The following is a 922746-nucleotide window of genomic DNA, read 5'->3' as shown; positions in this document are numbered from 1 at the left end:
GTTTCAAACCATTGGCTCGCGAGTTCGCCCAAACGGTTTTGATCGGCTTGACCACCGGAACCGTTTTCCGCGTTCGATTCCGCTGTTGTTTCACCGAAGGCTTTGGAGCTGGCTAAACGAGCTGCATTCATCAACAACTCGTAATCCCAATACTGAGATGGTACTTGCCGCAACAATTTGCGTTCGTCGACCGGCGCGGTGACGGCATCGCTGGAGGTCTCAGAATCAGGTGTTGCGTCGCCGTCGGCGATCAATTTCTGCAACCTTGCCGCTGCATCCGGCGCGGATCTCATCAGGAGGGATTCGGCGTCCTTTTGATCGGCTTCATCGCCTCGCACCCCATAGGAGTAGAGGAGCAGGTTTGCGCGGCCCGTGTTCAGCGTCCGCAGGGCGACGAGGGATTGGCGGATCACCTGGTCTCGGTCTCCGATTTCCTGCAGCCATTGTTGGACACGGGACGGTTGCCGTCGAGCGATGGCAGCAATGGAATCGTTTTCTCGAATGAACTCCGGATTGGTACGCGACATCTCCAGCAGACATCCGATCAAATCGAGTTCGCCTTCGGATGAAAGTGGAGCGGCCCGCCGCAGAACCAACAGTGGGTTCTGGTCGGCCAGCCAGTGCCAGTACGTGTCCACACGGGGCGACTGCGGAGTTTTCCGCCCAGCGAGATCTGATTTGTGTTGCCCATACAAGGCGAACGCAAGTGCCTTATTGGCAAAAGCATCGTCGGGATCTGCATCGAGTTCGTCAACGATTTGGTGTTCCGCTTCGCGAAACCAATAGCCACCGGCTTGAACGAGACGGCGAATGAGCCGTTTGCGAATCTCCAATTGCTCGTCAGCGAGACTTTTGGGAAGGAGCGCGAGCGATTCGGAGAGTTGTCGACGTGCGTCGGCCAGGGCATCGGGGAAATCGTCGCTTGAGGCCTTCTCCGCGGCATCATCTGCTGCGAATGCCTGTCTCAGGATCACGTCGGTGTCATCCGGGACGATCATTAAATACCGCGACCACCACCGAAGCTCCTCTTTCAGATCGCCATCGGCGGCAGCTTGTTCCGCCTGCATCCGAAGCGTCCCCGCGATCGCTCTGGAGTTGTAGAAATACGATGCCGCTCCTAACAGCAGGATGCCCGCGAACGTCAACGCTGAAATCACAGCCAAGCGTTGGTTGACCTGCCACTCTTCACGGCGGTTCTTCAACTTTTTTTCGTGAAACTCCGAGATGGAGTCGGGGGTTGGCGGCGAAGTCGTTGATGTTCCCATTGCATCACTCGAATCGGCCACCGAATCTCGCTCAGTCGAAGTCACCGGCTCAGCGGATTTCGCTGCCGAATCCTCGGCCCCTGATTCCGCTGCATCCGGATCTGAATGTTCGTCATGAGTTTCCACTGCGGTACGCGCCGAATTTCGCATCTAATCTGACTGGTGTGTTTGTCGAACCAAAAAATCAAGCGTGCGACAGTCCCTACCGCAACTTCTGACAGCAATAAAGTTGATTAAGTCGCGCTCCCGGGCAAATTGGTGAAGTTGCTATAGTTGTAGTCGCCGTAGCGGTAGGCGTATTGTCGCGGGGTAACGCCGCTGAAGATGGTTCCGGCCACGTTCGCTCCGGCAGACTCGAGCCGATGCGTCGTGCGAATGACGCTGTCCATGCGCGTCACGTCTCGCATCGCACAGACGAGCGTGGTGTCGACCGACGCGGCAACCGAGAGCGTTTCGCCGGCTGACAGGACCGGTGCGGTGTCGAAGATGACGTACTCGTACCGATCCAGAATGTCGCTGACGAGACTCTTCATCGATTCGGGCGACATCAAACGGTGCGGGCTGGCTTTCAGACGTCCTGCCGGCAAGATATGAATCAGGTCACCGAGTTCCGTCTGAATCGCTTCGTCGAGTGTCGCTTGATTGGTCAGCACGCCGCTAAGTCCGGGTTCCAGGCTGATCCCGAAGTGGTCGTGCTGGTCGGGGCAACGCATGTCTGCGTCAACCAACAGCACGGTCTTTCCGCTCGATTTTGCGAGTGAAATGGCCAATTGCGACGCCGCGGTGCTCTTGCCTTCGCCCGACATCGAGCTGACGATCGCGATCGATCGCGAGTGCTGGGTATGCTTGGACAGAAAGATATTTGCCCGCATCGTGTCCACACTTTCCTGAAAGATCCTCCGCCCTTTCGATCCACGCGAGGCGGTCGTGCTGGGCGATCGCGCGAGTTCGCCGATGACCGGGGCAATCGCTTGCGAAGAGTCCAAAACATGGGTGTCGGTCACCCGGTTCGTCTTGAACTCCCACAACAAACCGAGCAGCAGTGGGATCGCAAAGGCACCTCCGGACGCGACCAGCAGTTTCTTGACGGGGATATCTTCGACCGGGTGTCCCGGCGGCGTCGCCGGAGAGACCGAGCGTACCGCATCGGCCTGTGTGCGTTCGGTTTTGATCGCCGCCTTTCGGTCTTCCAATTTGTTCAGCAGCAAGCTCGCGCGACGGAGGTCGTCTTGAGCAAATTGAAGCTTGGCAGAATCATCAAGCAACGTCGTGAATTTCTCGGACTCTTGGTCGAGTTGCCGCTGAATGATTTTGATTTTTTCCTTCTTCTCGGTGATCATTCGCCGGTACTGACGCGTTGTTTCGGTGCGCAGTTGAGCATCGACGAGAGCCCGATTCTGACGGTCCAGTCTTTGCTTCTCTTCGTGGGCAGCTCTCAGCGCGGCGACCTTTTCTTCCCACTGCTTCTGTTGATGCTCGTAGTCGGCATCGGCAAGCGCCTCCAGTTCAGTCGCCGCTTTGGTCTCGGCAGCGGCCTTGGCGGTTTTTAGCGTCGCTTCCCATTCATCGCGTTTCTTTTTCAGTTCGGCGAAGTGCGTTTGGTTCAGTCGCCACGTCCCCAAGTCCTCCATCCGGACGATCTGCGCCTCGTACCGGCCAATCTGCTGCAAGGCTTCAACGACGCTCTCGTCTGAATTGACATAGTTGGCGATGTCGCCGGGGCCAATCACGTTGCGTGTCACTTCACTGGGCGGTGGAATGAAGGCCTCGGGGACAAACTCCCCGGCGTCCTCTTTGACATGATTCGCTTGCTCCATTTCTTCAAGCTGCAATTTCCCTTCGAGCTCGAAGATGTCTACACGCAAATCATTGATCTGACTTTCGTAACCGTTCAGCAGGGCCAGTCGGCTTTCGTTGCGCGAGAATCCCAAGGGGCTGCCCGGATCGTAGCCTTTCATCCCGATGGTCAGCTCGCGGACACGTGCTTTATGCTGTTCGACCTGCCCCTTCCAGTGATCGATTTCGGGGTCCAGCAATTCTTCGAGAATCGCGACCCGCCGTCCGTCCAACGCTTTCCGCTGCATCATGTAGGCTTCGACAATCGCGTTGCACACCTTTGCCGCATACTCGCGGTTGGCGTCCTCGTAGGAAACGATCATTCGAGCCCGCGAACCACCGTGCGAGATATTCAAGTTCTTGCGAATGTTCCGCTCGGCCTCCTCCGGGTCGCTCAGACTCGGGGCGGCCCGCAGTTCGGGGTCGCTCAGCACGGGCCGGAGCACGATCTCATCGAAAAAGATCGTCTTCTCGGTCCCCGCCAAGTCGCGCACGGTGTTGAACACGTCACGGTAGAGAATGTAATCCTGATTCGCCTCGATCAAATGCTGGGCGCGAAACCGAGGTTCGAAGGTCGCCAAGACGGAAAAGGCTGCCAAACAGGCCAACACCAGCCCCACGGGCACGGCCCAGTACCAACATCTCCGAAGGGTGACCCAAAGCAACCACGGATCGAATGCCTTCGCCTCAGTCTTCGGTTGGTTTCGAGCAATCGGGGCAGAAACAACAACGGATTGGTTCATTGAGGTAGTTCTAAGAAATTGGACGTAAGAAACGGCAACATCTGAAGTGGTGCGAGCCGGTCTGCCGAAGCAGCGACAGTAGTTCGAATTCAACCGATTGGTGCCTCTGCTCCGGGGTTGAAAGTCACAAACGGTTGCGGATTAGCGGTACACGGATGATAACCCCTAAATTCGTTAATGGGCCCCGTCTGTAGGGGAACGGTTACTCCATCATAAATGGGCTCGTGAATCTTTGCAGATTCTTTAAAGAAATCCCCGGTGTCACTTTAACCGGCTTCTGCGGGGGCGTCCACGCCCCCTCCGGAAGATCTGCGGTAGCTGAGTTCAGACTCGTGCAGGATCTCCCGCGCGGTCAGTTTCTTGACCGGTGCATACAAATGCTGCCAATAAACGCTCACCAGCCACATGATCCCGAAGGAAGCAAAAATCATTGCGATTCCAGAGAAATCGTGAATCATTCGGCGCGCCGAGTCGCTTTCGAACAGCAGGTAGCCGAATCCGATCAACACGATTCGTGCGGAGTTGACCAGGATCGCGGCCGGGATCGCCGCAACCAAGATCACGATCTTGTCCGACCAACTTCTGACGTTTGCAGCAGCCCAAAAGTAGGCGAATGCTCCCATCCCGACGAAAATCCTCAAGCCCGAGCACGCTTCTTCGATCGACAATTCTTCCTCACCGATCCAAACCACGTGGCCATGGGCGACGGCCGGCTGCCCCAAGACCCGCAAGAAAATCGTGCTCAATTCCGTCGCCACCCCCTGAAGCCGCCAACTGAGCATGCGTTCGGCTTGATAGGGCATCGGAACTGCAAAAATAAGAAACCCGACTGCCGGAAGCGACCAAAGCATGGCCTTGAATCCGAGCAGGCACCAGACCACACCGGCAACCAACGGCAGGATCGACCAGCCGTCCAGGAAATCCGCATAGGCCAAACGACTGACAAAACGCATCAAGATCGCCAACGCGATCAGCGACAACCCGGCCCAAGCGGCTTTGGGCGTTACGCCAGGGAATGATTCGATGCGATAGTAGCAGATCATGCCCGCGAGAACGGGGACGACCCAACCATGCGAATAGTCGGGTTCGTTGATCCACGAATCAGCCATCCACCATAGCGTCGGCCAGTAGCTGTACAGGAACGCGACGAACAGTCCGACCGCGACCAGCCAATAGGACGTCGGCCACTGCTTGGGACCGGAGATCTTGACCAGCTTGGCGTCCGCTCGGGGCCGTGCATAGGGCTGTTCTAAACTGAGGCGACCGTCCGGCTGGCCGCGTCGTTTTCGAGCCGCCACACGACTTCGCCCGGGGTCGTTTTTCGGGTTGTTCTGCTGAGGCGAACTGTCGCCGTCGTGCGCTCCGCGTTTGCCCGCCGCGCTGCCTGGCAATTTTCGTTTCTTGGGGCGGCCCATCGTATTTCGCCTGAAGCAGGGATCGTCGTGTTAGCGAGGCGTCGAACTTGATCGCTGAATTGGTTCCCGAGTCGGTCACAGCACGCCAGCGACCAGCAAAAACTCGGATCACCCACAAGCTTGGATGCGATCCGACACGTTGAGTCATTCTCCGCCTTCAGATTCGTCGACCACCCTACCACGGACTGCCCCTCGCATGGTCCTTCACGTGCGGTGGTCGTCGCAGCAGCAAGGATAAACTCATCACCGAGGTCGTCAATCAGCAAATTCGAAAACGTGTTGCCAAATCCCGGCTCAGAGCCGTTGATGCCTTCACTTTTTGTGCTTCGCTAGCTGGACTTTTTCATGTCACAGCACACACTGCCGACTCTTGGCGATCAGCGTTACAGTGATTCGGTGGGCGTTGCTTCGCCGACACCTGCATCGAACGGCTGGTCCGGATTGCAGTGGTGCTGCCTCGCCGACGAACCTGTGTTCGATTCGACTGCGGCGAACGTTAGATTCCGCATCTCCTGATGGAGATTTCGAGTCCAAGTCGCAAAAACTGCACGTTCAAACAGAGGGCCGATTTAAGATACGGGCCGGATCGTTTCCGTTGAGGGCAACTTTCGGGCTAACCAAACTGTCGCAACCAAGGAGTTTCCGCTTGTGCAAACCATCACACCAGACTCCACGCGCTCTTCGATCATACACCCCTCGGCTCCTTCCACTCTTGCAGTCAATCCCGTCCGTATGAATCTGTGGTCAGCGAAGCGTTGGGGCGCGAGGGTTCGTAAGCGAGGGGAGGAAACCTGGGTCGATCTAAAGCAGCCCTATGCACTGGTCGGGTCCGACCCGCGATGCGATATCCAAATCGGCGATTCAAAGCTGCCGCCAGTGGTGTACTTTGTCGTCGCCTGTGGTGATCGGATTGAGGTTTGGCCGACGTGTCCACTTGCCTATCCGATCTGGGGTCGGGTCAGCAAGAACCATGTTCTGATGGTGGGCAGGTCCCGGATTCAGTTTTTCTTTAAGGACGAACGGGACATCGATTTGGGGCAAGAGGCAGACCTCGATGACGATAGTGCCGATGTCACACAGGATTCGGTCCTCTCCCTGGCCTTGCAGGGCGGTAGCGTGAGTGAGGGGCAAGACGCTGCGAACCCTGTCGAGCAATCGTTGCCATCGGCGACCTTGATTTTGGATTGGGGGCGGGGGCCGCGATACAAGTCGCTCAATCGAAATGTTTCGATCATCGGAGAGGATCACCCCAGTCTCATCCGCCTGCACAACGCAGATCTTGAGCGTTGCGATCAGGGGATCGTCTGTTTCGGCGAATCCGTCTGGCTCGTTGAACTTCATCCGAGCCGGCTGTCGCCAAACCAGCCCACGATTCGGCGGGTCTGCCCCGGCGACGAATCGGTCCTGGTCGGCGGCATCCATTTGTGGGTTGAAGGAACCAATTCGCTCGATCTCGACAAACTAAAGAAGTCCGCGACGTCAGCGGGTGATTCGCCAGCCACGGCGTCGGTCGGTGCGACATCGCCAAGGGGCGATGCGATGAACGGAGGTTTGATTCGCCGTCACGATCACGCCGCCGATGTCCCCCGTCCACAGCGACGCCTGACCGTTGGTGAGTCCCAATCGGAGGACGATCCTGAATGTCTGACAGTGACGTTGACCGATCGCGTCCTCGAAGCCGGAGTTCGAAAATCATTGCGGCGTCGCGTTTTGAAAACTGCGGCAATCGCCACCCTTTTGATTCTCGCTGTCCTGCTGGTGGTCGCGATCCTGTTCATGGGCATGTTGCCTACGATTCGAGCCATCTACGGCTATTAGGATCCTGCAACCGAAATCGAATCCGATCGACTTGGCGGCCCGCGATGTTTTGTCCGGCGTTTTAGCACAAACGGGGGTGCATCAGACTCTCTGGATCGAGTAGGGCGTCGGTCGTCTATCCAAGTATTTTTCGTTCGGGTGGTCTGAAGGTCCGACCCGGTGTTGATCGATTGGGGGAAATGGGTGATATTCTCCGCCAACTCACTGGGGCGTCGTTTCCTCAATACTCATTCGGATGGAGCCAATGTTTGCTCGCTCGTTTCAACACCTTGTTTTCGCTGCCATTGTTTGTTCCGCCGCCTTCGCGCAAGCCGGTGTTGTGATCACGGAGGTGAATTACAACCCCGAAGGTGCGGATGAAAACTACGAGTACATCGAGCTCTACAATGCGTCCGCGACAAGTGTCGACTTATCGAATTACGAATTAACACACTCGGGCAATTTTGAGGTGTTTGGCAGCTTGTCAGGGCAATTGGCACCAGGGGAAACCATCGTCCTGTACAACGATAACCTCGGAGCGTTCTCTAACTTTTCTTGGTCACCTCCCCAGCCGATCCGATCGCTGGCTGTCACCGATTGGCGTTCCCTCCAGCCGGGGCTCAATCCTCCCAGCCTTACGCTGGCAGAGATTACGCCGGCCGATCCCGCCAATCCCTACGAGTTCTCGATGTTCGATTTCGATGATACGTTTGGCGACGGCTGGCCGACCCCCGAAGTAGGAAAAAGCATTTTCCTGATGGACCTGACAAGTTATGCCCCGTCAAATTGGGCGACGTCGGATCCGTTGCACGGATTCGCCTTATTGGATTCTGAAAACAGTGGGATCGGTTCACCCGGTTATCAACTGTTTCCGGTTCCCGGACCGCCGACGGTCCCAGAACCCACGTCGCTGGCGGTCTTTGCCGTGCTGGGACTGGGCTCGGTCAGCGTTCGGCGTCGACGCCGACGATCTGGAGCGCGCGTTTGAGTGACGTTGATGTCGTTTCCTGGCCGATTGATTGGCCCTCGATCCACCGTGGAGCTTTGCCGGCGCTTGCCGGGCACCACCCCGCCTGGATTGCGGCGTTGAAACAGGGATTGGGGCATTCCGTTCACGTGGCGGTTGCGAAGGATTCGACGACGTGCCTTGGCATCCTTCCCCTCGTCTTCGTTCGCGGGCCGATTTTTGGCAAGTTCCTGGTCAGCTTGCCGTATCTGAATACCGGTGGAGTATGGGCTACCGATTCAAACGTCGCTGGACAGTTGATCGATGCGGCGTGTGATATGGCGGATCGATTGGACGTGAAGTACCTGGAACTTCGCCACGAACAGCCGGTCGAGCATCCGAAATTCAATTTCGAGCGGACCGACAAGTTTCATTTGCGATTGCCGCTGCCGGGAAGCGACGAGGAATTGGACAAGTCGTTTAAGTCCAAGCTGCGGAGCCAGGTCAAGAAGTCGGGGACGTATGGTTCGACGGTGCATTTCGGCGGCGCGGAATTGCTCGGTGAGTTTTACGACGTCTTCGCGCACAACATGCGTGACCTGGGAACGCCGGTATTCTCAAAGAAACTTTTTTCGAGCATCTTGAATCACTTCGCGGGCGATGCGGAACTCTGTGTGGTCCGCAATGAAGGCAAGCCGATCGCGGGTGGATTGATCGTGCACAGCCGCGGTGTGACGGAAGTGCCTAGCGCGAGCAGCTTGCGAGAGTTCAATCGCACCGGTGCGAACATGTTGATGTATCGCAATCTGCTGCGGCGGGCCATTGAAAAAGGCAGCCACACGTTTGATTTCGGACGCAGCAGCGAAGATGCGGGGACATACAAGTTCAAGATGCAGTGGGGCGCGGAGCCGCATCCGGCCACCTGGCAGTATTATGTCCGCAAGGGCGATCCGAATGAGATGCGCCCGGACGCCGGAGGAAAGAAGCGGTTGGTCGAAGCCTGGCAGAAGCTGCCGGTCTGGCTCACGAAGCTGATCGGTCCGTCGATCGTTCGCGGGATCCCCTAACGCGGCGGCAAAGCCCGTATGCGACGAACGCGAGCGGCCGAATCGTTTCTCGTGCCGCCACGGGCCGCTCGCTAACGCTTCCCGCTGGCATCGTTTGGCCGGTGCTTCATCATTCTGTCTTCCCGTTGTCGATCGCGTTGATGCGAGCGTTGATGGCCGGTGGGCCCGCGTACTGGGAACGGGCTTCGTCGCCGCACAAACGTCGCAGCACGTTGTGTTTCCGACGGGAAATTGGTGAAAGGGCGGACATTTCGGTTTAAGCCGCCGGCGCGCCGAGTCACATTGTTGAAACCCATTTCCCATTCGGGAGGGAGTATGCGAAACTGGTCGTGTACTGGGTTTGCACGTGAAGGGCGCGCGTTGGGATGCTCGCGGGAAGCGAGACGGCGGGTTGATTGAGTCCGATCACACGTGGGATCAGCCGTTTCGCGCGAGCGTACGGGCTTGCTGTACCAAGAAAACGCACTGGCGCCCGTAGGCTCGCGCCAAACGGCTGATTAAATCAACAGGCCGGTGAGCGAGCGGCCTGTTGGTTCACTCCGCGACCAGCGGGGGCCACTCGCTTGCGCGTCGTGCTGGCATCAACGCGTGCGGGCTTGTTGTCCACACTTCCACTTTTTACTGAGAGCGGTGAATGATGAAGGTTACTCCATCCCTGGTCGGCGTCGGCCTGGTTGCTTTGCTGGCTGTCTGCTTGGCGAATCAATTGAGTGCGCAAAACGGTTCACAAGATCCGTCTGATTCCAAGGCGAAGTCCGCCGACGAAGTCCCGCGTGCGGCGCTGTTGACCGAGCGCGGACGGCAACTGGCCGAGGAGCTTCGGATGCTCAAACGCAGCCGCGATTCGATGGGCGCCAAGCACCCGACGCTTCCGCTGGTCAACCAGAAGATCGAAGCGATTCAAGAACAGTTAGAAGCTTGGGAACCGGCGATCGGCGCGCCGCCGCAGAATCCGTTTCACCCCGATCTGGAATCCAGACCGCAAATGAATGATTACGACTTGCGGCAAATCGTGATCCGCTTGACCAAACGCGTGGAGTCGCTCGAGAAACGGGTCGCAGAGTTGGAAGGAAAATAAATGCTAGCGGGAAGCGTAACGGCCCGTTGAATTAATCAGCCGTTTGGCGCGAGCCTACGGGCACCCGAGCGTTTTCTTGGTATCGGAGGCCCGTACGCTTGCGCGAAACGACTGATCCCACGTTTGATCGAACTAAATCAACAGACCGGTAAGCGAGCGGCGCGTGGGGGTGGAGTCTAAGAAGAAGGCAAAACGATGGGGCAGTATTGCTAGCGGGAAGCGTGACGACCTGTTGAATTAATCAGCCGTTTGGCGCGAGCCTACGGGCGATCGTGCATTTTCTTGGTATTGGAGGCCCGTACGCTTGCGCGAAACGGCTGATCCCACGTGTGATCGAATTAAATCAACAGGATGCGTGAGCGACCGGCGGGTGAGCCCACTCCGCTACCAGCGTGGGCCACTCGCTTACGCGTCGTGCTGGCATTCCACGCGGCCTACTCCGGCCGACCCGCGATGCGGGTGTTGGCGTTTCGGATGGCGTGGCGGTAGTAGGATTCCAAACACAACGTGGCCATTGACGTCGTGTACACCGTGCCTCCATAGCCGCCCCAGACAGTGTCCGCCGACCAGCTGCCGTCGGCGCGCTGCGTCGCCAACAAGCGGTTTTTCAGTGCGGCGTTCCAGCGCTCCCAGGCCGCATCTTGTAGCTGATGGAGCGCCAGCGAGGCGTAGTACCAGTAGTAATAGTTGTCTTGCCGCATCCCCGGCAGGGATTCCAGCAGATAATGTTCCGCTTCATCAATCTCGATTTGCGGGACGTCTTCCCCGATCAGCAAACGCGTCGCCAAGGCTTCGGCGGTCATCGTTCGGCTGACCGCTTCACCGGGACGATAGCACGCCAATCCGCCATTGCCGGCGCGAACGCTGCGTAAGAATCGTGCTACTCCCGCGACCGATTCCCGCTGGATCGCAATCCCCGCCCGTTTGCCTCCGTCCAGCACCATTGCTTGCCAACCGAGCTGGCTGAGGTCGCCGGGATCGCCGCGCGTGTAGCGCCAGCCGCCGGTGACCGGGTGCTGCATGCGGACGGTGTGGGCGATCGCACGACGGGAGGCTTCGATCGCCGATTTGTCCTGCGTCATCACCGCGGCTTCGCAAAGTGCCAGCGCCGCCATCGAGTGACAATAACTGGCCGCATAGACCGTCGCGTCACCGCTGAGTGATCCGTCGGGATGTTGGTGTTGAATCAGATACGCCAACCCGCGATAGACGTTTTCGGCATAGTCGCCGGAAAGGTGCGTGTTGCCGGCACCCATCATGGCCAGCAGCGACAGCCCCGTCAGCCCCGTCGTGCTCTTGCTGCCCGCGCCCGGCCGACGTTCGCCCAGCGGCATCCGATCGACACCGCCGCCGGACGCTTGGGGATCCCACGCGCCGTCACGTCGTTGTGCCGCGGCCAGAAATCGAAGCGCGGCTTTCACGGCCGCTTCGGTCTGTGCGTCGCCGCCGGTTTGTGCAATGGCCATCTGTTTGGCCGCACCGACTCGGTTGGCAAAGTCGGCTTCTTCGGATCCCGGGACGACCGCCGCTGCAGCACGTGTGCTTGCGGTGCGCTCAACCGGTTCGGATGGCCGAATCGGTTCGGTCGACGGTTTGGCCGAATCCGTAGCGACTGTCCGTTGTGTCGGTTCGGCAGCAACGGAGGGATCCGAAGGGGCAGCGGCGGGTGTGTCGGTTTCGTCGGGGACTTCGGCCGCGGCGAGACTGTCGGCGACCTCCAATTGAGATTGCAGCAATTGATCAAGCGACGCATCGAGGGCCTGAGTGATCGCGTCGATCGCCGCGACGGATTCCACTTGAGACGGGACCGCCAATGACTCCGGCATCGTTTCGACAATCGACTCGACCGGGGACGGCGTGTCGGCGTCCGTGGCGGGTGCTTCCAAAACCGGGGTGTCAAAAGGCTCGGCCAACAAGTCCTGAAGCTCCGCCACCGGCAACGGTTCGATCGCCGGGTTGTCGCTGTCGCCCGATGCGTCGTCGACCGCCAAGTCGGGATCGAAGGTGGAAAACGTCAACGCTTCCACTCCGTCCGTCTCCGGAGCAAGTTCGTGCGTCGCCGATCCGCCGTTGTCGTTTGCCTGGTACGGCACCAGGTAAATCAGAACTGCATGCAACGCCACCGACAGGACCAGGCAAATCGTTCCTGCGGCACGTCCATCGCGTTTGGCGCGGCGAAACAACCAAATTGTGATCGCCAACAGAATGACCGCCACAATCGCGACGGCATAGATCAGTCGTGGATCGTCCCACAGCCCCGTGATTTGACCGATCAGGTTCAACGAAGCATCCCTCCGCTTCCGCCCGAATCCACTTTGACGGCGATCCCGATTTGAGCCACACCCGAGCGGCGGACCGTGTGAATCGTCTCCGCGAAGCCTTGCAGTGAACCCGCGCTGTCGGCGCGTACGACCACCTTCAGATCCGGGTACTGGGCGAATTGGGTCGCCAGGACATCGGCGAGCTGCTCGTTGGTGACGGCCTGTCCGTCCAGCAACACATTTCCTTCGGCGGTCAACTCGACCACACGTTCATCGGGGACGCGCGAGATCGCTTGCATCGGCCCGACCGAAGGGACCGAGACGTCGATGCGGCTTTCCGATTCGCTGAATTTGCTGCCGACCATGAAGAAGATGACCAGCAAGAACACGACGTCGATCATCGGCGTCAAGTTGATCGTCACGTCGTCGTTGGATCGATTGCGTTTGGCCATGGGAGTTGAAATGCGCGAGTCGAGTCGCGAGTCGATAGGGGGTGATGATGCCAGCGGGACGCGTTAGCGAGCGGCGGTTGGAGGGGGCAAAACGATGGGGGCAAAACGATGGGGGCAAAACGATGAGGGCAAAACGATGGGGGCAAAACGATGGGGCAGAAATGCTAGCGGGACGCGTTAGCGAGCGGCACGTGTCGGGGAGATTTGCATGTGAGGGAAGGCAGAATGATTCGGGGCAGAACGATGGAGATAGCAATGCAGAATGATGGGGAGGTGACCGTCCGGACGCCTGTCCCACACCTCAGGCTGCTTTACGTCGTTTGTTTCGCGTCGCTCCGCCGTTTTCTTCGAGTCCTTCGGCGGAAATGCAATCAATCACGCGTTGGCACAGCCGTTCGATCTCGCCCAGGTAGCGATCCGATTTGCTGCTGAAATACATGTAAGCCAGGTAGGCCGGGATGGCGACGGCGAGTCCGCCGGCGGTGGTCATCAATGCCATGCTGATTCCGCTGGCCAAGGTCTCCGGGCGTCCGATCGAACTCTGGTCACTGATCACTTCAAAGGCGTCGATCATTCCGATCACGGTTCCCAGCAACCCGATTAATGGCGCGACGTTGCTGATCGCGTGAAAGACGCGTAGGTATTTCCGCAAGCCATCGGACACGCGGTCGCCCGCGTCCAGCACCGCTTGTTCGATTTCGAACATCGGGCGTCCCCAACGGCGCAGTGCCGCTCGAAAGACTTCGCTGACCGGACAGTCAAACTCTTTGCACAATTCGGTCGCTTCGTCATAGCTGAGCACGCCGTCTTCAACGCATTCGGTGAACCGCTGCACGAACGGGCGGGGGATCACGCGTCCACGCCGAAGTGCAACCAGACGTTCAAACGACAGCGACAACACGACCAGCGAACAGATCGCCAGCGGCATCATCAGCCATCCGCCCGACATGACCTTGCCGATCAACGCGGGCGTTTGAAACCAGCCGGCTTCGGCGTCGTCCTCGGCGCTACCCTCGGCCCCGATCTGTTCCGTCGCCGGCCCCGTGGCGGGGACGGCCGGGATGCCGCCCTGCAGCGCCGACGCCTGACCTTGGCCTGTTCCCGGTTGCATCGCGGTGCGAAACGCAGGTTGTCCCGGTGTCGCTGAGTATTGGGGTTGGTTGCCATATCGGCCATTTTGAAATTGCCCGCCGTACTGGCTGGCCGGAATCTGGCCGGCCGAGAATTGCGGCTGGGCGACCTGAGCTTGGGCGGTACTGATGGTGGACATCCACCACAACACGCCGATCGCCAAAACGGCCACGGGCAACACGTGAGAAATCAACCCGGCCAGTCGTCGCGGTTGTCGTGGCGGGCGAAGTTGAACGGTGGAACGCTGCTTTCGGGGCGATCGTTGGCGGCTTGCAGAATCTGTCATCGGTTGGCGTGGTTCAGCGTCGCAAAATTGGGGAATCGAAAGACGCATCGTCGGAAGGGGAGCCGACGGGGGGGCGGCCGCTTGGTGATCGTTTGCCCGATGACCGACGCACCCCTGGCAAAACGGCCATCCGGCGGCGTGCTTCGGTCGCGTACGAACTGTCGGCGAAACGGCCCAGCAGTGCTGAGTAGCAATCTCCGGCCTCGCGTGTCAGCCCCAATTGCTCAAACGACTTGCCGGCTTGAACCAGCGACGCGGCAACATAGGGGCCTCCGGGATCAAGCCCTTCGACCTTGCGGTAGTTCTCGATCGCTTCGGTCAACTGGCGCTGCATCAAGTGGGTTTCTCCGATCATCCACTGGGCACGCCCACGCAAAGCCGGTGTGGCGTCTGCGCTGCGGACGACTTTTTCATACAGCGATCGGGCGGTTGCGAAGTCGACTTGCCGGACCGCCAGATCGGCCGCCAACAAATCCACCAGCGCGGTTTGAATTCCTGCAGCGTCTGCTTCGGCTCCCTCCAAGGCGACTCGGACGCGGTCCAGTCGGCGCACCGCTTGGGCGACGTCCGCGTGCGCGACCGCCGATTCGGCACAGCGAAGCAGCGTCGCGAAGTCGGTCGCGGCATGATGGTCGACGACATAGGCCCACCATCGGGCTGCCCTGAGGGATCGGCCGGTTTGCGTTAACGCTTCGGCAAACAGCCGGTCGACGTGCGCCGTTCTGCGTTCGTCCTCCACTTCCAGGTCCGTCGATTCTGCAGCCAACGCCAGCATCGACCAGCGGCCGGTTCTGCCAGCCCAGCGGCACGCCGACTCGCGTGCCATCTTGCTCGCTTGCGTGAGGTCTCCGGAAATCAACGTCGCCGCGATCTGTTCGGCAAAACCCGCGTTTCCCTCTTCGACCGCGTCGTGCAACAAGACTGCCACTCGCTGCCCCGTTTCGTCCGCCGCAGCCAGTCGTTTCAAAAGCTCATCGAATCGTGGCGGCGGCAGTGAGGGGCCGGCAAAGAGTAACGCCCGGCCGACCAGTTCGGCGGACCATTGCCCCGGCTGACCCTGCCGGACCACCCAGTGAATGAGAATGTCCCACAGCGGCGACGTCCGGTCGGGTGGATTCGAGGGGAGTGTCTCCAACACCAGCTCATCGGCGCGACGGCTCCGCGGCCAACGCGAAAGAAAATCCGCGATCGCGAGTTCGACTTGTCCGGCGTCATCGCCCCGCTGCAGGCACGTGATTCGCATCCCTGCGGCGCTCGCTGCGTCGGGATGCGTGGGATACGCGTCGAGAAACTGTTTCAAACGTCTCGCCGCCTCGGCCGTCCGGTCGGGCTGCATCGCGGTCGCCCAGCCCAGACCCAGCATCGCCAAGGCCCGGTCCGTGTCGACCGTATCGCCGTTGGCTTGCCGAAAGTGGTCGACCAGCTTGCGGTACAACGCTTCGGCGTCGGCCGGCCGTTGCTGCGTCAGTGCCTGCCAGGCCGTTCGCATCGCCAGCTGGATCAGCGGCTGCAGATGACTCGCCGGCAGCGGGGACGCGCCGTGATTCAATTCGTCGAAGGCAGGCAGCAGCGTCGTCGCCACCAATTCGTCCTGTTTTCCGGCCGCGAAATGACTGGCCGCCGACGTTCGAACCAGCAGACGCCGGTTGACCGATTCGGGCGTCGGGGCGTGTTCCGCGAGCGATTGGATTGCTTTCAAATAAAGATCGTCGAGTTGATCGGAATCCAACTGTCCCTGGGCCGCGCGTGCCAATAGCACAAAATCGACGGACAGATCCGCATCCGACTGACCGTCGAGCTGAATCAGCAGTTCGGCCGCCTCCGAATACCTGCCGCCGTCGCGCGCCTCGCGGGCCTGCTGGAGCGTCGGTTCGGCGGGGGCGGCGGTAGCGAGGGGGGCGTATAGAACCAAAATTGACGCGAGGATGAACGTCAGGGCGAGCAACCGCGAAGCGGCTGTCGCGTGAGCCTTCCCTCCGCCGTGCTCGACCCTTCCTGGGGGAGGACTGGTTGGCTGGACGGTTTCACCCCGATTTAGATGGATTGTGAATCGCCGCACGACCATCGCTAACGTCGCCAGAAGGTCGATCCCTAACGCTTTCCATGCTCTGGCGGGCGTCGCGACGCCATTTTCGGCCCCGCAGTGCGCAGCGCTCCCCCCTGGCCGTCTGTCCAGGCCTCGGCTCGGTTCGGGTTCGGGGGATCGGATTTGCATGTCGGCCGGTATAATCGGAAGAACCGGGGTTACCGAAAAAGTCGGCGAAATCGCAAGCCGAATTCCACCTGTGTGGGCCGCCGATCACGTGGTTTGGCGGCAAACCAGCTATCCCCGCGGACCGGTTTTATCTACTCTTAAGGAGTCGATTCCCCCGGACTTTCTTGCCCTGACCGCGTATGCTCAAAGCTCTCGAACTCGCCGGCTTCAAAAGCTTTGCGGATCGTACGCGCTTTGATTTTCCCGACGGGATCACGGTGGTCGTCGGCCCCAACGGCAGTGGAAAGTCGAATATCGTCGACGCGATGAAGTGGGTGCTGGGGTCCCAAAGCGCTAAAAGTCTCCGCGGTAAGGAGATGTCGGATGTGATCTTCAAGGGGTCGCAGACCCGCCCGGCGGCGGGTGCAGCGGAGGCCACCATCGTGTTCGACAACGCCGACGGCAATCTGCCGGTCGACGCCCCGGAAGTCCATGTGACCCGCCGCGTGTACCGCAGCGGCGAAAGCGAGTACCTGATCAACAAGCAATCGGTGCGGCTGAAGGACGTCCGGGATCTGATCCGCGGCACGGGAATCGGCATCGACGCGTACAGTTTGATCGAGCAGGGCAAGGTCGATCGGATGTTGCAGGCCAACGCGAAGGATCGCCGCGCGATCTTCGAGGAGGCAGCGGGGATCAGCCGGTTCAAAGCAAAGAAGCTGGAGGCCGAGCGGCGGCTGGCTCGCGTCCAATCTAATCTGACCCGACTGAGCGATATCGTCGAGGAGGTCGGAACGCGATTGCGAAGCGTCCGCAGCCAAGCGACCAAAGCCGAACGCTATCGCCAGGCAAGCGAGCGACTGAAAGAGTTGCGGACCGTTGTGGCCTGGAACGACTGGACGAACTTGCACGAAGAGGTCGACAAGTGTGACGCCGAGTTGGAGGTCGCCAGCGAACAGTTAAAGAAGCTGCAAGCCGAGCGCGAGGAGCTCTCGACGCGTCGCCAGGCAGCTGATCTTCAGCTACAGAAGATCGCCGATTCCGCCCAGGGGCTCGAAGCCGAGCGGCGTGAATCGTTGGGGCGGATCGCGACGCTGGAAGGCCGCAAGGATGCCGATCAATCGTCGGTGACCGACGTGCGGTTTTCGATTTCCCAATCGTTGCGCCGAGTCCGTGGACTGCGATCCCAGGCCGAGAAGGCGGCAGCGGAGCTTGCCGATGCATCGGCCCGCGTGGCGGCCAGCGAGCAAGAGTTGGAATCGGTGCGTCAGCGGAGCGCGGAAGTTGAATCGCAGCGTGACAAGATCCAAGCGGAAACCGATGGAATCGTCCAGCTCCGCGACACGACTCAGCGGAACCATTTGGCGGCGTTGCGCAAAGTCGCCGAGTTGGAATCACGTCGCGAGCGGATTCAATCCCGGCTGTCGGAATACGGTCGCTTGTTGGTCAATCTGACCAAACGGGTCGCCGAAGCATCCGAGGCGCTGCAGACCGCCCAGTCGGACGACGCCGAGTGGGCCAAACGCGTCGAGTCGCTGAAGCGGACGATCGAATCGGCGGTGGCAGATGTTCGCGCGGCAGAAATCAAAACCAATGAACACCGCCGCAACCTGGACCGTCGCAGCGGCGAGACGGCGGCCTTGCGGACCCGCTTGGAAGGCGTGCGGCAGCGGTATTTGGTACTCGAGGATCTGCAGCAACGACACGAGGGTGTCTCCGGCGGCGTGCTGGGTGTGTTGGATCAGGTCTCGGCGCCTGGTCATCCGTTGGTCGATTCGGTCGAGGGCATGGTCGCGGATCTGGTGACCGCCAACACCGACATCGCCCCAATGATCGACGCCGCCCTCGGCGAGCGATCGCAGTATTTGGTCGCCCGGTCGGGTGACTTGGCCGACGCAATTTGTAACGGCACCGTCCAGGCCGACGGTCGCGTGGGGATCATTCGCAGCGACCTGTTGCCTGAACCGCCGAAAGAAAACCGCATCCAGCTGGAAGGGTTGCAGGGGGTGATCGGTCGCGCGGACCGCGTGATCGATTGCGAGCCCGAGCAGGTCAAGTTGATCAGTCACTTGCTTTCGTCGACTTGGTTGGTCGAGGACCTCCAGACCGCGCGAACGGTCAAAAAGTTCAGCGGCCCCGGGCAGCGGATCGTGACCCGCAAGGGCGAAGTTCTTGAAAGCGATGGCACGATGGTGGTCGGTCCGGCGGCATCGGCGACCGGACTGGTCAGTCGACGCAGCGAGCTGAACGCTGCGGCCGAAGAGATCGAACACTACACGTTCAAGATCTTTGAAAACGACGAGGCGATCACGGAACTGGCGAAGCTGGTCGACACGCACGCGAGCGAGCTTGGACGTTTGGAGATCGCACATCGCAACCTGGTCACCGAGCTGGCCGCGGCGGAAGCCGAACGGCGGCACGCGGGCGAGCGTCTGGCGGCGACCCGGGCGACGCATGACGCGATCGCGTTAGAAGTCCAGTCGACCCAAGCCGAACAAGCTCAGGCGAAGTCGGACTCGGAACAGCTGGCCCAAGAGATCATCGACAACCGACAAATCGTCGAGCAGTTAGAAAGCGAAGCCGCCGAAATCGAAGAAACGCTCTCGGAGACTCAACAGGCTCTGCAGTCTGCGATCGGTGCCGTGATGACCGTTTCCGTCGAAGTGGCCCGCGCCGAACAGAAGCACGAGGCGCTTGTTGCGACGATCGAGCAGCAGCGCCGTGACCAAGTGCAGCGCGAGTCGGCGGTCGGTGAAGCCCAGGCGGCTGCCGATGCCGGATACGCCCGCTTGGCCGAATTGAATCAGCGGATCGAGCAAACGCTGGAGGAACTGGCGGCGCTGACTGTCCAGAGTGATCGTCAGGAGAAGGAGCTTCGGGAGTTGGCCGCCAGTGCCGAAGCCGTTCGTGAAGCGAGTCGCGAGATCACGCAAGCCAGCGACGAAGCGATCAAGGGTGCGGCCAAGGCCAGCGAAGAAGTCCACGCGATCACCAGTCGCCGGGACGCCGCGAAGTTGCGTTTGGTCTCACTGGCCGAACGGATCCAAGAGGATTATCAGATCGACTTGGAAAACGACGATCCACCCGAAGAGCTCGCGGAAATCGAAAACCGCGTCGCAATCGACGACGAAATCAACCGGCTGCGCGATCAGTTGCAACGCACAAGCAACGTCAACATGGAAGCGCTCGCGGAATTAGAAGGGCTGCAAGAACGCTATGATCATTTGAGCGGGCAATACGAAGACCTGTCCGCGGCCAAGGACTCGCTGCAGCGGATCATCGGACGCATCAATGCCGACAGCCGCCGACTGTTCCTGGACACACTCGAAGCGATCCGCCAGAACTTTCAAAAGCTGTATCGAAAATCCTTCGGCGGCGGACACGCCGACTTGGTGTTGGAGGAGTCCGAAGATCCGCTCGAAGCCGGCGTCGAAATCGTCGCGACGCCTCCGGGCAAACCCAGCTTCAGCAACTCACTGCTGTCCGGTGGTGAAAAAGCGTTGACGGCGGTCGCTTTGTTGATGTCGATTTTCCAGTTCCGTCCCAGTCCGTTCTGTGTCTTGGACGAAGTCGATGCCCCGTTTGACGAAGCGAACATCGGTCGCTTCGTCACCGTGCTGAACGAATTCCTGGATCACAGTAAATTCGTCGTGGTCACCCACAGCAAGAAGACCATGACGGCGGCAACCACGCTGTACGGCGTCACGATGCAAGAGTCGGGCGTCAGCAAACGCGTCTCGATCCGATTCGAAGACGTCAGCGACAACGGCGAAATCAGCGAAGGGGAAGCGGCATAGGGCCGTAATCGCCGTTGCCCGCATGACTGTGTCGGCCTTCCAGGCCTGCGCGCTTCAAGTTGCCCCGGATCCGGTGGCTCACGCCCTCGTTGTTATACACAATTCATTCCCCTGATCTGGTTGCATTTGGACCAAAGCTTCGCCAACAACTACTGATGTCGTAGAGTCGTTCCATGCCGCGCATGACCGTATCGGTGCCAGGCTCGTCATGTCGTGGTCGGTCGATGTAGCCGCCAAGCCGAGCGATCATGCGGACGATCTCCTTCAACGTCGGTGGTTTCTTTGGCGGATCTTCCCCGGTGACGATCTTGTATACCGGCTGCCATTCGTCGGCTACGAATACTGCTTCACAGCTGACGTCTGGACATTCGCGACCGATCCGCACGCTGTAGAACGTTCGCCACGCCAAGATCATCGAAACAGCGAGACAACGCTCGAATCGTTCGATCTTTTCAAACCGCTTTGCTTCGATGCGAGTGCCTGATTTGAGAGTTCGGAAGAATACTTCGATCAACCAGCGAATGCAGTAGTAAGACAACACCAGCTCAATCTCTTCCTTGTTCGAAATCGGCATATTGGTCAGCAACAGCCAACTGATAGGCGTATCCCCTTCAGGCGGATCGATCTCGTGAGCCCAAATCGCGTTGACTTTCGTGGGCCGTAGGTGTCGATCGGGCCGATAGGGGTTCTTCAGTGTCAGCGTCGTTGCACGCACCTCGAGTTCGCATTGGCGTGCCTCTCGCGGTTGATTGCGTGCTCGTTTGTCACAGGCTAACTTGGGTTGGTGCGAACGAATCGTTATCGCTTTGGTGTAGCGTACTTTGCTCGCGGCGAGTTTTTCATGCAGATTTCCTGATGGCCGACCGTGCTGATCAACGATCGAACGGTCATAGCAACTGCGAATAATCCACCAAAAGTTCTTTGGAGAATCGGAATTACACTCGATGACTTCAAAGATGTCCGCTTCGCTGTCAGCCACGCAGACAACTTGCGTTTCGGGGTGCTCGCTAGCGATTAACTGTGCTTCGCGGTGGTTTTCAAGCCATCGCAGAGACTCCTTCTCTTCAATCGGCACTTTCTTTCGATCATCGGCTTTTGACGGACCTTCCTCGCGAGTCCAAAGTTCCGCTGCAACGGTTCCTAAGGGCGTGCCGGTGGGAGTGAACGCCATCAGCGGGTGAAGCAACTCGCCGTAGCGTGAACTGCCATCTAGCGGACCGGCCCCTTCTACTTGCGTGTTAGGTTTCGTCAAATCCAGTTCCGTCGTATCGTGAGCCAAGATGACAACTTCTTGCTCAGCAAGACGCTTATAGCAGGCATCTATATGGGGCGCTAAAATGTCCTCAAAGCAGATCGCATCGTTATCAAAAAGTCGGTAGGCTGCCGTTGTTTCGTTGTGTCCTGCGCCGACTGCAGCAGGAATGCTCTTGCTCGGCAAACCAGCCATGGCGGAGAGCACTTCGGCAAGTCGTTCATTTCGTCTCTTGTCGCCAAGATCCACCGTTTCTAATTCGTCAATCACCCATTGGCTCACCATCGCAAACACTCCGTTGCTACCTGTCGTGCACCTGAACTCCCTGTGAGCAACAGTTTGAGCGATTTCGCGAATCAATACATCATCAAAAATTTGTGTATAACAACGAGGGCTCACGCCACCGGCAGACACTGTGTCAGCCCTTCGGGCTTGGGCATGCTGTAGCCAGTTGTGTAAGCCACAGTCAGCGGCGCAGGAGAAGGCTGGCGCGACGGTCGCCGTTGGGCATGAGGCCCGGAGGGCCGGCAGAGTGTTTGCCGGCGGCGTGAGCCGCCGGGGTAGGGGCCTGTTATTTATGGAGGCCCGGAGGGCCGGCAGAGTGTTTGCCGGCGGCGTGAGCCGCCGGGGTAGGGGCCTGTTATTTATGGAGGCCCGGAGGGCCGGCAGAGTGATTGCCGGCGGCGTGAGCCGCCGGGATAGGGGCCTGTTATTCATGGAGGCCCGGAGGGCCGGCAGAGTGCTTGCCGGCGGCGTGAGCCGCCGGGATAGGGGCCTGTTATTCATGGAGGCCCGGAGGGCCGGCAGAGTGATTGCCGGCGACGTGAGCCGCCGGGGAGCGGGCCTTTTACTTATTGAGGCCCGGAGGGCCGGCACAGTAATCCCCGTTGCCCGCATGATTGTGTCGGCCTTCCAGGCCTGCGCGCTCCAAGGTGCCTCTTTTCCGGTGGCTCACACCCTCGTTGTTATACACAAATTTTTGATGATGTATTGATTCGCGAAATCGCTCAAACTGTTGCTCACAGGGAGTTCAGGTGCACGACAGGTAGCAACGGAGTGTTTGCGATGGTGAGCCAATGGGTGATTGACGAATTAGAAACGGTGGATCTTGGCGACAAGAGACGAAATGAACGACTTGCCGAAGTGCTCTCCGCCATGGCTGGTTTGCCGAGCAAGAGCATTCCTGCTGCAGTCGGCGCAGGACACAACGAAACAACGGCAGCCTACCGACTTTTTGATAACGATGCGATCTGCTTTGAGGACATTTTAGCGCCCCATATAGATGCCTGCTATAAGCGTCTTGCTGAGCAAGAAGTTGTCATCTTGGCTCACGATACGACGGAACTGGATTTGACGAAACCTAACACGCAAGTAGAAGGGGCCGGTCCGCTAGATGGCAGTTCACGCTACGGCGAGTTGCTTCACCCGCTGATGGCGTTCACTCCCACCGGCACGCCCTTAGGAACCGTTGCAGCGGAACTTTGGACTCGCGAGGAAGGTCCGTCAAAAGCCGATGATCGAAAGAAAGTGCCGATTGAAGAGAAGGAGTCTCTGCGATGGCTTGAAAACCACCGCGAAGCACAGTTAATCGCTAGCGAGCACCCCGAAACGCAAGTTGTCTGCGTGGCTGACAGCGAAGCGGACATCTTTGAAGTCATCGAGTGTAATTCCGATTCTCCAAAGAACTTTTGGTGGATTATTCGCAGTTGCTATGACCGTTCGATCGTTGATCAGCACGGTCGGCCATCAGGAAATCTGCATGAAAAACTCGCCGCGAGCAAAGTACGCTACACCAAAGCGATAACGATTCGTTCGCACCAACCCAAGTTAGCCTGTGACAAACGAGCACGCAATCAACCGCGAGAGGCACGCCAATGCGAACTCGAGGTGCGTGCAACGACGCTGACACTGAAGAACCCCTATCGGCCCGATCGACACCTACGGCCCACGAAAGTCAACGCGATTTGGGCTCACGAGATCGATCCGCCTGAAGGGGATACGCCTATCAGTTGGCTGTTGCTGACCAATATGCCGATTTCGAACAAGGAAGAGATTGAGCTGGTGTTGTCTTACTACTGCATTCGCTGGTTGATCGAAGTATTCTTCCGAACTCTCAAATCAGGCACTCGCATCGAAGCAAAGCGGTTTGAAAAGATCGAACGATTCGAGCGTTGTCTCGCTGTTTCGATGATCTTGGCGTGGCGAACGTTCTACAGCGTGCGGATCGGTCGCGAATGTCCAGACGTCAGCTGTGAAGCAGTATTCGTAGCCGACGAATGGCAGCCGGTATACAAGATCGTCACCGGGGAAGATCCGCCAAAGAAACCACCGACGTTGAAGGAGATCGTCCGCATGATCGCTCGGCTTGGCGGCTACATCGACCGACCACGACATGACGAGCCTGGCACCGATACGGTCATGCGCGGCATGGAACGACTCTACGACATCAGTAGTTGTTGGCGAAGCTTTGGTCCAAATGCAACCAGATCAGGGGAATGAATTGTGTATAACAACGAGGGCTCACGCCACCGGCAGACACTGTGTCAGCCCTTCGGGCTTGGGCATGCTGAAGTTGCTGGTGAACGCAACAGGGCGCATTCAGTCAAAGACATAGCGTGGGTCATATTCAATGCCATGATTCTTCAGCATGGAGAGGTATTCGTCTTCGAAGTTACGCCTTGCATGGTGTTGCATTTGTTTGTCGATGTAGTCAAAAACAGCCTGTCGCATCGATGAGCTGACGGTGAATGCTCCATAGCCGTCTTGCCACTGAAATTTCCTCGTGCACCACTTGTTGTCGTTGATATGTTTGCTTGTGTTGGACTTAACGCGACCGACAAAGTCCGCGACACAGACTTTTGTTGGAATCCGAGCGAGCAGGTGCGCGTGATCATAGAAGCCATTGATATTCAATGCGTTCCCGCCGAGGTTCTTGGCAACACCAGACATGTAAGAAAACACGTCGTCTCGAATCTTGTCGCTGAGATACCGGCGCCGTTCCTTCACGCTGAAAACGATGTGATAGAGCAGTTGGTGATGGCTCATTGAATGCCCTCTCGAACAGGCTGTAGAAGAGAAGAAGAGGCGAGAGGGCTGGATCCTAGGGCAATGAGAACGCGCTGGCAAGGATTTTGAATTCGCAGCATGCGAGTTGGGCGACTGCAGGCCTTGTGCGGGCACGAGGCCCGGAGGGCCGGCAGAGTGCTTGCCGGCGGCGTGAGCCGCCGGGGTAGGGGCCTATTATTTATGGAGGCCCGGAGGGCCGGCAGAGTAATCCCCGTTGCCCGCATGACTGTGTCGGCCTTCCAGGCCTGCGCGCTCCAAGTTGCCCCAGATCCGAGGGCTCACGCCACCGGCAGACACTGTGTCAGCCCTTCGGGCTTGGGCATGCCGCAGGCTGTTGTGTAAGCCACAGTCAGCGGCGCAGGAGAAGGCTGGCGCGACGGTCGCCTATGCCGGGCGGGGAGGCCCGGAGGGCCGGCAGAGTGCTTGCCGGCGGCGTGAGCCGCCGGGATAGGGGCCTGTTATTCATGGAAGCCCGGAGGGCCGGCGCAGTATCGTCCGGTGCGCGTAAGCCTAGCGCTGCGGCGCTGCAGGGGCGCCCGGTTGGCCTTGGGCGATTTGAGGGGGCATGAAGTTCTGCCGCGTAATCTCCCAGTTGGACGGCGGCTTCTTGGGAATGAAGTTCCCCATGAACTGCTGCAGCCCCGCGCCGATCGCGTTTCGCTTGACGTCTTTGAACTCATAGTGGTCCCACTGTGGCGCCAACTTCTCATGAAAGTTTGGTGCGTACATGATCAACACCTCGGGCTCAAAGGCCGCACTCAAGACGACTTGCACCATCTTGTACTGGGCGCGGTCTTCTTGCAGCTTGGGCCACGCCTGGATCAGAAACGTGTTGGGTTTTGGTGATGGTTTCAGCGTCACCCAGTAACGCTGCTTGATCTTTTGCGCGTCCAAGTTGAAGACGAACGGCAACGGGCTGTTGAAGATCTGTTGGCCCTGCATGTTCGGTGGCAGTGTCTGCACATTGCATTTCTTTTCACCGCGATCATATTCGATCAACTCCACGCCGTTGCAGACCCAATACTCACCGAACTTGTTGGGGTTCGGGCCGTATTGGGGCTTTCCGTTTTGCATGCCCTTGTAAAACATCATGCTGTCAACGCGGAACAGGCCCTTGTCAGGGTTCGCGTACTTGATTTCACCCTCGGCCTTGTGCGCGTGGACCCCCGCGGGAGCCGCCATCAGATCAAAGTGCCAGCGTTCGAACTTGCATTCCAGGGTGTTGGTGCCTTGGCTCTGCGTTTCCCACGCCTTCAGTACTTGGTCCAGTTGTGCTTGTTGTTGCGGGGTCAGCGGAGGGAAGGGGTGTTGCGCCGGCGCGGCCGCTTGGGCTCCACCGCCGGCGGCCTGCTGGGCTCCGGCCGGTTGCCCGAGGGTGACCGGCGCGCTGATCAGGCAGCCGATGATCGCCGCACCAAACCATCGAAATGTGGGGCGATGGTCGCGAAAACCGATCCCGTCGTCGTCCTTCCTGTTGTGTTGGTACGTCTTTCCCATGGCCAGCGGCACCATCCTTGGAGTCATTGATTGGTCAATCCGTTTGACAAGAGCCGCGTCAAAACCTGCGGCAGCTGGCGGTTGTAGCAAGTCCTGTCGCTCTGGAGAAAGCCGGATTTAAACCCGCCACGCAGATTTGCGGTCCCTGGCGGCAATGCTAGCAAGGGGTTTTCGAGATTCCGATTGATCCGGTCATGAGTGACGCGTCGGATGGCCGATGACAGAAAAGAATCGGGCTGCGCAGAGTTTGAGTGTTGAGGTTGAGCTGCCTGCAAGTGTAGGAACCAAAACCCTAATGGGCCGAAGGACCATCGGCGACAATCGCGGGAGTAATTCTTGATGTCAGAACGAACAGAGGACCTGGGGGTCGCCTGCGAGCGATCGCGTCGGTCGTTCCTAACCGCGTCGGCGGCGTTTGCAGCGCTTGCCGGGCAGCGTTTCAGTCTGACTTGCCGGGCGAGCGAACCGGAGCGTGTCGCCAAGGGCAAGCTGTCGGTTCAGCCGGCCGTCGAGCGGATGGTGCAAATCAATGACAGCCAGATCGTCCAGTTGCAACCGATCAGTCCGGATTTTCCCACCACGATCGTTCAAGCGATCGCAACGGATCCCCGTGGCGAAGTGGTCGCGGTCGCCGGAGATGACCATGCCATTCGGATCTACGATGCGAGTCGATTGAAATTGGTCGCGACACTCCAGGGGCACACGGACTTGATCCAGACGTTGGACTTCGACCGGGCGGGCAACCGGCTCGTCTCCGCCGGTAACGACGGGCAACTTATTCTTTGGGATCGAAACTCCGCGTATCGCATTGTACAGCGGATGTCGGGAACCCCCGCCCTGGCCTGTGTCCGGTTCTCGCCGGACGGCCAGGAATTGGCGGCGGTCGGGTTCGAAAACAAAGTTTATCTGATCGGGCGGACGAAACGGGAAGATCAACCCCAAGCGACGTGTGATTGCACGGACCTTCGCTCGGTCGATTATCGCGACGATGGGAAATTATTGGCGGTTGCCGGCCGCAGCGGTGACCTGCATCTGTTTGACCGCAACACAAGTGCGCTTCTGGGCGACTACCAGATCCACACCGGGCGAATCCACGACCTGAGATTCAACGACGCATCACCGGTGGTCGTCAGCGTCGGCGAAGACGGCTGCGTCACAATGTTCGATACCGAGATCAAACAACCGGTCCGCCGCATCAACGTGACCACCGGAAAACTGTTTTCGGTCTGCATCCTGGATGACCAGCATCTGGCCGTCGCCGGCAGCAACAACGTGACCTGGATCGTCAACGCGTCGAGCGGAAAGACGGTTGAAAAACTGAGCGGACACACCGGGTCGATCGCCGCCTTGGCATCGACCGGCAACTTTCTGTTTTCCGGCGGATACGACACCACGCTGCGACGATGGGAACTGACAGGACTGAAAGCCGTTCGCGACCGCATCGCCGAACGCAGCAACCCGATCGACCGCTGACGCATGTGAAGAATCGGCAACCGTTGGTGTCCAGGCTTTAGCCGCCCATGCTCGCTGCATCGCAGCGACCGGGAACCGCCTCAAGCCTGGACATCAACGTGATCCCGAAAAAAAGAGGCCTGACCCCTTTTTCGTACTGGCACAGGGAGGTGCCGCGCTCGTGATTTGGAAACCCAAACGTACTCGCCGTTCTTCGCGGAAACAGCCGTCGGACGTCAAACGACGTGCGCCGCGGCCGCAGCAATTGGAACGACGAGAATTGTTGGCCGCCGATCCGATCCATGTCGGTGTGGTTTATCTGGAAACGGACTACTTGGAGTCCGACAACGATGTGGGTAGCGATTCCCAGGGCGATCGATTCATCCTGTCGTTCACCGGCGGCGCTCCCGACACCGAGCTCCAGCAATTGCGGATCCGCACCGACAAAGATGGCGACGGCATTTCGGTCGGCGATCCGATCTTTGACACCCAGCTCGGCGGGCGCGGGAAGAGCAACGCGCATGATTTCCAGATCATTCGAATCGTCACCGCCGACGGACGGATCGCGACGGCCCAGGCCAGCGTGGCCGACGGCGGACAAGAGTTGGTCCTAAACCTGCAAAACTTTCGCGCCGGCGACCGACTGGAATTCACCATCGACGTCGACGAAGTCCTGCGCAACTCGCTGGACTTGGAGGTTTTCAACGATCGCTTGGACGTCATCACCTCCGGTCAGGAGTTCCAGGATTCGATTTTGGAAGCGGTGTTCGAAGCACCGCACTACGAATCCGTGACTGCGGACGCGATCTTTCTGAATGATTACGGCAGCCCCGGCGTCGATTACGGATTGAACCTGCCGCCGGACGAAGGCTCCGGTCCCGACAGCCGACCCAACCGCAGCGCCGCTGCAGTCGCATCGACCGTCCAGACGCCGAAACCGGTTTCGATCAGCGGCGGGGTCTGGTTGGACAACAATCTAGATGCCATCTGGCAAAGCGGCGAATCGGGATTGTCCGATGTCGAGCTGTCTTTGTTCGCCGCAGACCAGAACGGCCAGTATGTCGACACCGGACATCGTGTGCGCACCGACAGCAACGGGCGTTACGAATTCGGCCGCTCGCTGAATCTGATGCCCGGACAATACCGCGTCGTGCAACAGCAGCCCGATGGTTTGTACAGCGTTGCGGCGATTCCCGGAACCGTCGCCGGGCAAACCACCGGTGTGGCATCCAGCCTGGATGTCTTGTCGTCGATTCAAATCCCGCTGGGAGATACCGACGCGATCGAAATGAACTTTGCCGAAGCGGCGCCGGCATCGCTCAGCGGATCGGTCTATGCCGACGATAATGACAACGGCGTTCGGGACCCCGGAGAATCTGGGATCGCCGGCGTGACCGTACGCATCGTTCCGGTCGATGCGATCGCCGACCAGGGCATCCTCACGGCAATCACCGACGCGACCGGAGCCTATTCGTTTGATGGCCTCGCACCGGGTGAATACGAAATCATCGAGGTCACCCAGCCGGCGGATTTTGTCGACGGCAGCGACGCGGCGGGGACGATCGACGGACAAATCGTGGGCACGGCGGTCAATCCCGGCGATCGGATTCACGGCATCCGCTTGGACGGCGGTGACGTCGGGATCAATTACAACTTTGGCGAACTCGCCCTCGGCGAACTGTCCGGCAATGTGTTCCTGGTCGCACCGGGTGAGGACTGTGACGGCGTCTTCACGCCGGGATCCGACCAGCCGCTCGGCGGCGTGATCGTCGAATTACAAACGCCCGACGGCAACGTGATCTCGCGAGTCACGACGACGCCCATGGGCCGCTACCGTTTCGATGCCATTCCGCCCGGCACCTATCGGATCGTGCAATACACGCCATCGGGACTGCTGGATGGTGAATCGCATGTCGGCACCATTGATGGGATTCAAAGCGGCAGCGCGATCGACGGGACGATGATCCAGAACATCACGCTGACGCCCGGTGGCATCGGCGTGCAGTACGATTTTTGTGAGATCGCTCCGGTCTCGCTTTCGGGCTACGTCTATCACGATCAGTCCAATGATGGACGCCGAGACACGGGAGAAGACGGAATCGAAGGCGCGCTGGTGACGCTGGTCGGTGAAGACGGTGCGGTGGTCGCGACCACACGCACCGATGCCAACGGACGCTATGAGTTCAACGATCTGCCACCAGGGGTGTACGAAGTTCGTCAATCGCAACCGGCCGGTTACCTGGACGGAATCGATTCGATCGGGCAAGTCGATGGCCAGCCGGTCGGCGTCGCCTCAAACGACCGCTTCCAGCGGATCGATCTGCCACAAGGCCTTTCGGGGACCGAGTATAACTTTGGCGAACTGCTGCCCGCGTCGCTGGCCGGCATGGTGCACGTCGACTTGGACGGGGACTGCATCCGCGACGACGATGAAGTCGGATTGGCCGGGGTGACGATCCGCTTGATGGACGAAAACGGGACCGAAGTCGCTTCGGTTCTGACCAACGCGGATGGCGTCTATCGGTTTTCTAATCTGGCACCCGGTCGCTACACCGTCGTGCAAGATCAACCGTCCGGGTTTTTCGACGGTGGAACCAAGGCTGGATCGCACGGCGGAATTGCCGGAGAGAACCGAGTCAGTGAAATCGAACTGGATTCGGGAAGCGTCGCAACGAAGTACGACTTCTGTGAAGAGCCGCCGGCCAGCCTGGAAGGTTCGGTGCACATCGATACCGACGGCGATTGCATCCGCGACGACGATGAACGCGGCATCCAAGGCGTAACGATCGAGCTTCGTGACGCCCACGGCAACCGCGTCGCAACGACCATCACCGACGCAAACGGCGACTATCGTTTCGACGGCTTGCGGGGCGGCCAGTACACGATCTTCGAACATCAGCCCGACGGATTCCTGCAGGGCGGCCAGGTACTCGGCAGCGCCGGTGGCATTGTCTTGGGCGTCGACTTGATGTCCGTGTCGCTGCAACCCGGGCAAGAGGCGGTCGATTACCTGTTCTGCGAGTTCGAACCCGGATCGATCTCCGGCTCCGTCTGGAGCGACCGTGATCAGGATCAAGTGCAAGACGCTGACGAAGATCCGATCCGCGGTGTGACGATCAAGTTGGTCGACGAGAACGGCGTGGTCATAGAAACCACCCGAACCGACGTGAATGGTCGCTATGTTTTCGATCAACTTCCACCGGGTGTGTACAGCGTCTGTCAGGAACAGCCCGTCGACTACTTTCACGGCGGGCAACTGATCGGCGATCGTGGCGGGGAGGTCGCCGAAGACGACGTGATCGTAGGGATCGACATCGGCAGCGGAGTGGATGCGGCGGGCTATCATTTCCCCGAAATCCCCCCCGCGTCGATCGCCGGATTCGTCTTCATCGACGGCGGGGTGATTGAATCAGAAACGCCGATTCCGCCCGAAGCGTTGCGTCAGTACCGCGATGGGATGTTCACCAGTGATGACACGCCGATCGCAGGCGTCCGCATCGAAATCCGCGACGCCGCCGGCAATCGGCTGTCCGATGATGCGTTCTTGTCGGGCGCCGCGGCAGAAAACTCGGTCGTGTTCACTGACGGCGATGGCGCCTATGTCTTTGCCGGACTGCGGCCCGGCACGTACACGCTGTTCCAAAGTCAACCCGACGGGCTGACCGATTCGATCGACACGCCGGGAACCACCGGCGGGTTGGCCGTCAACGCGGCGGATCGGTACAGCGAGGAAGAATCGCGACTAATCGCAGCGATCGACGGCACGCAGGCCTTTGACGCGTTGTTGTCGATCCGCGTCGGTGCGGCGGACGATTCCGAACGCAACAACTTCAGTGAAGTCCAAATCGAGATCGTACTCCCGCCCGAGCAGCCTCCGGTGGATCCGCCGGTTGAACCGCCCGTGGAACCACCGCCTTCGGACATTTTGCCGCTACCCGATCGAGAGACGCCGCCGGTGATTCAGCCGCCGCCAGAGACGTTTGAGTCGAAAGCCATTGCGTTCACCGCGGGCGAATCGGCCGACCGAACCGTTCCCCGATTCATCGGCGAAGTCGATGCGGTCACGTGGCACTTAAGCATCATCAACGGCGGGTTCCCGCGCGGCACGATCGCGTCGAGCGGCAAATTCAAAGCCGTCGCGATGCAGCAAATGAGTGAGAACTGGACCGAAGGTGACAACGCCGAGGGCACATGGAAACTGATGACGCTTGACGGCGAAGTCCGCCAGGAAAGCCAGCAGATGACGTTGGGTGCCGAAGATGCCGTTGCACTCGTCGGCGACTTCGACGGTGATGGCGATGACGAAGCGGCCGTTTACGTCGCCGGGCAATGGTTCGTCGATCTGAACGGAAACGGTGTCTGGGACCAGGGCGACCTGTGGATCTTGCTGGGGACCGAAATGGACCAACCGGTCGTTGGCGACTGGGACGGCGACGGCAAGGACGACATTGGCATCTTCGGACGCAAGTGGGAACGTGACCTGCAACGCGTCAAACTGGACGCCGGATTGCCCGACCCGTCGAATCGATCGCGACGCTACCTGGAAAACCGCAAGACGCTCGGTTTGGTTTCGACGAACCTGCGCGGTCAAGATCGCGCCCGCTTGCTCCGCCGCGGCAACCAGGGTGAGCTGCGTGCCGACGCGGTCGACCACGTGTTCCAATTCGGCGAAGACGTCGACACTCCGGTCTCCGGCGATTGGAATGGGGACGGGATCGACCAAATCGGAGTCTTCCGCGGCGGCACTTGGGTGCTGGATTCCGAAGGCGACGGACGCCGCAAGACCACCGAAACGACCTTCGATTTCGGCCAGCCCGGTGACCAACCGATCGTCGGCGATTTCGATGGCGACGGGATCGATGAAGTCGGCGTGATCCGAGGCAACACCTGGATCATCGATTCCGACGGTGATCAAAAGATGACCGCCAACGACCTCCGCATCGAACTGCCTCCCGGCGACGCCGACGCCCAACCCGTCGTCGGCGACTGGGACGGCGATGGGAAAGACGAGCCGGGGTACTATCGAAGAGCGGGGTAAAGGGAGCTGGGAGCTGGGAGTTTCTGTCCTCGTTCAGCCGGCAGGTAACTTTCCCCAACACCTGTTGCGAATCGGCAACGGGCGTTGTGGGGTGGGGGCGACGTTGGGCGAGCAGCGGGTGACGCGTGTTGCGTTTTGACCGGCTTTGACCGGTTCAACCGTCTTGGGCACGGTTTCTGCATCTGGGCGTTCGCGTTCTCTGCGTTTCGCCCCCGATTGCGGTTTGCCATCCATGCATTGCGTTACCCTTGCCGATCTTGCTGCCACTTTGTCCCAGCATGGCCCTTCGTTATTGGAACTGCGGCCGCGGATTCCCTCGGCAACGATCATGCGCTATTGGACGGCATCGCGCTCTCGGCATGAACTGTGGCATCGAGTGATGGGCCGCTACCGCGATGCCAAGCACGCCGGAAACTACGGCCGATTGGCCGACTGGTGGTCCGAGCACGTGGTCGTCTTGGAAGAGGTCCTGGTTTCGGAACTGTTGACCCGCGTCGTTGCGGCCATCGGGGCGGAAACCGCCGCCGTCGATGGTGAGGAGAGCCATGAAAGTCACCAAAGTCTTTCCGCGGTCACCCATGGCATCTATCTGGGACACATCGAAGCGAGCAATCGAGTGGCACAGATCATGTTGGAATCCTGTGGGGCGCGGGTGCAAGACACCGTCCGGCTGAATCGACTCCGCTACGGCGTCGAACGCTGGACCGATTGGTTGATCGGACGGGTCAGCGTCCATCGCGATCGTTCGTTCCAGTACAGCATTGACATCGAGCGATCGAGAACGTTTTACGATGAAGTTCGCGAAGGTGCGTCGTGTGCTCACCGCGACACGACGACTTGGTTGATGAATGCCGCGATGCGAGAGATGTTGGTGCGGCGGACCAGTGAAACGTCCGCCCTCGCGCAAGCCAACCACGAAGTCGCCTCGTCCGCCTTGGCGATGTTTCGACCCGAGTTGTTCGACGACTACGGCGTCCCCAAGTCGGTGTGGTTGAACCGGTTGCAACGCGACGCCGCGAAACTGAAACCGTTTGACTTCGCCGGTATCAGCTAGGGCGCTTGTTCGGAGAATTCGGGTTTCGTCTCGACCAGGATCTCCAGGATCTCGCGACGCACTTTGGGCGACAGGTGATCGAAGTCCGGCGAATCATCGCGACCTTCAAGAATCGCAAACAATCGCGTGACAACCTGCTGGCGAACCTGCTTCGGCAAGGCGTCGAAGGCGGGTGAGTAGATCAGGTAACTGCAGGGATACTTGAACAACCGGGTTTGCAGGTCAAAGTCACGGAGCGAACGTCCGCGCGAATCCTTGATCGCGCGGGCTGAAAAATCGGCGGCAAACTCCGACGCACCGGTCACGGTGTCGGTCAGCTGAAATTCGTCGGCCATCAACAGGTATCGCAGGACGCGGTCGGCCGACGCAGCGATCCGGCGCTGGGCACTTTCGCTGATATGATCCTTCGGCCGCTCCAGCAATTCGTTCATCTGATACGACTGGTGCAACGCCTGGCGGGTCTCGTAGTTCGCCGCCGCGATCGCGTTGTGCATTTGTGTCTGATGCTCCAACACCATCAGCGCCACGATGTCGCTGTGCGGTGCAATGTAGTCGTCGGTGTCGATGTACTCGTCCAGAGTTGACTGATTCGCACCGGGATCGCGATCAAACGTGTACTCGTCGCCTTCGCAGATCGTGTTGCCCATGTGCCGCATCGCACCGTGATTGCCCGTCACATACCAACCGCCCCAGCGTTGTTCGAACGGGCTGGTGTGGTCGGTCAGAAAAGTCCCGCTGCCCAGCTTGGGCCGGCCCGCCGGATCGGCGAACACGCTGCGGACCAAGTAGCCCGGAACCCCCTGCGTGCGGCTTGAGGCGTGGCAGGACAAACAGTTCCCGCGATCACGGACAAAATTCGGCGGGCCCTCCGAGGTCGACTGTTTCAGCGTGTAAAAGATCGCGCCCTGGTTTGCGTCTGTCGTGGCGAATTCAAGCACATCGCCCCTTTGACAGTAGCCGACGTACACATCGTCATTGAAGTAAAGCGCCCGCGGGCGTCGCGGTGAGATGCGATGCAGCTGGAGACTCGTTTTAGAAAAAACAAGCGTCTGAGAACTCGTCGGTACGTCCAGGGCGTCGAGCACCGAGGGCAAATACCCGAACTGATCGTCGTATTGCAGCGTCGTCTCGCCCGATTGCAGCCGCCGGGACAGTTGGGCGACCGGATCGTTGACCTCGGCATCAAGATAATTGATCGGCTCCCGTTCGAAATTGTCCTGCTGAGCGACGGCGCGAGTCACGCCGCAGAGGGACACAAAACAGGGGATCAGGATGGCGAGGGCGGACCAGGGACGCATTGACAATCTTCTCCGGCGCACGGGAAACTTCGCAATCATTGACAAAATGGCGCGCATCGGCTCTCGTGACGCCGCCACTCAGGTTATGATGCTTTAATCTGCACGTCAATGTGCACTATTTAGTCGATCTCGGATTTCGGGCAAATTCATGCTTTCCAAAACCGCCGAATATGCGCTCCGGGCCGTCGCATGCCTGGGCAGCCAGCCTGGGGAACCGGCGTCGGCCGACCGTTTGGCGGAGCAGACCAAGGTGCCGCGTCGCTATCTGACGCGTGTGCTGCAGGATTTGGCCGCGGCCGGGTTGGTGCGATCGCGTCCGGGGCCCGGGGGCGGCTATGAGTTGAGTCGGACCACCGACGAGTTGACGATTCTGGACGTCGTCAGCGTTGTCGCTCCGATCGAGCGGATTCGTCATTGCCCGTTGGGTTTAAAGTCGCACCACAAGTTATGCCCGCTTCATGCCGAGTTGGACAAAGCCTACGCGGCGACCGAAGCTGCGTTCGCCGGCGTGACGATCAAGGAATTGGTTGAATCGACCAGCGAGATCATTCCGTTGTGTGAATCGCCGTAGCGATCTGTTGCAGCATCGCATCGAATTCGGTGGACGGTTCGATTTCGGCGTCGATCGTCAGCGCCGACAGCGGTAGGGTGGCAATCCGATCGGTTTGCAATTTGACGAGGTCTTTTTGCGTGCAGATCAATTGGCGGGCGTCCCCTAAATCGGTCGCCCATTGGCGCAGCCGTTCGACGGTTTCACGGTCGTAATGAGCGTGGTCGGGCAGGATCTTCTCCGCGACCACGATAGCGCCGACGTCTTCAGCGGTTCTTCGGAACGCAGCCGGGTTGCCGATCCCGCTGATCAGTCCGACTCGCTGACCACGCAGGTCCTCAACCGCAGTCTGTTGATCGGGGAATTGCAACAAACCGCTCGGTCGATGACTGGAACGCAAGATCACGATGGCGGGGTTCGCCGAGCGGATCGTGGCGATCACGTCATCGATCGCCGGCTCGTCGACTTGGTCGCAGCGAGTCAGGATTGCGACCTGGGCGCGGCGGAGGCTTTTGATGGGCTCGCGCAGCAAGCCGCGCGGCAACAGGTGTCCATAACCGAACGGACACGTCATGTCGACCAAGACGATGTCCAGGTCGCGATGCAGTCGCCGATGTTGAAAGCCATCGTCCATCAGAATCAGCTGCGATTCCAATTCTTCGACGGCGATGCGAGCCGCTTCGACTCGGTCGGGGTTTTGCACGTGGGGGACATCGGGCAATCGCTGATGCAATTCCGCCGCTTCGTCATTTTGATCGGCGTCGCCACGACCGTAGCCACGCGAGACGATTGCCACTCGGATGTCGTGTCGGCGAAACCGGCGCGCCAGATCCGCAACGATCGGTGTCTTTCCTGTGCCTCCGGTGGTCAAGTTGCCGACGCTGATCACGGTCGCCGCACAACGTTCGACACCCTGGCCACGATCAAAGCCCCGGTTTCGTTGCGCCACCACCAGGCGATACGGCACGGCCGCGAGTGCAAGTCCGGCACGCATCAGTCCGGCCGAGATGCCGCGGCGGTGGCCGCTCATGATCGATCGATAGTCCAAGGGGCGCGTCAGGTGGTGGTGGCCGAGTGGGGAATCGGCGTTCATCACGTTGTGACATTCGCCGAAAGCAGTATCTCCGGTGTTTTACACGCTCGGTGCCAATCTCGCTACGCAGCCTGGATTCAACGAGGCGGTGACAAGACGCACGCGACCTCGGCGTCAGTCAGGCTGTTGAATCCAATGACGAGGACGGTCGACGTCGATTCCATCGGCGCGATCATCCGGTGGCGGCAGGGGCGAGAGCACCGAAGCCTCACGCGACTGGGATTCGCCGACCGGCTTCCCGATCGAATCGGAACTGGCCAGTTGAGCGCCGACGATCGAGGGTGGTCCGGCGGGATTCGACGAGCGCGTCGCTAACGACGGGGGTTCACCGATCGCGTTCTGAAACGTCCACTGCTTGCCATCGGGGGCGATTACCGGTGGCGGGCTTTGATCCGGCTGTCCCGCGTGGTGATGCGCCGCTGCGATGGATTGGTCCACGTACTTTGTTTCGGCGAACAGACGCTCCAATTCGGCCAGTCGTTGCGATTCATCCGCGTCGTGATTGCCGGCGGCGACATCTGCGGTTGCGTTGAAGTGGCTTTCGTAGAATGGATCGCGGTCCACCGGTACCGCCAGGTCCTGGTAGGTCAGCGGCAGTTGTCGTGTTTGTTGTGGTTGGGCCGGCGGACAATAGTCTGTCTGCGGATCGTACACGACGGGGACGTGAACTTCCTCGGTCACCTCGCGGACCAGCATTTCGATCGACGCGTCGTCAAATGAAGTCGGTCTTGTTCCCTTCAAACCCTCTTGGACGGTCGAGGGATCAGGCAGCTTCGATTTGCGAAACGGCAGGGAGAAGAGGATTCCGCCGCCCAGAATGAGAATTCCGAGAGAGATGCGTCGCACGCGAAAACCTGGGGATGGAAAGGAAACGAAGGGGGGGATCCACCCGTTGAAAGGGGCGGCTCGGCCAGTTTCTTCCCTGAAGCATCAAGACGCGTCGTGCGATTAGATCCTTTCGTCAGACAGGGCACGGGGCAACCAGTGGAATGGCGCAAATGTGAGCGAACAAGGCGACCGGCCGCCGGGTTTTAGCGGCTGGGAAAGGGCTAGCGGTTCCGCTTCGTGGCCTACGAAAACCCGGCGTCCGATGATACGCTTTCCCGTTTCACCCACGCCCCCTGTTTGAACAGAGCCATGGAAGCCGGGATTGTCGGATTGCCCAATGTTGGCAAGAGCACGCTTTTTAACGCGTTAACGAGCTCGCAGGCCGCCCAAAGCGAGAATTACCCGTTTTGCACGATCGAACCCAACGAGGGGATCGTCAACGTTCCCGACGAACGTTTGGGCCGAATCACGAAATACATCACCCCGCAAAAGACCATTCCAGCGGCACTGAAGTTGGTGGACATCGCGGGAATCGTCAAAGGTGCGAGCGACGGAGAGGGTTTGGGCAATAAGTTTCTCAGCCATATCCGCCAAGTCGACGCGATCGTCCAAGTGGTGCGCTGTTTCGAAGACGCCGATGTGATTCACGTCTCGGGCAACGTCGATCCGGTGGCCGATATCGACACGATCGAAACCGAATTGGTTTTGGCCGACCTGCAAACGCTGGAAAACGCGCTCGCCAAAGCCCAGCGGACCGCCCGCAGCGGTGACAAGGAGGCCAAAATCCGGGTGACGGCGATCGAAAAATGCAACGCGCACTTGGAATCGGAACAGCCCCTGCGGACCCTCAACCTGACCGAACCGGAGGCCAAGTCGATCCACAGTTTTGGATTGATGACCGCCAAACCGATTCTGTATGTCGCCAACGTCGACGAAAACGACCTGGAAGGCAAAGATCCGCTGGTGGACAAGGTCCGAAAGCACGCCCAGGCATCCGGGGCCAACGTGGTCTGCGTCAGCGCGAAACTGGAAGCGGAGCTGGCGGAGCTGGACGAAGCCGATCGCGAAGAGATGTTGGCCGACGTCGGGTTGGACGCACCGGCACTCAGTACGATCGCCCAAGCGGCCTACAAGACACTGGGGCTGCAAAGCTACTTCACCGCCGGAGAAAAAGAGGTCCGGGCCTGGACAATCCCCGTCGGTGCGACCGCTCCCCAAGCGGCGGGTGTGATCCACACCGACTTTGAAAAGGGTTTCATTCGCTGTGAAGTCTATACACTGGAAGACCTGGAAACCTACGGCAGCGAAAAAGAGATTCGCCAAGCCGGTAAACTACGCGTGGAAGGAAAGGACTACGTCATGCAAGATGGCGACATTTGTCATTTCCTTCACAAAATCTGATTCGGCCCCCCCCCACCACCACGAAGCACTTCCGCTTAGGTATTCATGAACAAGATGTTGATTCCAATCCTCTTTGCCCTCGGCACTGCAATCTTCTGGGGCTGCTACGGCCCGACGATCGGAAATGCGCAAACACCGCGGGTCGATGGCAAACCGTTGCTTCCGCCGGATGGCTGGACGCCGTTTAAACCCTACGTGTTCATCGGGATCGCCTATTTGGTGATCGCGATCGCCGGCGGTCTGGCGATGATGAAGGTCAAAGGCGACAGTTTCAGCTACGCCGGCCCGGTGCCGGGCGTGGAGGGAATGACGCACTTCCTGCCGGCGAAATGGGGATTCTTGGCCGGAACCCTGGGCGCCTTTGGAGCCCTGTGCTTGACCACGGCGATGATGACCAGCCGCGGAAACGCATTGCTGGTGATGCCGATCGTGTTCGGCGGCGCCGTCTCGGTCACCGCGATCGTTTCGATCATCAAACTGCGCGGGCACGGTCCGCTGGAAATCAATCCGCTGCTGTGGGTCGGCATGGGGCTGACTGTCGTCGGCGTGGTCTTGGTCGCGATGAACACGCCCCACGGTCACGCACCGAAAAAACCGGCCGCGGCGGTCGCGGAACCCGGCGACGAATCGGACTCCGAACACCAACCGGAATCCGCCGCCGAAACGCTGTGAGATGAACGCTCCCGTGACCGACGCCAATGACTGTGCCTGATGCAAACGACCGGCCCGATGCCCATGACCGGGTCGAAGCGATCGACCGCCAAGTCGCCCACCTGTGGATGGTTCGAACGTTCCTGAAACATGCCGACGAAGCCGAGGACGACGAAGAACTGCGGAGCGTGGTTCGAGACATCTACGACTTCATCCTGGCGGTCGGGCCGATCGACCAAGTGCAGGACGATGCCGGCTACCTAAAGATGGCCAAAAAGAAGCTTTCCAAACTGCGTAAAGCCACCGAGCTGTACGAGGAAATCCAACCCGAAGTCAGCGGGCACACCAATTTTGTGATGGCTGCCAAGTCGCTGCGACTGGCACTCGATCGAATCAGCGAGTTGGTCGTGCCGCGGGACCGATAGTATTTCGTCTCGCCTTAAGATTCGGGCAAACGGTAGTGGACGACGCGAGGAGTCCATCCCCTGTAATCCGGCGGGGACGAGGCGAGGAGCCCTCGCAGCCGGCATCCACTTGTTCCCAGGCTCCGCCTGGGAACACAATGCATCGGAGGCTCCGCCTCGCGGACTGACTGTGACGTGAGGCGGAGCCACACAAACAGCGCGTTCCAAGGCGGAGCCTCGGAACGAGGAATGGCGGAGCCACACAAACAGCGCGTTCCAAGGCGGAGCCGCGGAACGAGGAATTCACAGCGCGTTCCAAGGCGGAGCCGCGGAACGAGGAATTCATCCCAAACACGACGGACGCCTCCTTGGCCAATTCAAACTCCAAGACCAAAGACTTCATCGATCCGACGTTTCTGTTTCGTTTTGAAGTCGACGTTCAGAAAGCGGATTTGGAATGGACGTCCAAGGGCCTGCAGCTTCCGGAGACGTGTCGGATGCCATCGTTCGGGGCTCTCGGCGGACGCAAGGTCTTTGCCGACGTGCGGCTGGGGTGGTCCGAAGCCGGGCTCGGCGTCCATGTGCTGGTCAATGGCAAACGGCAGGTCCCTTGGTGTCGCGAAACTCGGCTGGACGAAAGCGACGGTTTTCATCTTTGGATCGATACCCGTTGCAGCCCCAACATCCACCGCGCGACGCAGTACTGCCACCGTTTCCTGTTCATGCCTGCCGGTGGCGGACCACGACGCGAACGCCCGATCGCATCCCTGATCGAAATCCATCGCGCCCGCGGAAACCCAAAACCGATCGCCCCCGACGCGCTGTCGATCAAGACGTTCGCGCGGCACGACGGCTACGAACTCCGTGGTCTGATTCCCACCGCCGCACTGACGGGGTTCGACCCTGCCGAGCAATCTCGCCTGGCACTCTACTACGCCGTCATCGACCGCGAACTCGGCTGGCAAACCCTCGGCGCCGGCCCCGAATACCCTGTCACCGAAGATCCCAGCCTGTGGGCCGACGCCGTGTTGAATTAGGCTTTGTCCCCAAACCCGTCGCGGAAGCCGCCAAGGCTTTCGATTCGCGGCACTTCACACGGGAAAAGCGGAAATTCTTGGCGAATTCCGCTACCACCTACGACCCTGGCTGGGTTTAGGGACAAAGCCGAATGGCACGGGCTTAGTGAGCCGACGGCGCTAGCCGCGGGCCTTGGATTGCCCTTCGAGACTTGGAAGGCCCGAGGCTAGCGCCTACGGCTCAGCGTATTGGCTTAAGCACGTGCCATTCGGACAAAACCTAGTTTCAGGTTTCGAGTCAGTTATCACTTGGCAGGATCATGTCGTTTGGAACCTGAAACTTGGAACTTGAAACTCGCAACCAACTATACTTTCCGCTTCCCCGCCGAATCACCTTGCCGTTAAGGGTCCCACCGTGAAGTGTCTGTTGCTGGTCGTTGTTGGTTTCTGTTTGACGTCGATCGCTGTTGCGGATGGACCCGCCGACAACCGCCCCGATTCGGTCCGGCCAATCCCGCCTCTGGGTGAAGCCTTGGAGGACGCACAGTCGCGGCAACTGAATGACGGTTGCCAAGCGGTCCGTCGGATTTGGAGTGAAATGCTCAATCGCGCGGAACAGAAAACGCGTACAGGCAACAAATGGCAGCAGGCGCAGCATCAACAGGCCTACCAAATGTTGTCGCGGTTGACGCCCGAAATCCTGGTCTTTCCCCGCGCGGTCGAACTCGCCTTGGAGTTCGATCAATTCTACAAGCCGCAAGATTTCGACGCCGCCGTCACGTTGCTCGACGAGGCACAGCGGCGGATCGAAGTTGCAGCGGTCACGCCCAGTTGGAGCCGCGTGGTCGGCATCGGCGACGGCGAGACGCAGCGATTGATCATCGGTGGCTACCAGTCAAAAATCGACCAATCCTATCAACCCTATGCGTTGGTGGTTCCGGCCGGGTACGCACATGGTGACTCACGTCCACGGCGCTTGGACATCTGGTTCCACGGACGCGGCGAAACACTCAGCGAAGTCGGTTTCCTTTCCAAGGGGCGAACCTCCGCCGGCCAGTACACGCCCGACGACACGTTCGTGTTGCATCCCTATGGTCGCTACGCCAACGCGTTCAAGTTTGCCGGCGAAGTCGACGTCCTGGAAGCACTCGACCACGTCAGCAACCAACTTCCCGTTGATGATCACCGCATCAGCGTTCGTGGTTTTTCCATGGGCGGCGCGGCGTGTTGGCAGTTTGCGACGCACTATGCGGATCGATTTTTCGCGGCAAACCCCGGCGCCGGTTTCTCCGAAACCCCCGAGTTCTTGAAGTCATTCCAAGGCGAAGATCTGACCTCCACGCCGGACTACCAGCGTACATTGTGGCGGCTTTATGATTGCCCCCACTGGGCACGCAACCTGATCCACTGCCCGACCGTCGCCTACAGCGGCGAAATCGATCGGCAAAAACAGGCGGCCGATGTGATGGAACAGGCACTGACGCAACACGACATCGATTTGGTGCACATCATCGGTCCGCAAACGGCACACAAAATCCACGAAGATTCCAAGCTCGAAATCGAACGGCGTATGAACGCGCTTGCCGCCGCGGTTCGCCCCGATGTGCCGCGAACGATCGACTTGACGACCCAGACACTGCGTTACAACCGAATGCACTGGGTGTCCGTGCATGGATTGGTTAACCACTGGGAAACCGCGCGCGTCCAAGCGCGGCTTGATGCCGACGCCGCACCGTCGCGACTCGTGGTCGAAACCTCGAACGTCACCCACCTGCGTTTGGATTTCGCCCCCGGTCAATGGCCGGCCTCGTTCCCCGAACGCCCCGTCGTCGAAATCGATGGGAATGAAATTCAGGGACCGCCGATCCGATCGGATCGCTCCTGGACGGCCGAACTGATCCGCGACAATGGCCGGTGGGAATTGGGATCGATCGACGACTCCGAGCTTCGCAAACGTCCCGGGATGCAGGGGCCGATCGATGATGCGTTCATGGATTCGTTTTTGTTTGTGCTTCCGTCAGCCAGCGGTGATGACGGCGACGTCGATGCTTGGGCGGCGTCGGAAGCGGAGCACGCACAATTGCATTGGCGCAAACACTTTCGCGGCGACATTCAAAGCGTGTCCGATCGCGAACTGACCAAGCAGCAGATCGAATCGCACAACCTGATCCTGTTCGGTGATCCCCGATCCAACTCCGTGATCGCACGACTGGCCGATTCGTTGCCGGTCAGGTGGGGCGAGGATTCGATTCAGCTTGGCGGGCGCAGCTTCTCTCGGCGCGGCCATGCGGTCGCGATGGTTTATCCCAATCCGCTGAATCCCGATCGCTACATCGTTATCAACAGTGGGTTTACGTTTCGCGAATATGACTACCTGAACAACGCCCGCCAAACGCCAAAATTACCCGATTGGGCGATCATCGACATCACCGACGGTGCGACGATGCGTGATCCCGGCAAGGTCCAAGCGGCGGGGTTCTTTAACGAACGCTGGATGCCGTGAAACGCGTTGTTTGCTACTCGACGCGTTTGTAAGCGACCAGAATGTATTTGTTCTCAGCCGTGGATGTGAACTCCGTGGGACGCTCCTGGTCGGCGCGCACGAAACAGAGTTTTCGTTTTTTCTTGCCCAGTTGATAGATTCCGACAAAGCGATCGCCGCTGCCCCCGCCTTCGGTGGCGGTGAAGTCGATCGTCTTGGGTTCGGCCATCGGCGCGAGCGTGCTGGTGCCTTTGCTGACCACTTTGCCTTCCGAAAGTACGCTCCTAGTCCCGTCGTCACCGTTGACGACCGTCAGCTTTTGCACGTCTTCTTTTTTCGACTTGTTGCCACCGACCACCAGCGAGGTGACTTGCCAGGTGCCTTCCAGTCGCTTTCGCTCCTTCTTGACCGCATCGTTGCTGTCCTCGTCCGCCCCAACACCAGATTGGAAAACAAACCCGATCACCAACAGTCCAATCAGCAGCCTTCGCATCGTACCGACCTCCACCAGATCGAAATGACAGAACAACACCAGCGCTGATTATAGGGGGGGCCTCAGTGGTCGGCTCAAGGATGATGCCATTTTCTTGTCACCCATTTTCCTGTCATTCCGCCCACATCACGGGAGTGTCCCTCATGTCATCGAGCGCAGTCTTTCAATCCGCTTGGCGTGCCACAGCGACGGAACGTCGACCTGACACTGGGAAAGGACATGGGTGATGTAGATGGCTTCGAGATTGGCCAGCGTCACGCAAACCATGGAAACACGCACCAGCCAGGGAGTGACGCCGGCGACCCACAAGATCGTTGCCGGGATAATGATCAGCCACACGCCCTTGGCGGCCCACGTGTGGTAACTGGGCAACTGCCGAAACTTGACCAAGCATGCCGACCAGCTCAACGCATAGCTCGCGATGGCGGCCAGCATCCAATACTTCTCTTTGGCAACCTGATCGCCTTGAAGGGCAAGCAAGGCCCCCAGTAGCGAAAGGTAGAAGACCGCGTCCGCCACGGTGTCCAAGCGGGCGCCGACGGAGGAGGTCATGTGGGATCGCCGGGCAAGGAATCCGTCCAGCCACTCGGTGAACACCAGAAACAGCGCCAGCGCCGCCAGCAAGGTCATGTGCCGCCCGATCGCCAACGGGATCAAGGCGGGGGATCCGACGATGCGTGCGCCGGTGACCAGGTTCGGGAGCGTCAGCCAGCGGTCAGTTTCATACAGCAAGGTCGCGATCCCCCGTCAATTTCGGTGCGGCACACGCGCTCAGAAGACGCGGCAACGCGGTCGTTCCCCAGCATACCTCAGCGGGCAAATCCGACAGGAGAGATCAGCGAAACGATAGAAATGCCAGCGGGAAGCGTCACGGTCTGTTGATTGAATCAGCCGTTTGGCGCGAGCCTACGGGCGACAGTGCGTTTTCTTGGTGTTGGAGGCCCGTACGCTTGCGCGAAACGGCTGATCCCACGTGTGATCGGATTAAATTAACAGGCCGGCCAGCGAGCGGCCCGTGGGGCAACTGCTTGCGTGTGGAGAACGGCAGCATGATGGGCGGGCAGCCCCGATCGAAGGGGGCCTGAGAGAGGCGGTCGACTTGCGGACCGCGGAAAGAAGTAGCGAGGACTGGACTTGAACCAGCGACCTATGGCTTATGAAGCCACCGCTCTAACCGACTGAGCTACCTCGCCAAGTGCGGCACAGTATGCCAAAGCCCGCCTACCCTGACAAGCCTGGAAGCCAACTAGGAGTCTGCGCCGGCGACCAGCTCCTGAAACGCGGTTTCGGAGAGCACCTGGACCCCCAATTCGTTAGCTTTGGTCAGCTTGCTGCCGGCTTTTTCACCCGCGACCAGAAAGTCGGTGTTCTTGCTGACGCTGCCAGAGGCCCGGCCGCCGAGTGCGGCGATCAATTTTTTTATTTCGTCTCGTTTGTAGTGTTTCAGCGTCCCGGTCACGACGACCGTCTTCCCTTCCAACAAACGACCGCCTTCGACCGCGACAGGTTCGGGGTCTTCGAGTTGCACGCCCTGTGATCGGAGTTCGTCGAGCGTTTTCCGGCCGTAATCGCTGTGCAAAAAGTCATGCAGGCTCTCGGCGATTCGGTCGCCGATCTCATGCAGCCCCGCCAGATCTTCGACCGAAGCTTCGCGGAGCAGGTCTAGGGTGTGGTACTTGGCCGTGATCAGCGAAGCGACGCGCGGGCCGACGTGGCGAATCGAGATCGACGACAGCACTCGCGCCAGCCCGCGGTCTCGGCTGTTGTCGATCCCCGTGATCAGATTCTTCGCATTTCGTTCGCCGACCTTGACGATGATTTGTTTCCCGTCTTTACCCTTTCGCGGTTTCAACCAGTCCAGCGCCGCGACCTGGTCGACCGACAGCCGATACAGGTCGGCATAGCTGTGCACCAAGCCGTGTCCCAACAGCAAATCCACGACCTCTTCGCCCAGTCCGTCGATGTCCATACCCGGACGGCTGCCGAAGTAGATCAATCGTTGTTTCAGCTGCGCGGGACATTGGGGGTTGGGACAGCGGATGTAGACCCCGCCATCATCACGCACCAGTTCGGTATCGCACTCGGGACAGTTTTGCGGGAATTGATACGCCGGCAACACACCCTTGCGGAGGTGTTTTTCCACCCGGACGACTTTGGGGATAATCTTGCCCGCCTTTTCGACCACAACAACGTCGCCGACGCGCACGTCCAGACGCTCGATTTCGTCGGCGTTGTGTAGTGAGGCGCGCGAGACGGTGGTGTCGGCGATGTCGACCGGTTCCAAATGCGCAACCGGCGTCACCGCACCAGTCTTTCCGACCTGGACGCTGATGTCGTTCAGCCGCGTGACCGCTTCGTAGCGTTCGAATTTATAAGCGATTAACCAGCGCGGACTCTTGCTCCGCATGCCCAGTTTTTCGCGCTGGGCAAAATCGTTGACCTTGAATACGATCCCGTCGACTTCGAATTCCAAGTCAGGCATGCCCTGTTCCAAGGCTTCGACCGCCACCAGCACAGCTGCCGCGTTAGGGAACACACGGACATCGGGAGTCATCGGGATGCCGTAGGAGGCGATTTCCTGCAAAAACTGCATGTGGTTTTTCGCGGCCAGCCCGTCGACTTCGCCCACACCGTGACAAAAGAAACGCAGGTTGCGTTCTGCGGCGATGGCCGGATCGAGCAACCGGATCGTTCCGGCGGTGACGTTGCGGGTGTTCTTGAATGGCTCGGCGCCGGCCGCGACTTGTCGCTCGTTCAGATCCGCCAGGTCCGTGTTGGTCATGTAGACTTCGCCTCGGACCTCCAGAACGCTGGGCGTTTTGTCTCCCGTGGTACGAAGCGGCAGATCACGAACGGTGCGGATGTTGTGCGTGATGTCGTCGCCGACCGTGCCGTTGCCCCGTGTCAGCGCGAGTTTCATTTCCCCAGCTTCGTATCGCACCGACGCCGCCACGCCGTCGATCTTGTATTCCATCACCCACTCGATCGACTCGCCATCGAGCAGTTTTTCGGTGCGGTCAAAGTAGGCTTTCAACTCCTCGCGGCTGTACGTGTTGTCGATCGACAGCATCGGAACGCGATGCGGGACTTGGACCAGGTGCTCGACCGGTTGATCACCGATTCGCTGGGTCGGTGAATCGGAGGACAGCAATTCCGGGTGCTCCGTTTCGAGCGCACGTAACTCTTCCAGCAAGCGATCGTACTGCAAGTCGCTGATCGAGGGCTTGGCCAGAACGTAGTAGGCATGGTCGTGCGCGCGGATTTGATCGCGCAGGGTTTGGACGCGTTGGGCCGGAGTCGTCATGGAATCGCTTGGGAAGGGTCGCAGAGAGACAAGGCTCGCGGAAAGACAGCGGGCGAGGTAATTTACCGCGTTCCTTCGGGGGCTCGCCACGGGGCGCGGTTTGGTTAGGATACGTGGCGCTGACGCATTCCCGAATTTCCCTTTGAATCCGCGCAAGGTTTTTCCATGGCACGGCTCGCCCACCACGTTTTTTTCACGCTCAAAGACAACAGCCCCGCAGCGGTCGACAGCTTGGTCGCTGACTGCCAGAAATACCTGGACGACCATGACGGCGTGGTAGGGTTTTCCGTCGGTCGCCGCGACACCGACCTGGACCGGGCGGTGAACGTCAAATTCGACGTCTCGCTGCACGTGATCTTCCGTGACCGCGCGACGCACGACGTCTATCAAACGGCACCGCGGCACCTGGAATTCATCGAGCGTCAGAAAGAGAACTGGGCGACGGTCCAGGTCTGTGACAGCCTGCTGGAAGATTAGCGGATCGTCGGGATCGTATTGGCCAGCACCTTTCGATAGACGTCGGCGGTGCGGCTGGCCATCGCGATGTCGGAAAACGCTTCCCCGTGACGTTCGATCGCGGCGTTGGACATTTGTTGCCAGTCGTGCACGCCCGAGATCAGTTCGTCCAGTTTTCCGGCCAAGCTCTCGGCATCGCCCGGTTCGGCCAGCAATCCCTGGGCGCCGTCGGTCACCGCTTCGGGGGTCCCCTCGACGCGTGTCGCGACCACCGGTAAACCCGCGGCCATGGCTTCCAAGACGACCATCGGCAGCCCTTCCCCGTACAGACTCGGTAGCACCATCGCATCCAGCTTGGCCAGTTCCGCGGGAACGTTCTCGGTGAATCCGACTCGCTCGATCAGTCCCGTGATCTGCAGCTGTGCGATCAGGTCCTCGATCGATTCCTTGTAGGCTTCCGTTTCGAACGGGCCGATGATCCGCAGTCGAACGTCGTGGCGGTCCCGCAACTTTGCCACCGCTTCCAACGCCACCTCCAGACCCTTTCTCGGTCGCATCAAGGCGACCATCCCCAGTACCCAGCGACCGCCGACCATCGGCGTCCTCGTTCTTTCGGGACAAATGGCGGGCACGCCGTTGTGAACCACCGAGACATCCTCCTCGCGGCAACCTCGACGAATGCAATCCAGCCGCAAACTCTCTGAAACGGTAATCAGATGGTTGCATCCGCGCAGCGAGAGTTTCTCGACTGCCGCGTTGAGATGGTTCGTCAGCGGTTTGGACGAATCGCGAGCGGCGGGGCTGTGGACGTGGTAAATCCAGGGCAGTCCGGTTAAACGCGAGGCGAGCGAGGCGATCATCGCCGTTCGTGGTGTGTGCGCGTGCAACAGGTCATAGTGGTTTCGTCGGGCCAGCTGACGAATCTTCCAGGCGGCGCGGACGTCAAAGCGGTTCTTCATTTCGGTGCGGTAACAGCCCCCCCAGGCCCCGCCGTGATCGGCCAGAGTTTTCGCAAACAGCCCCGGTTTGACGCAGGCGAAGTCGGCCTGGACCGAATATCGCGGCAAGCACCGCCCGAGGTGTGACTGGACGCGTTCGGCGCCCGCGAAATGTTCCCCGTTAACGACGTGCAACACGCGAACGGTCGAGATCGGGAGTGGTGCTCCACCCTGATTCGCAAACTCGTCCTCCGGCGCGGTGGCCTGTGGATGGAGGACGATCGGAGTCGGGGCGTAGGGCCCGATGTCGCTCGATCTGCCGAGGTTTCCAGCTTGCATGATGTCGTCGGGGGCCTATTGAACGAAACAGTTCTCAGCCCGTTGATTGAATCAACAGGCCGTTCAACAAGTTGCGTCGCGATTGCCCCCCGCCACGGGCAATTCGTCCCGCCGCGTGGGAACCCGCACCAAGCCGAGTTCTGGCGGGAACGAAATTGCGGCTAAATCCGGTCATTCGGCCACTCGATTCGTCCGCAGCGCCTCTGGGGAAAAGGGAAGGATTCGGCTACAGTACGCGTTTCCTTCGCATCCCGATCATTCCTCCCCCTTACCAGCTCAGTTACCTTGAAAGCTTCCATCGTTCTATTGCCCGGTGATGGCATCGGCCCCGAAATCACGCAGCAAGCCAAACGTGTGCTCGAAGCGATCGGTGATCGTTTCGGCCACGAATTCACGTTTCAATCGCAGTTGATCGGGGGAATCGCGATCGACGAAACCGGTGATCCGCTGCCGGAGGCGACTATTCAAGCGTGCCGGGATTCGGATGCGATTCTGTTGGGTGCCGTCGGCGGCCCCAAATGGGACGACCCGTCGGCGAAAACGCGTCCAGAGGCGGGTTTGCTGAAGATCCGCAAGGAACTGGGGCTGTTCGCCAATTTGCGGCCGATCAAATTGTTCAACCAGCTGATCGATGCTTCACCGCTCCGCCGCGAGATCATCGAAGGCACCGACATCCTGTTTTTGCGTGAATTGACCGGCGGAATCTACTTCGGCGAATCGAGCAGGACCGGATCCGGGCCCGATGAAACCGCCAGTCAAGCGATGGTATACAGTGTTCGTGAAGTCGAACGCATTGTCCGACTGGCGGCACAGGCGGCCAAGGGTCGCGGCAACCGATTGACCAGCGTCGACAAGGCCAACGTGTTGGAGCCGAGTCGGTTGTGGCGTCAAACCGCCGCCCGGGTGATGGCCGAAGAGTTTCCCGAGGTGCAGTACGACGTCGTGCTGGTCGATGCGATGGCGATGCACTTGATCAATCGCCCGTCTGATTTTGACGTCGTGGTGACGGGCAACATGTTCGGCGACATCCTGACCGACGAAGCGTCGATGTTGCCGGGGTCGTTGGGCATGCTGCCCAGCGCGTCGTTGGGCAGTGGCGGCCCGGGGTTGTATGAACCGATCCACGGGTCGGCTCCGGACATCGCCGGCAAAGGCATCGCCAATCCGTTGGCGACGATTCTTGCCGCCGCGATGTTGCTGCGTCATTCGTTGAACGCGGAAACCGAAGCCGCGGCGATCGAAAAAGCGGTCGCCGACGTGTTGGCCGCCGGACTGCGAACCGCCGACATCGCCCGCGGCGGTCCGTCCGTCAGCACCGATGCGATGGGGGATGCGGTCGTCGATCAAATCAAGCAGTGATTGGTTTGCGATGACATCGCAGTGAATCGGGAACCCTGATGAACGACACTCTTCTTCGACCAGAGATAGGGATGCTGGCGAGCACCGTCTGGTTGTCCACGCGGGCAATGATTCTCGTTGCCGTGATCCTGTCCGCACTGGGGATCGCGTCACTGGTGGGGTTCCTGCTGTCGCGCCGTGAAACGATGGGCGTCGATTCGGCGCTCGTCCGGCGCTACAACCAGAAACTGCGCGTCTGGTGGTTGATGACGGCGATCTTCGTGTTCGGTTTTCTGTTGCAGCGAATCGGAGTCGTCGTGCTGTTCGGATTCGTGTCGTTTTGGGCGTTGCGTGAATTCATCACGATGACTCCGACGCGGCGCGGTGATCACCGCACCTTGTTTTGGGTGTTCTTTGTGTTCACGCCGCTGCAGTACATCTTGATCGCCCTGGGCAGCCATCCGCCCAGCTATGTGCCGCAGAACGACTACTACGGCCTGTACAGCATTATGATCCCGGTGTACGCCAGCCTGTTTATTCCGGCCCGCGCCGCGATCGCGGGCGACTACAAACGGTTCCTGGAACGTAGTGCCAAGATCCAAGCCGGGTTGCTGATCTGTGTCTATGCGCTCAGCTACGCGCCGGCACTGTTGGATCTGCAACTGGTGCGAACCGGCGGCGAACCCTGGCGTGGCAGCAACGTCAGCGTGTTGATCTTTTTAGTCGTGATCGCGCAGCTGGCGGCGGTTCTGGAACGCGGCTGGAGCAAGTTGGCCGGGCGCCACGTCATCGCCGAAAAAATCAACGGGTCACGAACGTGGGAAGGCGTGCTGGGGTCGATGGTGACCACGGGATTGATTGCGGCCGCACTGTCGTGGGCGACCCCGTTTTACCCTTGGGAGGCCGGCGTGCTGGCCGCCGTCGTGACCACCATGGCCTGCGGTGGGGCAATGACGATGAGCGCGATCAAACGTGACCGCGGCGTCACCGACACGGGGACACTGGTCCAGGGTCACGCGGGCGTGCTCGACCAGATCGACAACATTTGTTTCGCGGCACCGGTTTTCTATCACTTGACTCGCTATTTCTTTTCCGCCTGATGACGCTGCGATTATTCGACACCCACGCGCACTTGAACGTCGATGCGTTTGCCGACGAATTGGATCAGACCGTTGACCGCGCGCGGCAGGCCGGCGTGGAAGCGATCATGGTGATCGGAATCGATGTCGCGACCAGCCGACGCGCCTGTGATCTGGCCGCCCAGTACCCGGGCTATCTGTACGCCGCGGTCGGCATTCAACCGAATTCGGCCGCCGAAGCCGACGTCGACGATTTCGCCATCATCGAAGCGTTGGCCGGATACCCCGGTGTCCGCGCGATCGGCGAGACGGGATTGGATTGCTATTGGGACGACACTCCGATCGAACTGCAACACGTCTACTTCGACCGGCACATGCAACTTTGTCGCCAGACCGCGTTGCCGATGGTGATTCACATGCGGGAAAGCGGCGAATTGATCGTCGATCAATTGAAACGGCAAAGCAGCGTTCCGCCGGGCATCATGCACTCCTTCACCGGCGATTGGCAGTGCGCCGAAACGTGCTTGGACCTCGGATTGCACATCAGCTTTGCCGGGATGGTGACGTTCAAAAAAAGCGACGCATTGCGAGCGGTGGCAAAGCGGGTTCCCACGGATCGGTTGTTGGTCGAAACCGACTCGCCCTATCTGAGCCCCGAACCGTTTCGCGGAAAGCGTCCCAACGAACCGGCCCGCGTCGAGCATACGCTGCGCTGTCTGGCCGAAGTCCGCGGCGTGTCTCCCGAGTCGCTCGCCGAAACCACCACCGAGAACGCCCGGAAGTTGTTTCAGTTGCCATAGCACAGTTGCCATAGCACAGTTGCCATAGCATCGTGCGTTGCATGGATCGACGCGCCAAAAGCGGAAACTCGCTCGCTTGGGGCCGGTTGATTTACAAGCTCGCAGCGCAAGCAAGTGACGCAGCTGATCCACTCGCATGCGCTTCGGGCTAGTATCGTCCCGTTCATTCATCGAGAATGACTCAATCAACAGGGCACTTCTCGACGGGATTCCTGCACCATGGAACTGGACCAACTTCGCTATTTCTTGCAGGTCGCTTGCGACGGCAACTTCACTCGGGCGGCCGAGCACCTGGGCATTTCTCAGCCCGCACTCAGCCGATCGATCGGACGCCTGGAGGAGGAACTCGGTCAACCGGTGTTCGAACGCCAGGCCCGCTGTGTCGCGCTGACCGATGCCGGCCGGTTGCTGCAGGGGCGCGCCAAAGAAGTGTTGGTGATCTTGGAAGACACGTTGGCGGAGATCGTCGACGATGGACGCTCCGGACGCATACGTGTCGGGGCCATCCCGACGATTGCCCCGTTCTTTTTGCCCGAATTGCTCCGCCGGTTCGCGACGGATTATCCCGATGCCACCGTGGTGGTCCAAGAGCAAACGACCGATGCGTTGTTGAAAGACTGTGCCGATGGCAAGGTTGACTTGGCAATCCTGGCGTTGCCGATCGAGGCAAAGTATTTGGAGATCGAAACGCTGTTGGACGAGGAACTGATGTTAGTGTTGCCGCCGGATCACGAACTGGTGTCCAAACCATCGATCGTGCTCTCTGACATCGAACAGATTCCCTTCGTCTTGCTCGGCGAAGCGCATTGTTTGTCCGACAATATCGTCTCGTTTTGCAAACAGCAATCCTTTCATCCGGTGTCGGTCGAACGCACCAGCCAGATGGCGACGGTCCAAGAGCTCGTTTCACTTTCGCATGGGATTTCCATGATCCCGATGATGGCCCGCCGCTTGGATCAATCCGACCGCCGGGTCTATCGTTCGCTCAGCGGTGTCCGACCGACACGCACCATCGTCGCCGTCTGGAATCCCTATCGGTATCAAAGCCGTCTGTTGGAATCGTTTCGCCAAACCCTGCGGGCGTATGCATCAAGTTAAGACAAAAGCCACCCTGGCAGAAAGGGTTGCTTTAGGAGTTCGGCGAATTGCGTCTTAACCTGGTGCCTATCGGGACGAGCCTGGGAGGAGGGCGTTGTTGCGAACTCCACGTCTTTCGTCGGTGCATCGTCGGCGTGAATCACACCGCGAACCACCTTCTGGCGAAGGCAGCTACGTTTCAGCAGCCGGCCTATGAGTTCGACTTCGATTCCGCATCGGCGGCGTCTTCGTAACTCGCTTCGCCCTCGTAGTCCGCTTCGTCGTCATACGATTCCTCCTCGGCGGCTTGCTGCTTTGCGATGCGTTCTTTGTCGCGTTCCAGGAAGTCGCCGGTGACCTGTTCTTCGCTCAGGTTTGCTTCGGCGAATTGCATCAATTGGCCCATCGGCTCACGTTCGTATTTGAAGTCGTCCATCACGAACTTCATTTTCTTGCCGTCGACTTCGTAGTGGATTTTGGCGATCCCCTTGGCTTCCCATTTTCGTTTATCGATTTTCGAGATCGCATCGATCGGCACCTCCTGGCCTTTGCTGTTGCGGATCAACGTCTGATCGCCTTCGACCCAGGTGCCTTGGCCGGACATGAACATCAACAACGCCGGGATTCCGAACAGCATGCACAGCACGACCATCATGAATTGGCTGCCGATGTCGTGGCGAACGTCATCGGCGGTCTTGGCCGGCGTAATCGTCGGCCATCCGTTTTCGCCGGCAAGCTCTTTCCAGGCGTCGCGGCGGTTCTCCTCTGGCAGACTCTCGTAGGCTTCGGCGATCGTCAGCTTCTTCGGATAGCCGATCAGCCCGTCGTACAGGCACCAACCTGCAAATGCCGTGCAACCCAGAAAGACGTACAGGAATTTGCGAAAAAACGGTTGGTGAACGTCTGCACGAATCATCAAATCGGTACCGGTGGGCGTGAAGCGGGCGTGTCGGATCCATTATGATTGAGAAAGATCGATCGAATAGCTCCTTCTGGTTCGATCGGCGGATCAAAGCATAACAAAAGAGACTTCGAATGACGGATACACCGCTTTTCAATCGACTGGACCATATCGCAATCGTGGTGCGAGACACCGACCATGCGTTGGCGTTTTATCGTGACCAGCTGGGGTTGCCCGTCGTGTTGAGCGAGGAAATCCCCAGCGGCAACGTGCGATTGACGCATTTGGACATGGGCAACGTTCATCTGCAACTGGTCCAGCCGTTGACTGACGATCACCCGCTGAATGCCCATTTGGCCCAGCACGGCGAAGGGTTGCACCACCTGTGTTTCCAAACCAACGACGTCGCCGAGTCGTTGGCCGAATTGCCGACGCGGGGCATGCGGGCGAAGTCCGAGACGCCGCACGACGCGCCCCGCGGGCGCAAGGCCGGTTTCATCGACCCGGAAACGACCCGCGGCGTGGTGTGGGAAATGACCGGCCCGATGTAGTTCAGCAAATCGTTCGATAGTAGTCGACGCTTTGCTCCAAGCCGGTTTTCATGTCGACGTCGGGTTCGAAGTGCAGCTTCGTTCGGGCTTGGGTGATATCGGCCAGCGAGTCCTTGACGTCTCCCAGTCGAGGCGGATCGTGAATCGGCTGGATGTCCTGGCCCAGGATCTTGCGGAGCATCGTCAGCAATTCCAGCAGCGTCGTGCGTTGGCCTTGTCCGATGTTGAAGACCCCGCCGTTGACGCCGGGCATGGTCGCGGCCAACAGATTGGCCTTGGCGACATCGCGGACGAAGATAAAGTCGCGAGATTGCGATCCATCGCCGTAGATCACCGGGCGTTGCCCCGACAAGATCATCGAAACGAATCGGGGGATCACGGCGCTGTATTCACTTTGCGGATCCTGCCGTGGGCCGAAGACGTTGAAGTAACGCAGGATCACGGTTTCGATCGTCGCGGTTCGCGAAAACGATTGCATGTACGCTTCGGCGGCCAACTTGGACGCCGCGTAAGGAGACAGCGGGGCGGGGGTGTCTTCTTCGCGTTTGCTGACGTAGGGAGAATCCCCGTAGGCGGCGCTGGTGCTGGCCAGGACCATGCGGCGGACGCCGGCGGACTCGGCCGCCGCCAGCAAATTGATGGTGCTCGTCGCGCACCAAGCGTGGCACCGTGCCGGTTCGCGCATCGAGCGGGGGACGCTGGCCATTGCTGCGTGATGAAAAATGGCATCGCAACCCGCCACCGCCTTTTCCGTCACCTCCGCATTCGCCGCGTCGCCGCGGATGATCTCGACCCCGGGATGGTCGCTTAGGTGCTGCAAGTTGGATTCGTACCCGGTACTGAAGTTGTCCAGAACACGGACCGAGGCCTTTTGGCTGAGCAGGGCATCGACCAAGTGCGAACCGATGAATCCGGCCCCTCCGGTGACCAGACAGGTCGTACCGGCTAGAGGATGCGCGTTGTCGGGAAGCGTGATGGGATCGAACATGAAGAAAACTTTATTTCGTCGGGTGTATCAAAATAGCGGCGCATCGGGTGGATCTTGTGGCCGCGAGCGACGGCAAAGAACTCTTGCGCAAAAAAGCTCCGGGGCGTCCAGAATTTACGGAACCATCCAGATTTCCTAAAGTCAGACGAGTGTTTATTCCAGCGGGGCAGGTGTCCGAAAACCGCCAACATTCTGTCGATGACGCGGATTCTTCCGACCAGGGAACGTTTTTGGGGCCATCGATTTGCGAAATCGCTATGGACGGAATCGGATGAGGGTTAAACTACATTGGCACGGTTTCCCGGTAGGTGTTGAGCAAGATCTCCATCGATCGGCCTTCGGGAAAACGCGTTTTCCCTGACAATTGCCCCACTGGCGTTTGAGCCGTTGATTCGACATGTTGCCTTGCGGCGCTGTCGGTTTTCCCCCATCGTGACAGATTCGGTCAACGGATCCTTGTTTATAACCTGCTCCGCGACCAGACTGCTCGCGCACGGCCCACACGCACGATTTGGCCGACATGCTTGATTTGTCGGTGCTCCCCACGCTCTGCCGAAACAGATTCACGCCCCACGATGATTGCAGAACAAACTTCGACACCAACTTCCCAACGACGCAGCCGCCAGATCGCGGCGACGGGGTCGACGCAACCGCTGGACGTCCTCGGAGCGCTTTGGCGCTATCGATGGGCGGTCATTTTGCCGGCCTTCCTGTTCGGGGTGGTCGGCTTTTTGGTTTACCTGCGGACCCCGGAAACCTTTCGCAGCAGCACGCGGTTGATGGTCGAATCGAATCGTCCGCCGATCTTTGACGCGTTGACCGGCGAAGTCGTCGGCGGCGTCCCGGACATCGAAGTCTTGCAGGCCCAATTGTTCAGCGACACCGTCGCGACGATGGCCTTCAACGATCCCGACATGGCCCCCCATCGGGAGTTCTATGGCAACAGCATCGAACGGTTCATCGTCGAAGTCCAAGAGCAACTGGAACTTGAACCAGAAGTCACCGACGTCAAAACCGCCCAGTCGCTGATCACGCTGCTGCACTTTGACAGCGGCAGCACCGAACAGTGTGAAGCGGCGATCAAAGCCTACAGCAAGGCGCTCCAGGAATACTACGACCAACGGCATCAAACCGCCCAGGCCGATCTGACACGATTGATCAACGTCGCCATGACGTCGATCGGCCCCAAGCTGTCTCAATTGGAACAACGCTACAGCGAATTCCGTCGCGACGCGCCGCTGACCTGGGACGCCGACGGTCGGGCCCAGAACCCGCACCGCGAGCAACAACAATTTCTGACGAAACGACGCTCGTCTCAATACGAGGAATTGCGTCGCGAACAGGAAGTGCTCAAGTCGATGGAGGAGGTCGCCAAGCAAACCAAGGACCCGCGGATCGCGCTCAACGTGATGAGCCAGTTGCTGGGAGTCAAAGTCAGCGCCGTGGGCGACGCTCGTGAGCCGGACCCGTTGATCGGTGACAGTCTGCTCGCGGAAATCGATTTGGAAAAGAAACTGCTGCCGCTGATCGTTGCCAAGAATCAAAACGTGTCTCAGTTCGGGCCGTCACACCCGACCGTCAAAGCCCTCGACCAAGAACTGGAAACCACCCGCGAAGAGCTGTTGCGGTTGGTGCGAGAGCAGGCCGATCGGATCACCAAGCTGCGACGAGAATGGTTCGAAGACCTGGGGGATCCCGTCGAACGGGCCAAGGAAACCGTTCAAGCGGTGGTGTATTCGCACCGCGCCAAGGTGGCGATGTTGGAAGGGTTCATCAAAGAGTTGGACGAACAGATCGCAACCGAGAAAGTGGCGGCCGCCGAAATCTCGCGCTTCGAACTCGAAAACGAAGCCATGATTCGCGAGATGGAACAGTACCGTCAGCTGATGCAACAGCTCGAAGAAAACTTGGGCAAGGCAAAGCTGTCCGACGACGAGAGCGTGACACAGGTGGTCGAGTTGATGAAACCGACCAAAGCCTACCTGGTCGGACCGAGCATCTTGAAACTCGGTGGGCTCGGCACGTTGCTCGGCCTGATGCTCGGTGGCGGATTGGCGCTGCTGTTGGAAAAGAACGCGAACACGTTCCGCGACCCCGAAGAAATCTGCTCGATGCTGGGCGTTGCGATTCTGACGCACATCCCATTCTTCCGCGGCAAGCGACGCAAAACGAAGAAAGGCGAGATCGATCCCTACAAGACGTTGTCGACCGACTTGACCGTCGTGCACCAACCGGCTTCGTCGGCGGCGGAAGCGATCCGCGCGCTCCGGACCAGCGTGTTCTTTGACACCAATAACATCGATGGCGGCAAGGTCATTCAAATCACCAGCCCGCTGCCGGGTGACGGCAAGAGTACGATCGCCTGCAACCTGGCTTGCTCGATCGCACAGAGCGGCAAACGTGTGTTGGCGATCGACTGCGACCTGCGGCGGCCACAACTGACCGACAACTTCGACTGTGACAACAAGTTGGGGCTGACCAACGTGCTCAACGGCGAATGCGAGCCGCTCGATGCCGCCCATGCCACGCCGCTGCCGAAACTTTCGATCATGCCCTGTGGCCCGATCCCCAGCAACCCCGCCGAAGCACTTTCGTTGCCGGTGATGAACGAGTTGCTCGAAGTCCTGAGAGAGCAATACGACTACATCATCTTGGACACGCCGCCGCTGTTGGTCGTCACCGACCCCAGCATCACCGCAAGCATGGCCGACGCTCTGATCTTGACCCTGCGTATCCGTCGCAAGAGCAAGCCGAACGCACGCGAAGCCTTGAACATCCTCAACGGGGTCGGCGCGAACGTCTTGGGTGTGGTGATCAATAACTCCGACGAAGCCAATGCCAGCGATGGTTACCGCGGTTACGGTTATTACAAGTACGGCCGCTACGGAGGATACTACCGACGCAACGGTCAAGCCTCCGGCACCAGTGTGGCCGTGACGTCCAATAATTCCATCCGCGTCTCTCGATCGGCCCCGACGAATCCTGCGGGCGGCCCCAGCGGCAAGGGTGCCGCGTCGGGGGTGAAGAACGGGACTGCTTCGTCCCGGGGGGCGGTGGCCAGCCAAGGACGCCCGTATTCGTCGGGCGGCTCCGGGACACTGCTGGTCGACCCGCCGAGCCAACCGGCCAAGCCGCAATCGGGCGGTGATCCAGGTGGCTCGCAGGGAGCGTCCTCGGTCGAGCCAAAGTTCGACGATTGAAACGCCTCGCCGCGATGAATTGAACCTTAAAGATCCGAACACACACCGATTCCACAGATTGTAAGCATGTCGACCACCGACTCGACTGGTTTGTACACGTCGATGATCGACGGGGCCGAAACGGGTGTCTCTGCGACGAGTTCAGAGATCGAACCCAATCCGAATTGGCGATGGTTTTGGCTCGGGCTCCTGCTGGCCGTTTTGCCATTGCTGGTGCCGTACTTCATCAGCATGTGGGGAAAGCCGACGTATCGCTATTTCCCTTTTGCGATCGCAGCGGTGGCCTGGTTGACCTATGTCCGTAGCGACGGCCATTTCTATCCGCCGCGTGGCTGGCTCAGTTGGGCGGCAATCGGTTTCTCGTTGTTTCTGATCGTGTTCGGGACCGTGCTGCAGTTTCCCTGGTTCGCGGCCGTGGCATTGTCCATCCTGTGTGCGGCGATGCTGTACGCGATGCGTGGACCGGATGACGAGACGCTGCTGGTCGTCGTGTTGCCACTGCTGACGACCGTCCAGCTGATTCGTGCCGACACCTTACTGGTGCTTTGGCTGCAGAACGTAACGACATGGATGTCGAGCGTCTTGTTGGACACGCTGGCGATACCACACGCGGTCACCAACAACGTGATCCAGCTCGCCGACCGAGAGCTGTTTGTGGCCGAAGCGTGCAGCGGCATTCAGTCGGTCTTCACGCTCAGCTTTCTGGCATTTTTGATGATCGCCTGGCGGCGGCGTCGGATTTGGATGGCCCCGCTCTACATCGCGATCGCTTGCGTGCTGGCCATTTTCGCCAATGTGGTCCGAGTCACCGTGGTGGCTCTGGTCGCCAATTCGTATGAATTCGATTTGGCGGTGGGGTGGCCCCACGAGTTGTTGGGCTACATCGCGTTGGCGATGGCCTTCGGTTTTCTGCTTTCTTTCGACTACCTCGTCGCGACACTGCTGCACCGCGTCCCCCAGGAATCCGAATTCAATCCGTTGGTGTCGGCGTGGAATTACCTGTCGTTGCGAGACGCCGAGGAGGGCGCTGGGCGAGGGACGCAGCGGAGCGTCACGGACCTGTTGGACCGGGACAGCCGCAGCGGCGCATCCCGGTGGGCACAGCGACTGGTCGACAATCGGATCGCGCATATCAGTTTTGCCGTTCTCGCAGGCGTGATCTGCCTGGCGTCGCTGGCTCAGGTGGTCCGATCGCGCCGCCCGGCCAACATGGTTGAAAGCGACAAGTCATTGGTCTTTGATCCGCCGTCGGATCTGATCAATGATTCGCTGGATATTTTAACGGTCGTCGGCCATAGGGCGAACCGAGGTTACGAAGAGCCTCGCTTGGGAGCGAATTCCGATGTCTGGGAATGTCGCTGGGACGAGGTGACGGTTCAGTTTGTGTTAAGCCAACCGCACCAGGGTTGGCACGAGCTGTGCAACTGCTACGAGCGGTTGGATTGGGCGTTGCTGGACCGCGACATTCGGTCCCCCGATGAATTCGAAGACTTTGAAATCATCGCAAAGAATCCCGACGCGCTGAGTTCCACCTACGTCGTGGCCCGGTTTAAGCGCGGCCCGACCCAGCACGGCTATTTGATTTTTGCCGGAATCGGCAGCGATGGGACATTGGTCGATGCACCGGACAGCTTGTCTGCGTTCACTCACCGGGTTTGGAACCGAATCGATACGACCGGTGTTTGGGACCAAAACGAAGTCATCATGTTGCAGATGTGGATCACATCGCCGGACAAATTGAAGCCTCGTCAATTGATCGAAATGCAGGAGGAGTTCATCGCAGCGCGCGCCCGCGTCGCCGATGCGATTGTTGAAAATGCTGGACGAAAACTGCCGGCCCAAGCCCTGCGGGGTGATTCTGCGTCGGCCGTGTCCCCGTCGGCCGAGTCTTCGTTGGCGGCGTCCGGGGATGGCGCCACGAAAAAGGAGCTGAAATAAGATGCATTTCCTCAACCCGCTGGCCTGGTTTCGTTGGATGGGCGAATTCGTTCGTTGCTGGTTCCTGGGGATTCCCTGGCGTGATGCCCCCAAAGCGATCCCGGCCATCATCCTGTCACTGGTTTTGTTCACCACCGGATTCATCGCTTTCAGCGGTGGGGCGGGTTGGCGAAATCGCCAATTGGAACGTCAGCTACGCGTCGCGTTGGACCGCGAAGACTTTCCGACCGCGGAGATCGTGATCCGACGGCAATTGGAAGCAGATCCGAGCAACGTGCAGTTGATCCACCGTTTCGCGCTCGTCCGCGAAGCTCAGTCGTTTGAAGAGGAAGCGAAAGTCTTGATGCGGCGTCTGTTGACGCGTCGCCATCTTCCGGCCGCGAAGTGGTTGTTGGAGAACCAGATCATCGGCAAGAAACTGAACGATTTCGAGCCGGAGGAGTTGGACGAGATCGGCACGGTGTTGGAATTGATCACCGAAAGCGAAAACGACAACTTGGGCGTCAAGCGGATGTACGCCGAGTACCTGGTCTATCGCCAGCGTCTCAGTTCGGCGATTCCCGTCTTGATCGAATTGTCCCAGTCCGAGCCGATGCGTGGTTTGCAGGCGGCGGCACTCGCGCGTCAACTGAACGAAATGGATGCAGCCGAGCGTTACGCATCGACTGCTTTGGAGCGCGTCGAAGAGATGCACAAGGATGACCCGACGAATTCGTATTATGCGATGAGCATCGCCCGCAACCAGATCTTCCTGGAACGTCACAGCGATGCGATCCGCACGTTGAAGCGGAGCGTTGATGTGGCCAAAACGCCGGATGAGCGACGCGTGCTGACCCAGGCCCTGGGCGACGCGATCATCGCATACATCACTTACATCGAAAAATCGCCCACCAACACCGTGCAAGAACGACTGCGAGTGCTGCGAATGCTCGACGCGGCGGTCAAGATCGCACCGAACAACCCCCGCGTGGTCACAATGGTTGCCGACCATGTGTTGAGCAATCTGAACGAGAGCGATGCGCAAATCACCAGCGTCCGCGAGGCGTTGATCTCCGGTTCACCGGCCGGAATCGCCCACTTCATCAAAGGCACTGCGGCGTTGATGAAACAGGACCAGCCGATGGCCGAATTGCACCTGGAAAAGGCGGCCGAACAGATGCCGCGCAGTGGCGCGATCCTGAACAATCTGGCCGTCGCGCTGGCGATGAAGGACGAGCCCGAGTACGAGAAAGCGCTGCAGGTTTCCAATGCGGCGATCGACAATGTCCCCACGGCGACCCCACACTTCTTTGAAACGCGGGGCCAGATTCTGTTCCGCATGGGAAGGTTCCGCGACGCCATCAGCGATCTGGAACGCGCCTTGACCGAGCCCAGCTTGGCGTCCAAGGCACATCAGATGCTCGCCGATTGCTATGACAAGGTCGGCGATCAAGACCTGGCGCAAGGGCACCGAGAGGCCGCCGAAAAGCTGGCCGAGGAACAAACCTCCGCCATGGAAACAGGCGGGCAGGGATCGGCCGACCAGCCGGCGGATGATGCCGAAGGCAGGTAAAGCAGCGATCCCGGTAAGCGGCATGTTGATTGAATCGTTTTCGATGAATGAACGGGACGGGAATCGCCCGAAACGCACGCGAGTGGATCTGCTGCGCCCCTTGCTCCCGCTGCGGTCTACTGAGTCAACAAGCCGTTCGCGAGTCGGGCAGGGCCCCGTCCTGCAGGGGGCCGGTTGGCTGCAACGTTTGGGCTGACATTGCGAGCCGAAGCGAGCTAGGATTCTCCCAGGTCAGGCGGCGTTGGTACCCCTTTTTCGAAAGCGATTGATGGCTCGATTTGGCATTGTTTCTGGTCTATTGCTGTGCATCGACACGGCGATCGCCCTGTTCGGATCTCTGAACAAGGCACCGTTGCTGTTTATTCCGATGATGCTGGGGATTCCGATCCTGTTTTTCGGCGTCGTGGCGCTCAACCCGCACCGCCGTCGCCAGGCGTTGGCGACCGCGGCGATTGTCGGGGCACTCGGAGGCGTGATCGGTTGCGGCCAGCTGTTCCACTTCTTTTCCATCTGGCGGGCCCAGGGCGTGGTGAACCTGCACTCGACCCAAATTGTCTCGCTGATGGTCGCGATCTGCATCGTGTTTTCGGTCAGCTACCTGTGGTCGCTCGCGCCGTCGCATCGGCAGCGGGGTCGGCGGTCGGCACCTTCCCCCTGACGGGCCGCCTGGGTGGGTTGTCGCTTGCCGCGATTGACGGATGATACGTGACGCCGTATTCTCTCGATTCCTGGGTGAATCGAGCGATTTCTCTCAATTCGCCCCCCCGATCATTCCATCCACGACGATCACTGTGCAAATTCAATCTGTCATTATTTGCCGCGTCCCTGGCACCGTTTGCCAGCGATGACGCGGGGGAACGAGACCGCTCCTTGGCCCGGCGACGCACCGCCCGGCCGCTGAGTCGTTTCAAGCACAGCCTTTGGAAGAAACTTTTACCCCCGTGGCTTTCCAGCTCCGGGGGTTTTTTCGTACTTGAAAACCAGCCATGACTTCAAAACCGATCCAAATTTACGACACCACGCTGCGGGACGGATCCCAGGGAGAAGGCGTCAGTTTTTCGCTGAACGACAAACTGCAGATCGCGCTGCGATTGGCCGAAACGGGCGTCGATTTTATCGAGGGCGGTTACCCGTTGAGCAACGAAAAAGACGTGGCGTTTTTCGAGGAAATCCGGAAACATGATCTGGGCGACACCCAGGTCTGTGCCTTCGGAATGACCCGCAGACGCGGGATCGACGCGTCCGAAGACCCCGGCATGAAGGCCCTGGTCGCCGCCCAGACCCCGGTGATCACCGTGGTCGGAAAAACCTGGGACTACCACGCCACCGAAGTGTTGCGGGTTTCGTTGGAAGAAAACCTGGCGATGATCGGCGAAAGCGTCCAGTTCCTGGCCGGCAACGCGGCCGTGATCTACGACGCCGAACACTTTTTCGACGGGTACCGGGCCAACCCCGAATATGCCTTGCAAACCCTGCGGGCGGCCGCCAGCGGCGGGGCGACTGTGATGTCGCTTTGTGACACCAACGGCGGATCGCTGCCCGAACAGATCGCCGAAATCACCACCGCCGCGATCGAATCGCTGCGTGACTACCCCGACGTGACCTTCGGCATTCACTGCCACAACGACAGCGAACTGGCGGTCGCCAATTCGCTGGCCGCCGTGGACGTCGGGGCGACCCAGGTGCAAGGCACGATCAACGGCATCGGAGAACGCTGCGGCAACGCCGATCTCATCTCCGTGATGGCCAATCTGGCGCTCAAGAAAAAAGGCTACAGCGTTCTGGGCGGCCGCAGCTTGCAGTCGCTGACCGAGCTGAGTCGGTTCGTCTACGAAACGGCCAACTTGCAGTGGCGCGGCGGGCAGGCGTTTGTCGGTCAAAGCGCGTTCGCACACAAGGGCGGCATGCACGTCCACGCGATCAACAAGGCCGCGTCGACCTATGAGCACATCGATCCGACATTGGTCGGCAACGAGCGACGGATCCTGGTCAGCGAACTGTCCGGTCGCAGCAACATCGTTGCCGTCGCCAACAAGCACAGCATCGAAGACGACCGAGAAACCCAAGACCGAATCCTGGCCGAGGTCGTACGTCTGGAAAACCAAGGGTTCCAATTCGAAAACGCCGGCGGTTCGTTCGACCTGCTGATCAAACGGGTGCTGGGAACCTTTACCCCGCACTTCAGTCCGATCAAGTACCGCGTCGTTGCCGGAGAAACCTCGGCCGACGAAAAGGACGTCTATGCCGAGGCGATTCTGAAGATCCGCGTCGGCGACCAGGACTGTTTCAATGCCGCCGAAGGCCACGGCCCGGTCAACGCGCTCGACACCGCTCTCCGCGAAACCCTGCTGCCGTCCTATCCCCAATTGCGCGACATGCGCCTGGTCGATTACAAGGTGCGTGTGGTCGACAACGGCGCCGGCACCGCGGCCAGCACCCGAGTCAATATCGAAAGTGCCGATCACCACGAATCGTGGGGCACGATCGGAGTCAGCGACAATATCATCGAAGCCAGTTTTCAGGCCCTGATCGATTCTGTCGAATACAAATTGCACAAAGAAAACGTTACACCGGCAACTTAAACATCGTCATGATTCCAAACCGATTTGATCACAGCACGGCGGCAAGCAAGATTGGTGCCCAGTGGGATGAAGCGGGTTGCAACAACGCCGAAATCAATCCCGACAAAAAACCGTACACCATCGTGATCCCGCCGCCGAACGTGACCGGCGCGCTGCACTTGGGACACGGGCTGAACAACACGCTGCAAGACATCCTGATCCGCACCAAGCGGATGCAAGGGTTCGAAACCCTGTGGATGCCGGGCACCGACCATGCGGGAATCGCGACCCAAGCGGTGGTCGAACGGCGGTTGAAGGAACAGGAAAACCTGTCACGCCATGACATCGGACGTGATGCACTGGTCAAGCGGATCTGGGATTGGAAAGACCAATACGAAAAACGGATCTTGGGCCAGCTGAAACGGATGGGATGCAGTTGCGATTGGCGGCGGCTGCGGTTCACGCTGGATCCCATGTGCGGCGCCGCGGTCCGCGCAACGTTCTATGATTTGTTCCACAAGGATTTGATCTACCGCGGCAAACGCCTGGTCAACTGGGACACGTTCCTGCAAACCGCCGTCAGCAACGACGAAGTGGAAAACGTGACCAAGAAAGGGCACTTTTACCACTTCCGCTACCCCGTGATTGATCCCAAGCCGGGCGAACCCGATCACGTGGTGATCGCCACGACCCGCCCGGAAACGATGCTCGGCGATACCGCCGTGGCCGTGCATCCCGATCCCGCCGCGGCGCTCGATAAACTGCAAGCGGAGCTGGAAGAAAGGCTTGCCGCGGCACCCGCAAAAGAAAAACCCGAGCTGCAAAAACAACTCGATGGGTTGGTCGAGCGTCGTCGAACGATGCTGCCCAAACTGGAACAATTGCGGGACATGGCCGCCGACGGACGATGTTTGATGTTGCCGCTGGCCGATCGAAAAATCCCACTGGTGGCCGACGTGTGGGCGAAACCGGAACTGGGGTCCGGATGCGTCAAGATCACGCCGGCGCACGACCCGAATGACTATGAAGTCGGCAAACGCCAGTCGTTGCCGATGCTGAACATCTTGAACCCCGATGGCACGATCAATGGACTGGTTCCGGCCTACGAAGGGTTGACGATCGCCGCAGCGCGAAAGCAAGTGGTCGCCGATTTGGACGAATCCGGCTTGCTGGGCGACATCGAGGATCGCGACATTGAAATGCCGCTGTCGGATCGCAGCAAGACCGCCATCGAACCCTATTTGGCGGATCAATGGTTCGTCAAAATGGATGATCTGGCCCAGTCGGCGATGGATGCCGTCACCGACGATCGCGTCCGCATCTATCCGACCCGCTATCGCAAAGGGTACCTGGATTGGCTGGGCGAAAAACGTGACTGGCCCGTCAGCCGGCAGCTTTGGTGGGGACACCGGATTCCGATCTGGTCGGCGTCCTTTGAGAGTCGGGCGGAAGCTTCCCGTGTCGCCGAACAAGCAGCGGCGCTTGGCGGCGACGATCTGATCGCGACAAAAATCCAGGCCGACGACGAAGACGATGCATCAACATCGTACAGCGTGTTTGTCTGCCTGAGGGATGAAGAGTCGCCGCTGGAAGCCAAGGTCGAAGCGTTGGGGTTGGAACGCGATCCGGATGTTTTGGATACTTGGTTCTCGTCGGCATTGTGGCCCCACAGCACGCTCGGCTGGCCGCAACAGACGAAGGAGTTGGAATACTTTTATCCCACGTCCACGCTTTGCACGTCCCGCGACATCATCACGCTGTGGGTCGCGCGGATGGTGTTGATGGGGCTGAACAACTTGGACGAAATCCCGTTCGACGAAGTCTTCATCCATCCGACGATCCTGGACGGACATGGCGAACGGATGAGCAAGAGCAAGGGGAACGGAGTGGACCCGATCGATGTGATCGACAAGTTCGGTCCCGATTCGCTGCGGTTCGGCTTGGCCCGCTTGGCGACGGAAACCCAAGACGTCCGCATGCCGGTCCAGTACGAATGCCCGCACTGTGAAAAACTGGTCGACCAGACGAAAAAGAATCGCGTCGCGACCACGATCAAGTGCCCCGAGTGCAAGAAATCGTTTTCGACACAGTGGGCTGAATCCGATGCCGACCTGGCGTTTCCCAAAGCCGCCGTCGTCAGCGAGAAGTTCGAAACCAGTCGCAACTTTGTCAACAAGCTGTGGAATGCCGCCCGGTTCGTGTTGATGAATCTGGAAGGCTTCACGCCGCAAACCATTGACGTCGCAACGCTGCCGGTGGAAGACCGTTGGCTGCTCAGCCGACTGGCGACGGTGACCGAGCAGGTGACCGAGGGGATCGACCAGTTCAAATTCGCCGACGTGGCCCGGATCCTGTACGATTTCGCCTGGCACGAATTCTGTAGCTTCTATGTCGAGATCGCCAAGCCACGCTTGGCCGACGAATCACAACGCGCGGTGACTCAAAACGTCATCGCCCATGGTCTCGACACGTTGTTGCGTTTGCTGCATCCGATCATGCCGTTCGTGACCGAATCGATCTGGAGTTACCTGGGCGAATTGGCGCCCGAACGCGGATTGACGCCCACCGCGGTGTCCGCGTTTGTGATGAAAGCCGAGTGGCCTGAGGCAGACCGCGGGCACTTTGATGAAACGATCGAGCGACAATTCGCGGAATTCCAAAGCATTGTCGGAGCGATCCGCCAGATCCGTGCCAGCAGCAACATTCCGCCGCGCGAAACTGTCCCGGTGGCGATCCGCTGCAGCGATTCCAGCCGCAGCTTGCTGGAACCGATGAAGGCCTACTTTGGTGCCCTCGCCGGGGCCGATGTCGTCACGATCGGACCGTCGGCCGAGGCGTTCGAAACCGACGCGCCACTGGCGATCCCGGCCATCGATGTCGAAGTCCACGTTGATCTGGAAAAATTCATTGATGTCGAAGCCGAACTTTCGCGTCTGGAGAAACTGCTCGGTCAGTTGCTCAAGCAAATCACCGGCAAAGAATCGAAGCTGTCCAACGAGAACTTCGTGTCGCGCGCCCCGGCCGAGGTCGTCGAGAAAGAGCGGGCGACTCTGACCGATTTGGTCAATCAACGCAATTCGGTCGAAGGCGATATCAGCAAGCTGAAGGAGAAGGTCTCATCAAATTGAACCACGCCCCCGAGTTTGAATCCGGACATGCCGAACGTGTGGAGTTTGTTCGCCACACGATCCGGGTCGCATTGAAAGACCGGACGTTGAGCCAATCCGGGCACGTCACCGCCGAAGGCGTCTGTCGCGTGCTGCTCGAACTGGCGGTCGACCATTTTGCCGAAGCGGGCAAGGACGAACTGATCGCCTGGGAATTTGGCTCAAGCAAGCAGCTCGGCCAGTTCATTCATCAAATGGCCGAACAGGGGGCGGTCGAACTGGCCGAAAACGACCGACAGGAAGATTTCGACGGTTGGTACGACCTGGAGCAGGCGCCCGAGACCTGGAAACTGCAGTGGTGATCCCCCCGGCGGGGAGGCGAGTTTGACTCTTTTGTGGTTTGCCGCTACCCTGAGCGTGCCTTAGGGGAATTACGTTCACTATCCGGTGGAATTAATTTTTCCGGTTAGATCATTTTCCCGGGTTCATTGAGACGATAGACTCGTTGTCGTTCAGGTTAGTATTCGTTTGTGCAAGCAAGCGAGGATGATGCTGGACACCACACCCACCCCCAGCAGCTCTGCGGCGAAAGAATTCTCCGCGAGAAGCTGTTCCCGCCTACAACCATTTCAGCGAACTCGGATGCACCGATTGTGCTGGAGACGTGACTACGCAAGCCGTGCCGATGGATGCACTGGTTTAGTCCGCTTTCTGGCCGCTGGAATTCACCCCACCCATCACTGATTCACGGAGTCGTTCGATGCGTTGCGAAGGAAACCCATTTAGCCGTCGCGGATTTTTGGCCGCTGGTGCTCTTGGAGGGATCGGCCTGTCATTGCCCGAGTTGCTGATGCGTCAGGCGATGGCCGAGCAAAAGCACTACGATTTTGTCGAGGCGAAAGCCAAGAGTGTGATTCACGTTTATCTGCCCGGGGGAATGGCCCAGCAGGAATCGTTTGACCCCAAACCGTACAGCCCGCTGGAATACCGGGGCGAGATGCGGACGATCAAAACCAACACCGGCGAAGTGTTCGGCGAGTCCGTTCCACAGCTCGCCAAGCGGGCGGACAAGTTCAGCGTGATTCGTTCCATGACACACGGTGAAGCGGCCCATGAGCGGGGGACGCACAACATGTTCACCGGCTACAAGCCCAGCCCGGCGCTGCGTTACCCGTCGTTCGGTGCGGTTGTCAGCCACGAATACGGACCGCGTAACAACCTGCCTCCGTACGTTTGCATTCCCAACGTCCCGAACGAATTCGCCGGCACGGGCTACCTGCCCAGCAGCTACGGCGGGTTTGCTCTCGGGTCCGATCCGGCCCAAAGCGGTTTCAAAGTCCGCGACTTGGATCTGGCCGGCGGCGTAGACGGCGACCGGTTCATGCGTCGCAAAGAGGCTTTGGCGGCGGTCAACAAGCAATTTGTTTCTGCGACGGCGGCCGACAACGTCGGGGCGATGAACACGTTCTACGAGCGTGCTTACAGCTTGCTCGATACCCCGGCGGCCAAAGAGGCGTTTGATATCGACAAAGAAGACGCCAAAATGCGTGACCGATATGGCCGCAACCAAGCCGGCCAGCGTCTGCTGATGGCGCGTCGTCTGGTCGAAGCCGGCACACGTCTGGTGACGCTGACCTACGGCGGTTGGGACATGCACAACAACATCACCAACGGCTTCAAAAGCCAAATGCCCGCTTTGGACACCGCGTTGGCCGCTCTGCTGGATGACCTTAGCGAACGCGGCATGTTGGACGAGACGCTGGTGATGGTCAGCAGCGAATTCGGACGCACGCCGAAGATCAACAACGACGCAGGCCGCGACCACTGGCCCAAGGTGTTCAGCGTGTTGATGGCCGGCGGTGGCATCAAGGGCGGCATGGTCTACGGCGCATCGGACTCGACCGCCGCCGAACCGGAAGACAGCCCTGTTTCGCCGGCCGACTTGGCGACCACCATGTACCGCTTGCTCGGAATCGTCGCCGACAAGGAGTTGATGGCTCCCGGCGACCGACCGATCGAAATCGTCGACGGCGGAAAACTGATCGAGCCGTTGATGGTTTGATCGGGCCTGATGTGCGAGTAGGCTTCTAGACGCGTCAAAACGGGCTGGAAGCCTATCCCACTTTTCCCTTCCCGAAACGAAACACGCCTGGACGATGCAGGCGTGATTGACCCCGCCTGCCCCTCCTATCGGTTCTGATTTGACGATGAAACAATCCACTGTGATTCGTTCGCTCGCGGCAATCTTGCTGGTCGCACTGACGCTGGTCGACAATGCTTCCGCGACGATACCCGTGGTCACCAGTCTGCAGCCCCGAGGGGTGGTCCGCGGTGAAGAAACCGTCGTGACGTTCAAAGGCACCCGGCTCAGTGATGCCTCGGAAGTCCTCTGCGACTTGCCGGGCATTGAGATCTTGGAGGTCAAAGCGGTCGACAACAGCACCACGGAAGTCAAACTTCGCGCGGCGGAGGACCTGACGCCGGGGTTGTATCCGGTCCGATTGATCACCAAAAGCGGCATCGCAAACCTCCGGCTGCTCGGTGTCGGCGCGATGCCCGTTGTCGCGGAGGTGGAACCGAACAACGACTTCGCCGCACCCCAAACGATCGCATTGAACACGACGGTCGACGGGGTGGTCAAACGCGAAGATTTGGATCACTACCAAGTTGAATTGAAAGCCGGCCAGACGCTGAATGTGGAAATCGAAGGCATTCGTCTGGCACATTCGCTCCGCAACCAAAATATCCTTGACCCTTACGTTGCGATCCTTGACGAAGGACGCTTCGAAGTCGCCTCCAGCGACGATTCGTCCCTGTTTCAGCAAGACGGTTTTTGCACGTTCACGGCTCCGGCGGACGGCAAGTACTCGATCCTTGTGCGTGACAGCTCGTTCCTCGGCAGCGATCTGGGCGTTTATCGGTTGCATGTCGGCACGTATCCCCGACCGGTTGCCGTGATCCCTGCCGGTGGCCCTCCATCAAGCGTATTGGATGCCAAGCTGATTTTGTCCGACGGTAGCGAACGATCGGCAAAAATCCCGCTGCCCAGCGAGAACTACCCGCAGTGGGGTGTGACGACTGAGGACGAAAACGGAGTCACGCCGTCACCGAACTGGATTCGCGTCAATGAGTTGCCCGTTGCGATGGAGCAAGAGCCGAATGATGACCGGACGAAAGCGCCGGTGGTTCCGGTTCCCGGTGCGTATTGTGGTGTGATCGAAAAACCTGAGGATTTTGATTGCTTCACTTTTGAAGCCAAAAAGGGGACCAAATACCGCGTCGAGGTCTTTGCCCGCAACGTGCTACGTTCACCGCTCGATGCCGTTTTGAACGTGTTTGATCCGAAGCATGCGACGATCACGTCCAGTGACGACAGCCGAGGTATGGTCGATCCGTTCCTCGAGTTTGATGCCAAGGTCGATGGCAAGCACACCGTTCGCGTGTATGACCATCTGCGGGGCGGCGGACCGACATACACCTATCGCATCGAGGTCAGTATGCCGACGCCGGCGGTCAACCTGACGTTGAAAGAACTCCGCCGCGACGAGGCCGAAGTTGTTTCCGTCCCGATCGGCGGAAGCGTGGGGATGGTCGTTTCGGCCGCCCGAGATCGATACAACGGCGAAGTCAACCTGTCGTTTGAAGGGCTGCCCGAAGGCGTGACCGCGACGACGTTCCCGATGCCCGCCGGTCGCCCCGAAGTCCCCGTTCTGCTGACCGCCGCTGCGGACGCGACCCACAACGCCTCGCTGTACACGATTTTTGCCAAAGGCGATGACAAAAACCCGCTGGTCGGCGGCAAGCTGTCGCAACATCACAAGATGGTGTTGGGACAAAACCGTCGCGAGATGTGGGGCTACGACACCGACCGCGCCGCGATGGCGGTCACTGACGAAGTGCCGTTCACGTTGGAAATCGTCCAACCGAAGACGCCAATCGTGCGTTACGGCAGCAAGAACCTGAAGGTGCGGATCAATAAGAAGGAAGGCTTCGACGAACGGGTCTCCTTCCGGACGCTTTACAACCCGCCGGGGATTTCGATCAACAACAGCCGCTACATCGACAAGGGAAAGACGGAAATCGAGATTCCGATCACCGCCAATAGCGGTGCCGGAATCGGAACCTGGCCGATCATTTTCGTAGCCACCTACGGCTCCAAGACCGGATCGGCGACGACCGCGACACCGCCGATCATGTTGGAAGTCCAAGACTCGATCTTCAAGTACTCGTTCCCCAAGAGTGCGGGAGAACTGGGCGCCGAAGTGAGCGTGTCGATTCCGATCGAAGTTCTGCGTGAATACCCGGGAGAAGCCGAAGTCGAATTGGTCGGCATCCCCGCCGGCGTCACCAGCCCCGCGGCGAAGCAACCGATCAAACCGGATTCGGAAAGCGTGACGTTCCCCTTGGTCATCGATGCCAAGGCAAAAGTGGGGACCCACAAGACGCTCAACTGCATCGCGAGGGTCAAGGTCGGTGACGAAACAATCGTCCAGACCAACGGGACCGGCGAACTGCGGATCGATAAACCCTTGCCGCCGAAGGCCGACGCTCCCGAGCCCGCAGCCCCCAAGGCCGCGCCGCAACAACCCGCCAAGCCGAAACCGCTCAGCCGACTCGAACAACTTCGGCAAAAGAAATAACGACAAAACAATGGCACTGGCCCGACACGCCGATGCCATCGTTTTTTACCCCACCACAGTTTTGGTGCTTGGTGATTGATTCCACCAGGCGACTCGACTCGACACGGATAGCGATCTGATCGAGTGCTCCCCCAAAAACGCGTTTTTGACATGAAGATTCGCCCCGCTGCATCCTTGTTGCTCCTGACCGCTCTGGCAATGCCGTCGTTGGGGATCACACCCGCCGACGAGGCTGCGTCTCGTTCTTCGGATGCCCCACGCAAGCCGGACTTGGCGGTCTATCCGCCGGAAATCAAACTCAACTCCGCTCGCGACTTTCAGTCCTTTGTGGCAGTGATCCGGCGCGATGACGGGATCACCGAAGACGCCAGCGACCGAGTGATCTGGAAGATCGCTGATGAATCCAAAGTCAAACGTGACGGATTCCAATTGCTGCCACTGGCCGACGGCACGACCGAGTTGGTCGCCGAGTATCTGGGAACCGAGATTCGGATCCCCGTTACCGTCTCCAATTCCCAGGTCAAACCGCCGATCAGTTTTACCAACGACGTGATGCCCGTGCTGACCCGCTCAGGCTGTAACACGGGTTCGTGTCATGGTGCCGCGCGAGGTAAGGACGGGTTTCAATTGAGCTTGTTCGGGTTTGACCCCGACGGCGATTACATGCGAATCACTCGCGAAATCGGTGTTCGCAGAATCAATTTGGCGTTGCCCGCCGAAAGTTTGTTTCTGAAAAAGGCGATCGGATCTGTCCCGCACACCGGCGGAAAACTGTTCGATACCGATTCGGATTATCACGCCACCGTGTTGGAATGGCTGTCCGACGGAGCGCCCGCTGATCCGGCCGACAACAAGCCGCCGACCGTCGATTCGGTCGCGATCTATCCCGAACAGGCCGTGATCGAAGGCGAAGGTTCCACCCAGCGGTTCGTCGCCGTGGCGACCTACAGCGATGGCACGACTCGTGACGTCACTCGTTTGGCCGCGTTCACCTCCAACAATTCCGGCACCGCTGCGATCGACGACACCGGCAATGTGACTGCCGGTCGACGCGGTGAAGCCTTCGTGATGGCACGCTTCGATACCCACACCGTCGGCAGCCAAGTCCTGGCCCTGCCGACGGACTTGCAGTACACGCCGCCCCAGGTCACCGGAAACTACATCGATCAATCGGTGGGCAAGAAGCTTCAACAATTGAGGATTCTGCCGAGCGGATTGTGCAGCGATGAAGAGTTTATTCGACGCGTCACGATCGACATCACCGGGATGCTGCCGACCGAGGAAGAGTATCGCAGCTTTGTCTCCGATCCCGCCGACGACAAGCGTGCCGCCTTGGTCGACCGATTGCTGGAGCGAAAGGAGTTCAGCGAAATCTGGGCCATGAAGTTCGCGCAGCTGTTGATGATCAAAAGCACGAACCAAGTCAGTTACAAGTCCGCATTTTTGTACGCGAACTGGTTGACCGATAAATTTGCCAAGAACGTTCCCATCGACCAGATGGTTCGCGATCTGCTGACCAGCACTGGCGGCACGTTCAATTCGCCGGCAACCAACTTCTACGAAATCGAACGCGACACGCTGAAGACGGCCGAGAATGTGGCCCAAGTCTTCATGGGCATCCGCACCCAATGCGCCCAATGTCACAACCACCCGTTCGATCGTTGGACGATGGACGACTACTACGGGTTTGCATCGTTCTTTTCACAGATCGGACGTAAGAACGCTGAAGACTATCGCGAAAAAATCATCTACAACCGTGGCGGTGGCGAAGTCAATCATTTGGTCACCAAGAAGCCCGTCCCGCCGACCTTCCTCGGTGGCGAGTCGCCTGACACCCGCGGAAAAGACCGCCGCGCCGTGGTCGCCGAGTGGCTGACCAGCCCCGAGAATCCGTTCTTCGCCCGGTCGATCGCCAACCGCGTGTGGGCACACTACATGGGCGTCGGACTGGTTGACGAAGTCGATGATATCCGCGTCAGCAATCCGCCCAGCAATCCCGAACTGTTCGATCTTTTGGGCGAAAAGTTGGTGGAATACAACTTCGACTTCCGCCGCCTGGTTCGGGACATCTGCAACAGTCAGGCCTACCAGCGCAGCAGCGATACGAATGAAACCAACGCGCACGACAATCGCAACTACGCTCACGCGATCATCCGCCGCGTCCCTGCGGAAAGCTTGCTGGATTGCATCTGCCAAGTCACCGAAGCACCAGACAAGTTCACCGGTTTGCCGCTGGGGGCCCGTGCAGTACAGATCGCCGATGGCAAAACCAGCAACTACTTCTTGACGACCTTCGGGCGTGCCCCGCGTGCGACCGTGTGTGACTGTGAGGCATCGACCGATCCTTCGCTTTCGCAAGCTCTTCACCTGCTCAACGGCAGCAGCGTCAGCAGCAAGGTCGCCCAGGGGAACAAGATCAAAAGCTGGATGGAATCCGACAAGTTGACCGAAGAACAGGTGATTGATCGGATCTATGTTCGATGTCTCGCACGCAGCCCGTCGGTCGATGAACTGGCCGAATTGAAGGCATCCGTCGACAAGGCTGAGAACAAGATTGCCGCCCTGGAAGATATCTTCTGGGCGGTGCTGAACAGTCGCGAGTTTGTGTTCAATCATTGACACCGCGTCCCGCTTTCCGTTGTGACACTCGAAGCCTCCATGCAACGTCAAGGAAACGCTTTCCTTGTCGAGAGAGTCGAGCGGAGCGACGGGGATGGGAAGCGACCTGACAACGAAACCCTAGAAAACGCGAACGCACGAAGATCGACGCGGAGGTTTTCGAGCGATGTTGACTAAACTGAAACGCGTGCCCTTTCCCGCCTCACTTTCCCCCGCCATGTCTTCCGGATCTACGATGGTTCGATCTATGCCCGCTCGCTTCGTTTTGCTGTTTGTCGCTGTCGCGGCGGCTTCTGTCGGCCAGGCCGCCGAGGAAGCGCCGAAGAAAGTGACGTACGAGGATGACGTCAAACCGATCTTCCGGCAGTATTGCTTGAACTGTCACCAGCAAAGTGACAAGAAGGGAGGGTTGGCGCTCGACACCTTCGGTTCGGTGGTCGAAGGTGGCGGCAGTGGCGAGGTGGTGTTCGACGATGGTGATGCCGAAAGCAGCCGGCTGTGGCAGTTGGTCAATCACGACGACACGCCCGTGATGCCGCCCAACCAAGACAAGTTGCCCGCGGACAAGCTGGCGGTCATCCGAGCCTGGATCGAAGGCGGGATCTTGGAGAATTCGGGTTCAAAAGCCAAGGCAAAGAAAAAGAATGCGTTGGCGTTTGTCGCGTCGTCCGGTGGTAAACCCGAAGGCCCCGTGGCGATGCCCGAGACGCTCCCGCTGGAAACGCCCGTCGTGACCTCGCGGGCCGCCGCGGTCACCGCGATTGCCGCCAGCCCCTGGGCCCCGTTGGTTGCCGTTGCCGGGCAGAATCAAATCGTGATGTACCACAGCGACACGGCGGAGTTGTTGGGGATCCTGCCTTTTCCCGAGGGTGTCGCGCAAGACATTCGATTCAACCGCGACGGTTCGTACTTGATTGTCGGCGGTGGAGAGCACTCGGTGTTGGGAATCGTTGCGATCTATGACGTCAAGACAGGCGAACGCGTCGCGACTGTGGGCGATGAACTGGACATCGTGTTCGGCGCCGACGCCAACGAAACGCTCTCGCGCGTTGCCATGGGGGGGCCGCAAAAGATGTTGCGGATCTTTGATGTCGGCAGCGGTGAGAAATTGTTCGACATCAAGAAACATACCGATTGGATTTTTAGTGTCGCCTACAGCCCGGATGGAGTGCTGTTGGCTTCGGGAGATCGCTCCGGAGGGCTGGTGGTCTGGGAAGCCGAAACGGGGCGAGAGTACTTGGATCTGGCCGGACACAAAGGCGGTATCAATTCGATCGCGTGGCGCGATGATTCCAACGTCTTGGCCAGTGCCAGCGAAGACGGAACGGTCAAGCTGTGGGACATGAATTCGGGCAAGGCGATCAAATCGATCAACGCCCATGGAGGCGGCGTGACGGCAGTGTCGTTTGATCATCAAGCGCGGCTGGCGACCGCCGGGCGTGACAACCGGGCCAAACTTTGGGACGCCACTGGCAAGGAATTGAAGTCGTTCAGCCACGGCAGCGAAGACATGTTGGAAGTCGCCATCACCCATGACGGCAATCGAATGGTCTACGGAGACTGGACAGGGGCGGTGTTCAATACTCCGGTCGACGATCCCAACGCGATGGTCCGAATTGCCGCCAACCCGGAACCGGCCGCGAAACGGGCCGAGGCGGTCAAGACGACGCTGGTGTCCATCCAGGAAAAGTTAACGCCGGCAAAAGCAAATTTGGACCAGGCGAACGCTGCGGTTGCCGCGGCTCAAAAGTCATTGGCCGACTTGGATCAAAAGATTGCGATGCTGAACAAGCAAGCCGCTGAGAGTGACGAGGCGGCCAAGAATACCGAGCAGGCAAGTGCGGCATTTGACGAGCAGCTCCCGGCGCTGACCACTGCGATTCGCGACCTGCAGGATGAAGTCACGGCGCTGCGGGTGGCGTTGAAAGCCGATGCGTCCAAGATGATCCCGTTGGCCGAGTCGGAAGAGAAGCTCGCGGGCAAGTTGACAGAGATGGCCAAACAACGTCGAAACCGCGTGGCGATGATCGATGTCATCAAGACGCATCAGCAAACCGCCGCGGCACGAAAGGCCGAAGCGGAAAAGTTGGCCGCCGGTCGAGCGGAATTACAAACGAAGCTCGATCAAGCTCAATCGCTTGCTCAGGCGGCGAAGAAGGCACACGACGAGATTGCCGCGGCCGCGTCGAAGGTGCAATCCAAGATGGATCGTTTGTTGGCGGAGATCCAGTAACGGGTCAGTCCAGCCTGTCGGGATCGAAGGGGTGGATCGGCTTCCGGCCTGTCATCGCGGCATCGGTGATGCCGCAACGCTGACGTTTCCGGTTGGTCAAGGATAGCGTTTGTTCATCGGTTGACAGACGGATTGTCTGGATCGGCGAGCGCCGCAATGCGACAATTCTCGCGTTTCTGTGGGTTTTGCGGGCACTTTCTTCCTGTCATGGGGTTTCGAATTTCGAGTCCCCTTGGGGACCGATCGCCGCGTCATTTAGACTGGGGCATTGGCCTACAGGGGAATCCGGCGAATCGAAACCTCCGGAACCGCCCCAGCAATTGATCCTATGACGAACGAGTCTGATGGAACTGATCATCCTTCGATGTGTTTTCTTACTTTGCGCCGGCGGGGTGTCGTGGATCATCAACACGGCACTCCCGAGTGACGCCGACGTCAACCCCTACGTCGTGTTCGCGGGGGTGATGGGGGTCGCAGTGGTCGCGATCATGGGGGATATTTTTATTCCCCGCAAACGGATCGATTCGATTTCGGCCGTGTACTTCGGCGTGTTGATCGGGATCTTGCTGACATACATCTTGTGGATCGCGATCGCGCCGCTGTTCGCTCAATCCTTGCTGGTCGGCAATGCGGTGAAGCTGATCATGGGGATGCTGTTGTGCTACGTCTGTGTCAGTATTCTGATCCAGACAAAGGACGATTTTCGATTTTTGATTCCGTATGTCGAATTCGTCCGCGAAGTGAAGGGGTTCAAACCGTTGGTGTTGGACACCAGTGTGGTGATCGATGGGCGGATTGCGGATCTGGTCAACACCGGTGTGTTCGACAATCAGCTGATCATGCCGCGGTTTGCGCTCAGTGAGTTGCAGGCGATCGCCGACAGCAGCGACAAGTTGCGGCGTGTCCGTGGACGTCGCGGATTGGACGTCTTGAATCGGATGCGTGCCGACGACAACGTCGACCTGATGATTTTCGACCGTGACCTGCCAGAGTTGGCCGGGCAAACGGTCGATTTGAAACTGGTCTTGTTGGCTAAGCACCTGGAAGGGAAGGTGGTCACTGGCGATTTCAATTTGAACAAGGTAGCCAAGCTGCACAATGTTCCGGTGATTAACTTGAACGAGATCAGCAACTCGCTGCGACCGGTCTATCTTCCCGACGAATCGTTTAACGTGAAGATCATCAAGCCCGGTGAGGGGGCTGAGCAGGGCATCGGCTATTTGGACGACGGCACCATGGTGGTGGTTGAAGGGGCCCGCAACCGGATCGGCCAAGAGTTGGAAGTACGAGTGACGAGCACGTTGCAAACCAATGCCGGCAAAATGATCTTCGCCAAGTACGAACCCCGCGGCTAACCCAAAGCAATCCCCATCCGCATCACGCCTCCCCTCCAAACGGTGCCACCCATCAACCAACATCCAAACGGTGCCACCCATCAATAACATCCAAACGGTGCCACCCATCAATCGTTGGCAAGCCTTGTGGGTTGCCAGGTGGAGGCCCTGGAGCGGAGTAGAGCGGGGGGCGAAGCCACACCGGTGCTGCTTGGAAGTTGAACGTCTGATCATCCAGGAAATCGTCGAGAGACTTAACCGCTGAACAGATGGCCGCGCAGACGATCGCGGCCGCGCATCGACGGTTGGTGATCAAGGCTCAGACGCGTCGCCCTGCCCTCGTCACTCCCTTGCGGCCGACCGCGGGACTGCCGGAAAGTGTTCCGCCGCGTGACCCACAGCGATTCGAAGGCGTCACCTGCCGCACACCATCACTTTCACGCGGCGAAGCATTGGGCGACGCTCCGCTGCCCCTTGGACCAGTGACGGCCGGTCGATTCAGCGAACTTGCCCATCGCGCTCGGTGATCCCGCGCAACAGCTCTGGCCAAAGTACCGCTTGAAGTTCCATACCAAGTCACGCCACATCGACAGATCGATTCCCAATCGGGTCAGCACCGACTGCATGCCCTCGGGAACTTCGCGCCCCGACCCTTCGTCACTTTGCTTGGCCGTCCACCGCAGCAGCTTCAAATAGTCGCCCCAGTCCAGATCCAGAAACCCCTTGTCACTGGCGCGCACGCCGCCTTCGCTGAGCTCTGGGTCACTCGCCGGCTTCTTCCCCAGCCGAAACGGCGCCAGCCAGCCGTCACGCCGAATCCGCTTGCCGGACGGATTGACGTGTTTCTTCTTGCGTCGCTCCTTCAACGCTTCGACCGGCGTTTCGCGAATCGTTTTCCCTGCCTCCGCCGTGTCAACGGGAACCAAGTCAAACGCCGCTGAGTCGATCTGGTCACCTTGATCTGCTTTGATGCGGTCGTAGGCCGAGGTGTGAGGGGCCTGATCCGGCGTTTCCGCCATCGCCGCTCGAACCGGATTCAGGTCCACGTACATCGCACAGGCCAGCAAGCCCGCTTCATCGGCAATCGCCTGCGCCTTGAAACGGCCCTCCCAGAACCGTCCCGTGCATTCATCCTGTTTGTTGGCCATGCGGGCGATCGGTTCACTCAGTGCACGCATGAACCAGGACAGATCCGACAGTCGATGTCGAATCTCTGCCAGCCTTTCCTTGTCACGTGCCAAAGTGGCGACATCATTTTCGGTCGGTTCGGCGAGGTGTTCTTCCAATCGCCGCCCGGGGAAGACTCTTAGCCAGCGAATCGCGACCTCCTGATCCGACCAGGCTTGAACGACGTCGGGGCGATTGCGAAGGATCAGGTGCATGTGATTGGAGAGGATGGCGTAGGTCAGCACATCGACGCCAAAAACCGAAGCGAGGGCCTCCATCCGCCGCCGGATCCATTCACGGCGAAAGCCGTAATCCTTTCCGGTCTGCGGATCCACGCCGGCCAGATAGGCCCTTCGCACGCACCGCTGCACGCAGTGCATCATCGAAATCTCCGCCGGATCAAACTGCTCCGACCGCAATGCACGTCCCATAGCACCCTCCCCAGTTCGAGCGTTCCGATTCTACCACCTGTCCACGGTCAGTCAATAGGTGGGTGGCACCAGAGGTGATAGATCGATTGGTGGGTGGCACCAGATGGGATTGGTGGGTGGCATCATGCGAGATGCCCCGTTACGGGAAATCGAAATGTAGTGCCAACTTTTTAGGGCCGACACCGGAAAAAGCGGTGTTTACGCCGCGGACTGGGGAAGTCGGGCTAGCGGCGACCTTGGCGTCGGCCGGGGCGATAGTAGATTGCTTCCATGATTTGGTCCGGGGGGAGCAAGTCTAAGACGTCAGGATCGTCACGTTCCCGATAGCGGTCCAACGGCGTCGATTCGTCGGCTTGAAACGCCGGCGAGTTGCGACGGAGCGATTCGATGGCCCAGGTCCGCAGCGTGTCGTTGACGGCGACCATTTCCCCGGCTAACTCCGTCGAAAGGCTTGTCAACGCACTCAGATCATTTCGTGCCTGATCGTCCAGCAACGTTTTTAAGTCCTGGTACTCTTGGTCGGTGATCGGCGGAATCCTCGGCGGAGGACGTCGCCCCGGATCGCGTGACGATGCTGACTCGGAATCGTCGGTGGGGGCAGCAACCGGCCGCCCGTTGCTCGGCCCGCGCGGTCCACCTCCGCCAGGGCCCCCACGCAATCCACCCCCGAACCCGGAGAACCCTGGTCCGCGTCCCCGGCTCCGCCAATCCGGATCGTCGACTAAGGACCGAAGCATGAAGTATTCCGCCCATTGCTCGTCGCGGTCCTGTTCCTTCAGCATGGTTTTGGCGCGTTCTAAGGCAGCCGCCAATCCGGGGACCCGCTCCAGGCGTTCATTCATCAAGAGCTGCAGCCACAGATAAATCCGGTCCGAAGTTTCCTCGCTGATCAGCTTTCCGGAGTCTCGGGCCAAGTCATTCATGGTGATATCGATCGCCAGATCGATCGCGTTTTGACGCACGGCTTCATCGGGGCTGAACAAGTCATCGCGGAGTTCTTCGCCGACGCTTTCGATCCAGACGGAGGCCGCCTTCATGGTTCGCAACAATTTCTCGCTGTCTTTCGCCTTGTGCACTTCATCGGCGATCCGTCTCATTTCTGTTTTGGCTTCGTCGCTGAACCCCCGATAGGCTTCCCAGCGGACGACCAGCTTTTCGCGGGTTTCGCTTGGCAGCGATTGCAGTGCCGCCTCGCGATCTTGCAACGGGATCTCAGCGACGACGCTTGGTGGGGCCATCTCTCGCCGTCCGACCTGCTCCATGGTCTCGATCATGTCCTGCCACCGAGGGTTGTAGGCGAGCTGGTAGAACAACGAGAAATTGTCTCCTAACTTATAGGCCTCATGGTCCTCGGCGATCGCCAGTTCTGCCAGATCATTTTGCAACGCGATTCGGTTGGCGATCGAAACGCCGATCGCGCCGGCGGCGAATGCGACCACAACCAAGGCGACCAAGCTGACTCGTTTCCAGCTTTTGCCCAGCCAGCCGGGTTGTTCCTTCTTGCCGGGAATGATGTCGGCGACCAGCAGTTCGATCGTCGATTCGACCAGTTTTTCGTTGTTGGGTTCGGTGGGCAAATCATCGAGCCATTCCCACCCGGTTTGCAAGGTCTGCAGTCGCCGCTGGAATGCGGTTTCGGCGACCAATCGTTTCTCGACGGCTTTCCGCTGTTCATCATCGAGTTCATCGTCCAGGTAGGCAACCAACAACTCGTCGTCGGGATCGACCGGCTGGTCATCGGTCAACAAGACACTTTCGCTCATGGTTCCACCTCGCTCGGGATCATGCCCGCCTCGATATAGGGCTGCAAGATTTCACGCAAATTCACACGGGCCCGACTGAGCAACGATTTGACCGCTTTGGTGGTCAGCCCCATCGTCTCAGCGATTTCGGCATAGCTGAGATTTTCAAACCGCGACAGCATCAGCGCCGTGCGCTGCCGTTCGCCCAATGATTCGACCGCTTGACGAACGATCGCGCCGCGTTCACTGCCTTCGACCAACCGGCCCGGCATCAGCGAACTGGCGTCCAAGGCGGTGGCGGCCAAGATGCCGACCGCCCGAGACCCGTCCGCGGTCGCCGGCGCATCGATCTCGTTGACTTCTTGACGCCGGCCCTGGCTGCGTGTCGCGTTTCGGGCCACGTTGGCCGCGATCGTGAACAACCAGGTCGAGAATTTGGCGCCGGGTTCGTAACTGTGCCGAGCCCGAAAGACACGCATGAACGTCTCTTGCGCCAGATCCTCCGCCAGATCCGGCTTCGGCCCGATCGTCCGCATCAATCGAACCAGCCGCGGTTGGTACTTGCGCAGCAGTTCCTCAAACGCAACGGCATCATCGTTTCTGACGCGCATCATCAACCGGACGTCGGGGTCCGATTGTTGGTAACGCAGTGCGGTGGATTCACTAACAGCCAAACGACCGGGGACGCTAAGAGAAATGAAAAATCGGCATCGATGCCTGCAATCGAGCCCTCTAGTCTATCACGATGGAACCCGCCCCAGCAGTCCAGGTTTCGTTCAATCGCTCCTCAGGATGGATTCCCGAACCCGATGGGTGAGTGTAATCCCGACCACCGCCAGCATTTCGACACCGATGAACAGCAATCTCGCCAAAATCGCGGCCAAAAGTGCGTGAGAACTGCCGATCACCGGCGCCAAAACCACCGCCAAGGTCAATTCGCGGACGCCCGCACCGCCCGGCAACAAGGACGCAAATCCCACCACCATTGCCAGGGCGATCGAAGCCGTCGAGGCGGCATGGCGGACCGTTGCCGAGTAGCCTGCCGGATCGCCCGGAAGGCTTTCGACCAGACACGCAAACGAGGCCCCGATCAGCACCCACGCCAAGCCCTGCCACCACCAGGCAGCGAGGAAAAAACGCCAGTCGTGGCTGACCGCAATCGCAGCGAATTCCGCGCCCGCGTCGCGATCCTTCTCCGCCGACTCGGTCTGTTTCGAGTTGACTTTGCCTACCACTCGCTTGAGCACCGGCGGCAGCGTCGGCAGCGTCGCCGCGATGCCACCCAAAAGTGCACACCAGGCGATCCACCGAGCCACGGGCAACAGGAAAATCAAACCTCCTGCCACCGCCGCGCCGACCGCCATCATCGTCAGCGTTTCCAAAAACACGGCAATCGTTCCGGCGACCAGAGGAACCCCCGCGCTCGCCAGCCGGCCAGCCCGGATCACCACCACCATCGCTTTGCCAGGCACGTACTTGCCCAGGTGCCCGACGACTTGGGCCGACAACACATCACGCAGCGGAGCCCGATAGCCCAGCACCCGCGTCCCTTCATACAACACCAGCCCACCGGGAATCAGGCTGATCCCATAGAAGGCGGCGGCCACGCCGATCTTTGCCCAACCGAGATTCTCGATCGCGGGGACGGAGGACCGTGCCGACACCAATTCGCTCTCGATCCGTTGACGCTGCGCGGACGTCTCGGCGGAGTCGATCGCGGCTTCAAGCGCCTTGACGCGCGCGATCGCGGCGGATTTCTGTTGACTCCACTGCCCGACAGCAGTGCGTGTGGCCAGGATGAGTCCCACAATCACGATGATCGCGATCAACGCCCGCGCAATTCGCTTGACCTTGGGGCTCATTCGGCATCCGGATATCGGATGGATTCTTTGCGTAGCCGCACTTTCCACTTCTTGACGACTTCTTCGCGCCGGCTGGCGACTCCCTCTTCGGGTTTGAAGAACAAGGTCGTGCCACTGATGTCGCGCAAGTGCTCCGATGCCAGGACGCGAACCGGCATGGACGCCGACTCCAGGTCCGCGACCAGTTCCGCATCGCCGCCGGTTTTCAGTTGATCTTGTGAGTACCCGGTCAACAGTCGAAATAGTGTGTCACCATCGGCGTTGTCCATCGCTTCGTTCTGCCCCGCGATTGCCGTCCGCACCGCCGCGGCATCCTCCACGCTGCGGTCCATCATTTGGCGGACCGCAGCGAGGTGAGACGACCAATACAGTCGCTGCTTGGGGTTGCTGAATAAGCCGTCGACGCCGAAATAGGCCGAAGCGTCTCCGAGCGCGAGCATCGTCTTTCCGGCCAACGCTGCCACCTCGTTACGACGAAATCCCAACGCGACGCGCAACGACAGCAGCAATGAATCGGAATCATCGCCGCGGACCAACTCCAACAGGTCGCCGGCCGCTTCGGATTCCAGCGAACCGGTGTCGACTTCGGGATCGATCCATGACGGCAATCGTGGCGGTTGAGTCACCACGTTGACGCCGGCGTCGGTAGCGTCAAGGTCGAGTGTGACCTGTCCGCCCGCCGGAATGTCAGCGGGATTCCCATGACCGGTCATCGAAACATTGCCTGCGACACAGGTCAGTACCACCGACGTGCGATGGTTCTGCGGCAACATCGGATCGGCGCTCAAGGGGCGATGATGCTGGACGTCAAACGCAAGTGTGGCCTGTCCCGTTTCGGTCTGGGCCAGGATCTTGGTTTGGCCGACGGTCATCGCAAGACTGTTTCCCGGCTCGGCCAATTGGACGATTCCTTTGCCGAACCGAACATCGACGTTCACCGTCGCTTGACCTGACTCCCAGCGGATTTCTGTCGGTCCGACCAAGGTGCACGTCAGTGATTCATTGCCCGCGATCACAAATTCGGCGCGATACTCCGGACCGCAGACCACCACGCTTCCCGGGCCGACCGCGGATTTCGGCGCGATCAACGCCCATTTCGTTTCGTCGACCCGCTGTGCGACCAGCGCGGTCTCCGACGCCAATGTTGCGATCTCCTGGTCCACACCGGCCGGATCTGCCGCGTCTGCACCGGTCGTCGATTCCATCCCGTCCGGTTTGGGTTCGGGGGAAACCGCAGCGGAGTCTTTCGAATCCGGAAGCGCCGCGACGCGCGGGTCGGCCATGGCCGGCGGCAACGGCGGGCCGTCGGAATCTTCCATCACAATCTCAGCAGCCCCGGATTGTTGCGGGACGGGAGAAGCTGGTTCGCCGACATCGCCCTGCGGAGGCACGGGGGCTGGGACTGGCGGTGGGACCGGCGGAGCATTGGGGTCAACCGTCGGCTCCACCGTTGTGGCGGCCGTTGAACGGTCCGCGGATTCAGCGGCGGAATCGGGTTCTGAGGAATCGACTTGAGCGGAACCGTCGCTGGTCTCCGCGGCCGCACTGGATGGTTGTGGGGTGACCGGTTGCGGATCCGGTGCCGGCAACATCTCCGGATCGATCTGCATGGCATCTCCGATCCCGTCACCGATCGAGCCGCTTGGGGGCTGATCAGGTACGGCAGTTTCGGACGCATCGCTCGGTGACGGTGCCTCGCTCGCGGAATCGGCGACGATCGCGTCGCCGTTGGCCTGATCGTTGCTGGATTGAGCGACCTTTTGGGGGCCCAACAAAGGCGCAAAGATGCGACTGATCGCGAATAGCAAGATCCCCACCAGCGCCAGGGAAACCAGCCACGGCGTGATTCGCGATGAACGCACTTCACCGTCATAGAAGTCGGACCGTTCCAGCTGTCGTAAGGGTCGGTCGCCCGCCAGCGGTGGTGCATCATCGAGCGCCATTCCGGCTTCGGCAAATTGGTGTGACTGTTCTCGGAGTTTTGTCGCGGCCTGAAAGACGCCACTATCTCCGGCTCCGACCGGCTGAACGTCTTGCGACGGAGTCGCCCGTGGATCCGTCATCGGCTCAGACGCGGCAGAGGGAAACGAGCCGACATCGGCGTCCGCGCCCCCGCTGGGTAATTCGCTTGCCGCCGTGGCTGCCACCGCGGTCTCATCCGTGGCGTCCGAGAGATCGACGCCCGAGTAGCGGGGACCGATTTCGCCGGCGATCACCGGCGACGCGCCGCCGCTGACCTGGCCCGGTTCCGATGTTGAATCGGGATCGACAATGTTTCCTTTGTCATCGACCATCGCCAGCACGCGTTCACGCAGACGATCGGAGGCTTCGGCGGGACGACCCAGGACCATCGTCAAGATCTGGTGACAGGCCGCCGCTTCGGCCAGATGCGGCAGCGATTCCAAACACGCTTTTTCGATCTCCGCAATCTGTTCCGGCGCAAGCGTGCTGTCGAGAAAGTTGCTCATCATGTTCGGCTCCTCGATCGGGTGAACCGAATCGGGAGCGGGAGCGGACAACGACGGATCGGCGACCGAACTGCGGATCCGCTGAACCAGTTGCGTGGCGAATCCGCTCTGCTCCACCTTCTGCCGCAGGATTTCGGAATCTTGGGGGTCGAGGGTGTTGTCCAAATAGGCCAGTAGGGTTCGCAAAGTCAGACGCATCGTGGTCTCATCACCTAACAGAGGTTCGGGAAGTCACTCGGTTAGTGGCCGCCCGCAGCGAGTCCCGTGCAAGAAACTGGAATTTTTTTGAATCAACTCGTCGGGACCTGTCCTGGTGGGACCTGTCCTGGTGGGCTGCGTCCTCGTTCCAAGGCTCTGCCTGGGAACGCGCTGTCGCTGTGGCTCCCGCCACACGCGTGCGGGCGAGCGGAGGCGGAGCCTCCGGAAACTCCCGTTCCCAGGCGGAGCCCGGGAACGAGTGAGATGGCTCCCGCCACACGCGTGCGGGCTACGGGAGGCGGAGCCACCTGGAACTCCCGTTCCCAGGCGGAGCCCGGGAACGAGTGAGAATCTCACGGGCTCGTCTTGATCGAAAAGCGACGCTGTCCAGCTACGCCAGCACGTTGGTGATCGGGACGTTGGTCGCCAAGGCGGTGATCAGGACCAGCAACAGAATGCCCAGCCAAATCATGACGGCGACGGAGGTCAGCAGCCAGAATTGGTTGACCGTTCGGGCGGCCATCAGAGCGGCGATCGCCGAGGCGGATTGTGCGGCGGCCTTCAATTTCAGTGAGGCTTGGACCGCCATGACGCCTGAGATGGCAGCCACACCGCTGAGTGAGATTCGGATTGCGGCGGACATCGTGTCCGATTTCAGCCTTCTGCCGCCCTGATTGAGCGCGACGATCTGGCCGACGATAAAGATCGCGGCGATGATCAGCAAGCTGATCCCGAACGCCATGATCAGCGCGTGGTGTTTCGCAATCTCGGTCGACAACGCCCCTCCGTCGGCCGGCGGGGTTTCGCTGGAAACGTGGCTGACCGTCGGGGTTCCGCCGCCGGGGGCGGCACCGCCGAACAATTCGGGAATCGCTTCGGCTGCCGGCTTCCACGTTTGCATGCCGTTTTTCCACACCAGCGAGTCCTTCTTCAGGATCTTCGCCTCGCTGTACAGACGCATCTGGTCCATCGACACCGGACCTTGTTTTTCGCCGTTGACGTGGGCGTACCACTGCGCGGTCGCGTTATCGTTGGCGGCCGGTGCGGTACCGCCTCCGTCATGCGACCCTTCGCTGCCGGGCGGAACGCTGGAGGCCGAGGCTGCCATGTCGCCGGCCATGCCGCCGCTGGGAGCAGCCCGGGGAAAGAAATTTCCGAACTCATCGGCCTTCATCCAGCTCAGCCCGTCGCCGGACAACTCATGCATCCGAGTGACTTGGCCCCTGCGGACCATGTCCTTGACCTTGTCCGGTGTCAGCGGGCCGATGGTTCGACCGCGGAAGCGAATGAAGACGCGTTCGATTTGAGTCATGCGATTCAGTACGGAAACAAAAACAGGGGGCGTCCCGGGACTTGGTGCACGGGATTGGGAGTCAGTTGAACATGGCCTTGTTGCACTTTTCCGACCGGAAAAAACGACGTCTCCGCGTCGCCCTCTCGCGCCGCCGCGACGACGTACAGGGTGCCGTCGGCTTCGGGTGTGCCGCCACGAAGATGATACTCGATTTGGCCGCCGGCGGATTTCGACAAAAAGCCGACCCATTTAAGGCGTTCCGAGGCGACTTTTTCGTACTCGCTGAGCGGGTTGGCAAAGCGTCGATAGGCGACATTCAACTCGGCCATGATCACCTTTCGCAATTCCGGATTGAGGTCGTAATTGGTCGGACGCGACTGGTGCCACTGCTCGCGAACGCTGCTCCGTCGCACCAGCGCACGCATCGTCAGCGGGATCATCTGTTTCAGGTCTTCGCTGCCGCGTGTGGCGGCATCCAGCAGGTAGTAGATCAGCCATTCCTTGATGATGCCGTCGAGTTCCTTTCGCTTCATCACCTCGCTGACCTGGATCAAGAAGGTTTGTTCCCACTTGGTGTCGAACCCGATCGCCTGTTTGGATTTCTGGTCGACGACCTGGCTGATCGACCGCATCGGTTCCTCGACGACCTTGGGCAATGGTCCCTGAAAGGCGCGGTTTCGGACGCCGCCCAGCGGATCGGAAACCACATCCACACCGATGCTGCCGGCCCGCGACATGCGGTCGGCGTTCTGTTCGGCAAAGGTCTTGTAGATCAGGTGCGATGTTGTACCAGAGGGGCTTTCCGCATCCGGGATCGGCAACGTCACCAGACGCGACAGGGGGTGTTTGGAAATCAGCCCAAAGGCACCGCTGAGAATCACTCTGCGACCGACGATCTCTTTCATCGTTTCGATAAAGTCGGGCATCGCCGCGAGCACCGGATTCGGATAGGCCAACGCCTGAATTTTTTCGGCCGACTCGATCAACCCGGACGCCTCGGTGGACGTCACGCCGTCGTTCAGCTTGGTGGCCAAGGCGTCCAGCCAGGCGTTGGTGCGTTCGACGTTGAACCAATGATCTTCTTCGTCGATCACGGTGCGAAATTCGACGAAGTTGGTGCGTGAGACGGACTGGGTGGAGAAATCACGCAGCCGATCGGAGTAGACTTCCAGCGAGCGAGAATTGAGCAACGAATCGATGGCGTCGTCACGCTGTTGCGAAACCATGCTTTCGTCTTTCATCCGCTTCAGCGTCGAATCGACTTGCGAACGCAATGTTTCCTGTTTCGCACGGGCTTCATCGGACCCCAGTGGGAATTGATTGGGCAGTCGAACGATAGACGACAGCAATTGTGCGATGGCTTGACGGTTGGCGGCGGAGCTGCCGCGTCGGGACAGTTCACCGAACTGTCGTTGCAACTCGGCGATCTTACCGATCATTTCATCGGACTGCCGCATCGCTTCGCCGGCCCGATAGGCCTCTTTGCGTTTGCGGAGATCGTCGACGCGTGCCTGTTCGCCGGGGCTGGCCGCCAATTCATCTAACTGCGGCAACAGGATTTCATCGATCAACGCCGGGTCATCGTTGCTGGCCTGGGCGATCAGCTTGTCAAACAACTCCTGTCGTGATGCTTCCTTCTCCACGGCCTTTTTCGCGGTCGCCTGCATCGCGACCATTTTCGGCAATTGCGCGACTTCGGGGTCGGTGGACAGGACGGAGTGGTAATAGTTCACTGCCGCGTCGTATTGCTCGGCCGAGATGAATTGGGTCATCTGGTCGACGGTTTCTTGTTGTGCGGTTTGTTTGCCCGACGACGCGAGGAACATGACGACGCCGACGATGGCGACCAACACGACGGCCGCGACGCCGCCAGCGATCAGCATCACCTTGCGTTTGGCTTGCTTGGCCGGTTGATTGGCCAGCTCTTCGACACGATGCGTCAGGTCCTCCGGCAACGGTTCGCCGAACCGCGATGCCTGGTCGTAGGCTGCCTGGACGTCTTCGATCGGCGAGTGTGCCTGGAGCTTGGATTCCAGAGTGGCCATCGCCTGTTGGCGTTCGCTTTCCATCACCGCCTGGCGATCCAGGTCCTCCAGCCACTGCATGGCCGCCGCGACCGACGTCTCCAGGTGGGCGGGGACGCTCACCTTGTGCTTGGCACGCACCGCTTGCCAATGCGCACGCAAGCGTCTGGCTTCGGCTTCGTCGCGTTGTTCAAACGCCGCGTTGATCTGGGGCGCCAACGCAGCCAGTTCGGTCTCCTGGGATTGTCGCACATGGGCTTCGGCGGCGAACGAACATTGATCGACCAATCGAGAGGAGGGGGCGACGCGCCAGTTGCCGGCGGTCAGCTCCTGATTCAACTGATAGAGGTACGCGGAATCTTCCTGTTCCAGCGCGTGTTTGAGTTCCCTGTCGATTTGGCTTAGCCGGACCTTTTCCCATTTTTCGACGTCGTCTTGCCAGACACTGTTGGATGAATCGACCCGCGCGATTTGTCGCAACGTGCGCAGGCGAACCGCCAGCGGAGCTTTTGCGATCGCCAACCGACGGTGCCGTCGCAACAGGGCATCCAGTGGCAAGCTTTCAATGATGGCTTCATTGATTTGCGCCACGTAGTCCTGATTCAGTTTGGGCGGCAACGGGATTCCCATGAACTGCAGGATCTCGTTCCATTCGTCCCACTCGGGGAATTCCATGTCGGCCGCCGCGTCGAGCGCGTTGGGCGTCATTTCGACGCGTTGGATCGCCTCGCTGCGCAGGCCTTTGCGCAGCAACATCACGGCATCGTCGAGACGCTGATTGACCTCCTGGACTTGCGTCCGGTAGGAATCAGCCAGTACACGCATTTCGTCTTCGGCAATCCCGTCGCGTTTTTCAAGCGCGCGTCGAATCTTGTCAACGGTCGTTGGCATGGCAAAAGTTACCAGGAAAAATGTATGTGGAGCGGAACCCGTCGCAGCACGACCTTTTCCGATTCCAGGAATTTCAGTTCGGGCACCTCGACTCGGTGTCCGGATTGCAAGACGCCAAATCCGTCGTGAAGTTCCCTCGCGACTTGGGAAAGCTGTCCGCAATCATCGACGATTTGCACCAGTGCCGCCTGTTGCTCTTTGGTCAGCGGTTTTCTGGTTTCGTCCAGTTTGGAACGCAACGCCGCCTTCAGTTTGGTTGCCGCGTCGGAAAGATCCACTCCGCCGGCCTTGCGAATCAGCGAATCGATCCGCGCATCGGACTTGCCCGGAAATAGATTTCGAAAAAATGCTTCGGTGACCTCGTTCAAGTTTTCCGGTAAGTGGGCACTTTCCGACTCGATCGAATCGGCGAGTTCCGCGAAACGGGCCAATTGGATTGCGACGTTGCGATAGGCGCCGACATGGTCGCCAAGGAATTCTGCTTGACTGGCAACGTCGACGTCGGCGATCGCAATCAGATCTTCGGTCGCGCGGCTCCAATAGACTTGCGTCGGCCCCAGGGACTCCGGGACCGTCGGAATTTGTTCGACGTTCATCGGCTGTGTCCGCTCGGTCAACTGCGTGGTTCGCACCACAAGTTCTTGGGGCTTGCCCAACGGCGCGGCGCTGCCACCCCATGCGACCGATCGGGCCCGTTTGATGTCGGGCACCTTGCCCGCATCGCTACTGACCGGGTTCAGACGCACATAGCCTCTCAACGAGATCGGATTGGGGAGCGGTGTTTCGTCGTCGGGGTTTTCTGCGGCAAAGGCGCGGAGTTGCTTCTTGTCGTAGTGCAGCACCAGATCGAGCGTCTTTGCGGGCACCGGCGCCGTCGGAACGACGACCGGCTTTTCCTCGTCCATCGGTGGCGTGATTTCGATCGGCATTTGGGGCACCGGCGGCGGCGCGGACCCGGGCAGAATCGGTAGCCCCGCCATCAGCCGAGCCACCGTCCAGGTCGCCCCGAGTCCGACGACGGCGGCCAGAATCGAAAGGGCGATGACCAGCTGTTTGCGATTCTGTTTGCCGTGGATCAGTTCAGGAGGCAGCGACGGCGGTTCAATCGATGGTGGCGGCCCGGAGACCACGTCGTCGTCGGAGGACCATGATGATTCGACGGCGATCTCGGTGTCGGCCTCCTGAACGGCGGTAAACGAACCGCCGGAAGATGGGCCGCCGGGTAAGGGGCCTCCGCTTTCTCCCCGGATCGTGCCGCGTGCCCGTTCGACCCACTGCGACGCCGTCGTGATCGTCGGATGCTTGGTCAAATCGATGGATTTTCCGGACGAAGCGGCAAACCGCGCCTCTTCGGTTCCGACGGGAACAAACCGGATCTTGCATTCGACATCCGGCGGGATGTTGGCGGCGAAGGTGTTGAACGTCGCGTGCCAACGCTGTGCGGCGGGTAACAAGGAAATCGATTCGTCGATCAGTTCCAGCAGTCGCCCTTGCTGATTGAGCGGATAGATCACCCACAACGGCGTTGCATCACTTTGCGCGATCGCTTCGGCCACGACTCCGCCCCAGCCGGAATCCCCCGCGACGGACTTCCACGCGGTGCAGATTCGCGCCGGTTGGTCGCCGCGAGGAATGGTCGGTCCGCTGTCCGGGGTCTCGCATTGGCCCAGCCACTCGCTGCGCATGATCGCCCCCTTGCTGATCAACCAGGCCGGGCCGGCGGCGGGCATTTCGGCGGGGTCGATGGTGACATGGTGCGCGATCTTGTTGGTGCGTCCGGTGTAGTCGGTTCCGTAAGCCGCGATACGGGAAAGGACCGAGACGACTTGGCCGCCCAGGTTGACGCGTTGGTGGGCGAACGAAACCGGGTTCTCCCCGGCGCGGTTGCTGTCCGGCGGAAACAGGTGGCGATAACTCGAGATGGCTTCCAGCTTGCCGATCACATTGATCGGCATTCCGGCGGTCGTCAGAACCGTACAGAAACCTCGACTGCCGTGACGCAGACCCTGGGGCGCGGAAGTATAAAGTAATTCAGTACTCAAGGGTCACTCTAGTTGTTCCGTCATCCAGCGACCATCTTCCAGGGACGCGGAATCGCCGGTCGCTCCGACCAATCCGCCCGCCCAATTGTGCAACGCCACCAACATCGGAATCTCGACCCAATACGGTTGCATGTCACGTGGCCGAATCCCCAACGCTCCGGTCGCCGGATCGACGGCCGGGCTGCTGCCGCTGGCGCTGACGGGGATGAAGGTCAGACTGGTCGAAAAACCTTCGGCCGCGGCGACGATTTCGGGACAGATTTCCGACATCAACTCGCCGACCCTGTCGGACGTCTGTTTGATTCGTCGGCTGTCCAAGGTACAGAACTTGGTGCCTTCGACCGGCAGATAGGGCTCTTCGATCGAAACGTCCGGCAACAGGTTCTTCCACGCGTCCCACTTGGTCACGATCACGATCAACGGCCGTTGATGCAATTCGTCGTCACGCAATCCGGCGTGCCGGCGGACGCGTTGGATCGCTTCCAACAGGATCGTGTCCTGACGCACACTGGTCTCGCGAGCCAAACGTGATGTCCGCGACACCATCTGTGGGTCGTCCGTCTTGCCTTCGCACGCACGTCGAAAACGGGTGTCTTGCGTCGGATCAAAACAGAAAAACAGACACTTCGAACAGGCCAGGTGCCGCGTGACCGGATTGACCGTTTTGTCCGCTCCGGGAAAGAAGCTCTCCCCGGCGTTGTCATACAGGCAAACCAGTTTGGAGATTTCGCGGTTGCGGCGATAACGAGGGTGATTCGACAGCGGTTGCAGATTGAACATGAACGGACGCGGCAAGGAAACGCTGTGGTCGCCCATGTCGACCGTGTCGTACATGTCCCCCTGTTCTTCTGTTTTTGCCAGTGCCACCGGGGTGTCCAGGTCTGGATTCATGAATTGTAATTCTTCGTATTCATGAATCCGCGAATTCGTTTCGGCATCCACATCGCTCAACGAAACCGCAAAACGTTTCGGCAGCGTTTGACGGAGCTTCCACGACATCGACGTCAGGAAGTAGCTTTTGCCACAGGCCGGCGCCCCGAAAATGCTGAAGAACAGACTGGGCACCTGGTACATCGAACGCGGAACGTGCAGATGGCATTTGGGGCATGCCATCCGCGTGGCGTGCTGTCCCATCTCATCGATCGCGTCCCCCTGGGGGCTGAAGCGACTGGGCAGAAAACGTTTCGCGTGCTGGAATCCCAACTTGGCGTCACCCAACAAATCGGGGTGCTCAGAAATCCAAAGGGACTCCTCTGGCGCATACAAATGCCAGCAGTGTGGACACGTTACTTTGTTCAGCAGTGTCAAAGCCTTGGTTCGGACTGCGGTCGGCATGCGGAAAGCGTGGCTCAACTGGGGCGGAGAAGCGGAATGTGAACGCATCGACAGTTTAGTCGATCAAGGGTCTCGATTCCACCAAGCAGGGGTGCTGTTCGGGACAGACCCGATCGCCGCGATCACCACGATTCTGGGCGATTGGCGCACCCGCGGACGAACGAATTCTTAGACGATTACGACTGTTGACGGGGTTGGACAGTGTCGGCGACGCACCCGTTTGAAGCCCAGTTGTCGGCGCGCCAGCCGAGGATCAGCCCGCGACGCGTCGTCCACTCTTTTTCTAGGCAATCGAATTTCTTTTCGGTAGATTCGAATTTACGTGTTGATCCGTTATTCCGGTCCGGCGGTCGCCCCGCCGATCGGCCCCCGCGGTCGCGAGTGATCCTCCGCACCTGACGATTCGTTGATGCCGAATCTCAGGATTGACGAACCGCTAGGCCGTCCGTGTGATGTCCTTGGCCGACGGCAGGTACGGCGCTGCGGCCGGGCTGACGCGCAGATCAAAGAATGCCGGATGCTGAGCCAGCAGCAGCGGGAACATCGTCGCCCCCGATTCGCTGAGCCGTCCCAACAGGCCATCGTCGAGATCCGCGTCGGTTCGCAGATCAAAGATGGCGCGATTGAGTGACGAGCCGAACGGTCCGTAAGGAAATTCGGCCAAGGTCGCTTCCCGCAGATGAAAGTACTCCTGGGACGACGTCGGCACCGTGGCAAATTCCTGTTGCTCAGCCGCACTCTGATAGTCGCCTTGTTGTTCATAGATGTCGATCAGCAACCCGATGGCAAGCTTGGCGGATGGGTTGCCGGCGGGCGTCGAATCGCGATACCGCTGGGCGTCGACCAACGCACGGCGATCGTATTGGAAAAACCAGTCCACGCGACTCTTGTCGGTCTTGATCAGCATCGACATCGGGTTCAGCTTCGTCGCCGTGCGCAGCGCGTCGATCGCTTGTTCCCCCAATCCGAGTGCGGCCAGCAGCAAACCGCGTTGATGTTGGACTTGAAAGTTGTAACGGTGTTGGCGGTGCAATTCCGCAAACAACCGGTACGCCTCGTCATAGTGGTCCAGCGATTGCCATTCGATCATCGCTTGAGCGACCCGGGCGTCGACCGAACTGGGATCTTTTTCGAGCGCCTTGGTCATGCTGGTGCGCGCTTTTTCCAGATGGGCGAGCGATTCGGCGGTATCGCTTCGCGCTGCCAGGTTCAACGACGCCAGCGCGATCGCCGCCAACGGCTCACTCAAACGTGGGTCCTCTTCGTGGGCCTTTTCAAAACAGCTGATCGCCCGCTCAAGCCCTTTGGTGCAGTCGGCGTCGCCGTAGGCATGCCCACGCATCAGGCATCCATATGCCATCGGGTCGGGGGCATTGTGTTTCTGGCCGCTCGTGACCAACGCACGACCGATTTGTCCAGCGATGTCCGAGGCGACGACGCTTTGGGCCAGGAATTGCCCTCCCGGCAAGGCCACCGTTTGCTCGGTCACGAACTGTTTGCCGTCCAGCACGCTGCCATCGACCGCGCTGACCAACTGCCAATTGACCAACCAGTACTTCTGCTGACCCGAAGTTTGGCTTTCGTAAGATCCGGTCAAGAACGCATCGACCCCCAGTTCTTCACCCAGTGCGACGAACTGTTGGGGCGTCTGGGCTGTCAGTGGCCGATAGGGCAGCACCGTCAAACCGTCCACGGTCGAGAGTTCATTGACCAACGCCGAAGCGAGGATTTCGCCGTCGGCCAGGCCGCGGTCGGCCAACAGCATGCCCCCGTCGCTGTCCTCCGTCGCCGACGCGTTGACGTCACGCAGCGACAAGACCGCGATGGATTCGATCGACCCCATGTTGACCGTCGCTTTTCCAAGCGTCAGGGAGCCGAACATGCCGCCGAGCAGTCCGCCGGCGAGCGTCGTCAACACGTGTCGCCGCAGCAGCCCTTCGCCGGGATCGCTGCCGCACACCGGACGGGCCGCCAGGTCCGGAGCCGACGAAACGCTGCGGTTGATGTCGAACCGCCGCAACCGTGCGTAGACGTCGGTGGCCGTCGGGCGTTTGGCGGGATCTTTGTCCAAGCACTGCGCGATCAGCTCGCACAACACCCTGGATTTCTCGCAAGGCAGGCGGTCATATTGCACCTCGCCGCGAAGCGTACCGGCCAGACGATCCGCCGGAGTGGCGCCCGGGATCGCCTGTTTGCCATAAAACACTTCGTACAACACGCATCCGAACCCGAACATGTCCGCCGCGGTGGTCGCCGATTCGCCGCGGGCTTGTTCCGGGGCCATGTAGCCGGGGGTCCCCAAGATGGTCCCCGAACGTGTCCGGCCGGCGTCCTGAACATCGCCCGGAAACGCCGAATCGCTGACCCGCGAGAGTCCGAAGTCGACCAGTTTGACCCGCGGCGCGGAATCGTTGCCCGAGTCGTGGTTGTCGACCAGCATCACGTTTTGGGGTTTCAGATCGCGATGGATGACGCCGGCCGCGTGGGCCGTTGCCAAGGCACCGGCGATTTGCATTCCGATTTGACAGGTCTGTTCGGGGGACATCGGGCCGGCGGCAAGCTGGTCGGCCAACGTCAGCCCACTCAAAAATTCCATCACCGCGTAGGGCGCGCTGCCTGCCATGCCGACGTCGAACAGTTCCACGATGTTGGGGTGCGACAGCGCCGCGACGGCTTTGGCTTCGCGTTCAAACCGTTCCACCAATTCGATGCGTTTGGGATCGGAGGACGCCAGATGGGGAAACCCCAACATTTTGATCGCAACGGGGCGGTCCAGCCGTGTATCCAGGGCACGATAGACGATGCCCATGCCACCGCGGGCCAAAACGCGGCTGATCGCATAGGGGCCGATGGAGCTGACCGATTCGTCGTCAGGACGCGTGCGTGGTGCCCGCGCGTGGGCAGCGCCCTCGGCGACCTCGGGGGTTCCGTCGGCTTTGGTGTCGTTGTCGGCGTCAGCAGGCGTCGCAAAACCCGGTGGCGGAGATCCGGGCGGCGGAGCCATCCAATGGGTGTCGGGCGTTTTTTGATCAATGGGGTCGAGATTGATCGCGTCGGACACCGGGCGCTGCCCGGCAAAGGGGCCCTTCACAGAGGGGCTGCTGTGAGGCGTCTGGTCTGGCGGCGTCTGAGATCGGGACGCCTGCCGGGGAGCATCGGATCCGGTCTTGGATTGGAAAGGCGTCGGGATCGATTCGCTCGCCTGACGGGCGCGATGGCGTTTGGTTTGCAGCTCGTTTTCGATCGCCAACAATTCCTCACGCAGCAGTTCGATATGCTCGCGAAGCGGGGTTCCGGCATGTTGTTCGATGTACGCCTTGATCGCTTGCTCGACCGACAGCGGACGTTCGCTGTCGAAACATTCCTCGAACTCCAGGCACACCGTGTCGATGGCGGCTAATTCGGCGGCGGTCAGGTCGTCCAAGTTCATCGTGTTTCCACCGGGGCATCGGTTCAATCAGACTCGTCCGGGTCGTCTTCGTCGGAATGGGCAGCTTCCGACCAGGTCCGCCGGATCAATTGCAATCGGCGTTCGGTCGCACGTTTGCTGATCCCCAGCCGATCGGCGATTTCGTCCACCAGAAAGCCGTCCATCCGCATCACGGCGATCTGCCGCAATTGGGCGTCGGGCAATTGGTCCAGCAGCGCGTTGCAAGCCTCTTCCAGCTCGACATTCAAATCCGCCGTCATCGCTTCGTCGGAGATTCCGCCGATGCCGGGGGACTTTCGGGTGTCGTCGCTATGCATGAAAACGGACTCGCCACGCACGGCGCCACCGCCACGTTTTTGACGGGTCTGGAATCTCAGGTGCGCGTTGACTTTGCGGCCCGTCAATGTGATCAGCAACCCCCACAGGTTGTCGGGGCCGCTCAGATCGGGGAATTGGTCGCGGCGGATTCCTGCGATGAAGCTGTGAAAGGCCGACAAAGCGATGTCCTCTTCGTCGCCGGCCCGCTTCAAGTTTGCCGGCAACCGTTTGGCCGCCAGTCGAACCAGACGCTGGAAATAGCCGTCCCAAAGTTCGCCGATCGCTTCGTCGTCGCCGTCACGCACTCGCTGCAGTGCAGCGGCAAACCGCTCGGGGCCTCCGGTGTCGGCTGCGGTCTGTTTATTGGGTGGGTTGTCCATCAAGTCAACGCAGACGTGAGAATCCGAACATCCGGTGGTACGGATATTGTGGAAAAACAGTTCAAGTTCGGGGGATTCCCTTGCCCAACTTGTTGGATTCGGTAATCATTCCCATCGTACCAGGATTCATACCGGAGAATGCGACAAGGGTCCACCGGCCGGTCCAACCAGGACAGTTCCCCGAACCCTCCCAACGATCGACCAGCGCGCCGTTTTGGCGATAAAGCGGCGGCGCGACAAGGCGAGGATTTTGTGGTGACGCGACCGCGGGATGCGATTTCTTGACCTAGGTTCCCTCCAGCGGGGAGCACCTTGTGGAGTATTCGCGCTACATGAATTTTGTCACACCATACAACTGCCATCCGGGGGGAGTCCACCACATGTTCCGCGCCACCGTCACCGCCCTTGTTGTCCTTGCGGCTTCGATTTCGATCTCCGCCGGCGCCGCAGCCCAGTCCCAATGGCCCGACAACGCGTTCGCCATCAAAACGCATGACTTTGGGACCGTCGCGGTGGCATCGAAAACGGAATTCCGCTTTCCCGTCTACAACCCCTACACCGAGCCGCTGCACATCCAGACCGTTCGCCGCAGCTGTGGCTGCACCACGCCGATCGTCGAAACCGAATACATCCAACCCGGCCAAACGGGATCGATTTTGGCACGGTTCAACACCGACACCTTCCGCGGCAAAAAAGGCGCGACGCTGACCGTCGTGTTCGACAAGCCCTTCTATCGCGAAGTCCGTTTGCGGGTCGACGGCTACATCCGCAGCGACATGGTCTTCCATCCCGGCGCGATCGAGTTCGGAACGGTTGCCCAAGGCGAATCGGCGTCAAAGTCGACGCGGGTGCTGTACGCCGGACGAAGCAATTGGGAAATCGTCGACGTGCGAAGCAACGTGCCGTGGCTGGTCCCGGACAAAAAACTGGTCAGCCGAGGCGCCGGGCGGACCGATTACGAATTGACCGTCGCGGTCCGCGAAGATGCCCCCACGGGCCCCTTCCAAAATGAAATCATCGTGATCACCAACGACACGAAACGCCCCGAAGTCCCCTTCCCCGTCACCGGAACGGTCGAAAGCCCGCTCAGCATCTCGCCCCAAGCGATCGCCTTCGGCAGCTTGAAGCCCGGTCAAAAGATCGAAAAACGATTGGTGATCAAAGGCGCTACCCCGTTCACGATCGAATCGATCACCTGTGAAGGCTGGGACGTGACGTTCCCCAAAGTGGCCGTCGCCAAGACGATTCATATCGTTCCGGCGACCTTCGTGCCGACCGACGCCGAGGGCCCGCAAAAGGTCACCGTCTTGATCACCACCGCCGGTGAAGAATCGGTCACCGCCAAAGCGATCCTAACCGCGGACATCCGCGAACAGTGATCGTCGGCTTGAGTGGCCGTCGAGGTCGAACTCAAGCCACGAACCTGAAATTAGATCAGCCCACGGATGGCAAAGCGTACCCACGGATCCCATGCCGATTTACATCCGTGGGTACGCTTTGCCATCGGTGGGTTTTTTCATGGCAATTTCCCAGCCGTCTTTCATTCAACTGGCGCCCTGTTACGATCTCATGCCTCAAAGACGTCTACTCTGCCCTTCGGCCTGTCTTCCACTGCTCCTGTTCACGATCGGATTGCTCGGGTGTTGGACCGGTCAACACGCATCCGCCGCACCGCCCAACATCGTCTTCGTCCTTTGCGATGACCATCGCTATGACTGCATCGGCGCCGCCGGGCATCCGTTCATCGAAACGCCTCACATCGACGCGATCGCCTCTTCCGGCGCGATGTTTACCAACGCGTACGTGACGACGTCGCTGTGTTCCCCCAGCCGCGCGTCCATCTTGACCGGACAATACGCGCACAATCACCGCGTCGTCGACAACTACCATCCGGTTGATGCGGATCTGGTGTTCTTCCCGCAACAATTGCAAAAAGCCGGCTACCAAACCGCCTTCATCGGCAAATGGCACATGGGCGGCGACATCGACGACCCGCAGCGCGGCTTTGATCATTGGGTCGCGTTCAAGGGGCAAGGCACGTACTGGCCCGATGGTCATGGGACGACGCGCGAAGTGCCCCAAACGACCTACGACGGTTTCAATGTCAATGGAAAGCGTGTCGATCAGAAAGGTTACATCACCGATGAACTGACCGATTATGCGATCGACTGGTTGGCGAATCGACAATCCGACAAACCGTTTTTCTTGTACGTCAGCCACAAAGGGGTTCATGCGGATTTCGTTCCCGCCGATCGTCACCGCGGTCGTTACGATGACCAACCGTTGCCGATCCCAATTCCCACGCCCGAACAAATGGCCGCCGGAAAGTTGCCGATGTGGGTCCGCAATCAGCGTAACAGTCGGCACGGCGTCGATTTCGGATACAACATGGCCGACTTTTCACCGACGGTCTATTACCGCCGCTACTGTGAATCGATCCTGGCCGTCGACGACAGCGTCGGTCGCTTGGACCAATTCCTGCAACAATCCGGGCTCGCTGACGATACCGTGTTCGTCTACATGGGCGACAACGGGTTTCAATTCGGCGATCATGGTTTGATCGACAAACGCGTCGCCTATGAAGCGAGCGCCAAGGTGCCGTTGTTGATGAAGGCGCCGGGGCGAATCCCGGCCGGACAGACCTACCGCCATTTGATCGGCAACATCGATATCGCGCCGACGCTATTGGAAGCCGCCGGCGCGGAGTGCCCCGCGGCGGTCGACGGCGTCAGTTTGTGGCAATCCATCTGCGGCACGTCGACCGAGGATGTGACGCGAAAGCACCTGCTGTACGAATACTACTGGGAACGAAACTATCCCCACACGCCGACGCTGCACGCGGTGATCGGTGGCCGCTGGAAATACATCCGCTGTCACGGACTGTGGGACCGCGACGAATTCTATGACTTGGAAAACGATCCGGAAGAAATGAACAACTTGATCGATGATCCATCGCATCAGGGGCGGATCAAATCAATGAACCAGACGCTCTGGTCGCTGCTGAAAGAGTCCGAGGGCAACGAGGTTCCGTTGTTGGAAGACCGCGGCCCGAACTTTCCCTGGCGGCATCCCGATCACGCACCGCAAGCAGACTTCCCGAACGAGTATTTCCGCGAAAGCGAAAAAGGATGAACCGTTGGTGTTTAGCCTTCAGGCGATTCCCTGTCGCTGCGTGGGACGTCGATTGTATTACTGAGCGACTTTTTAGTTAGTACCGCTCAGTTGGAATCATCGATCTGCTTTGTTAGTTCAGAAGGCTGTTCCACTATACTGCGGAAGTCATTCCGCAGCACTTGCCCGAAGGGCATTCACATCCATAGCCTGGGGTTACGCCCGGATTCGCTGGGGCTCATCCGGTCTCACCCCAGGCTAAGTTGTAGATCACCGTTGGCGAACCGAGCGGAGTGATCTATCAACCCCCGTCCCCTTTACGCTCGCGGAGCCATTGGCGATCGTCGGCGTGCAGATGGTTCAGGTTCACTTCGATTTGATCACCGTCTTTCTTTTGCAGGACGACTCGGTCTTGCTTGGTCGCGATCCATTTGGCGACGGTCGTATGCTTGCCGTCGGTACTTCGCCAGGTCCGGAACTCGGGCGCCTCTTCGGCGCTCGCCCGGGCGCCGATCGGCTGTGAAATCCCGGTTGCCGTGAATGCGGCCCACAGGTGCGGCATGGGGGGAAGCCCCTGTTGATCGAGTCGACGTATTGTTGCCAGTTGAGCCGATCGCAGCGACGCTGCGGGCGGCTTGCCCTCGGAAAGCTGGTCAAAGAAGTCCTTCATCAGATCGGCCGTGATCTGGTCGGGGATCGACCACAATGTGCCCACGACCGTTTTCGCGCCCGCGAGACGAAAGGCATGGCTCAATCCCGCGACGCCCTCACCGCTGCTGGCGCTGCCGACGGCGGTCTGACAGGCACTTAAGACGACCAGTTCGGTCCCACGAAAGTCGCAGTCCAAGATTTCCAGTCCTGTCAAAATGCCATCGCCTTGGCCACCGAAGGCCGAATTCGCGTTGGCAAACGCCAAGCCGCAGGTCGCCATCGGGTGTTGTTCATGTCGATATTCCGAAAACCCGTGCGTGCTGAACACGGCGATCTGGGGCCGGTTGGCAGTTTTCACGACATCCTCTGCGGCGCCGGCTCCGAGAAAGACCTGCGGAACCGACCCTGTCAGGGTTCGCAAGTAGGGCGACACCGCTTCTGCTTCCTTGGCGGTTCCCGGCAACGGTGAGAAGGGGACGGCGTCGGACTGGCCGTTCGCCTCGTTTCCGTAGTCGGGATTGGCAACCATCATCGGTGCGGACACCGGATCAACCGACTCGGTCGCCAACAGGTCGCGACCGCTCAGCAGATACTGGACTTCGTGGTCTTCGATGACCCGCTTGCCATCAGCTTTCGTCAAGGCCGCAAAGGGGATGCGCCACAATTGATGATCGGGCGACACGAGCCACTTGGGTGTGGTCATGACTTGGTCGGGCAGCGAATACAAGACCTGTGTCGAGATGACGTCGAGGTGTTGGTTGATCGCTGCAATCAAATCATTGGGAATCATTTGCCCGCCCAAGCAGGCATGCAACTGGATCAGCGGTCGAGATAGTTTGTCCCAGTCATCGCAGACCACTTCCAATCGAATCTCTCCGCGGCCGACCGGCGGGATGACCCAGACCATGGCCTGCATTCCGCGATGCGTTGGCGCGATCGAGATCAATTCTCGCGTGATCGAACTGTCCAGCTTGGTCCGCACGCCGGCGACCGCGCATTCCAACAGCACCGCGTCGTCGGGGATGCGTTCACGCACACTGGACAAGTCGCTCCACGGGGAATGTCGAAGCTCCGTCCAGCCGGTCGAACCGAGTTGCCATGACAGCTCCGATTCGCGGTTGCGGAGCGTTTCAAGCTGGTTGTTTAGCTCTGCCACTGCGCCCGTGGGTTTGAGTCCGTTGGTAGGATTTTGAAGAGCGGACAAGGTCAGCGATGAGATTTGTTCGCGGACTTCAGCAATTTGCTCCGCGGTCTTTCGGACCTCGGGATCGCGTGTCGATGCGGTCATGCGATGCCGCTCGGCCAGGGCACGCGTCGAAGCACCTTTGGCATTCAAGACCCAACCGGCGGACAACTCGGCGGCGCGGGGGACGGATTTCAATCGCGCCGCCATTTCCAAGGCGTCGTGAAACGCGGGCTGAAACCGTTGCCGCAAAAACTCCGCCTGCTCGGTCTCCGACAACAGAGGCAACGTCCGTGCGACGTGGTCCCGGAACGCCCGCTGGCTTTCATCCATTCCGGACAACGCGAGCTCGAATTCTCCCAATCGCTCGAAGAGGAGCGCGAGCTGGGCCGCTGCGTGGGCGGTGTCGGGATGATGCGGCCCTAGCAATCGCTTGGACTGCTTGTAGTGTTCGACCAAGGCCGGTTGGAGCAATTCCCATTGATCCGTCTCGCGCACGTCGGCAAGCAATTCGTCCAAAAGATCGCGTGTATGACGACTGAGCGCGCCGTGCTGTTCGTCGGACCGTTCCCACGCTTGGACGCGCCAAGTGAGGGCGGCTTGGGCATCTCGGGCGTCGGCAATGAATTCGGCCATCTGTCGGTATTCGTAGGAGTCGATCGCGTTGCCCTGGGAGCGTTGGTGATCCAGGTATCGTTGGTACGTTGCCACCGCGTCGTCGTGTTGTCCCAGCGCGTGTTGCGTATCGGCAATCTGTCGCAACAAATACGTCCAACCGTCACCGAATCGCCCGTCCGATTCGGCCATCTGAATCGCCCGCTGAAGAAGTTCTAATCCTTGCTGGTTGTTTCCCAATCCGTGTCGATACGCTTGGCCGCAGTTGCGGATCAGGTTTTGATGCCGGATCGGGGCACGTTGCAGACGTCGGTCGCCGGCCGCCAACAGGTCTTGGATCGCTTGCTCCGCTTCCGCGACTTTGCCTTGGTCCTTGAGTTCGCGAACCTTGGATTCGATGCCCCGGATTTCTTCGAGAAACAACTCCTCACGCGTCTTCGGTTTGGAGGCGACTTTCGGCGTCAGCGGATTGTGAAGATGCTTCAGCGCGGGATCAAATTCCGTCGCCAACGAATCCATCGACGGATCCAATTTCCAAACCTGTGACAGTCGACCGTACTCGAGACGAATGATCAGGTACTTGCCATCCGGTGAGAGCGCTAGGCCATCGGTGAAGAAATACGGATTGCGACTGATTATTGCGTTGACTTCGGGGGCGAACGGGAGATAACGAATTCGATCGGGTGATGCGAGTGAGCGAATCTGGACCGCATCGATCGCAGTCCCTTCGTCGCTGCTACCATCGCAGCTGAACAGACGATCGGCTTTGGAATCGAAAACCGGCCAGGAGTGGTACGGCAGGTGCAAAAGTCGCCGCCCAGACCGCGCGTCAAAGCTTGCCACGCCGCGCTCCATCACCGTCTTTTGAAATTGGCCAATGATCTGCGTCCCATCGGGGGCGATGGACATGTGTTGCAGCGAGTGGTCCAGGGGGATCGCCTTGGACGATTTCGTGGCCAAATCCCAACGGCGGGTCAATTTTTGACAACTTGACAAAATCGACGTTCCGCGATCGTCAAAGTCGCAGCTGGCGATGGACGTCGGATGCGCGGGTAGGTCAGCGATCCGACTGCCATCGGTCAGGTCCCACAGCGAAATATCGCGATCGTCACAGAGTGCGAGCACCGGTTCGGTCGGAGAAATCACCGGAAAACTTCGAGTGCTGTTGACCGGCAACGAGCGAATCAGCACCCCGTTCTCCAAGTCAAACTGTCGCGCCGAACGTTGATCACAAACCACCAAGTAGCGGCCGTCGGATGAACAGGCGGTCGTCCTGACGACCAACGGTTCACGGAACGGCATCCGACTGATTTCTTGACCCGTCTTCAGATCGATCAAGACGATCGCTTTGGTGTTGGAGGGCAACCGATTCGGCGGTGAGTTGGGATCGAATTCGCAGGCAACCATTCGATCACCCCGAGCGACGTGGATGCCGACCGGACCGTCTTGGATCGTCATCGCCAGGGTGGGCCGGTCGGGGGTGAGCCCAAAACGATCGCCGCCGTCAGCGGCAAAACTCAGACCGGTGATGCAGACGACTGAAAAAATGGATGCGACAAGCCGAATGGCCATTGTTGTCCTCGAAGAGCGTTTATTCTGCACCGCCATCCTATTCCAGAATTCTCTTGGTCGCGGCATTACCAAAGACGCATCGAGAGCGCAAATGGTTCCACCGATTGCGCAGATGGGATGGCGCGGATGCTGTCATCCGTCGACTGGGACACTTAGTCGTTCGAATCCGAGCGGATTGGGTGGGTGAGGTGTCCCAGAAGGACGGCAACGTAGGTGCCGGTGATGCACAGCCTGTCGAACGGCTCCCTTCTCTCCGGCTTTGCGGGGGAGTGCCACAATAATTCCGCCCGGGACGATCGCTTCCCGCGTCCATGAGCGGATAGACTTCCAGGGCGCCTTCTGAATCAACCACGGATGGCAAAGCGTTCCCACAGATAAAAAGCAAGATGAGATCCGTTGGTGCGCATTGCCATCCGCGGGGCCAATTGATCGCAGTGTCCCCGAAAGGTTGCCTTGAATCGGAATGACGGATGAGGGCACGGGGCTGATGGCTCACGGCTGACTTGGCTGACCTGCGCTCGATCGATGCAACCGCAGGGCAACCTTTCCCTCGCACTCACTGATCGATCGTCTGGCTATCTTGGACGGTTCTGTCCGTCCGCCCGGTCCCCTGATTGGATTTCTTCCTACCACGAGGGCTCGTTCTTCTTGTGTGTCAGCCTTCTTGTATGTCAGCCACAAAGGAGGTCTTGCAGACTTTGTGCCGGCAGATCGACACCGCGGCCGCTACGACGACAAGCGTGGACATGGGGTTCGCCCGGATTCGCTGGGGCTCTTGCGGTCGCGGCCATCCGAGCCGGGCTGTTCGCCACACTTCTTGATGATGGCAGCGGGAATCAAACTGAGATTCAGTTGCCGCTTTTCCTCGCGTCAACCGCATTGCTTGACACGCTTACCTGCCCGCATTACCATCTATCTAGTACACCAGGTAGCCGGAGATGTGGCGAAGCCATGCTATTCACGATTGACCCTTCCAACGGCGTTGCGATTTATTTGCAAATCGTGCGTCAAATCAAATTTGCGATTGCTGAACGGACGTTGCGTCCCGGTCAGCTTATTCCCAGCGTTCGAGCGCTCAGCCAGCAGATGACGGTCAATCCAAACACCGTCACACGGGCGTTACAGGATCTGCAAGCCGAAGGCATCGTTGAAACACTGCGCGGGAAGGGAATGGTCGTTTGTGATGGTGCGACCGCGACTTGCCGAATTCAACGCAAAGAAATCATTGCGGATCGTATCACCGGCGTCTTAACCGAAGCCCTCAGCGCTGGGCTGTCGGGGAAAGAAGTCCAGCAGATCGTTTCACGCAAACTGAAGGCCTTGGAGGGAAAGGTGGCTCAGATTGGGGCACCAGTTCCCGACTGAATTTAGATTTCCTATCGGATTTGCAGACTCCATCACCGCCCCCGCACCTCTTTCACGCGGCATCCCATTCATGAATCACATTATTCAGACATCCGATTTGACGATGCGTTTTCGGGGCTGCGATGCGTTACGCGGTGTTACGCTGAACGTCGACGAAGGGACGGTTTTTGCCTTGCTCGGCGAGAACGGTGCCGGCAAAACGACGCTCATACGCATCTTGACGGGATTTCAAATGCCGACATCGGGAACCTGCCGGGTCATGAATCTGGATCCTGCAAAGGACGCTTTGGAAATCCGACGCCGAGCGGGATATGTCTCCGACGCGCCGGCGCTGTATGACTGGATGGGCGTCGGTGAGATCGGATGGTTTGCAGGCACACTCTACGACAAACATTTCTTGCCGCGTTACCAAGAATCCATCCGCCGTTATGAGATTCCGGAGGATCGTAAAATCCGTCATTTGAGCAAGGGCCAGCGTGCAAAAGTTGCGCTGTCTCTTTCGCTCGCTCACGATCCTGAATTACTAATTCTGGACGAACCGACTTCGGGGCTCGATCCGAAGGTCCGCCGTGATTTTTTGGAAAGCATGATCGATCGCGCTGCGTCCGGGCGAACGGTATTCCTCTCCAGCCATCAGATGGCTGAAGTTGAACGGGTGGCGGACGTCATCGCAATCCTTCACGACGGCATCGTGCGTGTTTGTGAACCGTTAGATACGCTGAAGGATTCGGTCATCGAGGTGGCCGTCAGTTTAGAAGATCCGCTTGTTGTCCTGCCGGCACTTCCCGAGCCGGCTGAGGTTCTCGGCGAAGCGAGCTATGGTCGGCAACGCAGTATGGTGATTCGTCACTATGACTCCGGGATGCACGACTTGCTGGCAAGCCGGGTGGGCGTGACCGGTGTTAGCGAACGAACATTGTCGCTCGAGGAAATCTTCATTGCCTTTACCGGCAAGTCGCCACCGCGGGAAGCAATCGATCGTGCCGAAGCGGCGGTGGAGATCGAAGGAGGCGTGGTATGACTGGAGCACTGATCAATAACCGTGGCTTGATTTGGAAAGAAGTTCGTCAGCTCTTTCCATTGGCTGTGGCTTTGTTTGCCGTCGGGCTGGTATTGATGCTCGTCGCGCAAATGTCACCGGACAACATCTACGCAATGCGTCAATATGGCCGCTATATTCCGCTGGCGTTGCCAGGATTGTTTGCCGTCGGGGTGGCTGCCATGACTGTCGGTCAAGAGCGTGATCAAAAGACGATCCTGTGGCTCACATCGATGCCGATCTCACCGGGACGCCTGATCCGAATCAAGCTGATCGTTTGCGCGTCTGCACTCGGCGTGATGTGGATCGGTTGCTGGGCACTGATCAAACTGGAAATGATGGTCGGCGCGTTTCCGGACGGGTTCAAGTTTCCGCTGTTACCAAATTTGCGTCATGAGGCCTCGATCACACAACAGGTTGCGTTCCTGTCCTGGCATCTGCACACCTTCTACATCTTCGTTTGTGGATTTTATACCAGCTGGCGAATCAAGAACTCGTTCGCAAGTCTGATCGCCATTGTTCCGTTGGCGTTTGCACCATTTGCAGTCATACACCTTGGTGAGTACATCCGCCGGGCACACGTCGGAACGGCCTTTTTGGATCCGGTGACTTCGGATCTAGCGGCCCTTGCGGTAACGCTGATTGCTACCGTCATTGTCGGGGCACTCGGATGGCGGGCGGCGATGCGTGTCCTGTCGCCGGCGGGCGCGGAGAAGGAATCCAAGGACGCAAATCGATTTTCACCCTACGCTGTGTTCGGCTCATCGTTCGGCACATCCGGTGAGACATCGCGGCGTGTCCCTGACCAACCCTTTCGGTCAACCTCGTTGGCGATATTCAGACAATCGTTCGGCAGCAATCGACTTGCGCTTTGGGGAATTGTATTTCTCATTTTTGCGGGCGTGATTGGCTCCACCGCCGGCGGTCTGCCGTATATCGGAAGCTCGCGCAGCGGCGGTACGTTGCTTGTCTTCAGCGGCCTGTTGGGCGTCTGTTGCTTGGGCGTGTTCGCTTTTACCGGTGACGGCAAAGCTGAGCGTCTACGCTTTTTTTCCGATCGTGGTGCTTCGCCGGCGAAACTCTGGCTCGGACGGCATCTATTGGCGGTGGCTGTATTGGGGGTCGCATCATTGCTCTACCTTGTGGTCGGTGTGATCTCGAAATCGGTGGACAGCGAAGACAGGCACTACCTGTATATTCCGCCGTTGACGGTCGTCCTACTCTTGGCGGTCTACTGCTACAGCATCTCACAATGGATCGGCCAAAACTGTCGGGCGTTGTCCATTTCGTTGCTGTTAGCGCCCGCGGCAACCGCCGCTTCTCTGTTGTCAGCCGGCGCGGTGATTTCGATAGGCGGGACGACGAGGATCGGCGCACCGATCACCATCGCACTGGCAGTGGTTTGGTATTTTGTCCCGCTTCTCGCGACTTTGTTTTCGATGCGAACGTATGCCGATGGGGTGCGGGGACGCAAACTATTCGCAAAGTCTGTCCCTGCACTTGTTTTGTTCGTCACGATTCCATTGATTCCCTGCACGGTGGAGTACGTTACTTACCCATTCATCACAAACGCGCAAAGAATATCAATGGCGCAACGGGCGACGAAAGCCAACGGATCAGTGGGAATGCCAACCTACAAAGTCTCATTCCAGACACCGGTTGGCGGCAGGCAACTTCCAGTCGTGAATCGAACGGGCGATTACACGTCCGAGGTGGCCTATGATGACAGAGACTTCTCCGCCGCCCATTTGGCAAATGTTTATGTTGATGACGTTCAGAAGCGAGGTGTCATGTGTGAAGCGACGACATTCGATGGAATCCTATCGCTCGCATCATTTGCAAGGGTTCGGTTTGTTCAGTCGCCTAATGACGAGGCTGCGTTGGCTGAGCTAAATGAATGGATGGATACCATGACGAAACTGACGCGGAGGCTGCGACGAAGTCCGCGGGTGATTGATCAAGATCACGCCGATGCGATAGTGTTTTGGGTCGCAGACACGCTTGCCAGCCCCCAATACCAAATGCACTTGGACCGGCCCGCTGCGCAGGCAGCACAGGAGCTAATCGCCGACAGACAAGGATGGTCGGACGCTCGTCGCCGGGCTGTCTTGGTTTCTTGGTACAACTGGAATGAAGATCGTCAAAGCGGATCACCTGCGGATCGGTTTGGCGGATACTCGATTGACGTCTGGGTTGGAATTCACCGCGGCATGTTAGGTCAGTGGCTCTTTCGAAACCACACGATCGACTCGATTGCGTTCCATTTGCTTGAGCTATTGGACGCGGAAGAACAGGGGCAGTCGTCGTTGCAGCAACGGAAAACGCTGGATGAATTGATTAGCGGGAATAACCAAGTGTTTGAACAGGGCCCGTACAGCGATCGAGCGCGTCGCAAGGGTGCCTCACAGGCTGCTTTGTTGAATACCGAAATTCGATCCAAATATCCCGGTGCCCAATGGTTCGCTGCTTGGGAAAAGGAATTGACGCAGAATGCAATCACAGATTGAAACCTCATCGCGAAAACGTATGACGCCGCTGGAACGCAGATGGTTGACTGGACTGATTGCGCCTCCGCTGTTGATGGCCGCAGCCGTTGTTTTGACCGTCGCTTTGGTCGTCAAGACGGCTTGGGACCATCAACACCATGCAACCGGATCAGGCGATGGATCTGCGGTCGTCGAACAAGCGACCGTTTACGACGCCAATACATCGACCGACAACTCGGCACGGTGGGAAACGTTAGCGTTTGCGGTACAAGGCCTCGAAATTCGCTTCGACGGGTTGCTGGAAACCACCGATCAAGCCGGTGCATGGCAGATCGCTCCCGATGTATTGCAACGGTTCTCGGATGAAGCACAGCCACTGATCGATGAAATGAAACAGTTGCTTGCCGATGAAACACCGGTTTGGAATCCCAATGTCGTTGGCCCGATGTGGGACATTGAAACGCGGGGTTCGCTACCCTTCATGCATCTGTTGGAAATCGAGTTTCATGCTGCTGTCGTCGACAAGGATGCTGATCGAGCGCTCGAAACATTGCAACTGTTGGTCGACATCGCGCCCGCGATGGACTATTCCGCGGCGTTTCGTTTCTATTTGTGGCATGCACCGGCAAGTAGTACGCATCAACGTTTGATCGCTGAATCCCTCTTTGCTGGCTTTTGGGACGAGCCCAACCAACTGACGAGACTTCAAGATCAACTGTCTGCGTTTCAGCAACTTAGCGCCGACCGGGCGGGATTGTACGAACCGTGGGATCCTCTGTTAGCCATCGACTTGCATAGTGCCAAGTGGAACTACCAATACGAAAACGATTTGCAAAACAGATCGCTGGTCGCGAAGCTCGCGGGAGTGCTGGTTGGTAGTGGAACTGCCCAGCAATTGAGTTCTCATCAAATGTCAACCGAAGACGCTATCGATTCATTGGAAACGGGATTGAGGCTGACGCGAACGGCGATCGCGGTCAAACAATATCGACTGCAGGAAAATCGCTGGCCGTCGGACTTGGCGCTGCTGGAGAAGATCGGGCTCGGTCGCGATGATTACACGGCTGATCCGTACTCTGAATTCGGCTACGAAGTAGGTGCCGACGCGATCGCCAAAATTTGGATTCCAAAGGATGCACGGGGCAATCCGCGATCCCTGCCCGAGGGGATACCCACTCGAGTGAAGTATCTCGACCATTACATGAGACACATCTATCACTACCGCACGATTGCGGTTCGTGCATCCCGTACCGTAACGGATGGGATGCAGTAGATGCATCGCAGCTGTCTATCGGTCGCAAGCCAGGGTGATGCGGATTTCGTCGTAGCTGACTTCGCCGTTGAAGTGGTCGAAAATCGGTTTTAGTTTTCCGTCCCCGGCCAGATGTTTGTTAGCCAAGACGCGTTGGGCCGTTTCGGGTTTCACCCAGGGTGTCGGATCGCTGATGCCGTTGTGCCGGATGTAGTCGGTCAGGTACTTGGCCACGGTGCTTTCGGCGCGGGACATCTTTCGGGCGACCGATTCGATCGAATCGCCGGACCGAAAGTACTCGAAGGCGGCCAACGAACTGATGGCGGGAACAAAGCTCTGATTCCCGTCGACGGACTGTTGATTGCGCGCGGTCGCGGTCAACTTGGGCGTTCCTTGGCCGCGGAGCAGACGTCGACCCGCTGCGGTCGTCGCCAGCGTGTTGTAGGACCCGCTGCGAGACAGGTATTTCTGGCTGATCAGCTGCTGGATCCAGACCTTGATGGCCATCAAGCCGTGCTCATCGAGCGCTCCAAAGCTTTTTATTCGATCATGATGGAATTGAAGGACGCGTTTGTCGGATTTTCCCGACAGCACACGCGCGACGTGTCCGGCACCGTACTTTTGTTTCAGATCTCGAACGCACGCGACAATGCTTTGTGCAATGGCACTCGATTGCTCGTGCAATACCAGTTCGCCCAGGCAAACATCACAGGCACCGCAGCGCATCACGCCGTAGTCCTGTCCGAAGTACTCGACGATCGCCTTGTGCCGGCAGGTGACGTCGTTGCAAAGTTCAAACATGGCTTGCAACGAATCCCGGGCGACTTGGCTGGCTTCGCCGTGCATCACATCACTCCAAACCAGAAAGTCCCGCGGGCTGTGCAGCAAGACACACTCCGAATCCAGCCCATCGCGACCGGCGCGACCGCTTTCTTGTTGGTAGTGTTCGACGGATTTGGGCATGCCGTTGTGGATCACAAACCGGATATCGGGTTTGTCGATCCCCATGCCGAAGGCGATGGTCGCGACCATGACGTCGCAGCGATCCTGCATGAAGCTGTCTTGGTGGGATTTTCGCTGCGGACCGGTCATGCCGGCATGGTAGGATTTGGCGTTGATGCCCAGCGTCCGCAACGCCTGGGTCGTCGTGTCGACGTCACGCCGGCTGAGACAATAGATGATGCCTGACTTGCCGCGATGACGCTGCACGACGTCCATGATCTGCTGCATCTTTTGCCCGGCCCGGGGCATGCGGTAGGTCAAATTGGGGCGGTCAAAACTTCCCACCAGATAGCACGGGTTGGCAAGTCCCAATTGACAGGCGATGTCGCTCCGCACCGACTGGGAAGCCGTCGCGGTGAAGGCGTGGACCGAGGCGTCGGGAAACAACTGCTTCAGCGTTTTCAGCTCCTGGTACTCGGGACGGAAATCGTGGCCCCATTGGCTGACGCAGTGCGCTTCATCGATTGCAAAGTAACGCACGCATTTCTGCTGTCGCAGGAAACCCAGTGTCTTCGGTGACAGCAACCGCTCGGGGGCCAGGTACAACAATCGCAGCTGGCCGCAACGTACCCGATCGGCAACCTTCCGCTTTTCCGACTCGTTTTGCAGGCTGTTGACCAGCGCCGCAGGAATCCCTTTCTCCGTCAGCGCGTCGACTTGGTCCTGCATCAACGAAATCAGAGGTGACACGACGACCGCCAAGTTGCGCTCCCGCGAGGCTTCACGACCTCGGTGTCCCCGGCACAAGGCGGGGACTTGAAAGCAAATCGATTTGCCGGCTCCGGTAGGCAACACTGTCAGGCTGTCGCGACCTTCCAGAATGGTCCGAATCGATTGCTCCTGAAGGGGACGAAAGGAATCGTAACCCCAGAACCGTTCCAACGCGCGCCGTGCATCTTCCATCGGTCTCTCCCAAGTCTACTTGTGTGCAAATGACAAAAGTGATCGGGTAGTCCGATGCCTCGATCCTGTCTTTGGAAAAGCAATTCCAGAAAGAAGACCGGTCGAGCGGCGATCAGTTCGCTGGCAGTAGCATGGCAGTTCCGGTCAATCGCGTCAAGCATTTTGCAATGGCGGTGGGTCAACGCGCGAGTCGCGTCAAGGGACTGTCCAGCCCAGGGCGATGCTTTTCTGAGGTACGATGGCCCTTCCGGGCCGTCGCCCGTGGGGCTCGCCCTGGGCGGCGCAATACCGGAATTCGGTGATGGTTCAGAATTCACGCGAAATCATTCCGCGATAGCGGTCGACCCACAGCAGCCATCGGGCGGCGAAACACCAGTGACATTAGCCGATTCGCGCAAGCGTTCGGGCCCTAGCAGCGTTCGGGCCCCGCGTCGATGGAGGCCCGCGTCGGTGGAGGCCCGCGTCGATGGAGGCCCGTAGGCTGGCGCCACACGGCTGATCCCAAGAGGGTTTCACGGAATCGAAAACGCCACAAGCCTACGAACAAAAACGCGAACGTCTCGACGATTTTGCGCAGGCCAGGCTCGCCCACTGTCTAACAAACCCGTGCCAACCTGCGCGACGACCTCGTAAGGACGTCGTGCATCGTCGCACCGACGACTGGCCGAAAGGGACAGCGTCAAGCGTTGAGTGGTCGTCCCCGAAGCAGCGGTGGCTGGGATATGATGGTCGGATTCTTTTCTATCGCGTCAACCAATCTCGGATGAATCGGATGGGCGTTCCCGAATCTTTCAGCTACATCCATTTGCCGTGCGGACAGACGACGGTGATCTCGGGACCGGAATTTGAATCGGTCGCCAACCCGCTGTCCGGGATCGAAACGACGCTGTGTGTGCACTGTGAAATGCAGGACGACGTCAGTCAGTTTCGCTGGGACGGCGCCGAGGAATCGATCGCGGAGTATTACGATCGCTTGCTGGCCGATATCCCCGAACAGGAACTCGAACGCGCCGGTCGGCCGGGAATGTTCAAGTACTTGAGCCTGGGCGGCGTGGCAGGCTTTGCGGTCGGCGTGCTGATCGCGATCGCCCTGTCGCGGCTCGGCCCGATCGCGGCGATCGTGGGTGGATTGATCGCGACGCTGTTGATGACGACGCTGGGCGTGTTATTGGGGTTCATGCACTTCGAAAAGAAAGTCGTCGCGCCGGTTGTCAAGAAATATTGGAACGTCGATGACGTGCGATTGCTGGTCGGTCGGTGAACGGCGGACCGGATCTGGCATCCTTTGCAATGGCGGGGGCTGCGGTTTAAGTTGAATGTCAATCACAGTAAGTGATCCGCACGTTTTTTCGAGTCAACCAGCCATGTCCAGCCATCCGCGAGCGAGTCGAATCGGCGAACCCAGTTGGGAGATCGCCAACCTCTACCCGCGCCAGGGGGCTTGGTCGGAGTCGGACTACTTGGGGTTGGAGATCGTCGATCCGCGTGACCGCAGCATCACCGTGCTAGGGCTCGATAATGCGGGAGCAGGTTTCGACGAATTGAGCCGAACCTTCGACGGCCAATCGGCAGCGTCGCGATTGTTGGCTGGTTTTGCCGTTAACGTTTCCACCGTGTTCGATCGCCCTGAAGTGATCCAGTAACGGTGGCGGAGAGCGAATCCAAGTCGGACGGCGATAAGGCACGTGTGGTTCCCGCAGGCCAAAATCCAAGCATGCAATCGCCGAGAAAGTGGATCTGGTGGACGGTGTTGACGTTGCTGGTTTTCGGGCTGCCCCAATGCAGCTTGCTGGTCACGAAAACCATGGACTGGATTCCGCTGGGGAATAGCCTGAACACCGCTTTGGAGTTTGCGGCCAGCTACGCGATCTTGGGCGTTTCGACGGCGCTGACGATCTCACCGAGTCTCGTGATTTTGGCGGCGATTTTTCTGCGTGCGCGCAGTGGTCCCAAGCGGATCGCGATGGCGGTGGGTTACGTGGTCATCCACTGTTTGGTGATGGGAGTCGTGCTGGTGGTCAGCGAGCGCCGCTGGATCACACAAGCGGTGATGAATGACGCGGACTATGGTCGCATCATTGGCCATCTGCTGCTGGCTCCGGCACTCTCGTTCGCGTCGGTCTTTCCTGCCGCAGCGATGCAGTTCTTCGGCGGATGGACGATCACGATCGGTCAGCATGAAATGAAGACTCAGCGTGTCGGCGTGCTGGTGCTGATGGAATGGGTGCTTGTCAGTGCCCTGATTTTCAGTTTCGTTCGTGCGTCGTTTGCGGTGAATGACCAGTCCCGCATCGAAGCATTCTTTTACGAAGCTTTGGTGGTGATGTTGCCGGCGGTCGGCGTCGGGATCGTGGCCGTGCTTCTGTTGCGCGGGATCCTGAGTGATGCCAGGTCACGGGGCGGCTTTCGACGCTTGCTATTGATCGCGTTGATCCAAGTCGCGGTCTTTGCCACCGCCTTTATCGCGTTTCAGATGAAGGACACGTCGCTGAGTCTCCATTGGAATCTGCAGCTTAGTGCCGCGCCTCTTTCGACTTGCTTGACCGGAACCGTGATCGTGGGCTGTGTCGTCGTCTGCCTGCGGCGGCTCGGTTATCGGTTGCGGTCCCGTGGCGAGTTGCGTCGCTGAGGCATGGCAGTGAACGAGGCCGATGTGAATCACTTGCCGTGGTCGCAGTCACGGTATGAACTGCGACCTCACCGAGAATGCGGGGGGCGTAGGCGTTGCTCCACGCGACGAGTGATTCGCGAGGCGGAGCCTCCAGGAACGTTTGTTCCCAGGCGGGAGCCAGGGAACAAGTCGTAGTTTCGGAGGTAGGAAAATTAGGAGATGCAACTTCGAACCGAGAGCGGCAGTTTTCCTACCTCCAAAATCTTCTTACCTCTCCCCTTCCTGTCACGTTGAAAGATGCAGGAGAGGGATGGCAGAATGATTCGGGGCAGAATGATGTTTATTTCATCTTGATGCGGCACAGGAAGTTATCCGCGGTGATGTACAGGTAGGCTTCTTCGCTGTCGAAGGTGCAGTTGCTGACGCGTCCGCCGGTGATCATACGTCCGATCAGTTTGCCGTCGGGGGTGAGCACGTAAATCGCCCCGGGGCCGCTACCAAAGATCGTGCCGTCCTTCTTGACGGTCATCCCATCGGGAAGCCCGGGATAGTCCTTCATCGCCGCTTTGGCATCGTGCAGCACTTTGCCCTCGCCCAGATTTCCGTCGTCGCCGATGGGGAACGCCATCCAGATCGGACGCTCTGGATCGCTTTGCGCGACGTACAGTGTTTTCTCGTCCGGTGACAATCCGATCCCGTTGGGACGTGTCATCTCTTTGGTCAACAACGTCAGCGTACCGTCGGTTGCGAGCCGATAGACGCCACAGAAGTCCAGTTCGCGACGCGGATCGTCGGCACGTTCGGGCAAACCGTAGGGCGGATCGGTGAAGTACAGGTTGCCTGATTTGTCGAACGTCAAATCGTTGGGGCTGTTCAGTCGTTTGCCCTGGTAGCGGTCGGCCAGGGTCAGTTTTCCGCCACCGCGGGTCAGCACGGATACGCGACGATCACCGTGTTCGCACATCGTCAAGCGATGCTGGGGATCCAGCGTCAGACCGTTCGATCCGGGTTCCAAGCCGTAGTAGCTGACTCCGGTGTACCCACTCGGTCGCATGAACAATTCCACGCCGCGGGATTGGGACCAGCGGAAAATGCTGTTGCGTGGGATATCCGAAAACAGCAGGTGGCCGCCTCCGTCGTCGGCGATCCAAACCGGTCCTTCGGTCCAGGTGAATCCCCCTGCCAGCACCTCGATCTTGGTGCCGGCATCGGCGTACTGTTCCATTTCCGGCGACAGGACTTCGATCTGGCCGATCGTGGACGGTGTTTGTGCGACGCCGAAGGAGGCGACGGCGAGCAGCAACAGCAGACTGGTTAGTTTTCGCATCGAGTTGAATCAAATGAAGGTGAGAGCGTTATTCCGCGTCCTTCAGTGTATCCAAATCGTTTTCGGGTTTGCGGATTTGTGCCCGAGGTTTTTCGGTAATGGTTCCCGGGACCAACCAGGGGCCGGTCGAATGCTCCTTGATGATCCGGAACAGTTCGCCGTTGTCGATCGATTCGACCTCCAGCAACCGCTGCGTGATCGCTTCGAGCACTTCGCGGCGCTGGGTCAGGATCTCGCGGGTCTGCGTGAGCGCGTCTTCGACGATCCGCGACACTTCTTTGTCGATCAACTTGGCCGTGTCTTCGCCGTAAGTCATGCTGTGTCCGTTGCCGCCACCGCCGGCCAGGAACGGTGACCCGGTGCTGTGGCGATAATTGATCCGGCCCAAGCGGCTCATGCCGAAATCCATCACCATGCTGCGGGCGATTTCGGTGCAGCGTTCCAAGTCGTTCTGTGCTCCGGTACTGATGTCTTGCAGCACCATTTCTTCGGCCAGCGTGCCGGCCAGCAGGACCTTCATCCGGCTTTCCAATTCCAGCTTGGTCATCAGGTAGCGTTCGGAGTCGGGACGCTGCATGGTGTAGCCCAGTGCGGCGAACCCGCGTGGGATGATACTGACCTTGTGGACCGGATCGGTGTTGGGCAATGCGGCGGCGACCAGTGCGTGGGCGGCTTCGTGATAGGCCACGCGGATCTTTTCATCCTCGTTCATCACGCGGTTCTTCTTTTCCAACCCCGCGGTGACTCGATCGACCGCTTCGTCAAACTCGGTCGTGCTGACGGCGGACTTGTCGGCCCGCGCCGCCAACAGTGCGGCTTCGTTGACCAGGTTGGCCAGATCCGCACCAACAAAACCACTGGTGATCGACGCGATGTGACGCAAGTCGACTTCGTCGTCCAATTTCACGCTGCGCACATGAACCTTCAAGATCGCTTCGCGCCCGGCCACGTCGGGACGATCCACTAGCACCTGACGGTCGAATCGCCCGGGCCGCAACAACGCCGGGTCCAACGTTTCGGGACGGTTGGTCGCGGCGACGACGATCACGCCGTTGTTGGAATCAAACCCGTCCATTTCAACCAGCAGGGCGTTGAGCGTTTGTTCGCGTTCGTCGTGTCCACCGACGACGCTGCCCGAGCGGCTTTTGCCCAAGGCGTCCAGTTCGTCGATAAAGATGATGCACGGCGCGCGGCTGGTCGCCTGTTGGAACATGTCACGGACGCGAGCGGCCCCGACCCCGACAAACATCTCGACAAAATCGCTGCCGGACAGACTGAAGAACGGCACACCGGCTTCACCGGCGATCGCTTTGGCCAACAGGGTTTTCCCGGTTCCGGGAGGCCCGACCAGCAACACGCCTTTGGGGATGCGGCCACCGAGTGCCTGGTATTTTTCACTGTTCTTTAGAAAGTCGACGATCTCGCGGACTTCTTCCACCGCCTCGTCAATTCCCGCGGCGTCTTCGAACGAGATCGACAGATCTTCTTGGCCGTGCAGTTTGCCACGGCTGCGCGAGAACGACATCGGCGAGCCGACGCCACCGATCCGCCGCAGCATGATCACACCGATCGCGATGATCGCTCCCAACATGAACAGATTGAACCAGTTGTCGGCCAGCCAGCGGTTGGGGCGTGCGTTGTCCCAGGTCACACCGGAATCACGCAGGATCTTGTCGAAGTACGCGTCCTGCGTTTCGTTGACCACTCGGACGGTTTTGAAATCGGTCCGCGTCGGCAAATTCTCGGGATCGTCGGCCGCCTTGCTGCCCGAACCGAGCGACCGGTACATCACCGTGCCGGTGATTTCGTCGTCGCCGAGCAGCACGAGTTGCAGATCAGAAAACTCCAATTGAATCTTGGGGTCCTTCGGCGAATCGACGACAATTTTGGGCGTTTCTGCCTTGCCGCCTTCCGCTTCGATCTGCTTTTGTTTGGCGTGTTCAATCAGCAGTTTGGTCAAATCGGGGTAACGCAGCGAGCGACTGTTTTGCCCGAACAGTAGCGCGCTCATCATCACCGCCAGGATCACACCGATGATGACCAGCCAGACACCACCGGTTCGCGTTTCCCGTGACGGCGCGTCGCCTCGGTCGTTTGGATCGTTGGAACCGCGATTGGAACGTTTGTTGTCACTCATCAGAAATCGAAATCAGCATCGAAAAGTGGGAAAGACGTGATGTGGGCACTCAGAAACTAGTCGGATCCGTCCAGATCACACGCCATTGTTCGGTCCAATTGCAAATGGGACAACCCAGCGCGGTCCGGGCGTGCGGCAAGGTCGGGTCGTAACAATCCGGCGGATCGTCCATGATAGGGGTTTCAAAGGATTCTACCGGAGCTGATGGAACCGTTGCCGTGACAAAACTCTCTAACGCCCCCCCCAGCGAATCCGAATGGTCCGGCGATCGGTCCGAACGATCGACGGTGAATGTTGCGGTCCTGGGCGCGACCGGCAGCATCGGAACATCGACCGCCGAGGTGATTGCCCATTTGAATCAAATCGACCCGGAAAACGGCTGGCGGCTGTGGGCGGCCTCGGGGCACAGCAACCTGGAGGTTCTGGAGGAATTGGTCGGCCGGGCGGCACGCGACGGGGCTGCTCCGCAGCGAGTGATCCTTTCCGATCCGTCGGTGATATCACCCCAGGCGGCGGCGGAGCGATTTGGAACGTTTGGAATCCAGGTCGACGGTCTTCGATTCGGGGCAGAACAATTGGTCGACGCGGCGCGGGATCCGCAGGTCGACGTCGTGGTTGCGGCGATCGTCGGTCGCGCCGGGTTGGAAAGCACGGTCGCGGCGGTCCAGGCGGGAAAACGCGTGGCGCTCGCCAATAAGGAGACCCTGGTCGTCGCCGGGGGCTTGGTCAGCGAACAGGCCGCCAACTCGGGCGGGCAGTTGTTGCCGGTCGATAGCGAGCATTCGGCGATTTGGCAGTGCATCGCGGATTCACCCAGTCCCGCCAGGCGGCTGATTCTGACCGCCAGCGGGGGGCCGTTCCGATCGGCCAGTGCCGCTGAAATGCGAGATGCCACTCCGGAGGACGCCCTCGCACACCCCACCTGGCAGATGGGGCGGAAAATCTCGATCGATTCGGCGACGATGATGAACAAAGCGTTGGAGATCATCGAGGCCCGCTGGCTATTTGACGTGTCGGCCGATCAGATCGAGGTGATGATTCATCCCCAATCGATCATCCACTCGATGGTGGAGTTCCAGGACGGGTCGGTGTTGGCCCAGTTGAGCCCGCCAGACATGCGATTGCCGATCCAGTATGCTTTGACGCACCCCCGGCGTCTGGCCTGTCCGGCCCCACCGCTGGATCGCCGTCAGAGCTGGGATCTGAGTTTGGAGCCGGCGGATTTGGAACGATTTCCCGCGTTGACGCTCGGTTTTGAAGTCGCCCGAGTCGGTGGAACCGCCGGTGCCGTGGTCAATGCCGCCAATGAAGTGGCGGTCGGTCTGTTCCTGAGCGGCGAAATTCGGTTTACTGACATAGTTCCCCTGTGCCAAAAAACCCTCGAAAATCACACGTTCGAACAACGGCCCTGCTTGGCCCGTTTATTGGAACTCGACCACTGGGCACGCCAAGAAGCGCGGCGCTGTGCCGAACGCCTTTAGTCCACTCCCTTTGAATACATGAACGATATGATCAGCGACCTGTTCCTCCTCATTGCCCAATCCGAGCCGGATGGTCTGATGGCGCTGGGAGGTAGTATCCTGCTCTGGACGCGGGTGGCGCTGGGCATCGGCCTGGTCATTTTTGTCCACGAACTCGGTCACTTTGTCGCTGCCAAGACCTTCGGCGTGAAATGCGAAAAGTTTTACGTCGGGTTTGACCCGCCGCTGAAGATCGGTCCGATCAAGCTGCCCTCGACGCTGGGCAAATTCACCTATGGTGAAACCGAATACGGGATCGGGATCATTCCGCTGGGCGGCTACGTCAAAATGCTGGGCCAGGATGACGACCCGCGAAAAATGAAAGACGAAGCGGCCCGGGCGCGACAGTTGTCCGAGGATGCCGATTCCGAGGATGAGGAAGACCAGATCGATGGCGAGGCTGCTAAGGCTTCGGCAGACGAGCTGGCGGAATTGGATCCCCGCAGCTTGCCCGCCAAACCGGTCTGGCAACGCATGATCATCATGAGCGCGGGCGTGTTCATGAACGTCGTGACCGGCGCGATGTTCGCCGCCGTCGCGTTCCTGTATGGCGTGCCGTACACGCCGGCAGTGATCGGTGGTGTCACCCCCGGCGGTCCCGCCTGGCAAGCCGGCATCGACCCCGGCGGACAAGTCGTCAGCGTCGATGGCATGGACGACGCCCAAATGCACTTCCGCGAAATGCGCTCGGCGATTCTGCATGCGGGTTTGGAAACGCCGGATCGCCCGATCCCGTTGACCGTCGCGTTCGACAGCCGCAACGTCCAATACGAACTGGTCACCCAACCGCATCCGTTGCAGAAGCGATTCCGGATGATCGGAATCACCAGCCCGACGTCGACCACGTTGAGCGAGTCCGAAAACGCGGCACCGCGAAGTATTGCCGCGTCTGTGCTGACCGAGGCAGACCTTGGCGCGACGATCATCTCGTTCGACGGGACGGAGATCAACGAAAAGGCGATGGTGCCCGGGACGCCGTTTTTTGATTACCTGAATACCCATCCCGACAAGACCATCACCATCGGACTGCGCCGCGCCGACGGCAGCACCCACGAGGTCGAATTGCCGCCGCAACCATCAAAGTGGGTCGGAATTCGAACGGCCGTCGGCCCCGTGTCTGCGTTGGTGACCAACGGACCGGCCGAACAAGCCGGGTTGCAAGTCGGTGACGTGATCGAAGCCGTCGGTGAGTTGAAGTCACCCGATGCCGAGGAATTGGTATTGGCTCTGGCGCGTCGCCAGCCGATCGCGTTGACGGTGCGTCGCGGAGAGGAAACGCTGGACATCGAAATCACTCCCGATGATTCCCCGCAAACCCTCGCGCCCACCTACGGCACCGGAGACAAGGCGTCGGTCAATGCCTACGGATTCGCCTTCGACATGCCGGCCGTCGTTGCCGCGTTCAGCAAAGATCAGCTGGTCAAAGGCGACCCGCTGCAGCCGACCGACGAATTGAAAAGCATCACGCTGTTACAGTCCAACGAATATCCGGACGATTTCACATCGGGACCCTTGGCTGACTTGGTCACCGAGCTTTCCAAGGGATGGAAATTCGACGAAGTTCAAACCGCGGCTGGGTTCTTTGAGTCGATCCAATCGCTGCCCGAGGGGACGGAATTCAAAATCCTGGCCGAACGTGCCCAGAGTGGCGTGATCGTCGAATCGGTCGTCAAGCTGTCTGCCGATCAACGTGTCCGTTTCGAGCGAGGTTTGGGTCTGGTCGCGTCCGAGGAGATCCAAACGGCCGGATCGATCAAGGAAGCGTCGGTGTTGGGGATTCGCGAGTGCCGCCGTCGACTGGGCGAAGTCTTTCGGTTCCTGAACATGCTGGTCCACGGCAGTGTCAGCAAAGACCAGGTCGGCGGTCCGATCCGAATTTTCCAAGTCGCCGGCAGCGAAGCCGAGCGTGGAGTTTCGGCGCAATTGCTGTTCTTGACGATGCTGAGCATGAACTTGGCGGTGTTGAATTTCTTGCCGATTCCGGTCTTGGATGGTGGTCACATGGTGTTCCTGATCTGCGAAGCGATCATGGGACGGCGTGTGAACGAAGAGCTGGAGATGCGATTGACGCTGGTCGGCGGGTTGATGCTGTTGGCGCTGATGGTGTTCGTGTTCTTTAACGATTTGATCAATATCTGATCGGGTTCGTCGGCGTCCTTTCCAGGTCGCCGCGGGAGAGCTGTACGACGTCCTTTCCAGGTCGTCGCGGGAGAGTCCCGCGGAGCGACGGCCCGGAAGGGCCATCGTACGTATGGGCGGGCGGTCGGTCGGAGCGACGGCCCGGAAGGGCCATCGTACGGGCGAGGCTGCGTTCCGTATCTGCGGCCTTTGACGGCGTGACCGGAAGCAACGGTCGCCTCCAACATGCCTGTTGCGAGTGTCCTTCACGTTGCGAGCGTGGTTCATGTTGAGCGTGTCCGTCGCGGATGCGCGGGCGGCTGTTTGGGGCTGTCCACACATTCATGCCGGTTTGGTGCACGGGTCGCGCGGTGGCGTCGATATGACAGTTGTTCGATTAACCCTCGAATCGATTTTCAACTGACGACCCTCCCTCCCTATGTCGGTTGAGATCGCGGCGCATCGGAGCATCGACGTCTGCCGTCCTGACCCCAAAACTGTCTCACCAGGTCCGGTCGCTATGACCGGTCCAGAGAGAGTTGGGCAGACGTCGCTGCTCGCCCGCGATCCCATCCAACGAATCATCCAACTGCTCACCGCCTCCCAACCGGTAGCCGTTCGCTGATGCACTCCCGAGGGTTCTGATGATGGATGCGCTTGCCTCTCCCCTGCGCCGCGCGATTTTCGGGTCGATCGATGACTTCCCAGTCCAATCCAAGCGCCACTCCCTTTCTTAGGAGGCACCATGGCCAAAAAAGACACCTACCGCGTGGTCACACGCGGCCATGATGGTTCGTTGATGATTTCCGATTATCCCTCCATCGCCCCCCTGATGCAGTCGCACCAACAGATCGGCATCGATGATTGCAGCACCGACTTGGCGCTCCGCGGAATGCCCGTGTTTCGCGGCCTGATCGGCCCGATGCCCGAAGGCAAGAACATCGTGCGCTACGAAACGCCCGAAGTGTTTGAAGTCCTGACGAAAGAATGGATGAATGCCAAGCCTCGCAAACGACGGCGTCGCACCGCCGCGCAGATCGCCGAGGAAGCCGCGCTCGCATTAGAGCTGGAATCGCAAATGGCGTCCTCGTAGCGTCGGCGTCCACTCGTTCCCGGGCTCCGCCTGGGAACGGAGGTTTCCGGAGGCTTCGCCTGGGCTGCGCGAGATCATTCGATTCGTTCGCGTTTTATTGCGTCGGATGTTGGCGTTTTCGATTCCGCGAAAACCTCGAGGGATCAGCCATTTGGCGACAGCCTACGGGAATCCGTCGACGCTGGGGCCCGAACGCTTGCGCGAATCGGCTGATGTCTCCCGTGTTTCGTCGGCTGTTTGTGGCAGGAGCCACCATTACATTGCGTTCCAAGGCAGAGCCTTGGAACGAGACGCATGAGGCAGAGCCTTGGAACGAGAACGTTCGTGCGTGTTGGGCCCCTGGGGCAGGAGCGTCCTACACCGCGCCCAGCACCCGCTGGAGCACTTCGATGCGGCTGGGGTGCGGTGAAGTCGTCAGACCTGCCAGCGGCAACGTGACCGAGCCGTCACCGCGAATCGTGGTGTCTGCGTGATGCACACCGGGCACGGCGGCGGGCAGGTAGGCCTTGGCGATCGACTCGCCCGGATCGGGGCCACCGATTTGCAGGCTCACCGCGGAGAGGCTTCCGGACAGCCGCGTGCCGATTCGAATTGCGGGACGCGGCGGTTGAGAAAGTTCCGACTCGGAGACGTGATTGTTGCGCCAGCGCATCACGGTGTGCAGGTTCTGGTCCGCGGTCAGTCGCAGCAGCGTGACACGGGAGACGATCGGATCGTCACCGCTACCGATCGGCAATGCCGACTCGTTCCAACCAGCGATCCACCGCAACAACAACTCGCTGGCGATCGTTTCTTCGCCCGGCTCAAACGGTGCGTCCCCGACCACGACCACGGTGGATCGGCTGTGTCGAAAATGTTCGTGCAGCCGGTCGGCCTCCGATGCAGCCGCGCAGGGTTCGCCCTCGGCGTCGGAGGTTTCCCGGCGCAGCAATTCGTGCAACCGTGAAAGCAGCGCGATGCCGGGCGAGGGGGTGTACTCGATCGCCAATCCTGACTGGTTCAAGCGCTCTTTCAATCGCGGCGTCGCATGGTCCGGATTGCCGATCACCCAGGCATATTCGGCGCGGCGCACCGCATCACCCAGCGTGGTGCCGAGCAGTCCGTCACGCGCGATCGTCTGGTCGAGTGACCGGGCTGATGCGTCGCGATCGATCCGCAGTCGGATCTGCCCGCGTTTGACCATCGCGTCGAGCGTTTTGGCTTCCGCGATCGTGGCCCCGATGAAGTCCACGACTGGGGGCGTCTTGAGCGAAAGCGATTGACGCAAGGCGTCCCAATTGATCGTCTCGATCGGCTGCGATTCCAACCTGGCCGACGGCGGGCGGATGGCGGACGCGAAGGCGACCTGGGCCACATGGCACGGCACGTCGGTTTCTCCGCTGATGGGATCGACTCGCAGGTCGTCACAACACAGCGGGCAAAACGGACAGACGATCGGATCATTGGACATGATTGTCCCCGCTACGCCTTGGGGGTCTTGCGCAGTTGCAACCATTCGCTGTGGAAGGTGCCTTCCTTGTCGACCCGCTGGTAGGTGTGGGCGCCGAAGTAGTCGCGTTGAGCCTGCAACAAATTGGCGGGCAAGCGGGCCAGTCGGTATCCGTCGTAGTAGCACAGTGCGGTGCTGAATGCCGGCACGGGGATTCCCATCACCGAAGCGACCGCGACGACCTTGCGCCATTTTTCTTGGGCGTTTTCGACGGCGTCTTCAAAGTACTTGGCCAGCAACAGGTTTTCCAACTTCGGATCGGCATCGAAGGCTTCTTTGATGCGGTCGAGGAACTGGGCGCGAATGATGCAACCGCCACGCCACAGCAGTGCGGCGGCACCGTAGTCCAGGTCCCAATTGTGTTCCTCCGAAGCGGCCTGCAGTTGGACAAAGCCCTGAGCGTAGGAAACGATCTTTGATGCGTAGAGGGCTTGGCGAACGGCTTCGACGAATTCGGCTCGATCGCCGACCAGCGATTGTGCGATCGCACGCATTTCCGGGTTGGAGGATTCCGAGGGGCCGTTGAGTGTTTCGCTGGCTCGGACGCGGGCCTCTTTCTGAGCCGACAAACCGCGGGCGAAGACGGCGGTCGTGACCAGCGTGCTGGGGACGCCCAAGTCGAGCGCCAACTGGCTCATCCATTTCCCCGTGCCCTTGGCGCCGGCGACGTCCATGATCTTGTCGACCAGGAAACCGTCACCGCCCTGGTCATCTTTGACGCTGAAGATGTCGCGGGTGATTTCGATCAGGTAGCTCTGCAGTTCGCCGTCGTTCCACTGGTCAAAGACGTCGTACAGTTCGTCGTTGGTCAATCCGCCCAGCTCACGCAACAACTGGTAGGCTTCGCAAATCAGCTGCATGTCGCCGTATTCGATGCCGTTGTGCACCATTTTGACGTAGTTGCCGGCACCGCCGCTGCCCAACCATTCACAGCAAGGGATGTCGTTCTTGGGGCCGACCTTGGCAGCGATCGACTGGAACATCTCTTTGATGTGCGGCCAGGCTTCGGCCGAACCGCCGGGCATCAAACTGGGGCCCTTCAGTGCCCCCTCTTCGCCGCCGCTGACGCCGCATCCGACATACAGCAGCCCGGCTTCTTCGACCTGCTTGGTGCGTCGCTCGGTGTGCACGTAGTATTCGTTGCCGCCGTCGATGATGATGTCGCCCGGTTCACAGTGCGGCAGCAGTTGTTCGATGATGGCGTCGACGGCCGGTCCGGCTTTGACCAGCATCATCAGTTTGCGGGGGCGTTTGACGGATTTGACAAATTCCTCGATCGAGTGTGTGCCGACAAAGTTTTTGCCTTTGGCACGCCCGGCGATCAGCTCGTCGACCTTGCTGGTCGTGCGGTTGTACACGGCGACCTTGTACCCGCGACTTTCCACGTTCAGGGCCAAGTTCTCGCCCATGACTGCTAGACCAATCAAACCGAAATCGCAATCGCCGCTCATGTTTACAAACTCATTGGGAAGGTGGTTTCCAGACCGTCAGGCCAGATTCTACGGCAGACCAAAAAAACCGAAAGGGCGGGGAAAATCAACGTCGGCGGAAGGTTTGGAGAGCTAGGATAAAACCGATACGGTATGGCGTTTGCACCGCCCTTGTGTGCCCAGCCGAACCGGACCGGCAAATCGTTCCCGGCTGCCCATCACGTCGCCGCCTCGCACTCCCGCCAGGGAGGGTTGTGTGGCTTGTGTAGACGGCGATGCCCCACAAGGGGGCCATTGGGGGCGACCGATTTGCACCAATTCCTATTCCCTCGCGGTAGTTTCTTGCCGATCCGGCCGCGACTGATTACTGTCAACAGCAAGTGACTTTTCCCCTGCGCCTCCACAACCAGCGCCTCCACACTCCGGCCGCGTTTTGAAATTGGTTTCACCGATGACACGTCTTTTCCGCACCTATTTGCTTGCCGCGCTCGCCGCAGCCTTCTTCACGTCTGGATCCAGCGTCTACGGCCAGGATAACGGCGGCGGTGGCGGCGGCGGAACCAACATCAACTTTGCCCAGCCGATCGCTGGCGTTGATATCGATGCCCAAGGCGTTTTGAAAGTCCGCCAATTCGATCCGCGTGTCGCTCGGCAGCGTCTGATGGCCGCCCGCCAGATGCGTGACAACGACCTGATGCGTGGTAGCAAACTGCGAAAAGTCTCGCTGCAACGCATGGAAGCGGCACTCCAGGAACAACTCGCCGCCGGAGGGGCGATCGGTGACGATTTGAAAACCCTGGCGGGTCTGACCTCGATCCAATACGTGTTCTATTACCCCGAAACGCGGGACATCGTGGTCGCCGGGCCGGCCGAAGGTTTTGTCGCCGACCCCACCGAACGCTTCGTGGGGATCGAATCCGGTAAGCCCACCGTGCTGCTGGAAGACCTCGCGACCGCCTTGCGTGCGTTTGCCCCAGGGCAACCCGCGACCGGCGTGATCAGCGTGTCGATCGATCCGACCCAGGAGGGGCTGCAACGGATGCAGCAATTCCTCGCTTCGGTCCGCGGCCGGGTTCAACCGAGTGACGCGGCGCGGTTGGCCGTCGGTTTGAAAAACAATTTGGGGCTGCAAGACGTCACGATTCGCGGGATCCCGACCGACACGCACTTCGCCCGCGTGCTGGTGGAAGCGGACTATCGCATGAAACTGATCGGGATCGGCCTGGAACGGTTGCCGATGCGATTCCAAAGCTACGTCGATCGAGCGAACCCGTCGGCGGTCGCGGCCAACGCCATGGAACGTTGGTATTTCCAGCCTCGATACGACGGCATCGCGGTCAGCGAAGACGGCTTGGCGATGAAGATCAACGAGCGTGGCGTCGAACTGGTGGGTGAGAACGAACGGGTGTCCGGCGGAAAACGCACGATCACCCGTCGCGTCAACAAAGCCAGCCAAGCGTTCTGCCAAGAGTTCACCGACAAGTTCCCGGCGATCGCCGACCAGGTGCGGGTCTATGCCGAATTGCGTCAGCTGATGGACGTTTCGATCGCGGCAGCCTACATCCAGGAACAAGATTTCTACGGGCAAGCGGAATGGGCGATGCCGGTCCTGGGGAATGAATCGGCCCTGACCGTGCAAACCTACACCGCACCAGAACAGGTCGAAACAGCCGTCAACGCGGTGTGGCGCGGCAACACCTTGATGACTCCCCTGGGCGGTGGCGTGCAAATGATGCCCCGCAAAGCGCTGGCCAAAGAGACGTTGGTGGTCGATCGTGAAGGCCGAAACAACGAAGTTAAACAGTCCGCCGGCCCGTCCGATCTGAAGGACGGTCAATGGTGGTGGGACTGATCCATCCGTTTCGCTGATTGAAGTCGACACGTCAGATTTGTGTCGCAACCGCAAAATCACGCTACACTGGCCGTCGGGAAATACGTTCTCGCGGCCAGTGTTTTTTTATGAAATACGAGTCACCCTCGAAATCGTCCGATCCTCTCAATCGGATCGACGCCAGCGAACATGACTTCGCCAAGAAGGGGTTGGTGGTCGTCTACGACTCGCTGCAGGAGTGTCCGTATCTGGACGGAAAAGTAGCGCGGATGCCGTTGGAGTATCCCAAACGCCGGGTTTCGCCGGACGACCTGGATCGGCTGTTGCGACTCGGTTACCGTCGCGCCGGAACCATGCTGTACCGGACTCAGTGTCCTGATTGCAACGAGTGCATTGCCACCCGCGTGGACGTCCGACAATTTCGCTTGACCCGTTCGATGAAACGGATCCTCAATCGGTCCGATCGGGAGTTGGAGGTCGCGTGGGGCAGGGTGCAGATCGATGCGGAGCGATTGCGGTTGTTCAATGGGCACCGAGCGGCGCGGCAACTTTCGCAACGCGGGCCTGCGGATTTGGCCGATTACCACGAGTTTCTGGTCGCGACCTGCGTCGAAACGGCGGAATTAACGTTCCGCCTGGGTGGGAAACTGATCGGAATCTCGATCGTCGATTTGGGCCGCGATTCGCTCAACGCCGTCTACACCCACTTCGACCCCGTCTTCGGACGCTATTGCATCGGCACCCTGGCGGTGCTCAAGCAGATCCAGTGGGCCATCGAAACCGAACGAACGTACGTGTATTTGGGCCTGTTCGTCGCCGAAAACCGTCACCTGAATTACAAAGAACGTTTCCGTCCCCAGCAACGACTCTTGGACGGTGTTTGGCAGACGGTCGCGGAGGCCAATGGCCCTGATGCAGATTGAGACATGTTGCAAATCAATACACTCGCGCTGCAGCATTTTGCTACGCTTGTCAGCTGCGGGATGAACCGTTTGTGGCCGAATGAGAAAAATTCGTCATTGGCATGCTTTTTTCATAACGGGCTGGTGGTGAAGGAACCTCCCGGCAGCCGCAAACCGGAAACTGCGTTGTTAACATCCGCCCAATGCCGCGCGCCTTTAGGGCTCCGGAGCCACCACACGAACCCCGTCAGGAAATACGTGATGAGTCGACCCCATCGCATTGCGAGCTTGGCTTGCGTCGTTGCAATCACGATTGCCGTGTTCACGTCGACCGCAGATCATTGTTGCATGGCAGCCCCACCGGCCGACCCAACCCGGGCGGATCAAGCGATCAAGGCCGGGGAGTTTTCGGTCGCCAAATCGCTGCCTGCCGAAACCATACCCGGCACCCGTGACCGCTGGCTGGCCCAGGTGGCGAGCGCTCAATCGCTTTCGGGCGAATCGTCGGCCGCTGCCGCCACGGTGCGACAGATCGAAACACCGGCTGATCGCCAAAGCGTCCTCAACAATTCGATGGGTGCCGTTCGCCGCGGGGCACCTCAGGGTGGCGGCAGCTTTGCCGATTTTGATTCGCTGATGAATCTGATCGAGACCACCGTCGTTCCCGACACGTGGGAAGCGCTCGGAGGCAATAGCACGATGGCACCGTATCCCCAAGGCGTTTACGTGGATGCCGCTGGGACGGTTGAAATCGCTCACTTGCCCAGTGATGACCAATCACTTGCCAAGGGGGCGATCGCCAATCTGGACGCGCTGTTGGCCGCCGATCTGGAATCCCAGACCCGAGACTGGCGTGCCCCCTCCGAAATGCGTTTCGTTTCGCTGCGACGATTGCGAGACGAGATCACGGCGCGACGGATGACCGGTGTACCGCTGGGCGACAGTCTGTTGAATCTGGCCGGCCTCTCTCGCGTTCAGTATTTGTTCCTGACCGATGACGACATCATTTTGGCGGCTCCGACCAGCGGGATCGATTTGGATCGCGGCTGGTATGTAGACCGCCAGTCGGGACGTGCGACCTTGCGAAGCGATTTCCTGGCTCGTTGTCTGGCCGCCAGCCAAGCCGGTACACCGTTCGGATGCACGATCGATCCGACGCCGGCGGGAATGCAAGCGGCGATGGAGGTCGCCGGTCAGATTCGTTCGGGCCAAATCCCGATCGGCAAATCGGCTGACCAGCTGCAGAGCGCACTTGGGATGCAACGCGTCGAAGTGTTCGGTGCCGCCGGTGACACCTCGGTCGCGTTGTTGATGGTCGAAGCCGATCGCCACATGAAACAACTGGCTTTGGGCCAGCAACCGATGCCCGAAGGTGTCGCCAACTACCTGGACGTGGTCGATGACATGATCGACCAAGGGCCGCCCAACGGGTTGCTGTTACGGTTGTGGTTCACGGCCCAACGACAAGCGGTTCGCTGCGACAGCGAAAAACGTGTTTTCGAAATCGCCGGCAATGCCGTTCGGCTGAGCGGTGAAAACCAACGGGCATTGGCCGACGGTGGACGCGGCGATGTCACGGTCGATCCGCGCAGCGCACAGTTCGTCGCCGGATTCAACCGAAACTGGGCTCGCATCCGTGACCAGTACCCGGTCTATGGAGCGCTGGAATCGCTTTATCGAGTCGCAGCGGTTTCGCACTTGATCGACCGGTTCGGGGCCGAGGGCGTGCACCGCGATCTGGCTTCGGCGTTGGCGTCCGAAGACGAAGCGCGGGATTGGAATCTGCCGGCACCTAAACAGGTCGAATCGATCGCGACGATGCACACGGTTCGCAAAGGAAACAAGCGACACCACGTGTTGTTGGCCAGCGGTGGTGTATCGGTGGCGACCGACGCGACGGTGAAGTCGGCCATCGCAACCTACCCGACACTTGATGGGCACGCGTCCCTGGTCCGACAACGACCGGTCGCGGTGAATCATTGGTGGTGGGACGGCCGGTAGGGCGGCAGGGCGCGAAACGTATCGTGGCGACTGATCCATTTTTCTTTTCTGGCGGGGGCAACGATGTTGCAACAACGAATGGGTGTGAGATGTTTCGGTGGTTTGATCCTTGTCGCCGGCTGTTTATCGCTGGTCGGACAATCGGCATGGGCGGTGTCGCCGGAGTCGATCGCGGCGGGAAAACAACTGTTTGAAAAGAGCTGGTCGCCGCAGAACCCGGCCCTGATGGGCAATGACGGATTGGGCCCGCTGTTCAACGGCCAATCCTGTGCGGTCTGTCACCGACAAGGCGGCATCGGGGGCGCCGGGGAGGCCGAATTCAACGCCAAATCGATCAGCATCGAATCGATGCGCGTCTCCGGCGGACCGATCAATCCCGATGTCATTCGCCAGGCGATCCGTGGTTTCCACCCGGGCTTCATCGATCCCCAAGCCGGCATCGTCAATTCGCTGTCCCTGGCGCATCACGGCGGCACGTCTGCGTTCGCCGCCTCGCGTGACGCGTTGATGCAAAAAGTCCCCGCCCTGTTCAGTGACAACGGCGGCTCGGTCAATGCCGCCGAAGTCCGACTGGCCAACGCGACGCCGATCTTGTACTCGTCGACCGACGGCAACTACCAAACGACGATCCGCGCCCGCATGTTCCAGCGAAACACGACGCCGCTGTTCGGTGCCGGGCTGATTGATCAAGTCACGGTCAAGCAGCTGCGGGCGGTCGAACGAGAACAGACAAAGCACCCGGAAATCAGCGGCCGGCTTTCGACGTTGGCCAGCGGCGGCGTCGGCCGGTTCGGTTGGCGCGGGAACGTGGAAACACTGTTGGATTTTTGCGACCAGGCCTGTGCGGCCGAAGTCGGACTGGAAACGCGCCGGATCAACCAACCCGCCGATCCGATGGCGCCGGCGTATCGCAACCCGACCTACGACATCTCGGATGGCCAGATCAAAGCGATCGCCGCCTTCGTTGCCGCCTTGCCGGCACCGAAGCGAGAGATCCCCCAGGACTCCGATCGACGCTTGATGGCCGCACGCGGCGAACAAGTTTTTGCCTCGATCGGCTGTGCCGTCTGTCATCGCCCGACTCTCGGTCCCGCGGCGGGCATCTACAGCGACTTGCTGCTTCACGACATGGGGCCGAACTCCTATGACCTCAATCCGGCTGACCCGTACATCGTCCGTGCAACGCCGGTCACGCGGATGGATTTTGCCGTCGATTCCGAAACGACGGTGTCCCGCACCATGGTCGATGACACCGTCATGGGAACCGCTTATTACGGTGGAAAGTATTCGATGGAGCCTGGGTCGACGAGCACCATTGGCGGACAGTCCTCAAGCGTCAATACGGCGGCGTCCAGGTCCGCGATTCCGGTCCGGCCGAGCGTCGTGGTTTCACGCTATGAATATCGCTTCGAAGCCGCTCCCGTGCCGCCGATGACCCTGCGTTTCGTCAACGCAGAGAGTCAATCGAAGTCGTGGCAAACGACCAAGAGCGACACTCAGTTGGTCGAAAACAGAGTGAATCGCGACAATCGAGAACGGACCGCTTCGGGACGCGACACCTTTACGACCGAGAACACAACGACGACGACTCAAAACATTCGTCAGACCCGCACCGATTACACCCGGTTGCACCTGGAGCCGACATACTTCACCCAGGAATGGAGGACGCCACCGTTGTGGGGCGTGCGTGATACGGCCCCCTACATGCACGACGGTCGCGCCGAAACCCTGCTCGAAGCGATCACCATGCACGATGGGGAATCCCAAGGGACGCGGGATCGATTCTTGACGATGCCGCTGGAAGACCGGCAAGCGGTGATCGAGTTCCTCAACACGTTGGTCGCGCCGCCGAATGCGCCTCAGCCGACGAGTTAGTTGGGAGTTGGGAGTTGGGAGTTGGGCAGCGCCGTTCTGGCTCCCCATCATTCTGCCCCGTATCATTCTGCCTCCTTATCGTTTTGCCGCCATCGTTTTGCCGCCCATCATTCCGCCGGTCCGCGCGCTCAAATAGGGATCGACGGGCCGCTCGCTGACGCTTCCCGCTGGCATTTTGCTCGTTGTTTTGCCGCCTGACGCCGCCGATTACCCGACCAACGCGACGAACTGGTCGACATGGTCGGTGGTCGTGGCAAACGAGGTCACCAGTCGATACAACCCCTGGCCGGGTTCCAGCTTGGATTCGAATTCCTCGGGGACCGGCCAAGGATAAAATCGAGCCCCCTGGTCTTTCAGCCGCTCGGCCGCGGCTTTGGGCATCGTGACGAACAATTCGTTGGACTGGCACGGCCAGGCGATCGAAACGTGTTGCGAGTTTGCCAGTCCATCGGCCAAGCGATCCGCCATCGCATTGGCGTGCCTCGCCAGCCGAATCCAAAGGTCGTCGTCCAGGTAGGCGTGGAATTGTGCCGCGATGAAGCGTGTTTTGGAAAACAGCTGGGCGGCGCGTTTCCGAATGAACGGCAGTTGTTTGGCGCGGGCGGGATCAAAGAAGACGAGCGCTTCGGCACACCAACAACCGTTCTTGGTCGCCCCGAACGACAGCACGTCGACGCCGCTTTTCCAGGTCATTTCGGCGGGCGTTGACCCCAACCGGACCATGGCGTTGGCGAAGCGTGCCCCGTCCATGTGCAGCGGCAATCCGAAGGCGTGGGTGTGTTCGGCGATCGCCCGGACTTCCTCGTTGCTATAGACCGTTCCGACTTCGGTCGCTTGTGTCATGCTGACGGCCATCGGCTGGCCGTGGTGGACGAATTCGGGATCAAAACGTTCCAGCCCACGACGCAGCGCGGCGGGGTCGATTTTGCCCAAGGGGCCGTCGATCGGGGCCAGCCTTGCGCCGGAGGTAAAGAATTCCGGTGCCCCGCACTCGTCTTCGATCAAATGGGCTTCACGATGGCAAAGGACAAAGCCGCCGGGGCGATTGACCGCCGAAAGGGCCAACGAATTCGCGGCCGTTCCGGTGCCGACGAAAAAGACCGCGACTTCACGTTCGAACAGGTCATTGAAACGCTGTTCGAGTTGTCGATCCAGTTCACTGGCCCCGTAGGCGGGAGAGAAGCCTTCGGAGTGGCGTTGCAGTGAGGCGGCGATTTCGTCTGCCGCGCCGGCCCAATTGTCGCTGGCAAAAAACATTGCGTGCTGGTCAGTAAAAAGAGGGAACTAAGGTCGTGACATTCGTTTCCGCCGGCAGCAGTGTTTGTACTTTTTCCCACTGCCACAAGGGCACTTGGCATTCCGCCTCACCCGCTTGCGACGCCGCGTGACACCGGCCAGAAAGCTGCGTGTGTTCTGGCGATACATCTGTTGCATCATGTCGTAGATCTTCGGCGCCTTGGACTGCAGCACCTCGGGGGCTTCGAAGAAGTACTCCGAGAGGACCGCGAAGTACTCCGCTTCATTCGTGTAGGCGTATTGATCGATGTGGTGGCGGCCCTCGGGTTTATTCTTCAGCTCTTCGCCGATCCACTGAATCCAGGGGCCGATCGTCGCCAGACTCGCACCCGGCGGCAGACCGTCGACGCTGCCGTCAGCCTTGTCGACCAGGTGGGCAAATTCGTGGATGCCGACGTTGCGTTTGTCGTCGGGGTTTTTAAACCCCGCCCACAGATCGGGTTTGGACAGGATCATCACGCCACTCAAATGGCCCACACCGATCATGCCCAACGTCCGCCGGTCGACGTCGTCGTGCTCGCCCGAGGTGCTGTAGTCGTCGCCGAACGCGCTCGGATAGATCAGCACTTCACCCAGTCCTGAGTATTCCCAGTCGTCGAATCCGAAAACTGGAATGATCGCGCTGGCGGCGACCAGGGCGCGCGTCGTGTCATCGACGTCGGTGCGGATGCCGGTGATCGGGGTTTCGTCAAGAAAAACTTTCACCAGATTGCGAAACCGTTCCCGCCCGGCATCGTCCAGGGCACGGTAGTAATCGACGTACCGGTCGAGCGCGGTTTCCAGCTCCGCGGGAAAGGGTTCGGCCATCACTTGCAGCCGACGCAGCGTCTTCCGTCGCCACCACCAGTACGCCAGCGGTGCCAGCGGCAACCCGATCAACCAAAACGGTGATTTCAAGGACAGTAGCAGTGCCGCGCCGCCGATCAGCGCCGAGATGACGACGGCCAGCCGCTGGTTCGCGCGATCGGATTGTGCGGTTTCGAGCATCGAGTTGCTGCGGCCGGGAGAGGGTAAGAAGATTTTGGAGGTAAGAAGATTTTGGAGGTAAGAAGATTTTGGAGGTAAGAAGATTTTGGAGAGCGCGGGGGGAGACTTAATCGCTCATTTTCCTACCTCCAAAATCTTCTTGCCCATTTCATTCGTGCGGTCGGTCGCTTTCATCGTAACGCCCGCCGGTTCACCGTAGCGGCAAGGGGAACGTTTTTCGCTCCGAAGTTTGGCCGGGTTTCGCCCGGTCTCGGATTGGCTGACAATGGCGTCGCTTCCCTTCCCCAAAACAGGACCATCTTCAGCTATGACCGAGCCCCGTCGATTTGCCGGCGAAAAAAGCGTCGCCGCGTTTGAACAAGCCCGCAAACTCATGCCCGGTGGCGTGAACAGCCCCGCGCGCGCGTTCGGCGCCGTCGGAGGCACGCCGTTGTTCATCGACCATGCCGAAGGCCCCTATCTGTTTGACATCGATGGTCGGCGATACATCGACTACATCGGATCCTGGGGACCGATGATTTTGGGGCACCGTCCGCCGGCCGTGATCGACGCGATTCAAAAGGCGGTCGCCAAGGGGACCAGTTACGGGGCGCCGACCGAGGCCGAATCACGACTGGCCCAGCAGATCATCGACGCGGTCCCGAGCGTGGAAAAAGTCCGGCTGGTCAACAGCGGAACCGAAGCGACGATGAGTGCGATTCGCGTGGCACGCGGAGCGACGGGGCGACACAAGGTCATCAAGTTTTCGGGTAACTACCACGGCCATGTCGACAGCCTGTTGGTCGCGGCGGGCAGTGCCGCGGCCACGCTGGGCGTTCCCGATTCTCCCGGTGTCACCCCCGGAGCCGGCCAGGACACGATCGTGCTGGAGTACAACGATTGTGAGGGCGTGAAAAAGGCGTTTGCCGCACACCCCGGCCAGATCGCAGCGGTGATTTTGGAACCGGTCGTCGGCAACATGGGGTGTGTCCCCCCGACGATGGAGTTTTTGGAAACGCTTCGCCAGGAAACGCTTTCAGATCATTCGATTTTGATCTTCGACGAAGTGATGACCGGATTCCGGTTGGCCTTCGGCGGCGCCCAAGAGCGGTTCGGTGTCGTGCCCGACATGACCACGCTGGGCAAAGTCGTCGGTGGTGGGATGCCGTTGGGCGCCTATGGCGGTCGGGCGGACATCATGGACAACGTCTTGCCAGCCGGCAAAGTCTTTCAGGCCGGAACGCTTAGCGGGAACCCGGTCGCGGTGGCGGCCGGCAGCGCGACACTTGAGCAGTTGGCCGAGGATCCGCCCTACGAACAACTCGATCGCATGGGGGACCGATTGGCCGACGGATTGCACACCGCCGCGGCCAAGCACGGTCTGCCCCACCAAGTCCAACACGTCGGCAGCATGTTGACGTTGTTCTTTAACGCCCGCCCGGTGACCAATTGGCCCGAAGCGGATCGCAGCGATCGGGAAGCCTTCGGACGTTACTTCTGGGGGCTGATCGAGAAGGGCATCTACATGCCATGCAGCCAATTCGAAGCGTTGTTCTTCAGTAATCTGCACACCGAAGCCTTGATCGACGAAACCATCGATGCGGCGGACAAGGTGATGGCGGCGCTGTAAGGTCCTGTTGATTTACCAGCCCGCGGCGCGAGGCTTTGTCCCTAACCCCGTAGCGGAAGCCGCCAAGGCTTTCGTCTCGCAGCAGTTCCTTCCTCGTTCCAAGGCTCCGCCTTGGAACGCACTTTCGGTGTGGCTCCCGCCACACGCGGCGTTGTGCCCCTGGAGAGGCGGAGCCGGGGCTGCACAAAACCGTCCGAATTGTTCGCGTTTTCGTCCGTAGGATTTTGGCGTTTTCGATTCCGCGTTACCCTCTTGGGATCAGCCGTTTGGCGCCAGCCTACGGGCCCTCCTAGACGCCGGGGCCCGAACGCTTGCGCGAATCGGCTGATGTCGCTCGTGTTTCGTCGCCCGATGTCTGCTGCGAGTCGACCATCCATGCGGAATGATTTCGTTCAAATTCTGAATCACCACAGATTCCAGATCTCGCGCAGCCCAGGCGGAGCCTCCAAGAACTCCCGTTCCCAGGCGGAGCCAGGGAACGAGCGACGGGTGAAGGGGCAGACGCCTAAAGGCTAGATAGCACCATCCCTACGGCACGTTTTCCGGTTTGGCGATCGGCAAGGTGACCACCGCCGAAGTGCCTTGGCCGGGGGCGGAGCGAAAACTGAGTGATCCGCCGAGTTGAGAGACGACGTTGCGGGTCAAGTAGAGCCCCAGGCCGATGCCGCGACCGGGTTCTTTGGTGGTGAAGAACGGGTCGCCGACGCGGCCGAGGACTTCATCGGTCATCCCTTGGCCTTGGTCGGTCACGATGAATTCGACATTCCGTCGGTCGAGTCTCGATTCGACCCGCACACGGCCCTCGGCCCCGCTGGCATCAAGGCCGTTGTGGATCAGATTGCGGATCGCCTGGGCGACTGCTTCTTCGGGCATCCATAGCGTCTTGTTTTCGACCGCTTCGGTTCCATCGACGACGTCCACCCGGTGCGGGTCGCGTACGCCTTCCAGTGTGGCGTCGATCAGTTCGCCGACGGTCGTGCGAAACCATTCTTGTGCCATCGAGTCGCCGGCGGCGCCGCGCATGCGTTGCAGAATGTGTCGGCACAGATCCAGTTGATGGTCGATCAGTTTCAAATCTTGGTCGACCGTGACTGGTTTATCGACGCCTTCCAGGTGGCGTGACAATTCGCGGGCGACGACATCGATGGTCGAAAGCGGGGTGGCCAGTTCATGTGCCGCGCCGGCGGCCAAAGTGGTCAGCGATTCCAGTTTGCGATCGGCGGCTTTGGCCAGTTGGTATTCGCGCAGCTGGCGTTCGCGCGCCCGCAACAGACCGCTGGTTCGGGTGACGAAGTAGGTGACGACCGACGCGCAGGTGCCGAAGGCCAACATCAGTCCGCCGGTGCGAAGATCAAATCCTCCCGAGACGGTTTCGCTGCTGAGTTCTTTCACGGGAACGCTGTAACGCAGAATCAGCGCGTAGCCGAGCGTGGCGACGACGGTCAACGACCAAGCGGCCTTGGGCCAGATCATCACTCCGCCGACGGCGAGATTGACGAAGTAAAAAAAACTGAACGGATTCGCCGCACCGCCGCTGTAGTAAAGCATCGCGGTCAGAGTGGCCAGGTCCAGCAACATCAACCCCAGCGCGACCTTCTGAACCTGCGGCGACCCATCATGTTCCAGCGCCGCCAGCTCTTGATCGGAATCCAGGCGCGCGGGATTGGGCGGCATTGATTCCGAGACCGGGGATTCTTCGGCCCGGCGCCCGACGATGCGATGCGTCTGCTGTTGCGGGGTGTTGTAGCGCCGCAGCCACACGCCGTAGATCAGATTGGTGACGGCGGTCAGCGCGACCAACCCCAGCAGCGGTGCGTAGGGCAGTTGGACACCGATTCCCCACCCGGCCAACAAGATGGTCACCAATTGCCCGGCAACGGCAAATGAGCGTAGATGCAGCAGCCAGGCCGAAGAACCGAGTCGGGCGGAGGGAAGCAGCGGGATGGCGAGACGGACAGGGGGCTGATTCACGGCATCAGTGATCGATGGCAGTTTCGTCGGCCGAGCGGTTGTGTTGTTCGCGCAATTGATTCATCGTTTCGACGATCGCTTTGGCTTGCAGATGAATCGCGGTCTTTCCGTCGCCACGCCCCATCGCTGCCAAACCGTCTTGTTGAAACTGGTCGATCTGTTGCCAATCCATCATCCAGTTCTTCAGTTTCGCAGCCTCGCGCAATTCGGCCACCGTTTTTCCCAGCCGGTCAAAAAGCGTTTGATCCGGTTTGGCCATGTAGCGGCGATACGGGGCGTTGCCGCCGTAGGCTTTGGGAATCCCGCCGCGTTCGCCACAGCCGGACAGGGTGCGCCGCCGCGTCTGTTTCTTCAAGTTGGAATAAAAGGTGGCGGCGACGACGCCGGAGATCAACGCGCCCAAGAGCGTGATGATCATCACCCCGTCATTGAGTCGCAGGAATAGGAACACGACCGACAGGATCGCCAGAAGGACGGCGACCACTAGCGAGACGACCATGCCACGATAAGCGGATGCGTCTTCGGAGACGGGTTTGGCAGGAGCTTTTTTGTCATCGATCAACGGGCCTTCGGTGACGGTGGTCACGACGATCGTGGTGTTGTCCGGGCCGCCGCGAAGATTGGCCAGATCGACCAACACCTCGACCGCCAATTGTTCCGGCAAACAATCCAACAAGGTCGCCATTTCGACGTCATCGACCTGCCCGGACAACCCGTCGCTGCACAATAGGAACTTGTCGCCCAATTCCAATTCGAAGGGGCCTTCGATGTCGATTTGCACCTCCGAATTCGGACCCAGCGATCGGGTGATGACGTTTTTCGGAAGCGCCTGGCCGAGCGCGCTGTCGGGATGCACCTGCCCACTGGCTTGGACTTCCCAGACCAGTGAGTGGTCGAAGGTCATCTGTTCAAACACGCCACGCCGCAGTCGGTAGACGCGAGAATCGCCGACATGGGCAATGATTCCGCCGATCGGCAGCAATGCCAACGTGCTGGCGGTCGTCCCCATGTTGTGGAACTCGGGATTCTGCTGTCCACGCTGGTAGATTTCCGCGTTGGCTTCGGCGACCGCGACGTGCAGTGAATTCTTCGCGTCGGGGATGGCGCCGCGAAAGTAGTTCATCGCGATCAGCTCGGCAGCCATGCTGCTGGCCAATTCTCCGGCGGCGTGTGCCCCCATGCCATCGGCAACGATGAACAAGTGTCCGCGATTGTCGAACCGCTCGCGCGACTGGGCCGGGATCACGGAGTACGAATCCTGGTTGTTGGTTCGGCGCATGCCGACGTCGGTGCGTGAGGCGCAGACGACTCCAGGGTTCCAAGATTCCGACACCGATGGTTTATCCAGCTGAGATGATTTAATGCAGAGTTGATTGGCTGTGGCCGCTGAGCGGCCGCGAATTGTTATTGTATTTGGATTTGATCGTCGTTGAATCATTTCCAACCGATCGAGCGTCCCCATGACTCGCTGAACACCTGTTCGGAAAGTGGTTGACGTTGTCGCGCCGATGCCTCGCGTTTGGCCAACTCCCGGGCGTTTTCATCGCTCGGCTCGGAGGTTTCGGGATAGCCGATCGCGATCGCGGTCGCCGGTTCAAATTCATCCGGGACCTGGTATTCGGTGCGGACTTGACTGAGATTCACCCCCGCCATCTGATGGACCTGCAATCCGATCGCGGCGGCTTGGAGGGCTAAATGGGCGGCGGCCTGACCCAGATCGTGCAGCGCGACACGATTCGGGTTCTCGTTGCGTGAAAACGTGCGTCGGTAGGCGGTCAGGACGAGGACGCCGGCATTGGCCGCCCAGGCTTGATTCGCCTCCATCAAGCAGCCGAGCATCTTTTGAAACTCATCGCTCTGCTCGCGGTGGGCGACGATCCAACGCCAGGGTTGCTCATTAAAACTGCTCGCCGCCCAGGCGGCGGCTTCGAAACACTGGGCGAGCTTTTCTTGCTCGACCGGGCGGGGGGCGAACCGGTAAGGGCTCCAGCGCTGTTCGATCGGAGAAACAAGGTCGCGCAGCGTGGGATTGGTTGTCATCGGAAACAGGGATCTCGTAGGGTCTGGGACGGACCCGATGGGGGTCACAGTGTCGCTTCGGACGCGTCAACCCTCTGGCGCTCGCGCCGCGGTCATCAGAGGGTACCCTCGCCAGCGGGTGCTACTTTCACAGCATACCGATTTTATCCCCGCATTTGTGGACCGCTGCGGTAAAAAAATCAGCTGCTTCGCCGTGAAAGCGACAAAAGCCCACGCTCGTGACGATTGGGAAAACCTGCCATTTCACGACGCAGCACTGCCAAGGCGTTTTGGTCACTCTGGAGGGCCGATCGCATGCAGCATCCCACCAATTCCTGGCTGATGCCGTCCGATGCCAAACCTGCCCCATAGGCGACCAGCGTTTCCCCCTCGGCCAATCGGAATTCCGACTCGAAGCACTCGATGTTCAGCGCCGTGCCGAGCGGTTTTCCGCCCGACTGTGTCAGGGGGCGATAGCCGTACTTGCCGGCAATCAACCCTGCGATGTCGCCGGTCGATGCCAGTTCCCCGTGACCGGTTTCCGGATTCAAACGGGCGTAGAGCAGCGAGACCAACTGGTCGGCGGTGTTGGTTTCCCACAAGGTGTCGTTGATCCGCTGAAGCATCTGGTGGGGTGTGTGTTGATAACCACTGTGCGCCGTCAGGGCCGCCCGAGCGGTCGCGGCGATCATCGCTCCACCGGCATGCGAGTCCATGGCCTCGGCCATCGCCAGGATCAACGAGCCATCGGGCAGGACATCCCACATGTGCCAACCGGTCGACCAGTCATGCGGTGATTCGATCATCCCGTCGACCAACCATCCCGGCGCCAACAGTTTGCCGACCGGCAGGGACGAGTATTGCCACGAGGCGATGTCGGTGACCGCTTCGACCGAACTGCGATTGCGTTGTTCGCGGCGGACCTGGGCGGCCGAAGAAAGTTCCAGCGTGAGCTGTGACGACGCCATTTGCGCGATCGCCGAATACGACTCATCCAATTCCTTCGGGGCGTCGGAAAACAACCACAGCGTGCCGATCGGCAAATCGCCCTTGTAGATCGCCGTGCAAACGGCCGCACCGAACGGCTCCGGCGCATTCCATGTCTCTGCCAGATGGCCCTGCAGGTCATCCATCAACACCGCGTCCTGGACCATCGCTTCCAGATCGGCGCGACTGCCGCGCAACATCCGCGGTTCGCTCTTCAATCGATCCGCCGGCAATCCGACCACCACGCGCGTCTTCAAATATTGCGTCTCCTCGTCCAGCATGTAGACCGCGGCGGCATCGAATCCGGTCGCCTGGATCGCCCGTTGCAACGTTTGGTGGATCGCATCGGAGGCCGCCTCGCTGCGGGTCGGGGAAAACTGGACGGTCGCGAGGCTTGCCAGTTCGATTTCTTGGCGGCGGACCAGCGATTGCAACTCCTCGATCTCGCTGGCCATCGCCCGCGCCACGCTGGCCAGCTCGGTTGCGGATTCTTTGACCACCGGAGGCTGGGCTTCGGCCGGATCGTTGGCCATCACATCCATTTGCACCGCCGGCAAGACCTGCACGCCTTCGGCCTTGTGGCGGTCGTCGATCCGCCATCCCGTCGCCGCGGAGAAGGCACTCCAAAATTGGTCGCTCGAAGACTGGCCGGGGCGGGCGGTGGTTTGAGCGTCTTCGCCCAGATGAAGTCGAAGGTAGGACGGTACAGGTGTGCTCACGAGAATCTGCTCTGGCAAATGGAAAGCGAATGACGGATGAAATCGATCGGAATCCCGAGTCGAACGCTGTCTGGCGATCCTTGCCGTAGGGGATCGAATCGTCATCGATCGCAATCGCGCTGAACGGATTTGCCAGCAAAGTTTCCGGAGTTTGCCAGCCAGCCGCCCTTTGCCGGAATGATCGTTAGCAACGTCGCAACTGGTGCTCAAAGCGAAATCCAGCACAGAGCGACTGTCCCGGTCGAACATAAAGGCAGGGTTAGTGCGATTGTTCCCGGGAAAAGGATGTCCCAATGATTCAGCTTGATTTGAACTGCGTTTCGGCATTGGCCAAGTCGCGCCGCGCCGCTGCGTTTGCCGCCTTGACGGTCGTGATGACCAGCTTTGCCGCCGCGCATCATCCCGACCGCGAGAACCAGACGGTTCGACCGCGCATCGACTTGATCGGCCCGCTGGGCAATCGATTGCATCCTAGCTATCGACGCGTCTATAACCGCCCGACCTACCTGGGCGGCAAGCTGGCGTACTTGATCGCCCCGACCAGCCAGGAAGCGATGGCGTGGCATCGTGCCGTCCACTCCGGCGGATACGAGCCGCCCAAGAAACATCTGCGGCTGGAACAGCATTACTTTTATCCCAAGCCGTACCACGCGCTGAACGTCGGACCGCGTCGCCCAAGTGATCGGTCGGCGGGAGTCGCGGCGGAGGTGGAGATGCTGGAAACGGAGCCGCTGCCGTCCCGTCACGACACCGGGAGCGATCCGCTGCCCGAGCCGGCCGCTGAGCCGGAGTTGGAGGTGCCAGAGTTGGACGGGCCTCAATTGGAACTGCCTGAGATCGAAGCGGGCGGCGACGTGCAGTCTTCCTCGGATGCCGGCGGGTTGTCCGCCTGGGAAGTCCACGTTTCCCAGTCCGCCCCGTTTGCGACCGGAACGACGATCGCTGAACTGGTCAGTGGTGTGAAAGCCGGCGGCGTGAAACGCGACGAAACTTCGGTTTCACGGCCATCGGAAACGCCACCGCAGCCGCTGGTCGACGCCGCCAAGCGGCCGATTTTTACGCCCAGCTGGCGAACTCGATAGAACTCCAGAATTATTGGCAGAACCGTCAAAGTTTACCAACTCTGCCACCGATACCCACTCTTGGACAAGGTTTCTCACGGTTTATGACGTAGTGAGCCTGAGTGACCTTGGTGGGGGGCTTCCGTTTGGACTGCTCGCGATTGACTTCATCATTCGATGTGATCCTCCTTCACGATCGAAGGGTGACCGAGGTCGCGGCCTAGGGAAGCTCAGGGCATGAATCGCTCGTTGTTTCGAATCGCTGCGCACCTGCAACTCGTTTTGGCGATTGTATTGGCGACTGGATGTACGCCGACACAACCGTTCTTTGTGAATGAGTCGCCGGATTTACAGCACTACCTTAACACTGCCACGTCGATCGAGTATCCCGACGTGGAAGTCGCCAGTATGCCGGCAGCGACCGAGTCGCTGCCGCCGCTGACGGTAGGCAATCATAACTACGAATTCTGGAACATGACGCTGGAAGAATGCGTCACGATGGCGCTGCAGAACGCGCGGTTCCTGATGACCACCGGCGGGACGGCAGAAACGCGCCAGAACATCGCCGCGCAATTCGTCAGCGGTTCGCCGGGGCAGTTCGGCAGTGTCTACGACGTCGCGCTGCAGCAGACGACCACCCAATCGATCCCGATCACGACCGACAGCAACGGCAACCGGTTGCTGCCGCGAGGAGCCGTCCGTGCCAACCAGATCGGTGGCGTCGAGGACGCGTTGGCCGAATTCGACGCGGTCGTCAGCGGATTCATCGATTCGTCCACCACCGACCGGCCCCAAAACGTCGGCAGCGGCAACACCATCAACCGTCAATTCACCGTCGCCCAAAACTCGTCGCAACAATCCGCGATCAGCAAACGGTTTGCGACCGGTGGCGTCGCGACGCTTCGACAGCAGATCCTCTACTCGCGAAACAACACCGAACTGAGCAGCATTTCGCGACTGTACGCCAGCGACTACACCGCCATCGTCGAAGCCCAAGTCCAACACCCGCTGCTTCGCAACCGCGGCACCTACATCAACCGAATCCCCGTGATGCTGGCGAGCATGAACGAGGACATTTCGATCGCGACGTTTGAACAACAAATCCGCAACCTGGTCCGTGACGTCGAAGTCGCTTACTGGGATCTGTACCTGACCTATCGAGCCGTCGCGACCGCCACGATCGCACGCGACAGTGCTCAAGCGACCGCCGAATTCACCAAACTGAACATGGACGCCGGCACCGGGACGATTCAGGAATTGTCGCAGTCGGTGGGCCAGTACTGGAACCTGCAACGCCGTCTGACCGCCGCGCTGAACGGGTCGAACTTGCCCGGTGACGACCGCTTCGGCGTCTATGGTCGCGAACGTGCCTTGCGGGAGCTGCTCGGCTTGACCGCGACCGACGGGCGACTGATCCGACCGATCGACGAACCGACACAGGCTCGTGTGGATTTCCAATGGTCCGACTCGGTCGCACAGATGTTGTACCTGAGCCCCGAGCTCCGCAGCCAAAAGTACACCATCAAACAAGCCGAACTGGAACTGGCCTTGGCCAAGAATCAAGTCCTGCCCGATGTCAACCTGTCGCTGTTGTATCGTTACGTCGGCTTGGGGGACACTTTGGGACCTCCGGGGCGTGACCGCGATCCGTTCCCCGCGGCAGGCAGCAGTGCACTGGCCAGTTTGACCAGTGGAGACTTCCAAGAGGGCGTGGTGCGTTTGGAGTTTTCCATGCCGGTCGGCATCCGACGTGAACTGGCGCGGATTCGAAACGCACAACTGACGCTCCGCCAGCGACAAGAGTTCCTGCAAGAGTCCGAGCGTTTGGCCGTCAGCCAGCTCAGCGACGCGATCGGCAAATCCGCCAGCCACTTCTCGCAACTGCAAGATGCGGCCAACGAGTGGCAAGCCGCCGAGCAAGAAGTCGACGCGCGGATGTTGGAATACCAAAAGGGGCTCAGCCCGGTGAACGTCGTGCTGCAAAGTCAACAGCGTCGCGCCGAAGCCCAGATTTCGTACTACCGTGCTCTGGTCGAATACAACAAATCGATCAACTACGTCGACTACCTTCGTGGCACACTGCTGGCCAACAGCAACATCGCACTGCGGGAAGGTCCCTGGAACAGCAAGGCCTATTGTGACGCGTTGGAGCGGGCACGTGAACGATCGGCTGGATACAAGTTGCAGTATGGTGTGACGCGACCGGGTGTCGTCCGACGCGGACCGGTCGGTGACGCCAACGCAGCGGTCGAGGTGATGGGCTTTAGCGATGCCAACGCCGGCCAGATCGTCTCGCCCGAACACGCCGGATCGATGGGGATGTTCGAAAAGTCCTACAACGAAGTGGCCCCGGTCGAAGACATGCCGCTGGAACAGTACGGATCTCCCAGCGAGATGCTCAACCCCCAGCCGATCAATCCGCCGGTGATTCCGGTTCCCGATCCGTCGGTGACGACGCCCGAGTCGGCGGCTCCGGCTGTGCCGTCCCAGGACAGCAGTATTCTGGTCCCCGGTCAGCCGTCCGGTTCGATCGCACCGATCAGCTACCAAACCGAACGTGTCACTCCAGCAGCCGCGGCCGAATCGGTCGCCACCGCCTCCGGGGCACCCGTTCCGGTCCGCCGAACCGCGGTCCCCAAAGCTCCAACTCCCGCCCCACCTCAAGTGGCACGCTGATCGCGACCACGCACTGGACATCGCTCCAGACATCAATCCATCCGTAGGGCGGAGGAATCGTGTGGCCGTTCCCGAGACGCTTCGGGAGTAATGGGCGGCCATGCCAACGACTAGCTCGAGTCGCACTCACAAGGTGCCTCGAGCTTTTCGTCGTTCCCCGGGCAGGCCTACGTCACCTCGTCGTATACCAGCTGATCCCCGATCCAGATCCGAAAGCGACGGATCCGCAATCCCCGCGAGAAGTCGATTTCGATGCGGCCCGGGCGACGGTAAGGGTCGATCGACTCGGGCAGCTTGAACTCGGCCAGCTTTTTCAATCCGATCCAGCTGATTCGCCGCCAGACCCGCCGGCCGGCGATATCGATCGTCTGGCGGAACCACCAACCGGAATAAACCAACTCCGCCTCGATCGGGTGCCGGATCTCGACCACGCGATAGAGAAACGCCCCCTCCTTTCGGTGGGAGTGCTCTCCAAAGTAGCCTTTCTGCAAAGGCGCTTCGGCGGTGACGGAATATGGGTTAATGCTCACGCTGTTTGCTTGCCCGAGGAAATCCCTCAAGCTAGTATGACTGGTCCGCTTGTTCTACACCCGGTTTCGACGTCTGTCAGAGTTCCCCGATGCGTACTTTTTCTCTATCCCTGTCGTCCGTGCGAAGCAATTTGACGCCGGCCATTTTGGTTTTGGCAACGCTGGTATTAACCGATGCGGTAGCATCCGCCGAGGGTGACGGCCAGCATTTGGTGGTCCAACAGTGGGTCGCCGCGGACGCCGAAGGTCGACTCGATGCGGTGATTGTAGCGCCGGACGTCGAAGCAGACAGCCTCCCGGCGGGCAGCATTCGTATCGCCTTGGTCTCACAAGAGGGGGCGATTTACCGGGCGCAGCCGTCGGCGGAATCGAATTTTAAGTATTCCTTTGTCGGTGTGCCGGATGGAGTCTACACCTTGGTGACCCGCGGCCCGAATCTCGTCGCCTGCTACGCGGTTCATGTGGTCGCAGCCGGCGATCAGAAGATCGAGGCGCGGCATCATCAAATGGAGATCGCCGCCGCCAGTCTGCGTGTGAACAAAGTCAGAAACTCGGTCATCCGGTACATGCCGTCGACGATTCCGTTTGTGGCCGAATTTGACGGTTCCCACGGGGCGAAAATGATGACCGAGCTTCGTGCCGATCACACCTATCGGGTCGCCCAAACGGCCAGCGGAATGGCGGGACGCATTTATCGCGCCGGTGCGGCCGATGCTCAGCTGAACGGCGCCGCCGGCACGAACGTTTTGCTCTATCAAAATCGCGAGCTGATCGGACAGGCGATCACCGAGGTCGACGGGAGCTTCTCGATCGACTCGTTGCCCCCCGGGTTTTACTCGGTCATCGCCATCGGCCCCGACGGAATCGGTGTGCTCGGATTCCAACTGGTCGAAGATGTTCTCGCCAGCAGCGAACCCGCCGGCGACGGCCGACGGTTGGTTGCCGTCCAGGAACCGATGTTCCAACCGCAGTTTGAGCTGCAGCTTGCCCCGAGTGGATTGGAGTCACCTGCGATTGAGGAGCTGATTGAAGACGAACCGCAACAAGCCGAACTCGTTCCGCCCGGCGAGCCGGGGCTGCCCGTTGAAGCGGCGTCGATGGAAGGCGCGCCCGTCGGCGGCGGCGGAGCAGGCGGCGGCGGAGCCGGGGGAGGCGTCGGCGGCCGCGGCAGTTTGGTCCCCGTGTTGGGCTTCGCAGCGGCCGGCGCCGCGTTCGCAGCCAGTTCCTCGGACGACGACGACGCATTTTCCACTCCGCCGGTGACCAGCCCGATCACGCCCTAGTTTCCGCCTTGGAACGCACTGCAATTTCCGCCTCGTTCCCACCTCGTTCCAAGGCTCCGCCTTGGAACGCACTGCTCGTGTGGCTCCCGCCACACTCACGGATATGCATCTCAAGGCGGAGCCTCTAGAGACCCCCGTTAGAACCCCGTTCCCAGGCAGAGCCGGGGAACGAGTTGACGAGTATCCGCGCCGGGATCGCGTGTCCCCCAGGGGGGGCGGTTTGGTCGATTCGAAACCCTTCCCTGTCGTCAATCTAGTTAGGGTGGTACTCACTCACCCACTCCACCAGAAGGGCCCAGGTGTCCCAAATTGTCAATTTGCCGTTAAGAGCGTTGAATTCCCTATTTGCTGCTCCTATAGTCTGTTGCAAAGGTCGGTTTTCCCTCTGCAACAACGCACCATCTTGATTGGAATCTGGAAATGCATCGTTTGATCTGCTTCATGGCCACCCTAGCATTGCTAGGAAGTTCGGGCTTTGTCTCCGCGGCGGATGTCGCCGAACAACAGTGGGTCCGCGTTTCGGAGAGCGGGTCGGTCCAGGGACGTGTCATCGTTCCCCGCAGCGAAGGTATCTCGGCTGCTCGTGGAGCGAAGGTGTTGCTGATCGATCAATTCGGCAAAACCGCCGGTGCGTCGACCGAATCGGACAAGACCGGACGGTTCACGCTGGCCGACGTGAAACCCGGTGTTTACACACTGATGATCCGCGGTGAGGGCGTGTTTGCCTGCTGTGCCATGCACGTGGTCAGTTCGAATGTGCCGATCGGTGACCATTTCGAAATTGCCGCCGGTGCGGTCGAATTCAGTGTCGTCCGCAATGCGATCCTCCGCTACATGCCGAGCGGTCAAGCGACGAAGGTGGAATTTGATCCCAGCAGCAACCCGATGGCCAGCGGCCGGGCGTTCACTGGGGAATCGGTCCGGCTCAGCCAGTACGAGGGTGGATTGCGTGGACGGTTGACCCGTGCCGGGTTCACTGAAAACCTGGGTGCCCGAGCAGCCAACGTGGTGATTTTTCGCGACGGTGTCGAAGTCGCTCGAACGCTGACCGACGAATCTGGAAACTTCCACGTCGCGGACCTGGAACCGGGAAGCTACTCGATCCTGGGGTCGGGCAAAGACGGTTTCGGCCTGATGGGGATCGAATTGGTCAATCCGTTGATGACTCAAACTGCACTCGGAGAAAGCGGAGACGCAACGACGCTGGTCACGCAGACCGAATCAGGCTCGGACACCTTCATCATGCAGGTCGCGCCCGGGCCGATCACGGTGATTGAAGATCGATTGGTATCCGAAGAAGAGGAAGACCGCGGATTGGTAGTCCCTCTGGAGGGCGGCTATGACCCGACGGCGATGGGCGGATCGTTCGGCGGTGGTGGCGGCGGCGGCGGTGCCGGTGGTGGCATCGGCGGCGGCGGACGCCTGGGGCGACTCGCCGTTCTCGGCGGTATCGGTGCCGCGATCGCGATCGGAGCGAGCGATGATAGCGACGCCGTTGTGCCTCCCCCGGTCGTCAGTCCTGCGGAGCCGGCCCAAGTCCAAGCGGCGAATCCCTAGCCACTAGATCAGAAAATCCGACTCTAACAAATGGTCCAAAAGCCGCGCGTGTGCCACGTGCGGCTTTTTTCGTTCTCGATAAATGCAGTTTCCAGCGGGCCGGGGATCTTTCGTCGCACTTTCCAGAAGGCAACAATAGGGTCCTTCACGATTGACGGAAATGAGTTGTCTGGAGTCGTCACCCCAGGTCACACTTCCCGCCTGTTCCATCACCGCCCCGCGAGATTAAAAAAAGAATGAGTGCAGCCCAGAGCTCGATTCCCGAAGATGTTGCAAAGAGTGCTTCGGATGCCAGAGATCGATTGAATGAACACACTCTCAAGATCGTGCATTGGCACTTCAGTGAGGACACGGGAAGCCCGTTCTGGCTGGAAAAGAAATCGGAGCTGGGGTTTGACCCGCTGAAAGACGTCAAGTCGTTTGACGACCTGAAGAAATTTCCGCACTTCGAGGACGAGTGGCTGCGCGGTGGTCCGATCCAGCGTTGGGTTCCCAAGGGCCATGCCGGCAAACCGGTTTACGTGTTCGAAACCGGCGGCACGACCGGGATCCCCAAAAGCCGAATGGTGATCGAAGACCACTGGAAGGATTACGAACTATTCAGCGACACGTTGCCTGATGAACATTTCCCGCGCGGTTCGAATTGGTTGATGCTCGGTCCCAGCGGGCCGCGGCGGCTGCGTTTGGCGGTCGAGCACCTGGCACAGCATCGTGGCGGTATTTGCTTCTGCATCGACTTGGATCCGCGTTGGGTCGTTAAGCTGATCAAGAAAGGCTGGATGGAGCATCTGGAGGAGTACAAGAAGCATTGCATCGACCAAGCGGTCACGGTGCTGACGGCCGGTCACGACATCAAATGCATGTTCGCCACCCCGAAATTGCTCGAATCGCTCGGCGAGGCCTTGGAAGATCGCGGGACCAGCCTGCAAGAAGTCGGCATCAAAGGGATCTTCTCCGGCGGCACGGAGTTCACCCCCCAGTGGACTCGATTCTGCGTCGAAGAATTGCTCGGCGGGCCGGTCGAAGAAGGTGGCGTCTATATGACCCCGACCTACGGCAACACCCTGATGGGTCTGGCCTGCAGCAAGCCGATCAAGGCGGCTGACGGATACAAGATCAGCTACTACGCTCCACAACCGCGGGCGGTCACCGAGGTGGTCAGCTTTGATGACTACAACCAAGTCGTCGGATTCGGGGAAACGGGGCGCGTCAAACTGTACACGCTGACCGACGAATTCTTCGTTCCCGGTTTTATGGAACGCGACGAAGGCGAACGTGAAGCGCCGTTCGACATGTACCCTTGGGACGGCGTCAGTGGCGTCCGTCCGTTCCACGAATTGGCCAGCGCCACGACGGTCGGCGTTTACTAACCCGACGACATTTGTGGAAGAGGCTCCCCGCCTGTCAGGTTCCCCAAGGGATAGGCTTCCTGCCTGTCGTCACGCGTGAACCTGACCGGCGAGTCGTTCCGCCGTTATTGTCCCCTTCGATCCTCACCCGCCCACCACCTATCCTCCACTTCAACAGACATGATCACATTACAGCCGCTTCGCTGGGGCAAGCCCTACGAGTCGATGGAAATTAAAGACGTCGTGCACTTTGATACCGGCGAGCCGATTGCGAAGTTCGGCAGCGTCGGCGGCGGCATCGTTGCCCGCGACATGAAGCAGGCCCACAAGGCTCGCGCGGCGCTGCTGAAACATTCCACCGACGAATTGATCGCGATGTCAAAGAAGGCGGCTGAGTTGTTCGAGACCGCAGAGTTGCCCGTCGGCGACTCGATGCAATCGGTCGATCAGTTTGTGCACCAGCAATCGGCCAGCACCGGGTTGCCCGAGCACATGTGTCGATCGAATTTGAAAAAGAACAGCTTCGTCCTCAGTCACATCGACGAGATCCTGGATTGCCTGACCCGCGGTTTGGACCTGAACATCCTGAGCAAGGGGTTCGGTGAAGAAGGCCGCGGCGTGATCGTCAGTTACCAGGCCCAAACGCCCGTCCTGGGAGCGATCCTGCCGAACAATTCACCGGGCGTTCACACGCTTTGGTTGCCCGCGATCCCGCTGCAAATCGGGCTCGCACTGAAACCGGGGTCCCAGGAGCCTTGGACGCCCTACCGAATGGTGTCGGCATTTATCCAAGCCGGCGTTCCGGCCGAGGCGTTCGGATTGTATCCGGGCGGCCACGATGCCGGTGGTGCGATCATGACCAAGACGCCGCGGAGCATGATTTTTGGCAGCGCCGAAACGGTCGCCCAACATGCCGGCAATCCTCGCGTGCAGGCCCACGGACCGGGTTGGTCCAAGATCCTGATCGGCGATGACGTGGTCGACGATTGGGAACTGTATCTGGACGTGATGGTCGAAAGCGTGCTCAGCAACTCGGGGCGGTCGTGCATCAATTGCAGCGGTATTTGGGCCAGCCGGCACACCCGCGAGATTGCCGCAGCGATCGCCAAGCGGATCGGACCGGTCGACGTGCTGCCGCCGATCGATGACAACGCCCAACTGGCGGCCTTCACCGTTCCCGCGATGGCGACCGGAACCCATGCGATGGTCCAGCAAGACTTGTCCGAAAGCGGTGTGACGGACATGACCGCCGAGTACGGGGACAAATTGATCGAGCGCGAGCACTGTGCCTACTTGCGGCCGATGGTCGTCCATGCCGATTCGCCCGACCGCGGTGTGGCGATGAAAGAATACATGTTCCCGTTTGTCAGCGTGGTGGAGTGCCCGCAAGCCGAGATGCTGCGACGCATCGGCCCGACCCTTGTCGGCACCGTGCTGACCCGCGACCCCGAGCTGGTCGCCGCGGCCGGGGCGTGTGTGGACATCGATCGCGTCAACTTCGGCCCGATTCCGACGAATCGTTTGAACTGGTTGCAACCGCACGAAGGAAACATCATCGATTTCCTGTTCCGCTCGCGCGCCTACCAAGTCGCCGATCTGCCCGTCGCCGCAAACGCATAGCTTTCACGTAGTGGACGAGGCGACGAGTCCATCGGGGATTGCGAACTGCCAGGACTCCTTGAGTCGTCCACTACCGTTTAACCAACGATTAGGACGACGGGATGACTCGCGCACCGTGCGAAACTCTTGGCGAGTTCCGCTACGGGAGGAACCAGAGCAAGCGATCATGATCGACGGTCGCGTTGCGCTGGCGATCGAGCCAACGTGTGGAGCTGGCACTGGCGGCATCGCCGGATTGGTCCACCAAGTGTTCTTCAAAGTACGCCAACGTTGCCGATGCACCGACCGGCGCCTCCGGTCCTGAAACGCGTTGGCCATCCCCACCGATCCACGCGTCGTCAACACGTCGCACCGGCACGGTGATCAATTCGGATCGGCCGAGCGCGGCGGCCACACCGGGGGTCGCGGGGTTGGCACGCAATCGATCCGGCGTGTCGACCTGGGCGATCTTGCCGTTTTCGACGACGGCCACACGCGTTGCCAGTCGCATCGCTTCGGCGCCGTCATGCGTTACGTGCAACGTGACGCCGGAGGATTGATGGTGCAAGCTCACCAGGTCCTTTTCGATTTGGAACCGCAAGTTCGCATCGATCGCCGACAAGGGTTCGTCCAATAACCTCACCGCGGCCCGTCGCGCGATTGCCTTGGCGACCGCGGCGCGACGCAGTTGGCCGCCGCTCAGCTGTTCGGGGAGCCGGTCCAGGTACGCTTCCAAGCCCACCTTCTGTGCCGCATCAAGAATCCGTAATCGCTGCTCACTGCGGGTGACGCGGTCGCGGATCGCCATGCCGATCGACCGCCCGATCGAAAGGTGCGGGTACAGCCCGTCGTGCTGGGGCACCAAGGCGACGTCGCGGTGTCTCGGGGCGATTCGGGTCGCGTCACGGCCGGCCAAAAAAATCGTACCCGACGACGGGGAAACCAGCCCGGCGATCATTCTCAGTAAGGAAGTTTTTCCGCACCCACTGGCCCCTAAAATCACGACGTATTCGCCCTCGGAGACGGAAAAACTGATTTCGTCCAAGACCTTATCGCGGTCGTAATGCAGGGAAACGGCGTTTAACTGGACGACCGGCATAGAATCAACCATAGTGGGACGGCGAAGGCCGGATTGATGATAGCGAACTATTTGACTGAATCGTTGGAGTCACCATGAACCAATCAATCAATGAAGTCTACGGCAAGTGGACCTTCGTCGCGGTCATCGCAGCTGTATTGACAGTGGCGGGGCTGCGACCAGCCGCAGGCCAGAATCCAGCCGGCGATGATCCGGCTGCCCAAGAGGCGACCGGCGACGCGCTGCCCGATGGGACGCACGAAGATTCCGAGGATGAAATCGAGGACCCGCCGTACACGCCGAAATCCGTCTCCGAATTGCAGAAATCGCTGTCGGCGATCCAGTTCAAAGTGACGCAGAACGAAGAGACCGAGCCGGCGTTTCGGAACAAGTATTGGGACAACAAGAAGGAAGGTCTGTATCGGTGCATCGTCTGCGGCCAATCCCTGTTCTCAAGCGAAACGAAATTCAAGTCGGGAACCGGGTGGCCGAGTTTTTATGACCCGATCAGCGCCGACCGCATCGGCATGAAGCTTGATTTCAAATTGATTTATCCGCGCCAGGAGGTTCACTGCAGCCGCTGCAAAGCCCACTTGGGACATGTGTTCGGCGACGGACCCAAAGACAAGACGGGCAAACGCTATTGTCTGAACAGCGCCGCGTTGCGATTCGAAGAGCAGTCGGAAAAGCCGAAATCGAATTCCAAAACGAAAGCGTCCGCCGCGAAAGAATAAGCCTTTCGATCACAAACTGAGCCGTAGGCGCTAGCCTCGGGCCTTACGGGGCTCGAATTGCTATCCGAGGCCCGCGGCTAGCGCCGTCGGCTCATTAAGTAGATGCCATCTCCTCGTTCCAAGGCTCCGCCTTGGAACGCACTGCAGGTGTGGCTCCTGCCACACACGGACATCCAGCCCCGCGGCGGAGCCTCTAGAAATTTCCGTTCCCGAAACGGAGCCCGGGAGTGAGGCGGTGTCGCCCCCCAAGTCGCCACACCCCATATCCCGGAATCCGTCCAACCGCATCGGATCGTGGCAAACCCTGACGATTGCAGCGATTGCCCCTGTCGTTCCCATCGTCGCGGTCGAACCTGTGTTGCCGTTTGCTCCTGTTGTCGGTGTTCTGGCGTGTTTAGTCTCGTTTCGAATCCGATCGGTCGAACCAGATAATGGGATTGAATCTGGTTGTCCGTCAAAACGGAGCATGCGAGAAACACGATGTTTTGGAATCGAACGAATAAGTCACAGCAAACGCCGCGATCGGCAAAGTGTGCGCTGACCGCCAAACGACGCCGGGCCGTTGCAGCCAAGGCGGCCGTTTGTCTTGCGATCGCAACGGTCACGTCGGCACCGTCGGTTGTTGCCGCAGACCCCGAATCGAGCGAGCTGCCCTCTTACGTCAACAACACGCCGCTGACGATCGCGGCTTTGGTTCAAGGTGACGGGCAGACACCGCCGACGGCCGAGGCCGCCGACACCACGACCGCCGCTCCCGCACAAGTCGACGTGTTGAACGATCCCGTCGACGCGCTTCCTGAAGACGTCTCTACCGACCGCACCGTGATCCCCGAAGTGACGGCAGATCAGGTGAACCGGCGGTCCCTGTTCGCCGATCGCCAGACGGAATTGGCCGACGGCAAACTGGTGCTGCCGCCGATTGAGGCGCTGACAACCGGGACTTCGGAAATCGGTAACGGGGAACTTCCGCTCGGCTTTCGGCAAGGAGAAGCATCGCCGCTGGTGCAGCTTCCCGAATCCGGCCTTGATCGCGGACTGCCGTGGCATTGGACCGCTCGGCACTGGGCCGCCGCCAACACCTTTTCCCATCCGCTGTACTTCGAGGACCGGATGTTGGAACGTCATGGCCACCAGCGGTTTTCCTGTTTCCAGCCCCTGGTCAGCGGCGGACGGTTCTTGGCTCAAGCGGTTTCATTGCCCTACCTGACCGCGATCAGCCCGCCGTCGGAGTGCCAATACAGCCTCGGGTATTACCGAGCCGGATCATGTGCCCCGGCGCTCAAGCAGCGACCGCCGTACCAGCGCAAAGCCGTCGCATCACAGGTGACTGCGGTCGGCGTTGCGACCGCCATTTTGCAATAGCTGCGACGAGGATTGACGCGACGCGCGGCGGCCTGTTGATTTGATCCGATCCCACGTGGGATCAGCCGTCACGCGCGAGCGCAATGTCACCTACTCTATGAGCCGACGGCGCTAGCCGCGGGCCTCGGATTGCTTCGAGACTTATAAGGCCCGAGGCTAGCGCCTACGGCTCAGTTTGTGATCGAAGTAGGTGCCATTGGGCTCGCGGCAAACGGCTGATTCAATCAACAGGCCGAGTGCCGAACGCATCGACACAGAAATTCGCGGCGGACGAGGCACGCCTGCTCCCATGGGACTTTCGAAAGGACCGTCAAGTCGTTAAAACGGTGGGAGATTTGCCTCTCCCATCGATCGGTGCAAAATGATCTACTTGCTGACCCTGGCCATCGCCGCGACCCGTTTTATGCCGCACCCTCCCAACTTCGCCTGCCTGGGCGCACTGGGACTGTTCGCCGGTTGTTACTTTGCCGGCCGCAAGGCGTATCTGGTTCCGGCGGCGGCCCTGTTGATCAGCGATGCCGTGTCGCACTTGTTGGGAACGCCTGGCATGGGCTTCTACAACCCGATGGTGATGGCAGCGACGTACCTGGGCGTTACGCTGGCCGTTCCGTTGGGCCGGCTGGTTCGCAGTCAAGCTGCCATGAGCGTCCATTGGCGACGCCTTCCCGCCGGCGCGCTGGTCGCGTCGACGATCTTCTTTGTCGTCAGCAACTTCGGCGTTTGGTTGGGCCCATGGTATCCGGCCACGACCGAGGGCCTGATCGCCTGCTTCACCAACGCGATCCCGTTTTATGGGTACACGGTCGCCGGTGACCTGTGTTTTGTTGCCGTGATGTTCGGCGCCTACGAACTCTCTGGCGTTAAGCGTTCGGCCCCCGCCACTGCAGTCGCACACACCGCCTGATCCAAAGCGGGAAAGTTCAGTTCGATAGCCCTTCCGGGCCGTCGTCGGCGGTAGGACGATTGCCTCGTTCCCTGGCTCTGCCCCGGGCCGTGCAACATCTGGATTCTGTGATGGTTCAGAATTCAGGCGAAATCATTCAGGGACGGATGAAAGACTCACGATGCCATCGGTTGATGAAACACGAGTGACATCAGCCGATTCGCGCAGGCGTGCGGGCTCCGGCATGTACGGAGGCCTCAGAATCTCGGGCCCAGCGTCTAAGGAAGCCCGTCGGCTGGCGCCAAATGGCTGATCTCGAGCGGATTTTGCGAAATTGAAAACGCCAACGAATCGAACGGTTTTGCGCAGCCAAGGCTCCGCCTCGCGTTGCACGCGATGTGTGTGGCAGGAACCACAGTGGCAGTGCGTTCCAAGGCGGAGCCTTGGAACGAGGGGATGAACGAGCGAACGGGGGGAGGGCACGCCTTTTCGGCCGTTTCATGGCCCCAAATAGGCCTTTTGGGCGGTGGGTGTCCCTTCGCCGAATCGGGGGGCGGGTCGGATTTGGGGGAGATTAATCGATTTGACCGGAACTCTTGCCCAACAAGCCGCGTCAGAAAGGCCACGATTCGTTGACACTGTTATTGGCCCAACTAGAATCGCAGCCATTCCTTATCCAATCGACTCATACTTCGCAATTTTCCCATCTTTCTGATTGGGCGAGCCCTCCTTCATTCACTGTGACTGGGTTGGAGTTCGTCCGAAGCAAACGAACGAGCGTTTCCTCGGACCAGCGGCAACCATTGCGAAATTGACGGGCCGTGGCCGATGAGAAAATGGAAATCAATGGATAGGTGGGCGACTCAGAATTACACTCTGCGGAGCCCGCAACACGTACGACCGCCCCGCGACACCGCCGCTTTTCGTCAAGGCCCCATGGCCGGCACGTTTGGTAGAGACCCTCGATGATCCAACGAACTGAATCGGAATTCCTTAATCCCCACGCTTCTAACAACGAGACGAGCGACATGAACGTCGATTCCTCGCGGAAACAGAAAAAGGCGAGACGAAGCCGTCGGGGCCAGCGTCAACAGCGTCGTCGCTTGTTGATGGAGGGCCTGGAAAGCCGACAATTGCTCGCCGCGGTCCCGAGTGCCGGCAGCGACAACGCATTGGTGGACACCGATCTGTTCCTGCCGACCAATCCGCGGAACATCGGAACCGTGCCAGCGTTCATCGTCAACGAGGCTGAGTCGGCGAGCCAAACGGGCCTGAATGATTCTCGCTTCACCGCACAACCAATTCCCTTGGGCACAGGGGCTGGCCAAGAAGATACCATCGACATCAATGGCAGTATGCCGGTGTCTACCAGTAGTCAGGGAAATGTTTTTGCGGACATTGATACTTATGCACTAAATCTTCGTGAGGGCGACATTCTGGATGTGGCAGTGATCGGAGCAGGGGCAAACCTGACGGTCCAATACGGTGCTCCTGCTACAGGTGTCGTTGCGCATCCAAATTCCCGTGTCGGTTCTATTTGGTTCGCAACTGACACGAACACGGCTGCCACACCAGGAATTTACCCGGACGTGTCACCGCTGATGACACAGGGCAATGCGGTTGCAGCGCAAGTTGTACCGCACACCGGCACGTACTACCTGACGGTCGCTCCTTCGTCGACGTCCGTCAACTATACGGTCGGGTTGCGCGCATATCGTCCGGTTGCGGAGAGCCTTCCGATCGGGGCTCAGCAAACCATTTATCTGGATTTCGAGGGAGGGTTGTATTCTGCAACCCAATTTCCAAGCAGTGCTAATTTCGGCTTAGGGATCATCCGGTTCTCCAGTCTGCGGGAGAACATGCCGCTCTTGGGGATTCAGCTCGGCGACGAGGCTTCTTACAACGAGTTGGTTGATAAGCTTGTCGATCAGGTCCGTCAAAACTACGCATCAGTCATAACGGAAGGGGAAAACGGAGATTACAACGCATCGGGGAATCCTGGAGAATACGGTGTCAGGATTCTAAATAGTCGTGACGCACGAGATCGGGGACTGTACGCCGAGCCTGCGTGGGATGATCCGTTGGTAACGCGTGTGTTGATCGGCGGAATTGAAGCGGACAGTGGTGTTGCTCCAAATGGCGTTTCGCCATCGCTGGATATCGGCAACTTCGATATGAACGAGTTTGCGATCGTCGAACCGGACGCGATCGTTGCTCAAGTCAATGCTTTCGCGATCGCAAATACGAGCAGTGTCCTTGATGCAGCAGCACGATACTTTGGTGTAGTAGCCTCGCACGAGGCTGGACACTCTTTTGGCCTGTGGCACCAAGACGGTTCCAACGCCATTGCGGCGGTGATGGACGGGGCAGAGGCACGGCGTGACGAGCTGAGATTGGGCGTCGGATTTGACCAGATTTATGGGACTCTGGACGATACGGAGATCGGCTTCGCGCTTGACCGATTTTCGTCCACTACACCGTACTTTGGCTATCAAGATGCACCGAACAGTTTAGCCCATTCGCTCGTCACCGGAACGGCCGGATCCAACATCACCGGACGTGTGTTTAACGACATCAACCGTGATGGCCGCGGAGCCAACGATCCCGGATTGCCCGGCGTCACGGTCTTTGCCGACACGATCCAAAACGGCGTGCTCGATCCGACCGAGCCTGTGGCGGTTACCGCTGCCAACGGCACGTACACGTTGAATGTTGCCTCGGGCAGAACCTACAGCATCGTCGCGATGACTCCGCCCCAATTCGCCGCCAGCCTGCCGACGCAGCGACCGGCAGCCGGCGGGGCCAGCGGGATCGATTTCGGATTCACCCAAGTCATTCCAGACATCACCGGAACCAAGTTTGCCGACACCAACGGCAATGGAGTCTTTGATCCTACCGAGCGGGGCATCGAAGGGGTCTACATCTACTTGGACCTTGACGGTGATGACCGTCCGGATATCGGTGAGCCGTCCGCCTACACCGACGTCAATGGCCGTTATTCGATCAACTTCCCCGGCCCAGGCACTTACACGATTCGGGAAGTGATTGAACCCGGTTTCGTCCAAACCTTCCCCGCCGGCGGCGAGCACGTCGTCAATTACAACGGGGTCGCATTGACGGACAATTACAACTTCGGAAATCTGCCCTCGCGCGATTACGGTGACGCCCCCGATACGTATCGAACGACCATTGCTGCCGGTGGTCCCAGCCACGGTATCACCACCGGGTTGGGACTCGGTGCGTCCATCGATCGTGACAACAATGGGATCCCCACCGCCAACGCATTGGGCGATGACCTGAACAACATCGACGATGAAGACGGTGTCGAATTGTTGACGCCATTGGGGCCGGGCGGCACGGCGAATCTGTCGGTGGCGACCCGCAACAGCACCGGTAGCCCGGCCTTTTTGCAAGGCTGGATCGACTTCAACGCCAATGGCGTGTTTGACGCCTCGGAGCAGGTCTTCAAAGACGTCCAACTCGGTGCCGGCACTTCGACGCTGGCCGTCAACGTTCCCTCCAATGCCGTGGTCGGATCGACCTTCGCCCGCTTCCGTTACAGCCTGACCGCGGGATTGGGCGTGGGCGGGGAAGCCGATTCGGGTGAAGTGGAAGATTATCAATTCGACATCCTGCAGCAAGCAGCCGTCGCCAACGATGACACCTTCACCGTTTCGCGAAACTCGCTCTCGAATCGATTGGACGTTTTGGCCAACGATTTCGAAACCAGCATCACCCAGCTGCGAATCATCTCGGTCAACCGGACCGGTACGCGAGGAACCCTTTCGATCATCGAAAACGGTCGTGCGATCTCCTACACGCCGCCGAACGGGTTCACCGGGCGCGACGTGTTCCAGTACGTGGTCGTTGATCAAACCAACACGCAATACACCGCCAGCGTGGCCGTGAACGTTAACTTCCAATCCAACGTGCCGATCGCGGTGGATGACACGTTCGACATCCCACAGGGTTCCGCCAATCGGGCGCTCAACGTCTTGGACAACGACGTCCCGAGTATCTTCGGCGGAATCAGGATCACCAGCGTGTCTGCCGCTGACCAGGGTGGCCAGGTCTCGCTCGAGGGCGGCGGCCAAACCATTCGCTACACGCCTCAGCCCGGTTTTGCCGGAACCGAGCAGTTCACCTACAGCATCGAAGACGCCAACGGATCGATCAGCACGGCACAGGTTACGGTGAACTCGCAACCCGGTGCACTCGCCGACGACTTGGTCGATTTCACCATCGGAATCTTCGACGTCGTCAACAACAAACCGATTTCCAGCGTTCAGGTCGGTCAGCCGTTCTACGTTCGCGTGTTCGTCGAAGAACTGAACAACCCGAACTTCAGTCCCGAAGGCGTCGCGTCAGCGTTCTTGGATCTGCTGTACACCGACGAATTGGTTTCCACGTTGGACACCATTGACACCGATTCATTCGGATTTGACATCACCTTTGGCGAGAATTTCCAAGGCGGCGGCTTCAAGCTCGGTGATGCCACCACGCCTGGATTGATCAACGATGTCGGTGCCGTCCAGCCGATCCCCGGTGACGGGAACCTGATCCAGCACTCCGATCCGGCTGAACTGTTCACGCTGACGATGACCGGCGTCTCCCCGGGCGTCGCACTGTTCGCCGCCGACCCCGCCGACGCACCGGTCGCCGAAACGATCTTGGTCGGCGAAGACGTCGCGTTGACGCCCGCCCAACAACGACTCGGCCGAACGGAACTGACGATCTTCCCGGCTAGCAATAACTTTGCCAGTGCGATCGACGACGCCTTCGTCGATGGCTTTGACTCGGCCGGAAATCGTATCCAAGCCGGTGTGCTCCCCAACACCCTGGATGTCCTGGACAATGACATCTTTGGTCCCACCGGCACGATCCAGGAATTCGGGATCGTGACCGCGCCCTCGCGTGGAACCATCCAGATCAACAACAACGGGACCCCCAGCGATCTCAGTGATGATACGATCGACTACTTCGCCGATGTCAACGCCAACGGGTTCGACAGTTTCACCTACGTGATCGTCTCCGGTGACGGTGTGCGAAGTATCGCCGAAGTCACGATGGCGATCGGAAACGCCGCCGCCGACGACATCGTCGACATCTCGTTCGGTCTGGTCGATCAGTTCGGCAACGCGATCACCTCGGTCGCTTCGGGCCAAACCTTCGGAGTCCAAGTCAGCGTGGAAGACTTGAGGACTCAATTCCAAGGCAACACGTTTGTCTTCGCCGCCTACCTGGACATGCTGTACGACACCGGGCTGATCAATCCGGTCTCCGTCGCCGGCGGCGGTCGATACGACTTCAGCGTCGAATTTGACGGAGACTTTGACGCCAGTGCGGGCGTCGGAACCGCGGCTCGTCGCGGGATCATCGATGAATTCGGAACGTTGCTGCGGCAAACCGTGGCCGAGGGCGGCGGCGTCGCCGAGCCCAACCTGATGGCAACGGTCTTCTTCACCGCCGGAGTCGTTTCGCAGGACACTGTGACTCGGGTGATCGGAAGCCCGGCCGATTCATCGCCCTTCCAAGACACCTTGCTGTTCGACCGCGATGAGCCGGTGGAAGTGTCGCAAATCCGCTACCACTCGCTGCCCATCACTATCCGTGCCGCCAGTGCGTTGCAAAACCAGGCCTTGCCCGAGGATGTCAACAACGACGGGTTCGTGACTCCTTCGGATGCCCTAACCGTCATCAACACGCTGGCCCGAGAAGGTGAAGGCGAAGGTGCCCCTGCCGGCATGTACACCGACGTTAATGGTGACATGAAGACGACCGCGTTGGACGCCTTGCGGGTGATCAACCACTTGGCGGTCCTGGCCGCCATCCAAGGCGGTGAAGGTGAATCGGTCGTCAGTGACCAACTTGCCTCGGCCGCCCCGGCCGCCGACGGTGACGTGCACGACGAGGCACTTGCCGATCTGAGCGTGCAAAGCAAACTGGTGAGCGTCGATTCCAGCGACGATTCGTCGTCCGGCAAGGTGGCCGGCCAAGCGAAATCGGCATCCCTGGGCGATGCCGATGATGACGACGACGACCTGCTCGCACTGCTGGCTGACGATCAAAGCAACCTGGCATAGGCCGGTTTTTCTCCCCACCGTCATCAAGTCAATTTGGGCAGCGACACGGAAACGTGCCGCTGCCCTTTGGCGTTTCCGGTGGCGGTCGAATTCATCCCGCCGTCGGACAATTCCCTTGGGAGTCGACTCTCGCCTCAAGCCGGGAACACGGCGATTCCATCGTGATTGATGAACGTCGTCAGCTCGTCAATCGTCAACGTGCCGCCGAAACTATTGATCGCAGTGCCGTTGTCAGACCCCAGACTGTGATTGCCGTCAAACAACGAGGTCACCAGGGTGATGCTGCCTCCGTTGTTGTTCCGAATCGCGCCCCCAAATGTCCCCGCAACGTTCAATGAAAACGTCGCGTTTAAAATGGAAAGTGCGCTACGGACGCGATCTTGGGGGTCCCAGAGCACCCCGGCAAGGCTTTGGGGGATCGCTCAAGAGTCTTTTTGGATCAGGCGCACTTGATGCAGGTGGTCGCAAAGGGCAGGATTTCCAGCCGGCCCGGATCGATGTGAGCACCGCAGCGGGTGCAGATGCCGTAAGTGCCGTGCTCGATCGCGTGCAATGCCTCTTTGATCTGATTGATCTCGCGCATCGTCACGTTGCCCATTTCCGCCAACACTTCGTCTTCCTCTTGCTCAGTCGCCCGCTCCTCCCAGTCCTCGTTGACTGCTTCGCTGAGGTCGGTGTCGATGCCTTTGACCCGCGTGACCAGCTTTTCAAGCTTGGCCTCCAGTTCAGCGCGGACGGCGGAGTAATCAGGGGCCGGTTGTTCGGGGATCGGTGTCATCACGCTCTCGGGGGATAAGACAGACTTCAAACCGCCAGTCTAGCATAGGCCGACGATCACCGGAGTCGATCAATCCACGGCGGTGGTTTGCTGGTGTGGGTGCTTAATTGGAGCTGAACGGAGGCGGGAAGGGCAACGGCGCGTGCGCCCCGGAGCCGCCGCTCTGCTGTTCCGCAGACGGCAACTGGACCGCACCGCTGGCCAAAAAATCGATCAGTAACCCGGCGCGGCGATCGACATCCTGTTGGGCCAGCAAACGCAGTTTCATCGGCACCGGTAGCGGCAGCGTGTGTGAGATGATGTCGGTGATCGGGCCCAACCCCATCGAACCGGCCAACAACTCGCTCAAACCCTGCTGGACACTTTGGCTGGCCGGGATGACTTCGCCGAATGCGGCCAACAGGTCGGCGCGTAGCTGGCTGCGACCGTGCATCCCCGTTGGCGGATACAGATCATCCAGCACGTTGATCTTGGCGATGCGGAAACAACGCCCCGCGTCCACCTCGGTGGTCACCTGGGCGCGCTTGATGCCGACCAACAGAATGTTGTGTCGGTCGTCGTCGCGCTGGACATGGGAAACGATCTTGCCGATGCAAATCGTCCGGTCGATGGGCGGATCGTCCTGTGGATTCGGAGGTCCGTCGGAAAGTGTCGCCATCGCGATCAATTCGTCACTCTCGAGCGCCTCGGCAAGCATTTCGCAGTACCGAGGTTCAAAGATGTGCAGCGGTTGCATCGCATGCGGGAACAGGACCAGCGACGGCAACGGAAACAAACGCACGTGGCCGTCGAAGTCGTCTGGTAGACGAGTCAGGTCTTCCAAGTCACCCATCGTTTCACTCTTCGGCGAACGCCATCAAGATTCTCAGCACGTACCAGAACAACAGCACCACGGAGGCAAACAGCGCCAGCGACGCAGCGACATGCTGGTCGGTGCGGTAATGGTGCAGCACATTGGAAGTGTCATAGAGGATATAGCCCGAGGCAAGTGCGACCATCGCGACGCTAAACCACAATCCCAACGAAAATCCCATCAAGGCACCGGCAAAGATCGCGCCCATCCCGGCGAATCCGGCCAGGGCAAGGAATTTGCCCCAGCCGCTGAAATCGGCACCGGTGATGAACACAAACGCGGTCAGCCCGCCGAAAACGACCAACGTGACCGCCGCGGCCATCAGCGGCGTGCGTGGATCGACGAAGGCAATCGCGACATACAATAGCGGGAACAACAGAGCTGCCTCGGCCAACACGTACAAACCCAGCCCCGCGTATTGCATGGCCGGTGAGGCTCCGTTGCTGGCCCACGAACGCGCCAACCAGCCGACGACCATAAAGATCCCCAATGCGATCAGCCACGTCCACGGCGACACGCCTTGGACCAGCTGCATCATTCTGGCCTGAGGCACGACGGTAAAGATCACCGCCTCGATTCCGATCAACGCCAGAATGGCGCCGAACAGGTGGGTGTAGGTCCGTCGAATGAATCCCGCACGAGCCGATTCGTCAGCGAATGCCGCCGGCACGGCGACGTCGGTCACGGAATATGGATTCACATTGCTCATTTCTAGTTTCTCGCAGTTTGGAAAATCGGGGCTGGCTGCAGCGGGGCGATCGAGGGCTGCCCAGGACGGTTTCCGGTGGCGGGTTTTCCGCACACCCGGGCAACGCAGACAATATACCTTTGCCGGCGCGGCTTTGATGCGCCGATTGCCGACGGAAGCGCAAAATCGCTCTCGCAATCCGAAACAAGCCCCCAACAGCTAGCGTCACTGCAACCGTCACCCTTACCCAGGTATGCTCCCCGGAACGTCCGACAAGGTTGGTGGTGCGGGGCGAAAGTTGGCGATGACAAATCAAGCCCTGCGTGCCAGGTCGTCGGCGCAAGAACTGCCGCCGCCGATCAGGCATTGCCCGGCCTCCGATCCCACCGGCGGTGGCACGTCAAAGCACGACGTGTCACCCACGTGGACGAAGTCCGCGCGTTTGGAGCCCGAACGCCCCGCGATTCCATCCTGGTCGCTATCCTGCACGGGCTGTTTCACCATGCACCGCTTCACCGTGCAGCGCCTGCTGTTTCTGTTCTCTCCGTTTGAACGACCTTTCCGGACCGAACCGTCAAAATGAATGCCCCCGCTGAATCTCCCGCAACTTATTTCGTCACCGGCTGTGCCGGGTTCATTGCCAACCGCGTCGCCGGCTTGCTACTCGACGCCGGGCACAAAGTCGTTGGTGTGGACAACGTCAACGACTACTACGACACGTCTCTTAAAGAGCATCGCCTGGAAAAGCTGCAATCGGATCGATTCACCTTCCATCGAGTCGACATCGAAGATCAAGACGCGCTGGCCAAGTTATTTGACGCTGATCAATTCGACGCGGTCTTCAACCTGGCCGCTCGGGCCGGCGTGCGGTACAGCATGGAGAACCCACACATCTACTTGACCACCAACTCGCTGGGCAGTCTGAATCTGTTGCACCAGATGCGGCGGACGGGGGTCAAGAAGTACGTGCTCGCATCGACCTCCTCGCTGTATGCCGGCCAACCGATGCCGTTCAACGAGTCGTTGCCGGTCAACACGCCGATTTCCCCCTACGCGGCGAGCAAGAAGGGTGCCGAAGTGATGGCGTACAGCCATCATCACCTGTATCAAATCGATGTCTCGATCTGCCGCTACTTCACCGTCTATGGGCCGGCCGGGCGGCCGGACATGTCGATTTTCCGTTTCATTCGCTGGATCGACGCTGGCGTGCCGATCCAACTATTCGGTGACGGTGAACAGTCACGTGACTTCACCTACGTCGATGACATTGCCAGGGGGACCATCCTGGCGGCCAAGCCGTTGGGATACGAAATCATCAATTTGGGCGGGGGTGGGACGCCGGTTTCGCTTAATACTTTGATCGGGATGCTCGAAGATCGACTCGGCAAAAAGGCGGTGATCGAATACCTCCCCTTCCATCAGGCGGATATGATGACCACAAGCGCCGATATCACCAAAGCCGGCGACCTGCTGGGGTGGAAACCTCAGGTTTCGTTGGAACAAGGATTGGACGAATCCGTTCGCTGGTACCAAACTAATAAACCGTGGTCGAAAGAAATCGTGCTGCCCTGATTTTTTCCACCGCCCTTCAGAATCAGATCCGCCACCATATCGAATTCCCGTGCCAAAGCCACGTCGCCGCATCGTTTTCTTGAATCGGTCTTATTGGCCGGATATCGAGGCGACCGGTCAGTTGCTGACCGATCTGTGCCGGGGGCTGGCCGAGCGTTTCGATGTGCATGTGGTTTGCGGCCAACCCAATAGCCCCGAAGCGGACAGTTCCTACTTGCAGGCCGGCGCTGAATCACGCGACGGCGTCACGATCCATCGACTGACACACTACCAGTTTGCCAAGAAGAACCCGTTCGGACGGATCCTCAATCTGCTCTCGTTCTATTGGTCCGCACGCCGCTTTCTCCGCCGCGTCGAGTGGGGGGCCGATGTGGTGGTCAGCGAGACCGATCCATTCCTGATGCCGATCGCGGGAGCGGAGTTTGCCAAACGGGTCGGAGCCGAGCATTGCGTTTACCTGCAAGACATCTACCCCGACGTCGCCGAAGCGGTCGGAAAGGTGCGGGTGCCGGGGATCGCACCGTTGCTGAGGCGAAAATTGCGAGCGACCTACAAAGACGCATCACGGATCATCGTGCTGGGTCGATGCATGCGAAAACGATTGACCAATGCTCCCTGGGGCATCCACCGCGACCGCATCGAAATCGTTCCCAATTGGTCGGATTGTCAAGAAATCGCACCGATCGATCACCGCGAGAACGAATTTCGCATCCGTCACGGTCTCTCCGATGCATTCGTGGTGATGCATTCGGGCAACATGGGGCTGACGCAACGCTTGGAAATGTTGATCACCGCCGCCGCCCAACCGAATTGGCCCGAGCGAGCAAAACTGGTGTTGGTCGGCAACGGCGCGTCACGCGACAAGTTGCTCGAACACTCGGCTCGTTTGAATCTGCCGAGCGGACGCGTCGAATTCGTTTATTATCAGCCGCGAACCCAACTGGCGGAAAGTCTGTCTGCGGCCGATCTGCATGTCGTCTCCATGCACGAGAAAGTGACCGGTTGCTTGTGCCCGAGCAAGTTGTACGGCATCATGGCCGCCGGCCGCGGTGTACTTGCGATCGCCGATCCGCAAACGGATCTGTGTCAAACCATCCGGGAACGCGATCTCGGTTGGTGTGTCCGGCCGGGGTCGGCCAGTGCCATCGCCGACGCCGTGGCCGAAGCGGAGGCCGAATCGCGTCGTGCGTCCAGCAGCGATTTTGTCAACCGCCAGCGCCGGGCTCGGCACGCCGCCATCCGCGACTTTGATCGACCCGTGATCGTCAAACGGTTCGCACAGATCCTGTCCAGCATCCTGTCGGATCATGCCATCGACCTGGGCGATCATGACCTGCACGGAGCTGCGCTCTCACAGAATTACAGCGCCTCGGATTCCGGGATCGCGCTGTCACTTTGATTGCTGGCCCTTTGATTGCTCGATTGCGGACCCACTGAAATCAGCGAACCCTTCATGTCAACGGCGCTCATCACCGGAATCACCGGCCAAGACGGATCTTATCTGACCGAGTTGCTGATCGAGAAAGGCTACACCGTCCACGGGATCGTGCGACGCAGCAGCATCACCGCCCGCGGTCGGTTGGATCAACTGTTTCATCAAGAGAGGATCTACAACAAGCGGCTGTTTTTACACTATGCCGATTTGAGCGATGTGACGACGATTCGCCGGATCCTGCTCAAGGCGGCTCCCGACGAACTGTATCATTTGGCCGGTCAAAGCCACGTCGGCGCGAGCTTTGAGATCCCCGAGACGACGTGTGAATTCACCGCCATGGGAACCCTCCGCTTGTTGGAGATCCTGCGTGACTTGGAAAAGCAACCCCGGTTCCTGCACATCAGCAGCAGCGAGATCTTCGGCCGGCCTGCGCAGGCCCCCCAAAACGAAGCAACGCCCATGCGCCCGGTTACGCCGTACGGAATTGCCAAGGCGTTTGCGACGCAGATGGTCACGCTGTACCGCGAATCGTTCGGAATGTTCGCCTGCAACGCGATCTGTTACAACCACGAATCGCCCCGTCGTGGTGAATCATTTGTCACGCGCAAAATCACACGGGCGGCGGCCGCAATTTCGATGGGGTTGCAAAAAACAGTTTCGCTCGGTTCCTTGGATGGTCGTCGTGACTGGGGATACGCCCCCGAATATGTCGATGCCATGTGGCGGATGTTGCAGCAACCCGTTGCGGATGACTTTGTCGTCGCGACCGGAACCGCGTACAGTGTGAAGGACTTTCTGGCCGCCGCCTTCGATGCGGTCGGTTTGAATTGGCAAGATCACGTGACACAAGACCCGCGTTACATGCGTCCGAGTGAAGGGACGCATCTTGTCGGCGACCCAGCCAAGGCATCTCGGACACTTCAGTGGACGGCGGAAACCCAGCTGCCCAAGCTTGCCGAAATCATGGTCCGTGCCGATCTCGATGCGCTGGCAACGGCGCCGCAACGTTCTGAATCCTGATCCGATTGTATTCGCGGCAACGTCTTTCAGAATTGTTTTACTGGATCGCCGCAATTGCGCTGGCGATCACTCCCGGAATTGTCGCCAGCGATTTCGGCGGCATTCTGCCATGGACCAAGTACACTTCCGCGCTCGCAATCGCATCAGCTTGCTCCATCGCCCTGATTGCCCGATTGGTTTCGATCGGATGTCCGGGCGAGATTCGGTTGCCGGGGCGAGCCTTTGCGGCGACCGGATTGTTGTTGGCATGTTCGATCTACGCCGGTTTGCAAACTGTGCCGTTGCCGGCCGGTGTGATCGCATGGTTGAGCCCGGCGAGCTATTCGGCGTACGTGACCTGGGCCGGCGAAATCATCGACATCGATCCTTCGCAATCGATCCCGATTTCGTTGGCACCGTTCGATTCGCGCCATGCGATCGCGTGCTTGTCGATTGCCGTCCTGATCTCATTCTTCTCGGTCCTGGTTTTCCAGCATCGCGGCCGCATGGCATTCCTGTTGTCGGCGATTGCAATCGGTGCGTGCTCGGTGGCGGTGATCGGGTTGGGGCGAAAACTTTTTCCCGACTTTCATTTGTGGAGCTTTCGCAGCGGCGGCGAGGGGGCACCGTTCGGCACGTTTTTGAATCGCAACAACGCGGCCTTGGCAATCAACGTCGGCGTCGCCGCGGCACTGGGATTGCTCGTCTACCGCACAACCGCCTTGATGCACCAGCGAGGCGCTGCGTCGATGCCGGAATCAGGCGGCGGGCGTGCCAGTCTGAATGGTCTCTGGCTGCGCGATCCGTTGTTGCTGGGCTCGCTCGTGTCGTTGTGCGTCTGCCTGATCGGCGTGCTGGGCTGTGGGTCTCGCGGTGGGTTGCTGGCGATGTTGGTCGCGGCGGCGGCAACGACGTTTTTTGCGCGTCAGCAGATGGTACGACTGGGCGTTCCTGTCACAGTGATCGCGGTGGTCGCGCTGATCGCTGTCGTGCTCTTGCGGACCGGATCCATCGGACCGCAGACGTTGCGCGAGGACACGATCGGGCAAATCGGAGCAACGGTTTCAGCCGACGGCAATCGGTTGTCCGGCGACACGCGGTTGGCCCATTGGCCCGACGGGTTTCGCGCCGCATGGGAACATTTCCCCGGTGGCAGCGGACTGGCGTCCTACGGCTACGCGTACTTGCCTTGGCAGGAGACCAGTCCCTGGCGGCATTGTTTACACGCCGACAATCTCTGGCTGGAGATGTTGGCCGAACTCGGGCTGGCAGGACTGGTTTTGGCGGCCCTTGCCACATTGCTGATCGTCAGCGGCCTGAAACGTCTGCATCGATCGTCCGATCCGATCGACCAGGGCCTGTGGGTTTGCGGTTGTTTTCTCAGCATCGTGATCGCCGTCAGTCAGACGTTCGACTTCGGTCTGGTTTTGCCCGCCAATCTGATCGCGGTCGCGACAATTTTGCCGGTGGTCCTCGCGCGGTCATCACTGGTGATTGTGGCGGCCAAACAGAGCGACGAGGCCGGAAAGGGCGCCAAACCCAAACTACAGTTGGTAACATCGGGCCCCTGGTGGCGCTCGCCGACTCCGGTGCGACAGCGGGTGGTCCAAACCGGTTGTGCGGTCGGGCTACTGATCGTTGCGGCCGTCGCCATTGCTCGACTTCGACGCGACAGTGCGGTCGACTACACGTTGCGAACTGCGGAAATCGAGTTGCGGGCACACCGCACGGACCAACCCTGGCTCGATTCAATGGCGGCCGAATGCCGCACCTTGGCCGAACGACATCCGCACCCGGACCTGCTGGACCTGCGCACCCGACTCGAATTTGAACGTGGTCGACTGTTGGAGCTTGATGCCATGAATGTGACGCGGCTGCCGGAGGATCATCAAACGGCGGCGTACGCACTGACGTCACGCGGACGGCGAAGACTCAGTTGGCGGGCGTCGGAACCGACGCTTTCCAATAACGTGACCGATGCCGGACGTTCGGTTCCCGCGCTGCCACTGTTGCCATCGTTTCGTCGCCCGGAGTCGCCCTATGCGAGTGCCTTGCGGTCGTCAGAGGAATCACTGCGGCAGCGACCGTTGGCGATGCCCCCGCGGATCGACCAGGTTTTCCTGGAGTTCGTTCACCAGACGCCGCCACGCACCAAAACCGCCATTGAGCAGTCTGCCGAATTGTTCCGCAACACGCCCGAGCTGCAACTTCGATTCGGGGCGTTGGCGGCCAACCATGGTGATTATGTTACCGCGACAAAGGCGTGGAAACGTGCCGCGACGCTGGACCCGGGCATGGTCACCCGCGTCCTCGGCCGGGCCCGGCGCTTTCCCGATTTTCCGGTCCGGGACGTGATCCCCGACATCGCCGATCGAAAAGCGAGAGCGGATCAATACCTGAATTGAAATGCGATTCCCCTGGAAGCAAGCACAAAGTAGATGAAAAAGATCCTCTCCGTGGTCGGTGCCCGACCCAACTTCATGAAGATCGCGCCGATCATGCGTGCCCTGGATGCATACGGCAGCGACGTCCAACAGACGCTCGTTCACACCGGCCAACACTTCGATGAAAAGATGTCGGACGTGTTCTTCCGCGAGCTCGAATTGCCCAAACCCGACGAACATTTGGGTGTCTCGGGTGGTTCGCACGCCGTCCAAACGGCGCGGATCATGTTGGAATTTGAACCGGTAATCCTCAAGCATCAGCCGGACTGGTTGGTCGTCGTCGGCGATGTCAATTCGACCGTGGCTTGTTCGCTGGTGGCGTCAAAAATTGGCGTACCGATCGCTCACGTCGAAGCGGGGTTGCGGTCGCGCGACAACACGATGCCGGAAGAGATCAACCGCAAGGTGACCGACGCGATCTCGGATCTGCTACTGACACCCTCGCCCGACGGCGACGCGAATTTGATCGCCGAGGGAGTCTCGGCGGATCGAATCCACTGTGTCGGCAATGTGATGATCGATTCGCTGATCCGTGCCCTGCCCAAGATCGAACAGAGTGAGATTTTGTCGACGCTCTCTCTGACGGCCGGCGGGTTCGTCTTGGCGACATTGCACCGACCGAGCAACGTTGATGATCCCCAGATGTTGGGCCAGTTGATCGCGGCGCTCAACGAAGTTGCCACGACCCTTCCGGTCGTCTTTCCCGTGCACCCGAGAACCCGATCGCGATTGCAAAGTGAAGGCATCGAGTTGGCCGATGGAATTCGAATGGTCGATCCGTTGGGCTACTTTGACTTTATGGGGTTGATGCGATCGGCCAAGGTCGTCATGACCGACTCCGGCGGCGTCCAAGAGGAAACGACTTACCTTGGCGTGACCTGCTTGACGGTGCGGCCCAACACCGAGCGTCCGATCACGATCAGCGAGGGGACGAACCGACTGGTTCAGCCGGGCAAAGACACCCTGCTCGCGGCGTGGAACGAGGTCCAAACCAATCCCCCGAAGCGGAATTGCCCAAAACTCTGGGACGGCAAAGCCGCCGAGCGGATCGCTGCGAAGCTTGTTCAATCAGGTTCGTAAGGTGGGAACGGATGGGCGCGATGCGCAACGGTTTGGCATCCGCTAGTCCCCTCCTCAATTCTTTTCACTGCAAAAACGGTTATGGCAGCGGCACCGAAACAGGTCACCATTATCGAACCTCCCTCGGGCTGGATCTCGCTTAACTTGGGAGAGGTCTGGCGCTATCGCGATCTGTTGTACTTGTTGGCGCTACGCGACATTTCAACGCGTTTTCGTCAAAGCGTTATCGGCTACGGTTGGGCGGTCCTGCGACCATTGGCGACCGCAGCGATCTTCACGCTTGTCTTCAGTGTGTTTGTGAAGGTGCAGACGGATGTCCCCTACCCGATCTTTGCCTTTGCCGGTTTGATGCCTTGGCTGTACTTTTCCAACGCACTGACCGGCGTGACGACCAGCATCGTCGGCGGTAGCGCGTTGCTGACCAAGGTCTACTTTCCTCGGCTTGTGCTGCCGTTGGCAAAGATCGGTGTTGGGCTGGTCGAGCTCGCGATCCAGTTCTTGGTCCTGTTCGCACTGATGTTCTGTTACAGCTACCCCCCGGGGTGGCAGATCCTCTTGATGCCACTGTTCGTGATGGTCACCGTGTTGACGGCATTGGCATTCGGAATCTGGTTGACGGCGTTGAATGTGAAGTATCGCGACGTCTCGATGGCTGTTCCGTTCTTGATTCAGATCTGGATGTATCTGTGTCCGATCGTGTATCCGATCAGTGCGGTGCCGGAGCAATATCGAGCCATCTATGCGATCAACCCGATGGTTGGAGTGATCGAAGGGTTTCGTTGGGCACTGCTCGGTTCGACGCCACCGAATTGGACGATGGTGGCGGTGTCGTTGGTGGCCATGGCGGGCGTGTTTGTCACCGGAATCGCCTACTTTCGCAAGGTCGAAACGACGTTTGCGGACATCATTTAGACGCCATTGTCGAATCGTCGAGTCGTTTCGTGACGCACTGCATCAAGATTGAAAATCTGGCCAAACGCTATCACCTTGGGCTGACCCACGCCGGTAGCATCCGCGATTTGGCCAATCGCGTTGCCCGCCGGATGGTCGGCCGGACGGAGATTCACGCAGAGTCGCAACACGTGGACCCGGAGCGTGTCGAAGACGGTCATTTTTGGGCCCTGCGTGACATCGGGTTCACGGTCAATGAAGGGGAAGTCGTCGGAATCATCGGCAAGAACGGGGCTGGAAAAAGCACCCTGCTGAAATTGCTCAGCCGGATCACACTGCCGACCGAGGGCCGCGTCGAGCTGGTCGGGCGTGTCGCCAGTTTGCTGGAAGTTGGCACCGGTTTTCATCCAGAACTCACCGGCCGCGAAAACGTCTTCTTAAACGGCACGATTTTGGGAATGACCCGGCGAGAGATTGAGCGTCAACTAGATCCAATCGTGGAGTTCGCAGGGGTCGGGAAATTCTTGGATACGCCGGTCAAGCGGTACAGTAGCGGCATGACCGTTCGTCTGGGATTCGCCGTGGCGGCACATTTGGATCCGGAAATTCTGATTGTCGATGAGGTTTTAGCAGTCGGAGATATCGAGTTTCAAAATCGCTGTATCGGCAAAATGAAGAGTGTGGCCGAATCGGGAAAAACCGTGTTGTTCGTTAGCCACAACCTCGCGTCGATCAGGACCTTGACGACCCGCGCGATCGTCTTGTCGGCGGGACGGATGGTTTACGACGGCCCCACCGCCGAAGGCGTGACACGGTACGTCGCTGAAAACATGATCGTGGACACGAGTTCGGAGTCGATCGCCGATGCGAAACGGACACTTTCCGGGTTGGACCAGAAACTTCGTTTTGTCGATTTGAAACTCCACGGTGGCGACGGCCAACGCACGCTTCCCGACGACGGCACGTTTCGAATCTCGGTCAAGGTCCAGGCGAACAGTGCTTGCGACGAGTTTGTGATCGGGATGACGGTCTATTCTCAGGATAAAACTGCAATCGGAAGTTGTTTCTCCGAACCGCTGACCGCGCCTGAACACGGTCGGTGCCGCACCTATGAGCTTTGCGCGCGTTTTCCGCTTGCTCCGGGCAGCTACCATTGTGGGATTTCGATGAGCAGTTTGCGTTCGGCAGGACGGGAACTGCACGATTCCCTTGCCGACGTGATCCCCTTCGAGATCTCCGCGGGCTCCATGGACCAGGATCGATTGACCGGCCAGTGGAGTGCCGCCTGGGGCTACTATCGACTGGAAGACCTCAAGACGGTTGTGTCGTGAAACTCTTGTGTACCGATAAGAATCAATCGGTGACTGCCGATCCCGGCGACCCAGCGATTCGGCAGACAGTCTGCCCCTATTGCAGAACGTCGGACTGGACCGACCTGGGAAACTGTTGCGAGCTTGCCGAACTTGGGTCTCCGGATACGCCCGAAGTGATCCGTGAAATTGCCGAAGCGTCGCGGGATAGCAAATTGGCACAGTGCGACCGATGCGGATTGCTGTTTCGCTGCCCTCAACCGTCGCGCGACGATCTCCGTCGTCTGTATCGCAATTTGCCGGCGACTATTTGGCGATACGATTCGTCGTCGATGGGATCCTGGATGACCGCCAAAAAGCACCTGTTGTCTCAGCATCCGGGCTCCCAACCGGTTTCCGTCCTGGACGTCGGTGCTTTCGATGGTGGGTTTCTGAAGTGCCTGCCAGACACATGGCGAAAGTATGCCGTCGAACCATCGCCATTGGGGCAAGAAGAACTGCGCAAATCAAAGATTCGGTGGATCGCCGACTCGGCTGAAGATGTTGTCCTGGATTCAGAACCCGACGGGTTTGACGTCGTCACGCTTTTTGACGTGTTCGAACACCTGCCCGATCCCGCCGAGACACTGCGGGTGTTGGCTGACTTGGTGAAACCCGCCGGGCGTCTAATGGTTTCGACCTGCAATGCACGGCATTGGTCGTGGCGGATGATGCGGGGGCAGCATTGGTACCTGCATTCCGTCCAACACGTCTGTTTTGCAAACCCGGCCTTCTTTCGCTCGTGGGGCCAACAGCACGGCATGAAAGTGGAATCGCATTTCAGTCACGCTCACCAGATCGCAGGATCCACCGCGCGGCTTAAACACAGCCTGGAGGTTGTGCATGCCTGGGCGACACAGAACGGAAAGTATTATCTGTCGCGATTGATCCAATCGTTGCCCGGAATGGGGCATATGGCTCATAAACAAGGCGTTGTTTTTGCCAACACGCTACAAGACCATCAACTTGTCGTTTTCCGACGTCTGGAATCGTCGACGCCATGAAACGTCTGATCAAAAAGCTTTTCGATTCGGTCGGTGTCGAGATCCGTTTGAAACGCAACGTTACAGCGGTCCGCGAAAAAGAAAAACGCGAGGAAGTGCTTCGGCAATGGGCGTTGTTGCATCGATATCAGCCGCAGACGATTCTGGATATCGGTGCAAATGAGGGCCAAAGTGCGGCTCTCTTTCGTCAACTGTTTCCGGGCGTTGCGATCTACAGTTTTGAACCTCTTGCGGATTGTCACCAGCAGGTCGCCCATTTCCTTGAATCGCACGGGCCTGGCACCGCGTTTCACTGTGCATTGGGCGAATCCAACCGCCAGACGACGATTCATCGCAACGAGTTTACTCCCAGCTCATCGCTCTTGCCGATGAATACGTTGCACAAGACTGAGTTTCCCAAAACGACCCGGTCGCGTCCCGAACAGGTCGATGTCAAACGCCTTGACGATATCGCCGAAACGCAGCAATGGGCGGATCCACTGGTGATCAAGGTCGATGTGCAAGGGTTTGAAGAGCCGGTCATTCGGGGCGGGCTTGACACCTTCACGCGGGCCCGGGCCGTCGTCATCGAGTTGACGTCTTATCCGCTGTACGAGTCGCAATCCACGTTCGAACGGGTGCAACAGCAACTGCAATCCATCGGATTCGTTTTCCGCGGCGTGATTGACCAGATGCGCAGCCCTCAGGACGGCCGCATTCTGCAATTCGATGCGCTGTTTGAAAACGATTCGCCCGGGCCATCGTGAACGCGCCGGCACAGCCCAAACGAATTGCGATCATCACCGCCTCGCCGCCCGGCGAGAATGGTGTCGGGCAGAACTACTTGCGTGATTTGGTCAAAACCTTCGATGATCACCACGTCCACGTCTTTGCACTGTTGAAAACGCAGGACGAATGGCGGGCCGAGGATCGGGGTTGTGTCGCCGACTACACGATACTTGACCGACGTTATGAGTACCCGCGCGGTGTCCTCGGGGGAGCGATCTCTCACTGGACCGCGACGCTCGCATTCAAACTGATGACCGTTCGTCATGCACAGCGACTCGCGCGCCAGATCGCCGCGATGACCGTACGCGATGGCTTCGACGCCGTGCTGTTGGTCCTTGAATCACCTCTGTTGATGTTGATCGGTGAATCATTGTGCCGAGCGCAAGCGGAGAGGTTACAAATCCTTGTCTGGGACCACCCGGAACATGTCTCGGCTGCTTTCGGGCATGTCGGTTCGCGCAAGAAACGCCTGATCCGCGCCTTTTCCAAGGTCGTTTCCAATGCCGCGTCCGGTTTGACGGTGGCGGAAAAACTACAGGACTTGCTTTTGCGGTTGCACCCAGCTCTGCCGATCCGATTGTTCCGCAGTCCCGTTCACGCCGTTGGTCCGGTGTCACGCAAACCGTCCGACGGCGGGCAAGATCTGTTCGTCATCGGTTTCGCCGGAAGCGTGACGGCGCCGCAGGAATTGGAACTGTTGCAGCAGGCCTTGGACCAAGTGGAGTGGAACTCCGGTGGACGACGACTGCAGTTGCGTCTGTTCGGGAAACGGTTCTCGCTGGCCGCGGAAGTCCGACGGAACGTGCAGTATCAAGGTTTCTTGCCGACGCAGGACGATGTCATCGGTCAGCTTGCGGATTGCGACGTGTGTTTCCTGCCACAACCATTTGCCGACTCTAGTCGACTGGTCGCCGAGTATTCGTTTCCGACCAAATTGAGCACTTATCTTTCTTCAGGCCAGCCCGTGTTGGTCCTGGCGCCACCCCACGCGTCATTGGCAAGGTTCCAGCAGTTGAACGAACCCTCGTCGTCCGGGGAATCATCGTTGGGGTTCTATTGTGGATCGGCAAATCCATCCGTGTTGGCGGATTTGATTCAGCGGATTTCGGCCGACGCTGCGTTTTATCGACGCGGTTGCGAGCGTGCCCAAACGTGTGCAAACAGATACTTTCGCAACGACGTGGCCCGATTGAACGCCAGATCGATACTCGATCCGGAGACGGTCGGCACAGCGTCGCCGAGTCAGTGTCATTGAACGTCATCCAGGTCACCGGCAGTGACGTCGGCGGCGGGGCAGAAGTCGTGGTGCGCGAGCATCACCACGAACTTCAGCGTCAAGGCCACCGCGTGCAGTTGTTGGTCGGCCGAAAGCTGACCGATGATGCCGCGACGACAGAGATTCCGTTCCGCCGTGGTCCGAAAGGTGTGTTGCGGACGGCACGCTGGCTGGAGCGGAACACGGGGCTTCAAAACCTCTATTCGCCCGGTTTTCGCGCCATCGAAGATTCGTTCGCCTTTTCCCCCGACGTGCTCCATTTGCACTCGCTGCACGGCGTGGAAAGCTTTGCCGAACTATCGGTGCTGCGGCGGTTGTGCCGAAAGTTCCCGACCCTGATTTCCTTGCACGACCTCTGGCTGATGACGGGCCACTGCGGCCATCCACTGGACTGTCCCAGGTGGAAGACGGGCTGCGGCAAGTGCCCGGACCTGACGCTCTATCCCGCCGTTTCGCACGACACGACACGTCTGAACTTTTGGCGCAAACGCCGCCTGTTTCGCTCGCTGCCCGCCCGCTTGATCGTCCCGTCCAACTGGTTGAAGGCCCAAGTCCGCCAGAGTCCGATCTTAAAACACCTTCCCGTCGATGTCGTTCCCAATCCTGTCGACGTGGACACGTTTACCCCAGATGCGGACCCCGATGCGTGCCAGGATCTGCGGCGCGAATTCGGGATCACAGCGACGGATCAAACCGTCCTGATGGTTGCTCAGCATCTGGACAATCCCTTTAAAGGTGTCCGAGACGGGATCGCAGTTTTGAACCTGATCAAGTCGGCCAACGTCAAAGTCATGTTGGTCGGCCGGGCCGCCGAATCGGTCGCCGGGAAGATCAACCATCCGTGCGTGATTTTGCCGTTCACCGATTCCAAACAGCGTCTCGCAGACTATTACCGATCTGCAAAGGTCCTGTTGATGCCGTCACGTGGTGAAACGTTCGGATTGGTCGCCGCCGAAGCGATGGCCTGTGGGACACCGGTGGTCGCATTTGATGTCGGCGGGCTGGCCGACGTGATCGGTGATGACATCGGGGGGATCTTGATTTCCGATCGCGATCGATCAGCGATGGCTCGGGCGGTCGATGAACTGTTGTCCGACGGACGGCAGTACATGTTGAAATCCGATGCCGGGCGCGAACGTTCGGTTGACCTGTTTTCGCTGTGTCGGCATACGCGGAGTTGTTTGACGTTATACCAACATGCGATCCAACAGCATGCAACACCCGCCTGAATTGATCGATGCTTTTCAACAGTTTCGACTTCTTCGGGTTTTTCGTCGTTGTCTTCCTGGTGCAGTTGGTCCTGCCGCATCGCGCACGAAATTTATTCTTGCTGGCCACCAGCTACTTCTTTTACGCGTGCTGGGACTGGCGATTCGTGGGGCTGATGGCCGCGTCGACCGTTATCGACTACGTCTGCAGCCACAAAATCCACCGAAGCGAAACAACCGCGTGGAAACGTCGGTTCCTGTCGATCAGCCTGATCGCCAACCTGTCGATCCTTGGGTTCTTCAAGTATGCGGGCTTCTTCGTCGATTCCTGGATCGCGCTTGCCGCAAGCCAAGGCATCGAACTGTCGACACGCACCTGGAACATCATTTTACCGGTCGGGATCAGTTTCTATACCTTCCAGACGATGAGCTACACCTGGGATGTTTATCGCGGAGAGATGCGACCGCTAAAACGTTTCTCCGATTTTGCGCTCTACGTCGCTTTTTTCCCACAATTGGTCGCCGGACCGATCGAACGCGGAAAACACCTTTCACCGCAAATCGAATCCGGGCCGCGAACGTCGTGGCAGGGAGTTCGGTCGGGCGTTTGGATGGTTACCAAAGGATTGTTCAAAAAGGCGGTGATCGCCGACAACTTGGCGCCGATCGTGGCAGACTCATTCGGCAGCGAATCGCCGCACAGCCTGCAAGTCTTGATCGGGGTCTATGCGTTTGCGTTTCAGATCTATGGTGATTTCTCGGGCTACACCGACATTGCACGCGGCGTCGCACGGATGATGGGATACGCGTTGTCGCTTAATTTTCGGTTGCCCTATTTTGCGACTAATCCGAGCGAGTTTTGGAAACGCTGGCACGTCAGTTTGTCGTCTTTCTTACGCGACTACCTGTACATCCCGTTGGGCGGAAATCGCGCAGGAACGCTACGAACCTATCGCAATCTGTTGGTCACCATGTTGCTGGGCGGACTCTGGCACGGTGCGGCATGGAATTTTGTCATTTGGGGATTTTATCACGGCGTGCTCTTGATCCTCTACGAACGACTGTCACGCACGGTCCGTGTCTCGGACGCCTGGTTAAACCGAATCTATCCGATCCGTTTGATGGTGATGTTTCATTTGACATGCGTCGGCTGGCTGATCTTTCGAGCGGAGTCCACGATAGAACTTCAAACGCTGTTCGCGGGGCTGTTTCATTATCGACCGGTATCGCTGGAAGACTGCCAAGCGGCGTGGAAGTTGGTTTTGCTGGCCGGACCGCTGTTGGTTCTTCAAGCTGCCAAGGAATACACCAAGTGCCTGAACTTTGTCCCCAACCTTTCGCCGGTTCCGAGGTTGGCAATCTGTGCCGGGTGTGTCGTTGCGATCCTGACCCTGGGTTCCTTCGGTAAACAAGAATTTATCTACTTTCAGTTTTGAGCATTCCAGACGAACGATCGGTCACAAACGCTCGTCAGGCGGTGAAGGAGTTGGAAACGCGATTGGTCCGTTGGGCCTTGTTCGCTTTGCCGATCATCGTCCCCATCGCATTTGTGATTGCGGGCCGATATTGGCGGACGCTGCTGTTTCTGCAACCGCCTGTGGAGTGGTCCACGATGTTCAGTCGGCCGGCTGCTTGGGCAGGTGGCGTGATCGCCGCGTGTGCCGTTCTGGCGTGGTGGCTATCGCTGAGAATCTCCCACATCGGCAGCCGTCGCGGGCAGTGGTTCGCTGTGGCGGTCGCGGTGGTCGCAGTCGTCTGCGTGACCGATCGGTTGGCGGATGTTTCAAGAGCCCGTTTTGTACTTGAAGAGGCGGTCAAGTCGCGTGCTCCCCATTTGGATTTCGTACGCAACATCGCGTTCAAACAACAGACGTTGCGGGCTCCGCTGCCCGCGAATGTGGCCGATCGACAGCGAATCTTCCTGGTCGGATCCAGTCAAATCAATCTCGGCATCGATGCAGCGCAGCTGCGTGCGAAGACGTCCGCTGATGAGGTTGTCGGTGTCTGCATGCCGGGGATGGTCCCCTTGCAATACCTGGCGGTGGCCGATCCGTTGGTCAGGCAGCGGCCATCGGTGGTGATCTGCTGGGTCAGCGAATTCGACTTCTTTCGTGAGACGACCGTGCCGACGGTGCGATTGCGATGGTTGATGGATCGAACGAGTTTGCTGCGGATCGCATCGACGCTTTCATTGCGACATCAATTTGTTCAGCGTGCCCAGTTGGCCGACCTTGCCCTGGCCAGCCTGTCGACGCTCTGGCAACAACGCAGTTTGTTTCAAATGGTCGCGTTTCGGTTTTGGTGGGATTGGGATGCCGAGGGGCACACGATTTCTGAGGACGAAGCAACGGTCGGCGGGCAGCTGGTTGATCAAGAGCAAGGACTGCGAAATATCCGCCGCAATATTCGACGGACTCCTTTGGTCGATTCAAATTTCGATGCGTTTGCCAAATTCTCGGCGTTGGTCGTGCAGTCCGGTGGGCGGCTGATCGTGCTCGAAGGCGAATCGCATCCCGATGCGATGGCCGCTTACCCGCCAGAGTTTCGCTCGGAAACTCGCCGCCGTCTCGGGCAGATGGCCGAAACCATTGGATTTGAATACCGGACCGAGGGGATGCGACCGTCATTTGGTCCAGACGATTGGCGGGACGCGGTGCATTTGAATCAATTCGGGCGCGAGCGGCTGACCGAGTCGGTCAGCGAATTGATCCGACGTCCGTCTCCCGCGGAGTCGAAAGAATGACAATCCAAACACGAACGAGTGCAATCTAGCATGCTTCAATCTGTGATTACCACCATCCAGCGTCCCACCGACAGCGTGATTCGATTGGCCGAGTCAATGGCCGGATCGGGAGCGGGGCTCGTGATTGCCGGCGATACCAAAGGGCCAGACTCATTCGACCTGTCGTCGGTGGACGGATTCGAATCCGACCAGCTGTCGTTCTTGTCGATCGACGGCCAGCTCGCCTCTGGCTTCGCGTTGGCGGATCTACTCCCTACAAAGCACTACTGTCGCAAGAACATCGGGTACTTACACGCGATGCGATTGGGGGCGACGTGCATCTACGAAACCGACGACGACAATGCCCCTTTGGATCACTGGACGGCACGGGAGGAATGGATCGATGCGCTTCGTTTCGCCGAGGGGCGGCGTGAGGACGGGCTTTCCAACGCCGCGACGTGGATCAACGTTTACAAGTACTTTTCGAACGAACTGATCTGGCCGCGTGGGTTGCCGCTGGACCAGATTCGCGAGTCATCAGTCGCGACGTCGGTTTGTCCGTCCACGCTCGCGAAATCGAGCGGTGACTCGGCGAAGCATTGGGCTCCGATCCAACAGGGACTGGCAAATGGGGCACCGGATGTCGATGCGATCTGGCGGTTGGTGCTGGATCGCGACTTCGATTTTGATGACGCCCCGAGCGTGATGCTGGCGCCCGGGCAGTGGTGCCCCTTCAATACTCAGACCACGTGGTGGTGGCCGGCGGTGTACCCCTTGCTCTACGTGCCGAGCTACTGTCCGTTTCGGATGTGTGATATCTGGAAAAGTTTTGTCGCCCAGCGGTGTTTGTGGGAATTGGGGACCGGGGTTGTGTTCCACCCGTCCGAAGTCGTCCAGGAACGCAACCCGCACAACCTGATGTCTGATTTCAAGGATGAAGTTCCGGGCTATCAACAGAACCATCAAATCGCTGAAGCGCTGGCGCGAATCGAACTGGATCCGGGAGTCGAATCGGTCGGTGGCAATTTGCGGCGGTGTTACGCGACCTTGGTGGACGAGCAGATCTTTCCCGAAAATGAAATGCAGCTAGTCGATGCTTGGCTGGCCGATTTGAAAACGCTGGCTTAACCAACAGAGTTCTGGCACGCCATGTCTCAATCTCCACTCGTCACCATTGTGATCCCGTCGTTCAACCAGGGGGCCTACATCGGTCAATGCATCGAATCGATCCTCACGCAGGACCATCGTCCGTTGGAGATTTGGGTCGTCGATGGGGGATCGACCGACGACACGCTGACGGTGCTAAGCCAATTCGACTATTGCAACGAGATTCATTGGATCTCCGAACCTGATCGCGGGCCAGCCGATGCGGTAAACAAGGGATTGAAACGCGCCGGTGGGAGCATATTGGCGATTCAAAGCAGCGACGATGCCTACCTTCCCGGTGCGATTTCGACGGCGGTTTCAGCCCTTCAAGCCAACGATGACGTCGGTCTTGTCTACGGGGACATCAAGAAAGTGGACCAGCACGATCGTGTGGTCTATGCATCTTCGCAGATTCGTCACGGCAACTTGGATGATTTGTTGGCCAAGCGGATGTGGATCCCGCAGGCCAGCGCGTTTTTCAAAGCATCGGTAATCGATCGGATCGGATACTGGAATCCCGATTTGCCCTACACGCCGGATATTGATTATTGGATTCGAATCTGGTTCGAATTCGAAGTCGAAAAGTTGGAAGGGGTGATCGCGACAATTCGAATGCATGAAGAACAACGTGACCGTCAAGCGGCGAAGATCGTCCGAGACTGGAACCGGATGGTCACCGAGTCGCGTTCGATCCGGGCCGCATCGTTCGCGACCCGTCGCGCTGCTTGGGCCGGTTGTCATCGCAACGCGTTGGAATACGGTGCTGGAAACGACTGGATGGTCAGCTATCACATGCTGATGCAAAGCGTCTATGTGCCCAGCAATCTGCCCAAACTGATTGCCAACTGGCGACAGGCGATTCCGGGATTCATCCCGTGTTACAAGCTGTTCAGCCGGCTACGTTCAAACTCGACCTAGGAAACATCAGTGACCTATTTTCTGATCGCACTGGCGATGCTTACGGGAATCGCAGGATGCGGGCTGGGATATCGTGCTTATCGGCGCTGCAATCTGCTGCGTGAACATCACGATCAATTGGTGGGCCGATTCAGACAGCTTGAATCCGACCTGATTCAGGCGAATAAACGGTTCTGTCTCGACAAAGCGCTGCGTCTGCCCGAATCAACAACGGCGGTCTGTACCAGCCAGCACGGTGAGGACGCATGGCTGTGGGAACAATTCGACTTCAAACCCGAAGGTCGGTACGTCGAAGTAGGCGGACACGACGGCAGGACGTTCAGCAATTCATATTTCTTTGAATGCATCGGGTGGGACGGGATCGTGATTGAAGCGAATCCTGCCTTGGCGGAAAGCTGCCGTCAAACACGACCCCAGGCGACCGTCGTGCACGCAGCGGTCGTCTCCGATCCCGTGGTGCAAGAAATCGAGTTCATGATTCCACAAGGTGCGCCCGGAGTCAGCCTGCTGGGATTCACACGTGAAGATCCATCCCACGTGCAGCGAATCCGCAACGAAGGTGGCGAGATCCAGAAGGTCTCGGTTCCCGCCGTGACGCTCGATGCAGTCTTGACGAAGCATCCAATCGAGACGATCGATTTTGTCAGCATTGACATCGAGGGGGCGGAAATGGATTGTTTGCAGGGCTTCAATATTGATCGTTGGCAACCTCGCTTTGTACTGATCGAAGACAACTCTGGCGGGCTGAATGCGACCGTTCCCCAGTACATGCAATCCAAGGGTTACGGATTGCTGCGACGGATCGGTTGTAATTTGGTGTTCGAAAGACAGCACACCGCTACGGGCTATTCTTCTGCCGGTCGATCATAGAGCGTATTGAATCATCGTGAGCGGATCAATCAAGGAACAGATCGGCTGTGTCTTGCACGAATTGCCGTCCAGCTACCTCGCCTTGAAGCGTGGACCAGGGCGTTGGCGAATGCTCCATAATCGTCATGAGTCGTTGGAAGTTCGCTTGGGTCCATCGGGCGTCGATGGGTGTCGATGTTGCTGGGAGCATTCGTCCGAACTAACCGTCACCAGGGTGTTCCCCTGGATGGGGCGACATCTGCTGGGGGCCTGTTTTCCGACGCTCTCGTTTCGGTGGAGTTCGCCCCAGCCCGAGCACGGCCCCGCCGTCTCGGTGCTTGTGGCAATCGGTGGAGAAGATCGTCAGCGATTGTTGGTCCCCTGTTTGGCATCGCTGTTTGCGGCTGCCGAAGAGGTTCGCGCGGGGGTGGAAATCATTTTGGTTCGAGAAGGCGAACACCGTGAATCGGCGATCGAGCAGATATTTCCTGAGGTCGTTGAGTGCTCTGTCCCGCCTCAACCGGCGTTCAATAAAAGCCTGATGCTGAACGTCGCAGCACGCAAAGCACGCGGGGAGATCTTGGTGATTCACGATGCGGATTTGCTGGTGTCTCCGAGCTACCTGACGACATGCCTGCAACGTTGTCGCCAGGCGGAAGCGGCACGTCCGGGGCGATTGATTTTTTACTTGAACGACTCATCGACCGACCGGTTGGTGTCGGCGGTCGGTTCCAGCGCAAAACCGCAAACGCTCCACGACGCAGGGATCCGGCCGAACGAATTGAGTATCGAGAGAGTCGTCCAGAACACGCCGAATCCGATGGCTGTTCGTCGAGAGACCTATTTCTCGCTCGGTGGGCACGACGAAGACTTCGAAGGATGGGGGGGCGAAGACCTGGAGTTTCTCTCCAGATTGAGAACAACGTCGATCGACGAATTCGGCTCGGAACCCTTGATCCACCTGTGGCATCCCCCATCGCCCAAAAAGCAGAACGGCGATCGCAACCAACAACTGCAGGACAGGAAACTGTCTCAACCGCCACAGCAGCGAGTTCGATTGCTGGTCGAGAAATCCGGCCTTAAATGGGATTCCTGCGGTCGATGATGCGGAAGTTGCAGAATCTCGCCTCTCGCATCACTCGGACTCCGCATTTCGAGGTGGGCAGCGAGCACCTGATCGATTGCGACTTAGAAGCTTCGGCACCGGTCGTACACGTGGATTGCTACGGACGGTCGTTTTATCGTCGCGTCGAGGTCGCTTACGGCGGGGCAAGATGGAAGTTTCATTATGATCCCCGGCAACGTTTGAATGTTCCGTTTGTTGCCGGTGTGTTTTTTGATCGGTCCGCGATTCCGGGCAGTCACCTGCTTCGAGTGCCCAAGCAACGTCGCGCGGCAGTGCTCGTTGAGACGCCCAACGAGAACTTCTTTGGCCACTTCCCTGATTTGGGGAATGAGTTCGGTTGTGTGATGACGCATCGCACCGATCTGCTCGACCTCGGACAACCATTTGTGGAACTCGCCTACGGGACCAACTGGGTTCCCGTCGGGGATCCGGCAAAGGTCGCCGAGGGTCACGGCAAAACGAAGGACCTGAGTTTTCTTGGCAGCATCCAACACGATGACGTGCACGGTTACATGCTCAGACGGCAGGTCGCCGAGTGGCTCGGTGGCGAAGGCGTCGAATGTTTCGGGCATGGACTAAAATCGCTGAGTAGCAAAACCGACGGGCTGGTCCCGTATCGCTTTAGTATTGCGATGGAAAACATCCGATCGCCGGGCTACTTTACTGAGAAGTTGATCGATTGTTTCCATTGCGGCACCGTCCCGGTCTACTGGGGTGATCCGTCAATCACATCGGTGTTCGATCTTCGGGGAATGGTGATCTTTGAGAATCTGAGCGACCTGAAACGTGTCCTTCCGACGTTGAACGCCGATCGATACCAAATGATGCTGCCCTTCGTGGTGGATAATCTGAAAAAGGCGATCGCGCTTGACGTGGCGGACACGGCGGGCATGTATCGACGGATAGCGGCGACGCTCAGCAGCGTCATGCCCGCCGGCGATTCACGAAGTCATGGTCAGCTGGGACGCGTCGCGCGGCATGCTCGTCAATTGTTGGGGAATGGTCGATGAGTCGCGTGATTCACGTCTGCCCCCGAGCGATTTTCGCCAACACGTACCACGGCAGCTACAAAGACACCATCTCACGTATCCGCTTCCTGGAGTCGTCCGGCTGTGACTACCATCAGGTGGTCATCGATGCGGATGACCCGGATGCTGCCCTTGGCGCGGTTTCGGAAATCGACGCGGCAAACATTTTGATCGAGTATTCTCGGTATCCGCGCGTCCTGAAAGCTCTGCGTGAGCGTTTTCCGGCCGCCTACATCGCTGTACGATCACATAATTTGGAACCGTTGCAGCATTTGGACAATCTCGGTTGGTTTCCATCGCGGGGACCGCTTTGGATGCTCTATGGGATGACACGCCTGTTCCGCAACGATTTGATCGCGAAAAAAAATGCGTCTGCGATCTGGTCGATCAGCGATTGGGAAAATCGTGTTTACTGGAATCGGTTACCGGGGCACGCCGAGGTTCGCTGGCTGCCGTATCATTGTCCCGAACACTTGGTGTCTAAACATGCGATCGCGGTTCGATCCAGAAAGATCGTCGCTTGTATGCCGACGTCGCAGAAGAATCGAAAGAGCTGGGATTTGGTTTGTCAATTCATCGCGTTTGCCGAACAAATGACATCCAGCGGTTTCGATGAGCTCGACTTCGTCGTGACCGGTGATGTCGCATCCTGGGGACTGCCGCCATCGACCGCGGTACGTTATTCGGGCATGATCGAGGATTTGGCGGACTTCCTTGGCAAGACTCGAGCGGTCGCGATGCTTTCAGGGCTCGGCTACGGGTTCAAAACCACCTTGGGTGACGCCGTCGCCAATGGGGCGTCGGTGATCGTGCATCCACGTCTTTACCAGCGACTGCCGGAAGAGATGAAGGCAGACGCTCTGGCCTGCGATCCGAATAGGGCAATGGACTGCGATCGAATCTTCCGCTGGATGCAAGCCCAGACCGAACCATCATCGTTGCTCCAGCGCCATCGCGAACAAGTGGCTGAAGCGCTTGACCAGTTGCTCCAACATGAATCGGTGAGCCGATGAGGGTCTTGGTCAACGCATTGTCGGTCAACAATCAAAGTGGTCGGCACGTTTTGATGGGGCATCTGAACCAGTTGCGCGGCTGGACCGAAGGGAGCCACGAATACGTCATCCTGTATCATGATTCGAATCGGGACATCGTTGTCGACAAACCGGGATACCGATGGATCGAATGCCCGGCGAAGACGGCCCAGTGGAGCCCGCGGGCGATCTGGGAATTTCAAAACCTGAATCGCATCGTGGAACAAACCGATAGCGATCTTATCTTCACACCGGCCGGTGTGTCGGTACCGGGGATTAAGGCGCCGCAGGTCGTCTTTTGCCAGAACCCGTGGTGTCTGGTTCCCGAATTACACCACGAGTGGAAAGACAAGTTCAAGGCCTGGATGCAACGACGCGGGTACCGGCGGACGATGCGAGACGCCTCGCTGATGGTTTTTAACTCGCAATACATGTACGATGCTTACGTCAAAAACGCCGGCAGTGATGCACGACGTGCGATGGTCGTCTACCAGGCAATCGCCGAGACAACGTGGGACGCCGCCGGTCGGCTGAGAAAGAGCTTGCTGGAAAAAAATCACATCGTTAGCGTCTCCGCGATGGCGCCGCACAAAGGCGCCGACGTTCTTGTAAGGGCGGTCCGCTTAGTGCGCAACAAAGTCCCCGATGTGACGCTTACGTTTGCCGGCGGTTGGCCCGACACGTCACATCGGACTCAAATCGAAGGTTTGGTGGACGAATTGGGGCTCGGTGATGCTGTGACGTTTTCCGGCTGGATCAGTGATGACGATCTTCACCGACTCTACTCACGGGCCCACGTGTTCAGTTTGCTCAGCCGGTGCGAATCATTCGGGATTCCGGCCGTTGAAGCCCAGAGTTTCGGTACCCCGGCGATTGGGACCGATACATGTGCGATTCCAGAAGTCGGCGGCGCGGGCGGGCTGTACAGCCCCGTCGATGATGTGGAAACTGCAGCCGCAAATTTGGTCAAAGTGCTTACCAATCACGGTCTTTGGGAGCAATTGAGCCGGTCAGCCATCGAAAACGCGCAACGTTTCCGCTGGTCCGAGTGCAGCCGTCCCTTGTTGAAAATGTTTGACTCGGTGCGCCCAGATGTTCTCGACAAGCAAGGAGTAGGTTGAGGATGGACAACCAAGCTGTTCCACGCGTTTCGGTCGTGATGAGTGTCTACAACGGCGAAGCTCAATTGGGTGCGACGATCGACAGTATCCTCGGTCAGACCTTCGACGACTTTGAATTCGTGATCGTCGACGACGGATCGAGCGACCGATCGGGCGAATGCTTGCAACGCTATGCCGTGCGCGACCCACGAATCGTTCTATTACGTCAGCCCAATGCGGGTCTCACTCGTGCCCTAATTGTTGGATGTGAGCACGCGCGCGGCGAATTCATCGCCCGACAAGACGTCGGTGACCGCTCACTGCCCCAGCGTTTGGAAAAACAACTCGAATTTCTGGACCAACATCCCGATGTCGTTGCCGTGGGGGCAGGATGTCGCAGAATCGGCCCGGAAGGCGAGTTCCTTGGGGAAACCATCCGAGACGAAAGCCCGGCACAGATCACACGGGGGCTGATGGAGGAAGGCAGAGGCATTTCTCATATGGTGGCGACGTATCGTGCCGACGCCTATCGGAGTGCGGGGGGGTATCGAAAGGAATTCCGATTCGCCCAGGACACGGATCTTTGGTATCGCATGTCTCGTCAAGGACTACTCGCCGAACTGCCCGAGGTGTTGTTCGAATGGGGGATCGATCTGGACGGGATCAGTTCGACGAATCACGATCGGCAAAGCCGTCTGGCGATGTTGGCCCGTGAGTCCGATCGACGCGTACGTGAGGGTGGAAACGATGAAGAGATCCTCCGGCGTGCCGAAACGCTCAGTTGGGACGACGACGTGCCGGACAACCGGTCATCGCCTCGTGGAGCACTTGCCAGAGCCGAGTTTTTTATCGGCAGTCAACTCTATGCTCTCGGCGACAGACGTTGTCGCCCGTATCTGATGCGTGCGATTCGTCACCGCCCCTTTTGGTTTCGGCCTTGGATCAAGGCTGTTTTTTCGTATTTGCCGATCCGGCACAACCGCCGCTCAACGCCGGCGTAGGCGATCGGGGGCAATACAAATCCATCTCATGCCTGCCGATGTTTCCATCGTGATCCCGACTCTCGGTCGCGACGCCGTCTTGGTGGCGACGATCAAATCATTGTTGGGGCTGTCCACAAGGGCTGCGGAGATTCTGATCGTGGATCAGACGGCTGAACACGATCAGACGACCCGGGAGCGGCTGACGTCGTGGAACGCCGACGGAACGATTCGGTGGATCCGCCTGTCGAAACCTTCGATCACGCGGGCAATGAACCACGGGCTTATGCAAGCCCATTCGCCACGGGTGCTGTTCCTCGATGACGACATCCGGCCACGCTCCGAATTGGTTCGCGTGCATGACGTGGCACACCAAGAGTGCCCCGAGTTGTGGGCAAGTGTCGGCCAAGTCATCCAACCTTGGCAACAACCACAGGAGGTCACTGCCCCGCGGCGACTGCAGGGGTTGCGGCTAGATGAAGACTTTCCGTTTCATTCGACGTTGGTCATGGACGTTCATAACGTGATGGCCGGAAATCTTTGCGTCAACCGCCAGCGGGCCCTGTCGATCGGCGGTTTTGACGAGAATTTCCAAGGGGCGGCCTACCGATTCGAAACGGAATTCGCGCGCCGAGTCGAAACCGCCGGAGGTTCGATTCGGTTTCTCGGCAATGCAGGAATCGACCACCTGAGAGCTGAGAAAGGCGGTACACGGATCAATGGCAACCACTTGACCAGTGCGTCCGCCCGCCACGGCGTCGGAGACCACTATTTTGCCATGCTGCACGCGAAATCGTCCGCCGAAGCGCACGTGTATTGCTTACGCCGTGCGCTGCGGGAAGTTCGGACGAAATTCCACTTGTCTCATCCCTGGTGGATTCCTGTGAAACTGCTCGGTGAAGTTCGGGCTTACCTTGCGGCACGACGTCTGGTACGCAGCCGGCGCGCGATGATTTCTGCCGACGCCAACGAGTCGGCAAATACCACCGAACTTCCTCGACTTCCATCGGAGAGCTGACATGCATCCCATCGTCTTGACAGTCTCCACCGGTCGCTGCGGAACAACGTTTCTGGAAAAGTCATTTCGAAACAGTTTCGCGAACCGCGATAATTGGGTCACTCACGAACATCTAAAACAGCAGATCACGCGCGTCGGCAAGTATCACCGATGCTATGACCCGACGTCGCGATCGGACATGGTCAATGCTGAAATCAGGTCTCTGTTGACCCATTGGAAATCGGTTGCGAAATCAGGGCCGGTCGTCGATTTTGGCTGGACCATGCGATCGTTGGTGCCCTATTTCTATGAACAACTGGCGAATCAACTGCGAGTGCTGTATGTGCATCGTCATCCGATCGAAGTCGCCGCGTCATTCAAATTGATCGGGAACTACAGCATCTACAACTCCGAGGATTGGGCGATCATTCCCCGGCATCCGAACGCCCTGTATCCGCAGTTTGCCGCTCGTTGGGATTCGATGACACCCTTCGAGAAATGTCTCTACTATTGGTTAGAAGTCAACGCCGCGGCACAAGAGTTGAAACAGGTCTATCCGGAGCTGAACGTCTTGGAAGTGAAAAGCAGCGACCTGTTTCGATCAGAAGACGTTTTACAGAGTATTGTCGAATTCACCGGATTCGATTGTTACAACCGCCCTGTTGATAAGAGTCGCGAACGAAATCGTCGCGAGATCTTTTTGCTCGAGCGCCGTCCCATTGGACAGGAGTGGATCCGCTATCAAGAGCATCCTGAAATCATCGAGTTTGCTCAACGGCTCGGTTACGACATGTCGAAAGAGTTCGTAGAGTCATTGATTCCAAAATACCAACTGCCGCCCGGGGTCGTTCCCTGGTTGCGGAACCGTTCCGGGTATTGGGCGTTGAAAGAATCAGTCGGCAAGACGTTGCGTAAAGTTGGGTTGAGATGAAGCTCGCTTTTCTGACCACCCATCCGATCCAGTACCAAGTGCCGGTGTTCCGGCATTTGGCCGCCGAAGATGGCGTCCAGTTCACGGCGGTCTTTTGCACCATCCCGACGGCGGCGCAGCAGGGGGCCGAATTTGGGGTCGATTTCCAATGGGACATCCCGCTGCTCGAAGGCTATCGCTATCACGTCCTGGAGAACGTTTCCAAATCGCCGGGATTGATGCACTTTAATGGTTGTGACACGCCAGGGGTTACGAAGTACTTTTTTGATCAGGGATTCGATGCGGTTGTGATCAATGGTTGGGTGGTGAAAAGCTGTTTGCAAGCCGCCCGCGCATGTAAACGGCTCGGCATCTCCTGCATTGTTCGCGGCGAAGCAAATCACTTGCGGCCCCGAGCGTGGTGGAAACGCTTGATTCACAGGCGGCTGATGCGTTTTTACGATGCGTATTGTCCCATCGGCAAAGCGAGCGCGGCGTTTTATCGACAATTGGGGGTTCCCGACGAGCGGATGTTCTTGGCTCCCTACTGCATCGAGAACGATCGGATCGCAGCGACCAGCCCACGAGACGGCGATTCCATCGCAGCAGCCCGCCGGCGATTCGAAATCCATCCAGATCAATGCTGTTTCCTGTTTTGTGGCAAGCTGATCGAAAAGAAGCAGCCCGTCGGTTTGTTAAAGGCGATCGCATTGGCCAATCAACAGGGGGCTCAATTTCAAGTCCTGGTCGTGGGCGACGGGGCACAGCGTGATCAATGTGAGCGATTGGCGCGAGAGGAAAACCTTCCGGTCCGGTTCCCCGGCTTTCTCAATCAATCCGAAATCGGGCAAGCCTATAGCGCCGCTGATGCGTTGGTCTTGCCCTCGGACAACGGTGAAACATGGGGGTTGGTGGTCAACGAAGCGTTTGCGGCCGGATTGCCGGCTCTGGTCAGTGATCAGGTGGGGTGTCATCCGGATTTGATTCACGAAGGTGAAACCGGGTGGGTGCACCCGTTCGGCGATTGGCAAACGCTTGCCGATCAGATGAGGCGGGCAGCCGGCGACCGTAGTCGTCTGACGCAAATGGGTCACAATGCGAAAGCACTGATTCGACACTACAGTCCGCGTGATGCGGCCGACGGAATCTTGCGGGCCGCGCGGTATGCGACCGGGGACAGGGTATGCGACCCGGGACAGGGGCTGAGATGATTCGCGTCGCCTTACTCGATACGACGGTTCCCGGGGAACCGGGCAGCATGGGGCGATTTCGTGAACAGTTGGTCGCTGCGCTGAAAACATCGTTTCCTGATGACGTGGACGTGTCGACCGAGTTTCTCGGATGCGACCGCGCGACGCTCGCCCGCGCACCGAAGCGGTTGCAAATGTGGCGTCGGCACCACCACATCTGGCGTTCTGCCCGTCAGCTGGATGTTTCCGATTACGACGTGCTCCATCTACTTGACGGCAGCTTCGGCTACGTCGCCGACTCGTTGCCGACCGATCGCGTCGTCGTGACGGTGCACGATGTGATCCCTCGATTGCAAATGGACGGGGTGTTTGCGGGAGCACCGCCGGTCGGACGCGGCGCAAAGTGGCTGATCAACCGGGCTTTGCAAGGGGTTGGGGGGGCACGCGTGGTTTGCGCCGACAGCCAAAGCACCGTAGATGACTTGCAGCACTATGGTTGTTCCGTTGACGGCGGAATTCAAATCGTCCCGCTGGCGGTCGAAACGGAATTGTTCGACGGCCCGCCGTCGCAATTCACCGAGGTGGGGCAAACCAGGCCATATCTGTTTCATTTGGGCAACAACGGGTTTTACAAGAACCGTCGCGGCGCGATCGAGATCTTGAAACGAATCCGAGATGACATTGCCGTCGGATTGGTTTTGGCTGGTCCACCGCCGGATCAACCGCTGCGCGAGTTCTGCCGTGAAAGTGGACTCTCAGATCGGATCGCCTTCGTTTGCGATCCCGACGAATCAACACTCGCCAACTACTACCGCGCGGCGGCGGCGCTGGTGTTCCCAAGCCTTTACGAAGGATTCGGATGGCCACCGTTGGAGGCGATGGCCGCGGGGTGCCCGGTGGTTTCCAGCAGTGCGGGATCGCTTCCAGAAGTCGTGGGGCAGGCGGGGGTCTTGGCGGATTCAGGGGATTACGACGCGATGGCCAGAGGGTGCGAAAGGCTATTGGTCGATCCAGTGTTTCGTGCCGACCTGATTCATGCAGGACACCAGCAGGTGAAAAGGTTCAGCCGACAGCGATTGGCCGAACGGATGATATCGGTTTATCGCGACGTCGTGGATCGGCGCGAGGGAAGAACGCGGGTCAAAGATGCGACAACATCTCAAACTTGAAACCTGACACGTGAAACCTGAAACCCAGCTCGACACGTCCCGCGCCGCCTGTCCGTCATCGCATTCGATGGCCAACAAGATCGGACGCGTCTTGTGGTGCGTGTGTTGGTGGCTGTTGTTTCGCCCTTCGCCGCGGATCATGTTCCGCTGGCGCGTCTTGGTGTTGCGGTGTTTTGGGGCGACGGTGACCGCTCGCTCGCGAATTGACCCGACGGTGAGAATTTGGGCGCCGTGGAATCTGGTGGTCGGGCGTGACAGCTCGATCGGGCATCATGTGGACGTTTATAATGTCGCGACGATCACGATCGGCGATCATGCGACCGTCTCACAGTACAGTTATCTGTGTGCCGCGTCACATGATTTGGCCGACCCGACGATGCGTCTGGTGACCTCACCGATTCGCATCGGTGACGCGGCGTGGGTCTGTGCCAAAGCCTTTGTCGGTCCAGGCGTGACAGTCCATCAGGGAGCCGTGGTGGGTGCCTGCGGTGTGGTCACCAAAGACGTCCCGGAATGGATGATCGTTGCCGGCAATCCGGCCCGTGAGATTCGCAAGCGAGAGATTCAATCGTGACGCCAGATCGATCGGACAATCCGGAGCGACCGATGCGGCTGCCGGTTTCGGCCGTCGTGCTGGCTAAAAACGAAGAATCCAACATCGTGCGATGTGTGGATTCTCTGGCGTGGGCGGACGAAGTCGTGGTGGTCGATGACGGTTCGACCGACGCGACCGTCGGATTGGCCGAGCGATCAGGGGCTCGCGTCGTCCAGCATGTGTTTGAGACGTTTGCTTGCCAGCGAAACTGGGCGCTCGATCATGCCGGATTGCGGAACGAGTGGGTGTTGATGCTGGACGCCGACGAGATCTCGACGAGGGAGTTCGCCGAAGGAATTGGCAAGGCGATCTCATCAGCGCGGCCACAGGTCGTCGCCTTCCGCACGTGCCGCAAAACGATGTTGGATGGAGTCTGGTTGCGATATTCCGACGGTTTCCCGGTCTGGATCATGCGTCTGGTCCGTCGCGGCCGTGCGCGATTCGAAGACAGCGGGCATGGTGAAGTCCCGGTGCCGGTGGTGGAGGGTGAAATGGGGACGATCCCAACGCCGTTTGTCCACGAAGCGTTTAGTCGGGGGATGGATGATTGGTGGATCAGGCACGTCCGCTATGCGGGGCGTGAAGCGGCGAGGGAACGGGGCGAAACGGGCTCAGGTGGTGTATCGGATATACTCCGTTTCGACTCGAGTCGTCGCAGGCGGGCGCTGAGGTCGTTGGCTCGAAAGATGCCCGCTCGCGGTCTGCTGCGTTTCCTTTATCAATACGTCCTGCGGCGCGGATTCATGGACGGTGCTGCTGGATTAAGGTTTTGCCGAATGATGGCTTGTTACGAGACAATGATCTCGATTCGCAAATCCGAACCAGAACCCGCTGTGTCCGACGGCGCGTCAGGGGCAGGTTGACGTGGAGTTCATCTTTTACATCACGGTCGGAATCGGTGCGCTGCTCGCCGCCACCGATTGGCGACTCGGATTGCCGATCGCGATCGTGTTGGATTGTGTCCGCGATCCGGTTCGTAAACTAGCTGATGGCGAGCCGACTTTGGTCACCTATTGCGTGAGCGTGGTTTGGGCGGCGGCTTTTGTGAATCTGTTTTTCGGGGCCGGTACCGGACTGCGGCAGATACGAAGTCGGTTTCCATGGGTAGAGAAGGTCATCACGTGGTATGTGCTCGGACTTTTGCCCGGCGCGATGATTTCGCTTGCGCTTTATCAGAACGGTATTCTGCTTGCGGCGCTGGGGTTTATCTCTTACGCGGCACCGTTGCTTGGGGTCGGACTTGGGATCGCATTGGCGTTTCATTTGGGGCACTTGAGACGACTTCTTCAGGTCTACTTGATTGTCAATTGCGTCGCTTTCGTCGGGGCGGTGGCGGAATGGCTTCAATGGGACTGGCCGGCCCTGGGAGGGCTTGCGGGGTTTGAGTGGATCCGGCACATGCCCGGAGTGATTGTGCGACTGATCTCTGGGTTCTTTCGCAGCCCCGACATCGCTGGGTTTCATGCGGCCAATGCGCTGATGGTTTCCGCCATCCTGCTGCTCAATCGCGGGGATAAGCCTGGTTTGCGTCGCAGGATCAATCCGTTGTGGTTGACAACGGCGGTTTGGAGTTTTGTACCGTTGTTGTTGTGTGGTCGGCGAAAGATGTTGATCATGCCTGTGATCTTTGTCGTCGCCTACCTTCTGTACATCCAGTTGGCGGCTCGGCGAAATCTCGTTCAGGTCGGAAGCTATCTACTATTGATCGTTGCGATCGGCGCGGTACCACTGCTGATCTATCGTGATCAAGAAGGGATTGCCGATCACCAAGCGTATTATGCAACCACGATCAGCGACGTCGCGCCTCGGTTGAGGGACAACGTGGGGATGGGCATCGTCGAGACGTTGCGTCAGTCGGGCTTGATGGGATCAGGGTTGGGGGTCGCGACGCAAGGGGCACAACACTTTGCGGTTGAAGAACGCCACGATGCGTGGCAAGAGGATGGAATCACGCGTCTGTTCAAGGAACTCGGGATTCCCGGCATCGTTCTCATTTCGATTTCGGTCGCCCTGTTGCTTTCAAATTGCCGTCGGTTGATTCGTCAGCAAACCTACCTGCCGTTGATCGAATTGCAGGCGATGTTCTTTGCGCTGGTGATGGCCAACTTTGCCTCGTTCGTGGCGTCGCACCAGCACTTCAGCGGAGATCCACCCAATGCGTTATGGGTGCTACTCTTTGCGGGCGTTTTCATCGGCACACTCGGGCTGGGAACCTCCCTTCCACAACGTTCCGTCGCGAGCGCTGCATCCCGCCTCCGCTAGTCCCCTTCTCCCCCGCCTGGTGCCACCCACCACGCTCCTCAATTTGGTGCCACCCACCAAAACGTTGACGTTCGTCAGCCAGTCGCGATTTACCAACAGAACGATGGTGCAGTGCCACGCGCTTATCATTCACCGTGCGAGAGAAGATTGCCAATCAACTTGACCGGCTCTGTCGAAGGCCGTCAGACAATCTGCTGGGTGAGAGTAAGCGGATTTGCCGTGAATACAGCCATTGGGAGACCGCGAACAGTCGTATGACCGCTGTTTGACAAAGACACGATGGCTTGCTCGGCAAGGACGCCGGTGGTTATCAGCCTTCACGTTTGGTTCGCGTCACCCGCATACCAATCCCATCGCGTTCACGCGGCGAAGCATTGGGCGACGCTCCGCTGCCCCTTGGACCAGTGACGGCCGGTCGATTCAGCGAACTTGCCCATCGCGCTCGGTGATCCCGCGCAACAACTCTGGCCAAAGTACCGCTTGAAGTTCCATACCAAGTCACGCCACATCGACAGATCGATTCCCAATCGGGTCAGCACCGACTGCATGCCCTCGGGAACTTCGCGCCCCGACCCTTCGTCACTTTGCTTGGCCGTCCACCGCAGCAGCTTCAAATAGTCGCCCCAGTCCAGATCCAGAAACCCCTTGTCACTGGCGCGCACGCCGCCTTCGCTGAGCTCTGGGTCACTCGCCGGCTTCTTCCCCAGCCGAAACGGCGCCAGCCAGCCGTCACGCCGAATCCGCTTGCCGGTCGGATTGACGCGTTTCTTCTTGCGTCGCTCCTTCAACGCTTCGACCGGCGTTTCGCGAATCGTTTTCCCTGCCTCCGCCGTGTCAACGGGAACCAAGTCAAACGCCGCTGAGTCGATCTGGTCACCTTGATCTGCTTTGATGCGGTCGTAGGCCGAGGTGTGAGGGGCCTGATCCGGCGTTTCCGCCATCGCCGCCCGAACGGGATTCAGGTCCACGTACATCGCACAGGCCAGCAAGCCCGCTTCATCGGCAATCGCCTGCGCCTTGAAACGGCCCTCCCAGAACCGTCCCGTGCATTCATCCTGTTTGTTGGCCATGCGGGCGATCGGTTCACTCAGTGCACGCATGAACCAGGACAGATCCGACAGTCGATGTCGAATCTCTGCCAGCCTTTCCTTGTCACGTGCCAAAGTGGCGACATCGTTTTCGGTCGGTTCGGCGAGGTGTTCTTCCAGTCGCCGCCCGGGAAAGACTCTTAGCCAGCGAATCGCGACCTCCTGATCCGACCAGGCTTGAACGACGTCGGGGCGGTTGCGAAGGATCAGGTGCATGTGATTGGAGAGGATGGCGTAGGTCAGCACATCGACGCCAAAAACCGAAGCGAGGGCCTCCATCCGCCGCCGGATCCATTCACGGCGAAAGCCGTAATCCTTTCCGGTCTGCGGATCCACGCCGGCCAGATAGGCCCTTCGCACGCACCGCTGCACGCAGTGCATCATCGAAATCTCCGCCGGATCAAACTGCTCCGACCGCAATGCACGTCCCATAGCACCCTCCCCAGTTCGAGCGTGCCGATTCTACCACCTTCCCACAGCCAGTCAATCGGTGGGTGGCACCAAAGGCCGGTGGCACCAAAAGCCAGTCCCGTCAGTCAATAGATGGGTGGCACCAGCTAGGATAGATTGGTGGGTGGCACCGAAATGGCGCGCGCGCGGCGGGCACGGTCTGAGACGATTGGTCGGTCTGTCCCAGGGAATGTCTTCAAGGGGAGGGTTTTCGAATAAGATTCGGTTGCATTTGCTGTTGCACGTACTAACCTGTGCGTCCTGACCGGCTCCTCATGCTGAATACAGTTTCACTGGACAACCGAACATGCTATTGAAGCGAATTCTCCCCGCCGCTGCACTCTCGTTCGCACTTTGCGTTTCTACGACTCATGCCGCGGTTGTATCGTTTATGGGGACAATCCCAGCAGGCGGGCTGCAAGTCGCCGGGCCGGTCTTGAACTCGCTGCCTCGGGATTTCGTGGTGAGCTACACGTACACCCCCAGTGCGACCGGCCTTTCGACAGTCACTGGGGATTTTACGTTTTTGGCAAACAGCTCGGATCCGCAAGTGACGGTTGCAACTTCCGGTGAATTTGCCCTGGCAAATAACGCCGGAACCTCCGGTGAGGATATTTTCAGCGTCGACGGCACGATCGCCGCCGGGCTACTCGGTCCGACGATCACTCGTTACACGTTTGCATTCGTGAAGCCGACAAACACGGTCGGCTCGGATGATCTGAACCCGTTGACGCTGTCCAAGATGATCGCCGGTCCGACGTCGATGAACTTCAAATCCGGACCGCTTCGAGCCATGGGGGTGATTCGCGGTGCCCCTGAACCGAACACCATGATTGCATTGAGCGGGTTGGTGATCGGCGGCTGCGGAATCGGGTACCGTCGGCGGCAGAGAAGCAAGGCGAAGGCCACGACCGAAGCGGAAAAATAGCGGCGGACCTACAATCCGAATAAACGCGAGTAGCCATTGGGCGAGGATCTCATCAAGAGGTTCTTGCCTTTTTTCATGGACTCCTGCGGGTTCTACCTGGATTTAGCGCTGAACATTGTGAGAGGATCAGGGGCTATGTGACTGTTCCCCCCCGAAGCACCGACCGTAAATTATTAGCGTCTCGGCTTCCATCCCGCCGAATGCCTGCCGTCACTTCGATGCAAGACTCGCCCCGACCTCACTATCTCGCAGCCGTCTTTTGGACGCTGGTATTGATTTCTCCACTTCCCGGGGTCGCGATTTATCTGGGATGGCTGAGCGAATTAGACCAGTACGGATACATTATTCCTCTCTATGTGTCTCTGGCTGCCCTGGTGCTATTCCGTTGGGACTATCGGTCTCACTTGCCGTCCAGCCCCACCGCGATCGCGGTCGTCGCTGTTTCTGTGTTGCTCAACCTTGTCGCCGCCTACCGCGTTTCACCGTGGTTGTCATCGATCTCATTTGCGATGGCGATCACGGCATGGTTGGGTACCCACCGTTCGTCCGCAGGCGGGACAGAGCGGTTGACGTACCTGAGCTTATTGTTGTTGATGACGATACGGCTTCCGCTGAACCTGGACTTGAAGTTAACGACGTCGCTGCAGCGCATGACCTCACAGGTCAGCAGCTATTTGCTGGATTTTCTCGGTGTCACACACTATTTACGTGGCAATGTGATCGAGCTTCCCGGCGGGACGCTGTTTGTCGAAGAAGCTTGCAGCGGCGTGCAGTCGTTGTTCACCATCCTGTTTTTGGTGTGCTTGTGGATGGTGTATCGTCGACGTCCGATCATGGCTGCGCCGGCGTATCTGGCCATCGGAATCCTTTGGGCGATGGTGATGAATGTGGTGCGAATCAACTCGGTCGCCTTGGCCCAGGAATGGTACGACACTGATTTGTCGAGCGGGACGCCGCACGAGATCTTGGGCTGGATTTGTCTGGTCATCGCCGCATTGATGGTCCTGTCGACCGATCGTCTTCTGCGCGTCCTGTTCTTTCCTGTCCCCGCTGACGAATCGGGGCAGTTCAGCAATCCCGTCACTTGGTTGTGGAACCGTTGCTCGACGTACGGAACGGAGGGGGACAGAACAGAAGGGGACAGAACAGAGGGATCGGAACAGCGGCACCAACCGGACCATCCCGCAACAGTCGTCGATACCACGTCGCCTGAAGAAGGCGGTCTCGCAGCATCCTCCTATGGAATCGTGATGTTGGCCGGCGCGGCGTTGTTTTGCCTGCCCAGTTTGGGATTGAACTATCGAATTGTGGCGACGCGATATGAACAGCAAGTTGCCAACGCCGAACGCCCCTTGCTTTGGGATCCCGACGCAACACTGATGAATCGCACCGCCTACGCCTCGGCAATCACCGATCATGAAGCGCTGCGAGATGCGAACAGCAAACAACTGGGGCATCATGCCGACGTCTGGACGATGTACTTGGACGGAATGGCGGTACGGATCGCTGTCAGCCAGCCGTACCCGGAATGGCATGACATGCGACTGTGCTACAGCGGAGACGGTTGGCAGGTGAACGATTGGGATCCGACGCTTGAGCCGATCGGCGAGTCGCAGGATTCAACCATCTCCCAGCTCGATCGATGGCAGGTTTCCTACGCAGAAATGGTACGCGACACCGGCGAGTTCGGTACCTTGCTGTTTTGCGGATTGACGCGTGACGGAGAACTTGTTGCAGCGCCGATGAGCGGTCTGTATTCCCTATTCGACGATCGGATGAAAGACCGTCGATCACTGCAGTCCAAGATCATGATGCTCCAGCTGTGGACGCAAACGCAAAAACCACTTATCCCCGACCAGTTGGAAAAGCTTCAATCGCTATTTGATTCCTTTCGTCAGACGGTTCTGGATGAACTCGACGGACCAAACTCGATCTCACCAGCCGATGCAAACGGAACGAATCTGACGATGTGGATCGATGGGGAGACCGGTCCATGAACGCGTTCAGGATTCTCCGCCATTGGTGGCGATCGTTGGTTTCAGCGCTGCGGTTTGTGGTGCGGCTGCCACGGACGCTCAATGTGGTCGACGTCACGATCGATGCATTTTCGTTTCCCCAGCATGAATGGGCAAAACGCTTACGTCGGGATTTGGCCGACGATGAATCGCCGATCTCCTGGACGCAAGCGGTCAATCCTTTGTACTGGATCGCCTGGGGGGGCCGTTTCTTTGTCAGCTGGATTGTCAGTCGACCCTATCGGACGCTCGCCCCTTCGCTGCCGGCGATCGTCGTCGCCGTGGTCCTGTTCGCCGTCGTCGTGATCATTGTGCGGCGCGATCAAGCGACGACTCAAACGATTTATTTGGACACCCTGCGCACTTCACTGGCGGAGGGGAACACGGCGGTTGCCTCCGTCGCCGTGCAGCGTCTGTTGGCGATCGACCCGGACAACTTGGAGCACCAATATCAATTGGCGATGCTCGATGACGAGTTGGGCAAGAAGGAATCGGCTCGGATGGCGATCTATCGTCTGGCCATCCAAGAGGAGCATGGACCGGCGGCACTGTGGATGCTCAAAGCACTGATCTATCAGGACGTGCCGTCGGCGGGGGGCGAAAACAACGCTCAAGAAATCGAATTGATTCTGCGAGCACAGTGGAGCGAGGACGAGAAAAAGATCTGTCACCGCTGTGCCACCGTGGCAATGACCAACTTGCCATCCCAGCGCGCCATTTTCGCCAAAAAAATCTACGCCCGGTTTTTGGCCGAGATCGGTGCATCACGTGACGCGCTGGCGTTGTACGAATCCATCGCCGATGTCGACCCCGCCGTCAACCTGGTCGCCGCCCAACTCGCTCATCGGCTGGCGCAACAGAACGGGGATTACTTGACGGTGCAGGAGTTTGCCAAAGATGCGATCCGCTTCATTCGCCCCGAGTTATTGGCCGATCCGACGTCGATCGAGAAGCGTCTCAATCTGGCGCAGGCGCTGGTGCTCGATGAGCAAGACGAAAAAGCGTTTGAGGTGTTGACCGAGGGCTATCAATTGACCCGTGACGCGTTGTTGCTGGCGGCAGCCGGGGAAGCGAGAATCTTTACCGCCGAACGGCTCAAACGTGCTGTCGGTGTCCGCGAAACTCTGGCCGAACGGGGCCCGATCCTTTACGAGGCGTTGGAATTGGCGCCCAAAAGCCCTGTCGTGCTTGAGGCCGTCGTTCAGTTTTCCATCGAATGCAGTGAAGCGGACGATCACGACCTGCGCAGCGTTCGCAAAAAGTTGCTCAGTGGGGTCGATCCGCCAGCGATGCACTTTATCGAAGGCACCGTGGCGCTCCTGTCGGGCGACAGCGAGAGCGCGCAACGCCATCTCTCGCTCGCCGCCAACGAATGGAAGAACATGGCCGGTCTGCTCAACAATTTGGCCGTCACGCTGTCGCAAAATGGAGACAGTCGCCAATTGCCCCAGGCGCTCAGGCTTTCTGACGCAGCACTGGATCAGTTGCCCGGACATCCCTACTTGCTGGAAACCCGCGGACAGATCCTGTTGAAATTGGAACGCTATTCCGACGCGATCGTGGACTTGGAAGCCGCGCTCAAGGAACCGGCGATGCGTCCGTTGGCCCATCCGGCGCTGGCGATCGCGTACGAAAAAATCGGCGAAGAAGACCTCGCGTCGCAGCACCGGCGCCTCGCCCAACGCTACTCCGCCGAGCAGTCAAACCCCTGACTCGGGCGGCGGCCTGCTCAAGAGGGGCTTGAATCCACGCCGGATCTGGGAAAGGATGGAGCGTTCGAGGCGCGTGATCGTTTGCCCAATGGCAAACGATGCTTCGATCAGACCGCTTGAAGTTTTCTTCGGCGAGTGCGTTTTTTCTGACGGTTCCGATTGCCCGGCGTGCCGGTTTTGCAGAACGCATGCAATGGGACGATCGCGCGAGCGGGTGTCAGATTTTCAGCTCCGGTTGGATGCACAACGTCGGGCCTGGACGACCCGGTGCCTGTAGGTTTCTGAGGGAACACCCTCGCGCAAAGATGCGTCAAAAAGGCTGAACGGTTCAAGAAAGTGAACTACGCTCGGCACTTATCAAAATCGCACCTCCATCCTTCAAACCGTCCATTCGTCGATGCTGGATCAGACTACAACGCAGCCGGGCAACTACGAGGCAAGTGTTTCGCTTGGTCCGTCCCAGGAGCACCACCACGGCGAGACGATCTTGACGGTGTTGTGGCGGTTCAAGTGGTTGTTGACCGCCTTTGTCGCCGTCGGTACCTCGGTCGGTTACTGGATGTACAAGCAAAAACCGACGACCTACCGTGCGACCACTCAGTTGATGTTCAAGAGTGACACGCCGATTTCGTTGGACTCCAATACCGGGATTGTCCGCGGCGGAATTCCCAGTGGAAATTTGATGCAGTCGTTGGTCACGTCCGATGCGATCGTCAATCGTGTCGCGTCCAACCCGGAGTTGAAGTCGATTCCGTCGTTGCAGTCCAATACGGATCAGCAGATCGTGTCGATGGTCCGCGGAGGCATCCGTTTCCAAACACTCACCGATCAAAGTGACTCGCGGGATCGGATGATCGCCGCGTTGAACTTTGACGGTCGTGATCCCCAGGTTTGTGTCGCGGCGGTCAAGGCCGTCAGCCAAGCGATCAGCGAACACTTTGAACGCGAACGCCAATCGACCATCAACGAGGTCGGCGAACTGGTCCGCAACGCCATGGACAAGTTGATCCGAGAGCAAAAAGATCTGGAAAGTGAATACCTGACGTTTCGCAACAACGCCGATTTGGAATGGGACGTGGAAGGGCAGGCGATCAATCCGTATCGGGAGCGACAATTCCAGTTACAGACCTACCGGACGGAATTGGAGCAAAAGAAACGGGAGCTCAACAGCGACCTTCGCTTGGCCGTCAACACGCGAAAGTTGCACAGCGACCCGGTCTTGGTCGCACAGATCATCGGCCACCTGGGCAGTGTCGTGGATGACTTCGAACCGCTGAAGCAGATCGTCGGTCCCGGAAGCGCAACCACCGACGACCTGACCCTCAAAAAACTGGAAGTCGAACGCACCTTGATCCCGTTGCAGATCAAACGCGATCAGTTGGAGCTGGCCTATGGTTCATCGCACCCGGAAGTCAAATCCATTGCGATGCAGATCGAAAGCTCGCAGAACAAGCTGAACGAAATCAATCAGCAGATGACCAGCCGGATCGCCGAGCTGCGTGCTCAGTCCCAAACCGTGGATTACGACAAAGAGGCACGAAAGGCCCGCGACGAGCGTGCCCGTACCGCCGTCGACGCCTATATCCGCGGAATCGAAGCCCAGCTCACCGTACTCGCTCAAGACATGGCCGACATCGACCTGCAGATCGAACAGCAAAAGGACGAGGCGGACAAGCTGAAAATCGTGGAGGAACGCGACGCGTCCTTCAACCGCCGAATCGAAACGATGCGAGGCTTGGAAACGCAATTGGAGCAACAGTTGGCGGCTCTGAATCTGGCGGATGTCAAAGGTGGCATTCTGGTGGAACCGTTGTTGGACACCGGACAGGCCTACGTGACCGGCCCCGATTTGAGAAAGGATCTGATTCTGTACGGCATGTTGGGGCTGGCATTGAGCGGATTGCTGGCGATGGTTTTCGAGAGCACCGCCAAGATGTTCCGCAGTGCCGAGGAGGTGCAGCGGGAGTTGCGCCTGCCGGTGCTGACACACATTCCGTTGGACGAAGGCCGGATCCAGCAGGGCAAAGGGATGGTCGATTCGGCGATCTCCAACTTGGATCCGAAATTGTCGGTCGTTCACCGCCCCTATTCCCCCGCCGCCGAAGCGGTGCGTGGGGTGCGGACCGCGATGCTGTTTGACCGGCGTCAGTTCGACAGCAAGGTCTTCCAGATCACCAGTCCGCTGCCGGGCGACGGGAAGAGCACGCTGGCGGCCAACGTCGGTTGCTCGGTCGCTCAGTCGGGTAAACGCACCTTACTGATCGATTTGGACCTGCGAAGTCCGCGGTTGTCCCTGCGATTCAACCTCGAAGCCCAGACCGGGCTGACAAACGTGCTGAACGGAGAACTGGGGCCGGCCGAAGCCGTTCATCAGTCGCCGATCGAAAACCTGGACATCTTGCCTTGCGGCCCGCTGCCGGCCAACCCGGCCGAAGCATTGACCCTGGCTGAATTGGCCGAAGTGTTCCAGTGGGCTCGTGAGCACTATGATTTCGTGATCGTGGATACGCCGCCGCTGTTGATGGTCAGCGATCCGGCGGTCGTCACGACGTACGTCGATGCCTCCATGTTGGTGATGCGGATCCGACGCCGATGCAAGCCGAACGCAAAAGAAGCGATTTCGATGCTGCGTGCCGCGGGGGCGCGAGTGATGGGCGTGGTGGTCAATGAGATCGATGAAGTCAGTGGCGGAGCGTCGTACAAGACCAGTGCCAGCGGCAGCTACCAGTCGATCGGCTATGGATACGGCGACAAGTATCGTCGTCGCTATCAACAAGAAGCCAAGACGCAAGACACCTATGTCGTCAAAGGCAAGCAGGCATCGGAGCGTCCGACGTCTGCAGGCAAGGTCGACGATGCGGTGGAGCCCTACGACCATGCGATGATTCCCCCGCAACCGACTGCGGCGGGGCCCTCGGCGGTCGCCAAACGTCATCGGGCCAACGTTCGGTCGTAGGCCCCGCCGACGGCCGCGATTGTGAACCCCGCTGCGTTCGATCGCCGCATCTTTCAGCTGCGATGCCGGGTGATGCCGCGTCGGACGGCGGCAGCGAGGACTATCGCGAAATGTACTTGACCAAGGTCACCTTGCTTGAGTGCGCATCGACGAACACCTCGTCCATCACGCTGGTCATCAGCAACATTCCACGCCCGCGTTCATCCGAAAAACTTTGCGGAGTTCCCGGCATCGGGGCGTGCAAGATCGGCTGTCCGGGGCCTTCATGGGCGACCGTGAATCTTGCCTCTTGGCTGGTCACATCCAGTTGAATGGTCACGATCCGCTCGGTAATCGTTCGCAGCGACGGGTCGCCCAGTTTTTCAGTCACGAGTGCCCTCGCGTCGTCGATCGACATCGGCGTGGAACGGACGGGAACTTCGAAGTTCCCGTGGATGATCGAATGAAAGATCAGGTAGTCGAGGGCCTCGGCCATCCGAATCCGCTGGCTGGTATGCAACACGTTCATGGAGGCCAATAGACGAATGATCAAGCTGACCAGGGGCGTGATCCGTTCGATCGAACAGTCCAGCACAAATTCGAAGGAGGATCGCGTCAGAGCCCCCTTCAGGTACAGCGACTGGGCATTGGCCTGGGCGAACGACGTCATACGCGCGACGATGTCCGGCAGCAGGATTCCGACGTGGTCTTTTGAGATGTAATTGGCCGCTCCGACGCCCAACGCCTCGGCCGCCAGGTCCTCGTTGCCGAATGCCGTCACCAGGACCGCCGGGACGAGCGAAAAATCGGTCCGCATTGCCCGGATCAGTTCGACACCGTTCATTTCGGGCATTTGCATGTCCGTGATCACCAAATCCGGCGTGTCCTCCCGCAACGAGGCCAGCGCCTCGCGACCATTGGCCGCCGTCCTCACCGTCAACCCTTGCTGTTGCAAGACCGAAGAGATCATCGCGATCTGGGTGGCGCTGTCGTCCACAACAAGGATATTCGGCATGGCAGGGTGCTTGAAAAGGTGTCAAAAGAGCCACCATCGATCATAGCGAGCCGCCGGCAGCCATTGTCAGGCCGGGGTGACAAAAAAATCGGCAACCACAAACGTTCTCTTTATCAATCGACACCGTCGGAATCACCTCGTACGTCTCCGTCGTTGCTAGTCCGCAGGGGCGATGGCGCCACGTCGGCGGTCTGAGCGAGCGACGCTCAAACTCGAAAATTCAAAAAATACCGCACGATTTGCACGGGCGTGCCATCCGGCAGGGATTTCCCTCCGCTATGATCGGACGACGGCGGGGGCAAAAATCGATCAGATGGAGCAACCTTGCTACTGACCGAGACGACTCCGCTGCGACATGAATGATTCTAGGCGAGGCGGGATCGATGAATGAGTTCAGGCGGTGGATCTATTCTTCGGGCAGTCGACCTTCGGAGAGTCGACGGGGATCGTGCGGGCGGCGGAGTACGAATCGTCGCGGACGGCGGCGAATGATTGCGGAGTCCTTGGAAGACCGCCGGGTGCTGGCGGCGACCGTGCCGCTGCTTGAAAGCTTTGAAGTGACCGACTTGGCGGCGCTCGCGGATTGGACATTCGCTCAAACAGGAGGGGGGACGGTCGACCTGGATACCGCATCGGCGGCCCACAGCGGAACAAATTCGTTGCGGTTTGATGCGACGACGAACTTTTCCAACGTCACATCCGAAGCGGTCCTCAAGCTCGATCTTTCTGGTGTCGCATCGGCGTCCGATCTGACGTTCGATTTTTGGATGAAGCGACTCAATTCATCCACTCATGCGGGTTTTTTCATGCAAATCGATGCCAGCGGAGATGGCAGCACTTGGACAACGCTGTCGCCTTCGCTGCAGCCGGTCGGCAACGTTTGGATCCACTACGTGTATGACCTGGATTTGCGACTGGCTGATGCCGGAATAGCGCTGGACAGCGACGTGTTCTTGCGGTGGCGTCAAGCGGCTTATTTCAGCTCCCACGAATCAATCATTGATGAGGTGCGCGTCGGGCAATTCGGCGATCTTTTCGGACCGAGGGTCGAATCAATCACTCCCTCCGCAATGACCCCCGGACCGGTCGCGTCGGTTGACGTGACATTTTCCGAACCGATTGATGGGGCGTCGTTCACGACCGGGGACGTTTTTTTGACCACCGCCGACGGCGCGGCCCTTTCGCTGGTCGGTGACCCCGTTGATCGCGGAAACCAAACGAGCTTCACGTTAAACTTTGACGTCTCACAGACGCTCAGCGGAACCTACCGGGTTCACATTCAATCGGACGTTGCCGACGTTGCCGGCAATTTGATGAATCAGGACGGTGATGAGGTCAGCGGTGAAACCAATGGCGATGACGACTTCCGGGGGACGTTTGAAATCGGACCAACGGTTGCTCAGTCCGTTCCCTATGTTCAAGACTTCGAAGTCTCTGAGCTCCAATCGCTTGACGGATGGAGCTTCCACGCGATCGGTGACGCGTCATCGTACCTTGACAATTCACTAGTCCACGCCGGTGCGACGGCATTGCGGACGACCGGCGGAGGGTACAGCGGCGACAATGCGATCGAGCTCCATGTCGATCTGCAGGACGTCGCCTCCGCGACGGATCTGGTGTTGGACTATTGGGCGGCGCGAGGCGGACGAGGCGTTCATTTTCCTGGTGTTCAGATCGTCGCCAGTAATGACCGGACGACGTGGAGCGATCTCTTTACGCCTGAATTGCCACCCTATGGTCAATATCAAAACTATTTCATCGACCTCGACGCCCAGCTTGACATCGCGAACATCGATCGCAACTCCGATGTCTATTTAAGGTTCTTGCGAGACAGTTTTCACAACGAAGCCATCTTGTTTGACGACTTGAGGATTGCACGCCGCGATGGAGATGGCCCCTCCGTCACGGGCCTCTCGCCGGCGACCCTGACTTCGGGGCCGCTCGGTCAAATCGAAGTGACGTTCAATGAACCGATCGACGGTCTGACTTTCACCGCCGACGACATTCAGCTTCTCGACGTCAGCGGTAATGAAGTGCCGCTTGCCAGCGATCCCGTCGACAGTGGTAATCAGATGACGTTCGTGCTCAATCTGGCGACACCACAGCGCGTCAATAGTAACTATCGCTTGACCATCGGCCCCGATGTGCTGGATGTCGACGGCAACGCAATGAACCAGGATCGCGATCAAATCAACGGCGAAAAGTCGGACGATCAATTTCGTACGGAAGTCGTTGTGGGGCCTGCGACACCGCAATCGATCCCCTATTTCCAAGACTTCGGAGTTGACACTCTTGCGGATCTCTCGGGATGGACATTTTCGGCTGACAGCACCGGGTTGGTCTGGTTGACCGACTCCTGGGAACCTTTCACGCCCACCAAGCACCTGGGATTCAGCCAAACTGGGACCAGCGAACAAACGGCAACGTTGGTTGTTGATTTGTCCGGTCAATCGGGAGCGACGGATTTGATGTTCGATTTCCGTGCCAAACGGCTGCTGCAGTCAAGCAACCGAAATTCCATGTCAGTCGAGGCGAGCGGGGATGGAGTGACCTGGACCCAACTGGGGGCCAAGATCTCGTCGGAGTTCGGCAACTATGTCAACTACTTCTATGATCTGGATGCGACGCTTGCTGCGGCGTCGATCACGTTGGACAACGACGTCTATTTCCGGTTTACCCACGAGGGGCTCTCTTCGTCGTATCAAATGACGTTGGATGACGTACGGATCGCAAACCGTGATGCCGACGGACCGCGAGTCTTGATGATGACACCCGACGGCTCGGCGACTGCACCACTTTCGCAACTGCAAGTCACCTTCAACGAACCAATCGCAGCGGGGACATTCACCGCGTCGGACGTGACGGTCTTGGGCCCCCTCGGCGAAATCCCCGTGACTTCCGATCCGGTCGATTCCGGCGACGCGTTGACATTCACCATCGGTTTGGATGAAACGGTCGAACAAAACGGGCTGTATCAGGTGTTAATTAGTTCGGACGTCTACGATTTGGCGGGCAATCCGATGAATCAAGACGCCGACAATGCGAACGCAGATTCGGACGATCAGTTTTTGGGGGCCTTCCAAATCGATGCGGAACCGACAATCAGGTTCCCGTACTATCAAGGCTTCTCAGGACCCGAAGAGCTGAATGGAAACTGGTTCTTTCGGTCAGATCCGGGCGGGCGGATCCGATTGGTTGATGACGGAGGACGTCACGTGCTGAGGATGGATAATCCCGGCGGCGCTTCGGTCAATCAGGCAATCCTGTCGATCGATTTGGCTGGGAAATCAGGAGTGCGTCTGGCATTCAGCGAGTATCGCAGAAACGATTCTACCACCGCCGGCGATACGCTGAGAATCAGCAACGACCAGGGCCAAACCTGGCACAGTTTCAACATGTTGTTCAGTGATTCGAATTGGGATTTTCATGACGTTGATCTCGACGCGGTCATTGCCAACGTCGGCCTCACCTACAACGATGATTTCTGGATCATGATACAACAGTATGGTTCAGGTTCATGGCCTTCCAATGGTCGCCAGTACGATGATTTTCGTGTGACCACCGACACCGACCCTCCAAGGGTTGTCTCGCAGACACCGGCAGGGTTGTTGCGTCCTCCGGCGTCGCTGGACCACTTCGATATCTCCTTCAACGAGGCGATCGACGTGTCGAGTTTCACGCTTGCCGATTTGAAATTGAAGCACGAATCGGTGGATGTCAGCGAGCGTCTGGTTGAGCTATCGGGGTCTGGGCAAGATTTTACGGTCACGTTTTCGCCTGCCGGATTCGGCAGATATGAATTGATCGTGGGGCCAGAAGTGCTCGACCTTGGCGGAAACCCCCTAGATCAAAACGGGACTAACGGTGCAGGCCAGATCCCGGACGACCAGTACGTTGCCGTTGTCGATTTCAACGATCCGGTTCGATTGGGGTATCGCGAAGATTTTTCCACGGAATTGCCACACGGGCCGTGGAACTTCATTAGCGAGGGAACGGGGAAGATCTCCGTCGAGGACGGGAAATTGACATTGGAAGCGTCGTATCAAAGCCCGAGCGATGGTCGCAATCGGGCCATCTTGCACCTGGACCTGGGAGGCGAGTCGCGAGCGAAGCTGAACTTTGATGCCTTCGATAGCGATGGTTCTAACACGGGGACGCCGGCGATCGGGACGCAGGGCGATGGACGTTCGTGGGGCGATGTGGTCGCAGTCAGCGATGACGGCGGCGCCATTTGGACGATTCTCGATCTGCTGAATGTCGGAGGACACAAATCCTACGATCTGGCGGCCTTTGCGGCCGCCCACGGACTCTCTCTCGTTGACAACTTTCTGGTGATGTTCCAACAGCACGACAATCGGACGGCCGGTGGCAGTTGGGCGTTTGACAACATTGTCGTTGAACGCGAAACACTTTCTTTGAGCACGACGAATGCGGCGACAGTGGAGGGAACCACTGACGACGTATTTGTCACGGTCAGCCGCCAATCGGATGCGGACTTGGGGAACGAGTTGGTGGTCTGGCTGTCTAGCAATGACGTCAGTGAGGCCACGGTGCCGAGTACGGTGACGATTCCAGCGAGCGTGATGTCCGTCGACGTACCGGTGACGATCGAGGACGACATGGAGATCGATGGACCGCAAGTCGTCGGCATCACGGTCGGGGCCGACGGGGTAGGACCACGGCGGATCGATTTCACCGTCGGCGACAATGAACCGGAAACACTACTGGTGGAAATCGACCGAGCGTCGATCAATGAAAATGATGGCCCAAACGCCGCCATCGCAACGGTTTGGCGTAATCGCGGGTTGGACAGTGAATTGATCGTCGACCTTTCCTCAAGCGACACGTCCGCGCTGTCCGTGCCGGATTCCGTGACGATTCCGATCGGAGAAACATCGGCGACGTTTCCCATCGCGTCGCACAACGACTACCTGGTCGATGGAACGCAAACCGCCGACGTCATCGCATCGGCACCGTCGTTTGCGACTGCCGCGGCGCCGCTGCGGGTTGAAAATGATGACACCGACGACGATCGGACAATCGGTGGGGTGTTTTCCGGCAATCTGCCCGAGGACGACTACCAGGTGACGTTTGACGTTCAGGTCCCGACCGGCGAAATCTGGACGATCGATCCGGGGGCGAGGCTGTTTTTCGATCCAGGTACCAAACTTAATGTCGGCGGGACGGTACTCGCCGAAGGTCAACCGGGAAAACAGATTCTGTTCACCAGTGCTGCGACCGTGCCCGCCCCAGGTGACTGGATCGGAATCGATTTTAACGCTTCCGGCCAGACGGGGTCTGTCTTTTCTCAAGTCGAAATCGCGTACGCCGCAACCGCATTGGACGTGTCGAACCAGAATCTTCCCACGTTGGAGTTGCGGGACTCTCACGTTCATCACAGCGCCACCCAGGGCGTTCTATTGCACGCAGGACGAGGGGATTCGATCAGTGCACAGAATATCGTCATTGATGGAAACTGGATTCACGACAATGGCGACAACGGGATTTGGGTCCGCGCTTCGGCCGGGGCATGTAATCAAACGTTTGGTTGTGGGACATCGGCAAGTCCGATGCTGAGCGGCAACGAGATTTCCGGGCACACACATTCGGGAATCCTGGTATCGGCAACCTACAGCTTGGGCGGGTTGTACGCGTCGGGTGGAGGAGCGAGCCCGACGGTCGTCCGCAACTACATTCATGACAACCAAACGGGCGTGACAACCACCGTCCATGATCCACCAAGTTTCGGCAGTGCGTCCACGTCGGGATACTATGCGAACAACGTTGTCGTCCGTAATGTGTCGACAGGATTTGACCTGTCTCAATCGGGTGACGGTAGACAGAATTCGCGACTGTACAACAATACGATTGCCGACAACGGCGACGCAGGAATCTCACATCACGTCGATACGTTCAATGGACAAATTCGAAACAATTTGGTTGTCCAGAACCGCTTTGGAATCGTTGCCGACGCGGAATTTACACCGGTTGCCGGAGGCATCGGTTTCAATGACGTCCACGGCAACGACGAAGGAAACTGGCTGAACTACCCTTCGTCGTTTGGAACGGCCACGACGACCAACGCCAACGGCACACCTTCGGACGCCGAGTTCAACATCAGCGTCGCGCCGTTGTTTGACGACGGAACGCTCTATCGGCCGGCCGATGCATCTCCCGTCAACGATGCGGGCATTGACGCCGATGCCCCTTACGACGACTACCTGGGGGCGTACCGACATGTTCCGTATGACATCGGAGCGTACGAACATGATCCGGTCACCAATGTCGTCACCACGTTACTAGATGAAGATGATGGATCGTTGGGGATGGGGGCTGGCAACTCACTTCGCGAGATCATTCAGGCGACCAATGCGAGACCGATTCACGATACCATTACGTTCGACCCCGGATTGAACGGCGGAACGATCATCTTGGCGGGGACGCCGCTACCCAGCCTCGCTCGCAGTACGACCATCGAAGGGCCTGGTGCGTCGCAAATCAGCATCAGCGGCAATGATGCAACTAGTATCCTGGCGGTCGATTCAGGTTCGAACGTCGTGATTTCAGGGTTGACCATTCGCAACGCGGTCGACAGCGCGGTCGTCAACGACGGAACCTTGACTGTACGCGAAGCCGTCTTCCTTGAGAATCACTCAGGAAATGGTGGCGCGATTTACACCTCGGGACACTTGGCCGTGTTTGCTTCGACGTTGACTCGGAATCAATCCAGTACCAACGGCGGTGCAATTTACGTCAACGGGAGTGCTGTCATCCATCACTCCACGATCCACGACAACTTTGCCGGAAACGAAGGCGGAGCGATACACGTGCGGTCGGGAAGGACATTGTCGGTTTACAATTCGACGGTTTCCGGAAATAAAGCGTTGTGGAACGGCGGCGGTCTCTCCAATCGCGGTAATAAATTGACTGTCGTGAATTCGACGATCACCGCCAATCATGCGGATTTCGATGACAACACGAGCGGATCGTTCGGTGGTGGAATCGCCCACGGGGATGCGATCATTCATAATTCCATCATCGCCGGCAACCTCCTTGGCGACCAAATCCCCAGCGAGATTGGAGCGGTTGACCCTAACAGTTCATACAATCTGATCGGTGATGCAGCGACGTCGGGTGGTTTGGTTCATGGCGTCAACGGCAACCTGATCGGAGTGTCTCCGATGCTGGCCCCTTTGGGCGATAACGGGGGGCCGACCTGGACCCACGCCTTGCTAAACGGCAGTCCCGCGATCGATGCCGGCGACAACGACAAGGCCGTCGACGCTGGTTCGGAAATTCTGGTGTTTGATCAACGTTCATCCGGGTACCCAAGGATCGTGGATGGCAACCGCTCCGGCACCGCGACCGTGGATCTCGGAGCGTTCGAGACGCTGCCCCCGCCAATCGTCGAAGGCATTCTGATCAATGACGGCCATCAGCAGCGCTCACTGGTCGATCGCTTGGAAATCACGTTTGACCAAGCGGTCCGGTTGGACGAAGAAGAGGGAAGTCCGTTCGAACTGATCAATCAAGATTCGGGGCATGCGGTCCAAGTCGTGGCCCGCGTCGATGAATTGAACGATCCCAGAGTTGTCGAGTTGACATTTGCCCCCGGCCCTTCGGTGGGACTGGGAGGAGGTTTGCTCGATGGCAATTATCGACTGATCATTAAAGCGAACCGAATCACTGTCGGTGCGATGGTCCTTGATGGAAAGGGGGATGGGACGGCAGCCGACCACATCTTTGGTGCAGCGTCGATCGACAATTTCTTTCGGTTTTATGGTGACAGCGACGGCGATCGCGATGTCGATGGCCAGGATTATGGCCGGTTCGGGTTGACGTTTCTGAAACAAGCCGGAACGTCAGGTTTTGATGCGTCTTTGGACTCCGATGCCGACGGTGACGTCGATGGGCAAGACTACGGTCGGTTCGGGTTGAATTTCCTGAAACAGATCTGAACGCCGGCATTGCTACTTGCCGTACACCGGCGGTTTCCAGTCTTTGGGCAGGCGGCCTTGGGGCCGCACGCCGATCGATCCAGTCGGAATCACGACGTCCGATGCGTTGGTCAACGGCAGATCATCCGGCAGGTGTTTGATCTTGAAATCCTTGTACTGAATCGTCATCGCCGGGCCGACGTGGACTTGGACGGCGAGCACGCCTTCGAGTGAACGGCCGTTTTCGTCCAGGTCGATCAGGTCGGCGGTCATCTGGTCGTCGATCCAGTGTTGGTGGTGATTGCCCCGGACCAAGACGCGGTACTCATGCCACCGGTCGGCGGGGAATTCTTTGACCGGCATCTTGCCGACGATCCACGGTTGCCCTTGCGGGTCGATGACCACTTTCTCGCCGGTGTGCGAGAGGATACGCCGTCCTTTTTCTTCGTACAGCATGCCGTTGTAATTCGGATTGTCGGCCACCACGTCACACTGGTAACCGGTCACGACATCCAGCCCCAGATCGGGCCGTGACGTGCCGCGATACTGCAGCCCGCTGTTGCCGCCGGGGGAGACCTTGACTTTGACCCTCAAGTCGAAGTTGCGGACCGTCGAACCTTTCCAGGTGATGAATCGGTTCATCTTCAGCGAACCGTCGGTCACTCCGGTCAATGCCCCGTCGCGGACCGACCAGTACTGTGAATCGCCGGCCCAGCCGCTCAAGTTCTTGCCGTTGAACAGGTTCACAAAGCCATCTTTTCCAACTTGGAAGGAGACGGCGGCGGAGGCTTCGGGGTGCGGCACCGTCGACGCGGTGAAGGGGGCTTTGAGCGGGTCGATCGGTCCGCCCAGTTCCTTCACTCGCCGATCCGTGCGGACTCGCATCGCCGCCAAAGTCTCGGCATGGGCCGGGTCGGCAGCCAAGTTCACCAGTTCATCGGGATCGTTCTTCAGGTCGTGCAGAAACTCGTGGTTGCCATGGTCGAAGTAGCGAACGTATTTGTAACGCTCGTTGCGAATCCCCTCAAACGCAGGGATCCGGGTGCGGACGGCGAAGTGTTCGTGAAACGATTCGGTTCGCCAGTCGTCCGGTTTGGCACCGGAGACGACTGGTCGCAAGCTGTGCCCTTGGTAGTGCGCGGGAACATCACCCCCGGACCAATCGAGGAAGGTCGCCGGCAGGTCCAGGTTGAGCGCGATCGCATCGGTCACCTTGCCGCGTTGATCCGGCGCGACGCGGGGGTCGGCGATGATCAGCGGCACGCGGAGTGATTCTTCGTAATGCGACCACTTGCCGGCCAGTCCACGGTTGCCCATGTGATAGCCGTTGTCGGCCGAGTAGACGATGATGGTGTTGTCCGCCAACCCGGCGTTTTCTAGTTCCTTCATGAAGCGACCGATCGCGTTGTCGATCCCGCTGACCATGCGGTAGTACGCGCGGATGTTCGTCTGGTACTTCTTGTCGGTGTTCCAACGCCAGAAAAAGCGTTCGCGATTGATCGTCGTCTTCAGAAAGTCCGGCAAGGCCTCGAAAATCTCCGGGGCATTCAACCGTGGTGGGGCGATGTCGATGTCCTCGTACATCCCGTCGACTGCTCGTGGCCAGGCGAAGTGGCCGATCCCGGGGCGTCGATCGCCGTCTTCGGCATGGCAGGCATTGAACCACAGGTTCAGCGCAAACGGCTTGTCCTTGGGCTGCGATTTGATGAAGTCGATGCCGCGGTCAACGATCACTTCCGTTTCGTGTCGCAAACTGCCATCGGGTTGTTTCTTGTAAAACGGATTGCGTCCGATCGCTTCGAATTCGTCAAAGTGGTCTTCACGCTTGTATCCCTTGGGCATCTTGGCATGCCATTTCCCGAAGTATCCGGTTCGATAGCCGCGCTTCCGCAAGATGTCACTGTACAGCGTGTCGACCGCTTCGGCCCGTGCCAGTTCGGGGTTGTCGGGTGAGCCGTAGCTGCGGCCGGTCAATCCGCTCAGGATCGTCGTCCGGCTGACCCAGCAGATCGAGTGGCTGACGAACATGTTTTCGAACCGCGTCCCACGGGCGGCCAACGCATCGATGTTGGGCGTTTGGACGACTTCGTTGCCGTAGCATCCCAGCGTGCTGGTGGTTTGATCGTCGGTAAAGAAGAAGACGATGTTGGGCGGGGCGTCGGCGACGGCGACGCCGGTGCACAGGAGCAGCAAGACGGTCGAAACAAACGTTTTCATGGCAATGGACGATGGGGAACGAAAAAGATGCCTGGGATGAACGGTACGCCTCTTTTCGCTGCAAAGCAGCGACCGGTGGAGTCGCCTAAAGGCTAGACACCAGCGCGTGTTGGTGTTCAGGCTTTAGCCGCCTCTTTTCGCTGCAAAGCAGCGACCGGGGAGTCGCCTAAAGGCTAGACACCAGCGCGTGTTGGTGTTCAGGCTTTAGCCGCCTCTTTTCGCTGCAAAGCAGCGACCGGGGAGTCGCCTAAAGGCTAGACACCAGCGCGTGTTGGTGTTCAGGCTTTAGCCGCCTCTTTTCGCTGCGAAGCAGCGACCGGGGAGTCGCCTAATGGCTAGACACCAGCGCGTGTTGGTGTTCAGGCTTTAGCCGCCTCTTTTCGCTGCAAAGCAGCGACCGGGGAGTCGCCTAAAGGCTAGACACCAGCGCGTGTTGGTGTTCAGGCTTTAGCCGCCTCTTTTCGCTGCAAAGCAGCGACCGGTGGAGTCGCCTAAAGGCTAGACACCAGCGCGTGTTGGTGTTCAGGCTTTAGCCGCCTCTTTTCGCTGCGAAGCAGCGACCGGGGAGTCGCCTAATGGCTAGACACCAGCACGTGGATTTTAACTGGTTGGGCGACCCCGTGGGGCGGCATTCTTATTGCGACTTTGCGACAGACGTCACCGGCCGGTTCAATGACGATCGGCGACCTCGTCCAGTTTCCAGGATTCGTCGAAGAACCCTTGTGATTTGATCTCGCCGGCGTAGATCGAGTCGTCCGGGGCGGTCACGTCCAGCACCGCCCAGTCGGGAAGCATCGCAATTTGACGCGAATTGCTGACGTTGGAAAACTCGCGGAATGTCAGCCCGCTGTTGACGACAACGTAGCGCCGCGGATTGATCGGATTGGGATAGCAGAACACCGGCGCATGATCGACCGGGTCAAAATCCTGGTCCCCCACGCGCAGTGTCTCACGCGTCCATTGAATCGGCAGCCGGTCGGAGATGTTGTACAGGAAGCGATTGCTGCTGAAGTCGCCGAAGCAAATCAGGTGGCAGGTTTCGATCTGATCGTCGGTCAGATCGCGGTCCAAGACGACGTGCACGTCACCTCGCATCAGCCGCGACCAACGTTTTTGGAAATACTCGACTTCGCGATCGATCCAGCGTTGGACTTGGCCGTGCCGAGCCGGTCGGCTGGGCATGACGATCACAAAGCGGTCGCAGAATGCATCGTCGATCGGCCCCTGCAATCCCGGGCGTTTGCGCAGCGTCATGTCGTCCTCGGTCGCTTGCGTCCACTCGCCGGCGTCATCGCGGAGCAGCTCGCATTGAAAACCACGCAGGTTTCCCGTGTCTTGGACCTCATACGTCTGGCCATCGATCTCCACCTCGACCGCCCCGCGGCGGCCCGGCCAACCGGAGTCGGAGAAGTCGATTTCCAGATGCGTCACTCCGTCGGTAACTATCCGCAGGCTCTCGGACTGCTTGTCGATGCGGGCGTTGACCGTCGCGGGAATCCAATGTTCTCGCATCCCGGTCACGCGCAGCCATCCCGCCCGGCTGTAGCGGAGCGTGTAGGTGACGAAATTGATCTCCGGCTCCGGGCCGTCGTTCGCTTCCCCGGCCCAATGGTCGATTTGGGCATCGATCCGTTGCTGCGACTCCGGATCGATCTTGTGTCCCATCCCTGCACCGATCACATAGGGAAACTCAAACCCCAATTCTTTCGCACGGGCGACGACGCGATCGGCTGCCATCTTCTGCTTGTCTACTTCACCGCTGTACGCGATCGTGCGCGTCCCACGCAGGTTTTGCGTCCATGGCAAAACGTCATACCAACGCAACAACTTTTCCGCCGTCGGGGTGATGGAAAACGGCGTCGATTGCGTCCAACCCTGATAGCGAATCGTGTCGACAAATCCGGCTCCCGGATTGGCCGCCAACCAACGCGTCGGATCGTGAACGGCCATGTGCCAGCAACCGGCGCCGCCCATCGAGAAACCGCGGATCGAAACGCGTGCCGGATCGACGGCAATGCGGGAGTCGATGTCATCGATCGCCTCATAAACATCCGTCTCGCCGGCAAACTTGAACGCATTGCAGTGACGGCCGAAGGGATGCAGAACAAACGTGTCCGCGGGAGCGTATTGACCGACCTTTGACATCCGTTCGGTCAAAAATGGCACCTCCGTCTTCGTGTCGCCGCGACCGTGCAGCCAGACGTCCATCCGATGGGGCTGGTCGATCCGGTCGAGTGTGAATCCCGCCGGAACCACGATGCCATACGGCTGGACCGAATCGTCGATGCGGGAGACGAAACCGGCGACCAGCGGCTGTGGTCGATCGTTTTCGTCGGGATTAAATCCGATCAGTTCCAAGCCCCGCGTTCCCGACTGGGCCGCCGAGATGCGCCGCGCGGCTTCGTCCAGCAAGCGGTCCGCCGCATCCACTTCCTTGGGTTTGAAGAACAGGTTTTGCCGGAGTGCTAGATCGACCGCACGGATCAAGACGTCAACGTCGCTTCGCCACGATGATCCGTCGTCGGACTCGGCGACCGCGCTGCCGAGTTGCTCGCCGATCGAATCGACACGCTGCTGCAGTGCCGCGCGTCGTTGCGTGTCGATTTCGATTCCCGGGGGCGGCAATTGCTTGAAAGCAGGTCGAGTGGTGGATTGTGCGAAAGCCCGGTTCCCGGCAAAAGTCGCAACAAGGATTGCCAAAACGCCGACCAAGTTCGATCGGCGCAGCATCGTGTGAGCTGGGGCCCGTAGGCTAGCGCCAAACGGCTGATGTTCGTTTGAGATCAGTCGGTTCGCGCTAGCGCCCAGGTCTTCAGCCGAATGCGATGTCGCATTGCGGGAAGTTGACGCATCGACGAATCTGGATCGAACAATTGTCGCACGACACGACGAAACGTTTTCTCTTGCCCAGGCGTTGGCCCGCATCTCAGCTGTCTCCGGCGATCGCAATGACTTGTTCCAGTTGCATCACCCCATCATAAATCGATCGCCCCACGATTGCCGCCGGCATGTTCATTTCGACCAACTTCTTCACGTCCTCGTACGTCGTCACGCCGCCGCTGGCCACCAGCGGGATGTCGGTCGCGTCCGCCATGTCCCGCAGCCCGTCAAAGTTCGGGCCGCTCATCATGCCGTCGCGTGCGATGTCGGTGTAAATGATCGCGGCGATGTTGGCGGTTCGCCGGCGCAAGTCTTGGGCCAGGTCGATCGCGGGGGTGGAACTGGTTTCCAACCAGCCGTCGGTCGCCACCATGCCGTCGCGGGCGTCGATGCCCGCGGCCAGCTTTCCAGGAAACGCGTCACACATCGACGCAAACCACTCGGGTTGCTTCAGCGCCGCCGATCCGACCACCAAGCGAGCCAACCCCAAGTCCAGCAGGGCCTCGATCGCAGCCTGGTCACGTACCCCGCCCCCCATCTGGCATGGCAAGCCGGTCGCCGCAACGATCCGCGCGACCGCGTCACGATTGGCCGTCGGGTCATCGCCCCGGGCCGCGTCCAAATCCACCAGGTGCAGACGCTTGGCGCCGGCCTGTTGCCACTGCACGGCAAATTCCACCGGGTCGTCTCCAAAGACCGTTTTGCGGTCGTAGTCGCCTTGCCGCAAACGGACCGGTTTTCCATGACGCAGATCGATCGCAGGCCAGATTTCCATGATAGGGGTGGGGTCCGAGTTGAAAGGCAGACGGGACAGGCAAAAAAACATCGCTCCGCGGCCGGAGTCGTCGTCGTCCCCGGCCGGTTGCAACGATACCGCATGGGCAGGTAGACTGACCAGCACAGAGCACAAACGATTGTGCACCCTTCCGTTGACGCCTGTTGCCGCCCGGTTTTCCTGTGCCACCGAGTCCCGTGCCCGCCAAACCCGTGACACTGAAGAACGTCGCCGAGCGCGCCGGTGTCAGCGTTTCGACGGCCTCACGGGCACTCAACGGCCAAGCTCGCAAGTATCGGATCAGCCCGACGACCGAAAAAGCGGTTCGCAAAGTCGCCGACGACCTGGGATTCCAAGCCAGTCAGGTCGCGCGTTCGCTGCGGCTGAAACGCAGCGGGCTGATCGGGGTGATCGTCCCCGACGTCTCGAACCCGTTTTTTGCCTCCATCGCCCGCCAAGTCTCTTTGGGCGTCGAAGCGTCGGGATTCTCGGTCTTGCTGGGCGATAGCCGTGAAGAAACTGCGATCGAGCAGCGGTTGGCCCGGCAACTGCGTGCCAAGCAGGTCGAAGCGTTGCTGGTTTGTCCGGTCGGTGTCCGCTGCGACCATCTGATCGACGTCGATCGGTCCGGGTTGCCGGTGGTGGTGGTCGATCGTGTGTTCGAAGAGATCGAGTTGCCTTGCGTGACGTCGGACAATCTTCGGGCGGCGCGCGAGTTGGCGGAGGTCTTGATTCATGCCGGTCATCGCAAGATCGGCGTGTTGTCGGGCGTCCGCGAAAGCTTGCCGGCGAAAACGCGTTTGCAAGGGTTAAAGGACGCTGCCGAGCAAGCCGGGTTCGCGATCGACCCGTCGTACGTGGCGGGCGACGCGTTCACCGAACAATCCGGCTATCAGGCGACGCGGGAACTGTTGGATCGCCACCCCGATCTGACCGCGATCTTTGCGATGTGCAATCCGGCCGCGATCGGTGCCATCCGAGCGCTCACCGAGTGTGGCTACACGGTTCCCCACGACTGTTCGGTCGTCGCGTTTGATGATCATCCCTCGGCAGACCTGATGAAAACACCGCTGACCGTCGCGGTCCAGGACATTTCACGTCTCGGCCGACTGGCCACGGACGTGTTGCTGAGACGTTTGGGGCTTCAGCCGAGCGGTCACGGCGTTGATGCGACCGCGTCATCGTCGAGCGTTCGAGCCGTCAACGCGAGATCGAATTCAGACCGCTGGCAGGTTCCCACCACGCTGCTTGAGCGGGCCTCCGTCGCGGAACCGTGTCGCTAAACTTTCCCTGTCCTTCAACGTAATGAACAACGTGTCAAAGCCGACGATCGCTGTGTTAGGGTCCATCAATATGGATCTTGTGATTCGCTGTGATCATTTGCCGAAACCGGGTGAGACGGTGTCGGCGCAATCGATGACGGAAGTCCCCGGCGGCAAAGGGGCAAACCAAGCGGTCGCCGCAGCGCGATGCGGCGGCGCGGTTCGCATGATCGGCTGCGTCGGCGATGACGGGTTCGGTCAAAAACTACTCGCCAACCTGATTGCCGAGTCGATCGATTGCGACGCGGTGTTGAAAGCCGAATCCTGTGAATCGGGTCTCGCAATCGTCAACGTCGAAAACAGCGGGGAGAACGCGATCATCGTGATCCCGGGGGCGAACGCGCGGATCACCCCCGCAGACGTCCGTCGCTTTGAAAACGCCATCAACGATTGTGATGTCTTGATGGTGCAACTGGAAACGCCCCAGCCGACGGTGCTGGCGGGAATCCAAACCGCCAAACGTTCGGGGGCCAAAGTGATCTTGGATCCCGCGCCGGCGGCGACACTCGGCGACGGATTGCTGGACGTCGATCTGATCTGTCCCAACGAATCCGAAGCCACGGCGATCGTCGGCGGCCGGATCGAGACGATCGATGATGCCGTGGCGATTGCCAAACAGTTGCACGCCCGCGGACCGGCCGCGGTCGCGATCACCTTGGGGCCGCGCGGCACGATGTTGTACGACGGCGCGAGGGCCGAACTGATCGAGTCGATCGAGGTCGATGCCGTCGACACCACGGCCGCCGGCGACGCCTTTGCCGGCGCCCTGGCGGTCCGATGGGCCGAAACCGGTTCACTTCGCGACGCGATAGCGTGGGCCAATCGGGCCGGAGCCCTGGCGGCGTCCAAGCGGGGCGCCCAACCGAGTTTACCGCAGAGAACACAAATCGATGCGGTGTGCGATTGATCCGCTACCGGTCGCCCTTTCCTGTCGCTGTTTTCCATTTCATTCCAATCCCATCCCGTCAACGAGTCTTCGATGCGTCACGTTCTACTGACATCTCTGTTTGCCGCCGTCTTTGCCGTCGCCGGCTGTTCTTCGAAAAGCGACACCGCGACGACGGATCCGAAAGCGTCCGAAGGCGACGCGCGTCCGAAGGTCGCGTTGATCATGAAATCGTTGGCCAACGAGTTCTTTTCGACGATGGCCGAAGGGGCCAAGTCGCACCAAGGTGAACACGCCGATGAGTACGAATTGATCGTCAACGGCATCAAAGACGAACGCGATCTGAGCCGTCAGGTGGCTTTGGTCGACGAGATGGTGGCCGCCGGAGCCGACGCGATTGTGATCGCACCGGCCGATTCTAAAGCGTTGGTGCCTGCCCTGCGAAAGGCGATCAACAAAGGCGTCGTGGTGATCAACATCGACAACCAACTGGACGCGGACGTGTTGGCCAGCGAAGAGGTCGCAATTCCTTTCGTCGGTCCCGACAACAAAGCGGGCGCAAAGAAAGTCGGCGACTACCTGGCCGGCAAATTGTCCAGCGGCGACAAGGTGGCGATTCTCGAAGGCATTCGGACGTCGTTCAACGCCCAGCAACGACTGGCAGGCTTTGAATCGGCGATGCAGGCGGCCGGCATCGAGATCGTATCCAGCCAAAGTGCCGAGTGGGAGATGGCCAAGGCGAATTCGATCGCGGCATCGATTCTGAGCGAGCATCCGGACATCAAAGCGATTTTGGCCGCCAACGATTCGATGGCCTTGGGTGCGATCGCCGCGGTCAAATCCGCCGGCAAAGCGGGCGATGTGTTGGTCGTCGGCTTTGACAACATCTCGGCGGTGCAGCAGGCCATTCGCGACGGTAAGATCCTGGCCACGGCCGACCAGTACGGCGGCCAGTTGGCGGTTTTCGGAATCGAAACGGCGCTACAACTGATCAACGGCGAAACCGACGATCCCAGCGACGTCGAAACTCCGGTCGACCTGGTCACGGCGGAAACGCTGTGAGCGTGTTGTTTGATGCGGTCGGCATGACCAAACGTTACGGTCGCGTGACCGTGCTGCGCGACGTCGACTTTGACGTCCGCGGCGGTGAAATCCACGCGTTGCTTGGTGCCAACGGCGCCGGCAAGTCGACGCTGTGCAAGATGATCGCCGGGCTGGCCGACGTCACCGCCGGCAACATGCGGATCGAGGGCCGGCAGTATGCCCCGGCGCACAAACAGGCCGCCGAATCGGCCGGTGTTCAGATCATCCAACAGGAATTAAATCTGATCGCGACCCTTAGCGTTGCCGAAAACCTGTTGCTCAATCGCCTCCCCTCGTTCGCCGGCATCGTGCAACGCCGTGCCTTGCATCGCCAAGCGCGCGAGGCGTTGAACCGGCTTCAGTTGGACCACGTGGATACCCACACGCCGGTCGCGGATCTGGGTGTCGGGACGCAGCAAGTGGTGGAAATCGCGGCCGCGCTTTCGCGTGATTGCAAGCTGTTGATCTTGGATGAACCCACCGCGGCGCTCAGCGGCAGCGAAACGGAACGATTGTTCGACCAACTGAATCAATTGCGTGATCGCGGCGTCGGCATGATCTACATTTCTCACCGACTGGACGAAGTCAAACGGATCGCCGATCGCGTCACCGTGCTCCGGGACGGCCAATACGTCGGCACTGAAGACGCCGCGTCGGTCTCGACCGACCAGATGGTGGAACGGATGAGTGGCGACGTGGCGACGACACCGATGCGCGTGCGGCAGGCCGCGTCGATCGAAACAGTCGACGATGCGACGGGTGCCGATCAACCGGCCGTGTTGGTCGTCGACCGACTTTGCCGCGGTTTCGTCCGTGACGTGTCGTTCGCAGTCCACGCCGGTGAAACGTTGGGCATCGCCGGGTTGGTCGGATCGGGGCGAACAGAATTGCTGCGAGCGATCTTTGGTGCCGACCGACCGGAATCGGGCAGCGTCTCGATCGCCGGGGCGGTCTCCAGGCAGTTCTTGCACCCGGCACAAGCCGTCGCGGCCGGACTGGCGATGGTCACCGAAGATCGCAAGCACAACGGGTTGCTTTTGGAGCAGTCGATCCGCTGCAACACGTCGCTCAGTGCGATGGTCAAACGGTTTTCCCGATTCGGCGTCATCAAGGGCGCTCACGAAGCGACCGTCGCCGACCAGATGTGTCGCGCCATGGAAACTCGCTGCACCGACATCGAACAGGTGGTCGCGTCGCTGAGCGGCGGAAATCAACAAAAGGTCGCGATCGCGAAATGGCTGACCCGCGACGCCGACGTGTTTTTGTTCGACGAACCGACCCGCGGGATCGATGTCGCCGCACGACGAAAAATCTATGAACTGTTCGATTCTCTGGCCTCGGCCGGCAAGGGCATCGTGATCGTCAGCAGTGATTTGGAAGAACTGTTTGACACCTGTGACCGCATCGCGGTGATGTCGGCCGGCCGGTTGGTGGAAACCCGGCCGCGGTCGTTGTGGTCCGAAGATGCCATTTTGCAAGCGAGTTTTGCGGGGCATCGAACGAATGAATTTGCAGACGCATCGGGAACATGAAACATAAGCTCTCTCAGTCGTTTTTACAGTACGCCGGGCTCGTAGGAGTGTTGGTGTTGTTGATCGCGGTGTTTTCGGTCAGCTCGAAGAATTTTTTTCAGACCCAGACGCTGGTCACGATCGCCAATTCCAATCCGGACTTGATCTTCGTTTCGGTCGGCATGACGTTGGTGTTGATCGTGGCTGGAATCGACTTGTCGGTCGGTTCGGTGCTGGCGCTCGGATCGGCGGTGATCGGCGTGCTGATGGTGCGGCACGAGTGGGGACTGCCGGCGGCGTTTGCGGCGTGCCTGCTGGTCACGTCGCTGTGCGGCTTGTTCAACGGGTTTGTCTCGGTGTGGTTTTCGATCCCGTCGTTTATCGTCACGCTGGGCATGTTGGAAATGGCCCGTGGCGGAACGAAGGTGATCACGGATTCCCAGACGATGTACATCGGCAGCCGAGTGGAATCGTTTGGGGAACCGCTGGCGTGGATTCCACTCTCGCCCGCGTTTTTGGTGGCTGTGGTCGTCGTGATCGCCGGACAATTCTTGCTGACGCGAACCGTTTTCGGGCGTTACTGCGTCGCCATCGGGACAAATGAAGAAGCGGTTCGGATGAGCGGGATTCGCACGGCACCGTACACGATCGCGACGTTTGTGATTCTGGGGTTGTTGTGCGGATTGGCGGCGCTGTCGCAAACCAGTCGGCTGTCCAGTGCAGACCCGAATGCGGCGATCGGGTTGGAGCTGTCGGCGATCGCTGCTTGTGTGATCGGGGGGACCAGTTTGATGGGCGGGCGCGGCAGTGTGGTGGCATCGTTCATCGGCGTGCTGATCATCGCCGTGCTGCAGTCGGGTTTAGCACAGCTGGGGGTGGAAGACGCGATCAAGCAGCTGATCACCGGCGCCGTCATCATCGCCGCCGTCCTGCTAGACGCCCTCCGCAGCCGCTGGGGAGGCAGGTAAGGGAGAGAGGTGACAGAAAAATAGGGGGCAGGAAAATGGGAGGGGGGAAGTGATGCCGATTGAAATTGGGGCGAAGATCCGGGCTGTTGGGAAACGGGAGTTTTCTCAGATCTGTTATGACGTGATGGGCAGCGTGTTTGCGATCCGGAAGGAAATGGGACGCGTTTTTAATGAGTCCGTATACCATCGCAAAATCCGTGAATCCTTTGCTGACACGTTATATGAGGTTCCGATCGTTGTCAGCCACGGTCAATTTACGCGTCGATACGCTTTGGACTCGTTATTCCTGGGGGCCGCAATCTTTGAATGGAAATCGGTCGATACACTGTGCGATGTGCATCGCGCACAGCTCCTAAACTATCTGATGCTTTGTGAAGTGCGATCCGGCAAACTCGTTAACCTGCGTCCAGAAAAGATCGAGCAGGAGTTCGTCAACGTCGCTCTGACCCGAGCGCAACGACAATCTTTTACGTTGGAGATCGACAGCTTTTCGCCATCAGCAAGCTTGGATCGCGATTGGATGCAATGCATGATCGATGCCCTTCGAGACTGCGGCACGGGACTTGACCAAGGTCTCTATCTATCACTTTCAGACTTCTTTCATGGCGGTGCTGATCAATCACATTCCATCGCTACCGTCACATCTGGCAACATGGAATGTGGGCAACAAAGGATCCGCGCTAATCGGACGGGTGATGTGATCATGATCTCAACACTGTCCCAACGTCTCGAAGAATTCGAACGCCATTCTCAGCTCTTTCTGAACCACCTCGATAGGGATCGGCTTCACTGGCTGAACATCGGACTACACAAGGTCTCTTTCCGAACGCTCCACAAAGCGACTTAACCCTATTTATCACTCACGCCCCGCCCCCATTTTTCTGCCCCCTATTTTTCTGTCATCTCCTCTCACCCTGCACCATTTTCCTGTCACCCATTTTTTGTCTTCTGCCCTTCATTTTTCTGTCATTCCCCGCGCCGGATCTCTTCTGCCAAGACCTTTCCGGTTTCGCTTTCGGTGCAGTTGGCGATTTCCGCTGGGGTGCCTTCGGCGATGACCCTGCCTCCGGCGTCGCCGCCGCCGGGACCGAGGTCGATGATGTGGTCGGCCGAGAGCATCAGTAGGGGATTGTGCTCGACGACCAACAGCGAGTGTCCGTCGGCGATCAGGGCATCGAAACAATCGACCAGCCGGATCAGGTCCTCGAAGTGCAATCCGGTTGTCGGTTCGTCCATCACAAACAACGTGCGTTTGCGTTTGGCCGATGCCAAGAACGCAGCCAGTTTCAACCGCTGGCCTTCGCCGCTGGAGAGTGTGGTGGCGGGTTGGCCCAGCGACAGGTAGCCCAGGCCGACATCGATCATCCGCTTCAGCCGCGCCTGGACCTTCGCCGCGCCGCGAAAGAAGTCGTACGCCTCGCGTGAGCTCATCGCCAACACCTCGGCGATCGATCGGTCGCGGTAACGTGCCTTCAAAATGTCATCCCGGAACCGCGTCCCGTGACACTCCGGACATTGCATCGAAACATCGGCCAAAAACTGCATGTCGATCTCCAGCACCCCGGTGCCTTCACATTCCGGACACTGTCCCTTGGCGCTGTTGAACGTGAAGTGGCTTGGGGTCAGCCCTCGCGCCCGCGCTTCGACACTGTCGGCGAACACCTTTCGAATCGGATCGAATGCTTTCAGGTAGGTCACCGGACAACTGCGTGGGGAACGGCTGATGGGGGATTGATCGACCGACACGCAATCTTGAATCTGTCCCAGTCCGCTGACCGATTGGTAGGGAAGCGGCTTGGCGGCTTGGTGCAGTTTTTCGTGTCGGATCGCTTCCAGCAGTGTGTCTTGGACCAGCGAACTTTTGCCGCTGCCCGAGACACCGGTGACGACGCACAATACGCCGAGCGGAAAATCGACGGTGACATTTTGCAGGTTGTGCCCGTGGGCTCCCCGCAAGGTGATGTGTCCGCGGGCGGCGCGGGGATCGTGATGCCGCAACGTGTGTCCGCGCTTCCCGGAAAGAAACTGACCGGTCAGCGAATCGCGGTTGCGCAGCATTTGCTTCGGCGTCCCTTCGAACACCACGCAACCCCCGTCGCGACCGGCCCCGGGACCGATCTCGACGACGCGGTCCGCCGTTTCGATCATCGTTTCGTTGTGTTCGACGACGATGACCGTGTTGCCGCGATCACGCAGCGAACCGATCGATTCGGACAATCGGCGGACGTCTTTTGGGTGCAGCCCTGCGGTCGGTTCATCCAACACGTACAACATGTTGACCAGATTTCCGCCCAAGGCGGCGGTCAACGCGACCCGCTGTGTTTCACCGCCGGAGAGCGTTCGCAGGGGACGATTCAGTTGCAGATAACCCAGCCCGACCGATTCCAGGTATCCGATTCGATCGGAGATTTGACGCAAGGGTTCGGCAGCGATCTCGCGTTGCCGGGGTTCCAGCGGTGCGCCACGAAAGAAATCGGCCGCCGCGGTTGCCGGCATCTCCAACAGGTCCGCGATCGTCCGATCGGCGATCTTGTAGGCGAGCGCCGACGCGTTGTATCGACGGCCGTCGCATCCGTCGCAGGTTCGATAACTGCGGTAGCGCGAGGCAAAGATGCGGATGTGCATCTTGTACTTTTTACGATCCAGCCAGGCGAAGAAACCGTCCAGCCCGCCGAAGTCGCGCTCCGGGACGCCGCGTTGGATCAGCTTTAGGTGCTTCTTCTTCAGCTTGTTGTACGGCACGTCGGTCGGCAGGTCGTAGTCGCCGGCCAGCGCCAACAATTCCTCCAACTCATGTCGGTACGACGGCGTGTTCCAGGGCGCGATCGCACCCTCGGCGATGGAGAGCGTCGGGTCGGGAACGACCAGGTCCATGTCCACGTCGACCAGTTCGCCGAACCCCTCACAGGTCTCGCAGGCCCCCAAAGGGTTGTTGAAATTGAACAACCGGGGCACCGGGTCCGGGTAGTCCAGGTCGCACTGATCGCAGCGACGTTGATCGCTGATCACCCGTAAGATCCAGTCGCGGCCATCAATTTGAGTGAGTCGGCCGGGCACCGTCATTTCATCGGTCGGTGAATCACCGCTGGGCGGGCCCTTGGGCGGGGCGTCGGTCAGGACCACCGCGCGTCCGTGCCCTTCGTCCATCGCCGTTTCCAGCGATTCGGTCAGTCGCGACAGATCGGTCTGGCCGGAAACACGATCGACCACGACGATGCATTCGGCGCCTTTGCGGCCGATCTGCTTGGCCAGTGCGGACCGGTCGGAATCGGACAGATGAAAGGATTGGCCGCCCAAGATCAGCCGCAGATAGCCGGCCCGTTGCAACCCCAGCAAGATCTCGCCGCCGGATTTGCGATTGGGCAACCAGACCTGGAACCCGATCATCGCACGCCCGGATGCCGCGGCCAGTTCTTCCGCGATCGTCGTGGGATCGTCCTCCCGGACTTCGCGGCCGCACCCGGTGCAGTACAGCGTGGCGCATTTGGCAAACAGCAGACGCAGGTGGTCGGCGATCTCGGTCGCCGTCCCCACGGTGCTGCGATTCGTTTTCGACCCGCCGGCGCGCGTCACCGCCACCGCCGGGGGAATCCCGGTGATCGAATCGCAATCGGGTTTATCCAGCCGCTGAAGGAATTGACGCGTGTAGGCCGAAAAGCTCTCGATGTAACAGCGTTGGCCCTCGGCGTGCAGCGTGTCGAGCGCAAGCGAACTCTTGCCGCTGCCCGAAAGCCCGCAAAAGGCGATCAGTTTGCCACGGGGCAGATCCAAATCGACATCGCGCAAGTTGTGGACGCGGCAGCCGCGGACCGAGATGTGTTTGGCGTCCGTGGGGGGCTGTTTTGGGGGGGATTGAGAGAGCAAGGTCAAACAGGGGTGTCGTGATCACGATCAAGAAAGGCAGTTCGCCAGCAGTGTAGCGCGTCGGCTGCTCCGTGTCGCTGCTCGGTGTACCACGGCCCTTCCCGGCGGTCGTGTTTCGCTGCGCTATGTACGACGGCCCTTGCCGGGCGGTCGCTTCTCGCTGCGCTATGTACGACGGCCCTTGCCGGGCGGTCGCTTCTCGCTGCGCTATGTACGACGGCCCTTGCCGGCGGTCGCCACTCGCGGCGCTATGTACGACGGCCCTTGCCGGCGGTCGCCACTCGTGGCGCTATGTACGACGGCCCTTGCCGGCGGTCGCCACTCGTGGCGCTATGTACGACGGCCCTTCCGGGCGGTCGCTTCTCGCTGCGAAGCAGCGTCACGCCGAGCCCCGCCCCCGACGGCCCGGAAGGGCCATCGTACCCCAGTGACACGCATCGCCCTAAGCTGGACGGTCCCTCAAGGCCATCGTCCAACGCTACCGTTTGGGCGAAATGACGGCAGTTCTTTTGGTTGCCGGTGACCGGTTTCGGGTTTGGGATGGTATCCTGTTTGATGTGCAGGCAAAAAGGGATGAAGTGGATTCATCCCTCAGCACCCTTTTCGAACCGACAACGATCCCCCAAAGCGCTAACGAAGGCGAAACCATGGGCCAGGCTATTCAAGAATTCACCGATCTGCTGCTTCGCAAAGGCATCATCAGCTTGGACCAGCTTTCCGAAGCGGAACAGGTCGCCCGCGATACCTCCACCGACGTGGGCGACATCCTGATCCAAATGGAGTATGCGACGCCCGAAGAGGTCGCTCGGGCGATGGCCAAATTCCACAAGATCCCCTTCGTCGACCTGCGGGAAGAACGGATCCCGGACGAAGTGATCGAATTGGTGCCCGAATCGGTCGCGCGGGAAAACATGGTGTTGCCCTTCAGCGTCGAAGACGGCGCGCTGCGAATCCTGATCGCCGACCCCTTCGATCTGGAAACGATCGAAAAACTTCGCTTCATCCTCAATCGCAAAATCGAAACCGCACTGGCACCCAAGGAGGCGATTCAGGGGGCGATCAACCAGTACTACGGGCAGGTCGAAGGTGAATCGGCGGACTCGATGCTGCAAGAGTTCACCGACACCGCGATCGACTTCACCGAAACCGAATCCGGGGACAGTGCCGAGACCGCCGACGACGCCGACGACAGCAGCGCGCCGGTGATCAAGCTGGTCAATTTGATGATCCAGGAAGCGGTCCAGTTGCGGGCCAGCGACATCCACGTCGAACCCTTCGAAGAACGCGTGCGGATCCGTTATCGAATTGACGGCGTTTGTGTCGAACGGGAGAGTGCCCCGCGGCGGATGCTGTCCGCGTTGATCGCCCGGATCAAGATTCTGTCCAAAATCGACATCTCGGAAAAACGACGCCCGACCGACGGGCGAATCAAAATCACGGTGGGGGACAAACAGCTCGATTTGCGGGTTAGCATCATTCCCACCAACCACGGCCAGTCCTGTGTGATGCGGCTGTTGGACAAGGACAACATCAAGGTCGGTGTTCGTCAGTTGGGGCTGAACCAACGTGATTATCGTAACTTCAACACGCTGATCCGGCGGCCCAACGGGATCATCTTGGTCACCGGCCCGACGGGGTCGGGTAAGACCACCACGCTGTACGCCGCGCTGAACGCGCTCAACCGCCCGGACCGCAAAGTGATCACGGCCGAGGACCCGGTGGAGTACTACCTGCCGGGGATCAACCAGGTCGAAGTCCGGCACGCCATCGGGCTGGACTTCGCCCGCATCATCCGCTCGATGCTGCGTCAGGCACCCAACATCATCCTGGTCGGGGAAATGCGTGACCATGAGACCGCATCGATGGGAATCCAGGCTTCACTTACTGGACACCTGGTTTTTAGTACTCTGCACACGAACGATGCGCCCAGTTCTATTAGCCGAATGGTGGACATCGGCGTACCCAGCTATATGGTGGCAAGCTCGGTCATCGCGATCCTCGCCCAGCGGCTGGTGCGAACGATTTGCCCGCGCTGCAAGGTCCGCTATCAGCCCACCGACGCCGTCATCGCCGACTCCATGCTGCCGCCCGAAATGGTCGCCCAAGGGGAGTTCTCGCGGGGTAAGGGCTGTCCCTACTGTGGGCGGACCGGCTACCGGGGCCGGATCGGGATCTATGAACTGATGGTCATCAACGGCAAGCTGCGCGAGATGATGTTCCGCGGCGCGGACACCAAGGAGCTCCGGGTCGAAGCCATAAATAGCGGCATGTCAACGCTTTACGCCGATGGCATGCTGAAGGTGATCCGCGGGATCACGACCTTCGAAGAGGTCTATCGGGTGGCCAAAAAGACTGAGCAGGAACCGCTGGCACTGAGCCACTTGGTCGCCGACCTGGACTCGCTGTAATCCCCCAAAATTGCGCCAATGCAGAGCAAGGGCCGCCCCCTAGCGCCGGGCGGTTTTTTGCTTGCAATCGAGTGCTGCGTCGGCTGCCCCTGCTGCCCCGGCGACCGGCTGGGGCGGGACGTAAACCGCCGCACCCTGCCACTGCGAACCGACAGTGGTTGTCGATCGGCCCATTCGGTTCTTCCGGGGGGGCATTGGCAAAAAGTTTCGCGTCGATGGCGAAGTTTTTTGAAGTTTTGGGTCCCGGCGGACATAATGCCCGCATTCCGGGGAAAACTTGTTCTACTTCTCGCCATCTGAATTCCCTTTCCCTGGCTCGACCGGCATGTGGTCCCCCCGCGTTGACGTCCGCGGGGGCGGAACCACCGCCCGCGAGAAAATGATTGTTCTCCTATTGAGGTAAACCATCGATGGCAACCGTCCTGATCGACAAACTGCTCCACGCCGCCATCAAACAAGGTGTCAGCGACATCCACATCGTGGTCGGCCAGCCACCGGTGTTTCGTTTGCACGGGCGGATGCGGAAGTTGGAGACCAAGACGCTCGAGGGCGAAGACGCTGTCGCGTTGATGAAGTCGATCACGCCGGAACGCTGCCAACGCGAGCTGCAGGAATCGGGCAGCACCGACTTCGGTTTTGCGTTCGGCGAAATGGCGCGTTTTCGGGTGTCGGTGTTCAAACAGCGCGGCTTCATCTCGATGGTGCTGCGGCAGATCCCCAACGACAAACTGACCCCGGAGCAACTCGGGCTGCCCGAGTCGGTGGTCAAGTTGACCCATCGCCCGCGGGGGTTGTTCCTGGTCACCGGCCCGACGGGATCGGGCAAGTCGACCACGCTGGCCAGCTTGATCAACCTGCTGAACGAAACGGTCGACCACCACATCATCACGATCGAAGATCCGATCGAGTTTTATCACGACCACAAGATGAGCACGATCAACCAGCGGGAAGTTGGGGTCGATGTGCCGAGTTTCTCCGAAGCGATTCGGCGTGCATTGCGGCAAGACCCCGACGTGATTCTGGTCGGCGAGCTGCGTGACCTGGAGACGATCGAGGCGGCGATCAGTGCGGCCGAAACCGGACACGTCGTGTTCGGCACGCTGCATACCAACAGCGCCCAGGGCACGGTCAACCGAATCATCGATGCCTTCCCCGGCAACCTGCAGGACCAGATCCGAACCCAATTGGCCAGCACGCTGATCGGCGTCGTCGCCCAGACGCTGCTGCCCAAGATCGGCGGCGGTCGCTGTGCGGCGTACGAAGTGTTGGTGGTCACGCCGGGGGTTTCCAACCTGATTCGCGAGAACAAGACCTTCCGAATCAGTAGTGCGATGCAGACCGGTGCCAAGTTCGGGATGCAGCTGATGGACGACGCCCTGTTTAACCATTGGAAGAACGAATTGGTGACAGTCGAGGACGTGTTGGCCAAGGCCCACCGCCCGGACGACCTGGCCAAACGCATCGTCCAAGCCCGTCGCGGGTTGGACGATTCGCCCGTCCCGATCAGTGACGAAGAATAAACAAAGACGAAGCATCGGCAGCGACGAGCAACGGCTCGGCTTTTCGCTCGACGCTGCCCGAATCACAACAAACCCTTTCCAACATTCGTTGTGGAAGTTCGATCTGTAGCATCGACTTTCCAAACACGATTCCTCCTTTTCTGTTGAAGCAAATCACCGATGGCACAACGTCGCATTGGACAGATCCTGGTCGACCTCGGTTTCCTGACCGACGAACAACGCGACATCGTGCTGGAGGAACAGGAACAGCAGCCCGGGGCATTGTTCGGGAAAGTCGCCGAGGACATGCAGCTGATCACCGAAGATCAGCTGATCCAGGGCTTGGCCGAACAGATGTCGATGCAGACGATCTCGCTGGAGGATATCCAGTTGCAGCCCGAGCTGGTGGAAAAGCTGACCGAGACGATGGCTCAGCTGTACCGCGTGGTGCCGATCCGGTTCGAAGGCAACCAGTTGACCGTGGCGACCTGTGACCCGCAAAACTTGAGCGTCCAAGACGAACTGCGGACGTTCCTGGGCTATGACATCGAAGTCTTGGTGGCGACCGAGCGGGACATCAACACCACGATCGGCCGCTACTATGACAGCGAAGCCGAGAGCGTGGAAAAGCTGGTCGCCGAGCTGGCCGAGGACGAAGAGTTGAAGGCGGCAGTGTCGGCGCTGGAGAGTGAGAAATTCAACATCACCGATGCCGAGGCGTTGGCCGATTCGGCGCCGGTGCGAAAACTTTTGAACATGGTCTTGCTGTTGGCGATCAAGGACCACGCCAGCGACATCCACTTGGAACCCTTTGAAGACGAGTTTCGGATTCGGATCAAGGCCGAAGGCGTGTTGTATGAAATGGTCCCGCCGCCGCGCCACTTGGCGTTTGCGATCACGACCCGCATCAAGGTGATGGCCAACTTGGACATCGCCGAGCGGCGGCTGCCACAAGACGGCCGGATCGAGTTGATGGTCGGCGGCCACCCGGTCGACCTGCGCGTCAGCGTCTTGCCGACGATTTTTGGCGAAAGCGTCGTCATGCGGGTGCTGGACCGATCGGTGGTGAACCTATCGCTGGACAACGTCGGCATGGACGAAGCGATGATGAAAAAGTTCCGCCACGCGATCGATCGCCCCAACGGCATCATCCTGGTGACCGGGCCGACCGGCAGCGGCAAAACGACGACGTTGTATTCGACGTTGTCGGAAATGAACGACATCAAAGACAAATTGATCACGACCGAAGACCCGGTCGAATACGACATCGACGGCATCATCCAGATCCCGATCGATCACGACGCCGGTGTCACCTTTGCCAGCTGTTTGCGGGCGATCCTGCGGCAGGACCCCGACATCATTCTGGTCGGCGAGATCCGCGATTTGGAAACCGCCGAAATCGCCATCCAGGCCGCCCTGACCGGGCACCTGGTGTTCAGCACGCTGCACACCAACAGCGCCCCGGCGACGGTCACGCGTTTGAAAGACATGGGGATCCCGGCGTTCATGACCTGTGCGACCGTCGAGGCGATTTTGGCGCAGCGGCTGGTCCGTCGCATTTGCCCCAAGTGCCGCGAGGAAACCAAAACCAACACCGAGCTGCTGTTCCAGTTGGGGATGAAACCCGAAGACGTCGCAGGCAAGAAGTTTTTCCGCGGCACCGGATGCGACCAGTGCAACAACACCGGCTACAAGGGCCGGATCGCGTTGTTCGAATTGATGATCCTGAACGACAAGATTCGCGAAATGGTCATGGGCAACGCGTCGACCGACGAATTGCGCGATGAGGCGGCCAAGGACGGGATGACCACGCTGCGGGATGCCGGGATGGCAATGGCCTATGACGGGATCACGACGCTGGACGAGGTCGTCCGCGAGACGGTTTCCGAATAAGCAGATCACACACGTTTTAAACAACACCTTTTTGTAAGACAGCCGGCACCGATTGCCGCGGCGCAGTATGCGACCGTGGGGCGTGCCGGCGAACCGCCGAGGGCGACAAAGAATGCCTACCTATCAATTCGAAGCGATGGACGCGGCCGGACAAGAGATCCGGGATGAGATCGACGCCGCGAGCGAAGAAGAGGCGCAAACCACCATACGCCAGATGGGGTACTTCGTCACGAAGATCTCCGTCAAGAAACAAGCCGCCGCGGCCGCTGCGAAGAAGAAGGGCAAGCGGGGCTTCGCGATCGGCGGTGCAAAGACCAAGCACATCTGCGCGTTCACCCGCCAGCTGTCGATTTTGCAGGACGCCGGGCTGCCGATTCTGCGTTCGCTGAAGATTCTGGAGAACAACCAGAAGCCGGGCAAGTTGAAGTTCGCCCTGATGGACGTCTGTGATGAAATCGAAGGCGGGGCGACGCTCAGCGAAGCGATGTCCAAGTCGCCCAAGATCTTCAGCCGGCTGTACGTCAACATGATCAAGGCGGGCGAGGCCGGCGGTGCACTGGAGACGATTCTGCAACGTTTGGCCGACTTCCTGGAACGCGCCGAATCGCTGAAACGCAAGGTCAAGGGTGCGTTGATCTATCCGATCGTCGTGGCGATCGTGGCGATTTTGATTCTGACCGGGATCATGATCTTCATCGTGCCGACGTTCGAGGAGATGTTTGAAGAGTTCGAATTGAAACTGCCGGCGCCGACGTTGTTGTTGATCGCGATGAGCAACTACTTGGCCAGCTACTGGTGGCTATTGATCGTGATGCCGATCATGTTCCTGTTGTTCATCAAACTGATGCGCAAGTTCCGTCACGGGCGGACCGGGTTTGACATGTTCATCATCAAGGTCCCGGTGTTCGGGGGCTTGTTGGAAAAGAACATCTTGGCCCGGACGACACGGACGTTGGGGACGTTGGTCAGCAGCGGTGTGCCGATTCTGGAGGCGCTGGCGATCACCCGCGAGACGGCCGGCAACGCGGTGTTCGAAAAACTGTTCAGCAAAGTCAACGAGGCGGTCCGTGAGGGGGAAGTGCTCAGCAAGCCGTTGCGGGAAGAGAGCCGGTTAGGGTTTCACCCGATGGCGGTGTTCTTCTTCGCGCTGTTCGGCGCCTTTCCGGGATTGCTGTTGTTGTCGGTGGCGATCACCAGCCGCGGCACCAAGCTGGATGACGGCGTGATGGTCCAGACGTTGACCTTCATCGCGGCCTATGCGATCGGCGGCGGTGCCGTCGGTGCGGGGCTGTTTTACGCCTTGAAAATCAAAAACCGCGTCGTCAACGACCTGGTCGTCAACATGGTCGACGTCGGCGAAGAGACCGGTGAACTGGACACGATGTTGTACAAGGTCGCCGACCAATATGACGAAGAAGTGCGGACGATGACCGACGGTCTGACGGCGTTGATCGAACCGTTGATGATCGTGTTCCTGGGGGTCACGGTCGGCTTCATCGTGATCAGTTTGTTCATGCCGTTGATCAGTTTGATCACCAGCCTGTCCAGTTAACACCGTACGACGGGGCTCCCGTCCCGTCGCCACAAACACCGTACGACGGGTCTTCCGGCCCGTCGCCACAAACACCGTATGACGGGTCTTCCGGCCCGTCGCCGATTCGACCCGCCGCACGAACCGCGAGCGCGTCACCTTTTCACCTGACAACGACCTCGCGGCCGCAAACGTGCCGCGTCATCCATCGAGCGAAACCCTGCGATGAACAAACCAATGAGAAGTCAACATAGCGACACGCGTCGAAGCGGATTCACGCTGGTCGAGCTGCTGGTGGTGATCACCATCATCGCCGCCATCGCCGGCCTGACGATCCCGGCGATCGGGGTGGTGATGAAGACGGTGCGGACCAAGGCGATGCGTGCGGAAATGTCGAACATCGAAGGCGGGATCGACTCGTACTACACCAAATACGGCGACTACCCGCCGGACTTTTCCACTTGGAACATCGTCAAACGCCACTACCTGAAAATCTTCCCCGACATCGCCCAAAGCGAGTTGGATTTGTTGTACCGCTTGTGTGACGTGCGAATCGACAACGACAACACCAGCAGCCCGCCGCAGATGACTCCCAATCCGCAATCGATTGCATGGGATCCGACGGCGATGGACCGCTCCGAAGTATTGGTCTGGTCGCTGGGCGGTTTCAGCGCCGATCCGCAGTACCCCTTCACCGGCCCGGGCGGTCCACTGGTTGTGATTCCCAACACCGCCAACCCGGCTCCGGACGATCCCCAGTACTATGAGTACAACCCGACGCGGAACGCGCCGGAAGTCAACTTTGCACCGGATCGATTGTCGATCGCAAACTACGATCCTTCGCTGGGTGCCAGGTCGTACACCAATCGCAACATGAGCAACGACGAAGCGATGTATTCGACCGGAAACGCGGACGTGTTTCCCAGCTACGTCCTGCGTGACGGCGGCGCACCGACGGTCTACTTCGACGCCCGTACCTACAACTCGTTTGTCACCACCGGTGCCGGGGATCAATTCAACGGTTACGCCCGATTGGTCGAAGGCGAATGGGATTCGATCCGTCCGGTGTATTCGACGACGGCCAACAATCCGCCGGCCAGCCCGCCGTATGGTTCTCGATTCGCAGCGTCACAGGGTTGGCAGTTCGTCAACCCACAGACCTATCAGGTGTTGTCGCCGGGTTTGGACGGATTGTTTAGTGACCGTGGAGACTTTGACGGAGGCAGACCCGACGACACTGCCCCAGCTTACTTTCTGACCGATGGCAGAATGATTGTTCTTGAACCGTCTGCCCAACAGCCAACAGGACCGCTTCCGCCTTCAGGAACGGGTCTTGAGGACATTCGGGTTCAGAAATTTGACGTAACAGGGTTACCGATTCCTTCACTGAGAGCTTCGCAAAATCCATTCCGTGACAACTTGGCCAACTTCCTGGACCAAGGCACGTTCTACGACGCGTTGGAGTAATTCCCCACACGCCCTAACGCTGCCCCGTATGAGTTTCCTTAAAGTCGACTCTCGCCATCGTCCTCTCCTGAAAAAGTTTATGCACCACCCGACGACTTACGACCGAGCCAACGCGTCATCACGACGGCGGCCGACACGGGCGTTCACGCTCGTCGAATTGCTGGTCGTAATGACGGTCATGGTTTCGCTCGGAGGCATGCTGACCTATGCCCTCGCCTCGGCCCAAACCGATGCGCGAATCAAACGCACCCAAGCCGACGTGCTGACGATCGGCCAGTTGTTGCAGACGCGGATGAGCGACGTCTCGCTGTCAAAAATGAATTTGGCTTACGGGCGGACGATCCCGCAATTGGTTCGTGCCGGTGTTTTGGGGACAACCGCACTCGATGGAACCGCACTGACGAATCCTGGTAGTCCGCAACCGACGGTGTCGGAGTACCAGAAGATCATGGCCGACGAACAAGCGCGTTTGATCCTGCTGGCCCGCCGGGACATGTTGCGGATGGTGATGCCGGAGTGTCAGCGGGATTTGTTGTACCCGCCGGCGACCTTGCAATACCGAACGCGGGCCGTCGCGGCGACCTCGGCGGCAGCGCGAACGACCAATTGGTACCCCAATGCGGCTCAACTGAAACCGCCGGCGCAGTGGAACCAAATGCGAACGCTGTTGGGGTTGTTCTCGGCCGAGACCATCGACTTTCACTGGGCCGGCAGTCCGGCGACCGATCCAGAGGTGGATGCGATCGCGCTGGCGGCGAACAATAACGATTTTGAAAATCTGTTACGGCACAATGTGAATGTGCCCTACACCGGTCCGGCGTCTGCTTCACCGATCGCGTGGACCCGTCAGCATGAATCGTCGGAGTGTTTGTATTTGATTCTTGCGACGACGGAGTTGTTCGGGAAGAAGGCGATCGACCAGATCCCGACGTCACGCATCAGGGACACCGACGGTGACGGCGTGCCGGAGATCCTGGACGCCTGGGATCAACCCTATGCGTTCGTCCGCAATCCCGTCGGGTTTCGTTCGCCGGCGATCGCGAATTACGATCCGACCGGCGCGACCGAGATCGAGCAATACCGGTCCGAGCCCGATGCGTTGGACTTGTTGTTGGTGGATTTTCGATTCGACACTCGAACCCACCCCAACCCGTCGCCCTACACGACCGAGTCTCCGTTTCACCCGATCTACTTGCCGCCCGCTGTGATCAGTTCGGGGCGTGACAAGACCTTTGGTTTACAGCGTTCGTATGCCGACGAAGACAACGACGGGACGGTGGAGTTTGGCGTCAATTCATACTACAGCTCATCGGTCGTCGGCTTGACGCCCGGCAGCATCGGTCCGCTGTACCCCGGTACGACGGGGTTCCGGTTTCCCGATCCCTATTTCAACGTGTCCTCCGTGCCCTTCGCCAACGCGGGCCCGTACTACATGTCCGCGGCCGGCACGGTGTTGGCCAAAGAAGGCGGTGGTTACGGAGCGGTCATCCAGCCCGATCCGGATGGCGATTTCCGTGACGCTGCCGCCGACAATATCTCTTCTCTGGACGCAGGCTTCTAAATGAATTCGATGATTCGACATCGCAAGACGCATTGCCAGAACGCGTTCACGCTGATCGAGTTGCTCGTCGCATTGACGATCGCTTCGGCGTTGACCGCGATCGCATTGCCGACGCTGAAAGACAGCATGCGGCAAAATACGTTGTCGCGGAGTGCATCGCTGGTCAAAGGCGCGTTCATCAACGCCCGTGCCCAAGCCATCCGTACGGGACGTCCGTTCGGATTGGTGATCGAACGGCGGCAACGTCGCATCGGTGAGGGTGTCGCGAGCGGACTGAACTTCTTTGGGGCCAACTATGCCACGCGGATCTACTACGTCCAATCGCCGATCGAATATCGCGGGGACTCCCAAAACGCCCAAGCGTATCCCTACTTGAGTACCGCTTGGGCTCCCAATCCGGCCCCGCCGGCCAACCAAACCCTTCCCAACTCGGTCATCGCAAAGTTCTTTATTCCGCTGGAATCGGCCGGAGTGCTGTACGCCGCGGTGAACGGTTCGGCCCCCGCCCGTCGATTGATCGGTGACGGCACACGGTTTTCGATCGGCGGGTCGGACTACAATTTCGAACTCGATCTGACGCGGTCGCGGACGATTACCGCCGCCCAGGCATCGACTTTGGGGATCACGCCCGCCGTACCCGGTTCGTTGATCATCTTTAACTACCGATCGATCGCACCGGAGCGCAGCTCGAATCCGGGGGTCTACACCAACGCGATCGCAACGTCACAATTTCCGGCCCGTTTGGAATTGGGCCAGGGCTACAGTTTTAAGTTCCAGACCAACCCGATCAAAGCGCCGCTGGCACCCGTGACGATGATCGGCAAGACGGTGGTCGACCTGTCGATCTCCGGAACCGGTTCGGAACCCCTGTTGTTCAACGCACAGAACATTCTGGACACCGATCCGGCCAACGTGATCCCGGCGTTGGATCCCGATTCGTTGTTGCAAGACGTGGTGGTGATGTTCGCCCCGGATGGTCGGTTGGACGGTGTATTTTCCAGCCGCCGCGATCCGTCCATCTCCGCGCCCCAGACGATCCCCGGCTTTTACGTCGAACGACTCGATCCGTCCACGACGGTCGCCTTCAACGTCGGATTTGTCGACGGGATTCTGGACAACATCGATGACGGGGCTCGCTATCCGTACGCGGTGCCGGGAACGGATCCACAGATCAATACCGATGATCCGCCACTGGAAAGTTTGCCGCCGTGGCCCAATGCGTTGACCCCAAAGAAGGTCCCCAACTTTGCCAATTCGGATTGTGCGTGGATCAGCATCCATCCGCTCAGCGGTGCGATCTCATTGGACACCGTTGCCGGTCAACCGCCGCAGGCGAAGTTCTATTCGTACTATGGATTCTCCACGGCCAACGGGAGCCAGTCGGCGCGGAACGTGATTCGAGAACGCCTGCACCAATCTCGCCGACTCACCACAGCCGGTACCACTCAATGATTATGTCGAAAACGACTCCAGTCCCCACCGAACCAACGACGTCACTGCCCCGATTGTCACTGTGCCGATCGTCACTGCGCCGATCATCTCGTCGCCGCGGTCTGTCGATCATGGAAGTGCTGTTCGCGATCGGCGTGTTGACGATCGGATTGATGGGCGTCGCGTTCATCCTGCCGGTCGCGACGAACAATGCCGCGATGGCGCTTCAGGACGATCGCGCCGTCGAGGAAGTCAACAACCGGATCGCAACCGATCTGGCCAAGTTGAAGCAGAACATTTCGTTCTTGACGCAGGCGGTGAACGCGCACACGACGCGGAACTTTTTCTACACGACTTCGCCTCCGCACCCGGCTGTCGTGCTGCAGGATAAAGGCTTTTACGCCAACGGCGCGATGTTGCCAGGAACGCTCGATCGGTTCACCAGTGTGTCGTTGGATCAATTGCCACGAGCCTTTTGTATCGACCCCTGGTTCCTTTCGTCGGCGAATACCTTGCGATTCAACGGGGCGACGACCGATGCCAATGGATATGATCGCACGTTGTTCCCTTGTTATGACCCGCAGTACGTTCCGGCGATTTCCCCCACCAATGCGATCGCCGAATCGCACGCAGAGACTTGGACCTGGCCGGCGTACACGAATCGATCTCAACCGGGAGCTGGTGCCAACATTCCGGCCCGTACGGTTCGCTGGAACACGCCACGATTTGTCAGACTGTCGCTGCCGGCGATCGCGCAGAACGACACGCCGGCACTGGCCGCGTCGCGTTTCTTCTCGACCTCGGGTGATGATCTGTCGATCGTCACCGCGTCGGACTCAACACTCGGTGCCGGGTTGTTTGTCCAACGCAGCACCAATGACATGCGATCGTTGACCAAGTCGACGGTCACCGGGCGTTACTCGTCGATGGTGATGATGAGCCAATCGGCCCGGGGAAGCAATTCGTACGATGCGGCGGTGGTCACGATGAAAGACCGTCGCTTGGTGACCGTGCCCGGTGGCGAGATCCTGCCGAGCGGCGACGACCTGAAACATCAACTTGTGCCCCATGCTTGGGCGGCGCCCGGATCGCCAAATCCGCCGGACAACCAGCTGACGTATCCCGGTGAAGTGATGGGCTACGTCACTTACGCAGCCAATGTGATTCGCGGGGGCGGGGGTGGCGAATTCATCTTTCGAACTTCCGGCGCGACCTACCCGGACGTGAAGGAAGGCGGTTGGATTTGCTTGATGCGGCAAGAGTATCGCCGCGATCCGTATTCCATTCCTCATTCAAGTGCCCCGGCGGTAGTCCCGCCGACAATTAGTTCACGTTTGGACAAATTGACGCCGACGGCACGGTCCGCGGTCTTCGACAACGAGCCCACGGGACCGTTGCACTTTGCCTGGTTCCAAATCACCTCCGTGACCGCAGAACCGACACTGGACAATTCGGTTCCCACGCGTCCGGTCTACGACACTCAAGTGACGGTTCGTGGACCCGATTGGGTCTTTCATCCCAGCCAGATTCAACCGGCGATCAACGGGAACGGCCATTTCGGTCCGCCGTATCGCACGGGAGAAGTTGTGCCGCCGGGAGCGACAACCGAATACAGCTACACGGCGGCCACCGGACATCCGGACCTGGGAACCATCGTGGTCGTGATGCCCGACGTGATCAGCGTCAAACAATTTCCGTTCCAGTTTTAGTGTTAAAGAAGACCGTCGGCAAAGACGCCGACGGTGCGAATTGATCGCGCTGCCATCTTATGACAAGGCGAAGCGCTCCCCCTGTTTCTCATCGAGCCAAGCGATTTGGCCTTTTCTGTGAAACACCGAATCGCAAGACCAAACATGATGCCAAAAGTTTCCAAACAAGATCGCCACGGTGTTGTTCTCTTGATCGTGCTGGGGATGCTGTCCCTGTTCACGGTCCTTGTGATCAGCTTTGTCGTGTTCAGCTCCCAGATGGCACGCACCGCGTATTCCAACAAGGAACGCCAACGGACCGCGATTCCGGTCGACGAACCGATCGAGTCGGCGCTGTTGCAATTGGTCGTCGGCACCAACAATCCGCGATCAGCGGCGTTTGGGCATAGTTTGCTGGAGGACATGTACGGGACCGACGGCGTGCAGATGCGAGTCGGTCACCTGCGGGGGAACGTCAACCGCAATAACTTGCCGATCCCGCTGTACGGGTTGCCCGCGCTACGAGACAAAGTCGGCGGCACGTTGCTGCTGCCCATGCCGCGCGACGGCAGCGGGAACATCAACGGGACGCCGGAGACGACGCTGTTCAAATTCCCGACCAATCTGGTTTCCTGGTACGACGAAGGTGAACTGAGCAACCCCGCGATCGATCGTTCCCCGGGCTACGCCAGCATGAGTCCGGTCAACACCTATCGTTATCACATCGAACAACGTCCCGACTTGGACGATGTGTTTGCCGGTCGGTTGGTGACGTTTGACGAAGGGCCGCTAGCCGGGGTGACGTTCCGCGTGATCCGATCGTTCGGTCGCCAAAACGGCGAACCGGAAACGGCGCGTTTGAACAATCCGCCCGCGCCGCCGCTGCCGGCCGGAAGAACGCTGGACGATGTGGTCCGCCCCGATCCGACGGACAACACCAACGCGCCCTACAACAACGCGAACAACTACGTCGCCGAAGAGTATTTGCTGGCCGGTTGCTTTGTGATCGACCTGTCGGAGATGCCGAGCGAGGAAATTGAGTTTCAAGGCACCCAGCAGCCGCTGTACGACATCGCCGATCGTTTCCCGAACGCCTTGCTTTACAGCCCCGGTCCCGATGGCCAGCCCGGACGGGCGGGGTTCGACGACAACGGCGACAACGTGATCGACGATGCCGGCGAGTTTGGTGCTCCATTCAGTGATGACGTCGGTTACGGGTTCACGATGAACGGTGTTCCGTTCAATGGCCGCGGCATGAACCCCAGCGGATTGACGGGGATCGGACGCGACGGCGTGGTCGTGGACCCGTTTGCGGACATGGAATTGCAGCAGAACGCGGCGTTGATGGGCGGAGCAATTCGTCCCGGCAATTCTTCCGGAACGGGCAGGTTCCCGGAACCGGACGAGCAGTGGGATGCCGCGGGGCTGGAGAACTGGTTCTTGGCCTTTCAGCCGAGCGACCATCGTCGCGTCGACACGACTTCACCGACCTTCGTGCCCGTCTATCCGGGGACCTTCAATGAAACCGAATTGCATCGGCAGCTCGGTCAGAATGTGATCCCCTCGTTCCATCGTCCCTCGGTCATCAACTACTTGATGAACGCTCCGATCTGGATCGAGCGAGATGCTGGCGTAAACAGAGCGAATCCTGCTTTGCAACGCAACTTTGCAACGATCGTTGCGAGCCCTTCAATAGGTAACCCTCCCAATTTTAATGATGAACTGCGTCTCGCGGCTTTAATCAGGCGAATCCGACGAGCTACAAGTCGTCCGCTGAACATTTCACATCGCGTCCAAACGGGTAGCGTTCAAGACCAATTGGGCGACCTGGATGGAGATGGGGTTCCCTACGATGGCGCCCCCGGTTTTTCCGGGTCTAATCCTGTCCCCGTGCTGAGCCAGACACTCGATTTAAGCGTCGACCTATCAGTTCCCGCCAATTTCAACCAGACGGCTCAAGATTTACGAGCGCTTGCGACCTGGTTGGTCAATGGGCCGTGGGATGTAGACAACGATGGCGACGGTTTGCCCGATAGTGTTTGGACCGACATGGGGCTGCCGGACATCCAGGCGCCCGATGGGACATTGATCCGTCCGCTGGTCGCACCCTTGATCGAAGACATGGACGGCAGACTGAATGTGAACTTCGCCGGCAACTTGTCGCAACTCGTCCAGAACCGATTTTTCGATGGCGTGACGCGTCCCGGTGGCGATCGTCGCTATTACAACGAAGGCGAATACTTGACCGTCCAACGGGCGCTCGGATCGTTCGGATTCGGTGGAGGAGTCGGTCCGGCTGAGATCGATTTTTCACATCTATTTAGCTCGGACTCGGTTCCCGGCGGTTTCATCGGTCCGCTGCCGACCAGCCAGGTCGGAACGCGATTGTCGTTCCGCAACAACGCAACGAACATCGGTCTGTTGCGTTCGCGTTACGGAAACCTGTTGAACGTTCGCAACGGCGGTCAGGTCTACGATTACCTGGCACCCTATCCCGGGCTGAACGAACACAAGTTGCCGGCGGCCGGTGACGCGTTGGATCCGCTGCGACTGTCCAGCGCTTTGGCCAAGATTCCGTTCCCGACGCCGACACCGCCGGTCCCGCCGCTGCCGCCACAGCCGCTGGTCCACACGCCCAACAGCATTTGGGGACGCCCGATGGACATGATGGGCGTGTCCACGACCCGCAAGGACAGTCGCGGTAACCAGGAATTCACGATGGGCGTTGTTCCTGCCGGCGTGATTCCGTTTTCCGAGCAGGACATCGATGACAAGGCGAATCACATTTACGAGTTGGGCGTCACGTCACCGCTGGGTGATGACACTCCGTTCACGCCGACCGAGTACATCGACCTGCTTCAAAATGGTCGCATCGGCGGGCGATTGACGGAATTGCTCGGCGATGCCGTCCGCCGCAATGAGGCGCTCCGCAATCTGATCACGGTTGAAAGCCGAAGCGTCGATTCGCCTGAAGTTCCCGGCATGCCCAGCCTGGTACGAATGCTCGCCGAAAAACTGAGGATCGCATCGGTACCGTATATCGAGCAGCAGGCCCACTTGGATCGGATGCTGGCCGTGGAACTTCGCAAGGGTTCCAAGCTGAACGTCAACCGGGCGCTCGGCAATGGCGAGAACAACAACACGACGCAGTTGTACAACACCGGGCCCGCGAACGACGACGTGTTTGATGAATCGCGGGAAAGTGTTAACCGAGTGGTTTCGGGCGGTGGACCACAGCCGAATAACGTGCGGAGCACCGAACGTGCTTTCCCGGCGATCGCAGGTTCCTACCCGCAACAAGCGACTGCCAATGCGAAGTATGCGACGACGCACTACACCCCCGCCGCGTTGACCACGGCACCGGGGGCGCCGATCGTCCCTGATTTCGACGGCTATGACATGAACAACGACGGGATCCTGGACTCCGTCAACGACGTCGGGACGGTATTCAGTTTGGACGTCGACAACAACAATGGGACGCCGCCGGTTCAGACCATGTTGAAGGCGCCGACCGGGGAAGAGTTGCTCGCACGTCACTTGTACGTGTTGATGTTTATGTTGATCTATGATCCGACATCGACGGCACCGGTCGAGTATGTGCCCAATTTCCCGTATCCCAGTCCCGGCAATTTCACCGACGTCGACTCGCGAAACCGCTACGTCGCCCGCCGGATCGCACAATGGGCGGTTAACGTCGTTGATTTCCGCGACACCAACGTCGCGAGGACGCGTCTGCGATATGACCCCAATCCTTTTGACGGGTTCAATCCCGAGATTGCTGCGCTGCATACGGTGTGGGGCATGGAACGTCCGGAGGTCGAATTGACCGAAGCGATCGCGGTCCACGACAAGCGGCTTAAACGCAACCTGATGGAAACCGGCACCCAACCCGGAGAAATCGCGAGCGATGAGGACGCCGATGCCGACGGCGACGGCGATCCGACCACGGGGACGTTACCGGACCAGGACATGGATCAGTTCCGGATTCCCCAAGCGAGCGCCTTTGTCGAAATCCACTCACTGCGATCACCGAACAACGGCTCGGCAACGGTCGGTCAGGAGTCGTTTCCGCGAGAGTTGTACGACGCTGCAGGCAATCTTCGTTTGGACCGCGTCGTCGGCTCGGGGAACCTGCTTTCGCCGGTTTGGCGATTGGCCGTCGGCGTGCCCACCGGGAACGACCTCAACAAGAGTACGCGTTGGCTGTTTGATGCCAACCGATTGGGCCGTGACTTGGTGTCCAACGATATGCGACCCGAGGAATTGGATTACCTGACCCAGAATGCGGTCGACTGGACCGATCCGGCCCAAGTCGATCCGCGTGTGGATCAATGGGACGCCGGCGAGCGCCATAGCGCGGACATCAAACACGTTCCCTTCCCACCCACGCGAGATCCGCGTGAACGCGTCTATCTGGCCGATCCGGATTTTGAACCGAGAAACGGCAGCCCGCATGAATTGTTCCTGGAGCGGTTTGTCTGGTTCGCCAACCTACAACCCGATCCGTCGCTGGCGATCGTCGAACCGGTGACATCCACACCGCAGTTGCCGGACTACATCAATCCGCGGCTGAGTGGAATGAATCCGTCGAATGTTTATTTCAATCGACAACAGGTGCGAATCGGGATGAACCTGGAACCCGCGCCGGCGATTCTGGCCCCGGGCGAATACGGGGTTGTGGGTCCACGGGCTTCGACGATTCTCGGCCAGACCACGCTGTCAACCGCTCCGTCGTACGAATACCATCCGGTGGAACAACGAATTGAGTTCGCACTTCAGGGCGGCGGTCCCGATTTCCGGCTGAACTACTTTGACCTGCGGGCACGAGCGGTGGGTGATCCTGAGATGACGCCGCGTTATTTCGAGGACAACAACGCCGCGTATCACATTCCGAGAATTCGGCCGTTTGTCTGTGAATCGTTGCGTCCGCATGAAGTCAATCCGGCGGCGGTGGATCCGATCAGCGCGGGATGGTCCGGGTATTACAACAACGGCGCGTACGCCGCAGAAGAATTGGTCGACATGGGCTTCAACATCAGCGCTCCGCTGTCGGGCGCGAACTATTACCCCAACCCCACCCATCGTATCTCGGTCAACCCGGCTCCGAACGGTTACCCGTTAATCGACGGGTATCGTGACTACGACAACGGCAACGGACTGCATCCCGACGTGCCGTTTGATCATGTCGCCGGCACGCCGATGGAAGACAATACGTACATGGCGAACGATGCGATGGGAAACCCGATTCCAGTGCATTGGAATTCGGTCGGAACGCACCAGGAAGTGCGAACGATTCTGTTGCAACGGCTGGCGGATCCGACCCAGCCCTATCACGCGATCGACAATCCCTACCTGACCGAAGACTTCATTCCGATCGATTTGACCACCATCAATGGGGAGCAAGATCCTCGCGAACAGGTCGACCGCAACGGCGATGGAGACTTTACCAACGACAACTACTGGGCAGATTCCGGGCGATCGCAGTATGACGGCACGCGTTTCACGCCGCCGGTCAAAATGGACTCGCGGCGCAAGATCCCTGCGGTTCAGAAAGATCGGCCGTTTACCACGCTGACCCCCAACGGAAACGCGGGCACCGGTTTTGCGACCACGCACGACCGCGTCACCGTTGTGCATCGCTCTCCGTTCAGCGCCACGTTTAGCATTTTGCGGCCCAGCACGACCAATGCTGCGACCAATGCTTATTGGCAGTACCAGATCGGATCCAATTGGGTGACGCAGGATGAATTGAGCATCGACGGCACGGGGGCCGGCAATGACGATGGATTGGAGACTCGCTTTAGTCCGAACCTGACCTTCGACGACCCGCTGACCCCGTTCACCCAAACCCTGGGTTTTGTGAATCGCGAGTATGGTTTTCCGATTCGATCGGACCAACCGCGGGCGAATGTCTCGGCGGCCAACCCTGTCGGCAATATCGGTATGCCGCAAGACGTCGTGATGTTGTCGCTGGCGTGGCTGAACCGGGAATTCCAGTCACCGCTGGAATTGACCAGCGTTCCGGCCGCATCAAGGACCTCGCTGTTGGCGACATTCTCGCCGGGCACCCTGGTCGATTTCGACGGAGGGACGCAGGAGTCTCGCGAGCGGCCGAACAATTTCGGGCACTTGCTCGGATTTGAAAGCGGCTATGCTCGATTTCGGGTCGAAGACGTCCAGCAAAACAATGGGGGGGCGATGCAAGATCGATTGCCCCTGGGGAACACGGAGGACACGATTCATCCGAACTTCGGATTGGATGTTTTGAACCCGACGGCACCGCGAAACACCGCTCAGTTCACCGGCGACCGGGCCGGGTTCGAGCAGATTTTTGACTACATCGACATCGGGCCGGTGTGGTTTGACAGCCAACGTTGGTTTGATCCGATCAAGGTGGTGCACCGCACCGACGCGTTGCTGTCCGGCCAGACCGTCAATTACCAGCAACGGGCACAGTTGTTCAATCGTGTCGTCACCACATTGCAGCCGCCGTTCAATTACGTCGGAAAGCACCGAACGCCGGGCAAGGTCAATTTGAATACGACGCCGGACTACCTTCGTAAGGGGCCGGGATTCCAGGGAACTGATTCGACGGCTCCCCCTGCGGTCCAGGCTGCGGAGACCCGCGACCGATTCTTGGATGCGTTGGAACAACCCGAGACACCGGCGTCCAATGCGCCGGTGGTCAACCTGATTCGGGCGAACCCGACCAACTTGACCGCCGACAACGACGGCTTCACGCCCGAGTTCCGAAACTCCCGATTGTTCGGCAACGGTTCGGTTTATCGGTCACTGGCGTATGGGTTTTCGACACCGTACGAACTCGATTCGTATTTCGATACGTCCGCGGTGCCGCAATTCCAAGTCATGTACGGCGCCCCGTCGGTGATGGGCGAGAACAACGCCTACGAACGGACCGTCGACACCCCCTTCGGGCGTTCATTCAAAGCGTTCATCGAAAGCCGCCGCGGTTACCCGCACTCGTTGCGTGGACCGTCGAATCTGCTGAACCCGGAACTGGATTGGCGTTACCCGACTCGGTTTGCCGGCGTGTTCAGCACGGCGCGCTCCAGTTCACTGGCAAGCGTTCAACGATTCATGCGAGCCGATGAACGATGGACCGGCAACGTCGACATCGGGTCGATCCGTCGAACACACGACATGGGATTGCTGCGACCGCACCCCGACTTTGATGAACGCTTGATTCCGTTGGCGGATCGCGACAGGCACAACAATACGACGACGACGGTGACACCTGGGCCGCCTGCAATCACCGTTTCCATCGGGGCCGGTGCGACGCCGGGAGATCCCATTTTTGCACTGCGTGTGGAACAGGATCCGACCGGCGACGGAACCTACAACGATGGTGGTCAGCCGACCAACGACACGACGTTGCCGGCGACACAGGTACCGGCGGATCCGGCGGCCGGTCCGGCGATCAATGGCCTGAAAATCTCGATGCTCAACTCGGGCTTGTTCGAACGTCCGCAAGCGGAACTTCATTCGAATTTCCGTCACCTGAACCGCGACAGCAAATTTCGATTCGAAAACGCTGCCCGGTTGGCCAACCTGACCACCAATCACAGCAACGTGTTCCTGATCCGCATGACGACCAGCTACTTCGTCGTCGACCCGATCACCGGTGCGGTGGGGCAAGAGTACGTCGATGCGACCGGTGAACCGGTCCGATCCAAGGCAACCTTTATGGTCGACCGTTCGATCCCCGTCGGATTCCTCCGCGGCAAGACACTCAATGCACGCAACACCGTGATCTACTCGGAAGTTCAGGAGTGACGGCGTGACCAGAATCGAATCAAAAAGTATGACTCGACGAACCGATGCAATGAAAGGCAACGAAAATTCCTTCCCGGCACGACACCAGCCGTCCGGATTCACCATCCTGGAAGTGCTGATCGCGCTGACCGCCGCGTTGCTTTTGATGCTCGGTTTGACCCGTGCCTACAAGCTGATGGGCAGTCGGATCACCGAACGTCAGTCGCAACTCGAACTGAGCAGCAAATTGCGCGACGTCGCGCTGCGGATGAGAGACGAGTTGTCGCGTGCGACGTGCCAGATGAAACCGCCGGCCAGCGCCGCCGGATCGGAAGGCTATCTGGTGTATCACGAAGGGCCGTTCACATCGTCGACGACGGTGTTGGGTAGCACGCAAACGCCGACGCCGCGCAACACCGGTTTCTTTCCAGACACTCGCTACGGCGATATCGACGATTACTTGGCGTTTACCGCACGTGCGGAAAAGGACAGCCCGTTCGTCGGGTTCATCCCCCAGGGAATCCTTTGGGCGCAGCGTTTCGCGAGCGGGCAGTTGACTCCCGATGAAATTTCACGGATCAACCACGTCGACGCGACTCGGCTGGTGCCGTTCTATTCCGAGTACGCAGAGATCGCCTATTGGGCATCGCCACGCTACACACGCAGCGGTGATGGCACGTTGCGTTATGACCAGCCCAATCTGTTGAGCAACGCAACGACACCGAGCACGACGGCGCCGCGATTTCGCGATGCAAACGGAGACCTGTTGCCGGATCGGTTGGATTTGCATCGACGCGTGTTGTTGATTCGACCGGACTTGAACATGACGATCGAAGAGATGTTCGTCAGCAACGCCACGATGGCCGCCCGCGCCGGTTACAGCGGTTTGAGCATCATCGCGTTCAACCCGGCGACTCCGTTTGTTCCCGACACGATTCCGACGATCCCGTTTCTGACGCGCGATGCCGCGGGCGAGATTTACATTCGCCCGTTGTCGTTCGGCTCTGGGGCGCAGGGTAATCTGGACTTCTATCGCCCCAATACCGCGGGAGTCAATCCACAACTCGCTCCTGATCCAACGGTCCCTCGGATGAACGCGCCCGGAATTTGGTGGGATCCTTCGGATGCAAACCGGTTCAATCATCCGTCGCCGTCTTGGTTGACGGGATTGGCAAGGATGCAGCAGGTCATGGATCTGTCCATCAGCCGGGAAACGGTGACATGGCCGTCGCTGTCGGCCGCATTCCCCACGCGGACGGACCTGTTTGCGTCGCCGCCGTCGCCGACCGCCGCGCCCGAGCAGGTTGCCTATCGCGGCATGCCGTCCAACGTCGTTCGTGCCAACGACCTCGGTCAGTTGACCCGTCCAGAAAACCGTTTCGGATTTGTGCGGATCCCCGAACCGATCTTGAGTGGGACATCTGGATCGACCGGGCTAGAGTCCTCCTCGATGCCGCAGTTGGCGCTCTGTCCGCCGCACGACTACTTGCACAGCCGATTTACTTCGACGCCGACTCCGCCGACAGGGGCGACGGTCAGTGAACACGTGCAAGGACCACCGTGGCCGACAACGTTTCCGGCCCAAGCGGATGACCCACGGTTGGATATCACTCCGACATCGGACATCGACTTTTTGAATCCTTACGGGCGATTCACGATGACCACGTTCCTACGCCCGGAATTTGCCTTGGTCGATCGGATGTCCGACGCCGGTGCCGGATTGCAGGAAGCCGGAGAGAGGCCGGAAATCATCAACCGCGGCGGATCGGATATCGTTGCGACCGATGTGGTCAGTTTTGACGTTCGAATCTTTGACCCCTCCGCACCGCACTTTGTCTGGGAAGGTCGCGATCGCGTTCCTGGAAATCTGGGCGACGATGACGGCGATGGTTTTTCGCCGGACGACACGCGGGCAGCCGGCGCGCCTGTGATCGAGATTGATGAATTGGGGATTGCCGGCAGCGATGATGAAGTGGTGCCGATTGATAGCCACCGGCTGGATGAAGTTCTGGTTGGTAACGGGACGCGCTCGGTTCAGGGTGAATTCGATTATGGATCCTCCGGCGGGCGGAGCAATATTTCACGCTTCGGCATCGTCAACCGTGGTGACTTCGTCGACCTGAACTATGTGCGGCTTGCCGGCGGTCCCATGCGAGGCCTCTTTCACCGCGATATCGTCAACGGCAACCCTTTAATGCTGGAAAACATCGATGCGTTCGAAAGTCCTTTCAGCGGGATTCAGCTGCCGACGGTCACGGTCGGCGCGCAGACCTTTGTCCCCTTTTCCGATGCCTACCAGGACAGTGGACGTTTCTTGCTCCGACGCGGCGGTTCGCAGTCCGTTTCATCATTTTATCAACCGATCTACGACACTTGGACAGATAGCTATGCCACGGACGCCTTTGACCAAGAGGGGATCAACGGTGGATCGTACACGCGTGAGCCGCTCTCCGGTACAGGGACGGTCAGCGGCAGCTATGCGGAACGTCGCGTTCCGCAGGCAAATGCGGCTGCGGGACCGCAATCGGCCAACATGCAGATCCAAGGTGTGTTGGGGTTGAGCTACCGACGCTGGACCAGTGCGCACAGTTCGGTCAACAACGGCGGGGAATTCGCAGCTCAATCCGCCGGGATTATTCAAAATGCACCGACCAGCACCACGCCGTTCAAGATCGAAGCGCCGATTCCGCAGCCGCTTCAGGCGTTGAAGATTACGATTCGTGTCGATGACTTCAGTGCCGAGACGATTCGGCAACAGACGGTGATTCAGGAGTTTTGAGCCGTGGGGACGTGGATTCGTCTGGTGGTCTTGCTGGTCATCGTCGGCGGTGTGGCCGCGCGGACTAGGATGCTCGTGCGGTTTCGACAACTCGCTCCGCCCACCGCGGCGGTCGAGCGGGAAGATCTGGTCTCGGCGATCTCGAATTCCCCAGACGATGCCTCCGACGATGCTGCCCAGCCGTACTGCTTTTCTGCGACCGCCGCCGTCTTGCTGACCGCCGGTCGCGACGGATTGCCCGGCAAGGCCGACGTCGATGACAACCTGGACGGCATTGTTGACGACCGCCGCGAAACCGGCGCCGTCGGAAGCGACGACGAATGCCTGGGACCGGCCGATCCCGGCTACCAGGCCGCGCTCGATCAGCCGGGGGTGATCACGATCTCGAAAGGCGCGTTTGTGGCATGTGACTCAGGGCAGAATGCCGACCGGTATTTGACGCCGCGGTGGGGGTGGTTTGTGGCTGGGGATAAACAAGCAGAATGATACGGGGCAGAATGATGGGGAGTGGGGAAACAAGACAAGAAAATGGTGCGCGGTAAGAAAAGATGTCAGCAAGAGAAGATGACAGAAAAATAGGGGGGCAGAAAAATGCTGTTAAGTCACGCGGATCGTCTGTTGCCCACATTCCTTGTTGCCAGATGTGACGGTAGCGATCGAATGTGATTGATCAGGACCGCCATGAAAACCGCTCGGATCTTCCCCCCTCTCATTTTTCTGCCCCTTATATTTCTTTCACCTCTCTCCCCACGACATTTTCTTGTCACCCATTTTCTCGTCTCTTTGGTGCACAGGGAATCGGCTAAAGCCTAGACACCAGCGCGCTCTATTTTTCTGCCATTTCCCCTCTCGCAACCTTCCCGTTGAAATCCTTTAGAACCAGTCCGCTGGTGATGCGGCTGGATTCGTAAATCACCGGCAGTCCGCTGCCCGGATGGGTGCCTCCGCCGACCAAATACACGCCGCCCAATTCTTCGAATCGGTTCCGCGGCCGCTTGTGCAACATCTGACCCAGGTTGTGCGCCAGGTTGAACGTCGCGCCTTTGTAGATCGCGTAGTCTTCATTCCAGCCCTGCGGCGTGATCATGTGCTCGGTCCGGATCCGATCGCGAAGATCGCCCAACCCAATTTGACCCATCCTGTCCAAGGTCAACTCGCGAAACGCCGGGGCTTCTTTTTCCCAGTCGATCGAACCGGTTTGATGGGTCACCGGCACCAACACGTACAGCGTGCTGTGGCCTTCGGGCGCCAGCGACGGATCGGTGACGCAGGCGTTTTGAACGTAGAACGACGGGTCGCTGCTAAGCGTGTGTGTCTGTTCGATCTCGCGAAGGTTCTGTTCGTAGTCTTCGCTGATGTGAATGCTGTGGTGCGGCAGGTCTTTGTAGATGCCTTCGATCCCCAGGTACAACATGAACGTGCTGCAGGAGAACTTTTTCTTGGCGATCGCATCGTCGCTCCACCGTTTCCGCTTGGTGTTGGGGACCGTCCGAGTGATCCAGTCGGCGAAGTCGGCGTTGACCACGAATGCATCGGCCGCATAGTCGCCGTGATCGGTCGTCAGCGATTTGACGTGCCGTCCTTCCATTTCGGCGCTGCGGACCGGTTCATCGTATCGAAACGTCACACCCAACTCTTCCGCGATTTCGGCCATCCGTTCACTGACGCGACTGCAACCGCCGATCGGGTGCCAGACGCCGTGTTCGTATTCCAGAAACGACAGGATGCTGAACAGACTGGGGCAGTTGAACGGCGACATCCCCAAGTACTTCGACTGGAACGCAAACGCGATGACCAGCCGGGGATCGGTGAAGTAGCGTTGCAGTTCTTGCCCGAGCGATCGAAACGGGTGCAGATGTTTGGCCGCAGCAATCATTGACGGCCGCATCAGGTCGGTGAACGAAGAAAACGGCGACTCGAGGATCGGCCGGAACTTTTCCAATTTGACGCGATTGTCGTCCATGTAGCGGGCCAGCGCCCCGACGTCGGCCGGCGACAATGTTGCAATCTGGCGATCCATTTCCTCCAAGTCCGGCGTGCAGTCCAGCTGCCCGCCACCGCCAAAGGTCAAACGGTACTGGGGATCGAGCCGCTCCATCGGCACTTCTTTCATCAGGTCGTAGCCGACGCTGGCGAAGATTTCTTTCAGGACCCGGGGGTACAAAAAGAACGTCGGTCCGCAATCGAAGCGATACCCGTCCCGCTCGATTGCCGACGTCCGACCGCCGGGGCGATCGCGGCGTTCCAGCACCGTCACCTCACAACCGGCATGGGCCAGCTGCATCGCCGCGGCCAGACCGCCCGGCCCGGCACCAACCACCACCACCTTTGGATTCGACACGGAGGGTTGTTTCCTTCGTTGATGTTATTATTGGAATGATCGCGGTCGCTGGTGTGTCGGTGTTCGCCACCCGTTGAGGCGCAATCGCTCTTCGGATGTACGATGGCCCTTCCAGGCCGTCGTCCGTGGGACTCTGTGCGACGACCTAGAAAGGACGTCGTACAACCCTACGCGTTGCAGTTCGCCTTTGCCCGCGACAGATCGCCCAAAGGCTAGACACCAACGTTGTTAATACGTTCCTTTCTGAATCCCGGCCTCGATCTGCCGGCGGACGAGGGTGTCGATGCCGACGTCGTCGTTGGGTTTCGCATCGACTTCCGCGCGGTCGGCAGACGTTCGGGCTCGTGCGACGACTTCGGCCACCGCTGGGATGTCCAACGGTTCGGCCAACGCCGCTTGCTCGCTGTCAGAATCAGACTGGAGTACCGGTGTTAGGATATGAACGAAGTCAATGGTGGTGATCTTGTTTCGTTCCACGCCTCGTCTTAACCGGTCGAATTGGACCGAATCGTCGGCCGAGAAGTCAACCGGGTGTTCGTCCACGAACAGCTCGACGCGGCGGAGTTGCCCCCACTGCAGAACCGGCAGACGGGTCAATCGCTGCATCACGCCGGAGGCCTGCCAGCCTTCCAAGCGGCCCCGTTCCAGTTGGTCAGCGAACTCGTCGAGCAATTTCACGGTCGCGGCCTTTTCCTCCGGCGCCAACAGACTCTGTTCCACCGCCGGGATGAAACTGCCACGCATCGATCGCAGCGCCAGTTCGTCTTGTTTGTCGAAGATCAGCCAGGTCATCACCCCGCAGGTCAAAAAGCCCAGGATGCCCAACAACACCATGCTGGCCAGGATCGCCGGCATGCAGCCGGGACCTTCATCCTCGGTGGATTCGGGGGTTGGGGATGATGGGGAGGTCGACATGGGCTAGGTGTCAGGGGCAAAACGAAGGGGGCAAAACAGTCGCCGTCCTCTCCGAGGTCGGCGCGGGGCAACGCTTCGCTTTTCGCGTGCGCCGAGTTCGGAGAACACGGCGACAATCGGATCGCATCGTCAGGTACGCCACTGGCGTTGCGGTAGATCTTGGGGACGTCAGAGCTCCGGGAACTCGATTTTGATGACTTTCAGGGTCATCAATCCGGCGGGCACTTCAATTTTGGCGATGTCGCCGACCTTTTTTCCGATCAGGCCTTTCCCGATCGGGCTGGTGACCAGAATCTTGCCGGTCTTGTAGTCGTCTTCGCCGGCACCGACGAACGTGAACTCCTCCTCCATCCCGTCGTCCTGGTCTTCGACGGTGACGGTGCAACCGAAGACGACTTCATCGCGAGGCAGCTCGGACATGTCGACGATCGTGGCGCGGGCCAGTTTGTCTTTCAGCAGGTTGATCCGCGCCTGGACCTTGCCCTGGTTCTCGCGTTGGGCGTGGTATTCTGCGTTTTCCTTCAGGTCGCCTTCCTCGCGCGCCAGAGCGATTTTTTCGGCGATCTCGGGCATCACCTCACGATCAAGATGCTCGATTTCGGCTTTGATCTTGTTGTATCCCTCACGGGTCATCGGCACCGATTCAACCATCACACTCTCCACGGGTCACTGAAAAAAAGAAACCTTTCCCACCCAGACGGTGGGAAAGGCTTCGTTGCTTGAGCCGTTAGTTTCGCCGTTTTCCGCGGCAATGTAAAGGTCTTTAGCGGGTCAGGTCCGGGTCGATCGTTTTCGGCGACTCGTCGTCCTCAAACGGCAATCCGATCTCTTCGTCCAGCCAGCGGCCCAAATCGATCAGCCGACACCGCTGGCAGCAGAACGGCGGGGCGTCGGTTTCGTCCATCCGAAAGCGTTTTCCGCAGGTCGGGCACTTCGATTTATCGTCGTGTTCGTTGGGCATTCGGGATGGCGTTTGGGGGCGTCAATGGAGTGGCATTGGTGGTAGCGGAAGCCGCCAAGGCTTTCGCACGCCCCAGCGGGGCCGCCGGGGGCGAAACTCTTGGCGAGTTCCGCTACGGGAAAACGACTGACTCTGTTGCCAGGTTGGCAGTCCGGGCTCGTCGTGAAGTTCTATTGATGCCAGTGTGACGGCCGAATGTCAAGATAGGAAAGGCGGTGACGGCGAATCGCGGTTGGTATTCAATTTGCTACCTGGCAGGCAAGCGATCCGACAGGCAATTCGATAGCACCATCGGTGCTGGGGGGGCCGGCCAAACCGCGGCTTGAAGGTCAAGAACGCCCGACCGAAGTGGCGATATTGGGCTCATGGTCCGGCCGTGTGCCCCACAGACTGGTCTTGCGGGCAACTGCACTGGTCTTGTCAGATTCTCTCAAGATGCGAACACTAACCGGTCCTAGCAAAGCCGACCAGGCTTGGTTCGGTCTGATCTCGATGCGATTTCCTTGCTTTTCAACCACGAAGAACTTTATGGATTCACCGTTAACGCACCCGTTTGCCGCGAGCCAGCTGTCCGGGAACCCGATTTCCGCCAGCCACGCCTACCAGAGTTACCAACGCCAGCGGCAACTGACGCTGGGTGATTTGCTGCTAGAGAATCGCATCGTCTTCTTGCAGGGCGAGATCCACTACGGCAACGCCAACGAGTTGGTGATGAAGTTGCTGTACTTGCAGAGCGAAAATCGCCGCAAGGACATTCATTTTTACATCAATTCCCCGGGTGGAAGTGTCACCGCGACGCTGGCGATCTACGACACGATGCAAATCCTGTCGTGCCCCGTCGCGACCTACTGCGTGGGGGAAGCCTGCAGCGGTGCGGCGGTCCTGTTGGTCGGTGGCACCAAGGGCAAACGTTACTGTCTGCCCAACAGCCGCGTGATGATGCACCAGCCGATGGGCGGTGTCGGTGGACAAGTCAGCGACATCGAAATCCAGGCGGCCGAGATGTTCCGCTATCGGGACGTGTTGAACCAGATCATTGCCAACCATTCGGAACAACCGGTCGAAAAGATCGCCAAGGACACCGATCGCGACTTCTTTCTCGGTGCCAACGAAGCCAAAGAATACGGCTTGGTCGACGACATCCTGACCAAACCGCCGGCCGAAGACGAAGAAGACGCGGACTGATCGAGTCCCCGTCACGTCTTCCCCCCTGTAGTCCAACTAACCAAGAAACAAAATATGCCACTGATTCCCTACGTCGTTGAAAAGAGCGGGCGCGAAGAACGCACCTACGACATCTACAGCCGACTGCTGAAAGACCGGATCATCTTTCTGGGCCAACAAGTCGACGACCAGATTTCTAATTCACTGGTCGCGCAGATGTTGTTCCTGATGAGCGACGATCCCAAGGCGGACATCCACTTGTACATCAACAGCCCCGGCGGAAGCATCACCGCAGGGATGGCGATCTATGACACCATGCAATTCGTCTCTTGTGACGTCGCCACCTACTGCATCGGCCAAGCCGCTTCGATGGGCGCCGTTCTGTTGACCGCCGGTGCCGCCGGAAAACGTTATGCGTTGCCCAACGCCCGGATCATGATCCACCAACCGTTGGCGGGCATGCAAGGGACCGCGCGGGAAGTTGAGATCCACGTCGAAGAATTGCGTCGGATCAAGAAACGCATGAACGAGATCATGATCGATCACACCGGGCACTCGCTCGAAAAGATCGAATCGGACACCGACCGCGACCGATTCATGAGCGCCGATGAAGCCCGCGAGTACGGCTTGATCGACAAGGTCGTCAAACGAGCCGGCGAAGCGTAGGCGTTCCCCCGATCGGACCGCGCGTGAGCAAGTGGTAGCGGAAGCCGCGGAGGCTTTCGCACCCCTACGCGGCGAAGTCGCCGGGAGCGAAACTCTTGGCGAGTTCCGCTACGAGGAGATCAAGGGCTGTGCCTTTATTCCGCTTGCGGACACTGCCGCAACAACCGCAGCAGTTGATTCAGTTCACGTTGGCGGCGATCCAGTTCGGCCTCTCGACGATCCAGCTGAAGCGACCATTGGCCGAGCCGGGCGATCAGATCGCCGGCATGGTCGGTGAACAGGTCTTGGGGGGCAGCGGATGTCGCCTGAGCACAGGCAGCCCCCTCCCGGGGAGCCATTGTGTCGGCGATGGAATCCACCAATCGCCGCGCCCGTTTGGCGTGGGGCGGCTCGATCCGCAACCGCAGCGTTTCTTGCCCCGCGTTTGCATCGCTGCCGGCCGGTGATCGCCGGCGGGGACGTTTCATCGCCGTTTTGACGGTGCGGCCGTCGCCTGTCCCTCGCAGCGTCCGCAGCCGGAATAGCGTCGGCGACGTCTCGATCGATCGGCTTACGTCGGCTGGCATCGGAAGAGGGTCGGAAAGGAATGGCACGGGATGAGTGAGCCGACGGCGCTAGCCGCGGGCCCTGATACGGATTTAACACGGCGGAAAGGCCCGAGGCTAGCGCCTACGGCTCAGCGAATTGGATTAAGCCCGTGCCATTCGGTCGGAAAGGATTTGGATGGGGGCGAAGTAGCCTTGTCATTTCGTTCGACACGACGAGAGCGACAGCTGCACGCATGTCGGCTTGGAACGTAGAATATTGGGGCAACTATAGTCATCGCAGCGGTTGTGACGTTCAAACCGCCGACCACACCCCCTCCCGCCCCTTTGGTTTTGATCCAGGATGAACATGTTTGACGCATCAAGATTCTTCGCTTCCTACGTTTCCCGTTCGTTACCGGGCCTGCTGTTGATCGCGGCGTCCGCGGTGCCAAGCCGGGCGGTTGCGCAGGACGTCGCGTCGACCGGGGAAGAATCCGGCGGCACGGTGACGCAATTTGAGTCGCCGGCCCAGACCAACGCGGCGATCGATAAGAGTGTCGAGTTGGCGATCGGTTTTTTAAAGAATCGTGGCCAGACGCCGGACGGTGCGTTCAGCCCCGAAACCGGCGTCGCGGTGACTTCGCTGTGCGTCCGTGCGATCTTGGAACACCGCCCATCGGACGTCGACTCGCCGGCCGTTCAGAAAGCACTGCAGTACATCTTGGAAAACGTTCGCCCCAGCGGCGGGATTCACGCGACCGGTTCGATGTACCGCAACTACGAAACCTCCGTGGCGGTCGGTGCCTTGGTCGCCGCCAATCGCGATGATCGCTACGAAAGTCAACTCAAACGCGCCGAAGCCTACTTGAAGGAGATCCAGTGGGACGAAGGCGAGGGCGTGGAGTCATCGGACACGGCTTACGGGGGCGCGGGCTACGGAAAACATGCCCGTCCGGACTTGTCCAACACCTCGTTCCTGGTCGACGCTCTGAAGGATTTAGGGAACGATGCCGACGACGAAGCGATCCAAAAAGCGTTGCGGTTTGTCAGCCGCACGCAAAACCTGGCCGGTCACGGCAACGATACCGAACACGCCGATAAGATCGGCGACGGCGGGTTTTATTACACGCCCGCGGCCGGTGGGGAAACCAAGGTCGTCAGCGAAGACGGCGACAACGGCGGCGGACTGCGAAGCTATGGTTCGATGACCTACGCGGGGCTGAAGAGCATGATCTATGCCGGGCTGACCAGTGACGATCCGCGCGTCGCCGCGGCGATGGACTTCATCCAAAAGACTTACTCCCTGAACGAGAATCCTGGGATGGGAAAAGCCGGTCTGTACTACTACTACCACACCTTCGGCAAGGCATTGGCGGCCGCAGACATCCGCGTTCTGACCGATTCCGAAGGGACGAACCACAACTGGCGGCGCGAGCTGGCCGCGACGTTGGTCGACGCCCAACAGGCCGACGGGTCGTGGGTCAACGACGGCAACGATCGCTGGATGGAAGGCAACCGCAACCTGGTGACCGCGTACGCGCTGCTGGCGCTGAAGTATTGCCGCGAATAGCCGCGGTCCTGCCGCGGAGAACGAGCCCGTAGCGGAAGCCGCGAAGGCTTTCGGACACACGCCTGCGGCGTGACCGCCGCCTGCCGCGGCAATTCTAGATCGCGGAAATAGGACCGTTAGGACGAAGGAGACCGATCGAGCGATGTGCGGTTGCGGTCGCACGGTCGTATTGGTCGTCTACGTCGCATGGGGCCTATTGTCCCCTGGATCTCTCCGGGGGGCTTTGCCCCGGCTTCGACGCCGCTACTGCGGTGTGTTGCCGAGGACGCAAACTCTTGGCAAGCTCCGCGACGGGGCCGGGGATGTCGTTGAAAGGGCAGGATTCCACGAACCGTTTGCTCGTTTGAGGGAATTCGGTTCCAATGGTTCGCTTCGATCTGTGGCGTCGTGCGATCGACGCTCTGAACCGCTGGCCCTTTGACCTGAAATCCATGCAACTTCCCGTCGTCAATCAGTCTGATTCCCCCCGAATCCCGGCCCCGCAGGAGGGGGAAGGGTCGGCCCGAGGCAGCTATGCCGTCGTTTCGTTGGGATGCCCCAAAAACCTGGTCGATACCGAACAGATGCTCGGCCGGCTGGACCAGGACGGATACCGCATGGTGGGCGATGTGAACGCGGCGGATTTCGTCGTCGTCAACACCTGCGGATTTATCGATTCGGCGCGTGAAGAATCGCTCGGCGCGATCGACGAAATGCTGGATCTGAAGCGTCAGGGAAAAATCCGCGGCGTCGTGGTGACGGGCTGTCTGGCCGAGCGTCAGCAGGGCAAGCTGCTCGAAGCACGCCCGGAAATCGATGCCATGGTCGGCGTGTTCGGACGCAACGATATCGTTGATGTCGCCAACAGGTTGAAAAGCGGGATCGAAGAGCAACAACGCGTCTTTCGCCCGGCCCCGATCCGCCCGCTGTCCGATGCCGTCCGCTCGCCCGTCACCCCGCGGCACTTTGCGTATCTGAAGATCAGCGAAGGCTGCGACCGGCTGTGCACGTTTTGCGCGATCCCCAAGATGCGTGGCAAGCATTACAGCAAACCGATCGAACAGGTGGTCGACGAAGCCAAACGGTTGGGTGACAGCGGGGTCCGCGAAGTCGTGATCGTCGCCCAAGACACGACGTACTACGGCAAGGACTTGTACGGCACGCCCAAATTGACCGAGCTGTTGACGGAACTGGACAAGATCAATTCGATCGACTGGGTCCGATTGATGTACTTTTATCCGATGTACATCGACGACCGCTTGGTAGAAACACTGGCCGGTGCCGATCGAATCTTGCCGTACATCGACATGCCATTGCAACACGCCAGCGACTCGATGCTGAAACGCATGTCCCGCAAGACCACGCGTGCGTCCCAGGAAGATATCGTCGGTCGACTGCGTGACCAGATCAAGTCGTTGGTGATGCGGACGACGATGATCACGGGATTTCCCGGCGAGACGGAGGACGACTTCGAACAGTTGGTCGAATTCGTCGCCGAACAGCACTTCGAACACCTGGGTGTGTTCACCTATAGCGTCGAAGAAGACACGCCGGCCGCAAAGCTGCCCAACCGAGTTCCGGCCAAAATCGCCAAGCGACGGATGAGTGACTTGATGGCCGTCCAACAGCAGATTGCGTTTCAATGGAACGCAGATCGGGTCGGAACACTCGATGATGTGATCATCGATTCCAAGTTTGAAGAACAGGAAGGCGTTTGGATCGGCCGCACCCGCTCGGAAGCTCCCGAGATCGACGGTGTGGTGTATGTCAGCGGTGTGGATGCCGGCGCCGAGCCTAGCGTCGGCGACATCGTCCCGTGCGAGATCGTCGCCAGCCAGGGGTATGACCTGGTCGCGGCGCCGCAGTGACGCGTCGACACCCGATGATGGCTTCAGCCAGCAAACCGTTGTGTTTAGCCTTTAGGCGATTCCGCGTCGCTGCGAGAGCGGGCGACCAAAGTTCCGAAGGGTGCGCCTCATTTGACGGACCTGCACCCTAGTCGCAATTTTTATTGGCAGATCCCGCCACAGCATCGTGGGGCCCCGCACGATTGGCCGTCGGATGCCATCGGCAGCGAGCCGCCGGAGCCTTTCATGTTGGGGGCGGACGGGGCGCTCATCAATCGCGTCAGCTTCTTGTTCCCACATTCAGGGCAGGCGACCTGCTCTTGGGATGACCGGACGAGCAACTCGACGGACTGGTCGCATTTGGAACATTCGTATTCGTATAGTGGCATGGTTTTGCCTCAGGAGTGGTGGAATGTTTGGGCAGGAGTGGTGGGATGGTGACGGGGCCGCTCGCTCACGCTTCCCGCCGGCATGACGGGGGCCGCTCGCTGACGCTTCCCGCTGGCATTTGTTGCCAGCACGTGGCGTGAGCCAGTGGCCCGCGTCTGTGCCGGGAAAGTCGCTCGACTAGCGGGGCCCGTTCACTGACCGGCCGGTTGATTTAATCCGATTACACGTGGGATCAGCCGTTTCGCGCAAGCGTACGGGCCTCCAATACCAAGAAAACGCACTGGCGCCCGTCGGCTCGCGCCAAACGGCTGATTAAATCAACAGGCCGCGACGCTTCCCGCCGGCATTTGGGATCCGATATGATTCTTCTGTTTCGACATTATTGTTGATCCACACCGTGGCTTTGGCAACGGGAAATCAAGGCGCGAGGAGCATGGTATGAAACGAGAGGACGTTCGCCGGGTCGACCAGATCGCGATCGGAACCTATGGCATCTCCGGATTGGTGCTGATGGAGAATGCCGGCCGCGGTGCGGCTGAGCACATCGCTGCCCTGCATCACGGTTCGGGCGCTGACGTCAAACGCCCCGTCTGCATCCTTTGCGGTCCGGGAAACAACGGGGGCGACGGTTATGTCATCGCCCGCCACCTGGAATTGCTCGGGTTCCCGGTCCGCATCGTCTCACTGGTCCCGACCGATCGTTTAACCGGCGACGCGTTTGCCAACGCGGCGATCGCAATGAAAGCCGGGTTGCCGATCCAGGTTGCCAGGTCTGCCGAAGATCTGGAGCAACTGCTCGTGGACGACGAAATCGTTGTGGACTGTCTGCTGGGAACGGGGGCGACCGGGGCACCGCGGGGGCTGTATGCCGACGCGGTCACCGTCGCCAACGCTCGGCGAGGGGTGCGAGTTGCGATCGATTTGCCGACCGGGCTGGACTGTGATACCGGCATCCCCTCGGACGTCACCTTCCGTGCCGACATGACCGTCACCTTCGTGGCCCAAAAAGACGGGTTTTCGAATTCCGAAGCGAAACCCTGGCTGGGGACGATTCATGTCGTCGGGATCGGCGTGCCCAAAATGCTGTTGATGGAGTTTGGCGTCGCCTAATCTGCTGGCATGCTTATCACCACGCCGTGTTCGATGTATGGTGCCGATCCATGGTGTCGAAGATTCCCCGTCCCGCCCGCGCGATTCGCCGAGGTTTGATTGTGCCCGAAGTCATCGAAGCAACTCCACTGAACGTTCCCGATTCGGACGCCCTGCGATTCCTTCCCGAAGGGCCCTATCAAGTTGCCCCGGGCGTTTTTTCCTGGGTGGGGATTCAGCACGGCGCATCTGCGACCCATGGCAGTTTGAACCGTTACGACTTTGACAGCGGGGCCAACGTTTCACAGGATTTGCCCGGGCGACCGGGGTTTGCGTTCCCGTGTCAAACGCCGAATCGATTTGTCGTCGGCTGCGAGCGGTCGCTGGGGTACTTCGACGTCGTCTCGGGTGACTGGAAACCCTTTTGCGACACCATCGATCAGGATGTGACCAACACCATCATCAATGATGGACTGCCGTTGGAAGACAACTTGATCTTCGGCACCAAAGACTTGGAGTTCGCGACCAAGAAGGCCGGGTTGTACTTGTATCGTGGACGTGATCAGAAACTGATCCGACTACGTGACGACCAGATCTGCAGCAACGGCAAGGCGACGATCGTGGATGCAGATCGATTGTCGTTGATCGACATCGATTCGCCGACCCGCCAAGTCGTTCGTTATGGTTTGGACATCGATCGTGGAACCTTGTCCGCACCGGAAGTCGTGTTGGACCTGACCTCCGACCCGGCCGTTCCCGACGGAGCGATTTTGACTCCGGACGGGATGGGGTTGATCGTGGCGATGTTCCTCCCGCAATCGGCCGCGTTCGGGGAAACCCGACTGTATGACATGGCCAGCGGAGAGTGCCGCAAGGTTTGGCGGACGCCGCTGTCACCCCAGAACACGTGCCCGGCGTTGGTTCAGCACGCCGGGAAACTGAAGCTGGTGATCACCACGGCCGTCGAAAACATGACCGCCGACGATCAAGCGGTTTGTTCGAATGCCGGCAAGATCTTCGTCGCCGACAGCGGATTTGATGCCGCGAAATGGAAATCCCCTGTTTTCCGGGCGTAGTCAGCACTTGATTTTGCGGTCGGGCTGTCAACAGCGGTTCAAGATGAACCGGCTGCGGTGAGCGGCGTTCGGGGAACATTAAACACTCAACGAATCTGACTTGGGCACTTCGGAGAGGCCTTGTGAGGACGAGGGTGCTGCAGGATGGTCGTTCGCGGTGGGGAGCGTGAACTCGAACCACGCTCCGTCGGGAGAATCGATCGTGTACAGTTTGCCTCGGTGCGATTCAATGATCGAGCGACTGATCGCCAACCCCATTCCCATCCCATGTGTTTTGGTGGTCACAAAGGTTTGAAAGATCTCTTCGGCCCGCTCTTTAGGGATGCCGGGGCCGGAATCGATCACCGACACCTTGAGTGAATTCTGGTCGGCGACGGCGGTGATCTTGAGCGTCCGGTTCACGACGGCGGGATCGTCCATCGCGTCGACGGCGTTGCGAATCAAGTTGACCAGTACCTGCTCGATCTGAACACGGTCGGCGTAGGCCCGCGGAAGATCTTCTGGGATCTCGACACGCAAGTCTTCAACCACCGATCGCGTCTGGTATTCACACAACGCCAACGATTCAAAGACTGCGGACTCCAGGTCGAATGCCGCAAGATTGCTTCCCGGGCGACCGAATCGACGCAAACTGTTGACGATCTTGTTGATGCGTTGGGTTTGTTCTTTGATCCGCGCGATCCATTGACGCACGTTCTCGTTGTCCTGGTCGCTGTTCTGCCCACGATCCTGGCCGCTGTCTCCGTCTTCCTGCTCGCGTTCCAACAGCAACAGGGATGCCGATGAGAAATTGGCGATTGTCGCCAGTGGTTGATTGATCTCGTGCGAGATCCCGGCGACCATTTCACCGAGCGCCGAAACCCTCGCCAAATGCGCCAGTTCCAACTCCTTTTCACTCAGTCGATTCTGGGCGAGTCGCAAGTCGGTAATGTCATTGCCGACGACTTGGTATCCGAGTCGGTTTCCGACCTGGTCGGACAACACGCGACAATGCCATTGTTCCCATCGCAGTTGGCCGTCATGGCCTTGGTAGGAGACGGTCGAGTTGCCATGTTGCATTCCCGGTTTAACACCCGCAATCACCCTTCGCAGTCGGTCGACGGCGTCGGCGGGTAACGTCGCAATCGCGGTCTGGCCTAAAACGCGATTGGCGCGGAGGTAGGCGGAGTTGACGAACGTGACTTGCCGGTCGGCGTCGAAGCGGACGATGTATTCGCTCTGATCTTCCACGATGGACCGATACTGCACTTCGCTGGCGTGAAGCTGCTGATTGGCCTCGCGTAGCTCGCGTGTCCGCTGGGCCACGCGGCTTTCCAGGTTTTGGTTTACGCGTTGCAGGTCTTGTTCGGCCAACAGCAATTTGCGATTGCTGGTTCGCAGCGATGCCTCGCGCCGAAAGACGCGTCCGGTTTGGATGATCGCCAATCCGAACAGGATCGCCATCACCACCCACAATCCTTGAAACCAGCTCTGCTGCCAGAGGGCTGGTAAGACTTCAAACGTGATCACAGCCGGCGTCGCGTCAATGTTGAAATCGGCATCGCGGGCCCGGACGCGTACGTGATGGGTGCCGACGGGCAGGTCCCGAAAGCTGACCTGGGCGTTCGGTGAAAACGCACTCCACGGCCGGTCGTCCAAACGCCAGGAGTACGTCAATTGGTCGCGAGGGGTGGTGTCCAGGTAGTCGGTGCCGCTCCAGGACAACGAGACGATTTCGCCGAACTTGTTTTCAGAAGCCGAGCGATCGAGGATCGTTTCGGGCGGTCGGCGATCGGGCCGATAATGATACGTCGTGAATCGCTCGCGCAGCGAGCCCAGGTCGCTCAGCGGGATTCCTTGGGACAGGTCGCGGGTCATGTACGACAACCCCGACGCGTTGAACCAGTATTGTTCGCCCTGGCCTTGGTGCAATCCGCCATAATCGGTTTCATAGGCCAACTCGGGCGGCAGTGACGCTTTGCCCCAGGTCTGGCCGTCGAAGCGATCGAAACCCGCCGGAGTGCCGATCATGACATTTGCCCCGGGCAGCGTCAGAAGGCTCTTGATCCGGTTATTGCTGATCCCGCTTGATTCGTCGTAGGCGATGGCCTCGTACTCCGAATCACCTCGGGTGCGGGCATTCAGCTTCACCACGCCCTTGCTGCGCGTGCCGATCCACAGATTCCCAAAAGAGTCATTGCACAAGGCGTCGGAGAATCCTCGCGCGAGCAGCGGAACGTTCGACGGCGAACCGAACCGGTCATCCGGTCGGATCTCAACGAGCGACGGTCCGGCGAACCAAACCGATCCGTCACGTGTTTGTGCGATCCCGTAGACGAAATCCAGTCGGTTGGTCGGTGGGAAATGTTTCCAGTTTGTCCCGTCGAATCGCAGCACACCGCCCCGCTCGCCTTCTTGGACCTGTTGGTTGACGGCCGCACCGAACCAAAGTCGCTGCTCGCGATCCTCGAACACCGCCCGTCGATCGACGGCCCACGAGAGTTCTGGATGCAGGTGGCGTTCCCAGCGACCGCCGACCATCCGTGCGGTCGAGGCAACACCGTCATGGCTGCCGGCCGCCCACACGTCGCCGCTCTTCGTCGCGATGACGCGCAGCGGTTGGGTCATCAGCCCATCGGATGCATCGTATTGTTGCCAACGTTCACCCTGACGACGCACGACGGCCAATCGGTCGGTCAGGAACCACTCGGTGTCGTTGTCACCACTGTCTTGGAAAACCAGTCCCTGGTACGACGTCCAGCGTTTGCCTTGCGGCTCCATCCGAAGAGCGATCGAGCCCTTGCCGGCGATCCAGACCGCACCATCGGACATGCGTTTGACGATCGTGTCGTTTCCGAAGATGCCATAGTCTCGCAAATTGTGGTCGACCACCCGGCCGCCGGTTTCGACCGACAGCACGGCGCCGTTGGTTCCAACCAACAGCGAACCGTCATCGGCCGATTCGATCGATGAACCGAGCGCTCGCGGCAGGTCGACCACGGTCCAACGCGTGCCGTCGTAACGAATCAGCGATTCGGTCGCCGTGTTGCGACCGACCGCTGCGACTCCTTCGGTCGTCGCCGCAATGCTGGGCATCGCCACGACCGGAAGGTTGTGCTGGCGGGTGTGATTGGTCCATGTCGCAGCCCCAGTTTGATCGCGGTGCAGCGAATAGATTCTTCCCAGGCGAGTGGCAAACCAGACGGTACCGTGAGGGTCGACCACGATCCGCAACGGGCGAAATCGTTGGTACCTGCCTTCGATCGATTCGCACTCCAACTCCAGTTCGGTCACCTCGTCGCTGTCATACGGCAGCACTTTCAGCCGAATCCGTGTGCCGGGTGAATCTTCAAGTTCACGTTGGTAAACCGAGCGGCGAGGCTCGCCGTCGATGCCGACGATCCGGTCTCCGACGCGGATCCCCGCGTTGTCCGCGGGACCGTTTTCGGCAACCGCGACGATGGCGTTTTCATCGACCGCTTGTCCGTACACACAGACACCCAGCCCGGCACGCCAGTGGACAGCCTCGGAGGCGGCGACGGTTTCGATCTCAATCGAATCGTCAAGCTTTTGGTCCTGAAGGTGGCGTCCGATCTCGGGTGTTGTGAACAGTCGGATCCTTTGCCACAAAACGTCGGCTGACGCCGGGCCGTTGCCGTGCAATTCAACGGCGCCCAAATCGGTCGATGCCCAAAGCGTCCCATCGGGGCCGGCTGCTAAATCTTCGATCACCCAGGCGCGACGGTCCGACGTCGGAAACACTTTGCGAAAGCCACCGCCGTTTAACACGTGGACCGAAGACCGTGTGGCGGCATAGAATTGAGTTCCCGCCTGTGCGAAAGCGATTGCCGGCCCCGGCAGATCGGTCGATGCACTAAATTCGTCCCAGTGCAAACCGTCAAAGCGGACCGCACCGGCGGCGACGCCAAACCAGATCGCGCCCCCGGAGTCCTCTGCGATGCATTTCAGTTCTCGTCCCTTCAATTGAGGGAACGCCCGAATCCGCCATGATTCCGACCAGGGGTCAACGTACCGCGGTCGATAAGGTTCTGCTTGCAGCGCAACGCAGTTGGACACCGCATGCAGTGCGGCGAGTAAGTAGACTAAGTAAACAGAAATCCGACCCACAACCTGACGTCCGCGTCAAAAATGAAAATTCGTCCGCTGAGATGATGATACGGAGGGATGATCGTTGTCCGTAGAGAAACAAGCCCGCATCGTCATTGTGGAAGATGACCCAGACGTCCGGGATTCGCTCTGCGCGATTATAGCGGCGCTCGGCCACCAGTGTGTCGCCTTTGAGTCGGCCGAAAGTACCCTTGCCTATCACGAGTTGGGGCAGTGCGACTGCCTGTTGGTGGATTTTAATCTTCCTGGAATGAGCGGAACGGATTTCCTGCAAGAGCTACAGCAGGCCGGTGACCCACCCCCCGCGTGCCTGTACACCGGTCGCGTCGACCCGCGGATCCACGACGCGGCGGCCGGTTTGAAGAACACCATGGTGTTGGAGAAGGGCAACGATTCGATGTCGATCGTTACACACTTGCAGCGTTTGCTTGACAAGTCGGAGTGACAGGGAGCGACGCCGGTGTGGATCCCGGCGGTGGCGGGCTAGCGACGAGAGGACCAATGTGACGTAGAGGACACATCGGACCGAGATGTGAAGGGGAACCGCTGGTGTCCTGTCAGTCGCATCGGCCCCATTGGTCCTCTCTTCCGACCCTCCCTGCCACCAACCTCAATTGGTGCCACCCACCAAATTCAACCTCAATTGGTGCCACCCACCAAATTCGCAACGCCCCAAGCCAATTAGTGCCACCCATCAAATCGGAGCCAATTGGTGCCACCCATCAAATCGGAGCCAATTGGTGCCACCCATCAAATCGGTGATGGCGGCTGGTGCTGCGGATGCTAGCAAGGTCTCGGATGGGGCGTGGTTTGTGGGTGGCACCAATTGGGGCGGGGGCATGGTTTGTGGGTGGCACCATTCGGGCGAGGTGCTAGCAAGGTCGCGGGCGGGATCCGCGGTGGGGCACTGAGGGGAATAGGACCAATGGGACATAGGGGACACATGGGACCGAGGTGTGGTGGCGGACGGTGGCGTCCTCTCGGTCGCATCGGTCCTATTGGTCCTCTCTCCCCACACGCCCAGTCACCACCACATGCCCGATCGCTCCCAACTCCCAACTCCCAACTCCCAACCGGCCCGAGCGCGCACGAAAAAACCCGCTTCGGCTGGCGACAGTCCGAAGCGGGCTTTCGTGAGTCTTTGGTGGTGAAATGAATCTGACGATTCTCTGTTGAGTCGTTTGCGAGACCACTTCCACGGATTCGATTCCCACTGTCACCAGTGGAGAACCTATTTCTAAGAATCCTTAGAAAGGAGGTGATCCAGCCGCAGGTTCCCCTACGGCTACCTTGTTACGACTTAGTCCCAATCGTCGAGCTGACCTTCGGCGCCTGCGTGATTGCTCTTCGCTCAGCGACTTCGGGCCCTCCCAACTTTCGTGGCTTGACGGGCGGTGTGTACAAGGCTCAGGAACACATTCACCGTAGTATGCTGACCTACGATTACTAGCGATTCCGGCTTCATGCAGGCGAGTTGCAGCCTGCAATCCGAACTGAGGCACGGTTTTTGGGATTTGCTCCACCTCGCGGCTTTGCGTCCATTTGTCCGTACCATTGTAGGACGTGTGCAGCCCTAGACATAAAGGCCATGAGGACTTGACGTCATCCCCACCTTCCTCCGGTTTGACACCGGCAGTCTCTCTAGAGTCCCCGGCATTACCCGCTGGCAACTAGAGATAAGGGTTTCGCTCGTTAAGGGACTTAACCCGACATCTCACGACACGAGCTGACGACAGCCATGCAGCACCTGTGCAAGAGCTCCCCGAAGGGCACTCTCTACTTTCATAGAGACTCTCAAGCATGTCAAATCTAGGATAAGGTTCTTCGCGTATCCTCGAATTAAGCCACATCCGCCACCGCTTGTGTGAGCCCCCGTCAATTCCTTTGAGTTTCAGCCTTGCGACCATACTCCCCAGGCGGAACACTTAACGCTTTCGCTACGGCCGAGAGGATGTGGAAGTCCCCTCAACCCAGTGTTCATCGTTTACGGCTAGGACTACCGGGGTATCTAATCCCGTTCGCTACCCTAGCTTTCGTGCCTCAGCGTCAGTAAAGACCCAGTGTTGCGCCTTCGCCACCGGTGTTCCCTATGATATCAACGCATTTCACCGCTCCACCATAAGTTCCCAACACCCCTGTCTTCCTCAAGCTTGGGGGTTTGCGACGCAATTCCACGGTTGAGCCGTGGGCTTTCACATCACACCTACCAAGCCGCCTACGCACGCTTTAAGCCCAGTGATACCGAATAACGTTTGGACGGTTCGTCTTACCGCGGCTGCTGGCACGAACTTAGCCCGTCCTTCCTCTGAAGATCGGTCAAGACCTGCTCTGCACAGGTCCTTCCTTCCAACTGACAGCGGTTTACAACCCGAGGGCCTTCATCCCGCACGCGGCGTCGCTCGGTCAGACTTTCGTCCATTGCCGAAGATTCTCGACTGCAGCCACCCGTAGGTGTCTGGGCAGTGTCTCAGTCCCAGTGAGCCGGGCCATGCTCTCACACCCGGTAACCATCGCTGCCTTGGTGAGCCATTACCTCACCAACAAGCTAATAGTATGCGGTCCAATCCAAGGGCGGAATCTCACCTTTGATCCGAAGATGTCATCCAGTATTACCGCCAGTTTCCCGACGCTATCCTGGACCCCTGGGCATGTAACCACACGTTACTCTCCCTTTCGCCGCTGTCCGAATTTAATGCAAGCAAAAAATTCTTCTCGCACGACTTGCATGCCTAATCCACGCCGCCAACGTTCATTCTGAGCCAGGATCAAACCCTTCAATTTTGTATTGCATCACAGAGCGACCAAAGCCACTCTGGGAAAATCAAAGTTAAAACCGAAAGTTCAATTCTGCTCCGGGCCGCTCGGTTACGCGGCCCAGCGATTCGCCATTTTTCGCTGCACTTGAAAAGGCGGGGCATTAGGAACCCGCCACAAGCACAGCAAAGCGATCTCGCAACTGCTGAACTCAACAGAAGTTTCACCACCAAATTGTCAATGATCGGTTGGATGCGGGAGAAGCGACTCGCGTCGCTCGCCCTCACCAAGGAGGCGGAAAGATAGGGGCGGGCTCGCTGATTGACAAGAGGCATCGGTGAAATTTTTGAAAATTAATCGCGAGCCCCGGTTTTTGGCAGGCTAATTGCCCTGCGGGCCGGTCTCCTTGGTCGACGTTTCCGGGACGCTGCCTGGGACAGTCCTGCGTGTTGTTCCGTGCGATCGCCGTTCCGGGCTCATCGCTCGAAGGGCTCCCAACGACGCCCCGGAAGGGACGTCGTAGCAAATCACCCCCGCGACGCCCCGGAAGGGACGTCGTACCACATCACCCCCGCGACGCCCCGGAAGGGACGTCGTACACATCGTCCCGGACGACCCGAAGGGTTGAGGGAACTTCGCCACCACGGCGATCGACATGCGATGACTGGTTTAATCCGAAAGGTCCGATGATTGGAAGAGTCGCCCTGGTGTCAGTCCGATACCGAAGAAGCGGCGTGTCCCGTTGGTCTTACCCGCCGACTACTTTCCAATTTCGAAGGTCACTTCTCGATGTCATTTACGCCTCCTTCTGCCGGCAGCGGCGCGGATGCAGATAGCCAACTGGATGCACTGATCTCTCGAATTCAATCGTTGACCGGTGGCGATGGGGCCGCCCAGGGAGCGAAGCAGCCGCCTAATCAGCCACAAAAGCCGGCGCAGGCCGCTGCGCCGCCACAGGGTGCCAGCGGGCCGGGGCCGGCCGCATCGGTGGGCCAACCGGCAGCGGCTGCCAACACGCCCGCTCCGCCGCGGAGAACGCCGCCGGCCGCATTGCCCGATGGCCCCCAACCGGCCCAGCGAGCGCCGGTGCCGCAGCGCCCCGCACCGCAACGCCCTGCAACCCCCGGCAATGCGGCTCCCGGATCACCACCGGTCGGTGGCGATCGGGCAGTCTCGGCACCGGGGGCTCCGGCCAGACCGTCGCGCCCGGCGACCCCGCAAGCCGCCGCAGCAGCAGGCGCCGGCAAATCAACGTCGGGCGGTTCGCCCAAGTCGTCGGATGCCCCCGCGGCCGAAGCGGCCGGCGGCCCCAAGCAATCGCTGGGCGGAGGCGTCGAGATCCCGGCGGGACCGCTCGGATTTGAACCATCGCGTGACGAGGCCTGGCGGCCGGTCGAGCCGGAGTCGATGGAGAAGGCGGGGATCAACGAGTCGATTTTGGAGGCGATCATGTATCGCTTTCTGTTGACCGCCGGTGAGTCGGAAGGCCGCAAGATTGCCGATCAGGTCAAAGTCCCATTTCGGTTGGTCGAACCGATTTTGACGCGAATGAAGATGGAGCAGAACATCGCCTACAAGAACGCGACGGCGACGAATGATTACGTCTATGTTCTAACGGAAACGGGTCGCCAAATCGCCCGCAACCACAACTCCGACTGCACCTATTTCGGCGCTTGCCCGGTCCGTTTGGAGGACTACATCAAGAGCGTCCGCTACCAGACCATCGAAGGCCAGTACCCCAAAAAAGCGGACCTGGTGCGGGCCTTCAGTGACCTGCTGATCAACCCGAAAATGCTCAATCGACTCGGCCCGGCGATCGCCAGCGGCCGGGGGATGTTCCTGTTCGGGTTTCCCGGTAACGGCAAGACGTCGATCGCCGAGCGGGTGACCGGCGCGTTCGGAAAGTACATCTGGATCCCGCGCAGCGTGGACATCGACGGCGACGTGTTGCGGGTGTTCGATCCGATGAACCACGTGCTGGCGATGCCCGAGGAAAACACGGGGCTGTTGGACATCGGTGGATTCGACAAACGCTGGGTCCGCATCGAGCGGCCGACGATCATCGCCGGTGGTGAATTAACGATGGACATGCTGGAGGTGCTCTGCAACGCCGACACGAACATCAGCGAATCCCCGTTGCAGCTGAAAAGCAACTGCGGCACGCTGGTCATCGACGACTTCGGTCGTCAAAAAATGCGCGTCGACGAGTTGCTTAACCGTTGGATCATCCCGCTGGAAAAACGCTATGACTTTCTGAACATGGCCAGTGGGAAAAAGATCCAGGTCCCGTTTGACCAGTTGGTGATTTTCAGCACCAACCTGGAACCGAAGGACTTGGTCGATGATGCGTTCTTGCGCCGGATCCCGTACAAGATCGAGGTCGAGAACCCGCCGGAGCAGGACTTTCGAAAACTGTTCGAAATCATGTGCCGGGTCACCAAGATGCCCTACAACCCCGAAGCGATCGACTACTTGATCAAGACACACTATCTGCCGGTCGGGCGGCCGTTCCGAAACTGCCAGCCACGTGACCTGCTGCTGCAAGTCCGCAATTTTTGCCTGTACAACGACTTGGAGCTCGAGCTGAAAAACGAGTACTTCGACTTCGCCTGCGACAACTACTTCTCGGTGATGTAGCGGTCGGGGCGATTGCGGCGAGTCTATTGCCGGGGGGCGGTGACGATTCCCGAGTTGGATTGCTGGCGCAGTCCGTCGGCTCGGGCGATGATTTCTTCGGACGCAGGAAGCGTCTTGGGGACCAACGTGACATCGATGATGCGCTCGTCACGGATTTCGCCGGGCCACAAGGTTTCGGCGACAAAATCGATGCCCGGCCATTGGTACCATGGCGGGTTGAAGCGACGCCGGATCGTTTCGGTGCGATAGCCGTCCGCCTCCACACGAAATTCTCGTGTTCCGTAGTAGACGAACGGTGTGGACGCGGGAGAGGCCCCGATCACCTGGTTATCGACCGACACCATCGCTCCGGGAGGGTTGGTGCGGACGGTCATCCGCCGACGGACACAGCCCACGCTCGCCTGGCAAAAACACGTCGCTGCCAGAATGAACAACATTCGGCGACTTTTGTGGTGCGTGGGCATTGGCATGCGAAACAGGACTCTCGGCGAACGGGGAAATCGGGCGCACTGCCGTAGTAACAAGTTTTGCGGTCGCTGTTCCAGTCCAATCGGAAATGCCAGGCCGATGGCGGCGGGCTGCTGCTGCAAAGAACGCGGCGATGGGACCAAATAGGACATTGACGACACATACGTCAAAGCTTGTCCTCGTTTCCAGGCTCTGCCTGGGCTGCGCCATGTCCGTGTGGCTCTGCCACACTCGGTGTGCGGATCGCGAGGCGGTGCCTGCGACTGCAGTGTGTTCTCAGGCAGAGCCTGGGAACAAGTGAATCTGTCCCATTGGGGGGCGAATCCGTCCTTGCGGGTGGAAAGATGGGCGTTGGTGCGACGGCGCGACCCGTCGGGCAGCTGATTTCGACTCGCTATCACCGCAAGAACCGTCAAAAGGCACATCGATTGCAGCGATAATTTGGAATTTGGGCGACTTGCACAAACCTTGTTGATGAGCAAGACTTCGCCAATCAGATTGATGTCGCCCCCCGTATCAGCGGCATCAAACGATACACCCCCTTCTACTGTAGGAAACCCCAATGAAAGGTCTTCGAGTTTTCGCGGCTTGCACTGCGTTGCTGATCGGATCACTGGCCGCCGTGAACGCGTCGGCTGGTTGTTGCGAACCTGCACCCGCCCCTTGCTGCGCCCCCGCCCCTGTTTGCTGTCCGCCGCCGGTTTGCTGCCCGCCCCCGCCGGTCGAAGTGACGTTCTGCGCTGTCGATCCTTGCACGGGCTGCAAGTACCCCGTCACCGTTTGCGTTGACGCCTGCTGTGCCGGCCAAGTTCCCTGTTACGTCGGTTGCCGCAAAGGCCTGTTCGGCCGCAAGATCTTGACGTACAAGTTCGAGTGCGGCGAGTGCGTCGACGTGGTGATCACCAAGCACGGCCGCGTGATCGTTCGCGACTGAGTCGAAGTCGCCTCAATCATCCACCGGGGCTGTCGGTCCCGCTAGAAAACAGGTTCAACCGCTTTGGTCTTCCGATCGAAGCGGTAAACCTGTTTTTTCTTTGGGTCGGCGACATACAGGGACGTTTCGTCCGCGGTGATGCCGACCGGTCCGGCCAGCGGTTCGCCTTCGAACCATTTCTCGGTCGTCCCGTCGGCTGCGAATCGCCAAATCGCCTTGCCGTAGACATCGGTGACAAAGCCTTCTTCGCCCGCCCAGACCAGGCCGCCGGGAAATTGATAGGGACGGCCGTCGACGACGGTTTCGGCGGAATTGTTGGCGACGTCGATCTTCTGAACCGCCGCGGCGTCGGGGGTCACCGCCCACAGATTGCCGGCGTCATCAAACGACAGCCCCCGTGCATTGACGCGTGCGACCAGTTCGGGTTTTCCGCCGCTGATCGGCAGACGAAACACGGCGCGGCGTTCCGCGTCACCGACATAGATCGTTTGCCCGGACGCATCGACGGCGATCGCCATCGGAATGCCCAGGTAACCATTATTCAACGCGATCAGTTGCGGGCCCGCTTGGGGGGCGTGGTAGATCTCGCGGGTGGCCGAATCGCCGATCAGGATGCCGCCTGCGGGATGCGCCGTCACACACCAAGGTGCGTTCATGGGCTTACGCAAAAGCGGGGTTCCGGGCGTGAACAGTTCGAATTCCTCGCCTTCCTGAATCCAAATGCCCGGCAGAAATCGATCGACGACCAGCAATTTGCCGTCCACCAGTGCTACGTCGCGGGGGTAATCCACCGCCGCGGTCGCAGGATCGACCGGCTCGGGGACCTCGACCGTTTGCGGCCTCCCCGCCGTGTCGGCGCTCCCTGAGTCGGCAGCCGCCGTGTCGGCGGGCGCCTTCTCCTCCGCCGCGTCATCTTCAGCGGTCTCCGCTGTCGCGGCATCGTCTTGTGCCTGGGCCATCGGGACGGCGGCTAAATGCAGACCAACCGCCAGCGCTACTGGCAGGATGATGAGGTGGCAAGGAATTCCGATTGCGCAAAGTTTTCTAATGATCACGATTAGGGGTGCCGAACATAAAACCAAGAGATGTACCGAGAAGCGGTTTCTGATTTCGCAACGCCTCCCAGCGGAAAGATTTGGAACATGATAACGTCAAGCCACTCCATTACGCGGGTCTTGCATGGTGGAAACACGTCGAGTCCTCGAAAAATGTTCGACTCCGGACGGTGCGGGCGAATTTGCGTCATGGCGTGTCCGGTGATGCTCGTTTGGGGGCTCTTGCTGTGCTGCTCCGCCGCGACGGCTCGGGGCCCGGCGGCGACGGCTCGGGGTCCCGCGGCGACCGGCGAAGGTGTGGTGCACGCGGCAGCCGACGTGTTTCAGAGCGATCGCGTGGACATGTCCGATGCGGTGCCGGTGCGCCGAAGTCGGCGTGATGTTTCGGTCTCGCACGCCGTTCATAACGGCGGCGAATTGAAGCAAGTGGCTTATTTCGACGGTGATTCCGGGTACGGTCCCGCCGTCTTCGAATCGACGTGCGGTTGTGAAACGGTTTGTGATTGCCCGGTCGGCGGAGGCTTTGCCGGCCCCGGTTGCGGCATCGAAGCGTCCTGCGGGTTCGAGCCTGCGTGTGGGACCGAGGTGTGGGGCGAACCGAGCTGCGGTTGTGACGGCGTCGGCTGTGATGCCTGTTGCGACGGCTACGATCCGACGTGTGGATGCAATGCGTGTTGTGGCGGCATCGGGGGATTCATCGATTGCCTGTTTCCACGGCTGAGAATCCAGTGGGCGCAATTGGATCTGTTTGCCGGCGTGGCCGGGCACACCGGACCGATGAATTTTGCCAACATCAGTGCGACGGGAACCGATCGTCGTGGGACGGGCAGTTTCGGATTCTATGAGGGATTCAACAAAGGCGTCGGACTGCGGTTTTTCGGCACCGACATGGCTTGGCAATCCGGCGTGCGTTTCACCCAGAACAACCTTTCCGGTGCCGGGTTTACTGACGAGACGCGTGGTCAGATCTTTTTGACCAGCGGCATTTTCCGGACGGTGGACTATGGGTTCCAATACGGTCTGGTGCTGGATTACTTGTACGAGGATTGGTACTACCGTAGCGATTTGGTCCAACTGCGTGGTGAACTCGGTTGGGTCAACCGGGGCTGCAACGTGTTCGGGTTGAAGTTCGCAGTGGGAGTCGATGACGACACGGCCACGACCAGCGTTCTAAACAACAGCGGCGCCGTGGTTCGCAACGACATCGAGCTGGAAGCGATGACGCAGTACCGGCTGTTCTATCGCCACCGCCTGGCACGGCTGGGCTCTTGCGAGGGCTTCGTCGGCTGGACGGACAACGACGATGGATTGTTGGGCATGGAGCTGGATCTGCCGGTTCACGGCAACTTGTTGTGGAACACTTCGGCAACCTACCTGATCCCCAACGAAGGCACCGGCAGCGGTGGCAATCAAGAAGAGGGCTGGAATCTGGCGATCGGGTTCACCTACCGTCCCGGCGGGCTGGGCGCCCAATCACGCTACTCGCGTCCGCTGTTGAAGGTGGCTGACAACGGATTGATGATGGTGGATCGGAAGTAGCAGCAGTTGCCGGGTGTCAGCAAGACGTTGCGTCATCATTCCGCCCCGAATGGTTGTTCCAAATCGCGTCAGAGATCCGTCAGGGTGATTGCTGCGATCGAAGAAAGTCTTGGGTCGCGGCGGCGTCGACGCGAATGTAGTGGTCGCGCAGCGGCGGGAAAATCTTGCCTTGCTCGGTGTTGATGTGCAGGTTCCCCGAGCCTTTTGGCATGTGGCAGTCGATGCAGTTGTCGCCCAGATTCAGACCTGTCGGATTGGGAAACGTGCAGTGCTGTGTTTCGTGGCAAGAAAGACAACGTTCGGAGAAGAGTTGGACTTGTCCGCGTTCGTTGTGATGGGGATTGTGGCATTCGACGCAGGCCATGTCTGACGCTTGGAAGCATCGGCTCATCGCCAGTCTGGCCGATTGATTGCTGGCGTGCACCTGATTGTCGGTTTGGGATTCATCCAGCATGGTGTAGTGGTCTTCCAGGCGGTCGCCGGGCCGGAATTGAAAGGGCCGGCGGTTGCCCAGCTGTTTGTTGGAGGTATGGCACTGGCCGCAGACGTCCATCTGTTGTTGCCGTGTCAGCTTGCTGGGGACGGAGATGTGCCGAGCCTGTTTGGCATCGGGATTGGCCTGGTGGTATTGGACGTGTTGCTTTCCGGGGCGGTGGCATCGTTCGCAGGAGATCCCGACGATCAGCGATTGGGGCGTGTACCGATTAGGCATTTCGCGGACGTCGATGTAGGTCGAGTGACAATCGATGCATCCGGGCAGGATGGGGCGGGCGAATGCGGCATCGCCGTCGACGTATCCGGGGCTGTTGATCCATCGGTTTCCGTCGCCCAGGCAGGAACAGTTCAGCTGATAAAGCTTGTCGCCGCTCCAGTAGGCATAGGTTTCGGCGATATTCGACGATCCGAACGTCAAGTGAATGGGGACGTCAAATTGCCAGCCGAAGAACGACGTTCGTTGCAGCGGCACGCCATCACGTTCGATCATCTGAAAGGACACGCCGACCGTGCCGGTGTTCAACTCGTTTTGTCCCGGCTGGAACGATCCGATGATGTCGTCGGGGTCCGCATGTCGACTGGTGCGGTAATGGGCGGTTTCGACAAACGAATCGTATTGCCGGGCATGACATTCCTTGCAAGCGTCCGCGCCCAGAAAGCCCGGATTGGTATGGACCGGTGCATCGGTTGACGGCGGTGTGGGGAGTTGGCCGGGTTGAAACGGCACCTCGGCCCGATGGGTTAATTTCCGGTCGGCAACGACCCAATGGTCAAATGACGGATCGATTTCGGAGACCAGGTGAGCGGGGACGGGTTGGCCGCGTCCGGATTTCCGGAGCAGGTCCAGGTCGGTGGCCTGGGCGAGCCTGTCGTCTTCCGCTGCCGAATCGATCTGTCGTTGACGCCTCAGGAGTACATCGGCATCGATTTCATTGTTGCGTCCTTTTCGGGTCAGGAAGAGGTACCCGACCAAGCACGCGGTGCCGGTGATGGCGATCAGGATCCGCTTTTGATTCGTCATGCGGTCGTCATTGGTTGGATGAAGGGGACGGATCCTTCCCGGTGCGCCGCATCCCCTTCAAGGCGTTCTGGTTGGCCGGCATCAATTCGTAGGCGCGTTGATAGAAGCGAAAAGCGTCTTCACGGTGGCCGAGTCTTTCGAACGACGTCGCGGCGTGGTAATACACCTCGGTCAGCCGTTCGTCTAATTGTAGCGCGTGTTGATAGTGGCGTATCGCTTCGACGTCGTTTCCCGAAAGCGACAGTGCTCGAGCGAGATTGAAATGCGCTTCGGCGATCTCCGGGGATGCTTCCAATGCTTGTCGAAACAGTTGGATGCTTTGGCCCAGGTTGCCGGATTTCGCCGCTGCGATGCCGACGTTCATGCGGGAACTGGCTTCCAATCGGTTTTCGTCGTGGATCGTCACGTTGGCCAGGACCGCCGAAACCGCTCCGACCAGGGCCGCCGCGACCAAGCTGCGGTACTGACGGTTATGAAGCCGCGTGATGATTTCGACCGTCGCTGCCGCGGCGAGAGGCAACAGCAGCGGTACAAGCGGATGCCGGTAGCGTCCCAGGATGAAAAAAGCGACGACCGCGGCGATCATGGTTGCGATCAGCAGGTAATACACCCAAAGCGAACGCCAGCGGTCGATCGTCATCGCGATCCCGATGGCTCCCAGCGGGAACAAGATGCCGAAGTGCAGCAATTTGCCGAGTGCCAACAGCGGCACGGAGAATTCGCGATAGAACGCGAAGCTTTCCACGTCGGGGACTTCGTAATGATTGATCACCATCAGGGATTTGATCGCCATCAGTTGGAACCAATGCAGGTAGTCCTGTCGGATTTCCCCGATGGCTTTGCTCATCCAGAAACGGGAGACTTGCCGGGCGGAAAGCGGCTCTCCAGATTCCTGTTCGGCCAAGCGGATCGCATCACTTCGTTCGTAGAACGGTGTCTCATGTCCGGGAACCAAGGGCACGTAAACTCCGTTCGCACCGAGATTGTTGCCGATGTAAAAGTTGGGGCCGGCTTGGAACGTCGTTGGGGACCATTCGCCGCCGAGCGACGCATTGCGGGCGGCCACCGGCAACAGCACGATCGTCAATCCGGCCACATAGCCCAGCGCGAGTTTCCAGCGTTGTGATCGCTCGATGTCAGCGACGCCCGATTCAGGCCTGTCGGTTGGCGATTTCAGTCCCAGGACGATCCAGGCAAGTGGAATAGGAAACCACAGCAGCGCGTTTTCTCGCGTCACGATCAGCAGCGCCAAGCTGATGCCACACAGCATTGCAATGGTGATCCATGGCCGCTTGGTCAATTCGGTCAAAAAGAACAGAAAGCAGCACAGCAGGAACGACGCCAACGCGGCCTTTTGAATCAAGGCGTCGTAAAAGATGCTCGGCGGATACGCCGCCAACATGGCGGCAGCCACCAATCCGGCGCGGTCGCCGAACAAGCGACGGGAGGTCCAGCCGACGAGCAGCACCGAGACCGAACCGAGTGTGATCTGCGCCAGCCGAATCCCCAGGGCCGCAACGCCGAAACAGCTTTTCAGGATCGCCAAAAAATAGGGATACAGCGGAGCTTGATAGAACGTTTCCGAGCCGTACCAATTGCCTTGGGAGATTTGGAAGGCCCAATCAAGGTAGCCGCGACTGTCCCCGATCGGCTGATCAACGGTAGGGACTTGGCCGGTTTGCAGCACGTGCACCAAACGCAGGACGAACGCGATCACTGCGATCAACAACAGCCACCAATGAAATCTGGCGATGACTTGGGGGCGGTCCACAGAGGTTTCGTTGCCGGCCAAAGAAGCTTTCTCGTTGGGCTTGGGCGTCCTCTTCGCGGTCGTCGGTGAGGTTGTCTCCAAGTTCAATGGCCGTTTGGGTTCAATCGCGTGATGCTAACCGTCGGTTTTCCGCAATCGGTCAAAGACTAACCCGACGCAAAACCAGCGGCAACCATGACACCGAGTGGGCGCGGGCGAGCGTTTCCCGACCGACGGATCATCGCGAATCGGCGTTGGGGCATTTGGTTGCATCGGCGCGGGGGACGCGGCGTGCTAACCTGGGACCGGTTTGAAGATTCTTCACATTCCCTTGGAGTTTAGATTGATGAAGCGTTTATTTGGTGGTTTGCTTGTTGTGCTGGCTTCGGTAACCGTCCTGGTCGGCTGTGGCGGAAGTGAGCCTTCGACGACCGAAGAAACTCGAACAGAGCAACAGATCGAGCAGGAGAATGCTGATTACGAGGCGGAAATGGACGCTCCGGACGAGGGGGAGTGAGGCCGCTAACCCGAGCCGCTCTTAGGGCGTCGATTCCGGCGCCCGCATTGAGCTCGTTTGAGGAGCAACTCGCACGACGTGAGTGATTCTCGGCGAGCAGGTCGATCTTCGCGTCCATCGCGGTGCCGGTGCGATCGATTCGTGCAAAGTGCCGTGATTTGCGGGGCGTTTCTTCCACTGAACCGCCCGGCAGCAACAGCGGACGCGAGACTTTTCTTTTTTCGGATGTCAAGTTGGTGTGGCGAGATTCCAACAATTTCTTGACCTGATCAAATCTCTCCCTTATCCTGGACGCGAAGTTCCCTTGGAATGGGGGATCTCTTCTTGTTCTTTTCCGTTACTTCGAGGTTTTTTATGTCAAGACCGCGTACTCTTAGGCGGGGCTTTACCCTCGTCGAACTGCTGGTGGTGATCGCAATCATTGGTATTCTTGTGGGACTCCTTCTCCCAGCAGTTCAGGCCGCCCGTGAAGCCGCACGCCGGATGTCGTGTAGCAACAATTTCAAGCAGATTGGCTTGGCGATTCACAACTATCACAGTGCGTTCAAGCAAATCCCCAACACGATGACCGGGACGGCCAAGACTTGGACCGGTGCCAACACCACGTACAACAGCAACCGGTTGTACCTGAGCTATCTGGTTTCCATCCTTCCCCAAATGGAACAACAAGGTTTGTGGGACGAGATCTCCAACACGAGCCGCGAATCAGCGGCAACCGGAGGAATCATGCCCTCTCAGGTGACCAACGGCGAGTGGCCTCCGATGGGACCCTGTCCTTGGGTCACGCAGTATCCGCCGTGGGCGACGGAGGTTCCGACCTACCGTTGTCCAAGTGACCCGAGCTTGCACATCAGTATCGGGAAAGCCAACTACGCTGCTTCGTTGGGCGATTCGTTCGACTACGCCTGGTGGGGCGGAAAAAACGAAAACGGCTTCTGGAACAACGGGAGCGGCTCGGGAGACCAATTCGACGAGACTTGGATGGCGACGCGAGCCCAAGCGGCCAACCGTGGATTCTTTTGGCCGCGATTGGAAACCCGTTTCCGCGACACGCTGGACGGGCTGTCCAACACGATCGCGGCTGGCGAAATCTGCACCTCGCGCGGGACGCGTGAAGTTAAATCGGATTACGTGCGGCGGATCACCAGCATGACGCCGACCAATTCGCACTTCGCAACTCCGCTCAACTGTAAAGAAGGCGCCCACATCGATCCCGATCGTCCCGCATTTTATGCACCCGGTGCGACCATCAGTTCCGGGATCAACAACGGTCGTGGTGGACGATGGGGTGACGGGCGTCCCGCCTACACCGCGTTCCAAACCATCTTGCCGCCTAACTCCGCGAGTTGTGCCCGAAGCAATTCGGACAACACGTACAGTATCTACACCGCGGGAAGTCATCACTCCGGCGGGGCCCACGTCTTGATGGGTGATGGTGCGGTGATCTTTATGACCGATAGTGTCGACACCGGTGATCTGACGCAAGACACGGTGGTTCGCGATGGTGGCATGAACCTCGGAGGTGCACAAAGTCCCTATGGTTTATGGGGTGCTTTGGGGACCAGGGCGACCGGAGAAACGATCGAAGAACAACTCAATCAGTAGCTGTGATTGGATCTGTTTGATAGTCTAAACGAACGTGACCTCGCCTCTTTCATGAGGCGAGGTTTTTTCATGGCTTTCGGTGTTTTGCTGCAGGACGATCGTGGACAACAAGAATACGCCTTCGCATCAATCCCCCTCGCACCGCGTCATTCCGGTGCGGCGGAAGATCGTGCTTGGTATCTTGGTCGCCGTCTCTTTTTTCTTGGTTGCCGAGGGGCTGTTGCGGGTCGCGGGGTATCGCGCCGCCTCTGACGTCGAGCGAATGGAATTCACCTTTCCGATCGATGACTACAACACGAATTCGCCCCAGCCGTTTTTGAAACGTGACGCGACCTTATTCTGGCGTCCTCGCCCCGGAGTCCTCGGTCATAATTCGATGGGTTTCTACGGTCCCGAGTTTGTCGCCGACAAGCCGGACGGCGTGTTTCGAATCGTTTGCCTGGGCGACTCCTGCACGCATTTCGGGCCGGTCACCTACAGCGACATGTTGCGCGGTTATCTGGATCGGGTGGCTCCCGGGGAGTTTGAGGTGATCAATGGCGGGGTCATCGGTTACACGTCTTTTCAAGGAAAGCGATTGCTGGAAACCGAGGTGACCGGCTGGGATCCAGATCTGGTCACGGTGTATTTCGGATGGAATGACCACTGGCTGGCACGCGGCTATCAGGACAAAGACCAACAAGCGGTGGAGCCCCCGTTGGCCGGCGGGTTGAGCAAGGTACGCCTTTTTCAGCTGATCCAAGGTTTAATGCCTCGCGCGGTTGCGGATTCGGCAATGCGAGTCGAAGCGGAGGATTACCGTGCCAACCTGCAAGCGATCGGAGAGGTGTGCCGGGCAAACCAATTCGACTGTTGGTACCTGACCGCGCCGCACGCGTTTGACTTGGGCGTGCCGCCGTACCTGATCGAGTCGGGGGAGGCGGAGAACTTGGAGGACTTGTTGGAGATCCATCGCGCTTACAACCAGATCGTTCGCGACGTGGCGGTGTCACGCGGCAACACGCTGGTCGATTTGGAGCGTGAGCTTGATTCGATGAACAAGTCGGAATTGTTCATCGACGACCACATTCACCTCTCGAAACAAGGTCGATTGTTGGTCGCCAAGCGGCTGGCCGCGGAGCTGCGCGGCGCGGGGATCCTGGAAGTTGACGCGGACGAGTAGGGCATGGCAGTCCGGAGGCCAGTCCCACGGCGTGACCGACCGGAAGCCGGTCCTGCGGATCGTCAATCGCGTGGGACTTCGATGCCTCGGATCACGGCGAGCAGTTCTTCGTCGATATCCCGGCCTTCGATCTCAGCCTCGGCAGTCAACTGAACCCGGTGCCGCAGGGCCGGGATCGCCACTTCGACGACGTCGTCCGGGATCGCATAGTCGCGGCCGCCGAATCCGGCCAAAGTACGGGCACACTGCATCAGCGCCAGGCCCGCGCGTGGCGAAGCGCCGATATGAAATGCCGGCCAAGTCCGCGTGGCGCGGACGATCTTGTTGATGTAGTCCACCAACGCGTCTTCGACATTGACGGTTCCACAAAGCTGAATCAGTTGACGCACCGATTCCGGATCGGTGATCGTCCGCACCTCGGTTTCCAACCGTTCATTCAAGTTGACCTGTTTGCTGTGCAGTTTCAGGATTTCAGCTTCTTGTGCTTCGCTCGGGTAATCGACCTTCAATTTGAACATGAACCGGTCCAGTTGGGCTTCGGGCAAATTGTAGGTGCCTTCGCTTTCCAACGGGTTTTGGGTCGCCATCACCAGGAACGGTTGCGGCACGGTGTGGCTGGTTCCGTCGATCGTGACACGGTATTCCTGCATGATTTCTAGCAGGGCGGCATGTGTCTTGGCGGGCGAGCGGTTGATTTCGTCGGCCAACAGCAGCTGCGTGAAAACCGGGCCGGGGCGGAAGCGAAACTCGCTTTTTTGCATGTCGAACACGGGGGCGCCGGTGATGTCCGATGGCATCAGGTCGGCGGTGAATTGGATGCGTCCGAAATCGCAGCCGAGCGCTCGACCGAGGGTGCGAACGAACAGGGTCTTTCCCAGCCCCGGCACGGATTCGATCAGCACGTGGCCGCCGGAAAATAACGCGGTCAGCGTTCCGAGGACCAATTCGTCCTGACCGACAAACAATTTGGCGACTTCGTCCGAGACCGCTTGGTAGAGCCGCTGGACGGGCTCGAATCGTTGGCTCTTCCCCTGTGACGCCAACGGCGACTCGCTGGGCGGGGGAGTCGTGGCGGCGCCGGTGCTCGTGCCTTGCGAAGCCGTCGGGGTGACGGCGTGTGATCCGGGTTGTGGGTTTCCGGCAGTCGGGTCGGTCAACGGTCAGCCTCGATCAGTGGGGTGGGAATCGCCTCGGGGACGCTCAGTAGATTCTTGTCGCACGACCGCCGTGTCAACCGCCGTCACGCTCTCAGCAGGCGGTTTCGGGGCTGGCAGATGCAAGTGGATCGCAGGATCGGTCTCGTGAACCGGTTCGTCGATCACCCAGGGGCCGGATGCTTCGTCGCGGACATGTTTCATGTAGTCGCTGATTCTGCGGCGGGCGAAGGTTTCGCCGCCGCGACGCCTCATCAACGTCGCCACGGCACTGAGATGATCGCCGAAATGTGTCAGGACGCCGCGGTCGACGCGCCGAGGGCGACCAAAGATCGGCAGCAACGTCAGGCAGATCACGAATCCCAGGATGGCGATGTGAAAGGTGACGAAGCTGAGCGGAAACTCCGTGAAAAATTCCGCCCCGGAGGCCCGCGGGATCTCGCCGCTTCGGTTGCTGATCGGTAACGAGTAGGGTGCGAACGCAAATCCCGCTTGCGGCTGCGAACCATCCGCGACCAGTCGGCCGCCAGAACCCGCTCGTTTGGATGGATGCATCCGTGCGATCGAGCTGCGTATCAGTCCCTGAGCCAACGCTTGGTTCTGTGGTTGTGTCAGCGCGTAGTTGGTCAACAACGATCCGCCGGCGACTACCAAGACCTGCGAGTTTGGCCAGGCATCGCAGGTGATGCGGGCAAGGATGGTGTCATCGTCTTCGGATACCAACACGGATTCAAACTTCGTTTTGGCCGACGTGGAGCTGACGGATTGCCCCTGCGGCCAGTACACCGCGCCTGGGCCGGCCGGTTGCAGAATCGGGGTTCCCTGTTGTGACTTGTCTTTGCGGTCATATTTCTTCAAAACCCACTCGATGCGTCTTGGCGTGTCGATGTCGACCACACCGTCCCAGCCATCGCCCGCGGCAGCATCGCCCGCGGCAGCATCGCCCGCGGCAGCATCGCCCGCGGCAGCCTCGTGCTCGGCAGCATCGCCCGCGGTAGCATTGTCCAGCAGGATTTTGGTGCGTTGGACATCGGGTTGAATCGATAACCAGCCGTTGGAGGGCAACGTGGTTCGCGCCAGCTGCCATTGGTGCTCTTGAATCAATGATTCGGCGTACTTGCGGCGGTACTCCAGCCGCTGTGGTGGCGACGCAAACGGTCGGGCGTCGCGGTAAAACTCCGCTTCGCTGCCGCTATCGGGAACGACATAAATCAGCGTTTTTTGTTGAAGCTTCAGCCATTGTTCCAGCCAACGCGTGGTCCGGTTTTCAATGCCCGTTGGGTGCGTCGGCGTCCAAACGATGACGGATGTGCGCCGCGCCCGGTCGGTCAGGCGATTCAAGTCACGTGTGGAGAAGCCCGCAGATGAAAACGCGTTGCGCAGCGACGTAAAACCGTTGACGCTGCGGCGGGCCAAAATCCCTTTGCTGGGGCCATAGCCGGTTCGCAGACCGCCGTCGCAGCCGGCAAACAACAACAGCAGCAGGAGCGGAACAATGATTCGTTTCATTTGCCCGCTCCATAGGTCTGTGTCGCCGATTCCAACAGCTCATTTTGACGCCACAATTGTTCAAAGACACTTGCAGGGATCTCGTGGCGCCCAAAGTAAGATTGTTCAAACGCATCGGCAGTGGCCCGCAACCATGTCGCAATCGGCTCGTGGTGGCTGCGCGTCTCACGCACGTACCGACCGTTTGTCTTTCCTCGGCTCAGCCGCAACAGTCCGCTACGATCGAGTAGCAACAGCTGATGGCCGAGCAACAGAATGACCGCTTGGTCGAAACGTCCTTCGCCCATCAACCGTTCACACTCGCTGCGCAGGTTCACATCGGTTCGGCGCAGTTCGGGCGGCAGGTGTTTGATGCGCTCGAGCGTGTGTTCATCGGGTAACGCTTGCGAATCGGATTGCCGGTTGATCGACGAGCGATTGTCCATCCGCAATTCGGCACGCGACACGGCGTACACGGTCAAGCCGACCATTCCCATCACGATGACAGCCAGCAAGGCCCAGCCGAACAGATTGCTCCAGGTGAACGACGTGCCGAATAAGCCGCCGGTCGTCGCGCCCGGGTTGGTGGCCGAGTTGTTTGACGGTGTGGTTTGTTTGACCTTTTTGGGTTTGGGCAGCCAGCGACTGTCACGATGGATCGAGTCATCCTGGCGGATCTTCAGTTCGATCGGAACCAGTTGCTTTGATTCGGAATCATACCAGGGCGTCGTGTCCAACGACTGTGACATCGGACTGGCCGGATCTGCAGATGCAGTCGAGTCATCAGGCGAATCCGCAGCAGCGACGGTGGGGCAGATCGCGGGACAGAGGGCCGCAACAATTGCGACGGTAACCACCTGTAGCCACAAACTTGCCGAACGGCACCACGTGGACGCTGCGAGGCTCACCCGAGTGTGGACCAGTGCATGACCGCGCGCGGGGCTCCATCTTCTGGTGAATGTCGCTACGTTTGTCCGTCGATTCACGATGCTTCTCCAACGGTCGCGGCGACTTCGTTCGACCGGGGCACCGCAATCGATTCGGACGGAGTCGGTGAGGCTGGTTTGGGGATCCCGGTTTCGTCACCGAATTGACGCATCGCCTCGGCACGAACGGCCAATTCGACGTCCCAACCTTCCAAGCGGATGCGGGTATCCAGGTAGGCGATCATGCGGACCACTACGCTTAGCCCGCCGACGGTCCAGAGCGCCAGGGGGTAGAGCAACAGCAACGTCACCAAGCCGAAATTCCAGTAGCCCGTGACGATCCCGCGGACCCACACCAGACTGTAGAACAGTCCGGCGAAAATGACGGTCAGCGTCAGCGCGGCGGCGAACCAACGGCTGCCGACGTCGCTGCCGGCGGGGCGGTGCAGGGCGCGGGCGCGTCGCGAGAGCGTGATTTCGCTGGCATTCTTGCTCCTCAGCGGACACATTTCCAACAGGATCATCTCCGGCAAGAACGGCCGACCGGCGCGCACGGCCAACGCGACGACAAAGACGATGACCGGCAACGTGACGTCAAAGACGGTGTCGTAGGGCTGAAACAGACGGACCGCGACCAGGATCATCACGGGGATCGCCAATCGCCGAATTCCCAGGCAATAAAACCAACGCCAGAATTGTTGTCTCGCGATCTGCAACGCGCTCCGCCAACTCGGTTTGTGTTCGAACACCGCTTGCCCCAAGTAAATCGTCGTGACCACTCCGGCAGCCGGTGTTTGGAGAAACACCAACAACGCCATCCACGTCGCGTAGCGACTCAGTTCCCAGATCGCTTCGGAATCATCCAAGCCATATTGCGCTTCGGTCAGCGGGATCCAAGACAGCAACAACGCATTGGCGACCATCCACGGCCATGCGCCTAGCAGGAACCCGACAAACAAGAGCGTCGGGTAGCGATGCAATAGCACCAGCGCCAGATCACCGATCTCGGCCAGGGTCCGGACCCGGACGGCCACATGGGTTTGATCAAGTTGCATCGTCGTCGGCTCCGTCAATCGGGAGGCGCGAATCGACCAAGTCTGCATAGCGGGCGGTTCGGACCAAGGACCCGCCGTCGCTCTCGTGACGAGGGAATCCGAGCACGACGAAGTACAGGGTGATCAGGCCACTGGACAGGATCGACCAGGCCACTTTGATCAAGTAGGGGGCACCGCTGGGCGACAAAAAGCCTTCGGTGAACGCCGCCAGAATGAACATCGCCGCGCTGGCGGCCATCACCGGCACGGCATCGCGTCCGGATCGACGAACCGAGTCCACGCGAGACAACCCGCGGGTGTAGAACAGCCCCATGCCCAATCGCAGGCCGGCCCCGGCCGACAACGCGATCGCCGTTAGTTCAAAGGGGCCGTGGGCAGTCACAAACTCAAAAAAATGATCCGCTCCCTCGACCCCGTCGCGCGACATGTAACCGAACGTGGCGCCCAAAACGATCGCGTTGTAGGCCAGCGTGACCAAACAGGGGACCAAAAGAATTCCGTAGGCGAAACACTGCAGCCCGATGCCTGTGTTGTGACGGATGTAGAACGCCGCCCGCGCCGTGTATTCTTCCGGACTGACGGCCAACGGTTCCTTGAATGATTCCGACGTGCCTTCGAGCATTTTGGACCCGCAAATGCGTTCGGCAAACCCCGGAAACTGTTCTTCCGCGGCGCCCATCACCATCGCCAGGGCGAACAACCCAAAGAAAACCAGCGTGGCGACCCGTACACAGCCGTCGTTGAAAATCCGTTGCGGTGCTTCGGTAAATAGAATGCGAACCCAACCGCCCGGTGCGGGGCTGTGCGTGCGATACAACTGGTTGTGGGCACGGGCGACCAAGCGGTGCAGGTAGGTGACCGTGTTGGGAGGCAATTGGTACGCATCGGCGAGCGCCAGATCGGCGCACGCCGCTCGATAGAGTGATGAAAACCGCACCACACCCGGTGCCCCGCGATGTTTGGGGCTGACCGAATCCGTGCTGCCGCGCACTTCCATGGCCTCGCACAAGCGTTCCAGTTCGGTCCAATCGGTGCGGCGTTTCTCCAGCAGCTTCGCGACATTCATCGGTCTTCCCTCGCATTTCCGGGCGGCGGCACCGGAGTCTCTGCCGGCGGCGTCTTTGCCAGCGACGGTGACGACATTGCGGCGTCGGCGGCGTCCGCGTTGGGTTGGATCGACGACCGATCCGACGCGCTGCGCCAATCACCAAGCGGAGCCTGTGCGGGTTGACGCTGTACCGGTTGACGTTGTGCGGGTTGACGTTGTGCGGGTTTGCCTAGCTCCTCTTGAACGACGCTTTGCAGTGGTTCCGCCAGCCCCGACGGTTTGCCGGCGTCTTTGGCCAGCGGGCTGTACCCGGCCAGTGGGCCCAGATCAGCCGATTCGGTCGTCGAATCGACCAAGAAGGTTTTGTAGTAGAGCGCGTACAACAGCAGATCCGGGTCGATGTCCTTGCGAAAATCAAACCGATCGATCAGCGGATCTGACAGGTTCCGGGCGACTTCGCGGCGCCGCGGTGGCGTCAAGAAATGGCGGCGTTCGACATAGGTCGCCAGCGTTCTGGCCATCTTTCGGGTGATCAGGTAATCGCCGGGAATGTACGATGCCAGCGCGGGGACTCGTGCATCATCCACCTTGGCGATCGGAAGTTGCCATTTGCGTTCGTCGACCACCACCATCGTTCCAGCGGCCAGATCTCCCAGACGCTGCATCCGCTGCGTCATCATCATGCTGACCAAGCCGACGATCCCGGTGGGAATAAAGTAGATCGGCGGGACATCGGGATCCCACGTGTTGATCGCGGCGACGGGGGCCAAATCGGCGACCCGCAGCAGGTTTCGCAGCAGGGCGCTGCGTGGCGACACAGGGCGTCCGTCGACTTCGATCACGCGAATCCCACAAAACCACTTTCCGATCGTGCGACCGTTGAAGTAGGCCTCCAGAATCGTTCCGTAGAACCAATTGATCACGAAGATCAAAATCACGATGAAGGCAAACGTCAGCGGGCCGTAGAAGGACGACAACACGGTCAGCAATCCACCGACCAACAGCAACGTGAATCCGACGGTCAGAATCACCCCCCAGCGGACCGCCAGATCGATCAGATACGCCGGCAGACGACGGAACGGACCCGCCAATTGATACTCAAAGGCGATGTTTTCCGGCGTGACCACGGCGATGGTCGTGTCGAGCGGTTGGACGGCGGCCATGCAAACGAAAAAGGAGCGAAAACGGTCTTCCCGGAACAGCTTCGATTATCACCCGGCAAGCCCACACCACGCAACCGGCGGGGGGTTTTTAGTTTTGGGTTTCAAGTTTCAAGGCAGTTGACGGTGGGCAGAAAAGTTGGGGACAGAAAAAGGGGGAGGCGGTCAAGGAAATGTTTGGTGTTTTCTGAAACCTGAAACCTGAAACCTGAAAAGATCACCCCGCAACATGCGTCATTGTTGCGCTGCTAAACTCACGCCCCATGAAAGAAAACGAAACCATTTCCCCTCCCACCTCACTCGGACGGATCCTGCTGGCGGTGGGGCCGGGGCTGATCGTTGCGGGATCCATCGTCGGCAGTGGTGAATTGATCGCGACCACCAAAACGGGTGCGGAAGCGGGATTCAGTCTGTTGTGGCTGATCGTGATCGGGTGCGTCATCAAGGTGTTCGCCCAGATCGAATTCGGCCGCTATGCCTTGATCAGTGGTAAGACGACGTTGGTCGCACTTGATGAAGTCCCGGGGCCGCGGATCAAGGGGCGAGGGAACTGGTTGGTGTGGTATTGGTTGATCATGTGGTTGGCCAGTATTTCCCAACTGGGTGGCATCGTCGGTGGTGTCGGTCAAGCGCTGTCGATCAGTGCGCCCCTGACGCAGCAAGGCGTGGCGTACAACCAGGCGGCCGACGCCGAGCAATTGGCGCGTTTCGACGCGTTTCGCCAGGCGCATCATCGTGGCGAGACCGAGTCGGACGTGAGCACATCGAACACCTGGGGCACCTACGATGCAACCTATCGTTCGGCAGACCCCGGCCAGCATTTGCAACCCCACGACACCGCGATTTGGGCCATCATCATTTCGCTACTCACCAGCGTGATCCTGGTCGTCGGCCGGTACAGTCTGATTCAATCCTTCTCCACCGCATTGGTGGCATCGTTCACGTTGCTGGTCGTCGTGAACGTGTATTGGTTGCAAAGCGAAGCCGAATTCGCATTCAGTGCCAAAGAGTTTCTCTCCGGGTTGATGTTCTCATTTCCAGAGAAGACGGCGGAGATCAGTCCGATCCGAACCGCACTTGCGACCTTTGGCATCATCGGTGTGGGCGCGGCGGAGTTGATCACATACCCGTATTGGTGTTTGGAAAAAGGGTACGGCAAATTCACCGGCGCAAACGATGGTTCCCCGCAGTGGAAACAGCGGGCCGCGGGGTGGATGCGGGTGATGCACTTCGATGCGTGGGGGGCGATGCTGATCTACACCTTTGCCACCGTCGCGTTCTATCTGCTGGGCGCTTCGGTGCTGCACCGCATCGGGTTGAATCCGGAAAAAGGCGACATGGTGCGGACGTTGGCCGTGATGTTCCAACCGGTGTTTTCCGAATGGGCCGCCACCGTGTTTTTGTTCGGTGCGCTGGCGGTGCTGTATTCGACGTTTTTTGTCGCCAACGCGTCGCACGCGCGGACCTTTTCCGACGCGTTGCGGGTGATCGGCGTGATCGCGCATGACGAGCAGACCCGCGACCGTTGGATTCGGATCTTGAGTGGTGTGTTTCCGATTCTGTGCGTGGTCATCTTCATCGCCTTCCCGGCTCCGGCGCAATTGGTCTTGATCAGCGGGATCGCGCAAGGCGTCATGTTGCCGATGCTGGCCGCCGCGGCACTCTTTTTCCGCTACAAGCGATCAGTCGAGGGGCTGGAACCCGGCAAGACATGGGACGTTTTTCTGTGGCTGTCCGCGGTGGCGATGCTGGTCACCGGCGTTTGGACCGTGGTCGCGGTGTTGTCGTAGGGGCTGATGCCCGAGATACAGCGAGCCGGGATACAGCGAGCCAGCCACACAGGTTGGAAGCCTATCCGACGACCGATTATTCCTGGACGTCCAGGATCGCGTCGCGAAGTCGTTGGTAGCAGCGTTGACGCGTGAAGTCGCGTCGCATCGTTTCCAGTCCCGCCGCGGCAACCTGTCGGCGAAGCGGGACATCACCGATCAGACGACTCAGTGCGTCGCACCACTGTTGGTCGTCCGCGGCCAGCAAGCCGTTGACGCCGTCTTGGATCAAGGTTTCGTTTTCTCCCAAACGTTGGCCGATCACGGCAGCTTGGCCCGACATGTAGATCTTGGTTTTCAGCGTTCCACGGTACAGGGATTCGGCGGTGTTGAACATCGGGAAAATCCCAATGTCCATTGCCAAAACCTCTCGGACCATCGTGGTCTGGTCGTACTGCGGCAGGACGCTGTAGCGAACGTTTTCGAAACGAGGGATCCGGTCGGGATCGGCTCCGACCAGTCGCAGTTGGACGTCGGGATGTTGGGCGAAGATCGATTCCAGCGGCTCGAAAACGCGGTACAAGGCGTCGGCGGTGTACTTGCCGCCGATCCAGCCGATGCGACAGGTTTCCTGCGGGGCAACGACCGAATCGCGATGGCGATCAAACACGTCCAACTGAGGCCCGTCGGGAACCACCGAGACGTTGGGACAATGATCGCGCACGTACCCGGCGGTGTATTCGTTTTCGCAGATCACGGTGTCGGAGGTAGCGAGCATTTGGTGAATGTGCTGCCAACCCTGAGACTGGAAACAGGGCAGCCAAAGCGCGTCGATCAGGTCGGTGATCAGACGTGTGTTTGGCAAATCCGCCAATCGCTGATGCAGCGGCCACGAAGGCACGGTCATCATCATCACGACGTCGCATCGGCGTGCCAAGTCAACGATTTTCGATTCACGTCGACGCAGGATGGCGGATTCGGCCACCGTTGCCGGACGCCGTAAACTCGGGCGCCATGGCCAGCGCTTCATCACCGCGTTCATCGCCTCGCTGGTGCGTCCGATGAACGTCGCCTGAATCTGGGCGTCTTGCTCAAAACACTCGCGGAACTGCAACGCCCGAACCGTCGTGCTAGGTGTTTCCAACGATTCGTAAACCAGCAGTACTTTCATCGCAGATCGGGTTACCAGCCGGATTGGATCACGTCGCAGACCCGGTCTGCATCGGCAACCGACATGTGGGTGTGCAGAGGCAAGACCAGGTAACGTTCTTCCAGGGCGTTCATGTTGGGGAGTTCATCTTCGCGATACTTTGCAAACACACTGTATCGATCGTTGCGAAAATGAACCTGCCCGGACTCGATGGCGGCGTCGCGCAACTTTCGCTCCAGGTCCTTGCGGCGATCGACCAAAACCGTACACAGCCAAGCCGCATGCACGCGATCTTTGAAGTTGGCGCCGACGACATCGATGCCGTGAATGCCCTGCAGCCGCTGGATGTAGCGGGCCAGAATCGACTTTCGCAGGTCCAGCACTTCGTCGAGCGTTTCGAGTGCCGCCAATCCCATCGCCGCACCGATGTCGGTCATCTGATACTTGTAGCCCACTTCGCTGATGTCGTTCTGCCAAGTCCCGCCCTGCTTGGCTTCGCGGTCGATCCCGAACCAACGGATGCGTTTGGTTTTGGCGACCAGTTGCGGATCGCGGATCATCAACATCCCGCCGTCTCCGGTCGTGATGTGTTTGATCGCTTGGAACGAGAACGCGGTGAAATCCGACATCGCACCGACCGGGACACCTTTGTAGCTTGCGCCCACGGCCTGTGCGGCGTCTTCGATCAACGGCACGCCGGCTTCGGTTGCGATGGTCGTCAGTTCGTCCATGTCGCAGGGTAAGCCGCCGTAGTGCACACAGACGATCGCTCGCGTGCGATCGGTCACCAGGGACCGAACGTGTCGGGGGTCGATATTCATCGTCTCCCGCTGCGCATCGGCAAAGCGAATGCGAACCCCGTGATAGAGCAAAGGAATGTTCGTTGCGGTGCACGTGAAAACCGGGACGATGACTTCATCCCCCGGTTGCAGATTGCATAGCACATACGCCAGATGGATGGCGTCGGTGCAGGATCCGACGGCGACCGGAAAATGGCTCGATCCCAGAGCAACGCGGAACGACTCTTCAAATTGCTCGACTTTGGGGCCTTGCCCGATCCAGCGGGTTCGCAACGTGTCGGCGACGCCGGCGATGGCAGATTCCGGCACGTGTGGGTGGAACAGAACGAGATTCTTTCCCTGGACCGGTAAAATCGACTCGTCACGCGTATCGACGAACTTTGGCATAAATCGGATCCAAGCGTATTAAATGAGTCGCTGCTATTTGCTCGCTTCCACGCGGATGTCGCGCCATGGCTGCTGGTGGAACTCGGGTTCGGTGACAACGATACGGGAAAAAGACGCATCGCGTAACTCGTGTTCCAGGTGCCAAGCTGACCAACCAAACGAGTACGGCGTGAACGAGACTTGGTTCGTAATTTCGCTCAAATCAAACGCAAAAACACCCCGGACCCCCTCCAGGTAGGCCGGCAAGTTGCCACGGGACTCCAGCAAGTGCGCCGCGCACTTTTCGATCGAAGGCAATTCGATGATCAGTTGCCCCCCCGGCGACAGCAACCGATAGGCGGATCGAAAGAACTCTCTCGCCTGCCACAAATTGAGGTAGCTGAGCGAGTGGATCATCAAGATCTCCCGCGCACTGGACGCCGAAAACGCCCGCTCCAGTTCGCCAAAGTCCATGTAGAAATCCGCGCATGCGGCCGGGGCGGCATCGATGTTGATGTAGCCGTCCAGGTGCATCGGACCGCAACCGAGGTTCAGTTTGATGTCGCGTTTCTCCACGAGGGGGCCGGCAACACGCGGGACCACTTTGGGCCCGAGCACGGCCGTGCTGGGCATGATTCGCTTGGCGATTTCATACCGGCTGCGACGTGAGATTCGGCCGGCCAGGACGACGAGTTGTTTGAGGTGACGCCGCATCATTCCAGCATCACCTGCAAACCCTTTTTGACCGCCATCACGCGCCATTTGAACGCGGTCCACGTTTTGGTCGCCAAGCGATCGCGGTGCATGGTCCGGCAGTAAACTTGCTCGTGCTCGGCCGTGAACGGAAGTTGCAAAAAATCATGGACCCGCCGACCGACCTCGGCCGGCTGGCGACACAGTTCATCGTAGCCGACTTCGTGAAACCAGCGATGGGCGCGGCCGAACGTCTCGACACGCTCGAAATGCGCCAGCGTCAACTTCTTCCAGTATTGATGATCCTTGAGCACACCGACGCCCGGTTTTTCTCGGTGGCACAGCGACGCGGCGATGTCATCGGGGTCCCTGCGAATGAACAACACTTTGCTGTTGGGGAACACGTCCAGGTACAGCGGCAGCAAGACACAAGTGCGGGCGTCTTTGATTCCCCAGGGTGAGGTGCCGTCGTAGCCCCACTGCATCAAATCGATCCGCCATTGCTGCAGCATGAACGTCCCGACGGTCTCCCGGTAGCTCATCACTTCGTCGACGGACATGATCGGGTAGTTGGCCCAATTTGCCCCGCCGCCCATCAAGAGCTCGTCGTTGACGTAGTTGGAAAAGAAGTGCGATTCACACTGCGTGGCATTGTTGACCATGAACAATCCACAGGCGTGAAGACAACGCGACAACGCCGTGCTGCCGGAGTTGTGCATGCCCATCACCAACACCGGGTCTGGCGATTCGCCCTGAAAGTGTGTCGGGATCGGTTTTCGCACGCCGACGCTACCCTACTTGGACGCTTTGATCTCGGCCGCCTCGGCTTCCAGCTTGGCGATCTCGGTTTCCAACTCTTTCAATTCATCCAAGTCATCCGCCTGTTGCCGCGATCCGGCCAACTGTTGTCGCAAACTGGTCAGCTTCTTGTTGATGACATCCAGGCGCTTCTTCTGCTTTTTGTCCACGAGGATCCTGTTTCTTTACCAAGGGCGAAAACGTCACACGGCCGCGACCGTCCGATCGCGGGCCGATTCAACAATAGAACTTGACGACGCCCCCAATCGCAAGGGTTTTAGAACCCGAATCCGATCGAGATCCCGCTGCGGCCATAACCATAACCCGGATAACCGCCAAAGCGGACGCCGGGCCCGATGTAACCCCGATAACCGGGCGGGTAACCGAATCCCGGCCGGTAGGACGAATAGGGCCGATAGCCCCGAGAAACGTAGGGGTAGACCGGAGCACGGTAGCTGCCGGTGTAGACGCGCGGGACCGCAACCGGAGCTCGGTACGCATACCCCGATCGGACCGCCGGCCGACGGTAATAACAGTCGCCGGCCTGTGTGGTCGATTCGGAAACGGCCATGCCGCCGACACTGACGACCGCGGCGAGAAGTAGTTTGTTCATCATGGGGATGATTCCTTTTAAATTGGGAGGGATCGGATTGAATGCCCGCTGTGAAACGTTCGAAAACGAGCCTCATTCGATTCGAATGACACTGTCTGCACACCGCGCGCCAAAACTCGGCAGAACGAGCCCCGTTGGCGTCTAGACTTTAGGCGATCGTCTAGCTTAGGGCGATGCTTTATCTGGGATACGATGGCCCTTCCGGGCCGTCGCCCGTGGGGCTCAGCGCGACGACCTAGAAAGGACGTCGTACACCCATCCACCGACCACCTCTTACCCAAGCGGCCAGATCATTTGGATTCGCCGCGTTTCGCCTCTGCCCTAAGCTGGGCGGTCCCTTCAGGCGACTCCCTTCGCTGCGAGGCAGCGAGGGGCGACCGCCCGGAAGGGCCGTCGTACGTCATTTAGCGGCGACCGCCCGGAAGGGCCGTCGTACGTCATCAGTCGTACCCGAAGAGTCCTATGGGAAGCGGTAGCGATGATCCGATCAGCGCGTCAAATCGACGGCGCGCGGCGTCTCATTTCCAGCCCTTGGCCTGTCCCTCGGCGTAAATCTGGGCGACGTCTTCCTCGGTGATTCCGTGCGTCAGTGCGATGTGGGTCACTTCGCGGTCGACCACCGCTCCGAGCGTTTGGTTGAGCGCCTGCCCGGCGACCCCGCTTTTGGGGATTTTCTTGGCCTTGCCGAACGAAGACGCGATCATTTGTGAGTAGTCGCGATAGATCTTCTGACGCGTCGACTCGGGCAGATCCACTTCGCGATACTCGACCTCGCCCGGGGTTTGTTCCAGCTTCAGGTCTTCGACGACTTGGGCTTGGCTCCGCATCGGGACCTCGGGCTTTTCGGGTTCCTCGGTCGATCCGCCCGAGAAGAGGACCAACAGAATCAGGCCGACGACGGCCAGTCCGGCGACTCCACCGACGACCAACCACTGTCCGATCCTGTCTCCGGAATCGGAATCGTCATCATCGTTTGTGACGGTTTTGGCTGGTCGTGCCGGTTGGGGATTGGACGCTTGTGACGCGGCGGCGGAGATCGAAAAGACGCCACCGCAGGACGGGCATTGCGTCGATGCCATTGATGCGGGGACGTTGATCGGTACGTTGCACTGTGGGCATTGGACACGTTTGATCGACATCGAAGACTCGTCGCGGGATGGGGAAAGTAACGGTGGGTCCTACAGTTCTTTTCGATGCAACATCCATTGCCGTTGCAGATCCATCACGATCCGACGGATGATCGGCGGCGGGTCGACGTGTTCGCCTTTGAAGGTTTCGGGGAAGAACAACCCGAAGCCATTCGGTTCGATGCGCCGCACGATCGCATCGAGTTCGATCTCTGACTTGTCCATCGACAGTCGGGCGCGTAGTTCGTCGTTGATGTTCAGAGCAATCGAACGGTCTTTGGGGACTTCGACGAACACGCCGGTCATGCTGATGTTGGTCGGTTTGGACACGCAACGCTGCTTACCGGAAATCAGGGTGACCGACAGTCCGCTTTCGTCGATGACCGGAACGCGAAACGATTCCCTGCGATTCTCATCCTCCGACTTCGGCTCTTTTTCCTCGGGCGGGGCGAGCAAGTGCACGAAATCGACCAGCGGTTTGACCGTCGAGGGGTCAAGCGAGACTGATTTTTCTGGTTCGTTGCTGCTGGAGATCTTCAGCGTGTCGCCGTCGTAGAAGATCTCAAGGTCGCGTAGTGTGATTTCTGCCATCAGGATTCCTGAGCGTCCTTTGCTAACTCGTACAAGCGTCTAGTATCGTCCAGATCGACTTCGACGGGGGGAAGAGCGGATCCATCTCTCGGTGCGTCTGAAGAAAATACGCGTTTTCGCGATTTTCTTCAATCATTCTATCCCGCACGCTTCTCGGTCGTCTCGCGAAACAGCCCCGCGATCACGTCTTCCAGCGGCGGATCTTCCACCGCGACGTCTTCGATCGGGTGATCGGCCAAACAGTGGGAGAGCACCGCTGGGACATCGGCCCGGGCGACTTTCAATTGAACTTTAGGCCAGGTCTCCGATAGTACCTCACCGAGCGCCCTGAGATCCGGTTGATGCTCTTCGGCGAATTGCAGCGTGATGATTTTGTAGCCCGAGAATTTGTCGATGATGCCCGACAACGATCCGTCGTATTCGATTCTGCCCCGCGCGATCACGACCACGCGTTTGCAGAGCGCCGCGACGTCCTTCATGTAGTGGCTGGTCAGCAGGATCGTGATCTTACGCTTTTCCTGGTAATAACGCAGGAAATGCTGGATATTGTGCTGGGCGATGACGTCCAGCCCGATGGTCGGTTCATCCAAAAACAGCACGTCGGGGCTGTGCAGCAGGGCCGCGATCAACTCCATTTTCATCCGCTCACCCAACGACAGCTCCCGGACCGGCTGGCTGAGCAACGAGCCGACTTCCAGCAAGTCCGTCAGTTCGTCCATCGTGACGCGAAACTGGTCCTCCGGCACGCCGTAGATCTGCTGTTGCAGCCGATACGATTCCTGGGCCGGCAAATCCCACCACAGTTGGTTTTTCTGGCCCATCACCAGCGCAAACCGCCGGCGATAGGCATTTTTTCGCTGCCAGGGAACGTAGCCCATCACCGTGGCGTCGCCGCTGGTCGGATCGATCACGCCGGACAACAGTTTTAGCGTCGTCGTTTTCCCGGCCCCGTTGGGGCCGAGAAACGCCACAAATTCACCGGCCTGGACGTCCAAATCGATTCCCCGAACCGCGTGGACCTCCTGATACTCCCGATGAAACAGCCCCTTGAAACTCTCCTTCAGCCCTTCTCCCTTGCGATACACGCGATAGGACTTGGTCAGATTTCGGACTTCAATGATCGACATGGCACACGGCGGACGCTGGAGAAAGGTGACAGGCGGCGGTATTGTAGTGACGCGCTGCGATCACCACGAGAAGGGATCCACCGGCCGATATTCCTCGTGACCTGAACGATAGAACTCCATGACCTCCACCACGGCCGACGTGCCAAATCTGCGTATCGGACTGGGATACGATTCCCATCGGCTGGGCCCCGGCGGGCCGTTGCGGATCGGCGGCATCGACGTACCCGCCGAGGTGCATGCGATCGGACACAGCGACGCCGACGTGCTGCTGCATGCGATCACCGACGGCTTGCTGGGCGCTCTCTGTGCCGGCGACATCGGACGACTGTTCCCCGACACCGCGGCGGAAAACGCCGACCGCGATAGCCGCGATTTTCTGCTTGCGGCACTGGAGAAAGTCAATCAACGCGGCATGGGGATCGTCAATCTGGACTGCGTGATCCTGGCCGAACGCCCCAAAATGGCGCCCCACATCGACGCCATGCGCACTCACATCGCCGCCATGTTGGGCATCGATCCGTCGCAAGTCGGCATCAAAGCCAAGACCGGTGAGGGCGTCGGAGAAATCGGCACGGGGCAATCGATCGCCACCCGCGTCGTCGTGTTGTTGGCGGGGATTTCGGCAGCCAATTGAACCCCTGGGGGATCGGCGTCCAGTGGACGAGGGCCCGGAAGGGCCATCGTACGTGAGAAAGGTGACGATCAGCGGCGGACTTTGCGGACCAGCCGCATTTCGTTGGGGCCGATGAACATCAACAACAACGCGCCGATCGCCGCGTAGCGATCGAACACATCTTCATGGAATTCGTCTTCCCCCGGCCAGGGATACGAATAGACCAACGAAAAGTCGTCCAGTTCCAAACCCCAAGCGTCATAGGCCGACTGGCCTCCATGCCCGAGCGACGGCAGCGTCGGATCCAGTGACAGCTCCGGCGCTCCGCCAGGCAGGAAATTGCCGTCGAACAGGTCCACGTTGGCCGGCCACGTCCGGATCGTCTTTCGGGCTTGCCCGATCAAGTCGGCGTGGGCTTCGATCGCGTGTGCGTTCCATTTCAGCTCATCGGCCAAACAGGCGACCGCGGCGAAACCGCATCCCCACTCTAAAAACCGGCTGCCGATCTGGGTTTGGTGCCGGTTGATCCATTCCAGCGTCTGGTAGACCAGTTCGTAATCGGCGGCGACGAACTGCTCGGCGCGGTGCTGATCCCAGCGATCCTGAAACGCTTCGATCCGGGTGCGCATCGAGGAAAGTTTGGCAGCGATCGACGGCGGAATCGGCTGTGTGTTGACCTGGGACGGAATCGGAATCGGTTGCAACATGATTGTCTTCTGGCGCGCTGGAACTTACGAAACGGCATGTCCGGGTGCACCGGTGATCAAATTGTTTTCGCTGGCGTTGGAGTTCAACGGGATCGGCGGCGGCGACGCGTCATGTCGCGAATCGTCGAAGCGGTTTCGAATCGCCATGAACGTCGTCTTGATCTGCAAGAACGCATCAACGACATCCGGATCAAAGTGTCTGCCGCGACCGTCGACGATGATCGCTTCCGCTTTTTCGTGGCTGTAGGCATCCTTGTAAACACGGTTGGTCGTCAGCGCGTCATAGACATCGGCCAAGGCAACGATCCGCGCCGAAAGCGGAATCTGGTCCCCCGCCAGTCCGTCGGGATAACCGCTGCCGTCAAATTTTTCGTGGTGCGACAATGTGATGTCGTATGCCATCTTTAAAAACGAAGCTTCGGGACTGCGCTGAATCGCTCCCCGCAGCGTTTCGGCGCCGATGCGTGGGTGTTCCTTGATGGCGAGGAACTCTTCGTCGGTCAACTTTCCCGGTTTCAACAGCACCGCATCGGGCACACCGACCTTGCCGATGTCGTGCAGCGGGCTGGTCTGGTAGATCAGCTGAATGTACTGGGGCGTGATCGTTTCGGCAAACCTGGGATTGCGCGTCAATTGTTCGGCCAGACACCGCGAATAGCACTGCACGCGTTCGATGTGGTGTCCGGTTTCCGGGTCACGACTTTCAGCCAGTTTCGCCAACGAGAAGATCAACGCTTCACGGGTTTCCAATTGCAGCACCCTGCGGCCGACGTTGACGCGCGCGATCAGTTCGCTGGGATGAAAGGGTTTGCTGACGAAATCGTCGGCGCCGGCGACCAGCCCTTCGACGCGTTGGTCGACCGAATCCATCGAGGTCAGCAAAATCAGGTAGACATAGCCGCCGAAATCACCACCGCGGATCTGGCAGCATAGGTCGATCCCGTTCAGTTCCGGCATGTGCCAATCGCTGATCACCAACCGCGTGCGGCCTTCCTTCAGCCGATCGAGTGCGCCGCGTCCGTCTTCGGCGGTGATCACGTCAAAGCCGCCCTGCTGGAGGGTCGAAGAGATCATTTGTCGAACGATCGGGTCGTCATCGACAACGAGAATGGCATCGTTCATGCTTCTGCCTCGGTCAGTTTATGGTCAATCCAATCGAGACACCGCTCGACTTCCGATTCCAGTTGATTCAACGTCGCGGTCAGTTCCGTCTGATTGGTCTGGTCGGTGGCCTTCACATGGGTCTCGATTGCACCGGCCAGTGTGGCGATCGGATTGGCCGACATCGTCGCCGCGACACCTTTTAAACGATGCGATGCGGCCCGGGCACGTTGAAAGTCTCCGCTGCGAATCGCTTCACGGAGCCCGCCGAGTTGTTCCGGCAGTTGTTGTTGGAACATGCGAACGACTTGATACGATGTTTCTTCGCTCTCACCGCAACGCTGCACGACATCGTGCCAATTCAACACGACCTCCGACGCCAAGTGACTGAATCGGCCTTGTGGGGGTGTTGCGTCGGTGACGCCGTGGATCGGTTCGGACTCGAACACGTCGCGCAGTGTCCGCGCAAACACGGTTTTTGAAATCGGTTTGGCCAAGTGGGCGTTCATGCCGGCTCGGAAACACCGTTCCACCTGGCCGGCCAGCGCTTGTGCGGTCACCGCGATGATCCGGAGCGGAGATTCCGGCGGTAATTTCAGTTCGCCGGCCTGATGCATCCGCCGCAGTTTGCGGGTCGCGTCGAAACCGTCCATGATCGGCATTTCACAATCCATCAGGATGACATCATACGTGTATCGGATGGCCATGGTGATAGCCGCTTCGGCCGACGCGACCGTGTCGGCTTGGAAACCGAGACGTTGCAACAATTCCGACGCCACGGTGGTGTTGATTTCGTTGTCGTCGACCACCAGCACGCGGCGTCCTTTTCCGATCGAATCGTCATCGCTGGAAGTGCGTTTGCGTTTCGGTTGCTTCAGTGTCGGCAGGTCACTGAGCGTCGTTTCGATCGCTTCCAGCAATGCCGACGGCCGCACGGGTTGGTTGATCTGGACTTCGTCGGCGTGCCGCCGGGCCGTTTCACCGATCAAGATCCGTCGTTTGATTTCCGGCAGCACGGAAGGCAATGTCTCCAGTTCGGTCGCCGAAACGACACTTGTTTCAGCCAGTAACAGGTCGACGCGTTTGCGCATCGGGCCGTCGGTCTGCAGCGCTTGCCGGGCCGATTCGATCGAATCGGCGGTCAAGCAAGTTGCGCCCCAACGCTGCAGGTAATCCTGAATGACTTCGGTTTCGCCGTTGGCCGGCGCGATCAGCATCACGCTCTTGCCCGCGATCCGTGAATGACTGCGTTGCCCCAACAGATTGGTTTTGGGAAGTTCGTCCGAGGCCGCCTCCGGTTCGCCGGCGGGGAGGATGCAGACGAACGTGGATCCCACATCCGGCTCGCTTTGCAGCTGGATTCGCCCACCCATCGCGGCGACCAGCTGTTGGCAGATGTTCAGCCCCAACCCGCTGCCACCGAAACGTCGCGTCGTCGACGCATCGGCTTGTGCGAACGCTTCGAAGATCTTGGATTGTCGCTCCAGCGGGATGCCGATTCCCGTGTCGCTGACTTCGATCTGCATCCATTGATCCAGGGGGGGAGAATCGTCGCCGGTTGGTGGTTCGGGTCGGTCCATTCGCACACGTAAACTGACACCGCCGACCTGGGTGAACTTGATCGCATTGCTGATCAGATTGATCAGGATCTGTTGCAGCCGCACAGGGTCGCCCAGCAGGATTTCCGGGACGCCGGGTTCGAAGTGTGCCGACAGGTGCAGGCCTTTGGACTTTGCCCGGTGATAGAGCATTTCGACGGTTTCATCGACGAGATCGAGCAAGGAAAACGGAACGGATTCCAATTCCAGCCGCCCGGCTTCGATTTTTGATAGGTCCAGGATGTCGTTGATGATCGCCAACAATGTCGTCGAGGAACGTCTGGCGATCTGCAGGTACTTGGCTTGTTGACGCGAAAGTTCGCCTTCGTCCATCAGTTCCAGCATCGAGACGATGCCGTTAAGCGGCGTCCGCATTTCATGGCTCATCCCGGCCAAAAACTCGCTCTTGGCGTTGTTGGCCGCTTCGGCCTGTTCCTTTTGCAGCCGCAGTTTCTCGGACGACAATCGCTGTGTGATGTCGACGATCGTGCCTTCGAAATACCGCACCGTTCCGTTTTCGTCACGGACGGCATGCGCGTTTTCGCTGACCCAAATCTCCGATCCGTCGCGGCGACGCAGTTGAGCGCGGAAATCGTTGACGCGATCATGGAGCGCGATTTCATGCAAAAATCGCTCGCGTGTTTCCGCTGACGTGTAAACATCGGTCGACACATCGCCGACGGCGTCGATCAGCTGCGCGGCGGTTTCATAGCCACACAGTTTCGCCAGCGCCGGATTCGCGCTGCGGAAGCTGCCGTCGGGAAAGGTTTGGTAGATCCCTTCGACGGCACCGTGAAAGATGCTTTCGTATTGTTGTTGAGCGGCCTTGCGCCCGGCAAACTCATGCTCGACTTCCGTGATCACGCGATTGTAGGCGGCGGCGATTTGGCCGATCTCCGTGAACGGCTCGATCTTGACCCGACCGCTAAACTCACGCCCTTTCCGGTGCCGTGACATCTGGGTCAGCAACTCTTGCAATTCCGAGTTGGCTTGGTGTTCGGCGATGTTCAACCCGATGTATTCATGGCGGCGTGGCACACGCAGCGGTTGAACCAAGTTGATCGCTCCCAGCACCACCACGCTGGTTCCGAACGCCCATCCGAACGCTACCGCGCAGCCCCAGGATTGAACCGCCAATTGCGTCAGCCAATCGTTTCCGTTGCCCCACGCCGTCGGATCGGTCAACAGCGGGATCGCGATCGTGCCCCAGACGCCGGCAAAGCCGTGGGCGGGAATGGCACCGATGACGTCGTCGATCGACAACCGATGAAGCAGCCACGTCGATGCGGCACAGACCAACGCCGCGACGCTGCCGACGGCCATGGACGTGATCGGCGTCAACAGATGGCAGCCCGCGGTGACCGCGACCAGACCGGCGATCACACCGTTGCCGACCATGGCGACTTCCGGGCGGCCCAGTCGACGCATCACGATCGCCAGCGAGGTCAAACCGCCGGTGGCGGCCGCAATCATCGTGTTGACCAAGATCTTGGGCACGTTGTCGGAAAGTTCCAGGCCACTGCCGCCGTTGAACCCCAGCCAACCGAACCAAAGGACCAGAATCCCCAACACGACCAACGGCAGATTGCTGGATTGAATCTTGCGGGGATGGTTTCCGAAACGGCCCAGCCGGGGACCGACGATGATGATCGCCGCCAACGAGACCCAGGCTCCGACCGAGTGAACCACGGTTGATCCGGCAAAATCGATGAACCCGAGCGAGCTGAGCCATCCCGTCCCCGTGCCATCGATCAGGCCTCCCCAAGCCCAATGACCGAAGATCGGATAGACAAATGCGCTGACAAACACGCTGATGATCACGTAGCTGCGAAACCGAATCCGCTCGGCCACCGCGCCGCTAATGATCGTTGTCGCCGTGCCACAAAAGACGACTTGGAACAGGAAGAACGCCAACAGAGTGGAACTGGCACCGGCGTCCATCAGGAACTGCGACGAACCGAACCATCCGGAAACCGAGTGCCCGTACATCAGTCCGAAACCGACGACCCAGTAAGCGATCGCAGAGACACAGATGTCGATCAAGTTTTTGATCGCGACGTTGATGCTGTTCTTCGCCCGCGACATTCCGCTTTCCAACAAGCAGAACCCCGCCTGCATCAACAAGACCTGGCCGGCGCACAACAGCACCCACAGCAAGTCGATGGATGTCAGATCGTTCATTCCTCGTGCGTTTCCCTCAGTGCGAGACCGTTGCCCCAGTCGGTTTCCGCGGACGGTGTCCGACGGTCGCAATCGCAGTCACGGTTTGACCCGATGCGTCAGTTGAAGCGTTCAGCCGACACAGGAATGGGCGTGCAAAAAGAACGTCGATTGCGGTCGCCCGCACGGCAGGGGAATCCGATCGGATTGGGCGTGCCGGTTGGCAGGATCATTCGGGGGCGAGGGAAAACCCGAATGAAATCAGCGCTCTTCCACTGACGCGGATTGCGATCGGAAACAGTCGCGTTGTTCTGGTGTCAACGCATCGAGAGACGTCGCGGTGACCTTCGTCGACTGATCGATCGATGCAACGTTGTTCCGGTTGCCATCCGTATCGATCACCGCAAAACTGGCGCCAAACAGCGAGGCATCCCGTAGGTCCGCACCACGGAGATCGGCCGCGGAGAAGTCAGCGCCTTCCAAGTCGGCGCCGCGAAAGTTTGCTTCACGCAAATCCGCCGATTCAAGGTGTGCGTTGGAAAGGTTGGCGCCGCGGAAATCAGCACCATGCAACGACGTGTTCCTGAAATCCGCATTGCGCAACCGTGCATTCACGGCGTTTAGATTCGCCAATTCCATACCGTTCGCCTGTAACCCCAACAGATCACGAGCGCGGAAATCACGTTGCCGGATCAGCCGAGCGGCGTCCTGTTTGCTAAGACTCGACGCGATGTAGCGTTGTTCTTTCCATGGGTCGGCTCCGTTGTGGTACCCCGCTTCGGACTCCCAGTACCCGAGTCGATCGTCGGTCAGGAATTCGATCCGCTCGAGCCACTTGATGCTCTTGTAGAAATACTTTCCGGGAACCACCATGCGTACGGGCCCGCCATGTTCGATCGGCAGCGGCGCCCCGTCGGCGCGCAGTGCGACCAAAGGATCCAAATCCAACAATTCCCGCAGCGGCAGCGAGGTGGAGTGGGAACGTTCGCTGCGGGCGACGAAGGACACAAATCGGGCCTGCGGTTTGTAAAGCGGCTCTCCGCCTGCATCGGTCACCAGTTCGGCAAATCGAATGCCCCGGAACTCCATCTGTAAACGGGACCACCGTGTCACGCAATGCACGTCAATCCGACGCGTGGTTTGCGGCAGCGCGGCCAAGTCGTTCAGACTCCAATGCCGATCGACTTTGACTTCGCCGGCCAGGGTGACGGTCCACGGAGTCGTGGTCTGCGACGGAGCACGTTCGCCGACCACGGGCCAACAATGACGTTTGACCAGTTGTTGGTTGGGCGGGAGAGGGGGAGAGGTCATCGATGGCGGTCGGGGACAAATGAAATGGAGTGGGATCCTGTCCTCGTTCCGAGGCTCCGCCTTGGAACGCGATGTCGGTGTGGCTCTGCCACATGCGGCGCGGGAATGTGAGGCGGAGCCTCCAGCTCCATCGTGTCCCCAGGCGGAGCCCGGGGACAAGGGAGCGGAATTGTACCCGCGCCGCTCGCTGACGCTTTCCGCTGGCATGGGGATTGTCCTCGTTCCGAGGCTCCGCCTTGGAACGGGATGTTGGTGTGGCTCCCGCCACATGCGGCGCGGGAATGTGAGGCGGAGCCTCCAGCTCCATCGTGTCCCCAGGCGGAGCCCGGGGACAAGGGAGCGGAATTGTACCCGCGCCGCTCGCTGACCGGGCTGTCGATTTCGTGAGCCGACGGCGCTAGCCGCGGGCCTAGCGGTGCCAGCATCGCCCTTCGAGGCCCGTGGCTAGCGCCATCGGCTCACTCTTGTTTCGGTTGCGATTAAATCGACAGCCCCTGACGCTTCCCGCTGGCATGGGATCATGTCAGTGCGGCTTTTAGCTGTTCCACCAGCTCCACCATCGGGTCGGTCAACAGTCGGCCTTTGCGCCACATCAGCACGATCCGGCGCTGACCGAGTTTGTCGCTGAGCGAACGGGAGGCGAGCTTTTTGCTCAATTCGCCCTTGCTGCGTCCGGCCACGATCCCGACGCCCATTCCGGCCGAGGCACAGGCGATGGTGAAGGCGCTATTGTCGGTTTCCACCGCGATTTTTGCGACCAGCCCTTCGCGGTGGAACGCTTGATCCAGAGCATCGCGGCCATGGGTGCCCGCCAACGTGACCACCAAGGGGTGTCGAGCGAGTTCTGCCAGTTCGGATGATCGCGACTTCACGTACGGATGCGATCTCCTGGCCACGGCAAGAAACTCCACCGTGTACGCCGACTCGTAATGCAAGTGCGGCGATTTTCGTTCCAGCCCCGGTTCTAAAGCCATCGCGATGTCGGCATGATCCTCCATCAACAACTCTTCGGCGCGGCGATCATTCCCTTGGCGGATCACCAGGTGATTGGGGTGTCGCTTGTGAAACGCGGCCAGCGGAGTGGCAAGGTCCTCCAGCATCATCCGCGCACCGGCGACCAGCCGGATCGGCAGGTCTCGCGAGGATTGCTGGACCACATCGAACGTCGATTCGATCTGGACCAAGATCGAACTGACTTGCTGAGACAACGTTTCCGCCGCCTCGGTCGGCCGGACTTGGCGACCGACCCGCTGGAACAACTCCACGCCATAGAGCTTTTCGAGCGCCTGGATGTGCTGCCAGACCGACGGGACCGAGAGATGGCAGACGCGGGCCGCCGCCGCATAACCGCCTTCCCGCATCACCAATTGAAACGTCTGCAAGTGAGCGATGGTTAAATCCTGGGACTTGATCACACGTGGCTCGCAAACATTTAGTGAAGCCGAATGAATGTTTCGAAGTATTTTATTGTAGTGAATGACACGTGGGGCCTACAATCCGCCGTCACAAACAACATGACGGCGTAGGACGCTCCGAACGGTTCGGCGTCTGAGTCGTTATGAATCGCAGGTAAAACGTAGTCGCCTTCGCCCCAGAAGGTGGTTCGCGTGGATTCTCCACGCTCTGGCGGGCGTCGCTACGTTGGAGCCCAGCGAGGGATCAATCGTATGAGTCGTTATCAAATCGCGTTGTTGCCGGGCGACGGTATCGGTCCGGAGTGTATGGAGGCGACCCACCGGGTGCTCGGCCAGATGGTTGACCGGGTCGAGGGGTTGGATTTGCAATTCACGTCGCATCGAGCCGGCGCGGAACTTTACCGTGACACCGGCGAAGCGTTGCCGTCGGCGGTGTTGGAGGATTGTTTGGCTGCGGACGCGGTGTTGTTGTCGGCGATCGGATTGCCCGATGTTCGCTACCGCGATGGGACGGAAGTTCAACCGACGATGATGGTCGGGCTGCGGAGGGCGCTCCAGGTGCATTCGGCGGTTCGTCCGGTGAAACTCTATCGCGGGGCGCCCTGTGTGCTGAAGGACACCGGGCCGGGAATCGATTTCGTCATCATCCGTGAGAACCTGGAAGGGTTGTTTGCCTCGTTCGGCGGCGGCAGCAAGGTGGGCGACGAAGTGGCCACCGATACTTTGGTCGTGACACGCAAGGGCACGTCACAGGTGTCCGACTTTGCATTCCGTTTGGCACAGCGTCGCAGCGGCCGTCCCAGTGATGGCAAAAAGATGGTGACCTGTGTCGACAAGGCGAACGTGTTCCAAAGCATGGCGTTCTTTCGCAAGGTCTTCTTCGACGTCGCCGCGCGGTACCCCGAGATCGAAGCCGAGGCGGTGTACGTCGACGCGATGAGTTTGTACATGGTCCAAAACCCTTGGGACTTTGACGTCTTGGTGATGGAGAACCAATTCGGCGACATCCTGTCCGATTTAGGCGCCGGCCTGGTCGGCGGACTTGGCGTCGGCCCGTCGGCGGAGATCGGAGAAAAACACGGCCTGTTCCAGCCCTCGCACGGCACGGCCCCGCAACTGGCGGGCAAGAACGTTGCCAATCCGCTGGCGACCATTCTGTCGGCGGCGATGATGTTGGATTGGCTGGGCGACAAGCACGACGACCCCGTCTGCTTGCGTGCCGCGGTCGACTTGGAACAGGCGGTCGAAAAGGTGATCGCCGACGGGAACGTCATCACCCCCGACATGGGCGGAAACGCATCGACGTCGCAAGTCGCCGATGCGGTCTGTGACGCGCTCGTTGTCGAAGCACCGACCAGCTGACCCCCTTCATCCCTTCGACACTGTCCCCGTCAATATCGAAACGTAGCTACCTTCGCCAGAAGGTGGATCGCCTGTGTTTCCATTGCTCCCCCAAGCATCGCGTCCCAAACACCAACATCCTTCGCAAAACGCTTTCCTTTCCCCCAGACCTTCCCCTTCCCATCGGTGAACCATGATGAAACGCTCCACGCGATTGAAACTTCGAATCGCCACTCCATTGGTTGTCTTGTGTGCTGTCTTTTTTTCCACACACGTCGCAGCGCAACAACCGATCATCGATGACTCGGTCGTCTTCGCCGAACAGGACGGGTTGGTCGCGGTCGAGGCCGAACACTTTTTCAAACAGACCGCTGCCGACGTGCGGGCGTTTTACTTGACGCACTCCCAGGCGACGCCGGAGATCACGCCCGATGGTGATCCGCCGCACGTGGGTGGTGCCAGCGGCGGCGCGTACTTGGAGATCCTGCCCGACACCCGTCGGACCCACGGCGACAAATTGATTCGTGGCACCAACTTTGCCCCGGAACCCGGTGCGTTGGCCGTGTTGCACTACAAGGTCGACATCTCGACGCCCGGCACCTACTACGTCTGGGTGCGGGCCCATTCGACCGGGTCGGAAGACAACGGATTGCACGTCGGAATCGATGGGACCTGGCCCGAAAGCGGCCAGCGTCTGCAGTGGTGCCAGGGCAAGCACAGCTGGCGCTGGGAAAGCAAACAACGCACCGAGCAACAACACTGCGGCGAACCCCACAAGATCTTCCTTGAGATCGATCAACCGGGCGAGCACGTCATCCACTTCTCGATGCGTGAAGACGGATTCGAATTTGACAAGTTCTTGATGACGACCGACCGCAATTTCACGCGCCCCGAGGATGCAGGACCGCCGCCGCAGATCAAACGCGGCACGTTGCCCAAAGCGTTCCCGTCGGTCGCCGTGACAGATACGAAATCGGCTGCCAACACCGCGCCAGCGCCGGACGGTCCACTTGAGTTGTCCGCAGCCGCATTTGCCGCCGGACAAGGGACCGGGTACTACCTGGACCGGGGAAAATGGATGGCGGTTAACCCCGAGCAACACAAGCGGGGATCGATCGAGAAAACATTCCCCTTCCCGACCGGACGGTACAACGTCACGCTACGAACGATCGGCGAGAACGACGGTCAATCCAGCTACGGTCTGTCGATCGACGGCGAACGGATCGGCAGCTACACCAACCCGCTCGGCGATGCGATGTACGCCGAGGGAAAAGCCTATCACAAGACATGGAAAAACACTCCGATCACCGAAGGCGCGATGATCGGAGTGACGTCGGAAATCGGTAGCAAAGACGGCCAAGAGTTCAGTCGAGCCCGATGGTCGGCGGTGACGTTCACCGCCGCCGACGAGGCGACCGGCAAGGCGATCGCGCCGCTGTTGGCCAAGCAGGCCGGTGAGGAAAAACACACTGCGGCCGCAACGCCAAACTCCAGCCCGACCGTGCCGTCCAGCAAGGATCCACTGCAGTTGCCTCGCAAGGCCGACGGCGACGGCAGCGTCAACGTCAGCGGCGAACTGAAACAATGGCACAAGGTCACCTTGGATCTGAGTGGCCCTTACGCCCATGAAAAGGACAACGCGCCGAACCCCTTTACCGATTACCGGATGACGGTCGCGTTTAAACATTCCGGCGGGAAAACCTACACGGTCCCCGGATACTTTGCCGCCGATGGCAACGCCGGCAACACCTCGGCTGAATCGGGGACGCACTGGCGAGCCCATTTCGCACCCGATCAAACCGGCTCCTGGACGTATTCGGTTGCGTTTCATCGCGGCAATCTGGCCGCATTGGATCCCGATGCACCGTCACAGACGGTCGCTCCCTTCGACGGGGCCAGCGGTTCATTCGAAATCGCGGCGAGCGACAAGTCCGGCCGAGACCTGCGTGGGCAAGGCCGGCTGAGTTACGTCGGCAAGCACTACCTGCAGTTTGCGGGAACGAAAACCTATTTTCTGAAAGTCGGTGCGGACGCGCCCGAGACGCTGTTGGCCTATGCCGACTTCGACAACACCATCGCCGGCAACCCGAAGAAGGCGCCGCTGAAGACCTGGTCGCCACACCTGCAGGATTGGAACAGTGGCGACCCCACTTGGGCCGACGGCAAGGGCAAAGGATTGATCGGTGCGGTCAACTACTTGTCCGGCAAAGGCTGCAATGCATTCTCCTTCTTGACCTACAACGCCGGTGGCGACGGGGACAACGTCTGGCCCTTTATCCAGCGCGAAGACAAACTGCACTACGACTGCAGCAAGTTGGACCAATGGGGGATCGTGTTCGATCACGGCACGGCCAAAGGCATGTACCTGCACTTCAAAATGCAGGAAACCGAAATCGACGATCACACCAAACACAAGGCGTCCGGTTTGGTCCCCGAATCGCTTGACGGCGGCAACCTGGGCACGCAGCGAAAACTGTATTGTCGAGAATTGATCGCGCGTTACGGCCACAACCTGGCGCTCAACTGGAACCTGGGCGAAGAGAACACCCAGACGACCGAGCAGTTGCAAGCGATGATCAACTACATCGCCGACCTGGATGCCTATGGCCACAACATCGTCGTGCACACGTTTCCTTCACAACAGGACAAGGTTTATCGCCCGTTGCTCGGTGACAAATCGAAGCTGACCGGCGTGTCGCTGCAAAACAGCAGCCTGGAAACGACTCACGCGCAAACGGCGAAATGGGTTTCCGAGTCGTCCGCCGCGGGCAAACCCTGGATCGTCGCGTTTGACGAATCCGGCAGTGCCGCCCACGCCCAGTGTCCCGATCTCGGTTACAACGGTTTCGACGGACACGACCGCACCGGCAAAATGGCGTACACCCAACACAAGGTTCGCAAGCAGACGCTGTGGGGCACGTTGATGGCCGGCGGTGCGGGCAACGAATACTACTTCGGTTACCAATTCGACGAAAACGATATCGTTTGTGAGGACTGGCGGAGCCGCGATCAAAGTTGGGACTACTGTCGCATCGCGATCGGGTTCTTCCACGATCATCAGATCCCGTTTTGGGAAATGAAGAACGTGGATGAAATCATCGGCAACCCGGAGCGCAAGCCGACCAAGTATTGCTTTGCCAAGGCCGACGACACGTATCTCGTTTACCTGTGCGAGGGTGGAACGACGGCGCTGGATCTTTCCGGTGCGAAAGGGCAGTACGACGTCCGGTGGTTCAATCCCCGCAACGGCGGGGCGTTGCAAACGGGCAGCACGACTTCGGTCACCGGCGGCGGAAAGGTCGCGTTGGGGCAAGCCCCCTCGGACCCGAACGAAGACTGGTTGATCGTCGTGCGAAAGAAGTAAGGCGATTACGACGCCACTGTAGAACCGCTGTCCCAGCTGTTCCGCACTGGCAGCGTAGCTGCCAGAGGATGCACTCGCGCCGCCAAAGGCGGCCGGGGGGGAACAGTTGAGACAACGGTTCTACACTCGCCAGCACATTGTAGAACCGCTGTCCCAGCTGTTCCCCACTGGCAGCGTAGCTGCCAGAGGATGCACCCGCGCCGCCGAAGGCGGCCGGGGGGAACAGTTGAGACAACGGTTTTACGCTCCCCAGCACATTGTAGAACCGCTGTCCCAGCTGTTCCCCACTGGCAGCGTAGCTGCCAGAGGATGCACCCGCGCCGCCGAAGGCGGCCGGGGGGGAACAGTTGAGACAACGGTTCTACACTCGCCAGCACATTGTAGAACCGCTGTCCCAGCTGTTCCGCGCTGGCAGCGTAGCTGCCAGAGGATGGACTCGCGTCGCCGGAGGCGGCTCTTTCTAGCGTGACTCGCCGCCGGTCTTTTCCTCCAGCTTCTCGAGCGAGTGCTTGATCGCGCCGAGCAGTTTCTTGGACGCATTGCTGCTCAGTCGATACGTATCGGTTTTGTCCTTGCTGCGATGTTCCAGCTGAAGAAAACGCCGGTTCTCATCGGAGGCAAATGTCAGCGCCCAATCCGCTTGCTCCATTGCGGTTTTGATCGGGATGCGTTGATCCTTGTCGTTGGGTTCCGCCTTCAATCCGGCTTCGAAAGCCTTGATCAGTTCCAAGGCTTGTGTCTGGTTGACCATTAACATGCCGCCGGCCGGCGGTGTGGTCTCACCGGGTTTGGTGGGGACCAGCAGCGAGATTTGCACCGACGGATCAAATCCGTCGTAGGCGACCGAGGCGACGTAGGTGTAACCGGTGCGCGAGAGTCCGAGGTGAACGAACGGCGAGGGGTCGCCGATCCAAGATCGGTCCCCGATCACCACGGACTGAATCGTGGGGTCAAACGTGTCGTCATCGGGCGACCAGTCGTCCGCGACCACAGAACCATGAATTAACGCAAGTGCCAACGCGCAACCGACCAGACGCTTCATCGCTGTTTTTCTCATTTCAAACCAACCAAGGAGGCAAACACAAGGGGGCTCAGCATAGACAACCAAGGAGCCGCGACCAACCGGATTTGTTTTGCCAGTAGAATTGGCCACAGCAGTCGACGTTCACAAAATCAGGGAATCGCACATGCGACACGACAAAGTTCCGCTTGCAGTCTTTTCTTTCACGCTGCTGTTCGGGATCGGCGGCCTCGCACCGCGATTACCCGTGATGGCCCAACAGGATGCCGAAACAAAAGCCGATGATGCAGCAGGGGTGGCCATCGACGATGCGTTTGAATCGGGCGACTTTCACTGGCGGGTCGGGCCGCCGTTGTTGGAAATCGACCAGCAGCGGTTGCCGGCCTCGCCGGATCATCCTTGGTTGGCGGTGAAAGATCCCAGCATTGTGCGGCACGCCGGCCGCTGGCATCTGTTTTGCACGTTGCGAAAACAAAAATCGGGCGACGGACGCATCCGCATCGGATACCTTTCGTTCGCCGATTGGGCCGACGCCAAGCACGCGGATTGGAGCGTGCTGGATTTGACGATGGGGTACCACGGCGCGCCGCAGATCTTTTACTTCCGTCCGCAGCGCAAGTGGTACCTGATCTATCAGGCGGCCGATGACACACGCGGTCTGAAGTACGGGCCCTGTTTTTCGACCAACGATTCGTTGGACGCGCCCGAGCGTTGGACACGTCCCGAACCGCTGTACGTCGTCAAAGACGGTGCCAAGGCGGGGTTGGATTTTTGGGTCATCTGTGACGATGCGAAAGCACACCTGTTCTTCACGACACTCAACGGCCAGATGTGGCGCGCGGAAACGGCGCTCGAGCAATTTCCCGATCGTGGCTGGTCCGATCCCCAGGTGGTGCTGCAAGCCGACATCTTCGAAGCCAGTCACACCTACGCACTGAAAGGCCGCCAGCAATACCTGACGGTGGTCGAAGCCCAAGCCGGACGGCGGCGGTATTTCAAGGCCTTTGTTAGTGAGTCTCTCGAGGGAACCTGGACGCCGCTTTCGGCAACCCGCGATTCTCCATTCGTTTCGCCGGTCAACGTGGTCAATCAAGAGCAATCATGGGCGACGTCTTACAGCCACGGCGAATTGATTCGCAGCGGGTCGGATCAGCGATTGGAGGTCGATCCGGAAAACTTGCAACTGCTGTTCCAGGGTGCCGACGACGCGCAGTACCAACGCGGCAGCTATGGCGACATCCCGTGGCGGTTGGGGTTGTTGCAAGCTCAGTGAATTGGACGCCCTGCCATGGCGCGGGCATGGTTTTGGGACGCGACTCTTCTGGCAGACATTGGTGTCTTTACAGGTCTCGTCGCCTGCGGGGCATTCAAATCCGTAGCCTCGGGCAAGCGGTCCGAGCGTCAGCAAGGCCACGCCGCCCCAGGAAAACCACGTGCAACGTTCTCCAAATTGGCCAACGGGCATCGACACAATCAGCCTTGAGCCAACCGTATGACGGCATCAAGTCTTAACTTCGTGCAACAAACGCGCAACGGGCGATTGATCGGAATCGGAATCGGAATCGGACGCTTCCAACTCCGTGATCTCCATGAAGGAGACACGCGGCCGGTTGATGATCGCGACGTTCATGTGTTGGGGACTTTCAGGCGACTCGGCATCGATCACGGATGCGTCGGCGATGGGGAAGAAGTCGCGATTGGCGTGCAGAAACTCTTTGACGCTCTTGTGGGTGGTCATGTGCAACCGGCCTTTGATGATCCAGCGGTCGATGGCGACGACGGTGTGGAACAGTTGCAACGCGCGGCGGCTTCCGATGCGTTTGGCGGCCGCTTCGTGGGTGTCGCCGGCGATCCCCGCGATCATGATTTCGGGTTTGCGGACATTGACCTTTGCCATCTGATCGATCAATTGGCCGCGGCGATACAGGCTTGCGTTGCTGCATTCCATGTAATCGCTGATCGATTGATTCATGACGTCCGAGATGCGTCGTCCGCCCAGGTCGCAATCGGCAACGATCTCGAAGCCGGGTGTGTGGAAACGAACCTTGACCGCCGGTGTCTCCTCGGCCTCGCGGACCAGGGACTGGCACACCGTCAAGTTCTTGAGAAGTTCTGATACATCATCCATTGCAGTGTTTGCCCCGAATCACTTGTTGTCTGTTTAGCGTGCTGTTTTCCAAACGCGATGTCTGTCAACCCGCATCAAACGTCGCTGCGATGAACCAAACGCTGTTCGGCAACGACGAACGGGCAGCGGATCTGGGGAGAGTTACGTCACCGCGGAACGATGAAATGATTGAAGTTGTTAAAACGGGGGTGTGCATCGGATTAGCGGACTACCCTTCCCTAAAGAATTTGCATAATCGGAGCGGGATGACGGACGTCGCCCCAGTGGGTGTCGGGGGGCAGACTGGATCCCCATGATGCGGCGCGAAAGGCGATCGCAGGGCGTGCTCATGAGGGCAGATTGTGGCCAGAAGACTGCCCGGGCGGGGGTGTGACGGAGCAACGGTTGGGGGTCAAAGAAGCAACGGGTGGGGCGGTCTGTGCCTCAACCACGGTTCTTCTGCTGGCAGGTGGCGTGATTGTCCACTAAAACTAGGGCGAAGATCGCCCCCGCAGGGAAGCAGAAATGCCCCGACTCCTCCTCCTCTTGTTGCTCTCAGTCCCCGGGATCCTGTTGACGAACGGGATCCTGTTGACGGGCAGTGCGGGTGCGCAGCAACCGGCTTCGATCGCTCGGACGTGGCAGTTCCAATCGTTTTTTCGGGATGCGCATCTGGCGGAAAAGTCGATCGCCCATGTGGACGCCGCGGCGGATGGTTCGCTTTGGTTCGCCGTCTCGGACGGGCTGTACCACTATGACGGTTACTACTGGACGCGTTACACGACCGCAGACGGGCTACCGAGCGACTACGTACGATGTGTCCTCGTTGATAACGACGGCACGTTATGGGTGGGGACCGATCAAGGCGTGGCGGTCTTTGATGGAACCACGTTCGATTCCGATCGACTGAAGGGGCGTCTGGCCGGCCCGAGTCTCCGCCGGATCGTTCAAGACACCGACGGATCCCTTTGGTTCTGCTGTGACCAGTGGCCCAAAGGCGGCGTGCCTGCGGGGCTGACGCGGATGAAAGACGGGCAATTCACCACTTGGGGAGAACAAGACGGACTGCCCAGCAATTACGTTTCCGATTACATACGAACGTCCGACGGTCGACAGTTTGTGCTGACCAATGTTGGCTTGGCGGAATTCACCGAAGACGGCTTCCGGGAACCGCTCAAGGAGGCGGGGCTGTGGAGAGAAGATGCTTATGTTTGGTCGATGGTCGAGAGCCAGCGGCACGGCTTGCTGGTTTCAACCGGAACCCACTTTTATCAGTTCAGCGAAGGCGCATGGCGGCGCATTTCCAATGGGATCTCCAATCTTGACCAGCCCAAACTGGTGGCGACCCGGGATGGGGAGATCTTCACCTGCAGCACGGGGCGCGGACCGGTCGTTTTTCGATGGGACGGCGACGGTTGGGTCGATGCATCGCGACAATTGAATGATGTCGTTGGCGGAGTGTTGCACTTGATGGAAGACGGCCAAGGGGCGGTTTGGATCGTCGGTTCGGAGCGTCTGCTGCGCTGGGAACGGACGGCCCCGGAGTGGCAGGTTTTTCAGAACGTCGGGGCGCCACTTCATCGTGATCGCAGCGGCGGGATCTGGTTTGTCGTCAGCCGCGGCGGACTGGTCCGCTGGGCGTCGGGGCGTTCGATGGAGTACCCCAAACTTTACGGCCCGATCTATGAAACGTCCGACGGCGCTCTCTTCATGGAGTCCAACGACGGGCTGCGGCGGTGGGAAAAGGGGCGGCTGGATCGGGTCGATCTGCAGGGGTACAAGAATCCTCGGTTGCTGGGGATCGATGGTCGCGATGTCGTTTGGGTCGCGGCACTGGACCAACATCGCGGGCGATTCATCGTCGGAATCGAAGGCGGTCGGCTACATGCCAGGGATGTGTCTCGATTCACCAATCGCATTCGGTTCAATCGATCGACCGCGGATCCGCAAAGCGGCGTCTGGATCATTTTCGGCTCAAACAACTCGCTGCCGTTTCACCTTGTTCGTTGTGATCGAGACTTCGACCGGGAAATCCCCTTGCCGGAAAAAGCACAGATCAGCCATCTGCCCAATGTCTTGCCGCTGGCCGACGGAACGCTGTTCGCGTCCGGGTACTTCGGGTTGATGAAATCCACCGATGAGGGACGGACCTGGTCGGAAATCGAAATGCCCTCCGCTGCGGTTGGCGGGCTGGTCGCGTTGGACGGGGAGATTTGGGCGACGTGCAGCGGCTATTTGGGCGGGCAAGCGGCACTGGTGCGGATGCGTGACGGAAATTGGAAATCGATCCTCGATCGCAACGGCCGCGTCGTGGGGCAAAACGGTGCTCAACAGTTTTTCGCTTCCTCGCAGGGCAAGATCGAAGTGGTCAGTGCGGGCGTGACGACGCTGCCGCCGCCGGTCGCGACGACACCGTTCGAAACCCGCGTGGGGAGCGTCGTCGCCGGAGCCTCCGGGGAATTGTGGGTCGGCGTCGGCAGTCGTTGCTTTCGCTATCAGCCCGACCAGTATCCCCCCGAGACCGAGGTGGTTGGGGGTGACGGCAACTTGAATGAGGGCGAAGCGTTGCGACTGCGTGTGCGCGGCCTGGAGCGATTCCGACCGAAGCGGACGCGGCGTCATTTTCTCGTTTCCGCCAAAGTGGATGATCAGTCCTGGACGCCGTTCGAATCACTCGGCGAAGAATTGAGCGTCCCCGCGTTGCCGTTGGGGGAACATCGCATCGCGGTCCGTGTTCAGGACGCGGCCGGCCAGATCGATCCGACGCCTGCCGTGTTCCAATTCAGTGTGATGCCGTTGCCGTTGCAATCGCGCGCCTGGTTTAAACCCGCCGTCGCGTTTTGCTTTGCAACGATCTTGGCACTGGCCATCCTGGCCGGATTCAACTGGGCGCGCGTGGGGAAAATGGCGCGAGGCTTGGAACGTGAAGTTGCCCGCAAAACAAGCCGCATCGCCTCCAGCGAACGGGAATTCCGGCTGTTGTTTGAAGACTCCCAGGACGCGATCTGTCTGTTCGGCAATGACGGCATGCTGAAAAGTTGCAATCGCGTGGGAAGGGAGTTGTTGGGGTTATTGCCAGAACCGGGGATCGCATTTTCGTCGATGTTTGCCGGTCGTGACGAAGCGTTGCGATTTCAGTCGGAACTGAGCAAAGCCGATCATCTGCGCGGTGCCCGTTTCAAACTGCAAACGGTCGGGGGCAAACCGCTGGACGCCATTTTGTCGGTCAACCGGCAGAGGGAGGCAGACGGAGCGCTGAGTGGATTCCAAGTGATCATCCGCGACATCTCGACACTCGTCGACCTCCAGAATCAACTCTCGGAAACGAAAAAAATGGAGGCGATCGGTCGCATGGCCGGCGGGATCGCCCACGATTTCAATAATTTCTTGGCCGTTGTCATGTACGGTGCGGAGTTCGTCCGGTTGAGCGCCGACGGAAATGCCGCGGTGGATCAAGGCGTGCAAATGATCCTCGATGCTGCCCAACGGGGCCGGCATTTGACCGGCCAGATTCAAACGTTCAGCCGGACGTCGACGGGCAAGTTGAACGTCGTGGATACCGGCAAAGTGCTCGCCGAAATCGATCCGCTGCTGCGTGGTGTTTTGGAGTCGGCGATCGAATTGAAGTACGACGTCGCCGAATCAATCGATCATGTTCGCGCCGATCGGAGTCAGCTGGAGCAGGTGTTGATCAATTTGGCGATCAACGCCGCGCATGCGATGCCCGATGGCGGAACACTGACCATCGGCGCGTCAAATGTCTTGGTCGCGAAACACGAGTTGAACGAACTGCGGTTGGATCGTCCCGGACCCTACGTGGTCATCGAAGTCGCCGACTGCGGACATGGGATGGACGCGGCGACTTGTGAGCGGATTTTTGATCCTTTCTTCACGACCAAGCCGCACGGACAAGGGACCGGATTGGGGCTGGCGATCGTCTATGGGATCGTCCAACAGTTTCGAGGCCAAATTGCGGTCGAGAGCCGAGTCGGACACGGCACCCGTTTCATCGTCCATCTGCCGGCGACCAAAGAGCCGGTGGGGGACGAAGAACCCGCAGCCACGCAACAGGATCCTGCCCAAGGCAGCGAAACCGTCTTGTTCGTCGAAGACGAGCAAGCGATTCGAGATTTGGCGTGCAAATCATTGCGACAGTATGGTTACCGCGTCGTGGCGGCGGCCGACGGGTTGCAGGCCAAGCGACTGATCGAATCGAATCAAGCGATCGATCTGGTGATCTCCGACGTCGCGATGCCGGGCATGAGCGGTACGGCGCTGTTGAATTGGCTGCGCCGCGTCCGGCCGAATCTGCCGGTGTTGTTGATCACCGGGCACGCCGATCCGGCCTCGAACAAAGCGATCGAGGCGATCGAGGTTCCCTGCTTGAGAAAACCGTTTCTGCCAGCCGCATTGGCACTCCAGGTGCGAGAGATTCTGGATCGGCAGGTGGCATCGCACGCGTCTTGAACCTTTTCTGAAAAAATCGCTTCGCCCCGGTGGTGAGCGTCGCGTCGGTCGGCAAAGAAAGATCAGCCGGATACGGAGACATTGTTTCGGGAACATGGCCTAGCAACGGTCTAGGATTTGGGCAGTTGTTTTCGAACTTCACCTGCGAGTGTTCCAATGGTCCGTCTTTCGTTCGTTCTGGTCGCGCTGCTGTCGGTGGATTGTTCCCTGGCAAATGGACAATGGTTTGGTAACCAATCGCGAGGGCTGCGCCGCAGTCGAGCTCAATCGCATGCGGCTCCCACCGTCCCCAACCGATACCGCACACCCTACCCCACGTCGACGCGGGCAATGAGCATCGGCGTGTTCAGTTACCCGGACTACAACCACCCGCGGCCGGGATCGTTTGATCCCTATCGTTTCGACAACTACGTCTACGATCCCTACCGGTTCGGCAGCTTCGAAGCCCCGGACCTGTTGAACGACCCCTACTTTCGCGAGCGGCATCGATACGACAGTCATTTCCCCGGCCGCCGTCGTCCGCCGCTGGTGATGAAGACACCACAACCAGAATTTGCCTATCCGTCGCCGCGCAATCCGTACCTGTACAAGGGGAGCAAGGAGGCGCTGCGAAACCCGTCGTCGAAACATCCGCAGACAGCGAATGCACCCCAGCAATTGATCGCCAGCCTTTCGGCCATGGACGATGGCGAAGCCTGGATGGAATTCTTAGCACCCGATCGTGTGGACGACCTGATCGCCGAGGGAGACCAAGCGGAACTGAAAGAGCTGCTGTCACACTATGATGGGATCGTCAATAGCCCGGCACTGAAGGCGATCGCCGCGGCACGCGGTTTCCAAGCAACCCGAGAGTTGCTCCGCCGACATGTCCAAGCGGCGGAAGAGCTGCCGCCAGCACCGGGTGATGCGATTCAATGGGAGACGCTGCCGCCGGCACAGATTTGAGGCGTGTAACCGAACCGTAGTGGAAGTCGTCAAGACTTTCGGTTCCCCCGCGGGGCTCCGCATCACCTTCCTCGCCGCTGGTCGGCGGCAGAGTCAGGCACGGAAATAGGACCCATAGGACGTATGGGACTGATAGGACGGTAGATGACACGATCACATCCCTGTCCAGTATGTCCCCTAGGTCGCATTGGTCCTATTTCCCCTGCGCCAACTGCGGGGATCTACCCCGCCGAAACCGAAACCCTTGACGCGTTTCGCTACGTGGGAGCTACGATTCATGCCGAAATTGCCGTCGATAGTCCGACGGCGAAACCTTCATCAGCTGACGAAAACTGCGGCTGAAATGGGCGTGGTCGTAAAACCCGGTCGCCAGCGCGATCTGGGAAATGGTTTGCGATGTCTCGGTCAGCAATTTCGTCGCGTTCTCCACACGAATGCGGACCAGGTACTGGCGGACCGAGCAGCCGAACGCCTTTCGAAATCGCCGCTCGAACTGGCTGACGGACAGGTCTGCCATCTTTGCCAGAAAGGGAGTCGTCAACGGATCGTCGTAATGTCGGTGCAGATGCGCGATCACATCGGCAAACGCGGCGACCGTCCCGCCCGGGGAACGAAGCTCTTCGACTTGGCGTGAAAATCCCGCGATGCCGATCACGTTTCCGCGGCGATCACGCAGCGGAATCTTGCTGGTCATCACCAAACGCGGCGAGCCTTCCGCTTCGGGCGCACTTTCAATCCGGTTGCGAATCTCGCGCCCGCTCTCCATCACTTTCAGGTCGTCGGCCCGGTATTCGTCGGCCCGTTGCTTGGGGAAAAAGTCATGATCGGTGCGTCCGATCGCGTCGTTTTCGTTGGCCACACCACAATACTCGCACCCGCGACGATTCAGAGCGATGAATCGGCCGCGGCGATCTTTGACGAAGAACGAGACGCTCGGCAACAGGTCAAAGAGCCCCAGAATCTGGCCTTGGGGGTCCAGACGTCGGTAAAAACGCTCGGCCGTCCTGGTATTACTCATGCAGCAATTTTACACCGCCATGATCAACCGGTGCAAGACGCACGGTTCGGGATCAATCAGAATCCACGTGCCGTCGTCGGTTAGCGCCACGTTGCGCAGGATACCCCGTGGATTGCCGGTCCAACGTAGCTACCTTCGCCAGAAGGTGGTTCGCCGAGATTCTCCGCGCTCTGGCGAGCGTCGCGACGTCAACGCGGCGATGGCTTCCTCACAGCGTCCCGTAAAACCGAACTCTTCCGCGTCTGATGGATCATTTCCCCATGGTTCGACCGTTCATCTTTGCCGCCGTCGTCTTTCAATCGACGCTTTGCCTGGCCGAGGATCTTGATTTCAACCGAGACGTTCGGCCGGTCCTGTCGGACAAGTGCTATTATTGCCACGGTCCGGACGAGGAGAACCGCGAGGCCGGGCTACGGCTGGACGTCCGCGAGGAGGCGATCGATTTGATCGAATCCGGCGAGCTGGTCGATCGGATTCTCAGCGACGACGAAGATCTGTTGATGCCGCCGCCGCATTCCAAGCTCAGCCTGAGCGAAAAGGAAAAGCAGACGCTGCAGCGGTGGGTCGATGAAGGGGCCGCGTATGCCGAACACTGGTCGTTCATGCCGTTGCCGGAAAGCGTCACGGTGCCCAATCCAGAAGAACCCGAGTGGTGTCGCCAGACGATCGACCGGTTTGTGCTGGATCGCTTGGATCGTGAAGGCATGCTGCCCAATCGGGCCGCCGATCCAAAACGCTGGCTTCGCCGCGCGACGTTGGATTTAACCGGTTTGCCGCCGACGCCCGCGGAGATCCGCGAGTTTGAGGACGCGTTGGCCGGAGACGACAGCCGCCGTCATCGCGATGCGGTATACCAATCGGTCGTCGATCGATTGTTGCAATCCTCACGCTTCGGCCAGCACATGGCGGTTTCGTGGTTGGATGCCGCCCGCTACGCCGATTCGTACGGCTACCAGAGTGACAAGCTAAATACACAGTGGCCCTATCGCGACTGGGTGGTCGACGCGCTGAACGAGAACCTGCCCTATGACGATTTTTTGACGTGGCAACTGGCCGGCGACCTGTTGCCCGATGCGACGCGCCAGCAGAAGTTGGCGACCGCGTTCAATCGGATTCACCGGCTGAACAACGAAGGCGGGGCGGTGTTTGAAGAGTGGCGTGTCGAGAACGTTGCCGACCGCGTGCATACGTTCGGCACCGCGGTGCTGGGGCTGACCCTAGAATGTTGCCGCTGTCACGATCACAAGTACGACCCGATCCCGATGCGTGACTACTATTCGCTGTCGGCGTTCTTCAATTCGATCGACGAAAGCGGCGTCTATGACCGCACCGAAAAAGTCCCGTGTCCGTCGTTGTTGCTGCCGACCGAGCAGCAGGAAGCGGCACGTCGAGAGGCGATGGAAACGCTGCGTGCGGCCGAGCAAGATTACGCGAACGTGTTGCGCCAATCCGCACAACGATACGAATCGTGGAAACGCGATTCGGACACCGTGTCACCGATTCCGGACCTGCGATTGGCGATCGGGTTTGACGTCGATTTCGACAAGTCCATCAAGGATCTCTATCACCCGTCGCAGTCCGACCGCTCGTGGACGTCGATGTCCCCGTTGCAAGCGGTCCAGGATTGCTCGATCCCGCGGCTGGATCCGGCGCTGGCAGCGGACCAACAACGCACCAGTAAGGCTGCCGAAGCGACTGGAACTGCCAGCGACGACCAACAGGATGCTGCGCCGGAACCGGTCGCGGTGCCGCGCCGTGCGATCGTGTTGGACGGTGAACGCGGCGTCACGACGCACGGAGTTCCCGCCTTTGATCGCTGGACGCCGTTTTCGGTTGTGGTGACGCTGCGGGATACCAAACGCACGCCTCATCGCAGCGTGATCGTTCATCACACCCGAGGCACCGATTGTGGTTACAACGGCTGGGACCTGACGATCGAAAACGGTCATCTGGAATCGCGGATGGCCCGTGTCTGGCCTGGTAACGCGATGTCGGTTCGCACGATCGATCCGATTCCCGCGGGCGCCTGGCACCAGGTCACCGCGACCTATGACGGTTCGTCACAAGCGGCCGGATTGCGATTGTACTTGGATGGTGTCCTGCTGGAGACGGACGTCTTGCGTGATCAGGTGAAAAAGCGGGCCAACGTGGTGGTCGATCACGGGGGCGAATTCGTGATCGGGCAACGTTTTCGCGCACGCGGATTCGCCGGCGGGTTGATCGATGACGTGCGAGTTTATGACCGGGCGTTGACCGAACCGGAAATGAAACACCTGGCCACGGGCGAGCCGATCGAACCGACCGAGGCCTACTTTGCTGCGGCGATCGATACACCGGCTCGCCAATCCCTGCAAACGTTGACCGACGCCAGGAAAGCGTTGGTTATGGCAGAAGAAGCGATGAACGAGATTCCGGTGATGCAGGAGATGGATCAGGCTCGTCCGGCGTACATTCTCGCCCGAGGCCAATACGATGCTCCCAAGAACGAAGACACGCGGGTGAACCGCGACACGTTCTCCCAGTTCGGACTGCCGTTTCCCGATCAGGCACCGCGTGATCGGTTGGGATTGGCACAGTGGGTGACCGATTCGCGAAACCCGCTGACGGCGCGGGTGGCCGTCAACCGGCTGTGGGGCAACTTCTTTTCCAGCCCGCTGGTCACGACGCCGGAAAATTTCGGGTTGCAAGGCGAATTGCCGACGCACCCGGAGCTGCTCGACTGGTTGGCTCGCGATTTTGTCGACAACGGATGGGACGTCAAACGTTTGTGTCGTCAAATCGTCCTGTCGTCGACCTATCGCCAGGATTCACGCGTCGACGCGGACAAACTGCAGCGTGACCCCGACAACCTGTTGCTCGCCCGCGGGCCGGCCAGTCGTCTTGCCGCCGAACAGATTCGCGACCTGGCGTTGGCGGCTTCGGAACTGATGAACGACGAACAAGGCGGGCCGCCGGTGTCGCCCTATCAGCCCGGCGGCGACCTGTGGCGGGAATCCAACGGCATGTCTCCGCCGTACCAGCAATCGGTCGGCACCGCGCTTTACCGACGATCGTTGTATTCGGTTTGGAAACGCACGGCGCCGCTGCCCAACATGTTGGCGCTCGACGCGACAACGCGTGAGGTCTGCACGATGGAGCGATCACGCACCAACACGCCGCTTCAGGCATTGGTATTGATGAACGACGTTCAATTCGTCGAAGCCGCACGCGCACTGGCCGAATCGGTGATGAATCAAAACGACGATCCCGAACGCGTTCAACTCGCCTTTTTGAAATTGACCGGTCGCAACGCAGATACGAACGAGCTGGAGCGTTTACTGTCGCTGTTGAAAGAAGAACAAGCTTACTTTGCCGACGAGCCCGAACGTGCCGCCGCACTGCTTGCGATCGGCCAGTCGACGGTCGCTTCGGACGTCCCACCGCCACAGCTGGCCGCGATGACCGTCGTCTGCCAGGCGATGATGAACTTGGATGCAACGGTTTGGAAACGCTAGCCGGACCATTTGTTTCTGTGGGTACGATGGCCCTTCCGGGCCGTCGTCCGCGGGACTCGACGCGACGACCTAGAAAGGACGTCGTACAACCAATTGCGGATCGCATCACCCCCGTCTCCTTTCCTACCTGGTCACAACCATGAACCCCAATTCTCTCAGCCATGCCATGGCAGCCAATCGCCGTCTGTTTCTCAAAAGCAGCGGTGCCGGCGTTGCCTTGGGCGCCGCGGCGCTCGGCAATTTGATGGGACGCGAAACGACGGTCACGGACACAGGTGGTGGGTTGCATTTTCCGCCCAAAGCCAAGCGGATCATTTATCTGTTCCAGTCCGGCGGACCGGCGCAGCAGGACTTGTTCGATTACAAGCCGCTGTTGAACCAGATGAACGGCCAGGAATTGCCAGCGGAAGTCCGCGGCGAGCAGCGTTTGACCGGTATGTCGGTCAATCAGTCGTTGCTGCCGCTGGCGGGATCTCAATTCAAGTTTTCCCAGGCCGGTCAATCGGGCGCCTGGCTGAGCGATCTGTTGCCGCACCATCGCGAGATCGCCGACGACGTTTGTTTCATCAAATCGATGTACACCGAGGCGATCAATCACGACCCCGCGATCACGCTTTTCCAAACGGGGGCGCAAATCGCCGGACGTCCGTCGTTGGGGGCTTGGTTGTCGTATGGTCTGGGCAGCGTGAACGATGATCTGCCCGCCTTCATCGTACTCGTCTCCGCCGGCCAAGGCGGCCAACCGTTGTATGCGCGGTTGTGGGGCAACGGCTTTTTGGATTCCAAATACCAAGGCGTCCAGTTTCGCGGCGGCAGCGATCCGGTGTTGTATCTGTCGAATCCCGGCGGAGTCGACCGGGGCCGTCGACGGGCCCAATTGGATGCGATCAATGATCTAAATCAGCACCAATTCGCCAAAGAACTGGATCCGGAGATCGAATCGCGGATCGCGCAATACGAAATGGCGTTTCGGATGCAGGCCAGCGTGCCGGACGTCGCCGATTTTTCCGACGAACCGGAATCGACGTTCGAAATGTATGGCGAGGACGCTCGCAAGCCGGGGACCTTTGCCGCGAACTGTTTGTTGGCCCGGCGGTTGGCCGAACGCGATGTTCGTTTCATCCAACTTTACCACCAAGGCTGGGACCAACATTCGAACTTGCCCAAGGGGATTCGTGGTCAGGCCAAGGAGACTGACCAAGCGTCGGCGGCGCTGATCAAGGACCTGAAACGACACGGGTTGTTGGATGACACGTTGGTCATCTGGGGCGGCGAGTTCGGACGCACGTCGTATTCACAAGGCGTGTTGACGGCCGACAATTATGGCCGCGATCACCATCCACGCTGCTTCACCATGTGGATGGCCGGCGGCGGGATCAAACCCGGATTCAGCTACGGCCAGACCGATGAATTCGGATACAACGTGATCGAAAACGGTGTCCACGTTCACGATTTCAACGCGACGATTCTGCACTTGATGGGAATCGACCACGAACGGTTGACGTACAAGTACCAGGGCCGACGGTTTCGTCTGACCGATGTGCACGGTGATTTAATCGAACCGATTCTGGTGTAGGTGTCCATTCCATGACTTGGAACGCACTGAAACGGGGTAAGAAGATTTCGGGGGTAAGAAGATGATGAATTGCGTCCTCGATTGAGTCTCACCAATTTTCCTACCTCCATAATCTTCCTACCTTTTCACCCGACATGCCCCTACAAGTCCATTGACCAACCCGCATCGCTCCCACTGGCGACTCAATCCGGACATCGATTTCTTGAACCACGGTTCGTTCGGTGCGACGCCGATCGTCGTGCTGGAAGACCAGCGTCGCTGGATCGAGCGTCTGGAGCGCGACCCGATCGAATTCCTGGGGCCGGAACGGTCGCTGCTGCCCAAACTGGATCACGTCCGCGATTGCATTGCTCAGCTTGTCGGCGCGGATTCTGAAGACCTGGCATTTGTTCGCAATGCGACCGACGGCGTGAATTCCGTGCTGCGATCGTTCCCGTTTGCGGCGGGCGATGAAGTGCTGATCACCAACCACGGTTACAACGCTTGTAACAATGCGGCCCGGTACGCGGCCGAGCAAAGCGGCGCGTCGGTGTCGGTCGCAGAGTTGCCGTTTCCGATTCGTTCAAGCTCGCAGGTCATCGACGCGATTGATCATTCTATGACTTCGAAGACACGGTTGTTGTTGATCGATCACGTGACCAGTCCGACGGGATTGGTGTTGCCCGTCAAAGAGCTGGTTGAATTGGCGCACCGACGTGGGGTTCGCGTGATGATTGACGGCGCGCACGCGCCCGGGATGGTGCCGGTGGACCTTCGTGACTTGGACGCGGATTATTACACCGCCAATCACCACAAGTGGCTGTGCGGTCCGAAGACGTCGGGTTTTCTGTACGTGCGCCGGGAACTGCAATCGACCGTTCACCCGACGACGATCAGCCATGGTGCGAACACACCGGAACTCGGTCGAACACCGTTTCTGGCTCAGTTCAATTGGATCGGGACCTACGATCCGACGCCGATTTTGGCGATGCCGACGGCGATCGAGTTTCTGAGCGGATTGGTCGAAGGCGGATTGTCGCAATTGATGCGGAACAATCACACGCTCGTTGTCGCCGGTCGCGAGCTGTTGCTGGATGCCTTGAACTGCTCGGTTCCGGCACCCGTGGAGATGCTCGGTAGTCTGGCATCGGTTCCGTTGCCAGCGGAGCGTTTCGGCGACAAGGCGGCCGTCAACGCGTTCCAGCGGCAACTTTATCGCGAACACGCAATCGAAGTCCCGGTCTTTTTGCTCGGCGGCACCCTGCCTTGTCTGCGGATCTCCGCCCAAGCCTACAACAGCATCGATCAATACCAGCGATTGGCCGACGCGCTGCGGACTTTGACGTGTCAGGTGGAGAGGTAGGACGATTTTGGAGGTAGGAGAATTGGCGAGACTCAATGGAGGATGCAATTCATCATCTTCTTACCCCCGAAATCTTCTTACCCCTTTCCCAGCCCAACCCAGATGGAGCCTCAATCGATCAGTGAGGCGGCGATTCCGGAGACGATCAGCAATTTGCGTGATTCGTTGCCCTCGATGTGGTTGTGCAGCAGGTCGTTGACCAGGGCATGAGCCCAATCGGGATCGATCGCTGCGGCCGCGTGCAGGGGTAAGGCGTGGGAAAACATCACGGACTGATCGCGCTGGCCGAACAACCAAGACCAGTCATCAAAACAGGGTTCGACCAGGGCCTTGGCGATGCCTGGGTTCACCGGAGCAAGGTGAATCGCCAGGGTCGCGGTCGGAAAAAACGGTGTGATACGACTGGACTGATTCTCGATCCAGATCGATGCGAACAAGTATTCTTCGGCGAGGTCCGGGTCCCAAAGCGCGACTTGTTCGATGCGTTCGGCCAACCAATGTCGCGGTTGCAGGATCATCGCTCCCTCGTCGGGAGACTCCATGATCTGCAACGCTTGACGGGCCAATTCAGATTTTGTTTGTACATCCGCATCGGAGGTTTTGGCCAGTTCGAACAAGAAGTCGGCTTTGCCCAGTTCATCGTCGCATCGTTCGGCGAGGGCCAATCCACGTTTCGCATCACGGTGTTTCAGATTCAGATGTCCGGCGGTCATCCCCCGCGATGACAAGCGATCGATTCCCAGTCGCTTGCAGAGCGTTTCCGGCGACTGGTCACCGTATTCGGCGGCAAAACGAACGGCCAGGGTTTGCAATCGATCGATTTCGTCGGCATAAGCCGTCAACGCAATCAACTCGGATGCTTTTTCGGGGTCGACCGTCGCGTAGACGGGCAAGAACACCCTGGCGACTCCGGCAACCTTCTGACGCTCACCGGAGGCCAGAATTTCCGCCAACTTCGGATGGTCGGCATAGGCGTCCGAAAGCAAGTCCTTCGCCATCTCGACTTCATCGTGTTCGAACAATTTGGCTGCCAGTTGACCGATCGAAGCCAGCCCGTCGTCGCCGGCCTGTTGTCGAGCCAAAACCAGGGCTTCACCGAGCCATTCGAGACGCTCTTCGGATTCGGTGGCCTCGTCAGCCAATGAAAGGGAAAAATGGAAGACGATCTTGTCATCCAACAACGGCAACACTCGCTTCTTTTGATCGGCGTCCAGCCCCTTCATTTGCGCAATCATCATCCCAATCGTTGATTTCATATTGGGCAACTTCGCGAGTTCACTGAGTTCGGAGTGGGCGGAGTCAAAGTCTGCGATCGCGAGGGTGTGATAGTAACTTGCAAGACGGTGGTACGTGTCTGACGGCTCGGGTTTGGTGAATCGTTGCAGCATGCGGCCGGCCAACGTCGTCGCGTCGACTTGCGTCTGGGACTTAGGTTGAATGGGCGGAGTTGAGAGCGGTCCGGCGTCCAGCCGATGCAACCCGATCGGGCCGATCGGCCGACCGACCTGTCGCACGATGACCGCGGGGTGATAGCCGTCGTGATGGACGGCAAAGACGGCCGTACTGTCGGCGATACGAAATGTCGCTCGACCATCGGAATCACTATGGTGACGTTGGTGTTCGACGTAGGCGCCGCGGCAAGCGATTCGGGCGCCGGCGAGCGGGTGTTTGGAATCCGCGTCGATCACTTGGATCGGTTGATCGATCGTTTTCCACTGGGGATGCATCGTGATCGTCCCGAAATCCAGATCGGTTTTGTTGTTCCCGGCAATCGAAGCGTCTCGCCAATAGGTGGCTGCCATCCGATAGCCGGGGGCGTTCAGCTCGAGGGAGATGTCACGATTCCAATCGACGATCGGACGTGATTCAAAAACGCCTTGCTGGTCGGTCGCGATCGACGACTTACCGCCGAACAGTTCGACAGCAACGGTATCCCGCCCGTTGTAGAGTTCCTGCTGGATGACTTGGGGTGTCCTTGTGGTCACACTGACACGCTCGATCGCTTTGCCGTCGGCATCGACGACACGGCCACGGATCACAACGCCATGCCGCGGCACAACCTTCAACAGCACTTCGTCCGTCTCTGACAACAAGGCCGAAACGGGCTGTTCCGTCATCATCGTTTCGTGCTGGGCGGTCAGCTGGACGGTGGCGTTTTCGAGGACGTGATTGAATCGGAATTCACCCTTGGCATTGCTGTACAGGGTTTGCGTTCGGGTGAAACGTTCATCCTTGAATTGACACTCAACCTGTGCCGCAGCGATCGGAAGGCCCTGGGGATCGACCACTTTACCGATCGCCGCCGACATTCGTTGCATCGGTGTCGGATCCAATTGCAGGTTTCCATCGACCGGCAACTGTTGGGGATAGAGGTAAAAGCCCCCGGCTTTGATGTGTCGTCCGAGCACATCTTGTGGAAAGTAGCTAATCCGGCTTCCGCGCGCGAACCAAATCTGAAATACCCCGTCGTCGTCGGTGATGCCATTGGAGTGAGACATCGAAAAATGCAGGACGGTGAGATCCGGTAGTGGATCGCCGCTGTGTTCATCGACGATCTGGCCTCGAAGGCGAATGCCGTCAAACCATTCGATCTGGTAGAGCTGGTGTTCGTCGATCGTCGCCCCAGCGGCTCGCTGGTGCTGTGTCGTCAGCGGAACACTGCTGGGCATCTGTGAAGTGTAAACGAGGTTTCCGGGCGTCAGTTGAACCGGTGGCAGCGTGCCGTCGGGGCGCTGCACGGTGGTGCCCCAGGTGTAGACCTGCGTTGCACCTTGCGAGAACGAAAATTTCTGCGGCGAAGATGCAACGGTGATGGCTGTAGAGAAAAACGGTGAATCCGGCTCGGGTTCGGATTCTGCGGTCCAGCGTCCCGCCGTGTTGTAAGTCTTGAGCGCGACGACACTCAACCGCCCGTCATCACCGCGCGTCACCGGCAATCGCTGGTTCCCGAGCGAGTCGCTCCAGAGATAAACCATGGAAAGCCGCGCCGGATCAATCCACGTCGCTTGGGTTTTACCCTCGGCGTCGGTGGAAGCCGATTCTGGGATCCCGTGATATTTGGGAATCACGGTGGTGCCCCAAACCGCTGGGGCCAGTCGTGCGCCGGCGACGGAATTGCCTTGATCATCAACCACTCGAATCGTGTCTGTGGCCTGTGGATTGAGTGTGACATCCAGTGGAACACCACACCGCAAGCGTGTCTGAAACACTTCGCGGAAATACAATTCGCGTGTGGGGGCGGTGACCTCCAGTAGCACACGGTCATGATGCAAGAATGCTTGATGACGGCGTTGGATTGCGATTTCGTACTGTCCGCTGGAAACCGATGGGATGGTGAGTTGCCCCGGGGTCTGGTGCCACGTGCCGATATCCGGCGTGGACATCAGGCCAACGATTCGAACCGTCGCGTTGTCAATCGGTTGACCGTTCCTATCAACAACGCGAACCTGCACAAGGTCTCGATCCACAGCATATGCATCAGCGCCCGAGAGCCATCCCTGCCAGAGCAGAAACATCGCCAGCGCCCATGACGCTCCAGCCTGTTCGATAGGCACACGATTCATCTGGTTTCCTATTGCTCGATATTTAGAAACGGTTTGTCGTTCGCAGGCGGTTGATACGCAGGTCGTTTGACCGCAACCTGATGCCGGATCACGCCCCCCAAGGGGCCGATATCGAACATTAGCCGAATCTGCATTTGTGGTTCAATCAGCCCGTCGGTTTTGAAGACCAGCGGGCAAAGACTTCCGCAGGCGAATCCGGAACTACGCCGGTCGATCACTTTGTCGGATCCGCTGGTGTTGACCAGCGATGCAGCCAATCGGCTTTCGTCGCTCGGTTCTAAATCGCCAACTTCACAACGCACCAGCGTCAGGCCGGTTTCCGAGATAAACTGCGGCAACACCAACAATTTTCCTCCCAGATAATCCCTCGCTGCGATCTGTGCATCGAGATGCAATGCTCCAAGCAACGCACACGATGTGGTCTGGTCCTTTGCGACATTGATCGAGTAGGCCAGCTTGGCGTTAAAGTTCTTAAACTCGATCGACCAGTGGCGACCGTCGTTCGCTTCGATGAACACGCTCTGCAGGCGATAGCTGCCCGCAGGGATCACGACCGCTTCGTCCACCGATTGGATCTCACGATGGATCCCACTTTTCGAAACGAAGGTCGCGTTCAGCTTTGAAATCACGGCGTTAGGCTGCAGTTGATCCAAACGGACTCGGATGGCCCCCATGCCGCGGATCGGAATCAGCCGGATGCGCCACGGGTTTTCCAGCAATCGAATTTCGTAGCGATCGGCTGCGTCAACCTCTCGCAGCCTCAAGGGGCGGCCGGATGCGTAGCGTTCACGCAGTGGATGGAACCGGCCGTCGCGATCCAAATCGATGGACAAACGATCCGCGTTGCCCAGGTAGTCGCCGTCCCCGTCGCGATCGACCAGTTGCAACGCAAATTCATCGCCTTCGATCGAAACGCGACCACGGAGTTCAGCGTTGCCCTCGGGCCGTAGCGGTAAAAATGGTTCACTACCGCCGGCCGCTGCGGCGACGACGGCTGCCAGGAGACACACCATTAATCGACTCATCCGATCGCGTTCTCCGTGATGGCGGGATAGTGCAAACGTCGCGTGTGTTACTGAGATAGTACAGTGGGTGATTGCGCGCGTCAACAACCCTGATGACGGCCGTTCTGACGCCGCAATGATGGTCCGGTCCGTAACGGGCTTTCCCCAGACGTTTGAGCAGTCGCCGAGGACGCCGAAACACGTGACGGGGTCCGCTACGGTAAAACGAAAGAACAGCTGGCGCACTACGAATGCAGAGTCAGCGACGCTTTCGATTTGTTTATCAAAGCGGAAAGATGGAACAGAAAAGCGCCGGGCGTGGATTGCGTTGCTACCGCGTGATCTTTTTGATCGCCCAGCGGCAGGCTTCGGCGACCATTTCGTCTTCGTCGGCGGCTCCGCGCTGCAACGCCGGCAGCGCGGAGGGGGCGCCTTGATTGCCCAGCACGATCGCGGCGTTGCGGCGTATGCCTCGGAGCCGCGTTCGCCAGAGCGGCGATTTACGGTACGTCGCGCGGAAAGTTTCTTCGTCCATTGCAAAGAATGACAGTAGATCCAGATCCGTCAGGGGCCGATCTTCCTGTGCCGTTTGGCTGCGTCGCGACGGCTTGCGGTTCCACGGGCAAACCTCCTGGCAGACGTCGCAACCGAAGACCCACGATCCGATGCCTTCGCGCAATTCCGGCGGGATCGATTCGCGGTGTTCGATCGTCAAATAACTGATGCAGCGACTGGCATCCAGAACGCCGGGGGCGGGAAAGGCGTCGGTCGGACAGGCGTCCAGGCATGCGGTGCAGGTGCCGCAATGATCGGTCGCGTGGGGCGCATCATACGGCAGTTCCACATCGACCAAGAAACACGCCAAGAAGAAATAGCTGCCGTGATGTCGATTGAGCAGCAATGTGTTTTTGCCTCGCCAGCCGAGCCCGGCCAATTGTGCCAGTTCCCGTTCCAACAAGGGCGCGGTGTCGACACAGCCGCGTGTCGAAACCTCCGGCGCGGCATCCGCGACCAGGCGCTTGAGTTGCTTTAATTTGTGGTGAATCGTGTCGTGATAATCGATACCGGGCCAAGCGTAGCGAGCGACTCGACCACGTCCATCGTGCGTCGACGGGTCGGAATCGGCCGGATAGGGATAAGCCAACACGATGATGCTTTTGGTGCCTGCCATCACGCCGTCGGCGTGGCGGTAGGCGTCCAAGCGGTCGGCAAAGTAATTCATCCCTGCCGCGTAGCCGCTTTCGATCCAGCGGACCAGATCCGTAAAACCGGCCGAATCGACTGCCGGGGCGATCCCGGCGTTGATGAACCCCAATTCGGCGGCCCGCTGTCGAAACAACGGCAGCCAGGCACCGGAATCAGGATTCGATTCATCCACAGGCGCGGGACTATTTCTGCAAGGTGAATTCGGGCAATTTGACGATCTCGCCACCCTTGAGCGCCGACTCATGGGCACACAAACCGACGCAGGTCCAGTTGGCGCTGGTCACGGCATTGGGCCACGGGTCGCGATCCTCGGTGACCGCGCTGACCATTTCGTGAACCAAGTGCGGGTGCGATCCGCCGTGCCCGCCGCCTTGGACGAACGACAGGTGATCGGCGTCGTGGATTTCCGACGGCAGCGTGAACTTTTGAATCTCCGGCGGCAGCAGGTGGGCAAAGTCGGGGACTTCGATCTTTTCGGCGATCTCCGGCTCCGGCTTCTTCGCCGTGTGAATAACGTGTGGTTCGTTTTCAATCAACGTCCACTCGAAACTCTTCTTGGTTCCATAGACGTCAAAGCTTTCGCGGTACTGGCGGGCGACGTCGTACAAGAACCGCCAGATGTGCGCCGTTAGATCACTGTCCTTGAGTTTGACGTGGCAGGTTTCGACGGCGAATCGGTTGCCCGACTTTTCGGCGATCGAATCACGCACCACGCCCGATCCGAAACAGCTGACGTATTCGGCCAACGCGTCGGTCAGTCCCAGACAGGGGCTGACGACGTGGGTGGCGTAATGCATCGGAATCATTTCTTCCCAATAGCTCGGCCAGCCATCCATGTCTTGCGGGTGCGAGGCGGCGAGGTGTTGGATTTTTCCCAGCTCACCTTTCTCGTACATCTGTTTGATGAACAAGAACTCGCGGCTATAGACCACAGTCTCGGCCATCATGTATTTCAACCCTGTCTCCTTCACCTTTTCGACGATCTGGCGACATTCATCGATCGTTGTGGCCATCGGCACGGTGCACATCACGTGCTTTCCGGCGTCGAGCGCCTTGAGCGACATCCAGGCGTGGTCGGGGATGGGGCTGTTGATGTGAACGTAGTCGATGTCCGGATCGGCCAACACCGCGTCGTAGTCGGTGTAACGTTTCTCAATCCCAAACTGGTCGGCCGCCTTGTTCAACTCCGCCTCGTTTCGTCGGCAGATGGCGACCACTTCGGCGCCGGCATGAGCTTGATAGATCGGAATGAACTCGGCGCCAAAACCGAGCCCAATCATCGCGACGCGAACAGGTTTGGACATGGGAAACCTAGGGGCAAAGGGGAGGGAAGGGAACGGGCCGGGCGACCGGCAACGCGGCGGCGTGGTTTCGCCCGACGAGCGACAAACTTAGCAAAAATCGCAACTCCATCAATGCAATATCGCGCATCATTGCTACGCTATTTCACATGCAACAACGAAGCGTCGCCCTGCTGATCGAATCGAGTAACGAGTACGCCCGGGGGCTGTTGCGGGGTGTATTGCGTTATCAGGAAGAATTCGGCCGCTGGAAAGTGGACCTTCCCGAACAGCATCGCGGGGCGGATCCACCCAGCTGGTTGCGTCGCTACCCGGGCGACGGCATTCTGGCACGGATCGAGACCGACACGATCGCTCGGGCGGTGCAGGCGACGGGGCTTCCGACGATCGATCTGAGCGCTGCGCGGCAATTGCCGGACATCCCTTGGCTGGAGACGGACGATCAACAGATCGCGGATTTGGCAGTCGAACATTTCGCCGAGAGGGGATTGCGGTCGCTGGCTTTCTGTGGGGAGACGGAGTTCAATTGGGCGTGTTGGCGTCGTGACGCGTTTGTCCGTGCGGCTGAAAAGCATCAGCTGGAAGTGTCGGTGTTTGATCTGCCGAAGGACTCCGCCCGTTCGCCGTGGGCGCGTCAACGTGGGCGGCTGTTGCAGTGGATCAAGCAGTTGCCCAGCCCGTGCGGATTGATGGCGGCTTATGATTCGCTAGCCCGGCGCGTGTTGGATTTGTGTCACGAAGCGGGACGCAGCGTCCCCGACTCGATCGCGGTGCTGGGCGTGGACGATGATCCGCTGCTGTGTCGGTTGGCGTCGCCGCCGCTGACCAGCGTGATTCCCGATGCCGAACAGGCCGGGTATGTGGCGGCGGAGTTGTTGGAAAAGATGATGGACGGCCAGGATGTACCGGCCACGGCGACGTTGTTGCCGCCGATCGGGATCTCGACGCGGCGTTCGACCGACACGGTGGCGGTGGACGATCCCGAAATCGAAAATGCCGCCCGCTACATTCTGGCCAACGCCTGTTCGGGGATTCGTGTCGGCGACGTGGTGGCCACGACGACGATGACCCGCCGGGCGCTGGAGCTGCGATTCAAAGCGATGTTGGGCAAGACGCCCCACGAGATGATCGTGGCCACGCGAATCCAGCGTGCCGAACGCTTGCTACGCGAGACCTCGTTCCCGTTGGATCTGATCGCCCGTCGCTGTGGGATCGAACACGCGGAATACCTGAGCGTGATGTTTCGCAAACAAAAAGGCATCACACCGGGCAAGTATCGGGCGTCGTTTCGGTGAAGTAACGTTGGGTAAGAAGATTTTGTGAGTAAGAAAATGGTGAATTGCACCCTCCATTGAACCTCACCAATTTTCCTACCTCCAAAATCTTCCTACCTCTCCATCTGAGACGATTTCAACCGACTTCCGATCCGTGGATCCGCCACCACGACCTTGCTTCTTCGACCGACCAAGGGTAGTCGGCAATCAATCGGTCCAGCTCGGCCGCCAATTCGTCGACCGTCGCGAACCGATCGTCCACGCTTTTCGCCATGCATCGTTTGACGACCGCGACGATTTCCTCGGGGACGTCCTGATCACGATGCACACTGATGCTGATCGGCTGTTCGGTCAACACCAGGGCGAACAACGACTCGGGGTCACACTCGATGAAAGGCGGCCGCCCGGACAACAGAAAGTACGCGATGCATCCGACCGAATAGATGTCCGAGCGCGGGTCGATGTTGTTCGGTTCACGATAGCGTTCGGGGGCCATGTACATCGGCGTGCCGGCCCAAATCGTTTCGGCGGTCTGATACGAATCCGCGTCCGGTTGCAGCGGTTTGGCCAACCCGAAATCGAACACGACCGCCCAGTCCCCGACCGAGGCGTCCAGGGACAACATGATGTTTTGCGGTTTGATGTCGCGGTGAACCAGCCCCAGTTTGTGGGCCTCGCCCAGGGAATCACAGACCTGACGCAGGATGAACAGCGCCCGTCCATACGGCAGAAACCCGCTGCGTGCGACGACGTCGTACAGCGTGATGCCTTTGAGAAACTCCATCACACAATACGCTTCACCTTCGTCGCCACGCCCATAGTCATAGATCGTGACGGTGTGCGGGTTGCTCAGCGACGCGGCCAATTTGGCTTCGCGATCGAATCGCAAGCGGTCTTCCAGATTGTCCCGGTCCCCGCGCAATACCTTCAAGGCGGTGTCGCGACCGAGTTGTCCGTGTTTGGCGCGATAGACGACGCCCATTCCCCCGCTGCCCAATTCGGCGACCAGTTCGTACCGGCTGAGCGGGTGCACGGCAGCTTGGGCGATGGCGGTCCGTTTGGCGATTCGGCTGGCGGCGATCAACACGGTAAGCGTCAGCATGCATGCCAACACGATGAATCCCCACTGCACCGTCCGGGCGGTCGCAAATGCCGACCGGGCGGTCCGTTCGGCGACGATGCCCAAGTTCCATTGATTCAGCCATCGCCACGTGCCCACCACTTCGATACCGGCATAGTTGCGATAGGGATCCAGTTGTGATCCGGATTGTCCCGACGCTACCCCGGCCACGGCATAGGTCAATGGCTGTGACCGCCTGAGGTGCAGGTTCAGTTTCGTGGCGCTGGCGGCGGAGGTATCCGGGTCGGAAACTCTCAACCGGCACGACACCCGGCCGTCGTCCTCCCTGCCATCACCATCTCCATCATCGACCAACCACGTCTGGGCACGGGGGCTGTTGGTGACCATCACGCCGGCGGAGTTGACCGCATAAACGTCCAGTCCGGCTGTGCCTGACGCTTCGCGAAAGATCTGGTCCAACGCTTCGTACATGCCGAACCCTCGAATCAACATCGTCGCGACGACGCGACCGCCGTCATCGTGAATCGGCAGGATCTCCGCCATCACCGGCGATTGCATTTCCGGCCGGAAGCCATTGTCATCGGCAGTCAAAATCTTGGGGCCGAACAGGACCGTTTCGCCGCGCATCGCGCGGGCCAAATCGGCCGCCCCGTCGGGCGCGACATTGCCCCCGACGTCGGCTCCGTCGGGCAACCAGCTGGCGATGACCCGGCCGGTGCGATCCCAGACGACGTACTTGATGTCCGGTTGTTGCGACTGTGCAATCAGTTGTTGGCGGATCGTGATCGCGGCGGGAGAATCACGTAGGGCGCCGGCTGAATCCTCTTGGCGGCTGGTTTGGACCAGTGAGACGACCGCGGCCCGAAGTTGGTCTTGGCGGGCCCACGACTGGGCCAAACGTGCTTGATCGACCAGGAATTGATTGACGCTAGTTCGCACGGCATCGGCCACGGTGGCCAGTTCCGTGGCCGCGGATTGACGGACGTGGGTCTGAACCTGAGTGACGGTCCACCAGCCGGCCAGCGCGGTCGGCAGGATCGCGGCCAACCACAGCCATCCGGCGTTGAAGCGACGATGTTTGGTCGCCCGTGTTTGCCAGATCCCTGCCGACGGTCGCCGCCGGGTCGCCGGTTCCTCGTCGCGATAGCGGGGAGACGCGTGCGTCCGCTGCGAACTTTGTTGCGTGATCTGAGACGATTTCAACGGGGCCGGTTTACTGGTCCCGGCTTTGGTGCCCGGGCGTGACTTTCGCACGCCGCTTCGAAAGTCTCCGCGTCTTTGATGACGCTCTCGAGCCGCAAGGCCGGCGCCCGACTGTTCACCCGAAGCATCGATGGGCACGTCGCGTTGGGCCCCCGGCATGAAGGGGGCGTGAGACGTCGAGGCGTTGCCGTCGGATTCTGGGGCTGACGCAGTGGAATCGGCTGACGCAGCGGACTCGGCTGACGCAGTGGCGGCTGCCTCCGGGATGGCCGACGGGATCGCCGGCTTCTTGGCCGAATTGCCTTCCAGCTGCGCTGATTCGCGGTCGTGCTCCTCAAGCAACGACATCACTTCGTCGATCAGCGTCTGGTCGTCGCCGCACTGCGAGGCCAGGAATTGGCGTTGTTGGTCACTGGGCAGGTCGTCGATGGCCAGGAACAACTCGCGGACCCGCGCGTAACGCTCCGCGTCCATCAAGTCGTCTCGACGTCTTCGCTGTCGCGTCGCAATTCACGTCGCATCCAAGCCCGGCTCATCGCCCACTCCTTCTCGATCGTCCGCAGCCCCAACTTCATTTCCGCGGCGATCTCACGCATCGTCATGCCGCCAAAAAAACGCAGCTCGACGATCTTGGCTTGCCGCGGATTCAGTTTGGCCAGTTGTTGCAACAGATCGTCAAGCGCCACCACATCGTCGTCGCGGTTGAGTTCAAAGGTGACGTCGTCGTGCAATTGACGGCGCTCCCATCCGCCCCCCCGCTTCAACGATTGGACCTTGCGGGCATGGTCGACCAAAATCCGTCGCATCACGGTGGCGCCGATCGCAAAGAAGTGGGTCTTGCCTTGCCAATTGATCCGTGAATGGTCCACCATCCGCATGTAGGCTTGGTGGACGAGCGACGAACTGCTGAGCCGATTTCGGAGCGGTTCGTTCTGTAAGAAACGGCCCGCCAGGCGACGCAGATCGTCGTACATCACCGAGAACAATCGGTCGGTTTCGCCTTCGGTCCCTTCTTGGCTGCGGCTGACTAAATCGGTGACTGAAGTCATGTTTCCGGCTACGGGCATCAACGACTCGGATCTCTGTCGCGAGCGAGTTCCCCCTACGGCGAGTGAGCTCGAACCCACGACATCTTCGGCGGAATTCCGCCTGCCACCCAGTGTAACTCATCCGATGGCAAATGTGTTCTCATTCCTCTTCCGGCTTCTCACGGCGAAACACCGCGACGATATCGTCCACCGGCACGACGAACAGCTGGTTGTCGTGCTCCAAATCGACGGGGACCGCGTTTTTGGGGTGGAACAGGATCTTGTCGTATTGACGCAGCGGCAGCTCTTCGTCGTTCTCCACCACTGCACTGATGGTGACGATGCGTCCAGTGATCGTTGGAATCTCGGCCGCATCGGGCAGCGCGATGCCGCCCCGCGTTTCGCGTTTGGGTTCGTCCTTGCGCACCAGAACTCGATCACCAATCGGCTCCACGTATTCGAACGCTGCATTTGCCTTTTTCTTCGCCATCACCACTCCGAATGGATTCACTCTTTTCCGCACGGCTACCGACGGCAACCGAATCAGGGGTCTCGGCCGAGTCACGTCTAACGTTCAGGGGCACGCCAGGCCGACCGGACAGGGATTACAGGCAATAGTCTTGCGAGACGGGTCGTTTTCGTACACCCGGCATCGTGGGTGGCATGGTGGCAACATAAACCAAACTGGCAAGAATTGCCGATTAGGGGAAATCGCCGGACAACCAGTCGGCGCGGCGACGGGCGAGTTTTCGCCGCAACGGACAACCGCGCTGGACCGGCCGAAGCGATCGAGCCGATTGACAGCCAAGGCGGTGACGGAAACCGTATGCTTTTCTCTTTGACCGATGGTCGTTCGATGCGCAAGGATGTGAAACGTTCTCTGGTGATTTGGCCGCTCACGGCGTCCGTGATGGTAACCGGATTCAGCTGGCTGGCCCTTCAAGCCGACCCGGGAGCGAAAATAGTGCTCTCCGGTGCCGTGGCGCTGTGGAAAACCGCGGGCTTGGCCGAGCGGACACCGGCACGTTCCGGATTGCCGATTGTCTCGCCCACCAGCGTCACCCACGCCGGAGTATCGTCGCGTGAACTGGCAGCGCGTTCATCGTCGGTGAGCCAATCGTCGGTGGCGGCGACGGCGGATCGCTCCACCGTTCGGGTACCGGCCGATGCGTGGGCCGAACTGTCGCACATCGAGTCCTGGACGGATGCGTCGTTCGAGTTGCAGCAGCCGGCGATCGCGGGTGTACCCGCTCCCTCGTTGGATGCCCACAGCGATCTCTTCGGTTTTGACGCCAGATATGCGGGCGTCGACGAAGCGGTTTCGGTCGGGGATCTGCCGGTGCTGGAACTGACCCCGCCGACCGACAGCGGCGTGTCGGTCCAACTCGATGGAACCGATGTTTCATCGCGGAACGAAATGGTGATTCGGATCGATCCAGACGTCTTCTTTGCCGATGACCGACCGCTGACCCAGGCCGAGCCGCCGGCGCGTCTGGACGCCCCGTCGCCTCGGTTGGCCGAACGCCCTACCAGCGATGTGGCGTTGCCATCGGTGTTCGAAGCCCCGGCCGCGATGGTGGCAGATTTGTCGCCCGACTTGGGATCAACCGAACCGACACCGGGCCGAGCCAACCGCGACGTATTGGATGCCGAGCCAAAATTGATGGAGCCGGCTCAATCGTCGGCCGCATCGGAACCCTCGCCCAAAGAAGGCCAGACGCCTGAGGTCGCCGAGATCACTCGGAAGGCCGATTCGGACGCAACAGACGAACCGGGGTCTTCGCGCCCCCTGACCCAGCCTCGCTCGGCGACTTGGCCGGTGCCCAATCGGTTGATCGAACAGTTGGACATTCTTGAATCGATCGCCGTGCGAACCGATTTGCCCGCGGATGATTTCGCCGGGGATTTCACCGTGACAGGGACACCTGACACGGGCACCGAGGAGATCTTGGCTTGGTCGCGCACCGTTCGCGATCTACTGGATCGGCTGCACCAAGCCAATCGTCTGGGCGATCGCAACGTCCAACCGCTGCTGGACGAATTGCATCAGGCCCAAAGCTTTGCCTCGGTTCGAGCCGAATCTTTGCGATCGCGCAGCCGACGTGTGGCATGGCTGCAAGCCGCGTACTCGATCGAGCGACGTTTGGCGATTTGGGAACCGGTGTTCAAAATCAACTCCGGCGATTTTCCGGCGGTGCATCACGTCGGGGACGACGTGTTGTCGGTCGCAGCCGCGATCGACCAACTGGAGCGTCATCTGGTGGTGACCGGGGATGTCAAGGGCTGGGTGACGTTCCTGTTGATCGATCGGCTGCGTGACGCGTTTGAATCCGGAGACGACAACGCGCGGCGTGAAATCGCGCAACAGTTCCTGGCCCGTTTGACATGGCCCAACCTGGCGCCGATTCATCAACGGTTTCTCGCCGACCCCGCGGTTTCCGAGCTTGCCGCCGCGGTCAAACCCTGGGCCAGTGGTGCCATCGATTACTCGGCCTTGCTGCATCAGATCGAACGAGCGGAATCCAACGCGATCGATTTGGTGACCGCGGAGATCGCGCAATCGATGCAAGCCCTCGGACACGCCGATCATCCCCAGGCCCAGCAGTTGGCCGATCACCTGGACACGCACTACCGAAACGCGAACGTGCGATTTTCGCTCAGCGAGGAACTGTTGCGTGGCTTGATGCCCGAGTTGCCGACCCGCAACGTTCCTCTGCGGACGACGATGCTGGGCAGCCGAGTCACCGGCGTCAGCCGCGTCAGCACCGATTTGCGGTTGCGCCTGATCCCGTCCCCGTCCACATGGGAACTGAGTCTGGAAACCATCGGTGACGTGTCCACACGGAGTGTCGGACGCAGCGGACCGGCGGCGGTGAAGACGACGAGTGTGAATCCATACGCGGCCGCCACTCCGATTTCGATCAAGCCGGATGACATCCACTTGGGCGATCCGTCGGTCAACGTCGGTGGTCGATCGCGGCTGCGTGGGATCAACACGACCTATGATTCGTGGCCGATGTTGGGAACGCTGGTCCAGAACATCGCCGAAAGTCAATACTTCGAGAAGGCGTCGTTGGCAGACCGGATCGGACGCAATCGGATCCGTACACAGATCGGTGACGAGATTGATCGCACGGTGACGGAAAAGGTGGATGAAGCGACCGCACGATTCAGCGACACCGTGCTGGGACCGTTGACCCGACTCCAACTGCGCCCCCGAGTGATCGACATGAGTTCCACCGAGTCCCGTTTGATCGCACGTTATCGGATGGCGGGGGATTTCCAATTGGCCGCCATGACGCCGCGGCCGCGAGCACTTCGCGATAACCTGTTCAGCGTTCAAATGCACCAGTCGGCATTGAACAACACGTTGGAGCAACTGGTTCCCCAGGATGAAGCGTTGCCGATCGATCAGGTGTTGACGCAGTGTTTCGAGGTTCTGGGCGCTCAAGATCGTCCGTTGCCGGAAGACTTGCCCGAGGACACGCTGATTCAATTCGCCAAGCATCGACCGATCACGGTGGAAATCGAAGACGGAAAGGTCTGGATCACGATGCGGATTATCCGCTTGCAACGCGATCGGTTGCGGCTGAGAAACTTCATCGTGCGAGCCGCCTACACGGCGCAAGTCGACGGATTGAACGCGTCGCTGGTTCGTGACGGGCACCTGAGCATCAGCGGGCCCGGGATGTCGATGCGGCAGCGGTTCCCCGTGCGGGCGATCTTTAACAAGGTCCTCTCGCCGACACGTCCCTTGCCGTTGACGTCGCCGGAGTTATTGGCCCAGCGATTACCGCCGCAAAGCGGGATCACGCAATTCGAACTGCGTGACGGATGGATCGGCGTGTCGATCGGAAAGACGACTGAAAACCAACGCGTCGCCGGCCGACCGGTTGGCATCCGATAGTGGTCTACCGCAACTCCATTTGCGTACTTGATGATGCGTTCGGCGGGTCGCCGTGTTCTCCGAACTCGGCGGAGCGGAAACACGAAGCGTTGCCCCGCGCCGATCTCGGAGAGGACGGCGACGGTCCACCCCAATCGGATACAAAGCTAAGGTAGACAACGAGTGCGACTGAGACCGGATAGGAACGGTACGATCATCACTTGGAACGATGACAAAGGTTACGGATTCATTGCGACCGGGGATGACGAACCCGACGTGTTCGTCCACATCAGAGCATTCCGCGATCGCAGGATTCGTCCGGAGCAGGGGATGCCAGTGACGTACAGGTTATCGCGGGATGACCAGGGCCGGCCTCGTGCGGCCGAGGCTCAATTGGCCATTGAATCAGCCGATCCACCGCGCCGCCGTGCCAAGACGGCGGTGCCAGTCATCGTTGCATGGATGTTCCTCGTCTTCGTCGGCCTGTTGGTGTTGACGAATCAATTGCCCCAGTTGGTCCTCTGGGTTTATCTGCTCGCAAGTCTGGCCACCTTCGTTGCGTATGCGTTTGACAAGTCGGCCGCACGAAGCGGCAGGTGGCGGACGAAAGAAAACACGCTGCACCTGATGGCCTTGATCGGTGGCTGGCCGGGGGCCGTGATCGCCCAAGAAAAGCTTCGCCACAAAACGCGGAAACAGTCCTTTCGAATCGTCTTCGGATTAACCGTGCTGCTCAACGGCGCCCTGCTGGTCGGGGCGATGATGGCTTGGTCACGGTTGTAGAAAAGCGAAGGATGGGAAGGCAGAATGTTACGGGGCAGAATGATGAGGGCAACATGCCAGCGGGAAGCGTGAGCGAGCGGCCCACAATCGCGTCGTCGCACACCGTCACGGCGCCCCTGACACCCAGGTCGACAACGGATACCATCCGCGACGACGCCCTCTGCGGGCCACTTCACCTCACAACACAATCCCCATCATTCTGCCCCGTATCATTCTGCCTCCATCCTCCCCTCCCGGATCATCCCGCTCCATCGTCTTGCCTCACGCCCGGGTCCAATCTGTCTTCCACCGGCATCCGATCAAGCCAGCTTGAGTTGCCGGAGCAGGCGATTGACCAGACGTCCGGGCGAGCAAGCTGCGGACCACGCCAACCGCGCGTAACCTCGCAGTTGACGGCCGCCCAGCAGATCGATCGATGCGAGCCGGTATTGCAGCAGCGCGTAGACGTTCAACTGCTTGGTCAGCCGAGTGAGCACTCCGGCTCGGTCGCGTTGTGAGAAATACGCTTCGTAGCTGATCTCGGGCAGATTTTCTTCGCGCCGGCGGGCCAGTTCGCAAGCGAATTCGATACTCGCTTGCAGTTTTCGCATGTGTTTTCCGTTGATGCTTCCGGTGTGGATGCGGTACTCCAGCAGCGGTTCGGGAAGGTTGGCCAATTCGCCGACTTCGCCCATCCGCAGAAACATGTCCCAGGCATCGAACATGCCGTGTTGTTTCCAATAACCACCGATGCCCTTGAGCAACTCGGTGCGCATCAAGATGGTGGGGTGGCACATGGCGTGTTGCCCCTTGCGAAGTTGGCTGTAGATCGATTCATGATCCGTCGCCAACGGGATCACACGCCCGGATCGCAGCTCGCCGCGGGGGACGATTTGTGATCCGACCAAGCCGACGCGGGGGTGAGCCTGCAGGAACGCGACTTGCTTTTCCAATCGTGTCGGGTCACAGATGTCATCACTGTCCATCCGCGCCAAGAACTCCGTGTCACACAGTTTTAGCCCGTGGTTGGAAGCAACTGCGGTGCCAGCATTCTGCTGGTGAATGACCGTGATGCGGTCGTCGTCAAGCGAATCGAGGTAGTCGCCCGAATCGTCGGTCGAACCATCGTCCACGATGATCATTTTCCATCGCGGGTAGGTCTGCGCGCGGATCGACTCGACCGCCTCTGCCAGATACGGCATGCCGTTGTAGACGGTCATCAGGACGGAGACATTGGGGGATGGATCCACGGACAAGACCTGGTTTTCCTGAGTATCGGGATTTCGGGATGGGGCAAGGATAGATCAAGACAGCCGGCGCTTCCAGCTGCGCGTCTTCGTCATCTAAATCGCGGTGCGGCGCACGAATCCACAAAGGCCGCACAACCGTCACATGGGCTTCGAGACGACCGCCGCCGGCGTTCGATTCAGACGCGACTCTCCCTGGCAGAGGTCGTGCGGTTTTAAACTTCGGAGATACAAGGCGATTACGCGTTTCACTGCCTTTGGCAGGAGGCTTGCTTTGAGGTGGTGCATTCGGGCAGGAGGTCTGGAGGAACCGAAAAAGCCCCTCAGAATCAAAGACTTGTAAACCGCACTACCTCCAAAAGGGAGGGTGTCTTCACGTGCTTGATGCCGATGCCCCTTCCGGATCTTCGCCGCGACACATTTCAGCGATCGCCGCGCGAAACGCAACCAAACGGTAGACCGCTGTGACATAGAAACCGCCGACGAGACCGAGGGAAGTTCCCAGGATGCTGGCCCGATGGACCAAGGCAGATGAGATCACCACGGTCACGGCCAAACCCCAGATTCCGGCCCAAAAGTTCGCCGCGGGGCGATTGATCGCGCGCAACCCGCTGGCCAACGAGTATCCCGCTCCCAACGCAATCGTTCCGGAGGCCAAAACCAGGATCGCGATTCCATGACCGCCGTACTGCTGGTCAAATATCCAGACGACAATCGCGTTCCCAAAGACGCCGACCAGCACGGCGAACACGGACAAGATCGACAACATGACGGCGGTGAAACGCCAAACCAAACTGGCCGCCGCGGCCGCTCCGCCGGCAGCGAACGCATGTGCAGCCTTGGGGGACAGCACGTTGCTCATGCCCAGGATAAACGGGTTGGACAGCATCACGACCGTCATGCACGCCGCATAGATGCCGGTCGCTCGCTCGTCGATGACCGCCGCCAGCAACCAGTGGGCAAAGTAGGTTTGCAAGACCGATGTCATTTGCGCACCGGTGACCCACTTGCCGAACCGAACGTTTCGGATCCAATCCGATCGGAACCGGGCCCGGTCCCAATCAAATCCGGACCGAACCAGGATCAACCAGATCAGACCGGCAAGCCCCGCGGCGATTCCCGAAACCAGAAAGGCCGCACCGGCGGTCATTTGGTCGGCCAGTGCCAGGGCCGCAAGTCCGCCCAATTGCAGCACGCTGACGGCCAGATCCAACGCCATCGCGGTCGGGACATGAAGCTGCGCAAACGCCATCCGTCGGGCAAACTCACGCAACATCAAGAACGGCAGCAAGGCGACCAACAGCCACAACAATCCGATCATGCCCGTCGCCCCGCTTGTCACCTGGAGTAGCACGCACGCGATCAGCAAGACCAGCATGGCGATCAGGTTCAGCCCGATCGCCTGGCCGAGGGAACTGGCCCCGTACTTGCATTGGTCGTCGGGCGAGAGGCGTTTGACAAACACCGTGTAGGGAATCGAAATCAACGACTCTTGAAACCCGACCAGCAGCACGAACACACTGAATGCCAGAGAATAGTACCCCAGTTCGGACTCGGAGCCGAATCGCCCGACCATCACCGTGGTGGCAAACCGGGTGCCGCTGACGATGACTTGATCCAGCAACGACAACATCGTGTCCCCGCGCGCCGCACCCCGCAGGCGTTGGGAGAGTTCAGCCGCCTTCATCGGAGTACGTCAACGACAGGCGTTGGGCGATGCTGGCTCATGGATGACGGTTTCGGCTGGCTTGTCATTGGGGTTTTGTCTGTTTCCGCAGGAGCGTGTAGAGTTTAGTAGCCAAACCCGGTTTGCATAAGAACGCATCGTCATCCGTCGCCAAAACCTATCGATTGCTTTTCAAAATGGCAGCGACCAACCCTTTTCCACCACGGCGAAATGCGGCCGATCCTGGGCTGCGTGCCAGGGGACGTCAGCTGGCACGACAAACCGCGCGTGGTGGTGCGGCCAAGGGAGCGATCCTGGCCAAACTGCGAGCGATCGGATTGGGTGATGTCGATGCCGATGAACTGGCCGATGCCGCCTTGCGGGCTCACGGCAGGAGGCGACGCATCAAGGGAATCGGCATCTCGCTGACAGGGGCGTTGATCGTGTTGGTCGCGGTCGCGTTGTTCCCCTTCGTGATCGCCAAGTTTGCGATCATGGTCGGGGTGTTCGGTGCGTTCTTCGTCATGCTGGGCGTCGCACAGTGGTTCAGTTGAACCGAGAGGAACGCGACCAAGGATCGCTACGTTTCCATCGCGGCGTGCTTGGCGACCGCGAAACCGAGTGCGTCCTGTTTGTCGGCACAAAAGTCCATGATCTTCTCATAGGCGGACACATCGCCGGACCGGGCGGCACGTCCGGCGATCTCGATCAGCAGCGGCACGATCGTTTGCGATGGCACATCGTCGGGCACGTGAGCGATCGCAAACTCGATCGCTTGCAGCGGCCGTCCGACGCGATCGAGCAGGTCGATGTAGGTTTCGATCGCACCGGTGCCGTGTTCTTGCGTGTCGACGTTGATCGCTTTCCGCTCGAACAGTCTTAACCCTGCATCGACGTTTTCTCCCAGCAAGATCGAATAGAACGCGGCGTAGGCGGGGTAGAAATCCACGAACGGTTCTTCGCCTGGGTATTGAAACTGGTGGTGCAACTGGCGTCCGTATTGAGTCAGTTCCCAGGCCTTGCGCAGCTGTTTCGGATCGGTCAACGTGGATGCGATCCGCACGGTCGACGACAAGTGGGTCGTGTCCAGGTGATAGCCGCCGTCCTTCATCACCCAGGGGCGGCTGGCCAGCATGTCGTACAACGATTCGTCGTCGCCGGGGGCGGCATCGCGGGCTTCGATGTCGGCGCGGACCAACGTGGTCAATTCGTTGTAAAAGTACTCCAGCAGCCGCTCGCCAGCGGCGCGGCGGTCCGTCTTGCTGCGTTGGGCGATCGCCTGGTCGAACAGCGTGATGCTGTTGCAGGTGCCTTGATGGTCCAGCACGGCCTGGAATCCCCGCCCCACATCGACGCCTTCGTGCAGCAAGACACGCTGCATTTCGTCATAGTTGTCCTCGGTGATTTCGACCTCCGCGATCAGGTCTCGGATCAATTCGTTGTCACCGGTCGGCCGCAGGTACGTCCAGCCTTCGAACACGCGTCCGGCCCGGATCAGCATTTCACCGGATTCGCGGCAGGCCTCCAGCAGGCCGGTTTCCAATTGTCGCTCGATCGCTTCGGACCGCGGCGGTTCATCTTCACTGCTCAGCAGCGGCAATCCCAGAGAATCGCGGACGATCATCTTGCGCGCCTCGAACAACTCCATCGGCAGTTCTGCTCCGCGATAGTAATCGGCGAGTTGCTGGAGCAATTCCGAACGAGAAGAGTCACACTGACGAAGCGTTTCAAAGATTTCGCAGACGGGATCAGACATCGACAAGCTGGGATTCGGGGTGAGGTGGAGAATGGGGCGGTGGGCAGGTCAGTCGATCGGCGGCGGATCGCTCGGCATTTCCGATCGCGACGCCGACAGGCCTTCGTCGGGCGATGCAGGCATTTGCGCCGCGTCGGCATAGCGATGCAGCCATTCCAACAGCGTGCCCAGCTTGATCGCCGCAGCGGGCAGACGATTGTCGCTGTGTTCGGTCATGTCGGCTAGTGGACCGAGTAATTCGTCGCATTGATGGCGGATTTCGATGGCCAGCGACTTTGCCGTGCGTTGGCGATCGCGACACAGATCCAATCGGGTTTTTGCGGCGGCGACCCGCTTCCGCGCTTCCATCGCACTGACACGATCACCGGCCCGGGCGGCCGCTTCTTTCTGTTGCAAATTGTCTTTCGCCTCGGTCAGTTCGCGCTCGGCCAGTTCGGTCTGATGACGCCAATACCGTGGCACCTCGTCACCGAAGTACTGGTCGGCGCGGTGAATCGCGATTCGAATCTCCTGCAGCGTTTTTTCCCAACTATCGGCCATGGCCAGGACCCCCGTGCGGAGCCGCTGAAGCGAATCGATATTTCGAACGTCGCTGGTCGACATGGGATCGCCTGGGGTGATGGGGAAAGGGGACCTCTATTGGAACACGCGACGGCGGTCGCGGCTACCGCCGCTCGTTCCCAGGCGGAGCCGTGAAACGCGGAAACGGCAGGGAGGGCGGTGTCGCGTTGCCGATCCGCTTGCCGGCTACGATTGTTGCTGCCAGGCTGATCGTAATTCTTGAATTCCCTGGTCCATCGAGAGGCGAACCTTGTACCCCAGACGCTCCTTCGCCGCGGAAATATCGAAATAGTGGTCCTTGGCCAATTGGGCCGCCACGAATCGGGTCATCGCGGGCTCCTGCTTTTTTCCGGCCAGGCGATACGCGGTTTCCAGCAGGGCTCCGGCAGCGTAGGCGACGGCATAGGGGATGTGTCGCTTCGGAGGCGGGACCGAGGCGAGTTCACAGATCTGTGTGATCCAATCCCAACAATTCACCGGCTGATCCTGGGCGATGAAGTAGGCGCGTCCGCCGGCGATCTCGGGGCGCCGGCCGAGTGCGTCGATCGCGTCCAAGTGCGCAGCGGCTGCGTTGACCACGTGGACGGTGTCGACCATGTTCGTCCCGTTGCCGACGATTTGCAGTTTTCCTGCGGCCGCGCGGTCGATCACCCGCGCCAGCAGATGCGGATCGTTGGCGCCCCAAATCAAATGGGGGCGCAAGGCGCAGGTGTTCAATTCGCCCGGGCGATGCGCTTGTAACACCGCTTGCTCGGCGAACGCCTTGGTTTGTGGATACGCGCACAGCCAACGCTGGGGGTAGGGCGCCGATTCGTCGATCCCCCGCTGGTCGTCACCGTCAAACGTGACGCTGGGGCTGCTGGTAAACACCAGGTTGCCGATGCCGTTTTTTCGGCAGGCATCGATCACGTTCAGCGTGGCTTGGGTGTTGATCCGATAAAACGACGCGTAGGGCCCCCAAACGCCGGCGACCGCGGCGGTGTGGACGACAACGTCGACGTCGCGAATCAGACGCTCACTGACGTCGGCCTCGGAAAGGTCTCCGCGATGGTATTCAACTCCTTTGTCGGTCAACGCGGGGTACCGGCCGCGTGAGACACCGACGACCTGGTCGCCGCGAACGAGCAACTGGTCGACGATCTCGGCACCGAGGAATCCGGCCGGCCCGGTAACGAGAACACGCATGGTCGTGGGACTTGCTTGAACGAGGGATCAAACGGGCTTCGGGGGCGAGCCCGGCCACAAGAACGGGCCTGAATCTTCGATCCTGTTTCGCGATTCGTCAAGCAGCACGCCGATGGCCCAGCGGGACGCGGCCGCTGGGCGGTGAGGATGTTGAGTAGAAGTTTCGGTTGTGAAAGGGCATCGAAACCTGGTCCACGAAATCGGTATTTAATTCGTCTCGCAACCGTTTCAGAAACCGTCCGCCGTCCAGGTGTGCGTCGTAATGTTGGCAGACATTTCTCGACAGCCGCGCGCGTTTTTCCGGCGGCATCGAATCGATGCGGCGGATCGCGGCCACCAGGCCTTTGCGGCCACGAAAGCAGATCGCGTTGACGCCGTCGACCAATTCGGGATGAAAACGATCGGCGTATTCCAGGATCGGGATCGTGCCGACCGACATCGCTTCGATCGCGTTGTGGCAAACCGGTTGAGAGGCCCCCGGACAACACAGAAAGAACTGGTGGGCGGCGATGGTGTTCATCCAGTCCTGTGCGGGAATCGGATCGCTCGCGCTGTCGCGGAGGACAATTTGGTCGTCGCGTCCGCCCGAGTCGCGTGTCGCAATTCGAACGTCAAAGTGGCTCCGCAGTGTGGACAAAATTTCCAGCCGTGACAGCACACCAAACTCGTGGTGCATCGAATCGCGACCGTAGCGGCGGTTTTGGTTTCCGGCAAAAAAGATGCCGGCCTTGATCCGTCGACGCAACATGTCCTCGCGTGCCTCCGTTGCATCGGTGATCTGTTGCGGGTGCATCGGATAAGGCATGACCAGGGTCTTATCGACCGGATCGCGTCCGATCAACATCGCGACCGTTCGCTGTCGGCTCAACACGCGATCGGCTTGTCCGCCGTCGGTGTCCAGCAGCACCAGCGACTGTGGCGGGAACGTCGCCTGCGGGTCGATCCAGCAGACGTTGGGCATCGACAGGAAGCGACCGCCATGGGATTTATGAGCGATTGCGGCCAGCAACCAGCGGCTGCAACGCAATATCACCTTCGATCCGATCTTGCCCGCCGACGCTGCAAGACATGCGAGATGCCGACCGCCGTCAAACAACATCTGATCGCTATACAGGTCGATCCCGATCGTCGCTTCGGTGGTTTCCACGTCTACTTTTGATGGCGACGCGAGATGCTCTTCGGCAACGCGAATGTCAAAAGGGTATCGAAGCAAGTGCTTTAATTTCATCTCCAGTGACTCCTAACTTGCCCGCCGCAGCGACGACGAAGCATGATTTTCGATGCCCATTTCCAGAAGCGAGTTCTTTCCGGAGTGGTAGGCCGCGATGTGCGCCGCGTGCCGCTGGCAATTCGCATGGATCTCTGGCAAATTTGCTTCGGCACCATTCAGGATTTGCGGGATGTCATCGACCGACTGATAGATCCAGCCGATCGGGCCGGTGCGTTCGGCCTGGCGAACCTGGTCCGCCAGCCAGCACCCGTCGGGGACGATCACGGGGACACCCCGAATCATCATCTCCAACAGCACACCGCTGCAACGAGCGACATAGCGGCCGGGGTCGTAAAGGAACAATCCGATGCCCGCGGTATCCAGCCAGTCGTGGTACGCTTGGCTGGTCAAGTTGCCGCACAGGACTTCCAATCCGGTGCCCGCGAGGCGCCCTGTGGGGGCGGGCGTTTTGACATCGCACGATGGCTGCATCGACGGGGGGATCATTCGCTGCCATCGTTTTTGAGGCAATTGCATCGACCAGATGAATCGGCCCGATCGCAGGCAGGGCTTCTCGATCGATTCCAACAACCCGCAGATCTGACCGCGTCCCTTTTCCGCGCGGGGCATTCCTGCCAACAGAATCTTTGTCGCATCCGCCGAAGACCTTGACCGTTGCAGCCCGTTTCTGGGACGTGTGGGATATGGGATGGCGGTGGCGTTCACGCCGACGGTTGCCAGTTGTTGTCGTAGCGATTCGGTGGTCGCGTGCAAATGGACGCGATGGCGTTTCATGGTGCCCATCGCCGCATTGACTTGGCGACCAAACGCTCTGGCACGTGCCGTCACTGCTGTTTCATAGACGGCAAAATGGAACAGAACATGAATCGACGTCGGCCCGATCCTGTCCTGGCGATCAAGTTCTCGAAGCGCGTGTGCCAACGCCACGATCTGGAAATCGCCACCGGTATTGACCACGATTCTGTCCGGAGGCCGTGGCGCAAATTGACGTACCGATTCGGCGAACACCGACGACCACGCGTGAAGCATCGCGCGGGGGCGACGCGAAGGTCGGCTGGCGCGATCACAAACGTTCTGCCAGAGTCGAGCTGCCCATCCACCGTCGGTCGGTGCCCCTTGAAGGTCTCGCCCAACTCTCGAAGATCCGTCAACGCCCAACGACCAGTTTTCCATCCGGCGCACCGCGAACCGTGGCTCGATGGGAAGATGATCCAGACGCGAATCGCGGGACAGGTCGGGATTGCGTTTGGGCAGCGTTTGGTGGGCTACCAACTGGGGCAGGTAGCCCAGCTGGTGCGCTCCGTCGCCAAGTAAACTGGCCAATTCCAAGTAGTGACCGCCGATGTCCCGGACGTTGTCGTCCAAGAATAGGATTCGCGGCGATTTTGGATACGATATGGACATTGACGAACAGACGGAATTGCTAGGTGAGCCGGCTGCGTGGCGGCCTGTTGATTAAATCGTTCATAGCAATTCACGCCGCTGGCGTCCACGTTGCTTCGGCGTGGAGGAAAAGAGGTTCGTCATCGATCCTCCTCGCGGTCATGAAAACCTCTCTCTTGACGGCCGTGGCTGTGATTTGGTAGCCCAGGCGAATGAAAGAGATTTACTACGCATTGGCATTCGTTCACCACGTTGCGGTCGCGGCCCTGGTGGTCTTCGTCGCAACGCCCCTGCCGTCCTTTGGAGGCGAGGGGGCGCAGCCGGCAGCCTACGAGGAATCCTGTGTGCTGTTGCGAAACGGCAATGTCCTTTGTGGCCAGGTCGCAAAGATCGGCTCGACATACTGTATCACGCGCAGCGATCAATCCAGAATCAATCTGCCCGGCGATCAGGTGGAAACCGTGGGACGCTCGATCCGTCAGTTGTATCAATACCGTCGCGGAAACCGTTTCCAAGGCGATCTGAAACGTCTTCACGCCGATGTGCGATGGTGCTTGCGAAATGGATTGGTGCAGGAGGCTGCCCGGGATGCGCTGGAAGCACGTGCGCTTGAGCCGGCCGATCCAAGCACGATTCAATTGTTGCGGCAGGTCGCGGCGGTGATTCGTCAGCAGTCGGCCTCGGCGGAGCCCGCGTCGGTCGGCGACCCAAGCCCGGCGGTCCAAACCGTTTCGCATGAATCTCCCGTCGCCGATGATCCGGCGGTGGGAGAGGACAGGGCGGTGGCCCCGCCGAGCGGATTGCCGGAGAAGTTGGTTTACGAGTTTGCCTCACGGATTCAGCCGATCCTGATGAATCGTTGTACCAGTTGTCATGCCCGCGATGGTCAGAACGAACGTGAGTTCCAGATTCACACGGCGCTGACTTCCAAGTGGGCCCCGAAGGATGTTGCCAGAGAAAACTTGCAAGCGGTGATGCAATTCGTCGATCGGTCGGTACCCGGCAACAGCCTGATTCGCCTGCGGGCATCCGATGGACACGGGGGCCGACGTCATTCGTTCGGCAGCGAAGGTTCGGCGATGATGTCCAATTTGGACCGCTGGCTGATGCAGGTTGAAGCCAGCCAGGTCGCGATGGATTCGGCGCCGTCGCAGTGGGAATCGGAAAGCGGTCCTGGCAGTGGCAGCGAGGCTCTTGCGCCGACGAGCCCGCCGGAGCTGTTGTCGGTCGAACGCCCGATCGATCTTGCGAGTGAATCGGCCGCCGGGGCCTTGCCAGGCAGCGGTGAGGGTGAACCGGTTTGGAACCCTGGGCCGTCGACTTCGTCAACCACGTCGACTGGCGCCGCTGCACGGATTCGACGCATGCCGAAGGTCGACAACCCGTTTGATCCGGCGATCTTTAATCGTCGGGTTCATGGTCGCTGATCAAGTCGCTTTCGGCGACCCGTTCGAGCACCAGCACAAACACGGCTGCACCGATGACCAGGGCGGCCAGCAACATCAGGCTACCGTTCCACTCGCTCGGCGGAACGACCTGCATGATCCGCTCTTTCATCTTTAGCCCTGCCGTTTCGGCCGTCGGCACCTGGAGCGGCCACAGCTTTTCGACACTGCCGATCATCAATCCCACCAGCACGGCCATCGTCTTGTCACGGTGATGGTCAAGCATCCAGCTCAACAGCCGCGAAAACGCCAGCAGCCCGAACAGACAGCCAAACGCAAAGACCCCCAATTGCAGGATCGAGTTCAAGTCGATGTTCAGTTTGACGGTGTTTTTGATCAAGCCTGTGATCGGGTGATAAACGCCCAGCAACAGCAAGATGAAAGCACCGCTAATCCCGGGCAGGATCATCGCGCAAATCGCAATCGCTGCGGCACCGAACAGGTAGATCAACGAATCTCCGCCGTCGGTCGGGGAGAGTCGCCCGACGACTACGGCGGCCAGGATGCCAAAGGCACACGCCGCCAGGCTCGCCGGTCCCCAGCGTTTGACCTGGCGGCGGACGATCAGGACGCTGGCAAGGATCATGCCGAAAAAGACGGCGAAGGTTTCGGGCATGTGATGGTCAAATAGCCAATTGATCAGTCCGGCCAGCGCCACGCTGCCGAACACCACGCCGATGCCGATCGCCATCAGAAAACGCCCGTCGACATACTCCCAGGCCCGCTTCGGGCGCCGCGCCAAGAGTTCTCCGACCAGATGGGAATCGATCCGACTGACCGCATCGATCAGGCGTTGGTAGTGTCCCAGCACCAGCGCCACGGTGCCGCCGCTGACCCCTGGCACGATGTTCGCCGCTCCCATACAAAACCCACGGACCAAGTTCACCACGTCCAGATGCAACGCGCTGGCGACCGGCTTGCGTGTCGCCACAGGAGAGTGCGACTCCGGCGAAGCTGCTGAATCCGTTTGATTCGGTAGAAGCCCGGTATTCGGATCGATGCAATCGGTGTCAGTGTTCTGGTTGTCCAGTGACATGGTGGATGGTTCCCTGGTCGGCTTCGACGGTGAATACTGCGGCAACAGTTTGATTGTGATCGAGCGCCGCGAGAAGGCGGACAACTTGGTTTTCAATTGATATCCAGCCCCTGTGAGTACCCAAACGGACTTAATGGCGTGATCGAAACCATCATCCTGGCCGTTGTGCAGGGGATCGCTGAATTCCTGCCGATCAGTTCGTCGGGGCACCTGGTCATTCTGGGGGCGATGATCAGCGACGTGCAAAGCGAGTCGCCGACGCTGGAGATTATTTTGCACGCAGGAACGCTCGGTTCCATCTTGGTTATTTTCTGGCGTCGGATCCTGGATTTGTTGACCAGCGACCGTCGCGTGATTCCTCTGTTGATCGTCGGAACGATTCCGGCCGTTGTGGTCGGGCTGACGATCAAGGCCCAGTTCGGCTGGATCCTAAAGAACCCGCTGCTCGCCGGTGGCATGCTGATCGTCACGGGCATCATGCTGATCGTGCTGGGGCGACTACCGGTGCGCCGGGGCGAGTACCGTAACGCGTCTTACTTTGCCGCGTTTTGCGTCGGTTGTTTCCAGGCGTTTGCGATCCTGCCGGGCATCAGTCGCAGCGGGTCGACGATTCTTGGTGGACGATTGCTGGGATTGAAAACAGACGATGCGGTCGTGTTTTCGTTCCTGCTTGCGATTCCCGCGATCTCCGGTGCGACCGTGTTGGCGATCAAAGATCTGCTTGAAGAGACCGGCCAAGGGGCTGCCTCGGGGCATTCGATCGCTGAACTGGGGATCGGCGCCTTGGTCTCCTTCGGCGTCGGGATCTTTGCTCTCAAGTGGCTGATCGGGTGGAGCCGCCAGGAGCGGCTACACTGGTTCGCCGGTTGGTGTATCCCGGCCGGAGGCTTGGTTTTGGCGCTCGGCTTGGCCGGCTTAGTGTAAGTCGTCACCGCAAGGCTGAACGATGCCCCTTCTGGGCAAGGTTGTACGACGTCCCTTCCGGGTCGTCGCGCGGGCAAGCCCTTGGGGCGACGGCCCGGAAGGGCCATCGTACAAACGCGAGAGACGCGAAGCGCGACGGCCCGGAAGGGCCATCGTACAAACGCGAGAGACGCGAAGCGCGACGGCCCGCAAGGGCCGTCACACGACGGCGCGGGTGCTAGCGGCGGCGGCCTCGACCGCGGCCTTTGCCCGATGGCGATTTTTTGTGGTTTTCAAGGTTGTTGTCGACCAACAGGGTGACCACTTCTTGCCAGGTCGGAACGATCTTGCGCCGCTTGGTCGCTTCGCCGCGTGGTTCTCCGTCGGACTCCTCCTGACGGTTTCGCCCTCCGCGCCGCGTTCGGACCTCCTCGTCGTCTCGGTCCCGCGGATCGCCATTGTGTTGTTCTTGATCGGCCGACTCCGCGTCTCGATTTGATCGTCCCCGACCGCCACGGCGTCCGCGACGTCGGCGTCCGCGACGGATCACATCGACTTCTTCGTCGTCTTCGTGATCGTCATCGAACGCGGATTCGGGGATCCGTGATTCGGCGACTTCGTCCAGGTCCTCGTCCAGATCCGCATCGCCGCGTCCGCGGGGCTGCGATCGTTCTTCATCGCTATCGGCTTCGTTACTGCCGCGTGATCGTCGGCCGCCACGTCCCCGGCGTCCACGTCGTCGTCGTCGCGGCCCGGAGTCTTCCGTTTCGTCGTCTGAATCGTCCGAGTCAATGTCGACGCCCAAGCCAAATTCATCGTCGACGATTTCGAAGTCTTCGTCTGCAATGGGGTCAAATTCGTCGCGACTGACGGTACGGCGCTGGGGTTGCCCCCTTCGGCCTCGGCGCCTGGAGGACCCTCGGCGCGGTTCATCCAGGTCGCCACTCGCGATGTCGTCGCTGTCCGCGTCATCGGCCGGCATGGGGGCCGCGTCCAGCGACTCTTCGCCCATGCGTTGGCGTTGTCCCCGGCGACCGCGTCGGCCACGTCGCCGCGGGCTATCACGTTCTTCATCGCGATCGCGGCCAGGGAATTCGTCGCGATCGGACCGCTCACGGTCACTTCGTTCGCTGGTGGTTTGCCGCTCGCTCGCGGGCGACCGATCGTCATCGTCCGCATCGTCCGCATCGTCGCGATCGCCGAACCCTCGACGTCGACGCGCTCGCTCCGGCCGCTCGGTCGCTCGTTCGCGTCGCGGGGATTCCTGGGACGGCTGGATAGACGCTTGGGCCGAATCCGCCTCGTCGTCTTCGCCATCGTCGTCGTCATCCAGCTCAGAAAACGAGCGGAACGACAGAGGATCGGGGGGATCGAGTGATCGCGGCGAACGCAGCGTCGATTCGACGGACTTGCGAGCGGGTTCCTCTGGCTCTTCGAGCGACTCGGGGGCGTCGATTTCCGTGGCCTCAGCGAATTCCGTGGCCTCGGTGCTCGGTTCTGGTTCCGGCCCCAAGTCGATGCCCAGCCCGTCGCCAAAGCTGCTGGCAGCCTTCTTGGGCTTGGTCGATGACGATTCGCGTCGCGTGGATTGGATTTCCATCGGGGGGCGATGGGGCGGCGGTTCGTCGGTCGCTTCGATTCCCAATTCGCCGGCCAATTCCGACCAAGCGCCCGATTCCGGTTCGGGCGATTCCGGTTCGGACTCCGCACCGTCGGAACCGGCCTCGCTGCCGGCGAACAGTTTGTCGGACTCGCTGAGCGACGATTCGACGGTCAGCAATTCGTCGACGACCGGTTCTTGCTTGGCCGGCGGTCCGCCGGCGGCAAGTTCATCGATTCGTGGATCGCGGGCCTGGACCCCGAATCCCGGCAACTGTGTTGAAACAGTCTCGCTGGTCAGCGCGTCCAGCACGTCTTCGGCCGAGGGTCCGGTTTCATCCAAGTCGGATTCGTCGCTGACATCGGCGACCGCTTCGGCCACCGGTGGCATGTCACGCGTCACCGATTCCTTGGGGTTTTGATCGTTGGAGCGTTGATCGGAAAACTCAGGCGAGTCCGATGCGGATTGGCGTTCGCTGTGACCGTCGCTGGTCGATTCGGCTTGCGGTTTCGGCTCTTCTGTCTTCGGGGGGGCGGGCGGACCAGGGGTGCCAAGAAGCTTGGCAAGGAGGTTCCAATTGTCTGACATTCGGTCTATTAATGAGTTGTTTTGGAGGTGCCAGCAGCCAACCAACCGGCCGAAAACTCGGGCGTATCAGTGACATCGTTTCATCCGATGTTGTGCTGTCGATGGATGGGTTCCGCCGTGAAAAGGAGTCCGATCAGCTCGCTCGATGCTCGAAACTATCCATTCGGATCCGATCGAAAGGCCGTCCGCGATGCGTTGCGTTCGCTGCAGACCAGCTGCGGATCACTGATGGCTCGCAGGTTTCCGGCGGTGTGTATCCTGACGCTGTCCTCGTAAAAGGGGCTGTCTGCTGAGATTGATGCCCGAAATCGCCGGCCGGCTTCAATTCGAACGGCTCGGTCCACGGACTTAATCTATATGTATAGCCGCGTACCTCCGGTTTCCCAAGGGGATTCCGGCCCAATGAGGACGTGGATCACCGATCCTTCACGTATTTCTGTTGTCTTTCCGAGAATCCCGTTCCCCCGCATGCCTGCTCAAACCTCCCCGTCGACGCATCTCGCCGATTCGTCACAGATCATTCCTCGGCGTCGCGGCGGGCCGTTGCGTCCGCTGATCGTGTTCGGCACCCGTCCCGAGGCGATCAAGCTGGCCCCACTGGTCATGGAGTGCAAGGCTCGGCCGGAGCAGGTGGAGCCGATCGTCTGCAGTACCGGCCAGCATCGCGAAATGCTGGCCCAAGTCCTCTCCTATTTCTCGATTACGCCCGAGATTGATCTGGGGCTGATGCAACCCGGCCAGACGCTCACCGCCCTGACCGCCCGCTGTCTGGAAGCGGTCGACCGCGTCATCGATCAGTGCCAGCCGGATTGCATCGTCGTCCAGGGCGACACCACCACCGTGATGGCATCGGCGATCGTCGCGTTCTACCATCGCTTGCCGGTCGTGCACGTCGAGGCGGGGCTGAGAACGGGCGATTTGGCAGCACCGTGGCCCGAAGAATTTAACCGCCGAGTCACTGGGATTGTCACGACCTTGCACTGCGCCCCGACCGCCCGCAGCGAATCCGCCCTGCTGGCCGAGGGCGTTGCCCGACAACAGATCCGCGTCACCGGCAATACGGTGATCGATGCGCTGCTGCACACCGTCGCCAAAGAACGCGCCGACGATGCAAGGTGGCAGGAAAAGTACCCGATGGCGCTGGCCGACAGCGTCGTGTTGGTCACCGGGCATCGCCGTGAGAATTTTGGCGGCGGGCTGGAACAAATCTGCGCCGCGCTGACCGAATTGGCCGCGTCCCACCCGCAAACCGAGTTCATTTATCCCGTGCACTTGAACCCCAACGTACACGGCCCCGTCCATCAGCTGCTCGGCGGAGCAAAAAATATCCATCTGGTCCCGCCGGCCGATTATCCCGAATTCGTCTGGCTGATGGATCGCGCCACCTTGGTGCTGACCGACTCCGGCGGCGTCCAGGAGGAAGCGCCGTCGCTGGGCGGCGCCGTGCTGGTCACGCGAACCAAAACCGAACGCCCCGAAGCGGTCGATGCCGGGTTGGCGGAACTGGTCGGAACGGACCGCCAGCAGATCGTCCGGCGTGCCAGCGAACTGCTGGCCAAACCCAAAGACAGCCGCGGCGCAACGGTGATCGACAATCCCTACGGCGACGGAAAGGCGGCGAAACGCATCGTGGACTGGATGGTCGGGCAGGCGTGAGTCGGGAGGGGGGCGGATAAAGCAGAGATAGAAAAATGAGGGGCAGAAAAATGGAGTGAGAGAAGAAATCAGACAGGAAGATGGATGACAAGAAAATATCAGATCGGCTGCCGACGAACCAAGAACCAAGAACCGTTAGACTTACGTCATGGGAGATCATGAAACCTCGTCGGGGCCTGGCGCCAAGTTTTCGCTGATCGCAGCGGTGGCCGCGGTGTTGCTTGTCGGTCTGGTGTTTGGCGCTTCGCTGTGGGTGCTTGCGGCGATCGTTGCCGCGGCCGTGATCTTGATCAACCGTTTTCTTGCACTCACCTGGACCCGCTGTTCGATCGCGACCCGTGAGGGCGGTGATGTGGAGATGAAGATCGGTCAATCGCTGCCGATCACCGTGACGGTCACCAACACCAGCAAGATCCCCGTGTTCTGGCTGCTCGTCGAAGATTTAGTTCCTCGCTGGGCGACGATTCACACACCGCCGACGTTGGACATCCAGGGCGATCGCGTCCAGGTGTTTTTGATGTGGCCCGGTCAGACGCGCGAGCTTCGGTACAAGATCCAGTGCAACCGCCGCGGCTACTTTCAAATCGGCCCCACCGTGCTGGAAACCGGCGATCTGATGGGGTTGTACCGTCGCTATCGTGTCGGCACCCATCCGCAGTATTTGACGGTGCTGCCGAAGACCGTTGAACTGGATGACTATGAAATCGCGTCGCGTCGCCCGATGGGGGAAATTCGGATGCGTGACAACGTGATGGAAGACCCGACGCGGCTGCGCGGCATCCGACGCTGGGAACCGGGCGACCCGATGCGCCGGGTTCATTGGTCGGCGACGGCGCGGACCGGGATCCTGCACAGCAAGGTCTATGAACCGACATCGATCGCCGGGGCGACGCTGGTGTTGGACATGCATACGACCACCAACCCGACCCAGCACGAACCGATTCGGACCGACCTGTCGATTACCGCTGCGTTTTCGATCGCCAGTTCGTTGCACGATCAATCACAACCGTTCGGGTTTGTCACCAACGGTCGCGACGCCGCCGATCGCGTTCGTACCGATGGCTGGGTCGGTGACCATCGAGTCCGCGATCAAGCCAGGCAATCCGCAACCATGCTGGACACCAACGATCGGCTGCGTCCGATCGTCTTGGACGCCGCGCGTGGGGCGGTTCATCTGCAACGATTAAGAACGACGCTGGCGCGTCTGGAACGCAGCGACGGGATGACGCTGACCGAGTTGCTGGTTGAAACCGAATCACGAATCAGCAACGAAACGACATTGATCGCGATCCTGCAGCAGGCCACGCCGGACTCGCTGGCGACGTTACTCGGGTTTGCCCGCCGTGGGAAAGCGGTCGCGGTGATCATCAACACGCTGGACATCAACGATTACAGCGCGATTGCCGGCCCGTTGATCGCCGCCAACATCCCAACGTTTCATCTGATTGACGAACGATCAATTCGCGGACTGTGTCGCGAGGTGAATCTGCGGACGGCGTAGAGAAGGTGTAGGAAGATTTCTGGGGTAAGAAGATGGTGAAAGACACTGTCCGATCGGTGTTGCACATCCCCTTACCCCTCGAAGGTTCCTGGCTCTTGCCCCGTGTTCAGCTTTGCCACTTTGGTGGGAGTGACAAGGGAGGGATGGCAGAATGATGCGGGGCAGAATGATGACAGGCTGGAAGCCTATCCCACGGGCGCGCGATTACTTTTCGAACCACTTTTTGATGGTGTGGATCGTTGCGGCGCGGCCGGCCCGGGCGATGGAGGTGGTCAAGGGAATTTCCTTGGGGCAGACGGCGACACAGTTTTGAGCGTTCCCGCAGGCCTGGATTCCGCCGGGGCTGGTCAACGCGTCCAGTCGCTCACCCGCGATCGATTTGCCCGTCGGATGATTGTTGAACAGCATGGCTTGCGAAATGGCGTGGGGGCCGACGAATTCCTGGTCCCAAGCCTTTTCTTCGCGCCGACGAAACTCCTCGTCCGTCTCGCCGTCCTTCCGCGTCAGTTCGATCTTGTTGTATTGCGGACAGGCATCGACGCAACAGCCACAGCTCATGCATTGGCTGAGCGGGTAGTTCTGTTCCTGGGCGGCGCGGAGCTGTCGTTCGCCGGGGCCCATGTTGTAATAGCTGTCGACCGGCACCCAGGCTTTGACCTTTTCGAGAGCTTTGAATAACCGACTGCGGTCGACCATCAGGTCGCGGAGCACCGGGAACTTGCTCATCGGCTCGAGCACGATTTCGTCGGCGTTGTCCTTGAGCAACTGGTCGACCAGGGCGCTGCAACTTTGGCGGACGCGACCGTTGATTTGCATCGTGCAGGCACCGCAGACCTCTTCCAGACAGCCGCAATCCCAGACGACCGGGGTGACCTTCTTGCCGTCCGATGTTTCGCTCAGTGCGGCGATCCGTTGCAGGACCGTGATCACATTCAATTCGGGTTCATAGTCGATCTTGAACAACTGCCAATACGGTTCTTTTCCAGGGCCATCTTGTCGCTTGACGCGGACGTTGATGAACTTGGGGCGGTTGGCGTCGGGATCCAGGGCAATCATGCGTTGACCTATGAAAGTTGTCGAAAGTTGAATGTTCGTGGAGTGAAGTGTTTTCGGTCGCCCCGAATCGTGAGCGATGCCGGGCAGGGGATCAGGAGGATGCCATTTCGGGTTTTTGCTTTTTCGCTTCGGCCCGTTCCTTCCAGACCTCTTCGATGATATCGGCCCCGACAAGCCCGTAGAGTCGGGGGCGTGGCGGTTGCAGTGACGTGTCGACATCCTCGTAGCTGAACTGGGGCTGCATCGCGGCGTTGTCGTAGTCGGCGATCGTGCTCTTCAAATACTTTTCGTTGTTCTTTTCGAACGCATCGCACCACTCTTCGGCTTGCTTTCGTCGCTCGGCGGGGTCTTCCGCGGTCAGCGAGGGCTTTTGGAAGTCCGGTTTGAAGTGGGCACCGCGGCATTCGTCGCGTCGCAGTGCACCGCCCAAGATAGACTTGGCGATCGGGAACATGTCTTGGAGTGATTTTGCGAAGATCACGTTCTGGTTGGACCAGCTGCCGGTGTCCGACAGGTTGACTTTCATGGCGCGCTCGTGCAGTTCGTTGACCTTTTCGATCGCGTCGGACAATTGATCGTTGCGGCGAACGACGGTCGCAGCCCGCGTCATGATGTCTCCGAGTTCCTGGTGAATCAGGTAGGGGTTTTCGTCGCTGCCGGAGTTGCCGGTCAGCAAGTGGTCATGACGTTCCTGTTGCTTGGCGACGGCCGCCGAGAGCGTGGAGGGTTCGATGTCGGCGTGGCCGCCGGGTTGGCTGTCGATGTAGTTGACGATCGACGGCCCGGTGAATAAACCGGTAAAGATGCACGAAAGTAACGAGTTGGCGCCCAATCGGTTGGCACCGTGGTAGTGGTAATCGCATTCGCCGATCGCATACAGACCTTCCAGATTGGTCATGTGGTTCCGCGGGGCGCCGGCCTCCAAGCCTCCGTCGGCACTCTTGGCGTAATCGGCCCACAAGCCGCCCATGCTGTAGTGAACGGCCGGGAAGATCCGCATCGGTTCGACGCGTGGATCGACGCCCTGGAATTTTTCGTAGATCTCCAGGATCCCGCCCAGCTTGCGGTCCAGTTCGGCTTTGGGGATGTGAGTCAAATCCAAGTAGACGCACATGCGTTCGGTGTCGACGCTCAAGCCATCGTTGACGCAGATGTCAAAGATCTCACGCGTGGCGATGTCTCGCGGCACCAGGTTGCCGTACTCGGGGTAGCGTTCTTCCAGGAAGTAGTAACGATCGCTGGCGGGAATGTCGCGAGGGGCACGGGAATCGTGCGGCTTGCGCGGTACCCAGACGCGACCGCCTTCGCCACGCGCCGATTCGCTCATCAATCGCAGTTTGTCGCTGCCGGGGATTGCGGTCGGATGGACCTGGATGAATTCGCCGTTGGCGTACTTCGCACCGGCTTGGAAGCAGCGGCTGGCGGCGCTGCCGGTACAGAACACACTCATCGTGCTACGGCCATACACCAGACCGCAACCGCCGGTCGCTACGACGGCGGCGTCGGCCGGAAAGGCGCGGATTTCCATCGACACCATGTCTTGGGCGACGACACCGCGGCAGCGACCGCTGTCGTCTTGGATCGGTCCCAGAAAGTCCCAGAATTCGAACTTGCGGATCAGCCCTTCGGCGACGCGGCGGCGGACTTGTTCGTCCAGGGCGTACAGCAATTGCTGACCGGTGGTCGCACCGGCAAACGCCGTTCGCTTGTACAATGTTCCGCCGAAGCGACGTCGGTCCAGGAAACCTTCGCCGGTGCGGTTGAAGGGGACACCCAGCCGGTCCATCAGGTCGATGACCTTGGGCGCCCAGTAGGCCATTTCTTTGACCGGCGGCTGGTGATTCAGAAAGTCACCGCCGTAGACCGTGTCATCGAAGTGCTTCCATTCATTGTCGCCCAATTGGCGGGTTTGGTCGTTGCAGCTGTTGATGCCGCCTTGAGCGCAAACGCTATGGGAGCGTTTGACGGGCGTCAGGCTGATCAGGTCGACGCTCACGCCCAGTTCTGCCAATTTCATCGCCGAGGCGAGACCAGCAAGACCACCACCGACGACGACCACACGTTGATTTGACATAGCGACTGAAATTGAATGAATGGGGTGTGTTGAATTGGAGCTCGATCCGAGGGGCCGACGCTCGGCGATGTCAGGATGCCGGTTTCGTGTCGTCCAGAGATGCTTGTTCGCCGCCCTCGGCGTCCTCGGTTTCGCAGTCGACCGCCGCCCGCCCGCGGGAGTCACGTTTGTGCTCGTTTTCGGGGACCGTGCCGGCGACGACGCCCGCTTCGTACATGCGGTCTTCGATCGCACGCATCTCCGCAACATCGTCTTCGCCTGGGAAGACGGCGCCCGCCCAGGCCGCCAGGGAGACAACCGTCAAAACGACGCCCAGCGCCACACAAACCTTGGTCGCCCGTGCCTGAGCTTGGGGGGAAATCCACAGTCCCCAGGTGATCCCGGCGGTCCAGATTCCGTTGATGAAGTGATAAACCAAGGCCAGCACACCGACCAAGTAAATCACCGGCCAGATGACGCCGTAACCGAGATTCATCGCCGCCACTAACGAGCTGCCTGCGTTGTAGGGGCTGAATTGACCGAATCCGATCTTGTCGATCGCGTTCATCCAGCCCTCGGCGTGAACCCCGCCGTGCAAGTGCATCACGTGCAGGAACAGATACACCAAGCCGATGAACCCGGTCCATCGCTGCCAGCTGTAGCGGCGGTTGCTGGTGAACCGGTACTGGCTGCTGTTGGTTTTCCCGGTCTTGGCGATCCAGATGCCCAGCACGGCGTGGAAAATCAGCGGCAGGAAAATGCCCCCCCATTCGATCAGCGGCAACAGCGGGCCGGGGCTGTGGATCAAGAACACGGCGCGCTGAAAGATCTCGACACTGCCCAACAAACTGGCGTTCGTCGTCAAGTGAACGCACATGTAAAGTCCCAGCGGCACGATCCCCGTCAGCGAGTGGAGTCGGCGGATCGCAAATTCGTGTTTGGTGAAAAACGACAGCTCGCTGCTTGAATCGGAGTTGGAGTCGGACACGTGACTGCTTGACCGCTACGTTGGGAGGAATCGAAGACGACGCATGAGAGAAAATTGCCACGGTAAGATACCGCAGTCTGCCTTCGGCCGCGCGACGCCACGAATTTTGTTAAGGTTCTCAGTCGCATACTTTAGGCTTCATCCGTCCACTCGCCTAGATCGACGGATTGACGCAGACGATTTGTAGAATTTTGCCTCGCGGTCTCTGACTGTCGCAATCCGCACACATAGAAAGCTGTTGATGAACATCTGGTTGGTCGTGACCCTTGCGGTCGTCGTCGTCTTGGTCAGCATTCTGGTGTTCCGATTGCACGCGTTTTTGACGCTCTTGCTGGCCGGATTGCTGGTCGCCGGTCTGACCGGGCCGGAAATGCTTCAGCAGTATGCCGACGCCGAAGTGGCAGAGAACAGATGGACCCCCGAAGCCGCTGTGACGTTCACGCACAGCAGCGCCGCGTCGCGCGTGACAAACGCGTTCGGTTCGACGGCTGGAAAAATTGGGATTTTAATTGCTCTGGCCAGCGTGATCGGCGGGTGTCTGTCCGAATCGGGCGCCGCAGCCACGATCGTCGATCGCATGTTGAAACTGGTCGGGCCCAGGCGATCACCCGAAGCCCTGGCGGTCAGTTCGTTCATCATCGGCATCCCGGTCTTTTTTGACACCGTGTTCTACCTGATGGTGCCGTTGGCCCGGTCGTTGCGCCGCGCCGTCGGCAACGACTATGTGCTGTTCATCTTGTCGATTCTGGCCGGCGGATCGATCGCGCACTCGCTTATCCCGCCGACGCCCGGGCCGCTTCAGGTCGCCGAGATCCTGAACATTGATGTGGGCGTGATGTTGGGCGTCGGGCTGGTTGTCGGTGGGATGAGCAGCGTGTTGTCACTGGCCTCGGCGCGTTTGATCAACCGTTGCGTCGAAGTGCCATTGCGCCCCATCGCCGGTGAATCAGACGCGGATGATTCAACCTCCTCCAGCGACCAGCAGGCGGACGTTGCCGATCACGGCGCCACCGCCGAAACGTCGGCCGACGGGCGGTCGCCCGGGTTCGCCGAATCGCTGCTGCCGATCCTGGTGCCCGTGATTTTGATCACGATCGGCAGCGTGTTGGCATACCTGATCCAATCAGGGGCGGTGCGGCCGAACCGGGTGACGGACTTGTTGCGGCTGGTGGGTGACAAGAACATTGCGATCGCGATCGGGCTGGCGTTCGGGATGGCGTTGATGCGGTACATCGATGCGGATCGGCGCAGGACGCTGGTCGGTCGTTCGCTGGCGTCAGCGGGTAATATTATTCTGATCACCGCCGCCGGTGGGGCCTTCGGCGCGATGTTGCGGCAGGCGGGGATCGCCAGCGCGGTCGGATCGCTGGTTGACGCCAATGCCGGACTGATGTTGTTGCCGCTGGCGTTCGGTGTGACCGCGGCCATCCGAACTCTGCAAGGGTCGGCGACGGTCGCCATGATCACTTCGGCAGGTGTCTTGCAGGGGTTCGCGTTTGCCGAGGACCTACCCTTCCACCCGGTCTATTTGGCGATGGCTATCGGGGCGGGCAGCAAACCGGTCTCGTGGATGACCGACAGCGCGTTTTGGGTGATCACGCGGATGAGCGGGATGACCGAAGCGGAGGGATTGAAAGTGATCTCGCCGATGAGCATCGCGATGGGGGTTTCGGCACTGGTCGTTAGCGTGCTGATGGCTTGGTTGTTCCCGGGGGTGGGGTGATTCGGTGGCGGCGTGCCCACTCGTCGAAAATGGCGACTTCCGATATCCTGTTGACGTTTTTAGTCCACACCCGCCCCATTCCGCTAGCATCGGCAATCGCACCACCATTCTTATGACCCGAATCGCGAAACTCGCACTCGAAGACGGCACGGTTTACACCGGAGAAGGCTTCGGCGCCGAAGGCGAAATCTACGGTGAAGTCGTATTCAACACCTCGATGACCGGTTACCAGGAAATCCTGACCGACCCCAGTTATCGCGGTCAAATTGTGACGATGACGTACCCGGAGATCGGAAACTACGGCATCAATTCGATCGACGTCGAGCACGAAACGCCTTCCCTGGCCGGCTTTATCGTTCGCGAAGAGAGCCGAATTTTCAGTAACTATCGCGCCGAAGGAGCCTTGTCGGCCTACCTGGAACAACACGGCATCGTCGCCCTGGCAGGAATCGACACGCGTTCGCTGGTGCGACGCATCCGCGAGATGGGTGCGATGCGGGGGATCCTGTCAACGAGCGACTTGGACGACGCCTCGCTGGTCGAAAAAGCGAAAAATAGCCCCGGGCTGGTTGGCCGAGACCTGGTCCGCGAGGTGATGCCCTCCGAAGCGCGGCAATGGGATAGCCGCCTGGATGAATGGACCGCGACGGAAATCGCGCGGGGCGCCAACCCGACCGCCAACGGTTCGGCCAATATCGTCTGCATGGACTTCGGCATGAAATGGAATATCCCACGGCACTTCGCCTCGCGAGGGAACCAGGTCACCGTCGTTCCGGGCGACACCCGTGCCGACGACATCCTGAAACTCAACCCCGATGGCGTGTTCCTGTCGAACGGGCCGGGGGACCCCGAACCGCTAGATTATGCCCACAAGACCATTGCGGAACTGATCGGCAAGACGCCGCTGTTCGGCATCTGTCTCGGACACCAATTGCTCTCGCTGGCCTGCGGTGCGAAGACGTTCAAGCTGAAGTTCGGTCACCGGGGGGCTAACCAACCGGTGCTGGATTTGCAAACCGGGAAAGTTGAAATCACGACCCAGAACCACGGTTTTGCCGTCGAAGAGTCGTCGCTGCCGGATTGCCTGGAAATCACACACCGAAACCTGAACGACGACACGATCGCGGGCGTTCGGCACCGAGAGGCCAAAGCGTTTGGCGTTCAGCATCACCCCGAAGCATCCTCGGGGCCGCACGACAGCCACTACCTGTTCGATCGCTTCCAGAGCGTGGTCGCGAAAGGGTAAGTTCCGTGCGCCGAGAAACCTTCCCCCCCCTTTCGATCGGCCGGCGGCTCTGCCGCCGGCCGATCGAAAGGGGGGAGATGGGCTTTCTTTCCTGGGGTTGCGGTCACTCCGCTGCGCTCGTTCCCTGACCCCAGGCTATGGATGTGAATGCCCTTTGGGCAAGTGCTGCGGAATTCATTCCGCAGCATAGTGAAACAGCCTTCTGGGCTAACAACGAAGATCGATGATCACCACTGACCGGTACTAACCAAAAGGTCGCTCAGCACTGCCCGCCCCGAATCGCCTAGCGAACGGGCTCTTGCTTTAGAAAGTCGTTGACCGAATGCGACGTGTCTTCGTCAGCGGATTTCGGGAACGGGGCGAACAGATTGCTGAAGAACCCACCTTGTTGCTTGGCCTGGGGCGCCGGAGTCGTCTGGCTGTTTTGACGGAACCCGGCGGGGATCAATCGCATCGGATTCAGTGTGTCCTTGGTGCGTTGCCAGCTTTTCTTGGCGGTCGTGGATACCTCGTCGACCAAGCTGTCTTTTTTCGTGATCACGCGATCCTTTTCCTGCTTGGTCGGCAAGAAGCTGGACATCGTGGGCATTTTCAGCTTTGGCATCTGCCAGTTCATCGGGTTCAGCCCGCTGACCATCCGGGTCAGCGGATTGCCGGGCAACGCTGGCTCGGTCGTGGGATCCTGGCTCGTCGGATCCTGGGCGGACGCATGGGGCGGTGACGCGACGGTCATCGCAGTGAGAAACAGGACGCAGGTGAGGGCAATGGTTCGAGTGTTCATCGCGGTGAATCGTCTCCCATGGGCGAAGCAGAGCGAGTTAGGGGGCAGTGGTGCGGCTTGCCGGCCGATACCGCTCACTCGACGCGTCGGACGAGCGGTATTGGCCTTTTGGCGCGTGGGCTGCGTATCGCAAGATTCCGCTGTACAGGGCAAGACCAGTTTCTCAGGGTGGGGGACAGAACGCCTGAGATTGCAGCGGTTAAACGTCAGTGCTCGCGTGGCGAAAAACGCGGAACCGGCCTTGTTGGCAGGTTCGGCTCGGCGATAGCATCGCCCGAAACGTTGTTCGACGCACAGCCAGGGCCCCGCTCCCATGATGATACTCTCTCGACGGTACGGCCAACTCGGGAATCGGCTGGTCCTCTATTCGCACTTGATCGCGGCGGCTCGGCACTATCGGGTTGAGTTCCGCAATCCCAGCTTCGCCGAGTATGCGGACCTGTTTCCCAGCACGCGGGACGACGTTTGGTGTCGCTATGACGCGCACCTGAGGCCGTCTCCCAACCACCGCCCGTCTCGACGTCAGCCTTCACAGCGTTGTCGCAATGCTTTGATGCACACCATGCAGGCGGTGGCGAAATCGATGAACGCCATCGGGATGCGTCATTATCCGGCCAAGGTGATTCGCTTGGGGGCCGGCGAAATTTGCGATTTGGAAGGCGACCGGTTTCGCAGCGCGATCGAATCCGGTCGGACGCTATTGTTGCAGGGCTGGCTGTTTCGCAGTCCGCGACTGTTGGAACAGCATTGGCCGCACATCCGTCCATTCTTTTCCGTGTCCAAGACCGATCGAGATGCGATCGATCAGCGGATTCGTCAGGCGCGGCGCGAGAGCGATGTGTTGGTCGGCGTTCACATCCGCCGCGGCGACTATGCCGATTTCCTGGGCGGGCAATATTACTACGACGACGAACTGTATTCGCGATGGATGCACAGCGTCTGCGATCAATTGCCCGGGCGGCGGGTCCGGTTTTTGGTTTGCAGCAACGAGCAATTGGACGAAAAAGCGTTTGCCGGTCTCAAGATCAGCCGGGGGCCGGGCACGGCGTTGCGGGACATGTACGCGTTGGCGGAAACGGATTGGATGATGGGGCCGCCCAGCACGTTCACCGGCTGGGCCGCGCTGATCGGCAATCGTCCGCGTCTGGAATTGGAATCTCGCGAGTACCGCGTTGTCGTTCCGCAGCCGGATACGTCCCAGCCGTTCGTGGAGCAGGTTGCGGCCTGACCCTCTGATGCAGCCACCTTGTTCCCAATGGCCCGACGACTTGCCCCGCGTCCTGCTGGTCGGTTCCGGTGTGGTCGGCCGAGCGATCGCCGATGCCCATGCGAGTCGTGAGATTCCGTTTTGCCTGGCCGACCAAGATGGCGACGCACTGCGTGCCGCGGCCCAATCGTTTGCCGATGCGGGTCTTTCGACACGCGAGTGCTCGCCGCCGGTTGACTCGTTGCACGGCATCGTGGTCGGCAAAAACGAGTCGACCGACGCGTCACAGACACCGATCGTGATCGAGTCCATCGTCGAACAATTGGATGCCAAGCAAGACTTGATGGCGTCGATTCAACAAGGCCTTGGGAGCGATGTCGTGTTGTGCAGCAACACATCGACGCTGAGGATCGATGAAATTGCCGGTCGCCGGCTCGATTGCCCCGAACGAGTTTGCGGAATGCACTTCTTCATGCCCGTTCATGCCCGTGCGGCGGTGGAAGTGGTCGCGGGACGGCGCAGCGACGACGACGCCATCCAAGCGGTCGTCCAACATGCCACGCGTCTGGGGAAACGAGCGATTCGATGCCAGGACGGCCCAGGGTTTGTCGTCAACCGAATGCTTTCGCCCTACCTGAATCAAGCGTTGCTGTTGCTGTGCCGAGGGGCGAGCGAAGACCAGATCGAGCGCGCGGCCTTGGCGTACGGAATGCCGCTGTCTCCGTTGGAGTTGATCGATTGGATCGGAGCACCCACGATGTATCATGCCGGCAGGGCGTTTTGCAGCGCTTTTCCACATCGGGTCGATCCGTCGCCGCTGGTGCCGGCACTGCTGAAACGCAAACGGCTCGGCCGCGCCGTCGGTAAGGGGCTGTACGATTACAGCGACGGGCGGCGCAGTCGCGCGCTGGCCGAAGAAACGCAAACGCTGATCGAAACCTACCGAACCGATCGGCGTGAGTTTTCAAATGGCGACGTGTTGCTGTTGCTGTCGATTCCGATGTGGATCGAAGCGACATGTCTGTTGAAAGAAGACATCGCCGATTCGATGGCAACCGTCGACTTGGCGATGGCCGGTGGGCTGGGATTCACCAGCGATGCGAACTGGTCAGACTTTTTCAACCAACTGGGCCAGCAGCGGATCGAGGATACGATCGACAGATGGCAATCCGAATTCAGGTCGATGCGAATGCCTGAGACCAAATGAAAATGGGCGATCTGGCGGCGGTTGGTCAAAAAATTGAGTTGGTCAAAAGATGGGTTGGTCAAAAAATAGAGTGGGCCAAGAGATCAGCTTCGCAATCGTGGCTCCCAGCTCCCAGCTCCCAGCTCCCAACTCCCAACTCCCAACTCCCAACATCAAACCGATGATCGATTCGGTCTTTGTCTACGGAACGCTCAAGCGCGGACAATGTCGCGAGTCCTGTTGGCCGGTCCGGCCGTTGCGGGTGATGCCGGGTTGGATTCGCGGCACACTGTACGGGCGCGAGGACTATCCGGCGCTGTTGCCTGGTGAACATCGCGTGGTCGGCGAGCTTTGGGTGTTTGACCCCGGAGCCATACCCCGGGTGTTGTCGGTGCTGGACGATATCGAAGGGACCGACGGCAATTCGGCCGACGACCTCTACCATCGGCATCTGGTCGAGGTACGCAATGACGCCGGCGAATTGATCGCAACGGCATACAGCTACTTTTATCACCGCGATCCGATCGCAGATGGATTTTCGATCGTGCCGGCTCCCGGCGGCAATCAATCCTGGCCGGTGGAACGATCGCCGCGTGGTGAATGAAAGGCACTGGCGGGCGATGGGTGTCATGGCAGCCGCGGATACCAATTTGCGGCCGATCAGTTACAATGGCGGGCTCGTTTTTCCCGCCACCATCCCACCCGCCAGAATCGGCCGAGGCATTCGCGCATGCACCCACCCGCTGAAAAAAACAGTACCGACCGACGATCCTTTCTCAAACGCGGTGCCACCGCATCAGCCGTGGCGAGTGTCTCGGCGATGACGCTGCCCGGGCGTGCCGAAGCGGCCGCGAACTCGAATGAACGGCTGCGAATCGGATTCATCGGCCCCGGCGGACGCGGTTTCGGCGCCCACGTCAAGACGCTCTGTGGCCTGCACGGCGAAGGACGCAAGATCGATCTGGTCGGCGTCGCCGAGGTCTATGAAACGCAGCGCGACATGGTTGCCGATTACATCAAAGATAAAACAGGCACCGATCCGGGACGCTATGTCGATTACAACGACATGATCGCCAAAGAGAATCTGGATGCGGTCTGCATCGGCACTCCCGATCACTGGCACCACAAGCAGATCATCGATTCGCTCGCCGCGGGATTGAACGTCTACTGTGAAAAACCGATGACCAAAACGGTCGCCGAAGCCTTCAACGTCGAAAACAAGTGGCGTGAATCCGGCAAGGTCATGCAGGTCGGCGTCCAATCGACCAGTTTGCCGGTCTGGAACGAGATCCGAGCGTTGCTGCAGGAAGGGAAGCTCGGCAAGGTGCTCGGATTCCAAACCGAATACTTCCGCAACAGCAACGTCGGCCAATGGCGTTATTACAAGTTGGTCGAGGACATGAACCCCAAGAAGATCGATTGGCAACGCTGGCTGGGAACCAACGAAGAACTCGCCCCGGAAATGCCGTTCGACCGTGCGGTTTACAAGCAGTGGCGACGATTCTGGCCGTTCGGCAGCGGCATGTTCACTGATTTGTTCGTGCACCGGACGACGTCGATGTTGAAGGCGACCGGATTGCGGATCCCCGGACGCGTCGTCGGCGCCGGCGGGATTTTCCTGGAATATGACGGACGTGACGTGCCGGACGTTGCCACGGTCGCGGCCGACTTCAACGAAGGCGTCCAGGGACTGATCACCGCGACGATGTGCAACCAAGAATCGCGAGTCAATCAGTTGATCCGCGGTCACTACGGAACGTTCGAACTGGGCAACGGCGAAGGCTTTGACGGGTTCGACTTTGTGCCCGAGCGGCGCCAAGTCACCTCACAAGGCGATTCAGCCAAGCGGACCTTTGAAAGCGAGCGGATCGCGACGCAACCGGTCAAGAACACGACCAAGGCCCACTTCGAAAACTTCTTGGACGCCTGTGAAGCCGGCGAGCCCGAGTTGTGCAACAACCCGCCGGATTTGGGCGCCGCCGCGATGGCCGTGGTCAACCTGGGAGCCCAAAGCTATCGCAACGGCGAAGTCTACTTCGTCGATTCCGACAGCCGCGACATCAGCACCAAGGATCCAGGTTGGGCCAAGAAATGGGAAGCGAAGTCGAAGGCGCGTGAATTGCCCAATCACATCGCGGGCTGGAAAGCCGGTGATTTCGGCAGCAAGCTGGACGAGCCGGAGTACATGAGCCTGGGCGGCCCCTGGGTCGACGGCAAGGCCCCCGCCGGATCCTAGGCTTCGCCCACAGACTCCTCGGCGAAGAACGCGTTCCCAGGCTCTGCCCGGGAACCCACTGAGCTCGTTCCCAGGCTCCGCCCGGGAACCCACTGAGCTCGTTCCCAGGCTCCGCCTGGGAACGCAATGCACGTGTGGCTCCTGCCACACCACCCCAGGCTCCGCCTGGGTTGCACAAAATCGTTCGATTCCTCCGTGTTTTCGGGCGTAAGGTTGTGGCGTTTTCGATTCCGCGAAACCCTTTTGGGATCAGCCGTTTGGCGCCAGCCTACGGGCTCCATGGACGCTGGGCCTTTCTCGACGCTGGTGCCCGAACGCTTGCGCGAATCGGCTGATCTCACTCGTGTTTCGTCGCCCGATGGCCGCTGTGAGTCGGACATCCATCGCGGAATGATTTCGCTCGATTTCTAATCCACCGCAAACTCCGGAGATTGCACAGCCCGGGGCAGAGAGTTGTTTTGGCGTGGTTCGACCGCGGCGCCGGCGGGGGCTGCGGTCTCGATACTCCGTCCACTGCAACCACCTCGCCGCCGTGGTGGCTGGACAAAAACGCCTGTTTGGGCACAAAATGCGGGCCGCCGGTTTTCCGTCTCGTTTCCCTTTCCGCCCCACGATCTCGATGGCCACGCTTTCAACCCCCACGTTCTCGACCAGTCGCCATCAAATTGCGGGATTGTCCGTCGCAGAGTTGGCAAAGCAGTATGGCACCCCGCTGTACGTGTACGACCTCCGTTTGATCGAGCAGCGGATCGCGGATTTGAGTGCGTTTGATGTGATCCGCTACGCCCAAAAAGCGTGTGGGAACATCGCGATTCTCGATCGCATGCGGAAACACAACGTCGTCGTTGATGCGGTCAGCTGCGGCGAAATTCAACGCGCGCTGGCGGCGGGGTATTCGCCCCAAGGCCACGAAATCGTCTACACCGCGGACATCTTTGACGCCGCCGCATTGGACTTGATCGTCCAACACAAGCTGCACGTCAATTGCGGATCGCCCGACATGATCTCGCAATTAGGCGAGCGTCTGCCGGGTGCCGACGTGACGTTGCGGATCAACCCCGGATTTGGACACGGCCACAGCCAGAAAACCAACACGGGGGGCCAGCAGAGCAAGCATGGGATCTGGCACACACAAATCGACGACTGCTTGCGACGGGCCGACCAGCACGGTGTGACCGTGACCGGGCTGCACATGCATATCGGCTCGGGCACCGACCTGGAACACCTGAGCGAAGTTTGTGAAGCGATGGAACGCGTGGCGATGGAAGTCGGACGCACCGTCACGACCATCAGCGCCGGTGGTGGATTGCCGGTCCCGTACAGCGAGTCGGAAACGTACGTCGATTTGGACAAGTACTTTCAATTGTGGGACGCCACCCGCAATCGGGTCAGCGAATCGTTCGGGCATCCGGTCACGCTGGAAATTGAACCGGGACGCTACTTGTCGGCCGAGTCGGGGTTCTTGATTGCGGAAGTCCGCAGCGTCAAAAAGGTCGGCGATAACCTGTTCGTGTTGCTCGATGCGGGGTTCAACGACCTGGCGCGACCGGTCATGTATGGCGCCCAGCATCCGATCTCGGTCTGTGCCGCTGATGGTGCGGCGGTCGACGATCGTGAGACCGTCGAAGCGGTCATCGGCGGCCCGCTCTGTGAATCCGGCGACATCTTCACCCAACGCGAGGGCGGGTTCGTCCACAGTCGTGAATTGCCGATGTGCCGCGTCGGCGATTATGTGATTTTGGAAAATGCCGGCGCCTACGGTTTCGTCATGGCTAGCAACTACAACAGCAAGACCCGCGCGGCCGAGGTGCTGATCGAACAGGGCCAGGCCAAACTGATTCGCAAGCGGGAAACGTTTGACGATCTGATCCGCAACGAGATCATTCCGGAGTGAGGCAGCGGTGCATTTCGCTCGGCGCGGACTGTTGACGATCGCCATCGTGACAGCAGCATGGCTCGCGTTGATTCATCTGGCGCGCCCCGTTGCGTTCTTGCTGTTCGCAATCGCGGCCTTCAATACATTGTCGCTGCCGGCGATCCTGGTGCTGCTCGGTTTGACGTCGCCGCAAAACGGTAACGTGTTGGATGTCAAATCGAATCCGGTGTTCATGGCCCTGCTTACCGCATGGACGGTCAGCATCGCGCTGTGCGGTTTGTTTTATGTCGCCGCGATGCTGCAAGATTGGATCGGCTAGGAACCAGCCTCCCGCCACATGTCCGTCATGCTCCTCCGTGCCAGCGGGAAGCGAGACGGTCAGTTGATATGCGAGCCCGCAGCGCTAACAAGGGGTGGACGATTCACCGCAGCCATCGGACGAAAAAACATCAGTGACATCAGCCGATTTGCGCAAGCGTTCGGGCCCCAGCGTTTATGGAGGCCCAGCGTTTATGGAGGCCCAGCGTTTATGGAGGCCCAGCGTTTATGGAGGCCCAGCGTTTATGGAGGCCCAGCGTTTATGGAGGCCCAGCGTTTATGGAGGCCCAGCGTTTATGGAGGCCCGTAGGCTGGCGCCAAACGGCTGATCCCAAGAGGGTTTCGCGGAATCGAAAACGCCAAAATCATACGAACGAAATCACGAACGAATCGAATGATTTTGCGCAGCCCGCGCAGAGGCTGGGAACAAGTGAAACGCGATTTCCGCAGACCACCAAGCCTTTAGCCGCACTGCACCGTTAGCCGCATTGCCGACCAAAAATCTCTCCGGCAGCCAACGCGTCGGTGTGCTGCAGCAAGTACGCCGTTCTGGAATTCGGATCGACGCACAACTCGCGTAGCGTTGACTCCGCCAGGCTGGCCAATCCGCGATAGCGATGATGGCGATGTTGAATCCGCTTTTCATCCAGGACGCTGCGGATGCGTTGCAGATGATCTTCGCTGTAGGCATGCAGCGTGTCGGCATAGCCGTGGGCGCGGATTTCGAACAACGGCGATTTGACCAGCGAGACACGATTGGCGTCCAACAGCGGTCGCAGGTACGTGTCAAAGAACAGCAGCATCAACGCCCCGCAGTGAATTCCGTCGGCGTCGGGGTCGAACAGAAAAAGGACGCGATCGTAACGCAGGTCCGCCAGGTCTTCGGCGTGCCATCCGGCGCCCAAGGCGTCGATCAGCGCGGTGTACCACTGGTTCTTTCGCACCGCGGCATCCGACGCCTTGGTCGCGTTCATCGGCTTGCCTTGCATCGGCAACACGGCTTGGAATCGGGCGTCGCGAACCCGGGCGACGGCTTTGGACGCCGAATCGCCTTCGACGACAAACAGCTCGCGGTACGGCCGGTCCATCCCTTGGGCACCGCTTTGGGCGGAGCGTCGGGTCGGCGAGCAATCGATCAGTTTGGTTTTTTGGGTGATAAATGTCATGCCGCCCTTTATCCCGGTCCCGATCGACACCTTTGGTCCTGGCGGATCGAGATTAATCGATCAAACGTTTGCAAAGCCCCTCGTAGGCGTCGATGCGTCGGTCGCGCAGGAAAGGCCAGTGCGTTCGCACGACATCGATCTCATCCAGGTTACAGTCGACGCACAGCACCTGCTCGTCCGAATCACCGCCTTGCGCGACGACTTCGCCTCGCGGGGAGACCACAAACGAGGATCCCCAGAACTCGACTTGTCCTTCTTTGCCGACCCGATTGGGGGCGCCCAGCCACAGCCCGTTGGCGATCGCGTGGGCTCGCATCGACGTCTGCCAGGCATCCAACTGGCCCGCACCGAATTCCTCTTTTTCACCATCGATCCAGCCGATCGCGGTGGGGTAGAACAGGATCTCTGCTCCGGCCAGGGCGAACAATCGCGCCGCTTCGGGGAACCACTGGTCCCAGCACACGCCCACGCCCAGTTTGGCATAGCGGGTCTGGATGGTGCGAAACCCCAGGTCGCCCGGCGTGAAGTAAAACTTTTCGTAGTACAGCGGGTCGTCCGGGATGTGCATCTTGCGATAGGTGCCGGCGATGCTGCCGTCCCAGTCGATCACGACCGCGGTGTTGTGGTAGACGCCGGCGGCGCGGCGTTCAAAAATCGGGGCCACGATCACCATTTCGTGCCGTTTGGCAAGCGTCTGCATCCGCCGCACCGATGGCCCTTCCAGAGTTTCGGCAAAGTCAAAATTGCAGTGATCCTCTTCCTGGCAGGGGTAGGGGGTTGCAAAAAGCTCTTGAAGACAGACGATCTGGACGGATTCGGACGCCGCTTCATCGACCCGTTTTTCCACTTCGTCGAGCATTTGGTCCAGAGAGCCGGCGTACGACATTTGCAACAGTCCGATTCGTACGCTTCGACGGGGCACGCTTTCGTTCATTTCAGGTAGGGGAAGAGGTATTGCTTTGAAGATCGTCTTCGTTTCGGGAACCGGCACGGAAGTCGGAAAGACTTACGTTGCACAACAACTTGCGGTTGCCAAACGGGACGCCGGTATTCGCATAGGAGTTTACAAGCCGGTTGCCAGTGGTTGTATCCGGCAAGGGGGCAATTCGGAAGCGGATTCGACAACTGTTGCGGGCGAGCTTGTTTCCACCGACGCCATCGCGCTTTGGGAGTCGGCGGGATGCCCCTTGGATCTGGATGCCGTTTGCCCGCAGCGATTCGAGGCGGCGGTGGCACCGGACGAGGCGGCCAGGCGGTCGGGGCGACAGGTGGACGTGTCGCTAATAAGTCGCGGCGCGGAACGTTGGCGTGACCACTGTGACACGTTGATCATCGAAGGTGCCGGGGGGCTGCTGAGCCCGCTTGCCGACGACCTGTTGAACATCGACCTGTTTCGAATGTTTCCTGATGCGGAACTCTATCTGGTCGCGGCCAATCGATTGGGCGTGATCCATGAAGTCCTGGCGACCTGCCGCGCGGCGGCTGTTTCACAGGTCACCGTCGACCGTCTGTACCTGTCCGCGACCGGTCCGACCACGGATGATTCCGGCCGCAGCAACGCCGACCAAATCCGCCATTGGTTGCCACAATTGGACGTTCGAGAAGTGGGTTGGAAACAGGGTTTAGACGAGGTAAGAAGATTTCGGGGGTAAGAAAATGGTGAAATCCCGATCCAGGTGATGGAGCATGTTTCAAGACTCGTTCCACCATGCCGTGCGGTTACACATCCGAAACATTCGACCGTCGCCGTAACACGCGTTTGCGTTGAAAGTGCGGTGGCGGAACGGGGGCACGCTGCGATTCCGGGGGAACGTCAAGGACCGGTGACGGTTCCGGCATCGGTTCCATCACGGTCTTGGAACGGGCCGCTCCGTCCATGTCGCCCAAGTATTCCTCGCGGACCTTGGGATGCTGTTTGACTTCCTCCGGCGTGCCGTCGATCAACACACGGCCCTGGTAGATGACATAACATCGGTCCACCGTTCCCAAAATCTCGCGGGCGGCGTGGTCGGTGATCAACACGCTGATTCCCGAATCACGCAGTTGCGTGATCACCCCTTGGATCGACTGGACGGTCACCGGGTCGATGCCCGCAAACGGTTCGTCCAGCATGACGATCTTGGGATCCGAAACCAAACAACGAGCGATCTCCAGCCGTCGCCGTTCACCACCGCTCAGACCCGCCGCGCGGCTCTTGCGAATGTGCGTGATGTTGAATTCTTCCAACAGTTCGTTGGTTCGTTCTTTGCGCTGCTTGCGATCCATCCCCAACAGCTCCAGCAATGCGGAGATGTTTTGTTCGACGGTCAGCTTCTTGAACACGCTGGGTTCCTGAGGCAGGTAGCCCATGTGTCCGTCTCGGGCGCGACGAAACATCGGCCAATCGGTGACATCGCGTCCGTCCAGGTAGACACGCCCGCGATCGGGCTGGATCATGCCACAGATCATTCGAAAACTGGTCGACTTGCCCGCCCCGTTGGGGCCCAACAAGCCGACGATCTCCGCCTTGCCGACATGCAGGTTCACGCCGTCGACGACGCGTCGCCGGCCGTAGGTTTTTTGCAGATCGGTCGCTTCCAGAACGGTCGTTGATTCGTCGTGATCGGAACGCATCGAACTTGAAATCCATTTCGAGAATGATTGAGAACCCGAGATCGCTAACGGATGAATCGGAAGCGGTCAAAATTTGGCGTGAACGGCACCGGGGATTTCCACGGGTGTGGCCAGAATACCATCAGCGCCTTGCCCACCAATAGATCGCGCGGGACGTAAGACGCATCGGCGAACATGTACGCCTGATCGCGGAATCGGTCCGGCAACCGATGGCCCAGTTTGGTCCCCGCCCAGCAACGCGCGTCCAGACTTTCCGGGCTGTTGTCGCCCATCGGGAAAAACTGGTCCTCTGCCAGCGGGAAGGTGACCTTGCGGCGAGTTTGCCAGCCCGGGAATTGTTCCCACAGATCCGGACGCGCCATCACCGCTTGGATGTCACGGAAACTGACGTTTTGTTGTGCGAGCTGATACAGCACGTTCATGTCATAGTCAAAAATGCCGAACGAGCTGTTGTCGGTGGCGACGTAGTATTTGTCGCGGTCAATTTTGACACGATCGATCGTCGCCGCTCCGCCACGCACGGCGATCCCCAGCGGGGCGGCATCGAGCGGATGGACGCCGTCTTGATAACGCGGATAGGCTTCGTCTTTGCTGCGGAATTCGCGGGCATCAAAGGTCGTCGGGCCGTCAAATTCGACCAACGAATCGTCGATCCACAACAGCAATTGATCATCACAATTGCTGTACCGCACCGAAAACGAATCGCCCGAGCGAGCTGCGGTTGATCCGGTGACCGTCGCGGTCTTTTTTCCGTCCGGGCCGGAAAACTCCAACGCTTGTTGGCCGTCCAGGATCGAGAGCGTCGCGTTGCCGTTTTCCAGGTCGATCCGGCATTGGTACTGGATCCCTGCTTCGACCAACTCCAGCGTCAGTTCCTTGCACTCGCCCGACGCGGTCACGTCGGATTCGACGATCAAATCGCCGACCCAATGCAGCCCGTCGTCGGCCAAGTCGCGCTCGCCGAATCGGGCGTCACCACGAAACTGCGACAATGGACCACCGGACTGGTAGTCCGGATTGAACGTCGGCGATCCGGACCAACGACCGTTGGAAGGCGTCTTGTCATAGACGTCGCGGCTGGGAACGGTAATGTAGCAGTCATAGCTGTAGAAATCGGTGATCAGCCGGCTGCTGTAGGGATCGACATTGCCCAGTGTTCCTCCGTTGGCGGCGCTGTCCCACTGGGCCTCGGTCGGCCAGCGATGGAAGTATCGCAGCCAATGCGTTCTTGATGCGTCGCCGGGTTCGACTTTGGCGACCAAGCCTTCTTTGCTACGGTCGATCGTCCATGAATCCGTCGGCGGTGACGACGTGTTTTCGTGCCAGGGTTGGATGCGGCTGGGATAGCTTGATTTAATCAGCAAATCCGATTGCTGGTCGGAGTCATAGACGTGGTGTCGCATCGCCAACAGTTTGTCGGCCGGCTTGCGGAGGATGGTCTCCGACGCCGGTTGCTCGGTCGGGGCTGCGTAGACGTCACCATGCATGACGCTGACGGTTTCATTGGGCAGTCCGACCAGTCGTTTGATGTAGTTTTGTTTCGGATTCCCCGGGAACTTGAACACGATCACGTCCCAGCGTTCGGGTTCGCTGAGCGTGTAGGCGAACTTGCTGACCAGAATGCGGTCGCCGTTGAAGGTGGCCGCGTTGCTGTCGTCGGCCAGATCCAGATTGTTCACGAAGCGACAATTGGGGCAGATGCCGGCAACAACCGTGTCGTCCTGGTAGGGGCCGCGGCGCTCCTTGCTGGCGCCGATTTGAAAACGATGGTCGCACTGCTGACAATCGACGTCCTTGTGGGCCCCCATCAGGGTCGGCGCCATTGAACCGGTGGGGATCACAAAGGCTTCGGCGACAAAGGCCCGAAATAGCAATGCCAGCACGAAGGCGACGACAAACGCTTCGACCGTTTCGCGGTGCGCCGAGGTGCGAATCGAATCGCCGAACCGCTGTTCAGGTGTCCGATCGTCTGCTTGCGACTCGTCCTTTGAGCCGGACTTTTTGCCGACCTTGCCGGTATCGCTCGATTTCTTCGGTTTTCGCGTCATTCGTCGCTGTGGATCAGGTTTGGTAAGAGAGTATGAACGCAAAGCACTGGTCGCCCTCTCGTCGCTCCCAGAGGGAGGGGGCTGAGCGGTGTTTCTGGCGCTTGCGCAGTTGTCCCAGTCAATGGAGGGATATTAGCCGGTTTGCCGCCCGCTGGGAACTTCGATTGAGCGTGGCGATTCTTGGTTGCGGCTCCGGACACCCCCGCGGAAAACCTCAACACCGGTTGAATTTGACCAATTTTCCTCTCTCCAAAATCTTCGTACGTCTACACGCTGAGGCGGCGTCTGGTCGCGTCGATGGGAATCAGCCTGGGATGACTGAATGAAGGAATGGCAGAATGATTCGGGGCAGAAGGATGAAATGCACTGGAATGAAGTGCGTAGGCTGGTCCCCAATGCCACCTATTTTCGATCACAAACTGAGCCGTAGGCGCTAGCCTCGGGCCTTACAGGTCTTGAAGGGCAATCCAAGGCCCGCGGCGAGCGCCGTCGGCTCATAAAATAGGTGCCATTGGCCTGGCGCCATACGGCCGGTCCCAAGCGGGTTTAACGGAATCGAAAACGCTAAAATCCTACGAACGAATCGGACGATTCCGCGCAGCCCAGCGCCGCCTCAGAATGAGGACCGTCTCCAGCCATTGTCCGCAATTGCTCCCCCGCGATTGGCACATTCGCCCGGCCTCGAGCCTTACCGCCGCACATCCGAGCTGCACTTTTTCGACGGAACCGATAGAATAGCGACGGTCAGTCGAACTTGAGTTTCCTCTCCCGGGCTCGTATTCCGCCGCAGCTTGGTTTTCGATTGGGCTAGACCGTCGCCGTCCTCTTCGAGGTCGGCCCGGGGAAAAGCTTTGCTTTTCCGGCCGCCGAGTTCGGAGAACACGGCGACGGGCGGAACGCATCGGCAATCCGAAAATTGAGCTGCGGTAAACTACAAGTCGAATCAAATGCTGAATTATTCGCAAAACAATTCCCGCCGAGGCCGCCTGCTGGTCGCCATATTACTCGTCTGTTGGGGGGCCATTCAAGGCTCCATGGCCTCGCTTGAGGCAGCCGATGGAGCGGGCGGCGCGACGGAAACCAAGAAATCGACTGACCAGCTGATCCACGAACTGATCGAAAAACTCGGCAGCGACAGCTACGCCACCCGGATCAGGGCCCGGAATCAGCTGAAAATGTACGGCCTGGAAGCCTTCGATGCCCTGCGCGAAGCGCAGAACCACGACGACAGCGAGATTCTGTCGGCGGCCCGCTACCTGATCAGCAGCCTGCAAGTCAGCTGGTCCAAGGACTCCGATCCGAAAGAGGTGCAGGAGATCCTGAGCGAATACGGCGCCCAGAACGAGGCCGACCGGCTCGGACGTATCGAACTGCTGGGTCGGTTGCGGGATCAGATGGGCGTCGAGCCTCTGGCCCGGCTGGCTCGATTCGATCCCAGCGTGCCGCTCAGCCGCCGCGCCGCGATGTTGGTGCTGAAGCAACCCCTGGGGCGAGAAAAAGCCAGCCGCCGTCGACTGGCTGAACGCATCGAATCGGTGATCGGCGAAAACGACCGCGATCCGTCCCAATGGCTACTGGCCTATGCGGCCGATTTGCGTGCCGGAAGTTACTCTCCCGAGCGCTGGGCGGAACTCGTGCGACAGCAGCGAATGCAGGTCGATTCGGGGGTCAGCCCGGACGTGACCTCCGCCTCGGTGATGCAAATGATCCGCGTGTTGGCCACCCGGGCACTGTCCGAAGACGCACGCCAGTCTGCCTTGGCGTTGGTGATGGAACACATCGATCTGATCGCTCCGGCCACGCGTGACCTGTCCGAGCATGCCGGCTGGTCCATCCGCCAAGGACTGTTCCCGATCGTGGTGACGTTGTACGAAAAGCACCAGCACACTTTCCGTGAAAACGCCGAACTGTTGTACTCCGCCGCCCAAGCCTACGACGAAATCGGGCAAAGCGAACTCGCACAAGAGCTTGCCGCCGAGGCGTTGCAGATCAACCCGCTTCCGGAGATCGCGGCCAGCGATTCGGCCGAGCCCGGCGACGAGGAGAAGCCCAAGGCGGTTGAAAACGCGATCACCGATCACCAGCTCCAGGAAATCGCCTACGCCCACTACCAGGTCGCGCTGCTGTTGCGTTCACGAGGCCGATTCAAATGGGCCGAGCGAGAGAATCGCGAAGTCATCAAACACTGCGACATCGAATCGATCGTCGGCGTCAGCGCGCGTCAGGAACTGGCCCGGATGTTCAGCGAACAACTGCGACACGACGATGCCGCCACCGTGCTGTTCCCGATCGCCGATCGGGCCCAAAAAGATCGGCTGTACCAGTCGCGGATGGGACGCTGGCAGATCAGTTTGAGCCGGATTCGAAGCCTGTATGAATACGAGTCCGGACTGGCGTTGCTGGAAAAGAGCGGCGAAGATCGGGCGAGTTTGAACGAGGTCAAAAGCAAGCTTCAACTCGCCTATCGATTCGACAATGACAACATCGACATCCTGATCCGCATGTATCGTCTGGACGACCCCGGCGACCCGGATTGGAAACAGTCCGTGACCAAACAGATTGTGCAGAATCGAGATGCGTTGAAACAACGGATCGCACGGATCGAGTCACGAAAGAAGATCATTGATCCGAAGGACTACAAGGCAGAATTAGGCGACGCGTACAATCAATACGCTTGGCTGGTCTCCAACACCGAAGGCGATTATGAGCGTGCGTTGAAGTGCAGCCTGGATTCGCTGGAGTTTCTCGATGCGGACGACATCCCCTATCGCGCCGCCCGACTGGATACCTGTGCCCGCTGTTACTTTGCCCTCGGCAGGGTCGAAGAAGCGGTCGCCACGCAGCAGCAAGCGATCAAGCTGGACCCGTTCTCGCCACCGATGCTGCGTCAATTGGAAGAGTTTCAAGCGGCACTGTGACGGGAATGCAGAGGGTAGGTCAGGCGATGCCTGGACGGTGCAATATCTGGAGTCTGCGGAGGTTGAGAATCCAAGCAAAATCATTCGCGAAGGAGAGTCGCCCCACCGCAGCCATCGGGCGACGAAACAAGAGTGACATCAGCCGATTCGCGCAAGCGTTCGGGCCCCAGCGTCACTGGAGGCCCGTAGGCTGGCGCCAAACGGCTGATCCCAAGAGGGTTTCGCGGAATCGAAAACGCCAAAGTCCTACGAACGAAAACGCGAACGAATCGAACGTTTTTGCACATCCCAGTCTGTGGCTGACGACGGGACACCCAATCGCCGCCTTGCAATCGAGTCAGACGCCACGCGCCACACTGAGCAATTCGTCACGTTTCCGCAGGCGGGCTTCTTTGTCGGGATCGATCACCTGGTCTTGCGGCGCGACGATCTTTTCCAGCGTCGCGATGGCATGATCGTTCCGCTTCAAGACACGCAGCTGAATCTGGGCCAACCGCAGACAGGCGTCGTCGGCCAGCGAACCACGTTTTTCAATCAAAATCGCCAACGGCCGAATCGCATCGACCCACTGTCGGTTGGAGCACAGCTGGGTGGCATAACGCATCAAGGTCGGTTCCGCCAAACCCGCTCCGATTGTTAACGCATCCAGCCGCAAGAACGCCTGCCCGGCGGCGTGCAAGTTGTTTGAATCCAAGCTTTGGCGGAGCACGTATGCCAAACGATTGAATTCCGGATGTGCCTGACATTTCTGGGCCACGTGCTCGGGCGTCACTTCGGTCGTCTTGCGTTTCTTTCGACGCGTCTTCTTTTTCGGTGCGATCGCCGTGGTCGCGGATGTCGCAGCGGCCGTTGCCCGTGCGGTTGCGGGTTTTCGTTTGGTGGACGCCAGCCCGATCCACTGGCTCTTGGATACATCGCCACCGGACACCTGCAACGCCTTTTCAACCGGGTTCTCGATCTCGTCGTACTTGTCCTGGTCACGCTGGCGTTGCTTTTCGCCGTACAGCAGCGGGTATTCCTGCAGCCAGTCATTGCGCGAGATCACGTCCCAGCCTTCGCAATCGATCTGGTCGGTCCGCAGATAATAAATCCCGATCGGGAACCCCATCAACGCTCCGATCACGTGTCCCATCGCGCCCGACATCGCGAACCCGCTGAACACGACGGTCAGAACGTCCATGCCGATAAAAAACACGCATATCGTGACGATGCGCGGTTCGGCGGTCCCAAAGAAAGGGAAGAAAAAGTAGAAGACACTGATCTCATTCTCCGGCGCCCAGATCAGCGCGATCACCATCAACGTCGAAATCACGCCCGATGCTCCGGCCGCTGCTTCCTGGCCGCCCATCAAAAACATCGGCACTTGAGCCACCGCCCCGATCAGCACACAGGACGCCAGATAGATCGCCAAGAAACGCGTGTTGCCGACCTTGCCTTCGACCACCAACCCGAAACAGAACAGGAAGAACATGTTGCCCATCAGGTGGAACGGGTCAAAATGCATAAAGTTGCCCGTCAGCCATTGCAGCGGATTGATCTGGTTGAACTGAATCAACAACCAATCGATCTGCTCCGGTTCCAAGTTCCCGATCAACACCTGGAACGTCGTCGCAAAGAAAATCACAACGTTCGTGACGATGATCCCGCCGGTCACCCATGGCAGATGGTATAGAGGCGCGTCAGTGCTGTAGGGGATGATCATGCAAACGACTCTGGAGTACCGACCTGCCCCGACGCCATGATGGTTAACCAAGATCGTGACGATCGGGGCAGCCTTGGGGATTCAAATCATACACCAACCGACTGCCACAACGAGTGTGTCGTCGGTCTCAGAAGTGATCGTGAACTCCACGTCCATGCTTGCCGTGTTCTGATCACCCGATGAGAGGTCGTGAGGTTGTGCACCTCGAAAAAATCGACCGTTGATGCTACTCAACTTCCCAGGGTTCGGGGCGAGTCGGAAAGTACCGCTGGAGCTCATTGACAACGCCGGAACGGCGGCTTTGCGGCGCCGATTCGCATTTTGCGATTCCGAGTTCCCTAGATGTCGCGGTGCACGAGGCATCCTTTAGCGGGGGCGATGCAGCCATAGTCATCGATTTAGCGGGATTTCGATTGGCATTGCCAGCCGAAAACAGTATCATTTACCGGCTGGTGTGACATATAGACACACTTCAAAGCATCGATTTTCGGGGCGATCGATCGGCTGGTGAGCCGCGAAAGTGCGGTCCTGCGGGACCGATTTCGCGAAATCAGCTGGCGAGGGATCGAACTCGCATCCGAGTCGGGGCAGCTCGGATGCGGGGCCCTCAGTCATCGCCTTCTTACTCCCGCCGTCTGCAGATTCGACGGTGAAATGGTTTCCCGAGCGACGAGCCCGACCTCGACGTGCCCTTTCTCCACGAGGTTGTGCGGTTTTTGGAAGAAACCCTCCAGGCAGGAAGGTCGAGCGCAGCGAGGTACGTAGGCGTCAAGTTAAGGTGTCGAGCCTCAAGCAATTGAAGTCACCCTCATCCCCAGCCCTTCTCCCCCGCAAAGCCGGGGAGAAGGGAGCCATCGTAAGTTGCGTAGACATCAATGCTTCCAAAGACGGGTTGGTCTTAACTTGATGCGTATGGGGTCGAGCGTCGCGAGGGGAGTGTTCACTGTGGTATGGCGGCTCAGAATCACTGCAGTTCCGCGGCAAGTTTTTCGCGAAAGATCTTGCTGTTGTGCCGGATGTCCACCGGCAGCGGTTCGTCGCGGATGATCACTTCTTGGATCGTTCGCGTGTTGGGGTTTCTGGCGGCCAGGTCTAGCAGTTGCTCCACCAGACGTTGCGATTCCTGGTTCGTCTTTGGCCAAAACTCTCGCAACGGTTCGATCAAAATGACCGGCGTTTGATGGCCTGGCTGGCCGCGACCGACCAGGGCCGATCGATAGACATGCTCGTGGGCGTTGAAGATCGCTTCGCAGGGGACGGTGTACCAGGTTTTTTTCCCGTTTCGAACGCGGTGCGCCTTTCGGCCACAGAACCAGAAGCGATCGTTTGCGTCCAAGTACCCGACGTCGCCCATGCGATGCCACACGGTGTCCCCATCGATGACTTTGTGCATCGCATTCTGGTCGCTGCGGACGACATACTTTCGCGTCACCATGGGGCCGGTGACCATCAATTCGCCGATCTTTCCCTTGGGCAGTTCGGTCACTTGATCGATCGTTTCGATCGGACCGTCGTCGATTTCGATCACCTTCCAGCGGACGTCCTGGAACCGGGTGCCGACACAGACGCCCTTGCCCTTGATCGCCGCCGGTCCGGTTTCCGCGATCACTTCGCGTGATTCGATCGACGCGATCGGAAGCGCTTCGGTCGCTCCGTAGGGCGTGAAAATCTCTCCGTCCTCGGCGATCAGCCCACGCAGTTTGGCCATCGTCGCCGCGGGCACGGGGGCGCCGGCCGAAAGCACGCGTCGCAACGTCGGAAACGGTTGCTTGACGGCATGTTGATCGCACCAACGCACGACGGTGTTCCACAGCGCGGGCGAACCGAATGCTTGATCGACTTCCCATTGTCGGGCAGCTTCGATCAATCGTTGCGGATCGACGTCCGCCGGACGTGTGGGATCCATGTCGGGGATGATGGTGGTGACTCCCATCACGGCATCGAACAGTCCGAACAGTGGGAAACAGGCCAGGTCGCGTGACCCACGATGGATGTCATAGCGTTCTCGGATCCGGTCGATTTGGGCGTGAAAGGTCCCGTGACTGTACAAGACGCCTTTGGGAGGTCCGGTGCTGCCGGTCGTGAAAATGATTGCCGCGGGATCGGGGCGATTGATCGTCGGCAGCGCCGTCGTCTTTCGTGGTGACGATTGGTCCTTGTCCGCACCATCGGCACCAAGCTGAATGATTTGGTCCAGGGTTTTCCCGCCCCAGAAATAGCGCCGTCCCAGCGTGACGTTCCAGGTCGCGGTCGGAAAGCGATGCCGCAGCAAGGTCCGGATCGCCTGGGCTTTGGGGATTCCGACGAACCCGTCCGGCCGCGCGTCGGAGAGGCACTTGACCAGGTGCTTTCGACCGATGCCCGGATCGATCAACACGACGATCACACCGGCTTTCAAAAGGGCGAACACCAACTCAATGAATTGCGCTCCGAAGGGCACCAGCATTGCCAAACGCATGCCGGGGCGGATTCCCCAGGCCACCAAGCCGCGTGCGATTCTCTCGGTCCGCTCGTCCAAGTTTTGAAACGTCGTCAGGGCGTAGCTGCGGTTTCCGTCGTTGGCGGGCGGTCCATTGGGCTGGGCGATGGCGATCGCACCGGGCGCCAAAGACGCAATCACGCGAAGCCGTGAAGCCACGTTCCCGTCTCGAACTTCGCTGCTCATGATGTCAACCTCTCGGATTCGGCCTCCAACGCCTCGATGACGGAATCGGCGATCGACCGGTCGATCACACTCTGCGCGCCTTTCCAACCCGGAATCGCATTGACCTCAAGGAACAACGGGGGGCCGTGGTCATTGTCGATCAAATCAACCGAGGCGAACACCAGACCGAACCGTTGGGTGATTTGCCGAGCCGTTGCTTCCAGCGTCGCATCGACTTCGAAACGTTGGCAATTGGCGCCTGCAGAAACATTGGAACGGAACGATCGCTCGTTGGAACGCCGCACGCCGTAAACCCGCCGGCCCACGACCAACAACCGCGTGTCGCGGCCGCCGGGAGAAATGAACGTCTGGATTTGCAGCACGGCGTCTAATTGTTCCAGCGTGGAGAAACTGTACCAGGCGAGTTGGGCGTCGCGGATCCGCATCACGCCGCGCCCTTCCCCGCCGAATATCGGCTTGACCACACAGTCACCGCCGAGTTCCTCGAACGCCTGCATGGCCTCGCGACGCGATTGTACGAAACGTGTCGGCGGCGTCGGGTAACCGGCGGCGACCAGCTTTGCCAAACTGGCAAATTTGTCGATCGACCATTCCAGCGCCCGCGGCGGATTGACGATCGCCGTCCGGTGTGGGATCAGTTGATCGGCAATCGCGTGCAGCATCGCCAAGCGGAACGTGATCTTCTCCATCGAACCGCCCGGCATCGTCCGTGTCAGGATCGCGTCATAATCGAGCAAGCGGCCCGCGTCACAGCGAAGCGACAGCGGTGATCCGGGACTCGCGACGCCGGCCGCCATCGATTCATACGACGCGATGTCCAATTGATGGCCTCGCCGCCGCGCCGCGCCGCGCAGTTGGTCGGCATGCCACCCGCTATCCGGTCCCAGCATCAGCAGCCGGCGTCGGGCGAGGGACACCGCGGTCATGTGCCGAACGACTCGCGCAAGATCTCCGTGACGATGCGACCGGCGGTGAAGGTTCGTCCCGAGCGGAGATTGTGCAGCGTCACCACCGCGGGGCTGAAGAGCGACGGGTCCACGGCATAAAAGTCGTGGTTGTAATCGGCGAAGATCGTTCGAAAGGGTCGGCCATGATCCGGCGACGCCGAGCTGGGGATCTTGTCCAAGATCGATTCGATCGCGTCATCGGGACAATCCACCCACAACGAAACGTTCGCGCCGTACAGCATCGCGTCGTTGGTTCGGCCGATCCCGCCAATCGTGTCGCCAGATTTGGCCGGCGGCGGCAAGGGAGCCGACCCGGTCGCAGAAACCACACTGCGGACGTCGAATTTCAAGTCGTCCAGTTTGTGCATTGCGGTTTCGACGCTGCGGGCAACAATCTGAATCGATCCAGCGATCGACGTGCTCGGGGCGACGGCAACGGTTACCGATTTTGCCGGCACCCCGCAGTCAGACGCAATCGATTCGATCGCTGATGCCGTCGGCAATTTGTCGGATTCCAAGACGCCGCAAGCCGCATCGGTGCGACTGTCCGAAAGTCCTTGCTCAATCAGCATCGCTTCCTTGCCACGCAGCAATCGCATCGGACCGCTGCCCATCGCGAAGTAGTCGTCGGATTGGACGGGCCAACCGGCGTACTGGCATCCCAGACAGCCCAGCCGCGGGAAATCCGTTTCAACAAACACGGTATTGGCGACGGCGTATCGAGCGGCGTCACACGGAACGATCGATACTCGCCCCAATCCGCCCATGCAGGCTCGAGCCAGCAACAAGCCGGCCCGAATCGATCCCGGGGTCTCGACGCCGAAATCCAACACATTCGCATCGGCGATCAAGTGACCCTGAACTCGCGCTTGTGGGTCGGCTGGCAGGCTGGACCAGAGTTCGGCGGCGGCTCGGTTCGGCGAGTGATCCATGGGCAAAGACAGTGATCGACGTGGGGGGGATCGAAAAGAGTTGCAGGAGTGACGCAATCCGGACAATGCAACGTTGTTGTGCACAAAACGTCGGGCATGCTGACCCGAGCGTAGCTACCTTCGCCAGAAGGTGGATCCCGTCGCTTTCCACGCTCTGGCGAGCGTAGCTACGTCAAAGTGCCGCTGCTACGGCTGGTTCTGCGGCATCCTCCGGTACAGGATCCTTGTCGACCGAACACGAACTGTCGAGAGGGGGGAGGTGAAATCCGCCTCGATGGCGCGCATTGTGGTGCTAGCCGGAATGACAAATCACGTCCGATCGGTCATCCTGTAGGGCTAGGACGTTGCCCGTCCGTTCGATCCATCTCATTGCGTTGTTTTCGGCTTGTCATGTCTTTGGAAATCATTTACTACCCCCACCCCACGCTTCGCTATGTCAGCAAGCCGATCAAACGCGTCGACGCGGAACTTCGGAAAATCGCCGACGAAATGCTGGAACTGATGTACCAGGCCAAGGGCGTCGGGTTGGCCGCCAACCAGGTCGATCTGCCGCTGAGGATGTTTGTCGCCAATCCTAGCGGCGAAAAAGGCAGCGGCGAAGAATTCGTGATTCTGAACCCCGAGGTCAGCCGTCCCAAGGGCAATGAGGTCGGCGAAGAAGGCTGTCTCAGTTTGCCGGGGCTGACCGGAGACGTCGTCCGCCCCAAATCGATCCGCATCAGCGCGTTCGATATCAAGGGGAACCAAATCGAAACGACGTTGGAAGGTTTCTTGGCCCGAATCTTTCTGCACGAAATCGACCACCTGGACGGGACCCTGTTTTTTGACCGAATGAGTGATCACGCGACCCAGGAATTGGAGGCCGGGATCGACGAACTGGAAACCGATTTTCGTTCCAAACAGGCGACCGGGTCGGTGCCTTCCGATCAAGAGTTGATCGCGCGATTGGCGGAGTGGACGCAGAAGTATTGCTGAATCCCGATTCGATCCACAACGACCAGCACGACGCGTAACGGCCGGTTGATTTAATCGTTTTCCATGAAAGAACAGGACAGTACGAGGCGCGAAGCACTCGCGAGTGGAGCCGCCTTGACCCTGGCTCGCGCCGCGGGCCGGTAAATCAATACGCCGCACGCGAGTGAGTTTTCTGCGTTGCGCGTGTCGATCGGAATTGATGTCAAGTATTCGTCGCGATCAACCGCACCCAGGTTTTAAACAGAGAGCATCACCTTGCGTATCATCACCATGGGAACCGGCCCGTTTGCCGTTCCCTCGTTTGAAGCCATCCGGCAATCCGACCAGACTCTGGTGTCGGTCGTCACCAAACCCGAACCACCGGTGAAAAGCCGCAAAGGCCCGCCACCGGCGCCCGTGCGTACCTGGGCCGCCGAGCACGGTTTGCCGATTCTGGATCCCGTCAACATCAACGAGGTTGATGCGATCAAACAGCTCCAATCGCTGCAGGCTGACCTGTTGGTCGTTTGCGACTACGGCCAAATCCTCAAGCCCGACGCGCTGGCCGCCGCAAAACTGGGTGGCATCAACCTGCACGGGTCATTGTTGCCCGCCTATCGCGGTGCCGCACCGGTCCAGCGAGCCCTGCTTGGCGGTGACGCCGAAACCGGGGTCAGCGTGATTCACATGACGCCGAAGCTGGACGGCGGCCCCATTCTTGCGACCCGCCGGACCGCGATTTCCGACGACGAAACCGCCGGGCAACTCGAACAGCGACTCTCACAGTTGGGCGTCGATCTGGTGCTTGAGTGTATCGACGCCCTGTCACGTTGGGATGGCGAGTCGGCGATGGGCGAAATCCAAGACCCGGCGCTCGCCACCAAGGCGCCGCGTTTAAGCAAAAAGGAAGCACAGATCGATTGGCGACGCGACCGGCGTGAGATCGATTGTCACGTCCGCGGCATGCAACCCTGGCCCGTCGCCTTCACGACCATCCAGGTCCGTGAGAACAAACCACCGCTGCGTTTGACGGTCCTCTCGGTGACGGCAGTCGAAGAGGACATCGAGGGATTGCAGCCCGGACAGATCTGCGGAGGCAAGCAGTTGGTGGTCGCGACTGGGGACGGTGCCTTGCGAATCGACTCGCTCTGTCCGGCCGGCAAACGCGAAATGAGCGGCGAAGAATTTCAACGCGGCTACCAGCTGCCCCGAGGATCGCAGTTTCAGTAGCCGCGAGGGTGCATCACCGTTGTCACCCTTGTTCCCGGGCTCCCGCCTGGGAACACACGGTCTCGGAGGCTCCGCCTTGCGACGGGCGGGATCGTGGCGGAGCCACCATTCACTCGCGATCCAAGGCAGGAGCCTTGGAACGAGTTGCGGGGGTGCATCACCCTTGTTCCCGGGCTCCGCCTGGGAACACACGGTCTCGGAGGCTCCGCCTCGCGGCGGGCGGGATCGTGGCGGAGCCACCAGCGACTCGCGTTCCAAGGCAGGAGCCTTGGAACGAGTTGGTTGGGTGCATCACCCTTGTTCCCGGGCTCCGCCTGGGAACACACGGTCTCGGAGGCTCCGCCTCGCGGCGGGCGGGATCGTGGCGGAGCCACCAGCGACTCGCGTTCCAAGGCAGGAGCCTTGGAACGAGTTGGTTGGGTGCATCACCCTTGTTCCCGGGCTCCGCCTGGGAACACACGGTCTCGGAGGCTCCGCCTCGCGGCGGGCGGGATCGTGGCGGAGCCACCAGCGACTCGCGTTCCAAGGCAGGAGCCTTGGAACGAGTTGGTTGGGTGCATCACCCTTGTTCCCGGGCTCCGCCTGGGAACACACGGTCTCGGAGGCTCCGCCTTGTGGCGGACGGGGGCGTGGCGGAGCCACCATTGAATCGCGTTCCAAGGCAGGAGCCTTGGAACGAGTTGTTTGGGCAGGAGCCTTGGAACGCGTTGTTTGGGCAGGAGCCTTGGAACGAGTTGGTTGGGCAGGAGCCTTGGAACGAGTTGGTTTGGGGCGGGACGCTCGGAACGAGCTGGGTTAATCAGCGTCGGAGTCACCGTCGCTCGCGGTGTCCTCTTCGTCGCTTTCTTTTTTGTATTGATCCAAGCGGCGGTACAACGTTCGGGCACCGATGCCAAGGATCTTGGCGGCTTCCTCGCGATTGTCGTTGGTCAATTGCAACGTCTTTTCGATCGCCCAGCGTTCGATCACGCTCAGCGGTTGGCCGACCAGGCTCGACTCGGCATCCGCACTGATCGCGGGCAATTCCATCTCTTCCGCACCGTGATCGGTCGCCTGATCGTCGACCAATTCCGGCGGCAGGTCGTCGACATCCAGTTTGCCGTCGGTGTCGAGCACGACCATCATTTCGACAAAGTTCCGTAGCTCGCGAACGTTCCCCGGCCAGTCATAGGCAAAGAAACGTTTGGTCACCGCGGGTGTGAAGTGTGCCGCCGGTTTGTCGTGGCGACGCAAGAACATTTTGCGAAAGTGATCCATCAACGGGATCACGTCTTCGCGGCGTTCCCGCAGCGCCGGCAATTCGACCGTCACGACCTTCAAACGAAAATAGAGGTCGCTTCGAAACGTGCCGGCGTCGATCATTGTTTCCAACGGCCGGTTGGTTGCCGAGATCAATCGAACGTTGACCTTGATCGCCTTGTTGTCGCCGACGCGTGTGATTTTGCTTTCTTCCAACACCCGCAGCAGTTTGATCTGGGTACTCATCGGCATGTCGCCGACTTCGTCCAAAAACAGCGTGCCGCCGTTAGCGTATTCGAACGCGCCGACCCGGTCGGCATCGGCGCCGGTGAAGGCGCCTTTGACGTGACCGAACAGTTCGCTTTCGACCAGATTTTCGGCGATCGCGCCGGTGTTGATCGCGACGATCGATTTGTTTCGCCGCGGGCTGTTCTGGTGAACGGCTTGGGCGACGATCTCTTTGCCCGTTCCGTTTTCGCCGGTGATCAGCACGGTGGCGTCGGTCGCGGCGATTCGCCGCAAGCGGTCGATCACCTGCTGCATCTTCTTGCTGGTGTAGACGATGCCTTCGAATCCGAACCGCTCGTCCAATCGCGACATCAGTTCGGTGTTCTGGCGTCGCAAACTGACCGCGCCGACGGCTTTTTCGACGATCGCTCGCAAGCGGCTCGGCGTGATCGGTTTTTCCAGGAAATTGAACGCGCCCTGCTGCATCGCTTCGACGGCGATCGGGACGGTGGCGTGTCCGGTCACCATCACCACTTCGGCGTCGGGCAACCGCTGGCCGGCCAGCTTCAGCAACTTCATCCCGTCGACATCGTTCATCACCATGTCGGTGATGATGATGTCGAACGTGTCACGCTCGATCAACGTGGCCGCTTCGGGGCCGCTGGTGGCGACCGTGCATTTGTATCCGACCTTTTCCAAGCTTTCCGTCATCGCCCGGGCGTGAGCCGCTTCGTTGTCGACGACCAGCAATCGGAACGTCGACGGATCGTAGTCCGGTTTACCGGTGGACTTTTTCGGCGATTGGGAATCAGACATCGCGATCGATTTACTCCGCGTAGCGTTCTTGCAGCGACTGCACCGTCATCACGTCGTCTCGAATGGCTTGCATCGCACGCACGGCGGCTTCGGCGGCCGCGATCGTCGTGATGCAGGGTACGCCTTGTTGGACCGCCGCGGCGCGGATCCGGCCCTCGTCCGTTCGGGCACCCTTGCCGTTGGGCGTGTTCATGATCAACGCCACGTCTTCGTTCTTCAGATAGTCGATCAGGTTGGGTTGCCCCTCGGCCAGTTTCTTGATGCGGGTCACCGGAACCCCTTCGGATTCCAGTCGAGCCGCGGTGCCGCTGGTCGCCAGGATTTCAAACCCGAGTGCGCGGAGGTCCTTGCCCAGGCTGACGGCCGAATCCTTGTGCCGCGAACTCAGGCTGACGAAGATCTTGCCCTCGGTAGGCAGCGTCACGCCGGCGGCGAGCTGGCTTTTGGCAAAGGCCAAGGGGAACTTTTTGCTGATGCCCATCACTTCGCCGGTGCTGCGCATTTCGGGGCCGAGCACGATATCGACGCCGGCAAACTTGCGGAACGGAAACACGCTTTCCTTGATCGAAACGTGCTTGGGGATCGGTTCTTGTGTGATCCCCAGTTGCGACAGCGTCATTCCGGTCATGACCTTGGTCGCCAAGTTGGCGACGGGAATCCCGGTCGCTTTGGCGACGAACGGCACGGTACGACTGGCTCTCGGATTGACCTCCAAGATGTACACGGTCGGGCCGCTCTCTTCGTTCTTGATGGCGAATTGAATGTTCATCAGGCCGACGACATTCAACGACTTGGCCAATTTGATCGTCGCTTCACGTAGTTCGTCCAGCACGTGCGGCGGGATGGAGAACGGGGGGATCGCACAGGCCGAGTCGCCGCTGTGCACGCCGGCTTCCTCGATGTGTTCCATGATCCCCATGATCACGGCTTCTTCACCGTCGCAGATCGCGTCGACATCGACTTCGGTGGCGTCCTCCAAGAAGCGGTCGATCAACACCGGCTGGCCGTCGGCGACGATAAACGCTTCGGCGACGTAGCGTTCGAATTGTGACTTGTCGTAGCAGATCTCCATCGCGCGACCGCCCAGGACGAAACTGGGGCGGACCAGCGCCGGATAGCCGATGCGTTTAACTTCCTTGCGCGCCTCTTCCATATTGCGGGCGATGCCGCTGGGCGGTTGCCGCAGCTGCAATTCGTTGATCAACGCTTGGAATCGTTCGCGGTCCTCGGTCGATTCGATCGTGTCGACGCTGGTACCGATGATCGGCACGCCGGCTTCTTGCAACCCGCGGGCGAGGTTCAGCGGCGTTTGCCCGCCGAATTGAACGATCACGCCGTCCGGCCGGGTCGCATCGCAGATATTCAGCACGTCTTCGATCGTCAGCGGTTCAAAGAACAGGATGTCCGAGGTGTCGTAGTCCGTGCTGACCGTTTCGGGGTTGCTGTTGACCATGATCGATTCGTAACCGATCTCGCGAAGTGCGAAACTGGCATGGCAGCAGCAATAGTCGAACTCGATGCCTTGTCCGATTCGGTTCGGCCCGCCGCCGAGAATCACGACACGCTTTTGATCCTGCTTGGGCGGCAGTTCGTCTTCGATTTCGTAGGTGCTGTAGTAGTACGGCGTGTAGGCTTCGAATTCGGCGGCACAGGTATCGACACTCTTGAAGACCGGCCGGATTCCCAATTCCAATCGCCGCTCTCGGACCTTCAATTCGGTCGAGGACAGCATGTGTGCGATTTGGCGGTCCGAGAATCCGTCGCGTTTGGCGTTCCACATTTGGTCACGGTCGATCGCGTCGAGTGACCCCAGGGCGCGGATCCGGTCCTCGTGTTCGATGATCTGTGACAAGTGATCCAGGAACCACGGATCGATGTGCGTCAGCGAATGGACTTCCTGGGCCGACAGACCGGCCTTGATCGCGTAACGCAGATAGAAGACGCGTTCGGCGTTGGGCGTTCCCAGCTTGGCGCGGATGGTGTCCAGATCGGGTTGTTCGTCGGTGCCCCACAGGTCGCGGTTGTCGCTGCCCAGTCCGAAGGCGCCGACTTCCAGTCCCCGCATCGCTTTTTGCAACGATTCGCGGAACGTCCGTCCGATCGCCATCGTTTCGCCGACGCTTTTCATTTGCGTCATCAACGTGGCGTCGGCCTCGGGGAATTTTTCGAACGCGAACCGAGGGATCTTGGTCACGACATAATCGATCGTCGGCTCAAAGCAGGCCTTGGTCTGTTTGGTGATGTCGTTGGGCAGTTCCCACAGCCGGTAACCGACGGCCAGCTTGGCGGCGATCTTGGCGATCGGGAACCCGGTCGCTTTGCTGGCCAGGGCACTGGAGCGACTGACGCGGGGGTTCATTTCGATCACGATCATGCGTCCGCTGGACGGATCGATCGCGAATTGGATGTTGCTGCCGCCGGTTTCGACACCGATTTCGCGGATCACGGCCAGCGAGGCGTCGCGCATCCGCTGGTATTCCTTGTCGCTGAGCGTCTGGGCCGGGGCGACGGTGATCGAGTCCCCGGTGTGGACGCCCATCGGGTCAAAGTTTTCGATGCTGCAGATGATCACGACGTTGTCGTCTTTGTCGCGCATCACCTCCATTTCGTATTCTTTCCAGCCGATGATCGATTCTTCGATCAGGACTTCGGTGACCGGCGATTGATCCAGGCCGCTTTTGACCAGGGCGTCGAAGTCGTCCTTGTTGTAAGCGATCGCGCTGCCGCTGCCGCCCATCGTAAAACTGGGGCGGACGACGGCCGGCAAACCGACGTCTTCCATCGCCGCACGAGCTTCTTCGATGCTGTGCACGACGTGACCGCGGCAGACGTCCAGACCGATCTTTTCCATCGCCTCTTTGAACTGGTCGCGCTCCTCGGCCTTGGCGATCACCTTGGCGTCGGCGGCAATCATTTCGACGCCGTATTTCTCCAGCACGCCGTTGGCGTCCAGGTCCATCGCGACGTTCAGGCCGGTCTGCCCGCCCAGGGTCGGCAGCAACGCGTCGGGCCGTTCCTTTTCGATCACTTTTTCGACCATCTGCCAGGTCAGCGGTTCGATGTAGGTCGAATCCGCCGTCGCCGGGTCGGTCATGATGGTAGCCGGGTTGCTATTGACCAGCACGACCTCATACCCCTCTTCGCGGAGGGCTTTGCACGCCTGTGTGCCGGAATAGTCGAATTCGCAGGCTTGACCGATGATGATCGGCCCGCTGCCGATCAGGAGAATTTTCTTAATGTCGTCGCGTCGTGGCACGTCGTTTTCCGCGGAAGAACGTTGGGAATGCTAAATTTGCGGAAGGATATCAGATAAACCACCTGGTTGCGTAGGACGGGGACGGCGAAAAATCGGTCTGAAATCCGCCCGGAGCAACTCGATCTGTCGCAACGCTCGTGATCTTGCGGGATCTTGCGGTCGCCCCCGTCTTTCATGCTCGTCAATCAAACTTCTTCGGTTACCCGATGCGGTCGTTGACCTTGCCGCTTGTTGCGATGATCCCGGGCGGCCGGGGGCGATTGCGCCCGTGTCGAGAGTGCGAGCAACAAAAGACCGAGTTCTGCGTTAGAATCTGCCCGCTGCACTCGGTCACGCAATTTTGCTCGCTCCGCTTTTCAAGTCGGTGTCGACCGGCCGAGTGATCGCCATCACGTCCTCACGCCGTACCGCCCATCCCAGACATTCCAGTTCAGGCTGCCCTCAATGAATCCCACCGTTCGAATTCAGTTGTCCATCATGATGTTTCTGCAATTCTTCGTTTGGGGCGCCTGGTACGTGACGGCTCCGAATTATTTGGGGACGATCGGTTTTCAACCTGGGGATCTGGGCAACACCTACTCTGTCGGGCCGATCGCGGGACTGATCACACCGTTATTTGTGGGGCTGATTGCCGACCGTTTCTTCTCGGCACAACGCGTTTTGGCGGTCCTGCACATCCTCGGGGGGGTGATCATGTTCGCCGCGACGACGGTGATGCGGGGCGAGTCTCCCTCCCCGTCGGTGCTGAACTGGGGATTTTTTCTCGGCTACATGCTGACGTATTACCCGACGTTGGCGTTGACCAATACGATCGCGATGAAAAACATGACGGATCCGGAGAAGGAGTTTCCCGGGATTCGGGTGTTGGGAACGATCGGATGGATCGCCGCCGGGATCACGCTGACGATTTCGGGGTCGGAAACCAGCGTCCAAATGTTCTACATCGCCGGGGGAGCGGCGATCCTGCTCGGGCTGTTCAGTTTCGCATTGCCCGATACACCGCCGGCGGCCTCGGAGGAGAAGGTTTCGGTCCGTGAACTGTTCGGGCTTGACGCCTTGTCGCTGCTGAAAGATCGCTCCTATTTGGTCTTCATTTTGGCATCGATGCTGATTTGCATCCCGCTGGCGTTTTATTACCAAATCGCCAGTCGCGTGGTCGAGTTGGCCGAGCTGCCGATCGGCACGACAATGTCATACGGACAGATGTCCGAGATCTTCTTTATGCTCGTCATGCCGTTTTTCTTCAAACGCCTGGGCGTCAAATGGATGCTCGCGATCGGAATGGCGGCGTGGGTGATCCGTTACGGCTTGTTTTCCTTGGGGGCTCCCGATCAGATCCGCTGGATGATCATTTTGGGCGTCACCCTGCACGGAATCTGCTACGACTTTTTCTTTGTGACCGGTCAGATCTATACCGACCAAAAGGCACCCCCGCATGTTCGTGCTCAAGCCCAGGGCCTATTGGTCATGTTGACCTTGGGGTTGGGAATGATGATCGGCGCTCAGTTGGCCGGACGGATCGAAGCGACCCACACGCCCGACGAAGCGAAAGCTCTCAACGCGCAAGTGGTGGAAAAGACGGAGGCCATCGATGCCGCGATCGCGAACAACGAAGCGAGTGAGAGAATTGAACAGTTGACCGCCGAAAAAAATGAACTGCGGCATCAAGAACTAAAAGCGATCGAGTGGAAACAGCTGTGGGCCAAACCCGCGATCTTTGCGTTCGCCGTGTTGGGCGTCTTCGTGCTCCTGTTCAAGGACAACGGGGTGTCCGCTGCCAAACCGAACGACGTCAGCCCCGACAGTACTGTTTAACAATCGAAATGTCTGCCCCTTGCGATCCCCAGAATCGGTGTCAGTTGTGTGGTCGGCAGACCAGACGTGGAACGACCGAACACCACCTGATCCCACGATGTTGCCATCGCAACAAATGGTTCAAAAAGCGATTCTCTCGGGCCCGCATGCAACAGACGATCTCGGTGTGCCACGATTGCCACCGCTCGATTCATCGCTTCGTGCCTCGGGAGAAAGACCTGGGACGCTACCACAACACGGTCGAAACGCTGTTGGCACACGAACAGATCGGTCGTTTCGTGGCATGGGTTCGCGATCGAAACTAGGCAGGCTGAAACCATGAACGACGACGATGACGACCGGCTTGATCCTCCGCATACCAGCGACGATCCGAGCGGTGGGGCAAACGATGACGCGATGATCGATCAGGGATCGATCGAAGACGACGCACCCGCAGACGACTCGTTCGAGCAGGACGAGTCGGACTTCGGCGAGTTTTCGCTCGATGACATCGGAGCGGCCTACGCACGGGCCGCCGCCGCACACGATCCGGAAACCTTCGCCGCTCCCGAACCAGCGGCCGATGATGAACCCGATGACGATTCGCTCGCCGAGTCCTCGATGGAGGAACCGCTGGAGGAGGATGACGAAGCCGTTCATCCTGAAGGCATCATCGAAGCGGCGTTGTTCGTCGGGCATCCGGAAAACCAAGCCTTCACCGCCGCCCGACTCGCCTCATTGATGCGCGGCGTCACCGAAGAAGAGGTCGTAGAGATGATCGACAGCCTGAACCAATCCTACAAGTCGGCCGAGCAGGCGTTGCGGATCATCGAAGACGAAGGCGGCGGGTATCGAATGACGATCGCCCCGGCGGTGGAAAAAGTCCGTCACTCGTTTCTGGGCAGAGTCCGCGAAGCCCGGCTCAGCCAAGCCGCCGTCGAAGTCCTGTCGTTGGTCGCTTACCAACCCGGCGTCACCGCGCAAACTGTCCAGGATCAACGCGGCAAAGATAGCGGTTCACTCTTGAATCAACTCGTCCGCCGCCGTTTGTTGGAAATGAGACGCCAACAACCGGCCGATGGGGGACGAAAGGTGCCGCATTATTACCCCACCGAGCGATTCCTGACCCTGTTCGGGCTGGAGTCGTTGGAGGATCTGCCGCTGGTCGATGAGAGTTTCTTCGGGCAATAGGGGAGCGGCGCGTCCTTGGACGTAGCTACGCTCGCCAGAGCGTGGTGTCGCGCAAGTTATCCACCTTCTGGCGAAGGTAGCTACATTTAACCGGCGTTCGACGATGCACTTCGAACGAAATCCGGAAATTGCACCTCTGAGGGTGGTGCGGCCGGCAGTCCGCCGGCGTCGCCTTCCCCTGCCCCCCGGAATCGTCCTCGTAACCCCGCTGACCGGCCCGTTCAGTGAAGGCTTCGCCCCAGCGCCACAGGCGAAAACGGGCCTTCAAGATTCTTGGCGTGACCGCAAGAGCTAGGGTTCGGCAGTTTTTTCGCCATTTGTCTTTCGTCACCGCTCCGGTCGGCGAATTCCTGGGACACAACGGGGAATCCCATGCCAGCGGCGCCACTTCCTGAAAATGAGTCCGTGCGGATACAGACTCTGGTCGACTATCAAATTCTCGACACCTTGCCTGAGCAAGAGTATGACGACATCGTCGGGATTGCCGCTCGGATCTGCAAAACCCCGATCGCGCTGGTCAGCCTGATCGATGAGAATCGCCAATGGTTCAAGGCGCGCGTCGGAGTGGACGTCTCCCAGACCGATCGCTCGGCCGCCTTTTGTGCCCATGCCATTCTGAATCAACAGGAAGTCCTCTCCGTGCGCGACGCGACGCGAGACCCCAGGTTCCTGGACAATCCGCTGGTCACCGGCGCTCCGCACATTCGTTTCTATGCCGGTTCCCCGTTGGTCACGCCGGGCGGCATCGCGCTGGGGACGCTGTGCGTCATCGATTCGGTCCCCCGCGAGTTGTCCGACGAACAAATGACGTCGCTGAAGGCGCTGGGCCGACAAACGACATCGTTGATCGAGTTGCGAGGCCGGACGAACCAGCTGGAGAAATACCGTACGGAACTGGAACGCAGCAATGAAGCACTGCAAGAATTCGCCTACGCGGCATCACATGACCTGAAACAACCGATTCGCGGGATCGGATCGCTGACCGAGTTTTTCGTCGAAGATTACGGCGACCAATTGGAGGACGCCGCGAGGGAAAAGCTGGAACTGATTCGCCGACTGACCGATCGCGCCCAAACCATGATCGATCAAATGTTGCATTACGCGAGGGTCGGCTGCGTGAACGATCGCCGCGAGTCGGTCGACCTGAACGAAATCGTCGGCCACGTCAAAGAAAACCTGTTCACGCAGATCGCTTCGGGGCAGGTCGAAATCAACAGCATGTCGTTGCCGCCCGTCAGCGGCGAACCCGTGCTGTTCAACGAACTGGTGCAGAACTTGATTTCTAACGGCATCAAGTACAACGATCACGATTTCAAACGGATCGATATCGGATACGTGACCAAACAACTTTCGCAAGGCGACGATCCCGTGACGGCATTCTTCGTTGCCGACAACGGGATCGGGATCCCCGAACGGATGCGGTCGGATGTGTTTACCATATTCCGTCGCTTGCACGCCGCGGATGCCTATGGCGGTGGATCCGGCGCCGGGCTGACGATCGCGCGGAAAATCGTCGAAACCCACGGGGGTAACATCTGGATCGACCCCGGCTACCAAGGGGGCACGTGTTTCTGGTTCACCCTGGAGCCGAGCGAGGGCAACCTGGAACGAGAATTCCGCTACGACCAATGCCAGTCGCAGTACGCGGCTGGTGAGGTGGCGTTCAGCTAGTCGACTGGCGATCGAGCCGCGGCGTGACTACCCACCGCGGCGGCGTCCAAGTAGGATGAAACATTCGGTCTCTGTCGATTTCCCAATCCCGTTCCCACCGAGTTCTCCGATGCCCTCGCGGTTGCTCGCCACGTTGCTGGTTGCGTTTTTTCTGCCGATCGTCAGTTTGTCCGCGGCCAGTCCGGCGGGCCGCTGGGTCGGCAACTGGTCGTCATCATCGACCGGCCACCAAGGTCCGCTACGCGCCCGCATTCGCGTTGTCGATCACAACACGTACCGCGCCGTATTTGCCGGTCGGTTTGCCAAGGTGATTCCGTTTGTCTACCCCGCAAAACTTGAACGCATCCCGGGAAGCTACAATCAATACCGATCATCGACGCGTTTGCCGTTGCTGGGGGAATACCGGATGACGGCGACCGTAACGCCACACCATTTCAACGCGACGTTCAGCGGTAAGAAAGACGCGGGAGTCTTTCGCATGTCACGCTGATGCTGCGTCGATGGATCATCGGAGTTCTGGTCGGTACCGTCCTGGTCGGCGTGACCTCCCCATTGTTTGTTCGCAGCTATGTTCCGCGTGTCAACGATCCGGTGCGTGGAGTCGCTGTGCTGCAACCGGAGGCCCAATACCGTTGGCGAAGTGAAGGGTACGCGACGACGCGGATCGGTCCGATGGGGATGCCAGGGAAAACGTCGTTGCCGGCCGATGACCGAACCGCGATCCGACTGGCGTTGTGGGGTGATTCACAAGCCGAAGGCGTTTGCGTGGACGATCACGACAAGATCGCTGCCCAGGTGACACGCCTTGCATCCGACGAGATCCAGGTCTATCCCTTTGCGCGAAGCGGCGACGACTGCAACGACTGGATCCCACAAATCGCCGCGCTCGCAGAGAACACCGAAACCCGCGGTCGGATCGATGTCCACGTCTTATTGATCGTCGAGTGGTCGGATTGGTGCATCGAAATCGATGAGTCTCCTGAGTCGATTCCGGCGACGTTTTCGACAATCAGTGCCACCTTGCCCGCCTTTGTCATCCAAATGGCGCGCAACATCATTACCCGCGGTGATGGAACGACACGACGACTCCGATTCCGCCCCGGTCCGGTGGATGCCGTTTCGAATGAAAACGTCTCCGGGCCGGTCGATCAATCAAATGTCCGCATCGAGTCCCAGGCCAAGCTGCTCGCGTTGCAGTTGCAGCGGCTGCGGCAAAATTGCGACCAGCCCTGCATCTTCGTCTACGCGCCGATGATCCCGGCAATCGTCGATGGTCAGGTTCGCTGGAACGATCCCGACCAGCGGTTGTTTGAACGATTTCAACGCCGTTGTGCCGATCACGGTTTTTACTTCATCGACGGGCGGCCGGCGATGAAGTCCGCCGCGATCGAAGGCGAGTGGCCACGCGGGTTCCACAACGGCCAATTCGGTGTCGGGCACTACAACGCCACCGGAAACCGAATCATTGCGGAACGTCTGTTAGACGTCCGCGATTGGATCACGCCATCGGATGTAAGTTTGTCGCTCGACGAGGCGAAGGACTGACAACGATGCAGTTCACGCAAATCGAGTTTCTGCTGTTCCTGGGGTTGATCCTGCTGTCCGTCTGGCGTTGTCGCACGCGGGTGACGCGCAATCTGATTCTGCTCGCCGCCAGCTACTATTTCTATTCCTATTGGGACTACCGTTTTTGCGGGTTGCTGTTGCTGTCGACGATGGTCGACTATTTCGTGGCCGAGCGGATCGTGCATGCATCGGGTCGAAGGGCGAAACGCGCGTGGCTGTTGGTCAGCTTGTGCGTCAACCTGGGCGTCCTGGGGTTCTTCAAGTACTTCAACTTCTTCATCGACTCCGCCGCGGCCCTGTTTGAATCTTGGCAGTGGAACCCCGGGACGCTGAACATCATTCTGCCGGTTGGGATTTCGTTCTACACGTTTCAAACGCTCAGCTACACGATCGACGTCTATCGCGGGAAGATCCGGCCGTCGAAGTCCCTGTTGGACTTTGCGTTGTATGTCGCGTTCTTTCCCCAGTTGGTCGCCGGTCCGATCGTTCGCGCCTCGGAGTTGTTGCCGCAGCTTTCACAGCGACCGGAGTGGTCGGGGCGACGTTTTTACGGCGGGTTTCAGCTCGCGCTGTGCGGTCTGGTCAAAAAGGTGTTGTTGGCGGACCGATTGGGCGAAGTGGTCGACGTCGTGTTCGCCGCCCCGCAACTCTATGGCGGCCTGACCGTGTGGCTTGTCGTGATCGGGTACGCCGGGCAGATCTATTATGACTTTTCCGGTTACACCGACATCGCGATCGGGGTTGCCAAGATGTTGGGGTATCGATTTCCAAAGAACTTTCGGCACCCGTACCTTGCCACTAGCGTGGCCGACTTTTGGCACCGTTGGCACATGACGCTTTCGCGCTGGTTGCGCGACTACTTGTACATTCCGCTCGGCGGCAGCCGCTGCAGTTCGTTTCGCACGAATGTCAATTTGATCCTCACGATGGGTTTGGGCGGATTGTGGCATGGGGCCGCGTGGACGTTCGTGCTTTGGGGGCTGTGGCACGGCGCGGCACTGGTTTGCGAACGGGAACTCCGCAAGCGGATCGAGTTGCGCAAAGTCGTTTGGCTGGGGCGGCTGTCAACTTTGTTGGTCGTGCTATTCGGATGGGTGCTGTTTCGCAGTGCTTCGCTGGATCAGTTCACATCGGTCATCGGGCAACTGCTGTTTCTGTCTCCGGGAATCGCTTGGTATCCGCCGCTGACGATTTCCGCGATTACGATCATGGTGCTGGAACACGCCGCCTGGACCACGCGGTTAAGAATCGCGATGCGGTTGCGTGCCGACCGCTGGTACACCCCGGTCGCCACGACCGTGCTGGTCTGGTGCCTGCTGCTGTACGCACCGCGCGGATTCACACCGTTCGTGTACTTCCAGTTCTAAGTCATCAGCCCGCTACGACTTCGTTTCTCGCGCGTCCGGGGTGTTGCGCTGCGGTTTCAGGGGAGAACAGCTGGGGACAGCGGTTCTACACTTGGTGCCCGAATCAACCCCCGTCCCCTTTGGGATGGGGCTAGTGCAGGGAGATTGCTTCTTGGAGGGGGCGGAGGACGGCGCTGACCAGGTACTCGTCGACCAGGTCGCGGCAGAGCGCCGAGAGGCGGACGAATTCTTTGTCGAACGACTCTTCGGGTCCCAGGCTGTCGTACCGGCGGACCGTCAGGTACACGCTCAATTGGTCTTCGCTGTATTCGCCGGTGCGGACTTGGTAGGCGGTCGTCCGGGATTCAAAGCTGATCCGGCATTGCGTGCGGCACTCTTCGTCCAACGCGAACTGCAATGACGGTTCGTTGGACAGAACTTTGCCGTAGGGCAACGTCGTGAACCGCTCCAGCGCCGGAGCAACGCCGATCGCCTGATTCAGAATCTCGTTGTGGTTGCCGCGATAATTGAAATCGAATCCCAACATCACGCTCAGCGATTCACAATCCAGTGGTGTGATCGATAACTCGTAGGGCACCAACTCCAAAACACTGCGATGCTGTTCGATCGCGGCGTCAAGCGTCTCGGGGTTGACCGATCCGCTGTTCAGTCGTCGCGGTTCGATCGAGACCCAACGGTAGGAACCCTTTTCCTTTTCCTCTTCGAGCACAAATTCTGACTTCTCGCGCGAATAGAAGTTCAGCAACTGGGGGTAGCGACGCCGCACCTGTTCGAAATAGTGGAGCACGGACTCGCGATTTTGCGGCAGATCCATTTCGGTCGCCAAGTTCATGTTGAGATAAAAATCGTCGCTGAACATTCCGTAATCGCTCATCCGCTGCAGATTCCTTGTATTGATGGTGACTCCGACGGTGCCGTCGGAGAGAAGAGAAGTGACCGGCGACGGCCGTGGTTAGCGTGCGTGGACGACAACATCGTCAAAGGCATTCAGGTCGTCAAACGACCCCAGCCCGATGCGTCCGCCGGTAAACGTTTTGTCGAACACCTCCATATGCGGTTTGGACATGTCATCGAAAAAGATTGCGATCCGCCCCGTTTGGACATCACGGACCAGTTTGACCCGGTGCCATTGATCGTCCCACGGCGTTTCGCGTTGGTTGTCGGTCAATGCCAGACGTGGTGCTTCGTTGACGATCATGATTTGACCGCTGTGCGGGTCGGGGCGGGCCCCCAGGTGCACGTAATAAAAGTGCTGGTCATCGCGGTAATTGAAAAACACACAGCAATCGCGATGGTTGCCCGTGTCCTTGGTGCTTTTGACGCGAAAGTTGATTTCAAAGCTGCCCAGTTCCAAGTTCTTGACCAGCGCGACGTGCAGCGGGCTGCGGACCGGGGGCTTGTACTCGCTGGACCGATCGGTGATTTCGATCGTCATCGATCCGTCGCGCTCGCCGTGCTTCCAAGTGTTGGGATCGAGCATTTCCCAGCGTTCGGTGCCGGATTCGAAATCGTCTGAAAAGGCGGGTTCCTCGGCCCCGGCAATCCGACCGCCCCCGACCACCACGGCCAGAATCAGGACGGATAGGCTGGCAATCAGCGGCGTGACGCGTCGAGGGCACAAGGTGGATGTTCGGGGACAGATCACTCGGGCGCGGCAAACTGGGGCGGTGGGCATGGCAAACGGAGGCTCGATCGGATCAGGTCTCGGCGTCAAATGTCAATCCGCCAGTATAGACCAGGACGCCGCCGGCGGCTATCGCCGATCGCGAGGATGCGGGCGGGCCGCGGATCGCCAGGGGATGGGAATTCCGTATACTTTGGACCTCGCACGCCTTCTCCAACGGACTGATTCATGAATGCCACTGCCACCGACTACGATTCGTTGCTGTCGCGGTTCGGACTGCGCGAGTTTCGCCCCGGACAGCGTGAAGTGATCGAAGCCGTTGCCGGCGGCGACGACGTGATGTGCGTGATGCCCACCGGCGGCGGTAAAAGCTTGTGCTACCAATTGCCGACCCTGGCGCGGCCCGGGATGACGATCGTCGTTTCCCCGCTGATCGCGCTGATGAAGGATCAGGTCGACACGCTGCGCCAATTGGGGATCGCCGCCCGATTGATCAATTCGACCCAAAGTGTCCGCGAGCAAGAGGACGTGATGGAATCGATGACCCGCGGCGAGTTGGAGATGGTGTATGTCGCACCGGAGCGGCTGCGCAACGGCCGATTCCTCGAAATCCTGCAACGCTGCCAGGTCACCTTGCTTGCCGTCGACGAAGCCCACTGCGTGAGCGAATGGGGCCACGATTTTCGACCCGACTACTCACGGCTGGGCAAAGTCCGGGCGCAGTACCTGGATGGTCTACAAACGATCGCGCTGACCGCTACGGCGACACCGCTGGTCCGCGAAGACGTCTGTTCGCTGTTGGACCTGAAATCCCCAAAAGTTTTTGTGACGGGGTTCGCCCGCACCAATCTGCATTTCGGGGTCTCGCAAAGTAAGACGGAGGTGGAAAAAGAGACCCAGCTGACCGAATTCGTCAAACGCCAAGACGGCGCAGGGATCATCTATGCCGCGACACGAAAGAGCTGTGAAGCGATCGGCGACTGGTTGCCAGAGCAAACGCGTCGCCCGATCGGTGTTTACCACGGCGGGATGGATTCGGAAAAACGTCGTATCGTCCAGGAAAAGTTTATGGCCGGCGATTTGGCGGCCATCGTCGCGACCAATGCGTTCGGGATGGGCATCGACAAGTCGGACATCCGATTCGTCGCCCACTACAACATGCCCGGAACCCTGGAAGCGTACTATCAGGAAGCCGGCCGGGCCGGACGCGACGGGCTGGAGAGCGATTGTCGGTTGTTCTTTTCGTACCAGGACCGGTACATCCAAGAGTACTTCATCGAGAATCGTTACCCGTCCAAAGAGGTCGTCAACAAGGTTTATCAATACTTGTTGTCGCGGCCCGAAGACCCGATCGAATTGACACTCGATCAGGTCCGCGATGCGATCGATGCGGACAGTTCTGAAGCGATCGGGACGGCCGAAACGTTGCTTGCCAAGGCAGGCGTGCTGCGGCGGCTCGATAGCAGCCAAAACCAGATGCTGGTGCGGATCGACAGCGATGCGCCGACGATGCTGGATTTCTTGCCCAAAGAAGCAAAACTGCGCCGCCGCGTGATGACAGCGATCGAGCAAGTTGTCGGCCGACGTCGCAACGATGACGTCTATGTCCGCCCCAACCGGCTGATGGAACTTGCCGATGTCGATCGCGAGCAACTGATGCGGACGCTGCGTGAACTGAGTCGTCTGAACGCGTTTGATTACGTCCCACCGTTCCGCGGGCGAGCGGTTCACTTCGTCCAGCGTGATGTTCCGTTCGACCACCTGGAGATTGACTTTGAAGAACTCGCGCGGCGAAAAGCGAACGAGTACGAAAAGCTGGAGGCCGTGATCGGGTTCGCCCGAACCGGGGGATGCCGCCAACGTGTGATCCTGGATTATTTCGGCGATCCGGACAGCAAAAACTGTGGCAAATGCGATCGCTGCGAGGTCCCGACCGGTGCCGGATCGACAAGTCCGCTGACCGAGGGCTTGTCCGAATCCGATGCCAACGCCCTGCTGTGTGGGTTGCGTGTCATCTTGAGCGGCGTCACGCGGATGCATGGACGGTTCGGAAAGAACTTGGTCGCTCAGATGTTGTGTGGATCACAAAACAAACGCATCACCCAGTGGAAACTGCAGCGGTTGAGCACCTACGGCATGCTGTCGTCGATGAAGCAGTCGCAATTGAGCAAGATCATCGATGCGATGATCGAACACGGGATGGTGGAACAGCGCGAAGTCGACCAGCGTCGACCGACGATCGAGATCAGTGACTTTGGCAAGTCGGTCATGCACCTGAAGACGCCGCTGCCCGCTTCGTTCACCCTGCCCACGGGACTGGCCCGGTGTCTGGCTGCGGCGGCACGCCACATCGAATCCACCGACGTCAGCAGTGGTGATGCCTCGGGTTCCGATGGCGGCGGCCAGGAATCCGCCCCGGCCGATGCCGCAGTGAACGCCGATCCTGTTCCGGTCGAAGGCGCACACGCCGATACCGGGATCCCCGTGACGTTGGACGATTTAACCAGTCCGGAAAAGAAGCTGGCCGATGAGATTCGTGATTCGCTGAAACGCTGGCGGCGGCGAACGTCGGCGGCGCTCGGGATTCCGGCCTATCGGGTGTTGTCCAATTCAACGATCGATCGACTGGCCGAGATCCGACCGCAAAGCAGCAGCGAGTTGGAAGTCGTCTCCGGAATCGGTCCGGCGACCATGGAACAGTACGGGTATGACATTCTGGAGATCATCGGCGGGTGTCTGGCGGATGCGGAAACCACAGTCAATGACCCGACCCCGATGGAGTCGGACGAATCGCCATCGGAGCTGCCGTCGGGAAAGCCCATCGGCGCGGTGGGCGAGGCGGACCCCGCGATTGACTCGGAACGACCGGCCGCTGACTTGCGGCTGGATGCTCCAAACGATGCCCCCCCGATCGACGAGGTCCCGATCGTCGAGGTCCAGGCGCAGGCGGAGTTGGACGATTCGATCGGCGAGCGGGACGCGTATTGGACGTGGCGGCTGTTCAGCGACGGGTTCACAATGGAGGAAGTGTGTCAGATACGAAAGCTGAATCGACGCCAAATCGCCGCCCACCTGCAGGCGGCCGCGGCCAGGGGCCGCAGCGTGTCGCCAAGTTGGCAGTCCTAAGCCCCGAAAACCGTTGGTGTTTAGCCTTGTGGCGATTTCCCGGTCGCTGCGAAGCAGCGACGGTGTGCGGCTAAATGGACCGTCCAGCTTAGGACAGAGGGGAAATGCGACTAATCCAAATTATCTGGCCGATTGGGTAAGAGGTGGTCGGCCGAGGGGTGCACGACGTCCTTTTTAGGTCGTCGCGCTAAGCCCCACGGGCGACGGCCCGGAAGGGCCATCGTACTGATAGGGCGGAGCCCCGGATTCCATTTTCGCGCAAATTGGTACAATCAGACCCCGCACAGACAGACCCTTGCGGATTGTAGCCCGCCGGGCCGACTCCCCGACCTGAGTTTTGGGGAATGTTTTGACACCGATTTATCATACCGACGCATAGTTTCCGTGTCGGTTTTGGCGTGTGGCATCGGTTTTGCTGACCACCGCTTCAGCCGGGCGACCTGTCATGGGGCCTGAGCCAAAAATGGATTTGGCAATCGCCGTCGCCCCTTCCTCTCAAATCTCACTGCCTGGCCAAGGCAAGCAACTTTCGATCGAAATACCACTATGGAAAATCGTCGCGAAGAGACAGACGTGAACGCACCTCCCCCGCGTCGCAATAACGGATTGCTGATTGCGGTGGTGCTGGCGATCGGGTTCGCCATTTTATTCTGGCGAACCGAAGATCCCGGTTCCAAGATCACGGCCAGTTTCTTTCGTGAGCAGTTGGCCAAGAACAACATCGAAAAAGTCAGCATCGGCGAACAAATCGTCGTCGGGACGTTCAAGAACGAGCCCGAGGCGCCTCCGGTCATCAAGGACGGCATCGAGACGATTGAAAAGGACGAAGACGGGAAACCGGTCACGCTGAAGAAAAAGTTCTACTTCAACATCTCGCTCGATCCCCAGTCGTCCTCGCGGATCGAGGGGATGTTGGTCGACGCCGACATCCCCTACGATTTTCAGCCGCCCGACAACACCCGCGAACTGGTCAACCTGCTGATCTTCATCGGCTTGCCGCTGGCCGTGTTCCTGTTCGTGTTCATGATGATCCGTCGTACGCGGAACGACATCATGGGCGGAGGCTTCTTGTCCGGATTCGGCAAAAGCCCCGCCAAACGCTTCGAAGCGAATGAAAAAACCGTGACGTTTGAAGACGTGGCGGGCTTGGAAGGCGTCAAGGCGGACTTGCAGGAGATCGTGGACTACCTGAAAACCCCCGACAAGTTCCAAAAGCTCGGCGGCCGGGTTCCCAAAGGCGTTCTGCTGAACGGACCTCCGGGGACCGGAAAGACGCTGTTGGCCCGCGCGGTGGCGGGTGAAGCCGAGGTGCCGTTCTATTCGGTCAACGGCAGCGAATTCATCCAGATGTTCGTCGGCGTCGGTGCCAGCCGGGTTCGCGACCTGTTCCAAACGGCCAAACAAAACAGTCCCGCGATCATCTTCATCGACGAAATCGACGCGGTCGGACGCCAGCGTGGTGCCGGACTGGGCGGGGGACACGACGAGCGCGAACAGACGTTGAATCAAATCCTCGGCGAAATGGACGGATTCACCCCCAGCCAGGCGGTGATCGTGGTCGCAGCCACCAACCGGCCCGACGTGCTGGACCCGGCCCTGTTGCGGCCCGGACGCTTCGACCGTCACGTGACCGTCAATCGCCCGACGATGAAAGGCCGCGAAGAGATCTTCAAGGTCCACGTCCGCGATGTCCCGTTGGCCGATGATGTGAAATTGGACCGGCTTGCCGCCGGAACCATCGGGCTGACCGGAGCGGACATTCAAAACATGGTCAACGAGGCTGCGCTGTGGGCCGCCCGTCACGACAAGAAAGAAGTCGACATGGATGACTTCGATTACGCCCGTGACAAGATCCTGATGGGCGCCAAACGCGAGGAAGTGCTGCGTGGCATCGAAAAAGAAAAGACCGCGTATCACGAAGCCGGCCACACGTTAACCGCATGGCACCTCGACGGAGCACACACCGTCCACAAGGTCACCATCGTCCCGCGCGGACGTGCCTTGGGCGTCACCCAATACGTGCCCAACGAAGACCGCTTGAACGTCAGCAAGAAGGAATTGGAACACCAGCTGATCGTGCTGTTGGGCGGACGGGCGGCGGAAAAGATCGTTTACGACGAACCGACCGTCGGAGCGGAAAACGACCTGGAACGCGCTACCAGTATCGCTCGTCGAATGGTCACGCACTGGGGCATGAGTCCCAAACTGGGCCCGGTGTGCTACAAGACCAGTGACGAGGATCCGTTCTTGGGACGCGAAATGCACCAGTCGCGTCAATTCAGCGAGCACACTCAAGAACTGATCGACGAGGAAGTCGCACGGATCTTGATGGAAGCCGACCAGCGCGCCGAACAACTGTTGCGCGAGCATCGCGGCGATCTGGAGAAGGTCACTCGGGCGTTGATGGAAGAAGAGGAACTTGACGAGCAACAGATCACCGACCTGATCGGCGAGTCGATTCAACAGAAGATGAAATCCGAAAACGAACCCGTGCCCGGAACCGTGTCTTCGCCCGAAGTCAACGATCCCGACGTTTCCAATCCCGTGGTCAACCGCGACGAATGAATTTAAGCTCCGCCCGCAAGAAAGCCGCCAAACTGAAACTCGACAAAGTCGAGCATACGTTGGTGGTGTGCATGGATCGCAAGACCGCCAAGTGTTGTAGCGGAAAGGCGATGGACGCGGCGTGGAACCAGATCAAACGCCGGGTCAAACAGCGCCGCAAGGAAGATCACGCGATCGTCTTGCGGATCAAGGCGGGTTGCATCGGCGTCTGCAAGGGTGGCCCGATCGTCGGCGTGCTGCCCGACGGGGTCTGGTACGGGGACTGCACGCCGGAGATCATCGACCGGATCTTTGACGAACACCTGGCCAAGGGATCAATCATCCGGTCCCACGTGATCGCCGGGGCGTGACGAATAAACCCAAACGTAGCTACCTTCGCCAGAAGGTGGATCTCTGTGTGATCGGTTGGAGGACCACGCTCTGGCGAGCGTAGCTACGAATCTGAGTCCCTGATTCATGCAGATCAGCGTCGCGGTTTTGCGAACTTGATCTTCTCGATCAGTTTGACGACTTGATCGGTGTCGTCGCGATAGCCGCTGACCGAGGTGATGGCTTGGATAACGTAGGCGTAGCGGAGGTTGTAATCGGTATCGATTTCGATCTCCGGACCATCATCGCCTTCGACCGGTTCGTCGGTGCCGACCAGCCCGATCACGTTGGCGCGAAGCTTGTTGAAGTCGGTGCCGAGATTGATTTCGTTCAACGACATCGACGTCAGCTTTCCGTCGTTGTCGGCTCGCAGCCGCAGTTTCAGTGGCAGATCGGTGACGTCGGGGGTTGCGTTGGAATCACCGGCCAGGGGCATCCGGACGGTGAAGTCACCTTCCATTTCGACGATCTTGAACGTCATCACAAAGAACACGAGCAGCAGGAAGACGATGTCGATCATGCTGGTCATGTTCAACTCGTTCTTCTCGTGCTCCACTTCATGTCGCATTCTCATGACCGGTCCTCCTTGGCGCGCAGCGCGAATTGTTCCAGTTGTTGGTCTTGAGCGACGCGGATGATTTCCTGGACCTGGCCGGCGGCGACGTCCTGGTGTCCCCGGATGATGACGTTGGCATCAGCCGGCGATTTCTTTTCGGCCTTCATGACCGCCAGTTCCCGGCGCAGACCGGTGCTGAGCGTTTCGGTGGTGTAGCTGTCGCCGCCGAGGATGATTTCCCCGTCTTTGGCGACGTGCAAGATGATCGGAAACTCCAGCGGCTTTTCCGGCGGCTTGACCAGTTGGCTGCTCGGCAAAACGACCCGTTCATTTGATTCGGTCTGCGAAAAGTTGATCAGCACCATGAAGAACGCGATCAACTGAAACGTCATGTCAATCATCGGGGTCAAGTCGCCTTCGGCCAAGTCGGGCTTCTTCGACTTTACCTTCACTGGGCGCCGCCTCCCGGTTGGATGTCTTCAAAACGGCTCATCAGGTTTTCGCTTTGCACGCCGACTTCCAACAGCAGTCGTGCGACACGGTTCCGCAAGATGTTGTAGGCCGCGATGGCGGGGATGGCGACGGCCAAGCCAACCAGGGTGGTAAACAACGCGGTCGAGATCCCTTCGGCCAATTGGGCCGGTTTGGGCGTTTGCGGGCTGGTGGCGATCACGCGGAACGACGCGATCATCCCTTGGACGGTGCCGAACAATCCGATCATCGGGCTCAGGTTGCCGATCAACGCCATGTAGCTCAATCGGTGCTCCAGCTTCATGCTCTCTTCCTCACCGACCTCCTGCATGCCTTCGATCGCCTTGTTGTAGCCGCGGGAGATCTTGGCCAGTCCGGCCGAGAGGACTTGGCCGAGGACCGATTCGTCGGTGCGAGCCATGTCATAGGCTTCTTGGAATTGCTTGGCGTTGAGCTTTTCTTCGAAGCTTTCGATCAGTTCGTTCGGGCACAACGTTTCGCGTCGGGCGGCCAGCATATTCATCACAAACAACGAAACCAGCGTGACCGACAGCAACAAAAAAATGATCAGGTACGTGTAGCCAAGCGAGTCGAGCACCCAGGCGAGAAGCGAATCCGACTGCGGAGCGGCCGCTTGGTCAGCGCCGCCGCCGCCGCCGTTTCCACCACCGCCCGCTGCTGGACCACCACCGGCGGGGGCAGCGCCGTCATCCGCGGGGGCCGGGGCCGGGTCTTCTCCGGGGCCGGCGATGTCACCAAATTCATCCATCGCGTCATCTTGAGCGACAACCCCAGCGACAGGTCCCGACAGACAGAACAATGCGGTGACCACCAAGATCACGGCCTTGAAAACAATATTGGATCGACAGGGGAGCCCGAATACCTGGAGCGGGCCATACACGTTGGTCTTCAACGACATTCTCCGAAAGAAAAGCTGGGATAGGGGTAAGCACGACGCAGCCACGTCGCGGTCTTCCTTAGAACAGAATAGTCTATCAGACGTGCTCAAACAGCACGCAACATCCCCGCGGAAACCTCGGTTTCAGCCTGCATCTGCCGCTCCAGACGGAAAGTTTCGCAAAACCCCGCGGCGGTCGGGCGGTTGGACGTAGCGGAACTCGCCAAGAGTTTCGCTCCCTCCGCGGCGCGGCCTGGGGAAGGACGAAGCCCTGGCAGACGGTTGATGCCAGCACGACGCGTGAGCGAGTGGCTCCCGTTTGCACGCGGGTTGACCGCCGGGCCGCTCGCTGACCGGCCCGTTGATTTAATCAGCCGTTTGGCGCGAGCCTACGGGCGCCAGTACGTTTTCTTGGTATGGGAAGCCCGTACGCTCGCGCGAAACGGCTGATCCCACGTGTGATCGGACTAAATCAACAGGCCGTGACGCTTCCCGCTGGCAATGGACGTTGATGCCAGCACGACGCGTGAGCGAGTGGCTCCCGTTTGCACGCGGGTTGACCGGCGGGCCGCTCGCTGACCGGCCCGTTGATTTAATCAGCCGTTTGGCGCGAGCCTACGGGCGCCAGTACGTTTTCTTGGTATGGGAAGCCCGTACGCTCGCGCGAAACGGCTGATCCCACGTGTGATCGGACTAAATCAACAGGCCGCGACGCTTCCCGCTGGCAATGGATGTTGATGCCAGCACGACGTGTGAGCGAGTGGCCCTCGTTTGCACGTGGGTTGGCTGACGGGCCGCTCGCTGACCGGCCCGTTGATTTAATCAGCCGTTTGGCGCGAGCCTACGGGCGCCAGTACGTTTTCTTGGTATGGGAAGCCCGTACGCTCGCGCGAAACGGCTGATCCCACGTGTGATCGGACTAAATCAACAGGCCGTGACGCTTCCCGCTGGCAATGGACGTTGATGCCAGCACGACGCGTGAGCGAGAGGCCCTCGTTTGCACGTGGGTTGGCTGACGGGCCACGACGATCGCACCAAAATTAGGCTGCAAACAGGAGTTTTTCGAGAAATGCGGTGTTCCAGCCTGCGATTTTTCGTTTCCGCCTAAGACTCTTCTTCCGGGTGTCTCGCTTGAGAAGCGTCGTGACAAACCGACGAGTAAAGCTCATGTTCGACGTAGCGTTCTTGGTTCGGAGCCGACTCGAATCCTCATGAAACACGACATCGAGAACCCAGTGCATGCTTTCGATGCCCCAGTGGCGACGAGCGCTATTTGCGAATTCACCTACACGTGCCGGTCGGCTTGAAATGTAGTAGCGAATATCACTTGTTTGTTTGTCGCCACGACTCGTGCAAGTATTCGCTTGGCAAATGCTTTTGGCCCCTTTCCATTGATCGGTCAGGGCACGCAGTGACTCAGGAATCGGGCCAGTCGCGTAAAAGCGTTCTTCGTCACGCCCAGCCTGCTTCCCCTTGGTCGTGGTCGATCGCACGCCATGAGTTGTGAGCCCTTCGTTGTGAGCCATTTCAAAATGTTCAGCGATGGCGGCGCAGAGCTTGGGGTGATTGTCCTTGACGGCGAAAACATAGTCGCCACCTTCGTCGATAATCTTTTCGGCGATCGACTTTTGGCAACCCATAGCGTCGAGCGTCACGATCGCATTGCTGATGTCGATCAATTCGAGTAACTCGGGAATCGCCGTGATTTCGTTGGACTTTGAGTCGACTTCGGTTTGCCCAAGCGCAACGCCGTTTTCGGTTGCCCAGGCGCTGACAATGTGGATCGCATCGGATTTCTCCGCGTCGGTGTAGGAACCTCGTACCGTCTTGCCATCGATCGCAACATGAACGGGATGATCGTCGTCCTTAATCTCGTGATCCCAATTCATTTCGCAGAGATGAGCATGCCACTGAAGAAGTGCCTTCTGAAACTCAGCTGGTTTGATCAGGGACAACACTCGCGTGATGGTATCGTGAGAAGGGATGCCGGCTTCAAAATCTGCGTATTTGGATAGCCAGTCCAGCTTCTCATCGCCGAAGCTTTCGATCTCATCAGGACCGTCCGCGCCAGCGATGACAGCCGAGACAACCAAGAACAGAATCGAGTTAAGTGGATGAGTTGTTCGTCCAGCCACTCGCGGATCTTCAACTTGATCAAAACACTCGTGAAACACGTCGATTTGGGAAGCCATTGCCATCTCCGTAACAGGGCAGTGAGAAACCAGTCCGGCTGAATTTATTGGCGGAGGGGTTCACTGAGGCAAGGCTTCGGCGAATACTGAATCCAGATTTTGGTGCGATCGTCGTGGCTGACGGGCCGCTCGCTGACGTTTCCCGCTGGAGCGCGTGCGGGCAGACGCCCGCAGCGCGAAAGCCTTGGCGGCTTCCGCTACGAACGGAATTTACTATCGCGGCGGCGCCGGATCAGAACGCCAGCAACAGACGGCTGGGGGCTTCCAGCAAATCGATCACTTCATTCAGGAAGCGGGCGGCCGTTCCGCCGTCGACCAAGCGGTGGTCGTAGGACAGCGACAGCGGCATCATCAACCGCGGTTGGATCGTGTCGTCGGGCATCACCACGGGCAACTTTCGCGACCGCCCGACCAGCAAGATCGCGACTTCCGGGACGTTGACGATCGGAGTCGAGTACTGGCCGCCGATTGCCCCCAAGTTGCTGATCGTGAACGTTCCGCCACGCAAGTCGTTGACGGCGAACTGTCCGCTGCGGACTTTGCCGGCCATCTCTGCCAGCGTCCGCGTCACGCCGGGCACGCTCATCCGGTCGGCGTCTTTCAACACCGGAACGACCAACCCGCGGTCGGTGTCGACGGCGATGCCGACGTTGACATAGTCCTTGTAGATCAGTTGCTCGTTCTCTTGATCGATCGTCGCGTTGATCGCCGGATGCCGCTGCAACGCGGTGGCCACGGCTTTAATCAAGAACGGCATGGTCGTCAATTTCAGACCCTGCTTGGCATAATCTTCCTTGCTGGTCTGCCGCAGGTGTTCCAGTTCGGTGATGTCGGCATCATCGAAGTTGGTGACGCGGGGGACGGTCGACCAGCTGGCGTGCATTTGCTTGCTGATCGTCTTGCGGATCTTGCTCATCCGTTCGACGCGGATCGATCCGAAATCGTCCATCGCGGGCGTGCCGGGCCGATCCGAATCCTGAGTCGCCGCCGGTGTCGCTGCGGCTGCCGGAGCGGGACTGGGATTGCTCGCGGGGCTGGCGGCGGCTTGGCTGGTGGCCGCTTGGTTGGCTGCCGAATGGCTCGCGGCACGGACCGCGGCCAGCACATCGTCGCGGGTGATCCGGCCGCCTTCGCCGGTCCCTTGAACCCGATTTAAATCCACCCCGACTTCACGAGCGAAACGACGCACGGCCGGACCGGCCGGGATCACACCGCCCTCGGCGTCGGCGACGGGCGCCGCTGGAGCGGCGGGAGCTGGTGCAGGGGCCGGAGCGGCGGGCGAGGGAGTGGCTGCGGCGGGGGCAGCCGGGGCAGGTGCAGCTTGGGGGGCCGGCGTCGGCTGCGGCGGGGCCTGTTGTGCCGGAGGTTGCGGTGCGGGTTCGGCCGCAGGTGCGGGCTCTGCCGCAGGCGGCGCAGGCTCTGCCGGTTGTTCGGCTTTGGGCGCTTCCGGCTCGGGTGTTGCCGCCGGGGCCGACGCTCCCGATTCCGCTTCGACTTCGATCAACACTCCGCCGATCGGCACGGTGTCGCCTTCGCTGACGGCGATCTTGGAGACCTTTCCGGCGACCGAGGACGGCACGGGAACGGTCGCCTTGTCCGTTTCCATTTCAACGATGTCTTGACCTTCGGAGATGACGTCTCCGACCGAGACGAACACTTCAAGAACGTCACCGGATTCGATGCCGTCACCAAGATCGGGGAGGGTAACTTCAGTAGCCATGAGTGGATTATCAGCGATTAGGAGAGGTCAAGCGCGACGGCGTCGTGCCGTCGCCCAGTGCAAAGAGAATTCGGTGCAGGGATAGATTCCGTGCAGGGACAAAATCAATTCGGGGATGAAGAACTAGGTGTAGTAGGGGTCCGGCTTGTCGGCATCGTAGCCGAGGTCATCGATCGCCTGTTTGACGTCGGCGGGCGAGAACACACCGGCCTTGCTGAGCCGGCTGAGCGTGGCGATCGTGATCGATTCCTTGTCCACTTCGAAGTGGCGTCGCAGTGATTCACGGGTTTCGCTTCGGCCCATCCCGTCGGTTCCCAGGACGAAGTAGTCACCGGGGATCCAGGGTGTCAGTTGCTCACCGAGGGCGCGAACGTAGTCGCTGGCCGAAATGAACGGGCCTTCGACACCGTCCAACACTTCTTCCAAGTAGCTCTTTTTCGGCGTCTCGGTCGGATGCAACATGTTCCAGCGGTCACAGGCCGCCGCGTCACGTCGCAACTGGGTGTAACTGGTGACGCTCCAGACGTCGCTGGCCACACCGTACTTTTCGGCCAGCAATTCCTGCGCGGCCAGGACGCAGTTCAGGATCGCGCCGCTGCCGAACAATTGGACGCGGGCCTTGGCACCGTCGACTTCGCGGCTGCGGTACTTGTACATGCCTTTGACGATTCCCTCTTCGCAACCCTCAGGCATCTCGGGGTGCATGTACTCCTCGTTTTCGCTCATCAAGTAGTAAATGCACTGCTCGCCTTCGGCGTACATCTTCTGCAAGCCTTCTTGGATGATCACGACGGCTTCGTAGGCGAAGGCGGGATCGTAGGATCGCACGGTGGGGAAGGCGATGGCGTTGAGCAAGCTGTGACCGTCCTGGTGCTGCAGACCTTCGCCGTTAAGCGTGGTTCGACCGGCCGTTCCGCCGACCAAGAAACCCTTGGCTCGCATGTCGGCGGCGGCCCAGATCAGGTCACCGATGCGTTGAAACCCGAACATGCTGTAGTAGATGAAGAACGGAATCATGTTGACGCCGTGGCAGCTGTACGCGGTTCCGGCGGCGTTGAAGCTGGCCATCGAGCCCGCTTCGGTGATGCCTTCTTCCAGGATTTGGCCGTCCTGGGCTTCTTTGTACTTTTGCAGGATCGCCGAATCGACCGGTTCGTACAGCTGGCCGGCATGGGCATAGATCCCGAACTGGGTGAACATGCCTTCCATGCCGAAGGTTCGCGATTCGTCGGGGACGATCGGCACCATGTACTTGCCGATCTTCTTGTCGCGGCACAGGGCGATCAAGGTTTGGACGACGGCGAACGTGGTGCTGACGCTTTTGTTTTCCAAGCGTTTGATCGTTTTCCGCATGTCGTCCAGCGACGGCACTTCCAACGTCGGGTGCTCGGTCGGACGCGAGGGCAGGTAACCGCCGAGCGCCTTGCGTCGTTCGTGCAGGTATTTGATCTCTTGGCTGCCTTGAGGCGGCTTGTAGAACGGCGTGTTGACGACTTCATCGTCGCTGATCGGGATCCCGAACCGGGTGCGGAATTCCAGCAGTTCCGCTTCGTTGAGTTTCTTTTGGTTGTGTGCGACGTTGCGTCCTTCGCCGGCTTCGCCCAAACCGTAACCCTTGATCGTCTTGGCCAGGACGACCGTCGGTTTTTCGTTTTTCAGACTGACGGCTTTTTGATACGCCGCAAAGACCTTTTCCGGATCGTGGCCGCCGCGACGCATTTTTTCCAGTTTTTCGTCGCTGTAATTCTCGACCAGCTTCAGCAGTTCGGGGTACTTGCCGAAGAAGTGCTCGCGGATGTAGCTGCCGGGCATGCCGGTGTACTTTTGGTATTGGCCGTCGACGACTTCGCCCATCCGTTTGGCCAACAACCCGGTGGTGTCGCGGGCCAGCAATTCGTCCCACTCGCCGCCCCAAATGACCTTGATCACGTTCCAGCCGGCACCGCGGAAGATCGATTCGAGTTCCTGGATGATCTTTCCGTTACCGCGGACGGGACCGTCCAAGCGTTGCAGGTTGCAATTGATGACGAAGATCAAATTGTCCAGCTTTTCGCGAGATGCCAACCCGATCGCGCCCAGTGTTTCCGGTTCGTCGCATTCACCGTCGCCCAAGAACGCCCAAACCTTTTGGCCGCTGGTGTCTTTGATACCGCGGTCGCGGAGGTATTCGTTGAAGCGCGCCTGGTAGATCGCCATGATCGGTCCCAAGCCCATCGAGACGGTCGGGTACTCCCAAAAATCGGGCATCAACCAGGGGTGTGGATAGCTGCTCAATCCGCCTTCGGGTTCCAGTTCGCGGCGGAAATTAATCAGCTTCTCTTTGCCCAGTCGGCCTTCGAGAAACGCGCGGCTATACATCCCCGGCGAGGCGTGGCCTTGGAAATAAACCGAGTCCCCGCTGTACCCGTCTTCCCCGCGGCCTTTGAAGAAGTGATTGAAGGCGACTTCGTACAGCGTCGCGCTCGAGGCAAAGGTGCTGATGTGTCCGCCGATTCCACCGCCGCGTTTGTTGCCGCCGACGACCATCGCCATCGCGTTCCAGCGAATGATCGACTTGATTCGGCGTTCCAACTCTCGATTGCCCGGATAGGCCGGTTCGTCGTGAACCGGGATCGTGTTCAGGTAGGGTGTCGAGGTGTCGGCGGCCGCTTGAACACCTTGTTCGGCGGCACGGTCACGGAGCTTTTCAAGCAGAAACCGAACGCGATCGGGTCCCTTACTCTTAAGCACGTATTCGAGCGACGAAAGCCACTCGTTGGTTTCGGAGGCGTCTACGTCGACTTCGGCATTTCGCTCAAGTTCGCCGAGGTGCTTCTTCACTTCATCCTGGGCGATCATCTTTGAGTCGGTCATACAAGCAAGTTCCCTGAAGGCTAGTTCACAATCGGAAGATCGACGATCTGGTCGACCAGATTCATCCGCATCCGGTCCGCGACGGCTTCGGTCAGCGGTTCGCTTCAGCGGGTCGTTTTCACTCTTCGGCGTCCGATCCATCCAAAATTCAACCGGATCATAATCACCCGGATGAACGATGGATGGTTCACGTCCACCGAAAGCTCTCGGTCACTCGAAGGTCGCCGTTGTTCCGATTTTGGTGAGTTTATGGCATCTGTGCAGCCCCAAAAGCGTAGCCGCCGGGGGCTTGCGGCGGCAAGACCCGGGCGTTACCACGGGAAGTTGTCGTCCATTGGGCGGAAAGACAGGGGCCGCAAATGCCACTGATGACTTTTTAGCCTCCCCGAATCCCGTTGGGCCGGCCCCTCTGTAGAGCCGTGCTCGTTTTTTCGCTCCCAGGACCGCGAGCCGATTCGCGGTGGAATCCAACCAACGCCATGCCATCGTGTCCTTTTCGAGCCGTCGTCACGGGTGCTTCATCAGGGATCGGGCGCCAGATCGCCATTGAATTGGCCCGCCGGCATGCCCGGCCGGTTCCCCCGCCCGCTGGAGACCCGCAACCCGCTGGAGACCCTGTGGCGCGATTGGTCATCCATTTCCGCAAGAATGAAAGCGGAGCCCGGGAGACGGCGCAAGCGGTCGAGTCGTTGGGGGCGGTGACGCGACTGGTCCAGGCGGACATCTGCCACAACAAGGACCGGGATCGGCTGGTGGACGAAACTTGGAATTTCATGGGCCCGCCGACCACCTGGGTCAATAATGCCGGTGCCGACGTGTTGACCGGCCAGATTCGACACCAGGGGTTTGCCGAAAAACTGCGGTTGCTGATTGAAACCGACGTGCTGGCGACGATCGCCCTCAGCCGCCGCGTGATCGATCGCTGGCAGCAGGACGTATCACCCGGGCAGGACGCATCGGCCGCGCCAGTCGCATCGGCCGGGCCAGTCGCATCGGCCGGGCCAGTCGCATCGGCCGGGCCAGTCGCATCGGCCGGGCCAGTCGAGCAGTGGTTTCCCGCACCGCCGTCGATGACCTTTATCGGTTGGGACCAGGCACCGCTGGGCATGGAGGGCGATGCGGGCCAGATGTTCGGCCCCGTCAAGGCTGCCGTGATGGCGTACGCCAATAGTCTGGCCCAGCAGGTCGCACCAAACGTTCGGGTCAATTGCGTCGCCCCGGGATGGATCAAAACAGCTTGGGGCGAAACAACGGATTCCTATTGGGACGGTCGCGCACGGCGACAGTCCTTGATGAAACGTTGGGGAACCGCCGAAGACGTGGCCAAAGCGGTCTGCTTTGTGGCCGATCCGGACAACACGTTTTGCAGCGGCCAAACGATTCAGGTCAACGGCGGTTGGGACCGGACACACCCGCGCTGAATTCGCTAGACTGCTCCCACCGGCAATGTCGGCGATCACCGGCGACGCCTGGGCCAAGATTTCTTCACCATCGTTTTTTGCTCTTGAGTGCTCTATGACCAACGTTGACGAATCGATCCAAGCCAAAGCCGACCATTTTCGCCAGCGGTACGAACAGGTTCGCGAAATGATCGGCCGCGTCATTGTTGGTCACGACGAAATCGTTCAAGGGGTGCTGACGGCAATGCTGTGCGGCGGGCACTGTCTGCTGGAAGGGGTTCCCGGGCTGGGCAAAACGATGCTCGTGCGAACCCTCTCGGAAGTGTTGGATCTGGATTTCAATCGCATTCAATTCACTCCCGACCTGATGCCCGCAGATATCTTGGGAACGAATATGATCGTCGAGTCCGAAGACGGTCGGCGGCAATTTCAATTCCAGCGTGGTCCGGTATTCACTCAGATTCTGCTGGCCGATGAAATCAACCGTGCGACGCCGAAAACTCAGTCGGCGATGCTGGAAACGATGCAGGAGGGCACGGTGACCGCCGCCGGTGCGCGGTATGAACTGGAAAAACCGTTCTTCGTCTTGGCGACCCAGAACCCGATCGAACAAGAAGGCACCTACCCGCTGCCGGAAGCCCAGCTGGACCGTTTCTTGTTCAAGTTGGTGGTCGGATACAGCAGTCGTGAAGATCTGAACACGATCGTCGAGCGGACCACGCGCGGCGAGAAGCCTGAAATCGAAAAGGTCATGGACGGTGCCGAGATCCGCCAGATGCAAGCGATGGTGCGGGACGTCGTTCTGACCCCGCCGATCCGCGATTACTTGGTACGCTTGACCCTGGCCACCCACCCCGACGGTCCGCACTCGGTCGATGCGACCAATCAATATGTGCGTTGGGGGGCCAGTCCCCGTGGGGCACAGACCCTGGCCCTGGCGTCCAAGGTCCGAGCACTGCTGGCCGGTCGGTTCAACGTCAGCTTTGAAGACATCCGCCGAGTGTATTTGCCGACGATGCGACATCGCGTCCTGCTCAACTTCGAAGCCCAAGCGGAAGGCGTCGAAACGGATTCCGTGCTGCTGGAGATCCTGGAAAAAGTCCGTGAGGCGTCCGAGTAGGCCGCGTGTGGCCGCCGCGCGACCCCTCCGGAGCGGGCGACGTCGAATCGGATCGCTGCGACGGTTTGTCGGCCGCAACGGGTGTTCATCGAATCTTCACACATCTATCGACCGGTTAACGGTCGTCAATGCTTGCAGTCGCTGCTATCTTTCCGCGCAGCGAGCGAATTTGGGGCCGCTGCTAGCCGATTCCCCCCAACGATCGGCACGTTTATGATTCGAAACACGGATACCCTCCAATTTCTACCGGAGCCTCTCCTGGGATGTTTTTCCAAATCACTTCTCGATCGACGCCTTTGACCGGCAAACGTACGATCGGCTGCATCGCGTTGGCATCGAGCCTGTTGATCGGTTTCAGCGGTTGCGGCAGCAAATCGGACGCGCCGACAACAACCGAATCCGCTGCCGAGTCGGGCAGCACCGCTGCCGTGTCTAACCTGACCGGCACGATCAAGATCAACGGCAGTAGCACCGTCCAACCGATCGCCAATGCGGTCAAAGAAGAATTCGCCAAACTGTACCCGAACGTCAACGTCAGCGTGGATGGTAAGGGAACAGGAAACGGATTCAAAATGTTCCAAGACAAAGAGACGGACATCTCCGACGCGTCGCGCCCGATCAAACCGGGTGAGTTCGAAGCGTGTAAAGCTAATGGTGTCGAGTTCATCGAAATCCCGGTCGCCTACGACGGGCTGACCATCGTGGTTCACCCCAAGAACGATTGGGTGAAATCGATGACGATCGAACAATTGCAAAAGATTTTTGTCGCCGGCGACGCGGCCAAGCAGTGGAGCGACGTGGACGCGAGCTGGCCGGCCGAAAAGATCGAAATTTTTTCACCGGGGACCGGCAGCGGGACCTACGACTACTTCCGTGAAGTCGTGATCGGAAAGTCCGATTCATCGCTGCGAAACGACATGAACCTGAACGAAGACGACAACGTTCTGGTCAACGGTGTTGCCGGAAACCCTTACGCGATCGGTTTCTTCGGAGTGGCCTACTACGAGGAGAGCAAGGACAAATTGAAGGCGGTCGAAATCGTCAATCCGAAAGACGACAAGGCCTACTTGCCGACGCCGGAAAACATCGCCAGCGGAACCTATGCACCGTTCAGCCGACCGTTGTTCATCTATGTCAGCACGGCCTCGCTGCCGCGTGCAGAGATCGCGACGTTTGTTTCTTACTTCCTGGAAAACGCCCCGAGTCTGTGTGAACGCGTCGGTTACGTTCGGCTTCCCGACGAGATCATGCAACGTGCGGCGAAGAACTTGGACGAAGAAAACACCGGTACCCACTACATCGACGGCGAAGGCAATTCGCGCAGCGGTGCGGTCGCGGACATTTATCAGCCGGAAAACTTGACCAAGTAACGCAACGAGTGAACGGCCGCGTCGTCGGATCGGCGGCGCGGCGTCCCGAATTGACAACAGCGAAACGATACCGTGGTATTAGCGCAGTCCGACGTCGGCCGCCCCCCCGCTTCCGCAGGCAGAGGGTGACCTGATGTCGCTTCCCAAGGCTCTTCAAAACCGGGAATTTCGGTCCACCCATGCCGGTGCGTTCTCGGAACGGTTGATCGTGATCTCGCTGGCGTTGTGTGCGCTGGCGACGGTGCTGATTACGGTCGGCATCATCTACATGTTGATCACCGAAAGCACCGGTTTCTTCCGGAGCGAGGCGGTCACGATGTCGGGATTCTTGACCGACACGGAGTGGACGGCGCTGCAAAGCAAGGAACTGGAGCAGGCGAAATTCGGCATTCTGCCGCTGCTAAGCGGGACGTTCCGCGTCACGTTGATCGCGATGTTGATCGCCCTGCCGCTGGGATTGGTGACCGCGATCTACTTGAGCGAATTCGCGTCGGCGAGGATCCGATCATGGCTGAAACCCACGCTGGAAATCATTGCGGGCGTTCCCACGGTGGTGCTCGGGTATTTCGCGATTTTAGTGATCAGCCCGTCGCTGCAAATGATCAGTGATGGTGCGTTTTCGACCTTCAACGCAACCAGCGCCGGAATCGCGGTCGGCATCCTCTGTCTGCCGATGGTTTGCAGCTTGTCCGAAGACGCGATGCGAGCGGTGCCTCGCAGTTTACGCGAAGGAGCTTATGGGCTCGGGTGCACGCCGTTTGAAACCTCCGTTAAGGTGGTCGTCCCGGCGGCGCTCAGCGGGATCATTTCGGCATTCTTGTTGGCCTTTAGTCGGGCGGTCGGGGAAACCATGGTGGTGGCCTTGGCGGCGGGCACCTTGCCCACGATGACGCTCGATCCGACCCAACAGGCGCAAACGATGACCGGTTTCATCGTTGAAATGATCAAGAGTGAAAGCGAGTACGGCACGGTCCAGTACTACAGCCTTTACGCGGTCGCGGTGACCCTGTTTTTGATCACCTTCCTGATGACACTTTGCGGCCAGATTATTCGCCGGCGGTTTCAGGAGTCCTACCAATGAGCACCCTACCTGGCGCGATCGTCAACCAAGATGAACAGTACCTGGCCGACAACGCCCGTCGACGAAAGCAATTCAGCATTTGGTTCTATTTCCTGTGTGTCGCGATCGCCTTGATCAGCGTGGTCATCCTGGTCGTGTTGATGATTTCGATTTGGAGCCAGGGCCAGTCTCGATTGACGACCGATCTGCTGACGCGTTCCCACAGCGAATTGGAAATCGAACGCAGCGGCATGTGGCCGGCGATCATGGGGTCGTTGTTCGTGTGCGGAACCTGCGCCCTGGTCGCGCTGCCGCTGGGCGTCGGCACGGCCGTATTTCTGGAGGAATTCAAACCGACCCACAAGGTGTTGCGTTGGATCCATGGATTCGTGCAGCTGAACATCGCCAACTTGGCCGGTGTCCCATCGATCGTTTATGGGCTGTTGGGGCTGACCGTCTTTGTGTACATGTTCAACGTGTTCGGCCAGATTCGTGTCAACGAGTCCGCCGGCTTGGAGATCATGGGATACAAGCACTTTTATCAAGTGCTGACGTTGGAACCGGGGCACGTCGTGTTTGCCCCCCAGACCGATCCGACGGTCCGCCAGACCACGTTTGATGAACCGTTTCAGGCCGTCGATCCCGATGGCAATCCGATCGAGATTTCGATCTGGACGCCGGGGACGCCCAAGCCGACCGATCCGGAGATCCGTCGCCGGACGGTCCGTTCAGGGGCGATCGGCGGAACCATCACCGAACGCAATTGGTATTACTTTCGGCTGCCCTTCGACAAGAGCTTCCTGTCCGGCGGGCTGACGCTCGCGCTGGTGATTTTGCCGATTATCATCATTGCGGCCCAGGAATCGCTCCGCGGAGTCCCGTCGTCGTTGCGCGAGGCATCGATGGGGCTGGGGGCAACGACGTGGCAGACCGTCCGCGACGTCAGTTTGCCGGCGGCGCTGCCGGGGATCATGACCGGTTCGATTTTGGCGATGGGACGCGCCATCGGCGAAGCGGCACCGATTCTGGTGGTGATGGGGGCGGCGGTCGCCAAGAGCAGTGGCCCCCAACACCTGATGGACGACGCGGTGACCATGCCCGTGCTGATTTTCAACTGGGCCGGACGCCAACAAGATGAGTTTAAGGAACTTTCCGCCGCGGCCATCATCGTCCTGCTGGTGGTCTTGCTTCTATTAAACTCCACCGCCATCTATATTCGTCAAAAAGTCCAGAAAGCTCAATCTTGAACCCCGCGAAGTCATGTCAAGCGTAACGCCAGCGATCGCATCGGCGGAGAATTCCGAAGCCCTTCCCGATCAGACGCTGATTCATATTGAAAAGCTGAACGCTTGGTACGGTGATTTCCAGGCGATCCACGATCTATCGCTGGAAATTCCCAAACACAAGGTCACGGCCTTTATCGGTCCCAGCGGTTGCGGCAAGAGCACGCTGCTCAAGTGGATCAACCGGATGAACGACGTCGTCCCCGGTGCCCGGGCCAAAGGGCGGCTGACGATCGACGACGATCACGACGGGAAACGAACGGAAATCGATGTCCTGGATCCAAATCTGGACGTTGTGGGATTGCGGCGAAAAGTCGGGATCGTTTTTCAAAAGCCGAACCCCTTCCCCAAAAGCATTTATGACAACGTCGCGTTCGGCCCGCGGCTGCACATGAAAACGACCAAGGCCGAGCTGGACGAATTGGTCGAATGGTCGTTGCAAAAAGCCGCGGTCTGGGACGAGGTCAAAGACCGGTTGCATGGGCCCGCACTGGGCCTCTCCGGCGGGCAACAACAGCGATTGTGCATCGCACGGGCCATCGCCGTCGGCCCCGAAGTGTTGTTGATGGACGAACCCTGCAGCGCCCTCGACCCATCCAGTACACTGGCCATCGAAGATCTGATCTTCGAATTGCGATCCCAGTACACGATCGTGATCGTGACACACAACATGCAACAGGCGTCGCGCTGCAGTGACAAGACGGCGTTCTTCTTTGAAGGTAAACTGATCGAAGCCGGCGACACCGAACTGGTGTTTACCAAGCCGAAGAATAAACAGACCGACGACTACGTCCGTGGCAAGTTTGGATAATAACCTTGATGTCAAAACACCTCCAGCGAGAACTTGAAGGTCTTCGCGAACAGCTCGTTGACCAGTGCACCGTCGTGGAGCAAATGATCCAGTTGGCGGTTCGCGCACTCGTCGAGGGACGCATGGATTTCGCGCAACGCGTCATCCAAAGCGATGACGGCGTCGACCTTAATGATGTCAAGATCGAAGAGGAGTGTCTGAAACTGTTGGCCTTGCACCAGCCGGTTGCCGCCGACATGCGCTGGCTGATCACGGTCGTCAAAGTCAACGGCGAATTGGAACGGATGGCGGACACCGCCTGCAATATCGCCGAACGCGCCAAAGCCATTTCGGAATTCTCCTCCTTCACCGTCCCCGAACAGATGAACGAAATGGTGGACGTCACCATTCGGATGGTGCGGCGTGCATTGGATGCGTTCGTCACACACAACGCCAAGATGGCGGTGGAAGTCATCAAGATGGATGAAGCCGTTGATCAACAGAACCGCGAAATCATCCAGCACCTTCAGGAGTTAATGAAGGCGGATGTTTCCCTGCTGGAACCGGGCCTTCACTGCTTCAGTGCCTCTCGGCTGTTGGAACGCATCGGTGATCTGGCGGAGAACCTTGCCGAGGAAACCATCTACCTGGTCGAAGGCGAAATCGTTCGTCACAAACATGGCGTCATCGGCGAGAACGCCGGAGATTCCAACGGGTAGTCGGCACGCGTCGCCGGTCCGCCATCGCCTGTCTGTCTCGTTCCAAGACGCTGCCTGGCAACGCACTGCATGTGTGGCTCCCGCCACACGCACCACGCCAGCCCCAGGCGGAGCCTGGGCTGCGCAAAATCAGTCGATTCGTTCTCGTCTTCGGCCATAGGAGTTTGGCGTTTTCGATTCCGCGAAACCCGCTTGGGATCAGCCGTTTGGCGCCAGCCTACGGGCCTCCATAGACGCTGGGCCTCCCATAGACGCTGGGGCCCGAACGCTTGCGCGAATCGGCTGATGTCACGCGTGTTTCGTCGCCCGATGGCTGCCGTGAGTCGACCATCCATCGCGGAGTGATTTCGCTTGAATTCTGAACCACCGCAAAATCAGTCGATTCGTTCTCGTCTTCGGCCATAGGAGTTTGGCGTTTTCGATTCCGCGAAACCCGCTTGGGATCAGCCGTTTGGCGCCAGCCTACGGGCCTCCATCGACGCTGGGCCTGCCATAGACGCTGGGCCTCCCATAGACGCTGGGCCTTCATAGACGCTGGGGCCCGAACGCTTGCGCGATTCGGCGGATGTCACGCGTGCTTGGTCGCCCGCTGGCTACCGTGAGTCGACCATCCGTCGCGGAATGATTTTCAGCAAGGGGAGCTCAACGGGGCCAATAGGTACATCTAGGCCAAGATCTCTTCGACCACTCGCGCCGGTTTGACACCGGTCAGCTTTTGGTCCAGCCCTTGGAACGGGAACACCATCTTGCGGTGGTCGATGCCCAACAGATGTTGCAACGTCGCATGGAAGTCGCGCAAATGCACCGGTGATTCGGCGATCTGGTAACCCAGTTCGTCGGTCTCGCCGTAGGTCAGCCCCGGCTGAATCCCGCCGCCGGCCATCCACAGGGTAAAGGCGTTGGGATTGTGATCGCGGCCGTGGAATCGAGTTTTCTGGCCGCCGCGGTTTTCCGCCATCGAAGTCCGACCAAATTCGCCGCTCCAGATCACCAAGGTGTCCTCCAACATGCCGCGGCGTTCCAGATCCTTCAGCAGCGCCGTCATTGGACGATCGACTTGCTCACATTTTCGGCTCAAGCCTTTCCCCAGCGATTCACCTTCGTTGGTTCCGTGCGAGTCCCAGCCCCAGTCAAACAATTGAATGAATCGCACGCCGCGCTCGGCCAGACGACGGGCCAGCAAACAATTGTTGGCGAATGATTCTTTGCCCGGTTCGGTGCCGTATTCCTCGTGGGTCTGCTTGGTTTCTTGGCTGATGTCCATCGCGTCGGGCACGGCGGTCTGCATTCGGAACGCCAGCTCGTATTGCTTCATCCGCGTCAACGTTTCCGGGTCGCCGAACGTTTCGTAATTCAGCTGGTTCAATCGATCCAGCGTGTCGAGCGCCATCCGCCGCTGGTCGCGTGAGACTCCCTGGGGGTTGGAGACGTTCAAGACGGGATCGCCTTTGGAACGGCATTGCACGCCTTGATAGACCGAGGGCAGGAACCCGCTGCTCCACAGGGCTTTTCCGACCCGTGGTTGGCGGCCGCCGGAAAGCAGGACGATAAAGCCCGGCAAGTCTTCGTTGTCCGATCCCAATCCCCAGGTCACCCAGGAACCGATTGATGGGTATCCGACGCGGGACTGGCCGCAATGGACCATCAGCTGTGCCGGTCCGTGATTGAACTGGTCGGTCTGCATCGATTTGACGAAGCAAACCTTGTCGACGACTTTGGAAAAATGGGGCAGGCGGTCGGACACCCAAGCTCCACAGTCGCCGTGTTGCTGAAACGGGTAACGGGGGCCGAGCATCTTGGGCGTGCCCTGGATGAACGCGAATTGGCTGCCCTCGAGATACTCGGCCGGACAGTCCTTGCCGTCGACCTTTTCCAACGCCGGTTTGTGATCAAATAATTCCAGTTGGCTGGGCGCGCCGATCATGTGCAGAAAGATCACGCGTTTGGCCTTGGCCGCGATCGGGGGCCCGCCAATGGACGTTGCTCCGACGTTTCCGCCGCCGGCTTGGCTGGCCAGCCAAGCGGCGCCCAATCCGGTCGCGGACTGTTTCAGAAAATGCCGTCGTGTTTCAAAGTCCAGCGTCCGCCGGGCGGCTTCGCTGACAAGTCGTTGTTCCATACCACTCATTTCGTTAGCACCTCATCCAAATTCAGTAGGACGCTCGCGACCGTCGTCATGGCGGCGTGAGCATCGCCCTTTGCCTCGGCGGAATCTTCTCCGGTGGGCTGCTCTGCGGCAGGCTTTTCCCCGGCATCCAGCTTCAGCACCGAGTGATACAGTTCAGTAATCGCGTCCAATTCCGCTTTCTCGGGCAGGCGACAGGTCGCCAAGCGGAACCCGTATCGCAATTGTTTCTCGAGCGCATCGTCGGCCGCGATCATGCGACCGGCAAAGGCCTCGGCCGCCTCGACGAACGTGGCATCGTTCAGCGTCATCAACGCCTGGGTCGGCGTGTTGGACGGCAGACGTCGAACCGAACAGAACTCCCGCGAGGGCGCGTCGAACGAAGCCATCATCGGATACGGAATCGTCCGTTTGGTGTAGGTGTAAACGGTTCGCCGATATCGGTCCGGATCGTCCTTGCCCACGGTCGCCCATTTGTCGCCGCCCTGGAAGGGATTCCAGACGCCTTCGGGAATCGGCGGATGCACCGGGGGGCCGAATCGTTTGTCGCTCAACAGCCCGGCGATGAACAACGCCTGATCGCGTATCGTCTCGGCAGGCAATCGGATCCGCGGCCCACGACTGAGCCATTGACCCGATGGATCGATTTGTTGTCGCTGGGAATCGGTCTGACCGCGTTGCCGATAGGTCGCGCTGAGCACCAGTTCGCGCAGCAGCGTTTTCACGCTCCAGCCCATCTCGGTGCGGAAACGCACCGCCAAATCATCGAGCAACTCGGGGTGCGTCGGCGGGGCTCCCGCGATGCCGAAATCTTCTTGCGTTTCGACGATCCCGGTCCCGAACAACTGTGCCCAAAATCGGTTGACGGCGACGCGAGCGGTGAGCGGGTTCTCGGGGCTGACCAACCACCGGGCCATGTCCAGCCGTGTGAGGGTGGCTTTCGATTCTGACGATGACGATTCGGCCGATGACGATGCCAGAAACTGTGGGATCGCCGGGGCGACCGGATCCGTTTTCGTCATCTGGTTGCCCCGGTCAAAGACGCGTGACGGGCGAGCAAACTCCGAAAACCGCTCCAGAAAGATCGGCGTGTTGATCGAACGGATCTTGGACCGCTGGTTGCGTAACGCAGCGATCTTATCGCGTGCCGCCACCCGAGCCGGGGCGGTCAACCACTCGGTGAATCCTGCCGAATCACTAACCGCGATTCGACCGCGGTGGGCGATCAACGGAAACGCGCCTAGTTCAACATCATTAAATACGATCTCCATTTTCAGACGGTCGCCCGCCTTGACCGAAACGGGCGGATCGGCCAAGAACGCGCCGCTGCGGGGGTGATGGATTCGCGAATAGGGACCGAAGCCCTGGGTCGATTTGGCATTCAGACTTTCGTCGGGGTCCAGCAACGGATGGGGTTCGTCGGAGATCACCTTTTGAAACTGAATCTCCGTTTCCGTTCCATCGGCCGACACCAGTTTGGCGGTCAGGTGCGACACGATGAATCCCCACTCCGAATCTACCAACGCTTGCTGCTGGTCTTCGGGGAACCCGGTGAACCGCAGTGCCGTGATTTGATCGATCGATTGGTCGATGCCGGCGTTGATGTGAACCCGGGTTTTGGTTTGGACCGTTCCGGTGGTTTGGTATTCTTCGATGCCGTCGACCGTCTTTGCCACCACACGGGTGTTGTTGTTGGTCGACAACTGCAGGTCGGAAATCGGTTTCCAGTTCTGGTCGTCGCGGACCAACGCTCGAGCGAGTTGCCATTCGGCCTGCCAAAGCGCATCGGCCTGTTGGTCCAACTGAAACGCGTGGTCGTATTGACCGGGATCGGCGGGAACCGCCAGCGTGGGCAAGTCGTTGCCGAGATCGCTGTCGGCGGTGTTATTGAAGAACGCCAGGAACTCGTAGTATTCCTTGTGTTCGATCGGATCGTAGGGGTGGGAGTGGCATTGCACGCACCCGAACGAGAGGCCTTGCCAGGCTTGCCAGGTGGTGTTGACGCGGTCCATCACCGCTTCGGTGCGGAAGGTTTCGTCGTCGGTTCCGCCTTCTTCGTTGGTCTGCGTGGTGCGGTGACACGCCGTGGCCAGCAGGTCATCGAGTGTTCGGTCCGGCAGCAGGTCGCCGGCCAATTGGCGCACCGTGAACGCGTCGTAGGGCATGTCGTCATTGAATGCCCGGATCACCCAATCACGAAATTGCCAAATCGTCCGGCGGCCATCGATCCCCAAGCCGCGCGAATCGGCATAGCGAATGACGTCCAGCCAAACGCTGGCCCAGCGTTCGCCGAATGCGGGCGATGCCAGCAGGTCCTCGGTCGCGGCTCGGTAGGCGTCTTCGCCGTCGCGGCTGACTCGCAGCAAGAAGGCGTCGACTTGGTCGGGGGTCGGCGGCAAACCGATCAGATCCAAGGATGCTCTTCGTAGCCATTTTTCCGGCGCCGCTTCGACCTGCGGCGACAAACCGTGCTGCTTCATTTTGTCCAGGACGAAGCGATCGGTTCGCGTCCGCGACCAGTCATCGGAGTCGATCTCGGGCACCTCGCCGAGTTCGGGGACGAGAAAGGCCCAGTGTTTTCCCCACTCGCCGCCGCCGTCGATCCAGCGTTTCAGTACATCGATCTCGGCCTCGTTGAGTGCCCGTCCGTGCTCGATCGGCGGCATGTGCTCGTCGTCATCGACGGGAAGCAACACCCGCTCGAGCAAATAGGAATCCTCCCAGCTTCCCGGGTCGATCAGATCCAGCACGCTGTCGCTGTAGACGAAACTCAGCCCCCCGGCTTGCTTGACGCCCCCGTGGCAGGCCACACAGTGCTGGTTGAAAATCGGTCGCACATCGCGGTTGAAATCGACCGGCGGGACCGAGCCATCGCCGGCGCGGGCCTGGAGCCCAAATCCCAGCGAACAGCACAGAATGATGGATAGAAAACGAATCACGTCGCTCCGTTCATGTGAGTGTGCGAAAACCCCTACAAGAGCCGTCAAGTTTAACCGATCCCGCCAAAAAATCCCTCCCCGTTCTTTCCAAATCGCCCGCGGATTCGGGTGGTCGACCAGATGCACTCAAACGCCCCGAACCGCCCCCCTCGGCCACTGGATGCAAAAGCTTTTTCCACCTAACCGCGGCCTATCCCCGACGATAAACGGTTTCGACGGCCTTGGCTTCATTGCCATCGGGGGTGACGTTGTACGCGACGATCGTCAATTCGTCCGAGCTAACCTTCTGGAAACGGGTTCTCCACCCCCATGGTGGCGTGCCCTTGGCAACATCATAGTGTCCCAGCACTTCAAACCCGTCGTCGGTCGCATCACCTTGTGAGAACATGATCGCGTCTCCCATGTGGAAGCTGTCGATCCAAGCGACTTGAAATGCCTGGGTGATTGCGTTGCGGGAGATCAATTCTTCCCCGCGGCGCGGCTTTCCCTGCATTGCTCCTTGGTAGGTGTGTCGCAGAAATGCCCCACCGAGAATGAGCCGAAACTCACAGGCCACCTTGGATTCGTCTGCCAGTTCATCGGGCTCAAACCAAGTCCGACAGGTGCCACTCCAGTTTCCGGCGAGCAACCGAAACAACTCCGCTTTTTGAATTTCGCTCATTGATTCATCCGATCAATTCGCCGATGACGCTTCCGTCGCGGTTGACCTGAACGGGACGCCCGTCGGAGGTGTTCAGTTCGGTAGCGCCGTCGATTCCGATCATGCGGTAGATCGTGCGGACCAGATCCGCAGGGCTGATCGGTCGCTCGGCCGGACGTTCGCCGTGGGCATCACTGCGGCCGATCACTTGCCCGCCGATCGTGCCCCCGCCGGCCAAGGCGACGCTAAATGCTCCGGGCCAGTGATCGCGTCCGCCACGCGGATTTAATTTCGGGGTTCGCCCGAATTCCCCCATCAAGATCACCAGGGTGGAATCGAGCAACCCGCGATCGGACAAGTCACTCAGCAATGCGGAATAGGCTTGATCGAGTTTCGGGATTTTTCCCGCCGTGCCACCGGTGAAGCCTTCCTTCAGCCGCAAGTAGATGTCTTCGTGGGTGTCCCATCCGCGGTCGGTCACGGTCACGAATTTCGCTCCCGCTTCGACCAAGCGTCTGGCCATCAGGCAGCCCTGGCCGACCAAGTGCCGACCATATCGGTTTCGATCTGCCTGGGATTCTTGTTGCAGGTCGAACGCCGTTCGTGCGGCGGATGATTGAACCAACCGGAACGCCTGGTCGAACGCCGAATCGGTTGATCCAGAGTTCGCCAAGTGTTCTTCGCTCTGACGCGCGAGTTCGTCGACCGCACTTCGAAACTGACGCCGACGAATCAATCTGGAACCGGTCATGCCGTCACGCAATTGCAGATCCTTGACCCGAAAATCGGGACGCGAGGGATCGCCCTGGACGATGAACGGCATGGTCGAATCGGGCAGGTAGCCACTGCCGATCATCGCGTTGGGTTTCGCGATCGCGATGTTGGTCGGAATCGCGGTGCCGTCGGGCAGCAGGTACTTCTGGACCGATGGCATGCCGGGATAGGTCAGCGCCCGAGTCGGTTTGTATCCGGTCAGCAAATAGTGGCTGGCGAAATTGTGTTCCCCCAAGGGCGATGTCACCGATCGCACCAACGCGACCTTGTCCATCAACTGTGCCGTCCGCGGCAATTGTTCGCAGATTTCGATGCCGCTGACGTTGGTCGCGATCGGTGAAAACGGCCCGCGGATCTCCGTCGGGGCGTTGGGCTTGAGATCAAACAGGTCCAGATGGCTGGGCCCGCCATCGAGCCAGATCAGAATGCACGATTGGGCCGTGGCGGTTCGCTCGGTTTGCCTGGCTGGTTGTGTTTCGGCGACGGCTTGCCGAGCCATCAACCAATCACTGACACCGATCCCCAGCGCTGACAAACCGCCGACGTGCAGCAGCTGGCGACGGTCAAAATCAAATGGTCCCCGGCGGTTTGAAAGTTTCTTCATCGGATGAAGCTCGCGACTATGACTCGTTAGTGGTTGGTCCGGAACGTCTCGCTGGTCAATAAGCCCCAGAAGACATCGGCGAAAAACGCTCGCCGCGATTCGGCATCTCGCCAGCGGCTGCCGGCTTCCGTTGTGCTGGCGGCTTCGGTCGCCGATTCCACTTGGCGTGACCAGAACACCCTTTCTGACTCGGTCGGCGGCCGGGACAAGGTGTGTTTGTAAAGCGTTTCAATCAGTTTGAAGTCGTCAGTTTCGCTCTGCAACCATCTGGTCAAGTTTCCCTGACTGGCATCCAGTCGCCGGTTGAGTAGATCGCCGTTAAGGAAATGAAGGACTTGGGACAATGACCCCGATCCCAGCGGTGGGCTTTCACAAGCCGCTTCTCGATCGCATCGACCCAGGACGTCCAGGGTTTCCGACATGATTCGATTGTCGGTCAAACGAATCGCATCACGAGACTCCTCCGTTCCGTATTGAATGTCCACGCCGGTCACGTCCCCGATCAGATCGGCCACCACCTCCGCCTCCAGCCCGCGGCTGATGAAATGCGAATAATAGACCGAATCTGCGACGTTTTCGGGAGTCGTTTGGGACGTTCTCCCGTAGGCCTGGCTGTTGCAGATCAGGCGAATGACCGCACGGAATCGGAATCGGTTTTCGGCGAACTGTCGTGCCAACGCATCCAGCAATTCGGGATGGCTGGCGGGATTGGTCGCACGAATGTCATCGACCGGATCGATCAAGCCGCGTCCCATCAATTGGGCCCAAATGCGATTGACCGCCGCACGGGCAAAGTATTCGTTGGACGGATCGGTCACCCAGCGGGCGAACGCGACTCGGCCGTCCTCACCGGAGACAAGGTCGCGGGTGCCGGGAATGCGGGCTGTCGCGGGCTGTCCGGTCAGCGGGTGAGTGACTTCGCCCCGCTGGGACGTCTGGACGAATCGACCGCGATCCAGTTTTGCAAAGATGGCGGCCAAACCGTGATAGTCGTCTTGGGTCCACCGATCCAGCGGATGATCATGGCAATTGGCACAGCGCAGCCGCACGCCCATCATCACACGCGTTGCCAGTTCCGCCAAAGCGTCGGGCCCGTTGCCGCTGCGCAGAAAGTTAACGCTGCCATCAACATAGCCGTCGCCGCTGGCGGTCAACATCGCCAGGGCGGATTCGTTCCATGGCCGGTCCTGGCCGAACGACTCGACCAACCACTCGTGATAGGCCTTGCTGCCTTCGCGTTGCAGTGACTTGCTGTCGATCCCCAGCAGATTGGCCCACTTGAGCGCCCAGTAGGCCGCGAACTGATCCGTTTCCAACAGTCGATCGATCAGGCGACCGCGTTTGTCTTTCGATCGATCGGCAACGAACGCATCGAGTTGGGCGACCGGGGGAAGGTGGCCGGTGAGATCCAACCAAACGCGTCGCGCGAATTCATGATCGTCGGCTTGGGGCGAAGCGGGAAGACGCAACTGTTGCAGCTTCTGATCAATGAATCGATCGACCAGAGTCCCTTCATTTCCGTCGGCCGATTCCGTCACCGAATCAATCTCGTTGCTGCCCAACGGAACCCCCAGGCCGATCGCGTGGACCCGGTTCAGGTAGCGGGCAATCACCAGGTGCTCGCCACGTCGATGGACCGTCAATCGATTCGATGCGCGGTCGATGGACACCGATTCGGGATCGTCACACGACAGCGATGTCATCGAGGTCACGTCTTGCTGTGATCCGTCGTCGAACCGCGCGATCACCACGACGGTGACCGAATCGCCTACGTCTTGGAGCAAGGCATTGGATGGAGTCACATGCAGCTCCGTCAGACGTCGAAGCTGCAGACGTTTGCCGCCTTGGGCGACCCACTGCTTGAGCATTGCATAGGCAGGTGACGAATCGTCGAACCGCTCCCCGCCACCGTGTTCGATCGATTCGGTCGCCTTGCGCAGCAACACGCTTTGCGAGGGAGTGTGCAAATTGACCCGACGGCCCTCCAATTCTTGCGCGATCGCGATGTGATCATCGGCCGGCCGCGATCCGAACAGCGACAGGCTGAACCCGCCGCGCCCGATCGCAGCCCCATGGCAGGCCCCGGCGTTGCAACCAAACCGCGTCAGCACAGGAACGATTTGCGTGTCGAAATCGATCGCCGGTTGAGAACCGACGGTGGCTCCCGCGTCATCAGCGGCACGTCCAAATCTCGCCTGGCCGGCAATCATGATCAACAGCATGGATAGACAGCACATGCGGCTCATCTTCAACAACCTTTCGCCTCGACATGATCAAACGCTGACAACGCACTCAACATTTCGAACTTCAAACTTACTCCCGCGCCCGCATTCGCCGTCGCATCTTTCCGTCCCTCCCCGGGTAGGCGGCCTTTTGCAGTTCTTCCGCGGTCGGCGGTGCCTTGCCGAGTGCTTTGGCGAACTCGCCGGCAATCTTTACGCCGTCGGTCAGCGACGGTTGAATGAGCGCGAAATTGGCGACGACTTTGTTGTCTTTGGCGACCAGGACGGTCAGTTCGACGTTGCGATTCAGGCCGTAGGCCCCCGGTCCTTCGCCGCCATCGACCGAGATCCCGACCGGGACCTGTAAGTTCAATGATGGGCGTGCCCGAGTCAGGTAGGCTTCGGCTTCGGCTTGATCGTCATGCAGCCAAACGATGGCGGCTTCATGCGGCGGCTCGTCGAGCGTCTTGGCATAGTTTGTCAGTCCGCGAGCCAGGCCAAGGCCGGGGCGGGTGAGTTTATGCACAAAAACCAATAGGATCGGTTTCCCGTCGGCCTGGGCGACCGGGTCGAACTCTTTGCCGGAAGCGTCGTCGTAAACGCCGCGAAGTTTCAGCGGTGGCAGCAATTCGCCCGCCTGCGGTCCAGAAAACACCGGGTCGTCAGCATGACTGGGGGACGCGTGCAAGGTCGCAAGGAAACCGAAGGACGAAAGGCCCAGCGCGATCAATGCAAACGTCTTTCCGAGACCGGTTCGCCGATCAAGTGGTTTCGCGGCAAGGACCGACGCGTCGGGGATCACGTTCACAATCACAGGCATAATGTCCTCTCAACCAAATTGGGGGAAACTCATCGCCCAGTTATACCCCAACGCCGGCGATCGTGCGGTTTTTCGCCTCTGAAATCGAGATCGGTTGTCTGCAGACGTCCCCCCCAAGCCTCGTTCCCAGGCTCCGCCTGGGAACGCGCTGCAGCGGTGGCTCCTGCCACACACGGCGAATTCCCAGAGGCGGAGCCTCTATTGGTTCCCGTTCCCAGGCGGAGCCCGGGAACAAGGGGGGGCGAGGTGCGAAATCGCGCGACTTCGCGCCCCAGCGGCCATCGGAGCCACTATTCCGCTGAAATCGATTGCCGATAGCTCTTGGGCGAGACTCCCACTTGCGACTTGAATTGGCGATAAAACGTCGACAAGTCGTTGAAGCCGCACTCGAAGGCAACGGACGTAATCGACAGATTGGTCTGTGCCAGTTGGTGTTTGGCGTGGTTAATGGCAAGTCGGCGGACATGCGTCAGCCAAGTCGATCCGGTGACCTCTTGAAACAGCTTGGTGAAAACGCGGCGGGTCAGTCCCAGCGAGGCCGCGGCGGCGTCGATCGTGGACGCTTCGTAGAACTCGGTGGCCAGTCGTGCGACGTAATCTTCCATGATCTCACGGTCGTTGTGACGCCGACCACGTGAATGGTCCGACCGGGCCGACACCTGCTCCAATTGCAACACCCATTCGATAATTCGAAGGGCGGCGGCGACCATCGCAATCGGCCGCGTCGGATCGGTGCTGGCTTGTTGGTGTCGCATCCGCCGAAGTTGAGTTGCCACACGGTTGGAAAAGTAAGGGTTGGCGGCAACCAGACCGGAACGCAGTCGGCCGATCAGCTGATCGTCAAAGTCGAACAACCGTGGATCGACGCAACCGATATACAAACTGCTCGCCGCGTCTGGGGCGTCGGTGATCCGGTTGGCCACCCGTGGCGGGACGATCAACAGGTCTCCCGAATTGAAATGGTGGACACGGTCCTGAAACTCCAGCACCCCGCGGCCGCGGAGGACGTAAACCAGCTTCAAAAACGAATGCTCGCGCCAATCCATCGTGAATTGCGGCGAATGGTGACTTTCCAAAACCAGCACACCCCAGTCGGGAAGGTGCTCCTGAAGTGCTCGGTCGGTCAATCTTGTTTTGGTCATCGCCGCCTGCTCGTCGATCGTCCCGCGTCTCCCTCACCGGTCCTCGAACGGGCTGTTGATTTACCAGCCCGCAGCGCTAACAAGGGGTGGGGCAGATCCACTCGCCAGTGCTTCGGGCCTCGTGTTGTCCTATTCTTTCATCGAAAACGATTAAATCAACAGGACGCGGAACCGCCTGTCACTCGGGATGCCCGATTTGCCAAGGCCGGCGTAACCGATTTTCGAAGACAGCGGCATTGAAATCCTCTATCCTCTGTCGATCTGAGTTCAAATTTGCCCGAAACGCAACTGGCCATCCCGATGAATGAAGTGGAATCGATTGATCCGATCAAGATGCTCAAACCCGGTCGAAAGATCACCGGGGTTTCCGCGATCCTGCTGCCGTTGCTGGCCGACCACTCGGTCGATTGGCAGGCGTTCGACGCCCATGTCACGCGGACCTACGACGCCGGGCTGGCGCCCGCGATCAACATGGACACGGGCTACGGAAACCTGATCGACGATCCGACTCGGGTGCAGGCGCTCCAACGCACCCAAGCGATCGCCGGGGGGCGAGATTATGTGGCCGGAGCCTTTGTTGCCGATCGCCCCGGTGACACGTTCCAGGCGGACGCGTACCGAATCGGCATCGACCAAATCCAGTCGCACGGCGGCACACCGATCTTTTTCCAGTCCTACGGGCTGACCCAAGGAAGCGACGAACAGATCGTGTCGCACTACCAAACGCTCTCGTCGGCGTGCGATTCATTTTATGCGTTTGAATTGGCAACCGTGTTCGCCCCGTTCGGAGCCATCTACTCGCTCGGTGTCTATGAACAACTGATGCGGATTCCGAACTGCTTGGGGGCCAAACACTCTTCGCTCGATCGGGTGTTGGAATGGCAGCGTTTGCAGCTGCGTGACAAGACCCGCCCGGAGTTCAAAGTCATGACGGGCAACGATCTGGCGATCGACATGGTGATGTACGGCAGCGACTATCTGCTCGGGCTGAGCACCTTCGCGCCGGATGCCTTTGCCGCCCGCGACGCGATGTGGGAAAACGGTGACGAAGGCTTCTACCAGTTGAACGACTTGTTGCAGTACCTGGGCGCGTTCGCGTTTCGGCCCCCCGTGCCGGCCTACAAGCACGACGCGGCGATGTTCTTGAAATTGCGTGAACAGATCCAGACCGACCACACCTATCCCGGTTCACCGACCCGGCCGGATAGCGATCGGGAAGTCCTCGGTCACATCGCCCGCGACTTGGAAACGTTGCTCGACCGCGCCGCACAGCCACTGCAAACGACGGCGTGAATGGATCGTCGTCCACACGTGTCGCTCGATCTCCTGTTCACGCTTGCGTCTCTCCCGACATCATCACCGCCACCGTTCTGCCATGCCTACTTTTCCACGCGTCGCCAGCCTCAAAACGTTTGACGAATTCCAATCCCGACTCCGAGAGCTCGGATTGCAACTTCCCGCCGACGAAGACGTCACGACGGGAACGGCTTCACCGTTGTCGCGAGCGGCGAAGGTCGGTGAATTGACGATCGGCAATCGGTTCTGCATCTTGCCGATGGAAGGCTGGGATGGCACGACCGACGGTAAACCGACGGATTTGACCCGGCGCCGTTGGAGACATTTTGGAATCAGTGGCGCAAAGCTGATGTGGGGCGGCGAAGCCGTCGCGGTGCGGCACGACGGCCGCGCCAACCCCAATCAATTGTGCTTGACCGAAAACAACCTTTCCGAAATCGGTGAACTGCGCGACCTATTGATCCAATCGCACGCCGATCGCTTCGGCAACACCGACGATCTGGTGGTCGGATTGCAATTGACCCACTCGGGACGCTTCGCCCGACCGAACCAAAAGACGAAGGCCGAACCGCGCGCCGCACAACGCAATCCGGCGCTCGATCCTCGGCTGGACATCAACGACGATTCGGGCGTCATCAGCGACGACGAATTAAAAACGCTGATCGATGACTTTGTGGTCGCCGCCCGTCGATCGGCCAAGCTGGGCTTTCAGTTCGTCGATATCAAACATTGCCACGGTTACCTGGGGCATGAACTGCTGAGCGGAGTCGATCGGCCGGGGGAATTCGGCGGCAGCTTTGAAAATCGAACACGTTTCTTGCGCGAGATCGTCGCGGGGATTCGCGCCGAAGCACCCGAGTTGGAACTCGGGGTCCGCTTGAGTATTTTTGATTTTCTGCCCTATCGCAAATCGGACTCCGGAGTCGGTGAACCGGATCCGGCCGGAGATCCACGACTCGTGTTCGGTTCCAATTCACGCGGCGATGCGGTGGTGTTGGACGAACCGATTCAGTTTCTTTCATTGATGCAGTCGCTGGGCATGAAGCTGATTTGCACGACGGCCGGCAGTCCCTACTACACCCCGCACTTGCAGCGACCGGCGTTCTTCCCACCCAGTGACGGGTATGACCCGCCCGAAGACCCGCTGATCGGCGTCGATCGGCAAATCGAAGCGACGGCGGAATTGAAGAAACGCTTTCCGGAAATGTTTGTCGTCGGATCCGGTTACACCTACCTGCAAGACTGGCTTCCCAACGTCGCCCAAGCGGTGGTTCAAGACGGACTGGCCGATTCCATCGGGCTCGGACGCATGGTGCTCTCCTACCCTGACCTGCCCGCCGATGTGTTGGAAGGAAACCAGTTGGCGCGAAAAAAAGTCTGCCGCACCTTCAGCGACTGCACCACCGCGCCGCGGAAAGGCATCATCAGCGGCTGCTACCCCTTGGATCCGTTCTACAAAAATCTGCCGGAGCGGAAAGAATTGCTAGAACTCAAAAAGCAGGGGTGATCATGTAAGTTTCAAGTTGCCTAAAAGAGCAGCGGGCCTGAAACCTACAGCGGCGCCGGCAGATCCCGTTTTCCAAACTGCCGGGCCGCAAGCCCGTAGCCGATCGCTCCCAAGACAATCAGCGTCATCGGGTAAACCAACGGTGGGAACATCGAATCGGGCATCGCGGTCGACCAGCCCCAGGGGGCGGACAAGCCGTCTTCGGCGACCAGAGCGGCCAGCTTTTGCGGCCGATAGCAGTTGAAGAACGACAGCCCTTGCAACCAATCCAGCGATTCGGCCGCCTTACCCAAGCCGAACATCACCAACTGCACGACATAAATCGCCATCACCAATCCGATCGTCCGCCAGCGATAGCGATCGATGCTGCTGAAGAAAGTGGAAAGCCCCAGCAAGAAGAATCCGAACGCGAACAGGTTGAACGTCGGAGCGGCGAACGCGCGTGAATCGACTCGCTCGGAAAGAGGAAACGATTCGACTTGCGGTTCGCTGATTTGGATCGGGATCGTCCAACCGAACAGCGGCACTTCAACACTGGGCGGTGGAAGCGTTTCGTCGACGGTCGTCACCGACACACCCACATAGATCCCCAACCACACCAGAGCGCACAACAACGCCAGACCGCCGACGGCCACGGTCGCATGAGACCACAACAGTTGGGCGCGGCTGATCGGTTGGGCCAACAGCATTTCCATTGTCCCGCGGCCGATTTCTCCGCTGACCACATCGCTGCCCCGTGACAAGCACCAGATCACCGTGCACAAAATGATGATCGGTTCGTCATACGTCAGCCCCACACGGCCTTGGTACGTGAACAGCGAATCGAAACTGATCGGCGAAAGCTTTTCGAACTCGCGGAATTGTTCCAAGATGGTCTGAAACTGTCCCATGTCCAGCAAACTGACCACCCAGACACGGACCCAGGCGAACGCGAACAAGGCCACACCGAGGGAGACAAACAACAGCGACGCCTGGCTGATGTAGCTGCGTAGTAAAATTCGATGAATCATACCGACACCCCGCTGCTGATGTGATCGGCGATTTCGTCGTCGGGTGACAACTCGTGGTCGCGTGGGTCTTCCAGCGTGTCGTGATGCACCGAGTCGTAGATCGCCCTCAGCCCCAACGGTTCGATTCGCATTCGGTGCAATCCCAGCGAAGTGATCCAGGGCAGCATCGGGGCCAAGTCGCCGGCCGTGTCGATGCGGACGGAAGCCGCGCCGCCGCTGGTCACCGAATCGACTTGGGTGATCTTGATTCGTTTCCGGAAGGCTGCCGGGATGCTGGCCGCGACGGCAGGCTGGTCAAAGGATTCTCCGGCCGGTAAATCCGCCCACACACGATGTCGCTGAAACAGTTCCGCCATCTGCAACTCCAACGCCATTCGTCCTCGGCGCAGAAATGCGACACGGTTGCAGGTGTCTTCGATCTCGCTCAACACGTGCGAGGAAAACATCACGGTGCGGCCTTCGCGATGGGCCTGGGCGACCAGTTCCAACACCGTGCCGCGGACCGTCGGATCCAAATTCGCCGTCGGTTCGTCCAGGATCAACAACTCGGTCGCCGGAGCCAGGACGACGGCCAAGGCCAGTTTCTGCCGCATTCCGGTCGACATCATTCCGACATGTCGACGCGTGTCCAGTTCCAGTGCATCGGCGATCTTACGGCTGCGTGCCAGATCGCCGCGGGGGTGGATGTCGGCAAAGAATCTCAGCACCCCGTCTCCCCGCAGATGCCGTGGCAGCCGTGCGTCGCCCGGCAGGTAAGACACGTTTTGACGCACGCGGACGGGATCAATTCGAGGGTCCGCGCCGCAGACGCTCGCTTTGCCGCCGCTGATCTGCAAGTATCCCAGCAACGACCGGATCAGGGTTGTTTTGCCGGCTCCGTTGGGCCCCAGCAATCCAAAGATGTCGCCCGCGTTGACATGCAGATCGCAGTCGGCCAGGGCCTGGAATCCGCCGTAGTTCTTTGACAGTTTTTCGCACACCACCACCGGGGCGACGGTGGCGGATGTCTCCGGTGCGTCGTTCGGACGCAGTTGCGATTCCGGCCCGACTGGGACGCTTGTTTCGGTCACTGGAGTGGGGTGTTTCAAGACGTTCTCGACATCCGAATGGTGGATCTTGTGTCGGTCTATTGTGACGGTCGGTCAAACCGTAGAATCAGGCGGCGGTGTTTGTCGATCATTGTCGAAGGTCTTGGCGACTTTTGCTACCGCACGTGCTCCGCTCCTTCTGCCCGCCCCCTTCCTTTTCCGCAAACTGCTCTATGACTTCATCTGACCTTCCCGCTGGTTTCCGATTTGCCGGCGTCGCCTGCGGGATCAAGCCGAGCGGGAAACCAGACCTGTCGCTGATCGTCGGGGACCATCGCTTGGTCGCTTCAGGGGTTTATACCCAAAACCAAGTGGTTGCCGCGCCGGTCGAGATCTGTCGCAGTCTGACGCCCTCGCATCGAATTCGTGCCGTCGTCACCAACAGTGGAAACGCGAATGCATGCACCGGCCGACAAGGTCACCTGGACGCCGCGGAAATGTGTCGCCACGTCGCCGACGCGATTGGTGCGACCGAAGCCGAAGTGCTGGTGATGAGCACCGGGATCATCGGAAAGAAAATGCCGATGGATCGGGTCAATGCTGGGATCGATCAAACGGTCGCAAAACTTGGGCGAAGCATCGATGATTTCCACGCCGCAGCCGATGCGATTTTAACCACGGACGTCGGACGAAAGGCGGATTTTCGCGAAGTCACCGTCGGCGGGCAATCCATCCGGATCGCGGCGATGGCCAAGGGGGCCGGCATGATCTCGCCAAATCTGGCCACCATGCTGGCCGTCGTCATGACCGACGCCCAACTCGACCCCCAGCAATCCCAACGCATCCTCCGCGAGGTGGCAGCGAAAAGTTTTAACTGCGTCAGCGTTGATGGTCACACCAGCACCAACGACACGCTGCTGTTGCTCTCCAGCGGTGCCAGCAATGTCCGCATCGATGATTCCAACGAAAAAGAATTCGTCCGCGCGTTGACCGACGTGTCGTGTCGTTTGGCACGGGAATTGGTCGCCGACGGCGAGGGCGCGACCCATGTCATGAAAATCCGTGTGGTCGGCGCCGAAGACGACGAGAGTGCCGCGACGATCGCGCGGACGATCGGCGCCAGCCCGCTGGTCAAAACGGCGATCTCTGGCGGCGACCCCAACTGGGGACGGATCGTTTCCGCCGCCGGTTATGCCAATGCAAAGATCAACCCCCAGCAAACGTCGCTCAAGCTTGCCGGTACCGAGATTTACCACAACGGCGTGCCGACCGATTTTGATGCCGCCGAAGTCAGCAAGGCGATCAAGGCGAAAAAAGACGTCGACTTGGACCTGTTCGTCGGAAACGGCCCCGGCACCGCCGTTCACTGGGCCAGCGACCTGACGGTCGAATACGTTCGCTTCAACAGCGAGTACACGACCTGAGAAAGAAGAAGAGCCGACGAGGAGATTCGAACCCCTGACCTATTCATTACGAATGAATTGCTCTACCAGCTGAGCTACGTCGGCATGCGTGATCGGGACGCTTGTGGAGATCACTCGCCGTGACTTGCGTCCGAGTGTGAAAGTTACCTCACCAAGGCTCGACACACCAGGGCACATCTCACCCGCGGCGGTCGGAATAATCTCGTCCCGATCCAGCGGCCCAACTACGTTCTTCGGCCACGGCAGAGCCGATCTGCAATCAAAGTTGCGCCGATTGGTATCGATCGAAAGAGAGCGGCGTCGATTCTGCGAACGCCGCGACGGGACCCAACGAATTCGACCTCGAACGCCGACAACCATCTGGAAGTGGATTGCCCGCGGATAGCAGCGCGAACCCACGGATCCCAGGCCGTATCACATCCGTGGGTTCGCGCTGCTATCGGTGGGCACTTTCGAGTCCCTTGATTCCCAGCCCAGCCCCCCTCTTTGTGAGTAACCGGGACCAGCCCTTTGGAGTCGTGCCGCTTCCAACGTTCTCCCGATTTTTCCTAGAAAATTTCGGGACAAAGGTCAAAAAACGCCCCAGTAGCGGGCTTTTTAGCGAGCGATTGCCGTGCCACGACTCGACAAAAAATATTTTTTTCGCTAAAAATTTCAAATCCTGGGCGGGATCCCGTCGCCGCTCAGCATCAAAAGGTCGGCCAGGCTGCTCTCGGGCGAAGCTGATGCGACGCGAGACGATTACTGGACCGGCGGAACGATACAACAAACGCTCGCAGGCGTGAGCAGGAGAACTGAACTCGATGAACGAAGTCGAACTGGACGTCGTCGACTTGAAAGAACTCATTTTGTCGAACAACTCGTTCGGACCGAATGATGTCGCCGAGATTCGGCAAATGATCGCAGAGAACTACGGCCATTTCGCCGAGCTCCGCGATGCTGTCAATGAGATGGAAGATGATCCGGCACTGACCCCCGCCGGCAAGACGAAAATGGGCGTGTGCCAGTTTTTGCTCGGCCACTTCTCCGACGCGTTGCAGACCCTGCGGGCTGCCGACGGAAGCGCGACGGCTCTGTTCTACTGCGCACGGTCGCTGTTCGAACTGAAGGACTTCGACGCCGCGATCGACACCTACGAACAAGCCCAGCGCGCCGGTTACAACGAAGACCAGTGCAAGATCTTCATCGCCGAATCGAACCGCTACAGCGGACGGATCGACAAAGCGATGTTGTTGCTGGACGACATCTTCGGTCCCGCCGAGCAAACCGCCGAATACATGTATCAGCGGGCCGCGACCGTCGCCGCCGTCGGTGGACGCCGCGACGAAGCGATCACGCTGTATCAGCGTGCCGTTCAGACCGATGAAAACCATGCCGGTGCCCTGTTCGGGCTGGCCTGGGAAAACGACCGCATGGGCAACGACGAAGAAGCTCTGCGATTGTACGAACGAGCTGCCAAGGCGTTCCCCACCGGCGTCGGCGCCCTGATCAACCTGGGGCTGATTTACGAAGATCGAAACGAGTTCGACAAAGCCCAGATGTGCTACAAACGCATCCTGGACGCCCACCCGGACGACGAGCGAACGCGGCTGTACATGAAAGACGCGTCGGCAAACGGCAACATGCTGTACGACGAAGAAATGCAGCGTCGTAACGACCGCTTGGCGCAAACGCTGAACATGCCCGTCGCCAACTTTGAACTGAGCGTTCGAAGCCGTAACTGTCTGGCCAAAATGGGCATCGAAACGATCGGCGATTTGACCCGCACCAGCGAGTCCGAATTGCTGTCCAGCAAGAACTTCGGCGAAACCAGTTTGATCGAAATTCGCGAAATGCTGGTCAGCAAGGGGCTGAAGCTCGGGCAATTCGCGCACGAGAAAAAGGCTCCCGAGCCGCCGGTCGACACCAGCCACTTGTCGCCCGACGAACAGGCGATGCTGGAGCGTCCGATCTCCGATCTGAACCTGTCGGTTCGAGCCCGCAAGTGCATGGCGCGGTTGCAGCTCAACTCGATCGGCGAACTGCTTCGCAAGACCGGCGACGAATTGCTGGAGTGCAAGAACTTCGGCGTCACCAGTCTGACCGAAGTCCGCGAAAAACTGACCGACCTGGGACTGAAGCTTCGCGGCGACTGATCGCAACAGGACGCACGACGGCCCTTGTGGTGAACCCGTACGATGGCCCTTCCGGGCCGTCGTCCGGTCGTCCTCGACGACCGGGAGCGTTCGTCTTACGCTCGATCATCCCCTTTCCCAGACGCCGCCGATTCACGGGCCGACTTTCTCGATCTCTCTACGCCCGATGACTTTCCGATTCCAGCTCCATCACACCGACGCCGAAACGGGGGCGCGTCGCGGAACGTTCACCACACCGCACGGTCCGGTGGAAACTCCGGGGTTCATGCCCGTCGGAACACAGGGAACGGTCAAGGGGCTGACGATCGATCATGTCGCGTCGACCGGGGCGCACATGATTTTGGGCAACACGTACCACCTGGGGTTACGTCCGGGGCACCAGACCGTTCGCGCGCTCGGGGGCCTGCACGCCATGTCGGGATGGGAAGGTCCGATTTTGACCGACAGCGGCGGGTTTCAGGTTTTCAGCCTGAAAGGGATCAACAAGATCTCCGAACACAGCGTGGTCTTTCGTAGCCACATCGATGGTGCGCTGATCGACCTGACGCCCGAGCATTCGATCGAAATCCAAGAATCGCTCGGCAGCGACGTCGCGATGGTGCTGGATCACGTCGTCGCGCTGCCCGCCGAGCGAGGCGAGGTTCAGCAGGCGATGGAGCGGTCGATTCGCTGGGCCAAGCGTTGTCTGGAATACGCCAGCCGCGACGATCAGGCCAAGTTTGCCATCGTTCAAGGCGGCCTGGATGTCGATCTTCGCGTGCAGTGCGCCCGTGAATTGGCGGCGATGGATTTCGAAGGCTACGCGGTGGGCGGATTAAGCGTCGGCGAAACGCCGGACGAGATGTACCGGATCACCGCGGCGACCACGCCTGAGTTGCCGGCCGAAAAGCCCCGCTATCTGATGGGGGTCGGCCGCCCGATCGACCTTTTGGAAAGCGTCGTCCGGGGGATCGATCTGTTTGATTGTGTGATGCCGACGCGAAATGGCCGCAACGGTTTCGCCTTTACCGACTCCGGACCGATTAAAATACGGAACGCCAAGCACAAGACCGACACGTCGCCGTTGGATGAATCCTGTGACTGTTTGACCTGCACCCGCCACAGTCGCGGCTACTTGCGTCACCTGTTCATCGCCGGTGAAATGTTGGGGCCGACGTTGCTGTCGTTGCATAATTTGACGTACTACCAGAAAGTCATGCGCGGGGCACGCGAAGCGATCCAGGAGAATCGGTTGGCGGAGTTCATCGCGACGAAAAAGAGTCAGTGGGGAATCACGTGAGACAAATCATCGCCGTCGTTCGTCCCCATCTGGCCGAGCGAGTTTTAGAGACGCTCAAACGGGCACCGCTGGAAGCGATCACGGTCAGTGAAGTCAAAGGGTACGGACGTCAAAAAAGTTATTTAGACGAGTACCAGGAAACCGAATTCTCCGAAGCGTTTCTTCCCAAAGTCGAAATCACGATGTGGGTCGACGACTCGCGTTACGAAGAGACGTTAGAGAAGGTCGTCGCGGCAGCGCGAAGCGGACGGATCGGCGACGGCAAAGTCTTCACGCTTCCCGTCGAAGTCTTCCAGTAATTTCTCACCACACCAAATGCCAGCGGGACGCGTCACGGCCTGTTGATTTAGTGAGCCGACGGCGCTAGCCGCGGGCCCAGCGGTGACAACCTTGCCTCTGGGGACCCGTAGCAAGCGCCATCGGCTCACGATTGTTTCGGTTGTGACTCAATCAACAGGCCGGTAAGCGAGCCGGCCGTACCCGTGGGAGAGGCTTCCGGCCTGTCAAATTCATTTGTTCCCATGTTGCTCCCCGGGCTGCGCACGAATCGGCATTTCGCGGTTATGCAGAATTCAGCAGCATGCGTTCCGCGACGGGTTGTCGACTCACAGAAGCGATCTCGCGACGAAACACAAGCGACATCGTCTGGTTCGCGCAAGTGGTCCCGCGCTTCTGAAAACTGGTAAGAAGATGTCGGGGGTAAGAAGTTGGTGAGATCCCCCATCCCTTCGATGGGGCAAATTTTCCTACCTCCAAAATCTTTCGACCCCGACACGCGGCATGCGTGTTTCATCTTCAAGAAAATTTCACTTTCGAATCGAAACGGCTAGGCGCCGGCGAGTCGATCGACGATAACTTCGGTGCGGGATGGAGCAGCCCGGTAGCTCGCGAGGCTCATAACCTCGAGGTCGTCGGTTCGAATCCGGCTCCCGCAACTTGATGCCCACGGTCGCCGTTAAAAGTGACCGTGGGTTTTTTCATGCGCCCATCGATGTGGTATCGGGTCGTGGTCGATCGGACGCAGAGGGTGTCTTGGTCCTATCGCAAGATCGTGATACGATCCCGCGTGGGAGGGCAAAACGATGGGGGCAAAACAATTTCATGTCGCGATCGTTTTACCCGTCGCTTGGTTTTCGCGTAGTGGAAGAGGCGACGAGTCCATTCGGGTGGCGCACCGCGAGGACTTGTCGCTTCGTCCGCAACCAATTAACCGACTCTAACGTCGAGGCGGACCACGAGGCATTGTCCCTAAACCCGTAGCGGAAGCCGCCAAGGCTTTCGACTCGCAGCAGTTCACACTGGAAAAGCCGAAATTCTTGGCGAATTCCGCTACCACGTACGACCCTTGCCGGGTTAAGCGGCAAAGCCTAGTCGACACTGACGAGTTCGACGATGAAGTGCAGGTGCGAGTGGGGAGGGATGGAGCCTGGGGATCCCCGTTCGCCGTAACCGAGTCGAGAAGGGACCCACAATTCGATCATCCCACCTTCACCGACGAGCTGCATGCCTTCGGTCCAGCCGGCGATGACGTTGCCTAACGGAAAGGTCGTCGGTTCGCCACGTTCGTACGAGCTGTCGAACACCTTTCCGCTGTTCAGCCAGCCGCGGTAGTTAACGGTCACCGTGTCGGATGCCGTCGGTTTTTTGCCGGTGGAATTTCGCAGCACGCGATACTTCAGTCCCGAATCGGTCTGCGAAAACTCCGGTGGGGTCTCGGAGTCCATCGGTCCTGTCCCGGTCTGAAATTCAGGCCTGTCAACAAACGAAATCGTCGTCGGCTTGGCGTGCATCTCTTCTGTTGTGGCCAAAACTTCGGAAACCGGAGGGCTGGGTGGCGCCGTGGATCGGCACCCCAGAACGGACGGTAGCAGGCACAATAGACACCACGGCACCCAAGTCTTCATTTCTAATCCACCACTTCTGTCGCGGATGCCGCGTGACTCCAGCACATCCACGGGAGTTCTGCTCGCCGTCCTAGTACGCCTGCGAGGGTAGCGAAGACGAACGTCACCCGAAAGTCCGGTTTTAACCGCATGTGGCCGAGGGCATGTTGGGGGTGAAGATCGATCCGGCCTATCTGGCGATGGGTGAGACGACCGAGGCTGAAATGGCACGCAAGTGGAAGGAACGTAGGCAACTGCAGGAGGTAGATCAGGCCGCACACCGGCTTCCCACACCGCCCCGCCGGCCGCCTATTTGGACGGCGAGTACGAAGCTCGGTACAATCTCCAGCAACGACCATTGGCCGTCGATGACTATCGGACAGACCCTCCTTTTTGAATCGCTAAACCCAGATTCATCAACCGGAAGAAACTTGTGAACCGCTGTATTTCTTTCTGCCTGACCGCGACTGTGTGGCTTTGCATCACCGCGACCGTCAACGCCCACTACCTTTGGATTTCGGTCGATCGCAATCCGGGCGACCAATCCGGCACCAACATCTATTTCGAGGAAGCCCCGAAACCCGGCGACGGATCCTATCTGGACCACTTTCTTGGCAAAAGCGACGTCTGGGTCCGTACCATCGATCGCCCTGCCCCCGACGCGGTGCAGGCGGAGGAGGTCAAGCAGGGCGACAACCGTTGGATGCGTGTCGCTTTGCCGACGTCAGACGAGTACAGCGTCGATGCCTATGGGAAGTTCGGCGTTTATCAGTACGGTCAAACCAAAGTGCTGTTGCACTACTACGCACGTAACCTGGCGGTCCGATCGCACGATGCGATGCACGAGTTGGGGCGAGCCGAACAGATGAAACTCGATCTCGTGCCGCATGATGTCGGTAACCGGTACGAATTCACATTGCTGTGGCAAGGCAAGCCGGTGCCCGACCGGATGGTGTTTGTCCGCGGACCAAAGGGGTTTCGCAAGAACATCAAGACCGATGCGAATGGACAGATCGAATTGGAGCGACCATCTTCAGGGACATTGACGTTGCGAAGCAGCGTCGAGGTCCCGACACCGGGCGAGGAGGACGGCGAAGCGTACGAGCTCGTCCGGCACAACATCACGTTGGTCATGCCGGCAACGAATTCCGCTGACAGCCCCTGAGAAGCGATCACGGTAGTCATCCTCGGGAGACGTCGATTGTATTCCTGATGGATTCAGTTGCTTTTGTTCCGTGCGTCATCAAAGGTCACGCCGCTCGGTTCGCCAACGGCGATCGACAACTTAGCCTGGGGTGAGACCGGATGAGCCCCAGCGAATCCGGGCGTAACCCCAGGTCCACTTTTTTTCCTGGGGTTGCGGTCACTTCGCTGCGCTCGTTCCCTGACCCCAGGCTATGGATGTGTATGCCCTTTGGGCAAGTGCAGCGGAATGAATTCCGCTGCATCGTGAAACAGCCTTCTGGGCTAACTAAGAAGATCGATGATCACTATTGAGCGGTACTAAACCAAAAGTCGCTCAGTGATACAATCGACGTCCTCTGGGAGAGACGGCGTTAGCGCAGCAAGCAAACGCCAGAGTGGGCCGGCGTTGAAGCACGGAGTGGATCGATTGAATCAATGGTGTGGCGGAAATCGCCAAGAGTTTTGTCCTCGTCCGTCACCTCATCGAGTCAACGCTCCGTACACGATCACGGCCACCGACCAAACCGCCGAAATGAGTCCGACGGTCATTAACACTGTTCCAACGCGGCTTCCCAAGTATTGACCAATTGTGCCGGTCAACCCCATCACCAGGATCCCGCAAGCTACGATCAGTAAGCCTTGAAATTCGTAACCAATTCCCTCCGCAAACTGTTCGACTCCGTCCAACGTTGCGTCGATCCCAGGACGCGCTCGCGCGAAATAATACAAGGCAAGCAGCAGCGTCATCCCAATCCCAAAAACGGAAACCGCAAGCCCGATCTCTCGTTGAGTTTCTGAGCTGGATTTCACTAATGACTCGCCAGGTGGAAGGCCGTGCTCGTTGTTCAATACTAGCGAGCGAGAGAGTAACCTAGGTCGAGCCTCACTTGCTGGTGCTGCGTGTTTCCATTTTACTCAATTCCGTAGAGACCGGCGTTACCCAAACAACGATGGCTCCTATTCCATTACGGGACCTGCGCCGCGTGCTTGCCTTCGGCAATCTCCTCGATTGCCTTTTCGCAAAACGCCGGTAGGTCGTCTGGATTGCGACTGGTCACGAGTCCCTGGTCGCAGACGCATTGCTCGTCAACCCAAGTGGCCCCGGCATTTTGCAGGTCGGTTCGTAAGCTCGGCCACGACGTCACCCGACGGCCTTCGACCACGCCGGCTTCGATCAGCGTCCATGGTCCGTGACAGATTGCGGCGACCGGTTTGTGTTGCTTGAAAAAGTCACGGACGAAATCAACAGCCTCCTCGTTCATCCGCAACGCGTCTGGATTGAAAACGCCACCGGGCAGCACCAACGCATCGAAATCGGACGCGCTGACATCGCCGACCACTGCGTCCACATCGAATTGGTCGCCCTGCTTTTCGTGGTGGACACCCTTCACTTTGCCGGACTCGATCGAAACCAACTTGACCGTCGCACCAGCATCCTTGATTGCTTCCCACGGTTGGGTGAGTTCGACTTGCTCGAACCCATCGGTGACGAGAAACGCGACAGTTTTGTTCTTGAGTTTTTTCTCAGGCATGGTTTGGTTCCGTAGCTGGGAGGTGTAGAAAACTGCGTCAAAGTCCCGATCTTGGCAAAAACGGAATTTGCCGAGGAAAGTGACGGCTGGTGGGTCGGTAGCAACTGCTGTGCCGATGGCATTCAAGCGGCCTGTGTGTTCCGTTGTTGCAGGCGAGTGCGAGCGTTTGTCGGTCGCACTTTCCCAATCTCGATGAATTCTTCACGATTCGAACGTTCGGTCACATAGACACCGGAACCTGTTGATTAGACATCGAACAATTCGGTCGGTCGTCAGTCACTGGAACGATTGAATTCACCAGCTGTTTGTCGTCCAGTGCCAGTTGCAAAAAAGTCCGCTGCGGTATCGTCTTAGATTCCGGTTAGATCGCGGAAACGAAAGCAATGATTGCCGCGACCGCTAACGCAGAGATGATCAGGAGCAAGGCGAGCACAAACACTGCCGGAGCACCCAACCGCGTGGCGTTCGTCCCGTTTTCCCGTTCCCCTTTGTACTTTCTCGATACCCAGTAGCAGCGGCCAAAGAACATGAGTTCGAACGGAATCACGGCTGCGACGACGGATTGAAAAAACACGGGGCCGGCTTGAGCAAATGCGTACCGGTACCCGCAGTATCCCCCGGCCAACGTCGGCGCCAGGATCATCATCGCGATCCACCAAGACGGCACAATGCGGTTCCAGTTCTCTGACCATGAAGGCGCGTCCGCATCGAAGCCGGATGTCTGATCGGTCTGCGAAAGCGATGAGACAAGTTCCACCAGGTCGTCGACCTCCGACGCGTCTCCATCATTGTTACTTTCTAGATTCGCGACGATTCGTTGCAGGTGGTCGCGACGAGGTTGAAGTTGTTCGCGGACGGCGGTTTGATTCAGTCGATAAATCCAACGGTAGGAAAAATAGAGGAACAGCGAAAACGGGGTGACGAACAGAAGACATCCCCACCACGTCCCAGAGGTGTTCCAGGCGATGTGAAGGAAGAATGCCGAGAGCGAAATCGTGAACGGAAACAGGTACCACCAGAAAACATTCCGCAGCAACCCCATCTGATGCTCGACCTGCGCCAGCGACTCTTTCGCATAAAACAAAAGAGGCTCACCCGGATCGCTCGGTGTCTGGGGATGCAGCTTGCGATCGACCAGCATGAAGCCCGCGACCCAGATCAATGCCGGGACGGTCAACCACCAGGTCCACGGCAGCGACAAACCGATTCCCATCGCAATCCAAACCGGAATCATCACCAGCGACACTCCGACTTCACGAACATCTCGCCAGAAAATCAGCGAGCGGAACCGGTCGTGTGATTGCTGAACCTGTTTCGACAGTAAATCGGTGTCAATCGTCACCTTCAGCTGTGACGCTTCGGATTTCCAGGCTTGTTGAAATTTGTCAGCAGCCATCGCGTCTGCCCTCCGCGGTTTCGACGTTCATCAATTGGACCAGTGCCTTTTTCGCGCGGCTGATCCGGACGCCAACATTGCTTTCAGAAATTCCCAACACCTCGGCCATTTCGCGGTAAGTTAATTCGTTCAAATAGAGCAGCACCAACGCGACGTCAGATTTGGGGAGCTGATGGATCGCGATGTAGAGTTGCTGTACGGTCTCGCGATGCTCCGCTTGCTCGCAAGAATCCGCATCGGCCGACGGCAATGTCTGGACTTCCAACAGCGGTTGTTGGTGTGCCCGCCGGCGTTGATCGTTGCGATGCCAGTTCATCGCGGTGTGCAGCGCGACGCGATAAAACCAAGTCGCCGGACTGGCCTTGCCCTCGAATTTGGGCAGTGACCGCCATGCTTGCAGCAGGATTTCCTGGGCCAGGTCCTGGCTTTCCTCGTTGCTGGTCGTGTAGGCGCGTGCCACCTGGATGACCGAAGCTTTGTGATTCTCCAGCCAGTTCAAAAATAACGATCGGGCATCGTTGTCGAGCACAAGCGGCCTTTGATTCGTGGTTCGCTTCCTGATTGCCAGGTTTCGTTGGATCGTCGCACCATGATGATTGGTCACGACGCCGGCCGTCTCCTTACAAGAAAACTTTGGAATTGCATAAATACTTGGACAATCAGGGGGCGAATTCCCTCTTTCTTCGGGTGATCCCATGCTGCAAGTGGCGTATCAATCGGCATCGGATTTGCATCGCAGGACCTTCGGTCATGTTGGGGGGGAAGCCCTGCCGCGATCAACCGCTGGTAACAACCTGTCAACTACCCAACACACCAGATACTCATGAAGCCAGGAGATTCGACATGATTTATCGCAAATACTGTTTGATGATTGGAATTCTGTTTGTCAGTGGTTGCCAAAGCGAACCGACAACGCCGCTCGAGCGGGCTGAGCAGGCGCAAGAAAATCTAGCGGAGGCTCGGGAAGACGCCGCCGAGATCATTGCGAATTCGGAGGAAGAAGCCGTCGAAATTGTGGCTGACGCCCGACGCGAAGCGAAACAAGAAATCGCGGACGCAAAACGAGATGCGGCGGACATCGTCGCCGAAGCCGAGCGAGATCTTCAGCAAAGCATGACGGAGCTGGAAGCGAACATCGTTCCAAAATCCGACGCAGACCTTAACTCAGAAGCCGGGTCGAAGGATTCACGTCTACAGGACAATCTCAACGAATGATCCCGGTCGAACTTTGGCCGATCGCCAGTTCGCTGAAAGGGGAATTGCTTCAGATGCAGCGTCCGCAAGAACGCTTCGCCTTCATAATCGACTGCTTTAAGACCTATTTGTCCTGGGAGTAAATCAGTACCGTGTACGGCGGCAGCTCGATACGGCCTCGCTTCGGCATTTCGTCATGCGGTGTGTCGATTGCTTCGATGTCGCCCGAAGCGTTTTCACCGAAGTCAGCACTCCACTGCCGCCGGTCGCTGCTACAGCGGCGGTGCCATTTTCCGCCGGCCGGCAAACCGAAGTCGTAGTGGCTGTAGTGCCGGTTCGCAAAGTTTGCGATGACGATGCAATCATCGGCCGGCCCGCCCTCAAAGGACCGTTTGAACACAATCACCTTGCCTTCATGGTTGACATGATAAATGTCAATCTCTCGGCCGGTCAGACCTTTGGTCGTTCCCTCCAGGTTTCGACGAAGCCGAATCAATTTCGCGGTCAACTTGACGATGCCGGCATGATCGTCGGCTTGCTGCCAATCGAGTTCTTCGTTGTCTTGAAACCAGCCGTCTTCGAGAAACTCTTGACCTTGAAACAACATCGGGATGCCAGGAGCCGTCAAAACCAAGGCCAATCCCAAAGTGGCTCGCTTCTGTGCATGCCACGCGTCGGTATTTGACTGGTCCACTTCGCTGGGAATGCGTGACTTTCCGTTTGCGACTTCATCATGCGACTCGGTGTACACCACTCGCTGAAACGCGTCTTGGTTGTATGCTTGATTCAGCGCCTCGCAGACCTTATTCATATCACGGGCCGCATCGTCCGGCTGGGTCAAAACGTCGCGGATCGGATGAACGAAGGTTGCATCCCACTGGGTCGAAAAACCCGCCCCACCCTCGACGTCGGACTTGGTCAGATAGTCATTGTCTTGAAGGTCTTCGGCGATCGTAATGGCGGACGATTTGAACTTGTGGATCTCGCGATTAACCCATTGGGTCAGCCCCCATCCTTCGGGGATTTCCTGTTGGCCGGACGCGTCGACGCTGCGGATGAACAGGGTCATGTCGTAACGCAACCCATCGACATGGTAATCCTCCAACCACATCATCGCGTTGTCTCGGATGTAAGACCGCACTTCCCCGCGTCCGTAGTCGGGACGTGTATCGCCCCACGGCGTTTTGCTGCGGTAATCGTTGTAAAAATAGATTCCGCCTTTGTCGTTCTCGCTCCATCCGTCGAATTGCCAGAGGTCCAGATCGCTGGGGCCGAAGTGGTTGTACACGACATCAAGGATGACCGCGAAGCCGGACTTGTGTGCTTCGCGGACGAATGTCTTGAATCCATTCGGTCCACCATATGCCGATTCGATCGCATAGGGGTGAGCCGGGTTGTACCCCCAGGAAAGGTCGCCGGCGAACTCCGCAATCGGCATGATCTGCAAAGCGTTGACACCGAGTTTTCGTAGGTGATCAAACTTCTTGACGCAATCCTTGAACGTTCCGACGTCGCTCTGATCGCCTCGATGGAACGTGCCGATATGAGTTTCATAGATGACCAATTCGTTCCAAGGCGGCATCGCGAACGCATCCTCTTGCCAGTCAAAGTCTGGGCTGTGGATGATGCCATTTCCGACGCTGTTGGTAACTTCGCGGACTCTCGGATCGACGCGTTGAAACGTGTGTTCGCCGCTGGTGATTTCGTATTTGTATTGATCGCCTGGTTTCGCATGCTCGACGACCGCCAACCAGTTTCCGCCGTCTTCGCGATCCATCGGGTTGGCTTCAGGATTCCAGTCGTTGAAATCACCGACGACGGAAACTTGGTCCGCGTTCGGTGCCCAGACGCGGAACGCCACCCCGGTTTCCAAAATGATCGGTCCCATACCGTTGATCGCTCGCGGAAGGGTGCCGGTGGATTGGGACTGAAACTGGGATTGGTTTGTGGAAGCGATTTGACTCATCGGTCGACTGACGTCACATACGAAGGTTGGAAGGGAACGCCCAGGACACACAACAAACTTTGGCGGGATCGCTCCGTTGGCAAACGGTGTGCCAGTCGTACGGGACCTGCCGTCACGGCTGCCCGGCGGTTTTCGCCGCCCACGAAAACGATTGAAAAACAACCCTCTCTCTGCAAAACCTTGCGAGGGCCGTCACGATCAAGGCGATTTCGGGTCACAGCGGCTGGTCGCAATTCAGCTCGATTGGCATTCTTCCGACCAATCGGTTCCATTGGGACAGCCCCAATCGCTCAGCGTCTTGCCCTATTCAGCGAACGCAATTCTGAGAATCCTCGGTGGAAGCCGAATGTCGCTTCCGAACCAAAGGCAGACCATCGTTCGAACGGAATTGGTCGCAGCGATTTGGTACACGAATTGCCCAACGGACGGTCTCAAGGAACCTTGTGATTGTTGTGAAGCAAGGCTCTGAGAATGGAATCGATACGCCGGGATGCTTGAAATATTTTCGATGTCGAGATTCGCTGCGCGTTCGGTCTGCGAACTCGGATCGGCAGAAAACTGAACCTATAGGAATGCCAGTGCAATACCACGTTTTGGCAGCCGATTATGATGGCACGTTGGCGAGAGATGGCTACGTTGCTGAATCCACTGTCGATTCGCTGCGTCGCCTGCGTGAAACGGGGCGGAAATTAATTCTGGTGACCGGCCGCCGTTTGGAACCGGTGCTTGAGTTGTTCCCCCACGTCTCGTTGTTCGATCGCATCGTGGCGGAGAATGGAGCACTGCTGTTTGATAGCTCCAGCGGCGAGGAAACTCAACTCGCCGAGGCACCGCCTGCCGAGTTCGTTCACGCCCTCCGCGAGCGTGGGGTTAGTCGACTGGAAACTGGACGCTGCATCGTGGCGACTTGGCAGCCGTTCGAAACCATCTCGCTGGAAGTCATTCACGAGTTCGGACTTGACCTGCAAATCATCTTTAACAAAGACGCGGTGATGTTGCTGCCCAGTGGCGTCAACAAAGCCTCAGGACTGGCGAAGGCGCTTCATCAACTCGGTTTCTCACCACACAACGTTGTCGCTGTTGGCGATGCGGAAAACGATGTTGCGATGATGCGTTCGTGTAGCGTCGCCGCCGCTGTCGACAATGCGTTGCCTTCGGTTAAAGAGATGGCCGACATCGTCTTGACGAAACCGCGAGGTGCCGGTGTGGAGGAGCTGATTGAGCGCATCATCGAGGGAGACTTGGCCGAAATGCGGGAACGCGCCGATCAAAGGCTTACGATCGGCAGCACGCTCGACGGACGCCCCTTCGCCATTCCGGGCCACAACCAAAGTGTCTTGGTGACGGGCGGGCCGGGCGGCGGAAAAAGCAAGTTCGCGATCAGCGTTTTGGAGCTGCTATCGCAACGCGGTCAGCAATTCTGTGTGATCGATCCCGAAGGTGACTACCAAGGTCTTGAAGAATCGATCACGTTGGGGACGGCCGAACGAGCGCCGGATGTCGAAGAAGTCATCGGCGTGTTAGAACAGCCGGATGATCACTGTGTCGTCAGTTTTTTTGGAATTGAAAAACAGGACCGTCCGGAATACTTCAACAAGTTGTTTCGCGCTCTCGCGGAACTTCGCAGTCGTACCGGACGACCGCACTGGATTATCGTTGACGAAGCTCACTATGCGGCTCCGAAAGACTGGCAGCCCGCGACGATGTGGAGCGGCGACGAGTTGTCCGGCATTATTTTCATTACCGCCTACCACGATGAAATCTCGCCGGCCGTTCTGAATCGTGTCGACTGGATTATCTCGATCGCGAAGGAGCCGCAGTCGGCGATCGAAGCATGTTGTGAAATCATGGGAGAATCTGTTCCCGAGTTTCCGCCGTCCCCAGAATTCCTTGAACATGGTGCATTGGCATGGTCGCGTGAGATCAATCGTCCGACTTGGTTCAGCAGACTCGCACCGAACGGCAATTCGCAGCGGCATCAACACAGCTATTATGAAGGCGACATGGACGCGGCCTTGCAATTCGTCTTTCGCGGGCCAGAAGAGAAGCTGTCGCTCGCGTCCGCAAATCTGAAGGAATTCATCAAAACAGCCGAAGGTGTGGACGACGACACTTGGACGTATCACCTGCGACGGCACGACTATTCCAACTGGTTCCGCGAAATCATCAAAGACAATGAGCTCGCGGCGGCAATCGAAGACATCGAACGCACCCAGGACCATTCGCCAGAGGTGAGCCGCGAGTTGATCGCCAATCAAATCCACGATCGCTTCAAACCTCGATGGTAGCATCTCCGGTCGAAAAGCGTCGGCCTTCAATCGACTGTGTTGTTTAGTCCAATGAGGATCGGATCGTGGTCCGAACTGCGATAGGGATCAGCGTTGAACAATGCCTTGGGGTTGAACTCTTGGTTGTAGTCCAAAAACCGTGGTTCGTCTGCGTTGATGTGCCAGGTGGCGATTCCGGTCACATCGGCTGCGAGTGTCTTCGTCGCAAACGCATGATCCAGACTGCCGGACTGGCCGAAATACACGTAAGAATAGGTGTCCGGATTTCCTTGTGATCGATTCCTGGCAAAACGGTCGTGTAAATCGACCAGCCCGTGTGCTCGCAGGGCGTCGATCGGATCTTCTTGTCGATAGGCATTGAAGTCGCCTAGAACGAGGATGCGCGAGGGACCTCCGGTGGTGGTCTGATGGTCGATGTAATCAACGATTGCGAGTGTTTGGTTGCGTCTCGCGGCGTTGAATGCTCCTTGCCCATCTCCTTTGTTTCTATTGGCCGTATCCGCGTCGCTCGCGCCGCCCTTCGATTTGAAATGGTTGACGATGACGGTAAATGGGCTTCCTCCCTCAACGGAACGGAAGCTTTGTAGGAGCGGAGTTCGTGCCGTTGCAAAGACCCTGTCATCAATACTGGAGAGCTTGTCGGTTGGGACAACGCGATCTTTCCTGTAGATGATGCCCACGCGGATCGCATCGCCAGCGCCGGGGAGACGGCGAAAGCCTTCGGGAAGACCGCTTGATTTGAACACATCTTTTCCGATGACCTTGTTGACGGCCGAAACAAGCTTTTGTTCCGCTTCGACGCCATTTTCCAGTTCCATCAATCCGATAACGTCGGCTTGCAACGCAACGATCGCGGAAGCGAGCTTCGCTTCTTGACGCTGCAATTCCGCAGCCGAATCGGCTCCCCGAGCATTGTTTCTGCCGTCGTCGATCGTGCTGAAATAGTTCAGCAGGTTGAATCCGGCCACCGTCACGTCAGCCTCTCCAAGCGAGGGTCGCTGCGGACGAGGACTCGGAATCCACCGAAGGGGTTGATCCGGAACAAGCGTCAATTGATTCCCGGATTCGATCAAGCGCCCTGAAACTCCCTCCACTACCGAACCCAAGCGTACCGTCGCTTCGCTCGTCCCGAGAGTTGGGAAAAGTGCGGGTGGGAAAACATTTTCTGCGGTTGAACCGTCGTCGATCGTGATCGTGGAGTTGTCGTTGTGAGTTTGTGCTGCGGTGACCGCGGCCACGTTGCGACCACCTTCGTGGGCTGTTCCGTTGGGATCCGTATCGTTCGGATCGACATGCTCGGTGGGAATGAAAATCCGCTCTCGGGCGACGACGACTTGGCCGCGATGCATCAAATTGAAGGTGTCAACGACAACCAGGTCTCCGTCGATTCTCACCTGCTGTCCGACCAGTGAACCCCAATCGACATTGTCCAAGTTGCCGCTGATGACAGTCGTCGCGTTTTCGCCTTTTTGGCCCTCCCACGCTGCCTGGCCCTCTGCAGGTTCCGTCAAGATTGAGTCGGTTGCACCGACCGGTGCCGATGTCGATGAATTGGAGGTCCGTTCGCATCCAGTGAAAGCAACCAAGGAAACGGTTAACGCTGCAACGGAGGCAGCCAAAAACGGTCCCGAAAAGTGAATCATAGTGTGCAACCGTTCTCTGCAGTTTGACGCGGCCCGATGGCAGAACTCGGGGCAAACCTAAACTTTCGGCTCTTCTTTCGCAAGCGAACCAGTTCGCTTGTTTGTCAAAGGGCAAGTCCAGCGGCGGTGGATCGCAATCCCGTTCGGCAGTTCGAGTAAGCTATAGCTCTGCGAGGTCCTGGCCGCGTCGCGTCAGTCGCGAAATCTTTCCAACCGTTAAGGAATGATGATGAATGTTCAAACACTGGTTGCTGTGTTTTGCATCTTTTTCAGCGCCGCTTGGTTGTCCGCCGACGAACCGGTGCAGTCCGCCGAAAAGCACAGCATCCGCATTCAAGTTTTGTTAGTGGAGTCCCCTGACAGACTCCGCGAAGAAACACGTCGCCTGCTCTCCGGGCCGACGCAAAAGGTCCTGTCGACAGTCGCCAAACTGGAGCGAGAAGAGCGGGTAACGCTCATCAATCATGCAGACATGACCGTGCTGGAAGACAGTGAGTGCATGCTTCAGATCGGCGAAACGGTCCCGATCCGCACCGGCACGATTCGATCGGGAAGCGGTCAAGTGCAGACTTCGTACCAGAGCACCAGTACCGGAACGATCATTCAGCTTCGATCAAGGGTCTCAGGCGAACACGTGCTGGTCGAACTAGACTTCACCAAATCGGGAGTGAAGTCGATTTCCGACGAGCAGGAGACTCCTCAAGGCACCGCCCAGCTGACCCATCAGACGACGATTCAGATTCGCGACGGCAGCGCGATTGCGGTTGGCGGACTGATGCAGCAGTCGGACGATCAGAAGAAAGAGATTCTGTTCATCGTGACAGCCAACATTTTGGAATCATCGAATCTTCAAGTGATGAAATTTCAGTCGTTTTCACGACCACCGACTCGCGCCGGCGTGGTTGCGTCTCCGCCCGGACGCGCCCCGTCACCGGGCAGGCCTTCTCAAGAGGAGATTCGAAAACGAATGAGCGCCCTCGCCGAAATGATGTTCGCTCGCGCGGACTTGGACAAGGACGGCCTCATCTCCAAAGACGAGCTGGCGAAGTTGGCAGCGCGGGATCTCGACGCCAAGCCGCCGATTACCAAGCAACAGTACGCCGAATGGATGAAGGCAAAGTGGGAATCGAGGCAACGCAGTAGCGGACGGGCGCCCCGTGTGTCGGGGTTTCATCCCCCAGAAGCGCCCTCTCGAACCAGTCCCACGGCGAGCGAAAGAAACGATTCGAGCTCGGAAATCGAAACCGAAAATGCGGATATGGAAGCGAGTGATATCGAGGGGGATTGATGCTTATTGCCTGCAAGCCAGAAGCAGTTTTGGCCCGATGCTTCGCCGATGCGGGATGCGAGTGCTCAGGCAACAATGCTGCCGGCACGATGCTGCCGCACTCTTCCATTCGCTCGATTTAGAATCGCATTGTCTATTGTGCCATGCCCCCTGCCAGCCGACAACACTTACTCGTTTTCATGCCGAATGGGTTTAGCTGATGAGCGTTCGGATTTGCTCTCGCAGTCGATCGAAATCGATCGGTTTCGGGTGAAATGCGTCGCAACCGGCGGCCATTGCGCGTGCTTCGTCATCGGGCAAGGCATACGCGGTCAGGGCGATCACGGGGATGCGGACTTCCGGATCGGTAGATCGGATTTGCATCGTGGCTTCGATGCCATCAAGTTCTGGCATGTTGATGTCCATCAGAATTAAAGACGGCGCAGATTGAGCGACCGCGAGAACGGCTTCCACGCCATTGGTCGCCGTGGCAACGGTGAACCCATGCTTTTGCAAGTGTCGCGTCACCACATCGCGGATGTCATCGTGGTCGTCGACCAATAGAATCGATGTCATGGTTTCTCCGTTAGGCTGTAGTGATCGACGGCAGGTTTTGCAGGTTGGGTTGACGCGATACGGTCGCGGCGCTGAAGTAGCGACTCGATTTTGTTGTGGGTTTGGGAGAACGAGGTTGTCATGCTGGTCGCGCCCGCCTTGCGAAACCTGACGAACAGCTTGTCGTAGTTTTTGAACTTACCCATGCAAGCGACGATGATCGGGCCGTTGAAACCTGCCTCACGAATCGACGTGCACAGGTAACGTCCTTGGGCAAAGCCGCCGGGCGGTAGTACGAAGATGACAATCACGGTCGGCTGCGCGGTGGCGATTTCTTGCCCCACTTCCAACGGCAGCGTTTCGTCGTCGATCGCGTGCAGGTTGAAGCATTCACGGCCAGTGACGCGAAGTAGATTCAGGAGAAGCGTTTCACTGAAGTGATGTGATGTGCAGCCGATGACGGTCGGATATTGGTCCTGGCTGGTTTCGCAGTGGCTGGTCGGTTCCGATTCGCTCACTTGAGTATCTGTTGGCACGAGGTCGTTTTGCAGGTCGGCGATCAATCCGCCGGCCAATGCGAACAGACGTTCGGCATCCGAATCGGCCAGACGTTCGGCATCTTGATCAATTCTGATTCGCTTCAACGCCGGTACGATCACTCGGTCGGCGGTATTCGCGATACCTTCTTCAGCGACGTGCGTCCGCAGAATCTCTCTCGCTCGATACTCATCACCGGCGAGCAGCCGTTGATAGATGCGCATTGACGGTTGAATCGCCACTTCTTCACCGAGCAAGGTGGACAGCATTCCAAAACGGGGAACATACCTTCCCAATACGACAAAGCAAACTGTCAAGGGTGTCGACAACAACAAACCGACCGGCCCCCAAAGCCAGCCCCAAAACACTGCCGCAAGAATGACTGCGATCGCCGAAATCCCGGTGCTGGTGCCGTACAGCCAAGGTTCGATGATGTTATTGCAAATCAATTCCATCACGGTGATCAATGCGACCACCGACAAAAACACGGAGTAGCCGGGAAAGACCGCTAAAGCGATCACCGAGGGAAAAATGGCTGCGGCAGTCGGCCCCACGTAAGGAACAAACCGCAGGCACGTCGCCATCACACCCCACAAGACCGCATTGGGAAACCCGTCCACGGTCATCAGTGTTCCGATTGCCGTTAGCCCCAACGTCAAGACGACGCCATAACCGGTGTTGATCACCGTCTGGGCAAGGAGGTAGCGGCTGATTCGCTGAGCCGCTTCGTCGAGGATTTCAGTGGTCGTAACGTAGTCGCCCTGACTGACGACGGCGATAATTCGATCTCGTAGGTCTTCTCGGTGAATCAGAATGAACAAGGCAAACACGGTGACCAAGCCAGCGGTGGCGAGTGGGCCGAGAACGGTACCGGCAGTGGTCGCCCACGTCGCCAGAGGCAACTCGCCCTGAACCTCCGTCACGTACAGAGGCGACTTCGCAGTCTTTCCATCATGAGTTTTCTCCGGCTTCGCCAGCTGGGCGGGCAAAAGCCGGTCCGTCCAGCTTTGAATCACGTTTCGAGACTCCGGCGGCGATTCCGACTCGGCTTCGCTGCCCTCCTCGATTGCCTCGCTGACTTCCTCTGCCAAGTCATCAAGCGAACCGCCCATTCCATCGGTCAGCCCAGCAACCCCGCGCGCTTTGTGAACGAGTTCATGCTTGTATTGCGGTAGCTCGCCGACCAGGTTGGTCAATTCTCGACCCAGCAGCGTGAAGACGCCGCCTAACACTGCAAAGGCCAGCAGTGCAGTCGCAACCACAGCCATCACGTTCGGCACGCCCAAACGCTGTAAACGATTGACCAGGGGGCTGAGCAGGAAAGAAAGAAGGATCCCCAGCGCCAAAGGAATAAACACATCCTTGGCAAGGTACAACGTGGCAACGGCAGTCACCACCGCCAACCATTGAGCCACGGCGGTCAGGGTCGCGAGATTGGAGTGAGGTTTGGCCATTCCCGGACTCAGTTTGACACGGGTGTGTACAGAAAGTTGCCTGTTCTCCAGGTCGCCGATTGCAAGAACCGTGCCGTGGCCCGGGTTTTGCCGATCATTTCACAATAGGCAGTTACCGCACCCAAGTAAATCACAGCGTATTGTCGCCCTGGTCGTCCGGCAGGTCGGTTTCTGAAGGCCCCCGCGGCGACTCGTCGATCACCGTGTCCTTCCACATCGGACTCTGTTGTCGATAGGCGGCTCGGCCGATCATGTGGGCCGCGACCGGAGACGTCACAAACAGGAACCCGATGATCAGAATCGCGACGGTCGTCGTTTCCATGTTGGCCAAGCCCACCGCTGCCGACAACACCGTGCAACCGACGCCAAGCGTTGCACTCTTGGTTGCGCCGTGCATGCGCGTGTACAGGTCAGGCATTCGGACGACCGCAACGGCGGCCAGCAATGCGAAGCAGGTGCCAGTGATCAGCAGCAGGATCGTAACGAGATCACTCATTTTTTGGGGCCCCTTTGAAGATACCAACAAAACCCGATCGTTCCGATGAAATTGAACAATGCGGCCACCATCGCGACTCGCAGAAAGATCGCGTCGCCGGTCTCGATCGCACTGACCGCGATCAACCCCACCAGCAACGTTGCGACCAGGTCCAACGCGACTACGCGGTCGGGAAAGGTTGGCCCGAGCACGACCCGCAGGAATGCCAGACCCACTGCAATTACGAGTAGAAACATCGAAATGCGTGCCGTCAGGTTCACCCACGTCGTCGCCGCGAGCAAAGGCGTGGTCGACATCAATTCGATCAAGAACACAGACGGGGTCATCGAAGCAACTCCAGCAATCGCCGCTCGAAGCCCTGTTTGATCGTGTCGCGTACCTTTTCGGGGCTGTCAACAAACATCGCATGCACGTACAGCGTCCGTCGGTCTTCGGATACGTCCAGGCTGAGCGTCCCGGGCGTCAATGTGATCAGGTTGGCCAGAAAGGTGATTTCCTGATCCGTCTTCGCGTCCAACGGCACGGCAACGATTCCGGGATGCATGTACAAATGAGGCGTGATGACGTCGTAGGCGACGCGCAGATTCGAAAGCACGAGTTGCCAAAGAAAAAAACCGGCGAACCGAATCGCCAAAGGTAGTCGTCGGAAGTAGCGAGTCGGCGTCATCAAGGGTTGGGCGCACCACAGCACGCAATAGCCCAGGATGAATCCGACCACCAGGCTGACGAGTGAGATCTGGCCGCTTGCCAAGGCCCAGACCAGTGACAATAGAATATTGAACACGAAGTGTGTCATTGAAAGGCCTCCTCAAGCACCGGTGTCATTTGTCCCACCGCGATCGACTCGCGATCGGGCGTGGGATCTCGGTTGGTCGTCGGGGCGTGCTGAGTGAGATCGTTTTCAATCTGCCAGCGGTCGGGTTCAATCTGCAAACGGTCAGGCAAGACGGCATCGACGTACGTGTCGGGATCAAGCAGTTGCTCGGCTGCGGCGTAGGAGACTTTCATGACTGGTCCGGCGAGTAGCCCGATCCCTACCGTAATGGACACCAGCATCACGATGGGCCCGAACAGTGCGAAGCGATTATGGCGGGAGGCGAAGATTGCGGGGGATGCCGATCGCGCATCTTCCGGCGCCAGCTTCCAAAATGCTTCGGCCCAAATCTTAGTCATCGAGAACAACGTGAGCAGGCTGACCAACAATGCCGCTGTGACAATAGCGTAGCGCTCCGTTTCCAAGCCGCCGCGTATCAGGGTCAGTTTGGCAAAGAACCCAGACAATGGTGGAATCCCGGCCAGCGACATCGCCGACAGGAAGAACAGGATTGCCAACACGGGCATCGATTGTTGCAAGCCACCAATATCGGAAAGCTTTCCGCTTCCGAAGCGGCGCTCCGCAATCCCGCCAATTAAAAACAGATTCGTTTTCACCACAATGTGGTGAATGATGTAGAAGACCGAACCGGCGAGAGCCAGCGGCGTGAACAAGGCCAAACCCATCAGCATGTATCCGATCTGGCTGACGATATGAAACGACAGGATGCGGCGGATTTCGCTTTGCGCCATCGCACCAAACACCCCCGTCACCATGGTCAGCCCCGCGATCAGCAACAACAGATTGTGCGTAAACGCCAAATCGGTCACGAACAATAGCGTGAAGGCTCGAATCAGCGAGTACACACCCACTTTCGTCAGCAGCCCGGCGAAGATCGCCGAGACGGCGACCGGGGGAGTGTGGTACGACGCGGGCAGCCAAAAAAATAGCGGGAAGACGGCGGCTTTCGTGCCAAACGCGATCAAAAACAACATCGCCAGCACCGTGACGATGCCTTCGTCGGGAAAACTCCGCAGTTTTACCGCCAGGTCGGCCATGTTCAACGTACCGGTGGCAGCATAAATCACTCCGATGGCCGCCAAAAAGGCCGCCGAAGAAATCAGATTCAACGCGACATACTTGATCGCTCCTTCCAGTTGGCCGCGTTCCCCGCCTAAAGTCAGTAGCACGAAGGACGCGATCAGCATCACTTCGAACCAGACATAAAGGTTGAACAGGTCGCCGGTCAAAAACGCTCCGCAGACTCCCATCAGCAATAAATGAATCAGGGGGAAAAAACCGTAATCGACGCGGCGATCGTCGATCGTTGCCAGCGAGTACACGGTCACTGATAGCATGACCAACCCCGCCAGCATCACCATGATCGCGCTCAGTCGATCGGCGACCAGCGTGATGCCGAACGGCGCGGGCCAACGTCCGACCTGCAACACAATGATGTCATCGCGGTCCACCAGCCACATCAGCGCAGCGGCCGATACGAACAACAGCACCGATCCGGTACACCCGATCCATTTCTGTGCAGCGATCGACTTCCACGCCAGCAATGAAATCGCCATGGTGGCAAGCGGGACTGCGATCGGCAGAATGACGGCGAGTTGTGAATTCACGTGTCGGTCGCCTTCAGTTGGTCCAGATCATCCGTCCCCAATGTTTGGTAGGTGCGGTAGATCAGCACGAGCGCAAACGCCAACACCGCAAAGCTGATCACGATGGCGGTCAAAATAAGTGCCTGGGGCAAAGGGTCAGCGATCTCCGCGATCGGTTGCGATTGACCGGTCGGGACCACTGGTACGCGACCGCGCACGATTCCTCCGGCCGTGAAAATCAGCAGATTGGCGGCATGACTGAGCAGACCGAGCCCGATCAGCAGCTTGACGACGCTGCGACGCAACATCATGTAGATGCCCGCCGCGTACAAACCGCCGACGGTGACGGCTAAAGCGATATCCATGACACCTACTCTTCAAGAAGGGAAAAAACGAACACCAGTGAGACCCCGGTCACCACGCAATAAACACCCAGGTCAAATAACAACGGGGTTCCAAGATGAATCTTGCCCATTCCGTCGGACCTGACATTGATCCAAAGCCCCGTCAAAAAGGGGCGACCGAGCGCCAACGGAGCAAGGCCGGAACAAAGTGCCGTCAGGAGTCCCGAACCGATCAGCACGCGCGGCGACACCCGCAGCACCCGGCGGGCCGCCGCGACATCGTGCGTCATCGCATACAGGGCAATGGCGCCGCTGGCCACCAAACCACCCACAAATCCACCTCCGGGCTCATTGTGGCCGCGCAAAAACAGAAACACCGATGAGAGCAACAGCAACGGAAATAGGAACCGAATCGCGGTCTTCAAGATCACAGAGTCCATCGTCACATGCCCTCCGATCGTTGGGCAACCGTCGCCGGTGGTCCCTCCGGTGCGCCATCGTTAGCAGCACTGCCGTTTGACGCGCGTAGCTTTAACAGGGAGTAGACGCCGATCGCCGCAATCGACAGTACCGTGATTTCGCCGAGCGTGTCGAGCGCCCTGAAGTCCACCAAAATCACGTTCACCAGGTTTCGACCATGCGCCTCCGTAACGCTGTGGGCGCTGTAATAGTCCGAAATCGGATGGTCGCTGCGAACCGTGATCGCGAACAGCAACAAGGCCGTGATCGTTGCGCCCGCGATCACTGCGATCACGGCATCTCGGACGCGTGTCGGAACCGAGGACAGACGGCGGAAGTCGGGCAGACGTGAAAACGCAAGGACGAATAGAACGACCGTCAACGTTTCGATCACGAACTGCGTCATGGCCAAGTCGGGGGCACCAAACAGGACAAAGATCCCTGCGACGCCGTACCCCACGACCCCGAGGGCTCCCACCGCCAGCAGCCACGTCGTCGCGCGAACCGCAACGACCGATGCCAGCAGAATCAATCCGATCAAAAAGATTTCGTGGATGCGAAAATCAAGCGACATCGGCTCCAGGTGGGACAGCAACTCGCTTCCCAATGCCATCCAGACGCTAAAGACCGTCAGTCCGACCATCGTGAGCAGGTAAAACCGCAGGTATCCATTTTGCAGGATCGCCGTCAGCCCGGTTGCAAAGTGGATCACGGCGGACAGCATCCGGTCGTACATCCGCGCCGGACCGAGCTTCGTCAAACCTTCAAATCCATTCAATAACCATCCCAGCCGATGCCGCTGCCAATATAGCGTGATGCCCCCGGCCAACGTCAGCAGCGACAACAACAGCGTCAGGTTCACGCCGTGCCATAACGCCAATTTGACCGGCACCGCATGGCCGGAAACACTATGGCTCGCCGCGGATAGTAGCTCGCTGAAGCGTGTCGGCAATAGTCCCAGCAAGAGACCGGCGATGCCGACAATCATCGGCGGTCCCCATGTCGCGAGGTTACATTCTTCCGCCCCCTGGGTCGTCTCGGTTCGACGTCCGAAGAATGGATTCACACAGACCAGACCGACGGCGGCGACCAGCAAAATGTTTGACAGTACGGACGCCGTCAAGAAGCCCCCTTCGGCCCGACTGCCTATCGCTTCGTACCACATTTCCTTGGCAATAAACCCGAACGTCGGCAACATGCCGATCATTGAAAATGCCGCCAAACACGCCGCTGCAAACGTGGCGGGCATCGCCGATCGCAGTCCGCCGAGTTTCCGAATGTCACGCTGATGAATCGCGTGATCGACCGATCCGGCGACCATGAACAATCCGCCTTTGTACAACGCATGCGCGACCAAGACCGCCAAAGCGGCCGCTATCGTCGCTTCGGTTCCGATGCCTAACAACATCGTCAGCGTTCCCAGCACACTGATGGTCGCGTAGGCGAGAATCTGTTTCAGGTCGGTCGACCGCAGCGCCAACAACGCGCCCAACAGCATCGTGATGGTGCCGACCGGGGCAATGATCCAAAACCACTCCGTCGTCCCGCCCAAGACCGGATGCAACCGAGCAATCAGATACACCCCCGCTTTGACCATCGTGGCCGAATGCAGATAGGCGCTCACCGGCGTGGGGGCTGCCATCGCAGCGGGCAGCCAGAAATAAAATGGGAACTGAGCCGATTTGGTGAACGCACCCGCCAGAATCAACACCAGCATCGGGACATACAAGGAATGTTCACGAATCGCTTCGGCATTATCCAGCAGCGATGAAAGCTCGAAGGAACCGCCCACCACTCCTAGCAATAGCAAGCCCGGCAACAATGCCAGGCCTCCGGCTCCGGTGACCAGCAACGCCTGTAACGCCGACGCCCGTGACTCGGGCTTGTCGCTGTTGAATCCGATCAACAAGTACGACGTGATGCTCGTCAGTTCCCAAAAGATGAACAACGACAACAGATTGTCGGCCAGCACCAGCCCCAGCATTGCCGCCATGAACATCAGCAGCAGCATCCATAGTCGCCCCAAGCGTGCATCGCCACGCAGATAGCCGGCGGCATAGACAACAACCAACGCTCCGATGCCCGTGATCAACAACCCGAACAGCAAGCTCAGGCCGTCCAGTCGCAGCGTCAATGCCAGATTCAATTCCGGCACCCAGTCAATCGAAGCCGACACCACTTTCATGTCAACAATCGAAGGCCACAACCGCAGCATCTGTGCCGCGACTCCGGCGGGAATAAACGCCAACGCCCAGCCCCCACGCGAACCGAAAACGCGGTGCACTCCCGGCGCGATGGCTGCTGCGATCAAGATGGCCGACAACCAAAGAAACGGCAGTGATCCCGATGGAAACATCATTGGCACGAGCGCCCAAAAGGGCCTTGTCTTCTCCGCTTTGAATTCAGATGCATGTCGCCACAACCCGATTCGCATACGTCATGGTTGACGGGTACGGCCGTTTGTCGCCGAGACGACGGATTGTCGCGTGCGCGGTGCAGTTGCGTTGCCCCAACGACGCAGATTCGATTGCGACACTCGTGTTGCAAGGGGCAGCCCGCCGATCTAGTTCGCTGGTCCACATGGGCCAACATACTCGTTCGCGATCACGACGTTGTCGAAGAAAACAGTGTTTTCCGTCTGCTTGGTCCAGCGATCCGTCACGTAGCTTTCCAGGGTGAAGGCGTTCGCAAAAAGAGTCGGACTTGTTCGCCAATTGAATCCCGTCCAATGCCCGCGAAGCTCTCCGTCGATCCAGTACGCTTGCTCGCCGTCGTTCTTGCCGGGGGTATTGTGCAGAATCATGAACTCGACGCAAATCCACTCACCGCGCTCGATGTCCGGCTGTGTTTCGGGACGAAATCCGTTGCCCCAGTATTTCCCGTCGGGGCTTGGCTTCATCGTATGCCAATAGCTGTAGAAATTCCAACGCCCCGGCGGAGACCACTTTCCCCAATTTCCCCACGGTTCGATCGCAGTGGAAAAACGTTCCTCACCATCGGGCAGTTTTCCGGCCCCTCCGAATCCACTCCATCGCTCCCCACCGCGGAGCGACTTGTTGGCTCGCAGCGTACAGAAGTGGTGCACGTAGTCGCAGTCTTCGTCGAACTTCGTGTAGAAGCGGATGAACAGACGGTCGGCAGGCTGAAACCACGTGGTGAACCCGCCACCGGTGTTTTTACCCAAGGTCGCCGTCACTTTCAGCGAACGCTTTCCCAGCAATTTTTGTGTCGGTGAAGCGGAGCCGAGCGATTCGTCAACGAAAGCCAACGCATCACCGCGATTGCTGGTTTCGTCCCACTTCGCCCCAAGCTCACCGGACTCGAAGTCGTCGCAAAAGATGACACTCGAATGGCTGGAAATGTTGTGATCCGCGGAATAGGCCGCCGCAAGCCCTTCGCCCGTCGGCAATGGACTGTCGACGACCCATTTGATCGGGGATTCGGTTTGGGCAACAGCGTCAGCGGCAGTGCCAACGATAGCCGCAGTGCCGATGATCGACACCAGACCGATGACGGCCACGCGGGCGTGGTGAAAGACGAGATGGATCCGCATCCTAGTTTCCGTTCGAGTCGGTTGGCATGGCAGGGGCGAGCCCATTGTAGTGAATCCGCAAAGGGTTCATGCCAGACGTCAAATAGGCGACGGGGCTTGAATCGGCACAAAGTGTAGAACCGCTGTCCTCAGCTGTTCTGCCCTGAAAGCGGAGCGCAACACTAAGGAGGCATGAAAAACCAAGTCGTTGCGGGAAAGTCAACTGTCAGCTTCATTCTTGGTGCCACCCATCAGCTTCAATTAGCTTCAATTTGGTGCCACCCATCAAATCTGTGGCCACTACACGACTGCTAGCATATTATCGTGCCCACTTGAATTATGGGTGGCACCTGTCGGCGGAGCGTTTTGGGGGTGTCCGCGATGCGGTCACGGGGGAACAGTTGGGGACAACGGTTCTACACTCGCGTGGGACGTTGGTGAGCGGTGCCACTTGCACGCGTTGCGTGGACGGTGGGCTTGCGTTCTGATGTCTCGAATCGGTCGACCAGTTGGTCGCGTTTTTCTTAAGGTGGGGAGGGTGGATGATGCCTAGGCAAAGCAGGATCGAACCCGTTCATATTCGCGGGGAGGAGTGGCTGAAGCGTTCGAGTCCGCCACTGGGATCACAGGAAGGGCATCACTTTGGCGTCGATTGCGTCGTGATCCGCTACAGCACCGATGTGGTCGGTGAGGGGCCAAATTTGCATGTGCATCCGTACGACGAGATCTTTCACATTCTCGAAGGACGCGCACTTTTCACGGTCGGTGATCGGCAATTCGAGGCGGAGGCCGGCGCGCTGGTGATTGGCCCGGCGAACGTGCCCCACTCCTACAAAAACCTCGGCCCCGGCCGTTTGGACTCGGTCGATTTTCATCTGAGTCCCGAATGGATCCAGTACGACCTGCCGCAAGAAGGCGAGTCGTTGAGTTCGCCAACACTGACGTAAAAACCGTTTGCTCCAACAGACCGGTTTCGATGGGCCAGCGTCAAGCGGCGGTGCCCTACTTGCAGTCGTTGCATCGACCGCGGAGAAGGATCTCGGTGACTTCGCCCACCTCTTGGCTGGCACGCTGGCTGCTCGCGGTCAATTTGACGTTGTCCAAGCAGGAAACCGTCCCGCAGACGGTGCACAGGAAGTGCGGGTGTGCGTCGGAGTCTTCGCCGGGGCGAATCTCTTCGAAGCGATAGACGTGATCACCGAGTTCGGTGCGGCGAAGCAATCCCGCGTCGGTCATGTCGTTCAGGTTGCGAAATGCCGTCGCTTTATCGACGCCGTTTTCGGCCAATCGCTCGGCGACTTCCGCATGCGTCATCGGCGAGACCGCCTCGCGCAACATCTGCAGCGTGGCGAGTCGCGCCGGAGTGGCACGCAATCCGACCGCGCGGATCACGTCTTTCGTGGAATCGGTGGAGCTTGATTGTCGTTTCATGGAACGTTTGAATCGGACATGCGTCGCTGGCGGCATCCGGTTCCGGCCCAAGACAACCGCGGTAGAAAAGTCAAATGCGCGATTTGATCAGGCACGCTCTTGTACCTTGATCGTTTGCAGCCAGATCAGCTGACCACCGACACCGGGCCGTGGTCGTCGCAATGGTCACCATGGGGGTGGTGCAAATGTCCATCCACAAGATAGTCGATGTGATCACCGTGCGGAACAGGTTCGTGGCCGCATCCCGGACCATGGACGTGACCTGATTCGTGACACCCACAATTGTGTGCGGGCGTGCACACATCGGGATTGGTCTCGGTTACCTCCAACTTATGCTCGACCACGGTTCCATCATTGTCGACATGGTGCAGGTGACCGTCGTGAAGGTAATCGACATGGTCACCGTGCTGGATGCCGGTGTGTTCACAATCGGGACCGTGTTGGTGATCATGATGTTCATGAACGTGTGCCATCTTACTCTCCAAGAAGTAGGTTGAAACGTCGTCAAACGTCTTCCATCGCGTGCATGACCCCGTTGGTCACCAATCGCGAAATGTGCCCGTCGGCCAGGCTGTAATAAACGTGCTTGCCCTCGCGTCGGGATCGGACGACCCGTTCGCTTTTGAGCACACGCAAACGCTGTGAAATCGCGGGCAACGGTTCGTCCAGAGCGCGGGCGAGTTCCGAGACGCAACACGACCGGGCCTCCAACATGATCAGCAACCGTAGCCGTTGCGGATCACCGAGGGCGCGGAAAATCGCCGCCGCACGCTCACAGGCAGAGTCGTTCACCCCCACCGGAAGGTGCTCGTGGTCCACGTCTCGGCAACTCGGCGAATCATCGTCCGTCGGTTTGGGTTTGGCTCGCGAACTCAACATTCTCTCGACTAAACAATTGCAGGACTGTGCAAGTGTAGGACTGTTTGTCCGCCGGGTCAACCAGTCGCGCGTGCCGTCCCGCCCGCGAAAACGAGGAGAGGGCAGGCAGAATGATTCGGGGCAGAATGATGGCGCAGTGCACGGATGGCGCAGTGCACGGATGGCGCTGTGCAAGGATGTCGCAGTGCAAGGATGTCGCAGTGCACGAGGACGGCCGTCAGACGGATGACTCCAATGGTATCCCCCGGGACACCGGTTTCCCGCATCTCCAATCGGCCTCACGGCATTCGGAGATAAAAATGCAGTTGCAAAGCGATTGCAAACCCACAACGTCGTCGGTACGATAGCTGTCATCGGTTTGGATCGCATGGTTTGCGCGATCCGCCTAACGCTCCCACCGCTACCCGCCCAGATGACTTCCGCATTCCGATCCATCGTCGCGACCGTGATTTGTGCTCTGGTGAGCATTGGTCACGTTCCGGTGTGGATGCATGTTGCCGAATGCGAATGTCGAATTCGTACTGCGGTCGGCACGCCGACGACTGTGTTGGTCGGGCCAACACATGGTTGCCGCCATTGCGCCCGCGACCACTGCGAACCGACCGGAAGTCGCGACGATTCACCTCGACTGGATGTTGATGGATCTCAAAAGGGTGATTGCCCCGATTCCTGTGCGGTCTGTCAGCGATTGACGATGCCAAACGGCGTCGCGTGGGAGGTCCGAGCGGCTTCGTGTGGATGCCGATGTCTTGGCAGTCAGCAGGTTGTTTCTTCCCTCAAAGCTGAATCGCAGCCACTTAAGATTTCTCGCCCCCGCGGTCCACCGGTCTCCTCGCGCGAGACGTCTCTGGCGTGAACCGCACCGGCATCAATGTTGGTGTGCAGGCCTTAGCCGACCGCTGTCACTGCATCGCAGCGACATGGCATCACCTAAAGCCTAGACACCAACGGTTGTCGAATTCGTTTTCGCCTCTGCCTGCGCCGTTTCGGCCTGTTGTTTCCAGAGAAACCCGAAGCGTCGGCAAGGCAGATCGACAGACCGGTTCGTTGCCGGACCACGCACCAATTAGAAGATCTGTCCACGGCTAAGGCACGTTCTTGGGGTCGCCGTTGAGGCAGTTTTGTGACTCGCGCGCGGGATTGAGGTCGCTACTGCGCGGATGATTGACGAGCGACTCACTCATTTATTGAATCAGTTTTCTTTGGAGTAAACGAAGATGAATCGTTTCATCATCACATCGGCACGCATTTGCTTGGTTGGAGTGGTTTTTGCATTCGCGGGAAACGCAGCGGCGGACGTCGTGGAGTATTCGGCCGGACATTCCGATATCGGACTCGCGTATGAGGACGGGGAGCTTCACCTGCACTATCACTTTGGCAGCGACGCGATCCTGGACGGCAATCCAACGGGTGTCGTCGGGGGCGTTGAATATGATCCGAGTGAGGCGGTGGTGCGGGTTACCAATGACGCGTTGTACGCCGGCGGCGCTCCCGGTCCGATCTCCTTTCTCGGGTTGGACACCGGTGATCCGGTCTGGATCTTGCCACAAAGCAACGCCGGTGGGCTGCCGTTTCTCGGGATCGCGACCGAGGAGCTTGACGCACCGTTTAATTCGGCGAGCTTCGAAATGACTGGCTTTTCCGGCCCCGGCCAGTTTGCCTTGTGGCAGGGCGGATTTACACCGTCTGTATTTATGCAAACCAACGACGGGGTCATCGGTGGCCCCAGCGATACGTTGTCGATCGCAGGTGTCGGAAGTCACGACCACTACAACTGGGGCTTCACGGAAGAAGGTGTCTATGACATCCAACTCACTGCAACCGCGTTCAACAGTAGCTTGCCCGGCGGATTTGCGACCGACACGGGAACGTTCAGGTTTGTGGTCGGAAACGTGACCGCCATTCCAGAACCGAGCAGCTTTGCGGCAATCGCATTGGCCGCGACCGGCTTTCTCGTGAGGCGTCGTCGAGCCTAAACCTGTGCTCGACGGTGCTGTGCGGGGTATTGGAATCACGGACCACTGAATCACGGATCGGTGCCCATCAATAGAACAAGGAGATTCGAGATGAACTTTCACCCATTGCGTTCCTGCCGCAACGCTTTCACGCTGCTCGAGTTGCTCGTCGTGATCGCGATCATCGGTATTTTAGTCGCATTGCTGTTGCCGGCCGTTCAGACGGCTCGCGAGGCCGCGCGGCGGACCCAGTGCAGCAACAATATGAAGCAGATCGGCCTGGCCGTTCACAACTACCACGGCATGCATCGCTGCGTTCCGACCACCACGACGGGACCGGACTCGTCCGGCGGCAATTGTGGTAGCGGGTTCTACAGTTGGCTCGCGATGGTGCTGCCGTTTGTTGAACAAGGGAATCTGTATGACAAGATTGACTTCGACAGATCGCTCTCGGACCACTGCAACTTTCGCTATAGCAGCGATTACTTAAACTATGGCATCGGGCCCAATCATCCCAATGCGGACGCCGCCAGGACTCTGGTTGACACCTACCTGTGCCCATCGGACCCTGCGGGGGTGGTGCAATTTCACGACGGCGGCGAACAACTTGCCCCCGGAAGTTATGCCGCGAACGTAGGCTGGCCGATGCTCTCCTCTTGGCCCGGAGATAGCCGACCCTTGGAACGGCAAAATGGGGTCTTTGGCTTGTTCAACCCCTCGCAGCCGGAGCCCTGGCATGTCCCGAAAGTCAAGTTCCGAGACGTCACCGATGGATTGTCCAACACCGCCGCGATCGCGGAACGGAAAATCAGTGTGATCTTTGTCGTGCAGAGTCCGTTTGGTGGCAGCTATGTCTCCGAAGAGGTCGATGAGAACATGCAGTCCTTCTGCGGAAGCTCCATTCGTGCTCGATCGCTCGACCGCTGGGTGCCCTATTGCGGATCGGTGACACATGGCGATCCGGGTTACGTGAAGAAGCACGGGCATTCCTGGATCAGTGGCTGGACGTTTGCGGCCAACACCTACATGCACGTGATGCCGATCGGCGAAAGAAACTGCCATACCTATGGCGGTGAAAGCATTGGGAATAACCTGGTGACGCCGGGAAGTTACCATGTCGGCGGAGTGCATGTGCTGATGGCCGACGGGAGCGTTGACTTCCGCTCCGAATCCATCGATCTGCGTCTGTGGTGGGCGATGGGCAGCGGCAATGGGGGCGAGGTGCTCGCGAATCTGGAATGAAGCTCCTTCACATGGTTTGCAGAGGTTTGTTTGTTGCGGCGCTATTGATCGTGCCCGGTTGCGATTCAGATCCCCCGCCACCGCCGACGCTTGAGTGGCTTGAGCAACTCCTGTCGGTCGCATTTCCGACGGATTGCCGGGTGATTGGTGGGACAGAGTCGTCGGAGTCTTCGTCGCTTTGTCTGATCGTTAGCGCGGATCCGTTGCCGCTGCCGCCGGATCGCGATTCGAAGACGCCCTCTCGATCGAGTCGCGGGAAACGACCAGCAGGGACACCGTTTCCCGTCTCGGCGCTCTCCAACCTGCTGGCGGCTAGTGGAGTGTCGCCGGATGACGTGCCGCGGTTGTCCGACGATCGCGGAGCCAGCCATGTCGGTCAAGTCGGTGACTGGCAATTCACGTACCGCGAGGCAGCGACCGAAAGTGGCTGGTTGACTGCGGTTGAGTTGCATTCGCATCCGTCTGCGGGCAGATATGTCGTGTCGCGGGGGAATCAGGGGATGGCAGAATGATTCGGGGCAGAATGATTCGGGGCAGAATAATGGGGGGCAAAACGATGGGGGGCAAAACGATGGGGGCGAGATGATGGGGGGCGAGATGATGGGGGGCTCGCTGGGCAGCGTCGTTTTGTGCGGGGTTTGATCGACGACAAACGCACAGGGCCGGCAGGTGTGGCGCGACGTAAGTTGCTCCCTTGCTTGCGCTTCGGGCTTTTTCTGTGCTCTCCTCGCTAGCGCGTCGGGCTCGGACCGAGTTCTCTTCGCTCGTGCTGCGGGCTTGTCTGGTCATGTGCAATCGGATTGCAATGCGTTATCCTTCGGAAATGAACGCATTATTTCTGCTATTCGTCTACTGCGGCCTGATCGTCGTGGTTTCTTTGGCCGGCGGGCGGTTGTCGTCGTTGCTGCGGATGACGCACTTGCGGACCCAGTTGCTGATGAGCGGCGTCGGCGGATTGATGCTGGGAATCGCAATGTTGCACCTGATGCCCCACGCCGCGGAAACGTTGGGGTCGCCCGCCAGTGCCGGAGTCGGCGGGCTGGCTGGATTAACGGCCATGTTCCTGCTGGTGCGGTTGTTTCACACCCACGACCACAACGTGCCGGTGGTGGAAAACGGTGAAGACTCCTCTGCGGAAGGCGAGGAGATCGAGCCAGACGGACACCAAGTGAGTCACGACCATTTCTGCAGTCACGGACACGATCATGGCGATCCGACCAAGGGCATCAGTTGGTTTGGACTGTTCTTCGGATTGCTGCTGCACACCCTTGTCGATGGGATCGCGCTTTCGGCCAGCGTGATGGCCGAAGTCGAGCATGGGGCATGGCTGGGTTTGGGCGGAATCGGCACGTTCCTGGCCGTCGCGCTGCACAAGCCGCTCGATGCGTTTGCGATCACTTCGGTGATGAACCGTCAACATTGGTCCAGCACTGCGCAGTGGGTCGTCAACGTGATCTTTTCGTTGGCCTGCCCTGCGGGAGCGTTGGCGTTTTATTTCGGTGTCAGTGGGATGGTCGACAGTCCCAGTCTGCTGGGTTGGGGCCTGGCCGTCTCCGCCGGATTCTTCATCGGGATCGCTCTGGCGGACCTGTTGCCCGAAGTCGCGTTTCATGATCACGATCGAGGCAAGCTGACCGCGACTTTTTTGCTGGGAATCGCGATCGCCGTCGGTGTCGAGAACCTGCCCGGTCACTCGCACCAGCACGGAACGATCGGCAGCCAGCATGGTCACGAACACGGCGACCATGCCGATCACGACCATGCGGGGCACGACCATGCAGATCACGGGCATCACGACCACTAGCGCGTTGGTCCGTCGTTGATCATGCATTGATCAAATCTTCGGTCGCCTGCTGCGCGGCCGGCTCAAGCCCGTTACGGCAATGTGGAGCGATGTTTTCATTACTTTATGAGCCGACGGCGCTAGCCGCGGGCCTTGGATTGCCCGTCGAGACTTGTAGGGCCCGAGGCTAGCGCCTGCGGCTCTTGTAAGGCCCGAGGCTAGCGCCTGCGGCTCTTGTAAGGCCCGAGGCAAGCGCCTGCGGCTCAGTTTGTGATCGAAAGCTGATGTCAAAGCAGTGATGGACGGTTTCTGTAGGCCGAAGCGTGCCCCATCATTCTGCCCTGAATCATTCTGCAATCGCTTCTCTGGTTCCCACCAAACTGGCGGAACGCGGTGACTCGTTGGAGAGGTGGAAGATTGTCGCAGTCCGGTCGGCCGTAAAACGCATGTTTTCCCTTGCTCCGAAACCGACCGACCGGTGTTCCGCAACATCATGCGCCCGCCGGTAGCGGAGTATCGATCGCGTCACAACCCGATGCGGTCCGACGACGGTCGAGTGCAATCCGGCATTTCTTTGCAACAGAATACGTGCAATGCGGTTGCATGTACGATTGGCGCGATTGTTCAGCCAAATATAATCGCAATGCGTATGCAGATGCAGCTCTGTGTCGGAAGGAAAGGGGCGTGAGCAGAAGCCTGCAGCGACCCCACCGTTTTCATTCGCTGCTCCGTCATCGAAGCGTCATCACCCAGGTTGATCCTATGTTCCAAGCACTGCGTCACTCTCTGCGTCGCAAGAAAAGGCCCGCCAAGCAACAACAACGTGCCCGGCGCAAACACGCCCACCGCATCGAGTCGCTTGAAAAACGAATGCTGATGGTTGCCAATCTCCAAGCGATGTTGACGACCGAGCACGTTGATTTGAACATCGCCTCCGACGGCGAGCAGTGGTCGATCGGACCCCGCAATTCTTCTGCGCGCCCCGCAATTCAATACGCAAACGACGCCGCGGCAATGTACGTCGGTGCTCCGGCGGAAATGTCTCGGCCGGTCAACGCCGAGTATGACTTTATCGGTGTCGGCCCCGGTGAGAGTTTCTACCTGCTGCCGCAGCACCAGAACCCCGACCTGTTATTTCTCGGATTTGCATCCGGCGGGATCACCGACTCGCTCGATTCCTATGACGCATCCGGCGAGTCAAAGGGCCGCGTCTCCGCCGCAGTCGGTGAATGGATCAAGGTGGCATTGAGCGATGTCGCCCACACGAACCCGGATGGCACGATCGGCGATGGAGACCTTTCGATTTGGCAATCCGGCGTGTTCGGCGACGCGAAGGTTTTCATGTGATCGTTTGACGATGGCATCTCGAATCCCGATGGGGACGGATTGGACGTGACCGACGGCATTTCCGAAGACGATGCGCTGTGGATGTTAGATGACAGCCACTCGCACTACAATTTCGGATTCTCCAAACCAGGGCGTTATGAAGTCGATGTCAAGGTGTCGGGCTACTTCGGTGACGACGGTTTGGCGACGGCAAACGCGGCCGGCCTGAGCAAAAGCCAGGAGGTCACGCTGTACTTTTCCGTGATTAGCGTTGGGCAGCTGCAGTTTGGCGCGGACAGCTACGCGGTTGACGAAGACGCCGGGACGGCTTCAATCGACGTGATCCGCGGTGGAGGTAGCGACGGACGCGTCACGGTGAACTACGCGACCAGTAACGGCACGGCGGACGCGGGACAAGATTACACCGCGACCACTGGCACGCTGGAATTCTTGGACGGCGAAACGGTCAAGACCATCGCGATTCCGATTACCGAGGAGCTCGTCGGCGAAGGCGACGAGACCTTTCAAGTCACGCTCTCCAGCCCCACGCCGGCGAACATGAACGGCTACTTGGTCGACGTCGAAGGAGACGCCAACGGGTTGCTAGGCCAAACCACCACGGCCGTCGTGACGATTGCCGATGGTGCCGTCAATACTCCGCCAACGCTCGCCCAGATCGACGACCAGTTCGTCGCCAAGAACGGTTCGACGGGCTCGATCGCGTTGGTGGTCGGGGATGCCGAAACGGCGGTCGCGGATCTGGTGGTGACGGCGACGTCATCGAACACCACTGTGGTGCCAGAAGGCAACATCACGCTGGGAGGAAACGGAGCGGACCGCACGATCACGATCACGCCGGGCGCCGATCAGATCGGATCGACGACGATCACCGTGACGGTGACTGATGGGAGTGGTTTGCAAACGAGTGAATCGTTTGAGCTGAACGTCAGCGGTGGTCTCGTGCCCTTCGGTATGGCCTCACATTATGGCGGCGATTCGATGCAGCGATTGGCTGTCGCCGACTTCACCGGTGACGGAACCCCCGACGTCGTTTCTGTCGCGGGCTATGCCGGGTCGATGACCTTCATGGAGGGAATCGGCGACGGGGGTTTCCTTGCGCCCATCGGCATCAACGCCGATGCGGGACTGTTCGTGGGTACGTTCTCGACCACCGACTTTGACGGCGACAACGACCTCGACTTTATCATCGCGGAATATACGTTCGACACGGTGACGGGCGCTGCCACAGACGGCGAACTTGTTCTTTACCGCAATGACGGAGCGGGGCAGTTCTCACGAACGGTATTGCGTCAAGGGCTTCCCGCGGTCAACCGTAATGCAGCGGGAGATATCAACGCCGACGGCCGCCCGGATGTCGTTTATTCCAAGGGCAGCACGAGTCTGGTGCTGCAAACCCAAAACGCTGCGGGTGAGTTAGAGCCGGAAATCGTGCTCGCATCACTCTCCTCGAGAGCTTCGGTCGTGTTGGAAGACATCGACAATGACGGGGACTTGGACATCGTCGCGTCGGACAGCTCCGCCGGAACTCTGTTGGTTTTCGTCAATGATGGTGCCGGAAATTTTGGAACACCGCAGACGCTGACGGCCGAGGTGGGACGCCCGTCGCTGGAAGAAGTTGTCGACCTCAACGGTGACGGCAGGCCGGACCTGATTGTCAAAGAAGGCTCCTCGCCGACGGCCGGCTACTACCCGCAAACCGCTGATGGCTCGTTCGGCGGCCGCGTTGAATTGCCGATCAATGCCCGGACCATCGACAGCCTGAGTACCGCCGATTTCAATGGCGACGGAATCTTGGACGTCGGATTTACCAATCGTGACTGGGACGACGCCTATTCGTACTTTGACTTCAACGTCGGCTGGCTGTATGGAAAAGGTGGCGGCGGATTCGGACCTTCCATTGTCGCCCAACGTTTTGCATCGGTCTCGTACGATTTCGCCACCGCCGATCTGGACGGGGATTCGGACCCGGACATCGTGGCGGCTGTCCTGCAGGATCCCGGCGTCGCAGTGCTGCTGAATCAGTCGGCAGAGGACCCGATGCGATTCATCGCACCCGAGGCACGGACCTACACGGCTGGTGATCCCATTGATTTGCAGATCTTCTTCGGATTGCCGATCACGGTCACCGGGACACCCCGGATCGCGTTGACCTTGGGTGCCGAAACCGTCTACGCAGAATACGCCGCCGGTTCGGGAACCTCGACGCTTCAGTTCACCTACCAGGTTGCCGACACGGACGTCGATCTGGACGGCGTCCAATTGGCCAGCAACGTGATCGATCTCAATGGAGGCACGCTCAGCGATCCGTTGGGCAGTGACGCGGCGCTGCAATTCCCCACGACGGTGCTCGAAGGTGTCATCGTCAACGCGGTGGGGCCCGTGGTGGCACAGATCTCACGGATCGATACCACGCCGACCGAATCGGAGATGGTTCGGTTTCGCGTTGAATTCGCCGAGGCGGTTGAGGGGGTTGATGTGGTGGACTTCGATGCCCAAATGTTCGATGGAGACATTTCCGGAGCAACCATTGAATCGGTGACTGGTTCGGGTGACACCTATGAGTTGACGGTGTCGACCGGAACGGGAAGCGGCGTGCTGGCGTTAAGCGTGAAAGAGTCCGCCACGATCACGGACCTCCAAGGCGACCCGTTGGCCAGGGGGTACGTCGGTGGGGAAGTCTACACGTTGCGTCGATCAGCCCCAGGTCCCATCGATGTGTATTACACGAAAGGCCACGGCGACTATCGACCGGTGCTGAACGGTGGCCAACTCACCTACGTGCTGCACGGTGATCCGGCGGAAGTCCCCAGCGGCGAAGTGCCCAGCGATGAAATTTCCACCTACGTCGACTCGACCGGGATCGTCAACCGGCCGGAGGATCAGGCGTATGAGTTCCTGGGTGTGGGCGGAAACGAACCGCTTTACGTGATCCCGAATATCCAGTCGCCGACGCTTCCGTTCCTCGGCTTCAGTGGCGAAAGTGTTCCCGAGGGCGCGTTTGCCAGTTACGTGCCGGACCATCCGAACGTGACGTCCAGCAGTGCCAGACCGTACATCAAACTGGAAATGCTGGACGTGCGGAGCACCAGCGGTGGCGAATTCTCGATGTGGTCCAATCCGCCTTCCTGGAACCCGAGTGCGGGAGTGAGCGTCTACATGGCGACCAGCGACGGGATTAGCGATGCCGACGCACTGTTCCTTCGCGTCGGCAGCCACGGGCACTTCAACGTCGGCTTTAGCGAACCGGGCGTTTACGAAGTCGATGTGTTCGCAAGTGGATACCTGGACAACGACCGCAACGGCGAATACGACCCGCTGAAAGACAACTACATCGAAAGCGGTATCGTCACGATGGTGTTTGCCGTCGACACGCTCGGCGCGATGGATGATTCCTTTAGCGTCTACGAAGGCGAAACGCTGACCGGCGACGTATCGGCCAATGACGAATGGCACGCGGCGATGGGCGACTACGCGGCTTCCGTCGAAACCGATCCCGCCCACGGGACGCTATCGCTCGATGCCGACGGATCCTTCACCTACCAGCCGGATGCGGGGTTCACCGGAACGGACAGTTTCACTTACCGAGTGACCAACGAACGCGGCGGGTTCACCACTGCAACCGCGACGATCGGCGTCTCGGCGAATCGGCTGGTGCCGTTCGCGATGCCGCAGTACCACGGCGGTGCCTTTGCGAGCGGAACGTGGGGGCAGACGACGGGCGACTTCAATGGAGATGGCAACGTCGATTTGATTGTCGCGGGTGATCAACAAAACTCGCTCACCTTCATGCAAGGCAACGGCGATGGGACGTTCCAGGCCGAGCAGCTATTGAACCCGAACACAGACGTTCGTTCGCAAGGGCTGACGGCTGTCGACTATGACGGAGATGGCGACTGGGACTTGCTGGTTTACGAGTACAACCAGGCGACGGTAGACGGAACGGCCGACGAGGCCACGATCACCCTCTATCGCAATGATGGAGCGGCGAACTTCAGCCGCGAAATCCTGTTCGGCGGCCTCATTCAAGGCTATTGGATCGACGCGGGTGACGTGAACGGAGACGGCCGCGTCGATGTGGCCTACAGTGGGTATCGATATATTTCTTCGACGCGAACCATCGTCTCGGAGAAGGCAGTTGTGTTGCAACAGAGCGACGGAACACTAGGCGACAAAACGGTCCTCACCGACGATTACTATGGTGAATTCATCATGGAGGACGTCGATGGCGATGGCCACCAGGACGTCGTTTCGACAGGCAGTGTCTTCGACTCGACCACCTTCACTTCAACGAGCTACTTGCAACTCTTCCGGGGCAATGGTGACGGAACATTTCAATCGCCGTTGGACGTTAATTCGAATGCCAACCCCAAAATCTATCAGGTGATCGACCTGAACGGCGACGGGCTGAAGGATCTTCTCGTGTCTGATCGCGGCACGGAAAGCCATCTCGGCTATTACCCGCAGCTGGAAGGTGGAAGCTTCGCTGAGCGGGTAACGCTGACGCCCGGCTATCTCTATTCGCAACTTTCCGTTGCAACGGAGATGAATGGCGACGGCGTCCCCGACATTGTTAGCTATTCGTACAAAGGCGGTTATCAAGTCACCTGGTCTCCGGGGCTGGGTGGCGGAGCCTTCGGCGATCCCATCTTGGTTTCATCCGATGTCATCAACGGAGAGCTACACGTTGCCGACGTCGACAATGATTCTTACCCGGACATCATCAATTCGGGTGGATCCTCAGCAACGCGACTTGCGCCCGTCGGCATCTTTCTGAACAAGACGGGTGAAGATCCGATGGTGCTGTTGCCGCCGGCGGCGCGTACTCGGATCGGTGGAGACCCGATCGAGTTGCAGATTTACTTTGGTTTTCCGATTGAAGTGTCGGGAACGCCGCGCGTGCCGATTCAAGTGGGGGAAAACACGGTTTACGCGGACTACATCTCCGGCTCGGGGACTCCGTTTTTGAGTTTCCGCTACACCATCGCGGATACCGACATTGATCTGGACGGCGTGCAGCTTGCGGGCAATGTGATTGATCTGAACGGCGCCACGCTGACCGATCCGGTCGGCGGCGATGCCGTGCTCGAATTCCCCAACGTTCTGTTCGACGGCGTGTTCGTCAATGCGGTCGGCCCGCTGGTGCGTGGCATCACGCGGCTGGAGTCGACTCCGACAGATGTCGATTCGGTACGTTTTGAGATTGAGTTTGCCGAAGAAGTGACGAACGTCGATGCGAGCGATTTCGAAGTCGTCATGAACGCAGGCGACTTGGCGGGAGCGGTGATCGATTCGGTGACCGGTTCAGGCAATACCTACGTTGTCACCGTCTTGACCGGAACCGGTAGCGGTACGCTGGCGCTGAGTGTCAAAGATGACGCGAGTCTCACCAACATGGAAGGCGATCCGTTGGCTCGCGGCTATTTCGGCGGTGAAGTGTACACGTTGCGACGAGGGACACCTGAGCCGATTGAGCACTACTTCAGCGACCAGCACGCTGATTGCCGTCCGGTTTGGAACGACGGCGAGATGACGCTGGCGATTCACGGCGCAGCAGAGGTGATTCCCGGTGGGGAGATATCCAGTGACGCGATCTACACCTACGCCGACTCGAACGCTCTCGTTGAGCGACCAGACGACGCCGCCTACGATTTCGTCGGCGTCGATGCAGGCCAGTCGCTCTACGTGCTGCCGAGTTCTCAAGTGCCCGGGGTCCCCTTCCTGGGCTTCACCAACGGAGACATTCCCAGCGGTCTATTCGCCAGCTACGTGCCAGACGATCCACGCGTCACCTCCAGCACGCCGCGGCCGTACCTTCGCTATGAAATGACGGACATGCGCAGCAGCAGCGGCGGTGAATTCTCGCTCTGGTCAACGCCAAGCTCTGGACCGCGCGTTTACATGACGACCAGCGATGGCATCTCCAGCGAAGACGTTCTCTGGAGTTCCGGTCACCTCCATCGCAACCTCGGTTTTTCCAAGCCCGGGACTTACGAAGTGGACGTGTTCATCAGCGGCTATCTGGACGTGAATGCCAATGGCGTCTATGACGAAGGACTGGATCCCTATTACGAAAGCGGCATCCAGACGATGGTGTTTGCCGTCGATACGCTCGGCGCGACGGACGATGTCTTCTTCGTCGCCGACGGTGAAACGCTCGGTGGAGATGTGTCGGTCAACGACGATTGGCATGCGTCGATGGGTGACTATACCGCCTCGGTCGAGACTGACCCAACCAACGGAACGCTGACACTCCATGCCGATGGTTCGTTCAGCTACCAGACGCACGCCGGATTCACGGGCACGGACAGCTTTACGTATCGCGTGACCAATCAACGCGGTGGGTTTACAACCGCAACGGTGACGTTGGCCGGAACGCACTCTCCCATCGTCAATGACGATTCGTATTCGGTTGACGAAGACGGGAGTTTGACCGTCGGTGGCGACGGAGTACTGGGCAATGACGTGGACGCCGATGGGGATGTGCTGAAAGCCGCACTCGTTTCTGCCCCATTGCACGGCTCGTTGGTGCTAAATCCCGATGGCTCCTTCGAATATGTCCCCGAGGCCAACTTCTTTGGGACGGATTCATTCACCTACACGGCGACCGATGTGCAGTACCAGGTCACCGCATTGGGAACGCTGGGCGGGAATACCAGTTTCGCGCTGGATGTCAACAATCTGAACCAAGTCACCGGCAATTCCGGAATTGTTAGCGGTTCGAGCAACCCGCTGCACGCGTTCCGCTGGACCGATGGCGAGCTCATCGATTTGGGAGTGGTTGAAGGGACGGGCGACAACAACTTCAGCCGCGGATACGCGATCAATGATGCAGGAGTGGTTGTCGGCGAAAGTGACAACAGTGCGTCGAAGGCCTTCCGCTGGGAAAACGGCGTGATCGCGAATCTCGGGACGCTCGGCGGAACGTCGGCCGTTGCCAGCGACATCAATAATCTGGGCCAAATCGTCGGCAGCAGCAGCAACGGGGCCGCGACAAAACCGTTTGTCTACGTCGATGGATTGATGTTGGAGCTTCCGACGATCGCCGGCAATGCCGCATCGACCGGCCGCGCTTGGGGGATCAGCCCCGATGGACGATTCATCGTCGGAGTCACGCGTGCCGACGATGCCGAATTCCTTTCGCACGCGAGCCTGTGGCAGCGCCAAGCCGATGGAAACTATACCGTCGTCGACATGGGCGCGCTGATGGACGAAGACCACTACAGCTACGCCCATGCGGTCAACGATTCCGGAAATGCGGTCGGTGCCTCCGTCGTCGGAACCGTTTCACCGACCAGCTCGACCAGCTTGTACCACGGATTCGTGTACCACGATGGGGAAATGGTCGACGTTGGGTCTCTCGGTTACCATCCAACCTACGTTCATAGTGAGTTGAAGGACATCAATGCGACCGATCAGTTCGTCGGTTCGGTCACACGTTTCTACAACTTCGCTGCCTTCGGCGGTGCCGCCGTCCTGGGGGAACTGGTTGCCGGCCAGACGGCGATGATCGATCTGAATCAATTGGTCGACCAGGGCTCGGGATGGACCTTCTTGAGCGCCGAGGGGATCAATGATGGACGCAGTATCGTGGGCTACGGAACCTTTGACGGGATGTCGCGGGCCTTCTTACTCACACCTGTCTCGGCACGCGATGACGAGAGTATCTTTGGCAACGTCGCGACCGTGACGATTGACGTCAATCCGCAGCCCGATGCTCCGGTGGCCGTCGACGACGCCTATGTCGTCGGACGTGGCAGTTCGGTTCACGGCAACGTGTTGTTCAACGATTGGGATGCCGACGGTGATCCGCTGGTCGCTGAACTGGGGGCGACGGTGATGAAGGGGAACCTGAGCTTTGCGGCCGACGGATCGTTCGTCTACACGCCGTCGTCGGGCTTCGACGGTTCGGATAGTTTTGTCTATTCGGTGCGCGACGGCAGCGGTGCTGTATCGACGGCGACGGTTGTGATCGGCGCCGCCCAGCACAGAACATTCGACACCATGTTGTCCGGGGGCCACGCGGACATCGGTTTGGCACTCGGCGAACACGACCACGCAGATGATGACGGTCATGATCATGGCCACGACCACGGTCACCACGACGAAGATCCGCGGTGGAATCTTCACATCCATGACGAAGAAAACGATGCCGAACACGATCCCGCCGACGCGTTGTTGTACGTGGGAATGGGAGGCTACACCCAGCGTACCGGTGAGATTTCGGCACCCGAATTCGACTTCCTGGGCGCCGCAGGGGACGAGTTCTTCTATGTCCTGCCAGCGATTGAAACGCCCGGACTATTGTTCTTAGGATTGGGCACCGAAGAAATCGCCGAAGGGACGCTACTGGACGGGATCGCCCGCTTGCAACTCAAGAGCGTCAACGGTCCCGGAGAGTTTTCGCTTTGGGAAACCGGGCCAGAAGGTGTACGTGTTCTGATGGCGACGTCGGACGGAACGAACCACGCCGATCATGTCGTTGTTCAAGAGCACGCTCATCGCCACGTCAACTATGGATTCTCCAAATCCGGCTTGTATGAGATTACGGTTCAAGCGACCGGGACCCTGGCCGATGGAGACACCCTCGTCAGTGAAGATGTCACCTACTTCTTCCAGGTCGGAAACACCGTGTCTGAGATCGATGTGGCGGGTGGTCAGCAACAACGCTCCTTCGTCCGCAGTTTGGATCTGACCTTTGCGAGCGACGAAGGGCTGAGCGAGATCGCCGATCAGCGTCGCATTCGATTGACCCAGTACGACGTCAATGGTGAGAACGGGTTCGACGTACTTGATCCGGCCAGGATCCCCGCGCTGTCCGTTGCCGGAAACGTGCTTCACCTGGACTTCGGATCGCACGGGATCGGTGGGAACCGTTCAACCACCCTGGGCAACGGCCTTTACCGAGTGTCCGTCGATGTCGACGGAGATGGAGCTTATGACGTCGATAAGTACTTCCATCGGTTGTTCGGAGACGTCGACGGCGATGGTGCGGTGAGCCAGTCGGACCTGGATCAGATCATCGCCGCCATCGGGACAAATGATCCCGAGTCCGATGTCGATGGAAGCCGCCGTGTCAACGCGATCGACCGAATTCTCGCGTCACGTTCGCTCGGACAACAGTTGGCCGATGGAATCGGGCTGGATGACTGACCGCAATATCAAAACATTCTCTACGAGGAACAACCATGTCAATTCGAAACTGCATTTGTTGCATCACGACCCTGATCGCCTGTGTCTTCATCAGCACGGATTCGGCTGCGGAGATCGTGATTGCATTTGAGCCACAAGTGGCGATCAACCAGGGTGAAACCGGGCAGCTTGACGTCTTCATTCGAAGCACTGCTGCCCAAACCGACTTTCTGGGCATCTACTCGGCGAAGTTCCGAATCACGCCCATCGCGGGCGGCGGACTTTCATTCCTGGATCCTCCACGGGATGCGCACTACGGCGATTCGAATTACATTTTTGCCGGCACGACGCACGATGGTCTCTCAAGCACGGTGACCGCGCCGAACACGATTGTCGCCGGCGACGGCACCATGGGGCCGGCCGGTGTGGTGGAGGTGACCGCCGAAAATCGGCTGTTGGTCACGCTCGATTTTGATACGTCTCAGGCAGCCGTGGGCTCGCAATTTCAAATCTCGATGGTCGATGACGCCGACACCGACTTTCTGGATGACGGGTTCGCATCGCTGCCGATCGCCGCCGAGTCCTTTTCCAATTTTGGGACGGTCACCATCACGGCAATTCCCGAACCGTCCGGTTTCGCCGCGTTGGGGTTCGCGGTTTCGGGAATGACGCTGTTCCGACGCCGTCGCCGTAACAGCCTGTTGATTTAATCGTTTCGTGCCGGAGCTCGCGGAAAAGGCGGGGTTATCGAGCGGAGGCTTGGCGGCGGTGAAAAACGTCATCGAAGAATTGATGGATGGTTTCGGAAAGCTCGACGATTCATTGCACGGTGGCGAGCCCGCGAATGTGGATGAAATATCCGACGTGATTTCGGAACAGTTCACCAGACTCCAGGCGGTGCTATGAGCCGGTCCTACCGTTTACCCCTCCCGGGAGTGCATCGGTTTCCGGCGATTTACTCAATGCAGCGGAGAATCGATCCGATAGGTACTTGCAAGCTGTTTGCATCTGCGATAATTTGGCTTGTGTGATGCACTCCGGTGGGAAGGGCTGTACGACGTCCATGCTGGGGTGTCGCATTGAGTTCCGCGGACGACGGCCCGGAAGGGCCATCGTACAGAGAAGATCGTACAGAGAAGATTGAGCGTCCGACGTAGGGCGGCCCCTTGAGCCGCCTAGGATCGCTGCGCCGCGGCGATCGGGAGTCGCCATAAGGCGAAACACCAACGGTTTTCGATTAAATGAAGGATTGTCAGTGAGTCGCGAGTTGTGTGTGATTGATGTCGTCTCGGCGGGACCGACGGGACAACCTGCTCGATCGGCTTGGATCGGGTGGAGCGATTGGGCCGGGATGGTCGCCTCGATCGGGTGTGCGATTCACTGCGCCGCGATGCCGTTCGTGATCGCGTATTTGCCGGCGTTGGGGCTAAGCTTTCTGGCCGACGAGGCGTTTCACCAATGGATGGCCGTTGGTTGTTTTATCATCGCCTTGACCGCGTTCGTGCCCGGATTCCGGAAACACGGACGGTTGAAGCCGGTCATCATCGGCAGCGTCGGACTGGTGCTGATTTCGGTTGCCGCCTTCGGGTTCGCCGGAGAGTGCTGTGCGAGCTGTGAAAGCGAAGTGGTTTCAGCTCCGATGGACGCCACGAGTGTTTCAGGCGATTTGGCTTTGGCGACCTCCACGGAGGTCTGCACCGACGCCTGTTGCCCATTCTGTGCGGCCGACGATCACGCAGCCCATCCCGACCCGGTGTTGGCCGGTTTGAACCCTTCCACGCCCCCGACGCTGCCCGCTTGGGTGGGGCGATTAATGCCCTGGATCACTCCGTTGGGCGGGTTTGTGCTCGTACTGGCGCATCTGCTCAACCAGCACTACGGCTGCTTGTGCGGGTGCTGCGAAAAAACGGCCGCTTCCCACGAGTAGGCGACCGCGGCTCAATTCTCAGGTTGACGATGCGGTGCGAGGGTCGCCGCGTTCTTTGGAATCCGCGGGTCGGAAAAGCGAAGGGGTGCAGTGCGCCGACCTCGGATTGGACGGCGAATGTCCGGTCCGATCCAGCAACGCCGGAGAATTTGATTCGGCCCAGGGCATTGGTGGTTTTCGGTGGAGTGTTTGGTACGTGAATTGCCTCGCGAAGAGGATCCGTCACAAATACCAAAGCACGCCAAACAGAGAAATCCAGTAATCGATGGCCGTTTCACCGCAACACCCCACCGAAGGCATTTTGGACGAGTTGGACGATGCGGCGGAGCATCATGATCCGCTGACGTTCGGCGAAGTGATGGATATCCTTGGCCAGCATTCTTTCGCGCCGTTGTTGCTGGTCATTGGTCTGGTCATGGTGGTACCAGGTCCGGCGGATATCCCTGGAGTCCCCGTTATTCTCGGCTTGCTTGTCATTGTGGTGGCGGTGCAAATTGTGATGTACCGTGATCATCTTTGGATTCCGGACTGGGTGGAACGTCGAAAGGTAAGCGCGGAGCGCGCTAAGAAGATGATCTCATGGGTCCGCAAGCCGGCCCATTGGATGGATCGAGTTACTAAACCAAGGTACCAATGGCTCATGCGACACGCCGGAGCGTCGTTGGTCGCCGTCGCGTCGATCCTGATTGCCATGACAACTCCCGTTTTGGAATTCATTCCATTTAGTGCGAACTTGGCGGGGGGCGCTATCGCCGCGTTGGCGGTTGCGTTGTTGGCGAAAGATGGCCTGGTCGCCGCTTTTGCGATCGTGTTGTCGCTGGCAACGGTCGGTCTGGTGGCATTTCAGCTGATAGGAAGCTGAATAGCCAGACAGCGTGGAAGAGGGCTGGTCAAATTTCGTTCTGATTGGTCCTTTCGCGGTCAGGTAGTGAATGGACGTCAGGCTTCTGCGATCGAAAAGGCTCCGGGTTTGTCAGTTTTGGGTTGACAGGCAGGATGCCAGTCCTGCGAAAGTTTCCCTCCGGTGCGGATTTGGCATGACAATCGCATTACAGCGGGCAATGCACTCGGGTTGAGATTCACTTCACCGAGCTTTTGGGGAACCGATTTGTTTGGAATTATTCATGAACCGCCGGCCGTCTTCGTTGCGTTTGCCTGACTACAAGCCGTTCTGGCCGCGCGCGACTCGTCCCTTTCTGGCCGGCAATACCCTGGGCGGAATGTTGCAGACCGTGGGGAACAAATTCAGGCCGACGCCAGAGTCTGCGCTTGATCGGTTCGATTGCACGTCGATCGAGTTGCCGATCCGAGACGGTTCCGGCGATATCTTGGCGGGCGATTTCTATCGCCCCGACCATCCGGTAGCGGATCGTCCGCTGGTGGTCTTGCTGCATGGCCTGGGCGGGACATCGCAAAGTGATTACATCGTCAGCGCGGCGCGACTGCTGTGCGATGAGGGCAACCGTGTCGTTTGCCTCGATTTTCGTGGATGCGGAGACGCCGATCCGAAGTCGGATGGGATTCACCATCCCGGTCGCACCGGCGACTTGAGCGCGCTGATGCGAGCGGTACAGCGTGATGACTGGGCGCAAGGTGAACTTGACGATGGAGTCGTTCTGGTCGGTTTTTCGCTCGGCGGTAGCGTGCTGTTGAAGTTTCTCGCCGAAGAGGACATCGATCGTCGAGTCGTGGGCGCTATAACGGTTTCCGCGCCGCTTGATTTGCGTTCGACCGCGCTCAACCTGTCCAAGCCGTCGGTCTGGCCGATCCAAAGGTATTTGTTGCGTCGGATGAAGTCAGAGGTATTGGATGGTCCGGCGGATTTGACGGACGATGAATGCGCTGCGATCCGGCAGGCACGCAGCGTATGGATGTTTGACGAAACGTTTACCGCCCCACGCTGCGGATTCGCATCGGTGGAAGAGTACTATCGAGAAAACTCCGCCGGCCCGCTTCTGTCCGAGATCGACGTCCCCACCCTGTTGATCTTCGCCGAGAACGATCCCGTTGTCAGCACGAACGACTATCGGCAGTACGACGGAAAGGGTAATCAAAAGCTGCATCGCGCGATCGTGCCCGATGGCGGTCATGTCGGGTTCTATGCCGAACAAGGCTCATTGCCGCACGCCACACTGCGCTGGCACGAGAGTTGTATCGCGAGCTTCTTGGAACAACTGACTCTCAATCCAAATTCGTCGCCAGACGCGGGCCGTACAGAAAAGGAGATGAAGCATGCCAAAGTGGAGAGAAAAAGACAGGCGGCAATACGAACACATCAAAGAAAGTGAATTGGATCGCGGGAAAGAAGAAGAATCGGCCAAGGAAGTTGCCGCTCGCACCGTCAATCAACAGCGACGAATCGAGGGGCGTACGCCTAACCGGACGACGCAGGGGACGGGAAACCCCAACTCCAAGCTCGAAGACCGGACGGTCGACCAGCTACAGAATTTGGCTTCCGAACTAGGCGTCAAGGGGCGCAGCAAGATGAACAAGGCGGAATTGATCGACGCGATCCGGAAGACGCGTGGCATCCCGAATCAAAGGTCTGCATCGTGAGTGGTGGTTGATTGACCATTCACAATTGGATTACCGAGATGATTGGATGCAACGATGGATAACGCCTTCATCGCGTCGCTGTGCGACGCAGTGGAAGGACCGCCGCTTTTCGATTGGGGCGGGGCGAGCGGTGGGGACGATCCCACCGCAAGGGATTTGACAACCAATGCAACTGTAACGGAGGGATTTCTGGATGTTTGTCCAAGAAACTATTTTGACCGATGGCATCGCACAACTTTCCTATCTGCTTGGTGACACAGACTCCGGCCGCGCCGCGGTGATCGATCCGCGAACCGATGTCGAGATCTACGAACAACTCGCGCGGAAGCACGGCCTGTCGATCACACACATTTTCGAAACGCACATTCACGCCGACTTTTTGTCGGGAAGCCGATCACTCGCCGAGCGGGTCGGCGGGGCTCAAGTTTTCCTCAGCAGCGACGGTGCCGATTACCGGTTTGACGGTCAGGGTGTTACCGACGGAGACGTGTTCGATTTCGGCTCGTTTCGCTTGACGGCCCGACATACGCCCGGACACACGCCCGAGCACATGACGTTCGAGATTTGTGAGAGCGATCGCCCCGACACGCCGTGGGCGGTGTTTACCGGAGACTCATTGTTCGTCGGATCCGCCGGGCGACCGGACTTGCTCGGCGAAGGCCAGACCGCGGAGTTGGCCGAGGCGTTGTACCACACGCTGTACGACTATTTTTTGAAACTGGACGACTTTGTGACGGTCTTCCCAGGGCACGGGGCCGGTTCGGCCTGCGGGGCAGCCATCGGTGATCGGCTGCAGAGTACGATCGGGTATGAACGGCGGACGAATCCGTTCCTTCGCTATCCCGACCTGGAATCGTTTTGTCGCTTCGTGGTCGACGAAGCGCCTCCCGTTCCTTGGCACTACCCGCAACTAAAGAAGGTCAATGCGGCCGGGCCGGAGATCATGGATCGCTTGCCAACCCTGCCGGCTCTGCCGCCGGAGAAGTTCCGCCGCGTGGCACGCGAGCCTGGTGTGCATGTGTTGGACACACGGTCGATCCTGGCGTTCGGGGGCGGTCACGTGCCCGGCGCGATCAATATCGCGGGGCGTTCGGAGTTGTCGGCGTGGGCCGGTCAAATGTTCGATCTCGATCAACGTTTGTTGCTGGTCGTCGATAGCGAAGAGGACCTGGATCGGATCCAGCGGTTGCTGGTCCGGACCGGTCATTGCAGCTTCGCGGGGTATCTGAGCGGCGGGATGAAGGCGTGGGAAACCGCCGGGCTGCCGCTGGAGACGTTGGAGCAGATTCCTGTCCAGCGATTGCGCGAGTTGCAGGTCACCGATCAGGGGCTGACAATATTGGATGTCCGCGGGCCAGACGAGTGGAAAACCGGGCACATTCCCGGCGCGAAACACTACTTCGTCGCCGACATGCGCGAGCGGATCAATGGTCTGGACAAAGAGGCACGCTACGCGACCTACTGTGCCAGCGGGTACCGCGCCAGCATTGCAGCGAGTTTGATGAAGGCACGTGGTTTCCGCGATGTCAGTAATGTACCGGGAAGCTGGAGTGCGTGGTCGGCCGCCGGCTTCGCGAGTGAAAAACCGGAGGAGGCAACCGCATGATGATTCAAACTATGTCATTCTTGATCGTGGCCAACGTCAATCCGTTGGAGTATTCCGGTCCGGCATGGTCGCCCTACTTGGTCGGCGCGCTGATCGGGTGCCTCTCGATGTTGACGTTCTATTTTTCAAACAAACCGTTGGGGGCGTCGACCGCTTACGCACGCGTCGCCGGAATGTTGGGCAATTTGGCTGCGCCGCAACACACCGGGCGGCTCAAGTATTTTCGAGACAATCCGCCGAAAGTCGGCTGGGAACTGATGCTGGTCTCGGGCGTCATGTTCGGCGCGTTTGCGGCGGCCTGGAGCGGCGGCGAATTGACCGGGCGGCTGTTGCCGCTGATGTGGCAAGAACGCTTCGGCGTCGACAGCGGGTTGTTGCGAATCGTTGTCGCGTTCTTGGGTGGCGGTCTGATGGCTTTCGGTGCGCGGATGGCCGGAGGCTGCACGAGTGGCCACGGGATCAGCGGCACGCTGCAGTTGGCTGTCGGTTCGTGGATTGCAGCAATCTTCTTTTTCATCGGCGGCATCGTCACCGCGATGCTGATGTTCGCCTGATAGGCAGCCTACGACCCATTGGAGATTTAGCATGTCGACGATCACTGATAAATCGCAGGATACTGCGACGCCCCACTCGGAACCCCATCACGAAGCCCAGGACGAGAATCCGGTTTCCGTTTCCGCGCCGACGAAGTCACTGATGCTGGGACTGTTGTTTGGAATCATCTTCGGTTTCTTGCTGCAAAAAGGTGGCGTCGCGAAATACCACGTGTTGATCGGGCAGCTGCTGTTGGCGGATTTCACCGTCGTGAAAGTGATGCTGTCCGCTGTCGTGGTCGGAATGTTGGGGATCTATTCGCTTCACCGAGCAAATCTGGTCGAGTTCCATATCAAGCCGACGCGGCTGGCCTCGAATGTCATCGGTGGTCTGTTGTTCGGTTGTGGTTTTGCGTTGTCCGCGTACTGTCCCGGCACGGGAGCTGCCGCGGTAGGACAGGGGAATTTCGATGCGATCGCGATGATGGCCGGAATGGTCGCCGGCTCCTACGTGTTCGCCGAAGCATCCGGCTGGATCAGTCGTCATTTGGATCCGATCGGAGACAAGGGCAAGTTGACGTTGATGGACCTGTTGCCGCTCGGGCGAACTGCGATCACATTCGGCACGGCGGCATTGTTGGTGGTCGTGCTGGTCGTGTTGGAGTTCACGACGACGCGGTAGTTTCGCGGGCGTCGCCTCGGCGTCTTGTATCCGACAGCACGGAGGTATCGACGGTGCCGCCGGATGTTTCGCCATCGTGGCACCTCGCAGCGATCCGCGATCATCGCCGATCGGTGGTCGCTAGAGACGTTTTCCGGGGGCGATCTCGATCTTTCTGGCGGACAGGAACTGCAATTAATCATTCAGCTCACATCGCCATTGTTTCTCCCCGATTAACAGGTCAATACAGAGTAGGGAATGACCATGTCAGACTTCACCGTTCACACGATCGAATCCGCCGGCGAAAGCAAGCCGATGTTGGAAAAGAGCCAAAAAACGTATGGGTTTGTGCCCAACTTGCATGCCGTCATGGCGGAATCGCCGGCACTGTTGGCGGCCTACCGCTCGGTCGCGGACATTTTCGATACGAAAACCGATTTGTCGCCGACGGAACGCCAGATCATCGCGATGACCAACAACCGGCTGAACGGGTGCACCTATTGCATGGCGGCGCACACGTCGATCATGCAAGGGTTGAAGGTCCCGCAAGACGTGATCGAATCACTTCGAGACGGAACCCCGATTGCCGACCCGAAACTGGAGGCGTTGCGCGTGTTTTCCGAGCAGGTCAATCAAAAACGCGGCTGGGTGGACGATAGCGACATCAATGCCTTGCTTTCTGCCGGATACACCAAGCAGACGGTTCTGGACGTGATCGTGGGGACTGCGTTCAAAGTCCTGTCCAATTACACCAATCACATCGCCGACACGCCGTTGGACAAGCAATTTGCAAAGAACGAATGGAATGCAGACGCACAGCCGGCAACGTGAAGTCGCCGGCGACCGATGATCCAGAATTGTAGAACATCTGTTGGAGGTGTTCGGGCATCAATGAGACGATGGTTTTTTGAGGCACGTAAACGCCATGAACCACATCGAACGCTTTTTGGCGTCAAACACCTACGCGGTCGCGGGGGCATCGACGCGTCGCGAGAAGTATGGCAACAAGGTCTTCCGCGCGCTCCTGGCGTCCGGCCGTGAGGTGTTTCCGCTGAACCCGGCTCAGGATGAAATCGAGGGGCACCGCGCATTCGCCACGATCGCGGACCTGCCGGTGGTCCCCGACGCGCTTTCGATCATCACGCCGCCGGTCGTCACCCGCAAAGTCGTTGCCGACGCGATCACCGCTGGCGTGAAGCACATCTGGATGCAACCCGGTGCCGAAGACGAACAGGCCAGCAAGGCGGCCCGCGACGCGGGCATCAACGTCATCGACGACGGCAGTTGTATTCTGGTGTTGTTGGCACGGATGTAAGTGTTGATGTCTAGCCATTAGCCGCCCATTGCCGCTGCGTCGCAGCGATGGGAATCGCCTGAAGGCTAAACACCAACGATTGCTCCCCTTGGGGCAGCCTTGCCCGAAACCAAGTTGCGGCCAAAGCCTGGCTGGACAGCGCCACTTTGGTCAAGAAACACCGTGAATCGCCGGTCGAACGTAGCTACCTTCGCCAGAAGGTGGATTCCCAGGGTTCTCCACGCTCTGGCGAGCGTAGCTACGCCTAAGTGGCGCTGTCCAGCTAGGCATCGTCCCTAATGTCCGGCAAGGGTCGTATGTGGTAGCGGAATTGGCCAAAAATTTCGGCTTCTCCCGTGTGGACTGCTGCGAGTCGAAAGCTTCGGCGGCTTCCGCTACGGGATTAGGCCCAAGGCCTAGTCACTCAGATGGTCCTGCGCATCTTTTAGCTGTTGTATCAGCCGTTCCTTGCGGGCGTTCAATTGTTCGACCGTCGGTCCGGTCGTATCGTCCGATGCATCCGGCTTCGCTGCCAATTCGCGATCGATCAGGTCGATGGCGTGACGAATCTGTTCGACCGAAGCGGCTTCTTCGGCCTTGTCAAACGCCACGTCCTCCGCTTTCGTCACCATGGGGCGGGCCATCTTTAGTGTCGGCTGGGGGATAAACTGTTTGTCGTCGGGAATCGCTCGCGTGTTCATGAAGGTGGGTGAAACGATTTCGATATCCGCGGCGTGCAACGCATCGAGCACGAATTCCGCCAATCGCGAACGCGCCGAAATCAGGCTTTTGACATCCTCCAACAGCCCCGCGACACGATAGGTGATGGAGAAATCGCCCAATTGTCTTACGTGGACGAAACAATCCGTCAGCCCCGATCGACTGGCCGCATCACACATCACGCGCGAAACGTCCCGGTGGGAGATGTCATAGCCCAAGGATACCTCCATCGTGATGATGGTCCCGGAAGAACGCACGACCTTCATCGGTTGGGTCACCATGAACAGATTGGGCACCGTCACCAGATCTCGCAATTCCGTTTGAATTTCCGTATGCAGCAAGCCCATCTCGGTGATTCGTCCGGTCAAATCTGCGACGGTGATAAAATCTCCTGGACGGGCGCTGCCGACGGCCTTCATCATGATCCCGGCCAGAATGTTGCCGATGAACGTGGTCGAAGAGAGCGCAATCGCGGCACTGAACAAGATGCCGATCAAGCTGAGCAGTTGGCCGCGCGTTTCATCGCTGACCGGCAGCGCCAGAACGACCAACAGCAAACCGGCGAACGTCAGCGCCAGCATGATCAACTGGAAGCGAAACTGCGCCTCCGGATCATCTTTCCAACGCCGTTTGAGAATTCGGTCGACCAGAAACAGTCCGACCAGAACGAGAGCAATCGTCACCAGCAACGGAACGAAACCCGAGACGTCCAGGAGATATCGCTGTAGGATTTCCATAATTGGGAATCTCGGTTGGACGGGCTGATGGCACCGAAACTGGTACCGACAAGCCGTCATTGATTGACCAGCCACGGTCGCAGCATGATACCGCGGCGGAAGAAAACTGTAATCGAATTGATCGCTGTCGTCAGACTTCTCATCCCAAGCATTCGACCGACAAACGTCCCCCTCTCTCTGGCTGCATGATCAAGCAAATCAGTCGCGATGGCATGGTTTTCCCCCGGATTTGTGGGGGAAAGGTGCTGGGGATGAGGGACAGCGACCCAAAAAAATGCACCGATCAGCGGCGGACAACGACGATCGTACCCTGTAAATCCAGAAGTTCGGCATCTCAGCTGCACTGACACTTTTGCTGCCTCCCCCTCATCGTAGAAAAATCGGCTTTACCCGGACGACCCGATCGCCGATAACAAAAATGATCGGTTCTCGACCAGGAATCCTCACGTGAACGCCTCGTGCAATTTCATCACCGTCGCAGCGATGTTGCTGCACTCGATTCTCGGGTGCAGTTTCCATCACGCGTGCGCCGGTGTACCGCACGAGCACGGACAACGGGAATCGGTGCTCGAGGCGGACGCCTGCGCCGAACACGGCTGCCATCAACACGACCATGCTCCCAAGCGGGGGGGCGGCTGCCAGGATTCTTCGTCCGCTGATGCATTCGGCGCAGGGGCTTCTGTCGCGTTGTCGTGGTTGGCGGGCGGGCAACGCTGCTGTCCGAAAACGCCCTGCCGACAGGGTGATTCACCGTGTTGCTCGGTTGTTCAGTGCAGTTACCTGACTTCCAGCGGCATTGCATTTTCGCTGGAATCGGTCCAAGTCCCCCATGCGTGGGCTGGCGCCGACGCATCGCGCATCGGAACCTCACGCCACGGGTGCGCGAACCAACCACTCAGACCCCTCTGGTTACCGGACGACTCGCAATCCCGGTGCGCGCTGCACTGCTCTTGGCAGATTTGATCACGCGATCGACGTCATTGCGTTCGATCCTTTTTGCCATTTCTGTCGCCGCTGATGTCAGCAACGCATTGCGGTGATCCGCCGCGTTGGATTTCGCTTCAACGCGGACGAGCTCCCCTGTTTGGAAGCCACACCATGCCTGGGTTAAACCTTTCGCCTGCGCGCGTTCGTACCGTGTCGACGACGGTCGTCGCAATCATCGTGACCATCGCCGTCGGTGTTTGGGTGACCACCACACCGATGCTGGGGATTGGTAAAGACAATCGTCAAACGGTGGATGATCACTCGGATCATGCAGATCACGAAGGCGACGCCCACCAAGGTCACGACCACGGCCACGAGGGCCACTCCGACGCCCAGTCGATCGAATTGAGCAAGCAAGCACGCGCCAACCTGCGGCTGCGCACATCACCGATCGAGGTGAAACCGTACACGCAATACATCGAAGTCCCCGGTGTGGTGACGCAGTGGCCGGGACGAACGCACATCGCGGTCACATCGCCGCTGACGGGAGTTTTGAATTCAATTCTGGTTTCCCGAGGCGAGTTGGTCCAAAGCGGTGCACCGCTGTTCACACTTCGGTTGACCCACCAAGACCTGGTCAACACGCAGGAAACGTTTCTGACGAAGCTTGGTGAATTGGACGTGGAACAGCGGGAGATCGATCGGTTGTCGTCGATCGCCACTTCAGGCGCGATCGCCGGAAAAACATTGCTCGCACGCCAGTACGAACGCGACAAATTGATGGCAGGTGTGCGTGCGGCTCGGCAGGCGATGTTGTTGCACGGATTGACGGAAAACCAAATCAAAGAGATCGAGCGCACGCGGGTTTTGATTCGTGAGATCACGGTCTACGCTCCGCTGATTCACGAAGACGACTCGTTGCACCACGAATCGCTCGGCGACGCAAACGATCGTCTGTCGGAATCGTCCCCACATCGATACGCGTCGCTTTTGCAGCCACCGGCCGTGACCGAGGACCATCGGCACGTGGACGCAGAATTCTTGGTCACCGAGTTGCTTGCTCGCCGTGGGGAATCGGTTGCCGCGGGCGACGAATTGGCTCAACTCTCAGACTTCAGCAAGGTGTTGATCGAAGGCCAAGCGTTTCAACGCGACGGAAAAGCCTTGCGAGATGCGGCCGATCACGGCGCGAATGTCCAAGCGGTGATTGAATCGTCCGGCGAAGGGCCGGAGCTGATCGACGGGCTAAAGGTGATCTACATCGGAACCGAAGTGGATCGCCGGTCGCGCGCCCTGCCGTTCTACGTTTCGTTGACCAACAAGGTCGAACGGACCGAGCAGCACGGTGAGAAACGCTACATCAGCTGGCGTTACAAGCCTGGCCAGCGGCTGACCGTGCGGCTGCCTGTTTCACAGATCGACGACGCAATCGTCGTCCCCAAAGACGCCGTGGCCGAGGAAGGTGCCGAGCGTTATCTGTTCGTCGAAAACGGCGATCACTTTGACCGCGTGCCCGTTTCTGTCCTCGCCCGCGATTCGCTGCACGTGGCGGTTGCCAACGACGGTCAGGTCTGGCCTGGGCAAACGATCGTCGTGGGCGGCGCCCATCAATTGCAGATGGCGATGAAGAACCGGTCGGGCGGCGCGATCGATCCCCACGCCGGGCACAATCACTGATCGACCGCGTCCCCGTCCCGCAACGCACGTACTCAATCATCCAACGGCCACTCCGCGCTCGGCGCCCATGTTAGACAAAATCATTTCACTCTCACTAGGAAATCGGCTGATCGTGTTGGCCGCTGCGGTCATCCTGCTGACCGTCGGCGGTTATCAAACGACGCGTCTGCCGATCGACGTCTTTCCGAACCTGAATCGCCCCCGCGTCGTCGTCATCACCGAAGCGCCCGGGATGGCGCCCGAGGAGGTCGAAGCACTGATCACGTTCCCGCTGGAAACCGCGTTCAACGGGGCCAGTGGTGTCGAAGCGGTGCGTAGCAGCAGCGGCATCGGGCTGTCGGTCATCGACGTCGAATTCGGTTGGGGCACCGACATCTATAACGATCGCCAGATCGTCAACGAGCGGTTGCAATTGGCCACCGAGCAGCTGCCCGAAGGCATCAAGCCGACGCTGGCACCGATTTCATCGATCATGGGCCAGATCCTGATGTATGGGATGTGGAGCGAAGGAGGAACAACGCCGCCGATGGAGGTGCGGACCTTGGCCGATTGGGTCGTCCGCCAGCGTCTGTTGACCATCCCCGGCGTGTCGCAAGTGTTCACGATCGGCGGTGGACGGATGCAGTACCAGGTCCTGGTGGATCCCGACAAATTGCGTTCGTTTGATCTGACGATGCACGACGTTCACACCGCCGTGGCCGAGGCGAACTTGAACGCCACCGGCGGTTACTTGGACCAGCGCGGTCCCAATGAGTTGCTGGTCCGCGGTCTGGGACGGATCACCAGTCTCAGCGAATTGAACGAGATCGCGATCACGTTGCGTTCCGGGCGCCCGATCACGCTCGGGGATGTCGCCCGGGTTGTCCAGGGCGTCCAGGAGATGCGCGGCGACTCATCCGCCTATGTCCGGGATCGCGCTGGCAACGTCGATGGCGGCCCCGCGGTGGTGCTGACCGTCAACAAACAACCGGGCAGCGATACGCGGACCGTCGATCGTGCGATTGAAGAAGCGTTGGAGGAATTAAAAACGGCACTGCCGGACGACATCCGCGTCGCCAACGTCTATTCCCAGCGATCCTTCATCGACCGTGCGATTGAAAACGTTGTGGAAGCGTTGGCCGACGGCGGGGTTTTGGTGTTGGTGATTCTGTTTCTATTCTTGTTGAATTTCCGCACGACGTTCATCACGCTGACCGCGATCCCGCTTTCGATCATCGCCACCGCGTGCGTGTTCGCCGCGTTCGGATTGTCGATCAACACGATGACACTGGGCGGATTGGCGGTTGGCATCGGTGAACTGGTCGATGACGCGATCGTTGATGTGGAGAACATCTTTCGGCGATTGAAAGAGAACCGCGCGAGCGACAACCCGCGGCCGGTGTTGAAAGTTGTTTACGACGCTAGCATCGAAATCCGCAGCAGTGTCGTTTACGGAACAGCGATCGTCGTGCTGGTCTTTCTTCCGCTGTTCGCCCTGGAAGGGATGGAAGGCAAGTTGTTCGTCCCCTTGGCAACCGGCTACGTCGTCTCTCTCGTCGTCTCTTTGGCCGTGTCGCTGACGGTGACGCCGGTACTGGCATCGCTGCTGTTGACCGGGCGCAAGTTCTGGCGGTACGTCGTGCCGGTGTTGTCGCTGGGGATCTCCGCCTTGGCCGTCTACTGGGTTTTACCGCGTGCGACCGAGCTGATCGGCTGGTCCGTCGGTTTGCTCGGCGCCGCGATCTGGTGGGCGATCGGATTGGCGCCGATCATCTGGATCCTGATTCGTGTCCTCGAATCATGGCTCGGCGGTGAAACAACAACCGAAGGCCGATTGCTGGAACGGTTTAAGGGGATTGCCGGATTGATGATCGATCTCAGCACCCGGATGCCCGGTCCCGTCTTGGGAATCGCCGCGGTGTTGGTGGCGTTTGCAATGTTTGCCGTGACGCAATTGGAGCGTGATTTTTTGCCGCCTTTCAACGAAGGTTCCGTACAAGTCAACGCGCTGCTTGCCCCCGGGACTTCGTTGGCGACGAGCAACAAGATCGGTCAATCCGTGCAGCAACGGTTGATGGAAGTCGAGAACGTCAAATCCATCGCCCGGCGCACCGGTCGCGCGGAGCTGGACGAACATGCCGAAGGCGTCAACGTCTCGGAACTGTATTTGGAAATCGCCGAGGATGCCGATCGCGAAGAAACGATCCGAGAGATCCGACACGCGATGGACGAGATTCCCGGCGTCGTCTCCAGCACCGAACAGCCGCTCGCCCATTTGATCAGCCACATGATCTCCGGGGTGAAGGCCCAAATCGGGATCAAACTCTACGGCGATGACCTGGACGTGCTTCGCAACAAGGCGGAGGAGATGAAACGGCGGATCGCGAACATCGATGGTTTGACGGATGTGTTGATCGAACAACAGACCAATATTCCTCAATTGCGCATCGAACTCGATCGGAGCGCTTTAACGCAAAACGGTTTGCGGCCGGCACACGTGATGGAGATCGTGCAAACCGCGATGAACGGAGAAGTTGTCAGTCAGGTGTTGCTCGGGCAACGCACCTTTGATTTGTTGGTGCGTTTGGACGAACCGTTCCGCGAAGACGTCTCCAAACTCCGCCGGCTCGTCATTCCCCTTTCTGACGGCGGCGTCGTTCCCTTGGAGGCTGTCGCTCGGATTTACGAAAGCAGCGGACCGAACATGATCAAACGCGAGCAAGTGCGCCGCCGGATCGTCCTGCAGGCCAACGTGTCCCAGCGGGGAGTCGTCGATGTGGTCAATGAAATCAAAACCAAGCTGGCCGAGATGGAACTGGAACCGGGCTACTTCATCGAGTACGGCGGGCAATTCGAAAGCCAGCAGTCGGCATCGCGACGTCTGGCCGTTTTGTCGGTCGTGGCGCTGATCGGGATGTTTTTGGTGCTGTACACATTGTTCGGCAATGTGAATTTCTCGCTGCAGGTCTTGGTCGCGCTACCGACCGCATTCATCGGTGCCGTCGCCGCTTTGGTGATCACCGACCAAAACCTGACCGTCGCGGCGATGGTCGGATTCATCTCCTTGTGTGGCATCGCCAGCCGCAACGGCATCTTGTTGCTGAACCACTATTTGCATCTGGTCGAACACGAAGGCGAATCGTGGACGCGTCAGATGGTTAAACGAGCCGGGCAGGAGCGCATGGCACCGGTGTTGATGACCGCGCTGACCAGCGGCATCGGTTTGCTGCCCTTGGCTTTGGCCGCAGGAGAACCGGGCAAAGAAATTCTGTATCCGATCGCGACGGTCATCGTCGGCGGGCTGATCACCAGCACGTTGGCCGAGTTTTTCGTCCGCCCGGCGCTGTTTTGGTCGGTCGGTCGCCACGCCAGCCGTCAGATTCTCAAAGACAGGTCGTAACAGGACCTGTTCGATTCCAATAAGTCTTCCCCCTTTTGAAAGAGATTGAAATGAAGTTCACCTTTCGTCTTATGTCATTGCTCGGTCTGGTCGTGGTGTTGGCTGGATGCGGAGGCACGAGTGATCCGTCATCGGACAGCGGCGGTCCGACGTCCCAGAGTGACAGTAGCGATCACGCGACAAGCCACGATCACCATGGGCACCCCGAGCACGGCCCCCACGGCGGCGACTTGGTGGAGCTGGGGAAAGAGGCCTATCATGCCGAACTGGTGCACGGCGAAGACGGCATTATGATGTATGTCTTGGACGGATCGGCCAGCAAACAGGTCCCGATCGCGGCGGAAAAGCTGATGCTCAGTTTGAAGCATGACGGCCAAGTCGCGTCGTTCGACTTGGCGGCCGATCCAGACTCCGATGACCCGCCGGGACAGTCCTCGCGGTTCAATTCCGCCGACGAGAAATTGCACGACTGGCTCGACGCCGGAGCCGAAGGTGCCGTCGTGATCGAAATCGACGGCAAGTCCTACACGGGAAATGTGGCACATGACCATGACCACGCGGGCCACGACCACGCGGGCCACGACCACGCCGGCCATGATCACGCTGACGCTGGGCATGAGTGACTCCACCCATCGGCCCGCAATCTGCGAGATGACGGACGGTTTGTCGCGTGATCGAACACCGTGTTGACAGCCGGGCATCTTGTTCTATCCTAGCCGCCGTTCGAGATGACTCGCCCGGATGCTTCCGGGCGAGTGAACAGGGAACTCCGGTGAAATTCCGGGACGGTCCGGCCGCTGTGTGCCACTCGCGATCCTAACGAATCGCATCCGTTGCTTCGTTCTAAAGAAGAGCCATTGTTCGCGGGGTGCGCGAATGAGAAGGCTGTGAGCAAACGGAAACGGTGGTGAGTCAGAAGACCTATCTCGACAAGACGTTTTCGTGCCTTCCTGGATTGAGGCAAACGTTGCAATGCGTGAGTCGAATCGCGCATTGGACCGACAGTTCCCTGCTTTCCGCCGTTGTGACGAATCCGCGCGTTCGCGTTCCATCACGCCGTGGTTTCCTTCATCGATGAAGGAAAAGTGGTGAAGGTCCGCACCGGCGATCGGGGGCGTGCTCGGCAATGGACTTACAATGAAGTATTTTCACACCTTTCGTCCCAGCGGTGTCCTCAGCGGCATCCTGCTGTTGCTGTCCGTGTCACCCTTGTCCGCCGAAATCTATTCGGGTCCGAGAGAGACCGATCACGCCATCGACGGCGCTGTTGCCGCCGATGACCAACGAATCGTCGAGTGGGCCGACGTGATTGATTCGACGCGGACGATGTTCGGCCCGCGTGGCAGCACAGCGATCGACCAAAACGGCGGTTTCAACAGCCTGGGCGACTTGGATGCCGCGGAAATCGCCGCGGGCGTCTCGCCGGGGTTTTTGACCGTCCTGTTTCCCTCCGGAATCGGCAACGGAGCCGGACACGATTTTGCGATTTTCGAAAATGGGTTCGCCTTCGGCACCAATGCTAATGGCACATCGGGCTTGTTTGCCGAATTCGCCTATGTCGACGTCTCCACCAACGGCTCCGACTTCGCTCGATTCCCAAGTATCAGCCTAAACACCGGTCCCTTGCCGGGAGGTTTCGGAACCAACTTTTCGCCCTTTGACGTCACCAATGTCTACAACCTGGCCGGCAAACACGCAGCTGGCTTTGGAACGCCGTTCGATCTGGATGAATTGCAAGGCGACGCATTGGTGGCCGCGGGATTGTTGGATCTGGACAATATTCAATACGTGCGACTGGTCGACATCCCCGGCGACGGGTCGTTTCTGGACAGTCAAGGCAATCCGATCGTCGACAACTGGCTGACCAGCGGATCGGGCGGATTCGATTTTCGACTCGGCGAAGGACTGGGCGTCGGGGTGATGAATATTTCCGCGGTCCCCGAACCTGGGTGTTTCGCGCTGCTGGGGTTGATCGCCGGAATCGGATCGATACGCCGCAAACGTGTCCCCCGCACTCTAAAACCAACAGTGCAATGCCAGCCCGACGCGTGAGCGAGGGGCTCCCCGCGAGCGAGGGATGCTGCGTGAGCGAGGGGCGCCGCGTGGCCCCTTGCTAACGCGTGCGGGCTGGCATCAACACACCGCATGCGAATACCGCGACGCTGCTTACGCCAGGATCTCACGGATGACGTGGCCTTCGACATTCGTCAGACGACGCTCGATGCCGTTGTGCTGGAACGTCAATCGTTCATGATCCAGACCCAGCAGATGCAGGATGGTGGCGTTGAAGTCGTACAACGGATGAACGTCTTGGACGGCCTTTTGTCCCAGATCGTCGGTCACACCGTGGCTGACACCCGGCTTGACTCCCGCACCGGTCATCCAGCACGTGAATCCGTCGGGATTGTGGTCCCGTCCCTTGGATCCTTTTTGGAAAAATGGCATCCGGCCGAACTCGGTGCACCAAATCACCAACGTGTCTTCCAGCAATCCCCGCGCCTTCATGTCCTTGATCATCGCGGCGGCGGGTTGATCCAGGATTGCGGCGTGCTTGTCGTATTGTTCCTTTAGCTTGTTGTGTCCGTCCCAGTTGAGTTCCCCGCCGCTGGCATACGCACCGTTAAACAACTGCACAAACCGGACACCGCTTTCGATCAACCGGCGGGCAAGAAGGCAGTTGCGTGCGAATGCGGCGCGAACCGGATTCGATTCATCATCGGCCCCGTAGCTCTTCAACAGGTACTCCGGTTCGGAACTCAAATCGGTGATCTCCGGCACACTCAATTGCATTCTGGCTGCGAGTTCATAGCTGGCGATCCGCGCGGCCAGTTTGTTATCGCCGGGATGTTGCTGCAAATGGCGTTGGTTCATCTGCTGGAGCAAGGAACGTGCGGCACGATCGGCTCCGGGCGATACGATCGGCGCCTTCAGATGTCGAATCGGCTCCTTCGAACTGAGCGGTGTGCCCTGAAACGCGGCGGGCAAGAACCCCGGCCCCCAGTTGTTGGATCCATTTTGCGGGACGCCACGTGGATCGGGGATTGCGACATATGCGGGTAAGTCCTGATTCTCGCTGCCCAACGCATAACTGGCCCAGGATCCCAGACTGGGGAACCCGTCCAGCGGCGTCCCGGTCGAAAGAAAGTTTTCCGCCGGGCCGTGCGTGTTGCTCTTGCTGGTCAGCGAGTGGATGAACGCGATGTCGTCGGTCAATTCCGCCAGGTGCGGGATCATGTCACTAACCCACTTGCCCGTCTGGCCGCGTTGTCGAAACGTGTATTGTGGCCGGGCCAAGTTTCCCGCGGGACCTTGAAAGGTTACCGCCGGCCCATCTGGAAGCGGTTGGCCGTCGAATTTGATCAGTTCCGGTTTGTAGTCCCAGGTTTCAAGCTGGCTGACCGCTCCGGCACAGAAGATCACGACGACGCGTTTCGCCTTTCCGGGAAAGTGACTTTCACGGGGCGCGAACGGACGCGCCGGATCAATCAGCGGACGCGCCGCCAGCAGGTGATCGCCGGACAATAAATCCAATAACGCGATCGAACCCAACGCCCCGGCGGACCCGCCCAGGAAGTTGCGTCGATTGAGGAATTGACGTCCGTTGGGTGAGAGTGAAGTCATTTCGCGATGATTGAAAGCGTATTAGGAATGAAAGGCGCGGGGCAGCAGTTGAATGTAATTCAGCAACCGTTGGTGTTTAGCCTTGAGGCGATTCCCGGTCGCTGCGAAGCAGCGACCGCGGGCGGCTAAATCCTGAACACAACACGTATGCCCGGGGAAGATTGATCAGGGATAGAATAAAAACTCGTTGCTGTTGAACATCGCTCGGCAAAGTGTTTCCAAGCCAAACTCGCGTATGACAGGGATTGCCTGGTGCAATTCGTCGTGTTCGGGATCTCGATTGAAAACGACTTGATAGGCACGTCTTATCTGGTCGCCAATTTCGTCGCCCGCTTCCGCCGCCACTCGCTCGGCCAACGCCGCCGCGGTCTCGATCGTGAACCGACTGTTCAACAGGTTCAATGCCTGAATCGGCGTGGTGGATTCGATCCGGCGGGCAGTGCTTTGGCCTGCGTCGGGGCAATCAAATGCGCCGAATACAGCATCTCGCTCCCGTCGGACTTTGTGCGCGTAGATCATCCGCCGCAAACCATCATCTCCGAACGAGTCGACCGGCGTAAACCCGGACAATCCACCGCGTTTGTTGAACAGATTGAATCCACGACCGCCCATTTTCAGGTTCAATTGGCCGCTGGCGGCTAGCATCGCATCGCGAATGGCTTCGGCTTCTAAGCGTCGCGATGGATAACGCCACAACAGCCGAACATCGGCGTCCACCGCCGCCGCTTGGGGATCGAACTGGTTCGATTGCCGGTAAGTCGATGACAAAACGATCAGCCGGTGCATGTGTTTGATCGACCAGCCCGAACGAATGAATTCCTGTGCCAGCCAGTCCAACAGCCTTGGGTGCGTGGGAGCCGTCCCGTTGCGGCCGAAATCATTTGGGGTGTCGACCAGTCCGATGCCGAAGTGCCCTTGCCAGATCCGGTTGACCATCACCCGGGCGGTGAGCGGGTTCTGTGGGTCGGCGATCCAGTCAGCCAGTGCGCGACGGCGTTGTTGTTCAGCGGCCTCGATCGGCAGGGCCAGCTCGCCGATTGCACTCAATACCGCGGGAGCAACGGCCTCGCGAGGCTGCTCGGGATCGCCGCGGTGGAGTCGGTGAATCTCGTCAGGTTGGCGAAAGGTCCCCGCAAACGCGACCTGGCCACGCTCGGCAGCCTTGATCCTTTGTTCCAGCGAACGCTTTTCACCTAGCAAGCGATTTGCCAGTCGCGTTTCATCGTCGTTTAGCCCCACGGTCGAAAATCGGTCGATGTTGATGGCAGCATTGACGCTCGCTCGCTGGGGCGGGACGTGTTTCACCGTCCGCAGTTGATCGATCGATGAGCCGGCTTCCAAGGTGTACGCCGTGGCAAGCCGATCGGTGAATTTGCCGTTTCGATCACGACTCCAGACGACCTTCGCGATCCGAGCGGAATCGGGCAATTCAAACATCACCCATCCGGTGCCTTTGGAATCGGACATCCAACTTCGCGAGTTACCGAATTGGCCATCGTTGATGTGTTCCAGTTTGTGGTTGGACGACATACGGCTGCCAGACGCGGTCACCTTGGTGCCGTGGGATGCCAGTGCCACGTTGCGCGGTTCCGCTTCGTCGGTGAAGATTTGAACCTCATCCAGACACGGTTCGATCAATCCCAGGCTGGGATGCAAATTGGCATCATGAATCGTAAAACGCACGAACCTTGCATCCAGCGGTTCAAACGTCTCGGTATTCTCACGAGCATTGCTGGTGTACGTTTCCAGTTCCTGATCGACGCGTGGTCTGGCCGGCGGGACCAGCAAGGCCAATCGATCGTCGATCTCCGCCACACGCTCGCGAAACGCATCCGCCTGTCGCTCCAACGCCTCGCTGTGTGGCGTGCGCAGTTTGCGATCGCCGTATTCCACACCGGCGACAAACGCCTGCATGCTGTAATAGTCCTTCGCGGTGATCGGATCGAATTTGTGGTCGTGACAACGGGCACAACCGACACTCATCCCCAGAAAGGTCTGCGAGACGTTGTTCACGATTTCGTCCAATGCGTCTTGGCGAGCCAACCGCATCGACGGCGCGTCCTTGCCGATCTGTCCAGGCAGCAAGACCGACGCGGTCACCAGAAACCCCGTTGCCGCGTCAGCCCCCAGAGCATCGCCGGCGATCTGTTCTTTGATGAATCGGTCGTAGGGCGTGTCCGCGTTCATCGCGGCGATCACGTAGTCTCGGTAAGGCCACGCGTTGGGTCGCTCGGTGTTGACTTCAAACCCATGGGTGTCCGCATAACGCACGACGTCCAACCAGTGTTGTGCCCAGCGTTCGCCGTAACGAGGCGATTGAAGCAACCGGTTCACCGCGATGGCGTAGGCCGCTTCGCCGCGTCGGGCCTGCTCGATGAACTCGTTGACCTCCCGCGGCGTCGGTGGCAGTCCGGTCAAGTCAACACTGACGCGTCGCAACCAGCTCACCACGTCCGCTTCGGGCGCTGGCGACAAACCGTCCTGCTCCAATCGCGAGAGCACGAAGCGATCGATCGAACCGCGAGGCCAATCGCCACGTTGGACTTCGGGAGCGGTCGGAGACGTCATCGGTTTGAACGACCAGTGATCCAGCCGATCTTCCAATTCGGCCAGATCCACCCCATCGGGCCACAGGGCTCCGGAATCGATCCACTCGGTTAACACTGCGATCTCAGCTGCTGAGAGCGGATCCCCCTCAGGCGGCATGCGTGAATCAACGTCTTCGCTGGTGACCAGTTCGATGATCGGGCTCTCGCTCGCTCGCCCGGCAACCAGACTCGGCCCCCATCCGTCAACTCCCTTGAACGCCTCCGATTTGATGTCCAGCCGCAATCCGCTTTTCTGGCTCTCCGCCCCATGACAGGAGACGCAATGTTTCTGAAAGATCGGTTGCACGTCGCGGACAAAATCGATCTCCGCGGCTTGAATTCCAACTGACAGCACGACCGTCAACCAAAACGGCCCCCAAGCAGCTTGCCAAAAACTTCGGTGCATCGGTTTCCTGCCCAACCGGTGATGTGAAAAACGAAGCATCATTCTAACCAGAACGCAGGGGGGCATGCGTTCGGTCGGCGACACGGGGCATTTCGTCGAATTTCAAATTCGTCGTGACGCTCACTTCGCGGATGTTCCCCTAATGAAACAGTGAGCCCGACAGCGGCTCCGTCTTTTCTCAAATCAGCGCACGCGCGGAGGTGTATCGTGATCGGTCGACAATCAGTCTTGTTCTTGGGTGTGGGGTTGGCGTCCTTAATGATGTTCTCGTCCGGTCAGGCCGTTGCCCAATGCAACGGCGGCGGAGGCAGCGGCGGTGGGCGGGGAGGTGGAATGCCGACCGGCAGCGCGACGCCGCTGATCCAGACGAATCCTTACGCCACCAACACGCTGGCGTCTCTTTATCCCCAATCGACGGTTTTGACGCCCCAGCAGTATGCCGCCGGCGTCCAAAACCAGATTCAGGCGTTGGCGTACCAAAACGCGCTGCGTCAGCGTCTGGCGCGCGCCGAATACGAAGAACGCATCTTGCCGATGCGGCTGGCGCGGGCCGAAGCCAAACGGGCGGCGCGCGCTGCTCGGATCGCCGCGCTGGTTGAAAAGCAGAATCGCGAGTCCGGTGGGGATTCCAGCGATCGCTACGCGTTTGTTTCGACCACCGCCAAGTAGCCGCGACGTTTCATTGACAGGGCAGCGCCACGATGACCGCCAATCGTAGCTACCTTCGCCAGAAGGTAGCCCCCGTCACCAATCGTAGCTACCTTCACCAGAAGGTGGTCTGACTTGGTTTCAACCCTTTGGCACGTGGTATTTCGCCGTTGTGGAGTTGCCCGCCGAACCGCTCCATCGCATTGGGCAATTGAACGCCCGCCGTCGTAGCATTTCATTCAGTCGTCCTGCGCGGCCCAACTTGCTTCTCTCACGCATAGACCGCTCGATGCAAAACTCTTCGCACTCCACGGTCATGACGCCGATGCTGCCCCCCGTCGTGACGCCTCCTCGGCGGCCGACACGGATCAACCCGCCGCGTCAGAGTCGCTGGGGGGGTGAAAGGTCCAGTGGCGCGGCCGCGTTCCCATCGCCGCTGGAGCAACCAACGGCCGACACACCGCCGCCCGCTACACCAACGCCCTCTACACCAACGGCTGACGGCACGGAATCATTCGAAGGTCGTTTTCACTACCGAACGCTTCAACGCAAGCTCGAAGAGATGCCGGCGTGGCTGTTCAGTTTGATCGTCCACCTGCTGTTGCTGCTGTTGCTGGCCTTCATCAGCACCTCGTCCGGCCAGATCGGAGACCTGGTTTTGACCATCACTCAAGGCACCGACGCAGCAACGGACGAGTTTGTCGAGTTTTCGATCGAACCGATCCAGCTGGAGGATTTGACGGCCGAAACGGTGCTTGAGCCGGAAATGGACATCGATCCCTTAGACACGGCTGCGTCGATCGAATTAGCTTCACTGGCACCGGTGCTGAAGTCCGACGAGCTGGCCGCCCAGCCCTCGATCATCGAACTGCCACCGTCTCGGCAAAATATGTTTGGCGGCCGCAGCGGTGCGATGAAACAAGAATTGCTTCGAAAGTCCGGTGGGACGCAGGCGACCGAAGACGCCGTTGCGTTGGGGCTGGAATGGTTGAAACGCCAGCAACTCGGTGACGGCAGTTGGAGTCTGCGCGGGCCGTATTCCGACGGCGCCCGAACGGAGAACAAGGTCAGCGCGACCGCGATGGCCATGATCGCGATGATGGGGGCGGGCAGCACGCACGAGAAAGGTCCGTACCGGAAGGAATTGATGCGCGCCGTCCGCTGGCTGGTCAAACAACAAGACCGCCAAGGATTCATGGCGGTCCGAGCGGCGCCGCACGAAAAGATGTACGCACAAGCTCAGGCCATGATCGCACTGTGCGAGTTGTACGCGATGAGCCGTGACACTTGGCTTCTCACCTACGCTCAACGCTCGTGTGACTTTGCCGTCCAGGCCCAGTCATCACAAGGCGGTTGGCGGTATCAGCCACGTTTCGATAGCGACACCTCGGTCACCGGCTGGTTTGTGATGGGGCTGAAAAGCGGCGAAGCGGCCGGGTTGGATGTCGATCCATCGGTCTGGCCCGCTGTTGGGCGGTACCTCGATTCGGTCAGTGCGAGCCGGCAAAACGACGACTACTACGCAGTGGGCTATTCGTACATGGTCGGCGATGTGGCGTCACCGTCGATGACCGCCGAAGCGTTGCTGTGTCGTCAATACATGGGATGGCATCGCAATGTGCCCGGCATGACCCAAGGCTTGGGGGCGTTGGTCCGCAACCATCCGATCAGCTTTCGTGAACCCGATGTCTATTATTGGTACTACGCCACCCAGGCCCTGCATCACTACGGCGGCCCGCTCTGGACGCAGTGGAACGACAAACTGAAAACCGAACTGCCGGTCCACCAGGTGGTTCGGGGGCGCGAGCGCGGCAGTTGGTCCCCGCAAAACGACGCCTGGGGCCGCCACGCCGGACGGCTCTACACGACCTGCTTCTCCCTGTACTGCCTGGAAGTCTACTACCGCCACATGCCGCTGTACGATCCAGAGTCGGGCGCTGAAGACCTTTGATTTGGGCAGCTCCACCGCGACGTCGCTGCCTGGGCTGTGCAATCCGTGGATTTTGCGGTGGTTCAGAAACCCAGCGAAATCATACCGCGATGAAGCTTCGACTCACCGCAGCCATGGGGCGACGAAACACCAGTGACATCAGCCGATTCGCGCAAGCGTTCGGGCCCTCTGGCGTTTGGGTACCAGCGTCGATGGAGGCCCGTAGTCCAACGCCAATGCCACCTTCTTTCGATCACAAACTGAGCCGTAGGCGCTAGCCTCGGGCCTTAAAAGTCTTGAAGGGCAATCCAAGGCCCGCGGCTAGCGCCGTCGGCTCATAAAGTAGGTGGCATTGGGCTGGCGTCAAACGGCTGATCCCAAGCGGGTTTCGCGGAATCGAAAACCCCCAACGAATCGGGCGATATTGCGCAGCCCAGGCGGTGCCATCGAACGCGGCATGGAGGGGAAAGGGGCGTAAACCTCTGGCAGCACGGGGGTAAAAACCGCTGACATCTTTCCCACCTTTTGACGCAAATAGCGTGACACCATCAAAGATGAATGTCCCTTTTGACGTTGAAAGTGCGCATTGCACTCCAGGACGGGTAAAACCAAGCATTCTGCCATCACCAACCGCCGCCTTTTGCCCCTCGGCCTGGTGGTCGATCCGAACCGGTGCAGCGGGTGTTCGGTTCCCTGATCAACCGTCGCCGGTAAAAATCGACTGAAAACACTTTTCTAACGACCTCGCGTTTTTCTACTCCTCAATCAGCACCATGGTCGCCACCGAATCCTCACTACCATCCCGTTCCTCCCAGACGCCGTCGGCAATCGAAGTCGACTGCGATGCGGAATTCCTGGAACTGCTCGCCCACGCCCGTAGCGGCAACCGCGACGCGCTCGGGCAATTGTTGCAGTGGTACAGCAACTACCTGACGATATTGGCCAGCTCACAGCTCGACCGCCGCCTCCGCCGCCGGTTAAACCCGTCGGACATCGTGCAAGAAGCGATGCTGGCGGCCCATCAGGACTTTGCGTGCTTTCGTGGCACCAGTCAGGGCGAATTGCTGTGTTGGTTGCGAACCATTTTGATCCACACGTTGCACCGCAGTTTTAAAATGCACGTCAAGGTGGAAAAGCGGGATATCCGCCGCGAGGTTTCCTTGGAATCGGTCAGCCAGCGGATGGAGAATTCGGCGTGCAACTTGGCCGGACTGTTGCCGGCCAGAGATCCTTCGCCCAGTGCCCCGCTGCGGGAGCGTGAAGATGCCGTGCGATTGGCCGATCAGCTCAGCCAGCTTCGGCCCCAGTACCGCGAGGTCATCGTGTTGCGTGTCCTGCAAGGCCTTTCGTTTGACGAGATCGCCCAACGGATGGACCGAAACTGCGGCGCCGTCCGAATGCTTTGGCTGCGGGCACTGGATAGCTTCAAAACCACGGTTGCGGCGAACTGATGGTAGCGTTGAACCAATCTCAGCTGGATGACAGTCGCTCGGATCCTTTGGGGCTGGAGCATCTGAGCGAAGAACAGCAATCGCGATTGACCGAGTTGCTCGATCAGTATCTGATCGCGCTGGAGAACGGACAACGATTGAATGTCGACCAGGTGTCCCGCGAGAACCCGGACCTTGCGGAAGTCTTCGCGAGCTATTTGGAAAAACTGGATGCGTTGTACGGCGTAGTGCCTGGGTTCCAGGATCCGACGGAAACGCCCTCGCCGGAACACACGGACAAGATGACCCTGGGCGATTACACGATTCTGCGTGAAATCGGTCGCGGCGGAATGGGGATCGTCTATGAAGCCAGCCAGCAATCACTCGATCGTCGCGTCGCGATCAAGCTGCTGCCGTTGGCGTCGCTGCTCGATGCGCGTCAAATCGCTCGCTTTAGAAACGAAGCCCACGCCGCCGGATTACTTCAACATCCAAACATCGTTCCGATTTACAGCGTCGGCAGCGAGCGTGGCGTGCATTATTACGCGATGCAGTTCATCGACGGCGAGACGATCGACGAGGTGGTGTCGCGCGGCCGCACGGGGTCTTCGGCGGGATTGCAGGCAGGGGCGACGCAGATCATCCGCTGGGCGATCGACATCGCCGGCGCGCTTCAGGTCGCTCATGAGAACGGCGTGATCCATCGAGACGTCAAACCATCCAACTTGATGCTGGATCAGGCGGGGAAAATCTGGATCACCGACTTCGGTCTTGCACGCCGCCAAACGGATGTCACCTTGACGCGGTCCGGTGACGTGATCGGAACGATGCGGTACATGAGCCCCGAGCAGGCGCGTGGTCAGACCGCCCTGATCGACGGACGGGCGGACGTTTATTCGCTCGCAGCGACGTTGTACGAAATGCTGACACTGCGTCCGGCCCACGACGGGGCGGACGCACCGACGATTTTGAAACAGATCGATCAACAAGAGGTCACGCCGTTACGCAGTCTTCGCCCCGATCTTCCTCGCGATCTGGAAACCGTGATCGCCAAAGCGATGTCAAAATGCCGCGAGGGACGCTATGACACCGCGGCGGACTTCGCCGCCGATTTGACCCGCATCCTCGAAGGCCAACCGACCATCGCTCGACCGCCTTCGATCGCCGATCGCGTCGGCCGCTTTGCAGCCATGCATCGCAGCGTGGTGATGACCGGTGCGGTGGTCGTCTCGCTGGGCTTTATCGGTTCCGCATTCATGAACGCCAAACTGGCGGCGGCGAAACAGGAATCCGATGCCAGCGCCATCCGCGCGATGCGGGGCGAGGCGGAAGCTCGGGATGCCGTCGATCGACTCGGTTTGCGAGGTGCTGAACAGCTTGCCAACATCCCCGCCGCCGATTCGGTGCGCCGTCAATTGCTGATCGACACCCTGGACTACTACCAGCGGTTCGCTGCCGGAGCGATGAGTGATCCGCAATTGCGCGAAGACTTGGCGGTGACGCTCGGCAAGATCGGTTCGCTGCATGCGGAACTGGGCGACAGTGACAACGCGCTTGTCTCGCTGACCGAAAGCGAGTCGCTCTACGCACATCTCGCCGGCCGGCCGAACGCCACCGATGGCATCCGTCTGGATTGGTCCACCAGCCAAAACAATCTGGCCCAAGCACACGTTCGATCCGGAAACCTCACCGAAGCGGCCCGCTACTTTGCCCGCGCAATCGCCACCCAACGAACGATCGCCGATCGGACACGTGGCGAACAAAAACTGACAACGACTTTGGCGCTGGCGACCACTTTAAACAATCTCGGCTTGTTGCTCAGCCAAACCGATGCGAGCGCGAAGGCCGAAGAGACGTACATGGAAGCTATCGATCTGCTGACCGCCGATGGGGCACCGACCGACAATGGTTTTCGACAACAACTCGCCACCGTCCGCGCCAACCTGAGTGGTTTGCTGACCAGCACGTCACCCGACCGCGCGGTCGAGTATGCTCTGCAGGCTCTTTCCGGCCAACTCGATACCCTCCAGGCCGATCGTGGCAACGCGAAACTGGCGACTCAAACGATCGTTACGCTCAACACACTCGGTGCCGCGCAATCGGCCGCACAGCATCCTCTGGACGCCATCAATACCTTCAATCGTGCGATCGAAATCGGCCACGAACTGCTCGCCCGCTGGCCCGAACACGCCGCTTATCGCCGCGATCTGGTCCTCAGCTACAACCATTTGGGATTGGCGTATTCCAAGGCCGGAGGCGTCGCCAATGCCCGGGCGGCGTTTGACGAAGCGCTCACGCTCGGTCGTCCGCTCGCGACCCGGTTCAGCACCGATGCGGAAACTCGCAGCATGCTCGGTGGAGTGCTGAACAACCTCGGGTTCTTGCACCAACAACGCGGCGACGATTCGGCCGCCGCCCAGGCCTACCAAGAGGCGATCCAACATCAATCCGCCGCCGTGCGACTGGCTCCGCAAGTGAAGCGATTCCGAGACTATTTGAAAAAGCATCAGCAGAACTATCGCACGGTCGCTTCGACCGACACCTCGATTCAAAAGGCCGCCTCATGAGTGTCGCCGACGCACCACGAGCCCTGTTGCTCGAACGACTGGAATCCCGCTGCATGCTCGCCGGCGAAACGCTGTTGCATGCCGCGCATTGGCAGCCCAGGCAAAATGAACGTTTCGATTCACGCGACCGTCTCGATCAGCCCGCAATCATCTCCGGTGCGTTCAGTTCCATTTCGCAAAAGCAATCGTCGCGTCTCGATCGTGGACTGGTTCATCAATCATCGCCGCTCCGTTCACATGCGAAATTGGATGGAGAGCGACCGCGTGTCGAGTCCCCACACTTGGTGACTTCGCAGGGAGATTGGTTCCGCAATGTGTCCGCGCACGTTGGACATCAACGACAAAGTTTCAGTGTGCAGCGGGCATCGTCTTTACCGGCTTTCAATGTGATCCGCGTGCAGTTCTTTGTCTCGGAGGAAACGACGGCTCGTTCGGAACGTGGGTTCCCAACCGTGTCCGCTGCCGAGCGGCAAGGGACATCGATCAGCGTCCAGGTCGGAAATCTTGGTACCGGAGTAATCGGCGACACGATCAGCGAAGAAAGTGTGGCGAGCTCTAAGAGCGACGCGCCCGAAACCTTTTCTGAGGCACAGGTTTCCAATCCTGGACCCGCGACAGCGAACGGTCGCAACGTGCCGCAGACACAGGCCGATGTCCTCGTTCGCGCCCGAGGGGTCGTCAGTGACGCGATTTCAGCGTCGGACACGCCCAAATCGACCAGCACACGGACAACCGATGCGGTGGCGGAGTTGACGCTGCCGGCCGATCCGCTGCGATTGAAAACGGTGAACGTCGATCAGATGTTTGACGTAACGATCATTCACCTTCACTCCTTCCATGGTGAAACTCAATCGTCCGACGCATCCGCCTCCGACTCGTCGTGGGAACTAGGCATCGAGGCGTTGCAGCGACTTCGTGACATCGCCGATGACACCAGCGATGGTGCGAGCCGCACCGAGCTTCGTGTGGTCGATCAAGCGATCGTCGATTGGTTCGGCGGGGCGACCGGTTTGATCGACGACATCCGCTGTGAAACGGAACTGCCCGCAATCGCCCAAAACATCAACGCGTCGCTGGTCGAAGTCGTCCTGGATGCGACGGTCGGAATGCACCGCAGCGTCGGGCTGATCGCCGACTCGGGAGTCGACGGCGAAGAGAGTCCGGCGAGCAAACTCCGCGGCGAAATCCTCGCGGTCATCGCAGAGGAGTTTGCCGGCGCGATCGCCAGCGAGGGACAGCCGCGTGTGGATTCCGTCGACGCCCCGTCCCCGATCCGACATTCCGGGATCGCCTACCCCGGCGCCCTCATCGTCGCCGGCCTACTCGCTATCAGCACCCGCCGCCGCACACGACAAAGTGTAGAACCGTTGTCCGGCCAAGTGTAGAACCGTTGTCCCCAACTGTTCCCCACTGACCGCAGCGCGGTCACCCGATCATACCGCTCAGCCGCGGCGGCTGAGCCGAGGCCAAATAGGGACGACGATTCCACACTGCGAATCACCCTCATAGCCAGGCTCCGCCCTGGCACGCACTGTCCCAATCGCCCCGCCACGAAAATAGAGCCCTGTCAACGCACTTCATCATCGACGCATCAAAGTCCGCCAGCTCCCCAAAGCGGGTGGAGCCCATGATCAGCAGTCCGACTGCTGATAAGATGCGTCGATCACGGCAGACGGACTGCCAGGTATTCACCGTTCTGTTTTCGTCTATGACACGCTTTTCGCTACGAACACTTTTGATCGCTACGGCTGTGATTGCTGTGCTCATGGCATTTCCGATCCGGCGTGCCATTGATCAGAAACGCGGACGCGAATGGGTGGCCTCTCAAAGCGGCCATGTTAGTTTCTCTTGCAAATACAATGCGCTGACGAATGAGTGGGACCACAACGCGTCGCCTAACGCGCCCGGATGGCTAATCGACGCCGTCGGCATCGACTTCTTTGATACTGTCGATACGGTGGTGCTGGACAACATGGAGGTGACCGACTTGTCTCCGATTACGGATTTGTACAGTTTGCGGCAACTTGCCATTCATATCGAGATCGATGACAAACTCAACTTCGCGCCCTTGGCTGAGCTTCCAAACTTAGAGCTTGTCTATCTCGATTACACCGACATCAGCGCCGAAAGACTTGCTGAACTACGTGATCTACTTCCGAACGTCCGTGTGGACGCAACGAACCATCCTCCTCCAGACTGACCCGGCGACGTCCTGATGGATGGTCTTTCCGGGCAGGCTTCATCTGAGCAGTCGTTCTTGCGAGACGTTGGCGATGTGACATACTGAACGCAACACGCAAAACCGACGATCAAAGCCATGAACCGGAGCGGCGAAGTCGGGCGATTCTGCAATGGACCATCGATCTTCGCCGACCGGTTACGGCAGGCGTTCGTTATTTCGGCCAGTGAAGTGAATCCTTACGATCCTCCGTCCGAATCGCTCGACAATACAAGTGATGTCGCGGGGACCGTGCGTGATCGACGTGGGCCAGCGCTCTACATCGTCATTGGCGCCTTGGTTGGCGGATTTGCATCTTTACCCTTTCTTGCGGTGCGAAGCCCATTGGCGTTCGTCACGATACTCGTTGGTTGTGTGTCCGGCGGCTTGCTCTACCGATCGGTATCGAGTGGTTGGCCCGTTGACGAAACTGTTCGCCGTCGCCAGCTCATTTACGCGTTCATTGCTGCGGTCCTTCCTCCTCTTGTACTCGCCCTCACTGCAAATGATGAAGGTCAAGCGATCGCCTACGCGTTTATCGGCGCTGTGGTCGGCGGGTCGGTCGCCTGCGGTATACTTGTCAGCGGCACGAAACGCCAAATGATGGACGACACCAATGGACGGACGGCAGATTAACAGAAATGCGTAGGATCCTATCATTCGACGGCGTCTGAGGCGAAGCGCCGCCAACCCTTCATCGCGATTCGATCATCACGCTGGCATGGATCAACGCTTTCAATCCGATGGTCGGTCGAATCGCGAGCGGATGCTCAGTGGTGATCAATACATCGCGGATGATCCTGAGCTTCAGCGGGAAGCCGATCGTGCGGCGAACCTGGTTGCTGCATTCAACACATTGGCAGGCGACGACCATTCCGGCCGCGATCGCATTCTTCGCAAATTGCTCGGTCGTGTTGGCAAAGGGACTGTTGTTCGCCCTCCCTTCCGATGTGATTATGGATACCAGACACACCTCGGGACGCGGGTTTTCGCCAACTGGGGGCTGATCTGTCTCGACGTGGCTCGGATTGAGATCGGTGATGATGTCCAAATCGGTCCCAATGTGCAGCTCCTCACTGCGACGCACCCGATTGAACCCGAACCACGTCGAGCGAAGTGGGAAGGATCACGGCCGATCACGATCGCAGACAACGTCTGGCTTGCGGGCGGCGTCATCGTCTGCCCGGGTGTTACCATTGGTGCCAATACGGTCGTCGGTGCCGGTGCGGTCGTAACTCGCGACCTTCCCGCAAACGTTGTTGCTGTCGGCAACCCTGCGAGAATTCTGCGTGCGATTGAGGATTAGAACCACAACCAAGCGCATTAGTCGTCGAAGCGATGGGCCTGTGAAGGGCGCACCCAGTTGGGAATGGTGCCACCCACTGGGAATGGAGTTGGGAATGGTGCCACCCACGAATTCAACGAGTACCTTGGAATTGCTAGCAGCCGAGCGTTGGCCGTGAAATTGATGGGTGGCACCAATTGACTGGTGGATGGGTGGCACCAATTGACTGGTGGCACCAATTGACTCTCTTGGCACACAGGAGCGTGCCAAAAAAAACACCTCGAAAACACGGTGGTTTTCGAGGTGTTTTGATCACAGCGGAGGACACGGGACTCGAACCCGCAACCGGTTGCCCGGCAACTGATTTCGAATCAGTCTGCTTGCCAATTCGCTTATCCTCCTGGCAGGACGGCAGCGACTTGTGCGGTCGCTGCCGGTGTAGAGAGAAGTGTAAATCACACTTCGGGTTCAGGGCAAGTGCCGGTCGACGCGTGATTCTTGCGGGGAGCAAGACTCATCGGCGCCGTCACTCGCCGATTTATTTATTAATGGGTGTGGTAGACCTTGAACCCAAATTCTTTGAACCATTTTTCCCACTTGACCGCTTCGGCGTGGGTTTTGACCGGCAGGGTCCGCTCCTTGGGGCAGCGGTATTTGACGTCCATGTGACCGTTGTGCTGCTCCTTTTTCACTTCACAGCCCAGCTTTTTCAGGGTTGCGGCGATCGTGTCGGCCTTTTTTTCGTCATGGATGTGCTTGGCTTTCCATTCCTTGCACTGGAAATGGACCACTTCGGCTGCCGAGACGTCGCTCGAGGCGGTCACCAGACTGCTTGCAACGAGGATCAGGGCGAGGGCGAGAAAACGATGCATGGGGGACTCGGATTCGATCGTTGGTGGGAGGGGAAAGGGCATGTCGCAACGTTAGGATGACGGCGAACACGGAATACGAGTGGTCTGAATAGTCGACCGCCCTGATCCAGGTCAAGACAACTCGCTCGCCCCTCGCCTTGTCAAAACGGGCGTTCGACTCGACAATTCGCCCCCAAAGCGTCGGAAATCCGGTTGGTTTCGGCGGCATTTTCATACCCAATCAGCAGTCAAGATGAATCAAAACCCCGACGGCGGCAACGGAAATGGAACTTCCGACGACGGTGATGTGACCGATCCGAGAGTGGCTCGCCGCGAAAAACTGCGACAGATTGAAGCGATGGGGATCGATCCCTATGGCTCTCGCTTTGACGACCGCACGCTGATCGGCGATTGCCGCAAGCGGATCTCGGAAATCAAGTTTCAAACCAAAGACGGCACGCTGCTGGAGTTACCCGATGTCGAATCCGACGACGTCGACTACCGCCAGTGGAAATCCGACAACGGTCCGGGTGAAGAGATCGGGCCGACCGTGCGTGTCGCCGGCCGAATCATGCTGGCCCGGCCGGCCGGCAAGCTGATCTTTCTGAACATCAAAGATTGGACGGGTTCGATTCAGATTTTCATCGGCAAAAAACAGGTCGGTGAAAACGACTTCGCGCTGGCAAAACTGTTCGATCTGGGGGATTTGATCGCCGCCGAAGGTCGGTTGGGCCGTACCAACACGGGCGAGCTGACGGTGTTTGCCGAAAAACTGACGTTCCAGACCAAGATGCTGGATCCGCCGCCGGAAAAACACGCCGGGCTGACCAACCCCGAGCTGAAGCAGCGGATGCGCTACGCCGACTTGGCGTTCAACGACGGCACCATGGAAACGTTCCTGAACCGAACGCGAATCATCAAATCGGTCCGCGCGACGCTCGACGCCGACGGGTTTTGCGAAGTCGAAGGCCCGACGTTGCACACCGTGGCCGGGGGAGCCGCGGCGCGACCCTTTGAAACGCACCACAACGCGCTCGACATGGGGTTGACCATGCGAATCGCCCTCGAACTGCACCTGAAACGTCTGATGGTCGGGGGCATGGAACGCGTCTATGAACTCGGTCGCGTTTATCGCAACGAAGGCCTGAGTCCGCGCCACAACCCCGAATTCACGATGCTGGAGGTCTATCAGGCCTATGGCGACTACGTTTCGATGATGGATTTGACCGAGCGGGTGATCTGTGACGCGATCGAAGCCATCGGTGGTGGTTACCAACGCGAGTACGGCGGCAAAACGATTGACTTCACTCCGCCGTTTAAACGGGCCACCTATGCCGAGCTCTTCCAAGAAGCGACCGGGATCGATGAAACCGACGACGCGGCCGTGATCGAGTATGCCAAGAAGCTGGGGCTGGATCCGGAACACAAACACCCCGATGTGATCCGCAACGAGATCTTTGAAGAGAAGGTCGAAGACACGCTGGAAGGCCCGATCTTTGTGATCGATTACCCGGCCAGTATTTGTCCGCTGACCAAACGCAAGCGAGATAACCCGGCGATCGCGGAACGATTTGAGTTGTTTATCAGTGGCATGGAGTTGGCCAACGCCTACACCGAATTGAACGACCCCGACTTGCAACAGAAACTGTTTGAAACGCAGTTAGAAGGTTTGGATGACGAAGAATCGATGGCCAAGATGGACCACGATTTCATCCGGGCGCTGCGTCACGCGATGCCGCCGGCCGGTGGGCTGGGAATCGGAATCGATCGGCTGGTGATGATCCTGACCGGCCAGAAATCGATTCGCGACGTGATTCTGTTCCCGGTATTGCGGCCGAGCAAACGGTCGGAAAACGGGTGATCCGTACGTAGGCGGCCCTTCCGGGCCGTCGATCGTGAAGGCGACCGCCCGGAAGGGCCGCCGTACAAAGAGATCGGCTAAAGTCTAGACACCAACGGCGCCAGTTAGCCGTCGGTGGCTCGTTTGCGGAAGTAGGCTTCGATGGCGTCGCGGTAATGGGTGGGCAGATCCCGGCTGATCTTTTGCAGGGCCTCTTTCCGCTCGGCCGGTGGCAGATTTCCCCAGCCGTCATCGTCGCCCAGATTCTTTTTCTTGACGTTTCCGTCACCGCTGCCGCCGGCAATTTGGCTGTCCTGCATCGGTGATTCCTGACCGCTTTGCGGATCGCCCCCCGAACCGCTGCCGCCGGACTGTTGTTGCTGTTGCTGCTGCTGTTGTTGCTCTTCAAGCTTGTCGATCAGCTTGGTGAGCTTGTCGATGATCTTCTGCTCCTGATTTTCGACTGTTTCGTCGCTGCGACCCAGATCCAGCCGCCGGGTGACGTCGGTCATCAGTCGTGAAATCTCATCGAGCGAATCTTCTTTCAACGGTTTGATGTCGGCGACCATCAGTTTTGCCAGCCGGGAAAATCGCACCGGGCAATCCTGTTCGTTTTCGAGCAGCATCCGCAAATCCGCGAGCGCTTCGTTTTTCATCAGTAGCGCGTGATAGCAGGCACCGCGATAGAACAGTGAACTGGCCGGATCGACCGACTCGGTCACATCGACTTCGGCGATCACCGGCAGTGCCTCGTCGTACAAGCGAGAGCGCACCAGCAGTCGTCCCAACCAGGTTCGAACGCTCATCCGGATCGGCTTGGGCAGCGATTCGATTTCGGCATAGTCCGCGGCCGACGGATCGATGCTGGCTGCGGCGGCGAGAGGGTCTTTGGCGGCAATTTCGGCGAGCCGCTCGACCGCTTCGGTCAGGCTTGCGACCGCGCTGACGAAGGCGTCCAGCGGGTCATCATCGCCTTGTTCCAGTTGCTGCCGAAACCGTTCAGACGCCTCCGCGCTGGCTGCCGGTAGGGCACCGTAGTCGTCCAGTGACCCGCGCAGCACCATCGACATCTGATCGCCGTCAAGCACCTTCCAGCTCTGCCGACTCTCCAGCGACTGATCCGCCATCGCGGACGACGCCAGCAGGAAGACCGCGAAACAGTAAGCCGGGACAGTACAGAGAAAACTCCGCCGCTTCTGGAAGGTTCGGTTACGAATCACAATGGTCCGCCTGTGTTGGAGTCGCTTACTGATTGCGCTGCATCACCAAGTCACGCGTTATTTTGTACAGTTTGGCCTGGCGATCGGACAAGTTCTTTAGCAGAGGAAGCACATCCTGTGCCGATGTCTCATCCGATTGTAGGAGTTCGGCATAACGTTGTGTCGTCGATTTGATCCTTGTTTCCATGGTTCGGATCAGTTTCAGCTCGGAAATCGCGCCCACCAACGGCTGTTCTCCCGGCTGTCCGGCTTGTTGGGGCGCCGATTGGCCCTGTTGTTTTTGCTTCTCCAAGTCGCGCTGCGCTTGTTGCAAAGCCGCAATCATTTCTTCGATCGCGGCGAGGACATCTTGTTGAATGCCTTGTGTGATGGCATCAATCTGAGTTTTGCTCAATCGCTGGGCAATGCGGTCACTCTCGTCACGGATCTGCGCCACCACCTCGGGGAAGGCAACACTGGACCCCTCTTCGCGGAGGAGCAGCATGGCCCGATCGGCTTCGACGGTGACCTGTTTCTGGTCGAAGGACAGGTCACCGGACTTCAAGTCTGTTTGGCGATTGCGTTGCGATTTCGGCGTTGCGGCCAACTCGGCCGTGTCGTCGATCAGTTTGGATTGCATTGCAGCCATTTTCTTGAGACGACTTTCCAGTCGGGCAAGTTCCCTCTGCATCTCTTCTTCGCGTAGCTGACGCAGGATTTGCTCCAATTCGTCAATCGCCTGCCGCAGATTCTCCTCGGCCGCCAACTGGTCCTCGATCGCTTCGTCACGTTTCGACTGCTCGAGATCCTGTTCGGCCTGCCGCATCTTTTCGATCGCCTGCTGCAGTTTCTCTTCCGCCTGCTGCTGCGGCGTCTTAGGCTGCTGTCCCTGCTGTCCCTGCTGTCCCTGCTGTCCCTGCTGTCCCTGCTGTCCCTGCTGTCCCTGCTGTCCCTGCTGTCCCTGCTGTCCCTGCTGTCCCTGCTGGCCCTGCTGGCCGGATTCCCCTTCCTTGGACTCTCCTTCCTTGGACTCTCCTTCCTTGGACTCTCCTTCCTTGGACTCCCCTTCCTTGGACTCTCCTTCCTTGGACTCCCCTTCCTTGGACTCTCCTTCCTTGGACTCTCCTTCCTTGGACTCTCCTTCCTTGGACTCTCCTTCCTTGGACTCTCCTTCCTTGGACTCTCCTTCCTTGGACTCCCCTTCCTTGGACTCCCCTTCCTTGGACTCCCCTTCCTTGGACCCCCCTTCTTTGGACTCCCCTTCCGACGATTCTCCGTTCTTGTCCGCGAGTTGCTCTTTCAACGCTTCGCCACGGTCACCGATGGACTCCTGCTCTTTTTCGAGTTGATCCAGGTCCGCTCCATTTTCGGTTCGCGCTCGGGTACTTCGCTGGGAGCGTTCGATTCGTTTCAGGTCCTTGATCATTTTCGCCAACCGTTCTTTTTCATCGCGGATTCGGTTGGCGCGATCCTCGCTGGTCAGCAGTTTCAAGATCTCGGCGAGACCCGCACTGGCGGAATCCTGGTTGGCGACTGCATCGGAGAATTTTTCATTGCGGAGCGCGTCACTCGCCTTGCGCAGCTGTTGCAGCACAAATTTTTCGCGTGACTGCTTTGCCGCCTGACGCAACAACGCCGCTCGATCGGGATTCTCAGCGGCTTCGACATCTGCCAGACGCAACAGCAGTTCTTCCAGCTTTTGGTAGCGGTCAGCGACACCGGCTTGGCGGAGCACTAAATCGGACTCTTGGGCGTCGCCGATATCGCAGCACAAAAACGAGACCAGGACGACGCATAGGACGGCCAAGCTGCACCGCCGACGCAGATGCGGGGCTTGGCGATTCGACTGACCCGTCGAGGCGTAGTTCCACATTGTGTTTTCCACGTCAGTTGCGGCTATTTGAAGAGGTCTTTGACACGGTTTTTGCGTTCTTCCTGGGTATCTTCCTTGAGCTGTTCTTGGTCCTGAATCAGACCGCGAACCAAATCCAGCAATTCATTGTAGCTTTCCAAGTCCAGCATCTTCTCCAAAACGGCCGTCAGCTCCAATAGCACCTGGTCGGTCGTTTGAATCGCTGCTTCGGTGTGGTTCAGGGCCGACTGCGGTTGGTCGATGGAATCTTCGATTGCGCGGATCTGCTGTTGTAGCTGATCCATGGAATCGTTCACAATTTGCCGTAGCGGGTCGCGGACCCCGCTGCCGAGTCTTTCCTGGCGGTCTTTGGAGTCGACCCGGTTGTTGACCATCTCCAGCAGCAGGTCGTCGAGTGACTCGGCGATTCCGGTTAATTCTTCGGTTGTTTTGCTCGCCTGCAAACCGCTTTGCTGGACTCGCAATCCGATGATCCGGAGCTCGCGCTGACGCGTTTGCTGTTCTGTTTCCCCTTGCTGGCGTTCCATCGATAGTTCGAATCGGTCGGCTTGAAATCCCGCCAGCTGCTCGCGAAGCCCTTGGGTTTCGGTGACGGTCTGTTCCAATCGCGTGCGAAGTCCCAGTTCTCGACGCTCCAGCAACGTCAACAGTTCTTCGGGGGTGACGACCTGCAGCCGAAAAATCTCGCTGGAGGTCAAATGGGTGCCTTCCAGATCGTATCCGTCGCGCGCTTCGGCGTAGACACTGATGGCGCCGCCGGGTTTGAGTGCGGGAATGCGTCCGGAATTGGTCAATTCACGCAGATCGATGACGGCTTCGGCGTGTCCGTCGCGGTCCGGTTGCAGGGGTTGAGCGATCGGCTCGTCTGCTGTCGTCGGCAAATCGCCGGCTTCGCGGTTCTCATCCTCGGGTCCGTCGTCTTGCTGTGCGCCGGTGCTGGGCGCGACCAGCGCCGTCACCGACTCGACTCCGTAATCATCTTCGGCGACGCATTCCAGCGGCAAACGAGCGATCGGAGTGACCGCGGACTGGATCCCTACCAGCGACAGCGAAACGCTGGGCGGTTCATCAAGGATGGCGCCGAGAAAATAGCGAAACGGAGCTTGAGCGCTGATCCCGCTGGGGTCAGAGGGAACGAGTCGGATGGCAGTCGGGCTGCGGAAATGGTCCAGGTTTAACTTCACCGAACGGCGGTCATCGGAAAACTGCAGATTGGTCAGCCGCGTTTCCTGGCCGTCGGATTCGAGGACTGCATCCATGTCACCGAGCGGCAGACTTGAAACGGCCTCCAACGTCACGCGACTGCCTTCGCTGATTCGCAACCCCGCTTGGTAAGTCGTTTCCAAGTCATAGGCGGCCCCGTTTTCGCCGCCGGCGTCACGAAGGTATTCCGGATAGCGGACATTGACCTCCATCGACGCGATCGCGGGCGGTTCAACCGCTTCGATCCGGTAGTCGGTCAGTCGATCGTCGAGCCCCTGGATTGAAAACGAGAACGACGAAGCCAGATTGCTGAGCGGCGGCCCATCGAGCACAAAGGACTGGTAACCGTCCCGCTCACGTCCCACCCGCCGCATGTTGGATTGTCCGCGCGTGCCGTCATCGGTTTCATAGTAGACGGTGCAGGCCGAGGGGACTTCGGCATCCTCGGCTGCGGCGCGGATCCGAAGCGTACCGCTGCTGCCGGTGGGCAAACGCATCACTCCGTTTTCAAACGCGAGTCTGTCAGGATCGGAATCTTGGATGTTCGATGCGCTGACGGTTGGCAAATCCACGCCGACCATTTCCAACTTCGCCCGCCGCGGCCAACGAGCGTCCGACAACAGCGTCAAACGAGCCGCCGCGCGGGCAAACGCGTTGGGGCTGTAGGCCGCAAACACCAATGCCAACAACAACAACGGTCCCGCGATGGCCGCCTTTTGTAACAGCGGCTGCATTCGAAACACGCGTCCCGGGTCCACTTCGTCCACCGATTGCGACGCTTCGCGGTGAACCAGACGCAACAGATCAGGTGAATGTGAATCGCCCGAACGACCGGGGCGGCTGAGTTGAACGGCCGTCACCAAACGGCCCGCCAATTTCGGATGGTGACGTTCGACCAACAGCGCCAAACTGTCATCGGGCAACGGACGGACCAACCGATCGATCAACATCCGAACCACGATCACAAACACCGCCAAACCGACCGCGGACAACAGGATCCCACGCGCCGAACGCGGCATCTCGGTGCCCCCGAGCGTGACCGGCACGTAGTCAACCAGCAGCCCGACCCAAAACGCCGACAGTACTACCGCCAGAATCGCCAACACCGAATCCCAAACCACGTAGCGGCGAATCCGCCCACGGAGCGATTGAAGCAACGATTGGAGTTCAGGATCAAGCATTCGATTCAGGTTTTACCTACGCGAGTCGGTGGAGTCGGCGGATCACCCATTCCATTGTCAGCGCACTGGCGATCAGCCACAACAGCATCGCGTTTCGCCGTTCGGTGAAAATGGCGTCGGGCGTCCCGGGCAGAATCGTGATTTGGGGTTGGGGGCGAATGGTGCTGACAATGTCTTCAGCCAGTGTTTGACCGGAGGCATCCGCGTCAACTTTCCAGTATTTTCCGCCGGTGGTCCGGGCCAGGCTGTCCAGGTCTTCATCGTTGCGCCGTGGCCGTTCCAATTCGACGGTCGGCAAGCGAACTTGCACGTTTTGCCGAAACACCTCTTCGTTCAAAGCGTCTCCCAGGGTCAGCCGCAATTCGTGATTGCCGTCGGTCCGGACCACGAATCGTCCGCTGTAGATTCCCGGTCGCGATTCGCCTTCGACGGGCGTCAAGCGGACATCTTCGACCCCCTTGGGTGTGATCAGCTTTGCCTTCACCTCCGGCAGCGTCAGCGGTTCGAATTGTTCGTCGGTCAAGACGGCGCGGACCGTGATGGTGTCGCCTACCATCGCCCGGGGCGTGTCGACCAACAACAATCCGCGGTTGCTGTCGCGCAGCAATCGACCTTCGCTGACCCAGCGGATCAATTTGGTGTAGTAACTGTCAAAGTACGCATCGCTTTCACGCCGCATCCGCCACATCTCCCCACTGCCTTGGAAAAACACGCGGCCGGCGCCGTAGAACTGGCTGGCCATGTACACCGGCAGCGAATCGGAAATCCGCGTGGTCGGGTCAGAGAAATACGCATACACCTTGGCGATCGGTTTGGCAGCTTTGACACCGACGTAATCGTAGACGCCGCCGAAGGAATCCCAGGCTTCGAAGCTGGTTGCCGGATCATCGGTCACCCACAGAAATTCGGCACGCCGTGCTTCGGGGGTGAATTCCAACGGCCACGCCGTTTCGCCGCCCTCACGGCCCGATCCCATCATCAGCCCGCGGCTGGAAAACGTGACCGGAAAGAAACTCGCGATGCGGGCGACACGGGGATCGGTCCGCAGCCGCAACCAACGCGGGTGATAAACCGGACCGCCGACGATGATCAGCCCGCCCGACTGCGACGCCAACCAACGGTCCAAAAGATCGATCGACGCGGCGGGGATCTGTGTCCAATCGGGATCGAACATCGCGATCGCGTCATACTCGAACAACTCAGCCGGGGTCGCGGGAAACTCCGTCAACAACTGATCGGCATCCTGGCTCATCCCCGGTTGTCCGGTTTGCAACCAGGTGTCCAGGCGGATTGATTTTTCGCGGTGCAACAGGTTTCGAACGAAGCGGTATTCGCGTGTCGGACCACCGGCGATGGTCAGAACGCGTAGCTTTCGTGCGACAACCTCATACCGCGCGTCACTGACGTCGTCCTTTTGGTTTTGGTCCTTTTCGACCGGCAAGATGCGAATCGCTAATCGACGACGTCCCACCGACTCGGGTTCCATTTCGAATTTGATCCCGACCAGCGAACCATCGCCGGACAGCGTCACACTTTGGGAATCGACCACTTCGGTCGGCAACGCGCCCGAGGCGTTGCCGTCGGTCGTGGTGGAATCCAATCCATCGAGCAGCTGCACTTGGATTTTCAATGAGTCGCCACCGGTGGCCTGAAGCACGGCGGAGACGGCGAACTTGTCGTTGGGATAAACCCGTTTGGGCGCGTCCAGATCGACCACCCGTACATTTGTCGGCGGCTCGCTGCTGCCCAGTCCGACCGGGTAAACCGACACTTCACCTCGCTTGGCGAGCGCCATCGCGGAGGCGACGTTGCTGCCACCATTGTTTTGCCCGTCGGTCATCAGCACGATCCCGGCTAACGTCGTCGGATCATGGCTGGCCAAGACGTTGCTAATCGCATCACCGATGCGGCTTTGCGATGCAGAGGCCGCGATCGCTTCTTCCCAGTTGAGCACTTTGATCGGTGGCTGTGCCGGCTCGGCGTCGTCGCCCGATTCAGACCCCTCGGCATCGTCCTGTTGTGACAATTCGTCGTCGGCAAATCCGACCAGCGATGCAAACGAACGCGTCGTCGAACTGCTGTATGCAAAACCGCACATCAAAATACCGACGCACATGGTGACTGCGGTTGCCCCCAGCAACCATCCCAGGCCCTCGCGGCCGCCTCCGGTTTGAGAATCCGGCGTCGGAGCGGACAAGCCACCCACCAACAGCGAGGAAAGCGACAGGACAAACGCCAGCCCCAATAGAATCATTCCGGTGACGGCGACCGGTGACGGACGGCGCGGTGGAGCGAGATTGTCAACCGAATCTTCGGCCTGCACCGACCCCTCGGTGTTACCGCCATTGGTTTGCAGCAGCAGCGGCTCGGGGGCGTCGCCGAAGCTGTACACGTTGACGCGGTGTTGTTGGCCGAGACGATTGATCAATTCATGGTCCGCCAGAATCTCCGCGGCGCGTTTGGCACGGCTGTCGCTGCCGAGCGTATCGGATTCCGCCAGCGACATGCTTTGGCTGGTATCGACCAACACGACGACTTCGCTGGGACGCAAGACTTCGCGTTGGGTACGACGTTGAAGGTCGAAAAAGAAGAACAGCAAGGCGACGACGATCGTCAATCGAAGGAAGATCAGCGTGATGCCGACCGATCGTGACAACTCGGCGGTGTCGCGACGATAGAAACGCGCACAACCAAAGATCACCACCGCGGTCGAGATCAGCAGCAGGGCCCACCACCACCAGCCTTCGATCGAACCGGCGCGGGCGAATTCATAGACGGTGCTTTCTAATGCCATCCCGCCGTCGCCCGGGAGAGTGGACTGGTCCAGTGTTTCTTGCACGCCTATCGCCCTCCCGCCGCCAAACCAAATGCGTGACGTTCCGAGCCGTCATGCGGATCACTTGCTCCGGCACCCGAGCCTCGCTTGCCGCCGGCCCCGCGAACCGGTGTCGACGCCCGGGCGTGGTAGCTGGCCCAGTAGGCCAGTGCCTGTTCGGCGGCCAACAACAGCCCCAGCAGCGCCAACAGCATCAACCCGAGCGTGGAACTGCCGGCAAATTGATTCTGCTGGCGCCAATCGTCACTGGAAACAAACTGCACGTCGATCGGAAGCAGCGCCCGGCGGATTTCCGCGGCATCGGCCCGTTCCAGGTCGCCTTCGCCGGTGACGATGGTGCTTGCCGACGGAATGACTTCGCTGCCGCCGTCGGCTTTCAGCAACCCCCATTCGAACAGCCCCGGCCGCAACAAGTCATCGATGTTCGATTCACCGGCGATCAATCGTTCCACGGGGTCAAGTGCGACTTGGACGGTGTCCGTCCCCGCTTCGCTGCCGATCACCTCCATCAACACACGCGGAGGGGACTGCGACGGTGCCAGCAACTTCATCTCTGGAAAATACGCTCGGGTAGAAACGGTTTTTTGCAACGCATCGATGACGGTACGCGATGTCGATGCACTCGCGCCGCTCCAAAGTCTAGCGTTGGCAAGCAACATGAAGGGCACGAAGGTCGGGTCGCCCGGCCAGTTGGTCCAACTGCCGTCCAGGCTGGTTAAGACCGTCACGACCGTTCCGGTGCCGACCGCGTGTTCGGTGACCAGTGGGGCCCCGTCACGGCGAACCAGTACATTGCGATACCGGCGCGTCGGCCCGTTGTTGTCCGCTTGGTCGTCCAGAGTCCACCCTTTCGCGACGCCGATCATCGACAGCGACGCATCCCCCGCACTACGCAATGGATCCAGCAACGTGTCGGTGTCACCGAACAGGACATCGCCAGTTTTGTCGGTCCCGCCGACGGCCAAGTTGCCGATGGAATCGAGCGGCGCGGGCAGCAACTGTCGGTCCTGCGAAAGCAAGATCCGGTTGTAGTCTTCGGCCGCGACCGAATCACCAAGGAACCATGCGATCCCGCCACCATTTTGAACGTATTGCTGCAACGCGGTCGCGGCGGTCTCGTTGATCTGCGGCAGATCCAGCAGATAGATCGCACGATAAGGTGCCAACATTTCCATCGTCGCACTCCGCAGGAACGCCGGCGGCTTGATGTCCGGCTGGGCACCGATCCGCACCTGGCTGCCGGGGTCCAAGACCGCGGCGACGGTGTACGCGCCTGCTTCGTCGACGTCCGAGTCGATCACCAGCACGCGTTCGACGTCGGTCAACGGCAAGGTGCAACTTCGTTGATTGTCGACGCCCAACGCATCGGACGGCAATTCGACTTCGATCGCGTGTGTTCCCGTCTCGGCGACGAAGACCTGGAACGACTTTGTGATTTCAGCGCCGGCGGCCAGGGATTCGATTACCAATCCGGGCAACGCTTCAACGACTCCACTGACGCGTCGTGACGGATCCACCGTGGTGACGTCGTCCCCGTAGCGGATGACACGACAGGCCAGCGTGACGCTTTTCACTTCGCTGGCGCTGTAGTTCTTGATCGTGGCCCGCACGACCACCGGAACGCCGGCAACCCAGACGTCTTGGACCGGGGCCAGATCCGTGACCGCCAGGTTTCGCTCCGGTCGCTTGGCGCAATCGATCATTCGCACCTTCAGGTCATCGCCAGAAAATTTGCGCATCGATTCGGCCAGCCGTTCGGTCGACCCCCAATCGCGGGCGCGGAAGTCGCTGGCGATGTAGACGAATTGGTTGTCGGCGGCGGTTGCGGCGGCCAGTTCGCCGGCCAGATCCAGCGCGGGCACCAGATCGGTGCGGATCGGCGAGACTTCTGTCGCCATCACGCGAGCGATCACCCCGGCGTCGCCGAGGACGGTTTGGCTGGACAGGTCGGCCGACGCGTCCCCCGACTCGCTGCCACCCTGAACGGCCAGCGACGCCCGGCTGGCACGCATCACGGTCAGCTGATGATTGCCTTCGTCGCTGGCCAAACGCTGTGTCAATTGTTGCAACGCCTGGAGCGCACGGTCGTAGGCCGTCGTCTCACCGCTGCCGCTGACGTCTCCCATCGAATAGCTGTCGTCCAGGATGACGATGTGGTGGGTAGTTTGACCGCCCAAGGCCCCCAGCAGTTGACGTCCGCCGGTCCAGCCGCACAGCATCATCACCAGCACCGCGGCGACGGCCAATCGCGTCAACAACAGCAACAATTGCCGCAACCGCAACCACTTCTTCTGCTTGCGATAGCTGGCCAGCAGAAAATCCATCGCGGCCCAGCGGCGGCGACGATGCCGCAGCATGTTGATCAGGTGCACCAGCAACGGGACGGCGACAAACCCAAAACCGGCCAGAAGAGCGGGATACAAAAACATTCTTCGCGGCCTCCTTACCGGCGTAGTTTGGGTAGCGAGGTGCGGTGGGACAAGAATCGCGCCAGCAGCGCATCCAGGGGATCACTGGTTCGAACTTGGATGTAGTCGATCGAAAGCCGGCCACAGGCACGGCGCGTGGAAGTCAAGAATTGATCCAGGGCGTCGAGATAGCCTTGTCGAAGTGCGCGCGGATTGCAATTGAGCAGGTCGTCGCTTTCGAGCGCTTCGAATCGTGTCGCACCATTAAAAGGAAACTCGATCTCGTCATCATGCAAGACGTGAAACAAGGCCACGTCATGACCGCGGGAACGAAGCACCCGCAAGCCTTCGACCAACGAGTCGATTCCCAGCAGATCCGAAATGACCAGCACCAACCCTCGTCGCGGAATTGCCTGGCCGACCTGTTTGGCCACGCGAACCAAATCGGTACGGCCGTCCGCGCCCACCTGATCCAACATCGCCAAGATCCGCACGAGCTGCTGTTGATTGCTTTTGGCGGGGACGGTATCGCGGACGGCGGTGTCGAAGGTGATCAATCCGCAGGCATCCTTTTGACGCAGCGCCAGATAGGCCATTGAAGCCGCGATCGACGCGGAATAATCGAACTTGTTGGAATCGCCTTCGCCGTAGGACATGCTGGCGCTGCGGTCGACCAGCAAGGTCAATCGCAGGTTCGTCTCTTCTTCGTACTGTTTGATGTGCAACCGATCCTGCCGCGCATACACCTTCCAATCGATGTGACGCAGTTCGTCACCGGGGTTGTACTGGCGGTGCTGCAGGAATTCGATCGACTGGCCGAAGTAGGGGCTGCGGTGCATCCCCGACAGGAACCCTTCGACGACGCGCCGCGCCGTCAATTCCATCCGACGGATTCGCTGCGTGACTTCAGGACGCAAATATTTTTTGGAATCGGGCATCACGCGAAAGCTCGTCTTCGGTCGTCGGTGTCGCCGCCACGATGCGATCGATCACATTGTCACTGGTCACCCCGTCACTCTCGGCGGCGAAGTTGACCACCATGCGGTGTCGCAACACCGGCTTGGCCAGATGCTGGATGTCATCGATGGACACATGAAAACGACCTTCCAGGAGCGCCCGGGCCTTGCCGCCCAGGATCAAGAACTGAACCGCCCGCGGTCCGGCACCCCAGCCGACCAGATCGTTGACGAAGTCGGGAACACCGTCGTCACCGACGCGGGTTTGCCGCACCAACGACAACGCGTATCGCACGACGTGATCGCTGACCGGCACGCGACGCACCAAGTCTTGCAGCCGGATGATCTCGTCGGCATTGAGCACGGCTTGGACGTCACCGGTTTCCGTCCCGGTCGTTCGCCGCGCGACTTCGAACTCCTCGTCGAACGAGGGGTATTCGACAAACACCTTGAACATGAAACGGTCCTGCTGCGCCTCGGGCAACGGGTAGGTCCCTTCTTGTTCGATCGGGTTTTGGGTGGCGAGAACGAAAAACGGTGTGGGCAGCGGGTGGCGGGTTCGGCCGACGGTCACCTGACGCTCCTGCATCGCCTCGAGCAGCGACGCTTGCGTTTTCGGCGGCGTCCGATTGATTTCGTCGGCCAGAATGATGTTGGCAAACAACGGGCCCTCCATGAACCGAAACGCGCGGTGCCCGCTGGAGCGGTCCTCTTCGATGATTTCCGTTCCCGTCACGTCGGCGGGCATCAGGTCGGGGGTGAACTGGATACGGGAAAACGCCAAGTCCATCGTGCGGGCCAGCGTGCTGATCATCAATGTTTTGGCCAGTCCGGGCACGCCTTCCAACAGCACGTGACCGCGGCTGAACAGCCCGATCATGATTTCGTCGATGACGTCCTGCTGTCCGACAATGACTTTACCGAGTTCCTCACTGATCTGTTTCTTGGCGTCGTTGAGACGTGCCGCGTCGGCCGCCGAAAGCTCGCCCAACGCCGCCGGATCGTTGCTTGCTGCCTCGCCCGAGTTATCCATTCCGTTCCCATAATCAAAGGGTGCCACGCTTACTGAACCGCTACAGGATACCAGCCGGACTACGCTCCGGATATAGGAACCCCGGCAGAACACTCTGAGGTCGCCTCGCCCGATAACCCTTGCCCCGATCGGTTCCGCTACAATCGTTAAGTGCCTGCTCGACCCAACCCGCCCAATGGTGCCCACCGCCGTGCTTCGACATTACGCTTCCCAGGTTGTGTTGTTCGGTCGACTCCGGCCGCGTCGTCGGGTGCCGGAATGTCGGCCGACGTTTTATCGCGGTTGCGAGCCGACCCGCTTTCATCACCAAGTGTCCAACACTGATGTGGCGCCGACCGGGCGAACTGAGACAGGCGTTTGCACCATCGTCACATCGGGATGGTTGCGGTTTGCCGCAATCCTGTTGATGGTGTTGACCGGTCGCTCCGCGTTGGCGGCCAACTATTCCGACGCCGAGACGCTGTTTCTGGCCGGAAAGATTGACCAGGCAAAGGAAATTGCCGAGGCCGAGGTGGAACGCGGCATTTGGAATCGTCGCTGGTCCGAATTGCTGATTCGATGCCAGTTGGCGACCGGTCAGTACGAGGGGGCACTGGAAACCTATGACGCGGCCATCCGCCGCTATCCCACCAGTTTGCCGCTCCGCACCCTGGGAATCGAGGTCGCGCATTTCAATGACCTGCCCGACCGCGCGGCCAGCGAAAAGGCGATGATCGAGCGCTACCTGCAGTCCGGTCAATTGAGATACGCCACCAGCGACACGCTGATCGCCGCCGGGCGATTTTTCTCTGAGAGCGGAATCGATGCCCGGATTATCCTGAAAAACTTCTACGATCGAGTGCTGGAGACCGACGCGACCAACCTGGAAGCCCTGATCGCGACCGCCGAGCTTGCCGTCAGCAAGGGTGACTTTGCCGTCGCAGCCGAAACGGTCGCCAAAGCGCAGCAACGGGAATTGCAAGACGCTCGGTTGGATTACCTGCTCGCCGTCGCGTTGCGATCTAGCGATCCACCACAATCCCGTCTCGCGCTGGCAAGATCGCTGCAGGAAAATCCCGTCTACGAACCGGCGTTGATCTTGAAGGCGGAACAGGAAATCGATCGCGAACAATACGACCAAGCCGAAGCGACGATCGATGAAATCTTGAAAACTAATCCCAACAGCCCCTCCGCGTTTGCGCTCAAGGCGGTCCTTGCTCATTTGGCCGGCGATTACCAGAAAGAAAAACGGCACCGCGAAAAGGCGTTGCAGTGGTGGCCGACGAACCCCAACGTGGACCATTTGATCGGCCGCAAGTTGTCCGACAAGTATCGGTTTGCCGAAGGGGCCCATTACCAGCGATTGGCGCTGACGTTCGAGCCGTCACACATGCCGGCGACGTTTCAACTGGCCCAAGATCTGCTCCGGCTTGGCGACGACGACGTCGGATGGGAACTGGCCGAACAGGTCAACACCGAAGATCCCTACAACGTTGTCGCTTACAACCTGATGACGTTGAAAGATCGCATCGATGGGTTTGAAACGATCCGTGCGAGTGATCCGATGGAGACCGCACACGACGTCGACACCTTGCTTGCCGGACCGGGGGGCGAAGCACAACGCGAACCCGGCGAGATTCTGATCCGAATGGACCCGCGCGAGCGGAAGGTCTATGGCAATGCGGTTGCCCAACTCCTAACCGAGGCCAAGCAAGTGTTGTGCGAGAAGTACGACTTGGAGCTCACGCGACCGGTGATCGTCGAGATCTTTCCCAAGCAAAGTGACTTTGCGATTCGCACGTTCGGACTGCCGGGTGGTGAAGGGTTCCTCGGTGTCTGCTTCGGCCGCGTGATCACCGCCAACAGCCCGGCGTCGCAAGGGCCGCGTCCGTCGAACTGGAAAAGCGTGTTGTGGCATGAGTTTTGCCACGTGATCACGTTAACAAAGACCAAGAACAGGATGCCGCGTTGGTTGAGTGAAGGGATCTCGGTGTACGAAGAACTTGAGCGCGACCGGCGATGGGGACAATCGATGACCGCCCGCTATCGAGAAATGATTTTGGGGGATGATTTCACGCCGGTCTCGCAGCTAAGCGGTGCGTTTCTGAGCCCGGCGTCGCCCACCCACCTTCAGTTTGCTTATTACGAGTCCTCCCTGGTGGTCCGGTACCTGGTCGAAACGTTCGGTCCCGAAGCGCTCAACGCAACCCTGGATTCGCTGGCCGAAGGGATTCCGATCAATCAGGCGCTGGCGGAAAGCATCGCGCCGATGGAACGGATCGAATCCGGGTTTGCCCAGTACGCGCGCAACCTGGCCGAAGAATTTGGCAGCGGCCTTGAATTCACGCGTCATGATTTGCCCGAGGACGCCCCGGCGCACGAGATTTTGCAGTGGGCCGAGATGAACCCCAACAATTATTGGGCGCGAATGACTTCGGCACGCTCGGCCTTGGCACTGAACCGATACGACGCTGCGGCCGAGCAATTTGAGTTTCTGGTCGAAAAGAATGCGGCAACCGGCGAACAGGAAGGCGTTTTGGAATCGTTGGCCGCCTGTTACCGTGAATTGGGGAACGTGGCAAAGGAACGCGACACCTTAAAGCAGCTTTTTTCGGTTTCCTCCGATGCTTTGCCCGGTTTGCAGCGTTTCATCGAAATGGAGAAAGAGCGAAACGAATGGTCGTCGGTATTGGAGTCTGCCGCCCAGGCACTTGAGATCCAGCCCTTCTCCCAAGCCGTGCATCAATCACTGGTGACGGCATGCCGCGAATTGGGGCAAAGCGAAAAGGCGATCAACTCGTTGCGTGCGTTGCAAGCCATGGACCCGGTGGATGTCGCCGGGCTGAATTATCAGTTGGCCGAATCGCTCGCTGCCGCCGGTGATGTCGACGCGGCGACGAGGCATCTGGTGGATGCGTTATTGATCGCACCCCGCTATCGCGACGCCCATCACCTGCTGCTGAAACTTCACGCACCGCCGAAACAGACGCCGATACCGGCTGAGCCCGAGGGGGACACCGGATCGGATCCGCCCGGGCAATCGGATCCGGACGAGTCGTCGGAATCGAACGACCCGGCAACGCAAGCCAACCCGGCAGAACAAGCACCGGCAGAACCCGCCGCCAAGAACGAGCTACCTGCCACGGAGTCCAAGAACTGATGAAAGGCCGACGTCCCAATATCTTGGTGCTTTTCACCGCGTTGCTGATCATCGGGGCCACTTCAATGGCGTTGGCCCAATGGAGACGCCATTTTCGAAGTATCGAAGAGGACCGACGCGGCGTCCCGCAGTGGGAAGTCGATCGGCAATTCCCCGGCGACATGTTTACGTTTGCGCGTGTCCGTTACGATTCCTATTATGGACGCGGCGGCGGTGGCGGGTGGCGAACGGATTATCCCGACAGCGATCTCAATTTCTCTTTGCGGCTGCAACAACTGACAACCATCAAGGTCAACCCCGACCCGGTGATCGTTAACCTGACCGATGACAACCTGTCGGATTATCCGTTTCTGTACATGATCGAACCGGGGGGGCTGGTGTTTAGCGAAGAGGAAGTGCTGGCACTGCGGCGTTATTGTTTCAACGGCGGCTTTCTGATGGTGGATGATTTCTGGGGCGACCGCCAGTACGAAAATTTGGAGTTCGAACTGGCACGAGTTTTTCCTGATCGCAAACCGTTCGAGGTCCCGCTCGAACACGAGATCTTTCACAACGTTTACGACATGAAAGAAAAACCGCAGGTGCCGGCCATCGGCAGGGCGTGGGGATCGGTCACGTGGGAAGACACCCGCGACGGCAGCGACAACAGCGTGCCACACTACCGTGCGATCGTCGACGACAAGGATCGGATCATGGTCTTCATCTGCCACAACACCGACCTCGGCGACGGCTGGGAACGCGAAGGCGAAGACGAGGAGTACTTTCGTGAATTCTCGGTCAAGAAGGCCTATCCGATGGGGATCAACATCGTCACCTATGCCATGACCCACTGAATCCCGCACGTCCATGCCTGTTCCGTTATTCCCATTCACGACTTCCATCGGTGGCGTCTCGCCCGCGAAGTTTTTCATTGTTCGGAGCCCGTAGTCAACTTGCCAATGTCAGTCACCGAAACCAACGTGGTCCAGCAGATCCAGGAAGCCCGCGAGAGAATCGTCGGCGAATTGTCGAAAACCATCGTCGGGCAACACGACGTCATCGAACAACTTTTGATCAGCCTGCTTGCCGGCGGACATTGCCTGATCACCGGACCACCCGGATTGGCCAAAACGTTGTTGGTCCGCAGCGTCGCACAGGTCTTTCACCTTCAGTTCAGCCGGATTCAATTCACTCCGGACCTGATGCCGGTCGACATCGTCGGCACAGAGATTTTGGAGGAGTCGACCGACGGCCATCGCAGTTTGACCTTCGTCAAAGGCCCCGTGTTCGCCAATGTGATCTTGGCGGATGAGATCAACCGCACGCCGCCGAAAACGCAAGCCGCGATGCTCGAAGCCATGCAAGAACATCAGGTCACCGCTGCCGGAACTCGCTACGAATTGCCCGAACCGTTTTTCGTTTTGGCGACGCAAAACCCGATCGAGATGGAAGGCACCTATCCGCTGCCGGAGGCGCAACTGGATCGGTTCCTGTTCAACGTCAAAATCGATTACTTGCCGCCGGAGGACGAACTTTCGGTTGTCTTGCGGACGACCGCGTCCAAGCCCGAGCCGATCAATCCGCTGTTCTCTGGCGAGGATGTGTTGCAGTTCCAGCAAACGGTTCGCGAAGTCCCGATCGCCACGCCGATCGCCGAGTATGCCGTCAAGATCGCCCAAACCACGCGGCCCAATCGCGCGGGGACGCCGGAGTTCGTCAACGAGTGGGTCGGCTGGGGCGCGGGCACCCGGGCCTCGCAAACACTGGTGCTCGGTGCCAAGGCGCGGGCGCTACTGATGGGCCGCGCCCATGTGCAAACCGAAGACATCGTCGCGCTGGCCCACCCGACGCTGCGTCACCGCGTGCTTCCGACCTACAAGGCCGAGGCCGAGGGCGTCACGATCGAACAGATCATCGACAAATTGCTCGACACGATCCCTAAGCCATGAACTCCGTCTCGACCGCCGCACCGTCTGCCCCCGAAACGATGTCCAACGCGGATGATCGCGCCGGTGTCGATCCGTCGGCACTGATGCGCATCAAGAGTCTCAAGCTGCGCGCCAAGACGGTCGTCGAAGGATTCTTCTCGGGGCTACACCGCAGCCCGACCCACGGCAGTTCGATCGAATTCAGCGAGTACCGTGCCTACGTTCCCGGCGATGACCTGCGCAATCTGGATTGGAAGCTCTACGCCCGTAGCGACCGCTACTTCATCAAGAAGTTCGAAGACGAAACGAACCGACGCTGCTACCTGGTCGTCGATCAAAGCCGGTCGATGAGCTACGGATCGATCGAGTACAAGAAAATCGACTATGCCCGAACGGTCGCCGCAACCCTGGCCTACTTCTTGACGATGCAGCACGACGCCGTTGGCGTGTTGACCTTTGATGCCGAACTGGGCGATTTTTTGCCGGCCAAGCTCGGTGCGAAACAGTTCCACCAGATCCTGGTGGAACTTTCACGGCCGGCCGAGGGCAAAGGCACGGACATCGAAGCACCGCTGCGCCAAGTCACCTCGCTTGTGCCCCGCCGCGGACTGGTGATCCTGATGAGCGATTTATTAGCGCCGCCGGACATGCTGAAGACGCAGTTGGCGGCGCTGCGTGCGAGGGGGCATGAAGTCGTCTTGTTGCGGATCATCGATCCCGGTGAAGTCGATCTTGGCCTTTCAGACCCGGCGATGGTGACCGATGCCGAAACCGGACGCCAAATCTACGTCGATCCGGAGGCGGCCAAGGCAAACTACGCCGAACGATTTTCCCGGCATCGCCGCCAGATCGAAACGATTTGTGAATCCACCGGCGTCGGAAACTATGAACTGATCACCGACAAACCGCTCGATTTGGCGCTCTCAAGTCTGATCCATGCCCGCAACCGACTAGGGAAATCGGGATTTCGATCGATCGGCGAAGGGAGGCGGCAATGAGTTTTCTTGCACCGTTGTACTTCTTGGGCGCCCTGGCGATCGCCGGTCCGGTCATTTTCCACTTGATCCGTCGCCAACCCAGGGGTGAAGTCGAATTCAGTTCGCTGATGTTTCTCGATTCGACACCCCCGCGACTGACGCGGCGAAGTCGATTGGAAAATTGGCCGTTACTGTTACTTCGCTGTGCCGCAATTCTGCTGCTCGCCTTTGCCTTCGCCAGGCCGTTCCTGCCGATCTCGGAATCGGACTCCGTCGCCGGCGTCAAACAGGCGGTCGTCGTGTTGATCGACCAGAGCGCCAGCATGAAACGCACGGGGGTGTGGGACAAAGCGAAAAACAAGGCGAAGAAGATTTTGGATGAATCCGACGACGAGACGCTGCTGTCGGTCATCGCCTTTGATTCCGAACCCCGTTCCGTTTTGTCGCTCGACGAATCAACGCGACTCGTCGCGGACACTCGGAAAACTGCCGCACGGGAAGCGATCGATGCCCTGTCACCGACCTGGTTCGCAACCGACGTCGGGAAAGCCATCCGCTACGCCGCTGATCAAGCCGCGCTGTTGGAACTCGCTGATTCCGAAAACGCTGCCGCGACTCCGAACAATCCGATCGCCAGCGCCGCGATCGAAACGCGGATCGTGTTGTTGAGCGACCTGCAAAACGGTGCTCGGATCGAATCGCTGCAGGGCTACCAGTGGCCCAGTCGCGTTTGGCTGGATGTGCAACCACTGAGCGCGACGACGCGCGGCAACGTCAGCCTGCGTGTGATGCCACAGCGCACCGCCGCGGAAACCGACGACTCGATTCGAGACTCGGCCGGGAACGCAGTCCGTGTCCAAGTTTCGCAAACCGACGATGGGGAATCGTCGACGTTCCGGCTTCGTTTCGACGGACAGGAAAATGACGCCGCGGTGATCCAAGTGCCGCCGGGCCAAACGCGATTTTTCACGGTCAAGCTGCCCGGTGATGGTGACGATGCCGACGAAGCACTTTCACGTACCGCAACATTGAACGTGCTCGGTGACCGCGATAGCTTTGACAATACCTATCACTTCATTCGACCCAGCCGGATTCGACAACAGGTTCGATTCGCAGAATTGTCGATACCCGATGCGTCGGTGGACCCATCGACTGCGGCGCGAGAAACGCTTTCCTTCTACGCTCGGCAGTTGCCTTGGTCGGACGCGTCCCGCGATGTCGATTTCGAACGGTTCCAGCGAGACGACTGGAGTGAGGGATTGTCGCCCTCAGAAACACCCTTGGTGATCGTCAACGGTGCATCGGCCGCAGCGGCGGCCGGCGACGCGGTGGAGCAGTATTTGTCGGCCGGAGGACGCATACTCGTAGTTCTCGACCAGCCCTCCGACGACGCCATCCGTGGTGCGCTCGCATCGATGCTGAAGACGCCTGACTTGATGATCGACGAATCGGATTCGGAGGATTATCGATTGATTTCGGCCGTCGATTTCACCTCGTCGTTGATCGCACCGCTTTCCGATCCCGGCGTCAACGATTTCAGCAACATCCGAATTTGGAAGCATCGCCGACTGCGCGGGCTCGACGGCTCGGTGAAGGTGCCGCTGAAACTGGATGACGGTTCGCCGCTATTGGTCCGGCGTGATGTTGTCAATGATGCCTCCGGTCTTCCCAACGGCAAGTTGTGGGTGCTCGCAACCGGGTGGCAACCCGCTCAAAGCCAGTTCGCCTTGTCGACCAAATTTGTCCCGATTCTGCTGGGAATGCTGGGACCGAATTTGCAGCTCGCGCCGGAGTCTCTAACAATCGGCGACGCCCTTGCGGATCGGTCGATTGCGACCGAACCGGGGTTCGTTGAAATCGACGGCGATGTCTTTGCCGTGAACATGAATCCGTTGGAGAGTGAAACCACGTCCTTTGACATGGACCGAATCAGCCAATTCGGTGCTGTCATCTCTTCCCCGTTGGCCAGGCAGCAAGAACAGACCGCCCAGCGGGCGCTGCGCGACGTGGAATTGGAAGCGAAGCAAGGCTGGTGGCAATGGTTGATCCTGGCCACGCTCGGATTCATTGCCGCCGAAACACTGCTCGCCGCAAAGGAACGTTCTGTACCGCAGGCGGAAGCATGATTTGGTCCTCCAAGCTACGACAATCGGTCTCCGTCAAAACGCGTGCCGCGTTCTGTTATGGAACGCCGATTAATCATCTCGGTCCCAGGCGACGAAACAATGAGTGACAAACCTTCAATGGGTAACGATCTCCGATTCGATTCCAAAGTCGGCATGGCGGAGCGTCAACTCTCGCGGATTCAACGTGAGATGCAGCATGTCTCACGCCGCATCCGATCGAGACATTTTTGGACGTTGCTGGCCGTGTTCGCGATCCTCGCGATGCTGTTCGCACTGATGTTCCGCGGTGCGCAATTGAGCGGACAGATCGGCGATACCACCACTTGGTCAATGATCGCCGCGGCGTTGCTGATCGCCTTGATCGCCTCGCGCGTTCTGGCCGGTCGATTAGCGGGTGGAGTCCAGGCGACGGTCGCGCGAATCGAAAACGCGTTCCCGGGACTGGGGGAACGGTTGATGACGACTGCCTGTTTGGACGCCCAGCAATCCAGCGGCCCGCTCGGTCAGCATCTGATCGGCGAAACGCACGATCACTTTCGTTCGCACGATTGGCAAACCGTCGTTTCAACCCTTTCGCTGTGGGCGTCGCGTTTTTTTGGTGCCGGTGCCCTGGCGGCCGCGATCGGCGTTTCGATGATCGATTTCCGCAACAGCCCCGACGACATGTTGATTCCCGGGGCGCGATCCTCCGCCGGCGATTTCAAGCAGGACGTGACCGTGCTGCCGGGAAACGTGTCGATCGAGCGCGGAACCAGCCTGGTTGTGACTGCCGAATTCAGCGTGTCCGCTCCCGAATCGGCAACCCTGATCACGGAGTATGTCGACGGGACAGTGGCAGAAGTGTTGATGAAACAAAACCTCAGCGATCCGATCGTCGGCGGATTCCTGTCACGCGTCGACCAGCCGCTGACGTATCGAATCGAATCCCCGAATTGGAACAGCCAACCGTACTCGGTCGAAGTCTTTGAGTTTCCGGAATTGCGGCGCAGCGACGCCGTGTTGGAGTTTCCGGAATACACGAACATGAATTCCCGAACCGTCGAGGACACGGTCAAGGTCAGCGTGGTCCAAGGAACCCAGGTGACGTGGCGATTGTTGTTGAACAAAACCGTCGTCTCGTGCACATTGACCCGGACAAATGGCGACGTTATCGAGTGTGCGCGGGCAACGCAAACCGTGGATGCCAAGACGGAGGGTTCATCGGAACCCTATGCCGCGTACCTCGCAACAGTCAAAGCGGCCGAGTCAGATACATTCGTGTTGAATTTGGTGGACGACCAGCAGCGAAAGAACAAGTATCCGCCAGAATTGTCGATCAAGGTGCTGCCGAACAAACCGCCCAAATTGAAGTTGGAAAAGGCTCGTGACGTGACCGTCTCGGCGCTCCAGGAACTCCCGCTGCGCGCCGATGTCCGTGATGATTATGGCGTCCTGAAATCCGGGATCACCTACACGATCGAATCGGAGCCCGAGGTCACGATCGAACTCGCGCAGAATCTGCCGCGGAACGTCGATTCGACCGTTGATCACACGCTGGATTTTGAAGCGTTAAAGGCAAAGCCGGACGACTTGGTTTCTTACTATTTCTGGGCGGAAGATATCGGTCCGGACGGGACGCCACGGCGTACCGAAAGTGACCTGTTCTTTGCCGATGTTCGCCCGTTCGAAGAAATCTTTCGACAAGGCGACTCGCCACCTCCGTCTCAACAAGGCCAACCGTCGCCGCAACAACAGCAAGCCGAAGAACTGGCGAAACTGCAAAAACAGATCATTACTGCGATCTGGAACCAGATCCGTTTAGAAATCAGCGGCACGACGCCGGCCCCTGACGACATTCAAACGATCAGCGACTCACAAACCGATGCGATCGCTCAGTTTCAGGAGCTCGCCGGAAACTTGACTGATGCCGAATCGAAAAAGATCGGCGTGCAGGTTCTCGAAGCGATGCAGTCGACCGTCAAAAACTTGACCGCCGGTGATCTCGGCGAAAGCCGCTCGTCGGCCCAACGTAGCTATTCCAACTTGCTGAAGTTGAGATCCCGCGAGTTCGAAATCACACGCCAACAGCGACAACAGCAAAGCCAAGGCGGCGGGGGCGGTCAAAGTCGTCAACGCCAGATCGACGACTTGGAACTGGAAGACGATGAAAACCGCTACGAAACACAACAGCAGGCGCAGCAACAATCCGCGGCGCAACAGGCCGCCGCGGAAGACCGCCAGGTTCTGAGTCGATTGCGCGAATTAGCCAAACGCACCGAAGATTTAACCGAGGAGTTGGCGAAACTGCAATCCGCACTCGAACAGGCTGAGAACGAAGAGCAAGCCGAAGAGATTCGGCGACAGCTGAAACGCTTGCGCGAGCAGCAACAAGAACTGCTCCGACTGTCAGACGAATTGGAATCGCGAATGCGCTCCCCCGAGAACAGTGAGCGGATGAGCGAGCAAGCGGACAAGTTGCAGCAGTCACGGGAAGATCTTCAGCAAGCGACCAAAGCGACCGAGCAGAACGACGCCTCGGCGGCGCTCGCGGCCGGCCGACGTGCCGAACGCCAATTCGAAGAGCTACACGAAGAGTTTCGACAACGAGCCGCGGGGGCATTCGACGAAGCGGTGCGGCAAATGCAACGCGAAGCCACCGAGCTGAAAAATGAACAGGAGAAGATCGGCCAATCGATGCGTCAGCAGGTGGAAAAAGCCTCGCCAGGTCTTCGTGGTGATGAAAAGACCGACGCCGCCCCGCAGCAGCTGGAAAACCAGGCACAACGTTTCCGCGATCTGGTCGACAAGATGGAGCAAACCGTCAAGGACGCCCAAGAAGCTGAACCGCTACTCGCCGAAAAGCTGTACGACGGTTTTCGGCAGGCACGTCGATCACAAACCGAGCAACAACTGGAAAATGCAGCCGAACTCGTCCGGCGGGGGTTCATGCCACAAGCGGAGCAATTCGAACAGGAGGCTGCCGAGGGAATCGAGAATCTGAGTCAGAGTATCGATGATGCGGCCGACGCCGTCCTCGGAGATTCCACCGAAGGTCTGCGCCGGGCAGCACAACAACTCGAGCAGCTCGCCCGCGGCGCAGAGCAGGAACTCCAACGAGAAGCTCCAGAGACCCAACAGGGACAACAACAGGGGCAACAACAGGGACAACAACAGGGACAACAACAGGGACAACAACAGGGACAACAACAGGGACAACAACAGGGACAACAACAGGGACAACAACAGGGACAACAACAAGGGCAACAGCAGGGGCAACAGCAGGGGCAACAGCAGGGGCAACAACAAGGACAACAACAAGGACAACAACAGGGACAACAACAGGGACAACAGCAGGGACAACAACAAGGACAACAACAAGGACAACAACAAGGACAACAACAAGGACAACAACAAGGACAACAACAGGGACAACGGCAGCAACCGGGCCTACGTGGCGGACCGCAGGAATCAGCGGATTCGCGCCAATCGCGTCAAGATTCGGTGGGGGGGCGTTTTGCCGCGGAGTCACCGAGCGATGGTGGTGGTCCGATCGGGCCGTTAACCGGCGATTTCCGCACCTGGTCGGACCAGATGCGTGACGTCGAAGAAATGGTCGGCGATGCCGATTTACGTGCCCGTGCGAACAGCATTCGCGACCGGGTGCGTCAGATGCGTGCGGACATGAAGCGACACGGGGAGCCGCCGAAGTGGGAACTGGTGGAAGACCTTGTGGCCGAACCGTTACGGGAACTGAAACAAGACGTCCGCGCGGAGTTGCTACGCAGGACGGCGTCCAAGAACGAACTGGTTCCGATCGACCGCGACCCCGTACCGGCTCAATTCTCCGATGCCGTACGTCGGTACTACGAAAATCTTGGCAGTGCAGATTTGGAAACGGATGTGTCGGAGTCGCGGAGGTGAGCAGGACATTGGATTCGTTTCGCCCCGTCATCGCTGAACTGGTCATCGGGTCTCCCCGCTGGACGGTCCCTGCCATCGTCATCGGGACGCTGTTGACGTTTTTGGTGCTGTGGAATTACGCCAAGACCGGTGGCAATCGGGTTCGCGGGGCGTGGTTTGGCGTCACCTTAAAATTGGTCGCGATCGCGCTCTTGGCGGTCTGTTTGCTGCAACCGATGCAGCGTGGTGAACGCCCGCGTCCGCGAGCAAACTTGTTGCCGATCCTTGTCGACACCAGCGGTTCGATGGAGCTCAAGATCGGGCGTTCGAGCGAATCGTGGCGAGACCGGATTGAAACGGACATGTCCGCCGACTCGCCCATCTTTGCATCGATGGCGCAGGCGTTTGAGACGCGGGTTTACGGCTTCGACAAACGATTGGCCAGTGCCAGTGAAGTGGAGGATCTGCGCCGCGGGGGAACCGGAAGCCGGTTGATCGAGAATCTAAATGAATTGTCACGGCGGCTCGAAGGACGTCCGGTCGCCGGTGTGCTTCTGATGACCGATGGCAATTCGCCTGGGACCACGCACGACATGGAAGACCTGCCAGAACAAAAATTTCCGGTCTACCCCGTGATCCCGACGCAAACCACAGGGCTGAACGATTTGCGGATCACCAGCACGACGGTGCGGCAAACGAATTTCGAAATTTCCCCAGTCACCTTAGCGGTGCAGTTTGCGATCGACGGATCCTTTCCCGGCCCGGTGATCGCACGACTGACTGATGTCGCACTTAAAACGGTGGTGGAAGAAAAATCGTTGCCGCTGCGATCGAACGAAAAGACGTTTAGCGTGTCGTTTCAGTTTCGACCCAACGACGTCGGGTTGCAGTTTTATCGAGTGGATTTGTTTCGCGAGATGGATCGCCATGCGTTCGGGGATCTGGACGGATTGAAGGACGCCAACTCGTCGGAAACGACGTTGGTCAATAACACGCGTCTGATCGCCGTCGATCGCAAGAGCGGGCCCTACCGTGTTCTGTATGTCGCCGGGCGTCCGAATTGGGAGTTCAAGTTTTTGCGGCGTGCGATTTCTGAAGACGCCGAAGTCGAATTGACCGGATTGATTCGGATGGCCAACAAAGAACCCAAATTCAGCTTCCGCGACAAAGCGGTCTCCAGCACCAACCCGCTGTTTCAGGGGCTGGGCGAGGACGCCGAAGAGACGGCCGAGCAGTATGACGAACCGGTGATGATTCGGATCGGGGTGAAAGAGACAGAGGAATTGGCTTCGGGGTTTCCGAAAGTCGAAGAAGAATTGTTCGGGTTCGATGCGTTGATACTCGATGACATCGAACCGGAGTTTTTTTCGCAGGATCAACTGGAGATGGTGCGGCGGTTTGTTTCATCTCGTGGCGGCGGTTTGTTGATGCTTGGCGGGCCAGAGATGTTCCGTGGGCGGGCGTTCGGTGACTCTTTTTTGGGAGATCTGTCGCCGGTTTATGTTGCGGCGTCCGGTGTGGGATCGCCTGAAGAGTTTTCAATCGGACTGACCCGCGAAGGCATGCTGCAGCCGTGGATGCGATTGCGGAAGACCGCCGACGCCGAGACGAAGCGGCTGCGAACGATGCCACCCTTTGATTCTGTCAATCGCGTGGGCAGCTTGAAACCTGGTGCGTATCAGTTGGCGACCGTCAGCGGCGGCGATGGCAAGACGCAGCCTGCGGTTGCCGTCCAGCGGTTCGGAAAAGGCAAGGTGGGTGCGATCACGGTTGCCGACTTTTGGCGCTGGTCGATGCAACCCGATCCGCAAAACCCTGACGACGCTGCGCAGGCGTGGCGTCAGGTCACACGCTGGTTGGTCGGTGATGTACCGCGTCGAGCCGAACTGACCGCCAATGTTGGGCCGGTCGAAGACGACTCGATGGTGCTTCGCGTCGACGCCTATGACGAAGCCTACTTGCCGCTGGAGAATCCGACGGTCACCGTCCAAGTGGTCCGCCCCGGTGGCGACGCGATCACACTGGACGCCAAACCAATCGGAGAGATTCCAGGGGCGTTCGCGGTACCGTATTACGACGAGCAGCCTGGGCAATACATCGCGACTGCAGAGGTTCGCGCCGAGGACGGCGAGTTGGTCGGTACGCCAACGGCTGGGTGGACACGCCAGATCGCCGGGCGCGAATTCGACACGCTGGGGATCAACCGACCGCTATTGCAGCGCATTGCCCAACAGAGCGGAGGAGACTTGATTCAAGAGGAGGATCTTGGACTGTTTTCGCGGCGGCTAAAATCCGAGAAAGTGCCCGTGATGGAAACCTGGGTGTTTCCTCTTTGGCACCGCGGCTGGGTGATCGCGTTGGCGCTCGGCTGCCTGTGCGGAGAGTGGGGATTTCGTCGTTGGAGGGGGCTGGCATGAGCAGTGTTTGCAAGCTGATCGCGTTTTGGGTTTTGATTGGTGGTGCGTTTGGATCGGCCGTCGATGGTGCTGAGGAAACGGCACCGTTGGACGTGTTGGTGGTTGTCGGGGCCCCGGGCGAGGATGAATTCGGCGAGGCGTTCGCGCAATGGGCTGCGACGTGGGAAGCGACATGCCAGCGCGCCGATCTCGTGATGCATGTCATCGGCCCCACGGGCGATGATCGCGAGACGTCGGACAAAGACCAACTTAAAGCGGCGTTGTCTGACGCGGCTTCGACAAACAGTGCTCGTCCGCTGTGGTTGATTTTGATCGGACATGGAACGTGGGACGGAGCATCGGCAGACTTCAATTTGGTCGGACCCGACGTGAATGCGAAAGAGATAAGTGAGTGGCTTGATCCGATCAGGCGTCCGCTGGTGATCGCAAATTGTGCTTCCTCCAGTGGGCCGTTCATCAACCGGCTATCGGGAGAGAACCGCGTGATCGTCACTGCGACCAAGAGTGGCTCGGAGCAGAATTACGCTCGGTTTGGGGAACACTTTGCAGCAGCGTTCAGTGCCGCCGATGCCGACTTGGATCACGATGATTCGGTTAGTGTTCGCGAGGCATTCCTCAAGGCGACGGTTGACGTCGACCGGTTTTATCAAGAGCAAGGTCGGTTGGCGACCGAGCACGCACTGCTGGATGATAATGGCGACAGAAAAGGATCTTCGTTATCGCTTGTATTGGGCAAAGCCACCTCGAAGGGGGACGCGGCGGTCGACGGCGAGTTGGCCAGTCGTTTCAGCCTTCCGGTCGTCGATTCCGGGATCCAACTGACCGAGCGGCAATTGAAGATGCGTGACGACTTGGAATCTCAACTACGGCAATTGCGTGATCGATTCAGTGGATCCGAGCGAGGTCAACTTCGCGAACGAGCCCTCCCGCTCCTTTTAAAGCTGGCCGGTTTGTACACCTCAACGGAAGGGCAGAGAAACGATCATTCAACGGTCGCTCCCTAGCACTCTCATCGATAGCCCCTCCCCCATCTGCCCGCTCCGTCACACACCTCGCCCATCTGGTGCCACCCACCACATTTGGTGCCACCCACCTATTGACTGCCTGTAGTCAGGTGGTAGAATCGGCACGCTCGAACTGGGGAGGGTGCTATGGGACGTGCATTGCGGTCGGAGCAGTTTGATCCGGCGGAGATTTCGATGATGCACTGCGTGCAGCGGTGCGTGCGAAGGGCCTATCTGGCCGGCGTGGATCCGCAGACCGGAAAGGATTACGGCTTTCGCCGTGAATGGATCCGGCGGCGGATGGAGGCCCTCGCTTCGGTTTTTGGCGTCGATGTGCTGACCTACGCCATCCTCTCCAATCACATGCACCTGATCCTTCGCAACCGCCCCGACGTCGTTCAAGCCTGGTCGGATCAGGAGGTCGCGATTCGCTGGCTAAGAGTCTTTCCCGGGCGGCGACTGGAAGAACACCTCGCCGAACCGACCGAAAACGATGTCGCCACTTTGGCACGTGACAAGGAAAGGCTGGCAGAGATTCGACATCGACTGTCGGATCTGTCCTGGTTCATGCGTGCACTGAGTGAACCGATCGCCCGCATGGCCAACAAACAGGATGAATGCACGGGACGGTTCTGGGAGGGCCGTTTCAAGGCGCAGGCGATTGCCGATGAAGCGGGCTTGCTGGCCTGTGCGATGTACGTGGACCTGAATCCCGTTCGGGCGGCGATGGCGGAAACGCCGGATCAGGCCCCTCACACCTCGGCCTACGACCGCATCAAAGCAGATCAAGGTGACCAGATCGACTCAGCGGCGTTTGACTTGGTTCCCGTTGACACGGCAGAGGCAGGGAAAACGATTCGCGAAACGCCGGTCGAAGCGTTGAAGGAGCGACGCAAGAAGAAACGCGTCAATCCGACCGGCAAGCGGATTCGGCGTGACGGCTGGCTGGCGCCGTTTCGGCTGGGGAAGAAGCCGGCGAGTGACCCAGAGCTCAGCGAAGGCGGCGTGCGCGCCAGTGACAAGGGGTTTCTGGATCTGGACTGGGGCGACTATTTGAAGCTGCTGCGGTGGACGGCCAAGCAAAGTGACGAAGGGTCGGGGCGCGAAGTTCCCGAGGGCATGCAGTCGGTGCTGACCCGATTGGGAATCGATCTGTCGATGTGGCGTGACTTGGTATGGAACTTCAAGCGGTACTTTGGCCAGAGTTGTTGCGCGGGATCACCGAGCGCGATGGGCAAGTTCGCTGAATCGACCGGCCGTCACTGGTCCAAGGGGCAGCGGAGCGTCGCCCAATGCTTCGCCGCGTGAACGCGATAGATAGGGTAGGCAAGCGGGTGACGCGTTCTCGTCGTCGCAGTAAACAATTTCTGACACTGGTTGCCGAACACGTCGCTAAGGGGACTCGCGAGGCCGCCCGGGCGATTTAGATAGCCGCCGAGCGCGAGTTGGTGGGGGCTGCAGTTTTCTATTCTGCGCTCTGTCATTTGTGGTACCGAGATGCGATCGATTCACAATCGCGAAGTGCGATGACGGTGACATCTGACATGAGTCGGCAATTCCTTACGCGAGTGAAGGATTCTGACCGATCTCGGTCAGAAACGGTCCCGCGGCTATCCGTGCGAAAATGCGAATCCAGAGGCTGCCCGATTGATTTGGTCCGAATGATGGGTGACACCAGTTGAATGTGATGGGTGGCACTTTCTCGGACGGATTGATGGGTGGCACCGATTTAAGGATTGAGGGCTGGCGCGGATGTTGCGGTTATGGGTACTGGGGTGAACTCTTTGATTTGCAAGCATTGGGGCCGTCGATGATTCAGTGGGACACCAAGGACTGGGAGCCGTTTAGACAGGCTATCCCTGCTTGGGGCCTCTTTCTCTATCGGCGGTCGGTCGATCCGGCCTCTCTTCACCTTCCCCAGGAGACCCTGACAATGTGGCGTGCATTCTTCATTGCGCTGGGCATCATGGCGATCATCGTCGGATTCGAATCGCTGGTGATCGACAGTGCCAATTTCTATTCCAATCGCGGCTCTAGCGCCAAAGAGTTCTTTAACCCTTCGAGCATCGCGGGACAGACCACGATCACCTGGCAACCCAAGGAGTGGTTTCCGTGGCTGGTCTTGAGCGTGGGGTCACTCATCGTGATCTACTCCTTCACTCTCCCCCAACGATTCAAAGCGACCGGAGGTTGAGCGGTCACTGCGCCCCGTAATGGTCAACCATCGGCGGCGGAACCTGCCTACCAATCGGCTCGCCGAATCTTGACCAGGACCCTGAGCCCTGAGCCCCGAGTCCGTATCAACGCGACATTCCGGGCCCGTAGTGGCGTGGATACCCGCATTAGTCCAGCCGGCGGGGCCGCCAAGCTACCGCGCCTTGACGATGCCCCAGGATCCGCTTAACTTCGCATTAGCAAGTCCGAACTGTTTGGGCACTCAGCATTAGAGTTTCTAATAACCGGAACACGATTGCAACTAAGAACGCTTGAGATTTTCTGTGACGTCGCCCAGCTGCGTAGCTTTTCCAAAGCTGCGGACGCTCGCGGTGTGACTCAAAGTGCCGCCAGCCAAGCGATCCAGCACCTGGAAGAATCACTCGGCGTTCAGCTGATCGACCGTTCGACACGGCCGTTGACACTGACCACTGCAGGAACGAACTATCACTGCGGACTGAAGGAGATTCTTGCCGCATACCATCGCCTGGAAGAGCGGGTGATTACGGCCGGGCGAGGTCTCGCCGGTCCATTGCACATTGCGGCGATCTATTCCGTGGGGCTGAGTTATATGCCCGAAGCGATTGAGGAATTCGGTCGCTTGTATCCCGAGGTCGATGTACGTATCGGTTATGGCCAGAACGAGGCCGTGATCCGAAACCTGCTCAACGGCGACGCGGAAATCGGGCTGGTCAGTTTCCCCAAGCCGAGCAAACAGATCGTTGTGGTGCCTTGGCAAAAGGAACCGGTGCGGTTGGTTTGTTCCGCCGGGCACCCGTTGGCCAAACACAATGAGGCGGAACTGGCGGATCTGGACGGAATCGAGATGGTCGGTTTCGACCGTAGTCTGGAACTTCGGCGGATGATTGACTCGACGTTGAAGCGATCGGGGATCCGCGTCGATTTTCGCAATGAGTTTGACAACGCGGATTCGATCGTGCGGGCGATCCAGGCCAACGACGGCGCCGGCTTCTTGCCCGAGGCCGCCGTCCGCCGCGAGACAGCGACCGGCGCATTGCGGGTGGTGGCCTGTCGCGATCTGCGGATGGTCCGACCGCTGGGGATCGTGTTTCGTCGCTCCGGCCGGCCGAGTGCAGCGGGCTACGAATTCGGATCATTGCTGTTGGGCCGGCCCTTAGAACCTGACCGAGACAAACGCGGCAGCGGCAATCGCCAGAAGTCACCAACGCCGGGGGCGACGATCAGCCCCGGAACCTCCGTCGTCGCATAGAAGGCGGCGACGACACCTCATCAAATCACCATTCATATCGCTCACGATCCGCACGGCAATGCGGATCACCGCCACACACGAAACGAAAGCTTCCACTCCGATGACATCAACGAAAGAAATCGAGATGCGTGATCCACTGTTTCACCTGCCCGAGAAGCAAGGGCTGTACGATCCCGAACACGAAAAGGATGCGTGTGGTGTCGGATTCATCGCTCACATCAAGGGCGTTCCGAGTCACCAGAACGTGCTCGATGCCGACGAAATTCTGCGCGCGATGGATCACCGCGGAGCGTGCGGCTGCGAACCCAACACGGGTGACGGCTGTGGCATGATGTGTGGACTTCCACACAAGTTTCTTGCCAAAGTGGCCAAGGAAGACTTGGGTGTCGACCTGCCCGAACCGGGACGGTTCAGCGCCGGATTGGTCTTCTTGCCCCAGGACGCCGACGAACGTGCCGAGTGCAAAAAGACGATCGAGCAATTGATTGCGGATCGAGGCCAGGTCCTGTACGGCTGGCGTGACGTGCATCAGGCGACGGACTTTGCTGATGTCGGTCCCACGGCACGTGCCGCCGAACCGGTGATCGAACAGTTGTTCGTCGGCGCCGCCGACGGGCTGAAAGGGGAAGCCTTCGAACGTGAGCTCTACATCATTCGCAAGCGTGCCAGCCATCTGTTGCGAGGCAGCAAGACGCTCAAACAAGCACTGATGTTCTACATCTGCTCGCTGAGCACCAAGGTGATCATTTACAAAGGGATGCTGACGCCGGCGCAGCTCCTTCCCTACTATCCCGACCTTCGCGACCCGGATTTCGAAACGCACCTGGCAATGGTGCACAGTCGGTTTTCGACCAACACCTTTCCCAGTTGGGACCGCGCCCAGCCGTTGCGATTCATGAGCCACAACGGGGAAATCAACACTCTGCGCGGCAACCGCAACTGGATGCAGGCCCGCCAGGGCATGGCCGAAAGCAAGTTGTTCGGCGACGAATTGAAAAAGCTGTTTCCGGTCGTCGAACCCGATTGCAGCGACTCGGGGACCTTCGATAACGTGCTCGAATTCTTGCTGATGAATGGGCGCACGTTGCAGGAAGCCATCATGATGATGGTCCCCGAAGCGTGGCAAAAACACGATTCGATGAGTGACGACAAGCGAGCGTTCTACGAGTACTTCTCGTGCCTGATGGAGCCGTGGGACGGCCCGGCATCGATCGCCTTTACCGACGGCAAATACATCGGCGCGACGCTGGACCGCAACGGATTGCGCCCGAGCCGATATTATGTGACGCACGACGACCGCGTGATCATGGCCAGCGAGGTCGGTGTGCTGCCGGTCGATCCGGCGATCGTTAAAGAGAAGGGGCGTTTGCAGCCCGGAAAGATGTTCCTGATCGACTTCGAACAAGGACGTTTGATCCCCGATGAAGAATTGAAATCGAATTTTGCCAAAGCCATGCCGTACGGCGATTGGCTCCGCCAAGAACGGATCCGGCTGGCGGACCTGCATCCCGAAGCGGAACCGCACGGATTCGACAGCGACACCCTGCTGCATCGCATGCAGGCGTTCGGGTACACCAGCGAAACGATGAATTTCATGTTGCGTCCGCTGGTCCGTGACCTGCGTGACCCGGTCGGATCGATGGGCAACGACAGCGCTTTGGCGTGTCTGTCGGACAAGCCGCGGATGATCTATGACTACTTCAAACAACTGTTCGCACAGGTCACCAATCCGGCGATCGATTCGATCCGCGAAGAAGTGATCATGTCGCTGGAGTGCTACATCGGCCCCGAGCAGAACCTGTTGGACGCGACGCCGGCGCACTGCCACCGCTTGTTGGTCGAGCATCCGATTTTGACCAACGAAGAACTTGCGGCGCTGTCGCACATCAACCACGAAGGCTGGCACAGCCGTGTGATCGACATCACGTTCGACCGCAGCGAAGGCAAGGCGGGGCTGCAAGCGACGCTGGACCGGATCTCGGCCGAAGCCGAAGCCGCGGCGGATGCCGGCATTCAAATTGTCGTCCTCAGCGACCGAAAGATCGCCCCCAATCGCGTCCCCGTCAGTGCGTTGCTGGCGACCGGTGCGGTCCACCACCACCTGGTCAAACAAGCCAAGCGGACACAGATCGGTCTGGTCGTCGAAACCGGCGAAGCCCGCGAAGTCCACCACCACTGTCTGTTGATCGGTTACGGTGCCGATGCGATCAATCCGTACCTGGCCTTCGAGGCGCTGTGGCAGGCTCGTCGCGACGCATTGATGGACCCGTCGTTGGACGACGACAAGATCGTCGCCAGCTACCGCAAGGGCGTCGCCAAGGGCATGCTGAAGGTGATGGCCAAGATGGGGATCAGCACGCTGCAAAGCTACAAGGGTGCCCAAATCTTCGAAGCCTTGGGGCTCAAGGACGAAGTCATCGACAAGTGCTTCGTCGGTACCGCCAGTCGAATTCAAGGCGTCTCGTTTGACGTGATCGCCGAAGAAACGCTGCGACGTCACGCCCTCGGCTATCCGGCACGACGGAGCGACAACTTACCGACGCTTCCCAATTTGGGTGAGTTCCACTGGCGAGCCGAAGGCGAAAAGCACGCTTGGTCGCCCGATGCGATCGCAAACCTGCAAGTCGCCGCGCGGTCCAAGAGCGAAGACGCCTATTGGAAGTTTGCCGACAAGATCAATTCGGACAATCGCACCCGATGCACGCTCCGCGGCCTGTTGCGGTTCAAGGAAACCGGGAACTCGATTCCGCTGGATGAGGTGCAACCGGCCTCCGAGATCGTCAAACGGTTCTGCACCGGGGCGATGAGCTTTGGAAGCATCAGCGCCGAATCGCACGAGACGTTGGCGATCGCGATGAACCGATTGGGCGGGAAAAGCAACACCGGCGAAGGCGGTGAAGACCCCATCCGTTTCCAACCGTTGGAGAACGGCGATTCGAAGCGATCGGCGATCAAACAGGTCGCGTCGGGGCGCTTCGGCGTCACGATCGAGTACCTGACCAACGCGGATGAGATCCAGATCAAGATTTCGCAGGGAGCCAAGCCGGGTGAAGGCGGCGAGTTGCCGGGGAAAAAGGTCGACAATAACATCGCACGGATCCGCTACAGCACGCCGGGTGTGGGACTGATCAGCCCGCCGCCGCACCACGACATCTATTCGATCGAAGACCTGGCGCAACTGATTCACGATTTAAAGAACGCCAATCGTGCCGCCCGGATCAGCGTCAAATTGGTGTCCGAAGTCGGCGTCGGCGTGATCGCCAGCGGCGTTGCCAAGGCGTTCGCCGATCACATCCTGATCTCCGGTGACACCGGTGGAACGGGGGCGTCGCCGTTGACCAGTATCAAGCACGCCGGGTTGCCGTGGGAGCTGGGAATCGCCGAGACCCACCAGGTGTTGGTGCTGAACAACCTTCGCAGCCGTGTGGTGTTGCAGACCGACGGCGGCCTGAAGACCGGTCGTGATGTCGTAATCGCCGCGCTGTTAGGTGCCGAAGAGTTCGGTTTCTCGACCGCGCCGCTGATCACGCTCGGTTGCATCATGATGCGAAAGTGTCACCTGAACACCTGCCCGGTCGGAATCGCGACCCAGGACCCGTACCTGCGTGAAAAATTCACCGGCAAACCCGAACACGTGGTCAACTACTTGTTCATGGTCGCCGAAGAAGCTCGCGGTATCATGGCGCAGCTCGGCTTCCGCACGATCGACGAGATGGTCGGCCGTAGCGACGTGCTGCACACCGACGACGCCATCAAACATTGGAAAGCGGACGGTTTGGATTTGACCGCGATTCTGCGAGTCGCCGCGAAACCGCATCCGGATGTCAAAGTGATTTGCAGCCAAGCCCAAGACCATGGACTGGAAAAGTCGCTGGACTTGACCACGCTGTTGGATCAGGCACGCGACACGATCAGAACCAAAGAACCGATTGTGATCGAGTCGCCGATCGTCAACATCAACCGGACCGTGGGAACGATACTGAGCAACGAGGTTGCCAAGGTGTACGGTCAGATCGGTTTGCCAGACGATACGATTCGGCTTCAGTTGACCGGTTCGGCCGGGCAGAGCTTGGGAGCGTTTTTGGCGCACGGCATCACGATCGACCTGGAAGGCGACGCGAATGATTACGTCGGCAAAGGGCTAAGCGGCGGCCGGATCATCGTCTATCCGCCCAAACAGAGTAGTTTCAAGTCGCAGGACAACATTTTGGTCGGCAACGTCTGCTTGTACGGTGCGACGGGAGGTGAAGCATTTTTCCGTGGCCGGGCGGCCGAGCGGTTCTGCGTTCGCAACAGCGGTGCAAGGACGGTCGTCGAAGGTGTCGGCGATCACGGTTGTGAATACATGACCGGCGGCCGCGTCGTGATTCTGGGCGAAACCGGTCGCAACTTTGCCGCCGGAATGTCGGGCGGGATCGCCTATGTCTGGGACCGAAACGGCGACTTCAACATGAAGTGCAATTTGGCATTGGTGGAACTGGAACGCATCGAAGATGCCGACGAGGAAGCCGAGATCAAAGAGCTGATCACCCGTCACAAGCAATACACCGGCAGCGAAGTCGCCGCCGAGGCGCTTGAGGATTGGGAGACGTTCCGTTCGCAATGCGTCAAAGTCATGCCCGTGGATTACAAACGCGTGCTGTTGGCACAAAAAGAACAGGCCGCTCTGGCCGGCGAATCAAGCCCCGTCGCGTAAGCATCACGCGTGCGGCAACCGAATCAAATCCGATACATTTCAAACGATAGACGAAGAGTAGACTGATGGGAAAGGCAACCGGGTTCAAAGAGTTCGACCGTAAAAAAGTTCCGTGGCGATTGCCGGTCGTCCGACTGAACGATTACGACGAAATCTACACCGAACACAAGATCGACCACCTGCGTGAACAAGGCGCGCGTTGCATGGATTGCGGGGTGCCGTTTTGCCAGTCAAGCTCGGGCTGTCCGATCGATAATTTGATTCCCGAGTGGAACGATCTGGTCTACAACAATCGTTGGAAGGAAGCGATTGAGCGACTGCACAAGACGAACAACTTCCCCGAGTTCACCGGACGCACCTGTCCCGCACCGTGCGAAGGATCGTGCGTCCTGGGCATCAATCATCCGCCGGTGACGATCAAGAATATCGAAAACGCGATCGTCGATCGGGCCTGGGAAGAAGGTTGGATCGTCCCCGAACCGCCCGAAAGCCGAACCGGAAAATCGGTCGCGATCGTTGGCAGCGGGCCGGCCGGCTTGACCGCCGCCGACCAATTGAACAAGGCGGGCCACAGCGTGACTGTTTATGAACGAGCCAATCGCATCGGCGGGTTGCTGCAGTACGGCATCCCGAACATGAAGCTGTCCAAGGAAGCCGTCCAGCGCCGCGTCGACAAGATGACCGCCGAAGGGATCAAGTTTGTCACCAACGCGAATGTCGGCGTCGACTTGGACCCCAAGGAGTTGGTCAACGAGAACGACGCGGTCCTGTTGGCCTGTGGTGCGACCAAGCCTCGCGATCTGCCGATCCCGAATCGCGACGCCAAGGGAGTCCATTTTGCGATGGAATTCTTGACCGCCAACACGCGGCAGAGCGTCCACGGCGAGACGCTCGGTGACGGGTTCATCAGCGCCGAAGGGAAAGATGTCATCGTGATCGGCGGCGGTGACACAGGGACCGACTGCATCGCGACCAGTTTGCGGCACGGCTGCCGAAGCCTTGTTAATTTTGAGCTGTTGCCCAAACCGCCTGCCGACCGTGCCCCGGATAATCCTTGGCCGGAATGGCCGCGCATCTTCCGTGTCGATTACGGTCACGAAGAAGCCGAAGCGAAATTCGGTCGCGACCCGCGCGAGTATCAAATCCTGAGCAAGGAATTTGTGGTCGACGCGAAAGGCGAATTGTCGGGCATCAAGACCGTCGAGGTCGAATGGACCAAAGATGAAGCCGGGAAGTGGCAGATGGCGGAAGTTGAAGGTTCCGAGAAACAGTGGCCCGCTCAGTTGATCCTGCTGTCGATGGGATTTTTGGGGCCGGAGCAGTACGTCCCCGAATCGCTGGGCCTGGAAACCGATCCACGAAGCAACTTCAAGGCCGAGCATGGCGAATTTGCGACGAGCATCGACAAGGTCTTTGCCGCAGGAGACTGTCGCCGCGGCCAAAGTTTGGTCGTTTGGGCGATCAACGAGGGCCGTGGTGCCGCACGGTCGATCGACATTTTCCTGCAAGGCGAGAGCAACTTGCCTGCCCCAGGGGTGACCATGGGGACGGCGATGCAAGTCGGCTAGCGGCGAAAGATTTATCAAATCCGTGCGAGGAGCTGCATAACACCTCTTCGCATTCGGAACAACACGTCTCGGGCCTCGTGTGTTTTTGCACGGGGCCCGACGCTTGCGCGAATCGGCGGTTATCATGGTTGCTGCAAAGCCGTCCTTCCCCATCGCGGTGACAGCACCGGTTTCTTTTCCTCACCCCAACCATCGACCACGACCATGAAACGACGTCAATTCATTGCGACCGGCGCCGCACTGACCGCCGCTCTCGCTCGGCCCAACTGGCTAAACGCCCTGGAGCCGGATAACCGATACCGCAAGGAAATCGGAATCCAGCTCTACACGCTGCGAAACGAGATCGCCGCGGACGTCGCCGGCACGCTGAAGGCGGTTGCCGATGCGGGGTACAAGCAAGTCGAACCGTACGGGTTTCCCGGTGCCGACGCGATGATTCGGGAAGCTAAGGCCAATGGGATGGCGGTGAACTCGTCGCACATCAACACCGACGGGATCCTGAAACCGGATCAAAAAGGTGTCCAGCCGTTTGAGGAGTTGCTGGACAAGGCCAATGAGTTCGGGCTGACCCACGTCGTCGTGCCCTATTTGGGGGCCGAGCTGCGTGGTTCGCTGGACCAATACAAAAAGGTCGCCGAGCAATGCAACGTTGCGGCCGAAAAAGCGAAACGTGCCGGAATTCAGTTGGCCTATCACAACCATGCGTTCGAGTTCAAACCGCTTGAGGGTGATCGCTGTGGCTATGACGTGTTCATCGAAGAGTTCTCGGAGGACATGAAGTTCGAAATCGATGTCTTCTGGGTCGCCGTCGGTGGTCACGATGCGGCGGAATGGATCCGAAAGCTCTCCGGTCGAGTGACCCAATTGCACCTGAAAGACCTCGACCGCAGCGTTTCGCCACCTCAGTACGACGGAATCCCTAAACAGGCGTTCAAAGAGTTGGGCAACGGTGTGATCCCGATGGAACCGATTCTTGCCGCTGCCGCCGAGGCGGGGGTGGAACACTGTCATGTCGAACAAGACCATTCACCGCACCCGGTCCAGAGCATTCGGCAGAGCGCGGCCTATCTGCGTTCTTTGTAGACCGGTCGGCGGGATCGTCACGATCGGTCGCCTTCACTCTTCCGTTCGGGGGGCGATTTACTGACCTAGGCGTGCTGCTATGAACGTGCGGATCGAACCCCTGGATCGAGATTGGTCGGTTTCTTAAAGATTCGACCGCAAATCCGTTTGCACGTCCCTAGAACGCCCCGCAGGCTTGCGAGACAGGGTTCGCGTCGGCAGACCACGTCTGTCCCGCATTCCCGACTGACCGTCATCCCTCGTCCTCGTTTAGTGACGCGATCCGTCCGCGTCACCCGCTGATCAGCGCAGGAGCCTGCCCAACATGTTGCGTCTTTCCGGTACCGCACCGAACATGGATGTCGAGAACGCCGTTCGAGATCTTCTCGAGGAAGACGCGTTTTACGATCGCATTGAGAATCGGTCGGCGCACCGCGAACACCTGGTCCGGCCGGTGACGATGCAGATCCGGGGTTCCAGCGAGACAATTCTGTCATTTTCGCGAGGTGTCTCCGCGGCCGGCATCGGGTTGATCACCGATGTGGAGATCCCCGAGCGATCCACGGCGGTGTTGACGATCGAGTCGCTCAAGGGAGGCCCGGTCAAGGTGCTGGCCCAGTGCCGTTGGTGTCGTCCTTTCGGTGCGAACTGGAAGATCTCGGGCTGGCAATTCATCAACATTCATCGCTAGGGCCCCGTCTCGTTCAAATCGGGTTTGGCGGTTAACATCTGGCGTCATGGAAAAGACAAATATCGCCATTGTTGGCCTGGGAACTGTTGGTAGCGGCGTCGCGCGTTTGTTGCTCGATCACGGAGACCGCACGGCGCGGCACGCCGGTCGGACGTTGTGGTTGCGAAAAGCCGTCGCGAGGGACTTGACCAAAGCGGCCGCGCGGATCGACCTGCCCGAAGGGGTGTTGACCGATTCGATCGATGAAGTGGTCGATGACCCGGAAATCACGGTCGTGGCCCAGTTGATCGGCGGGCTGGAACCGGCGCGATCGATCATGCTGCGGTTATTGGAGTCCGGCAAAGACATTGTGACGGCGAACAAGGCGCTGCTGGCCGAGCACGGGCCGGAACTATTTGATCGGGCAAGACAATTGGGGCGCAGCATCGCGTTCGAAGCCTCGGTTGCCGGCGGAATCCCGATCATCGCCAACATCAGCCAGTGCTTGTCGGCCAATCAGTTGCAATCCCTGGAAGGAATTCTGAACGGGACCAGCAACTTCATCGTGAGCCAAATGGATGAATTCGGGTCGAATTACCAGGAAGTCGTCAAAAAGGCCCAAGATTTAGGGTATGCCGAAGCGGACCCGACGATGGACGTCGACGGGACCGATGCGGCGCAAAAATTGGCGATCCTGGCCCACTTGGCTTTCGGTGCGGCCGTCGATTGGAATGATATCCCGAAGGTCGGAATCGACGGCCTGGATCCGGTCGATTTGCGTTACGCCAAAGAGCTCGGCTATCGGATCAAATTGTTGGCGGTTGCCAATCTGACCGATGACGGTCTGGAGTTGTCGGTTTCGCCGACCTTGTTGAAGATCGGGACACCTTTGGCGGAGGTCCGAAACGCGTTCAACGCGATCCGGGCGGTCGGCGATGCCGTCGGTCCGGTTTTCTTTCACGGTCTGGGCGCCGGGCAAATGCCAACTGCGTCGGCTGTCGTTGCGGATTTGATTGACACGGCGGTCGGACGGACGAAACTGACGTTTCAGACGTTGGAATACTTTTCCAGCGATAGTCCCCCCCGCGCCATCCTGCGCGATGCCGACACATTGCGAGGCCGCTTTTATCTGAGGCTGCATGTCGCCAATCATCCCGGCACGCTGGCATCGATCGCCAACGTGTTGGCCAAACATTCGATTTCCATCGCATCGGTGATCCAGCATGAATCGGAAGCTTCTGGTGCCGATTTGGAACTGGTCCCGTTGGTGATCATGACGCACGAAGCCAGTGAGGGGGCCGCCAAGCTGGCGACTGCGGAAATCGAAGCGTTGCCGTCTGTCGAAGGCGCCGTCACGCGTTTCCGCGTCAAGGATTGACCGCGCGCGGCCGCATTTCATCAAACCACTGCCATTCCTTCGCAGCTTCTTTACGGGATGGCGTGACCCAATTGCTATCCTTCCGATTCGGTGATCAGCTCGATGGATCTTGAAACGGAAAGGAAGGCTCGTGCTCGCCCCACGCATCAAACACCAGACGCTCAGCACACTGTGCGAACGTGTCGGAATCTCATTTGAAGTCGGATTGGACCCGCACCGCGTCTTCGATCGGGAGGCGGAGAACCATGGCAATCGCTACGGAAAACGGATGCGGTCGGTTGCCGATCACGTCCGCCAAGGTGGATCGCTCGCCGACGCGGTAAAAGCGCAAGGCAACTACTTTCCCGATCACTTTGCACAGATGATCGAGGCCGGGGAACGCACCGGTCGACTGGATCGTGTCTTGGATCGGCTATCGGGTTACTACCAACAGATGGCGGAGTTTCGAAAGGTTTTCTTTAGCTCCATCCTTTGGCCGGTGATCCAGTTGGTGATTGCCGTGATCGTGATCGGACTGATGATCTACCTGCCGTCGGTGATGGTGCCGACGGATTCGGATGCGCAGACCGACCTGCTTGGATTCGGTCTAGTAGGCGTCTCCGGGCTGATTCAATACGGGATGATCGTCGGATCGGTTTGTCTAGTCGGGGCCGTGATCGCCGCGCTGGCCAATCGTGGGCATCTCACGTTCCTGTTGGACTGGTTCGCGCGGATTCCTCGGCTCGGTCGACTCGTTCGGGTCTTCGCCGAAGCCCGTTTCGTGCAAACACTTTCGTTGGCGATCGATTCCGGGATCGACGCCTGGTCGGCGGTCGACATGGCCTTCCAAAGTGCCGGAACGCCGCAGTTCCGAAGCAAGGCAGAATCGGCCAAAACCGCGATCCTGCAAGGTCGCGACATGCACAGTGTCTTGAGCGATACAGGTTTGTTCCAGAAAGAAACGCTGGAAGTGGTGGAGCTTGGCGAAGCATCCGGACGCCTTTCCGAAACGCTGGACAAACACTTTCGGCAACTCAAGAGCCAGGTGAAGTCTTCGATGGCGACGATCACCTATTTCTCTTCCGCATTGATTTGGGCCATCATTGCGGCAGTTTTGATTCTGATCATCTTCCGTGTCTTTTCGTTGTACATCAACAATCTCGGTGACGCTGCGACGCGGGCCATTGAGAACCGCGAATTCTAGGATGCCCGATGAGAATTTTTGATTGGTCGCGTCGCGACCGCAGTGACGCGGTACCGAGACAAAATCGAGGTGCTTCGTCTTCTGCCGAAGCGGCGGACGCAGGGATGCGCTCGGATTGCGCCCTGACAAGCGAACTGGAAAGTGTGTCCTGTCAATTTGCCGGATCGTTGTCTGAACATGGAACGTCCGACGGGATTTTGAAACCCGGACGCAACGGCCACGGTGACGCCGATCGTTCACCGCAACGGCATGACACGGTTGATCTTGAACGCCAGCGCGCCGCGATCGTCGGGCGGATCCGGCACTTAAGTCCGACGACCGACGCCTACGCCACCGAATTCGTGGAGCGTTTGTTGGAATTTGCCGGACGCGTCAGAACCAGCGACGTTCATTTTCAACCCACGCTCGGTGGGCTGGTCGTTCGATTCCGCAATGACGGCGTGCTGCACCTGTTGGGCGAGTTTCCCAGCGGGGCGAGTTCGTCGATCGTTTCGCGGCTGAAAGTCCTGTCGAATTTGTTGACCTATCGAAGCGACATTCCACAAGAGGGTCGGTTGCAATCCCCGGGGGATTCCACGGAGATCCGTGTCAGCACCTATCCGACGCTTCACGGAGAACGCGCCGTCCTGCGTTTCTTCGGGCACGGCAACCAGTACCGTCACCTTAACGATCTCGGGCATACACCCGAGGTCACCGAAAGTTTGATAGATTGCCTCGCCGAAACCAGCGGCGCGCTGCTGATTTGCGGGCCCGCCGGGAGCGGAAAATCGACCACGCTGTATGCCTCGCTGCGGCACCTGGTCCGCACGACCGGCGGCGCCCGCAACCTGATGTCGTTGGAAGACCCGATCGAAGTCCCGATCGAGGGTGTCTCGCAAAGCCAAGTCAACCAAGGTGCGGGGTTTGACCTGCACGTCGGATTGCGATCGCTGTTGCGCCAGGATCCTGAAGTCATCATGATCGGTGAGATCCGGGACCCGGTGACGGCTGAGATTGCGATCCAGGCCAGTTTGACCGGTCAATTGATGCTGACCAGTTTTCATGCCGATAGCGCCGTCACCGCGGTCAGCCGGTTGTTGGACATGGGGATCGAACCCTACCTGTTGCGCAGCGGCGTGATCGGTGTGTGCTGCCAACGTCTGCTGCGGAAACTGTGTCACTGCTCCGAGGAAAGCCATGACGGGAACGATTTTTATGGACTTCCCATCGATTGGTGCAGGACTCCAGCCGGCTGTGAGGCCTGCGGTCAGAGCGGTTACCAAGGCAGGATGATCGTCAGCGAATTCCTTTCGTTGCGCGACGCCGGGTTGGCCGGTGCGGTGCTGGACACCAAAGATTCACGCCAGACCTACCGGATTGCCGTTGAACATGGCATGAAGTCGCTGTGGGAACGAGCGACCGAATTGGTCCGCGAAGGGACGACCAGCCCCGCCGAAGTGCGACGTGTGCTGGGCGTTGCCATGCGCATCTGAGTGCAAACCAGGCTGGGCAAAATCGTTCGATTCGTCCGCGTTTTCGTTCGTAGGATTTTGGCGTTTTCGATTCCGCAAAACCCTGTTCGGATCAGCCGTTTGGCGCCAGCCTACGGGCCTCCATCGACGCTGGGGCCTCCATCGACGCTGGGGCCTCCATCGACGCTGGGCCCTCATCGACACTGGGGCCCGAACGCTTGCGCGAATCGGCTGATGTCACTCGTGTTTCGTCGCCCGATGGCTGCTGGGAATTGACCATCCATCGCGGAATGATCTCGTTTGAATTCTGCACTACCGCAGAATCCAGATTCTGCGGAGTCCGGAAACGGGGAGAAGAACCACGCTTTGGCGAGCGTCGCTACGTTGACATGTCGGCTCGTTCAAACTGCCGCTGCGCTGGCCAAACCATATGCCAGAATGGTTTGTTGCAGTTGCTGCTCGCCGACTTCGTCCAGCGGCGTCATCGGCAGTCTCAATTCACCCGAGTCGCGTCCGACCATTCGCATGGCCGCTTTGACAGGGATCGGATTGGTCGCCAGACCCAACATGTTGGAGCACAGGGCAAACAATTGGTGGTGCATTTTTTGCGCCTGGTCAAAATCACCGCTGGCGGCGGCCTGGACCAATTTGATCATGTCGCCCGGGACAAGGTTGCCGACGACCGAGACGACGCCCTCGGCACCGACACTCATCATCGGCAGCGTCAGCGAGTCGTCACCGGACAGTACCGTCAGGTCGGTGGTCCCGACGATTGCCGAGCACTGATCCAGCTTCCCCGTCGCTTCCTTGACCATCGTGATTCCCGGCAGTTCCGCCAGACGCTGGATCGTCGAGACTTCGATCTCTTTTCCGGTTCGCCCCGGGATGTTGTAGACGCAAACCGGAATGTCGACTGCCTCGGCGACCGCTTTGAAGTGCTGGTACATCCCCTCCTGGGTCGGCTTGTTGTAATAGGGGGCGACCTGCAGCGTCGCATCGGCACCTTCATTGGCGGCCCGCTTGGTCAATCGCAGTGCTTCGGCAGTGCTATTGCTGCCCGTGCCGGCCATCACTTTGGCACGTCCGGCGACGCACTGGATGGTTTCGGCGATCACCCGCTCGTGCTCGTCGTGAGTCAACGTCGGAGACTCGCCGGTCGTGCCGACCGGAACGATGCAGCGTGCGCCCGCTTCGATTTGGAATTCGATTTGTTGTTTCAACCGGTCGTAGTCGACCTCACCGTCGGCAAAGGGCGTGATGATGGCGACCGATAGTCCGGCGAAATCAGATCCACGACGCTGGGTCATTGGGGGTCCCTGGGTTATTGATGATTGCGGTTCGATGGGCGAAACGAGCGCAGAAGCCTACCGCGGATCAGGAAAAACACAATTCCCCGGACCGTTGGGTTGACGAATTGGTTCGGCAATCGAGCCAAAATCCCCAACAGAATGGCTGACAGAATGGTCGCAAAAATCGCCGCCCTTTTCCACCAGGGGCGATATTCAAACGAAACGATCCATTTTCCGGCGGGGACCGCCACCGCCTGATTCAGGTGGCTACTGCGGAAAACCGACCGCGATCGCGACGGACCACCATCCAGGGGCGTCAATCGAGCGTTCCAATTGCCGTCCTGATAGACACAGCGTTCCAGCAGACAGGTCGCGTTGCATTCCACCACGATCGCTCCCTCGGTCGTCCGGCGGACCCTCGCGGTTCGCCCCGGATCCGCAGACGGTGGCGCGATCGCGACGTGTGGCAGGGGGACTCGGCCGCCGTCCCTGTTTCCGTCGGCTAGACTGTCTTCATCAATCCGCCCGAATTCGCCGATGAACTCACGCAGCGGTTTTTCCGGCATCCACCGAGTGAATACTCGAACGCGGTCCACCGGTTCGGTCGTTTTGCGGTCCACCGCGACCAGCGTCATCCCGCCGGCTGCCGTTGAGGCTTTGCCGTCGACGTGCGACACCGCGCCGATGGCCAGCCATTGCCGGATCTGGCGCCAAAACACTCGGCGCTGCTCGAAATCCAGGTCGCCAAGATGTTGATTGCAAGCCGACCAAAACTCGCGATAACTGCGACTCTTGATGCTGACCATGCTGTTGAACACCGCTTGTCGATGCACCAAGTGCCAGCGACCGAACCATGCCATCCGCTCGCTCGCAGCTACCTCCAAGGCACGCTCATCGGAGTGGGATTGGCGCCAGCGCTGTGGCCACATCCCGCGCTGCGTCCGCAACACACGCGTCTTCGGAATCGGCGGCGGACTTGCCTGGTGCGATAATTGACGTTCTTGGGAGATGTTCACCGTGGGCAATAACGTCGACGCGGCGGCGACCGAGTCGATCGCGATCAGGATCGCCCAGGCGCATGCCAACGATGCGACGCCAAATCGTTCCCTAATGGGCACGGCGAACCATCGCAATCCGATCAACGGCAGCAAGATCGCGACGGTCCACAAACAAGACCTCCGGACGATGACCAATCCGCCCGTGACATCCAATCGGCCCCAATACTCGTCGATGGGAAGCTCGTTCGGGGCGATCGGATACCAACGCGCCCAATGGTCGATCGCCAGGTGTGCACCAACGACCGCGATCACAAACGCTGCCAACAGCGCGGTCGCGACGCGTCCTTCGATCCTATCTCGTTCGGTCGCGATCCACTGGGCCGCAACCATGGAACCGGCGATCGCAAAGATGGGCAGCCATTTCACCGGGTATCGAAACGAACTGTAGCCAGGGATCAAATTGCAAAGCATCCAAAACGGGCCGCCGATCGCACTCTCGCTGTGCTGCAGCACTCCGGGGATCTGTTGTAGAAACCAGACAACGCCGAAATGCCCGAAACAGATCAACAGACCAATCAGCGCGACCGCAAACCAGGGTTCCGCGAAATACTCCCGTGGTCGAACCAGACGACAAAGCAGGGCAAAACCAACGACCAGTCCCGCATAAATCGACGGCGTCCACATCCGACCTTCGCCGGGAATCAGATTTGCGACCCGTCGGTGGACCGGAAACAGATCGCCGAACGGCCGAGGCGAAAGCACTTCGATCGCGTGCCAGGGAGCGAGAGAAAAATCGTAAATCTCGCTGCGCGGTCCCGCGTCCGGAGCCCGCACGCTTTGTCGGCTCCAATCCAGTGAAGCAGCGATTTGGATCGAACTGACGCCGACTGCCAGGACACAGGCAACGAAACTGACAATGACCGAACGGAACCACTCGCATCGCATCCAGGAGTGGCCCGATCGCTTCGCCTGTTTTAGCTGCCCCCGGGTCGATAGCAGTGCGATTGCAACGACCGTGATCACGCAGTGCAAAGCTGATTGTGGGTCGCCGCCGAGCACCATCATCGACAGGGCTGTTGCGGCGATCACGACCCGCCGGCGAATCGCGGTGGCGGACAAGCAAGCGCCCAGCGCGAGCGGGATCCACGCGGCACCGACCAGAAACGGCGGGTTGCAACTCAACGCAAAAACGCTTCCCGACAGAGGATAGACGATCGCCGCGACCACCGCCCCCAGACGACTGCAGCCGATCGTCTTTGCCATCCATGCCGCCCCTGCCGAGGCAAGCATCAGGTGCACGACCAGATACAGATTCATCAACCACTCGTTGGTCAGCGGCAGTGAATACACCACGTATCGCACGGGATACAGGACCGCGGTGGACGCTTCACCGATCAACGGCAGCCCGGTGTGATCGAGCGGATTCCAAAACGGCAACCACTCGCCGGCTGTCCGCTCGGACACGTAATCATACAGCGGCAAATAGAAATGATTGACGTCGCGAAACGCAATACGATCTCCCAGAAACATCGGCCAGATCGATCCCAGAATGACGGCTGCGACAAACGCGACCGTCGCCAATCGTTGAATCACGTCACCAGACCCTTGGTCACGGTCATAAAGACGTCCTCCAGCGTCGGGGCGCGATCGTTGAACGAACGCAACCGAACGCCTTCGGCGATCATCGTTTCCATCAACGTCGCCAACCCCTCGTCGTCGGTTTCCAGTTCGGCGACGATGCAGGTCGGTTCCTGTTCGATCGATCGCAGCGCGGGGCTGCTGCGCAGAATCGACATCCCGGCTTCTTTCCCGGCAACGAATTGGATCTCGACGTGCCGGTTGCGTCGAATCTGGCGATAAACGGTTCCGATGGGGCCACTCATCAACAACTGTCCGCGTTCGATGATTCCGATCGACGTGCAGCAATCGGCCAGTTCGGTCAGGATATGGCTGCTGATCAGAATCGTTTTGCCCATCCGTCGCAATTCCTTCAGCAGCTCTTTCACCTCCACCCGAGCCCGCGGATCCAGACCGCTGGCGGGTTCATCCAAGATCAACACCGGCGGGTCATGCACCAAGGTCTTTGCCAGACACAGTCGTTGCTTCATTCCACGCGAGAGTCCGTTGACGAAATCGTCACGTTTGTGCGTCAGATCCAACAGCTCCAGCACGTTGTCGATGATCTGTTTTCGGTCTTTGCGGCCGATACGGTAGGCGACGGCAAAGAAATCCAAAAACTCCCAGACCCGCATTCCGTCGTAAACACCGAAGTTATCGGGCATGTAGCCGACCGCCTGACGCACGCCGACCGGATCGGCCATCACGTCACATCCGGCGACTTCGCCCCGGCCTCGAGTGGCCCGCAGCAGTGTGGCCAGAAAACGGATCGTGGTGCTCTTGCCGGCCCCGTTGGGACCGATGAAACCGAACGTTTCCCCGGCTTCGATGTGCAGGTTCAATTCCTGCACCGCCGTGAACTCTCCGTAATCCTTTCCGAATCCGGTCAACGTGATCATTGGGCTGTGGTCTCTGTCTGCGGCGTCGTGCTGTCTGTCGAATCGCTGTCTGTCGAATCGCTGCGGTTCACCCGGCGGAAGTCGCTGACGAGGTTTTTGTCGGCAACCGGTTCGCGAAGATCGGCATGATGGAGGTGCATGATGACGATGGTCTGCGCCGATTGTTGACTTGCCGTCGGCGAAATCTCCATGCCCGGTAGAGAACCGTCGATCCGCGCGACCAGGCGACTTGTCCCGTTGGGGATCACTTCGGACCGAGCCAGACGAGCGATCAGATCGTCGCTGTGCATCGGTAAATCGTCGGCGATGGTGACGCGATCGGACTTGCGAAACTCAACCGTCTTGGTCTGATCGCGAACGAGTGTCCCCACGACGGCGACTTCGGTCTGGCCGTCGTCGTTCTTTCGGATTAAGAAGGCGTCCATGAACTCGACATCTGCATCGCTGGTGAGCGTGCGATCGCCATCGAACTGGATCACGCCGCCTAGATCGACCATCTGTTCGGCATGGACGTACCGCATTCGGTTGCTGTTGACGGCAAAATCGGCCAGTGAGGGACCTTCTTCGAACGAGGTGCGGATGACCGGCTCGATCGACGTGTTCGGATCCGGTTCGGCGTCCAGTGGCGCGGCGATGCCGTCGACCGTGCGGAACTGCAATTCGTAACGGCTGGAAAGCGAATTGTAGATCCCGATCATGCGAGTCAGGTGTGCCCGCGGATACCCCGCGTGCCCTTCCAGAATCGACAGTTCGGTGGTGCTGCGTGCAAACCCGATGTCCAAACGCGCCTGTCGGGCGGCGAAGATCGCGCCGATCACCGCGATCAACGGAACCGCGAACCATGCGTATTCCAGCCGGTTCATCAGGCGAAACACGAGATAGTTCAGCGGCACCAACACGATCAAATAAATCGCCAGCGAGCGAATCACCAACGAAGAGCCTGGGATTTCGATGCCTGCTTCGCGAGTCAATTGTTCTTGCAACATCTTGTTCGCATCGCTGGTGTCGTTCCAAGCGGAAATCCCCGTGACCGCATCGACTCGTGAAAACCGGTCAAAGGGGCTGTTGCTCTTTTGCGCCTCGTCATCGCTCCGGGCCAGCAGGCTGTCGCGCGTCGCGATACGAAACCCGGTATTGACCGCGGCATCGGATCGCAGCGATGTGCCTTGAAAAAACAGTCGTAAATCGTTCGCATTGTAGCCCTGCTCTGCCAACTCTTGTTGGCTGACGTCACCGTGGTCCGGAGCGACGTATTCGCGCGGCGGGCGATTCAGAATCACACTGTTGACAAAGCTATCGTATGAATCCCAAGCCTCGACCCAATTGTCGGTCAAATCGAATCGTGGCTGGACGACGATGCCGCGTCCGATCCGCCGCGACAGGACCAATGACGCGGTGTCGATCACGGCGGTCGCGTCGGGATTCAATCGCCCGTCGATCGCAATGTGGCTGCTTTCCGATCGAATCAGTTCGACTTGTTTTTCCAGCGATCGATCGGTCGCGACGGAGTTCCGGGTCAACAGCTCCGCCGCCGCGTCCGGGGACAGTTCGATATTGCTGGTCGGCACCAGCGGCAAGACGTCGGCCAGCGACGTGTTGGCGATTGACTCACTGGCCGCCGGTCCGTTGACGATCAACCGCCCGCCGAATCGAATCCAATCGGCAAGTGCCGTTTGTTGCTGCGGCGTCAATGCGTCCTCGGACAAGTCATCCCAGAAAACCACGGCGGTGCTGGTCAGATCTAACATTGTTTCGGGCAGCGGTAGCAAGTCGCTGGCATCGGGAACGACAACACGGTAGTTCCCGTGTCCGGTGGGATCCTGAATCTCGGATTCGAACGACCGGGTCCAGTTGGCCGTTTGCAGACGTGTGAAGCGTTCCGGTCGCTGGCTCAAGACGACAAAAAAGTACTCGCTGCCCCGCATCACGTTGAACGGCTGACCACCGGTATCCAAGACACCGCCGCTACGCGGGACGAGTTGGCTGGCCAGATTGATACGACGGATCTCAATCGAATTTGGGATCGGGCAGCGGAAACGGAAATCAAATCCCCGCATCTGGCCTTTGGGCAGCACCACCGGACGGATCGAGTCGAGACTTCGAATCGTTCCCGTTTTTTCCATATTCACGTCTCGCAGAATCACCTCCGATCGGCTGGTCAATTCTCCGCGTGTGTCCGCCTTGTTGCTACGGATCGATTGCTCGGCCGTCATCCAGTGCCCGGGTTTGACCGTCCCGATCGATTCGCTTTGATCGGAGGGGAACACGATCGGGGGCTTGGTCGAATAGGCCTCCTCGGGAGCCTTTTCACCTTCGGCAGCATCCGGGTCGGTCGGCGCTGCCGGCGTGCACCCTTCACAACCGACGATCAACGGAACGGTCAACAGGGCCAGTAGCAAAAACGCAGAACGCGGCATTCGGAAAATCGACGTGGGAAAGTGATTGAGTAAACGTATCGGGGAATGCCCCCGTCCGAACCGACGCTAGTGTACGCGATCGGTGCCCCGGCGAGGATTCCCAATGCGGAGATTACGTGGCGCACGTCGATCGAAGGAGAAAGACTTTCTGTTTGGAGGAACGGTTTCGCTTGGGGCGATGGCTTGACAACCGGGAAGCCCCACCCACGGTCGTGCTCACACGCCTGCCGGATCGCGGGACGGGACGTGGGTCATGTGTTTCCAAATCGCGTCGGCTGCATCGAGATCGCTTTGACGGGCCATGCCGCGTCCATAAACGATCCGATCGTAAGCCGATGCTAAACGGATCGTCGCGCCGTCAATCCTTCCGAACAACTCCAGGGCGTCATGACGCTGCTTTGTGGCTCGCCTGATCCGCAATCCAAACTCAGAGAACGTTTCGTCGCGATTGCGTTGAAAGCCGCGCTCGCGCGCCCAAGCCTCGAACGCTTGGCAGGTGATCACCACCACACGACGCGGATCCTTTTCGTGCCCGATCGGATTGCGAAACGATGAAAACGGTCTCAGCGGCACTCCATCAAGCCCCGCCAACCCCCGCGAGTCATCGGCGATCGGATCGTCGGCCCGAGGTCCGAAGAGTGATTGCCACCACAGCGCCAGACGCTCGCGCATTTGATACAGATAAAACGCAATGATCGCGAGAAGCCCGAGGATCAGAAACAACCGAAGCAGACCGCCGATCGCGGGCAGAACATTCGGCAGCGAAGGAATCGAACTGCTGGATGAAGAACTAGAACTGTCGGACGCATCGGAAGTTTCCGCGTTGTCGGCAGATGCCGCGTCGTCCGCCGATTCGGGTTGATCATCGCGCCGTGATTCGTCCTCGCGTCCCTGACGATCCGCTGACGATTCGTAGCGTTCACCCGAAATCGTTTCGTCACCTTCAATCGTGCGTTGGTCGCCTTTGGACGATTCACTCGATTGGGATTGCGTGTCTTGATCGGGTGATTGTTGCTGGCCGGATTGCTGTTGGCCGGATTGCTGTTGGCCGGATTGCTGTTGGCCGGATTGCTGTTGGCCGGATTGCTCGCCTGCCGGCTCTCCGCTGGGTCGATTCTGATTGACTCCGGCCCCCTTTTGGTCCTTTCCCTGTGGAGACGGATCGCGGCTGGTTTCGGCGTCGGCGTCACTCTGCGACTTCTCCGCTGCTTCTTTCCCCCAACCGGCGCTGCTGGCGGTCTTGGGGTCTGTTTTCAGGAACTTTGGCACGGGCAGATTCGCAATCGCGGCTCCCGGCACCGGGGCGAGGAATGCGAGCATCAACAGTGCGGCGATCAGGGCAACGCCGCCGGCCAACCAAGCAACGGTGACATCGCCCGGCATATCGACGTCACGTTGACGGAGATAGCGACGGAGATTCAGGAAGCTGGTGGTCACGAGCAGCGAAAGGCTGGAGAACAGGTACAGCCCCAGCATCAGCTGCGCCCTTGCCCAGACTTGGGGGCGGTCCTGCAGCATGAATTGACCGAGTCCGAACAGGGGCAATGCAGCGAGCGCCAACAGAAACACCGTCCTTCCGGGTTGGTGCGATTTCCGGCGCCGTCTTTCCTTCTCGGACACAGGGGCGTCGTCGGAATCTGTATTGTCGCGGACACGTCGTGACAATCCGCTTGCTTCGTCCAAACCACGATCGATCAACCCTTCTCCGCTGGCATCGACCGATTCATCAATGACGGTGCAATCGTGCACGATCCGGTCGGCGAGATAACCGATCAGCAGGACCAGCCCGAGCGTAAAAAAAACCGAACCGGTGAAGCCGCTCATGACAAACACCATCGCGGCGCCAAGTGCGATCGCGTAGCCTGCCGAATACGCTCGGTCTTCTTCGATCACCAGGCGGGCCAGTGCGACCGATCCCATCGTGTACATCAGGATCAGGTAGTAGATTCGATCCGAAAAATGACCGTCATAGAACAGCGAGACAAAGAAGTTTGCAAGGCTGCTGATCATCAAGAAGATCAACACGGGGCCGACGCCAATGGCGGCATAGTCTGCGGGTTGGGGACGACCGGCCAAACGACTGTCACTCTGGGACGAAGTATCTGGGATCAAGTAAACGACGAGAGCAATTTGCTGGACCCCAATATGGTAGCGGAACTGGCCAGCGGTTGATCGATCTTAGCCCGCCGTGTCTGCAAGCGGTTATGATCCGGTCGGCGCGGATCGAATCCTCGCGTCACGCCACAACGCGTTGCGTTCGGCATCCCCTGGTCATTGCCGAGCCGTTTTTTTGTCTGACTCTTCCGGATGGCTGCGTCGCCAACGCTCCATCGCGGGTCCGACTTTGTTCATCGGGATCCACTTGTTGCGTGTCTTGCTGCTCTGGACAAGTGTTCCGGGATCAATCTGACCTTTGTCAATTCGATTCAACAGGTCGGCTTCGGAGATGGGGCCGATACGTCGAGCCTTACGGATCCAACCGCTCGCCATATAAAACCATTGCGTTGACATCTCGATTGCCACCTTCGGAGAAAAGAATTGGGGTGAAGAGGTAGCCTCACGTGGATGCGGCAGCGTGCGTTGTCTCCCCCTCCTTCTGTCCCACATCAACATCGTCGCCCACTCCACTGAACTACAGTTTAACGTGAGGCAGTGGCACAGTGCGCGCCAATTAATGGGGCGGAAACCGGCAAAAGGCCATTTTTTAGCGATTTGCTGTTGCGGCGGCCGCAATAACACCTCGGCCGGAGGGTTTGCGTGAACCTCCGATGGCAAGGATCTGAGCGACAAGTATATTACACGGCTCGTCAGCGCCCCCTTCGTCTAGTTGGCCTAGGACATCAGGCTTTCCGCCTGGAAACGCTCGTTCAAATCGAGCAGGGGGTATTGCAGATGGACGGCCTGTTGATTTTCGAGGCGCGCGAGCAAGGGGCGATGAGGATCCACTCGCTGCGTTTCGGGCTCGTACTGTCCTGTTCGTTGATCTAGAACGAATTGATCAACAGGCGGTGGAGCGAGCGGGCGATGACCGCGAAATTCGCCAAATTCGGCATCGGCTGTTCCAATTGCTGCCTAATTTTGTTTGACGAGCTTCGTTTTAGCATGGGATAATGACGCGACGCGGAGTAAAAGCAGACTTGCCTTCGGCCGGATGCCCCTCTGCCTGCGCCCCTTTTCTCTTCTCCGACTCCGCCCGTTCAACCCATCACAACGGATTCGTCATGACACGAACTCAACGTCACACCCCCACATTGGTGCAGCTTCGCGTCGTCGCGGCGACGCTTGCAGAGACTGACCAGCGCCACAAACGCCTCGGTTTCGGCGGGTTGGCGTTGTTCATCGTGCTAGCCGCTGCGGCCATGCTGGCGAGCACCGCGTCGGGCCAAGCGGCCAAATACGACGTGCTGCAAGTCGAACAATTGATCGACGAGAACCTGAACACCGTCCAGCGCGAAGCGCGAACGTACGGGACGTCGCGCGATCTGAGCAATTTTCCGGCGAACAAGCTGGCCGTCGTTCAACGCTACTTTCAACAATATGTCCCGGCGAAAATCACGCAGCCCAACGCCACGCACCAAATCAATGACGTGATGGGACACGCGCGTGCGGTCATGGAGAGTGCGGTGCGGTCACAGACACCGGGAGCCGGCAACGTGATGCGCTGGCTGTATGCCGGGCTGAAACCCGTCGCGGAGGGCAACTACCAGCCTGCGGCGCGGATCAATGCGATTCAGTTTATTGCCGGACTAACCCGACCACCGTTACAACGAGGCGGCGTCCCCCGCCCGTATTCGTTCGTCCTGAATGACATGAAGAAGATTTATGACGATGCGAACAACCCGGATGGGGTCCGCGCGGCCGCCTTGCAAGGGATCGAACGCTTTGTCCGTTATTCCGCAGCCGATGATTCGGCGATCGTGGCGGTCAAGGACGAACTGACGCAATCGATGACGCAGCTACTTGAGTCAGATCCGCCCACCGGGCGCGACGAATTGGCACATGCGTTCCTGCAACGTTACGCCGTCAGCATCCTGACCAACCTCAGCACCGACGCGACACTCGGCAAACAACTCGTCAGCATCAGCACCGACGAAGACAACCCGAACTTGATCGCGCTCCACTCGGCCGCGGCGATCGCCCGATTGCCCGGCAAGATGGCCGAAGGCGAAGTGGAGACGAACGAAGTGCTGAAACAATGGGCGAAACGAGTTCTGGCGGCCTACAAGTCCGAACTCGACCGGCTCGGCCAGTTGGAGAAGAACTCGAACACCCGCATCAGCCAGCCACCCGCCCCGGAGACGTTCCTGAAGGAGACGAAAGAAAAGGCGCCGGTCGCTCCAGGGATGCGGGGTGAATCCATGATGGGAATGGATGACATGTACGGGATGGAAATGGATATGGAGATGGAAATGGGCGAAATGGGCGGGATGGAGATGGATAGCATGATGAGCATGATGGGCATGGGAATGCGTCCGATGGCTGCTAAACCTCAGCCCGCTGAAATCGTCGCCAGCCGCAAGAAGCTCAATCACGTCCTGCAACAGGTCTTGCTGGGCGTCACCGGGCAAGGAAAAGTGGTTGAGGATGTCGAATCGTTGCAGGCCAGTAGCGGGCTGTTGGCTTCGACACCGGCCGACGCTCGCGACGCAACCAAGAAATGGCTGACCGCATTGTTCGATCTGACCAGCCAACTGAACGAGCCCACCCTGGACACGCGTCGAAAGTATGTCACCGCGCTCGAAGAACAGGTTGCGACGCTCGAATCGCTCGCTTCGGGAAAGGCCGTCCAGAAACGGGCCACATCGGGCGCGCCCGTGTTCCGCTTCGGAAACCCCTTGGAAGCTGCTGACCCCGGGAACGAAGCCGAGGCTGGACCGCCTGCCGCAGCGCCACCGGCTGCAGCGCCGCCCGCCGCCCCGGCGGATGCCGGCTTGGATTCGTTGCTCAATTGAATCGTTCGGCAATGTCGTCCGATTCGCACCGCCGTTTCGATTGGATGCGGCCAGTGGATGCAAGTCCGCTGGCCGTTTTGCGTTTCATCCTCGGCGTGACGTTCTGGTTCTGGGCGTCCGACTACCTCGCAGAAGACCGTTGGCACATCCTGTTTGTCAGCCCCACCGTCTTGTTCAAGTACGCGTGGTTTGAGTGGGTGACGCTGTGGCCCGGCGATGGGATTTGGTGGCATTTTCAAGCCGCACGCATCTCCGCACTCGCCTTTGCGGTTGGCTTTCTGACGCGGGTCAACGCTGCGATCCTGGCCGCGACGATGGCGTATGTGTTGTTGGTCGAACGCCAGATTTACAACAACCACGACTACCTGTTGGCCTGCACCGCGATGTTGTGCTGTTTCTTGCCCTGCGGTCGCACGCTGTCGTTGGATCAGTTGCTGTTTCGCGGATCCCGCGGTGATTCCAACATGCGGCTGTGGCAATGGTGGCTTGTCCGCTTTCAACTGGGGCTTCCCTATGTGTTTGGAGGGATCGCTAAGCTGGATTCCGACTGGATCGCCGGGCAACCCGCTGGATTGTTTGTCACTTCACGCGTCGACACGGCTTGGATCGGCCCCTTATTCACATTGCCGGGCGCCCCGTTTGTGATGGCTTGGGGGGGATTGCTGTTTGACGTGTTGATCGTCCCGGCATTGATGTGGAAACGAACGCGGGTGATCGCAATCGCCGCCGCTTTGGTTTTCCACCTGACCAACGCAACGATCTTTCAAATCGGTGTGTTCCCCTGGTTCATGTTGGCTACGCTGTTCGTGTTCTTTCCGGTTTCGTTCGTCCCCAACGTGTTGCGGCGGATCGGCGCTGTGAGTGGAATGACGCCAGACAGCGGAGCCGCCATCGAATCAACGTGGTGTCCGCCTGCGTCCCGACTGCATCGCTTGGCAATCGCGCTGTCGGTCGCCTATGTCACGGTTCAATTGCTATTGCCGGTCCGACCCTGGGTGTTGCCGGGAAACCCGAGTTGGAATGAACGGGGCCAGCGATTTGCGTGGCGGATGATGCTGCGTCACAAAGACTGTTTGCTTTGGTACAGAATCCAGACCCAGGACGATTACTTGATCGTGCCGGCAAAGATTGTGATGACGCCTAATCAACTGATGCGTGCACCGCGAGACCCGGAACTGGTTCGTCAAGCGGCGGTCAAGCTCCAGGAGCTTGTCGCATCGATGGGACAACCGGGATGCAAGGTCTTTGCGTTGCATCTGGTTTCGCTGAACGGCCGTCCCGCGACGCCGTTGGTCGATCCTAGCGTCGATTTAACGCAAGCCGCGCGCGGCTGGTTTGATGACGATTGGGTGATTCAAGATCCGGGGCCGCTGCCGCCGACGCCATGGCGTGTCCCACTGGATCAGTGGTGGCAACACATCGAGATGCCGGCGACGTTTCACGAGATCCGATCGATGCGGCCCAGCGAAGCCGAGGCCGAGTACGATCGTCTGGCCGAACAGCAGCGGGCGATGCAATCGTCGTGAGGCGATCCAAGATCGGACGCCGACACTCGTTAGAGCTCTTTGACCCGGATGCCACGCCAGTGCACGATGCCTTTGGCTCCCTTGTGGATTTGCAGGCCAAAGAAACCTTCGGAATAGGTTCCGTCATCCACCCAGTGAGCGACCGGGACGCCGTTGACCCAGGTTTTGATCACATTGCCTTGGGCGGAAATCGTCAATCGATTCCACCCCTCTCGGTCCAGCGCCGCACGGGCTTGTTTGTGTTCCTTCAGCCAGACGGGATAAAAATAGCCGCCACAGCTTTGGCCGTAGATTCCCCCGTTCCAGTAGCGATCACCGCTGATCCCCTCCATCTCGGCTTGCGGCCCGAAAACGGTCTCGCCGTTTTTTCCGGGTTTGGTTTGAGCGCGGAACATGACGCCCGAGTTGCCGTCGACTTCCCATTTCATCTCGCAGGTGAAAACGAAGTCCTTGAAATCTGTTTTGTCGGTGCTCAGGTAGGTACTGTTGGACCCTGGGGTCACCGTCCCTACCAGCGCACCGTCTTTCACTTCGTACTTGCAGGTGCCACCCTTGGGCGTCCAACCCATCAGGTCTTCGCCGTTGAACAGGTCGACAAATCCCTCGGACAAATCCGGCTCCGGGTCGGTGTTCAGCAGCATTTCATCCGGTTTCGGCGCGTTTTGCTGTGACTTGTATTTCTTGTACCACGCTTCTTGGGCGGGGTCGATCGCCCCGCCATCGGCGAATCCGACCGCCGCAAACATGCAAACAAGGGTTCCCTGGACGATCGTTGATTGAAGAAAACGTCGCGACACTTCGGTACTCAAATGGCTGGTGCAAACGAAAGGGCAGGATTGTCACGGTGACAACCTGCTTGGCCCGGCACCAGGATAGTCGATCCGCCGGCGGTCTGTCGTTACCCGTCCGCGCGGCCGGCAATTGGAAGCACCCGCGAGGCTTCGGGCAATCCGCCGTCCCGCGGATGAACTTCCGGATGCAGCGTGTGTGAGAGGATTTCCAGGCTGTCCACCAAACGCGGGCCGGGACGATTGAAATACGCCGAACCGTCGACCACATAGACACGCCCCGCCCGGACACATCGCAACGTCCGCCAATGGGGATAGGATTGCAGGCGGGGCAGATCGTCCAGCGTGCGCCGCACGTCGAATCCGCAACAGGCGATGAAGATCACGTCCGGATCAGCCTGGACGACGCGATCCCAGTCCACCGACTGCGATCGCTCGCCCGCAGCGCCAATGACGGGGCGTCCGCCGGCCAGTGCCACCAGTTCGGGGTTCCAGTGCCCGGCGCTGAACGGCGGGTCGATCCATTCCAGCAGCATCACCGCAGGTTGACGCCGGATGTTTTGCGAACGGTCGGCCACGGCTTGGACGCGCGTTTTCAATCGATCGACGCACGTCGCCCCGTCGGACTCGCAACCTGCCGCCGCGGCAACTCGACCGATACAGTCGAAAACGTCGCCCAAACAGGTGGGTTCCAGATTGATGACCTGGGCACGGTTTGCAAGCGAGCACAATGCCTGGTCGACATCGTGCTTCGAAACGGCGCATACATTACACAGTGCTTGCGTCACGATCAAATCCGGCTCCAGCGAACGCACCAATGGCACATCCAATCGGTAAAGTGCCTGTTGCGTTCTGACTTGCTCGCGCACCAACGCGTCGATTTGGCCGCTCGAAACGTCGTCGGGGATGATCGTTCGCGTTACTTTGGGCAGTTCGGACACCGACGCCGGATAATCACATTCGTGGGAGACGCCGACGAGCTGATCACGCAAGCCGATCGCACAAATGATTTCGGTCGCGCTGGGAAGAAGGGAAACGATCCGCATAGAAACGTAAGTGTAAGACGATTATTAGCCGTTCGCTTGTTAAACGATCAGATCCGCACCAGCATGTTGAGCGTGAACGATCCATAGACGGAGATCAAGAGGACAAGGACACAATAGGCGATTCCGCGTTTCGGTCCCAATCGAATGATCCACAGTCCGACGGCGAGCTCCGAGGCGGAGATCAGGATCGACAGCCAGGCAAGTTCCTGGATGTGTTGGCCGATCAGAAACCGCCCAGCAAAAAGAGTGACGAAGAACCCCGGCAATCCCGCAACCAGCGTCGCCAGACCGTCCCCGATACCGGGTAACCCGCCACGGATGACCCAGGCGAATGGAAAATGCATGCATGCGAGCAGTGCAACGGCGGGAAGACGAGGCAGACGATCACGCGTCCAGCCCCACACCGCGAACACCCAAACCAAGCCCCAAACGGTATATCCGGTCAGCAAAGGAAACGTCATGATCCCCGCTGACACCACCGCCGCGACCGCTGTGATTCCCGCCAACGTCCGGAGGGTGAATCGTGTCAACGCGATTTGATCGTCCTGCCGCGGGTGGGGGCGAAACGGGATCCACGGCAATGCTATCCAAACGCCGATCGACGTGACCAGCATCCCCAAAGCGGTCCATCCGATGACGGGCGCCGGTCGGCTTTGATCCGCCCCCGACCAATCGTAGAAATCGGGGATGAACCAGCCGACCAGCAGGCTGGTTGCCATCAACAGCGGAGCGATGTAGGTCGTTGGGAGCTGGTTTTGGGTGGTCATACCTACTGAGAGCCCCGCGCAACGGAATTGTCGCGAGGAAAAGTGTACCTTTCCGGTCGCAGGGAAATGTCGGATCGGTTTCCAGCCCATCGACGTTGGATTGACACGCTGAGTGTCTATTCGACATCGGGTCGGCGTCGCCCCTTGCTCCCCGGCAGGTTTTCCGGACCTGGGTTGCTCTGCTGTTAACGTCGCCTATAACGTTCACAACCAACGACCACGGCGACACGGATGGCCGTCACTATTGATGATCTGAATCGCTTCGCAATCACGGAGAATCGGTTGAACGCGCAGTTGGAAAACGGAACGCTCCAAGGACATCGACTGCGCGGTGACTTGAGTGCCAGCATGATCGATGGCGCGGCATTTGGCGGCATGGTGGGCTTTGGTGAAACCTACATCGCGGCATTCGCGCTGGCGGTCGGGTTGGGCGAGATGGCGGCGGGGATGGTCAGCAGCGTACCGTTGATCGCCGGCGGGCTGATGCAACTGACGTCGCCGACCGCGATTCGCGTTCTGAAGTCACACAAACGTTGGGTGGTTCTGTGTGCGTTTCTGCAGGCGGCAACCTTCATCCCGCTGTTGATCGCGGCGCTCCTCGGTTCGATTGACGCGGTGACGCTGCTGTTGGTGGCGTCGATTTACTGGGGGACGGGGCTGGCCACCGGGCCGGCTTGGAATACCTGGATCGGGACAATCGTCCCCCGCCCGATACGCGCCCGCTATTTTGCCCATCGCACTCGCGTTTCCCAAGCCTGTGTGTTCGCGGGCTTTCTGATCGGCGGTGTCTTGTTGCAATCATTCACGGCGTTGGAACTGGGGCTGGTGGCCTTTGCGATTCTGTTCGGCGTCGCCGGGCTTTGTCGTTTGCTTTCGACTTGGATGTTGATCAAGCAAAGTGAACCGGTGCCGTTGCCGCCGGGGATGCGTGCGATCCCCTGGAAACGCGTCTTTCATCATTTGCGTGCCAGCAGCGGTGGAAAGTTGTTGGTTTATCTGTTCGCCGTTCAGGCGGCGGTGCAAATGTCCGGTCCGTTTTTCACGCCGTTCATGTTGACCAAACTCGAGTTCTCTTATGGCGAGTTATCGGGGTTGTTTTCGATCGCGTTCCTGGCGAAAGTCATCTCGCTTTCGTTTTGGGGACGCGTGGCCAACAAGCTCGGCGCCAAAACCCTGCTTTGGATCGGCAGTCTGGGGATCGTCCCGATCAGCGTGCTGTGGGTGGTGTCGCAAAACTACGCGTGGCTGGCCGCGGCCCAGGCGCTCAGTGGTGTTTTTTGGGCGTCCTACGAACTGGCGTTTTTCTTGCTGTTCTTTGAATCGATCGCGGAAGAAGAACGGACGAGTGTGTTGACGATCTATAATCTGCTCAACACCGCCGCGTGGGTATCGGGGGCGCTCGTCGGCGGTGCGCTATTGTTCCACTTTGAAATGAGTTTTAACGGGTACCTGATCCTGTTCGCGCTCTCATCGCTCGGGCGACTGTTTGCCCTGCCACTGTTGCTGCGGGTGCCGCATCTGATCGTGGATTCGGATGAAATGGGCGTGCGAACGGTGGCCGTTCGGCCCGGATCGGCATCCCTGGATACTCCGGTTCTGGCCAGTCTGCCCGATCAGATCGGGAATGACGCGACTTAAAAGATGAACAACAAATGAGAAAGGCATCCAACATTGATGAGTTCCTGCATCTCCTTCGAGCCCTGGTCAGAGAACCTTCGGTCGTGGGCGTGGAAGATGCCTTCTTTCGTGTGCTGCGACGGGAGTTGGAGGAGTATCCGGTCAAGGTGGATCGCTACCACGGTTTGCTGGTCGCTCAAGGTTCCGATCCGGACAGCGTGTACCTTTCCGCCCACGTCGACCGCCACGGACTGCTTTGTACCGGACCGAACGAGTTTCAGTATGCAGCATTCATCGCCGGCAATCGCGGCGAGTTGACGGGCGATTCGGTCTCCGAGCAGTTTATGGAACTGATCGCCGGGCGGTTTGATGGCCAGCGAGTTCAGGCCCACACACCCTATGCCGGTTCCTATTGCGGCCAAGGCCAGATCACGCGTTCGTACGTTTGCCCGCGGCGCAGAAACCTGATCTTTGAACTCGACGGCCTGGAGTTCCTGCAACCCGGCTTCCCCGTTTCTTTTCTCGATCGATTGCGAGTCGATCAGAATCTGGTTTCGGCACAACTGGACAACGTGGTCAGCGTCGCCATGTTGATCGATTTGATTCGAAGTGGGTTTCAAGGCACGGCGTTGTTTACTGCGGGCGAAGAGGCCGGCCGTAGTTGGCGATTTGCCGTCGAGTGGTTTCAGCGTCACGACATCCAGACGGACCGTTTGGTCGTTTTGGACACGAGTCCTTTTTCGACGTTGGACGAAGTCGCCAAGCAAGAGGTGGTGTTGCGTAATCGGGACTCGATGGCGACATTCGACGAAACGTTGACCGATCAACTGCTCGGTCTTTGCGAACGGTTGAGGATCCGACACCGGTTCAAAGATCGCTATGTCGAATTGTTGAACTTGGATCGCGATAAACCGCTCTCGATCGGTCGCACCGAATTGGGCCGCATCATCACGGCAACCGACGGGATGGTCCGCGGGACGACGCTGCAGTTGCCCACCACATCCTACCACACGGCGTCGGAAACGGCCGAGACGACCAGTATCGCGGCGATGCTGCGGCTGCTCCGAAACCTGTGTGGATTGCCCGAGCCGTCGTAGTGGGGAAGGTGACCGGCGCTGTATAAAGAAGGCTTGGCCGAATGTCACAGTTTTGACGAAACCTCGCACGGCCGAGGGCGTTTCATGGTTACGTCATCATCCCGCGCGAATTGATCGCAAGACCGCACTCAGGAGAATTGGGGACCTGTCATGAATCGAAACACGGCAATGTTGAACCGGCGTGGAATCCTTTCCAGCGGAATGGCCCTCGGAGCCACCGCGCTGGCCACGCCAGGGGTGTTCGCGGAATTGCTTCAAACGCCGCCCCAAACCGAAGGGCCGTTTTATCCGAACAAAATGCCCTTGGACACCGACAACGACTTGCTGGTGATCAACGATTCGATCACGCCGGCCGTGGGGGAAATCACCCACCTGTCCGGGCGCGTTTTAGATCCCAATGGCAACCCGGTTCGCAATGCCTTTGTCGAAATCTGGCAGGTCGACAACAATGCCGTCTATCTGCATACCGACGATCAGACGAATCGCGCGAACCAGGACACGAACTTCCAAGGGTATGGACGGTTTCTGACCGATTCCAAAGGCCACTACTATTTTCGCACGATCAAGCCCGTTCCGTACCCCGGCCGCACCCCCCACATCCACTTTGCCATCAGTCAGGGTGGCAAACGGACGTTGACCACCCAGCTTTACGTCAAGGGGCATCCGGGAAATACGCGCGACCGGTTGCTGCAAGGCATCGATGCCAAGGCTCGTGAAACGGTCTTGCGTGATTTTGTCCCGCTGAAGGACTCAACGATCGGCGAATTGAGTGTGGACTTTGATCTCGTCTTGGGAGTCACTGCCAGCGAGGGTGACGACGGCAAGATGCACGGGATCGGCCAGTCTCAGTGGCGGCAGCGCCAGACGCGCCGAGATGCGAGCTGAGTTTCACATCGCAGTGGAGGGGATTTTGCGGCGTCGTGCTACAACCACGTTTCCCATTGGGTAAACTGTTTCAGCGCTTCGAGATCACACGCGTTCCCGACATCCCTTCCCCAAGTGCCAGAATGAAACCCTTGCCGTCACCGCCGTTCGTCATCCTGTTGTTGCTCGCCGTCCCGCTGGGATTCCTTGATACGGCCACGGCGGAAAAGCCGAACGTGATCGTCATCATGGCGGACGACCTCGGCTACGGCGATGTGTCGTGCTACGGTGCAACGTCGCTGAAGACGCCGAACATTGACCGGCTTAGTGAAGAAGGGGTTCGGTTCACCAACGGTTATTGTTCCGCGTCGACCTGCACCCCGACGCGCTATTCGTTGTTGACGGGAACGTATGCGTTTCGGGGCGAACGGACGGGGATCGCGCCGCCCAACGCACCGGCGATCATCAAGCCGGGGACCGACACGGTCGCGTCGTTGTTGCAGCGGGCCGGATACACGACCGCGGTGATCGGAAAATGGCATCTCGGACTCGGTGGCGAAGACGGCCCCGACTGGAATGGTGACTTGAAGCCGGGTCCGCTGGAAATCGGATTTGACACTTGTTTCCTGTTGCCGACCACCAACGATCGCGTGCCACAGGTTTACGTACATGATCACCGTGTGCCAAACCTCGATCCGGCCGACCCTCTGTGGGTGGGAAACAAAAAGCCCAGCCCCGACCATCCCACCGGGCTGACGCATCGCGAGACGCTGAAGATGGATTGGTCGCACGGACACAACTCGACGATTCACAACGGAATCAGCCGAATCGGTTTCTATACCGGCGGACATGCGGCGCGTTTCCGTGACGAAGACCTGGCCGACAAATGGGTGGAAAAATCGGTGGAATTCATCGAGCAAAACCAGAACGAACCGTTCTTCTTGTTCTTCTCCTCGCACGACATCCATGTGCCCCGGATGCCGCACGAACGTTTTCAAGGCAAGACGTCGTTGGGATTCCGTGGCGACGCGATCATCGAACTGGACTGGTGTGTCGGCGAACTGATGAAAACGCTGGATCGATTGAATTTGGCGGAGAATACGCTGGTGGTTTTCTGCAGTGACAATGGTCCGGTGCTCGACGACGGATACAAAGACGGCGCGATCGAAAAGATCGGTGATCACCGCGCCGCCGGCCAGTACTCCGGAGGGAAGTACAGTGTCTACGAGGGCGGAACGCGGACCCCGTTCATCACGCGTTGGAAAGGGCGTATCAAGCCTGGCGTCAGCGACGAAGTGGTCTGCACCATCGATTTGGCAGCCAGCTTGGCCGCTCTGACCGAACAGTCACTTCCGAAGGACTTTTTCCTGGACAGTTTCAACGTCATCGATGCCCTGCTGGGCGAAGACCAGGCGAAAGGCCGCGACCACTTGGTCCAACAGGACAACGGTGCCAACGGCACCTATGGGTTGCGGGCGGGCAAGTGGAAACTGCATCGCTACGGAAAAAAGACGGCTCGCAATGTGGTCGTCGAGACCGAGCTTGCCAATACCCAGGTCCCCCCATTCCAACTGTTCAACTTGGAGGAAGACCCCGCGGAAACAACCAATGTGATCGGCGACCACGCCGAAATCGCGTCAGAACTGAAACAACAACTCGACGACATCATCACGCAAGGTCGCAGCCGTCCCGAATCATTGTGAGCTTGTGACAGTGCCGTGGGACGCGGGGGCAATCTCTGGTATCTTTTAGCGATGTGATCACGACGATTCACATCGCTTGCCTACGCCTTACCCACTCGGGGACGACCTCCCATGATGCTTCGATTTCTTGGTCTGATCAGCTTGTTTGTCGCCGTCTCGTCGGCACAGGCTCATCCAAACCATTTCCACGAGATCGCCGGTACACTCCAAACCGGCTTTTTGCACCCGCTGGCTGGAATCGATCACCTGCTGGCGATGGTGCTGGTCGGATTGCTGGCGACTCAGATGGATGGGCGTCCCCGATGGAGTCTGCCCGCTTTGTTTTGCGGATCGATGGGGATTTCGATGATCGCCGGCCACACCTTGGGACCGTTTGCGACCTTGGACGTCGCACTCGCGATCACGCTGATCGTTTTGGGCACCTGTTTGGTCCGGCAGAACCGCTTTGCCGGGCTCGTCGCCATCGTAGCGACCTGCGGAGGACTGCACGGCTTCTCACATGCCGCCGGTTCGGCGGCCGGCGTTTCCACGCAACACATGGGCGGCATCTTTCTGGGAACAGTGGCGCTTCATTTGGTCGGGATGACGCTCGGAATCGCCTTTCGTCAGAGCGGACATCGCACGACACTGGTCCGAGTGTCGGGGATGCTTGCCTGCGGCGTCGGCATTGCCTTGTTGGTCGGCTGACGTACCGTGTCTCAGTCGGGAAACGATGAAGAAACACGCTGTGCGGCGTACCTGAAAGCGGTCGGCGATCCGCTCCGCATCCGGATCGTCCGCGCATTGCAGCACGGTGCGTTGAGCGTTTCGGATCTCGCCGAACTGCTTGACCAAGAGATGGGTGTCGTGTCCCATCATTTGCGGGTGCTCTACCACGCCGACATCGCCCAGACGCGGCGCGAAGGCAAGTACGTCTATTATTCGCTGAACGAAGAGTTTCTCCGTGCGGGGAGACGTCGGGAGAACCGTGTGCTGGACTTCGGTTGTTGCCGCCTGGACGTGGGGGAAACGTCGCCGAACTAGTGCACCATGTCGATTCCGTTACGCTCGCCAGAACGTGGAAGTCGCATCGAACATTAGGGGCACGTTTATAAGCGATGCGGGAAACGCTTGACGTACATTCTGACGATCGTCAGAATGTCCAAGCATTGTCCCGCGACCGGCACAAACGGCCCGCGGCGATTCCACCCCAGCGACACGAGCAGTATCGATGACGTCACCCATTCGGTTTATCATGATCGGCGGATTCCTCGGCGCCGGAAAGACGACGCTGATTTCCAGCCTCGCCCGGCACTACCAAGCCGAAGGAAAGCACGTTTGTGTCGTGACCAACGATCAGGCGTCGGGATTGGTGGACACCGAATTGCTGCGCAGCCAGGGTTTGTCGGTCAATGAGGTCGCAGGATCCTGTTTTTGCTGCAATTTTCATGGATTGACCGACGCGATGGAAGCGTTCGAGACGAACCGGCGTCCGGACATCATCCTTGCCGAACCCGTCGGCAGCTGTACCGATCTGATCGCGACGATTGCGATTCCCATGATGGAACAACTCGGGGAGAAGTTTGTCCACAGCCCTTACGCAGTGATCTTGAAACCGAGCCACGGGTTGAAGATCTTGACCGGTGGCCAGGGACGCGGGTTTTCGGAGAAAGCGGAGTACATCTTCCGCAAGCAGCTCGAAGAATCTGAGCTGATCCTGATCAATCGGATCGACGAATTGACGGCACAACAGCAGACACAGCTCCGTCACTGTGTCGAGGAGCAGTACCCTGGGCGCCCGGTCATTTTCATTTCCGCCAAGACGGGTGAAAACCTGGATGTCGTGGTCGAATCGCTAGCCGGCCAGGCTGCGGCGCGGGACCAATTCATGGAGGTGGACTACGACGTCTACGCCGAAGGGGAAGCAGAGCTGGGGTGGCTGAACGCCACCATCGAATTGGCCGCCAACGCTCCGCTTCCGATAGATGCCGTCGTGGTGCGGATCGTCGACTTGATTCGCGGCCGGTTGGAGGAATTGGACGCGGAGCCGGCGCACTTGAAAGTCTACGGTTCGTCTGGTGAAGCCGTTGGCGTGGCCAACTTGGTCAGTAGCGACACGCCGACCATGCTGTCGGTCGCTTCCAAAGCCGACGGCAGACCGTTGACGCTGATTATCAACGCACGCGTCAGCCTCGCGCCCGACGCGTTGCGAGAAGCGGTCGCCAATGCCGTCGATAACCTGGCCGCGGAATTCGCCGGACACACGGAAGTGAAATCCATGGAGAGTTTCCGTCCCGGCCGTCCCGTGCCGACCTATCGTGCCGGCACCTAGCAGGCGTCAATGTAGAACCGCTGTCCCCAGCTGTTCCCGCTGTCCGCCCTGCGGGCAGGCCGCTTGCATCCTCTCAGCCGAGTGCGGCTGAGGGGGAACAATTGAGGACAATGGTTCTACACTCCGTGCTAATGTAGAATCGCTGTCCCCAGCTGTTCCCGCTGTCCGCCCTGCGGGCAGGCCGCTTGCATCCTCTCAGCTGAGTGCGGCTGAGGGGGGAACAACGGAGGACAATGGTTCGACGATGAAAACCTCCCCGGCCGCGCGAAGGGAACGTGGTCCGGGAAGGCAACACTGGGGCGACACCGATTCGCTGTCGGCCTGTTAATACATGTCGTAATCCCCGCCGTGGCCACGGCCGCTGGCCTTGCGTTCATCCTTCGGCTTTTCGGCGATCAGGGCGTCGCTGGTCAGCAGCAACGTCGAAACACTGGACGCGTTTTCCAATGCCGTTCGGACCACTTTGGTGGGATCGATCACGCCGGATTCGACGAGGTCTTCGTAGGTGTTGGTGGCCGCGTTGTAGCCGTAATTGCCTTGTTCGGCTGCCACTTTTTCACAGACCAATGATCCGTCTTGGCCGGCGTTTTCAGCGATCCAGGTGGCCGGTGCGCGACAGGCCTTGAGCACGATGTTGTACCCGGTGCGCTCATCGTCGCCCAATTTGGACGGGTCGCAGGCGCTGGCCGCGCGGACCAGAGCGACGCCGCCGCCTGGCAAGATGCCTTCTTCGACCGCCGCACGGGTTGCCGACAAGGCGTCCTCGAAACGCATCTTCTTTTCTTTCACTTCCGCTTCGGTGGCTCCACCGACGCTGATTTTGGCAACCCCGCCGACCAACTTGGCTTTGCGTTCTAGCAACTTCTCACGATCGTAATCGCTGGTCGACTTCTCGCACTCGGTTTCGATCTGCTTGATCCGGGCCTGGATGTCGGAGGTCTTGCCGGCGCCTTCGATGATCGTCGTGTTGTCTTTGTCCAGGATGACCTTTTTGGCACGGCCGAGATCGGCAAGCTGGATGTTCTCCAGCTTGACCCCCAGGCTTTCAAAGAACGCCTTGCCGCCGGTCAGGATCGCCATGTCTTCCAGCATCGCCTTGCGACGATCACCGTAGCCGGGCGCCTTGACCGCGGCGGCCACCAACGAGCCGCGAAGCCGGTTGACGACCAGCGTAGCGAGCGCTTCGCCATCGACATCTTCGGCGATGATCAACAACGGCTTGCCGGCTTTGGCGACCTTTTCGAGCAATGGCACGAAGTCCCGCAGGTTGCTGATCTTCTTTTCATGGATCAGCACGTAGGGTTCTTCCAGCACACACTCCATGGTCTCCGGTGAAGTGACAAAGTAGGGCGACAGATAGCCTTTGTCGAACTGCATCCCTTCGACCCATTTGACCTCCGTTTCCAAGCTCTTGCCTTCGTCGATCGTGACGACACCGTCTTTGCCGACCTTGTCCATCGCGTCAGCAACGACCTGGCCGATTTTGGCATCTTGGTTGCCGCTGATCCGAGCGACCTGCTCCATTTCTTTGCGGCCCTTGACCGGAGTCGACATCGACTTCAGTTTAGCGACGATATCCTCAACGGCTTTTTCGATGCCGCGTTTCATTCCGATCGGGTTGGTACCGGCCACAACGGCTCGCAACCCTTCGTTGAAGATCGCTTCGGCCAACACCGTGGCGGTCGTGGTACCGTCGCCGGCGACGTCGTTGGTTTTCGAGGCGACTTCGCGAACCATCCGAGCCCCCATGTTTTCGTAGGGGTCGTCCAGTTCAATTTCTTTGGCAACGGTCACGCCATCACGGGTGACGACGGGTGATCCGAAGCTCTTTTGGATGATCACGTTGTACCCGCCGGGACCGAGCGTGCTGCGGACGGTTTTGGCCAACTTGTGAACCCCACGACGCATCGCTTCGCGGGCGTCTTGTTCAAACGCAATGATTTTTGACATCTTCAATCGCCCTCCTTGTTAGTTTTCGATGACAGCCAGAATGTCGCTTTCTTTGACGATCGTGTACTTCAACGCGTCGACTTCGAATTCGTCGCCGCCGTATTTATTCAGCAGCACATGATCACCGGGGCGGACCGACAGCGGGTGCACGGTGCCGTTGTCATCGCGTTTTCCGGGGCCGACCGCGATCACGCGGGCACGGTTGACCTTTTCCTTGGCCGAATCGGGCAGCACGATGCCGCCGGCGGTCGTTTCCTCGGCCTCGTCACGTTGGCAGACGACGCGATCGGCGAGCGGTTTGAGTTTTAAATTGGTGGTTGAATCTGATTTCGTAGCAGTCGCCATGAAATGCCCTCCATCTTGCTTGGACATTGCACAACAGGTGTGGCCCTGCCGCTCCGGAGCCACCGTCAGTTTGGCACGTCGCCAGCGGCGGGCGACGCTTTGAGCAACCGCTGTACCAATTGCAAAAAGCTGGAAATTGGTTTCCCCCTGCGAGCACGACAAATTGACCGGCAGACGACAAACTGTCGTCTTTTGTACGAAATTTTCGGTCCGGTGCCGAAGATGCTGTAGACTTTAGGATGAGGGCACGTGCTCGTGACGGAGGTGACTTCGATGCAATTCTTTGATCTCGTTCTGACGCAGGCCAGCCGCTGGTTTGAACAGTGGTATGAGTCGTTCACCAGGATCGATGCTGAATCGCTGGACCGAACGGAGTGGGTCGAGTTTCTAGGCGGACCGCTGGACGGTTATCGCCACGCAGTCGATGCGGCAAGAATTTACCACCTGCCGCCATCGTTGATCCTGCCCATGAGCGCGTCGCAAATTGCACACTTCTACGACACACTCGAGGACGCCGCCCCGGACGAAAACAAACCGGAGCAATCGCAGGACCGGCCGACCCGTCACGCCTTATACGATCTGGTCCTCAGTGGCGATCGCTGGTGCTATCGGTACTGTTACGATTCGTAACGAGCACTCTGATCAAGGCGGTGACCCGAGCGAGCAACCGCCTTGCGTGAAAACACCACGCGTTGGCACGCGGTGTGCATCTTAATCCGCCGGTTCATTGCGATCCTTCGCCTCAACGGAGGAATTCAACATGTCCGCGATATTGGATCATCCGAAGCACACAAAACATCGCTCTAAATCCCCCGACCCTTCGCGACGCCGCCACACCCGGAACCGTCGTCACTCGATCGGCCGCACGTGGGACAAACCAAGCCGGCCACGCCAGGTTGCCCCCAAGCGACAGATGGCAACTGCTGTCGCACCGCGACCGCGCCGCGGGCGGCCGTCCAGGCTGGTGCGGTTCTTCCGAGGCTTTTCCGTCGAGAAGTCATTCACTGTTTTGTCGTTGTTGGTCGCCAGCGGTCTGATCACAATCTGCTCGCTCGACATTCTGCTCGCATGGCCGTGGAAACACGCAAGCCTGCTGTTCGATTGGACGTATTTGTTGGCCGGTTTTGTGTTGCTCGGACTGACGTATGACGTCTTTCGCGACCAATCCCGATGATCGCGGACGCAAGCAAATGACCGACTTCAACTTCCAATTGCCGGCCTGGAACCAGTGGCGGCAAGAATTGTTCAACTGGCCCAATGCCGAGTTCTAGATCGCATCTTCGATTGATATCAAATCCCGTTTTACGATCCCGCCGCAGCAATGTCGCGTCGCGGCGGGATTGGCACAAACTTTGCCTGTGAGGAAATCAACTCGCGACAGCTGAATCGCTGTTGGCCTTCTAAACGTCAACCCCATCGAGAGGACGAATGATGCTGGTGTTATCACGGAAAGAGAACGAGCGGATTCAGATCGGCGACGAAATCGTGTTGACCATCACCGCGATCAAGGGAAATCGCGTATCCGTCGGGATTGAAGCCCCGTATGACGTCGCCATTCGACGCGGTGAACTCCACGCCCGCGCAGCTTCCACGCACGATCCCGGGCGGTCGAAGTCGCGACAGCGGCAGGTCGCTTGAGACAATTTGACGTTTCGCTGACACGACAGATTGGCACACGAGCAACCAATCTGTTCGATACGCTGCCGCCTGCGCGGCGGCGGAGGATTAACAGAACAATGGGGGCAAGATGATGGGGCCGAAATGAAGGCATAATGATACGGGGCAGAATGATGGTTGCATGTTCTGCCCGGCGCAGCCTCCACAACCGTCGTCCGGTCATTTCGCCGCAAATCCGCTCCAGCTTCCGCTTCCCTCTACCGATCCTTTTGCCCAACCGCCCTACCGCCCGTCGTCTTGCCCAGATTCTGATCCTGGAGCCGCTTCAACGCTTGAAGCCAGCGCGTGACCGGCTATCGTCTAGGGGCACCGCGACCACCATCCCGAGGCACGGTTATGTCGACGGATTTTTTCCAAAGCATCTTTGTTGCCCCAAAATCGGGCGACTACTTTCTTCGCATTCATTCCGGGAACCGCATGGAACCGGTGGTTTTGAAGGAACCGGGAACGAGGGCAATGGTCGCCAACCACACTCGATCGTCAAAGGCGACTTCAATGGCGATGGCATCCGTGATTTGGCATCGGCCAACAGCGGCGACGGAACCGTCAGCGTGCTTTTGGGCGCTGCCGATGGATCGTTCACTCAAAGCATCCAACTGAATGTCGGCCCCGACTCCACCTTTGCCGACACCCTCGTGGCGGCGAATTCGAACCGTGGCAGTCGTACGGGCATAGGAGACGGCGGGAAAGTGGCAAAACGATGAGGGCAAAACGATTAGAGCAAGATGATGGGGCCGAATGAAGGCAGAATGATGGGGTTTCCGCCTGTCGATGCTGCATTGCCCCGTCGCAGTCCCTCTGATTTCTCCCCGACCTCATCACCCATCCATCGACCTTCTCTAATCACCTCCCCTGCCCGCATTCTCGCCCGATCATTCTGCCTCCCATCATTCTGCCTTCCATCGTTCTGCCCCCATCGTTCTGCCCCCATCGTTTTGCCCCCATCAATCTGCCCCCATCAATCTGTCCCCATGCGGTCCGATTGACACCTGATTTATGAACGATTCAATTCAGCAACAGATCGAAACGCTCTTTCGGAACGATTCACGTCGGGTCTTTGCCACATTGGCGCGTGTCCTTCGGGACCTGGATTTGGCGGAGGACGCGATGCAGGAGGCGTTTGCGGCGGCGGCGGATCAGTGGCCCGGCGACGGGGTTCCGGAGAACCCGATCGCCTGGCTGGTCACGACCGGTCGTTTCAAGGCGGTCGATTCGATCCGGCGAAACACAAAGCTGGCGGAGATCAGTGGGGATGTGGTCGAGCGGATGTCGCGGGTCGCCGGTACCAACGCCTCGCGGGCCGCAACCGCCATCGAAGACGACCGGCTGCGGTTGATTTTCACCTGCTGTCACCCGGCGATCGACGTGAAGGTGCAGGTCCCGTTGACGCTACGCGAAGTGTGTGGGTTGACGACCGACGAGATCGCACGGGCGTTCTTGACCACTCCCGCCACGATGGCTCAACGGATCGTGCGTGGCAAAGCCAAGATTCGCGATGCCGCGATCCCCTTTGTCATTCCCGAACTCTCCGAACTGCCCGAGCGTCTCGATTCCGTTTTATCGGTCATCTATTTGATCTTCAACGAAGGCTACTCGGCATCCAGTGGTGAATCGGTCACGCGCAGCGACCTGTCCGGCGAAGCGATTCGGCTTTGTCGGCTGGTGCTGGAGTTGTTGGCGGATGCCGAAGTGATGGGATTGTTGGCGCTGATGTTGTTGCACGAATCACGTCGCGAGGCACGACAGGATCCGCGTGGGAACATTGTGCTCTTGGAAGATCAAGACCGCAGCCGCTGGGACCATCACTTGATCGCCGAAGGCCAACAGTGGATCGAACGCTCGCTCGCATCGCGCCGGTTTGGTGGCTACACCATCCAAGCGGCGATCTCGGCCGTGCATGCCGGGGCGGCGACCGCCGGCGACACGGACTGGAAGCAGATCGTCTCGCTGTATGATGTGCTGCTACGGATCCAGCCGTCTCCGGTCGTCGAACTCAATCGCGCCGTTGCGGTCGCGATGTGCGATGGTCCCGAATTCGGTTTACAACTCATCGAAACCATCCTGGATCGCGGCGAACTAGGCCATTACGCCTTGGCCCATTCGGCACGTGGCGAGCTGCTTCGCCGAAGCGGGAATACCGCCGGTGCGATTGAGGCGTTTCAGCGCGCCCTGACCTTGACCGAGCAGGCGTCCGAAAGGCGTTTCCTGTCGGACAAGCTGCAAGAGCTCCGTGGCTACAGCGAGTACTGATACCCGAAGACCGCGTTGAATCCAGGACCGTCGACACCGCTGCCGAGGACACGGTAGTACTTGTCGGTGATGTTCTCCAACGCCAAGGACAGCTGATGCTGGTTCTCGGATCCAAAGGATTGTCCCATCCGGACGTTCAATGTCGCGTATCCGGGCGTCCCACCGGCGATGAACCGCACGTCGCCCAAGTTCGATTCGCTGTAGCGGTCCGCCCGATCGACCATCCAAGTGTAGACATCGAAATACGATCGCCGGCAGGGCTCGGACAATCGCAGTCCCAAAATGCCCTGGGTCGGCGGGATTCGCGAAATCGGATCATCCGCCGTCGTGACCGTCCCGTACGTGTAATAGAAATTCCCGTACAGCGCGACGTTGCGATTGAAGACGTATTCGCCGGCCAATTCGGTTCCATTGATGTAGGCTTCTTGATTGGTCAGAAATCTCGCGCCGCCGATCGTTTCGCGGTTGATAAAGCTATCGAAGTCCGTCCAGAACTCGGTCACCTGCAATCGCAATCGATCGTAATTGAATTTCAATCCGACTTCATACGTCTTGCTATGCTCGGGTTCGACGTCCAGGTTGCCGACCAAGGGAGTCGATTGGTTGTTTTGCAAGAACGTCTTGTTGGCGGTCAGATCGTCGATGGTCGGTGCTCGGAAACCTTCGTAATAGCCGCCGACTAAGCGGACGTCGTCGGTCAGTTTGTACGCCAGGCCTGCGCTGGCGATCCAATCTTGGTACGAGCGTTCAAAATAGGTCGGTCCGATCGTGTCGAAGTTGGGTGTGGCCGACACGTTGATGTTTTCGTAACGAATCGAGGTGGTCGCATCCAGCCGCGCGGTCAGCGGCACGTGCCACGAGGCATAGACGCCCACGCGGTCCGCTTCGGAATCGTCGGGATACTGCGGGTCGGTGACCATCGGCGTCGCGCCGGGCGTGTCCGGGTTGTTGATCTGGACACGTTCCGCGTCAATCGACTCGCTGTAGTAGTCGGTGCCGTAGGTCAGTTTGCCGTAGTCGTTCATGTCCTTAACGAACGACAGCGTCGTTCCCCAGCCCCAGTCGTCAAATTCGCCGATTTCACGTCGTGTGACCACGGCGGCCGGATCGTTACCGGAATAGCGGTCGACGACCGAGGCCTCCTTGGTTCGCATGCCCGAAAGTGTGACCGAGTAGAAATCACCGATCAGGGCATCCTCCGGCAACAGACCTTCCAGTCGGCCGTAGAGCAGGTCCCGCTGCTGGGGATCGAAGAAGGTCGGACGCTGTGTCGGCACGCTGCCGTCGCTGGCCGGGCCGAGCACAAACGGCAAGAACCGGTCGCTACGTTTGAGATCTTCTTGCTCGAAGTGCTGCATCGCGACGGTCAAGAGATGATTCTCCGTCAGCATGCGTTGCAGTTTCAGATCGCCCGCGTATTGTTGGTAGTCCGTGCCCGGTTGGCGACCGAAGTCGCCGCCGCGGTCGAGCGTGCCGACGTCCAGATACGAGACGCCTCCGGTGATTCCAGTCGCACCGTACCAGGAGCTGAAACCGGTGCGCGTGTACGAAGACGCTTCGGCGGTACTGTAGAACTGGCTGAAAGTCGGACTGGCATAGTCGCCCCGCAACGGATCGGCGCTGCGGGTGACGAAGTTGATGACGCCTCCGATTGCATCGCTGCCCCAAAGTGCCGACTCCGCGCCGCGAATCACTTCGATTCGCTCGATCGAACCGGGATCAATTGTTGCCGCGTATTGGTTCGGCCCGGGGCGCAAGATGCTGGTGTTCATGCGAATGCCGTCGACCAGCACCAGGATCTGTTGACCGGTTAAACCGCGGATGTACGGCGAGAGTTGGCCGTTGCCGGTCTGCTGCAACATCACGCCGACTTCGTCTTGAAGGGCGCGATAGACCGTCGAGGCGTGTTTTCGGTCCAGTGCGTCGCGATCGATGATGGTGCCCAGACGAGGTGTCTCGAACAGATCGCTCTCGGTGCGCAACACGCTGTTCAGTCCCGTCGGGTTGCTCATCGTGCCACCGAAGCTCTGGTCGCTGAGCAACGGAAAAGAATCGTTTTGCAGCGAAGGATTGGGTTGCGGGGTGGAGCCGCCGGGCATTGGCGCAGCCGGCGCGGTCATTGCAGGCTCGATCGGCGCGGTGTCAACGTCCGGTGCCTGCTCGGTCGCTGGCGGGCGGACTTCGATCTCCGGCAAGGTAGGATCTTGGGCCGACGAGGGAGTCTGCCAAAGACCGAGCCCGAGTGCAGGAAGGAGAGCCAGGGCGGCGATTCGATTGTGTTTCACGGTGTGTTTCGTCCATCTGAGAACGGAATCGCGCCCGTCGCAACAAAGCTAGGTCGGCGTTTCCATCCAAATTGTTCCATTAGTTGACTTCGGCACATCTGGTTCAACCGCTTTCAACAACGCGATCCGTACCCGCAAAGTCAACGTGACAGGACGACTGGGGCACGATAAAGCAACGGAGCGCGGCGGAAACGCCGCCCGAATCGGTGGGAAATCCACCATCGGCCGCCGTCTCAAGTCTCGGTGGCACACGCGCGGCGATGAAAAAACAGGAGCAATCCGGGGCGATCGCGAACGCAGGCGATGGGGAAGGAGTGCCAAATGGTGTTTGGCACGTCCGCTGCTTATGAGTTTTCGAATGCAGCCATCCAATGACAAATCCGCGGTCGACCGGCCGGCCCCCAAATCGCCCATTCCGGCAGCAGACACTGCGCCATTGATTATCCCCTCGGAAGACCTTTTTCGCGGCCGCAACGAAATCTGGATCGAACACGGCGAAATGATGTACCGCCTTCGACGAACTTCCTCGGGAAAGATATACTTGTGCAAATGAGTTTTCCCGTTCGCTGCACGCTGTTTTCCCTGTTCGTTCACGCGGTCGGTGCGGCGGTGCTGTGCGTGCTGCCGATCGCGGCGACCCAGCGGTTCACTTCCGCCGGCCAACAACGTGTCGTTGCGATTCAATTGAGCGTTGCCAGCGTCTCACCCCAGGTCGATCCCCCGCAGATCCTTCCGGTGACGATCGAACCACCCAGGGTCGTCGATTTACCCCCTCCGGACAGGTCGCAGGAAACGCCCCATCACGCGTCGTTCGAACCCAGCGGGTCCACTCCGATTCCGCCACCACCGGACTCATTTGATCGTCGCCCGGACATGTTGGCGCCGTTGAAACGTCCGTCCGTGGCGCCCGCCGACGTGCCGAACGTCGACGCGACCGTCGCGGCACGTCCTCCACGCAAAATGGTCCGCGAGGTCACGCCACCGACGATCGACGCGATCCCGGTCCCGCAGTCGGTCGGACTCTCGCCCGAGACGCCCGTCGATTTTTCTTCCAACCCGCCGCCACAGTATCCGGCGGGCGCGGCGCAGAACGGGCTTGAAGGCACCGTGTTGTTGCGGTTGCGAGTCGATCGGAATGGCACGGTCACAGATGTCGAGGTGATCGAATCAAGCGGCCACCGTTCACTCGATCAAGCCGCCGTCGATGCGGTCAGCCGATGGAAAGGGCACCCGGCCCAACGATTCGGCCGCCCCGTCGCATCCGAAGAAGTCTTGCCGGTGCGGTTTCGTTTATAAATGTTGGTGTTTAGCCTTTAGGCGACTCCCGGTCGCTGCGACGCAGCGACAATGGGCGGCTAAAGCCTGTACACCAACGGTTGCTGTATCCTTCGCCAGACAGGTTGTATCCTAAGTCACCGCTAAAGATCGTCACTGCACAGCAGTTCCGCTCCGGCCGCCTGCATCTCGTCGAGTGACCGCTGGACGTCACCGGGAACCATTTCGACACCGCGACAGCCATCGACCACTAAGGTCACGCGAAAGCCTTCGGTGAGTGCGTCCAACACGCTCGCGCGGACGCAATAGTCGGTTGCCAATCCCATCACAACAATCTGTTCCACACCGCGGCGGCGCAAGTCGTCCGCAAGGCCGGTCGATTGCTGATGCCCGTTGTCATAAAAAGCGCTGTAGCTATCGATCTGTGGGTTCGTTCCTTTGCGAACCACTTGATCAACTTGATCCTGATTCAACGAAGCGACAAACTCCGCGCCGTGGGTGTCCTCGACGCAGTGGTCCGGCCAGGCGATTTGGGGAAGCCCGCCGAGTTGAAAGCGGTCTCCGACGGCCAGATCGGCATGTTGGCTGGCGAAACTCTGGTGGTCCGCAGGATGCCAATCCTGACTCGCGACAACCCAATCAAACTTTGGGATCAAGCGGTTTGCCACTTCGATCACCTCCGATCCGCCGGGCACCGCCAACGCGCCACCTTCGACAAAATCGTTTTGCAGATCGATCAGCAACAACGCTGTTTGAACGGATGGCGTGGTTTCAGATTTCAAAGTTGACTCCCCGCTTGATCATTTCACGATACTGTTTGGGGTTAAATCGATACAGCCTGGCCGCCCGGTGCGCCACGTTCGTTTCCGTTTCATCGAGCTCTTCGAGCACCCCCATGCCGAGGATCTTCTTGCGAAAATTCCGTTTGTCGAGCGTCCGATCCAGGATCACCTCGTAGAGACCTTGCAGCTGCCTCAAGGTGAACTTTTTCGGCAACAGCTCAAACCCGATCGGTTCGTAACGCAGTTTGTTTTGCAGCCGATGATAAGCGGCGTCCAAGATCCGCGAGTGGTCGAACGCGAGCTGTGGCAGGTCATGCACGCAGAACCAGTCGGCGTCGCGGGCGTCTGTTGCCGCAACCACGCGGTGATCGGACAGTTTGACCAATGCATAGTAGGCCACCGTGACCACACGTTCTCTCGGATCGCGATCGACGTCACCATAGGTGTAAAGTTGCTCCAGATAGACCCGTTCAAGTCCCGTCTCCTCCCGCAGTTCGCGTCGGGCGCCGTCCTCCAGTGATTCGTCGACGTGGACGAAACCGCCGGGCAGTGCCCATTTGCCACGGTAGGGTTTCAGGTCGCGACGAATCAGCAAGACTTTCAATTCAGGTTCGTCCAACCCGAACACGACGCAATCGACCGTCAACGCCGGCCGCGAAAACTCATAGCTCCACGTCATGTCGTCGACTCCGCCTTGTTCCGCTGCCTGGCGTCACGCACTAATTGAGATTTCAGGTCATGCAAACTGCGTTCGAGCCCGACGCGGTACCGGTGTGGGTTGTCCAACCGCAGGACGGTGCGATGAAACTGTTGCAGCTGAGTCATGGTGCGGCTGCGAATCTCGTTTAGCGGGGGCGATTCACCGACGAACTTACCGCTGCGCAACATCGGTTGAAGCAGGTCGACGAATTCAACGTTTGCGTCGAACTCTGTTTGATGAGTCGTGTCCAGAAAGTCAACGACGGTGCACGTCTCCGGAGTCGGCTGCAGCATATTGAAGATCATGTCGGCGATTGCCATGCCATCGTTGTCGAGGTACCGACGCACTTGCTGGATCCCCGGCGTCGACGTCTTGATCAGCTGTTCGGAAACCTTGATACGCGGCTGCCACTGCCCGCCATCCTCCTGGATCGCGCCCAGTTTGTAGACACCGCCCAGTGCCGGCTGGTCGTACGCCGTGACCAGCTTGGTGCCGACACCCCAGACCGTGATCGTTGCGCCTTGCAGTTTCAGACTCTGGATCAAGCGCTCATCCAAGTCGTTGCTGGCGACGATCACCGCATCCTCGAATCCCGCCGCATCGAGTATCTTGCGCGCTTCGATGCTCAACCACGCCAGGTCTCCCGAGTCCAGTCGGATCCCGACCATCCGGTGGCCGGATCGGCGAAGGCGCCGCCCCACCTGGACGGCGTGGCGAACGCCTTGCAATGTGTCATAGGTATCCACCAGAAAGACACAGTTGTTCGGCATCGCGTCGGCGTAAGCTTGAAACGCCTCCTGTTCGCTGTCGAACGACATCACCCAGCTGTGCGCGTGAGTTCCCTTGACCGGGATCCCGAAGCGTTTTCCCGCCAAGACGTTCGATGTCGCGGCGCAGCCTCCGATGAACGCCGCACGACTGGCCGTCAATCCGCCGTCGATGCCTTGCGCCCGCCGCAATCCAAACTCAAGCACCGCGTCGCCATCAGCCGCCATCACCACGCGAGACGCTTTGGTGGCAACCAACGACTGGTAATTGATCTGGTTCAACAACGCGGTCTCGATCAATTGGCATTGCAAGATCGGACCGCAAACTCGCAACAGGGGTTCGTGGGGAAAGACAACGGTGCCCTCGGGAATCGCATCCACCTCCAACGTCAATTCGAGCTCGGCGAGATACTGCAGGAACGCAGGTTCGAACAACGGCCGACCGTCATTGCCAACAATCGTCCCCAGATACTCAATGTCGTCGGGATTGAAGCGAAATGAGCGCAGGAAATCCAGAACGGGGCCGAGCCCCGCCGCAATCACATACCCGCCTTGAAACGGACTGGTGCGAAAGAACAAGTGAAAGGCGGCGTGCCGCTCCGCCCCGCCACACTTCCAATATCCATACGCCATCGTCAACTCGTACAAGTCGGTCAACAGCGCAAGCGAATTCGATGCCGGGTTCATTGGCTTCTCCCTGTTAGTGTTTATTGTACACTAAGGGAACCGAAAGTCAAGCCGGCGCACCGTTCGGCATCAGCCGATCGCGGCAAACTTTCGGGCACATGATCCAGACAAGAAAAACAGCGCACAAATTGAACCCACGGATAGCAGCGCGAACCCACGGATATCAAGCAGTCTGGAATACTTGGGTTCGCGCTGCCATCCGTGGGCGAATTCAAATCACGTGCTCAATCCAGCAACATCGCACAGCCATCGCATAAAACGAGCCGAATGCAGGCGCGATTCCCGGTACCTACCAGATCTTCACGCGGCCAATGCATCCTGTGTTTCGACGGCCGGTTGCGTTACATTCCCTCGCCCCAGGTCGAACACCATGCTCAGCACCACGGGGACCAGAAACACGGTGAACACGGTCGAAACGAGCAGTCCGCCGGTGATGACGGCTCCCAGGCCGCGGTAAAGTTCGCTGCCCGGTCCGGTCAAAAAGACCAAGGGCAACATGCCCCCGACACTGGTCAGCGTGCTCATCAGAATCGGCCGCACGCGACTGGTGACCGAACGCACGATTGCATCGTCGCTGTCTGTTTTCGTCCAGGATTCCGTCGCCCCGAACGAGCCGAGTCCCGCGGTCGCCGATTCAGAGTTTTCGGTTTGATCCAGCGACAGCCGCTCGCGACGGAAGTTCAACGCTTGGTGCACGATCAGGATCGCATTGTTGACGACGACCCCGGCCAGGATCACGAAGCCCAGGATCGTCAGCACGTCCATATTTTGGACCGGCAGGTAGCGATCGGCCACGGTCCACTGATGGACGAGCGCGAGCCCGATGAAGCCACCCAACGTCGCCAGCGGAACGCTGATCATGATCACCAGCGGGTACGTCCAGCTTTGGAACAGCACGACCATCAACAGGTAGACGATCGCGAAGGCCAGAAACAGCGAGCTGCCGATCGTCCCGATGGCCGTTCCATCGCCGACCAGCGCGGTCTTGATTTCAGCGAGGCTGCCTGCCGAACCGGCGAAGTTGACGTCGACGCTCGGCGGGATCGCGCCGCCTTTGCGAAGTTCCTTGACTTTCGCCTCTAATTGCTGGACCACGGTCGCCAGCGGGATGTCAGCCGGCGGTGTCAATTCCAGCGTCACGGCGCGTTGCCGGTCGACGTGGCGAATTTGGTCTTGCACGCCGACGCGATCGACATCGGCGACGCTTTCCAAATCGATCACGCCGTCACGACGCGTCGCAACCGGAACGTTCATCATCGAATACACCGGTGTGTCCCCCAAGGCGTCTCGATTGATGATTTTCAGATCCTTCAATTCCCCGCCGCGTTCAAAGCGTCGTGGGATCAAAATGCCGTCACCGGAAGCCTGCGTGGCAAGTCCGACATCGCGGCGGGTCAAACCGGCGTCCTGCAGTCGTTCGTCGATCGGGGTGACCCGAATTTCGGGCGTCGGCAATGAAAAGTTCGATGGCGACGGGTTGGTGCTTTGCGGTCCGTAGTCGGCCACCAGATTGCCCATCAGGGCGCCGGCCGAGTCGACGACTTCCTGCAAAGAATCGCCCACGACATCGATCTTGATCGCGGCGCCCGTTGTGCCGCCGGTGCGGAACAGCGGAAACTGGAACGAAAAATACGGCGTGTCCGGGGCCGCTCCGTCACCCATCGCGTGCTCGAGCAGCGGCAACGCATCGGGGGTTTTTGTCGCGTCGACCGGGATGGCGGCGTGGAAGATGCGTCCTTCGCGGGCGACCATGAAGTAGTGATCCAATTCGGGAGCCTTTACGATTTCCTTGCTTCCGGGTTCGGCCGGCAAACGGATCCCGTGGTCGGTCATCGGGTTCGGCCCGCCGCGGCGGACCTGCTCGATCGCGAATCGGTCGCCGGCAGATTGCCACGCCGGTGCGATTTTCGGTTCGATCCGGTCACCGACCTTGAACAGGTGATCGACCGAATAACCCGGCGGCGGCACCATCACGCTGAACACCACGTTGCGGTTTCCTTTGGGCAGATAGTCCAGCGGCGGAACGAGCAGGACAATGCCGGCGACCGTGACGATGACAAACACCGTTGCGGTCGCGACGCGTCGGACCCAACCGCCGATTAAGAATCGGACGATCCCGCCCAGGATCGCGCCCAGGTCGGTCGACCGCTTTGCAAGACGCCACAGCGCCACGCTCCAACGTCGCAGGCGGCTTGACGTTGGCAGGCTTGAAGCCGATCCGCTGCCGCGCAGCGGCACGACTTCGCCCGAGTCTCGGACATCCTCCCGACCATTCGCCGACGGTTTGACGCGTTTGAGTAACACACCGGCTGCCGACGGAATCACGGTCAACGAAACGACCAGACTTAATCCGACCGCGGCCATGATCGCGAGGGCGATGTCACGAAACAGCTGTCCGGCGGCTTCTTCGATCATCAACACCGGGGCGAACACGACCAATGTGGTCAACGTCGATGCGAGGACTGCACCACCAACTTCCTTGGTGCCTTCGTACGCCGCGGTTTTGGGATCGCTGCCTCCTTGCAGATGACGAAAGATGTTTTCGATCACGACGATCGCGTTATCGACCACCATGCCGACGGCAAACGCCATCCCGGCCAATGAGATGATGTTCACGCTGCGGCCGAGCGACAGCAGGATCACGACGGTGCCGATCACCGACAACGGGATCGCGATGGCGATGATCCCGACGGTCCGCACGCTGCGCAGAAACAGCAACAACACCACCGTCGCCAAAATCCCGCCGACAACGATATTGCTTTGCACCAACGCCAGCGAATCCTTGACGTAGGTCGACGAGTCCCACGTCTGCACCAGTTCCAATTTGGCGTTTTCGTTCAGCCTGCCTTCGGACTTCAAGATGTTCGCCTGTTGCTCGAGCAGTCCGCCTTCGCTGTTCATCGACGCGATCTTCGCTTGCAGCTCGTCCATCGTGTCCAGCATGTTTCCGCCGGTTTCCAGCTGGAAATTGAAGAACGGCATCAAATTTCCGCGCGCCCTGACCCACTCGGTCATCTCCTTGTAACCCGCGTTGACCGAGGCAACGTCACGCACATAAATCGGCCCGGCCGCGTCACGACGAATGACCAGGTTTTCGACCGAGTCGGCCTCTTCGAAACGTCCCAGCGTGCGGACGCGAATGTCGTTTTTGCCGTCGGTGATTTTGCCCGCGGAAAAGTTGGCGTTGTTGACTTCCAAGGCCTCGATCAAATCGGCGTAGGTCAATCCCCGAGCGGCCAGCGCGACCGGATCAACGACGACTTGAATCTCTGATTCTCGCGCTCCCAGCATTCCGACTTGCGAAATCCCCGGGATGCGTTCGAACACCGGTCGCATGCGGCGATCCATGAAGTCGTACAGGGTCGTGACGTCAAAGTCCGGGTCGTCGCTGCTGAGTCCGACCCAGGCGATGTAGTCGACACTCTCAGGATCCACCGCGTCGATTTCCGGTTCATCGACGCCGGTCGGATAGCCCGGAACTTCGCTCAGCTTCTGATCCACCTCGGCCATGGCTTCGTCGATGTCCGTTCCGGTGCGAAACTGCAGCCGGACGGCGCCGCGTCCGGACCGGGCGATGCTGGTCATCGATACCAAGTTCGTGACGTCGCCGAGGTATTTTTCTTGTTCTTCGATGACGTCGGATTCGATTTCTTCGGCCGACGCATTTTCCCATGCCGTGCCGACAGCGATCACGACCGAGTCCACTTCCGGAGCCATGCGGACCGGAACGTTGCGCAGGGCAACCATACCGGCGATCAAGGACAGGATAACAGCCACGGTGATCGTGATCGGCTGGCTGACAGAGGCTTTGATGACGTTCATTGCGGTGATTTCCGAACTTGGTGGACTGGTTCGGCTTGGAATACTCCGCCGCAGCCAACGGCTTTCAGCGATCGAAAACTTTTTGCATCCGCTGTAAGACTGCTCGCTCTGGCGTGTATTCCCTTGCGACCTGATTCATCCTTGGGAGCACGTTCGATGAACTTTAAATTCTTGCCGGCGGTCCTCGTTCTGACGCTGATCGGATCTGCCAGTGCCCAAACCCCTGTCCGAGTGGCCGAGGCACGCTTGGAACAACTCGAGCAACGTCAAGCCGTGACGGGATCACTCCGAGCCGTTTCACGAGGCGATGTGGCGGCACTCGAATCAGGGCGTCTCGTTGAACTCAAGGTCCGTGAGGGCGACGTCATCCAGCAAGGACAGCTGATCGCCACGGTGGACGCGCGTCGATTGCTGGCCGAACACGCTGCCGCCGAAGCCGACAAACGGGTCGCCGAGGCGGAATTGAAACGCAACCGTGCGACCGCAAAGCGAGCCGCCGCCGACCTGGCCCGTGGCGAAGCGTTGATCGAGCAGAACGCGATCAGCCGTCAGGAACTGGACAGTTTCCGAGCCGCCGCGGATGTCGCCGTCGCAGAAATCGAAGCCGCCGAGCGAACGATCCAACGCATCGAAGAAACGATTCGCCTGCTCGCCGTCCGACTGTCCGATACGACCGTGACCGCTCCCTACGACGCCTCCGTTGTTGCACGGCATGTCGAACCGGGCGATTGGGTCCAACCCGGAGACAAGCTGTTGACGATCGTATCGACCGGTCCGATCGAAGCCTGGTTGGAGGTTCCGGAACGATTTGCCGTCGCAATCCACCAGAATCCGGACGATGTAGTGATCCGGTCAGCGTCTCTGAACCGAACGTTCCACATTCTGAAGTCCCGTCGCTTGTCCGATGTCAACCCTCGCGTCCGAACGAGCCCGTTCATCGCGACGATCGAAAACCCCGACGGGTTGTTGGCGCCAGGGATGTCGGTCGAGGGCTGGGTCCCGTCAGGCCAGTCCGGCGAGTTCTTGACTGTTCCCAAGGACGCGGTGGTGCGTCGCGACGGGCAACCGAGTGTGTTTACCGTCGACGCGGATCGAAAGGCAGAGATGATCGCAGTGCGTGTGCTGTTCGAAACCACCGATCGAGTTGCCATCGCCACGGCCCGTCTGACCGAGGGAAGTAGCGTCATCGTCGAGGGGAACGAACGGTTGATGCCGCAACAGGTTGTCGACGTCGTCAATGAGACCGACGACCGGACTCGGCAGCTGGCCAAACGCTAGTTGCTCGGTTTGCGAAGGTCAATCACGTGGCGGACCGGATTGCAGAAACCGTAGATGATGGGCGGCATGAGCCGCGTGAATTCGCAAGATCTGCTCTCGCGGCAGCCGTCCAAATGCGGAATGTGGATAAAACCTGCCCGGATGAGACTTCAGTTTTTCGACGCTGTCGGCAAACGCGTCCACCTCCGCAGCGTCGTTCAATTCATCGGGCGGCTGAAACATCGACGCCGTCCGGATGCCACGCGGCGAATCCGGACGCAACACCTTGGGCAGCAGCCAGCGCCGCATGATCGGCCGCAGAAACGCGAACATTGACATCCACGCCGGATAGCCATCCACGCTAGGCTGCTGCACCAGCACCAGATGCCGGCAGATCTGCCCCAGCGACCAGCGTCCCTGCCGCGTGTAGCCGCTCGCGTGCAGCGCACGCGCCTCGCGGACCGCGGCGTCCAGATCATCGAATTGCAACGTGCGAAGTTCGTTCATTACCGTAGTGTAGGGCGACTGCCCTCGGCTGACATCCCGGCCAGGCGACTTGCTTGACGGCGCCATTTTGACGCAGATGTTCCCGCCAGAGCGTGGGAATGACCGTGGACCCACCTTCTGGCGAAGGTCGCTACGATTCAATAGTGTCATGCCAGTTTTGCACCGTTGGGAACGCCACGCTCCGGAACTGCCAGCACGACCGATCCATCTTCGCGGTAGAATCCGACCAACAGAAATTCGGACATGAAGGGACCGATCTGCTTGGCGGGAAAGTTCACCACCGCGATGATCTGGCGCCCAAGCAGGTCCTCTTTGGAATAGTTTGCGGTCACCTGGGCACTGGTTTGCTTCGTTCCCAGATCCGGTCCGAAATCGGCTCGGATCTTATAGGCCGGCTTTCGAGCCTGCGGAAAATCGTCCACCGAGGTGATCGTGCCGGCACGCAGGTCAACGTTTTCAAATTCTTGCCAGGTGATGACGCCCATTGGCGAAAAACCGATGATCGGGGAGAAATCTTGCAGGAGTCACAATGACGATCAGTTTACGAGAACTGGCACGGACCGATACCGATGCCTGTCTGCAATTGTTTCATGAGACGGTTCACCGGATCAATGTTCGCGATTATTCGTCGGAGCAGATCGACGCTTGGGCTCCGTCATTGATCAATGGTGACCAATGGGCGGACCGATTCGACGATCGTTTCGCGTATGTCGCGGTTGAGGGATCACAGATCGTCGGATTCACGGACATGACCCGCCAAGGGCATCTCGACCGTCTCTTTGTCTCCGCAGACCATCAACGATTGGGAATCGCACGGCGGTTGGTCGAACGTCTGTTCCAAGACGCAACCGACAACGAAATCTATCGAATGACGACGGAGTCGAGCATCACCGCCAAGCCATTCTTTCTGTCCGTGGGGTTCGAAGTCGCCCGCGAGCAAACCGTCCAGTGTCGGGGCGTTCAAATGACCAACTACCTGATGCAACGGGCATTCAAGCGGTAGCGGAAAACGCCATCGGCATCGGCGATGCCACGCCCGCTCCTCGCTTCATAACTCGGAACGTGAATCGTATTGCTAATTCAGCCGTCTGGCGCAAGCCCTCGCCCGCAACATCATTCTGCCCCCCATCATTCTGCCCCCCATCTGCTGAATCCGGCCGACAACCCCGGATGAAGTATCCGGGAGGAGCGGTAGGAAGATTTCGGAGGCAGGAAAATGACCTCCATCAACTTACCTGTCCTCCTCCACAGGAGGGGCCCCGTGCGCGATCCGAACGATGTCGCTCGCATTGCAGCCAATCATTGCGGATGCACACCGCTTGCGGATGCAAATCGATAGTGCATTGCAGAATAATACCGTGTATGATGGCGAAGGGTCGCGAATGACCAATGATGTGCGTCCTCGGGAATCATTTTTGCAATGAAGATTTCGCGTAGGCTCGTGTGTTCCTGAACCCAACGCATTGACCGCCCGTACCAGTGCGATGAAACTTGATCATGTGCCGCGTTCGGATTGCAGGTGGCGTCACCGCCGGCGACTCGTCTCGTCGGCGGGTTTTCTTCTTCGATTTTGTGGTTGAACCAGGCTTTGTTTCTGCTCCGCCATAGCTGCGTTTACCTGTGCATCGCATCGTTGCTGATCGGCAACCTTGCCGGCTGGACGCACGTCGGTTGCGTGGAGGCAAACCACGCGTGTTGCCAGCGGATTGAAGTCGAAGCCACACGGCCTGAATCACCGCGGCACGCTTGTTGCCACCACTCACACGCCGATGGGGCATCGCACGCTCACCATTCAAGTTCCTCGTGCACGACAGAGCGGACGCCGGAGGCACACACCGACGGCAGTGATCACGGTTGCCCGGACGGTCATGATTCGGATCGGTGCAGCGTCTGTCAGAGTTTCTTTGCGTCACGACACGCAGCCTTCATTGTCCAACCGACGGCGCTCGCACCCGAAATCTCGGTGCAGACTTCGGTTCACGTTCGAAAAACGGTCCGCGCGGTTGAACGTCTTTGTCGTAGCATCTCGGTACGGGGACCGCCACGAGTCTAGATGACTTCTCGCTTCTATCTCCCCGTTCATTGCTTCGTACCCGAGGTGCGCACTCATGGCGATCGTCCATGGCGCGCCCGAGGACAAGCGTTGGGCCGTCCGTTTGTTGACGACCGACTTTTGTCCCTGGGCTAATCGTTTTGTTTATTGGTTGAAAGAGCCGGTCGGGTGGTTCGTCTTGGCGACCGTGGCCAGCGTGATTGTCGGCATGTATTTTGCGCCGATCGGATGGACCATGGCGGTGACGCTTGCCACCGTGATCGCGATCGGGATGCTCTGGCCGGCGATCGCCGTTCGGGTCGTCACGTGTTCCTTGACTGCCGCGCAGCGTCAGGTTCACGAAGATGAATCGTGTGAGTTGCGATTGGCGGTTCGCAATCGTCTGCCGCTACCCGTTTGGGGGCTCGCGATCGAAGGTTTTTTGGATCGATCCAATCACTCCGCCGACCACACCGATGTCCCCACCGTTGCGCTGGCCTTCGTTCGGTCCTTGGCGACATCGACCTACCGATTCTCGATCCGACCGCAATTGAGGGGCCGCTATCCCGATGGGGATGCGGTGCTGACCTGCTCGTTCCCGTTCGGAATCTGGACGGCCAAACGCAAACTCAACGATCTCTCCCCGATCACCGTGTGGCCCAAGGTCTTTCCGATCACCGGCCAGACCGCGATGACCGGACGTCGAGTCGCTGAAACCGGGGAAGGCAACCGTGTCGGGCGTACAGGGGACTTTATTGGCGTGCGAGAGTACCGCCAGGGAGATTGTTTGCGTCAAGTCAATTGGATCGCCACGGCGCGGTCGGGTGAATTGGTCGTGACCGAACGGAGCGGCCCGCAATGTCCCAGCGTGCACGTGATTTTGGACGTGAATCATCGCTCGGCAAATCCAGCGGAACTCTCCGACCGCATCCGCGTCGCTGCCAGCGTGATGGCGAATCTGCATCAATCTACGGTCCCGTTGCAGGTGCACGTCGGTAACCGGCGAATCCCCGTCCGACGTGGCTGGGAAGGGTTCGTCCAGATGATGGACGCACTGGCCGATGTCCCGGTCGATGGGGGCGTCGATTCGCGGACTGCGATCCCGGTCCACGGTCATGCCTCGATCACGATCTCGTCAGACAACCGCGGCGATGTCACGGTTTGCATTTGCGACCCGTCACAAAATCGCCGCTTGTCGGACGGTCACACCCACCGTTTGATTCGTCGTGATCGCGGTTTGGCGACACAGTGTCTCGCCTTTTGGACGGAGGTGCGCGATGCAACCCTGGTCGCGTAAACGAATCGAGACGCTCTTGCTGGCGCTGCTTGCAATCGCCTCGCTTGTTCCGCTGCGGTTCTATGTCGAATCGCGGCAGTGGTTTGTCGCTGAAATGGCCACACTAGTGACGGTGTCGGCTGTTGCGATCGTCGTGCAATTGAGCAGCGGTCCGCGGGAAAAACTCAGTCGCCTGGTGATTCCCGCCGCCATGTTGCTGGGGTGCACACCGATCGGGTTTGCGATCGTGGCACGTGCCTTTGGTTCTCCGATCGCCTTTGAAATGTCGGCGCTCACGGTATTCGGCGCCGTTTCACTTGCGATGGCGACCAGCGCAACGACCGACCGAATTCGATCGCTGGCGTTAATCTTAAGCGGATTTCTGGTATTGTTCTGCGCATCGATTTCGGATGATCGATTTGCCATCGTCTTTCCGTTGCTCTGGATCCTGATTTGTGTTTGGCATCTGGTCGCGAACCATTGGGAGCGTCTGGATCTGGCGATGCCGGCCGCCGTCGAGCGTCATTGGGCGTTGCAACCGACGGTTCTGGTCATGATGGTGTTGGTGCTGGGCGCCACTGTGTTTTCCATCAAGGATGCCGTCTGGAAATCCAACCGGTTGGCAGGGGGCTTCATGCCTGCCAGCGGCGGAAGCGTGTGGTCCGACCCGGCGGCACGCGATGGCGTGGGGACCGGCGATGCCGCGATCGCGGCCAAGGACCATGCTGAATCGTTTGGCGCGGTGGATTCGGACCTGTTCTTGGAATCGACCGAGTCGACGTTGTTCGACATGTTTAACGACATGATCGGCGAGCCAAAGAAGTTGCGAAACAAATGGGAACGCAGACAGGCCATGGGAAACGAGAACATGATCCCGACGCACGAACAGGCCGCGAAAAGCGAGCAGGGCGGCGGGACGTTTTCGACCGAGCGGGTGCCGCCAAAAAAGCACCGTCATTTCGACGACGCCTCCGAAGACAGCGTCGTTCAGTGGGATGGCCCGACAGGAATCCGTCTGGCGATGCATCGCTACGATACCTTCGACGGACACGACTGGAGCCAGTCGGCCGATCTGAAACGTGATGCGCTCACTCGTGTCGACATCAATCGGGCGTCGTGGTTCTTCGATCCGGTGATGCGCATCTTCCAGAGGTCCAACGCGGACGCGACCTCCGTGGGATTGCTGAAGGTTCTGCGACTGGATTCCCAGCGGATTCCTGCGCCGATGATGACCGTTGGCGTTCATATCAAAGACATCGATCGGCAAGACTTTTTCGGCATCTCCCGCGACGGCAGTTTTTATATGCCCGGCCGCGAGAAAGTGCCTCCGCTGACGGTGGTGCACGTGGCAAGCGTCAAAACGATGGAGGACGAGATCCGAACACATCTGGTCGCGAAATCGGCGAGCAGACCAGTAGAGAAGCTCGACGACAGGCTTGCCCCGTCGGCCGCCTCCGACCTGGATGCATTGGTCCGGAACGCGACCGCACATCACTCTCATCCGGCCGATCAATTGAACGCCTGCGTCGCGATACTTCGCAACGAGTTCACACTCGACCGCTCGGTCGAACAAACGGCGACGTCGGTCGAGCAGTTTCTGCGGACACGTCGCGGCGGCGATCATCTGTTTGCCACGACGGCGGCGTTGCTGGCGCGGCGACTTGGATTGACATCGCGTCTGGTCACGGGCTTTTACGTGCGCCCTGATGCCTTCGATTTTGCCGCCGGTCATGCGTCGGTTTTGCCCCGGGACGTGCACGTTTGGGCGGAAGTCCAACTCGACGATGGGCGTTGGATCGAAATCGAACCGACACCGGGGTATCGGGCACCCGTTTATTCGCCTTCATGGGGATTGCTTGCCCGGCGATCTGCTGCGGCGTCGTGGCCGTATTTTCTCATAGGAACGTTTGTTCTGGCCGTCGGCTATCTCACGCGATTGACTTGGATGGACTGGATGCTCTCGGCCGTTTGGAGATTCGGCCGGCCGCTTCGCCCCCGTCGACGCATCCGTTTGGCAATTCAAATCATCGAGTGGCGGGCTCGATTGTCCGGAAAACGCCGCCCGATCGGTAAGTCTCAACGCGTCTGGCTGGAAGAACTCACTCGCGCCGACGCGATGATCGCTGACGCGGCCCGCCAATTCGCAAACTCCGCCGATACCGTGTTCTTTGGGCAGGTCGACGAGACGACCATGAAAGCCGAAACCCGGCTGGTCGATTTGCTGCATGTCCGAACCATCACCACACTCACGAAGGAGGCGACGTCATGAATCTGACCGCCGACTCAACACTCTCCGACCATCCGATCCGTCCCCCCGTCCCGTCCGGCGTCGCGTCGATACGAAGCTATCTCCGCAGTGTGCTGTTTGGCAAAGAGGACCAAATTGACCTGGTCATCGCCTGCCTGCTTTCGCGCGGACACTTGCTGTTGGACGATTTACCGGGAACCGGAAAAACGACGCTTGCCAAAGCGATCGCCGAAGCCATCCACGGACGTCTGGCACGCGTGCAATGCACGCCGGACCTGATGCCGGCCGACATCACGGGCTTCAGTATGTTCAATCAGAAGACGCGCGAGTTCGAATTTCATCCGGGGCCGATGTTTGCCGACGTGCTTTTGGCCGACGAGCTGAACCGGACCACGCCGCGAACGCAAAGCGCTCTGCTGGAGGGAATGGCCGAACGGCAGGTCACCATCGATGGTACTCCCCAGCCGCTGTCGCCCACCTTCTTTGTGATCGCGACGCAGAACCCGATTGATTCACACGGCGCGTATCCGTTGCCCGAGGCCCAATTGGATCGGTTTTCGATCAAGCTACGTCTGGGATATCCCGATCGCGATGCCCAACGACGCCTGCTGCAACGAGAGGTTCACGATTCGGCGAACGGGCAAGGGAGCAACGCGCCGCCGACCGCATCGCCACTTTCGCTTGACGATCTGCACGGGCTTCAACGGCAAACTCAAGCGGTCCGTGTCCATCATCGTGTCGCCGAATACATCATCGATCTGGCCGAAGCGAGCCGCGACGACGATGCGGTGGAATTGGGCGTCAGTCCACGTGGCATGATGCACTGGCAGGCGATTTGCCAGGCCTGGGCGCTGTTGAAGGGGCGTGACTTCGTGACCCCGACCGATGTGGCAGACGTCGCCCACAGCGTCTTGTCCGTTCGATTGTTGACTCGTGGTGAATCGGTCGACGCGGTGATCGATCGGATCATGAAGACGGTTCCCGCACCGGAGTACAAATGATGTGCCGAACTCTCGTCCTGTTGGTGGCAATCACCACGACCCTTGCCGGATGCACCAGCGACGACGCTCCCAAGGCGTCGCATTTCGAACACGATCACGAAGTCGCGGCGCACTGGCCCGATGGTCTGGCCGACGCCGTCGCGAAGATTCAACATCGGCTTGACGGCGCGGATTCGGACCCCGCCGAGATTCAACGGCAACGTGACCAGCTTGCCGACATCGTCAATTGGATCCCCGAGATCGCGGCTGACACTGACTTGTCAGAACAAGCCTGGATTCCGATCGACAGTGCCGCCGCCTCCTTGGCTGCGAATCTCCGCACGGCCGGCAACGAATGGAGCGAGTCCAATCGCAAACAAGCAGCGGCATTGTGTGACTTGATCGAGCAAACGCTGGCAAACTCCACCGAACAATTGGCTTCGTTGAAAGGAGCGTCCCCATGAACTCCCCCACGGCAATGTTACTGGGCGGTTTGACACGTGTCGCCCAAGGTCTGATCGCCGCCTCGCCGACACTATTGGTCGGACTGCTGATCGCTGCGATCCTGCGTTACTACGTTGGTCGTGACGGCACGCGGCGACTGTTCGGCGGCGACTCGCTCCGCAGTCTGCCCCAATCGTGGCTGATCGGAATGTTGCTGCCGGTCTGTTCGATCGGTGTGCTTCCGATTTTGATCCAGATGCGAAAGTCCGGCGTGAAACCGGGGGCGATGTCGGCCTTCGCACTCTCGGCACCGCTGTTCAACCCGCTGTCGTTACTGTACGGGCTGACGCTCAGTCGTCCGCTGGTGATCATCCTGTTCGCCGTCGGTTCACTGTTCATCGTCACCGCACTGGGATTGCTGTGGGACGCCTTCGGCCGCCAGGGTTCACCCTGGGCGGACGACAACCCGCCAAGCGAACAGGGATTGATCGGCCCGCGTCGATTGGCGGCGTCGGTCATGATGATGGCTCGCGATGCCAGCGGAAAACCACTCGCACTGACGTTCTTGGCGCTTTCCGGACTGGCCGTGTTGGCGGCGGTGCTTCCCTATGGCGCGATGCAACACAGCGTCGAACGCGACGATCCGTTGGCCCCTTTGACGATGTTGGCGGTGGCGGTCCCGATCTACGCGACACCGATGCTGGCGATGAGCCAACTCGGCATGATGTTTCAGCATGCGAATTCACCCGGCGCAGCATTCACGCTGTTGATCCTGGGGACTGGCTTGAATCTGGCGACTCCGTTCTGGTTCGCCCGACACTACGGATGGAAATCTTCGGCCGTGTGGTTGACGACGCTATTGCTGATCGTGGTCGGGATTTCCTATGGGATCAACAAGCCGCTGGTACCGCCGGGGGTTGAGCCGGCCGGGCACACACATGCCTTCGACATCTATGCCAACCCGCTATCGGCCTATCACACCGATTTGTGGGCCGGTTCGGTTTCCGCGGTCGGCAAACAGGCGGACATCGCGGGCATGATCGCCCTGGCAGTGCTGGCCGGATTCGCGTTGATCGGCGTCATTGCTCGAGCGGTGGGGATCGACGAAGCACGTCTGGCATCAAAGACACCGATCGACGAGGAACCGGTCATGCGGCGACGATTCGACATCATCGTGCCCCGCGGCGTCATCGGCGGCACGATGTTGACCGGACTGGTGGCGCTCAGCGTCGTCGCCTGTTACGCCTACTATCCGTCACCGAATGAATGCCTGGACGAAATCTCGCTCGCGCGTGCCGAATGTCTCTCGGCGGCCAACAGTGGCGATGTCGATCACGCCCTATTTTGGCTTCCGGTTTGGGAGGAATGGAGTCGCCGGCTGGAGGTCGGGACCTTCCTGCGGCGTGGCGAGGTTCGTCGCTACCAGAGCATGCAGGGGTACCTGGTCCGCAAAAAGCTTGAACTGCTCGAGCACGAGTTGGAACACGACCCTTTCGAGATTGACGAAGTGCGCTCGGTCGTGCGGGGGCTGTTGGCGACGAATTCTCGCTGGGTCCAAAGTTTCCGAGATCCATCGTAGGATTGCGCAATTCCGCTCCGGATTAATTACAATCCCCCCACGGACGGACCCGACTTCCGAATCGACAAAGCTCTAGGCTATACCATGAATCCAATTCGCTCTCGACGAGCATTCACGCTGATCGAATTGCTGGTGGTCATCGGAATCGTCGGCATTCTGGTGTCATTGTTACTGCCATCGGTCCAGGCGGCACGGGAAGCCGCCCGGCGGACCGATTGTTCCAATCGGGTAAAGCAGCTTGCGCTTGCGACACAGCTGCATCACGATGCATTTGGATATTTTCCGCCCGCGAGGTATGAATCGCGGCCCGACGCGGCTCCGTCCGACCAGTGCGGACTGGAAACACCGACTTGGCTGGCCCGTGTGATGCCGTATTTGGAACAGGTCGCGCTGGCCCAAAAGTGGGATTTCTCCAAGCCCTGGCACCAACACGCTGAAAACGTGCGGACGGTCGTCCCGGACGTTTTTCTTTGTCCGTCGCGGCGCAGTGGCACCCAACCGCTGGGCACCCGCAGCTTGCGCACGACGATGATGGGCGGGGGAGGTCGGCTGCCGTGCGGCTGCCCCGTTCCACCGCGTCCGGTCGACGTTTCGCTGGATGTCCCTGGAGCCCTCTGTGACTATGCAGGCAACCACGGTGACCTGACGCCGGGTGCGATCGGCGAGCCGACGGATTTCTATTTCGGCGGCAACGGAACGGGCGTCATCATCAGCGTCCGGCCCAATTGCAAGGATGCCAAAGCGGTCAGCCCGATGGATCGGATCCGAATGGCATCGGTTCGCGACGGGACCTCGAACACATTCTTGTTCGGCGAAAAATTCATCCCCGCAAGCGGCTTGGGACAGTTCCCCGTCGACTCACCGGCCTACGACGGCGATCACCTGCCCGCATCGTGTCGTCTTGCCGGACCGGGATTGCGACTGGCCAGCGGCCCGCACGATGTGATGGCCGATATGTTTTCGTTCGGCAGCTGGCACCCCGGCGGCGTCCATTTTGCGTTCGTCGATGGCAGTGTTCGATTCGTCAATCCGGAGTTGGACACAAAACTGCTGGGCTCTCTGGCCAATCGACGCGACGCGCGTGTGGTTGAACTGGTACCGTGACACGCGTCTTGCAAACCATTGCGTGGGCGACGCTCGTTGTCGCGTTTGCCGGCTGCGGAAGCCCGACCGGCCCCACCTCCGGTACGATTCGATTCGACGATGGGACCCCGGTCACCGCCGGCAGCATCGAATTTCGACGGCAGAGTGACCAACAACGTTTCGCCAGTCGCATCGCAGCGACCGGCAGCTTCGCGCCAACCGACCAACAGGGCGAGATCGGTCTGCCGCCGGGATCGTACGAAGTGGTGGTGGTGCAAATCGTCATGACCGAAGACTTGGCGAAAGAAGCACACCGCCATGGCCAAACCGTGCCCCGTCGCTATGCGGACTACTACACCAGCGATTTGACGGTCGAGATCGCGGAGAATGAACAAACCCCGATCGAACTGGTGATCGAAAGTCAGCCGGAACACTAGCTTTGTCCCTAATCCCGGCAAGGGTTGTATGTGGTAGCGGAATTCGCCAAGAATTTCGGCTTTTCCCGTGTGGATGCTGCGAGGCGAAAGCCTTCGCGGCTTCCGCTACGGGTCGAGGGACAAAGCCTAGGGAGTGAAGGATGCGAGTTTGCTTCGCAGTTTGGCGAGCGACAGATCCCACCGCTTCTTCACTGATTGGTCGAGTCGACTTCGATGGACCAGAGTTTCCGTTCGAGTGATCGCCGCCAATCCCCGTTCAGCGACATCAGGCGGGCACGTCCCTCGCACCTTGATGACCGAGAACGCCAACGCGATTGCAGCTTCGTTGCACACATTCAGTGGAATCGGCTGGTCCGCGTCCAGTTGAGCGACGACCGCTCGGTCGGTGATGTCCCAATCGATCGGATCGATCCCCCACGCTTTTATCAAACCGTCAAGGAACTTAATGGGTGAAGTCCGGGGATGCTTCTTATTCCATCGGCGAAAATCTTCCAACAGGTCAGCCCCGGTGTCGTTGCCGTTGGGTGCAAGGTCGTCAGCGCATTCCCAGTAATACGGTTCGTCCAGGATATCGCGGGCATTGGGGTGGAACCGTTCCCACTCGATTTCCAGTCGTTCCCATGGCGACTTGGCGTCACGTATCGCAAGTCGCTTTGCGATTGCCGCCTGTCGAACCCGTTCGCTTTGGACTGGATTCTCGATTTTTGTCGCCAAGACCTTTGACGCGTGGGCGAGAAACCGCTCCACGTCGAAATCGTCGGAGGGTTTGATCCGCTTTCGAAGCATCGCCAGAGCCTGGGCAACCTCGTCCGCCGCCGTCATCTGTTGCTCGGGCGTTGCGTTCCGCGATTCTTCGTCGTCGGCAGTGAAGTGTTCGCTCCGGAACTCGATCTTCACACGCTTGTTTTTGCGTTGAAACGTGATTCGCGGCAAGGAGTCGATGTAGGCGTGGAACTGGTCGAACAAGCCTTCCAGCGTCGGGCGAAATTTCCGGGTCTTGCTGCGGAGACAAGCCACCACTTCGATTTCTTTGATCGCGGTTCCATAGTCATCGATGTGTGCAGTCAATAAGTCTCCCGCGTATCCGTACAGACAGCTTCCACCCGAGGTGTTGTAGGTGCTCTTTGCGACATAGAAATCCATTGTACTACCCTTTTGCGTTCCCCCGATCCGAGCTGGCGTTCGCAGCAAATTGCCGTAGCCCGTGATCAAATACTTCGAGCGTCAATCCGTCATCGACCATCACGCTGGTGACACCAAGCTGTGATACCTCGCGGATGTTCCGCATCTCGTCGTCGAAGAACAGCATTGATTCAAATTCGATCCCGGTCGTCCGATGGAGTGCGGCGAAGTGTTTTAGTTTGGACGAAGGATAGATCTCTGAAAAGGCGAATCGGTGTGTCGCCTCCAAGAGACGCAACAGTTCCTTTGCCCACTCCGGTTGCTCCGTTCTGGACGCCAACGCGGTGGGGATTCGTTGTTCGTCGCAATGGTCCAGGATCGAGATCACGCCGGTGTAGAAGCGTACGTGCCGGCCGCTGCGATCGACAATCCGACCTCGTCGAATCTGGAACGGCGGTGAAAGGCAATCACACCACGTTCCGCCGCAGTCCCAAAGAGTGAAGTCGAGATCAAAGACGATCAATTCGGGAAGCGTCATGGTGCGATTTGGCAGCAAGGAGGGATGGGCCCGTAGGCTAGCGTCCAATGCCACCTACTTCGTGAGCCGACGGCGCTAGCCGCGGGCCTTGGATTGACCTACTCGTAAGGACGGAGGCTAGCGCCTACGGCCCCGTTTGTGATCGAAAGTAGGTCGCATCGGACTCGCGCCAAACGGCTGATATTCGTTCGACATTAGCCGGTTCGCGCCAGCGCGAGCGGGCTTCGCAGAGCTTAAGTTAGCGGCATTGCCGTCAAACCCAAGCGTGGATTCATTTCAATGTCCCGCGTGCTTTCGGGGGCGCGCCGCGTAGCCTTGCAGCGGATCGTTTGAGTACTTCGATCGATATTTATTCTACGAATTGACCTTTTTCCAGAAAGACATCCGTTGGAACAGGGTTATCCAAGAAACCGCCGCGCGAACTATAGCCGGGCCATTCCTGCTTTTCGGCGAAGCAGGGGATTCTGTTAGGAATAAACGATGTTGACTTTGAATCACAATAAAACGCTATCTGCCGGATTGCTGGTGCTGCGGGTCGGCATCGGCTGTTTGATGCTGGTCCATGGACTGGCCAAACTGAATGGTTTTGGCGAGATGTCCGAGAGCTTTCCGGATCCGATCGGATTGGGCAGCAAGCTGAGTCTGGTGATGGCGATCGGGGCGGAAGTCGGATGTTCCTTGTTGCTGATCATCGGGCTCGCAACGCGGTTGGCGACGCTGCCGCTGGCGTTCACGATGATCGTGGCGTTGTTCGTCGTGCACGGCGCGGATCCTTGGAAAGTCAAGGAATTGGCGGCGATGTATTTGTTGGTTTATGTGTCACTGGCAGCGACCGGTCCGGGGATCTTTTCGCTGGATCACGTCGTTGCCAAAAAGATCCGATCGGGCGGGAAGCCTACTGAGGAATCGGCGTGAAGAAGATGTTGGATGTTGCTGCGAAACTCGGGTCGGCCACCGGGATCGCGTTGATGGTGTTGTGGGCCGGTTGCAATCGTGCCCCCTCAGGGCCTTCGCAGCGACCGGATCCGTCGGTCACGGTAGCAAAACCGATTGTCAAGCAAATTGTCGAGTGGGACGCCTACACGGGACGCTTGGAAGCGGTCGATTTGGTAGAGGTGCGCGCCCGTGTCGGCGGCTATCTGCAATCGGTTCACTTTGATGAAGGACAAATCGTCGAGGAAGGGGATCTGCTGTTTGTCATTGATCCGCGGCCCTTCGAGGCGGAGCTGAACGCCGCCAAGGCCACGCTGCAGCAGTCACAGTCGAAATTGAAACAGGCCACCGCGATGCGCGACGAGGCCACGGCTCGGTCGTTGCAGTCGGATGCACAATTGAATCTGGCGGACTTGCGGTACAAACGTGCCCAAGCGTTGAACCAACGCAGTGCGACGTCGCAAGAAGAACTGGACGAACGAGAGGCAGAGTTTTTGCAAGCCAAGGCGGACATCGAGGGGGCCAAGGCGGCCGTCAGTTCGGCCGAGGCGGCGATCGCGACGGCGCAGGCGGAAATCGAGTTGGCCGAGGCCGGGGTTGAAACCGCAGAGTTAAATCTTCAATACACCCGCATCCGGGCGCCGGTGACCGGTCGGATCAGCCGAAAGGTGGTCACCGAAGGGAACTTGATCGCCGGCGGAACCAGCACGTCGTCGTTGCTGACCACGATCACGTCGATGCAGCCGATTTACTGTGTGTTTGACGCCAGCGAACAAGACGTTTTGAAATACATGCGGTTAGCCAAATCGGGCAAACGCGAGAGTTCGCGTGTTGCAAAAAACCCGGTCTTTATCGGGCTAGTCGACGAAGCGGGATTCCCGCATCGCGGCCACATGGACTTTGTCGACAATCGTTTTGATATCGACACGGCCAGCATGCGCGCTCGGTGTGTGTTTGCCAATGAAGATCAATTGTTGTTGCCGGGCATGTTTGCCCGCGTCCGGATCCCCGGCAGCGCCGCGGCCAAAGCGGTGCTGATCCCCGATGCGGCGATCGGCACCGACCAATCGTCCCAATATGTGTACGTCGTGGTCGACGGCGTGATCAAGCGTCGAGCGATCAAACCCGGACCGATCGTGGACGGATTGCGGGTGGTCCGCGAGGGGTTGGAGGGCGACGAATCATTGGTGATCGAGGGCCTGCTGCAGTCTCGACCGGATCAAAAGGTACAAACGGTGGAAGGAACCATCGAAGTGGTCGAGGACGGGCTGCCGGATGATTACGAACCGGTGCCGGAAAGCGAGTGGATCTCTCCGGCGCCGGATCCGATGCCGGAGCTGACCCCGTTGACGATGACCACGCGACGCAAGGCGCGTGTCGGCGAAACCGGCAACAAGGCAACCGAGCCGAAGTCCGCAGGGAACGCGACGGAGGGAAGCCGCTCATGAAATTTCCCCACTTCTTTATCGAGCGTCCGATCTTTGCCGCGGTGCTGTCCTTCTTGATCGTGTTGGTCGGCGGGATCGTCTATTTTTCCCTGCCGGTCTCGCAGTATCCAAACGTCGCGCCGCCGACCGTGCTGGTGCGGGCATCGTACCCGGGAGCGACGCCGCAGGTCATCGCGGACACCGTCGCAACGCCGATCGAACAAGAAATGAACGGCGTGGACGACATGCTGTACATGGAATCGTCATCCAGCTCCGACGGGACCATGCAGTTGACCGTCACGTTCAAGCTCGGGACCGACTTGGACGACGCCCAGGTGTTGGTGCAAAACCGCGTGGCGATCGCCGAGTCGCGTTTGCCCGAACAGGTGCGTCAGATCGGCGTCACGACGACCAAGCAAATTCCCGACATGTTGATGGTCGTGCACTTGAATTCGCCCGACAACAGTCGCGACCAGTTGTACATCAGCAACTATGCGTTTCTGCGGGTGCGTGATGCGCTGATGCGGTTGGACGGCGTCGGCGAGATCCGCATCGCCGGCGGCAACGAATACGCGATGCGTGTTTGGTTGGATATCGAAAAGATGACCCACGTCGACCTGACCGCCGGCGAGGTCGTGCAAGCGATTCGCGGACAGAACGTGCAGGTTGCCGCCGGAGTGATCGGCCAACCTCCGATTGATGACGCCGGCGATTTCCAATTGAATGTCACGACCCAAGGTCGCTTGATTCGAGAAGACGAATTCGGGGAAATCATTGTCAAACGCGGCAGCGACGGGCGGGTGACGCGGTTGCGCGATGTCGCTCGGATTGAATTGGGGGCGCAGGACTATTCGCGACAGAGTTATCTGGATGGAAAGCCCGCGGTCGCCGTGCTGATCTATCAACGCCCGGGCACCAACGCCGTGGACACCGCTGCCGAGGTCAAAGGGGTGATGGCGGAGATGAGCGAGGAGTTCCCCGAGGGGCTGGGGTACGAGATCGCCTACAACCCGACCGATTACGTCGAAGAATCGATCAGCGAGGTGTTTCAGACGCTGTTCATCACGACGCTGTTCGTGGTGTTGACCGTGTTTCTGTTCCTGCACGGCTGGCGTCCGACGATTATTCCCGTGATCGCAATCCCGATCTCCTTGATCGGAACGTTTGCCGTCATGCAGTTTCTCGGCGTGACCTTGAACACGCTTTCCTTGTTCGGGCTGGTGTTGGCGATCGGGATCGTGGTCGACGATGCGATCGTGGTCGTCGAAAACGTGGAGCGGTTGATCGCCGAGGGAATGACTGCGCGGGAAGCGACTCACAAGGCGATGGACGAAGTCGGATCGGCGTTGATCGCCACGACGCTGGTGTTGATCGCCGTGTTCGTCCCGACCGTGTTTGTCCCGGGGATCAGTGGGCAGTTCTACCAACAGTTTGCGCTAACGATTTCAATTTCGACGGCGATTTCGACTTTCGTCTCGCTGACGCTCAGTCCTGCCTTGTGCGCGATCCTGTTGAAGCCCAAAGACGCACCGAAAAACCGTGTCGGCAGGGTGGTCGATTTTCTGTTCGGTTGGTTTTTTCGGCTGTTCAATCGAACGTTTGATTTCGCAGGCAACCTGTATGGGAGGGTGATCGGGCGAATCGTCAAAAAGACCGGTGTCGCGATGGTCCTGTACGGCGTGCTGCTGGTCTGTACGGGGCTGAGTTTTGGACTGGTCCCGACCGGGTTCATTCCCGACCAGGATCAAGGTTACGTGATCGTCGCGATCAATCTTCCCGACGGTGCGTCGCTGTCCCGTACCGACGCCGTTGTCCGCCGCGTGGCGGAAATCGGCCAAGAGATCGATGGCGTCAAACATGCCGTCGGGATCGCCGGACTGTCCGGAGCAACCTTTACGATCAAGCCCAATGCGGCGGTGACCTTCTTGCCGCTGGAGGATGCCAAGGAGCGTGCCGAGCGGGGGCGAAGCGTTCAAGCCATCGTCGACGACATGCGGCGCGGCGTGGCGCAAATCAACGAGGCCCAGATTCTGATCATCCCGCCACCTCCGATTCGAGGCATCGGTCGCGGCGGCGGGTTCAAGATGTACGTCCAAGACCGCAGCGGAGCGGGGACGGACACGTTGGGACAGGTCACCGACACCATGTTGGCCGCCGCGAACGAACAGCCCGGCGTGATGCAGGTCTTCACCAATCTGAGGGCGAATGTGCCTCAGGTGTATGCCGATGTCGATCGCACGAAAGCTCAGATGTTGGACGTGCCGGTCAGTAACGTGTTCGACGCGCTGCAGATCTATCTGGGGTCGATGTACGTCAACGACTTCAACTTCTTGGGACGAACCTATCGCGTCACGGCCCAGGCGGAACCCGAGTTTCGTGACGACGCCAGCGACATTTTGAAGATCCGCACCCGCAGCGCCCGCGGGGCAAGCGTTTCGTTGGGATCGGTTGTCGATGTCAAACAGACGGCGGGGCCGGATCGCTTGGTGCGATTCAATTTGTTCCCCTCGGCCGACCTGAACGGCAGCACCGCACCGGGTTTCAGCACCGGCCAGTCACTGGCGACCATGGAAGCCCTGGCCGACCAGAATCTGCCGCCGGGGTTTGGATACGCTTGGACGGAGATCGCGTTTCAGGAAAAGCAGGCCGGCAACACGATTGTGTTTCTGTTTCCGTTGGCCGTGCTATTTGTTTTCCTGGCCCTGGCGGCCCAATACGAAAGTTGGCTATTGCCGCTGGCGATCATTTTGATCGTTCCGCTGTGTTTGCTGTTCGCGTTGGTCGGCGTCTGGTTCCGAGACATGGACAACAATGTGCTGACTCAAATCGGCTTTATCGTCCTGATCGGTTTGGCGTGTAAGAACGCCATTCTGATTGTGGAGTTCGCCAAGGCGGAAGAGGATGCCGGAAAGAATCGCTTCGATGCCGCGATCGCGGCCTGCCGATTGCGTTTGCGACCGATTTTGATGACCGCGTTCTCGTTCATTCTGGGCGTGGTTCCGCTGTTGGTTGCCACCGGAGCCGGGTTTGAGATGCGTCGGGTGCTGGGCACCGCGGTGTTTGCCGGCATGTTGGGCGTGACCCTCTGTGGTCTGTTCCTGACGCCCGTGTTCTACGTCATCCTGCGACGGTTCGCCAAAGGCAGACCGAAGGATGATTCCGATTCGGTCCGGACGAACGAGGGGGCGACAACGCCATCCGAACCAGAACCGGAGAAAGCGGTGATCGAAGGAACGCCGGCTTAATTTTGCTGATGCGGCAGCGGACCGCATCGGAGAGTTCGCGGTTGCGGATTTACGCAAGCGGATGACTGGAGTAGAGTAGCGGCTGTGAGGAGCGAGCCATGTTTTGGCACGCCGCGAGGCTTGGACCCCGCATTGTTTTTGCTACATCGACTTCGATCGTCCGCACCGCGTCGCTATATCAGCAGTACCCTGTTGGTGGTGTTGGCGTGTGGAATGATCGGAGTTCCGATTGCAGCTCCTCCACCCAAGAAAAACGGTCGTTTTCCCTGTGAAAACTGCCCCTGTGGCTGCGTCACCGCCGACTACTGTTGGGACAAATGCTGTTGCCACAGCGACCGGGAAAAACTTCAGTGGGCACGTGAAAACGGCGTGCGACCGCCGGAGTTTTTGGTGGCGCGGGTTCTGGCGATGTCGCCGGGATTGGCCGTCGCCGAAGTGTCAACGCGTCCAGCCAAAGCGAAATCGTGCTGCTGCTGTTCGCAAGCGACCGGTCAATGTGCGACGGACCCAATTGATTCCACCAATACCGCCGGCTCGGAGAAAGCGTCCGACGCTCTGCGAGTCGTACGATTGGAAGACGCAGCCCGCTGCCACGGGATCGATCTTGTTTGGTCCCTGTTGTCGGGTGTTTTCGTTGAATTGCAGCCTGGGGAAGTCATCTCGATCACCGCTCCGCTGCTCTACTATCTCGCACTGGACAACGACCGGGCCTACGCCGTGGTCCGTCACCCCGACCCGCCGGTGCCGTAGAGACGCCGTTCGATGCTGCGCCGCCGAGGTTTGACAGTCACGTCAACCTTTAGCCGCCTCTTACTCTCCATCCATTCGCAATGTTCGGCTCGTCGCTGCGCTGAGGCGTTTTTTGTCGGTCGTGTTTCGATCCGACAGGGGCCGCTTGCACGCAGGAATCACCGCGTCCGCGTTGACGATTGAAGGCTCGCTCCTCACACCAGTGTGGTCTTCACCGTCGACGCGGAAGCGACCTGGGCTTGCTCACGTTGCGACGTCCACCCGACTTTTACTTCGCGGCAATCCCTTGCCACGCAGACCGCTGGCGTTGCGCGCCTGGCCGTCCACTCATTCGTGATTCAGTCCTCCACAATCAACCCATCCGACATGTCGCCCCTCCGCTACACAGAGTCACCTTGTACATCAATCGTCCTGATTCCCCGGTCAAACGTAGCTACCTTCGCCAGAAGATGGATCCCCTGTAATGTCCACACTCTGGCGAGCATCGCGACGTCAAAGTGCCGTCCTTTAACTTGCCGCCATCGGCCGACCAGGCTTCGCCACGCGTTCACGCTGGTTGAATTGCTGGTCGTCATCGCGATCATCGGCATTCTGGTCGGTCTGCTGTTGCCGGCTGTCCAAGCGGCCCGCGAAGCGGCGCGGCGGATGCAATGCAGCAACAACCTGAAACAGATCACGCTGGCGATGCACAATTATGAAAGTGCGTTCCGCAAACTGCCGGCAAACTACACCAATGGATCGAGCACGGCCGGCAATTTTTCTGTGTTCGCCCAGATGGCGCCGCACTATGAACAAGGCAACATGCTGGACATGATCCATTTCGATCGTCCTTTGCACGTGGGTTGCTGTCCGGGGCAATTGGTGGCACCACATGACGACGCGGCGGCATCCGCGATTGCGACCTTGGCGTGTCCCAGTGAGAACTTTGATCGCACGTTCTTTGTGACATCGCTTTCCGGTCGCGGTCCCACGCAAACCTATTCCGGTACCAATTATGCGATGAACAGCGGCACGGGGGTGGGGACGCTGTACGACACACGTGTCGCCACCGATGGAGTGCTTTGGATCAACGCCAAGATCGGATTTGAGGCTGTGTTGGATGGGCTCAGTCACACGGCGGCGTTTTCCGAGCATTTACTCGGGGTGCCGGAACAGTCGCCGGCCGAACCGACGGTCGACGTGATGCGGAGACGAACGATGATGAACGTTCGCTGTGACTTCATCAGCCGCTCCATGCCGCCGACCGAGCCCGGGATGCGAGGGTATGTCTTGCCGCAAGACCCGCGAGAGCTGGAAACTGACACGCGCGCCAGTGGCCTGCATCGCGGTTGGTCCGGCCAACGCGGGGCGGGCTGGATCAATGGCCGCGAGTACTGGACCAGCTATACCCACTACCATCCTCCCCAAAGCGGCATCCCGGATATGCAATCGTGTGGCTGGGGCGTCTTCGGAGCCCGCAGCAATCACCCCGGCGGCGTCCATGTGGCCCGCTGCGACGGGTCGGTGGACTTCATCAACGAAAGCATTCAATTGGATGTCTGGCGCGCCTTGGGGACCCGCAACGGCCAAGAAGTGTCCCCTTCGTTTTAACGCTTACTCAATGTCCTTTCGATCGATCCTTCCTGTTACTCACTGAAAACCAAAATGACGATGATGTTAACTTTTCCACGTTTCCTCGCTCCCCTTTGTCTGTTGATCGTTCCGTGCCTTGGCTCCGCCCACGACGTCTGGCTTCAAACCGATTCGCCGATCGTTCGAACCGGTGAAAACGTCCAGGTGGATCTGCGTTTGGGCAATCACGGGAATCACCACCGCGATTTCAAGCTGGCCGGTCGGGTCACGGTGGACTGGGTTTCGCTCGACCACCGGGCGCCCGATGGCACACGCAATGATCTACGAAAGCAGCTGTTCGCGACGGCGTCGGCGGAGAAGGAGGGTTACTGGACAACCCCAATCGCCGTGTCGCAACCGGGCGTCCATTGTGTCGTTCAATCGCTTCAGCGGGTGATGAATCACGGCCGGCCCGTTCGCAGCGTCCGAACCGCCAAGACATACTTTCTGGTCGCCGATTCGCTGGATTCGGCGTCCGTCGACCAACCAATTCACTCGCAGCCTGATGGACTGCCCTTTGAATTAGTGTTACAGAGCTGTCCGATCAGTGAAACCGTCGTCGGACGGCCGATCACCGTCGTGGTGCTGCACCATGGCAAGCCGTTGCCGGACGTCGTGGTCAGCTTTATCCCCGAAGGCCAAGAGCTGTCGGGCGAATTTGACCCGGAATACGAAGTCCGTGCCGATGACCGGGGCGAAGCGAATTTCGTTCCCGACGTCGGACGCCGCTACTTGATCGTCGCCCACCACAAGGCCGAAGATGAACGAACCGACGAATACGACTACACCAGCTACGCATCCACGATCACCGTTCACGTTGCGAATCAAACGCCTTGGGCGATGGGGAACTAGCTGGACAGGCCCCCGTTGCACACGGAATACTGTGATTAGCCTGACAATCGTAGCTACCTTCGCCGGAGGGTGGATCACCCACATTTTCCGCTCTCTGGCGAGCGTCGCTACGTCCACGCGGCGTGTTACAGCCAGGTGGCCATCAGATCGAGCCACCTTTTTCAACGAGACAAAACCATGAAGTCATTCTCAATTCTGACACTTGCGCTGCTTCTGCTGGGGCTCCCCGGGTGCGCCGGGGACACGGAAACAACCGCGACGCCTGCTCCGACGGCAACCCCGCCAAGCGAGGCCACGCTGACGGCGCTCAAAAAGGCGGACCTGCTTGACGGCAGCGAAGATCACGTGATCAAAAAGTGTTACGTTTGCAGTCTGGCGATGGACGGAGACGAAAAGTACTCCGCCGAACTGCACGGGTACAAAGCACACTTGTGCAGCGATCATTGTCGCGAGAAATTCGAAGCCTCGCCGGAAACGGTCATTGCGGGCGTCGAGATTCCCGATTGAATCGGCGACCCGGTGTGGTACCTTCAAGATGAGTGTTGCGTCGCCCGCCTTGTTCACCGAACGGGTGGGCGCGTCAATTGTCAAACCGTACCGACTGGGAAACCTTGGCGATGATCTGGGAAGGCGGAGTTTGCCGCCGATGGGCCGGTCAAACGTCACACCGAGAGGGATCAAGTGTCCAACCGAATCACCGAAGAGCAAGCGGAAAAGATTTCGCGGCAGATCAAGCTGCTGATTTTTCTGTTGGTCGTGGTGCCGATCGTTTTGATCGTGATCTTTGTCGAGTTTCGGTTACGCTCGATGGCCGCCAAGACCCCCTACCAATCGCCCAGCTTGCGTGATGAAGCTCGGATGGAGGTGGACACATTGCCCTGGCACCCGGTCCAAGGACAACGGCTTTACGTTCCGGCTTATTCGCACGTCTACCATCAAAAAGGGGAACCGTATCCGCTGACGGTGACGTTGAACATCCGCAACACGGATGTCGACAACGAGATCGCGGTCACCTCAGTTCGCTACTTCGACACCGCCGGGAAAGAACTGCGGTCGCTGCTGAAAAAAACCTTGCGACTGAGTCCCTTGGCGGCGACCGAGTTCGTGATCGCCCGCGATGACAAGGCCGGTGGGGCAGGGGCAAGTTTTATCGTCGAGTGGCAGGCCGGGACCAAGGTCACGCAGCCGGTGGTCGAAACCGTGATGGTCGACACCACCAACACGCAAGGCCTGTCGTTCATCTCGCCGGCGGTGGTACTTAGCGAAGGCGTCAACGATCCAGGCCGAGCGGCTTCTACTGCCGAATAAGCTACAAACGCTCCGGGGACCGATAGGACGCCTAGGAGTGATAGGTCCCAGCTGTCCTATTGGGCGTGTCATGTCATCGCGCTAGTGAATTTGAATCTGATCGATGCGGGTGAACTTTCCGATCTGCATGTTCGCTCCCCCGACCATCAGCAGCGTGTTCTCGCCGGTCGGCAACATGCGGTGAAAGAACCGTGCCAGCGGGCCTTTGGCAATCGTTTCCCAACGTTGACCATCGCCGGACAGTCGGTGCAGCAATCCGTCCATGGTGCTGACGTAGAGCTTGCCGCCGGTTGCAAACGAGGCTGCCCCGAAACCCGCCATCCCGCTGCCCGGCAGCGACGGCGCCTCGCTCCAGGTTTGTTGCTCGGGATCATAGACGTCGACACGCGTGGTGGGTTTCCCATCGGAATTCATCCCGCCGATGACGAAAAGTTTTTCGTCGTGCGCGGCTACGGTGATGGCTCGGCGTTTGAACGGTGGCGTTTTGACCGGCTGCCACGCGGCTTCGGGCTGACTCAAGTCAAGCGACCATGCGGTCTGATGCCATTGACTCTCGCTGCTCTGTCCATCCAGACGCCAACCGCCGAATACGTAAACGTGGTCCCCCAGGACGGCCGCGTCCAGCGAAGAACGGGCTTCGGGCAGTTCCGGCAAATCCGTCCACGTCTCGGTTTCGGGGTTGTACTCGGTGACGGAGGCTTGTGAGCGCAAGTCATGCTCTTCGCCCAGGCCGTTGACCGCCGTGAATCCTCCGATCCGAATCAGACGGTTCTTATAAGCGACCAAGGCCAGACCTTGAAGCGATGGGCCACCGGGCAACTGCTTCCACGATCCGGCTTTTCCCTTGGACAGGTCCAAGCCCCAAAACCGATCAGACTGTTCTTCTGTCGAATAGGAGTGGGCGTTGCCGGTGTGGCCACCGTAGACGTAAAGCGTGTTACCGGCGATCGCCGCACCAAAACTGGTCAGCTCTTCGGGCAGCTCCGGCAGCTCGGACGGAACGATCGATGCGCTGCGATCGGTTTCCATGTCGGGGCGTTGGGGTTGTTTTTCGGCAGGCTTCGCGGCGGGGACTTCTCCGGGGATTCGGAAGGTCGCCGTCAGGTAATCGGTAGTGCTGTTGTATTTGTTGCCGTCAAGTGTTCCGCTTCCGTGTTCGTCAGTCATGCCGGCGACGATTGCATTCAGTCCGGGCTGGACGACATCGTGTTTGAACGTCACGATCCCCGCGATATCCGTCTTGGCGGATGCTTTTTCTTCGCCGTGGGCGCCCAAGAGTTTCACTTGGACGTCTTCGGCGGGTTTACCATTGGCAACAATCGTGACCTGTAAACCGCCGCCGGATGACAGGGTAACGATTGATTGCAATGGTGCGTCGGATCGCGGTTCAACTGGCCATTGTTTCGGCGCCCGCAGGGGTAAATGTTCGACGTGATACGTCAGTTTTGTCCCGTGATACACACCATAGGTGACGTGACCGGCGATCTCATCGGCCGCGTTTAGCGGGTTGATGCTGCGGATTCCGATCAGCGTCTCGGTGTCGACCGCTTCCGTCGTGATGCTCTTGGGGCCGCCGGACAATTTGATCCCTGCGATGGGGGCGGGCATGTGGTACGTGCGGTCTTGCGGCGATTCGCCAAACCACAGGATTGCATGTCCTTGGTCATCGGTCGCCAGCCAGGCCATGTGCGCTTTGGCGGTCGGGGAAATGAGTAAGCAGGACGCGATGGCGGCTGCTTGAAGAAAGACGGTGCGACGGATCAACGACAGAGGTTTCATTGGGATGGACTTCATTGATGGAGGTGGGGATGGGCGAAACCGTGCGAACAGGCGAGGGGCCTATCGTTTGGGGCTCTCATCGTTTTAAGAACTTAACTGCGAATGTCAGCGTGTTCGTTTGATCAGGGATCAATTGGCAGGTCAGGTTGCTATCGGCGTCGAATGCAGGATCGATGACGGCACCGGCGGGCGGCAGCGATTTGGATTGCGGGTCGGGAAGACCGGCGAGTATTTCGGCGGGGATCATTGCCACGTGAACCCGATACGTGCCACCGTGCAACGCGGCGCTCGCGGGGATCTCGAAGGCCCCGTCAAACACTGGTACTGATGCGTTGGGACCGGTGGTGCCACGCATCGGTTCCAACGTAATCACGGCCCCCGACAAGGGTTCGCCGTCGACGACAACCGTACCACTGGCCGAAACCGATGGCCGGGTGGGCGAAGAGCATCCAACCAGGACCGTCAACAGCGTTAAACCGAAGGCGGTCGCTCGCTGGACAATGTGACTTTGCATCAGAAACGCCGTGAATCACCAGGGAGCCTTGTCCAGTACTTCGCCATCATTGCGACTGGTCAATCGATGCAAGGTGACCGCATCGACCGATTCGGTCAAGAAACGCACGCTGCCGTCGCTCAAAACGAACTGAACGCCGGCTGCATGCGGGCCGCGAAATGATTCGTAAGACGGGATGTCGAACAGCGAAATCGTCTTGGCATTGAAACTGCCGAACGTTGATGCGGTGGAATGATAGGGGTAACTGATCGCCCATTTGCCCGCGCTCTGGCCGCCGGATCCCGGATAGGGAAACGGCAGTGAAGACGTTTCTCGAACCTGGACACCAAACTCACCGGCCAACAGCGTGTTCGACGTTCCGTCGGCATTGGAGATGTCGTCCACATCAACCCAGGACAACCAAGACAATGCCTCGGAGATTCCCGCCAACACGCGTTCGCTTTGAAACACGTTCATCGCGTCCACAATGGCACCATTGTGCATTTGATTGCGATACTTTTTTGTACCGGTGGAAATCGCATAGCTGGAGTATCCATTGGCGGGGCCGCCGCTATCGGGCAACGACATCGATGGGCACAAATAGACTTCCGGCGTTTTCTTGGCCGGCGTTTCGTTTTGCGCCGCCCACGCATCGGCATTCAGATCAAACTCCGCGAACAAGGCGTCTTCTTCCACATGGGGCAAAATCGCAACGAACGCTGTCAATCCTGCCCGGTGGACTGGGCGTTGGCTGGTCCCGCCGACGCGAATCCCCATCGCACTCGGCGGCAAACAACCGTTGACGTTGTCGTAGTTGTGCATCGCCAATCCGATTTGTTTCAAATTATTGCTGCACGACATCCGTCGCGCCGCTTCCCGTGCCGCTTGGACACCGGGCAATAATAAACCGACCATGATTCCGATGATCGCGATCACAACCAGCAGCTCCACGAGCGTGAATGCATGGCGGGACGATCGCGTCAAGACGTTTCCTGAAGGGGAAACCGATCCGCTGACTCCACGACGACTTGTACGCCGTCGACGTCGAAGGACCAGACCTCCGGCAACCATGCCCAACACAGCCAAACTTCCCGGTTCAGGCACTGCGGAGGGTGTGACGAAGGGCGTGCTTTGTGTGAACGTGTCGACGCGAAACCGGTCCAGCGACATGCTGGTGGATTGCGCGTTGAAATCAAATCGATACTCCGGTTGTGACGAATTCAAGTCCCACAGTGCGAGAAAGCTGACGCCTTCACCGCCGAAGGTTCCGCCTAAAGAGACGCGGGCGGTTTCGATCACGAAACTCGGCGCGATCGTTCCAGCGGTCGCCGCCGAAGCGCTCAGCAAGACTGATGAGTAATCGAGTTCGGATCCCAAGGTTTCAAACTGGGCGACGATCCGCGTGAACCCGCCGCCGGAGGTCCCCGAACGGACGGTCGCGAAGGCATCGGTCAGAAAGCTGGAACTGTCTCCGGGGCCGAACAAGCCTCCATAGGCGTTCCCGCTGGACGCCAACGATTGATTGGATTCAAACGTCAGCGAACTGATCGGTCCACCATCGCCAAAGCTGTCATTGGCCGTCGGCGATGTGCCCGCAGGAAGAAACCCGGGCAGGGTACTGCCTGCGAATCCATCGAACGTGTCCCAAAACACGAAACTGCTGTTGGCCTGGGATTCGGACCAAGTGAAAACTTCGCCGTTGACATCCGGCACCGCATCGCCGGGAGTAAAGATGGCTGCTCGGGCAACCGACGCGGTTGCGATCGACGCAATGCCGATGGCGACCGGCAAGAAAACACGCTGACACCAATGCACAGTTAAACCTCACGATGCAAAGAGCAAAAACTGCCCGCACGTCGCCCAGTGCGACGGGGGTCGAAGCTTCGTTCTTGCTCGCTGGGTCGTGATCGCGACCGCAGTGAAAACGCGTCTCTCCAAAGACGCCCACGCGGCGGCGAATGGCCTGGCTTGCTACCTGCAAAAGCTATTGAGATCAGGTCTCAACAACGGAAAATGTAATCGGACTCCAGGCGGTGCGAAAGCCCATCCTTTGGACAAAATTGTCATGCTCTGTTTCCGGGAATTCGGATCGCACCGCAAAAATGGGGGTAAAAAGTTTTCGCAGCGAATGTTGACAAAAAGTAAAAATGCGGGTTTGTTATTGAGACTGACTCGCAACAATGTTGCCGCGCAGCGACTCACCCCCCCGTTTTTGGCCTACCCGATGTCTTCCAATTCTGCCGACAAACCAGACTCCAGCCTGTCCGAGCTGGCCGGAGCCAATTTGGAGAATTCGCTCCGGAAGATTGTGCGTTTTGTGGACTTGGCACGCTGTGGGGATGAAGTTTGGATCGAATACGAGGGCAAGCTGTATCGTTTGCAGAGCACCCGACAGGGCAAGCTGGTGCTGACCAAGTGATCCGTTGGCAGGTACCAGAGGAATGAAGAACCATTGTCCCAATTGTTCCCCCCCAGCCGCCTCGGCTGAGCGCATTCTCAATTGGTGCGAGGATTGATTGATGGGTGGCACCAACTGGTGCGAGCGGGCTGCGGTTGACGTTTGAATACGTGTTACTCGGCGGCGTTAACGACGCACCCGAGGACGCTCGAGAGTTGGCCCAGCTGTTACGCCATCGCACCGTCTTGGCATCTGATTGATGCCACCCACCAACCGCGATCGTGATGACCACGTTGTGGCTGCTAGCAAATTGCTAGCCCTCGTTCCCGATTGGTGCCACCCATCAATCTCGGCAGCCGAACACGCGGCGTGTGGCTGCTAGCAAATCGAGCCCCGATCGGTTGAATGATGGGTGGCACCAATTGAGAGATGGGGGTGATGGCGCGGGGCGGTCACCGGAGAACAATTGGGACAACGGTTCTGCACTGGACCTAAGTGCACTTGAGGGTTGGGAGGGTTAGATTCCGTAGAGCGGGCGAAGTTTGTTTTCCAGATACCGCATCAGGTGCGTTGACGAGAGCGGGCTGCCGGTTGCGTTTTCGACCAACTCGGAGCCGCTGTAACATCGCCCGTGGCGATGCACGTTGTCACGCAACCATTCCAGCAAAGGCGCGAATTCGCCACGCGACAGCATCGTGTCTAGATTCCCCAGGGCGTCGGAGGCGGCATCGAATAGCTGTGCGGCGGCCAGGTTGCCCAGCGTGTACGTCGGGAAGTAGCCGAACAAGCCGGCGCTCCAGTGCACATCCTGCAGGACCCCATCGGCATTCGATGGCGGCGTGATCCCCAAGCATTCCTTGTATTGCCGGTTCCACGCATCCGGCAGATCGCTGGTCGACAACTCGTCATTGATCAGCGCTTGTTCCAGCTCAAATCGAATCAAGATGTGCAGGTTGTACGTCGCTTCGTCCGCTTCGACTCGGATCAGACTCGGACGGACTTGATTGATCGCAAAGTAGAACTCATCCAGCTCTGTTGACGACAATTGTTCCGGAAACGCACCAACCGCTTTCGGGTACAACCACTCCCAAAACGGACGGCTGCGTCCGACTTGATTTTCCCACAACCGCGATTGCGATTCATGAATCCCCAACGAAACAAAGTTGCCCGGTGGTAACCCAAACCAATCGGATCGAAGCCCCTGTTCGTACATCCCATGACCGGCTTCGTGCAGCGTCCCGAACAATCCACTGGGCAGCCAATTGGATTCATAACGCGTCAGGATGCGGCAGTCGTTCGGCCCCAAGGTCGTGCAGAACGGATGGCTGGTTTCGTCCAAGCGGCCGCGTGCGAAATCAAAGCCGACCCATCCGGCGACATTGCGGCTGAATTCCCGTTGCGACGAAATCGCGAAATCACGTTGCAGCGGCGTGATGTTGGGTTGTTGGGGCGAATCGGTCACCGCCACAATCAACTCGCTGAGCTGTTGTTTCAGTTCGCTAAAGACCGGGTTGAGCTGGTCGACTTGAGCATCCGGTTCGTATTCGTCCAACAACGCCTCGTAAACACTGTGCGAGGTCCCTTCGGCCATCCGCGCACCGGCATCGCGTTTGAGTCGAATGATCTCGTCGAGCGCCGGCTGAAACGCATCAAACGAATCCCGTTTCCGGGCATCGTCCCAGACCTGCTGCCCTCGCACCGTCGCGACACTCAATCGAGTGACCAGGTCAATCGGCAGTTTCTTGTCACGCACGAAATCACGATGGAGTCCACGAACCGTGGCCGCTTGATCGGAATGCGGATCCAGATCGCCGATCTGATCCAACAGCGTTTGCAACGCATCGCCATACACGTCGTCGGTGCGCAGCTGGTGCGCCGACGACCGAAGTGTGCTGACCTGCTGGGCGCGATACCCACCGGCGGCCAGTGGCATGCCGGTCCGCTCGTCCCATTCCAATGCGTCGGCGGCGGATTGGAAAATCGCCGCTTGACGCGCGGTGGAGCAGACGGATTCGAATTGGGATTCGTTGAAAGGCATGGGAGGGACAGAAAAATGGGGGGCAGAAAAACCGAAGCAGAAGTATCGACAGGAAAATGAGGATCTGCCGTAACGTTCTGAAGTCAACAACGATCAACCAGAAGTGACCGATTCTTGTTTGGGCGCGTCGCGCAGTTCCAGTTCGTGGTTCAAAATTTCCAGCAGCGTTTGCAAGAAGACGACGACCATCGGGCCGATCAGGATTCCGATGGGGCCAAAGACGGGGACGCCGCCCAGGACGCTTAGCAGCGCGACCAGGGGATGCAGTTCGGAGTGGCCGTGCAGCACGTAAGCTTTGATCACGTTGTCGATCGACGAAACGACGGCGGCGCCGTAGATGGCCAGGAAGATCGCGGATCCATAGCTTTGATCGACAGCGGCCAGATAAATGGCGCACGGCACCCACACCGATGCCGCACCGAGAAACGGAATCAAAGCCATCACGGTGGTCACCATGAACAACAAAATGAACGATTCAAAGCCGCAGAAGAAGAAGGCGATTGCGGCGAGAAAGCCCTGTACGACCGCGCTCAAGATGCTCGCCAACACCACCGCTCGGCTGGTCTTTTCAAACTCACCTAGCAGACGCAATTCATATGCGTCGTCGAGGGGGCTGAGCCGCATCAATGTCCGCACCATCGCCGGGCCATCGACGAAGAAGAAGTAGATGGAGATCACCATGATCAACATGCCGATCACGACCTGGACAACGACGCGACCGGTCACTCCGGACAGCTTGACGAATCGCGGTTGAAGGTATTCACGCACCGCGCGGATCGCTTCGGCCAAATCCTTTTCACTGGGGTTGGTCAGCAACTTGACTTCGGTGCGGAACGATCCGCCCAGCTTGGCGTTCATCCAGGCGTGAATAGCCGCCGACGCGACGACCGATCCGCGGTGAAATCGCTCTTCCACCATGATTCTATCCGCCGCGACGCTGTCAGCGGTCGCATCGGACTGTTGGACCGACTCCAGTTGCTCCACAATCTCGGCGAACTGAGTCAATTGTTCCTTCGCAATCTCGCCGGTTTCGCCGGTGGGTGATGCCCCGACGACTTCGGATTCCAGAAACGCGATCAGCTCCTTGGATTCGGCAATCTGCGCGCGAACCAATTCGGGCTGTTCGATCTGGTCCATCATCCCGGCCAGTTGATCGAGGCGGCGGAATCGATCGGCGTGTTGCAGTTCCAACCCCAGTCGAGTTCGGCCACGTTCGAACGCGGCCTTCAAATCGTCCAGGTCCGTGCGGCTGACCAGCCCGGTCAATTGACCGATCGCCACCGTCAACAGCAGGATGATCGGTAGCAGCACAATCGACAGGATCACCGACGTGGTCGCGATCGCGGCTGTTCGTCGTCGCCCCCGCAGCTTTTTCAGAATCCACTCGTGCACCGGCCGAAAGATCACCACCAATGCGGCAGCCATGAACAGTGGGATGAAGAACCCCACCATGACCTTGTAGAACAACAGCCCGACGACCAGGATGCCGGCGATCAACATGATCACCGAGGTGATCCGTGCCAAGGAAGGCAGTTTTTCCAACGCAGCCGCCCGCGGCGAAACCCCGACCGCTTCGGAAGCCAAGTCGGATTCGTTCGCATCGCCACACGTCGACTGCAAATCGGACGCCGTTACCGACGGCGATTCGTCCCGCGGATCCGGATCGCCATCGGGGGTTTCGGGAGGTTCTGAATTCACCGCACAGATGCCTTGGGGTAACTTGAGAATCAGTGTGGCCGCATCATACGGCCGGACGGCATCGTGATGCTACCAGCGACCTGTGTGGCGGTCCGAAATCACGATTTTCCGCGCTTCTTCACTGATCCCGTACGCCAAGTCGGGTTGATTCAGTTCCAGGAACACCGTGTACTTTTGGTGAACGGCATTGCTATAGACGACCGGCGCGTGAGTCAGACGCATGAAATGAACCGGCCGACCGTTCCAACGCTTCGTAAACGCGCCGGCCTCCAACGCCGGTTCGCGAGCCAAACCGAAATACGCCGTCATGATCTCCGCAAATCTTGCCGGGTCACCGGTGAAACCATGAAAGGTCAATCGCTGCAATCGATCGGAGTGGTCGAAATAGAACGTCAGGGTTCCCGCCACATCATCGGCCATGATCCCGGTCACCACCGGCACCCGCAACCCTTTCAGTTTTAGATCCGCCAGCACAGTGCTGACACGCGAGAATCGGTTGACCACCCAGTCGGGACCGATATCAAATCGCAACACCTCGCGGAGGTCTTTCACTTGGTAACCGCTGAGCGTCGGTTCCTCAGCTGGATCTTGGGGGATCGCACCCAACTTTCGTGCCAGTTCGGTATCGTAGCGGTACCGATCGGAGCCGACCTGACGCAGTTTTTCGATCTCGTAGTGCGAATGGTTGGCATAGCCGCTCGTCCGCTCCTGTTCGTTCGTCGAAATTCCCGGCGCCATCCCCGACAGCGAATCTGCGGTCGATGCAGCCCCGTCAAAGAGAGAACGGACCGTGGACATCGTCTTACGCCCGACGTCGGTTTCGGTCGCGACGTAGGGACCGACCGCGGCGGCGGCCAGGAGGGCGGTGAGTTTCAAACGGAGCGACGGCATGGTTTTGGGTCCCGGGTGTTCCAGTGGTACACACACTTGGTATTCGGAACACCGTTGGCAAAACTTCGCAGAGCAGCCATCCTTGATGGTCACGATGACTCTAGCGATCACAACGCCGCAAGCGTGAAACAGGGTTTCACGGCGATCGAAAGAATCGTGCAGGTCGGGGCCTGGGCGGATGACCGTGAATTCGACTTCAGGCCTCCAATGCTAGCCCGACGCGTGAGCGAGGGGCCAAGCGGCGCCCCTCGCTCACGCGTCGGGCTGGCATGATCACATGGATTGGCAATTTTGATGAGACCGCCAAGCCGTCGGCGCGTTCCACTACCCCCAATGACACGACTGGACCAAGCAAGGTGTCGTCCCAGTTAAGCGAATCGATCGGATTCGGCTCAGGATTGTCGGGCACAGGTTCGATAAATGACGAAAGCTATACCTAGATCGACTATATGGATTGGAGCGACTCTGCCCCGATCCCTTGCCGCCCATGATTCAGACTCTTGCCGCATCGATCGATACCAGTCGTTACCAACCAACCTGCTGCAGGCCTCCGGCCTGAATGCATCCGGCTGCGCGTGCTTCCATGGGCCCACGTTTTCCTGGCCTTGGTCATCGCCATCAGCGGCCCGGGATGCCACAAGTATCACAGCATCCGAGAGACGATCGGACAGCGGACCGATTGCGTCGATGCGATCATGTGCCAGATCCAATCCGACACGATGGCAGCGGCGATCACGGTTGACGAAGTGCCGGCGCCATTGACATTGCGATCGGTGGAGGAAATCGAATCGGCACCGATCCGTGATCTGACGCTCGAATCAGCGCTAGCGATCGCGTTGCAAAACCGAAGTGTTCTGCGCGATCTGGGTGCGAGCGTGTTGCGTGCGCCTGATCAAGTTCAATCAGAGTACAGCGAGCCGCTGCAACGCTTGGATCCGCAAGAGAGTGTCGAAGCGGCATTGAGTGCATTCGACACACAGCTCTACGCCTTCGGCAAATGGCAAAACAACGACCGCCGGTTCAACAATCGTTTTTTTGGTGGTGGTGCCAACGCCTTCAAGCAAGACACCCACGACTATGTCTTTCAGTTGACCAAGCGGACGCCCACCGGGGCACAATTTTCCGTCCGCAGTGTGACCGACTATGACGCCAATAACGCGACCGGAAATCTGACCGACAGCGCCTGGCAAACGCAACTGCATGCCGAGGCGAGGCAACCGTTGCTGCAAGGCGGTGGATTACAGTTCAACCGGATTGCGGGACCGTCCGCCCTGCCCGGCGTCTACAACGGCGTGTTGATCGCCAAAGTCAACAGCGAGATCACATCGGCAAAATTCGAACAAGGCGTTCGCGACTACGTCAGCAACGTGGTCAATGCCTACTGGGACCTGTACTTCGCCTATCGCGATGCCGACGCGAAACGCGACGCGATGCTGCGGAGCGAGCAAACGTGGAGAAGTTACGAGGCCCAGAAAACCAGTAATCGCCAATCGGGTGCTGCCGAAGCATTGGCTCGCGAGCAATACTTTCGCTTTCGCAGCGAGTACCAAGATGCCATCGCGGGAAAGCCATCGATGCGAACACAGAACGGGAACTCGACCACCGGCGGGGCATTCGCCGGGGTCGGCGGCGTGCAAGCGTCCGAGCGGCGATTGCGGTTGATCCTGGGAATGCCGATCAACGATGGAGCGATGCTACGCCCCAGCGATGATCCTTCGGTCGCAAAAATCGAGTTTGATTGGCAATCGATTTCGACCGAGGCGGTCCTGCTGCGAAGCGAGTTGCAGCAACAGCGATTGAAGATCAAGCAACGGGAAATGGAGTTGCTGGCGGCAAAAAACTTTCTGATGCCGTCTCTGGACTTCGTCACCATGTATCGTCTTCGCGGCTTGGACAAGAACCTCGGTGGAAGCGATTCGGCGATCTCTGACCTGGCCTCGTTCGACCTGCAGGAGTACGAAGCGAGTTTGGAGTTGAAATTGCCCGTCGGGTTTCGCCAAGGGCATTTGGCCGTTCGACATGCAAAACTTCAAGTGGCGCGCGAGCGGGCGATCTTGGAACAACAGCAGCGTCAAATCATCCACGATTTGACCTCCATGGTGGCCGAGTGCGATCGGGCTTACGCGCAAGTCGAAACCAACCTGAATCGTTACCATGCCGCGGCCGATGCGCTGGCGGCATTGGAAACGTCCCAGCAAGCCGGATTGCCGATCAACTTTGATCAGCTGCTCGACGCCCAACGCCGTGTCAGTGAATCGCAATCACGCTACTACGCGGCACTCGTGGAGTACACCATCGCGACCAAGAACGTGCACTTAGAGAAAGGATCGTTGCTTCGTTCCAGTGACGTGCTGTTGATCTCTGGTTCGCCGCCGATGAACGAAGAAGCAATTGAAGGTCCTCCGACCTTGTGACGGCGCGTTTCGTTTACGAGCGACCGATAAGATTGACGAACCACTCGACTGCTCTTGTGGGGTTTCCGCAGCCCGCTGGGGGTGGCCGCAAGTTTTGACGCTGCTAGCGCGACAAATATGACCACATCCGATGGCGCGTTGTCATCGAAGTTGATGCGCACCGGAAAACGTTAAGAAAATTTCAAATCAAATCAACGATTGATCTGTTTTCAAACCGTTGAAACGCTAGATTCGCGTCCGATGGATGGGCCCTCGGGGCACGACGCCCACCGGTCGCCGTCGATTCGGTTTTGCGAATCGACGGCGACTATTCTTCAAGCTCTTCCCAGCGCTGATAGGCCGCCGCAAGCTCTTCTTCGGCGGACGCCAGTTGTGCCGCATCAGCAGCGATCTTGTCTCCACCGGATTGGTAATAACTCGGCTCGGCCATCGCCGCATGCAACGCTGCGATTTGTTGTTCGAGGGTTTCGATCCTTTCCGGCAACGCTTCGAGTTCGCGTTTTTCTTTGTACGACAGTTTTCGCTTTGCAGTGTCAGAAACGGGCGGTGCCGCTTTCGTCTTCACCGGATCAGTCTTTTGCGGGTTTGAGTCGGCTTTCCCCGTAGGTCGACGACCGTTACCCGCAGCGTCTCGTCGTGCCACGGCAGCCCGCCAATCGTCATAGCCACCGACGTACTGACGGACGGTGTCGTCCTCAAACACGATCGTGCTGGTGACGACGTTGTTCAAAAACGTCCGGTCGTGGCTGACCAGCAACAACGTGCCTTGAAAATCGGCCAACAATTCCTCGAGCAGTTCCAGTGTTTCGGCGTCCAAGTCGTTCGTCGGTTCGTCCATCACCAACACGTTGGCCGGCTTGGTCATCAGTTTTGCCAACAACGCGCGATTGCACTCTCCACCGGAGAGGAATTTAACTTTGGTGCGTGCCCGCTCCGGGGTGAACAGGTAATCTTGCAGGTAGCCCAGCACGTGTTTGGACTTTCCGCCAACCTTGATTTGCTCGCTGCCGTCACCGACGTTTTCCTGGACCGTCTTTTCCGGGTCCAACGTGTCTCGCAGCTGGTCGAAATACGCGATTTCCAAATTGGTCCCCAGGCGGACGCAGCCGGATTCGGGTTTCAGCTTTCCCAGCATCAGCTTTAACAACGTCGACTTGCCGGCGCCGTTGGGACCGATGATGCCGACCTTGTCGCCGCGAATCAACTCGGTCGAAAACTGATCGATGATGGTGTGATCACCGTAGGCGAAACTGACGTCGGTCAGTTCGGCGACCAGGACGCCGCTGCGTTTCGCGTCTTGCAGTTCCAGCTTCGCATTGCCGACGCGGTTTTGCCGCTTGCTGCGTTCCAGACGCATCGCTTTGAGTGCACGAACACGCCCTTCGTTACGCGTGCGGCGTGCCTTGATTCCTTGACGAATCCACGCCTCCTCCTCGGCCAACCGTTTATCGAACAGCGCGTTCTGTTTTTCTTCCGCTTGCAGCGCCTGTTCTTTGCGGACGAGGAAGGTCTGGTAGTCGCAGGACCAATCAAACAATCGCCCGCGATCGACTTCCCAAATCCGTGTCGCCAACGATTGCAAAAACGAACGGTCGTGCGTGATGAAGATCAGTGTTTTGTCCCAACGGGACAGAAAGTCTTCCAGCCACAAAATAGACTCGATATCCAAGTGGTTGGTCGGTTCGTCCAGCAACAGGATGTCCGGTTGGGCGACGATCGCTTTGGCCAACAGCACACGACGCTTCATCCCGCTGGAGAGCGCTTCGAATCGAAGAGATCCGTCCAGCTGCATGCGTGAGAGCGTGGTTTCAACGGCGTGTTCGGCTTCCCACCGCGTCGTCGGATCTTCGACTGTGGCGGTCGGGATACCGGCGAGCACGATCTCGCTGATGGTTCCCGTCAGGTCCGACGGCACATCTTGCGTCAATCGGGCAACGCGGGTTTGCTCGCCGAGTTGAATTTCGCCGTGATCGGGTTGCAAATCGCCGGCCAGGAGTTTCAGCAGCGTTGTCTTGCCGGCGCCGTTTCGGCCCAACAAGCCGATCCGTTGGCCGGGTTCGATTTGGGCCGTCACGCCGTCCAACAGAGGTGGTCCGGCAAACCCAATCGTCACGTCTGCAATCGTCAACAGTGCCATCGCGGTTGATTCCTTTCTGTCCGATCAGACCTTGAGTGTGCCGACGACATCGGCAACACAGGTGGCCTCGAGTTCGGCCAGGGCAGATGGCAATTGGTCGACCAATCGCGTCGAAACAGTCGGGTCGTAGTAGTTGGCCGTTCCGATTTGCACCGCGGACGCACCGGCGACCAGGAACTGCATCACGTCATCGATCGTCGCGATACCGCCGATCCCGATGATCGGCACGTCGACCGCGGAGGCGACTTGATGAACGCATCGCAGTGCGATCGGCTTGATGGCCGGGCCGCTCATGCCCCCCATGCCGTTGCCCAGTATCGGGCGTCGTCGGCGCCAATCGACGGCCATCGCCAGGACCGTGTTGATCAGACAGACGGCGTCAGCGCCCGCTTCGGCAGCGGCTTTGGCGATGTCGGCGATGCGGGTTACGTTGGGAGTCAACTTGGCCAGGATCGGAACGGAACAGGCCTCGCGCGCGGCCGCCACGACGTCGTGGCAGCTGGTCGCGTTGGTTCCAAAATCGACCCCGCCGCTGACGTTCGGGCAGGACAGATTCAGTTCCACCGCAGCGACGCCGAACTCGCCGATCCGTCGGGCCAAAGAGACAAAATCGTCTTGCGTCCGTCCGGCCACGCTGACGACGATCGGGACAGACAGTGATTGCAGGTAGGGAAGGTGGTGTTCGATGAAAGCATCGACGCCGTCGTTGTCCAAGCCGATCGCATTGAGCAAACCGGCCGAGGTTTCGACCGTCCGCCACGGGGTGTTGCCGATCCGCGGTTCGGCGGTGATTGTTTTGGGAAGCACCCCACCCAGACGCGACACGTCGACGACGTGTTCCATTTCCCGTGCGTATCCGAAGGTGCCCGAGGCGACCATGATCGGGTTGGGAAGCGTCAGCCGCCCCAACGCGGTCGTTAAGTCGATTGTTTGTGTTGCAGTCATATCGTTGAGTTACTTGCCCGACGCGATCGTTTTGCGAATCAATCGGCGATCGATCTCCGCGATCAGCACGTCGGCGACTTCTTGTTTGGTTCCTTTGACACGGGCAACGACTTCGCCGGTGATGTCCAACAGTTCGACATCGTTCACATCGGAATCGATTGCCGTGGGGCCGTTGCTGATGATCATGTCACAGTGTTTCTTTTCCAGTTTGACCGTCGCGCGAAACCGGCGATCATTCGTTTCGAGCGCAAATCCGACCACCCATTGGTCGTCACGCTTGGCTTGTCCGAGTGTCGCGACGACATCCGGGGTTTCGATCAGTTGCAGCGTCAACGGGGCGCCGGTCTTGGCGATCTTTTCGGTTTCGACGATCCGTGGCATGTAGTCACACGGTGCAGCGGCCCCGATCGCGCCGTCACAGCGTGCGAACCATGATTGACTGGCGGCCAGCATTTCGTCGGTGGTTACCACGGGAACGACTTGGGCGGCTGACGGATACGTGGTGGGGACGGGGCCGGTCACGATCACCACCTCGTGGCCCAGTCGCAGCGCTGTTTCGGCTAATGCGGCGCCCATCCGACCGCTCGACGCGTTGGAGATGTAACGCACCGGGTCAAGGTACTGCCGCGTCGGTCCCGACGTGATCAGAATCTTTGCCACGTCGCCTATTCCATTGATTGGTCGAGCAATTGATTGAGCTGCTCGGACGAGATTTCCATCTTGGCAGCTGCGAGCGCGAACAGGCGTTTTTCGCTTTCATCCAGTTTTCCGTCGGCAGCCATCATCCGCACCAAATCGACCATCAATTCGTTGCGTTCCTGCTGGTCGGTCGGCAGTTCCAATGCCGCATCGTCGCCAAGGCCGAATCGGATCGCCCGATGCAATTCCGCTTCGCCCAACCCCAGATCATGGCAACGCTGGGCGACATAGGCGACTTCGCGTTCGCCGATCGTCCCGTCGGCCAATGCCATCACGACCAGGTTTCGCAATTGACGCATTCGATGACTGAATTGTTTCTCGCTCATGCCAAAATCCTAACTTTCCCCGCGGCAAATGCCTAGCGGCTATCGGTCGAATCGACCGCGGGGCAGGTATTGGCGACCGCTGCCAGCGGGAGACGCCACGGCCTGTTGATTTAATCCGATCACAAACTGAGCTGTAGGCGCTAGCCTCGGGCCTTACAAGTCTCGAAGGTCAATCCAAGGCCCGCGGCTAGCGCCGTCGGTTCATAAAGCTCGAAGGTCAGTCCAAGGCCCGCGGCTAGCGCCGTCGGCTCAGAAAGCTCGAAGGGAAACCCAAGGTTCGCCGCGGCTAGCGCCGTCGGCTCAGAAAGTGGGTGGCATTGGGCTCGCGTTATACGGCTAATGGATTCAACCGGCCGGTCAGCGAACGGCCCGTGACAAAACCCTCCCAAACCCTGCCACTGGCTGACGCCACGTGCTGGGATTGACCCGACCGACCGCACGCTTGACACGTTTTCCACGTTCGGCGCCATCGGCTTGATCGCGAAAAGGCCTGGGAGCGACAAAAAGCGGAAAGATCGGCAGCCGGCGTCGTGGATCGGCCCTGACATGACCACTGAGTCTTTGTAAACCCGTTGCTTGGGTGGACACTACGATTCATTGCACGTGATTTGGACGTCATGGGAATTCTTCAGATGGCTAAGACGGGTAGACCAGGCGGTTTACGAAGAGCGGGAGCTTTGGCTGCGTTGGTCTTGTTGGGCTGCTTGCTGGTCTGGGGCGGATTGCTTCCCGAACGCGTCGCCATGGCGGACACGCCGCTCTGGCGGCTGGGGCTGCCGACTTTCCGTGGCAAGCCACCCGAACAGAAGGCACAGGAGGGACCAGCGTTCAGTTTCCCACCGCCCGGGGCTGAAATCGCAGCGCCGCCCGGGGCTGAAATCGCAGCGCCGCCCGATTCCGAATTTCCGAGCGCCACCGAAGCGACCGAAGTGTCATTGGCGGACGTTCAGCCGGCGGCGTACCAAGCCGGACCGGGCGAAATCGCGACTGTCTCCTATCCCGGGTTGCCGATGTCTCCGCTGCCCGCGACGTCCGAACTGGCCTTCCCGGTTGCTCCCCCCGCGAATTCCCCGGTTGTCAACGCACCTGCCGTCAATACGAATCGGCCCGCGCCCGAGTCCGTCCCTGCACCTGCCCCATCGACACCGATCGGTCAAGCGATCGCCAGCGGTGAGGCGGTCGAACCAGCCCCCCTGGCAGAGGAGACGGAGGCCTGGTACCAGGTCCCCTGGCGCTGGGTGACTCGGGGTTGGAAGAACCATGCCGAATTGGGGCTTGATGGCAGCAGCGGTAACTCTCGAACGTTGGCGCTTCAGACCGGTTTGGAGATGAAACGCAAGACCGACCGTTACACGTTGGGCATCGACTTTGATTATCGCAAAGCCACCAATCGCGGGGTCACAACCGAAGACAATGGGCGGCTGAACTTGGACTATGACCGTCTGTTCGAGGATTCGCGATGGTCGGCGTTTGGGAAATTCGGTGCCGAGTGGGACCAATTCAAGGCCTTTGACTCGCGGCTGAACCTCAACAGTGGTCTGGGATACCACTTCGTCCGCACCGACGACGCACTTCTGGCGACCAAGTTTGGTGCCGGTGCGTCGAAAGAGATTGGTGCACCGGACGATTCCTGGAAGCCGGAAGCGGTGTTCGGCGCCGAGGCCGAGTATCAACTCAATCGCTACAACAAGATGAAGGCGAAAGTCGACTATTTCCCGGCCTGGGAAGATTTCTCGGATTATCGACTTGTCAGTGACGTCGCTTGGGAGATCCTGCTGGACGACACTGACAATCTTTCCTTGAAATTGGCGTTAACGGACCGATACGACAGCACGCCGCAAGGGGCCAAGCCCAACGACGTTTATTATTCGCTGTTACTGTTGGTCAAGTTCTAGATCAGCTTCGTCTTTCCGGGAATGGCGAATGAGGGCTCGGGGCGCGGCCCGTTGTAGTCGAAATCAGCGGGGAACAGGTCCAACTGGGACTCGTTGGTCAGGAAGTCCCAGGTCACCCGTTGACCGGTGTAGGCCGCGACGCGTCCGAGCACGGCGGTCATCGAGCTGGTCGCGGTTTCTTTGAGTTCGACGATCGGATCGCTGGCGCGAATCGAATCGACCAAATCCTTGTGTTCCTGTCGGTAGGCCGACTGGATGTCGCCTTTCATCGACCACAATTCGTTGCCGTCGCGGTCCTTGATCGACGCGCCGCCGTTGCTGCCGTAGATCGTAGCGGTGCCTTTCGTTCCGAAGATTTGGTTGCTGACGTCGCTTTGCGATCCCGGGATCTGGCGGCACATGAAAGCGACTTTTCGATCCCCGGAATAGGTGTAATCGATGGAGTTGCTGTCCCACATTTCGCTGCCTTCGGGGCGCGTGAAGCGTCCGCCGCTTCCGTAGGCCTCGACGGGCGGTCCTTGCATCACCCAGTTCATCACATCGATGTTGTGCACGGCTTGCTCGGCGATCTGGTCGCCGGACAGCCAGATGAAGTGCATCCAGTTGTAGATCTGGTACTGGGTGTCGGACATGCCTTCTTTACGTGTCTTGTGCCAGATCCCCGTGCTGCAATAGCGGGCGGTCATGTTGATCACGTCGCCGATCGCGCCTTCGTGGATTTGTCGGATCGCTTCGACGTAATTGGTTTGACGGCGGTACTGGGTGCCGGTGACGATGGCGGTGCGATTGGCAATCGCTTTTTCGTGCGCCTGCAAACAGATTCGATAGCCGGCCGGATCGACGCAGGACGGTTTTTCGGCGAAGACGTGTTTCCCCGCGTCGACCGCTTCCATCACATATTGGGGGCGGAATCCCGGTGGGGTGGTCATCAGGACCAGGTCGATCTCGGGGTCGTCCAGGATGCGTTTGTAGGCGTCGATCCCGACGTAGTTCTTGTCGGGGCGGACGTCCACTTTGTCGCCGAATTGTTTTTCAAGCCGTCCCAAGACGCGTTGTTTATTTTCGTCGATGTCGGCCGTCGCGACCAGTTTGATATGCTCGTTGATCGACATCGTGTCGCTGAGCGCCCCGGTGCCGCGTCCTCCCAAGCCGACGATCCCGATCCGCACGATATCACTTCCGCCTTGGTCTTTGGGTTCGGCCCCGCGGACGGCACGGGGCAGCACCGTCGCACCGGTGATTCCGGCAGACACCGCCGAACCCGCCTTCAAAAATTGACGTCTTGTCGGCGTGGAATCGGGGACTTGGGAAGTGGATTTATCGTTATTGTCGTTCATTGAATGGTTCCTGAGGTAGGGACGGGGTTGCCGGGATGGCGGAATCAATCCCGGTGGTGGGAGGGACCAGGCTGAGCAGACGACAGGGGGAATTGGTTGGCACGCATTGGATCAGACGCAACGGTTGACACAACGGGCGTAGAATACTCCCCCCTTCGCTGCTGAGGCGTCGATTCACGGTGTCGCGAATTTCAGTCCCGGCCTGAGTTGATCGTCTCGTCGACGACGGAATACCAGTGTAATAGCCGCCCACGCTGCAATGTTGCCCCCATCCCCGCATTCTTGTCCGGGCCCCCTCTTGCCCGGGCCCCCTCTTGTCCGGGCCCTGATCGCCCGGTCCTCGCTGACCCGTGACAGAAAAAACAAAACTGATAGACTTTGCCCCATGACCGAACAGAAACCTCAGCAACCCGAACGTCCCGATCCCATGAACCCGATGGTCGCTCCGTCACGGGCAATCCGTCCCCACGGTACCAACGAAAGCCGAAAAATCGCAGCCACGGCGGCCCGAGTGGCGTTGGATAACAACGGCAAACAGGTCGTGGTGATCGACGTTTGCGGTCAGTCGGCGGAATTTGACCTGTTCGTCCTGGTGACCGGGCAAAGTCGTCGCCAGCTGCACGCGATCAGCGAGCAGATCGACGACGCCCTGGAAAAAGGCATGGGCGAAAAACGCTACGGCATCGAAGGGTACGACGAAAGCCGCTGGATCGTGCTCGACTACGGCAGCGTCGTGGTGCACCTGTTCGATGACGAAACCCGTGAATTTTACGACCTGGAGTCGCTGTGGGCCGACGGAACGCCGATCCCACTCGCCGAGCTGGGTATCGAACAGACCGACTGATCCGTTCTTCCGTTCCCTTCAACGCTGCCACCCTTTCCGCGTCAACGCTGTCCCGCGACGTCGTTCGTTTCCACTGGTCGGATGTTCTAGAAAAGCAATGCATCTCCCCTCGCTGTTGACCGAGCGTTTCGCCGACGCTCTTTCGCGATGCCCGTTCGCTTCCCAGATTGAAGACCTGGATCGATATGCCGGGATGATTCGCCCGGCCGGAAATCCCAAGTTCGGGGATTACCAAGCCAATTGCGCGATGCCGATCGGAAAGCTGGTTGCCGGCTCGAATCCACGCCAGGTCGCCGCCGACGTGATCGAGCAGCTGCGGTTGGACGACGTGTGTGAGACGCCCGAAATCGCCGGGCCGGGTTTCATCAATCTGCGACTGAAAGACGGTTTTATTCAGGACCGGCTGTCGGAAATGCTGGCCGACCAGCGCTGTGGCATCCGCCCCGTCGGTTCGCCCAAAACAATCCTGATCGATTACTCCTCGCCCAACGTCGCCAAGCCGATGCATGTGGGGCACATTCGCACCACGGTGATCGGCAACTGCCTGGCCAAGACGCTTAAGTTTCTCGGTCATGAAGTCATCACCGACAACCACCTGGGCGACTGGGGCACTCAATTCGGAATCATCATTTACGGCTACAAACACTTCGGCGATCCCGAAGTCGTTCGTAAAGACCCCGTGCCGGAATTGGCCAAGCTGTATCGCATCGTTCATCAACTGATGGGCTATCACAAAGCGATCGAAAACGTGCCCAAGTACGAAGCCGAGATCGCACGTCTGGAAGACTTACACGCCGCGGCGATTCACGAGGCCGAGAGTGCCGTAGGGAAAGAAGCTAAAAAGAAACGCAAATCCGCTGATTCGTTGGCCAAGAAGATTGCTTCGGTCAAATCCGACTTGAAGTCCGCGCGGAAAGCAATCGCTGCGACCGACAACGATCCTGTGATGAAACAACGCGCCCAAGCGCACCCGAACATCGGCGCCGCGGTTCTGGACGAAACGTCAAAGTTGCATGCCGATGATCCGGAAAACCTCGCGCTTTGGGAACAGTTCCTTCCGCACTGCAAAGACGAGATCAATCGTATCTACTCGCGATTGAACGTCACGTTTGATCACACGCTGGGCGAATCATTTTACCACCCGATGCTCGCTGAAATCGTTGACGATCTCAAAGCACGCGGATTGGCCAGCGAAAGCGACGGAGCGATCTGTATCTTCTTGGATCAATTCGACGCGCCGATGATCATCCAAAAGAGCGACGGCGCGTACTTGTATGCCACCACCGACCTGGCAACCCTGCGCTATCGACAAGAAACGTTCCAGCCCGACGAAGTCTTGTACGTGGTCGATGCCCGACAAAGCGAACACTTTGAAAAACTGTTTGCCGTTGCCGAGGCGACGGATCTGACCGATGCAAAACTGGTGCATGTCAGTTTCGGCACCGTGTTGGGTGAAGACGGGCGTCCGATGAAGACGCGAAGCGGATCGTTGATCGGCTTGGAAAGCCTGTTGGATGACGCCGTCCAGGCAGCCTATGAAGTCGTTTGCAATCCTGATCGCCTGGTAAAGCTGGATCCTCCGATGGACGAGCAGGAAAAACGGCTGGTGTCCGAACGCGTCGGCATCGGTGCGATCAAGTATGCCGATCTGGCCCACGATCGGACCAGCGACTACAAGTTCAACCTATCCAAAATGGTGGCGCTTTCGGGCAATACGTCGACCTACGCACAGTACAGTTTTGCCCGTACGACCAGCATCTTGCGCCGTAACGGAGTGACCGCCGACGAGGTCGTCGAGCGGGTCAAGCAGTCCGGCATCACGCTGACAGAAGACGCCGAACGGGCCCTCGGGTTGCAATTGCTTCAGTTCCAAGAAGCGCTTCAAAACGTCTATGACGATTATCGCCCCAATCATTTGGTCGATTACGTCTATTCGACGGCTGAAGCGTTCTCGAAATTCAACGACCAATGTCACGTGTTGAATGCTGAAACCGAGCAAATCCAAAACACCCGGCTGGCACTGGTCGTGCTGACCGGCCGGGTGATCAAGCAGGCGTTGGAACTGATCGGGATCGAAGTGGTCGAGCGGATGTAGCCCAATGCCCCTTTCAGCCCCCCTGGACCCTCCCTTGTGGAAAAATGGGTTCGCGGTGGCGGTAGATTTTGTGTTCACGGTGATGACACCCGGGACGATTCGGCGTTTGTTGGTGTAGACTGTCCCGTCGGGCACGTTTTTGCCTGTGCCACTCGTCGCTCCGCTCTCTAACCTCTTGCAACAATGGAACAACCGACTCCAGAGGAATTTGCTCGTCGAATCGGAGATCTCGGGCTTGCCGAACGCCGGCAGGTGGATCACGCGATGGGTGAGCTTGGCGGAACGGAAATCACGCTTGATTCAGTGATCAAGCAAATGCAGCGACGCGGATTGGTCACCACGCTGCAAACCGAAAAGATCCTCCGCGGCGACCGCATCGGGTACTTCTACGGGGAGTACAAGGTGCTTTATCTGATCGGTGCAGGGACGTTCGCCCGGGTCTACCGGGCCAGCAAAGGCGACCAGGTTTTCGCCATCAAAGTGCTGCGAAAGCGGTTTCGGGACGAGCCGAAAGAGATGGAGCAGTTCCTCCGCGAAGGAAGCATGGGGTTGAAGCTGCGGCATCCGCACATCGTCAGCATTTACGAGGTCGTTTCCGATCCCAGAAACCCGTTCCTGGTGATGGAGTTCGTCGAAGGGCAAACGCTGCGTGAACTTGTCCGGCTGCGCGGCAAACTGCCGCCCAAGTTGGCGCTGCGGTTGATCCATGAGATCGCTTCCGGCCTCGCTCATGCGGCAAGCATGGGGATCTCACACCGCGACTTAAAACTCTCCAACGTACTGATTTCCTCCGACGGCAAGGCCAAGCTGGTGGACTTCGGGCTGGCGGCGCTGAGTGATCGAAAGAACCCCGAAGAAATCGCGGATTGTCCCAACGCACGGGCCATCGATTACGCCGCTTTGGAACGCGGCACGGGAGTCCGCAAGGATGACCCGCGCAGTGACGTGTTCTTCGCCGGCAACATGCTTTACCACATGTTGTCCGGCCAACCCGCGCTGACAGAAACACGCGACCGGCTCGCGCGGTTGAACGTCTCCAGGTTCCAGGAAATCAAGCCGATCAACCAATATGTCCCCGATGTCCCGGGAGTCGTCACGCAGTTGCTCGGCAAGATGATGGAGTTCAGCCCCGAGAAGAGAATCCAGTCGTCCGCCGCTCTTCAAGCCGAAGTTCGCAAGGTGATGGACATTCTGGAAAAGGGCCCCGGCAAAACCAACTTGGATTCGCAAACGCCGGGAGGGGGCGATCATTACGAGGACGACGATGTACCGACCGACGAAGGCGAAGGTTATGTCGTGATGTTGGTGGAATCGAAGGCGGCGCTGCAAAACGCGATCCGCGAGCGGTTGAAATCGCGCGGCTATCGTGTGTTGATCACCCAAGACCCCAACCGAGCGCTGTCGCGTTTCCAACCGGGCGACGACCCCGCAGCGGATTGTGTAATCTTCAGCGCCGCGGAGTTGGGGACGCTGGCATTGGAGGCGTACAACAAATTCGCCAGCGATGAACACACCAGTGAAATCCCGTCCATTTTGCTGGTCGACCGCCGCCAAGTGCGAATCATCTCCGAAGCCCGCCGCGGCCCCCGGCGGCAGCTGTTGGCGCTGCCATTGAAGGTCAAGGAGCTTCGCGCCGGGTTGATCAAGGTGCTCGCCGGTAAAGAGCGGCGACCGGCGGGAACGTATTAGGCGTCTTTCTTGATCCAGACCGGTTCGGGTTGAATCGTGTCGGCGACGGGCGATCCCTGGTCTTTGCGGCCGCTTCCTTCCAAGCGGCTGATCAGCTTGACACTCATGTCGTGGTCGCATTGAATTTGGCAGCTCAATCGGACACCTTCGGCGTTGATTTCACGCACCGCCAACGTGTCCCGCTCGGCCTCCGTCATTGTTGGGGGTTCGCCGTCGGTGAACTGGACGCGGCACGTGGTACATTTTGCCACGCCCCCGCACGCGTGCAGTTGATCCGTTTGGGCATCCTGGACGAGTGCCTGGACCAGACGTTTCCCTTCGGCGACATCAAAGGTGCCCACACCGTCGACAGTTAATTTTGGCATTCGTATCCACTCCTTGAAAGTTTGTGAAGAATCTTTGGCTGAACCGGTATTCGAGGCCCGGTTGGCATCGCAACCGAGCAACGTAGCGTTAGAATAGCGGGTTGGCCAATGTCATTGAAAGTCGCATAGCACTGATCACCGACCTGGAAAACGGCAGATCGAAAAAAGGAACCGAGTTTGAGTATGGAATTGATGACGGACAATTTGCCGGCAGCGTTTGGATTGTTGCTCGGCGAAGCCGTTTCGCGGCTGGTGGATGATCACGACCAATCGCTGGACAAACGCGCGGCGATGCTGCGTGTCGAGACGCCAAAGTTTTCTCAAAGCGACGGAAAGATGAGCTTTGAGTTCCGGATGCGTCCCGGGCGAAAACTGCCATACCTGGTCACCCTGCAAGTCGAACCCGACCTGGACGGTGATTCCGACCCGACACCCGATTCACCATTGGACATGTCGCTGCGGGCCTCGGTCAGTTGCGACTGTGCGGAATTCGAACGCGCCCAATCGCGGCACAACGGACGTGGCCGCTGCAGTTGCACGTTGGCGGTCGCGTGGTGGGTGCACGAACAGATTTCGCGACGAAACAGCGAAGAGGTGTTGCTGTTTCTTAGCGAACTGAAAACCGACACCGTCGCCGCCGGACGCGATGTGGTCAATCAATTGCTCAAGCTGACCAACGAGGCTCACGCCAAAGAGGAAGACGCCGCGTCGCGTGTGCAGTGGCGCGTGAAGATTTCGAACAATCAACTTTACGGCCCGGTCAGCATCAATCCGTTCGTCCAGCGGCTCAAGAAGAACTCCAAGGGCTGGTCCAAGGGACGCCAAACCCCCGCCTTTGATCTGCTCCGCCGTGACGGAGAAGGCACCCCGGTCGACAGCCAAATCGCCGCGTTGACGTCTCAAGGCAGCTCCGAGGTGAATCGGGAGTACTACCACCTGTTCCAGTCGGTGGATCTGTTGGTCGGGCACCCCAACGTCGCTTGGGACGATGCCTCGGCCACCCCGATCGAAGTCTCTCGCGGCGAACTGTCCGTCTCGCTGCAACCGGTTGAAATCGATTCACTTGATGACGAAGAACGTTCGGGCGAAACGCAAATCGAACGCGAATCGGATCCGGCCAAACGCAAGACGCTCTACCGCGTCGCCCTGCAGGTGCCCGGGATCGACATCGACATCAATCAATGCGAACTGGTCTTGGGCAACCTCCATCCCGCCCAACCGGTCGTGTTGATCGCGGAAACCAACGGCAATCGCTTGATCACCTGCGCGCTGCGCGACCGCAGGGCGACCCGTTTGATTTCGTACCTGCTGAAGAGTGATTTGCACGAAGTCTTGCTCGATGACGATGCGGCGCATCAGTTGACGATGAACATCGGTCAGATCGGATCGCTGGTGCGTGTCGATTTGCCCGACCAATTGGCCGGTCCGTTGGAGGAGATCAAGGCCGAGATGGTGTTGGAGTTGCGGCCGCGGGGTGGCGCGGGAATGTTCGTCCGTTTGTCGATGTTCGATTCACGTCTTCAGGGCATGATTCGCCCCGGCGAAGAACCCGCGATCATGCCTGGGATCACCGACCAAGGCCCGATTCGATTGGTGCGTGACACCAAGGCAGAACGTGAGCACGCGGGCGACGTGATCAACCGGTTCCAGATCAATCAGCTCGCCCCGGAAGAACCCTACGGATGGGTCGCGCAAAGCGACGAACAGGCATTGGATTTATTGGCGCGATTGTATGATGCCGGCGACGAGGCACCGCGAATGATCTGGCCTGAAGGCGAGACGATTCGTGTCCGCGGTGAGATCACTCCCTCGGCACTCCGCGTCCAGATCGACGATTCCAAAGATTGGTTCGGCCTATCGGGAACGATTTCGGTCGCGGGACAAGATGTCAATTTGGAAGACCTGCTGACCGCCGTCACCGAACGTCGCGCGCTCGTCCGCGTCGGCGATCGCGAGTTCGCAAAGATCAGTGACGCGTTCCGAAAACGGCTCGAACAGCTCGGCGATACCCTGGTCGCCGAACGCGGGGAGTTAAAAGTCGCCGACGCCGCCGTCCCCGCGGTGCAGGAATTGCTGGGCACCGACGTCACCTTGGAAGTCTCCGCGCGTTGGAGTCAGGTGGTCGAAAATCTGGACTCGCTGGCCGACTACCATCCCATCAAACCCGACGGGTTGGTCGTCGACTTCCGTGATTACCAGCTGGACGGTTACCGTTGGTTGGCCCGGCTGAGCCGCTGGGGCGTCGGGGGAATTCTGGCCGACGACATGGGTCTCGGTAAGACGGTGCAAACCCTTGGCGTCTTGGTCGATCGTGGCGCCGGCGGTCCGACCTTGGTCGTCGCGCCGACCAGCGTCGGTGAAAACTGGGTCCGAGAAACTCAACGTTTCGCTCCCGAACTCAATCCGGTCCTGTATCGCGAAGGCAATCGTCAACAGGTCATCGACGAAGCTCGCGCCGGCGATCTGGTCATCGTCAGCTATCAACTGGTCCAACGGGATGCAAAACGCTTCGCGTCCAAACGCTGGAACACGTTGGTTTTGGACGAGGCACAGTTCATCAAAAATGCCCAAACCAAAACGTCACGTGCGATCCGAGATCTGGATGCCGATTGGCGGATCGCGTTGTCGGGGACGCCGCTGGAAAACCACCTCGGCGAACTGTGGAGTCTGCTCCGCACCATCAGCCCCGGGTTGCTGGGATCGTGGGACCGGTTCCGAAACCGATTTGCCGACCCGATCGAGCGTCATAAAGACCCCGAGCGGCGTCAATCCTTGGCCCGCCTGGTCCGGCCGTTCATCTTGCGACGGACGAAAGAAAAGGTGCTCACGGAGTTGCCGCCCCGCACCGAGATCACCCTGCAAGCGCACCTCAGCCCCGAAGAGCGGATGCGTTACGACGAGGCCCGCGTCGCCGCGCTCGCGGAGCTTTCCGGTGGCGGTGAAGCCAAGCCCGGTGAACACCGCATGCGGACGCTGGCCTGGCTGACCAAGCTGCGACAACTGGCCTGTCACCCTCGCCTGGTCGACCGCATGTGGGACAAGGGCAGCGCTAAATTGAACTTGCTGAATTCGCTGATCGATGAATTACGCGACGGCGAACACCGCGCATTGATCTTCAGCCAATTCGTCAAACACCTTGGACTGATCCGCGAATTGCTGGAAGAACGCGGGATCAAATACCAATACCTGGACGGGGCGACCCCGGCAAAAGAGCGACAGCGAAGGGTGGATGCGTTTCAAGAGGGTGACGGAGAACTTTTCTTGATTTCGCTCAAGGCCGGCGGGACCGGTTTGAACCTTACCGCCGCTGATTACGTCATACACTTAGACCCCTGGTGGAACCCGGCCGTCGAAGACCAAGCCACCGACCGTGCGCACCGAATCGGACAAGACCGACCGGTCACCGTCTATCGCTTGGTCGCCTCCGGCACGATCGAAGAACAGATTTTGGAGATGCACGCCGACAAACGCGAATTGGTCGCCGGTGTTCTGGACGGAACCGACCGCGCGGCGAAGATGGACACCGAAGATTTGATTCGTCTGATCAAAGCGGGCGATCGCTAACCCCCAACGCGACGAGGGCCCAGACGATGTGGACCATATTGGCGGAAAAGCCGCTGTTGATCTCGATCATGGTCGGCGGTGTCGTCGCGGGCCTGCTGTATGGCTGGTTGCAAACGGGCAACAAACGACTTGGGGTGGCGAGCCTGGCAACCGCTCTGTTGATCCCGGTGTCATTTTATGTCGCGGATTCCATCGTCACCGATCGTGAAAAGATTCTTCAAGCCATCTACGCGACGGCCGAGGCGGTGGAGCAAAACGATCATGAATCGGCGGTCATCCACATCGCCGACCGCGCCACACGCCAACGGGCACTGAGCGAATTGCCCAATTACGAGTTTCATCGGATCGGCGTGCGGAACATTCAAATCAACATGGTGACCGGCAGCCTGCCTCCCGAAGCGACCGTCGATCTGGACGCGTCGGTTACCGCCAGCATGAACCGGGGCGGGGTGAGAAACATCCGCGTTCCCCGGCGTGTGGTTCTGACGTTTCAGCAACAGCCCGACGGCGAATGGATGGTGACCGATTACACCCACATGCCGTTGACCGGCGGCGCCGATGGTTTCACCCCGAATCGGATTTGAAATGGGGGGAAAGCGAATGATGAATTGCTCCATCATTGCTCTTATCGAGTTTCCGCTACGCTTGGTTGATCAGCTTGTCCATCCGCACTCGTTTCCCGGTGCGGGTCGCCTGGTGTCCCAGCATCGCCATCAGCGTGCTCGCGGCGGCTGATTCCACCTGATTCTCAGCCGCCCCACGACGGACCGAGCGCAGGAAGGCCTGTTGTTGGGCAACGGTAGCGGATTTTAGCGAACAGGGTTTCTCGGACTTCCAAATCACGCTTCCGTCTCGAGCGTAGATCTTTCCAGCGGACAAATCGGCACGCCCCAGGGTTCCGTGGACATGTTCGCTGGTGTTGTTCCACGCCTTGGAAACCCGACGACACTGCGACATCAACACGACGCCGTCTGCGAATTCGTATTCGACCGTGTGGTGATCGAAGACTTGGCCGATTCGATCGTCGCCGGTTGATTGCTGTTCGGCGGTGTCCAACGTTCCCCAACCGCCTTGTCCCTGGGCCACGACCGGGCTTTGACCAAGCGCCCAGCGGATTGCATCGAGACCCCCGACGTGTTGTTCGACCAGAAAATCGCCGCCGGTCCATTGAAAATGGTTCCAGTTTCGGCGTTGGAAATCCAGCTCGGACTCTCTGGCCACGCGAACCGGCGGTCGCAAGGATCCGGCGTTGCAAAACGCTCGGGCGAAAACGGGGGTTCCGATCACGCCCTTACCGATGCGAGCGATCACGTCCTGGTAGCGAGCGTCATAGCGGCGCTGGAATCCGACGTGCACGGACAAGCCGGCCGCCTTGGCTGCGTTTGCGGTTTCGATCGTTTCAAGAACACCGCCGACATCGGCGGCCAGCGGTTTTTCCAAAAAGACGTGCTTTCCCGCATCGACGATGCGTCGAAAGTAACCGGGACGATCGACCGGCGGTGTTGTGACGTAAACGATGTCGGCGTCGGAATCCAGCACCTGGGTCAGGGGATCCGTCCCGCCGGCGCGAATGCAATCACCGGCGATCGACTCGGGGTAACGCCCTTTCAGGCTGCGGTACATCGATTGGGTTTGTGATGGGAAACAATCGGCCAACGCGACTAACTGAACCGTTTCGTCGTCGACGGACCAAATGGCGTCGGACAGTTCCCGTGCGCGGCGGCCACAGCCCACGATCGCAACCTTGATCGGCGCGTCGTTGCCGCCATGGACCGCTTTCCCGACCGCGATGGCACCACCGATCGCACCGCCGGCGATCATCAACCCGCTGTCCTTGATGAAACTCCGGCGTGCGACCGACGACGCGGAGTTGTCCTTTGGCTTGCTCATCGATCCTTAAGCACCCTCGCGCATTTTCTGTCGAGCCCGGCTGAGCAAGGGCCCGATCGAGTTTTCCGCCATGCCGACCGCCTGACTGATTTGCTGGTAGGACATGCCTTCCAAATGGTACATCCGGACGATGTCGGATTCTTCGGGGCTGAGCCGAGCCATCAAACGTTCCACTTCTTCGCGGTTTTCGATTCGATCGGCGGTCTGATGCGTCGCCGGTTCGGCAGCGGTGACGGACAACCGGCTTCGTGTGCCGTCCCGGTGCAGCCGCCGGGCGATCACGCGCCGGGCGATAACGGTCAAGTAAGTCGCCAGGGAGCTGTCGCGGCGAAATCGTCTCAAAACCCCCCGATCCGAAGCCAGCAAGACCATAAACACCTCGGCCACCAGATCGTCTCGGGTGGATTCGTCCAGCGCGATCCCGCGTGATTCAGCCGTGTGATTGGCGACGTGGATCACCAACCCCAAGAAACGTTCCACAAAATCCTGCCACGCCCGCGGCGCTCCGTCGATGCAGCGTTGCAGCAAGATTCGGTCGATGTCAGAAAGACTCACGGTGTCGATACCAAAAGAGAAGCGTCACAGGCCGGTGTTTGCTGCCTTCATTCCGGCGACACCCTTCGCCCAGCAGACCCTTCCATGGTAGGTGGGGTGACAGCAAATCGCAAGCTTTGAAAGGAAAGCTCCGCCGCGACGGGGGGCACGCATCACGACTCTCGTTCGGATTGTATCGATCGGGCGACAAGGGAGATTGACACGATTTTGACGTCCTGCACACCCACGTGACCTATGGTTTCCAGTAGCCGGTCTTCTCGTCGTCACTTCTCCGATTTTGAGCATAATGACTCAGTCTCAGACTCCATTTGAACCCCACAATAGTCCCTTCAGCACCGTCGTTCCCACCGCGGGGGCCGCTCCCAGCCCGAATCCGGCCGGCCAGAATGCGACCACCTGTGTGAGCGACCTGCTGGCGAAACTACAGATCGCGTCCGAAGCGGTCGCGGAATCTCCGCCTGAGCGGCCCGAACGAGAGGCCGAAAATCGCTTGGCGGTCGTTCGATTGGGCATCGCGACGTCCCTGTTCTACGCATTGCGGACCAAACACCCCGCGACCGCGGCACACGGATTGCGTGTGGCGTTGTTCTGTAGCAGCTGGGCAGAACAAATGGGGCTGGACGGTGAGCTTCGCGACCGTATCGAAGTCGCGGCGCTGTTGCACGACGTCGGCAAGATCGGCATTCCCGATCGGGTGCTCCGCAAGCCGGGAAAATTGACCGTCGACGAGCAACTTGCGATGGACACTTGTCCGAGCATCGGATGCGAGATCCTGCGCGGGTGCACCGCCGATCCCGATCTGTTGGCGATCATCCGCTACTGCAATACGTGGTACGACAGTCGACGCGACGGCGAAACACCGCGTGGCGATGCACTGCCGCTGGGGGCACGCATGCTTGCGATCGCCGATGCCTTTGACGCCATGACGACCGAACACGTTTACCGGCCGGCGATGAGTCGTGATCGTGCGATCACCGAATTGGTTCAGTCCAGCGGCACCCAATTCGACCCGAATCTGGTTCATGATTTCAGCCGGCTGTTGGAGGCCCGTCCGGAGATCTTGCAGGGATCGATGGTCCACCGTTGGCTGCAGCAGCTGCGGCCCGAAGATTCCGAGGCGTTTTGGACCGGGGCGGCCAACCCCTGCATCGCCAAGACCCATCGCGCGAAAGAGGTCGTCCGCCGCGAAACGCTGTTCAATCAAAGGCTGCTCGCCACACTCAAAGACGGCGTCGCGTTTACCGATGCCGAAGGCAACGTTTCACAATGGAACGTGGCGATGGAACGTTTGACCGATCTGCCGGCCGAGGCCATGATCGGCAAGCACTGGTCAGCCGCCGCGTTGCGGATGCGCGACTCCGACCGCGATCGCGATGACGAAACAATCTGCCCGCTGCAGGAGTGCTTCCGAACCGGACAAGCCGTCCGTCGCGCGATGATCATCGATGCGGTGGGCACCGATCCGGTATCCGTGCATGTCGAAGTCGCGCCGGTCCACGGCGAACAACCCGGATCCCACGGGACCGTGATTGTCGTGCATGATCTGTCCGATCGAGAACATCTGGAACGCCGACTCGACACGTTGCACAAACAGACGCGTCTGGATGGCCTGACACGTGTCGCCAATCGCGCCCACTTCGACACGACGCTGGAAGAAATGGTCACCGCAACTGTCACCGGCGGGCCGACGTTTGCACTCGTCATCTGCGACTTGGACCACTTCAAACGGATCAACGACACCTTCGGCCATCCCGCCGGTGACGAAGCGCTAAAGGTGTTCGCAAACATCCTGCGGACACAAAGCCGTGATGGCGATTTGGTGGCACGTTACGGCGGTGAAGAGTTCCTGCTGCTGGCCAACGCCTGCGACAACGCCACCGGTGCCAAATGCGCCGAAGCGCTGCGGCAGATGCTCGAATCGACGCCGATCGAAGCACTCGGCGGAGAATGCATCACCGCCAGTTTTGGTGTGACCGAATTCCAGTCCGGCGACAGTGCCGAAACCGTCTTGGCCCGCGCCGACCGCGCCCTGCTGAAGGCCAAGGACAACGGCCGCAACCGCGTCGTTCAGCTCGGGTTGGGCAAGATGTCCGAAGTCGCCGAGTCGACTCCGCGGACCGGTTGGTTCGACTGGTTGATGGGCAACGAAGAGGCCGCCGCAACGAAAGTCGACATCCTGACGCCCGTGCCCGTCGATCTGGTCATCGAGAAACTACGTGGATTCATCGCCGACCACCACGCAGAAATCGTCAACGTCGATGAAAACCAACTCTCGCTGAAAGTCCTATCGGGTTCCAGCCAGGGTGGACGTCGCAGGATCGATCACAAGATCTCACTGCACGCCGTGCTGACACTCAGTGAAGCGCAGAAAGACGAACTGTTGACCGAAAAGGCAACGCCCGGGTGCAGCACCAAGGTTCACGTGGAAATCAAGCCGATTCGCAACCGCGATCGACGCCGACGTGAATTGAATGACGCCGTCGCCCAACTCGTCGCCAGTTTCCGCTGTTACCTGATGGGCGAAATTATCAGCCGTGCCGAATAGTGCTGCATTCCAATTCGATGTTCGCGTTCACGGGTGGTTCGTGGATTGCGTCAACTGCCCGGACGCCAAGCGCGACGCCTGAGTTTCCAACGACAAGCCCGACGCGCCAGCGAGGGAGTTACCTTTCTGAGTGTCGACGGAGAGTGAAGTCAAGTATCTCTCGCGATCCACTCGCTCACGCTTCGGGCTCGTTTAGGCGGATCGACTCGCTTGCGCTTCGGACTTGTGCAAAACTGCTTTTCAGGCGAGACCGAGCACGTCGTCATGAAACTGACGCCCCATTCCCGCTTGGATGAACGCGATCCCTGAAGCGAATGCTGCCCCATCGAGTTGCGTCTCCTGTCGCGAACTCCAGACCGTCACACCGACGGCGGCCTTGCCATTGTCCAACTGCAACATCAGCTTCTCCCCGATGGTCAACCCACTCGGCGAGACGATCTGGACGCCGGTGTGACTGATCGAAACAACTCGCCCGGTCGCATGAATCCGTGGCTGGGATTGCCGAACCGTAACGGCAACGTCCACCGATTCTCGCTTGGCCACTCGGCGACTGAGTTGGCCGGCGCGAATCCCCTGGGGAATCAACGTTTCGGGCAGCGAGCGGCGAAAGTACAAGCCGCTTTCGTATTGATCGATCCCGGCTTGTCGAACCCAGCAAACGCGAACGAGCATTTGCACGGAATCCGAATTCGCCAGGTTCTTCATCTCCAGCACCGTCGACGTCGATGATGTCCCGAGCGGCCGCGGATGGCGATAACGTATCGCACAACCGCTGGAATTGAGGTCCAGCAACTGGCAGGGGACGCGAAAGTCGCCCGCCGCATTCAGCGGGACCGAAAGTTGACATTCGATGCCGCTGTCCTGGCCACCAGCGACCACGCGAAAACGCGGCTCGTAGCGATCCTCTTCAACCGACTCGCGCAACGGTCGTGCAGCATGTGCCGATCCTGCAGGGGTTGACGGGCAGCTTACCGATGGGGGAGTTGCAAACGTGGACATGGAACGTGCACTCGCGATGTGGGTGGTCGTCCATGAACTGTAGCACGTGATACTTCGCTGACCGCCACTGACTCGGCTTGCCATCGCAGAAGAACGGCGATCCGGCGCGACAGGGCTACGGATTTGACGTCGCGTATCGAGTACAATCGGCCGAGACAGTCGAGGTCACATGATCGTTGATCTGTTTCGTCCCGCCAAACTCTTGCCCCCACACAACGAACTGCCCATGTCATCTTCGCGCGTCTTTTTTGTATGGACGGCTATTCTTGCGGCCGGATTGATCCCGCAGTTTGCTGCGGCCAAATCCCCCAACATCGTCTTCATTCTGGCGGACGATCTCGGCTACGGTGAACTGGGATGCTATGGTCAAGAAAAAATCCGCACGCCGAACATCGATACCCTGGCCCGAGACGGCATGCGGTTCCTGCAACATTACACCGGAGCACCAGTGTGTGCCCCGGCCCGCTGCACGCTGATGACCGGCCAGCATCTCGGACATGCCGAAATCCGCACCAACCGGGACTCCGGTAACGGACGGATCTACCCCGGCCAGTTTCCGATCACAGAACAAATCGTCACCATCGCCGAAGTGCTTCAAGATGCGGGTTATGCGACCGGCGCGTTCGGCAAGTGGGGTTTGGGGCCGTCCAACACGACCGGATCGCCGATCAAACAGGGCTTCGATCGATACTTCGGATACAACTGCCAACGCAACGCACACAGCTACTACCCGCCGTTTCTCGATAGCGACGAAAAAGAGGTCCTGATCAATAAGTACCCGATCCCGGGGCACGACCGCAAACCGGACGGTGCGGTGGTCGCCGATGACTACCGGGCGCAAGCCTACGCGCCGGATTTGATTCTCAAAGAAGCCGTCAAGTTTCTGGACCAGAACAAAGACAAACCCTTCTTTTTGTATTGCCCGTTCGTCGAACCACACGTCGCGATGCAACCACCGCAGGAATGGATCGATCAGTACCCGGCCGAGTGGGACGACCAACACGGCCCCTATCGCGGCGAGAACGGCTACCTGCCACACCCCAGACCCAGAGCCGCCTATGCCGCGATGATTTCTGACTTGGACCAACATGTCGGCACCATCTTGGACCAACTGGACAAGCACGGGTTGCGTGACGACACGATTGTGATTTTCACGTCCGACAATGGTCCGACCCACGGAAGCCGCAACCCTGAATTCCACGTCGGCGGTGCCGCATGCACGTTCTTCAATTCCAACGGAGGTCTGAACGGATACAAGGGCAGTTGCTACGAAGGCGGCATCCGGATTCCTTGTCTGGTGCGTTGGCCGGGTAAAGTCGCCAAGGGAAGCGAAACCGAGTTTCCCTCGTATTTCCCTGACTGGTTCCCCACGTTGGCGGAAATTGCCGAAGCCCCGTTACCCAAACAACAAGTGCTGGACGGCGTCAGTTTGGTCGGATTGGTCCAAGGAAAGGAAACCAAGCGTGACAAGCCTCTGATTTGGAACTTCAACGGTTACGGTGGAATCGTTGCCGTGCGAGATGGCGATTGGAAAGCGATTCGTCGCGACATCAACCGCAAACAAGCCGCCGACTGGGAACTCTACAATCTGACCGACGACTCCGCGGAAACCAATGATCTGGCGAAGGAACATCCCGAAATCGTCCAGCGACTCGAACAAGCGTTCATCAACGACCGAACCGTCCAGCCGAACTTTCCGCTGAAGATCTACGACGCACTCTAACCGACGCTCCGCCCCACCATGAAACGTTCCTCCGTGCTACCGAGTCTGGTTCTGTTCTCCGTGGTCGCCTTGTCATCGGCGGTCGCGATCGCCAAACCGTCGCCGCCGAACATCATTTTGATTTTCGTCGATGACATGGGCTACGGCGATTTGGCCTGCTACGGAAACACGAAGAACAAAACGCCGAACATTGACCAGATTGCCGCTGCGGGCCAGCGCTGGACGAGTTTCTACTCCTCCGGTTCCACCTGCGTCCCGAGCCGAAAAGGATTGATGAGCGGACGGCACCCGGTTTTCATCCCGCGCCCGGCGAACGGTTTGAAAGAGGATCGCAGCGCGTTGATGCCCGCGATGCTCAAGCGTCAAGGCTACGCAACGGCGATCCTGGGCAAGTGGCATTTGGCCGGCTATCCGAAAGACTTTACCGTCGACCCGATGCATCCGCTGGAGTGCGGGTTTGACTATCACTACGGAACGCCCGGCAGCAACGATGTGCCGCCGCCGCCGGGGAAGAAGCAAACACGCGAGGTCTTCGATACCTGTGACAAGTTTTCGTTCCCTGTGCCGCTGATCCGTGGGCGAGAGGTCGTGGAATTTCCCGTCAACCAGGAATTGTTGACGCGGCGATACACGCAAGAGGCGGTGAAGTGGATCGAGAGCCAGAAAAACGAACGCTTCTTTTTGTACTTGGCCCACAACATGCCGCACGCCCCGATCTTTGCCTCGCCGGAATTTCAAAACAGGAGTGCCGGAGGGCGGTTCGGTGACGTCGTCGAAGAGATTGATTGGTCGGTCGGTGAAGTGGTTGATGCGGTCCGTCGATCGGGAATCGAAAAGGAAACGTTGATCATCTTTACCAGCGACAATGGGCCATGGTCTTGCTTCGGGCCGCACGGCGGAACCGCCGGTCCGTTGCGCGGCGAAAAGGCGACGACTTGGGAAGGCGGACAGCGTGTCCCGGCGATCTTTTACTGGCCAGGGACGATCCAACCCGCGACGGTAGATGGGATCGCTGCGAATCTGGACTTGTACGCCACGTTTGCGGCCCTGACCGGCGGAAACCCACCGGCCGACAAACCCGGTTACGTCTCGACGGATCTGAGTCCGACGCTGCTCGATGGTGCACCGAGCCCACGGAACACTTGGGCCTACCACCAGAATGCCTTTCGCTCGGGCCGCTACAAGATCCACGTCGCGAGTACTCCGCCGACTGATCCGATCACGCGGCGACGACGACCGACGACGCGGTACGAAACGCCGCTGTTGTTTGATCTGGAATCGGACTTGGGCGAACAAACCGACGTGGCCAGCCAATACCCTGACGTCGTCGCGCGATTGCTGAGTGAGATGCAGGCGTTTCACGGCAGCCGGTAAGTCGCCCTTGCATCCGATGCCAGCGGGACGCGTCAGCGAGCGGCCCGTGATCAACTCAACTCCCAATGTCTGCCACTGGCTCACGCCACGTGCTGGCATCTGGCCGACCGCCTCGTCCTCGGCTCACGCCCGTTCCAACCGAGCGCCGCAGGGCCCTTGGTCCAACCAGAATCCACGCACATCTCCCTGCTCGTTAGCCTGCCAACAGTATCCGGCGTCGACATCCAGACAGGTCAGCCAGCCGCCCCGGCAAGCCGCCGTGTCGATGCATACGGCGTGGCCCATATCCAGCGGAATCCCATTCCGCTGCGGAGTGTGTCCGCAAACCATGACTCGCCCGGAACGATGGGGGGCTCGCTCGGCCGCCCGTTCCCAATAGAGCATGTAGCTGGGTTGCTCATCCAAGTCCATTTCGGGATAGGCGTTGGCGTGGACAAAAAAGTGGTTCTTGCCGACGTGGTACGCTACAAGCTCGTCGGCCACAAAGTCCCAATGTCGATCCGGAATCTGTTCGACGTGATCAACGCCATAGGAGTCTAGAACTGCGTCGCCGCCACAGGACAACCATTCTTGATGGCGATCCTCCGAGCGGCGGGCGGCCAGCATCATCAGCTCGTGGTTACCGCGCAGTGCGATCAACCCGTGGTCTTTTCGGTCGATCATCCAGTCCAACACGCTTCGGGTGTCGGGGCCCCGATCGACGAAATCGCCCAGCACCACGATCCGGTCGTCCGCCGTCAATTTGGTGGCCGTCTCCAACCGCTTCAGCGACTGGTAGCATCCGTGAATGTCTCCGATCGCGAGTGTACGCATTTCTTCTCAGCCAACCCTGACTCGATCTTCTCCCGGCGATACCCGTTCGTCGACGGACTGCCCAGTTTCTTAACATTTTTGACGCTGACGATCAAAGCCAATTCGCAAATTGCCGGTCCGCTATCTTGAATGTTTTCACCCGCCGGACAAGAGTTGCCACTGCGCTTGCACCTTGATCGTTTCGGGATAATACGACTCGATTAACGCGTGTGACAATGCCGTGCTACGATCGGGAATTAAGACGATGGTCGCGTCAACCAAACCGTCGCCGTCCGCCCTGCGGGACAACGCATCGATCAAGCGTCCGTCACCGATCATCCCTTCGACCTCGTATCGGCTGACCTTTCCTGCCGGGACGATCCATTCCGGACGAGAATGGGGCTGATCGGCGTCGTCGAAATAGACATCGACCTTCATCGCCAATGCGACCGGCAACGGGTCCGTGAGTTCCAAGTAGGGAATCCGGAGCTTCGCCACGGGTCGGAACTTGCCCTGTCCCGCCGGAGTGGAATACGTTCGCTCCCGCCCTTGGCTGATCGGCAACGCGCGGATCGAAGCAGACACCTGCGCATGCAACGCATCCGTCATCGTTGCGGCAAGCGCATCGGGTTGATCGGCAATGACTTGAAAATCGATCTCGCCGGAGCGGCATTGCCCCGTGATGACCTCACGCCCCACCGTCAATCTGTAGTCCGCCTGATATTCGATCGTGTGATTTCCGATCGGCTGCTTGCCTAGCAACACGTCGGGCAGATTCTGTCGCCAACCGCTGTCGGGCGTCGTTGCCATCGTTTTCCCGTCCAGCAGCGTTCGCATTTGTACGGTGATACCGGCGATCTTGGGATTATCCAGCAGTAGAAATCCGAATGGGATCGCGCCGTGCCCCCAAACATTTACCTTCACCCCGATCGGATACTGCTCGCGAATCGCGGGAACAAATTGATAGCCTTCGACGATTCGGATCCACTGCTCGGTTGAAAGCCGATCGCGGCGTTGGCGAATCACTTCCGCCGCAAGACGGGCCGTTTGAACACGGGCCTTCAACATCAAGTCGATCGCGGCATCCAACGACTCCGGAATCGATTCATCGACATATTCGAACGTGGACTCGGCAACATCGACCGATGCTTGGCGATCAAACTCCAATTGATGAAGTTTTGGATGCATCAAGATGTAATCCTGGTACGTCTGCGGGACCATCGATTGAAACAGGTCCCGCGGCGAGCCCTCGGTTGGTGGCTTCTTGCCGTAGCAAGTCATCATCACCGATCCGGGATGTTGGTTTTCGGGCGTCTTAAGATCCGAGCGGAGACGTTGACGCAACTGGTTCTTAACGATGCGGCAACGGGATTCGCGGCGATCTACTGTCGGCGAGGTCGTCTCGTTCCCGCCCGGTCGCGTTCCGCGCAGCTCTTCAAACAAGCGAGCCTGATCGATCGACAAGATCATCCGAATGTCGGACCAGACCTGACGATGCGACAGCCAACCCCGCTGCACCCTTTCTCGATTCAGTGCCATCGATTGAGTTTTCAGTTGCTCGCCGTCCACATCCTCCTGGTCACGAAGTCGGCCTTCCCTGACGGTCAGTTCACGTGCATTCTCCGCAACCCGCGTCGCGTGGCGTTTGATAGCCGCTCTGATCATTGAGCTCTGTTCGGATGTCAGGGTCAGTTCCTCCACCATTTCCGGATCTGAAAAGGCGCGGTATCCCCGCCGCTGGATGACCAACTGGTCGACGCGTTGCTGTTGCGTCTGGTTGAGCAACTTTCTCGCGTCGCGTTCTGCATCGCGCCACCGCTGCTCTCGCTCGGCGACACGCCCCGAGGTTCCGTTTTCACTCGCGTTCTTCGCAATCGCGCTGATCAAACGGATTTGGTCGGCCGACAATCGGGCGTCCGAACCAGCTTGGGGATCGCTCGCAATGCGAACGAACTCCCATCCCGGTCCGTTGTTTCGAACGTGTCCGAGATGGCTGTACGGATCCGGCCAAAACCACTCGTCAATGAGTTCCGTGATCGTAGCGGGTAAGTGCTGGTCCGAAGGTTGTTGTGCATCAATCCCGTGCAGTGTGGACGAGCACGCCATCGCGAGCCCAGTCCAGATCATCAGTTTGCACGGCAATCCCGCAAGACGGGTTTGGTGAATCGTCTTAACCATTGTCGTTCCGCCCGGTTGTGTTGTTCCCGTGCGCCGCAACCGATGATTCTTCACGATGACCGAATAGGAGTCTCGCTGGCCCGCCCGACACTACAGCGTTCGGATCGCTTCGGCCAGGTTTCGATAGCGGCGATAGAGTTCATGATAGCTTGCTTGGTCGTCAAGATTTGGTTTCACGATCTTCTTTTCCGATTCCGGCACGCCGGCCATCGCGCGTGCCGCATCAGCAACACTTGCAAACCCGCTCTTGGACTCACCGGCAGCGATCATGCCCAAAACCGCCGCTCCGATCGCCGGGCCTTGCTCAGACGGGTGGACTTCGATCTCGCTGCCCAACACGTCGGCATAGACCTGAACAATGGCCGGATTGTGATGCGGCAAACCTCCGCTGGCGACGAATCGCTGCACCGGTATTCCACCCTCGCGAAGCACATCGACGATCCAACGCACTCCAAATGCAGATGCTTCCAGCAGTGCCCGGTACATGTGTGCCGGTGTCGTCGCCAGCGTCAATCCACTGAACGCGCCCTTGACCGCCCCATCCATCAACGGCGTGCGACAGCCATTCATCCAATCCAAACACATCACGCCTTCGGCGCCGGCCGGCAAGGCGATCGCGTGCTTGCCGAGCTGTTCGAAGGAATCCAGGTTCAACAGTTTCAACAACCACGCAAAAGCATCTCCGACCGCAGCTTGTCCGGTTTCATAACCGAACAGCCCGGGCAAAATGCCGCCTTCGACGATTCCCGCGACCCCGTCGACCGGCTTGCCCTCGATCGCATTGAGCATGTGGCAGCTGCTGGTTCCCATCACCATCACCAGCGTTCCCGGTTCCGCTTCACCAACGCCCGGCACGGCGGAATGGGCGTCGATGGTGGCCGCGGCGACCGCGATTCCCGCGGGTAATCCCAGCCGATCGGCAAGCTCCCCGCACAGCGGCCCGGCCGATTGTCCCGGCGACAACATTCGCCCGGGCATCTTCTCCCGCGCCGCTTCAGCGAGCCTCGCATCAACCGCGGCGAAGTACTGATCGGATGCGTAACCCGAATCCGCGGACCACAACGCCTTGTATCCGGCTTGGCAAGTGGACCGTGGCAAATCCGCGGCGTCGCAGCCGACCAGCTGCCAGACGAACCAATCTCCCGCTTCGACCCAAACCTCCGCGGCTTCGGCAACGTCGGGCGCCTTGTCGATCGTTTCCAGCAACTTGGGAAAGAACCACTCCAACCCGATCGTTCCACCGTATCGGTCCATGAACGGTTCGTTACGTTCTTTGGCGATCCGATTCATCCGCTCGGTTTGTTCGATCGCTCCGTGATGTTTCCACAGCTTGGGCCACGCCAACGGTGTCTGCCGAAATCGATCTAGTTCGCACAGCGGCGTGCCGTCGACGCAAGTCGGCAACATCGTGCAGCTGGTGAAGTCGACTCCGATGCCGACGATACGGTCCACGTCGATCCCCGAACGCTCGATTGCGTTGCGTGTCGCTTCGGCCGCCGATTCGATCCAGTCGGCGGGGTTTTGCAACGCGAAGTGCGTCGGCAGCACCGCACCGCTGGTCGGCAGGGTGTCAGTGATTTGCCCATGACGATAGGCACTTTCACAGACAGCCAACTCGCGTCCGTTGCGATCAACGAGCACGGCTCGCACCGACTCGGTCCCAAAGTCCAGTCCCAACGCAACGGGTTCGTTTACAGCGGTCATCGGTTTCCGTTCGATCGAGCTACGAATGAGGCGCCATCCCAGACAATCGGTGTGCGCCAAATGGCCGACAGTCTAGCAAGCTGCCGGCAGAGCGACGACGGGCAAGCCTCCGGTTCCGATTCCCTCGGCAGCGAAATCATCCCACAAACGGATGTTTCCAAGGGGCGCGATAGCCGCGACGGAGCATTTCGGTTGCTTCCTCGTCTCCGATGACCAGGCGGTTCTGCGGATCGTATTGCAGCGGCCGCCCGCCCAACCGCATCGAAAGGTTTGCCAAGATGCAGCTGGCCGTCGATATGTGGCCTTCTTCGATGTCCGCCACCGGACGACTGCGGTCTTCGATCGCCTGTAGAAAATCAAGCATGTGAAGCCGGGTTGCAGGCGCGGCATTCAGCTCGATGTCCTTTTCCGTCAGATCTTCGGGGTACTTTTCGCGTTCAAAGAAACAGTCAAAGTGGATCGGCTCGGCGCGGTTGTCTTGCGGGATATAGTCCGCCCGCATCGTGCTGGCCTTTAACGTCCCCTTGTCGCCATAGATAAACAGCGCCCAGGGATAGTCGGGATCGGTCGGCGAACCCCAAGTGCGGTGGGTCCACTGGGCGTTAAAATCATCGAATTCGAAGGTTGCCGTTTGCGTGTCCGCGATATTCGACTTTCCCTCGGTTTGGACCAAGATGCCACCGGTCGATGAAATTCGGTTCGGCCAGCCGAGCCCTAGCATCCAGCGCGCCGTGTCCAGCATGTGGACACACATGTCGCCCATGATGCCGTTGCCGTACTCGGTAAAGGTGCGCCACCAGCGTTTGTGCGGCAATCCGTCATACGGCCGCATCGGCGCCGGACCGGTCCACATCTCGTAATCCAGATGATCGGGCACCGGCATCACGTCGGGATTGCCGTTGGCTCGCATGTGATAGTAGCAGCACATTTCGACGTGACCGATCTTGCCCAGCAATCCCGCTTCGACGACTTGTTTTTTGACATCGATCAAGTGCGGCGTGCTCTTGCGTTGGGTGCCGACTTGGACGACGCGACCCAGCCGACGCGCCGCGGCGACCATCGCTTCGCCCTCCAGCACATCAACGCTGATCGGTTTTTGAACGTAGACATCCGCGCCGGCTTCCATCGCCTCGATCGCCTGCAGGGCGTGCCAATGATCTGGCGTCCCAATCACGACGATGTCCAATCGGTTTTCCGCAAGCATCTTGCGGTAATCGACATAGGTTGACGGCTTGTTGCCGGATTTCTGACGTTCGCTGGCGATCTGAACCGCTTCGTCCAGCATCTTCTGGTCGGGATCGCAAATGCAGACGACTTCGACCGGTGCCACCTGAATCAATCGCCACAGATCGCTCTTGCCATACCACCCGGCTCCGATCAATCCGACGCGTTTTGTCGGCCCGTCTGTCGCCGCAAACGCGTTTACACCCAGTGCACTGCAAGCGATCGACGCCGCGCCGGCTTGGAGCACACGCCGCCGCGCGATCCCTGTCGTTGCCGCGGCTGATGTCTTCTGATCGGAAGGTATTTCTTGACGCATCGCCCTGACTCCCAAGTGAACGTTTCCCAGTGATTTCTCTCAACGGTCCCGCCCATTATAAGGACCGGGGGCAGACGTGTACGCAGGGGAAGGATTTTGCAACCGTTGGTGTCTCGCCTTTAGGGACCGTCCAGGCTAGGGCGATGCTTTTCTTGGGTACGATGGCCCTTCCGGGCCGTCGCCCGTGGGGCTCAGCGCGACGACCTAGAAAGGACGTCGTACACCCATTCACCGACCACCTCTTAACCATTCGGCTCAGGGGTTGGTTTTGGGTCGAGCAATGAGCGCTTCGGGGCGTTCCAATTGAAAGTAGTGCCCGTGGTCGGCGGTCAGTATCAGCACGGTTTCGTCCCAGCCGCCATGTTGCTCGATCCATGTGACGACATCGGCGAAGGCATCGTCGCCACTGTGAACCGCACCGATCGAGTTGTCGATGTTGTTGGAATGGTTCGCCCAGTCGACGTCGCCGCATTCGATCATCAACCACCATTGATCCGAGCGGGCATCGAGCACGTCCAACGCGGCGATCGCCATCTCGCTCAGTTGAACGTTCTCACGCAGGTCGGCTTCGCTGTAGACCTCGGCCGGTTCCGGCGCTGGGGTGTCGAAGCTGATCACCGGGTCATAATTCCCGTCGGCGGTGCGAAACGGCAGGTGTCCGCCCTGGACGCCGAAGTAGCCGAACAATCGCTCTCCGCCGGAAATGACGCTTGCGACCGCGTTTTTCAACACCTCGCCGCCGGGCATCCCCGCTGTTCGTTGCGCGACGACGTAGCGGCCTCCGTTGGCCACATCGATTTCCGCCAGATCATCGTTGGTGATGTATCGATTCCCGGGGACAAAGTTTTCACCCTGTGACCCGTCCTTTTCCTTGTCCGTTCCCCAGCCGCCACCGATCAAGACGTCCAGCCCGGACAGACCGCCGGGGTGATAGCTGGACGGAAGCCCGACCAGGTCACGCGTCAGGTCTTGGTAGTCGCTGCGGTGCACGTTGCTCGCGTAAGCACACGCGGGCGTGGCGTGGCTGACCGGAACGCTGGTGACAACGCCAACGGCAAAATCCTTGTCCTGAAGCGTGCGGGCGATCGGCAGGACTTCGCGGCCCAGCGGATCGACGTTGATCGCACCGTTGTACGTCTTGATGCCGGACGTCATGGAGGTCGCCGAGGACGCAGAGTCGGTAAAGGCGTGCTTGGTCTGCTTGCTTTTGCCGATCGGATAGTCGGCGTCGGTGATCGGATCCCAGGGCGCGGTGCCACACAAGGCGGGGTCGTAACCGCCGGGAACGGTGCCGCCGATCGACTTGACCGTTTGCTTGTCCACGTTGACGGTGGTTCCGTCGTTGTGCGGGCTGGTGACGAAGAAGCCGAAGTCCGTCGTCGTTCCCCGGTAATCTTGAAAGCTGAGTCCGTTTCCACGCCCGTGTTCGTACGTGACTTTGCCCTGTTTTGCAATCGCGGCGGCGCGCGTCGTGTCCCAGTCCATGCCGTCAAAGACGAACAGGATGATCCGCTTCTTGCCGGCCGCCAAGGCCGCCGTTTGCAACCGATAGACGTCGGTCTGGTCAAAGTATTCCGCTTCAGGGTTGAGCGTTTTCTCGGGAACTCGGCCGTACAGATTCTCCAATGCCACGCCGTCGCGGTACACGCTGTTCTCCCCGGATACCGACTTCAGGTCGATTCCGAAGGTGTAGATCGGGATCAGCCGATTGCTGTGGTTTTTCCAGCTCGAGTAGCTGTCCGGATTGGGGCCCCAGTGCCCCCAGTCAGCTTGATTGGTTCGCACGGCCTGCTCTTGCAATCTGGCGATCGCGTCGGGCACTTGCCCCATGCACGGGTGACTGGGAATCGCCAGGACAAGGACCGCGACCAGCGGCAAACAGCGCAGGGGAGGGAAGTGCATCGACATAGCTGCAGAATCGATCCGTCGCAAACGGTTGGGTGGGGTGGGAAGGCGGGATCGGCAACCGTCAATCTTGAAAACCTTGGCGGCACCGAGCAGATATCTTAGCCGAGTCGTTCGGGAATGATAGCGAGCGTGAGGCGGGAACGGTAAAATGGAATCCAGCGGCCAACGACGAGACCTATCGACGCGAGGGGACCATGAACCAGAAACCGCCGCTTCCGGTAATTCACCGCCTTCCGGTCGATCTCGATCGCGACAATTTCATGCGAACATTGTTGCGGGAGCTATCGGGAACGTTGCAAGATGTCGTCGGGTTGGACGAAGCCGCCGGATTCGTTTCCATCGTCGGCCAACGCATGGGGGAGCGGATCAACCAGATCTACCGCGAAAAAACCGGACAAGACCGCTTCGACGCCCGACAGGTAGGCGAGGTGTTGGTTGATCTGAAGCGTCGCATCGAAGGTGATTTTTACATCATTTCGCAAGACGACGAAAAAATCGTGTTGGGCAACCGTGTCTGCCCCTTCGGGGACAAGGTCCGCGATCGCCCCGCACTTTGCATGATGACCTCCAACGTTTTCGGTGTGATCGCGTCAACGAATCTCGGTTACGCTAAAGTCGTGATCGAACAGGCCATCGCCCATGGAGATGCCGGGTGTCGCGTGGTGGTGTATCTAAAAAGGACGCCGGAATCCGACGCCACCGACGGGCGCGAGTATTTCGGCGATGACGCTGATTTGGATGAATCCATTGACGCCTGAATCATTCGAAGCGCTGGCATCGACCCTCGGTGACCCGCTCGTGCTGCTCTCGCCCGGCGGTGTAATCCTGGGCGCCAATGTTCCGGCGGTACGGGCCATGGGCGGGCTAAAGAAGGCCGACGTGATGCAACGCAGCTTGCTGGAGTTTGTCGAGCAATCGCACACTGAGCTGGACGAATGGTTCCGCTTGGCCAGACGAACCTCTGACGGCACTCTCGGCATGCTGAAGTTTCAAAACCGGAACGAAGCGTTGCGTGTGATCGCCCATCGCATCAACAGCGGCCGCAGCTATTTCTTGTTGTTGCGTCTGCAGGAGTACGCGGTTGCGTTGAAGCAATTCACCGCGCTCAACGAAAAAGTTGGCCAGCTGGATCGCGAGATTTCACGCCGCCGGATCGTCGAATCACAGCTCCGAATCGAACGCGACATCGCCGCGTTCGGACGTGACATCGGAATGACACTTGTCGAAAGCCATGATCTCAACGAAGCCCTGCAGGACTGCACGCAATTGATGGTGCGTCATCTTGATATCGCGCTGGCCAGAATCTGGTTGGCCAATGACGCAGGTACTCTGCTGCATCTGGTCGCCAGCAGCGGCCTTTACACTCACCTGAACGGTGAACACGGTCGCATCCGGTTCGGCGATTACAAGATCGGTCGAATCGCTCAAGAGCAGCAGACGCACGTCACCAATGACGTCCTCTCCGACCCGGCGATCCACGACAAAGATTGGGCAGAACGCGAAGGTATCGTCGCCTTTATCGGCTGTCCATTGATCGACGGCCGCACGACCGTCGGTGTCATCGGAATGTTTGCCCGCGACCCATTGAACGACGCGGTGTCCACCGCACTGCGATCGGTCGCCAACAGCATCGCGCTGCGAATCCGCAAGCAAACGATCCAAGACGGGCTGGCCAAACAGACTCAAGCATTGAAGGAAGCCGATCGACGGAAAGATGAATTCCTGGCGATGCTGTCGCATGAACTTCGCAACCCGCTTGCCCCGGTGCGTTCGGGACTGGACCTGCTGGCGATCTCGGAAACCCAGCATCGCGACACCATCGAAATGATGCAGCGTCAGATCGAACATTTGGTCCGACTGGTGGATGATCTGCTGGACGTTTCCCGGATCATGTTGGGCAAAGTCGATCTGCGAAAGCGTCCCGTGACGCTCGGGTCACTGATTGAACAAGCCCACGAAACGCTGCAAGAAATGATCAAGGACGCGGGGCATCGGTTTGAAGTCCGCCTGCCGCCCGAACCGGTTTGGATCAACGCCGACTCGGTGCGGATCATTCAGGTGATTGAGAACCTGTTAAAGAACGCCTGCAAGTACACCGATTCCGGCGGGGACATTTCCATCAACGTGAACACTGCCGGGAATCAAGTGACACTTGCGGTGGAAGACAACGGAATCGGAATCGATAGCGATTTGCTGCCCCAAGTCTTTGACCTTTTCACTCAGGCCGACCGCACGCTCGACCGCGCCCAAGGCGGATTGGGGATCGGACTGACACTGACCAAGAACTTGGTTGAAATGCATCGCGGGTCGATCCGAGTCAGCAGCGCGGGCCTCGGGACCGGTACGACGTTCACGGTCCAACTGCCGATTTGTGCCGCGCCCCAGGACGATGCCGACACCGAGGCGCAGCTGCCGCCGCCGACCAACGCGCCGCTCCGCATCCTGGCCGTGGACGACAACCGCGCGGCGCGTTTCATGATGGAGAAACTGCTCGAGAAGCTGGGGCCCCATGAAGTCAAGACGGCCGGCGATGGGCAGTCGGCCATCGAGATCTTCGTCGAGTTTCAACCCGAACTCGTCTTTATGGACATCGGTCTGCCGGGGCAAGACGGGTACGAAATCGCACGTCAGATCCGGAAGCTCGAAACCGGGACGCCTTGTCGGCTGGTCGCGTTGACCGGCTACGGGCAACAAGGTGATCGCGAAAAATCGAAACAGGCCGGCTTCGACGAGCACCTGGTCAAACCTCCCGGCATCGACCAGATCCGCGAACTGCTCTCCCACCCTCGCAAAGTGTAGAACCGTTGTCCCCAACTGTTCCCCCTGACCGCCCCGCGGTCACCCGATTGCACCGCTCAGCCGGAACGGCTGAGGGGAGAACAATTGAGGACAATGGTTCTACACTGCGAATTGCGGGATCGAAAGCCTTGGCGGCTTCCGCTACGGGTTGAATCGCTCGCCAGTCGCTTTAGGTGCCGCCGGATCAGTCGAGCTGTTTTGGCGGGATCCGGTTCAGCGTGTAGTAAGCTTCGGAATGCAGAAGCGGTTGTCCGATTGCGTCGCGGACGCCTGATGCGTTCAATTCGTGCACGAACAATGGACGCAGACCCTCGATCCGCAGTCGCACGCGCATCCGGTCCTCCGACACTTCGGCTGCGACGATCGACGGAGTCTTCGTTTGAATCTCGTCGCTGCCATAGGTCGCGTGATAAAGGTAGGTGTAACTGCTCATCTGATACGAATTCACATCGCCGGCCGTTGCTGGATCAACGGGCAAGGTGTACGTCAGCTCGAACCCGTCGGGCATGGCCCGCATCTCTTTGATCTCGAAGGGCGTTTTCCCGGTCCACACCAATCGCTGCAACCCATAGCTGGCTCGCCCCAAGCTGCTCCAACCGCGATTGGTTAATCCGACGAACATGCTGCCGTCGGCGCCTTGGGTCATTCTCAAGACAGCGGACGCGAAGCCCAGGCGGAACGGGAAACAGGCACCCTGGTATTCCCCGTCGACCTTTTCCAGAAAGACGCGATTGACGCCGGCCTGTGTGAATTCACCGATAAACAATTGGCCGGCGAATGGGCCGAACGCACCGCCGCTTTCGTCCAGCATGATGTCGGTCGTGGATTGCCCCATTTTCTTGTACGGAAACCAGACCGCCGGCGGACGCAAGGCTTTGAATTGTTCAAGCGCTTGTGGCAGCGGCAGTCCGCTGGGCACCTTATCAACGCCGCTGATCGTCGATCCCGGCTCGTTCATCGACGCCAAGGCTTCGGCATGGTGAAAAAAGACGCCGGGCCGCATGTGGTGCAGCGAATTGGTCGCCACCCAATTGCCTTGTTGATCGGTGTAAAACATGTCGCCGGCGGCGTTGGCTCCCAATCCGGACGGTGAACGCATGCCTGCACAGACCGGCACCAGTTCGCCCGCCGAAGTCATTTTCATGCCCCAGCCGCGCCAACGCCCTTGACGGTATCCGAGCGCCGCGTCGGGAACCACGCGATCGAGCTGCTCAGCTTTGAGTCCCAGGCCGATGTTCAGCGTGATCCACAGGTTTCCATCACCATCCAGTTTGGGACCGTAGGCATATTCGTGATAGTGTCCGGTGACGCCCCAGCCTTTCGCTGCGGTCAGGTATTCATCGGCGACGTCGTCACCATCGACATCGCGCAGCCGAGTCAATTCGCTCCGCTGAGTCGTGTACAAGTCTCCGTTGTGATAGAGCAATCCCAGTGGTTCGTGGAGCGCGCCGGCGAACTTTTTGTAGGTCACATTGTTCGGCGGATCATCGTACACGCCGTCCAAGATCCAGACTTCGCCCTTGCGAATCGCCACGGCCAATCGCGAGTCGTCCAAGAAGGCGAGCCCGCCGACTTCCAATGCCAATCCATCGGGCGCGGGTTTCCAGTTCTTGGATCTGGAATCCGTGGCCGCCTTGGCAACCGACACGTCGATCAGCCGGTAATACTCTTCTTCGCCAGCCCGCAGCCGGTCGGCGGGAAGTGCGCACGCCAACAGGGCGAGGATCAGAACTCGAATCACCAACGGTACTCCATGACAACGGTTTTCGAAGGGTTGCGAACCAAAGGGATCCGCCATTGCGTCTGCTGATCGGTCTGAATCAGCGTCCCGGTCTGTGCCAAATCATCACTCAACGTGATCGTCAATCCTTGGGGATCGGTAAACCCGGATCGCCCGTGGGGCTGTAATCGCTCGGCGGAATGGGGCACCAGGACAAACGACTTGCCGGAGGTCGGGCCTCGAAACGTGAGCGTGCGTTTGAGTGACCCGTCGCCGGTGGCTTCGATTCGATCTTCGATGCGGACGCCATCGACGTCGTACAAGAACGTTGGCACTCCCACGCTGTCCAATCGAAAGCCGCCGAATCGAGACTCCGGTGTTTCGCCGGAATCCTCATCACGCACTAGCAGCGGTACGGCCGGCATCGTGACCTCGTCCTCGCCCAGCGGGTCTGCCGGTGGCGTGAATCGTTCGAACCAGGTGCCGCGGGCATCCAGAAACCGTTGTTTCCACCCCACCGCCAATTGCACGCGTTCGGCATCAAAGGCGTAGTGAACGCCTTGGGGAAACCCGACCGCGATGGCGTGCGTCCCCGCTTGTTGCATGAACGTCCGCAACACGATCGGTTTCTCACTCGGTGACAATTCGTAATTCGCCGAACGCACGGTTTCGATCTTTTCCGGCAGCGGTTGCTTGTCCAGATACTTCAAGTACGCCCAGATCGCAGAAATCTGACGTTGCACGTCGCCGCCCAGCAATTCGGGGCGGTTGCTCTTTCCGTCGGGGAAGAACGTCGGCATCCGCGTCCGCTTTTTTACCGCGCTAGGATTGAGCACGAACTCATAAAACCATTTCGAATCGACCCGGTTGGTGGTTCCGGCCAAGTCAATCCCGACCACGCCCGGCAGACTTTCACCACGAAACGCGTGACATCCGACGCAGCCCGTGTTGACCAGATCGCGTCCGGCTTCCGCCATCGCTTCATCCGGTGGCAATAGATCCATCGTGTCAGCGTTGTCACTGCGGTCGGCAGCGGGAAAGCCGGCGATCAATGGACTGACCGTTTCGCTGGAATAGGAGGGCATTCGAGCGGTCATGAACGGGCGATGCGACGGCGTTTTAGGATGGAACACCGCGGCGAGTGCTTTCGGCGTTAACTTTCGCCCCACCCCTCCAAGCGTCGGCGGCAGTTTTCCTTCGTCCCCCAAATCGACGTGTCCGACGGTCTCGAAGTACGCTTTGCGATAGCGTCCCACGCCGCCGCGGTCGTCACGGCGATGGCAACCGTAGCAATTCAGTTGCAGCATCCGATAATCGACATCCGCTGTGGTAGTCGGTGACGCGATATCATGATCGCCAAGCCGCGCACGGATGGCCGAACGCTGCTCGTCGTCCAACGTATACCGAGCCATTTGACCGACGGGGGCATCGAGACAGCTTGCCGCAGCACCGGGATTTAAGTCTCGCAATGGTCTTCCAACCGCAACACGCTGGACACCGGTTGCATCGTGACAGGCAACACAGCTGAGCTGAACGAACAACGCGCGCCCTTTCTCGATCAACTCCTGTGAAGCCCCAGAGGGCTCGATCTCGGTCGACCGAGACGCTTGATCGCGAAGCAGATACGACGCGATATCGGCCGCCTCGAGCGGGGAGAGTCGCAACGAAGGCATCCGCGCACTAGGACGTGTTTTTGCCGGATCCAACAGCATCATCGTCAACGACCGCAGCGAATACTTGTTCGGCAAGTCGCTGTGCGGCACCGAATCAACTCGTCTCGCCTCGCTGGCCAACCCCAGGTCTTCGATCTCTTCTGGATCCAGCTGTTCAAGCAGTTCGTCGATCGCCGACGGTTTGGACTCAACCGTTTCATAGTCCGGATCGGCGTCATGGCAGGCGACACAACCGACGGTGTGATAAAGTTTGCTGCCGCGATCGACATCGCCCCGTTTCCAAAACTCATGAATCACCGGCAACGCCCCGCCCGCTTTGATGACAGGAAACGGTTGTTGCTGGGTTTCCAAGAACGCCACCAACGCGTCGATCGCTTCGTCGTGCTGCGAAGCGGGAAGCTGCGCCAAGGCGTGCGGCATGGTCGTTTCAGGTTTCACCGCTGACGGGTCGGCCAAGTAAGCCCTGACCCAATCTGGACGCAACCGAAACCCAGCACCACTTAACCGCGGTCCACGTTTCGGTTGAAGCCACGGGTGGTCCGCGGCGTGACACGCGACGCAACTCAGTTCGCTGATCAGCAGCGAGCCGGCCACGGAATCGGGAAGCTCCTGGTGGCGTGCGAAACGGTCAAACCCGCTGACCATCGGTGAGACGCTCGCGGCTGCATCGTCGGCCACGGATGACTGCGTCACAACGCCCGCGCCCCATGCTGCCGTCATGACAAGGGCGCATAAGGCCTGCCGCCAACAACAGCCCCAAGACTCTCTTTCTCTTCTCGATTTCAAATTGACATTCCCAGTTTGCGATCCGCGCAAAAGACACACGGAAGTGCACGACATCATGATCAAGTTGTTTTGCGAAACAGCGCTAGTCCGGTTGTACTTCCAGGATCAGGATGCGGAATCCCTCGCCGGGTTTGGCTGCGGCCGGCCACTGTACGATCGTTTGTTCAGTCGGTTCGCCGAACGACCCGTCGAACGGATTGAACCACGTGGTGGTCATCGTCTTCCCGCGAGCTTCCTGGGGCAACCGAAGTCCGATGAAATCACATTCTCGCGGCACATAGTAGACGTGCAGTCCTTTGCCATTGTGAAGACAGAACCCCGCGTTGCTCTTCTTGTCGCCCGCGATCAGGTTGCCCAAGTCGTACCGGTCGACCAGGGTGCGAAGATGACGATAGTAATCCAATCGCGGCCGAGATTCAGCCGGCAGCGACTGAAAATCGGGAATGACCACGTTCCATGCCGCGCCCTGCCAATAGTGAGTCGGAAACGTTCCCGCAAAGACGCATTGGTAGGCCCGCTCCAAACATACCTCCGGCGACGTGTAGTTGCCGGTGAAGACGACGTAGGGGCCGCGTTCGTAGCCGCCGTGCTCAATATTCAAAATCGGTTTTCCGGGAATGTTGTCCCAGACGTTGCGCATCACGCTGAAGAGTTCTGAGCTCCACAATTGCACCGAAACAAAGTCGATGTTTTCCGGGAACCGTCGGCAGTAGCCGTAGTCGTGCACCGTGATCAACCGCTTGAACGCGTCCGAACGCCGTAACCGTTCAATGCGTTTGTGGATGTAAGTGACGTCCGTGTGCCCGTACCCCAACGCTTCTTTCGAAATGTCCCAGACCAGATTCGGATACGCTTGGTAGCGGCTGACGACATAATCGAAATAGCGGTTGTCGTCCGGCGAGTCGGCTTCGGGCCAGTTGACGCCTTTGTTCCAGACATAGACCATCAGGTGGGCGACGATTCCCTTTTGATCGAGGTATTCGATCACTCGATCGAGTCGTTGAAAGTACTCGATGTTCAGCTGTGAGTGATCCGGCGATTCATTGGTCCCCGCGAACGGAAACGCATTCGGGCTGCCATAGTCGTCTTTGGCCGTCAAACGCGGGTCTTTTTTCCAGTTCACGTCATAGGCAAAGACGTTCATCACCACCTGATTGAATCCGTTATCGGCCAGCGCGTCGACCAACTTGCGCGTCTTCGGAAGATTGTCGGGGTTGTCGGCATCGAGTGCGAACAGCCAATCGCATTCAAAGGCAATCGGGTAGTAGTGCTCGCCATTTTCGTAGCGAAACTTACGAGGCGATTGGGCGTCGATCACGATGCCGCCTTGACGTCCGTTCCGCGCAGGTTTGACATTCAAGGCTCCCGCTTTGCCATCCAGTTCCGTTTTTGAAGAATTGGTACGGTAAGTCCAACGCCCGGGCGAGGCTGGCGTGAAACGGATGCGGTATTCCTGGTTCCCGTTGTAGAAACCCGGCACGTCGAAGCGTTCTCCGGACTCGGCAGTGAACGTGGCTGCAAATTCGACATCCGTCGGTCGATCTGAAAGGGTGTCGACAAGAAACCGAACGTCGAGGACGTCCCATTGTGTGGCCGAGAGAACCTGGTCGCCGTGGTGGTCGATCGTATCCGCCGCGTGCGACTGCAACACCAAAGTTGTCAATACCGCGATGATCAAATTGAAACGGAAAAAATTTTTCATTGCGGGTGAATCAGGGAGACGGGTTGGGCGGGCATCGTTGGTGTCTAGGCTTTAGGCCAATTCCAACCCGGTCATCGTGCTGGTGCTGGTCGCAAAGCTGTCCTCGTGCAGCCCCAGTCGGTGCAAAGCGGAAAGGTACAGGTTGGGCAGGGGATAGTTGTTCTTGGTGTCAAACTCCAGGTGCTGGCCGTGTTTGAATCCGCCGCCGGCGAACAACACGGGCATATTCTTGTTGTCGTGGCTGGACGCATTGCCCAGGTTGGACGTCAACAACACCATCGTTTGGTCCAATAGCGATCCGGACGACTCCTGCACGGACTTCAGTTTCCGGACGAAGTTGGCCCACTCGGCGAGCAAAGCGTTTTCCAGGATCGCCAGCTGCCGCAGCTTTTCTTCATCTTGGCCGTGGTGGCTGAGGGCATGGTGCGCCTCGGTGACCCCGTCCAGTTCGACCTTGCCGCCGTTGCCCAGGTGCAGCGTGATGAAGCGGCTTGAATCGGTCTGCAGCGCGAGCGCCATCACGTCAAACATCGCGCGTTGTTTTTCAATGCCATCGGCAACCGACTGGGCCAGCGATTTGGGCTTGCTGACCGTTGGCTTGGGCCGGTTGATCCAGTCCTGGTTGGCCGCGAGCCGTTTTTCCAGTTCGTTGACGGCCGTGAAGTAGCTGTCCAGTTTGTCGCGGTCCCCGGCGCCTAACGTCCGTTGCAACGTCTTGGCTTCTTCGGCAACCAAGTCCATCACCCGCCGGCCGTGTCGCATCCGTTGCGAGTCCTGCTGTCGTGTTTTCGGCGGATCGGGGACAAACAGCTGTTCGAACAATCGTGACGGCGACATTTCCGGAGGAATCATCGCGCCGTTTTCGGTGTACGACGGACTGGAGTTGTCACCCGACGCGTTCAGCACCAACGATGGAAACCGTGTCTGATCGCCAAGATGCTTGGCCATCAACTGATCGAGTGAAATCGAGTTTCGGAAGTTCGCGTCCGATCGGCTGAGCGGTGCGGCCGTCAGAATCGTGCCTTCGGCGCGGTGACCGCCGGCGACCTGGGGGTGAGAGACGCCCGAACAAACCGTCAGGTCCGGTAAAAGATCGGTGAATTCGGCCAAGTACGGTGACGGCGTGTAATCGGCCCCCGATTCCTCGGGAAACAAATTTGGACCATGCAAACCGAGTCCCAGGCTGAAACTGACAAACCGGCGCGGGGATTCTGTTTCCGCAGCCGTTGCGACCGCCGGAATCATCGCGTCCAGGAACGGCAGCCCGACAGCCAGACCGGAACCTCGCAGAACCGTGCGTCGATCGAGTTTTGTGTTGGTAAACTTCATGGCCTGGTCCTACGAAAAGCTATTTGTGCAAAAAGAGCGAGCTGTCGATCACGGCGTGAATCAATGAACGGATGCCGAATTGTTGCGATCGAGTTTGTTCAAGGATTTCCTGGACCACCGTTCGGTCACTGAACGAGGCCGGGGCGCCTGTGGAGTACGTCGTCAATTGGTGCGTGAAATTTCGAGCGATCTGTTCTGGATCACGCAAGACGATCTGTTTGAACTGTTCGATATCCTGAAACATTTCCCCATCGGCCGTCTGGTGGTGCGGGTCAACGGGCAGTCCAGATGTTTTGTTTCTGGAGTTGCGATAGCGGGTCCGCCAGCCGCCGGTCACGTCATAGTTTTCCAACGCGAATCCCGGCGGGTCGATCTTGATGTGACACGCCGCACAGGAGGTCTGATTGCTGTGCTTTTCCAGCTGCTCACGAATCGAAACGGCGCCGCGAATGTCCGGTTCGATGGCCGGGACGTTGTCCGGCGGTGGTGGGATTTCGACACCGAGAATCCGTTCGTTGATGAATGCACCACGGATCACCGGTGACGTTGTCGTCCCGTTAGCAGTGACCTTTAAAATCGAACCCTGAGTGATCAGCCCGCCGCGATGTGACTTTGGCGTCAGTGACACCGGGCGGATTTGTTCGTGGTGGACATCGGGGATTCCGTAGTGTTTTGCCAACCGCTCGTTCAGCATCGCAAAGTCGGAATCGACCAGGTTGGCGGCCGGCAAGTCGTCGCGAATCAGCTTCGCCAAAAAGGCGTGGGTTTCATCAACCATCGACTGCTGTAGCGTTTCGTCGAATTCGGGATAAAGTCCCGCGTCGGGGGTGGTGAAATCGATCTCGCGAAGATTCAGCCACTGGTCGGCCAACGCTTCGACCAAACGCTCGGCACGCGGGTCGTCGAGCATCCGCTGAACGTGCTTTTGCCGAGTCCGTTTGCCGGTCAGCTCCCCGGCCTCGGCCGCCGCGATCAGCGTCTCATCGGGCATCGTCGACCACAGGAAATAGCTCAGTCGCGTCGCGATGGCGAAGTCATCGAGTTCGCCGGGCGTCTCGTTAAAAAACAGAAACCGCGGCGAGCACAGAATCGTGCGGTACCCTCGCTTCAACGTCTCGCGTGGGCTGACTCCCGCCTTCAGATCTTCGTCGACCAACAACACATACGGCGCCAGTTCGTCTTCGGTCAACGGGCGACGAAAGACTCGCGTCGCGAATCGTTTGACCAACTCCATGATTTCGTCACGGGGCATTTCCACGTCGACATTCGCATCGCCGAACAACCTCTTGGCGACCTCATCCGGCGGCGGTGACTTGTGAATCGACTCCATCGTGATCGACGTGTAGGCGAGTCCCGGCACCTTGGGCAGCGGCCGTTTGTCGCGAGCCGAACCCCGGTAATTGTTCAGCTTGTTTCCGCGCACGCGTTCGATGGTGTGGTCCGTCGGTCGCGCTTCGATCAAATGTCCTTTGCGAATCCAGGCATCGAAACTGACGTCGCGGGGCGTGTCGTCGGCGCGAAAGACGCCCGCCAGATACATCATCGGCGCCGTGGCAAATCCCACGCCTGTACGGACCGTGCACCAAACCCCTTGATTGGAATTGATGTTGACGGCGTGGGCATCGTGCAAGGTGATCCGATACCAACCGGTGCGTTTCACCTCCGTTTCCGGAACTCGCCCGTGGTACACCTGGGTGGCCGACCACGCGATCGTCTTGTCACCGACATGCCAGGGATCGCGTTGTCCAACCTTTCGGCCCAACTCGGCACTGGTGTAGGTGTGCGAGAACGGCTCACGTTCGCCGTCGAGAGCGCGCCCGAATGCTTCGTCCAACGCCGCGTCGGCCGCATTGAGGTATTTTTCCAGCAAATGATGCGACACCTGCTGTGCTTGGGCGACCGTCGCAAATCCGTCGTGGTAAGTGTCCTCGGGCAAAAAGTCGCGCAGCGGAATGTCGATGCCCAGCAAATCGTGCATCGTGTTCTCGTACTCCGTCCGGTTCAGTCGACGGGCACGGACGCGACCGAGCGTTTGAGTTTCATCACGCAACACTTGGATGATCGGCGCATCGATCGTTGACAAAAAGCCTTCGAGCGAGGTTTGATCGGGGCGGTCGCCGTCTTCCGGTGGCATTTCGCCGGCCCGGACTCGGTCGAAAACGGTCACCCATCGTCGACGATTGGACGCGTCGGAGGGATTAAACGCCAATTCCTCCAGATTCAATCCGCCCTCTTGGGTGTATTGGTCGTGACAATCGATGCAGAATTGCTGCACGAACTCTGTTCGCACGGCATCTGTACGCAGGGCGCGTAGTTCTTCCGCGGAAGAGGTGATTTCGTCGGCGGAAAGGCTCGAAGCGGCTGCGAAGACCAAAGTCAGCAGCAAGCCCATGCGGGTGCACGGGAAGGCGGGAGTGTACATACCCCTCATTTTAGCAGCGATCGACGATTGTCCAATGCCCAAATCGTCATCATTCGGCACCCAGACGTAGCTACCTTCGTTAGACGGTGATCCCCTGGAGATTCCCCGCTCTGGCGAGCGGGGCTACGTCCATCGAGCGCTGTCCGACCCGGTATACTAGATTCGGGTGCGCGGCTGTCTGGGCTGCCCCCGACCACCGCAACCAATCGTTCAAAGACAAGGAGCCGTAGCGATGACTGAACGAGCCATTTTGGCGGGCGGATGTTTCTGGGGAATGGAAGACCTGTTTCGCAAGCAACCTGGTGTGACGTCCACCCGAGTCGGCTACACCGGTGGCGACGTGGTCGACGCGACCTACCGCAACCATGGCACGCATGCCGAAGCAATCGAGGTGCTGTTTGATCCCAGTCAAACCAGCTTTCGTAAACTTTTGGAATTCTTTTTCCAGGTCCATGATCCGACGACCTTGAATCGACAAGGCAACGACCGTGGGATGTCGTATCGGTCGGCGATCTATTACACCAACGACGATCAGAAACGCATCGCGGAAGAAACCATCGCCGAAGTCGACACTTCGGGGCTGTGGCCGGGCAAGGTGGTCACCGAGGTCGCGGCGGCGGGAGATTTCTGGGAAGCCGAACCCGAGCACCAAGATTACCTGATACGTCATCCCGGCGGGTACACCTGTCATTTCGTTCGACCGAATTGGGTCTTGCCCCAAAAAACGCAAGCGAGTTCCTGACGCAGTTCTCATCGTACTGCCCGAGAATGACCGTAGCGGAACTCGCCAAGAGTTTCGCGACGCGGCCAAAGACGCGTCCGTTAGCGCCGAAAGCCTTGGCGGCTTCCGCGACCGACTGCTCATGCGACGGGTTGGTTGTCGATCGGTGAGGATCCGATGAACTGCTGCAAAATCGCGCGATAGTGAAACTCTCTTCAGTTGACGGGGGGCGAGCATCATCTAGAATCGTCCCCATCGCGATTGGCGACCAATCGTGGACCTCTCTTATCAAAGAACGATTCTTGCGCCCGATTCCTCGGGCACCTCGGGACAGCATCGTCCCTGGAGAGTTCAGCAATCGGCCGTAGCGAACACGTCCACCGTTTCGATCAAAAACGTTGATGCGTTCACTTTGGCAAAGACTCATTTGCGTGGGGCCCTCGTGCGACAGGCCATCGTGGGACAGCTCGTGCAATGGATCAGCGTGACGCAGCGTGTCGTGGTTTGAACGAATAAAACAACGGAGTGATGGCATGACCCAATTGAAATTCTGCAAAACGTGTCCGATTTGCGGCCGAAAGACGCTGATCCCGATCCAATGCTTTGGAAAGGAAATCACGTGTGGCCATTGCCATTCCGATTTTCGCGCCACCGCCCCGACGGGCAATCGAGCCAATGAATCGGAGCTGATGGATCGAGCGGATTCACTACTGGCGACCAGCAGCGGTGGCCGGCTAAGTTAGGGTGTCAGGGACATCTCTCAACTTACGCTCGATTCTCGCTGAAAACCCGTTATGAAACTGATCGTCAACGTCGTCGGCACTTTATGCTGGATCGGGTTCTTGACCGCCGTTGCAACCGAGACCGCAACAGCCAGGGAAATCGGTGACAAGCCGAACGTGATCCTGATCATGGCCGACGACGTCAGCTGGGAAGCGTTCAGCTGCTATGGGGCCGAAGACTACGCGACGCCGCACATCGATGCCCTAGCCGCCGATGGCGTGCGATTCACCCATTGCTACTCGACACCGATCTGTACTCCCAGTCGCGTCAAATTGATGACCGGCAAGTACAACTTTCGCAACTACACGCACTTCGGCTATCTGGATCCCAACGAAAAAACCTTCGGCCATCTAATGAAGGTGGCCGGCTATAAAACCGCGATCGCCGGAAAATGGCAACTGAACGGGCTGTACAACCAATTGCCAGGTCACGACGACCCGACGCGACCGCAGCAGGCCGGATTTGACGAGTCGTACTTGTGGCAGGTCACGACGGGAAAGCAGATCAAAGACGGCGGCGGCGAACGCTTCTGGAGCCCGCCGCTGGAACGCAACGGGCAGATGCAAGGTGTCCAGGACAATCATGGAAAGTATGGACCGGATCTGCTGTGTGATTTCATCTGTGAGTTCATGCAGCGAAATCAACACGATCCATTTTTCGTCTATTACCCGATGATGTTGGTGCACGACCCGTTCGTCAAAACTCCAGACACCATCGGCGATGCACCACGTGACCAGTCCACCAACAAAGCGCCCAAAGACAAGGCTGAGCGGAAGGAGAACTTCGTCGCGATGGTTCAATACATGGACAAGATCGTCGGCCGAATTGTCGCCCAAGTTCGCGAGCTCGACCAGCTGGAAAACACCATCATCATCTTCACAGCCGACAACGGTACCAACACATCCATCAGCTCGCGCTGGAACGGCCAGACGATTCGTGGGGGAAAGGGCGGTATGACCGACATGGGTACCCACGTTCCCATGGTCGCGTCTTGGAAAGGCACGACACCGCCGGGAACGGTTCTCGACGATTTGATCGAATTCACCGATCTGTTCCCGACCCTGGCCGCCGCTTCCGGGCAATCCCTGGGAGCCGACGATCCGATCGATGGACGCAGCTTTCTTCCACAGCTGCGGGGCGAGAATGGGACTCCGCGGCAATGGGTGTTGTGCCACTATCAACCCTATTGGAACAAGACTCCCGGCCAATTTGTCCGCAACCAGGATTTCAAGCTTTACCGCGACGGACGCTTCTACAACGTTCCGGTCGATCTGCGGGAATCGAATGATCTGGCCGATCAGCGTCTCGATCCGCAAGCGACACAGAGTCGCCGACAACTGGTGGAAGTGATCGAACGCTGCCCACCGGCGCCGACCGGGCTGGGAACGCGAGACACCGAAGTTCGGCCGCTCTATCCGGATTGGATCAACTTGGTCGATCCGAATGATTAAAAACGGTTGATTGCGACACTTCGGATGCAGACCGGGGCCGTCTGACCGGGTTGGCAAATTCTAACACCGCCTGCGTGTCGTATTCGCTGTCAAGACGGTGAATCAAACCGTGCCGGATCTCGAAATGAAAATTCATCCAGATTCTTGGACTGGTTTGTCCGTCGCGGATCAGGACCAAGCTGCATCGGGCCGTGATCGCGTGGTCCCCGATCAAATACCGGGGCGACATCGGATCGTTCGTCTCGCACTGGAAGAGTGAAAAAAAGCGATTCAGCCAGAGCTGAAGTCCTGATTTGTCATAATTGGCAACATACAGCGGATGGCAAAAACTTCCCGCTGCATGAAATCTAAAGCCGTCGGCCAAAAGATCCCCGCAGCGATCCAAGCAGCATTCGCCGTACTCCTCAAAGCACTCGACAAACCGCTTTCCCGTCAACAAGTCATCAAATAGCAAGTCGTCCGTGTCGACGTCGGCGCCACGTTCGCGAAGCGCCTGGACGATGTCCTTGACCGCCGCCCCGGAGAGCCGGCCGACTGATTCGGCCTTGCGAATCAAACGTGACGAATACCCCGCCGCTGCGGCGAGTTGAGTTTGACTTAAACCGATCCCGACGCGAACTGCTCGCAGACGGTTGGAGCGGATACGGTAAGAGGTGTGATCCAGCAAAGTCATGACGGTCGCCTATGCCACAGGGAAAGCCGATTTCGTTCGCAAGTCACCGCAGCCCCGACGCGGATTATCCGAGCGGTTGGGTTGAACGACAAGAGAGGCAGGCCAAAGAACTGCAACGCCATCCGCAACCGGTTGGTGTTTAGCCTTTAGGCGATTCCCCGTCGCTGCGACGCAGCGACCGAAGGCGGCTAAAGCCTGGACACCAACACTCATGACGGTTTCAATCATCGCTGTACTGATTGGCCTCTACCAAGGCGTTCCGCCTGCGTTCCTAATCCGGCCCTTGGATGCCACCAAACGCTCGATACGATCATCGCACTCAAACGAGGTTTCGAGTCGGACAAAGCAATCGAGATCAACAAGATGACCATCAGAGACGATCAGTCGATTGGATTGAATCGCAGCAAGCGGCGCCCCCTGCGGATACACCGCGCGTTTACGTTGATCGAATTGCTGGTGGTCATCAGCATGATGGGAGTCCTCGTCTCGTTGCTATCATCCGGCGTTCAAGCCGCTCGGGAACAGTCGCGTCGTATCAGCTGTGCGAATCACCTGCGTCAACAGTCGCTGGCACTGCATCAGTTTCACGACCAGTTCGGCAGACTTCCCTTCGGTAATGATCGCGGCGCCGGCAGGAATCAATCGTGGGCCGCCGCGGTGCTGGGGCAATTGGAACAGCCTGAGATCGCCGGCCTTTGGGACCGCAAGGTTGCTTGGAATGACGCCACACGCAATCTGCAACTCTCGGTGACCGTGTTGCCTGTGTTTCGTTGCCCCACGTCCGTCAATGACTTTCCGGGCGACACCGACTACGCCGGCGTGATGGGCAGCGCACTGGCGAGCGCACGATCGTTGGTCGGACTGGACATCAACAACGGCGTCCTGATCGGGTCGTCCCCCCAACGCCGAACTGCGGTGACGCTGACGGAAATCGTCGACGGCACCAGCCAAACCCTGATGATTGCTGAAGTCGTCGATCGATTGTCTTCCGAACATGGTCTTTGGGCTGATGGCCGTAGCGCCATTTCTCATGACAACGGCGGCATCAACGTCGACGGCAGCGGCGAGATCTTCAGCCTCCATCCCGCGGGGGCTCAAGTCGCTTTCGCGGATGGTTCAGTGCACTTCATGACCGAATCCATGGATCCATCGCTGATCGGTGCACTGTGTTCTCGTAACGGTCGCGAAATCACGCCAGCGATTGAATCACACGATTGAAAGGAGACACATCAAACAAATCCAACGGTTGCTTAACTTTCTCGGTATTCGTTCACCTTTGTCTCTGATGGAGTAAACACTCAATGTTCAAGCATGTTGTTCTGTCGATGGCTTTGATGGTTGTCCTGGGCTCAGTCGCCGAAGCAGGCGGCGGTAGCAAGTCGAACGGATCGATCCGGTTCACCAACAAGTCGTCCACGAAGATCGGTCTGGTCGCGGTCAATCCGAGTGAGTCGCTCAAAGCGTCCACCAATGCCAGCGAATTTACCGCTCGCGGAGGAAAGATTCTTAACCCCGGCGAATCGACCGAGTTTAAGAACCTGAGGACCGGATCACACACGGTTGCGACGGCGTTGGTCGATCCCGACTCCACCACCGTCGACGTGTCCTCGTTCAACGTGACCAGTGTGTCGGTCGCCAAAGGCAAACGAACGCAGATCAACCTCTAGTGGTGCACCCCAGCGTCGTGGAGTTCGCGGGACGGAATCAAAAGCCGTCTCGCGGACCTCTTTTTTCGAGCGGCCCCATGACAGGTTCGATGATCCTATCTCCCTGGTTGATTCTGGTACCGGCACTGCTGATGAGCGTCGCCTGGCTCATGCCAGACAGCGGAGTCCTTAGTACGCTCGGCTGGGCCATCTTGGTTCGCATGGCGATCGCGAGAACCGTCCGTCCGGCCGCGCGGCTCGGCTTGATCTGTGGACTGATTCATTTGCTATTCGCATTCCATTGGGTGCCGCGAACGATCTATGAAACGACCAACCTGGGCATCGTCGGCTCGTTCGCCGGATTCCTGTTGTTTCTGGTTTGGGAATCCATTCCCTTTGCGGCCTTTGCAGGCTCAGCCTCGATCCTCTGGCGCATCGGTCGCGTTTGGGTTTTTGTGGTCGTTCCGATTTGGGTCGCGATGGAAACGTTGTGGCCGAGGGTTTTTCCCTGGTCGATTGCGCACACGTATTTGGATGATCCGCCGGTCGTCCAATTGGCGGAACTCGGCGGCACGCCGTTGATCGCGGCCTGGGCTATGGCAGGCAGCGTACTCTTGGCATCGTGGTCGACGGGAATGACCGCCGTACGCCCTGCATCCGCTATCGCTCCACCAGGACAGCTGCCATTAGCGATCGTCGGCGTCATACTCGTCGGCTGTTTCATTTGGGGCGAGCGGCGTGCGGATCAAGTTGCCCAACTTCAATGCGGTTCCAGCCTGTTCCGCGTCGCGATCGTCCAAGTCGATCCGACCAAGGTTGGGGCGGTTGAACGGCTGAGAGAGCTGTCCGATTCGATCCGCGATCCGGTGGACTTGTACGTCTGGCCCGAATCCTCCCTCGGAATCTATCACTCGGCACTTGCGGATTTTCGCGATGAACAACGTACAACCGAGCTTTCCGAAGCACCGAATCCGGCACTGGTTCCCTATGCCAACAATCGCGCGCACTTGTTAGCCGGAGCGAAGACGTATGACGAAGGCGGACGAGACCGAGGGCCCTATCGTAACTGTGCGTTTTTGATTGATGCCGACAATCGCATCGTCGCGCGGACGTCCAAGCGAACGTTGATGCCGATCGGCGAGTATGTGCCGATGGAGCCTCTGCTGCCGTGGATTCGCGAGTGGTTGGCCGTGGACATGGACCTGGTTCGCGGAAACGATTTCGCACCATTGATCCTGCCGGGCGGGATCAACATCGGCGTGACGGTTTGCTACGAAGACACCGACCCGAGTATTGCAGCGGCGAATTTCCGCTGCGGCGCGAATGTTTTGGTCGGTTTGATCAATGCATCGGCATTCTCCAGTGAAATCACGCTCGAACAGCACCTGCGGCTGGCGCGATTGAGGGCCGTGGAAAACCGAACATGGTTCCTCCGCTGCTCATCGACCGGGATCACTTGTATCATCGATCCGGCGGGGCGAGTCGTCCAACGACTTCCGTGCGGTGTCGAAGGTGTTCTGGTTGCGAACATCCCTTGCACCACTGATTGAATGATCGATTGCCGGAATGACTTCACTGTGATTCCCTTTCTTGGTTCAGCGTGTGCCCCGCCCGGCTGCGATCACGTGACGGCTGGCGATGAAACGCCAGCCGTCGATAGACCATGACGATGCCGCACGGGTGGCCATGGTCCCCACAGTGGGTTCTTCTGCATCTCGGTGAGCGGTTTTTGCGGAGCGACACCGCGTTGCACTCTGATGAGTCTCTCGGATGTGTTTTTCAGTTGACGCGGCCCGAGCAACTGATACGTTGCATCCCACGCATCCTCCTTTTCCATGCTCTTTTCCGGCATCCAACGAATCGATGCGATTTATTTCTCACGTCCATCAAGGTGCAGGCGGTCGTCTCTGCCGACGTCGGCGACATTGCTTGGAGCGGCTCGAACGGCGCAATTTGCTCGCGGCAGGCTTTGTCGAACTGGGCGCCTCGGACAACATCGCCTTGGACCAGCCGCGCGTCGCGGTGGAGTTTGCCGCCGACGTCGATCCCGGACCTGGTATCCGCTGGGAGAGTTTGGGGCCGGACCTGTTCAACACGTTCCTATTGGACACCGGTGCCAGCAGTATCTTGACCATGGCGACCGCGATTGCCGATATGGAAGATTCGCGGTTGGGGTATGACGTCCAAGGCCAATTGCTTGAAGGCGGCGTCGCGGGGACGCACTTGTTGGATGTCTCGGTGCCGTATCGTTTTGACTATGCCGGCAGCAATGGCCAGCGGCACACAATACTCGATGCGCGAGTGATGTCCGACGCGACCAAAGATTTCAGCCAACTCGGGCCGTGGGGCTTGGCGGGGATGCCCGCGATGGAAGGCCAAGTCGTCTCACTTGATTTCACCGGTTGGTCCGGTGGCGGGGTCGATTTGGACAGCATCTACATGGAAACAGAATTTAGCACGGACGTGCCCGTCAGCGCTGGGCATCGATACACGATCTCAATGGACAATCGCTTGTCATTCGATCCGTTGGACCAGATGGTCTTCGGCGAGCCACCGGTTTGGGGTGACGTCCCCTTTATGACCGGGATCCCGGAGCACAACGGTATCGCCCAGCCGGGGAATTTTCTGTTCGACACCGGCGCCCAAATCAGTGTGTTATCGGAGCGGCTGGCGTTGCAGTTAGGCTTGGACAGCAACGGCGACGGCACCCTGGACCAAAACGACGCCAACTTTGTCACGCAACAAGTTGTCGGCGGCGTCGGCGGCCAGATCAGTGTTCCCGTCTTCGGCTTTGACGAATTTCACTTGCCGACCGATTCGGGAGTCGACATCGTTTGGACCGATCTGCAATGGTTGATCTTGGACATCGATATCCCCGGTCAGGACGCCAGTTTGGACGGCGTGTTCGGATCGGATTTGTTGACCAGCGGCTGGTTCCACGCGTTCTTCAGCCCCGGTCAGCCCGACGGGTACATCAACCAGGTGCACATGGACTTTCGGACCATCGAAACCGATGGGACGGCAAAGCTTCATTTTGATCTGAACCCGGATTTCGACCATGTGATCCTGCCCGGTCCCGGGTTCATCATCCGCCAATCGTTCAGTACCACGGATGTTGTCGAAGGCGGAGAAAACGATTCGTACAACATTGTGCTGAGCGGTGCGCCGACGGCGGACGTGGTCGTGACTCTCGCTAACGACGCCGGCCAAGTGACGGCGGAAAATGCCGCCGATGGCAGCAACACCTTGGTCTTCACGCCAGACAACTGGGACCAGGTCCAAACCGTTTTGGTCAAAGCCGTCAACGACTTGGCCGCCGAAGGCAACCATAGCACGTTGATCACGCACTCGGTCCGCAGCATCGATCCCGGTTATCACAACCGATCCGTCGCCGATGTGTCGGTGCGGATCATCGACGATGATCTGAATCTGTTGGAGATCACGCGGGATCAGGCAGGCTTGAATCCGATCTCGTCGATCGACGCCATCGAAGGCGGCGAGGAAGTGTTTTACTGGGTTGCCCTCAGCGAACAACCGCCCGGCGCGACCTACGTCGCCTTCGCCGACAGCAGCGAACAAACTTCCGCGATTCGGTTACCCGACCGAGATTTACTGTTCGGTCAAATCCTCGAATTCAATAGCGGCAACTGGAACCTGCCCCAGCAAATCGCGCTGTCGGCCGTCGATGACGCCGCGAAAGAAGGTCCCCACACCTCTCGAATGGTGCATACCGTGATCGACGGCCGAGATCCGTTCGATCTGATCACCGTCGGCGCAACCCCGTTGGTCGTCAACATCACCGACGACGACCGCGGTGTCGTGTCGATCACCCCCAACAGAAATCTGCAACTGAGTGAATCGGGGTCTACCGACAGCTACCAAGTCTCGCTGAATTTGGCGCCTCGCAACGGCCAACAGGTTCACATCACCATCCAAGCTGACGCGCAAACGCTTGTCAGCACCGACAACGGGCTGACGTTTGGTGGCTCGCGTGTGCTGACGTTTGCCGACGCGTCCGCACAGACGGTCACCGTTCGAGCCATTGACGATGCCATCGCCGAAGACACGCACTTCGCCAGGATCACACACACGGTCGCCGCACCGGTCACTGACTCACGCTACCCCGTCGATCTGCCCATCGATTCGGCCATGGCGACGATCTTGGACAACGAAACCGCCGGGCTGAGTTTTTCGCCGGTGGCTCCCGCTGCCCCGCCGCCCAAACAGGATGCCACGGACTTTGGAGTCATGGCGTCGGCGGCAACGTCGACTGAAAGTTCTTCGGCAACGCCGACGATTGAGATTCACGAGGGCAGTCAGGCGACGTATTGGGTCGCGCTGAACAGTCAACCGCAAGCCGACGTCAAAGTGTTTTTGAATAGCCACCATGCCCAAGTGGGCGCGGTCGATGATGCGCAAGTCAGCAACGCGTTCTTGACCTTCAACGCAGAGAACTGGAACACGCCGCAGGCCGTTCGGTTGAGTGCCGCCGACGATGATTTGGTCAACGGCGTTCAAGACACGCAACTTTCCCACAACACGTTTAGCGCCGACAGCGCCTATCGAGGCAGCGTGATGCTGCCGATTCGAAGGATCGACAACGATCGCGCCGAATTCGGAGATGCCCCGGCGCCGTACCCGAGTCGAGTTGCTGACGATGGTGCGAATCATCTCGCGGTTGGCCCGCGATTGGGAGACCACCGCGATGACGAAATCGACGCGACGCCCACGAGCGACGCAACTGGCGACGACCATGCTGACCTAAGCGACGAAGACGGCGTGTTATTCGGAACACTCAAACAGGGGCAATCAACCGCCGGGGTCAACATCGACTTGCAAGGGGCCAGCGAAGCGAAAGTCGACGCCTGGATCGATTTCGACGCCGATGGAATCTGGGCACCGAACGAGCAGATTCTCAACAGTGCGAACGTGGTCGCCGGCCTGCAAACACTCAATTATGCCGTTCCAACGACGATGACGCTTGGCGAGACGTTCGCTCGCGTCCGAGTCAGTTCGGCCGGCGGGCTGCAACCGACCGGTCCGGCCGCCGACGGCGAGGTGGAGGACTATCGGATCACGATCCGCGAAGACGTCGCCTTTGCCGTTTCAGCCCCGCACGGACAACTCTCGCTGCGACGGGTCGGAGAAAACGTCGAATTGGTCGACAGTACGGCGAATCTGATTTTGATGTCCAAACCGCTCGCGACCACGCAATCCCTGTTGATCGACACGGGCGGAAACAGCGGCGACTTGGTCATCGATTATGCCGCTGACGGTTTCTTTGCGTTTCCCGATGGCGCCGCCTTTGATCTGCGCGGCGGATCGATCACTGTCGAAGGTACCGGCACTTCGACAACAAGATTGTCGTCGACCGAGGGCGCGCTTTCAGGCGGCATGGTGAATGTTCGCGATGCATCGACGGTCACCACGATCCGATGGAACGATGCCGGCGCTGTCAGCCTCCGCGCGATGCAATCCATTGAGATCGACGGTCCACTAAACCTGGCCGACCAAACGTTGTCCCTGGACGCATCAAACCCGGTCACACTCGGCAGCGTTACTGAATTCGCCGGTGGACGGATCGAATCGTCCGGTCCGATCACGCTCGCCGGGACCTTGATCGTCCAACCTCGTCCCGGCGTGTCCCCGGAGGTCGGTGACTCCACCGTATTAGTCACCGCGCCGACATTGAACGGTTCGTTTGAAAACCAAAATCTTCCGGCACCGGCTGTCGGGACGGACTGGGACCTGAACCGGCAGGCGACTCAACTGCGTTTGGTGCTAGTGGATCTGGCGCAAGTCTCCGCCGTCGCACCTGCCCATGCCGGCAATAGCAACCAACGATCTCAGATCACGACCGTTGACGTTGTGTTTGAAGGACAGGTGGACATCGATTCGGATGCCTTCGAATTGCGTCGGCGCGATGGCGATGGCGAAATCGTCACAACATCCTTCTCGCTCGCCAGCGATTCCCAGGGCAACTCCGTCGCGTCGCTTCGCTTCAGCGGCGATTTGACACGCGGCAATTCGGCCGCACTTGTCGACGGAAACTATCAATTGACCATCGATCCGTCCAAAGTGCGACGGGCCGGCACCTCTGTCACGCTGGACGGAAACGACGATGGAAGGCAAGGCGGCGATTTTGTCTTTGGCGCCGCCGCGACCGACCGGTTCTTCGCGTTCTTCGGAGACACCGATGGGGACCGTGATGTCGATGGCCAGGACTATGGCCGCTTCGGTTTGTCGTTTTTGAAGTCTGAAGGTACCGCGGGATATAATCCCGATCTGGATAGCGATGGTGACGGGGACGTCGATGGGCAAGACTACGCCCGCTTCGGACAACGTTTTCTCAAAACGTTACCGTTCTAAATCGTCTCGCTGCGCGATAGTGCACGTGGTCGCGCGCGACCACCGCACGGTCCCGGGGTCCGATCGGAAAAAGCATTGTGTTTGCGATGACAAATCGCTTCCGTCCGTAGAATGCCCGATCCAACACGGATATCCTAACGACACGGGAAATCATATTTCCGCGTGACGAGTTGTCTCTGTGATCCGGGGCCCCCATACATTCAGGTAGGTAGGTTATGACGCGTCCAACAATTCCTTCCCCCGCAAAGGCGCCACGCCGGCGTTTCTTGAAAACCGCTGTCGCCGGCGCCGGTGCTGCCATCGCGGCGCCGACCATCATTCCCGGTTCAGCCCTCGGGTTGGACGGTGCCGTTCCGCCCAGTGAACGCGTAGTCATGGGCGGCATTGGGATCGGACGTCGCGGCGGTTACGACCTGAGTTGTTTCCTGCCGCAGAAAGACGTTCAGTTCATTGCGGTCTGTGACATCAAGCAAAAACGCCGCGACGAAGTGAAAAAGATCGTCGACGATCACTACGGCAACCAGAACTGCGGCACCCACCGCGACTTTCGTGAATTGCTCGATCGCAGTGATATCGATGCGGTGCTGATCGCGACCGGTCCCAACTGGCACGCGACCGCAGCGATGATGGCTGCCAAAGCCGGCAAGGACATGTACTGCGAAAAACCTGTCACCAAGAACATCGCGCAAAGTTTGATCCTGGCCGAAACGATGCGACGCACCGCCCGTGTGTTCCAAGCAGGGACGCAACGCCGAAACCTGCCCCACTTCGCGTTCGCCTGCGAATTGGCTCGGACCGGAAAACTCGGCAAGCTGACTAAGGTCTATGCTCATCCGATGGGCATGCGAGCGTTGATGAGCGAGTGGTTGGGGCCGGAACCCGAACCCGATCCGGAGATCGTCGACTGGGACATGTACTTGGGACCGGCCGCATGGCGTCCCTTCAATCCCAAGCTGTTGGACGGTTTCAACTTCGAAAAAGGTGGCGGGTTTGTCGGTGCATTCTCCGGCGGTGGCGTGCTGGAATGGGGATCGCACTGCGTGGACCTTTGCCAATGGGCCGTGGGGGATTGCCCGCCGCCGGTTCAATACGACCCGCCCAAAGACGGCGAGCTGGTCGCACGCTATGAAAACGGTACCGAATTGATCTTCCGCGAAAAAGGTTGGATTCCCCTCGGCTCGTGCCCGGTTCGGTTCGAAGGCGAATCGGGTTGGGTGGAAGCCGGCGACAGCGGCAAGATGGTGCTCAGCTCGCCAGAATTGTTGGCCGGACGCGACGTTGCTGAAATCGGTGGCTACCCGGCGACCTTCCATGTTCGCGATTTTTTGGATTGTGTCAAAACGAGGCGGCAACCGAAGGGAAATGCCGATGCGGCCTGCAACGCCCACATCGCCTGCCACGCGGCAAATATCGCGTTGTACCTGGACCGCCAAGTCAACTACGACAACCAGACGCACCTGTTTGTCAATGATGATCAAGCCAACCGGATGCGCTCGGAAGCTCTACGAGAGCCGTGGCGTCTGTGATTCCTTTGTGACTCGGGCCCCCCAGCCTGCGCCCTTCCCGTTCACATCCCGTCCAACCTCCTGGCTGTTTCCCATGCAAAACCATCTCACCTATCGTCCCCCTCTGGCATGTTTCCTGTTGGCGTCTGTCATCCTCGCCACCATGACGCTCCCCCCTGTACGCAGCGTCGCCGCCGAATCGGAATCCGACCTGATCGCGGTCCTTCGTTCGGACGCACCGGAGGCTGAGAAAGCCGTGGTGTGCAAAAAGCTTGCGATCGAAGGATCCCCTGCGGCCGTCGGCGAATTGGCCAAGCTGCTTTCAAATCCACGCTTGTCCTCTTGGGCCAGGATCGCTCTGGAAGTGATTCCGGGCCAAGAAGCGGACGAAGCGCTGCGACAGGCCACGCAATCACTCGATGGCCGGTTGCTTGTCGGCGTGATCAACTCGATCGGTGTTCGCCGCGATGCCGCCGCCGTCGGGGCGCTGGCCGCTCGATTACAGGACAGCGATTCCGAAGTCGCCTCGGCCGCCGCAGTCGCGCTGGGACGCATCGGAAACGATGCCGCAACGAAATCGCTTCAACAATCGTTGGTCTCGACCTCCGGCACGACACGGAACGCGGTGGCCGAAGGCTACCTGTTGTGCGCCGAACGATTGCAAGCAGAGGATAAGTCGGGGGCGGCGACCGAGATTTTCGATGAAATTCGCAGCGCCGATCTGCCCCTGCAACGAATCGTCGAAGCCACACGCGGGGCGATTCTGTCGCGTGATCAAGATGGCATCCCGTTGCTGTTGGAAACGTTTCGCTCCAACGACAAGAAACTGTTTCAATTGGCGTTGTCGACCGCGCGGGAATTCCCCGGCGGCGAAGTCGACTTGGCCTTGGCCGACGAACTCACCCGCGCCGCGCCGTCTCGGGCCGCCTTGATCGTCCAGGCGATGGCCGATCGACCGCAAACCGTTGTTTTGGAGGCAGTGGTACAGGCCGCTCGATCCGGTGACAAACACATTCGATTGTCCGCGATCGACGCACTGAAGCGTGTCGGTGATGTCTCTTCGTTACCAGTGCTGTTGGACATCGCGTCCGGACAAGATGCGGAACTATCGCAGACCGCGAAAGACACGCTTGCGGAGATTCCCAGTGACGGCGTTAACGCCCGGCTTGTCGCACTGTTGCCGGAAGCCGAAGGCAACCGCTATCCCCTGTTGATCGAACTGGTCGGCCGCCGACGGATCGATGCCGTGCCGGATTTGGTCAACGCGCTCCAGCATTCCGATCCCGCCGTCCGTAGTGCGGCATTGATCGCACTCGGCGAAACCGTCTCGCTCGAAAAGCTGGACCTGCTGATCACTCAGGTCCTTGCCCCCAGTCGTCCCGAAGATGTTGCGACCGCTCAACAAGCTCTCAAATCCGCGAGTGTGCGGATGCCCGATCGCGACGCCTGCGCAGCCAAACTCGCTGTTGCAATGCAACAGGCGCCGGCAACGACCAAAACCTGGCTGCTGGAAACCCTTAGCGAGGTCGGTGGCACAACGGCCCTGCAAACGCTTGCGATGTCGGCGAAGAGCGACGACGCAGAGTTGCAGGACGCCGGAAGTCGCTTGTTGGGCAAATGGAATAATCTCGACGCCGCTCCGGTGCTGATCGATCTGGCCAAGACGGCGCCGGAGGAAAAGTACCAGGTTCGCGCACTGCGAGGTTACATCGGTTTGGCGCGTAAGTTCAACATGCCGGAACGAGATCGGGTGGAAATGTGCCAACGGGCACTCGATCAAGCAAGTCGCATTGATGAGCAAAAGTTGGTCCTGGATGTCTTGAAACTGCACCCCAGCGTCGCAGCGTTGAAGTTGGCGATCCAGGCAAAGCGGATTCCGGCTTTGAAGGAGGAAGCAACAGACGCGACAGCGGAAATCGCACAAACGCTGCGTAAGAAAGGCGTCGACATCAGCCGAATCCTGTCCGGCGAAGGAGCCTGAAACAGAATCGGGGCAATTCCAAATGGTACGACGGTCCCTTCCGGGCCGTCGCTTGAACCCGACGGGTTCGTCCGTGGGCTGACCGCGAGGACAACCCGGAAGAGATGTCCTACGTTGGTGTCTAGCCTTTAGGCGATCCCCCGTCGCTGCAACGCAGCGACGCAGATGCGGCTAAAGCCTGGACACCAGCCCACCCCCTGCGACCTGTTCATTGAGCGCTCGCGCGGCGCTGTTGGTCCAACGTTTGAAACTGCATCGGAAGCCCGCCGTCACGGCGATCGACCATCTGTTCTAAGACGCGATGGTCAGTTTGATCCGACTGGAAGCGGATTTCGCCGGAACCAAACAGTACATGCACGCCGGCGGGGTGTCGGCTGCCGATGGATCCGACCGCCATTGGGGGCAACTCGCCGAACAGATCCTCCGACGTCTCGATCCCGCCACCGACGTTTCGCAGCGTCGCACGTGTCCCACTGAGCCACCCGAGGTCATCGACGGAAATCAACTTTTCTGAAACGAACGCCGTGTTGGACAGGCCATCTGGGACGTCGTCGCGGCTGATCTGCAGATTCAACACGAACACACCGTGGTCGGTTTCATCGATCGCCTTTTCGCTCGGATGATGCAGTCCGACATAGCTGCTGGCGTTGGCCGGAAAATGACCGGCCGAAGGGCATTTGACCCCGGGGTAGGCGAGTTGCAAGACCGGTTCGTTGGCGGTCGCGTAAATGCTGACCGACCGATCGATCTGCGACGCGATCACCGGCTGGTCCAGCAAGTCCAACAACCGCCCGATCCAGTTGTGGTGGTCCCCCTCCGCTTCACTGACAACCGGACCTGAATCCGCCACCGTACCGACCGGGAAATGCTGCCAACGATCGTGATAACTTTGCATCGCCATGCCGATCGGTGTCAGCCGTGATTGACAAATCGCCCGCCGCGACGATTCTCGCATCGCTTGCAATGCCGGCGCGGCCAACCCGACCAGGATTCCGATGATCGCGATGACAACCAACAGCTCGACCAAGGTGAATGCACGACGGATGGAAGACATTGGATGCACGGAGGGTTGAAAGGGTGAATGGGATCGTGTTTGCGAACAACTCATTTCAAGATTAACCGTCACAGATCGTTCTCCACTGCTCGCCGAATGGATACTCCCGGCCGGTCGTTGCGGTACAGCGTTGCCTGATACTGACGTCCTATCGGCGCCCCGTCCACCGCCTCCACGACGACCCAACGCGTCGCGTCGCCCAGGGGCAATCGGATGCGTTCCCCGACGTCCATTTCCGATTGTCGCAACGCATCAATCGCGGATTCCAAAATCATGATCCTCTGGCGGTGCAACTGATCATTTCGCTCATGCGTTGCGCGTCGCGTCACCGTGATCGCGAAAGTCCCGACTAACAGCGTCAGGATCAGCACCACCATCCAACCGATCATGCCGGTTCGTGCGGGACGCTGCGGTGCGACAGCCCGCCGGGCTGTTGTCGCGTTCATGATGTCGGCCTCTGGAATGCAAGGATCTGAATCGATTCCCCATGCCCGTCACCATCCGACACAGTGCAGCGGACCGCAGCGTTGCCATCGATCAATTGAAACTCCATTGTTGCTGCACTTCCGATATCATAGTGATCGATCGCTGATCGCTTTGAATCGCCCTCGCTGACTCGGCGCACCACCGTCGCCCCGGACTCGATCTGGTACCGAGTGACCGCATCGGAAGAGGCGTCAGCGAGCACGAGTTCGTCGGCATCCAAATCGATCTCCCCCGCTGCGCGGACGTCGCGACGCAGGTCACCGGCGAATCGGCGAATCTCCTGACGACGAAACAGGTTCTCCTCGGCCGCACCATCGCTCTTCCTCGCGATCGTCATCAACCCGATCACGCCTCCCAAAAGCGCGCTGGCGAGTGCCAGCACGAGCAATAATTCGATCAGCGTGTAGCCACGGGAAGAACCGGAGCAGCGTCGAATCGGGGCTCCATCATTCGCCGATTGATGCGGCCGTTTCATGAGCGAGGCTCCAAACGCCAGAGGTGATGGACCAGTGGTCGCTCGCGTGCCGGATCTCTCAGGATCACATGCATGCCCTTGCGTGAATCCGATTCAAACGGGTCGACCACAATCTCAATCTGTGACTGGGCACGCAGTTCGGCGACGGCTGAATTGACGTCGTCGTAGGCCACGTCGCGCAATTGCTCGGCCAGATTCTCGATGTTCAATTGGTGACGCAATCGGTCTGCAGCGACCCGATCATAATCCAAACAGGCCTGATGCATTTGTAACACGATCGTGGTAGCGGCTGCCAAAAACGCCGTCGCGACCAGCAACTCAAACAGCAGAAACCCTTGCCGGCATCTTCGAGCATCTTTCGATTTCTTTTGCATCATTTTCCGTTAGGCCAGCCCGCCGATCAAACCGTACAAAAAGTGGAACAGGAACAGGGTGTGGACGAGCACGAAGATGCCGACCAACACCGTCGCCAAGGGCACGAACCATGCCATGCGGATTCTCCAGCGATGTGTCTGGCGTCGCCCGATGTCACGGCACAAGTGCTCGATCGCGTGAGGCAGGTTGCTGTTTTTTGCCGCACACGTCAACCAAACCTGTTCGCGTTTCGTCACCAACGTTGCCGATCGCAAGGCCGTCGCCAAAGGGGTGCCGGCGTCGACGAGCCGCTGGGCTGATCGGCAACGGGATCGAATCCATCGGATCCGCGTGGATGTTGCCGCTGCCTGCAAAACCGCTGTTTCCGCCAGTCCGACACGCATCCCACGCCCGAGCGTCCGCAGGACCTCGCAGCGCCATTGATCGACCGCCTTGCCGCCGAACCACGGAACCCAAGGCGCCAACCAGAGCGGAAGCCACCGCAGTACGACCACCAACAACAACCAAACCAGAACCGTCACCGCGACGACGTCCCCCACCCCGGCAACCATGTCAAGTCCACGATGGACGACTCGACTACTGGAGAACATTCCATCGTAAATTTCATCAAACAGGGAGATCAAATGCGAGCGGATGTAAATCCCGATCAGCCAGGCCAGGATGATCGTGGCCACGACATAGGTGAATTGCTGACCGACCAACGCCATCGCGCGCGGTGATTCATGACCAATCTCCGACGCAGCGGTCGAATCAAGAGCCTGGCCGGAACCAATCTCTTCCCCGGGCAACGCCGCTTCGCCCTGCAAGGCCGTTTTGGGAGGCGGGATGATCATCGCACCGAGCGCGTCGGCATCCAACGCCAGTTTCGCTCTGCGGGCGGCATCGACGATCGATTCACCGCGATACAAGCGTTTGACGCAGGCTTTGATTCGGCGGGCGAGTCGGCTGCGACACCCCATCGCAATGTTTTCAAGCAACTCCGGCAGCGACACGTCCTTCTCGACCGCCATCCGCAGCCATCGATTCAGCGATTGCAACTCTTCGCGATATCGCAATCGATGCGCGATGACGACCGACACGACCAACAGCGCCAACAGCACCAGCGTGACCGGATGAGGCGCCGTAACTACCAGGCACACCAGACAGACCGCCCAAAGAAGCCACTCGAATAATTCCAGAAAAGCGATCAGAAACGAACGCACTTCGACCGCGGGTCGACGAACCATCTGTCGTGTGATCACTCGTACCGCAATCGCCAGGAATGCGACGACGATGATCGATGTGATCAGGCCAAGGACGGGATTCATCAGTACGTCAGCCCCTGCAACATGGTCCGCATCGCGATGCCCGAGAGCAGCAAGGCGAAGAATGCGATGAACACCGATGCCAACAGACAGCAGACCGAGACGGCCATCGCCGTCCGGTCCAGCCGCGACTGGGCCAGCAGGTGACATTCCGAAGTCGCCCGGCGCCAGACGTCGACGCTGTCACTGGCCGGTAATTTCTGCATCGCAAAGGCCGCCACCGCCGACAGCGGTGGATCTTGGATCGGCGACGATTGTAAGACGTGCGCGAGCGGATGCCCGAACTCGATCCGTTTGGACGCCAATGCCGACCAGCGACGCATCCCCGCATGTCCAACCGCAGACGATGCCTGATCCAACGCCACTCCGATCGGTTGGGAGCGAAGCAGCGATTGAAAGATTGATTGACAGAACTCGCCCATCGCCACCACTCGGATGGTCGATCCGATCCAGGGTACGCCGTCGACGATCTGGAACGCGGCGGCAGGAAGCTTGTCCTGAATCCACAGCAACGTCACCAAATAGCCGACAAACGCCGTGACCGCCAAAGCTCCATAGCCCGTCGCAATGGTCAGCATCCAACCGACATCGACCACAACCGGTTGCCAACCGCGAAGTACAACATTCTCGCGCCCCACGTCGGCGATCGTCACAATCAAGTAAGCTCCGACTGCCAACGCCGCGATCAGGTAGATGACGCCGACGGTCACCGTCTTCAGCAGCCGGCGTCGGGTGTCGTCGCGAATGCCCTGCCAAATCTCCAGTTCAGCCTGTTCCGCGATACCGATTGCGTGGTTTTCGTGCGGGTGCGTCACGGTGCCACCTCCCCGACGACTTTCAACAGTGGCATCAGGATGGCTTGCAACAAGATCACCATCATCATGATCATCAACACCCACGTCATCGCACGCGGCAAGACCTCGGTCCAAAGGCTTCGGAAGCGTTTTGATTTTTGGACATACAGCTCGGCCAACCGCCGTAAATCAAAAGCGATTCGATCGCCTTCGCGACGACCGGTGACCAGGTCCAGCACGCATCGTCGAACCGGTTCGGGCGTGTCCGGTGGCATGGCCAATGTGTCTTGGGAAGTTGCCCCGCCGCGAACGCTGTCAATCACCCTTGCCCACGATGACGACCACGCCGGCCCCACGGCTTCGGCCGCGGTCTGGATCAAACGTCCCGGTTCGATGGCAGTGATTGATCCTTGCGTTCGTCCCGTCGGACTGATTTGCAACGCCATCCAGCGGCAGAAGGTCGCGTAATCGCGAAACACGTCACCGCCGCGGCGGGACCGTGAAAGTCCCCACGCCAGCGCCGACGAAAACAGCCCCACGACCACAATCGTGGCGATTGCCGCGAGCATGAAGTCTTGTGCGAAGGCTTGACAGATTTCCGTGATCGACGGCGCGAACGCGGGTTTGATCAATTCGGCTTGGGACAAGGACACCAGGATCCAAGGCATGACAAAAAACACGACCGTCGCGCCCACGATCACGTTTAGAATCGGGTTGATCGACGCGAGAAAAACTCGACGCCGTTCCTCGTTCGTCTGGCGGATCAATCGCGCCGCTTCATCGATCGGTTCGGTCGAACCGGTGGTCGCCATCACTTCCATCGCCAATCTGATCGGACTTTGGTAGCTCCCGGCCACCGCCGCGACCGATTCTGCCGCGGATTTGCCTCCCGTTAAACCAGCCCGTACCGCATTCGCCGCACGGCCGATCGTGCCCATCGACGCGTCATCAAGGTCCTCCAGCCCGGATATTAGAGGACGCTTCGACGTCGCCATCGCAGAGACTTCGTCCAGCAACATCGCCAACGATTCGTCGTCCAGCGTCGTCTCGGGTCGGTCGGCCGACATCATTCTCGCCTCCCCAACACCCGGAACACTTCGTCCATGTCCGTTCGGCCTTCGTCGACCAAACGCGTCGCCTGGTCATACAGTGAATCGATGCCTGCTCGGGCGGCGATCGCGTCGATTTCCATCGCCGAACGTCCCTCGGTCAAGGCGTCGAACACGGCGTGCCCGGCCGCGGATCCATCAAAGCACAGCAATTGAGCGACCGGGAGGCGACCTTGATATCCGGTTCCATGGCACCGTTTGCAATCCGAATCCGCCGAAGACTCTGACGGCCCCGGACATTCGGTGCAGGTTTTGCGCAACAGGCGTTGGCAGAGAATCCCGCGCAATCCACTTTGGATCGCATAGATCGGCAACTTCATTTGCACCAATCGACGCAGCGTCGCGCCGATCGAACCCGCGTGAATCGATGAAAAGCACAAGTGGCCCGTCATCGATGCCGCCAAGACGGCTTCGGCGGTGTCGACGTCGCGGATCTCGCTGACCAACAACACTTCGGCGTCTTGCCGAACGGCCGCCCGCATGGCCGACGCCAGCGTCATCCCGCTGCTGGGCTGCAATTGGCTTTGGCTGATCGAATCGATCACCGATTCGATCGGGTCTTCGATGGTCAACACGCTGCGTCCGAACCCCGTTTCGGCGATGTAGGACAGACAGGCATACAACGTGGTCGTCTTCCCACTGCCGGCCGGCCCGGCGACCAACAGCCATCCGTCGCGTGCGTCACAAACGGTCCGCACCCGCCTGATCGTCGTTGCATCGAACCCCAGACCGTCGATCTGACGCAGCGACTGACGGTCGCCCATGATTCGGATGACGGCTCGATTTCCGTGCACAGTGGGAAACACCCCCAGCCGCATTTCGTGCGTTTGACCGGCATCGTCTTGCCACCGCAACGGACCTTCTTGTGGCACGCCTGCTCGATACGACGGCAACGCGGCCAGCGCCATCAAACGCGACACCGGATCGCTATGGTCGCTGATTTCGAACGATTCATACGGCTGCAGCACACCGTCGATTCGAAACGCGACTTCCCAGCGCCGCGAGCGGGGCTGGAGATGAACGTCGCTGGCTCCACGCTGCAGTGCCGCTGTCAAACAGTCGTTGACCATGGCGATCGCAAAGTCCGGATCGGACGATGAACGACGTGATCGTGAGAACGAAACCTGCATCCGTTAATCCGAAAAGAATCGCACCCGCGTCCCCGCGCCGCGTTGAAGATCGTTAAGCTGTGGTTTTCTAGCTCGAGTGGAAAGCCCATGAATCGTCACCGGTATCATAACGGATTCACATTGCTGGAGTTGCTGGTCGTCGTCGGCGTCATCGGAATTTTGGTGGGGCTGCTTTTGCCCGCCGTCCAAGCGTCACGCGAAGCAGCGCGACGGATGAGTTGCAGCAACAACTTCAAACAAATCGCCTTGGGCGTCGCCCAGTACCATGACGCGTTCGGATTCCTGCCGCCGCACGGGACGGGAACATTCAACAACGCCAACGACGCTGCAAAAACCAATCAGTTTCGGCTCAGCTTTCTCGTCTCGATCACTCCCTTTTTAGGACAGACACCGGTCTGGAACACCATCAGCGGCCAATGGATCGGCCCAGTGCCAGGCAGCGATGCGCTGGCCGCCGAAGACGACTTCTTTGACATGTCGATGGACAGCATGGATGGTTTGGGCGACGTGAACCATCCTTACCCCAAGATGGGGCCATCGCCGTCGATGGGATCGTACCTGCCGTGGGCGATGGAGATCGGAACCTACCGCTGTCCGTCGGATCCGGGAATCGGCAGCCCTGCCTTGGGGCGGACCAACTATGCGGCTTGTTTGGGTGACGCCATCGAAGGGTTGGATCAAGGGCTGTGGCGATACGAAGATTCCAAGTGGTCGCCCAGTGGTCAGACACAAGTGTTGGCGACCGGGCGAGGCATGTTTGTGCCCCGGATGGTGACTTCGTTGGACGACGTGACCGACGGCTTGTCGACGACGATCATGATGGGTGAGATCGCGACGGATCTTGGTGACAAAGACACTCGCACCGTACCGTCGACCGGAAACGGTTGGGCCGGCGGTCTGTTGGGTGACGCCCAAATCTGTCGTCCCCAGATCGATCCCGAACGTCCCCGTTTTTGGGACGCACGCGGGCAAGTCACGTTACCGGCGCGGCGGGGCCAGGGCCGCGGCTACCGCTGGGCCGATGCGATGCCGTTGATGAGCGGATGCAACACCACGTCACCGCCCAACACGCAATTGTGCTTCGGAGGCGATTCGACGACCATCGGAACACTGTCGGTCAGCAGCCGACATCAGGGCGGAGGCCACGTGGCGATGGGCGACGGCTCGATTCACTTTATCACCGACTCGATCGAGTGCGGGGAATTAAAAGGCTCGGTCACGCTGGAAGGCCAAGGCCACTTGTCTCCCGGCAGTCCCAGCCCCTTCGGGCTTTGGGGTGCCCTGGGAACCCGCAACCAACACGAACTGATCGACGAGATTCTGTAGCGGAAAAGGCAGTGTAGAACCGTTGTCCCCAACTGTTCCCCCTGCCCGCAACGCGGGCAGCCGCTCTCGCATCACCAGTTGGTGCCACCCATCGCATCACCAGTTGGTGCCACCCATCAATCAATCCATGAATTGATATCAAAACCGCTGTCTGCCATGGCGCGGACAGTTTGATGGGTGGCACCAATTGCGAATGCGCTCAGCCGGGGCGGCTGAGGGGGGAACAATTGAGACAATGGTTCCACACCAGGGGGAAAACCGGTCGCGGGCGAATCGTGGTCACTTGGCGTTGCGGTTGCGGCGGAGTTGGCCGCAGGCGGCGTCGATCTCGTCGCCTTTGCGCTGGCGGAACATCACGTTGACGCCACCAGATTCCAAAATCTGACGAAACTCTGCAATCGACCGCTTACTGGGGGTCACGTATGGCAACCCTTCGACCGGATTGTAGGGAATCACATTGAGCAAGACGGTGCGATGGCGTAACAGCTGGGCCAACTCTCGAGCGTGCTCGGGTGCGTCGTTAACGCCGCCGAGTAACACGTATTCAAACGTCAACCGCCGCCCGCTCGCATCGAAGTAGCGATCGGCAGCCGCCAACACGGCATCGATCCCGATCTTTTCGTTCACCGGAACCAACTGGCTCCTCAGTTCCTCGTTCGGCGCATGCAAGCTGACCGCCAAATTGTAGGGCACGCCGTTTTTCGCCAATCGATCGATCGCCGGCGGCAATCCGACCGTGCTGATCGTGATCCGTCGCGGACTGATCCCCAGCCCCTCGGCCGATCTCGCCGTCTCCAACGCTCCAAGCACACGATCCAAGTTGGCCAGCGGTTCGCCCATCCCCATCATCACGATGTGACTCAGCCGCTCCCCCGGCTCCAATCGAGCCTGCAAACGCAGCATTTGCTCGACGATCTCGCCGCGGGTCAGGTTGCGGTCGACGCCGTCGAGTCCGCTGGCGCAAAACACACATCCCATCGCACAGCCGACCTGGCTGCTGACACAAATGCTGCGCCGGTGCCCGTCGCGCAGCAGCACACATTCCACTTCACCGCCGTCGGCCAGTCCGACCAACAGTTTGTCGGTGCCGTCGCGACTGGTTTGCACCGCCGCCTCTTGGGAGCGATAGATCACAAACTCTTTCGCCAGCTGCTCGCGGAGCGTTTTGGGCAAGTCGCTCATCGCATCAAAATCGCGGACCCGTTTTTCATAGATCCATCCAAATACCTGCTTGGCGCGAAACTTGGGCTGTCCGTGCTCGGTCAACCACGTCTGGAACTCGGCCAACGACAAATCCAGCAGGTGCGTGCGGTCATCCCGCGCGGGTGCCGAGCTGGATGCAGATTCGGATTGAATGACGGGAAGATTCACGCAGACCAACAATGCGGTAAATGGGGACCAGGCACTCGACATGCCGACCAACCGAACCCTACGCTAATGGGACGGTCAGCATTCTGGGGCGCCTCCAATTTAACCGCAAGATGAAAGAAATCGTAGTCAACGAAGACGAAGCACTCACACGGTACCTCGAATTAACCGCCATCAACGGCGGTAGCGGCAACGAACGCGACGTCGCGGCCCGAATCGTCGACTCCTTGATCCAGGCCGGACTGGATGAATCGGCGATCCGATACGACGGAGCGGAGACCCGGACACGAATTTCCGGGAATTGCTCGAATGTGGTCGTTCACCTGCCGGGCAGTGACAAGGGCCCCCGGACGATGCTGTCGGCCCACATGGATACGGTCCCGATCTGTCTGGGAAGCGACCCAGTCGTCGATGGCGACCAAGTCTACAGCCGGGGTGAGACCGGTCTGGGAGCCGACAACCGCAGCGGCTGCGCGGCGATTCTGACCGCCGCCGTCGAGCGACTGCGACTTGGGCGCACCGATTTGCCCCCCGTCGTGATCGTGTTCCTGATCCAAGAGGAGATCGGGTTGGAAGGAGCGCGGCACCTGGACCCGGCATTGATCGGCCACGTCGATCGGGCGTTCAACTTCGACGGCGGGGCGATCGAAAAGGTGACGACCGGCGCGATCGGAGGCGAGCGTGCCGAAATCACATTGACAGGAATCCCCGCGCACGCCGGCGCCGCACCGGAAAAAGGGGCCAGTGCGATCGTGATGGCCGCCAAGGCGATCGCAGACCTGGACGCCCGCGGCTGGCTGGGGAGAATCGAACAACAAGGCGGATCCGGAACCGCGAACGTCGGCGTCATCCAGGGCGGAGATGCCACCAACGTCGTCACGCCACGCGTGACCCTGCGCGCCGAAGCACGTAGCCATGACGCTGCCTTCCGAACCGAAATCATCTCTCAAATGCGCGCCGCATTCGAATCGGCCGCCGCGTCGACGGCAAATATCGACGGGAACTGCGGCAAGTGCGAGTTCAACTCGCGTGTCGACTACGAAGCCTTTTGCTTAGCCGATGACGATCCTTCGGTCGAACTCCTCGAACAGGCACTCCAATCGATCGGGCGACAACCCTATCGCCAAGTCGCCGGCGGTGGGCTGGACGCGAACTGGTTGAAAGTACACGGAATCAACGCGGTCACCGTCGGCTGCGGCCAAGAAAACATTCACACCGCCGACGAGCGATTGAACATCCCCGACTATCTGGCCGCATGCCGCGTCGCAACCATGCTGATCTGCCAAGCAAACGACTGATGAACGACGACCAACCGATCTGCTTGTGTTTCGACGTGCCCAAGCGGAAAGTCATTCAATTCATTCGCACCGAGCGTCCCAAAACGCCCTCGCAACTGTCGGAGTGCTTCGGGGCGGGCACCGGGTGCGGCTGGTGTCGACCTTATTTGAAACAGCTCTGGGAATCCGAAAGCCCCGAATCGGAAACGCTGCCAGAGGCCGATCAGTACGCGAAAGATCGCCAAGAGTATCGTGACGCAACTTGAGCGATGGTTTACCGCGTACGACGGTCCCTCCTGGGCCGTCGCGATGAACGCCACGGGTTCAGCCGGGGGCTGAACGGTAGGACAACCGGGAAGCGATGTCCTACGCGGTGGAGCAGGGTGTACGACGGTCCCTTCTGGGCCGTCGCTTTGAACGGCGCGGGTTCAGCCGAGGGCTGAACGGGGGACAACCCGGAGGGGATGTCCTACGCGGGGGAGCGGGATGGACGACGGTCCGGATGCGGGGCCCACGACGCGATCCGAGGGCCTTACACTCTAGGGCTAAAACCCTTCCCACTTTGACCAAAAATGAAAACGATGCCCCTCCGTTCCATTCACTGCCTGTTGATTCTGCTTTTTGGTTCAATCGCTGCTTTGACAGCCAACGCTGGCGAAGAACGCGCGAACATCATCTACATCATGGTGGACGACCTCGGGTACGGCGACTTGGGATGCTATGGACAAAAGCAGATTCAAACGCCCCACCTGGACCAAATGGCGGCCGAAGGGATGCGGTTTACCGACCACTACGCCGGGCACACCGTTTGTCGGCCGTCGCGTTTGGTGCTTTGGACCGGCCAACACGTCGGGCACACGGGACTGACAGGCAATCGCTCCCGCTCCTTGACCGGCAAAGAACCGACGGTTGCAAAACTGTTGCAGCAAGCCGGTTACGCGACCGGGGGCGTCGGCAAGTGGGCATTGGGACACGTCGACTCGCCTGCGGAGGTCAACAACGACGGGCACCCCAATCGCAACGGGTTCGACTACTGGTACGGTTACCTGAACCAAAGCAACGCCCACAATTACTATCCGCCGTACCTGTGGGAGAATGACCGCCAAGTCTTCCTGCCAGGCAATGTGTTGATGGATCATCCGATGGCGCGAGGCCGCGTGTCGGAAAAGAAGGTCACGTACTCGCACGACAAAATGACCGACGCGGCGTTGGCTTTCATTCAACGCAATCACCGCAGTCCCTTCTTGATGCACATTCACTGGACGATTCCTCACGCGAACAACGAAGGCGGACGCGTTCTGAAGGACGGCATGGAAGTGCCGGATTATGGAATCTATGCGGATCGCCCCTGGCCCAACCCCGAAAAAGGGTTCGCCGCGATGATCACCCGAATGGATGCCGATGTCGGGCGACTGTTTCAGATGCTCAAAGACCTTGGGATCGATGAAAACACCCTGGTGATATTCACGTCCGACAACGGCCCCCACCGCGAAGGCAACCATGACCACGAGTACTTTGACTCCAACGGGGTGCTCAAAGGTTTCAAACGCTCGATGCACGAAGGCGGGATCCGTGTCCCGATGATCGCCCGCTGGCCGGGGAACATTGCCGCCGGATCGCAATCGGATTTGCCCTCGGCGTTCTGGGATTTTTTGCCCACGGCATGTGAAATCGCAGGGGTCGAACCACCGAGTGACATCGACGGGATTTCGTATTTGCCGACGTTGCTGGACAAGTCCGCCGACCAACGCAAACACGAGTACTTGTATTGGGCCAGCCAGGAGGGCGACACGACGATCGGGATCCGCAAAGGGCCGTGGAAGCTGGTCCGCTACCGCAAGGATCGCGACGGCCAACCGGATTGGCGATTGTACGACCTACGTAACGATCTCGGTGAAACCAATGATCTGGCGGCGAAGCATCCCGAGCAAGTCGAAGAAATCCTCGAGCTCGTCCGCCGCGATCAGTTGGCGCTGGACACGAAACCGAAAGGCTGATCGCGCTTGGCTCTCGATTTTGTTCCCAGGCTTCGCCTCGCAGCGCCATCCCGTGTGGCGGAGCCACACGGGCGACGGCCCGGAAGGGCCATCGTACACCGGCGGGTGATCGGCTGAAGGCTAGACACCAACGGTTATTTCGTTTCGAGCCGATTGATGAACTTGCCCGGCAGATCCGATTCGCGGATCACGACCGGCTTCTTTTTTCCCGGTTCAAACACCACGTACCTGGCCCGTGTCGGGGCCAGCAAATTGATCGCCAATTCGTCGTTCTCGCGAAGGATCACTGCCAACTGTTCCGCTGTGACGCTGCGGAACGGGTGATTTGCCATCACGGATTCCAGCTCGCTCCAGCTTCGTTTGGCGAGCGGATTTCGACTCACGTTGGGTGGCGGCCAGCTGATGTCCCGATCCAGATACGTCGGTTGGACGGCCAAGACGACGAACGCATTGTCACGTCGAGCCGAAAACCAACGCAGCGGTTCTTCGTGGTCCTGCGGGTCGATCTCCAGCACCGCGGGGATTCCCCAAGCGGTATCGATCAACGGGTTCATGATCGCTCGCATCGGGCGTGCGATCGTAGACGGGGCCAATGCATCACACCAATTGCGTCGCGTCTCGCAGTGCTGTTCCAAGACCAACAAACGCACCAGATCGCTGCCGTCACTGAGCCCGAAACGGAGCCCCGCGTCGTACAGATAGACCGGGTTCAGATCCGACACCGATCGTGCGTACTGGGAAATCCACGCGTCATCGACGTCCAGACTTGCTCCGTCAAAGCTGACTTGTTCGGTCAATCGAGCCAAGGCACCATGGTACACGCGATCAACACGCTTGTTCGACCGATCCAACACCGCTCTGGACAGTGCCGCCGGATCGTCCTGGTGCAATTGAAGCAGTGCCTTGGTCTCTTCTGCATCTTCGATCAGCCGCACCAGATCGCTCGGTTCCGGTACCCCGACGCTGAAATTGAGCAACCGGTATTGGCCGTCACAGATCGCCGTGATCGCTCGCGGGGGCAAGGTACGGGCGACATCTCCGGTCAGGTTCTTCGGCAGTCCGGCGACGACGCGCTGGACAATGCAGCGGTCCTTCAAATCGGGCCGCGAAACGAACAGTTTTTGAAACGAACGACGAAAATCGGGACCGCACCAGACATCCGGGCCACCACCGAGACGATTCTTGTCCGCCTGGTCCAACTTGGCCTTCGTCCACTCAAACGGGTCCTCGTCGGTGATCAGAAAAACCACCAGCTTGGATTCGATCTCACTGGCCGAAAGCCCCGAGAACGGATCTCGAAAAATCAGCCCTTCGTCTTGATCGACCGGCTGTTGGGAAAAGGCTGCGGGGCCGAACGCCATCGAACCAAACGCAGCCGCAAACCCCATTAGCAACACGGTGGCTGGGCAAAGACGAATCGCGTTCCACATGCAAACACCCGCTGGACAGGAAGGATGCCTGTCAATGTACCAATTCGGGTGGGTCGAGGTGGTGCGGGCCGGAAGAAATCGTGCCCATCAGAACTCAATCGGTGACAGCGACCGACGACTCTCGGCAACGCTCCCATCGATCCTGCCTCTCTCAAGAGAGGCGACTAGCAGATTCGAACTGCTGTAGACGGATTTGCAATCCGCTGCCTAACCACTCGGCCAAGTCGCCTTCAGCTGACGGAAAGATTAGGAAAACTTTCCGCGATCGTCAAGAACTCTCAAAACCGCAAAGCCGGCCATTTGAGGCTGACTGGGAGAATCGTTGTCGTCGTGAGAAGGAGTATCGGACGCGATCCCCGCTCGCTTGAGAGACATCGTGTGATTTCAAAAAGTTCGCCGAATTCGTGGGATGCCCCGGACGCCGGTCGGTGTGTCAATTCGGCTGTTTCAAAATCATCCGAGGGGGCGGGACGCCGAAACGATCCCCCCGCAGCCGCTGGCTCACGCGCCGTTGTTCGCCGGCCCGCGCGCCTGGGTCGCCAGAAATCTGACGTGACGAGCCAGAAAAAAATCCGCCGTTCTTGAGCGGGATTCCCTACGCTCTGGAGCTGGATTTTGGTGCCAAACGCCGGTGCATTGTTGATGTTCCGCCAGAAATCAGGGGCCACCGGGAGCGGATGGCTGATTCAGCCCGTTCGACCGCCGCCGACCGATCAATTCAGGTGCTTCAACGAGATCACCTCCCGCCGTAAGCTACCCCCAAATCTCAAATCAGCTTCCAATTCCCCCTCCCTTCTGACTTTGACTGCAATGACCAAAAAGTGCACGACTCTCGGGCTCGAGCCCAGCTTCGGATTCGGTGATCGAACTGGCCTTGCCACCCCCGGACATGTCGCTGCGATGAAACGTTGCGGCAAAGGCATCACCGCGATTTTCCCCCAGCAATCCATTCGCGAGATGACACGGACCAAGCGGACGCCCGAGGGCGTGATGGCCGACGCGATGCAGGCTGCCGAGGCGGCCGGATGGGACGGGCCGATCGGTGCCGATGCGGATCACTTGAAGGTCAACAATGACGTCGACATCACTGCAGCAGCGGGGTTCACGTTCTTCACGATCGATCCGTCGGACGACGTCGACCAAAAGGCAGACGATTACGACGAAGCGACACTGCGGGAGAAGTTTTCTACAGCACGCGACATCGCGCCGTGGTTCGATTCCTACGTGGGCAAGTCGATCGAACTGTCGACCGGTTCGACGATCCAACTGGATGAGCAGGCCTGCATGCGTGCGGCAGTCAAGTACGGCGCGGCGATCGCACGAGCACTCAAGCTGGGCGACTACATCCGCCAAGTCAACGAAAAAGCCGGCCAGGACTACGAAATCGAATTGTCCGTCGACGAAACCGACCAGCCGACCACCCTGTCGGAACACTACATCATCGCCGACCAATGTTTGAAGGGAGGCATGAAGCTGGTCAGTCTGGCTCCTCGATTCATCGGTGATTTCGAAAAGGGCGTCGATTTCAAAGGCGACTTGGTGGCCTTGGAAGCCTCGTTGGCCGATCACGCGGCCGTCGCCAATCTGCTCGGGCCGTACAAGTTGAGCCTGCACTCGGGCAGCGACAAGGTTTCGATGTACGCCGCGTTGGCTCGCACGACGGCCGGCAAATTCCATGTCAAAACCGCCGGGACCAGCTATCTGGAAGCACTCCGCGTGGTCGCCCGTCACGATGCGGCTGCCTTCCGAGGCATCGTCGACTTCTCACGCGATCGTTACGAAACCGACAAGGCGACGTATCACGTTTCGGCGACGCTGGCCGACGCACCGACGACCGACCAGGCCGACGACGCGACGCTGGAAAGTGAGTATCTGGAGATGTGGGCCGACGTCCCCCAAGGCAAAGGGTTCACCAAACCCGGACGCCAAATCCTGCACTGCACCTTCGGCTCCGTGTTGACCGATGACAAATGGGGCAAAGTCGTCCGCGATTGCCTGGTCGCCCACCCGGAAACCTACTGCGAAGTACTGGACGATCACTTCGGGCGACACCTGGACGCACTGCGAAGCGGGATACTGCGAAGCGGGATGTAGTGCAGACGCCACGTGCTGGCATCTCATGCCAGCGGGAAGCGTCAGCGAGCGGCCCGTGTTGCCAATCACGCGGGCGTTCACCGACTGCAACCGCCCGCCACTGGCTGACGCCACGTGCTGGCATCTCATGCCAGCGGGAAGCGTCAGCGAGCGGCCTGTGTTGCGAATCACGCGGCATTCACCGACTGCAACCGCCCGCCACTGGCTCACGCCACGTGCTGGCATCATGCCAGCGGGAAGCGTCAGCGAGCGGCCCATGTTGCCAATCACGCGGGCGTTCACCGACTGCAACCGCCCGCCACCGGCTCACGCCACGTGCTGGCATCATGCCAGCGGGAAGCGTCAGCGAGCGGCCCGTGTTGCCAATCACGCGGGCGTTCACCGACTGCAACCGCCCGCCACTGGCTCACGCCACGTGCTGGCATCATGCCAGCGGGAAGCGTCAGCGAGCGGCCCATGTTGCCAATCACGCGGGCGTTAGCCACGTGCTGGCATCTCTGGCGAGCGTAGCTACATCAAACGCCTTCTGCGTGATATTCTGTGGGCCCGTTCGACAGCCTGAAACGGCTTTCTCCCCCTGCAGCACGTCCCGCCCTCCTTCAGATCCCCAGATGAGCACGCCTTCCGACGGTCCCGCCGAAGCATCCAGTTCCGACATCGTTGAAAAGCCCCGCTTGAGCACCTGGGAACAGATGAAGACCGCCGAAGACTGGTGGGCGATCTGGTGTGCGGGGCTGATTCTATTGCTCGCGTTTGCCGCCGTTTGGGCATCCGTGCCCGCGACGTTCACCGAATCGATCCAGCAGGGCGAAACGGTTTCGCTGTCCAGCCCGCTGAAAAGTTGGCTGGCCAAGCCGGGAAAATGGACAGAAAACCCCGTCGACGCCTTTTACGTCGCCGGCAGCGGTGAAGCGAGTGCGACGACGACCTACCGCGGCGTGATCGGTGCGTTTGTGGTCATTGGTGTGTTGTTCACGATTGCGATGCGGCTGAGAGGCAAAAACGCGATCGGGTTCCTGAAGGCGTTTCCCGTTGTCTTTCTGTTGGCCACCATCGCTTACGTCCTGGCCGGCCAAACGGTCATCAAGGCGTACAACCTGGAATACGCGTTGTGGGCGTTGTTGGTGGGGTTGGTGATCAGCAACACGATCGGCACGCCAAGCGGGTTACGTCCGGCAATCATGACCGAGTTTTTCATCAAGACCGGTTTGGTCTTGCTGGGCGCGGAAGTCTTGATGAGTCGTTTGATGGCGCTGGGGATCCCCGGAATCGGCGTCGCTTGGGTCGTCACCCCGATCGTGTTGATCAGCACGTTCATCTTTGGACAAAAAGTACTGAAGATTCCGTCGAAGTCGCTGAATATGGTGATCAGCGCCGACATGTCGGTCTGCGGTGTTTCCGCGGCGATCGCGACGGCAGCGGCATGCAAAGCGAAGAAGGAAGAGCTGTCGCTGGCGATCGGGCTGTCGCTGTCGTTCACCGTGGTGATGATGATCTTGTTGCCCCTGGCGATCAAAGCGATGGGATTGCCCGATGACGTCGGCGGCGCCTGGTTGGGTGGGACGATCGACGCCACCGGCGCGGTCGCGGTCGCCGGTGCGACCCTGGGCGAAGAAGCCTTGGAAGTCGCGGCAACGGTGAAGATGATTCAAAACATCTTGATCGGCGTGACCGCCTTCTGCGTCGCAACCTATTGGGTCACGTACGTCGAAAAACGCAGCGACGCGGCGACGCCCGGCGTGGGCGAGATCTGGTACCGGTTCCCGAAGTTCGTACTCGGGTTCATCGCGGCGTCGGTGCTGTTTTCGATCCTGCACGCATCGATGACCGGCGGCGACGTGATGATCGAAGCGATGATCGGCGGGTCCACCAAAACACTTCGCGGCTGGTTCTTCTGCTTGGCGTTCGTTTGCATCGGCTTGGAAACCAACTTCAGTCAGTTGCTGCCCTACTTCCGTGGCGGAAAACCGATGATCCTGTACGTCTGTGGTCAGTCGCTGAACCTGCTGCTGACACTGGTCATGGCGTACCTGATGTTCGGCGTGCTGTTCGCCGAGGCAGGGCAATGAAACGTCGCAAGGCCGCGTTTCTGGCCGTGATCCTTGCGGTGACCGCCATCTGGGGCGTGCTGCTGCCGCGTTTAGCGACGACCGAAACGGTCCGCAGGCGAACGCAGTGGCTGGAGCATCACCGGATCGACCCGGCAGCGATGTATTACACCGAGCTGCCGATGATGGATCGAATCCTGGCCAAGGAGCGAGCGTCGCGGTAGTCGGCTGCCACAACGGCGCGCAGCAGAGCGTGGAAAAAGCTAAAGTTGCTGACGGTAGCGGAAGCCGTCAACGGCCTGTTGATTTATTCCGATCCGCCGTGGGATCAGCCGTTTCGCGCGAGCGTACGGGCCTCCTGTGCCATGAAAACGCACCGGTGCCCGTAGGCTCGCGCCATACGGCTGATTAAATCAACAGGCCGTCATGACTTTCGGTCGGGGGCGGCCGTGATTGCGACCACGCTCGTATCGAGCGTGGCTACGTCAACGCGGCATCGTCCTGCTACGACTCTTCTTCGCGAAGCTGTGCGAGGACGGTGAAATCTTCCAGCGTGCTGGTGTCCCCGACGGCCTCGCGTCCGGCGGCGATGTCACGCAACAGGCGCCGCATGATCTTGCCGCTCCGCGTCTTCGGAACCGACGCGGCAAATCGAATGTCATCGGGTTGAGCCAGTGCGCCGATCTGCTTTCGCACATGGTTCCGCAATTCCTGACGCAGCTCTTCGCCGGGATTCGGATCGGTCACGGTAACGAAGGCGGCGATCGCTTCGCCCTTGCACTCGTCGGGACGACCGACGACGGCCGCTTCGGCCACGGCGGGGTGGCTGACCAGCGCACTTTCGACTTCGATCGTGCTCAGCCGGTGCCCCGAAACGTTGATCACGTCGTCGATTCGGCCCATGATCCAATAATAACCGTCCTTGTCACAACGGGCGTTGTCTCCGGTCAGGTACGCATCCTTGAAGGTTGCCCAGTACGTGCTGACAAAGCGATCGTCGTCGCCCCACACACCGCGCAACATTCCCGGCCAAGGTTGCTGGATGCACAGCTTGCCGCCGTGCTCTTGGTCGACCGCCGATCCGTCTTCGGCCAGAATCGTCGGGACGACGCCGGGCAGCGGCTTGGTGCATGAACCGGGTTTGGTGGGCGTGACTCCGGGCAGAGGGCTCATCATGATGCCACCGGTTTCCGTTTGCCACCAGGTGTCGACGATCGGGCACTTCTCCGCCCCGATCTTCTTGTGGTACCACATCCAGGCTTCGGGGTTGATGCCTTCACCGACGGTTCCGAGCAGACGCAGGCTGGACAAGTCGTGTTTGTCGACGTGCTGATCGCCCCATTTGATGAAGGCCCGGATCGCGGTCGGTGCGGTATACAAGATCGTGACCTTGTACTTTTCGACCAGATCCCAAAAACGGTCTTCGGCGGGATGATTCGGCGCTCCCTCGTACATCAAACATGTCGCGCCGGCCGACAGGGGACCGTACACGATGTAGCTGTGCCCGGTGATCCAACCGCAGTCTGCCGTGCACCAGTAAACATCGTCGTCACGATGGTCAAAGACCCACTGGAAGGTGCGTTTGGCCCACAGATTGTATCCGGCCGTCGTATGACGAATCCCCTTGGGTTTTCCGGTACTGCCAGAGGTATACAGAATGAACAGCGTCGCTTCGCTGTCCATCGGTTCGGCCGGCAGGTCGCCGGATTGCTTGTCCACGACGTCGTGCCACCACACGTCGCGCCCCTCTTTCATGACGACGTCGTTTCCGACGCGTTTGAGCACCAGACAGGTTTCCACCGACGGCGACTTTTCCAGCGCCTCGTTGACGGTCTCCTTCAATGGCAACACTTTCCCGCGCCGGTACAGCCCATCGGATGTGATCACCATTTTCGCTTGGGCGTCTTGGTTACGGTCGGCGATCGATTCGGCGCTGAACCCCGCGAAGATGACCGAGTGGATGGCACCGATCCGGGCACAGGCCAACATCGCGATCGCCAGTTCCGGCGTCATCGGCATGTAAATGCTGACGATGTCTCCCGCCTCGATTCCCAACTCACGAAGTGCGGCCGCACACTTGCTGACCTCCGTCTTCAACTCGCTGTAAGTCAGCGTGCGTGTATCGCCCGGTTCGCCTTCCCAGATGATCGCCGGGCGGTCGCCCAGCCCCAGTTCGATGTTGCGGTCCAGGCAGTTGTAGCTGGCGTTGGTCTTGCCGCCGACGAACCACTCCGCGTGTGGCGGTTCCCATTTGCAAACCTGATCAAACGGCTGGAACCAATGCAGATGTTCCAGCGCTTCTTGACGCCAAAATCCGTCGCGATCGTCGCGCGCTCGGGCATAAAGTTCGTCGTATTGCTCGATCGACCCGATCACGGCCTTCTGAGTGAATTCGGCCGGGGGGGGGAAGAGACGGCTTTCGTCAAGAACGTGGTCGATCTGGCCAGAGGAAGATTCAGACATCCAATGCGTATCCGCAAAAAGGTAGGAAATTCGGAGACGCGCTAGTTTAACCAACGGAAATCCAGGCCACCACACCGCATCGCCAAGGGAGCGTTCCGCTCGATTGACACCGCCGGGGCGGGGCACGCCGTTCCCGGGAAAGCAGTGCGTTTGTGGCGAAGTGGTCCCATTGGCTAAACTTTTCCGATGGCAAGAAAGAAACCGAAATCGAATCAATCTCGCGTCAGTTTTCGCAAGCGGCATCAGGGTCGCGTCCGGGACAGCGACCTGACCCGGCAATTCAACGCCGGTGACCAGGAATCGCTTGCCGACGCGGTCAAGCACGAACGGGTCAGCGGAAAAGGCGATTTGACACGCAAACGCACCGTCGTCGGTGTCAAAGCCGATGCGCCGGCGTCGGCCGACACCACGGAGTCCAACGATGCGGCGCTGATCAGCGGCCGCGTCCTCCGCGCCCACGGACTTCACAACACGGTGCTGGCCGACGACGGACGCACGTTTGAATGTTCCATCCGCCAGGTTCTCAAATCGCTCAGCATTGACGGACGCGGTACCGTTGTCGCCGGGGACCGAGTTCAATTTCGATCTGAATCGGAGACCGAGTCGGAATTGACCGGCATGATCGAATTCGTCGCCCCGCGGCACGGCATCATCAGCCGTCAAAGTCGCGGGCAGCAACACATCATTGCCGCCAACGTCGATCACCTGTTGATCGTCACCAGCGCCGCCGAACCGACCCTCAAACCGGCGTTGATCGACCGGTTTCTGCTGTCGGCCGAACAGTGCGGGTTGAACCCCGTGGTGATCATCAACAAGTGCGACTTGGTCGATCCCGCGTCGCTGCAGCCGATCCTGGGCGTTTACGCCTCGCTGGGCTACCGAGTCCTGCTGACCAGCGCCGACCGCGGCACGAACATCGATTACTTGAAAGAACTGCTGAAAGGCAAACAGACGGCGCTGTCCGGCCAAAGCGGCGTGGGAAAAAGCAGCCTGCTCAATGCCGTCCAGCCGGGGTTGGGGCTGGCGGTGTCGGAGGTCAGTAAAGACAACCAGAAAGGACGTCATACGACGACGACATCGACGCTGATCCCGCTGCAAGGCGAAGACGCGGGCTGGGTGTTCGACACGCCGGGAATTCGACAATTTCAACTGTGGGACATCACCGCCGAAGAGGTCGCCGGATTGATGCCCGATCTGCGTCCCCACGTCGGTGCCTGCCGCTATGCCAACTGCTTGCATCTGAGCGAAGACGACTGCGCCGTCAAAGATGCCGTCGCCGACGGACGTATCGACGCCCGCCGCTACGACTCCTACTGCCACCTACTGGAAAATGACTTGCTGATTTAGAGTGCGGGATTGGGATGCCAGCGGGACGCGTCAGCGAGCGGCCCGTGTGTTGTTCCTCGTGGGCCACTGGCTGACGCCACGTGCTGGCATTTGCGACGCGCCGTCAAGTGCAGCGACGCGTTTTCGTTCACACCGTCAGCACTATCTTTCCGCCGACGTTTTCGGCTTCTTGAATGCGATGGGCTTCGGCGGCCTCGGCCAACTCAAGCCTGTGGGCGATGTTCGCTTGAAGTTTCCCTTCGGCCATCCAGCAGTTCATGTCGTCCGCACACCGCCGCATTTCCTGGGGCGACGCTTTGAACATCACGAACCCGTGCAGCGAACACTCTTTGACATAAAACGGTCCGACTGGAAACTCCGGCCTCGAATCGCGACCGGCCATCAGCACCATTCGGCCCCGAGGGGCCAGCAGATCGACCGCCTCGTCGAAGTTCGGCATCCGACGTGTTTCCCAAAACAGATTCACCCCTGCGGGCGCGAGCCGTTTGACGCCTTCGGCGATCGAATCGGTCGAATAGTTAATGACGTGATCGGCGCCCAACTCGGTCGCCCGCTGGTACTTTTCGTCAGTGCCCGCCGTCGTGATCACCGACGCGCCCGCCGCCTTGGCCATCTGCACGACCATCGCGCCGACGCCGCCGGTCCCACCGATGACGCAAACCGTTTCGCCCGCCTGGATCGCGCCGCAGCGGAACAATCCGAGATGCGCCGTCACTCCCACCAACGCATTGGCAGCGGCGGTGGAAAAATCGACCCCGTCGGGCAAGGGAAAACACCACTCGGCATCGACAGCGATCTGCTGGGCAAACGTTCCCTGACGCCCCAACAGGCCTTGGTTGGTGCACCAGATCCGATCGCCGACCGCAAACGAATCAACGCCCGCCCCCACCGCTTCGACGACTCCGGCCGCGTCGCTTCCGGGGATAAACGGGTTGGGCAACTCGAACGCCACCAATCCGCTTCGCACGTAGGTGTCGATCGGATTGACCGAGACGGCGTGATTGCGAATCAATACCTGGCCGTCGCCGACCGCAGGTCCGTCCAGGTCGCCGAATTGGATCGATTCGGCAGGCCCGGTTTGAGTGATGTAAGCAGCTTTCATAGGATCACCGTGATGGTATGGGTGAGCGACTCTTTAGATTTTTACCGATCCTAGGTGGGGTGAGCCGTATCGCGCTAGCGTACGGGCCCCCTAGCGTACGGGCCCCCTAGCGTACGGGCCCCCTAGCGTACGGGCCCCCTAGCGTACGGGCCCCAACCATGGACAAAACGCCCCCGGGACCGAAGGTTCGCGCCGTACGGCTGTTGAAACCATTAGGCCGCTAGCGGTTTTCGTTCTTCCAGTCAAAACCATTCAGTTTTGCGAGTGCCAGAATCAACGCTTGGGTTCCATCGCGTCGATGTCCCTGGGCGGCAACGGCATGATACAGTTGGTAACCGAGCGCGAGCCCTGGCAGTGCGAGATTTCGTTTGGAGGCTTCGTCGAGTGCGATCTTCATGTCTTTCAAGAAATGCTCGACGAAGAATCCCGGGTCGAAGTCGCCGTTGATCATCCGCGGAGCAAGATTCGAAAGCGACCAGCTACCCGCGGCCCCCGACGAGACACTTTTCAGCACAGTCGGGATGTCCAAGCCGACCTTGTGCGCGTACAGCAGGCCTTCGCAAATCGCGATCATGCCGCTAGCGATCAACGTTTGGTTGACCATTTTGGTGTGCTGGCCGGATCCGGGACCGCCTTGATAGACGATGGTTTTTCCCATCAGTTGAAACAGCGGATCGACCCGACGAACCGTCTCGGCATCACCGCCGATCATGATCGACAGAGCCGCGTTGCGTGCCCCCAGGTCCCCGCCGCTGACGGGGGCATCGATCGCCTGAGCACCGATCGCCTTGGCCGCCTCGGCGATCTCGATCGCCAAACTCGGATCGCTGGTCGTCATGTCGACCAAGATCATCCCCTCGCGCGAACCGGCCAACACGCCTCGGTCACCGAGCATCACCTCGCGAACGTCGCTGGGGAATCCCACGATGGTAAACACGACGTCGCTGTTTTCCGCCACCGCTTGGGGGGAATCGACCAACGTGGCGCCTTTGTCGAGCAAACCTTGTGCTTTTTCCGCTGACCGATTGTAGACCGTCGCTTGGTATCCCGCGTCGATCAGATGGCCACACATGCTGTGCCCCATCACTCCGGTGCCGATCCAACCGATCCTTGTTTTGCCGGGTTCAATAGCTGTCATTCTTGCTGATCAAAAATAGGAATTAACACGAGAAAAAGGTGGGATAGGCTTCCAGCCTGTCAATGACCAGATCTCGACAGGCTGGAAGCCTATCCCACTTTCCGGACCGCTTGGTCAATCAAATTCCCATCGAATCGCCAGCGCCCGAGCGACAAGTAGAAACGCTACCGCGGCAATCATCAACACGGCTAGCTGCGGCGACAACGCCTCGACGGGAAGATCCCGCCAAAAAACCTTGTCGTACCCATCCAGCGCCCACGCGTTAAACGTCCACAGCCCCAATTCTCTCATCCGCTCGCTCATCACATACCGGGGCACCATCGACCCACCGAGGGCGCTCATCGTCAATATCAAGATCACGGACAGACCGTTCAGCTGGCCCCGCGTCTTGCACAGCGTGGCGAGGAACAGTCCAAACGCCGCCGCGGCGGAACTGGTCACCAACGTCATCATGACGAAACCGTCCAAGTGCCCCCGCAAATCGACGCCGAATGCAAATTGCCCCCACAGGAACATCACGCAGACCTGCACGAACCCGAGTGCCGTCAGGTAGAACCACTTGCCGAGCAACAGTTGGTCCATCGTCAACTCGGTCGACAACAACCGATCCAGCGTCGTGTTCTCACGTTCTTCCAACAACACGCCGCCGCCCCCGGTGGCACCAAACAATAAAAACATGACCGCGATGCCGGCGGCATACATGCTGACCACCGGGTTGGCCTTGTCCTCTCCGATCACGTCAACGATCTGCACCAATTCGGCCGGATCCGAAAGGCTTGATGCAACCTCAGCGCTGGACTGAACCGGCGATGCGTCGACGGGAGGACGCCGGACGGTCGCCTGTCGCACTCCGCCGGTCTGCCGTATCCGGCTCGCCTGGCGCGTTTTGGCGATCACCAATTCTCGCCCCACCAACGCCGAGACCACTTGGCCGGCGACCTGGTCCGACGCATCGGCCAACAGCTCGGCTCGGATCGCATCGCCCTGGTCGGCCTTCAGCACGATTGCGATCGTCACGCTGCCATGACGCACCATTTTCGATGCCTGCTCGAACGTCAGCGGCTGGTCGTCTGCTTCGTCGTGCATCAATCGAAGCCCCGCGCTGTCACGCAAGGACTCGACAATCGTGGCGCTCACCGGCGACTGCATTTCGTCGACCACCACCACCTTGACCTTCGGCGTCGTTCCGCTGCCGATTCCTTTTCCAAAGATCAACGCAAACACGCTGAAGAAGGCAATCGGAACGACGAACGTCAACAACAGTTCGACGCGATTGTGCAGCAGCCGTCGAAGGCTGATGTGCATGATCGTCCAAATCACGTGTGTCTTAATCCCTCAATTCGTTGCCGGTCAAATGCAGAAACACATGGTGCAGCGAAGGCGCATGCACTTCCATATCCGACACCATGTATCCGTCCTTTCGGACCGCTTGCAGAAACGGCGCCAAATCAACCGCCACATCATCGATCCGTGTTTCAATCATTTCTCGGCCGGCGATTCCTACCTGATAAGATCGAACCGAGCCACCGCCGGGGACCGTCACCGGCGCCACCAGCGGTCGATCAATTCGCACCTTGACCAATCGCGAGTGTCCCACCGTGCTCAACACCAGTTCGTCGATGGTCCCGTCGGCGATCACGCGGCCTTGATCCAAGATCACGATCCGGTCGCTGCGCTGTTCGGCTTCGTCTAAATGATGCGTCGTCAACAGAATCGAAGCCCCTTCTTCATTCAGCTGATCGAGCATCGTAAAGATCCGTTGGCGGCTTTGCGGGTCCACGCCGACGGTCGGTTCGTCCAGCAAAATGATCTTCGGGCGGTGCAGGACTCCACAAGCCAGATTGACGCGTCGCTTCATCCCCCCGGAGAACCCCGCCACCAGGTCGCCCGCTCGGTCTTTTAATCCCGTCCAGTCAAGCGCCCACGCCACGCGCTTCTTCAGCTCACGCCGTGGCACGCCATGGAACTTGCCAAACGCGAAGAGGTTTTCACGCGTCGTCAGGTCGCCGTAGAGTGCGAGATCTTGGGGGACCAGCCCCAGCGCCTGCCGGGCGCCGATCGAATGGATCGGGTGCCCCAACACCTTGATCGTGCCCGCGGTCGGCCGCGTTCGCCCGGCCAAGGCACGGATGAGCGTCGTCTTTCCTGCGCCGTTTGGACCGAGAAACGCAAGACGCTCGCCTCGCTGAAGCACAAAATCGACACCGCGCAACGCCTCTAAACGTCGGTAATTCTTGCGCAGATTGACGATCTCTAAAGCAGGAGCTTCGGCGTGGATCACGGCGTTCGTATCAGACCAGGGTTTTTGGGGCCTCTTTCGAACCTCGAGTATGTCAAACCTGTCCGCTCACGTCACCGCGAAAAGAGGCGAAAAGAAAAGCCCCCAGGCCATTCAAATTGCCCATCCTGGCAATCTGAACAAGCTTCGACGCCACCCGACCTGTCAGTACCAGGATCAATCGTTGGGCCACGTGAGATCAATAGGTTGATCAGCCAACAACGCTGATGGCCAATGTACTCCGTCAGAATGACCTCGGGGAAATTCGAACACCTGGATTGGATTTGTCTTCGCTGTACCGTCGTGATCAAGCCCGCAGGGCCTCAAGCACATCGCCAGACGAGTCGACATCGCAACTAAGAACGATGACATCAAAAGCGAATCTCAGTAAAAAGAGGTCCGTTGAATTCCGGCGGGCGCAGTCCGGGCGCATCAATGGCAGCCCTGATGTCAGGTGTCGGACAATGCCGGCAACAGCAGAAGAGATTGCAACCACGAAAGAAGCGAAAAACACGAAAGACGACGTGCACCGCAGTCAGGCGTCGGTTAGCAGCGCGAACGTCGACGATCACCGCGAGAGATCTTCCATCTTCAAAACACGCGACTCACCTCATCTGCTAAATGCATTTGGATCGAGCCCAGTCGGTCGAAGCAAAACCCAACAGCGATCTAGGCGGCCGCGCGAGGGTTACCGGGCTTCTTGAATAGAGGACTTGAACTTCGGCTTGCAAGCTCGCGAAGTCAAATCCTTACTGGTCATGCGATTCGGAACTATGCCAACGCTCTTCGTTCGTTGATCTCGTCAAGACAAGCGTTGACGTAGTCTGTGTGATCCGGCCAGCGATCCCGAATCGATACGTACAATGCGATCGACTGCTCCCAGTCGCCAAGCGTCGCAAGTCGTGAAGCGGCAGCCAACGCATCGTCAGGATCATCGAAGGAATCAGGCGTTCGCCGACGGAGTTGTTCAGATGGGCGAATTGCCAACCAAATGAATGCGGACAGCAGGCCTAGAAGCCAAAACAACAGAACGATGGCACCACCGCTTTGGCCCCGTTTCTGCGCGTCACCGACAGCCCATGCAGCAGGACCGAAATAGGCGCAAATGAACAACACGATGAAGAGGATGCCGACGACGGCTTGACCAACCTCGCTCATTCAGACGCTCCAAGTTGCTCTTTTCTTCGAATAACGATCAAAATTACCCGGTCGCGACTGTCTACATCCACTCCCGCACCAAAGTACGAGCATGGTCGACGGATGCGCCCACCATGGCGCCGACGGTCGCACAGAGCCCGTGCTCTTGAGTAGGGTGCTTACCAAGTAAGGAAATTGCCCAGATCAACGCAATTGTTGAAAATAGGGCAATCATTGCAAGAGCCGTGGCTCGTCTGTGTGAGCATGAGCATGCGATGATAGCGACAGGCAGAATCCCGGCAAACATCGCTTGCTCTGGATGCACCGACACGAAGGCGCAAAAGATTGCGAAAACGGCCGTGTACACGAGAATCCATTTGAGTGTGTATTGATTCGACCGCATCAGCGCTGAAACAGGTTGGGCGAAACGTAAATCGTCTTATCAACTGGCGAACGGCCTGTGGTCACCGCGTCGGCGCGATCGACCGGAACTCAAATTCAAACTCAATTCGCCGACGGCGGTGCACCACCTGGTTCGCGCGGATCGGCTAGGACGACAGCTTGAGCCATCTTTGTTGGTTGCCAATGTACTCGATTCAGAATGGGCAAGGGAAATCCGACTTCCCTGACAACCATCTTTCCGCTGGACCGTCACGATGAAGCCCGGAGGGCTGACACTGTGCTTGCCGGTGGCGTCAGCCCTCGTTGTTATACACAAATTTTTGATGATGTATTGATTCGCGAAATCGCTCAAACTGTTGCTCACAGGGAGTTCAGGTGCACGACAGGTAGCAACGGAGTGTTTGCGATGGTGAGCCAATGGGTGATTGACGAATTAGAAACGGTGGATCTTGGCGACAAGAGACGAAATGAACGACTTGCCGAAGTGCTCTCCGCCATGGCTGGTTTGCCGAGCAAGAGCATTCCTGCTGCAGTCGGCGCAGGACACAACGAAACAACGGCAGCCTACCGACTTTTTGATAACGATGCGATCTGCTTTGAGGACATTTTAGCGCCCCATATAGATGCCTGCTATAAGCGTCTTGCTGAGCAAGAAGTTGTCATCTTGGCTCACGATACGACGGAACTGGATTTGACGAAACCTAACACGCAAGTAGAAGGGGCCGGTCCGCTAGATGGCAGTTCACGCTACGGCGAGTTGCTTCACCCGCTGATGGCGTTCACTCCCACCGGCACGCCCTTAGGAACCGTTGCAGCGGAACTTTGGACTCGCGAGGAAGGTCCGTCAAAAGCCGATGATCGAAAGAAAGTGCCGATTGAAGAGAAGGAGTCTCTGCGATGGCTTGAAAACCACCGCGAAGCACAGTTAATCGCTAGCGAGCACCCCGAAACGCAAGTTGTCTGCGTGGCTGACAGCGAAGCGGACATCTTTGAAGTCATCGAGTGTAATTCCGATTCTCCAAAGAACTTTTGGTGGATTATTCGCAGTTGCTATGACCGTTCGATCGTTGATCAGCACGGTCGGCCATCAGGAAATCTGCATGAAAAACTCGCCGCGAGCAAAGTACGCTACACCAAAGCGATAACGATTCGTTCGCACCAACCCAAGTTAGCCTGTGACAAACGAGCACGCAATCAACCGCGAGAGGCACGCCAATGCGAACTCGAGGTGCGTGCAACGACGCTGACACTGAAGAACCCCTATCGGCCCGATCGACACCTACGGCCCACGAAAGTCAACGCGATTTGGGCTCACGAGATCGATCCGCCTGAAGGGGATACGCCTATCAGTTGGCTGTTGCTGACCAATATGCCGATTTCGAACAAGGAAGAGATTGAGCTGGTGTTGTCTTACTACTGCATTCGCTGGTTGATCGAAGTATTCTTCCGAACTCTCAAATCAGGCACTCGCATCGAAGCAAAGCGGTTTGAAAAGATCGAACGATTCGAGCGTTGTCTCGCTGTTTCGATGATCTTGGCGTGGCGAACGTTCTACAGCGTGCGGATCGGTCGCGAATGTCCAGACGTCAGCTGTGAAGCAGTATTCGTAGCCGACGAATGGCAGCCGGTATACAAGATCGTCACCGGGGAAGATCCGCCAAAGAAACCACCGACGTTGAAGGAGATCGTCCGCATGATCGCTCGGCTTGGCGGCTACATCGACCGACCACGACATGACGAGCCTGGCACCGATACGGTCATGCGCGGCATGGAACGACTCTACGACATCAGTAGTTGTTGGCGAAGCTTTGGTCCAAATGCAACCAGATCAGGGGAATGAATTGTGTATAACAACGAGGGCGTCAGCCACCGGCCTCCAGTGCAATGAACCACCAAGGCCTGAAGGGCCGGCCCAATGGCTCTCTTGGCGGCCCGGGAGCGATCGACGCCCGAATACTGTGTCGGCCCGCTGGGCCTTGAGCATCGATCGGAATCCATCCCCGGCGGCTGACGCCACCGGCAGACACTCTACCGGCCCTCCGGGCCTCAGACACATCGCCCGGGCAGCCGGTCCGTTGGATTCAGCAAACACTTTACGGTCGTCATATCAGGCGTCGGTTTGTCAGCGCACCAGTCAAACGACGAAACCAAATGCGAATCCCAGGAAACAGAGGGCTGAAAAATCCGATGGGCGCTCTTCGAGCGCATCCGTCAAACCGTGGATGAAGAGTCAACCATGGAGAGACACAGAGAAGTGGATCGTTGCCGTTGGGCATCGGTTAGCAGCACGTACGTTACGCGTCATCGGGTACGCGCGAAAGATAATCAACTTCAGAACCGCCCGACTCGCGTACTCTGGTGCACGCGATCGACCGGAACTCAAAAACTAACTCGACTCGCCGACTGCGGTGCACCACTTGGTTCACGCGGATCGGCCACGACGACCGTGAAAACCAGCGCCGCTGATGGCCAATGTACTCGATTGGAGTCGCCGTGGGGCATCCAGTGACCCAATTTGCGGCCGGCACTTTGGACGTCGGATTGCCTCGGAACGTGCCCCTTTGGATGCTGGCTGGTCTCTTCTGACAAACACAATGGAACACCGTGCGATCCATCGAAAACCTCGGGGCAGGGAAGTTCGGGCCTTTTGTCGACATCAAGCCATGTGGCAAACGAATAGATGGCAGACGAATGAATGCAGCTCGTTCTGCCGACGTTGGTCGATTCTCTCCCGTTTGTCTGCCAATCATTCGTCTGCCACATCTCCCCCCGTCTCTATCGCGGATGAGCGTCAATAAAGAGACTCCCGTTTGCCCCGCGTATCAGGCGTCGGTTTGTCTTCGTCAGTCGAGCCGACCGCGCACCTATCGAACCGTGACATCAGGAGCAAATCCTAGGAAACTGAGGTCTGATGAAATCCGGTGGGCGCAATTCGAGTGCACCGATCAAACCGTGGATTGATGAGCAACCACAGAGGTCTCGGAGGGCCACTGAGAATATGTGGGCCGTTGCGGTCAGGAGTCGGCTAGCAGCGCGAACGGTGCGGTTCAGCGGGGCCGCGCGAGCGACTCACCACTTCAAGGACGTCAACTCGCGGCCTCCGTTGCAACCGATGGTTCGTCGATTTCGTTGTCCGGTCGAGTCCATTCCGACACGCGATACTGAGCAAACCACGACAAGGCCAGTGTTGTTCCGGCGATGATGGCGGTAAGTGCGGCGACCACTGGGTTAAGTTGTACGGCAAGGAGAAAGACAAAGGCAAGTGGCAAGAGGAGGATCACGAGAGTCCCAAGTTTAAGCCGTGAAAGCGCGACCAACCGCGCAGTAAACCATGACAGTAGGCCAGAAGCCGCCCCGATCGAGCCGTAGAGTCGGAAATAGAACCCTCGGTCAACCAGCGGGATGGGCCACGCCAAATCAATCATGAAGATCAACGAGGTTGAAAGCGCACACCATCCAGCGATCCAAGAAAGCACGAACACAGGGCGAACGATGAAATGGGGACGGCTCGCTGTGGTTGAAGGCTCTTCTGCTGCAGGGCGGTACGGATTCACTGTCGCCATTGCCCCTTCGACGAACGGCCGCGATAACCGAGTCGCGGCGATTGATTTTCCATTGTCAAAAAAGACGACTCCGCGACTTCGGTTCATCGCCTGGTTCTGCCATCGTTAGCGTCGGGGAAATGCCCGGACATTGCAAGTTCCAGTGTGTCCCTAAAGGCCACGTCGTCGAGTACATCAAGGACACGATTCCGAACCTGTTCAGCCTCGTCGCGCCGTCCATTCAACGACAACAGCGCCACGATAGTCGCGGAGTTGGTCTCAAAATTCCGACGTGCGAACCTTGGTGGCGATACATCCGAGTCTTTCCATGATTCTTCGTGTTTCAAACCGATCTTGTATGCGGAGATCGACGTGTCAACTCGTTGTTCCCATTCAAGAAACGGTGCACACTGCTGGTACATGCCGTCAGCCACCAACAATTCCTCCGCAACGTGATAGATTCGTTTTGCGTTGTCTGGATGCTCCCCCGCGATTTCCATAAAGAGACCAATTGTTCGTCGGTCGTCACCCAAGTAGTGATTGAATGCGGATACATCGTGAAAAGACTCGAAGTCACCGCTCTTGTCCCGGCAGCGCTGTTCCAATTCATCGCGAAGCCTAGTGAAGGCCTCAAGGGCAGGCGGGTATTGTTCCGCTAGATCCATCCAGTAGCCCAGCGCGAAGGACAACCTGACACCACCCATTCCAGTTTCCGAGCGTGACGCTTCGTGGAACCAAAGGAACTCCTGAAGCGCGTCGTCGTACCGATGTGCGTGTGCGTCATCAACAGCGGTATCGAGCACCTCGGAGGGCTTCATCCCAGGTTCAGGTTTCCACGCCATTGGATCTCCGATTGGCAGAACGGGAGTGTTCAGTGGCGTGCGGCTAAGTGCCAAGCGTCTTTGATTCACCGCTAGAACGTGATTCTAGCACATCTCGCAACCACGCGACCAACTAGCACGTCCACTGCAACGCGTTGTTTGGCGGCGCGAGGGTGCCGTCGCATACAGCGGAGTCAATCGGAGTTGCAATCCTGCAACGATCCTTATTGAAGCTGAGGTTCGTTGTCGCCCCACAATCACCGACATGCTTTAGGAGGTCCAGCATGACCTATTCAGATCCTAAGTTTGTCACCAGTTGATTCCTTTACCAATTCATCGCCAAACTCGCGCCGTGCAACGATACGAATCACATGGCGACGGCGAACGATGTAAAATCAGATTCAAGGCCGACTCCGTCGCGCATGTGCATTCGCTGGTTCGGCCTTCTCGCTTGGCTCATTGGGACCGTGAACGAATGGGTCTTTCCAAGGTGCTGTGGGGGGCATACTTAACGTCTTGATCGAAAGATGGGGGGCTTTTCTGTAGTCGATTTGGAACCCTGATTTGTTGGTCACTTTGATAAGGATACCGTAGTCGTACAGTTTGCCAGATCTCTGAAACTCCGAGTAAGCATCATCTTGCAGCAAAACTGTGCGTCCGCCAATCTGAACTTTCGTGTATCGGCTTATCATCGCGAATAGCTGTGGCTTCCCTTTCCGGTAGCTTCCGTGTGCTTCTGGAAGGTACAGTCGGTTTTCTTCAACGAGTAACTGTCCCGAGAGCTCTTCTTGCTCGATGTCGTTAGCATCGCTGAAATCAGAATAGAATTGCATCTGATATCCAAGTTTGTCGGGCCCGTCTTTGTCAACTTTTAGCTTCGTGCCCGTGAAACGCCCGACCTCCGAAGGCGATGTGTAGACGCCGATCCAGGCGTTCCGTTGAGACCGCTGCGTTTCAGCGTCTTGGAATTCCTGAGCGTGACTGAACGCTTGGATTGCGAGATAAGCAACTGAGGCGATGAGGAGCTTCAACATGTTATTGGTCGAACGGCGGGGTTCAGCGGGGCCGCGCGAACGACTCTCCACTTCGAAAACGTCAACCCGCGGCCTTATGGTCATACCGCATCCATCTTAATGACTTGACCATGCCGGAGCCAGTCGTGCAGCTCAAGGATATGGAAAAGCCAAAGAGAACAGATGCGGACGCGAAATTTCATTCGTGCCAAGTACGCTCTTAGGGGTATTCGGATCGACCGAGTGCCCCCAACACCGCTTGGCTGATTACGGACGAATACTCCGGCCCGCCGCACACAAGAATTGCCTGCAGTGACGACTTAACGGAGTCCTTCGCCGCAATCAGCTTCGGGATCTGCCTCCGTTGCAACCCATGGTTCTGGCTGCTCGGGGCCGTCACATCTACCGTAGCAGGAATCTGCAGCCGAGGTTTATAAGGCTTGACGAAAGAAGCACCGCCAAACCGACAACAAGCATTGCAAAACCCGAGGTCGTAGAAAGATCCAGCGGTTCAGTGAAAGCGGCAAGGAAGGCAACGAGAAGAAAAACCGGGAACCACCCCAGGAAGCGAGTGTATGGAATCAGCCCCAGAGATAGTCCGGCAAGTCCACCAAAAAAGCCAACGTAGACTGTTAGAAAGCCGAACTGTCCCATATTCCCTTGGGCTTGCAGCGGCGGTGAAAATGAATCTTCAAGTATCATGAACGTGAGCAGATGCCCAATGCCACACAAGATCGCACCAAAGAAACAGCCGAGGAAGCCAACGGCCGTCGCGACCTGAAGCCGTAAGCCGTCAAAGGACGTGTAGCGGCGATGTTCGCGGCCTTCACTCGGCTTGTAAGGATTGGCAATCGTTGTTCGGTCTCCAGAGTCTTTGTGATGCCAGAACGTCCACCGTTCACCGCGGCACGGCGAACGACATAGTGTTTTCACTTGACGCCGACTCCGTGCCTGCGTGTGCAACGGATGGTTCGCGCGTCCGGCCACGACGACAGCACGTGCCATCGCCGCGGATAGCCAATGTAACTGATCGAAATCGCCAAGGGAAATCCAGTGCCCCAATCAGCAGCCGACATTCGGGCGTCGGATTGTCTTGGATCGTACTCGTACTCAGCAACGCGGTACTCGTGCTCGTACTCGATCGACAGGCGTTGGTTTGTCTTCATCGGCCGAGTCGACCGCGCACCATTCGAACGATGACATCAGTAGCGAACCCCACGGAACGGAGGTCTGATGAATTCAGTTGGGCGCACTTCGAGCGCACCAATCAGCGGCATCGACGAATGACGTTGGTTTGCTTGCGGCTGTTTCGAGCACGAGTACGAGTACCGACTGACGCCTGAGTACGAGTACGATTTGGCAGCGCGAACGATGAATTCTTGGCAGTCGGACTGCCGTGATCTACGCATATTATCAGCAGTCGGACTGCCGATAATGGGAACCACCCGATTGCACGGGGCCCGGACGGGCTATGCAATACCGCCACCAGCCATTAAGGCCAAAAGGTCACTCGAATTACACGAGGGAGAAATCGATCATGACACTCCAACCGTATGACGCTTGCTTGGGATTCTTGAATTTGCCAGCAAAGGAACGGGAGTGGTTTCCTCGCTGGATGAAAGCCTATGCCGACTTCCCCTCTGTCGTCGCAGATCAGTCGGCGGCACCCAACCACACCGTCAAACGCGAGTTGGAGATCGCGTTTCTACAGAGCCTCCGAGACCGCAAGATCGAGGCTTGGAGGCGATTGCATGCTGCCCGTGCGATCGAGGCCTACCAAGGAACCGTGTTCCAAACGAGCGAAACCGATTTTCGGCCGATTCGGGAAACTTTGCAGCAGCTGGCCAGGCGACAATCCAGTGGAGCCGGGGTTCAAAATCAACAAGATGCCAATTTGGTCGCGGGCGAGGGGAATGCAGGTGTCATTGATCAATCGGAACCGGAATGCGTCCAGCGGATGCGGGCAACGATGCGCCGACTCCATCAGAATTACCACGGGGAATCTCGAATACCTGGATCGGATTTGTCTTCGCCGTCCAGTCGTGATTCCTATTGGTTTTTCTTGCTGCCCGAGAAGATGCTTCGACTGGCAGCCGTTCCCCAGGTCCTTTCATTGTGGGACGCCGAATCGCCTGGGGCGACCGTGAGCCATTTCCAGTCACCTTGGTGGACCATCCGCGAGATGATCGCAATCTGACCGACGTGGTACGTCACATGTGTCACCGATCGTAGCAGTGCCTGAGCAACGGAGTGCGACTCGCCGCGGATGTAGATCGTCTGGGAGACCGCATGCTCGTCGATCGTCGCGATTGCAGATTCGAGTGCGGCCCAGCCGGCATTGAAATGATCCAACAGCGATTGCCGGTCGCCAACCCAATCGGTGAATTCGGCGTCACGATCGCGGTCCGGTTTTTCGCCATCAGAAGTCAAGAAATCTGTCCAGCGACTGTGAAGATTGCCGCCAAGGTGCCGCAAGATCACGGCTACCGAATTGATGTCACGCTCGGGGCGCGAAAACAATTCTTCGTCGGAGAGTTGTTCGACAGCCGCGTCAATCATCCGGCGGTATCCGGACACCGTTTCACGCATCGTCGAGAGCCAGATCCTAGTTTCGTCTTGGGTCATGATCTTTCCCACCGCCACGTTTATCCGGGATTCTTCTCTTTTTGCTGGCCCTTCCTGCCCGCACCCGTTCAAATGAACGAGTCGACTCGAACGATCCCCCAAGGAGAAAACCGCGATGTCCCGCAGACTTCTTCATTCCGTGGCGGCTCTGTTGGTCCTTTCAGCCATCGTTTTCCCGGCGCCCGCGGACGCCCAGGAGATGCGTGTCCGGGACCTGATCGTTCCCGACAACGCGACGCAATATAGCATGATGAAACGTCGCGGCGATGTCCGCTTTCAATTGCCGTCGGACTTCAAGTCGGTCGGAAACCTTTACGCCCAAAAGTTGACCGAGCAGGGTTGGCGGAAATCTGCACGAGACAATTTGCAGAGCAGTTTTTGGGTCCAGACCTTTGCCAAAGGGAACGTGTTGTTGGTTGTCCGCGTCAGTGAAGAAGGCGGCGGAACTGCAGTCCGATTGACGCCCACCGGAATGATGTGGGAAGAAGACGACCAACCGACGCCCAAGGAATTGCCGATCCCCGACGATGCCACCGACTTGGAGTACAGCGACTTCTTCGAAACCGTTGAATTTAAATCCCCGTCGGATCTGAAAACCACCCAGCAATACCTGGTCCAGGAACTCGAGAAACGCAACTGGAAGAAGGATGCGACGACGATGGACTTTGCACACTACGTCAGCATGACATTCTCGCAAAAGAAGTCCTCGCTGACGGTCAACTTGACCGCCGAAGATGACGGATGCGAAGTCGAATTTCGAACCAAGGGCATGCAGTGGGACGGAATGAAGGAGGAGATCGCACGGGCCAAAAAGGAAGCCAAGCAAGCGAAACAGGCGGCGAAAAAGATGCTCGCTGAAACCGCGCCCGATCAGGACGTGGCCGAACCAGCATTGGACCTGCCACCGCGGCAAGCAAAACCGAAGCAAGGCATCGCTGACATGCCCAAGCTGCAAAACAAAGGCACCGTGGTGATGGACGGCACCACCTACGATCTGCCGCATGTGATCGCCTATGAAGTCTTTCAGTATGACGAGTGGAAGACGAAGATCGTGGCCACCCAAAAGACCGTTAAACAAGACTCTCTGCTCTCCCGGCTACGCAAAACCGGAAGCGATGAAAACGACGACGGAGGTCCGTCATGGCCGCAACCGCACCTGCTGATCGTGCTGGATGCAGACGACCAACCGCGACAATTGAGTTTGCAGGCCGGGGGAACGCCAGGGCACGGGTCCGGCGACGAGCTGGTCGGCTCGGCACTGGTCGAAGACGGCCGCGCGCGGGGCACGGTCGCGTTGAAAGAACCCGGTGACTTCTTTGACAAGGTCTACACCGCCGAAATCAGCTTCGACGTGCCCGTCTTGACGCGTGATTCCACGCCCGCCAAACAGCTAGCCGGCGCACCCAAGTTGCCCAATTCCGGCAAGTTGACTCTCGGCGGCCGAACCTACAATCTGTCCCACGTCGTTGCCTATCCCGTGATGTTCTTCGACGACCCGATGACCGCCATCGTGTTCTCGGAAAGACCGCTGAACATGAACAAGCTGACCGCAGCCTTGGGCCGACCCGCGGCGGATGATTATTTTGAATTCATTCCGCAGATCAAATTGTTGGTCGACGCCGAAGACAACGTCAGCTCGCTCTCGATCTGGGCCGACAACAACAGCATCGGCAGCAACAGCAACCTGGATGACGCCATCGTCATCGAAGACGGACGGGCGCGGGGCACCGCACGGATGTCCAAACCGGCCGAGTTCCTGGACAGCACCTACAGCTTTGAAGTCAGTCTGGACGTCGACGTCCTGGGCCAAAAGACGTCCGCCACGCGAGAACCGGTCGGCGGATTGCCCGCGGACAGCTACGACGCGTTGCCGGTGCCGCAAGGCCACGAGGGCATCCAAGCCGAAGGCAGCCCGTTCCGCAAAGTGATCCAGACGACCGTCGCCGCGGATCTGGATGCGGTGGTCGACTTCTACCGCCGCCAACTCGGCTCCGGGCAGTGGGGCAAATGGGACGAAACGGTGGCGGATGCCAAGATCGATCGTCAGAGCGCCAGCCTGACCTTTACCGGACCCGGCGGCGGTTTGACGGTGCAGTTGGCCGGCAAAGGCGACGAAACGGCGATCACGATGGTGTCCCGCGATGCCCAGGCGGCGAAAGCGGCCGGACTCTGGCCGACACCGGGAAAAGCGAGATTGTTTATCGCCAACGACACCGCCAGCCCCGCCGTTCTGACGATCAACCGCCGGGACTACACCATCGCCGCGGGCGCCGGTGCCAGAGATCCCAAGACGGGGATCAACTGGGAAGTCGCCCCGGGGAATTACACGATCGAACTCAAAACGACCGGCGGGTCAGGACAGTCGGAGAAGTTAAAGATCCAAGCCGGCACGACGACCGGAGTGATCGTAACGTCTTCGGGCGCGTTCATGAAGGTGGATCTCTACTGAGGTTGCGGTTTGCTCACAGGCAGGCATCCGCACGACATGCCGAAAAGGTAGGAAGATTTTGGAGGTAGGAAAATGATCGCGTACAAACGTGACATGCCCGCGAGCGATTTGCGTCGTAACACAACCACTCGCGTTGGTGGCTGTCATTGTTCTGGTCCACACAAACATGTCGCGTCCCAAAATCTTCCTACCTCCAAAATCTTCCTACCCTCTCCCGAGGCTACATCCCCAGATTCCCCAGGTACTGCACTCCTTGTTGAAGCTCTGGGAGCGATGAATCCTCGCGTCCGACGATGCAGGGGCCGCGGAATCCGACGTCTTCCAGGGTGGCAAAGATCTGTGGAAAGTCCGCGGTGCCTTCGCCGATCGGAACATGGAGCCCGCGTCCGGCGGCCAAGTCCAACACGCCGTCGGTGGCGCAGACGACCTGGATCCGTTCCTTCAGCGCCTTGACCGCCTCGGTGACACCGTGGCGATTGACGATCAATCGGCCGGGATTCAGTGCGACGGCGACAAACCCGTCTTCGTCCTTTTCCAACAACGTCGCCAAGCTCTCGCCGGTCTCCGCGCCGGTTTCCGCGGCCAGAAACGCGCCGACCTTGGCTCCGTATCTGCCCAGGTCACTGAGCACGGCTTCAAGTGCCTCATAACGCGGATCGTTCTCGTCGTCGGGGACGAATCCGATGGAATTGATCACGGCTGCCGAGCCCAGCTTGTACGCCAGCTTCATCGCCGCCTTGGTCGCTTCGATGCGGCGTTGGAGATCCTGGGGGTTGTCATAGCCGCGTCGGGTTTGGAACCGCAAACTGGCGACCGAGAGGTTCCGTTCGTCCAGCAGCTTCTTCAGATGCCGCAGCCCCGTGTCGGTCAGCGATTCGGGATGGATCTCGCGACGGGCGTTCAGTTCCACCGATCGGATGCCCATTTGGGCGGCGACGTCGAGGGCACGTTTTAGGGGCAATCCCAGCGAATCGATCCGGATCGCAAGGTTCAGTTCAGCCATGGGGGTCGCAGGTCAAAAGGAAGGGAAGCGTGATTTGTCACCATAACCAAGCCGACGGATTCTGCGTAGAGCACTACCAGCGGGAGAGGCTTCCCGCTGGCATTGCCAGCACGTGGCGTCAGCCAGTGGCCCACGTCGGCACTGCACCGGCCGCTCGCTCACGCTTCCCGCTGGCATTACACCTCGTCCAACCATTCCCCCAGCGCTTCGTCGAATGCTTCGGGTTCGGCGGCCTGCTGTCGCGCGACTTCGTTAATCACCCGCAGCGCGTCCATGGGCGTGATGAACCCGTCGCCGTTGACGTCATAGAACGGCGGCGGCCCGACGGTGTCAGTGATTTCGAACAGCTTGTAGGTCGACCGGTGATACACCGACGCCCGCGCCAGCTCGTTTAGCACAACCAACGCATCTAACGCTCGGACAAATCCATTGTCATCGACATCGAACCTGTTGATCGGGTTTTGCCATCCGTTACTCGCCTCCAACAGAATGTTGCTGACCTGGACCTGACTGTTGTCCTCTCCGAACCCGACCAGATCGAACATCAGCGTCGCGGTTTCACCGCTAGCCTCTGCTGGCAAGCTGATGACCACGTCGATCGGTTGGCTCAGATCACCGATGCGGCCACTGCGTGAAACCCCTTCAACCGTCACACCATCGGCAAAGTACACCGTCCCGTCGGCCTGGATCGAAAGCAGCGCATCACCGCCGGGCAACTTGGGCATCTGCCCCATCCAACTGGTCGCACCGGCCGAATCCAATAGCGCGACCTCAAACACCTCCGGCGGGTGCACGGCATTGCCATCGGCGACACCCCCGACATCCATCGAGATGCCCGACAGCGTGAACGAAATCGTATTGATCCCGCTGGGAACCACAAACGTCTGCGACAGATCCGAAATCATCCCCACGTCCTCGCGGAGGGTGGCCATTTCCGCGGCGACGGACAGTCCGCCAAGATGATCCCAAACAAACTCGGCAGACGAGGGTTCCGGTTCGGCAAAATCTTCGTTACCCAGCCCGACGGCGGGTCCGGCCGACATTGCATCCTCGATGTCTTGAGCGATCAAGACGAAACCGAGTTGGTCCTTCGTTTCGAGATACAGCGGGCCCGACTGATAGGTTTCCACAAAATCGGCATCGACCGCCTGCAAGGCCATCTGAACCGCTTGCACATCCCAATCGGTCAGGGACTTCGAATGGCCTCTGACAATGGCACCGGCCATGACAGCATCGGGATGAACGTCCGGGTCGAGTTCCGAGCGATTGGATTCGAAGACGACCGATCCGGCGGGCAACAGCATCGTCCAGCGATCATCGTCGAATTGCTGTCGACTGCCGAATGCCGGAACGGCCGGATCGAATCCCAACCCGTGTCCGATCTCATGCAGAAGCACCGAATGCAAATCGTATCCCGCTCCGTTCCAACCGACGCCGGAGGCATCATCATCGATCGTGATCAACGCCTGGGCGGGACGTCCGAACTGGTCACGATCAATGATTTGCGTGGTGCCGAGCACGCCATACGGAAGGTCCGAGAGGGCAAAAACAAATTCGACATTTGGAATGAACCCCAACTCATCGGCCCAATTCTGAGTGGCAAAGCTACCGCACAGCGTTACCGATTCCACCGTCAGTGGTGCGTCGCAAGCCGGCTGATAGGTGCGGCTGTCATCAAATGCGGCTTCGACAGCCTGTTGAACTTGTTCGTCTGGTAGAACGAGAGGAACCACCGAGCCTGAATACGGCAACGGACCGTAAATCCCCATCGCGAGCAGCTGATACGATGCTGGCACATCGTGGTGTTCTGCGAGAATCTTGACGCTTCCATCGGACATTGTCGTGGACTGCAGTTGCAATCTCCACATGCCCTCGGGAACATTTGGCCCTTTCAAGTCCCCAAACTCTTCGCGAAGCCGTTGTGCCTCAATCAGAACGTCCGGATCCACTCCCGGCGAATCCTTGGTGGGCCCAAACAGATAATCCTTGAAGGGGACAAGATATCCATGTGCCCCCTTTTCGATGGGGCCCTTTGCAATTGCGTCATAAGTATTGAGGCCGGCAAACTCCTTTTGGTCTTGTTTGTACAGCTCGATCAACTTGTACCTACCGTCTGGTGTCGCCTCAGCAGCGCGAAACGTCTCGAGATTCTCATCGAGTTGGCGAATGATTCGGGGATCGGTCGCTCGCTTCCGTCGTTCCTGCAATTGTTTTTTGGCGAACTCAAAAAATGCATCGACAAACTCTTTGCCAACGATCTCGACATTTTTCATGTTCCCATCGGCGTCCCGGACCTTCACCGGCCTGCCGCGTCCGTCCTTCAATACCGATACTGAGTGCAGTTTTTCGAAGAGTTTCGAATTCAGGGTTACGATATTGAAGTCAAAATCACTTGCGCTTCCCAACGGTGTTTTGAAGAGATCAGCAACAGAGCGCCATGCGAACTGCCAGTTCGAACCGTCGAGAAGATCCAATGGCGATTTTTGACTCGTCGCGATTCCATAGACTTGCCGGGCGCGGAACAGGAATTGATCGGCCGAAGCACCGAACGACCCGCGTTCAAAAATCCCTGCGATTCCGTTCTGTTTAGCGAACGCTGAATCGCGGACAAACTGCGCCGATATCTCGGTCATAACTTGGTCCCGCGTCCAGATCTCGTCGAGCCGATTGATGACCTGGACCGCTTGCTCCGGCGTCAAATCATCTATTTTGGATGACAAACTGCCGCTGCGGGTCGAACCGAGTTTGACATCCACGGACTCGGCAAGAACGTCTTGCAGTCGGTTCCAAATGTTGGGCAGTCCGGCCCGCCCTACCGGCCCCATCAGTTCCTCTAACTTGGCTACCATCTTGAGCCGATTTTCGTCGAGCCCACTCTTGGCCATCTTGATCAGTTTCGCCGTGTCGGCTTGAACTCGGGCTGTTTCCGCTTGCCAATCAGGGTCTTTCAGACGACGGATACGATTTGCCATTCCTTCTACATCGTCAAAGATATAGTGCTCCATGTCATTGGCATCCGGCTTACCAACCGTATAGCCCTCTTTCTTGCCGTTCTTTGGTGGTTCCCGAAGCGTACGCGAGATTTCGACCGTCTCGGCGACGCGTTTCAGTTGTTCGATCTCGGCACGGGTAAGATCGGAAAGGCGCGCTTTGTTACCCGGATCCTGGAAAAAGGCATCGACCCGCGATCTGACTTGATCGAATTGAGCTTCTGGTTGATCCAAATGGTTTTTCCGAAGCGTTTCATAGTCGAAACGTCGATTTCCTAAATTGATTTCCCGAATCGACGGCATCGTCGGTGCATCCATCGTCGCGCTAGCGCGGACCTTCGGACGTTGCGGCAGGCTAGGGAGCAGGCGATACAATGCGGCCCCGCCACCTCGGGCAATTGATTTTGCACCAAACGCCAACCCGCCCCCGACGACGGCCCCGCCTATCGTCTCGGCGATCATGCCGATCGCTTGGCCCTGCCGCGCCGGATCACCGGACGCCAGATCGGCCGGCAGATTGAAGATCGCTTCGGCCATCATCCCGGCGACCTGTGCGACACCGAGTTGTTCAACCGCCGTCGTGATCTGACTGTAATTCTGACGCTGTTGGCGGTCGCTTTTGCCGCTGCCGTAGGCAAGCGAGATTTCGAACGCATCGATTCCAAAGGCCGCCATGTCGGCGATTCCCTGGTAGATCGAAAAGATCGCCGCGTCGGTGACCAGACTCAGGTGCATCGACAGGTCTTTGATCTCGGTGATCTTATTGCCGTCGGCATCCGTTTTTCCGGTCGCCTGACGGTTCTGCTTGCCACGTTCGGTGATGTGTTCCATCAAGCCGTTGGCCGCCGCGATTTCGCCCGACAACCATTTCCCGGCCGCTGTCAATCGACTCTTGAACTGATTGATCGCGGCTTCACTACTGTCCGGAATCTCACGCTTTGTTAGCGCCAAATCGATCGTGCCGTAGTACATCGCGAGCCCCTTTGCCGCGCCGGCCAGAAACGGCTGTGCCTTGGCATAGGCTGCATTGGCGACGAAGTCGATCGTCGCGCTCGTTTCGGCGACAAAATGATGGGACGCCCGCGCCAGCCCCATCCCACCGAAGGACACACCGGGCTGCAACGTTAATGTCTGCAGCTTGCCGCTGAATCCGGCGGGAACGCCACCGGCGAACGAGGCGGCTTGTTGGGTGCGGTTAGAAAGTCCGCCGATCGCAAGACGTGCCAACCCCGACGGATCGCGGTAATTGGCCGGATCGCCGCCGGCGTAGCGATACAAGTTGGTATCCATCCCGGCAAAACCGCTGGGATCAACCGAGATGAAACGTCCCAACGACGGGTCGTAGTACCGGGCGGCCATGTAATACAGCCCCAGCGGCACCACAAACTCCGCGCCGGTGTACAGCAACCGCGACGATTCGCCCGGATCGGATTGTTCGCTGATCTGGCCGTAGGCGTCATAGTGCAACCGATTTGCGACCGATCCATCGGCGTCCACGATCAGCCGCGTCGAATCGGCCCGGTCTTTTAATAGGAACTGATAGTCCGTCGGACCGGTCACTTGCGCATACGTCGCACCACCGACCGGGTCGCTCAGGTAGACGACTTCCGGAGCCCATTGGCTGGCTGGATTGTCAACGAATTCGGCGACCAAGGTTTCGCCGTCATAGATGAAGTAGCGGTCCTCGACGAGTTCGGCTTGCTCGCCGGGCGCGGCCGGTTCCAACGTCATCTGGCGAACGCGATGGTCGAACGCATCAAATTCGTTTCGGACGATTGACAACGTGTCACCGTTTTGGTCAACCGTTTCCACCTCGACCAACCGATTTCGATGGTCCCAACGGTACGTTTGGGTTTGTCCACTGACCGAATCTTGGACTTCCGTCAAATTGCCCTCGTCGTCATAGGCAAAGGTCCGTCCTCCTGCACTGGTCACACGATTGGCGGTTCCGACAACGATTTGCGAATCCGTCCGATTGCCGGCAAGGTCGTAGGAGTAGGACTCGTCTTCCGTTCCGGGGCGATCGACGGATGTCAATTGGTTGGCCTGGTCATACAGGTAGGTCGTCGTCCCACGGATGTCGGTTTCCGTCTGAATCTGACCGTCCGGATAGTAGGTCGCAGCGAACGTGTCCAAAGCCGTTCCGCCGACCGAGTGGACGATGGATTGAGATAGACCACGGTCGTCGTACTGCAATTGAGTGTCTGCGACCGCTTGACCGTCCGTGCCTCGATAGACCAGGGAACTAACCAATCCCGGCAGATCGTCGGTGTAATCCAGATCCAAGGAAATTGGAGCTGCAAACGTGCCACCGAGTGAGATCGAACGCAACCGCTGGTCCGCGTCAGGTCGTGCATAGGTGGCCGTCAACAAGGGATCAATTTCCGACTGGGCCGTCAGCGCAAACGTCGTCGTCCTGCCCAGCGCGTCGGCATCGCGATCCAACAACAGTTGGTGGTTTCCGGTGTAACGAAGCGTTTGTGAATCGAGGTGTCCCGACGCATCGTCGTAGAGATCGATTTGGATCTCATTATCGCCATCGACCGCGGAAACCAATCTTCCGTCGGCATCAATGTCATAGACGATTTGATGGACAGCGTTGTCATTTCCATCCAGCCATGATTCGTTGCGAACCGCTCCCGAATGATCGACGACATATTCGATCGTCCGTCCGTTGCGATCGACCGAACGGATCAAATCGCCGGCCGGATTGTATTGGCGAGTGGAATCACCAAAGGGAGTCGTCTCTCGCAATAGCAAGTTGGTTGCGTCATATTCGAACGTGGTGCGCGTTTGGCCGGGATCAACGATGGCGGTTTGATTGCCGAACGCGTCGTATTCGATTTCGGTTTTCCGCCCGATCGGATCGATGGTTTCGGTGCGACGGTTCCTACCGTCGTAGACGTAACGCGTCGGGCTGCTGTCTCCGGCGGCCGTGACACTCGTCAAGTTTCCGACCGCGTCGAAGGTCGACGATGATGTCTGTCCTTCCGCATCGGTCGTCGTCAGACGGTGGTCTCGAGCATCGTAGGTGTAGCTCATCGACCAGCGACCTTGCGATTGCTTTTCCAGATTTCCGGCGGCGTCAAATGTCCGCACCAAGTCGGGATCGTCGCGGTACTCGATGCGATCCACGCGGCCGAGGGCGTCAAAATGGTGAATCTGAGCGACGCTGCCGGTGGCATCGGTGATCACCGTTCGAACGTCATTCTGATCGCTGTGATAGTCATACGTTTCGACGAGATCGCCACGGTCTTGACCGCCGTGGATGACGTAACGCGTTTGCCGTCCGACGGTATCGTATTGCCAGCTTTCGACGTGACCGAGCGGGCTGGTCCGCTGTACCAGATCGCCGTTGTCGTTGTAGTCCATCAGCGTCGTGCTGGTGCGGGGATCGACATCGGTCCCGGTCGGCAGTTCTGTTTTGATCAAGCGATTGGCGCGATCATAAGTCATCGTTTCGGCATAGGCCGGCCCGCCGTGCGGGATCACTTGGATCACGTTTCCGACCACGTCGTAATACAGTTCCTGAACCAGCAAACCGTCGTACGGGGTCCCCGCAAATCCCGGCGTTGAACGCGACGCCTGGGGGTTTTCCGGAGTTGCGGCGGATTGGGTGACGCGGACCGGCCGGCTGAGGGCATCGTACTGGGTCTCGACCGCGTAAAAGGTTCCGGTAGGATCGCGCGGGTCGGTTCGACGGACCTCACGACCCAGCGAGTCGTATTCCCAAGTCAGCACCGCTTGCTCGGTCGTGCCTTCGGCAAGCACCTGGCGGAGCGGCAGATTGCGGGCGCCGAACTCGGTCCGGTGGATGAATCCACGCGCATCGGTCAACGTGATCGGATTCCCGGCGGAGTCGTACTGGTAGTGAGTCGGGACGCCCAAGGGGTCGGTCTGACGCACGACTCGTCCCAGGCCGTCGTATAGGAATTCCGACGTGTTGTTTCGCTCGTCCGTCCGACGGACCACTTCCCCTTCGGACGTTTGAAGGTATGTAAACCGGGTCTCATGGCCTAAGCCATCGGTTTCGACCAGTGGTCGGTCGCCGGCATCGTAAGTGGTGTATGACGTGCCAAACTTGTCGGTCGTCGAAAGCGGATTCCCATAGCGATCGATCGCCCACTCGATGGAATCACCCACGGCATCGGTAATCCGGACAGCTCGTCCGATATCGTCGTAGTCGATCGTCGTGATGTAGTCGGGCCCTCCAAATCCACGGTGGGTCAATTGGTTACCGACCTCGTCATAGGTGAACGACTCGACCAATTCCTCAGGGTTTTGCTCCGTTCCCGACGGCATCCGTCGCTCGGTTAAATTGCCCGCTGCGTCATACAGGAACAAACTCTCGTAGCCGTCCCCACGGGGATCGATCTGTCGGGCGAGGTGACCGGCCAGATCGTATTCCCAGCGTTCGAGCAATCGCGACACCTCGGTATCATCACGTCCGTCGGGATGATCGATAATCGCGACGTTCCCCAGCGTGTCATACGTCGTGGTGGTGTGATAGGCATCGCCACGGTCGTCGACGCGTTTGACAATGTTTCCGGCGCGCTGGTATGCAAACGATTGCGTCGCGACGGGACCGGGGGTTTCTGCGGTACCTGTGGGTTGCATGATCTCGATCAAGCGACCGGCGCCGTCAAACTTCGATTCGACGGTGTAGTAGTCGCCCCGCGGGTCGGTCGTGGCAGTTTTCTGTCCAGACCCGTTGTAACGATACGACGTGGTGTGTTTCTCCTGATCAGTCATCGATCGAAGCCGGTTTGCCGCATCGTACGTGTATTCGATGCTCGCCGGCTGACCACCGAGTGCGATGTTCGGACCGGTCGTCTGGATCAAATTTCCGACTTCGTCAAATTCGACCTCTGTCACCCGGCCAAGAGTGTCGATGGTGCGGTACGCGCGATCAAGTTGGTCGTAACGGTGTTCAACGCGTCGTTCGGGGACAGCAATCCCATCCACCTCGTGGGTTTCGTAGATCTCTAGAGACAGATTCCCGTTGCGGTCATAGTCGTAGCGGTTGACGTGCCCGAGCGGGTTGGTCGCTTTCACCGAACGCCCGGCGTTGTCATATTCGAATTCGTTTTTCGTCAATTCTCCGAACGTGTCACGCAAAGGGCCTTCCTTGCGTTCCAGCCGTCCAGCGGCATCATAGATATAGCGTTCAATCGCTGGCGTCAGTTGCTGGCCGGGAAGCCCCCGCGGACTGGTGGTCTGCTCCAGTCGCCCAAGAGCATCATACTGTTTCAGCGTCGTAAAGTACTCGCCTCGTGGATCCTGACGCGACAGCTCGCGCCCCTCGGCATCGTAAAGGTAGGTCCAGGTTGCGGGGTCACCCGGAAACTCGGGTGTCCCGGTGTTGGTCGTGGAGGTGTGCAGGTGCCCGGCGGCGTCATAGGTATTGATCGTGTTGAAGAAACTTCCCCGTGGATCGATTTCCTCTAACACATTGCCGTACGCGTCGTACTTGTACTCGGTCACTTCGGCTGGTGCCGTGTGATCGAGCAATGGAACTGAAACCTGTTGTGTGCGAGTGGAAACACGACCGAGCGGGTCATAGGTGAACTCGGTTTCAATCCCCCGGGGATCAATCACCCGCGTCCGTGCATCCTTCTTGTCATAGGTGTACCGCGTCACCATGACTTCATCACCACCCTGAAGTCCCGACGGCTGCTCGATTTGGGTGACATTGCCGCGATTGTCGTACTGGAACTTGGCGACGTACGAAGGGTCACGCGTGTAGAACCGCGGATCCCGTGTTTCGATCGTCCTGCCGGCCGGGTCGTAGACATATCCGGTTTGATAGCCCTCCGCGTCGATCATCTCGACGCGCCGATTGGCGTCGTCGTACACGTGTTGCGTGACGTGCGTCGTGCCAAGGCCCGCAATTCCGTCACAAGACGTCAAACCCGCGTTGGGCGAGATTTCCAGGACCAGGTTTCCGGCGGCGTCATACACGATACACGACGTGTTCCCCAACGCATCCGATCGCCCGATCGCACGATTCAATCCATCGTACTCGACCGTTGACGTGTGCCCGAATGGGTTGGAAATCTCGGTTTGGTTGCCGGCTTTGTCATAGTCATAGGACCAGTCGTGATCGAGTGCATCGGTTTTGGCCACCAAACGCCCCGCGCGGTCGTATTGGTATCGCGTGATCCAATTCGGATCTCGCGGATCGGTTTCCGAGACGATGTTGCCGATGGCATCGTAGCCGAGGGTCACGACAGATTCTTGTTGATCGCCGATGGGACCGAATGGCGCACGGATTTCATACGGCCGATTTAGTCCGTCGAACTTCGTCGTTGTGATCAATGAGCTGTCGCGTGGGTCGCTGATGCTGACCTGATTTCCAGCGTCGTCGATGACCGTGTGAATGAAGTATTGTTCCGCAGTTCCTTTTGCGTACGTCGTGGTTGCCAGATCCAATTTTCCGTCGTATTCGAACTCTGTCACGTAGCCGAGTGGATCGATGTTCTGGAACAGTTTCCCGCGTGCGTCGTAGATGATTCGGTGGCTTGCGGCATCGGCAGATCCATACGCATCAATCGTTTCGATCGCGCGGTTAAGCTTGTCATAGATCGTCTTGGATTGCACCTGGGTTCCGGCGATCTGGGTTGTCAGGACGTTCCCCAGTGTATCGGACTGACTGATTTGAACGATCGGAGAACTGTTCTCTCCCGTCGGTCGTGTGACCGTCAACGTGCGTCGATCGGAAGAGTACGAGTGTGTCGTCTCGACGAATCCGAGTGCGTTCAGATTCGGTGCCGGCGTTTTAACTTTGGTGACCGTATCCCAACCGGGGTCATATTCATACTCGGTCCGATTTCCTTCGGCGTCGATGGTCGCCGCGATGCGTCCTACTTTGTCATATTCGGTTCGTGTGACGTATCGCTGGTCGTTGGATGAATCGGCATGGCGTGGATCAAACTCCGCGACCTTTCGATTTAGAGCGTCATATTCATAACGCGTCGTTTCGTTCAGCGGATTGGTTTGCTCGGTCATTCGGTGCAAACCGTCGTATTTGTAGGTCGTAAAGAATGGCGTGGGTCCTTCGACCGCATCGATCCGACGAGCGTCGGCCAGGGTCAGCAGTTGTCCCTCACCGGTATAGGTCATTAAGGTTTCCCCGCCTTCGGCATCGATGATCGTTCGCCGCCGATTCATCGTATCGAGCAAATATTCCGTCACGAATTCTCGCGGGTCGGTGACGGTCCGGATTTGCCCCTCGGGGTAGTAGGCGTACTCGGTCGGGTTAGCATCACCGCGCTGTTTGGTTTCGACACGGTTTCGATCGTCAAAGGTGTAGGCAGTGACAAATTCCAACGACGTCCCGGCCGCTAACACTTCGGCGGTCTGATTGCCTGCGGCGTCATAGTGCCATTGTGTGACGTGCTGTTCGGCGTCGATCCGCTGGGCCAGTTGATCGAAGACGTTGTAGGTGAACTGAGTCGTTTGTGCGCCGGTCGTATTGGCGACGACCGTTTTGGTTTTCCGATCAGCGTTGTCAAATGTCGTGATGACGTTTTGGTCCGGAAGCGGCCCGGATTCGACGCGCACGCGGCCGCGTGCGTCCAAGGTCCGCTCGATCGCTTTCCCGTGTGGCGGGATGACCGTTTTGACTCGGCCCGCTTGATCACGAATGAATTTCGTGACGCGTCCCAGTTCGTCATAAGTGGCCGTCAGCTCGTTGTAGTCGTTGTAGACAGACACGGTAAAATCACCGGCCGGATTCTGCATGACATACACGTCGCCGTTGTCGGCGGAGACCCCGTAGTCCGGCGACAGCGTGGAAAGGTCATAGCCGTACCGGGTGACGTAGGCCAATTCCGTCGCGTCTTCGGTCACCGTGGACGGTCGGTCCATGACATCGTGCGTTCGGCGTGTGACCGCCTGGTCACGATCGACTTCGCGAATCACGTTGCCGTGAGCGTCATGGTCGGTCGTCGACGTGTAGGTCGGCGTGTGCTGGTCACCCACATTGGTCGTGGTGACGACGCGGTTCATCACGTCACGCGTGTAGCGGGTGCGATTCCCATTGGCGTCGATTGTTTCGCTGACGAAGCCTGTTAAATCGTCATAGATGTACGTCCGATCCCCGTCTGCAAACGTCTGTTTGGTCATCCGGCCGTATTGGTCGTAGTCCGTGTCGGTCGCCAGACCACGTCCGTCGGTCAGCACGTCCGGCAATCCCGCATCGGTGTACGTGAATCGCAACACGACCCGATCTGGGCTGCCTTCGGGCGCATTGGAATCGGTCAATTCCGTTTGAATGATGTTGCCGTTGGTGTCCAAGCTATGCCGGGTCACCCGTCCGATGGCGTCGGTGATCTCGACCGGGATGTTGTACGATTCCTGGTTCCCCGTCAGGAATTCATAGTCCCATCTCGTCTTGATCGACGCCGGCGAACCGTCTGGGAAATCACGCTGCTCGATAATGTTGCTAAACGCGTCGCGCACATAACAGACCAGATTACCCTCCCCATCGCGTTCCGCGGTGATCCGCCCTCCGGCGGCATTGCGAGCGACATCGGTATGATTTCTGGGACTTTCCAGGGTGTCCTCGTATTGGCCATAGCCGGTCATCGCATAGCGATGATGCTTTCCTTTGAAATCGGTGTGTTCGGCTTCTGCATAAAACGCCGTCGCGGGATCGTCGTTCGTTTCCGCCTGTGGATCGCACTCACCGACGAACCGTGACGAAATCGATCGAGTCTCGGGGCTGGACAGAATGTCCAAGACGGGGGAATCATCCACGCTGGCGGTTTCTTCAATCGGGTGTAAGAATCCGATCTGTGCCGGCGTGAGAGTGAATGACGCATCATCCACACGAATGCCGGATCGGAGCCGACCGTCGACGTCGTTGTAGACATAGGTCTCCGAAAAACTGGCAGGATTCGTTTCGTTCGGGTCATTCCCGCGTTTGAGGGTCTGGGAAGTCATCAAATGCAGTCCGATTTCGGGATCGGACTGGTGCTTGTACTCGTATTTGAAGCTGCGATCGATTCCATCGGGGTCAGTGATCGCAAGTAGATTTCCTTTTCCGTCCTGCTTAAAACGAGTGATTCGTGACGCCGGATCGGTCACCGACGTGATGCGATCACCGCTGTAATTGAAGATCGTTTCCAGCCCGACCGGATCGACGATCTTGACCAGCTTGTCACCGTTGTGCATGAATTCTGTTTTGTTTCCATTGCGATCGGTGACCGATTCCAACATGCCTTTCAGGTCGAACTCCTGCACCGTTCCATCGCGCAACCGCCGTCGGTAACCTTCTTCGGAAACGGTCATGACCGAAAAGTCGTTGACCAACGGGGTGAAGATCTGGTCGTCTTCTTGCGGCGCCAGGAAAATTTGTTCCAATCCGTTTCCGTCGACCAGCAGAGCGCCACTGTCACCTGGATAGAGCCGCAGATAATTGGCCAATCCCCATCCGGCGCCGAACGCGGACTCCGTTTGATTGACGTGTGCATATGGAAACGTTTGGCTTTCCATTCGTCCGACGAATGTCTCGCCACTGCGACGGAGTAGCCCGTATTCCACCTCCATCGTGTACAGCCCGGTGGGGGCATCGGACAGGTTGATTTGCAGTCCTGCGCCGTACGTGAAATCTTTCTTGGCTTTGGGAAGCTTGAATAGATTTGTGTCCTCGGGAAGATCGTATTTGACCGCGTCTTCTTTCGACAATCCGTCGGCGGTGTAGCGAACGCCGTCCTTGTCGATTGCAATCAAACGATAACCGAGTCGATCTTCCGCAGCGTCGTAGCGAATCTGGTCGAGTCCTGAGAGGTTGATGTGGTAGATCGGACGCGGGTCGGCGCGCAGCGAGTCGTAGGACCACTGGAGGGCACGGACCTGTTCCTGCGATCGATACCCCACCAGGGTGTGCGATTCGCTAAGTGCACCGCTGTGTACTTCTGCGGTCGCCGAGATGCCGGCTTCGATGGCAAGGGCTTGATTGGGGAAACTTAACAGGGACGTGGTTTGGTTGTAGGGCGTTGGTGCGAGCGCCAACAAATCACCTTCGATCGCCGGCTGCACCGACACGCCACGCGGTCCGTCGCCGGCCGGCAACGGTGCGTAACGATTGGGCGACTGCCCATCCGGCCCGATCGGCGGAATCCCGTAGAACGTTGACCCGTTGGAATTGTAGAAATGAATGTCAGCTGCGACCGCGGTCTTGGGGAACACGCGATCGATGGGAACGGTTGAAAGTGCACCACGCAATAGCGCCGACAGAGGTCCCGAGTTTGCCGGATCTTCGGGCAAGAATTGCGTCCAACTCGGCACCGGATCCGCTTTCGCGAGATCTTCGATGTGTGCAATCATCGCGGCCAGATTGTAAGCTGTGACGAGATCCCGGGTCTGCTGTGCTGCCAAGACCAGTCCGCTTTGAACGGCGACCGCCAAATCATCAGTGAATCCGTTGGGGATTGGATCCGTCGCCGCGACAAGACGTGGACGATCTAACGTCGTATCAAAGTCACCCAGAGGATTGCGGATCACGCCGATCGTGCCACCGGCTGCTGCCAAAAAGAACTCCGTCGTGTTCGTCGTCTCGTTTCTGACGGTGGGGTTGTAGACAAAAAACGGGCCGACGCCCGGATCTGCTTTCGGGTCTCCGGGGGTAAATTTCCGATAGCCTGTCACGAGCGCATACGAGGGGTGTTCGCCGATCGCATCTTTGAACTGATCTTTGGCGACAAACACGACGCCTTGGGTGTTGCTGACACCATGGACCTGCGTCGCACGCCCTTCGGTCAATCGGGGAATCGCTCCAAAGGTGTTGAAGTTGACATAGTCGGGATCAAACGCACCGCTGACGTCTTTGCGTAAAACGGTCAAACCATTGGCGTCGGAGACGCGGTCGCCGACCAAGATCACATCGGGATCATCGGTGATGGTCAATTCGTAGGGACCGGGTCCGACTCGTGTCACACCGAGCAGATCTTTGGGATCGACTTCAGGAGTTTCGATCAGATTTCCTTCATCGTCGCGAAGCTTTACCGAGATGACGTGGCCGTGGTTCCCCGTGCGTCCGCGGAACAAGTCCTGCGCCGGCGCTGCGACGAATAGGCGATCTCCCGATTCACTGATCGCGATGCCTCGCAAGCCGAGTTGTCCGATGCCGAAGTTGCTTCCGATGTTCTTGGGGATCGCGATCGTGTTGATAACGGTGTGATACTTTGGCGAAAACGAATCCGCGTCGATCACATAGATGGCGGCCTTTTGAAGGTCCGTGACATACAGCCGTCTGCCCGTCGGATCGGTCGCGATGTCGAACGGCTTGGCGCCGACGGGCAATTGAATCGCGTTAACGCCCTTGGTTCCGTCGGTTTCCGCGTTCTCGGTGTCGGGTCGCGTGTCGATTTGCCCTAATGCGATCGCATCGACGACCGCCACCCCCGCGGAGGCTTCCAGTGTCACATAGAATTTTGTCCCGTCGAGTGATGCGAGCGTCTTGCGCGGTGCCAAATCCCGCGTGGTCACGCCGTCTCGAAGACTGATGACGGCCTGGACCCGCGGATGAAGCTTCGTGTCGCTGCCGGGAGGCAGCGGATCACACGTCTCGCCAGGTTGATTCCCCTCAAGCGTCGTGCACACCGTGTGAATGAACAACTCGTCCGGGCCAACCGCCGCGGACGCCGCATAACGCTGGTCACCCAAAATCTGGATCGGGTTACTGGTGATCTCCTGTCGTTTGAAAACTCCGTCAAGCGGGATCTCCATCGGACGCGTGACGGTGATCGCTGCGCCGGATACCTGGGCACCGTCGGGCACATCGAATGACAGGATGTCCCCCGAAAGTCTCAGATCGCTACCGGGGATGCGAATGTCCTGACCACCGATCGCGAGCCGTTTGCCATCGGTGTCAAACGTATCACGACCGCCGATTTCAATCGTCACGTAAAGGTCTTTCAGATCATTGCCGAGCGTTTTGTCGCCCGATTTCGGCGCGTTGGCATAGGGGTTTTCGATGAGAAAATCCTTGCCTTCGATTTCCAGCTCAAGGGCTTTGCCAGCTTGAGTCGGGAACACCAGTTTGCCGTTGATCAGCGATGGCGGTGTGTCGCGGGGTTCGGTCCGGTTGAGTGACGGCAGGATGATGGTCGGGTTCTGGCCCGGTTGGATTTCAACACCACGCGAATCGACTTCGACCAATCCCGAGGGCCGAGTGTCATACGACGCCATGGTGTACGGAATCGAAAATGGCAACGGGACCTCCCACAATCCATAGGCGTCGTGGCCGGCATAGAACTTCGTCGATCCGTCATTGGCACCGTTGCGATCGGTTTGCATGCTACTGACATAGTCACCGAACTGCGGATTGCCACGTGTCGACAGACGTGTTGAAAGGTCCGACATCGCTGTCAGGCTAGATCCCAGCGTGGGGACCCCGGCGAACCAAATCCCGGCTTGGGTTCCACGGAATGTGTGGCCGAGTACCGGGTTTCGTCCACCCACGCCCACGTTCGGCGGACTAGTTGTGTGAACGCGGCCGTCAGAATCGACCGTCATCGAATCAACGATCATCCACGACAGTTCCGGCGTCGCGTCTCCCGTTTGCGGATCGGTCAGTGTGACTTCGACCGGAGTGAAGAGATAAAACTGGTCTCCCGTTGAATAGCCCGATCCGACTTCGAGCGAAACGCGAACCGGAAACTCGTTTTGCTCTGACAATCCCTCGATGCTGAATCCGCTGTGGAATTGGAAGTGGGGAGGCAATTCGTAGGGCAACGCGGTTTCGTCGACCGAACCGACGGTCAATGGAGTCGCCTGATCCAGGGTTCCCGGAGCGATCGAAACCTGCGGACCGTCGATCAGACCAAAGATCCCGCCTTCGGTTCCAACCGTCGCGGTCGATTCGTCAATCAATTCACTGACGGTGAACTGGGTCGTGTAACTGGTGCTGCCGCGGATGACGATGACTTCCGTCGTGCCCAAACCGACCGCTGTGATCAGTCCGTCAGCGGAAACGCTCAAAACATCGGGGTTCTCCACGTAGTATTCCGTTTCGGCATCCGCAGTGACATCCGTCACACTGGTCGCTTCGCGCAGACGCACCAAGAACGGTCGTTGGTCGCCAAGTTCGAGCGAATAGCTGTCCGGATAGACATCGACAAATTTGATGTCTGGACGATCGACGCGTACCACCGTTGCGGTTTGAAGCCCGAACGCCGTTGCGACGATCGTGGCGGCCCCCTGCTGTTTGGCCAACACCAATCCGTTGTCAGTTGCCGTGGCGATCGCCGGATCGACCGAGGTGTACACCACATCGGTTGCTGCGATCGGCAGTGTCGAACCGTCGGCCAACTCGGCAAGGACCGTCAACGAGACCGCCGAACCGCTGCGGACTTCTGGATCGCTGTCTGAAAACCGCAATCCGACGAGTTGCCGACTTGCCTGTTCGATTACGATCGTCTGGGCGGCAGAGTCAGTTACGCCATCGGTCGCCGAAACGGTCAATTGGCCGTTCGTCCCCACCTGGTCAAATTCGAATCGCAACAGACCATTGCCCAGCGCGAAAAGTTCACCGGAACCAACCTGTGACGCGATCAACATGGTCGCGTCGTGCTCCGGATCTTTGACGAGATCCGATTGCAGCAGGATCAGACTTGAGCCCAGCGTCGACTGTTGAATCGAATCCGCAGTGATCATGGGGCGCTGATTGGCGACGTAACCGAACATCGCGCTGGCCGCCGCCTGATCCACCGAATCAATCACTCCATCACGATTGCTATCCGCGGAGAGAACGTAGTTCGGATCGCCTGCAAGACTGCCCAAGGCACCAGCCAATGCGGCGGTATCGGTCGCATCAACAGTCATATCACCGTCCAGATCACCGGGCAGGTACAACTGCAATTCGTAGTTCGTTCCGCTCGTTCCAGACACCGCGATCTGGTAGGTGCCAGGACGCTCGATGCTGTAAAGCTTGATCGGCCGCGAATCGATTCCCGTTGTCGTCACCGCGGTCAGCCCCGCAATCTTCGCGTTGGCATTGTCAAAGCCCTCGACGATGTCCACGCCCAGATTGATTCCGCCGCTGGGACTGCTACGGAGTTCTCCTTCGGTGATGGTGAACGCGTACGTGTCAGCACCGGTTCCCAGTGTGCCCGTGATCGGGGCGGCCAGGAATTGACGTGTGCCGCCCAGATGGGGTTGGATTGACATGACGGTGTCGACCGAACCGTCGCTGTCGTAGCTGATCGATTGGCCCTGCGTTGCGTTGGGGCTGATCGTCGTCAGACGCGAATCCGTGTCGTAGCCGTAGAAGCTTCGATCGCCTGTCGATGCATCGATCGCGACCGCCAAATGGCCGCTGTCGTCATAGCGGTAGACGAAATGATGGCCGTTCGGGCCGACCAATTCGCTGATCCGTCGCTGACTGTCGCGGACGATCGTCAATCGGTCACCGTTGGGCGCGACGATCCCGCTGTCGGTCACCCGCAGCGACGTTCCGCCGCCGGCCGCCGTGATACGCACCAGCGAAAAGGGGTCAGGCCTCTTTTTGGCAGAATAGGCAAATTCGTCGCCGCTCGGAGAAACGAGGGTGAAGACGGTCTCGCCGGTGGGGACCAGCGCCGGGCTGTAAGGGAGTCCGCTGCCGACGACGTAGTAGCCCGTGCCGGCTTTGCGCAGGTTGGCATTGAAGCTTTCCAACGTCCAGCCGACTCCCGCGTCGGCTTGCCAGGCGGGCGCAAAGGTGGTTACGCTGCCGGACGAGATCGCCGTCGGCGCGAAACTGAATCCCACGCGCTCGCCGTCGGGCAGCGTCAGGTAAACCCGCGCGTCGGCGGTCATCGCTGCAAACGCATCGCCCGCATCGCCGCCAAGATCGAGCGACAACTGCGGATCAAACAGCGGCAACGTCCACCGCGAACCGAACGCGGAATTCGCCGAAGCGATCGTCAACGAATCGTGCACCCGCGTGATCGGTACTGTGATACCGCCCAGTGAGACCGAAAGATCGGTGACGGTTTCCAGCAGGACACCGGGCTTGGTGGCCGAATTGATCTCAATGTCATGTTCGAACGTCGATGACAAGCCGCCGAAATCGCTCGCCGTCACCCGCAGGCTGTAAAAGCCGTTGGCAAACTTCGCCGGGTCGAGTTCGACGTTTTCGGTGATGCTGGTCGTCCCCTCGCCGATCAACCGCACCGCTCCGCCGCCGCGGGGCACGAGTTCGATGCGATACTGGGCCAGTCCGGTGTCGGAGATATTGACGATCAGATCTCGCGGCTCGGTGAACACCGGCGGAGCGAGTTGTAACACCTCGATGACCGGAGCTTCGAAATCGCTCGGATCGCGAACAAAAATCGGTTTCGTGGTCGTCGTCGTTCGGCCTTCGGCATCGGTCACCACGGCCGTCGCCGTGAATCGTCCGGGTGCGGCGGCCACGAAGGGGCCTCGCCCGAGAGCATCTAACGTGACCGGGGTGCCGTCAATCGAGAGGGTTGCGCCGGAGAGTTCGACATCGCTGTCGGCGATCGGCTCGATCGTGATCGGCTGTCCCGGAGTGGCGGGAAAGCTGGGCGTGGTGACGAGTTGCACTTTGGGACCGGCTGGATCCAACGAAGCCACAATGGTCAACGGCCGCTGCGTGCTCGTTTCGCCATCGTCGGCCGTCAATCGGACGGTAAACGTGCCGGCGTGGAAACTGGCTGCGGTCCAGCGAATCACGTCATCCGCGTCCAGTGTCGCACCGGCCGGCAGATCGCTCGTCGTAAGTGTCACCGTATCGCCGTCGGGATCTGTCACGGTGATCGGGATTTCAAGCAGGGTTCCGATTTGAGCGTTGCGCAGTTGCGGTGCTGTGATCACGGGCGGGCGATTGGTTGCTGCCACGGTCACCGACACATCGATCGTATCCTTCGCGCCCGACGGATCGGTCACGCTGAAGGGCAACGTGTAATCGCCGGCCGAATCAAAGTCGACGTCCCAAATGACGGTGCGCCCGGCTGGATCAAAGTTGAATCCGTCCGGTGCCACGCCGTCAAAGCGGTAGATCAACGTTTCGCCGTCGGGATCACCCGCCGAGAGCGTGAACACCAACTGATCGCCTTCGCGGGTGAACAAACGCGGCAACCGACTCAACGTCGGCGCTTGATTGGTGTTGGTGACCGTCACCACCACATCTTCGCTGCGTGACCCCGCCCCGTCGCTGACGGTGATTCGAATGCGATAGGTGCCGGCCTGAGTCTGGCTGGGAGTCCACTGGAATTGTCCCGATTGACCATCGAATCGTGCTCCACTGGGCAGGCTGTCCACGACGCCTCCGACGACCAACCCGGCTTTAAAGAACACCGGGTCACCGTCGGGGTCGGTCGCAGCAGCGGTCAGTTGCAACGTTTGTCCCTCGGCAACCGTTTGCTGTCCGATCGGGTCCAAATTCGGACGGACGTTGTTGTCACGAACGTTCAGCGTGATCGTTCGCGTTTCGGAAAGTTTGAGTGCGTCGTCACCGTTGCCGCTGTCGGTGACGGTAAAGGAGATGGAGTGCGTTCCGATGTCGGCGGCCGTCGGGGTCCAACTGAATTGATGTCGCCCGTAAACCCCGGTATCGACCAGCGAAGCACCGGTCGGCAATCCAGTTGCAGTGACGTTCAAGGCGTCCTGGTCTGCGTCGGAGATCCGCAGGTCAATGACGAACTCGCGGTCGACCAACGCGACGGAATCAAAGAACGGCGCGAACACCGGTGGTTCGTTCGGGCTGGTGACTTGCAACGTGAATTCAGCCGACGACGTCAACGGCAACGCGCCGGTTGTCTCCTTGGAGGTGACCGCGACCAGGAGATCGTCGCGGTCACCCGGTTGCGGTGCGAGGGACAACAATCCGGTGCCATCACCGTTGTCGGTAAACGTCGCAAAATCCGGCAATCGTGTTGCGCCGTTGAAGGTAACCGAGAGCGCCAACGGCGCCCCCTCGAAGTCGCTGGCCGAAATCGGGATGTCCAGTGTTTGTCCGACGGCGACTGACTGTGCCGCCACATTGGCGATTTGCGGCGGGAAGTTCGCATCGGCGACGGTCAACGAGAGCATCACCGTGTCGGTCGTCGGCACGCCGGTCCCATCGCCGTCGTCGGTGGCCTGGAACGTGATGTTGTAGTGGCCTGAATCATCAAAGCCCGGTGTCCACGTCAACAGTTGTGTGGTGTCGTCGTAGTTTGCGCCGGCAGGCAAACCGGTCACGACGTAGGTCAGATCGGGAATGAAGCTTTCAAAGTCGACGAAAAAGTCCTGGGTGTTGGCCGACGGCGTCACGGGTGCGACGGGGAATTCGGGATCAAACGCCGCGACCCGCAACTGGAACGATTGTCCCTCAAAAATCTCAAACGGATCGATCGCCGGGAAGCGAACTTGTCCATTGAGATTGTTCACCGTCAGCACCGTTTGTGTTTCCGCGAGGGTCTGACCGTCGTCGACAAACAGTGTCAGTTCATAGACGCCGTGTTGGTCAAAACCGGGCGTCCACTCGAAGATCCCTGTGTTGGGATCCAAGAACGCGCCGGGCGGCAAATTGGGCGATAGGTATCGTAAATCATTGCCATCGGCATCTTCACCAAACAGCCGAAACGTGATCTCGTCACCTTCGTTGATGGTTCTTGAGGGAACAGGTGCGATCGTCGGCGCGACGTTCTTGTTGGCGATCACGATTTGAAAGCTGACGCTGGTTTCGACGAAGCCGTCGCTGGTGCTCAGTATGACATCGTCATAGACACCGGCCTGATCGCCTGAGGGTCGCCATCGCAATGCCTGGCCGAAGGGATCAAACACGGCACCGGGCGGCAGGTTGTCGGCAAAGTAGAACAGGCTATCGCCGTCGGGATCAAAACCGCTGACCGGGACTTCGATCAAATCGCCTTCGGTTGCCAGCACGTCATCGATCGGCGAGATGACGGGGGCACGATTGGCGCCCGACACATCCACCGTCCACACTTGGCGTCTGTAGGCTCCCCGGGCGTCGTAGGCTCGTAGTTCGAAATCCACTTTCGGCGATGTTGCTCGACCTGGCATCCAGGCCACCACTCCGGTATCCGGGTTCACGCCGGCCCCTGCCGGTCCTTGCGCCAACACATATGTGATCGTTGCACCATCGGGGTCTTCCGCTTCGGCCGAATACTGGTATGCCACGTCTGCGTTTGCGGCCAACCCTGGTGTCGTCCCAAACACCGGCAATTGGTTCGGCGGCAACGTAGCAAGAATCCGTGGATTGAAATCCAGATCCAACAGATTCGGGTTGGCAATCGCGACCGTAAACCACTGTGAATTCGCCCCGGCGGGCAGCACCGTCCCATCGCCCAGCACCTGATAACCGTTGGCACCGGCCGGCTGACCGGCGTGATCAAAGAATACGACGGAGTTGTCACCAAGATCGTCGAACACAACGTTGATCGGTCCGGCGATGTCAAAGTCGGCAGAGTTGCTGACCATGACGTCAAACAGCAGCGTGCCGTCGGCGCGGTTGATGCGTGTGTTGGAATATGAAACGCGCGTCGAAATCGAGACGTCTTCGAAAACGCGGAACGTCGTGGTGAAGCCGTTGCCGCCGATCGGAATTCCCTGTTCACTTTCCACCGTCGGCGCGACGGTCAACTCGTATTCCGCCGGCGGCAATGTTTCGAACAGCAGCTGCGCCGACCGTGTGGCTTTGTCGTAACGCACCGCGCCGATATTGACACTTTCGCCGGTCTCCCTGTTCTTTAAACCATAGTTGGAAGGATTGTTTCCGCCGGCCGGATCGGTCAGGTTGGTGGCGAGCGCGACATCGAAGACAAGTTCCGCGCGGTTCATCCCTTCAGCGATCCGGGTTTGGATCACACGCGGCGCCGCGACGGTAAAGAAGACATCGATTTGCTCGCCCCGCGTGACCAGGAATCGGCCATCATCGATCGGCTGAATGCCTTCCACTCGTCCCCGTCCACCGGTCGCGATCTTGGTTTGTCGCAGCGAAATCGGATCCAGTACCGTCACGCTGCCTTCTGCCTCATGGCCGACCAACAGCGCACCTTCCAGCAGTGACCCGGTCGGGCCAAACGCGATGGACTCGGCACGTCCGCTGACCGTGGCAATCGATTCGGCGCGGCCGCGAAAATCAAACCGCAACACCTCGCCACCTTCCGGCCACGCCGTTCCGTACAGTGTGCCGTCGGCGGCAACGGCCATGGAGTCGACTCGGATTTCGCTGAAAGGAGTCAGCTTGCGGGTCGCGGTGTTGAAGCGGCTGATCCCGCCGGTCGTGGAAACATACAGCGCCGTCTCGCCGGGAATCGCCGCGATCCCCAACGCCACTCCCGCTCCGATCCGATCTAACACCGCACCGGTGTTGGGATCAAGCTGCAACAGCCCCTGGCCGCCGGTCGACGCCCAAAGCTGTCCTGACGCATCAAACGCCAGTTCATAGATCGGAGTCGATGTGGGGTAGGATTCCAGTCTGTCGAGCGTGTCGGATGTCGGGCTGGAACCCTGTCTCAGTCGATACAGCTCGTTGCGCCCCGGTCCGCCCGACACGAAGATCGTCCCATCCGGACCAACCGCCATCGCCAGGGCCCCGATTCCAGCGCCACTTTCACCCGGGATGGTGGCAAACCGCTCGGCCGCCAGCGGGCGAATCACACGCGTGAACCTACTGGGCTGGGTTGCACTGGTTCGGGAGGGAATTCCGAACGCGGCTTCTTGGAACAAGCGATCGGCTACCGTGCCAGGACCGGCATCCGCTTCGGGAATCACCACGGGTTGGACGACGCTGACCGATGGCGCGCTGCCGAGATTGATTTCCGGCAGAAGTCTTGGCACACGCACACCTTGGGCGACGGGTTCGACATTTCCCGCGTTGTCGATCGCGCGCACCAAGAACAGCGGTTGTTCGCCCGGATCCGCCTGATAGACGTACGAGGTCTGATCGGTGCGGTACAACACGCTTCGATAGCGGGTTCCGCCGTCGCGTGAAACGAGCAGCGAATACGTCGCGACACCGCTTCCATCGACGTCGTCGACGGCCGACCAGGAAACTTCGTATCGATTTCCACCCAGTGCCGTGGTCGTCACGGTGCTTGTCGGTGCCGCGGCATCGAGTGTCGCGATCGAGACGCGGCTGTCGACTTCCACGCCGCCGTCGATGATCGACCGCGCGGTCATGCGGATATCATCCCCGGTTGCCAGCGGGTTCGAATCACCGGCCGCGACCACGTTGTTCGCCGACGCCCAGAATCCGACGGTGACCTGCTGGCCGGGCTGCAACAACCCGATGGCGGGATCTACCGGCGGCAGACCGTCACGACCGTCGATCGCCCGTAACAGGTATGACGCCACGCGGGTGTTTGCGTCCACGCCGGCGGTGACTTGCAACACGTATCCGTCGGAATCAGTCAAATCAAATTCGCCGACGAAATTCGGTCGACCGGGCGGCAGCGAGATCGAACGACCGCCCAGTTGGATGTCGGCGACCTGGAAACTGCGTTCGTCCAACGTGTCGTCCAGTGGGACCAAGATGCGAATCTCACGCGCCGCATCAACGGCATCACTGTCGTACGTCGTTTCAACGGTGTAAGGCAATGGCGTCGCAACCGGTACAAAATTTTGGTCGCCGAATCCCGTCGGCCCGGTCAACGTCGTTGAATCGCCGACTTGGTTGCCCAGATCGTCCAGGTTGAAGGCGATTTCATCGGCGATCTCGCCTGCCTCGAAAAGTGGCGGCGGTCCGGCCCGCAGGGTAAACGTGACGAAGGACGTCGGGTTGGCTAGCCCCTGATCAAAGTCGTCGAAGTCCGCCACACTGCCGCCACCGGTCGCGTCAGGCGTGTGACCGTAGAAGCCGCGAATCAGTTCGATCAGCGCGCTCAGGTTGTCACTGGCCGATGCCAGCGCGGTTCCGGCATCGTCGACGATTCCGGTTCCGGTTTCCCCGCCCATCAATCCGCCGATCACGGTGAAGAATGAATTGATCTTTTCCGCTTGGCCGTCGGCAACCGGAGGCGTATCTTCGGGCCGCAACAATCCGCTATCAACCAGTGCTTGCAGGTAAAGCGTGCTGAACGCTTCGGCGTCACCGGCGATCGAAACCAAGGCCGATTGGGCGCGTCCCAGGAACGAAGCGGGAACGTCAATGTCGGCGGCCAAGATGGCGTCGCGAAGCTTGGCCGCTTCACCGCGTTGATACTCCAGGTACTCATCGGCCGTCATCGGTGTCGATGCCGCGGCAACATAGAAGTCGAACCCCAGATCGTCTAATTCGAACGGGCTGAGGTTCTTCAGGAATTCAGGATCCGTCTCCAGCAGCTCTCGCAGCCCCGGATAGATCGTCACGGCCGATCCGATTTCGGTCACACCTTGATTTGGCAGATCGATCGCGACGCCACGCGCGGTCAGCACGCCGGAAAGATTCAGCTCCGGCACGACACCGGAAAAATCGAACGTGCTGATCGAGTCGAACAGCGGTGCAACGGTCGATGCATCACCGCGCAATCCGCTGGCGAATTCGATCGCCGGACCGGGAATCAAATCGGGACGGCGGTTCTGCACATTAGGAAACGCGAACTCCATCAACGTGTAGGGCGTGTCGACATTCGCCAGGTTCTGGACAGCGAACCCGTAGCCGCCTGTCGCGCCGAGATCGATTTGGCTGGGGCCCCCGACGCCGACATTGACCTGCAACGGATCAGCCGATTCGACCTGGAATCGGTACGGATCGACCGCGATTCGCCCATCGGGATGCAGGACTTGAACGTCGTACAGGCCATGCGGGGCGTCACGCAAATCAAACACGGCGACAATCTTCGTCGCGTCGATTCGGGACACCGAAACCGGCGCGAATTCGGCCAAGGTCGGTCGCACCAAACGGACCGCCGCTTGTTCGGGGAATTCGGCGCCGCGAATCGTCATCGTCACGTACCGATCGTCGCCGCCCGAATCCGGCGTCACGTCGGTGATGCCGAATGGCACCCGAGTGGCGATCATCGTCACCGGGTATTCCTGACGCGCCCGCGGATCGTTCTCCTCAACATCCACTCGAACCCCACCGCGGGCGAGCACAAAGTAGCGTCCGCCGAGCGTTTCCGGGATGACCAACGACTGATCGGCCGACAGGTAACCTTCGTAAGCGGCATCGAAGTCAAAGGCGGAGGGCAATCGTTCATGGGCCGCATACAACTCATGCCGGCCGACACCGGTCGTGCTGTCCAGATCAACGCGAATGGTTTGACCGGGCGAGACGTCTAACTGAAACAAACGGCTGACACCGACGGCCAACTGTTCTTCCAGCGGGATGTCCAATCGCAACAGCGGTACGGTGATGTTGACTTCGTCGGCGGACGTCGACGCGTTGTTGCGGTTGTTTTCGCCCTCGACGACGTCATCGAAGATGTCGGTGCGAACGATCACCCGGTACCCGTCCGGCAGTACCGCGGGGACTTCAAAGTCAAGCGATGCGGTGTAGGAATCGCCGGGCTGCAAGGTGCGTGCGGAAAAGGGTTCGACGCGTCCGAGGAAGCGATCGCCGATGTCCCAGGTGTTGTCGGCCGACAGATAAACGGCGTCGGCGATTCGCGCCTGGGCCTTTTCGTCGCCACGGTTTTCGACGGTCCACGAAACCGTCAACACATCACCCACGCTTCCCGATGTCGGCGTCGAAATGTCGATCACCTGCAAATCCGATGGCGGCGGTTGGACGATCAAGATCGGCGTTGCGGAAACCGTGATGTTGTTCCGTTCGTTGGTTTCGATCACCTCGCCATCGGGGCGATTGGAACGCGGAATATCCGTCGCGACAATGATGAAGTAATCGCCGGTGATCCCGCGCGGCAGCCAAGCGGTCTGGGTGATCGATCCGGTTTGGCCTGCCGCCAACGCCTCGTCGCGGCGAATCTGCCGGACGAAGTGATCGCTGGAAACGTCCAGCAATCGATCACGTGACAAATACACCCGATCATAGAAGGGGACTTGCGAATCCGGGATCACGCCGCCATCGTTGCTGTATGTGTAAGTGAACGTGAAATCGTTGCCGACTTCGACGACGTTGGACGGCGGGTCGTCGGGGCTGATGAAGTCGACCGAATCGACCACCAAGTCCGGTGCCGGGACGAATTGCACGTCTAATTGCACGCTGTCCCGATTGTCGCCTTCGTCGTTAAACTCCTGGACCTTATTGCCGCCGCCTCGCAATCGCGTCCAGCCTTCGGCGATCGGGTACGGCAGCGAATAGAGCGCGGCGTTTCGATCGACAAAGGTCGCATCGGTTTCCGCGATCACATGAAACTCCCCGCCGATGTTGTTTGGCACACGGACCTGAAGTGCGACGTCGTAGCTTTCCCCGATCCCGAGTGCTTCATTTCGCCGGAACGCCCCCAGTTCGATGTCATAGGCATCGGTCGAAGTATCGGTCGACAAATAGACTCGATCGTGCCATTGATCCACGCGGGTGACCCGAGTCCCCGCGTTGGTGACCGTGAACGCGACGTCCATCAGCGAACCGCTGTCGGGACTGGTCGGAACCGCTGACAGATTGGAGATCACCAAATTCGGTTCGGCATACTCGATCGCGATGATGTCCGACGAATCAGAGTTGTTCGATTTGCGCCCCGCTTCCCACGTCTTGTCGACAAAGTATTGTGGCCAATCCGGGAAGCCGCTTTTTGCGAATGCGTTGAGTACGGGTACGCCGCGATACAGGTCGACGTTGGCGAACACATGCGCGTACCAATTGCCGCTGCTGCCCGGCGGAGATGCGACGACCATGCTGGCGTTGTAAGAACCGTCGGCTGCGATCGGGGCGTTGAGGACCTTGGCGCGGGAACCGACCAAGATCGCACGGCTGGCGTCAAAGACGGGGTCTTTGGAGAGGTAAACGTGTTGCTTGACCGATTGCGTGACCCCATCGGTCGCGGCGTCACCCGAATTACGAACGGTCCACGAGACGGTGATCGGTTCCCCGGATTTGCTGGTCGGCGACGCCGTGACATTCTCCACGACCAAATCTGCGATCGTATCTTCGACCGGGGCTTGAGCGGCGCCGACGTTGTTGTCGGTGAACGGTCCCTCGTACACTTGGACCAAGGTGTTGGTCGGCCCGGCCAAAATCTCCAATAACTCACTTCGTGAAAACTGTTTCAGGTCTCCGATCTCGGTTTTGCCGATCGGTTTTCCCGTCGCCGATTCGATCCGTTTTAACACCGCGGCGACTTCCTCCAGGAATTTTGCTTCTTCGGTCAGAGCGACGCGAGGGTCGACGTTCGTCCTGACAAAAAAGTGGCTTCCCTTGGCCGACGGCGGCAGCGTGAACTCGACCTCCTGCGTGTACTCATCGCCCGGTTGCAACCGCCCGGCATGTGGAATCGCGAATACAAGTTGATCGCCGGAATCGAAGACGTCGTCGGCGGACACATAAACCGCATCGGCCCAGTTTTCACGGTCCGTCGCGACCGTTCCGATGTTGTCGACCGTCCAATCCAACGCCACCTTTTGTCCGCCGACGATCGGCTGATCGGTGGTCACGTTCAGTTGCCGCACCCGCAAATCCGACGGCGGCGTCAACAGGATGTTGATCGGAGTGCTGGTGTAGTTATTTCCGTCCAGATCGTTGGGCGCATCCGGATTGGTGTTCTCGGCAAACGACGCTTCATAGACACTGCGGTAGCCGTCTGCATAAACCGTCAAGAAATACTGACCGGTCAATCCCTTGGGGATTCTGACCGTCGCCTCGGCTTCGTACGACTGGCCGACTTCCAGAACGCCGCCATGACGGTGCGAACCGATGAACCGATCACCGCGCGCCGCATTGGGACCGTCCAATCCGAGCGTCAACCACAGTTGGTCCGTCCAGGCCCCCGGATCGGTCACGCCGGCGCCACGATTGGTGACTTTGTAGCGAACGGTGAAGGACGAATCGTCAAAGGCGTCGCCGGGGCCGTTGATAAACTCCGCGACCAAGTCCGGCGGCGGAACCGGATTGGCGTCGATCGCGATCGCCTGCGCGTCGCGGTTGTTCCCGTCATTGGGGAATTCATCCACCGCGTTTCTGGCATCGGTTTCGACCAACACGAACCAGTTTCCAGACAGCGCGCGGGGGATCGGAAAACTTGCCGAACTGCTGTACTCAGTTGCCTGCCCGGAGGTCGTCCCGACGTATCCGAGGGCAGAACCGTTTTGCAGTTCTCCCAACAGGATCGCCCCCGATGTGCTGCTGGCTGACGACGACAACCAAACGCGGTCCACCCAGCGGCTGCCGCCCGATGGAGTGTCTGCGGTGCCTGCGTTGCGGACGGTGAACGCAACGTCGATGCTCGTTCCGGCGGTCACCCCGGCGGGATAGTCGCTGGTCACGTCGACACGCAAATCGGCGCGTGGTTTCAGATTTAGCTGGAACGGGTCGGAAAACGACGTGTTGTCCAGCTCGTTCGCTTCGAGTACCCGATTCGTGACATCCGATTGGACGAACAAACGGAATTGACCGATCGCACGCGGCAATCGCACCAGTTCGGTTCGCCGGACCGATTTTCCGGGCTCCAGCGGGTCGGCGACCGTAAACCGCCCCAAATCGAAGGTCTGTGATCCATCGGTCGACTGCAAATAGACGCGGTCGGTCCAGCCGTTTTCCGTGATCCCGTTCGCATCATCGGAATCATTCAGGATCGTCCAGCCGACTTCGATCTGTGTGCCATCGAGAAACCCTTCGGGCGAGTCTGGCACGGTGATCGATCCGTCTTGGACGACCAGATTGGCCGTCGGCGGGACGAACAACACGTCGACGGAATCACTGCGGCCTTGGTTGCCGCCGGTTGCATCAAGGCCGGAATACAAGAACTCGTACGGTCCTCCGGTGCGGACGAACACGTAGTACTGCCCATCCAAATCACGGGGCAAATCGAACGATTCGGTGCGTGTGTACGATCCCCCGACGGACAACGCACCGCCGTGGGTGCTGCTGCCGATCAATCGCAGCCCGCTGCCGTTTTCGTTCTTGCTGACATAGATGTAGTCGGTCCAGGTGTCGCGGTCGGTCGTCGCGATGCCTCGGTTTCCGATCGTCCAATTGATTTCCAGTGGCAACCCGGCCGTCACGGACTGACCGCCGGTGACGGAAACCGATTCGACGAACAGGTCACTGTAGGGCCTCGTGGTGATGTCCACGTTCTTATCCGGCGAGCCGGTGTTGCTGGCGTGGCCGTCGAGCTCGTAAACGACATCGCCGACGTCGGTTTGGACGAATAGCGTGAACCGCCCGTTGGTTCGCGCGGCCAGCGGAATGATCTCGGTACGCGTGTAGGACTGCCCAACCGGGACGGCGCCGAAGTGTTCGAAATCGCCGAGCACGATGTCATCGGCGTCGCCCAGGATCGCGTCGTTGGACAAGCCGACGCGATCGGTCCAACCGGATTGGCGTCCGGGACCCGAACCGACGTTTTCGACCGTCCACGAGACCGTTAAATCGACCGGGTCGCCGATCAACAACTCTGGCGCGATCACTTGGCTGACGGTCAAATCCGCGTAGGGGAAACTGGTGACGTCAATCTCCAGCGACGCGTTTCCGGTCGACTCCCCATCGCCCTCATTGACCGAGTTGTCCGCATCGGGAACGACGATCAAAGAGTGTGTCCCGGAAACGCCGTCAGGCAGTGTCACCGTCAACGTGTTTTCCATCTGGGCGCCGATCGCCAAACCGCTCGACACCGCGATTTGTCCCAGCGCGACATCATCATTTGAGAGTGCATTGTCGCTGGACAGATAAAGTCGTTCGATCCACGCCCCGCTTGTCGCCGCATCGCCGTCGTTTCGCGTTGTCCAGTGGACCGTCAAGGCTTCTCCACTGACCGGACTGGTCCCTGAATCGATGGCGACACCCTGCGAAACCAGATCGGGCAGCGGAGTCAACGCGACATTCACTGTCCCCAGGCTGGACGAGACGTTGTTGTCTTCCGCAGTGGGTTCATCCACACGGTTGGTCGCATCGGTTTCGACCAACACAAAATAGTCACCGGCGGCAACGTGTGCGGGAATGACAGGCATCGCCGACGTCGTGTATGACGCATCCGCCGCGAGATTCCCCGTGTGGGTGTAGTTGCCCAGGAAGATGTCGCCGCCCCCGCGGACATTGTCGGTGCTCAAGTACAACCGATCGGTCCAACTGTCGACCAGCGTGGTCGCGGTCCCGTCATTACGGACTCGCCAGGTGACGCTGAGCGTGTCGCCGATGAAGGCGCCGACGGGGATCGAGACCGCGTCGACGATCAGGTCCGCGGGCGGATCGGCTTGGGCGATCGTGATCGCGGTTGACGCCGTGTTGTTGCTCGAGTCGTCCTCGTACACCTGGTTGGCGTGGTCGGTTCGAACAAAGACGTAGTAGTCGCCTGCAACCCCGAACGGGATCGATGCCTGGATCGACGCCGAGTAGCTTTCGCCGTCCGCCAGATCGACGTTGCGGGTGACGCTGCCGAGAAATCGGTCGTCGCTTCCGCCATAGACGTTGTCGGCGGAAAGGACGACGCGGTCGGTCCATGGATTGATCGCCGACGCGCCGCCGTTGTTCTGCACCGTCCACTGGATCGTGACCGAATCGCCGTTTTGCACCGCGGTCGGCAGCGCCGGCGCGGTGACTTCCAGATCCGGTGCGGCAAACGTGACCGTTCCCCGGAACACATCGTCGTCGGGTTCGCCAAAGTTTCCGTCGCCGTCTTGGTCCATCCGATTGCCGGCCAAGTCGGTGATGATCGGTCCGACTTGAAAAGAGTACACGCCCAACTTGTTCTGCGTTCCGAATGACACGCGGACCTTGTTGACGTCCATCGTGACAACCTGGTTGACCGGAATCGCGCCGGCGGGACCGGTGAAGGTGACGTCTTGGGGGGTGAAGCTGCCCGGGACGATCGCCTCGTCGAACGTGAAGTCGATGAAGGCATAGGGTTTGCTGACGAAATCCGGCGTGTACGCGATGATCGAAGGCCCGACGGCGTCGATCGTGAACGAGGCGTTGAACACATCCTGGACCGCTTCCCCGGCGACACCGTCTCGATCCTGGTCCATCGCCAATCCGGCGAAGTCATCGATGTCGGGGCCGATGGCGAAGGTGTACGTTCCGCCGGCTGTTTGGGCGGGAAACGCGAGCGCATAAGAACGGCTGCCGATCGGTGTGATGGACGTGATGCCGATCGGTCCATTGGGACCCGTGAAAACGATGTCATCGGTCGTAAAACTGTTCAACCGAACCGGTTCGCTGAATGAGATTTCGGCAGAATTGCTGCCGGGGCCGAGTGTCCCAACGGGGGAGAAACCGGTGACGTAGGGACCGCCACCGGCAACTTGCAAGGTACCGATGTAGCGGTCTTCCAGTTCGCCGGGAACCGCGTCACCGTCACTGTCCATTCGGTTGCCCGCCGGATCGGTGATGTCGGGACCGACAAAGATCTGGTAGTCGCCATCTTCGGTGGTTCGCTGAACGTTGACGCGATACGTCGTCGCATCGACCTGCTCGATGGACGTCACCGTGACTTCGCCGCCGGGCCCGATCACACGTGCATCGCTGGTAGCAAAACTATTGGGATCGATCGGGACGTTGAACGTGACCGTGAATTCTTCAAACGCACCATTGATGGTCGTCGTCGGTGATTGGGCGACGACGCGGAGCGGATCGCGGGCGACCGTGATCCGGCTGATGTATCGATCCTGCACCGGTTCTGCACCGACGCCATCGTTATCCTGATCGTGCCGGTTGCCTTGCAAATCGGTCGCGTTGGGATCCACGACCAACAGATAATCGCCGTCGGACGGTTGTGGGGGGAAACTGATCTTGAAGGTTTTGTTGGACTCATCCGTTGGATCAACGGACAGAATCTGAATGTCACTGGCCGGCGGAACCGGGTTCGTCTTCACCGCCAATCCGGCGCTCGCTCCGACCAGTTGAAAGGTGGACGCATCAAACGTCGCGACTTCGCCCTCGGCCGCCGCCAACTCGAATCCAAGGCCGCCGGTTTGGTTAAACATCACCATCCGCAGCGGGTAGTCGCCGGCGGCCGGGAAATCGAACACGTGCAAGTCCGTCGCGATCGCCCGGCCAGTCGGGAACTCACCAATCCGCCCGTCGATGTCCAGCCGATACCCGTCGTCGCTGGCGACCGCAAACGTCCACTTGCCGGCAGTCGGAATCGTGATCGTGGCACGCGCGTCCAACACGATATAACTCGCGTCGGATCCCGATAGCGGAATCGACTGATCGGACGGGAAATTGCCGGCCGACGTACCGTAGTTGATCACCGGTGCATTGACCGATTGCGTCGATGCGTGCCGATTGACGTCGTCGATCACCGCCAATGCGCCGCTGAGTCCGCTGAAGGCCGTGGTCGATTCCACCACCGACACACTGAATCCGTCGATAACTTCATTTGGATCGTAAGCATCCCAGGCTGCGACGCCTGCCGGATCGAACAACTGGATGTCATCGACCGACAGCGAATCCGGATCGATCGGCTCGTTGAAGGTGATGTCGATGGACGACAGCACGGAGCCGGTCGATCCCGACGGCGACTGACTGATGACGCGTGGACCGAACGTGTCGATCAACAATGACAACTGAAAGACGTCGTCGACCGGTTCACCCGCAAGAGCATCGGCGTCTTGATCCATCAACGTGCCCGCCGTCCCCGTGACGTTCGGCCCGACGGAGATGACGTAGGTTCCCGCGTTGATTAAAGGTCCAGACAGGGTGACCAGGGCGGAGTATTCGGTGACGCTTTCGACATCGACCGCAACCACCGTGGACGGCCCGGAAATGTGAATATCGTCGACGCTGAAACTGGCCGGATCGATGGGGCGGTCGAAGGTCACCAAGAACCGGTCTTGGGGAACGAACGGGGTGAGTGTCCCTGAGTCACGCAAAGACACGATGTCCTGGTCGCTGACGCCCCGATCGACAATCGACACCTCGTCGATCCGTCCGTCGAAGAAACCCGCATTATCGAAGGTTGTACTTCCGAGGCGGGCACCTGCGGTGGATGGCACATAGTCGGGGGCCGCGACGCTATTTTTCAACACGCCGTCGATGAAAACGTGCACCATTCCATCACGAAGCGTTGCCGCAACATGTGTCCACACGCCGACGGTTGCTGCAATCCCGCTATCGACCCTTTGGCCGAATTCGAACACCGCCACGTAATTGCCGTTGTAAATCGAAATCGACCAGTCGCGCCGGGACGACTGGCTGCCCGCCAGCCCCACCCAACCGGTTGCCGCGACAGAGTTTGGATTGACCCACGCGGCAATGGTCCAATCGCCCTGCGGTGCCCAGCCGCCCAGGTTAATGTAGTCGCCATCTCCATCCAGCAGGAACGAAGATCCGCCGGATCGGCCAGGACCATAACTGGCCTCGCCAACCGGAGTTCCATTGTGTAATCCGGTCTCGTCGAGCGCGTTGTTGGTCGCTTCGTAACGATGATGAACCGGCGCGGTGGTCGGAGCCAGTCGTTGCATCGAAACCACACGCGGGCCGATGGCTCGCGCAGGCGGCGAGGTCAAGAATCCGGCGTAGTCGACGTAGTCCGAGACCAGTTGACCGGCAGGATTGTCATTGATCAATCCGTCAGCGCTTGACGGATCGTGTGGCCCGCCGGAGCTGGCCCACCAGTTGTTCTGAAAGAAGGCGAGTCCGGGATCGGTGCCGTCATGGCGAACCGCGATGGTGTTGCCGAGAAAGGTGCTGTGCGAGACGTTGGCGGATTGGCCGTTGAGGACATAAATTCCAATATCGCCGGAACCATCGTGGGCAAGGATATCCAAATCCGTTGCCGTCAGCGTGCCGTTGACCACGACGATCGCCGATCGAGCCGCGCTGTCAGATTCCGTGGTCGAATCCAAACGGCCACCGGTGTATGTGACGCTCGCCCCGCCTTCGATCCGCACGCCGCCGCCGTAAGACGATTTGATATCGACATTGGTCAGGGCCATATCCGTCCTGACTTCGATCGCCTGTCTTTCACCGGAGGAGATGCCGTTGCCATCGGAGTCACCGGCATAGCGGACGATCACGTTGGCGAGCTCGCTGCCCGCCGAGTCGATGTAGATCGATTCCCAAAAACCTGGATAGGGCCTGGTCGAATCGCCGTCACCGGTCACATCCCCACCGACGGTATCATCACTTGCGGCGGTGAAGTAGATCGGATCGGACGGTGTCCCGAGCGCGCGAAGTGCTCCGTCGCGGGCCCAGAGGTATGCCGCGCTGTCAATCTTGATGACGGTCCCGGCAGCGATTTCCAGATCCGCAGGTGTGGACTGCGAATCGGTTCCTAACGTCAGATTGCCGTTGATGACGTGAATCGGCAACTCGCCATAGTCCCAAACCCGGCTCTGTGTCAGCGTGCCGGATTGAATCGCGATTCGATCTCCCCCCAGATTGCCATCACCGGTCAAACCCGTGACCGACGGAGCGGCATCAAGTTCGAAGTAGTAGGCCGCACCGACGTTTCGAAACGCATGGACGTTCTCAAGCGTCGGCGTGGCCTGACGAACGTTGACACCGTTGGAATAGCCATAGGAAACGCTGACGTTACTCAGTCGACTTTGCGTCTCCGGCTCGCTGCCGTCGTGATACAGTTCGATCGAACCGACTTGGCCTCCGGCGATTCCGTTGCCGTCGGTGTCGCCGGCATAGCGCACGTGAACATGTTCCAGGACATTGGACGGGCCGATCAAGTACAGCGATTCCCAGTAGCCGGGATAGGGTTTGGTCGCTGTTCGGTCGCGATTGGAATCCCCGCCGACGGTGTCATCGGTCGCGGCGGTGAAGACGATCGGATCGTCCTCGGTGCCGACCGCGTGGATGGTGCCCTCGCGCGATTCGAAGAAGTACGCGTTAGGCATCTTGATCACCGTGCCGGCGGCGATCGTTAACGTGACGGGGTTGCTTTGGGCATCTGACCCGACGAAGAAATTGCCCGCCGTCAAATGAATCGGCAAATCACCGTAGTCCCACGACCGATCTTCCGTCAGCGTTCCGGACTGAATCGCGATCTGATCGCCACCCAGGTTTCCGCGACCGCTCAGCCCCGACGTTTGGGGATCGGTGTCAAGTTCGAAGTAAAACGGGACGCCAAAATTGTCCTGGGCATGGATGTTTTGCAGCACCGGATCGCCGGAGCGAAGGTTGATCCCGTTGGAATATCCCTCGGAAATCCGCACGTTGGTCAAACGCGTTTGCGCGGCGGGATCATTCCCGGCATGGCGAAGTTCGAAACTCCCGACTTGTCCACCGGCAATCCCGTTTCCATCGGTGTCGCCGGCGTACCGGATCTCGACGTTTTCAAAAATGTTTCTCGGACCGTCCAGATAGATCGATTCCCAGTAGCCGGGATAGGGCGTTGTCACATCAGCGTCGCCGTTGGAGTCACCACCGATGGAATCGTCGGCGTGGGCTGTAAAGACGATCGGTTCCGCTGCCGTCCCCAGCGCATGGATGGTTCCGCTGTCGGAAAACATGTAGTAAGCCTTCGGCATTTTGACCACCGTTCCCGCTGCGATGGTCAACGTCGCCGGCGTCCCGTTTGAGTCTCCGACGACATAATTTCCTGCCGAAATGTGCAGCGGCAGGCTTCCGTAGTCCCACGTCCGGTCGAATTTCAGCGTGCCAGATTGCAACACAATCCGATCGCCGCCGGCATTCCCCCGTCCGGTCAGTCCGCTGACACTCGGGTCCGCGTCGATGGCGAAATAGAAGGGGACGTTCAACGAATTTTCGACATGAACGGTTTCAAGAATGGGGGTCCCGACGTTCACATCCACACCGGTCGAATAACCGTCGGAGATCCTTACATTCCTGAGCTGAATTGCCGTCGTCGGATCCGTGTTGGCATGATTCAAATGAACCGAAGCGACCTGACCGCCCCCGATCCCGTTGCCGTCGATGTCACCGGCGTAGCGGACTTCGACATTTTCCAAGACGCTTCCGGGGCCGTTCAGGTAGATCGCTTGCCAGTATCCACGGTACGGTACGGTCGCATCGAGGTCGCCGTTAGAGTCCCCGCCGATGGAATCATCATTGGCCGCGGTAAAGACGATCGGTTCGGCGGGTGTCCCCACCGCGTTCAATGTGCCTTCAGGCGTCAACAACGTTCGGCCACGTGGCATCTTGATGACCGTGCCCGGCGCGATGGACAACGTGACGGGATTGCCCTCGGTGTCGGACCGCACGTAGATGCTGCCATCGGTCCAGTGCAGCGGCAAACTGCCGTAGTCCCAGGTCCTGTTTTCGGTCAAGTCGCCGGTCTGCAGAACGATGCGGTCTCCGGCCAGATTGCCGGATGCCGTTATGCCGTTGGTGATCGGATCGGCGTCGATGTCGAAGTAGTACCCATACCCCAATCCATCAACCACGTTGACCGACTGCAAGGTCGGTGAACCATGCAGCACATGCACACCATTCGAGTAGGCGTTGGTAACGCGGACATTGGTGAGCCGTGCTTCGGTTGCCGGGTCGGTCGCAACATGGTCAATCCGAATCGACTCGGTTTGACCACCGCCCACCCCATTGCCGTCGGAATCGCCCGCATAGCGGACTTCGACGTTTTCAAGAACGTTATTGGGACCGGTCAAGTAGATCGATTGCCAGTATCCCGGATATGGTACCGAGGCGTCGGCGTCGCCGTTGGAATCGCCACCGACCGAGTCATCCGTTGCGGCGGTGAAGATGATCGGTTCATCCGGGGTGCCGACCGCCTGAATCGCGCCCTGCGGCGTCAGCAGCGTCCTGCCGCGTGACATCTTGATCACGGTGCCGGGTGCGATCGACAGTGTGACAGGATTGCCTTCGGAATCCGATTGCACATGGATGCTGCCATCGGTCATGTGGAGCGGAAGATCGCCATAGTCCCAGGATCGATCTTCGGTCAGATTGCCGGTCTGCAGGACGATTCGATCTCCGCCTAAATTGCCCGATGCCGTCAAGTTGCTCACGACCGGAGACGCGTCGATGTCGAAATAGTACGCGTAACCTCGACCGCCGCTGACATCAACCGACTGCAGGCTCGGTGCCCCCTGTAGCACGTGCAAGCCGTTGGAATAGGACGCAGTGATCCGGACATCATTCAAACGTGTCTGATCCGATGGATCGGTAGCCGGATGGTCGATACGAATCGATTCGACATGCCCACCCCCTTGCCCATCCCCATTGGTATCGCCGGCATAACGAACTTCGACGTTTTGTAGCAGGTTGCCGGGCCCAGCGAGGTACAGTGATTCCCAGTGACCAGGATAGGGTGCTCCTTCCACACCGGGTGTCAAATCTTCACCGACCGTGTCATCCAACGCACTGGTAAGAACAATGGGTTGTCCCGGCGATCCGACCGCCTCGATCGAGCCGTTTCCGGTCAACCATCGTCCTGTTTGAAACTTGACGACCGTATCTGGCTGAATCGTCAGCTTTGATCCGGCCGGAACGGTGACGTCGCCGGTGACATGAATGGTCCCCGACCAAGTGTCGTCGCCGGCCAGTGTCCCCGAAACTTCGCGGGCAAGCAGGCGTCGGGCTTCCAGTGATTCGAGCCTGCTGCGGCGGGTGGGAGTTTTTTTCTTCTTGCGCTGCTTGGAGGGGCGGACAGGTCCGTGTTTGCGCCACTGGAACATGGGAGACTCTGCATGGATATTGGGGAGCGACGGCGAAAGAGGCCGCCAAGGCCCGACAGCGACACGCCGATCCCCCGGACGGGAGGCGCCCCTATTGTCCTCCCCCGGCTGGCGATATTCAACACTTGTCCACTAGGAATCAGCCCCAATCCGCAAGCGTCCGCCCGCGCCGGCCCGAGTCTCCGCGAGCCACCTTCCGTTTCACCGGACAGTAAGCGGTCAATCTGCCCGTACTGACCGGCTGGTCCTGTGGGGAGGGCCCGTAGGCTCGCGCCAAACGGCTGATAATCCATTTACATCAGCCGGTTCGCGCAAGCGTCCGGGCCTAAACTTAGCGGCATCGGGCGGAGGTTACAGCGATGCTACCGCGAAAGCGTTTTGAGCTCTCGTAACCCGTGGTGGATCGATAGACGCCTGACTCCCTCGTGACCTGCGGTCAACACCTCACGTTGGCCAGGCCGAATGCGTCTCGGATCTGACCCGTGTTTTGTCGGTTCGTCTCGCCGGTGGGCAGAACCAAATTGACTCCGGAACTAACGGTGTCCGCCGCACTGGGAGTGCCAAGACCGCATCCATTAGCGCCCCCTGCTCCGTAGCCCATGGCCAGGAACGAACTAAATGTTTTTCCGGCGATGACCGTCACCGTACTGTCGTACATCAGAAACGCTCCTACCAAACCGAGGGTCGGAGCGATCCGTGGCGTTAACGGACGAGGCAATTCCAATTCAAATGTTCCGATTCCTCCCGACAAATCCAGCACAGGAGTCGAGAGTCCGCCGGATACACCCGCAAGGATCGTCCCCATCAATCCGGAGTATCGTCGCTGATAATCGTCACTCCAACTAACCTTGCGTTCAAATGGTGCGTTCTCTGTCGCGACTGCACTGGCCAACATGCCGGCAGAGGCACTCACGACGACCGCCGATGGCCCGCCCGATACGCCGCCAGAAAACCCTTTCCAATTCACCGAAGCGGTGGCTTCAAATAACTGGCGTCCCACCAACGTCGTTAATCCCAGCAATCCGCCGATCAAACCCACGGTCACGATCGTTTGTGCAATCGTGACTTCGCCACTAGGGTCGGTGTAAGCGACCGGATTGTTGTGGGCATAAAGGAAACGGTGCAGACTGGTCGGTTCATCGCGAACACCGGCGTAGGGGTCTTCCGATAGAAAACGCCCGTCGACCGGATCCATATGACGAGCCCGCAGGTAAACATTTCCGGTGACATCATCGGTGTACTGACCGGTGAAACCAAACGGTGAGAATAAGTCCACCGTGTTTTCCAGCGGCAACCCGAATGCGTCGAATGTCCCTGAGGCGACCAACTGCCCGGAATCATCATGGATGGATGTTATCGAGTCTTGGTGGTCGGAATGATAGTAAACAGTTTCACCATTGCTTGTGTGGCTAATCCGTTCATTGCCATAAAGGTAGACCACATTGCCTAGGTCACCATATTCCTCAATCACCTCCGAATAGTCGCGATTCGCATCGACCAAGAAATTGGTTGCAAGCCCGTCGACGGTACGGCGGACAAGATTTCCCGATGCGTCATAGGCGTAACCGACGGTGGTAGTCGTTGTGCCGGCGGTGACTTCGGCAGATTCCAGCTGCCCACGACCGTTCCATTGATAAATCACACCGCCGTTGGAGTCGCTCGCCGAGAGCTGTTGACCGTTGGCATTGTATTGGTAGCTTCGCTGCTCGGCGCCCGATACCTGAATCAATCGATCATTGTTGTCGTATTCATACAGAGTCATGCCGACTTCGGAATCAGTTTTCGCAACTCGGTTACCGACTGCGTCATAGGAGTAGACTACAGTCTTGAGATCGCCAGAGAGCGACCGCCGTGTTTCCTCGATCAACCGATTGTGTTGATCGTATTGGAAAGCCGTGATGCTTCCATCGGGATGGTGAATCTCTGTGATATTTCCGCTGGGCTCTCGTGTGTAATCAGTTCTAGACAACACGGTTCCTAACGCATCACGCAATTCGCTGAAGACCAAGCGATCAAGTGCATCGTAGCCGCGTGACTCCTCGGTTCCGTTCCCAAAGTCAATCGTGCTGACGTTGCCTTCGGCGTCATAGGTGTAGCGTGTGATTGCCCCGTTGGAGCCTTCCGCAGAAATCATTCGATTCAGCGAATCATACTCGTAAACGGCGGTCCCATTGGGAGTCGTCAGTGAAACCAGGTTGCCAGCTAGATCGTAGCTGTACCGCAAGAATGAACCATCCGGACGCACCATCTCTACGAGCTGCGCTCGCTCGTTGTAGCTGGCAATGCTGGTCCCGTCGACGGAGTCAATGATTCGCACCGGGTTGCCGAAATCGTCATATTCATATTCGATGTTGCCACCGTCTGAAAAGTCGATCCGCCGAAGCTCTCCACGATCACCGTAGGTGTAGGTCTTGGTATTGCCGACGAAATCTGTTTCAGATTCAAGTTGGCTGTCAGCGTAATAGGTCCGAGTCGATGTCTGGCCGAGAGGGCGCGTCGTTTTGATAGGGTTCGACAGCACATCGTATTCAAACCGTGTCTCTCGGCCTAACGCGTCAATGTTTTTCGTAACGTTGCCCAGAGAATCTCGCTCGTACGAAGTCGTGTTCCCGGCAACGTTGATCACCTCCGTCAATCGACTTTCGTTATCGTAGCGATATCGAGTTTGATTGCCGTCAGCATCGATAATCCCGATGCGATTTCCATCTCTGTCATATTGGTATTTGATCGACGATGAATCCGGAAACGTGGTTTCCAGCAATCGGCCAACTGCATCGTATCGGAAGCTGGTTTTTCGCTGCAGCCGATCGGTCATCGCCGTTACTCTGCCTGCGGCATCGTACTGCCAACGTGATTCGTTGCCCATCGCGTCAACAGCCGCGATTTGATTGCCCACTGAATCGTACTCGAACTCAGTTCGGTGACCGTTCGGATCGACCGTTGCGGTCACGCGTCGCAATGCGTCGTACTCATAAACGTAGATGGGATTGTCCGATTCATCCGCATCTGTTCCGTCAGGTAAAATCCGCTGAATCAGATTGCCCACCGCGTCGTAGACATATTTCTCAGTGAAACCTCCCTTGTTCGTGACCGATGTCAGTTGATCATCTAAGTCAAAATCAAAGCCAACATTCTGTGCGCCGGCGAAGAGAACGGACTCAGCGACAGGGGTATCGGTACCGTCCATCTCCACACGCCGCCCCATCGGATCGACAGTTGCTTGCAACTGACCAAGAGCATTGAACTCTCGTTGCGATACATTACCCAGAGGATCTCGGGCAGCGGTCCATTGTCCGTTGCTGTCAACGGTGATCTGTGTTGAGATAGTGACTTGTGTTCCATCGTGATCAACCCGATTGGCAAAACTACCGGTGGTGACTCCGTTGGCATTGAAGGCGAAGTTCAATGCATTCCCATTCCGGTCAATCTGAGTGACTTCATTGCCGAAACTGTCAAACACCGACTCCATTGAGCGACCAATCGCATCAGTCGTTCTTATTCGATTGCCTCGTGAATCGTACTCGTAATGAATCGTCGCGCCATCGGGCGCCGTTCGGGCAATCAGATTTCCAAAGTCGTCATACCGGCGACGTTCGACGGAACCGATCGCATCTATGATCGATTCCAGATCGCCCATCGCGTTGTATGCAAAGCGAATCACGTTCCCGGCCGCATCGGTTATTTGGATGGGATCTCCCGCTTGGTTGCGAGTATAGGACGTGCGATTCCCCAGCGAATCGACGGTCGCTATCACCCGACCTTCAGCATCGAATGTGTGGCGAATTTGATTTCCCAAGGCATCGGTCGTCGAGACGACATTTCCGAATTGATCATATTCATAGAGGAGTTCTTCCCCGAGCGGTCCGGTGACCTGCCCGACGAAGTTATCGGGATCAAACGAGTAGCTTGTTGCCGCTCCACGGACATTTGTAGTGCTGATCAGTCTTCCGTCACTGTCGTACTCCAAACGGTCACCAACTCTTCCAAGCGGATCAATGATGTCGTCCAGATAGTGATCACGACCAGCCAGGTAGGTGAATTCAGTACTGTTCCCTTCGCGATCAACGACCCGCGTTAGATCGCCAGCCGCTCCATAGAAATACTCCACGGACTGACCTTCCAGATCCGTGATTCGTGCAATTCGACCAGATGCATTTCGATCGAACGAAACTTCGAACTGGTTGCCGCTCGATATTCCGCCGTCGGCAAACGTTAAAGAATTCCCATTGCGATCCGTTGCCGAAACCAGTTTGCCGGTGGCCCCGTCAACTCGATAGGAAATACCATCCCGCGTCGTCACCACATACGCCCCGCCGAAATTGGGACTGGCCGGGTTGTAGGGGATACCGCCGGGGGCGTAGAGTTCGCCTTGCTCGTTGACGTGCAGGTAGTTGCTGATGCCCGTCGACAGTGTCGCCGTGACGCCGGGATCGGGTGTGAATCGCGGACGGGCGAGCACCAGATTGTTGCCGCCCCAACCAGGCAGCACACGGATGTCCGGATCGAACGTGAATCCCTGCCGCCCCTGGCCGGGAATATTCAAATAAACCTTCACGCCGGGACGTAGTCCACTGTAGATCCCGATATCTTCCAAACCGCTTTTCGGCAAACCGACCCGCAAATCGGTATCACGGTACTCGAGTCTCCATCCGAAACCGAAGTCACCTTGGCGATCGGCCTGCAAGGTGTCGTAGATCCGCGTGATCTCGATCGGAATCCCCGCGACCGGGATCACCATGTCGGTGAAGCTTAGACGGAAGTTTCCAAGCTTCAGTTCACCGGCAAGTCCGACCCGATGCTCCGCCACATTGGCAACCCCCTCAGTCGTGGCCACTTCCAAGCGAATCACGTATTCATCATTGGGAAGCAAGCTGGTGTCCCACACACCGAGTTCACCATTTTCCACCGGCGTTTCGCTGCGCAGAAACTGGGTGAACTGACCGTCGTCGATTCGCCGGTAGCTCAAGCGGTACGCCGAAAAATCTTCGTGCGACGCGGTTCCGGCGATCGACACCATGCCGGTCACCGAAGCACTGTCAGCAGGACTGGTGATGGTGGCGGTCGGAATACTGTCGTCGTTACCCGGTCCCCAGCCTTCGGGGAAATCATAATTGAATGTGATCGTGCGCGACGTCTCGTTCCCGCTCGTGTCCACGGCGGTCGCGGTCGCGTTGATTGTCTGGAACGCCCAATCCTCGAAGTTGAAGGTCGCGGTTCCGGCGGCGTCCAACGGAATCGATTGCCCATTCGCCGTCAGCGTGAGCGAAGCGACTTCCACGTTGTCGATCGACTTCGCATAGACCACGAACGGTCCCTGCCACGGAAGAACGTTTCGACTGGTATCGTTGGGACGCTCGATCAAACTGACGCGAGGCGGAACCGTGTCCTCGATGACTTCCAGGTCGAACGACTGAATCGCCACACCACCGCGCGGATCTCGAACCGTAACTTCGAAGGGGTGATCTCCGAGATCGGATGACGTTGGCGTCCAGCGAATGCGGCCGAAGGCATCGATCGAAGCCAGCGCCGGCCCCACGGTCAACTCGTAGGTCAACAAATCGACGTTCGGATCCGACGCAAAAAGGTCGTAGCGGAACACCGCTCCGGCGACCGCCTCGCTCGGAGCGGAACTTTCGATGATCGGATCCAAATTCTCCGCCAGCACGTCGATCTCGAATGACTCGATCGCGGCGGCACCGCCTTCGTCGATCACTCGAATCGTGACGGGAACTTTTCCCTCGGCACCACTTCCCGGCATCCACGAAATCAGACCCTCTGTGGTGATCGTCATCCCCGCCGGTCCCGTGGCGATCAAATAGCTTAGTTGCGTTTGTTCGGGATCCGCCGCAACGATCGGGTATCGGTAGGTGGAACCGACCGCGGCAAAGCGAGGCGCGGAACTGTTGATGGTCGGCGGCGTGTTGGCCACGCCTTGGCCGACCCGGATCGCGAAGGATTGGGTGCTCGCGCCTCCGACGCCGTCGGAAACTTCAATGGCGACCGTTTGAAGACCGACCTGATCGGCGATCGGCGTCCACACGATCGCTCCGGTCGACTCGGTGATCGACATGCCATCGGGAGCCGTCAGAAGACGATACGTCAAAGGATCCTTTTCGGCATCACGTGCTTCGATGGTATAGAAGTAAGCTTGACCGACGGAGGCTTCCGTTTCCGGCACACTTTCAATGACCGGTGGACCGCCGAACCGTCGGGTCGTCAATTTGTAGGAGTGAAGGACTTCTGCGCCATAGGTGTCAGCGATCCGGATGACCACCGAATGTTCGCGTCGTTGATCCTCGGCGGGTGTCCAACGGACGGTGCCGTCAATCGGATCGAGACTCATGCCGTGAGGTGCCTCGAGCAACGCGAATGACAGCGGATCTCGGTCAGGATCGTCCACGACCAGATCGTAGGAATACGGACTCCCGACGACCGCCGCGGTGATCGGACTGGAACGCACCACGGGCTTTGAATTGACCAGGGAGCCGACGACGGAGACGGGCACTTCGACCGGGAATGAAGTTCCCCCCGCAGTGACGGCAACGAACATCAGGGTGTGCTCACCCAATTGCTGGCCCGTCGGTGTCCACTCGATGGTGCCATCAACTTGCACCGTCATACCCGTCGGCGGACTGTTGATCGTCCAGTCGACATCACGCCCCAAAGAATCCATCGCGGAGATTCGGGCGATGGATTGCTGGCCGACCGGAAATTGGTCACGAGGCAAGCGAACATCGACCAATTCGAGCACGGGTGCCGCGGAATCAACCTGGATCGTAAACTCCTCTCGAGTTGACGCACCGCTTCCGTCGGTGACTTCGAGGAGAAATGCGAAGGATCCCGTCGCCCCGGGCGTCCAAGTCATCCGACCGCTGCTGAAATCGACGGACGCACCATGGGACGGACCGAGCAACGCGAAGGTCAACGTTTCCTGCTGGTCGTCCTGTGCGGCGATGTCGAATTGATGTGGCTGATTCAGGTGGGCGATGTCGCCGGGCAAGCGGGTGACGACGGGCGGCTCGTTTGGTGCGGTAACGTCGATGATGAAGTCTTGGAGGGCGACGGAATCACCGGATTTCGCTCGCAAGACGATCGTGTGCTCCCCGACCTGGTCGACAGTCGGCCGCCAGGCAAGCAAGCCGGTCGTTGGATCGACGACCATCCCATCGGGCGCAAGTGAAAGATCGTATCGCACCTCGCCTTCGCTGATGGACAATGCGATAGAGGCGTAAGTCAACGTCCGGCGGGCTTCGATGGACTCCGGGGCCGTCGTGACAAAATGCAGTCCGGCGGTCACGGAAGAGTTTGTCGGTGAGAGCACGAAATCGTTGCCTTCACTGATCTCGTCCGCGCCGAGTTCGACCATCAATCCGTCTACCTCGGCCGCATCGCTCCAACCGGCCGGCTTATCAGCCAACAGTTTGTAGTTGCCCTGGCCGAGTCCCGTGACGGCGAAGTTGCCGAATCGATCGGACATGGCCATCGGCTCATCGGTGTCGCGGAAACCGTCTTCGTTCAGATCTGCGAAGACTTTCCAGTAGGGAATCGGCTGATCCGATTCAGTTTTAAGTTGGCCGCGAATTTGACTGAGCGCGAGCTGTTCGATCGCCAAGTCGTAGGAGATGGCCGATCCGGGATCGATCTCGTTGAGTGTTTCTGATCGAGCTTCGGCTTCAAAACTTGGTGGCGACTGGTACCCGGCGACCGGCGAAACACTGATGCGGTAGTCGCCCGTCAAAAGATTTGGGAATGCGTAGTTTCCGCCGGAGTCCGTGATCGCTTGTCGCTCGCCGGGGTCCGGGAATCCGTTTTCGTTTTGATCGATGAACAGGTGCCAATCGGCGAGACCGGGTTCCGCTGGATTTTCGCTTCCGTCGTCCTGTACCCCGTCTCCGTCGAGGTCTTCAAAAAGTTTCCCTTCGATGCTGCCACGGATTTCCGGAGCGACATCGATGGTAAAGCTTTTCACGTCGAAGCCGCCACGACCGTCTTCGACACCGACGGTAAAGTCATAGCGTCCGGGATCGGCAAGGCCGACGGCCGGTTGCGACGTCAAGTTAAACGCGATGCGGTAACCGTGATTTCCATAAATGGAGTGATCGCGGACAGTGATCGTATCGGTTTCTTCGAATCGGTAGTCGACAACCAATCGTGGATCGCCTTCGAATTGGCGGTCCATTCCATCGCGGATCTCTTGTTCGTCTCGTGCGTCATCCCAAATACGGTAATTGTCGACAACGGCGCGCATGGTGCCGTTCGGAATGCCCACCTGGGTGACGCCGGGTGTCGTATTCAGAGGTTTCGGTTCGGACGCCGTCGCCGATCCACCGAGCACTCCATCGACGAAAAGTTTGGCTTCACCGGTCGCCGCATCATAGGTAAATGCAAGGTGATACCATTCGTCCCTCTTCGGTGTGACGGGGACAAAAAAGCGAAGTGTTTCTCCTTCCAGAGACAGGTCCACTCGAATCGATTGATCGGTCTCATGAGTCGTGACCAAAATCCCCTGATCCTGAACCAAGATGTTGAAGCGCGTCAACGCCTTCAATTGGTACCAACCCTCGACGGTGATGCTCTCCGGTTTCAGAGTTGCCGCACTGGGAATTCGGATGATCCCGCCGGCGTGTCCACGTCCGAATTCCTCGGCTTGCGACCGGCCATCCCAAATGAGTTCACCGGATGTCGGGTTGATCGACGCCCCATCTGGCCCCTGGAGCAATCGAAAGCGAAGCGGATGATGGTCAGCATCGATCGCCTGAATCGTGTGCGTGAACGACTCGCTCGCGGCGATCGTCATCTCGGGCATCAAGGCGATCAATGGCGATGCGTTCTCTTCGGCCGGAACGACTTCGATCTTGAAAGTCTGTGTACCGACACCGCCCCTCCCATCGTCGGCGGAAATCACCACATCGTGGACTCCCACTTGATCCGGCGAGGCGGCCCACAACAAGGCGCCGTTTGCCGGATTGATGATCAACCCGCGGGGACCGTCGACGATGGCGTACGTCAAGATGTCGTCGTCTGGATCAACGGCATCCGAATCGTATCGGTAGACCTCGTTTGGATCGAAGCGGTTGTAAATCACGCTGACCGTGTCGTCGCCGGTGTTGGTGACGATCAGGTCCATTCGCCCGTCTTCATCGGCGTCCTCGGAAACGATTCGGGTGGGAGAGTCACCGACAGTGATCGATTGGGGGCGTGCGAATTGCCCGCTACCGAGTCCGTAGTAAACGGCAACCGCATTTGCAAAGGGTAGCGCGATCGCGATGTCGGGATGGGCGTCGTCATTGAGATTCAAGACGGCCAGATCGGCCGGCGCCTCATCAAGATCCAGGTAGATCGGAGCACCGAGATCGAGTGTCGCGCCGTCACCCGGCAAAATCATGATCCGCTGACTTTCCGGCAGCGTGATGACCACATCGAGTGCCCCGTCACCGTTCGCATCGGCCAACAGCATTCGGCCCGGTCGGTCGCCCAGGCTGACGCTCGCCGGATCCTCGGGCACGAGCGTTCCGTTGCCCGCGTACACATGAAGCCCATTCATTTCGTCCAGGACGAAGATGTCAATTTCCCCGTCGCCATCGTGATCGGCCAATTCAACATCGATCGGGCGGCCGGGCACGTCAATCACGCTCGACGAGAAACCGGATGCAAGGTCACCGCTAAAAATCGAAAGACTCGCATCGGATCGATTGGCCGCGACAATCTCCATGCCGTTGCCGTCCAGATCACCCGCCGCCAAGGCTTTGGGAGATCGCCCCGTTTGCAAGTCCTGTTGCCGAGAGAATCGCCCCAACGAATCGCCGACGAAGATCTGCAGTCGTTCCATCTGGTCTTGAATGCCCAGAATCTCTTCATTGCCGTCACCATTCAAATCGACGGCCAAGACGTCGACCAGGTCATCGCGTCGCCCCATGTAGAACGCCACGTCGTCCGAGGAACTGTCTCCGGTCGCGTAGACGTAATCCAGATGGCCGTCATGGTTCCAGTCGACGAACGGATCGCGTGTGCTGTTTGCCTCGCCGTGCATGTTCACGCTCTGGGCGACAGCGAAATTCCCTTGTCCGTCACCCTTGAAGACGTGAATCGCTCCGACGATGTCGGCTGCGGCAGCGATCACAAAATCGAGATGACCGTCCTCATCGAAATCGACCAACCATGACTCGCGGTGTCGTTGATGGGTTCGGACGTAGGTGAGCAAATCTCCGCTGAACGCAAAATTGCCATTTCCATCATTCAGGAAGATGCGGGTACCCAACGTACTCGCGGAAAGGACGTCAAGGTCACCATCGCCATCGATGTCGCCTGAGGAGAGGTCGCCAGGATCCACCGGTTGGCCGAGGACGCCAAATTGCTTGAATTCTTCAAATCCTTCCGATTCGCTCCATCTCGTAAATCCGCCTTCGCCGTCTCCGGCGAATAGCACCAAATTGATTGGAGTCAGCGGGGTATTCGATTCGCGCTCCGCCGTCAGGAAATCTTGAATCCCGTCTCCGTTGAAATCACCGACGTCCCACGATTCCTCCCAATTGGAAACATTGATGCCCTGTGATCCATCAGCCAAGTTGTAGGTGAAATTGATCGTGAATGTTCCGGGCGACAGAGGGTCATTCAAGTAAACCTCGAAGTACTCATCGACCTCCGCCTTGACGATGAAATCCAAATAACCGTCGCGATTGAAATCGACCGCTTCCATCGAGTGATAACCATAGAAACCTCCGCCATCGATCGTTTGATTGACGTCCAGGGTTCCATCGCCGTTGGACAGTCCGACATACAGACCTCCCTCTCGGCCGGCAACGACGTCGTCCAGTCCGTCTAAGTTGTAGTCGCCGACGGCCGCAACAAATGCGGGCCTGCGAATCCCGGATGCCGGCACCGGTTCCTGAAAACTTCCGTCGCCATTTCCGATCGTGACGACGTCACCGAGACTGTCAAACAGATCGACGATGTCGTCACCGTTAAAATCGCCGTGATAGACGGCATTCGTGCGTGGTTGGTCGACCCAGGGTTCCGCTCGCGTGTTCCCGAATTCGCCCGGACGCGTGCCGAATCGGATGCCGATCCCGTGTGCGTCGGTTTGTCCGCTGAAGTTGTTGTCCGTCGTGAAGTAAGAAACATCGAGCACACCGTCAGCGTTGTAGTCCCCGAACAGCGCCCCGCGGACGGTTGCGTCGGTTTCATTTCGTTTGATGCTGTTGGAAAGCTCCGGGATCGCGTACTCGAAAAAGTCGAAATTCCCCGATCCATCATTGAGTCCGACGGTGAATCCGGCCCGCGCCAATTCGACTCCGTGAACGATGTCCAGGTCGCCGTCACCGTCGACGTCCATCGGCTCAAAATCCATCGTCCAGTTATCGGGTCGTCCTTGCGACCGCGATCCCTGTTGATGGGTAAAATCGATTCCGTTTCCGTCCCCAATCAATAAGTCGATTCGACTTTCCCAGACATGATGGAACGCGATGTCGTTGATCCCATCGCCGGTAAAGTCGGCGACGATCAACCAGTCCGGGCCGTAAAATGCTTGAGCGCTCGGCGGATCGATTTCATTGACAAGCGTGAATTCGCCACTGCCATCGTTGTGGAATACCTGAATGAGTTGGTTGTCACCGGAAATGACCAAATCGAGATCTCCATCCCCATCCAAGTCTGCCAGATCATAAGGCTTCGTCGTTTCGTCCAGCCCTCCTCGACGTGTTCCACGAAACTCGTTCGGAGACTCAAACGTGCCGCCACCATTTCCACGACTCCAAAACAGATCATGATCCGTCGCACCGAAAGCTTCTGAAAGAATCGTCCTGCCGAATAGATCTAAGTTTCCATCGAGATCGATATCGGCGAGCACGAAGTCACTGATCAGCTCGTCGTAAACCGTTTGGTTGACTGGCTGAAACGTGCCATCTCCGTTGCTGATGGCGGTGGCGAGAAAACCACCAGCGTGCCGTTCATTGAAGACGATGTCGGGCACTCCATCGTTATTGATGTCTCCGGTAGTGACGGCGCGCAATTCCGCATCGGCGTCTGAAATCTCATATTCCGAAAGAACCAATGGGGCAGCGAATTCCCCGTTGCCGTCGCCGAACAAGACAACAACGCGCGTCGTTCCGACACTCGAGTCGCTATTGAGATCGAAGTTGTAGGCGGCGACGAGATCCAAATTCCCATCCAGATCGAAGTCGCCTTGGGCGATGTTGCGAACCTGAAACGCATCGAGCGGGTGCTGTGCCTCCGGAATGCCGGCGTCCAACGTGATTCCGACATCGATCAATTGTTCCATGCGACGTGGATGACCAGTCGCATAAGTCGTGACATCGTCGAAGCGACCGTTGTTTTCGCCCGCGTAAATACCGATGGTTTGATCATCGGAGTTTGCCGTCACCAATCGTGGTCCCTGGAACCCGCTGATGATGGCGGCTCCCAGTGGCCCTGCTCCCACACCCACCGTCGTGATTTCGAAACCACTCGACGCGATCGCCTCGGTGACGGGATCGGTGACGAAATTGGGCGGCCGGTTTTGTACGTCATCACGGACTTCTAAATCAAAGGTCTGATCGACGAATAATCCATACGGATCGGTCGCCCGCACCGTAAACCGATTGCTGCCGATCTCGGCCGAAGTTGATTGCCAAGTCAGCCTGCCGGTCGTCGCATCGATCAGGCCCGTGGAGTGCCCGGCAACCAAGGAATAAGTCAGCCGATCGCCGTCGGGATCGATCGCGAGTGCCGAATAGCGAAAGACATCGCCCGATTGAAGCACTTCGATCGGTGTGCTGGTAAATCGTTCCGGTGCCCGATTCAAATCACCAAACGCGAGCAACCGGTATCGAAATGGTTCATCGCCGGGGTTGGTGAACCGGACCTCCCGAGCCCGCGTCGACTCGCCCGGCCCCAGGGGACCATCGGTAAAGGAGGTCAAATTGAAAAACGGACGGCCGTCAGGTAGCAACCCGTCAGGACGCAGCGTCGCCAGGTCAAGGTTTGTGAATTGATCCAACACGATCACCACGTCGCCGGCAATCGTTTGGTTGCTGCGGTTGGTCAGAACCAACTCGGTGATCACCTGTGATCGATCCGTCGAGTAGGAGGTCCGTCCATAGCTCGGCTGGACGCTACTGCTGATATCGACCAGTGAATCAAAATCGATCGTTGCCGCGTTCGGTACGGATCGGTTCGGCGAAGCGTAAACCTCGCTGGGATCGTCAAGTCCGCTGATGATTTCCAAGTCGCGGACGACGACGGAGGTTCCGCTGTCACCATCGTTGTTCACCAACCGGACCGTGACGTCGACCTGTTCGCCGACCGGCAGATGGGCGAGATTCACCGTCAACTCGTACGGCTGGCCCGAATTCTCCGCCGGGACCGCGACCGCGGACGAACTGCCCGTCGCCAGCCCAGTGTTTTCGGACCAGTTGAAGGCGCTCTGACGGTCGGGCGTATAGGTCTGCGTCACCGTCTGACCGTTGCCGTCGGTTACGGAAATCTCGACGGCATCCTGCATCCCTCCGTCGCTGCTGCGATCAAATTCGGGCGCGTCAAACGTCAACCGGACGCCTTGACCGCTGCGCGTGATCGGCACCGACGTGGTGATTTCCGTCCGCAACGAATCGCCTTCGACCAACTGGGCATGGCAGCCCGCCGCAACGACACGTCCCGATTGATCGCTGATCGCTCCGCTGGTCGTCAGCGCGAACTGAGGTTCGAAAAACGAACCGGCCAGATTGTTGAGGACGAACAATGCGTCGCGAGGGGTCGCCAAACTGTCACAGTTGACATCGATGAACGGCGGGGTCACATCGTCGGGGACCTCCGAATCAAGTTCTCCGGTGTTGGCATCGACGTACGCACCGCGCGCGATTTCATTGAGCACCACCAGCGCGTCTAACGGTGAAACCGACCCCGAATCGTTCACGTCCAGGGAAGACAACACGTTGTGCCAAATTGCCGCCGCAAGCATCTGGCGGGCTTCGAGTGTCTCCAGCCGGGGTCGTCGAGAATTGCGATGAGCTGCACGTCGTCGGTTTTGCATGTGACGAGAAGCACGATCAGATCGACTCGGACGCCGTCGATTTCGCAAGGTCAGCATGATTTGTGGATCAAAGCAGAGGAACGAATCGCTCCTTCACTTTCACTCGTCGGCCACGTGGCGGGCCATGGAAAGCCAACTTCGAGAGTTGGAGCCACCCGATTGAAATACATCAATGCGAGTTATTCGCATTTCTCGGCTAGCATGCTACCTAAAACCGGCCCGATAGGTGCACACACGTTTCGCATTTTCCGACTTTTTTCGAGCGGCGAATCAAGGGGCCAAGCGACGCCTTTGGCCGTCGGAAGGGGACGGTATCGAATCGTGTTCTGTCGTCTGTTTCGGGTCCGTTCACCTTTGCAGTCAGATTGAATACGACTCGATGCGTCTTAAGCCAAACACGCTGAGCCGTAGGCGCTAGCCTCGGGCCCTACCGCCGTGTTTAAGGCGCATGAAGGCCCGCGGCTAGCGCCGTCGGCTCACTAGGCTTTTTCGAGAGTGCGGCATTGACGCGTGGCTTCCAATTCGGAGACCTGGCTAGCGGCCAGGGCGAGAGCACTTTAGCGTTCGTCGTCCAGTCGTGGATTCAGCACGGTCAAATCGTCGTTGCAATTCGTAAATGCTTTTTGAAGTTGAACGGCTCGCTGGAAGTCCTACTTCCCGCCCAAAAATCCCTCGATGACCGCTTTGGCCTGTTCGCCGCCGAGGCATTGTTCGGCCCGCCAGCCGCGCTGGGCGGCCGCTTCCACATTTTCCGGTTTGTCGTCGATGAACAGGATTCTGTCGGGGCGCACCCGCGCGGCTTTTTCGGCGGCCTCGTATATCTTCCCGTCCGGCTTCATCGACATCACTTCACAGCTCAAGATCCGAACGTCGTAATCGATCTGCGACACCGGCCAGGGCTGTTTTCGCACCCAGCGCCAATGCGCCGGACAAGTGTTGGACAGCACGCCGACGCGACCGGCACTGCGTCGGGCAAACTCCACGACGGGAACCATCGAATCGATGGGTGTGAACATGTCGCTGATCGCGTCCAGGACTTGATCCTGCGGCAATCGATCGGCGTCTAATTGCAACACCTCCCGCAACGTCTGGGTAAACGAACGGCTGGTGATTTCACCGCTCTCGTATCGATCCTGCAATCCACTTTCATAGATGACTTCGCGTGCCCTGTCGGCGGACACTCCAGCCAACTCGGCAAAGTTTCGACAGGCGATCTCGGGATCGAACGAAACCAAAACGTTGCCGAGATCAAAGTAAACGAATTCAATCTGCATGGTCATCTTCCCTGATCGCTCCACTGCGAATCATAAAATCGACGATCGGCGCCGGGTCTTTCAAGCTGTGCGGGTGGTGTCCGACGCCGGGTTTATGGATCACCTCGATCGGCCCACCGAGTTCACGGTATCGCTGTTCCAAGATCGCCGTGTTCTCGTCGACCGGCACCACATCGTCGGCATCGCCGACGACGCACAGAATTGGAACACCGGCTGCAGCCAGAGGTTCCAGAGCATCAATGGGGTTGCAGCGCGACTTGGGGGGCTGCGAGTCGAGCGCTTCGGCTTCGCTCAATCCATACGCTTCTAAACATCGCTTCCAATCGCCCGGACTGCCTTTCCCAGAACCTTTGCCACCCGGCCAGCTTTTGATGTCGCATACCGGTGCGTCGGCGTAAATGCACCGCACTCGATTCGGATTCGCCTTGGCCCAATTGAAAACGATCAACCCGCCGCGACTCATCCCTTCCAACACCGGTTCGGGGTGAAAGTGAAAGGTCGACGTCACATGGCCATAAAAGTCGTTCCAAATCTGGACGGCCTGAGGCGCACCATACAAGCCCGCCACGTCGATGTAGGCGACGTGAAAACCACGCCCCAGCAATTCGACGTCCAATTGTGGTTCGTGGCCGAAAAACCGTGCTCGCCAGATCCAAGGATTGCCCGCCGCTGCAGTTCGCGGTGCCACGATGCGGCACGCATGACCCTGCCACTGGAAATCATAGCGATCGAACGAATGAAAATCAGACTTCGTTCCCGGATAGTCCGCCGCTGATGCGACACCCGGTGACGCAACGCACGGGCCCAGGACCAGTGCAACGGCGACGATCGCGGTGCGAAGGGTCATCATGTCGTGTCTCCTTTCTCGATCCTTCTACATGTCACCGACGATGAACACCTGAAGCTTGCGGCAACCGTGGGCCCCGAGCACCAACGATTGTTCGATGTCGGCCGTCTTGCTGGGGCCGGACACGAAGACGCCGAAACGTGCCCCGAAACCTTCGATCCGCTCGTAGGCCTGGTGCATGTTGGAAACGATCTGCGAACGAGGCACGACGATCGCCAGGTATTGGGCGATGAACAGCAGCACGCGGTGCGGCAGCGTGTCACCATCGACCCAGATGGATCCGTTTTCGGCGATCATGAACTCGCCGCGGGCGATCGTCCAATCGAGCGTCGCCAGATCGTGCGGGTCCGCGATTTGCGACGCATCGATGGTTCCGGCGACGGCGTCGGGGGCGAGTGAGACGATCCGCGTCGCATTATTGAAAACGTCGATCTCGTCCAACATGCCGCGGATGTCCGCATGTGAGTCGACCAGGTGTGCCTGGCCGCCGACCATCGCCAACATTTCGACGAACTTGTCGATCGGTTGATCGAACTGGATCACACGATCGGGATCGATGTCCGGCAATGGTGGGACGTCGACACGTTTCGTTCGAATGCGATCCAGAATCGCTTGGCGCGCGGAGGTGTCGGCCTGAGTTGATTTCGTGGATTCCATGGTCATTTCGTTCGGTGGCGGCGGTGCCATTCGCGAAAGCTCTCATTGGGAGGATCGGGAAGCTCGCGGGCGATGGTCCAAGCGTTGAAGCGATGGTGGGTCGCCCAGTGGGGCAGGATCCGCAGCGCGAACCGTCCGACTTTCCCGACCAGCCGAAACAGACGGGGAGATCGAAACAGATACGACGCCATCGTCATCGCCCAGCGTTTGGACGCCGGCAACAGTTTCTTGCCGACCAATTCACCGCGCCAGGCGAGCAATTGATGATGCAGCGGAATCTTGACCGGACAAACGTCGCTGCACGACCCACACAGGCTGCAGGCGTACGGCAAACTCTTGTAGGAATTCTGATCGCGTGTCGGCGACAACACGCTTCCGATCGGTCCGGGAACGGTGGCGCGATAGCTGTGCCCGCCGCTGCGTCGATACACCGGGCACGTGTTCATGCATGCGCCGCAACGGATACAGTGCATCGCCGCGCGAAAGGTTTCGCTTTCACGTAATCGGGTTCGACCGTTGTCGACCAAGACGATGTGCAGTTCGCTGTTTTCGTCGCGGGGTCCGATGAAGTGCGACGTGTAAGTGGTGATCGGCTGCCCGGTCGCCGATCGGGCCAACAGCCGGGTGAACACGCCCAGGTCACGTTGTCGCGGCAAAAGTTTTTCGATCCCCATGCAGGCGATGTGGACGCGTGGTAACGAGGTGCCCAGGTCCGCGTTGCCTTCGTTGGTACAAACGACCAGTCCGCCGGTTTCAGCGATGGCAAAGTTGACTCCGGTGATCCCGATTTCCCCGGCCAGAAACTTGTCGCGCAAATGTCCCCGCGCCGCTTCGGTCAGGTACTTGGGGTCCGACGCGCCTTCGTCGGTTCCCAGGTGCCTGTGAAAGGTCTCGCCGACTTCTTCCTTTTTGATGTGAATCGCCGGCAACACGATGTGGCTGGGCGGTTCATTTCGCAGCTGAACGATCCGTTCGCCCAAGTCGGTGTCGACGACGTCGATCCCGTTGTCCTCCAGGTAGTGATTCAGACCGCACTCTTCGGTCAACATCGACTTGCTTTTGACGATCCGTTTGGTTTTGTGGTCACGCAGAATTCGCAGCACAATCTCGTTGTGGTGCTCGGCGTCGCGGGCCCAGTGAACGACCGCCCCGCGCGCGGTCGCGTTGCGTTCGAACTCCTGCAGGTAATGCGCCATGTTGGCGATCGTGTGCGTTTTGATTCCCGACGCGGTTTCACGCAGGTACTCCCATTCGGGAAGGGAGCCGGCTTGTTTGTCGCGTTTGCTGCGAACGAACCACAGGGCTTGGTCGTGCCAACGCGACCGATTCGGGTCGTTGACGAATTCCTTGGCGGCGGCCGGGTGCTGGACGATCGGAAGCATGAGACGGAAAGATTGCTGGGGTGGATAGGTCGGAAGCGATGCGTGGTGGATCGTCAGGCCGCCCCGAGCGGACGTCCGGAAAGAATCTGAGCGACATGCATGACTTGAATCGGATGTTTTTCGCGACGAATCAGACCTTGCAGGTGCATCAGACAGCTCATGTCAGCCGACGCCAGCACCTCGCTGCCTTTGCCACAGTGATCGGCGATTCGGGCGCGGCCCATTTCGGCCGACACGTCCGCCTCATTGACCGAAAACGTGCCACCGAAACCACAGCAATCGTCCGCGCGATCCGGTTCGACCCACTCGATGCCTTCGACCAGATTGAGCAGTTTGCGAACCTTGTTTTCACGCGGGGTCATCGATTCGCTGGACTGACCGAGCCGCAGCTCGCGCAATCCGTGGCAGCTTTGGTGCAGCGAAACGCGGTGCGGGAATTTGACATCCAGATGGGTGACGCCCACCACATCGTGCAAATATTCGCACAGTTCATAGGTCTTTGACGTCACCTGCTGAAACTTCACGTCTTCGGCGTCAAAATAGGCCCCGTAGTGGTTGCGGACCATCGACACGCACGACCCGGAGGGGCAAACCACGGCGTCGAAATCAGCGAACAGGTCGACAAACCGCCGAGCCACCGGCGCCGTGTCGGCGTCGCATCCGGTGTTGGCCATCGGCTGACCGCAGCAGGTCTGGCCATCGGGATATTCTACGTCGACTCCCAACCGCTCCAGCAACTCCAACGTCGCGATCGCCACGTCCGGGTAAAGCTGGTCGATGTAGCAGGGGACAAACAGCGCGACGGGCATAGGTCGGGTCGGTCAGGATGGGGAAGCGGGAAGATTGACTCGGGATCGCGACGAGGGCTGCACCACAAGAGGGACTGGGGCGGCCGGCGGGGACAGTATAGTAACGAAAAGCCGACGGTTTGTTCAGCATAGCTCACCGCTTCGATCCGAATCCGTCTGCGTCTTTCTCCTCCCTCTTCAGAACATCCTTCGACGTGACGTGACGCCGTGGCAGGAGGAGAGGTAGGAAGATTTTTGGGGTAGGAAAACTGGCGAAATCGCGCGGATGGTGCGTTTCATCCTTTTCATACCCCCGAAGTCTTCGTCTCCTGATTCCCGCGTTCTCTGGGAACAATTCGGGTGAACCCCTGGGATGAAACCCGTTTCTGATCGACAATGGGCGTAGTCGTTAGTTTCTCCCCCGGCGCGAAATGGTTTGGCCAAAATGAGTGACACAGCCAGTCTTGATGATTCGAAGCTTCCCGGAAACCCTGCAGAACAATCTGCGGCAGAAGCAAAGGCAGTCGCCAACGAGGCTGAATTTGCCGCGTCACAGGACGATTCGCCGAATATCGATGCGCCGGCGATCGACGCTCCCACCACCGATCCGGTCCCGGAGCCGTTCGAGGTTAAATTCGCCTCGCGGGTCGACCGCTTACCCCCCTACATGTTCGGGCGGATCAACAACTCGCTGTACCAGAAGCGCCGCGCGGGCGATGACGTGATCGACCTGGGGATGGGGAACCCGTCGGATCCGCCGGACCCGGTCGTGATCCAGAAACTCCACGACGCCTCCTCCGACCCCGGCAACCACGGCTACAGCAAGTCCAACGGCATCGCCAACTTGCGCCGCGAAGTGGCCGGAAAATACTATCGCAAGTACGGCGTCCGGCTGGACCCGGAAACCGAAATCATCTCCTGCCTGGGCAGCAAAGAAGGTTTCTCGCACATGTGCCTGGCGCTGATGGGCCCCGGCGACACCGCGATGATTCCCTCGCCCTATTTTCCGGTTCACATGTACGGCGTGATCCTGGCATCGGGCAACGTCGTGGCGTTGGACGTCGCCGACCCGGACAAATTTTTGCGGAATGTGGCGTACACCTGCGAAAACATGATGCCGTCGCCAAAGATTCTGATCGTCAATTATCCGCACAACCCCAGCTCGGCGGTGATCGAGCCCGACTTTTTCATCGAAGTCGTCCGGCTGGCCAAGAAGTACGGCTTCATGGTCATCCACGATTTCGCCTACGCCGATGTCGCCTTTGACGGCTACGTCCCGCCCAGCTACTTGGCCGCTCCCGGTTCCAAGGACGTCGGGGTCGAATTCACCACGATGAGCAAGGGATACAACATGGCCGGCTGGCGGGTCGGATTCTGTGCCGGCAACGCCGACATGGTCCGCGGCCTGGGGACGATCAAGGGCTACTACGATTACGGCATGTTCCAGGCGATTCAGATCGCTGCGATCGTGGCGCTGCGAGAAACCGAAGCCAACGTGGAAAAGCAGTCCGAAATCTACCAACGACGCCGCGACGTGCTGGTCAACGGCTTGCGTCGGTTGGGATGGAATGTCCAGCCGCCCAAGGCCGGCATGTTCGTCTGGGCGGAAGTCCCCGAGCCGTGGCGAAGTTCGATGAGCACGATGGATTTCGCGATGAAATTGCTGGAAGAAGGCAACGTCGCGGTCAGCCCCGGCAGCGGGTTCGGCGCCGCCGGCGAAGGTTACCTGCGGATGTCGCTGGTGGAAAACGAACACCGCCTGCGCCAAGCCGTCCGTCAGATCAGCAAGTGCCTGGGATAGGGCCGGCTGTGCCTGTGCAACGTTCGATCACAAACTCAGCCGTAGGCGCTAGCCTCGGGCCTTCGAGTCACGAATGGCCATCCAAGGCCCGCGGCTAGCGCCGTCGGCTCATAAATCAAGTGGCATTGGGCACAAGCCCAGACACCAACGTCGCCTTTCCGAACGAGCAGCGTCTCAGGTGTCGATCAGATCTTCCGGCGACAGGATCGGCACGGCGTTTTCTTCGGTCTCCTGCTTCTCGCGCCACGGTTTACCCGCGCGGTACTGCTCCAGCTCTTGCTCAAGCTGTTCCAGCTGTTCGTGCTCCTGTTCCTTGCCGACTTCGACCGCCTTGCTGCTCCACTGGATCGCTTTTTCGAAGTCGCCCAGTTCGGCGTATCCGGCGGCGAGCGTGCTCAGGATGTGGGGTTCTTTGCCATCAGTCAGTTCAACGGCACGTTCTCCCAGTTCAACCGAACGGGCACCATCGCGGACATTGTCTTGGGGGCTGGTGGCCAGGACCCAGGCCAAGTTGTTCAGAATACCCGACAGGTCAAAGTTGGTCGAATCGTCGTCGGCGACCTTGATGGCGCGTTCGTAGTCGTCGATCGCTTTGTCGTGATCACCGACGGACAGGTAGGCGTCGGCCCGCGAACGCAGGACCGAAACGTTGGTCGGATCGCGGTCTAAGATCGAAGACAGCACTTCGATCGCCTGGCGTGGGCGATCGTCTTGCAGGTACAAGTTGGCGAGTTGCAATTTGCGGCCGTCGTTGGTCGGGTCGCGATCGATCAACGTTTTCATTTCGTTGATCGCGTCGGCCATCCGACCTTCTTCGATCGCGATCAAACAGCGGACAAAGATCGCCTGTTCGGCCGCAGCGACTCCTGGGGCGATGCGTTCGGCGGCCCGCAGGTCATCTTTGGCGGCTTGCAGATTCTTGCGCCCCACCGAAATCTCAGCCCGTTGCAACAATGAGATCGGATCCTGGGGCTGCATCGCGAGCGCTTTGTTCAGATCCGCCAGCGCGTCCTCCTCTTTCAGCTGCATGCGGTACAGGATCGCCCGCATGCGGTACAGTCCTTCGCTGGGTTTGGCTTCGAGCGCTTTGCTGAGCAATTTCAGGGCATCGTCGATTCGGTCGAGGTCGGCCAGTTTTTGCACGACGGTTTGAGCGACTTGCAAATTGGTCGGGTCTTCGGCCAAGACTCGCTCCATGTCTTCGATCGCGCCGGCGACGTCTTGGTTCTGCAACCGAATCGCCGCACGGGCCTGCAACGCCTCGCGGTTCTTGGGGTCGTCCTTCAAGGCGGAATTCAGGTCTTCCAACCGTTTGTCTTCGTTTCCCGGGCCCCAGGTCAATGCCCGCAACACGTACGCCGCGCTCCGTTCGACCGGATTGTCGGCCAGCAGGTCGATGGCGTTGGAAGTCGCTTCGGTGATCGCGTCCTTGTCCCCACCGGGCAACATGTTCAATCGGGCGACCAACAAATAGGCTTCGACCAGTTCGGGGTCGTTCTTGATCGCCTCATCCAATGTCTGCAACGCCTCGTCGCGCAGCTGCATCGCACGGTTCCGATTTCCCGCGGTTTGCCCCATCGCCGCGATCAGCTGCTGGCTCTTTTGGAGGAGCACCGACCCCAGCATTTTTTTTGCGAACGAGGCATTTTCGCCAGAGAGACCCTTCTTGATGGCGGTTTGCAACAGCCGTTCGACGGCCTCCAATTCGCGGGGGCTCTTGGCGTCAAATCGCAGGATGGCCGCCTCGTCCAATTCGTCCTGTCCGGCATCGACTCCGGCGGTCGTTTCTGCGGCCGTCTCGTCAGCCGAATCGGACGCCGCGTTCTCTTCACCGACCGGCGGCGGATCCGCAGGCGTTTCCTGAGCGAATGCGGGGGCGGGGGCGAGCAAGAGCGAGACGCTCAGGCACAGCAGGGCGAGCAGCGGAAAGTGCTTGGAAGACGATCGAAACATCGGCGTAGGCTCGTGCGGGGTTTAGGTAAGACCCTTTCATTATGCCGTGCCGGCCAATCGATGCGTAGATGAGCTTGGAAAGAATCGGCCGATCAGGTCGACAATTTGGCCGACTCGAGCTTTTTCCCGGCTTCGGTCAACGCCTTGAGCTCGTTTTCCAATTCCTCGCAGCGGCTTTTCAGTCGGAGGTGTTCTTCATAAAACCGATTGAAGTCGGTCGCCGTTTCCTGCCAGAAGTCGTTGGGGCGGAACCGCAACTTCATCGCCCGACCGCCGTCGGCCAGCTCGTTCAAAATGCCGCGCAAACGCAGCATCGGACCGGCAAAGCGATGGGTCAATTTCACAATGTCCCAAACGTACACCGGGTACAGCATCAGCATGATGCACAACAACGGCGCTTGGGCGCCGAACGACCGCGAGATCGCCTGACTGAAGGTCTGGTTTCCCGGAGCGTAAATCATCTGCACACCGATCCCGATCGCCAACAGGGCCAAAATCGTCAATGACCAATGCATCGACATGCGGCGGATGATGGACCATTGAACCTTGGGATCGATCAGAAATCGGTTGCGTTGCGACATGGTTGGATTTCCGGCCCGCCGAAGGCGGCTGCTGACGTTGGAATGCTTGAGTTCTGGGAACAAACTTTTCAACGCTAGCTCGAATTGGCCGCCGTGACGGGGAAACATGGGTGATTGGGTCCGAGGGAAAAACGACAGCGACATCGCCTCGGCCAGAAAACTCTACGCAGCCAACACAACCCGATCAGACCGATCGGCACCAGCGCGTTTTGGCCCCCCCGGCACGCTCGGCGACCAGGAATCGCATCGGATATGCCGATTAATCCTGGTAACAATGCGATCCTGAATTAATTGGCCCTGTCACGGATGACGAGTCGGAACATGCCAGGCAAATCACAACAAAAGCGACCACAGCCGCGTGCGATCCCCCGAGGACGTCGGAGCACGACCAAACGTCTGGCAACCTCTGCAACGCTCGCCCTGGCGGCATTGACGTCGGCCGCCGGAATCCACTCGATCCCCGACGCCCGGGCCGACCACCCGGCGACGCTGCAGCGCGTCGGCCGTTTGCTGGGCGTCGGCTGGGGAGACGGATACCACGTCTGCCGCGACGGAGGTTGCCGGCCCGGTGCGGATTTGCCGCCGCACGGATTCCCCGACCAATTCGGCCACAAGAGATGCGCCGACGGATGCGGACAGATTTATCCCGCCGGCACCGCGTTGCCCCAAGTCCGTCACGGACTCCCGCACCTGCTGACCGGTCTGCCGAAGCTGCCACCGGTGTCCGGACCGGCGGTCTACTCCGCAGGCGTCGCCCCCTGCCATTCCCCCAACCGCACTCGTACAACCTGCGACGATGCGGCCTGCGATGTTTCCGGCTGTGATTACGCGGACGAGATCGTTGACGCGCCAAACGCACTCGCTGGCCCAGAGACGAATTCGCCGCCGAACGCGCCGCCGGAACCATCTTCAGCGGTCGCCGATGCCCCGTTGTCGAACATCCAACAAATCCAACCCGGCCCTGCGGTAACTCTGTCAAACGAGTCGGATGAATCGATGGCACTGCCGCCAGATTGGATGGCTGGGCCCGACCCGTTAACCGATCCAGCTGAAGCCGCCGACCGGCAACTTCAGGTTGACAGCCCAGCCGCGAGCGCGGCGCCTGGTCCTAAGGCCCCGCAACGCACTTTCCAACCCGAGGTCGTCGCCTCGCCGAGCGATGAGACGACGTTGCTGGACTTGTCCCCCCCGACACTAAATACCGAAGCGGCAAGCGAACAATCTGGCGAGCCGGATCTATTGAACGACCCCGCCTATGAGCAGCGGCTACCACCCGCAGCACATTTCCGCGGCATCGACGACTTGGGCACCGTTGAAGTGTCGCCGCGCGATGCCAGCGACGCGGCGGTTGACATTCCCGTGCAGCTGCGGCCGATCCCGCAGGACCCGCCGCAACCGTTCGCGACGCCCCCGGTCCGTTCCAATCCCTACATCGGATCGGGCCATCGCAACAGTTCCTCCCAGACGCAATCCGCTGCACCACGTGTGGCAACCTTGCCGGGCTCCGGGGCCAACCGCGACTGGAATCCGATTCGCCAGCCGGAATGAAGGACGCAGCGCCACCTTCAATCGATACCAGCCCGAATTGCATGCGAGTGAGCAGCCTCCTTGCTGGCGCCGCGGGCTCGTCAATCAACAGCCGCTGGCGCTGCGCCCTCGTCTTCCAATCAAATCCGCTTGAAGAGGTATCGTCCAGCAGGGTTGCCGCGCAACGGCCCACCGACGACGGCCCGGAAGGGCCATCGTACCTGCCTAAAGCTGGACGCTGCCTACTGGCGGATGACCGCGACTAGCCCTTGATGTCGGCGAAGCCGCGGAGCTGGTAGGGGATGTCAACGTAATCGAGCACGCGGCAAAGTCCCCGCAAGGCGACTCCGAATCCGTCCGGACCGCTGAACCCACCGAACTGGCCGCCGCCCTTGACGTGCGGTTCCAGGTCCAGGAAGACGCCGTCGGCTCCGCGTTTGAGCGCCCGTTGGTGAAGCTCGGGTAAGAATTCCTTCAGATCGCGGAAGATCGCTTCATGTCCGCTGTCTCCGCGGTCGGCGGGAACGAAGTTGTCCAAGCTGGCCTCGTCGACGTGTTCGATTCGGCCCGAGGGCGACGGATCGTGATAATCCTTGATGTGCATCCAGCCCATGCTGTCCTTCATCGCCAGGTACTGGGCATAGGTTTCATCGGCAGAGAATCCTTGCGTGACGATGTTGGCACCGTCAAAAATGGTCAGCATCGCCGGATGATTGACCTTGGCAGCGATGGCTTGCAGCAACGTTCCCGTCTGGCCGACCAAATTGGCCTCGACCTCCAAACCGAACGTCAGCCCGCGTTTGTCGCACGCCTCGGCGATCTGTCCCAGTTGGTCGGCAACCTGATCGACATGGTCCTCCGGCGCCGTGCCTTTGGGATGATAAAATGCGAAACCGCGAATCAATTTTGCACCGAAGGCTTCGGCGCGATCGCAGGCCGTTTGGACGTCTTCGGCCAGGTACTTTTCAAACGGGATGTACTTGTTTGCCGTACCGTCGTCGACATCCAACAGTTTTACCTTGCCGATCGGCGACCCGATGCTGCTGACCTTCAACCCGTAATCGGATTGCATCTTGACCAGATGGTTGATCTCGGCATCGCTCAGTGCCATCACGTTCTTGATGCCTTCGCCGGCATCAACGAAACGGATCGAATAGTATCGCAACCCCAGGGCGGCAAACGCGGAATACTGCTGGACCGCAAGTTTTTCGTTGGCGGCTTCGTCCGCAAAACCACTCAGAAGGACGGGGGTGGAATCAGTCATCAAATCAAAAACCTGGGGTTGGGGGAATGTTGTGTTGGTCGCTCGATTTCATCGGAGTGCAGATGGGATCAGGCGTCTGGCGCGAGCCTAATGCCATCTACTCTATGAGCCGACGGCGCTAGCCGCGGGCCTTGGATTTCCCTTCGAGACTTGTAAAGGCCCGAGGCTAGCGCCGGCGGCTCAGTTTGTGATCGACAGTAGGCCTGAGGCTAGCGCCGGCGGCTCAGTTTGTGATCGACAGTAGGCCCGAGGCTAGCGCCGGCGGCTCAGTTTGCGATCGAAAGGCTTTGGGCTCGCGTTATACGGCTGATTGAATCAACAGGCCATTGACCAGGCTACGCCTGGGGCGTCGGATACTCGACAATGATAGTGCTGTGCAAGCCCCCGCGGGGCGTCCACTGGCTCTCTACGGTCGCACTTTTTGGCTGTACAACCGCCAAGAAGTCATCCATGATGCGGTTCGTCACGGCTTCGTAAAACATGCCTTCGTTGCGAAATCGCTGCAGGTACATTTTCAAACTCTTCAGTTCCACGCACAATTTGTCCGGAACGTAGGTGAAAATGATTTTCCCGTAATCCGGCTGGCCGGTTTTGGGACACACCGACGTGAATTCCGGGCAATGGTGCACGATCTTAAAGTCTCGCGACGTATTGGGGTTTTCAAACACCTCCAAGATGTCGCTAAATTTCTCTGATTCACTCAACGCTAATTTCTCCCTTGGGTAAACCACAATTTTCGCACGCAACGGCCGAATCCACCAGGGGACCGGACCACGCCCAACTGCTGGTCAGTGAAACCTTCACCAGCCGTCAGGGCGAAGGCCGGTTAACGGGGACGGACAGTTTTTTCATTCGCACCAGCGGCTGCAATCTGCGTTGCTGGTTCTGCGACACGCCCTATGCGTCTTGGAACCCCTCGGGAGACCGCCAGACGATCGAATCGCTGCTCGACGCCGCTCGGCAAAGCGGAGTGGAGCACGTCGTGTTGACCGGAGGCGAACCCCTGCTGTCACCGGCGGTCACCGAACTTTCTCGATCGCTGATGGATTCCGGATTTCATTTGACGATCGAAACCGCCGGGACGATCGACAAACCGATCCCCTGCGACCTGCTTTCGCTGAGCCCCAAACTGGCCGACAGCACGCCGGATCCGGGGCAGCACCCGCGCTGGAGTGGGCTTCACGAGCAGCGGAGGATGCCGATCGAGACGATGCGCACCCTGATCGACGCCGCGCTGGCACATCAGGTCAAATTTGTCGTCGGCGATCGATCACAATTTGATGAAATCCGACAGGTCGTCGACTCACTGGGCGTCACCAACGATGACGTCTTCCTCATGCCGCAAGGGGTGACCAACGCACAGATGGACGCGGCGATCGAGTGGCTGCGTCCGCTCACCGAGGCGGCCGGTTATCAGTATTGCGACCGCATGCAAATCCGCTGGTTCGGAAATCGCCGCGGGACTTGAGGCGAGATTTTCATTGATCGTCGCCGAAACGTCGCTACCTTCGCCAGAAGGTGGTCCGCACGACTGCATCACGCTCTGGCGAGCGTAGCTACGTCAAGGTAGATCTCAAACGCGTGCCGCGATCGTCTTAAACCGCGTCGACCGACGGCACTTCGTAACCCGGATTGTTGGCGTCTTTGACCAACCCATTGGCTTCGTCGGCACGCTCGCCTTCGAATCGTTCCGTGTCGGCGTTGAAGGTCAACATCGGGCCGAGCTGGTATTTCGCGTCGCTGCCGGAAATCCCGACCCCCTCGGACATCACGTTGTGCAATCGTCCGAAGTGCTCGATCGCATCTTCGTTGCCGCCGAAATCGCTGGCCGTTTCGCTGAACGGGACTTCCGTGCCCAAACGGTAGGAGTTGTTCATGATGTGGCCGAGGACGCATCCGTAGTGGGCGTCCATCACGTTTCCGTTGGCCATGGATGGATCACCGGCACGCACGGCGGCGATGAACGCGTTCCAGTTTCCGCCCGGCGTCACGTGTCCCTGGTCCAACTTCAACGGCTCTGCCTTGGAAGCCCCCGGTCGCAGGATCTTGTAATTGCCTTCGCCGGTGATGATGCTTCCGTCCTCCAGGTAGTACTCGTTGAAGACTTGACGCTCGTAACCTTCGTAATTGACGTTGCGAACGTTGAAGAACACCATCTGCCCGTTGGGGTACTCCGCCATCGCGAACATCGTGTTCGGCGTGACGCCCTGGTCGTCCCACTGGAATCGGCTGCCGATGGCCATCGTGCGCGTGGGGTGCGTCTGGTCGTCGTCGATGGCCCAGCGTGCGACGTCCAACTGGTGCGTCCCTTGGTTGTTCAAGTCGCCGTTGCCGGTCTCCCAGAACCAGTGCCAATCGTAGGGCACATAGTTGGCGTGATACTGGTCAATCACCGCGGGGCCTTTCCAGTGTTCCCAGTTCAGGTCGGCCGGCGGATCGCTGATCGGTTCGTGACCGATTCCGTTGCGTGGTTTGCAGCAGTAGCCGTAGGCGATTTTCAGCCGCGGCAGCTTTCCGGATTTCAACGCTTCGTGCAGCCCCGCGACGCCGGCGTTACTTCGTCGTTGCGTGCCGTGTTGGATCACCACGCCGTACTTCTTCTGAGCCTCGACGACGACGCGTCCTTCGGCGATGTCGTGGCTCATCGGTTTTTCCACGTACACGTGTTTTCCGGCCTGGGCACCCCAGATCGTCATCAGCGAGTGCCAGTGGTTGGGCGTCGCGATCGAAATCGCATCGACCGTGGGATCATCGAGCGCCTGGCGGATATCGCCGATTCCACGTGTGGTCAGTTTTCCCTCGGCCCGGCTGGCCAAACTGTCCATCCGTTTGGCAAGCACCTTGCCCGCCGGATCGGCGACGTAGGCCAGTTCGACATTGGGTGCTTTGGCCCAACCGGCGATGTGGGCTTGCCCGCGGCCATTGAGTCCCGCGACGGCAATCCGGACGCGGTCGTTGGCGCCGTCGATCGCCCCGCTCGCTTTGGTTCCGGTGATCAGAAAACTGCTGCCGGCTAGGAAACTGCCGCCAGCCACGGCCGAACCGGTCTGTTTCAGAAAGCTGCGGCGGGAATTCTGGGTGGGATTCGAATCGGTCTTGGCCATTTGGTCTTCTCGCTCTCAGGTGGGGGGGGCGGGGGCGGGCACGGACGCAGAAGCGGCCGGACGCCATATTAACAGCATCCGAGGGTGCTTATGTGGGTTTAGAGGCACAAATTCGGAGGTAGACTGGATAGATCGGCGACGGCACGCTGCGAGTGCAGCCGAAATGCCGGCGATGCTGTCTGCCGATCACGCCGTGAACCCTTTCTCGACTGGGATTCTCCCGAGATGATTGACATCACCCAACGAACACCGACTGCCGTTCTGCCGTTTCCTCTGCGACCGGTGATCCTGGCCGTCGCGGCCTTGCTGTCCGTTTTGACGGTCAACGACCGTGCCGGTGCGCAGTTTTATCGGGGCTATCGCGGATTCCGCGGCCCCGTCATCGTTGCGCCTCCGTTGGCGGGGCCGTACTATCGCGGTGCATGGTCGACCGCACCGGTCCTCGTCGGTCCGCCCAGCAGCGTGCGCGTGCAGACTCCATTTTTCTCGCTGAATCTGGGCACCGGCCCCGTCGTTGCATCACCTTACTTGGATTATCACTACCGCTATGAAGCGTATCGACCGCGATACGGTTCTTCATACGAATTCGGTTACTCGGCGCCGCTGTCGACCGTGCCGCCCTATCGCGGCATGACTCCCGCCGATGACACCATGGGTCGCTACGAGAGCTACCGATCCGAAGGGCTGTACCGATCCGGCAGCGGTGGAGGAATCCCCGATCTGACGCCACCGGTCGATTTTTCGCTTCCGGCACTTCGCGATGCTGCCAAGCGTCTCTACCAAGCGTTGGCACGACGCCCCGACGACGGCGACGTGTGGTTGGAATACCTGCAACCCGATCGCATCGTGGCCGCTGCCGATTCGGGACAGCTTTCACCTTCGATCCAAGAGTTGTACACGCGATTCCAAGGCGTGACGATGAATCCCGATCTGGTGGTGATGACACGGATCGACGGCTTCCGTCAAACGTTCCAACTGCTGGGCGCCTGGATCGAAGACGCCAATGACTCGCCTCAAGCTGCCCAAGATCCGCCTGCGGGATCTTCTCCTGAAAAACCCGCTGCGGCAGCCGAAGCCGATCCAAAGCTTCCGATCCCCCCGCCGATTCAGCAAGAAATCTTGCCCGCACCCAGCGGGGAAGTCGAAGACCTTTAGGCATGTCGCGTGATGAGGTGGGAGCGAAGCGACTTTCGATCGCCTGTTTCATACACTCGTTGAACGGCGGTGGCGCCGAACGCGTGATGGCCGGTCTGGCGTCACGGCTGGCGCTGCGTGGTCACGCTGTCACGTTGGTTACACTTGACGATGCACAGTCCGACCGACACGCAGTTGACTCCGGCGTCGCCCGCGTTCCGCTTGACCTTACGTCCGATGCCCAAGGTTGGTCGGCGAAAGTTCGTCAAGTCCGCGCGCGACTGCGGGCGATTCGCGACGCGGCGGATCAAATCTCGCCTGATGTGATCCTGTCATTTTGTGATCGCACCAACATCGATGTCTTGTTGGCGACCGGCACATCGAGTCGTCCGGTGGTGGTCTGCGAGCGCAGCGATCCGGGGCGACAATCACTGGGACCGTTGTGGAATACCGTCCGAAAACACGTCTACCGCCGCGCCGCGTCCGTCGTGGCGTTGACCGAAACCTCGGCCGACTATCTGCGGCCGTTTGCGAAATCCGTCGTGGTGATCCCGTCCGCGGTTAACCGGCCGCAGCGGACCTCGGATCGCGATCAAGCGTGCGCCGAAAAGCTGATCGCCGGTGTCGGCCGGTTGGAAGCAGAAAAGGGATTTGATCGGTTGTTGGAAGCGTTCGCGCGGGCAACGGGCGACGATTCGGATTGGCGGCTGGTGATCTATGGCGATGGGACGATGCGCGATGCATTGATCGCCCAAGCGAAGCGGCTGGGAATTGCCGATCGCTTTGAATTACCGGGCTGGGTCCGCCCGCTCGACGAACCACTCTCCCGTGCAACCATGTTCTGTTTGCCCAGTCGATACGAAGGATTCCCGTCGGCTTTATTGGAAGCGATGTCGCTGGGCGTTCCTTCGTTGAGCGTCGATTGTGAAAGCGGCCCACGCGTAATCATCGACCACGGACGCAACGGCTGGTTGGTCCAGTCGTCCGTCAAAGGACTCAGCGACGGGATCACACGATTGATCCAAGACGCCGCCCGACGCGAATCCCTCGGCCAGGCAGGCATCGAAATCGTTAATCAATTCGGCTGGGAGAACATGGTCGATCGATACGAACAAACGTTACGCGATGTGGTGCAACGACGACCATAAATGCACCATCCACTCGGTGCAGCAAATTTTCCTACCCCAAAAATCTTCCTACCGCTCCCACCCGGCCAAGACGTGCTGTCCAGGCGAGTATTCGCACAGGGATGGCAGAATGATTCGGGGCAGAATGATGGTGATCGCCCCCAGACTGCCGCACGACCTCTTTCAGGGTAGGGAGGGTAGGGATCGTCCCCACGTCAAGACTTCGTGTGCGTCAACGCGACGCTGACGCTGCGGTGATCCGAACCGACGTCCCGCCCGACACGGTAGTCGACACACCGAAGCGAATCGCTGATGAAGATGTGATCCAGCACCAGTCCGAACGGAAAACTGGAATCGCGCGCATACCACGTCGGCATCACAGCAATCCCCAACTTGGCACGGATTAGCCCTGATTCGCGTTGGAACCGTCTGAAATGCGGCGACCAAGGAGTCACATTAAAATCCCCCAACACCGCAACGGATCGCTCTGGAAAATCGTGTCGGTGTCGAACCATTCGTTCTGCGAGCAGAGTCAGGTGTTCATTGCGGGAGCGAAACCCACGGCTGCCCATCGGCGGCAAGGGATGGGTCGCCACGATCAGATTCCCATCACAGACCACTTCGATTGACGTGATGTTTTCGTTCAACTGAAACATCCGAGCTTCGTCGAATGGACGCTTGCTAAACACACCGATTCCGAAATTCCCCGTGTCTTCTGGGCTCGAAACGGCGTGCGGATACACGTCTGCCAGTCCGTTTGAAAGATAGCCGTTCAACCCGCTGCTCAACTCCAGAACGGCGACCAGATCCGGATCGACTTGCCGGATTTCATCGACCACGCGCTGATAATCCTGGTTACGTGTCAACACGTTCATCGTCATCAACCGGAGCGGTGCGTTTCCCGCTGGACCGGAGACCGCGGCCGGAACCAGTTCCGGCATCATGGGCACCAAGTGCACCGAAATACAGATCGATCCGATCAAGGCCAATCGGAACTGTTTGACCAACAAGCAGAACAGCACCGTGATCCCCGCAGCGATCAATTGCTGGATCCGCAGGCTCGCCAACAGATCCGAAAACCAAAACCAGCGTGCCGGCAGGGTCGCCGATGTACCGAGCAACACTGCGATCACACCGATTCGTGCGAGGAACCTCGCCAGCTTCCCGATCCAATCGATCAGACCGGGCATCTCGGGGGGCGTCGCTATCTTGCGGCCAGGATTGCCTCCAGCTGTACCGGGTGGTGGATCAGCGTCTTGACTGCCGGCGGATTCGGGTTCGAGGACAAAAAAATAACTTGCCCGAGCGGTGTTTCGCATCTTTTCGGTTACCGGTCCATTTATCGATCCACACGTCAAAGGCGTTGTTCGCGTCGCTGAGACCCGATTTCACAGGTTGTCGCCACGTCCGCTAGCGGTCTGTTGATTACTGGCGCGAAGCGCAAGCGAGTGGGCCTGCATCAGCCCTTGCCAGCGCTGCGGGCTAGTATCCAACACTTGTGAACCACGTTCTGGCGAAGGTAGCTACGTTGGACCAGCGCTTACCGAGACTGCAGGTGATCCCAGAGTCGCGACACGAGGCTACGATCATCCGGGATTGTCAAACGTCCGATCTGCCCCGCCTGCACCGACAGGCTGGTCAGCGGGTTGAGCGGCAGAACGGACCGCAATTGTGGGTGCACCAGCTCGTAGTCTTCCGACGGCTGCAACATTTGGACCGCCAACGGGCCACCGGCCGTCGCAGCCAACGCCGGGTGCGGCAATCTGCGGCTGGCGGACGGCTGGAGATCCCGCAGCGGGGCGTCGAGGGTCACCCCGCCTCGCAGCCGGACCGAAGCGACCTGTCGGTCCGCGGCAGCCTTCTTATAGGCTTCCAGGTTGTCTTCGGCAACGATCGCCATGATTTCCTTTTCTTGAGGATCCGAGACACGCAACAACTCTTCGCCTTGTTTCACATATCGTCCCAGCAAGTGGTCGGTCGCCGGCGTCGTGATCTTGCCGTCACGCGTCGCCAGAATTCGCATCGTGTCGATCTGCTCGTCGATCTCGGCCAATCGACGATCCAAACTTTCGGCGTTCTGTTGTGCGACCTTGGAAAGTGCCAACTCGCCTCGCTGGCGGTGTTGCACCGCCTTGGCCGATTCGACGTCCCGTTGATCGATCAACTGGTCACGTCGGAGCACAAGTTCGGGCTGTTCCAGTTCCATCAACAACGTGCCCCGCTGAACGCGGTCACCGCATTGGACGAACACCGATGCGACAAAGGCGTCGACCGGAGCCCGCGCGATCTGTTCGTTTTGAAACTGCACCACGACCGGTACGCGACGAGCCAGCGGCGAACTGTGCACGGTGGCAAATTGAATGATCAGCGCAATGAACGTGCAAATGCCGATCAACCGCCGTTGATAGAAGTTCAACGTCCATCCCTCTCGCGGCGCCAGCGTCCACATCTTGACCATCCATCGCAACAGCGGCAACACGCCCCACATCGTTGCGGCAATGATCGCGATCAGGATGCCCAGCCCCTTGGCCCATGTTGCAACCGCGAACACCAACCCTGACATCCACACGATTTGAAAGACGACCGAGCAGAGTGCATGAAACGCCGCAAAATCTCGACGCCACCCGACCAGCGGACTTTCCGGCATCCGGATCCGAAACAACAGGCATTCGATCATCGCCCCCAATCGCTTGCGACCATGGGCGCGTAGATTCGGGATCTCAAGCAGATCACTCAATACATAGTACCCGTCCAACCGCAATAACGGGTTCGCATTGACCAACAGCGTCGCCGGGCCGGCGACCAGAAAGACTTGGGCCGCAAGGTGCTTGGCAAATCCGACGGGACTGATCCACCAGATCAGCGCGGCAACGGCTCCGATCGCCAATTCCACGTACACGCCGGCCAGCGCGATTTGAACGCGATCCCGCCGACGCACCAGTTTCCAGGCATCGGTCACGTCGACATAAGCCAGGGGGGCGAACAGGAAAAACATGATTCCCATGCGACCGACGCGCACCCCGTGTCGTTTCGCGCACACCGCGTGTCCGCACTCGTGAACGATCTTCAACACGCACCACAAGAGCGCCAGAACCAACCACAGTTGTTGGTCAAACACCCGTCGCACTTCGGTGGAAAACGCATCGGCGTTGGACCAAACCACACCGACACCCGCCACCACCAACACCGTCCAAACCGCCATCGCGGCGGCGCTGAACAAGCCCCCGAACGCCGGCAACAGTTTCGCAGCGACGCGGTCGCCGTCGGCCAGCGGAAATCGCTGTGTCAGCAGTCCCCCCAACCCACGCAGCGCCATCCCAGCCCATCGTTTCCGGCGGTCGGTTGACGGTTGGGTCGCGTTCGCACCTGCCGTCGCACTCGCATCCGCACTCGCTGCGTCATGATCCGCCGTCTCAACCGGCCGCGAAACCTCCTTTTCGATCGGCAGGACGACCGCCAACCGGTGCTGGACCAATTCTTTGACAAAGGCGATCACGTCGACTTCCGTCCACGACAACCCATCCTGTTGCAGCTGGCGATGGATCTCTCCCAGGGTTCGCCGTCCGTCCATCAAGCTGACGGCGTGATACTCGCGGGCGCCAAACCGATAATACTTGCCCGTTCGGCGATCCTTTCCGACATAGACCGTCTGTGACTGGTTTCCGCGTGACGAGAACTCCACCGCCGGATCGACCTGGACGATCACCGTCAATGGATCCGCCGCATCGGTTTCCGGGCTGGAGTGGGTGGTGTGATCATCCATGGCGCTCACCTCAGTAGCCGACCCACCAAAGCGTCTTTTCCCATCCCGAACGAATCAACGACCACAGCCACGGCCGCACCGGGCCATAGGCGATCGCATCGCCTCGCATTCCAGGGCGAAGCGTGCCGTCTTGGTTGTCGACATGGATGTGACCGATAAACACGTTTTGATCGTCACGAAGTTCCGCGCTGGGGTACACCGTATCGATCGGTTGTTCGATCGCGCCACCTTCGTTCGCGGTCAACCGAACGCGAGCCGGCATGCCCTCGGCAACGTATCCGATTTCATATTCGGGAATCTCCAGCTCCACCACCATTTCACCCAGCGGTGCGATCTCCAACACCGCTTGCCCGGTCTCCAACGGCGCCCCGATGGACCGATGAAGATCACCCAACACGATGATGCCGTCGATCGGACTGGTCACATTCAAGCGGTCCAGGCGACTGATCAGCAGATCGCGTTGCCGATTCAATTCACGAATCTTCAATTTTGCTTGTTGTGATTCCGCGACCCGGCCACCGACCATCGCCACGTCACGCTCTTTCAAAACCTGACCGATTTGAGCTTCAATGGCCTCCAGTTCCAACCGCAACGGCCGCCCGTCCAGAGAAATCAACACGTCACCCCGTTGGACCGCATCGCCGGGCTGGACATGCGCCGCCTGCAACGTCGCATCGAACGGCGCCGAAACGATCCGCGAATGTTTCGGCCGCACCACCGTGGTGCAGCGAACGCGGTAGGACACCGGCCAAATCATCATCAAGACCACAGCCAACGCAGCCAACCCGATGTAGATACGCCCGATCATGCCGCTGTGTGAGAGCCATCGCCACATCTGGGTCGTGACTCCGCCCCCACGCATCCAGACGATCGCACGTAAACTTGGCAATGCCCGACGCAGCCAGGTTCGATCCGCAGCCGTCAACTCGCCGCCATCGATCCACAGCACGCAGCGTCCCAATCCGACGTCGTCATCCAAGTTCAACCGCAACAACTCGCTCGGTGCGGCGTTGCTTTGTGCTCGATCCATCGCGGGAACGTCGGGCCGTGTCGGTAGCGACGACGCGTCATCATTCCAACCGTCTGCCGCATTTTGAAACAGCTCACTGGCCGGCCCCAGCCAGCCCAACCGACATTCGTAAAACCGCCGCAGCTGGGTCGTCCCCAGTCCGCAGCGAACGCGACTGGTCGGGAATTGCTTGGCGATAAAATTGACCATCGCGATGATCGCCGCCGTTTGATCCTTCGCTTCGGCCACGCATTGAATCAGCGCGAGTGGTTTTGCCGACTCCGCTGTCGCTGCCGCTGTCGCAGTCAACTGCGCGGCGTCGGCGTCTGGGCGCGCAACGTCGCCCGCCGGACGTGCCGATCCACTTCCGGATTCCGCCGACCGCCCCTGTGGTGTCGTTAGCGAAGGACGCGTGCTGCTCATCGGATCCCGGACACCTCACTCTGTTTGGCGATCGCTCCAGGGCCGATGCGTCTTGTGACGGGAGCCGGCAGATGGTGATGCTGCGCCGTCCGCGGCACCGCGGGCTTCATTCGGCAGCGATCACCGCTGCGAAGGTCCCCCGCTTTGTTGTCCAACAGCACTTTGACCTTGATCGTTCCGCTTTCACCATCAATGTCCGGTGCAATCGATGCGACTTCGCCACGCACACTTTTCCCCGCACTGGTCATGAACACCTGGACCTTGTCGCCCAAATGAACCATCCCGATTTCTTCCACCGGCACATTGAACACGCCGTAGAGTTCATCCAGCACCACCAACCGAATGACGGCTGGATCGGCGGGAGTGATGTATTCGCCGGGGGCGTGAAACAGTTCCGCAACCACACCATCCATGGGCGCGAGCACCTTGCGCCGCTGCAGTTGCAGCTCGTACCGGGAAAGCTCTAGTTTTCGGAGTTGGTCCTGTTCCATCGCGCCCAGCTCGCGCGACTTTGCGATCTCCCAGTCTGCATACGCCCGTTTCAGTTCGTCGGGGCGAGCGACATCCTGGTCGGCGAGCGATTGCAATTGTTCCAGCCGCAACTTCATCAACGTCGTTTCCGCCTTGGCCGCATCGGTTTCGCCATGCATTTGGGCACGCCAGCGAGCCGTCGCCACCGCTTCGGCTTGTAATCCGTCTTCCAGTTTTGCAACCACATCACCTTTTAAAACCCGGTCACCGACTTCGACGTTCACCGCGTCCAAACGTCCGATTTCGGTCGCTGCGACCAGGATGTCGAACTTGGGAATCGTGAACCCTTCATAGTCGATCGTAATCGAACCGCCCTGATAGCCTGGTCCTTGCCGCGAAGTGCGGGAATACGCCCCGGAATCCTGGGCGAGCAAGATCGCCGGGACCGCGCCGAGCCCGCAGACCAGCATCGCCAACGACGCCGCGGCAACGAACAACGACATTTTCGATCGCTTCGGTTGGCTTTTGGATGGAGTGATCTTCATGACGGTTCTGAAATTCGATCGTGGAGTCGAATGGTGGATGGGTGATGGCAACCAACAGGCAATGGCATGTGCGGACGACGTCCCTCGTTATCGCGTCCAGCCTCCCGAGGGCGTTCGCCAGGATGCGCTATCCTGAGGCAACGCAGGACTGGGCGGAGCATTCGCCGCCCGCTCGGACGGCGGCGGTGTGGTTTGTTCCTCGGGCTGCATTGCGGGAGCCGCCGCAGCATTCAACGCGGGTCGACCGATGCGTCGCGGCAAGGCCACCTTGGAACGTGGCGGTTCGTCGGCGGGAACGGGGGCTGCCGTCTGACCGGCCGCATCGCTGTCTAAAGGCGCCCGCACATCGCCGCCGGCCGTCGGAGCCGCTTGGACCGCGTCGGTCCCGGCCGCAGACCTCTGCTCCGGTGACAGGATGATCGTTTCTGGCTGAAAGTTGTCGCGCAGAAAATCGATCTCGCCGCTGCAGGCCGATTGTGCCGGGCGAATCCCCTCGTTGATCAGCAGCGTCCCCATCGCCCGTTGCAACTGGACCAATCCGATCATGTAGGCTGCCTGCACCTTGACCAAATCCTTCTCCGCATCGGTGCGCCGCTGTTGTGCATCCAACAGGTTTTCCAGCTTGATGCCGACGCGTGAATCGTCGCCACCGATGATTCGCCACTGAACCGTCAGGATGTTCTCTTCGGTCACCGCGGTCGACAGCACGTTGCGTTTGCTGACCAGCTGCTGTTCGAATCGCTCCAGGTCGATCAGCGCGGTTTCGACGTCGAATTGAGTCTGCTGGATCACTTCGCGCAGACGTTGCGAACGCTGACGCGCCCTCAACAGCGCTTCGCGATGCTGGGCACGAAACGCACGTCGTCCTCGCGGTAGTTCGAATTCCAGACCGGTGGAGACGCCCGGGGCGTTGTCAAATTGTTCGCCGAAGGATCGCGCGACCTTGCTGGCGCCGTTCAGCTGCGCCAGGTATCCATTGAAAACCCAGTTCAGCTGTGGTTCCAATTCCGCGCGTGCGACGCGCAACTCCAATGCCGAAAGCTCGACGTCATGAGTCGCGGCGCGGATTTCCGGGCGGTTCTCCAGCGCCTGGGCGACGGCATCGCGTAACGTCCAGCGGGTGTGATCGATGATCGGCGACGCCATCGGGATCAATTCCAAATCGCTGTCGGCGCCGATCATCGCTTCGCTGCCGACCAAAGCGGCCAGCCGGGCCTGCTGCTTCTTCAGCCCCGCCTCCAAGTCGATCACCTGGTCGGCACGGCGTGCGACCCGCTGTTTCGCCTTGGTGATTTCGATCAACGCGGCATCAAAGTCCTTTCGGCTGACCAGCAGCCGCTCGATATGACGGCTGCGCGCTAACAATTCACGTTGCTGGGTCAGCATCGCCCGCGCTTCGTACAATTTCCAGTAGGCGGCGATCACATCCGCGATGCGTTGCTCGACCGCTCCCCGCATGTCCTGCCAGGCAACCCGGTTCTCGATTCTCGCCTGCGTCACCAGGCGTTCGTTGTAGTAGCGACCTCCACGCGAGAGCAGTGGCTTGGTCAAACTCAGGCTCAACCGTGCGTTGCCCTGATCGCGGGGGACGAAGAACGAGCTGTTGCTATCCAGGAATCCGATTTCCTGGGACAATTCCAGCTCGGTGCCGGTCCGTGTGGTCTTTCGAACGCCGCCATTGAAGTTCAGCGACTTTTCGCGCAAGCGGTCCGCCCCTCCGGTCGTCAGGGTATTGCCGACCGGATCGTTTGTCGCGCCAAGGTTTCCGCCCAACAGAATGGTGGAATCGAAGGCTGCGTCCTGTTGAACGATCCGCTGGAACGTCGAACTGGCCTCGTAGCCGACACTCAAGATGCGAGGGCTGTGTGCGAGCGTGTCCAACAGGATCGTTTCCAAGTCGAATCGGACCCAACGGTCGCGATCGAGCACTTGCTGTGTCACCCGGTCGGTCCACCATTGGATCGGAGCCGTGTCACCGCTGACCGTAGGGGCAGCCAGCAAGTCCATCGGCGCCGGTGGCAATCGCTTCGGCAGGCTGCCGACCGGGGGCGTCGCGGCGATGGTTGCCGACGCGGATGGCTGGGGAATCCCCAAGCGTTGCGTTTCAGGCGGATGCTGGGCATACAATCCCTGCGCTACCGTCATGGTAAACACCATGACGAACACAGCGATTGTCGGTGGACCGAATCCCATCCGTGGCATCAAATTCTCGTTTAAGTCCATCTCAGCAGCGCAACCCATGCGTCTTGCATGTCCATGCAAATTGGTGGATCGGTCGCAACGATCGTTCGGATCGATCCGGCATCGAGAAATGGCGTTCTGACGCCAGTCCAAGCGGGCACAAGCCGAACAATCGTCAACACTTGCCAATTGCATGCAAAGGATGCCCCCCCGGAGTCGGCCGAGCTCAACTGCCCAGCGGGGAGCAAAAGCGGGCCTGACCAGGACCGCGTCGAACGGGCAGGAGCCGTCACAATCGATACGACTCCCCGTCACGGCGCGATCCTGATTTCTTTTCGCGCGGCGCGTCGGTTGGTGGCGTTTCGCCAGGGCAATGGGCATAGCGAGAAGCAAAACTTGGCTCGATACCGGGTTGGCTCGATGGCGGGTCAGCCCAAGATCGGGGTGGCGACGCCCCGAGCTGACTGTTTGAACTCGCTTTTTTTCAATAGTTGCGTCTTGGGTAGGGTTTATCTCCAGTCGATTCGCCTCGCAATCGCGTTGGTCTGCCTCGGTGCTAGCCTGATTTTGGCTAGTCACTGGTTCGGCCTATTGCCTGACGTGACGCAAATCCAAAGCGACTCACGGCGCCGGCTTAGCGAAGCGGTGGCGGTGAACGCCGCGGCCCATGTGCGGAAGCAGCAGTGGGTGGACCTCCGCGCGACGGCGGAGACGTTGGTGGATCGAGACGCCGACCTGCTTTCGATCGGGGTTCGCAGCAAACACGGCGATCTGAAAGTCAATGCCGGGCACCATGACGATCTGTGGCAGCAAGTTTCCTCCGACAGCGAGGGAATTGACGCGATCAGCGTGCCGATCACGCTGAATCGACGTGAATGGGGCGCGGTCGAGTTTTGCTTTCGCGCCCCGGACCGATCGAACTTTGGTGCCATCGCCGAACACCCGCTGATGCGTTTGTTGGCGTTTTACTGCATCACCGGTTTGTTCGGATACACCCTGTTTGTGGGCAAGGTGATGCGGGTATTCAGCACCACACAGGTCGTGCCCGAACGCGTCCGCCAGGCATTGGACACGCTTGCCGAAGGGCTGTTGGTCTTGGACGAAAAGGCGAAAATCGTGTTGGCCAACCGGGCGTTCGCCGAGACGGTCGACGTGTCTAGTGAGCTGTTGGTGAATTCTCGCGCCAACGAATTGCCGTGGACGTTTGAGAACAGCGATTCCCAGGATAGTTACCCTTGGATGACGGCGATCGACGAATCCGCAACGATCACCGAGCAAATCTTGCACCTGAAGGTCCATGATGGCGACGAGCGGATCTTTTCGGTTAACGCCGCCCCGATCGGCGGCGGCAGCTCCCGACGCGGGGCCTTGGCGACATTCCGTGACGTCACCCACATCGAAGAACACCGCAAACAGCTCGAAGCGATGCTGAGCATGTTGCGTGAAAGTCGCGATGAAATCGAAGAGAAAAACCGTGAGCTGGAGATCCTGGCCACCACCGACGCCTTGACCGGTTGCCTGAACCGTCGCGCATTCTTCGAACGATTCGGGCACCTCTGGAAAACCGCCGCCGCCGAACAGAAGCCGCTCTCGTGCATCATGTTCGACAATGACCACTTCAAGCGGGTCAACGACACCTACGGGCACGCCATCGGCGACGATGTCTTGCGCGAAGTGTCGCGTGTGCTGCGCGAGGAACACGGCGAGCACGGATTGGTTTGCCGCTATGGCGGTGAAGAGTTCTGTGTGCTGCTTCCCGGCATCGATTTCGAAACCGCGCTCGATCTGGCCGAGCAAACTCGAGCGTCGATCGAAAAAATCACCTTCACCGAACCGGCTCAACTGCGATTGACCGCCAGCGTCGGTGTTTCCGAAACTCGCTTCGACGCAGCCGATCCGCAAGAGCTGATCAACCAGGCGGACGTGTGCTTGTACGCCGCCAAACGCGGCGGACGCAACTGTGTGATTCCCTACAGTCCCGAACTGTCGCAAATGGAAGGCGGAGAACCGGAATCGCGGGAACGCGCCGAAATCCCTTATCAGGCGGTGACCGCATTGATCGCGTCGCTGTCCTATCGCGACGCCGCCACGGCGCAACACAGCCGGCGAGTGGCCGACCTCTGTTCGCGGGTCTCCAAACAATACATGGACGCCGGCAGCCAATACATTCTGGAAATCGCCGCGCTGCTTCACGACATCGGCAAGGTCGGCGTTTCAGACGAAATCCTGCTCAAACGCGGCAAGCTCAGCCCCGATGAAATGGAGTTGATCGCGTGGCACGATCGCATCGGCGTGGAACTGATCGAGACGGCATTCGAATGTCAGGAACTGACCGAAACCGTTCAGTTTCGACAAGCACATTTCGACGGCTCGGGCCGCTTTCGAAACCTTCCCGTGGGGCCTGAAATCCCCCTCGGGGCCCGGATCCTGTCGATCTGTGACAGCTATGACTCCATGGTTTCCGACCGCGTCTACCGCGAGGGTTGCTCGCATCAAGTCGCGATCGACGAATTGCGACGCTACGCCGGATCGCAGTTCGACCCGGAATTGGTCGAGCATTTCGCCAGCGTCATCACCAGCAAACCCGAAGAAGACACCACCGCCAACAGCGAAGCGGCGATCCAGATCGGATTCCAAGTCGAACGTCTGGCCGCGGCGATCGACAGCCAGGACACCGAGGGGATGCAAACGCTGGCCGCCCGTTTGGGAATGTACGCCCGCAGCTGCGACATCGACTCGATCGCCAAAGCGGCCGATCGAATTCGCGAGCGGGCCAGCGAACAAGAGATCTCGTGGCTCGCGTTGCTGCACGATACCAACGAGTTGTTGGAGCTGTGTCGCACCACCCAATCGGAACTCATCCAGCAAGCCGAAAGCACCGAGGAGCCGCGCGTGACGCCGGCTGAAAACGCCCCAATGCCTGAATTGGCCGATTGATCACTGCTGCGTCGTTGCGGCGATTGGATCGACGCAACGAGAATCGCGAGAAAACTGCGATTTCCAAAACCCGCCCGGATCCGCCATACTGTCGGCTTGAACGGTCGGTGAGTAATCTCAGGGAAGGGCGCCAGGTGGACGTGCTAGCACCAAATCACGACGAAATCGGATTCGGGATCGATCCGTTCAATCCCCGCACCGCTCGCCCGATCGAAGCCGTCGGCGGGACGTCCAAATCATCGTTGAAACGTCAGATCAGCCAGTCTTGTCCCAGAGTGCCTGGCGTCTACGGGATGCTCGATCGACGCGGGGAACTGATCTACGTCGGCAAAAGCAAATCACTTCGCAATCGGCTGCTCAGCTATTTCAGCACCGCCAACGAAGACGAAAAAGGCGGACGCATCATCGAAAACGCTCGCGCGATCCAGTGGGAGACGCAACCGAGCGAGTTTGCCGCGCTCTTGCGAGAGCAACAACTGATTCGCAAGTTCACGCCCCGCTGGAACGTGCAAGGCGTTCCCAAACGCCAACGCCCGGTCTACCTGTGCCTGGGACGCGGCCCCGCACCGCAGTTCTTTCTCTCCCCCAAGATCCCCAAGGAATACATTTCACTGCAGGGGCCCTTTTTTGGTGCCAAACGCATGGCAAACGCCGTCGACGCACTGAACAAGGTCTTTCGGCTGCGCGATTGCAGCCAACAGCAAACGTTCCAGTTTGCCGAACAACTGTCCCTGTTCGACATCGATCACCGCCCCGGTTGTCTGCGTTTGGAGCTGAACACCTGCATGGGGCCGTGCGCGGCCGCATGCACACGCGGCGAGTATGCCGCGCAAGTCAATGCGGCGGAGAGCTTCCTCGATGGCTTCAACGACGAACCGCTCGTGGTGCTTCAAGAACGCATGGAAACCGCGTCGGCCGATCGCCAGTACGAACTCGCCGGCCGGGTCCAACAGACGCTCAAATCGCTCCGCTACGTGCATCGCAAACTGACGATGCTGGCAACCGCCCGGCGCAAGTACAGCTTCGTGTACGCGGTACCCGGCTATGACGGTTGCCATCTGTGGTACCTGATCCACTGCGGCGAAGTCAGCGCGGTGGCGGCCACACCGATCGGCCGAGACGCCTATCAAGCGATGAAACCGACCATCAACGGATGGAAAGCGACTTTGGAGAGCGCCGCCGACCGCGGCCACGGCCCGTTTCCCTACACGCTGGGCACCGTCGCCTCGTGGTTCCGAAAACACTCCCAGGAACTCGACCGCACCTTCGCCCCCGAACAAGCCGGACGAAAGTACTATCGAAAATCGATGACCGCCTAGCCTGCGACCTTGATCAGCCCATTCTCGCTGCGGAAATACAGGGCATTGCCGCTGACGGCGGGGCTGGCCAAGACCGATTCGCCCAGGTCCGACTCGGCGATCACTTCTCCCTTGTCGCCCTGGTCTTCAACCACGATGACTTTGCCGTCCGATCCGACGACGTACAGTCCCGTCGCGGTCAAGACCGGTGTCGCCCACACGTTGTTCAGCTTTCCCAGCCGGGCCGTCCACAAGACCGATCCGTCACTGATCGATCCGGCCATCAACGTGCTTCCGCGCCCCATGTAGATCCGGTCACTCGATGCCACCGGGCTGCATCGCTGGGGACGCAGCTTGTTGCTCTGCCACTGAATCGTCGCAACCGCGTCATCCCCTTCGGCTTCCGCGGCACTCAATCGGATCGCCGTGGTCGATTGCCCGGGCACAATGATGTACGGCGATGCAAACGTGCTCGATGCAGTCCCGTCGCCGGAAACGTCAAAACGCTTCAGCACTTCACCGGACTTGGCATCGACCAACTCGACCCCTGACCCATTGTGCATCGCGACGGCCGAGATCCCGTCTTCGCTCTCGACCGGTTGCGGTGACGACCAGTTGGACGACGCACTGCGGTCATTGGTCCACAGGATCTCGCCACTGCTCGCGTCGATCCCCGCGGCAAAGGAATCACCTTGGTTTTCGAGCTGCACGACCACCACGCCATCGACGACGACCGGCGAGCTGCTCATGCTGATATCGTTGCCGGTTTTGGGATGATCGATCGCCAGGGCGCGGTACCAAATCAAATGCCCCTGGAGGTCATAGCAAACCAGATCACAGCTGCTGAACAACGCAAAGATCCGCTCGCCGTCGCTGGCCGGCGTCGGCGACGCGTTGGAGCTGGTCGGGTGGGTGAACGGCCGGCCGGTGGCACGCATCGGCCGCGACCACAACCGTTTTCCGTCGGCGACCGAATACGATTCGACATACAAATCGCGTTCGTCTTCGCCGCCGCATCCGGTCACGATCACTTGATCCCCGATCACCAATGGACCACCGATCCCTCGTCCCGTCGTTGCCACCCGCCAGGCGATGTTCTTACCGGATTCAGAATCAAACTCGGCGGGCGTCTTGGCCTCGGGATCAAACGACCGGCCGTCCCCCCGAAAACCGAGCCAATCCCCGGCATCGGCACGGCAGGACGCGAGCACAAACACGGCAGCGAGACAGGACACCGAGTATCGAGAGCAGAACATTTTAAACCTGAATGAATCGCAAAAAAGTGGGATAGGCTTCCAGCCTGTCAAAGAGAGCACCGGCGTCCCGAATCACGCCCAGTCCCGCTCGGGACGAAAACGCAGCCGGTTCGCTTCGTCATCACCGACGAATGTTTCCGTCGCCGGATCGACCCGCAGAGTCCGCTGCAACAACCACGAGAGCGCCGCGGCGTGTGACGCGGTGTGCGATCGACGCATGACGACATGATTCGCGTTGGGCAACTGGCGCGACTTGATGCAGTCCAGAAAGTTTCTCGAGTGGGCTTCGACGTCCAACCCCGACTTTTTCTTCGGCAGCTCCGGCAATCCGCTGCCGATCGATTCGGGTTTGATCACGATGCCCCCGCTATCACCGACTTCGACCGATCCTTGCGTGCCTTCGAAACGGACCGGACAGGTCCCCAGCGACTGGACCCAACCCGGCCGCTGGCCGAAGGGGGTTTCCAAGAAATGGATCCTCAATTTCACACCACTCTCATACTGGGCGGTGATCCCGGTTTCGTCCGGCGTGTATTCGACCGGCATCGTCTCGTCAGCTTGGTTGGCCCACTGACACAAATCCACCGTGTGGGCGCCCCAATCCAGCAACCGCGCGCCGGAATCAAAATCGACGTACCCGCGCCAGCGACCGTTGACGTAGTCTTGATGGAAGGGACGCCAGGGGGCCGGCCCCAACCAAAGGTTCCAATCGCACACCTGGCGGTCCGGCGTCGGCTGTCCCGGCAACCAAGTCGTGTTGATCTCCGGAATGTAAACGGTCGCGTGCAGCGTTTGAAGTTTTCCGAGCTTCCCCGAGTGGGCGAGCTGAACGGCTTGGGCAAAATTAGCGACCGTGCGGCGTTGCGTGCCGGCTTGAAAGACGCGTCCGGTTCTTTCGATGGTTTCGGAAAGCCGGCGACAAAGATCGATCGTGATGCCGCATGGTTTTTCGCTGTAGACGTCCTTTCCCGCTTCGGCGGCCAGCATCGATGCGGTTGCGTGCCAGCGGTCTCCCGTGGCGATCAGAACCGCGTCGATGTCCTTGCGGTCTAACACGCGTCGAAAGTCGATCACCGTCTCACAGTTGGTGTTGCCGTACTGCTGGTCGACCAGTTGTTTTCCCTGTTCACGACGGGTCGCTTGGACATCGGCGATCGTGACACACTCGACATCGGCGTGTTTCAACATGCCCCCTAGTACGTACCGGCATCGCGGTCCGATCCCGATCACTCCCAATCGAATCCGTTCACTGGCGGCCGCGCTGGCCGGGCGGGGGCGGATCGCGGTGCCCAACGCCAAAGGGGAAACGGCGGCGATGCCGGCCGCTTTGAGCAGGGTTCTTCGGTTTGACATGACCATGGCGAGCGGGAGGGAATGGGGGATGGATTCGAAGGCAGGGTCCGCGATTATAGCAGCCCGCGGCACCGGCGATGGGCTGTCAGCCCAAATGCGGAAGCGTCCAATCCTCGATCACCCGGTCTACGGTCTGCGGCGAAACGGGCTTTAAAAAGTCGCTGATCACCTGACCGCCTTCCCCTTCACCCGACTGGCGGGCGATGAAATTGATCACAATCAAGGCATCGATTGGGGAAATCCGTCCGTTTCGGCGTTGCCATCGAGCCCGGCATTGGGGCGGATGACAAAGTCGGCGCCGATCGGAGCGAAGTTGCCGACAAATGTTGAGCCTTCGATGGTGGTCAACCGAACGACATTGCCATCGGTGATCCGACTGTGCACCGCGCCGCCGTGTTGCCCGGATTGATCTCCGCTGGCGGTGATCCCGACCAACTCCAGTGACGCATTGAAGCCGCCGATCGCACCACCATTCCCCGCTGCTTCGTTGTCCACGAACGACGAGTGAAGCACGTGGGCGGTCATGTTGTTGGCAAAAATCGCACCGGCTGCTTGTGGCGACTGATTCCCTTCGAAGTGGCAATCCCTGACCACCAAGCGGTTTCGCAATGCGTAAATCGCGCCGCCGGATGAAGGCGACTTACCGCCGGTCAGCCTCAGCCCCTGAATCAAAAACGTCAGGCCGATGTCTTCATTGGCCTGGAAAACGAACTGGCGATTTTGGTTGTCGCCATCGATCGTCAATTTATCGGCCCCCGGGCCGATCAGGTCCAGATCGTCGTAAACAAATCGATTCGCTGATCTCGATTTCGCCCAGTGCCAAATCGATCGCAACTCCACTTAACGAGGGCGCAAACTCGATCGTGTCGCTGCCCGGATCGCCGGCGACGCTGCCGTCAACACTGGTGTTGTTGTTCGCAGCCGCCACGGCCTCACGAAGCGTCAACAACCCATCGGTCGCCAGATTGTCCGCGGCACTGGTCACGACCAATGTCGCAAGCAGTCGCCGCAGTTCAAGTGGTTCAAGTCGCGGTCGAAAGCGAGATGCAATCATCAGAAACGGTGGGGCGAGTATGGCGTTTGGATCGAGGTGCGGCACAGGATATACCAGATTCCCCACCGGTGTTCCCCCACCCGGACGACAGCCTTTTTCGGGCGATCGTCCCCGCACGCCCCACGTGCCGCCAACGTTTCACCCGTCATCGGACACGGAGCCTCACGGCCGCGCCGTACCAAAACGCGTGCGACCCACCACGATCTCCACGTCGCCCTTCCCCGACAAAGCCACGGGCGCCCTTCTCGGACAAAGCCACGGGCGCCCTTCTCGGACAAAGCCACGGGCGCCCTTCTCGGACAAAGCCACGGGCGCCCTTCTCGGACAAAGCCACGGGCGCCCTTCTCCGACAAAGCCACGGGCGCCGGCGTCGGCGGTCGAACCTCGAGTCGCGAAACGAAACCTTTTACCACGGCCTTAGCAGAAGAACCAATTCTTTCGATCGTCGGTGCCAGCCTGCCCAATGGTATGGCAAGTACCCGTCGGAATCGGCAATTTCACGATCACCGCCGGCGTCAACCAGCCGCTGGACGATTTCCATGGACGCATAGGCGGCCGCACGGTGCAGCGGTGTTTCGCCGCGTGTCGGTGTCTGGCCATAGAAATTACAACTGACGATCCCGGGCTTGGTCACCGCATTCAGATCGGCTCCGTGCCGTATCAGCAACTCCACCAGCTCGACGCCCGCATCACCGGCCAGCCCGTGGTGGAGCGGCGTTTCCAGCGTCTCGTCACGGCCGCGATCCGGGACCGCACCGTGTTGAAGCAGCAGCCGCGCGCACTCGACTTGGTTGACATAGCAGAGTCCGGCCAACACCGACGCCCCGTGCTCGTTGGCCTGGCGATTCGGGTCGGCCCCCATGGCCAGCAGGTACTCGGTGATGTGCGGATGAAAGTTCAGCAGCGTGCCGGAGCCGTGCGATTCAGTCGCGTTGACGTCCACTCCGGATTCGACCAGACGGCGAACCGTGTCAAGGTCGCCGTCGAAGGCGGCGCGCTTCAGATCCTGTGAGCCAGCGTTCATCGGTACGCTACGTGATTGAGCCACCTACCCAAAGATTCCCTTCTTGGGCAGAATCGATGTCGGACTTCCCATCGCCTTCTCGGATTTCTTGACCGCCTTACGGAACTCCTTGTCCTTTCCGAATTCCGGGATCCGCGTCAACAGATCCTTGAACTCCATGATCGCCTCTTCGTGCATTTCTTTTGCCTGGTAAGCGCCGGCCAACATGTAGAATAACGACGGGTCATAGAAATCAGCGGACTTGCGCAGCGGCTCAAAGAACTTGGCGGCTTCGTTGGGGTTACCCGACTGCAGCGCGTCGACACCCTGAATGCGTTTGCTGGTCGGATGCTGCGGATCGAGTTGGATCGCTTGATCGAAGCATTGATCGGACAGCTTTGTGTGGCCCTGGCGTTCGTACCAGGACCCGATGTCGACCAGGGTGTCGAAATCATTGGCGTGCTGCTTCGCCGTCGCAGCGGCCAACTCCATCGCTTCATCAAGCTGGTTGAAAACCGTCATGCTTTGCAACAATTCCAATGCTTTTGACGGGTCGTCCATGTTCTCGGCCAGATTGGCCAGCCCCGACTCCAGATTTTCCTCCCGAATCCGCTCCCACTCTTTCAGCGGCATCACCCGGTGTCGGCGACAGACCGAGCACTCGCCGATGATCTGCTTCTTTCCCAGCGGGATGACCGGAATGAACAGCACGACGAAGAAGTAGCCGGTTTCGTAATCGGTCAGCGTGACATGTCGTTGGCACGAATCACAGATGCCGCCGTACACACGTGGGTTCTTTCGGCCGTAGTACTGGGTCCCGATTCCGTTGATGGTCGTTGGCATGCTGAATGGCGAACAGGCGAATATGTGCGGGGATGTCGATGTGACAGGGTAAACGATAGCGAGACGTCGTGTTGCTATTCTGGAATGCATCAATTCGATGTGACCACGCTCGCCAGAGCGTGGGAAACGCCGCGGGGCCACCTTCTGGTGTAGGTAGCGACGTTGATCTGGCTACGGAGTGATCGAGTGCAGCGGCAATTCCGGCAACGGCTCCGGATCCCAAACGCGAACCGCGACTTCGTCGACCACGGCTTCCCCATCGCCGATCACTTCAAACATCACCCGCACCTCGGTTTCGCCGACGCTTTGCCGATACAGTCGCACCGGGGTCCAGTCGGTCGCACCGCGAACCAAAACGCCCATTTCCTGGCCTCCTAAACTGTCATAGACCAGAACACCTTGATGCGGACCGCCGAACCCGATCGTGCGGATCATCGCATCCACCCGAACCGCTTGGGTCGGCTGAATCCTGACGGTCGGGCTGGACAGAATGGCGATCGTGCCCTCATAGCCGCCGCCGAGTGACTCGCCGGTCGTCGCGGCGGCGGACAAAGCGACCGCGCCTTTCCCGCTAAAGAATCCCCGTGAAATCCAGCGGGCGTTGGACTCCGCCCGGACCATGGTTCGTTGCCCGAACGCCCAGCCGCCGGCCGACAACACGTCGGCGCGGTCCAGTCCGCCCGATGCGATCAGGTTGTCGCTCCAGCCTTCGTCACCCATCAGGGGTTGCCATGCCGTTTGCAGCGTCGGACGGCCTTCGTCGATCGGCGGACTACTGATGTAACGTGGTGCCGTGCCCCGCGCGGTGTCGGACAAGAGCGCCTGGGAGAGCTGTAATCGCGACCGCACGGCCCAGGCGTCGGCTCGCCGCGACAGTCGCAAGGTGGCTTCCGCATCGCCGGCACGGTACACCCTTTCGGCGTCCTCGAGTGTCCTCCGAGCCGCCGTCAACAGATCGACCGGCATGATCGCCTGGGTCGCTCCGGAGCTAACGGCATGATCCCAGTCCTGGCGAACCTGTCGGACCTGGTCGCCGCACAATTGCCAGCGATCCGACGCAGCGCGGACCGCAAAACGACGCGCCGATTGGTCCAATCGGGCGGCCAACGATGAATCAGCACTGACCACGATGACCTCCGCCACATCCGGGGACACGATTTCGATCCGCGCCCCGGTCGGCGTCGAATCGATGTCGATCCGCTCGGCAGAAAAACTCGTCAGCCGCCACGCTGTTCGATGAACCATTTCGGGAGGCAACAAAATCTCGACGGCCCGTCCGTCACCGGCAAGGACTTGGTCACGTGTCGTCTGGTCGGACGTCAGCAACAAAAACTGATCTCCGGCGGCATCCAATCGTCCGCAGCGATAGGCGGCACCGCGGATCGGATACGGTGCGGCCGGTCGGCTCGATGCGATCCACGGCCCCAACATGGCCACGAACCGGTTGATATAACTGAGCGCCATCGACCGCTGGTGAGCGAACATCGTCCCCGACGCGAGCGACTCTTGCGAACGGAACACGATCGCGCAGGGCGTCTGCTCAAGCGACTGGACGACTTGGGTCAACATCGAGTGCCATCGGAAATTGCCCCCCGGCGGTGCCCCGATCGCGGCACTGATCGACCGGTTCATCAACGCCAACTTGTTCGGCGGTGACGATTCGATCGCGATTGCCATCGCTGTCCCCGAGCCGATGCGGGCGCGTCGATCCTGGAAGATCAACGCTTGTTCGGCCACTGACAGCCCCCGGCTGCGGAGCGCCGCATCGGAAACAATCGCATCGGCAATCGCCCCATAACTCGCCCAACGTTCTACCGGTGAAATCACGATCGGACGCTGCCACGCCGCGGGAAACATCCGTAATCGGCGCACGGTTTTATCCGTTTGGGAAACCCGCGAATTGTCCAACGCCACCCCGCCGCCGAGATACCACGCCATCACCGGGTCCAATAGCGGACCGAGCGCCGGGTCGGGGGCGATCGGCGGAGGCGCGTAGACGAGCATTTGCGATTGGATGGCGTCGCGCAACAGATCCGCGGTCGGTGGATGAGACAACAAAACCGCATCAAATCCCAGCGACCGGATCCACGTCAACGGTTCACCGCGATGCTCCAAAACCCGGATCACATTGTTTTGCGGAAACGCCACTTCGGCCAACACAGGACCAGAGCGATCCTGATCGGAGACCGGCCGCCGGATTTTTAACAACCGCTGCGATTGAATCGATACCTCCCGGCCGTTCGGACCAGCCGTGCCTTTCACCGCTTGCGTTGGCACCACATCGACACGCCCATGATCCCCCACCGGAATCATGCCACGAACGGACACTTGATCGATCCGCAACGTCGTTGTCCCCGGGCCACTGTAGGCGTTGATCACCATCGCATCGATGTAGGCGTTGTCCAAATTCGCATCACTCCCGTGGACCGCACGCAGATTCGCAATCTTGATCCGCAACTCACGTTCGATGTTGCCGATCCCAAGCGATTGGAACTTGCCCGGATGCTGATAAGTTGCGCCGTACAGGATCGCCGACAGGGGGCGACGCGTTTGGGGGTCACGCAGGAAAGGGAAACGGACGCGAAGCCCGACCCGGGCCCCATGGCGGGCACTCATGATCGACAATGTGGCGACCAGATCATTGATCGCGTGAATCGGTTCGAGCGGGTAAACCAAAATCGCTTCGCTGCCGACGCCCGCTTGGAACGTCATCGACTCGCAACCGCCGCCATCCACACCGCCGTCGGCCATGTTCTTGTGCTCGATCACCCGGGCATCACAATCGGAAGTGTCCAGGTGCAGGCGGGGTGGGTAGGCATCGAGTGAATCGAACAGATCCGCGCGGACCGGATTGCCCGCCGAAGCGAGTAACAAGACGAACCATGCGATCGCCAATCCGACGGGTGAGATCCCTTGACGGGACAACGCCGCAGTGGTCGGCGAGTCGTTTTTTTCCGAGTTTGCTCCGACACCGATGCCCACCACTCGGGCCCGTGAGGGCGCCCCAGCGCGGACGGCCGACGGCAAGCTTTGCCGAGCCCGAACGACTGACAGCACTTTCGATCGCGGGCGTCGGTATTTGAACTTCAATTGTTGACCCAAATCTTCATTGCCCAAACAATCAGCAGGACGACGGGAAAATCGCTCTCGGACGCAACCATCCGATAGCCGACCGGTGAACTCGTTGAACAAAGTGTGCGGTTGACGCGACGATGTCGAAAAAATTCCACATCACGTCGCAACCCGTCGCTTACTCCGTAAGGCGTTTGTGTATCAAGATTTAGGGTGCCAAGCCAAGGCGAAATGGTGTTGTTTTTTTTCACCGTTTCCTTTTGACATCACGAAAACTGCGATCACCCTAAACCTTTGACGCAGAACAGCTTACGCAGAAAACTCGGCCGTGCCGGCAGGATCTGGCACCGCGAGTGCAAAGGACGGCAACCAAAGCAACCTTTCAATGTATCTCTCTCCGGAGCCCTGGCGCATGCAAAAGACGACGATCGGATCGAACAAACAAGTTGGCGACGAAGTTCCCCAAGAATTGCGTGAGCTGACTGCAGCGATCGACGCCCTGCCCGCACGCTACCGTGACACCGTCGCGCCGGCGCTCTCGCGTGCGATCGACTGCAGCACCCGGCGGCGACGCATCCTGAACCTCGTTCAAGAAGCCCTGTCGCAATTGCGGTTGGACATGAAATACCTGGTGTTTGACCTGGAAGCCACCCGCCGCGAACGCGATCAATATCGAGAAATCTTGGAAAAAGAAGACCTGCTCTAGTATTCCACCGCAGCTTGGTTTTCGGGTAGTTGACGAGGCGACGAGTCCATTCGGATTGCCGGCTGCCAGGACTCCTCGCGTCGTCCACTACCGCCTACCCGGCGCTTCCACGTTCGCGTTCACCCGGTCCGCGGGCGGTGTCCGATTCAGCTATCATGCGTTGAATCTCGCCCGCCCAACTGAACCCCGTGATCGCTGAACATGAACCGACAGCCTCGCCCATCCCGCCTCGCTTTCGCCCGCCACGTTGCCACCCGCCGACGCTTCACACGTGACGTCACCGCCAGACGACGTTCTCGGCGACTAATCGCAATCGCCTTGGCGGCGACACTCTCCGCCACGCCGACATTTTCTGCCCCGGCGTTTTCGGCCCAGCCGAGCGTCCGCGAGGCGCTCCAGACGATCGCACGGACCGATGGTTCGGCCGCTTTGGACCAAGACGCCGCCGCCGCGGCCACCCGGATTCAGTCACTGCCCAGTTCACAAGTGACCGAAGTCCTGGACGGGTTTGAAAACGCGACGCGGCGCGGGAACAATTGGTTGCGAGCGATCGCGGCCGATGTCAGCGACAATGGTCCGTTTCAAAAAGACGCGCTGCTGGATTTCTTTTCCGATACTCAAAAACATCCCGACGCGCGCTACGTCGCCTATCAACTGCTGGTCCAACACGACGGTGATTTGAAACCGACACTGTTGGCAAACGCCGAAACCGACCCCTCGCTTCCGGTCCGATTCCTCAAGATCGCCGCAATGATCGACGAGGGGGCAGCACTGGTGTCCAGCCAGCCGGATCAAGCCGAAAAGATCCTGCGCCAGGTGATCGCCAACGGCCGTAGTCCCAAACAGCTTGAACAGACGGCGAAACTGCTCGCGGACTTGGACGTTTCCATCGACTTGGCGGAGGAATTGGGAATGATGCGTCGCTGGTGGCTGATCGGCCCGTTCGACAACACCGACAGCGAACACTTCGACACCGCCTACGTTCCCGAAAACCGCTACCTGGAATCCGGGTCACCGATCGCGAAGGACACCGCCGGAGATCCGAAACCGGAAGCGGGGAAACAACAGACCGCCAACTGGCAACAGATCCGAAGCGACGACAAACTGGGCATGGTCGATTTGAACGGACCACTGTCCAACGAAAAGGATGCTGCGGCCTACGTTTTTGCAACGTTCACCGTCGAAAACGCAGACACGCCACTGGCCGCGCAAGCCCGCATCGGCTGCATCACGGCCAACAAGGTCTGGATCAACGGGAAACTGGTCTCCAGCAACGAAGTCTACCACTCGGGCACACGGATCGACCAATACGTCGACGACTGTGAATTGGTCGAGGGCGAAAACACGGTGCTGATCAAAGTCATGCAAAACGCCCAAACGCAACCGTGGGCCCAAGACTGGCAATTCCAATTCCGACTGACCCGCCCCGACGGATCGGCGATCAAGACGACCGTGTTGTAGGTCCGCCTGACGATAGAAGCATTGGTGTCGACACAAGTCGGCTCGCAATCCAGGGCATGGCTCCCCTCTCCCTAAAACAGATCGCGCATTAGTTTCTGATTGCACGGTAACGATGACCGCGATCTGTTTTGGGGAGAGGGGCTATACACCTGGGCCGCCTGCGCCTCAATTCGGTGGCTCTTGGCAGGCCGCTGGCCCCCTCATCCCCGGCCCTTCTCCCCCGCAAAGCCGGGGGAGAAGGGAGCCATTGTAAATTGTGAAATAACCAAAGCTTCTAGCGAGCGTTTCGTTTTTAACCTGGTGCGCATGAAATCGCCCCGACAACGCTCGCCCAGAAGGTCCGTCATACAAAAAGATGCGACGACCTCGAGAGAGAGGGCTGTCGTGCTAAGAGAAACGCCATCGACCGCCCAGAAGGGGCGAGGTGCGTTTCACTGCGCCGCTGCAGTTCCGATTCGCTTGAGCACCTGGTCGGTCGGCTCGGGATCGATCGCTTCCAAGGGACTGTCGTCGCGGGCGAAGAACATCAGGTGTTGCCACGGCAGTTCGTTGTACTCGCGCACCAACTTGAAACCGTTCGCCTGATACTCCTTCATGATCTGGCGTTTGGACATCTTGTGCAGCAACTTGATCGGCACGGTCGGGTCTTCCTTGCGGTACTCCAGCAGTGCGACCACTCCGGTCGGGGTCAGCGAACGGCGGATCTCCCACAGCATCGATTGCGGATGCGAAAACTCGTGGTACACGTCGACCATCAGCAGCAAGTCGATTTCGTTTTCCGGCAACTTGGGATTATCGATCGTCCCCAGCACGGGACGAATGTTTTTCAAACCAAACTGATCGGCCCGCTGGCGAAGTTTTTGCAACATCTCCGGTTGGATGTCGACGGCATAGACGGCGCCTTCTTCGCCGACCTTCCTGGCCATCGGCAACGTCCAATAGCCGTTGCCACAACCGAGGTCACAGAGCACCATGCCGGGTTTGAGATCCAGTTTTTGAAACGACTCCGACGCGTTTTCCTCTTGATCCCGTTCCGGTCGCACCAACCAGGACGCGCCCAGATGGCTCATCGGTTTCGCCACGACGCGACCCAGATAGCTCTTCCGTGCCTTCTCCTCGGGTTTTGTGTCCGATTGCCGGGCCTCTGATTCGCCCGACGCTGCGCTCGTTTCAGCCGCCGGTTGGCCCGCGGCGTCTTGAGCTTGGCATGTCGACGGAAGTAGCACCCCGGTGACAAACGCCAGCAGAACAAGCGAACATGCTGAAACGTAAGACGTCGGCAAAACGCGCGAGCACAGGGCTGGAAGAGAGAAGTTCATAGAATGCGCGGAGGAAAAGACGCAGCTTCTGGGAAACTTCGTCGGGGGAGAAAGGAGGTAACCAAACCGACGATTCGCCTGGACGAGACAATCGTCGCTACCTTCGCCAGAAGGTGGATCCCCGGTTCGTGCCACGCTCTGGCGAGCGTAGCTACGACGATGCGCGACTAACACTCCAGATCGTCGACCACTTTGGGCAGCGCGAACTCGGGCTCGAAGGCGCCATCGAACGTGTACACGTCATCGAAGTCTTCACGACGATCCGATTCACTCTTGCGCATCTGTTCGATGCGGATCAAATTGTAAACGATCTCGCCGAAGTCGCTGGTCGATTTGATCCCCCACGATCCCAGGACCATGCTGCCCAGGTAACCGTACTGGTCGATGGCGTAACGACGACAGGCTTCGCAAAGTTGCTGACCGGTGATGTGCTTGGGACGGCCTTTGGAGAGGGAGTCTCCCGAAACGGTCGCCTGAGTCAGTTCGGGCAGATGTTCGTGGGCGAACTGCAACGCCTCACGAATGAACTGGTAGGCTTCGTATTTGTACCGCGAGTCCTCCTTCAGCAACTTCCGCATTGCTTGGAGGGGCGAGTTCGTCAATTCGTTGCTCATGTCACGGTCTATCTTGATTCGATTGTTGGCTCTGTCATCACATCATCACCCCTTCATCATCACCCTTGACCGTCTGTCACGAGTCTTTGGATCCACCCTTGCGTCCGCCGCGGCGGTTTTTGGCCGGCGGCGGAGCCTTGGTCACGCGAACGACCTGGTCGACACCCAACAGTATCCTCCGATTGTCATCCGTACGCACCATCAATTGTTGCGAAAGAATGTCGTGAGCCAAGACCGCCGCGTTGCCTTCTCGGGTCAAAATCTCCGACCCGATCGGCGGCAATTCGGCAGCCAACTGCTCATAGGTCTCGAATTCATAGCGTAAACAACACTTCAGCCGCCCGCACCGCCCCGAGATTTTGGTCGGATCGAGGGTTGACCGCTGTAGTTTAGCCATCTTCATCGACACCGGCGGCATCTTGCTCAAAAACGTCGCACAGCACAATGGCTGGCCACAGTCACCGTAGTCGGCCAGCAGCTTGGCTTCGTCGCGGACCCCGATTTGACGCATTTCGATCCGCGTCTGGAATTCTCCGGCCAGATCGCGGACCAGTTGCCGAAAATCGACCCGCCCCTCGGCGACGTAATAGACGACGACCCGTTCTCCGCCCAACAGGCGTTCGACGTCGACCAAATCCATTTTCAATCGCCGCGCATCGACACAGCGCTGGCAAATCGTCAAATCATCCCGCGTCTGCCCCTGGATGTGTTCCCACTGGTTCAAATCATCGGCGGAAAGCCGCCGGATGATTTTGCCCGCGGTCGGCTCCTGCATCGCGTCCAACGCGTTGGGCGTCGCTTCGCACAACACCGTCGCGATTTCCGTCCCACGATCGGTCCGCGCCACAACCCGATCGTTGTAGCGAAACCGTTCACGTGCACTGAGCACGCCCAGGATTCGCATGGAACCGAACCGGGCAACATATTCCAGCGGCTGTTTCGGTTTCGTTCGTTCGGTTTGCTCTCGACTTTCCGGAGACTCCGGACTTGTCATTCGTTTGCCTCAGCCGGTTTCGCCGCGGCCGGATTCCAAGCCCAGCGTTGGCCGGCGGTGACGATACCGTTCTTGCGGGTTCCCACCAGCAATTGCCCCGGTCCGCGAAAACACAACGCCCACACGCCGCTTTCCGCACCGATCGTCGACACGCTGCCGCCGGAAGCGAAATGGATCTTTCCACTGACTTCCGATGCCGCGATTTGCCCGGCGTCGGAAACCGCGATCCGCGTGATCCAATCGGTTCCCTTGGCGATCGATTCCGGTTTCGCTTCCGGCTTGGCTTCCACGCGGTACAGGTTTCGGTCAGCCGAGCCGACGATCAATGACGAGTCGCTTTCATACGCCACGCACCAAGCGGTCTCCTCGCCGACGGCGACACTGCCCACGCTTTCCAGCTCGGGCCATTTCAACAGGTGCACTTTGCCGTCGCCATCGGTGGCGGCCAATTGCGTCTTGTTAGGCGAGAAAGCGAGCGAGGTAATTGAGGCAGGACTAAGTTCGACCGTTTTGGACACCTTGGCGTCGGCGATGCTCCAGGCGAACAGTTTTCCGGATTCGTTCCCGGCAACAATCATCTGATCATCCGGCGAAACGACAATCTTTTGGCACCAGCGTTCAAACGCCGCCTCGTGGGTCCTCGGCGTCTTGGACGCGACGTCATAGAGCACCAGGTTGCCCTTGTAGTCGGCGCTGGCGATCGTCTTTCCGTCCGAGGTGGTTATAACGGACCATACTGCAGCGGGATGCTCGTAAAGCTCCTCCAAGTCGCCCGGCGCGTCGGGTTGGAATCGTGACACGGTGCCCGGACGCAGCAGCAATCCGGTTGCGGTGCCGGCAACAAAGCTCCCGTCTCCGGCAGCCGCGATCGACGTGATCCATTGGGATTCGGCATCCACCGACTTGGCAGCCCCGGAATCGTCCGCCCGGGCAGAAAGGGTGGCCAGTCCAACAAGCAACGCGGCGAAAAGACGAAGTTTCATAATTCGCATTTAGAGCAAGGAGGGAATCGAAGGGGGGGGAATCAGAAAGCTGCATTGTAACGCTTTCTGATCGTCGCATCCTACTCGTCAGTCACGCAACCCTCGCTGGCCGATTTAACCGTCTTGATGTACTTGTACAGCGTCCCGCGCTGGGCCTTCAGTGCCGGCGCGGTCCATGCCGATTTTCGCTCCGCCAGTTCTTCGTCCGTCAGCGCGACGTCCAACGAGTTGGTTTCGGCATCGATCGTGATCGAGTCGCCGTCGCAGAGCAATCCGATCGGACCGCCGAGTTGTGCTTCGGGGGTGACGTGACCGACGATGAATCCGTGGCTTCCGCCGCTGAATCGCCCGTCGGTGATCATCGCGACGTCGGATCCCAATCCGGCACCCATGATGGCGCTCGTCGGTGTCAACATCTCCGGCATCCCGGGACCACCTTGCGGGCCTTCGTAGCGGATGACCACGACGTCGCCTTTTTGAATCTTCTTTTGCTCCAGCGCCGCCAGCATGGCTTCTTCGCTGTCAAAGCAACGCGCCGGTCCGGTGAATATCAACCCTTCCTTGCCGGTGATCTTGGCCACCGCACCCTCGGGCGCCAAACTGCCTTTCAGAATTCGAATGTGGCCGCTGGGTTTGATCGGATTCTCCACCGTGCGGACGATCTTTTGACCTTCTTTCAATCCCGGCAGCGACTCCACGTTTTCGGCAAGCGTCTTTCCGGTCACGGTCAAACAGGATCCATCCATCAGCCCCTTTTCCAACAGGTACTTCATCACCGCCGGCGTACCACCGATCGAATGCAGGTCCTCTTGGACGAACCGGCCACTGGGTTTTAGATCCGCCAGATAAGGAATCCGATCGCTGACCGACTGGAAATCATCGATCGTAAGCGGCACACCGACGCTGCGTGCCATCGCGATCAAGTGCAACACCGCGTTGGTGCTGCCGCCAAGTGCCATCACGGTGACCATCGCGTTTTCGAACGCGGTGCGGGTCATGATGTCGCGCGGCTTGATGTCCTTCTCCAATAATTCCAAGATCGCTTCACCGGCCAACCGGCACTCGTCTTTCTTTTGCGGGTCTTCGGCCGGCGTGCTGGCCGAATAGGGCAACGACATGCCCAACGCTTCGATCGCCGTGGCCATCGTGTTGGCCGTGTACATGCCGCCGCAAGCGCCGGCACCGGGACAGCTCTTCTCGACGATCTCTTGGCGTTCATCGTCGCTGATCTGGCCGGCGATGAATTGACCGTAACACTGGAACGCGCTGACGATGTCCAGCTTTTCACCGTTGCGGAATCCTGGTTTGATCGTGCCGCCGTAAACCATGATCGCCGGTCGATTCAAACGCCCCATCGCGATCAGACATCCGGGCATGTTCTTGTCACACCCCGGCAAGGCGATCAATCCGTCGTACCACTGGGCGCCCATGATCGTTTCGATCGAATCGGCGATCAGATCACGGCTCTGCAACGAATAACTCATCCCGTCGGTGCCCATCGAGATCCCGTCGCTGACCCCGATGGTGTTGAAGCGCATTCCGACCATCCCGGCCGCTTGAACCCCCTGCTTGACCTCGGCGGCCAAATCCAGCAGGTGCATGTTGCAGCTGTTCCCTTCGTACCAAACGCTCGCGATCCCGATTTGGGGCTTGTCCATGTCCTCGCGGGTCATTCCCGTCGCGTAAAGCATCGCTTGGGAGGCACCCTGACTTTTCGGTTGCGTGATCTTGCTGGAGTATTTGTTCAGCTGGGACATGGTTGACGGCGTTGAAGGGGGGGAATGTTAGAAGACGAAAAAACCGGAACCGATCGATTCGCACGGAAGGGCAAAGCGTTATTATCATGATCGCTGCCCGTTTCACAATCCGCCGGACTTTCGGCGTTCCCCGCCATCGGAATTTCTCCCATGCCCAGCGTTCTGCGTTCCACGTTCCTGTGCGGATGCTCGTGTGCCACCGTCCTGGCGACTGCATTGTTCTTGCCAGCTCTGTTGTTGCCAGCTTCCTCGTCAGCCGCGGACACATCGACCGGAGACCAGGTTCAGCTGTTCGACGGAAAAACGCTCGACGGCTGGAACGGTGACGAAAAATGGTTCCGCGTCCAAGACGGCGCGATCATCGCCGGAAGCGCGAGCGAAAAGATCCCCGCCAACCAGTTCCTGTGCACCAACAAGACCTATCGCGATTTTGAATTGACCGTCGACGCAAAACTGGTCGGCCAAGGCAATAACGCCGGTGTGCAGTTCCGCACCAAACGGATCCCCGATGACACCGAAGTGATCGGTTACCAGGCCGACATCGGATTCATGCCCAACGGCACCTGCTGGGGCGCGTTGTACGACGAATCGCGGCGGCGAAAGTTCTTGGCCGAATCCCCCGAGATCGCGATGAAAGCCGTCCGACGCGGCGATTGGAACACGTTGAAAATCATCGCCCGCGGCGACCGGATTCAGATCTTCTTGAACGGCGTCCAAACCGTCGACTACACCGAACAAGACCCCGACATCGAACGCGACGGAGTGATCGCGCTGCAAGTCCACAGCGGTCCGCCGCTGGAGGTCCACTACCGAAACATCAAACTCCGCGAGCTGTAATTCATGGTGGACTAGGATATCCGACTCGTCGGACCAACCGTTCGGCCCCCGCCGACGTGCAGCTCATCATTCTGCCATCCCTTTTCTTCATTCTCACCGGATCGAAAGGACGTCGCGGCAGGGTGGAGAGGTAGGAAGATTTTGGAGGTAGGAAGATTTGCAGAATCGAAAGGGGGCGCGCACCAATAATTTTCTTACCCCCGAAATCTTCCTACCAGATTTGTGCAGGCGACTAAGAAGCGGGACCGCTTGCTGGACCTGGCTGATGTCAGTTGAGGCCTCCTGCCAAGCTGCCAGCGAATTCCGCGTCCCCCACCATTCTCACTGCACGCCGAACCGGTGGATCGTGGTTTCGGACATCGAGTCGCCCGGACGCAGCAGGGTGCTGGGGAAATTCGGCTTGTTGGGGGCATCGGGATAATGCTGCGTCTCCAAACAGAATGCGTCGTGGGATCCGTTGCCGCCGGTTTCGGGGCCGCCGCCGAGATGGTTGGCGGTGTACAGCTGGATGCCCGGCTGGGTCGTTTCGATCTCCAGCGTTCGCCCCGATTCCGGATCGACCACCAGCGCCGCCTTGCGTAGCTGACCTGGCTCGCCGCGAACGATGTAGCAGTGGTCATAGCCCTTGGTTGCCGGCAGCTGATCGACGCGATCGCCCAGCGGGGTCGGGGTCCGAAAATCCAGCGGTGTTTCGGCCACGTCGTTGGACTCGCCGGTCGGAATCAAGTCGTCGTCAACGTCCAAGTACTGATCGGCCTGGATGGTCGCGACGTGGCCTTTGGCCGTTCCGGATCCGGCCCCACGCAGGTTCCAGTAGCTGTGGTTGGTCAAATTGACATGCGTCGCTTGGTCGGTCGTCGCGGAATAGACGATTTTCAGCTCATCGGCGTCATTCCAGCTGTACTCGGCGATCGCTTCGACGGTCCCGGGAAAGCCGTTGTCCCCGTCGGGGCTGGTCAAACGGAATCGCACCCCCACCGATCCGTCCTGCTCCAGCGTTTCGGCGGACCAGACCTGGTAGGAAAAATTCTTGTTCCCACCGTGCAGTTGGTGTTTTCCATGATTGACGACCAGAGCATACTCAGTGCCATCGATCGTGAATTTCGCGTTGCCGATCCGGTTGCAGAACCGACCGACGCTGCTGCCGAAATACGGGTGGCCGGCAACGTATCGATCCAGATTATCAAAACTTAAATTGACGTTGGCCAAGGTGCCATCGCGATCGGGAACCTCGACGTCCAACAGCGTGGCGCCGTAGTTCATCACGCTGACTTTGTGACCGCTCGAATTAACCAGCGTGTAACGGGTGATCGGCTGGTCGTCGGCGGTTCCGAAAGAGGCGGTTTCGATCTTCATGTTCGTTGGGCTATCGTAGAATTACAGTTCGTCAGCAAGGTTATCAGAGAACGCAACATCATGACCGGTCCGCTTGGGGAATTGAATGGGGGCACCCTTCATGCCACCGATCGACACGTCGCTCCCGGCGATCGGGCGGCGGCGACCGCATCCCCGAATCGGTACCGGGAATTGAAAATCGGCGACGTCGCGATCGGATTCCCGGTCGTCCAAGCGGCCTTGAGCGGCTACAGCGATTTGCCCATGCGGGTGATCGCGCGGCGACATGGCGCCAGCTACAGCGTTTGTGAAGTGATGCTGGATCAGTTTTTGTTGGCACTGGGAAAACGCCAAAAGACCAAGCACTTTTTGGACATCCACCCGGACGAACACCCCGTCGGCGGCCAATTGATGGGGGCCGAACCGGAGCAGTTTTCGCTCGGGGCACTCAAGTTGGTCGAAGCCGGGTTCGACATCATCGACGTCAATTTCGGCTGCCCGGTGAAGAAAGTCTTGGGGCGATGCCGTGGCGGGTTCCATCTTTCCCAACCCGAGGTGGCGATCGAGATCCTGCAGCGGACGCGCGACATCGTTCCCCCCCAGATTCCCGTCACCGTCAAAATGCGCCGCGGCATCGACGATTCGGCGGAATCCCGCGACGCGTTTTTCGAGATCTTAGACGGCGCACGCGACGCCGGCCTGGCCGCCGCCACCGTGCACGGCCGGACGGTCGTGCAACGCTACGTCGGCCCCAGTCGTTGGGAATTCTTGCGCGACGTGAAATCCCACGTCGGAGGATCGATGCAGATTCTCGGCAGCGGCGATTTGTTCTCGGCGGCGGACTGCTTGCGGATGATCGATCAAACGGGGATCGACGGCGTCACCGTCGCCCGCGGCGCGATCGGCAACCCCTGGATCTTCCAGCAAGCCCGCGCACTCGCCTCCGGAAAACCGCTCCCCGAACCGCCCACGCTGTTTCAACAAGCCGCGGTGATGCGCGAGCACTTTGCGCTGTGCGAACAAACCTACGGCGAAGCCCGAGCCCCCTTGTTGATGCGAAAATTCGCCATCAAATACAGCCAGTCCCATCCCCAGTACGAAACGGTTCGTCTGTCGCTCGTTAAACTGAAAACGCGAGCCGACTTCGAAGCCGCACTTCAACTCCACTACGGCAACGACGGCCCCGGGCGGATGATCCCCCGTGATTGCCACGGCAGCCAGGAAGAAAAATGACCAGCTACTTTGAAACCGGCAGCGAATCGACATCGCTGACCTCCGACGACTTGCGAGCGGCGCTCGAAGAAACGTTTGCCAAGATCGGTCAGCCGAACAAAGCGTTGCTGTTGCCCCCGGACCACACGCGACTGTTCAGCCGCGCCGGCGAGATCACCGCGCTGTGCCACGAAATGCTGGGCCAGCGCGTCGCCGACATCATGCCCGCCCTGGGCACCCACAGCCCGATGAAACCGGAACAGCTTTCGCACATGTTCCCCGGTGTGCCGTTGGACCTGTTTCGCCCCCACCGCTGGCGAGACGATGTCGTGACCTTGGGAACCGTTCCGGCGTCATTCGTCTCCGACGTGACCGGCGGGCTGTACAACAAACCCTGGAAAGCGCAAGTCAACAAGATGCTCCGCGACGGCGGACACGACCTGATCTTCTCCATCGGCCAAGTCGTCCCGCACGAAGTCATCGGGATGGCCAACTACAACAAGAACGTCTTCGTCGGGACCGGCGGCGTCGAAGGGATCAACGAAAGTCACTACTTGAGCGCCGTCTACGGCATCGAACAGACCTTGGGGCGGGCCGACACGCCGCTGCGACAAATCCTGAATTATGCCCAAGACGAATTCTGCAAAGGGATGCCCATCGTCTATGCGTTAACCGTGATCCAGCAAATGCCCGATGGAACGCTTCACACGCGGGGGCTATACATCGGCGACGACCACGAAACCTTTTTCAAGGCCGCCGAACTGGCCTACAAGGTCAACATCACGCACCTGGAAAAGCCGCCGCAACATGTCGTCGCCTACCTGGATCCGTCGGAATTCAAAAGCACCTGGCTGGGCAACAAGGCGATCTATCGAACCCGGCTGGCGATCGCAACGGGCGGACGGCTGACCATCCTCGGTCCGGCGGTGGAAGAGTTCGGCGAAGACGGCGAAATCGATCGCCTGATCCGAAAGTACGGCTACCGCACCAAAAACGAGATCGTGCAGCTGGTCGCCGAAAACGAAGACCTGGCCGCCAACCCGTCCGCCGCCGCCCACCTGGTGCACGGCTCCCACGAAAACCGCTTCGAAGTCGTCTACGGGGCCGGCAAGTTATCGGCCGATGAGATCGCGTCGGTCGGCTACACGCCCGGTGACATCAACGCGTTGATGAACCGCTACGACGTCAGCAAGCTGACCGACGGCTGGCACACCGACGTCGACGGCAGCGAATTCTACTTCATCCAGAACCCGGCCTTAGGGCTTTGGCAAGCTGAGTTGAGTTGAGCGAAAAATAATCTCTGGTTTCTTGTTTTTTCGCTAGCATCCCCCCATCCGACGCGTTTGAATTTGGGTAGATCCATGGGAAGAGCGCAGCGCCCTCGATGATTGATCCGGTACGTCACGGGATCCGGTCGGGGCGGGGCACACGCGCCCTGAAACACATGCAGTGAGAGCGAAAAGCGCGCCAATCGGAAAGACTTCACAATCTGTCTTGGTTCGTAACGGGTCGTTTGCTATTTTCCCCGGACACGGCAAACGACGCGATGATCGGGACGATTTGCTGGTTTTGTTGACGCATTTTTCGGATTGCCGGCCGCATTAGGTGGCCGGGTTTCGTCTCGCTGGAAAGGAGCCCAGAAGTGAAACAAACCAAAGAAACTCCGGTCTGCGTGCACATCCGCTGGATGATTCGCCGCGACATGCCGTCTGTCCTCGCGATCGAGCAGAACTGTTTCGAATTCGCTTGGACCGAAGAAGACTTCATCCGCTGCTTGCGTCAACGCAACTGCATCGGCATGGTCGCCGAGAAAGATGACGAGATCGTGGGATTCATGATCTACGAATTGCACAAGAACCGGTTGCACATCCTGAACTTCGCCGTCCATCCCGACCAACGCCGCAACGGCGTCGGCAACTCGATGTGCAGCAAGCTGTTCGGCAAACTGTCACACGAACGACGCAACCGCATCATGCTGGAAGTTCGTGAGACGAATCTGGACGCCCAGCTGTTCTTCAAGAACCTGGGTTTCCGCGCGATCAGTGTCCTGCGTGACTTCTATGACGATACCGTCGAAGACGCCTACCTGATGCAATATCGCTACCACCCCACCGCCAGCGAAATCGCTCAACCGGGCAACCGCATCTCGCGAATGGCAGGTTAGTCGTCCGTCGAGGCGCAGTTTTCGAATAAGCCGGACAGTCGCCGTCCTCTCCGAGGTCGGCGCGGGCAAAGCTTCGCTTTTTCGCGCACGCCGAGTTCGGAGAACACGGCGACGCTCCGGACATATCGCCAAGCGCGCAAATGAAGCTGCGGTAGACGCCCGGCGCGCCACTGGGAAATCTCGCCCACTGGCCGTAAACTTTCGCCATGGCGTTCCTGGCAAACTTTACGGCAATCGACTTTGAAACCGCGAACCGACGACGCGACAGCGCCTGTCAACTCGCGGCCGTGGTCGTTCGCGACGGCCAAATCGCCGACGAACGGATGTGGATGATTCGTCCCGACCCGTTCTTCTTCTCCCCAGGCAATATCCGCATCCACGGAATCAAGCCGGCCGACGTTCAACACGAACCCCACTTCGGCGACGCCTGGGACGAGATCAGGGATTTCTTCGGCGACGACTGCTTGATCGCCCACAACGCCCCCTTCGACATCGGCGTCTTGATCGGTTGCTTGCAACGACACCACTGCGCGATCCCGGAGTTGCGGTTCTCCTGCACCCGGCTGATCGCGCGTCAAACCTGGCCCGACCGCCGACGGTTCGGACTCAAACCGCTCGCCGACTGGCTGGGCGTCCAGTTCAAGCACCATGACGCGCTAGAGGATTCTCGCGCGTGCGCCAAAGTCCTGCTGGCCGCAGGCATCGCCCGCTCGGCCGAATCGATCGAAGACCTGGAAGACAAACTCCGCATCGTGCGAGGGAAAGCGGGCGAGTGGGGCGTCAGCCACGCCGCCAAGAAAGGCCGCCCAAAGAAATCGACCGCCAAACGAAAAACCGACAAGGGGCTCCCCAAACGCACCCTTCGTCGCGGCAGCGGCCTGTCCCTGCCGCTGCCCGCCAATCCCTTTGACGAAAGGTCCTACGGCGAACCGAAGCAAGGCTCCATCACTCGCGAAGCGCCGCCAGCGTACGGATCCTCCACGACCGTTTCTCAGGATCCCCAACCCTCCGAGATCGATTGGCAACGGTTGTCGATCCGCGCGGAGTTCATTCAACCGCTGCGTGGAAAACAGATCGTCATCGTGGGGCAACTGCGAGTCATCACCAACGATCAAGCGATCGACCTGACGCGCCGCGGCGGCGGCGTGCACCAGGCCGACGTCGATGAATCGACCAACTGCGTCGTGATCGGCACGTCCGAGGTCGACCGTCAGAAAGTGGACCAACTGACCGATCGAAAGGAGCTACAAATCATCAGTGAGTCCGAATTTCTCACCATGATCGGACTCTAGCTGGATAGCGTCACTTGATGTAGCTACGCTCTCCAGAGCGTGGAAGACGCCGGAGATCCACCTTCTGGCGAACGTAGCTACGTTCGCACGGCGATTGCACGATGTTTCTTGTATAAAGTGGCGCTTTCCGGCTAGATCGTCTGCCGTACGCCTTCACCGTGCCCACCGTACGACGGCCCTTCCGGGCGGTCGCCCAATCGGCGTCAATTGAAGAGAAAACCCTCCCTGGAAGGGAGGGTCGATGGGCTGTCGCTCAGCGTCTCTCAAACCGCCGAGCCCCCTGAACCACAAGAGCGGTCAATCCAACAGGTGCGTCAGCAATCCGCTCCGCAACTTCGGCTCGAACCAGGTGCTCTTGGGCGGCATCACTTCGCCGGCATCGCTGACCGCCATCAATTGCTCGATCGACGTCGGGAACATCGAAACGGCGAATGCCCACTCACCCGAATCGACCCGCTTTTCAAGCTCCTTCGTCCCGCGGATCCCGCCGACAAAATCGATTCGCGGATCGGTGCGGACATCTTCGATCCCAAAGATCGGGCGGATCACGCGCTGTTCCAAGATCGCCACATCCAAGCTGTTGATCGCATCGTGGTGGTCGATCGAATCGGCGGGGACTCGCAATCGCCACCATTTGCCGTCCAGGTAGACGCAAAACGTCCCGGCGCGATCGGGCACCGGCTGCGTCGTTTCTTCCAGGCTGCCGACGGCTGCCAATCGCTCACGAATCTGATCAGGCGTCTGATCGTTCAGGTCCTTGATGATTCGGTTGTACGCCAAGATGTTCAACTGGGACGCGGGAAACAACACCGTCAAGAACCAGTTGTACTCTTCGTTCCCATTGTGATCCGGGTTGGCCTCGCGGCGAGCTTTTCCGGCGCGCCAGGCGCTCGCGGCGCGGTGGTGGCCGTCGGCGACGTAGAACTCCGGCACGGCGGTCAGCGCGGCGACGTAGCTGGCGGATTTCTCGATCCTCCACACGGTGTGCTGCACCCCGTCACTGGCGGTGAAATCGTACAGCGGGGTTTCGCGGATCGCGGCAGCGACCAACCCGTTCAAATCGGGGTTGTCGCGATAGGTCAAAAAGACCGGTCCGGCGTGGGCGTTCAACGTCATCACGTGTCGCGTCCGATCGTCTTCCTTGGCCGGTCGCGTGAACTCATGCTTCAAGATCAGATTGTTTTCATAGTCCTCGACGTGACAGCAGCACACGACGCCGACCTGGCTTTTGCCGTTCATGATCTGGCGGTACAGAAACACGGCTTCCGCGTCATCCTGTTGCAGCACTCCGTCGCCGACCAACCGCTGCAGGTTTTCGGCGGCCTTGGCGTAGATCTCATCGGCATAGGGATCCGTATCGGCCGGCAAGTCGATATCGGGGCGGACCACGTGCAAGAACGAATCGGCGTTGCCTTCGGCGAGCGAGGCCGCTTCCTCGCGATTGACGACATCGTAGGGAACGCTGGCGACCTGAGCGGCCTTTTCCGCAGTGGGGCGAACGGCACGAAACGGTTTAACGCGTGGCATCGGAGGACTTTTGTATCGCTGGGGAGATCGGGGAAATCGAGATCAGAAACGCGAACGTTATACGCCCCCAACCGTCTCCGCGACACCCCCGCCCCGCCGCCGGTGACAGCGTCGCATTCCCGATCAACGCCGCGTTCCTGCGGGAAATGTTGTCGATTCTTAGCAACGACTTCCCGCTTCTCCGGGTGGTCGCGTCCGACAGCGGTCCTACAGTGTAGAACCATTGTCTCAATTGTTCTCCACGCCGCCGCAGGCGGCCGAGCGTTGCTCCCCAGGGCCAGGCGCGACGCTTTCTTGGGGGAACAGCTGAGACTGCGGTTCGACAGTGTGGAACCATTGTCTCAATTGTTCTCCACGCCGCCGCAGGCGGCCGAGCGTTGCTCCCCAGGGCCGGGCGCGACGCTTCCTTGGGGGAACAGCTGAGACAGCGGTTCGACAGTGTAGAACCATTGTCTCAATTGTTCTCCACGCCGCCGCAGGCGGCCGAACGTTGCTCCCCAGGGCCAGGCGCGACGCTTTCTTGGGGGAACAGCTGAGACTGCGGTTCGACAATTTGCGGTGTTTTCCGGTTTTCGAATGACAAATGCTCGGTTTACACGTTCTAAAGCTACCCTTGGAATGCCCCCGCAAGACGCCGTCACGAAAGCCTTCTCAGACCATGCTTCGAATCCCTCTCCTGTTTATCGTCCTCGCCGCCTGCCTGGCGATTGATTTCCAGCAATCCGTTTTCGCTCAAAATGCGAACCTGAAACGCTTTCAACAGCAGCAACAACAACTGCAGCGGCGGATGGACCAGGCAGTCAAAGATGCGGCGAAGAATCAGCCGGATCTCCCCAGCGATCCCGAACTGCTCTCGCTGCACAAGGAGTTCATCGTTAAAGCGGAAAAGTTGGCCGGGGAATACGAACGCAAGAAGCAATACGACAAGGCTCGTGAAGTCTTTGAGGCGATGTCGCGGCTTGTCCCCAAGTACCCCGAAGCCGAAGCGGGCGTGAAACGCATGCTGCAGATGCAGTCGATGCGGGATCGTCAACTGGTCCGCGTCGAGGCGAATTCGGGCTGGCAGGACTCCGGCGCTCAACTGCAAAAGGGCATGCCGGTGCACGTCGAAGTCCAAGGCACCTGGAAAGTCGTGCTGGAAACCGGACCAGAAGGAGTGGAGATTCCCGAGAAGATGAAACCGCGTGATTCCCGCATCAAGCTGGGCACACTGATCGGGGTCATCGCATCCACGCCAGGTGATCTGGAAACGGCCAAGCCCTTCGTCGTCAAAAACGGCGGCGATTTCGTCGCGGACAATTCAGGACGGTTCTTCTTAAAGATGTTCGACCTTGATCCGACCGATAACCAGGGCGAAATGATGGTGCTGATCCAAAGCACCTTTGGGAAGTAGTCTCGCGCGAGATTCTTTCAAGGACCACCCGGCGCAGGTCGGTCTCTCTTCACGGTACGCTGGACCGTTCCGGGGCGTCGTCCGTGGGGCTCGGTGCGACGACCTCGGACGGACGTCGTACGATTGCTTTAGCTGAGGATATCGGTGAGGACGTTGCCGAAAACGTCGGTCAACCGCATGTCACGTCCGCTGTAGCGATAGGTCAGTTTCTCGTGGTCGACGCCCAATAGATGCAACACAGTGGCCCACAGGTCATAGACCGTGCAAGCGTTTTCGACGGCGTGATAGCCCAGTTCATCGGTCGCACCATAGATCGTCCCGCCCTTGACCCCGCCGCCGGCCAACCAGACGCTAAACCCTTGGGGGTTGTGATCGCGTCCGTTGCTTCCTTGTGAAAACGGCGTCCGTCCAAACTCTCCCGCCCAAACGATCAACGTTTCCTCCAGCAATCCGCGCGCCCGCAAGTCCTTGATCAAGGCCGCGATCGGTTGGTCGACTTGAAATCCCATCGCCCGGTGACCTTTCTCCAAATCTCCATGCTGGTCCCAGGGGTTGGCCGCGCCGCCGGCGCCGATCCCCTTGGTCAAGCAACTCAGTTCGACGAACCGGACGCCGCGTTCCACCAAGCGTCGCGCAAGCAAACACTGCCGTGCATACGCCGCCTTTTCTGGATCGCTGGAATCCAACCCGTATTGGCGTCGAGTCAAATCGCTCTCGCCAGAAATGTCACAAAGCTCTGGAACCGATGTCTGCATGCGGAACGCCGTTTCGTAATTCTCGATCGCTGCTTCGACCTGCGCGTCCCCACCGGTATCGCTTAGGAATTGTTCATCGAACGACTTGGCAAACTCCATCCGCCGCTGCTGGTCGTCTTGCAGTCCGCGTGGGCGAATGTTACGGATCGCTTCAACTTTGTCGGCCTTCAGAATCGATCCCTGGTGTTGTGCGGGCAAAAACCCGCTGCTGAACAAACTCAGGCCGCCGTGGGGCACGATCGCACTGCCGCTTTGCAGCACCACAAACCCTGGCAGATTCTCGTTCTCGCTTCCTAAACCATAGGAACACCAAGCGCCCGCGCTGGGATGCCCCATGAACGGAAATCCCGAGTGCATCACGAAGTTGCCTTGGGCGTGTTCATTGACGGGCGTGGTCATCGAACGCACGACGGCCAACTCGTCGGCGACCGAAGCAATTTCGGGAAACAGGTCGCTAATCGGCATCCCCGAATCACCCCGCGGCGTGAACTTGAAAGGGCTGGCCATCACGTTGCCGTTGCGGTTGAACTGAGTCCGTTCCACTTGCACCGGCATCGGTTGCCCGTGCAGTTGTTCCAGCTTCGGTTTCGGATCGAACGAATCCACATGGGACACGCCGCCAGACATGTAGCAAAAGATCACATGCTTGACTTTTGGGGCATGATGAAATCGCCGCATCGCCGCACCGGCGGGCAACGCAGGTTCCGCCTTGCTCGCGGGCGTGTTGCCAAACCCTTGGCCGTGCATCATCGCAGTCAGCGCCGCCGCACCGAACCCGTTCGAGCAGCGTTCCAAAAAGTACCTGCGTGACCGCTTCGATCCCGCGGGAAACCGTGTTCGATGATCATCGGACATAAATAAACTCCTTGAACGATAACAACGCGCGGGCCAGCTCTGACCACGCCTGCCCCTCGGCGTCAAATTTTGACTGTGGAATCGATTTCAGTCGACGGGTCAATTCGGCCAACGACGCGCGGTCCCGTTGCATCTCCGTCCGTTCGACTTCGGTCAGTTGCTTCAGAAGCAATTCTTCGGAAACGAACGACGCCGAGTGCTCGGCTGATGCGGCGATCTGTTCCGCCGAGAGCGCGTGGTCGTACAGCCTGGCCTCCAAAATCGTCCCGGAAAGCAAGCGGTTCCCGCCGGCCGGCAAGTGACGAACTCCGAAACCGACGATCGACCGCCCGGCGGCGAAGACAAGCGGGCCGTCGCTGCGATACGATTTTCCGTATGGTTGACCGTTGCGGTAACCGGTGATCGTCCCCTGGGCATCATAGGTGATTGCCACGTGCACCACCTCACGGTCAGCCGACGTTTCCCTTGAACCACCGAACGGTTCGGTCCGTCGAAAGTTATTGCTGCCGGCAAGCCACTGACCGGCATCACGTTCGGCGAACACGATCGCGTCAAATTGCACTCCGTCAGGTGACTGCAGCGTGATCGCGCCGCCGGCACGTTGCTCAAGATTCGCCAGTTTGAGCCAAACTTCCATCGTCTTTTGCGAAATCGGCACGTCGATGGGAGCCGTCACCGCGTAGCCACCGTCGCGCACCATTAGGCCGCTTTCATTCTGGACCGCACCGCCTTTGAGCGTCACGTTCGCGTGACCCATCCGATCCTCCAGTCCCTCGGTAAAGTCCCAATGCCCGATCGGCACCGGAAGTTCCGTGGTTGGCGATGCCCCGTTCAATTCTGCGTCTTCCCCCAGCCTTTCCCGCGCGACGTCCCAGCGTGCATTGATGGAGGATTCGAGCCGCTTGATGTGTGATTCCAATTCCGCTCCTTCGCGACCCCGCCGGTCAAATTCCGTCTGCATCTCCGCGATGAACGTTCGCGCTTGGTCGATTTCGCGTTCCGTCGGCTGTCTTGAGAACGCCTGTAGAAATAGCTGCTCGATCGCCCGCTGGTCGCCCTCGGATTCCAGTACTGCCAATGTTTGGCGTGTCCAATCGTTGGCGATGCCAGTGATTTGCGCATCGTTCATGATCGCCAACGATTGCGCGGGGACGTTCGTGACATCCCGTCGGCCGACGCTGCTGAAGGGCTCGGGAAAATCGAACGCGCGCAGAAACGGGTCCAGGTTGTTGCGGATCACACGCACATAGACACTGCGGCGCGGTGATGAGGCTGGAACCGGCGGACCACCCAGTCGGTCATCCAAGTTGCCGGACACACTGAGCAACGAATCTCGGATCGATTCGGCTTCCAACCGACGCACGTTCGCCCGGGCCAAGTACACGTTCTCCGGATCCGCTTCTTGAACACCGGGCAAGGGCATGGACGAACGTTGCCATGACTGCGACGACACGATCAACCGAATCAGGTTCTTGATCGACCATCCCTCGCGGGCGAAACGTGTCGCCAGATAATCGAGCAATTCGGGATGGGACGGTGGATTTCCCAAGCGTCCGAAATTGTTCGGGGTGGACACCAGTCCGCGGCCGAACAGATGATGCCAGATCCGATTGACGATCACGCGTTTCGTCAACGGATTATCGTCGCGCAACAGATCCTCAGCCAATTCCGCTCGTCCGCTGATCGGAGAATCATAGGGGCTGTCATCGATCACTTCGAGAAACCGTCGCGGCACGGGATCGGCCAGATGCTTGTGGCTGCCACGGACCATCAGCGGCTGATCGGTTCCCACGGACTCTTCCAGCCCGGGGACGCGCGTCGGCACCGGGATCTCGTTTTCCAAGCTTCGGTAACGGCTGACCAACGCACTGAGTTCCGGAAGCTGCGGCAATGAGTTCGGCAGCGCGCCAATCTTCAAGCAATCGTCTAGCAAGACGGCTTGTTCATCGGTCATCGAATCCGACCGCCACGCCGCGACCGCCGCTTCGATCGTCGATTGCAACTGCGTCTGCACGTCGGACCAGTTCTCGGGCAAGTCGGCTTGTGCATTCGCGGCGACCGCCAAGAACCCTTCGGCAGCGGACTCGGGAACCTGGTGATCCTTGTCCGCCACGACGATCCTTCGCACGCCGAACCAAGATCGGGGTCTGTCCGACGTCAACAGCGGCGCGTCCATCGCGGTTGCCAGTTCCAGATGAATCGAGTCACCGCTCCAGTACGAAAGATCGTATCGCTGGAATCTCCAATCGCCATTGAGACGCATCACAGGGTAGACGGTTCCGCTGCGAGGATAGTCCTGGACGACGTACCGCAAACTGGCATCGTTTTCACCGATCACTTCGGCGACGACAGCCTGGTTTTCCGCCAAATCAAAGTCGGGTGATGTCAGCCGCCCGGGATGCTTTGTCGAAAGTCCATGGGTGTAGACACCCGCTGGATAGATGCCGGTCAAAATCCCCTGATCGTCGTCGGCGATGGAAAACTGCCCGGCCAGCGATGGGCCTTCCAGCCCGATCCCGTAGGAATGCCACTGACCTCCAGCATCCGCGTCCGCCAAATCCCACTGCAGCGAATCCGAATCGCCGAAGAATGCTTCCACCGCCGCGCGTCGATGCAACTGTTCCTCGACGAGTTGTTTCCAGGCGTCCGGAAAGGACCTTCCATCGGCGATCGATTTGCGAAGCTGGCCGAGCACTTCGACCATTCCGGACGGCTTGCCGGCATTGGTCTCGGATTTGATGAACCGCTCAGCCGCCTCCTGACAATCGTCCAACCATTGACTTGCGATCGCATCCCGGATCTGCAGTTTCAATTCGGCAAGTGTCGCACGGTGAAGTTCTTGCTTGGGCTGCACATCGACCACGTTACGTCCCGGCCGACAGGACGCCAGGACACCGAACAGTGCGTAGTAGTCGGCCTGGCTGATGGCATCGAACTTGTGGTCGTGACAGCGGGCGCAGGAGACCGTCAGCCCCAGGAAGGCCTTGCTAAAGACATTGATTTCGTCATCGATGAACCGCACCTTTTCATCCAACGCGTCGGTCGGTGCGAAGCCATGAAACACCATTCGCCAGTGTGCCGTGCCGATCGCCGATTCGTTGATCCCCAGTTCGGTGTTGATTCTCGGCGCGGGCAACAAGTCGCCGGCGATGTGCTCCTTGATCAGTTGATCATAGGGAACGTCTTGGTTGAGCGCGCGGATCAAGTAGTCGCGATAGTGCCACGCATTTTCGATCCCCGGGTCGCCTTCACTGCCATGCGATTCGGCGTAGCGAATCCAATCCATCCAATGCCTCGCCCAGCGTTGGCCGAACCGGTGGCTGGCGAGCAACTCGTCGATCAATTCGCCAACCACCGTGTCTCGGTCAGTTGCGGTCTCGATCCGGCGCGTCCAGGATTTGGCGTCGTCGGGCGACGGGGGCAATCCGACAATCGCGAACGACAATCGTCGCACCAACGTTGCGGTGTCGGCCGCGGGTGAGGCTTCCAGTCCATTGGATTCGACGGCGGCGTTGATGAAGCGATCGACGGGGTTTGCGGAGTCATCGCGGTCGGGAGGCTCGACCGGCATGATCGGCTGAAGACTCCACCACTGGCGTCGCCGCTGCAACGTTTGCGCCCACGAGTTCGATTCCCGAAGTTCGTCCCCGGATGGCGGTTCGTCGCGTGGATCGGGCATGCCGATGCGGATCCAACGCTCAAAATCACGAACGACCTGCTCGTCCAATTTGGGCCCGCCTTCGGGCATCTCCAACCCATCGATCTCGTGCCGCAATACCTTGATCAGCCGGCTTGCCGCCGGATCGCCATCGACGATCACGGCGCCACCGTCGCCTCCACGCAGCAGCGCCTCGCGATGATCGACCACCAATCCTCCTTCGGCCGAATCGGTCGAGTTATGGCACTGGTAACAATGCTCAATCAACACCGGACGGATCTTCGATTCAAAGAATTCGCGTTCCGCTTCCGTGATGGTTTTCGCGAGACCGACGGACGTGGAGCAACATGCCAACAGCAAGATGAAGACAAAACGCATAGAGTTCTCAAGCAACGTGGTGTGGAGGATCCCGCAATCGTTGGTGTCTCGCCTTTAGGCGACTCCCGGTCGCTGCGACGCAGCGAAAGTGGCGGCTAAAGCCCAATACCACCTACTTTCGATCGCAAACTGAGCCGTAGGCGCTAGCCTCGGGCCTTACATTCGATCACAAACTGAGCCGTAGGCGCTAGCCTCGGGCCTTACAAGTCTCGCAAGGCAATCCAAGGCCCGCGGCTAGCGTCGTCGGCTCATAGAGTAGGTGGTATTGCCCTAAAGCCTGAACACCAACACTCACGCCAAACCCTCCCTTATTTCGCACCGAAGCGGGGCACCGAATCTCCGCCATGAGACAGAGCCTAGCCCACCCCAATTCGCCAAGCAACCTTCCGCGCCGTCGCGGGGTTTGGAAGCTGCGTCACCGCTGAAATCGGGAAAACCGTTACAGATCTTGCAATCCGTTGCCGATCAATCTTGACAAGGGAGGGCCGTTGCGACACCGCATGCGCGGGTGCACCACCATTGCCATCTGCCCAGCGATGGCCGATCTCCGTTGTTTCACGCTGTCGATTTGATCCAAACCAACGGAAAAAGCGATGACAAACTCGCTCATGGAAACCTTTGCCGCGGCTTCGAAATGGTGCGGCCGAGGACTGGCCGCCACCCTGATTGCCTCCTTGGCGACCTCAGGAAACGAAGTCAACGCCCAGCGTCCCGTCGTCCCCGGAACGGGCAGCGAAATCGTCGGCGTGTCGGACGATTTCGAGGACCCCAACTGGAGCTATATCCCACGGAACCCTAAAAGTACCGAGGACATTGACGAGAACCAGCGCGGTCCGATGGGCCGCAGCAGCAACGGTCGTTGGTACGAAGGCATCAAACGCGGCCATCCCGATGTCGTCCAGCGGGTCGACACGCCGCCCGGCGGCATTCCCGGCAGCACAGGCGCCCTGCTGATGCGGAGCAAATTCACGGGGTTGCCGGGACGTCCCAGTGGGACCATGCACCAGGATGACTTCGTCGCTAACGTTCAATATCGACTGAAACGACGCGTAGACATCTCGGAAGTCCCCAGCGTGACCACCCGCGTTTACTTGCCGCCGGTGGAGAGCTGGGAAAACCGCAGCGGCCCGCACTTCGGATTCCGACTGGCACTGGAAACGACCGCGATGGTCGACAAGGAAGTCGGCGTGGGGATTTTTAAACGCACGACCCAGGAGATGGGCAACGAAGTCTACTGGCCGGGGATGTTCGTCGAATTCGAAAGCAAATCGACGACGCGAAAGGATCACGACTACGCCTACTTGCGAATCCGCGGCAACCAACGCGGGGGTGACTTCCGTGGGCCCCAGATCACCACGACCGGCTGGTGGACGATGGGCATGAGTGTCACGCCCGACGGCATGGTGCACTACTACGCGTCACCCGGCGTGGACGATTTGACCGAGGACGATTACATCACCAGCCAGTTCCCGTATGGCTACCGAGCCGAGCGGTTCCGCACGTTCTTCTACAACGTCTGCAGTGCCGATGACGGACACCGCTGGAGCACCACGTTTGTGGTCGACGACCCGAAGGTGTATGTGCTGCGTCCCAAAGGCCAACGGATCGCGACGCGGCCGGGGCGTTAACGTTTAGCCACACGTAGCGGAAGCCGCCAAGGCTTTCGCGCCCACCCGGCGGAGTCCCGCCGGGCGAAACTCTCCGCGAGTTCCGCTACGGAGCGCGCGGGCGAATCTCTTGGCGAGTTCCGCTACCGAGCGACTGTTCGCAAACGCTCCGATTTCGGTTTAGACTACGGCGTCTGCCGTTTGTCTGATTCCCCACCGAAAGCTCGGAGCCTACCCTCACGATGATCTTCCAGTCGTGCTCTCTCGCAAGACCCCTTGCCGTCGCCGTCGCACTTCTTTTTCTGGTCCACACCGACGCGCGCTCGGCTGACCTGCCGCCGACTCCGCCGCGCGAAGGCGTTAAACCCCGCAACGTCGTCTTTATTTTGACCGACGATCACCGTTTTGACGCGATGGGATTTGCCGGGCACCCGTTCCTGGAAACGCCCCATTTGGATTCGTTGGCGGCCAACGGCGCGCACCTGAAGAACGCGTTCGTCACCACCAGCTTGTGCTCGCCAAGTCGCGCATCGATCCTGACCGGCCTGTACACGCACAAGCATCGCGTGATCGACAACAATCGGTTGGTGCCCGAAGGAACCAAGTTCTTTCCACAGTATCTACAGCGTGCCGGATACGAAACGGCATTTATCGGCAAGTGGCACATGGGTGGGCACCATGACGATCCGCGGCCGGGCTTTGACCACTGGATCAGCTTTCGCGGCCAAGGCAACTACCTTCCGCCGGGCCCCAACTACACGCTGAACGTCAACGGGGAACGCGTCAAGCAAAAAGGCTACATCACCGACGAGCTGACCGACTATGCCGTCGACTGGCTGAACAACCGCGACGGCGATCAACCGTTTTTCTTGTACCTGTCACACAAGGCCGTGCATGCCAATTTCACGCCGGCCAAACGTCACGAAGGACGCTACGCCGACGCGGACCTGAGCTTCTTGCCACGCGGTGAAAACATCAAAGCCGAAAACGACGCCCCGCGATGGGTTCGCGACCAACGCAACAGCTGGCACGGCATCGATTTCTCGTACCACAGCGACAAGGGATTGGATTACCTGTACCGTCGTTACTGCGAATCCATCCTTGCGGTCGACGACAGCGTCGGCCGAGTGCTGCAACAACTCAAAGACATGGGCGTCCATGACGACACCTTGGTGATCTACATGGGCGACAACGGGTTCATGTGGGGCGAACATGGGTTGATCGACAAACGCGTTTCTTACGAAGCGTCCATTCGCGTTCCGATGATGATGCAGTGCCCCAATTTGTTCGAAGGCGGCAAGGTGATCGAAAACGTGATCGGCAACATCGACGTCGGCCCGACCATCCTGCACGCCGCCGGTTTGCAAACGCCCGACTACATGGACGGTGAAAGCTTTCTCGAAATCCCCAACAAGCCCGAGATGCCGTGGCGGGACTACTTCCTGTACGTCTACTACTGGGAGAAGAACTTCCCGCAATCCCCGACCCAGTTTGCCCTGCGTGGGGATCGCTTCAAGTACATCACCTACTACGGGCTGTGGGACGTCGACGAGCTTTATGACCTGACGACCGACCCGGGTGAAACCAAGAACTTGATCAACGACCCGGACTACAAAGCCGTTGCCAAGGAAATGGAAGACAAACTGTACGCGATGCTCGGCGATGCCGGCGGGATGGACATTCCGATGAACCAGCCCAAAGGCGGCAGCCAAAACAAGCGTTGGGACGATCGCGGCGGCAACGAGGCAGCGGACTTCCCGAAATCCATCGTCGTCGACGAACCGATCAACCGCCAAGCCCAATAGGTTTGCGGGACAGGAAGCGGCACTCACGCGCCGGGCCCTCGCGGTGCTCGGCGAGACGATTTCCGGGGAGATGAGGGGAGGCAGAATGATTCGGGGCAGAATGATGTCCAGCAGAAGGGCCATGAGCTAGGTGATCCATCAATCCACGCCTACCCCTTCTCGCGTGCAACCCAATTCCCTCTCCCCATCATTCTGCCTCCCCATCGTTTTGCCTCCATCGTTTTGCCTCCATCGTTTTGCCTCCATCGTTTTGCCCCGTCTCATTCTGCCTCTTCCGTACCGTCACCATCCTTTCACGCGCCACTCGCTTACCGACCTGTTGATTTAATCGATCACACGTTAGACCAGCCGTTTCGCGTGAGCGTACGGGCCTGAATAATCAAGAATACGCACCGAGGCCCGTAGGCTAGCGCCTTACGGCTCAACTAATCAACGGGCCGAAACACTCCCGCTAGCGTACATTACTCCAACGCTCCTCCCACGGAGCGCTAATTTCCATCCGGTGACTCTCTTAGCATCAACGTCACGACGGTCTGCTTACCGGGTTCCAGCAGGCCGATTTCCTGCTGCCATTTCCCATTGCCCAGTCTGTAGTCGTCCGATTCGATCGACAGCTTGTACTGTGCCGCGGTTAGGTTTTCAAACAGCACGGTCTGATCACCGCGACCGGCCACCGTCGCGCTCAAGCGATTGCTTCCCTGCCGCTGCAGAAAAACGTCCAACGGTTTTGCGGCGCCGCCGGGACGCGCCAGTTGGACCTTCAAGGTCGCCGAATCCGATAACGTGACAGTGGTGTCCTTCCCGTCCCAGGGAACGTGTTCGGTTCCCTTACCGTCCTTTTCAACAATCAGAACTCCATCGGCAAATGGAATGCTCGAAAAACTCACCTGCCCCTTCGAGTCAGACCTTCCATGAAGCCGGCGACGGTCAAACTTGTCGGAGTCAAGCGCGCGTGTCGGATCATCGGGAACCAGCCACACATCGGCCCCGGCAATCGGTTGCTTTGACGAATCATAGACCGTGACGACCGCATCGGTCGCCGGTTTCAATTGCAAGTGGATCGCTTCGGCAGATTCCATTCTCGCGAGCGACACGGCATGGACGCGAGACACCACGGCATCTTGGAACCCCGGCGATGCGGCGACAAGCCGATAGGTCCCGCCTTTCTGAAGCCCCGTGAATTCGAATCGCCCGTCATCCGGGGTGAACAGGCATGCGTTTCCGACCCGCCCACCACTGATGATTTCTTCACCCGGCTGCCAATCCCGCGGCCACTCGAACGACAATTCAAACTCGGTCGCCGGTTCTCCGCCGGGCAACAACACTTGACCACGGATCGCACCACGCCCCGGATCCGGCTGGTCCGATGTCAGGGCTCGGATGCCGGGCGAGTGAGTTTCTGGAGAAACCGCGTGGTCACCGTCGACGGAAAAATCGACCTCCAACGAACCCGCCGCACTGACCGAGACCGTTTGCGTTTCCCATCGCGACCCGTTGGAGGTTTTGTGGGAATAGACGCTCAGACGCACCGGACGATCGACTGGGATGCCGGACATGGAGTACCTGCCGTCTTGGTCGGTGATCTGCCGCATGGCGGGCTGAAGGTTTTGGTGGCTGACCATCAACCCGACGGGGTTTCCGGCGACCGGTTGGCCGCTTCGATCCAGGATGCGTCCATGGATCCGACCGCCCTTGTCCAGACGGACCACCAGGCGCTCTTGTTTTTCGGAATAGAGGTCGATCTCGATTGCGCGACGGGCAAACTTCGGTGCAACGACGACCAACCGGACGAGTTCTTCGGCTAGGCCGCCGACACGACAACGTCCGTCCGAGGTGTCCACGATCCGACCATCCTGCAAAAACAAGCGTGCGCCGGAAACCAGATCTCCGGTCGCTCGATCACGAACCTCGAATGATGCAGCGCGGCCGGGACGGAGATTGATCGTGACAGTGTCATCGTCAGACACTATGCCGGACTTGCCGAATCGATCTCCTTGGAACGCGGCGATGTTCCAAGAACGGATTGCCATCCGCGGATCAATCGGCAACGCGAGTTGGAAGCGGCCGTCCTGATCCGTCACAACTTTCTCGCGTCCGCCGATCCGCCCGTAGCCGCTCGCCCAGACTTCGGCGTCGGCGACCGGCATTCCGCCATCGAAGACCTGTCCGCGAACGACCTTGACATCACAGTCGCTGATCTGTGCGGCACTGCCGGGCAAATCGGATGTCATCGACCAAATGCCGCCTGCGATGGTATCCCCGACCGCCTCCAGACTGCCCGTTCGTGCGGGCTCCGGCGTGCAACCGAACAGGAATGTCACGAAGCCCATCAGGACAACACCGATCGCCCCCGTTCTACATGACCAACCGAGAGTGCAAGGATACGATTGCCCGCGGGACTGCAGTAACCACTGAATCCGCTTGGTTAGCGTCGCATCGTTGCTCCACCCGCTCACAACCGACAATCCCCAAGAGGTCGAGTTGAGCGACCTGACCAGTTCAATCATTCCACCGGAGTAGGCGTCGATCGAAGTTTCCTTTGCGGCCATCGCATCGGCCACGTTTTCCGACGCCATGATCGCCGACCGTCTGAGCAACCAATAGAACGGATGGAGGTACAGGACCGGCATGGCCACGTTCATCAAGAAACGGGTCGACGCATCACGTCTTTTCAGATGAATCAATTCGTGCCGTAGCACGTGCCGGAAATGCTCGCTCTCGGCAACTGCCGGCGGCACGACAATCCGCGGCTGAATAATTCCACGACAATAGGGGCGACTTGCACGCGGGCAGATCAACAAACGAACGTGCGGCGGGACGTCACCCGAGCGATGCGTTTGCGCCACCGACTCGATCCACCGGATCCGAACGCGTCCCATCAACAGAAACGCCACGCACAGACCTGCGCCCGAGAAATAGACGCCGCTCAATACAGACCGCCAGCGGAACGGCGGCCGTCTGCCGTGCACTGATCGGGTGGACATCACAGGTGCAACCGCATCGTCAGTGACCGACGATGCAGCGTCATGCAACGCCCCCACGCTTGGACGCGGGGTTGCTGAGAGCTCCTCCGAGGCGTCAAGAACTGTCGAGCCGCCGAGTGAATATGATTGCGAGGTGACCGGAAAAACCGAAGCGCGTGGCAGGGGGACCAGCACCAAAACCGCGACCACCAGAGAAACGGCAACCCCAAACTCGCACAGCCGCTGACGCCGTTGTGGGCTGCGTTGCAGCAAGCTGCCAAGCCAGAAACAAAGCAACACGACCGCGGAACTGATCCAAACCGAATCGAGCGTGTGTAAGTCAAAGGCATTCATAACCTGTCCCGATAGATGAAGGGCGTGTCGTGAAACCAAAACGCGCTGACGGTTGTCAGCGTGACTTTTTCTTGCCGGCCCGATGTTGCCGCAGCAGTTCTTCCAGTCGCTGCAGTTCTTCTTCGCTGGGAGCCTTGGCATCAAACGCGCTCTGCACCAGCGCGTCGACGGCACCGTCAAATGCGCGTTGCACCAACGACGATACGAGTTGTCCACGGGTGCGTTTTTGGGCGACGGCGGCGCGATACACGAACGCCCGGCCTTGTTGGCGATAGGTGACCAGCTGTTTCTCGTACATCAGACGCAGAAACGCCTGGACCGTGTTTTGGGCCAACTCTTCGCCTTGCCGACGAAGGTCTTCGTAAACCTCGCGCACCGTGGATTCACCCCGCGCCCAAAGAACGGCGAGGATTTGCAGTTCACGATCGGTGGGAAGGTTTTCAGACATCGGATTCACCTGGACCCTTACGCTTAATTTTTTAAGTGTAAAGATTTCGGCGTGCGTGTCAAGAAAGTTTCGCCGTTTTCGAAGGAGTGGCAAAACGATGGGGGGCAAAACGATGAAGACCGTACCACCGCTACCGCCATCATTCTGCCCCGTATCATTCTGCCCCGTACCGTCACCATCCTCACACGCGCCGCTCGCTTTTCGGCCTGTTGATTTAATCTGATCAAACGTGGGGTTCGCCGTTTCGCGCGAGCGTCTGGTCCTGAAACATCACGAATACCCACCGAGGCCCGAGGCGAGCGCCTACGGCTCACTCAATCAACAGGCCGTGACGCTTCCCGCTGCATTCTGCCCCATCGTTTTGCCCCCATCCTCTCAACCTCAGACTGGGCTCGACACCTTGGCGATCACGAGCTTCTCGTCAGCCGTCTCGATTGTCAGGCCGAGCTGCACGAGCGTCTCGATCGCCCGATCGACTTGAAAGTCGATTTCGACGTCGATCGCTTCGCGGATCAATCGCTCGCATTTTCGCCGCAACCGCCGACGGCTGATCGGCTCCGTCTCGGTCGCCAGTGCGAAATAGGCCAGCGTGGCCTCGTTGCTTGATTGGCGGCCGGCTTGTTGGATGATTTGGAATGCGGCGCCGGCGTTGGTGTCTAGCTTTTGGAAATACAGGTTCCGTGTCAGATCCAGCAGGTAGCGGTTTTTGGTTTGAAAGTAGCTGAAGAAGCTTTTCACGCAGTAGCCGATCGCGGCCAGGATCAATCCGATCACCAGGGCGGTCGAGTAGTAGGCGGCCAGGGCGAGCGTGACGAGCACGAACCGCGAGATCTTTTGCAGTGACAACAGCCAACCGCCCAGGCTGGGCGCAATCACTTTCACGCGATCGAGTTTGCTAAGTCGGACACGGGTTCCCGGCAGCAGCATGTCGACATCCTGCTTGGGGATGTTCTTAAAGATCCGCAAATGAAACTGCCCGGCTGAGAGCATTTCGCCGCGCTCGTGATCTTCAGCCAGTTGAAACAAAACGACCAACCGTTGATAGATCGCGACGTCGACCATCTCCATGCGATACAGGTTTTGAAGTCGTCGTTTGCATCGTCGGCCGATGATGTCGCCGCGGGCATAGACGGCCAAGTGTTGAAACAGTCCGAAATTGGCGGTCATCGGCACGCCCCAGTGGCTGGAGACTCCGACGCATTTTTCGATGTCATCCTGGGTCAGCTTTTTGTAGGCCGCATCGGTCAGGATTTCATCACACAGTGCCATCAACCGTTGTGAGTCGTCGGTGACCTGATCGCACTGCAGGTCGATCGGGATTTTGCAGTCACTGTCGGGGTCCATGGAGCGATATCGGTCCGAAAACTGGGCGTGATACCGCGTCGTTTTGGCCTGGACGTGTTCGGTGATCTTTCGGATCGCATCGTCAAACCGCTCACGCCCTGCGCAATCCAATTCTGCAGATCCCGTCTCGCGAGATCTCAAATACTCGACCAGCGTTTGCGTTTCGATCGGCAAGAATGGCTCGATCGACCAGTGCGCCGCGTCGTCCCGGATCCAGCCTGACGTGCTGATTTCGCTGGCCCCTCGCGTCAGCGGGCCTGTTCCATCGATGGACCAGTTGGTAAGAATTCGGTCGACCGATTCAGACACGGGTATCACGCAAAGAGCGAAAAAGGGATAGAGATGGCGAGCCGCCCACAGCGAGTATTTGAACCGATCCAGAAGTCCGATGGTAGCGAACGCGATGGAAGCGAGTCCGATCGCGGCGACACGCTTCCCGAGGTGGCCGGGGTGGCGTTGGACATGGACGGATTGCTGTTTGACACTGAACGGATTTACTGGCAGGTCGGCGACACGATCCTGCAGCGGCGCGGGCACCGTTACAGTTCGGCGCTACAAGCACGCATGATGGGGCGGATCGGTGCCGCGGCGGTGCAAGAAATGATCGACTTCCACTCCCTGGGCGATTCAGCCGAAGAATTGCTGGCCGAATCGGACGATCTGTACGGCAACCTGCTGCCGCAACTGCTGCGTCCGATGCCGGGGCTGGAGGATTGGATCGGACATCTGCAATCCAGCGGGGTCCCGTTCGCGCTGACCACCAGCAGTCGCCGGAAATGGGTCGACATCATCTTCGCCGAGCTGCATTGGCGCCAGTCGCTGACCTTCGTTTTGACCGGGGACGATGTCCGAAACGGCAAACCCCACCCGGAAATGTATTCCACCGCGGCCGAGCGATTCGGGCTCCAACCCCACCGCATGCTGGTGCTGGAAGACAGCGGCAACGGGTGCGCCGCAGGGGTTGCTGCGGGGGCAAGCGTCGTCGCGATCCCGAACGAACACACCCGCGAGCAAGATTTCACCGGAGCGGTCTTGGTGGCCGACTCGCTGTTGGATCAACGGCTGTGGCAGATGCTGCGTTAGGGTTGCTGGTGCTCAAAACGCCTTGTTTTGGGGGGGGCCGTTCGACCAAAGGCGAATATGGGACGCCAGGGAGGAACACTCGACAAACATCAGCCGGTTCACGTACGTCGTCCCGTTTCGTAGCCGCGTGCGGAAATCGAGTAAGAAGATTTCGGAGGTAAGAAAATGATGAAATGCAACATCCATTCGATTTTGGCAATTTTCCTGCCTCCAAAATCTTTCTACCTCCCTACTTGCCCCGACATCCTGTCGCGTCGATGGGAATCTGGAACGAGACGGTCACAGGTCGTCCCCCTCGGTTCCACCTCGCGTTTGCCGTGAAGTCTACTCCGATCGGTCGGCCGCCATTTTATCGCGCAGTTCCTTGCAGGCATCCGAAGGGTTGCTGCAAAGGGAGCAACTGGTGCTGCCGTCCTCGTTGGTCTTGCTGGCCAATCCGCCGCATGACCCGCTGATCGAGCGGCGCCCGAAAACGACTCCGATCGCCATCGCGAACAACAGAATTGAAAACACGCCAAAGGTGATCACGGCGACCGGCACAAGCGCCTCCAACCACCCCGTGTTGTCAGCGGCATCGGGCGCCGCCTGGGCGTACTGTGCCAAAATTCCCGTGCCTGCCATCTGATACTCCTTTGCATCGGTTCGCGAGACGAGCAAGGTGTGGATGTCATCTTGTTTCGCGATCGCCAGCGCCGGATTTTGTCCCAAGACGTTCAATGCAGTCGCCCAGCCGTCGGCCTGCATGCAAGTTTTTGCGATCACGGTCACCGAAGCGAGGTCGTGTTCCACCGGCGCACCGGTCCGCGGGTCGATCGTGTGTGAATATCGTTTTCCATCAACGACGTACATGTTCCGGTAATCGCCGGAGGTAGCCATCGCGTTGCCCGCCGGTTCGTTCATCAACATCGCGTGGGCGATCATCACCGTATCCTGGGCTGCATCGGGCAGTTGAATCCCGACCTTCCAAGGGCCGCCCGGTTTGTCGCCGCTGGTTCGCACCTCGCCGCCGATCTCCACGAACACGTCGCTGGCCCCCAACTGGGATAATTTATCGACGACTCGGTCGACGCCGTGCCCCTTGGCGATCGATGAAAGATCGATCTGCAACTCGGGGATCTGTTTTTTCAACCCCGGCGGATCGGTGCGGACGTCCAGCTTTTTGTAGCCCACCGTCGCCATGACTTGCTTCAGCGTGTCCGCGTCGGGAACCGTTCTGCTACGTTCGGTCGGCCCAAAGCTCCAGGCGTTGACCAATGGCGCGACCGTGATGTCGAACGCGCCGTCAGTTTTCTCGGCGATGGATTGCGCCTCGGTGACCACGGCGGCAAACTCGCTGCTGACCGCGAACCAATCCGTGCTGGTCGACCGATTGAATTGAGAGATTTCGGACGACTCCAGATACGTCGACATCTGGTCGTTGACGCGTCTCAGTTCGGCATCGATTGAAAACCGCAGCGTCTGGTCATCCACCGCCTCCGCCCCGGCGACTTTGACCATGTAGCTGGTGCCCATCGTCTTGCCGCGAAATTCTCGAATCGTCCGCGGCCCGGTATCGTTCTGGCCGGATTGATCCTGAGCGGTGGCTGTCGTGCTGCCGAACCAGACGGCTGCTGAAATAAGAAACGCGACCAGCAGCAGTGCCCGTCGCGTTTGTTGGATCGTCATTCTTATTACCGAAAGTGGGGAATTGGCGGTGCCGACTCCGTCGGTCTCGTGGGAGTCGCCGTGTTCTCCGAACTCGGCGTCCGAAAAAGCGAAGCTCCGCCCCGCGCCAACTTCGGAGAGGACGGCGACTGTCCAGTCCAATCAAATGCGAAGCTGCGACGGAATGCTAGCCTACCATCGACGGTCCGACAGGCTGGGAGAGTCTCCAAGCTTTCGTGTACGAGCCGCTTAACCGCCGAAGTCGTCGTAGGCGATGTTTTCCGGTTCGACCCCCAGATCGTCGAGCATGCGGAACACCGCTTGGTTCATCATCGGCGGGCCACAGATGTAGTACTCGATGTCCTCGGGCGCCGGGTGTTTGCTCAAGTAGTTGTCCAACAGCACTTGGTGGATGAACCCTTGGTAGCCGTCCCAATTGTCTTCGGGCAGCGGGTCCGAGAGAGCGATGTTGAACTTAAAATTCGGGAATTCTTCTTCGATACTGCGGAAGTGGTCGATGTAGAACAGCTCGCGGAGACTTCGACCGCCGTACCAGTAGCTGACCTTTCGATCCGTCTTTTGACGCTTGAACAGTTCGAAGATGTGACTTCGCAGCGGCGCCATCCCGGCCCCACCACCGATGTAGACCATTTCGGCGTCGGTATCCTTGATGAAGAACTCGCCGTAGGGACCGCTGATGGTCGCCTTGTCACCGGGTTTCAGGCTGAAGATCCAGCTGCTCATTTTCCCCGGCGGCAATTCGGGGTTGCGGGGCGGCGGAGTGGCGACGCGGACGTTCAGCATGATGATGCCTTTTTCGCCCGGGTAGTTCGCCATCGAGTAAGCACGGATCACGGGCTCGTCGACCTTGGAAACGAAACGCCAGATGTCGTACTTGTCCCAGTCCTCGTGATACTCTTCTTCGATGTCAAAGTCTTTGTAGTTGGCCACATGCGGCGGGCATTCGATTTGGATGTAACCGCCGGCCTTGAAATTGACGTCTTCGCCTTCGGGCAACTCCAGCACGAACTCCTTGATGAAGGTTGCCACGTTGTGGTTGCTGCGGACGGTGCAATCCCATTTCTTGGTGTCGAAGGCTTCGGCGGGGACCTCGACGTTCATGTCCTGTTTGACGGCGACTTGGCACGACAAACGCTCGCCTTCGCGGGCGGCCTTTTTGGAAATGTGGTCCTTTTCGGTCGCCAGGATCTCACCGCCGCCCTCGTGAACCTTGACCTTGCACTGGGCACAGGTGCCACCACCGCCGCAGGCGCTGGAGACGAACACGCCGGCGTCGGCGAGGGCCCCCAACAGTTTACCGCCGGCGGGAACCTCGATCTCTTTTTGGTCATTGATCATGATCTTCACCGGTCCTGAAGCGACGAGTTGCGCTTTCGCGCCCAGGATCAAGACCACCAATGCCACCACGACCAGGGTGAACATTGCGATGCCAAGGATTACGGTACCCATTTCGGATCGATACTACTTTAAGGTTTCTAAAAGGACGTCTTGTCAAAGTTGATAACGCGGAGGGATCACAGGCAGCGTTACAGCTGGATTCCGCTGAAGGACATGAAGGCCAGCGCCATCAGTCCGACGGTGATGAACGTGATTCCTAAACCGCGAAGCGGCGGCGGGACATCACTGTATTTCATTTTTTCTCGGATTCCGGCCAGCGCCGCGATCGCCAACGCCCAGCCGAGCCCGCAACCGAGTCCGTAGGTGCACGATTCGGCGAACGAATAGTTGCGTTCCTGCATGAACAGCGACGCACCCAAGATGGCACAGTTCACCGTGATCAGCGGCAAGAAAATCCCCAGGGTGTTGTAGAGGGCGGGGAAGAACTTGTCCAAGAACATTTCCAGGATCTGGACCATCGCCGCAATCACACCGATGTAGCTGATGAATCCCAGAAACGTCAGATCGACCGATTCGAAGTAGCCCGGTGAGACCGGCAGAAAGCCCTCCGCCCACGTCAGGGCACCTTTCTTCAGGAACCACGCGTAGATGAACTGGTTGGCCGGCACCGTGATCGCTTCGATCACGATCACCGCGATCCCCAGACCGATCGCCGTTTTGACGTTCTTGCTGATCGCCAAGAACGTGCACATCCCCAGGAAGAACGCCAACGCCAGGTTTTCGACGAAGACCGCTTTGAGCAGGATGCTGAGATGGGTTTCAATGATTTCTGACATGGTTCTTTCCTCAGGACTCTTCGATTTGTTCCGGTTTGTATGCTCGGATCAACCAAATCAGGAAGCCGATCAAGAAAAACGCACTCGGGGGCAACAGCATCAAGTTGTTGGGGTTGTACCAACCGCCGTTCCGATCCAGCGGCAAGATGACGTAACCCAGCAGTGTTCCGCTGCCGAGCAGTTCGCGGAAGAAGGCGACGAACAACAGCACCAGACCGTAACCGAGTCCGTTTCCGATTCCGTCCCAGAAACTCAGCCAGGGGCCGTTCTTCATCGCGAAGCCTTCGGCGCGACCCATCACGATACAGTTGGTGATGATCAGTCCGACGAACACGGACAGTTGTTTGCTGATGTCGAACAGGTAAGCCTTCAGCACCTGGTCGACGACGATCACCAACGAGGCGATCACGGTCATTTGGACGATGATCCGGATGCTGCTGGGGATGTACGTCCGGATCGCACTGACGGCCAGGTTGCTGAACGCCGTCACGGCGATCACCGCGATGGCCATCACGATCGACGTTTCCATCTTCGTCGTCACCGCCAGAGCGCTACAAATCCCGAGGATTTGCAAGGCGATCGGGTTGTTGTCGACCAACGGGTCGACGATCACAGATTTTGTAGTTCTTTCAGCCATCTTTTCAGGACCCCGATGTCTCCGACTTGCTGTTCTTCAGTTGTGACAAGAATGGTCCGTATCCATCCTCGCTGGCCCAGTAACGCAACAGATTCGTCACGCCCCGGCTGGTAATGGTCGCTCCGGACAACCCGTCCACCGCGTAAGGATTTCCTTCCGGTGCGGTTCCCTTGTAAACCATCGCGGCCGGCTCGCCGCTGTCGTTGTAAAGCTTCTGGTCTTCCCACTGAGCCTTCCAGGCCGGGTTGTCGACTTCGCCGCCCAGCCCGGGCGTTTCGGCGTGCTGGTAGAACGTCAAACCCTGGATCGTTTCAAGATCGTTCTTGAGAGCCAAGTAGCCGTACAGCGTGGACCACAGGCCCTTGCCGTAGACCGGCAACACGACCTGCTGGAAGTCTTCAGTGCCGGGCTTTTTGACGAAGTACACCTTGGCCACCTTTTCGCGACGGCCGACGCCTGGATCGTACGGCGTTTCACCGATTTCGATGCTGGAGTCCGCCTTTTCGGCCGCTTCACGCGGGTCATACGCCGCGGTGTCCATGTCGGTGACAAACTCGCCGGTTTGCAGATCGACCAATTCCTCGCTGACCCAAGCGTACAGCTCGTCGATTTGTTCCCGCGAGAGCTCACTGGCCGGTTTGCCGTACTCGCCGATCGACAGCCCTGCGGCATCCAGAATGTTCTTCTGGCGATCGAGCATCTTATTCTCTTCCTGCTTGCCCTTCAGCCCGACAGCGGCGACGCTGACGACCAGCGAGCAAACGACGCATAAAATGGTCGCCGTCAGCAGAGTATTAACAGTTGAATCACGTTGTGACATAGCGTGCCATCCTCCGGCGAACGTTTGCGGAAACAACGAAGTAATCGATCAAGGGTGCGAACACGTTGCCGAACAGAATGGCCAACATGATGCCTTCGGGGAATGCCGGGTTGATACAGCGAATCAACACCGTCATGAAACCGATCAGCCCGCCGTAAATCCATTTTCCTTTTTCAGTCATCGAGGCACTGACCGGGTCAGTGGCCATGAACACCAATCCGAACGCCAAGCCGCCGACGACAAAGTGCCAGTAAAACGGAACACTCATCATCGGGTTGCTGCCGGTTGTGACACCGTTTAGCAACAGCGAGGTCGCGGCGACGCCGCCCAAGACACCCGCCATGATCTTCCAGGATCCGATTCCGGCGCCGATCAGAATCGCAGCTCCGATCAAGCACATCAGGGTGCTGGTTTCGCCGACGCATCCTTGGACGGTTCCCAGGAACGCACTCATCCAGGTGATCGGTTCGGTCCAGGTGACTGGGTCCGAAGCTCCCAGGGAATAGTTGACCGATTCCAGCGACGCCAACGCCGCATTGGTCTCTCCACCTGGATCGGGAGTGGCCACTGCCATCTGGCCCAGCGCGGTCGCGCCGCTGAACCCGTCCACGGCCGTCCAGACTTTGTCGCCGCTGATTTGGCCGGCGTGAGCAAAGTACAGGAACGCGCGACTGGTCAGCGCCACGTTCAGGAAGTTACGTCCGGTGCCGCCGAACACCTCTTTGGCCACGATCACGCCGAACGCGATCCCGACGGCCACCTGCCACAGCGGAATCGATGCCGGCAACGTCAGCGGGAAGAGCAATCCGGTGACCAGGAAGCCTTCGTTGATCTCGTGCCCCCGCAGGACACTGAAGACCATTTCGATGTGACCACCGACGAACATGCAGACGAAGTAGATCGGGATGAAAAAGATCGCACCGAGCACCATGCAGTCGGCGATGCTCCCCGGGTCATTGGTGAACCCTATCGCGTTGTGGATCGTGTAGTGCCAATCGCCGACGTAGCGTTCACCGGCTTCAGCGGCCCGCTGGATGGCGGTGTTCGCCTGGTAGCCGACGTTCCACATCCCAAAGAGCGTCGCGGGCACCAAAGCCATCACGACGGTGATCATCATTCGCTTCAGATCGATGTTGTCACGCACGTGCGTTTGCCCGTGAGTGGTTTCGCCCGGCGTGTACAGAAACGTGTCAATCGATTCGTACACCGGATACGCGATCTGCAGCGGTCCGCCTTTGTCAAAAAGCGGATGGACCTTGTCCAGAGCAGCGCGGAGTGCTTTCATTGGTCAGTCTTGCCCAATAACGGTTTTTTCTGAGTAAATGGAACGGTCGGCTGCTCGGAGCCGTGTCCGCCTAAATGATTTCAACGGTCCCGATCAGCCTTCACGCTCGATCGTGGTCAGGTTTTCGCGAAGCAGCGAGCCATATTCATATTTTCCGGGACAGACAAACGTGCATAACGCCAAGTCTTCCTCCTCCAGTTCCAGGACGCCCAATTGCTGCGCCTGGTCGGTGTCGCGGACGATCAACGCTCGCAGCAATTGCGTCGGCAGAATATCCAGCGGCATGACTTTCTCATAAGTCCCCAGCGGCACCATCGCCCGTTCGCTGCCGCCGGTGCTGGTCGTGAAAGCGAACTTCTGATTCGGCAACATCGACGAGGCGAACACGCGGGTCGTGCTGAACTTGTCAAACCCCGGCTTTTGCCAACCCAAAAACTCGCGCTCGTCGCCTTCGGCAATCACCGAAATCTGGGTGTGGTAGCGGCCCAAGAAATTGTGCGGCGGATTGGCGGTGCGACCACAGAGCACCGAACCGGAAATCTGACGGACTTTAATGCCGGCGTCGAACTCGCCCTCGGTCAGTTGGCTGATGTCGGCCCCGAGACGGGTTTCCAGCAAACGCGGTTTGCCGATCACCGGACCGGCCAACGAAATCACGCGGCGAACGTCCAACTTGCCCGTCGTCAGCAGGGCACCGATCGCCATCACGTCTTGGTAACCCAAATACCAGACCGACTTGTTCGGGCCGACCGGGTCCAGCTCGTGAATGTGTGTGCCGACCAGACCCGCCGGGTGGGGGCCGCCGAACTCGGTCACCGTGACGCCTTCGACCGCACCGCCGGGAATCTCCGACCCAGGCGCCTTGCAGACGTGGACTGCACCGTCGGTCAACTTGGTGATCGCCGTCAAACCCAGAATGAACTGATCCTTGCGGTCGGCCATCGCGGTGGCCGGGCACGCGGCCAACGGGTTCGTGTCGATCGCTTGGACAAAAATCGAACTCGGCTTGGTTCCCGGCACCGGAACCTTGCCGTAGGGGCGGGTTCGCAGCGACGTCCACAGCCCGCTGGTGAGCAACAATTCGGTCAATGCGGCGGCATCCATCGAACCGACGTCGCCGACTTCAAAATTGACCACATCGGAATCCGATGGCGAAGGATCGACGTCGATCACGACCGCCTCGAATTTTCGTTTTTCACCCCGAATCACGTCCGCGACCGTGCCCGCCGCCGGAGACGTGTAGGTCACTCCCTCGGTTTTTTTGTCGGTAAACAGCGGCTGGCCCAGCTTCACCTTGTCCCCCGGAGCCACCAACATCGTGGGCTTCATGCCGATGTAATCGTCGCCGACCAACGCCACTTGCGTGACCGGTTTGGCAACTTCGATGTGCTGGGCGGGGGTGCCGAGGATCGGAAGATCCAATCCTTCTTTGATCGTGATCATAGGCTTCGAAAAACGGTTGGACGCGCAAGGAGACTAAAAAACAAGCGCTGAAACAAAATCAGGCACTGAAATACCAAGCAGACAATATCCAGCGGACAAAAATCGAACTGACAAAGATCTCACAGACAGGGAACACTTTGTGATTTTTTTCACAAGCAAGCCGCGAGTAAATGCCCACATCAGTGGGCGACGAAAACTGCCATGTCGTTGGTCAGGGAATATTACATAGCTGACCATTACTCGCAACGGTACACCGATCAGCGGAGGGGCGAGCGGCGCTGGCAAATGTTTTAGGGGCCGTGATACGCCAGTGCAAACGCCTAGCGAAGCTGACAGACACACGACGGGAAAGGTCTAGCGAGAAATCGCCCAACCGTATTCACTATCTGTCGGAAAAGGTCTTTCTTTTCCTCGCCATGACTCCAACGGTTGTTGCAAATCTTCAGATCGTACCGAGTTCTCTCTCACCCCCTGCAAGTGTTATTTCGTGACCCAATCCACTTTGGCCGATCGCCGCACCGATATTCGAAACGTTGTCATCATCGCCCACGTTGACCACGGAAAAACCACGCTCGTTGATTGTCTGCTGCGGCAAAGCGGTCAGTTCCGCGATGCCGAATTGAAGGGCGAGCGGATTTTGGATTCGAACGACTTGGAACGGGAGCGTGGGATCACGATTCTGTCTAAAAACATTGCGATCCCCTACCGCGACGTGAAGATCAACTTGATCGACACCCCCGGGCACGCGGACTTCGGCGGTGAAGTCGAGCGTGTGGTGACGATGGCCGACGGTTGTCTGGTGTTGGTCGATGCGGCGGAAGGCCCGATGCCGCAAACGCGTTATGTACTGGAGAAAGCGTTGGCCGCGGGGGTCAAACCGATCATCGTGGTCAATAAGATCGACCGCCCCGACGCCCGTTCGCCCGACGCACTCGATGAGGCGTTGGAACTGTTGGCCGATCTGGGCGGCGAAGACCAGTTGGATTCGGTCGCCTATGTGTTCGCCAGCGCGAAAGAAGGCTACGCGACGACCGACCCCGACCAGCCGACCGAGGACATGCGGCCGCTGCTGGACTTGCTGGTCGACCACCTGCCGGGGCCGGAAATCGACGCCGAGTCGCCGCTGCGGATGCTGGTCACGACGTTGGACTGGAGCGAATACGTGGGCCGAATCGCGGTCGGACGAATCGAAGCGGGGCAAATCCGCGCCGGCCAGACGATCGAGCTGCATCAAAAAGGCGGGCCGGTCAAACAGAAGGTCGCCGGATTGTACGTCTTTAATAACTTGGGCCGGGTCAAAACCGACGTCGCCAGTGCCGGTGACATCGTAGCGATCGAAGGGTTGGAGAACGTCGAAATCGGTGACACGGTTTCGGCGGTCGACGCCGATAACGCCTTCCAGCGGCCCGCCGTCGATGAGCCGACCCTGGAGATGGTGTTCGCCGTCAACTCCTCGCCGATGGCCGGCCGTGAAGGCAAGTACGTCACCACGCGGCAGATCAAGGCGCGGCTGGAAAAGGAACTCGAACGCAACGTCGCCCTACGTGTGGAAATGATTCCGGGCACGGAGGCTTACGCGGTCAAGGGACGTGGCGTGCTGCACTTGGCCATCTTGATCGAAACGATGCGCCGCGAAGGGTTCGAGCTGAGCGTCGGCAAACCGCGCGTCATCAACCGCGACATCGACGGCAAGCCGCACGAGCCGTTCGAATCGCTGCGGGTGGAGGTTCCCACCGAAGCGATGGGCCCGGTGATGGAGTTGGTCGGATTGCGACGCGGGACGCTGGACGAAATGAAGCAGCGCGGTGAGTACAGCTTGCTGCGATTCACGATCCCCTCGCGAGGTCTGATCGGGCTGCGAACCCGATTGCTGAACGCCACCCGCGGAACCGCCGTGATTCACCACCGTTTCGACAGCTATCGACCGGTCGAGCCCGACGTGCCCCGCCGCGCCAACGGTGTCTTGATCTCGATGGTTTCCGGAAAAACGATGCCGTTCGCCCTGTTCGCCCTCCAGGACCGCAGCGACCTGTTCGTCGGCCCCGGAGTGGACGTTTATGAAGGCATGATCGTGGGCGAAAACGCCCGCGACAACGACATGAACGTGAACCCCTGTCGCGAAAAGAAACTGACCAACATGCGGGCCTCGGGAAGCGACGAAAACGTGATCCTGAAACCGCCGCGCGACATGTCGCTGGAGGCGGCGTTGGAATACATCGAGGATGACGAGTTGGTCGAAGTCACCCCGGAGAACATCCGCCTGCGCAAAATCCTGCTCAAGGAATCCGACCGCCGTCGCAACAACCGGAAATAGTTTCGACCTGGCCAGGCAATCTGGGAAAGCCAGAAGGCAGAATGATACGGGGCAGAATGATCAAGCCATGATCCTGCCGCTCAGTTTCCCAGCCGACACGAGCTGAACGGCAGGTGAAAATCCTACCATCGTCTTGCCCCCATCATTCTGCCTCCCACCCGATTCCCACACTCCCGAACCGGTGAACCGATTGGCCACGGCGGCGTAGTACGTGATAATGTAATGGCACGTCAGGCCGCCCCCTCTCCCATTCCCCGGACAGCATTTCAATGACTTCCAAATCGTTCTCCCTGACACTGGGACTTCTAGCCGCCTTCGGTTTCGCCGTTCTGCCGGGCTGCCAAGACAAATCGACCACGACGGTGACCGAGGCATCCGATTCGGATCATGCCCACGATGGTCACGATCATGACGAGCATGGGGACCACGACCACGGGGATCACGAAGGCCACGACCACGGCGACACGCACGCCGAAGAACACAGCCATGACTTCGAGACACTGGCCGAAGCGTTGGAGGAAATCGAATCGTTGCGTGACACGATTCGCGACGAGTTTGCCGCCGGCGATGCCGACGCTGCCCACGACCCGCTGCACCACATCGGTGAAGTCCTGATCGCGACCGAGAACATGATCAACGCGATGGAAGACTCCGAACAAAAGACCGCGGCGGCGGCCGCAGTCGAATCGCTCTTGGATGATTTCACCGTCGTCGACCAAGGGCTGCATGGCAGCGAAGAAAGCAAGAGCAAAGGGAAATCGTACGACGACGTCAGCGAGTCGATCGACAAGGCGATCGAAACCTTGAAAAAGGAAGCCAAGTAATGTCTCGATTCTCCTCCACCGCGATCCTGCTGGCGTGCGGGGTCTCGATCTGTGTGCTGGCGACCGGTTGTGGCGACGCCCCCGCCCCGGTTTCCCAGGACACCACCATGACCAGTTCGCAGCCCGCGCAGGCGACCGCGACGTCGTTGGTGCTGGCGGAAATGCCTGAGGGAGATATCTCGACACCGACCGAGGTCAAGGAATCGGGAGAGCAGGCCGTCTCAGTCATTCTGGGTGGCCGGATTGACGCCGGTGAAGCGGATCCATTCCAACCCGGGGAACTGGCATTCATGATTTCCCAACTGCCCGACGAGGGACACGGCGAAGGTGATCCCGACCATGCCGACAACTGCCCGTTCTGCAAACGCAAGCTGGAAAACGCGCCGCGGGCGATCGTGCAGTTCAAAGGCAGCGACGGCAAGGTGCTGCAAGGTGATTCGCGACAAACGCTGGCCCTCGAAAAAGGCGATGTCGTTTATGTCACCGGAATGGCGCAGTACAACGCAGCCGTCAACACCGTGATGGTCAACGCCACAGGCGTGTTCCGGAAGTCCGGTCAGTAATTTTGGTCTCTCCGATCGGGTTTGCTAGCCAGAGAATTGCGAGCGGCCGCTGACGCTGCTAATCTACAGCGGCAGGACGAGGCCGGTTTTCGCGACCGGCCATCCCGCTTCCGCTCGTCACATCCCTCTCAGAACCACGCGCAATGTCGGCCACCACTACGGAAAACAACGGTGAAATCTTGGTTGTCGGATTCATGGACAGCAAGATTCTGGACAGCCAGCGGATCGAACAAGTCGGTCGCGAGCTGCAAGACGCCGTTCCTCAAGCCATCCACAAAAAGTTGTTGCTGAACTTTCGTGGCGTCTCCTTCATGTCCTCGGCGATGATCACCAAACTGGTGATGCTGAACAAAAGCTGCAAAGCTCAAGGGGTGGCACTGAAGTTCTGTGAAGTGTCCCCGAACGTCCTGGAAGTGTTCAAGATCACGAAACTGAACAAACTGTTCGACATCCAAGGCAGCGAAGACAAGGCGATCGCGAGCTTCGAAAAGAAAGGTTGGTTCGGTTGATCCCACCCGGCGACGTGACAGGTAACGGCGTCCCGGAGGATTCCGCATCGCCATCCTCGGGTTTGACCGCGGCCCAGATCACCGCGGCCCAGATCACCGCGGCCCAGATCATTGACCTGGAACGCGCCCAGATCGGTCACGACTTGCATGATCTGCTGATCCCGCTGATCTTTGCCGCGTCGGCCAACCTACAAGCCGCGCTGCGGTCATCCGGCGAGAACCCCTTCAGCGCCGAGGATGTCCCGGGGCTGCTCGAGAGGATCGCCAAGTCGGACGATTGGTTGCAGCAAGCGCTCGCGCTCAGTCGCAACCTGCTGACGCAGATCTATCCGCCCGAGTTGAGCAATCTGTCGTGGCTGGCCGCGGCCAAAGACACCGCGGCGCGCATCGGTGGCGATGACTGCGAGATCACCTGGACGATCGACCCGGCCAGTCCGGTCTGCGATCCGAACTGGGACCGCGACTTGGCAACGACCGCCTATCGGGTCATGATCGAAGCGTTGCGAAACGCGATCCGTCACGGCAATGCGAAATCGATCCTCATTACTTGCACGCCCGATCAGATGGAGATCGTCGACGACGGAGCCGGGTTCGCCCCCGAATCGATCGATCCGAGCCGTTTCGGGATCCGGTCCATGAAAGGCCGTGCGATGCTGGTCGGAAAGACCGTGGCGATCCGATCCGCCCCCGGCGGCCCGACCACGGTCACGATGACGCTGTAGTCATCGTCCGCCGCTAAGTTTTCGATTGGGCTGGACAGTCGCCGTCCTCTCCGAGGTCGGCGCGAGGCAAAGCGTAGCTTTTTCGCGCACGCCGAGTTCGGAGAACACGGCGACTCTCCCCTAGAAAGGAGGTCGACCCCGCCACTCACCTTGCCGTCGGGACCGGATCGGGTTCCAGCAGCGGGCCGCGTTGGGGGTAGCCGCCGTCGACGTTGATTTGGACCGTCAGATGACGCCGCCACTGGTCATCGTTATGAGTCGGATGATCGCTGCGGAAATGCACACCGCGTGATTCCGTACGCACCAGGGCCGAGGAGACCATGATGGCGGCAGTCGTCAGCAGGTTTTGCAGTTCCCAGCCGGCTTCGTCTTCGAATTGGTGGTTCATCGCATAAGCGGCGAACGAGCGAATCGTGTCCGCGGCTTTTTGCAACCCTTCGCCGTCACGCTGGACTCCGACCAGTCGTCCCATCAGACTTTTCAGCGAGATCCGCACGTCGTCGATGTCGAACGACTCGGTGGACGCGGTCGCGGGATGGCGGATTTCCATCGCACGCATTTCGTGGTCGCCCTCGCTGGCCGACCTCGATGCGGCCCCGCCGGCCGCGGCGCCATAGACCAAGCCCTCCAACAAACTGTTGCTGGCCAGTCGATTCGCGCCATGCAATCCGCTGCTGGTGACTTCGCCGGCCGCCCACAGCCCCGGCAAACTGGTGCGGCCTTGCCGGTCCACCGTGACGCCGCCGAGCATGTAGTGTGCACCGGGACGGACCGGGATTCGATCACTGGTGATGTCTAAGCCGAACTTGCCGCAAAGGTCGGCGATGCCGGGAAAGCGGGCCACGACGTGTCGTCCGTCCAGATGCGACAGATCCAGGTAAACACAGGGATGCGAGGTCGCCTGCATCTGTCGAATGATCGATTGACTGACGACGTCCCGCGGCGCCAACTCGGCCCGCTGGTCATAGTCCGGCATGAATCGGTGGCCGTTGGAATCCACCAGGTAGGCGCCTTCGCCACGAATCGCTTCGGTGATCAATGATCGCGAAGACCCGGCGATGTACAGCACCGTGGGATGGAACTGCATGAACTCCATGTCGCTCAGTTGAACGCCCGCACGATAGGCCAACGACGACCCATCGGCGGTGGCGACCGGCGGGTTGGTCGATTCACGAAAGATCTGGCCGGCCCCACCGGTGCACAGGATGGTTTCCTTGGCCCAAACCATCATCGGCGGGCCGCCATTTTCGGAAACGATCGCGCCACGACATTGGCCGCCGTGGGTCAGCAAATCGATGGTGAAGGTGTTTTCCAAGATGCAGACATTCTTCAGCGAACGCGTGCGCTGGATCACCGCCCGCATGATCTCCGCACCGGTCGCATCGCCCTGGGCGTGGACGATCCGTTCATGCGAATGACCGCCTTCGCGACCGAGTTCCAATTCGCCTTCTTCGAGATCAAACTGAGTCCCCCAGCGAACCAATTCCTCGATCCGCCCCGGCCCCTCGCGGACGACCATGTTGACGACGTCCGCATCGCACAGGTTTGCACCGGCAACCAGCGTGTCACGAATGTGGTTTTCAAAGCGATCCTCGGGATCCAGCACGCTGGCGATCCCGCCTTGGGCATAGGTGCTGTTGGATTCGCGCAACACATCCTTGGTGACCACCAAAACGCGTTGGTGCGAATCGACCGCGTTGGCCGCCCTCAGACCCGCCAGTCCGCCACCGATGATCAACACATCGGTGAATCTGTGAACCGCATGACGGGTGTCAAAGGGGACCAGATATCGCGGCGTCATCATCAGTGCAGGGTCCCAGGCGGGCGTAAACATGTCAGACGCCAAATGCGTCCCAACGGGCTAGTTTACGCCCTCGGAGCCGCTTTTGAAACAACCCCCTACAGCGACTTGAGAAACCAAGAAACTTTTTTGGCGAACTGGTCGATGTCGGTCCCGACCCATCGCTCAAAGTCGTTCAGACGGGCCAACCGGTCATAGGGCTGATAGGTCCCTCGCGACGAAGTTCCCGACAAGACCGCCGCAAATTGGTCCGGTTCGCGTTCGGCCAGATAGAACATCATCGCCCACGCGACCGCGTAGGCATCGCCGGTCGTTTGGGGGTTGTTGAACATTTCGTTGGCGCCCACCAGATCGCGTACCGCATCGGCAAATTCCGGGGATTGACCACCGTCATAACGCACGCGAATTTGATTCAAACTGCCTTGGTTGGCACGCTCACGCGTGTGCAGTCCCGATTGGCCACCCACCATCGATTCGGGTTCGAACATCTGCCCGATGCCTTCGGTGACCCAACGCGGCGTGATCACGATTCGGCTGTGCACGTTGTAGTTGTAGGCCGACTGGTGGGCCGCCTCGTGCCGGACCGTGTCGGCGATGAACCGCAAATGCCCGCCGTCGTGCGTGATCACACGATTACTCTCTCGGGCATAAATTCCCGCCACACGTTTGGCGTCGACGTTCATGCGTTCCAGTTCCAAATACATCGCCGCCGAATCGGGCATGACCACCGCCACCATCGGAAAACGCCCACGGCGAATCTTGACGCCTCGCCGCGACATGTAAGCGATGAAGGCGCGGTGAGAGCGTTCAAACAGCTGCGGCCAACGCTGCCCACGTCCGCGGGGCTGGACCACCAAAAAATGCTGTGTGGTCACCACCTCGAACTCGCGCCCGTACTCCTTTTGCAACGACACCTTCATCTCCATCGTCGTCGCGGGCTGGTACGCGGCGTCAAGCGTGCGGATGTTTTCCTTTGCTTTTCCGGTCAACGTATGAAGTTGCCCGTCGCGAGCCAGCACGATCAGCTCGGAAGGAAAATCCATGATCGGGATTCCCAACAACGCATTGCTACCCATCGTAAACTCGATCAATCCCGGCGAAGCGGCGCGGCACTCTTTGACCGGTGAAACGACCAGTGCGGCCAAGCCCAACAGTAGCGACGTTGCGGCAACGGAGTTCGCCGTAAATCGTGAATGAAACGGCGAGAGAGCTTGGTGGCGCGCGAGGGTTCGATTCATCGTGGCTGCGTGATTCAAAGTGTTGTGAAGCATGGTCCGGCGAGCTCTGGTAACATGGAGCCTTCCAAACCTAGCTCAAAAACGCCCTCGTTCCGGGCCGGAACCCGTTGTGGAGAAGAGATGAATCGAACGGTCGAAACGATTTTTCCGGCAGCGCTCCGTCGCGGCGCCGTCGCAGTCGCCCTCGCGGGGTGCGTCACCTTCGTTTCGCTCGGCGTCCGCAACGCCGGCGGACAAGTCGTTGGCGATTCCAACGATGTCAGCCGAAACTTCGACGAGTTAACTGAGGACGACTCGGCGGACGCCGCCCCGATTTCCAAAGACGATGTGCTTGATTGGGTCGACCAGTTGGACGCGCGCAAGGCCAGCGATCGCAGAGCGGCCGAAAAAGCGTTGATCGAAGCCGGCGCCGACGCTTTGCCGTTCCTGCCGGAATCACGCCCCGAGTTTTCGATCGAAGCCAGTGAGCGACTTTCTCGCGTCAGAGCGGTCCTGATGACGTTGAAGACGAAACGGCAAGCCAAGGCGATTCGGATCCGCCTGGGCGACGCCAAAACTCTCGGCGACGCCTTGGAAGCGATCAGCCGCGAAAGCCGGATCGAATTTGAACACTCCGCCGACGAGTCACTGCCGATCCAATGCTCCAACGCGCCGCTATCGTTCTGGCACGCCGTCGACCTGGTATTGGACCAAACCCAGCTGGACATCAACCACTACGGCGGCGATCGTGAAACGTTGCAATTGGTCCCACGCCAGGAGAACCGGCAATCACGCGTCGATTCGGCGGCCTACAGCGGCGTTTATCGAATCGAGCCGACCGCGATCAGCGCCCGCCGCGTCTATAACCGACCCGAACAAAGTGGGTTGAACCTGTCCATGGAAATCACCTGGCAACCCGGGATGACGCCGATCGGGCTGACCATCCCCGTCGCCCAACTGTCGGGCAAACTGGACGACGGCCAGACGCTGAAACCGCAAACGACCGAGAACACCATCGACATCGCAGCGAACAGTGAATTGGCATTCAGCGAGTTCTACCTGCCGCTGGAGTTGCCCACCGAAACACCGGTCAAGATCGACTCGCTGCGGGGAACCATTCAATCGCTGCTGCCCGGCAAACGCCACTCGTTCGAACTGCCGCTCAACGACGTCGGCGCCGATCAAACCGTCGACGCCATGACGGTCAAACTGGAACGCGTCGCGCGCAACGGGGGACTTTATGAAGTCCGTTTTTCGGTCGAACTGAAGGACGCCGACCGGGCGCTGGAAAGCCACCGCCAGTGGATCTTTCAAAACCCGGTTTACGTCCTGGATGCCCAAGGCAATCGAGTGGAAAACCTGGGATATGAACTGTACCGCCAGTCCGAATCCGGCGTCGGCATGGGATACCTGTTCGAGATCGCGAATCTTGACGGCGCGAAACTGGTGTATGAATCTCCGACAAGCGTGGTTCGCAATGAAGTCGATTTCGTCCTGCAAGACATCCCGCTTCCATGAATCTGTCTCGTCTCGCTACATCGCTGGTTACCGTTACCGCAGTCCTGGTCCTGGTGCTGCCGACGTCGCGGAGCGTCGCACAAGAGTCCTTGCGGCCGTCTGACCCGATCGCCGCGATTGATGGTGACCCGATCCTGCTGGGCGAACTCAATTACCTACTCGCGTCCAAGCTGAAGGTAAAAGACCTCTCGGACGTCAATCTGGATGTCCAACGGGCGTCCAGCGCGCTGCTGGTCCGCCAACACATGGCCCTCCAAACGCTTCGCCAGCAGGGCGGGACGGACCTGCAGACGTTGCTGGATCGTGATTGGGAAGAGTTCTTGGTCGCGTTGCGCCGTAAGGGTTTGAACCTGGACGAGTATTGCAAACAGTTCCAATCGGATGAGCGCAGCGTTCGTCAATCCCATGACTGGGATTCGGCTTGGCGACGTTATCTGAAAAGCATGATGACGGATGCCAACTTAAAACGCTATTACGAACTCCACCACGAAAACTATTCCTCAGCCCGCTGGAACGTCTCGCATCTGTTCATCGCCGTGGACAAACAGAGCCGCGATTCCCAAGCCATCGCCGAACAACGAATTCAGGACATCACGTCACAACTGCAAGAAACGTCGGATGCGGCGGAGGCGCTCAAAACAAAATTCGCCGAGCTTGCGGTCCGCGAAAGCGAAGGGGCGACGGCCGACAAAGGCGGCGGCATCGGCTGGGTCTCGCAGCCCGGCGATCTGCCCACCGCGGTCATGAAAGCGATCCGTGAAACCGAAACGGGGTCGGTGACGCCGCCAGTCCTCAGCCCGCTCGGTTACCACCTGGTCCTGGTGCACGAAAAGAAAGTGGAGCGAGTGGCGTATGAAGACGTGTCCGATTTAACGCCGCTGCGTCGCGATGCGGCGACCGCCCTGTTCGACGCCTTGGTCGCTCGTCATGGCAAGGCCAAGGTGGTCTGGTACGTGAAGCAGTTGCAGCCACCCGGGAATTGATCGGCGCAAAAAAAAACGCGTCCAGGGGGTTGGGGCAAAACCACCTGAACGCTAACGGTGGCAACTGCTTGCCCTCGCTGGTGGAAAGGGTAATACGCGCGCCCTCACTCGTCGAGTGGAAACTCCTCATCTTTCCTTCATATGTCCGTTAATTCTCGGGGCACGGACAAACCCGCCGCAACACAGTGCCGTCTGGGCACACTTTTCGGGCGGCGAAGTGGCGGATACCCGCCACCGCCGGTGACCGCTGTCGGTCCGGCGCCGTCTAGGCCATCAGCCCGGACAAGGCACCATCACCACAGAAATCCGGATTGCCGAACGTCTCCTCGGGCATCCCCATGCCCTCGAGCAAGCTGAGCAGCAAGCGGTTGTGGGCGACCTTGCCGAAGTCGTAGGCCTGGCCGAATTGGAAATCCAATCCGCCGCCGACCATGACAAACGGGATGTCGTTGCGGGTGTGCGAGTTGCCTTTGCCGAGCTCATTGGTCCAGATGATGGTGGTGTTGTCCAACAACGATCCATGACCAGACGGATCCGGCGTTTCCTTCATTCGCTTTGCCATGTACGCGACCTGTTCCGCATACCAGGTGTTGATCTGAATCAGTTTCTCATAGGCTTCTTCGTTGCTGTCGGGTTCATGCGACAACCCGTGGTGACCTTCGTTGATGTCCAACCACTTCATCCGCGGTTGCCCGACGCTGTTGGTGATTTGGAAACTCGCCACGCGAGCGAAATCGGCGACGAAGCTGTTGACCAACAACTCCGTTTGCATCTTGGTGATCTGGGGCATGTTGTCGTTCTGCTCTTCGATATTCGGAGGCAGCTTGGGGACGGCATGTCCGGCGGAATCGTTTTTCGTCGCGGCGGCGAACTCCGTCTTCAGGTCCTTTTCAACATTGCGAACCAGATCCAAGTGAAGATCCAGCAGGTGACGGTCTTCGCTGCTAAGTGACTTGCTGACCCGATTGAAATCGCCGGCCAAATCGTCCAGGACGCTCGCAAGCATCTGACGGTTCTTCGTTTGCCCGTACAGCTTGTCAAACATCTGGTAGGGATCGCTGATCGGCGCAACCGGCTGGTTGGGGCCGGCGTAGGACATCCGGGTCCAGGTGTCGGCGCGGTCGGGCACCATCACACCGAACTCCAACGACCCGAATCGTGTTCGTGTCGCCGCGTCGGCTTGCAAACGATTCTTGATGTGCTGGTCGACCGAAATGCCCATCGACCATCCCGCCGGCGTGTCGCTTCCGCCCTGGATATCACCCGGGAACAATTCGATCCCGGTCAACAGACATCCGATGCCGCGCATGTGGCCGTCGCCGTCACCCTGGATCCGATTACAGATCCCTTTGACGGTCAACATCTGGTCTTTGAACTCACCCAACGGTGCGAGGATGCGTTTCAGGTCGTAGTCCTTGCCGGTCGAGTCGGGCCAAAAGTGTTTCGGGATCACACCGTTGGGACTGAAGACAAACACCACTCGTTTTCGTCGCGCCGATGCTTCGGCACCCAACGAAAGACTGGGAAGCCCCATCAGCAAACTCGCTGCGGCAGAACTGACACCTAACTGTGCAAGAAACTCACGTCGATTCATTGAAGCTCTCCTTATTGAACTCTTCTGTCGCAACCACGACCGCGATCTCGACAATCAGGCGGCGCATCTGGAAATCGTTCTCGCGAAACCGTCTCACTAATTCATCGGCAACCTCTTCACCGTAGGCGGCGAGCGGTTGCTTTGCAAAATGCTCGAACACGCGTTCGACAAACGCGCGGTGGGCGTCCTCGTTTTCAGCCAAGAAACGCGCCAAGTCTGCCGGCGACGCAAACTGCACCTCGCGACCGTCCCGCGTCACGTAGCCGCCGGAAGCATCGATCGGCTTTCCTTTTTCGGTCTCGCGATAGCGGCCGACCGCATCATAGTTTTCAAGCGGAAATCCGAGGGCGTTGATCTTCTGGTGGCAGACCTGACACTTGACTTCGCCGGTTTGAAGCTCGACCCGTTGCCGCGTCGTCAGTTCCGGATGCAATTCCGGATTGATCGGCGTGAAGGCTTCGTTGGGCGGCCGAAGGGTACGGCCGAGGACACGCCGAATCAGGAACACGCCGCGATGGATCGGTGACGTGGTGTCGTAATAGCTCAGGTGTCCCATCACCAGCGGATGGGTCAGCACACCGAACGACTTTCCCTGGGCCGGCTTGCTGCGAACCAGCCGGTCGCCTTGCGTTTCCGAATCCGGTTGCCAGCCGTCGCCGTAAAAATTCGCCAAACGCTCGTTGGTCCAATTCCAATCACGCAAAAACAATTGCCGATAGTCACTCGAATCGGACCAGAACACGTCGCCGAGCGTCAACTCCAACGAGCGACGCAAATCCAACAACAGTGCGGCATCGAAGCCGGCATATTTTTCGGGGTCCTTGGAAACCTCCGCCGCCGGATCGACGTCCAGCCAATCGAAGAACATTTCCATCACTTTGCCGTGCAGTCGCGGATCATCCGACATTCGCAGGGCGGCTTGCCGGACGCGTTGTTCGGCTTGCTGCCGGGCCGTTTTCGGATCGGCCTTTGGATCGACGGCAAAACTTCCCTTGTCGGCCTGATCCTGCAACCAGGCATCCGAGGGCAACGAATCGTACAGCGTCAACGCCAGCCGATTGGCGACACGCCGGCTGACCGGAGCACTTTCGTCCAACGTCGGGTACAAGAACCGAGGTGATTTGATGATCATCAAACACGCCCGTGCGATCGCCATCTGATCGTCTTCGACCGCGTCCACCTGCGCATCGACGTACAACCGTTTGGTTTCTTCGTCGATCGAACCGCGAAAGGCGACCGACGCCAGTTCCTCCAGGAACCCACGCAACCGGCCGCGGTTCTCGTCGGAATCCTTGCGGTGCTTGCGTTTGTATTGCGGCCACAGTTCTTTGACGGCGATGTCACCAAACTCCAACGCCGCTGCGGTGATCGCGTCTTCCCACTGGCGATCGACCCGCGTTCCACGGTCGTATCCATAGCTGCGGTCATCCGGTGGCAACTTGGTTTGCAAGGCGAAACCGCTCGGCAGAGTCGACGGCAACAAGTACTCCGTGGGGATCACCGTTTCCGTCCCGCCGGGAGGGACCCAACGCAACGCAAACTTGGCCGGTGGTTGCTCGGTCTTTCGTTTCCGTTGGGTGAAATCGATTTGAATCGCGTATTGCCGCCCGCCGATCAAGTTCAACGTACGACGAAACTCCGTCTTCCCCTCGGACTGGACATGGTTGTCGATCAGCACGCTCTGGTGATGTCCGAACCGGACTTTCATCGAACACGTCGACTGCACGACGATTTCGTACCGCCCGCTGTGTTCGACCTGCAACGAACCCGACCAGTTGATGTAAAACTCTTCCGGCGTCACCCCTTCGACCGGCGACTCACGGCCGAAATCGAAGTCCAACACCGGGTCGATGCGTTCGACTTTCAGATGCTTTTTGTCCCAGCGACCGCTGTCGAAATACGAAGCACTCAGTCCCCGCTGCTCAACCCTGAACGGGGAACCAAAAAAGTGCTGGTACAAATCGGCCAGACTTTGTTGCAATTGTGTCCCGGTGAGCCGCGAAAATTGTTGCTTGGCAGGTCGATTGCGTAGCTGGGCCGCCTCGCTGTAAAACGATTCGTAAATGAACTCCGCAACGGCCTTCGCGTCTTCACCGACGCAATCTTCCGGATTTTCCTCGGGCATCGTGTCCGAGATGATTTCGGACAATTCACCGATCGAGGCATCGCCGACCAACGCATCGGCGTAGCCTTCGGTACCGCCCCGACCACCCTCGCCATGGCAGGACAAACACTGCTCGGCATAGATCTGCTTGCCTCGCGTCAAAGCATCACCGGACGTCTCAGCGGCCGCCCCGCCCGACGGAGGGGAAAGGAACCCGATCAGAAAACTCCCCAGACAAACGAGACCGGTCGCGGTGAACGGCCTGGATCGCAAGACCGCGAGGTTCCACACGCCGGAGCGGCGCGCTGCTGAAATCGCTTGAAAGCTCTTCATATAGGACGCTGATCAGGGTAGGGGACCGGTTTCAGGCACCGATTTCAGGCCCTGCCCGCCGGTTCGAATCATGAACGCATGACTCGTCCCGGGAGGATACATCGGCGTAAACCGAGCGGTTGGATCGGTTGCCTGCCCGTGTCGTGGCCGGACTGCGGGTGGGACCGTTCGCAATAGGGTCTGAATGCGGAGAAATCTGAATCGGGCCGCCGGCGTAGTCAGGTGGGTGTTTCACTACGCGTTAGGGGGTGGGAATCGAGCCTTAGCGACCCGATACCGTCTCATTAAACCAGATTTCGGCGCAGATTTGAATGGTTTGTGACAGAAATCTCGCAAATTACGACGTGAAACGCCCCTTGGCTGATTTGGGGTGATTCTGCGATACTACGCGGCCCAAGTCGCATACCAATCACTTTCACCACTCTTTTTTTCAGGCAGCCAGACCACCCACGGTGACCACCCTTCGGTGTCATGATTTTGCCGACGCGTCGTCGGTCCCGATGGAATGAATGTCTCGGCAAACCACTGACAGGACCACGAATGCTCAAGAATTTCTCGCCCAAGTCTCTTGGAATTAACGGACGCCAAAGCGAACTGATCGAACTGGCGCTGACTTACGGGTTTGCGTCGATGGACATCGACATGTACGAGATCCTGCGTCGCTCGCAGCGTACCACGGCCGATGACGCCGCCAAATTCTTGAAAGCGGCGATGGGCGAAGGCATGGGCCGGCTGGAACAAGTCGGTGGATTTCAACTGGAAATCAACCTGGACGCCGACGACGACGCCTTCACCAGCCAAGTCGGTGCGTTGCACCCGCTGACCGAACTGGCCGCCGACTTGGAAGCCACCCGAGCCTACATCACGCTGCCGGCTGCGACCGACCGGCTGCCGTACCACGAGTACTTCACGACCCAACAAAACCGACTGTCCCAAGTGGCCGAGGTCTTGTCGGCCAAGGGAATCCGTCTGGGTGTCGGTTTCAATGCGGCCAAGGTCCTGCGTGAATCCAAAGAGTTCGACTTCGTCCGCAACGTCGAAGGCTTGATCGCCATCGTCAAAGCGGTCGGCAATCCCAACGTCGGCTACATCGTCGACACCTGGGACTGGGCCGTCGGTGACGGTGGAATGGACCAGTTGAGCGAAATCCCGGGTTCGGAGATCGTCGCCGTCCGCTTGGGATCGCTGGCCGATGACGCCGATCCCGCCAAAGCCACCCGCGTGGATTGCGTACTGCCGACCGCCGAAGGTGGATTGAATCACGTCAACGTCGTCAAACACTTGATCGCCAGCGGATTCGAAGGGCCGATCAGCCCCTCCGCCTCGCCGACCCGCTACAAGGGCCAAACCCGGGAAAACACTGTCAAGGAAGCCCAAGAGGCGATCGATGCGATCTGCACCGCCGCCGGCGTCGAAGTCAAACCGCTGCCGATGGACCTGATCGAAGACATCCCCTACGAACCGACTCCGGTTGCCTAGTTCTCGGGACACGCGACTCTCTCGGAATGCCCCAGCGAGCGACAATTCCAGCGCCGCGCGGGGCATTTCATGATTCTGCCCCGGATCATTCTGTCATTCATGCTTCGTTCCCTGGCCCCGCCCCGGAACGGGCATTTCTGCTGGCTCCGCTCGGGCGGCCAAAGCCGTTCGATATGATCGCAGGATTTTGGCGTATTCGATTCCGCAAACCCTCGTGGGATCAGCCGTTTGGCGCCAGCCTACGGGCGTTCATCGATGCAGAGCCCTTTATCGATGTTGAGCGTCCATCAACGCTGGGGGCCCGAACGCTTGCGCGAATCGGCTGATGTCACTCGTGTTTCGTCGCCCGATGGCTGCTGTCAGTCGACCACGTGATCATCTGCCTCTGATTTCAAGCACCGTGTTTGACAACCGTCAATTTCCGAACAACCGCTATCGGCCACTTTGATCCGACACGACCGATCGCGAGGAAACAGACATCGGGATCGCGCCGAATTAAAGCGCTCCTAGGGTTGGGAGAGATTTCCGCCCACCCTTCGAAAAGCATGCCATGTCTGCTGCGCCGATCCCCTGGAAACACATTCGGAACGTCCTGGTGCTTTTTGCCCCACTTTGGATCGGTGCCGTCCTGGTCTTTGGTCTGATCGGGGTCTCCTATTCGTTCCTTTCGTCCGACATTTACGCGGCTCGCCAACCGCTGGTCGTACGAGACGAAGCGACCCGGGCGGTCGACCGATTGGGCCGATTCGCCAGCCAGACGGAACTCAAAGCCGCCCAAGAGACCATTCTCGAGATGGCACAGAACCGCGAAGTGGTCGCGGCGGCGTTGCGAGAAATCGGACCGCCTGACGGTGGCCTGGACGAAAACTGGCCGCCACTGGCCACGATCGACGGCGCGAGCTCGTCCTGCGTCAACATCCTTGCTCCACAAGGCGCCGAATTTGGCAACACCGAAGTCGTTTACCTGGAAGTCAAATCGGAAGCGCCGGACCGTGCCGTCCGCTTCTGTCACGCGATGTTCGATTCGTTGACCAAGCACCTGCGTGATGTACGACGCGTTCGCGCCGACAGTGTGATCGTCGAACTGACGCACGCCCGCGATCTGGCCAAGAAGAACCTGGACGAGGTTTCGGACCGGATGCGCGAGATCGAAGTCCGATTCGGCGCCGACCTGGGCGAACTACGCAACTTGAACGATACCTATGCCGGTGACAGCAGCTACCGACGTTCGCTCGCAACCACCAAAGAACAACTGCAGACGGCCGAACTGGATCTCGAGAAACTTCAATCGCTGCACGCCTTGCTGGTCGCCGGAGCGAAAGACCCGAACAAACTGTTGATCAGCGGCGGTGACCTTCTGAACAGCCAACCGTCGCTTCAACGGCTGAAAGACGGATTGATCGACGCCCAACTCCGTGCCAGCCAACTGTCGGGCGTGTACACGCTGGAAAACCCGAAACGGAAAGCTGCGATCGCGACCGAACGCGAAATTCGCGAACGCATCATCCAAGAAACCAACGCCGTCATCGCCTCGATGCAACCGATGCTGGAATTGCAATTTGCCCAAGTGAAACGGTTGTCACAAAAGGTCAAGGAGCTGTCCAGCAAGCTGCAGATGCTTGCCGAAGCGCGGACCATGTATGCGGAAATCGATTCCGAACTCCAGCAACGCTCCGAACAATTGGCCGAAGCAGAACAGCGGTTGGTCGATGCCCGCGCCAGCCGGTCGGCGGCACTGTCAACCAACCTGGTCGCCGCGCTCGGTCCGCCACAAGTCTCCGACAAACCGATCGGCCCGGGCACCACAACGATGACCTTCGGGTCGATGATGGCGGGCCTGATCTTCGGACTCGGAGCCGTCTTCTTGATCGCCCCCGGCCCCACGCACTCGCACGGACGGCGTCGCTGGACCGACCATCTGGAAGGCCAAAACCGCAGGGCCGAGGACCGGGCCCGATTGGCTCAGCAGAAACGCCGCAGCAGCGATGTCCAGCCGCCCCAAAGCGAGCTGCAACACACTCCGCCTCAGCCTACCGATCAATCTTGACCGGAATGCGGTGACGTTCATGACCGATCTTCCGGTATAACGGTGGTCGATATCTTTGGGTCCTCGCCGCCGTTTTGCCCTATTTTAAAATGCCATGCCGGAGCAGTCGGAACAGACAGATTCCACGCATCGGTCAATACCCCGGCGGCGGCCGGTCAACGGCGTGTACGCGAAATTCGTCCGCCGGGTGGATTTATCGACCCAGATCCTGATCGCACTCGCGTTGGGTGTTTTTGCCGGCCTGTTTGCCGGTGAACTCTGTGCCCCGTTGGCGATCATCGGCGAAGCGTTCGTGGGTCTGCTGCGAATGACAATCTTGCCGTACATCTTGGTGACCCTGGTCGTCAGCTTGGGTCGGATGCGGCTGCGCAACAGTCGACGATTGGCACGGATCGGTGGCACGGTGCTGCTGGGGCTGTGGGCCAGTTGCTTGACCGTGGTCTGGGTGTTGCCATCGGCTTTCCCCGCCTGGAGTTCGGGTTCCTTTTTCAGCACCGCGCTGATCAAAGACCCTGAACCGCTGGACGTGCTGTCCTACTTCATCCCGGCCAACATTTTTGAATCGCTGACCAACAACCAGGTTCCGGCGGTGGTGTTGTTCGGAATCTGTTGCGGTCTGGCGCTTGCCCGGTCACGCAATCGTGGGATCGTGCTGGAACAACTTCATGTCGTCGCCGACGTGCTGCTGAGTATCAGCAAGTTCGTCACTCGGTTGGCGCCGATCGGCATTTTTGCGATCGCGGCCAGCACGGCGGGAACGGTTTCGCTGGCCGAGGTGGGGCGGTTGCAAGCCTACCTGGTCGCTTACACCGCCGGCGCGGTTTTTCTGGGCTTCATCGTCTTGCCGCTGTTGGTGACGACCCTGACGCCGTTGACCTATCGCCAAGTGCTGTTTGTCGTCAAAGAACCGATGCTGACCGCGTTCGCAACCGGCAAACTGATTATCGTTCTGCCCATGCTGATCGAGAACACGGAACGGCTTTTTCAATCCCAGGTCCGGATCGATGGCAAAGACGAATCACCCGCGATCGACCTGCTTTACGGCACCGCTTATCCGTTTCCCCACGTCGGCAAGCTTTTGAGCATGCTGTTCATTCCCTTCGCGGCGTGGTTCCTGGGGGCGCCGATCAACCCGTCGGACTACCCGACCTTCCTGGCGTCCGGGTTGTTTTCATTTTTCGGCGGTCCGATCGTCGCCATCCCGTTTCTGCTCGATCAAATGCAGCTTCCGCATGACATGTTCCAGCTGTTCCTGGTTTCGGGAGTTTATGGTGAACGACTCGGAGACGCCGTCGGCGCCATGCACCTGTGTGTGCTGACGTTGATTTCGATCTTCGGCTTCAATCGACTGCTCCGATTCAACCTGTTGGCGATCCTCAAGTACATCGCAGTGGTCTGTTTATTCGGCGCGATCTTGCTGGTCGGCGTGCGATTGGGTTTGTATCGCGTGATCACGATGGCCGACAACAAATTCGACGTGATCGAACGCATGCAGTTGCTTGAAAAACCTGTTCAAAGTGTCGTCATCAAACAGCCCCTTCCCAATCCCGAACCGCTTCGCGAAGGCGAATCCCTGCTGCAGCGGATTCGTCGCCGCGGTGTGATCCGCGTGGGCTACAACGAAGACAACCTGCCATTCGCCTACTTTAACAACCGCAGGACGCTGGTCGGTTATGACGTCGAAATGGCGCACTCATTGGCCCGCGACCTGGGGGTCACCCTGGAACTGGTGCGTTTCGATCGCGCCACGCTGGTCGACCAACTCAATGCCGATCACTTCGATATCGTGATGTCTGGCCTGGTGGGAACACTGGAACGCGCCCAAGCGATGGCTCACACCGAAAGCTACATGGACGTGCACTTGGCCTTGGTCACACGTGACTATCGATCCAGCAACTTCCGAACCCTCAAACGAATCTTGGCCCTGGACGATCTGCGAATCGGATTTGCCGACCTCAGTCGCGGGTTCGTCAACCGCATCGAAGCCGCATTGCCCGACGACACGCTGGTCGAAATCGCTGACAATCGTGATTACTTCAACGGCAAGCATCCTGACCTGGATGCCCTGTTGATCAGCGCCGAAAGCGGCTCCGCGTTTACGTTGATGTACCCCCGGTTCGAAGTCGTGATCCCCAACGAACTCAATGCCAGCCTGCCGCTGTTTTACGCCGTCGGCAATCGAGACGCACAGATGCGAGATTTCCTGGAATATTGGGTCGGATTGCGACAAAAAGACGGCACCGCCCAAGACTACTACGACCACTGGGTGCTCGGCAAAACCAACGGCGAAAACGAACCCCGCTGGTCCATCCTCCGCGACTACCTGCACTGGATCCCCTAGCCGTATCCCCTAGCCGTACGACGGCCCTTCCGGGCGGTCGAGCCAATAAGTACGACGGCCCTTCCGGGCGGTCGTCCGCTGAACGCTCCGCGACGCCCTGGAAAGAACCACCCAGAAGAACGCTGCTCACCACGTTGTCAACAGAGTCGGGTTGACCAACTGACGACTCGCGTCACAAGGTGGATTGAGTTGAAACATCCGTGGATCGATGTATCGCTTTCGCCGGGTTCGTTTGTGCGTTGAGGGGAATAAGGATCCCCAACCCATGCACGCCCACGCTTCTGGTTCACTGCACGACGGACCGGGATGGCCAGCAAAACGGCGACAACCAGTGTGAAAATCAGAACCGAACGAATGGAGTACGATTTCATCAAAACACAGGGTTCCCCCGGTCTTCGTCGCTTTGCGCGTCGGCAGCCTGACCGCCCGAAGTCTAAACATCCAAAAAGGTGAGCGGTTGACTGCCTGAAAAGAGGCCTCCGCGGAGGCGGGCCCATTTGCGTGTCCCATCGGGGAACACGACGAGAGCCCAGCAGTCACCCTTCCGATTCTTGAGCCAATACTTCAGCGGAGGCATCCCTGACTTCTCGATCTCGATGTCGGTTCCGTTCTGCTCATTGTATTTCGCGATCGCTTTGTCCATGTACTTTCGTTTCAGCCGAAACATAAACGGAACGAAAACAACAACGAACAGCACAAATCCGCCTACGCCCAATACGCCTTCCATTTGCTTCCTCTTGAGTCAATCTTTGCTACAAGTCGGTGATCAGTGGTGTGTCAATGAACCGACGCTCTGAAAGTATCGCGAGCCCAAGGGGTGACCGCCACCCCTCATACGGGAGCGTCCTGGAGTGCATTAGGTTGCAGGTTGGTTTTCACTGGGGGCGAACACAACGCGAGGCGGCGGAGAGATGTCGGGTGCCCACCAGTGTAGAACCATTGTCCCAATTGTTCCCCCCTCAGCCGCCCCGGCTGAGAGGATCTCAGTGGTTGCCCGCTGCGCGGCCAACCCAGAACAGCTGAGGACAGCGGTTCTACATTGGCAGAGACGACGGCGCGAAAGAGTCGGCGTCGTCACTCGCCGGCTCCGCGGACGACGAAGTAGATCGCCACCGCAACCAACGCGATCGCGACAAAGGTTTGAAAACGCCGCGTGGAGAGACGACGGCTAAACATCGCACCAATCTGAATCCCAAGGATCGCCATCGGAGCCAGCGCGGCCGACTGCACCAAGGTCTCCTGATCGATGAACCCTCGCACCGCCAGCCCCGCTACTTTGTACGATGCGACGGCGCACAAAAACTGATTCAAGAACGCTTTGAATCGCGATTGTTCCCAGGGCTGTGACAACGCGTACGCGGCCACCGGAGGCCCTGCGATCGTGACCGCACCGGCCAGGAATCCCCCCAGGGCGCCGGCGATCCATGACGACCCCGGCCGCGATTTCGTCTCCGAATTGGCCCTCCGCCGGTTGCGAATACTGATCGCCACCATCACCAGGATCGCCAGTCCCGTGCCCCGGATCAACCAGTCCGGCGACACCCATTCGAATGCCAACAAACCCAGCGGCATCCCGATCGCCGCGCCCACCAGTGCCCGCCACAGTGCCGACCAATCGGCACCTTCGCGATACGCCCACGCCGCCATCATCAACACCGGGACGCTGGCCGTGGAAATAACGACGTGTGACTGACGCACTTCGACAAACAACGGCAGCAGCGTCACCGCGACCATCCCGAATCCGAATCCGATCGCGCTATGCACAAACCCGGCCGCCAGCGCGATCACGCCAATGTACACAAACACGATCGGGTCGCCGGTCATCCTCCGTCCTCGACCAAATCTCGCTGCTTCGTCTCCGGCAGCGTCAGCATCACGACAATGCCGACGATGAACAACGCGGACAACCACCAGACCGCGTCCTGGATCGCAACGTCATCGCGCCCCTTCAGCCATCCCGAAAACAACAGCACCGGCACCGCTAACAATCGTCCGCCGTTGAAACAGAAGCTCGCCCCGGTCGCTCGAATGTGCGTCGGAAAAAGCTCGGGAAAGTAGATGGCGTATCCCGAATGCATCCCTAAGGTCAAGAACCCGAACACCGGCAAAATGAACAACATCTGCGTGTACGTTTGCGGAACAAAACAGACCACCGGAACGATCAACAACGCCAAAACGTGATAGGCGATGAACGTGGGCTTCCGTCCGAAACGCGCGCACAACGGGCCGAACGACAACAGTCCCACACCGCCACCGGCGGCCTGGACGATGCCATAGGCGAACTTACTTTTCGCGCCCGCGGTCTCGGGATCCGTTCCAAGCGACAACAACAACGCCCGGACCAAATCCTGCCCGGCGACCGTGACCGACCAAAACGTGCCCAACCCGACCGCGGCCAACAACATTCCGCGGATCGCCAAGCCGTTCCATTTGGGGTTGAGTAACAGATCAGCGAAACTGCCGGATTTCTGCCCCAATGCACTGTTCCGCGTCGCCTGCCATCGCTCGGGCTCTTTGACGCTCGCCCTCACCCACACGATCAATAACGCCGGCAACACACCTAACAGATAGGCGTAGCGCCAATGTGATCCGACCAGAATGCCAGACAGCGCGGCCAACCAGGTCCCCAGAATGCTGGACGCGTGAAAGATCCCCGCCGCCTGGGCACGCGCCTTCTTGGGAAATACTTCGGCCACCAAACTTGCCGCCACGGCCCATTCCCCGCCGATCCCGAGGGCGACCAGAAAACGCAACACGCCGATCACGTAGATGTCGTTGGCAAAATACGTCAGCCCTGAAAACAGCGAATACATCAGGATCGTGGCGATCATGATCGGCCGCCGGCCCAGCCGATCGGCAAGCGAACCGAACAGCAACCCGCCGATGGTTCCGCCGGCCAAGAAGATCGCCAGAAAATTGTCGCCCCACGCCTTGGCCGCGGCTTCATCACCGTCCAGCACTTCCAACAGCATGTCGCTGCGGGTGATGTTAAAGATCTGGCCTTCGTAAACGTCAAACACCCAGCCCGCGCAGGCAATGATCAGGATCAGCCACTGGTACCGCGTGACGCCCGTGTACCAGCGGCCGGACGAACCTTCTCCCGGATCAAACTGGATCTCCGGCCCGGACGGTTCTGATTTCGGGGCGCCGTAGGGATTCGGATTGCCGTCGTCCATGTCGTTCAGCCCACCGCGTCAAATGCATGGGTTCGCATTTCCGCAAGCGACGCCAACACCTTGCGTGTTCCCGTGAACGGACGCCGCGCATGCATGGCAACGGTGTTGTCCAACAGCACAATGTCACCGGCCTGCCATTGATGATCATAGGCAAGTTGTTCGGCCAACTGGACCGCCACCATGACCGCTTCCGGATCTAGCTTGGTGCCGTCGCCGTGACGAATCGCATCGGACGGATCGTTGCGTTCGTCCTTCCAGCCACAATAGGCCGCGATCAACTGGTTGAAAAACGTTTTCTTCCCCGGCGACGTTTCCATCACCGCAGGCAACTGGGGCGTCGTCGCTTTTAAACAATCGTCGGCCAGCCACTGGAAACTGTAACCCAACTCGCCCAACCGCGCCTCGGCTTCTGCTTTCGTTTCCACACCCAACGTGCTGTGCCAACTGCGTCCCATCCCCGACCTGGCGTCGTCGATGCCGGGCATCACGTTCGTGTAGCGCAAACCCGTCGATTCACACTTGGCGGCGAACTCCGGACACTGTTCGGCTAATTTCGCATACAAGATATCGCTGCGGCAAAGCGGCGTCGCGCCACCGGACTCCGGAGCGATCTCGCAGTAGAACAGAATGTACTTGGGATACAGCGGCGTCTGCGCCATCTCGTGGTGGAAAAAGATCTTCACCTCCGGCGGGGCTTCGTTTGCCGAAAACACCCGAGGCGTGCGGTTGATCCGCACCGCGTTGGAGAGTGACTTGGCGTACGGAAAGTTCTCAAGATTTAATGCCTGGATGAACGCGTCAAAGTCATCCACCGTCGGCGTCGGGAACCCGCGAAACGCCAACGCGCCGTGCTGACTGGCCAGTGCCAACAGATCATCACGACTTTCGGACGTCCATCCGGTGAACTGGTCCAACGTGACCGCGCCCTGGTCACAACTGAAAGCCAAAGGAAACAACGAATCGCCTTCGTTTCGCTGGCCGTCGATCGACGCGCGACGCATACCTTGTAAAGGAGTCATGGATACCGATGTCGGGAGGGAAGGGGAGGGAGAGGTGGGAGGAGAATGAATTCGACTTTCGCATCAGCTTACCCTATGGCGGCCAGCTTGTGTGCCCAACCGGTGTTACACTGTCTTCTCCTATCGGCGTCGCTTTCCCGACGGACGGATTCCATCTTCCTTCCCCCCTGCCCACCGTATTCCCACCATGTCAACGACACGACGAACGTTTTTGGCGAGAGGTGCCTCCGGTCTCGCCGCATCAACGGTTGCCTATCACTTCCGTGACGCGACTGCGGCCAAGAACGATCGCCCGACGGTCGGATTGATCGGGGCCGGCTGGCAACCCGAAACCAAACGCCAAGGCCGCGGCATCGCGATCGGCAGCCAGGCCGCCCGGCTTGCCGACATCCCCGTGATCTGTGAACTCGACACGGTCGCGGCTGAATTTGCCAACCACAAGATCTGCGGCGGCAAAGCAACGATCGTGGACGATTACAGGCGTGTCTTGGATGATCCGTCGATCGAAGCGGTACTGATCGCGACGCCCGATCATTGGCATGCAAAAATCGCAATCGATGCGATGCGAGCGGGCAAGGACGTGTACTGCGAAAAACCCGTCGCCGTGACGATCCAAGAAGGCAAATGGCTGCGCGCGGTCGCAGCGAAAACCGGCCGTGTGTTCCAGGTCGGGACGCAACAGCGCAGCGAATACGACCAACGATTCCTCAAGGCGATCGCGATGGTGCGCAGCGGTCGCATCGGCGATCTGCACCGCATCCACATCGGACTCGGCCCCGGATGGAAAGGCGGCCCGTTCGCGACCACCACCCCACCAAAATCACTCAACTGGGAACGCTGGCTCGGCCCCGCACCGTTGACCGAGTACATCCCACAGCGGACCCACCGCACGTTTCGCTGGTGGTTTGAATACGCCGGCGGACAATTGTGTGATTGGGGCGCCCATCATGTCGACATCGCACAGTGGGCGATCGGACAAGAAAATGGTGGCCCGACCTCGATCGGCGGCACCGCCACGATGAACCAACCCCTGCGTTCCGGCATGCCGACCCGCAGCGACACCTACAACACGCCGATCGATTTTTCCGTGACCGCCAAATTCCCCACTGGAATCGAAATGTTGATCGATTCCTCGCGAAACGGCATCACCTTTGAAGGCGACCGGGGACGTTTCTTCGTTAATCGCGGCACGCTGGAAGGAACTCCGGTCAGCGAAATGGACAATCAGCCGCTGGATGAAGGCGCGGTCGCGTCTCTCTACCACGGCAAACTACCGACGTCGCACATGCAGAACTTCGTCGATTGTCTGAAGTCGCGTGAACGCCCGATCTCGGACATCGCCACCCACCACCGCATTTTGACCACCTGCCACTTGGCCAACATCTCACTGCGTTTGGGGCGAACACTTCACTGGGACGCCAAGTCGGAACAGATCTCCGGTGATGACGAAGCCGCCGGGCTGATGTCACGCGACTATCGCTCGGGTTACGAAATCAACGACGTCTGATACCCTGGCGATCGTTTGAATGCTCGCCCTTCCTACCAACATTCTTCCTTCCTTCGATAAGCTCACATGAATTTGGTTCGATACGGATTGATCGGTTTCGGCGCCTGGGGAAAACACCACGCCGATGCGATCGCAAAAGCCCACAACGCCGAACTGGTCGGGATTGCGGCGCACAGCGAGGCGACCGCTGCAGACGCGCGTAACGCCTATCCGGATGCGTTTGTCACCACCGACTACAACGCGTTGCTCGCCCGCGAAGACCTGGATGTCATCGATGTCGTCGTGCCCAGTTACTTGCATCACGAAGTCGCCACCGCGGTGCTCCAGTCCGGCAAGCACCTGTTGCTGGAAAAACCGATGGGTATCGATTTGCCGCAATGTGACTCGATGATCGCGTCGGCAGAAAAACACGATTCGCTGCTGTGCGTCGGACACGAACTGCGGTTGTCGTCGATGTGGGGCAAAGTGAAGGAGATGATCGACGACGGGTTCATCGGAACGCCACAGTATTGTCTGGTGGAACTATCCAGAAATCCCTACCGCCAAGGCGCCGGCGGTTGGCGTTACGACATCAACCGCGTCGGCAATTGGATCCTGGAAGAACCGATCCACTTTTTCGATCTCGCACGCTGGTACCTGGAATCGGCCGGCTCGCCCCGATCGGTCTATGCGACGGCCAATTCCCGAGATCCGTCGCGGCCCGAGTTGCAAGACAACTTCAGCGCGATCATGCACTTCTCCGGTGATGCCTACGCCGTTGTTTCCCAGACACTCAGCGCGTTCGAACACCACCAAACCGCCAAGGTCACCGGCAGCAAAGGAGCCTTGTGGGCCTCCTGGAGCGGGGCGATGGACCGGACACGGCATCCGACCTTCAAACTGCGCGCCTTCGATGGCAACGAGGTGATCGACGTGGGAATCGAAAAACCGACCGGGGAATTGTTCGAACTGGAGGACCAGATCGTGCGGGTGGCCGAAGCGATTCAGAGCGGCCGACCGCTGCATTGCACCGCTCAAGACGGTCGCTGGTCCGTGGCGATGTGTTTGGCCGCGTCGGCTTCGGTCGCCAGCGGTGCCAAAGAACCGATCGACCAAGGATGATCCCGCCGCTGGATATCGTCGGCATCGGCGTGTCGGTCTGGGACAGCGTCATGCTGGTCGACGTGTTGCCCGAGCGGGGATCGGTCGTGCGCGCCAAACGGCACGTCGAAGGGATCGGTGGCGGGATCACCGTCGCGATCGCGACCGCGGCACGATTGGGTTCGAAAACGGCAATGATCGATTCGCTCGGTGACGATCCGCCAGCGATGCGAATCCTGGACGTGTTGGCGCGTGAAGGTGTCGACACCCGGTGCGTCGTTCGCCAGACCGGCCAGTCCAGTTCGGTCGCCTCGATTTGGTCGGAAACCCAGGCCGCCGAGCGGACGATCATCTTCTCACCGGGAACGGCGTGCGATCGGCTCCGGTGGACGCCGGAGATCGAAGAGCTGATTTCGCAATCAAAAGTCTTGCACCTTAACGGACGTCACCCGGAGGTCTGCCGGAGGGCGATCGCGGTCGCCAAAGCCTCCGGCACGAAAGTCTCCTTTGACGGCGGCGCGTACCGCTATCGCGATGAGATCGTGCCGCTGCTTGCCGCGGCCGACGTCGCGATCGTCGCCCGGCAATTCGCCCACTCGCATTTCAAGCGACAGGTCGACTCGGCAGCGACCGTCGGGCCGATGGAACTGGCCGAGTTTTTGAGGCGGGACCTGGATTGTGAACTCGCCGGTGTCACCGATGGGGCTGATGGCAGCTACCTGGTCGGGCGCGAGGGCGTTCGTTTTCACCAGGAAGCGATCTCACCGGAGAGGGCCGTCGACACGACCGGATGTGGAGACACGTATCATGGCGCGTTCCTGCACGGATACGTTAGCGGGCTGGCGATTCGGCAGGCGGCCCGATTTGCGGCCGAGGTCGCATCGCAGAACGCGCGTCGACTCGGCGGATTGGCGTTCGACCACTCGGCGTGCGGATCTGCGCACGACGGATCTGAGAGCCCCTCGTCAAGCGGTGCTACCAACCCATGACCATGTTGGATTCGATCATCTTGCGGGCCTGATCGAGGTCGCTGCCGGTTTCCATGCGGTACAAGCGAATCGCGTTGACCTTGTCGCCGGCGGATCGATTCAGGCACTCGCGAGCAACCATGCAGGGGTCGAGCGTCGTGTTGGTCAGGCCGAGGGCGCCCTTGCTGATCACCCAGGTATCGCGCGGACGCTTGGTCAGCCGCACCAGTTCGTCGTGGGGATAGGCCTCGTGCACGACGTTTCGCGCCGCGTCTTCGTCTTCAGCCCAGGTGATGATGATGTGGGAATTTGTTTCGATTTCAAAAAGTGGCATTTCCAGTTCTCCGTGCGAAGCGGTTTCGCCGGTGGTGGGCCGACCGAACCGGTCAAAGGTCGGACCCAGCAGATGTCGTTGGGGTCTCAGATGATTCTACGTTGCCAAGGAGTTATCGGTTTATTCCGGTCCCCTTCAAGCACAAAAAGCCGAACGCGACGGCGCAACCGGCGACAATTCCCCAGTGCGTGGTCGTCATTTGGGTGGAATACGCAGTCAATTCGTTGCCGACATCTCGGATCAAATCGCTGACCGAAGCCAACAGGGGCGGTTGAACGTCAAAAAACATGGCGACATTTTTTGGGGCTAGAGAACAGGGAAGCAACCGTCAAAAAGTTAGGTCTCCGCTAACGACCCACCGGGAATTTCCACCCGAAGCGGGGAAAACCACGGCCCGATGGGCATAGTTTTTGTGGCAAAATGCGACCAGCAGAAACAATCCGAACCAGAAGGTTAAAGAAAGATGTGCAAATGAACCGAAGCATGGTCTTGCGGCGGAAGAGACCGTCGATATAATTCCGCCTCCACGAAGGATGGAACGCAACAATTTGCGAGCCAAACTTCGGCGCGGTAGCTCAATTGGTTAGAGCCCCGGACTGTCGATCCGGAGGTTGCGGGTTCGAGTCCCGTCCGCGTCGCTACCCGAAAAATCGCCCCGTTCATCACGGGGCGATTTTTTTTGGCGTAACGGAAGCGACCTGATGCATTTCACCACATCATGTCCAGGTCCCCGTCACCGGTTCGCTGGGTGTACTTCAGACGTTATCAATTCGTGATGTTCGCGTGTCAGTTGGATTCGCTCGGTCAGGTTCGCCATCATGCCACCCTCGCCTCGCGGCGACGCTTTGGACGTTGCTGTGTGGGCAAGCGTCGTGTCTTCCGCTCGGCGTCGCGCTACTGACGGACCGATGTCCGTTTTGGTCGGATCCATTTCCTTCACCGCGGTCAATCCAATCGGTAACACCTCCGACATCGACATCACGCTCGGCGAATTCGTTTCCGCCTTCGATCAGTCCTTCGACAACAGCGGAAACCGCATCACGCCGACGTTCCAGGGAGCCTCGATCACCGTCGTCCCCGAACCCTCCGCGATCGTGGTTCTGTGCGCCGCGGGCGGAGCGATGATGTTCCTGCGACGCAGACGCAGATCCCTGAGCTGAGAGGATCTCAGTGGTTGACCGCTGCGCGGCCGACGGGGAACAACTGAGGACAGCGGTTCTACATTGCCAAACAGTGTAGAACCATTGTCCCCAATTGTTCTCGCTCAGCCGTCTCGGCTGAGAGGATCTCAATGGTTCACCGCTGCGCGGCCGACGGGGAACAACTGAGGACAGCGGTTCTACATTGCCAAACAGTTTAACTCGCGACGTGCCCACGACGTGTCGCGATCACCAGCACCAGCACGGCACCGAGAATCGAACCGATCCATCCGCTTGCTTGGAATGCGGATCCGCCAAACAACAGGTACCCCAAAAAGCCGCCGACGAACGAACCGACGATCCCCAGCAAGGTCGTTCGCACCAGTCCGATGTCCTGCCGACCCGGGTAGGCCAATCGTGCGAGGAGACCGACGACCAGGCCAAAGAGGATCCAGCCAATGATGGGAATCAACATCAAATTTCTCCGTGGGTAAGACAGTTCACTTTAGAATCTCGAATACCTGCTTTGCGAAGGCCGTGCCAAAACAAACGTCGGACCTGGAGTTTCTGAAAGCCCCCCTCAATAACAATCGCAGCGGTGAAGTGACTCAGATCCCGACCAACCACGCTCGTCGCCTCGGCACCAGATGGATGGCCGATTAACCATCGCAATGAGCGACCATCGACCAAAACTCAGACAAACGGGGGACATTCTCACGAACAGATCGGGTGGAACTCCATTGGCGCGTTGTTTGCGTTGCCGAACGTCTCGGCGACTTCCGCTACGAATGACTCCGCTTCAATCCCGACGACCACGACTCCCCCCATGGCAACTCAGCTCATCCAGTCGCAACGCGTCAAACACCTGAACGACCGCGACATTCGCGAAGGTGATTACGTGGTTTACTGGATGGAGCAGAGTCAGCGTGCCCAGTGCAATCACGCATTGGAGTATGCAATCCGTCAGGCGAACGAGCACCAGCAACGGCTGCTCGTCCTGTTCGTGATCGCCGATCAGGATGACGAACTGACGCTGCGGCAAGCGACATTCATGCTCGAGGGTCTTCGGCAAACGCAATCGGAGATCCAGGCTCGCGGGATCAAAATGGTCGTCCGCTGCGGGTCTCCAGTCGATGTTGTCTGTAACGTGGGCAAGAATGCATCGCTCGTTGTTTGCGATCGAGGCTATTTGCGTCATCAGAAAGCATGGAGGAAAAAGGTTGCGTCCGAAGTCTCCTGTCATGTCGTGCAGGTTGAATCGGATGTCATCGTTCCGGTCGACATCGTATCGGACCACCAGGAATACGCCGCCCGCACGATCCGACCAAAACTCCACTCCCATTTGGCCGAATTCCTGGTCGAATTATCGACGACACCGATCGAAAAAGATTCGATGTCACTATCAGTCGGTGGCGAAGAATTATCGGACTTGAATTCGGTCGTCGAAAAAATCCGTGTCGACCGGACCGTTCCGGCGGTTTCTGAATTTTTTCAGGGCGGAACGTCACAGGCAAATGCGCAACTGAAACGATTCATCGGTGGCACATTGAAACGCTATGGAGAGGAGCGAGACCGTCCGGAATCGGAAACGCTGTCTTACATGAGCATGTACCTGCACTTCGGCCAGATCTCACCGCTGGCGATCGCTCTGGAAATCAAAAACAGTTCCTCCGGCACCCAAAACGACCGTGACTCCTATCTAGAAGAGCTGGTGGTTCGTCGTGAGTTGTCGCAAAACTTCGTCAACTTTACCGACGACTACGATTCGTATTCATGCTTGCCGGATTGGGCAACGGAGACGCTCCAGGATCATCGCGACGACCAACGGGAACACCATTACACGAGGTCGGAACTGGTAGACGCGCAAACGCATGACAAATACTGGAACGCCGCAATGAACGAGATGCGGCACACCGGTTACATGCACAACCACATGCGGATGTATTGGGGCAAGCAAATCCTCGCGTGGACGAACACGCCGGAATACGCCTACCGTGTCGCATTGGAGTTGAACAATCGGTATTTCTTAGACGGTCGAGATGCCAATAGTTTCGCGAATGTCGCCTGGATCTTCGGCAACCACGACCGCGCTTTCGGGGAACGACCGGTGTTCGGAAAAGTCCGCCCGATGACACATTCCGGATTGGAGCGAAAGTCTGACCCCGACCAATACGTTGAACGGGTCAATCAACGCTGTGAACAAGCCACTCGAACGGATTAAATGTCTGCCGGCCAGAACGCGTGACCGCGTCTGTTCTAGAGAGAGTCGAAGATTCTAAGCGTGGCGTCGTCGTCAATCGATGCGGACGCCTCTCACGCGAAAGCTCGGATTTGGTTCGAATCGTTCGAGACACGACGGCGCCGCTTTCTTTTGCCGTTTCAATAGGTTTTTACAAGCTTTTCGCTGCACCTGGATCTGCCGACGACACGTGCTGCGAAACACCGGCGTTTTCCGTCCCGTTTGCCAGTGCGTTCTCGATGAGTCTCGCGGCCCGGCCGACTCCGTCGGTTGATGCAATCGTCCGCTGAAATGTCTTCGCGTTTTCGGTAAAAAGCGGATCTTGCAACAACGTTTGTAGACTCTTGCGAATCCTTCCCGCGGTCACCTGTTTCAGACCGATCACGTGCCCCAGACCGTGGTGCCGAATCCTCGCGCCAACCCCCGGTTGGTCATTGGTGATCGGGATGGCCAACATCGGGACTCCGTGAGCAATCGACTCGAGCGCCGTGTTGAGCCCCGCGTGCGTGATGCACACTGAAGCCTTCTGCAGCAGTTCCAGTTGCGGGGCGTATCCGACGACGATCGGATTGCCCGGCAGCGCTGCGAATTCGTCGGCGTTGTCCCCGCCACCGAGCGAGATGACCAACTGGACCGGCAAATCCCGACAAGCCTCCGCAATCGTCTCAAACACGTGACGGATCTGATTTTGCAACGTTCCCATCGAGGCGTAGATCAACGGGACATCGCCCGACAATCGCTCCCAAGGAAACTCCACCGACGGCCGTGAATCGCAACTGTGAAACGGACCGGTGTAATGAAAACTCGGTTCGAGCTGACTGCGGGGAAAATCGAACGGCTCAGGGATCTGAACCACCTGCGCCAGGTCTGACCCCATTTCCGACATCGTCTTGTATCGCGGCAATCCCTTCTGATGCTGGTATCGGTTGGCGATTGCCAACAGCGGTTTTGCCAACCAATTCTGCAGACCGTTCAGCATTGCGATCGCGATGCGATCGATCGGACCACGAGCCGGACCAAGATTGCTGAATACGGGAGGCACGATCGCATCCAGATTCAAGGGCAGTGCGTTTGACAACGTCACGTAGGGGATTTGCTCCGCACGAGCGACCACCGCGCCGGCGGGGACCACTTGATCAATGACCAACCCATCGATTTGATCCTGTTCGAAAAACAACGGCAGGTCACGCAGCCCAACCGTGATGCGACGTTTTAACAATTCAACGGTGAACCGCACCGCGTTTAGACCGCTGAGATTTCCGAGTTTGCGATAGCTTTCCGAAATCGCCTCCGCCCCTAATTCGTCCGTTCCATAGGGTCGAACGGGAAAGCCGGCCGCCTCGATCTTCTCCACCCCGTTGACCAGCGTGTAAAACGTGACTTCGTGTCCCCGCCGGGCCAATTCCGACGCCAGCGTGATCGAGGGGTTGATATGTCCCGGCGATGAAAACGTTGCGATCCCGATCTTACTCACCGAGCGGTCCCTCTGTTAATGTCCAGCAAGGCCATCCAGTTTACACGCCTGAGCCCCCTGTCAGGAGGTCCCTGCCTGACGGGAGATCACGCGAATCGCAACTTCACCGGTCAAACGTAGCTACCTTCGCCAGAAGGTGGATCCCCAGGCGTTACCACGCTCGCATCGAGCGTAGCTACGTCAAAGTCGCGCTGTTTGATGACACATCGCAATCGATTGACTCGGCATCGCCATGGTTTTCATGCGTGACGACCGGCCAGCGGTTACACTTTCCGGCACGTCCGGGTGTCGCTCGCATCATGCAACGCTCCGGCGAATCGATGAAGATCCGATCAACCTTCCCCCATCTTGTTGCCAAACCCATCATGAAACGTCGCGTGTTTTTATCCGCCGCCGCCTCGGCGGGGACCGTCGCCTGCCTGACCCCCTGCCCCCTTTTTGCTGCGGAGAAACTTGCTTTGTCTCGAGGCGACGTGATTCTGTTCCAAGGCGATTCGATCACCGATGCGGGCCGGAACAAAAAGTCGCCCGTTGCCAACGAGGGACTCGGCCGCGGCTACCCCAAGTTCATCGCCGAATCGCTGCATCAGGATTACCCCGACCTTGATCTACAAATCCACAACCGAGGGATCTCCGGCAACAAGGTTCCCGACCTGGACCGCCGCTGGCAACAGGACTGTCTCGACATTAAACCCCGGATCCTAAGCATCCTGATCGGAGTCAACGACATCTGGCACATGTTAAACGGTCGCTACGACGGCACGTCGGAAACGTATCGCGATGGGTTTGCCGCGTTGCTGAAGCGGACGCGGGAGGCGCTGCCGAAGACGACCTTCGCAATCTGCGAGCCGTTCGTGTTGATGAGCGGAACGGTCAAGGAAAACAAAGACAAATGGTTCCCCGAATTTGACGTCCGCCGCAAGTATGCCAAACAAGTTGCACAGGACGCCGGCGCAATCTGGGTCCCCTTTCAAACCATGTTTGACGATGCGGTTGCCGAGGGGACCGAACCGAAAGCTCTGGCTGGCGACGGCGTGCATCCGACGCAACTCGGGCACCAACTGATGGCCAAGACCTGGCGGGAAACGGTGGGGGTTTAAGTCGCCGAATCGACCCTTTGATTCACATTTGCCTCGCCGCCACTTGACTGCGTGCGGCGGCGTGTGATGATGATTCCGCAGCTTTGTATTCTTTGGACCGCCCCTGATGAATTTTCGCCGACGCGTCACAGCATCCCTTCTGCGTCAGATGCTCCTCTGGGGTGTCTTCGTCGGCTTTTGCGGCAACACCTTCGCAGCGTCTTGCGCTGCGTTGCTGCACGAGGACGGCCAGCCGACCGCGCTGGCCGTGGCGGCATTGGACCAACCGGCCCTTCCATCTGAATCCATCGGAAGAGTCGGCTTTGACGCTTCCAAACCGGCCCAACCGACCGCAACGGCACACATCGATGCCGATCGGGTTGGCAATTGCGTGGCGAAACGCTGCGTCCGAGCGATCGGACCGTCCGCGGCACCGCTCCCATGGAATTCACTCGTCGCCTGCGGGGTTCGTTTGCAGATCTAAACGCGACCAACGTCTGTTCGTCGCTCTCATTGCTTTCTGCAACTTACCCCGTCCATCTTCCGGTTTTTGGCACCCATCGTGCCACCGGTCTGCCACGAGATCGCTATGTCCAACACAAAGAAATCCAGTTCCGCTGTCGAATCTGCAGTCAATCACACCTTCCCCTCGGCTGAAACGCTTCCCGAGCGGATCGCCCAGCAAATTCAAAACAACCACTACGTCGCGGCCTACGACGCCCTGCGGACCTTACCACGCTCCCCCCTGAACCTGAGCTGTTTAGGGGTGCTGGCGATGCGGATCGGTCACGCCGAAGAGGCCATTCGGGTTTTCCGTGGCATGGTCCTTACCCCAGGTACCACGATCTGTCGGAGCGACGCCGGTGACACCTTGCTGATCAACTACGCCACCGCATTGCTGCTGGGGAATCTTCCCAGCGGTGCGCTCGATGTCCTGGGAAACTTGCAGAATCGCGACGCGTTGCCGGCCGTCCAGATCCGATCGGCGATCAAACGCTGGGCTTCGGGACTGTCGTTCTGGAGACGCTGGGATTGGAAGCTCAATCACATCGAGCCCCCAAATTGCTCGGTCCCGATTGATTTCGCGCCCGGGATCTTCCCGATTGCGATCCAGTCCCACGGGGTCACTCTGGCTGAAAGCGAACTCGGCCAAGCGTTGGACCGCGCCGGTCGCCACTCAAAGCATCACCAGCTGAGCGATTGACGGCAAGTTGAGAAGAATCGAGCCCTGCCTCGGTTTCTGGCTCTGCCTGGGCAGCGCAAAATCGTTCGATTCGGACAAATTTTCCTCCGTAGGATTTTGGCGTTTTCGGTTCCGCGAAACCCACATGGGATCAGCCGTTTGGCGCCAGCCTACGGGCCTCCATCGACGCCGGGCCTCCATCGACGCCGGGGCCTGAATGCTACTGGGGCCCGAACGCTTGCGCGAATCGGCTGATGTCACTCGAGTTTCGTCGCGGAATGATGTCGCTTGAACTCTGAAACACTGCACAATCCAGAGATTGCCCAGCCACGCTCCGCCTTCGAACGAGGCGGTGCGGGGAGAGCAAAAGAAGTGGCCCCACGATCCCGATCAACTGGCCGGCGTTTTCACCCGAGTGAGCAACCACGCGCCGACGACAAACAACGGCAGCAAGCCGATCACGGCCATCCGCGAACTGCCGGTCAGGGCGATGATCGCGCCGAACAGAAACGTCCCCAGGAAGCTGGTGGCTTTTCCCGACAAATTGAAAAACCCGAAGTATTGGGCGTTTCGACCTTCGGGAATCATCTCGGACATCAACGCCCGGCTGACCGCTTGTGTACCGCCCAAGACAAGCGCGATCACGGCCGCGAGAATCCAAAACCCGATCGATGCCGTCACCCAATACGCCGACAATAACGTCACCGCCCAGACCGCCAAGCATCCCAACAACGTCGGCTTCTTTCCAAACCGATCGGCGAGTTTCGCCACGACAATCGCACCCGGCATGGCCAAAAATTGAATCATCAACACCACGCCCATCAACTCGGTTTGCCCGGGCGACACCAATCCCAGCAACACCGAAGACGCGGCGCCGGTGAACGCCGTGATCGCCAACCAACGGCGTTTGCCGTTCTGCGCATCCGCAATCGCCCCCAAAGTCGGCGACAGCACCGCGCCCAAAAACATCGATCCGGCGATCCCCCAAGCCCACACGATCGGCCCGGTCGATCCCCATCGCTAGACCGGAAAAACGACGCGTTGGATGTACGCGATCAGCACCGTGATGATCAACGTCGAATAGGCGCTATTGGCCCAGTCGTACAAGGCCCAACACAGCACCCGCCGCTCCCGCAGTACGCTGGTTCGCAGAGTGTTGGCTCGCGTTACGTTGGTTTTACGACCCAAGTTGCAACCACGACGGACGAAGAAGCATGACCAGACCGAGCACCAAAATGACCGCACCGCTAAGAAGTTTCAGCCAACGTCCCTCGCGTTCCTGCAATCTGCGATGCGACAGCGTCGCGACCACGACTGTGACCAACAGCGCGTCGTCAAACATGTATGCCGCGATATAGAGCAGCAA

At 59.2% G+C, this 922746-nt stretch carries 626 protein-coding genes, 7 tRNA genes, 1 rRNA gene, 1 pseudogene and 1 riboswitch (2 of these 636 cut by a window edge); of the genes and pseudogenes, 334 read left to right on the top strand and 301 right to left on the bottom strand.

From position 1 onward, the window contains the following. The 3 genes from Mal15_RS17665 to Mal15_RS17655 form a co-directional block, all read right to left on the bottom strand. Positions 1 to 1265 carry the 5' portion of a tetratricopeptide repeat protein gene (locus Mal15_RS17665; RefSeq protein WP_167546881.1) on the bottom strand. 3769 nt of this gene lie to the left of the window's left edge, so 1265 of the gene's 5034 nt are visible here — the first part of the coding sequence; it begins with the start codon at positions 1263 to 1265; the stop codon falls past the left edge of the window. A gap of 233 nt (positions 1266 to 1498) precedes the next feature. Next, positions 1499 to 3844 carry a polysaccharide biosynthesis tyrosine autokinase gene (locus Mal15_RS17660; RefSeq protein WP_147868974.1) on the bottom strand — a complete coding sequence of 782 codons (2346 nt, stop codon included), beginning with the start codon at positions 3842 to 3844 and terminating at the stop codon, positions 1499 to 1501. A gap of 266 nt (positions 3845 to 4110) precedes the next feature. Further along, positions 4111 to 5259, bottom strand: a complete 1149-nt coding sequence (locus tag Mal15_RS17655) for an exosortase/archaeosortase family protein (protein ID WP_147868973.1) — start codon at positions 5257 to 5259, stop codon at positions 4111 to 4113. 732 nt (positions 5260 to 5991) lie between these two features. Here Mal15_RS17655 and Mal15_RS17650 point away from each other — a divergent pair. From Mal15_RS17650 to Mal15_RS17635, 4 genes are all read left to right on the top strand, one after another. Further along, a complete protein-coding gene (locus Mal15_RS17650) occupies positions 5992 to 7077 on the top strand; it encodes a hypothetical protein (RefSeq protein ID WP_147868972.1) in 1086 nt (361 codons plus the stop codon). A gap of 244 nt (positions 7078 to 7321) precedes the next feature. Further along, positions 7322 to 8044, top strand: a complete 723-nt coding sequence (locus tag Mal15_RS17645; RefSeq protein WP_167546880.1) for a lamin tail domain-containing protein — start codon at positions 7322 to 7324, stop codon at positions 8042 to 8044. Beyond that, positions 8041 to 9069, top strand: coding sequence for a FemAB family XrtA/PEP-CTERM system-associated protein (locus tag Mal15_RS17640; RefSeq protein WP_233902861.1), 1029 nt, complete (start codon positions 8041 to 8043; stop codon positions 9067 to 9069). The genes Mal15_RS17645 and Mal15_RS17640 overlap by 4 nt, the downstream gene beginning before the upstream one ends. Before the next feature lie 637 nt (positions 9070 to 9706). Then, positions 9707 to 10147, top strand: coding sequence for a hypothetical protein (locus tag Mal15_RS17635; protein WP_167546879.1), 441 nt, complete (start codon positions 9707 to 9709; stop codon positions 10145 to 10147). 434 nt (positions 10148 to 10581) lie between these two features. Here the strand turns inward: Mal15_RS17635 and Mal15_RS17630 are convergent, their stop codons facing one another. The 4 genes from Mal15_RS17630 to Mal15_RS17615 all read right to left on the bottom strand — a co-directional run bounded on the left by Mal15_RS17630 (position 10582) and on the right by Mal15_RS17615 (position 16189). Next, on the bottom strand, positions 10582 to 12429 hold the full coding sequence (locus Mal15_RS17630) for a prenyltransferase/squalene oxidase repeat-containing protein (protein ID WP_233902860.1): 1848 nt from the start codon (positions 12427 to 12429) through the stop codon (positions 10582 to 10584). Then, complete coding sequence (locus Mal15_RS17625; protein WP_147868970.1) at positions 12426 to 12860, bottom strand: ExbD/TolR family protein; 435 nt, start codon at positions 12858 to 12860, stop codon at positions 12426 to 12428. The genes Mal15_RS17630 and Mal15_RS17625 overlap by 4 nt, the downstream gene beginning before the upstream one ends. Positions 12861 to 13161: 301 nt before the next feature. After that, positions 13162 to 14277, bottom strand: coding sequence for a MotA/TolQ/ExbB proton channel family protein (locus Mal15_RS17620; protein WP_147868969.1), 1116 nt, complete (start codon positions 14275 to 14277; stop codon positions 13162 to 13164). A gap of 13 nt (positions 14278 to 14290) precedes the next feature. Beyond that, positions 14291 to 16189: a tetratricopeptide repeat protein gene (locus Mal15_RS17615; protein WP_147868968.1), complete on the bottom strand. Its 1899-nt coding sequence runs from the start codon at positions 16187 to 16189 to the stop codon at positions 14291 to 14293. Between the two features lie 482 nt (positions 16190 to 16671). Here Mal15_RS17615 and smc point away from each other — a divergent pair, with 482 nt between their 5' ends. Then, entirely contained in the window at positions 16672 to 20268 is a 3597-nt protein-coding gene (smc, locus tag Mal15_RS17610; RefSeq protein ID WP_147868967.1) for a chromosome segregation protein SMC, read from the top strand. Between the two features lie 103 nt (positions 20269 to 20371). Here smc and Mal15_RS17605 read toward each other — a convergent pair whose 3' ends face one another. Then, on the bottom strand, positions 20372 to 21805 hold the full coding sequence (locus Mal15_RS17605) for an IS4 family transposase (protein WP_147866711.1): 1434 nt from the start codon (positions 21803 to 21805) through the stop codon (positions 20372 to 20374). A gap of 780 nt (positions 21806 to 22585) precedes the next feature. Between Mal15_RS17605 and Mal15_RS17600 the strand changes: the two genes are divergently transcribed. Continuing rightward, positions 22586 to 24019: an IS4 family transposase gene (locus Mal15_RS17600; protein WP_147866711.1), complete on the top strand. Its 1434-nt coding sequence runs from the start codon at positions 22586 to 22588 to the stop codon at positions 24017 to 24019. A 99-nt stretch (positions 24020 to 24118) separates the two neighbouring features. On the opposite strand, the gene tnpA is transcribed toward Mal15_RS17600, so the two are convergent. Beyond that, the gene (gene tnpA, locus Mal15_RS17595) at positions 24119 to 24565 is read right to left on the bottom strand and encodes an IS200/IS605 family transposase (RefSeq protein WP_147868965.1); all 447 of its coding nucleotides are present in this window, start codon (positions 24563 to 24565) and stop codon (positions 24119 to 24121) included. Positions 24566 to 25096: 531 nt separating this feature from the next. Then, positions 25097 to 26110: a TIGR03009 domain-containing protein gene (locus Mal15_RS17590; RefSeq protein ID WP_233902859.1), complete on the bottom strand. Its 1014-nt coding sequence runs from the start codon at positions 26108 to 26110 to the stop codon at positions 25097 to 25099. Between the two features lie 312 nt (positions 26111 to 26422). On the opposite strand from Mal15_RS17590, the gene Mal15_RS17585 reads away from it, so the two are divergent. The 3 genes from Mal15_RS17585 to Mal15_RS17575 all read left to right on the top strand — a co-directional run bounded on the left by Mal15_RS17585 (position 26423) and on the right by Mal15_RS17575 (position 33627). Further along, a complete protein-coding gene (locus Mal15_RS17585) occupies positions 26423 to 27556 on the top strand; it encodes a WD40 repeat domain-containing protein (RefSeq protein WP_147868964.1) in 1134 nt (377 codons plus the stop codon). Between the two features lie 244 nt (positions 27557 to 27800). Beyond that, positions 27801 to 32573, top strand: a complete 4773-nt coding sequence (locus Mal15_RS17580) for an SdrD B-like domain-containing protein (RefSeq protein WP_147868963.1) — start codon at positions 27801 to 27803, stop codon at positions 32571 to 32573. A gap of 232 nt (positions 32574 to 32805) precedes the next feature. Then, complete coding sequence (locus tag Mal15_RS17575; RefSeq protein ID WP_147868962.1) at positions 32806 to 33627, top strand: hypothetical protein; 822 nt, start codon at positions 32806 to 32808, stop codon at positions 33625 to 33627. Here the strand turns inward: Mal15_RS17575 and Mal15_RS17570 are convergent. Next, positions 33624 to 34925 carry a hypothetical protein gene (locus tag Mal15_RS17570; RefSeq protein ID WP_233902858.1) on the bottom strand — a complete coding sequence of 434 codons (1302 nt, stop codon included), beginning with the start codon at positions 34923 to 34925 and terminating at the stop codon, positions 33624 to 33626. The two genes, Mal15_RS17575 and Mal15_RS17570, sit on opposite strands and share 4 nt — an antisense overlap. A 148-nt stretch (positions 34926 to 35073) precedes the next feature. On the opposite strand from Mal15_RS17570, the gene Mal15_RS17565 reads away from it, so the two are divergent. Beyond that, on the top strand, positions 35074 to 35496 hold the full coding sequence (locus tag Mal15_RS17565) for an Rrf2 family transcriptional regulator (protein WP_147868961.1): 423 nt from the start codon (positions 35074 to 35076) through the stop codon (positions 35494 to 35496). Here Mal15_RS17565 and lpxK read toward each other — a convergent pair. Then, on the bottom strand, positions 35471 to 36568 hold the full coding sequence (gene lpxK / locus Mal15_RS17560) for a tetraacyldisaccharide 4'-kinase (RefSeq protein WP_147868960.1): 1098 nt from the start codon (positions 36566 to 36568) through the stop codon (positions 35471 to 35473). The two genes, Mal15_RS17565 and lpxK, sit on opposite strands and share 26 nt — an antisense overlap. 114 nt (positions 36569 to 36682) lie before the next feature. Then, positions 36683 to 37414: a hypothetical protein gene (locus Mal15_RS17555; protein ID WP_147868959.1), complete on the bottom strand. Its 732-nt coding sequence runs from the start codon at positions 37412 to 37414 to the stop codon at positions 36683 to 36685. Positions 37415 to 37705: 291 nt separating this feature from the next. On the opposite strand from Mal15_RS17555, the gene ychF reads away from it, so the two are divergent. The 5 genes from ychF (at position 37706) to Mal15_RS17530 (ending at position 43371) form a co-directional block, all read left to right on the top strand. Beyond that, the gene (ychF, locus tag Mal15_RS17550) at positions 37706 to 38797 is read left to right on the top strand and encodes a redox-regulated ATPase YchF (protein WP_147868958.1); all 1092 of its coding nucleotides are present in this window, start codon (positions 37706 to 37708) and stop codon (positions 38795 to 38797) included. Between the two features lie 54 nt (positions 38798 to 38851). Then, positions 38852 to 39469: a hypothetical protein gene (locus tag Mal15_RS17545; RefSeq protein WP_233902857.1), complete on the top strand. Its 618-nt coding sequence runs from the start codon at positions 38852 to 38854 to the stop codon at positions 39467 to 39469. A 26-nt stretch (positions 39470 to 39495) separates the two neighbouring features. After that, positions 39496 to 39873, top strand: coding sequence for an amidohydrolase (locus Mal15_RS17540; RefSeq protein ID WP_147868957.1), 378 nt, complete (start codon positions 39496 to 39498; stop codon positions 39871 to 39873). Between the two features lie 347 nt (positions 39874 to 40220). Next, on the top strand, positions 40221 to 40889 hold the full coding sequence (locus Mal15_RS17535) for a DOMON domain-containing protein (protein ID WP_233902856.1): 669 nt from the start codon (positions 40221 to 40223) through the stop codon (positions 40887 to 40889). A 394-nt stretch (positions 40890 to 41283) separates the two neighbouring features. Continuing rightward, a complete protein-coding gene (locus Mal15_RS17530) occupies positions 41284 to 43371 on the top strand; it encodes a prolyl oligopeptidase family serine peptidase (RefSeq protein ID WP_147868956.1) in 2088 nt (695 codons plus the stop codon). A 13-nt stretch (positions 43372 to 43384) separates the two neighbouring features. On the opposite strand, the gene Mal15_RS17525 is transcribed toward Mal15_RS17530, so the two are convergent. The 4 genes from Mal15_RS17525 to ligA all read right to left on the bottom strand — a co-directional run bounded on the left by Mal15_RS17525 (position 43385) and on the right by ligA (position 47147). Continuing rightward, positions 43385 to 43843 carry a TIGR03067 domain-containing protein gene (locus Mal15_RS17525; RefSeq protein ID WP_147872138.1) on the bottom strand — a complete coding sequence of 153 codons (459 nt, stop codon included), beginning with the start codon at positions 43841 to 43843 and terminating at the stop codon, positions 43385 to 43387. Between the two features lie 141 nt (positions 43844 to 43984). Continuing rightward, on the bottom strand, positions 43985 to 44575 hold the full coding sequence (locus Mal15_RS17520) for a CDP-alcohol phosphatidyltransferase family protein (protein ID WP_167546878.1): 591 nt from the start codon (positions 44573 to 44575) through the stop codon (positions 43985 to 43987). 387 nt (positions 44576 to 44962) lie between these two features. Beyond that, a tRNA-Met gene (locus Mal15_RS17515) sits at positions 44963 to 45036 on the bottom strand. 53 nt (positions 45037 to 45089) lie between these two features. After that, positions 45090 to 47147, bottom strand: coding sequence for an NAD-dependent DNA ligase LigA (gene ligA, locus Mal15_RS17510; RefSeq protein ID WP_147868954.1), 2058 nt, complete (start codon positions 47145 to 47147; stop codon positions 45090 to 45092). Positions 47148 to 47312: 165 nt separating this feature from the next. Here ligA and Mal15_RS17505 point away from each other — a divergent pair, with 165 nt between their 5' ends. Then, positions 47313 to 47624, top strand: coding sequence for a Dabb family protein (locus Mal15_RS17505; RefSeq protein WP_147868953.1), 312 nt, complete (start codon positions 47313 to 47315; stop codon positions 47622 to 47624). On the opposite strand, the gene Mal15_RS17500 is transcribed toward Mal15_RS17505, so the two are convergent. Beyond that, positions 47621 to 48880, bottom strand: coding sequence for a glycosyltransferase family 4 protein (locus Mal15_RS17500; RefSeq protein WP_147868952.1), 1260 nt, complete (start codon positions 48878 to 48880; stop codon positions 47621 to 47623). The two genes, Mal15_RS17505 and Mal15_RS17500, sit on opposite strands and share 4 nt — an antisense overlap. Positions 48881 to 49165: 285 nt before the next feature. Between Mal15_RS17500 and leuB the strand changes: the two genes are divergently transcribed. The 4 genes from leuB to Mal15_RS17480 all read left to right on the top strand — a co-directional run bounded on the left by leuB (position 49166) and on the right by Mal15_RS17480 (position 53195). Further along, positions 49166 to 50239 carry a 3-isopropylmalate dehydrogenase gene (gene leuB / locus Mal15_RS17495; RefSeq protein WP_147868951.1) on the top strand — a complete coding sequence of 358 codons (1074 nt, stop codon included), beginning with the start codon at positions 49166 to 49168 and terminating at the stop codon, positions 50237 to 50239. Between the two features lie 38 nt (positions 50240 to 50277). Continuing rightward, entirely contained in the window at positions 50278 to 51318 is a 1041-nt protein-coding gene (locus Mal15_RS17490) for a phosphatidate cytidylyltransferase (RefSeq protein WP_233902855.1), read from the top strand. Next, positions 51318 to 52097: a TatD family hydrolase gene (locus Mal15_RS17485; RefSeq protein WP_147868950.1), complete on the top strand. Its 780-nt coding sequence runs from the start codon at positions 51318 to 51320 to the stop codon at positions 52095 to 52097. Before Mal15_RS17490 ends, Mal15_RS17485 begins: the two co-directional genes overlap by 1 nt. 219 nt (positions 52098 to 52316) lie before the next feature. Next, positions 52317 to 53195 (top strand): LysR family transcriptional regulator, encoded by an 879-nt coding sequence (locus tag Mal15_RS17480; protein WP_147868949.1) that lies wholly within the window; start codon positions 52317 to 52319, stop codon positions 53193 to 53195. Positions 53196 to 53385: 190 nt separating this feature from the next. On the opposite strand, the gene Mal15_RS17475 is transcribed toward Mal15_RS17480, so the two are convergent. Beyond that, positions 53386 to 54090 carry a hypothetical protein gene (locus tag Mal15_RS17475; protein ID WP_147868948.1) on the bottom strand — a complete coding sequence of 235 codons (705 nt, stop codon included), beginning with the start codon at positions 54088 to 54090 and terminating at the stop codon, positions 53386 to 53388. A 119-nt stretch (positions 54091 to 54209) separates the two neighbouring features. Here Mal15_RS17475 and Mal15_RS17470 point away from each other — a divergent pair, with 119 nt between their 5' ends. After that, on the top strand, positions 54210 to 54626 hold the full coding sequence (locus Mal15_RS17470) for a VOC family protein (protein WP_147868947.1): 417 nt from the start codon (positions 54210 to 54212) through the stop codon (positions 54624 to 54626). A gap of 1 nt (position 54627) precedes the next feature. On the opposite strand, the gene Mal15_RS17465 is transcribed toward Mal15_RS17470, so the two are convergent. Further along, positions 54628 to 55614, bottom strand: a complete 987-nt coding sequence (locus tag Mal15_RS17465; RefSeq protein WP_147868946.1) for an SDR family oxidoreductase — start codon at positions 55612 to 55614, stop codon at positions 54628 to 54630. A gap of 575 nt (positions 55615 to 56189) precedes the next feature. Here Mal15_RS17465 and Mal15_RS17460 point away from each other — a divergent pair. From Mal15_RS17460 to Mal15_RS17405, 12 genes are all read left to right on the top strand, one after another. Then, positions 56190 to 58814: a polysaccharide biosynthesis tyrosine autokinase gene (locus tag Mal15_RS17460; protein WP_147868945.1), complete on the top strand. Its 2625-nt coding sequence runs from the start codon at positions 56190 to 56192 to the stop codon at positions 58812 to 58814. A 66-nt stretch (positions 58815 to 58880) separates the two neighbouring features. After that, complete coding sequence (gene xrtU / locus Mal15_RS17455) at positions 58881 to 60752, top strand: exosortase U (RefSeq protein ID WP_147868944.1); 1872 nt, start codon at positions 58881 to 58883, stop codon at positions 60750 to 60752. Between the two features lies 1 nt (position 60753). Further along, on the top strand, positions 60754 to 62304 hold the full coding sequence (locus Mal15_RS17450) for a tetratricopeptide repeat protein (RefSeq protein ID WP_147868943.1): 1551 nt from the start codon (positions 60754 to 60756) through the stop codon (positions 62302 to 62304). 268 nt (positions 62305 to 62572) lie between these two features. Further along, positions 62573 to 62962: a hypothetical protein gene (locus tag Mal15_RS17445; RefSeq protein ID WP_147868942.1), complete on the top strand. Its 390-nt coding sequence runs from the start codon at positions 62573 to 62575 to the stop codon at positions 62960 to 62962. Positions 62963 to 63290: 328 nt separating this feature from the next. Continuing rightward, a complete protein-coding gene (gene cimA / locus Mal15_RS17440) occupies positions 63291 to 64886 on the top strand; it encodes a citramalate synthase (RefSeq protein WP_147868941.1) in 1596 nt (531 codons plus the stop codon). Positions 64887 to 64894: 8 nt separating this feature from the next. Then, complete coding sequence (locus tag Mal15_RS17435) at positions 64895 to 67993, top strand: valine--tRNA ligase (RefSeq protein WP_147868940.1); 3099 nt, start codon at positions 64895 to 64897, stop codon at positions 67991 to 67993. Beyond that, positions 67990 to 68334, top strand: coding sequence for a hypothetical protein (locus Mal15_RS17430; protein WP_147868939.1), 345 nt, complete (start codon positions 67990 to 67992; stop codon positions 68332 to 68334). Before Mal15_RS17435 ends, Mal15_RS17430 begins: the two co-directional genes overlap by 4 nt. 398 nt (positions 68335 to 68732) lie before the next feature. Further along, complete coding sequence (locus tag Mal15_RS17425; RefSeq protein WP_147868938.1) at positions 68733 to 70034, top strand: DUF1501 domain-containing protein; 1302 nt, start codon at positions 68733 to 68735, stop codon at positions 70032 to 70034. Between the two features lie 145 nt (positions 70035 to 70179). Beyond that, the gene (locus tag Mal15_RS17420) at positions 70180 to 72612 is read left to right on the top strand and encodes a pre-peptidase C-terminal domain-containing protein (RefSeq protein ID WP_199773676.1); all 2433 of its coding nucleotides are present in this window, start codon (positions 70180 to 70182) and stop codon (positions 72610 to 72612) included. Between the two features lie 150 nt (positions 72613 to 72762). After that, the gene (locus Mal15_RS17415) at positions 72763 to 75231 is read left to right on the top strand and encodes a DUF1549 domain-containing protein (protein ID WP_147868937.1); all 2469 of its coding nucleotides are present in this window, start codon (positions 72763 to 72765) and stop codon (positions 75229 to 75231) included. Between the two features lie 247 nt (positions 75232 to 75478). Next, positions 75479 to 77464, top strand: a complete 1986-nt coding sequence (locus Mal15_RS17410; protein ID WP_233902854.1) for a c-type cytochrome domain-containing protein — start codon at positions 75479 to 75481, stop codon at positions 77462 to 77464. A gap of 344 nt (positions 77465 to 77808) precedes the next feature. Continuing rightward, on the top strand, positions 77809 to 78819 hold the full coding sequence (locus Mal15_RS17405; protein ID WP_147868935.1) for a PIN/TRAM domain-containing protein: 1011 nt from the start codon (positions 77809 to 77811) through the stop codon (positions 78817 to 78819). 416 nt (positions 78820 to 79235) lie between these two features. On the opposite strand, the gene Mal15_RS17400 is transcribed toward Mal15_RS17405, so the two are convergent. From Mal15_RS17400 to Mal15_RS17355, 11 genes are all read right to left on the bottom strand, one after another. Then, a complete protein-coding gene (locus tag Mal15_RS17400) occupies positions 79236 to 80396 on the bottom strand; it encodes a transposase (protein ID WP_199773675.1) in 1161 nt (386 codons plus the stop codon). 224 nt (positions 80397 to 80620) lie between these two features. After that, a complete protein-coding gene (locus Mal15_RS17395; protein ID WP_147868934.1) occupies positions 80621 to 82159 on the bottom strand; it encodes an anti-sigma factor family protein in 1539 nt (512 codons plus the stop codon). Next, positions 82156 to 82812, bottom strand: a complete 657-nt coding sequence (locus Mal15_RS17390) for a sigma-70 family RNA polymerase sigma factor (RefSeq protein WP_233902853.1) — start codon at positions 82810 to 82812, stop codon at positions 82156 to 82158. The genes Mal15_RS17395 and Mal15_RS17390 overlap by 4 nt, the downstream gene beginning before the upstream one ends. A 102-nt stretch (positions 82813 to 82914) precedes the next feature. Then, a complete protein-coding gene (locus tag Mal15_RS17385) occupies positions 82915 to 84000 on the bottom strand; it encodes a lysylphosphatidylglycerol synthase transmembrane domain-containing protein (RefSeq protein ID WP_147868933.1) in 1086 nt (361 codons plus the stop codon). Then, a complete protein-coding gene (locus Mal15_RS17380; protein ID WP_147868932.1) occupies positions 83997 to 86666 on the bottom strand; it encodes a hypothetical protein in 2670 nt (889 codons plus the stop codon). The genes Mal15_RS17385 and Mal15_RS17380 overlap by 4 nt, the downstream gene beginning before the upstream one ends. A 391-nt stretch (positions 86667 to 87057) precedes the next feature. Next, the gene (locus Mal15_RS17375) at positions 87058 to 87978 is read right to left on the bottom strand and encodes a DUF4339 domain-containing protein (protein WP_167546877.1); all 921 of its coding nucleotides are present in this window, start codon (positions 87976 to 87978) and stop codon (positions 87058 to 87060) included. 5 nt (positions 87979 to 87983) lie between these two features. After that, positions 87984 to 90875 carry a hypothetical protein gene (locus tag Mal15_RS34140; protein WP_167546876.1) on the bottom strand — a complete coding sequence of 964 codons (2892 nt, stop codon included), beginning with the start codon at positions 90873 to 90875 and terminating at the stop codon, positions 87984 to 87986. Between the two features lie 8 nt (positions 90876 to 90883). After that, the gene (locus tag Mal15_RS17370; protein ID WP_147868930.1) at positions 90884 to 92917 is read right to left on the bottom strand and encodes a GAP1-N2 domain-containing protein; all 2034 of its coding nucleotides are present in this window, start codon (positions 92915 to 92917) and stop codon (positions 90884 to 90886) included. 3 nt (positions 92918 to 92920) lie between these two features. Further along, positions 92921 to 94135, bottom strand: coding sequence for a hypothetical protein (locus tag Mal15_RS17365; protein WP_147868929.1), 1215 nt, complete (start codon positions 94133 to 94135; stop codon positions 92921 to 92923). Between the two features lie 553 nt (positions 94136 to 94688). Next, entirely contained in the window at positions 94689 to 97682 is a 2994-nt protein-coding gene (locus tag Mal15_RS17360; protein ID WP_147868928.1) for a protein kinase domain-containing protein, read from the bottom strand. A gap of 23 nt (positions 97683 to 97705) precedes the next feature. Next, positions 97706 to 98380 carry an ECF-type sigma factor gene (locus tag Mal15_RS17355; protein ID WP_147868927.1) on the bottom strand — a complete coding sequence of 225 codons (675 nt, stop codon included), beginning with the start codon at positions 98378 to 98380 and terminating at the stop codon, positions 97706 to 97708. A 380-nt stretch (positions 98381 to 98760) separates the two neighbouring features. On the opposite strand from Mal15_RS17355, the gene Mal15_RS17350 reads away from it, so the two are divergent. After that, positions 98761 to 99759 (top strand): DUF1573 domain-containing protein, encoded by a 999-nt coding sequence (locus Mal15_RS17350; RefSeq protein WP_147868926.1) that lies wholly within the window; start codon positions 98761 to 98763, stop codon positions 99757 to 99759. A 190-nt stretch (positions 99760 to 99949) separates the two neighbouring features. Continuing rightward, complete coding sequence (locus tag Mal15_RS17345; RefSeq protein WP_147868925.1) at positions 99950 to 101512, top strand: sulfatase family protein; 1563 nt, start codon at positions 99950 to 99952, stop codon at positions 101510 to 101512. Between the two features lie 280 nt (positions 101513 to 101792). On the opposite strand, the gene Mal15_RS17340 is transcribed toward Mal15_RS17345, so the two are convergent. After that, entirely contained in the window at positions 101793 to 105512 is a 3720-nt protein-coding gene (locus Mal15_RS17340) for a CHAT domain-containing protein (protein ID WP_167546874.1), read from the bottom strand. An 852-nt stretch (positions 105513 to 106364) separates the two neighbouring features. Here Mal15_RS17340 and Mal15_RS17335 point away from each other — a divergent pair. Genes Mal15_RS17335 through Mal15_RS17320 form a run of 4 tightly spaced genes read left to right on the top strand, consistent with a single transcriptional unit; the run spans position 106365 to position 111675 of the window. Further along, a complete protein-coding gene (locus tag Mal15_RS17335; RefSeq protein ID WP_233902852.1) occupies positions 106365 to 106877 on the top strand; it encodes a GntR family transcriptional regulator in 513 nt (170 codons plus the stop codon). Then, the gene (locus Mal15_RS17330) at positions 106855 to 107898 is read left to right on the top strand and encodes an ABC transporter ATP-binding protein (protein WP_390623367.1); all 1044 of its coding nucleotides are present in this window, start codon (positions 106855 to 106857) and stop codon (positions 107896 to 107898) included. Before Mal15_RS17335 ends, Mal15_RS17330 begins: the two co-directional genes overlap by 23 nt. Further along, entirely contained in the window at positions 107895 to 110423 is a 2529-nt protein-coding gene (locus Mal15_RS17325; RefSeq protein ID WP_147868923.1) for a hypothetical protein, read from the top strand. Before Mal15_RS17330 ends, Mal15_RS17325 begins: the two co-directional genes overlap by 4 nt. After that, positions 110407 to 111675 carry a hypothetical protein gene (locus Mal15_RS17320; RefSeq protein WP_147868922.1) on the top strand — a complete coding sequence of 423 codons (1269 nt, stop codon included), beginning with the start codon at positions 110407 to 110409 and terminating at the stop codon, positions 111673 to 111675. The genes Mal15_RS17325 and Mal15_RS17320 overlap by 17 nt, the downstream gene beginning before the upstream one ends. Positions 111676 to 111690: 15 nt before the next feature. Here the strand turns inward: Mal15_RS17320 and Mal15_RS17315 are convergent, their stop codons facing one another. Then, on the bottom strand, positions 111691 to 113559 hold the full coding sequence (locus tag Mal15_RS17315) for a RecQ family ATP-dependent DNA helicase (protein WP_147868921.1): 1869 nt from the start codon (positions 113557 to 113559) through the stop codon (positions 111691 to 111693). A gap of 772 nt (positions 113560 to 114331) precedes the next feature. Between Mal15_RS17315 and Mal15_RS17310 the strand changes: the two genes are divergently transcribed. From Mal15_RS17310 to Mal15_RS17300, 3 genes are all read left to right on the top strand, one after another. Further along, entirely contained in the window at positions 114332 to 114820 is a 489-nt protein-coding gene (locus Mal15_RS17310) for a hypothetical protein (protein WP_147868920.1), read from the top strand. A 103-nt stretch (positions 114821 to 114923) separates the two neighbouring features. Further along, on the top strand, positions 114924 to 115202 hold the full coding sequence (locus Mal15_RS17305) for a hypothetical protein (protein WP_147868919.1): 279 nt from the start codon (positions 114924 to 114926) through the stop codon (positions 115200 to 115202). Between the two features lie 71 nt (positions 115203 to 115273). Next, positions 115274 to 116188, top strand: coding sequence for a hypothetical protein (locus Mal15_RS17300; RefSeq protein WP_147868918.1), 915 nt, complete (start codon positions 115274 to 115276; stop codon positions 116186 to 116188). A gap of 322 nt (positions 116189 to 116510) precedes the next feature. Here the strand turns inward: Mal15_RS17300 and Mal15_RS17295 are convergent, their stop codons facing one another. Together Mal15_RS17295 and ftsH (Mal15_RS17290) are read right to left on the bottom strand one after the other, a co-directional pair. After that, complete coding sequence (locus Mal15_RS17295; protein ID WP_147868917.1) at positions 116511 to 117497, bottom strand: SMP-30/gluconolactonase/LRE family protein; 987 nt, start codon at positions 117495 to 117497, stop codon at positions 116511 to 116513. Between the two features lie 28 nt (positions 117498 to 117525). Then, positions 117526 to 119634, bottom strand: a complete 2109-nt coding sequence (gene ftsH / locus Mal15_RS17290; protein WP_147868916.1) for an ATP-dependent zinc metalloprotease FtsH — start codon at positions 119632 to 119634, stop codon at positions 117526 to 117528. A gap of 218 nt (positions 119635 to 119852) precedes the next feature. Between ftsH (Mal15_RS17290) and dxr the strand changes: the two genes are divergently transcribed. From dxr to Mal15_RS17275, 3 genes are all read left to right on the top strand, one after another. Continuing rightward, complete coding sequence (gene dxr / locus Mal15_RS17285) at positions 119853 to 121115, top strand: 1-deoxy-D-xylulose-5-phosphate reductoisomerase (protein WP_390623366.1); 1263 nt, start codon at positions 119853 to 119855, stop codon at positions 121113 to 121115. Between the two features lie 18 nt (positions 121116 to 121133). Next, positions 121134 to 123293: a site-2 protease family protein gene (locus Mal15_RS17280; protein ID WP_147868914.1), complete on the top strand. Its 2160-nt coding sequence runs from the start codon at positions 121134 to 121136 to the stop codon at positions 123291 to 123293. Positions 123294 to 124017: 724 nt separating this feature from the next. Beyond that, complete coding sequence (locus Mal15_RS17275; protein WP_147868913.1) at positions 124018 to 124365, top strand: hypothetical protein; 348 nt, start codon at positions 124018 to 124020, stop codon at positions 124363 to 124365. A gap of 355 nt (positions 124366 to 124720) precedes the next feature. Here the strand turns inward: Mal15_RS17275 and Mal15_RS17270 are convergent, their stop codons facing one another. Both Mal15_RS17270 and gnd read right to left on the bottom strand, forming a co-directional pair. Continuing rightward, on the bottom strand, positions 124721 to 125815 hold the full coding sequence (locus Mal15_RS17270) for a molybdopterin-binding domain-containing protein (protein WP_147868912.1): 1095 nt from the start codon (positions 125813 to 125815) through the stop codon (positions 124721 to 124723). 11 nt (positions 125816 to 125826) lie between these two features. Beyond that, positions 125827 to 127305, bottom strand: a complete 1479-nt coding sequence (gene gnd, locus Mal15_RS17265) for a decarboxylating NADP(+)-dependent phosphogluconate dehydrogenase (RefSeq protein WP_147868911.1) — start codon at positions 127303 to 127305, stop codon at positions 125827 to 125829. 430 nt (positions 127306 to 127735) lie between these two features. On the opposite strand from gnd, the gene Mal15_RS17260 reads away from it, so the two are divergent. From Mal15_RS17260 to Mal15_RS17245, 4 genes are all read left to right on the top strand, one after another. After that, positions 127736 to 129136 (top strand): DUF1598 domain-containing protein, encoded by a 1401-nt coding sequence (locus Mal15_RS17260; RefSeq protein WP_147868910.1) that lies wholly within the window; start codon positions 127736 to 127738, stop codon positions 129134 to 129136. 107 nt (positions 129137 to 129243) lie between these two features. Beyond that, positions 129244 to 130038, top strand: a complete 795-nt coding sequence (locus Mal15_RS17255; protein WP_147868909.1) for an arginyltransferase — start codon at positions 129244 to 129246, stop codon at positions 130036 to 130038. A gap of 240 nt (positions 130039 to 130278) precedes the next feature. Continuing rightward, positions 130279 to 132018 carry a DUF1598 domain-containing protein gene (locus tag Mal15_RS17250; protein WP_167546873.1) on the top strand — a complete coding sequence of 580 codons (1740 nt, stop codon included), beginning with the start codon at positions 130279 to 130281 and terminating at the stop codon, positions 132016 to 132018. Positions 132019 to 132081: 63 nt separating this feature from the next. After that, on the top strand, positions 132082 to 133893 hold the full coding sequence (locus Mal15_RS17245; RefSeq protein ID WP_147868907.1) for a di-heme oxidoredictase family protein: 1812 nt from the start codon (positions 132082 to 132084) through the stop codon (positions 133891 to 133893). Between the two features lie 207 nt (positions 133894 to 134100). Here Mal15_RS17245 and Mal15_RS17240 read toward each other — a convergent pair whose 3' ends face one another. Together Mal15_RS17240 and Mal15_RS17235 are read right to left on the bottom strand one after the other, a co-directional pair. Further along, positions 134101 to 135150 carry a threonine aldolase family protein gene (locus tag Mal15_RS17240; protein ID WP_147868906.1) on the bottom strand — a complete coding sequence of 350 codons (1050 nt, stop codon included), beginning with the start codon at positions 135148 to 135150 and terminating at the stop codon, positions 134101 to 134103. A gap of 27 nt (positions 135151 to 135177) precedes the next feature. Continuing rightward, the gene (locus tag Mal15_RS17235) at positions 135178 to 136176 is read right to left on the bottom strand and encodes a M90 family metallopeptidase (protein ID WP_147868905.1); all 999 of its coding nucleotides are present in this window, start codon (positions 136174 to 136176) and stop codon (positions 135178 to 135180) included. Positions 136177 to 136483: 307 nt separating this feature from the next. Between Mal15_RS17235 and hemL the strand changes: the two genes are divergently transcribed. Next, positions 136484 to 137785, top strand: coding sequence for a glutamate-1-semialdehyde 2,1-aminomutase (gene hemL, locus Mal15_RS17230; protein WP_390623365.1), 1302 nt, complete (start codon positions 136484 to 136486; stop codon positions 137783 to 137785). A 528-nt stretch (positions 137786 to 138313) separates the two neighbouring features. On the opposite strand, the gene Mal15_RS17225 is transcribed toward hemL, so the two are convergent. The 4 genes from Mal15_RS17225 to Mal15_RS17210 all read right to left on the bottom strand — a co-directional run bounded on the left by Mal15_RS17225 (position 138314) and on the right by Mal15_RS17210 (position 143481). Continuing rightward, complete coding sequence (locus Mal15_RS17225; protein ID WP_233902851.1) at positions 138314 to 139756, bottom strand: sensor histidine kinase; 1443 nt, start codon at positions 139754 to 139756, stop codon at positions 138314 to 138316. A 4-nt stretch (positions 139757 to 139760) separates the two neighbouring features. After that, on the bottom strand, positions 139761 to 141089 hold the full coding sequence (locus tag Mal15_RS17220) for a protein phosphatase 2C domain-containing protein (RefSeq protein ID WP_167546872.1): 1329 nt from the start codon (positions 141087 to 141089) through the stop codon (positions 139761 to 139763). Between the two features lie 101 nt (positions 141090 to 141190). Beyond that, positions 141191 to 141796 carry a nitroreductase family protein gene (locus tag Mal15_RS17215; protein WP_147868902.1) on the bottom strand — a complete coding sequence of 202 codons (606 nt, stop codon included), beginning with the start codon at positions 141794 to 141796 and terminating at the stop codon, positions 141191 to 141193. 179 nt (positions 141797 to 141975) lie between these two features. Continuing rightward, entirely contained in the window at positions 141976 to 143481 is a 1506-nt protein-coding gene (locus Mal15_RS17210) for a SpoIIE family protein phosphatase (RefSeq protein ID WP_167546871.1), read from the bottom strand. A 293-nt stretch (positions 143482 to 143774) separates the two neighbouring features. Here Mal15_RS17210 and Mal15_RS34420 point away from each other — a divergent pair, with 293 nt between their 5' ends. After that, positions 143775 to 144563, top strand: a complete 789-nt coding sequence (locus Mal15_RS34420; RefSeq protein ID WP_199773674.1) for a hypothetical protein — start codon at positions 143775 to 143777, stop codon at positions 144561 to 144563. Between the two features lie 216 nt (positions 144564 to 144779). Next, on the top strand, positions 144780 to 147218 hold the full coding sequence (locus tag Mal15_RS17200; RefSeq protein ID WP_147868900.1) for a TolC family protein: 2439 nt from the start codon (positions 144780 to 144782) through the stop codon (positions 147216 to 147218). A 167-nt stretch (positions 147219 to 147385) separates the two neighbouring features. Here Mal15_RS17200 and Mal15_RS17195 read toward each other — a convergent pair whose 3' ends face one another. Next, on the bottom strand, positions 147386 to 147748 hold the full coding sequence (locus Mal15_RS17195; RefSeq protein ID WP_147868899.1) for a hypothetical protein: 363 nt from the start codon (positions 147746 to 147748) through the stop codon (positions 147386 to 147388). 89 nt (positions 147749 to 147837) lie between these two features. Between Mal15_RS17195 and Mal15_RS17190 the strand changes: the two genes are divergently transcribed. The 4 genes from Mal15_RS17190 to Mal15_RS17175 all read left to right on the top strand — a co-directional run bounded on the left by Mal15_RS17190 (position 147838) and on the right by Mal15_RS17175 (position 153557). Further along, positions 147838 to 149031, top strand: coding sequence for a hypothetical protein (locus Mal15_RS17190; RefSeq protein WP_147868898.1), 1194 nt, complete (start codon positions 147838 to 147840; stop codon positions 149029 to 149031). Positions 149032 to 149451: 420 nt separating this feature from the next. Then, entirely contained in the window at positions 149452 to 150588 is a 1137-nt protein-coding gene (locus tag Mal15_RS17185; protein ID WP_147868897.1) for an MSCRAMM family protein, read from the top strand. A 236-nt stretch (positions 150589 to 150824) separates the two neighbouring features. Continuing rightward, a complete protein-coding gene (locus Mal15_RS17180; protein WP_147868896.1) occupies positions 150825 to 151958 on the top strand; it encodes an acyl-CoA synthetase family protein in 1134 nt (377 codons plus the stop codon). A 159-nt stretch (positions 151959 to 152117) separates the two neighbouring features. Next, on the top strand, positions 152118 to 153557 hold the full coding sequence (locus Mal15_RS17175; protein ID WP_147868895.1) for an aldehyde dehydrogenase family protein: 1440 nt from the start codon (positions 152118 to 152120) through the stop codon (positions 153555 to 153557). A gap of 139 nt (positions 153558 to 153696) precedes the next feature. Here the strand turns inward: Mal15_RS17175 and Mal15_RS17170 are convergent, their stop codons facing one another. Next, entirely contained in the window at positions 153697 to 154635 is a 939-nt protein-coding gene (locus tag Mal15_RS17170) for an ABC transporter ATP-binding protein (protein WP_167546870.1), read from the bottom strand. 74 nt (positions 154636 to 154709) lie between these two features. Between Mal15_RS17170 and msrB the strand changes: the two genes are divergently transcribed. From msrB to Mal15_RS17150, 4 genes are all read left to right on the top strand, one after another. Next, complete coding sequence (msrB, locus tag Mal15_RS17165) at positions 154710 to 155348, top strand: peptide-methionine (R)-S-oxide reductase MsrB (protein WP_147868893.1); 639 nt, start codon at positions 154710 to 154712, stop codon at positions 155346 to 155348. Positions 155349 to 155828: 480 nt separating this feature from the next. Beyond that, positions 155829 to 156710 (top strand): hypothetical protein, encoded by an 882-nt coding sequence (locus Mal15_RS17160; RefSeq protein ID WP_147868892.1) that lies wholly within the window; start codon positions 155829 to 155831, stop codon positions 156708 to 156710. Between the two features lie 361 nt (positions 156711 to 157071). Then, positions 157072 to 157614 (top strand): DUF6580 family putative transport protein, encoded by a 543-nt coding sequence (locus Mal15_RS17155; protein WP_147868891.1) that lies wholly within the window; start codon positions 157072 to 157074, stop codon positions 157612 to 157614. Positions 157615 to 158558: 944 nt separating this feature from the next. Then, positions 158559 to 163676 (top strand): Ig-like domain-containing protein, encoded by a 5118-nt coding sequence (locus Mal15_RS17150; protein ID WP_147868890.1) that lies wholly within the window; start codon positions 158559 to 158561, stop codon positions 163674 to 163676. A gap of 134 nt (positions 163677 to 163810) precedes the next feature. Here the strand turns inward: Mal15_RS17150 and Mal15_RS17145 are convergent, their stop codons facing one another. The 5 genes from Mal15_RS17145 to Mal15_RS17125 all read right to left on the bottom strand — a co-directional run bounded on the left by Mal15_RS17145 (position 163811) and on the right by Mal15_RS17125 (position 166499). Beyond that, positions 163811 to 164074, bottom strand: coding sequence for a hypothetical protein (locus Mal15_RS17145; RefSeq protein ID WP_147868889.1), 264 nt, complete (start codon positions 164072 to 164074; stop codon positions 163811 to 163813). Between the two features lie 41 nt (positions 164075 to 164115). Beyond that, on the bottom strand, positions 164116 to 164454 hold the full coding sequence (locus Mal15_RS17140; RefSeq protein ID WP_147868888.1) for a TraR/DksA family transcriptional regulator: 339 nt from the start codon (positions 164452 to 164454) through the stop codon (positions 164116 to 164118). 103 nt (positions 164455 to 164557) lie between these two features. Further along, the gene (locus tag Mal15_RS17135) at positions 164558 to 165286 is read right to left on the bottom strand and encodes an LON peptidase substrate-binding domain-containing protein (protein WP_147868887.1); all 729 of its coding nucleotides are present in this window, start codon (positions 165284 to 165286) and stop codon (positions 164558 to 164560) included. 4 nt (positions 165287 to 165290) lie between these two features. After that, the gene (locus Mal15_RS17130; protein WP_147868886.1) at positions 165291 to 166016 is read right to left on the bottom strand and encodes a Bax inhibitor-1/YccA family protein; all 726 of its coding nucleotides are present in this window, start codon (positions 166014 to 166016) and stop codon (positions 165291 to 165293) included. 291 nt (positions 166017 to 166307) lie between these two features. Further along, entirely contained in the window at positions 166308 to 166499 is a 192-nt protein-coding gene (locus Mal15_RS17125) for a hypothetical protein (RefSeq protein WP_147868885.1), read from the bottom strand. A gap of 75 nt (positions 166500 to 166574) precedes the next feature. On the opposite strand from Mal15_RS17125, the gene Mal15_RS17120 reads away from it, so the two are divergent. From Mal15_RS17120 to Mal15_RS16985, 28 genes are all read left to right on the top strand, one after another. Next, on the top strand, positions 166575 to 167567 hold the full coding sequence (locus Mal15_RS17120; protein ID WP_147868884.1) for an NAD-dependent epimerase/dehydratase family protein: 993 nt from the start codon (positions 166575 to 166577) through the stop codon (positions 167565 to 167567). A 49-nt stretch (positions 167568 to 167616) separates the two neighbouring features. Beyond that, positions 167617 to 168966: a glycosyltransferase family 4 protein gene (locus tag Mal15_RS17115; RefSeq protein WP_147868883.1), complete on the top strand. Its 1350-nt coding sequence runs from the start codon at positions 167617 to 167619 to the stop codon at positions 168964 to 168966. Between the two features lie 54 nt (positions 168967 to 169020). Beyond that, on the top strand, positions 169021 to 170022 hold the full coding sequence (locus Mal15_RS17110) for a GDP-mannose 4,6-dehydratase (protein ID WP_147868882.1): 1002 nt from the start codon (positions 169021 to 169023) through the stop codon (positions 170020 to 170022). A 32-nt stretch (positions 170023 to 170054) separates the two neighbouring features. Continuing rightward, a complete protein-coding gene (locus tag Mal15_RS17105) occupies positions 170055 to 172406 on the top strand; it encodes an O-antigen ligase family protein (protein ID WP_233902850.1) in 2352 nt (783 codons plus the stop codon). 33 nt (positions 172407 to 172439) lie between these two features. Then, on the top strand, positions 172440 to 173525 hold the full coding sequence (wecB, locus tag Mal15_RS17100) for a non-hydrolyzing UDP-N-acetylglucosamine 2-epimerase (protein WP_147868880.1): 1086 nt from the start codon (positions 172440 to 172442) through the stop codon (positions 173523 to 173525). 81 nt (positions 173526 to 173606) lie between these two features. Continuing rightward, positions 173607 to 174437 (top strand): ABC transporter permease, encoded by an 831-nt coding sequence (locus Mal15_RS17095; RefSeq protein ID WP_147868879.1) that lies wholly within the window; start codon positions 173607 to 173609, stop codon positions 174435 to 174437. 29 nt (positions 174438 to 174466) lie between these two features. Beyond that, positions 174467 to 175747 (top strand): ABC transporter ATP-binding protein, encoded by a 1281-nt coding sequence (locus tag Mal15_RS17090; protein ID WP_147868878.1) that lies wholly within the window; start codon positions 174467 to 174469, stop codon positions 175745 to 175747. Further along, complete coding sequence (locus Mal15_RS17085; RefSeq protein ID WP_147868877.1) at positions 175744 to 176769, top strand: class I SAM-dependent methyltransferase; 1026 nt, start codon at positions 175744 to 175746, stop codon at positions 176767 to 176769. The genes Mal15_RS17090 and Mal15_RS17085 overlap by 4 nt, the downstream gene beginning before the upstream one ends. Continuing rightward, positions 176766 to 177515 (top strand): FkbM family methyltransferase, encoded by a 750-nt coding sequence (locus Mal15_RS17080; protein WP_147868876.1) that lies wholly within the window; start codon positions 176766 to 176768, stop codon positions 177513 to 177515. The genes Mal15_RS17085 and Mal15_RS17080 overlap by 4 nt, the downstream gene beginning before the upstream one ends. After that, positions 177512 to 178792: a glycosyltransferase family 4 protein gene (locus tag Mal15_RS17075; protein ID WP_147868875.1), complete on the top strand. Its 1281-nt coding sequence runs from the start codon at positions 177512 to 177514 to the stop codon at positions 178790 to 178792. The genes Mal15_RS17080 and Mal15_RS17075 overlap by 4 nt, the downstream gene beginning before the upstream one ends. Next, positions 178783 to 180042, top strand: a complete 1260-nt coding sequence (locus Mal15_RS17070) for a glycosyltransferase (protein ID WP_147868874.1) — start codon at positions 178783 to 178785, stop codon at positions 180040 to 180042. Before Mal15_RS17075 ends, Mal15_RS17070 begins: the two co-directional genes overlap by 10 nt. Positions 180043 to 180050: 8 nt before the next feature. Next, positions 180051 to 181457 carry an MBOAT family O-acyltransferase gene (locus Mal15_RS17065; RefSeq protein ID WP_147868873.1) on the top strand — a complete coding sequence of 469 codons (1407 nt, stop codon included), beginning with the start codon at positions 180051 to 180053 and terminating at the stop codon, positions 181455 to 181457. Further along, the gene (locus Mal15_RS17060; protein WP_147868872.1) at positions 181454 to 182764 is read left to right on the top strand and encodes a hypothetical protein; all 1311 of its coding nucleotides are present in this window, start codon (positions 181454 to 181456) and stop codon (positions 182762 to 182764) included. Before Mal15_RS17065 ends, Mal15_RS17060 begins: the two co-directional genes overlap by 4 nt. Positions 182765 to 182794: 30 nt before the next feature. Next, positions 182795 to 183871, top strand: coding sequence for an STELLO glycosyltransferase family protein (locus Mal15_RS17055; RefSeq protein ID WP_147868871.1), 1077 nt, complete (start codon positions 182795 to 182797; stop codon positions 183869 to 183871). Between the two features lie 21 nt (positions 183872 to 183892). Next, on the top strand, positions 183893 to 184807 hold the full coding sequence (locus Mal15_RS17050; RefSeq protein ID WP_147868870.1) for a glycosyltransferase family 2 protein: 915 nt from the start codon (positions 183893 to 183895) through the stop codon (positions 184805 to 184807). Positions 184808 to 184816: 9 nt separating this feature from the next. Further along, positions 184817 to 185677 carry an FkbM family methyltransferase gene (locus Mal15_RS17045; protein ID WP_147868869.1) on the top strand — a complete coding sequence of 287 codons (861 nt, stop codon included), beginning with the start codon at positions 184817 to 184819 and terminating at the stop codon, positions 185675 to 185677. 16 nt (positions 185678 to 185693) lie between these two features. Beyond that, positions 185694 to 186761, top strand: coding sequence for a glycosyltransferase (locus tag Mal15_RS17040; protein ID WP_147868868.1), 1068 nt, complete (start codon positions 185694 to 185696; stop codon positions 186759 to 186761). After that, a complete protein-coding gene (locus Mal15_RS17035; RefSeq protein WP_167546869.1) occupies positions 186758 to 187792 on the top strand; it encodes a glycosyltransferase family 10 domain-containing protein in 1035 nt (344 codons plus the stop codon). Before Mal15_RS17040 ends, Mal15_RS17035 begins: the two co-directional genes overlap by 4 nt. Further along, a complete protein-coding gene (locus Mal15_RS17030; protein WP_147868866.1) occupies positions 187789 to 188823 on the top strand; it encodes a hypothetical protein in 1035 nt (344 codons plus the stop codon). The genes Mal15_RS17035 and Mal15_RS17030 overlap by 4 nt, the downstream gene beginning before the upstream one ends. Next, on the top strand, positions 188820 to 189962 hold the full coding sequence (locus tag Mal15_RS17025; RefSeq protein WP_147868865.1) for a glycosyltransferase family 4 protein: 1143 nt from the start codon (positions 188820 to 188822) through the stop codon (positions 189960 to 189962). Before Mal15_RS17030 ends, Mal15_RS17025 begins: the two co-directional genes overlap by 4 nt. A gap of 2 nt (positions 189963 to 189964) precedes the next feature. Further along, complete coding sequence (locus Mal15_RS17020; protein ID WP_147868864.1) at positions 189965 to 190942, top strand: glycosyltransferase family 2 protein; 978 nt, start codon at positions 189965 to 189967, stop codon at positions 190940 to 190942. Between the two features lie 28 nt (positions 190943 to 190970). Further along, complete coding sequence (locus Mal15_RS17015) at positions 190971 to 191939, top strand: glycosyltransferase family 2 protein (RefSeq protein WP_147868863.1); 969 nt, start codon at positions 190971 to 190973, stop codon at positions 191937 to 191939. Between the two features lies 1 nt (position 191940). Then, entirely contained in the window at positions 191941 to 192849 is a 909-nt protein-coding gene (locus Mal15_RS17010) for a hypothetical protein (RefSeq protein WP_147868862.1), read from the top strand. After that, positions 192846 to 194039 carry a glycosyltransferase family 4 protein gene (locus Mal15_RS17005; RefSeq protein WP_147868861.1) on the top strand — a complete coding sequence of 398 codons (1194 nt, stop codon included), beginning with the start codon at positions 192846 to 192848 and terminating at the stop codon, positions 194037 to 194039. Before Mal15_RS17010 ends, Mal15_RS17005 begins: the two co-directional genes overlap by 4 nt. After that, on the top strand, positions 194036 to 195187 hold the full coding sequence (locus Mal15_RS35015) for a glycosyltransferase family 4 protein (RefSeq protein WP_167546868.1): 1152 nt from the start codon (positions 194036 to 194038) through the stop codon (positions 195185 to 195187). The genes Mal15_RS17005 and Mal15_RS35015 overlap by 4 nt, the downstream gene beginning before the upstream one ends. Positions 195188 to 195197: 10 nt before the next feature. Continuing rightward, on the top strand, positions 195198 to 195761 hold the full coding sequence (locus tag Mal15_RS34695; protein WP_233902849.1) for an LbetaH domain-containing protein: 564 nt from the start codon (positions 195198 to 195200) through the stop codon (positions 195759 to 195761). Next, positions 195758 to 196645 (top strand): glycosyltransferase family 2 protein, encoded by an 888-nt coding sequence (locus Mal15_RS16990; RefSeq protein ID WP_147868859.1) that lies wholly within the window; start codon positions 195758 to 195760, stop codon positions 196643 to 196645. The genes Mal15_RS34695 and Mal15_RS16990 overlap by 4 nt, the downstream gene beginning before the upstream one ends. 1 nt (position 196646) lies before the next feature. Next, on the top strand, positions 196647 to 198044 hold the full coding sequence (locus tag Mal15_RS16985) for a hypothetical protein (RefSeq protein ID WP_147868858.1): 1398 nt from the start codon (positions 196647 to 196649) through the stop codon (positions 198042 to 198044). Positions 198045 to 198403: 359 nt separating this feature from the next. Here the strand turns inward: Mal15_RS16985 and Mal15_RS16980 are convergent, their stop codons facing one another. Continuing rightward, complete coding sequence (locus tag Mal15_RS16980; RefSeq protein ID WP_199773673.1) at positions 198404 to 199564, bottom strand: transposase; 1161 nt, start codon at positions 199562 to 199564, stop codon at positions 198404 to 198406. A 568-nt stretch (positions 199565 to 200132) separates the two neighbouring features. Between Mal15_RS16980 and Mal15_RS16975 the strand changes: the two genes are divergently transcribed. The 4 genes from Mal15_RS16975 to Mal15_RS16960 all read left to right on the top strand — a co-directional run bounded on the left by Mal15_RS16975 (position 200133) and on the right by Mal15_RS16960 (position 207193). Beyond that, positions 200133 to 200510, top strand: coding sequence for a hypothetical protein (locus Mal15_RS16975; RefSeq protein ID WP_147868857.1), 378 nt, complete (start codon positions 200133 to 200135; stop codon positions 200508 to 200510). 200 nt (positions 200511 to 200710) lie between these two features. Then, positions 200711 to 202507, top strand: coding sequence for an exosortase U (gene xrtU / locus Mal15_RS16970; RefSeq protein ID WP_147868856.1), 1797 nt, complete (start codon positions 200711 to 200713; stop codon positions 202505 to 202507). Beyond that, on the top strand, positions 202504 to 204237 hold the full coding sequence (locus Mal15_RS16965) for a tetratricopeptide repeat protein (RefSeq protein ID WP_147868855.1): 1734 nt from the start codon (positions 202504 to 202506) through the stop codon (positions 204235 to 204237). Before xrtU (Mal15_RS16970) ends, Mal15_RS16965 begins: the two co-directional genes overlap by 4 nt. Positions 204238 to 204634: 397 nt before the next feature. Continuing rightward, the gene (locus Mal15_RS16960) at positions 204635 to 207193 is read left to right on the top strand and encodes a polysaccharide biosynthesis tyrosine autokinase (protein ID WP_147868854.1); all 2559 of its coding nucleotides are present in this window, start codon (positions 204635 to 204637) and stop codon (positions 207191 to 207193) included. Positions 207194 to 207293: 100 nt separating this feature from the next. Here Mal15_RS16960 and Mal15_RS16955 read toward each other — a convergent pair whose 3' ends face one another. Then, positions 207294 to 208187: a response regulator gene (locus Mal15_RS16955; RefSeq protein WP_147868853.1), complete on the bottom strand. Its 894-nt coding sequence runs from the start codon at positions 208185 to 208187 to the stop codon at positions 207294 to 207296. A gap of 488 nt (positions 208188 to 208675) precedes the next feature. Here Mal15_RS16955 and Mal15_RS16950 point away from each other — a divergent pair, with 488 nt between their 5' ends. Continuing rightward, positions 208676 to 216145: an Ig-like domain-containing protein gene (locus Mal15_RS16950; RefSeq protein WP_167546867.1), complete on the top strand. Its 7470-nt coding sequence runs from the start codon at positions 208676 to 208678 to the stop codon at positions 216143 to 216145. Between the two features lie 12 nt (positions 216146 to 216157). On the opposite strand, the gene Mal15_RS16945 is transcribed toward Mal15_RS16950, so the two are convergent. The 3 genes from Mal15_RS16945 to hisA all read right to left on the bottom strand — a co-directional run bounded on the left by Mal15_RS16945 (position 216158) and on the right by hisA (position 221996). Further along, complete coding sequence (locus Mal15_RS16945; protein WP_147868851.1) at positions 216158 to 218341, bottom strand: sulfatase-like hydrolase/transferase; 2184 nt, start codon at positions 218339 to 218341, stop codon at positions 216158 to 216160. A gap of 669 nt (positions 218342 to 219010) precedes the next feature. Continuing rightward, a complete protein-coding gene (locus Mal15_RS16940) occupies positions 219011 to 221071 on the bottom strand; it encodes a prolyl oligopeptidase family serine peptidase (RefSeq protein ID WP_167546866.1) in 2061 nt (686 codons plus the stop codon). A 196-nt stretch (positions 221072 to 221267) separates the two neighbouring features. Next, on the bottom strand, positions 221268 to 221996 hold the full coding sequence (gene hisA, locus Mal15_RS16935) for a 1-(5-phosphoribosyl)-5-[(5-phosphoribosylamino)methylideneamino]imidazole-4-carboxamide isomerase (protein WP_147868849.1): 729 nt from the start codon (positions 221994 to 221996) through the stop codon (positions 221268 to 221270). A gap of 197 nt (positions 221997 to 222193) precedes the next feature. Here hisA and Mal15_RS16930 point away from each other — a divergent pair, with 197 nt between their 5' ends. The 6 genes from Mal15_RS16930 (at position 222194) to Mal15_RS16905 (ending at position 228613) form a co-directional block, all read left to right on the top strand. Then, complete coding sequence (locus tag Mal15_RS16930) at positions 222194 to 223279, top strand: LacI family DNA-binding transcriptional regulator (RefSeq protein ID WP_147868848.1); 1086 nt, start codon at positions 222194 to 222196, stop codon at positions 223277 to 223279. Between the two features lie 22 nt (positions 223280 to 223301). Next, positions 223302 to 224225 (top strand): ribokinase, encoded by a 924-nt coding sequence (rbsK, locus tag Mal15_RS16925; RefSeq protein ID WP_147868847.1) that lies wholly within the window; start codon positions 223302 to 223304, stop codon positions 224223 to 224225. Positions 224226 to 224297: 72 nt separating this feature from the next. Continuing rightward, a complete protein-coding gene (locus Mal15_RS16920) occupies positions 224298 to 225266 on the top strand; it encodes a sugar ABC transporter substrate-binding protein (RefSeq protein WP_147868846.1) in 969 nt (322 codons plus the stop codon). Beyond that, the gene (locus tag Mal15_RS16915; RefSeq protein WP_233902848.1) at positions 225263 to 226819 is read left to right on the top strand and encodes a sugar ABC transporter ATP-binding protein; all 1557 of its coding nucleotides are present in this window, start codon (positions 225263 to 225265) and stop codon (positions 226817 to 226819) included. Before Mal15_RS16920 ends, Mal15_RS16915 begins: the two co-directional genes overlap by 4 nt. Beyond that, a complete protein-coding gene (locus tag Mal15_RS16910) occupies positions 226816 to 227766 on the top strand; it encodes an ABC transporter permease (protein WP_147868845.1) in 951 nt (316 codons plus the stop codon). The genes Mal15_RS16915 and Mal15_RS16910 overlap by 4 nt, the downstream gene beginning before the upstream one ends. Positions 227767 to 227818: 52 nt before the next feature. Continuing rightward, complete coding sequence (locus Mal15_RS16905; protein ID WP_147868844.1) at positions 227819 to 228613, top strand: GxxExxY protein; 795 nt, start codon at positions 227819 to 227821, stop codon at positions 228611 to 228613. Between the two features lie 119 nt (positions 228614 to 228732). Here Mal15_RS16905 and uvrA read toward each other — a convergent pair whose 3' ends face one another. Then, on the bottom strand, positions 228733 to 231636 hold the full coding sequence (uvrA, locus tag Mal15_RS16900; RefSeq protein WP_147868843.1) for an excinuclease ABC subunit UvrA: 2904 nt from the start codon (positions 231634 to 231636) through the stop codon (positions 228733 to 228735). Positions 231637 to 232277: 641 nt separating this feature from the next. Here uvrA and Mal15_RS16895 point away from each other — a divergent pair. Further along, entirely contained in the window at positions 232278 to 234038 is a 1761-nt protein-coding gene (locus tag Mal15_RS16895) for a GspE/PulE family protein (protein ID WP_147868842.1), read from the top strand. A 39-nt stretch (positions 234039 to 234077) separates the two neighbouring features. Here Mal15_RS16895 and Mal15_RS34910 read toward each other — a convergent pair whose 3' ends face one another. Continuing rightward, positions 234078 to 234212, bottom strand: coding sequence for a hypothetical protein (locus tag Mal15_RS34910; RefSeq protein ID WP_261344500.1), 135 nt, complete (start codon positions 234210 to 234212; stop codon positions 234078 to 234080). A 236-nt stretch (positions 234213 to 234448) separates the two neighbouring features. On the opposite strand from Mal15_RS34910, the gene Mal15_RS16890 reads away from it, so the two are divergent. The 10 genes from Mal15_RS16890 (at position 234449) to Mal15_RS16845 (ending at position 256146) form a co-directional block, all read left to right on the top strand. Further along, on the top strand, positions 234449 to 235558 hold the full coding sequence (locus Mal15_RS16890; RefSeq protein WP_147868841.1) for a type IV pilus twitching motility protein PilT: 1110 nt from the start codon (positions 234449 to 234451) through the stop codon (positions 235556 to 235558). A 159-nt stretch (positions 235559 to 235717) separates the two neighbouring features. Then, positions 235718 to 237430, top strand: coding sequence for a GspE/PulE family protein (locus Mal15_RS16885; protein ID WP_147868840.1), 1713 nt, complete (start codon positions 235718 to 235720; stop codon positions 237428 to 237430). Positions 237431 to 237542: 112 nt separating this feature from the next. Next, positions 237543 to 238982, top strand: coding sequence for a type II secretion system F family protein (locus Mal15_RS16880; RefSeq protein WP_147868839.1), 1440 nt, complete (start codon positions 237543 to 237545; stop codon positions 238980 to 238982). A 216-nt stretch (positions 238983 to 239198) separates the two neighbouring features. Next, positions 239199 to 240428, top strand: a complete 1230-nt coding sequence (locus Mal15_RS16875; protein WP_147868838.1) for a type II secretion system protein — start codon at positions 239199 to 239201, stop codon at positions 240426 to 240428. 79 nt (positions 240429 to 240507) lie between these two features. Then, on the top strand, positions 240508 to 241989 hold the full coding sequence (locus tag Mal15_RS16870) for a type II secretion system protein (RefSeq protein ID WP_167546863.1): 1482 nt from the start codon (positions 240508 to 240510) through the stop codon (positions 241987 to 241989). 9 nt (positions 241990 to 241998) lie between these two features. Further along, positions 241999 to 243441 carry a pilus assembly FimT family protein gene (locus Mal15_RS16865; protein WP_167546862.1) on the top strand — a complete coding sequence of 481 codons (1443 nt, stop codon included), beginning with the start codon at positions 241999 to 242001 and terminating at the stop codon, positions 243439 to 243441. Further along, on the top strand, positions 243438 to 245129 hold the full coding sequence (locus tag Mal15_RS16860; RefSeq protein ID WP_147868835.1) for a hypothetical protein: 1692 nt from the start codon (positions 243438 to 243440) through the stop codon (positions 245127 to 245129). Before Mal15_RS16865 ends, Mal15_RS16860 begins: the two co-directional genes overlap by 4 nt. Positions 245130 to 245276: 147 nt before the next feature. Continuing rightward, positions 245277 to 252902 carry a hypothetical protein gene (locus Mal15_RS16855; protein ID WP_147868834.1) on the top strand — a complete coding sequence of 2542 codons (7626 nt, stop codon included), beginning with the start codon at positions 245277 to 245279 and terminating at the stop codon, positions 252900 to 252902. Between the two features lie 49 nt (positions 252903 to 252951). Beyond that, positions 252952 to 255660 carry a hypothetical protein gene (locus tag Mal15_RS16850; protein ID WP_147868833.1) on the top strand — a complete coding sequence of 903 codons (2709 nt, stop codon included), beginning with the start codon at positions 252952 to 252954 and terminating at the stop codon, positions 255658 to 255660. 3 nt (positions 255661 to 255663) lie between these two features. After that, entirely contained in the window at positions 255664 to 256146 is a 483-nt protein-coding gene (locus tag Mal15_RS16845; RefSeq protein ID WP_147868832.1) for a hypothetical protein, read from the top strand. 340 nt (positions 256147 to 256486) lie between these two features. Here Mal15_RS16845 and crtI read toward each other — a convergent pair whose 3' ends face one another. The 4 genes from crtI to Mal15_RS16825 all read right to left on the bottom strand — a co-directional run bounded on the left by crtI (position 256487) and on the right by Mal15_RS16825 (position 259877). Continuing rightward, on the bottom strand, positions 256487 to 258001 hold the full coding sequence (crtI, locus tag Mal15_RS16840) for a phytoene desaturase family protein (protein WP_147868831.1): 1515 nt from the start codon (positions 257999 to 258001) through the stop codon (positions 256487 to 256489). 228 nt (positions 258002 to 258229) lie between these two features. Beyond that, entirely contained in the window at positions 258230 to 258916 is a 687-nt protein-coding gene (locus Mal15_RS16835; protein ID WP_147868830.1) for a hypothetical protein, read from the bottom strand. 168 nt (positions 258917 to 259084) lie between these two features. Continuing rightward, positions 259085 to 259567 (bottom strand): transcription elongation factor GreA, encoded by a 483-nt coding sequence (gene greA, locus Mal15_RS16830; protein ID WP_147868829.1) that lies wholly within the window; start codon positions 259565 to 259567, stop codon positions 259085 to 259087. 112 nt (positions 259568 to 259679) lie between these two features. Next, positions 259680 to 259877: a DNA gyrase inhibitor YacG gene (locus tag Mal15_RS16825; RefSeq protein WP_147868828.1), complete on the bottom strand. Its 198-nt coding sequence runs from the start codon at positions 259875 to 259877 to the stop codon at positions 259680 to 259682. A 528-nt stretch (positions 259878 to 260405) separates the two neighbouring features. On the opposite strand from Mal15_RS16825, the gene Mal15_RS16820 reads away from it, so the two are divergent. Both Mal15_RS16820 and clpP read left to right on the top strand, forming a co-directional pair. Beyond that, entirely contained in the window at positions 260406 to 261062 is a 657-nt protein-coding gene (locus tag Mal15_RS16820) for a ClpP family protease (RefSeq protein WP_147868827.1), read from the top strand. 54 nt (positions 261063 to 261116) lie between these two features. Continuing rightward, the gene (clpP, locus tag Mal15_RS16815) at positions 261117 to 261707 is read left to right on the top strand and encodes an ATP-dependent Clp endopeptidase proteolytic subunit ClpP (RefSeq protein ID WP_147868826.1); all 591 of its coding nucleotides are present in this window, start codon (positions 261117 to 261119) and stop codon (positions 261705 to 261707) included. Positions 261708 to 261841: 134 nt separating this feature from the next. Here the strand turns inward: clpP and Mal15_RS16810 are convergent, their stop codons facing one another. Next, on the bottom strand, positions 261842 to 262273 hold the full coding sequence (locus Mal15_RS16810) for a hypothetical protein (protein ID WP_147868825.1): 432 nt from the start codon (positions 262271 to 262273) through the stop codon (positions 261842 to 261844). Between the two features lie 322 nt (positions 262274 to 262595). On the opposite strand from Mal15_RS16810, the gene Mal15_RS16805 reads away from it, so the two are divergent. Both Mal15_RS16805 and rimO read left to right on the top strand, forming a co-directional pair. Further along, positions 262596 to 263804, top strand: coding sequence for a hypothetical protein (locus Mal15_RS16805; protein WP_147868824.1), 1209 nt, complete (start codon positions 262596 to 262598; stop codon positions 263802 to 263804). A 431-nt stretch (positions 263805 to 264235) separates the two neighbouring features. Next, positions 264236 to 265651, top strand: coding sequence for a 30S ribosomal protein S12 methylthiotransferase RimO (rimO, locus tag Mal15_RS16800; protein WP_147872115.1), 1416 nt, complete (start codon positions 264236 to 264238; stop codon positions 265649 to 265651). Between the two features lie 140 nt (positions 265652 to 265791). Here the strand turns inward: rimO and Mal15_RS16795 are convergent, their stop codons facing one another. Beyond that, a complete protein-coding gene (locus tag Mal15_RS16795) occupies positions 265792 to 266019 on the bottom strand; it encodes an FmdB family zinc ribbon protein (protein WP_147868823.1) in 228 nt (75 codons plus the stop codon). A 439-nt stretch (positions 266020 to 266458) separates the two neighbouring features. Here Mal15_RS16795 and Mal15_RS16790 point away from each other — a divergent pair, with 439 nt between their 5' ends. Next, entirely contained in the window at positions 266459 to 267130 is a 672-nt protein-coding gene (locus Mal15_RS16790; protein ID WP_147868822.1) for an NAD(P)H-hydrate epimerase, read from the top strand. 50 nt (positions 267131 to 267180) lie between these two features. Beyond that, positions 267181 to 268185: an SMP-30/gluconolactonase/LRE family protein gene (locus Mal15_RS16785; RefSeq protein WP_147868821.1), complete on the top strand. Its 1005-nt coding sequence runs from the start codon at positions 267181 to 267183 to the stop codon at positions 268183 to 268185. Positions 268186 to 268263: 78 nt separating this feature from the next. Here the strand turns inward: Mal15_RS16785 and Mal15_RS16780 are convergent, their stop codons facing one another. Continuing rightward, on the bottom strand, positions 268264 to 272241 hold the full coding sequence (locus tag Mal15_RS16780) for an ATP-binding protein (RefSeq protein ID WP_167546861.1): 3978 nt from the start codon (positions 272239 to 272241) through the stop codon (positions 268264 to 268266). A 115-nt stretch (positions 272242 to 272356) separates the two neighbouring features. Between Mal15_RS16780 and Mal15_RS16775 the strand changes: the two genes are divergently transcribed. Then, complete coding sequence (locus Mal15_RS16775; protein WP_147868819.1) at positions 272357 to 272737, top strand: response regulator; 381 nt, start codon at positions 272357 to 272359, stop codon at positions 272735 to 272737. A gap of 806 nt (positions 272738 to 273543) precedes the next feature. Here Mal15_RS16775 and Mal15_RS16770 read toward each other — a convergent pair. Next, positions 273544 to 275073 (bottom strand): 16S ribosomal RNA (locus Mal15_RS16770). A gap of 762 nt (positions 275074 to 275835) precedes the next feature. On the opposite strand from Mal15_RS16770, the gene Mal15_RS16765 reads away from it, so the two are divergent. Beyond that, positions 275836 to 277683 carry an ATP-binding protein gene (locus Mal15_RS16765; RefSeq protein WP_233903503.1) on the top strand — a complete coding sequence of 616 codons (1848 nt, stop codon included), beginning with the start codon at positions 275836 to 275838 and terminating at the stop codon, positions 277681 to 277683. A gap of 23 nt (positions 277684 to 277706) precedes the next feature. Here Mal15_RS16765 and Mal15_RS16760 read toward each other — a convergent pair whose 3' ends face one another. After that, positions 277707 to 278120, bottom strand: a complete 414-nt coding sequence (locus tag Mal15_RS16760) for a PEGA domain-containing protein (protein ID WP_147868818.1) — start codon at positions 278118 to 278120, stop codon at positions 277707 to 277709. A 593-nt stretch (positions 278121 to 278713) separates the two neighbouring features. Here Mal15_RS16760 and Mal15_RS16755 point away from each other — a divergent pair. Then, positions 278714 to 279085 (top strand): hypothetical protein, encoded by a 372-nt coding sequence (locus Mal15_RS16755; RefSeq protein ID WP_147868817.1) that lies wholly within the window; start codon positions 278714 to 278716, stop codon positions 279083 to 279085. A 41-nt stretch (positions 279086 to 279126) separates the two neighbouring features. On the opposite strand, the gene Mal15_RS16750 is transcribed toward Mal15_RS16755, so the two are convergent. Beyond that, a complete protein-coding gene (locus Mal15_RS16750) occupies positions 279127 to 280044 on the bottom strand; it encodes an NHL repeat-containing protein (protein ID WP_147868816.1) in 918 nt (305 codons plus the stop codon). A 285-nt stretch (positions 280045 to 280329) separates the two neighbouring features. Here Mal15_RS16750 and Mal15_RS16745 point away from each other — a divergent pair, with 285 nt between their 5' ends. Then, positions 280330 to 281679: a DUF6666 family protein gene (locus tag Mal15_RS16745; RefSeq protein ID WP_147868815.1), complete on the top strand. Its 1350-nt coding sequence runs from the start codon at positions 280330 to 280332 to the stop codon at positions 281677 to 281679. A gap of 79 nt (positions 281680 to 281758) precedes the next feature. Here Mal15_RS16745 and Mal15_RS16740 read toward each other — a convergent pair whose 3' ends face one another. Together Mal15_RS16740 and Mal15_RS16735 are read right to left on the bottom strand one after the other, a co-directional pair. Then, entirely contained in the window at positions 281759 to 283195 is a 1437-nt protein-coding gene (locus Mal15_RS16740) for a multiheme c-type cytochrome (RefSeq protein ID WP_147868814.1), read from the bottom strand. Positions 283196 to 283202: 7 nt separating this feature from the next. Next, positions 283203 to 284966 carry an ArnT family glycosyltransferase gene (locus tag Mal15_RS16735; RefSeq protein ID WP_233903502.1) on the bottom strand — a complete coding sequence of 588 codons (1764 nt, stop codon included), beginning with the start codon at positions 284964 to 284966 and terminating at the stop codon, positions 283203 to 283205. Between the two features lie 325 nt (positions 284967 to 285291). Here Mal15_RS16735 and Mal15_RS34135 point away from each other — a divergent pair, with 325 nt between their 5' ends. The 3 genes from Mal15_RS34135 to Mal15_RS16725 all read left to right on the top strand — a co-directional run bounded on the left by Mal15_RS34135 (position 285292) and on the right by Mal15_RS16725 (position 288229). Then, entirely contained in the window at positions 285292 to 285462 is a 171-nt protein-coding gene (locus Mal15_RS34135) for a hypothetical protein (RefSeq protein ID WP_167546860.1), read from the top strand. 354 nt (positions 285463 to 285816) lie between these two features. Continuing rightward, complete coding sequence (locus Mal15_RS16730) at positions 285817 to 287067, top strand: DUF1559 domain-containing protein (protein WP_147868813.1); 1251 nt, start codon at positions 285817 to 285819, stop codon at positions 287065 to 287067. A gap of 100 nt (positions 287068 to 287167) precedes the next feature. Beyond that, the gene (locus Mal15_RS16725) at positions 287168 to 288229 is read left to right on the top strand and encodes an SGNH/GDSL hydrolase family protein (protein WP_147868812.1); all 1062 of its coding nucleotides are present in this window, start codon (positions 287168 to 287170) and stop codon (positions 288227 to 288229) included. Between the two features lie 62 nt (positions 288230 to 288291). Here the strand turns inward: Mal15_RS16725 and Mal15_RS16720 are convergent, their stop codons facing one another. From Mal15_RS16720 to Mal15_RS16695, 6 genes are all read right to left on the bottom strand, one after another. Beyond that, positions 288292 to 289386 (bottom strand): AAA family ATPase, encoded by a 1095-nt coding sequence (locus Mal15_RS16720; protein WP_390623521.1) that lies wholly within the window; start codon positions 289384 to 289386, stop codon positions 288292 to 288294. A gap of 3 nt (positions 289387 to 289389) precedes the next feature. Then, positions 289390 to 290892: a hypothetical protein gene (locus Mal15_RS34130; protein ID WP_167546859.1), complete on the bottom strand. Its 1503-nt coding sequence runs from the start codon at positions 290890 to 290892 to the stop codon at positions 289390 to 289392. Then, positions 290889 to 291620, bottom strand: coding sequence for a DUF4129 domain-containing protein (locus tag Mal15_RS16710; RefSeq protein WP_147868810.1), 732 nt, complete (start codon positions 291618 to 291620; stop codon positions 290889 to 290891). The genes Mal15_RS34130 and Mal15_RS16710 overlap by 4 nt, the downstream gene beginning before the upstream one ends. Before the next feature lie 233 nt (positions 291621 to 291853). Further along, positions 291854 to 292852, bottom strand: coding sequence for a hypothetical protein (locus tag Mal15_RS16705; RefSeq protein WP_147868809.1), 999 nt, complete (start codon positions 292850 to 292852; stop codon positions 291854 to 291856). Beyond that, positions 292842 to 293918 (bottom strand): stage II sporulation protein M, encoded by a 1077-nt coding sequence (locus Mal15_RS16700; RefSeq protein ID WP_147868808.1) that lies wholly within the window; start codon positions 293916 to 293918, stop codon positions 292842 to 292844. Before Mal15_RS16700 ends, Mal15_RS16705 begins: the two co-directional genes overlap by 11 nt. Then, complete coding sequence (locus Mal15_RS16695; RefSeq protein WP_147868807.1) at positions 293915 to 295063, bottom strand: RDD family protein; 1149 nt, start codon at positions 295061 to 295063, stop codon at positions 293915 to 293917. Before Mal15_RS16695 ends, Mal15_RS16700 begins: the two co-directional genes overlap by 4 nt. A gap of 260 nt (positions 295064 to 295323) precedes the next feature. Here Mal15_RS16695 and Mal15_RS16690 point away from each other — a divergent pair, with 260 nt between their 5' ends. Next, positions 295324 to 296850, top strand: a complete 1527-nt coding sequence (locus Mal15_RS16690; protein ID WP_147868806.1) for an Nramp family divalent metal transporter — start codon at positions 295324 to 295326, stop codon at positions 296848 to 296850. A 76-nt stretch (positions 296851 to 296926) separates the two neighbouring features. Here Mal15_RS16690 and Mal15_RS16685 read toward each other — a convergent pair whose 3' ends face one another. The 9 genes from Mal15_RS16685 to Mal15_RS16650 form a co-directional block, all read right to left on the bottom strand. Continuing rightward, entirely contained in the window at positions 296927 to 298000 is a 1074-nt protein-coding gene (locus Mal15_RS16685; RefSeq protein WP_147868805.1) for a glycosyltransferase family 4 protein, read from the bottom strand. Positions 298001 to 298011: 11 nt separating this feature from the next. Further along, positions 298012 to 299166: a DegT/DnrJ/EryC1/StrS family aminotransferase gene (locus tag Mal15_RS16680; RefSeq protein WP_147868804.1), complete on the bottom strand. Its 1155-nt coding sequence runs from the start codon at positions 299164 to 299166 to the stop codon at positions 298012 to 298014. Positions 299167 to 299199: 33 nt separating this feature from the next. Continuing rightward, complete coding sequence (locus Mal15_RS16675) at positions 299200 to 299862, bottom strand: class I SAM-dependent methyltransferase (RefSeq protein ID WP_147868803.1); 663 nt, start codon at positions 299860 to 299862, stop codon at positions 299200 to 299202. Next, on the bottom strand, positions 299859 to 300620 hold the full coding sequence (locus Mal15_RS16670; protein WP_147868802.1) for a sulfotransferase: 762 nt from the start codon (positions 300618 to 300620) through the stop codon (positions 299859 to 299861). The genes Mal15_RS16675 and Mal15_RS16670 overlap by 4 nt, the downstream gene beginning before the upstream one ends. A gap of 12 nt (positions 300621 to 300632) precedes the next feature. Further along, complete coding sequence (locus tag Mal15_RS34125) at positions 300633 to 300806, bottom strand: hypothetical protein (RefSeq protein WP_167546858.1); 174 nt, start codon at positions 300804 to 300806, stop codon at positions 300633 to 300635. Positions 300807 to 300913: 107 nt separating this feature from the next. Continuing rightward, positions 300914 to 301252 (bottom strand): hypothetical protein, encoded by a 339-nt coding sequence (locus Mal15_RS16665; protein ID WP_199773879.1) that lies wholly within the window; start codon positions 301250 to 301252, stop codon positions 300914 to 300916. A 515-nt stretch (positions 301253 to 301767) separates the two neighbouring features. Then, entirely contained in the window at positions 301768 to 302388 is a 621-nt protein-coding gene (locus Mal15_RS16660; RefSeq protein ID WP_147868801.1) for a hypothetical protein, read from the bottom strand. A 39-nt stretch (positions 302389 to 302427) separates the two neighbouring features. Then, positions 302428 to 302967 (bottom strand): PilZ domain-containing protein, encoded by a 540-nt coding sequence (locus Mal15_RS16655; protein ID WP_147868800.1) that lies wholly within the window; start codon positions 302965 to 302967, stop codon positions 302428 to 302430. Between the two features lie 137 nt (positions 302968 to 303104). Beyond that, a complete protein-coding gene (locus Mal15_RS16650) occupies positions 303105 to 304094 on the bottom strand; it encodes an ABC transporter ATP-binding protein (protein WP_147868799.1) in 990 nt (329 codons plus the stop codon). 118 nt (positions 304095 to 304212) lie between these two features. On the opposite strand from Mal15_RS16650, the gene ispF reads away from it, so the two are divergent. Beyond that, a complete protein-coding gene (ispF, locus tag Mal15_RS16645; protein ID WP_147868798.1) occupies positions 304213 to 304728 on the top strand; it encodes a 2-C-methyl-D-erythritol 2,4-cyclodiphosphate synthase in 516 nt (171 codons plus the stop codon). A 68-nt stretch (positions 304729 to 304796) separates the two neighbouring features. On the opposite strand, the gene Mal15_RS16640 is transcribed toward ispF, so the two are convergent. The 5 genes from Mal15_RS16640 to Mal15_RS16620 form a co-directional block, all read right to left on the bottom strand. Then, complete coding sequence (locus Mal15_RS16640; protein WP_147868797.1) at positions 304797 to 305414, bottom strand: class I SAM-dependent methyltransferase; 618 nt, start codon at positions 305412 to 305414, stop codon at positions 304797 to 304799. A gap of 24 nt (positions 305415 to 305438) precedes the next feature. Next, positions 305439 to 306536 carry an HD domain-containing phosphohydrolase gene (locus Mal15_RS16635; protein WP_147868796.1) on the bottom strand — a complete coding sequence of 366 codons (1098 nt, stop codon included), beginning with the start codon at positions 306534 to 306536 and terminating at the stop codon, positions 305439 to 305441. Further along, positions 306533 to 310294 (bottom strand): ammonium transporter, encoded by a 3762-nt coding sequence (gene amt / locus Mal15_RS16630; protein ID WP_147868795.1) that lies wholly within the window; start codon positions 310292 to 310294, stop codon positions 306533 to 306535. Before amt ends, Mal15_RS16635 begins: the two co-directional genes overlap by 4 nt. Positions 310295 to 310534: 240 nt before the next feature. Next, positions 310535 to 311584, bottom strand: coding sequence for a molybdopterin-dependent oxidoreductase (locus tag Mal15_RS16625; RefSeq protein WP_147868794.1), 1050 nt, complete (start codon positions 311582 to 311584; stop codon positions 310535 to 310537). Positions 311585 to 312102: 518 nt separating this feature from the next. Then, complete coding sequence (locus Mal15_RS16620) at positions 312103 to 312999, bottom strand: LysR family transcriptional regulator (protein WP_233903501.1); 897 nt, start codon at positions 312997 to 312999, stop codon at positions 312103 to 312105. Positions 313000 to 313251: 252 nt separating this feature from the next. Here Mal15_RS16620 and Mal15_RS16615 point away from each other — a divergent pair, with 252 nt between their 5' ends. Beyond that, positions 313252 to 314361, top strand: coding sequence for an isocitrate/isopropylmalate dehydrogenase family protein (locus Mal15_RS16615; protein ID WP_147868793.1), 1110 nt, complete (start codon positions 313252 to 313254; stop codon positions 314359 to 314361). 172 nt (positions 314362 to 314533) lie between these two features. After that, positions 314534 to 317704, top strand: coding sequence for a DUF5060 domain-containing protein (locus Mal15_RS16610; RefSeq protein ID WP_233903500.1), 3171 nt, complete (start codon positions 314534 to 314536; stop codon positions 317702 to 317704). Between the two features lie 460 nt (positions 317705 to 318164). Here the strand turns inward: Mal15_RS16610 and Mal15_RS16605 are convergent, their stop codons facing one another. Next, positions 318165 to 318761, bottom strand: coding sequence for a hypothetical protein (locus tag Mal15_RS16605; protein WP_147868791.1), 597 nt, complete (start codon positions 318759 to 318761; stop codon positions 318165 to 318167). A 130-nt stretch (positions 318762 to 318891) separates the two neighbouring features. Between Mal15_RS16605 and Mal15_RS16600 the strand changes: the two genes are divergently transcribed. Next, on the top strand, positions 318892 to 319998 hold the full coding sequence (locus Mal15_RS16600) for a non-reducing end alpha-L-arabinofuranosidase family hydrolase (protein WP_147868790.1): 1107 nt from the start codon (positions 318892 to 318894) through the stop codon (positions 319996 to 319998). A 228-nt stretch (positions 319999 to 320226) separates the two neighbouring features. Here Mal15_RS16600 and Mal15_RS16595 read toward each other — a convergent pair whose 3' ends face one another. Further along, complete coding sequence (locus Mal15_RS16595; RefSeq protein ID WP_147868789.1) at positions 320227 to 320853, bottom strand: hypothetical protein; 627 nt, start codon at positions 320851 to 320853, stop codon at positions 320227 to 320229. A 504-nt stretch (positions 320854 to 321357) separates the two neighbouring features. Between Mal15_RS16595 and Mal15_RS16590 the strand changes: the two genes are divergently transcribed. Both Mal15_RS16590 and Mal15_RS16585 read left to right on the top strand, forming a co-directional pair. Further along, a complete protein-coding gene (locus Mal15_RS16590; protein WP_147868788.1) occupies positions 321358 to 325299 on the top strand; it encodes an ATP-binding protein in 3942 nt (1313 codons plus the stop codon). A gap of 156 nt (positions 325300 to 325455) precedes the next feature. After that, entirely contained in the window at positions 325456 to 326244 is a 789-nt protein-coding gene (locus tag Mal15_RS16585) for a hypothetical protein (RefSeq protein ID WP_147868787.1), read from the top strand. 268 nt (positions 326245 to 326512) lie between these two features. On the opposite strand, the gene Mal15_RS16580 is transcribed toward Mal15_RS16585, so the two are convergent. After that, positions 326513 to 327262, bottom strand: coding sequence for an AraC family transcriptional regulator (locus Mal15_RS16580; protein ID WP_147868786.1), 750 nt, complete (start codon positions 327260 to 327262; stop codon positions 326513 to 326515). Positions 327263 to 327522: 260 nt separating this feature from the next. On the opposite strand from Mal15_RS16580, the gene Mal15_RS16575 reads away from it, so the two are divergent. The 3 genes from Mal15_RS16575 (at position 327523) to Mal15_RS16565 (ending at position 333674) form a co-directional block, all read left to right on the top strand. Continuing rightward, positions 327523 to 330756 (top strand): DUF1553 domain-containing protein, encoded by a 3234-nt coding sequence (locus Mal15_RS16575; RefSeq protein WP_233903499.1) that lies wholly within the window; start codon positions 327523 to 327525, stop codon positions 330754 to 330756. A gap of 139 nt (positions 330757 to 330895) precedes the next feature. Beyond that, positions 330896 to 332332: a DUF1501 domain-containing protein gene (locus Mal15_RS16570; protein WP_147868784.1), complete on the top strand. Its 1437-nt coding sequence runs from the start codon at positions 330896 to 330898 to the stop codon at positions 332330 to 332332. 151 nt (positions 332333 to 332483) lie between these two features. Next, the gene (locus Mal15_RS16565) at positions 332484 to 333674 is read left to right on the top strand and encodes an aminotransferase class V-fold PLP-dependent enzyme (RefSeq protein ID WP_147868783.1); all 1191 of its coding nucleotides are present in this window, start codon (positions 332484 to 332486) and stop codon (positions 333672 to 333674) included. Between the two features lie 110 nt (positions 333675 to 333784). On the opposite strand, the gene Mal15_RS16560 is transcribed toward Mal15_RS16565, so the two are convergent. The 4 genes from Mal15_RS16560 to Mal15_RS16545 form a co-directional block, all read right to left on the bottom strand. Then, on the bottom strand, positions 333785 to 337237 hold the full coding sequence (locus tag Mal15_RS16560) for a carboxypeptidase regulatory-like domain-containing protein (protein ID WP_147868782.1): 3453 nt from the start codon (positions 337235 to 337237) through the stop codon (positions 333785 to 333787). 8 nt (positions 337238 to 337245) lie between these two features. Then, complete coding sequence (locus Mal15_RS16555) at positions 337246 to 338262, bottom strand: hypothetical protein (protein ID WP_233903498.1); 1017 nt, start codon at positions 338260 to 338262, stop codon at positions 337246 to 337248. A 310-nt stretch (positions 338263 to 338572) separates the two neighbouring features. Further along, entirely contained in the window at positions 338573 to 339619 is a 1047-nt protein-coding gene (gene queG, locus Mal15_RS16550) for a tRNA epoxyqueuosine(34) reductase QueG (RefSeq protein ID WP_233903497.1), read from the bottom strand. A gap of 10 nt (positions 339620 to 339629) precedes the next feature. Next, positions 339630 to 340751, bottom strand: a complete 1122-nt coding sequence (locus Mal15_RS16545) for a Gfo/Idh/MocA family protein (RefSeq protein ID WP_147868779.1) — start codon at positions 340749 to 340751, stop codon at positions 339630 to 339632. Between the two features lie 146 nt (positions 340752 to 340897). On the opposite strand from Mal15_RS16545, the gene Mal15_RS16540 reads away from it, so the two are divergent. Then, positions 340898 to 342043, top strand: a complete 1146-nt coding sequence (locus Mal15_RS16540) for an AraC family transcriptional regulator (RefSeq protein ID WP_147868778.1) — start codon at positions 340898 to 340900, stop codon at positions 342041 to 342043. A gap of 115 nt (positions 342044 to 342158) precedes the next feature. On the opposite strand, the gene Mal15_RS16535 is transcribed toward Mal15_RS16540, so the two are convergent. From Mal15_RS16535 to Mal15_RS16525, 3 genes are all read right to left on the bottom strand, one after another. Further along, positions 342159 to 344780, bottom strand: coding sequence for a serine/threonine protein kinase (locus Mal15_RS16535; protein WP_147868777.1), 2622 nt, complete (start codon positions 344778 to 344780; stop codon positions 342159 to 342161). After that, a complete protein-coding gene (locus Mal15_RS16530; protein WP_147868776.1) occupies positions 344780 to 345355 on the bottom strand; it encodes a sigma-70 family RNA polymerase sigma factor in 576 nt (191 codons plus the stop codon). The genes Mal15_RS16535 and Mal15_RS16530 overlap by 1 nt, the downstream gene beginning before the upstream one ends. Positions 345356 to 345494: 139 nt before the next feature. Further along, a complete protein-coding gene (locus Mal15_RS16525) occupies positions 345495 to 345824 on the bottom strand; it encodes a co-chaperone GroES (protein WP_147872102.1) in 330 nt (109 codons plus the stop codon). Positions 345825 to 346160: 336 nt separating this feature from the next. Between Mal15_RS16525 and Mal15_RS16520 the strand changes: the two genes are divergently transcribed. Further along, positions 346161 to 349241 (top strand): hypothetical protein, encoded by a 3081-nt coding sequence (locus Mal15_RS16520; protein WP_147868775.1) that lies wholly within the window; start codon positions 346161 to 346163, stop codon positions 349239 to 349241. Between the two features lie 162 nt (positions 349242 to 349403). Then, a complete protein-coding gene (locus Mal15_RS16515; protein ID WP_147868774.1) occupies positions 349404 to 350003 on the top strand; it encodes a cold shock and DUF1294 domain-containing protein in 600 nt (199 codons plus the stop codon). 299 nt (positions 350004 to 350302) lie between these two features. On the opposite strand, the gene Mal15_RS16510 is transcribed toward Mal15_RS16515, so the two are convergent. Beyond that, positions 350303 to 351232: a glycosyltransferase gene (locus Mal15_RS16510; RefSeq protein ID WP_147868773.1), complete on the bottom strand. Its 930-nt coding sequence runs from the start codon at positions 351230 to 351232 to the stop codon at positions 350303 to 350305. A 370-nt stretch (positions 351233 to 351602) separates the two neighbouring features. Next, positions 351603 to 352916 carry a lipopolysaccharide biosynthesis protein gene (locus Mal15_RS16505; RefSeq protein WP_147868772.1) on the bottom strand — a complete coding sequence of 438 codons (1314 nt, stop codon included), beginning with the start codon at positions 352914 to 352916 and terminating at the stop codon, positions 351603 to 351605. Positions 352917 to 353092: 176 nt separating this feature from the next. On the opposite strand from Mal15_RS16505, the gene Mal15_RS16500 reads away from it, so the two are divergent. Next, a complete protein-coding gene (locus Mal15_RS16500) occupies positions 353093 to 353449 on the top strand; it encodes a hypothetical protein (RefSeq protein WP_147868771.1) in 357 nt (118 codons plus the stop codon). 26 nt (positions 353450 to 353475) lie between these two features. Here Mal15_RS16500 and Mal15_RS16495 read toward each other — a convergent pair whose 3' ends face one another. The 5 genes from Mal15_RS16495 to Mal15_RS16475 all read right to left on the bottom strand — a co-directional run bounded on the left by Mal15_RS16495 (position 353476) and on the right by Mal15_RS16475 (position 358993). After that, entirely contained in the window at positions 353476 to 354651 is a 1176-nt protein-coding gene (locus Mal15_RS16495) for a hypothetical protein (protein ID WP_147868770.1), read from the bottom strand. A gap of 48 nt (positions 354652 to 354699) precedes the next feature. Beyond that, positions 354700 to 355254, bottom strand: a complete 555-nt coding sequence (locus tag Mal15_RS16490) for a hypothetical protein (RefSeq protein ID WP_147868769.1) — start codon at positions 355252 to 355254, stop codon at positions 354700 to 354702. A 144-nt stretch (positions 355255 to 355398) separates the two neighbouring features. Beyond that, a complete protein-coding gene (locus tag Mal15_RS16485; protein WP_147868768.1) occupies positions 355399 to 356397 on the bottom strand; it encodes an NAD-dependent epimerase/dehydratase family protein in 999 nt (332 codons plus the stop codon). A 97-nt stretch (positions 356398 to 356494) separates the two neighbouring features. Next, positions 356495 to 357625: a glycosyltransferase family protein gene (locus Mal15_RS16480; protein ID WP_147868767.1), complete on the bottom strand. Its 1131-nt coding sequence runs from the start codon at positions 357623 to 357625 to the stop codon at positions 356495 to 356497. A gap of 12 nt (positions 357626 to 357637) precedes the next feature. After that, positions 357638 to 358993: a hypothetical protein gene (locus Mal15_RS16475; RefSeq protein ID WP_233903496.1), complete on the bottom strand. Its 1356-nt coding sequence runs from the start codon at positions 358991 to 358993 to the stop codon at positions 357638 to 357640. Between the two features lie 230 nt (positions 358994 to 359223). On the opposite strand from Mal15_RS16475, the gene Mal15_RS16470 reads away from it, so the two are divergent. Continuing rightward, positions 359224 to 360438 carry a hypothetical protein gene (locus tag Mal15_RS16470; RefSeq protein WP_147868765.1) on the top strand — a complete coding sequence of 405 codons (1215 nt, stop codon included), beginning with the start codon at positions 359224 to 359226 and terminating at the stop codon, positions 360436 to 360438. Here Mal15_RS16470 and Mal15_RS16465 read toward each other — a convergent pair. Beyond that, the gene (locus Mal15_RS16465; RefSeq protein WP_147868764.1) at positions 360413 to 361492 is read right to left on the bottom strand and encodes a DUF368 domain-containing protein; all 1080 of its coding nucleotides are present in this window, start codon (positions 361490 to 361492) and stop codon (positions 360413 to 360415) included. The two genes, Mal15_RS16470 and Mal15_RS16465, sit on opposite strands and share 26 nt — an antisense overlap. 138 nt (positions 361493 to 361630) lie before the next feature. Here Mal15_RS16465 and Mal15_RS16460 point away from each other — a divergent pair, with 138 nt between their 5' ends. Further along, on the top strand, positions 361631 to 362416 hold the full coding sequence (locus Mal15_RS16460) for an undecaprenyl-diphosphate phosphatase (RefSeq protein WP_147868763.1): 786 nt from the start codon (positions 361631 to 361633) through the stop codon (positions 362414 to 362416). Positions 362417 to 362633: 217 nt separating this feature from the next. Here Mal15_RS16460 and Mal15_RS16455 read toward each other — a convergent pair whose 3' ends face one another. Further along, positions 362634 to 364583, bottom strand: coding sequence for a hypothetical protein (locus Mal15_RS16455; RefSeq protein ID WP_147868762.1), 1950 nt, complete (start codon positions 364581 to 364583; stop codon positions 362634 to 362636). A gap of 468 nt (positions 364584 to 365051) precedes the next feature. Here Mal15_RS16455 and wecB (Mal15_RS16450) point away from each other — a divergent pair, with 468 nt between their 5' ends. Together wecB (Mal15_RS16450) and Mal15_RS16445 are read left to right on the top strand one after the other, a co-directional pair. Beyond that, the gene (gene wecB, locus Mal15_RS16450; protein ID WP_199773878.1) at positions 365052 to 366239 is read left to right on the top strand and encodes a non-hydrolyzing UDP-N-acetylglucosamine 2-epimerase; all 1188 of its coding nucleotides are present in this window, start codon (positions 365052 to 365054) and stop codon (positions 366237 to 366239) included. 148 nt (positions 366240 to 366387) lie between these two features. Continuing rightward, positions 366388 to 367740 carry a DUF58 domain-containing protein gene (locus Mal15_RS16445; protein ID WP_147868761.1) on the top strand — a complete coding sequence of 451 codons (1353 nt, stop codon included), beginning with the start codon at positions 366388 to 366390 and terminating at the stop codon, positions 367738 to 367740. 204 nt (positions 367741 to 367944) lie between these two features. Here the strand turns inward: Mal15_RS16445 and sdhB are convergent, their stop codons facing one another. From sdhB to Mal15_RS16430, 3 genes are all read right to left on the bottom strand, one after another. After that, positions 367945 to 368796: a succinate dehydrogenase iron-sulfur subunit gene (gene sdhB / locus Mal15_RS16440; RefSeq protein ID WP_147868760.1), complete on the bottom strand. Its 852-nt coding sequence runs from the start codon at positions 368794 to 368796 to the stop codon at positions 367945 to 367947. 91 nt (positions 368797 to 368887) lie between these two features. Beyond that, positions 368888 to 370870, bottom strand: coding sequence for a succinate dehydrogenase flavoprotein subunit (sdhA, locus tag Mal15_RS16435; protein ID WP_147868759.1), 1983 nt, complete (start codon positions 370868 to 370870; stop codon positions 368888 to 368890). A gap of 70 nt (positions 370871 to 370940) precedes the next feature. Further along, positions 370941 to 371837: a succinate dehydrogenase cytochrome b558 subunit gene (locus Mal15_RS16430; protein ID WP_233903495.1), complete on the bottom strand. Its 897-nt coding sequence runs from the start codon at positions 371835 to 371837 to the stop codon at positions 370941 to 370943. A gap of 241 nt (positions 371838 to 372078) precedes the next feature. Between Mal15_RS16430 and Mal15_RS16425 the strand changes: the two genes are divergently transcribed. Both Mal15_RS16425 and carA read left to right on the top strand, forming a co-directional pair. After that, complete coding sequence (locus Mal15_RS16425) at positions 372079 to 373560, top strand: GntP family permease (protein ID WP_147868758.1); 1482 nt, start codon at positions 372079 to 372081, stop codon at positions 373558 to 373560. A 112-nt stretch (positions 373561 to 373672) separates the two neighbouring features. Continuing rightward, positions 373673 to 374806: a glutamine-hydrolyzing carbamoyl-phosphate synthase small subunit gene (carA, locus tag Mal15_RS16420; protein ID WP_147868757.1), complete on the top strand. Its 1134-nt coding sequence runs from the start codon at positions 373673 to 373675 to the stop codon at positions 374804 to 374806. A 283-nt stretch (positions 374807 to 375089) separates the two neighbouring features. Here the strand turns inward: carA and Mal15_RS16415 are convergent, their stop codons facing one another. Then, a complete protein-coding gene (locus tag Mal15_RS16415) occupies positions 375090 to 375587 on the bottom strand; it encodes a hypothetical protein (RefSeq protein WP_147868756.1) in 498 nt (165 codons plus the stop codon). A gap of 313 nt (positions 375588 to 375900) precedes the next feature. Here Mal15_RS16415 and Mal15_RS16410 point away from each other — a divergent pair, with 313 nt between their 5' ends. The 6 genes from Mal15_RS16410 to Mal15_RS16385 all read left to right on the top strand — a co-directional run bounded on the left by Mal15_RS16410 (position 375901) and on the right by Mal15_RS16385 (position 382411). Next, on the top strand, positions 375901 to 376815 hold the full coding sequence (locus Mal15_RS16410; protein WP_147868755.1) for an O-fucosyltransferase family protein: 915 nt from the start codon (positions 375901 to 375903) through the stop codon (positions 376813 to 376815). Between the two features lie 7 nt (positions 376816 to 376822). After that, the gene (locus Mal15_RS16405; RefSeq protein WP_147868754.1) at positions 376823 to 378001 is read left to right on the top strand and encodes a 3-hydroxyacyl-CoA dehydrogenase family protein; all 1179 of its coding nucleotides are present in this window, start codon (positions 376823 to 376825) and stop codon (positions 377999 to 378001) included. A gap of 160 nt (positions 378002 to 378161) precedes the next feature. Beyond that, positions 378162 to 378584, top strand: a complete 423-nt coding sequence (locus tag Mal15_RS16400; protein WP_147868753.1) for a gamma-glutamylcyclotransferase family protein — start codon at positions 378162 to 378164, stop codon at positions 378582 to 378584. A 126-nt stretch (positions 378585 to 378710) separates the two neighbouring features. After that, positions 378711 to 380216, top strand: a complete 1506-nt coding sequence (locus tag Mal15_RS16395) for a Gfo/Idh/MocA family protein (protein ID WP_147868752.1) — start codon at positions 378711 to 378713, stop codon at positions 380214 to 380216. A gap of 619 nt (positions 380217 to 380835) precedes the next feature. Beyond that, positions 380836 to 382110, top strand: a complete 1275-nt coding sequence (lysA, locus tag Mal15_RS16390) for a diaminopimelate decarboxylase (protein ID WP_147868751.1) — start codon at positions 380836 to 380838, stop codon at positions 382108 to 382110. 46 nt (positions 382111 to 382156) lie between these two features. Then, positions 382157 to 382411, top strand: a complete 255-nt coding sequence (locus Mal15_RS16385) for a hypothetical protein (protein WP_147868750.1) — start codon at positions 382157 to 382159, stop codon at positions 382409 to 382411. Positions 382412 to 382889: 478 nt separating this feature from the next. Here Mal15_RS16385 and Mal15_RS16380 read toward each other — a convergent pair whose 3' ends face one another. Both Mal15_RS16380 and Mal15_RS16375 read right to left on the bottom strand, forming a co-directional pair. Next, the gene (locus Mal15_RS16380; protein ID WP_147868749.1) at positions 382890 to 383576 is read right to left on the bottom strand and encodes a toprim domain-containing protein; all 687 of its coding nucleotides are present in this window, start codon (positions 383574 to 383576) and stop codon (positions 382890 to 382892) included. 52 nt (positions 383577 to 383628) lie between these two features. Further along, on the bottom strand, positions 383629 to 384510 hold the full coding sequence (locus Mal15_RS16375; RefSeq protein WP_147868748.1) for a carbon-nitrogen hydrolase: 882 nt from the start codon (positions 384508 to 384510) through the stop codon (positions 383629 to 383631). Between the two features lie 25 nt (positions 384511 to 384535). Here Mal15_RS16375 and bioD point away from each other — a divergent pair, with 25 nt between their 5' ends. Beyond that, positions 384536 to 385228 carry a dethiobiotin synthase gene (gene bioD / locus Mal15_RS16370; protein WP_167546856.1) on the top strand — a complete coding sequence of 231 codons (693 nt, stop codon included), beginning with the start codon at positions 384536 to 384538 and terminating at the stop codon, positions 385226 to 385228. Between the two features lie 67 nt (positions 385229 to 385295). On the opposite strand, the gene lptB is transcribed toward bioD, so the two are convergent. Further along, positions 385296 to 386189 (bottom strand): LPS export ABC transporter ATP-binding protein, encoded by an 894-nt coding sequence (gene lptB, locus Mal15_RS16365; protein WP_147868746.1) that lies wholly within the window; start codon positions 386187 to 386189, stop codon positions 385296 to 385298. Positions 386190 to 386233: 44 nt separating this feature from the next. After that, positions 386234 to 388237 (bottom strand): signal peptidase I, encoded by a 2004-nt coding sequence (lepB, locus tag Mal15_RS16360; RefSeq protein ID WP_147868745.1) that lies wholly within the window; start codon positions 388235 to 388237, stop codon positions 386234 to 386236. Positions 388238 to 389271: 1034 nt separating this feature from the next. Here lepB and Mal15_RS16355 point away from each other — a divergent pair. Further along, entirely contained in the window at positions 389272 to 391155 is a 1884-nt protein-coding gene (locus tag Mal15_RS16355) for a hypothetical protein (protein ID WP_167546855.1), read from the top strand. Positions 391156 to 391492: 337 nt separating this feature from the next. Here Mal15_RS16355 and Mal15_RS16350 read toward each other — a convergent pair whose 3' ends face one another. From Mal15_RS16350 to mch, 4 genes are all read right to left on the bottom strand, one after another. Next, positions 391493 to 392857 (bottom strand): rhomboid family intramembrane serine protease, encoded by a 1365-nt coding sequence (locus Mal15_RS16350; protein ID WP_147868743.1) that lies wholly within the window; start codon positions 392855 to 392857, stop codon positions 391493 to 391495. 964 nt (positions 392858 to 393821) lie between these two features. Next, a complete protein-coding gene (locus Mal15_RS16345) occupies positions 393822 to 395522 on the bottom strand; it encodes a fatty acid CoA ligase family protein (RefSeq protein ID WP_147868742.1) in 1701 nt (566 codons plus the stop codon). Next, on the bottom strand, positions 395519 to 396448 hold the full coding sequence (locus Mal15_RS16340; RefSeq protein ID WP_147868741.1) for an ATP-grasp domain-containing protein: 930 nt from the start codon (positions 396446 to 396448) through the stop codon (positions 395519 to 395521). Before Mal15_RS16340 ends, Mal15_RS16345 begins: the two co-directional genes overlap by 4 nt. Next, a complete protein-coding gene (gene mch, locus Mal15_RS16335; protein ID WP_147868740.1) occupies positions 396445 to 397401 on the bottom strand; it encodes a methenyltetrahydromethanopterin cyclohydrolase in 957 nt (318 codons plus the stop codon). The genes Mal15_RS16340 and mch overlap by 4 nt, the downstream gene beginning before the upstream one ends. Before the next feature lie 390 nt (positions 397402 to 397791). Between mch and def the strand changes: the two genes are divergently transcribed. Next, the gene (gene def / locus Mal15_RS16330) at positions 397792 to 398376 is read left to right on the top strand and encodes a peptide deformylase (RefSeq protein WP_147868739.1); all 585 of its coding nucleotides are present in this window, start codon (positions 397792 to 397794) and stop codon (positions 398374 to 398376) included. 255 nt (positions 398377 to 398631) lie between these two features. Continuing rightward, positions 398632 to 399585, top strand: coding sequence for a methionyl-tRNA formyltransferase (gene fmt / locus Mal15_RS16325; RefSeq protein WP_261344628.1), 954 nt, complete (start codon positions 398632 to 398634; stop codon positions 399583 to 399585). A 795-nt stretch (positions 399586 to 400380) separates the two neighbouring features. Here fmt and Mal15_RS16320 read toward each other — a convergent pair. Next, positions 400381 to 401868 (bottom strand): sigma-54-dependent transcriptional regulator, encoded by a 1488-nt coding sequence (locus Mal15_RS16320; RefSeq protein WP_147868738.1) that lies wholly within the window; start codon positions 401866 to 401868, stop codon positions 400381 to 400383. A gap of 10 nt (positions 401869 to 401878) precedes the next feature. After that, the gene (carB, locus tag Mal15_RS16315) at positions 401879 to 405124 is read right to left on the bottom strand and encodes a carbamoyl-phosphate synthase large subunit (protein WP_147868737.1); all 3246 of its coding nucleotides are present in this window, start codon (positions 405122 to 405124) and stop codon (positions 401879 to 401881) included. 444 nt (positions 405125 to 405568) lie between these two features. On the opposite strand from carB, the gene Mal15_RS16310 reads away from it, so the two are divergent. The 7 genes from Mal15_RS16310 to Mal15_RS16280 all read left to right on the top strand — a co-directional run bounded on the left by Mal15_RS16310 (position 405569) and on the right by Mal15_RS16280 (position 412713). Further along, on the top strand, positions 405569 to 406939 hold the full coding sequence (locus Mal15_RS16310; RefSeq protein ID WP_147868736.1) for an MFS transporter: 1371 nt from the start codon (positions 405569 to 405571) through the stop codon (positions 406937 to 406939). A gap of 146 nt (positions 406940 to 407085) precedes the next feature. Further along, positions 407086 to 407244: a hypothetical protein gene (locus Mal15_RS34690; RefSeq protein ID WP_233903494.1), complete on the top strand. Its 159-nt coding sequence runs from the start codon at positions 407086 to 407088 to the stop codon at positions 407242 to 407244. Between the two features lie 13 nt (positions 407245 to 407257). After that, positions 407258 to 408109: an SMC-Scp complex subunit ScpB gene (locus tag Mal15_RS16300; RefSeq protein ID WP_147868735.1), complete on the top strand. Its 852-nt coding sequence runs from the start codon at positions 407258 to 407260 to the stop codon at positions 408107 to 408109. Between the two features lie 405 nt (positions 408110 to 408514). Continuing rightward, positions 408515 to 409780, top strand: a complete 1266-nt coding sequence (locus tag Mal15_RS16295) for a sensor histidine kinase (protein WP_167546854.1) — start codon at positions 408515 to 408517, stop codon at positions 409778 to 409780. A 109-nt stretch (positions 409781 to 409889) separates the two neighbouring features. Beyond that, on the top strand, positions 409890 to 410270 hold the full coding sequence (locus Mal15_RS16290; protein ID WP_147868733.1) for a hypothetical protein: 381 nt from the start codon (positions 409890 to 409892) through the stop codon (positions 410268 to 410270). Continuing rightward, on the top strand, positions 410270 to 411325 hold the full coding sequence (locus Mal15_RS16285; protein WP_147868732.1) for a hypothetical protein: 1056 nt from the start codon (positions 410270 to 410272) through the stop codon (positions 411323 to 411325). The genes Mal15_RS16290 and Mal15_RS16285 overlap by 1 nt, the downstream gene beginning before the upstream one ends. 5 nt (positions 411326 to 411330) lie before the next feature. Then, positions 411331 to 412713, top strand: a complete 1383-nt coding sequence (locus Mal15_RS16280; protein ID WP_147868731.1) for an MBOAT family O-acyltransferase — start codon at positions 411331 to 411333, stop codon at positions 412711 to 412713. A 130-nt stretch (positions 412714 to 412843) separates the two neighbouring features. On the opposite strand, the gene Mal15_RS16275 is transcribed toward Mal15_RS16280, so the two are convergent. Continuing rightward, positions 412844 to 413587 (bottom strand): hypothetical protein, encoded by a 744-nt coding sequence (locus tag Mal15_RS16275; RefSeq protein ID WP_147868730.1) that lies wholly within the window; start codon positions 413585 to 413587, stop codon positions 412844 to 412846. Positions 413588 to 413665: 78 nt separating this feature from the next. Next, positions 413666 to 414274 carry a hypothetical protein gene (locus tag Mal15_RS16270; RefSeq protein WP_390623535.1) on the bottom strand — a complete coding sequence of 203 codons (609 nt, stop codon included), beginning with the start codon at positions 414272 to 414274 and terminating at the stop codon, positions 413666 to 413668. Between the two features lie 291 nt (positions 414275 to 414565). Here Mal15_RS16270 and Mal15_RS16265 point away from each other — a divergent pair, with 291 nt between their 5' ends. The 3 genes from Mal15_RS16265 (at position 414566) to Mal15_RS16255 (ending at position 420378) form a co-directional block, all read left to right on the top strand. After that, complete coding sequence (locus tag Mal15_RS16265; RefSeq protein WP_147868729.1) at positions 414566 to 417463, top strand: RecQ family ATP-dependent DNA helicase; 2898 nt, start codon at positions 414566 to 414568, stop codon at positions 417461 to 417463. A 573-nt stretch (positions 417464 to 418036) separates the two neighbouring features. Next, complete coding sequence (gene ftsH / locus Mal15_RS16260) at positions 418037 to 420028, top strand: ATP-dependent zinc metalloprotease FtsH (RefSeq protein WP_233903493.1); 1992 nt, start codon at positions 418037 to 418039, stop codon at positions 420026 to 420028. Further along, entirely contained in the window at positions 420025 to 420378 is a 354-nt protein-coding gene (locus tag Mal15_RS16255; protein WP_147868727.1) for a (2Fe-2S) ferredoxin domain-containing protein, read from the top strand. Before ftsH (Mal15_RS16260) ends, Mal15_RS16255 begins: the two co-directional genes overlap by 4 nt. 113 nt (positions 420379 to 420491) lie before the next feature. On the opposite strand, the gene Mal15_RS16250 is transcribed toward Mal15_RS16255, so the two are convergent. From Mal15_RS16250 to aceE, 6 genes are all read right to left on the bottom strand, one after another. Continuing rightward, a complete protein-coding gene (locus Mal15_RS16250) occupies positions 420492 to 420971 on the bottom strand; it encodes an ExbD/TolR family protein (RefSeq protein ID WP_147868726.1) in 480 nt (159 codons plus the stop codon). After that, the gene (locus tag Mal15_RS16245; protein ID WP_147868725.1) at positions 420968 to 421405 is read right to left on the bottom strand and encodes an ExbD/TolR family protein; all 438 of its coding nucleotides are present in this window, start codon (positions 421403 to 421405) and stop codon (positions 420968 to 420970) included. The genes Mal15_RS16250 and Mal15_RS16245 overlap by 4 nt, the downstream gene beginning before the upstream one ends. Next, positions 421402 to 422343, bottom strand: a complete 942-nt coding sequence (locus Mal15_RS16240; protein WP_147868724.1) for a MotA/TolQ/ExbB proton channel family protein — start codon at positions 422341 to 422343, stop codon at positions 421402 to 421404. Before Mal15_RS16240 ends, Mal15_RS16245 begins: the two co-directional genes overlap by 4 nt. Before the next feature lie 1019 nt (positions 422344 to 423362). Further along, positions 423363 to 424520, bottom strand: coding sequence for an ISAs1 family transposase (locus tag Mal15_RS16235; RefSeq protein ID WP_147867419.1), 1158 nt, complete (start codon positions 424518 to 424520; stop codon positions 423363 to 423365). 226 nt (positions 424521 to 424746) lie between these two features. Next, on the bottom strand, positions 424747 to 426234 hold the full coding sequence (locus Mal15_RS16230; RefSeq protein WP_147868723.1) for a 2-oxo acid dehydrogenase subunit E2: 1488 nt from the start codon (positions 426232 to 426234) through the stop codon (positions 424747 to 424749). 123 nt (positions 426235 to 426357) lie between these two features. Continuing rightward, positions 426358 to 429087, bottom strand: coding sequence for a pyruvate dehydrogenase (acetyl-transferring), homodimeric type (aceE, locus tag Mal15_RS16225; protein ID WP_147868722.1), 2730 nt, complete (start codon positions 429085 to 429087; stop codon positions 426358 to 426360). Between the two features lie 617 nt (positions 429088 to 429704). Here aceE and Mal15_RS16220 point away from each other — a divergent pair. From Mal15_RS16220 to phoU, 7 genes are all read left to right on the top strand, one after another. After that, positions 429705 to 430508, top strand: a complete 804-nt coding sequence (locus Mal15_RS16220) for an SDR family NAD(P)-dependent oxidoreductase (RefSeq protein ID WP_233903491.1) — start codon at positions 429705 to 429707, stop codon at positions 430506 to 430508. Positions 430509 to 430602: 94 nt separating this feature from the next. Continuing rightward, positions 430603 to 431607, top strand: coding sequence for an AAA family ATPase (locus Mal15_RS16215; protein WP_147868721.1), 1005 nt, complete (start codon positions 430603 to 430605; stop codon positions 431605 to 431607). 296 nt (positions 431608 to 431903) lie between these two features. Further along, positions 431904 to 432977, top strand: a complete 1074-nt coding sequence (locus Mal15_RS16210; RefSeq protein WP_233903490.1) for a PstS family phosphate ABC transporter substrate-binding protein — start codon at positions 431904 to 431906, stop codon at positions 432975 to 432977. 133 nt (positions 432978 to 433110) lie between these two features. Continuing rightward, a complete protein-coding gene (pstC, locus tag Mal15_RS16205) occupies positions 433111 to 434058 on the top strand; it encodes a phosphate ABC transporter permease subunit PstC (protein WP_147868719.1) in 948 nt (315 codons plus the stop codon). Continuing rightward, entirely contained in the window at positions 434055 to 435284 is a 1230-nt protein-coding gene (locus Mal15_RS16200; protein WP_147868718.1) for a PstA family ABC transporter permease, read from the top strand. The genes pstC and Mal15_RS16200 overlap by 4 nt, the downstream gene beginning before the upstream one ends. A gap of 13 nt (positions 435285 to 435297) precedes the next feature. After that, complete coding sequence (pstB, locus tag Mal15_RS16195; RefSeq protein WP_147868717.1) at positions 435298 to 436131, top strand: phosphate ABC transporter ATP-binding protein PstB; 834 nt, start codon at positions 435298 to 435300, stop codon at positions 436129 to 436131. An 8-nt stretch (positions 436132 to 436139) separates the two neighbouring features. Next, the gene (phoU, locus tag Mal15_RS16190) at positions 436140 to 436829 is read left to right on the top strand and encodes a phosphate signaling complex protein PhoU (RefSeq protein WP_199773877.1); all 690 of its coding nucleotides are present in this window, start codon (positions 436140 to 436142) and stop codon (positions 436827 to 436829) included. A gap of 664 nt (positions 436830 to 437493) precedes the next feature. Here the strand turns inward: phoU and Mal15_RS16185 are convergent. The 7 genes from Mal15_RS16185 to Mal15_RS16155 form a co-directional block, all read right to left on the bottom strand. Beyond that, positions 437494 to 438948, bottom strand: coding sequence for a DUF1501 domain-containing protein (locus tag Mal15_RS16185; protein WP_147868715.1), 1455 nt, complete (start codon positions 438946 to 438948; stop codon positions 437494 to 437496). Positions 438949 to 438953: 5 nt separating this feature from the next. Further along, positions 438954 to 441893, bottom strand: coding sequence for a PSD1 and planctomycete cytochrome C domain-containing protein (locus tag Mal15_RS16180; RefSeq protein ID WP_147868714.1), 2940 nt, complete (start codon positions 441891 to 441893; stop codon positions 438954 to 438956). Between the two features lie 190 nt (positions 441894 to 442083). After that, positions 442084 to 442554, bottom strand: coding sequence for a DUF1579 domain-containing protein (locus Mal15_RS16175; RefSeq protein ID WP_233903489.1), 471 nt, complete (start codon positions 442552 to 442554; stop codon positions 442084 to 442086). A 4-nt stretch (positions 442555 to 442558) separates the two neighbouring features. Continuing rightward, positions 442559 to 443911, bottom strand: coding sequence for a DUF1501 domain-containing protein (locus Mal15_RS16170; RefSeq protein WP_147868713.1), 1353 nt, complete (start codon positions 443909 to 443911; stop codon positions 442559 to 442561). 26 nt (positions 443912 to 443937) lie between these two features. Next, positions 443938 to 446148, bottom strand: a complete 2211-nt coding sequence (locus tag Mal15_RS16165) for a DUF1549 and DUF1553 domain-containing protein (protein ID WP_167546853.1) — start codon at positions 446146 to 446148, stop codon at positions 443938 to 443940. 76 nt (positions 446149 to 446224) lie between these two features. Next, the gene (locus Mal15_RS16160; RefSeq protein WP_147868711.1) at positions 446225 to 446953 is read right to left on the bottom strand and encodes a hypothetical protein; all 729 of its coding nucleotides are present in this window, start codon (positions 446951 to 446953) and stop codon (positions 446225 to 446227) included. Positions 446954 to 447243: 290 nt separating this feature from the next. Continuing rightward, on the bottom strand, positions 447244 to 448095 hold the full coding sequence (locus Mal15_RS16155; RefSeq protein ID WP_147868710.1) for a helix-turn-helix transcriptional regulator: 852 nt from the start codon (positions 448093 to 448095) through the stop codon (positions 447244 to 447246). A 300-nt stretch (positions 448096 to 448395) separates the two neighbouring features. Between Mal15_RS16155 and Mal15_RS16150 the strand changes: the two genes are divergently transcribed. Next, positions 448396 to 449388 (top strand): dihydrodipicolinate synthase family protein, encoded by a 993-nt coding sequence (locus tag Mal15_RS16150; RefSeq protein WP_147868709.1) that lies wholly within the window; start codon positions 448396 to 448398, stop codon positions 449386 to 449388. Positions 449389 to 449470: 82 nt separating this feature from the next. Then, positions 449471 to 450898: an oxidoreductase gene (locus Mal15_RS16145; RefSeq protein WP_147868708.1), complete on the top strand. Its 1428-nt coding sequence runs from the start codon at positions 449471 to 449473 to the stop codon at positions 450896 to 450898. Between the two features lie 44 nt (positions 450899 to 450942). On the opposite strand, the gene Mal15_RS16140 is transcribed toward Mal15_RS16145, so the two are convergent. Both Mal15_RS16140 and Mal15_RS16135 read right to left on the bottom strand, forming a co-directional pair. Next, positions 450943 to 451908: an ABC transporter permease subunit gene (locus Mal15_RS16140; protein WP_147868707.1), complete on the bottom strand. Its 966-nt coding sequence runs from the start codon at positions 451906 to 451908 to the stop codon at positions 450943 to 450945. Then, complete coding sequence (locus tag Mal15_RS16135) at positions 451905 to 452978, bottom strand: ABC transporter ATP-binding protein (RefSeq protein WP_315854295.1); 1074 nt, start codon at positions 452976 to 452978, stop codon at positions 451905 to 451907. The genes Mal15_RS16140 and Mal15_RS16135 overlap by 4 nt, the downstream gene beginning before the upstream one ends. Before the next feature lie 191 nt (positions 452979 to 453169). On the opposite strand from Mal15_RS16135, the gene argJ reads away from it, so the two are divergent. Continuing rightward, positions 453170 to 454360: a bifunctional glutamate N-acetyltransferase/amino-acid acetyltransferase ArgJ gene (gene argJ, locus Mal15_RS16130; RefSeq protein ID WP_147868706.1), complete on the top strand. Its 1191-nt coding sequence runs from the start codon at positions 453170 to 453172 to the stop codon at positions 454358 to 454360. An 11-nt stretch (positions 454361 to 454371) separates the two neighbouring features. On the opposite strand, the gene Mal15_RS16125 is transcribed toward argJ, so the two are convergent. Continuing rightward, positions 454372 to 454444: transfer RNA gene (locus Mal15_RS16125), tRNA-Thr, on the bottom strand. Between the two features lie 719 nt (positions 454445 to 455163). On the opposite strand from Mal15_RS16125, the gene Mal15_RS16120 reads away from it, so the two are divergent. From Mal15_RS16120 to Mal15_RS16105, 4 genes are all read left to right on the top strand, one after another. Further along, positions 455164 to 456495: a tetratricopeptide repeat protein gene (locus Mal15_RS16120; RefSeq protein WP_147868705.1), complete on the top strand. Its 1332-nt coding sequence runs from the start codon at positions 455164 to 455166 to the stop codon at positions 456493 to 456495. Between the two features lie 166 nt (positions 456496 to 456661). Then, on the top strand, positions 456662 to 457774 hold the full coding sequence (gene tgt / locus Mal15_RS16115; protein WP_147868704.1) for a tRNA guanosine(34) transglycosylase Tgt: 1113 nt from the start codon (positions 456662 to 456664) through the stop codon (positions 457772 to 457774). Next, the gene (locus tag Mal15_RS16110) at positions 457771 to 458073 is read left to right on the top strand and encodes a P-II family nitrogen regulator (protein WP_147868703.1); all 303 of its coding nucleotides are present in this window, start codon (positions 457771 to 457773) and stop codon (positions 458071 to 458073) included. Before tgt ends, Mal15_RS16110 begins: the two co-directional genes overlap by 4 nt. 562 nt (positions 458074 to 458635) lie before the next feature. Beyond that, positions 458636 to 458709, top strand: a tRNA-Met gene (locus tag Mal15_RS16105). 432 nt (positions 458710 to 459141) lie between these two features. Here the strand turns inward: Mal15_RS16105 and Mal15_RS16100 are convergent. After that, positions 459142 to 459498 (bottom strand): FKBP-type peptidyl-prolyl cis-trans isomerase, encoded by a 357-nt coding sequence (locus tag Mal15_RS16100; RefSeq protein ID WP_390623520.1) that lies wholly within the window; start codon positions 459496 to 459498, stop codon positions 459142 to 459144. A 592-nt stretch (positions 459499 to 460090) separates the two neighbouring features. Here Mal15_RS16100 and Mal15_RS16095 point away from each other — a divergent pair. Then, entirely contained in the window at positions 460091 to 460822 is a 732-nt protein-coding gene (locus tag Mal15_RS16095; RefSeq protein ID WP_233903488.1) for a DUF4198 domain-containing protein, read from the top strand. Between the two features lie 500 nt (positions 460823 to 461322). Here Mal15_RS16095 and Mal15_RS16090 read toward each other — a convergent pair whose 3' ends face one another. From Mal15_RS16090 to Mal15_RS16075, 4 genes are all read right to left on the bottom strand, one after another. Next, positions 461323 to 461691, bottom strand: a complete 369-nt coding sequence (locus Mal15_RS16090) for a hypothetical protein (RefSeq protein WP_147868701.1) — start codon at positions 461689 to 461691, stop codon at positions 461323 to 461325. Positions 461692 to 461807: 116 nt separating this feature from the next. Then, the gene (locus Mal15_RS16085) at positions 461808 to 462374 is read right to left on the bottom strand and encodes a type 1 glutamine amidotransferase domain-containing protein (RefSeq protein ID WP_147868700.1); all 567 of its coding nucleotides are present in this window, start codon (positions 462372 to 462374) and stop codon (positions 461808 to 461810) included. A gap of 361 nt (positions 462375 to 462735) precedes the next feature. Continuing rightward, on the bottom strand, positions 462736 to 463770 hold the full coding sequence (locus tag Mal15_RS16080) for a hypothetical protein (protein WP_233903487.1): 1035 nt from the start codon (positions 463768 to 463770) through the stop codon (positions 462736 to 462738). Then, the gene (locus Mal15_RS16075; RefSeq protein WP_233903486.1) at positions 463760 to 464374 is read right to left on the bottom strand and encodes an RNA polymerase sigma factor; all 615 of its coding nucleotides are present in this window, start codon (positions 464372 to 464374) and stop codon (positions 463760 to 463762) included. The genes Mal15_RS16080 and Mal15_RS16075 overlap by 11 nt, the downstream gene beginning before the upstream one ends. A gap of 29 nt (positions 464375 to 464403) precedes the next feature. On the opposite strand from Mal15_RS16075, the gene Mal15_RS16070 reads away from it, so the two are divergent. Continuing rightward, positions 464404 to 464985, top strand: a complete 582-nt coding sequence (locus Mal15_RS16070) for an ATP synthase F0 subunit B (protein WP_167546852.1) — start codon at positions 464404 to 464406, stop codon at positions 464983 to 464985. A gap of 103 nt (positions 464986 to 465088) precedes the next feature. On the opposite strand, the gene Mal15_RS16065 is transcribed toward Mal15_RS16070, so the two are convergent. Further along, complete coding sequence (locus Mal15_RS16065) at positions 465089 to 466930, bottom strand: alpha-amylase family glycosyl hydrolase (RefSeq protein WP_147868697.1); 1842 nt, start codon at positions 466928 to 466930, stop codon at positions 465089 to 465091. A 578-nt stretch (positions 466931 to 467508) separates the two neighbouring features. Here Mal15_RS16065 and Mal15_RS16060 point away from each other — a divergent pair. After that, positions 467509 to 469218: an HAD-IIB family hydrolase gene (locus Mal15_RS16060; RefSeq protein WP_167546851.1), complete on the top strand. Its 1710-nt coding sequence runs from the start codon at positions 467509 to 467511 to the stop codon at positions 469216 to 469218. A 26-nt stretch (positions 469219 to 469244) separates the two neighbouring features. Here the strand turns inward: Mal15_RS16060 and Mal15_RS16055 are convergent, their stop codons facing one another. Continuing rightward, the gene (locus Mal15_RS16055; protein WP_147868695.1) at positions 469245 to 470861 is read right to left on the bottom strand and encodes an ExeM/NucH family extracellular endonuclease; all 1617 of its coding nucleotides are present in this window, start codon (positions 470859 to 470861) and stop codon (positions 469245 to 469247) included. A gap of 229 nt (positions 470862 to 471090) precedes the next feature. Between Mal15_RS16055 and Mal15_RS16050 the strand changes: the two genes are divergently transcribed. Further along, entirely contained in the window at positions 471091 to 472149 is a 1059-nt protein-coding gene (locus Mal15_RS16050) for a hypothetical protein (RefSeq protein WP_167546849.1), read from the top strand. 192 nt (positions 472150 to 472341) lie between these two features. Here the strand turns inward: Mal15_RS16050 and Mal15_RS16045 are convergent, their stop codons facing one another. From Mal15_RS16045 to Mal15_RS16000, 10 genes are all read right to left on the bottom strand, one after another. After that, positions 472342 to 472704: a response regulator gene (locus Mal15_RS16045; RefSeq protein ID WP_147868693.1), complete on the bottom strand. Its 363-nt coding sequence runs from the start codon at positions 472702 to 472704 to the stop codon at positions 472342 to 472344. After that, positions 472701 to 474674 (bottom strand): AI-2E family transporter, encoded by a 1974-nt coding sequence (locus tag Mal15_RS16040; protein WP_147868692.1) that lies wholly within the window; start codon positions 474672 to 474674, stop codon positions 472701 to 472703. Before Mal15_RS16040 ends, Mal15_RS16045 begins: the two co-directional genes overlap by 4 nt. 130 nt (positions 474675 to 474804) lie before the next feature. Further along, complete coding sequence (gene mnhG / locus Mal15_RS16035; protein WP_147868691.1) at positions 474805 to 475170, bottom strand: monovalent cation/H(+) antiporter subunit G; 366 nt, start codon at positions 475168 to 475170, stop codon at positions 474805 to 474807. Further along, positions 475167 to 475496, bottom strand: coding sequence for a monovalent cation/H+ antiporter complex subunit F (locus Mal15_RS16030; protein ID WP_199773876.1), 330 nt, complete (start codon positions 475494 to 475496; stop codon positions 475167 to 475169). The genes mnhG and Mal15_RS16030 overlap by 4 nt, the downstream gene beginning before the upstream one ends. Continuing rightward, entirely contained in the window at positions 475493 to 475966 is a 474-nt protein-coding gene (locus Mal15_RS16025) for a Na+/H+ antiporter subunit E (protein WP_147868690.1), read from the bottom strand. The genes Mal15_RS16030 and Mal15_RS16025 overlap by 4 nt, the downstream gene beginning before the upstream one ends. Further along, the gene (locus tag Mal15_RS16020; protein WP_147868689.1) at positions 475963 to 477612 is read right to left on the bottom strand and encodes a Na+/H+ antiporter subunit D; all 1650 of its coding nucleotides are present in this window, start codon (positions 477610 to 477612) and stop codon (positions 475963 to 475965) included. The genes Mal15_RS16025 and Mal15_RS16020 overlap by 4 nt, the downstream gene beginning before the upstream one ends. After that, the gene (locus tag Mal15_RS16015) at positions 477609 to 477956 is read right to left on the bottom strand and encodes a Na+/H+ antiporter subunit C (protein WP_147868688.1); all 348 of its coding nucleotides are present in this window, start codon (positions 477954 to 477956) and stop codon (positions 477609 to 477611) included. The genes Mal15_RS16020 and Mal15_RS16015 overlap by 4 nt, the downstream gene beginning before the upstream one ends. 5 nt (positions 477957 to 477961) lie before the next feature. After that, on the bottom strand, positions 477962 to 478375 hold the full coding sequence (locus tag Mal15_RS16010; protein ID WP_147868687.1) for a Na+/H+ antiporter subunit B: 414 nt from the start codon (positions 478373 to 478375) through the stop codon (positions 477962 to 477964). Between the two features lie 2 nt (positions 478376 to 478377). After that, the gene (locus Mal15_RS16005) at positions 478378 to 480753 is read right to left on the bottom strand and encodes a putative monovalent cation/H+ antiporter subunit A (RefSeq protein WP_199773874.1); all 2376 of its coding nucleotides are present in this window, start codon (positions 480751 to 480753) and stop codon (positions 478378 to 478380) included. A 204-nt stretch (positions 480754 to 480957) separates the two neighbouring features. Further along, positions 480958 to 481947, bottom strand: a complete 990-nt coding sequence (locus tag Mal15_RS16000) for a hypothetical protein (protein ID WP_147868686.1) — start codon at positions 481945 to 481947, stop codon at positions 480958 to 480960. A 524-nt stretch (positions 481948 to 482471) separates the two neighbouring features. Between Mal15_RS16000 and Mal15_RS15995 the strand changes: the two genes are divergently transcribed. Continuing rightward, complete coding sequence (locus Mal15_RS15995) at positions 482472 to 482873, top strand: cupin domain-containing protein (RefSeq protein ID WP_147868685.1); 402 nt, start codon at positions 482472 to 482474, stop codon at positions 482871 to 482873. 55 nt (positions 482874 to 482928) lie between these two features. Here Mal15_RS15995 and Mal15_RS15990 read toward each other — a convergent pair whose 3' ends face one another. The 3 genes from Mal15_RS15990 to Mal15_RS34410 all read right to left on the bottom strand — a co-directional run bounded on the left by Mal15_RS15990 (position 482929) and on the right by Mal15_RS34410 (position 484236). Then, positions 482929 to 483357, bottom strand: a complete 429-nt coding sequence (locus Mal15_RS15990) for a Fur family transcriptional regulator (RefSeq protein WP_147868684.1) — start codon at positions 483355 to 483357, stop codon at positions 482929 to 482931. Positions 483358 to 483482: 125 nt separating this feature from the next. Next, complete coding sequence (locus Mal15_RS34415; protein WP_199773873.1) at positions 483483 to 483830, bottom strand: hypothetical protein; 348 nt, start codon at positions 483828 to 483830, stop codon at positions 483483 to 483485. 31 nt (positions 483831 to 483861) lie between these two features. Next, positions 483862 to 484236, bottom strand: coding sequence for an ArsR/SmtB family transcription factor (locus Mal15_RS34410; protein WP_199773872.1), 375 nt, complete (start codon positions 484234 to 484236; stop codon positions 483862 to 483864). Positions 484237 to 485453: 1217 nt separating this feature from the next. Between Mal15_RS34410 and Mal15_RS15980 the strand changes: the two genes are divergently transcribed. The 17 genes from Mal15_RS15980 to Mal15_RS15905 all read left to right on the top strand — a co-directional run bounded on the left by Mal15_RS15980 (position 485454) and on the right by Mal15_RS15905 (position 508290). Further along, on the top strand, positions 485454 to 486212 hold the full coding sequence (locus Mal15_RS15980; protein ID WP_147872076.1) for a choice-of-anchor M domain-containing protein: 759 nt from the start codon (positions 485454 to 485456) through the stop codon (positions 486210 to 486212). 90 nt (positions 486213 to 486302) lie between these two features. Continuing rightward, complete coding sequence (locus Mal15_RS15975; RefSeq protein WP_147868683.1) at positions 486303 to 487433, top strand: DUF1559 domain-containing protein; 1131 nt, start codon at positions 486303 to 486305, stop codon at positions 487431 to 487433. Next, positions 487430 to 487945 carry a hypothetical protein gene (locus tag Mal15_RS15970; RefSeq protein WP_147868682.1) on the top strand — a complete coding sequence of 172 codons (516 nt, stop codon included), beginning with the start codon at positions 487430 to 487432 and terminating at the stop codon, positions 487943 to 487945. The genes Mal15_RS15975 and Mal15_RS15970 overlap by 4 nt, the downstream gene beginning before the upstream one ends. Before the next feature lie 311 nt (positions 487946 to 488256). After that, entirely contained in the window at positions 488257 to 489237 is a 981-nt protein-coding gene (locus tag Mal15_RS15965) for a ZIP family metal transporter (RefSeq protein WP_147868681.1), read from the top strand. Between the two features lie 741 nt (positions 489238 to 489978). Beyond that, positions 489979 to 490563, top strand: a complete 585-nt coding sequence (locus Mal15_RS15960; RefSeq protein ID WP_147868680.1) for a hypothetical protein — start codon at positions 489979 to 489981, stop codon at positions 490561 to 490563. A gap of 45 nt (positions 490564 to 490608) precedes the next feature. Further along, complete coding sequence (locus Mal15_RS15955; protein WP_147868679.1) at positions 490609 to 499713, top strand: choice-of-anchor M domain-containing protein; 9105 nt, start codon at positions 490609 to 490611, stop codon at positions 499711 to 499713. A gap of 35 nt (positions 499714 to 499748) precedes the next feature. After that, a complete protein-coding gene (locus tag Mal15_RS15950; protein ID WP_147868678.1) occupies positions 499749 to 500402 on the top strand; it encodes a PEP-CTERM sorting domain-containing protein in 654 nt (217 codons plus the stop codon). 49 nt (positions 500403 to 500451) lie between these two features. Continuing rightward, positions 500452 to 500598: a hypothetical protein gene (locus Mal15_RS34120; protein WP_167546848.1), complete on the top strand. Its 147-nt coding sequence runs from the start codon at positions 500452 to 500454 to the stop codon at positions 500596 to 500598. A gap of 349 nt (positions 500599 to 500947) precedes the next feature. Continuing rightward, positions 500948 to 501619 (top strand): MerC domain-containing protein, encoded by a 672-nt coding sequence (locus Mal15_RS15945; protein ID WP_233903485.1) that lies wholly within the window; start codon positions 500948 to 500950, stop codon positions 501617 to 501619. A gap of 265 nt (positions 501620 to 501884) precedes the next feature. Next, positions 501885 to 502481 carry an exopolysaccharide biosynthesis protein gene (locus tag Mal15_RS15940; RefSeq protein WP_147868677.1) on the top strand — a complete coding sequence of 199 codons (597 nt, stop codon included), beginning with the start codon at positions 501885 to 501887 and terminating at the stop codon, positions 502479 to 502481. 262 nt (positions 502482 to 502743) lie between these two features. Then, on the top strand, positions 502744 to 503907 hold the full coding sequence (locus Mal15_RS15935; protein ID WP_147868676.1) for a YheT family hydrolase: 1164 nt from the start codon (positions 502744 to 502746) through the stop codon (positions 503905 to 503907). Further along, positions 503852 to 504175, top strand: a complete 324-nt coding sequence (locus tag Mal15_RS15930) for a Rho termination factor N-terminal domain-containing protein (RefSeq protein WP_147868675.1) — start codon at positions 503852 to 503854, stop codon at positions 504173 to 504175. The genes Mal15_RS15935 and Mal15_RS15930 overlap by 56 nt, the downstream gene beginning before the upstream one ends. A 193-nt stretch (positions 504176 to 504368) precedes the next feature. After that, positions 504369 to 505781 (top strand): MBL fold metallo-hydrolase, encoded by a 1413-nt coding sequence (locus Mal15_RS15925; protein WP_147868674.1) that lies wholly within the window; start codon positions 504369 to 504371, stop codon positions 505779 to 505781. After that, positions 505778 to 506335 (top strand): YeeE/YedE thiosulfate transporter family protein, encoded by a 558-nt coding sequence (locus tag Mal15_RS15920; protein ID WP_147868673.1) that lies wholly within the window; start codon positions 505778 to 505780, stop codon positions 506333 to 506335. Before Mal15_RS15925 ends, Mal15_RS15920 begins: the two co-directional genes overlap by 4 nt. Before the next feature lie 31 nt (positions 506336 to 506366). Beyond that, the gene (locus tag Mal15_RS15915) at positions 506367 to 506996 is read left to right on the top strand and encodes a YeeE/YedE family protein (RefSeq protein WP_147868672.1); all 630 of its coding nucleotides are present in this window, start codon (positions 506367 to 506369) and stop codon (positions 506994 to 506996) included. Between the two features lie 243 nt (positions 506997 to 507239). After that, complete coding sequence (locus Mal15_RS15910) at positions 507240 to 507806, top strand: carboxymuconolactone decarboxylase family protein (protein WP_147868671.1); 567 nt, start codon at positions 507240 to 507242, stop codon at positions 507804 to 507806. A gap of 94 nt (positions 507807 to 507900) precedes the next feature. Then, positions 507901 to 508290: a CoA-binding protein gene (locus Mal15_RS15905; protein ID WP_147868670.1), complete on the top strand. Its 390-nt coding sequence runs from the start codon at positions 507901 to 507903 to the stop codon at positions 508288 to 508290. 395 nt (positions 508291 to 508685) lie between these two features. Here the strand turns inward: Mal15_RS15905 and Mal15_RS15900 are convergent, their stop codons facing one another. Further along, positions 508686 to 509726, bottom strand: coding sequence for a mechanosensitive ion channel family protein (locus Mal15_RS15900; protein ID WP_147868669.1), 1041 nt, complete (start codon positions 509724 to 509726; stop codon positions 508686 to 508688). A 1098-nt stretch (positions 509727 to 510824) separates the two neighbouring features. Between Mal15_RS15900 and Mal15_RS15895 the strand changes: the two genes are divergently transcribed. The 4 genes from Mal15_RS15895 (at position 510825) to Mal15_RS15880 (ending at position 517761) form a co-directional block, all read left to right on the top strand. After that, positions 510825 to 512330 carry an efflux RND transporter periplasmic adaptor subunit gene (locus Mal15_RS15895; protein WP_147868668.1) on the top strand — a complete coding sequence of 502 codons (1506 nt, stop codon included), beginning with the start codon at positions 510825 to 510827 and terminating at the stop codon, positions 512328 to 512330. 67 nt (positions 512331 to 512397) lie between these two features. Continuing rightward, complete coding sequence (locus Mal15_RS15890) at positions 512398 to 515709, top strand: efflux RND transporter permease subunit (RefSeq protein ID WP_147868667.1); 3312 nt, start codon at positions 512398 to 512400, stop codon at positions 515707 to 515709. A gap of 50 nt (positions 515710 to 515759) precedes the next feature. Next, positions 515760 to 516332, top strand: coding sequence for a hypothetical protein (locus Mal15_RS15885; RefSeq protein WP_147868666.1), 573 nt, complete (start codon positions 515760 to 515762; stop codon positions 516330 to 516332). An 86-nt stretch (positions 516333 to 516418) separates the two neighbouring features. Next, positions 516419 to 516653: riboswitch (cobalamin riboswitch) on the top strand. A gap of 193 nt (positions 516654 to 516846) precedes the next feature. Continuing rightward, positions 516847 to 517761: a PEP-CTERM sorting domain-containing protein gene (locus tag Mal15_RS15880; RefSeq protein ID WP_199773871.1), complete on the top strand. Its 915-nt coding sequence runs from the start codon at positions 516847 to 516849 to the stop codon at positions 517759 to 517761. Between the two features lie 114 nt (positions 517762 to 517875). On the opposite strand, the gene Mal15_RS15875 is transcribed toward Mal15_RS15880, so the two are convergent. Beyond that, a complete protein-coding gene (locus tag Mal15_RS15875) occupies positions 517876 to 519330 on the bottom strand; it encodes a DUF1501 domain-containing protein (RefSeq protein ID WP_147868665.1) in 1455 nt (484 codons plus the stop codon). A gap of 165 nt (positions 519331 to 519495) precedes the next feature. Continuing rightward, on the bottom strand, positions 519496 to 522324 hold the full coding sequence (locus Mal15_RS15870; RefSeq protein ID WP_147868664.1) for a PSD1 and planctomycete cytochrome C domain-containing protein: 2829 nt from the start codon (positions 522322 to 522324) through the stop codon (positions 519496 to 519498). Positions 522325 to 522531: 207 nt separating this feature from the next. Between Mal15_RS15870 and Mal15_RS15865 the strand changes: the two genes are divergently transcribed. The 8 genes from Mal15_RS15865 to Mal15_RS15830 all read left to right on the top strand — a co-directional run bounded on the left by Mal15_RS15865 (position 522532) and on the right by Mal15_RS15830 (position 532423). Beyond that, positions 522532 to 522993 carry a hypothetical protein gene (locus Mal15_RS15865; protein WP_147868663.1) on the top strand — a complete coding sequence of 154 codons (462 nt, stop codon included), beginning with the start codon at positions 522532 to 522534 and terminating at the stop codon, positions 522991 to 522993. A gap of 268 nt (positions 522994 to 523261) precedes the next feature. After that, positions 523262 to 524923: a prenyltransferase/squalene oxidase repeat-containing protein gene (locus tag Mal15_RS15860; RefSeq protein ID WP_233903484.1), complete on the top strand. Its 1662-nt coding sequence runs from the start codon at positions 523262 to 523264 to the stop codon at positions 524921 to 524923. 752 nt (positions 524924 to 525675) lie between these two features. After that, the gene (locus tag Mal15_RS15855; protein ID WP_147868662.1) at positions 525676 to 526353 is read left to right on the top strand and encodes a sigma-70 family RNA polymerase sigma factor; all 678 of its coding nucleotides are present in this window, start codon (positions 525676 to 525678) and stop codon (positions 526351 to 526353) included. Beyond that, positions 526353 to 528899: a serine/threonine-protein kinase gene (locus tag Mal15_RS15850; protein ID WP_147868661.1), complete on the top strand. Its 2547-nt coding sequence runs from the start codon at positions 526353 to 526355 to the stop codon at positions 528897 to 528899. The genes Mal15_RS15855 and Mal15_RS15850 overlap by 1 nt, the downstream gene beginning before the upstream one ends. Beyond that, a complete protein-coding gene (locus tag Mal15_RS15845; protein ID WP_147868660.1) occupies positions 528896 to 530284 on the top strand; it encodes a hypothetical protein in 1389 nt (462 codons plus the stop codon). Before Mal15_RS15850 ends, Mal15_RS15845 begins: the two co-directional genes overlap by 4 nt. Positions 530285 to 530526: 242 nt before the next feature. Then, a complete protein-coding gene (locus tag Mal15_RS15840) occupies positions 530527 to 531099 on the top strand; it encodes a hypothetical protein (RefSeq protein ID WP_147868659.1) in 573 nt (190 codons plus the stop codon). Positions 531100 to 531216: 117 nt separating this feature from the next. Continuing rightward, complete coding sequence (locus Mal15_RS15835) at positions 531217 to 531753, top strand: hypothetical protein (protein WP_147868658.1); 537 nt, start codon at positions 531217 to 531219, stop codon at positions 531751 to 531753. Between the two features lie 85 nt (positions 531754 to 531838). Then, positions 531839 to 532423 (top strand): sugar O-acetyltransferase, encoded by a 585-nt coding sequence (locus Mal15_RS15830; protein WP_147868657.1) that lies wholly within the window; start codon positions 531839 to 531841, stop codon positions 532421 to 532423. A gap of 297 nt (positions 532424 to 532720) precedes the next feature. Here Mal15_RS15830 and Mal15_RS15825 read toward each other — a convergent pair. Continuing rightward, positions 532721 to 532803, bottom strand: a tRNA-Ser gene (locus Mal15_RS15825). A gap of 144 nt (positions 532804 to 532947) precedes the next feature. Then, positions 532948 to 533274 carry a hypothetical protein gene (locus Mal15_RS15820; RefSeq protein WP_147868656.1) on the bottom strand — a complete coding sequence of 109 codons (327 nt, stop codon included), beginning with the start codon at positions 533272 to 533274 and terminating at the stop codon, positions 532948 to 532950. Between the two features lie 232 nt (positions 533275 to 533506). Between Mal15_RS15820 and lysS the strand changes: the two genes are divergently transcribed. Further along, positions 533507 to 535114 carry a lysine--tRNA ligase gene (lysS, locus tag Mal15_RS15815; protein WP_147868655.1) on the top strand — a complete coding sequence of 536 codons (1608 nt, stop codon included), beginning with the start codon at positions 533507 to 533509 and terminating at the stop codon, positions 535112 to 535114. Positions 535115 to 535218: 104 nt separating this feature from the next. On the opposite strand, the gene Mal15_RS15810 is transcribed toward lysS, so the two are convergent. From Mal15_RS15810 to Mal15_RS15775, 7 genes are read right to left on the bottom strand one after another with little or no spacing between them, the layout of a single operon-like run. Then, positions 535219 to 536313 (bottom strand): hypothetical protein, encoded by a 1095-nt coding sequence (locus Mal15_RS15810; RefSeq protein ID WP_147868654.1) that lies wholly within the window; start codon positions 536311 to 536313, stop codon positions 535219 to 535221. A 25-nt stretch (positions 536314 to 536338) separates the two neighbouring features. Beyond that, positions 536339 to 538165 carry a hypothetical protein gene (locus Mal15_RS34115; protein WP_167546847.1) on the bottom strand — a complete coding sequence of 609 codons (1827 nt, stop codon included), beginning with the start codon at positions 538163 to 538165 and terminating at the stop codon, positions 536339 to 536341. Positions 538166 to 538188: 23 nt separating this feature from the next. Then, positions 538189 to 540549 carry a polyketide synthase gene (locus Mal15_RS15795; protein WP_147868652.1) on the bottom strand — a complete coding sequence of 787 codons (2361 nt, stop codon included), beginning with the start codon at positions 540547 to 540549 and terminating at the stop codon, positions 538189 to 538191. A 16-nt stretch (positions 540550 to 540565) separates the two neighbouring features. Beyond that, on the bottom strand, positions 540566 to 543388 hold the full coding sequence (locus Mal15_RS15790) for a VWA domain-containing protein (RefSeq protein ID WP_233903482.1): 2823 nt from the start codon (positions 543386 to 543388) through the stop codon (positions 540566 to 540568). Between the two features lie 2 nt (positions 543389 to 543390). Continuing rightward, positions 543391 to 545814 (bottom strand): BatA domain-containing protein, encoded by a 2424-nt coding sequence (locus Mal15_RS15785; protein WP_147868651.1) that lies wholly within the window; start codon positions 545812 to 545814, stop codon positions 543391 to 543393. 14 nt (positions 545815 to 545828) lie between these two features. Further along, the gene (locus Mal15_RS15780; protein WP_147872067.1) at positions 545829 to 546710 is read right to left on the bottom strand and encodes a DUF58 domain-containing protein; all 882 of its coding nucleotides are present in this window, start codon (positions 546708 to 546710) and stop codon (positions 545829 to 545831) included. Continuing rightward, positions 546700 to 547782, bottom strand: a complete 1083-nt coding sequence (locus Mal15_RS15775) for an AAA family ATPase (RefSeq protein WP_147868650.1) — start codon at positions 547780 to 547782, stop codon at positions 546700 to 546702. The genes Mal15_RS15780 and Mal15_RS15775 overlap by 11 nt, the downstream gene beginning before the upstream one ends. Positions 547783 to 547957: 175 nt before the next feature. On the opposite strand from Mal15_RS15775, the gene Mal15_RS15770 reads away from it, so the two are divergent. The 18 genes from Mal15_RS15770 to Mal15_RS15685 all read left to right on the top strand — a co-directional run bounded on the left by Mal15_RS15770 (position 547958) and on the right by Mal15_RS15685 (position 578705). Then, positions 547958 to 550921: a tetratricopeptide repeat protein gene (locus tag Mal15_RS15770; RefSeq protein WP_147868649.1), complete on the top strand. Its 2964-nt coding sequence runs from the start codon at positions 547958 to 547960 to the stop codon at positions 550919 to 550921. Continuing rightward, on the top strand, positions 550921 to 551754 hold the full coding sequence (locus Mal15_RS15765) for a DUF4159 domain-containing protein (RefSeq protein ID WP_147868648.1): 834 nt from the start codon (positions 550921 to 550923) through the stop codon (positions 551752 to 551754). Before Mal15_RS15770 ends, Mal15_RS15765 begins: the two co-directional genes overlap by 1 nt. 105 nt (positions 551755 to 551859) lie before the next feature. Next, positions 551860 to 552849, top strand: coding sequence for an AAA family ATPase (locus tag Mal15_RS15760; RefSeq protein ID WP_147868647.1), 990 nt, complete (start codon positions 551860 to 551862; stop codon positions 552847 to 552849). Then, positions 552846 to 553826, top strand: coding sequence for a DUF58 domain-containing protein (locus Mal15_RS15755; RefSeq protein ID WP_233903481.1), 981 nt, complete (start codon positions 552846 to 552848; stop codon positions 553824 to 553826). Before Mal15_RS15760 ends, Mal15_RS15755 begins: the two co-directional genes overlap by 4 nt. After that, complete coding sequence (locus Mal15_RS15750; protein WP_147868646.1) at positions 553823 to 555931, top strand: BatA domain-containing protein; 2109 nt, start codon at positions 553823 to 553825, stop codon at positions 555929 to 555931. The genes Mal15_RS15755 and Mal15_RS15750 overlap by 4 nt, the downstream gene beginning before the upstream one ends. A gap of 117 nt (positions 555932 to 556048) precedes the next feature. After that, positions 556049 to 559831, top strand: a complete 3783-nt coding sequence (locus Mal15_RS34110; protein ID WP_167546845.1) for a DUF4175 family protein — start codon at positions 556049 to 556051, stop codon at positions 559829 to 559831. Then, positions 559828 to 562227, top strand: coding sequence for a hypothetical protein (locus Mal15_RS15740; RefSeq protein WP_147868645.1), 2400 nt, complete (start codon positions 559828 to 559830; stop codon positions 562225 to 562227). Before Mal15_RS34110 ends, Mal15_RS15740 begins: the two co-directional genes overlap by 4 nt. Beyond that, the gene (locus Mal15_RS15735; protein WP_147868644.1) at positions 562224 to 563231 is read left to right on the top strand and encodes a hypothetical protein; all 1008 of its coding nucleotides are present in this window, start codon (positions 562224 to 562226) and stop codon (positions 563229 to 563231) included. Before Mal15_RS15740 ends, Mal15_RS15735 begins: the two co-directional genes overlap by 4 nt. A 147-nt stretch (positions 563232 to 563378) precedes the next feature. Then, positions 563379 to 564539 (top strand): transposase, encoded by a 1161-nt coding sequence (locus Mal15_RS15730; protein ID WP_199773673.1) that lies wholly within the window; start codon positions 563379 to 563381, stop codon positions 564537 to 564539. 379 nt (positions 564540 to 564918) lie between these two features. Beyond that, positions 564919 to 565425: a hypothetical protein gene (locus Mal15_RS34685; RefSeq protein WP_233903480.1), complete on the top strand. Its 507-nt coding sequence runs from the start codon at positions 564919 to 564921 to the stop codon at positions 565423 to 565425. 276 nt (positions 565426 to 565701) lie between these two features. Further along, entirely contained in the window at positions 565702 to 566676 is a 975-nt protein-coding gene (locus Mal15_RS15720; protein WP_147868643.1) for a LysR family transcriptional regulator, read from the top strand. Positions 566677 to 566776: 100 nt separating this feature from the next. Continuing rightward, positions 566777 to 571372 carry a glutamate synthase large subunit gene (gltB, locus tag Mal15_RS15715; RefSeq protein WP_233903479.1) on the top strand — a complete coding sequence of 1532 codons (4596 nt, stop codon included), beginning with the start codon at positions 566777 to 566779 and terminating at the stop codon, positions 571370 to 571372. Between the two features lie 65 nt (positions 571373 to 571437). Beyond that, a complete protein-coding gene (locus tag Mal15_RS15710; RefSeq protein ID WP_147868642.1) occupies positions 571438 to 572940 on the top strand; it encodes a glutamate synthase subunit beta in 1503 nt (500 codons plus the stop codon). Positions 572941 to 573144: 204 nt separating this feature from the next. Next, positions 573145 to 574023: a sugar phosphate isomerase/epimerase family protein gene (locus tag Mal15_RS15705; protein ID WP_147868641.1), complete on the top strand. Its 879-nt coding sequence runs from the start codon at positions 573145 to 573147 to the stop codon at positions 574021 to 574023. 304 nt (positions 574024 to 574327) lie between these two features. Further along, positions 574328 to 574693: a PilZ domain-containing protein gene (locus Mal15_RS15700; RefSeq protein ID WP_147868640.1), complete on the top strand. Its 366-nt coding sequence runs from the start codon at positions 574328 to 574330 to the stop codon at positions 574691 to 574693. Between the two features lie 46 nt (positions 574694 to 574739). Beyond that, positions 574740 to 576050 carry a homoserine dehydrogenase gene (locus Mal15_RS15695; protein ID WP_147868639.1) on the top strand — a complete coding sequence of 437 codons (1311 nt, stop codon included), beginning with the start codon at positions 574740 to 574742 and terminating at the stop codon, positions 576048 to 576050. Between the two features lie 130 nt (positions 576051 to 576180). After that, positions 576181 to 577233, top strand: coding sequence for a type II secretion system F family protein (locus tag Mal15_RS15690; RefSeq protein WP_147868638.1), 1053 nt, complete (start codon positions 576181 to 576183; stop codon positions 577231 to 577233). An 8-nt stretch (positions 577234 to 577241) separates the two neighbouring features. Continuing rightward, complete coding sequence (locus Mal15_RS15685) at positions 577242 to 578705, top strand: GspE/PulE family protein (protein WP_233903478.1); 1464 nt, start codon at positions 577242 to 577244, stop codon at positions 578703 to 578705. A 380-nt stretch (positions 578706 to 579085) separates the two neighbouring features. Here Mal15_RS15685 and dapA read toward each other — a convergent pair whose 3' ends face one another. From dapA to Mal15_RS15645, 6 genes are all read right to left on the bottom strand, one after another. Continuing rightward, positions 579086 to 579991, bottom strand: coding sequence for a 4-hydroxy-tetrahydrodipicolinate synthase (gene dapA, locus Mal15_RS15680; protein WP_147868637.1), 906 nt, complete (start codon positions 579989 to 579991; stop codon positions 579086 to 579088). 14 nt (positions 579992 to 580005) lie between these two features. Further along, complete coding sequence (locus Mal15_RS15675; RefSeq protein WP_147868636.1) at positions 580006 to 582564, bottom strand: hypothetical protein; 2559 nt, start codon at positions 582562 to 582564, stop codon at positions 580006 to 580008. After that, positions 582561 to 583487, bottom strand: coding sequence for an ABC transporter ATP-binding protein (locus Mal15_RS15670; protein ID WP_147868635.1), 927 nt, complete (start codon positions 583485 to 583487; stop codon positions 582561 to 582563). Before Mal15_RS15670 ends, Mal15_RS15675 begins: the two co-directional genes overlap by 4 nt. After that, positions 583484 to 585904, bottom strand: a complete 2421-nt coding sequence (locus Mal15_RS15665; RefSeq protein WP_147868634.1) for a hypothetical protein — start codon at positions 585902 to 585904, stop codon at positions 583484 to 583486. Before Mal15_RS15665 ends, Mal15_RS15670 begins: the two co-directional genes overlap by 4 nt. 216 nt (positions 585905 to 586120) lie before the next feature. Then, a complete protein-coding gene (locus tag Mal15_RS34105; protein WP_167546844.1) occupies positions 586121 to 587980 on the bottom strand; it encodes a DUF4129 domain-containing protein in 1860 nt (619 codons plus the stop codon). Between the two features lie 195 nt (positions 587981 to 588175). Then, positions 588176 to 588415: a DUF4339 domain-containing protein gene (locus tag Mal15_RS15645; RefSeq protein WP_233903477.1), complete on the bottom strand. Its 240-nt coding sequence runs from the start codon at positions 588413 to 588415 to the stop codon at positions 588176 to 588178. 301 nt (positions 588416 to 588716) lie between these two features. On the opposite strand from Mal15_RS15645, the gene Mal15_RS15640 reads away from it, so the two are divergent. The 3 genes from Mal15_RS15640 (at position 588717) to Mal15_RS15630 (ending at position 592382) form a co-directional block, all read left to right on the top strand. Beyond that, positions 588717 to 588790: transfer RNA gene (locus tag Mal15_RS15640), tRNA-Glu, on the top strand. Between the two features lie 335 nt (positions 588791 to 589125). Next, positions 589126 to 590856, top strand: coding sequence for a hypothetical protein (locus tag Mal15_RS15635; protein WP_147868631.1), 1731 nt, complete (start codon positions 589126 to 589128; stop codon positions 590854 to 590856). Positions 590857 to 590867: 11 nt separating this feature from the next. Next, positions 590868 to 592382, top strand: a complete 1515-nt coding sequence (locus Mal15_RS15630; RefSeq protein ID WP_147868630.1) for an HTTM domain-containing protein — start codon at positions 590868 to 590870, stop codon at positions 592380 to 592382. A 29-nt stretch (positions 592383 to 592411) separates the two neighbouring features. Here Mal15_RS15630 and Mal15_RS15625 read toward each other — a convergent pair whose 3' ends face one another. The 3 genes from Mal15_RS15625 to Mal15_RS15615 all read right to left on the bottom strand — a co-directional run bounded on the left by Mal15_RS15625 (position 592412) and on the right by Mal15_RS15615 (position 594983). Beyond that, the gene (locus Mal15_RS15625) at positions 592412 to 593179 is read right to left on the bottom strand and encodes a 3-keto-disaccharide hydrolase (RefSeq protein ID WP_233903476.1); all 768 of its coding nucleotides are present in this window, start codon (positions 593177 to 593179) and stop codon (positions 592412 to 592414) included. A 101-nt stretch (positions 593180 to 593280) separates the two neighbouring features. Beyond that, on the bottom strand, positions 593281 to 594216 hold the full coding sequence (locus tag Mal15_RS15620) for a cobalamin-binding protein (protein ID WP_147868629.1): 936 nt from the start codon (positions 594214 to 594216) through the stop codon (positions 593281 to 593283). 47 nt (positions 594217 to 594263) lie between these two features. Next, positions 594264 to 594983, bottom strand: a complete 720-nt coding sequence (locus Mal15_RS15615) for a hypothetical protein (RefSeq protein ID WP_147868628.1) — start codon at positions 594981 to 594983, stop codon at positions 594264 to 594266. A gap of 231 nt (positions 594984 to 595214) precedes the next feature. Between Mal15_RS15615 and Mal15_RS15610 the strand changes: the two genes are divergently transcribed. The 7 genes from Mal15_RS15610 to Mal15_RS15580 all read left to right on the top strand — a co-directional run bounded on the left by Mal15_RS15610 (position 595215) and on the right by Mal15_RS15580 (position 602575). Next, complete coding sequence (locus Mal15_RS15610; RefSeq protein WP_147868627.1) at positions 595215 to 596621, top strand: MFS transporter; 1407 nt, start codon at positions 595215 to 595217, stop codon at positions 596619 to 596621. Between the two features lie 14 nt (positions 596622 to 596635). Then, on the top strand, positions 596636 to 597697 hold the full coding sequence (locus Mal15_RS15605) for a peptidase M42 (RefSeq protein WP_147868626.1): 1062 nt from the start codon (positions 596636 to 596638) through the stop codon (positions 597695 to 597697). Between the two features lie 150 nt (positions 597698 to 597847). Beyond that, positions 597848 to 598582: a dioxygenase family protein gene (locus Mal15_RS15600; protein ID WP_147868625.1), complete on the top strand. Its 735-nt coding sequence runs from the start codon at positions 597848 to 597850 to the stop codon at positions 598580 to 598582. A gap of 122 nt (positions 598583 to 598704) precedes the next feature. Next, on the top strand, positions 598705 to 600264 hold the full coding sequence (locus Mal15_RS15595) for a sulfatase family protein (RefSeq protein WP_147868624.1): 1560 nt from the start codon (positions 598705 to 598707) through the stop codon (positions 600262 to 600264). 111 nt (positions 600265 to 600375) lie between these two features. Continuing rightward, the gene (locus Mal15_RS15590) at positions 600376 to 600951 is read left to right on the top strand and encodes a HupE/UreJ family protein (protein ID WP_147868623.1); all 576 of its coding nucleotides are present in this window, start codon (positions 600376 to 600378) and stop codon (positions 600949 to 600951) included. Positions 600952 to 600957: 6 nt separating this feature from the next. After that, positions 600958 to 601287: an ArsR/SmtB family transcription factor gene (locus Mal15_RS15585; protein WP_147868622.1), complete on the top strand. Its 330-nt coding sequence runs from the start codon at positions 600958 to 600960 to the stop codon at positions 601285 to 601287. A 187-nt stretch (positions 601288 to 601474) separates the two neighbouring features. Further along, positions 601475 to 602575, top strand: a complete 1101-nt coding sequence (locus tag Mal15_RS15580) for a GTP-binding protein (protein ID WP_233903475.1) — start codon at positions 601475 to 601477, stop codon at positions 602573 to 602575. Positions 602576 to 602899: 324 nt separating this feature from the next. On the opposite strand, the gene groL is transcribed toward Mal15_RS15580, so the two are convergent. Beyond that, on the bottom strand, positions 602900 to 604525 hold the full coding sequence (gene groL / locus Mal15_RS15575; RefSeq protein WP_147868621.1) for a chaperonin GroEL: 1626 nt from the start codon (positions 604523 to 604525) through the stop codon (positions 602900 to 602902). An 18-nt stretch (positions 604526 to 604543) separates the two neighbouring features. Further along, complete coding sequence (locus tag Mal15_RS15570) at positions 604544 to 604870, bottom strand: co-chaperone GroES (protein WP_147868620.1); 327 nt, start codon at positions 604868 to 604870, stop codon at positions 604544 to 604546. Between the two features lie 273 nt (positions 604871 to 605143). Here Mal15_RS15570 and Mal15_RS15565 point away from each other — a divergent pair, with 273 nt between their 5' ends. The 6 genes from Mal15_RS15565 to Mal15_RS15550 all read left to right on the top strand — a co-directional run bounded on the left by Mal15_RS15565 (position 605144) and on the right by Mal15_RS15550 (position 608797). Beyond that, the gene (locus Mal15_RS15565; RefSeq protein WP_147868619.1) at positions 605144 to 605500 is read left to right on the top strand and encodes a hypothetical protein; all 357 of its coding nucleotides are present in this window, start codon (positions 605144 to 605146) and stop codon (positions 605498 to 605500) included. A gap of 283 nt (positions 605501 to 605783) precedes the next feature. Then, entirely contained in the window at positions 605784 to 606044 is a 261-nt protein-coding gene (locus Mal15_RS15560; RefSeq protein WP_147868618.1) for a hypothetical protein, read from the top strand. Further along, entirely contained in the window at positions 606016 to 606141 is a 126-nt protein-coding gene (locus Mal15_RS34905; RefSeq protein ID WP_261344626.1) for a hypothetical protein, read from the top strand. The genes Mal15_RS15560 and Mal15_RS34905 overlap by 29 nt, the downstream gene beginning before the upstream one ends. Before the next feature lie 157 nt (positions 606142 to 606298). Then, positions 606299 to 606508, top strand: a complete 210-nt coding sequence (locus Mal15_RS15555) for a carbon storage regulator (protein WP_233903474.1) — start codon at positions 606299 to 606301, stop codon at positions 606506 to 606508. A gap of 134 nt (positions 606509 to 606642) precedes the next feature. Further along, positions 606643 to 607251: an FG-GAP repeat domain-containing protein gene (locus Mal15_RS35145; RefSeq protein ID WP_390623518.1), complete on the top strand. Its 609-nt coding sequence runs from the start codon at positions 606643 to 606645 to the stop codon at positions 607249 to 607251. 292 nt (positions 607252 to 607543) lie between these two features. Next, positions 607544 to 608797 (top strand): RNA polymerase sigma factor, encoded by a 1254-nt coding sequence (locus tag Mal15_RS15550; RefSeq protein ID WP_147868616.1) that lies wholly within the window; start codon positions 607544 to 607546, stop codon positions 608795 to 608797. On the opposite strand, the gene Mal15_RS15545 is transcribed toward Mal15_RS15550, so the two are convergent. Beyond that, positions 608782 to 611082: a TonB-dependent receptor gene (locus Mal15_RS15545; RefSeq protein WP_147868615.1), complete on the bottom strand. Its 2301-nt coding sequence runs from the start codon at positions 611080 to 611082 to the stop codon at positions 608782 to 608784. The two genes, Mal15_RS15550 and Mal15_RS15545, sit on opposite strands and share 16 nt — an antisense overlap. Positions 611083 to 611428: 346 nt before the next feature. On the opposite strand from Mal15_RS15545, the gene Mal15_RS15540 reads away from it, so the two are divergent. Continuing rightward, positions 611429 to 611635 carry a hemin uptake protein HemP gene (locus tag Mal15_RS15540; RefSeq protein WP_147872049.1) on the top strand — a complete coding sequence of 69 codons (207 nt, stop codon included), beginning with the start codon at positions 611429 to 611431 and terminating at the stop codon, positions 611633 to 611635. Further along, on the top strand, positions 611632 to 612378 hold the full coding sequence (locus tag Mal15_RS15535) for an energy transducer TonB (protein WP_147868614.1): 747 nt from the start codon (positions 611632 to 611634) through the stop codon (positions 612376 to 612378). Before Mal15_RS15540 ends, Mal15_RS15535 begins: the two co-directional genes overlap by 4 nt. Positions 612379 to 612500: 122 nt before the next feature. On the opposite strand, the gene pncA is transcribed toward Mal15_RS15535, so the two are convergent. The 4 genes from pncA to Mal15_RS15515 form a co-directional block, all read right to left on the bottom strand. Next, positions 612501 to 613139 carry a bifunctional nicotinamidase/pyrazinamidase gene (pncA, locus tag Mal15_RS15530; RefSeq protein WP_147868613.1) on the bottom strand — a complete coding sequence of 213 codons (639 nt, stop codon included), beginning with the start codon at positions 613137 to 613139 and terminating at the stop codon, positions 612501 to 612503. Next, complete coding sequence (locus Mal15_RS15525; RefSeq protein WP_147868612.1) at positions 613129 to 613818, bottom strand: NUDIX hydrolase; 690 nt, start codon at positions 613816 to 613818, stop codon at positions 613129 to 613131. Before Mal15_RS15525 ends, pncA begins: the two co-directional genes overlap by 11 nt. Next, positions 613815 to 615293 (bottom strand): nicotinate phosphoribosyltransferase, encoded by a 1479-nt coding sequence (locus Mal15_RS15520; RefSeq protein WP_147868611.1) that lies wholly within the window; start codon positions 615291 to 615293, stop codon positions 613815 to 613817. The genes Mal15_RS15525 and Mal15_RS15520 overlap by 4 nt, the downstream gene beginning before the upstream one ends. A gap of 300 nt (positions 615294 to 615593) precedes the next feature. Next, on the bottom strand, positions 615594 to 619115 hold the full coding sequence (locus tag Mal15_RS15515; RefSeq protein ID WP_147868610.1) for an efflux RND transporter permease subunit: 3522 nt from the start codon (positions 619113 to 619115) through the stop codon (positions 615594 to 615596). A gap of 156 nt (positions 619116 to 619271) precedes the next feature. Between Mal15_RS15515 and Mal15_RS15510 the strand changes: the two genes are divergently transcribed. After that, complete coding sequence (locus Mal15_RS15510) at positions 619272 to 620393, top strand: efflux RND transporter periplasmic adaptor subunit (protein ID WP_147868609.1); 1122 nt, start codon at positions 619272 to 619274, stop codon at positions 620391 to 620393. A gap of 18 nt (positions 620394 to 620411) precedes the next feature. On the opposite strand, the gene Mal15_RS15505 is transcribed toward Mal15_RS15510, so the two are convergent. Together Mal15_RS15505 and Mal15_RS15500 are read right to left on the bottom strand one after the other, a co-directional pair. Continuing rightward, complete coding sequence (locus Mal15_RS15505) at positions 620412 to 620879, bottom strand: DUF1569 domain-containing protein (RefSeq protein WP_147868608.1); 468 nt, start codon at positions 620877 to 620879, stop codon at positions 620412 to 620414. 146 nt (positions 620880 to 621025) lie between these two features. Next, on the bottom strand, positions 621026 to 621364 hold the full coding sequence (locus tag Mal15_RS15500; protein WP_147868607.1) for a tRNA-binding protein: 339 nt from the start codon (positions 621362 to 621364) through the stop codon (positions 621026 to 621028). Between the two features lie 44 nt (positions 621365 to 621408). Between Mal15_RS15500 and Mal15_RS15495 the strand changes: the two genes are divergently transcribed. From Mal15_RS15495 to Mal15_RS15460, 8 genes are all read left to right on the top strand, one after another. Next, positions 621409 to 621882 carry a GNAT family N-acetyltransferase gene (locus Mal15_RS15495; RefSeq protein WP_147868606.1) on the top strand — a complete coding sequence of 158 codons (474 nt, stop codon included), beginning with the start codon at positions 621409 to 621411 and terminating at the stop codon, positions 621880 to 621882. Positions 621883 to 622987: 1105 nt separating this feature from the next. Next, positions 622988 to 624208 (top strand): DUF58 domain-containing protein, encoded by a 1221-nt coding sequence (locus tag Mal15_RS15490; protein ID WP_233903473.1) that lies wholly within the window; start codon positions 622988 to 622990, stop codon positions 624206 to 624208. Next, on the top strand, positions 624189 to 626456 hold the full coding sequence (locus tag Mal15_RS15485; RefSeq protein WP_147868605.1) for a transglutaminase family protein: 2268 nt from the start codon (positions 624189 to 624191) through the stop codon (positions 626454 to 626456). The genes Mal15_RS15490 and Mal15_RS15485 overlap by 20 nt, the downstream gene beginning before the upstream one ends. Beyond that, positions 626453 to 627436, top strand: coding sequence for an AAA family ATPase (locus Mal15_RS15480; RefSeq protein ID WP_147868604.1), 984 nt, complete (start codon positions 626453 to 626455; stop codon positions 627434 to 627436). The genes Mal15_RS15485 and Mal15_RS15480 overlap by 4 nt, the downstream gene beginning before the upstream one ends. Continuing rightward, on the top strand, positions 627436 to 627879 hold the full coding sequence (locus tag Mal15_RS15475; RefSeq protein WP_147868603.1) for a hypothetical protein: 444 nt from the start codon (positions 627436 to 627438) through the stop codon (positions 627877 to 627879). The genes Mal15_RS15480 and Mal15_RS15475 overlap by 1 nt, the downstream gene beginning before the upstream one ends. Beyond that, a complete protein-coding gene (locus tag Mal15_RS15470; RefSeq protein ID WP_147868602.1) occupies positions 627876 to 629438 on the top strand; it encodes a permease in 1563 nt (520 codons plus the stop codon). Before Mal15_RS15475 ends, Mal15_RS15470 begins: the two co-directional genes overlap by 4 nt. A gap of 84 nt (positions 629439 to 629522) precedes the next feature. Further along, entirely contained in the window at positions 629523 to 630542 is a 1020-nt protein-coding gene (locus Mal15_RS15465; RefSeq protein ID WP_147868601.1) for a DUF1559 domain-containing protein, read from the top strand. Continuing rightward, complete coding sequence (locus Mal15_RS15460) at positions 630539 to 630958, top strand: carboxypeptidase regulatory-like domain-containing protein (RefSeq protein ID WP_233903472.1); 420 nt, start codon at positions 630539 to 630541, stop codon at positions 630956 to 630958. Before Mal15_RS15465 ends, Mal15_RS15460 begins: the two co-directional genes overlap by 4 nt. A gap of 126 nt (positions 630959 to 631084) precedes the next feature. On the opposite strand, the gene Mal15_RS15455 is transcribed toward Mal15_RS15460, so the two are convergent. Together Mal15_RS15455 and Mal15_RS15450 are read right to left on the bottom strand one after the other, a co-directional pair. Next, the gene (locus Mal15_RS15455; protein ID WP_147868600.1) at positions 631085 to 632101 is read right to left on the bottom strand and encodes a hypothetical protein; all 1017 of its coding nucleotides are present in this window, start codon (positions 632099 to 632101) and stop codon (positions 631085 to 631087) included. A gap of 4 nt (positions 632102 to 632105) precedes the next feature. Beyond that, a complete protein-coding gene (locus tag Mal15_RS15450; RefSeq protein ID WP_147868599.1) occupies positions 632106 to 632618 on the bottom strand; it encodes a magnesium-dependent phosphatase-1 in 513 nt (170 codons plus the stop codon). A 480-nt stretch (positions 632619 to 633098) separates the two neighbouring features. Between Mal15_RS15450 and Mal15_RS15445 the strand changes: the two genes are divergently transcribed. From Mal15_RS15445 to Mal15_RS15410, 8 genes and pseudogenes are all read left to right on the top strand, one after another. After that, on the top strand, positions 633099 to 633533 hold the full coding sequence (locus Mal15_RS15445) for a DoxX family protein (RefSeq protein WP_147868598.1): 435 nt from the start codon (positions 633099 to 633101) through the stop codon (positions 633531 to 633533). A 53-nt stretch (positions 633534 to 633586) separates the two neighbouring features. Further along, positions 633587 to 634999 carry an efflux RND transporter periplasmic adaptor subunit gene (locus tag Mal15_RS15440; RefSeq protein WP_390623534.1) on the top strand — a complete coding sequence of 471 codons (1413 nt, stop codon included), beginning with the start codon at positions 633587 to 633589 and terminating at the stop codon, positions 634997 to 634999. Further along, positions 634996 to 638148: pseudogene (locus tag Mal15_RS15435) on the top strand (efflux RND transporter permease subunit); the annotation flags it as partial. The gene Mal15_RS15440 and the pseudogene Mal15_RS15435, both read left to right, overlap by 4 nt. Positions 638149 to 638355: 207 nt before the next feature. Continuing rightward, the gene (locus tag Mal15_RS15430; protein ID WP_147868596.1) at positions 638356 to 638973 is read left to right on the top strand and encodes a hypothetical protein; all 618 of its coding nucleotides are present in this window, start codon (positions 638356 to 638358) and stop codon (positions 638971 to 638973) included. Between the two features lie 453 nt (positions 638974 to 639426). Then, on the top strand, positions 639427 to 640563 hold the full coding sequence (locus tag Mal15_RS15425; RefSeq protein WP_390623533.1) for a DUF1559 family PulG-like putative transporter: 1137 nt from the start codon (positions 639427 to 639429) through the stop codon (positions 640561 to 640563). Between the two features lie 63 nt (positions 640564 to 640626). Continuing rightward, on the top strand, positions 640627 to 641436 hold the full coding sequence (locus Mal15_RS15420; protein WP_147868594.1) for a DUF4198 domain-containing protein: 810 nt from the start codon (positions 640627 to 640629) through the stop codon (positions 641434 to 641436). Positions 641437 to 641613: 177 nt separating this feature from the next. Further along, on the top strand, positions 641614 to 641943 hold the full coding sequence (locus tag Mal15_RS15415) for a hypothetical protein (protein ID WP_147868593.1): 330 nt from the start codon (positions 641614 to 641616) through the stop codon (positions 641941 to 641943). Between the two features lie 174 nt (positions 641944 to 642117). Then, positions 642118 to 642744 (top strand): DUF3124 domain-containing protein, encoded by a 627-nt coding sequence (locus Mal15_RS15410; protein WP_147868592.1) that lies wholly within the window; start codon positions 642118 to 642120, stop codon positions 642742 to 642744. 81 nt (positions 642745 to 642825) lie between these two features. On the opposite strand, the gene Mal15_RS15405 is transcribed toward Mal15_RS15410, so the two are convergent. From Mal15_RS15405 to Mal15_RS15395, 3 genes are all read right to left on the bottom strand, one after another. Continuing rightward, on the bottom strand, positions 642826 to 644538 hold the full coding sequence (locus Mal15_RS15405) for a Kelch repeat-containing protein (RefSeq protein WP_233903470.1): 1713 nt from the start codon (positions 644536 to 644538) through the stop codon (positions 642826 to 642828). A 61-nt stretch (positions 644539 to 644599) separates the two neighbouring features. Continuing rightward, the gene (locus tag Mal15_RS15400) at positions 644600 to 645037 is read right to left on the bottom strand and encodes a hypothetical protein (protein ID WP_147868591.1); all 438 of its coding nucleotides are present in this window, start codon (positions 645035 to 645037) and stop codon (positions 644600 to 644602) included. Positions 645038 to 645052: 15 nt separating this feature from the next. Beyond that, entirely contained in the window at positions 645053 to 646831 is a 1779-nt protein-coding gene (locus Mal15_RS15395) for a DUF1559 domain-containing protein (protein WP_147868590.1), read from the bottom strand. 103 nt (positions 646832 to 646934) lie between these two features. Between Mal15_RS15395 and hemP the strand changes: the two genes are divergently transcribed. Beyond that, a complete protein-coding gene (gene hemP / locus Mal15_RS34680; RefSeq protein WP_233903469.1) occupies positions 646935 to 647435 on the top strand; it encodes a hemin uptake protein HemP in 501 nt (166 codons plus the stop codon). 496 nt (positions 647436 to 647931) lie between these two features. On the opposite strand, the gene Mal15_RS15385 is transcribed toward hemP, so the two are convergent. The 3 genes from Mal15_RS15385 to Mal15_RS15375 all read right to left on the bottom strand — a co-directional run bounded on the left by Mal15_RS15385 (position 647932) and on the right by Mal15_RS15375 (position 652041). Further along, positions 647932 to 649452 (bottom strand): carboxypeptidase M32, encoded by a 1521-nt coding sequence (locus tag Mal15_RS15385; protein WP_147868589.1) that lies wholly within the window; start codon positions 649450 to 649452, stop codon positions 647932 to 647934. A 93-nt stretch (positions 649453 to 649545) separates the two neighbouring features. Next, positions 649546 to 651150 carry an AI-2E family transporter gene (locus Mal15_RS15380; RefSeq protein WP_147868588.1) on the bottom strand — a complete coding sequence of 535 codons (1605 nt, stop codon included), beginning with the start codon at positions 651148 to 651150 and terminating at the stop codon, positions 649546 to 649548. 69 nt (positions 651151 to 651219) lie between these two features. Then, a complete protein-coding gene (locus Mal15_RS15375; protein WP_147868587.1) occupies positions 651220 to 652041 on the bottom strand; it encodes a DUF6690 family protein in 822 nt (273 codons plus the stop codon). A 575-nt stretch (positions 652042 to 652616) separates the two neighbouring features. Between Mal15_RS15375 and Mal15_RS15370 the strand changes: the two genes are divergently transcribed. Then, the gene (locus Mal15_RS15370) at positions 652617 to 654455 is read left to right on the top strand and encodes a TolC family protein (RefSeq protein WP_390623517.1); all 1839 of its coding nucleotides are present in this window, start codon (positions 652617 to 652619) and stop codon (positions 654453 to 654455) included. Between the two features lie 307 nt (positions 654456 to 654762). Here Mal15_RS15370 and Mal15_RS15365 read toward each other — a convergent pair whose 3' ends face one another. Genes Mal15_RS15365 through Mal15_RS15350 form a run of 4 tightly spaced genes read right to left on the bottom strand, consistent with a single transcriptional unit; the run spans position 654763 to position 658562 of the window. Continuing rightward, positions 654763 to 656586, bottom strand: coding sequence for an ATP-binding cassette domain-containing protein (locus tag Mal15_RS15365; RefSeq protein ID WP_147872035.1), 1824 nt, complete (start codon positions 656584 to 656586; stop codon positions 654763 to 654765). A gap of 30 nt (positions 656587 to 656616) precedes the next feature. Then, positions 656617 to 657537: a dihydroorotate dehydrogenase gene (locus tag Mal15_RS15360; protein ID WP_147868586.1), complete on the bottom strand. Its 921-nt coding sequence runs from the start codon at positions 657535 to 657537 to the stop codon at positions 656617 to 656619. A 9-nt stretch (positions 657538 to 657546) separates the two neighbouring features. Then, the gene (locus Mal15_RS15355) at positions 657547 to 658197 is read right to left on the bottom strand and encodes a phosphopantothenoylcysteine decarboxylase domain-containing protein (RefSeq protein WP_233903468.1); all 651 of its coding nucleotides are present in this window, start codon (positions 658195 to 658197) and stop codon (positions 657547 to 657549) included. Positions 658198 to 658202: 5 nt separating this feature from the next. Then, positions 658203 to 658562 (bottom strand): TerB family tellurite resistance protein, encoded by a 360-nt coding sequence (locus tag Mal15_RS15350; protein ID WP_147868585.1) that lies wholly within the window; start codon positions 658560 to 658562, stop codon positions 658203 to 658205. Between the two features lie 677 nt (positions 658563 to 659239). On the opposite strand from Mal15_RS15350, the gene Mal15_RS15345 reads away from it, so the two are divergent. Continuing rightward, positions 659240 to 660457, top strand: coding sequence for a DUF481 domain-containing protein (locus tag Mal15_RS15345; protein WP_233903467.1), 1218 nt, complete (start codon positions 659240 to 659242; stop codon positions 660455 to 660457). On the opposite strand, the gene Mal15_RS15340 is transcribed toward Mal15_RS15345, so the two are convergent. Continuing rightward, entirely contained in the window at positions 660454 to 661794 is a 1341-nt protein-coding gene (locus tag Mal15_RS15340; protein ID WP_147868584.1) for a Gfo/Idh/MocA family protein, read from the bottom strand. The two genes, Mal15_RS15345 and Mal15_RS15340, sit on opposite strands and share 4 nt — an antisense overlap. 385 nt (positions 661795 to 662179) lie before the next feature. On the opposite strand from Mal15_RS15340, the gene rsfS reads away from it, so the two are divergent. The 3 genes from rsfS (at position 662180) to Mal15_RS15325 (ending at position 666422) form a co-directional block, all read left to right on the top strand. Beyond that, positions 662180 to 662638 (top strand): ribosome silencing factor, encoded by a 459-nt coding sequence (gene rsfS / locus Mal15_RS15335; protein WP_233903466.1) that lies wholly within the window; start codon positions 662180 to 662182, stop codon positions 662636 to 662638. Positions 662639 to 662735: 97 nt separating this feature from the next. Continuing rightward, positions 662736 to 664733: an arginine--tRNA ligase gene (gene argS / locus Mal15_RS15330; RefSeq protein WP_147868583.1), complete on the top strand. Its 1998-nt coding sequence runs from the start codon at positions 662736 to 662738 to the stop codon at positions 664731 to 664733. 183 nt (positions 664734 to 664916) lie between these two features. After that, positions 664917 to 666422 (top strand): serine/threonine-protein kinase, encoded by a 1506-nt coding sequence (locus tag Mal15_RS15325; RefSeq protein WP_147868582.1) that lies wholly within the window; start codon positions 664917 to 664919, stop codon positions 666420 to 666422. Here Mal15_RS15325 and Mal15_RS15320 read toward each other — a convergent pair. Next, positions 666419 to 666787 carry a 2Fe-2S iron-sulfur cluster-binding protein gene (locus tag Mal15_RS15320; RefSeq protein WP_147868581.1) on the bottom strand — a complete coding sequence of 123 codons (369 nt, stop codon included), beginning with the start codon at positions 666785 to 666787 and terminating at the stop codon, positions 666419 to 666421. The two genes, Mal15_RS15325 and Mal15_RS15320, sit on opposite strands and share 4 nt — an antisense overlap. 192 nt (positions 666788 to 666979) lie before the next feature. Here Mal15_RS15320 and Mal15_RS15315 point away from each other — a divergent pair, with 192 nt between their 5' ends. After that, the gene (locus tag Mal15_RS15315) at positions 666980 to 670351 is read left to right on the top strand and encodes a DEAD/DEAH box helicase (protein ID WP_233903465.1); all 3372 of its coding nucleotides are present in this window, start codon (positions 666980 to 666982) and stop codon (positions 670349 to 670351) included. 26 nt (positions 670352 to 670377) lie between these two features. After that, on the top strand, positions 670378 to 670935 hold the full coding sequence (locus Mal15_RS15310; protein ID WP_147868580.1) for a hypothetical protein: 558 nt from the start codon (positions 670378 to 670380) through the stop codon (positions 670933 to 670935). Between the two features lie 55 nt (positions 670936 to 670990). On the opposite strand, the gene Mal15_RS15305 is transcribed toward Mal15_RS15310, so the two are convergent. Next, entirely contained in the window at positions 670991 to 672241 is a 1251-nt protein-coding gene (locus tag Mal15_RS15305) for a Gfo/Idh/MocA family protein (protein WP_147868579.1), read from the bottom strand. A 6-nt stretch (positions 672242 to 672247) separates the two neighbouring features. Continuing rightward, positions 672248 to 672796, bottom strand: coding sequence for an RNA polymerase sigma factor (locus Mal15_RS15300; RefSeq protein ID WP_147868578.1), 549 nt, complete (start codon positions 672794 to 672796; stop codon positions 672248 to 672250). A gap of 286 nt (positions 672797 to 673082) precedes the next feature. Here Mal15_RS15300 and Mal15_RS15295 point away from each other — a divergent pair, with 286 nt between their 5' ends. Next, complete coding sequence (locus tag Mal15_RS15295; RefSeq protein WP_147868577.1) at positions 673083 to 675341, top strand: sensor domain-containing diguanylate cyclase/phosphohydrolase; 2259 nt, start codon at positions 673083 to 673085, stop codon at positions 675339 to 675341. A 240-nt stretch (positions 675342 to 675581) separates the two neighbouring features. Here the strand turns inward: Mal15_RS15295 and Mal15_RS15290 are convergent, their stop codons facing one another. Further along, on the bottom strand, positions 675582 to 676265 hold the full coding sequence (locus Mal15_RS15290) for a PilZ domain-containing protein (protein ID WP_167546841.1): 684 nt from the start codon (positions 676263 to 676265) through the stop codon (positions 675582 to 675584). 301 nt (positions 676266 to 676566) lie between these two features. On the opposite strand from Mal15_RS15290, the gene Mal15_RS15285 reads away from it, so the two are divergent. Both Mal15_RS15285 and Mal15_RS15280 read left to right on the top strand, forming a co-directional pair. Beyond that, positions 676567 to 678063, top strand: coding sequence for an arylsulfatase (locus Mal15_RS15285; RefSeq protein WP_147868575.1), 1497 nt, complete (start codon positions 676567 to 676569; stop codon positions 678061 to 678063). A gap of 18 nt (positions 678064 to 678081) precedes the next feature. Beyond that, positions 678082 to 679437, top strand: coding sequence for a sulfatase family protein (locus Mal15_RS15280; RefSeq protein ID WP_147868574.1), 1356 nt, complete (start codon positions 678082 to 678084; stop codon positions 679435 to 679437). Positions 679438 to 679560: 123 nt separating this feature from the next. Here Mal15_RS15280 and Mal15_RS15275 read toward each other — a convergent pair whose 3' ends face one another. The 5 genes from Mal15_RS15275 to Mal15_RS15255 form a co-directional block, all read right to left on the bottom strand. Then, the gene (locus Mal15_RS15275) at positions 679561 to 680250 is read right to left on the bottom strand and encodes a metallophosphoesterase family protein (protein ID WP_147868573.1); all 690 of its coding nucleotides are present in this window, start codon (positions 680248 to 680250) and stop codon (positions 679561 to 679563) included. Positions 680251 to 680385: 135 nt separating this feature from the next. Beyond that, positions 680386 to 682407, bottom strand: a complete 2022-nt coding sequence (locus tag Mal15_RS15270) for a hypothetical protein (protein ID WP_233903464.1) — start codon at positions 682405 to 682407, stop codon at positions 680386 to 680388. Positions 682408 to 682497: 90 nt separating this feature from the next. Continuing rightward, positions 682498 to 684111, bottom strand: a complete 1614-nt coding sequence (locus tag Mal15_RS15265; protein ID WP_147868571.1) for a ribulokinase — start codon at positions 684109 to 684111, stop codon at positions 682498 to 682500. Between the two features lie 136 nt (positions 684112 to 684247). Further along, a complete protein-coding gene (locus Mal15_RS15260; RefSeq protein ID WP_147868570.1) occupies positions 684248 to 685651 on the bottom strand; it encodes a Gfo/Idh/MocA family protein in 1404 nt (467 codons plus the stop codon). Positions 685652 to 685906: 255 nt separating this feature from the next. Further along, positions 685907 to 687559: an alkaline phosphatase gene (locus Mal15_RS15255; protein ID WP_233903463.1), complete on the bottom strand. Its 1653-nt coding sequence runs from the start codon at positions 687557 to 687559 to the stop codon at positions 685907 to 685909. A 194-nt stretch (positions 687560 to 687753) separates the two neighbouring features. On the opposite strand from Mal15_RS15255, the gene Mal15_RS15250 reads away from it, so the two are divergent. Together Mal15_RS15250 and Mal15_RS15245 are read left to right on the top strand one after the other, a co-directional pair. Then, positions 687754 to 688317 carry a methanogen output domain 1-containing protein gene (locus tag Mal15_RS15250; RefSeq protein ID WP_147868569.1) on the top strand — a complete coding sequence of 188 codons (564 nt, stop codon included), beginning with the start codon at positions 687754 to 687756 and terminating at the stop codon, positions 688315 to 688317. Then, positions 688307 to 690358, top strand: a complete 2052-nt coding sequence (locus tag Mal15_RS15245; protein ID WP_167546840.1) for a hybrid sensor histidine kinase/response regulator — start codon at positions 688307 to 688309, stop codon at positions 690356 to 690358. The genes Mal15_RS15250 and Mal15_RS15245 overlap by 11 nt, the downstream gene beginning before the upstream one ends. A gap of 184 nt (positions 690359 to 690542) precedes the next feature. On the opposite strand, the gene Mal15_RS15240 is transcribed toward Mal15_RS15245, so the two are convergent. From Mal15_RS15240 to Mal15_RS15220, 5 genes are all read right to left on the bottom strand, one after another. Then, a complete protein-coding gene (locus tag Mal15_RS15240) occupies positions 690543 to 692102 on the bottom strand; it encodes a hypothetical protein (RefSeq protein WP_390623516.1) in 1560 nt (519 codons plus the stop codon). After that, positions 692096 to 694471 carry a c-type cytochrome gene (locus Mal15_RS15235; RefSeq protein WP_167546839.1) on the bottom strand — a complete coding sequence of 792 codons (2376 nt, stop codon included), beginning with the start codon at positions 694469 to 694471 and terminating at the stop codon, positions 692096 to 692098. Before Mal15_RS15235 ends, Mal15_RS15240 begins: the two co-directional genes overlap by 7 nt. A 148-nt stretch (positions 694472 to 694619) precedes the next feature. Beyond that, positions 694620 to 696239 (bottom strand): DUF5060 domain-containing protein, encoded by a 1620-nt coding sequence (locus tag Mal15_RS15230; protein ID WP_147868565.1) that lies wholly within the window; start codon positions 696237 to 696239, stop codon positions 694620 to 694622. Between the two features lie 51 nt (positions 696240 to 696290). After that, complete coding sequence (locus Mal15_RS15225) at positions 696291 to 697568, bottom strand: DUF1552 domain-containing protein (RefSeq protein WP_147868564.1); 1278 nt, start codon at positions 697566 to 697568, stop codon at positions 696291 to 696293. A gap of 19 nt (positions 697569 to 697587) precedes the next feature. Continuing rightward, on the bottom strand, positions 697588 to 699858 hold the full coding sequence (locus Mal15_RS15220; RefSeq protein WP_167546838.1) for a DUF1592 domain-containing protein: 2271 nt from the start codon (positions 699856 to 699858) through the stop codon (positions 697588 to 697590). A gap of 364 nt (positions 699859 to 700222) precedes the next feature. Here Mal15_RS15220 and msrA point away from each other — a divergent pair, with 364 nt between their 5' ends. From msrA to Mal15_RS15205, 3 genes are all read left to right on the top strand, one after another. Next, a complete protein-coding gene (gene msrA / locus Mal15_RS15215) occupies positions 700223 to 700732 on the top strand; it encodes a peptide-methionine (S)-S-oxide reductase MsrA (protein WP_147868562.1) in 510 nt (169 codons plus the stop codon). Positions 700733 to 701244: 512 nt separating this feature from the next. Further along, positions 701245 to 701454, top strand: a complete 210-nt coding sequence (locus Mal15_RS15210) for a hypothetical protein (protein ID WP_147868561.1) — start codon at positions 701245 to 701247, stop codon at positions 701452 to 701454. A 51-nt stretch (positions 701455 to 701505) separates the two neighbouring features. After that, positions 701506 to 702945 carry a sulfatase-like hydrolase/transferase gene (locus Mal15_RS15205; RefSeq protein WP_147868560.1) on the top strand — a complete coding sequence of 480 codons (1440 nt, stop codon included), beginning with the start codon at positions 701506 to 701508 and terminating at the stop codon, positions 702943 to 702945. Here Mal15_RS15205 and Mal15_RS15200 read toward each other — a convergent pair. Beyond that, complete coding sequence (locus Mal15_RS15200; RefSeq protein ID WP_147868559.1) at positions 702920 to 703618, bottom strand: helix-turn-helix domain-containing protein; 699 nt, start codon at positions 703616 to 703618, stop codon at positions 702920 to 702922. The two genes, Mal15_RS15205 and Mal15_RS15200, sit on opposite strands and share 26 nt — an antisense overlap. A 363-nt stretch (positions 703619 to 703981) precedes the next feature. On the opposite strand from Mal15_RS15200, the gene Mal15_RS15195 reads away from it, so the two are divergent. The 6 genes from Mal15_RS15195 to Mal15_RS15170 all read left to right on the top strand — a co-directional run bounded on the left by Mal15_RS15195 (position 703982) and on the right by Mal15_RS15170 (position 715119). After that, positions 703982 to 704836, top strand: coding sequence for a DUF1559 domain-containing protein (locus Mal15_RS15195; RefSeq protein WP_147868558.1), 855 nt, complete (start codon positions 703982 to 703984; stop codon positions 704834 to 704836). An 83-nt stretch (positions 704837 to 704919) separates the two neighbouring features. Then, entirely contained in the window at positions 704920 to 705285 is a 366-nt protein-coding gene (locus Mal15_RS15190; RefSeq protein WP_147868557.1) for a hypothetical protein, read from the top strand. 77 nt (positions 705286 to 705362) lie between these two features. Continuing rightward, positions 705363 to 706814: an apolipoprotein N-acyltransferase gene (lnt, locus tag Mal15_RS15185; protein ID WP_147868556.1), complete on the top strand. Its 1452-nt coding sequence runs from the start codon at positions 705363 to 705365 to the stop codon at positions 706812 to 706814. 313 nt (positions 706815 to 707127) lie between these two features. Further along, positions 707128 to 711633, top strand: a complete 4506-nt coding sequence (locus Mal15_RS15180; protein WP_167546837.1) for a GEVED domain-containing protein — start codon at positions 707128 to 707130, stop codon at positions 711631 to 711633. Between the two features lie 215 nt (positions 711634 to 711848). After that, complete coding sequence (locus tag Mal15_RS15175; protein ID WP_147868554.1) at positions 711849 to 713159, top strand: Gfo/Idh/MocA family protein; 1311 nt, start codon at positions 711849 to 711851, stop codon at positions 713157 to 713159. 142 nt (positions 713160 to 713301) lie between these two features. Then, positions 713302 to 715119: a HEAT repeat domain-containing protein gene (locus Mal15_RS15170; protein ID WP_167546836.1), complete on the top strand. Its 1818-nt coding sequence runs from the start codon at positions 713302 to 713304 to the stop codon at positions 715117 to 715119. A 208-nt stretch (positions 715120 to 715327) separates the two neighbouring features. Here Mal15_RS15170 and Mal15_RS15165 read toward each other — a convergent pair whose 3' ends face one another. From Mal15_RS15165 to Mal15_RS15135, 8 genes are all read right to left on the bottom strand, one after another. Then, positions 715328 to 716173, bottom strand: a complete 846-nt coding sequence (locus tag Mal15_RS15165; protein WP_147868552.1) for a DUF1559 domain-containing protein — start codon at positions 716171 to 716173, stop codon at positions 715328 to 715330. A 68-nt stretch (positions 716174 to 716241) separates the two neighbouring features. Further along, a complete protein-coding gene (locus Mal15_RS15160) occupies positions 716242 to 716619 on the bottom strand; it encodes a hypothetical protein (RefSeq protein ID WP_147868551.1) in 378 nt (125 codons plus the stop codon). Beyond that, a complete protein-coding gene (locus Mal15_RS15155; protein WP_147868550.1) occupies positions 716616 to 717134 on the bottom strand; it encodes a prepilin-type N-terminal cleavage/methylation domain-containing protein in 519 nt (172 codons plus the stop codon). Before Mal15_RS15155 ends, Mal15_RS15160 begins: the two co-directional genes overlap by 4 nt. After that, on the bottom strand, positions 717131 to 717508 hold the full coding sequence (locus tag Mal15_RS15150; protein ID WP_147868549.1) for an acyltransferase: 378 nt from the start codon (positions 717506 to 717508) through the stop codon (positions 717131 to 717133). The genes Mal15_RS15155 and Mal15_RS15150 overlap by 4 nt, the downstream gene beginning before the upstream one ends. A gap of 9 nt (positions 717509 to 717517) precedes the next feature. Further along, the gene (locus Mal15_RS15145; protein WP_167546835.1) at positions 717518 to 718816 is read right to left on the bottom strand and encodes a type II secretion system F family protein; all 1299 of its coding nucleotides are present in this window, start codon (positions 718814 to 718816) and stop codon (positions 717518 to 717520) included. Further along, complete coding sequence (locus Mal15_RS34100) at positions 718816 to 719628, bottom strand: type II secretion system F family protein (RefSeq protein WP_167546834.1); 813 nt, start codon at positions 719626 to 719628, stop codon at positions 718816 to 718818. The genes Mal15_RS15145 and Mal15_RS34100 overlap by 1 nt, the downstream gene beginning before the upstream one ends. Next, complete coding sequence (locus Mal15_RS15140) at positions 719625 to 720674, bottom strand: type II secretion system F family protein (protein WP_233903462.1); 1050 nt, start codon at positions 720672 to 720674, stop codon at positions 719625 to 719627. The genes Mal15_RS34100 and Mal15_RS15140 overlap by 4 nt, the downstream gene beginning before the upstream one ends. Next, positions 720674 to 721846, bottom strand: coding sequence for a GspE/PulE family protein (locus tag Mal15_RS15135; protein ID WP_147868546.1), 1173 nt, complete (start codon positions 721844 to 721846; stop codon positions 720674 to 720676). Before Mal15_RS15135 ends, Mal15_RS15140 begins: the two co-directional genes overlap by 1 nt. Before the next feature lie 87 nt (positions 721847 to 721933). On the opposite strand from Mal15_RS15135, the gene Mal15_RS15130 reads away from it, so the two are divergent. Next, positions 721934 to 723172, top strand: a complete 1239-nt coding sequence (locus tag Mal15_RS15130; protein WP_147868545.1) for a DUF1559 domain-containing protein — start codon at positions 721934 to 721936, stop codon at positions 723170 to 723172. A 279-nt stretch (positions 723173 to 723451) separates the two neighbouring features. On the opposite strand, the gene rlmN is transcribed toward Mal15_RS15130, so the two are convergent. After that, positions 723452 to 724585 carry a 23S rRNA (adenine(2503)-C(2))-methyltransferase RlmN gene (gene rlmN, locus Mal15_RS15125; RefSeq protein WP_147868544.1) on the bottom strand — a complete coding sequence of 378 codons (1134 nt, stop codon included), beginning with the start codon at positions 724583 to 724585 and terminating at the stop codon, positions 723452 to 723454. Between the two features lie 68 nt (positions 724586 to 724653). Here rlmN and Mal15_RS15120 point away from each other — a divergent pair, with 68 nt between their 5' ends. The 3 genes from Mal15_RS15120 (at position 724654) to Mal15_RS15110 (ending at position 727814) form a co-directional block, all read left to right on the top strand. Further along, positions 724654 to 725838, top strand: coding sequence for a M20/M25/M40 family metallo-hydrolase (locus Mal15_RS15120; protein ID WP_147868543.1), 1185 nt, complete (start codon positions 724654 to 724656; stop codon positions 725836 to 725838). Further along, positions 725838 to 726083, top strand: a complete 246-nt coding sequence (locus tag Mal15_RS15115; protein ID WP_147868542.1) for a (2Fe-2S)-binding protein — start codon at positions 725838 to 725840, stop codon at positions 726081 to 726083. Before Mal15_RS15120 ends, Mal15_RS15115 begins: the two co-directional genes overlap by 1 nt. Positions 726084 to 726455: 372 nt before the next feature. After that, positions 726456 to 727814, top strand: a complete 1359-nt coding sequence (locus Mal15_RS15110) for an arylsulfatase (protein WP_233903461.1) — start codon at positions 726456 to 726458, stop codon at positions 727812 to 727814. 134 nt (positions 727815 to 727948) lie between these two features. Here the strand turns inward: Mal15_RS15110 and Mal15_RS15105 are convergent, their stop codons facing one another. Further along, a complete protein-coding gene (locus Mal15_RS15105; protein ID WP_147868540.1) occupies positions 727949 to 729244 on the bottom strand; it encodes a hypothetical protein in 1296 nt (431 codons plus the stop codon). 158 nt (positions 729245 to 729402) lie between these two features. Beyond that, positions 729403 to 729473: transfer RNA gene (locus tag Mal15_RS15100), tRNA-Cys, on the bottom strand. Positions 729474 to 729886: 413 nt separating this feature from the next. Between Mal15_RS15100 and Mal15_RS15095 the strand changes: the two genes are divergently transcribed. The 3 genes from Mal15_RS15095 to Mal15_RS15085 all read left to right on the top strand — a co-directional run bounded on the left by Mal15_RS15095 (position 729887) and on the right by Mal15_RS15085 (position 733610). Further along, entirely contained in the window at positions 729887 to 731338 is a 1452-nt protein-coding gene (locus Mal15_RS15095; protein ID WP_147872025.1) for a tagaturonate epimerase family protein, read from the top strand. A 611-nt stretch (positions 731339 to 731949) separates the two neighbouring features. Then, positions 731950 to 733407, top strand: coding sequence for a YeiH family protein (locus tag Mal15_RS15090; protein ID WP_233903459.1), 1458 nt, complete (start codon positions 731950 to 731952; stop codon positions 733405 to 733407). Beyond that, positions 733404 to 733610 carry a hypothetical protein gene (locus Mal15_RS15085; RefSeq protein WP_147868539.1) on the top strand — a complete coding sequence of 69 codons (207 nt, stop codon included), beginning with the start codon at positions 733404 to 733406 and terminating at the stop codon, positions 733608 to 733610. Before Mal15_RS15090 ends, Mal15_RS15085 begins: the two co-directional genes overlap by 4 nt. 280 nt (positions 733611 to 733890) lie before the next feature. Here Mal15_RS15085 and acs read toward each other — a convergent pair whose 3' ends face one another. Then, entirely contained in the window at positions 733891 to 735849 is a 1959-nt protein-coding gene (acs, locus tag Mal15_RS15080; protein WP_147868538.1) for an acetate--CoA ligase, read from the bottom strand. Between the two features lie 186 nt (positions 735850 to 736035). On the opposite strand from acs, the gene rsgA reads away from it, so the two are divergent. Next, the gene (rsgA, locus tag Mal15_RS15075; protein WP_147868537.1) at positions 736036 to 737196 is read left to right on the top strand and encodes a ribosome small subunit-dependent GTPase A; all 1161 of its coding nucleotides are present in this window, start codon (positions 736036 to 736038) and stop codon (positions 737194 to 737196) included. Between the two features lie 127 nt (positions 737197 to 737323). On the opposite strand, the gene Mal15_RS15070 is transcribed toward rsgA, so the two are convergent. From Mal15_RS15070 to Mal15_RS15050, 5 genes are all read right to left on the bottom strand, one after another. Next, positions 737324 to 738298 (bottom strand): NADPH:quinone reductase, encoded by a 975-nt coding sequence (locus Mal15_RS15070; RefSeq protein WP_147868536.1) that lies wholly within the window; start codon positions 738296 to 738298, stop codon positions 737324 to 737326. A 220-nt stretch (positions 738299 to 738518) separates the two neighbouring features. Then, positions 738519 to 739436, bottom strand: coding sequence for an NAD(P)-dependent oxidoreductase (locus Mal15_RS15065; RefSeq protein ID WP_147868535.1), 918 nt, complete (start codon positions 739434 to 739436; stop codon positions 738519 to 738521). Positions 739437 to 739550: 114 nt separating this feature from the next. After that, a complete protein-coding gene (locus Mal15_RS15060; RefSeq protein WP_233903458.1) occupies positions 739551 to 740741 on the bottom strand; it encodes an ABC transporter permease in 1191 nt (396 codons plus the stop codon). A 22-nt stretch (positions 740742 to 740763) separates the two neighbouring features. Next, a complete protein-coding gene (locus Mal15_RS15055) occupies positions 740764 to 741717 on the bottom strand; it encodes an ABC transporter ATP-binding protein (RefSeq protein WP_147868533.1) in 954 nt (317 codons plus the stop codon). Between the two features lie 768 nt (positions 741718 to 742485). Then, positions 742486 to 742872, bottom strand: a complete 387-nt coding sequence (locus Mal15_RS15050) for a hypothetical protein (RefSeq protein WP_147868532.1) — start codon at positions 742870 to 742872, stop codon at positions 742486 to 742488. A gap of 787 nt (positions 742873 to 743659) precedes the next feature. Here Mal15_RS15050 and Mal15_RS15045 point away from each other — a divergent pair. Further along, complete coding sequence (locus tag Mal15_RS15045) at positions 743660 to 745093, top strand: IS4 family transposase (RefSeq protein WP_147866711.1); 1434 nt, start codon at positions 743660 to 743662, stop codon at positions 745091 to 745093. Positions 745094 to 746339: 1246 nt separating this feature from the next. Here Mal15_RS15045 and Mal15_RS34095 read toward each other — a convergent pair. The 5 genes from Mal15_RS34095 to Mal15_RS15015 all read right to left on the bottom strand — a co-directional run bounded on the left by Mal15_RS34095 (position 746340) and on the right by Mal15_RS15015 (position 751254). Then, positions 746340 to 746903 carry a hypothetical protein gene (locus tag Mal15_RS34095; RefSeq protein WP_167546833.1) on the bottom strand — a complete coding sequence of 188 codons (564 nt, stop codon included), beginning with the start codon at positions 746901 to 746903 and terminating at the stop codon, positions 746340 to 746342. Beyond that, complete coding sequence (locus Mal15_RS15030) at positions 746900 to 747637, bottom strand: hypothetical protein (protein ID WP_147868528.1); 738 nt, start codon at positions 747635 to 747637, stop codon at positions 746900 to 746902. Before Mal15_RS15030 ends, Mal15_RS34095 begins: the two co-directional genes overlap by 4 nt. Before the next feature lie 380 nt (positions 747638 to 748017). After that, positions 748018 to 748650 carry a hypothetical protein gene (locus Mal15_RS15025; protein ID WP_147868527.1) on the bottom strand — a complete coding sequence of 211 codons (633 nt, stop codon included), beginning with the start codon at positions 748648 to 748650 and terminating at the stop codon, positions 748018 to 748020. A 381-nt stretch (positions 748651 to 749031) separates the two neighbouring features. Next, entirely contained in the window at positions 749032 to 749562 is a 531-nt protein-coding gene (locus tag Mal15_RS15020) for a hypothetical protein (protein ID WP_147868526.1), read from the bottom strand. 1116 nt (positions 749563 to 750678) lie between these two features. Next, the gene (locus Mal15_RS15015; RefSeq protein ID WP_147868525.1) at positions 750679 to 751254 is read right to left on the bottom strand and encodes a DinB family protein; all 576 of its coding nucleotides are present in this window, start codon (positions 751252 to 751254) and stop codon (positions 750679 to 750681) included. Positions 751255 to 751369: 115 nt separating this feature from the next. On the opposite strand from Mal15_RS15015, the gene Mal15_RS15010 reads away from it, so the two are divergent. Further along, the gene (locus tag Mal15_RS15010; protein ID WP_147868524.1) at positions 751370 to 753703 is read left to right on the top strand and encodes a hypothetical protein; all 2334 of its coding nucleotides are present in this window, start codon (positions 751370 to 751372) and stop codon (positions 753701 to 753703) included. Between the two features lie 220 nt (positions 753704 to 753923). On the opposite strand, the gene Mal15_RS15005 is transcribed toward Mal15_RS15010, so the two are convergent. From Mal15_RS15005 to Mal15_RS14970, 8 genes are all read right to left on the bottom strand, one after another. Continuing rightward, positions 753924 to 754706 carry a sugar phosphate isomerase/epimerase family protein gene (locus Mal15_RS15005; RefSeq protein WP_147868523.1) on the bottom strand — a complete coding sequence of 261 codons (783 nt, stop codon included), beginning with the start codon at positions 754704 to 754706 and terminating at the stop codon, positions 753924 to 753926. 176 nt (positions 754707 to 754882) lie between these two features. Beyond that, entirely contained in the window at positions 754883 to 792292 is a 37410-nt protein-coding gene (locus tag Mal15_RS15000; RefSeq protein WP_147868522.1) for a CARDB domain-containing protein, read from the bottom strand. Positions 792293 to 792728: 436 nt separating this feature from the next. Further along, a complete protein-coding gene (locus Mal15_RS14995; protein WP_167546832.1) occupies positions 792729 to 806246 on the bottom strand; it encodes an FG-GAP-like repeat-containing protein in 13518 nt (4505 codons plus the stop codon). Between the two features lie 722 nt (positions 806247 to 806968). Continuing rightward, a complete protein-coding gene (locus Mal15_RS14990) occupies positions 806969 to 807592 on the bottom strand; it encodes an HAD family hydrolase (protein ID WP_167546831.1) in 624 nt (207 codons plus the stop codon). After that, positions 807582 to 808442, bottom strand: coding sequence for an alpha/beta hydrolase family protein (locus Mal15_RS14985; protein WP_147868519.1), 861 nt, complete (start codon positions 808440 to 808442; stop codon positions 807582 to 807584). The genes Mal15_RS14990 and Mal15_RS14985 overlap by 11 nt, the downstream gene beginning before the upstream one ends. A 24-nt stretch (positions 808443 to 808466) precedes the next feature. After that, positions 808467 to 809096, bottom strand: coding sequence for a LutC/YkgG family protein (locus Mal15_RS14980; protein ID WP_233903457.1), 630 nt, complete (start codon positions 809094 to 809096; stop codon positions 808467 to 808469). Between the two features lie 2 nt (positions 809097 to 809098). Further along, entirely contained in the window at positions 809099 to 810478 is a 1380-nt protein-coding gene (locus tag Mal15_RS14975) for a lactate utilization protein B (RefSeq protein ID WP_147868517.1), read from the bottom strand. 53 nt (positions 810479 to 810531) lie between these two features. After that, complete coding sequence (locus Mal15_RS14970) at positions 810532 to 811287, bottom strand: (Fe-S)-binding protein (RefSeq protein WP_147868516.1); 756 nt, start codon at positions 811285 to 811287, stop codon at positions 810532 to 810534. A 424-nt stretch (positions 811288 to 811711) separates the two neighbouring features. Between Mal15_RS14970 and Mal15_RS14965 the strand changes: the two genes are divergently transcribed. Next, on the top strand, positions 811712 to 813067 hold the full coding sequence (locus Mal15_RS14965) for an aminotransferase class I/II-fold pyridoxal phosphate-dependent enzyme (protein ID WP_233903456.1): 1356 nt from the start codon (positions 811712 to 811714) through the stop codon (positions 813065 to 813067). A 174-nt stretch (positions 813068 to 813241) separates the two neighbouring features. On the opposite strand, the gene Mal15_RS14960 is transcribed toward Mal15_RS14965, so the two are convergent. Together Mal15_RS14960 and Mal15_RS14955 are read right to left on the bottom strand one after the other, a co-directional pair. Further along, on the bottom strand, positions 813242 to 815020 hold the full coding sequence (locus tag Mal15_RS14960; RefSeq protein WP_147868515.1) for a tetratricopeptide repeat protein: 1779 nt from the start codon (positions 815018 to 815020) through the stop codon (positions 813242 to 813244). 92 nt (positions 815021 to 815112) lie between these two features. Beyond that, complete coding sequence (locus tag Mal15_RS14955) at positions 815113 to 815601, bottom strand: hypothetical protein (protein WP_147868514.1); 489 nt, start codon at positions 815599 to 815601, stop codon at positions 815113 to 815115. A 321-nt stretch (positions 815602 to 815922) separates the two neighbouring features. On the opposite strand from Mal15_RS14955, the gene Mal15_RS14950 reads away from it, so the two are divergent. Next, the gene (locus tag Mal15_RS14950; protein ID WP_147868513.1) at positions 815923 to 817149 is read left to right on the top strand and encodes a hypothetical protein; all 1227 of its coding nucleotides are present in this window, start codon (positions 815923 to 815925) and stop codon (positions 817147 to 817149) included. Positions 817150 to 817390: 241 nt separating this feature from the next. Here Mal15_RS14950 and Mal15_RS14945 read toward each other — a convergent pair whose 3' ends face one another. Beyond that, the gene (locus tag Mal15_RS14945; protein ID WP_147868512.1) at positions 817391 to 818392 is read right to left on the bottom strand and encodes a sugar phosphate isomerase/epimerase family protein; all 1002 of its coding nucleotides are present in this window, start codon (positions 818390 to 818392) and stop codon (positions 817391 to 817393) included. Positions 818393 to 818727: 335 nt separating this feature from the next. Beyond that, positions 818728 to 819096 carry a preQ(1) synthase gene (gene queF, locus Mal15_RS14940; protein ID WP_147868511.1) on the bottom strand — a complete coding sequence of 123 codons (369 nt, stop codon included), beginning with the start codon at positions 819094 to 819096 and terminating at the stop codon, positions 818728 to 818730. Between the two features lie 14 nt (positions 819097 to 819110). Here queF and Mal15_RS14935 point away from each other — a divergent pair, with 14 nt between their 5' ends. After that, positions 819111 to 819860, top strand: a complete 750-nt coding sequence (locus Mal15_RS14935) for a 7-carboxy-7-deazaguanine synthase QueE (protein ID WP_233903455.1) — start codon at positions 819111 to 819113, stop codon at positions 819858 to 819860. Positions 819861 to 819987: 127 nt separating this feature from the next. On the opposite strand, the gene Mal15_RS14930 is transcribed toward Mal15_RS14935, so the two are convergent. Beyond that, on the bottom strand, positions 819988 to 821496 hold the full coding sequence (locus Mal15_RS14930; protein ID WP_147868509.1) for a Gfo/Idh/MocA family protein: 1509 nt from the start codon (positions 821494 to 821496) through the stop codon (positions 819988 to 819990). Positions 821497 to 821721: 225 nt separating this feature from the next. Here Mal15_RS14930 and Mal15_RS14925 point away from each other — a divergent pair, with 225 nt between their 5' ends. Both Mal15_RS14925 and Mal15_RS14920 read left to right on the top strand, forming a co-directional pair. Beyond that, positions 821722 to 822651 (top strand): hypothetical protein, encoded by a 930-nt coding sequence (locus Mal15_RS14925; protein ID WP_147868508.1) that lies wholly within the window; start codon positions 821722 to 821724, stop codon positions 822649 to 822651. Positions 822652 to 822653: 2 nt separating this feature from the next. Then, positions 822654 to 823778 (top strand): glycosyltransferase family 4 protein, encoded by a 1125-nt coding sequence (locus Mal15_RS14920; RefSeq protein WP_147868507.1) that lies wholly within the window; start codon positions 822654 to 822656, stop codon positions 823776 to 823778. Positions 823779 to 823972: 194 nt separating this feature from the next. Here Mal15_RS14920 and Mal15_RS14915 read toward each other — a convergent pair whose 3' ends face one another. The 5 genes from Mal15_RS14915 to Mal15_RS14895 all read right to left on the bottom strand — a co-directional run bounded on the left by Mal15_RS14915 (position 823973) and on the right by Mal15_RS14895 (position 832113). Beyond that, on the bottom strand, positions 823973 to 824947 hold the full coding sequence (locus Mal15_RS14915; RefSeq protein ID WP_167546830.1) for an endonuclease/exonuclease/phosphatase family protein: 975 nt from the start codon (positions 824945 to 824947) through the stop codon (positions 823973 to 823975). Positions 824948 to 825297: 350 nt separating this feature from the next. Continuing rightward, complete coding sequence (locus tag Mal15_RS14910; RefSeq protein WP_147868505.1) at positions 825298 to 827520, bottom strand: site-2 protease family protein; 2223 nt, start codon at positions 827518 to 827520, stop codon at positions 825298 to 825300. Between the two features lie 10 nt (positions 827521 to 827530). Beyond that, the gene (locus Mal15_RS14905; protein ID WP_147868504.1) at positions 827531 to 828952 is read right to left on the bottom strand and encodes an efflux RND transporter periplasmic adaptor subunit; all 1422 of its coding nucleotides are present in this window, start codon (positions 828950 to 828952) and stop codon (positions 827531 to 827533) included. Further along, on the bottom strand, positions 828949 to 829968 hold the full coding sequence (locus Mal15_RS14900) for an efflux RND transporter periplasmic adaptor subunit (RefSeq protein WP_147868503.1): 1020 nt from the start codon (positions 829966 to 829968) through the stop codon (positions 828949 to 828951). The genes Mal15_RS14905 and Mal15_RS14900 overlap by 4 nt, the downstream gene beginning before the upstream one ends. A gap of 87 nt (positions 829969 to 830055) precedes the next feature. Continuing rightward, positions 830056 to 832113, bottom strand: a complete 2058-nt coding sequence (locus tag Mal15_RS14895) for a TolC family protein (protein ID WP_167546829.1) — start codon at positions 832111 to 832113, stop codon at positions 830056 to 830058. A 636-nt stretch (positions 832114 to 832749) separates the two neighbouring features. Here Mal15_RS14895 and Mal15_RS14890 point away from each other — a divergent pair. Both Mal15_RS14890 and Mal15_RS14885 read left to right on the top strand, forming a co-directional pair. Then, the gene (locus tag Mal15_RS14890) at positions 832750 to 835086 is read left to right on the top strand and encodes a diguanylate cyclase (RefSeq protein ID WP_167546828.1); all 2337 of its coding nucleotides are present in this window, start codon (positions 832750 to 832752) and stop codon (positions 835084 to 835086) included. A 140-nt stretch (positions 835087 to 835226) separates the two neighbouring features. Continuing rightward, positions 835227 to 836405, top strand: a complete 1179-nt coding sequence (locus tag Mal15_RS14885; RefSeq protein WP_233903454.1) for a GIY-YIG nuclease family protein — start codon at positions 835227 to 835229, stop codon at positions 836403 to 836405. On the opposite strand, the gene Mal15_RS14880 is transcribed toward Mal15_RS14885, so the two are convergent. The 9 genes from Mal15_RS14880 to Mal15_RS14845 form a co-directional block, all read right to left on the bottom strand. Next, the gene (locus Mal15_RS14880; protein ID WP_147868499.1) at positions 836402 to 837640 is read right to left on the bottom strand and encodes an outer membrane protein assembly factor BamB family protein; all 1239 of its coding nucleotides are present in this window, start codon (positions 837638 to 837640) and stop codon (positions 836402 to 836404) included. The genes Mal15_RS14885 and Mal15_RS14880 overlap by 4 nt on opposite strands. Positions 837641 to 837712: 72 nt before the next feature. Next, positions 837713 to 838993: a Gfo/Idh/MocA family protein gene (locus Mal15_RS14875; RefSeq protein WP_147868498.1), complete on the bottom strand. Its 1281-nt coding sequence runs from the start codon at positions 838991 to 838993 to the stop codon at positions 837713 to 837715. 85 nt (positions 838994 to 839078) lie between these two features. Then, positions 839079 to 839216: a hypothetical protein gene (locus Mal15_RS34090; protein ID WP_167546827.1), complete on the bottom strand. Its 138-nt coding sequence runs from the start codon at positions 839214 to 839216 to the stop codon at positions 839079 to 839081. After that, positions 839213 to 839737, bottom strand: coding sequence for a hypothetical protein (locus Mal15_RS14870; protein ID WP_147868497.1), 525 nt, complete (start codon positions 839735 to 839737; stop codon positions 839213 to 839215). The genes Mal15_RS34090 and Mal15_RS14870 overlap by 4 nt, the downstream gene beginning before the upstream one ends. A 1-nt stretch (position 839738) precedes the next feature. Then, positions 839739 to 840047, bottom strand: a complete 309-nt coding sequence (locus tag Mal15_RS14865) for a hypothetical protein (protein WP_147868496.1) — start codon at positions 840045 to 840047, stop codon at positions 839739 to 839741. A 406-nt stretch (positions 840048 to 840453) separates the two neighbouring features. Further along, positions 840454 to 841071 carry an ankyrin repeat domain-containing protein gene (locus Mal15_RS14860; RefSeq protein ID WP_147868495.1) on the bottom strand — a complete coding sequence of 206 codons (618 nt, stop codon included), beginning with the start codon at positions 841069 to 841071 and terminating at the stop codon, positions 840454 to 840456. 24 nt (positions 841072 to 841095) lie between these two features. Continuing rightward, positions 841096 to 841893 (bottom strand): hypothetical protein, encoded by a 798-nt coding sequence (locus Mal15_RS14855; protein WP_167546826.1) that lies wholly within the window; start codon positions 841891 to 841893, stop codon positions 841096 to 841098. 171 nt (positions 841894 to 842064) lie between these two features. Continuing rightward, on the bottom strand, positions 842065 to 844875 hold the full coding sequence (locus tag Mal15_RS14850; protein WP_147868493.1) for a hypothetical protein: 2811 nt from the start codon (positions 844873 to 844875) through the stop codon (positions 842065 to 842067). 104 nt (positions 844876 to 844979) lie between these two features. Further along, a complete protein-coding gene (locus tag Mal15_RS14845) occupies positions 844980 to 845216 on the bottom strand; it encodes a hypothetical protein (RefSeq protein WP_147868492.1) in 237 nt (78 codons plus the stop codon). A gap of 134 nt (positions 845217 to 845350) precedes the next feature. Between Mal15_RS14845 and Mal15_RS14840 the strand changes: the two genes are divergently transcribed. Next, positions 845351 to 845671, top strand: a complete 321-nt coding sequence (locus Mal15_RS14840) for a transcriptional regulator (RefSeq protein WP_233903453.1) — start codon at positions 845351 to 845353, stop codon at positions 845669 to 845671. 318 nt (positions 845672 to 845989) lie between these two features. Further along, positions 845990 to 847132, top strand: a complete 1143-nt coding sequence (locus Mal15_RS14835; protein WP_147868491.1) for a hypothetical protein — start codon at positions 845990 to 845992, stop codon at positions 847130 to 847132. Between the two features lie 431 nt (positions 847133 to 847563). Here the strand turns inward: Mal15_RS14835 and Mal15_RS14830 are convergent, their stop codons facing one another. From Mal15_RS14830 to ilvD, 5 genes are all read right to left on the bottom strand, one after another. After that, entirely contained in the window at positions 847564 to 848202 is a 639-nt protein-coding gene (locus tag Mal15_RS14830; protein WP_390623513.1) for a class I SAM-dependent methyltransferase, read from the bottom strand. Between the two features lie 416 nt (positions 848203 to 848618). Then, positions 848619 to 849065, bottom strand: a complete 447-nt coding sequence (locus Mal15_RS14825) for a Minf_1886 family protein (RefSeq protein WP_147868489.1) — start codon at positions 849063 to 849065, stop codon at positions 848619 to 848621. A 76-nt stretch (positions 849066 to 849141) separates the two neighbouring features. Then, positions 849142 to 850059 (bottom strand): PSP1 domain-containing protein, encoded by a 918-nt coding sequence (locus Mal15_RS14820; protein ID WP_233903452.1) that lies wholly within the window; start codon positions 850057 to 850059, stop codon positions 849142 to 849144. Further along, complete coding sequence (locus tag Mal15_RS14815; protein WP_167546825.1) at positions 850056 to 851042, bottom strand: WD40 repeat domain-containing protein; 987 nt, start codon at positions 851040 to 851042, stop codon at positions 850056 to 850058. The genes Mal15_RS14820 and Mal15_RS14815 overlap by 4 nt, the downstream gene beginning before the upstream one ends. A gap of 80 nt (positions 851043 to 851122) precedes the next feature. Then, positions 851123 to 852799, bottom strand: a complete 1677-nt coding sequence (gene ilvD, locus Mal15_RS14810) for a dihydroxy-acid dehydratase (protein ID WP_147868487.1) — start codon at positions 852797 to 852799, stop codon at positions 851123 to 851125. Positions 852800 to 852949: 150 nt separating this feature from the next. On the opposite strand from ilvD, the gene Mal15_RS14805 reads away from it, so the two are divergent. Then, positions 852950 to 853636: a 3-keto-disaccharide hydrolase gene (locus tag Mal15_RS14805; RefSeq protein ID WP_147868486.1), complete on the top strand. Its 687-nt coding sequence runs from the start codon at positions 852950 to 852952 to the stop codon at positions 853634 to 853636. Positions 853637 to 853957: 321 nt separating this feature from the next. On the opposite strand, the gene Mal15_RS14800 is transcribed toward Mal15_RS14805, so the two are convergent. Next, positions 853958 to 854992, bottom strand: a complete 1035-nt coding sequence (locus Mal15_RS14800) for an aldose epimerase family protein (RefSeq protein WP_147868485.1) — start codon at positions 854990 to 854992, stop codon at positions 853958 to 853960. Positions 854993 to 855052: 60 nt separating this feature from the next. Between Mal15_RS14800 and Mal15_RS14795 the strand changes: the two genes are divergently transcribed. The 4 genes from Mal15_RS14795 (at position 855053) to Mal15_RS14780 (ending at position 859639) form a co-directional block, all read left to right on the top strand. Next, the gene (locus tag Mal15_RS14795) at positions 855053 to 856204 is read left to right on the top strand and encodes a tRNA dihydrouridine synthase (protein ID WP_147868484.1); all 1152 of its coding nucleotides are present in this window, start codon (positions 855053 to 855055) and stop codon (positions 856202 to 856204) included. Further along, entirely contained in the window at positions 856201 to 857469 is a 1269-nt protein-coding gene (locus tag Mal15_RS14790; RefSeq protein ID WP_147868483.1) for a lactate racemase domain-containing protein, read from the top strand. The genes Mal15_RS14795 and Mal15_RS14790 overlap by 4 nt, the downstream gene beginning before the upstream one ends. Before the next feature lie 401 nt (positions 857470 to 857870). Beyond that, entirely contained in the window at positions 857871 to 858347 is a 477-nt protein-coding gene (gene rimI, locus Mal15_RS14785; RefSeq protein ID WP_147872017.1) for a ribosomal protein S18-alanine N-acetyltransferase, read from the top strand. 206 nt (positions 858348 to 858553) lie between these two features. Next, complete coding sequence (locus Mal15_RS14780) at positions 858554 to 859639, top strand: exonuclease domain-containing protein (protein ID WP_147868482.1); 1086 nt, start codon at positions 858554 to 858556, stop codon at positions 859637 to 859639. A 297-nt stretch (positions 859640 to 859936) separates the two neighbouring features. Here the strand turns inward: Mal15_RS14780 and Mal15_RS14775 are convergent, their stop codons facing one another. Next, positions 859937 to 861166: a DUF1015 domain-containing protein gene (locus Mal15_RS14775; RefSeq protein WP_147868481.1), complete on the bottom strand. Its 1230-nt coding sequence runs from the start codon at positions 861164 to 861166 to the stop codon at positions 859937 to 859939. A gap of 658 nt (positions 861167 to 861824) precedes the next feature. Here Mal15_RS14775 and Mal15_RS14770 point away from each other — a divergent pair. Then, positions 861825 to 862559: a hypothetical protein gene (locus Mal15_RS14770; protein ID WP_147868480.1), complete on the top strand. Its 735-nt coding sequence runs from the start codon at positions 861825 to 861827 to the stop codon at positions 862557 to 862559. A gap of 128 nt (positions 862560 to 862687) precedes the next feature. On the opposite strand, the gene Mal15_RS14765 is transcribed toward Mal15_RS14770, so the two are convergent. Beyond that, on the bottom strand, positions 862688 to 864169 hold the full coding sequence (locus Mal15_RS14765; protein ID WP_147868479.1) for a DUF1501 domain-containing protein: 1482 nt from the start codon (positions 864167 to 864169) through the stop codon (positions 862688 to 862690). After that, on the bottom strand, positions 864159 to 868205 hold the full coding sequence (locus Mal15_RS14760) for a DUF1553 domain-containing protein (protein WP_147868478.1): 4047 nt from the start codon (positions 868203 to 868205) through the stop codon (positions 864159 to 864161). The genes Mal15_RS14765 and Mal15_RS14760 overlap by 11 nt, the downstream gene beginning before the upstream one ends. Positions 868206 to 868798: 593 nt before the next feature. Between Mal15_RS14760 and Mal15_RS14755 the strand changes: the two genes are divergently transcribed. Both Mal15_RS14755 and Mal15_RS14750 read left to right on the top strand, forming a co-directional pair. After that, entirely contained in the window at positions 868799 to 869833 is a 1035-nt protein-coding gene (locus Mal15_RS14755; protein WP_233903450.1) for a hypothetical protein, read from the top strand. 221 nt (positions 869834 to 870054) lie between these two features. Beyond that, complete coding sequence (locus Mal15_RS14750) at positions 870055 to 871617, top strand: sulfatase family protein (RefSeq protein WP_147868477.1); 1563 nt, start codon at positions 870055 to 870057, stop codon at positions 871615 to 871617. Between the two features lie 488 nt (positions 871618 to 872105). Here Mal15_RS14750 and Mal15_RS14745 read toward each other — a convergent pair whose 3' ends face one another. The 3 genes from Mal15_RS14745 to Mal15_RS14735 all read right to left on the bottom strand — a co-directional run bounded on the left by Mal15_RS14745 (position 872106) and on the right by Mal15_RS14735 (position 877035). After that, on the bottom strand, positions 872106 to 874601 hold the full coding sequence (locus Mal15_RS14745) for a M56 family metallopeptidase (RefSeq protein WP_167546824.1): 2496 nt from the start codon (positions 874599 to 874601) through the stop codon (positions 872106 to 872108). Between the two features lie 388 nt (positions 874602 to 874989). Further along, positions 874990 to 875382, bottom strand: a complete 393-nt coding sequence (locus Mal15_RS14740) for a BlaI/MecI/CopY family transcriptional regulator (RefSeq protein ID WP_147868475.1) — start codon at positions 875380 to 875382, stop codon at positions 874990 to 874992. A gap of 381 nt (positions 875383 to 875763) precedes the next feature. Next, the gene (locus tag Mal15_RS14735; RefSeq protein WP_147868474.1) at positions 875764 to 877035 is read right to left on the bottom strand and encodes a DUF3754 domain-containing protein; all 1272 of its coding nucleotides are present in this window, start codon (positions 877033 to 877035) and stop codon (positions 875764 to 875766) included. A 33-nt stretch (positions 877036 to 877068) separates the two neighbouring features. Here Mal15_RS14735 and Mal15_RS14730 point away from each other — a divergent pair, with 33 nt between their 5' ends. After that, positions 877069 to 877809, top strand: coding sequence for an HAD family hydrolase (locus Mal15_RS14730; protein WP_147868473.1), 741 nt, complete (start codon positions 877069 to 877071; stop codon positions 877807 to 877809). 324 nt (positions 877810 to 878133) lie between these two features. Here Mal15_RS14730 and Mal15_RS14725 read toward each other — a convergent pair whose 3' ends face one another. From Mal15_RS14725 to Mal15_RS14695, 7 genes are all read right to left on the bottom strand, one after another. Beyond that, entirely contained in the window at positions 878134 to 879474 is a 1341-nt protein-coding gene (locus tag Mal15_RS14725; protein WP_147868472.1) for an FAD:protein FMN transferase, read from the bottom strand. A 228-nt stretch (positions 879475 to 879702) separates the two neighbouring features. Continuing rightward, on the bottom strand, positions 879703 to 880923 hold the full coding sequence (nqrF, locus tag Mal15_RS14720; RefSeq protein ID WP_147868471.1) for an NADH:ubiquinone reductase (Na(+)-transporting) subunit F: 1221 nt from the start codon (positions 880921 to 880923) through the stop codon (positions 879703 to 879705). A 77-nt stretch (positions 880924 to 881000) separates the two neighbouring features. Next, positions 881001 to 881639: an NADH:ubiquinone reductase (Na(+)-transporting) subunit E gene (gene nqrE, locus Mal15_RS14715; RefSeq protein WP_182868321.1), complete on the bottom strand. Its 639-nt coding sequence runs from the start codon at positions 881637 to 881639 to the stop codon at positions 881001 to 881003. A gap of 19 nt (positions 881640 to 881658) precedes the next feature. Beyond that, positions 881659 to 882285: an NADH:ubiquinone reductase (Na(+)-transporting) subunit D gene (locus Mal15_RS14710; protein WP_147868469.1), complete on the bottom strand. Its 627-nt coding sequence runs from the start codon at positions 882283 to 882285 to the stop codon at positions 881659 to 881661. Between the two features lie 4 nt (positions 882286 to 882289). Then, on the bottom strand, positions 882290 to 883105 hold the full coding sequence (locus Mal15_RS14705) for a Na(+)-translocating NADH-quinone reductase subunit C (RefSeq protein WP_147868468.1): 816 nt from the start codon (positions 883103 to 883105) through the stop codon (positions 882290 to 882292). Then, a complete protein-coding gene (locus Mal15_RS14700; RefSeq protein ID WP_147868467.1) occupies positions 883092 to 884390 on the bottom strand; it encodes an NADH:ubiquinone reductase (Na(+)-transporting) subunit B in 1299 nt (432 codons plus the stop codon). Before Mal15_RS14700 ends, Mal15_RS14705 begins: the two co-directional genes overlap by 14 nt. Positions 884391 to 884483: 93 nt before the next feature. Then, entirely contained in the window at positions 884484 to 885833 is a 1350-nt protein-coding gene (locus Mal15_RS14695; RefSeq protein WP_147868466.1) for a Na(+)-translocating NADH-quinone reductase subunit A, read from the bottom strand. 487 nt (positions 885834 to 886320) lie between these two features. Here Mal15_RS14695 and typA point away from each other — a divergent pair, with 487 nt between their 5' ends. The 5 genes from typA to Mal15_RS14670 all read left to right on the top strand — a co-directional run bounded on the left by typA (position 886321) and on the right by Mal15_RS14670 (position 890765). Further along, the gene (gene typA / locus Mal15_RS14690; RefSeq protein ID WP_147868465.1) at positions 886321 to 888147 is read left to right on the top strand and encodes a translational GTPase TypA; all 1827 of its coding nucleotides are present in this window, start codon (positions 886321 to 886323) and stop codon (positions 888145 to 888147) included. Between the two features lie 269 nt (positions 888148 to 888416). Continuing rightward, positions 888417 to 888971 (top strand): hypothetical protein, encoded by a 555-nt coding sequence (locus Mal15_RS14685; protein WP_147868464.1) that lies wholly within the window; start codon positions 888417 to 888419, stop codon positions 888969 to 888971. After that, the gene (locus Mal15_RS14680; RefSeq protein WP_147868463.1) at positions 888971 to 889534 is read left to right on the top strand and encodes a hypothetical protein; all 564 of its coding nucleotides are present in this window, start codon (positions 888971 to 888973) and stop codon (positions 889532 to 889534) included. Before Mal15_RS14685 ends, Mal15_RS14680 begins: the two co-directional genes overlap by 1 nt. A gap of 143 nt (positions 889535 to 889677) precedes the next feature. After that, a complete protein-coding gene (locus Mal15_RS14675; RefSeq protein WP_147868462.1) occupies positions 889678 to 890043 on the top strand; it encodes an STAS domain-containing protein in 366 nt (121 codons plus the stop codon). A 14-nt stretch (positions 890044 to 890057) separates the two neighbouring features. Beyond that, the gene (locus tag Mal15_RS14670) at positions 890058 to 890765 is read left to right on the top strand and encodes a sensor histidine kinase (RefSeq protein WP_233903449.1); all 708 of its coding nucleotides are present in this window, start codon (positions 890058 to 890060) and stop codon (positions 890763 to 890765) included. Between the two features lie 145 nt (positions 890766 to 890910). Here the strand turns inward: Mal15_RS14670 and nadB are convergent, their stop codons facing one another. Together nadB and Mal15_RS14660 are read right to left on the bottom strand one after the other, a co-directional pair. After that, positions 890911 to 892569: an L-aspartate oxidase gene (gene nadB, locus Mal15_RS14665; RefSeq protein ID WP_147872013.1), complete on the bottom strand. Its 1659-nt coding sequence runs from the start codon at positions 892567 to 892569 to the stop codon at positions 890911 to 890913. Between the two features lie 95 nt (positions 892570 to 892664). Then, positions 892665 to 893804: a DUF1570 domain-containing protein gene (locus tag Mal15_RS14660; RefSeq protein WP_167546823.1), complete on the bottom strand. Its 1140-nt coding sequence runs from the start codon at positions 893802 to 893804 to the stop codon at positions 892665 to 892667. A 120-nt stretch (positions 893805 to 893924) separates the two neighbouring features. Between Mal15_RS14660 and Mal15_RS14655 the strand changes: the two genes are divergently transcribed. Beyond that, positions 893925 to 895301: a hypothetical protein gene (locus Mal15_RS14655; RefSeq protein ID WP_233903448.1), complete on the top strand. Its 1377-nt coding sequence runs from the start codon at positions 893925 to 893927 to the stop codon at positions 895299 to 895301. Next, on the top strand, positions 895298 to 896284 hold the full coding sequence (locus Mal15_RS14650) for a peptidylprolyl isomerase (RefSeq protein WP_147868459.1): 987 nt from the start codon (positions 895298 to 895300) through the stop codon (positions 896282 to 896284). The genes Mal15_RS14655 and Mal15_RS14650 overlap by 4 nt, the downstream gene beginning before the upstream one ends. A 265-nt stretch (positions 896285 to 896549) precedes the next feature. On the opposite strand, the gene Mal15_RS14645 is transcribed toward Mal15_RS14650, so the two are convergent. Together Mal15_RS14645 and Mal15_RS14640 are read right to left on the bottom strand one after the other, a co-directional pair. Further along, complete coding sequence (locus Mal15_RS14645) at positions 896550 to 897878, bottom strand: DUF1552 domain-containing protein (protein ID WP_147868458.1); 1329 nt, start codon at positions 897876 to 897878, stop codon at positions 896550 to 896552. Then, on the bottom strand, positions 897865 to 900315 hold the full coding sequence (locus Mal15_RS14640; protein WP_147868457.1) for a DUF1588 domain-containing protein: 2451 nt from the start codon (positions 900313 to 900315) through the stop codon (positions 897865 to 897867). The genes Mal15_RS14645 and Mal15_RS14640 overlap by 14 nt, the downstream gene beginning before the upstream one ends. Positions 900316 to 900855: 540 nt before the next feature. On the opposite strand from Mal15_RS14640, the gene Mal15_RS14635 reads away from it, so the two are divergent. From Mal15_RS14635 to Mal15_RS14625, 3 genes are all read left to right on the top strand, one after another. After that, positions 900856 to 901794, top strand: coding sequence for a TIM barrel protein (locus Mal15_RS14635; protein ID WP_147868456.1), 939 nt, complete (start codon positions 900856 to 900858; stop codon positions 901792 to 901794). A gap of 550 nt (positions 901795 to 902344) precedes the next feature. After that, positions 902345 to 903841, top strand: coding sequence for a GumC domain-containing protein (locus tag Mal15_RS14630; protein WP_147868455.1), 1497 nt, complete (start codon positions 902345 to 902347; stop codon positions 903839 to 903841). Positions 903842 to 904028: 187 nt separating this feature from the next. Further along, positions 904029 to 906182 carry a cation:dicarboxylate symporter family transporter gene (locus tag Mal15_RS14625; RefSeq protein ID WP_167546822.1) on the top strand — a complete coding sequence of 718 codons (2154 nt, stop codon included), beginning with the start codon at positions 904029 to 904031 and terminating at the stop codon, positions 906180 to 906182. Between the two features lie 433 nt (positions 906183 to 906615). Here the strand turns inward: Mal15_RS14625 and Mal15_RS14620 are convergent, their stop codons facing one another. From Mal15_RS14620 to Mal15_RS14605, 4 genes are all read right to left on the bottom strand, one after another. After that, a complete protein-coding gene (locus Mal15_RS14620; RefSeq protein WP_147868453.1) occupies positions 906616 to 906909 on the bottom strand; it encodes a hypothetical protein in 294 nt (97 codons plus the stop codon). A 347-nt stretch (positions 906910 to 907256) separates the two neighbouring features. Beyond that, entirely contained in the window at positions 907257 to 908006 is a 750-nt protein-coding gene (locus Mal15_RS14615; protein ID WP_147868452.1) for a sulfite exporter TauE/SafE family protein, read from the bottom strand. Further along, positions 908003 to 909358 (bottom strand): MFS transporter, encoded by a 1356-nt coding sequence (locus Mal15_RS14610; protein ID WP_147868451.1) that lies wholly within the window; start codon positions 909356 to 909358, stop codon positions 908003 to 908005. Before Mal15_RS14610 ends, Mal15_RS14615 begins: the two co-directional genes overlap by 4 nt. Before the next feature lie 5 nt (positions 909359 to 909363). Next, a complete protein-coding gene (locus Mal15_RS14605) occupies positions 909364 to 910377 on the bottom strand; it encodes a TauD/TfdA family dioxygenase (protein ID WP_147868450.1) in 1014 nt (337 codons plus the stop codon). Positions 910378 to 910564: 187 nt separating this feature from the next. Here Mal15_RS14605 and Mal15_RS14600 point away from each other — a divergent pair, with 187 nt between their 5' ends. From Mal15_RS14600 to Mal15_RS14590, 3 genes are all read left to right on the top strand, one after another. Further along, positions 910565 to 911884 (top strand): Gfo/Idh/MocA family protein, encoded by a 1320-nt coding sequence (locus Mal15_RS14600; protein WP_147868449.1) that lies wholly within the window; start codon positions 910565 to 910567, stop codon positions 911882 to 911884. A gap of 66 nt (positions 911885 to 911950) precedes the next feature. Continuing rightward, positions 911951 to 912985, top strand: a complete 1035-nt coding sequence (locus tag Mal15_RS14595) for a Gfo/Idh/MocA family protein (protein WP_147868448.1) — start codon at positions 911951 to 911953, stop codon at positions 912983 to 912985. After that, positions 912982 to 913953: a carbohydrate kinase family protein gene (locus tag Mal15_RS14590; protein WP_147868447.1), complete on the top strand. Its 972-nt coding sequence runs from the start codon at positions 912982 to 912984 to the stop codon at positions 913951 to 913953. Before Mal15_RS14595 ends, Mal15_RS14590 begins: the two co-directional genes overlap by 4 nt. Here the strand turns inward: Mal15_RS14590 and Mal15_RS14585 are convergent. Together Mal15_RS14585 and Mal15_RS34085 are read right to left on the bottom strand one after the other, a co-directional pair. Continuing rightward, complete coding sequence (locus tag Mal15_RS14585) at positions 913940 to 914266, bottom strand: DUF6793 family protein (protein ID WP_147868446.1); 327 nt, start codon at positions 914264 to 914266, stop codon at positions 913940 to 913942. The genes Mal15_RS14590 and Mal15_RS14585 overlap by 14 nt on opposite strands. A 112-nt stretch (positions 914267 to 914378) precedes the next feature. Next, positions 914379 to 914555, bottom strand: a complete 177-nt coding sequence (locus tag Mal15_RS34085) for a hypothetical protein (RefSeq protein WP_167546821.1) — start codon at positions 914553 to 914555, stop codon at positions 914379 to 914381. Between the two features lie 275 nt (positions 914556 to 914830). Here Mal15_RS34085 and Mal15_RS14580 point away from each other — a divergent pair. Both Mal15_RS14580 and Mal15_RS14575 read left to right on the top strand, forming a co-directional pair. Further along, positions 914831 to 914904: transfer RNA gene (locus Mal15_RS14580), tRNA-Asp, on the top strand. A 270-nt stretch (positions 914905 to 915174) separates the two neighbouring features. Beyond that, positions 915175 to 915426 carry a PEP-CTERM sorting domain-containing protein gene (locus Mal15_RS14575; protein WP_167546820.1) on the top strand — a complete coding sequence of 84 codons (252 nt, stop codon included), beginning with the start codon at positions 915175 to 915177 and terminating at the stop codon, positions 915424 to 915426. Between the two features lie 196 nt (positions 915427 to 915622). Here the strand turns inward: Mal15_RS14575 and Mal15_RS14570 are convergent, their stop codons facing one another. Further along, on the bottom strand, positions 915623 to 915880 hold the full coding sequence (locus Mal15_RS14570; RefSeq protein ID WP_147868444.1) for a GlsB/YeaQ/YmgE family stress response membrane protein: 258 nt from the start codon (positions 915878 to 915880) through the stop codon (positions 915623 to 915625). Between the two features lie 351 nt (positions 915881 to 916231). Between Mal15_RS14570 and Mal15_RS14565 the strand changes: the two genes are divergently transcribed. Beyond that, entirely contained in the window at positions 916232 to 917626 is a 1395-nt protein-coding gene (locus tag Mal15_RS14565; RefSeq protein ID WP_147868443.1) for a deoxyribodipyrimidine photo-lyase, read from the top strand. Positions 917627 to 917795: 169 nt separating this feature from the next. Here the strand turns inward: Mal15_RS14565 and Mal15_RS14560 are convergent, their stop codons facing one another. Continuing rightward, complete coding sequence (locus Mal15_RS14560) at positions 917796 to 919118, bottom strand: glycosyltransferase (RefSeq protein WP_147868442.1); 1323 nt, start codon at positions 919116 to 919118, stop codon at positions 917796 to 917798. A 320-nt stretch (positions 919119 to 919438) separates the two neighbouring features. Between Mal15_RS14560 and Mal15_RS14555 the strand changes: the two genes are divergently transcribed. The 3 genes from Mal15_RS14555 (at position 919439) to Mal15_RS14545 (ending at position 921401) form a co-directional block, all read left to right on the top strand. Continuing rightward, on the top strand, positions 919439 to 920218 hold the full coding sequence (locus Mal15_RS14555; protein ID WP_199773870.1) for an SGNH/GDSL hydrolase family protein: 780 nt from the start codon (positions 919439 to 919441) through the stop codon (positions 920216 to 920218). 106 nt (positions 920219 to 920324) lie between these two features. Then, on the top strand, positions 920325 to 920681 hold the full coding sequence (locus tag Mal15_RS14550) for a hypothetical protein (protein WP_147868441.1): 357 nt from the start codon (positions 920325 to 920327) through the stop codon (positions 920679 to 920681). 105 nt (positions 920682 to 920786) lie between these two features. Next, positions 920787 to 921401 carry a hypothetical protein gene (locus Mal15_RS14545; protein WP_147868440.1) on the top strand — a complete coding sequence of 205 codons (615 nt, stop codon included), beginning with the start codon at positions 920787 to 920789 and terminating at the stop codon, positions 921399 to 921401. A gap of 369 nt (positions 921402 to 921770) precedes the next feature. On the opposite strand, the gene Mal15_RS14540 is transcribed toward Mal15_RS14545, so the two are convergent. The 3 genes in view from Mal15_RS14540 to Mal15_RS14530 are tightly spaced (at most 51 nt apart) and all read right to left on the bottom strand, a layout consistent with a single transcriptional unit that may run on beyond the window. Beyond that, positions 921771 to 922349, bottom strand: a complete 579-nt coding sequence (locus Mal15_RS14540; protein WP_147868439.1) for an MFS transporter — start codon at positions 922347 to 922349, stop codon at positions 921771 to 921773. A 51-nt stretch (positions 922350 to 922400) separates the two neighbouring features. Continuing rightward, a complete protein-coding gene (locus Mal15_RS34675; protein WP_233903447.1) occupies positions 922401 to 922568 on the bottom strand; it encodes a hypothetical protein in 168 nt (55 codons plus the stop codon). Then, positions 922558 to 922746 carry the 3' end of a glutaredoxin family protein gene (locus tag Mal15_RS14530; RefSeq protein WP_167546819.1) on the bottom strand. The gene runs 1506 nt beyond the window's last position, so the window shows 189 of its 1695 coding nt (coding positions 1507–1695); its start codon lies beyond the right edge, outside the window — the gene reads right to left on this strand; it ends in the stop codon at positions 922558 to 922560. Before Mal15_RS14530 ends, Mal15_RS34675 begins: the two co-directional genes overlap by 11 nt.

This window comes from Stieleria maiorica (assembly GCF_008035925.1).
Taxonomy (GTDB): Bacteria; Planctomycetota; Planctomycetia; order Pirellulales; family Pirellulaceae; genus Stieleria; species Stieleria maiorica.
The sequence above is the reverse complement of the archived record's forward strand: the minus strand, read 5'-3'. Positions and strand labels throughout refer to the sequence as shown.

What these genes read in the sequence shown, in the direction of transcription:
- Mal15_RS15670 (WP_147868635.1), bottom strand. Translation starts at nt 583,487, where the DNA reads ATGATCACGTTGACCGGATTCGGAAAGGATTACGGAGAGTTCACGGCG.
- Mal15_RS14875 (WP_147868498.1), bottom strand. Translation starts at nt 838,993, where the DNA reads ATGTCAAACCGAAGAACCCTGCTCAAAGCGGCCGGCATCGCCGCCGTT.
- Mal15_RS15925 (WP_147868674.1), top strand. Translation starts at nt 504,369, where the DNA reads ATGTTTGTCCAAGAAACTATTTTGACCGATGGCATCGCACAACTTTCC.
- Mal15_RS16185 (WP_147868715.1), bottom strand. Translation starts at nt 438,948, where the DNA reads ATGGAACAACGACTTGTCAGCGAAGCCGCCCGGCGGACGCTGGACTTT.
- Mal15_RS34115 (WP_167546847.1), bottom strand. Translation starts at nt 538,165, where the DNA reads ATGTGGAACTACGCCTCGACGGGTCAGTCGAATCGCCAAGCCCCGCAT.
- Mal15_RS17445 (WP_147868942.1), top strand. Translation starts at nt 62,573, where the DNA reads ATGGCTCGATTTGGCATTGTTTCTGGTCTATTGCTGTGCATCGACACG.
- Mal15_RS16275 (WP_147868730.1), bottom strand. Translation starts at nt 413,587, where the DNA reads ATGAGCGATTACGGAATGTTCAGCGACGATTTTTATCTCAACATGAAC.
- Mal15_RS15465 (WP_147868601.1), top strand. Translation starts at nt 629,523, where the DNA reads ATGAATCCAATTCGCTCTCGACGAGCATTCACGCTGATCGAATTGCTG.
- Mal15_RS15010 (WP_147868524.1), top strand. Translation starts at nt 751,370, where the DNA reads ATGTCCCGCAGACTTCTTCATTCCGTGGCGGCTCTGTTGGTCCTTTCA.
- Mal15_RS16470 (WP_147868765.1), top strand. Translation starts at nt 359,224, where the DNA reads ATGAAAGAGATTTACTACGCATTGGCATTCGTTCACCACGTTGCGGTC.
- Mal15_RS16045 (WP_147868693.1), bottom strand. Translation starts at nt 472,704, where the DNA reads ATGACATCGATTCTATTGGTCGACGACCACGATGACATCCGCGATGTG.
- Mal15_RS15135 (WP_147868546.1), bottom strand. Translation starts at nt 721,846, where the DNA reads ATGCAGGTTTCGTTCTCACGATCACGTCGTTCATCGTCCGATCCGGAC.
- Mal15_RS17540 (WP_147868957.1), top strand. Translation starts at nt 39,496, where the DNA reads ATGACTGTGCCTGATGCAAACGACCGGCCCGATGCCCATGACCGGGTC.
- Mal15_RS14915 (WP_167546830.1), bottom strand. Translation starts at nt 824,947, where the DNA reads ATGCCCGGTCTGATCGATTGGATCGGGAAGCTGGCGAGGTTCCTCGCA.
- Mal15_RS16395 (WP_147868752.1), top strand. Translation starts at nt 378,711, where the DNA reads ATGCACCCACCCGCTGAAAAAAACAGTACCGACCGACGATCCTTTCTC.
- Mal15_RS17380 (WP_147868932.1), bottom strand. Translation starts at nt 86,666, where the DNA reads ATGCGTCTGACTTTGCGAACCCTACTGGCCTATTTGGACAACACCCTC.
- Mal15_RS14550 (WP_147868441.1), top strand. Translation starts at nt 920,325, where the DNA reads ATGAATTTTCGCCGACGCGTCACAGCATCCCTTCTGCGTCAGATGCTC.
- Mal15_RS16015 (WP_147868688.1), bottom strand. Translation starts at nt 477,956, where the DNA reads ATGGATATCGCTTTAGCCGTCACCGTCGGCGGTTTGTACGCGGCGGGC.
- Mal15_RS16870 (WP_167546863.1), top strand. Translation starts at nt 240,508, where the DNA reads ATGCACCACCCGACGACTTACGACCGAGCCAACGCGTCATCACGACGG.
- Mal15_RS16980 (WP_199773673.1), bottom strand. Translation starts at nt 199,564, where the DNA reads ATGGGACGTGCATTGCGGTCGGAGCAGTTTGATCCGGCGGAGATTTCG.
- Mal15_RS17405 (WP_147868935.1), top strand. Translation starts at nt 77,809, where the DNA reads ATGGAACTGATCATCCTTCGATGTGTTTTCTTACTTTGCGCCGGCGGG.
- Mal15_RS17345 (WP_147868925.1), top strand. Translation starts at nt 99,950, where the DNA reads ATGCCTCAAAGACGTCTACTCTGCCCTTCGGCCTGTCTTCCACTGCTC.
- Mal15_RS17310 (WP_147868920.1), top strand. Translation starts at nt 114,332, where the DNA reads ATGGGCGTTCCCGAATCTTTCAGCTACATCCATTTGCCGTGCGGACAG.
- Mal15_RS15695 (WP_147868639.1), top strand. Translation starts at nt 574,740, where the DNA reads ATGGAAAAGACAAATATCGCCATTGTTGGCCTGGGAACTGTTGGTAGC.
- Mal15_RS15175 (WP_147868554.1), top strand. Translation starts at nt 711,849, where the DNA reads ATGACGCGTCCAACAATTCCTTCCCCCGCAAAGGCGCCACGCCGGCGT.
- Mal15_RS16545 (WP_147868779.1), bottom strand. Translation starts at nt 340,751, where the DNA reads ATGTCCAAACCTGTTCGCGTCGCGATGATTGGGCTCGGTTTTGGCGCC.
- Mal15_RS16265 (WP_147868729.1), top strand. Translation starts at nt 414,566, where the DNA reads ATGAATGCCACTGCCACCGACTACGATTCGTTGCTGTCGCGGTTCGGA.
- Mal15_RS14815 (WP_167546825.1), bottom strand. Translation starts at nt 851,042, where the DNA reads ATGAAACTTCGTCTTTTCGCCGCGTTGCTTGTTGGACTGGCCACCCTT.
- Mal15_RS16380 (WP_147868749.1), bottom strand. Translation starts at nt 383,576, where the DNA reads ATGACATTTATCACCCAAAAAACCAAACTGATCGATTGCTCGCCGACC.
- Mal15_RS17420 (WP_199773676.1), top strand. Translation starts at nt 70,180, where the DNA reads ATGAAACAATCCACTGTGATTCGTTCGCTCGCGGCAATCTTGCTGGTC.
- Mal15_RS15305 (WP_147868579.1), bottom strand. Translation starts at nt 672,241, where the DNA reads ATGAGCAAGCCAAAGGACAACTCCGCGTCGTCGGTCGCACGCCGGAGT.
- Mal15_RS14620 (WP_147868453.1), bottom strand. Translation starts at nt 906,909, where the DNA reads ATGGAAGGCGTATTGGGCGTAGGCGGATTTGTGCTGTTCGTTGTTGTT.
- Mal15_RS17185 (WP_147868897.1), top strand. Translation starts at nt 149,452, where the DNA reads ATGCATCGTTTGATCTGCTTCATGGCCACCCTAGCATTGCTAGGAAGT.
- Mal15_RS16250 (WP_147868726.1), bottom strand. Translation starts at nt 420,971, where the DNA reads ATGAGAATGCGACATGAAGTGGAGCACGAGAAGAACGAGTTGAACATG.
- Mal15_RS15090 (WP_233903459.1), top strand. Translation starts at nt 731,950, where the DNA reads ATGAGCACGCCTTCCGACGGTCCCGCCGAAGCATCCAGTTCCGACATC.
- Mal15_RS16235 (WP_147867419.1), bottom strand. Translation starts at nt 424,520, where the DNA reads ATGGCAATGGCTTCCCAAATCGACGTGTTTCACGAGTGTTTTGATCAA.
- phoU (WP_199773877.1), top strand. Translation starts at nt 436,140, where the DNA reads ATGTCAAAACACCTCCAGCGAGAACTTGAAGGTCTTCGCGAACAGCTC.
- Mal15_RS14965 (WP_233903456.1), top strand. Translation starts at nt 811,712, where the DNA reads ATGAGTGACACAGCCAGTCTTGATGATTCGAAGCTTCCCGGAAACCCT.
- Mal15_RS16610 (WP_233903500.1), top strand. Translation starts at nt 314,534, where the DNA reads ATGATGAAACGCTCCACGCGATTGAAACTTCGAATCGCCACTCCATTG.
- Mal15_RS16790 (WP_147868822.1), top strand. Translation starts at nt 266,459, where the DNA reads ATGAAACGAGAGGACGTTCGCCGGGTCGACCAGATCGCGATCGGAACC.
- Mal15_RS17415 (WP_147868937.1), top strand. Translation starts at nt 72,763, where the DNA reads ATGAAGATTCGCCCCGCTGCATCCTTGTTGCTCCTGACCGCTCTGGCA.
- Mal15_RS16535 (WP_147868777.1), bottom strand. Translation starts at nt 344,780, where the DNA reads ATGGACGCGGAGCGTTACGCGCGGGTCCGCGAGTTGTTCCTGGCCATC.
- Mal15_RS17660 (WP_147868974.1), bottom strand. Translation starts at nt 3,844, where the DNA reads ATGAACCAATCCGTTGTTGTTTCTGCCCCGATTGCTCGAAACCAACCG.
- groL (WP_147868621.1), bottom strand. Translation starts at nt 604,525, where the DNA reads ATGTCAAAAATCATTGCGTTTGAACAAGACGCCCGCGAAGCGATGCGT.
- Mal15_RS17200 (WP_147868900.1), top strand. Translation starts at nt 144,780, where the DNA reads ATGAATCGCTCGTTGTTTCGAATCGCTGCGCACCTGCAACTCGTTTTG.
- Mal15_RS17375 (WP_167546877.1), bottom strand. Translation starts at nt 87,978, where the DNA reads ATGACTCAAATCGAACGCGTCTTCATTCGCTTCCGCGGTCGAACCATC.
- gltB (WP_233903479.1), top strand. Translation starts at nt 566,777, where the DNA reads ATGACATCAACGAAAGAAATCGAGATGCGTGATCCACTGTTTCACCTG.
- Mal15_RS14615 (WP_147868452.1), bottom strand. Translation starts at nt 908,006, where the DNA reads ATGACCGGCGACCCGATCGTGTTTGTGTACATTGGCGTGATCGCGCTG.
- Mal15_RS17500 (WP_147868952.1), bottom strand. Translation starts at nt 48,880, where the DNA reads ATGCAAGCTGGAAACCTCGGCAGATCGAGCGACATCGGGCCCTACGCC.
- Mal15_RS16425 (WP_147868758.1), top strand. Translation starts at nt 372,079, where the DNA reads ATGAACATCTGGTTGGTCGTGACCCTTGCGGTCGTCGTCGTCTTGGTC.
- Mal15_RS16685 (WP_147868805.1), bottom strand. Translation starts at nt 298,000, where the DNA reads ATGAAAGTACTGCTGGTTTACGAATCGTTGGAAACACCTAGCACGACG.
- cimA (WP_147868941.1), top strand. Translation starts at nt 63,291, where the DNA reads ATGACTTCAAAACCGATCCAAATTTACGACACCACGCTGCGGGACGGA.
- Mal15_RS17030 (WP_147868866.1), top strand. Translation starts at nt 187,789, where the DNA reads ATGAGTCGCGTGATTCACGTCTGCCCCCGAGCGATTTTCGCCAACACG.
- Mal15_RS15615 (WP_147868628.1), bottom strand. Translation starts at nt 594,983, where the DNA reads ATGACCACCCAAAACCAGCTCCCAACGACCTACATCGCTCCGCTGTTG.
- lepB (WP_147868745.1), bottom strand. Translation starts at nt 388,237, where the DNA reads ATGACGCGAAAACCGAAGAAATCGAGCGATACCGGCAAGGTCGGCAAA.
- Mal15_RS17410 (WP_233902854.1), top strand. Translation starts at nt 75,479, where the DNA reads ATGCCCGCTCGCTTCGTTTTGCTGTTTGTCGCTGTCGCGGCGGCTTCT.
- Mal15_RS14805 (WP_147868486.1), top strand. Translation starts at nt 852,950, where the DNA reads ATGCCCAGCGTTCTGCGTTCCACGTTCCTGTGCGGATGCTCGTGTGCC.
- Mal15_RS14645 (WP_147868458.1), bottom strand. Translation starts at nt 897,878, where the DNA reads ATGAATCGACGTGAGTTTCTTGCACAGTTAGGTGTCAGTTCTGCCGCA.
- Mal15_RS16865 (WP_167546862.1), top strand. Translation starts at nt 241,999, where the DNA reads ATGATTCGACATCGCAAGACGCATTGCCAGAACGCGTTCACGCTGATC.
- Mal15_RS14630 (WP_147868455.1), top strand. Translation starts at nt 902,345, where the DNA reads ATGTCTGCTGCGCCGATCCCCTGGAAACACATTCGGAACGTCCTGGTG.
- Mal15_RS34690 (WP_233903494.1), top strand. Translation starts at nt 407,086, where the DNA reads ATGCAACAGACGATCTCGGTGTGCCACGATTGCCACCGCTCGATTCAT.
- Mal15_RS17235 (WP_147868905.1), bottom strand. Translation starts at nt 136,176, where the DNA reads ATGCTCGAAACCGCACAATCCGATCGCGCGAACCAGCGGCTGGCCGTC.
- Mal15_RS16555 (WP_233903498.1), bottom strand. Translation starts at nt 338,262, where the DNA reads ATGAGTCGATTAATGGTGTGTCTCCTGGCAGCCGTCGTCGCCGCAGCG.
- Mal15_RS34130 (WP_167546859.1), bottom strand. Translation starts at nt 290,892, where the DNA reads ATGAAACGAATCATTGTTCCGCTCCTGCTGCTGTTGTTGTTTGCCGGC.
- Mal15_RS17435 (WP_147868940.1), top strand. Translation starts at nt 64,895, where the DNA reads ATGATTCCAAACCGATTTGATCACAGCACGGCGGCAAGCAAGATTGGT.
- Mal15_RS15915 (WP_147868672.1), top strand. Translation starts at nt 506,367, where the DNA reads ATGTCGACGATCACTGATAAATCGCAGGATACTGCGACGCCCCACTCG.
- Mal15_RS15590 (WP_147868623.1), top strand. Translation starts at nt 600,376, where the DNA reads ATGATGCTTCGATTTCTTGGTCTGATCAGCTTGTTTGTCGCCGTCTCG.
- Mal15_RS15235 (WP_167546839.1), bottom strand. Translation starts at nt 694,471, where the DNA reads ATGACGGCAGCATGGGGCGCGGGCGTTGTGACGCAGTCATCCGTGGCC.
- Mal15_RS17275 (WP_147868913.1), top strand. Translation starts at nt 124,018, where the DNA reads ATGGCCAAAAAAGACACCTACCGCGTGGTCACACGCGGCCATGATGGT.
- Mal15_RS16355 (WP_167546855.1), top strand. Translation starts at nt 389,272, where the DNA reads ATGGCCTCGCTTGAGGCAGCCGATGGAGCGGGCGGCGCGACGGAAACC.
- Mal15_RS34415 (WP_199773873.1), bottom strand. Translation starts at nt 483,830, where the DNA reads ATGGCACACGTTCATGAACATCATGATCACCAACACGGTCCCGATTGT.
- Mal15_RS16960 (WP_147868854.1), top strand. Translation starts at nt 204,635, where the DNA reads ATGCTGGATCAGACTACAACGCAGCCGGGCAACTACGAGGCAAGTGTT.
- Mal15_RS14970 (WP_147868516.1), bottom strand. Translation starts at nt 811,287, where the DNA reads ATGCCCGTCGCGCTGTTTGTCCCCTGCTACATCGACCAGCTTTACCCG.
- Mal15_RS16215 (WP_147868721.1), top strand. Translation starts at nt 430,603, where the DNA reads ATGACCAACGTTGACGAATCGATCCAAGCCAAAGCCGACCATTTTCGC.
- Mal15_RS17150 (WP_147868890.1), top strand. Translation starts at nt 158,559, where the DNA reads ATGATCCAACGAACTGAATCGGAATTCCTTAATCCCCACGCTTCTAAC.
- Mal15_RS17215 (WP_147868902.1), bottom strand. Translation starts at nt 141,796, where the DNA reads ATGACAACCAATCCCACGCTGCGCGACCTTGTTTCTCCGATCGAACAG.
- Mal15_RS17300 (WP_147868918.1), top strand. Translation starts at nt 115,274, where the DNA reads ATGCAATCGCCGAGAAAGTGGATCTGGTGGACGGTGTTGACGTTGCTG.
- rimI (WP_147872017.1), top strand. Translation starts at nt 857,871, where the DNA reads ATGATTCGCCGCGACATGCCGTCTGTCCTCGCGATCGAGCAGAACTGT.
- Mal15_RS17080 (WP_147868876.1), top strand. Translation starts at nt 176,766, where the DNA reads ATGAAACGTCTGATCAAAAAGCTTTTCGATTCGGTCGGTGTCGAGATC.
- Mal15_RS15145 (WP_167546835.1), bottom strand. Translation starts at nt 718,816, where the DNA reads ATGAATCCCGTCCTTGGCCTGATCACATCGATCATCGTCGTCGCATTC.
- Mal15_RS15060 (WP_233903458.1), bottom strand. Translation starts at nt 740,741, where the DNA reads ATGCACATCAGCCTTCGACGGCTGCTGCACAATCGCGTCGAACTGTTG.
- smc (WP_147868967.1), top strand. Translation starts at nt 16,672, where the DNA reads ATGCTCAAAGCTCTCGAACTCGCCGGCTTCAAAAGCTTTGCGGATCGT.
- Mal15_RS15140 (WP_233903462.1), bottom strand. Translation starts at nt 720,674, where the DNA reads ATGTCGGCCGACCGACCCGAGACGACGCTGGACGACGAATCGTTGGCG.
- Mal15_RS15850 (WP_147868661.1), top strand. Translation starts at nt 526,353, where the DNA reads ATGGTAGCGTTGAACCAATCTCAGCTGGATGACAGTCGCTCGGATCCT.
- Mal15_RS17160 (WP_147868892.1), top strand. Translation starts at nt 155,829, where the DNA reads ATGTTTTGGAATCGAACGAATAAGTCACAGCAAACGCCGCGATCGGCA.
- Mal15_RS15920 (WP_147868673.1), top strand. Translation starts at nt 505,778, where the DNA reads ATGATGATTCAAACTATGTCATTCTTGATCGTGGCCAACGTCAATCCG.
- Mal15_RS17600 (WP_147866711.1), top strand. Translation starts at nt 22,586, where the DNA reads ATGGTGAGCCAATGGGTGATTGACGAATTAGAAACGGTGGATCTTGGC.
- Mal15_RS14725 (WP_147868472.1), bottom strand. Translation starts at nt 879,474, where the DNA reads ATGACGATCCAACAAACGCGACGGGCACTGCTGCTGGTCGCGTTTCTT.
- Mal15_RS14740 (WP_147868475.1), bottom strand. Translation starts at nt 875,382, where the DNA reads ATGTCTGAAAACCTTCCCACCGATCGTGAACTGCAAATCCTCGCCGTT.
- Mal15_RS16485 (WP_147868768.1), bottom strand. Translation starts at nt 356,397, where the DNA reads ATGCGTGTTCTCGTTACCGGGCCGGCCGGATTCCTCGGTGCCGAGATC.
- Mal15_RS14990 (WP_167546831.1), bottom strand. Translation starts at nt 807,592, where the DNA reads ATGCAGATTGAATTCGTTTACTTTGATCTCGGCAACGTTTTGGTTTCG.
- Mal15_RS17350 (WP_147868926.1), top strand. Translation starts at nt 98,761, where the DNA reads ATGTTCCGCGCCACCGTCACCGCCCTTGTTGTCCTTGCGGCTTCGATT.
- Mal15_RS16280 (WP_147868731.1), top strand. Translation starts at nt 411,331, where the DNA reads ATGCAGTTCACGCAAATCGAGTTTCTGCTGTTCCTGGGGTTGATCCTG.
- Mal15_RS16520 (WP_147868775.1), top strand. Translation starts at nt 346,161, where the DNA reads ATGCTTTTCTCTTTGACCGATGGTCGTTCGATGCGCAAGGATGTGAAA.
- Mal15_RS16170 (WP_147868713.1), bottom strand. Translation starts at nt 443,911, where the DNA reads ATGAAGAAACTTTCAAACCGCCGGGGACCATTTGATTTTGACCGTCGC.
- Mal15_RS14880 (WP_147868499.1), bottom strand. Translation starts at nt 837,640, where the DNA reads ATGTTCTGCTCTCGATACTCGGTGTCCTGTCTCGCTGCCGTGTTTGTG.
- mnhG (WP_147868691.1), bottom strand. Translation starts at nt 475,170, where the DNA reads ATGAGTGATCTCGTTACGATCCTGCTGCTGATCACTGGCACCTGCTTC.
- Mal15_RS16910 (WP_147868845.1), top strand. Translation starts at nt 226,816, where the DNA reads ATGAAACATAAGCTCTCTCAGTCGTTTTTACAGTACGCCGGGCTCGTA.
- Mal15_RS35145 (WP_390623518.1), top strand. Translation starts at nt 606,643, where the DNA reads ATGATACGGGGCAGAATGATGGTTGCATGTTCTGCCCGGCGCAGCCTC.
- Mal15_RS16320 (WP_147868738.1), bottom strand. Translation starts at nt 401,868, where the DNA reads ATGTCTGATTCCCAATCGCCGAAAAAGTCCACCGGTAAACCGGACTAC.
- Mal15_RS15000 (WP_147868522.1), bottom strand. Translation starts at nt 792,292, where the DNA reads ATGTTCCAGTGGCGCAAACACGGACCTGTCCGCCCCTCCAAGCAGCGC.
- Mal15_RS17395 (WP_147868934.1), bottom strand. Translation starts at nt 82,159, where the DNA reads ATGAGCGAAAGTGTCTTGTTGACCGATGACCAGCCGGTCGATCCCGAC.
- Mal15_RS15700 (WP_147868640.1), top strand. Translation starts at nt 574,328, where the DNA reads ATGTTGCGTCTTTCCGGTACCGCACCGAACATGGATGTCGAGAACGCC.
- ychF (WP_147868958.1), top strand. Translation starts at nt 37,706, where the DNA reads ATGGAAGCCGGGATTGTCGGATTGCCCAATGTTGGCAAGAGCACGCTT.
- Mal15_RS15570 (WP_147868620.1), bottom strand. Translation starts at nt 604,870, where the DNA reads ATGGCGACTGCTACGAAATCAGATTCAACCACCAATTTAAAACTCAAA.
- Mal15_RS17545 (WP_233902857.1), top strand. Translation starts at nt 38,852, where the DNA reads ATGTTGATTCCAATCCTCTTTGCCCTCGGCACTGCAATCTTCTGGGGC.
- Mal15_RS15555 (WP_233903474.1), top strand. Translation starts at nt 606,299, where the DNA reads ATGATGCTGGTGTTATCACGGAAAGAGAACGAGCGGATTCAGATCGGC.
- Mal15_RS16490 (WP_147868769.1), bottom strand. Translation starts at nt 355,254, where the DNA reads ATGTCGACCAGCGACGTTCGAAATATCGATTCGCTTCAGCGGCTCCGC.
- Mal15_RS15750 (WP_147868646.1), top strand. Translation starts at nt 553,823, where the DNA reads ATGAGTTTTCTTGCACCGTTGTACTTCTTGGGCGCCCTGGCGATCGCC.
- Mal15_RS15490 (WP_233903473.1), top strand. Translation starts at nt 622,988, where the DNA reads ATGGCGATCGTCCATGGCGCGCCCGAGGACAAGCGTTGGGCCGTCCGT.
- Mal15_RS16025 (WP_147868690.1), bottom strand. Translation starts at nt 475,966, where the DNA reads ATGACACACTTCGTGTTCAATATTCTATTGTCACTGGTCTGGGCCTTG.
- Mal15_RS17280 (WP_147868914.1), top strand. Translation starts at nt 121,134, where the DNA reads ATGAACGATATGATCAGCGACCTGTTCCTCCTCATTGCCCAATCCGAG.
- Mal15_RS34110 (WP_167546845.1), top strand. Translation starts at nt 556,049, where the DNA reads ATGGGTAACGATCTCCGATTCGATTCCAAAGTCGGCATGGCGGAGCGT.
- Mal15_RS14955 (WP_147868514.1), bottom strand. Translation starts at nt 815,601, where the DNA reads ATGTCGCAACGCAACCGATTTCTGATCGATCCCAAGGTTCAATGGTCC.
- Mal15_RS15070 (WP_147868536.1), bottom strand. Translation starts at nt 738,298, where the DNA reads ATGAAAGCTGCTTACATCACTCAAACCGGGCCTGCCGAATCGATCCAA.
- Mal15_RS15950 (WP_147868678.1), top strand. Translation starts at nt 499,749, where the DNA reads ATGTCAATTCGAAACTGCATTTGTTGCATCACGACCCTGATCGCCTGT.
- Mal15_RS15760 (WP_147868647.1), top strand. Translation starts at nt 551,860, where the DNA reads ATGTCAGTCACCGAAACCAACGTGGTCCAGCAGATCCAGGAAGCCCGC.
- Mal15_RS15905 (WP_147868670.1), top strand. Translation starts at nt 507,901, where the DNA reads ATGAACCACATCGAACGCTTTTTGGCGTCAAACACCTACGCGGTCGCG.
- Mal15_RS15620 (WP_147868629.1), bottom strand. Translation starts at nt 594,216, where the DNA reads ATGCGGATCGTTTCCCTTCTTCCCAGCGCGACCGAAATCATTTGTGCG.
- Mal15_RS17635 (WP_167546879.1), top strand. Translation starts at nt 9,707, where the DNA reads ATGAAGGTTACTCCATCCCTGGTCGGCGTCGGCCTGGTTGCTTTGCTG.
- Mal15_RS15525 (WP_147868612.1), bottom strand. Translation starts at nt 613,818, where the DNA reads ATGACGTGGAGCTATGAGTTTTCGCGGCCGGCGTTGACGGTCGATTGC.
- Mal15_RS15820 (WP_147868656.1), bottom strand. Translation starts at nt 533,274, where the DNA reads ATGCATCGTTTTCTCGCCCTCGCCCTGATCCTCGTTGCAAGCAGTCTG.
- Mal15_RS17130 (WP_147868886.1), bottom strand. Translation starts at nt 166,016, where the DNA reads ATGAGCAATGTGAATCCATATTCCGTGACCGACGTCGCCGTGCCGGCG.
- Mal15_RS16340 (WP_147868741.1), bottom strand. Translation starts at nt 396,448, where the DNA reads ATGACCGCGGTGTCCCTCGCCCGACGCCGGCTGCTGATGCTGGGACCG.
- Mal15_RS17475 (WP_147868948.1), bottom strand. Translation starts at nt 54,090, where the DNA reads ATGATTCGTGCAGACGTTCACCAACCGTTTTTTCGCAAATTCCTGTAC.
- Mal15_RS14760 (WP_147868478.1), bottom strand. Translation starts at nt 868,205, where the DNA reads ATGCGTTTTGTCTTCATCTTGCTGTTGGCATGTTGCTCCACGTCCGTC.
- Mal15_RS16640 (WP_147868797.1), bottom strand. Translation starts at nt 305,414, where the DNA reads ATGTTGCAACCGATTCCGATTCCGTCCCAGGTCAACACACAGCCGATT.
- Mal15_RS15995 (WP_147868685.1), top strand. Translation starts at nt 482,472, where the DNA reads ATGCCTAGGCAAAGCAGGATCGAACCCGTTCATATTCGCGGGGAGGAG.
- Mal15_RS15685 (WP_233903478.1), top strand. Translation starts at nt 577,242, where the DNA reads ATGAGAATTTTTGATTGGTCGCGTCGCGACCGCAGTGACGCGGTACCG.
- Mal15_RS14540 (WP_147868439.1), bottom strand. Translation starts at nt 922,349, where the DNA reads ATGTTTTTGGGCGCGGTGCTGTCGCCGACTTTGGGGGCGATTGCGGAT.
- Mal15_RS17125 (WP_147868885.1), bottom strand. Translation starts at nt 166,499, where the DNA reads ATGGTGAAACAGCCCGTGCAGGATAGCGACCAGGATGGAATCGCGGGG.
- Mal15_RS14605 (WP_147868450.1), bottom strand. Translation starts at nt 910,377, where the DNA reads ATGACTCCTTTACAAGGTATGCGTCGCGCGTCGATCGACGGCCAGCGA.
- Mal15_RS16655 (WP_147868800.1), bottom strand. Translation starts at nt 302,967, where the DNA reads ATGGCAGAAATCACACTACGCGACCTTGAGATCTTCTACGACGGCGAC.
- Mal15_RS15385 (WP_147868589.1), bottom strand. Translation starts at nt 649,452, where the DNA reads ATGCCTTTCAACGAATCCCAATTCGAATCCGTCTGCTCCACCGCGCGT.
- Mal15_RS17260 (WP_147868910.1), top strand. Translation starts at nt 127,736, where the DNA reads ATGACACGTCTTTTCCGCACCTATTTGCTTGCCGCGCTCGCCGCAGCC.
- ftsH (WP_147868916.1), bottom strand. Translation starts at nt 119,634, where the DNA reads ATGAGTGACAACAAACGTTCCAATCGCGGTTCCAACGATCCAAACGAC.
- Mal15_RS17320 (WP_147868922.1), top strand. Translation starts at nt 110,407, where the DNA reads ATGCAATCACAGATTGAAACCTCATCGCGAAAACGTATGACGCCGCTG.
- Mal15_RS34085 (WP_167546821.1), bottom strand. Translation starts at nt 914,555, where the DNA reads ATGTTTTTTGACGTTCAACCGCCCCTGTTGGCTTCGGTCAGCGATTTG.
- Mal15_RS16605 (WP_147868791.1), bottom strand. Translation starts at nt 318,761, where the DNA reads ATGAGAAAAACAGCGATGAAGCGTCTGGTCGGTTGCGCGTTGGCACTT.
- Mal15_RS14700 (WP_147868467.1), bottom strand. Translation starts at nt 884,390, where the DNA reads ATGAAAGCACTCCGCGCTGCTCTGGACAAGGTCCATCCGCTTTTTGAC.
- Mal15_RS16525 (WP_147872102.1), bottom strand. Translation starts at nt 345,824, where the DNA reads ATGGCGAAGAAAAAGGCAAATGCAGCGTTCGAATACGTGGAGCCGATT.
- Mal15_RS15470 (WP_147868602.1), top strand. Translation starts at nt 627,876, where the DNA reads ATGAACTCCCCCACGGCAATGTTACTGGGCGGTTTGACACGTGTCGCC.
- Mal15_RS15275 (WP_147868573.1), bottom strand. Translation starts at nt 680,250, where the DNA reads ATGCGTACACTCGCGATCGGAGACATTCACGGATGCTACCAGTCGCTG.
- Mal15_RS15980 (WP_147872076.1), top strand. Translation starts at nt 485,454, where the DNA reads ATGAATCGTTTCATCATCACATCGGCACGCATTTGCTTGGTTGGAGTG.
- Mal15_RS16080 (WP_233903487.1), bottom strand. Translation starts at nt 463,770, where the DNA reads ATGGCTGCTGACAAATTTCAACAAGCCTGGAAATCCGAAGCGTCACAG.
- Mal15_RS34905 (WP_261344626.1), top strand. Translation starts at nt 606,016, where the DNA reads ATGACGTCTTTCGCGACCAATCCCGATGATCGCGGACGCAAGCAAATG.
- Mal15_RS16585 (WP_147868787.1), top strand. Translation starts at nt 325,456, where the DNA reads ATGGTCCGTCTTTCGTTCGTTCTGGTCGCGCTGCTGTCGGTGGATTGT.
- Mal15_RS14765 (WP_147868479.1), bottom strand. Translation starts at nt 864,169, where the DNA reads ATGTCCGATGATCATCGAACACGGTTTCCCGCGGGATCGAAGCGGTCA.
- Mal15_RS16100 (WP_390623520.1), bottom strand. Translation starts at nt 459,498, where the DNA reads ATGGACTCCGAGACCCCACCGGAGTTTTCGCAGACCGATTCGGGACTG.
- Mal15_RS15005 (WP_147868523.1), bottom strand. Translation starts at nt 754,706, where the DNA reads ATGGCTGAACTGAACCTTGCGATCCGGATCGATTCGCTGGGATTGCCC.
- Mal15_RS17035 (WP_167546869.1), top strand. Translation starts at nt 186,758, where the DNA reads ATGATGCGGAAGTTGCAGAATCTCGCCTCTCGCATCACTCGGACTCCG.
- ilvD (WP_147868487.1), bottom strand. Translation starts at nt 852,799, where the DNA reads ATGTCCCAGCTGAACAAATACTCCAGCAAGATCACGCAACCGAAAAGT.
- Mal15_RS16890 (WP_147868841.1), top strand. Translation starts at nt 234,449, where the DNA reads ATGGCAACCGTCCTGATCGACAAACTGCTCCACGCCGCCATCAAACAA.
- Mal15_RS14985 (WP_147868519.1), bottom strand. Translation starts at nt 808,442, where the DNA reads ATGATGACCCTTCGCACCGCGATCGTCGCCGTTGCACTGGTCCTGGGC.
- hemL (WP_390623365.1), top strand. Translation starts at nt 136,484, where the DNA reads ATGACCGAGCCCCGTCGATTTGCCGGCGAAAAAAGCGTCGCCGCGTTT.
- Mal15_RS15325 (WP_147868582.1), top strand. Translation starts at nt 664,917, where the DNA reads ATGGAACAACCGACTCCAGAGGAATTTGCTCGTCGAATCGGAGATCTC.
- acs (WP_147868538.1), bottom strand. Translation starts at nt 735,849, where the DNA reads ATGTCTGAATCTTCCTCTGGCCAGATCGACCACGTTCTTGACGAAAGC.
- Mal15_RS14770 (WP_147868480.1), top strand. Translation starts at nt 861,825, where the DNA reads ATGCTTCGAATCCCTCTCCTGTTTATCGTCCTCGCCGCCTGCCTGGCG.
- sdhB (WP_147868760.1), bottom strand. Translation starts at nt 368,796, where the DNA reads ATGATTGCCCTGGATCCCGACGCCAACCGCCCCAAGTTCATCAACGTC.
- Mal15_RS15535 (WP_147868614.1), top strand. Translation starts at nt 611,632, where the DNA reads ATGAGTTTTCCCGTTCGCTGCACGCTGTTTTCCCTGTTCGTTCACGCG.
- Mal15_RS35015 (WP_167546868.1), top strand. Translation starts at nt 194,036, where the DNA reads ATGATTCGCGTCGCCTTACTCGATACGACGGTTCCCGGGGAACCGGGC.
- Mal15_RS17480 (WP_147868949.1), top strand. Translation starts at nt 52,317, where the DNA reads ATGGAACTGGACCAACTTCGCTATTTCTTGCAGGTCGCTTGCGACGGC.
- Mal15_RS17250 (WP_167546873.1), top strand. Translation starts at nt 130,279, where the DNA reads ATGAGTCGACCCCATCGCATTGCGAGCTTGGCTTGCGTCGTTGCAATC.
- rsfS (WP_233903466.1), top strand. Translation starts at nt 662,180, where the DNA reads ATGACCGAACAGAAACCTCAGCAACCCGAACGTCCCGATCCCATGAAC.
- Mal15_RS15785 (WP_147868651.1), bottom strand. Translation starts at nt 545,814, where the DNA reads ATGTTTTTGTATCCCGCTCTTCTGGCCGGTTTTGGGTTTGTCGCCGTC.
- Mal15_RS15400 (WP_147868591.1), bottom strand. Translation starts at nt 645,037, where the DNA reads ATGCAAAGTCACATTGTCCAGCGAGCGACCGCCTTCGGTTTAACGCTG.
- Mal15_RS15855 (WP_147868662.1), top strand. Translation starts at nt 525,676, where the DNA reads ATGGTCGCCACCGAATCCTCACTACCATCCCGTTCCTCCCAGACGCCG.
- Mal15_RS16730 (WP_147868813.1), top strand. Translation starts at nt 285,817, where the DNA reads ATGTCAAGACCGCGTACTCTTAGGCGGGGCTTTACCCTCGTCGAACTG.
- Mal15_RS17460 (WP_147868945.1), top strand. Translation starts at nt 56,190, where the DNA reads ATGATTGCAGAACAAACTTCGACACCAACTTCCCAACGACGCAGCCGC.
- Mal15_RS17190 (WP_147868898.1), top strand. Translation starts at nt 147,838, where the DNA reads ATGCGTACTTTTTCTCTATCCCTGTCGTCCGTGCGAAGCAATTTGACG.
- ligA (WP_147868954.1), bottom strand. Translation starts at nt 47,147, where the DNA reads ATGACGACTCCGGCCCAACGCGTCCAAACCCTGCGCGATCAAATCCGC.
- Mal15_RS14680 (WP_147868463.1), top strand. Translation starts at nt 888,971, where the DNA reads ATGTCTCGATTCTCCTCCACCGCGATCCTGCTGGCGTGCGGGGTCTCG.
- Mal15_RS14910 (WP_147868505.1), bottom strand. Translation starts at nt 827,520, where the DNA reads ATGGATGATCACACCACCCACTCCAGCCCGGAAACCGATGCGGCGGAT.
- Mal15_RS15375 (WP_147868587.1), bottom strand. Translation starts at nt 652,041, where the DNA reads ATGCCGTCGCTCCGTTTGAAACTCACCGCCCTCCTGGCCGCCGCCGCG.
- Mal15_RS14545 (WP_147868440.1), top strand. Translation starts at nt 920,787, where the DNA reads ATGTCCAACACAAAGAAATCCAGTTCCGCTGTCGAATCTGCAGTCAAT.
- Mal15_RS14905 (WP_147868504.1), bottom strand. Translation starts at nt 828,952, where the DNA reads ATGAGCAGCACGCGTCCTTCGCTAACGACACCACAGGGGCGGTCGGCG.
- Mal15_RS16300 (WP_147868735.1), top strand. Translation starts at nt 407,258, where the DNA reads ATGAACGACGACGATGACGACCGGCTTGATCCTCCGCATACCAGCGAC.
- Mal15_RS16665 (WP_199773879.1), bottom strand. Translation starts at nt 301,252, where the DNA reads ATGATGAACAAACTACTTCTCGCCGCGGTCGTCAGTGTCGGCGGCATG.
- Mal15_RS15595 (WP_147868624.1), top strand. Translation starts at nt 598,705, where the DNA reads ATGAAACCCTTGCCGTCACCGCCGTTCGTCATCCTGTTGTTGCTCGCC.
- Mal15_RS17385 (WP_147868933.1), bottom strand. Translation starts at nt 84,000, where the DNA reads ATGAGCCCCAAGGTCAAGCGAATTGCGCGGGCGTTGATCGCGATCATC.
- Mal15_RS15225 (WP_147868564.1), bottom strand. Translation starts at nt 697,568, where the DNA reads ATGAAGTTTACCAACACAAAACTCGATCGACGCACGGTTCTGCGAGGT.
- Mal15_RS16120 (WP_147868705.1), top strand. Translation starts at nt 455,164, where the DNA reads ATGAACGAAGTCGAACTGGACGTCGTCGACTTGAAAGAACTCATTTTG.
- Mal15_RS14900 (WP_147868503.1), bottom strand. Translation starts at nt 829,968, where the DNA reads ATGAAGATCACTCCATCCAAAAGCCAACCGAAGCGATCGAAAATGTCG.
- aceE (WP_147868722.1), bottom strand. Translation starts at nt 429,087, where the DNA reads ATGACCGACTCAAAGATGATCGCCCAGGATGAAGTGAAGAAGCACCTC.
- Mal15_RS14755 (WP_233903450.1), top strand. Translation starts at nt 868,799, where the DNA reads ATGACAAACTCGCTCATGGAAACCTTTGCCGCGGCTTCGAAATGGTGC.
- Mal15_RS15710 (WP_147868642.1), top strand. Translation starts at nt 571,438, where the DNA reads ATGGGAAAGGCAACCGGGTTCAAAGAGTTCGACCGTAAAAAAGTTCCG.
- Mal15_RS14895 (WP_167546829.1), bottom strand. Translation starts at nt 832,113, where the DNA reads ATGACGGTAGCGCAGGGATTGTATGCCCAGCATCCGCCTGAAACGCAA.
- Mal15_RS16160 (WP_147868711.1), bottom strand. Translation starts at nt 446,953, where the DNA reads ATGCCTGTGATTGTGAACGTGATCCCCGACGCGTCGGTCCTTGCCGCG.
- amt (WP_147868795.1), bottom strand. Translation starts at nt 310,294, where the DNA reads ATGAACGATCTGACATCCATCGACTTGCTGTGGGTGCTGTTGTGCGCC.
- Mal15_RS14650 (WP_147868459.1), top strand. Translation starts at nt 895,298, where the DNA reads ATGAATCTGTCTCGTCTCGCTACATCGCTGGTTACCGTTACCGCAGTC.
- Mal15_RS17020 (WP_147868864.1), top strand. Translation starts at nt 189,965, where the DNA reads ATGGACAACCAAGCTGTTCCACGCGTTTCGGTCGTGATGAGTGTCTAC.
- Mal15_RS15350 (WP_147868585.1), bottom strand. Translation starts at nt 658,562, where the DNA reads ATGAGCGAGAAACAATTCAGTCATCGAATGCGTCAATTGCGAAACCTG.
- Mal15_RS14600 (WP_147868449.1), top strand. Translation starts at nt 910,565, where the DNA reads ATGTCAACGACACGACGAACGTTTTTGGCGAGAGGTGCCTCCGGTCTC.
- Mal15_RS15835 (WP_147868658.1), top strand. Translation starts at nt 531,217, where the DNA reads ATGAACCGGAGCGGCGAAGTCGGGCGATTCTGCAATGGACCATCGATC.
- Mal15_RS14825 (WP_147868489.1), bottom strand. Translation starts at nt 849,065, where the DNA reads ATGAGCAACGAATTGACGAACTCGCCCCTCCAAGCAATGCGGAAGTTG.
- Mal15_RS15550 (WP_147868616.1), top strand. Translation starts at nt 607,544, where the DNA reads ATGAACGATTCAATTCAGCAACAGATCGAAACGCTCTTTCGGAACGAT.
- Mal15_RS15015 (WP_147868525.1), bottom strand. Translation starts at nt 751,254, where the DNA reads ATGACCCAAGACGAAACTAGGATCTGGCTCTCGACGATGCGTGAAACG.
- Mal15_RS15875 (WP_147868665.1), bottom strand. Translation starts at nt 519,330, where the DNA reads ATGACTTCACTCTCACCCAACGGACGTCAATTCCTCAATCGACGCAAC.
- Mal15_RS14565 (WP_147868443.1), top strand. Translation starts at nt 916,232, where the DNA reads ATGGCAACTCAGCTCATCCAGTCGCAACGCGTCAAACACCTGAACGAC.
- rbsK (WP_147868847.1), top strand. Translation starts at nt 223,302, where the DNA reads ATGAACAACGTGTCAAAGCCGACGATCGCTGTGTTAGGGTCCATCAAT.
- Mal15_RS17270 (WP_147868912.1), bottom strand. Translation starts at nt 125,815, where the DNA reads ATGTCCAATGATCCGATCGTCTGTCCGTTTTGCCCGCTGTGTTGTGAC.
- Mal15_RS14840 (WP_233903453.1), top strand. Translation starts at nt 845,351, where the DNA reads ATGTATCTCTCTCCGGAGCCCTGGCGCATGCAAAAGACGACGATCGGA.
- Mal15_RS17025 (WP_147868865.1), top strand. Translation starts at nt 188,820, where the DNA reads ATGAGGGTCTTGGTCAACGCATTGTCGGTCAACAATCAAAGTGGTCGG.
- Mal15_RS16650 (WP_147868799.1), bottom strand. Translation starts at nt 304,094, where the DNA reads ATGTCGATCATTGAAGTCCGAAATCTGACCAAGTCCTATCGCGTGTAT.
- Mal15_RS15210 (WP_147868561.1), top strand. Translation starts at nt 701,245, where the DNA reads ATGACCCAATTGAAATTCTGCAAAACGTGTCCGATTTGCGGCCGAAAG.
- Mal15_RS15230 (WP_147868565.1), bottom strand. Translation starts at nt 696,239, where the DNA reads ATGAAAAATTTTTTCCGTTTCAATTTGATCATCGCGGTATTGACAACT.
- Mal15_RS15280 (WP_147868574.1), top strand. Translation starts at nt 678,082, where the DNA reads ATGAAACGTTCCTCCGTGCTACCGAGTCTGGTTCTGTTCTCCGTGGTC.
- Mal15_RS15635 (WP_147868631.1), top strand. Translation starts at nt 589,126, where the DNA reads ATGACACGAACTCAACGTCACACCCCCACATTGGTGCAGCTTCGCGTC.
- argS (WP_147868583.1), top strand. Translation starts at nt 662,736, where the DNA reads ATGCATCTCCCCTCGCTGTTGACCGAGCGTTTCGCCGACGCTCTTTCG.
- Mal15_RS16825 (WP_147868828.1), bottom strand. Translation starts at nt 259,877, where the DNA reads ATGCCCAACGAACACGACGATAAATCGAAGTGCCCGACCTGCGGAAAA.
- Mal15_RS17005 (WP_147868861.1), top strand. Translation starts at nt 192,846, where the DNA reads ATGAAGCTCGCTTTTCTGACCACCCATCCGATCCAGTACCAAGTGCCG.
- Mal15_RS14710 (WP_147868469.1), bottom strand. Translation starts at nt 882,285, where the DNA reads ATGGCTGAAAGAACTACAAAATCTGTGATCGTCGACCCGTTGGTCGAC.
- Mal15_RS16500 (WP_147868771.1), top strand. Translation starts at nt 353,093, where the DNA reads ATGGCAGCGACCAACCCTTTTCCACCACGGCGAAATGCGGCCGATCCT.
- Mal15_RS16660 (WP_147868801.1), bottom strand. Translation starts at nt 302,388, where the DNA reads ATGTCGATCAAACGTGTCCAATGCCCACAGTGCAACGTACCGATCAAC.
- Mal15_RS15730 (WP_199773673.1), top strand. Translation starts at nt 563,379, where the DNA reads ATGGGACGTGCATTGCGGTCGGAGCAGTTTGATCCGGCGGAGATTTCG.
- Mal15_RS15870 (WP_147868664.1), bottom strand. Translation starts at nt 522,324, where the DNA reads ATGCACCGAAGTTTTTGGCAAGCTGCTTGGGGGCCGTTTTGGTTGACG.
- lnt (WP_147868556.1), top strand. Translation starts at nt 705,363, where the DNA reads ATGACAGGTTCGATGATCCTATCTCCCTGGTTGATTCTGGTACCGGCA.
- Mal15_RS16445 (WP_147868761.1), top strand. Translation starts at nt 366,388, where the DNA reads ATGGGAGATCATGAAACCTCGTCGGGGCCTGGCGCCAAGTTTTCGCTG.
- Mal15_RS15735 (WP_147868644.1), top strand. Translation starts at nt 562,224, where the DNA reads ATGAGCAGTGTTTGCAAGCTGATCGCGTTTTGGGTTTTGATTGGTGGT.
- Mal15_RS15120 (WP_147868543.1), top strand. Translation starts at nt 724,654, where the DNA reads ATGAAAGAAATCGTAGTCAACGAAGACGAAGCACTCACACGGTACCTC.
- Mal15_RS14975 (WP_147868517.1), bottom strand. Translation starts at nt 810,478, where the DNA reads ATGCTTCCGATCGTCCAGCACCCGGCCGCCGCCAAGGAATTCGTCAAC.
- Mal15_RS16255 (WP_147868727.1), top strand. Translation starts at nt 420,025, where the DNA reads ATGAATTTAAGCTCCGCCCGCAAGAAAGCCGCCAAACTGAAACTCGAC.
- Mal15_RS16750 (WP_147868816.1), bottom strand. Translation starts at nt 280,044, where the DNA reads ATGGCCCAGGCACAAGACGATGCCGCGACAGCGGAGACCGCTGAAGAT.
- Mal15_RS16880 (WP_147868839.1), top strand. Translation starts at nt 237,543, where the DNA reads ATGCCTACCTATCAATTCGAAGCGATGGACGCGGCCGGACAAGAGATC.
- Mal15_RS16465 (WP_147868764.1), bottom strand. Translation starts at nt 361,492, where the DNA reads ATGTCACTGGACAACCAGAACACTGACACCGATTGCATCGATCCGAAT.
- Mal15_RS16055 (WP_147868695.1), bottom strand. Translation starts at nt 470,861, where the DNA reads ATGATTCACTTTTCGGGACCGTTTTTGGCTGCCTCCGTTGCAGCGTTA.
- Mal15_RS14695 (WP_147868466.1), bottom strand. Translation starts at nt 885,833, where the DNA reads ATGATCACGATCAAAGAAGGATTGGATCTTCCGATCCTCGGCACCCCC.
- Mal15_RS15935 (WP_147868676.1), top strand. Translation starts at nt 502,744, where the DNA reads ATGAACCGCCGGCCGTCTTCGTTGCGTTTGCCTGACTACAAGCCGTTC.
- Mal15_RS14830 (WP_390623513.1), bottom strand. Translation starts at nt 848,202, where the DNA reads ATGAGCCATCTGGGCGCGTCCTGGTTGGTGCGACCGGAACGGGATCAA.
- lpxK (WP_147868960.1), bottom strand. Translation starts at nt 36,568, where the DNA reads ATGAACGCCGATTCCCCACTCGGCCACCACCACCTGACGCGCCCCTTG.
- xrtU (WP_147868944.1), top strand. Translation starts at nt 58,881, where the DNA reads ATGTCGACCACCGACTCGACTGGTTTGTACACGTCGATGATCGACGGG.
- Mal15_RS15150 (WP_147868549.1), bottom strand. Translation starts at nt 717,508, where the DNA reads ATGCAAAAGAAATCGAAAGATGCTCGAAGATGCCGGCAAGGGTTTCTG.
- Mal15_RS17050 (WP_147868870.1), top strand. Translation starts at nt 183,893, where the DNA reads ATGTCTCAATCTCCACTCGTCACCATTGTGATCCCGTCGTTCAACCAG.
- Mal15_RS15560 (WP_147868618.1), top strand. Translation starts at nt 605,784, where the DNA reads ATGGCAACTGCTGTCGCACCGCGACCGCGCCGCGGGCGGCCGTCCAGG.
- Mal15_RS16805 (WP_147868824.1), top strand. Translation starts at nt 262,596, where the DNA reads ATGAACATGTTTGACGCATCAAGATTCTTCGCTTCCTACGTTTCCCGT.
- Mal15_RS16005 (WP_199773874.1), bottom strand. Translation starts at nt 480,753, where the DNA reads ATGATGTTTCCATCGGGATCACTGCCGTTTCTTTGGTTGTCGGCCATC.
- Mal15_RS16290 (WP_147868733.1), top strand. Translation starts at nt 409,890, where the DNA reads ATGCCCTCGCGGTTGCTCGCCACGTTGCTGGTTGCGTTTTTTCTGCCG.
- Mal15_RS17490 (WP_233902855.1), top strand. Translation starts at nt 50,278, where the DNA reads ATGAACGACACTCTTCTTCGACCAGAGATAGGGATGCTGGCGAGCACC.
- Mal15_RS15025 (WP_147868527.1), bottom strand. Translation starts at nt 748,650, where the DNA reads ATGTTGAAGCTCCTCATCGCCTCAGTTGCTTATCTCGCAATCCAAGCG.
- def (WP_147868739.1), top strand. Translation starts at nt 397,792, where the DNA reads ATGTCTTTGGAAATCATTTACTACCCCCACCCCACGCTTCGCTATGTC.
- lysA (WP_147868751.1), top strand. Translation starts at nt 380,836, where the DNA reads ATGGCCACGCTTTCAACCCCCACGTTCTCGACCAGTCGCCATCAAATT.
- Mal15_RS15515 (WP_147868610.1), bottom strand. Translation starts at nt 619,115, where the DNA reads ATGAACGTCATCAAAGCCTCTGTCAGCCAGCCGATCACGATCACCGTG.
- Mal15_RS15200 (WP_147868559.1), bottom strand. Translation starts at nt 703,618, where the DNA reads ATGACTTTGCTGGATCACACCTCTTACCGTATCCGCTCCAACCGTCTG.
- Mal15_RS17505 (WP_147868953.1), top strand. Translation starts at nt 47,313, where the DNA reads ATGGCACGGCTCGCCCACCACGTTTTTTTCACGCTCAAAGACAACAGC.
- Mal15_RS16230 (WP_147868723.1), bottom strand. Translation starts at nt 426,234, where the DNA reads ATGGCTACTGAAGTTACCCTCCCCGATCTTGGTGACGGCATCGAATCC.
- Mal15_RS16505 (WP_147868772.1), bottom strand. Translation starts at nt 352,916, where the DNA reads ATGAAGGCGGCTGAACTCTCCCAACGCCTGCGGGGTGCGGCGCGCGGG.
- Mal15_RS15485 (WP_147868605.1), top strand. Translation starts at nt 624,189, where the DNA reads ATGCAACCCTGGTCGCGTAAACGAATCGAGACGCTCTTGCTGGCGCTG.
- Mal15_RS17095 (WP_147868879.1), top strand. Translation starts at nt 173,607, where the DNA reads ATGGCAGCGGCACCGAAACAGGTCACCATTATCGAACCTCCCTCGGGC.
- Mal15_RS16150 (WP_147868709.1), top strand. Translation starts at nt 448,396, where the DNA reads ATGAATGAAGTGGAATCGATTGATCCGATCAAGATGCTCAAACCCGGT.
- Mal15_RS16200 (WP_147868718.1), top strand. Translation starts at nt 434,055, where the DNA reads ATGAGCACCCTACCTGGCGCGATCGTCAACCAAGATGAACAGTACCTG.
- Mal15_RS16755 (WP_147868817.1), top strand. Translation starts at nt 278,714, where the DNA reads ATGAAAGGTCTTCGAGTTTTCGCGGCTTGCACTGCGTTGCTGATCGGA.
- Mal15_RS17645 (WP_167546880.1), top strand. Translation starts at nt 7,322, where the DNA reads ATGTTTGCTCGCTCGTTTCAACACCTTGTTTTCGCTGCCATTGTTTGT.
- Mal15_RS16740 (WP_147868814.1), bottom strand. Translation starts at nt 283,195, where the DNA reads ATGACGAATCAAAAGCGGATCCTGATCGCCATCACCGGCACCGCGTGC.
- Mal15_RS15755 (WP_233903481.1), top strand. Translation starts at nt 552,846, where the DNA reads ATGAACTCCGTCTCGACCGCCGCACCGTCTGCCCCCGAAACGATGTCC.
- Mal15_RS15610 (WP_147868627.1), top strand. Translation starts at nt 595,215, where the DNA reads ATGGCCGTCACTATTGATGATCTGAATCGCTTCGCAATCACGGAGAAT.
- Mal15_RS15600 (WP_147868625.1), top strand. Translation starts at nt 597,848, where the DNA reads ATGAATCGAAACACGGCAATGTTGAACCGGCGTGGAATCCTTTCCAGC.
- Mal15_RS17055 (WP_147868871.1), top strand. Translation starts at nt 182,795, where the DNA reads ATGCTTCAATCTGTGATTACCACCATCCAGCGTCCCACCGACAGCGTG.
- Mal15_RS15775 (WP_147868650.1), bottom strand. Translation starts at nt 547,782, where the DNA reads ATGGATAACTCGGGCGAGGCAGCAAGCAACGATCCGGCGGCGTTGGGC.
- Mal15_RS14790 (WP_147868483.1), top strand. Translation starts at nt 856,201, where the DNA reads ATGACCAGCTACTTTGAAACCGGCAGCGAATCGACATCGCTGACCTCC.
- Mal15_RS14685 (WP_147868464.1), top strand. Translation starts at nt 888,417, where the DNA reads ATGACTTCCAAATCGTTCTCCCTGACACTGGGACTTCTAGCCGCCTTC.
- Mal15_RS14960 (WP_147868515.1), bottom strand. Translation starts at nt 815,020, where the DNA reads ATGTTTCGATCGTCTTCCAAGCACTTTCCGCTGCTCGCCCTGCTGTGC.
- Mal15_RS15315 (WP_233903465.1), top strand. Translation starts at nt 666,980, where the DNA reads ATGACGGACAATTTGCCGGCAGCGTTTGGATTGTTGCTCGGCGAAGCC.
- Mal15_RS17155 (WP_147868891.1), top strand. Translation starts at nt 157,072, where the DNA reads ATGATCTACTTGCTGACCCTGGCCATCGCCGCGACCCGTTTTATGCCG.
- Mal15_RS15065 (WP_147868535.1), bottom strand. Translation starts at nt 739,436, where the DNA reads ATGACAGCTATTGAACCCGGCAAAACAAGGATCGGTTGGATCGGCACC.
- Mal15_RS16495 (WP_147868770.1), bottom strand. Translation starts at nt 354,651, where the DNA reads ATGTCTGATCCCGTCTGCGAAATCTTTGAAACGCTTCGTCAGTGTGAC.
- Mal15_RS17650 (WP_147868972.1), top strand. Translation starts at nt 5,992, where the DNA reads ATGAATCTGTGGTCAGCGAAGCGTTGGGGCGCGAGGGTTCGTAAGCGA.
- Mal15_RS16405 (WP_147868754.1), top strand. Translation starts at nt 376,823, where the DNA reads ATGCAGCCACCTTGTTCCCAATGGCCCGACGACTTGCCCCGCGTCCTG.
- Mal15_RS17340 (WP_167546874.1), bottom strand. Translation starts at nt 105,512, where the DNA reads ATGGCCATTCGGCTTGTCGCATCCATTTTTTCAGTCGTCTGCATCACC.
- Mal15_RS15030 (WP_147868528.1), bottom strand. Translation starts at nt 747,637, where the DNA reads ATGGCGTGGAAACCTGAACCTGGGATGAAGCCCTCCGAGGTGCTCGAT.
- Mal15_RS17425 (WP_147868938.1), top strand. Translation starts at nt 68,733, where the DNA reads ATGCGTTGCGAAGGAAACCCATTTAGCCGTCGCGGATTTTTGGCCGCT.
- Mal15_RS16590 (WP_147868788.1), top strand. Translation starts at nt 321,358, where the DNA reads ATGCCCCGACTCCTCCTCCTCTTGTTGCTCTCAGTCCCCGGGATCCTG.
- Mal15_RS17245 (WP_147868907.1), top strand. Translation starts at nt 132,082, where the DNA reads ATGTTGCAACAACGAATGGGTGTGAGATGTTTCGGTGGTTTGATCCTT.
- Mal15_RS16785 (WP_147868821.1), top strand. Translation starts at nt 267,181, where the DNA reads ATGGTGTCGAAGATTCCCCGTCCCGCCCGCGCGATTCGCCGAGGTTTG.
- Mal15_RS15510 (WP_147868609.1), top strand. Translation starts at nt 619,272, where the DNA reads ATGAACTTTAAATTCTTGCCGGCGGTCCTCGTTCTGACGCTGATCGGA.
- Mal15_RS15960 (WP_147868680.1), top strand. Translation starts at nt 489,979, where the DNA reads ATGTTCCAAGCACTGCGTCACTCTCTGCGTCGCAAGAAAAGGCCCGCC.
- Mal15_RS14920 (WP_147868507.1), top strand. Translation starts at nt 822,654, where the DNA reads ATGTCGCGTGATGAGGTGGGAGCGAAGCGACTTTCGATCGCCTGTTTC.
- Mal15_RS16240 (WP_147868724.1), bottom strand. Translation starts at nt 422,343, where the DNA reads ATGTCGTTGAAGACCAACGTGTATGGCCCGCTCCAGGTATTCGGGCTC.
- Mal15_RS16635 (WP_147868796.1), bottom strand. Translation starts at nt 306,536, where the DNA reads ATGAACGATGCCATTCTCGTTGTCGATGACGACCCGATCGTTCGACAA.
- Mal15_RS15250 (WP_147868569.1), top strand. Translation starts at nt 687,754, where the DNA reads ATGAACCAGAAACCGCCGCTTCCGGTAATTCACCGCCTTCCGGTCGAT.
- lysS (WP_147868655.1), top strand. Translation starts at nt 533,507, where the DNA reads ATGAATCAAAACCCCGACGGCGGCAACGGAAATGGAACTTCCGACGAC.
- Mal15_RS17625 (WP_147868970.1), bottom strand. Translation starts at nt 12,860, where the DNA reads ATGGCCAAACGCAATCGATCCAACGACGACGTGACGATCAACTTGACG.
- hisA (WP_147868849.1), bottom strand. Translation starts at nt 221,996, where the DNA reads ATGGAAATCTGGCCTGCGATCGATCTGCGTCATGGAAAACCGGTCCGT.
- Mal15_RS17620 (WP_147868969.1), bottom strand. Translation starts at nt 14,277, where the DNA reads ATGACAGATTCTGCAAGCCGCCAACGATCGCCCCGAAAGCAGCGTTCC.
- Mal15_RS14745 (WP_167546824.1), bottom strand. Translation starts at nt 874,601, where the DNA reads ATGTCCACCCGATCAGTGCACGGCAGACGGCCGCCGTTCCGCTGGCGG.
- Mal15_RS16140 (WP_147868707.1), bottom strand. Translation starts at nt 451,908, where the DNA reads ATGATTCATCGAATTTTACTACGCAGCTACATCAGCCAGGCGTCGCTG.
- Mal15_RS16875 (WP_147868838.1), top strand. Translation starts at nt 239,199, where the DNA reads ATGAGAAGTCAACATAGCGACACGCGTCGAAGCGGATTCACGCTGGTC.
- Mal15_RS15160 (WP_147868551.1), bottom strand. Translation starts at nt 716,619, where the DNA reads ATGAACGCGACAACAGCCCGGCGGGCTGTCGCACCGCAGCGTCCCGCA.
- Mal15_RS14950 (WP_147868513.1), top strand. Translation starts at nt 815,923, where the DNA reads ATGCCAGGCAAATCACAACAAAAGCGACCACAGCCGCGTGCGATCCCC.
- Mal15_RS14795 (WP_147868484.1), top strand. Translation starts at nt 855,053, where the DNA reads ATGACCGGTCCGCTTGGGGAATTGAATGGGGGCACCCTTCATGCCACC.
- Mal15_RS15580 (WP_233903475.1), top strand. Translation starts at nt 601,475, where the DNA reads ATGACGTCACCCATTCGGTTTATCATGATCGGCGGATTCCTCGGCGCC.
- clpP (WP_147868826.1), top strand. Translation starts at nt 261,117, where the DNA reads ATGCCACTGATTCCCTACGTCGTTGAAAAGAGCGGGCGCGAAGAACGC.
- Mal15_RS17120 (WP_147868884.1), top strand. Translation starts at nt 166,575, where the DNA reads ATGAATGCCCCCGCTGAATCTCCCGCAACTTATTTCGTCACCGGCTGT.
- Mal15_RS17305 (WP_147868919.1), top strand. Translation starts at nt 114,924, where the DNA reads ATGTCCAGCCATCCGCGAGCGAGTCGAATCGGCGAACCCAGTTGGGAG.
- Mal15_RS15495 (WP_147868606.1), top strand. Translation starts at nt 621,409, where the DNA reads ATGACGATCAGTTTACGAGAACTGGCACGGACCGATACCGATGCCTGT.
- Mal15_RS16625 (WP_147868794.1), bottom strand. Translation starts at nt 311,584, where the DNA reads ATGACCTCTCCCCCTCTCCCGCCCAACCAACAACTGGTCAAACGTCAT.
- Mal15_RS34685 (WP_233903480.1), top strand. Translation starts at nt 564,919, where the DNA reads ATGGGTGGCACTTTCTCGGACGGATTGATGGGTGGCACCGATTTAAGG.
- Mal15_RS14570 (WP_147868444.1), bottom strand. Translation starts at nt 915,880, where the DNA reads ATGTTGATTCCCATCATTGGCTGGATCCTCTTTGGCCTGGTCGTCGGT.
- Mal15_RS16765 (WP_233903503.1), top strand. Translation starts at nt 275,836, where the DNA reads ATGTCATTTACGCCTCCTTCTGCCGGCAGCGGCGCGGATGCAGATAGC.
- Mal15_RS14655 (WP_233903448.1), top strand. Translation starts at nt 893,925, where the DNA reads ATGAATCGAACGGTCGAAACGATTTTTCCGGCAGCGCTCCGTCGCGGC.
- Mal15_RS17065 (WP_147868873.1), top strand. Translation starts at nt 180,051, where the DNA reads ATGCTTTTCAACAGTTTCGACTTCTTCGGGTTTTTCGTCGTTGTCTTC.
- Mal15_RS14865 (WP_147868496.1), bottom strand. Translation starts at nt 840,047, where the DNA reads ATGATTGCATCTCGCTTTCGACCGCGACTTGAACCACTTGAACTGCGG.
- Mal15_RS16050 (WP_167546849.1), top strand. Translation starts at nt 471,091, where the DNA reads ATGAATGTTCAAACACTGGTTGCTGTGTTTTGCATCTTTTTCAGCGCC.
- Mal15_RS15890 (WP_147868667.1), top strand. Translation starts at nt 512,398, where the DNA reads ATGTTAGACAAAATCATTTCACTCTCACTAGGAAATCGGCTGATCGTG.
- Mal15_RS17470 (WP_147868947.1), top strand. Translation starts at nt 54,210, where the DNA reads ATGACGGATACACCGCTTTTCAATCGACTGGACCATATCGCAATCGTG.
- Mal15_RS17175 (WP_147868895.1), top strand. Translation starts at nt 152,118, where the DNA reads ATGATCACATTACAGCCGCTTCGCTGGGGCAAGCCCTACGAGTCGATG.
- Mal15_RS15190 (WP_147868557.1), top strand. Translation starts at nt 704,920, where the DNA reads ATGTTCAAGCATGTTGTTCTGTCGATGGCTTTGATGGTTGTCCTGGGC.
- Mal15_RS17400 (WP_199773675.1), bottom strand. Translation starts at nt 80,396, where the DNA reads ATGGGACGTGCATTGCGGTCGGAGCAGTTTGATCCGGCGGAGATTTCG.
- Mal15_RS14930 (WP_147868509.1), bottom strand. Translation starts at nt 821,496, where the DNA reads ATGGCCAAGACCGATTCGAATCCCACCCAGAATTCCCGCCGCAGCTTT.
- Mal15_RS17140 (WP_147868888.1), bottom strand. Translation starts at nt 164,454, where the DNA reads ATGACACCGATCCCCGAACAACCGGCCCCTGATTACTCCGCCGTCCGC.
- Mal15_RS16345 (WP_147868742.1), bottom strand. Translation starts at nt 395,522, where the DNA reads ATGAGCAGCGAAGTTCGAGACGGGAACGTGGCTTCACGGCTTCGCGTG.
- rimO (WP_147872115.1), top strand. Translation starts at nt 264,236, where the DNA reads ATGCAACTTCCCGTCGTCAATCAGTCTGATTCCCCCCGAATCCCGGCC.
- Mal15_RS16580 (WP_147868786.1), bottom strand. Translation starts at nt 327,262, where the DNA reads ATGAGTAATACCAGGACGGCCGAGCGTTTTTACCGACGTCTGGACCCC.
- Mal15_RS14800 (WP_147868485.1), bottom strand. Translation starts at nt 854,992, where the DNA reads ATGAAGATCGAAACCGCCTCTTTCGGAACCGCCGACGACCAGCCGATC.
- Mal15_RS15260 (WP_147868570.1), bottom strand. Translation starts at nt 685,651, where the DNA reads ATGCGTCAAGAAATACCTTCCGATCAGAAGACATCAGCCGCGGCAACG.
- Mal15_RS15705 (WP_147868641.1), top strand. Translation starts at nt 573,145, where the DNA reads ATGAAACGACGTCAATTCATTGCGACCGGCGCCGCACTGACCGCCGCT.
- Mal15_RS16540 (WP_147868778.1), top strand. Translation starts at nt 340,898, where the DNA reads ATGCAACAACGAAGCGTCGCCCTGCTGATCGAATCGAGTAACGAGTAC.
- Mal15_RS14640 (WP_147868457.1), bottom strand. Translation starts at nt 900,315, where the DNA reads ATGAAGAGCTTTCAAGCGATTTCAGCAGCGCGCCGCTCCGGCGTGTGG.
- Mal15_RS15195 (WP_147868558.1), top strand. Translation starts at nt 703,982, where the DNA reads ATGACCATCAGAGACGATCAGTCGATTGGATTGAATCGCAGCAAGCGG.
- Mal15_RS15975 (WP_147868683.1), top strand. Translation starts at nt 486,303, where the DNA reads ATGAACTTTCACCCATTGCGTTCCTGCCGCAACGCTTTCACGCTGCTC.
- Mal15_RS15205 (WP_147868560.1), top strand. Translation starts at nt 701,506, where the DNA reads ATGAAACTGATCGTCAACGTCGTCGGCACTTTATGCTGGATCGGGTTC.
- Mal15_RS14610 (WP_147868451.1), bottom strand. Translation starts at nt 909,358, where the DNA reads ATGGACGACGGCAATCCGAATCCCTACGGCGCCCCGAAATCAGAACCG.
- wecB (WP_147868880.1), top strand. Translation starts at nt 172,440, where the DNA reads ATGAAAAAGATCCTCTCCGTGGTCGGTGCCCGACCCAACTTCATGAAG.
- Mal15_RS16285 (WP_147868732.1), top strand. Translation starts at nt 410,270, where the DNA reads ATGCTGCGTCGATGGATCATCGGAGTTCTGGTCGGTACCGTCCTGGTC.
- Mal15_RS16895 (WP_147868842.1), top strand. Translation starts at nt 232,278, where the DNA reads ATGGGCCAGGCTATTCAAGAATTCACCGATCTGCTGCTTCGCAAAGGC.
- Mal15_RS15320 (WP_147868581.1), bottom strand. Translation starts at nt 666,787, where the DNA reads ATGCCAAAATTAACTGTCGACGGTGTGGGCACCTTTGATGTCGCCGAA.
- Mal15_RS15830 (WP_147868657.1), top strand. Translation starts at nt 531,839, where the DNA reads ATGGATCAACGCTTTCAATCCGATGGTCGGTCGAATCGCGAGCGGATG.
- Mal15_RS17525 (WP_147872138.1), bottom strand. Translation starts at nt 43,843, where the DNA reads ATGCGAAGGCTGCTGATTGGACTGTTGGTGATCGGGTTTGTTTTCCAA.
- Mal15_RS16600 (WP_147868790.1), top strand. Translation starts at nt 318,892, where the DNA reads ATGCGACACGACAAAGTTCCGCTTGCAGTCTTTTCTTTCACGCTGCTG.
- Mal15_RS16955 (WP_147868853.1), bottom strand. Translation starts at nt 208,187, where the DNA reads ATGCCGAATATCCTTGTTGTGGACGACAGCGCCACCCAGATCGCGATG.
- Mal15_RS16530 (WP_147868776.1), bottom strand. Translation starts at nt 345,355, where the DNA reads ATGACTTCAGTCACCGATTTAGTCAGCCGCAGCCAAGAAGGGACCGAA.
- Mal15_RS14780 (WP_147868482.1), top strand. Translation starts at nt 858,554, where the DNA reads ATGGCGTTCCTGGCAAACTTTACGGCAATCGACTTTGAAACCGCGAAC.
- Mal15_RS14820 (WP_233903452.1), bottom strand. Translation starts at nt 850,059, where the DNA reads ATGACAAGTCCGGAGTCTCCGGAAAGTCGAGAGCAAACCGAACGAACG.
- greA (WP_147868829.1), bottom strand. Translation starts at nt 259,567, where the DNA reads ATGGTTGAATCGGTGCCGATGACCCGTGAGGGATACAACAAGATCAAA.
- Mal15_RS15880 (WP_199773871.1), top strand. Translation starts at nt 516,847, where the DNA reads ATGAAGTATTTTCACACCTTTCGTCCCAGCGGTGTCCTCAGCGGCATC.
- Mal15_RS15155 (WP_147868550.1), bottom strand. Translation starts at nt 717,134, where the DNA reads ATGAAACGGCCGCATCAATCGGCGAATGATGGAGCCCCGATTCGACGC.
- nadB (WP_147872013.1), bottom strand. Translation starts at nt 892,569, where the DNA reads ATGATGACGCCGCGATATCTGGTCCCCTTTGACACCCGTCATGCGGTT.
- Mal15_RS15900 (WP_147868669.1), bottom strand. Translation starts at nt 509,726, where the DNA reads ATGGAAATCCTACAGCGATATCTCCTGGACGTCTCGGGTTTCGTTCCG.
- Mal15_RS15105 (WP_147868540.1), bottom strand. Translation starts at nt 729,244, where the DNA reads ATGTGGAACGCGATTCGTCTTTGCCCAGCCACCGTGTTGCTAATGGGG.
- Mal15_RS15605 (WP_147868626.1), top strand. Translation starts at nt 596,636, where the DNA reads ATGAGAAAGGCATCCAACATTGATGAGTTCCTGCATCTCCTTCGAGCC.
- Mal15_RS16310 (WP_147868736.1), top strand. Translation starts at nt 405,569, where the DNA reads ATGAATCCCACCGTTCGAATTCAGTTGTCCATCATGATGTTTCTGCAA.
- Mal15_RS14855 (WP_167546826.1), bottom strand. Translation starts at nt 841,893, where the DNA reads ATGCCAACGACCATCAACGGAATCGGGACCCAGTACTACGGCCGAAAG.
- Mal15_RS15085 (WP_147868539.1), top strand. Translation starts at nt 733,404, where the DNA reads ATGAAACGTCGCAAGGCCGCGTTTCTGGCCGTGATCCTTGCGGTGACC.
- Mal15_RS15475 (WP_147868603.1), top strand. Translation starts at nt 627,436, where the DNA reads ATGTGCCGAACTCTCGTCCTGTTGGTGGCAATCACCACGACCCTTGCC.
- Mal15_RS15050 (WP_147868532.1), bottom strand. Translation starts at nt 742,872, where the DNA reads ATGAGCGAGGTTGGTCAAGCCGTCGTCGGCATCCTCTTCATCGTGTTG.
- dapA (WP_147868637.1), bottom strand. Translation starts at nt 579,991, where the DNA reads ATGACCCAGCGTCGTGGATCTGATTTCGCCGGACTATCGGTCGCCATC.
- Mal15_RS15045 (WP_147866711.1), top strand. Translation starts at nt 743,660, where the DNA reads ATGGTGAGCCAATGGGTGATTGACGAATTAGAAACGGTGGATCTTGGC.
- Mal15_RS16940 (WP_167546866.1), bottom strand. Translation starts at nt 221,071, where the DNA reads ATGCTGCGCCGATCGAACTTGGTCGGCGTTTTGGCAATCCTTGTTGCG.
- Mal15_RS17590 (WP_233902859.1), bottom strand. Translation starts at nt 26,110, where the DNA reads ATGACTCCAAGGATGGTGCCGCTGGCCATGGGAAAGACGTACCAACAC.
- Mal15_RS15885 (WP_147868666.1), top strand. Translation starts at nt 515,760, where the DNA reads ATGAAGTTCACCTTTCGTCTTATGTCATTGCTCGGTCTGGTCGTGGTG.
- Mal15_RS16165 (WP_167546853.1), bottom strand. Translation starts at nt 446,148, where the DNA reads ATGTGCTGTCTATCCATGCTGTTGATCATGATTGCCGGCCAGGCGAGA.
- tnpA (WP_147868965.1), bottom strand. Translation starts at nt 24,565, where the DNA reads ATGAGCCATCACCAACTGCTCTATCACATCGTTTTCAGCGTGAAGGAA.
- Mal15_RS15845 (WP_147868660.1), top strand. Translation starts at nt 528,896, where the DNA reads ATGAGTGTCGCCGACGCACCACGAGCCCTGTTGCTCGAACGACTGGAA.
- Mal15_RS15180 (WP_167546837.1), top strand. Translation starts at nt 707,128, where the DNA reads ATGCGATTTATTTCTCACGTCCATCAAGGTGCAGGCGGTCGTCTCTGC.
- Mal15_RS16560 (WP_147868782.1), bottom strand. Translation starts at nt 337,237, where the DNA reads ATGAATCGTGTGCCTATCGAACAGGCTGGAGCGTCATGGGCGCTGGCG.
- Mal15_RS16795 (WP_147868823.1), bottom strand. Translation starts at nt 266,019, where the DNA reads ATGCCACTATACGAATACGAATGTTCCAAATGCGACCAGTCCGTCGAG.
- Mal15_RS16350 (WP_147868743.1), bottom strand. Translation starts at nt 392,857, where the DNA reads ATGATCATCCCCTACAGCACTGACGCGCCTCTATACCATCTGCCATGG.
- Mal15_RS17015 (WP_147868863.1), top strand. Translation starts at nt 190,971, where the DNA reads ATGCCTGCCGATGTTTCCATCGTGATCCCGACTCTCGGTCGCGACGCC.
- Mal15_RS15795 (WP_147868652.1), bottom strand. Translation starts at nt 540,549, where the DNA reads ATGCTTGATCCTGAACTCCAATCGTTGCTTCAATCGCTCCGTGGGCGG.
- Mal15_RS15295 (WP_147868577.1), top strand. Translation starts at nt 673,083, where the DNA reads ATGACTCAGTCTCAGACTCCATTTGAACCCCACAATAGTCCCTTCAGC.
- Mal15_RS15895 (WP_147868668.1), top strand. Translation starts at nt 510,825, where the DNA reads ATGCCTGGGTTAAACCTTTCGCCTGCGCGCGTTCGTACCGTGTCGACG.
- Mal15_RS17135 (WP_147868887.1), bottom strand. Translation starts at nt 165,286, where the DNA reads ATGGGTGACTTGGAAGACCTGACTCGTCTACCAGACGACTTCGACGGC.
- Mal15_RS15405 (WP_233903470.1), bottom strand. Translation starts at nt 644,538, where the DNA reads ATGAAGTCCATCCCAATGAAACCTCTGTCGTTGATCCGTCGCACCGTC.
- Mal15_RS17465 (WP_147868946.1), bottom strand. Translation starts at nt 55,614, where the DNA reads ATGTTCGATCCCATCACGCTTCCCGACAACGCGCATCCTCTAGCCGGT.
- Mal15_RS15115 (WP_147868542.1), top strand. Translation starts at nt 725,838, where the DNA reads ATGAACGACGACCAACCGATCTGCTTGTGTTTCGACGTGCCCAAGCGG.
- Mal15_RS14575 (WP_167546820.1), top strand. Translation starts at nt 915,175, where the DNA reads ATGTCCGTTTTGGTCGGATCCATTTCCTTCACCGCGGTCAATCCAATC.
- Mal15_RS16040 (WP_147868692.1), bottom strand. Translation starts at nt 474,674, where the DNA reads ATGGCCAAACCTCACTCCAATCTCGCGACCCTGACCGCCGTGGCTCAA.
- carA (WP_147868757.1), top strand. Translation starts at nt 373,673, where the DNA reads ATGACCCGAATCGCGAAACTCGCACTCGAAGACGGCACGGTTTACACC.
- msrB (WP_147868893.1), top strand. Translation starts at nt 154,710, where the DNA reads ATGAACCAATCAATCAATGAAGTCTACGGCAAGTGGACCTTCGTCGCG.
- Mal15_RS17110 (WP_147868882.1), top strand. Translation starts at nt 169,021, where the DNA reads ATGTCAACGGCGCTCATCACCGGAATCACCGGCCAAGACGGATCTTAT.
- Mal15_RS14660 (WP_167546823.1), bottom strand. Translation starts at nt 893,804, where the DNA reads ATGAATCGAACCCTCGCGCGCCACCAAGCTCTCTCGCCGTTTCATTCA.
- Mal15_RS15415 (WP_147868593.1), top strand. Translation starts at nt 641,614, where the DNA reads ATGAAGTCATTCTCAATTCTGACACTTGCGCTGCTTCTGCTGGGGCTC.
- Mal15_RS16885 (WP_147868840.1), top strand. Translation starts at nt 235,718, where the DNA reads ATGGCACAACGTCGCATTGGACAGATCCTGGTCGACCTCGGTTTCCTG.
- Mal15_RS17655 (WP_147868973.1), bottom strand. Translation starts at nt 5,259, where the DNA reads ATGGGCCGCCCCAAGAAACGAAAATTGCCAGGCAGCGCGGCGGGCAAA.
- Mal15_RS15645 (WP_233903477.1), bottom strand. Translation starts at nt 588,415, where the DNA reads ATGTCAACGCAATGGTTTTATATGGCGAGCGGTTGGATCCGTAAGGCT.
- Mal15_RS16965 (WP_147868855.1), top strand. Translation starts at nt 202,504, where the DNA reads ATGAACGCGTTCAGGATTCTCCGCCATTGGTGGCGATCGTTGGTTTCA.
- Mal15_RS17575 (WP_147868962.1), top strand. Translation starts at nt 32,806, where the DNA reads ATGCATTGCGTTACCCTTGCCGATCTTGCTGCCACTTTGTCCCAGCAT.
- Mal15_RS16820 (WP_147868827.1), top strand. Translation starts at nt 260,406, where the DNA reads ATGGATTCACCGTTAACGCACCCGTTTGCCGCGAGCCAGCTGTCCGGG.
- nqrF (WP_147868471.1), bottom strand. Translation starts at nt 880,923, where the DNA reads ATGGGTACCGTAATCCTTGGCATCGCAATGTTCACCCTGGTCGTGGTG.
- Mal15_RS16675 (WP_147868803.1), bottom strand. Translation starts at nt 299,862, where the DNA reads ATGATGCGGCGTCACCTCAAACAACTCGTCGTCCTGGCCGGCCGAATC.
- pstB (WP_147868717.1), top strand. Translation starts at nt 435,298, where the DNA reads ATGTCAAGCGTAACGCCAGCGATCGCATCGGCGGAGAATTCCGAAGCC.
- Mal15_RS15285 (WP_147868575.1), top strand. Translation starts at nt 676,567, where the DNA reads ATGTCATCTTCGCGCGTCTTTTTTGTATGGACGGCTATTCTTGCGGCC.
- Mal15_RS16145 (WP_147868708.1), top strand. Translation starts at nt 449,471, where the DNA reads ATGCCTACTTTTCCACGCGTCGCCAGCCTCAAAACGTTTGACGAATTC.
- Mal15_RS15440 (WP_390623534.1), top strand. Translation starts at nt 633,587, where the DNA reads ATGGTGTTGTGGGCCGGTTGCAATCGTGCCCCCTCAGGGCCTTCGCAG.
- pstC (WP_147868719.1), top strand. Translation starts at nt 433,111, where the DNA reads ATGTCGCTTCCCAAGGCTCTTCAAAACCGGGAATTTCGGTCCACCCAT.
- Mal15_RS15940 (WP_147868677.1), top strand. Translation starts at nt 501,885, where the DNA reads ATGGCCGTTTCACCGCAACACCCCACCGAAGGCATTTTGGACGAGTTG.
- Mal15_RS15965 (WP_147868681.1), top strand. Translation starts at nt 488,257, where the DNA reads ATGAACGCATTATTTCTGCTATTCGTCTACTGCGGCCTGATCGTCGTG.
- Mal15_RS14730 (WP_147868473.1), top strand. Translation starts at nt 877,069, where the DNA reads ATGGCGAGCCGCCCACAGCGAGTATTTGAACCGATCCAGAAGTCCGAT.
- Mal15_RS15990 (WP_147868684.1), bottom strand. Translation starts at nt 483,357, where the DNA reads ATGAAACGACAATCAAGCTCCACCGATTCCACGAAAGACGTGATCCGC.
- argJ (WP_147868706.1), top strand. Translation starts at nt 453,170, where the DNA reads ATGACTTCATCTGACCTTCCCGCTGGTTTCCGATTTGCCGGCGTCGCC.
- Mal15_RS16085 (WP_147868700.1), bottom strand. Translation starts at nt 462,374, where the DNA reads ATGCCTGAGAAAAAACTCAAGAACAAAACTGTCGCGTTTCTCGTCACC.
- wecB (WP_199773878.1), top strand. Translation starts at nt 365,052, where the DNA reads ATGCCTGCTCAAACCTCCCCGTCGACGCATCTCGCCGATTCGTCACAG.
- lptB (WP_147868746.1), bottom strand. Translation starts at nt 386,189, where the DNA reads ATGCGTTCCGATCACGACGAATCAACGACCGTTCTGGAAGCGACCGAT.
- Mal15_RS16480 (WP_147868767.1), bottom strand. Translation starts at nt 357,625, where the DNA reads ATGAAATTAAAGCACTTGCTTCGATACCCTTTTGACATTCGCGTTGCC.
- Mal15_RS34095 (WP_167546833.1), bottom strand. Translation starts at nt 746,903, where the DNA reads ATGAACCGAAGTCGCGGAGTCGTCTTTTTTGACAATGGAAAATCAATC.
- Mal15_RS17485 (WP_147868950.1), top strand. Translation starts at nt 51,318, where the DNA reads ATGACGCTGCGATTATTCGACACCCACGCGCACTTGAACGTCGATGCG.
- Mal15_RS16400 (WP_147868753.1), top strand. Translation starts at nt 378,162, where the DNA reads ATGATCGATTCGGTCTTTGTCTACGGAACGCTCAAGCGCGGACAATGT.
- Mal15_RS17325 (WP_147868923.1), top strand. Translation starts at nt 107,895, where the DNA reads ATGACTGGAGCACTGATCAATAACCGTGGCTTGATTTGGAAAGAAGTT.
- Mal15_RS34140 (WP_167546876.1), bottom strand. Translation starts at nt 90,875, where the DNA reads ATGCCAACGACCGTTGACAAGATTCGACGCGCGCTTGAAAAACGCGAC.
- Mal15_RS34420 (WP_199773674.1), top strand. Translation starts at nt 143,775, where the DNA reads ATGATTCAGCTTGATTTGAACTGCGTTTCGGCATTGGCCAAGTCGCGC.
- Mal15_RS17585 (WP_147868964.1), top strand. Translation starts at nt 26,423, where the DNA reads ATGTCAGAACGAACAGAGGACCTGGGGGTCGCCTGCGAGCGATCGCGT.
- Mal15_RS17010 (WP_147868862.1), top strand. Translation starts at nt 191,941, where the DNA reads ATGCATCCCATCGTCTTGACAGTCTCCACCGGTCGCTGCGGAACAACG.
- sdhA (WP_147868759.1), bottom strand. Translation starts at nt 370,870, where the DNA reads ATGTCAAATCAACGTGTGGTCGTCGTCGGTGGTGGTCTTGCTGGTCTC.
- Mal15_RS15565 (WP_147868619.1), top strand. Translation starts at nt 605,144, where the DNA reads ATGCAATTCTTTGATCTCGTTCTGACGCAGGCCAGCCGCTGGTTTGAA.
- Mal15_RS17170 (WP_167546870.1), bottom strand. Translation starts at nt 154,635, where the DNA reads ATGCCGGTCGTCCAGTTAAACGCCGTTTCCCTGCATTACGACCGCGAT.
- Mal15_RS14705 (WP_147868468.1), bottom strand. Translation starts at nt 883,105, where the DNA reads ATGTCACAACGTGATTCAACTGTTAATACTCTGCTGACGGCGACCATT.
- Mal15_RS15520 (WP_147868611.1), bottom strand. Translation starts at nt 615,293, where the DNA reads ATGAACCCGGCATCGAATTCGCTTGCGCTGTTGACCGACTTGTACGAG.
- Mal15_RS15420 (WP_147868594.1), top strand. Translation starts at nt 640,627, where the DNA reads ATGTTAACTTTTCCACGTTTCCTCGCTCCCCTTTGTCTGTTGATCGTT.
- Mal15_RS14750 (WP_147868477.1), top strand. Translation starts at nt 870,055, where the DNA reads ATGATCTTCCAGTCGTGCTCTCTCGCAAGACCCCTTGCCGTCGCCGTC.
- Mal15_RS14860 (WP_147868495.1), bottom strand. Translation starts at nt 841,071, where the DNA reads ATGAACGCTGGCTCACAGGATCTGAAGCGCGCCGCCTTCGACGGCGAC.
- Mal15_RS15450 (WP_147868599.1), bottom strand. Translation starts at nt 632,618, where the DNA reads ATGACGCTTCCCGAATTGATCGTCTTTGATCTCGACTTCACTCTTTGG.
- mch (WP_147868740.1), bottom strand. Translation starts at nt 397,401, where the DNA reads ATGGATCACTCGCCGAACCGAGCCGCCGCCGAACTCTGGTCCAGCCTG.
- Mal15_RS15095 (WP_147872025.1), top strand. Translation starts at nt 729,887, where the DNA reads ATGTTCCGCCAGAAATCAGGGGCCACCGGGAGCGGATGGCTGATTCAG.
- rlmN (WP_147868544.1), bottom strand. Translation starts at nt 724,585, where the DNA reads ATGTCGAGTGCCTGGTCCCCATTTACCGCATTGTTGGTCTGCGTGAAT.
- Mal15_RS15455 (WP_147868600.1), bottom strand. Translation starts at nt 632,101, where the DNA reads ATGGATTTCTATGTCGCAAAGAGCACCTACAACACCTCGGGTGGAAGC.
- Mal15_RS15770 (WP_147868649.1), top strand. Translation starts at nt 547,958, where the DNA reads ATGGTGCCCACCGCCGTGCTTCGACATTACGCTTCCCAGGTTGTGTTG.
- Mal15_RS15165 (WP_147868552.1), bottom strand. Translation starts at nt 716,173, where the DNA reads ATGTCTTCCATCCGTCGTGCATTCACCTTGGTCGAGCTGTTGGTTGTC.
- Mal15_RS15170 (WP_167546836.1), top strand. Translation starts at nt 713,302, where the DNA reads ATGACGCTCCCCCCTGTACGCAGCGTCGCCGCCGAATCGGAATCCGAC.
- Mal15_RS16945 (WP_147868851.1), bottom strand. Translation starts at nt 218,341, where the DNA reads ATGAAAACGTTTGTTTCGACCGTCTTGCTGCTCCTGTGCACCGGCGTC.
- gnd (WP_147868911.1), bottom strand. Translation starts at nt 127,305, where the DNA reads ATGAGCGGCGATTGCGATTTCGGTTTGATTGGTCTAGCAGTCATGGGC.
- Mal15_RS14945 (WP_147868512.1), bottom strand. Translation starts at nt 818,392, where the DNA reads ATGACTGATTCCACCCCCGTCCTTCTGAGTGGTTTTGCGGACGAAGCC.
- Mal15_RS16950 (WP_167546867.1), top strand. Translation starts at nt 208,676, where the DNA reads ATGATTGCGGAGTCCTTGGAAGACCGCCGGGTGCTGGCGGCGACCGTG.
- Mal15_RS17295 (WP_147868917.1), bottom strand. Translation starts at nt 117,497, where the DNA reads ATGCGAAAACTAACCAGTCTGCTGTTGCTGCTCGCCGTCGCCTCCTTC.
- Mal15_RS16155 (WP_147868710.1), bottom strand. Translation starts at nt 448,095, where the DNA reads ATGACCAAAACAAGATTGACCGACCGAGCACTTCAGGAGCACCTTCCC.
- Mal15_RS34410 (WP_199773872.1), bottom strand. Translation starts at nt 484,236, where the DNA reads ATGTTGAGTTCGCGAGCCAAACCCAAACCGACGGACGATGATTCGCCG.
- Mal15_RS14585 (WP_147868446.1), bottom strand. Translation starts at nt 914,266, where the DNA reads ATGCCACTTTTTGAAATCGAAACAAATTCCCACATCATCATCACCTGG.
- Mal15_RS16570 (WP_147868784.1), top strand. Translation starts at nt 330,896, where the DNA reads ATGAACCCCAATTCTCTCAGCCATGCCATGGCAGCCAATCGCCGTCTG.
- ispF (WP_147868798.1), top strand. Translation starts at nt 304,213, where the DNA reads ATGACCTCCACCACGGCCGACGTGCCAAATCTGCGTATCGGACTGGGA.
- Mal15_RS17450 (WP_147868943.1), top strand. Translation starts at nt 60,754, where the DNA reads ATGCATTTCCTCAACCCGCTGGCCTGGTTTCGTTGGATGGGCGAATTC.
- Mal15_RS14925 (WP_147868508.1), top strand. Translation starts at nt 821,722, where the DNA reads ATGATTGACATCACCCAACGAACACCGACTGCCGTTCTGCCGTTTCCT.
- Mal15_RS15310 (WP_147868580.1), top strand. Translation starts at nt 670,378, where the DNA reads ATGTGGACCATATTGGCGGAAAAGCCGCTGTTGATCTCGATCATGGTC.
- Mal15_RS16745 (WP_147868815.1), top strand. Translation starts at nt 280,330, where the DNA reads ATGGCGTGTCCGGTGATGCTCGTTTGGGGGCTCTTGCTGTGCTGCTCC.
- Mal15_RS15130 (WP_147868545.1), top strand. Translation starts at nt 721,934, where the DNA reads ATGAATCGTCACCGGTATCATAACGGATTCACATTGCTGGAGTTGCTG.
- Mal15_RS16010 (WP_147868687.1), bottom strand. Translation starts at nt 478,375, where the DNA reads ATGGACTCTGTGATCTTGAAGACCGCGATTCGGTTCCTATTTCCGTTG.
- Mal15_RS16175 (WP_233903489.1), bottom strand. Translation starts at nt 442,554, where the DNA reads ATGAGCGAAATTCAAAAAGCGGAGTTGTTTCGGTTGCTCGCCGGAAAC.
- Mal15_RS16710 (WP_147868810.1), bottom strand. Translation starts at nt 291,620, where the DNA reads ATGTCACAGTCGTTGGACACGACGCCCTGGTATGATTCCGAATCAAAG.
- Mal15_RS15765 (WP_147868648.1), top strand. Translation starts at nt 550,921, where the DNA reads ATGAAAGGCCGACGTCCCAATATCTTGGTGCTTTTCACCGCGTTGCTG.
- Mal15_RS15360 (WP_147868586.1), bottom strand. Translation starts at nt 657,537, where the DNA reads ATGACTGCAACACAAACAATCGACTTAACGACCGCGTTGGGGCGGCTG.
- Mal15_RS16375 (WP_147868748.1), bottom strand. Translation starts at nt 384,510, where the DNA reads ATGAACGAAAGCGTGCCCCGTCGAAGCGTACGAATCGGACTGTTGCAA.
- Mal15_RS15505 (WP_147868608.1), bottom strand. Translation starts at nt 620,879, where the DNA reads ATGAACGAACTTCGCACGTTGCAATTCGATGATCTGGACGCCGCGGTC.
- Mal15_RS15840 (WP_147868659.1), top strand. Translation starts at nt 530,527, where the DNA reads ATGATCAGCAGTCCGACTGCTGATAAGATGCGTCGATCACGGCAGACG.
- Mal15_RS17605 (WP_147866711.1), bottom strand. Translation starts at nt 21,805, where the DNA reads ATGGTGAGCCAATGGGTGATTGACGAATTAGAAACGGTGGATCTTGGC.
- Mal15_RS15930 (WP_147868675.1), top strand. Translation starts at nt 503,852, where the DNA reads ATGCCAAAGTGGAGAGAAAAAGACAGGCGGCAATACGAACACATCAAA.
- Mal15_RS14775 (WP_147868481.1), bottom strand. Translation starts at nt 861,166, where the DNA reads ATGCCACGCGTTAAACCGTTTCGTGCCGTTCGCCCCACTGCGGAAAAG.
- Mal15_RS16695 (WP_147868807.1), bottom strand. Translation starts at nt 295,063, where the DNA reads ATGGCCGCCGTCCAACCGCTCGACACGACCATCGCCGTGGTCACGCCG.
- Mal15_RS16835 (WP_147868830.1), bottom strand. Translation starts at nt 258,916, where the DNA reads ATGTCGACCTCCCCATCATCCCCAACCCCCGAATCCACCGAGGATGAA.
- Mal15_RS16410 (WP_147868755.1), top strand. Translation starts at nt 375,901, where the DNA reads ATGATGATACTCTCTCGACGGTACGGCCAACTCGGGAATCGGCTGGTC.
- Mal15_RS16905 (WP_147868844.1), top strand. Translation starts at nt 227,819, where the DNA reads ATGCCGATTGAAATTGGGGCGAAGATCCGGGCTGTTGGGAAACGGGAG.
- Mal15_RS15630 (WP_147868630.1), top strand. Translation starts at nt 590,868, where the DNA reads ATGTCGTCCGATTCGCACCGCCGTTTCGATTGGATGCGGCCAGTGGAT.
- Mal15_RS14995 (WP_167546832.1), bottom strand. Translation starts at nt 806,246, where the DNA reads ATGCTTGCGGCGGCAATTTGGCACAACGTGTTGTCTTCCCTGGACGTG.
- Mal15_RS16615 (WP_147868793.1), top strand. Translation starts at nt 313,252, where the DNA reads ATGAGTCGTTATCAAATCGCGTTGTTGCCGGGCGACGGTATCGGTCCG.
- Mal15_RS16065 (WP_147868697.1), bottom strand. Translation starts at nt 466,930, where the DNA reads ATGAGTCAAATCGCTTCCACAAACCAATCCCAGTTTCAGTCCCAATCC.
- Mal15_RS16575 (WP_233903499.1), top strand. Translation starts at nt 327,523, where the DNA reads ATGGTTCGACCGTTCATCTTTGCCGCCGTCGTCTTTCAATCGACGCTT.
- Mal15_RS17180 (WP_147868896.1), top strand. Translation starts at nt 150,825, where the DNA reads ATGAGTGCAGCCCAGAGCTCGATTCCCGAAGATGTTGCAAAGAGTGCT.
- Mal15_RS16860 (WP_147868835.1), top strand. Translation starts at nt 243,438, where the DNA reads ATGATTATGTCGAAAACGACTCCAGTCCCCACCGAACCAACGACGTCA.
- Mal15_RS14635 (WP_147868456.1), top strand. Translation starts at nt 900,856, where the DNA reads ATGCTCAAGAATTTCTCGCCCAAGTCTCTTGGAATTAACGGACGCCAA.
- Mal15_RS16850 (WP_147868833.1), top strand. Translation starts at nt 252,952, where the DNA reads ATGAAAGGCAACGAAAATTCCTTCCCGGCACGACACCAGCCGTCCGGA.
- msrA (WP_147868562.1), top strand. Translation starts at nt 700,223, where the DNA reads ATGACTGAACGAGCCATTTTGGCGGGCGGATGTTTCTGGGGAATGGAA.
- Mal15_RS34910 (WP_261344500.1), bottom strand. Translation starts at nt 234,212, where the DNA reads ATGGGCCGATCGACAACCACTGTCGGTTCGCAGTGGCAGGGTGCGGCG.
- Mal15_RS16810 (WP_147868825.1), bottom strand. Translation starts at nt 262,273, where the DNA reads ATGCCAGCCGACGTAAGCCGATCGATCGAGACGTCGCCGACGCTATTC.
- Mal15_RS16920 (WP_147868846.1), top strand. Translation starts at nt 224,298, where the DNA reads ATGCGTCACGTTCTACTGACATCTCTGTTTGCCGCCGTCTTTGCCGTC.
- Mal15_RS17360 (WP_147868928.1), bottom strand. Translation starts at nt 97,682, where the DNA reads ATGAACTTGGACGACCTGACCGCCGCCGAATTAGCCGCCATCGACACG.
- Mal15_RS15500 (WP_147868607.1), bottom strand. Translation starts at nt 621,364, where the DNA reads ATGGGCGTCATCACCTGGCAAGAATTTGAAAACGTTGACCTGCGTGCC.
- Mal15_RS14980 (WP_233903457.1), bottom strand. Translation starts at nt 809,096, where the DNA reads ATGGAATCCACGAAATCAACTCAGGCCGACACCTCCGCGCGCCAAGCG.
- Mal15_RS16000 (WP_147868686.1), bottom strand. Translation starts at nt 481,947, where the DNA reads ATGCGGATCCATCTCGTCTTTCACCACGCCCGCGTGGCCGTCATCGGT.
- Mal15_RS17255 (WP_147868909.1), top strand. Translation starts at nt 129,244, where the DNA reads ATGAAATACGAGTCACCCTCGAAATCGTCCGATCCTCTCAATCGGATC.
- Mal15_RS16415 (WP_147868756.1), bottom strand. Translation starts at nt 375,587, where the DNA reads ATGAACACTCGAACCATTGCCCTCACCTGCGTCCTGTTTCTCACTGCG.
- Mal15_RS16455 (WP_147868762.1), bottom strand. Translation starts at nt 364,583, where the DNA reads ATGTCAGACAATTGGAACCTCCTTGCCAAGCTTCTTGGCACCCCTGGT.
- Mal15_RS17565 (WP_147868961.1), top strand. Translation starts at nt 35,074, where the DNA reads ATGCTTTCCAAAACCGCCGAATATGCGCTCCGGGCCGTCGCATGCCTG.
- Mal15_RS15265 (WP_147868571.1), bottom strand. Translation starts at nt 684,111, where the DNA reads ATGACCGCTGTAAACGAACCCGTTGCGTTGGGACTGGACTTTGGGACC.
- Mal15_RS16700 (WP_147868808.1), bottom strand. Translation starts at nt 293,918, where the DNA reads ATGAATGTCGCGAAGCTGCTGGAGAAACGCCGCACCGATTGGACCGAA.
- Mal15_RS14595 (WP_147868448.1), top strand. Translation starts at nt 911,951, where the DNA reads ATGAATTTGGTTCGATACGGATTGATCGGTTTCGGCGCCTGGGGAAAA.
- Mal15_RS14590 (WP_147868447.1), top strand. Translation starts at nt 912,982, where the DNA reads ATGATCCCGCCGCTGGATATCGTCGGCATCGGCGTGTCGGTCTGGGAC.
- Mal15_RS17240 (WP_147868906.1), bottom strand. Translation starts at nt 135,150, where the DNA reads ATGTTTTTTGCCAGCGACAATTGGGCCGGCGCGGCAGACGAAATCGCC.
- Mal15_RS16705 (WP_147868809.1), bottom strand. Translation starts at nt 292,852, where the DNA reads ATGCAACTTGATCAAACCCATGTGGCCGTCCGGGTCCGGACCCTGGCC.
- Mal15_RS15340 (WP_147868584.1), bottom strand. Translation starts at nt 661,794, where the DNA reads ATGAACGACAATAACGATAAATCCACTTCCCAAGTCCCCGATTCCACG.
- Mal15_RS17355 (WP_147868927.1), bottom strand. Translation starts at nt 98,380, where the DNA reads ATGGACAACCCACCCAATAAACAGACCGCAGCCGACACCGGAGGCCCC.
- Mal15_RS17570 (WP_233902858.1), bottom strand. Translation starts at nt 34,925, where the DNA reads ATGCGTCCCTGGTCCGCCCTCGCCATCCTGATCCCCTGTTTTGTGTCC.
- Mal15_RS15445 (WP_147868598.1), top strand. Translation starts at nt 633,099, where the DNA reads ATGTTGACTTTGAATCACAATAAAACGCTATCTGCCGGATTGCTGGTG.
- Mal15_RS16595 (WP_147868789.1), bottom strand. Translation starts at nt 320,853, where the DNA reads ATGGATGATGTATCAGAACTTCTCAAGAACTTGACGGTGTGCCAGTCC.
- Mal15_RS16760 (WP_147868818.1), bottom strand. Translation starts at nt 278,120, where the DNA reads ATGTTGTTCATTCTGGCAGCGACGTGTTTTTGCCAGGCGAGCGTGGGC.
- Mal15_RS15970 (WP_147868682.1), top strand. Translation starts at nt 487,430, where the DNA reads ATGAAGCTCCTTCACATGGTTTGCAGAGGTTTGTTTGTTGCGGCGCTA.
- Mal15_RS16030 (WP_199773876.1), bottom strand. Translation starts at nt 475,496, where the DNA reads ATGACCCCGTCTGTGTTCTTGATCGAATTGATGTCGACCACGCCTTTG.
- Mal15_RS15270 (WP_233903464.1), bottom strand. Translation starts at nt 682,407, where the DNA reads ATGGTTAAGACGATTCACCAAACCCGTCTTGCGGGATTGCCGTGCAAA.
- Mal15_RS15540 (WP_147872049.1), top strand. Translation starts at nt 611,429, where the DNA reads ATGAGTTTTCGAATGCAGCCATCCAATGACAAATCCGCGGTCGACCGG.
- Mal15_RS15910 (WP_147868671.1), top strand. Translation starts at nt 507,240, where the DNA reads ATGTCAGACTTCACCGTTCACACGATCGAATCCGCCGGCGAAAGCAAG.
- Mal15_RS16855 (WP_147868834.1), top strand. Translation starts at nt 245,277, where the DNA reads ATGCCAAAAGTTTCCAAACAAGATCGCCACGGTGTTGTTCTCTTGATC.
- Mal15_RS14675 (WP_147868462.1), top strand. Translation starts at nt 889,678, where the DNA reads ATGTCGGCCACCACTACGGAAAACAACGGTGAAATCTTGGTTGTCGGA.
- Mal15_RS16690 (WP_147868806.1), top strand. Translation starts at nt 295,324, where the DNA reads ATGAAAGAAAACGAAACCATTTCCCCTCCCACCTCACTCGGACGGATC.
- tgt (WP_147868704.1), top strand. Translation starts at nt 456,662, where the DNA reads ATGACTTTCCGATTCCAGCTCCATCACACCGACGCCGAAACGGGGGCG.
- xrtU (WP_147868856.1), top strand. Translation starts at nt 200,711, where the DNA reads ATGCCTGCCGTCACTTCGATGCAAGACTCGCCCCGACCTCACTATCTC.
- Mal15_RS15860 (WP_233903484.1), top strand. Translation starts at nt 523,262, where the DNA reads ATGCAAAACTCTTCGCACTCCACGGTCATGACGCCGATGCTGCCCCCC.
- Mal15_RS16680 (WP_147868804.1), bottom strand. Translation starts at nt 299,166, where the DNA reads ATGCCAAAGTTCGTCGATACGCGTGACGAGTCGATTTTACCGGTCCAG.
- Mal15_RS15255 (WP_233903463.1), bottom strand. Translation starts at nt 687,559, where the DNA reads ATGTCGATGCACTTCCCTCCCCTGCGCTGTTTGCCGCTGGTCGCGGTC.
- Mal15_RS15480 (WP_147868604.1), top strand. Translation starts at nt 626,453, where the DNA reads ATGAATCTGACCGCCGACTCAACACTCTCCGACCATCCGATCCGTCCC.
- Mal15_RS17315 (WP_147868921.1), bottom strand. Translation starts at nt 113,559, where the DNA reads ATGGAAGATGCACGGCGCGCGTTGGAACGGTTCTGGGGTTACGATTCC.
- rsgA (WP_147868537.1), top strand. Translation starts at nt 736,036, where the DNA reads ATGGCAAGAAAGAAACCGAAATCGAATCAATCTCGCGTCAGTTTTCGC.
- Mal15_RS14555 (WP_199773870.1), top strand. Translation starts at nt 919,439, where the DNA reads ATGAAGATCCGATCAACCTTCCCCCATCTTGTTGCCAAACCCATCATG.
- Mal15_RS34135 (WP_167546860.1), top strand. Translation starts at nt 285,292, where the DNA reads ATGAAGCGTTTATTTGGTGGTTTGCTTGTTGTGCTGGCTTCGGTAACC.
- Mal15_RS15665 (WP_147868634.1), bottom strand. Translation starts at nt 585,904, where the DNA reads ATGCCGCGTTCTGCGTTTTTGCTACTGGCCCTGTTGACCGTTCCGTTG.